This window comes from Bacillus sp. EA-CB0995 (genome assembly GCF_055814245.1).
Map to the genome: position 1 here is coordinate 2,209,022 of NZ_CP169269.1, position 922,746 is coordinate 3,131,767.

At 35.0% G+C, this 922,746-nt stretch carries 777 protein-coding genes, 165 pseudogenes, 6 riboswitches and 10 other annotated features (2 of these 958 only partly in view); of the genes and pseudogenes, 444 read left to right on the forward strand and 498 right to left on the reverse strand.

The annotated features are described in order from the left end of the window. Positions 1-148: pseudogene (locus tag ACEWFJ_RS11460) on the forward strand (GNAT family N-acetyltransferase) (it extends 451 nt beyond the left edge of the window). A gap of 148 nt (positions 149-296) precedes the next feature. On the opposite strand, the gene ACEWFJ_RS11465 reads toward ACEWFJ_RS11460, so the two are convergent. Next, positions 297-1,166, reverse strand: coding sequence for a phosphotransferase (locus ACEWFJ_RS11465; RefSeq protein ID WP_473692252.1), 870 nt, complete (start codon positions 1,164-1,166; stop codon positions 297-299). A gap of 297 nt (positions 1,167-1,463) precedes the next feature. Here ACEWFJ_RS11465 and ACEWFJ_RS11470 point away from each other — a divergent pair, with 297 nt between their 5' ends. Continuing rightward, entirely contained in the window at positions 1,464-1,703 is a 240-nt protein-coding gene (locus ACEWFJ_RS11470; protein WP_473692254.1) for a DUF3977 family protein, read from the forward strand. Positions 1,704-1,761: 58 nt separating this feature from the next. On the opposite strand, the gene ACEWFJ_RS11475 is transcribed toward ACEWFJ_RS11470, so the two are convergent. After that, on the reverse strand, positions 1,762-2,220 hold the full coding sequence (locus ACEWFJ_RS11475) for a GNAT family N-acetyltransferase (protein ID WP_473692256.1): 459 nt from the start codon (positions 2,218-2,220) through the stop codon (positions 1,762-1,764). Between the two features lie 129 nt (positions 2,221-2,349). Next, the gene (locus ACEWFJ_RS11480) at positions 2,350-2,757 is read right to left on the reverse strand and encodes a ribosomal maturation YjgA family protein (RefSeq protein ID WP_473692258.1); all 408 of its coding nucleotides are present in this window, start codon (positions 2,755-2,757) and stop codon (positions 2,350-2,352) included. A gap of 460 nt (positions 2,758-3,217) precedes the next feature. Here ACEWFJ_RS11480 and ACEWFJ_RS11485 point away from each other — a divergent pair, with 460 nt between their 5' ends. The 3 genes from ACEWFJ_RS11485 (at position 3,218) to ACEWFJ_RS11495 (ending at position 4,597) form a co-directional block, all read left to right on the forward strand. Continuing rightward, complete coding sequence (locus tag ACEWFJ_RS11485) at positions 3,218-3,724, forward strand: DNA topology modulation protein (RefSeq protein WP_473692260.1); 507 nt, start codon at positions 3,218-3,220, stop codon at positions 3,722-3,724. 247 nt (positions 3,725-3,971) lie between these two features. After that, positions 3,972-4,319: a phosphotransferase-like protein gene (locus tag ACEWFJ_RS11490; RefSeq protein WP_473692262.1), complete on the forward strand. Its 348-nt coding sequence runs from the start codon at positions 3,972-3,974 to the stop codon at positions 4,317-4,319. Between the two features lie 20 nt (positions 4,320-4,339). Continuing rightward, complete coding sequence (locus ACEWFJ_RS11495; RefSeq protein WP_473692454.1) at positions 4,340-4,597, forward strand: phosphotransferase-like protein; 258 nt, start codon at positions 4,340-4,342, stop codon at positions 4,595-4,597. A 255-nt stretch (positions 4,598-4,852) separates the two neighbouring features. Here the strand turns inward: ACEWFJ_RS11495 and ACEWFJ_RS11500 are convergent, their stop codons facing one another. Both ACEWFJ_RS11500 and ACEWFJ_RS11505 read right to left on the reverse strand, forming a co-directional pair. Beyond that, on the reverse strand, positions 4,853-6,085 hold the full coding sequence (locus ACEWFJ_RS11500; RefSeq protein WP_473692264.1) for an MFS transporter: 1,233 nt from the start codon (positions 6,083-6,085) through the stop codon (positions 4,853-4,855). A 4-nt stretch (positions 6,086-6,089) separates the two neighbouring features. Then, positions 6,090-7,133 (reverse strand): ArsR/SmtB family transcription factor, encoded by a 1,044-nt coding sequence (locus ACEWFJ_RS11505; protein WP_473692266.1) that lies wholly within the window; start codon positions 7,131-7,133, stop codon positions 6,090-6,092. A 169-nt stretch (positions 7,134-7,302) separates the two neighbouring features. Between ACEWFJ_RS11505 and ACEWFJ_RS11510 the strand changes: the two genes are divergently transcribed. The 3 genes from ACEWFJ_RS11510 (at position 7,303) to ACEWFJ_RS11520 (ending at position 9,899) form a co-directional block, all read left to right on the forward strand. Continuing rightward, complete coding sequence (locus ACEWFJ_RS11510) at positions 7,303-8,049, forward strand: Nif3-like dinuclear metal center hexameric protein (RefSeq protein WP_473692268.1); 747 nt, start codon at positions 7,303-7,305, stop codon at positions 8,047-8,049. A 252-nt stretch (positions 8,050-8,301) separates the two neighbouring features. Further along, on the forward strand, positions 8,302-9,192 hold the full coding sequence (locus tag ACEWFJ_RS11515; RefSeq protein WP_473692270.1) for a PhzF family phenazine biosynthesis protein: 891 nt from the start codon (positions 8,302-8,304) through the stop codon (positions 9,190-9,192). Beyond that, complete coding sequence (locus tag ACEWFJ_RS11520; RefSeq protein ID WP_473692272.1) at positions 9,189-9,899, forward strand: HAD family hydrolase; 711 nt, start codon at positions 9,189-9,191, stop codon at positions 9,897-9,899. Before ACEWFJ_RS11515 ends, ACEWFJ_RS11520 begins: the two co-directional genes overlap by 4 nt. A 69-nt stretch (positions 9,900-9,968) precedes the next feature. On the opposite strand, the gene ACEWFJ_RS11525 is transcribed toward ACEWFJ_RS11520, so the two are convergent. Further along, a complete protein-coding gene (locus ACEWFJ_RS11525; protein WP_473692274.1) occupies positions 9,969-10,562 on the reverse strand; it encodes a hypothetical protein in 594 nt (197 codons plus the stop codon). Between the two features lie 330 nt (positions 10,563-10,892). On the opposite strand from ACEWFJ_RS11525, the pseudogene ACEWFJ_RS11530 reads away from it, so the two are divergent. The 4 genes and pseudogenes from ACEWFJ_RS11530 to ACEWFJ_RS11545 form a co-directional block, all read left to right on the forward strand. Further along, a pseudogene (locus tag ACEWFJ_RS11530) lies at positions 10,893-10,976 on the forward strand (hemolysin XhlA family protein); the annotation flags it as partial. 230 nt (positions 10,977-11,206) lie between these two features. Continuing rightward, positions 11,207-11,584: a hotdog family protein gene (locus ACEWFJ_RS11535; protein WP_098310231.1), complete on the forward strand. Its 378-nt coding sequence runs from the start codon at positions 11,207-11,209 to the stop codon at positions 11,582-11,584. A 329-nt stretch (positions 11,585-11,913) separates the two neighbouring features. After that, positions 11,914-12,162, forward strand: a complete 249-nt coding sequence (locus ACEWFJ_RS11540; RefSeq protein ID WP_473692276.1) for a hypothetical protein — start codon at positions 11,914-11,916, stop codon at positions 12,160-12,162. After that, positions 12,153-12,539, forward strand: coding sequence for a cysteine hydrolase family protein (locus tag ACEWFJ_RS11545; protein WP_473692278.1), 387 nt, complete (start codon positions 12,153-12,155; stop codon positions 12,537-12,539). Before ACEWFJ_RS11540 ends, ACEWFJ_RS11545 begins: the two co-directional genes overlap by 10 nt. Before the next feature lie 119 nt (positions 12,540-12,658). Here ACEWFJ_RS11545 and ACEWFJ_RS11550 read toward each other — a convergent pair whose 3' ends face one another. Continuing rightward, a complete protein-coding gene (locus ACEWFJ_RS11550) occupies positions 12,659-12,907 on the reverse strand; it encodes an SMI1/KNR4 family protein (RefSeq protein ID WP_473692280.1) in 249 nt (82 codons plus the stop codon). Here ACEWFJ_RS11550 and ACEWFJ_RS11555 point away from each other — a divergent pair. Then, positions 12,868-13,052: pseudogene (locus ACEWFJ_RS11555) on the forward strand (hypothetical protein). The gene ACEWFJ_RS11550 and the pseudogene ACEWFJ_RS11555 sit on opposite strands and share 40 nt — an antisense overlap. Before the next feature lie 322 nt (positions 13,053-13,374). Here the strand turns inward: ACEWFJ_RS11555 and ACEWFJ_RS11560 are convergent. Further along, a complete protein-coding gene (locus ACEWFJ_RS11560) occupies positions 13,375-13,599 on the reverse strand; it encodes a hypothetical protein (protein WP_473692282.1) in 225 nt (74 codons plus the stop codon). Between the two features lie 463 nt (positions 13,600-14,062). Beyond that, positions 14,063-15,982 (reverse strand): annotated as a pseudogene (gene thrS / locus ACEWFJ_RS11565) (threonine--tRNA ligase). Positions 15,983-16,029: 47 nt separating this feature from the next. Beyond that, positions 16,030-16,259: a binding site (T-box leader), on the reverse strand. 40 nt (positions 16,260-16,299) lie between these two features. Then, positions 16,300-16,531: a binding site (T-box leader), on the reverse strand. Between the two features lie 919 nt (positions 16,532-17,450). On the opposite strand from thrS, the gene ACEWFJ_RS11570 reads away from it, so the two are divergent. The 4 genes and pseudogenes from ACEWFJ_RS11570 (at position 17,451) to ACEWFJ_RS11585 (ending at position 21,553) form a co-directional block, all read left to right on the forward strand. Next, positions 17,451-18,236 (forward strand): FAD binding domain-containing protein, encoded by a 786-nt coding sequence (locus ACEWFJ_RS11570; protein ID WP_473692284.1) that lies wholly within the window; start codon positions 17,451-17,453, stop codon positions 18,234-18,236. 11 nt (positions 18,237-18,247) lie between these two features. Beyond that, positions 18,248-20,502: pseudogene (gene pucD, locus ACEWFJ_RS11575) on the forward strand (xanthine dehydrogenase subunit D). Next, on the forward strand, positions 20,493-20,972 hold the full coding sequence (locus ACEWFJ_RS11580) for a (2Fe-2S)-binding protein (protein WP_473692286.1): 480 nt from the start codon (positions 20,493-20,495) through the stop codon (positions 20,970-20,972). The pseudogene pucD and the gene ACEWFJ_RS11580 overlap by 10 nt, the downstream one beginning before the upstream one ends. Before the next feature lie 110 nt (positions 20,973-21,082). Beyond that, on the forward strand, positions 21,083-21,553 hold the full coding sequence (locus ACEWFJ_RS11585; RefSeq protein ID WP_473692288.1) for a nucleoside deaminase: 471 nt from the start codon (positions 21,083-21,085) through the stop codon (positions 21,551-21,553). Positions 21,554-21,711: 158 nt separating this feature from the next. Here the strand turns inward: ACEWFJ_RS11585 and ACEWFJ_RS11590 are convergent. Next, positions 21,712-22,023, reverse strand: a pseudogene (locus ACEWFJ_RS11590) (tyrosine-type recombinase/integrase); the annotation flags it as partial. A 143-nt stretch (positions 22,024-22,166) separates the two neighbouring features. Between ACEWFJ_RS11590 and ACEWFJ_RS11595 the strand changes: the two are divergent. Beyond that, a complete protein-coding gene (locus ACEWFJ_RS11595) occupies positions 22,167-22,706 on the forward strand; it encodes a GNAT family N-acetyltransferase (protein WP_473692456.1) in 540 nt (179 codons plus the stop codon). A 125-nt stretch (positions 22,707-22,831) separates the two neighbouring features. On the opposite strand, the gene fabF is transcribed toward ACEWFJ_RS11595, so the two are convergent. Next, a complete protein-coding gene (gene fabF / locus ACEWFJ_RS11600) occupies positions 22,832-24,067 on the reverse strand; it encodes a beta-ketoacyl-ACP synthase II (protein WP_473692290.1) in 1,236 nt (411 codons plus the stop codon). 122 nt (positions 24,068-24,189) lie between these two features. On the opposite strand from fabF, the pseudogene ACEWFJ_RS11605 reads away from it, so the two are divergent. Further along, a pseudogene (locus tag ACEWFJ_RS11605) lies at positions 24,190-25,040 on the forward strand (helix-turn-helix transcriptional regulator). A gap of 650 nt (positions 25,041-25,690) precedes the next feature. Here the strand turns inward: ACEWFJ_RS11605 and brnQ are convergent. After that, positions 25,691-27,055 carry a branched-chain amino acid transport system II carrier protein gene (brnQ, locus tag ACEWFJ_RS11610; protein WP_473688527.1) on the reverse strand — a complete coding sequence of 455 codons (1,365 nt, stop codon included), beginning with the start codon at positions 27,053-27,055 and terminating at the stop codon, positions 25,691-25,693. Between the two features lie 472 nt (positions 27,056-27,527). Here brnQ and ACEWFJ_RS11615 point away from each other — a divergent pair, with 472 nt between their 5' ends. Continuing rightward, positions 27,528-28,352 carry an MBL fold metallo-hydrolase gene (locus ACEWFJ_RS11615; protein ID WP_473688529.1) on the forward strand — a complete coding sequence of 275 codons (825 nt, stop codon included), beginning with the start codon at positions 27,528-27,530 and terminating at the stop codon, positions 28,350-28,352. A 166-nt stretch (positions 28,353-28,518) separates the two neighbouring features. Here ACEWFJ_RS11615 and ACEWFJ_RS11620 read toward each other — a convergent pair whose 3' ends face one another. The 3 genes and pseudogenes from ACEWFJ_RS11620 to ACEWFJ_RS11630 all read right to left on the reverse strand — a co-directional run bounded on the left by ACEWFJ_RS11620 (position 28,519) and on the right by ACEWFJ_RS11630 (position 30,237). Beyond that, positions 28,519-28,695: a DUF1272 domain-containing protein gene (locus ACEWFJ_RS11620; protein WP_473688531.1), complete on the reverse strand. Its 177-nt coding sequence runs from the start codon at positions 28,693-28,695 to the stop codon at positions 28,519-28,521. A gap of 44 nt (positions 28,696-28,739) precedes the next feature. Further along, positions 28,740-29,638 (reverse strand): annotated as a pseudogene (locus ACEWFJ_RS11625) (DMT family transporter). Between the two features lie 158 nt (positions 29,639-29,796). After that, positions 29,797-30,237 (reverse strand): Lrp/AsnC family transcriptional regulator, encoded by a 441-nt coding sequence (locus ACEWFJ_RS11630; RefSeq protein ID WP_253629850.1) that lies wholly within the window; start codon positions 30,235-30,237, stop codon positions 29,797-29,799. Between the two features lie 107 nt (positions 30,238-30,344). On the opposite strand from ACEWFJ_RS11630, the pseudogene ACEWFJ_RS11635 reads away from it, so the two are divergent. The 6 genes and pseudogenes from ACEWFJ_RS11635 (at position 30,345) to ACEWFJ_RS11660 (ending at position 35,473) form a co-directional block, all read left to right on the forward strand. After that, positions 30,345-30,895: pseudogene (locus ACEWFJ_RS11635) on the forward strand (cysteine hydrolase family protein). Between the two features lie 206 nt (positions 30,896-31,101). Beyond that, positions 31,102-31,480, forward strand: a pseudogene (locus ACEWFJ_RS11640) (MerR family transcriptional regulator). Between the two features lie 124 nt (positions 31,481-31,604). Next, complete coding sequence (locus tag ACEWFJ_RS11645) at positions 31,605-32,927, forward strand: hemolysin family protein (protein WP_473688534.1); 1,323 nt, start codon at positions 31,605-31,607, stop codon at positions 32,925-32,927. A gap of 130 nt (positions 32,928-33,057) precedes the next feature. Next, a complete protein-coding gene (locus ACEWFJ_RS11650; RefSeq protein WP_253629847.1) occupies positions 33,058-33,774 on the forward strand; it encodes a class I SAM-dependent methyltransferase in 717 nt (238 codons plus the stop codon). A 170-nt stretch (positions 33,775-33,944) separates the two neighbouring features. Next, the gene (locus ACEWFJ_RS11655; RefSeq protein ID WP_473688536.1) at positions 33,945-34,517 is read left to right on the forward strand and encodes a histidine phosphatase family protein; all 573 of its coding nucleotides are present in this window, start codon (positions 33,945-33,947) and stop codon (positions 34,515-34,517) included. A 350-nt stretch (positions 34,518-34,867) separates the two neighbouring features. Then, positions 34,868-35,473, forward strand: coding sequence for a DUF2179 domain-containing protein (locus tag ACEWFJ_RS11660; protein ID WP_473688538.1), 606 nt, complete (start codon positions 34,868-34,870; stop codon positions 35,471-35,473). Between the two features lie 656 nt (positions 35,474-36,129). On the opposite strand, the gene ACEWFJ_RS11665 is transcribed toward ACEWFJ_RS11660, so the two are convergent. Both ACEWFJ_RS11665 and ACEWFJ_RS11670 read right to left on the reverse strand, forming a co-directional pair. Beyond that, positions 36,130-36,540, reverse strand: a complete 411-nt coding sequence (locus ACEWFJ_RS11665; RefSeq protein ID WP_473688540.1) for a DUF5391 family protein — start codon at positions 36,538-36,540, stop codon at positions 36,130-36,132. A 223-nt stretch (positions 36,541-36,763) separates the two neighbouring features. Then, on the reverse strand, positions 36,764-37,951 hold the full coding sequence (locus ACEWFJ_RS11670) for an MDR family MFS transporter (protein WP_473688542.1): 1,188 nt from the start codon (positions 37,949-37,951) through the stop codon (positions 36,764-36,766). A 138-nt stretch (positions 37,952-38,089) separates the two neighbouring features. Between ACEWFJ_RS11670 and ACEWFJ_RS11675 the strand changes: the two genes are divergently transcribed. Continuing rightward, entirely contained in the window at positions 38,090-38,611 is a 522-nt protein-coding gene (locus ACEWFJ_RS11675; protein ID WP_473692458.1) for a CGNR zinc finger domain-containing protein, read from the forward strand. 61 nt (positions 38,612-38,672) lie between these two features. Here the strand turns inward: ACEWFJ_RS11675 and ACEWFJ_RS11680 are convergent, their stop codons facing one another. After that, positions 38,673-39,122: a GNAT family N-acetyltransferase gene (locus ACEWFJ_RS11680; protein ID WP_473688544.1), complete on the reverse strand. Its 450-nt coding sequence runs from the start codon at positions 39,120-39,122 to the stop codon at positions 38,673-38,675. A gap of 63 nt (positions 39,123-39,185) precedes the next feature. Continuing rightward, complete coding sequence (locus ACEWFJ_RS11685) at positions 39,186-40,340, reverse strand: 1-deoxy-D-xylulose-5-phosphate reductoisomerase (RefSeq protein ID WP_473688546.1); 1,155 nt, start codon at positions 40,338-40,340, stop codon at positions 39,186-39,188. A gap of 140 nt (positions 40,341-40,480) precedes the next feature. Further along, positions 40,481-40,694 (forward strand) — a binding site (T-box leader). A gap of 41 nt (positions 40,695-40,735) precedes the next feature. Between ACEWFJ_RS11685 and ACEWFJ_RS11690 the strand changes: the two are divergent. Beyond that, positions 40,736-41,721: pseudogene (locus ACEWFJ_RS11690) on the forward strand (tryptophan--tRNA ligase). Positions 41,722-41,925: 204 nt separating this feature from the next. Here ACEWFJ_RS11690 and ACEWFJ_RS11695 read toward each other — a convergent pair. From ACEWFJ_RS11695 to ACEWFJ_RS11705, 3 genes are all read right to left on the reverse strand, one after another. After that, complete coding sequence (locus ACEWFJ_RS11695) at positions 41,926-42,393, reverse strand: GNAT family N-acetyltransferase (RefSeq protein WP_440603948.1); 468 nt, start codon at positions 42,391-42,393, stop codon at positions 41,926-41,928. A gap of 230 nt (positions 42,394-42,623) precedes the next feature. After that, positions 42,624-43,073, reverse strand: a complete 450-nt coding sequence (locus ACEWFJ_RS11700) for an NUDIX hydrolase (RefSeq protein WP_473688548.1) — start codon at positions 43,071-43,073, stop codon at positions 42,624-42,626. A gap of 77 nt (positions 43,074-43,150) precedes the next feature. After that, entirely contained in the window at positions 43,151-43,978 is an 828-nt protein-coding gene (locus ACEWFJ_RS11705; RefSeq protein WP_473692460.1) for a DUF2785 domain-containing protein, read from the reverse strand. Between the two features lie 381 nt (positions 43,979-44,359). On the opposite strand from ACEWFJ_RS11705, the gene ACEWFJ_RS11710 reads away from it, so the two are divergent. The 8 genes and pseudogenes from ACEWFJ_RS11710 (at position 44,360) to ACEWFJ_RS11745 (ending at position 51,015) form a co-directional block, all read left to right on the forward strand. Next, positions 44,360-45,112 carry a GNAT family N-acetyltransferase gene (locus ACEWFJ_RS11710; protein ID WP_473688550.1) on the forward strand — a complete coding sequence of 251 codons (753 nt, stop codon included), beginning with the start codon at positions 44,360-44,362 and terminating at the stop codon, positions 45,110-45,112. Between the two features lie 51 nt (positions 45,113-45,163). Then, positions 45,164-46,003 carry a hypothetical protein gene (locus tag ACEWFJ_RS11715; RefSeq protein WP_473688552.1) on the forward strand — a complete coding sequence of 280 codons (840 nt, stop codon included), beginning with the start codon at positions 45,164-45,166 and terminating at the stop codon, positions 46,001-46,003. Further along, a pseudogene (locus tag ACEWFJ_RS11720) lies at positions 46,000-46,155 on the forward strand (tyrosine-protein phosphatase); the annotation flags it as partial. The gene ACEWFJ_RS11715 and the pseudogene ACEWFJ_RS11720, both read left to right, overlap by 4 nt. A 335-nt stretch (positions 46,156-46,490) precedes the next feature. Beyond that, positions 46,491-46,685: a hypothetical protein gene (locus ACEWFJ_RS11725; RefSeq protein ID WP_098310801.1), complete on the forward strand. Its 195-nt coding sequence runs from the start codon at positions 46,491-46,493 to the stop codon at positions 46,683-46,685. Positions 46,686-46,984: 299 nt separating this feature from the next. Next, positions 46,985-47,709: pseudogene (locus tag ACEWFJ_RS11730) on the forward strand (ABC transporter ATP-binding protein). Continuing rightward, on the forward strand, positions 47,702-49,357 hold the full coding sequence (locus tag ACEWFJ_RS11735; RefSeq protein WP_473688554.1) for a putative ABC transporter permease subunit: 1,656 nt from the start codon (positions 47,702-47,704) through the stop codon (positions 49,355-49,357). The pseudogene ACEWFJ_RS11730 and the gene ACEWFJ_RS11735 overlap by 8 nt, the downstream one beginning before the upstream one ends. Positions 49,358-49,414: 57 nt before the next feature. Beyond that, complete coding sequence (locus ACEWFJ_RS11740) at positions 49,415-50,209, forward strand: SDR family oxidoreductase (RefSeq protein WP_473688556.1); 795 nt, start codon at positions 49,415-49,417, stop codon at positions 50,207-50,209. A 209-nt stretch (positions 50,210-50,418) separates the two neighbouring features. Beyond that, a complete protein-coding gene (locus ACEWFJ_RS11745) occupies positions 50,419-51,015 on the forward strand; it encodes a hypothetical protein (protein ID WP_098310798.1) in 597 nt (198 codons plus the stop codon). A 159-nt stretch (positions 51,016-51,174) separates the two neighbouring features. Here ACEWFJ_RS11745 and ACEWFJ_RS11750 read toward each other — a convergent pair whose 3' ends face one another. Both ACEWFJ_RS11750 and ybaK read right to left on the reverse strand, forming a co-directional pair. Beyond that, positions 51,175-52,473 (reverse strand): histidine--tRNA ligase, encoded by a 1,299-nt coding sequence (locus ACEWFJ_RS11750; protein WP_473688559.1) that lies wholly within the window; start codon positions 52,471-52,473, stop codon positions 51,175-51,177. Between the two features lie 357 nt (positions 52,474-52,830). Further along, positions 52,831-53,303: pseudogene (gene ybaK / locus ACEWFJ_RS11755) on the reverse strand (Cys-tRNA(Pro) deacylase). Positions 53,304-53,424: 121 nt separating this feature from the next. Here ybaK and rraA point away from each other — a divergent pair. From rraA to ACEWFJ_RS11795, 8 genes and pseudogenes are all read left to right on the forward strand, one after another. Beyond that, entirely contained in the window at positions 53,425-53,940 is a 516-nt protein-coding gene (gene rraA, locus ACEWFJ_RS11760; protein WP_473688561.1) for a ribonuclease E activity regulator RraA, read from the forward strand. A gap of 433 nt (positions 53,941-54,373) precedes the next feature. Beyond that, a complete protein-coding gene (locus ACEWFJ_RS11765) occupies positions 54,374-56,026 on the forward strand; it encodes a DUF4430 domain-containing protein (RefSeq protein WP_473688563.1) in 1,653 nt (550 codons plus the stop codon). 55 nt (positions 56,027-56,081) lie between these two features. Then, entirely contained in the window at positions 56,082-56,861 is a 780-nt protein-coding gene (locus ACEWFJ_RS11770; RefSeq protein ID WP_440603958.1) for a DUF4430 domain-containing protein, read from the forward strand. Positions 56,862-56,867: 6 nt separating this feature from the next. Then, positions 56,868-57,746 carry an energy-coupling factor transporter transmembrane component T gene (locus ACEWFJ_RS11775; protein ID WP_473688565.1) on the forward strand — a complete coding sequence of 293 codons (879 nt, stop codon included), beginning with the start codon at positions 56,868-56,870 and terminating at the stop codon, positions 57,744-57,746. Continuing rightward, positions 57,725-59,374: pseudogene (locus tag ACEWFJ_RS11780) on the forward strand (ABC transporter ATP-binding protein). Before ACEWFJ_RS11775 ends, ACEWFJ_RS11780 begins: the two are co-directional and overlap by 22 nt. Continuing rightward, the gene (locus ACEWFJ_RS11785; RefSeq protein WP_473688567.1) at positions 59,350-60,036 is read left to right on the forward strand and encodes an ECF transporter S component; all 687 of its coding nucleotides are present in this window, start codon (positions 59,350-59,352) and stop codon (positions 60,034-60,036) included. The pseudogene ACEWFJ_RS11780 and the gene ACEWFJ_RS11785 overlap by 25 nt, the downstream one beginning before the upstream one ends. Positions 60,037-60,518: 482 nt before the next feature. Beyond that, positions 60,519-60,983 carry a VOC family protein gene (locus ACEWFJ_RS11790; protein WP_473688569.1) on the forward strand — a complete coding sequence of 155 codons (465 nt, stop codon included), beginning with the start codon at positions 60,519-60,521 and terminating at the stop codon, positions 60,981-60,983. A 220-nt stretch (positions 60,984-61,203) separates the two neighbouring features. Next, positions 61,204-61,925: pseudogene (locus ACEWFJ_RS11795) on the forward strand (YwiC-like family protein). A gap of 217 nt (positions 61,926-62,142) precedes the next feature. Here ACEWFJ_RS11795 and ACEWFJ_RS11800 read toward each other — a convergent pair. Then, entirely contained in the window at positions 62,143-62,334 is a 192-nt protein-coding gene (locus tag ACEWFJ_RS11800; RefSeq protein WP_473688571.1) for a hypothetical protein, read from the reverse strand. Positions 62,335-62,479: 145 nt separating this feature from the next. Continuing rightward, a riboswitch (SAM riboswitch) is annotated at positions 62,480-62,578 on the forward strand. Positions 62,579-62,645: 67 nt separating this feature from the next. Between ACEWFJ_RS11800 and ACEWFJ_RS11805 the strand changes: the two genes are divergently transcribed. The 3 genes from ACEWFJ_RS11805 (at position 62,646) to ACEWFJ_RS11815 (ending at position 64,178) form a co-directional block, all read left to right on the forward strand. Further along, entirely contained in the window at positions 62,646-62,945 is a 300-nt protein-coding gene (locus ACEWFJ_RS11805; RefSeq protein ID WP_473688573.1) for a hypothetical protein, read from the forward strand. A 292-nt stretch (positions 62,946-63,237) separates the two neighbouring features. Then, complete coding sequence (locus ACEWFJ_RS11810) at positions 63,238-63,813, forward strand: NAD(P)H-dependent oxidoreductase (RefSeq protein ID WP_473688575.1); 576 nt, start codon at positions 63,238-63,240, stop codon at positions 63,811-63,813. Then, complete coding sequence (locus ACEWFJ_RS11815) at positions 63,810-64,178, forward strand: hypothetical protein (RefSeq protein ID WP_473688577.1); 369 nt, start codon at positions 63,810-63,812, stop codon at positions 64,176-64,178. The genes ACEWFJ_RS11810 and ACEWFJ_RS11815 overlap by 4 nt, the downstream gene beginning before the upstream one ends. Before the next feature lie 39 nt (positions 64,179-64,217). Here ACEWFJ_RS11815 and ACEWFJ_RS11820 read toward each other — a convergent pair. The 3 genes and pseudogenes from ACEWFJ_RS11820 to ACEWFJ_RS11830 form a co-directional block, all read right to left on the reverse strand. Next, a pseudogene (locus ACEWFJ_RS11820) lies at positions 64,218-65,479 on the reverse strand (serine hydrolase domain-containing protein). Between the two features lie 91 nt (positions 65,480-65,570). Continuing rightward, positions 65,571-66,770 (reverse strand): MFS transporter, encoded by a 1,200-nt coding sequence (locus ACEWFJ_RS11825; RefSeq protein ID WP_473688579.1) that lies wholly within the window; start codon positions 66,768-66,770, stop codon positions 65,571-65,573. Positions 66,771-66,787: 17 nt separating this feature from the next. Continuing rightward, a complete protein-coding gene (locus ACEWFJ_RS11830; protein ID WP_098310783.1) occupies positions 66,788-67,204 on the reverse strand; it encodes a MarR family winged helix-turn-helix transcriptional regulator in 417 nt (138 codons plus the stop codon). Positions 67,205-67,402: 198 nt separating this feature from the next. Between ACEWFJ_RS11830 and phaZ the strand changes: the two genes are divergently transcribed. The 10 genes and pseudogenes from phaZ (at position 67,403) to ACEWFJ_RS11880 (ending at position 76,755) form a co-directional block, all read left to right on the forward strand. Continuing rightward, a complete protein-coding gene (gene phaZ / locus ACEWFJ_RS11835; protein ID WP_473688581.1) occupies positions 67,403-68,299 on the forward strand; it encodes an intracellular short-chain-length polyhydroxyalkanoate depolymerase in 897 nt (298 codons plus the stop codon). Positions 68,300-68,377: 78 nt separating this feature from the next. Continuing rightward, positions 68,378-68,680: a hypothetical protein gene (locus ACEWFJ_RS11840; RefSeq protein ID WP_473688583.1), complete on the forward strand. Its 303-nt coding sequence runs from the start codon at positions 68,378-68,380 to the stop codon at positions 68,678-68,680. A 111-nt stretch (positions 68,681-68,791) separates the two neighbouring features. After that, on the forward strand, positions 68,792-69,967 hold the full coding sequence (locus ACEWFJ_RS11845) for an MFS transporter (protein ID WP_230576322.1): 1,176 nt from the start codon (positions 68,792-68,794) through the stop codon (positions 69,965-69,967). A 4-nt stretch (positions 69,968-69,971) separates the two neighbouring features. Further along, a complete protein-coding gene (locus ACEWFJ_RS11850; RefSeq protein WP_098310779.1) occupies positions 69,972-70,172 on the forward strand; it encodes an NETI motif-containing protein in 201 nt (66 codons plus the stop codon). Positions 70,173-70,309: 137 nt separating this feature from the next. Then, on the forward strand, positions 70,310-70,501 hold the full coding sequence (locus ACEWFJ_RS11855) for a DUF378 domain-containing protein (protein WP_098310778.1): 192 nt from the start codon (positions 70,310-70,312) through the stop codon (positions 70,499-70,501). Between the two features lie 427 nt (positions 70,502-70,928). Beyond that, positions 70,929-72,011, forward strand: coding sequence for a 3-phosphoserine/phosphohydroxythreonine transaminase (gene serC / locus ACEWFJ_RS11860; RefSeq protein WP_473688585.1), 1,083 nt, complete (start codon positions 70,929-70,931; stop codon positions 72,009-72,011). A 12-nt stretch (positions 72,012-72,023) separates the two neighbouring features. Next, a pseudogene (locus tag ACEWFJ_RS11865) lies at positions 72,024-73,197 on the forward strand (3-phosphoglycerate dehydrogenase family protein). A 163-nt stretch (positions 73,198-73,360) separates the two neighbouring features. Continuing rightward, positions 73,361-74,608, forward strand: coding sequence for a DUF1015 domain-containing protein (locus ACEWFJ_RS11870; protein ID WP_473688587.1), 1,248 nt, complete (start codon positions 73,361-73,363; stop codon positions 74,606-74,608). 94 nt (positions 74,609-74,702) lie between these two features. Further along, positions 74,703-75,374: a response regulator transcription factor gene (locus ACEWFJ_RS11875; protein ID WP_098310774.1), complete on the forward strand. Its 672-nt coding sequence runs from the start codon at positions 74,703-74,705 to the stop codon at positions 75,372-75,374. Position 75,375: 1 nt separating this feature from the next. Further along, positions 75,376-76,755, forward strand: a complete 1,380-nt coding sequence (locus ACEWFJ_RS11880; RefSeq protein WP_473688589.1) for a sensor histidine kinase — start codon at positions 75,376-75,378, stop codon at positions 76,753-76,755. Positions 76,756-77,273: 518 nt separating this feature from the next. On the opposite strand, the gene ACEWFJ_RS11885 is transcribed toward ACEWFJ_RS11880, so the two are convergent. After that, a complete protein-coding gene (locus tag ACEWFJ_RS11885) occupies positions 77,274-77,642 on the reverse strand; it encodes a winged helix-turn-helix transcriptional regulator (RefSeq protein WP_253629813.1) in 369 nt (122 codons plus the stop codon). A gap of 170 nt (positions 77,643-77,812) precedes the next feature. Here ACEWFJ_RS11885 and ACEWFJ_RS11890 point away from each other — a divergent pair, with 170 nt between their 5' ends. Both ACEWFJ_RS11890 and ACEWFJ_RS11895 read left to right on the forward strand, forming a co-directional pair. After that, positions 77,813-78,292, forward strand: coding sequence for a hypothetical protein (locus ACEWFJ_RS11890; RefSeq protein ID WP_473688591.1), 480 nt, complete (start codon positions 77,813-77,815; stop codon positions 78,290-78,292). Continuing rightward, positions 78,289-78,441: a hypothetical protein gene (locus tag ACEWFJ_RS11895; RefSeq protein WP_473688593.1), complete on the forward strand. Its 153-nt coding sequence runs from the start codon at positions 78,289-78,291 to the stop codon at positions 78,439-78,441. The genes ACEWFJ_RS11890 and ACEWFJ_RS11895 overlap by 4 nt, the downstream gene beginning before the upstream one ends. A gap of 494 nt (positions 78,442-78,935) precedes the next feature. On the opposite strand, the pseudogene ACEWFJ_RS11900 reads toward ACEWFJ_RS11895, so the two are convergent. Both ACEWFJ_RS11900 and ACEWFJ_RS11905 read right to left on the reverse strand, forming a co-directional pair. After that, positions 78,936-79,163: pseudogene (locus tag ACEWFJ_RS11900) on the reverse strand (IS66 family transposase); the annotation flags it as partial. Between the two features lie 139 nt (positions 79,164-79,302). Next, entirely contained in the window at positions 79,303-79,629 is a 327-nt protein-coding gene (locus tag ACEWFJ_RS11905) for a GNAT family N-acetyltransferase (protein ID WP_473688595.1), read from the reverse strand. Positions 79,630-79,900: 271 nt separating this feature from the next. On the opposite strand from ACEWFJ_RS11905, the pseudogene ACEWFJ_RS11910 reads away from it, so the two are divergent. From ACEWFJ_RS11910 to ACEWFJ_RS11925, 4 genes and pseudogenes are all read left to right on the forward strand, one after another. Continuing rightward, positions 79,901-82,212, forward strand: a pseudogene (locus tag ACEWFJ_RS11910) (AAA domain-containing protein). Between the two features lie 153 nt (positions 82,213-82,365). After that, positions 82,366-82,542 (forward strand): hypothetical protein, encoded by a 177-nt coding sequence (locus tag ACEWFJ_RS11915; protein WP_429710275.1) that lies wholly within the window; start codon positions 82,366-82,368, stop codon positions 82,540-82,542. Next, positions 82,479-82,690 (forward strand): annotated as a pseudogene (locus tag ACEWFJ_RS11920) (GNAT family N-acetyltransferase); the annotation flags it as partial. The gene ACEWFJ_RS11915 and the pseudogene ACEWFJ_RS11920, both read left to right, overlap by 64 nt. 10 nt (positions 82,691-82,700) lie before the next feature. Next, entirely contained in the window at positions 82,701-83,198 is a 498-nt protein-coding gene (locus tag ACEWFJ_RS11925) for a GNAT family N-acetyltransferase (protein ID WP_473688597.1), read from the forward strand. A 242-nt stretch (positions 83,199-83,440) separates the two neighbouring features. Here ACEWFJ_RS11925 and ACEWFJ_RS11930 read toward each other — a convergent pair whose 3' ends face one another. Further along, entirely contained in the window at positions 83,441-84,319 is an 879-nt protein-coding gene (locus ACEWFJ_RS11930) for an NAD(P)H-dependent glycerol-3-phosphate dehydrogenase (protein ID WP_473688599.1), read from the reverse strand. After that, positions 84,283-84,435 (reverse strand): hypothetical protein, encoded by a 153-nt coding sequence (locus tag ACEWFJ_RS11935; protein WP_473688601.1) that lies wholly within the window; start codon positions 84,433-84,435, stop codon positions 84,283-84,285. The genes ACEWFJ_RS11930 and ACEWFJ_RS11935 overlap by 37 nt, the downstream gene beginning before the upstream one ends. 610 nt (positions 84,436-85,045) lie before the next feature. On the opposite strand from ACEWFJ_RS11935, the gene ACEWFJ_RS11940 reads away from it, so the two are divergent. The 12 genes and pseudogenes from ACEWFJ_RS11940 (at position 85,046) to ACEWFJ_RS11995 (ending at position 94,888) form a co-directional block, all read left to right on the forward strand. Next, positions 85,046-85,648 carry a YdcF family protein gene (locus ACEWFJ_RS11940; protein ID WP_473692462.1) on the forward strand — a complete coding sequence of 201 codons (603 nt, stop codon included), beginning with the start codon at positions 85,046-85,048 and terminating at the stop codon, positions 85,646-85,648. A 232-nt stretch (positions 85,649-85,880) separates the two neighbouring features. Then, positions 85,881-87,035 carry an acyl-CoA dehydrogenase family protein gene (locus ACEWFJ_RS11945; protein ID WP_473688603.1) on the forward strand — a complete coding sequence of 385 codons (1,155 nt, stop codon included), beginning with the start codon at positions 85,881-85,883 and terminating at the stop codon, positions 87,033-87,035. Between the two features lie 60 nt (positions 87,036-87,095). Beyond that, positions 87,096-87,776 (forward strand): copper homeostasis protein CutC, encoded by a 681-nt coding sequence (locus ACEWFJ_RS11950; protein WP_473688605.1) that lies wholly within the window; start codon positions 87,096-87,098, stop codon positions 87,774-87,776. 13 nt (positions 87,777-87,789) lie between these two features. After that, complete coding sequence (gene lepB / locus ACEWFJ_RS11955) at positions 87,790-88,332, forward strand: signal peptidase I (protein ID WP_473688607.1); 543 nt, start codon at positions 87,790-87,792, stop codon at positions 88,330-88,332. A 176-nt stretch (positions 88,333-88,508) separates the two neighbouring features. Beyond that, a complete protein-coding gene (locus ACEWFJ_RS11960; RefSeq protein WP_473688609.1) occupies positions 88,509-89,276 on the forward strand; it encodes an IclR family transcriptional regulator in 768 nt (255 codons plus the stop codon). Further along, positions 89,276-89,983, forward strand: coding sequence for a 5-oxoprolinase subunit PxpB (gene pxpB, locus ACEWFJ_RS11965; RefSeq protein ID WP_473688611.1), 708 nt, complete (start codon positions 89,276-89,278; stop codon positions 89,981-89,983). Before ACEWFJ_RS11960 ends, pxpB begins: the two co-directional genes overlap by 1 nt. After that, positions 89,980-90,977 (forward strand): annotated as a pseudogene (locus ACEWFJ_RS11970) (5-oxoprolinase subunit C family protein). The gene pxpB and the pseudogene ACEWFJ_RS11970 overlap by 4 nt, the downstream one beginning before the upstream one ends. Then, on the forward strand, positions 90,974-91,729 hold the full coding sequence (gene pxpA / locus ACEWFJ_RS11975; protein ID WP_473688613.1) for a 5-oxoprolinase subunit PxpA: 756 nt from the start codon (positions 90,974-90,976) through the stop codon (positions 91,727-91,729). Before ACEWFJ_RS11970 ends, pxpA begins: the two are co-directional and overlap by 4 nt. A 26-nt stretch (positions 91,730-91,755) precedes the next feature. Next, positions 91,756-92,451: a DUF969 domain-containing protein gene (locus tag ACEWFJ_RS11980; protein ID WP_098311272.1), complete on the forward strand. Its 696-nt coding sequence runs from the start codon at positions 91,756-91,758 to the stop codon at positions 92,449-92,451. 1 nt (position 92,452) lies between these two features. Next, a pseudogene (locus ACEWFJ_RS11985) lies at positions 92,453-93,414 on the forward strand (DUF979 domain-containing protein). A gap of 22 nt (positions 93,415-93,436) precedes the next feature. Then, positions 93,437-94,075, forward strand: a complete 639-nt coding sequence (gene pcp, locus ACEWFJ_RS11990) for a pyroglutamyl-peptidase I (RefSeq protein WP_473692464.1) — start codon at positions 93,437-93,439, stop codon at positions 94,073-94,075. Between the two features lie 69 nt (positions 94,076-94,144). After that, positions 94,145-94,888, forward strand: coding sequence for an NAD-dependent protein deacylase (locus tag ACEWFJ_RS11995; protein ID WP_440604019.1), 744 nt, complete (start codon positions 94,145-94,147; stop codon positions 94,886-94,888). A 282-nt stretch (positions 94,889-95,170) separates the two neighbouring features. Here the strand turns inward: ACEWFJ_RS11995 and ACEWFJ_RS12000 are convergent, their stop codons facing one another. The 3 genes and pseudogenes from ACEWFJ_RS12000 to ACEWFJ_RS12010 all read right to left on the reverse strand — a co-directional run bounded on the left by ACEWFJ_RS12000 (position 95,171) and on the right by ACEWFJ_RS12010 (position 98,558). Next, the gene (locus tag ACEWFJ_RS12000; protein ID WP_473688615.1) at positions 95,171-95,473 is read right to left on the reverse strand and encodes an iron-sulfur cluster biosynthesis family protein; all 303 of its coding nucleotides are present in this window, start codon (positions 95,471-95,473) and stop codon (positions 95,171-95,173) included. Between the two features lie 110 nt (positions 95,474-95,583). Continuing rightward, a pseudogene (locus ACEWFJ_RS12005) lies at positions 95,584-97,052 on the reverse strand (amino acid permease). Positions 97,053-97,158: 106 nt separating this feature from the next. Continuing rightward, positions 97,159-97,352, reverse strand: a riboswitch (Lysine riboswitch). 306 nt (positions 97,353-97,658) lie between these two features. Further along, on the reverse strand, positions 97,659-98,558 hold the full coding sequence (locus ACEWFJ_RS12010; RefSeq protein ID WP_473688617.1) for a sulfite exporter TauE/SafE family protein: 900 nt from the start codon (positions 98,556-98,558) through the stop codon (positions 97,659-97,661). A 347-nt stretch (positions 98,559-98,905) separates the two neighbouring features. Here ACEWFJ_RS12010 and ACEWFJ_RS12015 point away from each other — a divergent pair, with 347 nt between their 5' ends. Beyond that, the gene (locus ACEWFJ_RS12015; protein ID WP_473688619.1) at positions 98,906-99,709 is read left to right on the forward strand and encodes a VOC family protein; all 804 of its coding nucleotides are present in this window, start codon (positions 98,906-98,908) and stop codon (positions 99,707-99,709) included. A gap of 119 nt (positions 99,710-99,828) precedes the next feature. Here ACEWFJ_RS12015 and pdxR (ACEWFJ_RS12020) read toward each other — a convergent pair whose 3' ends face one another. Then, entirely contained in the window at positions 99,829-101,274 is a 1,446-nt protein-coding gene (gene pdxR / locus ACEWFJ_RS12020) for a MocR-like pyridoxine biosynthesis transcription factor PdxR (protein ID WP_473688621.1), read from the reverse strand. Positions 101,275-101,400: 126 nt separating this feature from the next. Here pdxR (ACEWFJ_RS12020) and ACEWFJ_RS12025 point away from each other — a divergent pair, with 126 nt between their 5' ends. Then, the gene (locus tag ACEWFJ_RS12025) at positions 101,401-102,312 is read left to right on the forward strand and encodes a DMT family transporter (RefSeq protein ID WP_473688623.1); all 912 of its coding nucleotides are present in this window, start codon (positions 101,401-101,403) and stop codon (positions 102,310-102,312) included. A 31-nt stretch (positions 102,313-102,343) separates the two neighbouring features. Here the strand turns inward: ACEWFJ_RS12025 and ACEWFJ_RS12030 are convergent, their stop codons facing one another. Then, on the reverse strand, positions 102,344-102,796 hold the full coding sequence (locus tag ACEWFJ_RS12030) for an NUDIX domain-containing protein (RefSeq protein ID WP_473688625.1): 453 nt from the start codon (positions 102,794-102,796) through the stop codon (positions 102,344-102,346). Positions 102,797-102,942: 146 nt separating this feature from the next. On the opposite strand from ACEWFJ_RS12030, the pseudogene ACEWFJ_RS12035 reads away from it, so the two are divergent. The 8 genes and pseudogenes from ACEWFJ_RS12035 to ACEWFJ_RS12070 all read left to right on the forward strand — a co-directional run bounded on the left by ACEWFJ_RS12035 (position 102,943) and on the right by ACEWFJ_RS12070 (position 109,769). Then, positions 102,943-103,412: pseudogene (locus ACEWFJ_RS12035) on the forward strand (GNAT family N-acetyltransferase). 161 nt (positions 103,413-103,573) lie between these two features. Continuing rightward, positions 103,574-105,018, forward strand: a pseudogene (locus ACEWFJ_RS12040) (RNA-guided endonuclease InsQ/TnpB family protein). A gap of 438 nt (positions 105,019-105,456) precedes the next feature. Then, positions 105,457-106,097, forward strand: a pseudogene (locus tag ACEWFJ_RS12045) (FMN-dependent NADH-azoreductase). 74 nt (positions 106,098-106,171) lie between these two features. Next, positions 106,172-106,636, forward strand: a complete 465-nt coding sequence (locus ACEWFJ_RS12050; protein ID WP_473688627.1) for an NUDIX hydrolase — start codon at positions 106,172-106,174, stop codon at positions 106,634-106,636. A gap of 399 nt (positions 106,637-107,035) precedes the next feature. Beyond that, positions 107,036-107,464 (forward strand): MarR family winged helix-turn-helix transcriptional regulator, encoded by a 429-nt coding sequence (locus ACEWFJ_RS12055; protein ID WP_429718249.1) that lies wholly within the window; start codon positions 107,036-107,038, stop codon positions 107,462-107,464. A 35-nt stretch (positions 107,465-107,499) separates the two neighbouring features. Beyond that, positions 107,500-108,138: a nitroreductase family protein gene (locus ACEWFJ_RS12060; protein WP_473688629.1), complete on the forward strand. Its 639-nt coding sequence runs from the start codon at positions 107,500-107,502 to the stop codon at positions 108,136-108,138. Between the two features lie 88 nt (positions 108,139-108,226). Then, positions 108,227-108,523 carry a putative quinol monooxygenase gene (locus ACEWFJ_RS12065; protein ID WP_473688631.1) on the forward strand — a complete coding sequence of 99 codons (297 nt, stop codon included), beginning with the start codon at positions 108,227-108,229 and terminating at the stop codon, positions 108,521-108,523. A gap of 118 nt (positions 108,524-108,641) precedes the next feature. Beyond that, a complete protein-coding gene (locus ACEWFJ_RS12070; RefSeq protein ID WP_473688633.1) occupies positions 108,642-109,769 on the forward strand; it encodes an alkene reductase in 1,128 nt (375 codons plus the stop codon). Between the two features lie 187 nt (positions 109,770-109,956). Here the strand turns inward: ACEWFJ_RS12070 and ACEWFJ_RS12075 are convergent, their stop codons facing one another. The 5 genes from ACEWFJ_RS12075 to ACEWFJ_RS12095 all read right to left on the reverse strand — a co-directional run bounded on the left by ACEWFJ_RS12075 (position 109,957) and on the right by ACEWFJ_RS12095 (position 114,971). Then, positions 109,957-111,045 carry a DUF4018 domain-containing protein gene (locus ACEWFJ_RS12075; RefSeq protein WP_473688635.1) on the reverse strand — a complete coding sequence of 363 codons (1,089 nt, stop codon included), beginning with the start codon at positions 111,043-111,045 and terminating at the stop codon, positions 109,957-109,959. Next, the gene (locus ACEWFJ_RS12080; RefSeq protein WP_473688637.1) at positions 111,020-112,183 is read right to left on the reverse strand and encodes a DUF58 domain-containing protein; all 1,164 of its coding nucleotides are present in this window, start codon (positions 112,181-112,183) and stop codon (positions 111,020-111,022) included. The genes ACEWFJ_RS12075 and ACEWFJ_RS12080 overlap by 26 nt, the downstream gene beginning before the upstream one ends. After that, the gene (locus ACEWFJ_RS12085) at positions 112,180-113,109 is read right to left on the reverse strand and encodes an AAA family ATPase (RefSeq protein WP_473688639.1); all 930 of its coding nucleotides are present in this window, start codon (positions 113,107-113,109) and stop codon (positions 112,180-112,182) included. Before ACEWFJ_RS12085 ends, ACEWFJ_RS12080 begins: the two co-directional genes overlap by 4 nt. Before the next feature lie 134 nt (positions 113,110-113,243). Then, the gene (locus tag ACEWFJ_RS12090; protein ID WP_473688641.1) at positions 113,244-113,609 is read right to left on the reverse strand and encodes a PH domain-containing protein; all 366 of its coding nucleotides are present in this window, start codon (positions 113,607-113,609) and stop codon (positions 113,244-113,246) included. Between the two features lie 462 nt (positions 113,610-114,071). Beyond that, positions 114,072-114,971, reverse strand: a complete 900-nt coding sequence (locus tag ACEWFJ_RS12095) for a LysR family transcriptional regulator (protein WP_473688643.1) — start codon at positions 114,969-114,971, stop codon at positions 114,072-114,074. A gap of 292 nt (positions 114,972-115,263) precedes the next feature. Here ACEWFJ_RS12095 and ACEWFJ_RS12100 point away from each other — a divergent pair, with 292 nt between their 5' ends. The 13 genes and pseudogenes from ACEWFJ_RS12100 to ACEWFJ_RS12160 all read left to right on the forward strand — a co-directional run bounded on the left by ACEWFJ_RS12100 (position 115,264) and on the right by ACEWFJ_RS12160 (position 125,962). After that, the gene (locus tag ACEWFJ_RS12100; RefSeq protein WP_473688645.1) at positions 115,264-116,556 is read left to right on the forward strand and encodes a purine/pyrimidine permease; all 1,293 of its coding nucleotides are present in this window, start codon (positions 115,264-115,266) and stop codon (positions 116,554-116,556) included. 44 nt (positions 116,557-116,600) lie between these two features. Further along, positions 116,601-117,062: a nucleoside deaminase gene (locus ACEWFJ_RS12105; RefSeq protein WP_473688647.1), complete on the forward strand. Its 462-nt coding sequence runs from the start codon at positions 116,601-116,603 to the stop codon at positions 117,060-117,062. 117 nt (positions 117,063-117,179) lie between these two features. After that, the gene (locus tag ACEWFJ_RS12110) at positions 117,180-117,890 is read left to right on the forward strand and encodes an ankyrin repeat domain-containing protein (RefSeq protein ID WP_473688649.1); all 711 of its coding nucleotides are present in this window, start codon (positions 117,180-117,182) and stop codon (positions 117,888-117,890) included. 106 nt (positions 117,891-117,996) lie between these two features. After that, positions 117,997-118,965 carry a DUF4822 domain-containing protein gene (locus ACEWFJ_RS12115; RefSeq protein ID WP_473688651.1) on the forward strand — a complete coding sequence of 323 codons (969 nt, stop codon included), beginning with the start codon at positions 117,997-117,999 and terminating at the stop codon, positions 118,963-118,965. 903 nt (positions 118,966-119,868) lie between these two features. Continuing rightward, positions 119,869-120,351: a DUF2975 domain-containing protein gene (locus tag ACEWFJ_RS12120; RefSeq protein WP_429710818.1), complete on the forward strand. Its 483-nt coding sequence runs from the start codon at positions 119,869-119,871 to the stop codon at positions 120,349-120,351. An 11-nt stretch (positions 120,352-120,362) separates the two neighbouring features. Then, complete coding sequence (locus ACEWFJ_RS12125; protein ID WP_017153334.1) at positions 120,363-120,578, forward strand: helix-turn-helix domain-containing protein; 216 nt, start codon at positions 120,363-120,365, stop codon at positions 120,576-120,578. Between the two features lie 48 nt (positions 120,579-120,626). Further along, positions 120,627-121,873: pseudogene (locus ACEWFJ_RS12130) on the forward strand (DUF4153 domain-containing protein). A gap of 805 nt (positions 121,874-122,678) precedes the next feature. Beyond that, positions 122,679-122,957, forward strand: coding sequence for an AbrB/MazE/SpoVT family DNA-binding domain-containing protein (locus ACEWFJ_RS12135; RefSeq protein WP_429709555.1), 279 nt, complete (start codon positions 122,679-122,681; stop codon positions 122,955-122,957). 321 nt (positions 122,958-123,278) lie between these two features. After that, a complete protein-coding gene (locus tag ACEWFJ_RS12140; RefSeq protein ID WP_473688654.1) occupies positions 123,279-123,476 on the forward strand; it encodes a hypothetical protein in 198 nt (65 codons plus the stop codon). A gap of 412 nt (positions 123,477-123,888) precedes the next feature. Further along, positions 123,889-124,443 carry a DUF7018 domain-containing (lipo)protein gene (locus tag ACEWFJ_RS12145; RefSeq protein WP_473688656.1) on the forward strand — a complete coding sequence of 185 codons (555 nt, stop codon included), beginning with the start codon at positions 123,889-123,891 and terminating at the stop codon, positions 124,441-124,443. 414 nt (positions 124,444-124,857) lie between these two features. Then, positions 124,858-125,067, forward strand: coding sequence for a hypothetical protein (locus ACEWFJ_RS12150; protein ID WP_473688658.1), 210 nt, complete (start codon positions 124,858-124,860; stop codon positions 125,065-125,067). A 45-nt stretch (positions 125,068-125,112) separates the two neighbouring features. Next, a complete protein-coding gene (locus ACEWFJ_RS12155) occupies positions 125,113-125,289 on the forward strand; it encodes a hypothetical protein (RefSeq protein WP_473688660.1) in 177 nt (58 codons plus the stop codon). Further along, positions 125,276-125,962, forward strand: a complete 687-nt coding sequence (locus ACEWFJ_RS12160) for an IS6 family transposase (protein WP_473688662.1) — start codon at positions 125,276-125,278, stop codon at positions 125,960-125,962. The genes ACEWFJ_RS12155 and ACEWFJ_RS12160 overlap by 14 nt, the downstream gene beginning before the upstream one ends. Before the next feature lie 60 nt (positions 125,963-126,022). Here ACEWFJ_RS12160 and ACEWFJ_RS12165 read toward each other — a convergent pair whose 3' ends face one another. Further along, the gene (locus tag ACEWFJ_RS12165) at positions 126,023-126,634 is read right to left on the reverse strand and encodes a TetR/AcrR family transcriptional regulator (RefSeq protein ID WP_098311151.1); all 612 of its coding nucleotides are present in this window, start codon (positions 126,632-126,634) and stop codon (positions 126,023-126,025) included. 125 nt (positions 126,635-126,759) lie between these two features. On the opposite strand from ACEWFJ_RS12165, the gene ACEWFJ_RS12170 reads away from it, so the two are divergent. From ACEWFJ_RS12170 to ACEWFJ_RS12180, 3 genes and pseudogenes are all read left to right on the forward strand, one after another. Continuing rightward, on the forward strand, positions 126,760-127,389 hold the full coding sequence (locus ACEWFJ_RS12170) for a hypothetical protein (protein WP_473688665.1): 630 nt from the start codon (positions 126,760-126,762) through the stop codon (positions 127,387-127,389). 345 nt (positions 127,390-127,734) lie between these two features. Then, on the forward strand, positions 127,735-127,980 hold the full coding sequence (locus ACEWFJ_RS12175) for a hypothetical protein (protein WP_473688667.1): 246 nt from the start codon (positions 127,735-127,737) through the stop codon (positions 127,978-127,980). 148 nt (positions 127,981-128,128) lie between these two features. Continuing rightward, positions 128,129-128,532, forward strand: a pseudogene (locus ACEWFJ_RS12180) (YkvA family protein). Between the two features lie 156 nt (positions 128,533-128,688). On the opposite strand, the gene ACEWFJ_RS12185 reads toward ACEWFJ_RS12180, so the two are convergent. Then, entirely contained in the window at positions 128,689-130,119 is a 1,431-nt protein-coding gene (locus ACEWFJ_RS12185; protein WP_473688669.1) for an IS4 family transposase, read from the reverse strand. A gap of 255 nt (positions 130,120-130,374) precedes the next feature. Here ACEWFJ_RS12185 and ACEWFJ_RS12190 point away from each other — a divergent pair. Together ACEWFJ_RS12190 and ACEWFJ_RS12195 are read left to right on the forward strand one after the other, a co-directional pair. Further along, positions 130,375-131,528: pseudogene (locus ACEWFJ_RS12190) on the forward strand (SLC13 family permease). Between the two features lie 404 nt (positions 131,529-131,932). Next, a complete protein-coding gene (locus tag ACEWFJ_RS12195) occupies positions 131,933-133,033 on the forward strand; it encodes a glycerophosphodiester phosphodiesterase family protein (protein ID WP_473688671.1) in 1,101 nt (366 codons plus the stop codon). 736 nt (positions 133,034-133,769) lie between these two features. On the opposite strand, the pseudogene ACEWFJ_RS12200 reads toward ACEWFJ_RS12195, so the two are convergent. Further along, positions 133,770-134,412: pseudogene (locus tag ACEWFJ_RS12200) on the reverse strand (YczE/YyaS/YitT family protein). A gap of 116 nt (positions 134,413-134,528) precedes the next feature. On the opposite strand from ACEWFJ_RS12200, the pseudogene ACEWFJ_RS12205 reads away from it, so the two are divergent. The 5 genes and pseudogenes from ACEWFJ_RS12205 (at position 134,529) to ACEWFJ_RS12225 (ending at position 139,162) form a co-directional block, all read left to right on the forward strand. Next, positions 134,529-134,980 (forward strand): annotated as a pseudogene (locus ACEWFJ_RS12205) (MarR family winged helix-turn-helix transcriptional regulator). Between the two features lie 25 nt (positions 134,981-135,005). After that, complete coding sequence (paiA, locus tag ACEWFJ_RS12210) at positions 135,006-135,524, forward strand: spermidine/spermine N(1)-acetyltransferase (RefSeq protein WP_473688673.1); 519 nt, start codon at positions 135,006-135,008, stop codon at positions 135,522-135,524. Between the two features lie 22 nt (positions 135,525-135,546). After that, positions 135,547-136,170 carry an FMN-binding negative transcriptional regulator gene (locus ACEWFJ_RS12215; protein ID WP_473688675.1) on the forward strand — a complete coding sequence of 208 codons (624 nt, stop codon included), beginning with the start codon at positions 135,547-135,549 and terminating at the stop codon, positions 136,168-136,170. Positions 136,171-136,793: 623 nt separating this feature from the next. Next, positions 136,794-138,242 carry a MocR-like pyridoxine biosynthesis transcription factor PdxR gene (pdxR, locus tag ACEWFJ_RS12220; protein WP_098311153.1) on the forward strand — a complete coding sequence of 483 codons (1,449 nt, stop codon included), beginning with the start codon at positions 136,794-136,796 and terminating at the stop codon, positions 138,240-138,242. A 5-nt stretch (positions 138,243-138,247) separates the two neighbouring features. After that, entirely contained in the window at positions 138,248-139,162 is a 915-nt protein-coding gene (locus ACEWFJ_RS12225) for a D-alanine--D-alanine ligase (RefSeq protein WP_473688677.1), read from the forward strand. 458 nt (positions 139,163-139,620) lie between these two features. Here ACEWFJ_RS12225 and ACEWFJ_RS12230 read toward each other — a convergent pair whose 3' ends face one another. Beyond that, entirely contained in the window at positions 139,621-139,866 is a 246-nt protein-coding gene (locus ACEWFJ_RS12230; protein ID WP_473688679.1) for a DNA alkylation repair protein, read from the reverse strand. A 121-nt stretch (positions 139,867-139,987) separates the two neighbouring features. Between ACEWFJ_RS12230 and ACEWFJ_RS12235 the strand changes: the two genes are divergently transcribed. From ACEWFJ_RS12235 to ACEWFJ_RS12280, 10 genes and pseudogenes are all read left to right on the forward strand, one after another. Further along, positions 139,988-140,371 (forward strand): VOC family protein, encoded by a 384-nt coding sequence (locus ACEWFJ_RS12235; RefSeq protein ID WP_473688681.1) that lies wholly within the window; start codon positions 139,988-139,990, stop codon positions 140,369-140,371. 14 nt (positions 140,372-140,385) lie between these two features. Next, positions 140,386-140,949, forward strand: a complete 564-nt coding sequence (locus tag ACEWFJ_RS12240) for a GNAT family N-acetyltransferase (protein WP_473688683.1) — start codon at positions 140,386-140,388, stop codon at positions 140,947-140,949. 177 nt (positions 140,950-141,126) lie between these two features. After that, positions 141,127-141,621, forward strand: coding sequence for a GNAT family N-acetyltransferase (locus tag ACEWFJ_RS12245; protein ID WP_473688685.1), 495 nt, complete (start codon positions 141,127-141,129; stop codon positions 141,619-141,621). A 300-nt stretch (positions 141,622-141,921) separates the two neighbouring features. After that, positions 141,922-142,161, forward strand: a complete 240-nt coding sequence (locus tag ACEWFJ_RS12250) for a DNA-binding protein (RefSeq protein WP_473692467.1) — start codon at positions 141,922-141,924, stop codon at positions 142,159-142,161. 178 nt (positions 142,162-142,339) lie between these two features. Further along, positions 142,340-142,609 (forward strand): AbrB/MazE/SpoVT family DNA-binding domain-containing protein, encoded by a 270-nt coding sequence (locus ACEWFJ_RS12255; protein WP_473688687.1) that lies wholly within the window; start codon positions 142,340-142,342, stop codon positions 142,607-142,609. 182 nt (positions 142,610-142,791) lie between these two features. Continuing rightward, a complete protein-coding gene (locus ACEWFJ_RS12260) occupies positions 142,792-143,148 on the forward strand; it encodes a nucleotide excision repair endonuclease (protein WP_473688689.1) in 357 nt (118 codons plus the stop codon). A gap of 149 nt (positions 143,149-143,297) precedes the next feature. Further along, positions 143,298-144,250 (forward strand): annotated as a pseudogene (locus ACEWFJ_RS12265) (TRM11 family SAM-dependent methyltransferase). A 22-nt stretch (positions 144,251-144,272) separates the two neighbouring features. Then, positions 144,273-144,869, forward strand: coding sequence for a DUF6262 family protein (locus ACEWFJ_RS12270; RefSeq protein WP_473688691.1), 597 nt, complete (start codon positions 144,273-144,275; stop codon positions 144,867-144,869). Between the two features lie 189 nt (positions 144,870-145,058). After that, on the forward strand, positions 145,059-145,364 hold the full coding sequence (locus ACEWFJ_RS12275; protein WP_473688693.1) for a hypothetical protein: 306 nt from the start codon (positions 145,059-145,061) through the stop codon (positions 145,362-145,364). Between the two features lie 454 nt (positions 145,365-145,818). After that, the gene (locus ACEWFJ_RS12280) at positions 145,819-146,808 is read left to right on the forward strand and encodes an NAD(P)H-dependent flavin oxidoreductase (RefSeq protein WP_473688695.1); all 990 of its coding nucleotides are present in this window, start codon (positions 145,819-145,821) and stop codon (positions 146,806-146,808) included. Between the two features lie 129 nt (positions 146,809-146,937). On the opposite strand, the gene ACEWFJ_RS12285 is transcribed toward ACEWFJ_RS12280, so the two are convergent. Beyond that, the gene (locus ACEWFJ_RS12285; protein ID WP_473692469.1) at positions 146,938-147,087 is read right to left on the reverse strand and encodes an IS3 family transposase; all 150 of its coding nucleotides are present in this window, start codon (positions 147,085-147,087) and stop codon (positions 146,938-146,940) included. A 967-nt stretch (positions 147,088-148,054) separates the two neighbouring features. Between ACEWFJ_RS12285 and ACEWFJ_RS12290 the strand changes: the two are divergent. The 3 genes and pseudogenes from ACEWFJ_RS12290 (at position 148,055) to ACEWFJ_RS12300 (ending at position 151,701) form a co-directional block, all read left to right on the forward strand. Further along, positions 148,055-149,724, forward strand: a pseudogene (locus ACEWFJ_RS12290) (ribonuclease J). A gap of 157 nt (positions 149,725-149,881) precedes the next feature. Further along, positions 149,882-150,589: an IS6 family transposase gene (locus ACEWFJ_RS12295; protein WP_473688697.1), complete on the forward strand. Its 708-nt coding sequence runs from the start codon at positions 149,882-149,884 to the stop codon at positions 150,587-150,589. Positions 150,590-150,993: 404 nt separating this feature from the next. Beyond that, positions 150,994-151,701, forward strand: coding sequence for a DNA alkylation repair protein (locus tag ACEWFJ_RS12300; RefSeq protein ID WP_473688699.1), 708 nt, complete (start codon positions 150,994-150,996; stop codon positions 151,699-151,701). Positions 151,702-152,112: 411 nt separating this feature from the next. Here ACEWFJ_RS12300 and ACEWFJ_RS12305 read toward each other — a convergent pair whose 3' ends face one another. Continuing rightward, complete coding sequence (locus ACEWFJ_RS12305; RefSeq protein ID WP_473692471.1) at positions 152,113-152,424, reverse strand: LysE family translocator; 312 nt, start codon at positions 152,422-152,424, stop codon at positions 152,113-152,115. Positions 152,425-152,916: 492 nt separating this feature from the next. Between ACEWFJ_RS12305 and ACEWFJ_RS12310 the strand changes: the two genes are divergently transcribed. From ACEWFJ_RS12310 to ACEWFJ_RS12345, 8 genes and pseudogenes are all read left to right on the forward strand, one after another. Continuing rightward, positions 152,917-153,237: a PadR family transcriptional regulator gene (locus tag ACEWFJ_RS12310; RefSeq protein ID WP_017151750.1), complete on the forward strand. Its 321-nt coding sequence runs from the start codon at positions 152,917-152,919 to the stop codon at positions 153,235-153,237. 71 nt (positions 153,238-153,308) lie between these two features. Then, positions 153,309-153,650 (forward strand): DUF1048 domain-containing protein, encoded by a 342-nt coding sequence (locus ACEWFJ_RS12315; RefSeq protein WP_473688701.1) that lies wholly within the window; start codon positions 153,309-153,311, stop codon positions 153,648-153,650. 171 nt (positions 153,651-153,821) lie between these two features. Next, entirely contained in the window at positions 153,822-154,583 is a 762-nt protein-coding gene (locus ACEWFJ_RS12320; protein WP_473688703.1) for an ABC transporter ATP-binding protein, read from the forward strand. Continuing rightward, entirely contained in the window at positions 154,584-155,333 is a 750-nt protein-coding gene (locus tag ACEWFJ_RS12325) for an ABC transporter permease (protein WP_473688705.1), read from the forward strand. A 142-nt stretch (positions 155,334-155,475) separates the two neighbouring features. Then, positions 155,476-155,670, forward strand: a pseudogene (locus ACEWFJ_RS12330) (hotdog family protein); the annotation flags it as partial. Positions 155,671-156,273: 603 nt separating this feature from the next. After that, entirely contained in the window at positions 156,274-157,128 is an 855-nt protein-coding gene (locus ACEWFJ_RS12335) for an ABC transporter ATP-binding protein (protein ID WP_473688707.1), read from the forward strand. After that, positions 157,121-157,777, forward strand: a complete 657-nt coding sequence (locus ACEWFJ_RS12340; protein ID WP_473688709.1) for an ABC-2 transporter permease — start codon at positions 157,121-157,123, stop codon at positions 157,775-157,777. The genes ACEWFJ_RS12335 and ACEWFJ_RS12340 overlap by 8 nt, the downstream gene beginning before the upstream one ends. Then, positions 157,774-158,145: a GntR family transcriptional regulator gene (locus ACEWFJ_RS12345; protein ID WP_473688711.1), complete on the forward strand. Its 372-nt coding sequence runs from the start codon at positions 157,774-157,776 to the stop codon at positions 158,143-158,145. Before ACEWFJ_RS12340 ends, ACEWFJ_RS12345 begins: the two co-directional genes overlap by 4 nt. Before the next feature lie 433 nt (positions 158,146-158,578). Here the strand turns inward: ACEWFJ_RS12345 and ACEWFJ_RS12350 are convergent. Further along, positions 158,579-160,008 (reverse strand): annotated as a pseudogene (locus tag ACEWFJ_RS12350) (PQQ-dependent sugar dehydrogenase). A gap of 386 nt (positions 160,009-160,394) precedes the next feature. On the opposite strand from ACEWFJ_RS12350, the gene ACEWFJ_RS12355 reads away from it, so the two are divergent. Beyond that, on the forward strand, positions 160,395-160,592 hold the full coding sequence (locus ACEWFJ_RS12355) for a DUF4083 family protein (RefSeq protein WP_429749378.1): 198 nt from the start codon (positions 160,395-160,397) through the stop codon (positions 160,590-160,592). Between the two features lie 122 nt (positions 160,593-160,714). Here the strand turns inward: ACEWFJ_RS12355 and lsrF are convergent, their stop codons facing one another. The 4 genes and pseudogenes from lsrF to ACEWFJ_RS12375 form a co-directional block, all read right to left on the reverse strand. After that, complete coding sequence (lsrF, locus tag ACEWFJ_RS12360; protein WP_473688714.1) at positions 160,715-161,497, reverse strand: 3-hydroxy-5-phosphonooxypentane-2,4-dione thiolase; 783 nt, start codon at positions 161,495-161,497, stop codon at positions 160,715-160,717. 13 nt (positions 161,498-161,510) lie between these two features. Then, on the reverse strand, positions 161,511-161,867 hold the full coding sequence (locus tag ACEWFJ_RS12365; RefSeq protein ID WP_473688716.1) for a cupin domain-containing protein: 357 nt from the start codon (positions 161,865-161,867) through the stop codon (positions 161,511-161,513). 25 nt (positions 161,868-161,892) lie between these two features. Next, positions 161,893-163,453, reverse strand: a pseudogene (gene lsrK, locus ACEWFJ_RS12370) (autoinducer-2 kinase). Continuing rightward, positions 163,453-164,385, reverse strand: coding sequence for a sugar-binding transcriptional regulator (locus tag ACEWFJ_RS12375; RefSeq protein ID WP_473688718.1), 933 nt, complete (start codon positions 164,383-164,385; stop codon positions 163,453-163,455). Before ACEWFJ_RS12375 ends, lsrK begins: the two are co-directional and overlap by 1 nt. A 198-nt stretch (positions 164,386-164,583) precedes the next feature. On the opposite strand from ACEWFJ_RS12375, the pseudogene ACEWFJ_RS12380 reads away from it, so the two are divergent. The 4 genes and pseudogenes from ACEWFJ_RS12380 to lsrB all read left to right on the forward strand — a co-directional run bounded on the left by ACEWFJ_RS12380 (position 164,584) and on the right by lsrB (position 169,067). Continuing rightward, a pseudogene (locus tag ACEWFJ_RS12380) lies at positions 164,584-166,076 on the forward strand (sugar ABC transporter ATP-binding protein). Next, complete coding sequence (locus ACEWFJ_RS12385; RefSeq protein ID WP_473688720.1) at positions 166,073-167,035, forward strand: ABC transporter permease subunit; 963 nt, start codon at positions 166,073-166,075, stop codon at positions 167,033-167,035. Before ACEWFJ_RS12380 ends, ACEWFJ_RS12385 begins: the two are co-directional and overlap by 4 nt. Beyond that, entirely contained in the window at positions 167,032-168,027 is a 996-nt protein-coding gene (locus ACEWFJ_RS12390) for an ABC transporter permease (RefSeq protein WP_473688722.1), read from the forward strand. The genes ACEWFJ_RS12385 and ACEWFJ_RS12390 overlap by 4 nt, the downstream gene beginning before the upstream one ends. Before the next feature lie 47 nt (positions 168,028-168,074). Continuing rightward, positions 168,075-169,067: an autoinducer 2 ABC transporter substrate-binding protein LsrB gene (gene lsrB / locus ACEWFJ_RS12395; RefSeq protein ID WP_473692473.1), complete on the forward strand. Its 993-nt coding sequence runs from the start codon at positions 168,075-168,077 to the stop codon at positions 169,065-169,067. A gap of 381 nt (positions 169,068-169,448) precedes the next feature. On the opposite strand, the gene ACEWFJ_RS12400 is transcribed toward lsrB, so the two are convergent. Both ACEWFJ_RS12400 and ACEWFJ_RS12405 read right to left on the reverse strand, forming a co-directional pair. After that, positions 169,449-169,898 (reverse strand): DUF5946 family protein, encoded by a 450-nt coding sequence (locus ACEWFJ_RS12400; protein WP_473688724.1) that lies wholly within the window; start codon positions 169,896-169,898, stop codon positions 169,449-169,451. A 247-nt stretch (positions 169,899-170,145) separates the two neighbouring features. After that, a pseudogene (locus tag ACEWFJ_RS12405) lies at positions 170,146-170,693 on the reverse strand (DUF1572 family protein). Positions 170,694-170,864: 171 nt separating this feature from the next. Between ACEWFJ_RS12405 and ACEWFJ_RS12410 the strand changes: the two are divergent. From ACEWFJ_RS12410 to ACEWFJ_RS12420, 3 genes are all read left to right on the forward strand, one after another. Then, positions 170,865-171,416: a GNAT family N-acetyltransferase gene (locus ACEWFJ_RS12410; protein WP_473688726.1), complete on the forward strand. Its 552-nt coding sequence runs from the start codon at positions 170,865-170,867 to the stop codon at positions 171,414-171,416. After that, positions 171,416-171,937 carry a cysteine hydrolase family protein gene (locus ACEWFJ_RS12415; protein ID WP_473688728.1) on the forward strand — a complete coding sequence of 174 codons (522 nt, stop codon included), beginning with the start codon at positions 171,416-171,418 and terminating at the stop codon, positions 171,935-171,937. The genes ACEWFJ_RS12410 and ACEWFJ_RS12415 overlap by 1 nt, the downstream gene beginning before the upstream one ends. Before the next feature lie 72 nt (positions 171,938-172,009). Next, positions 172,010-172,492, forward strand: coding sequence for a GNAT family N-acetyltransferase (locus ACEWFJ_RS12420; protein WP_473688730.1), 483 nt, complete (start codon positions 172,010-172,012; stop codon positions 172,490-172,492). A gap of 509 nt (positions 172,493-173,001) precedes the next feature. Here the strand turns inward: ACEWFJ_RS12420 and ACEWFJ_RS12425 are convergent. Next, complete coding sequence (locus tag ACEWFJ_RS12425) at positions 173,002-173,556, reverse strand: helix-turn-helix domain-containing protein (RefSeq protein WP_473688732.1); 555 nt, start codon at positions 173,554-173,556, stop codon at positions 173,002-173,004. A 184-nt stretch (positions 173,557-173,740) separates the two neighbouring features. Between ACEWFJ_RS12425 and ACEWFJ_RS12430 the strand changes: the two are divergent. From ACEWFJ_RS12430 to ACEWFJ_RS12440, 3 genes and pseudogenes are all read left to right on the forward strand, one after another. Then, a pseudogene (locus tag ACEWFJ_RS12430) lies at positions 173,741-175,071 on the forward strand (D-serine ammonia-lyase). Between the two features lie 251 nt (positions 175,072-175,322). After that, positions 175,323-176,348: a DUF2332 domain-containing protein gene (locus ACEWFJ_RS12435; protein WP_473688734.1), complete on the forward strand. Its 1,026-nt coding sequence runs from the start codon at positions 175,323-175,325 to the stop codon at positions 176,346-176,348. 433 nt (positions 176,349-176,781) lie between these two features. Beyond that, positions 176,782-177,486, forward strand: a complete 705-nt coding sequence (locus ACEWFJ_RS12440) for a YoaK family protein (RefSeq protein WP_473688736.1) — start codon at positions 176,782-176,784, stop codon at positions 177,484-177,486. Positions 177,487-177,958: 472 nt separating this feature from the next. Here the strand turns inward: ACEWFJ_RS12440 and ACEWFJ_RS12445 are convergent, their stop codons facing one another. After that, positions 177,959-178,408 carry a YndM family protein gene (locus ACEWFJ_RS12445; protein WP_253629709.1) on the reverse strand — a complete coding sequence of 150 codons (450 nt, stop codon included), beginning with the start codon at positions 178,406-178,408 and terminating at the stop codon, positions 177,959-177,961. Between the two features lie 155 nt (positions 178,409-178,563). Between ACEWFJ_RS12445 and ACEWFJ_RS12450 the strand changes: the two genes are divergently transcribed. The 8 genes and pseudogenes from ACEWFJ_RS12450 to ACEWFJ_RS12485 all read left to right on the forward strand — a co-directional run bounded on the left by ACEWFJ_RS12450 (position 178,564) and on the right by ACEWFJ_RS12485 (position 190,701). Further along, on the forward strand, positions 178,564-178,809 hold the full coding sequence (locus ACEWFJ_RS12450) for a DUF2651 family protein (protein ID WP_473688738.1): 246 nt from the start codon (positions 178,564-178,566) through the stop codon (positions 178,807-178,809). Positions 178,810-179,015: 206 nt separating this feature from the next. Beyond that, on the forward strand, positions 179,016-182,531 hold the full coding sequence (locus tag ACEWFJ_RS12455) for a DUF4020 domain-containing protein (RefSeq protein ID WP_473688740.1): 3,516 nt from the start codon (positions 179,016-179,018) through the stop codon (positions 182,529-182,531). 99 nt (positions 182,532-182,630) lie between these two features. Then, positions 182,631-182,865 (forward strand) — a binding site (T-box leader). Between the two features lie 55 nt (positions 182,866-182,920). Then, positions 182,921-183,156 (forward strand) — a binding site (T-box leader). Positions 183,157-183,297: 141 nt separating this feature from the next. Then, positions 183,298-184,373: pseudogene (locus ACEWFJ_RS12460) on the forward strand (bifunctional 3-deoxy-7-phosphoheptulonate synthase/chorismate mutase). Between the two features lie 7 nt (positions 184,374-184,380). Beyond that, positions 184,381-184,612 (forward strand) — a binding site (T-box leader). Between the two features lie 113 nt (positions 184,613-184,725). After that, positions 184,726-185,898: a chorismate synthase gene (gene aroC, locus ACEWFJ_RS12465; protein WP_429718528.1), complete on the forward strand. Its 1,173-nt coding sequence runs from the start codon at positions 184,726-184,728 to the stop codon at positions 185,896-185,898. Positions 185,899-185,913: 15 nt separating this feature from the next. Next, positions 185,914-187,008 carry a histidinol-phosphate transaminase gene (gene hisC / locus ACEWFJ_RS12470; protein ID WP_473688742.1) on the forward strand — a complete coding sequence of 365 codons (1,095 nt, stop codon included), beginning with the start codon at positions 185,914-185,916 and terminating at the stop codon, positions 187,006-187,008. Beyond that, a pseudogene (locus ACEWFJ_RS12475) lies at positions 187,001-188,100 on the forward strand (prephenate dehydrogenase). Before hisC ends, ACEWFJ_RS12475 begins: the two are co-directional and overlap by 8 nt. A 23-nt stretch (positions 188,101-188,123) precedes the next feature. Beyond that, positions 188,124-189,416: a 3-phosphoshikimate 1-carboxyvinyltransferase gene (gene aroA, locus ACEWFJ_RS12480; RefSeq protein WP_429718530.1), complete on the forward strand. Its 1,293-nt coding sequence runs from the start codon at positions 188,124-188,126 to the stop codon at positions 189,414-189,416. 112 nt (positions 189,417-189,528) lie between these two features. Then, positions 189,529-190,701, forward strand: a complete 1,173-nt coding sequence (locus tag ACEWFJ_RS12485; protein WP_429718531.1) for a GNAT family N-acetyltransferase — start codon at positions 189,529-189,531, stop codon at positions 190,699-190,701. A gap of 78 nt (positions 190,702-190,779) precedes the next feature. Here the strand turns inward: ACEWFJ_RS12485 and ACEWFJ_RS12490 are convergent, their stop codons facing one another. Beyond that, positions 190,780-190,983 carry a hypothetical protein gene (locus tag ACEWFJ_RS12490; RefSeq protein ID WP_429718532.1) on the reverse strand — a complete coding sequence of 68 codons (204 nt, stop codon included), beginning with the start codon at positions 190,981-190,983 and terminating at the stop codon, positions 190,780-190,782. A gap of 319 nt (positions 190,984-191,302) precedes the next feature. Here ACEWFJ_RS12490 and ACEWFJ_RS12495 point away from each other — a divergent pair, with 319 nt between their 5' ends. From ACEWFJ_RS12495 to ACEWFJ_RS12525, 7 genes are all read left to right on the forward strand, one after another. Further along, positions 191,303-191,461 carry a hypothetical protein gene (locus ACEWFJ_RS12495; RefSeq protein WP_473688745.1) on the forward strand — a complete coding sequence of 53 codons (159 nt, stop codon included), beginning with the start codon at positions 191,303-191,305 and terminating at the stop codon, positions 191,459-191,461. Between the two features lie 41 nt (positions 191,462-191,502). Beyond that, the gene (locus tag ACEWFJ_RS12500) at positions 191,503-192,525 is read left to right on the forward strand and encodes an MFS transporter (protein WP_473692475.1); all 1,023 of its coding nucleotides are present in this window, start codon (positions 191,503-191,505) and stop codon (positions 192,523-192,525) included. 640 nt (positions 192,526-193,165) lie between these two features. Then, positions 193,166-194,794 carry an ABC-F family ATP-binding cassette domain-containing protein gene (locus ACEWFJ_RS12505; protein WP_473688747.1) on the forward strand — a complete coding sequence of 543 codons (1,629 nt, stop codon included), beginning with the start codon at positions 193,166-193,168 and terminating at the stop codon, positions 194,792-194,794. Positions 194,795-194,937: 143 nt separating this feature from the next. After that, positions 194,938-195,414: a YbaK/EbsC family protein gene (locus ACEWFJ_RS12510; protein WP_473688749.1), complete on the forward strand. Its 477-nt coding sequence runs from the start codon at positions 194,938-194,940 to the stop codon at positions 195,412-195,414. 144 nt (positions 195,415-195,558) lie between these two features. Further along, positions 195,559-196,746: an NAD(P)/FAD-dependent oxidoreductase gene (locus ACEWFJ_RS12515; RefSeq protein WP_473688751.1), complete on the forward strand. Its 1,188-nt coding sequence runs from the start codon at positions 195,559-195,561 to the stop codon at positions 196,744-196,746. Between the two features lie 27 nt (positions 196,747-196,773). After that, a complete protein-coding gene (locus ACEWFJ_RS12520; protein WP_473688753.1) occupies positions 196,774-197,043 on the forward strand; it encodes a sigma factor in 270 nt (89 codons plus the stop codon). A gap of 29 nt (positions 197,044-197,072) precedes the next feature. Beyond that, the gene (locus tag ACEWFJ_RS12525) at positions 197,073-197,675 is read left to right on the forward strand and encodes a sigma factor-like helix-turn-helix DNA-binding protein (RefSeq protein WP_473688755.1); all 603 of its coding nucleotides are present in this window, start codon (positions 197,073-197,075) and stop codon (positions 197,673-197,675) included. A gap of 204 nt (positions 197,676-197,879) precedes the next feature. On the opposite strand, the gene ACEWFJ_RS12530 is transcribed toward ACEWFJ_RS12525, so the two are convergent. Further along, a complete protein-coding gene (locus ACEWFJ_RS12530; protein ID WP_473688757.1) occupies positions 197,880-198,707 on the reverse strand; it encodes a peptidoglycan-N-acetylglucosamine deacetylase in 828 nt (275 codons plus the stop codon). A 292-nt stretch (positions 198,708-198,999) separates the two neighbouring features. On the opposite strand from ACEWFJ_RS12530, the gene ACEWFJ_RS12535 reads away from it, so the two are divergent. From ACEWFJ_RS12535 to cuyA, 18 genes and pseudogenes are all read left to right on the forward strand, one after another. Continuing rightward, a complete protein-coding gene (locus ACEWFJ_RS12535; RefSeq protein WP_473688759.1) occupies positions 199,000-200,706 on the forward strand; it encodes an IS200/IS605 family accessory protein TnpB-related protein in 1,707 nt (568 codons plus the stop codon). 234 nt (positions 200,707-200,940) lie between these two features. Continuing rightward, the gene (locus tag ACEWFJ_RS12540; RefSeq protein ID WP_473688761.1) at positions 200,941-201,525 is read left to right on the forward strand and encodes a hypothetical protein; all 585 of its coding nucleotides are present in this window, start codon (positions 200,941-200,943) and stop codon (positions 201,523-201,525) included. A 2-nt stretch (positions 201,526-201,527) separates the two neighbouring features. Further along, the gene (locus ACEWFJ_RS12545) at positions 201,528-201,722 is read left to right on the forward strand and encodes a hypothetical protein (RefSeq protein ID WP_473688763.1); all 195 of its coding nucleotides are present in this window, start codon (positions 201,528-201,530) and stop codon (positions 201,720-201,722) included. Between the two features lie 804 nt (positions 201,723-202,526). Next, positions 202,527-202,781 carry a TSUP family transporter gene (locus ACEWFJ_RS12550; protein WP_473688765.1) on the forward strand — a complete coding sequence of 85 codons (255 nt, stop codon included), beginning with the start codon at positions 202,527-202,529 and terminating at the stop codon, positions 202,779-202,781. Beyond that, positions 202,775-203,037, forward strand: a pseudogene (locus ACEWFJ_RS12555) (YfcC family protein); the annotation flags it as partial. The gene ACEWFJ_RS12550 and the pseudogene ACEWFJ_RS12555, both read left to right, overlap by 7 nt. Positions 203,038-203,432: 395 nt before the next feature. Further along, positions 203,433-204,400, forward strand: a pseudogene (gene trxB / locus ACEWFJ_RS12560) (thioredoxin-disulfide reductase). A gap of 14 nt (positions 204,401-204,414) precedes the next feature. Continuing rightward, positions 204,415-204,756, forward strand: coding sequence for a thioredoxin family protein (locus tag ACEWFJ_RS12565; RefSeq protein ID WP_098308661.1), 342 nt, complete (start codon positions 204,415-204,417; stop codon positions 204,754-204,756). A 760-nt stretch (positions 204,757-205,516) separates the two neighbouring features. Next, entirely contained in the window at positions 205,517-206,104 is a 588-nt protein-coding gene (locus ACEWFJ_RS12570) for a cysteine dioxygenase family protein (protein WP_473688767.1), read from the forward strand. A gap of 104 nt (positions 206,105-206,208) precedes the next feature. Next, positions 206,209-206,433, forward strand: a complete 225-nt coding sequence (locus ACEWFJ_RS12575) for a hypothetical protein (protein WP_473688769.1) — start codon at positions 206,209-206,211, stop codon at positions 206,431-206,433. Positions 206,434-206,715: 282 nt separating this feature from the next. Next, a complete protein-coding gene (locus ACEWFJ_RS12580) occupies positions 206,716-207,498 on the forward strand; it encodes a sulfite exporter TauE/SafE family protein (protein ID WP_473688771.1) in 783 nt (260 codons plus the stop codon). A 43-nt stretch (positions 207,499-207,541) separates the two neighbouring features. After that, positions 207,542-208,737 (forward strand): annotated as a pseudogene (locus ACEWFJ_RS12585) (NAD(P)/FAD-dependent oxidoreductase). Positions 208,738-208,803: 66 nt separating this feature from the next. After that, a complete protein-coding gene (locus ACEWFJ_RS12590) occupies positions 208,804-210,234 on the forward strand; it encodes an MBL fold metallo-hydrolase (RefSeq protein ID WP_473688773.1) in 1,431 nt (476 codons plus the stop codon). 234 nt (positions 210,235-210,468) lie between these two features. Next, on the forward strand, positions 210,469-211,650 hold the full coding sequence (locus ACEWFJ_RS12595) for a MalY/PatB family protein (protein WP_473688774.1): 1,182 nt from the start codon (positions 210,469-210,471) through the stop codon (positions 211,648-211,650). Between the two features lie 492 nt (positions 211,651-212,142). Next, positions 212,143-212,918, forward strand: a pseudogene (locus ACEWFJ_RS12600) (sigma-54 interaction domain-containing protein); the annotation flags it as partial. A gap of 96 nt (positions 212,919-213,014) precedes the next feature. Next, complete coding sequence (locus ACEWFJ_RS12605) at positions 213,015-213,158, forward strand: helix-turn-helix domain-containing protein (protein WP_473692477.1); 144 nt, start codon at positions 213,015-213,017, stop codon at positions 213,156-213,158. A 230-nt stretch (positions 213,159-213,388) separates the two neighbouring features. Next, positions 213,389-214,870 carry an amino acid permease gene (locus tag ACEWFJ_RS12610; RefSeq protein ID WP_473688775.1) on the forward strand — a complete coding sequence of 494 codons (1,482 nt, stop codon included), beginning with the start codon at positions 213,389-213,391 and terminating at the stop codon, positions 214,868-214,870. Positions 214,871-214,965: 95 nt separating this feature from the next. After that, positions 214,966-215,342: pseudogene (locus ACEWFJ_RS12615) on the forward strand (RidA family protein). A 96-nt stretch (positions 215,343-215,438) separates the two neighbouring features. Continuing rightward, on the forward strand, positions 215,439-216,437 hold the full coding sequence (cuyA, locus tag ACEWFJ_RS12620) for a D-cysteate sulfo-lyase (protein ID WP_473688776.1): 999 nt from the start codon (positions 215,439-215,441) through the stop codon (positions 216,435-216,437). Positions 216,438-216,553: 116 nt separating this feature from the next. Here cuyA and ACEWFJ_RS12625 read toward each other — a convergent pair. Continuing rightward, positions 216,554-216,844: pseudogene (locus ACEWFJ_RS12625) on the reverse strand (IS4 family transposase); the annotation flags it as partial. Between the two features lie 240 nt (positions 216,845-217,084). After that, the gene (locus ACEWFJ_RS12630; RefSeq protein WP_429719878.1) at positions 217,085-217,846 is read right to left on the reverse strand and encodes a glycosyltransferase family 2 protein; all 762 of its coding nucleotides are present in this window, start codon (positions 217,844-217,846) and stop codon (positions 217,085-217,087) included. 693 nt (positions 217,847-218,539) lie between these two features. Between ACEWFJ_RS12630 and ACEWFJ_RS12635 the strand changes: the two genes are divergently transcribed. The 9 genes and pseudogenes from ACEWFJ_RS12635 (at position 218,540) to ACEWFJ_RS12675 (ending at position 224,129) form a co-directional block, all read left to right on the forward strand. Then, complete coding sequence (locus ACEWFJ_RS12635) at positions 218,540-219,250, forward strand: nucleotidyltransferase domain-containing protein (protein WP_473692479.1); 711 nt, start codon at positions 218,540-218,542, stop codon at positions 219,248-219,250. Positions 219,251-219,264: 14 nt separating this feature from the next. Then, entirely contained in the window at positions 219,265-219,831 is a 567-nt protein-coding gene (locus ACEWFJ_RS12640) for a GNAT family N-acetyltransferase (protein ID WP_473688777.1), read from the forward strand. A gap of 157 nt (positions 219,832-219,988) precedes the next feature. Next, the gene (locus tag ACEWFJ_RS12645) at positions 219,989-220,471 is read left to right on the forward strand and encodes a GNAT family N-acetyltransferase (protein ID WP_098308637.1); all 483 of its coding nucleotides are present in this window, start codon (positions 219,989-219,991) and stop codon (positions 220,469-220,471) included. A gap of 95 nt (positions 220,472-220,566) precedes the next feature. Beyond that, positions 220,567-221,066: pseudogene (locus tag ACEWFJ_RS12650) on the forward strand (GNAT family N-acetyltransferase). Positions 221,067-221,209: 143 nt separating this feature from the next. Next, positions 221,210-221,649 (forward strand): annotated as a pseudogene (locus ACEWFJ_RS12655) (exosporium protein C). Between the two features lie 89 nt (positions 221,650-221,738). Next, positions 221,739-221,858, forward strand: a pseudogene (locus tag ACEWFJ_RS12660) (multidrug resistance efflux transporter family protein); the annotation flags it as partial. Between the two features lie 186 nt (positions 221,859-222,044). Continuing rightward, the gene (locus ACEWFJ_RS12665) at positions 222,045-222,869 is read left to right on the forward strand and encodes an AAC(3) family N-acetyltransferase (RefSeq protein ID WP_473688778.1); all 825 of its coding nucleotides are present in this window, start codon (positions 222,045-222,047) and stop codon (positions 222,867-222,869) included. A 12-nt stretch (positions 222,870-222,881) separates the two neighbouring features. Then, positions 222,882-223,580 carry a phosphopantothenoylcysteine decarboxylase domain-containing protein gene (locus tag ACEWFJ_RS12670; protein ID WP_473688779.1) on the forward strand — a complete coding sequence of 233 codons (699 nt, stop codon included), beginning with the start codon at positions 222,882-222,884 and terminating at the stop codon, positions 223,578-223,580. Between the two features lie 60 nt (positions 223,581-223,640). Beyond that, positions 223,641-224,129, forward strand: coding sequence for a tetratricopeptide repeat protein (locus tag ACEWFJ_RS12675; protein ID WP_473688780.1), 489 nt, complete (start codon positions 223,641-223,643; stop codon positions 224,127-224,129). Positions 224,130-224,227: 98 nt separating this feature from the next. Here the strand turns inward: ACEWFJ_RS12675 and ACEWFJ_RS12680 are convergent, their stop codons facing one another. Beyond that, positions 224,228-225,208 carry a phosphodiester glycosidase family protein gene (locus ACEWFJ_RS12680; RefSeq protein WP_473688781.1) on the reverse strand — a complete coding sequence of 327 codons (981 nt, stop codon included), beginning with the start codon at positions 225,206-225,208 and terminating at the stop codon, positions 224,228-224,230. Positions 225,209-225,391: 183 nt separating this feature from the next. Here ACEWFJ_RS12680 and ACEWFJ_RS12685 point away from each other — a divergent pair, with 183 nt between their 5' ends. Beyond that, positions 225,392-225,484, forward strand: a complete 93-nt coding sequence (locus tag ACEWFJ_RS12685; RefSeq protein WP_098308626.1) for a putative holin-like toxin — start codon at positions 225,392-225,394, stop codon at positions 225,482-225,484. Between the two features lie 248 nt (positions 225,485-225,732). On the opposite strand, the gene ACEWFJ_RS12690 is transcribed toward ACEWFJ_RS12685, so the two are convergent. After that, positions 225,733-226,542 (reverse strand): HNH endonuclease, encoded by an 810-nt coding sequence (locus ACEWFJ_RS12690; protein WP_473688782.1) that lies wholly within the window; start codon positions 226,540-226,542, stop codon positions 225,733-225,735. 146 nt (positions 226,543-226,688) lie between these two features. Between ACEWFJ_RS12690 and ACEWFJ_RS12695 the strand changes: the two genes are divergently transcribed. Then, positions 226,689-227,795 carry an AI-2E family transporter gene (locus ACEWFJ_RS12695; protein ID WP_473688783.1) on the forward strand — a complete coding sequence of 369 codons (1,107 nt, stop codon included), beginning with the start codon at positions 226,689-226,691 and terminating at the stop codon, positions 227,793-227,795. Between the two features lie 36 nt (positions 227,796-227,831). Here ACEWFJ_RS12695 and ACEWFJ_RS12700 read toward each other — a convergent pair whose 3' ends face one another. After that, positions 227,832-228,008: a tyrosine-protein phosphatase gene (locus ACEWFJ_RS12700; protein WP_473688784.1), complete on the reverse strand. Its 177-nt coding sequence runs from the start codon at positions 228,006-228,008 to the stop codon at positions 227,832-227,834. Between the two features lie 212 nt (positions 228,009-228,220). Further along, complete coding sequence (locus tag ACEWFJ_RS12705) at positions 228,221-228,361, reverse strand: YrzI family small protein (protein WP_429710644.1); 141 nt, start codon at positions 228,359-228,361, stop codon at positions 228,221-228,223. A 543-nt stretch (positions 228,362-228,904) separates the two neighbouring features. On the opposite strand from ACEWFJ_RS12705, the gene ACEWFJ_RS12710 reads away from it, so the two are divergent. Both ACEWFJ_RS12710 and ACEWFJ_RS12715 read left to right on the forward strand, forming a co-directional pair. After that, complete coding sequence (locus tag ACEWFJ_RS12710; protein WP_473688785.1) at positions 228,905-229,783, forward strand: hypothetical protein; 879 nt, start codon at positions 228,905-228,907, stop codon at positions 229,781-229,783. A gap of 80 nt (positions 229,784-229,863) precedes the next feature. Then, positions 229,864-230,988, forward strand: a complete 1,125-nt coding sequence (locus ACEWFJ_RS12715) for a hypothetical protein (protein WP_473688786.1) — start codon at positions 229,864-229,866, stop codon at positions 230,986-230,988. A 202-nt stretch (positions 230,989-231,190) separates the two neighbouring features. On the opposite strand, the gene ACEWFJ_RS12720 is transcribed toward ACEWFJ_RS12715, so the two are convergent. Next, positions 231,191-231,658, reverse strand: coding sequence for a MarR family transcriptional regulator (locus tag ACEWFJ_RS12720; RefSeq protein ID WP_176524569.1), 468 nt, complete (start codon positions 231,656-231,658; stop codon positions 231,191-231,193). Between the two features lie 182 nt (positions 231,659-231,840). Between ACEWFJ_RS12720 and ACEWFJ_RS12725 the strand changes: the two genes are divergently transcribed. Together ACEWFJ_RS12725 and ACEWFJ_RS12730 are read left to right on the forward strand one after the other, a co-directional pair. Further along, complete coding sequence (locus tag ACEWFJ_RS12725) at positions 231,841-232,566, forward strand: DUF6022 family protein (protein WP_473688787.1); 726 nt, start codon at positions 231,841-231,843, stop codon at positions 232,564-232,566. A 776-nt stretch (positions 232,567-233,342) separates the two neighbouring features. Continuing rightward, positions 233,343-235,083: pseudogene (locus ACEWFJ_RS12730) on the forward strand (ABC transporter ATP-binding protein). Between the two features lie 196 nt (positions 235,084-235,279). On the opposite strand, the gene ACEWFJ_RS12735 reads toward ACEWFJ_RS12730, so the two are convergent. Beyond that, on the reverse strand, positions 235,280-235,630 hold the full coding sequence (locus tag ACEWFJ_RS12735) for a hypothetical protein (RefSeq protein ID WP_473688788.1): 351 nt from the start codon (positions 235,628-235,630) through the stop codon (positions 235,280-235,282). Positions 235,631-236,196: 566 nt separating this feature from the next. Between ACEWFJ_RS12735 and helD the strand changes: the two are divergent. Together helD and ACEWFJ_RS12745 are read left to right on the forward strand one after the other, a co-directional pair. Further along, positions 236,197-238,544, forward strand: a pseudogene (gene helD, locus ACEWFJ_RS12740) (RNA polymerase recycling motor HelD). 359 nt (positions 238,545-238,903) lie between these two features. Next, on the forward strand, positions 238,904-239,032 hold the full coding sequence (locus tag ACEWFJ_RS12745; RefSeq protein WP_255258115.1) for a hypothetical protein: 129 nt from the start codon (positions 238,904-238,906) through the stop codon (positions 239,030-239,032). A gap of 153 nt (positions 239,033-239,185) precedes the next feature. On the opposite strand, the gene ACEWFJ_RS12750 is transcribed toward ACEWFJ_RS12745, so the two are convergent. Beyond that, positions 239,186-239,419, reverse strand: a complete 234-nt coding sequence (locus ACEWFJ_RS12750) for a DUF2071 domain-containing protein (protein ID WP_473688789.1) — start codon at positions 239,417-239,419, stop codon at positions 239,186-239,188. Positions 239,420-240,043: 624 nt separating this feature from the next. On the opposite strand from ACEWFJ_RS12750, the gene ACEWFJ_RS12755 reads away from it, so the two are divergent. The 3 genes and pseudogenes from ACEWFJ_RS12755 to ACEWFJ_RS12765 all read left to right on the forward strand — a co-directional run bounded on the left by ACEWFJ_RS12755 (position 240,044) and on the right by ACEWFJ_RS12765 (position 243,942). Continuing rightward, positions 240,044-241,624, forward strand: a complete 1,581-nt coding sequence (locus tag ACEWFJ_RS12755) for a spore germination protein (protein WP_473692481.1) — start codon at positions 240,044-240,046, stop codon at positions 241,622-241,624. A 27-nt stretch (positions 241,625-241,651) separates the two neighbouring features. Further along, positions 241,652-242,753, forward strand: a pseudogene (locus tag ACEWFJ_RS12760) (spore germination protein). After that, positions 242,737-243,942, forward strand: coding sequence for a Ger(x)C family spore germination protein (locus ACEWFJ_RS12765; protein WP_473688790.1), 1,206 nt, complete (start codon positions 242,737-242,739; stop codon positions 243,940-243,942). The pseudogene ACEWFJ_RS12760 and the gene ACEWFJ_RS12765 overlap by 17 nt, the downstream one beginning before the upstream one ends. A gap of 148 nt (positions 243,943-244,090) precedes the next feature. Here ACEWFJ_RS12765 and ACEWFJ_RS12770 read toward each other — a convergent pair whose 3' ends face one another. After that, on the reverse strand, positions 244,091-244,501 hold the full coding sequence (locus ACEWFJ_RS12770) for a 3-hydroxyacyl-ACP dehydratase FabZ family protein (RefSeq protein ID WP_473688791.1): 411 nt from the start codon (positions 244,499-244,501) through the stop codon (positions 244,091-244,093). Between the two features lie 136 nt (positions 244,502-244,637). Beyond that, positions 244,638-245,837 carry an LL-diaminopimelate aminotransferase gene (locus ACEWFJ_RS12775; protein WP_473688792.1) on the reverse strand — a complete coding sequence of 400 codons (1,200 nt, stop codon included), beginning with the start codon at positions 245,835-245,837 and terminating at the stop codon, positions 244,638-244,640. Positions 245,838-246,215: 378 nt separating this feature from the next. Here ACEWFJ_RS12775 and pduL point away from each other — a divergent pair, with 378 nt between their 5' ends. Further along, entirely contained in the window at positions 246,216-246,785 is a 570-nt protein-coding gene (gene pduL / locus ACEWFJ_RS12780) for a phosphate propanoyltransferase (RefSeq protein WP_473688793.1), read from the forward strand. 32 nt (positions 246,786-246,817) lie between these two features. On the opposite strand, the gene ACEWFJ_RS12785 is transcribed toward pduL, so the two are convergent. Continuing rightward, complete coding sequence (locus tag ACEWFJ_RS12785) at positions 246,818-248,020, reverse strand: MFS transporter (RefSeq protein ID WP_098308593.1); 1,203 nt, start codon at positions 248,018-248,020, stop codon at positions 246,818-246,820. A gap of 352 nt (positions 248,021-248,372) precedes the next feature. Here ACEWFJ_RS12785 and ACEWFJ_RS12790 point away from each other — a divergent pair, with 352 nt between their 5' ends. The 8 genes and pseudogenes from ACEWFJ_RS12790 to ACEWFJ_RS12825 all read left to right on the forward strand — a co-directional run bounded on the left by ACEWFJ_RS12790 (position 248,373) and on the right by ACEWFJ_RS12825 (position 255,785). After that, positions 248,373-249,158, forward strand: a complete 786-nt coding sequence (locus ACEWFJ_RS12790; protein ID WP_473688794.1) for a class I SAM-dependent methyltransferase — start codon at positions 248,373-248,375, stop codon at positions 249,156-249,158. Between the two features lie 72 nt (positions 249,159-249,230). Continuing rightward, the gene (locus ACEWFJ_RS12795) at positions 249,231-249,416 is read left to right on the forward strand and encodes a DUF3970 family protein (RefSeq protein ID WP_098308589.1); all 186 of its coding nucleotides are present in this window, start codon (positions 249,231-249,233) and stop codon (positions 249,414-249,416) included. Positions 249,417-249,970: 554 nt separating this feature from the next. Next, positions 249,971-251,110: a DUF418 domain-containing protein gene (locus ACEWFJ_RS12800; RefSeq protein WP_473692483.1), complete on the forward strand. Its 1,140-nt coding sequence runs from the start codon at positions 249,971-249,973 to the stop codon at positions 251,108-251,110. Between the two features lie 121 nt (positions 251,111-251,231). After that, complete coding sequence (locus tag ACEWFJ_RS12805; RefSeq protein ID WP_473688795.1) at positions 251,232-252,440, forward strand: cytochrome P450 family protein; 1,209 nt, start codon at positions 251,232-251,234, stop codon at positions 252,438-252,440. A 21-nt stretch (positions 252,441-252,461) separates the two neighbouring features. Then, positions 252,462-253,003: pseudogene (locus tag ACEWFJ_RS12810) on the forward strand (ABC transporter permease); the annotation flags it as partial. Between the two features lie 490 nt (positions 253,004-253,493). After that, on the forward strand, positions 253,494-254,849 hold the full coding sequence (locus ACEWFJ_RS12815) for an FAD-binding oxidoreductase (RefSeq protein WP_473688796.1): 1,356 nt from the start codon (positions 253,494-253,496) through the stop codon (positions 254,847-254,849). Between the two features lie 189 nt (positions 254,850-255,038). Next, on the forward strand, positions 255,039-255,287 hold the full coding sequence (locus ACEWFJ_RS12820) for a GlsB/YeaQ/YmgE family stress response membrane protein (RefSeq protein WP_098311375.1): 249 nt from the start codon (positions 255,039-255,041) through the stop codon (positions 255,285-255,287). 102 nt (positions 255,288-255,389) lie between these two features. Further along, positions 255,390-255,785, forward strand: coding sequence for a cytosolic protein (locus tag ACEWFJ_RS12825; protein WP_473688797.1), 396 nt, complete (start codon positions 255,390-255,392; stop codon positions 255,783-255,785). Positions 255,786-255,806: 21 nt separating this feature from the next. Here ACEWFJ_RS12825 and ACEWFJ_RS12830 read toward each other — a convergent pair whose 3' ends face one another. Beyond that, positions 255,807-257,018, reverse strand: a complete 1,212-nt coding sequence (locus ACEWFJ_RS12830) for an MDR family MFS transporter (protein ID WP_473688798.1) — start codon at positions 257,016-257,018, stop codon at positions 255,807-255,809. Positions 257,019-257,118: 100 nt separating this feature from the next. Between ACEWFJ_RS12830 and ACEWFJ_RS12835 the strand changes: the two genes are divergently transcribed. The 4 genes from ACEWFJ_RS12835 to ACEWFJ_RS12850 all read left to right on the forward strand — a co-directional run bounded on the left by ACEWFJ_RS12835 (position 257,119) and on the right by ACEWFJ_RS12850 (position 261,169). Continuing rightward, a complete protein-coding gene (locus ACEWFJ_RS12835) occupies positions 257,119-258,888 on the forward strand; it encodes an ABC transporter substrate-binding protein (protein WP_473688799.1) in 1,770 nt (589 codons plus the stop codon). Between the two features lie 199 nt (positions 258,889-259,087). Next, a complete protein-coding gene (locus ACEWFJ_RS12840; RefSeq protein WP_429710686.1) occupies positions 259,088-259,711 on the forward strand; it encodes a YhbD family protein in 624 nt (207 codons plus the stop codon). Positions 259,712-259,724: 13 nt separating this feature from the next. Continuing rightward, positions 259,725-260,435: a polymer-forming cytoskeletal protein gene (locus ACEWFJ_RS12845; protein ID WP_473688800.1), complete on the forward strand. Its 711-nt coding sequence runs from the start codon at positions 259,725-259,727 to the stop codon at positions 260,433-260,435. A gap of 26 nt (positions 260,436-260,461) precedes the next feature. Continuing rightward, positions 260,462-261,169, forward strand: a complete 708-nt coding sequence (locus ACEWFJ_RS12850) for a cytoplasmic protein (protein WP_473688801.1) — start codon at positions 260,462-260,464, stop codon at positions 261,167-261,169. A 148-nt stretch (positions 261,170-261,317) separates the two neighbouring features. Here the strand turns inward: ACEWFJ_RS12850 and ACEWFJ_RS12855 are convergent, their stop codons facing one another. Further along, on the reverse strand, positions 261,318-261,638 hold the full coding sequence (locus ACEWFJ_RS12855; RefSeq protein ID WP_098311368.1) for a hypothetical protein: 321 nt from the start codon (positions 261,636-261,638) through the stop codon (positions 261,318-261,320). Positions 261,639-261,912: 274 nt separating this feature from the next. Between ACEWFJ_RS12855 and ACEWFJ_RS12860 the strand changes: the two genes are divergently transcribed. Together ACEWFJ_RS12860 and ACEWFJ_RS12865 are read left to right on the forward strand one after the other, a co-directional pair. Continuing rightward, complete coding sequence (locus tag ACEWFJ_RS12860; protein WP_473688802.1) at positions 261,913-262,770, forward strand: DegV family protein; 858 nt, start codon at positions 261,913-261,915, stop codon at positions 262,768-262,770. 625 nt (positions 262,771-263,395) lie between these two features. Next, positions 263,396-263,626 (forward strand): hypothetical protein, encoded by a 231-nt coding sequence (locus tag ACEWFJ_RS12865; RefSeq protein ID WP_098311366.1) that lies wholly within the window; start codon positions 263,396-263,398, stop codon positions 263,624-263,626. A 62-nt stretch (positions 263,627-263,688) separates the two neighbouring features. On the opposite strand, the gene ACEWFJ_RS12870 is transcribed toward ACEWFJ_RS12865, so the two are convergent. Continuing rightward, positions 263,689-264,849 carry a tyrosine-type recombinase/integrase gene (locus ACEWFJ_RS12870; RefSeq protein ID WP_473688803.1) on the reverse strand — a complete coding sequence of 387 codons (1,161 nt, stop codon included), beginning with the start codon at positions 264,847-264,849 and terminating at the stop codon, positions 263,689-263,691. A 351-nt stretch (positions 264,850-265,200) separates the two neighbouring features. Here ACEWFJ_RS12870 and ACEWFJ_RS12875 point away from each other — a divergent pair, with 351 nt between their 5' ends. Next, a complete protein-coding gene (locus tag ACEWFJ_RS12875; protein WP_473688804.1) occupies positions 265,201-266,184 on the forward strand; it encodes a DNA-binding protein in 984 nt (327 codons plus the stop codon). A 221-nt stretch (positions 266,185-266,405) separates the two neighbouring features. Here the strand turns inward: ACEWFJ_RS12875 and ACEWFJ_RS12880 are convergent, their stop codons facing one another. Next, positions 266,406-266,969: a hypothetical protein gene (locus tag ACEWFJ_RS12880; protein WP_473688805.1), complete on the reverse strand. Its 564-nt coding sequence runs from the start codon at positions 266,967-266,969 to the stop codon at positions 266,406-266,408. Between the two features lie 229 nt (positions 266,970-267,198). Between ACEWFJ_RS12880 and ACEWFJ_RS12885 the strand changes: the two genes are divergently transcribed. The 3 genes and pseudogenes from ACEWFJ_RS12885 to ACEWFJ_RS12895 all read left to right on the forward strand — a co-directional run bounded on the left by ACEWFJ_RS12885 (position 267,199) and on the right by ACEWFJ_RS12895 (position 269,927). Beyond that, complete coding sequence (locus ACEWFJ_RS12885; protein WP_473688806.1) at positions 267,199-267,801, forward strand: DJ-1/PfpI family protein; 603 nt, start codon at positions 267,199-267,201, stop codon at positions 267,799-267,801. A gap of 142 nt (positions 267,802-267,943) precedes the next feature. Then, positions 267,944-269,379: pseudogene (locus tag ACEWFJ_RS12890) on the forward strand (FAD-binding protein). Further along, the gene (locus tag ACEWFJ_RS12895; RefSeq protein WP_473688807.1) at positions 269,376-269,927 is read left to right on the forward strand and encodes an MFS transporter; all 552 of its coding nucleotides are present in this window, start codon (positions 269,376-269,378) and stop codon (positions 269,925-269,927) included. The pseudogene ACEWFJ_RS12890 and the gene ACEWFJ_RS12895 overlap by 4 nt, the downstream one beginning before the upstream one ends. Before the next feature lie 34 nt (positions 269,928-269,961). Here ACEWFJ_RS12895 and ACEWFJ_RS12900 read toward each other — a convergent pair. Further along, positions 269,962-270,722 (reverse strand): annotated as a pseudogene (locus tag ACEWFJ_RS12900) (DUF1836 domain-containing protein). 264 nt (positions 270,723-270,986) lie between these two features. Here ACEWFJ_RS12900 and ACEWFJ_RS12905 point away from each other — a divergent pair. Both ACEWFJ_RS12905 and ACEWFJ_RS12910 read left to right on the forward strand, forming a co-directional pair. After that, positions 270,987-271,439 carry a hypothetical protein gene (locus tag ACEWFJ_RS12905; protein ID WP_473688808.1) on the forward strand — a complete coding sequence of 151 codons (453 nt, stop codon included), beginning with the start codon at positions 270,987-270,989 and terminating at the stop codon, positions 271,437-271,439. Continuing rightward, positions 271,427-271,735: a YxcD family protein gene (locus tag ACEWFJ_RS12910; protein ID WP_429710700.1), complete on the forward strand. Its 309-nt coding sequence runs from the start codon at positions 271,427-271,429 to the stop codon at positions 271,733-271,735. The genes ACEWFJ_RS12905 and ACEWFJ_RS12910 overlap by 13 nt, the downstream gene beginning before the upstream one ends. 181 nt (positions 271,736-271,916) lie before the next feature. On the opposite strand, the gene ACEWFJ_RS12915 is transcribed toward ACEWFJ_RS12910, so the two are convergent. Beyond that, on the reverse strand, positions 271,917-272,738 hold the full coding sequence (locus tag ACEWFJ_RS12915) for an alpha/beta fold hydrolase (protein ID WP_473688809.1): 822 nt from the start codon (positions 272,736-272,738) through the stop codon (positions 271,917-271,919). A gap of 257 nt (positions 272,739-272,995) precedes the next feature. On the opposite strand from ACEWFJ_RS12915, the gene ppaC reads away from it, so the two are divergent. Both ppaC and ACEWFJ_RS12925 read left to right on the forward strand, forming a co-directional pair. Continuing rightward, entirely contained in the window at positions 272,996-273,928 is a 933-nt protein-coding gene (gene ppaC / locus ACEWFJ_RS12920; protein WP_473688810.1) for a manganese-dependent inorganic pyrophosphatase, read from the forward strand. A 286-nt stretch (positions 273,929-274,214) separates the two neighbouring features. Next, positions 274,215-274,667, forward strand: a complete 453-nt coding sequence (locus tag ACEWFJ_RS12925) for a DUF6884 domain-containing protein (RefSeq protein ID WP_473688811.1) — start codon at positions 274,215-274,217, stop codon at positions 274,665-274,667. 365 nt (positions 274,668-275,032) lie between these two features. Here ACEWFJ_RS12925 and ACEWFJ_RS12930 read toward each other — a convergent pair whose 3' ends face one another. Next, positions 275,033-275,392 (reverse strand): cytoplasmic protein, encoded by a 360-nt coding sequence (locus tag ACEWFJ_RS12930; RefSeq protein ID WP_473688812.1) that lies wholly within the window; start codon positions 275,390-275,392, stop codon positions 275,033-275,035. A 414-nt stretch (positions 275,393-275,806) separates the two neighbouring features. Between ACEWFJ_RS12930 and recQ the strand changes: the two genes are divergently transcribed. The 4 genes and pseudogenes from recQ to ACEWFJ_RS12950 all read left to right on the forward strand — a co-directional run bounded on the left by recQ (position 275,807) and on the right by ACEWFJ_RS12950 (position 281,430). Continuing rightward, positions 275,807-277,924 carry a DNA helicase RecQ gene (recQ, locus tag ACEWFJ_RS12935; protein ID WP_473688813.1) on the forward strand — a complete coding sequence of 706 codons (2,118 nt, stop codon included), beginning with the start codon at positions 275,807-275,809 and terminating at the stop codon, positions 277,922-277,924. Positions 277,925-277,949: 25 nt separating this feature from the next. Continuing rightward, positions 277,950-278,345: a gamma-glutamylcyclotransferase family protein gene (locus ACEWFJ_RS12940; RefSeq protein ID WP_473688814.1), complete on the forward strand. Its 396-nt coding sequence runs from the start codon at positions 277,950-277,952 to the stop codon at positions 278,343-278,345. A 314-nt stretch (positions 278,346-278,659) separates the two neighbouring features. Further along, positions 278,660-279,130: a DinB family protein gene (locus tag ACEWFJ_RS12945; RefSeq protein ID WP_473688815.1), complete on the forward strand. Its 471-nt coding sequence runs from the start codon at positions 278,660-278,662 to the stop codon at positions 279,128-279,130. Between the two features lie 184 nt (positions 279,131-279,314). Beyond that, positions 279,315-281,430: pseudogene (locus ACEWFJ_RS12950) on the forward strand (HelD family protein). Between the two features lie 62 nt (positions 281,431-281,492). Here ACEWFJ_RS12950 and rpiA read toward each other — a convergent pair. Together rpiA and ACEWFJ_RS12960 are read right to left on the reverse strand one after the other, a co-directional pair. Then, positions 281,493-282,176 (reverse strand): ribose 5-phosphate isomerase A, encoded by a 684-nt coding sequence (rpiA, locus tag ACEWFJ_RS12955; protein WP_473688816.1) that lies wholly within the window; start codon positions 282,174-282,176, stop codon positions 281,493-281,495. 20 nt (positions 282,177-282,196) lie between these two features. After that, positions 282,197-282,517 carry a 2Fe-2S iron-sulfur cluster-binding protein gene (locus ACEWFJ_RS12960; RefSeq protein ID WP_473688817.1) on the reverse strand — a complete coding sequence of 107 codons (321 nt, stop codon included), beginning with the start codon at positions 282,515-282,517 and terminating at the stop codon, positions 282,197-282,199. 182 nt (positions 282,518-282,699) lie between these two features. Between ACEWFJ_RS12960 and ACEWFJ_RS12965 the strand changes: the two genes are divergently transcribed. The 6 genes and pseudogenes from ACEWFJ_RS12965 to ACEWFJ_RS12990 all read left to right on the forward strand — a co-directional run bounded on the left by ACEWFJ_RS12965 (position 282,700) and on the right by ACEWFJ_RS12990 (position 287,899). Then, positions 282,700-283,395: an RNA polymerase subunit sigma-70 gene (locus tag ACEWFJ_RS12965; protein WP_473688818.1), complete on the forward strand. Its 696-nt coding sequence runs from the start codon at positions 282,700-282,702 to the stop codon at positions 283,393-283,395. A 114-nt stretch (positions 283,396-283,509) separates the two neighbouring features. Then, positions 283,510-283,994: pseudogene (locus tag ACEWFJ_RS12970) on the forward strand (ATP-dependent Clp protease proteolytic subunit). Positions 283,995-284,135: 141 nt separating this feature from the next. After that, entirely contained in the window at positions 284,136-285,185 is a 1,050-nt protein-coding gene (locus tag ACEWFJ_RS12975; RefSeq protein WP_473688819.1) for a P1 family peptidase, read from the forward strand. Positions 285,186-285,303: 118 nt separating this feature from the next. Then, positions 285,304-285,869, forward strand: a pseudogene (locus ACEWFJ_RS12980) (GNAT family N-acetyltransferase). Positions 285,870-286,315: 446 nt separating this feature from the next. Next, positions 286,316-287,526: pseudogene (locus ACEWFJ_RS12985) on the forward strand (DUF2515 domain-containing protein). Continuing rightward, positions 287,492-287,899: a CBO0543 family protein gene (locus ACEWFJ_RS12990; RefSeq protein ID WP_473688820.1), complete on the forward strand. Its 408-nt coding sequence runs from the start codon at positions 287,492-287,494 to the stop codon at positions 287,897-287,899. The pseudogene ACEWFJ_RS12985 and the gene ACEWFJ_RS12990 overlap by 35 nt, the downstream one beginning before the upstream one ends. Before the next feature lie 240 nt (positions 287,900-288,139). Here ACEWFJ_RS12990 and ACEWFJ_RS12995 read toward each other — a convergent pair whose 3' ends face one another. Beyond that, a complete protein-coding gene (locus tag ACEWFJ_RS12995; RefSeq protein WP_473688821.1) occupies positions 288,140-288,610 on the reverse strand; it encodes a YmaF family protein in 471 nt (156 codons plus the stop codon). A gap of 215 nt (positions 288,611-288,825) precedes the next feature. Here ACEWFJ_RS12995 and ACEWFJ_RS13000 point away from each other — a divergent pair, with 215 nt between their 5' ends. Next, positions 288,826-289,458 carry a LysE family translocator gene (locus tag ACEWFJ_RS13000; protein ID WP_473688822.1) on the forward strand — a complete coding sequence of 211 codons (633 nt, stop codon included), beginning with the start codon at positions 288,826-288,828 and terminating at the stop codon, positions 289,456-289,458. Positions 289,459-289,623: 165 nt separating this feature from the next. Here ACEWFJ_RS13000 and ACEWFJ_RS13005 read toward each other — a convergent pair whose 3' ends face one another. Beyond that, the gene (locus ACEWFJ_RS13005) at positions 289,624-290,349 is read right to left on the reverse strand and encodes an MBL fold metallo-hydrolase (protein WP_473688823.1); all 726 of its coding nucleotides are present in this window, start codon (positions 290,347-290,349) and stop codon (positions 289,624-289,626) included. 229 nt (positions 290,350-290,578) lie between these two features. Here ACEWFJ_RS13005 and ACEWFJ_RS13010 point away from each other — a divergent pair, with 229 nt between their 5' ends. The 8 genes and pseudogenes from ACEWFJ_RS13010 to ACEWFJ_RS13045 all read left to right on the forward strand — a co-directional run bounded on the left by ACEWFJ_RS13010 (position 290,579) and on the right by ACEWFJ_RS13045 (position 296,246). Next, positions 290,579-291,385, forward strand: a complete 807-nt coding sequence (locus ACEWFJ_RS13010) for an HAD family hydrolase (RefSeq protein ID WP_473688824.1) — start codon at positions 290,579-290,581, stop codon at positions 291,383-291,385. Positions 291,386-291,719: 334 nt separating this feature from the next. Next, positions 291,720-292,690, forward strand: a pseudogene (gene iscB, locus ACEWFJ_RS13015) (RNA-guided endonuclease IscB). A 42-nt stretch (positions 292,691-292,732) separates the two neighbouring features. Continuing rightward, on the forward strand, positions 292,733-292,909 hold the full coding sequence (locus ACEWFJ_RS13020; protein ID WP_473688825.1) for a hypothetical protein: 177 nt from the start codon (positions 292,733-292,735) through the stop codon (positions 292,907-292,909). A 287-nt stretch (positions 292,910-293,196) separates the two neighbouring features. Then, on the forward strand, positions 293,197-293,607 hold the full coding sequence (locus tag ACEWFJ_RS13025; protein ID WP_473688826.1) for a TetR/AcrR family transcriptional regulator: 411 nt from the start codon (positions 293,197-293,199) through the stop codon (positions 293,605-293,607). Positions 293,608-293,636: 29 nt separating this feature from the next. Further along, entirely contained in the window at positions 293,637-293,867 is a 231-nt protein-coding gene (locus tag ACEWFJ_RS13030; RefSeq protein ID WP_473688827.1) for a hypothetical protein, read from the forward strand. Between the two features lie 72 nt (positions 293,868-293,939). Next, positions 293,940-294,824, forward strand: coding sequence for an ABC transporter ATP-binding protein (locus tag ACEWFJ_RS13035; protein WP_473688828.1), 885 nt, complete (start codon positions 293,940-293,942; stop codon positions 294,822-294,824). Positions 294,825-294,830: 6 nt separating this feature from the next. Next, on the forward strand, positions 294,831-295,628 hold the full coding sequence (locus tag ACEWFJ_RS13040; protein ID WP_473688829.1) for an ABC transporter permease subunit: 798 nt from the start codon (positions 294,831-294,833) through the stop codon (positions 295,626-295,628). Positions 295,629-295,673: 45 nt separating this feature from the next. Continuing rightward, a complete protein-coding gene (locus tag ACEWFJ_RS13045) occupies positions 295,674-296,246 on the forward strand; it encodes an ABC transporter permease subunit (protein WP_473688830.1) in 573 nt (190 codons plus the stop codon). Positions 296,247-296,587: 341 nt separating this feature from the next. Here ACEWFJ_RS13045 and ACEWFJ_RS13050 read toward each other — a convergent pair whose 3' ends face one another. Continuing rightward, positions 296,588-297,427, reverse strand: coding sequence for an SDR family oxidoreductase (locus ACEWFJ_RS13050; RefSeq protein WP_473688831.1), 840 nt, complete (start codon positions 297,425-297,427; stop codon positions 296,588-296,590). 226 nt (positions 297,428-297,653) lie between these two features. Further along, positions 297,654-298,265 carry a TetR/AcrR family transcriptional regulator gene (locus ACEWFJ_RS13055; RefSeq protein WP_473688832.1) on the reverse strand — a complete coding sequence of 204 codons (612 nt, stop codon included), beginning with the start codon at positions 298,263-298,265 and terminating at the stop codon, positions 297,654-297,656. A gap of 161 nt (positions 298,266-298,426) precedes the next feature. Here ACEWFJ_RS13055 and kynU point away from each other — a divergent pair, with 161 nt between their 5' ends. The 5 genes from kynU (at position 298,427) to ACEWFJ_RS13080 (ending at position 302,835) form a co-directional block, all read left to right on the forward strand. Next, complete coding sequence (kynU, locus tag ACEWFJ_RS13060; RefSeq protein ID WP_473688833.1) at positions 298,427-299,713, forward strand: kynureninase; 1,287 nt, start codon at positions 298,427-298,429, stop codon at positions 299,711-299,713. A gap of 2 nt (positions 299,714-299,715) precedes the next feature. Then, the gene (gene kynB / locus ACEWFJ_RS13065; RefSeq protein ID WP_473688834.1) at positions 299,716-300,345 is read left to right on the forward strand and encodes an arylformamidase; all 630 of its coding nucleotides are present in this window, start codon (positions 299,716-299,718) and stop codon (positions 300,343-300,345) included. Positions 300,346-300,380: 35 nt separating this feature from the next. Further along, entirely contained in the window at positions 300,381-301,220 is an 840-nt protein-coding gene (gene kynA, locus ACEWFJ_RS13070; protein ID WP_473688835.1) for a tryptophan 2,3-dioxygenase, read from the forward strand. A 103-nt stretch (positions 301,221-301,323) separates the two neighbouring features. Beyond that, complete coding sequence (locus ACEWFJ_RS13075; protein WP_473692485.1) at positions 301,324-302,232, forward strand: serine hydrolase domain-containing protein; 909 nt, start codon at positions 301,324-301,326, stop codon at positions 302,230-302,232. Between the two features lie 51 nt (positions 302,233-302,283). Then, positions 302,284-302,835, forward strand: a complete 552-nt coding sequence (locus ACEWFJ_RS13080; RefSeq protein ID WP_473688836.1) for a GNAT family N-acetyltransferase — start codon at positions 302,284-302,286, stop codon at positions 302,833-302,835. A 452-nt stretch (positions 302,836-303,287) separates the two neighbouring features. Here the strand turns inward: ACEWFJ_RS13080 and ACEWFJ_RS13085 are convergent, their stop codons facing one another. After that, entirely contained in the window at positions 303,288-303,623 is a 336-nt protein-coding gene (locus ACEWFJ_RS13085; protein ID WP_473688837.1) for a YqzG/YhdC family protein, read from the reverse strand. A gap of 297 nt (positions 303,624-303,920) precedes the next feature. Here ACEWFJ_RS13085 and sleB point away from each other — a divergent pair, with 297 nt between their 5' ends. The 21 genes and pseudogenes from sleB to ACEWFJ_RS13190 all read left to right on the forward strand — a co-directional run bounded on the left by sleB (position 303,921) and on the right by ACEWFJ_RS13190 (position 324,114). Next, entirely contained in the window at positions 303,921-304,670 is a 750-nt protein-coding gene (gene sleB / locus ACEWFJ_RS13090) for a spore cortex-lytic enzyme (protein WP_473688838.1), read from the forward strand. Between the two features lie 14 nt (positions 304,671-304,684). Next, positions 304,685-306,023: pseudogene (ypeB, locus tag ACEWFJ_RS13095) on the forward strand (germination protein YpeB). Between the two features lie 18 nt (positions 306,024-306,041). After that, positions 306,042-306,647 carry a YhcN/YlaJ family sporulation lipoprotein gene (locus ACEWFJ_RS13100; RefSeq protein WP_098310304.1) on the forward strand — a complete coding sequence of 202 codons (606 nt, stop codon included), beginning with the start codon at positions 306,042-306,044 and terminating at the stop codon, positions 306,645-306,647. A 133-nt stretch (positions 306,648-306,780) separates the two neighbouring features. After that, entirely contained in the window at positions 306,781-307,293 is a 513-nt protein-coding gene (locus ACEWFJ_RS13105; protein ID WP_473688839.1) for a GNAT family N-acetyltransferase, read from the forward strand. A gap of 121 nt (positions 307,294-307,414) precedes the next feature. Beyond that, positions 307,415-308,437 carry a homoserine dehydrogenase gene (locus tag ACEWFJ_RS13110; protein ID WP_473688840.1) on the forward strand — a complete coding sequence of 341 codons (1,023 nt, stop codon included), beginning with the start codon at positions 307,415-307,417 and terminating at the stop codon, positions 308,435-308,437. 239 nt (positions 308,438-308,676) lie between these two features. Beyond that, positions 308,677-309,441, forward strand: a complete 765-nt coding sequence (locus ACEWFJ_RS13115) for a DUF3959 family protein (protein WP_429710739.1) — start codon at positions 308,677-308,679, stop codon at positions 309,439-309,441. Positions 309,442-309,648: 207 nt separating this feature from the next. Then, positions 309,649-310,680, forward strand: a complete 1,032-nt coding sequence (locus tag ACEWFJ_RS13120) for a DUF1835 domain-containing protein (RefSeq protein ID WP_473688841.1) — start codon at positions 309,649-309,651, stop codon at positions 310,678-310,680. A gap of 229 nt (positions 310,681-310,909) precedes the next feature. Beyond that, a complete protein-coding gene (locus ACEWFJ_RS13125) occupies positions 310,910-311,704 on the forward strand; it encodes a DUF817 domain-containing protein (RefSeq protein ID WP_473688842.1) in 795 nt (264 codons plus the stop codon). A 38-nt stretch (positions 311,705-311,742) separates the two neighbouring features. Continuing rightward, complete coding sequence (locus ACEWFJ_RS13130) at positions 311,743-312,096, forward strand: hypothetical protein (RefSeq protein ID WP_473688843.1); 354 nt, start codon at positions 311,743-311,745, stop codon at positions 312,094-312,096. Positions 312,097-312,269: 173 nt separating this feature from the next. Beyond that, positions 312,270-313,493 (forward strand): cytochrome P450 family protein, encoded by a 1,224-nt coding sequence (locus ACEWFJ_RS13135; RefSeq protein ID WP_473688844.1) that lies wholly within the window; start codon positions 312,270-312,272, stop codon positions 313,491-313,493. Positions 313,494-313,564: 71 nt separating this feature from the next. After that, positions 313,565-313,720 (forward strand): DUF1540 domain-containing protein, encoded by a 156-nt coding sequence (locus ACEWFJ_RS13140; RefSeq protein WP_473688845.1) that lies wholly within the window; start codon positions 313,565-313,567, stop codon positions 313,718-313,720. Between the two features lie 457 nt (positions 313,721-314,177). After that, positions 314,178-315,044: a Cof-type HAD-IIB family hydrolase gene (locus ACEWFJ_RS13145; protein WP_473688846.1), complete on the forward strand. Its 867-nt coding sequence runs from the start codon at positions 314,178-314,180 to the stop codon at positions 315,042-315,044. A 235-nt stretch (positions 315,045-315,279) separates the two neighbouring features. Then, positions 315,280-317,002, forward strand: a pseudogene (locus tag ACEWFJ_RS13150) (ATP-binding protein). Between the two features lie 491 nt (positions 317,003-317,493). Then, complete coding sequence (locus ACEWFJ_RS13155) at positions 317,494-318,060, forward strand: glycosyltransferase family 2 protein (protein WP_473688847.1); 567 nt, start codon at positions 317,494-317,496, stop codon at positions 318,058-318,060. After that, positions 318,041-318,814, forward strand: coding sequence for a glycosyltransferase family 2 protein (locus ACEWFJ_RS13160; protein WP_473688848.1), 774 nt, complete (start codon positions 318,041-318,043; stop codon positions 318,812-318,814). Before ACEWFJ_RS13155 ends, ACEWFJ_RS13160 begins: the two co-directional genes overlap by 20 nt. A gap of 208 nt (positions 318,815-319,022) precedes the next feature. Beyond that, positions 319,023-319,586 (forward strand): glycosyltransferase family 2 protein, encoded by a 564-nt coding sequence (locus tag ACEWFJ_RS13165; RefSeq protein WP_473688849.1) that lies wholly within the window; start codon positions 319,023-319,025, stop codon positions 319,584-319,586. A 500-nt stretch (positions 319,587-320,086) separates the two neighbouring features. Next, on the forward strand, positions 320,087-320,617 hold the full coding sequence (locus tag ACEWFJ_RS13170; protein WP_473688850.1) for a hypothetical protein: 531 nt from the start codon (positions 320,087-320,089) through the stop codon (positions 320,615-320,617). A gap of 11 nt (positions 320,618-320,628) precedes the next feature. Further along, on the forward strand, positions 320,629-321,303 hold the full coding sequence (locus ACEWFJ_RS13175; protein WP_098310290.1) for a response regulator transcription factor: 675 nt from the start codon (positions 320,629-320,631) through the stop codon (positions 321,301-321,303). Then, on the forward strand, positions 321,300-322,718 hold the full coding sequence (locus ACEWFJ_RS13180; RefSeq protein ID WP_473688851.1) for an ATP-binding protein: 1,419 nt from the start codon (positions 321,300-321,302) through the stop codon (positions 322,716-322,718). The genes ACEWFJ_RS13175 and ACEWFJ_RS13180 overlap by 4 nt, the downstream gene beginning before the upstream one ends. A 188-nt stretch (positions 322,719-322,906) precedes the next feature. Next, the gene (locus ACEWFJ_RS13185; RefSeq protein WP_429710754.1) at positions 322,907-323,506 is read left to right on the forward strand and encodes an undecaprenyl-diphosphatase; all 600 of its coding nucleotides are present in this window, start codon (positions 322,907-322,909) and stop codon (positions 323,504-323,506) included. Positions 323,507-323,607: 101 nt separating this feature from the next. Then, positions 323,608-324,114, forward strand: a complete 507-nt coding sequence (locus ACEWFJ_RS13190; RefSeq protein WP_473688852.1) for a DUF3189 family protein — start codon at positions 323,608-323,610, stop codon at positions 324,112-324,114. A gap of 47 nt (positions 324,115-324,161) precedes the next feature. Here ACEWFJ_RS13190 and ACEWFJ_RS13195 read toward each other — a convergent pair whose 3' ends face one another. Then, entirely contained in the window at positions 324,162-324,866 is a 705-nt protein-coding gene (locus ACEWFJ_RS13195) for a hypothetical protein (RefSeq protein WP_473688853.1), read from the reverse strand. A 724-nt stretch (positions 324,867-325,590) separates the two neighbouring features. Here ACEWFJ_RS13195 and ACEWFJ_RS13200 point away from each other — a divergent pair. From ACEWFJ_RS13200 to ACEWFJ_RS13235, 8 genes and pseudogenes are all read left to right on the forward strand, one after another. Then, entirely contained in the window at positions 325,591-326,814 is a 1,224-nt protein-coding gene (locus ACEWFJ_RS13200; protein ID WP_473688854.1) for an MFS transporter, read from the forward strand. A 174-nt stretch (positions 326,815-326,988) separates the two neighbouring features. Continuing rightward, positions 326,989-327,420 carry a GNAT family N-acetyltransferase gene (locus tag ACEWFJ_RS13205; RefSeq protein WP_473688855.1) on the forward strand — a complete coding sequence of 144 codons (432 nt, stop codon included), beginning with the start codon at positions 326,989-326,991 and terminating at the stop codon, positions 327,418-327,420. A gap of 346 nt (positions 327,421-327,766) precedes the next feature. Beyond that, the gene (locus ACEWFJ_RS13210; protein WP_473688856.1) at positions 327,767-328,075 is read left to right on the forward strand and encodes a heterocycloanthracin/sonorensin family bacteriocin; all 309 of its coding nucleotides are present in this window, start codon (positions 327,767-327,769) and stop codon (positions 328,073-328,075) included. After that, positions 328,076-328,252, forward strand: a complete 177-nt coding sequence (locus ACEWFJ_RS13215; RefSeq protein ID WP_473688857.1) for a hypothetical protein — start codon at positions 328,076-328,078, stop codon at positions 328,250-328,252. It abuts the gene before it with no gap. 346 nt (positions 328,253-328,598) lie between these two features. Continuing rightward, a complete protein-coding gene (locus ACEWFJ_RS13220) occupies positions 328,599-328,868 on the forward strand; it encodes a heterocycloanthracin/sonorensin family bacteriocin (RefSeq protein WP_473688858.1) in 270 nt (89 codons plus the stop codon). A gap of 187 nt (positions 328,869-329,055) precedes the next feature. Next, positions 329,056-331,018, forward strand: a pseudogene (locus tag ACEWFJ_RS13225) (putative thiazole-containing bacteriocin maturation protein). Next, positions 331,015-332,958, forward strand: a complete 1,944-nt coding sequence (locus tag ACEWFJ_RS13230) for a TOMM precursor leader peptide-binding protein (RefSeq protein ID WP_473688859.1) — start codon at positions 331,015-331,017, stop codon at positions 332,956-332,958. Before ACEWFJ_RS13225 ends, ACEWFJ_RS13230 begins: the two are co-directional and overlap by 4 nt. Before the next feature lie 22 nt (positions 332,959-332,980). Next, positions 332,981-334,551: pseudogene (locus ACEWFJ_RS13235) on the forward strand (SagB family peptide dehydrogenase). 211 nt (positions 334,552-334,762) lie between these two features. Here ACEWFJ_RS13235 and ACEWFJ_RS13240 read toward each other — a convergent pair. Then, positions 334,763-337,788 (reverse strand): annotated as a pseudogene (locus ACEWFJ_RS13240) (efflux RND transporter permease subunit). A gap of 214 nt (positions 337,789-338,002) precedes the next feature. Next, a complete protein-coding gene (locus ACEWFJ_RS13245) occupies positions 338,003-338,605 on the reverse strand; it encodes an undecaprenyl-diphosphatase (RefSeq protein WP_473688860.1) in 603 nt (200 codons plus the stop codon). Positions 338,606-338,827: 222 nt separating this feature from the next. Here ACEWFJ_RS13245 and ACEWFJ_RS13250 point away from each other — a divergent pair, with 222 nt between their 5' ends. From ACEWFJ_RS13250 to ACEWFJ_RS13275, 6 genes and pseudogenes are all read left to right on the forward strand, one after another. Continuing rightward, the gene (locus ACEWFJ_RS13250; protein WP_473688861.1) at positions 338,828-340,117 is read left to right on the forward strand and encodes a VTT domain-containing protein; all 1,290 of its coding nucleotides are present in this window, start codon (positions 338,828-338,830) and stop codon (positions 340,115-340,117) included. Positions 340,118-340,172: 55 nt separating this feature from the next. Continuing rightward, positions 340,173-340,873 (forward strand): annotated as a pseudogene (locus ACEWFJ_RS13255) (response regulator transcription factor). A 1-nt stretch (position 340,874) separates the two neighbouring features. Further along, a complete protein-coding gene (locus tag ACEWFJ_RS13260) occupies positions 340,875-342,233 on the forward strand; it encodes a HAMP domain-containing sensor histidine kinase (RefSeq protein ID WP_473688862.1) in 1,359 nt (452 codons plus the stop codon). Positions 342,234-342,448: 215 nt separating this feature from the next. After that, positions 342,449-343,102 carry a phosphatase PAP2 family protein gene (locus ACEWFJ_RS13265; protein ID WP_473688863.1) on the forward strand — a complete coding sequence of 218 codons (654 nt, stop codon included), beginning with the start codon at positions 342,449-342,451 and terminating at the stop codon, positions 343,100-343,102. A gap of 221 nt (positions 343,103-343,323) precedes the next feature. Continuing rightward, entirely contained in the window at positions 343,324-343,467 is a 144-nt protein-coding gene (locus ACEWFJ_RS13270) for a hypothetical protein (RefSeq protein WP_377884693.1), read from the forward strand. A gap of 294 nt (positions 343,468-343,761) precedes the next feature. Continuing rightward, complete coding sequence (locus ACEWFJ_RS13275) at positions 343,762-344,577, forward strand: MBL fold metallo-hydrolase (protein WP_473688864.1); 816 nt, start codon at positions 343,762-343,764, stop codon at positions 344,575-344,577. A gap of 285 nt (positions 344,578-344,862) precedes the next feature. On the opposite strand, the gene ACEWFJ_RS13280 is transcribed toward ACEWFJ_RS13275, so the two are convergent. Continuing rightward, on the reverse strand, positions 344,863-345,090 hold the full coding sequence (locus ACEWFJ_RS13280; protein WP_473688865.1) for a hypothetical protein: 228 nt from the start codon (positions 345,088-345,090) through the stop codon (positions 344,863-344,865). 472 nt (positions 345,091-345,562) lie between these two features. Between ACEWFJ_RS13280 and ACEWFJ_RS13285 the strand changes: the two genes are divergently transcribed. Then, complete coding sequence (locus ACEWFJ_RS13285; protein WP_473688866.1) at positions 345,563-347,032, forward strand: S8 family serine peptidase; 1,470 nt, start codon at positions 345,563-345,565, stop codon at positions 347,030-347,032. Positions 347,033-347,203: 171 nt separating this feature from the next. On the opposite strand, the pseudogene ACEWFJ_RS13290 reads toward ACEWFJ_RS13285, so the two are convergent. Then, positions 347,204-347,526: pseudogene (locus tag ACEWFJ_RS13290) on the reverse strand (hypothetical protein). A 5-nt stretch (positions 347,527-347,531) separates the two neighbouring features. Further along, positions 347,532-347,684, reverse strand: a complete 153-nt coding sequence (locus tag ACEWFJ_RS13295) for a hypothetical protein (RefSeq protein ID WP_176524671.1) — start codon at positions 347,682-347,684, stop codon at positions 347,532-347,534. A 200-nt stretch (positions 347,685-347,884) separates the two neighbouring features. Here ACEWFJ_RS13295 and ACEWFJ_RS13300 point away from each other — a divergent pair, with 200 nt between their 5' ends. The 9 genes from ACEWFJ_RS13300 to ACEWFJ_RS13340 all read left to right on the forward strand — a co-directional run bounded on the left by ACEWFJ_RS13300 (position 347,885) and on the right by ACEWFJ_RS13340 (position 357,401). Then, a complete protein-coding gene (locus ACEWFJ_RS13300; RefSeq protein WP_255258154.1) occupies positions 347,885-348,010 on the forward strand; it encodes a hypothetical protein in 126 nt (41 codons plus the stop codon). Between the two features lie 227 nt (positions 348,011-348,237). Continuing rightward, on the forward strand, positions 348,238-349,074 hold the full coding sequence (gene speD / locus ACEWFJ_RS13305; RefSeq protein WP_098310267.1) for an adenosylmethionine decarboxylase: 837 nt from the start codon (positions 348,238-348,240) through the stop codon (positions 349,072-349,074). Positions 349,075-349,247: 173 nt separating this feature from the next. After that, positions 349,248-350,252, forward strand: a complete 1,005-nt coding sequence (locus tag ACEWFJ_RS13310; protein ID WP_473688867.1) for a serine hydrolase domain-containing protein — start codon at positions 349,248-349,250, stop codon at positions 350,250-350,252. Positions 350,253-350,534: 282 nt separating this feature from the next. Further along, positions 350,535-351,737: an L-lactate MFS transporter gene (locus ACEWFJ_RS13315; protein ID WP_473688868.1), complete on the forward strand. Its 1,203-nt coding sequence runs from the start codon at positions 350,535-350,537 to the stop codon at positions 351,735-351,737. A 533-nt stretch (positions 351,738-352,270) separates the two neighbouring features. Further along, positions 352,271-353,095: a DUF2785 domain-containing protein gene (locus ACEWFJ_RS13320; RefSeq protein ID WP_473688869.1), complete on the forward strand. Its 825-nt coding sequence runs from the start codon at positions 352,271-352,273 to the stop codon at positions 353,093-353,095. A gap of 269 nt (positions 353,096-353,364) precedes the next feature. Then, on the forward strand, positions 353,365-354,189 hold the full coding sequence (locus ACEWFJ_RS13325) for a hypothetical protein (RefSeq protein WP_473688870.1): 825 nt from the start codon (positions 353,365-353,367) through the stop codon (positions 354,187-354,189). Positions 354,190-355,070: 881 nt separating this feature from the next. After that, positions 355,071-355,577: an FMN-binding protein gene (locus tag ACEWFJ_RS13330; RefSeq protein ID WP_473688871.1), complete on the forward strand. Its 507-nt coding sequence runs from the start codon at positions 355,071-355,073 to the stop codon at positions 355,575-355,577. Continuing rightward, entirely contained in the window at positions 355,570-356,490 is a 921-nt protein-coding gene (locus ACEWFJ_RS13335; protein WP_473688872.1) for an FAD:protein FMN transferase, read from the forward strand. The genes ACEWFJ_RS13330 and ACEWFJ_RS13335 overlap by 8 nt, the downstream gene beginning before the upstream one ends. Continuing rightward, positions 356,487-357,401 carry an RnfABCDGE type electron transport complex subunit D gene (locus ACEWFJ_RS13340; RefSeq protein WP_473688873.1) on the forward strand — a complete coding sequence of 305 codons (915 nt, stop codon included), beginning with the start codon at positions 356,487-356,489 and terminating at the stop codon, positions 357,399-357,401. Before ACEWFJ_RS13335 ends, ACEWFJ_RS13340 begins: the two co-directional genes overlap by 4 nt. 100 nt (positions 357,402-357,501) lie before the next feature. On the opposite strand, the gene ACEWFJ_RS13345 is transcribed toward ACEWFJ_RS13340, so the two are convergent. Both ACEWFJ_RS13345 and ACEWFJ_RS13350 read right to left on the reverse strand, forming a co-directional pair. Beyond that, positions 357,502-358,758: a sensor histidine kinase gene (locus tag ACEWFJ_RS13345; RefSeq protein WP_473688874.1), complete on the reverse strand. Its 1,257-nt coding sequence runs from the start codon at positions 358,756-358,758 to the stop codon at positions 357,502-357,504. After that, on the reverse strand, positions 358,751-359,434 hold the full coding sequence (locus ACEWFJ_RS13350; RefSeq protein WP_473688875.1) for a response regulator transcription factor: 684 nt from the start codon (positions 359,432-359,434) through the stop codon (positions 358,751-358,753). Before ACEWFJ_RS13350 ends, ACEWFJ_RS13345 begins: the two co-directional genes overlap by 8 nt. 507 nt (positions 359,435-359,941) lie before the next feature. Here ACEWFJ_RS13350 and murQ point away from each other — a divergent pair. The 3 genes and pseudogenes from murQ to ACEWFJ_RS13365 all read left to right on the forward strand — a co-directional run bounded on the left by murQ (position 359,942) and on the right by ACEWFJ_RS13365 (position 363,205). Continuing rightward, entirely contained in the window at positions 359,942-360,829 is an 888-nt protein-coding gene (gene murQ, locus ACEWFJ_RS13355; RefSeq protein ID WP_473688876.1) for an N-acetylmuramic acid 6-phosphate etherase, read from the forward strand. 18 nt (positions 360,830-360,847) lie between these two features. Next, a complete protein-coding gene (locus ACEWFJ_RS13360) occupies positions 360,848-362,272 on the forward strand; it encodes a PTS transporter subunit EIIC (RefSeq protein WP_473688877.1) in 1,425 nt (474 codons plus the stop codon). 82 nt (positions 362,273-362,354) lie between these two features. Next, positions 362,355-363,205, forward strand: a pseudogene (locus tag ACEWFJ_RS13365) (MurR/RpiR family transcriptional regulator). A gap of 185 nt (positions 363,206-363,390) precedes the next feature. Here the strand turns inward: ACEWFJ_RS13365 and ACEWFJ_RS13370 are convergent. Together ACEWFJ_RS13370 and ACEWFJ_RS13375 are read right to left on the reverse strand one after the other, a co-directional pair. Next, positions 363,391-364,239, reverse strand: coding sequence for a class I SAM-dependent methyltransferase (locus tag ACEWFJ_RS13370; protein WP_473688878.1), 849 nt, complete (start codon positions 364,237-364,239; stop codon positions 363,391-363,393). Between the two features lie 183 nt (positions 364,240-364,422). Continuing rightward, the gene (locus tag ACEWFJ_RS13375; protein ID WP_473688879.1) at positions 364,423-364,578 is read right to left on the reverse strand and encodes a helix-turn-helix domain-containing protein; all 156 of its coding nucleotides are present in this window, start codon (positions 364,576-364,578) and stop codon (positions 364,423-364,425) included. Between the two features lie 468 nt (positions 364,579-365,046). On the opposite strand from ACEWFJ_RS13375, the gene ACEWFJ_RS13380 reads away from it, so the two are divergent. The 5 genes and pseudogenes from ACEWFJ_RS13380 to ACEWFJ_RS13400 all read left to right on the forward strand — a co-directional run bounded on the left by ACEWFJ_RS13380 (position 365,047) and on the right by ACEWFJ_RS13400 (position 370,705). Further along, entirely contained in the window at positions 365,047-366,414 is a 1,368-nt protein-coding gene (locus tag ACEWFJ_RS13380) for a beta-propeller fold lactonase family protein (RefSeq protein WP_473688880.1), read from the forward strand. Between the two features lie 171 nt (positions 366,415-366,585). After that, positions 366,586-367,287 carry a nicotinate (nicotinamide) nucleotide adenylyltransferase gene (gene nadD / locus ACEWFJ_RS13385; protein ID WP_473688881.1) on the forward strand — a complete coding sequence of 234 codons (702 nt, stop codon included), beginning with the start codon at positions 366,586-366,588 and terminating at the stop codon, positions 367,285-367,287. Positions 367,288-367,339: 52 nt separating this feature from the next. Further along, entirely contained in the window at positions 367,340-368,161 is an 822-nt protein-coding gene (gene nadE, locus ACEWFJ_RS13390) for an ammonia-dependent NAD(+) synthetase (protein WP_473688882.1), read from the forward strand. Between the two features lie 345 nt (positions 368,162-368,506). After that, positions 368,507-369,498, forward strand: a pseudogene (locus tag ACEWFJ_RS13395) (LAGLIDADG family homing endonuclease). Between the two features lie 988 nt (positions 369,499-370,486). Beyond that, positions 370,487-370,705, forward strand: coding sequence for a hypothetical protein (locus ACEWFJ_RS13400; RefSeq protein ID WP_473688883.1), 219 nt, complete (start codon positions 370,487-370,489; stop codon positions 370,703-370,705). Between the two features lie 35 nt (positions 370,706-370,740). Here ACEWFJ_RS13400 and ACEWFJ_RS13405 read toward each other — a convergent pair whose 3' ends face one another. The 7 genes and pseudogenes from ACEWFJ_RS13405 to ACEWFJ_RS13435 form a co-directional block, all read right to left on the reverse strand. Further along, positions 370,741-370,896 carry a hypothetical protein gene (locus tag ACEWFJ_RS13405; protein WP_473688884.1) on the reverse strand — a complete coding sequence of 52 codons (156 nt, stop codon included), beginning with the start codon at positions 370,894-370,896 and terminating at the stop codon, positions 370,741-370,743. 92 nt (positions 370,897-370,988) lie between these two features. Further along, positions 370,989-371,285, reverse strand: coding sequence for a hypothetical protein (locus ACEWFJ_RS13410; RefSeq protein WP_473688885.1), 297 nt, complete (start codon positions 371,283-371,285; stop codon positions 370,989-370,991). Between the two features lie 168 nt (positions 371,286-371,453). After that, positions 371,454-371,771: a hypothetical protein gene (locus tag ACEWFJ_RS13415; RefSeq protein WP_473688886.1), complete on the reverse strand. Its 318-nt coding sequence runs from the start codon at positions 371,769-371,771 to the stop codon at positions 371,454-371,456. A gap of 71 nt (positions 371,772-371,842) precedes the next feature. Then, positions 371,843-372,257, reverse strand: a pseudogene (locus tag ACEWFJ_RS13420) (DnaJ family domain-containing protein). A gap of 21 nt (positions 372,258-372,278) precedes the next feature. Beyond that, positions 372,279-373,235 (reverse strand): alpha/beta hydrolase, encoded by a 957-nt coding sequence (locus ACEWFJ_RS13425; RefSeq protein ID WP_473688887.1) that lies wholly within the window; start codon positions 373,233-373,235, stop codon positions 372,279-372,281. 384 nt (positions 373,236-373,619) lie between these two features. Next, positions 373,620-374,066 carry an NUDIX domain-containing protein gene (locus tag ACEWFJ_RS13430; protein WP_473688888.1) on the reverse strand — a complete coding sequence of 149 codons (447 nt, stop codon included), beginning with the start codon at positions 374,064-374,066 and terminating at the stop codon, positions 373,620-373,622. A 244-nt stretch (positions 374,067-374,310) separates the two neighbouring features. Then, complete coding sequence (locus ACEWFJ_RS13435) at positions 374,311-375,159, reverse strand: patatin-like phospholipase family protein (protein ID WP_473688889.1); 849 nt, start codon at positions 375,157-375,159, stop codon at positions 374,311-374,313. A gap of 202 nt (positions 375,160-375,361) precedes the next feature. Here ACEWFJ_RS13435 and ACEWFJ_RS13440 point away from each other — a divergent pair, with 202 nt between their 5' ends. Then, the gene (locus tag ACEWFJ_RS13440; RefSeq protein WP_098310248.1) at positions 375,362-375,739 is read left to right on the forward strand and encodes a PH domain-containing protein; all 378 of its coding nucleotides are present in this window, start codon (positions 375,362-375,364) and stop codon (positions 375,737-375,739) included. Between the two features lie 223 nt (positions 375,740-375,962). Here ACEWFJ_RS13440 and ACEWFJ_RS13445 read toward each other — a convergent pair whose 3' ends face one another. Continuing rightward, the gene (locus ACEWFJ_RS13445) at positions 375,963-377,636 is read right to left on the reverse strand and encodes a ribonuclease J (RefSeq protein ID WP_473688890.1); all 1,674 of its coding nucleotides are present in this window, start codon (positions 377,634-377,636) and stop codon (positions 375,963-375,965) included. A gap of 202 nt (positions 377,637-377,838) precedes the next feature. On the opposite strand from ACEWFJ_RS13445, the pseudogene ACEWFJ_RS13450 reads away from it, so the two are divergent. Further along, a pseudogene (locus ACEWFJ_RS13450) lies at positions 377,839-378,251 on the forward strand (MDR/zinc-dependent alcohol dehydrogenase-like family protein); the annotation flags it as partial. A gap of 193 nt (positions 378,252-378,444) precedes the next feature. Here ACEWFJ_RS13450 and ACEWFJ_RS13455 read toward each other — a convergent pair. The 7 genes from ACEWFJ_RS13455 to ACEWFJ_RS13485 form a co-directional block, all read right to left on the reverse strand. Beyond that, the gene (locus ACEWFJ_RS13455; protein ID WP_440603489.1) at positions 378,445-378,609 is read right to left on the reverse strand and encodes a DUF2197 domain-containing protein; all 165 of its coding nucleotides are present in this window, start codon (positions 378,607-378,609) and stop codon (positions 378,445-378,447) included. 141 nt (positions 378,610-378,750) lie between these two features. Continuing rightward, positions 378,751-379,425 (reverse strand): O-methyltransferase, encoded by a 675-nt coding sequence (locus ACEWFJ_RS13460; RefSeq protein ID WP_473688891.1) that lies wholly within the window; start codon positions 379,423-379,425, stop codon positions 378,751-378,753. Positions 379,426-379,477: 52 nt separating this feature from the next. Beyond that, complete coding sequence (locus ACEWFJ_RS13465) at positions 379,478-379,996, reverse strand: YfiT family bacillithiol transferase (RefSeq protein WP_473688892.1); 519 nt, start codon at positions 379,994-379,996, stop codon at positions 379,478-379,480. 25 nt (positions 379,997-380,021) lie between these two features. Beyond that, positions 380,022-380,537 (reverse strand): GNAT family N-acetyltransferase, encoded by a 516-nt coding sequence (locus tag ACEWFJ_RS13470; protein ID WP_473688893.1) that lies wholly within the window; start codon positions 380,535-380,537, stop codon positions 380,022-380,024. A 75-nt stretch (positions 380,538-380,612) separates the two neighbouring features. Beyond that, positions 380,613-381,935, reverse strand: a complete 1,323-nt coding sequence (locus tag ACEWFJ_RS13475) for an NAD(P)/FAD-dependent oxidoreductase (protein ID WP_473692487.1) — start codon at positions 381,933-381,935, stop codon at positions 380,613-380,615. A 130-nt stretch (positions 381,936-382,065) separates the two neighbouring features. After that, a complete protein-coding gene (locus ACEWFJ_RS13480; protein WP_176524732.1) occupies positions 382,066-382,230 on the reverse strand; it encodes a hypothetical protein in 165 nt (54 codons plus the stop codon). Between the two features lie 12 nt (positions 382,231-382,242). Then, positions 382,243-383,022 carry an undecaprenyl-diphosphate phosphatase gene (locus ACEWFJ_RS13485; protein ID WP_473688894.1) on the reverse strand — a complete coding sequence of 260 codons (780 nt, stop codon included), beginning with the start codon at positions 383,020-383,022 and terminating at the stop codon, positions 382,243-382,245. Positions 383,023-383,260: 238 nt separating this feature from the next. On the opposite strand from ACEWFJ_RS13485, the gene ACEWFJ_RS13490 reads away from it, so the two are divergent. Then, the gene (locus ACEWFJ_RS13490) at positions 383,261-383,671 is read left to right on the forward strand and encodes a VOC family protein (protein ID WP_473688895.1); all 411 of its coding nucleotides are present in this window, start codon (positions 383,261-383,263) and stop codon (positions 383,669-383,671) included. Between the two features lie 223 nt (positions 383,672-383,894). Here the strand turns inward: ACEWFJ_RS13490 and ACEWFJ_RS13495 are convergent, their stop codons facing one another. From ACEWFJ_RS13495 to ACEWFJ_RS13515, 5 genes and pseudogenes are all read right to left on the reverse strand, one after another. Next, positions 383,895-384,218, reverse strand: a complete 324-nt coding sequence (locus tag ACEWFJ_RS13495; RefSeq protein ID WP_473688896.1) for a YciI family protein — start codon at positions 384,216-384,218, stop codon at positions 383,895-383,897. Between the two features lie 208 nt (positions 384,219-384,426). Beyond that, positions 384,427-384,954 carry a DUF6886 family protein gene (locus tag ACEWFJ_RS13500; protein ID WP_473688897.1) on the reverse strand — a complete coding sequence of 176 codons (528 nt, stop codon included), beginning with the start codon at positions 384,952-384,954 and terminating at the stop codon, positions 384,427-384,429. 212 nt (positions 384,955-385,166) lie between these two features. Next, positions 385,167-385,541, reverse strand: coding sequence for a nucleotide excision repair endonuclease (locus tag ACEWFJ_RS13505; RefSeq protein ID WP_473688898.1), 375 nt, complete (start codon positions 385,539-385,541; stop codon positions 385,167-385,169). Between the two features lie 88 nt (positions 385,542-385,629). Beyond that, positions 385,630-385,773 (reverse strand): annotated as a pseudogene (locus ACEWFJ_RS13510) (Ger(x)C family spore germination protein); the annotation flags it as partial. 410 nt (positions 385,774-386,183) lie between these two features. Beyond that, entirely contained in the window at positions 386,184-386,747 is a 564-nt protein-coding gene (locus tag ACEWFJ_RS13515; RefSeq protein WP_473688899.1) for a dihydrofolate reductase family protein, read from the reverse strand. A gap of 516 nt (positions 386,748-387,263) precedes the next feature. Here ACEWFJ_RS13515 and ACEWFJ_RS13520 point away from each other — a divergent pair. Then, complete coding sequence (locus tag ACEWFJ_RS13520; protein ID WP_473688900.1) at positions 387,264-388,253, forward strand: aldo/keto reductase family protein; 990 nt, start codon at positions 387,264-387,266, stop codon at positions 388,251-388,253. 122 nt (positions 388,254-388,375) lie between these two features. Here the strand turns inward: ACEWFJ_RS13520 and ACEWFJ_RS13525 are convergent, their stop codons facing one another. From ACEWFJ_RS13525 to ACEWFJ_RS13545, 5 genes and pseudogenes are all read right to left on the reverse strand, one after another. Next, the gene (locus ACEWFJ_RS13525) at positions 388,376-389,275 is read right to left on the reverse strand and encodes a LysR substrate-binding domain-containing protein (RefSeq protein ID WP_473692489.1); all 900 of its coding nucleotides are present in this window, start codon (positions 389,273-389,275) and stop codon (positions 388,376-388,378) included. 391 nt (positions 389,276-389,666) lie between these two features. Further along, positions 389,667-390,611 (reverse strand): response regulator, encoded by a 945-nt coding sequence (locus ACEWFJ_RS13530; protein WP_473688901.1) that lies wholly within the window; start codon positions 390,609-390,611, stop codon positions 389,667-389,669. 4 nt (positions 390,612-390,615) lie between these two features. Continuing rightward, a pseudogene (locus ACEWFJ_RS13535) lies at positions 390,616-391,931 on the reverse strand (sensor histidine kinase). Positions 391,932-392,169: 238 nt separating this feature from the next. Further along, the gene (locus ACEWFJ_RS13540) at positions 392,170-393,150 is read right to left on the reverse strand and encodes a glutaminase (RefSeq protein WP_473688902.1); all 981 of its coding nucleotides are present in this window, start codon (positions 393,148-393,150) and stop codon (positions 392,170-392,172) included. A gap of 433 nt (positions 393,151-393,583) precedes the next feature. Beyond that, a pseudogene (locus ACEWFJ_RS13545) lies at positions 393,584-395,046 on the reverse strand (alanine/glycine:cation symporter family protein). A gap of 1,102 nt (positions 395,047-396,148) precedes the next feature. On the opposite strand from ACEWFJ_RS13545, the pseudogene ACEWFJ_RS13550 reads away from it, so the two are divergent. Continuing rightward, positions 396,149-396,370: pseudogene (locus ACEWFJ_RS13550) on the forward strand (IS4 family transposase); the annotation flags it as partial. A gap of 132 nt (positions 396,371-396,502) precedes the next feature. On the opposite strand, the gene ACEWFJ_RS13555 reads toward ACEWFJ_RS13550, so the two are convergent. The 5 genes and pseudogenes from ACEWFJ_RS13555 to ACEWFJ_RS13575 form a co-directional block, all read right to left on the reverse strand. Further along, a complete protein-coding gene (locus ACEWFJ_RS13555; protein ID WP_473692491.1) occupies positions 396,503-397,162 on the reverse strand; it encodes a protein kinase family protein in 660 nt (219 codons plus the stop codon). Positions 397,163-397,260: 98 nt separating this feature from the next. Next, entirely contained in the window at positions 397,261-397,881 is a 621-nt protein-coding gene (locus ACEWFJ_RS13560) for a recombinase family protein (protein ID WP_230577000.1), read from the reverse strand. 419 nt (positions 397,882-398,300) lie between these two features. After that, positions 398,301-400,055: a glycine rich domain-containing protein gene (locus ACEWFJ_RS13565; RefSeq protein ID WP_473688903.1), complete on the reverse strand. Its 1,755-nt coding sequence runs from the start codon at positions 400,053-400,055 to the stop codon at positions 398,301-398,303. Between the two features lie 721 nt (positions 400,056-400,776). Continuing rightward, positions 400,777-401,702 (reverse strand): annotated as a pseudogene (locus tag ACEWFJ_RS13570) (carbohydrate binding domain-containing protein). A gap of 691 nt (positions 401,703-402,393) precedes the next feature. Further along, the gene (locus ACEWFJ_RS13575; RefSeq protein ID WP_473688904.1) at positions 402,394-403,173 is read right to left on the reverse strand and encodes an alpha/beta fold hydrolase; all 780 of its coding nucleotides are present in this window, start codon (positions 403,171-403,173) and stop codon (positions 402,394-402,396) included. A 370-nt stretch (positions 403,174-403,543) separates the two neighbouring features. Between ACEWFJ_RS13575 and ACEWFJ_RS13580 the strand changes: the two genes are divergently transcribed. Next, positions 403,544-403,705: a hypothetical protein gene (locus ACEWFJ_RS13580; RefSeq protein WP_473688905.1), complete on the forward strand. Its 162-nt coding sequence runs from the start codon at positions 403,544-403,546 to the stop codon at positions 403,703-403,705. A 167-nt stretch (positions 403,706-403,872) separates the two neighbouring features. Here ACEWFJ_RS13580 and ACEWFJ_RS13585 read toward each other — a convergent pair whose 3' ends face one another. After that, positions 403,873-404,430 carry a DUF4352 domain-containing protein gene (locus tag ACEWFJ_RS13585; protein ID WP_473688906.1) on the reverse strand — a complete coding sequence of 186 codons (558 nt, stop codon included), beginning with the start codon at positions 404,428-404,430 and terminating at the stop codon, positions 403,873-403,875. 74 nt (positions 404,431-404,504) lie between these two features. Next, entirely contained in the window at positions 404,505-404,807 is a 303-nt protein-coding gene (locus ACEWFJ_RS13590) for a hypothetical protein (protein WP_473688907.1), read from the reverse strand. Between the two features lie 201 nt (positions 404,808-405,008). Here ACEWFJ_RS13590 and ACEWFJ_RS13595 point away from each other — a divergent pair, with 201 nt between their 5' ends. Further along, entirely contained in the window at positions 405,009-405,509 is a 501-nt protein-coding gene (locus tag ACEWFJ_RS13595) for a hypothetical protein (protein WP_473688908.1), read from the forward strand. 361 nt (positions 405,510-405,870) lie between these two features. On the opposite strand, the gene ACEWFJ_RS13600 is transcribed toward ACEWFJ_RS13595, so the two are convergent. Both ACEWFJ_RS13600 and ACEWFJ_RS13605 read right to left on the reverse strand, forming a co-directional pair. Further along, a complete protein-coding gene (locus ACEWFJ_RS13600) occupies positions 405,871-406,206 on the reverse strand; it encodes a hypothetical protein (protein ID WP_473688909.1) in 336 nt (111 codons plus the stop codon). Positions 406,207-406,511: 305 nt separating this feature from the next. Then, positions 406,512-406,673: a hypothetical protein gene (locus tag ACEWFJ_RS13605; RefSeq protein ID WP_097795902.1), complete on the reverse strand. Its 162-nt coding sequence runs from the start codon at positions 406,671-406,673 to the stop codon at positions 406,512-406,514. 445 nt (positions 406,674-407,118) lie between these two features. Here ACEWFJ_RS13605 and ACEWFJ_RS13610 point away from each other — a divergent pair, with 445 nt between their 5' ends. Together ACEWFJ_RS13610 and ACEWFJ_RS13615 are read left to right on the forward strand one after the other, a co-directional pair. Beyond that, positions 407,119-407,826: an IS6 family transposase gene (locus tag ACEWFJ_RS13610; protein WP_473688910.1), complete on the forward strand. Its 708-nt coding sequence runs from the start codon at positions 407,119-407,121 to the stop codon at positions 407,824-407,826. Positions 407,827-407,954: 128 nt separating this feature from the next. After that, a complete protein-coding gene (locus tag ACEWFJ_RS13615; protein ID WP_473688911.1) occupies positions 407,955-408,452 on the forward strand; it encodes a carboxymuconolactone decarboxylase family protein in 498 nt (165 codons plus the stop codon). Positions 408,453-408,504: 52 nt separating this feature from the next. Here ACEWFJ_RS13615 and ACEWFJ_RS13620 read toward each other — a convergent pair whose 3' ends face one another. The 7 genes and pseudogenes from ACEWFJ_RS13620 to ACEWFJ_RS13650 all read right to left on the reverse strand — a co-directional run bounded on the left by ACEWFJ_RS13620 (position 408,505) and on the right by ACEWFJ_RS13650 (position 414,384). Further along, positions 408,505-409,446 (reverse strand): ABC transporter substrate-binding protein, encoded by a 942-nt coding sequence (locus ACEWFJ_RS13620; RefSeq protein WP_473688912.1) that lies wholly within the window; start codon positions 409,444-409,446, stop codon positions 408,505-408,507. Positions 409,447-409,475: 29 nt separating this feature from the next. Then, positions 409,476-410,888, reverse strand: coding sequence for an ABC transporter permease subunit (locus ACEWFJ_RS13625; RefSeq protein WP_473688913.1), 1,413 nt, complete (start codon positions 410,886-410,888; stop codon positions 409,476-409,478). Continuing rightward, positions 410,849-411,202, reverse strand: coding sequence for an ATP-binding cassette domain-containing protein (locus ACEWFJ_RS13630; RefSeq protein WP_473688914.1), 354 nt, complete (start codon positions 411,200-411,202; stop codon positions 410,849-410,851). Before ACEWFJ_RS13630 ends, ACEWFJ_RS13625 begins: the two co-directional genes overlap by 40 nt. A gap of 25 nt (positions 411,203-411,227) precedes the next feature. After that, positions 411,228-411,893: an ABC transporter permease gene (locus ACEWFJ_RS13635; RefSeq protein ID WP_473688915.1), complete on the reverse strand. Its 666-nt coding sequence runs from the start codon at positions 411,891-411,893 to the stop codon at positions 411,228-411,230. 65 nt (positions 411,894-411,958) lie between these two features. Next, positions 411,959-412,069, reverse strand: a riboswitch (SAM riboswitch). 187 nt (positions 412,070-412,256) lie between these two features. Then, positions 412,257-412,944: pseudogene (locus ACEWFJ_RS13640) on the reverse strand (IS6 family transposase). Positions 412,945-413,100: 156 nt separating this feature from the next. Next, a complete protein-coding gene (locus ACEWFJ_RS13645) occupies positions 413,101-413,721 on the reverse strand; it encodes a hypothetical protein (RefSeq protein WP_473688916.1) in 621 nt (206 codons plus the stop codon). Between the two features lie 84 nt (positions 413,722-413,805). Continuing rightward, positions 413,806-414,384, reverse strand: a complete 579-nt coding sequence (locus tag ACEWFJ_RS13650) for a hypothetical protein (protein ID WP_473688917.1) — start codon at positions 414,382-414,384, stop codon at positions 413,806-413,808. Positions 414,385-415,068: 684 nt separating this feature from the next. Between ACEWFJ_RS13650 and racE the strand changes: the two genes are divergently transcribed. Together racE and ACEWFJ_RS13660 are read left to right on the forward strand one after the other, a co-directional pair. After that, entirely contained in the window at positions 415,069-415,899 is an 831-nt protein-coding gene (racE, locus tag ACEWFJ_RS13655) for a glutamate racemase (protein ID WP_473688918.1), read from the forward strand. Positions 415,900-416,026: 127 nt separating this feature from the next. Further along, a pseudogene (locus tag ACEWFJ_RS13660) lies at positions 416,027-417,456 on the forward strand (IS4 family transposase). Between the two features lie 334 nt (positions 417,457-417,790). Here the strand turns inward: ACEWFJ_RS13660 and ACEWFJ_RS13665 are convergent. The 4 genes from ACEWFJ_RS13665 to ACEWFJ_RS13680 form a co-directional block, all read right to left on the reverse strand. Continuing rightward, on the reverse strand, positions 417,791-418,060 hold the full coding sequence (locus tag ACEWFJ_RS13665; protein ID WP_429720991.1) for an AbrB/MazE/SpoVT family DNA-binding domain-containing protein: 270 nt from the start codon (positions 418,058-418,060) through the stop codon (positions 417,791-417,793). 708 nt (positions 418,061-418,768) lie between these two features. Beyond that, positions 418,769-418,969 carry a cold-shock protein gene (locus tag ACEWFJ_RS13670; protein ID WP_429716542.1) on the reverse strand — a complete coding sequence of 67 codons (201 nt, stop codon included), beginning with the start codon at positions 418,967-418,969 and terminating at the stop codon, positions 418,769-418,771. A gap of 1,202 nt (positions 418,970-420,171) precedes the next feature. Continuing rightward, positions 420,172-420,321, reverse strand: a complete 150-nt coding sequence (locus tag ACEWFJ_RS13675; protein ID WP_003203575.1) for a hypothetical protein — start codon at positions 420,319-420,321, stop codon at positions 420,172-420,174. Between the two features lie 396 nt (positions 420,322-420,717). Beyond that, a complete protein-coding gene (locus tag ACEWFJ_RS13680) occupies positions 420,718-420,957 on the reverse strand; it encodes a DNA-binding protein (RefSeq protein WP_473688919.1) in 240 nt (79 codons plus the stop codon). 1,081 nt (positions 420,958-422,038) lie between these two features. Here ACEWFJ_RS13680 and ACEWFJ_RS13685 point away from each other — a divergent pair. Then, on the forward strand, positions 422,039-422,737 hold the full coding sequence (locus tag ACEWFJ_RS13685; RefSeq protein WP_473688920.1) for a hypothetical protein: 699 nt from the start codon (positions 422,039-422,041) through the stop codon (positions 422,735-422,737). A 502-nt stretch (positions 422,738-423,239) separates the two neighbouring features. Here ACEWFJ_RS13685 and ACEWFJ_RS13690 read toward each other — a convergent pair. Both ACEWFJ_RS13690 and proB read right to left on the reverse strand, forming a co-directional pair. Next, positions 423,240-424,487 carry a glutamate-5-semialdehyde dehydrogenase gene (locus tag ACEWFJ_RS13690; RefSeq protein ID WP_473688921.1) on the reverse strand — a complete coding sequence of 416 codons (1,248 nt, stop codon included), beginning with the start codon at positions 424,485-424,487 and terminating at the stop codon, positions 423,240-423,242. 199 nt (positions 424,488-424,686) lie between these two features. Further along, positions 424,687-425,788 (reverse strand): annotated as a pseudogene (gene proB, locus ACEWFJ_RS13695) (glutamate 5-kinase). Positions 425,789-425,955: 167 nt separating this feature from the next. Next, positions 425,956-426,166 (reverse strand) — a binding site (T-box leader). 355 nt (positions 426,167-426,521) lie between these two features. Between proB and proC the strand changes: the two are divergent. Continuing rightward, positions 426,522-427,340, forward strand: a complete 819-nt coding sequence (gene proC / locus ACEWFJ_RS13700) for a pyrroline-5-carboxylate reductase (protein WP_473688922.1) — start codon at positions 426,522-426,524, stop codon at positions 427,338-427,340. Between the two features lie 251 nt (positions 427,341-427,591). On the opposite strand, the gene ACEWFJ_RS13705 is transcribed toward proC, so the two are convergent. Together ACEWFJ_RS13705 and ACEWFJ_RS13710 are read right to left on the reverse strand one after the other, a co-directional pair. Next, a complete protein-coding gene (locus ACEWFJ_RS13705) occupies positions 427,592-428,719 on the reverse strand; it encodes an NAD(P)/FAD-dependent oxidoreductase (RefSeq protein ID WP_473688923.1) in 1,128 nt (375 codons plus the stop codon). A 266-nt stretch (positions 428,720-428,985) separates the two neighbouring features. Beyond that, positions 428,986-429,828, reverse strand: coding sequence for an SDR family oxidoreductase (locus ACEWFJ_RS13710; protein ID WP_473688924.1), 843 nt, complete (start codon positions 429,826-429,828; stop codon positions 428,986-428,988). A gap of 489 nt (positions 429,829-430,317) precedes the next feature. Between ACEWFJ_RS13710 and secY the strand changes: the two genes are divergently transcribed. After that, a complete protein-coding gene (gene secY / locus ACEWFJ_RS13715; RefSeq protein ID WP_473688925.1) occupies positions 430,318-431,622 on the forward strand; it encodes a preprotein translocase subunit SecY in 1,305 nt (434 codons plus the stop codon). 94 nt (positions 431,623-431,716) lie between these two features. Here the strand turns inward: secY and ACEWFJ_RS13720 are convergent, their stop codons facing one another. Continuing rightward, positions 431,717-432,634, reverse strand: a complete 918-nt coding sequence (locus tag ACEWFJ_RS13720; RefSeq protein ID WP_473688926.1) for a DMT family transporter — start codon at positions 432,632-432,634, stop codon at positions 431,717-431,719. A gap of 148 nt (positions 432,635-432,782) precedes the next feature. Here ACEWFJ_RS13720 and pdxR (ACEWFJ_RS13725) point away from each other — a divergent pair, with 148 nt between their 5' ends. Beyond that, positions 432,783-434,219, forward strand: coding sequence for a MocR-like pyridoxine biosynthesis transcription factor PdxR (gene pdxR / locus ACEWFJ_RS13725; protein WP_473688927.1), 1,437 nt, complete (start codon positions 432,783-432,785; stop codon positions 434,217-434,219). Between the two features lie 15 nt (positions 434,220-434,234). Here pdxR (ACEWFJ_RS13725) and ACEWFJ_RS13730 read toward each other — a convergent pair whose 3' ends face one another. From ACEWFJ_RS13730 to ACEWFJ_RS13745, 4 genes are all read right to left on the reverse strand, one after another. Beyond that, positions 434,235-434,732: a DUF421 domain-containing protein gene (locus tag ACEWFJ_RS13730; protein ID WP_473688928.1), complete on the reverse strand. Its 498-nt coding sequence runs from the start codon at positions 434,730-434,732 to the stop codon at positions 434,235-434,237. 175 nt (positions 434,733-434,907) lie between these two features. Continuing rightward, positions 434,908-435,279 (reverse strand): ArsR/SmtB family transcription factor, encoded by a 372-nt coding sequence (locus ACEWFJ_RS13735; RefSeq protein ID WP_473688929.1) that lies wholly within the window; start codon positions 435,277-435,279, stop codon positions 434,908-434,910. Further along, a complete protein-coding gene (locus ACEWFJ_RS13740; protein WP_473688930.1) occupies positions 435,280-435,699 on the reverse strand; it encodes an SRPBCC family protein in 420 nt (139 codons plus the stop codon). Between the two features lie 196 nt (positions 435,700-435,895). Further along, complete coding sequence (locus ACEWFJ_RS13745) at positions 435,896-436,774, reverse strand: SDR family oxidoreductase (protein ID WP_473688931.1); 879 nt, start codon at positions 436,772-436,774, stop codon at positions 435,896-435,898. A 212-nt stretch (positions 436,775-436,986) separates the two neighbouring features. Here ACEWFJ_RS13745 and ACEWFJ_RS13750 point away from each other — a divergent pair, with 212 nt between their 5' ends. From ACEWFJ_RS13750 to ppsA, 7 genes and pseudogenes are all read left to right on the forward strand, one after another. Continuing rightward, positions 436,987-437,439, forward strand: coding sequence for a PH domain-containing protein (locus ACEWFJ_RS13750; RefSeq protein WP_473688932.1), 453 nt, complete (start codon positions 436,987-436,989; stop codon positions 437,437-437,439). Positions 437,440-437,484: 45 nt separating this feature from the next. Beyond that, positions 437,485-438,018, forward strand: coding sequence for an NTPase (locus tag ACEWFJ_RS13755; RefSeq protein ID WP_473688933.1), 534 nt, complete (start codon positions 437,485-437,487; stop codon positions 438,016-438,018). A 216-nt stretch (positions 438,019-438,234) separates the two neighbouring features. Then, a riboswitch (glycine riboswitch) is annotated at positions 438,235-438,355 on the forward strand. 107 nt (positions 438,356-438,462) lie between these two features. Further along, complete coding sequence (locus ACEWFJ_RS13760; RefSeq protein ID WP_473688934.1) at positions 438,463-439,830, forward strand: alanine/glycine:cation symporter family protein; 1,368 nt, start codon at positions 438,463-438,465, stop codon at positions 439,828-439,830. Between the two features lie 238 nt (positions 439,831-440,068). Further along, the gene (locus tag ACEWFJ_RS13765; protein ID WP_429719511.1) at positions 440,069-441,031 is read left to right on the forward strand and encodes an AAA family ATPase; all 963 of its coding nucleotides are present in this window, start codon (positions 440,069-440,071) and stop codon (positions 441,029-441,031) included. Beyond that, on the forward strand, positions 441,031-442,236 hold the full coding sequence (locus ACEWFJ_RS13770) for a DUF58 domain-containing protein (protein WP_473688935.1): 1,206 nt from the start codon (positions 441,031-441,033) through the stop codon (positions 442,234-442,236). Before ACEWFJ_RS13765 ends, ACEWFJ_RS13770 begins: the two co-directional genes overlap by 1 nt. 9 nt (positions 442,237-442,245) lie before the next feature. Beyond that, positions 442,246-444,472, forward strand: a pseudogene (locus tag ACEWFJ_RS13775) (transglutaminase TgpA family protein). Positions 444,473-444,715: 243 nt separating this feature from the next. Continuing rightward, positions 444,716-447,316, forward strand: coding sequence for a phosphoenolpyruvate synthase (ppsA, locus tag ACEWFJ_RS13780; protein WP_473688936.1), 2,601 nt, complete (start codon positions 444,716-444,718; stop codon positions 447,314-447,316). Between the two features lie 445 nt (positions 447,317-447,761). Here ppsA and ACEWFJ_RS13785 read toward each other — a convergent pair whose 3' ends face one another. The 9 genes and pseudogenes from ACEWFJ_RS13785 to ACEWFJ_RS13825 form a co-directional block, all read right to left on the reverse strand. Continuing rightward, a complete protein-coding gene (locus ACEWFJ_RS13785) occupies positions 447,762-448,100 on the reverse strand; it encodes a hypothetical protein (protein WP_473688937.1) in 339 nt (112 codons plus the stop codon). Continuing rightward, positions 448,052-448,834, reverse strand: a complete 783-nt coding sequence (locus tag ACEWFJ_RS13790; RefSeq protein ID WP_473688938.1) for a glycerophosphodiester phosphodiesterase — start codon at positions 448,832-448,834, stop codon at positions 448,052-448,054. The genes ACEWFJ_RS13785 and ACEWFJ_RS13790 overlap by 49 nt, the downstream gene beginning before the upstream one ends. A gap of 110 nt (positions 448,835-448,944) precedes the next feature. Then, entirely contained in the window at positions 448,945-450,090 is a 1,146-nt protein-coding gene (locus ACEWFJ_RS13795; RefSeq protein WP_473688939.1) for a 3-keto-alpha-glucoside-1,2-lyase-like domain-containing protein, read from the reverse strand. A 472-nt stretch (positions 450,091-450,562) separates the two neighbouring features. Beyond that, a pseudogene (locus ACEWFJ_RS13800) lies at positions 450,563-450,876 on the reverse strand (DUF3892 domain-containing protein). 463 nt (positions 450,877-451,339) lie between these two features. Next, positions 451,340-451,489, reverse strand: coding sequence for a hypothetical protein (locus tag ACEWFJ_RS13805; RefSeq protein ID WP_473688940.1), 150 nt, complete (start codon positions 451,487-451,489; stop codon positions 451,340-451,342). Positions 451,490-451,848: 359 nt separating this feature from the next. After that, positions 451,849-452,155, reverse strand: a pseudogene (locus ACEWFJ_RS13810) (GNAT family N-acetyltransferase). A gap of 203 nt (positions 452,156-452,358) precedes the next feature. After that, on the reverse strand, positions 452,359-452,838 hold the full coding sequence (locus ACEWFJ_RS13815; protein WP_473688942.1) for a hypothetical protein: 480 nt from the start codon (positions 452,836-452,838) through the stop codon (positions 452,359-452,361). 639 nt (positions 452,839-453,477) lie between these two features. Next, complete coding sequence (abc-f, locus tag ACEWFJ_RS13820; protein ID WP_473688943.1) at positions 453,478-455,106, reverse strand: ribosomal protection-like ABC-F family protein; 1,629 nt, start codon at positions 455,104-455,106, stop codon at positions 453,478-453,480. 524 nt (positions 455,107-455,630) lie between these two features. Beyond that, the gene (locus ACEWFJ_RS13825) at positions 455,631-456,179 is read right to left on the reverse strand and encodes a P-loop nucleotide/nucleoside kinase family protein (RefSeq protein ID WP_473688945.1); all 549 of its coding nucleotides are present in this window, start codon (positions 456,177-456,179) and stop codon (positions 455,631-455,633) included. Positions 456,180-456,518: 339 nt separating this feature from the next. Here ACEWFJ_RS13825 and ACEWFJ_RS13830 point away from each other — a divergent pair, with 339 nt between their 5' ends. After that, the gene (locus ACEWFJ_RS13830) at positions 456,519-457,034 is read left to right on the forward strand and encodes a DinB family protein (protein ID WP_473688946.1); all 516 of its coding nucleotides are present in this window, start codon (positions 456,519-456,521) and stop codon (positions 457,032-457,034) included. Positions 457,035-457,318: 284 nt separating this feature from the next. Here the strand turns inward: ACEWFJ_RS13830 and ACEWFJ_RS13835 are convergent. The 21 genes and pseudogenes from ACEWFJ_RS13835 to ACEWFJ_RS13935 form a co-directional block, all read right to left on the reverse strand. Further along, positions 457,319-459,780: pseudogene (locus tag ACEWFJ_RS13835) on the reverse strand (PAS domain S-box protein). Positions 459,781-460,152: 372 nt separating this feature from the next. Beyond that, positions 460,153-460,576: pseudogene (locus tag ACEWFJ_RS13840) on the reverse strand (SRPBCC family protein). A 22-nt stretch (positions 460,577-460,598) separates the two neighbouring features. Next, positions 460,599-461,069 (reverse strand): SRPBCC family protein, encoded by a 471-nt coding sequence (locus ACEWFJ_RS13845; RefSeq protein WP_473688947.1) that lies wholly within the window; start codon positions 461,067-461,069, stop codon positions 460,599-460,601. A gap of 258 nt (positions 461,070-461,327) precedes the next feature. Continuing rightward, positions 461,328-461,807 carry an SRPBCC family protein gene (locus ACEWFJ_RS13850; RefSeq protein ID WP_473688948.1) on the reverse strand — a complete coding sequence of 160 codons (480 nt, stop codon included), beginning with the start codon at positions 461,805-461,807 and terminating at the stop codon, positions 461,328-461,330. 3 nt (positions 461,808-461,810) lie between these two features. Further along, complete coding sequence (locus ACEWFJ_RS13855) at positions 461,811-462,155, reverse strand: ArsR/SmtB family transcription factor (RefSeq protein ID WP_473688950.1); 345 nt, start codon at positions 462,153-462,155, stop codon at positions 461,811-461,813. A 1,485-nt stretch (positions 462,156-463,640) separates the two neighbouring features. Continuing rightward, on the reverse strand, positions 463,641-463,940 hold the full coding sequence (locus ACEWFJ_RS13860) for a methyltransferase family protein (RefSeq protein WP_473688951.1): 300 nt from the start codon (positions 463,938-463,940) through the stop codon (positions 463,641-463,643). Positions 463,941-463,966: 26 nt separating this feature from the next. Beyond that, complete coding sequence (locus tag ACEWFJ_RS13865) at positions 463,967-464,176, reverse strand: hypothetical protein (protein WP_473688952.1); 210 nt, start codon at positions 464,174-464,176, stop codon at positions 463,967-463,969. Between the two features lie 242 nt (positions 464,177-464,418). Further along, complete coding sequence (locus ACEWFJ_RS13870) at positions 464,419-464,832, reverse strand: DUF6892 domain-containing protein (protein ID WP_473688953.1); 414 nt, start codon at positions 464,830-464,832, stop codon at positions 464,419-464,421. A gap of 386 nt (positions 464,833-465,218) precedes the next feature. Further along, positions 465,219-465,362 (reverse strand): hotdog family protein, encoded by a 144-nt coding sequence (locus ACEWFJ_RS13875; protein WP_473692493.1) that lies wholly within the window; start codon positions 465,360-465,362, stop codon positions 465,219-465,221. Between the two features lie 636 nt (positions 465,363-465,998). Next, positions 465,999-468,419, reverse strand: coding sequence for a hypothetical protein (locus ACEWFJ_RS13880; RefSeq protein WP_473688954.1), 2,421 nt, complete (start codon positions 468,417-468,419; stop codon positions 465,999-466,001). Further along, complete coding sequence (locus tag ACEWFJ_RS13885) at positions 468,388-469,911, reverse strand: tetratricopeptide repeat protein (RefSeq protein ID WP_473688955.1); 1,524 nt, start codon at positions 469,909-469,911, stop codon at positions 468,388-468,390. The genes ACEWFJ_RS13880 and ACEWFJ_RS13885 overlap by 32 nt, the downstream gene beginning before the upstream one ends. 363 nt (positions 469,912-470,274) lie before the next feature. Then, the gene (gene gajB, locus ACEWFJ_RS13890) at positions 470,275-471,759 is read right to left on the reverse strand and encodes a Gabija anti-phage system protein GajB (RefSeq protein WP_473692495.1); all 1,485 of its coding nucleotides are present in this window, start codon (positions 471,757-471,759) and stop codon (positions 470,275-470,277) included. Position 471,760: 1 nt separating this feature from the next. Continuing rightward, positions 471,761-473,493, reverse strand: a pseudogene (gene gajA, locus ACEWFJ_RS13895) (Gabija anti-phage system endonuclease GajA). A 367-nt stretch (positions 473,494-473,860) separates the two neighbouring features. Next, positions 473,861-475,651, reverse strand: coding sequence for a hypothetical protein (locus tag ACEWFJ_RS13900; RefSeq protein WP_473688957.1), 1,791 nt, complete (start codon positions 475,649-475,651; stop codon positions 473,861-473,863). A gap of 8 nt (positions 475,652-475,659) precedes the next feature. Continuing rightward, on the reverse strand, positions 475,660-476,535 hold the full coding sequence (locus tag ACEWFJ_RS13905) for a hypothetical protein (RefSeq protein WP_473688958.1): 876 nt from the start codon (positions 476,533-476,535) through the stop codon (positions 475,660-475,662). A 53-nt stretch (positions 476,536-476,588) separates the two neighbouring features. Beyond that, positions 476,589-477,293 (reverse strand): hypothetical protein, encoded by a 705-nt coding sequence (locus ACEWFJ_RS13910; protein ID WP_473688959.1) that lies wholly within the window; start codon positions 477,291-477,293, stop codon positions 476,589-476,591. A 5-nt stretch (positions 477,294-477,298) separates the two neighbouring features. Beyond that, on the reverse strand, positions 477,299-478,408 hold the full coding sequence (locus ACEWFJ_RS13915) for a hypothetical protein (RefSeq protein ID WP_473688960.1): 1,110 nt from the start codon (positions 478,406-478,408) through the stop codon (positions 477,299-477,301). Between the two features lie 83 nt (positions 478,409-478,491). Then, positions 478,492-479,730: a hypothetical protein gene (locus ACEWFJ_RS13920; protein ID WP_473688962.1), complete on the reverse strand. Its 1,239-nt coding sequence runs from the start codon at positions 479,728-479,730 to the stop codon at positions 478,492-478,494. A gap of 795 nt (positions 479,731-480,525) precedes the next feature. After that, on the reverse strand, positions 480,526-480,924 hold the full coding sequence (locus ACEWFJ_RS13925) for a DUF6262 family protein (protein ID WP_473688963.1): 399 nt from the start codon (positions 480,922-480,924) through the stop codon (positions 480,526-480,528). Positions 480,925-481,060: 136 nt separating this feature from the next. Continuing rightward, the gene (locus tag ACEWFJ_RS13930) at positions 481,061-482,137 is read right to left on the reverse strand and encodes a tyrosine-type recombinase/integrase (protein ID WP_473688964.1); all 1,077 of its coding nucleotides are present in this window, start codon (positions 482,135-482,137) and stop codon (positions 481,061-481,063) included. Between the two features lie 427 nt (positions 482,138-482,564). After that, positions 482,565-483,023, reverse strand: coding sequence for a DUF2262 domain-containing protein (locus ACEWFJ_RS13935; RefSeq protein ID WP_473688966.1), 459 nt, complete (start codon positions 483,021-483,023; stop codon positions 482,565-482,567). Positions 483,024-484,174: 1,151 nt separating this feature from the next. On the opposite strand from ACEWFJ_RS13935, the gene ACEWFJ_RS13940 reads away from it, so the two are divergent. Further along, positions 484,175-486,388 (forward strand): M20/M25/M40 family metallo-hydrolase, encoded by a 2,214-nt coding sequence (locus ACEWFJ_RS13940; RefSeq protein WP_473688967.1) that lies wholly within the window; start codon positions 484,175-484,177, stop codon positions 486,386-486,388. 505 nt (positions 486,389-486,893) lie between these two features. On the opposite strand, the gene ACEWFJ_RS13945 is transcribed toward ACEWFJ_RS13940, so the two are convergent. Further along, positions 486,894-487,490: a PI-PLC domain-containing protein gene (locus ACEWFJ_RS13945; RefSeq protein ID WP_473688968.1), complete on the reverse strand. Its 597-nt coding sequence runs from the start codon at positions 487,488-487,490 to the stop codon at positions 486,894-486,896. Further along, on the reverse strand, positions 487,487-487,804 hold the full coding sequence (locus tag ACEWFJ_RS13950; protein ID WP_473688969.1) for a hypothetical protein: 318 nt from the start codon (positions 487,802-487,804) through the stop codon (positions 487,487-487,489). The genes ACEWFJ_RS13945 and ACEWFJ_RS13950 overlap by 4 nt, the downstream gene beginning before the upstream one ends. Positions 487,805-488,109: 305 nt before the next feature. Here ACEWFJ_RS13950 and ACEWFJ_RS13955 point away from each other — a divergent pair. Continuing rightward, positions 488,110-488,289, forward strand: a pseudogene (locus ACEWFJ_RS13955) (YaiI/YqxD family protein); the annotation flags it as partial. 256 nt (positions 488,290-488,545) lie between these two features. Here ACEWFJ_RS13955 and ACEWFJ_RS13960 read toward each other — a convergent pair. Both ACEWFJ_RS13960 and ACEWFJ_RS13965 read right to left on the reverse strand, forming a co-directional pair. Next, positions 488,546-488,884, reverse strand: coding sequence for a hypothetical protein (locus tag ACEWFJ_RS13960; protein ID WP_473688970.1), 339 nt, complete (start codon positions 488,882-488,884; stop codon positions 488,546-488,548). A gap of 141 nt (positions 488,885-489,025) precedes the next feature. Then, the gene (locus ACEWFJ_RS13965; protein ID WP_473688971.1) at positions 489,026-489,154 is read right to left on the reverse strand and encodes a JAB domain-containing protein; all 129 of its coding nucleotides are present in this window, start codon (positions 489,152-489,154) and stop codon (positions 489,026-489,028) included. Here ACEWFJ_RS13965 and ACEWFJ_RS13970 point away from each other — a divergent pair. Further along, positions 489,144-489,263: pseudogene (locus ACEWFJ_RS13970) on the forward strand (IS6 family transposase); the annotation flags it as partial. The gene ACEWFJ_RS13965 and the pseudogene ACEWFJ_RS13970 overlap by 11 nt on opposite strands. A gap of 64 nt (positions 489,264-489,327) precedes the next feature. Then, positions 489,328-489,426 (forward strand): transposase domain-containing protein, encoded by a 99-nt coding sequence (locus ACEWFJ_RS13975; RefSeq protein ID WP_473688973.1) that lies wholly within the window; start codon positions 489,328-489,330, stop codon positions 489,424-489,426. Positions 489,427-489,508: 82 nt separating this feature from the next. Here ACEWFJ_RS13975 and ACEWFJ_RS13980 read toward each other — a convergent pair. Continuing rightward, a pseudogene (locus ACEWFJ_RS13980) lies at positions 489,509-490,377 on the reverse strand (LysR family transcriptional regulator). Between the two features lie 97 nt (positions 490,378-490,474). Between ACEWFJ_RS13980 and ACEWFJ_RS13985 the strand changes: the two are divergent. Both ACEWFJ_RS13985 and ACEWFJ_RS13990 read left to right on the forward strand, forming a co-directional pair. Further along, positions 490,475-491,386, forward strand: a complete 912-nt coding sequence (locus ACEWFJ_RS13985; RefSeq protein ID WP_473688974.1) for a DMT family transporter — start codon at positions 490,475-490,477, stop codon at positions 491,384-491,386. 343 nt (positions 491,387-491,729) lie between these two features. Continuing rightward, positions 491,730-492,461, forward strand: coding sequence for a YjjG family noncanonical pyrimidine nucleotidase (locus ACEWFJ_RS13990; RefSeq protein WP_473688975.1), 732 nt, complete (start codon positions 491,730-491,732; stop codon positions 492,459-492,461). A 67-nt stretch (positions 492,462-492,528) separates the two neighbouring features. Here ACEWFJ_RS13990 and ACEWFJ_RS13995 read toward each other — a convergent pair whose 3' ends face one another. After that, positions 492,529-493,872 (reverse strand): aminotransferase-like domain-containing protein, encoded by a 1,344-nt coding sequence (locus ACEWFJ_RS13995; RefSeq protein WP_473688976.1) that lies wholly within the window; start codon positions 493,870-493,872, stop codon positions 492,529-492,531. A gap of 125 nt (positions 493,873-493,997) precedes the next feature. On the opposite strand from ACEWFJ_RS13995, the gene ACEWFJ_RS14000 reads away from it, so the two are divergent. Then, positions 493,998-494,930 (forward strand): DMT family transporter, encoded by a 933-nt coding sequence (locus ACEWFJ_RS14000; protein WP_473688977.1) that lies wholly within the window; start codon positions 493,998-494,000, stop codon positions 494,928-494,930. A gap of 206 nt (positions 494,931-495,136) precedes the next feature. Here the strand turns inward: ACEWFJ_RS14000 and ACEWFJ_RS14005 are convergent, their stop codons facing one another. From ACEWFJ_RS14005 to ACEWFJ_RS14030, 6 genes and pseudogenes are all read right to left on the reverse strand, one after another. Continuing rightward, positions 495,137-495,352: a small, acid-soluble spore protein, alpha/beta type gene (locus ACEWFJ_RS14005; RefSeq protein ID WP_473688978.1), complete on the reverse strand. Its 216-nt coding sequence runs from the start codon at positions 495,350-495,352 to the stop codon at positions 495,137-495,139. A gap of 541 nt (positions 495,353-495,893) precedes the next feature. After that, positions 495,894-496,982, reverse strand: coding sequence for a class III poly(R)-hydroxyalkanoic acid synthase subunit PhaC (gene phaC, locus ACEWFJ_RS14010; protein ID WP_473688979.1), 1,089 nt, complete (start codon positions 496,980-496,982; stop codon positions 495,894-495,896). Between the two features lie 67 nt (positions 496,983-497,049). Next, positions 497,050-497,469: a hypothetical protein gene (locus ACEWFJ_RS14015; RefSeq protein ID WP_473688980.1), complete on the reverse strand. Its 420-nt coding sequence runs from the start codon at positions 497,467-497,469 to the stop codon at positions 497,050-497,052. 70 nt (positions 497,470-497,539) lie between these two features. After that, positions 497,540-497,629, reverse strand: a pseudogene (locus tag ACEWFJ_RS14020) (hypothetical protein); the annotation flags it as partial. Then, positions 497,630-498,412 carry an SDR family NAD(P)-dependent oxidoreductase gene (locus tag ACEWFJ_RS14025; protein WP_473688981.1) on the reverse strand — a complete coding sequence of 261 codons (783 nt, stop codon included), beginning with the start codon at positions 498,410-498,412 and terminating at the stop codon, positions 497,630-497,632. Between the two features lie 61 nt (positions 498,413-498,473). Then, a complete protein-coding gene (locus ACEWFJ_RS14030; RefSeq protein WP_473688982.1) occupies positions 498,474-498,713 on the reverse strand; it encodes a hypothetical protein in 240 nt (79 codons plus the stop codon). A gap of 146 nt (positions 498,714-498,859) precedes the next feature. Here ACEWFJ_RS14030 and ACEWFJ_RS14035 point away from each other — a divergent pair, with 146 nt between their 5' ends. Beyond that, complete coding sequence (locus ACEWFJ_RS14035) at positions 498,860-499,255, forward strand: LysR family transcriptional regulator (RefSeq protein WP_473688983.1); 396 nt, start codon at positions 498,860-498,862, stop codon at positions 499,253-499,255. Beyond that, on the forward strand, positions 499,252-499,764 hold the full coding sequence (locus ACEWFJ_RS14040; protein ID WP_473688984.1) for a LysR family transcriptional regulator substrate-binding protein: 513 nt from the start codon (positions 499,252-499,254) through the stop codon (positions 499,762-499,764). Before ACEWFJ_RS14035 ends, ACEWFJ_RS14040 begins: the two co-directional genes overlap by 4 nt. 68 nt (positions 499,765-499,832) lie before the next feature. Here the strand turns inward: ACEWFJ_RS14040 and ACEWFJ_RS14045 are convergent, their stop codons facing one another. The 6 genes from ACEWFJ_RS14045 to ACEWFJ_RS14070 form a co-directional block, all read right to left on the reverse strand. Continuing rightward, positions 499,833-500,309, reverse strand: a complete 477-nt coding sequence (locus tag ACEWFJ_RS14045; protein ID WP_098309852.1) for a 2,4'-dihydroxyacetophenone dioxygenase family protein — start codon at positions 500,307-500,309, stop codon at positions 499,833-499,835. Between the two features lie 208 nt (positions 500,310-500,517). Then, positions 500,518-501,306 carry an SDR family NAD(P)-dependent oxidoreductase gene (locus ACEWFJ_RS14050; RefSeq protein ID WP_473688985.1) on the reverse strand — a complete coding sequence of 263 codons (789 nt, stop codon included), beginning with the start codon at positions 501,304-501,306 and terminating at the stop codon, positions 500,518-500,520. A gap of 272 nt (positions 501,307-501,578) precedes the next feature. Beyond that, positions 501,579-501,713, reverse strand: a complete 135-nt coding sequence (locus tag ACEWFJ_RS14055; RefSeq protein WP_473688986.1) for a hypothetical protein — start codon at positions 501,711-501,713, stop codon at positions 501,579-501,581. A 164-nt stretch (positions 501,714-501,877) separates the two neighbouring features. Then, a complete protein-coding gene (locus ACEWFJ_RS14060) occupies positions 501,878-503,062 on the reverse strand; it encodes an MFS transporter (RefSeq protein ID WP_473688987.1) in 1,185 nt (394 codons plus the stop codon). 15 nt (positions 503,063-503,077) lie between these two features. Next, a complete protein-coding gene (locus ACEWFJ_RS14065) occupies positions 503,078-503,308 on the reverse strand; it encodes a hypothetical protein (RefSeq protein ID WP_473688988.1) in 231 nt (76 codons plus the stop codon). 17 nt (positions 503,309-503,325) lie between these two features. Next, entirely contained in the window at positions 503,326-504,132 is an 807-nt protein-coding gene (locus ACEWFJ_RS14070) for a TauD/TfdA family dioxygenase (protein WP_473688989.1), read from the reverse strand. Between the two features lie 464 nt (positions 504,133-504,596). Here ACEWFJ_RS14070 and ACEWFJ_RS14075 point away from each other — a divergent pair, with 464 nt between their 5' ends. Together ACEWFJ_RS14075 and ACEWFJ_RS14080 are read left to right on the forward strand one after the other, a co-directional pair. Beyond that, entirely contained in the window at positions 504,597-504,983 is a 387-nt protein-coding gene (locus tag ACEWFJ_RS14075; RefSeq protein ID WP_473692497.1) for a LysR family transcriptional regulator, read from the forward strand. A gap of 56 nt (positions 504,984-505,039) precedes the next feature. After that, positions 505,040-505,819: an SDR family NAD(P)-dependent oxidoreductase gene (locus ACEWFJ_RS14080; protein ID WP_473688990.1), complete on the forward strand. Its 780-nt coding sequence runs from the start codon at positions 505,040-505,042 to the stop codon at positions 505,817-505,819. 111 nt (positions 505,820-505,930) lie between these two features. On the opposite strand, the gene ACEWFJ_RS14085 is transcribed toward ACEWFJ_RS14080, so the two are convergent. The 5 genes and pseudogenes from ACEWFJ_RS14085 to ACEWFJ_RS14105 form a co-directional block, all read right to left on the reverse strand. After that, the gene (locus tag ACEWFJ_RS14085) at positions 505,931-506,872 is read right to left on the reverse strand and encodes an alpha/beta hydrolase (protein WP_473688991.1); all 942 of its coding nucleotides are present in this window, start codon (positions 506,870-506,872) and stop codon (positions 505,931-505,933) included. 197 nt (positions 506,873-507,069) lie between these two features. Further along, positions 507,070-508,068: a TauD/TfdA family dioxygenase gene (locus ACEWFJ_RS14090; RefSeq protein ID WP_473688992.1), complete on the reverse strand. Its 999-nt coding sequence runs from the start codon at positions 508,066-508,068 to the stop codon at positions 507,070-507,072. Between the two features lie 551 nt (positions 508,069-508,619). After that, on the reverse strand, positions 508,620-509,780 hold the full coding sequence (locus ACEWFJ_RS14095) for an MFS transporter (protein WP_473688993.1): 1,161 nt from the start codon (positions 509,778-509,780) through the stop codon (positions 508,620-508,622). 136 nt (positions 509,781-509,916) lie between these two features. Then, complete coding sequence (locus ACEWFJ_RS14100; RefSeq protein ID WP_473688994.1) at positions 509,917-510,972, reverse strand: TauD/TfdA family dioxygenase; 1,056 nt, start codon at positions 510,970-510,972, stop codon at positions 509,917-509,919. Between the two features lie 41 nt (positions 510,973-511,013). Beyond that, positions 511,014-512,527: pseudogene (locus ACEWFJ_RS14105) on the reverse strand (long-chain-fatty-acid--CoA ligase). A 175-nt stretch (positions 512,528-512,702) separates the two neighbouring features. On the opposite strand from ACEWFJ_RS14105, the pseudogene ACEWFJ_RS14110 reads away from it, so the two are divergent. Next, a pseudogene (locus tag ACEWFJ_RS14110) lies at positions 512,703-513,227 on the forward strand (Tn3 family transposase); the annotation flags it as partial. A gap of 111 nt (positions 513,228-513,338) precedes the next feature. Here ACEWFJ_RS14110 and ACEWFJ_RS14115 read toward each other — a convergent pair. The 14 genes and pseudogenes from ACEWFJ_RS14115 to ACEWFJ_RS14180 form a co-directional block, all read right to left on the reverse strand. Next, positions 513,339-513,716: an FAS1-like dehydratase domain-containing protein gene (locus tag ACEWFJ_RS14115; RefSeq protein ID WP_473692499.1), complete on the reverse strand. Its 378-nt coding sequence runs from the start codon at positions 513,714-513,716 to the stop codon at positions 513,339-513,341. A 167-nt stretch (positions 513,717-513,883) separates the two neighbouring features. Further along, complete coding sequence (locus tag ACEWFJ_RS14120) at positions 513,884-514,717, reverse strand: alpha/beta fold hydrolase (RefSeq protein ID WP_473692501.1); 834 nt, start codon at positions 514,715-514,717, stop codon at positions 513,884-513,886. A 163-nt stretch (positions 514,718-514,880) separates the two neighbouring features. Further along, the gene (locus ACEWFJ_RS14125) at positions 514,881-515,093 is read right to left on the reverse strand and encodes a hypothetical protein (protein WP_473688995.1); all 213 of its coding nucleotides are present in this window, start codon (positions 515,091-515,093) and stop codon (positions 514,881-514,883) included. Then, on the reverse strand, positions 515,090-515,938 hold the full coding sequence (locus ACEWFJ_RS14130; protein ID WP_473688996.1) for a hypothetical protein: 849 nt from the start codon (positions 515,936-515,938) through the stop codon (positions 515,090-515,092). Before ACEWFJ_RS14130 ends, ACEWFJ_RS14125 begins: the two co-directional genes overlap by 4 nt. Further along, complete coding sequence (locus tag ACEWFJ_RS14135; protein WP_473688997.1) at positions 515,923-516,495, reverse strand: RNA polymerase sigma factor; 573 nt, start codon at positions 516,493-516,495, stop codon at positions 515,923-515,925. The genes ACEWFJ_RS14130 and ACEWFJ_RS14135 overlap by 16 nt, the downstream gene beginning before the upstream one ends. Positions 516,496-516,674: 179 nt before the next feature. Beyond that, positions 516,675-517,093 (reverse strand): annotated as a pseudogene (locus tag ACEWFJ_RS14140) (M3 family oligoendopeptidase); the annotation flags it as partial. A gap of 120 nt (positions 517,094-517,213) precedes the next feature. Next, complete coding sequence (locus ACEWFJ_RS14145; RefSeq protein ID WP_473688998.1) at positions 517,214-517,462, reverse strand: hypothetical protein; 249 nt, start codon at positions 517,460-517,462, stop codon at positions 517,214-517,216. A 153-nt stretch (positions 517,463-517,615) separates the two neighbouring features. Continuing rightward, positions 517,616-517,834 (reverse strand): annotated as a pseudogene (locus tag ACEWFJ_RS14150) (NADH-flavin reductase); the annotation flags it as partial. A 44-nt stretch (positions 517,835-517,878) separates the two neighbouring features. Then, a complete protein-coding gene (murB, locus tag ACEWFJ_RS14155; protein ID WP_473688999.1) occupies positions 517,879-518,799 on the reverse strand; it encodes a UDP-N-acetylmuramate dehydrogenase in 921 nt (306 codons plus the stop codon). 157 nt (positions 518,800-518,956) lie between these two features. Then, positions 518,957-519,301 carry a DUF3221 domain-containing protein gene (locus ACEWFJ_RS14160; RefSeq protein ID WP_473689000.1) on the reverse strand — a complete coding sequence of 115 codons (345 nt, stop codon included), beginning with the start codon at positions 519,299-519,301 and terminating at the stop codon, positions 518,957-518,959. A gap of 115 nt (positions 519,302-519,416) precedes the next feature. Next, the gene (gene mtnN / locus ACEWFJ_RS14165) at positions 519,417-520,121 is read right to left on the reverse strand and encodes a 5'-methylthioadenosine/S-adenosylhomocysteine nucleosidase (protein WP_473689001.1); all 705 of its coding nucleotides are present in this window, start codon (positions 520,119-520,121) and stop codon (positions 519,417-519,419) included. A 132-nt stretch (positions 520,122-520,253) separates the two neighbouring features. Continuing rightward, positions 520,254-520,874 (reverse strand): histidine phosphatase family protein, encoded by a 621-nt coding sequence (locus ACEWFJ_RS14170; RefSeq protein ID WP_473689002.1) that lies wholly within the window; start codon positions 520,872-520,874, stop codon positions 520,254-520,256. A gap of 93 nt (positions 520,875-520,967) precedes the next feature. Next, complete coding sequence (locus ACEWFJ_RS14175) at positions 520,968-521,945, reverse strand: hypothetical protein (protein WP_473689003.1); 978 nt, start codon at positions 521,943-521,945, stop codon at positions 520,968-520,970. 191 nt (positions 521,946-522,136) lie between these two features. Continuing rightward, a complete protein-coding gene (locus ACEWFJ_RS14180) occupies positions 522,137-522,700 on the reverse strand; it encodes a GNAT family N-acetyltransferase (protein WP_473689004.1) in 564 nt (187 codons plus the stop codon). A gap of 480 nt (positions 522,701-523,180) precedes the next feature. Here ACEWFJ_RS14180 and ACEWFJ_RS14185 point away from each other — a divergent pair, with 480 nt between their 5' ends. Beyond that, on the forward strand, positions 523,181-523,537 hold the full coding sequence (locus ACEWFJ_RS14185; protein ID WP_473689005.1) for a phosphatase PAP2 family protein: 357 nt from the start codon (positions 523,181-523,183) through the stop codon (positions 523,535-523,537). Here the strand turns inward: ACEWFJ_RS14185 and ACEWFJ_RS14190 are convergent. The 6 genes and pseudogenes from ACEWFJ_RS14190 to ACEWFJ_RS14215 form a co-directional block, all read right to left on the reverse strand. Next, on the reverse strand, positions 523,517-524,014 hold the full coding sequence (locus ACEWFJ_RS14190; RefSeq protein ID WP_473689006.1) for an NUDIX domain-containing protein: 498 nt from the start codon (positions 524,012-524,014) through the stop codon (positions 523,517-523,519). The two genes, ACEWFJ_RS14185 and ACEWFJ_RS14190, sit on opposite strands and share 21 nt — an antisense overlap. Before the next feature lie 61 nt (positions 524,015-524,075). After that, the gene (locus ACEWFJ_RS14195; protein WP_473689007.1) at positions 524,076-524,864 is read right to left on the reverse strand and encodes a methyltransferase domain-containing protein; all 789 of its coding nucleotides are present in this window, start codon (positions 524,862-524,864) and stop codon (positions 524,076-524,078) included. 226 nt (positions 524,865-525,090) lie between these two features. Then, entirely contained in the window at positions 525,091-525,675 is a 585-nt protein-coding gene (locus tag ACEWFJ_RS14200) for a M1 family aminopeptidase (protein ID WP_473692503.1), read from the reverse strand. After that, positions 525,627-526,583 (reverse strand): gluzincin family metallopeptidase, encoded by a 957-nt coding sequence (locus ACEWFJ_RS14205; RefSeq protein WP_473689008.1) that lies wholly within the window; start codon positions 526,581-526,583, stop codon positions 525,627-525,629. Before ACEWFJ_RS14205 ends, ACEWFJ_RS14200 begins: the two co-directional genes overlap by 49 nt. Positions 526,584-526,798: 215 nt before the next feature. Beyond that, positions 526,799-527,517, reverse strand: a pseudogene (locus ACEWFJ_RS14210) (histidine phosphatase family protein). Positions 527,518-527,586: 69 nt separating this feature from the next. Beyond that, positions 527,587-527,775, reverse strand: a pseudogene (locus ACEWFJ_RS14215) (IS3-like element ISBce13 family transposase); the annotation flags it as partial. A 296-nt stretch (positions 527,776-528,071) separates the two neighbouring features. Here ACEWFJ_RS14215 and ACEWFJ_RS14220 point away from each other — a divergent pair. From ACEWFJ_RS14220 to ACEWFJ_RS14230, 3 genes and pseudogenes are all read left to right on the forward strand, one after another. Continuing rightward, positions 528,072-529,058: an alpha/beta fold hydrolase gene (locus ACEWFJ_RS14220; RefSeq protein ID WP_473689009.1), complete on the forward strand. Its 987-nt coding sequence runs from the start codon at positions 528,072-528,074 to the stop codon at positions 529,056-529,058. Between the two features lie 33 nt (positions 529,059-529,091). Continuing rightward, a pseudogene (ybdJ, locus tag ACEWFJ_RS14225) lies at positions 529,092-529,762 on the forward strand (two-component system response regulator YbdJ). Then, complete coding sequence (locus tag ACEWFJ_RS14230; RefSeq protein WP_473689010.1) at positions 529,759-530,760, forward strand: sensor histidine kinase; 1,002 nt, start codon at positions 529,759-529,761, stop codon at positions 530,758-530,760. The pseudogene ybdJ and the gene ACEWFJ_RS14230 overlap by 4 nt, the downstream one beginning before the upstream one ends. Positions 530,761-531,127: 367 nt before the next feature. Here the strand turns inward: ACEWFJ_RS14230 and ACEWFJ_RS14235 are convergent, their stop codons facing one another. From ACEWFJ_RS14235 to ACEWFJ_RS14295, 13 genes and pseudogenes are all read right to left on the reverse strand, one after another. Continuing rightward, the gene (locus ACEWFJ_RS14235) at positions 531,128-531,307 is read right to left on the reverse strand and encodes a small acid-soluble spore protein H (RefSeq protein ID WP_473689011.1); all 180 of its coding nucleotides are present in this window, start codon (positions 531,305-531,307) and stop codon (positions 531,128-531,130) included. A gap of 312 nt (positions 531,308-531,619) precedes the next feature. Continuing rightward, positions 531,620-533,563 (reverse strand): AMP-binding protein, encoded by a 1,944-nt coding sequence (locus ACEWFJ_RS14240; protein WP_473689012.1) that lies wholly within the window; start codon positions 533,561-533,563, stop codon positions 531,620-531,622. 144 nt (positions 533,564-533,707) lie between these two features. Continuing rightward, a complete protein-coding gene (locus tag ACEWFJ_RS14245) occupies positions 533,708-535,249 on the reverse strand; it encodes an acyl-CoA carboxylase subunit beta (protein ID WP_473689013.1) in 1,542 nt (513 codons plus the stop codon). Between the two features lie 2 nt (positions 535,250-535,251). After that, positions 535,252-536,040, reverse strand: a complete 789-nt coding sequence (locus tag ACEWFJ_RS14250; protein WP_098307442.1) for an enoyl-CoA hydratase — start codon at positions 536,038-536,040, stop codon at positions 535,252-535,254. A gap of 4 nt (positions 536,041-536,044) precedes the next feature. After that, the gene (locus tag ACEWFJ_RS14255) at positions 536,045-536,956 is read right to left on the reverse strand and encodes a hydroxymethylglutaryl-CoA lyase (RefSeq protein WP_473689014.1); all 912 of its coding nucleotides are present in this window, start codon (positions 536,954-536,956) and stop codon (positions 536,045-536,047) included. Between the two features lie 21 nt (positions 536,957-536,977). Then, positions 536,978-537,193 (reverse strand): acetyl-CoA carboxylase biotin carboxyl carrier protein subunit, encoded by a 216-nt coding sequence (locus ACEWFJ_RS14260; protein ID WP_098307438.1) that lies wholly within the window; start codon positions 537,191-537,193, stop codon positions 536,978-536,980. Positions 537,194-537,220: 27 nt separating this feature from the next. After that, the gene (locus ACEWFJ_RS14265; RefSeq protein WP_098307436.1) at positions 537,221-538,558 is read right to left on the reverse strand and encodes an acetyl-CoA carboxylase biotin carboxylase subunit; all 1,338 of its coding nucleotides are present in this window, start codon (positions 538,556-538,558) and stop codon (positions 537,221-537,223) included. 14 nt (positions 538,559-538,572) lie between these two features. Continuing rightward, positions 538,573-539,718, reverse strand: a complete 1,146-nt coding sequence (locus tag ACEWFJ_RS14270; protein ID WP_098307434.1) for an acyl-CoA dehydrogenase — start codon at positions 539,716-539,718, stop codon at positions 538,573-538,575. Positions 539,719-539,930: 212 nt separating this feature from the next. After that, positions 539,931-540,899: a YbgA family protein gene (locus ACEWFJ_RS14275; RefSeq protein WP_473689015.1), complete on the reverse strand. Its 969-nt coding sequence runs from the start codon at positions 540,897-540,899 to the stop codon at positions 539,931-539,933. A gap of 4 nt (positions 540,900-540,903) precedes the next feature. Continuing rightward, the gene (locus ACEWFJ_RS14280; RefSeq protein WP_253629489.1) at positions 540,904-541,557 is read right to left on the reverse strand and encodes a TetR/AcrR family transcriptional regulator; all 654 of its coding nucleotides are present in this window, start codon (positions 541,555-541,557) and stop codon (positions 540,904-540,906) included. Between the two features lie 21 nt (positions 541,558-541,578). Then, entirely contained in the window at positions 541,579-542,598 is a 1,020-nt protein-coding gene (locus ACEWFJ_RS14285; protein ID WP_098307429.1) for an ABC transporter permease, read from the reverse strand. Further along, positions 542,595-543,326 carry an ABC transporter ATP-binding protein gene (locus tag ACEWFJ_RS14290; RefSeq protein ID WP_473689016.1) on the reverse strand — a complete coding sequence of 244 codons (732 nt, stop codon included), beginning with the start codon at positions 543,324-543,326 and terminating at the stop codon, positions 542,595-542,597. Before ACEWFJ_RS14290 ends, ACEWFJ_RS14285 begins: the two co-directional genes overlap by 4 nt. 227 nt (positions 543,327-543,553) lie before the next feature. Continuing rightward, a pseudogene (locus tag ACEWFJ_RS14295) lies at positions 543,554-543,715 on the reverse strand (oxidoreductase); the annotation flags it as partial. Between the two features lie 293 nt (positions 543,716-544,008). Between ACEWFJ_RS14295 and ACEWFJ_RS14300 the strand changes: the two are divergent. Beyond that, positions 544,009-544,653, forward strand: coding sequence for a formylglycine-generating enzyme family protein (locus ACEWFJ_RS14300; protein WP_473692505.1), 645 nt, complete (start codon positions 544,009-544,011; stop codon positions 544,651-544,653). Between the two features lie 151 nt (positions 544,654-544,804). Here the strand turns inward: ACEWFJ_RS14300 and ACEWFJ_RS14305 are convergent, their stop codons facing one another. Continuing rightward, a complete protein-coding gene (locus tag ACEWFJ_RS14305) occupies positions 544,805-544,939 on the reverse strand; it encodes a YuzL family protein (protein ID WP_098307419.1) in 135 nt (44 codons plus the stop codon). Positions 544,940-545,129: 190 nt separating this feature from the next. On the opposite strand from ACEWFJ_RS14305, the gene ACEWFJ_RS14310 reads away from it, so the two are divergent. Then, positions 545,130-545,648, forward strand: coding sequence for a DinB family protein (locus tag ACEWFJ_RS14310; RefSeq protein WP_473689017.1), 519 nt, complete (start codon positions 545,130-545,132; stop codon positions 545,646-545,648). Between the two features lie 68 nt (positions 545,649-545,716). Next, positions 545,717-545,881, forward strand: a complete 165-nt coding sequence (locus ACEWFJ_RS14315) for a hypothetical protein (RefSeq protein WP_473689018.1) — start codon at positions 545,717-545,719, stop codon at positions 545,879-545,881. A gap of 152 nt (positions 545,882-546,033) precedes the next feature. On the opposite strand, the gene ACEWFJ_RS14320 is transcribed toward ACEWFJ_RS14315, so the two are convergent. From ACEWFJ_RS14320 to ACEWFJ_RS14330, 3 genes are all read right to left on the reverse strand, one after another. Then, a complete protein-coding gene (locus ACEWFJ_RS14320; RefSeq protein WP_473689019.1) occupies positions 546,034-546,489 on the reverse strand; it encodes a putative iron-sulfur cluster-binding metallochaperone in 456 nt (151 codons plus the stop codon). Between the two features lie 76 nt (positions 546,490-546,565). Beyond that, entirely contained in the window at positions 546,566-547,273 is a 708-nt protein-coding gene (locus tag ACEWFJ_RS14325; protein WP_473689020.1) for an SDR family oxidoreductase, read from the reverse strand. 195 nt (positions 547,274-547,468) lie between these two features. Next, positions 547,469-548,935 carry an aminoacyl-histidine dipeptidase gene (locus ACEWFJ_RS14330; RefSeq protein WP_473689021.1) on the reverse strand — a complete coding sequence of 489 codons (1,467 nt, stop codon included), beginning with the start codon at positions 548,933-548,935 and terminating at the stop codon, positions 547,469-547,471. 195 nt (positions 548,936-549,130) lie between these two features. Between ACEWFJ_RS14330 and ACEWFJ_RS14335 the strand changes: the two are divergent. Together ACEWFJ_RS14335 and ACEWFJ_RS14340 are read left to right on the forward strand one after the other, a co-directional pair. Then, a pseudogene (locus tag ACEWFJ_RS14335) lies at positions 549,131-550,227 on the forward strand (type III polyketide synthase). Further along, positions 550,224-550,769, forward strand: a complete 546-nt coding sequence (locus ACEWFJ_RS14340; protein WP_473689022.1) for an isoprenylcysteine carboxyl methyltransferase family protein — start codon at positions 550,224-550,226, stop codon at positions 550,767-550,769. Before ACEWFJ_RS14335 ends, ACEWFJ_RS14340 begins: the two are co-directional and overlap by 4 nt. Positions 550,770-550,851: 82 nt before the next feature. Here ACEWFJ_RS14340 and gpmA read toward each other — a convergent pair whose 3' ends face one another. Beyond that, positions 550,852-551,589 (reverse strand): 2,3-diphosphoglycerate-dependent phosphoglycerate mutase, encoded by a 738-nt coding sequence (gene gpmA / locus ACEWFJ_RS14345; RefSeq protein WP_098307404.1) that lies wholly within the window; start codon positions 551,587-551,589, stop codon positions 550,852-550,854. A 719-nt stretch (positions 551,590-552,308) separates the two neighbouring features. Between gpmA and ACEWFJ_RS14350 the strand changes: the two genes are divergently transcribed. Continuing rightward, a complete protein-coding gene (locus tag ACEWFJ_RS14350; RefSeq protein ID WP_473692507.1) occupies positions 552,309-552,530 on the forward strand; it encodes a DUF2834 domain-containing protein in 222 nt (73 codons plus the stop codon). Positions 552,531-553,075: 545 nt separating this feature from the next. Here the strand turns inward: ACEWFJ_RS14350 and ACEWFJ_RS14355 are convergent. The 12 genes and pseudogenes from ACEWFJ_RS14355 to ACEWFJ_RS14410 form a co-directional block, all read right to left on the reverse strand. After that, entirely contained in the window at positions 553,076-553,240 is a 165-nt protein-coding gene (locus ACEWFJ_RS14355) for a hypothetical protein (protein WP_473689023.1), read from the reverse strand. A 710-nt stretch (positions 553,241-553,950) separates the two neighbouring features. After that, positions 553,951-554,190, reverse strand: a complete 240-nt coding sequence (locus ACEWFJ_RS14360; RefSeq protein ID WP_473689024.1) for an NUDIX domain-containing protein — start codon at positions 554,188-554,190, stop codon at positions 553,951-553,953. Positions 554,191-554,250: 60 nt separating this feature from the next. After that, positions 554,251-555,701 (reverse strand): annotated as a pseudogene (locus ACEWFJ_RS14365) (RNA-guided endonuclease InsQ/TnpB family protein). Between the two features lie 323 nt (positions 555,702-556,024). Continuing rightward, a complete protein-coding gene (locus ACEWFJ_RS14370; protein ID WP_473689025.1) occupies positions 556,025-557,353 on the reverse strand; it encodes a DEAD/DEAH box helicase in 1,329 nt (442 codons plus the stop codon). A gap of 198 nt (positions 557,354-557,551) precedes the next feature. Continuing rightward, a pseudogene (locus ACEWFJ_RS14375) lies at positions 557,552-559,446 on the reverse strand (endonuclease MutS2). A 521-nt stretch (positions 559,447-559,967) separates the two neighbouring features. Continuing rightward, the gene (locus ACEWFJ_RS14380; protein WP_473689026.1) at positions 559,968-560,480 is read right to left on the reverse strand and encodes a 2'-5' RNA ligase family protein; all 513 of its coding nucleotides are present in this window, start codon (positions 560,478-560,480) and stop codon (positions 559,968-559,970) included. Positions 560,481-560,485: 5 nt separating this feature from the next. Further along, the gene (locus ACEWFJ_RS14385) at positions 560,486-561,199 is read right to left on the reverse strand and encodes an SAM-dependent methyltransferase (protein WP_473689027.1); all 714 of its coding nucleotides are present in this window, start codon (positions 561,197-561,199) and stop codon (positions 560,486-560,488) included. A gap of 358 nt (positions 561,200-561,557) precedes the next feature. Continuing rightward, complete coding sequence (locus ACEWFJ_RS14390; RefSeq protein WP_473689028.1) at positions 561,558-561,851, reverse strand: tautomerase family protein; 294 nt, start codon at positions 561,849-561,851, stop codon at positions 561,558-561,560. 917 nt (positions 561,852-562,768) lie between these two features. Beyond that, positions 562,769-563,082 (reverse strand): annotated as a pseudogene (locus ACEWFJ_RS14395) (DUF3974 domain-containing protein); the annotation flags it as partial. 23 nt (positions 563,083-563,105) lie between these two features. Further along, positions 563,106-564,218: a toxic anion resistance protein gene (locus tag ACEWFJ_RS14400; RefSeq protein ID WP_098307384.1), complete on the reverse strand. Its 1,113-nt coding sequence runs from the start codon at positions 564,216-564,218 to the stop codon at positions 563,106-563,108. A gap of 206 nt (positions 564,219-564,424) precedes the next feature. Then, positions 564,425-565,011 (reverse strand): annotated as a pseudogene (locus ACEWFJ_RS14405) (O-methyltransferase). Positions 565,012-565,216: 205 nt separating this feature from the next. Continuing rightward, positions 565,217-565,576 carry a hypothetical protein gene (locus tag ACEWFJ_RS14410; RefSeq protein WP_473689029.1) on the reverse strand — a complete coding sequence of 120 codons (360 nt, stop codon included), beginning with the start codon at positions 565,574-565,576 and terminating at the stop codon, positions 565,217-565,219. Positions 565,577-565,800: 224 nt separating this feature from the next. On the opposite strand from ACEWFJ_RS14410, the gene ACEWFJ_RS14415 reads away from it, so the two are divergent. Beyond that, entirely contained in the window at positions 565,801-566,127 is a 327-nt protein-coding gene (locus tag ACEWFJ_RS14415; protein ID WP_473689030.1) for a luciferase domain-containing protein, read from the forward strand. A gap of 110 nt (positions 566,128-566,237) precedes the next feature. On the opposite strand, the gene ACEWFJ_RS14420 is transcribed toward ACEWFJ_RS14415, so the two are convergent. Further along, on the reverse strand, positions 566,238-566,711 hold the full coding sequence (locus tag ACEWFJ_RS14420; RefSeq protein ID WP_473689031.1) for a GNAT family N-acetyltransferase: 474 nt from the start codon (positions 566,709-566,711) through the stop codon (positions 566,238-566,240). 184 nt (positions 566,712-566,895) lie between these two features. Here ACEWFJ_RS14420 and zwf point away from each other — a divergent pair. Continuing rightward, positions 566,896-568,409: pseudogene (zwf, locus tag ACEWFJ_RS14425) on the forward strand (glucose-6-phosphate dehydrogenase). After that, positions 568,396-568,665 (forward strand): annotated as a pseudogene (locus tag ACEWFJ_RS14430) (cyclase family protein); the annotation flags it as partial. The pseudogenes zwf and ACEWFJ_RS14430, both read left to right, overlap by 14 nt. 167 nt (positions 568,666-568,832) lie before the next feature. On the opposite strand, the gene ACEWFJ_RS14435 reads toward ACEWFJ_RS14430, so the two are convergent. Continuing rightward, positions 568,833-569,462, reverse strand: a complete 630-nt coding sequence (locus ACEWFJ_RS14435; protein ID WP_473692509.1) for a GNAT family N-acetyltransferase — start codon at positions 569,460-569,462, stop codon at positions 568,833-568,835. 23 nt (positions 569,463-569,485) lie between these two features. Further along, on the reverse strand, positions 569,486-569,716 hold the full coding sequence (locus tag ACEWFJ_RS14440; RefSeq protein ID WP_473689032.1) for a hypothetical protein: 231 nt from the start codon (positions 569,714-569,716) through the stop codon (positions 569,486-569,488). Between the two features lie 575 nt (positions 569,717-570,291). Between ACEWFJ_RS14440 and ACEWFJ_RS14445 the strand changes: the two genes are divergently transcribed. From ACEWFJ_RS14445 to ACEWFJ_RS14460, 4 genes are all read left to right on the forward strand, one after another. Next, positions 570,292-571,044 (forward strand): class I SAM-dependent methyltransferase, encoded by a 753-nt coding sequence (locus ACEWFJ_RS14445; RefSeq protein ID WP_473689033.1) that lies wholly within the window; start codon positions 570,292-570,294, stop codon positions 571,042-571,044. Positions 571,045-571,316: 272 nt separating this feature from the next. Then, complete coding sequence (locus tag ACEWFJ_RS14450) at positions 571,317-571,520, forward strand: cold-shock protein (RefSeq protein WP_429720666.1); 204 nt, start codon at positions 571,317-571,319, stop codon at positions 571,518-571,520. An 87-nt stretch (positions 571,521-571,607) separates the two neighbouring features. Beyond that, complete coding sequence (locus tag ACEWFJ_RS14455; RefSeq protein ID WP_098307362.1) at positions 571,608-571,793, forward strand: cold-shock protein; 186 nt, start codon at positions 571,608-571,610, stop codon at positions 571,791-571,793. A gap of 582 nt (positions 571,794-572,375) precedes the next feature. Next, entirely contained in the window at positions 572,376-574,076 is a 1,701-nt protein-coding gene (locus ACEWFJ_RS14460) for a pyruvate oxidase (RefSeq protein WP_473689034.1), read from the forward strand. A gap of 71 nt (positions 574,077-574,147) precedes the next feature. Here the strand turns inward: ACEWFJ_RS14460 and ACEWFJ_RS14465 are convergent, their stop codons facing one another. The 3 genes from ACEWFJ_RS14465 to ACEWFJ_RS14475 form a co-directional block, all read right to left on the reverse strand. Then, positions 574,148-574,555, reverse strand: a complete 408-nt coding sequence (locus tag ACEWFJ_RS14465) for an NUDIX hydrolase (protein WP_098307358.1) — start codon at positions 574,553-574,555, stop codon at positions 574,148-574,150. Between the two features lie 33 nt (positions 574,556-574,588). Next, complete coding sequence (locus tag ACEWFJ_RS14470) at positions 574,589-575,221, reverse strand: YdbC family protein (protein ID WP_473689035.1); 633 nt, start codon at positions 575,219-575,221, stop codon at positions 574,589-574,591. A 494-nt stretch (positions 575,222-575,715) separates the two neighbouring features. Beyond that, positions 575,716-576,315, reverse strand: coding sequence for a TetR/AcrR family transcriptional regulator (locus tag ACEWFJ_RS14475; RefSeq protein WP_473689036.1), 600 nt, complete (start codon positions 576,313-576,315; stop codon positions 575,716-575,718). Between the two features lie 249 nt (positions 576,316-576,564). Here ACEWFJ_RS14475 and ACEWFJ_RS14480 point away from each other — a divergent pair, with 249 nt between their 5' ends. After that, positions 576,565-578,034 (forward strand): DHA2 family efflux MFS transporter permease subunit, encoded by a 1,470-nt coding sequence (locus tag ACEWFJ_RS14480; protein WP_473692511.1) that lies wholly within the window; start codon positions 576,565-576,567, stop codon positions 578,032-578,034. A gap of 199 nt (positions 578,035-578,233) precedes the next feature. Continuing rightward, positions 578,234-579,487 carry a cytochrome P450 family protein gene (locus tag ACEWFJ_RS14485; protein WP_473689037.1) on the forward strand — a complete coding sequence of 418 codons (1,254 nt, stop codon included), beginning with the start codon at positions 578,234-578,236 and terminating at the stop codon, positions 579,485-579,487. Between the two features lie 644 nt (positions 579,488-580,131). Here the strand turns inward: ACEWFJ_RS14485 and ACEWFJ_RS14490 are convergent. The 8 genes from ACEWFJ_RS14490 to ACEWFJ_RS14525 form a co-directional block, all read right to left on the reverse strand. Then, positions 580,132-581,184, reverse strand: coding sequence for a metallophosphoesterase (locus tag ACEWFJ_RS14490; protein WP_473692513.1), 1,053 nt, complete (start codon positions 581,182-581,184; stop codon positions 580,132-580,134). Between the two features lie 317 nt (positions 581,185-581,501). Further along, the gene (locus tag ACEWFJ_RS14495; protein WP_473689038.1) at positions 581,502-582,038 is read right to left on the reverse strand and encodes a DinB family protein; all 537 of its coding nucleotides are present in this window, start codon (positions 582,036-582,038) and stop codon (positions 581,502-581,504) included. Between the two features lie 829 nt (positions 582,039-582,867). After that, positions 582,868-584,115: an MFS transporter gene (locus ACEWFJ_RS14500; RefSeq protein WP_473689039.1), complete on the reverse strand. Its 1,248-nt coding sequence runs from the start codon at positions 584,113-584,115 to the stop codon at positions 582,868-582,870. A gap of 67 nt (positions 584,116-584,182) precedes the next feature. Beyond that, complete coding sequence (locus tag ACEWFJ_RS14505) at positions 584,183-584,818, reverse strand: TetR/AcrR family transcriptional regulator (RefSeq protein ID WP_473689040.1); 636 nt, start codon at positions 584,816-584,818, stop codon at positions 584,183-584,185. 500 nt (positions 584,819-585,318) lie between these two features. Further along, positions 585,319-588,408 carry an AAA family ATPase gene (locus ACEWFJ_RS14510; RefSeq protein ID WP_473689041.1) on the reverse strand — a complete coding sequence of 1,030 codons (3,090 nt, stop codon included), beginning with the start codon at positions 588,406-588,408 and terminating at the stop codon, positions 585,319-585,321. Continuing rightward, positions 588,365-589,561, reverse strand: a complete 1,197-nt coding sequence (locus ACEWFJ_RS14515) for an exonuclease SbcCD subunit D (protein WP_473689042.1) — start codon at positions 589,559-589,561, stop codon at positions 588,365-588,367. Before ACEWFJ_RS14515 ends, ACEWFJ_RS14510 begins: the two co-directional genes overlap by 44 nt. Before the next feature lie 21 nt (positions 589,562-589,582). Beyond that, a complete protein-coding gene (locus tag ACEWFJ_RS14520) occupies positions 589,583-589,822 on the reverse strand; it encodes a DUF2584 family protein (protein WP_473689043.1) in 240 nt (79 codons plus the stop codon). 415 nt (positions 589,823-590,237) lie between these two features. Beyond that, complete coding sequence (locus ACEWFJ_RS14525; RefSeq protein ID WP_473689044.1) at positions 590,238-590,498, reverse strand: hypothetical protein; 261 nt, start codon at positions 590,496-590,498, stop codon at positions 590,238-590,240. Positions 590,499-591,245: 747 nt separating this feature from the next. On the opposite strand from ACEWFJ_RS14525, the gene ACEWFJ_RS14530 reads away from it, so the two are divergent. Both ACEWFJ_RS14530 and ACEWFJ_RS14535 read left to right on the forward strand, forming a co-directional pair. Beyond that, on the forward strand, positions 591,246-592,031 hold the full coding sequence (locus tag ACEWFJ_RS14530) for an enoyl-CoA hydratase-related protein (RefSeq protein ID WP_473689045.1): 786 nt from the start codon (positions 591,246-591,248) through the stop codon (positions 592,029-592,031). A 14-nt stretch (positions 592,032-592,045) separates the two neighbouring features. Continuing rightward, positions 592,046-593,098, forward strand: coding sequence for an enoyl-CoA hydratase/isomerase family protein (locus tag ACEWFJ_RS14535; protein WP_429718581.1), 1,053 nt, complete (start codon positions 592,046-592,048; stop codon positions 593,096-593,098). A gap of 78 nt (positions 593,099-593,176) precedes the next feature. Here the strand turns inward: ACEWFJ_RS14535 and ACEWFJ_RS14540 are convergent, their stop codons facing one another. The 9 genes and pseudogenes from ACEWFJ_RS14540 to ACEWFJ_RS14580 all read right to left on the reverse strand — a co-directional run bounded on the left by ACEWFJ_RS14540 (position 593,177) and on the right by ACEWFJ_RS14580 (position 605,479). Continuing rightward, complete coding sequence (locus ACEWFJ_RS14540; RefSeq protein ID WP_429709846.1) at positions 593,177-594,637, reverse strand: CoA-acylating methylmalonate-semialdehyde dehydrogenase; 1,461 nt, start codon at positions 594,635-594,637, stop codon at positions 593,177-593,179. 44 nt (positions 594,638-594,681) lie between these two features. Beyond that, a complete protein-coding gene (locus ACEWFJ_RS14545; protein ID WP_473689046.1) occupies positions 594,682-595,572 on the reverse strand; it encodes an NAD(P)-dependent oxidoreductase in 891 nt (296 codons plus the stop codon). A gap of 16 nt (positions 595,573-595,588) precedes the next feature. Continuing rightward, a pseudogene (locus ACEWFJ_RS14550) lies at positions 595,589-597,297 on the reverse strand (acyl-CoA dehydrogenase family protein). 139 nt (positions 597,298-597,436) lie between these two features. Further along, complete coding sequence (locus ACEWFJ_RS14555; protein ID WP_473689047.1) at positions 597,437-599,197, reverse strand: sigma 54-interacting transcriptional regulator; 1,761 nt, start codon at positions 599,195-599,197, stop codon at positions 597,437-597,439. A gap of 253 nt (positions 599,198-599,450) precedes the next feature. After that, positions 599,451-600,359, reverse strand: a complete 909-nt coding sequence (prpB, locus tag ACEWFJ_RS14560; RefSeq protein WP_429720653.1) for a methylisocitrate lyase — start codon at positions 600,357-600,359, stop codon at positions 599,451-599,453. Positions 600,360-600,376: 17 nt separating this feature from the next. Beyond that, positions 600,377-601,813 carry a 2-methylcitrate dehydratase gene (prpD, locus tag ACEWFJ_RS14565; protein WP_429718585.1) on the reverse strand — a complete coding sequence of 479 codons (1,437 nt, stop codon included), beginning with the start codon at positions 601,811-601,813 and terminating at the stop codon, positions 600,377-600,379. 98 nt (positions 601,814-601,911) lie between these two features. Next, positions 601,912-602,970 (reverse strand): citrate synthase, encoded by a 1,059-nt coding sequence (gene mmgD, locus ACEWFJ_RS14570; protein ID WP_473692515.1) that lies wholly within the window; start codon positions 602,968-602,970, stop codon positions 601,912-601,914. A 746-nt stretch (positions 602,971-603,716) separates the two neighbouring features. Then, positions 603,717-604,025 (reverse strand): magnetosome magnetite crystal formation protein family, encoded by a 309-nt coding sequence (locus ACEWFJ_RS14575; RefSeq protein WP_473689048.1) that lies wholly within the window; start codon positions 604,023-604,025, stop codon positions 603,717-603,719. Between the two features lie 138 nt (positions 604,026-604,163). After that, positions 604,164-605,479 (reverse strand): annotated as a pseudogene (locus ACEWFJ_RS14580) (MFS transporter). Between the two features lie 386 nt (positions 605,480-605,865). Here ACEWFJ_RS14580 and ACEWFJ_RS14585 point away from each other — a divergent pair. Further along, a complete protein-coding gene (locus ACEWFJ_RS14585; RefSeq protein ID WP_473692517.1) occupies positions 605,866-606,510 on the forward strand; it encodes a cupin domain-containing protein in 645 nt (214 codons plus the stop codon). Positions 606,511-606,661: 151 nt separating this feature from the next. Here the strand turns inward: ACEWFJ_RS14585 and ACEWFJ_RS14590 are convergent, their stop codons facing one another. The 3 genes from ACEWFJ_RS14590 to ACEWFJ_RS14600 form a co-directional block, all read right to left on the reverse strand. Further along, positions 606,662-607,486, reverse strand: a complete 825-nt coding sequence (locus ACEWFJ_RS14590; RefSeq protein WP_473689049.1) for a GH25 family lysozyme — start codon at positions 607,484-607,486, stop codon at positions 606,662-606,664. A 530-nt stretch (positions 607,487-608,016) separates the two neighbouring features. Then, positions 608,017-608,196: a hypothetical protein gene (locus ACEWFJ_RS14595; RefSeq protein WP_098307310.1), complete on the reverse strand. Its 180-nt coding sequence runs from the start codon at positions 608,194-608,196 to the stop codon at positions 608,017-608,019. A 727-nt stretch (positions 608,197-608,923) separates the two neighbouring features. Then, positions 608,924-609,214, reverse strand: coding sequence for an ArpU family phage packaging/lysis transcriptional regulator (locus ACEWFJ_RS14600; RefSeq protein ID WP_473689050.1), 291 nt, complete (start codon positions 609,212-609,214; stop codon positions 608,924-608,926). A gap of 526 nt (positions 609,215-609,740) precedes the next feature. Here ACEWFJ_RS14600 and ACEWFJ_RS14605 point away from each other — a divergent pair. Together ACEWFJ_RS14605 and ACEWFJ_RS14610 are read left to right on the forward strand one after the other, a co-directional pair. After that, entirely contained in the window at positions 609,741-609,854 is a 114-nt protein-coding gene (locus ACEWFJ_RS14605; protein ID WP_473689051.1) for a YjcZ family sporulation protein, read from the forward strand. Positions 609,855-610,039: 185 nt separating this feature from the next. Next, positions 610,040-610,255: a spore germination protein gene (locus ACEWFJ_RS14610; protein ID WP_429709856.1), complete on the forward strand. Its 216-nt coding sequence runs from the start codon at positions 610,040-610,042 to the stop codon at positions 610,253-610,255. A gap of 247 nt (positions 610,256-610,502) precedes the next feature. Here ACEWFJ_RS14610 and ACEWFJ_RS14615 read toward each other — a convergent pair. The 3 genes and pseudogenes from ACEWFJ_RS14615 to ACEWFJ_RS14625 all read right to left on the reverse strand — a co-directional run bounded on the left by ACEWFJ_RS14615 (position 610,503) and on the right by ACEWFJ_RS14625 (position 611,583). Then, a pseudogene (locus ACEWFJ_RS14615) lies at positions 610,503-610,749 on the reverse strand (DUF3947 family protein). A 258-nt stretch (positions 610,750-611,007) separates the two neighbouring features. After that, on the reverse strand, positions 611,008-611,397 hold the full coding sequence (locus ACEWFJ_RS14620) for a hypothetical protein (RefSeq protein WP_473689052.1): 390 nt from the start codon (positions 611,395-611,397) through the stop codon (positions 611,008-611,010). A 9-nt stretch (positions 611,398-611,406) separates the two neighbouring features. Continuing rightward, on the reverse strand, positions 611,407-611,583 hold the full coding sequence (locus ACEWFJ_RS14625) for a hypothetical protein (protein WP_473689053.1): 177 nt from the start codon (positions 611,581-611,583) through the stop codon (positions 611,407-611,409). Positions 611,584-611,750: 167 nt separating this feature from the next. Between ACEWFJ_RS14625 and ACEWFJ_RS14630 the strand changes: the two are divergent. From ACEWFJ_RS14630 to ACEWFJ_RS14640, 3 genes and pseudogenes are all read left to right on the forward strand, one after another. Then, a pseudogene (locus ACEWFJ_RS14630) lies at positions 611,751-612,129 on the forward strand (tyrosine-type recombinase/integrase). A gap of 84 nt (positions 612,130-612,213) precedes the next feature. Beyond that, on the forward strand, positions 612,214-612,528 hold the full coding sequence (locus ACEWFJ_RS14635) for a thioredoxin family protein (protein WP_098307302.1): 315 nt from the start codon (positions 612,214-612,216) through the stop codon (positions 612,526-612,528). A gap of 210 nt (positions 612,529-612,738) precedes the next feature. Next, positions 612,739-613,620, forward strand: coding sequence for a cation diffusion facilitator family transporter (locus tag ACEWFJ_RS14640; protein ID WP_473689054.1), 882 nt, complete (start codon positions 612,739-612,741; stop codon positions 613,618-613,620). A 51-nt stretch (positions 613,621-613,671) separates the two neighbouring features. Here the strand turns inward: ACEWFJ_RS14640 and ACEWFJ_RS14645 are convergent. From ACEWFJ_RS14645 to ACEWFJ_RS14665, 5 genes and pseudogenes are all read right to left on the reverse strand, one after another. Next, positions 613,672-614,324: pseudogene (locus tag ACEWFJ_RS14645) on the reverse strand (phosphatase PAP2 family protein). A gap of 72 nt (positions 614,325-614,396) precedes the next feature. Further along, positions 614,397-615,155 (reverse strand): sporulation protein, encoded by a 759-nt coding sequence (locus tag ACEWFJ_RS14650; RefSeq protein WP_098307296.1) that lies wholly within the window; start codon positions 615,153-615,155, stop codon positions 614,397-614,399. Further along, the gene (locus ACEWFJ_RS14655) at positions 615,137-615,955 is read right to left on the reverse strand and encodes a serine/threonine protein kinase (RefSeq protein ID WP_473689055.1); all 819 of its coding nucleotides are present in this window, start codon (positions 615,953-615,955) and stop codon (positions 615,137-615,139) included. Before ACEWFJ_RS14655 ends, ACEWFJ_RS14650 begins: the two co-directional genes overlap by 19 nt. After that, a complete protein-coding gene (locus tag ACEWFJ_RS14660; protein WP_473689056.1) occupies positions 615,942-616,145 on the reverse strand; it encodes a hypothetical protein in 204 nt (67 codons plus the stop codon). The genes ACEWFJ_RS14655 and ACEWFJ_RS14660 overlap by 14 nt, the downstream gene beginning before the upstream one ends. A 234-nt stretch (positions 616,146-616,379) precedes the next feature. Next, on the reverse strand, positions 616,380-616,559 hold the full coding sequence (locus ACEWFJ_RS14665; RefSeq protein WP_098307290.1) for a YozD family protein: 180 nt from the start codon (positions 616,557-616,559) through the stop codon (positions 616,380-616,382). Positions 616,560-616,713: 154 nt separating this feature from the next. Here ACEWFJ_RS14665 and ACEWFJ_RS14670 point away from each other — a divergent pair, with 154 nt between their 5' ends. Continuing rightward, positions 616,714-616,869 (forward strand): DUF3930 family protein, encoded by a 156-nt coding sequence (locus ACEWFJ_RS14670; protein WP_473689057.1) that lies wholly within the window; start codon positions 616,714-616,716, stop codon positions 616,867-616,869. 1 nt (position 616,870) lies between these two features. Here the strand turns inward: ACEWFJ_RS14670 and ACEWFJ_RS14675 are convergent, their stop codons facing one another. The 3 genes from ACEWFJ_RS14675 to ACEWFJ_RS14685 form a co-directional block, all read right to left on the reverse strand. After that, positions 616,871-617,443, reverse strand: coding sequence for a hypothetical protein (locus tag ACEWFJ_RS14675; RefSeq protein WP_098307286.1), 573 nt, complete (start codon positions 617,441-617,443; stop codon positions 616,871-616,873). Between the two features lie 213 nt (positions 617,444-617,656). Continuing rightward, positions 617,657-617,800 carry a hypothetical protein gene (locus tag ACEWFJ_RS14680; protein ID WP_176524538.1) on the reverse strand — a complete coding sequence of 48 codons (144 nt, stop codon included), beginning with the start codon at positions 617,798-617,800 and terminating at the stop codon, positions 617,657-617,659. Positions 617,801-618,742: 942 nt separating this feature from the next. Next, positions 618,743-620,218 carry a recombinase family protein gene (locus ACEWFJ_RS14685; RefSeq protein WP_473689058.1) on the reverse strand — a complete coding sequence of 492 codons (1,476 nt, stop codon included), beginning with the start codon at positions 620,216-620,218 and terminating at the stop codon, positions 618,743-618,745. 635 nt (positions 620,219-620,853) lie between these two features. Here ACEWFJ_RS14685 and ACEWFJ_RS14690 point away from each other — a divergent pair. Continuing rightward, positions 620,854-621,066, forward strand: a complete 213-nt coding sequence (locus ACEWFJ_RS14690; protein WP_473689059.1) for a DUF6366 family protein — start codon at positions 620,854-620,856, stop codon at positions 621,064-621,066. A gap of 215 nt (positions 621,067-621,281) precedes the next feature. Here ACEWFJ_RS14690 and ACEWFJ_RS14695 read toward each other — a convergent pair whose 3' ends face one another. From ACEWFJ_RS14695 to ACEWFJ_RS14755, 13 genes and pseudogenes are all read right to left on the reverse strand, one after another. Continuing rightward, on the reverse strand, positions 621,282-621,497 hold the full coding sequence (locus ACEWFJ_RS14695) for a YozE family protein (protein WP_098307280.1): 216 nt from the start codon (positions 621,495-621,497) through the stop codon (positions 621,282-621,284). 73 nt (positions 621,498-621,570) lie between these two features. Continuing rightward, the gene (locus tag ACEWFJ_RS14700; RefSeq protein ID WP_429718602.1) at positions 621,571-621,843 is read right to left on the reverse strand and encodes a YokU family protein; all 273 of its coding nucleotides are present in this window, start codon (positions 621,841-621,843) and stop codon (positions 621,571-621,573) included. After that, positions 621,840-623,258, reverse strand: a complete 1,419-nt coding sequence (gene kamA / locus ACEWFJ_RS14705) for a lysine 2,3-aminomutase (protein ID WP_473689060.1) — start codon at positions 623,256-623,258, stop codon at positions 621,840-621,842. Before kamA ends, ACEWFJ_RS14700 begins: the two co-directional genes overlap by 4 nt. A gap of 246 nt (positions 623,259-623,504) precedes the next feature. Next, positions 623,505-624,883 (reverse strand): annotated as a pseudogene (locus ACEWFJ_RS14710) (sigma-54 interaction domain-containing protein). A gap of 352 nt (positions 624,884-625,235) precedes the next feature. Continuing rightward, complete coding sequence (gene ablB, locus ACEWFJ_RS14715) at positions 625,236-626,090, reverse strand: putative beta-lysine N-acetyltransferase (protein ID WP_429719442.1); 855 nt, start codon at positions 626,088-626,090, stop codon at positions 625,236-625,238. Beyond that, positions 626,087-627,355 carry a peptidase gene (locus ACEWFJ_RS14720; RefSeq protein WP_473689061.1) on the reverse strand — a complete coding sequence of 423 codons (1,269 nt, stop codon included), beginning with the start codon at positions 627,353-627,355 and terminating at the stop codon, positions 626,087-626,089. Before ACEWFJ_RS14720 ends, ablB begins: the two co-directional genes overlap by 4 nt. Positions 627,356-627,370: 15 nt before the next feature. Continuing rightward, positions 627,371-628,033, reverse strand: a complete 663-nt coding sequence (locus ACEWFJ_RS14725) for a CoA transferase subunit B (RefSeq protein WP_429714603.1) — start codon at positions 628,031-628,033, stop codon at positions 627,371-627,373. Continuing rightward, positions 628,018-628,716, reverse strand: coding sequence for a 3-oxoacid CoA-transferase subunit A (locus ACEWFJ_RS14730; RefSeq protein ID WP_473689062.1), 699 nt, complete (start codon positions 628,714-628,716; stop codon positions 628,018-628,020). Before ACEWFJ_RS14730 ends, ACEWFJ_RS14725 begins: the two co-directional genes overlap by 16 nt. Beyond that, positions 628,713-630,023, reverse strand: a complete 1,311-nt coding sequence (locus ACEWFJ_RS14735) for an aspartate aminotransferase family protein (RefSeq protein ID WP_336480484.1) — start codon at positions 630,021-630,023, stop codon at positions 628,713-628,715. The genes ACEWFJ_RS14730 and ACEWFJ_RS14735 overlap by 4 nt, the downstream gene beginning before the upstream one ends. Positions 630,024-630,810: 787 nt before the next feature. After that, positions 630,811-632,283 (reverse strand): NAD(P)/FAD-dependent oxidoreductase, encoded by a 1,473-nt coding sequence (locus ACEWFJ_RS14740; RefSeq protein ID WP_473689063.1) that lies wholly within the window; start codon positions 632,281-632,283, stop codon positions 630,811-630,813. A 220-nt stretch (positions 632,284-632,503) separates the two neighbouring features. Beyond that, positions 632,504-632,656: a YjcZ family sporulation protein gene (locus ACEWFJ_RS14745; RefSeq protein ID WP_429709874.1), complete on the reverse strand. Its 153-nt coding sequence runs from the start codon at positions 632,654-632,656 to the stop codon at positions 632,504-632,506. 106 nt (positions 632,657-632,762) lie between these two features. Beyond that, positions 632,763-634,508: an adenine deaminase gene (ade, locus tag ACEWFJ_RS14750; protein ID WP_473692519.1), complete on the reverse strand. Its 1,746-nt coding sequence runs from the start codon at positions 634,506-634,508 to the stop codon at positions 632,763-632,765. Between the two features lie 51 nt (positions 634,509-634,559). After that, positions 634,560-634,663: riboswitch (purine riboswitch) on the reverse strand. Positions 634,664-634,930: 267 nt separating this feature from the next. Then, a pseudogene (locus ACEWFJ_RS14755) lies at positions 634,931-636,561 on the reverse strand (APC family permease). A gap of 56 nt (positions 636,562-636,617) precedes the next feature. Then, positions 636,618-636,697, reverse strand: a riboswitch (ZMP/ZTP riboswitch). A gap of 346 nt (positions 636,698-637,043) precedes the next feature. On the opposite strand from ACEWFJ_RS14755, the gene ACEWFJ_RS14760 reads away from it, so the two are divergent. Further along, positions 637,044-637,808 (forward strand): DUF4397 domain-containing protein, encoded by a 765-nt coding sequence (locus ACEWFJ_RS14760; RefSeq protein WP_473689064.1) that lies wholly within the window; start codon positions 637,044-637,046, stop codon positions 637,806-637,808. Between the two features lie 103 nt (positions 637,809-637,911). Here the strand turns inward: ACEWFJ_RS14760 and ACEWFJ_RS14765 are convergent. Continuing rightward, positions 637,912-639,050 (reverse strand): annotated as a pseudogene (locus tag ACEWFJ_RS14765) (BA2291 family sporulation histidine kinase). A gap of 176 nt (positions 639,051-639,226) precedes the next feature. Here ACEWFJ_RS14765 and ACEWFJ_RS14770 point away from each other — a divergent pair. Then, complete coding sequence (locus tag ACEWFJ_RS14770) at positions 639,227-639,619, forward strand: YueI family protein (protein ID WP_230575774.1); 393 nt, start codon at positions 639,227-639,229, stop codon at positions 639,617-639,619. 180 nt (positions 639,620-639,799) lie between these two features. Here ACEWFJ_RS14770 and ACEWFJ_RS14775 read toward each other — a convergent pair. Continuing rightward, positions 639,800-641,133 (reverse strand): annotated as a pseudogene (locus tag ACEWFJ_RS14775) (hemolysin family protein). 392 nt (positions 641,134-641,525) lie between these two features. Between ACEWFJ_RS14775 and ACEWFJ_RS14780 the strand changes: the two are divergent. Then, the gene (locus tag ACEWFJ_RS14780) at positions 641,526-642,017 is read left to right on the forward strand and encodes a chromosome segregation protein (protein WP_253629423.1); all 492 of its coding nucleotides are present in this window, start codon (positions 641,526-641,528) and stop codon (positions 642,015-642,017) included. A 49-nt stretch (positions 642,018-642,066) separates the two neighbouring features. On the opposite strand, the gene hcp is transcribed toward ACEWFJ_RS14780, so the two are convergent. The 9 genes and pseudogenes from hcp to ACEWFJ_RS14825 all read right to left on the reverse strand — a co-directional run bounded on the left by hcp (position 642,067) and on the right by ACEWFJ_RS14825 (position 653,325). Further along, the gene (hcp, locus tag ACEWFJ_RS14785) at positions 642,067-643,353 is read right to left on the reverse strand and encodes a hydroxylamine reductase (protein ID WP_098307244.1); all 1,287 of its coding nucleotides are present in this window, start codon (positions 643,351-643,353) and stop codon (positions 642,067-642,069) included. 106 nt (positions 643,354-643,459) lie between these two features. Further along, positions 643,460-644,055, reverse strand: a pseudogene (locus ACEWFJ_RS14790) (hypothetical protein). 287 nt (positions 644,056-644,342) lie between these two features. Beyond that, positions 644,343-646,193: a hypothetical protein gene (locus tag ACEWFJ_RS14795; protein WP_473689065.1), complete on the reverse strand. Its 1,851-nt coding sequence runs from the start codon at positions 646,191-646,193 to the stop codon at positions 644,343-644,345. Beyond that, positions 646,183-647,995: pseudogene (locus ACEWFJ_RS14800) on the reverse strand (AAA family ATPase). The gene ACEWFJ_RS14795 and the pseudogene ACEWFJ_RS14800 overlap by 11 nt, the downstream one beginning before the upstream one ends. Before the next feature lie 83 nt (positions 647,996-648,078). Continuing rightward, positions 648,079-648,339, reverse strand: coding sequence for a LemA domain protein (locus ACEWFJ_RS14805; protein ID WP_098307236.1), 261 nt, complete (start codon positions 648,337-648,339; stop codon positions 648,079-648,081). A gap of 190 nt (positions 648,340-648,529) precedes the next feature. Beyond that, positions 648,530-649,957 carry an arginine-ornithine antiporter gene (arcD, locus tag ACEWFJ_RS14810; RefSeq protein WP_473692522.1) on the reverse strand — a complete coding sequence of 476 codons (1,428 nt, stop codon included), beginning with the start codon at positions 649,955-649,957 and terminating at the stop codon, positions 648,530-648,532. A gap of 243 nt (positions 649,958-650,200) precedes the next feature. Continuing rightward, positions 650,201-651,688, reverse strand: a complete 1,488-nt coding sequence (locus ACEWFJ_RS14815) for an ABC transporter permease/substrate-binding protein (RefSeq protein ID WP_473692524.1) — start codon at positions 651,686-651,688, stop codon at positions 650,201-650,203. Further along, on the reverse strand, positions 651,675-652,664 hold the full coding sequence (locus ACEWFJ_RS14820) for an ABC transporter ATP-binding protein (protein ID WP_473689066.1): 990 nt from the start codon (positions 652,662-652,664) through the stop codon (positions 651,675-651,677). Before ACEWFJ_RS14820 ends, ACEWFJ_RS14815 begins: the two co-directional genes overlap by 14 nt. A gap of 103 nt (positions 652,665-652,767) precedes the next feature. Then, positions 652,768-653,325: a YdcF family protein gene (locus tag ACEWFJ_RS14825; protein ID WP_473689067.1), complete on the reverse strand. Its 558-nt coding sequence runs from the start codon at positions 653,323-653,325 to the stop codon at positions 652,768-652,770. A 364-nt stretch (positions 653,326-653,689) separates the two neighbouring features. Here ACEWFJ_RS14825 and iscB (ACEWFJ_RS14830) point away from each other — a divergent pair, with 364 nt between their 5' ends. After that, positions 653,690-654,937 carry an RNA-guided endonuclease IscB gene (gene iscB, locus ACEWFJ_RS14830; protein ID WP_473689068.1) on the forward strand — a complete coding sequence of 416 codons (1,248 nt, stop codon included), beginning with the start codon at positions 653,690-653,692 and terminating at the stop codon, positions 654,935-654,937. A 504-nt stretch (positions 654,938-655,441) separates the two neighbouring features. On the opposite strand, the pseudogene ACEWFJ_RS14835 reads toward iscB (ACEWFJ_RS14830), so the two are convergent. From ACEWFJ_RS14835 to ACEWFJ_RS14855, 5 genes and pseudogenes are all read right to left on the reverse strand, one after another. Continuing rightward, positions 655,442-657,158: pseudogene (locus tag ACEWFJ_RS14835) on the reverse strand (alpha-keto acid decarboxylase family protein). A gap of 429 nt (positions 657,159-657,587) precedes the next feature. Then, entirely contained in the window at positions 657,588-658,817 is a 1,230-nt protein-coding gene (locus ACEWFJ_RS14840; protein WP_473689069.1) for an MFS transporter, read from the reverse strand. Between the two features lies 1 nt (position 658,818). Next, positions 658,819-659,355, reverse strand: a complete 537-nt coding sequence (locus ACEWFJ_RS14845; protein WP_473689070.1) for an NADPH-dependent FMN reductase — start codon at positions 659,353-659,355, stop codon at positions 658,819-658,821. Between the two features lie 163 nt (positions 659,356-659,518). Then, positions 659,519-660,154, reverse strand: coding sequence for a response regulator (locus tag ACEWFJ_RS14850; RefSeq protein WP_473689071.1), 636 nt, complete (start codon positions 660,152-660,154; stop codon positions 659,519-659,521). Between the two features lie 12 nt (positions 660,155-660,166). Next, positions 660,167-661,284 (reverse strand): annotated as a pseudogene (locus tag ACEWFJ_RS14855) (GAF domain-containing sensor histidine kinase). A gap of 243 nt (positions 661,285-661,527) precedes the next feature. Between ACEWFJ_RS14855 and ACEWFJ_RS14860 the strand changes: the two are divergent. Then, positions 661,528-662,118, forward strand: coding sequence for a class I SAM-dependent methyltransferase (locus ACEWFJ_RS14860; RefSeq protein ID WP_473692526.1), 591 nt, complete (start codon positions 661,528-661,530; stop codon positions 662,116-662,118). A 42-nt stretch (positions 662,119-662,160) separates the two neighbouring features. On the opposite strand, the gene ACEWFJ_RS14865 is transcribed toward ACEWFJ_RS14860, so the two are convergent. From ACEWFJ_RS14865 to asnB, 8 genes and pseudogenes are all read right to left on the reverse strand, one after another. Then, complete coding sequence (locus ACEWFJ_RS14865) at positions 662,161-662,709, reverse strand: cysteine hydrolase family protein (RefSeq protein WP_473689072.1); 549 nt, start codon at positions 662,707-662,709, stop codon at positions 662,161-662,163. Positions 662,710-662,939: 230 nt separating this feature from the next. Continuing rightward, positions 662,940-663,428: a hypothetical protein gene (locus tag ACEWFJ_RS14870; RefSeq protein WP_473689073.1), complete on the reverse strand. Its 489-nt coding sequence runs from the start codon at positions 663,426-663,428 to the stop codon at positions 662,940-662,942. A 292-nt stretch (positions 663,429-663,720) separates the two neighbouring features. Further along, positions 663,721-664,367, reverse strand: a pseudogene (locus tag ACEWFJ_RS14875) (nitroreductase family protein). A 284-nt stretch (positions 664,368-664,651) separates the two neighbouring features. Then, complete coding sequence (dat, locus tag ACEWFJ_RS14880) at positions 664,652-665,521, reverse strand: D-amino-acid transaminase (RefSeq protein ID WP_473689074.1); 870 nt, start codon at positions 665,519-665,521, stop codon at positions 664,652-664,654. 721 nt (positions 665,522-666,242) lie between these two features. After that, a complete protein-coding gene (locus ACEWFJ_RS14885) occupies positions 666,243-666,572 on the reverse strand; it encodes a hypothetical protein (protein ID WP_473692528.1) in 330 nt (109 codons plus the stop codon). A gap of 18 nt (positions 666,573-666,590) precedes the next feature. Then, entirely contained in the window at positions 666,591-667,079 is a 489-nt protein-coding gene (locus ACEWFJ_RS14890) for a GNAT family N-acetyltransferase (protein WP_253629408.1), read from the reverse strand. Positions 667,080-667,095: 16 nt separating this feature from the next. Further along, on the reverse strand, positions 667,096-667,455 hold the full coding sequence (locus tag ACEWFJ_RS14895) for a GNAT family N-acetyltransferase (protein ID WP_473689075.1): 360 nt from the start codon (positions 667,453-667,455) through the stop codon (positions 667,096-667,098). Between the two features lie 97 nt (positions 667,456-667,552). After that, positions 667,553-669,454, reverse strand: a complete 1,902-nt coding sequence (gene asnB / locus ACEWFJ_RS14900) for an asparagine synthase (glutamine-hydrolyzing) (protein ID WP_429709899.1) — start codon at positions 669,452-669,454, stop codon at positions 667,553-667,555. Positions 669,455-669,676: 222 nt separating this feature from the next. Here asnB and ACEWFJ_RS14905 point away from each other — a divergent pair, with 222 nt between their 5' ends. Then, complete coding sequence (locus ACEWFJ_RS14905) at positions 669,677-670,135, forward strand: Hsp20/alpha crystallin family protein (RefSeq protein WP_253629405.1); 459 nt, start codon at positions 669,677-669,679, stop codon at positions 670,133-670,135. A 26-nt stretch (positions 670,136-670,161) separates the two neighbouring features. Here ACEWFJ_RS14905 and ACEWFJ_RS14910 read toward each other — a convergent pair. Together ACEWFJ_RS14910 and ACEWFJ_RS14915 are read right to left on the reverse strand one after the other, a co-directional pair. Beyond that, positions 670,162-670,748: pseudogene (locus ACEWFJ_RS14910) on the reverse strand (SCO family protein). A 161-nt stretch (positions 670,749-670,909) separates the two neighbouring features. Next, positions 670,910-671,368, reverse strand: a complete 459-nt coding sequence (locus ACEWFJ_RS14915) for a helix-turn-helix transcriptional regulator (RefSeq protein WP_440603602.1) — start codon at positions 671,366-671,368, stop codon at positions 670,910-670,912. 143 nt (positions 671,369-671,511) lie between these two features. Here ACEWFJ_RS14915 and ACEWFJ_RS14920 point away from each other — a divergent pair. Then, positions 671,512-672,485: pseudogene (locus tag ACEWFJ_RS14920) on the forward strand (MBL fold metallo-hydrolase). A 107-nt stretch (positions 672,486-672,592) separates the two neighbouring features. Here ACEWFJ_RS14920 and ACEWFJ_RS14925 read toward each other — a convergent pair. From ACEWFJ_RS14925 to ACEWFJ_RS14940, 4 genes are all read right to left on the reverse strand, one after another. Continuing rightward, positions 672,593-673,435, reverse strand: coding sequence for a DegV family protein (locus ACEWFJ_RS14925; protein WP_253629401.1), 843 nt, complete (start codon positions 673,433-673,435; stop codon positions 672,593-672,595). 152 nt (positions 673,436-673,587) lie between these two features. Beyond that, positions 673,588-673,839, reverse strand: a complete 252-nt coding sequence (locus ACEWFJ_RS14930) for a DUF2535 family protein (RefSeq protein ID WP_141524979.1) — start codon at positions 673,837-673,839, stop codon at positions 673,588-673,590. Between the two features lie 152 nt (positions 673,840-673,991). After that, entirely contained in the window at positions 673,992-674,735 is a 744-nt protein-coding gene (tatC, locus tag ACEWFJ_RS14935) for a twin-arginine translocase subunit TatC (RefSeq protein ID WP_440603605.1), read from the reverse strand. Between the two features lie 81 nt (positions 674,736-674,816). Then, complete coding sequence (locus ACEWFJ_RS14940) at positions 674,817-674,993, reverse strand: twin-arginine translocase TatA/TatE family subunit (RefSeq protein WP_098307191.1); 177 nt, start codon at positions 674,991-674,993, stop codon at positions 674,817-674,819. A 215-nt stretch (positions 674,994-675,208) separates the two neighbouring features. On the opposite strand from ACEWFJ_RS14940, the pseudogene trhA reads away from it, so the two are divergent. After that, a pseudogene (trhA, locus tag ACEWFJ_RS14945) lies at positions 675,209-675,864 on the forward strand (PAQR family membrane homeostasis protein TrhA). 138 nt (positions 675,865-676,002) lie between these two features. Here trhA and ACEWFJ_RS14950 read toward each other — a convergent pair. The 5 genes from ACEWFJ_RS14950 to ACEWFJ_RS14970 form a co-directional block, all read right to left on the reverse strand. After that, positions 676,003-676,722 (reverse strand): lysophospholipid acyltransferase family protein, encoded by a 720-nt coding sequence (locus tag ACEWFJ_RS14950; protein ID WP_473689076.1) that lies wholly within the window; start codon positions 676,720-676,722, stop codon positions 676,003-676,005. A 113-nt stretch (positions 676,723-676,835) separates the two neighbouring features. Beyond that, positions 676,836-677,471, reverse strand: a complete 636-nt coding sequence (locus tag ACEWFJ_RS14955; RefSeq protein ID WP_473689077.1) for an FMN-dependent NADH-azoreductase — start codon at positions 677,469-677,471, stop codon at positions 676,836-676,838. A 314-nt stretch (positions 677,472-677,785) separates the two neighbouring features. Beyond that, complete coding sequence (locus tag ACEWFJ_RS14960) at positions 677,786-679,780, reverse strand: penicillin-binding transpeptidase domain-containing protein (protein WP_473689078.1); 1,995 nt, start codon at positions 679,778-679,780, stop codon at positions 677,786-677,788. Positions 679,781-680,051: 271 nt separating this feature from the next. Continuing rightward, a complete protein-coding gene (locus ACEWFJ_RS14965) occupies positions 680,052-680,534 on the reverse strand; it encodes a dihydrofolate reductase (RefSeq protein WP_429709909.1) in 483 nt (160 codons plus the stop codon). Positions 680,535-680,554: 20 nt separating this feature from the next. Then, positions 680,555-681,511, reverse strand: coding sequence for a thymidylate synthase (locus ACEWFJ_RS14970; protein WP_098307179.1), 957 nt, complete (start codon positions 681,509-681,511; stop codon positions 680,555-680,557). A gap of 269 nt (positions 681,512-681,780) precedes the next feature. On the opposite strand from ACEWFJ_RS14970, the gene ACEWFJ_RS14975 reads away from it, so the two are divergent. After that, on the forward strand, positions 681,781-683,238 hold the full coding sequence (locus ACEWFJ_RS14975; RefSeq protein WP_473689079.1) for a serine hydrolase: 1,458 nt from the start codon (positions 681,781-681,783) through the stop codon (positions 683,236-683,238). 839 nt (positions 683,239-684,077) lie between these two features. Continuing rightward, positions 684,078-684,641 carry a GNAT family N-acetyltransferase gene (locus ACEWFJ_RS14980; RefSeq protein ID WP_473689080.1) on the forward strand — a complete coding sequence of 188 codons (564 nt, stop codon included), beginning with the start codon at positions 684,078-684,080 and terminating at the stop codon, positions 684,639-684,641. Between the two features lie 286 nt (positions 684,642-684,927). Here the strand turns inward: ACEWFJ_RS14980 and ACEWFJ_RS14985 are convergent, their stop codons facing one another. The 7 genes from ACEWFJ_RS14985 to ACEWFJ_RS15015 form a co-directional block, all read right to left on the reverse strand. Then, complete coding sequence (locus ACEWFJ_RS14985; protein WP_473689081.1) at positions 684,928-685,320, reverse strand: VOC family protein; 393 nt, start codon at positions 685,318-685,320, stop codon at positions 684,928-684,930. A gap of 30 nt (positions 685,321-685,350) precedes the next feature. Then, entirely contained in the window at positions 685,351-685,980 is a 630-nt protein-coding gene (locus ACEWFJ_RS14990) for an HAD-IB family phosphatase (protein WP_473689082.1), read from the reverse strand. Positions 685,981-686,114: 134 nt separating this feature from the next. Further along, positions 686,115-686,690 carry a YpjP family protein gene (locus ACEWFJ_RS14995; protein ID WP_429709913.1) on the reverse strand — a complete coding sequence of 192 codons (576 nt, stop codon included), beginning with the start codon at positions 686,688-686,690 and terminating at the stop codon, positions 686,115-686,117. 476 nt (positions 686,691-687,166) lie between these two features. Then, the gene (locus tag ACEWFJ_RS15000) at positions 687,167-687,550 is read right to left on the reverse strand and encodes a hypothetical protein (protein WP_473692530.1); all 384 of its coding nucleotides are present in this window, start codon (positions 687,548-687,550) and stop codon (positions 687,167-687,169) included. A gap of 38 nt (positions 687,551-687,588) precedes the next feature. Then, positions 687,589-687,729, reverse strand: a complete 141-nt coding sequence (locus tag ACEWFJ_RS15005; protein WP_473689083.1) for a hypothetical protein — start codon at positions 687,727-687,729, stop codon at positions 687,589-687,591. Positions 687,730-687,806: 77 nt separating this feature from the next. Beyond that, a complete protein-coding gene (locus tag ACEWFJ_RS15010) occupies positions 687,807-688,427 on the reverse strand; it encodes an ABC transporter permease (protein ID WP_473689084.1) in 621 nt (206 codons plus the stop codon). Continuing rightward, positions 688,420-689,130 (reverse strand): ABC transporter ATP-binding protein, encoded by a 711-nt coding sequence (locus ACEWFJ_RS15015; protein ID WP_473689085.1) that lies wholly within the window; start codon positions 689,128-689,130, stop codon positions 688,420-688,422. The genes ACEWFJ_RS15010 and ACEWFJ_RS15015 overlap by 8 nt, the downstream gene beginning before the upstream one ends. Positions 689,131-689,494: 364 nt before the next feature. Between ACEWFJ_RS15015 and ACEWFJ_RS15020 the strand changes: the two genes are divergently transcribed. Beyond that, positions 689,495-690,040 (forward strand): HAD-IIIA family hydrolase, encoded by a 546-nt coding sequence (locus ACEWFJ_RS15020; RefSeq protein ID WP_473689086.1) that lies wholly within the window; start codon positions 689,495-689,497, stop codon positions 690,038-690,040. A 178-nt stretch (positions 690,041-690,218) separates the two neighbouring features. Here ACEWFJ_RS15020 and ACEWFJ_RS15025 read toward each other — a convergent pair whose 3' ends face one another. From ACEWFJ_RS15025 to ACEWFJ_RS15045, 5 genes and pseudogenes are all read right to left on the reverse strand, one after another. Further along, the gene (locus tag ACEWFJ_RS15025) at positions 690,219-690,659 is read right to left on the reverse strand and encodes a GNAT family N-acetyltransferase (RefSeq protein WP_473689087.1); all 441 of its coding nucleotides are present in this window, start codon (positions 690,657-690,659) and stop codon (positions 690,219-690,221) included. After that, on the reverse strand, positions 690,656-691,129 hold the full coding sequence (gene tsaA / locus ACEWFJ_RS15030) for a tRNA (N6-threonylcarbamoyladenosine(37)-N6)-methyltransferase TrmO (protein ID WP_098311077.1): 474 nt from the start codon (positions 691,127-691,129) through the stop codon (positions 690,656-690,658). Before tsaA ends, ACEWFJ_RS15025 begins: the two co-directional genes overlap by 4 nt. Positions 691,130-691,263: 134 nt before the next feature. After that, positions 691,264-692,702, reverse strand: a pseudogene (locus tag ACEWFJ_RS15035) (GntP family permease). 123 nt (positions 692,703-692,825) lie between these two features. Continuing rightward, positions 692,826-694,022 carry an iron-containing alcohol dehydrogenase gene (locus ACEWFJ_RS15040; RefSeq protein WP_473689088.1) on the reverse strand — a complete coding sequence of 399 codons (1,197 nt, stop codon included), beginning with the start codon at positions 694,020-694,022 and terminating at the stop codon, positions 692,826-692,828. 200 nt (positions 694,023-694,222) lie between these two features. Further along, complete coding sequence (locus ACEWFJ_RS15045) at positions 694,223-694,879, reverse strand: HAD family hydrolase (protein ID WP_473689089.1); 657 nt, start codon at positions 694,877-694,879, stop codon at positions 694,223-694,225. Positions 694,880-695,100: 221 nt separating this feature from the next. On the opposite strand from ACEWFJ_RS15045, the pseudogene ACEWFJ_RS15050 reads away from it, so the two are divergent. Continuing rightward, positions 695,101-695,897: pseudogene (locus ACEWFJ_RS15050) on the forward strand (lipid II flippase Amj family protein). 54 nt (positions 695,898-695,951) lie between these two features. On the opposite strand, the gene ACEWFJ_RS15055 reads toward ACEWFJ_RS15050, so the two are convergent. The 5 genes and pseudogenes from ACEWFJ_RS15055 to ACEWFJ_RS15075 all read right to left on the reverse strand — a co-directional run bounded on the left by ACEWFJ_RS15055 (position 695,952) and on the right by ACEWFJ_RS15075 (position 699,933). Next, positions 695,952-696,629: a polysaccharide deacetylase family protein gene (locus ACEWFJ_RS15055; protein ID WP_473689090.1), complete on the reverse strand. Its 678-nt coding sequence runs from the start codon at positions 696,627-696,629 to the stop codon at positions 695,952-695,954. 209 nt (positions 696,630-696,838) lie between these two features. Continuing rightward, positions 696,839-697,768 (reverse strand): CgeB family protein, encoded by a 930-nt coding sequence (locus ACEWFJ_RS15060; RefSeq protein ID WP_473689091.1) that lies wholly within the window; start codon positions 697,766-697,768, stop codon positions 696,839-696,841. A 50-nt stretch (positions 697,769-697,818) separates the two neighbouring features. Next, positions 697,819-697,947: pseudogene (locus ACEWFJ_RS15065) on the reverse strand (DUF3880 domain-containing protein); the annotation flags it as partial. Positions 697,948-697,978: 31 nt separating this feature from the next. After that, positions 697,979-698,983 carry a polysaccharide deacetylase family protein gene (locus ACEWFJ_RS15070; protein ID WP_473689092.1) on the reverse strand — a complete coding sequence of 335 codons (1,005 nt, stop codon included), beginning with the start codon at positions 698,981-698,983 and terminating at the stop codon, positions 697,979-697,981. Positions 698,984-699,063: 80 nt separating this feature from the next. Beyond that, complete coding sequence (locus ACEWFJ_RS15075; RefSeq protein WP_473689093.1) at positions 699,064-699,933, reverse strand: polysaccharide deacetylase family protein; 870 nt, start codon at positions 699,931-699,933, stop codon at positions 699,064-699,066. A 177-nt stretch (positions 699,934-700,110) separates the two neighbouring features. Here ACEWFJ_RS15075 and ACEWFJ_RS15080 point away from each other — a divergent pair. Together ACEWFJ_RS15080 and ACEWFJ_RS15085 are read left to right on the forward strand one after the other, a co-directional pair. Then, a pseudogene (locus tag ACEWFJ_RS15080) lies at positions 700,111-701,295 on the forward strand (DUF3880 domain-containing protein); the annotation flags it as partial. Continuing rightward, positions 701,278-701,748 (forward strand): lytic transglycosylase domain-containing protein, encoded by a 471-nt coding sequence (locus tag ACEWFJ_RS15085; protein WP_473692532.1) that lies wholly within the window; start codon positions 701,278-701,280, stop codon positions 701,746-701,748. The pseudogene ACEWFJ_RS15080 and the gene ACEWFJ_RS15085, both read left to right, overlap by 18 nt. 188 nt (positions 701,749-701,936) lie before the next feature. On the opposite strand, the gene aspS is transcribed toward ACEWFJ_RS15085, so the two are convergent. From aspS to ileS, 4 genes are all read right to left on the reverse strand, one after another. Further along, a complete protein-coding gene (gene aspS / locus ACEWFJ_RS15090; RefSeq protein WP_473689094.1) occupies positions 701,937-703,229 on the reverse strand; it encodes an aspartate--tRNA(Asn) ligase in 1,293 nt (430 codons plus the stop codon). A gap of 110 nt (positions 703,230-703,339) precedes the next feature. Beyond that, positions 703,340-703,552: a binding site (T-box leader), on the reverse strand. A gap of 144 nt (positions 703,553-703,696) precedes the next feature. Continuing rightward, positions 703,697-706,990 carry a tetratricopeptide repeat protein gene (locus ACEWFJ_RS15095; RefSeq protein WP_473692534.1) on the reverse strand — a complete coding sequence of 1,098 codons (3,294 nt, stop codon included), beginning with the start codon at positions 706,988-706,990 and terminating at the stop codon, positions 703,697-703,699. Beyond that, a complete protein-coding gene (locus ACEWFJ_RS15100; RefSeq protein WP_473689095.1) occupies positions 706,990-707,904 on the reverse strand; it encodes a tetratricopeptide repeat protein in 915 nt (304 codons plus the stop codon). Before ACEWFJ_RS15100 ends, ACEWFJ_RS15095 begins: the two co-directional genes overlap by 1 nt. Before the next feature lie 213 nt (positions 707,905-708,117). Then, complete coding sequence (ileS, locus tag ACEWFJ_RS15105; protein ID WP_473689096.1) at positions 708,118-711,222, reverse strand: isoleucine--tRNA ligase; 3,105 nt, start codon at positions 711,220-711,222, stop codon at positions 708,118-708,120. 54 nt (positions 711,223-711,276) lie between these two features. Continuing rightward, positions 711,277-711,519, reverse strand: a binding site (T-box leader). A gap of 264 nt (positions 711,520-711,783) precedes the next feature. Here ileS and ACEWFJ_RS15110 point away from each other — a divergent pair. Further along, positions 711,784-712,017: a hypothetical protein gene (locus ACEWFJ_RS15110; protein WP_098311086.1), complete on the forward strand. Its 234-nt coding sequence runs from the start codon at positions 711,784-711,786 to the stop codon at positions 712,015-712,017. Positions 712,018-712,059: 42 nt separating this feature from the next. Here ACEWFJ_RS15110 and ACEWFJ_RS15115 read toward each other — a convergent pair whose 3' ends face one another. From ACEWFJ_RS15115 to ACEWFJ_RS15125, 3 genes and pseudogenes are all read right to left on the reverse strand, one after another. Then, entirely contained in the window at positions 712,060-712,578 is a 519-nt protein-coding gene (locus ACEWFJ_RS15115; protein ID WP_473692536.1) for a hypothetical protein, read from the reverse strand. Next, positions 712,554-712,916 (reverse strand): nucleoside-diphosphate kinase, encoded by a 363-nt coding sequence (locus tag ACEWFJ_RS15120; RefSeq protein ID WP_473689097.1) that lies wholly within the window; start codon positions 712,914-712,916, stop codon positions 712,554-712,556. The genes ACEWFJ_RS15115 and ACEWFJ_RS15120 overlap by 25 nt, the downstream gene beginning before the upstream one ends. 506 nt (positions 712,917-713,422) lie before the next feature. Next, positions 713,423-713,812 (reverse strand): annotated as a pseudogene (locus tag ACEWFJ_RS15125) (amidohydrolase family protein); the annotation flags it as partial. A gap of 501 nt (positions 713,813-714,313) precedes the next feature. Here ACEWFJ_RS15125 and ACEWFJ_RS15130 point away from each other — a divergent pair. Beyond that, a complete protein-coding gene (locus ACEWFJ_RS15130) occupies positions 714,314-715,003 on the forward strand; it encodes a YjjG family noncanonical pyrimidine nucleotidase (RefSeq protein ID WP_473689098.1) in 690 nt (229 codons plus the stop codon). Between the two features lie 163 nt (positions 715,004-715,166). Here the strand turns inward: ACEWFJ_RS15130 and argS are convergent. The 12 genes and pseudogenes from argS to ACEWFJ_RS15190 form a co-directional block, all read right to left on the reverse strand. Then, a pseudogene (gene argS, locus ACEWFJ_RS15135) lies at positions 715,167-716,854 on the reverse strand (arginine--tRNA ligase). Between the two features lie 48 nt (positions 716,855-716,902). Beyond that, positions 716,903-717,118, reverse strand: a binding site (T-box leader). A 40-nt stretch (positions 717,119-717,158) separates the two neighbouring features. After that, the gene (locus tag ACEWFJ_RS15140) at positions 717,159-717,935 is read right to left on the reverse strand and encodes a class I SAM-dependent methyltransferase (protein WP_429720607.1); all 777 of its coding nucleotides are present in this window, start codon (positions 717,933-717,935) and stop codon (positions 717,159-717,161) included. 45 nt (positions 717,936-717,980) lie between these two features. Continuing rightward, positions 717,981-718,415, reverse strand: a complete 435-nt coding sequence (locus ACEWFJ_RS15145) for a BrxA/BrxB family bacilliredoxin (RefSeq protein ID WP_098311091.1) — start codon at positions 718,413-718,415, stop codon at positions 717,981-717,983. Between the two features lie 84 nt (positions 718,416-718,499). Next, entirely contained in the window at positions 718,500-718,883 is a 384-nt protein-coding gene (locus ACEWFJ_RS15150; protein WP_098311092.1) for a thiol-disulfide oxidoreductase DCC family protein, read from the reverse strand. Between the two features lie 5 nt (positions 718,884-718,888). Next, positions 718,889-720,016, reverse strand: coding sequence for a conserved virulence factor C family protein (locus tag ACEWFJ_RS15155; RefSeq protein WP_473689099.1), 1,128 nt, complete (start codon positions 720,014-720,016; stop codon positions 718,889-718,891). 63 nt (positions 720,017-720,079) lie between these two features. Further along, a complete protein-coding gene (locus ACEWFJ_RS15160; RefSeq protein ID WP_098311095.1) occupies positions 720,080-720,418 on the reverse strand; it encodes a single-stranded DNA-binding protein in 339 nt (112 codons plus the stop codon). A 543-nt stretch (positions 720,419-720,961) separates the two neighbouring features. After that, positions 720,962-722,223: pseudogene (tyrS, locus tag ACEWFJ_RS15165) on the reverse strand (tyrosine--tRNA ligase). A gap of 190 nt (positions 722,224-722,413) precedes the next feature. Next, complete coding sequence (gene tdc, locus ACEWFJ_RS15170; protein ID WP_473689100.1) at positions 722,414-724,300, reverse strand: tyrosine decarboxylase; 1,887 nt, start codon at positions 724,298-724,300, stop codon at positions 722,414-722,416. Between the two features lie 195 nt (positions 724,301-724,495). Further along, complete coding sequence (gene tyrP / locus ACEWFJ_RS15175) at positions 724,496-725,860, reverse strand: tyrosine-tyramine antiporter (RefSeq protein WP_473689101.1); 1,365 nt, start codon at positions 725,858-725,860, stop codon at positions 724,496-724,498. Positions 725,861-726,624: 764 nt separating this feature from the next. Next, entirely contained in the window at positions 726,625-727,356 is a 732-nt protein-coding gene (locus tag ACEWFJ_RS15180) for a Bax inhibitor-1/YccA family protein (RefSeq protein WP_473689102.1), read from the reverse strand. A 75-nt stretch (positions 727,357-727,431) separates the two neighbouring features. Next, positions 727,432-729,324 (reverse strand): ABC-F family ATP-binding cassette domain-containing protein, encoded by a 1,893-nt coding sequence (locus ACEWFJ_RS15185; protein WP_473689104.1) that lies wholly within the window; start codon positions 729,322-729,324, stop codon positions 727,432-727,434. Further along, complete coding sequence (locus tag ACEWFJ_RS15190) at positions 729,321-729,968, reverse strand: HD domain-containing protein (RefSeq protein ID WP_473689106.1); 648 nt, start codon at positions 729,966-729,968, stop codon at positions 729,321-729,323. The genes ACEWFJ_RS15185 and ACEWFJ_RS15190 overlap by 4 nt, the downstream gene beginning before the upstream one ends. A gap of 120 nt (positions 729,969-730,088) precedes the next feature. On the opposite strand from ACEWFJ_RS15190, the pseudogene ACEWFJ_RS15195 reads away from it, so the two are divergent. Both ACEWFJ_RS15195 and ACEWFJ_RS15200 read left to right on the forward strand, forming a co-directional pair. Further along, positions 730,089-730,436 (forward strand): annotated as a pseudogene (locus ACEWFJ_RS15195) (hypothetical protein); the annotation flags it as partial. 386 nt (positions 730,437-730,822) lie between these two features. Then, positions 730,823-731,689: pseudogene (locus ACEWFJ_RS15200) on the forward strand (excalibur calcium-binding domain-containing protein). A gap of 116 nt (positions 731,690-731,805) precedes the next feature. Here ACEWFJ_RS15200 and ACEWFJ_RS15205 read toward each other — a convergent pair. From ACEWFJ_RS15205 to ACEWFJ_RS15215, 3 genes are all read right to left on the reverse strand, one after another. Then, positions 731,806-733,737, reverse strand: coding sequence for an LTA synthase family protein (locus ACEWFJ_RS15205; protein ID WP_473689107.1), 1,932 nt, complete (start codon positions 733,735-733,737; stop codon positions 731,806-731,808). A 299-nt stretch (positions 733,738-734,036) separates the two neighbouring features. Further along, on the reverse strand, positions 734,037-734,528 hold the full coding sequence (locus ACEWFJ_RS15210; protein ID WP_473692539.1) for a hypothetical protein: 492 nt from the start codon (positions 734,526-734,528) through the stop codon (positions 734,037-734,039). Positions 734,529-734,700: 172 nt separating this feature from the next. After that, a complete protein-coding gene (locus ACEWFJ_RS15215; RefSeq protein ID WP_098310824.1) occupies positions 734,701-735,177 on the reverse strand; it encodes a glutathione peroxidase in 477 nt (158 codons plus the stop codon). Positions 735,178-735,385: 208 nt separating this feature from the next. Between ACEWFJ_RS15215 and ACEWFJ_RS15220 the strand changes: the two genes are divergently transcribed. After that, complete coding sequence (locus tag ACEWFJ_RS15220; protein ID WP_176524718.1) at positions 735,386-735,607, forward strand: DUF3925 family protein; 222 nt, start codon at positions 735,386-735,388, stop codon at positions 735,605-735,607. A 93-nt stretch (positions 735,608-735,700) separates the two neighbouring features. Further along, a pseudogene (locus tag ACEWFJ_RS15225) lies at positions 735,701-736,669 on the forward strand (MBL fold metallo-hydrolase); the annotation flags it as partial. 52 nt (positions 736,670-736,721) lie between these two features. On the opposite strand, the gene ACEWFJ_RS15230 reads toward ACEWFJ_RS15225, so the two are convergent. The 4 genes from ACEWFJ_RS15230 to ACEWFJ_RS15245 form a co-directional block, all read right to left on the reverse strand. Beyond that, positions 736,722-737,891, reverse strand: a complete 1,170-nt coding sequence (locus tag ACEWFJ_RS15230; RefSeq protein WP_473689108.1) for a DEAD/DEAH box helicase — start codon at positions 737,889-737,891, stop codon at positions 736,722-736,724. 19 nt (positions 737,892-737,910) lie between these two features. Continuing rightward, entirely contained in the window at positions 737,911-738,438 is a 528-nt protein-coding gene (locus ACEWFJ_RS15235; protein WP_473689109.1) for a hypothetical protein, read from the reverse strand. 90 nt (positions 738,439-738,528) lie between these two features. Then, entirely contained in the window at positions 738,529-740,217 is a 1,689-nt protein-coding gene (locus tag ACEWFJ_RS15240; protein ID WP_098310865.1) for a formate--tetrahydrofolate ligase, read from the reverse strand. Positions 740,218-740,298: 81 nt separating this feature from the next. Continuing rightward, a complete protein-coding gene (locus ACEWFJ_RS15245) occupies positions 740,299-740,979 on the reverse strand; it encodes a class I SAM-dependent methyltransferase (RefSeq protein ID WP_473689110.1) in 681 nt (226 codons plus the stop codon). Between the two features lie 208 nt (positions 740,980-741,187). Here ACEWFJ_RS15245 and ACEWFJ_RS15250 point away from each other — a divergent pair. Further along, positions 741,188-741,525: pseudogene (locus ACEWFJ_RS15250) on the forward strand (permease). A 211-nt stretch (positions 741,526-741,736) separates the two neighbouring features. Here the strand turns inward: ACEWFJ_RS15250 and ACEWFJ_RS15255 are convergent. The 4 genes and pseudogenes from ACEWFJ_RS15255 to ytfJ all read right to left on the reverse strand — a co-directional run bounded on the left by ACEWFJ_RS15255 (position 741,737) and on the right by ytfJ (position 743,752). After that, positions 741,737-741,945, reverse strand: a pseudogene (locus ACEWFJ_RS15255) (hypothetical protein). A 71-nt stretch (positions 741,946-742,016) separates the two neighbouring features. Next, on the reverse strand, positions 742,017-742,337 hold the full coding sequence (locus ACEWFJ_RS15260; protein WP_473689111.1) for a hypothetical protein: 321 nt from the start codon (positions 742,335-742,337) through the stop codon (positions 742,017-742,019). Between the two features lie 52 nt (positions 742,338-742,389). Next, positions 742,390-743,166 (reverse strand): oxalate:formate antiporter, encoded by a 777-nt coding sequence (locus ACEWFJ_RS15265; RefSeq protein WP_473689112.1) that lies wholly within the window; start codon positions 743,164-743,166, stop codon positions 742,390-742,392. A gap of 161 nt (positions 743,167-743,327) precedes the next feature. Beyond that, positions 743,328-743,752 (reverse strand): annotated as a pseudogene (gene ytfJ / locus ACEWFJ_RS15270) (GerW family sporulation protein). A 135-nt stretch (positions 743,753-743,887) separates the two neighbouring features. Between ytfJ and ACEWFJ_RS15275 the strand changes: the two are divergent. Then, positions 743,888-744,673, forward strand: coding sequence for a GNAT family N-acetyltransferase (locus ACEWFJ_RS15275; protein ID WP_473689113.1), 786 nt, complete (start codon positions 743,888-743,890; stop codon positions 744,671-744,673). A gap of 65 nt (positions 744,674-744,738) precedes the next feature. Here ACEWFJ_RS15275 and ACEWFJ_RS15280 read toward each other — a convergent pair whose 3' ends face one another. From ACEWFJ_RS15280 to ACEWFJ_RS15300, 5 genes are all read right to left on the reverse strand, one after another. Then, entirely contained in the window at positions 744,739-745,047 is a 309-nt protein-coding gene (locus ACEWFJ_RS15280) for an antibiotic biosynthesis monooxygenase family protein (RefSeq protein ID WP_473692541.1), read from the reverse strand. A 100-nt stretch (positions 745,048-745,147) separates the two neighbouring features. Next, positions 745,148-745,591 (reverse strand): GNAT family N-acetyltransferase, encoded by a 444-nt coding sequence (locus ACEWFJ_RS15285; protein ID WP_473689114.1) that lies wholly within the window; start codon positions 745,589-745,591, stop codon positions 745,148-745,150. Positions 745,592-745,609: 18 nt separating this feature from the next. Beyond that, complete coding sequence (locus ACEWFJ_RS15290) at positions 745,610-746,095, reverse strand: GNAT family N-acetyltransferase (RefSeq protein ID WP_473689115.1); 486 nt, start codon at positions 746,093-746,095, stop codon at positions 745,610-745,612. Beyond that, positions 746,092-746,643, reverse strand: a complete 552-nt coding sequence (locus tag ACEWFJ_RS15295) for a 2'-5' RNA ligase family protein (protein ID WP_473689116.1) — start codon at positions 746,641-746,643, stop codon at positions 746,092-746,094. The genes ACEWFJ_RS15290 and ACEWFJ_RS15295 overlap by 4 nt, the downstream gene beginning before the upstream one ends. 5 nt (positions 746,644-746,648) lie before the next feature. Next, positions 746,649-747,215, reverse strand: a complete 567-nt coding sequence (locus ACEWFJ_RS15300) for a GNAT family N-acetyltransferase (RefSeq protein ID WP_473689117.1) — start codon at positions 747,213-747,215, stop codon at positions 746,649-746,651. Positions 747,216-747,432: 217 nt separating this feature from the next. Between ACEWFJ_RS15300 and ACEWFJ_RS15305 the strand changes: the two genes are divergently transcribed. Continuing rightward, positions 747,433-747,702 (forward strand): hypothetical protein, encoded by a 270-nt coding sequence (locus ACEWFJ_RS15305; protein WP_473689118.1) that lies wholly within the window; start codon positions 747,433-747,435, stop codon positions 747,700-747,702. A gap of 105 nt (positions 747,703-747,807) precedes the next feature. Next, positions 747,808-748,404, forward strand: a complete 597-nt coding sequence (locus ACEWFJ_RS15310) for an SdpI family protein (protein ID WP_473689119.1) — start codon at positions 747,808-747,810, stop codon at positions 748,402-748,404. A gap of 44 nt (positions 748,405-748,448) precedes the next feature. Here the strand turns inward: ACEWFJ_RS15310 and ACEWFJ_RS15315 are convergent, their stop codons facing one another. Continuing rightward, complete coding sequence (locus tag ACEWFJ_RS15315) at positions 748,449-748,880, reverse strand: GNAT family N-acetyltransferase (protein ID WP_473689120.1); 432 nt, start codon at positions 748,878-748,880, stop codon at positions 748,449-748,451. Positions 748,881-749,009: 129 nt separating this feature from the next. On the opposite strand from ACEWFJ_RS15315, the gene pdxR (ACEWFJ_RS15320) reads away from it, so the two are divergent. Beyond that, a complete protein-coding gene (gene pdxR / locus ACEWFJ_RS15320) occupies positions 749,010-750,404 on the forward strand; it encodes a MocR-like pyridoxine biosynthesis transcription factor PdxR (protein ID WP_473689121.1) in 1,395 nt (464 codons plus the stop codon). 147 nt (positions 750,405-750,551) lie between these two features. Here the strand turns inward: pdxR (ACEWFJ_RS15320) and ACEWFJ_RS15325 are convergent, their stop codons facing one another. The 3 genes from ACEWFJ_RS15325 to ACEWFJ_RS15335 all read right to left on the reverse strand — a co-directional run bounded on the left by ACEWFJ_RS15325 (position 750,552) and on the right by ACEWFJ_RS15335 (position 753,148). Continuing rightward, positions 750,552-752,294, reverse strand: a complete 1,743-nt coding sequence (locus ACEWFJ_RS15325) for a SulP family inorganic anion transporter (RefSeq protein ID WP_473689122.1) — start codon at positions 752,292-752,294, stop codon at positions 750,552-750,554. A 70-nt stretch (positions 752,295-752,364) separates the two neighbouring features. Then, positions 752,365-752,805, reverse strand: a complete 441-nt coding sequence (locus ACEWFJ_RS15330; RefSeq protein ID WP_473689123.1) for a DNA mismatch repair protein — start codon at positions 752,803-752,805, stop codon at positions 752,365-752,367. Then, positions 752,795-753,148 (reverse strand): ArsR/SmtB family transcription factor, encoded by a 354-nt coding sequence (locus ACEWFJ_RS15335; RefSeq protein ID WP_473689124.1) that lies wholly within the window; start codon positions 753,146-753,148, stop codon positions 752,795-752,797. Before ACEWFJ_RS15335 ends, ACEWFJ_RS15330 begins: the two co-directional genes overlap by 11 nt. A 377-nt stretch (positions 753,149-753,525) precedes the next feature. Between ACEWFJ_RS15335 and ACEWFJ_RS15340 the strand changes: the two are divergent. The 3 genes and pseudogenes from ACEWFJ_RS15340 to ACEWFJ_RS15350 form a co-directional block, all read left to right on the forward strand. Further along, positions 753,526-753,618, forward strand: a pseudogene (locus tag ACEWFJ_RS15340) (nitrate reductase); the annotation flags it as partial. Between the two features lie 36 nt (positions 753,619-753,654). Next, positions 753,655-754,089 (forward strand): GNAT family N-acetyltransferase, encoded by a 435-nt coding sequence (locus ACEWFJ_RS15345; protein WP_473689125.1) that lies wholly within the window; start codon positions 753,655-753,657, stop codon positions 754,087-754,089. A gap of 54 nt (positions 754,090-754,143) precedes the next feature. Continuing rightward, positions 754,144-754,965, forward strand: coding sequence for a GNAT family N-acetyltransferase (locus ACEWFJ_RS15350; RefSeq protein WP_473692543.1), 822 nt, complete (start codon positions 754,144-754,146; stop codon positions 754,963-754,965). Between the two features lie 58 nt (positions 754,966-755,023). On the opposite strand, the gene alr is transcribed toward ACEWFJ_RS15350, so the two are convergent. Further along, a complete protein-coding gene (gene alr / locus ACEWFJ_RS15355) occupies positions 755,024-756,199 on the reverse strand; it encodes an alanine racemase (protein ID WP_473689126.1) in 1,176 nt (391 codons plus the stop codon). Between the two features lie 166 nt (positions 756,200-756,365). On the opposite strand from alr, the gene ACEWFJ_RS15360 reads away from it, so the two are divergent. Beyond that, positions 756,366-756,827 carry a DinB family protein gene (locus tag ACEWFJ_RS15360; RefSeq protein WP_473689127.1) on the forward strand — a complete coding sequence of 154 codons (462 nt, stop codon included), beginning with the start codon at positions 756,366-756,368 and terminating at the stop codon, positions 756,825-756,827. Between the two features lie 232 nt (positions 756,828-757,059). On the opposite strand, the gene spoIIP (ACEWFJ_RS15365) is transcribed toward ACEWFJ_RS15360, so the two are convergent. The 5 genes and pseudogenes from spoIIP (ACEWFJ_RS15365) to spoIIP (ACEWFJ_RS15385) form a co-directional block, all read right to left on the reverse strand. Continuing rightward, on the reverse strand, positions 757,060-758,205 hold the full coding sequence (gene spoIIP / locus ACEWFJ_RS15365; RefSeq protein ID WP_473689128.1) for a stage II sporulation protein P: 1,146 nt from the start codon (positions 758,203-758,205) through the stop codon (positions 757,060-757,062). 219 nt (positions 758,206-758,424) lie between these two features. Further along, entirely contained in the window at positions 758,425-759,384 is a 960-nt protein-coding gene (locus tag ACEWFJ_RS15370; RefSeq protein WP_473689129.1) for an SPFH domain-containing protein, read from the reverse strand. Positions 759,385-759,397: 13 nt separating this feature from the next. Beyond that, positions 759,398-759,814, reverse strand: a pseudogene (locus ACEWFJ_RS15375) (NfeD family protein); the annotation flags it as partial. Between the two features lie 747 nt (positions 759,815-760,561). Further along, a pseudogene (locus ACEWFJ_RS15380) lies at positions 760,562-761,295 on the reverse strand (M15 family metallopeptidase). Positions 761,296-761,793: 498 nt separating this feature from the next. Then, positions 761,794-762,948, reverse strand: a complete 1,155-nt coding sequence (gene spoIIP / locus ACEWFJ_RS15385) for a stage II sporulation protein P (protein WP_473689130.1) — start codon at positions 762,946-762,948, stop codon at positions 761,794-761,796. A gap of 89 nt (positions 762,949-763,037) precedes the next feature. On the opposite strand from spoIIP (ACEWFJ_RS15385), the gene ACEWFJ_RS15390 reads away from it, so the two are divergent. Further along, positions 763,038-763,328, forward strand: a complete 291-nt coding sequence (locus ACEWFJ_RS15390; protein ID WP_098310860.1) for a hypothetical protein — start codon at positions 763,038-763,040, stop codon at positions 763,326-763,328. A 390-nt stretch (positions 763,329-763,718) separates the two neighbouring features. Here ACEWFJ_RS15390 and csaA read toward each other — a convergent pair whose 3' ends face one another. From csaA to ACEWFJ_RS15405, 3 genes are all read right to left on the reverse strand, one after another. Next, the gene (csaA, locus tag ACEWFJ_RS15395) at positions 763,719-764,048 is read right to left on the reverse strand and encodes a chaperone CsaA (RefSeq protein ID WP_473689131.1); all 330 of its coding nucleotides are present in this window, start codon (positions 764,046-764,048) and stop codon (positions 763,719-763,721) included. A 310-nt stretch (positions 764,049-764,358) separates the two neighbouring features. Beyond that, positions 764,359-765,006, reverse strand: a complete 648-nt coding sequence (gene cbpA, locus ACEWFJ_RS15400; RefSeq protein WP_098310489.1) for a cyclic di-AMP binding protein CbpA — start codon at positions 765,004-765,006, stop codon at positions 764,359-764,361. Between the two features lie 470 nt (positions 765,007-765,476). Beyond that, positions 765,477-765,944 (reverse strand): hypothetical protein, encoded by a 468-nt coding sequence (locus tag ACEWFJ_RS15405; RefSeq protein ID WP_473689132.1) that lies wholly within the window; start codon positions 765,942-765,944, stop codon positions 765,477-765,479. A gap of 509 nt (positions 765,945-766,453) precedes the next feature. Here ACEWFJ_RS15405 and ACEWFJ_RS15410 point away from each other — a divergent pair. Continuing rightward, positions 766,454-767,767 carry a hemolysin family protein gene (locus ACEWFJ_RS15410; RefSeq protein ID WP_473689133.1) on the forward strand — a complete coding sequence of 438 codons (1,314 nt, stop codon included), beginning with the start codon at positions 766,454-766,456 and terminating at the stop codon, positions 767,765-767,767. Continuing rightward, positions 767,764-768,246 carry a DUF456 domain-containing protein gene (locus tag ACEWFJ_RS15415; RefSeq protein WP_098310487.1) on the forward strand — a complete coding sequence of 161 codons (483 nt, stop codon included), beginning with the start codon at positions 767,764-767,766 and terminating at the stop codon, positions 768,244-768,246. Before ACEWFJ_RS15410 ends, ACEWFJ_RS15415 begins: the two co-directional genes overlap by 4 nt. A 26-nt stretch (positions 768,247-768,272) precedes the next feature. On the opposite strand, the gene ACEWFJ_RS15420 is transcribed toward ACEWFJ_RS15415, so the two are convergent. Continuing rightward, positions 768,273-768,893, reverse strand: coding sequence for an NAD(P)-dependent oxidoreductase (locus ACEWFJ_RS15420; protein WP_473689134.1), 621 nt, complete (start codon positions 768,891-768,893; stop codon positions 768,273-768,275). Between the two features lie 106 nt (positions 768,894-768,999). After that, complete coding sequence (locus ACEWFJ_RS15425) at positions 769,000-769,206, reverse strand: hypothetical protein (protein WP_098310485.1); 207 nt, start codon at positions 769,204-769,206, stop codon at positions 769,000-769,002. Between the two features lie 187 nt (positions 769,207-769,393). On the opposite strand from ACEWFJ_RS15425, the gene ACEWFJ_RS15430 reads away from it, so the two are divergent. Beyond that, complete coding sequence (locus tag ACEWFJ_RS15430; protein ID WP_098310484.1) at positions 769,394-770,179, forward strand: SDR family oxidoreductase; 786 nt, start codon at positions 769,394-769,396, stop codon at positions 770,177-770,179. An 80-nt stretch (positions 770,180-770,259) separates the two neighbouring features. Here the strand turns inward: ACEWFJ_RS15430 and ACEWFJ_RS15435 are convergent, their stop codons facing one another. Together ACEWFJ_RS15435 and cls are read right to left on the reverse strand one after the other, a co-directional pair. Next, positions 770,260-770,718, reverse strand: coding sequence for a spore coat protein (locus ACEWFJ_RS15435; RefSeq protein ID WP_473689135.1), 459 nt, complete (start codon positions 770,716-770,718; stop codon positions 770,260-770,262). Between the two features lie 32 nt (positions 770,719-770,750). Then, positions 770,751-771,935: a cardiolipin synthase gene (cls, locus tag ACEWFJ_RS15440; RefSeq protein WP_473689136.1), complete on the reverse strand. Its 1,185-nt coding sequence runs from the start codon at positions 771,933-771,935 to the stop codon at positions 770,751-770,753. A 158-nt stretch (positions 771,936-772,093) separates the two neighbouring features. Here cls and ACEWFJ_RS15445 point away from each other — a divergent pair, with 158 nt between their 5' ends. Beyond that, a complete protein-coding gene (locus tag ACEWFJ_RS15445; protein WP_098310481.1) occupies positions 772,094-772,183 on the forward strand; it encodes a YjcZ family sporulation protein in 90 nt (29 codons plus the stop codon). A 235-nt stretch (positions 772,184-772,418) separates the two neighbouring features. Here the strand turns inward: ACEWFJ_RS15445 and ACEWFJ_RS15450 are convergent, their stop codons facing one another. The 8 genes and pseudogenes from ACEWFJ_RS15450 to ACEWFJ_RS15485 all read right to left on the reverse strand — a co-directional run bounded on the left by ACEWFJ_RS15450 (position 772,419) and on the right by ACEWFJ_RS15485 (position 781,381). Beyond that, complete coding sequence (locus ACEWFJ_RS15450; protein ID WP_473689137.1) at positions 772,419-773,309, reverse strand: TIGR03943 family putative permease subunit; 891 nt, start codon at positions 773,307-773,309, stop codon at positions 772,419-772,421. A 3-nt stretch (positions 773,310-773,312) separates the two neighbouring features. Continuing rightward, complete coding sequence (locus ACEWFJ_RS15455) at positions 773,313-774,209, reverse strand: permease (protein WP_098310479.1); 897 nt, start codon at positions 774,207-774,209, stop codon at positions 773,313-773,315. A 211-nt stretch (positions 774,210-774,420) separates the two neighbouring features. Continuing rightward, positions 774,421-775,361: pseudogene (locus ACEWFJ_RS15460) on the reverse strand (magnesium transporter CorA family protein). Between the two features lie 187 nt (positions 775,362-775,548). Then, a complete protein-coding gene (locus tag ACEWFJ_RS15465; protein ID WP_473689138.1) occupies positions 775,549-776,928 on the reverse strand; it encodes a putative polysaccharide biosynthesis protein in 1,380 nt (459 codons plus the stop codon). Positions 776,929-777,066: 138 nt separating this feature from the next. Beyond that, a complete protein-coding gene (locus ACEWFJ_RS15470) occupies positions 777,067-778,518 on the reverse strand; it encodes an RNA-guided endonuclease InsQ/TnpB family protein (RefSeq protein ID WP_473692545.1) in 1,452 nt (483 codons plus the stop codon). 193 nt (positions 778,519-778,711) lie between these two features. Next, positions 778,712-779,356: an undecaprenyl phosphate transporter UptA gene (gene uptA / locus ACEWFJ_RS15475; protein ID WP_473689139.1), complete on the reverse strand. Its 645-nt coding sequence runs from the start codon at positions 779,354-779,356 to the stop codon at positions 778,712-778,714. Between the two features lie 252 nt (positions 779,357-779,608). Then, the gene (locus ACEWFJ_RS15480; protein ID WP_473689140.1) at positions 779,609-780,226 is read right to left on the reverse strand and encodes an NUDIX hydrolase; all 618 of its coding nucleotides are present in this window, start codon (positions 780,224-780,226) and stop codon (positions 779,609-779,611) included. Between the two features lie 82 nt (positions 780,227-780,308). Next, positions 780,309-781,381, reverse strand: a pseudogene (locus ACEWFJ_RS15485) (CotH kinase family protein). A gap of 567 nt (positions 781,382-781,948) precedes the next feature. Here ACEWFJ_RS15485 and ACEWFJ_RS15490 point away from each other — a divergent pair. Beyond that, positions 781,949-782,791, forward strand: a complete 843-nt coding sequence (locus tag ACEWFJ_RS15490; RefSeq protein ID WP_473689141.1) for a CotG/ExsB N-terminal domain-containing protein — start codon at positions 781,949-781,951, stop codon at positions 782,789-782,791. A gap of 133 nt (positions 782,792-782,924) precedes the next feature. Here the strand turns inward: ACEWFJ_RS15490 and ACEWFJ_RS15495 are convergent. The 5 genes and pseudogenes from ACEWFJ_RS15495 to ACEWFJ_RS15515 all read right to left on the reverse strand — a co-directional run bounded on the left by ACEWFJ_RS15495 (position 782,925) and on the right by ACEWFJ_RS15515 (position 786,719). Then, positions 782,925-783,310 (reverse strand): annotated as a pseudogene (locus ACEWFJ_RS15495) (histidine phosphatase family protein). Positions 783,311-783,327: 17 nt separating this feature from the next. Beyond that, positions 783,328-783,868 (reverse strand): annotated as a pseudogene (locus tag ACEWFJ_RS15500) (short-chain dehydrogenase). A gap of 22 nt (positions 783,869-783,890) precedes the next feature. Then, entirely contained in the window at positions 783,891-784,307 is a 417-nt protein-coding gene (fosB, locus tag ACEWFJ_RS15505; RefSeq protein WP_473689142.1) for a FosB/FosD family fosfomycin resistance bacillithiol transferase, read from the reverse strand. 56 nt (positions 784,308-784,363) lie between these two features. Further along, positions 784,364-786,016: a peptide ABC transporter substrate-binding protein gene (locus ACEWFJ_RS15510; RefSeq protein WP_473689143.1), complete on the reverse strand. Its 1,653-nt coding sequence runs from the start codon at positions 786,014-786,016 to the stop codon at positions 784,364-784,366. A gap of 250 nt (positions 786,017-786,266) precedes the next feature. Further along, on the reverse strand, positions 786,267-786,719 hold the full coding sequence (locus ACEWFJ_RS15515) for a methylated-DNA--[protein]-cysteine S-methyltransferase (protein ID WP_473689144.1): 453 nt from the start codon (positions 786,717-786,719) through the stop codon (positions 786,267-786,269). A gap of 350 nt (positions 786,720-787,069) precedes the next feature. On the opposite strand from ACEWFJ_RS15515, the gene namA reads away from it, so the two are divergent. Further along, entirely contained in the window at positions 787,070-788,098 is a 1,029-nt protein-coding gene (gene namA / locus ACEWFJ_RS15520) for an NADPH dehydrogenase NamA (protein ID WP_473689145.1), read from the forward strand. 131 nt (positions 788,099-788,229) lie between these two features. Here the strand turns inward: namA and ACEWFJ_RS15525 are convergent, their stop codons facing one another. Next, positions 788,230-788,889, reverse strand: coding sequence for an oxidoreductase (locus ACEWFJ_RS15525; RefSeq protein WP_473689146.1), 660 nt, complete (start codon positions 788,887-788,889; stop codon positions 788,230-788,232). Positions 788,890-789,378: 489 nt separating this feature from the next. On the opposite strand from ACEWFJ_RS15525, the pseudogene ACEWFJ_RS15530 reads away from it, so the two are divergent. The 3 genes and pseudogenes from ACEWFJ_RS15530 to ACEWFJ_RS15540 all read left to right on the forward strand — a co-directional run bounded on the left by ACEWFJ_RS15530 (position 789,379) and on the right by ACEWFJ_RS15540 (position 791,670). Then, positions 789,379-790,271: pseudogene (locus ACEWFJ_RS15530) on the forward strand (metal ABC transporter substrate-binding protein). 176 nt (positions 790,272-790,447) lie between these two features. Further along, the gene (locus ACEWFJ_RS15535) at positions 790,448-790,918 is read left to right on the forward strand and encodes a GNAT family N-acetyltransferase (RefSeq protein WP_473689147.1); all 471 of its coding nucleotides are present in this window, start codon (positions 790,448-790,450) and stop codon (positions 790,916-790,918) included. Between the two features lie 275 nt (positions 790,919-791,193). Next, positions 791,194-791,670, forward strand: a complete 477-nt coding sequence (locus ACEWFJ_RS15540) for a hypothetical protein (RefSeq protein WP_473689148.1) — start codon at positions 791,194-791,196, stop codon at positions 791,668-791,670. A 106-nt stretch (positions 791,671-791,776) separates the two neighbouring features. Here the strand turns inward: ACEWFJ_RS15540 and ACEWFJ_RS15545 are convergent, their stop codons facing one another. Beyond that, positions 791,777-792,727, reverse strand: coding sequence for a CobW family GTP-binding protein (locus tag ACEWFJ_RS15545; RefSeq protein WP_473689149.1), 951 nt, complete (start codon positions 792,725-792,727; stop codon positions 791,777-791,779). A gap of 181 nt (positions 792,728-792,908) precedes the next feature. On the opposite strand from ACEWFJ_RS15545, the gene ACEWFJ_RS15550 reads away from it, so the two are divergent. Further along, complete coding sequence (locus ACEWFJ_RS15550) at positions 792,909-793,811, forward strand: aldo/keto reductase (protein WP_473689150.1); 903 nt, start codon at positions 792,909-792,911, stop codon at positions 793,809-793,811. Positions 793,812-793,850: 39 nt separating this feature from the next. On the opposite strand, the gene ACEWFJ_RS15555 is transcribed toward ACEWFJ_RS15550, so the two are convergent. After that, complete coding sequence (locus ACEWFJ_RS15555; RefSeq protein WP_473692547.1) at positions 793,851-795,323, reverse strand: flavin monoamine oxidase family protein; 1,473 nt, start codon at positions 795,321-795,323, stop codon at positions 793,851-793,853. A 181-nt stretch (positions 795,324-795,504) separates the two neighbouring features. On the opposite strand from ACEWFJ_RS15555, the gene ACEWFJ_RS15560 reads away from it, so the two are divergent. Then, a complete protein-coding gene (locus tag ACEWFJ_RS15560; protein ID WP_098310459.1) occupies positions 795,505-795,696 on the forward strand; it encodes a DUF3896 family protein in 192 nt (63 codons plus the stop codon). 273 nt (positions 795,697-795,969) lie between these two features. Here ACEWFJ_RS15560 and ACEWFJ_RS15565 read toward each other — a convergent pair whose 3' ends face one another. Next, positions 795,970-796,917: an FUSC family protein gene (locus ACEWFJ_RS15565; protein ID WP_473689151.1), complete on the reverse strand. Its 948-nt coding sequence runs from the start codon at positions 796,915-796,917 to the stop codon at positions 795,970-795,972. A 643-nt stretch (positions 796,918-797,560) separates the two neighbouring features. Between ACEWFJ_RS15565 and ACEWFJ_RS15570 the strand changes: the two genes are divergently transcribed. The 3 genes and pseudogenes from ACEWFJ_RS15570 to ACEWFJ_RS15580 form a co-directional block, all read left to right on the forward strand. Beyond that, entirely contained in the window at positions 797,561-797,977 is a 417-nt protein-coding gene (locus tag ACEWFJ_RS15570) for a DUF1259 domain-containing protein (RefSeq protein ID WP_473689152.1), read from the forward strand. Positions 797,978-798,244: 267 nt separating this feature from the next. Beyond that, positions 798,245-799,246 (forward strand): LLM class flavin-dependent oxidoreductase, encoded by a 1,002-nt coding sequence (locus tag ACEWFJ_RS15575; RefSeq protein ID WP_473689153.1) that lies wholly within the window; start codon positions 798,245-798,247, stop codon positions 799,244-799,246. Positions 799,247-799,482: 236 nt separating this feature from the next. Continuing rightward, a pseudogene (locus ACEWFJ_RS15580) lies at positions 799,483-799,758 on the forward strand (LysE family translocator); the annotation flags it as partial. A 50-nt stretch (positions 799,759-799,808) separates the two neighbouring features. On the opposite strand, the gene ACEWFJ_RS15585 reads toward ACEWFJ_RS15580, so the two are convergent. Both ACEWFJ_RS15585 and ACEWFJ_RS15590 read right to left on the reverse strand, forming a co-directional pair. Further along, positions 799,809-801,074, reverse strand: a complete 1,266-nt coding sequence (locus ACEWFJ_RS15585) for an MDR family MFS transporter (protein ID WP_473689154.1) — start codon at positions 801,072-801,074, stop codon at positions 799,809-799,811. Between the two features lie 74 nt (positions 801,075-801,148). Beyond that, a complete protein-coding gene (locus ACEWFJ_RS15590) occupies positions 801,149-801,607 on the reverse strand; it encodes a DUF3939 domain-containing protein (RefSeq protein ID WP_429710491.1) in 459 nt (152 codons plus the stop codon). 354 nt (positions 801,608-801,961) lie between these two features. On the opposite strand from ACEWFJ_RS15590, the pseudogene ACEWFJ_RS15595 reads away from it, so the two are divergent. Then, a pseudogene (locus ACEWFJ_RS15595) lies at positions 801,962-803,001 on the forward strand (YkvI family membrane protein). Positions 803,002-803,028: 27 nt separating this feature from the next. On the opposite strand, the gene ACEWFJ_RS15600 reads toward ACEWFJ_RS15595, so the two are convergent. After that, positions 803,029-803,397: a DUF3979 family protein gene (locus ACEWFJ_RS15600; RefSeq protein WP_253629317.1), complete on the reverse strand. Its 369-nt coding sequence runs from the start codon at positions 803,395-803,397 to the stop codon at positions 803,029-803,031. 321 nt (positions 803,398-803,718) lie between these two features. After that, on the reverse strand, positions 803,719-804,771 hold the full coding sequence (gene rsgA, locus ACEWFJ_RS15605; RefSeq protein WP_473689155.1) for a ribosome small subunit-dependent GTPase A: 1,053 nt from the start codon (positions 804,769-804,771) through the stop codon (positions 803,719-803,721). Between the two features lie 312 nt (positions 804,772-805,083). Here rsgA and ACEWFJ_RS15610 point away from each other — a divergent pair, with 312 nt between their 5' ends. The 3 genes and pseudogenes from ACEWFJ_RS15610 to ACEWFJ_RS15620 form a co-directional block, all read left to right on the forward strand. Then, on the forward strand, positions 805,084-805,431 hold the full coding sequence (locus ACEWFJ_RS15610; protein WP_098310449.1) for a DUF4257 domain-containing protein: 348 nt from the start codon (positions 805,084-805,086) through the stop codon (positions 805,429-805,431). 84 nt (positions 805,432-805,515) lie between these two features. Next, positions 805,516-805,740 (forward strand): hypothetical protein, encoded by a 225-nt coding sequence (locus ACEWFJ_RS15615; RefSeq protein WP_253629316.1) that lies wholly within the window; start codon positions 805,516-805,518, stop codon positions 805,738-805,740. A 161-nt stretch (positions 805,741-805,901) separates the two neighbouring features. Continuing rightward, a pseudogene (locus ACEWFJ_RS15620) lies at positions 805,902-806,084 on the forward strand (ArsR/SmtB family transcription factor); the annotation flags it as partial. Positions 806,085-806,218: 134 nt separating this feature from the next. On the opposite strand, the gene ACEWFJ_RS15625 reads toward ACEWFJ_RS15620, so the two are convergent. Together ACEWFJ_RS15625 and ACEWFJ_RS15630 are read right to left on the reverse strand one after the other, a co-directional pair. Beyond that, positions 806,219-807,385, reverse strand: a complete 1,167-nt coding sequence (locus ACEWFJ_RS15625; protein ID WP_473689156.1) for a transglutaminase domain-containing protein — start codon at positions 807,383-807,385, stop codon at positions 806,219-806,221. Between the two features lie 257 nt (positions 807,386-807,642). Beyond that, complete coding sequence (locus ACEWFJ_RS15630; RefSeq protein ID WP_473689157.1) at positions 807,643-808,416, reverse strand: YwqG family protein; 774 nt, start codon at positions 808,414-808,416, stop codon at positions 807,643-807,645. A 249-nt stretch (positions 808,417-808,665) separates the two neighbouring features. Between ACEWFJ_RS15630 and ACEWFJ_RS15635 the strand changes: the two genes are divergently transcribed. Next, complete coding sequence (locus ACEWFJ_RS15635) at positions 808,666-808,821, forward strand: YjcZ family sporulation protein (protein ID WP_473689158.1); 156 nt, start codon at positions 808,666-808,668, stop codon at positions 808,819-808,821. A gap of 254 nt (positions 808,822-809,075) precedes the next feature. After that, positions 809,076-810,044 (forward strand): patatin-like phospholipase family protein, encoded by a 969-nt coding sequence (locus ACEWFJ_RS15640; RefSeq protein ID WP_473689159.1) that lies wholly within the window; start codon positions 809,076-809,078, stop codon positions 810,042-810,044. 32 nt (positions 810,045-810,076) lie between these two features. Here the strand turns inward: ACEWFJ_RS15640 and ACEWFJ_RS15645 are convergent, their stop codons facing one another. From ACEWFJ_RS15645 to ACEWFJ_RS15655, 3 genes are all read right to left on the reverse strand, one after another. After that, on the reverse strand, positions 810,077-810,787 hold the full coding sequence (locus tag ACEWFJ_RS15645; RefSeq protein ID WP_473689160.1) for a class I SAM-dependent methyltransferase: 711 nt from the start codon (positions 810,785-810,787) through the stop codon (positions 810,077-810,079). A gap of 272 nt (positions 810,788-811,059) precedes the next feature. Then, positions 811,060-811,227 carry a DUF3933 family protein gene (locus tag ACEWFJ_RS15650; protein WP_230576292.1) on the reverse strand — a complete coding sequence of 56 codons (168 nt, stop codon included), beginning with the start codon at positions 811,225-811,227 and terminating at the stop codon, positions 811,060-811,062. A gap of 33 nt (positions 811,228-811,260) precedes the next feature. Further along, on the reverse strand, positions 811,261-812,712 hold the full coding sequence (locus ACEWFJ_RS15655) for an aminotransferase-like domain-containing protein (RefSeq protein WP_473689161.1): 1,452 nt from the start codon (positions 812,710-812,712) through the stop codon (positions 811,261-811,263). A 253-nt stretch (positions 812,713-812,965) separates the two neighbouring features. On the opposite strand from ACEWFJ_RS15655, the gene ACEWFJ_RS15660 reads away from it, so the two are divergent. Together ACEWFJ_RS15660 and ACEWFJ_RS15665 are read left to right on the forward strand one after the other, a co-directional pair. After that, the gene (locus tag ACEWFJ_RS15660) at positions 812,966-813,580 is read left to right on the forward strand and encodes a LysE/ArgO family amino acid transporter (protein WP_473689162.1); all 615 of its coding nucleotides are present in this window, start codon (positions 812,966-812,968) and stop codon (positions 813,578-813,580) included. 81 nt (positions 813,581-813,661) lie between these two features. Next, a complete protein-coding gene (locus tag ACEWFJ_RS15665) occupies positions 813,662-814,630 on the forward strand; it encodes a DMT family transporter (protein WP_473689163.1) in 969 nt (322 codons plus the stop codon). 161 nt (positions 814,631-814,791) lie between these two features. Here ACEWFJ_RS15665 and ACEWFJ_RS15670 read toward each other — a convergent pair whose 3' ends face one another. From ACEWFJ_RS15670 to ACEWFJ_RS15685, 4 genes and pseudogenes are all read right to left on the reverse strand, one after another. Then, positions 814,792-815,469, reverse strand: a complete 678-nt coding sequence (locus ACEWFJ_RS15670; RefSeq protein WP_098310438.1) for an MgtC/SapB family protein — start codon at positions 815,467-815,469, stop codon at positions 814,792-814,794. 437 nt (positions 815,470-815,906) lie between these two features. Then, positions 815,907-816,908 (reverse strand): annotated as a pseudogene (locus ACEWFJ_RS15675) (LCP family protein). A 425-nt stretch (positions 816,909-817,333) separates the two neighbouring features. Further along, positions 817,334-818,166, reverse strand: a pseudogene (locus tag ACEWFJ_RS15680) (YitT family protein). Positions 818,167-818,224: 58 nt separating this feature from the next. Continuing rightward, the gene (locus tag ACEWFJ_RS15685; protein ID WP_429719170.1) at positions 818,225-819,121 is read right to left on the reverse strand and encodes a LysR family transcriptional regulator; all 897 of its coding nucleotides are present in this window, start codon (positions 819,119-819,121) and stop codon (positions 818,225-818,227) included. A gap of 1,046 nt (positions 819,122-820,167) precedes the next feature. On the opposite strand from ACEWFJ_RS15685, the gene ACEWFJ_RS15690 reads away from it, so the two are divergent. Then, positions 820,168-820,932, forward strand: a complete 765-nt coding sequence (locus ACEWFJ_RS15690; protein ID WP_473689164.1) for an alpha/beta fold hydrolase — start codon at positions 820,168-820,170, stop codon at positions 820,930-820,932. A gap of 210 nt (positions 820,933-821,142) precedes the next feature. Here ACEWFJ_RS15690 and ACEWFJ_RS15695 read toward each other — a convergent pair whose 3' ends face one another. Then, positions 821,143-822,597 (reverse strand): flavin monoamine oxidase family protein, encoded by a 1,455-nt coding sequence (locus ACEWFJ_RS15695; protein WP_473689165.1) that lies wholly within the window; start codon positions 822,595-822,597, stop codon positions 821,143-821,145. A 391-nt stretch (positions 822,598-822,988) separates the two neighbouring features. Here ACEWFJ_RS15695 and ACEWFJ_RS15700 point away from each other — a divergent pair, with 391 nt between their 5' ends. The 3 genes from ACEWFJ_RS15700 to ACEWFJ_RS15710 all read left to right on the forward strand — a co-directional run bounded on the left by ACEWFJ_RS15700 (position 822,989) and on the right by ACEWFJ_RS15710 (position 825,011). Continuing rightward, positions 822,989-823,837 carry a VOC family protein gene (locus ACEWFJ_RS15700; protein WP_473689166.1) on the forward strand — a complete coding sequence of 283 codons (849 nt, stop codon included), beginning with the start codon at positions 822,989-822,991 and terminating at the stop codon, positions 823,835-823,837. A gap of 41 nt (positions 823,838-823,878) precedes the next feature. Then, the gene (locus tag ACEWFJ_RS15705) at positions 823,879-824,544 is read left to right on the forward strand and encodes a nitroreductase family protein (protein WP_473689167.1); all 666 of its coding nucleotides are present in this window, start codon (positions 823,879-823,881) and stop codon (positions 824,542-824,544) included. Positions 824,545-824,696: 152 nt separating this feature from the next. Then, entirely contained in the window at positions 824,697-825,011 is a 315-nt protein-coding gene (locus tag ACEWFJ_RS15710; RefSeq protein WP_473689168.1) for a LysR family transcriptional regulator substrate-binding protein, read from the forward strand. 396 nt (positions 825,012-825,407) lie between these two features. Here the strand turns inward: ACEWFJ_RS15710 and topB are convergent. Then, positions 825,408-827,551 (reverse strand): annotated as a pseudogene (gene topB / locus ACEWFJ_RS15715) (DNA topoisomerase III). A 334-nt stretch (positions 827,552-827,885) separates the two neighbouring features. Here topB and ric point away from each other — a divergent pair. Next, on the forward strand, positions 827,886-828,593 hold the full coding sequence (ric, locus tag ACEWFJ_RS15720; RefSeq protein ID WP_473689169.1) for an iron-sulfur cluster repair di-iron protein: 708 nt from the start codon (positions 827,886-827,888) through the stop codon (positions 828,591-828,593). Positions 828,594-828,746: 153 nt separating this feature from the next. Here the strand turns inward: ric and ACEWFJ_RS15725 are convergent. Continuing rightward, positions 828,747-828,866: pseudogene (locus ACEWFJ_RS15725) on the reverse strand (radical SAM/SPASM domain-containing protein); the annotation flags it as partial. Positions 828,867-829,040: 174 nt separating this feature from the next. Here ACEWFJ_RS15725 and ACEWFJ_RS15730 point away from each other — a divergent pair. From ACEWFJ_RS15730 to ACEWFJ_RS15745, 4 genes are all read left to right on the forward strand, one after another. Then, positions 829,041-829,730 (forward strand): Crp/Fnr family transcriptional regulator, encoded by a 690-nt coding sequence (locus ACEWFJ_RS15730; protein ID WP_473689170.1) that lies wholly within the window; start codon positions 829,041-829,043, stop codon positions 829,728-829,730. A 98-nt stretch (positions 829,731-829,828) separates the two neighbouring features. Then, on the forward strand, positions 829,829-830,056 hold the full coding sequence (locus ACEWFJ_RS15735; RefSeq protein WP_473689171.1) for a DUF1858 domain-containing protein: 228 nt from the start codon (positions 829,829-829,831) through the stop codon (positions 830,054-830,056). A gap of 12 nt (positions 830,057-830,068) precedes the next feature. Further along, positions 830,069-831,298: a DUF438 domain-containing protein gene (locus tag ACEWFJ_RS15740; protein WP_473689172.1), complete on the forward strand. Its 1,230-nt coding sequence runs from the start codon at positions 830,069-830,071 to the stop codon at positions 831,296-831,298. 338 nt (positions 831,299-831,636) lie between these two features. Further along, the gene (locus ACEWFJ_RS15745; RefSeq protein ID WP_473689173.1) at positions 831,637-833,343 is read left to right on the forward strand and encodes an IS200/IS605 family accessory protein TnpB-related protein; all 1,707 of its coding nucleotides are present in this window, start codon (positions 831,637-831,639) and stop codon (positions 833,341-833,343) included. 358 nt (positions 833,344-833,701) lie between these two features. Here ACEWFJ_RS15745 and ACEWFJ_RS15750 read toward each other — a convergent pair whose 3' ends face one another. The 16 genes and pseudogenes from ACEWFJ_RS15750 to ACEWFJ_RS15825 form a co-directional block, all read right to left on the reverse strand. Then, positions 833,702-835,177, reverse strand: a complete 1,476-nt coding sequence (locus ACEWFJ_RS15750) for a protein adenylyltransferase SelO (protein ID WP_473689174.1) — start codon at positions 835,175-835,177, stop codon at positions 833,702-833,704. Between the two features lie 401 nt (positions 835,178-835,578). After that, positions 835,579-835,974, reverse strand: coding sequence for a cytidine deaminase (locus ACEWFJ_RS15755; RefSeq protein WP_253629299.1), 396 nt, complete (start codon positions 835,972-835,974; stop codon positions 835,579-835,581). A gap of 39 nt (positions 835,975-836,013) precedes the next feature. Then, positions 836,014-837,315, reverse strand: coding sequence for a pyrimidine-nucleoside phosphorylase (locus ACEWFJ_RS15760; protein ID WP_253629298.1), 1,302 nt, complete (start codon positions 837,313-837,315; stop codon positions 836,014-836,016). A gap of 54 nt (positions 837,316-837,369) precedes the next feature. Next, positions 837,370-838,551, reverse strand: coding sequence for a NupC/NupG family nucleoside CNT transporter (locus tag ACEWFJ_RS15765; RefSeq protein WP_377884234.1), 1,182 nt, complete (start codon positions 838,549-838,551; stop codon positions 837,370-837,372). 111 nt (positions 838,552-838,662) lie between these two features. Then, entirely contained in the window at positions 838,663-839,334 is a 672-nt protein-coding gene (deoC, locus tag ACEWFJ_RS15770) for a deoxyribose-phosphate aldolase (protein WP_473689175.1), read from the reverse strand. Between the two features lie 140 nt (positions 839,335-839,474). Further along, on the reverse strand, positions 839,475-840,422 hold the full coding sequence (locus tag ACEWFJ_RS15775; RefSeq protein ID WP_429710557.1) for a sugar-binding transcriptional regulator: 948 nt from the start codon (positions 840,420-840,422) through the stop codon (positions 839,475-839,477). 291 nt (positions 840,423-840,713) lie between these two features. Further along, positions 840,714-841,433 carry a 3-ketoacyl-ACP reductase gene (locus ACEWFJ_RS15780; protein ID WP_473689176.1) on the reverse strand — a complete coding sequence of 240 codons (720 nt, stop codon included), beginning with the start codon at positions 841,431-841,433 and terminating at the stop codon, positions 840,714-840,716. A gap of 155 nt (positions 841,434-841,588) precedes the next feature. Beyond that, positions 841,589-842,588 (reverse strand): annotated as a pseudogene (locus ACEWFJ_RS15785) (branched-chain amino acid ABC transporter permease). Positions 842,589-842,595: 7 nt separating this feature from the next. Further along, on the reverse strand, positions 842,596-843,456 hold the full coding sequence (locus tag ACEWFJ_RS15790; RefSeq protein ID WP_473689177.1) for a branched-chain amino acid ABC transporter permease: 861 nt from the start codon (positions 843,454-843,456) through the stop codon (positions 842,596-842,598). Positions 843,457-843,481: 25 nt separating this feature from the next. Next, a complete protein-coding gene (locus tag ACEWFJ_RS15795; RefSeq protein WP_473689178.1) occupies positions 843,482-844,186 on the reverse strand; it encodes a branched-chain amino acid ABC transporter ATP-binding protein in 705 nt (234 codons plus the stop codon). Then, positions 844,164-844,936 (reverse strand): annotated as a pseudogene (locus ACEWFJ_RS15800) (ABC transporter ATP-binding protein). The gene ACEWFJ_RS15795 and the pseudogene ACEWFJ_RS15800 overlap by 23 nt, the downstream one beginning before the upstream one ends. A gap of 282 nt (positions 844,937-845,218) precedes the next feature. Further along, positions 845,219-846,436, reverse strand: a complete 1,218-nt coding sequence (locus tag ACEWFJ_RS15805) for a substrate-binding domain-containing protein (RefSeq protein WP_473689179.1) — start codon at positions 846,434-846,436, stop codon at positions 845,219-845,221. Positions 846,437-846,716: 280 nt separating this feature from the next. Next, positions 846,717-847,639, reverse strand: a pseudogene (locus ACEWFJ_RS15810) (CobW family GTP-binding protein). Between the two features lie 260 nt (positions 847,640-847,899). Then, positions 847,900-848,103: a copper chaperone CopZ gene (gene copZ, locus ACEWFJ_RS15815; protein WP_098309950.1), complete on the reverse strand. Its 204-nt coding sequence runs from the start codon at positions 848,101-848,103 to the stop codon at positions 847,900-847,902. Positions 848,104-848,127: 24 nt separating this feature from the next. Beyond that, positions 848,128-850,523 (reverse strand): annotated as a pseudogene (locus ACEWFJ_RS15820) (heavy metal translocating P-type ATPase). 12 nt (positions 850,524-850,535) lie between these two features. Further along, positions 850,536-850,847, reverse strand: a complete 312-nt coding sequence (locus tag ACEWFJ_RS15825; RefSeq protein WP_429750451.1) for a metal-sensing transcriptional repressor — start codon at positions 850,845-850,847, stop codon at positions 850,536-850,538. A gap of 268 nt (positions 850,848-851,115) precedes the next feature. Between ACEWFJ_RS15825 and ACEWFJ_RS15830 the strand changes: the two genes are divergently transcribed. Together ACEWFJ_RS15830 and ACEWFJ_RS15835 are read left to right on the forward strand one after the other, a co-directional pair. After that, positions 851,116-851,667, forward strand: coding sequence for a hypothetical protein (locus ACEWFJ_RS15830; RefSeq protein WP_473689180.1), 552 nt, complete (start codon positions 851,116-851,118; stop codon positions 851,665-851,667). Positions 851,668-851,771: 104 nt separating this feature from the next. Then, positions 851,772-852,776, forward strand: coding sequence for a F510_1955 family glycosylhydrolase (locus ACEWFJ_RS15835; RefSeq protein ID WP_473689181.1), 1,005 nt, complete (start codon positions 851,772-851,774; stop codon positions 852,774-852,776). 181 nt (positions 852,777-852,957) lie between these two features. On the opposite strand, the gene ACEWFJ_RS15840 is transcribed toward ACEWFJ_RS15835, so the two are convergent. Then, complete coding sequence (locus ACEWFJ_RS15840; protein ID WP_230575691.1) at positions 852,958-853,206, reverse strand: SHOCT domain-containing protein; 249 nt, start codon at positions 853,204-853,206, stop codon at positions 852,958-852,960. A 389-nt stretch (positions 853,207-853,595) separates the two neighbouring features. Continuing rightward, positions 853,596-855,245 carry a multicopper oxidase family protein gene (locus ACEWFJ_RS15845; RefSeq protein ID WP_473689182.1) on the reverse strand — a complete coding sequence of 550 codons (1,650 nt, stop codon included), beginning with the start codon at positions 855,243-855,245 and terminating at the stop codon, positions 853,596-853,598. A gap of 163 nt (positions 855,246-855,408) precedes the next feature. On the opposite strand from ACEWFJ_RS15845, the gene ACEWFJ_RS15850 reads away from it, so the two are divergent. From ACEWFJ_RS15850 to ACEWFJ_RS15865, 4 genes are all read left to right on the forward strand, one after another. Beyond that, positions 855,409-856,092 carry a response regulator transcription factor gene (locus tag ACEWFJ_RS15850; RefSeq protein ID WP_473689183.1) on the forward strand — a complete coding sequence of 228 codons (684 nt, stop codon included), beginning with the start codon at positions 855,409-855,411 and terminating at the stop codon, positions 856,090-856,092. 31 nt (positions 856,093-856,123) lie between these two features. Beyond that, a complete protein-coding gene (locus tag ACEWFJ_RS15855) occupies positions 856,124-857,491 on the forward strand; it encodes a sensor histidine kinase (RefSeq protein ID WP_429716716.1) in 1,368 nt (455 codons plus the stop codon). A 244-nt stretch (positions 857,492-857,735) separates the two neighbouring features. Continuing rightward, the gene (locus ACEWFJ_RS15860) at positions 857,736-858,299 is read left to right on the forward strand and encodes a hypothetical protein (RefSeq protein WP_473689184.1); all 564 of its coding nucleotides are present in this window, start codon (positions 857,736-857,738) and stop codon (positions 858,297-858,299) included. A gap of 3 nt (positions 858,300-858,302) precedes the next feature. After that, the gene (locus ACEWFJ_RS15865; RefSeq protein ID WP_473689185.1) at positions 858,303-858,962 is read left to right on the forward strand and encodes a PspA/IM30 family protein; all 660 of its coding nucleotides are present in this window, start codon (positions 858,303-858,305) and stop codon (positions 858,960-858,962) included. Between the two features lie 279 nt (positions 858,963-859,241). Here ACEWFJ_RS15865 and ACEWFJ_RS15870 read toward each other — a convergent pair whose 3' ends face one another. The 3 genes from ACEWFJ_RS15870 to uptA (ACEWFJ_RS15880) form a co-directional block, all read right to left on the reverse strand. Then, positions 859,242-859,865 (reverse strand): SGNH/GDSL hydrolase family protein, encoded by a 624-nt coding sequence (locus ACEWFJ_RS15870; protein ID WP_473689186.1) that lies wholly within the window; start codon positions 859,863-859,865, stop codon positions 859,242-859,244. A gap of 135 nt (positions 859,866-860,000) precedes the next feature. Next, complete coding sequence (locus tag ACEWFJ_RS15875) at positions 860,001-860,435, reverse strand: HIT family protein (protein WP_473689187.1); 435 nt, start codon at positions 860,433-860,435, stop codon at positions 860,001-860,003. A gap of 336 nt (positions 860,436-860,771) precedes the next feature. Beyond that, positions 860,772-861,374: an undecaprenyl phosphate transporter UptA gene (gene uptA, locus ACEWFJ_RS15880; RefSeq protein ID WP_473692549.1), complete on the reverse strand. Its 603-nt coding sequence runs from the start codon at positions 861,372-861,374 to the stop codon at positions 860,772-860,774. Positions 861,375-861,778: 404 nt separating this feature from the next. Here uptA (ACEWFJ_RS15880) and ACEWFJ_RS15885 point away from each other — a divergent pair. Continuing rightward, positions 861,779-863,073: pseudogene (locus ACEWFJ_RS15885) on the forward strand (Nramp family divalent metal transporter). Positions 863,074-863,223: 150 nt separating this feature from the next. Here ACEWFJ_RS15885 and ACEWFJ_RS15890 read toward each other — a convergent pair. From ACEWFJ_RS15890 to ACEWFJ_RS15915, 6 genes and pseudogenes are all read right to left on the reverse strand, one after another. Continuing rightward, the gene (locus tag ACEWFJ_RS15890; RefSeq protein ID WP_473689188.1) at positions 863,224-864,591 is read right to left on the reverse strand and encodes a bifunctional S-methyl-5'-thioadenosine deaminase/S-adenosylhomocysteine deaminase; all 1,368 of its coding nucleotides are present in this window, start codon (positions 864,589-864,591) and stop codon (positions 863,224-863,226) included. 40 nt (positions 864,592-864,631) lie between these two features. Next, complete coding sequence (locus ACEWFJ_RS15895; protein ID WP_473689189.1) at positions 864,632-864,988, reverse strand: YunG family protein; 357 nt, start codon at positions 864,986-864,988, stop codon at positions 864,632-864,634. A gap of 50 nt (positions 864,989-865,038) precedes the next feature. Further along, positions 865,039-865,484 (reverse strand): annotated as a pseudogene (locus tag ACEWFJ_RS15900) (GNAT family N-acetyltransferase). Positions 865,485-865,877: 393 nt separating this feature from the next. Next, a complete protein-coding gene (locus tag ACEWFJ_RS15905; protein WP_473689190.1) occupies positions 865,878-866,741 on the reverse strand; it encodes an alpha/beta fold hydrolase in 864 nt (287 codons plus the stop codon). 420 nt (positions 866,742-867,161) lie between these two features. Then, positions 867,162-867,515: a VOC family protein gene (locus tag ACEWFJ_RS15910; protein WP_473692551.1), complete on the reverse strand. Its 354-nt coding sequence runs from the start codon at positions 867,513-867,515 to the stop codon at positions 867,162-867,164. Positions 867,516-867,885: 370 nt separating this feature from the next. Then, the gene (locus ACEWFJ_RS15915) at positions 867,886-868,809 is read right to left on the reverse strand and encodes an alpha/beta fold hydrolase (protein ID WP_473689191.1); all 924 of its coding nucleotides are present in this window, start codon (positions 868,807-868,809) and stop codon (positions 867,886-867,888) included. A gap of 223 nt (positions 868,810-869,032) precedes the next feature. Between ACEWFJ_RS15915 and ACEWFJ_RS15920 the strand changes: the two genes are divergently transcribed. Then, on the forward strand, positions 869,033-869,794 hold the full coding sequence (locus ACEWFJ_RS15920) for a DODA-type extradiol aromatic ring-opening family dioxygenase (RefSeq protein ID WP_473689192.1): 762 nt from the start codon (positions 869,033-869,035) through the stop codon (positions 869,792-869,794). Between the two features lie 121 nt (positions 869,795-869,915). Here ACEWFJ_RS15920 and ACEWFJ_RS15925 read toward each other — a convergent pair whose 3' ends face one another. The 3 genes from ACEWFJ_RS15925 to ACEWFJ_RS15935 all read right to left on the reverse strand — a co-directional run bounded on the left by ACEWFJ_RS15925 (position 869,916) and on the right by ACEWFJ_RS15935 (position 871,595). Further along, positions 869,916-870,590: a GNAT family N-acetyltransferase gene (locus tag ACEWFJ_RS15925; protein ID WP_473689193.1), complete on the reverse strand. Its 675-nt coding sequence runs from the start codon at positions 870,588-870,590 to the stop codon at positions 869,916-869,918. After that, on the reverse strand, positions 870,530-870,820 hold the full coding sequence (locus ACEWFJ_RS15930; RefSeq protein ID WP_473689194.1) for a hypothetical protein: 291 nt from the start codon (positions 870,818-870,820) through the stop codon (positions 870,530-870,532). Before ACEWFJ_RS15930 ends, ACEWFJ_RS15925 begins: the two co-directional genes overlap by 61 nt. 61 nt (positions 870,821-870,881) lie before the next feature. Then, the gene (locus tag ACEWFJ_RS15935; protein WP_098310576.1) at positions 870,882-871,595 is read right to left on the reverse strand and encodes a DUF554 domain-containing protein; all 714 of its coding nucleotides are present in this window, start codon (positions 871,593-871,595) and stop codon (positions 870,882-870,884) included. A 208-nt stretch (positions 871,596-871,803) separates the two neighbouring features. Here ACEWFJ_RS15935 and ACEWFJ_RS15940 point away from each other — a divergent pair, with 208 nt between their 5' ends. Both ACEWFJ_RS15940 and msrA read left to right on the forward strand, forming a co-directional pair. Then, on the forward strand, positions 871,804-872,937 hold the full coding sequence (locus tag ACEWFJ_RS15940; protein ID WP_473689195.1) for a CapA family protein: 1,134 nt from the start codon (positions 871,804-871,806) through the stop codon (positions 872,935-872,937). Between the two features lie 111 nt (positions 872,938-873,048). Next, positions 873,049-873,585 carry a peptide-methionine (S)-S-oxide reductase MsrA gene (gene msrA, locus ACEWFJ_RS15945; RefSeq protein ID WP_473689196.1) on the forward strand — a complete coding sequence of 179 codons (537 nt, stop codon included), beginning with the start codon at positions 873,049-873,051 and terminating at the stop codon, positions 873,583-873,585. Positions 873,586-873,660: 75 nt separating this feature from the next. Here the strand turns inward: msrA and speB are convergent. The 4 genes and pseudogenes from speB to ACEWFJ_RS15965 all read right to left on the reverse strand — a co-directional run. Beyond that, positions 873,661-874,604: pseudogene (gene speB / locus ACEWFJ_RS15950) on the reverse strand (agmatinase). A 341-nt stretch (positions 874,605-874,945) separates the two neighbouring features. Continuing rightward, positions 874,946-875,584: a FusB/FusC family EF-G-binding protein gene (locus ACEWFJ_RS15955; protein WP_473689197.1), complete on the reverse strand. Its 639-nt coding sequence runs from the start codon at positions 875,582-875,584 to the stop codon at positions 874,946-874,948. Between the two features lie 143 nt (positions 875,585-875,727). Continuing rightward, positions 875,728-875,991, reverse strand: coding sequence for a CD3324 family protein (locus ACEWFJ_RS15960; protein WP_473689198.1), 264 nt, complete (start codon positions 875,989-875,991; stop codon positions 875,728-875,730). A gap of 280 nt (positions 875,992-876,271) precedes the next feature. Continuing rightward, positions 876,272-876,550, reverse strand: a pseudogene (locus tag ACEWFJ_RS15965) (sodium-dependent transporter); the annotation flags it as partial. Between the two features lie 327 nt (positions 876,551-876,877). On the opposite strand from ACEWFJ_RS15965, the gene ACEWFJ_RS15970 reads away from it, so the two are divergent. Continuing rightward, complete coding sequence (locus ACEWFJ_RS15970) at positions 876,878-878,512, forward strand: putative polysaccharide biosynthesis protein (protein ID WP_473689199.1); 1,635 nt, start codon at positions 876,878-876,880, stop codon at positions 878,510-878,512. A gap of 423 nt (positions 878,513-878,935) precedes the next feature. Then, complete coding sequence (locus ACEWFJ_RS15975; protein ID WP_473692553.1) at positions 878,936-879,784, forward strand: pentapeptide repeat-containing protein; 849 nt, start codon at positions 878,936-878,938, stop codon at positions 879,782-879,784. A 199-nt stretch (positions 879,785-879,983) separates the two neighbouring features. Here ACEWFJ_RS15975 and cysK read toward each other — a convergent pair whose 3' ends face one another. Beyond that, entirely contained in the window at positions 879,984-880,901 is a 918-nt protein-coding gene (cysK, locus tag ACEWFJ_RS15980; protein ID WP_473689200.1) for a cysteine synthase A, read from the reverse strand. Positions 880,902-880,927: 26 nt separating this feature from the next. Beyond that, positions 880,928-882,135, reverse strand: a pseudogene (locus ACEWFJ_RS15985) (MFS transporter). Between the two features lie 269 nt (positions 882,136-882,404). On the opposite strand from ACEWFJ_RS15985, the gene ACEWFJ_RS15990 reads away from it, so the two are divergent. Further along, complete coding sequence (locus tag ACEWFJ_RS15990; RefSeq protein WP_473689201.1) at positions 882,405-882,965, forward strand: GNAT family N-acetyltransferase; 561 nt, start codon at positions 882,405-882,407, stop codon at positions 882,963-882,965. Positions 882,966-883,022: 57 nt separating this feature from the next. Here ACEWFJ_RS15990 and hflX read toward each other — a convergent pair whose 3' ends face one another. Both hflX and ACEWFJ_RS16000 read right to left on the reverse strand, forming a co-directional pair. Next, positions 883,023-884,285: a GTPase HflX gene (gene hflX, locus ACEWFJ_RS15995; RefSeq protein WP_473689202.1), complete on the reverse strand. Its 1,263-nt coding sequence runs from the start codon at positions 884,283-884,285 to the stop codon at positions 883,023-883,025. Between the two features lie 648 nt (positions 884,286-884,933). Then, positions 884,934-885,640 (reverse strand): annotated as a pseudogene (locus tag ACEWFJ_RS16000) (polyphosphate kinase 2 family protein). A 607-nt stretch (positions 885,641-886,247) separates the two neighbouring features. Between ACEWFJ_RS16000 and ACEWFJ_RS16005 the strand changes: the two are divergent. Next, a pseudogene (locus ACEWFJ_RS16005) lies at positions 886,248-888,070 on the forward strand (APC family permease). A gap of 426 nt (positions 888,071-888,496) precedes the next feature. Here the strand turns inward: ACEWFJ_RS16005 and ACEWFJ_RS16010 are convergent. The 13 genes from ACEWFJ_RS16010 to ACEWFJ_RS16070 form a co-directional block, all read right to left on the reverse strand. Beyond that, on the reverse strand, positions 888,497-889,063 hold the full coding sequence (locus ACEWFJ_RS16010) for a hypothetical protein (RefSeq protein WP_473689203.1): 567 nt from the start codon (positions 889,061-889,063) through the stop codon (positions 888,497-888,499). Between the two features lie 1,045 nt (positions 889,064-890,108). Then, on the reverse strand, positions 890,109-890,666 hold the full coding sequence (locus ACEWFJ_RS16015; RefSeq protein ID WP_473689204.1) for a DUF6241 domain-containing protein: 558 nt from the start codon (positions 890,664-890,666) through the stop codon (positions 890,109-890,111). 1,396 nt (positions 890,667-892,062) lie between these two features. Then, entirely contained in the window at positions 892,063-893,376 is a 1,314-nt protein-coding gene (locus ACEWFJ_RS16020; protein WP_473689205.1) for an SMI1/KNR4 family protein, read from the reverse strand. 529 nt (positions 893,377-893,905) lie between these two features. Then, on the reverse strand, positions 893,906-894,187 hold the full coding sequence (locus tag ACEWFJ_RS16025) for a hypothetical protein (protein ID WP_473689206.1): 282 nt from the start codon (positions 894,185-894,187) through the stop codon (positions 893,906-893,908). A 577-nt stretch (positions 894,188-894,764) separates the two neighbouring features. Next, the gene (locus ACEWFJ_RS16030; RefSeq protein WP_473689207.1) at positions 894,765-895,655 is read right to left on the reverse strand and encodes a cupredoxin domain-containing protein; all 891 of its coding nucleotides are present in this window, start codon (positions 895,653-895,655) and stop codon (positions 894,765-894,767) included. 190 nt (positions 895,656-895,845) lie between these two features. Beyond that, positions 895,846-896,370 carry a hypothetical protein gene (locus tag ACEWFJ_RS16035; RefSeq protein ID WP_473689208.1) on the reverse strand — a complete coding sequence of 175 codons (525 nt, stop codon included), beginning with the start codon at positions 896,368-896,370 and terminating at the stop codon, positions 895,846-895,848. 137 nt (positions 896,371-896,507) lie between these two features. Then, complete coding sequence (locus ACEWFJ_RS16040; protein ID WP_473689209.1) at positions 896,508-897,344, reverse strand: M56 family metallopeptidase; 837 nt, start codon at positions 897,342-897,344, stop codon at positions 896,508-896,510. Then, positions 897,344-897,745: a BlaI/MecI/CopY family transcriptional regulator gene (locus ACEWFJ_RS16045; protein WP_473689210.1), complete on the reverse strand. Its 402-nt coding sequence runs from the start codon at positions 897,743-897,745 to the stop codon at positions 897,344-897,346. Before ACEWFJ_RS16045 ends, ACEWFJ_RS16040 begins: the two co-directional genes overlap by 1 nt. Before the next feature lie 200 nt (positions 897,746-897,945). Then, complete coding sequence (locus ACEWFJ_RS16050; RefSeq protein WP_473689211.1) at positions 897,946-898,074, reverse strand: hypothetical protein; 129 nt, start codon at positions 898,072-898,074, stop codon at positions 897,946-897,948. A 233-nt stretch (positions 898,075-898,307) separates the two neighbouring features. Continuing rightward, positions 898,308-898,532 (reverse strand): hypothetical protein, encoded by a 225-nt coding sequence (locus ACEWFJ_RS16055; RefSeq protein WP_473689212.1) that lies wholly within the window; start codon positions 898,530-898,532, stop codon positions 898,308-898,310. After that, entirely contained in the window at positions 898,507-899,307 is an 801-nt protein-coding gene (locus ACEWFJ_RS16060; protein WP_473689213.1) for an ABC transporter permease, read from the reverse strand. Before ACEWFJ_RS16060 ends, ACEWFJ_RS16055 begins: the two co-directional genes overlap by 26 nt. A 5-nt stretch (positions 899,308-899,312) precedes the next feature. Then, on the reverse strand, positions 899,313-900,083 hold the full coding sequence (locus ACEWFJ_RS16065; protein ID WP_473689214.1) for an ABC transporter permease: 771 nt from the start codon (positions 900,081-900,083) through the stop codon (positions 899,313-899,315). After that, the gene (locus tag ACEWFJ_RS16070; protein WP_473689215.1) at positions 900,076-901,104 is read right to left on the reverse strand and encodes an ABC transporter ATP-binding protein; all 1,029 of its coding nucleotides are present in this window, start codon (positions 901,102-901,104) and stop codon (positions 900,076-900,078) included. Before ACEWFJ_RS16070 ends, ACEWFJ_RS16065 begins: the two co-directional genes overlap by 8 nt. A 913-nt stretch (positions 901,105-902,017) precedes the next feature. Between ACEWFJ_RS16070 and ACEWFJ_RS16075 the strand changes: the two genes are divergently transcribed. The 5 genes from ACEWFJ_RS16075 (at position 902,018) to ACEWFJ_RS16095 (ending at position 905,957) form a co-directional block, all read left to right on the forward strand. Further along, positions 902,018-902,491 carry a hypothetical protein gene (locus ACEWFJ_RS16075; protein WP_473689216.1) on the forward strand — a complete coding sequence of 158 codons (474 nt, stop codon included), beginning with the start codon at positions 902,018-902,020 and terminating at the stop codon, positions 902,489-902,491. A 134-nt stretch (positions 902,492-902,625) separates the two neighbouring features. After that, positions 902,626-902,913, forward strand: a complete 288-nt coding sequence (locus tag ACEWFJ_RS16080) for a hypothetical protein (protein ID WP_098310556.1) — start codon at positions 902,626-902,628, stop codon at positions 902,911-902,913. A 92-nt stretch (positions 902,914-903,005) separates the two neighbouring features. After that, complete coding sequence (locus ACEWFJ_RS16085) at positions 903,006-903,992, forward strand: LLM class flavin-dependent oxidoreductase (protein WP_473689217.1); 987 nt, start codon at positions 903,006-903,008, stop codon at positions 903,990-903,992. A gap of 430 nt (positions 903,993-904,422) precedes the next feature. Further along, entirely contained in the window at positions 904,423-905,286 is an 864-nt protein-coding gene (locus ACEWFJ_RS16090) for a leucine-rich repeat domain-containing protein (protein WP_473689218.1), read from the forward strand. A gap of 218 nt (positions 905,287-905,504) precedes the next feature. Then, positions 905,505-905,957, forward strand: coding sequence for an AraC family transcriptional regulator (locus ACEWFJ_RS16095; RefSeq protein WP_473689219.1), 453 nt, complete (start codon positions 905,505-905,507; stop codon positions 905,955-905,957). 476 nt (positions 905,958-906,433) lie between these two features. Here the strand turns inward: ACEWFJ_RS16095 and ACEWFJ_RS16100 are convergent. The 5 genes and pseudogenes from ACEWFJ_RS16100 to ACEWFJ_RS16120 all read right to left on the reverse strand — a co-directional run bounded on the left by ACEWFJ_RS16100 (position 906,434) and on the right by ACEWFJ_RS16120 (position 912,101). Further along, positions 906,434-906,960, reverse strand: a pseudogene (locus ACEWFJ_RS16100) (permease). Beyond that, complete coding sequence (locus ACEWFJ_RS16105; protein ID WP_154709543.1) at positions 906,957-907,439, reverse strand: hypothetical protein; 483 nt, start codon at positions 907,437-907,439, stop codon at positions 906,957-906,959. The pseudogene ACEWFJ_RS16100 and the gene ACEWFJ_RS16105 overlap by 4 nt, the downstream one beginning before the upstream one ends. Continuing rightward, on the reverse strand, positions 907,432-907,773 hold the full coding sequence (locus tag ACEWFJ_RS16110) for a PadR family transcriptional regulator (RefSeq protein ID WP_429709457.1): 342 nt from the start codon (positions 907,771-907,773) through the stop codon (positions 907,432-907,434). Before ACEWFJ_RS16110 ends, ACEWFJ_RS16105 begins: the two co-directional genes overlap by 8 nt. 392 nt (positions 907,774-908,165) lie before the next feature. Beyond that, positions 908,166-908,489 (reverse strand): hypothetical protein, encoded by a 324-nt coding sequence (locus tag ACEWFJ_RS16115; RefSeq protein ID WP_473689220.1) that lies wholly within the window; start codon positions 908,487-908,489, stop codon positions 908,166-908,168. Positions 908,490-908,759: 270 nt separating this feature from the next. Beyond that, entirely contained in the window at positions 908,760-912,101 is a 3,342-nt protein-coding gene (locus ACEWFJ_RS16120) for a carbohydrate-binding protein (RefSeq protein ID WP_473689221.1), read from the reverse strand. Between the two features lie 691 nt (positions 912,102-912,792). On the opposite strand from ACEWFJ_RS16120, the gene ACEWFJ_RS16125 reads away from it, so the two are divergent. Together ACEWFJ_RS16125 and ACEWFJ_RS16130 are read left to right on the forward strand one after the other, a co-directional pair. Then, on the forward strand, positions 912,793-913,887 hold the full coding sequence (locus ACEWFJ_RS16125; protein ID WP_473689222.1) for a response regulator aspartate phosphatase: 1,095 nt from the start codon (positions 912,793-912,795) through the stop codon (positions 913,885-913,887). Continuing rightward, positions 913,887-914,141 carry a Phr family secreted Rap phosphatase inhibitor gene (locus ACEWFJ_RS16130; protein WP_473689223.1) on the forward strand — a complete coding sequence of 85 codons (255 nt, stop codon included), beginning with the start codon at positions 913,887-913,889 and terminating at the stop codon, positions 914,139-914,141. The genes ACEWFJ_RS16125 and ACEWFJ_RS16130 overlap by 1 nt, the downstream gene beginning before the upstream one ends. A 339-nt stretch (positions 914,142-914,480) precedes the next feature. Here the strand turns inward: ACEWFJ_RS16130 and ACEWFJ_RS16135 are convergent. Both ACEWFJ_RS16135 and ACEWFJ_RS16140 read right to left on the reverse strand, forming a co-directional pair. Next, a pseudogene (locus ACEWFJ_RS16135) lies at positions 914,481-915,794 on the reverse strand (GH25 family lysozyme); the annotation flags it as partial. A gap of 33 nt (positions 915,795-915,827) precedes the next feature. Continuing rightward, a pseudogene (locus ACEWFJ_RS16140) lies at positions 915,828-917,285 on the reverse strand (GW domain-containing glycosaminoglycan-binding protein); the annotation flags it as partial. A gap of 346 nt (positions 917,286-917,631) precedes the next feature. Between ACEWFJ_RS16140 and ACEWFJ_RS16145 the strand changes: the two are divergent. From ACEWFJ_RS16145 to ACEWFJ_RS16165, 5 genes are all read left to right on the forward strand, one after another. Next, positions 917,632-917,775: a hypothetical protein gene (locus ACEWFJ_RS16145; RefSeq protein WP_473689224.1), complete on the forward strand. Its 144-nt coding sequence runs from the start codon at positions 917,632-917,634 to the stop codon at positions 917,773-917,775. Between the two features lie 626 nt (positions 917,776-918,401). After that, positions 918,402-918,980 (forward strand): DUF2087 domain-containing protein, encoded by a 579-nt coding sequence (locus ACEWFJ_RS16150; protein ID WP_230576131.1) that lies wholly within the window; start codon positions 918,402-918,404, stop codon positions 918,978-918,980. 728 nt (positions 918,981-919,708) lie between these two features. Beyond that, positions 919,709-920,068 (forward strand): ArsR/SmtB family transcription factor, encoded by a 360-nt coding sequence (locus ACEWFJ_RS16155; RefSeq protein ID WP_253629226.1) that lies wholly within the window; start codon positions 919,709-919,711, stop codon positions 920,066-920,068. Next, on the forward strand, positions 920,058-922,499 hold the full coding sequence (locus ACEWFJ_RS16160) for a heavy metal translocating P-type ATPase (protein WP_473689225.1): 2,442 nt from the start codon (positions 920,058-920,060) through the stop codon (positions 922,497-922,499). Before ACEWFJ_RS16155 ends, ACEWFJ_RS16160 begins: the two co-directional genes overlap by 11 nt. A gap of 61 nt (positions 922,500-922,560) precedes the next feature. Further along, on the forward strand, positions 922,561-922,746 hold the 5' portion of the coding sequence (locus ACEWFJ_RS16165) for an SCO family protein (RefSeq protein ID WP_473689226.1). The gene runs 399 nt beyond the window's last position; the window shows 186 of its 585 coding nt (coding positions 1-186); it begins with the start codon at positions 922,561-922,563; its stop codon lies beyond the right edge, outside the window.

Genomic DNA, 922,746 nt, shown 5'->3' on the forward strand with positions numbered 1-922,746 from the left:
CTCTATCCCTGAAAAATTAGGATTTGAGTTAGAAGGAATACTAAAGAATGAAGATTTATCGGCAGATGGAAGGACACTAACTAACACTTGTATTTATGCTATAACTTGGTCAGGTACTAATTGTGATGGGGTGTATAGGCTTCTTTAATTGAAATTGTAATTTATACTTTATACTTTACATAGAAGCAGAGCTAGTTTGTTATAAAGAAGTTGTTGAAGAGGAAGAATCCGTTTTGACTGCTCTTTTTCAAAATGGATTCTTTTGTCATAAATGCACATTCAATTGCTATTTGACTTTATTTCCAAGCAATATAAGCCTTCCATCTATGCCACGCTACAATGTATTGTGGTAAATCCTCTGGATGATGTCGAATGGAAGCAGCGATGCGACAATATAACCCTAATAATATCTCTTCATATAAAGCTATTTCACTTTGAGGTTTCCGATTGTTTAGAAGAGAAACAGCTGGTTGAAGGGTGTGCAATGCTAAATCGTTTGGTGTTGAACAAAATGCGTATACAAGGTCATAAATGGGAGGTCCTATAATTGGAGTAGGGTCAATAACACCAACTAATTGTTCATCACTAAAAAGGAAATTATGAAAACCAAAATCCCCGTGTATAAGGTAAGGCGTATCACTATCATTTCTTTTCAGCATTTTTGTTACAATGCGACGAATCAGTTGATGATCTTCATTGTTTAAATGAAATTGAATGGTTTCGTAAGCTTCGATAACGCGAGTATATAGAAATAATTCCCATGATAATTTTGGCTCTTCAATCCAGCCCCATTTATTTGCATTATACACTGGATGATAAGTGTTTATAATGTGTGACGAAAGGAAAGAGAGTACAGTGCGTTTATCGCTTTTTCGATTATTTATTGTACCAGCCATATATTCATAAACTATGTAGCGGTAATTAGGATCTACATACATGAGCTGTGGAAACAAATGTTGGTATCGGTAGCGATTCAGAAACTCTGATTCAGCTTGTAGGACATTAGGCTCGTTCATTTTCACTACATATAAGGGAGTATCATCATATGTAATAATGCCAACTGTACTGCTGCTTCCGCCATTTAGGCTTTTATAGTGGCCGCCAGGTTCAATAATTCCTTTATTTTCAAGTTTTTTTAGTATTTCTTTAATAATAGAGTGCTGCATAATTTTTTCTCCTTAAAATATTTGAAGTTAACTTTAAAATGTTCATTATTCTGTATTTTTTGTTATTTATATCTTGTCATAAAAGGAGCTTTGTGACAATGCATTGATAGTTTTGCTAGTAGTCAGTTTCCTAAATAGAACTGTTATGGTTTGTGAATGAGTAATAAAAGAAGGATTCTACATTTCATCCATAGAACAAGTAGTATGTCTAAGAGAGAATATAAGAAACGGAAAGTTAACATAATATAATTATGTTAATCTATAAACTTATAAACATTTTAACAGGGAGAAGTGCAATTGAAGTATATTGAGTTTGGGATCGGAAATAAGTGGTTTGTCAGAACGGAAATAGAATATGAGGATGGAACTGAAACGGAGCAGCGTGGCATTGTGAAACCCATTCATTTTGAATCAGCGTATATGAGGTGCTGGGTAGGAAAAATTTGTTTCATTATAGATACAAAAGAAGGGTTTAAGAAAATGAAAAAGAATCGTAATGAATTTAAAGTTATTTTGGGAATTGTAAGTAAGAGATAAGTAGAGAATGAGAGGAATCAAAAGTGTACGGTATGTAACATTTTGATTCCTCTCATTTTCATCTGTGTCCTTGTCTTCTTGCTTCTGTAAATCCATAGTATGCACAAGCACCGTTTTGAGAAAGATCTTTTACTTCAAATCCGCATTTTTCATAAAAGTTAAAGTTATTTGCTGAAGTATTCGCAAACCAATCACCGTGGGGGAGTTTTTGTACACATAACTCTACAAGCTTTTTACCGATCCCTTGTCCTCTATAGTCACTTTTTACGACTACATCCATTATCATAGCAGCCATAATTTGATCTGATATAACTCGTATCATCGCAATCATTTCCTCATGGTCCCATACTGTAAAGGCCCAAGTAGAGTTTTCGAATATTAAAGTGAAGCGTTCATCTTGCCATGTAGGAGTATGACTTCCAACCCAACCAGCATCTTGAAACAAACTCTTCACAGCAGAAGCTGGTATTCCTTTCGTTCCTTCGCGAATAATGAGTCCATTATGATAAATGTACATATATATAGCCTCCTTTTATCACTTATTTCGTTATGAATCAGTAACTTCCTGCATGGTTGATTAATGAAAAAGGACTGCTGATGCTCAAAAGATAAAATCGAAAATTAAGGTAGAACATAAGAGGTTAGTTTATGTAAGATTACTAGGTTTGCGAATCATTACAAATAACAGTTCACTTCCAACACCTATTCCAATGCCTATCGCATAAGCTAATAAGTCGCTCCATAAAAAGCCATAACCTAATATCAATCCGCCTAAAGTTGTTCCTCGAATATGATCGATCCAACTAGCATGGTATAGTTGGCTAAATTCAATAATATAACAAAATGATATAGCCAGTAACGCAACGGTTTTTGTATGAGCTCTTTTAAAAATAAATCCAAAACCAACAAAAATCATTAACGCCCACAGTGCATCTCCTAAGTATGTATTCAAAATATGTGGTAACACATAAGCTATCTTTCTTGAGTATAGCCCTAATATAATTACAATGAAGGTCATCATTGCGTATAATAATCGATTGCGTTTAAATAGCATATGTAAATTTCTCCTCAAACTATTTTTTATTATTAACGAACAGTTCTCTAGATTAAGATATTAAAAGTGATTTTAAAGGTGTTTTCTAAGCCATTTTATAAATTTTTTATTATTGTTTCAATAATCTATTGTTCTCTAAATTAAATATAAAAGATTTATTGTGATACTTTCAATGAATATGAGGTACTTTTTTGAAAAGTTTAAAAATAATACAATTAGAAGTATGTAATATAAAGAAAAAAGGTAATTGGTAATCTTTGTGTTGAAATTGCAAATTTAATCTATACAAATTTAAAAAGTAGGTAGAAATACGGTTCTAAAATATTTACGGCAGCTTGTGGAATAGGGTGAGACGAAATATACGAGTTAAAAGATAAGTAAGAAAATGTGTTATTTAAACTAGAGGCATGATTGTTTAATAAGGATTACTACCTTTTGGGGTATTAATAAGGAGGGTTTTATGAAAAAGATTGTACTTATTGGTTCGGGTGGTTCAGGAAAATCCACATTAGCAAGGCATTTAGGCGAAAAGCTAAAAATAAATGTTTATCATCTTGATGCATTATTTTGGAAACCTAATTGGGTAGGTGTTCCAAAAGATGAACAAAGAAAAGTACAAAATGATTTAATAAAAGAAGAAGAATGGATTATTGATGGAAACTATGGTGGGACAATGGAAATAAGACTTAACGCAGCTGATACAATAATCTTTCTTGATATTCAAAGAACAATATGTGTCTATCGTGTTTTCAAAAGAATAGTACAATATCGAAATAGAACAAGACCAGATATGGGTGAAGGATGCGAAGAAAGATTTGACTTAGAGTTTTTTAAATGGATATGGGAATATCCAACAACCAAAAGACCTGTAATTTTAAAAAGACTTGATCAATTATCTAGAGATACAAAAGTTATTATCTTAAAATCACCAAAAGAAGTTCAACAATTTTTAGAACAAGTACAATAATTATAAACTAAAGGGTGTATTTTTTCATTTCCCTAAGTCTATTAAAAATCAATAAATCCCAACTATTTTTGTAGAAAATTGGGATTTGTTTTCGTGAAAGAATTTGTCTTCTTTCTTAAAGCGCTACACTACATTTAATTTACAATAAAAGCGTTTAAAAAATAATAATGCTACTTAATATTCTTGTTTAACTATAGGTACAAGATAGCTCAATAGTGTGATAACGAAATTTTGAAGGGGGAACTACATGTTACAAGTAGATAAACCCGGAAAGATTGTAATTCTTAACGGTACTCCAAGATCTGGGAAGTCCAGTATTACTGCTGTGATCCAGAATGAGTTTGAAGGTGTGTGGATGAACTTAGGGGTTGATCGGTTCATGCAGATGACCCCCGAACGATATCAGCCTGGGATTGGGTTGCGACCTGGAGGTGAATGCCCTGACCTCGAGCCTCTCGTTATGATTATGTATCAAGCCATGTATGAGACAATTGCTTTATACAGTCGCTTAGGACTAAACGTTGTGGTGGATGTCGGACACCATGACGGATATTCTGTTCCTCGGGGATTCTCCCAAATTGTGCTCGGATACTGAGTGGGCTCCCTGTTTTGTTCGTGGGCGTTCATTGCCCAATCGAGATTGTCATAGAGCGACGGCTTAACACTTGGCATGTTGGTTACACTGCTGATGGCATGGTGCCAAGACCAGTTAGTTTATGGCAGCAGCTTGTCCATGTACCTGGTATCTATGATTTAGAAGTCGATACCTCAGTGCTCAATCCTGAAGAGTGTGCTAACTTGATCCGCCAGCGACTCGATGATGGTCCACCCCCGACAGCTTTCCAGTACATTGAGGGTATGAGAAATGAATAGTCTTTACTGTAGCGTTTGGTATTACTGTACTAACGAGTGCTTTAGTTTAATAAGGTAGAGTTTTTTAAACGTCTTTATTGTTACTCTTATAAGAAAATATAAGGTGCAGTTCTAAGGGATTAAACAACTATTTTTTAATAGTCTAATACTTGTTTATATAGTCTAAAACATTTTTTAATAAGAAAATAACTTCTGATAAGGAAATATAAACAAAGGCCAAAAATTTCTCAGCCTTTGTTTATATTGTAAAGAAAATTAAATATTAATAACATCATCTTTTTCTTCATCTAAAAAGGAAAAGAAGGGCAAGAACATACCGAATAAAGCAGGAATGAGAATGAAGCTACCAATCATGATATACAAAAGACGGATACCTGATATTTCAACAATTTGTCCTGCAAAAAGAATACCCAAAGGCATAGTAGCTCGAATTAAAAAGAGACGAACAGAAAATACTTGTCCCATAAGGTGAGAAGGAACAGTTTTTTGAAGGAGACTCGTTTGATGAATGTTGAAAAATGGAAAACAAATACCTCCGAAAATTTCGCACAAAACAGCAAGAGGAAAGGATGTTACAAAGCCAAGTAAGAAAAAGGATAATCCACCCATGAAAAGACCTGAAAGCATAATATATCTTAGCGACCACTTATTTCTCCATTTACCTACTAAGAAAGAACCGACCACATACCCTAAAGGAAAACTTCCTATAAAAAGGCCGTATGAAAAAGATGTTCCTTTAAATTCTTCTATTATATAAGGAACATTGATTACCATCGTTACCCCGACGCTAAATTGGACTAAAGAAGTAAAGAAACCAAGCCATATGAGCGGACGTTGTTTGAAAAAGTATTGATATCCGGAAATGATTTGTTTTAACCAAGTAGCCTTTTTACTATCGTGTATAACCGTAGGCTCATGGAGATAAGAAAGGCTACCTGCACTAATAAGAAATAAAATTCCTACCACTATGTAAGTAGACAAAGTTCCTATGTAAGCTATTATGAGTCCTCCTAATGTAGGAGCTAAGAAACTCATAGTACGCATTGTTCCGTCAATCCAGGCGTTGGCTTGTGTTAATTTTTCGTGTTGTACAATGGTAGGAAGCAGGGCCGATGCAGCTGGAACATAAAGAGGCTGCAGAATGCCAAGTACCACTTGAATGATAAACAAACTCCATATCTCAATCTGCCCCAAGAACATAAGAAGAGCAGGTAAGAAGAACACAATTCCTCTTAAAATTTGAGAACATAACATAATATATTTACGGCTTATTCGGTCAATGAAAGGGCCAATAAAGAGTTGAAGAATTAAAGACGGGATAAAATACGTTAACCATAGCGTCCCCATAGCCGATTTTGATCCGGTGATTTCGTACAACAATAACGAGTTGCATAGAGCTCCTATCGATCCTCCAAGTTCAGAAATGGTTTCCCCAAGCCATAAACATAAAAAGGAACGATTGGTAAATACGTGTTGACTTTTCTCCATCTCTTCACCTCTTTCCAAGAAAACGCTGTAATTTCTCTTGAAGGGAAGTTAAGTGGTCAAGCTGTATATAATACCGAGAACCTTTGCCGTTAATGATCCGAGCTGCCCGAAGTAAAGATAAATGATGATGAAGCGTTGTTTTGGGAGTTTTGAGCTTTTCGGTTAACTCTTGAAGTGAATGATCTCTTTCAGTTAGTAATTTTATAATTTTTAATCGTGTTTCATCTCCAAGTGCTTTATAACTATGAACTAATGTAGACGGAGGGGAATAAGGATCTTCTACTAAACTCACATTATCGTCTGAAATGGGATAATAAAATACTTTAATTCCTGGTAAAGTCGTTTCTACGTTCCAAGGACGGTATACATATTGCGGGATAAGTATGACTTGATGAATGGAAGGCTCTGGTTGATATGTACTACCCGTTATATATTTGACAAGTTCTTCTGGGTGATAAGTTGATTGAAGTACACGTTTTTGCTGGGCATCGCGCTCAAGCATGCTAGTAAACTCTATGTAGTTAGGTTGTATCGCTGTTTCGTACCAACCTTCAGAGATGATTTTCAAGTGCCGTTTAAGTACGGAAGTATCAATAGATGAAATATGTTTAATGTATGCCGGGAAAAATTTGTGATGTTGACAAGCTTTTATGAAGGAAGCTATAGCTGTTTCTTCTTTATGGGATGCTTTTCTCCGATTGTCTTCATGCTGCAATCCGATATAAGGCAAACAACGCCAACGTAATTCCTCTTCAGTAAGTTCGTCAAGAAAATGAAAAAAACTTTCAAGAGAATCAAAAGAACAGGAGTGAAGTAATTGTAGTAAAGCGAACCATGTATTGTGTTTGTGTGTGTATTGTAGTTCTTTTTGAACGGCAGCAGATAATTTTTTCTCAATGTCCTTCCAATAATCTATAGGCTTTTCAAAAGTATGGTGAAAATCGTAATACGTACCAGCCGCAATACCTAGTCCCATTTCGAATAAAATCGAATGTTTAATTTGAACAGAATAAGTTTCTCTTGTCGCATTTAGGTTCATAACTTTCATTGTTCATCCTCCTTTTTAATTTATTCTATATTTTTCGAATTTTATTTTCAATAAATTTCGAATAGTTTTAAAAATATGAAACATGAGAACTAAAGGAAGGTTTTTCAAGAATAGTGAAGAATCTGTATATGATTAAAACACACTAAAGGTATAAGGATGAGGAAAAAACATGCACATACATCAATTCAAACAGCATATTGAAGAAATATTTGGAGAACATTTACATAAGTACGGAGATCAGTTTGGTATAACAAATGTAAGCAATGAAAATTTTCATAAGATAGGTTATGCAACAAATTTAACGCTCGAAACAATTGAAGAAGCAAAGAAAGAGAATGTAGATATGATGATTACACACCACGCTGCATGGGAGTTCTTATATGGAATGGAAGAAGCTTGTATAAGAAAATTGAAAGAATACAATATCAATCACTTCTGGATACACTCACCATTAGATTTCGTTGAATTTGGAACGTGTACGTCGTTGTTTCATACAATCGAAATTGATGAAATTATAACGTATTCTTCTTGTAATGATGAAGAATTACCCGGCGTTGGCGAATATACAGATCCAATCCCATTTTCGAAGTTAGTCGAAAGAGTAGAGAGTAAGCTTGGTGAAAAGGTCAAGGCGTGGAAAAATAATAATAAGCAAGTAAAACGAGTTGGTATTTTAACAGGGGCAGGACACTCCACTGACCATATTCAAGCAGCGTTGGACAGTGGCTGTGATACATACATCACAGGAGAAAAGACGTTATATACAGTTCAATATGCGCAGTTTAAAAATATTAACCTTATTGTAGGTAGCCATACATTTACAGAAATATTTGGTGTAGAAAGTTTAGTGAAAAGGGTGCAAGAGTTGGATAATTCCTTGGAAATTGTTCAATTGTATGAAGCGCATATAGAGTAATAGATTATTAGCACCTTATTTGTTTTTTTTAATGAATTAGATTAGGTCGTAGATAGATATAGGAACAATTCTGAGTAAGTATACTTTATACATTTTTGTATAAAATTATCGAAAAGGCTTAATCCTTGAAGAATAAGGGATGAACCTCTTTATTTACTATGGATATATCTTATATGAACTGGGTTTGTATGGAATATACATGTCACTTTCTACATCTATAGCATGATAAAATCGGGGGAGAGAGGGACTGGATTGAAGATTAAAACATATATGTTAAATGCCTTCACTAAAGATGAAAAAGGTGGGAATCCAGCTGGGGTTGTTTTAGACACAAAGGGTCTTACAACAGAAGCTATGCAAGCTATTGCAAACAAACTAAATTTTTCCGAAACCGCCTTTGTGTTTCCTTCTGTAACTTCAGATTACGAGATCAGATACTTTACACCCAATGAAGAAGTTGCTGTATGTGGACATGCTACAATCGCTACTTTTTCCTTATTAGCTCAGATTAGAGCAATAAAGAAAAAGATGTACACAATAAAGACGAAAGCAGGGATACTAAGTGTACAGATGCATAATAATAAGATGATATCTTTACAACAAAATCTCCCTGATTTTCTTAAAACACTTCCCTGTGAAGAGATTACTAAATCTTTAAATTTAGATGAAGAAAAACTAACACCTGATATGCCCATTCAAATTGTATCTACAGGCTTACTCGATATTATTATACCTGTAAGAGGACTTTCAGACCTGTTAAAGATTACTCCTGATATGAAAAGAATTACTGAAATAAGTAAAAAATATAATGTAACTGGCTATCATGTATTTACATTGGAAACCTTACATAATTCTACAGCTCATTGCAGAAACTTTGCACCTCTGTTTGATATTCCAGAAGAAAGTGCTACTGGTACATCAAATGCAGCACTAGCATGTTATTTAATAAAACAAAATAAAAAATTTGAAAAATATAGTACCTTTACCTTTGAGCAAGGGTATGTAACGAATAAACCTTCAGAGGTTGTTGTAAATGTATCTACTAACCTTGGTAATATTACAGATGTTCAAGTAGGAGGCTTTGCTTCTAATTTTCAAGAAAAATATATTTCTATTAATAGAAATAAAGGGGGAGCGAATTGAATAAATACAGTTTACTCTTATTCGATTTGGACGACACACTTCTTGATTCTACTTGGTTTAATGTTGGACTAATTAAGACTCTTGAAATGCATCCTATAACAAGAAACCTTGACGCATCGATATTCCTTGAGAAAAAATTACATATCCCCAAGTCCTTATTGGAGCGATTTAAAAATCGAGAACTAACTCCAGCGGAATTTAGAAGGGCTAGGTGGAAGCATGCTTTTTCTCATTTTAACGTGTTACCTGATGTAGAACTTATTGATGAGCTTGATGCACTGTTTTTTAAAACAGGTATGTCTTGCGTTGGCATAAATAATTCAATTACGAGTTTATTACATAAATTAAAAACACATTATGATCTTGGAATAGTTAGCAATGGATTGTATGATCCGCGATTAAAAATTCTCCAAATGGGACTGTCGAAGGTATTTAGTGACGACACAATATTCCATGCTGAGCAATTAGGCTATAGAAAACCAGATCCAGAAATTTATTCGGCAGTATTGGAACACTTTGGTAAGAAACCGGAGGAGACTCTTTTTATTGGTGATTCTTGGGCCCATGACATAGTCGGGCCCATAGAAACAGGGATGGACGCCATTTGGGTTAATCCAAAGGCCCTTTCCCAAACTACTGCACATACTCCAATTGCAGTTGTATCAGATGTCACAGAAATACGGCATATATTGCTAAACAATAACTAATTTAACGGAATTTAAAATGAATTAAGGAACACTTAAAATAACAAACTTTCGAAAAATGCACAGTATTGGTTATTCTACAATTGTTAATTCATAGATTCCATCAAACGAGTTTGATTCAGGAGGCTGAACATCCTTAATCGTTACGATATTTCCAACCTTTATCTTGTTGCCGTTAGTGATTTTTATCATTTCTGGTGGTACATATCCCCCATTATTTTCACCATGTAACGGTAACCATTTTATTGATTTGTCAGTTACCTCAATAATTTTATATTGAATTGTGCCGTCGTATTTTATTTTTCCTACAACATCCTTAACGATTATTGCTTTATACTTTCCATCGCTGGTTTTCTCGAAGCATACGTGATCACTAACATCAATTATGCCGTTTCTTTTATTGTTCCTCCATGTAGTACCACTAATTTCAGAATAATTGATTTCTGCAGCGTTTTCTTTTTTATTTTGATTAGAATCTTCGAGATACAATACGTCTTCTTTAATGGCTGTAACCGTATATTCTCTCCCTTCTACAACTTTACCCATTTCTTCTCCCTTTGATGTCACCGACTCTTTTTGATTCGTTTCCTTTTGAATAACATTTTTTTCACTACATGCTGCCAACATCATAATTAATAATCCAGTCGTTAATAATGACCTTTTCACTAGATTTCCCCCTTAGGCCCATAAATAAAGTATTTTATTCTATTATTATATCTCAAAAAACGAATATTTCGAAAAAACGGTTTAAACATAATCTTGATTCAAGAGTATCAATGAACCTGAACAAGTAGGATATACAGAAAAAATCTTACTTTAATCCATCTATTGTATATTTACATAGCAACTACTTATGATAAGAAATTGAAAGATCCCATGTTTGCAAAAGGAAAAATACATTAAAATGTACAATTTATATAATTCCATTTAAAAAATACAGTATTTATCTTAAAAGAAGGGGTACTACTTCTCTTTTTATAAAAAAGGGGGAAACCAATGGCTGAACAAGTTAAACATGACGATTTTAAAGAGCTATTAGTTGGGCTAACAAGGATCGAAACAAAACTTGATACACTAGGAAAGTAAGCGTCAAATTTTGTTTCTCGCTAAATAAGAATTCTCAAAATATTTTTGATTAAACTTTATTTCAGACCTACAAATATTGAATAAGGTGGTTTGAATTTAACATTTCGTATCTTCTTTTATCATGTCTCTGTATAATAAATATAAGAATAATCTGATATTAGTTAACTGTGTATTCGAACAGTGAAATTAAGTGAATCATGAAATGTTTTTGAGGAGGGATATTGATGGGATTACAAGTAGGCGAAAAAATCACCTTTGAGCGAACATTTACAAAAGAAGATGTTGTATTATTTACGAAGGTATCAAAGGATGAAGGTGTTCATCATGTGACACCAGATGAACAAGGGCGATTTGTTGTACAAGGACTTTTAACATCAACACTCCCTACGAAAGTTGGCGGTGATTATAATGTATTGGCTCGTAAGATGGATTTTGAATTCTTACGCCCAGTTTTTAGTGGTGATACGATCCGTTGTGATGTAATTATTGAACAATTTGAACTGGATGAAAAAAATCGCACAAAAATTACTGCGGCGTTTACATGTATGAATCAACTTGAAAAAGAAGTATTAAAAGGAAGTTTCTCAGGCATAATTCTTTAATCATTTATAAAAATATGTAGTATAGCTTTTAACAGGGTTGAAAAATCAAATAAGATAGATGTGCAATTTTGTACTATAGCGACTTAAACAATCGATGTAATAATTCAATGAGAGAAACTTGAAAAGGAGTTTGTTTCATGAATATTACATCTTTTTTGATTTACTGTTTTATTATTACTCTGTAACGATCTTGGAAGGTAACTGTATTAATACCAAAGCTCCATGAAAAAATAGTATGTGTCCAAGCCTCCATTAATATATATTCATGAAAGAACAATAGTTGAATATGAAAGACAGGATATATAATTATGTAAATTGGAGGAAAAAGAATGTTTAAACCTAATCCTGCTAATACAGCAATTGTCATAACGGACCCACAAAATGACTTTCTGTCCCCTGGAGGTAAAGGGTACCATTTAACAAAAAATATTATTGAGCAGTACAACACACTAGGTAACCTTGAACTTCTAATGCGTACAGCCATGAGTAAAGGATATCAACTTTTTATTTCCCCCATTATATTTATCCGCATGATTATAGTTGGCAATTTACTGGAGCTGAACAAAAAATGCTATTAAAGCTTCAGGTATATCAAAAACAAAATGCTTATACTTCTCCTACTGTAGGAGCTGACTGGGTTCCATCACTTACGCCTTACATTTTAGATAATCGAACAATCATTGCGACCGCCCATAAAATTGCCAGCCCACAGACAAATGATTTAGTTTACCAATTACGTCAGCAAAGGAAAGAAAAGGTCATTTTGGCAGGTGTCCTATCAAACGTTTGTGTGGAATCACATATGAGAGACTTAATCGAAAATGGATTCCAAACAGCTGTTGTTTATGATGCCACTGCCACTATAAGTGATAAGGACTTTCAAGCAGCAGTTACAAATTATCAGGCATTCAGCAGTGCTACCTGGTCAACTCAACAGGCGATTTACCAATTATAAATACATTCAGTAAAAAAATACCGTCCCAAGAGTTTATTAATCTAACCTGCCCGTTAGCCAACTATGAAGCATAGCTTCACCACAGAATAAGTAAGGGAATTACGTTCTTACATGGTAGTTTAATAATCCAATTCTTCTTTGACTAGTGATAACAGAAAGCCGCCAAAGTCATTAGTGACAACTTCACACTCTTGCTCATCTGGTTCAAAACCAGAGTTATATACAATTACAAGTGGCTCGCCCTCGATATTACATTGGTTAAAATCTAGGCAGTACCATTCGCCCATTCCTGTATCAGAGATGACCAATAAGTTTTGAGGAAGATTAAATTCTTTACGCTCACCTAGGAAACGTAAAAGAAATTGCAATTTTTTTATTAGTTGGGTTTTATTTACTAAATTAGGAGTTCCAGAAGCAAAGAGTTTCTTAGATGAATTAGCACCTTATTTATTGTCTGTCAGTATTGCACATGGTATTTGGATAGAGCATGGGCAAAAAGAAGACATTGAATAATGACTAAAAACATTATAGACCTATCAAAATTATAGTTATGGTATGTGGATTGAAAAATTTAGATTCTCCGTAACATATCTTATAGAGTGGATTGAAATATATTTAGCATTTTGTTCTCAACGATATATATATCGTATTGGATGGCACGAAATGAATTAATTTGTGCTATCTCATATGATAGCACTTTTTCAACGTATTCATTTTGTATACTTTCTGGAGGACATTCAAACTATTAAACATTAATTTGAAGTATGTCTATTGGAAGGAAAGAAAAAATTTATATGTATTGACTACGACAAATTCCTAGTATCTTCTAAATCAACTAAGCCCCCATTAAAAAAACCATAACACATAAATACAAAAACACCAGTATACAAAGCGCTACAATTACATAAGAAACAAACTTTAATATCCCCATTGGTACTTTCATTGTCAGAATAACCCCAACTACAATTCCTAAAATCCCAAGTTTCCAATCAATGCTCGTCAAAAGACAACATACAATTAAAGATACTACTATTGAAATTACTCCGAAATATTTCCCCATGGTTTCACCTGCCTAATTTATCTCTATAAAAATTGGATAATTTAAGTAACTACAAAAAAGATACCATACATTTATAAAGTATGGTATTTTGTAAAATCACTCGATTCCTTTTTTGCAAGTGCCAATACTTTGTTAACAAAAGAATGAGTAATAGTATATCCTTCTACGTATGTATAGTAAGGAACATTCTTTTTCGTTGAATATCTTAGGCCCTGTCTTGTTAGTTTAATAGGAGGGGGATCGCCAACAAATTCAGTTTCAAAACTCATTACCAAAAATAAAAGATCCTAACATATTAGTCATATATAATATGTTAGGACCTTTATATTTTAAGTTTTTTTGAATTTAGATTATCTGCTTTATCTATCCTTTTCTTCGTTTTGCGTTGTAGTAGAAACATTGATACAACAACATCATGGTGTAGGATAAAACATGTTTTGGCTAACTTGTAATTTCTTTTGTATTATAAACTTCTACTTTGAATTTCGTGCTGAATATTTGCAGAGAATTCGTCAAATGGTGCAGCTGCAGATTGTTGTTCTCCATATTTTCGAATGTTTACTTCGTTGCGCTCAGCTTCTTGATCGCCAACAACAAGGACGTATGGGATTTTTTGAACTTGCGCTTCTCGCATTTTATAACCGAGTTTCTCATTGCGAAGATCGAGTTCAACTCGTATGCCAGCATGTTTTAGCTTTTCTTCTATTTCTTTTGCGTATTGTTCATGTGCTTCAACTGATACAGGAATAATCTTTGCTTGCACGGGAGCTAGCCATGTTGGAAATGCTCCGGCAAAATGTTCAATTAAGATTCCGAAGAATCGATCAAGTGAACCGAATACAGCACGGTGAATCACAACAGGACGTTGTTTTTCATTTTTTCGTTAATGTAGCTTAAATTAAATTTTTCTGGCATTTGGAAGTCAAGCTGTACAGTTGCGCATTGGTGACTTCTGTTTAAAGCATCTTTAATGTGGAAGTCAATCTTCGGACCGTAAAATGCGCCGTCACCTTCGTTGATTCTATAGCGGAAATTTAGTTGTTCTAGTACATTTTGCAGAGCGCCTTCCGCCTTGTTCCATAGCTCGTCATCTCCCATTGAATTTTCAGGTCTTGTAGAGAGCTCAACGTCATATTCAAAACCGAATGTACGATATACGTAATCGATTAAATCAATTACTTCTTTTATTTCATTTTCAATTTGTTGAGGTGTTACAAAAATATGTGCATCATCCTGACAGAATGTACGAACTCTGAGAAGTCCATTTAGAGCACCGCTAAATTCATGGCGATGGACTTGGCCGAATTCAGCTATTCGAACTGGTAAATCACGATAAGAGTGCAGTTTATTTCTAAACATCAGCATATGGCCAGGGCAGTTCATCGGCTTTAAGGCAAATTTTCCATGATCAACTTCTGTGAAATACATATTCTCTTTATAATGGTCCCAGTGACCAGAGTTTTCCCATAGCTTTTGATTCATGATAAAAGGAGTGCGGACTTCTTGATAATTACGCTTTTGCTGAATCCCTCTTAAAAAGCTTCCATTTCATTTCGTATGATTTGCCCCTTTGGTAAATAAAATGGCATTCCTGGAGCTTCTTCAGAGAACATAAACAATTCTAATTCATTGCCCAATTTACGATGATTACGTTTTGCAGCTTCCTCTAAAAAGATTACATACTCATCTAGTTTCTTTTTAGAAGGGAAGGCAACCCCATATATTCTTTGAAGGACTTGGTTATTACTGTCACCGCGCCAATATGCTCCTGAAACGTTTGTTAATTTAAAAGCTTTCATAAAGCCAGTAGACGGTAAATGTGGTCCGCGGCATAAGTCGAGAAATTCACCTTGTTTGTAGAGAGTTATGTTTTGATCGGCAGGAATATCTTGTAATAGCTCTAGTTTTAAATGGTCACCGAGCTCTTCAAATATTTGCTTTGCTTCATCGCGGTTCACTTCTATTCGTTGAATTTCTAAATTTTCAGCAATAATTTTTTGCATTTCTTGTTCAATATGAACTAACTCTTCAACTGCAATACTATTCGGGAAATCCATATCATAATAAAAACCATTTTCAATAACAGGACCAACTCCTAAATTGATTTGACCATACATTCTTTTAATAGCTTGTGCTAGTATATGGGCTGCTGTATGTCGTAATACGTCTAATCCTTCTTTTGATTCTAAAGTTAAAATTTCAATTTCTGCATCTTCCTGTACGTTTCTACGTAAATCAAATAGTTGATGATTCACTTTTCCTACAATAGCTTTTTTCTTAAGTTAGGGCTAATAGATTCTGCAATTGCTTCTAGCGTAATTCCTTTAACGTATTCCTGTTCACGACCATTTGGAAAACGAATTTTAATCATTTTTTCACTCATCATTATCACTCCATTTTATGAATATAAAAAAACGCACTCATCCCTAAAACAGGGACGAGTGCGTTAATACCCGTGGTTCCACCCAGATTCCCATCGCGCTTTATAAAAAGTCGATGGCTCCATGCGCTGTAACGTAGCGTCTACGGTATTGGATACTATGTTTCCCCAATACAGCTCCAAGGTGGTAAGTTATTCTCCTGCGTTTAGGAAGATCTCAGCAATTCTTCCTTCTCTGTAAAACCGTAAGAATACCTCGTGTCCTTTTCATTGCCAATTGTTATATGGAATTGAAAAATAAAAAACGCACTCATCCCTAAAACAGGGACGAGTGCGTTAATACCCGTGGTTCCACCCAGATTCCCATCGTACTTTATAAAAAGCACCGATGGCTCCATGCGCTGTAACGTAGCGTCTACGGCATTGGATACTACAATTCCCCAATACAGCTCTAAGGTGGTAAGTTATTCTCCTGCGTTAGGAAGATCTCAGCAACTCTTCCTTCTCTGTAAAACCGTAAAGAATATCTCGTGTCCTTTTCGTAGCTTTTTTTATAGCATATAGTATATTGATTCATAATATACAATATTTAAATTGTTTTTGCAAATCTGTTTTTGAATAAATTGTGACTTTTTTTGGAATTTTTCTTTGTTTGTACTATTGCTGTAGATGACTAGGGCTTCGCAACATGTATTTTATATATATCATATGTGAAAAGGAGACTTATTTTACAAAAAATCTCAAAAAAAGAAGTGAATATTTGGATTTTGATATATCGCAAATAAATATCGAAAAAAACAGATAATAATTATGTGTAGGGGAGGATGAAAAGGTATGTCAATTCTAGAAAGAATTCGAGAAAATGTCTCGCAAGTGATTGTAGGAAAAGAAGAGGCGTCCGTTTGAAACGATTCAACGATGGTTATCTCGTATAAAGAGAGGCGATGAAATTATATCTATTTACGAGCAGGTACGTTATGGGCGGAAAATAAGTTCCAGCGAAGAAATACACCGATTGAAAAAATGGACAGAAGAAAACTGAAAACAAAAACATCCTAAACTACTCTGTAAAATAAAGAAATGACAATAGCTATCCTTTCTTACAAAAACAAGAGGATTTATATAATGTTACATATTATATAAATATTGGTACATCGCTTATTGAAAGTGGTGGACTTTTTAATTTTATAGACCTCTGTATGACCTTTTTGTAATGGCACAATGCGAAGAGAGAGAAAAGACCCAAGTGAATAATCTTCACTTGGGACGTGATTTAAGTCGCGTTAGCGATTTTGTTCTTGCTATTAACTAGAAAATGAAGATTCCCAGAAAGTAAGTTGTTCTTTTTTTAAAACTTGGTTAATATTTTATGTTATAGGAAAATGTCTGGAAGAGGTGATGTCAAGTTGGACGGGCACACTAAGATCACTTTTTCACCAAAGATTTGGATTCCAAAACAGATTGAAGAAGCATGGAAATTAAAACAAGAACTTGGCCAAGAGGCCATTTTTATAGCTGGAGGAACATGGATTCAGCTTCGCTGGGAATCGGGGAGAAGCTTCCCAATCATATCATTCATCTTGGAAAAATCGATGCATTAAATAAGGTTCAGCTGTCAGCTGACCAAACCTTAAGTATTGGTACATTCACCACCTTAGCAGCCTGCCGCAGCCGCCCTGATATCCAGAAGTACTGGCCGATTTTAGCAGAAGCCGCTCGAAATGTCGCATCTCCAGCGGTACGAAATCAAGGTACGATAGGCGGGAATATCGCATGCGGCTTTGGAGATATCATTCCAGCCCTGCTGGTGTTGGGTGCAACTATTACTTGGTTTGATGGATCCGACTATATAACCGATGAGGCAGGCAATTTTTTAAAGAATTCCTCAGCCAAAATTGTAACGGAAATTCATTTACCAAAATCCCCAAAAACAAAAACCTTTTATAAAAAAATTGGCCGGCGTGAAGCCTTTACACCTTCCCTTTTGACGGTTGCCGGTACACTCTCAATGAATGAACGAAATAAAATAGAATATGTTCGACTTGCGGTTGGTGGAGGAGTCATCGTTCCTTCCCGTTTACTAACATGTGAAAGCATGCTCCAAAATCAAGTGCCAAATGAAGAGTTATGGCAAAAAGCACATGCACAAATCCTCCAAGAATTCCAGCCGCTAACAGACCGTTTTGCTTCCTCTCACTATCTTAAATTAGTTGCTGCTAATCTATTAATTGCCGGTCTAACCGAATCGTTATCTTAAGGGGGAGTGCTTTGCATCTTAATCGTGAATCATCAGGCGAAAACTGGCGGGTAAGACCTGATGGAGTAGAAAAAGTAACAGGAACCTTAAAGTATCTTACTGATTTAACGTTTCCAACTATGTTATTTGGAAAGATTATGCGCAGCCACTATCCACATGCAAGGATTATAGCCATTCATACAGAAAAGGCGAAAAAACTGAAGGGAGTCCATGGGGTTTTAACCTATAAGGATATACCTGGGTTAAATGGGTTTGGTATTCTCGACCCGGATCAGCCTGTCCTATGCCATGATAAGGTTCGGTTTATCGGTGATGCTGTCGCGGCTGTAGCCGCTGAATCCAAAGAGATAGCCGAACAAGCCTTAAAGTTAATTGAAGTGGAGTATGAAGTTTTCCCGGTAGTCGATGACCCAGAGCTATCGCTGTTACCGTCAGCACCTCAAATTCATAAAAGGGAAACATCCTCCACCGTTCATCCTTTAAAAAAGGAGATTTGGATGAAGGCTTTAAAAATTGCGAGTTTATTATTGAAGAAACGTATGATACTCCAAGGCAAATCCATGCTTATATGGAAACGGAAGGAGGAGTGGTAGTTCCTGATAAGGATGGCGGGATCATCGTCTACATGGGGACGCAACATGGCTACTGCGACCGCTTTCAGCTTTCGAGAATTTTAAATCTCGATGAAACCAAAATACGGGTTGTCTCAAGTCCGATGGGCGGCTCCTTTGGAGGAAAAGATGAATTAAATGTTCAGTCATATGGGGCGTTGCTCGCGCTTCACACGGGCTATCCTGTAAAAATCCATCAAAATCGGAGGGAGTCGATACAGTCAGGAATAAAGCGGCACCCGATGCGGATTAAGATGAAAACAGGTGTGGATCGTGATGGAAATATTTTAGCGCATGAAGCTACTATCATTGCTGATACGGGAGCATATGCGACACTCGGCCTTGCAGTATTAGAGTGTGCGGTTGAAAATACAGTCGGACCTTATTTGATTCCAAATATCAATATTGATGGCGTATCTGTTTATACGAATAACGGTGTATCAGGAGAATTTAGAGGGTTTGGCAGCAACCAAGTTGTTTTTGCACTCGAAGGGCAGCTTGATCGGTTAGCTGAAAAATTAAAGATGGACCCTATTGAATTGAGAGAAAAAAATATTAAGAGATTAGACGGATTAGGTGCTCTTGATCAAACCATTGCACCAACGGATGGAGCAAAAGAAGTCTTAGATGCCATCAAACAGTCTAACATTTTACGGATGAAAAAAACGGATAATGGTAAATGGAAAAGGAGAGGTGCAGGGATTGCGATAACCATTCTCGGCCAAGGATTGGGTCACGGGATTCCGGACCCAGGGGCAGGGTGCATGTCAATCAGTAAGGATGGCAAAATTGAAGCAGCTTTTGGTGTAGAAGAGGTGGGTCAAGGGGTATTGGCTGTCATTGAAACCTTACTTATGAAAGCCTTTAAATGTGGAAGTGATGATCTCAATATTATAATCGGGGACACGGAGAAGGTTCCACATTCCGGTTCGACAACGGCATCAAGGGCAACAACCATGATTTGGTTAGCCATTGAGAAGATGAGGGAATCCTTTGAAAGTCAAATTCTTCAGCGTGCATCACAAATGACGGGACTTCCAAAACAGCAGTTGTGTCTAGGTCCAGGTGGAATATGGAGGGAGTCGAAGCTGATCGTCTCTTATGTTAATTTAGCAGGTCAATTAAATGAACCTATCGAGGTATCGGTTGAATTCCCTTATCCACAATCCAATGATACCGTGCAAAAAGGACGCTACCTTTATTCTTTTGCAGCTGTTGCAGCTGAAGTTGAAGTTGACCTATTAACAGGGAAGGTTACTGTTCTTGGTTTGGACCAAGCGATCGCTGCAGGCCCGGTCGTTAGTCCAATGGGGTATCTCGGTCAAATTGAAGGAAGCGGGGTGATGTCCATTGGTTACACGCTAACGGAGGATTGTCCAATGGAAAAAGGAAAATACGTAACTGAGAATTTTGACACATATTTAATTCCGACGATTTGCGATGTTCCTCCCGATATGAACGTGTACGCCATTGAAACTGTCCAGTCAGGAGACACATTCGGACCAAAGGGGATTGGAGAAATTGGAACAGTAGCGGTTGCCCCGGCGATTGCCAAAGCGATTCATGATGCGATTGGGTATTGGTGTAACCGAATTCCTGTTTCACGGGAGGAAATTTTACAGGCAGTGGAAAAGGAGGGGAGAATTTGGACGTAATCATTGAGGTTCAGTTTAAAGTAAATGATCAATCGGTAAATCTTGGGGTCCCACCTTTACGCCGTCTGAACGATATTCTTCGCGAGGATCTTGAAATGACTGGAACCAAAATCTCCTGCGGGATCGGCCGCTGCGGTGCATGTACTGTCTTAATGAATGGTCAAATGGTTAACTCTTGTTTAGTGATGGCGTTTCAATTAAATCATGTTGAAATCGTAACGATAGAAGGACTTGACGGTGAAGAAGAACTCGATCCGATACAGAAAGCTTTTATGGAAGAGGGCGGCTTTCAATGTGGGTATTGTACACCTGGGATGATTTTAGCAACAAAAGTATTGTTAGAAAAACATCCTCACCCAACCCAGGAACAAATCCTAGAAGGACTGTCTGGTAATCTATGCCGCTGCACGGGATATGGGGGAATCCTTCGAGCAGTAAAATCCATTTCCAATGCCATTTCCGGTGCCTGATACCGTTCGTGGACAAAACGTTCATTTTGTACGCCTCGAGTGGACGTTTGTTGAAAAGTAGATATTTCGTAAGAGCGACAGCAAGGATGTTTTATGAACAGGGGGAGTTTGTGAGAGAAGAAAGATTTATGAAGATGGCAGTAGACATTGCCCTTGAAAATGTTATGACAGAACACGGTGGCCCGTTTGGAGCCATTATTGTGCGAAAAGGCAAGATCATTGGGATTGGCCGTAATGAAGTGACAGCAACGAACGATCCGACCGCACATGCTGAGATGCAGGCGATTCGCGCAGCCTGTAAAGAATTAAATAGTTACCAATTGACAGATTGTGAGATTTATACGAGCTGCGAGCCTTGCCCGATGTGTTTCGGAGCAATCTATTGGGCGAGACTAACATCAATCTATTATGCGTGTACAAAAACAGAAGCTGCTGGAATTGGATTTGACGATCAGTTTATTTACGAACAACTTGCGTTACGATTCGAGGAGCGAGCGATACCAATGAAACAAGTACGGCCAGAAAATTACACGATACCATTCGAAATTTGGAAAACCTCAATTAATAAGGCGGAATATTAATAAAGGGTGTCAGGCACCGTTAGGGACAAATGTCCTTTTCTGGTGCCTAACACCCTTTAATAGTTACTCGAAGCTTGGTGACATGCAGGGAGTCGATTTGGCTAAATAAGAAGCCTTGTTTTTCAAGGATGGGCAAGCTCATATAACTGGTATCAACCATTAATAACTGAAAGTTGTCTCTTGCAGTTATGATAGAGAAAATCCTTATACCTTGTACGACCTCCAGTAAATACTTGCTTCATCAGCTTTTCTATTATGTCATTTTGTATTTCTTGATTTCGATAAAAATAATCATAAAAGTTAGTAACTACAGTTATAGTAAGATTCACTGTTTTCTCGGTTTTTTTGCTTTAGTTTGTTGTAACGGAGTTACTTTGCTGCTGGAATATGGGCTCCTTAACCAACCTATACATTTTGCTAAATCCTCTATAGTGATATTTTTTATAATCTTTATTTACTTCCTCCAAATAGCCCCCTTAAACTCCAGCTGTATTGTTCAATTAAAGGGTCAAATTGTTGAATAAAAGAAGGATTTATTTTTTAGCAAAACGAAATGTATTACGACAAATGTAATAGGTTGGAAAACAGGGAGTGATAGCACTTGGAAGGTTTTATGTTCACGAGCGAAGAGATTTTTATAAGACCGTTTACTCTAGAGGATGTAGAAGCAAGATTAAAGCTACAAACGGAAAACCGTAATTTTTTTGAAATATACTCTATGGCCCGAAAAGGTAATTTTTATACAGTCGAAGGTCAACGAAAGTTGATTGAAAAGTATGATGAGAAATTTAAAAAGGATCAAGAATATAACTTTGGAATCTTTACGACTGCTGATAAAAAATTGATTGGTACAATTAATCTATTTCAGGTTATCAGAGGTTCTCTTCAAAGTGCATTCATTGGATACTTTATAGACAAAGAGAATAACGGAAAAGGGTATGCGACCGAAGCTGTTAAATTGATCGTAGAATTTGCATTCGCAAATTTAAATTTACATCGTATAGAAGCTGGTGTAATGCCTCATAACCTTGGCTCAATTCGAGTATTAGAAAAATCAGGATTTCATAAAGAAGGTATAGCAATAAAAAATGTAAAGATTAATGGAAAATGGGAAGACCATCAGGTCTTAGCCATTATTAACCTGAATAATTGAACCGCTTTATTCAAGAATAGGGCGCCATTCTTAAGTAAGAAGGCGTCTTCTTTTATTGGACCATTTAACGGAATAAATCTAACCGTTTCCTTAAGAAACGGTTAGATTTACGAGAGAAAGTTTATTCACTTGTATTTCCTTAAAACAATAGCCGCATTATGACCTCCGAAACCGAATGAGTTAGACAGACCCGTATTTATTTTCACTTGGCGAGCAATAGATGGTACATAATCGAGATCACATAATGGATCAGGATTTCCTAAGTTAATTGTTGGAGGAATTATACCTTCCTTTAAACTCATTGCTAAAGCAATTGCTTCAACCCCGCCTGCTGCCCCTAACATATGACCGAGCATAGATTTATTAGCTGTTACTGGAATCTGATAAGCTTGTTTACCAAACAGCTGCTTAATAGCCATCGTTTCGGAGATGTCTCCCACTTTTGTACTTGTTGCATGGGCACTAATAACATCAATTTCTTCAGGCGATATATTTGCATTTTTTAAAGCTGATTTCATTGCAAGATAGGCCCCTTTACCTTCCGGATGCGTAGCTACGATATGGTGTGCGTCTGAACTTGCACCATATCCAATGACTTCTGCATAAATCTTTGCCTCTCTACGTAAAGCATGAGATAAAGATTCTAAGATTAGAATTCCAGCTCCTTCTGACATGACAAATCCATCTCGATTTTCATCAAATGGACGACTAGCTTTAGTGGGATCATCGTTTCTTCTTGATAATGCTGTAGCATTACCAAAGCTTGCTATTGATAAGTCTGTTATAGCTGCCTCTGTTCCACCTGCGAACACAACGTCAACTTCTCCAGAACGAATTAGTCTAAAGGCTTCACCAATAGCTGTATTTCCAATTGCACAAGCAGAAACGGGCGACAAAGAAGGTCCCATTGCGTTCCACTTGATACTAATTTGTGCTGCAGCAGCATTAGAAATCATGGCAGGTACTAGGGTCGGGCTAACTCTTCTAGGCCCCTTTTGTCTAAGCACATCAATATTTTCAATCAAGGTTTCAATTCCCCCTATACCTGAACCTACATATACGCCTAACCTTTCTACATCTATACGATCGAGGTCTAACTTAGAATCTACCCAAGCTTGTTCAGCTGCAGCCAAAGCAAATTGAGAAAAACGATCTAAACGTCTAGCTTCGTTCTTTCCTAAAACTTCATCTGCATCAAAATCTTTGGCAATACCTGCAATTTTTGTCTTGTGATTAGTAACATCAAATGTATCAATAGTGGATATACCAGATTTCCCGTTAATCAAATTGTTCCAAAATGTTTGGATATTGTTTCCTATAGGGGAAACTACCCCCATACCAGTAATCACAACTCGTTCCACTTTTCATCCCTCCAAATCAATAATTTACTAGTATTTTACATCTTTTTTATCCTATTACAAGGGATAGTTTATCCTGGTATAATTACTACTAGGTTAAATTGATATGATGAGGAGTTTTAAAAGTGAATGATAAAACTAGGATTGAAGCTTTGTCGACATTCTTAAAAGCTAAGCGTGCCCAAATTAAGCCTGAGTCTATTGGTTTACCTGCCGGAACCCGGAGAAGGACACCTGGATTACGAAGAGAAGAAGTTGCACAATTAGCAGGTGTAAGTACCACTTGGTATACATGGCTAGAGCAAGGAAGAGATATTAAAGTTTCTTCAATCGTACTTGATTGTATTTCTACAGCTCTACAATTAAATAATGATGAAAGAGACTACTTATATGACCTGGCATTAGAGACAAAATCAGAAATTACAAATCAAAAAAGAATCAATCAGAGCTTAGCCCTTCTTTAAAGCGAATACTAACTGAATTAACATATTGTCCGACTATCATTACAGATCGACATTGCCATATAGTGGGCTGGAATCCTGCAGCTGCTCATGTTTTTTTAGATTTTGAACAAATACCGAATGATCAAAGAAATTTGATTCGTTTAGTGTTCACAAGAAAAGAATTTAAAACATTGGCCGTCAATTGGGAACATTTTGCTAAAGGTTTTCTTGCTATTTTCCGTACCTATTACGGACACTATTTAGGCGATGAATGGTACAACCAATTTATTAAAGAAATGAGTTATTCACATTCAGAATTTCAGGATTTATGGCAAGAAAGTCAAGTAAGTAAGGCTCCAGAAATGATAATTGAATTCAGACATGCTAAAGCAGGCAAAATGTTGTTTAATTTAACTTCTCTTCAGGTTCAAGGTGATATGGATTTACGGTGCAGTATCTATACACCAGTAGAGGAAACGGATACAGAAAATAAATTAAAGCGATTAATGAAAAGGGTTTCGGTTAAAAATTAATAAAGTAATTTCGTTATTCCATTATAGGGCGCGATTGTTGAACAACACAGACAGAAAATGATCAAACTTTTTTATAAAAGCTAAATAATTAATCTCAAAAGTGGAATCCATTTTGATTAATCTTTTTTCAAAATGGATTCTTTTTGTTTGCAGTAGAATGTAGGGTCACCTGGGATTTTTGATCAAACTTTATTTCACACCAACACTTAATTCTCATATATATCCGCAAAGATATAAAATTTTCGTTATGTGGGTACTTTGAAATCTTAGCTTGATGGTGATGGGGTACCGCCACATACCCATCAAGCTAAAAAACGAGTTACCCCAAAACAATAAAAACGAGCAAAATGCACAAAATTTTCGTTATGTGGGTATTATGAGATCTTATAACTTGATGGGGACATGGGGCGGTATCCCTTATAAGGATTGTCGTAATGAAGAGAGCTTTTTCCACTATTTGAGAATAGTCAGTACAAATGTTGTGGTAAATGAGGTCATTTGTGGTACAAAAAAAGGATAGAACACACAGAATTATTCTGCTTGTGTCTATCCTCTTCTTTTATTCATATATAATGTGTAACATTATATATTTATTCTTGTTGAAACAAAGATTGATTCAAATTTCTTGAATCTAAATAAAATTGTTCAGTTTAGGATGTTTTTTTACGTGCAAGATCATGAGAATTATTTACATTAGAATTATCCTTCGTTCGTAATAAACTAATTCCATAGCCTAGTAAAGCTCCGATGAGTGCTGGAACGATCCATCCTAATCCAGCATCATATAAAGGTAAGTGAGAGAATAAAGAGTTTATCGCATCAACTTTCAGATTTGCTGCATTCAGTCCATCAAAGATACTTACAATAAAAGTGAATAGTAAACTTACTTGATATACTTCTGATCTCCCTTTAAACAATCGGTGTAGAAACGTTAATACAATTAGCATAATCGCTAAAGGATATATTGCTGTTAATACAGGTACAGATACGGTAATCAGCTCTGTTAAGCCAAGATTAGCAATAAGAGCACTGAAAGTAGCTAAAATAACAGCAAATGTTTTGTATGATATTTGTGGAAATACTTTATGGAAGTAAGATGAACATGCTGTAGTAAGTCCAACACTCGTCGTTAAACAAGCTATAGTGATCATCAATCCTAATAATAAATTTCCTAAAGAACCGAAGTAGTAATTTGCTACTTTTGATAAAACTTCCCCGCCGTTTTCTAAATGTCCTAATTTAGAAACACTAGAAGCACCCATGTATGCAAGTGAAGTGTAAACAGCAATTAATACAACAGCGGCAATGATGGCTGCTTTTATACATACACTTATAATCTCTTTTTTGTCACTTACACCTTTCTCTTTGATGGAATTAATAATGATAATACCAAATACGAAAGCTGCGAGAGTGTCCATTGTTAAATAGCCTTGCTGAAAGCCTTTGAAGAAAGAATTTGTAACAAATTCTTGTGTTGGTGCTTGAATGTCACCGATTGGCTTTATGACAGCGGTAACAACTAAAATACCAATAAATGTCAATTTAATTGGAGTTAAAAACTTCCCGACAACATCAACAATCTTTGTAGGATTTAAAGAGAGTACACAAGTAATCCCGAAAAACAGAATAGTGAAAATAATTAAAGGTAAATGACCACTATTTTCTCCTACAAATGGTTTTATACCTATTTCAAAAGATACGCTTCCTGCTCTAGGTAAAGCAAAAAGAGGACCAATTGCTAAATAAAGAATAAATGTGTATACACTCGCAAACAATGGGTGTACACGACTTGCCATTGCTTGTAAGTCGTCACTACCTGAAACACCAAGTGCTAATACACCAAGTAGTGGTACGCCAACTCCTGTAATTAAAAATCCTGCAGTTGCAATCCATACGTTACTTCCGGCTGTTTGCCCTAACATAGCAGGGAAAATTAAATTACCTGCTCCGAAGAAGAGAGCAAAAAGCATAAGCCCAATCACAAAAATATGTGAAGTTTGCACTTTTTTTGTCACGAAAAAACCTCCAAATTTAAATATTTTGAATTTTTTACACAAAGATACAATACAAAGTCATTTTTTGTCGAATCATTAACGATGATAACAAAAATAAATTATTATGCAAGACAAAAATGAATTTTTCGTAAATTTATTTTGTCCGTTATTTTTATTATATAGAAAATTTAATTAATTACAATTATTAAGCGCTTTCTTTCGGTGGTGTGTCATATGATATTTTATGGATGTTATTATTTTTATATAACAAATAAAATAATAAATTAAATATTCAATAAAATCAAGAGTGTATTATTCAGAAAATATAGAATAAAAGGTAAATTTTGTAATAGTATGGATAGAAATAAGCGTTTGGAGAGGTATTTTGTTACTCAAATGTCAAATTGTTAAATAGTGGGGGTTTAATTTTACATATTGTTCATGATATTTTGGATTAATTTGTATTCAATGAAATGAGAAAGGGAGAAATAGAATGAAGCATTATGTTTGTACAACGTGTGGTGTACAATATCCACTTTATAAAGAACCGCCTGTAAACTGTGTAATTTGTAATGAGGAACGTCAATATGTAAACCCTTTGGGGCAATCATGGACAACTTTAGAGAGCATACAGAAAAGTAAATCATTTAAGAATGAGATTGTAAAAGAAGTAGAAAATTTATATAGCATAACAACAAATCCAAAGTTTGCAATTGGTCAAAATGCTTATTTAGTTCAAGCTAATAAGTATAATGTGTTATGGGATTGCATTACGTATATTGATGAAGAGACTGTAGCAAGAATAAATGAGTTAGGGGGAATTCATGCGATTGCTTTATCGCATCCACATTATTATTCTACACAAGTAGAATGGGCGGAACGCTTTGATGTTCCTATATACATTCATGAAGATGATAAAGAATGGGTGATGCGCCCAAGTAATCGTATTATATTCTGGTCTGGAGAATCTTTAAAACTTTCCGAAGGTATTACATTGTATCGTTTAGGTGGGCATTTTAATGGTGGTGCTGTTTTACATTGGGAAACTGGAGATGAAGGAAGAGGAATTTTATTAACTGGAGATATCATTCAAGTTGTTGCTGATTCAAGATGGGTAAGTTTTATGTATAGTTATCCGAATCTCATTCCATTGCCAGCAAGTAAGGTGAAAGAGATGGCTGAAAGAGTAAAAAAATTAAAGTTTAATCGTTTACATAATGCATTTCATGGAATCGTGAAGGGAAAAGCAAATGAAGCTGTCCAAAAATCAGCGAAAAGGTATATTGACGCACTTGAAGGGAAATTAATACATAAATAAAAAGACTCTTAATCTATTTTCCAAATGATAAGCTTTTTAGAGAGTGTGGATATAAATATTTAGCAGAAGTGATTATTGAAAAGAAAAAAGAAATCAAGTGTAAAAAAACAAAAGTAAAGCGCAAAATCTTATAGATTTTGCGCTTTTACTATGTGAAAGAGAACCTTTATTTCTTTCTTTTTGGTCTCCGTACTAATTCGCCTCCACAATTTGGACAGATATGATTAGTATCCTCTGTACAAGGTAGGCAAAAAGTACATTCATACACACAAATGTATGCTTCTGAATCTCCTTGCAGAGAAGTATTACAAGTTTGACAGTTTGTTTTCATTTCTAGTGCCATGGGATGCCTCCTTACATAGTAAAATAACTTTCATAATCATATCTCTAATTAGAAGATGTCTCTCTTTTATCGATTGTAACGATAAGAACACTTACTACAATGAGTAAAGCTCCAATGAAAAATGTAGTTTTTAGCTGTTCGTGCAGTAGTAACCATCCGAGAAACGCTCCAACAATAGGTTGGAAAAAGAAAAAGAGTGAGCCAATTCCCGCATCCATTAATTCCATACCTTTGTTCCAAAGAAAAAATGCACCAGCAGTTGAAATGATGCCAAGGTATAAAATCCCTAAAACTATAAATGTGTTAAGACTTTGTATGCTGTTAGATTGTAATTCCCATATCATGCAAGGTGTAATAAACAAAATCGCAAAAAATATCGCATACGTTGTAATGATTAAGGAAGAAAAACGTTGCGAGGCGATTTTGACGTAAATAGATAATAATGCCCACGTAATAGCAGCCCCGACTAAGATGATTGCTCCGGTGAAATACGTTCCAATTTTTATATCCCATCCGATGACAATGATAACACCTAAAGTTGCTAAGAGTACGGAAATGAATTTGCGAATGGTAATAGGCTCTTTTACTATTATTCTTGCAAAAATGATCATAAAGGCTGGTGTTGCGGATGTTACTAAAGAACCTGTATGTGCATCAGACAATTTTGTCCCAATAAACTGAAATGTAATGGAGACAAAATAACCGATAAAACCGATCCAGGCAAATAATAACCAATCTTTTTCCCAATCGGAATTTTTGTTTTCTGTTTTTGCTGTGTTATTTGTAAAATCATAAATAAAATCGCAAAAGCAATAACGAAACGTAACCAAACAAGCGTGAGCGGGGGAACAAAGTCTAGTACATATTTACTGACAACATACATACCTCCCCAAATGCTTGCAGCAAGCGATAAACAAAATGCACCAAATAATGAATGTTTCATATCATATGACCTCCGTCTATTTTTAGGATTAGAGATAGTTATCCTTAAGACGAAGCATTTTAATCTAGAAGATTTATTATGCCCGTCTTAGAGACGGATTACTGGCTGATCATTTTCGAATAAGTTGTTGTAAAACATCGCTATTCTCCTTTCTATCCTTAGTAAGTTTCTTTTACTTGATGAATTGACAAATTTAAACGATAGTTGCCGAAGATTAAAATTTCATTTAATAAATTGTGTAAGTTTTCTTGGGAGTCTATTTGTACTTTAAGTAAATAACATCCTTCACCACTTATTTTATGGGCTTCTACAATGGAATCTTTATTTGTGATGAAGGAAGTGAATTTTGCGTGTTGATTTGTCTTCATGAAAACAGTAATAAAAGCAGTATACTGCACACCTAATTTTAGATGATCTACTAAAATAGTATATGCTTTTATCAATCCCTCATCCTCCATTTTTCTAATACGGTTTCCAACGGCTTGACCTGTCATATGAATGCTTTTTCCAATATCCTTCCACTGCATTCGTGAATTTTTCTTTAGTAAATCAAGTATTTGTAAATCTGTTGAATCAATCATGGTTTCAAACCCTTTCATGGTGAAATCATATGACGTTAATGTCTTTCATGAGAATGTTATCGCGAATTCAATAAAGATTTATAATAAGATTATAACTTAATTTTCAAAATATTGGAGGGCTAATAATGAAGACAGGACTTGTATTAATTGATATTCAGAATGATTATTTTCCAGGTGGAAGATTTGAATTACATGAACCATTAAAAGCAGCAGGAAATGCAAAGAAAGTGTTAGATTTCTTTAGAAAAATGAATTTACCTGTATTTCATGTACAACATATTTCGGTAAAAGAAGGGGCTACTTTTTTCTTCCGAATACAGATGGTGTAAAAATTCATCCTCATGTAGCACCTCTTGAAAGTGAATATGTTGTACAAAAAAATTATCCAAACAGTTTTCGGGAAACAAATTTACTAGAGTTACTTCAGCAAGAAGGGATTGAACACTTGGTGATATGCGGAATGATGACGCATATGTGTATTGATACAACGGTTAGAGCTGCCAGTGATCTAGAGTTTGGATGTACAGTAATTGAAGATGCTTGTACGACAAGGAATCTTATATTTCACAATGAAACGATTCGGGCCAAACACGTGCATGCGGCATTTATGAGTGCTTTAGATAATATGTTTGCGAAAGTAATAGAAACAGAAGAGTTTTTATTACGTAGAATGTAATAGGAAAAAGAAGCTACTCTACGGTATGTAGAGCAGTAGCTTCTTTTTTATTTTTGTTTGAGTGAAAATAATTCTTAATATTTTTATAAAGTGTTATTCTTAACCATAACGTTTGACTGTACAGTTTATGTATTGTATGATGTTTTTAACATATGTAGGGAGGGAAGGTCGTTGGGAAGGTGTACCGAATCGGACAGTTGGCTCACATGGCTCATGTTTCGAAACGAACGATTGATTATTATACGAATCTAGGTATTTTGAAAGCGGAGCGATCTCAATCTAATTATCGCTACTATGACGAAGCAGCAATTGAAACTTTACGTTTTATTGAGAGATGTAAAGAAATGCATATACCGCTTTCTGAAATTAAGGATAGGATCGAGGAGAAAAAAGCTGCTCGGTGTTAATGAAAACGTTTCGGAACAAGTAAATGATGTAACAGAGCGTATCCACCGTTTGGAGACGGAATTAATTGAATTAAAACCGTTATTAGATGGGTTAACAGATTCACAGCGCGAAAAACTAACGAAACATTTATCAACTCAGACGACAGCTTTAATACAATCTCTTATCTTACTTTTATAGTAGGTAGAACTATCCACCCTTTTAATTTCTGTATAGCGCTTTATTTTCTAAATTTAGAGAGTAAAAGAAAGCAATTATTCATACAGGAGGTGGACACCTTAGTTTTCGAACTAAGGGGGATTCTTTGGAAATATTTAATTTAGTTATGATTGCGATTTTAATCGCGTTTACTGGATTTTTCGTGGCAGCAGAGTTTGCTATGGTTAAGGTGCGTTCAAGCCGTATTGACCAACTTGTTGCGGAAGGAAAACGGGGTGCATTAGCAGCCAAAAAGGTAACAACAAATTTAGATGAGTATTTATCGGCGTGTCAGTTAGGAATTACCATTACAGCTCTTGCGCTCGGATCGCTTGGAGAGCCTACGGTTCATCGTTTATTACAGCCGTTATTTCAAAATCTACATTTCCCAGAAACGGTTGCGAATTCAGTATCGTACATTCTTGCGTTTGCAACAGTTACCTTTTTACATGTTGTAGTTGGTGAGCTAGCACCGAAAACAGTAGCAATTCAAAAAGCAGAGGCAATTACAATGTTGTTTGCAGCACCGCTTATTATATTTTATAAAATTATGTTCCCGTTTATCTGGATGTTAAATAAATCAGCTCGTCTTGTAACTGGTTTATTTGGATTAAAACCAGCATCTGAGCATGAAGTAGCACACTCGGAAGAAGAATTACGTTTAATACTTTCAGAGAGCTATGAAAACGGTGAAATTAACCAGGCGGAGTATAAGTATGTAAACAATATTTTTGAATTTGATAATCGTCTTGCGAAAGAGATTATGGTGCCGCGTACAGAAATCGTTGGTTTCTATCTTGAAGATTCAGTAGAAGATCATATGAAAATTATCCGAAGTGAAAAGTATACACGTTACCCAATCTTTGGAGAAGATAAAGATGATATTATCGGTATGGTGAATGTAAAAGATTTCTTTATTCGTTATATGAAAAATGATAAAGAAGATCTTTCATCTATCCGAACGTTTATGCGTCCTATCATTGAAGTAATGGAGACAATCCCAATTCATGATTTACTTCTGCAAATGCAGAAAAAACGAATTCCAATGGCTGTTTTGTATGATGAATACGGCGGTACAGCGGGAATTGTGACGCTTGAAGATATATTAGAAGAAATTGTTGGTGAAATTCGTGATGAATATGATGAAGATGAGCATCCTCCGATTCATCATGTTGATGAGAACCATAAAATTGTCGACGGAAAAGTATTAATTAGTGAGATTCAAGATTTATTTGGATTACACATTGACGAAGTAGAAGTTGATACAATTGGCGGTTGGGTGATGACGCAAAATCACGAAATTCAAGAAGGACAATTTGTTACAGCAGAAGGATATGAATTTAAAGTTCTAGAAAAAGACGCGCATCAAATTAAGCGTATTGAAATTCGTAAAATAGATTTACAACAAGAAGAAGTAGCAACTGTATAGTTGCTGCTTTTTTATGTGTCTCAAAGTTTGAGAGATCAATTGATTTTTGTTTAAATGATTTAATATTCTTAATTATTTGGATATGTGATAGAATGAAAATTACGTCTTTTGAAGTTAGAGGAGGATGGATATGAATAAACAACAAATCATTGATGCGTACGATATACTTGCCGGCCATTATGAACAAAGTGTCGATTATGACAGTCCGTATAATACAGATTATGAACGACCAGCTATGATGAATCAGTTTCCTGATAATATGAGAGGAATGAGGGTACTTGATGCTGGCTGTGCGGCAGGGTGGTATACAGAACAGTTTCTTAATCGGGGAGCAGATGTAACCGCGATTGATGTAAGTTCAGAGATGGTTGCTGCTACGAAGCGAAGAGTAGGAGAGAAAGCTGAGGTTTATCGATTAGACTTTGAAAATACGTTACCTTTTGCAGATTGTACATATGATAGCATTGTTAGCTCTTTAGCTCTTCACTATATTGCAGATTGGGAACGAACATTTGCTGAATTTGTGAGAATATTAAAGCCAAATGGAACATTTTTGTTCTCCGTTCATCATCCGGCAATGGATATTCACCTGTCAGAGAAAAAAGAATATTTTAAGCGCGAATTGCTTCATGATAAATGGAAGAAAAGCGGTAAATATGTTGATATGTATTTTTATCGCCGGCCACTACAAGACATTATAAATGAAACGCTTCGTCATTTTGAAATTGAAAAAATTGTAGAGCCTATTCCGACGGAAGAATTGAAAAGAAATTATCCATCATCTTATGAAAAGTTAATGAAACAACCGAGTTTTTTAATTATAAAGGCAAAGAAAAAGGAATTCTAAGAATGTAAGAATCCGGAAAAAAACTATTGTCTTGTAAGCTTTCTTCAAGTTAAATCTTAGGTCATGTAGCCATAGAATAATAGTCTTACAACGAAGCATGGTATAGCGGATATTAATTGTTATATAAAGTCACAGTAATCTATTATTTGTAAGTATTTTCAGGGGGAATTATGTATACATATATTTACATGGTTAGACATGGTGAATCACCTAAAATAGAAGAGGACGAAAGAACGCGTGGATTAACTGAGAAGGGGAGGCTTGATACGTATAGAGTAAGTGAATTATTGAAAGATGAAGGAGTAGACACGTTTATTTCAAGTCCATATAGCCGAGCTGTGTTGACGATAGAGAATTTAGCTCATTTTTATGGTAAAGAAATATTAATATACGAAAACCTTAGAGAATGTATGTTTTCAAGTGAAGATAAGATAATATCAGATAAGGAATTGTATCCACTCGTAAAGAAGATGTTTTCCAATCCAGATTTTTCATTACTCGGAGGAGAATCAAATGCAGATTGTCAGAGCCGATCTGTGGCAGTATTGAAAGATATATTAAAGAATTTTAAAGGTCATAAAATTGTAATTGGTACTCATGGACTTGTCATGACTTTAATGATGGGATATTTTGATAGTCAATATGGATTTGAATTTTTAATGCAGACATCAAAACCGGATGTATACAAGATGGAATTTAATGACGAACAATTAATTGATATAAAGAGATTGTGGACAGAATGATTTTGAATATTACTCGAGGAAGGCTGAAACTTTATATAACAGCAATATCATGTTGTCAGGTGTGTTAGTTCAACACCACAACACAACTGTAGCAGTCCTTGCAATACATGTGAATGGCAGGTTAACACAAATACACCTGTGCCAGAGATGATGCATGTTTTTTATGCCTTTTGAGAAATTTTATGATTTCAAGAACTGATTATTAGATTGAATCCTAAATCTAGGATTCTTTTTCTTTGTTATTTTTGAAGTTTTTGAACTAAAATAGAAAGAAAATAAATAAAATTCATCGCTTTCTTACGACTCTGTATGTTATTATGACAACAGACTTTAGGAAGAGGTGGATACATATGTTACAAGCGTTACTTATTTTCTTACTGCAAATTATTTACGTGCCAATTTTGACAATCCGTACAATTCTGCTTGTAAAGAATCAAACAAAGTCCGCTGCTGGTGTTGGGTTGTTAGAAGGAGTCATCTATATTGTTAGTTTAGGAATTGTATTTCAAGACTTATCAAACATGATGAATATTGTAGCTTATGTCCTTGGGTTTAGTGCTGGGTTGCTGCTCGGCGGTTATATTGAAAATAAATTAGCGATTGGATATATTACGTATAATGTTAGCTTACTAGAGCGTTGCGAAGAACTTGTGACCGCACTAAGACATGCAGGATTTGGTGTGACAGTCTTCATCGGAGAAGGAATTAATTCTGAGCGCTATCGTTTAGATATTGTAGCAAAACGTTCGCGTGAAAAAGAGTTGGTAGAGATTATTAATGAAATCGCACCGAAAGCATTTATGGCTTCTTACGAAATTCGCTCATTCAAGGGCGGATATTTAACAAAAGCGATGAAAAAACGTGCGTTAATGAAGAAAAAGATGATCAGGCATCATAAGATAAAGGCGAGGCTGAGAGCAGCTTCGCCTTTTTTATATACTATTTTTTATGGCTAGTTCATCATTAGTAGTTTAAGGCTTTGTTTCGATGATTTGTTTTTGGTTTGACTTTTGGATATATAAAATTCATCCAAAGAACGATAAATAAATCATCTGTTTGGAATCGCCATAAACCCTCGTTATTGCTCAAAAAACCCTAAGCTTTAGAAAATTGAGGTTCTAACTTCCAGAAAATATATTAGTGCGCAATATAGGCGTTTTGCCGAAAACTTAAATAAGAAGACGATTAATGAAGTGGTAGCATATGCGAAATCCCTAAAAGAAGAGATGAAGCAATCATCAGTGTCTCTTGAGGTAAACGGGAAGATGTATTTCATTGAATAATGGTTAGAAAAAGGCTTGGAGATCTTATGTCTCCAAGCCTCTTTGTTATTTAAGAATCATAGCGCAGACTACATAATCAGTGATATTCATGTTAAACAAAGAGGCTAATCCCTTATTCATTAAGAATTAAGCCTTTTCTCTTTTGAAAGCTTTATACAAGAATGTATACATATTTGGTTTAGTAAGTATGATTTCTCTGAATTGTCCTTATTTCTCGTATAAAAATCGCATATCTGCTATTTAGTCTAATGCTTTATTTTAGTGCAATCATTACCTATTCATGACATATAATGGTGAATCTTAATTTTTATTTTAAACAATTCGTCATATTAGATAAAACGCTTTTGGTGATTAAGCTTTGATGGCGAACGAAAAGCTACAAAATACCACATAACATTAACGATTAATGTAGCTATGCAAAGTCCTAGTAAAATAGGAAAGCCACCCATTGTTAAAACGACTATGAGTATTACGGAGTTTATAAGCAGTCCTAATCCACAAAAGACTGCCATAACGAATTTCATTACATTCAATCCTACTATATATAGAATTAAAGGGAGGAGATAGGTGGCAAGAGCCATGCCTATCGCTGTCCACATACCCATCGTGCCAAATTTATTAGCACTAGGTCCGGAATTAGCGAGTGGGGAAAGTGAAGCTGTAACCAACAAAGAAGAGAAGAGCAATGCGGAAACCAAAGTCATGAAAATAATACGAGATTTGTTTGTTTCTTTTGTCATAATATGTTTCATTCCTTTCAAGATCGTTCGTAAAATTAAGAGGGTTATAGAATAGTATCCTAAAGTTGAGAACGTCAGCAGTTGTGAATAGCTCCTACATTATTCATTTAGAGTAAGTATTCTATTTTTATATTATAACAAATATATGAAAAAAAGGTTATTTTTGGGTTTATGGTAGATTAATTTAAAACATGTGAAGATGAAAACAGAGTATGTAAGAACATTACATACTCTGTTTTATATTCAATGGATCTTCATTCCTTTTAACATTTGGTTTCAAAAAATGAAGGAGTGAAAATCCAACCACGCCTAAAAGACCAAAAATAATCCAAGGAAAACTCATATCTTTCCAATATTTCGTAAAGAAAGTCCCTGTATAGTTTCCAATAGTAAATCCTAGGGCAAGCGATAGTTGAAAGAAACCAAAATAGGTTGCTGTGTATTGTTCGTTACTAAAGTTTGCTACAGCAATATCCGCATTAGGTAGTACGAGTGTTTCTCCGATAGTAAATAAGATGACACACACCAATAGCCAATATGGATGAAAAGAGATTGGAATGAGAAGGAAAGAAAGTCCCATTAGTAATACACCATACTTTACAAGAGAAAGTACATGATATTTTTTGAAGAGATATTTAAATGCAATCATAAATAAAAAACCTGTAATGGCGTTTATTGTAATGACGAGTCCTACTAAGTCTTGGTCGCGGCTTATATTGTTCATATGAAGCGGTAATGCAACCGTAAGTTGTGTAAACATCGTATAAAAAAACACCATAATGAGTGAAAAAGATAGAAAGAGCTTGTTTTGCATAGCCACTTTTATTCCCGTTAAAAGTTGTGTTTCGTGTACAGTAACATGAAAGTGAGATCTAAGAAGAAAGAATAGGAATGCTAAAAATAACATGAGTAATCCAGTAAATAAGAATGGATATAGTGGATCCAAATGAAGCAATACACTACCTGCAATTGGTCCAATGATTGCTCCGCCATTAAGGAAGAGATTTAAGTATGTAAATGTATCCTTTCTTATATGAGCAGGCTGAGAACCAAAAATAGCACGTGCAGATGGTTCATAGAAAGCCGTTCCAAATCCAATGAATATTGTTGCAAGCATAATAGTATAAAATCCAGAAAATATCCCTAGAGAAAGAAAGCCAATACCTCGTAAAATGGTTCCGGTTATCATCATGATGATATAACCAACCCGATCTGCAAGTATTCCTGTAAATAACGGAAATATTCGAGAGGTAATTGTAAGCGCTGTTAAAATTGTGCCAACTTGCATAGCAGAAAAATGTAAAGAATTAGATAAATAGATAGCTAGAAAAGCCATTACTGCAAAATGACCAAGCGTCATAAAAAAAGTAGAAAATAATACAAAACGAATAGGTAATGAAAAAGATTTCAAAATATCCACCTCTTTTTGTTAACCTCTTATTTATTTTAATGGTTAACATTTTTATGTTATGATTATACTGAAAATAAGAAAAAAGTAAACGATGGAAAGTTGGTGGTGATTTTGAGTAGCAACCAAACTGCACCAGAGATGTTAGAAAGTATAAGAGCGTTTTTAAATACATGGAGAATCCCAAATGAAACGAGAAAACCGGTTGATTTTTTTGAAACAGAAGAAAATGTATATTTGTTTATGAATGAACAATGGAATGAAGAGTTACCTTTTGGTTCAGTGGAGGAAGTAAAAAGTTTCCGCGGCACTATTCGAGAGGCGGTTGAACGGCAGAAGTCGTTAAAGCCGTTGTTCGAGAAATATCCATTACAAGTAATGACTGTGGATGGAGAAGATGGGATTACATATCAAGCAATTGGTGAGGAAAATTTATATACATTTTTATTGCGGATTATTGCTTCTGCGATTGTAAATAAACAGTGGGGAAGATTGAAAGCTTGTCCGGATTGTAAGTGGGTGTTTTACGATCAATCTCGTAACGGTAGTAAACGTTGGTGCGGCATGTACGCTGAAGGAGAAGGGGGAAGAGCTTGCGGAACAATTGCAAAAGTGAAGAGACATCGTGCGAAGAGAAAAGCAAGTTCAAGTTATATCAAATAGCCGAAGCTTGCAGTGCTGCAAAGCTTCGGCTATTCTCTTGCTTTCTAAGTTGAACAGTATGCTATGGTTTTTTCAACTGTACAAGAACGAGTCCATCTGGTAATGTAATTTCTTTTGTTTCTATAAAATTATGTTTCTTATATAAAGCAATAGCAGGTGTATTTTTTTTACCAGTTTGTACAATATAAGGTGTTGTTTCTTCATGGAGTTGAAATAGATGTTGCAATAGTTCCGTTGCAATTCCTCTATGAAAATATGTAGGTGAAACAACGAGGCGATGAATATCAACAACATCATCCTCATATAGAAATGAAATAAACCCAGCTAAATTATCATCAATAAAGTATCCATAAAAGATTTCATTACAATTTTGAATATCAAAAATAGTGTCATACAATCGAGGAATTGAATTGTTTTGAATATACTGTGCTTCAATTTTATATGCGGAAATTTGAACTTCCAAAATTTCTGCAGCTTCTTCAATAGAAGAAGGAGATAATTTTCGTATCAAGTGGAGGCTCCCTTTATGAAAAGAGTGAGAATATAGGATTCTCACTCTTTCGTATAACTAGTTCTAATTTTTTACAAGCAATTCATTGGCATATTGACGTGCCCAGTGATCAGCTTCTAATATCTCTTCTAATGAAGGATTAGCAATATTATGGTGAGATTCTAATGCAGAATAAATTGTTTTTTCAATGTCAAAAAATGAAATCTTGTCTTGTAAATATAAAGCATTTGCAATTTCATTCGCAGCATTTAGTACAGCTGGTTTTGTACCACCAACTTTCCCAGCCTCGTAAGCGTAGTGGAGGCAAGGGAATTTCTCTAAATCAGGTTTTTCAAAATGCAAGCTGCCAACTTCTAATAAATTTAACTTTTTGAAGGAAGATGGTAAACGTGATGGATAGTGGAATGCATATTGAATAGGCATACGCATATCAGGTGCCCCGAGCTGAGCGATAATAGAACCATCTACAAATTCTACAAGAGAGTGAATAATGCTTTCTTTATGAATCATAACATCGATTTTTTCATAAGGAATATCAAATAACCAGCGTGCTTCCATTACTTCAAAGCCTTTATTTAATAATGTTGCAGAGTCAATCGTTAATTTTGCTCCCATTAGCCAATTTGGATGTTTTAGTGCATCTTTCGCTTTGAGCAGTGCCATTTCTTCGCGTGTTTTATCTCTGAATGCACCGCCAGAAGCAGTTACAATTAATTTTTCAATCTCTTTATTATTTTCACCATTTAAACATTGAAAAATAGCTGAATGTTCACTATCTACCGGAATAAGGCGACAATGATTTTCTTTTGCTAATTCCGTAACAATATGTCCAGCCGCTACTAATGTTTCCTTATTAGCAATTGCAATATCTTTTTTTGCTTTTAAAGCTTCAATTGTTGGAAGAAGCCCTGCTACGCCAACGACAGAAGTTAAGACAAGATTACTATCGGGGTGCGTAGCAACTTCAATCAAGCCTTCTTCTCCATATACAACTTTTGTTCTAGTAGAAATTCGTGAGCGCAGTGTATGTGCTAATTCTTTCGTACTCACACTTACAATACGCGGCTGAAATGTATGTATTTGTTGTTCTAGCATATCAATATTTTTATTTGCGCTTAGACCGATAATTTGAAAGTGTTCTGGGTGAGCAGCAACTACATCTAGTGCTGATGTCCCAATCGAGCCAGTTGATCCAAGAATTGAAATGTATTTTACCATAATTAATCCTCCGTAGTTGTATGAATCCTTTCCGTAAACCTTTATCTAATTAGATAAAAAAAGGAAAATTCCTGCACAATAAGACAGAAAGTTCTCTTTTGTGTGAAAAATTGCTGTGGTATAATAAGGAAAATTCAAAAGAAAAAGCGACGATAGAGAAGAGTACATATTTGGAACTTCACAGAGAGCTGATGGTTGGTGGGAATCAGTAAGAGAAAAATATGGAATGGACTCTGGAGCTTCATGCTGAACTGAGTAGGCTATGACGGTTGTTTCGACGTTATTCGAATCGTAAAGAGAGCTATGTAATTGTAGCTAATAAAGGTGGTACCGCGGGAGTCCCTCGTCCTTTTTAGGATTGAGGGACTTTTTTGCGTGATAAAGGAGGAGTAGTTATGAATAAAAATGTTATGTTAACAGGGATTAAACCAACTGGACATCCGCATCTTGGAAATTATATTGGAGCAATTAAACCAGCCTTGCAGCTTTCTAAACAAAGAGAAGGAGAGGCATTATATTTTATTGCTGATTATCACGCATTAAATGCAGTGCAAGATCCAATGAAATTTCGTGAATATACGAAGGAAGTAGCAGCGACGTGGTTATCATTAGGCTTAGATGAGCATGTAATTTTTTATCGTCAATCAGATGTACCTGAAATTCTAGAATTGTACTGGATTTTAGCTTGTCTTACTCCAAAAGGTTTAATGAACCGGGCGCATGCGTATAAGGCAAAGGTCGATCAAAATATAGAAGCGGGAGTAGATGTAGATACTGGTGTAAACATGGGATTATATACGTATCCTATTTTAATGGCTGCTGATATTTTATTATTTCAATCAAACTATGTTCCAGTCGGAAAAGATCAAATTCAGCATGTAGAAATTGCGAGAGATATCGCTACGTATTTTAATAACACGTTTGGTGAAGTATTTGTATTGCCAGAGTATATCATTCAAGAAGAAGGAGCAATTGTACCAGGTCTTGACGGACGGAAAATGAGTAAAAGTTATGGAAATGTTATTCCGCTATTTGAAGAGCCAGAAAAGTTGAAAAAGCTTATTTTCAAGATTAAAACGGATTCATCTTTACCAAGTGAACCGAAGGAACTTGAAACATTATTTATGTTGTATAAAGAGTTTGCTACAGCAGAGGAAGTTACATTAATGAAAGAACAATATGCGACGGGCATCGGCTGGGGTGATGTAAAAAAGAGCTACTTCGAGTTATTAATCGGGAGTTAGAGGAGCCAAGAAAGAAATATGAAATGTACATGAATGAACCACAGTTGCTTCAGGAAGCAATCAAAAAAGGAGCAGAACGTGCAAGAGAAATTGCTAAGAAGAATTTAGTGGAAATAAAAAAACGGATTGGGTGTTAATGTGAAAAGGAAAAGATTTAGTTTCTTTTGTCTTATTAAAAAATAGTTGTAGACCGAAAAGGTGTTTTCTGTACATGAAAGCACCTTTTGTTAACATAAAATCAATGTATCGCAAAACCTTTAAAAGTCCCTTCAGAAGATCTGAAGAACCTTCATTCACATAATCAAGGTTATCGGTAGTTGTCATGCCTGATTGATAATTTTCTAAATATACAAGGAATATGTCAGCTCCCCGTATGTAAGTATATGATCATCGGTAAATCCAAACTCTGTGTAGAATTTCTTACCTGCATCATTTTTAGGGTGTACAGTTAAACGAATACAATGGCAAGAAGGATGCGTATCTTTGATATGCTTAATCAACACTTCTAGCGCAGAGGACCCTAATCCCTTTCTTTGAAATCTTTTATCGATGAAAAAATGAAAAAGCCAAAAGTCTTCTTTGCTATCAGGTGTATAGTGTAGATTAAAGAAACCTACTATTTTCTGCTGATTGTAGATCCCATAAGGTTCGATAATTCTATCGTCTGGTCTAATGTATGCCTTAGCAAGAGCAATAGCAACAGGAGGTGTAACTGCAGCAACAAATTCTTGTTGCTCAATATTTACAGAAAGCCCAAGAGCCTCTCGCCAGTTTTCAGAAGTTATTTTTTTCAAACTTACTTGAGACATGAATGATAACCTCCAGTTTTTACATTTGATTTTTGGGGATCCGGTATCATTTAAATCTCATGAAAATGATGTAGAGTTACATAACGCATCATTATCGAAAATCAAAAATAATGAAATATCCATTACTCACCAGTCTAAATCTTTATTTTATTTAAATTAAGAAAATAAAGAAATCCAATTAGACCAGCGATGTTCAGTTTAAAACATTTTTTTAACTGAACACCTTTTATCTATATACTTTTAAAAAAAGTGTCTAAAATTAATTTATGTAATGATCCCAAATTGGTAGGAAGATTATGAATAGGGAAGAATCGTAAATCTTTTGATTCCTCGTGATCGATACGTAATGTTCCTTCAAAATCACGACAAATATATGTAGCAAGAACACCATATACTTGATCTCCATTTGGGTAAACATTGAAGAATTCTTTCCCAGAAAAATTCTGAAATAGTTCTAAATGTTTAACAAGTAAACCAGTTTCTTCATAGACTTCTCGTTTAGCGGCTTCTTCTAGCGTTTCACCGCATTCAAGTGCACCACCAATTATGCCCCAACAATTGAAATCACTGCGAAGCTGAAGGAGTACTTCATTGTTTTCGTTTAATATAATCACATGTGAACCTATTAAAATGAGTGGACGATTTCCAACTAAGCTGCGCATTTCTTCGACATATCCCATATATACACCTTTTCCTTTGTTTATATTACATACGCGCAAATTGTAAGTATGTTTCGTATGGAGTAAACCTCCGTATATTAATAAAATGTTGGTAGTTCTTTTAACATCACCTCTGCTTGCGATGCTGTATAAGCCAGCTGAATATTATGTACTGATCTAAAATATAAACTACGCAAGAAATTTTTTATATTTGAGCATAGATTACAATATTCATTGATTGGAAGTCTCGCTTTATATATTGGCAGCAAGTTTAGTTTGATGCCAATTGTATCGAATAGCTGCTTTTGCGAGAAACCGAGGGATATCATAGAAAGAAGAGGGGTAATAATGCGCTCATCCTCATCAGAATGATATACAATGGAATAAACGAATATTTTATTTAAAAGGCAATGGGTTAGTTCTTCGTAATATTGTGGCGGTAATTTTGGATTATGAATAAGGGCATCGAAAGCATCTGACGCATGAGCGATGCTATGTGCCCACCCATAAGGTTGTACATACCCTCGCAAATCAATTTCCTGGTTCATATAGTCTACTAATTTTTCTTTTACAGTAAGAATAGTTTCTTGTGTTAAAAAGTTTGTTTTATTATCTGCACATAATATCAACGCAATTAATAATGTTGTAAAAGAACGTGTAAACACACTATTCGTGTTATCAGAAGTGATGCCACAATATAAATATTGTTCTTCTAAAGTTAGCATAAGTAACTTTTCTAATTGAGCCTCATGAAAATAATCACGTGAAATAAGGTGAGAAAAGGTAGAGTAAATCAGTTGATCACGTAAGTATCCGTCTAATGTTCCGATATGCTCTAGCATATGTAAGCTTAATTGATTTAAATCTATATTTTGAGGTAGTAAATATCCGTTTTTCTGAATGGTTTCTAGTAATTGCAGCAACATAATGGTATTCAATGGTGCTCCCCCTCGTTATAGCTTTATCGATAAGACACTCTAGTGTCTATCCCGCATTAACGGGCAGTAAGACCCCTACCTCAAGGTTCAAAAAGAGACGAGAAAGATAGGTGGGGGATAACTGCTGGCATGTGCCCGATTGGGTGGAATTTCCATCAGTAGGGGTGAAAAAACCTACTGATGGAAGTTTCACTTTATAAGAACCTAATTGTTTAGGTTAATCATTGATGACGGATGAAGAAATTCTTTATTAATGGAATCTTTATGTTATAAACATTAAATGTCTAATATTCTACATATTCATAAAAACTCCTGCTCATGCAATAGAAAACATGCTATTTTAAAAATTTTACAGAAAGAGGTTAAAGAATGAACCAATTGGTTAATATGGAACGAGATTTTAAAGTATTAGTAGGAGAACCGCACTATATTACGATTGAAGAAAATAATACAGTTTCCTTTACAAAGGAACAAGTTACAGAGGTTGTACAAGATTGGATAAAAAAAGCATCGGATAAAGGAGTTTTACATTTACATTTCGTTATTTCATCAAAAAGTCCAAATTATACACATTATCAAGAGGTGTTTCAGTGTTTACAATTTCAGCATCAAAAAAGTTGTGTTATGGTACTGAAAGATTTATCTGATGTTACAGATGTGGAAGTTCCGTTTACGCTGAAAACAATAGATGAAGTAGGAGAAGACATATTTAAAACAATTTGGCTGGAATCTATGCAGTTTTCTTTAAATACGAAAGAAACGTTATCTATAGATCAATTATTATATGCTTTTCAAACAGAAATTGGCGGCAGATGGAACGAACATTGTTTAGTCGCCTTTCAAGGAAAAGATCCAGTAGGTGTTATTCTGCCGCATGTAGAGCCAGGTACGGTAGAAGAAGGGAGATTGTTCTATCTTGGTATTGTCCCGAATATGCGTGGTAAACGATACGGGACAAAGCTTCATGAAAAAGCATTATACATTTTAAAAGAAATTGGTGCCTCATATTATGTAGGTAGCACTGACGAAATGAACGATACCATGAAACGAGTGTTTTCTAACAACAACTGTATACAGTTAGGGAAGATAGAGAAATATACAAGGGTGATTAGAAAAGGATAAATAGAGCTCCCCTTCGAAGTACTAAAGAAATAAGTTTAGGGGAGGAATTGTATGTTAAAACAAACATTTAAAAGAATAATTCCTTTATATCCTGAATTTTTATTTCCAGACTGGCATATAGAACACATATCACAACGGCAGGAGAGCGGGAAGTGGGAAACGCTTTGGTTTCAGGTGATAACACCCACAGGAATGTTTCGTGTGAAACAGTTTTTTCTGGATATTATGGAACCAACTTTTCCTGATAGTTGCCTGTGCCAAGCGCAGGGAGAATGTTTTCGATATAACACACTAACATATTGGCGTGGTATAAATTATAAAGGAAATGATAGTTATGTAACTTCTAAGTGGAAAATGCAAATTGAAATTTCTATTGATAATGGAGTTATAGAACAACATCAGATGGAGGAATTTTTGTATGGATTACAGCCATTTGAATTAGAGGCAGCAAAACGACAAATGAAATTACCATTTCACCGTCTAAGCTTTCAGGCTCATATAGAAGATAGTGTAGGCGAAATTAATCGTTGTTCTATATGGTGTTCTCCAGAAGAAAAAGAATTTGTATCATTACCGCTTCTAGTTCCGAGTTCATGGAAGCTAGAGTCTGTTGGTTTTGGTAATCGTGAAACACAGTATATATACTGGGATACAAAAGAGCAGTTATATGCGCTATGGGCATGTCGGCATACAAATTATAGTTATCGTCCTGCATCCTCATGGATCAGAAACTATAGTTCCCCGCAAAAGATTGGAAATTGTGAATATTATACGCATCCACAAAGAGGTACAGTTGTATATCAAGATTTTGGGGATGAACAAATTACTTATGTATTTCGAGGGACGCCGTGCACGTCTTTTGCAAATATACAAGCAATCTTTTCTCTTTAGGTGCAATGTTTGAGATAAGAGTGGAGTATTTACAAGCAGTCGTTAATGAAATTAACATTATTTATGGTTCTGTGGAGCAATATGCTGAACAAGGGATTGGATTTACGAAAGACAAGTTAGAAGAAAGAGAAAATTTAAGGGAGAGGGTCTAAAGAACGATGAAATCGATTTTTAGAATCGCTCTCTTTTTTTCTTCACTTGTAGACAGAGTATGCTTTATGTTATAAGACTCTCATCTCAGGATTTTAGGAAGTTGAAGAAGATAGGTATGGGCTTTCTGGAAATGAGGACGAAGAAATTTTGCGCACTCACATTTTTACGAGATTGATTGTGCAATGGATACAAACAAAACCGATTGCTATGAAAAAAGATGCTAAATCATAGTATTTGTAGTTATTTTAAGAATTGTCAAAACATTTACAAATATATTCACGTTGTTAACACTATAAATAGTATAAAATCTGTAACTAAGGGAGGGGATAGGGACATGCTACTATGGATATTAGTAATATTAATAATAGTAGGATTAACGGTTATTGGAACGGTAATGGTTGGGAAAACTGAGCAAGAAGATTATGGAACTTCGACAAAAGGAAATATAACGAGACTTTCTATCATTTATCTTTGTTTAGGGGTCATTTTAGTAGTTGGAGTAGCTTCGTATATATATTTTTATGGATGAAAAATACGGTGTAGTAGAAAAAATAAAGAAAAGAGAGTGCAACATATAAGCACTCTCTTTTTTGTTTTTGATGGGGATTTTTTAGAGATAATCCTCTTCGTTTTTTATCATTTTTAATAAAGTGAAACTTCCATCAGTGGGGGGTTACTGCCCTTTAATGAGGATAAAGTATGTAAGTTAAAAATGAAAAGTCTAGGATATTAATAATTAATAAATCTAAAAAGTTATAAAAATCTAAAAATGTATTATGCTATAATTAGGTAGTGATTATTGGAAAACCAGGGAAGGAATGGATATTGATGATTGAAATTGTTAATGTATCAAAGAGCTATAATGGTAGTAAATTTGCGGTAAAAAATTTGGATTTAACAGTGCCGAGTGGAGAGATATTTGGTTTTTAGGCCCAAACGGTGCGGGAAAATCAACGACAATTAAGATGATAACGGGTGTTCACTCTCTTGATAGCGGGACGATTTCTGTAAATGGAAAAGACATTACAAAAGAGCCGCTTGAAGCGAAAAAGTTATTTGGGTATGTTCCTGATAGTCCCGATATGTTTTTACGCTTAAAAGGGATTGAATATTTAAATTTTATGGCGGATATGTACGATGTTCCGAAAGATGTGCGGCAAGAAAAGATTCGAACACTAGCAGAACGTTTTAGTTTATACGAAGCATTGTCCGATCAAATTCAAAGTTATTCACATGGAATGCGTCAAAAAATTATTATTATCGGAGTTCTTTTGCATGATCCAGACATATGGGTATTAGACGAACCGATGACAGGATTAGATCCCAAGTCAGCATTTATATTAAAACAAATGATGCGTGAACATGCCGATAAAGGGAAAACGGTATTTTTTTCGACGCACGTGCTAGAAGTGGCTGAAAAGTTATGTGATCAAGTTGCGATTATTAATAAAGGAACACTTCAATTTCGAGGGAATTTAGCAGAAATGCGAGAGCATTTTGAATCTAATGAATCTCTTGAAAAAATGTTCTTGGAGATGACGGAAAATGAATAAGATTTGGATGTTAACAAAAATATTATTAAAAATGAATTATGCCGACATGTTAACCGATAAGAAGAAGCGTGCTGTATATTTGTTTTCATTTTTGGGCCTTATGTGTGTTGGATTTTTGTTTATAGGTCCGCTTGCATATGGAATGTATGAGGGATTAAAACAAGTTGGTCAGGAAAACTTACTTATTGGCATGGGGTTAGCGATTGGAAGTATATGGGTGTTTGTGGTTAGTATTACGACCATTTTAACAGTATTTTATTATAATGATGACGTTGAAATGTTATTACCATTACCACTTCAGCCATCCCATATTATTACTGCAAAGTTTATTACGGTTTTAATTACACAATATGTGATGGCTTCTTTTGTTTTATTTCCAATCTTTATTGTGTATGGGTTGCAAAGTAATGCTTTTATTACATATTATGTATACGCTCTAATTGTTTACATATTTTTCCCAATTATTCCGTTAGTTCTCGCTTCGCTTCTCATGACAGTAATTATGCGTTATACAAATATCGCAAAAAATAAAGATCGAAGTAATATGTTAATGGGTTTATTTACTTTGTTGATGATTGTAGGCATTAATGTATTTATTCAATGGAAAAATAGAAGTGCTGCTTCCGGACAAATGACAGCAGACTATTTTGTAAATAATCAATCTTCGTTTCTAGTAGAAATGACAAACTATTTTCCGACAACATATTTTGGGGCAATGGCGTTAATAGAAAGTGTTTCGTGGAAAGGAATTTTATATTTACTTCTTTTCGCTGCCATTTCATTCGCGTTTTATGTACTGTTTTTCTATGTTGCGGAGCGTACATATTTAAAAGGAGTTATTGGACTTTCGAATAGTACTGCGAAAAAAGAAGTGATTTCTTTTGAGAATTTTAATAAAGCTACTATACAAAATTCACATTGGAAAGCATATGTGAAAAAAGAGTTTCGTATTTTGTTTCGCACGCCACAATTCTTTATTAACTGTATTGTGCAAACATTTGTTATGCCAATTATGTTTTTCTTTATTATTTTTGTGCAAGACGGCAACTTAGCTTGGTTAAATAAATTTGCAAAAGATAGTGAAACGGCAAGTCTTGCGCTTGGTCTTGCTTTTTGTGCAGGTATGTTTTTAATGGGATCAAACGTTATTGCGACAACATCTTTTTCAAGAGAAGGTCGCACTTGGTTTATCAATCGCTATTTACCAGTCAAGGCAGACGGCATTTTCTTTGCGAAAGTATTTACAGCTTGGCTCATTAATACCACTATTTTAGCTATCTTTGGTCTTGTGCTTATCATTATAGGTGGTGTGTCGCCAGTATTTATCTTACTTTGGTTCTTGCTTTGTGCAAATGGGTTATGGTTAAACAATTTAATTGGCACACGCTGGGATGCACAAACAGCTGATATTCATTGGGATTCTGAACAAAAAATGTTTAAAGGTCGTTATACTACGCTTTGGAATTGGCTTGTTAATGTATTATTAGTTGGTATTACTGTTGGTGGAGTATGTGCGTTATTTTTCTTATTAGGAATTGGAATGTGGGGTATGTTTTTAAGTATCCTAGTTATTTTTACTATTGTAAATGTTATTGTATCTCGTAGTTTACAACTGGGTGCTGAACGTATCCTAGCAAATATTAAATAAATTGTAAATCCTCTGTTACTATACAGAGGATTTATTATATGAGGGGAAGAAGTCGCTATGAGGAAAATTGCAATTGTCACAGGTGCAACTCGGTTAAATGGTATTGGAGCAGCGGTTTGCAAAGAATTAGCTCAGAAAGGGACAGATATCTTTTTTGCTTATTGGCCTCGCTATGATAAAACAATGCCTTGGGGGATGGAAAGAGATGAACCGTTTTTATTAAAAGAAGAAGTTGAAAGTTTTGGCGTACGTTGTGATATGGCTGAGATTAATTTGGCGCAGTCTTATGCACCGAACCGTTTGTTATATAGGGTATCAGAACATTTCGGAGAGCCGACAATTTTAGTAAATAATGCTGCGTATTCTATAAATGCAAATTATGATTCAATCGATGTGGAAAAGTTAGATTCGCATTATACAGTAAATATAAGAGCGCCGATTTTGTTAAGTACACTATTTATGAAGTACTTTACAAAAGAAAAAGGCGGAAGAATTATTAACCTTACGTCGGGGCAATCATTAGCGCCGATGCCAGATGAACTTGCATATGCCGTAACAAAGGGGGCTATCGAAACATTTACAGCTTCAGTTGCACCTGCTGCTGCGAAAAAGGGGATTACAGTAAATGCGGTTAATCCAGGACCAACCAATACAGGGTGGATGAATGAAGAAATGAAACAATATCTTGCAACAAGGTTTCCAACAGGAAGAGTTGGGGAGCCGAAGGATGCAGCTCAGTTGATTGCTTTTTTAGTAAGTGAAGAAGCAGCATGGGTAACGGGGCAGGTTATTCATTCGACAGGAGGATTTTATCCCGCATTAACGGACAGTAAGACCCCCACCTCAAGATGAAGAAAAAAGCGAAGAAGATAGGTGGGGGTTAACTGTCCGTAAAAGCCCGATTGGTTCAACTAACCATCAGTGGGGGATGAAAAAACCGCCACTGATGGAAGTTTCACTTTATTGAGAAATTTGTGTTTGTAATAAATAATAAAAAGGAATTTTTGTAAGAATATAGAAAACTATTTGGGAGGTGAAATTGTAATTTTAGGAGGCTTATTATGAATTTGAAAAAAATATCGATTGCTTCATTGGCGATTGGAGCGATGCTCTCCATTACAGCTTGCGGTACCTCGACAGAAAAAGATCAAGCAAATCAAAGTAAAAAGGAACAAACAAACGCTCAAGAAGAAGCGAAAACAACAAGTGCAGACCAAACAAATACGAGTAAAAATGAGGAGAAGGACTCAAAAACAACAAGTGCAGATGGGAAAACTGAAGCGACATCAACGAATACAGAACAAACGAAAAATGAGAAAAACGGAACAAAAGAAACAAAATCAACAAATGCAAAGCAAAATGCTAGTATGAAAAGTGGAGTAACAGAAGTTGTACAGTTAATAGAAGAAGTGGACAAGCAATTGAAAGCAAATCCGAAACAAGAAACTGTAAATAAACTAGGAAAGCAGATTGCTGATAAATGGGATGTAGTTGAGAAGGAAGTTGAAACAAAACATCCATCCGATTATAAAACAATCGAACAAAATTTATACCCACTAATTGTTGAAATGGAAAAACAAAAGCAGGATTTAAAAAAGTTAAAAACGTTAACTACGAAAACAAAGCAAGATTTAAATCAATTTTTGAATAAGCTTTAATAAAAAATGAAGATGAAATTAAATCTTATCTTATATATAGCCTTTGTAATAAAAGGAGAAACGTAGCAGATGTGTACGTTTCTCCTTTTATGATTAGTTGCAACAAATACATAACACAACTTTTTAATAAAAAATATGGTATGTGAGAGATTGGTGCGATTAACGATATAAATATTGTTTTAACGTACCATTTTCAATACAAGCAAGAGGTATATTTTGTTCAGTTCCTTCCTTCATATTTCGTAAAACCGCTACATTGTTATTTATTTCTTCTTCACCGACAATAAGTACATGGGGAATGTTTTCTTTGTTTGCATAGTTAAGGGCACGTTTTAATTTACGATTTGTTAGTTCAAGTTCTACTTTTAAATTTTCATTTGTTCGCAATGTGTGTGCAATTTTTAAACATTTTGCCTGCGTTCCGAGTGGAATGACAAAGATATCGACAGAAGAGGAGGCACGTTCTTTTTGTATAAGAGTAGTATAAATGACGTCTAAACCAAAGGAAATTCCAACTGTCGGATAAGATTTATTATCGCTTCGAAATGCACCAATAATATGATCATAGCGACCACCGCTACCAATGCTAGAGGCAATACTACCATCCGTTAAAAAGATTTCATAAATCGTTCCGGTATACATTGTGAGACCTCTTGCGAGAAAAGGAGAAAATACTGTATTAGATTCAATCCCAAGTTCAATTAAGTATTGCTTAAGTTCTTGGAGTTCAGTAACGCCTTCCTTTACAAGTGGATCAGAGAATGTTTTATCAAATTCAGAGAGCTGCATGGATATACATGTTTCCAACGTCTTACATAATATATCAATTGTTTCGTTTTGTAATCCTCGATTTACTAAATCATTTCTTACACCTTCAATGCCGATTTTCTCAAGTTTATCTACAGATAAAATAACATCTTGTATTTGTGATTGAGGGATTTGAATAGCTTGTAATATTCCTGTTAATAGCTTACGGTTGTTATATTGAATAGTTACATCTAGGTTTAATTTGTTAAATATATCGAGTGCCATTACCATTAATTCAGCTTCCGCTATAACGGATTCAACTCCAACAATATCTACATCGCACTGTACAAATTCTCGAAATCTTCCTTGTTTAATTGGACCATTACGAAATACCTTCCCGATTTCATAACGTTTAAACGGAAGACGGATTTCTGGATTCATAGCTACAACTTTTGCGAAAGGAATTGTTAAATCATAACGCAGTGCAAGTTCACGATTGCCTTGATCACGAAGGGTATACATTTCCTTTAAAATTTCAGCACCTCCTCCATATTTATAAGCCATTAAATCGTACATATTCAAAATAGGTGTTTCTAATGGCTTACAGCCGTAAGCTTCAAATGTTTCTTCACAAGTCCGCTTAATTGTATTACGCAGTACTTGTTCTTCTGGTAAATAGTCTTTTGTTCCTTTTACGTTTTGTAAGTTCATGTTTATCACTCCTTTTTGAAATAAAAAAAGCTATGTAGGTATAAAAATACCCACATAGCTTTATAGTCGCTTCGTGGGTAACAGGAATAGCCCTGTACCCACGAAGAAAAATTCTTCGGATACAAGGCGTTATATATGATGATGAAGTTGGAAAGAAGTATTACGTTTTAACATAAGCAATCTCTCCTTAAATTTTTTTATATCATACCAAAATTAATTTGAATTATCAAATATTTTTTAACCTGTTACTTAAGGGCATTAAGCTCTCTGCTGATAAAAGCTACACTTTTTTAAAGTTTGAGGTATGGAAAAGTTTAGTGAGGATGAAAAACCTGCCTCATGTATGAGACAGGTTTTTCATGAAGTAATCGATGTAAGTGTTCCATTACTTATTTTAATAAAGTCTGCACCATCAATAAAGATTTGTAATCCTCTTTTTCCAGCGCTAATACTGATTGGATTTAAATTTGCAGCAGATTCGTCAATAAAGAGCGGGTAATTTTTTTCACACCAAGCGGTGAAACGCCGCCACGTATGTATCCTGTTAATCCTAGTATTTCCTTCATTGGAACCATCTCTACTTTTTTATTTTTACTTGCAGACGCTAATGCTTTTAAGTTGAGTTCTTTATGTGAAGGTATACAAGCCATAATTACCCCAGTTTTATCTCCTCGAAGGACAAGTGTTTTGAAGACTTGTTCTAATTGTAAATCAACTTGCTCAGCAACATGTTTTGCATCTAAATTCTCTTCGTCCCACTCATATTCATGTATTGTATATGGAGTTTTATGCTTATCTAATAAACGACAAGCGTTTGTTTTACTACTCATTTTCCACACTTCCTTTTTTGGTTCTTATTTTTAGTATACAAAATTTTGCAAAATAAGACAGGGAAAATGAGAAAGGACAAGAATATGTAACATATATTTTGAAAAGGAAAGAGGGAAAAAGATGTGGAGAACAACTGATCTTTATGATGCATATGAAACTGAAGTGGAAGTATGTAAGCCTCTGTTTCAATCATATGGAAAGAAAAAGCAGTTTCATGGAAAAATTGCAACGGTGAAAGTAAAAGATGATAATGTACTTGTGAAGCAAGCGCTAGAAACGTTACCTGAGGGTACAGTATTAGTTGTGGACGGAGAAGGCTCAACAAATTGTGCGTTACTTGGTGATAATTTAGCAAACATTGCAAAGGAACGAAATTTAGCAGGTATTATTATATATGGCTGTGTTCGTGATTGTGTAGAGCTTAGTAAAATTGAGCTTGGTATTTTAGCGATTACAACGATGCCAAAGCGAAGCGTGAAAGAAGGGAATGGAGAAACAAATATTCCTGTGTCCTTTGGAGGGGTTTCTTGGATTCCAGGAGATTATGTCTATGTTGATGAAGATGGTGTGATTCTAAGTAAAAAGAAATTCACCATGAGTCATGATGTGAAGAAAAGGAAATTCGAATGTAAATAATGATAGAAATATTTTCAGATACAAATGCACATCAATATAAGGCTTTAAAAAGAGCGTTACAAGAATATTGGTATTCTTAAAAAGCAAATACGAGAAATGATAGACAAAAAAATATAAAAATAGTAAAATAGTACAGAATTTTGTAATATTGTGAATTGTATAGGAGCATAGTGTTTCACTAGGTAAAAAAGAGGAAATTCGGCGGAGTTTCAATGTTATTCCGCTACTGTAAATGAGAAGACTTTTTGCGTTTTTTCCGGAAAATGTAAAAAGTCATTGTTTCATAAACGGGGTACCTTGCCTATGCAAATACAATAACCTATGGAGATAGAGGTGCTGTGCATCCGTTGAACGCTTGTTTGAAGCGTGTTTATGCGCGCCCCTTTGAGGGTATTTTTTTATGCGATTTTTAGGAAAGGGAGGAATAAATAGTATGGCAAACATGAAAAAATGGTTATTCATGTCATTCATGACGATTGCATTCGTTTTCTTGTCTTTTGCAAATACCGTACATATTGCCTTTGCTGAAGGCAAAACAGCAACGTTAGCAATTGTTGGAGATTCACAAAAAGGGATTATGCTATGTCCAAAAGAAGTTGCAATTCAAGAGGGAGAAACAGCCTATAGTTTACTGCAAAAAGAAATGGGGAGTAAAGTAACCGCAGAAAACACGAAGTATGGTGTATACGTTAAAGGCATTGATGGATTAATGGCTAGTGAAACGAGCGGTTGGTCTTATGAAGTGAATAACAAATCACCGATGGTTGGGGCAGATAGCTATAAGCTAGAAGCTGGAGATGTTGTAGCTTATCGTTTTGTTTTAGACTGGAACAATATGAGTCAACAAACTTTGCAGCAAGTGTTAGATGAACTTGGTACATGTAAGAAACAGCCTGATACAGACAAACCAGGTACAGACAAACCTGATGCAACAAAACCGCAAGAACCTACAACAGGTGATGTAACGAAGAAAGTTGATGAAGCAATTGTAAAAACTGCTCAAAAGATGATGAAAGATGGTATAGATAGTGACTGGGTAGTGATTGGTCTAGCTCAATCAGGTCAAGAAGTTTCTAAAGAGATAAAATCAAACTATTTACAATCATTAACAGAGCGTATTAAAGAGAAGGAAAATAACTTTTCTTCCACTGAGTTAGCACGTACAATTTTAGCAGTTTCAGCGGTAGAAGGTGATCCAACAAATATTGCTAATAATAACTTAATTTCAAAATTATATAACCTTGAGAAAATAGATTCTATTACAGGATATACTTTTAGTTTACTTGCATTAGATACAAAAAAATATGACGTGCCAGCTGATGCGAAATGGAACCGCGATACATTAGTAAATGCAATTTTAAAATCACAGCATACAGATGGCGGCTGGGCGTATATGGGGAAATTAGAGGAACCAAGTGATGCTGATGTAACTGGCATGGTTTTCTCAGCATTAGCACCATATCAAGATCAAGCGGAAGTAAAGCAAGCATTAGATAAAGCGAAGCAATATTTAGCGAGTATACAGACCGATAAAGGTGGATTTACATCCGGCGGTGTAGAAAATGCCAACAGTGTAGCAGAAGTTGTTCTTGGGCTTACAGCAGCTGGCATAGATCCAACAAGTACTACATATACAAAAAATAATCATAATGCGGTTCAAAATTTACTATCTTATCAATTAGAGAATGGTGGATTTAAATGGTTGGCAAACGATACTGAGGAAGATAGTATGGCAACTGAGCAAGCGATGTTAGCACTTGTTCAGTATAAGAACTATTTAAATGGTAAAGGGTCTATTTTCGATTGGACAAACGCTTCAACACCAACCAATGAAGGGGATAACTCAACGGAAGAGCCGAAGCAACCAACTGGTGATGAGCAATCTGTAACAGAGGAACCTCAAAAACAAGCGGATAAACAGTCAATTGTAGCTGTAGAAGATCAAGCTGAACAAAAGGAAGCGAAAGTAGAAAAACATAGTTTACCAGAAACAGGTATGTCTCGATTAAATACTGCTATGCCAGTTGCATTTGGCGTACTGTGCATTGGCGCTGCATATGTATTATGGAGAAGAAAAGCGGCTTGACAAAATTAGGAGCAAATATTTGCTCCTAATTTTATTGCGAAAGGTGTGAGAAATTATGAAAATGCTGAAATGGCTTGTGTTGTTTGTTTTCTCATTTAGTTTAATCACTGGGTGTAGTCAAAATGAGGTAAAGACAGATAAAAAGACAGACGCAAAACAAACAGAGCAAAAAGATGAAAAGAAACAGGAACAGCAATCTTCAGAAGAACAGAAACAAGAACAGAAACAAGAAGAGAAATCTCAAGAAGAAAAAGCTGCAGATTCAAAATCTATCGAACAAAATCCAGCGCAAAAACAAAACGTAGAACAATCACAAAATCAAGAGCAAAAAGCACAGTCTCAAGAAAAATCTAAAGTTGTAAATGAGCCGAAAGAAACGCCGAAGCAGGAAAATGTACAACAAACAGCTGAAAACCAACAGTCTGTACAGGGTCATTCTGAAGGGACTCCTTCACCGGTACAACCTGCTCCAGAGCCAAAAACGGAATCACAACCACAACAAGAGGTAAAGACGGTTACGATATCCGTACGTGATGATCAAAGTACGATCTTAGGGGGAACGGAAGTAGAACTTCAAGAGGGAGATACTGTTTTTAAGGTATTAGCTCGTACAATGAAGCAAAAAGGGATTCAAATGGAAGCTAGTGGATCTGGAAGTAGCGTATATGTTCGCGGGATAAATAACTTATATGAAAAAGATAAAGGCGACCTAAGTGGTTGGATGTATAGTGTAAATGGAGTTAATGCCAATATAAGTGCGGGCAAGTATAAAGTGAAACAAGGAGATAAAATTGAATGGTTTTATGCGTTAGATTATAGGAAGGAAAATCGGTAACAAGTAATGAGATTAGCGTTTTCTTCTATGCATCCACTTGTCAATTTTTTGTATTATGTAGGGGTGATTATACTATGTATGGTATGTCTTCACCCTGTTTTTTTAATTGGTGCAATTTGTATGATTCTTATATTAAATATTATACAAGGTAATGGAGAAAAATTGAGAAAAATGTTGCCTAGTATACTTCTATTCGCTTTTATTATTATGATAGCTAATCCGTTATTAACACATCGAGGCAGTACGATTTTATTTTATATTGGTTATAATCCAATTACATTAGAAGCTGTAACATATGGATGCACAATGGCGTTATCGTTGGTTGGTATTATGTTTACGTTTACTTCTTATAATGAAATGATATCGAGTCATAAGTTTTTATATTTATTTTCCCGTATTTCTCCGAAAGTAGCATTGCTTACAATGATTACAGTTCGCTTCGTACCTTTATTTATGAGACGTCTCACCAATATTACACTTGTGCAAAAGACAAAAGGAGTTCAAGTGGATGCGGGTTCTCTGAAAGAAAGGGCACAGAACGGCATGAAGCTTTTGCAAGTATTATTAGTTTGTTCATTAGAAGAAGCCCTTCAAACCGCTGATTCTATGCAGGCACGAGGATTTGGAGTGACAAAACGAAGTACATATATTCGATACCGTATGGAACATAGAGATTGGCTTGTCCTTACTTTGTTAGTAATTTTATTTGTATATTGCCTTTTCGGAGTAAGTATAGGATATGGTGTTTTAACGATTTATCCAAAAGTAGAATCACTCCTTTTGCAACAAAATGATCTGTTTTTGTTTATTCCATTTCTAATGTATATAAGTCTACCAATTTTAGTAGAAGGGAGGGAGTGGTTATGGTGGCGCATGCAGAAATAAAACAACTTTCATTTACATATTCAGACGAGGAGTCTGCCGCTTTATGTAATGTATCTTTATCGGTTTCCCATGGAGAATTTGTCGTGTTAGCAGGACGTTCTGGTTGCGGCAAGACGACGTTATTAAAACATTTCAAAAAAGAACTTCTCCCAATTGGAATGAGAGAAGGCAGCATGTATTATGATGGAGAATCTTTACATACAATACCAGACTTATTATCGGCTCAAGAAATTGGCATGGTGTTTCAAAACCCAGAGAATCAGCTTGTGATGGATACTGTTATTCAAGAACTTGCATTTTCTCTTGAGAATGTCGGCTATGAAACAACGGTCATTCAAAAAGAATTGCTGAATTAATCAGTTTTTTAGGGTTTCAAGATATGTTGCATCAATCTGTACATACGTTATCTGGAGGGCAAAAGCAGCTTGTAAATTTAGCTGCTGTACTTGTTTTACAGCCTAAATTGTTGCTATTAGATGAACCGACAGCACAGCTAGATCCAATTGCAGCAAAAGATTTTTTAGGACTATTGAAACGAATTCATGAAGAATTAGGAATTACAATCATTATGAGTGAACATCGTTTAGACGAAGTGGTTCCTCTGGCAGACCGAATCGTTTTTATGGATGAAGGTACAATTGTTTATGATGGAAATCCAAGTGAAGTAATTCTAGAAATGTGGAAAGTAGAAGAGTTTCGTCCATATATCCCGCAAATTCCACGTTTGTTTTTAGAATGGAAGGCTGAACACGTTCCGTTTACAGTACGTGATGCACAGAAACAAATTTCCTCTATTTTAAATGAATTTCAGTATGATATACCATCGCAGCATACAGAAAAGGTACATGTATTATTACAAGCAAAACACGTTTCATTTCAATATGAAAAGCATGGACCGTTTATTTTGCAGGATTTGATGCTGACGGTTAAACAGGGACAATGGACAGCGCTTGTTGGGAAAAATGGTACTGGGAAATCAACGTTATTAACGCTTTTAGCAGGATTACATAAGTGTCGCAGAGGAAAAGTAGTTTGGGAAGGAAAGCCCATTCATAAAACGGAAGTGAAAGAGCGCTTTAAAAAATCGGTTATGTTTCGCAGCACCCTTACTACCATTTTACACATGATACTGTTTGGGACGAGCTTTTTATCCGTGCGCAACAATTATATAAAAGAGAAGCGAATGAAAAAGTAGAAGAAATGCTTCGGAAGTTTTCAATCTTGCATATTCGTAATCGCCATCCGCATGATTGTAGCGGCGGAGAACAGCAATTAATTGCTCTTTGTACAGTGTTATTGTCAAAGCCAAATCTATTATTACTAGACGAACCGACAAAGGGATTAGATCCAGGGAAGAAAGAACAGCTGGGCAAGTTGTTTCAGCAATTACAAAGAGAAGGAACGACGATTGTTATGGCGACGCATGATATTGAATTTGCAGCGAAATATGTAGATAACTGTATCATGTTATTTGATGGGAAAATTATTATGGAAGACACACCGGCACGTTTTTTTAGTGAGAACTTTTTTATACAACATCTGTTAATCGTTTTATTCGTAAACAACTGCCGTATGCTTTAACATGGGAGGATGTGTTTGAGGCGTGTCCAAAAGATATGCTGGTATAGTTGTAGTCGTTTTTTTAGTGTTGATTATTACACTTATATTTACGTCTTTTGTGACGGATCAATATTATATATGGTGCAGTCTGTTCCTTTTAATTGTGATTATGTTGCCATTTTATGTGCGTTTTGAGAAAAAAGCTTTTGTTTCGCGTGAAATTGTACTTGTAGCTGTCCTAGCGGCAATTGCTGCGATTAGCCGCGTTCCATTTTCTATCATTCCGAGTGTACAACCAACTTCGTTTGTTATTATTGTATCAGCAATTGTATTTGGTAGTGAGACAGGTTTTCTTATCGGTGCAACAGCTGCGTTAGTTTCTAATATATTCCTAGGACAAGGACCTTGGACCCCATGGCAAATGTTTTGCTGGGGTATGATGGGTTTTTCAGCAGGACTGCTGCGTCATACGTGGATGATGAAAACATTATGGGGAAGAGTTCTTTTTGGATTTATTGCAGGATTTGCTTTTAACTGGATTATGAATTTATGGTTTCTTATTGGTTTTTTGAAAGAACTAACATGGGATACTTTTATAAAGGCATACATTACAAGTTTTTATTTTGATCTTGCACATGCGCTTTCAAATGTATTTTTTCTTTTGGTGTTTAGCACATCTTGGATTAAAATATTGGCACGCTTTAAGAAGAAGTACGGTATATTAGAATAAGAGAATGCAATATACGTTTTCTCAAGTAAATAGAGAATAAATTTTTTTATAAGGCATAAATATATACTGTAGGATCGCGACTTACATATTCGTTCGCCTTTTGAGACACTTCTTACATGATGTAAGGGGTGTCTTTTTTATTTATAAGTAAGTGTATTTCTAATTAACTATTTAGGTATTAGAATCCAATTCATACTTTGTTTCTCATACTATGGTACTACACTCATAGATAGAAAGATGATACAACAGATGGATGTTGCAATAATGATATATCTATATACTGGTAGTGATAAAGAGAGTGATATTTCAGATTTCCCCTTTTGTATATAAATTCCCTATCGGAAAATTGAGTAAAAACAAGGTGGGAGATGCGTGATAACTGTTGGCTTGGCATAATCGCTGCAACTAATTAACGTATGGGGAAAACGCCCATTTCCAGCAGTTGGAATTTATTGCATTAGTACGAAGAAGGGATGTAAAACATGATAAAGAGTATATATGAAACACATTTACATGTAAGGGATTTAGAGAGAGCAGTTGATTTTTACCAAAATAAACTTGGATTAAAGCTAGCGAGAAAATCACCTGAAAGGAAAGTGGCCTTTTTTTGGATAGGAGAAGATAGACGACAAATGCTGGGATTATGGGAAGTGCCAACAGATGCTTATATTCAGCTCAATCATTTCGCTTTCGAGGTAGAATTGAATTTCTTAAAACAGTCCAAAATATGGCTGGAAGAGAGAGGGATAGAAGTGATTGGAAGCCAAGGAAAAGGGAATCAAGAACCCATTGTCCAAAGCTGGATGCCGGCAGCGAGTGTTTACTTTCTCGATTATGATGGAAATAAGCTGGAGTTTATTTCTTTATTATCAGATGAACCAAATGACCTTGGATATGTACCATACTTAAGTGAGTGGGAAAAAGAAGTTGCTAATCGAAACGTTTAAAAACAAAATTCTAATGGTGTAGAATTTAAAAATATGGAGCTACGGTGTTATAAAATTACTTTTCTATGAATCAATTGGCGAGTTCAATAGGGTTGATCCTTTCTTTAGCATGTTTAACCCACAAAATGTTTAATTATAGACAAAGTTTCCTCAGAAACAGCAGGATTGATTATATATAATAAACATTGAGAATGATTTTCGAAGTTGAGGTGTCTATATGATAAAGCCAGTGATTCCAAAACAACATGGTGCATGGGCGATGCTTCTTATCCCATTTTTGCTTAGTGCTTTAATTGGCAAAGCGACATGGCAGCACATACCACTTTTTTTAGCATGGCTATTTGTCTATCTAGCAACATATCCCTTTTTGATGTATATGAAACAAAAGCGACAAAAACGCTATTTACACTGGACGCTCATTTATTTTAGTCTTGCTATTTTGTTTGGTATAGTTCCACTTACATACGAATGGCGTATTCTTTTTTTGCAATATATATGCTTCCATTATTTTTTGTAAACATTTTTTTTGCGTGTCAAAAGAATGAGCGAGCACTACTGAATGATGTTAGTGCTATTATCGTTTTTTGTATTGGCGGAATGATCAGTTATTATTTCACAATGAAAACAATTGATGAAACAGCATGGCTAATCGCACTTGTTTCATTTTTATACTTTCTGGGAAGCACGTTCTATGTGAAAACGATGATTCGAGAAAAGAAAAATCCAACATATCGTTGGATTTCATGGGGATACCATTTATCACTTGTAGTTGGTACGTTCATTGTGTCTCCTTGGTTTGTCATTGCGTTTATTCCAAGTTGCATTCGCGCTATTGTGTTATATGGTAAAAAAGTAACTGTTTTAAAAGTTGGTGTGTGGGAAATCGTCAATTCAGTTTATTTTTTCATTGCTACTACAGTATTATTTCAATTTAAGGGTTGATATTAAATTAATGAATAAAAAGTAAGCATGATTCATACGTGCTTACTTTTTATTGTTAGGAATTGTTTATCTCGCATTAACGGGCAGTAAGTCCCCCACCTCAAGATTTTGAGAAGATTGAAGAAAGTAGGTGGGGGATAACTGCCCGTAAAAGCCCGATTGGTTCAACTAACCATCAGTGGAGGATGAAAAAACCCCCACTGATGGAAATTTCACTTTATTCTTGAGATAAAATATTTGCCGTACTATCGCACTGTTGCAGCGCATGTTGGACAGCTTGTAAAGATTGTTCAATACGTTGACGATTATCTGATTTCTCGACTGTTTGCAAGGCGCTTTGTAAACAGTTTTTTGCTTCATGTAAAGCTTGGCAAGAATCTTGAACATGACCACGTGCATTTTTTTGCATGATTGCACCTCCTTTGGTCTATACATTTGTAGTATGAGCAAAACGAAACAAAATATAATAGTTTTCAAAAAATGAATCCTGATAATTCTTATAAGAATTGACTTTTTTGGTTATATTCGTTATAGTGAGGGTTAAAGTGAATATTTTCTTATCCAGAGAGGTGGAGGGACTGGCCCGATGAAACCCAGCAACCGCAATGCAGGTGCTAATTCCAGCAGAACATTTTTGTTCTGAAAGATAAGAAGGAAGAGATATGTTCCGCTTCTTCTTATCGAAGAGGTTTTTTATTGCAAAAAAACCGATAATGAAAGATGGACAACGAGAAGAAAGGAGTGGACATAGCTGTGACAATCGAGAAATATATTACATTGCGAAGTGCAATTTACGAATATATGGAAGAACAAGAAGAGCCGATTACGTTATTGGATATTCAAGAGTATATTGCTTCTGAACATAAAGGGAAATTTGCGAAAAAGATGCTTCAGCAATTTTATTTATTACGGTTACTTGATGAATTAAAACTGGATGGGAAAATTACTTTAGCAGAGCCACACAAATATATAGATGATAAGGGGATTTACTACATAGTAAAAGAGAGAAGAGGGAGTTGATCTCTCTTTTTTTATGTTATAATTTATTTGAAAATTCACTCACTTTTGAGGTATGTAGATAAAAAGACTGTACTATGCAGTCTTTTTACAAGGAAATGGTGCTGAGTGTGTAGTGTTCAAAAATTAAATGTGCCCCGAAAGATGGGCGTTCTCGGCTAACAAATAAAAAAGACACCATCGCCGAATAGGTGTCATTGCTTTTGTAAAAGGGGCTTGCCCTTTGACATATATTAGAATAGCATGTGAATCCAATAAAAGTCAAAAGGAAATTTAAGGAAAGGTGTTGTTTACAATGAACATATTGATTGTATACGCGCATCCAAACCCGTCAAGTTTCAACGCTGCTATTTTGAAACATGTGGAACAAGGATTACAAAAAACAAGTCACTCTGTAGCCGTTCTTGATTTGTATAAGGAACAATTTAATCCTGTTCTAACCTTTAACGAGACAAAAAAGAGAAGAGATTTAGTGCATGAGGAAGAAACAGGGGAATATAGGGAATTAGTTGCAGAGGCAGATTACTTCATTTTTATTTACCCAGTTTGGTGGTGGAGTATGCCGGCGATATTAAAGGGATTTATTGACCGAGTATTTGTTTCAGGTTTTGCTTACAAATATGAAGGGATAATGCCTAAAGGATTACTTACAGGAAAACAAGCATGGGTGATTTATACACTAGATTCTCCTTTATGGTACGCTGCACTTTTATACCGATCAGCTGAATGGATTGTAATGAAGAAAGGAATATTATACTTTTGTGGGATACGTAACATAAAGCGTTCTGTATTTCAATCTGTGAAAAATAGTAAACAAGAAAAAAGAGAGAAATGGCTGCAAAAGATATATGAGAAGGCGGCAAAATTATGAAAAATAAGGAACAGATTTATAAAATTATGAGTGTATGTAAAAGAGAAGATGATTTGTTTTATTCTTATCTTTCTTGTTTATTTAGGATAAAAGAGAATAGCAAGCAATTTTCTAAAGTTAAACAAGAAGTGCGGGAAGAGTATCTTATAAGAGGTATTTGTGAGAGAGAAGTAGACATTTTAGTAGAACAAAACCAACAAGTTGCAGATTTGTATATACCTAAGTTGCTTCGATGGGAATTTTTACAGGCAAACGTCTATTATATAGAAGACTTGTGTTCGATGGTATTTCAGTTAGAACCTTTGTGTTTCTCAGAAGAACAATGGGAAAATGTAATTACGATCATAGAGAAAGAGCTGCCATAAGACAGCTCTTTTTGTAACAAAAACTTCGAAAGTTAAAGCCTAATTGGAGGTTCTTTTTTGTAAGTGTTTTGCAATTTGTAAATACATATCACTATATGCGGATTGTATTTCTCCGTTATGATTAGCATTTGATGAAAAATGAACGATAACCATATTTGCAGTTGGATCAATATATAAGCATTGTCCATAACTCCCAAGTACTTCGAAGGCATCATGTTCATTATGGGGAATCCACCATTGATTATGATAAGAATATGCTTCACCATCTCCAACTGGAAGTTCGTATTTTTTAATATTCTTAATTTCATCAATGATAGAAGAAGAAATAATTTGCTTTCCGTCATATACGCCATTGTCCACAATCATTTTTCCGAACCTTGCCATATCTCGAGCGGTTGCATTTAATCCTGCGCTGGCTTGTTCTACCCCTGTTTCATCAACAACATAATAAGCATCCTCTTCTGCTCCAATTTGTGACCAAAAATGTTCACTTACCATGTCTGCTAGGGATTTTCCTGTCACAGTACGAATCACCCATCCAAGCGTTTCGGCGGAACCGTTATCATATGAAAAATTCTCTCCAGGAGCAGCAGTTTCGTTTGCTTCTAGTAACATGTCATAAATTTTTAACGGTCCATCATAGTTTTTGCCGCGAGGAAGAAGATTACTCGCTAAATATAATTGTGCATCTTGATTAGCTAATCCAGCTTGTTTAAAGCCATGAGTTGGGTATTTTACTGAAACCTGCATATCTAGTAGTTGCTGAATTGTTGCCTTTCCAAATGGTGTTCCTTGTAATTCTTTTACGTAAGTTTCTGCAGTTATATCGGGCTGTAGCTTTCCTTCTTCAATGAGTGTGCTAATGAGAAACCCTGTAAATACTTTTGATAACGAAGCCATACCGTGTGGTTCATTTTCTTTATATCCATCAAAATATCGTTCATATACAACCTTATCATCGTGCAGGACAATGAAAGCATCTGTTTTGTATTTTTCTAATAATTGAAGAACGGTCGTATTATCATTATTTTCATCTGTAATATGTAAATCATCTAAATTTTCCAAGTTAGTTGGAAGAGAAGATACATAATTTTGATTTTTAGCGACAACTTTTGTGGAAGCAAATTCTCGCATATGTGAATACGACCAACGAAGATATGGATCATTTAACCAGTTTTTTTCGTTACTGTTTGTTTTGAGGAAAACCCTTTATTTTGTTTGAATAACGTAAAACTCATACCGGTTAATATAAATAAAAAAATAAAAACGATTAAAATTAGAGGGGATTTTTTGAATTTCATAACAAGCCTCCTTATGCTTTCATTATAAGGATAAGTTTCTTAATGAGCAAAAAAAGAGAGTAAACATAGAAGTTTACTCTCTCTTATATCATTAAGCAGATAATTTTCCTTGTGTTGTTTGCTTTTTGAACTTTTGTTTTCGTCCGTGAAGAAAATAATAAATAAGTAATGTAAATGCAACGATAATAGAAGAGATAAAATACATATTATGATAGCTTGAATGTGCTGCGATAATACCTAGTACGAAAGATCCGATACCCATACCTGTATCAAAAAATGAGAAATAAGTAGCTGTTGCAGATCCGCGTCGATGGTGCGGAGCGACACTAACTGCAATTGTTTGGAAGCTCGGAATTAAGGTTCCGTATCCTATACCGATAAGTACACCGGCAGCAAGTAACCAAAATGGCGTTTGCGCTTGACTTAAAGTGAACATTCCAATCATAAATATCATAATAGAGGGATAAATGAGAACATTTTCTCCGAATCGATCAAATATTTTACCTGAAAAAGGACGAGAAATAACAACTACAATTGCATATACGACAAAGAAATAACTTGCAATATCAGCCATGCCAAGTTCCTTTGCATAAACCGGGATAAATGAAAGGATACCGCTATAGGAAAAGGAAAGCACGCAGCCTGTGATAGCAATTGGAATTGTTGAAGGCTCGATTAAATCTTTCCATTGCATATGTTTCTTTTCTTTCTTTACAGTTGTTTTTTCGTCAGGAATATTTACTAGTAGTCCGCATAGAAAAGCAAGCATAGAAAATATAGAACAAACAATGAATAAAACTGTAAACGAAAATTTAGAAATGATAGTTAATCCTAAAAAAGGACCAATAACCATTGGTAAACTCATAAATACTCCATAATAACCAAGTGCTTCACCGCGTCGATGGGCCGGGGCTACATCTGTTACGATTGTACCAGTAGCTGTTGTTGCCATCCCAAATCCGATACCATGTAAGAAGCGCAAAGCGAGTAATAAAAATAAACTTTGAGCACCGAAATACATTACTGTTGCAGCTAAAAAGAGTGAAAGAGAGATAAATAAAATTTTCTTTCTTCCTAAATCATCGAGCCATTTACCTGTAAATGGTCGGCATAGTACAGAAGAAATTAGAAACACTGTTGCAACAAGACCCATTTCTTCAGGTTTTCCTTTTAGTCCGTCGATGACATATATGGGTAAGGTTGTCATGAGCATATAAAATGTTAAAAAGAGAAATAGACTACTCAAACATGTTCCGATGAAGTCTTTCGCCCAAAGTCTTTGACTTTTCATAGTCATCCCTCCAATTTCTAATCTAGATTACGAATTACTTTTTGTAGTACGTGAAAAGCACGACGAAGTTCTTCATCGTTAATATCTTGCAGTGCTTTTTCCTCAAATGAGTCTACCTCTTCCTGCCACATTGGAATCATTGCTAGTGCTGTTTCTGATAAAGAAATGAGCTTCTCGCGTCGATCCGTTCCTTCTTTTCTAGTGATCCAGCCCATCGATTCCATGCGTGTTAAAGTGCGAGTCATTGTTGGTGATTCAACGTTTAAATATTGGCATAGTTCAGTTTGTGTGCAAGGTCCAGTCTGATGCAATCTGAAGATTACAGCCCACTGTGCACTGTATAAACCAGTTGGAGAAACACGTTCATTAAACTTTTTGGAAAATTTCCGAGAAGTTTGACTGACGACGTGAAAAAAATGTTGTTTTTCGTCCATATATTTCTTCCTTCCTAATTAGTTGCCTAGCTAACTATATCCCTTTTTTCTGAATTGTCTAGTAGTCTGTGCGCCACGCTTATGTTAAAAGTACGTTAATTTTTAGATTGAGAACGTATATTCCGTATGGTATTATAAAGTTGAGAATTTTCTGTCTTTTAAATTATGTGTAATTGATAATTTTGAGGGGGAAAGAGGATGATTAAACCTACAATTATGAAGTCAGTAGTATTATCAAATGGCGAAACAATTGCCTATCAAGAAGTGGGAAGTGGAACAGAAGTATTAGTGCTTATTCACGGGAATATGACATCTTCACAGCATTGGGATTTAGTTATCGAACAGTTACAAGATTCTTATCATATTTTTGCTCTTGATTTACGTGGTTTTGGCTTTTCAACTTACCATCAGCCTATAGATTCATTAAACGATTTTGCGCAAGATGTAAAGCTGTTTGTGGATGAATTGCAATTGAAAGATTTTTCATTGGTAGGATGGTCAATGGGTGGAGGAGTTGCAATGCAGTTTGCTGCTTCTTATCCGATGGATGTGAAAAAACTCATACTAGTTGAATCTGTAGGGATGAAAGGATATCCGATTTTTAAGAAGGATATAAACGGTCAGCCAATTGTTTCAAACTTATTGAAAACAAAAGAAGAAATTTCGCAAGATCCTGTTCAAATTGTACCTGTTGTGGAAGCTTTAAAACAAATGAATAAGCAATATTATCGCACTATATGGAATTTGCTTATCTACACTAAGCATCAACCTGATCCAGAGCGGTATGAAAAATATCTTGATGATATGTTAACGCAGCGTAATTTTGTTGATGTAAATTATGCGCTTGTAACATTCAATATATCAGATGAGCATAATGGAGTTGTAGCTGGGAATGGGAATATTAATCGCATTCAAGTACCAACATTAGTTCTCCAAGGTGATCGTGATTATGTTGTTCCAAAAGCGGTTGGTGAAGAGCTAGCAAAGCATCTGCCAAATGCAAAATTAGTCGTGCTAAAAGATTGTGGACATTCTCCTTTTATTGATTGTCTAGGGATATTTATAAATGAAACGATTACGTTTTTGGAAAGGTAGTAAATGGTTCCTATCCACTTCCTTTTATGAATAAATAACATATAATGTAGAGTTACGGTTTCTAAAAGGAGAAGTATTATGGATGTTTTTTATATTGAACCAGTTATATTTATATCGCCAAATGTTCCAAGAGCAACTGTTTACTCATCTATTCGTTATGGAGCTGTGCATATGCAGCCTTTGTTAAATGGAACTAATATGCATATTCAGAAATTATATTTTCAAACATTCCCTCCAGTATATGGAACGAAGTATTATGTAATCTATTCGAATCCAGTACAAGGTGTAGTTGTGCAGCAACCCGCTGTGTATATCCCAAATTTGAAATCAATTTCAAATCATATGCAGAAATATGTGAAAGCTCAAACATGGGACGGCTGAGAGCTAGAAGTTTGGACTTCTAGCTTAATTTTTGTGAAAATTGAGAGTATACGATTTATGGATAAAACAGCTATAATAAAGGATGTGAGTTCAAAGAGGGAGCGTAATAAAATGGGGAGAAGGTATACATTTTGGGTTATGATTGGAATTGTTGCAATATCTGGACTTTCACAAGGAATGTTGTTGCCGGCAATTGCAATGATTTTTGAGAAGGAAGGAATTAGCTCAAGTTTTAATGGTATTCATGCTACGGCATTATATATTGGTATTCTTGTTATTTCACCTTGGCTTGAGAAACCGATGCAAAAGTTTGGGATGAAGCCTCTTATAGTAATTGGGGGCTTTATTGTTGTTGGAGCACTATTTTTATTTACACAAACATTTTCTTTTTGGGTGTGGTTTGTTCTTCGTTTTTTAGTTGGAGTAGGAGATCATATGCTTCATGTTGGGACGCAAACATGGATTACAACGACTGCAAGTCCGCATAAAGTAGGAAAACAAGTTTCCATTTACGGAGCATTTTTCGGTATCGGTTTTGCAATCGGACCATACCTAGCAAGTACAGTACAATATGGTATTACAACTCCGTTTATTGTATCGACAGTTCTTTGTTTAATAGGCTGGTTATTATTGATTCCGACGCAAAATACATTCCCGGATCAAGGTGAAGTGAATCAAGAAAGTGAATCTTCTTTGCAGCGCTATAAAAAAGTGTTGATGATTGGCTGGATTGCACTGCTTGCACCATTAGCTTATGGAGCATTGGAAGCGATGCTTAATAGTAATTTGCCTGTATACGCAATGCGGAAAGGTTGGTCAGTTGAACAAATTTCATTTTTATTACCAGCGTTTGCTATTGGTGGAATTGTTACGCAAATTCCACTTGGTATGCTTAGCGATCGATTTGGAAGGGAGCGTATTCTAACATGGTCGTTTAGCATTAGTACATTGATTTTTCTATTAGCAGCTGTATTTGATGAGTATTATGGGTTTGTATTTGCGTTTATGTTAATTGGGGGTATGGTCATTGGATCATGTTTTTCACTTGGGCTCGGTTATATGACAGATTTATTACCAAGGCACTTACTACCAGCAGGAAACATTTTGTGCGGAATTGCTTTTAGTGTCGGAAGCATCACAGGTCCTGTATTAGGTGGACTGTTTATAGAGAAAATACAGTATACAAGCTTTTTTCTTGCTGTTATGATCGTCATGGCAGTTATATCGATTATTTATATGACATATATGAGAAGTCAATCAATGGTAAGGAAAGTAGAAAGTAGGTAAAACAATGACAAAACAATTAAAAAAGAAAAAATTTGAAGTATTACCAGATGAAACAATTGCACAGTGTTTAGAGAGAATGGAAAAAGAAGGATATACACCTTCCCGTCGAATGGAAGAGCCTATTTTTCATGAGGTAAAAAGAGAGGGGAAAACTGTTGTAGAGCCGTGTGGACGAAAAATAGTATTTGAAGGAAAGGTAAAATAAAGAGGTCTTGCGAAGAACTTTCTATTTCTGTTTTAATATTTAAAAATGTTTTTAGAAAAAATGTGCAAATTTAAGAATATACCACATATAATATAGCGAAAGGCCTTTCACCATTTTTCACCGAGGGGGCAATCATAATGAAATTTTTGTCTTACCTTACAGCAATTCTGGTGATTATTGGCGGTTTGAATTGGTTATTTGTTGCGCTAGATTTTAATCTCGTAGAAAAACTTTTTGGTTCTGTATCAGCACTTGTTGACACTGTTTATTGGCTATTTGGTCTTTCTGCTCTGTACCAAATTTACGACCGTTTTTTTGCAAGTAATTAGCAATTATACAACTATTATTTAAAGTGTTAAGCAGACGTGCTTAACACTTTTTGTATTTTCATTCGATTTCTTCAATGTTTAGAAGGATAGAAGATGGGGGGATCGTGTGGTTTGATGGATTCAACTGAGTGTTAGTGGAGAATTTTGCGTTATCTCGCATTAACGGGGAGTAAGGCTCCCATCTGAAGAAAAAGGAGATAAGTGAGAGATAACAGCTGTGAGAGTCCAATTGGATGGATTTTCTATCGGTGGAGGATGAGGAAAACTCTCTGCTGATGGAAGTTTCACTTTATGAAAAATTACTTGTGCGAACGGTTCCAATACGTCTTAGAATAAAATGAGAAAAACAGTTTGACCGAGTATTTTATATGCGTTATAATTCAGAAAGTTTAAAAATTTATAAATATAAAAGAAAGAGGAGAATGAGATGCATCGAGTATACAATTTTTCAGCTGGACCATCTATACTTCCAATACCCGTTTTAGAGCAGGTACAAAAAGAACTATTGAACTATCATGAAACAGGTATGTCTATAATGGAAATGAGCCATAGATCTACAGCATTTCAGGACATTATAGACGAAACGAAAGATCTACTTTGTGAATTAATGAATATCCCTGAAAATTATGAAGTGCTTTTTATACAAGGAGGCGCATCTTTACAATTCTCCATGATTCCACTAAATTTAATGCACCGATATAAGCAAGCGGCATATGTACATACAGGTTCTTGGTCAAAAAAGGCGATTCAAGAAGCGGAAAAAATCGGAACTGTTTCGGTTGTTGCATCTTCAGAAAATGATCAATTTAAATCCATTCCAGAGATAAATAGCACACTTTTCTCACGAGAAATAGATTATGTGCATATTACAACGAACAATACAATTGAAGGTACACGTTATGTCAATATTCCTGAAACAGGAGAAATCCCACTTGTTGCTGATATGTCTTCAAATATTTTATCCGAAGAGTATGATATAACAAAATTCGGCCTTATTTATGCCGGAGCACAGAAAAATTTAGGGCCTGCAGGATTAACAGTTGTTATCGTTCGTAAAGATTTAATTGGCTCTGCAAATTCTGCTTGTCCGACGATGTTAAACTATGAAACTTACAGTAAACATAATTCACTTTATAATACTCCACCATCCTTTAGCATTTATGTAACAAAGTTAGTTTTACAATGGCTGAAAGCGCAAGGCGGTGTGCAGGCAATAGAGAAAAGAAATCACGAAAAAGCAGCAATTTTATACAACTTTTTAGATGAGTCAAGTTTATTCACTTCACCAGTAAATGCTACGTATCGATCTTTAATGAATATTCCATTTACAACATCTTCAAATGAACGGGATGCATTGTTTATACAAGAAGCAAAAAAGCTTGGTTTTGAAACATTAAAAGGGCATCGTTCTGTTGGCGGTATGCGTGCTAGTATTTATAACGCAATGCCAGTAGAGGGCGTACAAGCGCTTGTGGATTTTATGCATATATTTGAAAAGAAACACAAATAAGGGGATGAAGAAATGTTTCATATTCAAACGTTGAATCAAATTGCTGAAAAAGGGATTGCTACTTTTTCAACAGATACATATAGTGTAGGAGAAACAATTGAGCAGCCTGATGGTATTTTGCTGCGCAGCTATTCATTGCATCATGAGGAGTTTTCAGAACAGTTAAAGGCCATTGCCAGGGCAGGAGCAGGTGTAAATAACATACCAGTTGAGCGCTGTACAGAGAAAGGAATTGTTGTTTTTAATACACCAGGGGCTAATGCGAATGCGGTAAAAGAACTTATACTTGCAAGTTTAATTATGTCATCTCGTAATCTTGTAGATGGGATTGTGTGGACAAAAGATTTGCAAGGGGAAGAGGTACCACAGCTTGTCGAGAAAGGGAAAAAGCAATATGTTGGTTCAGAGATTGCAGGAAAGCGACTTGGCGTTATTGGACTAGGAGCGATTGGAGCTCTTGTTGCAAACGATGCTCTATCACTAGGGATGGATGTTGTTGGTTATGATCCATATGTTTCTGTTGAAACAGCTTGGCGGTTATCTAGACAAGTGCAGCGAGCATTCAGTTTAGATGAAATTTTTGCAACATGTGACTATATTACCTTACACGTTCCATTAGTTGAACAAACGCGAGACATAATAAATGAAACATGCATTTCAAGTAATGAAAAAGGGAGTTCGTATTTTAAATTTCTCTCGTGGAGAGCTTGTTGATGAAACAGCATTAGAACAAGCACTTGAGGCGGGCATTGTAAAGCATTATATAACAGATTTTCCAAATGAGCGTGTGCTACAAATGAAAAATGTCATTGCAACACCGCATCTCGGAGCATCTACCAATGAGTCAGAAGAAAATTGTGCGGTTATGGCATCTCGGCAGCTGCGAGACTTTTTAGAAACTGGTAATATTCGTAATTCGGTTAATTATCCAAATGTAGAACTTCCTTATATCGGAAAGAAACGAATTACAATTGCGCATCAAAATATTCCGAACATGATGGGCCAAATTACAGCGTGTTTGGCAGAGCATCATATTAATATTGCAGATATGGTCAACCGTAGTAAAGGCTCTTTTGCATATACAATGATTGATATTGATAATGGTATAGATGATATTATTAAAGAAGATGTTGTTGCAACTATTAGAAACATTACAGGTGTCGTAGCAGTACGGATGATTGTATAAAGTGAAACTTCCATCAGTGGGGGCTTCATCCCCTACTAATGGTTTGTTGAACCAATCAGGCTTTTACGGGCAGTTATCCCCCACCTATCTTCTTCGCTTCCCTCTGAATCTTGAGGTGGCGGGGCTTACTGCCCGCGAATAGCGGGATAAAGGAGAGATTTCATTGGCAACAATTAAACCATTTCGGGCAATTCGCCCTGTACAAGAGCGCGCAAAAGAAGTGGCTGCTCTTCCATATGATGTACTCAATAGTAGTGAAGCAAGAGAAATTGCAAAAAATAATCCTTATTCATTTTTGCATATTGATAAGGCTGAAATTGACTTAAGTTTATCTATTTCTCCTTATGATAACGATGTGTATGAGAAAGCAAAGAAAAATTTACAACATATGGTTGAAACAGGTGTGCTTATACAAGAAGAGAAAGCATGTTTTTATATTTATGAACTTACAATGAATGGTCGTTCTCAAACTGGACTTGTTGTTTGTACATCGATTGATGAATATATGAACGACACCATTAAGAAACATGAGCGGACGAGAGCTGAAAAAGAAAAAGATCGCATTCGTCATGTTGATGTATGTAATGCTCATACAGGACCAATCTTTGTAACATATCGCGGGAAAAGTGAAATTGCAAATGTAATTGCGAATTGGAAAGCAACGCATAGCCCGGTTTATGAATTTACAGCAGATGATGCAATTAGGCATAAAGCGTGGATAATTCATGAAGAAAGAGTCATTACTACATTAATAGAGCAGTTTGAGGAAATACCTTCTTTATATATTGCTGATGGCCATCATCGCTCAGCATCTGCTGTGAAAGTTGGAATGATGCGCCGCGAAGCATATTCTAGTTATACAGGTGAAGAAGAATTTAATTACTTTTTATCTGTACTTTTCCCGAAAGATGAATTATCGATTTGGGATTATAATCGCATTGTAAAGGATATAAACGGGTTATCAGAAGAACAATTCTTACAAGAAATATCTCAATCTTTTTATGTAGAAAAAGCAAATATAGTACCATATAAACCAGCAGAGCGTCATACATTTGGGATGTATTTGAATAAAGTATGGTATAAGCTGACTGCAAAACCAAATATGTTTGATGCAAATGATGTTGTAAAAAGATTAGATGTATCGATTTTACAAGAACAATTGTTACATACGATTTTACATATTGACGATCCTCGTACAAATGACAGAATTGATTTTGTAGGAGGAATACGCGGACTGAAAGAGCTAGAAAGAATGGTTGATGAGGAAGGGTGGACTGTTGCTTTTTCCATGTATCCAACAACAATGGAAGATTTACTGGATATTGCGGATGCAGGAGAAGTTATGCCGCCAAAGTCAACGTGGTTTGAACCGAAGCTTCGCAGCGGTTTATTTATTCATTCGTTAGAGTAGAAGAGGGGCAGATTGCTTTCTCTTTTTTCTTGCATATTTTGTATCAATCTTATAATGTAAAGTCGTACTAACTGAAGGAAAGGACTCGAGATATATGATACATATTTTATTGGCTGATGATGATTTACATATAAGAGAACTTCTACGTTATCACCTTCAAAAAGAAGGTTATACAGTGTGGGAAGCTGAAGATGGAAAAGTAGCACAGTCTATATTAGAGAAAGAAACAATTCATTTGGCGATTGTTGACATTATGATGCCGCATATGGATGGTTATACACTTTGTGAAGAAATTAGAAAATATTATGATATACCAGTTATTATGTTAACGGCAAAAGATCAGTTAATAGATAAGGAAAAGGGCTTTTCTGTTGGAACGGATGATTATATTGTAAAACCGTTTGAACCGGCGGAAGTATTATTTCGAATGAAAGCATTGTTACGTCGTTATCAAATGTTAAATGCAGATATTATTCAATTACATGGAACGACAATCGATCGGAAAAGCTATGAAGTACGTTGTCAAGAACAAACTATTTTATTACCGCTAAAAGAATTTGAGTTACTATCACAGCTTGCAAGTTATCCAGGACGAATTTTTTCTCGGGAAGAATTGATTGAACTTGTATGGGGAGTTGATTTTGCGGGAGATGAACGTACCGTAGATGTACATATTAAGCGATTGCGTGATCGTTTTTCTAAACGGACAGATGATTTTCAAATTAAGACGGTGCGTGGTCTTGGATATAAATTGGAGTTGAAATAAAATGCGATCATTGTATTCACGATTTGTTATGATTTCTATCGTTATTATGTTAGCCAGTAGTGTAGTTGGTTTTTTATTATCTAATGTGTATTATCATATTTATTTGAAACCATATAACAGTGAAAAGATTTTAAAATACGCCCAAGAAGTTAAACATTTATATGAAAAGTCTGATGAACATAGTCGAGAGGAGTATTTACAATCTATTTCTAATCTTGGTTTTGAAATTTATGTTGTAGATGATCAAAAACAGGGGAAGCGATATGGGAATGCATTTCGAAAAATTAATGTGAGTAAAGAAACAATAGAGAGTGTATTAAACGGGCACACATATAATGGTATTTCAACGTACCCTGCACGGTTATTTATAACAGGTTTTTTTGATAATGAGCTTTTAAATAGTATTGGGATTCCGATTCAACATGATGGGACAAACTATGCGCTCTTTATTCGTCCTGATATTCAACAGCAATTTGGAGAAATGCGCATTTTCTTTGCTGCATTAATATGTTTAACCGTTGTAATAAGTATTATTTGTATTGTAATTGCAGCACGGTTTATTGTACGTCCTATTCAACTTTTTACGAGTGCAACTAAGAAAATTGCAAATGGAGAGTATGAAATAGCCCTGCCAGAATATCGAAAAGATGAAATTGGAACACTGGCTGTCAGTTTTCGTAAAATGGCAAAAAGCTTAAAGGACTTAGATCGGATGCGGCAAGAGTTTGTTTCAAACGTTTCGCATGAATTTCAATCACCTCTTGCGTCAATTCAAGGATTTTCGAAGACCTTACAAACAAATGATATGAGTGAATCAGAACGTAAGCGTTATTTGAAAATTATTGAATCAGAAAGTAGACGTATGTCTAGTTTGTGTAAACAATTATTAACGCTTGCATCTCTAGATAAAGAAGAACAAGTTTTGGATAAGAAAATGTTTGATGCTGGAAAACAAATAAGAGATGTTATTTTTATGTTAGAGTGGCAATGGCGTGAAAAAGATGTCGCGATTGAATTGGATGTTCCAAGTATACAAGTGTATGGAGATGAAAATTTGCTCCATCAAGTGTGGACAAATTTATTGACGAATAGCATTAAATTTACAGAAAGTGGCGGGACCATTTCATTTTACGGGGAAGAGAAAGAAACGGAATTGCATTTTACTATCTCTGACACAGGGCTAGGTATGAGTGAAGAGGAGATAGAAAAGATTTTTGAGCGGTTCTACAAAGCTGATGAAGCGCGAAATAGAACAATTGAAGGAAGTGGGTTAGGCCTTTCGATTGTGAAAAAAATTGTTGATCTTCATGAAGGCACTATTACTGTACATAGTATAAAAGGAGAAGGTACCACGTTTACAATTCAGCTTCCGAAAGCGTAAAAGATTCTACAAATTATGTAATGATTTTGATTTGAAGATACAAATAATAACTAAGTGTACAATTTAGCAGTGCATTACACACTTAGTTAACAACAAAAAAGGAGCTATGAGGTTAAAGGTATATAACTACAATTAAGTATTATAATTAAAAGCCTATATCGAAAATTACTAAGTAACTTTCGATATAGGCTCCTTTTATTTAGGTTGCTCTATACGATAGGGGTACCACCACATACCTATCAAGCTAAGATTTTAAAGCACCATCTAAATGGAAATTTTGTGTTTTTATAGCACCGAAGTTCATTTTTATCGTTTTGGAGAAGAGTGTGTTTCTTAAATTGATAGAGATTTGGCGAGATCCCAATAAGGCATTTTAATTTAGATGAGCAGGTCGCTAAACTTAATCGGCTATTTCGTATAAAAGATTTAATGGTATATGGAAAATGGAGCTGTATGTATTAAGGCTCCATTTTTATATAGATGAAAAAGTATTATGTTTATCCTGTAAGGGTATTCAATTATGATTCTTTTTGTAATTGCTGAATTCTCTTTTCTCCCCAGTCGTACATCATTTGTAAAATGGGCTGTAAGCTTTCGCCGAGATCTGTTAAAGAATACTCTACTTTAGGCGGGATTTCTGGATAAACTTTTCTTGCGATTACACCATCATCTTCTAATTCGCGTAATTGTTTCGTTAATACTTTATGTGTAATTTTGGGAAATAAATGTTGAATGGTACTAAAGCGCATTGGACCATTTATACCTAATCGATATAAAATGACAATTTTCCATTTTCCACTAATGATGGATAACGTTAATTCTTTCGCACAATTAAATTCTTTATTTTGTATTTTATGTAATACCTCATGACGTAAATCTTGCTCCATGCTTTTCACCTTCCATTCGGTATCCTAGAGGATACTTTCTATCAAAAAGGTGCATTCTTCTCGCGTTTTTATACTACATATATAATGAAAGATGTAGAGCGGAAGTAATCGCTTTATTCTAAATTAACACAATTGGATTAGGAGATAGTTATATAGGGGAGGGATTATATATGCAAGAAATGGGGAAGATGACAAAAGGTTTTATTAGTAGCTCTTTGGCAGAGCAACCAATGACAATAAACAGTCGTTATACATTTAGTTTGCCATTGTACACGATAGGAATATTATTCATTGAATTACTTGAAAAGGGCTATGTACAGTTAAATCAAAATGATGAAATAGAAATAAGAAATAATCAAGGTACAAATCGTGTATACGTGAATCAACTTATATTATGTATACAAAATAACAAAAGACGTACATGTAAAGAATGGATGCACTATTTTGGTGAAAAAAGCAAAGTGACAGATGAAATATTTAAGAGCATAGTAAAAGAAATGAAGCAAGAAGGCACAGTTCGGTATAATTCTAAAAAGAGATTCGCCAATATTTTTACACAAATGCAAATTGAATATGTAACGAATGCAAACTCATTTGTAGAGTATATCAAAAAAATTCGTTGGTTAAAAAAGAAAATAAAATTGAGATGATTATCTTATTATGGAAATACTACTATGCAGCTTATATAAACGAGCAAGAAATAGCTTCTTTACAAAAAGAACAAATGATTTATCGATTTGTAAAACAAATTCAGGAAGGTGTTCTTGAAGGAGCGCAAAGAAATATTTTATTTGTGTAATTGAAAAAGGAAAACTCGAAAACAAAATTTTATTCCGTATGAATAGGCAGTAAGCTCCTAACATTTGTACAGACGTGTAATAAACACGGAAAAATTAAGTTGGTAGTAAAATGAACTGTACTCTATAAAATGGATAGTTTAATAAAAGGACCATGAAAGATTAAGCGTTAAAGTAAAATGTTGATATTTAATCATTGAAAAAGGACTGTCAAATTTAGACAGTCCTTTTGAATTCTTATTGAACTAAAGCATGCGTTAGTTCAATAAAAGCTATTTATTAAATATTCCATAAATAAATGAAAATATTAATACAACAAAATAATACAAATACTTTTTTAGCCTTCTTATAATACTCCTCTTATGGTAACTCGACTTAATAATCTATTCTATTCCTTAATTTTTTTGGCTTCATAATCACCGTAAAAGTAAGAGTTATCTAAATCATCATATTTAGGAGTAGCAATTATGGTATATTTACCATTTTCATCGACTTCAAACAAATAAAGAAGATAATGATAGGGACCTAAATTATTCTCTTTTGCGGTTTCAACCACACTATACATGATGGCACTGCCTCTAGCACCTCGCGGTGTATTTGAGAACATCCAATTTTTTCTCCCAATTACAAACGGTTTAATAGAACGTTCACTTCTGTTGTTATCGATTTCTAAGTGACCATCTAATAAAAAAGCTTCAAGATGATTCCATTGATTCAAACTAAAAATTGTGCTCCTTTTTTACTTTTGTATATATCCACGTGTAATAAAAATAATGAAAATTCCGGATTTTGATAAGGGGTATTTGGATAAAAATATTATGTATTGTTAATTCTAGATACAGAGGATTTGAAAAATCATAATATTATATTTTTTTATAAATGAATTCACGATATAGTTCAAATCCATTTTTTGCGTAAAATTGTTTTGCTGTAGTATTAGCAAGCCAGTAGTCTAGTTCTATCATGTTTATGTTTTTGTTATTTGCGATTTTGTAAATGTAATCTAGTAATTGTGAGCCATATCCTTTATTTCTATATGTTTCTAGTATACTGATTTGATGTATGTATATAGAAGTATACGGTTTTTTGAAAGCATTTCCTGGATAATTTTTAATTTCAATCCATGCATAGCCGAGAGATTGATTAGACTCTTCTAATAGTAAAAAAATAAAATTAGGATTACTAATCACATTTTGAAAAAATCTTTTACAGCATCATAATGATAAGGATGAAAATGTTGAGGAAATAGGGATGCATGTATGTTTTGTACCGGTTCATTTAGTTTTGCGATTATTTTATAATTATTTGTTTCACTAATTCTCATAATATCACCTTTTTCATTGAGGATGTTAAGAAGTTCTTTTTATTATATCTTATTTAAAATTAAAGGATAAAGCTGTTAATGAAACAGCGATGATAATTTCATTAATATAGGCTAAATGTATGGTATAGTGAGAAAGTATGTTTGCAGTAGGGGAAGGAGATATAAACATGATTACATCTGCGCAAACTCCTTCATTAACAGAGACGATGAAAGAGTGGCATCAAGCGTTAACATATGAAATTAAACATTGGAAAACAATTGGTGGAAGTAAACTATCCATTATAAATGGACGTTTTTTATATACAGACTATGAAAGTAGTGTATATGTATTTCAGCTTATTTCTGAAGTAAGTTTACCAGACGGAACACCAATTCGAATTGAATTTGACGGTGAGGAAGCAACTGGAGAAGTATTATCTGTTCAAGGGCTAGACATTGAAGTGAAACTCAATTGTTATATACAGCAACATATACAAGAAGCGGTGTTATATAGTGAACCGTGGCAACTGTTAGAACAGTTGCAAGAGCGTTTAAAAGAGGTAAGAAAGGATAAACAAAGACGTCAGCGCGTGAAACGGTTATTACGGGGTGATAGTGAGCCAAAGCATATTGTGAAAATGAAAAAAATGAAAAATGAACTTGCATATCGTGCTTTTTATAATGCAACAACGTACGTTTGGGGACCTCCGGGTACAGGAAAATCATATAATTTATCGCGAATTATTGCAGCCCATTATCAAAGTGGAAAATCTGTTCTTGTATTAGCTCATAGTAATGCGGCGGTTGATGTATTAATGAGTGAAGTAACAAAGCAAATTGAGAAAAAGAGAAATGGGTACCAGGAGACGTTATTCGTTATGGTTTTAGTCAAAATGAACAAATCCGGAATCATGAAACGTTACTTACTACGCGATTAGTTGAATCAACAAATGAAGATTGGGAAGAAGAGCGGCTGTATTTAGAAGAATTAAGACAAGAATTAAGACAAAAAATCCTCTCTTATAAAGCAACTTCTTCCGAAAAACGAAGAATGCAAGAAATAGAAGGAGAACTTCGGAAGCAAAAAGCAAAAGTGAAAGAAGTTGAAAAAGAGTATATTGAAAATGCAAGAGTCATTGGGGCGACATTATCGAAATGTGCAATCGATTCACTTGTTTATGAAAGAACATTTGATCTTGTGGTCGTCGATGAAGTAAGTATGGCATATGTTCCGCAAATAGCATTGGCAGCTTCTTTAGGAAAGCGAATTGTCGTTTGCGGAGACTTTCTACAATTACCACCGATTGCTTTATCAAATCATGAGCTTGTGAATAAATGGTTAAAAGAAGATATGTTTTATCATGCAGGTATAGTAGAATCTGTAAACGAGCACAAAAATCATCCGAATTTATACATGCTGCAAGAGCAGCGTCGCATGCATCCGCATATTTCAAGTTTTACAAATGAGTTTATTTATAAAAATGAAGTGTTCGACCATCCATCTGTTGCAGCGCGAAACGATATTGCAAATTTACAGCCTTTCATGAGGGAAGCGGCAGTTTTAATGGATACAAGTAGTATCGGTGCTTATTCATTAAAAGATGTTGCATCTAGCTCACGTTATAATATTTTTTCTGGACTATTAGCGATGCAACTTGCGTTAATTGGTTTAGTGGATGGAATATCGTCAATTGGTATCGTTACACCATACCGTGCTCAGGCACGTTTTTTATCAACGTGTATCCGAGAATTTCTTCAAAAAACAAAGTTCAAAAATGCACCTGTACTAGCGGCGACAGTTCATAAATTTCAAGGGTCTGAACGTGATATGATTTTATTCGATACAGTTGATAGTTATCCGCAAGAACGACCAGGTGTATTATTCTTTGATCAAAAAAACCATCGACTCGTTAATGTTGCAGTAACGAGAGCAAGAGGGAAATTTATTCAGTTATCAGATTGCCAATATATGAAGCAAAATCTTTCACGAAAACAAGCCTTATCTTATTTAACACAGCACTTACAAAAGCAAGGAAATGTGTATGATCGTACAACATCAAGAGCGTTTCTAGAGCGGAAGATTACAAAAAGATTACGTTGGGTTGTACAAACGAGTGCCGAAGAACCGAAGGCATTATTAAAAGACATTGTTTCAGCAAAAAAGAAAATTATTGTATCCATTCCGAATTCAAGCCGCATGGATAAGAGGGTTTGGCAAGCATTAGCACATGCAGAAGCAAGTGTTATCCTATATACAGAAGGTGCAATTCCGATAAAAAACGTACAAGCGCGTCGTCAAAACAAAGTGATGCCATTCATTATCATTGACGATGAAATAATGTGGGTAGGTGCTCCATTAACAGCTCATATGATATTTGATGGTAGTCCAGAATTTCCATATATTGCAGCGAGGCTACAAGCTCCGCAAACAATTGGAGTATTAAAAGGATTTTTAGATATAAAAATATAAAATTATTATTGAAGAATCATTATTAGAATAAGATTAAACGAGAATTCCTCAGACGAAAAATTGTCTGGGGTTATTTTCGATGATTGTTATTTTGAAAATTCGTAAGATTAATATTATTATATAGTTGAGATAAAAAGAAATGAGGACTGTCCTGTGAAAATTGTACATAACCGAGCGATATTACAATTATTATCTGTAAAAGATGCATGTTCATTGTATTCCATTATTGAAAAACACCTAGATATTTGGACATATTTAATAACAAATTACGTGCATACATTAAAACAGATGCTCGGAATGAAAATTCACAGCGGACTATTGAAAGATTAGGTGCAGTAAAGAAGGAATTCTGTGAAATGAACGCCAACTTCCAAATGGATATGTGAGGGATGCTGTTGTGCATAGTATTATCTCAGAAGATTGGCCAAGTGTAAAAGAACAATTAGAAAATAAATTAATGAGTGTAAAATGTAAGTAGGAGGAAACAGATGCCATATATAGAAACAGAACGTTTAAAAATGATATCTTTCACATTAGAATTAGTAGAGGCTACAATAAAAGGGACTGAGGAGATTTCAAAAATCATACCTTACCAAGTTGCTAGTCAATGGCCAATGCCTGATTATGCGGAGATTTTACCGTGGATAGTAGAACGATTACGTGAAAATCCAGATAATAGTCGATGGAGTGGTCTTATTATTCATAAAGAAGATCAGAAAATTATTGGAGATATGGGCTGTAAAGGTAGTCCGGATGTGAATGGGATCGTTGAAATTGGATATAGCATTGTCCCAGATTACCAAGGAAAAGGCTATGCTACAGAAATGACAAAAGACCTTGTACAATGGTTATTAAACCAGCAAAATGTAACGACGATTAAAGCGGAATGTTTAACAAGTAACACTGCTTCTGCAAGAGTGTTAGAGAAATCAGGTTTTTGTTGTGTATTACAGGAAGAACATATGAAATATTGGATTTTGAAATAGTAGTTTAAGAAAAAATACCTTCTAAAGGAATTATCAAGACCTAAATTAAAAAATCCCAATAAATAAAGGACAACACATATTGTATATGACTAATATGTATTGTCCTTTATTCAATTAAAGCCCCCGATAGTTTAAGTACAACTATTCACAATCTTGCTTTTTCTGATAAAAATAAGCATTCATATTCTACCATGCTTAATACTGGAACCTTGGTTTCATAAGAAGAAGATATGGCAAATTGATTAAAACTCAAATTTTACAGGTCTTAAAAATAAATCTTTTAATGTTTCTTCTGCATTCTTACTCTCAAATATTATCTCATATAAGGCATTACAAATCGGGAGTTGAACGTCATAATGAATGGATAATACCCTTAATGCTTTTATAGTTGCAATACCTTCTGCTAATTTTCCAAACTTTTTTCCTTCAACTAATGCCTGTCCATATTTTCTATTATGACTATTATCCGAGAATAATGTTGCTTCAAAGTCTCCTAGATGACTCAATCCGTATACAGTTACATCATTTCCACCCATTGCTCTAACTAGACGAGAGATTTCCCTTGTCCCCCTTGCCATAAGTGAACCTTTTAAACTGCTATAATTTAATCCATCTAACATTCCTGCTGCTATACCCATAACATTTTTGGTAGCAGCCCCAATCTCATTTCCAATAAGGTCTTGCCCATAGTAGAATCTAATTAAATCACTATTCAACTCTTGTACAATTTTTTTGGTTATTTCAATATTTTCAGAACCTATAACCATACAATTTGGTATATTATTCACGAAATCTTGCACGTGTCCAGGTCCTACCCATACTGCTGTATTTATATTTTTTCCAACCTCTTCCCCAAATACTTGTGAAAGTCTTTTACCACTATTAGCCTCTAATCCTTTCATACATAAAATAAAAGTTTTACCTTGTATTGCATTTAATGAGCTTAATTGATTTGCAAAGGAACGTAATTCTTGAGCACTAATGGAAATAATTATTATTTCAGCATGTAATATGGCTTTTTCTAATGAGTTTGTTAATTCTACATCTTCTGGTAATGAAAGATAATCATTTCTTCTGGTCTCTTTTAACCCAATGAAATTTTGGGAGTTTTCTCTCCCCATAGCATAACATTGTGTCTAACTTTATTAGCATACCAAGCCAAAAAGGTTCCCCAACGTCCACAACCTAAAACTGAAATATTCAATATTTCACCCTCATCTTTTTTAAAATTTATCATTCTCTATTTAATAATAGATCTGTCATCTCCTAAAGGAAAAAGAGTTGAATTTTTTTATATGGACAAGGAGGATATTCGACCAGCTTTATAAAATATCCTCCCTCTGTAGGCTAAGTCCTCTAACCTCTTGAACAAACGTACATTCCCTAAACATAATATACATCTTATACTATTTTTTAATCACTTGTTATGTGATATATAATGTAAGAAAAAAGAGGATATTTGCCTTCATAATAGATATAATATTCTCTGATTATTATAGTACGTTTAAACGTGTTAGAAGGCATTTTTTCTTACAAAACTATTACGTATTTTATATACTTTTGTTTCAGCGTTCCATTCTGTAAAAAAATTCGCTACAATATAGAAGTATGAGAATTTGAGAGAAATATAAGTTGTTATTATTATAAGTAGACCACGAATGTAAGTGTGAAATATAAAACCTCTTTTTTATTGAAAAGCCTTTTATAAAACTGCTATGAGGAAAAACACCTTCTTTCAAATCAATTCAAATAACAAATTGAACGAACATTCGATTTAACGAATTTTTATATAAAGTATGTATGAAATACGGGGGCTGTAATGTTATGAAGAAAAAAGAAGTATAAAAATAAGGGTGGTACAGGCACTCTTATTTATACTTGGTTTAATTATTGTATTTGTGAGCTATGCGGCGTATGATATTTGGCATTATCGTTCTAAGACAGATCAAGTTGATACGGATGCTGCGATTGTATTAGGAGCCGCGTCGTGGAATGGAAAACCGTCTCCAGTATTTCGTGAGAGAATTAATCATGCCATTTCTCTTTATCAGAATGGAAGCGTTAAAAAAATAATTTTTACAGGTGGTACGAAATTTGAAACGGAATTAGAAGAAGCGCGTACTGCGAAAATATATGCATTAAAGCATAATGTAAAAGAGGAAGATATTTTAATTGAAACGGAATCACGTTATACAGAAGAGAATTTAAAAAATGCTCTGCAAATTGGAAAAGAACATGGCTTACAAACGTATACACTTGTAAGTGATCCACTTCATATGAAGCGAGCAATGCAAATTGCAAAGCATCTTGGTATGGATGCATATTCTTCGCCAACACCAACGTCTGCTTATCGTAGTCTAGACACAGAGTTACCATTCTTTTTCAAAGAGTTATGTTCTTATCTTGGATATGTTGCATCTTTGCCTGTTCGTTTTTTTAAAGGCGATTAAAAAAGGAAGATTTCCTAATGTTTTTAGGAAATCTTTTTTGTGCTTAAAACATTGTTTTTTCATCGGAATAGTGCAACAATTGAAATGTAGATTAATATGTTTAAGGAATAGAATGTATATAACGAAACATCCATTAGTAAGGTCTTTACAGTTCATTAGTGTGGGATAACTAAAGTAGCTAAAGAGAACAGTGTGCATATAATTTTAGCATGAAATAGAGGGGGCTGATGAAATGGGGTTTATAAGAACGAAAAAGCAACGAGAGCGATTAAGTAAATTACAACCATATATCACTCTATTCTCAAATAGAGAACAGCAGTTAGATGAATTGCATTCATTTCCTTTTGAAAATATAGAAGATTTAAAAGGGATTGGATATACAGCATGGACTGTTCCGTACGACGAAGGCGGGGCAGGCATATCTCTGTATGATTTTTTACTATTTCAGGAATATATTGCACAAGGTGATGGTTCAACAGCATTATGTATGGGCTGGCATCTTGGAATTATACAAGAACTTTCGGAAAATCGCTCATGGAATAAGAAGTTGTTTTCTTGGCTTTGTGAGAAAGTGAAAGACGGCGCACTTGTAAACCGAGCAGCAACGGAACGAAATACGGGCAGTCCAACACGAGGAGGAAAACCAGAGACAACAGCTGTCAAAAAGGGAAATACTTGGATTATTTCTGGTAGAAAAACATTCACAACAATGGCACCGGTATTAGATTACTTTCTCGTTTCAGCATCTATAGAAGGGACAGAGGAAGTGGGGGAGTTTCTTGTCCCGCGTAATACAGAGGGTGTTTCAATTGAAGAAACGTGGGATAGTGTAGCTATGCGTGGGACAGCAAGTCATGATCTAATTTTAGAACAAGTAGTGGTTCCACATAAATACTTTGTAGAGATTATTTCTTCGCGTAGGATGGCAAAGAGAAGAGGATGGCTGCTGCATATTCCAGCTTGTTATCTTGGCATTGCACAAGCTGCACGTCGGTATGCCATGCAATTTGCAGCAACGTATCAACCGAATAGTTTACAAGCACCTATAGCAACGGTGCCAAATGTTCAAAGATTAATAGGAGAAATGGAATTAGAAATGATGCAAGCTCGTTCTTTCTTATATAGTGTTGCAAAGCAGTATGAAGAAGGAAGTAAAGAAAGTTTGCAAGCAGAGATGGCCGCGGTGAAGTATACTGCGACAAATACGGCAATTTCTATTGTAGATAAAGCGATGCGTATTGTCGGAGCCAGAAGTTTATCTGAGAAAAATCCATTACATCGCTATTATTTACACGTACGTGCTGGACTTCATAATCCTCCGATGGATGATGCGACAATTTCACTATTAGCGCAACATGCCTTGCAAGATTTTGAAACTGAAAAATAGGCACTGTTTTTCCTTTTCGTATATAATAAGGGCAAGTGATGTATGAAAAGGAGAATACATATGCTAGAAGTCATCGCAACATGTTTAGAAGATGCAAAACGAATTGAACGTGGTGGTGGAGAACGGATAGAGTTAATTACAGCATTTACAGAAGGCGGGCTTACACCAAGCTATGCATTAATAAAAAATGTAATAGAAGCAGTTACCATTCCTGTACATGTCATGATTCGTCCACATGCAAAATCTTTCGTATATTCTAAAGAGGAAATTGAGTTAATGAAAGAGGATATTCGCATCGCAAAACAATTTGGCGCAACTGGTGTTGTTTTAGGTGTTTTGAATGAAAATAATAAAATTGATGAAGAAAAATTAGGACAGTTGTTAGAAGTAGTAGATGAAATGAATGTGACGTTTCACCGAGCAATTGATGAAATGACGGATTTAGTAGAAAGCGTAAAAATATTGCGGAAATTTAATAAGATTACACATATTTTGACATCTGGTGGACAAGGGAAAATAGAAGATAACATTTCTGTTTTACGCGATATGAATCAAGCAAGTGAGGGAGAAATACAAATCGTTGTTGGCAGTGGTGTAACGAAAGAGAATGTGCAGCAATTGCTACACGATACTGGAATTACACAAGCTCATGTTGGTACAGCGGTGAGAGAAGGAAAATCGTGTTTTGGTGAAGTTATCGTTCAAAATGTACAAGAAATTGTAAAACTGACTAGTTGTTAAAGGAGATATCTAGATGAAAAAGAATGAGATCGTGTCATGGGTTAAAAGTATAGCTCTAGCTTTGGTTATTGCATTTGTTTGTCGTGCATTTTTATTTACACCGTCGCTTGTACAGGGAGAATCCATGATGCCAACGCTAGAAAATAATGAGAGAATGGTTGTAAATAAAATTGGATATAGTCTACAAGGAGTAGATCGTTTTAATATCATTGTCTTTCACGGGAATGAAGGTCATGATTTAGTAAAACGAGTAATTGGTTTACCTGGAGATACAATTGAGTATAAACATGATGTTTTATATGTAAATGGTAAACCAGTTGCTGAACCATATTTAGATGAATATAAAAAGCAACTATCTGGAGGGGAGCTAACTCCTGACTTTACGTTAGAAGAGATAACTGGAAAGAAAACAGTTCCTGAAGGTTATGTATTTGTACTGGGAGATAACCGTCAAGTATCTAAGGATAGCCGAGCATTTGGTTTTGTTTCTGAAAAACAAATTGTTGGGAAAGGTTCAGTGGTATTTTGGCCACTGCAGCATGCTAGAGCATTGTAGTAGTTTAAAAAAAGCAACTAAACTCATTTCGAGTTTGGTTGCTTTTTTTATTTTTATTAATAATAAAGATAAAAAATGTATTGTTTGAATTGAAAGAATATTTTATAATTTAAAACAGATATTTCATTTCGAAAATCGGAATAGGCGTTCTGAAATACGGAACGGAGGGGGACTTCATGAGCTATAACAAAACAGCAGTGAAAACAATGAACATTTTAGAATTATTTTATGAGTATGACACGTTAACATTAGCTGAGATGGTGAGATTGACCGGTATGCCTAAAACATCAGTATACCGTCTTATTGGATCTCTTGAAGAAATGGGTTTGTTGCAAAAAACAATAGATGGTGCATATAAGTTAGGGTTTGTTTTTTTACGATTTGGTCAGCTTGTTTCAGAGCGGTTATCTTTACGGAAAATTGCGAAGCCTTATATGGAGAAATTACAAAAAGAAATTGGACAAGCAGTTAATTTAATTATTCAAGATGGTGATGAAGCCATTTATATTGAAAAAATTGACGGGGATCAACCTGTACGTGTATATACAGCAATTGGACGACGAGCTCCGCTGTATGCTGGAGCGTGTCCACGTATTTTACTTACATATTTTTCAAAAGAAGAACAAGAAAATTATATAAAAAATACAACATTTGCTGCACTTGCAAAGGGCACGGTTACAGATGAAAATGAACTACGTGATATGCTACAAACTGCAAAGAATAACGGTTATACCATTAGTTATTCAGAACTTGAAAATCATACAGCGGCGATAGCTGCTCCGATTTTTGGAAGTGATGGTATGGTAGTTGGTGGTATGAGTATTTCAGGACTAGAAGCTGAATATGATGAACCAGTAATTATAAAATGGATTGAAAATCTTACTCAAACAACGAAACAAGTATCAATAGAATTAGGATGGAAAGAAAAGAAGGTAGGGGAATAATGAAATTTTCAGCACTAGGTGATCAAGCGATTGTCGTTACATTTGGACAGAAAATCAATATGGAAATTTATGAACAAGTACAATCTTTATTTGAGGCATTACAAAATGCACCGTTTGTTGGGATGCTAGAATGTGTTCCTTCTTATACATCTGTGACAATTTATTATGACCCCTACACATTGTATAGGGAGAAAAAGATAAATGATTCGCCGTATGACTATGTTTGTTATCATGTGCAGTCCCTTTTAGAAACTGAGAATGATAAGAAAATAAAAGAATATGAATATATATCCATTCCAGTTTGTTACGGAGGGGAATACGGTCCTGATTTGGAAGAAGTAGCAAAGTATCATGGGTTAACAATAGAAGATGTAATTCGAATTCATAGTGAATCCACTTATTTTGTTTATATGCTCGGTTTCACACCAGGATTTCCTTATTTAGGAGGTATGCCGCAACGGATTGCAACTCCACGAAAGCATACACCGCGATTAAAGATTCCAGCTGGATCTGTTGGAATCGGTGGAAGCCAAACGGGTATATATCCACTTGAAACACCAGGCGGATGGAATATAATCGGACGCACACCGCTTTCTTTATTTCGTCCTCAAAAAGTACCGCCTACTTATTTACAAAGTGGTATGTATTTACGTTTCATCCCCATAACAGAAACAGAGTTTCAACAATGGGAGGATGAGAATGTATGAGCATAGAGGTGCTACAACAAGGAATGCTGACAACTGTACAAGATTTAGGAAGACATACATATCAACAATACGGTGTACCAGTTGGCGGAGCGATGGACACAGTTGCACTTAGAATTGCAAATATGTTAGTTGGAAATGCAGAAGGGGAAGCTGGATTAGAAGTTACGATTATTGGACCGAAACTGTTAATTAAGCAGACGACATTAATTGCAATTGGCGGTGCGAATATGGAACCACTTTTAAATGGAAAACGAGTTCCATTGTGGCGCCCGGTATTAGTAAAAGAAGGAAGTATGCTTTGTTTTAAGAAAATTCAGTCAGGATGTAGAGCATATGTAGCATTTGCTGGTGGAATTCATGTTCCTGATGTAATGAAGAGCAAAAGTACGTATATGCGAGCTAATTTAGGCGGATTGGAAGGGCGTGCTTTACAAAAGGGTGATCAATTGCAAATAGGTTCACCTTCTCTTTGGGCAAAACGTGTTATACAGCAGCTTGTAAATGAAAAACGAGATACAACGATGTGGGGAGTAAATTATAGTTGTTTACCAAACTATCATCATTGTCCGAAGATTCGTGTCGTGGAAGGATTAGAGTTTGAAAAGTTTACGGAAGAGAGTCGTCATTCTTTTTTACAAAGCAATTTAAAGTTTCCAATTATGCAGATCGAATGGGGTATCGCATAGACGGGGAGCAGGTAACGGTAGAGGGAAAATTAGAGTTGCTATCAGATACTGTGACGCATGGAACAATCCAAGTACCACCTGAAGGACAGCCTATTATATTAATGGCAGATCGTCAAACGACAGGTGGATATCCGCGAATTGCCAATGTAATTTCAATTGATATACCGCTGCTTGCACAATTAAAGCCAGGAGATTATCTTTCGTTTTCAAAAATTTCAGTATTAGAAGCACAGCAGCTATATATAAAACAAGAACAAACAATGTATCTTTTAAAAATGTTCATTAAGCTGAAAGGAGAAAAAGCATGAATATAGTGGATTTAAATTGTGATTTAGGAGAAAGTTTTGGAGTATATAACATAGGAAATGATGATGCAATTCTACCTTATGTTTCATCGGTAAACATTGCTTGTGGATTTCATGCTGGTGATCCTTCAGTTATGCGTAGTACTGTTGCAAAAGCGCTAGAACACAATGTTTCAATAGGTGCACATCCAGGCTTACCAGACCTTATTGGTTTTGGAAGAAGAATGATGCATGTTTCACCAGATGAAGTGCACGATTATATGATTTATCAGATCGGGGCATTAGATGGATTTATTCGTGCATTGGGTGGAAAAATGAATCATGTTAAACCGCACGGTGCGCTCTATAATCTGGCAGCAGTAAATTCAGAAATCGCAGATGCTATTGCAAAAGCTATTTATAAAGTAAATCCAGATCTTCTTTTATTTGGATTAGCAAGTAGTGAATTTTTGTGTGCAGGAGAAAAATATAATCTTCGTGTTGTACAAGAGGTATTTGCAGATCGAACATATCAAAGTAATGGGACCTTAACAAATCGTGCAGAATCGAATGCATTGATTACAAATAAAGAAGATGCGATAAGACAAGTATTGCAAATGGTACAGAAAGGTAATGTTCAAGCTGTTGATGGGACTATCGTTTCAATTGCAGCGCATACAGTTTGTATTCATGGGGATGGCGTGCATGCTGTTGATTATGCGAAAAGCATTTACAATGCACTGCAGCAAGCACAAATTAACATTTGTGCACCGTAACACGTAAAAAAGATAGGGGGTTATATATGGTGAAATTGATTGGAATTTTACTTGTAGCAGTTGGTTTTTTATTTCGATTTAATACATTGTTAGTTGTTATGGTAGCTGGAATTGTAACAGGGATGGTATCCGGTATGTCATTTCACGAAGTGATAAGTTTATTTGGAAAATTCTTTATAGAAAATCGATATATGTCCATGCCAATTTTATTGACACTTCCGGTTATTGGAATTTTAGAGCGTTACGGATTGAAAGAACGAGCGGAAGCACTCATTACAAAATCAAAAGGAGCAACGACGGGACGCGTTCTTCTATCGTATTTTACTATTCGCGAAGCAACTGCAGCGATTGGGCTTAACATTGGAGGACATGCGCAAGCAGTAAGACCACTTGTTGCACCGATGGCGGAAGGGGCAGCGCAGGCTCGTTACGGAAAACTTCCAGAGAAGTTAAGAGAAAAAATTAAAGCGTCCGCAGCGGCTGCAGAAAATACAGCGTGGTTCTTTGGAGAAGATATTTTTATTGCAACAGGTGCTATTTTATTAATGAAAGGATTTTTTGATTCTGTCGGCATGCATGTTGGTGTGTGGGATATGGCACTTTGGGGAATTCCAACAGCAATTTCTGCATTTATTGTAAGTTGGATTCGTTTTCGTCAAATTGATAGACATATAGACGACGTTATGAAACAAGAAGCGAATCAAAATAAGGAGGCGATGTAGCATGAAATTAATTACACTTGATACAATTTATTATCTACTTGGTATTATTGTTGCTTTTATTGCAATTCGTGTTGCTTTTGATCGTCAACATCCGAACCGTTTTGGTTCTAGTTTGTTTTGGGCGTTGTTTGCTATTACATTTTTATTTGGAAATATTATGCCCTCGTTTTATGTCGGTTGTCTCGTTTTAGTTATGGTTATTTTAGCATCATTAAATAAAGTAACAAAATCAAATGAACAAGAAGCACCAGTAGAAGAGCGTGTAAAACATGCAGCAAAATTAGGAAATAAAATTTTCATGCCAGCTATATTAATCCCTTTGTTTACTATTATCGGAACGCTCACTCTTGGGAAACTCAAGTTTGGAGATATATTTGTTGTGGATCCTGAAAAAGTAACACTAATTGCACTAGCATTAGGTGCATTAGTTGCCCTTGCTTTTGCGATGGCTATTACAAAAGCAAAAGTGACAGAGCCAGTACAAGAAGGGAGCCGTTTACTACAAGCGGTCGGATGGGCCGTTATTTTACCACAAATGCTTGCTGCTCTTGGCGGTATATTTGCTAAGTCTGGAGTTGGACAGGTAGTGGCGGATTTAGTTGGACAAGTATTGCCGACTGAATATCCATTCGTGGCTGTCATGGCATATTGCTTAGGAATGATGTTATTTACAATGGTAATGGGAAATGCGTTCGCTGCTTTTGCTGTTATTACAGGGGGATTGGTTTGCCTCTTATTGTTCAAATGCACGGAGGAAACCCAGCAATTATGGCAGCGCTTGGTATGTTTGCTGGTTATTGCGGTACATTGTTAACGCCGATGGCTGCTAACTTTAACATTGTTCCGGCAATGTTGTTAGAGCTTAAAGATAAAAATGCTGTTATTAAAGCGCAAGCGCCAGTTGCCGTGACTATTTTTATAATTAACATGCTTGTTATGTACGTACTTGTATATCGATTTTAAAGGAGGGAGGATTGATGAAAAAATTTTATTAACAGGATTTGAACCATTTGGAGGAGAAAAAATCAATCCTGCTTGGGAAGTTGCTAAACAACTTGATCAAAAGAGAATAGGAGAATATACAATCGTTAGTAAACAAATTCCTACAGTTTTTCACACATCCTTACAAATGTTAGAATTTTATATTGATGAAGTAGATCCAGCTCTTGTGGTGTGTATTGGACAAGCAGGAGGACGTTCCGATATTACAGTGGAGCGCGTTGCAATTAATGTAGATGATGCAAGAATTCCTGATAATAAAGGAAATCAGCCGATTGATATACCAGTGATTGAGGATGGTCCAGTGGCGTATTGGTCAACACTTCCCATAAAAGCAATTGTGAAGCAACTTCGTGAAGGGGGAATTCCAGCATCTGTTTCCCAAACAGCAGGGACGTTTGTCTGTAATCATCTTTTTTACGGACTTATGCACATATTAGCAAAACAGAAAGATCGTATTTCTGGTGGTTTTGTACATATTCCGTTTTTACCAGAACAGGCGAGTGCATATCCTGGACAACCGAGCATGTCGCTTTCTAACATTACAAAAGGAATAGAGCTTTTAATACAAACAGCTTTGGAAGTAGAAATAGATATAGTAGTAGCAGAAGGTACAACGCATTAAGAGAAAATTTCCAAGTTGCTGCATATGCCTGTTATAATGAAAGAAGAAATATACATAGAGGTGAATGTTGTGCAGCATTATGGAGAAGTGCGTTCTATCATTGACAATGCTAAGAAAATTACGGTGTTAACTGGAGCGGGTGCAAGTACAGAAAGTGGGATACCAGACTTTCGATCAGCAAACGGTTTGTATGCGGATGCAAATGTAGAAATGTATTTATCAAGAGGATATTATAATCGAAACCCGAAAGATTTTTGGAAACATTATAAAGCAATCTTTCAAATTGAAACATTTCATCAATATAAACCGAACAAAGGACATACGTTTATTGCGCAGTTAGAAGAAAACGGAAAAGATGTTGTTGTTTTAACACAAAATATTGATGGACTTCATCAACTGGGCGGGAGTAAACGTGTCATTGATTTACATGGTACACTGCAATCTGCTCATTGTCCAAAGTGTCGTACGAAATATAACTTACAATATATGATTGAACATGAAGTGCCGCGTTGTGAGAAGTGTAATTTCATTTTAAATCCTGATGTTGTGTTATATGGAGACACATTGCCTCAATTTCAAACAGCCGTTGAACGCTTGTATGAAACAGATGTATTACTTGTTATGGGAACATCATTAAAAGTACAGCCTGTAGCGTCATTCCCGCAAATAGCGAAACGAGAGATAGGGGCAACGACGATCCTTATTAATGACGAGCGAACAGGACAAGAACCGTATTTTGATTATACGTTTCATGAAACAATAGGAGAATTTGTGGATGGATTTTTAGCAGGTGGAGCAGACAAAGCAGAGTAAATGAAACTAAAGCTAAAGAAGTTTATGCCAAAGTGGTTTTAAAGGGATATATAGTGCCTAACTAGCGAATGTATTAACCTAAGAGAATAAGAAGCAGTAACAAGTAACGCATGGTTGTTTCTTTTATCCATGCGTTACTTGTTCTTTTATTTAGGAATCAATATACAATAAGAGAGTTGCTTATTATGAAAATCGAGTTTTTTATCCCGTAAAAGTCCGATTGGTTCAACTAGCCATCAGTGGGAGATGAAAAAAACCTACTGATGGAAGTTTCACTTTATATTATTTTTTCAGTGATAAACCATAAACAATCGTTTCACTTGGTGTTGTAATTTTAAAGCCTGTATTGTAATCTAGCGTCATTGTGTTTCCGATATAATCTTTTGTAAAGTCATCGATTTGAATGACAAGCTGTCCATCTTCAAATACGACATCATTTGCATGATATTCATCGACAATTAAATCGATATTCACATAGACAGTACAGGTATTGCCTATAGTTCCTTTTACTCTAATAATTGTTTTACCTTCATTTTGTAATTGTTGCAGTTTTTCTTTTGCTTTATTTGTAACACGAATATTCATGTAATCCCTTCCTTTTCTTAAACTCTTATTCTATTATGGCAAAAATATAATGAACCGGCTACTCGGGCACATAAGAAAACCTATCAACTTTCGTTGATAGGTTGTTATTTTTAAAGCTCACATTTATCTAATGGAATGACTTTTGTTTTCTTTGTAAATTTATAACCTAACCAAAGTATTAAGAAAAGAGGTAAACCAATATATGAAACGAGTACACCGTTCCAATCAATAGATTTTCCCATAAATGCACCGTAGTTTTGACCAAGAATAACGATTAAACATAATACAAATGCAAAGATTGGACCGAATGGGAACCATTTTGCTTTATATGGTAAGTCATTTAAGTCTTTTCCTTGTGCAGTGTATGCCTTGCGGAAACGGTAGTGACTAATTGCAATTCCGATCCAAGCGATGAAGCCTGACATACCAGAAGCATTTAAGAGCCATACATAGACCACACCATCACCGAAAAAGAAGCTAAGAAAGCAACACATCCAACTAATGATGTTGCAATCAATGCATTTACAGGTATACCACGATTATTTAGTTTTCCTAAAAATTTAGGTGCTTTACCTTGGTTTGCTAAATCCCAAAGCATACGTGATGCTGCATACATACCAGAGTTACCAGCAGACAGAACAGCTGTTAAAATAACTGCGTTCATTACTGATGCCGCAAAGGCAACACCTGCTTTAGCGAATACAAGTGTAAATGGACTTACTGTTACATCACTTGCTGCAAGGCTTTTGTCTGTATATGGAATGAGTAAACCAATTACAAGAATTGCTAAAATATAGAACAGTAGAATTCGCCAAAAGATGCTGCGAATTGCTTTTGGAATATTGCGTTGTGGGTCTTCAGTTTCACCAGCCGCAACTCCTAATAATTCTGTTCCTTGGAATGAGAATCCAGCTGCCATAAATACACCGATGATTGCCATGAAGCCGCCGTTAAACGGTGCATCTGCAACTGTAAAGTTTTTAAAACCAACAGGCTCTCCACCCATAATACCGAAAATCATAAGAAAACCGACAATTAAAAAGGCGATAACAGTTACAACTTTTATAAGTGCAAACCAATATTCAGCTTCCCCAAATCCTTTAACAGATAAATAATTTAAAAGAAACATAATAGCTAAACAAATAGCACTCCAAATAAGGGAAGGTGTATTTGGAAACCAAAACTTCATAATTAATGTAACTGCAGAGAGTTCAGCCGCAATCGTGATGGCCCAGTTATACCAGTAGTTCCAACCTAATGCAAATCCAAGAGCTGGATCGACAAATCTTGTTGCGTATGTGCTAAATGATCCTGCTACAGGCATGTATGATGCTAATTCTGCTAAACTTGTCATTAAAAAATATACCATAATACCAATTGCAGCATAGGCGACGAGAGCACCGCCAGGACCAGCTGTGTGGACAACACCACCGCTTGCTAGGAATAAACCTGTTCCAATTGTACCACCAAGTGAAATCATTGTAAGATGGCGAGATTTCAATCCGCGTTTTAGTTCGCTATTTGTTTGTGCAGATTGATTTGTAGACGTAGAGGTAACTTTTGTAGTTGCGCTGTTCATTTTCAACACTCCTTTTCTTGTAAGATAGGAAGGAGCGGGGGAATTAAAAAAACCGCCAAAGGACTTTAGCGGAGCATTTCAAAAATAGCCACCCCATCATACCTTCCGTTAAGATAGCGCCCCACGTTTACACGGTAACTTTGTAAACGTGACAGTTCTGTTCCTATTCGAAAACAGCCCCAGCATATACTTCCAGAGAAGAAGTATAAACTTCGGCAGCTTTTCCTTTCATTCGGAGTTATTGACGTTCTCTGTGTCTCGTCCGGATTACTAATAAAAGCCGCAACCTCTACCTCATCGGATTGATGAGGATTTTTTCTATTGCTATGATTTTTAATATATCGCAATTGTAATGAGTTTCTGAGAATATTGCAAGGACTTTTTTGTAGAAAAAAAGAGAAAAAAGAACGGCTATTTTAGAAAAGCGCTTTCAAAATTCGTCCCGATCCTAAAAAATATGTAATAAGTAACCTCTTGATGAAAAAGGTTATACAATAGTTTCGCATTATGGTTCAAAAATCCTTTAAAATTTACAGAAAATTGAGACAAATAAATTTCGACAAAATATATTGTAGAAGAGGAGACTAAAAGAAAACAAGCTTCCCTTTATGGGGAAACTTGTTTTTGTTTGTTATATACAATTTTTTTGTTTGTCTGTTGTGATTGATTACGAGTCGTAATAATCAGTGCAATTGTAACGACAAGACCTGTCACAATGTAAGCAAGAAATATTATATTTTGATTTACTTTAAAAGTTGTTAATAGCGTACGGATATTGGTGAAAATAATAAGTCCTCCGACAAGTACTCCAAGTAAATGAGAAGGAACAATTCGTACTAGCCACGCAGCAATTGGTGCTGCAATGATACCACCAAGCATAAGAGCAAACACCCAAAACCAACTGACTTGTTCCCAGCCAAGAGAAATGAAAAATCCAAGTGTGGCAGCTAATGAAACAGGAAATTCACTCGTATCTACAGAACCGACAACTTTTCTTGCTTCATTACCGCGTGCAAGTAAAACAGGAGTAGTAATTGGGCCCCAACCGCCACCGCCTGTTGAATCTACAAAACCTGCAAAAAGGCCAAGTGGGATTAACTGCCTACCAGACAGGCGTTTATTATTTGTTTGAACAACTTGTTTTTGTAAAATAAATCTTAATAAGATATATACACCTAATACGAATAAAAATACTGAAATATATGGTTTAATTAAATTTCCTGGTAAGTTACTTAAAAAGCAAGCACCTACAAAAGCGCCAATGGCACCTGGTAATGTCAGTCTTGAAACGGTATATTTATCGACATTTCCAAAGCGGATATGTGAAATGCCAGATGCGGCAGTTGTAACAACTTCGGCTAAATGAACAGATGCTGAAGCAACAGCTGGTGCTATTCCAAACATGAGTAATAATGAAGAAGATGTTACCCCATAAGCCATTCCTAAAGCTCCATCAATGAGTTGAGCAAAGAAACCAATGATAGCAAAGACAACTAACTTTTGCATGTTTAATACCCCCGTTTATAATAAAGTGAAATTACCATCAAGGACTGATGGTTAATTGAATCAATCGGGCTCTTACGGACAATTATCTCCCACCTATCTCCTTTGACTTCTCAGAATCTTAAGGTGGGGTCTTGCTGCCCAAAAGTAGCGGGATAAAATAAAAAGGCTCCTTTCTCTAGTGAGAAAAGAGCCTTTGGTTTTCCAATCAGCTTTATCATATTCTAATTTTTTTTATTATAATACATATTAATCATATAAATCAACTATGTTTTAAATAAAATTTTGAATTGCCAGAAATAAACGAAAAGTAATACACTAAAAAGGATAAAGGTAAGGATGGTGAGGAGATGTTACAGTTTGATCATCTTGTTCACGTAATTCAATGCTCTCCAGCTGAAGCAATAAAACAAATGAAGATACTCGGATTTCATACAGTTCAAGGAGGAGAGCATACGAATTGGGGAACATATAATAGCTTATGTTATTTTGATTTGGCATATATTGAGTTTTTAGCAGTTCAGAACAAAGAAGCTGCAAACAGAGCAGAGAACCCTCTCATTCAGCAAACTGTTCGTAAGTTGCAAATGGGGGAAGGGATGCTTCAAGTTGCACTGCGTACAGAACATATAGAAGAACTTGCTAAGCAATTGTTGGAAAAGGGGTTTCATATAAATGGTCCGCTGGAGGGAAACCGTTTAAGAGATGATGGTACTTTATTAAGCTGGAAAATGCTATTCATTGAACAGGAAGATGGCGGTCCTAGATTCCCGTTTTTTATTGAGTGGGGTGAATCGGATGAAAAAAGAAGAGCAGATTTACAGAAAAAAGGAGCGATTTCATTTCATGACAATCATGTAATTGGAATGAAAACAGTGTTTTATACTGTTAATAATGTAAATGAAACAAGCAAACTATGGGAAGAGTTATTGCAAATAGAAATGAGTACACCAAAAATAAATAAAGAGTGGAATGCGGTATTTCGAAGTTTTTCTCTTGGGAAAATAACAATTCAACTTTGTGAACCAATAGGGAATGGAGTAGTTCAGAATCAATTACAGAACTGCGGGGAGGTACCATTTGCTGTAGAGTTTCAAGGAGACAAGGAGAATACGAGTGTATATCAGATATCGAATGGTATGTACATATTTTAAGAGGAATCAAGGTGAACGAAGTAATAAAGCAATTAGCAGAGCATACAAATTGGCCGGCAATTGTCCAAACAAAATTTTGGTATAAATCGAAAGGCTTCCAATCGTAATATTGGAAGCCTTTACGAATAACAAAAGTTGATTGCTTTTTGAAGTCGAAAGATCCCTTCAGTAATATAATTTATATCTACTTTTCCATATGATAGACGAATATAATCATCTTTTGCACCAAAAATACTGCCGGGCATAAAGGCCACTTGTTGTTTTAAACTTTGCATAATAAGTTGTTTCTCTTGAATAGGTTGTTTTAATTTTCCCCATATGTAAATTCCGCCTGTTGGTATAGAAAATGAGAGTTCTTTCTGAAGTGAGCATTGCAGTGCGTCTGCTAATATATTTCTTTTTTGTAATAGTTCATAGCGTAACTGTTGTAAATGTGTTTCAAATGGAACTGTTTCAAAAAATTGTTGTATAAGCCATTGCGGAAAAATACTTAAACCTAATTCCATTTGATGCCGTGCATCTGATAATCGTTCAACAACAGACTGCGGAGCAACGAGCCAGCCGATTCGTAATCCTGGTGCTATCATTTTAGACAGAGAATGAACATAAATGACTGTTCCGTTTGTATCAATTGATTTTAAAGTTGAACATGTTTGTTCTTTATTTTCTAATGTTAATAAGCTAGAAGGGTCATCTTCAACAATTGGAATTCGTAAATCGGCACATAAAGATAGAAGTGTTTCCCTTCTTTTGGGATGAAGGAGTGTCCCTGTTGGATTTTGATAATTGGGATTTAAGAAAATCATTTTAATCCGGTGCTTTCGATAAAGTTCGTATACATCGTCTGGATGAATGCCATGTTTATCAACAGGTAATGGAAAAATACGAATGCCTGCCGATTGGAAAAGGGGCAAGGAATAGCAATGCGACGGACTTTCAAATGCGACTGCATCGCCTGGATTTAATAAACATTGCACAATAAGGTGCAGTGCTTGCTGCGCACCGGAAGTAATCATAATTGATTGTTCAGTTGCATCAATTTGTAAATGCTCCTTCATATATTTAGCTACAATTTTTCGTAAAGGAAGGTAGCCTTGTGGATGATCATAGCTTAATGATTGTGTTAACGGTTGTTCGCGTAAAATTGCTTGTAATTGCTGATGCGGAAACAAATCACATCCAAGTTCACCGTTTGCAAAATCAATGATATTTTCATTTTGCTGCACTTGCTCACGAATGTAGCGAAGGAGTGGTAAGTTAGGCAAAAATGTCCCACCTTCCACAAAACCGCTCCAATTCGGTGCGAATTTCGGCGATACACCCCACATCTGTGTACTGACCCTTGTGCCTTTTCCAGTTGTACTTTCAACAATTCCCATTGCACGTAGTTCATTATAGGCTGTTGTAATTGTACTTCGATTTACTTGAAGCTGCTCTGCTAGCTTGCGCTCTGAAGGGAGAAAACTTCCTGGTGGAAGCTCTCCATACATAATACGCCTTTCAATATAATCAACAACTTGTTGATAGATTGGGATTTTACTATCTAAATCTAACTTCCATTTCATTTGTAACGTCTCCTTGTTCCTTCATTATCACTATTATAGCAAATTGGCTGGGTGAAAAAACAGCCAATTGGATGGTGTTGCATTGTGCCAATTTTACTATGCTAAATGAGGGAAGGGGAGATTTGGATGAAACGAAGGCAAATGGAATGGCTCCTGATGTCAGTTGCTTTAGTATGGGGAGCAAACTATACGATAGGAAAATACGGAGTGACATATATGTCATCCATTCAATTTAATAGTATGCGCTTTTTAATTGCATCACCAATATTACTACTTATTACTTTTATTATGGAACGTTCATTACGTATAGAGAGGAAAGACTGGCTGAGACTTTTGGTGGTTGGTATTGTAGGGACAACTTTATATCAAACGCTGTTTATGCTTTCAGTAAAATATACCTCTGCGACGAATGCTTCATTATTAATTGCAATGTCTCCAATCTTTACAGGGATTTTAGCTGTATTGCATAAACAAGAACGTTTTTCTCTGAAAATACAAATCGGATCTATGCTTTCTTTTGGCGGGGCAGCGCTTGTGCTATTAACAGGGCATACGAATCAGTCTACATATGAATACGCATGGCTTGGAAATATAATTGGATTGGTTGCGTCGATTGCATGGGGCTGGTATCCAATTCTTGCTCAGCCGCTTATTACGAAATATTCTGCGATGCGAGTAACCGCTTGGTCAACGTTATTAGGAATTGTTCCGCTTGTTTTATACTGCATTATGAATGTAGACTCCTTAACATGGCCGAGTGATATGCTAAGTTGGGGGTCGTTAGGATATTCTATTGTATTTGCAACGATTTTTGGACTTGCAATGTGGTACGTTGGAATTAGTAAAATTGGTTCAACAAAAGTAATGGTGTATATGTATCTTGTTCCATTATTCGCGGTTATATTTGCAGCTGTAACGATAGGCGAACAGGTGAACATCATGCAATTGTTTGGTGGGTTTGTTATTTTTGCTGGGTTATACGTTGTGAAAAAAGGAACAGTGAAAAAGCCAGCGCTCAATTTAAAAAAGGTAAGTTAGTATGAAAATGACCACGTCCTAAGAGGAGTGGTCATTTTTGTTTACATAATAAGATTGCTTGCTTTACGGCCCATTGCTGATGATCGTGAACAAGCAACTGCTGTGCTTCAGAAGAAGATACCCAATGTAAAATGTAAACATCTTCTGTAGGAACATGATGTTCTCGTATTTTGCTACATATGTAAAAATGGCCATCATTTAAATAATAAATACCTTCTTTTTCGGCATAAAAGTAACGCTCAGCATTTCCAATATAGTGGTGCGCCTCAATTTCCCAGCCTAATTCCTCTAATAATTCACGTTGCAAGCACGCTTCTTTTGTTTCACTATTTTCTATTTCACTGCCAGGTAAAAAATATCTTACTCCTTTTTGGATAATGGCTATTTTACTCGTACCTTCTTTAAAAATAATTGCATAAGAGCTCGGGCGTGAGGTGTATTCTATATGCCGCTTTTTCTCGCCAAAAGAAGGTTTCATGTGCATATCTTTCACCTAATTTCATTCATTATTATTGTATTATCTCATATGATGATACGAATTTACCAAAAATGAATTTCTAAGTTATAAAGGAAAGTGAATCTCAATGGCTAATAACATACATATAAATGAGAAATGAGAGGACATGACATATGCATATTAGAAAAATAAAGCCTGAGGATTATATTACAATTCATTCTGTTATTAATGATTGGTGGGGCGGGAGACAGATGGCAGACATGCTGCCACAGCTTTTTTTGTTCATTTTCAAGAAACGAGTTTTATTATTGAAAAGGATAATGAAATTGCAGGGTTTTTATGTGGCTTTTTTTCGCAAACCTTTGCAGATGAAGCATACGTTCATTTCATCGGTGTGAATCCAAAATATAGAAGACAAGGGATTGCGTCAGCACTGTATTCCTCCTTTTTTGATGCCGTTCGGTTCCATGGTCGTCATGTTGTAAAAGCAGTAACATCTCCTGTTAATCAAAAGTCCATTCGATTTCATCGTGATGTAGGGTTTGATATTGAAAAAGGAGATAGTGAAATAGAGGGGATATCTGTACATACAAATTATGATGGACAGGGTGGAAGTCGAGTGTTATTTATAAAACATTTATAGGAAAATTGGCAAGAAAACCTCACCTTCAAAACGTGTAAGGCATTGCCCAGTTTAAGGTGGGGATGAATTGTCATTGCATTCGTAAAAATATTTTTATATAAATACGAATGTATGTTCTTTCTTGGGGTTTTGTAGTATCATGAAAGAAGGAGGTGAAAATTATGACAAAAGAATATGCAACCTATCAAATTTGGATTAAGAAAGGTCATAAATTGTACGCATACTTCCTAGAAATGTGTCAAAGTGCAAAAAATCTCTACAATACAACAAACTTCTACGTTCGCCAAGTGTATACGGCCTTACGTGTTGGTAAACCATTACATCCACTTCAACAAGAAGTTCTCCATACATTACAAGTGTACATTGAAACTATGAATGAAAATCAACTTCGTGCATACCAAAAACGTGTGCAAAAACAGAAAGAAAAACCTATAGAAGAACGTAAAGAAATCAAATGTAATTTGTTTGCATTCCCTACAAAAGAGAAATCATTCCTATCGTATAACTTTCTAGATTGCTTGTTTAAAACAATGAAACAACAAGATTATATGAACTTGCCAGCGCAAACGAATCAAGCAATCATGAAGAAGTTATATCAAAACTGGAAATCATTCTTCGCTTCTATGAAAGCATATCAGAAACATCCTTCCACTTTTACTGGCAGACCTCGCATTCCAAACTATATCAAATCTTCTATGAAAGAAATTGTATTCACAAATCAAGTATGTAAGCTCCAAGATAAGTACATTCGTTTTCCGAAAACAAGCATGAAATTAAATATTGGTAAATTATTTGGGCGGATTGGCAATCTAAAAGAGGTACGTGTGTGTCCTGCTTATGGAAAGTTTAAGGTGGAAATTGTGACAGAACAGTCCGAACCAGCACCTGAGGATGTTGACAACAACCGTTATATGAGTATTGACTTAGGGATCAATAACATTGCAACTATCACAACGAATGCAGGGGCCATTCCTGTGTTAGTAAAGGGCAATGTGATTAAAAGCATTAATCAATACTACAACAAGAAAAAGGCTTATTTATTGGGTATTCTTCGTCATGGAAAAGAACCAAAAGAAGGACCACACACATCAAACCGCTTAGAGAGGCTTCATGAGAAACGGTTTCTCAAGATAAAAGATTTCTTTCACAAAATCAGTTACCACATTGTTCATTTCGCAGTTCAACATGAGATCTCTATGATTGTGATTGGAAAAAATACATCATGGAAACAAAACAGTGATATGGGAAAACGACAGAATCAATCTTTTTGCCATATCCCACACAATCTACTTATTGAAATGATCACCTATAAGGCAAAACGAAAAGGGATTACTGTACAAGTAGTGGAAGAATCGTATACAAGTAAAGCATCCTTTTTAGACAATGATGATATCCCCACTTACGGTGAGGAAGATATTCCTATATTCAGTGGAAAACGGATTACACGTGGCTTGTATCGTACAAAAGAGAATCTTCTGTTAAACGCAGATGTGAATGGTTCCTATAACATTTTAAAAAAGCAGTTCCAAAGGCGTTTGCCGATGGAATAGAGGGGTTGTGCCATCAGGCAGCTGTGTCAACTCCACTCGTGTTAAGCATCTCTTGAAGGTGATACACGAGAAACCCCCACTTCAAGATCCGAAGGAGATAAGTGGCGGGAGTTTTCATAAATGATGTAAGCAGCAAAACGATATAAAATTGTTATACTGCTTTTTTATAACTGTACTTTCCTTAAGAATCTTGCTTCGTTAGTTCGAGAAGATAAACTGAAATGTCTGTTCTAATCATAATAAAATATTTCAGTTCATCATTTTTATAAACGGTTTAACTTTTTTGCAAAGCAACATTATTCATGATAGCACTTGAAAAATATAATACCAATGTAGTTTGAAGTCGAATTTGCAGTAAATAATCGCACTTTACGGTATGTGTCATGATAAGCTAAAGAGGATTCTTTCGAACAGATACAAAATTTTTAATAAAAATCAAGATAAAAGGCAATATAAGGAGGGTTGAATTTATATTTCGAAAGGAAGGATAGCAATTGAGTAAAGTTCTATACATTACCGTAAATCCGAAACCAACTGATCAATCATATGGACTTTCAGTTGGACAAGCTTTTTAGAAGCATATCGTCACGGGGCTCCGGATGATGAAATTATTGATCTTGATTTGTACAAAACCAATATTCCATATATTGATGCAGATGTACTTAATGGATGGGGAAAGCTACAAAAAGGGACAGCGTTTGAAAATCTTTCTGCAGAAGAGCAAAGTAAGATCGCTGCAATTAATAAATTAACAGATCAGTTTGTAGAAGCAGATAAATATATATTTGTAACACCGATGTGGAATTTTAGCTTTCCGCCGCTTATGAAAGCATACATTGATACAATTTGTATGGCAGGAAAAACATTTAAGTATACAGAAGAAGGTCCTGTTGGCTTGTTATCTGGTAAAAGGGCCGTTCATATTCAAGCGCGCGGTGGTATATATTCAGAAGGCCCAGCAATAGAAAAAGAGTTTGGAGATCGTTATCTTCGAGCGATTATGGGCTTTGTTGGAATTGATGATGTACAATCTATTATTGTAGAAGGTATGAATCAAACGCCAGATGAGGCAGAGAGTATTAAAGAAAAAGCAATGGCACACGCGAGAGAAGTTGCGAAAGGCTTTTTTGAATAATTAGAAAAAAACCCACAAATTTCTTATAATGGAATTTGTGGGTTTTTATTTATCAGATAAGTGGGGGAATCAGGATGGATATTGTTTTTACAGAGAATGGGAAACGTTTTAATTATCGCGTAGCAGCTGTATGTATAGAGAATGGAAAGGTTCTTCTTCATCGCGGGAAGGGAGATAACTTTTGGTGTCTACCTGGAGGACGAGTTCAAATGCTTGAAAGTAGTGAGTCTGCTCTTAAACGAGAGATGAAAGAAGAGTTAGAAGTGGATGCAAATGTAAAACGATTAATATGGATTGTTGAAAAGTTTTTTACTTATGATAATCATGAGTTTCATGAAATAGGTTTTTACTATGAAACGCATTTAGAGAATTGTGTTATTCCAAAAACAGGTTCTTTTATAAGAGAAGATGGCGGACGAGAATTTGAGTTTCAATGGGTTCCACTAGAGGAGATTCATCATTTTAATACGCAACCGGCCTTTTTAAAAACAAAGCTAGATCATTTACCGCAGTGTGTAGAACATATTGTGACAAATTAAAAGAAAGACAGCTCTGTACCGTTAAGGTTATGTATAATTTCAAATAAAAAGAGACTGCCCCAAAAGGCACATATGTGCCTTTTGGGGCAGTCTCTTTTTGTGAAATCCTATCTTTTAAAAATTGGATATAGGTTAGAGGAGAATAAGAAGAGTGAATTAGGTTTTGTCTAGCATAAAAGACATCCGATTCTAAGCTGTACATATGGAAATATAGTTGAATAATAATTCTGGTGAGCAGAGGGAATAGTAAATATAATTTTGAGCAGTAGAAGGGATAACTGCCCATTAAAAAGAGGATAAAAACAAAATTATTGCTTTTTAAATGAAATTCATATATTGTTTGATATATCAATTATTGATATATCAAATTTTTAGACAGCCTAAAAAAGGGGTGGTAATTTGAGCGATTCATGTTCAAAAGAAGCAATTATTTTATATAAATTACATTTCCTCAATAAAGACATTAGTTCGAAATTCGAAGGCTGTACGGGGATTAGCCAGTCTAGACTTGAACTTTTACATCAACTTTATCTAGTAGATGAAATGAGTCAAAAAGCACTTCAAAAAGAAATCAATATTGACAATGCAGCAATTACCCGGCATTTAAAGCAACTTGAAGCTAACGAAATGATTACAAGACGTAAAAATCCGAATGATAATCGAATAACCCTTGTTAGTTTAACAGATGCTGGTCGGAATAAAATTCACTCCTTTCAAGAGGAAAAAGAGCGATTTGCCACTTCTGTGTTAAAGGATTTTAACGAAGAAGAACGTGATGAGCTTCTAAATATGTTAAATCGCATTCAAAAAAATATAAAAGAATTCTAATGTAACCATTAGACAGAAAAAGGGAGAATTCATCTATGATTAGCATACAAGAAACAAATAATTTTACAGAAATTATGACAGGTCGTCGTTCTATTCGAAAGTATGACCCGTCTGTAAAAATTAGTAAAGAAGAAATGACAGAGATCCTTACAGAAGCAACGCTTGCACCATCTTCTGTGAATATGCAACCATGGCGCTTCTTAGTAATTGATAGTGCTGAAGGAAAAGCAAAGCTTGCGCCACTTGCTAAATTTAATCAACTTCAAGTAGAAACATCAGCAGCAATGATTGCTGTTTTTGGTGATTTGAATAATTTTGAAAATGCCGAAGAAATTTACGGTAAAGCAGTTGAACTTGGATATATGCCTTCAGAAGTCAAAGAAAGTCAAATGGAGAAGCTTACAGCTTATTTCTCAACAGTTTCGCCGGAAGTAATGAAAGACACAGTTTTAATTGATGGTGGTCTTGTAGCGATGCAACTTATGCTTACAGCTCGTGCTCACGGATACGATACATGTCCAATTGGTGGATATGAAAAAGATAAAATTGCAGAAGCGTTTGGTTTAGATAAAGAGCGTTATGTGCCAGTTATGTTAATTTCAATTGGGAAAGCAGCTGACAGTGGTTACAAATCCGTTCGCCTTCCAATTGATAAAATTGCTCAGTGGAAGTAATTGTAGAAGAGCATAAGATTTCATAATTTGCGTGATTGACTTTTTCATAGATATAAATACAAGTAGAAAAGTGAGAGGGGACCGTACCATGATTATTATCCATGCTAAATTTCATGTGAATCCAGAAAAACAACAAGCATTTTTAGATGAGATTCAGCCGCTAATTAGTGGTTCAAGAAAAGAAAGTGGAAATATGTCTTATGATTTGTACAAGGATACCGAAAAAGAAAATGTCTATACGATGGTAGAGGTATGGGAAAATGCCGAAGTAGTTGCTAATCACAATAAGAGTGAGCATTTCACTTCGTTTGTTGGAAAAGCAAATCAATTTCTAGTTGCACCATTAGATATAAAAGCTTTTGATGGAAAACCATTACAAGGGTAATAACAAGGAGAGCGTATAAATTGACGCACTAGTTTGTGAAAAATTATGATACGGTTATAGACAGTTTCCATCGTTTCAATGAAATGTAAGTGGAATTTTTAATTAAGGGGGAAGAAAGATGACAAATTCAAATAATAAAATAGCCAGTATCTATGAAGGCACGAATATAAGCAATTGGGGAACATTTCAAAACGTGGAAGAAACAAAGTTATTTGATCCGATTCAAATTGGAGCTTGGTCTCTTCGTAATCGTGTGGCAATGGCACCGATGACGCGTTGTTTTGCTAATGATGAGACAGGGGTAGTTGGAGCTGATGTAGCCGAGTATTACCGGAAACGTGCGGCAGATGGTGTGGGTCTAATTATTACAGAAGGAATAGTAATTAGCCCAAGAGCGAAGGGGAATCCAGGTGTCCCAGGTATTTATACCGAGGAGCAAATTGATTCTTGGAAGTCAGTAACAGATGCAGTACATGAAGAAGGTGGAACAATTATTGCGCAAATATGGCATGTAGGACGTATGAGCCATCATGAACTAACAGGTGGATTCTTACCACAAGCACCTTCAGCTATTGCGGCACAAGGAAATGTCCCACGTTTTCGGAAGCCTTTTGATACACCAGAAGCGATGACAATAGAAGAAATTCAAGAGACTATCGAACAGTATGCACAAGCTGCTAGGAATGCGATAGAAGCAGGCTTCGATGGGGTAGAAATTCATGGGGCACATGGGTATTTAATTGATCAATTTGCTTATGAATTTGCGAATCATCGAAATGATCAATATGGCGGAGATTTAAAACAAAGGTTAACATTTATGAAAGAAGTATTGCAAGCCGTTATAAGTGCGATTGGTGCAGATAAAACGCTTATTCGTTTTTCGGCATTTAAAGGTGATAACCCTAGCTACATGTGGGAAAATCCTGAAGTAGCAATTCAAACTTTCGTAGATATGTTCTATGAAGTAGGATTAACGATGATTCATCCTTCAACAATGAATTATACGCAAGTTATAGCTGACGGAAAAAACTTACATCAATTAGTTCGTAAATATTGGGATGGTATAATTGTAGGAGTTGGGAATTTAAATCCAAAAGAGGCAGAAGAAGCACTACAAGAAGGTACAATTGATGTAGCGGCATTTGGTAGACCATTGATTTCTAATCCGGATTTTGTTCATCGTGTTAAACATGGGGAAAGTTTAGAGGAATACGATGCAAAGCAGCATCTTGCTACATTAATATGAATAATAAAAGAAGAGCACATAAGGTGTTCTTCTTTTATTATGTAAGCAAAAAATATAAGAGAATAGCATGATAGGGGGAACCGAATTTATATTACCCTTATCATATTACTAAGAACCTCGATGACTCCAGTAGGAGAAGTCGAGGTTTTTAGCTTGTATTGAGATTCAAGCTTATTTTTCTTTTCTTTCACTGATTTCGATATTTGTATAATGTATGAACTTCTCTTTTAAATTTCTGGAGAAGTTCAGTATCATCACGATTTGCATACCTTGTAGCGTTATATGCATCGATAATCACATCAAATTGAATGGAGATCTTTTCTTCTCTATGAAGTCTTTCCATCCATTGTTCAACTGTTTCACCGCGTAGCCGATTTAATGGTGGTTTTAGTTTCTTTTCCAAATTAAAAATTTCTTTGCGAATTGCATTGTTTGGTGGGCGTAACTTTCGGTTTCGCTTTTGTATATTTCGTTGTTCTAGACCAACAATGATAGGTTCATAGGAAGACATACGCCCAAAGTTGATTTCATGACGCCTTTTAAATAGTTTCCAAATCACATAAATGGCAGCAACTACAATGATAAGAATTGTAATACATTGTAAAACGAACGGATCATATTCTTTTCCTAGAACCTGTGGAGGCGGCGAATTACCTTGCATCAAATTACTATTTAAAGAACGGTCAGTTTGCTTCAGTTCAGCTGCTAGAAATAGTGGGTTTAAAATATATCCTAATCCTAAAGCAATCCATTGAATGACATAAGTGATGCCAGTTCGTACGTAAGAAAGGAAAGGTATGAATAAAAAACTAGTAATCCCAATAGCTGTAACTGATAGTAATCGCATTATTTGTTGATTTCGATTAAAACTTGTCATCCATAATGTTAGGAGTGTATGCAAAATGAGTAATTCTAATTCCCATATGGAAGGAAGCTGCATATGGAGAAAAATGGAACCAAAAGACCATAGAACGGCTCCTAATAATTTATGAAAGGGTGAAACATCATCTTTTGCGTACACAAGAAAAAAGAAAAACGGTAATAATACGGAACTTATAGTAGAAAATAACGCCAAAGAATAGCAAACTATGACTTGTAGAATGAATAGTGCTACAAACCATGTTTTTTTCTTTTTACTAATTTTCATAATAGGCAGCAAGCAAATATGACTGACTAGAAGAAACAAAACAATGTGTACAACTTCTCCTTTTTCAGTTAATAAAGAAAGAAGGAGGAGAAGAATAAAATCATTAACGTACCGTAGCCATGTATTCAAGCTGTTCCACCACTCCTTCATTGTGAACAATATATGTTGGCTGTGTTGTATAAGGTATATTATGTTTAGGGACGCCAAGGAAAAATAGTGTAGACGACCTCACTCTTTTTCGCATCATATAATGCAGAAAACTCTCTCGCGGCAGTAATGTGCTATCTTCTGAAATACGTGCAAGTTCTTCCAATGCTTTTGCATAATGCATAGAGCCTTCATTCAGCGTCAAGTGCATAGGCCCATCTTCTGTTAAAATGCTAATAAATAATTCAAAGGGAATTTTTCTTTCCGTTGCAATTTGACAAATGTATGTTGCATAGGAGATCAAGTCTTCTATATTTTCTTTCCATCCAATTCCTCGATCTGAGGCAAGGCATATGCAAATTGTCCAGCTATAATTTTTTACTGCTTCATATTTCTTGGCTTGTAAGCTTTGCATTTTTGCGGATGCTTTCCAATGGATGGAACGAAATGATTCTCTTTCATACTGTTTTACTCCGACAATTGACGTTTCATCATGAAAAAAAGAAAAATTTGTTCTATAAGAGCCCAGTAATAGTTGCTGTATTTCTTGTATTCCAGCAACTTGCTTCGGAGTAGGATAGACAATAATTTCTGTTTTTAATTTATGCATAATTGGTAAATGTACTTGAATGATATTAAAAGGATCACCAATGATGCATTCAAACTGTTCAATTTGAAAAACCCCTCGTTTTGTCGCTGTGAAAGTTAAATCTAACTTTTGCTGTGAACGAGCAGGCTGTGAAAATGGAAAAGAAAAGAGATTTTTTGATATTTGTTCTAGTCCTATGCTTGGATGAATATCGAGTGATGGATGTATATGAAAAAAACATTTTCCATTCACCAACGGTACTTTTGCTTCATTTTGTAACATAATGGATAGTTGTCCGTTCTCTTTAGGAAACAATCTTGTTGTTTGTTTTTTATTTATAATTTGAAAGTGCTTCTCTATGTAAGTGATATACCGATAAATAAAAAAAGAAAATATATAATAAAACAGAAGCGGATATACGATATATGGCTGCGGTAAGAAAAATGTGAACAACAGTGCAATCGGAATTGTTAATTTTATGGTATGATTTTGAAATAATAATGGGACGGAGACGAGACGTTGCCCATTCATGTTTGTTCAATCTCCACTGGTACATCAACTTCTTTCAAAATCGCTTCTATAATCTCTTGTTTTGTCGTACGAAGAGCGCCTTCCATGGATAAAATAATGCGGTGTTTCCAAATGTAAGGAAGTAGTAATTGCACGTCTTCTGGTGTACAAAATTCTCGATTCCTTAAAAAGGAAAGAGCTTGAATACTTCTTACTAAAGCGAGTGTTCCGCGTGGACTAATTCCGTTTGCGATAAAATCATGATTACGAGTTGCATTAGCAAGTTTGATTATGTAGTCTTCTAAAGGTTCTGATACATAAACATCTTTTACTTTATTTTGTACTTGAATAATGTCATCTAGTGAGATGACAGGCTGAAGCTCGTTTAATGGTTTATCCTTTCGAAAACGTCTCATCATTTGAAGCTCTTCTTCCGGAGTAGGATAACCAATCGAAATGGTCATTAAAAAACGGTCAAGCTGTGCATCTGGAAGTGGAAATGTTCCTTGTGATTCGATTGGATTTTGCGTTGCAATTACGAAAAATGGTTTTGGAAGAGGTGTGGATTGTTTTTCAAGTGTCACTTGTCGTTCTTCCATCGCTTCTAATAAGCTCGATTGTGTACGTGGCATGGCACGGTTAATTTCATCTGCTAATAATAAATTTGTCATAACAGGACCGAGGCGCAGTTCAAATTCACTTGTTTTTGGATTGAAGTATTCAATACCTGTTACATCACTAGGCAGTACATCAGGTGTAAACTGTACGCGGGAAAATTGGCCGCCAATACTTTTAGCAATCGTCTTTGCCAACAATGTTTTTCCTGTCCCAGGGACATCTTCTAATAAGACGTGCCCATCTGCTAATAATGAAACTAAGAGAAGGTCAATTACATTTTCTTTTCCGACAAATACAGAAGAGATGTTTTCTTTTAACTTATGTATCATTTGTTTCTTCCTTTCTTACAAGTCTTTTTCTCTTAATTTTAACAAAATTTTCTAAAAAATAAAATTATTTTTCGTTATAATGCAATGTTAAGCATGTGCGTAGATGTTCTGATAAAGTAAATAAATAAATAGCCCTATGTTAACGAGCTACTTACAATTTGCTGTTGTATGATTGAACAAAGTTTTTTTCTTATATTCTGATCGTATATTCTTTCAAAACGTACCCAATCATCGTTGTAGTAAATAGATATGTGAGAGCTGAAAAAGTGAGGATGCTCTTTTACTTCTTCGATTTGTTCGTAAAAGTATTCTTCATATCGCTCAGGAGTAGGCTCGTTTTTTTCTTTATATACAAACAGTAATCTTTTATTTGTTGTCAGTAGTATCCCTGGCATTGATGGTCCTCTATGTAAAAATAATGATAAGGAACATTGTGCGTAAAAAAGGATTGTTTCGTTTTCATGGAGTAAGTTTTTTACTGTATCTAGTAATGTTGGCATTACAATCACCTCTTTCTATATATAATGATTATATCATTTAAATAAAGTTCGATAATTTCCGTAGTCTTTTAAATAAAGTCACGGTGTTTATAAAAAAGACACGATGTTTATAAAAAAGTTGCGATGTTTTGCCCCTTTGGATCTGTTTATCTAAAGGGGCGTTTTTATAGTGAAAAGTGAAAAGAAGATCTAAACTGAAAGGCGGATTAAGGAACTGTTGAGTAGCAACAAATGGCTATCAAGACCTAAATCGTAAAAAGTTATCAAAAATAAAGGATGTCACATATTACATATAACTAATATGTGACTGTGAAATGGCAATAAAGTCATTTAAAAAATAATAAAGTTGTTTAAAAAATACCAATCATTGTATTCAACAATCGGGCCATATAGTTGAATAAATAAATCCCAATTTCTCAATTATGACACTGAGAGATTGGGATTTTGAATGCTGGAATATCCTTAACGCTGTAAATCCGTGTTTTGCTGGAGGTACCCTGTTATCAGTTTTGTAAAGTTTTGAGCGGTTTTTGATAGATAATGATTCTTCAGCCATATTAAGCCCATAGATGCAGATAGCTCTGTATCTGTAATTTTGAAAGCCTGGATATTGTAGTTTTTGTATTGTTTAATGACGGTTTCCGGAACAATGGCCTCTCCAAATTTACAAGCGACTAAATCTAATAAAAGGGAGATGTCAGAGCACTCGGCAATAATGTTCGGATGTAGTTGAGCTTTCGAAAATGCTTCCAAGATCATATAATGAACTCCCAATCCTTCTGTACTCGGTAATATCAGAGGGTGGTTTTGAATGTCAGCAAGCATAACCTGATGATTAAAAGGCTGCTTTTTATTTGAAGTAATAAAGTAAAAAGGTTCTGTATAAAGATGGATAGCTGAAAAATCATCTAACTCGAGCGGTAATCGTATAATCGCCAGCTCTACAATCCTGTCTCTCACTAATTGACAAAGATGAGATGACTCATTTTGATGAACTTTATATGTAACCTTAGGATATTTTTTGTGAAATTGGTGAAGTAACTCAGGTAATCCGCCTACCGAAAAAGTATTGATACCTATCGTCAGTCTTCCACTTACCCCGTTTCCGACTTCCTTTACCTCCATTCTGGCTTCTTCCATTAACTGAGTCATTTGTAGCGCATACTTATATAAGGATTTTCCTGCTTCCGTCACTTCTAAAAATTTCCCACTTCTCTCTATTAATTTCGTTCCTAATTCATCTTCCATTGTTTTCAGGTGCTGGCTTAGCGGAGGCTGGGAGATATGAAGTCTTTCAGCGGCAGCAGAAATTTTTCTTTCTTCTACAATTGCTATGAAATATCGCAGTTGTCTAATATCCATCAGTGGAAAAAACTCCCTTCCTATATGAAAAACTTAAGTAAAATTAATCTTTTTTATATTTTTCATATACTACATTCTAAGATATCATAATTTTAGATGAAAAGAAATTTCCTGCAATGGCTTTAAACCGCGATGCATTTTTAAGTAAAAAAATTTTGCAGATGTTAGCTAGAACATCGAGATAGGTTAATAAAAGCTTTTCTTGCGGGAAATCTTTATTTTTAAGCCAATTAGAACTAATTTCTATTGGTACTTGGAAAAAATAAACATTTTAATATAAAGGTGAAACAATATGAAGAAACAACGTTTTTACGGCGCTTTAAGCATATTTCAATGGTTCTTTTTCCTGCTGGCTACTTCTGTTGCATTACCAATCGTAATCGGGGGAGTATTTCATTTATCGACTGAGGAAATATCCGATTTGATGCAACGAACTTTTTTTGTGGTGGGCATTAGCTCTTTTATACAAGGATGGCTCGGACATCGCTATCCGATCGCTGACGGACCTGCAGGTTCATGGGTCAGTGTATTTGTTATTTTAGCGGGTATGGCGATTCAGCAGGGGGAAAGTACGAAAGAAACATTACAACTTTTAGAAGGTGGTTTGCTGGTTACAGGATTTTTACTAGTTATTCTTGGCATAACCGGCCTGGTTAATCGGCTGCTGTTTTTGTTCACTCCTTTAGTTACTGGTTCTTTTCTTTTGATTCTGAGTCTTCAACTTAGTGGTGTTTTTTTAGAGGGAATGCTCGGAATACAAGGACAGTCCAACCTAGATTATCAAATAGTAGCGATTTCATTTGGCGTATTTGTTCTAGTGATAGTGTTATCAATTAAAGGAAAAGGATGGATGAAAAGTTACTCCGTACTGTTAGGAATTTTATTTGGGTGGTTACTATATTTCTTATTAGGAAAAACCCCCAATACGATTTCCACACCGGCTTCCTTCATTAAATTACCAGACATTTTTGCATGGGGGACTCCGAAGTTAAATGCTGGAATGGTTATAACCTCAATTATATTTACGTTTATTTTAGTCTCTAATACGATAGCGGCCGTTACGGCTGTTAAACAAGTGGTTCCAGAATCAGGAGAATCCGAAAAACAAACCATTAATCGCGCCAGTTGCGCAGGCGGTATTACACATGTTATATCAGCTCTTTTTTCGACAATTGGAATTGTGCCATTGCCAGTATCGGCGGGTTTTATCCGAATAACCGAGCAAAAACGAATAATGCCTTTCCTAATAGCAAGTTTAGCCTTAGCAGGTATAGCCTTTGTTCCGGCAATCGTCAACTTCTTAGCTATGCTTCCCGGCCCTATTGCTTGTGCCGCAAGTTTAGCATCCTTTGTCCAAATGATTGGGATCTCGTTTCAATCCCTTTTGAAAGACGAATTAGATCAACGTCGACTAACTATATTAGGAATCACATTGCTAATCGGTATTGGATTAATGTTTCTTCCTAAAGGAATATTTCATGATCTGCCTACTATTCTCCAATATATTTTAAGCAATGGTCTCATTGTTGGTACGATCATCGTAATTGTGATAGAACAACTATGGAAAACAAAAAAACATGAGTGAAAAAAATCATATTTAATATTTAATTTTTAAAGGAGTGTTTTTAAATGAATCACGAAGAATTCATGAAATTGGCAATCGAGTTAGCTTACGACAATACCAAAAACAAAAAAGGAAAACCATTTGGTGCAGTGCTTGTTAAAGATGGTGAGATTGTTGCAAAGGGAGTAAATGATGTTCTTAAAACACACGACCCCACTGCGCATGCTGAACTTCTAGCTATCCGTCAGGCTTGTCGCACTCTTGGTACATCTGATCTTTCCGACTGTATACTATACGCAAGCGGGGAGCCTTGTCCGATGTGTTTAAGTGCCATTTACTGGGCGAACCTTAAACATGTTTATTATTCATATACTGCACAAGAGGAAGAAGAAATTGGACTAGGAACAAAATACGTTTATCAGCAAATAGCTCTTCCAAAGGAACAACGAGACATTAAATTATTAAAGCTCAATAAAAATCATCATGAAAAGAATCCTTTTGCTCTTTGGAAAGAAAGGAATAAATAAATTATATATTTAACGGAACGTGTTTTCCGAGAGAAAAAGCCGCAGAATATAAAAAATTTCACTCCTCAGGTAAAAAGAGCAGAGCAAAAACAATATTAGAATAGAGGAGAATATTTTATGTGGAAGTGGATGATGGCATTTATAGGATGTATTCTCTTGCTTCAAGGTTGTATTTCTAACATTAGTGGAGAACCGAAAAAACAAGAAAAGGAGAAGGAAATCGTGAGCGAAGAATTAAATAAACAGTTGCTTCAAGCAGCAGAACATAGAGAGGCAGACACCATAAGCAAACTCATTAAGAAAGGTGCGAACATCAACACACAGGACTCAAAAGGACGGACTGCCACTATGATTGCGACATATAACAATGATGTAGAAACCGCAAAAGTACTTATCAAGGCAGGTGCGGATGTGAACATCAAGGATGATATGAAAAACAATCCCTTCCTGTATGCTGGTGCAGAAGGATATATAGATATTCTAAAACTTACGATTGAAGCAGGGGCCGACCCGGCGATTACAAACCGGTATGGAGGAACAGCTTTAATCCCTGCCTCAGAACATGGATATATGGATGTAATAAAAGAACTTCTCATCCATACGGATATTGATGTGAATCATGTCAATAATCTTGGTTGGACAGCTTTATTAGAAGCGATTATTTTGAATGATGGAGACGATAAGCAGCAGCAAACGGTGCAATTGCTGATTGAACATGGTGCGGATGTGAACATTCCAGACAATAATAAGGTGACTCCTTTACAACATGCACGTGAGAAAGGCTTTAAAGAGATTGAAAAAATTTTGTTAAAAGCAGGAGCAAAATAGCCGGATTGTATAAGATTCCAATCAGTACAAGCGATCTGTATTACTACTATAAATAATAGACAATAATGTAAATTCACTACAATCATAAAATGAGGAGACGATAAAAATGAACAAAAAAGCAAAAGCAATATCATCAATACTACTCGGATTCACATTAGTTTTAATAGGGTGCAGTGCTGGTGCTAACGCCCAAGAATATCATAGTAAACAGAAGCAAGAACAAGCTGTTAAAGAGACTAAAGAGGAAAATAAGTTAACCAAAGGTCAGGAAATGGCTAACATTCTTAGTAGCACAGATTGGCAAGGTACAAGAGTGTATGACAAAGATAATAATGACTTAACAAAAGAGAATGCAAACTTCATTGGTCTTGCGAAATATGATGTGAAATCAGGAAGATATGAATTTTTTGATGCTATGACAGGTAAAAGTCGTGGCGATAAAGGAACATTCTTTATCACCAATGATGGGAAGAAGAGAATATTAATTTCAGAATCAATGAATTACCAAGCTGTTGTTGACATGACAAAACTAAATAAAGATGTTTTTACTTATAAAAGAATGGGAAAAGATGCTAATGGCAACGACGTAGAGGTATTCGTTGAACATGTTCCATATAAAGAAAAAGAGCTGTCTTTTACTGATCCGGACAAGCAGTTGGACACTACTACAGGAGATATTGTTAAAAACGTTGATGGAGATAAAATTTTAGGTAGCACCCTTTGGAACGGAACAAAGGTATTAGATGAAAACGGCAATGATGTAACAAAATATAATTCAAATTTTATAAGTCTGGCAAAATTTAATGATAAGACTAATAAATATGAGTTTTTCAATGCTGAAACAGGCAAAAGCCGCGGTGATTATGGCTACTTCGATGTTGTACACGGAAATAAGATAAGAGCCCATGTTTCAATTGGAAATAATAAGTATGGCGCCGCCCTTGAACTTACCGAACTTAATAATAATAAATTTACGTATAAAAGAACTGGTAAAGACGTAGATGGCAAGGACATAACTATATTCGTTGAACATGAACCTTATAAAGGTGATCTTAAACCAAAATTCACTAAATAGGGCTTGGTATGCAGACAAGAAGGGAATAGATTTCTCAGTTCCCTTCTTGTTTCCTTTAACAAGGGAAGAAATAGCTAGAATTTCTTTTGTCGAATTTAAACAGTGAGGAAATAAGTGAAATGACGGGAATAGAACAAAAGAGTGTGAAGCTTTCTGCTTAAACTAACTAGCTAATAGAAGCTTCAGTGATCTTCAACAAACGGGCGCGATTGTTGAACAACATAGGTAGAAATGATCAAATTTTTTTATAAAAACTAAACATAAATCTGTAAGAGAAGAATCCATTTTGATCAATTTTTTTTCAAAATGGATTCTTTTTATTTATCGTAAAACTTGGGATTGCGAGGCATTTTTGAACAAACTTTATTTCAAAGCTACACGTCTTGCAGTGATAGATAGTCAAAATAAACAAGCAAAATAAAAACCCTTCGTTTGCTTAACAGCAGACAAAGGGCAATGACATAAATGATCTAGTAAGAAGGGAATCTGACCATTTCCTTCTTCATTTATTGTAACATAGAAGGAAAACAGCAAACAAAGGAGGACTCTCATGAAAGAAATTGAAAAATACATGACACCTGTTGAGAAACAATAAAGTTGTTTAATTTTAAATAAAATCGTTACATTTACAATAAAGATGTTTAAAAACGCCAGTCAGGTTATTCCGTTAAAGGGCCAGATTGTGAAGGAATGTACTTTAAGTAACGGGGCAGGTTAGCTGTACAAGTTATAAATTTAATGGTTTAAAGTTATAGAGCATTTCTTTAAATGAGGAATGCTTTTTATTTTTGCTCAAAATAAAAATATACAATAAAAATATTATTTAAATTAATAAAAATTTATTGTAAAACGATAAAATATATATTAAAATCAAAATCAGAATAAATAAGTGAGGTGCTTTTTATGGAAAAAGTAACAACGTTGTTTTTAAAAATAACTGTTATTCTTTTAGGAGTCCCAGTTCTTGCTCTGTGCATCTTTTTGGTGCCTGAGATGGCGAATCTTGCAGCAAAATTGCTTCCACAGTTTGCTTTTATAAAATATCTCGTTTTCATCGCTTTTGATGCATCGGCTATACCTTTTTACTTTGCTTTGTATCAGGCTTTCAAACTCTTATGCTATATTGACAAAAATAAAGCTTTCTCCGATTTATCTGTAAAAGCTTTAAAGAAAATCAAATACTGTGCCATCACAATCAGTATTTTGCATGTGCTAGTTTGGCCGCTCTTCTATATCTTTGCGGAAGTAGACGACGCACCAGGAGTTATCTTTGTCGGATTGGTTGTTCCTTTTGCTTCGATGGTTATCGCAGTCTTTGCGGCTGTTCTCCAAAAACTTTTACAAGATGCAATTAATATCAAATCAGAAAATGATTTAACGGTCTGAGGTGAATAACAATGGCAATTATAATTAATATTGATGTGATGTTAGCAAAAAGGAAAATGAGCGTAACAGAACTTTCGGAGAAGGTTGGAATAACAATGGCGAACCTTTCTATATTGAAAAATGGAAAGGCAAAAGCGATTCGATTATCCACTTTAGAGGCAATTTGTAAGGCTTTAGAATGTCAGCCTGGAGATATTTTAGAATACAAAAGTGACGAAGACAGTTAAACATTGTGGAGGAAACTTAATATAACAATTATTAGGGAAGGTATAACTATGGACATTAACAATTTGATTATTGAAAATATTGCTAACCCTCATGAGCTGGAGAGAATGTATAGAAAAGACCCAAAAGCTTTTAAAAAGTCATTCTCACACGCATGGGAACAAAATCCTGATTCTCAGGTTCTTGGTGTTTGGTATGAAAGATTGCATTTCAAGGAGACGGCAAATACAGAAAAAACTTCCTTGCTTCAAAAAGGTTTCTTATTCATGGGCATTTTAGCCATTCTGGCCGGGATAAGCACCAGGATCATTTTCCATTTTGTCGAACAGGAAGCAATTGCTCCAATTAACCTGGCTTTTGGTATAATTCCCTTTATTGCTGCCTTTTTTGTTTACAATAATACTCCGAAAAAAGTATTATTTATTCCCTTGCAGCGTTGTTCCTAATTTCCGGGTTTTATCTTAATATGCTACCATTAAATTATAAAGACAGTATTATCCTTGCTTATTTACACCTTCCCATATTCTTATGGGTATTGGTAGGGCTTGCATTTACAGGAAATGAATATTCAAAAGGCAGTACAAGATTAGCCTATATTAAATTTAATTTGGAATATTGTATTCTCTACGCCAGCATGGCAGTTAGCGGAATGGTACTAGCAGCATTAACCATGCAGTTATTTAGATTTGTTGACTTGGATATAGAAGACTTCTATTTTAGTAATGTCGTTTTATTTGGTGCTGCCGCTCTCGCTATTGTGGCTGCATACCTGGTATCAATGAATCTTAAACTTGCTAAGAATATTACACCATATATAGCTAAAATTTTTAGTCCTCTTGTCCTGGTCACATTGTTGATCTATCTTATAACGGTTATATGGGTCGGAAAAAATCCATTCTTGGACCGCAATTTCCTGATAGCCTTCAACGGAATACTCCTTGGTGTATTGGCCGTTACCATATTTTCCATTATCGAGAGCGACTCAGACGAGAAAAAGAACATTTCAGATTATATAAATTTTGCCTTAATTGTTCTTGCGCTTATCATTGACAGTGTGGCTTTGTCAGCCATCGTGTTCAGACTTTCTTCTTATGGGATTACGCCTAATAGACTTGCTGTTTTAGGAGTAAACATACTTATCTGGGCAAATCTGATTTGGATTATGCTCTCCTATATGCGTTTTCTACAAAACAAATCCGGACCTTCAACTATCCAAGATGCCGTTACTAAGTATTTGCCGGTCTACGGACTTTGGGCAGCTTTCGTTACATTTACTTTTCCTATAATTTTTAATTAGAAAGGCTCTGTTAATGTAACGAAAAGTTAATCTTCTATAACGTATAAAATCCTTAGAGCCGATATTATGCAGCTTTTTATACAGAGTTGCATAATATCGGCTTATTTTCATTACTAAAGTTAAAAAGAGGGTATTCAAACTAGAAGACATAATATATTGTTGCAACTGGATTCTTTAAAATATGTCCAGTTTCATGTGCCCAACGAAAAAGGACTACATGAAACGTATTTGATAAGCTAAACTTGCAGGTTTTAAGTTTGAGTTTGATTTAGATTAAATGTGAAAAGATGTACTTACACTAAAGGGGGCGTTAGTAAAACAAGCTAAAGGTAGCAATCATAATCATATCTTGATCTTCCGTAATCGGGCGCGATTGTACAATAACAATTAGATTTAAACGACTTTATTGTTGTATTTTTTAATGCAGTGAAGTATTTCACATCAAAAATTAAACAACTTTATTTTAACCCCGTCTTAAAATCAGAACGGGATTATACGTGTTTTAGATTTAAAATTAAACAACTTTATTGTCATTTTACAACACCAGCTGAAGCATTTTTTTATTGGAGGATTCCTCGTGAGACATTGAAGAATAAATACAGCCCGTCTGTAATGAATGAGAAGCAAGTGAAGGATCTAGAACGCATGAAAGAAGAAACTATTTCATTGTGGGGAGGATTCAAAAATACACTCAGGATGATTGGCTGGTTTTGGATCATAATGCTTTTTATATTTGGAGAAAGCTTGTTACAATAAAAAGAAAAACATAGGGTAAATAAGATAATGGAAAGAGGAAAGAGGCTGAATGAAGTCAACGGGAATCACTAGAAAAGTAGATGAATTGGGGCGTGTAGTTATCCCAAAAGAACTGAGAGATACGCTCGGTATTAAAGAAAAATCACCATTAGAGATCTTTGTAGATGGAGAAAAAATTGTTTTACAGAAGTATCAAGCTGGTGGGGCTTGTGTGATAACTGGTGAGGTTTCAGAACGTAATATGTCATTAGCAAATGGAAAGATTACAATAAGTCCAGAAGGTGCAGAGTACCTGGTTAAAGAGTTGCAACAATACCAAGTTAAATAGAGAAATTAAAGGCTCCGTCATACAGGGAGCTTTTTTATTACCGATATAATAATTTCACATACCGTAATGATTAATAAACAAGACAACCCCCAAACAGCAGTCTACATTTATAGCTTGTTTCTTTTTTGGGATGCTATTTCCTTACAAATGTATCTAATTTCCTAGCGTTGTAAATCCTCATTTTCCTGACTCTACCCCAACCATTTATAAAAAAGATGAACCGAAATAATCTTATCAACACTTGAAAAAATATCCTAAAAACCAGGAATTAACAATTAAAATTGTGATAGAATTTATATATATAGGAAAGGCGGGGAGGTTATGAGAAAACGTTCACGAATAGGAAAAACATTAATTGTTTTTGGAACGATTTTATTTGTTTGGGGACTAATTATGCTTAATGTGATTACAGATATTATACAGTTTGAAAATACAAATAAAGCATTATCATTTAGTGTTCTTATTGTTGGAACAGCTTGTTGCATTGCATCTAACTTTTTCAAAGAACGTAAAGTATAAATATTTTATGTACATAAAAATGAGACTTCTACATAAATTTTAATGAAACTTTTTTATAAAAGGGGTAACGCCAGCATTTCGGAAAAACCCCACGCTAAGAGCATGCAAGATTTTATACAGTTTTTCTGCTAATCCAGTAACCTAAAACCCACGCCAGGATAGGAATGTATAAAAAATGAATAGAGTTATAGAAAAAGAAAAAGTGGATTCCTTGTGAGAGTAGGAATCCGCTTTTTTCTTGCTAACGATAATGATGCGTTATGTCAACCTGACATGTATGGAATATACATCCAATTTTTATGACAAATCACTTCTTTCAAATGATAGGAATTTTATATATCTAATATTTATAATTTACGTTATGGTACAATATGTTAATTAATTACAATACTTTCTAAAAGGAGGATACATAATGAAAGCAACGAAACTCGTATCATTAGCAATACCTATTCTATTATTAGTAGGTTGTGCGGTAGGAGATAAAGAGTCTACTCCTAAGACTGAGCAGTCAAGCAAATCAACAATGAAAACAGTAATATCAGAGAAACAGTATCCCTATTATATTTGTGAACAATTAGTAGAGTTTCAATACAGGAAGGATTTATTATTAGTAAACTCAGGGAAAGCTATGAAAGACAAGGAAAAAGAAAAAGATATTTTAAAAACAGCAAACGAGATGGATAAGATTTTAGACAATATGGAATATATAAAAGTTCCTAATAAATACAAAGACATTCACAAAGACATACAAGTAGGGGTAACAGATGCAAGAAAAGCAACAAAGTTTATTAAAGACGCTAGTAAAGAGGATAAACCGAATATGCAAGAAGCTGTACTAAAAAGTACTCCACATTTATCAGGTGTAGATGGAGAACATTGGAATAAAGCAATTTATGAGTTAGGTAAGGAAAACAAAGATGCTTATGGTAAAGCACTTGATAAATTAATGAAAGAACATGCGGAATAATATAGTAACTTACAACAATACATACAAATCATTCAAGTCCACACATAGAATTTTAAAATGACTTCCGCTAACGATAATTATGTGAAAACGAAAGTCCTCCAGTTAAACAATCTGGAGGACTTTTAATAGTCTTCTAAATACATTGAATCCCGATAATGTTACGTTATGTTAACCTCATATGAATAGAATATACATCCAATTTTTGTAACAAATTACTTATTCTCAATGGTACAATCAAGGGGAAGGGGAGAGATGTTATGCTTTCTATATTGATTACAATGGTTCCACTTATTTTTCTCATCTTGATTTGGGATAATCTTCGGCTGATTAGAAATAACTCCGAGCAACAGGTTAAACAGAATGAACAGATTATTAAACTTTTAAAAGATAGCAAACAAAAAAAGGGGAGGCTCAATGAATATTCTCATGCAAGTTTTTGATGCTATATTCAATATACTGTATGCGTTTTTTTCAAAGGGAATTTGGATAGTCCTGTTCTTCTTTTTCTTGAATAAGTTGTACGAGAACCAAAGATTGGCGGCAACATCACGTGTGATTACTCCCGTTCTTCTTGGACTTTACCTCCTATACATTATTTTAAGACCACTATACCAATCTTTTTGATAGGGAGGGGTTTGCTATGAATCAATCATTTCTTAAGGAGTTCATATGAAATCAGAGGATAAAAAGAAAGAAATACAAGAGAAATATAGAGAGAAAATACAACTAGCAAAAGAAAGTAAAAAGTACACCATAGAAGCATTTATGGTTCTGTTGCAAAGTTTTCTAAATGAAGCTACACTCTTGAAAAAAGGAACGAGGAGAATCACAAATGCGATATTTTAAAGGGAAACAGTTCAAACGAGATATTATTTTGGTAGCCGTCGGCTACTATTGCCGTTTTGCTTTAAGCTATCGTGATGTCTCTGAAATTCTGAAAGAACGTGGTGTTTCGGTTCATCCCACAACCATTATGCGTTGGGTTCATGAATATGGGAGCTTGATTTATCAAATTTGGAAGAAGAAAACGAAAAACACCCACTTGTCTTGGAAACTAGATGAAACCTATATAAAAGTCAAAGGGAAATGGTGTTATTTATATCGTGCGATTGATATAGAAGGGCACACATTGGATATTCAACTTTGTAAAAAGCGAGATCATCAGGCCGCTTATGCTTTTATGAAAAGACTAGTGAAAATGTTTGGAGAACCAACGGTTCTCACTACAGATAAGGCGCCCGCATTACTTTGTGCGTTTAAGAAATTACGGGAAAAAGGCTTCTGTAAACACACTACTCATTGTACAATTAAATACCTGAACAATCTTATAGAACAGGATCATCGACAGGTGAAGCGTTGTTTTGCCAAATCCACAGGATTTCAAAGTATTCGTTATGCTTCACGTACGATAAAAGGAATCGAAACCGTTCATGCCCTATACAAACAAAGGCGAAGTCTTCAAACAGACTCCGCCTTTTCGGTATATCATGAATTACAGCAATTACTAGTAGTCTCATAATATTTCCTCATATATTCATGCCTCTGTTTATCTCTTGAGAAACTTTGCAACAGAACCCTCTTATTCATCTTTTTTATTCGGTTCTTGGATTTGAAGGAGTTCAACAAAAACATTTAGCATGTCCTGTATTGGAATTCGATTGTCTACAAAATGTTGCAAATTAAATCCATTAAAAATAGCCATGCCTGCTGTTGCTAAAGTTCTGGCATCTAATGGACTTCCGATTATACCTTCGTCTTTCATTCTCTGAAAAAAATGTGTAAGGAATGATCTCCATTCTTCCATCTGGAGAATAAGCCTTTCTTTTATTAGAGGTAATTGATTAGATATCATACATCCTTGGAGAAGCATGGGAGAAGATCCTTTTTCATAAGCTTCATTTACCAAACGCATAGAGTATTCTTTAAATTTATTTAGCATATCACACTCTTTTTGATTAAGAATTTCCTTTAAATCTTCAAAATAAAAATCAATTCCTTCTTTTATTAGTTTCAACAAAAATTCTTCTTTATTGGAAAAATGAACATAGAAAGCACCTTTAGAGTAACCCGCATGTTTTACAATCTGATCAACGCTTGTCCTAGAATAGCCTTGTTTAGAAAACAATTCAATTCCTGATTGCATTAATTTGTTGATGGTGTTTTCTGATTGTTTCTGATGATAAATTCCCATAGAAACCTCCTTTTTAATAAACTGAATATTTTATTAATTTTAACACATTCTTCATCATATAATAAATTGATTAATACTGACTAGTTGGTATTAAAAAAATTAACACTTATAAAGGAGATGGTTGAATGACGTTATCTCAAGGAATTATAAAAAAATGGTTGTTACCGTTTATTTTATGTTTTTCAATGGTTTTTGCATTTTTTCCGCAATCTAAAGCGGAGGCTGCTACGACACCAACCTCAGTTTCAAAACAAACGCCTTCAACACAGAATATGGTCCAATTAAAAGACTTGCCCGTTATGATTGATGGTGTTAAATATACACAAGACGATCCGCATGTAAAGAACGTAACCCAGTTTGTTTTCGATGACTCAGCAAAGGCAAATGGAGTAGTCTATGGGTTTACAAATCAAGACCATTTAAATGCTCATTTGCAGAGTGCTGTTGTTGAACGTGAAAAGGATACTAAGAGCAATACGGTTACAGCCCAAGCTGTTTACTACAATTCGTATTTTTATGAACATTCTTATTTTAGAGGGAATTCTTTTGGAGCTTCCAGTAATATTTATCGAGTGGGCTCATATTGGAACGACAGAATTTCTTCGTTGAAGGCGGGTTATAATCATAACTGGACAGTTATGTGTTGGGATATTGGCTACCAAGGGAAAAGATTCTGGGTGCAATCCGGTATCAATGTCAGCTATGTCGGGTCAACTTGGAACGATGAGGCATCTTCCATCTTCTTTACTAATTAAACTGAAGGACTAACCGCAGGAAGTATAACGGACCTGAGGAAACTTCTACGAAAATCGTGGGAGACTTTCTCAGGTCCAAATATTTTACTTTAAGGTCATTGAAACGGTTGTTGGATCGAGAATCACACAACATAAGAGATTGTTTTTTTATATTGAAATTAAGTTATTTTAAGGACCATAAACCTTCATTTTTGGTGATTTTAAATGGTACTTTTATTTTCCTTTTCGTATAGCGATTCCGTATATCCAAAAGCCAAACCAAAAACAAATTACCAAAACAGCAATACTTAAACGTTTTGGGTTAAGTCTATTTACAATATTTGTCTTAACGTATGTTTACTGCGTTTGGCTGGTACTACCCCATTAAAGAAATCCCAACAAATCTATATCCATGTAATCGGTAAAGGCAGCCAACGACAAACAGGGCTGTCTACTTTAGCGTTGCTTTTTAACCATGCTATCAGTCGAAATACAGAGCAGAAGGAATTATACATAGAGTTTGTACAGTCAATCGTTCCAGGTGCAGCGGAGCGTCTATATGAGCTGACAGAAGAAAGAAACAATGGATTAATTACGCTAAATACGGGTTAATTTATAGTTTTGTCCACTCTGCCAATACATATTTCTATTATGCTTTCTGGGGTTCGTTTCTTTTGTGGATGTTTTTAGTTATTTACTATACTTTTTATTTAGTAACCTGATATTATTATTTTTGTATATACGAAAGGGGATTTTTACTATGTCGATTTCACCTAAAGATTTAGAGAAAGAACTTCAAAGTTCAAGTAAACATTTTTCAGATGAAAAGTTTTGGGACAAATTAAAGAAATATGCTAAAAAAGCAGGATCTTCTGTTATTTACGCAGTCTTGTTATTATATTTCACACTTCAAAAAGATGATGTTCCAGTTCGAGCGAAGGCTACGATAGTTGCAGCATTAGGTTATTTTATTTTTCCGTTGGATTTACTACCTGATGTAACGCCTATGGTTGGGTATGCAGATGATTTAGGAGCGTTAGGCATAGCTTTGGTTCAAGTTGCTATGTATATTGATCAGGATATAAAAATCAAGCCAAAGATAAATTGAAAGATTGGTTTGGAGATAATATAGATACAGAAGAAATAGATGTTAAAATTGGATAAAAAGTAAATGGTTTATTGGGGTCTCGCCACATGCCCATCAAGCTTAGCTTATTTAAGTTTAATTTCACGTAAGATTTTTTCTTTTTCTAAAGATCCAGTGTAATTTCTTAAAGGTTTGCATACCAAATAAACCCTATCGGGTTTCAACTTTTTGGATTACGCCACATGATTGTGAGACATAGAAAAGTTATATACGACGCCTAAGATATCAAAGACTGTTTTCTTCTCATACCTATGGGATTTTCGTCCGTTTTTCTGTAAGAGATTGAACAGACGAAACAATATCTTTGTTAATTCTTGGGTGTCTTTTTGTAAAGATTGATAAATAAGTAGAAAATAATCTTTTATGATATAAATTGCTTTATATTCGCTTAATTCTCGTTTTTTCTTGATGAGGAGTAATTGGCGCATTTGAAACATGGTGGAGGAACAAAGAAGAATGCTAATTAATTGTCCATATAAATGACATTCCAGTCGTTCTAATTTTACAGAATTACAGTGATGAATACGAAAAAATGATTTCCATGTTTTAAAGATAAGTTCAATTTGCCATCGTAAGGAGTAAAAATCGTATACTTGTTCCTTTGGTAGATATTCCAAAGGAATATTTGTAATATAAAAGTTAATTGCACTAAGCCGCTTACTGCGTTCTTTATAGGTAATTTGCTTCTTATGTTCTTTAGATGCTAAATCCTTTTGTCTACGTTTCATTTGCGTTTCAGTTAATTTATACAGAATGAGTCTTACAGGAAGCTTTTGATACATTCCAAGATAAATCTCAGGAATTTCATATGTTTCACCTGACTGTAATTGGTCAATAAATTGCTCCATATCTAATTGGATGTACTCAGAGTACTTTTTTATTGTTCCATTTTGAAAGTATTCGGGCTCTTTATTCTTCTGATATATCCGTGTATTGAGCTTTAATCTTGAAATAAAATAAGCATTATACTTGTCTATAGTATATAGGTCTTTTAAGTCGAAGTATCCTAAATCTCGTATACACACATCGTTCGATTGAAGAGACGTCAAACAAGTAGATCCATAAGTTTTATCATTGTGCTTTCCTGATCCTACATGAATATGTAGAAATTGACCACTTAGTAAATCATACTCTAGTTGAATTTTCACACCAGCATTTTGACCACTACCACCTGAACCTTGATAAGTAGAAGTGAATTTATCTGGAACCTGAAAGTGTGTAGAATCTAATATACGAATACGACGAAAATAGTTTGTATACAGAGTTGTAATTTTGTTAGTGGAACAAAATTTTTGATGAAGTAAATATGCTAGTATTTGTTGTAAAAACTGTACAGCCTGAGAATTGAAGCGTTGATTGAGTCCTTCTGGACTCATAGAAATACCTGTGTTAGCTTCTAATCGACTACATAATTGTGCCAATGAAGTATGAGCTATATTTTGTCTTAACCAAACACACAGAGCTACTAAATCTTGTGCACGATATTTACTTTTTCGTTGAACAAATCCTACTTTTCTAGCTAACTGATCCAGAGCATGTGGTGACATATGTTGCTGTAATTCTTTAGAAAACAATTGTAATTCATCAGAAATTGATAAATTCATACCAAAAACGCCACCCTTTCTGTATATTTCTACAAAAAGAATAGCGTTTTTTTCGTTTTATGGATACAATTTTTTAGCTTGATGGCGATGGGGTGGGACCCCATGCCCATCAAACCAAGACAAATCATTATCCCTATAACGAAAAAACGCCATCTTTTCTGTAATTTAATGTAAATAATGGTATTTTTTAAGTGCATTGAGGTTTCAAATGCAAGAAACAGGGGTATGTAGTAGAATAGATAGTACTGGAGGGGGATTGATGAAAGAATATATTTATACGAAAAACGAAAAAAAGTGAACTTGAAATTTGGAATTTTAAAAAAAGACATTGTATTGACCATATCACTCTTATTAGCAATCGTAAGCTGTTTATTCCATGCACCAAAAATAGAATATATTAATTTTAAAGTATTAGTCAGTTTATTTAATCTTATGCTCGTAGTTAAGGCTCTGGAAGATCTTAAACTATTGGATAAGTTCGCCATTGCTCTACTAAGTAAATGTCATACTAGTAAAAGTGTTTCAGCAATCCTAATTTTATTATGCTTTTTTAGTTCCATGCTTGTAACGAATGATGTGGCATTAATAACATTTGTACCATTAACACTTATAATTAGTAAGTTTATACAAACTTCTATGTTAGATACTATTATACTAGAGACAATTGCGGCTAACATCGGAAGCAGCCTAACTCCTATGGGAAATCCTCAAAATCTTTTCATATTTACTAACTATGGAATAAAGCCTATACAATTTTTTACAACAATCCTTCTATTAGTGGTTCTTGGAATTATTCTGTTATTCTTTCTTAATCAAAGATTGAATAGTAAAACATTGGAAATGGAACTTCCGTATATTCCTATAAAAAGTAAAAAAAGGCAACAGTATGGGGAATACTATTTGGCATCATATCTGCATCCATACTAGGGGTTTTAGACTACAAACTTGCGTTCATCATCGCATTGGGAACCGCATGTATACTTGATATAAAATTATTGAAGAAAATTGATTATTTATTGCTTATTACTTTTATATGTTTTTTTATATTTATAGGAAACATATCGGAATTAAAGGTAGTTCACACATTTGCAAGCGAAAATCTCAAAAGTCCCACATCTATCTTTTTCAGTTCCATAATTTTAAGCCAACTGATAAGTAATGTACCAGCTGCGATTTTTTTATCAAAATTCTCCGTGGATTGGCAGCCTTTATTAGTAGGTGTGAATTTAGGTGGACTTGGTACGATTGTCGCCTCCCTCGCAAGTGTAATTTCATTTAAACTTTTTATTAAGAGAGATCCACAAAAAAGTAAAATGTACCTTATAAGGTTTAGCTTTTATAACTTTTCGATTTTAGCTCTTTTAACTCTTGTTTATTATTTTACGATGAAAAATCAAAATTTCTTTTAATACAAAGTAATAGGTTTAAACAACTTTGGGTCCTACCAATATAAAAACCCAATTTCTCAAATTTTAATACTGAGAAATTGGGTTTTTTATATTGGATTTGCCTTAACATATGCCTATAGGGGTACCACCCCATCGCTATCAAGTCAAAAAATTCATTGTTTCCCAAAACAATAAATAAACTGGATTCCCATAGGCAACTAGGAAGAGAGAAAATTTTCGTTTTGGGGATTCTTCAAAATCTTAGCTTGATAGTTATGTGGTGCTACCCCTAAAAGAACCGTAAAAATCTTCTCATTTTTCTTTACTTTTTCTTATTATAGGATTAATCATTCATTTACATTCTTCCTCTATACTCATAGAAGTAATAGATTAATAGATTAAGAGAGAAGTGGGGAGTAGAGGAAATGAAAAAGAAGAAGAAGAAATTGATCGTTGCAGCCATGACGGCCCTTATGGCGGGTTCAGCTGCCATCCAAGTGGCCGTAACACCTGTATCGGCTGCAGAAATTGCGCCAAAGTCTTACACTGCGGGCAGTCCGAAAGAGTTCGATCTGCAGGCGCACCGAGGAGGTATCGGGCTTACCGTCGAGTCCACGCTTGCATCTTTTTCAAAGGCCCTCGAAGTGGGTGTCAGCACCCTTGAGATGGACGTGCAAATCACGAAGGATCATCAGGCTGTAATTACCCACGATCGTCAGGTTCAGGGTTCCAAGTGTCGTGACACGGGGCCGGCGTTTCCTGGTGATCCCATGTACCCATATGTCGGCAAGTACATAAAGGACCTCACCTTGGACGAGGTGCGTACATTGGACTGCGGCTCGCTGAAGCAGGCGTCATTCCCTGGCCAGCAGCTGGATCCTGGCGCCCGCATGCCGCTTTTGAGCGAGGTGTTCGATCTTGTCAAGCTTTACCACGCCAACAATGTACACATGAATATCGAGACCAAAGTGGAAGCCGGAGCACCGAATGAAACGGCCCCCCGTGAAGAGTTTGTACAGATAGTTGCTCGCGAGGTTCGTGAAGCTGGAATGATTAACCGCGTAACGATCGAAAGCTTCGACTGGGGATCACTCATGCGCATGCACCAAGTCGAGCCACGCTTGCCGCTTGTCGCATTGACTAACGGTGATCAGTTCCTGCAGCCTGGTCAGCCTGGCGCATCACCATGGCTGGGCGGAATCGACATCGATGACTTCGGAGGCGATTTTGTCGCTGCAGCCCACTCGTTCGGCGCAAGTGCTATTTCCCCAGTACATGGTGATCCTCAGAACGGCAAGGTCACCGATCCGAACTACAAGCCTTACGTGACGAAGCAAATGGTCGAGGAAGCCCACAAGTACGGCATGAAGGTCATTCCGTGGACGGTCGATGACGAGCCTACGATGGAAAAGCTGATGGATGATGGGGTTGATGGGATAATCACTGATTACCCGGACCTGCTGCGCAGTGTAATGGAGAAACACGGTTACAAGCTGCCAAAAGCCTATCCGGCTCCCAAGAAATAAGATGCTTGGACAAGGCTAATGGTAAAAAAATACAGTGACTTTTTCTAGTATTTTAGTATCATTCTTTTGTTGCGGCGGATCATTTTATCCGCCGCTTTCTTTTGTGAAAATAGCCAAGGCACGGCATATTAATTCAGATATCGATAATAATCCTGTGAATGGTAGCATCTAAAGCCGCATGATTCAGAAACTACCCCAGAACGAAAAATTTTTACATTTTTCTCGTTTTGGGATAAATCGTTATTTTTAGCTTGATGGGCATGTGGTGCTACCCCATAGAGTAATAAATACATTGACTTCCGAAAACAATAATTATGTAAATGAGCTGTCCATATGGGCAGCTTATTGTATTTTTTGCTTAGCGTGGGTTTTTTCCAAAATGCTGGCGATACGCCTATCTGAACTATATAGGATATAAATTACAGAATACCGGAAAGTGTGGGATATGCTTAATAGTTAAAATCGAATCCAATCATAGAAATAGAGTCCTAATATAGGACTCTATTTCTATAGCAAATTCATTTATTATTTATTGAAAAAACCTCAATTTTAAATAAAATCTTTTTTAAGCGCTTGTAAACCAATAAACAGCAAAATTGTAGTTTTATAAAAAAGATTGATCATTAAAAACAAAGATTGATAATTTATAATAAAGTTTGATTAAAAATCCTGTTTTTGCAGGTTTTTTTCTTTAACTATAGGGCAGGTTAGTTGAACAAGAAAGATAAAAACCATTCTATATTAAATGGTTTTTATCTTTATCATAATTTGGTGATGTACTAGAGTGTGTTAATATACGGTCTAATACTTTTTTAGTAAATGACATAAAGTAATTAAGTATTAGCCCCCTAAACAAACGGTTAATAAAGTTCCAACGCCAATTGGTCCATTTAAAATCATTGCCATTATCAAGAATACGATGTAAATGAATGTTCGCGAAAAAAATATATTTGTTCTAGTTAATTCTTGTATGATTAATGTTAATCGGTCAACTGGAATCGGTGCAAAATTTGTGTGTAAATATGTTGCAGTTCCTAATCCTATAACAACTAAGCCAATTCCAAAACAAACAACTTTGCTGTACCATAGTTCAGGCGTTATCAAATTGTGCAATAAAAAAGCCGCATATCAATACCAATACCCGTTATAAATGCTGTTAACAACCCCAAAACTTCTGGTCTTTGTCTTTTTAAAAATGAATTACAACATATCAATATTAAAGCTATTATTATTTCCCAACTTCCTACAGTAAGCCCCACATTTATGGACAGTCCTACCAAAAGTGCATCAAAAGGTGAAGTTCCAAGGTCTGATTGTATAGTGAAAGAAATACCAAGGGTTAATATTAAGATTCCTAATACATAAAAAACATATTTCACTTTACTCGACCTCTTTATTATTATTTTTTTGTTGCAAATGCAACAAAAATGATATATGTTAAATTTAACCTAGCTTTGTTGCATTTGCAACAAAAATATATACTAAGGAGTTAATTATGAAGGAAATTCTTCGTGAAATTGGAATGATAGCAAGGGCATTAGATTCTATAAGTAATATAGAATTTAAAGAATATGACCTTACAAAGGGGCAATATTTGTACCTTGTGCGAATATGTGAAAACCCAGGAATCATTCAAGAAAAGTTATCTGAGATGATAAAAGTAGATCGAACAACAGCAGCTCGTGCTATAAAAAAACTTGAAATTAATGGATTTATTGAAAAGAAGGAAGATAAGCATAACAAAAAAATTAAAAAACTCTTTCCAACAAGGAAAGGGGAAAATGTTTATCCTTTTATAAAAAGAGAAAATGATTATTCAAATATCGTTGCATTAGAGGGATTTTCCGAAAGAGAAGTAGAAAACATTTTCAATCTTCTTCAAAGAGTAAGAAAAAATATAGAAAAAGAATGGGAATTTGTAAAAAGGGAAACAAGAGAAATTATTGATTATATAAAGGAGCGATATATTTAAATGACTATAAATATAAAAAATTGCACCCTTGAAGATTCACGCAAACTTCAAGAAATTAGTTATGAAACATTTAATGAGACATTTAAGCATCAGAATTCACCCGAAAATATGAATGCCTATTTGGAAAGGGCATTTAACTTAAAACAATTAGAAAAAGAATTATCCAATATTTCTTCACAATTCTTTTTTGTTTATTTTAATAATGAAGTCGCTGGATATTTAAAGGTCAATACCAATGATGCTCAGTCTGAAGAAATGGGTGATGAATCACTTGAAATCGAGAGGATTTATATAAAGAACAAATTTCAAAAACATGGGCTTGGCAAATATTTGCTAAATAGAGCTATGGAAATTGCGATGGAACGTAATAAAAAGAAAATCTGGCTAGGCGTATGGGAAAAAAATGAAAATGCTATTGCTTTTTATAAGAAAATGAGGTTTGTTCAAACTGGAGTTCACTCTTTTTATATGGGTGATGAAGAACAAATGGACTTTATAATGATCAAAACACTCATATAACTTTTTTGAAAGGTGGATTATTATGTATATTCCAAAATATTTTAAGGTCATAAATGTTGATGAAATTTGGGATTTTGTTCAAAAAAACTCTTTTGGCACGATTGTCACAACAGAACAAGGGAAACCAATTGCCACTCATATGCCTTTGGGGTTAAATAAAAAAGGTGATGATTACTATATTACTGGGCATATGGCTTATGGAAATCCTCAGTGGAGAACATTTGAAACTTGTGAAGATGTGCTTGTTATGTTTCAGGGACCGAACGCTTACATTTCTTCTTCTTGGTATGGGCATGAGGAAGTTCCAACATGGAATTATCAAGCCGTCCATGTATATGGTAAAGCAAGCATTTTAGAGAAAGATGAATTAATAGAAGAATTAACAATAATGCTGGAAAAATATGAAGAAAATCGTGAAAATCCTGTTTTATGGGATAAACTTTCTCCTCATCTCTTAGAAAGCGAACTGAAAGGTATAGTTGGATTTAAGATTAAGGTGGGAGAAATTCAGGCTGCATATAAATTAAGTCAGAACCGAAATGAAACAGATTATATTAACATCATTGATAAATTACAAAATGAAGGAAATCCAAATTCGAAACAAATGGCAGAACTGATGGAAAAGAGATTAAAAAATCACATATAAGCCTACCTTTATTCAGCCCTCAAATGCAAGAATTAAAGAACGGAACGGAGCTGTCATATTGGCAGCTTCTCTTCAGATTGTGAGAGATTGTACTTAAAGTAAACAGGCTTTAGTTGAAGAGTATAGCACAAAAATGATCAAACTTTTTTATAAAAACTAAACATAAATCTGTAAGAGAAGAATCCATTTTGATCAATCTTTTTTCAAAATGGATTCTTTTATTTATCCTAAAATGCTGGTTTATGAGGTATTTTTGAACAAACTTTATTTTAAAGCAACAATTATTTCAATCAAATTTTATTTCAAAGCTACATTAAGACTTAAAAAATACTAATTTCCTGTAAGTGTTTTAAAAGATATAAAACAACTGTTTACGGTATAAAAATAGTACTATTACTAAGAGGAATTTTTTACTTCTCCTTAGGATAGCACTACACTACATTAAAAAAGCTTAATTATTATTGGATAAGAGGGTGAAGTGAATTTGAATTTGCAACATTCTTCATCTCAAAGTTGTATGAATGGTGCCTAAAACCATACCGCTGGTTAAAGAAAATACATATGTTGTGGACCTTTTAGGATAGATATAGTTATGCAAAAATGATAGCAAGGGGGTCAAGGGAGTGTTTAATGATTTTAAACTTGTGGATGATCGTCCGTTTTATATTCAATTAAAGGATTATTTGAAAAAAATGATTATGAAAGGACATCTGCTGGAACACCAGAAACTTCCATCTACCCGAGAACTTAGTAAATTATTATCGGTCAGCAGAAATACTGTTCTCACTGCTTACGCAGATTTAGAACAAGAAGGTTTAATCTATGCAATAAAGGGAAAAGGAAATTTTATAGGAAAAGTTAAAACATCCAAAACTCCATCCATCGAACTAAACTGGAAAGAAAAAGTCAATGAAGTTACCTTGTTAGCTGATGAATTGGATTTAATGAAGCATGGTGTTCGCTGGGAAAAAGGCATGATTTCATTCAATAGTATTGCCCCAGACGAAAAGCTTTTTGATGTTGAAAATTTTAAAAGAGCTTTTCTGAATCGAATGTCTATTGAAGGGGATATCGTTTTGAACTACGGATATGCAAAAGGTTATAAACCTCTCATTGATTACCTTCTTCACTATATGGAAATGAAAGGGGTAGATATTTCCAATAAGGATATTTTGATTACGAATGGTTTCACCGAAGGGCTGGATATTTTATTGTCTTCTTTAGCGAAAAAATCCGGTCGTATTATATGTGAAAATCCGACCCATCATGCTGCCTTAAAACTGTTTCGATTACATGGACTTGATGTGCATGGGATTGAAATGAAGGATGATGGTATTGATATTGATCAAGTTGAGAAAAGTTTATCCGAAATGGATTTTGATTTCGCATATCTAATCCCGTCTTATCATAATCCGACTGGAATTGTCACATCCTCAGAAAAAAGGACTGAAATCATGAACCTTTTTTCGAAATATGGGATCCCTATCGTGGAGGATGGATTTAATGAGGAATTGCGTTATTCGGGTTCTCATCTAGCACCCCTATTAACATTCGCCGGGTCCGGCAACAATGTTATCTATATCAGCAGCTTTTCAAAAATTCTTTTTCCAGGATTACGTGTTGGTTGGATTTTAGCAGATAAAGAATTAATTCATTGCTTGGAAAGTGTGAAAAGGGCAAGAACGATTCATACATCTACACTGGATCAGGCAGTGCTTTATCAATATTTGCATGATGGTTATTTCGAAAAATATTTAAAAAAGGCCAAGTCAGTTTATAAGAAAAAATATGAACTAGCTGTTCATGCTTGTCATCAATACATTCCTTTTCAAAGAATGACTGGAGATGGGGGACTCCATCTTTTTATAGAGTTAGAAAAAGGAATGAATTCGCGTACACTTTTGAAAAAATGCTATCAAGAGGGAGTCGTTTTTTCTCCTGGGGACGTCTTTTACACGGATGGAAGAGGAAGTAATACGTTTCGATTAGGATTCTCTCGATTAAAAGAAGCGGATATTCTTAAGGGAATTAAGATAATTGGAGATACACTGAAAAATGAAAGCGGGAGTTGAAAAAAGTGAGAGTTGGCGTAATTATGGGAGGCGTGTCCTCCGAAAAACAAGTATCCCTTATGACTGGGGAAGAAATGATTGCACATTTGGATAAAAGTAAGTACGAAATTGTGCCTATTCAACTAAATGACAAAAAAGAGCTTATTGAAAAGGTAAGGAATATCGATATTGCCTTGTTAGCGCTTCACGGAGAATATGGGGAGGATGGTACGATTCAAGGTACACTGGAAACGCTCGGCGTTCCATATACCGGAAGTGTCATGTTATCAAGCGGTATTTGTATGGATAAAAATATGTCGAAAAAATTGATTCGTTATGAAGGAATTCAAACCCCGGATTGGATTCATCTTTCGAATATGGAAGAACTTCAGCTTGATGAAATCGAAAAAATGGGGTATCCGTTAGTGATAAAACCTAATTCGGGTGGTTCCAGTGTAGGGGTAAAGATCGTATACGATAAGGATTCTTTACTATCCTCGCTTGAGGATGTATTGAAATGGGATTCTGAAATCGTAATTGAAAAATATATAAAGGGCGAAGAAATTACATGTTCCATTTTGGATGGAAAACTTTTACCGATTATTTCAATTCAACATACGTCCGAGTTCTTTGACTATCATGCGAAATATGATGATGCGGCTACGATTGAAGAGATTGTAGAACTTCCGGTCACAACGCAAAAGCGTGTCGCTGAGGCTGCAATGGCGTGCTATAGAGCATTAAAATGCAGTGTTTATGCTAGAGTTGATATGATTATAAAAGATGGAATCCCATATGTGATGGAAGTGAATACATTGCCGGGGATGACAAAAAATAGCTTACTGCCAAAAAGCGCTCATGCGGTGGGAATCACCTATAGTAAGCTATTGGATATGATTATTGAAACATCCTTACGGGTTAGGAAAAACGAAGGCTTTTAATAGAAACATAATTAACTGTAGTGTTAAAACTTATTGTTGATTTAGGAGCTTTAGACCTAGTGGGAGCATAACTGTTCTAGTCTTTCTGGTATTTTAATAGTATTGGAAAATATGATTTTGGACAAAGAACACTATGTCGTATACAACGCATGATAGCTGTATGGTCAATAAATAGCCAAATAGCGCGTGTTTTTCCAGCAATTGCAGCTAGGAGTTTTAATCAAACTTTTTTATAAATAATACATCATAGTGTGATGTGAGGAATTCATTTTGACCAATCTTTTTTTCAAAATGGATTCCTTTTTGTTTATTGTAAAAGCCTCGTTCAATTAGTATGTTTGATCAAACTTTGTTCCAGAGTATTAGGGGGGTACTGCCCACGAATAGCGGGATAAAGCGAACTTCTTCGAAAATGAAAAAAGTTGCTTATTTTACAAGCAACTTTTTCGTTTTAAAAACTAAAAAGATTGATTTTGCGCTGGTTTAATAAATTGTTCCGGGTTTTCGAGTAATCCGCACGCAGCGCATTGTACGCGATATGTAGGACCTTGGTAGGCCATATGAAATGCACTCATATTTTCATTTGTATATTCTTCCTCGATTTGACCAGTTTGTGGATTTAATTTTACTGGTTTTGCTGTTTGCTCAATGATATTAAATCTTGTTCGGTTTGTTCTACAATTTGGACAAAGCATTGGTTCCATATCAACACACCTCCATTGTTAGCATTTGTTGATATGGCGGAGTTTATTCATAAGGAAAAACTCTATAAAGGATTTCTGCATTTTTTGTCAAAATAGTAAGAATGTAAGGGAGGAGAAGAATGTGAAACTTCAAATGAAATACATCATTTTATATGCACAGCAATATGAGGAATGTATTCGTTTTTATCGTGACATATTACAGCTACCGATAAAGAGTGAGCACGGTACATATGTTGAATTTGATACAGGTTCTACAATTTTGGCAATCAATAGTAGAAGTGATGTTCAAGAGTTAACTGGTTTATCAATTCCGAAGACGTTATCGGAATCATCTACATTTGAGATTGGATTTGTTGTCGATGATGTTACAGAAACAATACATAACTTAAAAGAACGCGGAGTAAAGGTGTTAGCAGAGCCGGTTACAAAACCATGGGGACAAACAGTTTCCTACGTTTCTGATCCGGATGGAAATTATATTGAAATTTGCAGTTCATTAGACTAAAGGAGCGGGAGAGAATGAGAAAGTTTCCTATTTTAGAAACAGATCGTTTGCAATTAAGGGAATTAACTTTGGTAGATGTAGATGCGATGTTTCATTATTTTACGAAAGAACCTGTTATTCGTTATTTTGGAATGGATTCGTTTCAAAATATAGAAGAAGTAAAAAACGTGATTCGGAATTTTAGAGAAAGATATGAAGAGGGATCTGCATTTCGTTGGGGGATCGTATTAAAAGGAACAGATCAATTAATTGGCTCGTGCGGATTTCATTTAATTAATCACAAGCATAAACGTGCTGAAATCGGATATGAATTAGATGAAACATATTGGGGAAAGGGATATGCGACAGAAGCATTACAAGCTATTCTTACATATGGGTTTGAAACACTTTACTTTAAGCGGATTTCAGCTGTTGTATACCCGGAAAATGAATCATCTCGTAAATTATTACAAAAAGTAGGATTTACGGAAGAAGGGTTGCTTCGAAAATATATGATTCAAAATGATGTCGCGCACGATGCGATTATGTATTCGTTGCTGCAGGAAGAATGGGCAACATTACTTCAAAAAGTACGTTAATTACATGAATATGAATAAAGACAATATAAGACCTAAACCTTTAGTTTTAGGTCTTACAAAATATATCTTTTTATCAAAATTTTTACAAATTATCAATCTTTATTATAAATGATCAGACTTTTTTATAAATTATCGAACTTTATTTTAAATCAACAACTATATTGGACGGTGTTATATATGAACGATAACCTTACCTTGAAAGAATATTCTTCTGATTATCAATCTCAAATTTTAGATTTAATTCTCTCCATCCAACAAGATGAATATAATATTCCTATTTCAAAAGAGGACCAACCTGATTTAGTTAGTATAGAAAGTGTTTACCAATCCGGAAGCGGTAACTTTTGGATCGCACTTTATCAAAGAAAAGTTGTAGGTACTATCGCTCTTTTAGATATTGGCAATCATCAAGTAGCATTAAGAAAAATGTTTGTAAAAAAGGACTTTAGAGGAAAGACATTTCAAACGGCCAGTCTTTTATTACATAATGCAATTGCATGGGCAAAAACAAAAGAAGTGAAAGAAATATATTTAGGAACGACATTGCAATTTGTAGCAGCCCATAGGTTTTATGAAAAACATCGTTTCGAAAATATAGAACTTAACAAGTTACCTACCAATTTTCCTATCATGCAAGTGGACAAAAAATTTTATAAATACATTGTTTCCTAACTCAAAGACAATATAGAGTATTTCTTTGTTCAATAATCGGGCCAGATTGTGGAATAACCCCATGTCCATCAAGCTAAGCTTTTGAAGTACCCCCAAAACAAAAAAAATTATCTCACCACAGTTGTCAATGAGAATTCAGTTCATTTTTTTCGTTTTGGGGAACAATGAATTTCTTAACTTGATGGCGATGTGGCGGTACCCCAATAATTAATCTCAAAAGTGGAATCCATTTTGATCAATCTTTTTTCAAAATGGATTCTTTTTGTTTGTAGTAGAATGTAGGGTTACCTGGGATTTTTGATCAAACTTTATTTCACACCAACAACACCAGCTGAAGTATCTTTTTATTGGAGGATTCCTCGTGAGACATTGAAGAATAAATACAGCCCGTCTGTAATGAATGAGAAGCAAGTGAAGGATCTAGAACGCATGTTACAAGAAGGCTTAGTTAAGTACTTTTTGCATCCTGAAGGAAAGCGTAAGGAATGGATTATTAGTCGTCAAGCAATGTATGAATGGTTTGGAGAACCAAAAGAATAAGGAGAAAGGATGTTAAGAATGAAAGAAGAAACTATTTCATTGTGGGGAGGATTCAAAAATACACTCAGGATGATTGTCTGGTTTTGGATCATAATGCTTTTTATATTTGGAGAAAGTTTGTTACAATAAAAAGAAAAACATAGGGTAAATAAGATAATGAAAAGAGGAAAGAGGCTGAATGAAGTCAACGGGAATCACTAGAAAAGTAGATGAATTGGGGCGTGTAGTTATCCCAAAAGAACTGAGGGATACGCTCGGTATTAAAGAAAAATCACCATTAGAGATCTTTGTAGATGGAGAAAAAATTGTTTTACAGAAGTATCAAGCTGGTGGGGCTTGTGTGATAACTGGTCAGGTTTCAGAACGTAATATGTCATTAGCAAATGGAAAGATTACAATAAGTCCAGAAGGTGCAGAGTACCTGGTTAAAGAGTTGCAACAATACTAAGTTAAATAGAGAAATTAAAGGCTCCGCCATACAGGGAGCTTTTTTATTATTAATATAATAATTTCACATACTGTAATGATTAATAAGGGGTCCTGCCAACAATGAAGAGGGAAGCTACAATAGATTTTACTTGAAGCCTGTGATATCATTTTACTTTATATAGAAAGAGGACGTGAGCAATCGTGATTGCAATTAAAGCGTCTAGACCCGATATTACAATTACGAAACAGAAAGATCCGGAATTAAGTAATATGTATGGGTTTACTGATTTTCACCTAATTCCTAGAGATAAAGGTGGAATCTTTATGTTTTATAACAACAAGAATGAACTAATGTTTGTTGGTAAGGCAAGAAAGTTAAGACCAAGAATAAAAAAACATTTTGAAGATACTGTATCAGTAATCAAAGACCATAGAGATGAAGTAATCAAAATTGATGTTTGTCTTGTAGAAAACGCGATGGAAAGAGAAATTTATGAAATATATATCGCTAATAAACAAAAGTCGAAATATAATGTAGACAAAGTGTTCTTTAAATAAGTAAAAGCTCATAAAAAGGACTAATAAAATGAGACAACTTTGCCTCGGCTTATTAGTCCTTTTTTACCGCTTGCAACGTTACGTTGCACAATGATACGGATATCATTTGAGAGAAAGAACAATTTGATACGATAAAGGATGGGAATAGATTGGATAATCATAGCCAAACACCGGCGTATATATATACGTATGCATTTCGCGAAGAGGAACGTTCTTTATGTTATATGGAGATGCGCTCACTTTTTGGAACGGAATCGCACTCTAATATATTGAAAAGCACAATCAAAATTGATCCGAGCCGAAGCCCGTTTATTAAAGAACGGATTGACGTAATGTATGAAGGAGATGAACTGCCAGATATTTTGAAGCAGGTCGAACAGATTGATTTGTCTGGATCCACGTTCAAAGTCATCTTCGTTAAAATTAATGATCTTGATAAATCGAAAAAAGTAGAATACGGAGAACGCCGCCTTATTGAGCGAGATATCGGCATGCATATTGAAGGTGAAGCCGATGTGCATCATCCAGAGCGTGTATTTGGCATTGTAATCATTGGCGGACGTTGGTACTTCGGAACATATATGGAAAGCGAGGCTGTTTGGTTCCATCACGTGAAAAAACCACGCAGCTATTCTACGTCACTAAGCACACGTGTAGCGAGAGCTGTTGCGAATATCGCTGTGCCAAATCCTGATGGAGTCAAAGCGATCGATCCATGCTGTGGTATTGGAACGGTAGTGGTAGAAGCACTCTCTATGGGCATTGACATCGTTGGCCGTGATATTAACCCGCTTGTCGTAATCGGATCAAGAGAAAACATCGCGCATTTTGGTTTTGAAGGAGATGTAACGGTAGGACCTATCGAAGACATTCAGACAAACTACGATGTAGCAATTATCGATATGCCGTACAATCTATTTACGTGCGCAACACCAGAAGATCAATTCTCGATTTTAAAACATGCGCGCCGTATTGCAAAAAAGTAGTAGTTGTAACAAGCGAAACAATGGATCACATGATCGAAGAAATTGGATTTGAAATTACAGACCGCTGCGTAACAAGAAAAGGAAACTTTTCTCGGCAAATTCTTGTTTGTGAATAGGGAAGTAAGGGAAGACCAATGGGTGCATTGGTCTTTTTTTGTTTACTTTTCATTTTTAATGGTACAATTTCCCTTTGAGGGTAAGGTAGAGTGGGATATGGACACAAATAAGCACGGTGAAATGCGCTATTACTTATATATAAAGGCGCGCAAAAAAGGACATCGCGGCAAAATGGAGGATATTAGCACAAAAGGCCGAGGCGGCAAGGTCGGAAGCGGTGTATCCGGAGGAGAAGAGTCACTATCTTCATTATTTATAGCCGGGAGGACTTCAGTGAACATGAACACAAATAACTATAAAAATACCGAAGGTATTAAAAATTACGCCAAACTCAAAAGTGAGTTAACCTTAAGTAAAGTCGATCAAGCAATTCAAATGTTAATAAAAAATAAAGAAAAAATTAACTTTAACAGTGTTTCAATAACAGCTGGAGTGTCAAAATCGTATCTATATAATCATCTAGATATTCGTGAGCGTATAGATAAACTTCGTGAGCAGCAAAAGAAATTACCTTCTCCTAAACAAGTTAAACATGAAATAACAGATATGAATAAAGACATATTGCTTGCCGCTAAAAACAAACGTATCAAACAATTGGAAGATGAAAATAAAAGGTAAAAAAAGAACTGATGCACCTGCGAGGTAAGATTTATGAAGGATAATCTGCTGAGTAACAATAAAATCGTTACATTTACAATAAAAATGTTTAAAAACGCCAGTCATGTTATTCCGTTAAAGGGCCATTTAATGGAATGAAATTTTAAGTAGCTGGTATAATTTGATTAAAAAGTGAAAGGAGATTCTAACATGGGGTTAGTCATGGCGATCGCGCCTGTTGTAATAATGGGAGGAATTGTAGTATATGTAATTGAAAGGCTTAAACATAAATATAACCAAGGCAACCTAGGTAAGAAAAAATCAAAAGGAACTCAAGATTTATTAGATAGTTTAATACCAATGGGAATGCTTTTTGGTTGTGCTATCGGTGTAATTTTCGGCATATTTTTCTCGATTTCTCTAGTATTTACAATTAGTTTAGGAGCTGGAATAGGCTATCTATTTGGATTTTTTGCTTATGAAATTTATAGCAAGAAAGGAAATAATTATTCATAAATGGCTATCTTCCAGAAACGGGCGCGATTGTGTAATAACACTTAGATTTAAACGACTTTATTGTTGTATTTTTAAGTGCAGTGAAGTATTTCACATCAAAAATTAAACAACTTTATTTTAACCCCGTCTTAAAATCAGAACGGGGTTATACGTGTTTTAGGTTTTAAAATTAAATAACTTTATTGTCATTTTACATAATCCGCCCTTACGTTGAGTACATGTATTCAACGTAAGGGCCCTTTTAAATTCGTTTTTTAATTTTCTTAGTTAAGATAACGTGTAAAACTAGGTCATAATTTTAAAGTCCAAGATTTATAGAATATTATTCGAACATTTTGTGAAAAACAACAAAAAAACACCACAAACTACTAGGAGTAGGTATTAATTTCCTGGCGTCCATTCGAAACGCTATGTTACACTAAGGGAGTTTTAACGGTCCATTCTAAAAACAGTAATGAAATGGGGGATTTACTTGAACTTTCCACAGTTAAAAATCGGTCATATGATGCCAAAGGTTCCAATTATGCAGGGAGGTATGGGCGTAGGTATTTCATTAAGCAACCTTGCATCTGCTGTTGCAAATGCTGGAGGAATTGGAATTATATCAGGAACTGGAATTTCCATCGACGAAATGAGACTACATATAAGGACGGCGAAGGAAAAGGTACAGAATGCCGGCTATATTGGAGTAAACGTTCTTTTCGCGATGAATGATTTTGCTGAAAAAATGAAAGCGGCCATTGAAGAAAAAGTTGATTTCATCATATCAGGTGCTGGGATTTCAAGAGATATGTATACTTGGGGCAAAAAGGCCGGTATACCAGTTATTTCAATTGTTTCTTCAGCGAAGCTTGCTAAATTATCTGAACGCCTGGGTGCATCTGCAGTTGTTGTAGAAGGTCATGAAGCCGGAGGACACCTCGGAACCGAAAGACCTTTATTCGATATATTACCTGAAGTAGTTGCAGCGGTTAAAATTCCCGTAATTGCTGCTGGAGGAATTATGACTGGAAAAGATCTTGCTCGTGCCTTAAGTATGGGGGCCTCTGGAGTACAAATGGGGACGAGATTTGTTGCAAGTGATGAGTGTGACGCACCCTTATCATTTAAAGAAAAATATGTACATGCTCGAACGAAAGATACTATGCTGCTGAAAACAACTGTAGGTCTTCAAGGTCGTGCAATTAAGAATAACTTCACTGAACTGATAGCTGATGATAAAAAGATAAAAATAAAGAAGTGCATTAATTGCCTAAAAAATTGTTCTTATCGTTTTTGTACGCTAGATTCTTTGATAACATCAATGGATGGTGATTGTGAGAATGGTCTTGTTTTTGCTGGAGCAAGAGTGCATGAAATTAAGGAAATACTACCAGTCAAAACAATTATCAATAATATCATGACAGAATATAAGGTTCTGGTGCAAGAAGATAATGAAGAGTAAAAGAATGAGTCATTCCTAACGGAATGACTGTTTATGCGGTAAGACCAAAGAGAATATTAATCAGTTGTATCTGCTTTTGGACAGACTTTTTGGACTTATCCGCGTCAAGTAGACAACTGTAAAAAAAGACTATGCAGCCATCGAAATTCGATATTCGATCGGAGCTCGATGATTGAGTCGTTTTTGGAATCGTTTGTAGTTATAATGATAGATGTATGTTTCAATTGCTTGAATTAGTTCTCCCTTTGTTTGATAGTCATTAAGGGGTAGAGGTAGTATACTCTAATTTTGCCGCCACGTGTTCAGAAGACAATAACTTTCTGAACACACTCAATCATATGATATTATCAGCTTTTAATGGCAATTTAAGTGTCAAATAACTCATAATAAAATCAACGTTCAGTTATTAACTGATATTTTATGTTATTGAACACTTCTGATTCGAATCAATGGGAAATAACCCTGATATCCCGAATGTAATTTCCATTTATTGGACAGATGGCGGTAAAATCGTTAGATGCTACCTCTACCCCTAATAACCTTGATAAAGGATAAAAAAGGGCGTGTTTCTGAAAAAAGGTTGATCAAAACACGCTCTTAATATAATCAATTAAACCTTTCTTTTATAAAAAAGTTTGATCATTTCTATGATCCTTCTTCCATTAAAGCGCCCTTTAGTGGAGTAACTTTATTGCTACTCAACAGTTCCTTAATCCGCCTTTCAGTTCAGATCTTCTTTTCACTATAAAAACGCCCCTTTAGATAAACAGATCCAAAGGGGCAAAACATCGCAACTTTTTTATAAACGTCGCGACTTTATTCAAAACATCGCGTCTTTTTTATAAACACCGTAACTTTATTTAAAAGCAACAGATTGTGTTTGATTAAAAAATGTTTTAGACTCATGTTATTGTTACATCAGCTTTTTATCAACCTAGGGACGTAAAATTTCACAATAATTGTTATAGACTAGCTACGATAACATGAACTGTTGTCTAAAAAAATAAAAGAAAGTATTAGACTAAGAACTGATTTTTATCAAATTAACGATAAAATCACTCCTCTTCAGTCTTATACTTTCTTTTAACTGTCTAATACTTTTTTCTATAGTCTAAAACATTTTTTTAATGGAACAAAAAACAAGTCTAGAGTTCCCTTTTTATAGGAAGCTCGAGCATTCAACCCACTGATAAAGGGAAACCCAAAGGGCATACTAAGATTATATTTAAAGTGGGAGGATATAAATTTGAGTACAATAGAGAATGCATTATCTATCTTCGCCTTAGGCGGCTTGAATGAAATCGGGAAAAATATGTATGCAATCGAATATTCAAACGATATCGTGATTATCGACTGTGGCAATAAGTTTCCAGATGAAAGTTTATTAGGAATTGATTTGATTATCCCTGATATAGCTTACTTAGTAGAAAATAAAGATAAAGTCAGGGCTTTAATTGTCACACATGGACATGAAGATCATATCGGGGGGATCCCGTTCTTCTTAAAAAAATTGAATGTACCCGTTTATGCCACACGCTTCACACTAGGATTAATTGAAATCAAATTAAAAGAACATAAACTTCTAAGAGAAAGCGAACTTGTTGAAATCAACTCAAACTCAAACTTGACAATCGGAGAAATGAGTGTAAGCTTTTTCAAAGTGACCCATAGTATTCCTGATTGCTTGGGAATGGTCTTTCATACACCAGAGGGTAATATTGTACATACGGGGGACTTCAAGTTCGATTTAACCCCTGCGAATAATGAGAGTTCGGATATTCATAAAATGGCTGAAATCGGCAAAGAAGGGGTCTTGCTTCTATTGTCTGAGAGTACCAATGCAGAACGTCCTGGTTTGACCCCATCGGAACAAATGGTAGGTGAACATGTGGAAGCAACTTTCATGAAAGCCAAACGCAAAGTTATTCTTTCTACCTTTGCTTCAAATATTAGTCGCGTTCAGCAAGTCGTGAATGCAGCGCAAAAACAAATCGAAAACTTGCGTTGCTTGGACGAAGTATGGTTAAGGTCGTAGCGGTTGCTATGGAACGTGGTTATTTAACAGTTCCAGATGGAATGTTAATTGACCCACATGAAATCAATGAAATGGCTCCTGAAAGGGTGGCTATTTTATGCACGGGGAGTCAAGGAGAACCATTGGCTGCTCTTGCTCGCCTGTCCACTGGAAACTTTCGCGGTGTCGACATTTTACCTGAAGATACGGTTATCTTTGCAGCAGGTCCAATACCCGGGAATGAACGAAATGTCACGAGTATCGTCGACAACTTATTTGCACTTGGAGCCAAAGTGATTTATGGATCAGGAAGTACATCCGGAATGCATGTTTCTGGCCATGGTTATCAAGAAGATTTAAAACTAATGCTTACATTAATGAAACCAAAATATTTTATTCCCATTCACGGTGAATTTAGAATGCTACACCATCACCGTTTGTTAGGTGAATCCGTTGGAGTAGAGCAAGGAAACACGTTTATCATCAATAATGGCGATGTCGTCGATATTGAACATACCATTGCCCGTCAGACCCGGAAAATACCGGTTGGGAATACCTACGTAGACGGGGGGGATGTCGATAATATTGGGGAATTTGTGTTACGAGACCGCAAACAACTTTCAGAGGATGGGATGCTCATGATTGTTTTAGCTATGAGCAAAGCGGAAGGAAAACTGATTTCTGAACCCGATACCATTTCTCGTGGATTTGTGGATAGAGATTTCTCGGAACTCCGAAGAGACGTTAATCGACTTACTACAAAAACTGTTAACGAGCTACAAGAAGCAAATAGAAACCAATGGAATGTAATGAAAAAACAAATAAAAAAATCAATACGACAATATGTATATACACATACTAAGAAAAAGCCAATGATTGTTCCTATACTTATTGAAATTTAATAGGGGGAAGTTTTAAAAAAATGAATTAATTGATCTTCAACAATTGGGCGCAATTCTCTAATAAGAATTGTGCTCTTTCTTTTGTATTGGTTCTGGTGCAAAAAATACTGTCATTGTGTACACTGAAAATATTTATAAATAAAGGACGTGTACGACGATGAAAAAAACAGTGGATTTTAAATGGAAGCATTATGAGCCGGAGATTATTCTATTAGCAGTGAGATGGTACCTCCGGTACAGTTTAAGTTATCGAGATTTGGTAGAAATGATGGAGGAACGTGGTTTATCCATTTCTCATACAACGATTATGCGTTGGGTTCATCGATATGGATCGGAGTTAGATAAACGCGTTCGTCGTCATTTGAAGAAAACAAATGATTCCTGGCGTGTCGATGAAACATATATCAAAGTGAAAGGAAAATGGATGTACTTGTATCGTGCTGTGGATTCCGGAGGAAACACCGTTGATTTTTATTTAAGTAAAAATAGAAAAGCGAAATCAGCTAAACGTTTCTTCAAAAAGGCCTTAGCTTCTTGTCATACCTCAAAACCTCGTGTCCTCACAGTTGATAAAAACCCAGCCTATCCAAAAGCCGTGAAACAATCACAAAAAGCAGGAGACCTACCAGCAGGAATCAAGTTACGACAGATGAAATATCTAAATAACATTGTCGAACAAGACCATCGATTTATCAAAAAACGGGTCCGATATATGCTAGGATTTCAATCCTTTCACACAGCAACCAAAACACTTGCTGGAATAGAAGCTATGCATATGATTAGAAAAGGACACACTTTCCATGGGGAAAAGTCTGTCCAAAAGCAGATACAACTGATCAATATTCTCTTTGGTCTTACCGCATAAACAGTCATTCCGTTAGGAATGAATCATTCTTTTTACTCTTCATTATCTTTTTGCATCAGAACCGGTATCTCAATGTTTTTTAATTTGTTTAATGTTGTTTATCTAATGCTAGCTTTAGTCCAAATCCAATTAGGATAAGACCTGCTGTCTTATCTTAATGTAAAGTGACAAAAAAGTTGTTTAATTTACAATAAAGTCGTTTAAAAAATAATAAAGTTGTTTTAAAAAATGCGAGTCATTCTATTCAACAATCGGGCCGAATTGTTGAGGAATTATAGACAGTAGACATCCTACTTGAATAAGATTAATGGTAAAATTGAGAAGTATGGAAGACTTGATAAAGAATATAAACTAGTTGGTTACAATTAAAAGGGTCTTAATATTAAGGAAGGAAGTGCAAAACTATGGATTTCGAAACAGTTATGCAGGAGCTTGAAGCCCTCGGTAAGGAACGAACTAAAAAAATGTACATATCCAATGGTGCGCACGAGCCGCTTTTTGGCGTAGCTACAGGTGCTATGAAACCAATCGCAAAGAAAATAAAAATAAATCAACGTTTAGCTGAAGAGCTTTATTCCACAGGTAACTACGATGCAATGTACTTTGCAGGCATTATTGCAAATCCAAAAGCTATGAGTGAGTCGGATTTTGATCGTTGGATGGATGGGGCGTATTTTTATATGCTGTCTGATTTTGTGGTGGCAGTAACTTTATCAGAGTCAGATTTTGCACAAGACGTTGCTGATAAATGGATTGCAAGCGGTGACGAGCTGAGAATGTCAGCGGGCTGGAGTTGCTACTGCTGGCTTTTAGGGAATCGCCTAGACAATGAATTTTCCGAAAGCAAGATTTCCAATATGCTTGAAATTGTGAAAAATACGATTCATGATTCGCCAGAACGAACGAAATCCGCTATGAATAATTTTCTATACACCGTGGGGATTTCATATTTGCCGCTACATGAAAAGGTAGTCGAGACCGCAAAGGAAGTAGGTACAGTAGAAGTAAAACGGGACAAGAAAAAAAGCAGTTTCCTAAATGCTTACGAAAGTATTCATAAAGAAATTGATAGAGGGAGGCTTGGTTTCAAACGTAAATATGTAAGATGTTAAAAATTAGCTTAGTATTGGGGTGTTGATCCAAGAAGGATTGACACTCTTTTTGTTGAAGTTAATGAACCAACAGGCAGAAGGGTGAAGGAGAATTTAGATCATAACTTTATAAATACCATTGACTTGGAGGTCACTCCAGCTGTTATGATTTCGAGAGAAATTAGCTGGAAAATTAGGATTCGGAAATCCTGTAAAATATTCAATCTTTGTATAAATACATCTATTCCTTTATTCCAGAAAAGGGCGCTATTTTTTGAATAAAACTTAGATTTTTAAACGACTTTATTGTTATATTTTTTAGTGTAGTGAAGTATCTTACATCAAAAATTAAACAACTATATTTTTAACCCCGTCCTAAATTTAGAACGGGGTTATGCTTGTTTGAGCTTTTAAAATTAAAAAACTTTATTGTCATTTTACACCTAATTGGACTTGGACCTTCGGAAACATAAGCCATTCACGCAAATAGTTAATGAAAAAGACGTAAACAAAAAACCAAGTGATAGATAGCACTGTATAAATAACACCCATTATAATAAGTTGTTGTGTTGCCGCTGCTCTTGTTTTTATAAATGGGCGTAAAAATGTTAAGAAGAACATTGCAACCTTGGGATTGAGTACATTTGAGAAGAGTCCTTGTTTAAAAGCTGACTTTTTCATTTCAGAATTATTTTGATTTTCAACACTGGTAACTTTCTGGATATGTGGAAAAAGAAGTAAAATGGGTGGTAGATATTATACCTGACTAATATCTACCACCCCTTATTCTTTATGAATCTTTACGATTTAGGTCATGATAAATTTTAAGCGCAACACCAAATAATCATTTAGATAGGCTTTTTAATTTGGTTCTAATTGCCCTTATATATATTTAACAATTTAGTTCGTTTAATTATAACTTTTAAAAAAATATTTCACACATTAACTACTTTGTAATACTATATAGTAGTACGAAGTGATGCCATTGTGAAAGAAGCATAGGAGGAAGTAAAAGCTCCATAAAGAAAATCGGCTGTATCTAATGGGGATAGCTGGCTTTAAAAATATTTAGAAAATCCAGTTGACACTCCAGCTACTCGGTGATACAATATACTTGTGATAAGTAATACTGAATAGCGTATTTTCTCAAAAGCTATTCAGTAAAAATTCCCCTTAGTACTCTGTAATACTGAATATAAGTCAGACAGAATAGAGGAGGTAAAGGAGGATCTGAACATGGAAAATTTAACCGAAATGCTGAAGGGTTCGCTGGAAGGTTGTGTGCTGGAAATCATCAGCCGCCATGAAACCTATGGCTACGAGATTACCCGCCACCTGAACGAGCTTGGGTTTACCGAAGTCGTGGAAGGGACGGTCTATACCATCCTTGTGCGATTAGAAAAGAAAAAACTTGTGAATATAGAAAAGAAACCGTCAGATATGGGGCCGCCCCGTAAGTTTTACTCACTTAATGAGGCTGGCCGCCAGGAACTTGAATTGTTTTGGAAAAAATGGGATTTTGTATCATCGAAAATAAACGTCTTAAAGTCAATCTAGCTTCATAAGATATTCTGTCCGATATTTTTGGGGTGTCTTATTCAGCTTTATAAAAAAGGAGGAAAAATAACATGATGGAAATGTTCAAAAAAATGATTGGTGATAAAAAAGAGTACAAAATGATGATGGCACGGGTTGGAGCCCTGTCAGAGGACTACCAGTTTGTATTTAAGAAAATTCAAAGCTACATGTGGAATTTCTCAGCGGGCAACGGGATGGATATGCTACACATACAGTATGAATTAATCGATTTGTTCGAAGCCGGTGCGGCGGAAGGTAGACAAGTGCTGGAAATCACTGGGGACGACGTGGCGTCCTTTGCTGACGAACTAGTGGCAAACGCTAAAACCTATGTCGCCAAGTATCGTGAAGATTTGAATCAGAGTATCATGAAGCGATTGAGAAAAGAATAAATTTAATAAATAGTACCGACTGATTAGCTGGTTACAAATGTGAATTGCTGCCATCGCTATTCAGTTATATTTTTAACCCGGTACTAAGTAATACAGATTATCAGTCAGACTAAATAGAAGAGTATAGGCAATCTAGCTCCGCAAAGCGCTTTTTATAAGGAGGAAAAAAGTATGAGCAATGCAGCGATTTCTGTAAAAGGGTTAAAAAAATCTTTTAAAGACAAGGAAGTCTTAAAGGGGGTGGATTTTGAGGTACGGCGTGGCGAAATTTTCGCACTGCTGGGCTCAAATGGAGCGGGCAAGACGACGACGATCAACATCCTCTCGACGCTGATGAAGCCCGATGGCGGCGAAGTAGGTATTTGCGGCTTTGACGTCCAGCGTCAACCGGATCATGTTCGCCAAAGCATCAGTCTGACAGGGCAGTTCGCAGCTTTAGACGGCATGCTCACCGGGCGGGAAAACCTGATGATGATCGCCAAGTTGCGTGGAGTTTCCAATCCCGCTCAAGTCGCCGACAATCTGCTTGCAAGATTCAGCCTGACCGATGCGGCCAACCGCCGGGCAGACCAGTATTCCGGCGGGATGAAGCGCCGGCTTGACATCGCCATGAGCTTGATCGGGACGCCAGCAGTCATTTTTCTCGACGAACCGACGACAGGGCTTGATCCCGAAGCGCGGATTGAAGTCTGGGATACCGTCAAGGAGCTTGCCGGTGGCGGCACAACCATCTTGCTGACAACCCAGTACCTGGAGGAAGCCGAACAACTGGCGGACCGTATCGCCATCCTGCATGGCGGAAAAATCATCACGACCGGTACCCTTACCGAACTCAAAGAGATGTTCCCGCCAGCGAAAGTGGAGTACATCGAGAAGCAGCCGACATTGGAGGAAATTTTCCTCGCGATCATCGGCAAAAAGGAGGAGATGTAAATGAAAAGCAAAACAGGGGTATTACTAGGGCGTTTAATGCGCAACATCATGCGCAGCCCGGATACGATTATCACGGTGGCGATTACGCCGATTTTGATGATGCTGCTGTTTGTCTACGTATTTGGCGGCGCCATAAAGACAGGCACGGACAACTACGTCAATTATTTATTGCCGGGAATCTTGTTGATGGCTATCGCATCCGGCGTCGCTTACACTTCCGTGCGGCTGTTTACGGATGTAAAGAGCGGGCTAATGGCGCGTTTCATTACCATGCCCATCAAGCGCTCATCGGTATTGTGGGCTCACGTATTGACCTCGCTTGTTTCCAATGCGCTTACTATCGTGGTGGTTATCCTCGTTGCGCTCTTGATGGGCTTCCGTTCCAGCGCTGATATCTTGGATTGGCTCGCGGTAGCTGGGATACTCGGGCTGTTTACGCTGGCGCTGACATGGCTGGCTGTCATTCCCGGATTGACAGCGAGATCTATGGAAGGAGCGACAGCCTACTCGTACCCGCTGATTTTCCTGCCGTTTATCAGTTCGGCCTTCGTCCCCACCGAAACCATGCCTAAAATTGTCCGTGCGTTCGCTGAGAACCAGCCCGTGACTTCAATCGTGAATGCGATTCGTGCCCTCTTGTATGAAGGGTCTGTTGGCAACGGTATCTGGATCGCACTTGCTTGGTGTGTCGGCATCATGGTCATCGCTTACTTCTTCGCCAATAAAGCATTTAAACGCCAGTTAGGATAAGTACACCATCGGTTCGGTGTCTCGTGGCAACTAAATCTTCCGAAATAAAATATATGTTTGGAAAAGCACGGAAAAATTTTCCGTGCTTTAATTATTTGTCATGTTCTCAAGGTAACTATCGTCGATATAACATCTTCATGTTAACGTACTGGCTCGTAGTATGAATTTTGAGTTTTTAAGACCTGTTTTTACGGGAGATACAATATTTTGCGAAGTAACAATTGAGAAGTTTGAAAAACAAGATAATAATAGAACGGCCATTATGGCATCTTTCTTATGCACAAATCAGAATGAGAAACAAGTATTGAGAGGAAACTTTGCTGGAGTGATATTATAAACTTAATATGACTTATTCAACTAAAGGGCGCAATTGTGGAGTAACACAGGCAGAAAATAATCAAATTTTTTTATAAAACCGAAACTTAAACCTGCTGGATAAGAATCCATTTTGATTTACTATGTAATATTAAAGACCATAGTATTTCAAAATGGTTTCTTTTTGATTCTCACTAAATAAGGGTCTGCAAAACATTTTTGAACAACCTTTATTCCAAAACAACACTCTACACATATTACTCGTTATAGTCGTACTTAGGGTTAACTTCAATTTTATCCTTGTACTTAATGACTTCGAATATATCTCCGATTTCTGCTTTCTTAAATGTTTTATCACCTACATATATTTCTTCTAGTTTTCCGATTACCATGACCCTAAGAGCGTTTTTCCTAAAGATTATATACTCTTTATATATGTTTTTGTTTATCATAACTGCTTGCTTATGTTCACCATTCTTTAGTAAGTCTCTATCTATTAATCCTTGACCTACTATTGTGATGTATGAAAAATGGGTGCATATTGGAAAATTTGATAGTTAACTTTATAAGTACTCTGGCATATATTGTACATATACGGTATACACAATTAATAAGGAGGTTCTGTATGCTGGCATTAGACATTAGAAATTTAAATAAGAAATATCAAAATTTCGAGTTAAAGGATGTATCGTTTCAACTGGAAAAGGGTTATATTATGGGCTTTATCGGTGCCAATGGCGCAGGAAAAACAACCACCATTAAATCGATCTTGAACATGATTCATCTTGATAGCGGCGAGGTACGTATTTTAGGCAAGAACATTGCCGAACACGAGATTGAATTGAAGCAGGAAATCGGATACGCATTTAGCGGCATTGACTTTTATACTCGAAGCAAAATGAAGACGTTGACCAATGTGATTAAGAAGTTCTACACGAATTGGGATGATGAAACCTATTACAACTATTTACGAAGATTTAAATTGGATGAAAACAAAAAAATCGTTGAATTGTCGACGGGGATGAAGGTAAAGTACAGTTTGGCCCTTGCCTTATCCCATGGGGCGAAGCTTCTCATCCTAGACGAACCGACAAGCGGACTCGATCCAGCCGCAAGAGATGATCTGTTGGATATTTTTCAAGAGCTCGTGATAGATGGCGAGATCAGCATTATTTTCTCTACTCATATTACATCCGACTTGGAGAAATGCGCGGATTTTATTACCTTTATCGAAAACGGTCAAATTATCAACAGTTCTGAGAAAGATGAATTTATTGCCTCATATCGCCTACTAAATGGTAACGGAAACCAGCTAAATCAGGTGAAAGAAAAGTTGATTTCCTACAAAATAAATTCATTTGGCTTTACGGGATTGATTCACTCCAAAGACTTCGATCCCTCCTCCGATATTAAAGCAACCACGCCGAGTCTCGAAGAAATCATGATTTACTTCTCAAGAAAGGAGGATATGTATGTATAACTTAGTGATGAAGGATTTAAAATTAGGTATAAATCCCATGTTTTTTGTATTACCTGTTTTGACAGGTGCATTAATGCTTGTTCCCGGTTGGTTATATTTTATTGTCATTCTGTATTTTTGCTGGATAACGATACCGATTATGTTTGCAGGATATAGAATTCAGAACGATTTAATATTTACCACTATGATGCCTGTAATCAGAAAAGACATGGTGAAGGCAAGGGTGTTCGTTATTGTCATTCTGGAATTATTGCATATTGTTAGTGCAATTATCTTTGGAATGTTTAATATTCGCTTATATCCGAATCAAATTTACTATTTCTTCGCACCGCACATGGGTTTCTGGGGACTATGTTTTGTCATGCTCGCGATCTTCAACATCTTCTTTATTTCTATGTATTACAAGACAGCGTATAAATATGGTGAAGCAACCTTCGCATCTGTTACAGCCGCCATGGTTTTTGCCGGAGTTGCACAATGGCTCGGAATCCAAAATTCTTTTGTGTCTGACATTTTCAATGGTAGCGGTGCTGACAATATGACGCTTCAAATATTCATCCTGATCGCAGGAATCGTGATATTTATTTCATTCACCATGATTGCTTATCGAATTGCGTATAAGCGATTCCTACAAGTGGAGATACAATGAACATAGCAATTTCAAACACATCTGAAAAGCCAATTTATCAGCAGCTTTTCGAACAAATCAGCGCCCAAATTTTGAAAGGCGAATTAGAAGGCGGCTATTGTTTAACACCAATTCGACAAGCAGCCAAGGAACTTCGTGTTAGTATCATCACCGTAAAGAAAGCTTGGGAAGAACTCGAACGATGCGGTTTGATAAATACAATAACGGGTAAAGGATGCTTTGTAGCTGAACTCTCATCCGATGAGATACTGCGAATACGCAACGAAATGGTCATAAAGCAAATGGCTAGCGACATTTCATACTACAAATCCTTTGGTCTTACAATAGAAGAAGTTATTGAACTTTTGAAGAAGGCTTATACAGTTTAAATAAGCGTTGTGATACGAAATGTGATCTTTTTGCGCAGGAATCCCAAAGAAGCCCATCATTTTACGGGTGTGCTTTTGGTTTTTGAGTTAGATCAGTCAGGCAACTTTGCTTTGTCTATGGACCATTCAATTTTTTTAAATCTGTTCAACAATCGGGCACGATTGTTGAACAATACAGGTAGAAAATGATTAAACTTTTTTATAAAAACCAAACTAAAGTCTGCTGAAGAAGAAAACATTTTGATCAATCTTTTTTCAAAATGTTTTCTTTTTATTTATCATAAAATGTGGGTTTGCGAGGTGTTTTTGAACAAACTTTATTTCAAAGCTACAATTCTCTCTATTTTGAAATTTTCTCCTTCTTTGTCTTTATCGTCATGAATGTAGTAAATGTATGACAAATACTCCAGCCGTCGAATTTTATAGTTATAAATTACGGAACAATTTCAAAAACAGTACCTTGGTTAAAATCAGTCACTTTCATAGAGCCGTAAACCCCTAAATATAGTCTGGTTTGGTCCAGATTCGTTCCCAAACTAACATAATAAGATGATTGAGACCCAAAATTATAATCGGTTTCAATAACACTAAAATCATTTAGTTTACAATCTGTACTTAAGCTAGTATAAGCTAAAACCCCTCTAACCGGAGGTCGAGATTCTTCTTTCTGGGCAAGATCTGTAAACACAACGCTTCCCGTTAAATTGGGGATTCCATTCCCCATATATGGCTGGACTCCTGTAAGTGCAGTTCCTCCAAACTTGTCGGGTCTGGGATCTTTATGAAAATAACTAGTTAAAGGTTGTAGACGACTCACTGAAGTTTTTACTGTTTCATTGTAATAAGCAATTGTTTTTTCATTCAAAGTCGGATTCGCAGAACATCCACTTATAAACGCAGTAGGAAAAGCACCTTCCCACCCCCGCCAACCAAAATTAATAAGTCCGTCTGGATCAGGGTTAGATCCCATTAAAGAAGCTTGAATAAGCTGAGTAACCGGTATTGGTTTATAATATACGAATGAAAAAATCGACTCTACCAAATCCTGTCCGACAATCCCTACATATTTGATATACTGATTATAAGACCTTTGAAATGAAATGCCTGTTATATTACGAACCCCTTTGGCAATTACCGTAAGCGTTTCCTGAATAGGTGAGGGAAGTTCATTAAAACGTGTGACTACGAGTGGATTATTGATAAATGTATTCTTAACTACATCAATTTCAATGATTTTACCGGCTATTTCCATATCGTCCTGGCTTAAATTAAATGGATCATAGCCTGCTCCACCATCACCAGTTGTTAAAACAAGTTTTCCGGTTTCAGGTGAAAAGTTTAAGCTATTGACACCATTATGATTAAAAAATGGTCTTCTTATGTTAAGTAATGTCCGTCGTTTTTGAGGTTGACCATTTGATTGTAAAATCCATTCTTCAACTGTATCAATATGATCATATTGGGTTTCTCTATTTGTCCACCTTAGGTTTAAAGTACTGGGATCACACGGGTTAGGCTTAAAATGTTCAGAAAGAGCCCCTGGACCTTGTGTTCCAGCTACTGAATAATGAAGATAAAACAAACCGTTATAATAAAATTCTGGATGAAACGCTAGCCCTAGCAATCCTCGTTCATCATATCCACTACCAGAAACACCTTGTTCAGAATTACCTAATTTTATGATTCGCGGGCGAATATCTAAAAAGTCTTGATAACTCCGTCTCCTATGTAAAAGATCTCTCCTACCTGGGTTGCAATAAATAATCTTTCAATTGAGTCACCCGGAAGTATAGTTGTTTTCAAAACAGTGGGTAAATTTATCTTACTTACAATGGGTCGTAAACGAACCTTAACTTTTATCAACTAATTTTACACTCCTTCTTATTGTTTTCTTTTATAAGAATATGATTAGAACTGTTCTATTAGTATCAAATTAGGGCCGGGGAATTAGGGGGATTTCCTTTTAATATTGGTCCGTTTTTGGTAGGTTCTATGTGGATATTAAGATGGACATATGGAAATTTCAAACTGTTTATATTACTCAACGCAATTGTAGATGGTGCTTTTGCATTTATATTGAATGGTGTTATTAAAAAGATAAAACTATTTACATTAATTCGATTAAATTAGATTCAACATTAAAGTTTTGTAAGGGAATAACCTCTTAATTTAACAATCTTTTAAGTAGAATATTAACAATAAAAATTAACAAATCCTAAAAATAAAGAAGAAACAGGGGGATAGATAGGATGGTAAATCATTTTTCAATCATAAATATCATTTTTAGTATTCTCTTTTTCGGTTTAATCATATTATTTTTTGTTTCACTTGGAGCGTTTATACGATCTCGACTCGTCAATCAATCTGGTCAAAGAGCTTCTTTAGTTGAAATTGAAAAGAAATTGGATAAAATTATTGGGATGTTAGAGGAGAAAGAAAAAAATTAATATTTTCAATTATACAAGTGAAAGAAAATCTTAAATTTAGAAAAGAACAAGAAATATGGATAAACCATGTTTCTTGTTCTTAATAATCACAAATATATCGAACATAAATGCTATCTGAGTATTTAATTTATAATAGTATTATATAGTTCTAGAGCTTCTTTTACATTCAATCCATTTTTTACGATGCCATGAATAGATTGAATCATAGCAACCGGATGTTCAGATTGCCAAATATTCCGTCCCATATCTACACCGATTGCTCCTTCTTGCAGTGCGTTGTATGTAATTGTTAGCACTGCTTCTATTGTGTCTAATTTTGGTCCTCCAGCAATAACGACTGGGGCAGGACATGTACTTGTGATTTTCTCAAAGCCTTCACAGTAATACGTTTTAATAATATCAGCGCCCATTTCAACACATACACGTGAAGCTAGTGCTAAAAAACGTGCTTCTCGTTTTTGAAGTTCTTTTGCTACTGCAGTAATTCCTAGTACGGGCAAACCGTAATCATGTGCTTCGGATACAATATTGGCAAGATTTGTTACAGTTTGAGTTTCATAATCAGATCCAACAAAGACAGATACACCAACCCCAGCTACGTTATGACGCAGTGCCTCTTTTATTGGAGTAACAATTGTTTCATTAGCAAGATCTTTCCCAACTACAGTGGCCCCACCTGACACACGAAGGACCATAGGAGTTTTACAATTTTCCGGTATACAAGAGCTAAGGACACCTCGAGTTAAAAAGAGGGAGTCTGTGTATGGGAGTAAGCTTTTTACTGTTTCATGAGGCTGTTCTAATCCGTGAATTGGTCCCAAAAAGTATCCATGATCAACTGCCAACATAACTGCTTTTCCGTTAGGTAAAATAGTATTTAAGCGATTTTGAAATCCCCAAGTCATAGGATATCACTCCTTAATTACATTTTGGATTTTCTGTTTGTACAGTATCTTTTTCTTGCAAGTGAGGCGATTTAATAAAGAGCGCTTTAAAATTTTGAGAAGAACGATTGATGAGATAGTGGGATTCATGAGGACGAACTTGTAAGACATCGCCTTGTTTAATAGGAACTTTTACATGATTAATATAGAAATCTATTTCACCTTCTAATGCGTAGAAAATTTCTTCACAAGTTGTATGATAATGGTTTTGAAAATCTTGCCCTGGTTTAATGACGACAACACCTATATCAATATTAGGTCCCTTCAGTAAATATTTTGGTCCATTATCACCGAAGCGATAAGAAAAATCTTCTTCATTTACTTTTATCATGCTTTTCACTCCTTTATGTAACAATTTACAGAGCGCCAGGTGCAATCCACATATGAGAAGTAAATCCTTGATCAGCTAATTGTAGTTGCTGCTGATATACAATTTTCCAGTTTTGATATAATTCTTGATACTGTTGATGGTTTTCGATATTTGGTATATACGTTGTCTCCCATTTTACAAATTGTTCAGAAACGGTTTCCATTGAATGATAAATACCAGCACCAACTCCTGCAACTATTGCTGTTCCCAAAGCAGCAGCTTCTTTTACTACTGGTACTTTTACAGGAACACCTAATACATCAGCTACAATTTGACACCATAGCTTTCCTTTTGAAGCCCCCCAGCAAAAACTACTTCTCTTGGGAAATGTCCTGTTAATTCTTCAATTAATTTTAAATTTCCATATGTTACAAAAGCAGCATTTTCTTCAATTGATCGAAACAGTTCTTTCTTCCCGCATTGTTCAGAATCTAAGCTTAAATTTATAAAAGAGGGAGATGTATGGCGCCAAGAAATATAGTTCATGACATTAGAAAAAATCGGAATGATACCGTGTGATCCAACTGGGACATGCTTTGCTTGTTCCTCTAATAATTCGTAAGCATCGATACCTAGTTCTTTTGCTCGTTGTTTTTCTTCTTGACAGAAAGCGTCCCGAAACCAGCGCATAACAAGGCCGGGAAAAAGGCAATTGTTTCGTATTGCCAAAGAGTAGGAAGAACGTGACAATTTACACGAATGCGAGCGTTTGGATCTGGTACAGGATTGTTTACATTCACTTCTTGTTGCCAAAAACTTCCTCCGCAAATGAATGTTTGCCCGCTTTTGACAACTCCAGAACCGAGAGAAGCCATTTGCGCATCTCCACCTCCAGTAACAACAGGCGTTCCCTCGAATAATCCAGTTTCTGCTGCGCTTTGTTTTGTTACGTTTCCAATAAGAGTTCCGGCTTCATTTATTTGTGGTGAGAGCACAGAGGAAAGTTTGCATTGGGCCACTAATTCTGGAGCCCAATTTCTATTTTGTAAATTGAAAATTCCCGTTGTACATCCATTGGAAGGGTCAACTTGTAATACGCCGCACAGTTTATATAAAATCCAGTCATTTAACATGGTAATAGAATGTACTTTCTTATAAATCTCTGGTTGGTGTTTCGCAATCCATCGTAACCTTGGTAATGCACCTAGAGCGAACGTTTGCCCTGATACCGTATATAGATTATGTTCAATGTGAGGGTGTATTTGTTTAAGTTGTGTAACTTCAGCAACAGCACGGTTATCAACATTTGCACACGCCCAAATTTCAGTGCCATCTTTGTCATATAAAACAAATCCTTCGCGCATACTTGTTGCACTAATTCCTTGAATAGAAGAAGGAGGAATACCACTTGTTTGTAGTACATCTTTTGTACATTCTTGAATAATTTTCCAATTTTTCTTTACGTCAAAATCCATTGAACCTGGGTATCGTGGGTTTTCTATGTGAACCCATTCTCGTTGACTAACAGCAAGTTGATTACCTTGTAAATCAAATAAAACAGCTCGGATACTACCAGTTCCGGCATCATAAGCTAATAGAGCAGCCATTATATTCCACTCTCCTTTTCCAATAAAGAAAGGGCAGTTTCTTCATCGATAATCAATGTATGAATGTACCTGCCTTTCAATGCCCCGTAGATCGCATCAACTTTTTGTTTACCACCAGCTACTCCAACGACGTGTTTCATATTTCGAAGTATAGAAAGAGGCGTACCGATGAGTCGTTTATGATGAGATAAATTTAGAATGTCTCCATGAATGTTGTAGAATTGCCCAAGAATGTCGCCAACACCATTTTGATTCCGAATGCATGTCATTTCACGAAGAGTCATTTTTTCTTCTTTCAAAATTGTCGCATCAGGAGATAGTCCACCGATTCCAACAATTGCAGTATTTGCAAATGATGCAACATGTAATATGTCTTTCACAGATGGTTCTGAAAGTATACTGTTCGCCATTTCGTTCGTAGAAGCTAAAAATGGCGAAGGGATAATATGAAGGTGTCCATGTACTTGATTGAGATAATTTTGTTTTTTAGGGAGGTAATAATTTACTCCTCCAGTTAGCGTAACAATAGAAATATTCATAGATGAATCGAAATTGATATTTTCTAATGTTTTTGAGATTGTTTCTCCCCAGCCAATACCAAGTAGGTCGCCGTTTTGCAAATGCGTTTCTAAATATTGTGCTGCTGCTTTTCCGAGTGAATCAGAAAGATTATCTTTTGGCGTTGGAATAATGAAAGCATCTATTAGTTGAAATGCTTTTACAAGTTCTCTTTCTATACTTAAACAATGTAAACCAGTGCCTTTAATATGAAATGTAACGATTCCTTCAGTCCGTGCTTTTTCTAATAAACGGACAACTTTGTTCCGGGATATATGTAGTAATGAGGCGATTTCTTGTTGGGTAAGGTGATCTTTGTAATAATACCAAGCAGCTTTTGTTAACAAATTTTCTTCAAAGTTCAGCTGTGTCATGCTTTTCATCCTTTCAACAAATGACCGATGTTTAAACATATGTAAGTATATTTTTATTTATACCGTCTGTAATAGGAGGTTTACTTGAGAAAAATAAGTTCTAGATATGAGGAAAAGGATATACAATGCTACAAAACAAGTAGAGCAAAAAATTAACGGTTGAAAAATTGTTTCCTGTTAAAGGTAGGTGAAAGAAGCTTGGAACAAGTTCCTTTATTGGAAGTTAAAAATGTAAAAAAAGCATTCTTACAGCAACCTGTGCTAAAAGGAATCAATTTAACAGTAAAGAAAGGGGATATTTTCGCATTAGTAGGTGGTAACGGGGCTGGAAAGTCAACGTTAATGAAGATATTGACAGGGTTGTACACTTATGATGAAGGAGAAATCAAAATAAAAGGGAGATCTGTTACATTTTCCAATCCATCTGAGGCTCATCGAAACGGTATTTATTTAGTTCCGCAAGAACCGCTTATTTTTCCTAATATGACTATTGAAGAAAATATTTTATTAGGCATGAGGCAAAGTAAAAGAGAGCTTCGGACGAAATTAGATGTACTCATGAGGCAACTTGGCTGGAATCTAAAGCTGGGTGAGCGTGCTTTATTGTTGTCTATTGCACAGCAGCAATTAGTAGAAATAGTTAGAGGATTAATAAGAGAGGCAGAGATTCTTATTTTAGATGAACCTACATCGACGTTAACAGAAAATGAAATTAAGAGTCTATTTGTTGTGATGAAAAATTTGAAAGAACAAGGAATTGGCATGATTTATATTACTCATAGGTTTCCAGAGATTTTTGCAATTGCGGATCAAGTAGCTATTTTACGAGACGGCGTAATTTCTAACCAAGGTAATGTAAATGAATTTACTTACGATATCCTATTACAGGGACTACTACCAGAAGATTATCAGCAAATTCAAAAGAGAGAGAGTTTATATAACGAGACAGCGTCGTTAAAGCAAGTATTACAAGTAAATCATTTATTTAGTCATAGATTTCGAGATATTTCATTAGAAGTAAAAGCAGGAGAGATTGTTGGAATTGCTGGTGTTGTGGGAGCGGGAAGAACGGAATTAGCTGAAGTATTATATGGTATTACATCTGCAACCGAAGGAAACGTTCTATTAGATGGGAATGAAATTACAACGTGGTCAACAAAAAAGAGAATTGATGCAGGAATTATATATGTACCTGAAGACCGAGCGAGGCATGGGATTTTTTCAATTGCTTCTGTACAACAAAATATGACCTCTGTTCTCTTGTATCGTTTAAGTGCATTTTTTTAAATCAAGAAAAAGAAAGCGCTTTAACGGATGGGTATATTAAAAATTTTCGAATTATGGTTCACGATACAAATCAAAGCATAGAGTCTTTATCGGGAGGAAATCAACAAAAAGTAGTGTTAGGGAAATATCTTGCTTGTCAGCCTAAGCTTATTATTTTAGATGAACCAACACGTGGTATAGATGCAAAAGCGAGATTCGAAATATATGAAACAATTAAAGAACTAAGAGAAAATGGTTTAGCGGTATTGTTAATTTCCTCAGATTTAGAAGAAATCATGAATTTAGCAAATCGTGTGTATGTAATGCGAAATGGTAATATCGTTTCACATTTAGAACAGGAAGACATTTCATTGGATTGCATTACACGTTCTGCTTATGGGGGAGAGGAGGTTTCAAATGGATGAAATATGTTACATATATATTGAAAATGCGTGAAACCTCTATTGTAGGGCTGTTATTTCTTTATATTATCTTTGTTAGTGTAATGAACAAAGATTTTTTTCAATTGGATTCTTTTTCGATTATTTTAAAATCAAGTCTTATTTTAATTGTTCTCGCAATTGGTCAATCATTCGTGTTATTCACTAAAAATATTGATGTCTCGGTAGGATCGATAATGGGTTTATGTGCTGCTTTTTGTGGAATGTTTTTGACGAGTGGAAATAATCCTTTTAGTGCAATTATACTTACATTTTTGCTCGGTGCGTTTATTGGAATTGTAAATGGCGTAGGTGTAACAAAGTTTCATGTTCCAGCAATTATTATGACGCTAGGGATGCTTGGTATTATTCGAGGTTTGATGATTATATATACAGAAGGAAAATGGATCGAAGATATTCCAAATGACTATAAAAAATTGTCTTCCGTAACATGGTTAGAGATTCCGATAACAGTTTGGTTCATCGGACTATTATTAATAGCTGCTTATCTTTTCCTAACAAAGATGTCGTTCGGAAGATATTTTTATGCGGTAGGAGATAATAAAGAAGGTGCAAGACTGATTGGGATTCCGGTATCGTTTGTGCAAATTTTAGCCTTTATGATTTCGGGCATTACTGCTGCAATTGCTGGATGTCTATTTGTTATGAATATTGGGTTTGTACCGAATCAAACAGGAACAGGAATTGAACTGCAAGTAATCGCTGCTGCGGTGCTTGGTGGTATTAGTTTAAAAGGTGGTACGGGATCAGTTTTTGGTGCAGCTTTAGGAGCATTGTTTTTAGAGGTGATTAGTAGTTCATTAGTATACTTAAAAATCCCAGCCTTTTGGAACAACGCAATTTCAGGATTTTTATTATTACTTATTATTATTCTAGATAGTGTAGTACAGAAATGGAGGAAACAGAGGCAGGTGGAAATATGAAGTCTAATCACTGGCTCTTTCGCTGGGAGGGAGCACTCCTCCTTTTGTTATGTATAGAGTTTACCGCTTTTAGCTTATTAAATGCAGATTTTTTAAATATAGGGAATTTATTGTTTAGTATTAATGATTTTATTTTTATTACAATAGCCGCGATACCGATGACATTTGTCATTATTACGGGAGGAATCGATGTTTCAGTTGGGGCAGTTATGGGGCTTACATCTATTCTTATCGGTGTATTGTGGATAAATGGGGTATCTATTGTTATTGCTGTAATGATTGCTCTTATCATAAGCGTATTAGCTGGTTTTTTGAACGGTGTTATTATTCAAATGACATCTGTTGAACCGCTAGTTGTAACTTTAGGAACAATGTTTTTATATTCGGGTATCGCTCTTGTAATTTCGGGTGGTTCTAAAGCAACTGGATATGAAGGGATAAGCGGATTGCCAGATTCATATGTTCAGTTTGCAAATGGGATATTTTTGGGGGTTCCTAATTTATTTTGGTTACTCCTTATCATGACTGTTTTATTCTCTATTCTGCTGCGCTATACAAAATATGGTCGATATGTAATTTTAATAGGAATGAATGAAAAAGCAGCTAAATATTCTGGAATTCAAACGAAGCGAGTTGTTATTTTAGCATATATGCTTTCTGGTCTAGGCGGTGGATTAGGTGGAATATTTCTAACGGCTTACTTTGGTTCAGCTCGAGCGGATTTAGGAAACGAAGCAATTTTACCAGTCATTACAGCAGTTGTATTAGGCGGTGCTCTTATTACTGGTGGAAAAGGAAGTATTGTAGGAACTGTTCTTGCAAGTATTGTTATTGGAATTATGCAATATGGGCTACAGATGACAGGATTAACAAATGAGCAATCTAATGTTGTAATTGGTATTATTTTAATTCTTTCTGTTATGGTACGCCATTCCAAGATAAGATATTTCTTTATCAAAAAAATTGTTTCACATAGGGAGGAAACAACATGAAAAAGAAGATAAGTGTATTCATCATTTTATTGGTGTTTGTTGTTTCTATGATGGCATGTACAAATACAAAATCATATGGGAATAAATCAAAAGATGTGAAATTTGCCTTTATTCCTAAATTAACTGGAGTCGGTTTCTTTACATCGGGCGGAGAAGGCGCAAAAGAAATGGCGGATAAGCTCGGTGTAAATTTAAAATACGATGGACCTTCTGAGGCAAGTGTATCAGGGCAGGTAAAATATATTAATAACTTTATTAATCAAAACTATGATGCGATTATGGTTTCATCTACTTCTGTCGACGGTTTATCACAAGCTTTGCAACGTGCAAAGAAAAAGGGGATTACCGTATTAACATGGGATTCTGACGTTAATCCGAAAGATCGCTCTTTCTATATAAGTCAAGGAACACCAGAACAATTGGCCAATTTGCTTATTCAAATGACTGCTTCACAAATTGGTGATAAAGGAAAAGTAGCATTCTTCTATTCTAGTCCAACAGTAACAGATCAGAATCAATGGGTTACAAAAGCGAAAGCAATTATAAAAGAAAAATATCCGAATTGGGAAATTGTGACGACCCAGTATGGGGAAAACAATGCTCAAAAATCACTAGCCGTAGGTGAAAGTATTTTGAAAACATATCCAGATATTAATGCGGTCATTTGCCCTGATGCAACTGCATTACCAGCAATGGCACAAGCTGCAGAAAATTTAAAAGTGGATAAGAAAGTTGTTATTACTGGTTTTTCAACACCTAATGTCATGCGTGATTACGTAAAACGCGGGACAGTTCAACAGTTTGGCTTGTGGGATGTAAAACAACAAGGTGCACTTGCAACCTATGTTGCAAATGAAATGGTTGTAAAAGGTAAAAAGTTAAAAGTCGGTGACAGCTTTGAAGTTCCTGGTATTGGAAAAGTGAAAGTGGAACCAAACTCAATTCAAGGATATGATTATGAAGCAGAAGGAAATGGAATTATTGTATTGCCAGAACGGGTTGTGTTTACAAAGGATAACATTGAAAAATATAATTTTTAATAGTGTGTTTTAAAAGAAAAATTAATTATAATGATGAATATTTTTACATGAAGAGCAGCCGAATATGGTTGCTCTTTTTTATGAAATAAAAATGAAACTTTTTTGAAAATCGAGAGAATATAGAGTGAAAGCTTTGAGAAAGGAGCCCCGATGCGAGTGAAGTAGAATTACAAGAATGATTGCTGTCCAAAGGGAAAAATAGTTGTAGACTGAAAAAGGGGCTAGATATAGAAACAAAAGGAGCAGATGTAGCCCCTTTTATTTCTTATCATAAGGTGCTGTTAAACTAAAATGTTGATAAGTGAATATGAATAATGACTGTCTAAATTTTACAGTCATTATTCAACTAACGTAATCCGTTAGTTGAATATACGCATTACATTATTTTTTTAAATCCTTTCTAATTGTTTCTTTCCATTTATTGATGTTGTTTATTGCATTTTTTTCTCCACCACTATATAAATCTTCAATTGTCATTGACCATCTTCTATATATACGTTTTCTTTTGTGGTTTGGCAGTGGATTGGTTATTTTACCTACTTTTGAAACGAGTTCCCTATTTTTTCTAAGAATATAACCAGTATCCCAATTATTATCATAAGCTCCAGTGAATAAGTTTATCAAATGATTATATCCATCTTTAGTATAGTTAGATGGGTGTTGAATCATATAACAAGAAACAAGCCAAAAATGTAAATCATATAATTTAGAGTCGTTATGCTCCCAAACCAGTGGGAATTGAAACATCTCGTAACAGGAAAGTCCATCTATTTCATTTGCTCCACATTCAATACATTTACCAGATTCCATTATTGTATTATTGTCAACCATTGTAGTTAAATCCTCCACTGATATACTTGTTCTTTTTGGGTATGTGGTAATTTATCAATGTGCTTTAGTAGATTACTAAATGCTTTGCTCATTCTTGCTTCCTCCGCGAATGTTTGTTCTTATAACAATTATACTAAGGATTCGGGAATGTATTAAATATCAACACTATACTTTAACAGAGCCTATCATAAAAACGGACAATATTTTATCACCATTTTTACCTTTGATTGTCCAAAAAGTATGATTTTCATTTATTCTCTAGATTTTTATGTTTGCTCATGAATTTCTCGGTATATTCAATCGATTTTCCTCTAGGAACAGAAAGGCATTTCCATTTCTCATTTTTAAGTAACTTCCCTACATATACAATTTGGCCAATATGATAGGAATAATGTGATATTTGCCTTTCAATGGCTTCAATAACGGAATGAGCCTCTCCGCGTATATGAATTGTCTTTTCTAAATCGTTTTCATTCAAATTATTCAATGTTGTAAATAAAACTTTCCATCCCTGATTCCACGCCTGATATAAGGCTGCTTTGGAGGGAATTGCCCAGTAAATTCATCATCACGATTTCTAGTTATCTTTTCCCCATCTGTTGTTAAAAAATCAGTCCATCTAGAAAGCATGTTTCCCCACATGTGTTTGACGATAATGGCGATACTATTAGATTCTTCATTCGGATATATATGGAGTTCTTCATAACTTAATTGATCGATAGCATCTTCGCCTAACTTTTTCATAGACTGAAATGTTTTTAATACACAGCGTAAATACTCTTTTTCAATTCCCATTATAAACACCTACCTAAAAAATACTTTTTATAAAGGATTCGATATTTACCTGTTGTAACCTTTTATTTGAACGTAGTGGAATATAAAGTTCTTAACAGCCCTTTCTTTCATAAGGAAGGGTTGTTTCGTTAAAAGTCGAATACAGTAATGTTGCAAGAGAGGAGTAATCATATGTTATTTCAACAAGGAGAGTTATCTATTCGATACATAACGGAAGATGATGTTCAAACATTATCAAACTGGTTATCAAATCCTGAAGTTTTACGTTTTTATGAAGGGCGAGACAAACCACAATTACCAGAACAAGTTCGAGAGCGTTATATAAGTAGTTTTGAAGATAAAGAGAAAAAGTGTATTGTGGAATATAAAGACCGAGCTATTGGCTATGTACAAATGTATCCTTTAGATGCAGAGTGGAAAGCGTTATATGGATATGGTAAGAAAGAGAATGTATGGGGAATGGACCAATTTATCGGAGAAACAGCATACTGGAACCGAGGAATTGGTACAGAGCTTGTGCAAGCTGTAATTACATATATCAGTAACAAATTAGGTGCAGTCGCAATTGCGATGGATCCAAGGGTAAGAAATGAACGAGCAATTCGTTGCTATGAAAAGTGTGGTTTTCAAAAAGTGAAATTGTTGAAAGAACATGAATTACATGAAGGAGTATTGGAAGATTGTTGGATGATGGAGTATAAAAATGAAGGGAGAATTTGCTGATGAAACAAGCACTTGTAGTAATTGATGTGCAAGAAGGAATGTATACAGTAGGTATCCCTGTACATAATGGCTCTAGCTTATTACAAAATTTGCAGGAGGTAATTCAAACATTTCGTGCTCATGATATTCCTGTTATTTATGTGCAACATAATGGATCTAAGGGTCATCCATTAGAAAAAGGAACAGCAGGTTGGCACATTCATTCTAAAATTACTCCGATGTCAAATGAGGTTGTAGTGGAAAAAGAAACACCTGATTCTTTTCATGAAACGAATCTTCGGGAAGTTTTGCAAGAAAAAGGAATCGAACATCTTTATATTTGTGGACTGCAAACCGAATATTGCGTAGATACAACCGTTCGCCGTGCCTTTAGTGAAGGGTATAAAGTAACACTCATTCATGGTGCACATAGTACGTTTGATTCAGAGCAATTATGTGCAGAAGATATCATTCAGCATCACAATAAAGTGTTAGGCTGGTTTGCGAATATAGTAAATGTACAAGATTTAAAGTTAAATTAGAAACATAGTATGTAGAGAGAAATATTTCATAAATAACTAGGAGGTTTCCACTATGACGGTTTTTTTAAACCTATGGCGTTCCAGCTGAAAACCGAACGACTTGACCTGAGTATGTGGGAGGAATCCGATGCAGCCTGGCTGAGAAAACTAATTGGTGAACGTGGTGTGGACATGCCGACTCTTGACGCCGCCCGTAGCCGGATTATCGAGATGCGCAAGAGAGCAGTCGAAAATGGCATTTCCCTTCTCACTATTCGCCGCCGAGACGAAGGCGATTTCATCGGATACTGTGGTTTGATTATCGGTCGTTCCACACTTGAAGAGCCGGAGATCGCATATGAGTTGTTCCGCAGCGTTCACCGTAAAGGCTATGCGACTGAGGCAGCATCCGTGGTCCTGGACGCTGCGATTGCTACCGGGCGCAACAGGCTTTGGTCGACTGTAGGAGCTTGGAATGTTGCGTCCTTCCGAGTGCTAGAAAAGATAGGATTTGAGCGGCACCACAGCACGTGGGACGAGCGCGGCGAGATAGTTTGGAACGTACGCGATCTTTAGAGATTTCGACTTGATCCGAAACTATGGAAAAGGAGAAAAGGTCATTACTTTAGGGGAGAATCCAGATACAGGTACAAGGACTGGTTTATAACCCAAATAGTGACAAACTATAACCAATACGAAGCATTTACTCCTGCTGAAGCAGTGACAAAAAAAGGTGGCTGGACAAAAATCTTATTGCACTAACTGAGTGCTTATCTTGAATAAGATTTAAGCGACGATCTTCAATAATCGGGCGCGATTGTTGAACAACTTAGGTAGAAATGATCAAACTTTTTTTAAAAAACCAAACTTAAATCTGCTTAGAAGAATCCATCTTGATCAATCTTTTTTCAAAATGGATTCTTTTTATTTATCATAAAATTTGGGATTGCGAGGTATTTTTGATCAACCTTTTTTTCCAAGCTACATAAATCCCTAGAAATGATGGCTTATTTATGAGTAAATTTAGTTTTTCATTAAGTTCTTACACAGTTTTTCTCGCCGAAATTAGTCAATGTCATGCAGAGTTAAAAAGTCGGAGGAGTGATTGCAAAAACTACTACTGCTTTCTCTTTATACGGATTTTCCCATTTATGCTTCATATAAGATGGGATTTTTACACTATCACCTGTGTATAAAGTTAATGTTTCTTGATTTAAATATAGAGTAACAGTTCCCTCTAAAACAAAGGCGATTTCTTCACCTTTATGCTCTATTAGTTTTTCGGAAGAAGAGGCTTGAGGTAATAAAGTCATAAGAGCAAGTTCAAGGGCTCCAGTTAAATCTGGAGATAGTAATTCATATGACAAATGTTCACTTTCAGGAAAACTAATCTTTTTTCGTTGGTCAGCTCTTACAACTAAGCTTTGTGCACTTGTATCTTCCAAAAAGAAATTAAACATAGGAATATTTAATGCGTTAGATATTAATTTAAGGGTTTGCAGGGATGGGTTTGCAGATCCTTTTTCGATTTGACTTAACATAGAAGGTGTGACATTGACGAGTGTTGCCAGTTCTCGACTGCTCAAGCCTTGTACTTTTCGGTATTCTGCTATTCTTTGTCCGACATTTATATCATTCATGTTGATTCTCCTTGTATATGAATTATTAAAGATTTTAATTAAATTTAATTTAAATTTATTAATATATATTTAATTAATTTCGTTTGTGTGTTAAATTTAGTTTAATTATAATAAATAAAATTAAATTTTAAAATGCTAACATCTAACATTAATTAAATAAGGATAAAGAAAGGAGAATTCACAAATGAAGAAGTATGATAGCGCATCTATACAAATTTTAAAAGAAAAGCACCCTTTACTAAATCAACTCGTTTTGACGGAGGAAGTATTTTGGGTCAATCCTAATAAAGAAGATTTTGAAACCGGAATAAAAAAAGCACCTCTTACTACAGATGATGTAAAAGATGCAGAGGAAAGATTAAAACGTTTTGCCCCGTATATTGCGAAAGCTTTCCCAGAAACAAAAGATACGAATGGGATAATTGAATCTCCTTTAGTGGCAACGCCTTCTATGAAACAACATTTAGAACAAGAGTATGAGCAACATATAGTAGGTAATTTATTACTAAAATGTGATAGTCAGCTTCCTATATCAGGATCTATTAAAGCAAGAGGCGGAATTTATGAAGTTCTTAAACATGCGGAAGATTTAGCTCTGGAACATCACTTATTAAATAAAGAAGATGATTATTCAATTTTAGATAGTGATCAATTCCGCACATTCTTCTCACAATATTCAATCGCAGTAGGTTCAACCGGGAATTTGGGGCTTAGTATTGGCATTATGAGTGCAAAATTAGGATTTAATGTGACAGTTCATATGTCGGCTGATGCAAAGCAGTGGAAAAAGATTTACTTCGAAGTAAAAATGTCACAGTTATTGAATATGCAGCGGATTATAGTAAAGCAGTAGAAGAAGGAAGAAGACAAGCAGAAGCGGATCCTATGTGTTATTTCGTTGATGATGAGAATTCAAAAAATCTTTTCCTTGGATACGCTGTAGCTGCTTCTCGCTTGCAAAAACAATTGCAGGATCAAAATATTGTTGTTGATGCTGACCATCCGTTATTTGTTTATTTACCATGTGGTGTCGGCGGAGGTCCTGGCGGCGTGGCATTTGGTTTGAAATTATTGTTTGGTGATCATGTACATTGCTTCTTTGCGGAACCAACTCATTCTCCATGTATGTTAATTGGTTTATTGACAGGTCTTCACGATGAAATTTCTGTGCAAGACTTTGGTATTGATAATGTGACGGAAGCTGATGGCCTTGCGGTAGGAAGAGCATCTGGATTTGTTGGAAAAGTAATTGAACCGTTGCTAAGTGGATGTTACACAGTAAGTGATCAAGAATTATATAGACTATTAAAAGCTTTTGTCGATACAGAAGGAATCAAATTAGAGCCGTCAGCATTGGCAAGTGTATACGGACCTGTTCAATTGTTCAAACAACAGCAATATATACAAGAAAATCATCTGCAAGAAAAAATGATGCATGCAACGCATATCATGTGGGGAACAGGTGGAGGGATGGTTCCGCCTCATATTATGGAAGAATACTATCAAAAAGGATGAAATTTGTAATCGTTTTTTATCGGTAGTTAAATATTCTATTTTAAATTTATTCATTAGTACATCACTAGTTTAAGGTGGTGTACTTTTTTATTTTTCGTTAACGGGTAGTAAGGGCTGACAGATGGAAGTTTCTTTATGGTTTCATGCAATTCCATAAATTGTAATAATAACGATGTATCATATCATTATTTTCAATTATAATAAAATAGTGTGTAAAATCAGAAAATTAAAATCAACAGGAGGCGGGGGTTTTGGATAAAGTCCAATTATCTGAACGATTTAAGAACTTTGCGAAAAATGAGTGTAGGAATTCAAGTGAACTTTATGAGTATTTATCTATAAAAATTTCAGAAGATGATGAATTGATAGAGTTAAGTGCAAATTCCCAAGAAGGGCAACCAGTACCTAATTTATTGTTAGGGGCTGTCCATTATCTTCTGTTAAAAGGAAAAGAACATGTTTTAAAGGAGTATTATCCAAGTATGACTAAGAATCCAAGGGAAATAGAAGGTTCCTTTATTCATTTCAAGGATTTTTGTCAATTGTATAGAGAAGAAATTATTTCTATCTTAAAAAGCAAGTTAGTACAGACGAATGAAGTAAGACGCGCTGCTTATTTATATCCTATTTTTTGCTATCTTTACAACGTTGTAAAGAAACCTTTATCACTAATAGAAATTGGAACGAGTGCTGGCCTGCAATTGTTATGGGACAAGTATAGTTATTCATATGGAACAAATGAAATTTATGGTGATAACGACTCACCTGTTCATATAACAGCTAAAGTAAAAGGAGAGAATATGCCATCATTCTTTCTAACTAGTCCTCCGGTAGCTTCAAAGGTAGGATTAGACTTACATATTAGTGACTTAAACAATTCAGAAGACTATTTATGGTTAAAATCGCTTATTTGGCCTGAACATGAAGAAAGGTTAGCGCTGTTTGAAAGTGCAGCAAAATGCTTTATCGAGAATCCAGTAAAACTAATAGAAGGAGATGGAGTGGCATTACTCACAAATGTTGTAGAAAAACTTCCAAAGGATACTGCTATTTGTATTTTTCATACTCACGTTGCAAATCAAATACCAGAAGATTCTAAGCATGAACTAATAGAAAAAATAAAAACGATTGGAAGTAAACGAGATGTTTTTCATCTTTACAACAACATGTGGGATAGAAAACTTCATCTTGATTATTTTTTAAATGGTATAGAATATAATCAAACGATCGGAGAAACAGATGGGCATGGTAGATGGTTTGAGTGGAACTTGAAGTAGCGTATAGGGAGGAAGCGTTAACTAAGATAGGTATAGACGTAATTTTCCTAATTGAAATTTAAATTAATAAGTATTGATGACTATAACTTAAGGTAACCCCAAAAGTGATTCTGTGTAAGAAAACTTTTGGGGTTATTTTTGATAAAGGGCTATCGCCGGTCTGTACGTGCTCTGCTTTCATGTTGGTAATAGCTTTGAATATGAACGAAATGAAACGAGTAAAATATGTTAAAAAAATTGTGTTGATTATAGTAAAAAAACTTGGTATGGTTATACATTGTTATAGCTAATATGGGAAAAAGAAAAGGGAAGCGAAATTAAGATAAGGATTGCTAATCTACTTTGTAGGATTTTAAAGGAACGTTGTTTTCGTATAAATAGAATATTAACTATAAATGAATATTTTTAATATAAGATACAAGGAGATAATAATATGAAAGACAAACTAAGTACGATCCCCTCATTATCTTCAAACTCTGTTTATTTGGGTGTTTTGCTAGCTGTAGTTGGAGGTTTTTTAGACGCTTATACTTTCATTAGTAGAGACGGAGTGTTCGCCAATGCACAGACAGGAAATGTAGTACTACTCGCTATAAGAGCAGCTAATGGGGAATGGAGAAGTGCTTTGCTTTATATCCCGCCTATTTTAGCTTTTATGTTAGGTGTTTTAATATCAGAAGTAGTAAAGATTCCTCATATAAGGCATTTATTACATAGTTATAGACGCTCTATTCTTATACTAGAATGTGTTGTTTTAATCATTGTAGGTATCTTGCCAAAAAGTATACCTAACATAGTGGTAACAGTATGTATTTCGTTTGTATCATCTTTACAGATCTCTACTTTTAATAAACTAGACAAGTGGGCCTACAATTCAACGATGACAACAGGTAATCTTCGAATTGCAACGCAGGCAGCATATTTAGCATTCAAAGAACATGATCAGGAAGAGAAAAAACGATTTAAAGAATTTCTTGTTATCATTTTTTCTTTTATATTTGGTGTGCTGTTAGGGACTTTTTCCACCACTCATATAGGGATCAAATCTATTTGGATTGCATCAGGAATTTTAGTGATTGCTCTTATTTTGTATCATAAAGATAGAGGTTATTGGAGAAAACGCCTAACGTTGAAATAAAAGTTTTTTTAATGTTGCTTTGATAATACCTCATTATTGCAATTGGTTCATTATCAGTTTCCTCATCCGAATCATGTGGAGTGCTGGGCGTTGATAACATTAAAATCTTAGCTCGATAAACAATTTCCTCAAAATGATAAAAAATCCTGAGAAATAATGGTTCTCAGGATTTTTCCAATTGGAATTAAGGTTAGTAACTACTGACGATGATAATTTATCCCGCATTAACGGGACAGTAAGATCTCCACACCTCAAGATTGAGAGAAGCGAAGAAGATAGGTGGGGGATAACTGCCCATTAATGCCCGATTGGTTCAACTAACCATCAGTGGGGGATGAAGAAAATCCCCCACTGATAAAGTATTATCGTAACTAGCTGTGCGAAATATATCATAACAATATAGCAGATGCTGTTGTTGTATATGCGGTCATATATTGTATGAATGTAGAGAACGAGATGCAAAGAGGTTGTATCATTTCCGTTTTTTCGCATCTGTAACATTCTGTTCTTCAGCAAACTCTGTTCCATAAGCTAGCGATCGGTGGAAATTAATATCTTTTCTATTGCTTGTTTGCTGAGTAGAAATACGACTGAGTAAATAACTATGAACAAAGACTTCTGCTACTGTAACTACTATTGCTGATAAAATACTTCCCCAAGCAATTTGCATATAATTATCTAAAAGTACGCTGCCGAAAATCCATACACTCATATAAGTGAAAAGAAAATCAACCATGATTGCAGCGGTATTTCCCACCCGTGGTAAGAAGATCAGATCTCCTAACATATACGAGGCAATCGTAATAAATAGACTGAAGGAAAAGATGTCAACAAATGTTGCATCAAAGAAAAAATCCAAGCCAATTGCAAAAGCAATTATGCAGGATACAAACTTTATAAGCAGAATAGTAATATGATTCATCATCTGAACCTCTCTTTTTCTATTTAGTTTGAATGAAAATAGGAAGTTTATGCATGGAAATTTAAAGTTCAAATTGTAAGGTGGAGTTAAATTAACAATGTATCATTGTAAAAAAGATAAACACCTAATTCAAATACCTAAATAGGAGGAAGATAATGACTCAATTATTAATCAATCCGATGTTCTTAGTATTCATTCTGTTTCCGGTTGTTACGGTAATTTTAAGTGCAATCGCTTATGTAGGGTTAAAAAATTTATTTGTTATGCCCTTAATCATTTTTCTGCTTTCAATAGTCTTTATGATTATGTATGCAAATGAAACATTTCTCTATTGGGTAATTTTATATTCAGCTTTATCAATATTGGTTGGGCTTTTGTTCAAATATATTTTGTCTAAATGAATTTAGTGATTTGAACTGCTGTTTAACTTTAAGTTGAAGGATTTTTGAATGAACTGAAAGGAAAATGAAATATTATTCTCAAAGGTAGAACTGATTTTTAAAAGTAAAAATTTTTATCACCTTTCATTTATCTGAATGTTAAAAAAACACAAAAAATGTTATATTAAAAAGAGGAAATTAACATTTTTAGGTAAGGAGGGATAGAGATGTGGATTACTTCAGAGGTAGAAATTCCAGATGAACTATTTGATAAACTCGAACAAGGGAAATTGGTGGTATTTGTTGGAGCTGGAGTATCTATGAAAGGTAATTCAAACTTACCGAATTTTGATGACTTAGTTGATTATATTGCGAACGCTCTATATGTAGAAAAGCGTGAGGAAAATGAACCGCACGATTATTATCTTGGAAAAATTTCGAAAACGAAAGATGTTCATCAGATTGCTAAGAATCTTGTTCATGTAGCGTATTCAAAGCCAAATCCATTGCATGATTCTATTTTACAATTATTTGCAGCTGATGAAAATGTTCGTATTGTAACTACAAATTTTGATCAACATTTTACAACTTTACTCGAGGAATCGAAGCGTAAAGTAAATATATATTTTGCTCCGGCACTTCCAACTGGAAGAGCTTTTAAAGGATTGGCATACATTCATGGTAATGTGGAACAAGAAAAAGAAAATTTAATCTTGACAGATGGTGATTTTGGAAGGGCTTACTTAACAGAAGGATGGGCAAGGCGGTTTTTAGTAGACCTATTTTCTAATTATACCGTTTTATTTATTGGTTATAGTCATAATGACCCTGTTATGAAGTATTTAGCAACTGGATTACCACCTAGTACGAGAAGGTATGCCTTTGTTGCTCATGGAGAAAATACATATCACTGGGAGCATTTAGGGATTAAGCCGATTGTATATCCGAATAAGATGCAAAATCATCAGTCATTAGCAAAAGCAGTACAGCGATGGGCAGAGCTAATGGGTGATAATTATATTACAAAAAGAACACGGATTCGTGATATCGTAACGGTTCCACCATCTTTAGAGCAGGAGCAACTGTCTTATATTAAACAATCTGTAAAAAAGATTGAAACACTTCGATATTTTGTAGAGTTTGCAAGAGACTACGAATGGGTGGAATGGCTAGAAAAAGAGGGGCAGTTACGGAATTTATTTTCAGAAGAAGCTGATACTTCTGAGAAAGATCAGTTGCTTGCACAGTGGATTGTTGATCATTTTTTATTAAGTCATCAAAATGAATTATTTCAGTTAATGTATAAAAATAATACGAAGATATCGGCCTTGTTATGGAATACGATATGCACGTTTTTAGTAGATATGGAACAACCGATACATACGATTTCCTTTGCAAAATGGCTTCTATTATTGTTAGAAAAGGCGAAAACAAAAGAATTTTTTATTGGCAATTTGCCTTCTTTACTTCATAAATGTACGTACCCGGAGCATAAAGAAATTATGGTTCTTTTACTAACTTGTATATTAGATGGAAAACTGAAATTGAAGCGACTTCGGCAATGGGAACAAGAGACGCAAGATGTTGTAGAGTTAGCGGAAACAAATCACCTGTCAGCTGCAACTTTTTCAAAAATGCAGCACATATGGGAAGTGAAAATAAAGCCGCATCTTTCTTATTTTGCTATACCAATTTTGCAGATTGGATTAGAAAAATTACAGAGATTAGCTCTAAAACAAAAGACCCTTCAAATCCATGATACAATCAGTGAATCACGAAGTGCAATCGAACCGCATGAGCAAGATAGCCAGCCGCGTGAATTTTCTTTTTTAATTAATATTGTTAGAGATTGTATGAATTATATTTGTGCACATGATGAAAACAAAGCAAATTTTTATATTGCTTATATGCTTGAATATGGAAACACACTGCAAAAGAGAATTGCAGTGCATAGTATGAACCATACTGTGTTCCGAACGCAAAATGAAAAAATTGAATGGTTATTACAACATAAATTGCTTATTGAAGACTCTTGCAAGCATGAGGTGTTTCAACTGTTAAAGAATCATTATGAACATGCATCTGAATCTTCAAAACAAAAAGTGTTAAAAAACGTAATGAAACACTTTGAAGTAAAAACTTGTTACGCGGCTTGTAACTTAATAGATTGGCTTTACATGTGCGCTCCAGATAACGAGTCTACGAAACAAACATATGAATTTATGAAACAGAAATTCCCTCATTTTTTATCGAGAAAGTATCCGGATTTACAAGAAGAGCGGACGTTACAGCCGATTACATGCAATTTAACAGCAGATGGTTTGTTGCATATGAGAGAGGAAGAAATGGTATGGCAAGTTCTTCAATATTCACATGAAGGATTGTTTGAGAAACATCATTTTTTAGAAATGCTTTCCAAGGCTTGTAAAACAAATGCACAATGGAGTATTTCTCTTGCATATCAATTAGTTAGATATAAAGAAGTGAGTAAAGAAGTATGGTTTGTATTAATGAGGGAGTGGCGCAATAATCGAAAATTAACAAATGAGCAAATACAAGAGATTTTACCGCTGTTGCATCAATTTGTACGACATGCTACTTATCATTGGCTCATTAGTAGTTTTCTGTATGAAAAGAGCAATCGGTTAGAGGAATTTCAAGAAGACACAATTCGAGCAGTAAAGCAGCTTGCTTTTTCGTTGTTTCCTCATGTCATGAAAGGTGAGCAAGGAGGAAGAAAAGAGCAAACGGATTACTACAATGAGGCTGTTCAGCATCCGGTAGGGAAAATAACAGCAGTTTTATTAAAGCTTCTTGCATATGAACATTTATATGATCGAAATATACATGCTTATTTGTATGTATTTGAAGAGCAGATGCGAAAAAAATCATACTACGTAAATGTTATGATCGCTAGGCTCACAGCAGATTTAACATTTCTCTATCATATCGAGAAGCAATGGTGTAGAAAGCATATGATTCCTTATTTAGATTTGCAGAAAAATGAAGAGGAAACAAAGTATGCCTGGGCTGGGTTTGTAAATACTCAAATTAATTTGCCTTTATTCATACAAACAAAGAAATATATTGCTTTTGCTGTTCGCCATTTACATTTGTTGAATGAACATACACAAGAAGTATTTATGAAGTGGCTGAGTCTGGTCTTTCTAAAGTGTATTTTATATTGGGATGAGCAAATAGACTGGTTATACACTCTTTTTATACAGGGAGAAGAGCTAGAAAAAGTAAAGTTTGTCGGAAATGTATCTTATTATGTAAAAACATTGAGTATAAAAGAACAACAAAAGTTTTGGCAAGACTGGCTTGCGGATTTTTTAGTAGAACGCCCTAAAATGAGTATAATATCAGGGGAAGAATATATCATCTTTCTACGGTTTGTGTTACACATGGAAGCTATTGCTGAAAAAGGGATTGAAGCTGTTTTATCGTATTTTTCTATATCTTCACTGCATAAAGAGAAACAAGAAGTGAAATATTTGTTCAAACAGATGTTGGAAAAAAATGAGCTAATTCATCAAAATCCTAAAGTGTATGCAAATTTATTTTTTGTTTTATTAACAAAGCTAAATGATGCAGAGTGTATTGAAAATGAAATCATTAATCTTCAGAAAATATTTGATGAAACAAAGCTTGAAAATACACTATTTGAATGTATTCAAAATGAGATGATGCGCATCGGATTGATCAATCGAAATGCAAATGATTCACATTTGTTATTATGAAACATACGATGCAGTGTGAGTAGAATTTTTAAAAAATAATGAAAAAGTGTTGACATGGTTAAAAATAACACTTTATAATACAAATCAATACTTAATAAAAATAAAGCATTGAAGGGAACAGAGTAGTGTTTATCTCCCTGTTATAGAGAGCTGATGGTTGGTGGAAATCAGTACAAAGGTAAACGTGAATTACAGTCCTGGAGCATCTTTTTCGTAGTAAAGGCAGATGTGTCTTTATGAAGGGAAAGACGGTCAATATGATCGTTAACAAAGAAGAGAGGTAGACAAATTTGTCTACAACTAGGGTGGTACCGCGATAATAATCGTCCCTACTGATTGGATCAGTAGGGACTTTTTGCATATATGCGGACCTATATGACAATAAAATAATAAGCGCGATGATAGGAAAAAGAGTAGTGGTTGTTTCCCTGTAGCAGAGAGCTGGTGGTTGGTGTGAACCAGTACATAAACAAGCATGAATTACAATCCTGGAGCATCTTTTTCGTAGTAAAGGCAGATGTGTCTTTATGAAGGGAAAGACGGTCAATATGATCGTTAACAATGGAAAGAGGTAGACAAACTTGTCTACAACTAGGGTGGTACCGCGATAATAATCGTCCCTACTGATTGAATCAGTAGGGATTTTTTGTATATTTCATATGAGAAATCGTTACCAATCTGGTTTTGTTACAAATTTCAAGTTCAGAAAATAGGGAATTTTCAATCCCTTATTATATATTTTCAAAGATAAAAGGAGGAATTTTCAATGGGAAATCATGAATTAGAACAATTACGTAAACAGGTGGATGAAATTAACTTACAACTTCTGCATTTATTAAATAAGCGTGCAAAGGTTGTTCAAGAAATTGGTCAGCAAAAGAAACTGCAAGGTACGAAACGCTTCGATCCTGTTCGTGAGCGTGAAGTGCTTGATATGATTGCAGAGCAGAATGAAGGGCCATTTGAAACATCTACAGTGCAACATATTTTCAAAACAATTTTTAAAGCAAGCTTAGAATTACAAGAAGATGATAATCGTAAAGCATTATTAGTTTCGCGTAAAAAGAAACAAGAAAATACGATTGTTGATGTAAAAGGTGAATTGTTAGGTAGCGGCGCACAAACATTTATTATGGGACCTTGCGCAGTTGAAAGTTTAGACCAAGTTCGCCAAGTTGCTCAGGCGATGAAAGAACAAGGAATAAAATTAATGCGCGGTGGTGCCTTCAAACCGAGAACATCCCTTACGATTTCCAAGGATTAGGATTAGAAGGATTGCAAATTTTACGCCAAGTAGCAGACGAGTTTGATTTAGCAATCATTAGTGAAATCTTAAATCCAAATGATGTAGAAATGGCGCTTGATTATGTTGATGTGATTCAAGTGGGCGCTCGTAATATGCAAAACTTTGATTTATTAAGAGCCGTTGGAAAAGTAAATAAACCAGTATTATTAAAACGTGGTTTAGCAGCGACAATTGATGAGTTCGTCCATGCAGCAGAATACATTATTGCACAAGGAAACGATCAAATTATTTTATGTGAGCGTGGTATTCGCACATACGAAAAAGCAACGCGTAATACACTTGATATTTCAGCAGTACCAATTTTAAAGAAAGAAACACATTTACCGGTTGTTGTGGATGTAACACATTCAACAGGGCGAAAAGACTTACTTCTTCCAACTGCGAAAGCAGCACTAGCAATCGGTGCAGATGCAGTTATGGCAGAAGTGCATCCAGACCCAGCGGTTGCATTATCAGATTCCGCACAGCAAATGGATATTCCACAGTTCCATGCATTCATGGAAGAGTTAAAAGGATTTAAAAATAAGTTATCATAATTAAATAGATATTGCGTTGAAAGGAAAACAGTAGCATTTATCTCCTTGTTACAGAGAGCTGATGGTTGGTGGAAATCAGTACAAAGGTAAATGTGAATTACAGCCCTGGAGCATCTTTTTCGTAGTAAAGATGGAAGTCTTTATGAAGGGAAAGACGGTCAATATGATCGTTAACAATAAAAAGAGATAGACATACTTGTCTATAACTAGGGTGGTACCGCGATATCATCGCCCCTACTGAGCTGAATCAGTAGGGGCTTTTTTATAGGGTGAACTTCCAGTAGTGGAGAGGCTACATATAAGCTTTCGCTGTCTAAAAGTAGCAGGATAAAATCGTAAAGGGGAAACAAAGATGAGATATATAACAGCTGGAGAATCACATGGTCCGCAGTTGACAGTTATTTTGGAGGGTGTTCCTTCTGGTCTTTCTTTAACTGCGGAAGATATAAATATAGAGTTATTAAGACGACAAAAAGGTCACGGCCGCGGAAGACGTATGCAAATTGAAACGGATACTGTTGAAATTGTAAGTGGTGTGCGTCATGGTTATACGCTTGGTTCGCCAATTACATTAGTTGTGAAAAATGATGATTTCAAGCATTGGACAAAAGTAATGAGCGCTGAACCAATTTCTGAACAAGAAAGTAAAGAAATGAAACGAACGATTACAAAACCACGTCCAGGACATGCTGATTTAAATGGAGCAATTAAATATGGTCATCGTGATATACGTAATGTATTGGAGCGTTCTTCAGCAAGAGAGACAACTGTGAGAGTAGCGGCAGGAGCTATTGCAAAAAAGATTTTAATAGAATTAGGAGTAACTATCGCAGGGCATGTGCTTGAAATTGGTGGTGTGAAAGCCAAGCAAGTTCCACATGTATCATTAGCAGAGCTGCAGGTTATTTCAGAAAACTCACCTGTTCGCTGCTTAGATCAAGAAGCAGAGCAAGCGATGATGGAAGCGATTGATACAGCGAAAAGTAATGGAGATTCCATTGGCGGAATCGTTGAGGTAATTGCTGAAGGAATGCCGATTGGTGTTGGGAGTTACGTTCATTATGACCGGAAATTAGATGCAAAATTAGCTGCAGCCATCATGAGTATTAATGCGTTTAAAGGTGCTGAAATTGGCATTGGTTTTGAGGCATCCTGGCAACCAGGGAGTGCTGTTCATGATGAAATTTTATGGGATGAAGAAACGGGTTACACACGAAAAACGAATAACGCTGGCGGGTTAGAAGGCGGGATGACAACAGGTATGCCAATTGTTGTGAGAGGTGTTATGAAACCAATTCCTACATTATATAAACCACTGGCAAGTGTAGATATTGACACAAAGGAAACGTTTCAAGCAAGTATTGAACGTTCAGATAGCTGTGCAGTACCAGCAGCAAGTGTAGTAGCAGAAGCAGTTGTTGCGTGGGAGCTGGCAACTGCATTAGTAGAACAGTTTGGGAAAGATCGTATGGATCTTATTAAACAAAATATTGCTCAGCATAACAAGTACGCAAAAGAATTTTAAAAAGGAGGGATTTTCGTGAAAGTAAAAGAACAATTAGGAACACTGCAACCATATAAACCGGGTAAATCGGCAAAACAAATGCAAGAAGATTATGGTTTTCATTCATTTGTAAAATTAGCTTCAAATGAAAATCCATTTGGCTGTTCACCTCGTGTTATGGAAGGGTTACAAGAAGAGTGGAATGAACATGCTTTATACCCAGACAGGGGAGCGGTTGAACTCCGTCAAACAATTGCGGAAAAACTACATGTTAAAAAGGAAGAAATTTTATGTGGAAGTGGGCTTGATGAAGTGATTCAAATCATTAGCCGAACGATGCTTTGTCAAGGAGATAATGTCGTTACGGCTGGAGAAACATTTCCGCAATATCGTCATCACGCAGTAATCGAGGGGTGTGAGGTGAAGGAAGTTCCGTTGCAGAATGGAACTTATAACTTAGATGAAATTGCGTCAGCAATCGATGGGAAAACAAAGATTGTTTGGATTTGTAACCCGAATAATCCAACAGGAACATATGTAAATGACCGAAAATTACGTGAATTTATGAGGGAAGTTCATAAAGAAACATTGGTTGTGATTGATGAAGCATATTATGAATATGTCACAGCGAGTGATCTTCCAGATACAATTTCATTACTAAAAGAGTATAAGAACCTTCTTATATTAAGAACATTTTCAAAAGCGTATGGATTAGCTGCATTTCGAGTTGGTTATGCAATTGGGAATGAAGCAATAATTGAGAAATTGAATGTCGTTCGCCTTCCATTTAATGTGTCAGCACTTGCACAAAAAGCGGCAGTGCTTGCATGGAACGATGAACAGTTTTTACAAAAGACAATTCGTGCAAATCGAGAAGGCTTGGAGCAATATGAAAGATTTTGCAAAGAAAATGAAATTTCGTTTTATTCGTCTCAAACAAATTTTATCTTTCTACCGTTAGAAGATGCACAAACAGTTTATGAACTTTGTGCACACGCTGGGTATATCATTCGTCCGTTTCCGAATGGTGTTCGGATCACGATTGGCACGAGTGAGCAAAATGAAGGAGTGATTGCAGTGTTAACACAACATTTTAATAATAGTAGGTCTCGAGATGAGGCGCATGTGTAAAAAAGTTGTATTAATTGGAACAGGACTAATTGGCGGTTCACTTGCTTTAGCAATTAAGCGAGAACATAGTGTGACCATTACTGGTTATGACATTCAAAGTGAACAAGTAAAACGTGCAAAACGATTGAATGTAATCGATGAAGTGGGAGTGGACTTAAAGACAATGTGTGAAGAAGCACATTTAATTATCTTTGCATCCCTGTCGAAGAAACAACAAAGTTGCTTAGAAAACTTGCTTCATATCAATTGCGTGAAGATGTTATCGTTACGGATGTCGGGAGTACAAAAGGAACAATTATGAATGAAGCTGAGACGTTACTAGAAAACGGTGTTACGTTTATTGGTGGGCATCCGATGGCAGGATCTCATAAAACGGGTGTAGAAAGTGCGAAGGCACATTTATTTGAAAATGCATACTACATTTTAACGCCAATGAATATTGTTCAGACGGAGAAAGTCGAACAATTAAAAGATTGGTTAAAGGGAACGCGTTCGCATTTTCTTGTGTTAAATACAGAGGAACATGATTATGTAACAGGTGTTGTGAGTCATTTTCCACATTTAATTGCTGCAGGATTAGTTAAGCAAGTAGAAAAACATGCGGGTGACAATCCATTGATTCATATGCTGGCAGCTGGCGGTTTTAAAGATATTACCCGCATCGCTTCTAGTAGTCCGAAAATGTGGAGTGATATTGTAAGACAAAATCGTACTCATTTATTACAGTTATTAGAGGAATGGATTACGGAAATGAAGCAATTGCAGCATACAGTCGCAGAAGGAGATGCAGAAGTACTACACACTTACTTTGCGAATGCAAAAGAATACCGTGATTCCATGCCTGTTCGTAAAAGCGGTGCGATTCCTGCTTATCATGATCTATACGTTGATGTTTTAGATAAAATAGGGGCGTTAGCGCATATTACAAGCATACTTGCAAGGCAAGAGATTAGTATTACGAACTTGCAAATACTAGAAGCGCGTGAAGGATTACTCGGGGTGTTACGTATTAGCTTTCAAACAGAAGAAGATCGCATGAGAGCAACGCAATCTTTACAGCATGAACAGTATCAAACATATGAAAATATATAAAGAAAGAAGGTGTCGTAACAAATATGAAAACTGTACAAACAGCTATAGAAGGTTTGCAAGGAAAGATTGTTATTCCAGGTGATAAATCAATTTCGCATCGTTCTGTCATGTTTGGCGCAATCGCCCACGGAAAAACAACGATTAAAGGTTTTTTACCAGGAGCAGACTGTTTAAGCACTATTTCTTGTTTTCGTGAGATGGGTGTATCGATAACGCAAAACGGAGATGAAGTAGAGATAATTGGAGCAGGAATTGAAGGTTTACAAGAAGCAGAGCGCGTACTTGATGTTGGAAATTCTGGTACAACGATTCGTTTATTGCTTGGAATATTAGCGAATACAAATCTTCATTTTTGTTTGCAAGGTGATGCTTCAATTGGAAAACGACCAATGAAACGCGTTACAAAACCGCTTAGTCTAATGGGAGCAACAATTGATGGAAGAGAAGACGGAACGTATACACCGCTAACGATACGAGGAGGAAATCTTCAAGCGATTGATTATATTTCACCTGTTGCAAGCGCTCAAGTGAAATCTGCTATTTTATTAGCAGGCCTTGGAGCGCAGGGTGTGACAAGTGTTACAGAACCTCATATATCACGAGATCATACGGAAAGAATGCTTCAAGCATTTGGTGTACAAGTAAAACGAGATGAAACAAAAGTTTCAATAGAAGGTGGGCAACAGCTAAAAGGTACGAACATTCATGTACCAGGAGACATTTCATCGGCTGCGTTTTTCCTAGTAGGCGGTGCCATCACTCCGAATAGCAAACTTACATTAAAAAATGTTGGAATCAATCCAACAAGAACGGGAATTATCGATGCTCTTACAAAAATGGGAGCAAAGTTAGAAATTGAACAATATGATACAGATGCTGCAGAACCTGCTGCTAATCTTATAATTGAAACATCAAAGTTAAAAGGAATTGAGATTGGCGGCGATATGATTCCAAGATTAATTGATGAAATTCCAATTATCGCTCTTGCAGCAACGCAAGCAGAAGGTATTACAATTATCAAAGATGCACATGAATTAAAAGTGAAGGAAACAAATCGAATTGATACCGTTGTAGAAGAACTAACAAAATTAGGGGCGCGTATAGAAGCAACGAACGATGGTATGATTATTTATGGGAAAACATCATTAAAGGGAAATACCGTAAATAGTCATGGTGATCATCGGATTGGAATGATGCTTGCAGTAGCTGCCTGCATTGCAGAAGGAGAGACATTAATCCAGGATGCGGAAGCAGTTGGAGTATCATATCCTAGATTTTTTGAAGAGATTGAGAAATTGAAGTTAGAAACCCGGTAGATTGATATAAAATCTATCGGGTTTTCATTTGCGAAATTTATGTTTTCTGATTATTGTGTTATATTTTATTGTGCATGTGCAGTTAGTAATACGATGGAGGGAGAGTGGGAGCATGGAAGTAACTCAATTATTAGAAGAACAACATCGAGAGGCAGTCAGACTATCTGAATACGCCTTTCAATATAAAGTACCAGAAGATCAAATTGAAAAACGTCTTCAGCTTTTTAAAAAGTATCATCAAATATTTGGGATATTAGAAGGAAAAGAGCTTGCCGCAAAATTACACCTAATTCCGTTTGAAATCTTTTTAGGTGAAGAAAAGTTCAAAATGGGTGGAATTGCAGGAGTAGCTACATATCCAGAGTTTAGACGAAACGGGTATGTGAAAAAACTGTTAAAATATGTATTAGAGACGATGAAACAAGATGGTTATAGCGTTTCAATGCTGCATCCATTTTCTGTTTCTTTTTATAGGAAGTATGGATGGGAATTGTTTGCGAATCGCCTTGTTTGCTCATTATCAAAAGCTGATTTAATCATGAAAGAACACGTACCAGGAAGTATAAAACGTTTTAATAAGGAATCACATTTGAAAGAGATTGAAATCGTATATGAGCAATTTGCAAAAAGGTATTCTGGTATGCTAGTTCGTAATCAGGATTTCTGGTTGGATTTTGTTTATGGTGATCTGCATGCAGCTGTTTATTATAATCAAGTTGATGAACCTACAGGTTATATACTTTATAAAATAGAGAGTTCTAAGATGAAAGTAGAAGAATTTGTGCCATTAAACAGTGAGGCTAGAAATGGTTTGTGGAATTTCATTTGTCAGCATGATTCGATGATTCAAGAGCTTGAGATGATTGTTCATGAAAAAGAACCATTGCTCTTTTCACTGCAAGAGCCTCGCATTAAAGCAGAAATAAAGCCTTATTTTATGGTTAGAATCGTAGATGTTGAGCGTTTTATTAAGCAATATCCATTTGCTTGGGAACATAACGAGGAAGAGCTTATTTTACATATCTCTGATTCATTTGCTTCTTGGAATAATCAGACAGTCTTATTACGGGATAAAGAAGTAATTATGGTAAGCAAAGAAGAAGCTGAAACATTGAAAGAAAGAGGCGTACAACTAAATATTAACGCTTTGTCTACAACTCTTTTCGGCTATAAAAATCCATGGGAATTATATCAAATAGGTACCATTTCAGGGACAGAAGAAGACATAAAGCAGCTTGAAAACTTGATTCCTTCCCAGCAACCATTTATTTATGATTTCTTTTAATTGTTGTAAATAGATAAAGAACATAAAAAGTGCTATGTGAAAGTAGCGCTTTTTATGTTCTTAAAATTAAGCAGTTCATCAATATTTTCTATATATTGAAGGAATGTGATGGAAATGATAGATGACTTGTGGATGTGTTACCGATAAGTGGATGGGTGGATATGGCCAGATGAATGGCGTTACAATTCCTACAACAGGACTTGCCGTATGAATAGCGGCAACGTGAACGGAAGGGGTTACTACAGGAGTACCAGTAACAACCCTTGTTGGAAAGAGGTTCATAATAAGTTCACTCCAATGGATCATGTATGAAATAGTATATTCATTTGTTTGTTTGAAATGTGCAGGTGAAATTTAATTAGGATTGTAAAGGTTCTTTTTCTTGTTTGTAATTTCTACCTTCAGGAAGTGGTTATTTCACTTTTACTCCATCGATAAGAGCATTCAATTGTTTACAGTTCATTTAAAAAAAATGCTATGTACTCATATCTTCAGTTTGTATTCTGAATATATATAGCGCCCGTTCAATTTTTATTTATTTTTAATAATGTTTATTTTATAATAATTTTAATTAAATTGTATTTCTTATTGGGAGGTGGCGATGAAAAATTATAGATTTTATTCATTTTGGATAGCTCAAACAAGCATTTCATTAGCTGATGTCGTATACATCATGGTCATTACGACTTATATTTATCAGAAAACAGAATCTGTATTATTCGCTTCTTTATTTCCTTTTTTAAGGCCCTTACAAGATTAATAGCTGGCTTGTCAGCACCACTAATCCTACAAAATACTTCTATGTCAAAAGCACTTGTAAACTTACAAATTACTAAAACCATTTTGATCACTTTATTACTATTAGGATTTACATTCTTAACTTCTCATATTTATATTTTATTCGCTTACATATTGATACTTTCTTTCGTAGAAGGATGGGGGAGTCCTTTATTAAATTCTATAGTTCCCCAAATTGTTTTAAAGGAAGAGCTCGTGAAAGCTAATAGCTTGTTAAGTATTTCCAATCAAGCGGTACAAATTGGCGGTTATACTCTGACAGGGCTTATTGTCGTAAAAATAGGACATATTCCTACTTTACTAATAACGGCTGTCTTGTTATGGATTTCTATCGTTTGTTTGTATATAGCAATTCGCTCTTTTTATGATCAGATAACACAAAATCATGAGGCATCCAAATGGACCCTTATGAAGGAAGGGTGGATTCACCTTTGGAGTAACTCAACCTTGCGATTGGTTACGTTAATGGATGTAATTGAAGGGATTGCAGGTCAAATATGGGTTGGTGCGATTACATTGGTTTATGTAAAGGAAGTACTTCACAAAGGAGAGCAATGGTGGGGTTACATTAACGCTAGTTATTATATCGGTACAATTGTAGGAGGGTTTATAACAATATATCTAGCGAAAAAGATTCAAAAAAATCTTATACTCAGTATGGTAGCAGGATCTTTTTTATTTAGCATTCTTACTTTGTTATATGGGCTTAGTAGTATTCCTGTCTTATCACTTATACTCTGTATTGCCATGGGGCCGGCATATCAAATACGGGATGTAGCACAGCAAACTGCATTTCAAACAAATATAGATGTGGCATTACTTCCAAAAGTATATGCATCTCGTAGCGTGCTGCTATCAACGATTTCGAGTCTTTCTATTTTTATAATTGCCCTTATAGCTGAATACTTGGGTATCAGAACGGTTTATATATTTGGAGCTATACTTATTTGTATTTCGGCTGGACTATCTTTTGTTTTACTTAAAACGAAAAATGAGAAAATGAATATTCACCATACAATGTGGTAACGTCAGGGAAATGCGGATTTATAACGTTAAGGAAATTCGAATATAAAAAATCCTAATTTCTCGCTTACAAAACTGAGAAATTAGGATTTAGTTACTTTATAAACGCGTCCTTTTATTGATAACTTTAGCTTTTAATTTTTTGTTTTTGTGGAAAAGATATGAAAAAAAGCTTTGAAAAGTTTTTTATATGAAAATAGAGGAGAATATTTATAAATAGACTCATATTTCCAGGCATCAAAATTGGAAGTTTTGCGTCGTATTTTTAAACCATTGGAACCATTTTGATTGTTATGATAGCTCATACATTAACATCTCCTTTGATGGTATTGTCTACGCGTTTTGAACAAAAAGTTATGCTTCTTGAGCTTCTTTCAGAATAGTAATATACATTTGTAGGAAGAGAATCGTATTTAGACGACATTTAATATATAGGATAGTGAAGTAAAATTTATGAGAGAAAGACGAGGAATTGCTGCAGAAAGCTCTTTGATTTCCTTACAGAAAATGAATCTATCGTTGCTATTCATTCAAGTTCTACTATATAATAGCAATAGTCTAAAATAAGTGAGTCGTAAGCTGCGACTTTTAAGGCAATTGGCGAGAAAACGCTGAAAACAGCGGTATTACTAGGAGGAACTACATGATTACAGTAAGTAACGTAAGTTTACGTTTTGCAGATCGTAAGCTTTTTGAAGATGTTAATATAAAATTTACACCAGGTAACTGTTACGGTTTAATTGGAGCAAACGGTGCTGGTAAATCTACATTCTTAAAAATTCTATCCGGTGAAATTGATCAATCAACAGGAGATGTTCATATTACACCAGGTGAGCGTTTAGCTGTTTTAAAACAGAACCACTTTGAATACGAAGAATTCCCAGTTTTAGAAACAGTTATTATGGGACATACACGTCTTTATGAAGTAATGCAAGAGAAGAATGCGATTTACATGAAAGAAGATTTCAGTGATGAAGATGGCATGCGTGCAGCTGAGTTAGAAGGCGAATTTGCTGAGTTAAACGGTTGGGAAGCAGAATCAGAAGCTGCAATTCTTTTAAAAGGATTAGGCATTGGGGAAGACCTTCATGCAAAAAAAATGTCTGAGTTAACAGGGGCAGAGAAAGTAAAAGTATTACTTGCACAAGCATTATTTGGTCAGCCAGATATCTTATTACTAGATGAGCCTACCAACCACTTAGACTTAAAAGCGATTCAGTGGTTAGAAAACTTCTTAATGAACTTTGAAAACACAGTTATCGTTGTATCCCATGACCGTCACTTCTTAAACAAAGTATGTACGCATATGGCGGATCTTGACTTTGGTAAAATTCAACTTTATGTTGGTAACTACGACTTCTGGTACGAGTCTAGTCAATTAGCATTAAGGTTAACACAAGATGCTAATAAGAAAAAAGAAGAGAAAGTAAAAGAATTACAAAACTTTATTGCGCGTTTCAGCTCGAACGCTTCAAAAGCGAAGCAAGCAACTTCTCGTAAGAAATTATTAGATAAAATCACATTAGATGATATTAAACCATCTTCTCGTCGTTATCCATTCGTTGGCTTTACACCAGAACGTGAAGTAGGTAATGATTTATTAACAGTAGAAGGCATCTCAAAAACTATTGACGGTGAAAAAGTATTAGATAACGTGTACTTCACTTTAAATAAAGGTGATAAAGTTGCATTTATCGGCCGCAATGATATTGCGATGACAACATTATTCAAAATCTTGATGGGTGAAATGGAGCCGGATAGCGGTTCATTTAAATGGGGTGTAACAACATCTCAAGCATACTTCCCACGAGATAATTCTGAGTTCTTCAAAAATAGTGAGTATAACTTAGTAGAGTGGTTGCGTCAATTCTCACCACAAGACGAGTCTGAAAGTTTCTTACGCGGCTTCTTAGGTCGTATGCTATTCTCTGGTGAAGAAGTAAAGAAAAATGTGTCTGTTTTATCTGGAGGAGAGAAAGTGCGTTGTATGCTTTCTAAAATGATGTTAAGTGGTGCAAACGTATTAACATTAGATGATCCTACGAACCATTTAGACCTTGAGTCTATCACAGCATTAAACAACGGTTTAATGGCATTTAAAGGTACAATTCTATTTACATCTCATGATCATCAGTTCGTTCAAACGATTGCGAACCGAATTATTGAAGTAACGCCAAGCGGTGTTGTTGATAAACAAACGACATATGATGAGTATTTAGAGAACGAAGAGCTTCAAAAACAAGTAGCAGAGATGTATAAAGAAGCAAAATAAATGCTAGCATCCCCTTATATGGAGGGGATGCTTTTTTATGTTTTATGGAATAGGTAAAATTGATGCTGCATAATAAGAGGAGTCTTTGCTTTTTAAAAAGAATAGATAGTAAATATTTTAGAAAGTTGAAGGGAATGAAATGCATGAAAGATTTGAAAGAAAGTGCACAACGGGTACAAAATAAATTGTTAGAGCTAGGATATGCAAATCAAGTAATAGAATTACCAGAAAGTGCAAGAACTGCTCAAGAAGCGGCAGAAGCAATTGGCTGTAAAGTTGCGCAAATTGGTAAATCGATTATTTTTAGGCTCAAAACAATCGATAAACCACTGTTAGTTGTTGCGAGTGGAATAAATCGAATTAATGAAAAGCAAATTACGAAACAGCTAGATGATACATTAGGAAAAGCTGATGCTGATTTTGTACGTAAACATACTGGATTTGTAATCGGAGGTGTTCCGCCGTTAGGACATACAGAGCCTATTATGACATTCATTGATGAAGATTTTTTACAGTATGATGTGATTTGGGTTGCTGCAGGGCACCCGAAAGCAATATTTCGTTTAACACCTGATGAACTAGTACAAATGACAAAGGGTCAAGTAATTTGTATAAAGTGACCATTAAAATGAAATGCATATTTTTAAAAAAACTACCTGTTTCTAAATTCACTGGAGGAACAGGTAGTTTTTTTCTTAATTTCCCTTTTTAATATGTCACAAGTCAGGAGGTCAAATCGTTTTAAGGGTAAAGGGGGAATTAAAATGAAACATATTGTTATTTTAGGTGGAGGCTTTGCTGGTATTAATTTGTTAAACGGATTAAAAAAAGAATTAGGTTCTTCTCTAGGAAAAGAAGTGAAAATTACTTTAGTGGATAAAAATTCGTTTCATTTCCGAAAAGTTTTGTTGTTTAAATCAATTGTTGAAGATGCAGACTTAAAAGTTCCACTAAAAAGGTATTGTACAGATGGAATGGAATATATAAAAGGAGAAGCGATAGCATGTAATCACTTTGAGAAAGAGATTGCTATAAAAATAGAAAATGAACAAATAAGAACAATGCAATATGACTATCTCGTTTTAGCTCTAGGAAGTGTTATCCAGGAAATTCCTAATACGCTAGGCGGGACAACATTAAGAAGTGTGAAGAGTGCTTTAGAAGTAAGACAAAAACTACTTTCTTTAATTCAATTAGCTAAAGGTGAAGAAAATAGAGAAGTAAGACGGGAATTATTACGAATCGCTATTGTTGGCGGAGGGATTACAGGTATTGAGACTTCTGCAGAAATATGTGTTTGGTTTAAAGAAGAAGTTCAAAAAGCCGGGCTTAATCCAGCTGAGGTAGAGGTCATCTTGTTTGATTCAAAAGAACATTTATTACAAGGGGTACCAGTAAAGGTAAGTGAGAGATTAGTTTATGAACTCAAAAAAATCGGGATAAAATTTGTGTCTAAAAAGAGAGTGAAACAATTTGAAAATGGTAAATTACTTTGTACAAATGGAACAACATATACAGCGGGAGAATGTATTTGGACACCAGGTGTTAAAGTGAATCCTATTATCCAAACATTTCACCTTCCTTTGTCAAATGAGAATCAAATATTAGTTACTGATACGTACTGTATAAAAGGGCATTCACATATATATGCGATTGGAGACTGTGCGAGAATTGTTGATAAGAAGACGAATCAAGTGGATGGAATGACATGTAAAGAAGCGATTCCTCAGGCAATGAGATTAAGTGAAATTTTAAAGAATGAGATATACGGAATATCTAATTCTATTACACACAAAGCGTATCCGGTCAAATTATATTGTATTAGTCTCGGACCTAATAATGGCTTTGTATGGGCTCAAAAATGGGGACTTGATTTTGTTTTATCAGGAAAGATTGGTGCTCGTATTCGAGAACGAACATGGGATCAGGCGAGTTTACTTAATTATGCATAATGGAATAGAAAGCGGGGATTTTTTTCTATGGAAAATGCTGAATTAAGCCAACTATATATTGAGTATAAACCTCTTCTTTTCTCACTTGCTTATAAAATGACGGGTAGTATTGCTGATGCAGAAGACATTATTCAAGATGTATTTATAAAGCTGAATGAATATGAAATGAAGCACACATCAAATGTAAAAGCGTTTCTGTGTAAATTGGTTACGAACCGCTGTTTAGACTTATTGAAATCTTCTAAGAAAAAAGAGAGCTGTATGTTGGGACATGGCTACCGGAACCAATCGCTGTAATAGAAACAGATCCATTACAAGAAATAATGATGAAAAATGATATTTCATACGCTTTGCTTGTATTATTTGAACAATTGAATCCAATTGAAAGAGCAATCTTTATACTCCGTGAAATTTTGGAATATGACTATGAAACAATTGCTGAAATTGTACAAAAAAAGGAAGTGAATTGCCGTAAGATTTTAAGTAGAATGAAAAAAATGCTTCCAGAACTTGAAAAGCACATTGAGGTTGAAAATGTAAAGGTAAATCATGAACAAGTTATCACATGTTTTATAAATGCTATTCAGCAGGGAAATACAAATCAAGTTATGGAAGTTCTTCGGGAAGATGTTGCTTACTATGCAGATGGCGGCGGAAAAGTAAAAGCTGCAGTAAAACCTATATACGGTGCAGTGCGTGTAAAACAACTTCTTATTTCTTTAGCAACTAAATTTCTTACGAATCAAGAAGACTACTCTATGATGCAAACAGAAGTAAATGGTTGGAGTGGAATTGTAATAAGAAATCATATAGGAATACAGGCAGTACTGAGTTTTGAATTTGAAAGAAATAAAATTAAATCCATTTATATTATTTTAAATCCTGATAAGTTAAGACATTTGCATATTGATACGCATTCAGCTAGTTAAGAAAGGAATTATATTACTAGGAATTGTTAATGATGGTTCATTTGCTTTGCGAACTGGATATGATTTAATTTCACATACTGTATGAAAAATATAATTTTATCCGTATTAAAGAGCAATAAGTCCTCTATTGATGAAAGTTTCACTTTATTATGAAAATATAAAAGGCTTACATTCTTTATAATAGAATGTAAGCCTTTTACTATGTTAAATTCGTTTATCGTGCCAAAAATTTAATGGGAAATGTTCATTTTCATTATAACTATCAAGCTCATAACCTTTTTCCTTTAACCCTTTAATAATAGCAGGTACAGCAGAAATGGATTGCGGATGAATATCGTGTAAAAGAATGATTTCATTGTTTGATTTTGCACCATCAAGTACATGTTGTACAATTTGAGCAGAAGCCGCATCCACTGGTATTTTATTATATTTCCAATCTAAAGAATCAATTGTCCAGTCCCATACTCGCAAATCATTTTCAACGACTTGATTTCGTTCGGCTTCAGTAAGACCTGGCATTGAACCGTATGGTGGACGTGTTAATTTTGGTGCATATCCAATAATATTGGCAATTAATGCTTGATCCTCTTTCATTTCATTTACGTAACCGCCTTGTTTGTACAATTTATTATAGTCATGAGACATACTGTGCATCCCAACATAGTGTCCTTCTGATATTTCACGTTTTACTAAATCGGGATATGCTTTAACATTGGAACCAACCAGGAAAAAAGTAGCTTTCGCATCGTTTTGTTTTAGTATATCCAATAATTGAGCTGTGTACTTTCCTGGTCCATCGTCAAAAGTAATATAAGCAACTTTTCTAACTTGACCATTATATTGTTCGGGTGCTTGCTTTGGAGCCAGTGAAGTTTGTATTTCACTTACTAGCTGAACTGATTGTGAGGAATCTTCTGTACTCGCATTTACAATGTATTTTGCTCCTCCGGATACTCCATATATGCACGAAATTCCTACGCACATAATAAAAGCTCTTTTAAATAAGGTTACAAGAGATGGTTTGCTACGCATACATGTCCTTCTTTCTATTTCTATAATTCCATTCCATTCCATTCTATTATATTAGTAATTTTATGTATAGTGTTGTAAAAAAATATGTTTACATACATGAAAGGGATTTATGGATTGTATGTGAGATTTTTTTGGTTTTTATCATATCTGGCGAGAAGACCCCCACCTCAAGCGCGAAGCAGATAGGTGGGGGATGAATCGCTTTTTTTTTGTTTTTTTAAGTATATAAATAGAAACGTATGTTCCTTTTTGATATACTTTGTGTATACAAAACAAGAAAGGAGCGTGTCCAATGAAAAAAGCATATTTTTCCATTCGTATCTACAAGAATGCACTGAATCCGAAGTATGTTGAAGCGATTGGACATGCTCTTTTCGTATTTAATCGTGCGAAGCATTTCACTTTTCAAACGCAAGTGTTAGAAAAACGTTCTGGTACCTCCAGACGTTCTGATAGTATGCAAATTACTGTAAAATCGCGATTTAGTCTGAATGACTATTATGCAAATAGTGCTGTGCAGGAGGCAAATGCGCTGTTTTCTTCTCAGACAGAATTGAAGAAATTGTATATTGAAAATAAAAATGAACAGATTAAAGCTGTAAAAAAGAAGATTAAGAAAACCAAGTCAGATTTGACAGTGCTGAATAAAATGAAAACATCTTTTATCAAAGGGAAGCCAAAGTTCAATAAAACGTCCAAAGAACAACAAATGGGACGATATTTTGTTGTGCAATTTAAAAAGAGAACGGATATTTACTATCATGCCTATCAATTTGAGCATGAATATTTAAATGTACGTATTCAAACACTTCGTTCTCGTTTAGGTAGCCTTGAATTTCGGTTGGATAGACTACAAAAACTACTTCATAGTTTAAAAAACAATGTTTCTTCTGTTGTGTTTGGGAGTAAAAAACGATTCAAAGCACAACATACTGTAGATACTTATGTTCAAAATCATACACTTTGGGTTCAGGATTTTGAACAGGCTCGTTACAGTCAAATGTTGATTTCAGGTCGAAAAGACGCGAAATCAGGAAACTTTGTATTTACATACAATACAGAATCACAATTTTTACACTTTACAACACCAAACGGTGTTGCAGTTGAGATTCCGAACCTTACATTTCCGTATGGACAAGAACAAGTGAATGCAGCTGTCCAAAACCAATGGAATTGTAAAGATAAAAAGAATGCAGGAAAACCAATCAGTTGGGCAATTGAAGATCACGGGGATTACTACATTTTTAAATGTTTAATAGATATTGAAGAGAAACAAAATAAAAACTTCAGCAAATCCGATGGTGTCATTGGAGTAGACTGTAATTTTGACCACTTTGCTTGGGCAAACATCAATAAACAAGGACAACTCATAAAAACGGGTGTATTATCCTTTGATATTTTAGGTAAAACATCAGAACAAATTACTAAAATTATTGAGGCAGAGGCTATTGCATTAGTTGATATTGCTGTAAAAGCAAACAAACCGATTGTTGTAGAAAAATTAAACACAACAAAAGCAAAGGTTAAGAATCCTTATGGCAACAAAAAAGCAAATATGATGATGAGCATGTTTGCTTATAAAAAGATGATTTTAGCTATTAAAAGCCGTGCTGAGAAGATGGGTGTAGCAGTATTTGAGGTAAATCCAGCATACACTTCTCAAATTGGTAAAATCAAATATATGAAACGTTTTGGTATCAGCATTCACCAAACAGCTTCTTATGTCATTGCTAGAAGAGCAATGGGATTTAAAGAAAAACTTCCACCAATTTTGCATTCACTATTACCGGAGAAGATGGTAGGTCTGCATCATTGGGCGCAATGGAAGTGGCTGTCTGGCATCCTGTCTGATTTGCGTGTTCACACATTCTATCAGATGGAGCTTTCGAACCATAACAAGATTCGTTCTGTGAACGAACTTTTTCCTCCAGGGGCTCTTACAGACTTGGAAGTAAAAGGTTTGTCTAAGTTTGGAAGCAGAAAAACCATACCTTGTTGAATGGGTATGGTCTACTAAGCATTTTGTCTTAGTTGTCCCTTTTGGGAATCCCTTCCTCAAAAATTCGTTAGGATTTTAGGTGAGGGTAGTTCAATAATGGGATAGTAAAATCATATATTATTTTTTAGAATCTACAAAAGGTTGGAATGGAGGGGGATTATGAAGTTATTAAATATAAAGGGTAATAAATTTCCTTTTTTCGACGATTTGTAAAAGACCAAAACTCAAATAAATGTGCAATGGTTATGGGGGATCCTTCAAAAACAAAAATGTAGAGAAGGAAACGAGCAAAGTGATGAAAGAATGCAAAGTGATGAAAATATCGAAAAATACTTTCGTCCATCATGTTTTGCTGTTCTTAACAATCGGTTTGACTATCAATTTTTTGATTCTTTCTTTGACAAAAAATATAATCAAATCGTTCTTTCTCCGTTGTTTATGAATTCACCAGAAAATACAATTATTAATTATTTCAGTGTTTTACGAGAAGCTGAAAATCTTACAAAAGATAAAAGTGGAGGGTGCGGAACTGTTGGAATGTCAAAAATACCGTATCCAATTGCTTATAATTTTTTTACAAGTAAATATCAAGAAAGAATTTCTTATAACAGATATTTTCGTTCATTCGAAGGAATCGGACATATTAATTTGATAAAACTAGCAAGCTTACATAAAGATAAAAACTATCCGAATAAAAAACGTTATTTTATTGAAATTGAAACAATTGAAGGTTCAGCTAAAGGGGTAACATATTTTGCTTATTATTATGGTTATATTTATATTGAAAAGGAAAAAATTCTTACAAAATTGCTGATATAACATTGTACGGTGAAGACTTTTTATGCGCAGCTTATCATCTTTGGCAACATAATGCTGAAGCGGTTGTTGACGCTGAATACGGGAACTGGTGTAAACTTGTGAAAGAAAGACTTCCGACAAAGCAAGAAGGTTATGCGAAACAAATTGATGTCATTGGAACTGATGGGAATAAATATCGATTTGTTTTTTTCAGCTAACAAATCATACAGATATTTTGACAGCACAATATAAAAAGAATACTCAAGGACAATGGGAGTTTATTGAAATTGATCCTGAAAAATGTTTATAAATAAGAATTTAGTGATTTTGAAAAAATATCATACTATTAACGACGGCCTAAATATAGGAGATGTTGAAAAGCGGAAATGAATTAATGTATCGGAGGGGAGAGGTTCAATTGTTCGAATTTCGTACGTTAATTACTTTTTCATGAAGAGAGGATTGTTCGCTCAATATAGAGACGAACATCCTCTCTTTTTACTCATACTAAAATATAAATTGTACCTTTTAACTATATTTCATTCTATTTTGGTAGAAACATATAAAGTACTATAAACGTCTGTCTTTGGTACTCATACTACAGGTTCTTTATGTAACAAGGGGGAGCATTTGCGTACAAAATCTGCGAAATAATGGCGCTACACCTATTAGAGGTAGCGCATTAACAATGTTCAGTTATATGAAATCTAAGAAAAATTCTTGTTAACTAATATGTTAGAGAATCACCTTATAGAAATAGCTTGATGTGTTTATCATAGATGCAAAAATAGTTCCTAGTCCTAGGAAGACCTTAAGCTTGATGATAAGGGCTTTTTCAATATGAACGATAGCAAAATTAGGAATTTCCAAATAATGAAGTGTGCAAACCAAGCGGTTTTACAGGAGAAATTAGTTGGCATGGTTTTTGCTTTATATAAATGATGAGTAAACAGAGAAAGGAGGAAGGAAATAAATCACCGACTACTCTCCTTTGGTGGTGAGAGTCTCAGGAAAGAATAATAATGATTCAAGTGTTCCTCTCTATTGTTTCAGGAATCATTGTCGGATTCGTACTTGGTTTGCTCGGCGGAGGTGAATCAATTCTTGTTGTTCCTCTTTTGCTTTACGTTGTTGGCACGAAAGATCCGCATGTGGTAATTGGCACGACAGTGTCAGCTGTTGCCATAAATGCCTATGCAAATCTTATTCCACACGTACGAGCTGGCACAATGTGCAGTGGAAAGTGGCAATCATTTTTGCCGTACCCGGTGTCATGAGTGCGCCTATTATGGCACTGCTTGCAGATTTAGTGCCATTACACGCCAAACAGTAGTATTATCCTTTTCATTTGCGGATGGTCTTGGAAATATAATTTTTCCGACAGGTGGTACACTGATGGCCGGATTGGCAATTGCAGGAATGCCTTGGATAAAGTGAGCGAAATGGATTCTCCCTTTGATTTTCATTCAATACTTAATCGGTTTATTAGCAGTCATAATTGCTCATTTTATATGCTACGGCCCTTTAATATAGGACAGGCAGTAAGTCCTTAATTAAAGGAAATAAAGCACCAAAATGGAATTCTTGTTACCGATACACAAACAAAATAGATAGAATAACTCATTACATGCGGAGCCAATCAATCAAACCATTGCTGTTTAACATTGGTGGTCGCTGTTTAAGAAAAAATGAAATGATACATGTTTTGGAAGGGAATTTCAAATAACTTAAATTCAAATTTTGATGAAATTGTCTTAAGATGTTTTTCTTAATCTTGAAAAGATTTTTCTCAATCGTGATAGGAAATGGGACTGATTAACCTATATAACGGTTGTGAAAATAGTAATTTTACAGAATATTAAAAATCGGCATGGAAATTGCTAATAAATATTCATGAATAAGAGATTAGTATAACGAGGAGGTAAGTGATGTATAAAACCGTTATTCTAGGGACTGGCCCTGCTGGGTTGACCGCAGCAATCTATCTAGCACGTGCTAACATAAGTCCTTTAGTCATTGAAGGGCCTGAACCAGGGGGGCAATTAACTTTGACGACAGATGTTGAGAATTTCCCTGGTTTTCCTGAAGGGATTATGGGGCGAGAGTTGATGCAGAACATGCGTAAGCAAGCTGAATGTTTTGGAGCAAAGTTTAAAAGGGGGTGGGTTAGAAAAGTCGACTTTTCAAATAACCCTTTTACCTTAACGGTGGAAGGGATAGGGGAGCTCAAAACGCAATCTTTGATCATTGCAACGGGTGCTTCTGCGAAACTTTTGGATATTCCAGGAGAAAGGGAAAATATTGGGCGTGGGGTAAGCACCTGTGCAACGTGTGATGGATTTTTCTTTAGGGAAAGAAAATTATCGTTGTAGGCGGCGGAGATTCAGCTATGGAAGAAGCAAATTTTTTAACGAAGTTTGCTTCGGAGGTTCGTGTTGTTCATCGCAGAAAAGAGCTTCGTGCTTCCAAAATTATGCAAGATCGCGCCAAAAATAATCCGAAAATTACTTGGAGTTTAAATTACATTCCTGAAGAAGTTATTGCAGGAGAACGACACGTTACTGGCTTGAAAGTAAAAAACAGCGAAACCGGAAAAAATGAAATTCTGGAATCTGATGGTATTTTCATAGCAATTGGGCATAAACCGAACACGTCTTTTTTAGGCAATCAAATCAAAACGGACGATATGGGATATATCATCGTGAATCCTGGTACAACAGAAACAAATATTCCCGGTGTATTTGCATGCGGGGATATTCAAGATCATAAATACCGCCAAGCAATTACTGCTGCAGGAAGTGGCTGTATGGCTGCTCTGGATTGCGAAAGATATCTTGATGCAAGAGAGCGATCAAGTAGTGAAGACAATCAGTATAACATTGAAAACAAAATATAGGGAGGAATGTAATTATGAAAGAGATCAAAACAAGACAAGAGTTTGATGAGGCGATTTTATCAGCAAAACCAGTTGTTGCTAAATTTTATGTTGAATGGTGCCCAGACTGTCAGCATACCGATTTATTCATGCCAATTGTGGAAGAAGCGTATAAAGAAAAAATAGATATGATCGCAGTAAATCGAGATCATTTTCCGGAACTATTAGAGAAGCTAGATGTGTACGGAATCCCAAGCTTTATTGCTTTTCAAGAAGGGAAGGAACTTAATCGCTTTGTAAGTAAACTCGGAAAAAGCCAGGAAGAGGTTGAACAGTTTTTCAATCAAATCGTAGAGGCAAGTGGAAAATTAGTATAGATAATCATTTACTAGTATTTAATTGGGAGGACGCCTATCTAAAAAGATTTCGGCACTGCTTCCAAACACATCTAAAACTGAAACTCAAATAGAGCCGCTCTACTTTGACATTTATATTTAACGATAATCATGGTTACAACAATCTGTATCACCCGCATTAATCTGAAGCCAATAAATATTGAGTAGTCACTCAATATTTATTGGCAATATATTCAAAATCACCAATTCTATCAACTAGTTTTTTGCATAGGCACTATACAGCCTTTAGGGATAGAATCACCCCTATCCTTTGTACATTTAGTAGAGAAGAATGATATAACTTTTTTGCTTCTAATATTGGAAAACTTCTACACAAGCAAACAATTTTTTCCTCTTTTCCATTATCATAATGGCTGTGGCAATAAAGATAGCTCTACTAAAGTAACTGATCTGGACCAACTTTTTGAACTTATCTATCAGTCATGTAAAGAATTGAATCCATATTGTAATAGAGACCCTTGCATAATGTCATTTTTCTTTCTTGATATTAGCGGAATTGTTTTTTAAACCTGAGATAAAGATTTCTCATATTAAAGAATTAACCAAGGTATCGATAGTGGTTATGGAAAAGATTTATCTCAAGATTTCAATAATATCAGGTAAAAGAGTGGAATATAGTGAGCATTCCTGTGTTTTTTTATCGGTGGCATGTTTTTTGATAAATAGTTATATGAAAGTAAAAACATTAAAGAAATTATCCATCATAGGAGGACCATGTATCATGACAAATCAAACGAAGGAATATACACTGATCGATTTTATTCGAGATATGACATGGGTAATCGAGAGAACTGAGAGCGATGCCGTGCGGGTGGAAGAGGCAGAACATTTACTCGGTGAGCTGCTTCGTACCACATCCTGGCTCCCTCCAGAAAAGCGCAAGCCCAGCTCGGAAGGTTATGCCCGCTATTCCCTATACTGCGATCCGCAGAATCGTTTTGAGATCATGGCATTTGTCTGGAAACCGGGGCAGAAAACTTCACTCCATGATCACGATGGCACGTGGGGAGTCGAAGGGGTTGTGACTGGACAGATCAAGGTGACGAACTATCTTCGAGTGGAGGAGGTTTCAGAAAATTTAGTAAAACTTAAACAAACTGATACATTGATTGTAAATCAGCAAATGACTGGAAAACTCCTGCCCCCAGCGGATTGTCACATCCTTGAAACTGAGGGCGATCAAACGGCGATAACCATCCATGTTTATGGAAAACAACTCCGCAAGTTTCGGGTATTTGAATCTTTACAAAAAGAAGGCATTTTTTCAGCCCGCGATCACTATGTAGGGTATACTCCTAAGCCAATCTAAGTCTATAAAGTATTTAATAAATGGAAATTAATCTCTTTAAATAACTTCTCTTGTAATATAAATAATACCTTGAAAGAATTTTTGCTACGAAACAGGAGTGGAAAATGGCGAGTTCAACCCATATCCAGAAGTTCGTTGACTCATGCGCCAAGGATTTAGCAGAAGTATTAGGCTTGGATGTGACATTACTGGATGAGCATGGAATAAGGATTAGTGAAATTGGTTACTATCAAGATCTGATCGGAAAGCCGATTCCAGAGGAGTTATCCCGCTATTTGCGGGCAGTAAGACCCCCACCTCAAGATTCAGGGAGAAGCGAGGGAGATTGATGGGGGATAAAAAACCCCACTGATGGAAGTTTCACTTTATCACAGATGCAAAAATAGTTCCTAGTTCTAGGAAGGCTTTAAGCTTGATGATAAAGGCTTTTTTAATATGAATGATAGCAAAATTGGGAATTTACAAAGAGTGCAGTGTGCAAATCAAGCGGTTTTACAGGGGAATTTAGTTGGCACGGTTTTTGCTTTATATAAATGATGAGTAAACAGAGAAAGGAGGGAGGAGATGAATCGTCAACTACTCTGCTTTGTTGGTGAGAGTCTCAGAAAAGAATGACAACAATTCAAGTGCTCCTCTCCATTGTGTCAGGAACTATTGTCGGATTCGTACTTGGTTTGCTCGGCGGAGGTGGATCAATTCTTGCTGTTCCTCTTTTGCTTTACGTTGTTGGTATAAATGATCCTCATGTGGTAATTGGCACGACAGCGTCAGCCGTTGCCATAAATGCCTATGTAAATCTTATTCCACATGCACGGGCCGGCCACGTGCAGTGGAAAGAGGCGATTGTTTTTGCCGTCTCTGGTGCTCTTGGTGCCTATGCGGGATCAACTATCGGAAAGCTGATACCTGGTAAACAGTTGTTGTTTCTTTTTGCCATTCTGATGATTGTTATGGCTGTAAAAATGGCTATGCCAAAGAAAACGAGGAGTCAAGCAGACGATCTTAAAAATCAAGTAAAAATGCCACAGCTGATCATCATGGCTATTCTGGTGGGACTGTTATCCGGTTTTTTCGGGATTGGCGGTGGATTTTTGATTGTTCCCGGTTTGATCTTTGCAGCGAAAATGCCGATGATTTCTGCAATTGGATCTTCCCTGGTGTCGGTCGGTACATTTGGACTTACAACAGCCGTAAGCTACAGCTTATCCGGGCTTGTAAACTGGTGGATTATGTTCGCGTTTGTTGGAGGTGGAGTTGGCGGCGGGCTGGTGGGTGCCTGGCTGGCGGTGCGCTTAAGTAAACAGCAGCGCATACTCCATTATGTATTTTCCGGTGTGGTTATGTTGGTCGCCATCTACATGCTGATTATTAATGCCGAAGTCTTAGATTTATGAGCTGTTTTACTAAAATTGAGATGAGGTGATTCGAATAGAAAATGTGAAGAATAAGACACATTACAAGATTTTGATTGTGGGCGGTGGGAGTGCCGGAATTACGGTTGCAGCCCGTTTTCTGCGTGAATCACGCCTCCTGAGTGGAAACATTGCTATCATTGATCCGGCGACGAAACATTATTATCAGCCGTTATGGACGCTTGTCGGAGCTGGCGAAGTTGATAAAACTGTCACGCAAAGGAGGAAGCGTCCGTTATTCCGAGCGGAGCGGTGTGGGTGCAGGATGCGGTTACCACATTTCAGCCAGATGAAAATGCTGTTATAACAGCATCTGGAAAGAAACTGCACTATGAGTATTTAGTTGTTGCGGCTGGGATTCAAATTGACTGGCATAAAATCAAAGGGTTAAAAGAAAGTATTGGAAAGAATGGGGTATGTAGTAATTATTCCTATGATTATGTTGATAGCACATGGGAAGCAATTCGCACCTTCAAAGGGGGAACTTCTATCTTTACCAATCCGAACACTCCGGTGAAATGTGGTGGAGCCCCTCAAAAAATCATGTATTTGGCGGAAGATTATTTCAGAAAATCAGGAGTGCGCCCACAATCTTCAGTTATTTTTGTTTCAGGCAACCCATCCATATTCAATGTGAAAAAATATGAACAAGCATTAAACAAAATAATTGAACGAAAAGAAATCGAGACATGGTTTATGCACCATCTCATTGAAATTGATGATGAAAAAAACGAGCGACATTCGAAAATTTGAACACAAAAGAGCTTGTAAATATGCAATATGACATGATTCATGTGGTACCACCGATGAGCGCCCCTGATTTTATCAAGAACAGCCCGCTTGCGGCAAGTAATGGTTGGTTGAATGTAGACCAATATACGCTGCAACATCAATGCTTTGACAATGTATTTGGCATTGGGGACTGCACCAACCTGCCTACGTCGAAAACGGGGCTGCGATTCGTAAACAAGCGCCCGTGCTTGTGCAAAATTTACTTCATCGGATGCGTGCCAAACCAATGGTTCATAAATATGACGGCTATACATCTTGTCCGCTTGTTACCGGATATGGACGGCTTATACTGGCTGAATTCAATTATGATTTACAGCCGCAAGAAACCTTCCCTATTAATCAGTCACGCGAGAGGTTCAGTATGTATGTGTTGAAGAGAAACTTCCTTCCCATTATGTATTGGAGGGGATGCTTAAAGGTATGATGTGATCATGTTTCTGATGGTCATAACAAAACAAAATCAAAGTAAGCTAGCACTTAAAAGGAGGATGACTTATGCTACTCAAATACTTTTATGATGAGAAACTAGCTCAAGCTTCATACCTTGTGGGGTGTCAGGATACCGGCGAAGCGATCATTGTTGATCCGTCGCGTAATATAGAACCTTACATAAAAACGGCAAGAGCTCATGGCGTGCGGATTGTGGGTGTAACGGAAACACACATCCACGCGGACTTTTTGTCTGGTTCGCAGGAGCTAGCTTCAAGGCTTGGAGCTACATTGTATTTGTCTGATGAAGGAGGAGCGAACTGGAGGTACGAGTATGCATCTGGGTATAAACACTGTTTTTTGAGAAATGGAGATGTGTTTGCCATTGGAAATATCAATTTTGAGGTGATGCATACACCAGGACACACTCCTGAACATATATCACTGCTCGTAACAGATGGCGGTGCATCTACCAAGGAACCGATTGGCATATTTACCGGAGATTTTGTGTTTGTCGGTGACGTGGGGCGTCCTGATTTATTAGAAAAAGCCGCAGGGGTACACGGTTCCTCAGAAAAAATGGCACGTATGATGTATCGGTCTTTACAGCAGCTTAAAAACCTTCCTGACTACCTGCAAGTATGGCCGGGACATGGAGCGGGCAGTGCCTGTGGAAAAGCGTTAGGAGCAATCCCATCGTCAACCATCGGCTATGAAAAACAGACAAATTGGGCATTGCAATATGATAATGAGGATCTTTTTATAGAAGCGCTGTTGGTTGGACAGCCGGAGGCGCCCCCTTATTTTTCAATGATGAAGCGCTTGAATAAAGAGGGGACGCAGCAAATCCAAAGAATAGAGGTACCGTTTCGTATGAAGGTTTCGATAGATATTGTACAAGAATGGACGAAACAGGGAATTGTCATTGATACGCGTCCAGCCAGTGAATTTGCCGCTAAGCATATACGGGGCGTGATTAATATCCCTTATAATAAATCATTTGTAACTTGGGCGGGATGGCTGTTGGATTATAATCAGCCTATATATCTTCTAGCAAGCAATGGTGATGTGGGAGATATTGTGAATGATCTCCAGTCTATTGGATTGGATCGCATTGTTGCAACGATGGAACCAAATGTCATTGAGCAGGCAGACGAGGCTGATTCTCATGTGATGAAGTATGAAGAAGTGACAATGGACAAGATAGCTGGCGTTCTTCATACAGAACGCATATATGTACTTGATGTCCGAAGCATGGGCGAGTGGGAGGAAGGCCATATTCCGCAAGCGAAGCATGTGATGCTCGGTCATCTGCAGGAACAGGCACATAACATTCCGCATGATAAACCAATTTTAGTTTATTGCAAAACTGGCGGAAGATCTGCTATCGCTGCAAGCCTTCTGCAAGTTCATGGTTTTAAAGAAGTACAAAGCCTTGTGGGCGGTTATGAGGAATGGATGAAACAGAAGAAGATGCTATCCACTAGAGATGCTTAAATGCAATCTTTGGATTTTATCATACATGCGAAAATATTTACCATGATTGCAAATTTGCTAACACTTGAAATGAAAGGGTTTTCAAAATTAGCATCGCAGTATTCGGAATTCAATCAAGAAATTCTATAAAAATAAGGCGATTTTATAAGGGAAATAAGTTGGCATGATAATTGCTTATATAAATTACGTAAAGAAGTAGGATGCATAAGCAAACATGAGAAGGAGAGATACTGGATGAAATATAACTTTGACCAAGAAATCTGTCGATTGGGCACTGACTGCGAGAAATGGGATAGTCTTGAAAATAAATTTGGTGTAAAGGATGTTATTCCAATGTGGGTGGCCGATATGGATTTCCAGTCTCCGCAGCCTGTTATCGAAGCGTTAAAACAGCGGGTGGAGCACGGTGTATATGGCTACGCACTTAGATCAGACTCGTATATGGAATCCATTGCTGGCTGGTTAGAAAGAAGACATCGATGGTCCGTTGAAAAAGAATGGATTACTCACAGCCCAGGCGTGATTCCGGCCTTATCGTTGGCGATTCAGTCTTTTACGAAACCAGGGGACAAAATTATTATCCAACCGCCTGTATACCATCATTTTGCCCGTGTAATCGAAGCGAACGGCCGTGAAATTGTAAACAACCCGCTTATGCTTGAAAATGGGCGTTATTCCATGGATTTTGAAGATTTAGAGGCAAAGATAGATTCAACGGTAAAAATGTTGATTCTATGTAGTCCTCATAACCCAATCGGAAGGGTATGGAGCAAAGAAGAATTGACGAGATTGGGACAGCTTTGTATGAAGCATAGCATTCTTGTTGTAGCAGATGAAATTCATTTTGATTTTGTTTATAAGCCACATACTCACATTCCTTTTGCGTCTATTGCAGAAGAGTTTGCGAATCACTCCCTTACCTGCATTGCGCCAAGTAAAACTTTTAACCTGATGGGTGTGCAGACGGCAAGTATTATTATTCCAAATCAGCAGCTGCGCGATAGGTACGATCAAGAACTTCATACATTATCCATGGGTTCGCCAAACATATTTGGCGTTGTTGCGTTAGAGGCTGCTTACCGCTACGGAGAAGAATGGCTGGATCAACTCCTTGAATATTTGCAGGGGAATTTGGAGTACACTCTGAGTTACTTCAGCAACAATATTCCGCAAATCAACGTCATCCAGCCAGAAGGCACATACCTTGTATGGCTGGATTGCCGGGAATTGTGTTTTTCAGTTAAAGAATTGGATGAATTTATGTTACGTAGAGCACGAGTTGCAATGAATGAAGGATACATCTTCGGTATGGAAGGTGAAGGATTTATGAGGCTCAATATTGCTTGCCCGCGTTCGATGTTAAAAAATGCGCTGGGTGAAATAGAAAAAGCTGTCGCTTCTTTGTGCAAGGCTTAGTAAGTTATTTCATGATAAAATGGTTTTATTATTCCATATAACGCTATAGCAAAGGAGGATAATATGGCAGGCTTTATTGGCATACAGCAATTTATTCAAGACTACGCTGAGAACACGGCAGAAATCCTTGGTTTGGATATAACTGTGCTTGATGAAAAGGGCGTTCGCATTAGCGGGACTGGCTATTATAAAGAGCTCATTGGCAGAGCGGCTCCGGAAGGCTCCTTTTTCAGAATGATATTAGAAACAGGAGAGCCTGGAGTGATCTATGATGTAAAAAAAGATGAGTCGCAATGCATGAGTTGTAAATTCGTGAATCAATGCAAAGAACTCGCTACCATCGGTTTTCCTATTGTAAAGCAAGAAAAAACAGTTGGCGTCATCGGCATGATTGGTTTTTCCCATGAACAAAAGGAAAAAATGCTTATAGAAGCAGAGAAGCTGATACAGTTTTTAAGCAATGTCAGTATATTGTTAGTCAATAAATTAGCAATGCTGGACCTTAATAAAGAAACGGGTTGTAAAATTCAAGAGGATATCCCGACCCCTCCGAAAGCCATTTCTTTTGAAAACATTCTTGGTAAAGATTCTGGGCTTCAAGATGTGATTAAAAAAGCAAGACGGATTATAAACAGTCCATCTACTGTCCTGATTAGGGGAGATAGTGGTACGGGGAAGGAATTATTAGCCAAAGCGATACATTTTGAAAGCAAGCGCCGAATGCATTCATTTGTAGCTGTCAATTGCGCCGCCATACCTGAAAGTTTGTTGGAAAGTGAGTTGTTTGGTTATGAGGGGGGATCATTTACCGGCTCAAGACGGAATGGAAAAATAGGGAAATTCGAATTAGCGCACAATGGAACCATTTTTCTTGATGAAATTGGGGATATGCCCCTTTTCATGCAACCAAAATTATTGCGGGTTTTACAGGAAAGAGAGATTGAAAGAATCGGTGGAAAAAAGCAATCGGGATTAATGTACGGGTGATTGCGGCCACTCACCGAAACCTGGAAGAAATGGTGCAGAACGGAACTTTTCGCGAGGATTTATACTATCGTCTCAATGTCATCCCCCTCCATACTAAACCCTTGCGAGAGCGGCGTGATGATATCACCTTGTATCTCGAACATTTCATTCATAAACATTGCAAGATCATGCAAAGGTATCCACTGAGACTTGATCCCATGCTGGAGCAATGGCTTATACACTATGACTGGCCGGGGAATATACGGCAGCTAGAAAACGCTGTAGAATATATGGTCAATATGGCCGAATCAGATATTATCGGCTTCCATGATTTACCTGACTATGTATTTCAAAAGGATCATCTCTCAGTCGAGAGTAGGGGATTGAGTTTAGAACAAATGATTTCAGAATATGAAAAAGACGTAATCCAGAGCTACTTCCTAGCTGAAAAATATCGAAATGATAAAGAACAAATTGCTCGGGAACTACAGATTAGCCTGTCTACTCTTTATCGCAAGTTGGAAAAATATAAATTATGTTAACTTCATTAAAAAGATAACTATTTTTCTTGATTAAAAGTTAATTGAAATTCAAGAGGGAGAGTGCTTATATCATTTTCTCGCCTGTATTTTTAGAGAGGGGTGAGGACAAAAGAAGGAGAGACATCTTTTTAAATAACTGAAATTTCCAAAAATTAAACAAGAGAGATAAACAGCCAGATACGCCAGCATACAAATTGTATTTGAACTATGAGTAAATAGGGGGTCATGCTATGGGGAAATTAGAAGCAGAGTTAAGTAACGTTCTAGAAAAGCGAAATTCAGACGGATCATTACAACGGAAGCTGAAGTCTAGACATTTAACGATGATGGCTATTGGCGGCGCTATTGGAACGGGATTGTTTGTATCCAGCGGATCAACGATTAGCACTGCAGGGCCGGGAGGAGCGCTTGTTGCATTCATTCTGGTCGGAATCATGGTTTATTTTGTCATGAATAGTTTGGGAGAGCTATCGGCTTTCTTACCGGTCCCAGGGGCCTTTGACATCTATGCCTCAAAGTATGTTGATCCTGCGTTAGGCTTTGCGTTAGGTTGGAACTATTGGTATACAACCGCGATTACGGTTCCTGCGGATTTGGTGGCCTCTACCCTTATTATGAAGTATTGGTTTCCAAACGTATCTTCTCTTTTGTGGAGCGCGCTATTTCTGGGGTTGTTGCTAATCTTAAATGTTTTATCAGTCAAGGCATTTGGGGAAAGTGAATACTGGTTTGCCAGTATTAAGGTCATCTCGATCATCGTGTTTCTCGTTATTGGGGTTGCCATGATTTTTGGGATTATGGGAGGACATGCGGTCGGGTTCAGTAACTTTACACAAGGAGATGCTCCTTTCCATGGCGGGGTTATATCTATCTTTAGTGTAGTGCTTATTGCCGGTTTTGCATTTCAGGGAACCGAAGTGATTGCGACGGCCGCTGGTGAAACTGATAATCCATCGAAAAACGTACCAAAAGCGATTCGTTCAATCTTTTGGCGAATCCTCATCTTCTATGTGTTGACGATTTTTGTTATCGGCTTGATTATCCCTTATACAGATCCGAACTTACTTAAATCGGGCGTTCAAAATGTTTCTATTAGCCCATTTACACTCGTTCTTCAAAGAGCTGGGTTGGCATTTGCTGCTTCCATCATGAATGCCGTGCTCCTTACGTCTGTTTTATCAGCAGCGAATTCAGCAATGTATGCGTCTTCACGTATGCTATGGGCGTTGGCAAAAGAAGGAAAGGCACCACGCATCTTTGCGCAGCTTAACCGGAAGGGAATTCCCATGTGGGCTTTATGCACGACGGCGATTTTAGGACTTGTCTCCTTTTTGGCTTCCCTTTTTGGAAATGGTTCGGTTTTTATTTGGCTGGTAAATGCTTCTGCTCTTACCGGATTTATCAAATGGTTCGGTATTGCTGTCAGTCATTACCGTTTTCGTAAGGCATATGTGGCACAAGGAAGAGATTTAAATGAATTGCCGTTCAAAGCCAAATGGTACCCGTTAGGCCCGGTTATCACGCTGTTATTTTTTGTAGTTTTTATTTTGGGACAGAATCTTTTTTCCGGACATCAAATTAGCTGGGCAGAAATTCTGGCGACGTATATTGGTCTTCCTATTTTCTTACTTCTCTGGCTTGGTTATAAAATCATTAAGAAAACAAAAGTGGTTCCTCTTATGGAATGTGATTTTGAACGTAAAGAATCTTAGGGAAAGCTGTGTGTAATGTACAGCGCTTATTTTCAGAGGAACATGAAACAAAATTCCGTTTAAATGAGATTATATTAAAAAAAGAGGTGGTTTACATGGTAAAAGAATCAATCGTAACCAAAGAAGCTCCCAAGGCTATCGGTCCTTATTCACAAGGTATTAAAGCAGGAAATGCAGTGTATACTTCAGGACAGCTACCGATTCATCCTGAAACCGGAGAAATGCCTGATACGATCGAGGAGCAAACAAGGATGTCATTGGAGAATCTCAAGCAAGTTATAGAAGCGGCGGGAGCAAACTTACAGCAGGTAATAAAAACAACGGTTTTTTTAAGTGATATGAATCATTTTGCCGTGATGAATCAAGTATATGGAGAATTTTTTTCGAGAATTATCCGGCTAGAAGCGCGATTGAAGTTGCTCGTTTACCTAAAGATGCTTTAATTGAAATCGAAGCGGTTGCTATGATTTAATTATGATAATTGAAAAGAGAACGTCAGATTGATATTCTCTTTTCTTTAATTTATATATGGCTAGTCTTAAACAGAGAATACAGGAGGAGATTTAATATGAATTTAGCACAATTTCCTAGACGGAGATATACACCAACATATACACCCATTGAGAAATTACATCATTTTTCTGAAGTGCTTGGGGGTCCTTCCATTTATATGAAACGAGATGATTCACTTGGACTGACAGCTGGTGGAAATAAAACAAGAAAACTAGAGTTTCTTGTTGCCGATGCATTGGAAAAAGGTGCGGATACGTTAATTACATGTGGAGGCATTCAATCAAATCATTGCCGTTTAACACTGGCTGCTGCTGTTAAAGAGAAAATGAAGTGCATACTTGTATTGGAAGAGGGGCTTTTAACAAATTCTGAGCCGAATTTTAATGGTAACTATTTCCTGTACCATTTACTGGGTGCTGAAAAAGTCAAGGTTGTGCCTAATGGGACGGACTTGATGAAAGAAATGGAGAAAGTAGCTAAAGAGGTAACGGAAGAGGGATATAAACCTTATATAATTCCGGTTGGGGGGTCGAATGTCATTGGTGCAACGGGATATGTTGCTTGCGCTCAGGAGATTTTGGCACAGTCCTTTGATCAAGGAGTTAATATGAATGCTGTCGTTTGTGTAAGCGGTAGCGAGGGAATGCATGCAGGTTTGGTAACTGGCTTTTATGGAAATCAAAGTAAAATACCGGTAATCGGAATAAATGTAAGCAGAGGAAAAGAGGAACAAGAAGAGAAAGTTTTTCAGCTTGTTAAAGAAACTTCAGCACACATTGGCATACCAAATTCAATCCCTCGTGAGGCTGTTACGTGTTTTGATGAGTATGTAGGACCAGGTTATGCTTTGCCTACGCCTGAAATGGTGGAAGCTGTCAAGCTCATGGCAAGAACAGAAGGGATTTTGATCGATCCGGTATATACAGGTAAAGCAGCAGCGGGACTCATTGATTTAATACAAATAGGCATCTTTAAGCCGGACGATAACATCCTATTTGTGCACTCTGGCGGCGCCTCATCGTTATACGCCAATACTTCGCTCTTTGCCCATTAAGCTAAGCTTAATTAAGAATAAATTCAACTAGATTTTTTTTCGCTTTCTAAATAATTAATATAAACTATTTAAAAATTTGCATACAAATAAATCCTATCGGGTTTCGATCTTTTTATTTAAGCCACATTATTACGAAATACGGAATAGTTATATATGACCCCCAAGATATCAAAGACGGTTTTATTCTCGTAACGATGAGACTTTCGTCCATTTTTATGCAAGAGATTGAACAAACAAAGGAAGATCTTTGATAGTTCTTGGGGATTTTGTTTTAGAGATTGATATATAAGTAGGTAGTAATTTTTGATGGTATAGACCGTTTTATATTCAATTAGCTTTCGTTTCTTCTTGATGAGGAGTAGTTGACGCATTTTGTACATAGTAGAGGAACAAAGAAGAATACTAATATGATTTCTTTATTTATTCCGTTTTGAATGTATACTTTTCTAGTTGTCTTTGAGAAAAATGAGTAAGTTGCGATAAATTCAATAAAATTAAGGGAATGAGTGTAAACTTCTATGTAAAAGTTTACATTCAAAATAACTAAAAGAATCCTAAATAAATAAGATTCTTTTAGTTATTTTAAAATTTTATTTATCTTGTTTCACTAGTTTATTTGATGATGATTTGTTTAGGAATCTTCACAGTTATCTTTCTTGGTTATCATAATATGTTTTATCTGCGTATTTTTTATCATTTCCTTTTAGATAGGCTAGGATTATTTTTGGATTTTTAAGTAAAGCCCAGTCTCCATATTTATCAAATCTTCTGCATGAAGTTATCATTCCATTTTTAATTGTACCGAATTTCTTATTATTTTGCTTTCCCCATTTTTTTAACCGTTTAGCGAAATCTGCATCTTCTGCCATAAGCATGTTTTCATTAAATCCGTTGATTGCCATAAAGTCTTTTCTATAGCACCAAAAAATCCCTACAGATATAGCTCCATACTTAAAAAGCAAGGGGATTATTATTAATATTGCGGAAACGAATATTCCTAAAGATATTCTTTCAAACTTTCCAGTTACTCCGCCGCCAATGTATTTACCTGAAGCTAAATATTTGTCTGTATTAGACAACATAGACTCTGTCATTTGAGTATCAGCGTCTATAGTAATGATTATTTCTCCGCTAGCTATTTCGGCCCCTGCATTTCGGATTTTGGATAAGTTTTTATCGTTATTTTTTAATGTAATACAGTTATACGACTTTGCTATTTCCTCTGTTTTATCTGTGCAACGATTTAAAACAACTATGACTTCAGTTTGATCTTTATATGCCTCTGATGCTTTTGCAATTGAATCCAAACATTTTCTAATGTACTTTTCTTCATTGTGTGCAGGGATTATAATAGAAAACTTCACATCTTTTTTAAAATCGACTCCTGAAGATTCGTTTGTTTCAGTCATAATACTCACCCCTTTTCATAAAGTTAATCTTTACTATATATAACATATATTAACATTTATAGAGTTGTATTATCGAAAATGAAAGTAAACTATTAATAAAAAGTTTACATTGTCTTTTAATCTCTAATAAAAACCTTGTGTTGTTAATTCATTCATATTTCTTTTCCACATATTTTATTAAATCAAACCTATATAATTTCACGTACCATAAAAAATATGTAAATTAAATTTCAGAAATAGGTATACTAACATATCATAAATCTTTCTACAACTAAAATGAAAACCTTCAGCTAAACTGAGCGGTTAAAGAGAGGGAAGAGTGCATGCCACCGTAGTCTAATAAAATATAGTTTTAGTAGACAGCAAGCTGTATAGGATCATTAAGAGTTTGTCCGAGGTAACTTAAGATGTACCTATACAAATGTGATAATTTCAAAATGAAGATTTAGTTGCAATCAGTGGGAAATTTGTCATTCTTTTATTAATGGTTGGCTGTACCAAGAGGAATTTTACTGCCTAAACAATGATTAAGAGGAGTAACATTTTGGGTACATATTTTTTATAATTTCACATACCATATTTTTTTATAAAAAATAGGAAAAAAAGAAATAGACGTCGAATATATCGTAAGTGTTAGATAAAAGCCAGAGAGAGCCAAAAAATAAAAACGAAATATGAGGGATATATATGAAAATGGGGCCAATGGAGTCAGCTAAACAAGTTCTAGCATCTCAATTTCCAACATGTGATGCAGCTCTTTTAGGAGGAAGCATTGCAAGGGGAGAGGGAACGAAAACTTCGGATCTAGATATTATTATTTTTGATGGCAAGCTTCCGTCTGCATATCGTGAATCTTTCATAGCTCACGGGTGGCCTATTGAGGTGTTTGTGCACAACTTTACATCTTATAAAGATTTTTTTGCGAGTGATTGTAAACGTGGTCTTCCTTCTTTGCCACAGCTTGTTGTGGAAGGGATTGTGTTAAAAGATACAAAGAGCATCATACCAGCTATAAAAAAAGAGGCGCAGTACCTATTGGAAAAGGGGCCCAAACCTTGGACAAAAGAAATGATACAGCAGAAACGTTATTTTATTACAGATGTGTTAGACGACCTTATTGGTGCAGCAAAACGAGAAGATGAATTGTTTATCGTAAGTCATCTTGCCACTCTCCTTCATGAGTTTATTTTACGAATGAATAATTGTTGGATGGGACAATCGAAGTGGTTTATGAAGACATTGAAGAAATATGATGAACAGTTTGCCGAAGAGTTTGTAGCAGTGTTTGAACAATTTTATAAAACAGGCGAGAAAGAGCAAGTGATTGTATTTGTGAATGGTATTTTAGACATGTATGGAGGAAGGCTCTTTGATGGTTTTTGTATTGGGAAGGTTGAAAAGTGAGGAGCAATTACACAATGAATTTACCGAATATTCAATTAAGGGAATTAACATTAGATGATATAGAAGACCGCTATCAATGGTCATTAGATAAAGAGGTAACGAGATATTTAGTAGTTCCAGATCAATATCCATCATTCACATGTGAAGATACAAGAAGATGGATTGAAATGTGTATCAATCGAACAAATGGGTATGAACAAAGAGCGATTTGTTCTGAGGAAGGTGTGCATATTGGCTGGGTAGACTTAAAAAATTTTGATAAAGCAAATAAAAATGCAGAACTAGGAATTGCGATTGGAGATAAGCGATATTGGGGACAAGGATATGGGATAGTAGCATTATATCAAATGCTGCAAGTTGGCTTTGAACAATTCAAATTAGAAAAAATTTGGCTGCGAGTAGATGCAGACAATACGAAAGCAATGAAAAGTTATGAAAGAGCTGGATTTGTATGTGAAGGATTAATGAGAAAAGATCGACTGAGACGAGGAGAATTTATTGATCGTTATCGTTTTAGTATGCTGAAAGAGGAGTTTATGGAAATGCTACGGAGTGATAACAGTATATACTATCAAAAATAATAAAGTATCTATTGAAGTAATAAATACATGGCCAGATACATTACATTTTAAAAAATATTCGTATTCTATTACATTGAAACATACACCAGAATTTCTAGACTCTATTCCGAAACATTTACATTTACCTTTATCTTTGTAGAATAAGGAGGAACTTGAAATGAAGGGAACTACTTTAAATGTAGAGAAAAATAATGGTTATTTTATTTCAACAAATAAAGATTTGTTGCAGATTGATATAATTCATAGTTTTCTCAGTAATGATTCCTATTGGGCAAAAGGAATGCATAAAGAATTAGTTGTAGAAGCGATTAGAAACTCGCCGCTTTGTTATGGTGTATATGATAGCGAAACGAATCAACAAGTAGGTTTTGCAAGAGTCATCACAGATTTTGTTCGCTTTTCTTGGTTAGCAGATGTCTTTATTTTACCTGCATATAGAGGAAAAGGATTAAGCAAGTGGTTAATAGAGGTAATTGTAAAACATCCAAAGCTGAAAGGCACCCGCTTTATGTTAGTTACACAAGATGCTCATACGTTATACGAGCAGTATGGATTTGAGAAAATTACAGAACCAGAGAAATTCATGATAAGAAAGTTAAACATGGGAGTTGTTATAGAAAGCTATGGATTAGAGTTATAATACAAAATACATATAATAATATTATGTAAACTTTAAATTTTTAATGACATAAAAGGAAAATATCTAATTTTGCATAAAAGAAAGGAAGTAGCATAATGATTAGAATCTTAACTGAAACTGATGCGGAAAAGTATTGGAATTTACGTTTAGAAGCATTGCAGAAAAACTCAGAGGCATACGTTACTACATATGAAGAAGCCGTTCAAAAGAAAGAACCAATCAAGCAAGCGGCACAAAATTTACGAGCAGAAGATAACTATACGTTCGGGGCCTTTGATGAAGAGAATAACTTAGTGGGGATTGTAACACTATTAACAGAATCAAGAGCAGCACTCCGCCATAAAGGACACATCGTAGGGATGTATGTAAGTTCTCAAAGCAGAGGAAGAGGGTATGCACGTAATCTAATACACGAAATCGTGAAAAAGGCAAAGACTCTAAATATAGAACAAATTGGTTTATCGGTTGTTTCTGACAATATTGGGGCTAAAAAATTATATCATTCAATTGGATTTGAAACGTATGGTGTAGAAAAAAGGCATTGAAAATTGGTGAAATATATCGGGATGAAGAATATATGGTGTTATTTTTATAAGAAATATACATAAAAAAGTGAAGTAGATTCAATTGGCTCAGCTAATGTTTTTATAATATTAAAAAATTGGAAGAATGATAGATATCCAAGTAAACTCTATCTCTATCACATATTTTAAAATAGAGGTAGAGGAGGTGACTAGAATAGTTCGAATTATTGATTACCAAGCAACAGAGCCGCTTCGTAAGATAGATGAAACAAAAGCTTTTAATATTCCACAATCTCCAAAAAAGTTAAATTAGCAGAACTACGTGTTCATATTCCGCGAAAACATGTGCGCGAAAATCATGTGGAACTGATTTTCACTGTTGGTATAAAAGGGATTACTGGTATCGCTCAAGTTGTGTTTAGAATTTTTCGTGATGATCAAGAAATCTTTGTGGCTCAACAAGGGATAGAATCTAATGACTCAGAACAATTTTATATCGTAACATTTCAAGCTATAGACAAGAATCTAAAACCTGGTTCTCATATGTATCGTGTAATTGTTGAGAATATTACTAATAATACAACAGCAGCTGTTGTCGGACCACTGTCTTTTAGTGCTTTAGCTATAGCAAACGACCATGATCGTGATAAATAATATATAATGAATATAAATTGGGATATTGTGTAGGGAGGGGGCTTCTCCTTCCTTTTGGTAATGAAAGAAGGATTATAAGAAAATTATTATTATCAACCTCATTTCCGTCAACTATGTCTTGGGTGGGAATGAGGCTTGTTGTAGTTGGGATGATTTTAAATAGTTATGTGGCAGTTATGGAGAAAAAAGAGGAAAAAATAACAGCATGAGAGGATGATCTTATATGATCATCTTTTTTATATTGCATAAAAGAGAGTATGAATGATTGTTATCATATATAGTCTCTTTGTATTTTGAGTTGTTCTTTTAGTTTTTATTAAATATTAAAAAAAGTGTGATAATATAGAAATGGAATATAAAAAAATTATATTTTCTATATACTATGGAGGTTTTTTATGAATATAGACGACATAATTGCAAAAACAAAAATACCAAATACAATTCATACAATTGCAAATGGTTTGCGAAAGTTAGGTGTTACAGAAGGAATGACAGTTATTGTACACTCATCTCTTAGCTCAATTGGCTGGGTAAGCGGAGGGGCTTTGGCTGTAGTAGAAGCTTTAATGGAGGTTGTTACAGAAGAAGGAACAATTATTATGCCAACGCAAACGAGTGATTTATCTGATCCGAAAAATTGGCAAAGACCACCTGTTCCAGAAAGTTGGTGGGAAATTATTCGTGACAATGTACCCCCGTTTCATCCAGAGACAACACCAACGCGAAGTATGGGGAAAGTAGTGGAATGTTTTCGTACTTATCCAAATACAAAGAGAAGTAATCATCCTTTACATAGTTTTGCAGCGTGGGGAAAGAATGCCGAACAAATTACCGAAAATCACAAGCTTTCTCCTAGTTTTGGAGAACAGTCACCTTTGCAAAAAATGTATGATTTAGATGGATATATATTGCTAATTGGGGTGGATCATGATTCAAATACATCGTTTCATTTATCTGAAGTTCATGCGCAATATCGAGATAAAGTACAAATTGGGGCACCGATTATTGAAAATGGAGTTCGTATATGGAAAGAGTATGAGGAATTCGAATATGATTCTGATGACTTTGAGCCGCTAGGAAAGGCATTTGATGAAACAGGAGCGGTTACATATGGAACGATTGGAAATGCATCATGTAAATTAATGAGACAACGAAAAGTCGTCGATTTTGGAACAGGGTGGTTTTTAGAGCAAAAGAAAAAGAAGAAAATATATAAGTAAAGGATGGAGAACATGAAGGGAAAAAAGGTACTAATTACAAGTGGCGGCTGTTTAGAAAAGTGGGATGAGGTACGAGGACATACGAATTTATCGACAGGAAGAATGGGAAGAGTTCTTGCAGAAGAAGCTTTGAAAGCAGGGGCTTCGGTTATATATTTACACGGCTATTTTGCAGAAAAACCTGAAGCGAATGATAAACTTTCATCCTATTCTTTTGAAGGGATTGTTGATTTACAAGATAAAATGAAACAAATAATTACAAGTGAAAAAATAGATATTGTGATTATGGCAGCGGCTGGCTCAGACTGGATTGTTGATAAAATTGTCGATCGAGACGGAAATGTAATGAATGAAATAGGTAAGTTATCAAGCGATATGCCGCCAGTTATTCATTTTAAGAAAGCTCCAAAGGTATTAGCACAAATTAAACAATGGGATCCAAATGTTGTATTAGCTGGATTTAAATTAGAAAGCGGTGTAAATCAACAAGAATTAGTAAATAGAGCACAAGCTCGAATGAAAGGTTCACAAGCAGATTTCATGGTTGCGAATGCTTCGGATGCGCTATATACCTATGAAACGAATCACTACATTATTTCCAAAGATGGTGAAGTGCAAGTGTGTAACGATAAAACAGATACAGCAAGAAGTCTTATTCATAAAATTGCACTGATGCATTCTGAAAAAGAAGAAGCGCTCATTCATTATTGATGGATAAGTAGGAACATATGTATATGTTATGAAAAAATGCTATAGCGTATATTGAGCAAAATGAGAGGACGAGAGGATGGAAAATTTATTAAAAAAGCAATCCAACTGCGCAATGAGAAGAAGTTTGTTCAGTCCAGAGAGATATTGTTGAGTTTAATAAACTTTACGCAAAATCCGGAAGTTTTGTATCAATGTGCATGGACGCATGATGCGATGGGAATGGAAACGGAAGCAGCTCCATATTACGAGAGAGCTATTGAACTAGGACTAGAAGGAGAAAGTTTGCGAGGTGCATATATCGGTTTAGGAAGTACATATCGGTGTATTGGGGAATATGATCAAGCGATTGCTACATTAGAGTCGGGAATAGAACGTTATCCAGATGATGATGCCATGAAAGTGTTTTTATCGATGGCAAAGTATAATATACAATCTCACGAAGAGGCGATGAAACTCCTGCTAGATGTGGTGGTGAAAACAGAAAATGTAAAAACATATGCAAAAGCAATTACATTTTATAAAGAGCGGTTAAATGAAACCTTTAAATAAAATGGTAGAATTACAAGTAAATAACTACCGGCCGAAAGGTGCAACATTCAGTCGGTAGTTAAGAACACTGAATAAACAGCGTCCTTTAAGAGTGCTGTTTATTTCGGAATGATTACAAATGCATTTGGAAGATATCGCATTCCCACGGAAGTTTCAGTTGCGGGTTTAAGCTGTAATTCCCCTTTATAAATCATCGTTGAAGAACCTCCACCGTCTAAGGCAAATGCATCTATACATCCATATTTTTTGAACAGGGATACCATATCTCTCATAGAAGCACCACGATGATTCTTGTTCCAATAAAATCTTCCGTCTGTTACAATCATTATTACATTCCCTTGTGAATCTTGTCCGATTCCTGTTCGAGGTGCCCAGCCATATGCTTCTTCAACTTGATCCGTCACCATATCTTTTCCGTCCACAACTAGTTGCGGTCCGAATGTGACAGCTTGTGTTACGTTCATATGTTTTAACTCATTAATGGAGTATGTTCCTGTAATGAATTGTCCTTTGTTTGTGAATCCACAAACAACATTACGTGCATCTCGACTAAATCCAGGCTCCGAACGAATAACGCCATCAGAAATTGCAATCCCTATGACTTCTCCGCCGCGCCCAACACCTCCTGGATCTTTAAATCCACCTGCGTTGATACCTCCAATAGCTCCATTTTGTTCAATGAGCTCAGATAATGGTTGTCCCTGGTTATGATATTTGGAACTTACTAAATGAATGGTAGTCGGATCGTTAACCTTCATTATTTTTGCTGTGAAATGTGGATCTTCGAGCGTTTCAACAGTTACAGATAAAGGGTGTTTTTTACGCGACAACGAAAAATTGGGAAGTTTTGATTTTTGGGTGGACGGTGCATAAAGAGCAGTGTTCAATTGCTGAATTTCATTTTTTGACAAAAGCAATCTTGCAAATTGGGGGTGTTGTGATGACAGAATAGATCCTCCGATCATTTCCCGAAGTTTATGGCCAGCGCTTGTACTGTACAACCAAATCACTCCTCCTGCTAGGACAATGAGGAGTACGAGACTTATTCGTTTTATTCCCTTTTTTATCCGTCTTTGCATATGAATACCTTCTTTTTTCATAGTATGTCACATTTGTTATTTTTCAACACAATTAAAAACCGATAAGTATAAAGCTTACCGGTTTTCGTCGTAAAAATTAGAAAAATATGATAAAATGAAAGGGTAACTCATGGTCAGGGTGGTTGTTCCATTATCACTTCTCTAATGAAGGGAGGTGATAATTTGAGCGAACTTTCGTTACTTTTGCAAGGTGGTCTCTTTCTCATTGCATTGTTGACGTTTGTTGTGTTATTAATTGACAAGCTCAAAAAATAACAACCCACTCTACGCCAATAGAAGGTGGGTTGTTCAATTCATAAGAAACAAATAGGATAATGAATAATCCACTCTGCTGAGTTATATGAGACTAGTGTGTTGCCGCACACTAGTCTTTTTCTATTCATATGCTAATTTGATTTATTTATGTGATTGTATCGCTCTTTTCATTGTTATTATAGCATAATCCTGTTTATGTAAGAAAGGAGACCGTATGTTCTTATTTTTGTAATCATATCGCTTGTTTTTTAAGATTGAATTCCGCTTGTTGTTTTAAATAATCCATTCATATATTCTTTTAAACTCTTTTTGTAAAACTCTTGATTGATTGTATCATTTACACCAACAATTGGCGATGGAAGATCATATGTTTTTTCAGAAAGGTGAACAACGACATCGAATACATCAAAGAAGCGAATAAAACAGAATAATCCATCTTTGTCGCTTAATAAAATAAAATAATGATTTTCGCAATCGGTATTTAATGTGTTCCACAATGAACTTTTGCTTAAATCTCGTACAATATTTCTATCTTTTAATTCGATAAAATCTACATTAAATAAAATATTAGAAATGGCAACTGCATCTGAATCATGAAAATAGCCATCTATTGTATGTACAGCAAATAAATAAGCCATTTTCAATAAACTCATTTTATATTTGCGATTATCAAGCAGTAATTCGCGTTGAATGGAACCGGAAACTTTTTTTACTCGTTCTTCTTTCCATATTTCATCATGAAGTGAGATATCATGTCTTTGACATAGTTTCATAATAAGGGAATTTGAAAATTGAAATTCGTCGGTATCAGTTTCATCATTTGTATATTCTTCATCATATATATCTAGAAGAGGGGAATCAATTTGATGTTTAAGTTGATCAATTTTATACTGTATTAATTTATGGCTAATTAATGGACGATCTACATTTGTTACTATTCTTTCATGACATGTTTCACACACTGTATCGATATAGTAATATCCACATAACATTTCTGGAATAACATATTGTTCTATACATTGTTTTTCTTTTTCTCTACATATACTACATACCGTCATACCTATCACCTTTTAGTTATAAATTTTTATATGTCTTTATTTTAGTGTATTTATTTATGTTTTGGAATAAAGAACGAAGAAATAGCATGTAAAATTTTGTTTTGATTTGTTACAATGAGAGGAGAAATTTTAAAGGAGGCTTTTTTTTGAAATCGAAAGCTCATTTTTGGACATTAGAAGTGCTGATGGTTGTAACGATTATTTTTATCTGTACAAAAATTTCGTTTTTATTTCAGCCAATCGGCATTTTTATCTCCACATTGTTTTTCCCTATTTTAATTGCTTTATTTCTTTATTTTATGTTTAATCCAGTTCTTGTTTTTTTAGAGAACAAAAAGGTGCCGCGTAATTTAGCAATTTTGCTACTGTATGTGTTCATTATTGCATTAATAGCTGTGGGGATTGGTGTTGTGGTTCCAACTCTTTCTCAGCAGCTTATGGATTTAGTAACAAATATGCCGATTTATATTAAGGAGGCGACAGAATACATAACAGATTTATCACATCATAGGTTATTTCAATGGATTACAACACAAGATTATGTTTCACTAGATGTGATAGAAAAGAATGCTCTTCATTATTTGAAAGAGATACCAAATACGCTTACATCGAGTGCGACGGTATTATTTGGTATTATTACAAACGTTGCATTAATTATTTTCACAGTTCCATTTATTTTGTTTTATATGTTTAAAGATGGACATAAATTTCCTGGAGCAGCAGTTCGTTTTTTGCCAGAAGCGTATCATGAAGAAGGACGTCATGTTTTAAAAGAAATGAATGAAACCCTTGCTGCATACATTCAAGGTCAATCGATGGTTTGTTTATTTGTTGGGGCTTTCACATTTGTCGGTTATTTAATTATCGGGATGCCATATGCTTTTGTTTTAGGAGTTGTGGCAGCAGTTACGAATATCATTCCAAACTTAGGTCCGTTTATTGGGGCGGCACCTGCGGTTATTGTTGGACTATTTGTATCACCGATGCAAGCGTTATGGGTTATTGTTATCGTAACGATTGTTCAGCAATTTGAAAGTAATATTCTATCACCGCGAATCATGAGCGAAAAATTAAACATTCATCCGTTAACGGTTATCGTGTTGATTCTTGGTGTCGGAAATTTTGCAGGAATTATCGGGATGATTTTAGCTGTACCATCATATGCTGTGACGAAAACAGTCGTTTTAAATATGGTAAGGCTTTTTCAATTGAAAAAAATAAGAAGTAGAAAAAAGACCAGTTACGTATTGTAGCTGGTCTTTTCATGTTTTAGTACCAATAGTATGATTTTATTCCAGTAGTAGATTTTGCAAACTATTTTGCTGTATGTTACAAACTTGACAAAGATAATTTTCAATAGTGCCGTATTTTTCTATAATTTCATTGTAAATCTCATCTAAATATTCACACCGTACCTCTAACATTGGTTTTAAACGTTCGGGGGAGATTTGAAAAGACTCATCCATCTAATAAATTTTTTGACTTTTTTCATAGCTTTCATGACTATATCTCTACCCATAATGAAATTCTTTTAAATACTTATCTTCGTTTATTTAACATTCTCACACAAGATTATGATTTGTTATGCAGAGTCTATCTCCACAATCCAAACCATAATTCGCTGCTTTGACAAAATCATTACAAACATCTCCTTTCATCGTTATTTGTTATTAAAAAATTAAAGGTGGTTATAAAACGAAATTTGACGATCTTTTACTTCGTCCATGATCTTTTGAACACATTGTTCATGTTCAAGTTCTTCTTTAGATAGACGGGTTTTTTGAATCGTAATCGTTAAAAAGAATATATGAAATGTCATATACTGTTTACTCCTCTCAAGTGTATAAATTTGTAAGAAGGCGAAAATCGCACAAAAAAGCCACAGGAAGACAAAGTGCTCCTGCGGCAAGGCGTGAAAAAGCCACAGGAAAGCATTCGACCTCCTGTGGCAGAATTATTTAAATCATAATAAAGGCGATTTTCAATTCTCCATATGGGTGGTCGAATATTTATTTAATTGTGAGACAGATGCGACATAAACACTTATTTTCATCATTTCATTCGACCTCCTTTGGAAATTTTTTCTTACTTAAGTAAGTATATACAATTAGGTAACTTTTGTAAACCTTAAAATGTAAAAATAGGGTAAAAGTTTTGAATTTTAATGAAATTGCACAATTTCTAAGGGAGATGTTGTGGTGTATAACGAACTATTAGTGTGAGGAGGGATGGAACAACTACTTTTAACATTTTAATAATAGTAACCTTTTCTTGCCTAAGACAAAAGTGAATAATTGGAAAAATATAAATTGTAAGTAAAAAATATGTATAAAAGAATACACTTGTAGAAGGAGGGATGGGGATGAAAGGTTGGAAAGATGACGTTTTTAAAATACTTGGAGTATGGTCGCTACTTGGTGCTTATATCATTTTAACGATGACTATACGCTACTCATGGTCTACGCTGTATCAAAGTTTAGCTGTAATAGGTGTACCTGTCATTGGAATAGTGTGGTATTTTGCGATAAGAAATTTAATGTTTGCAAACACGTTGTTTATAAGAGGAATGCGTGTAACCTTATATCTCGCTTATGCGTGGTCATGTTGGATGCTTCGAAATATTTACGGTGTAGAAAACGAAGAAGTATGGCTCTCTGTTAGTTGGTTACTTCCAGCATTATATCTTTATGTAACCGACAAGAAAGCAGAATGGTATGTGCTTGGAGGTGGAGCATTACTTTTCTTTTTATCAACGATAGACGAAATAACGTGGTTTGCTGTTTCAGATAAATGGCAATCTATTATAATAACTATCGCTTCGCTAATATGGTACCGAATTGAATTGAAAATGCCGGGGCGTTATTTATTTTACACAACTAGTTTATTAGGATTATGGATGGTGTACCTTGAAAATTTATACGAAGGAGGAGAGCCTAACTATTGGGTCAAAATAGTGTGCGCAATCCTCATGACGGTCATGTACTTTATTATATTTAAAAAGATAAAAGAAGGAAATGTATATAAAATAACAGCTGGTGCAATCTTAACGGCGTGGTCATTATATGCATTGATAGACATAACCAATTTATTTACAAATTTAACTATGAATATCTCTTATATATTAATGGGACTTGTCGGTTTGTTTGTCGTAATTTCACAACAATTTTTTACTTGGCAAGAAAAAAGAATCAAACACAAACAAATCCTCGAAAAATCGGAGAATATGTGCTGTATGTTTTAGTAAGCTCAATAGGAAGTGTTCTTTTCCTTGCAAGTCTCTATTTTATTTTATGGGAAACATTAAGAGGAAGTAGCGTAATCATGATTGTAAGCGCTACGCTCAGTGTGCTTGGAATATGGGGATATAAAAAAATAACAGCAAAATTTTTACGTGTTTTTTTATTTGTTTTCGCTATCATGGCGGGAATTACAACACTTGTAACAGATCACCATTACATATGGGGAGTGTTATATGCTAGTTGTATTTTTTCGTATTGGATGTTCGCAAAACATAAGGCAGAACAACATAGTTTATGGTGGTTATTGGAAGGAATTATATTTAGTGAATGTATGAGAGGTGCGGACTTTTCAACAAGTATGGGTTATCTTGTACTTATTCATATCGGATTTTTTATTTTTGCGATTGTACGAAAAAATGAATTTCTATTACGAAATAGTATTGGGTTTGGAATGATGTATGTATTTTTCTATTTGTTAGAGAAATACGAAGGTGCAGATTCTTGGTTTATTGTAATCGTACATGGTGGATATACATTACTTCTTGTGTTAGGCATGCTATATGTAAAGGATTCTGTAATTAAACGGATTGGTATCGTTATTTATTTGTTTACGAATCTTATTATGTATGAAACAAATTATATTGGAAACTATGGATTGAGTTGGATGTTATTTCTTGCAGGGGTTGTATTGTTACAAACGAAAAAACAGCAAAAACAAGAGAACATTGTAAAATATAACATAACATACAAGAAAAAATATGTATGGTTAGTAGGTATACTTTCTACTTTTATTTTATTAGGTACTGTTACACAGCAAGAATGGAACTATTATAACGGTAATACCGTGTTACTAGAATTAGAAAATCCAGTTAAGGAATTAGGAAATGTGAAAAAAGCCTGGTTTTCTTTCAAAATAGAAGCGGAAGCAAACGAAATGATGCTGAATCGTGAAATACAAAAAGAAACAAAAACACCTGTGTTTATAAAATTGAAAAAAGGACAGGGAGAGAGTTATCGAATAGATAAAATAAAGCTTAATAACTACCCGAAAGAAAAAGGTATCTGGATAAAAGGATATATGAACTATGGGTATGTTACGATAGGAAGTACACGTGAAGTTCCTATTACCCTTGTAAAAGGGGAGGGGATGTATGCAAAAGTGCAAATTGCAAAGAACGGAAATAGCAGAGTAATTGAAATTCAGTGAAAGTAAAATGTGCATAAGTGGAAAATCTTATTATCTATTAGTATAGTGGGAACAAGGTATAAAAGGTATTTTTTCAGACTGTGGAGAAAAGTTTCTCTACAGTCTGTTTTTAGCTATTTTGGATTACCCACATGTCTTCCCAAATGTATGGTATGCCTACTCTGATTTGATCTGTAAGCTTACCAGTTAAATGATTTCCATATTATCTTAATTTCTTTGATTCTTCGTGAAGTATAGCTTGGCTGAGGACTACAAAATCAATAAGAAATTTAATCTCCTGGTCATTATATTTTTTGAAAAGTTCTCTCATGGATTGGCTAAAAGAAGTGAAGAGAGGAAGAATCTCTTTCTCCACTTTTTCAAGATTTACATGAATGATGACACGTCTGCGGTCGTTCAAATCTTTATCTCTGTACACATAATTAGTTTTTTCAAGCCTGTCAATTACACCAGTAACGGTCCCCGTCGTAAATCCAGTCATTTCGGCCAGCTTGCCGGCAGTCATAGGATAGTTCCGTAAAATAACATCCAGGCATTTGTGATCCGTTGAATTCAATCCCAGTTTTTCAGCCATGTTTTGATGGAACATAATCGTTTCCGTGCTGAAGTTTCGTAATTCCTCATTAAACAATTCAAATAATTGTTCCCTCGACAGATTTTCTAGTGACATTTTAATAAACCTCCGCATATAATATTTTATCTCACGAGATAAGATATTTATAAAACGAGATAAGAAACCTATTTAATATATTATATAAAAACAATACCAATTCAATGCAAGCAAATAATTTGTAGTCGTTAGGCGCGGAAATGTCTTATATGAGTGGGAAAATAAACTGAAAGGTGTTTTTTATGAATTCACTGAAAGAAGTTCTTACGCAAGAAAAAGAGATTACGATTCATACGCTTGCAAATTACATGAACCAATATACCCGTAATAATTGGAAATCCGTATTGCAGGAAAATCAATTGGAGTTTCAGGATGCATTTGATAAGTCAGGGGAATTTGCTTACGGTGTCTTCGGACGTAAGTTGTTCGGACCCTTGATCAAAGAAATTGAGCGTGAAGGGTTTGTCTTGGAGTCGGACCATTTGGCTTCTTCCGTAGAGTATTGGGGGCCGCCGGAAGAACGGGAACGGTGCATGTGGCATGTTTGCAAAAAAGCCGACGGTACTCTGATGGGAAGCTTGGTCACCCGTGTCTTTCACGATCATACTCAGTTTCGTATACCCCGTTCACCGGATATTATAGCACTTGAGAAGACGGAAAGAAGCGAGATTATCGAGGCACTTTCGCGCGCTTCCACCCGCATCACCAAATATAACGAATTTACTGGTACATTTTTAACAGAAAAAATTGACAACGGCGAACAAAAGGACCATGGTTGGGAGTACAGTGTTGAGGTCGGATTGGGGGATTATCTTGAAATCGATAACCCCGAAATGAGCGAGGGAATGTTTGATCATGCTCTTTCTCTTTGGGGACGCAATAACTGGGAACTAACGTCAGTTGTTCCTTATCAGGGACGTCTAATCGCGTTCTTTAAACGTCCTGTTTTCGGAAGAGAGAAGACATGAAGATAATCACAGTAGTTAACGACTTTCTAAGGGGTAGTACCATGAGAATTAAAAACTTAGTCGTTGCTTCAATCAATAAAAATGAGCTCTCCGTATAGTCTTGCTCATCTGCAATCTGCAAAAGTCATTTCTGTGAGTAGATTGCGCTTGGGCACACGGTTATTGGTTCTACCTAAAATTGTATCCTCTCCCCCAGATATCTTCTCCTCCTTGACGTACAGATATCTGGGGGTTTTTTCTTATTTTTCTTGAAGTACACTTTAGTCAAAAAGCTGTGCCCCCTGTCGTTCCTTTTTCAAGTGAAAGGTCAAAACTTAAACACAGGGTTTTCAACAATCTGGCCCAATTGTTGAATTAAGAGATACTTTTTACTCCACTAAATAAAATAGAAAAAAAGATAATGTTCTATATACATTTTGTATTTGATTTAGTAATCATAACATCACTTATCAGTAGTCCATATATCTAAGAATCCACAAAAATACCATCCAGATCAATTCTGGATGGTATTCATATTCACATAATCAAGTGTTATCGGAAGTGGCTTATCTTTTTTTGTATTCTTATTTATTCCAATTATGGAAAATTAATAAAATATTCTGTTCAATAATTAGTAAACAATTTACAATGATAATATCAAAGAACAAGGAGGTAATTTACATGAAAAACGTGAGGATTCAAACCGTACAAACATATAAGGGTGAAACACTTTCTTAAATGTAAACGCCGTACTCCCTTATATGTGTCGTTCCAAAAACACTAAAAAGGGGTAAATTATGAGTTTTCCAGTTAAAAAATTTTTCTCCTACTACAAACCGTATTTAAAGCTGTTTTTAACTATATTGGCATGCGCCTTAATCGTATCTTCAGTGTCCTTGGTGTTTCCTTTGCTTGTTCGGTATATTACGAAGGACGTTCTTGAAGGGGACTTGTCAACCGCGCTAAGTAAAGTGTTATGGATCGGCGGGCTAATGCTTGTCTTGGTCGCAGTTCAAAACATAGGGAACTACTTTGTGGACTATAAAGGTCATGAAGTAGGTGCGCGGATGGAAAGTGATATGCGTAGTGAGCTGTTTGCACACATGCAAAAGCTTTCTTTTAGTTTTTACGACAAGGAAAAGACAGGCCAGCTCATGTCTCGGATAACAAACGACCTGCTAATGATTTCTGAACTTTATCATCACGGTCCTGAAGATTATGTGAAATATATAGTTCGCTTTGTAGGAGCGTTTTTCATTTTATTCTTTATTAACGCTCCATTAACGATTGTCGTTTTCTGCTTTTTGCCAGTGTTAGGTGTCTTTTCTTTATATTTTAACAGGCTCGAGAATAGGGCATTAAGAAGAAACAAAGAACGAATAGGATATATAAACGCACAGGTAGAGGATAGTCTAGCAGGAATCCGCGTAGTAAAATCGTTCGCCAACGAGCACGTTGAAATCGAAAAGTTTAACCGGGAAAATAAACGGTTCCTTGATAGTAGAAAAAATTCTACAAGACAGAAGCGAACTTTTACAACGGAGTACAAACTTTTATCCAACTGATTACAATTACAGTGGTCATTTTTGGAAGTGCCAAAATCGTCAACAATACGTTAGATTTAGCGGATTTGATTACGTTTCTACTGTATGTAAATTTTATGATCGAGCCAATTCAAAAACTGACTCAAATGAATACGCTATTTCAAGAAGGAATCACCGGTTTTCAGCGCTTTATGGAAATCATGAATTTGAAGCCGGCAATCGAAAGTAATCCGAATGCAGTGACTCTGCAAGCAGTTCACGGTGAAGTTGAGTTTAAGCAGGTTTCCTTCCGTTACGAAGACCATTTGACCGATGTCCTGGTAAATATGTCACTTCAAATACACCCAGGGGAGTTCGTGGCGATAGTTGGTCCGTCCGGCATGGGGAAAACGACGTTATGCTCACTCATCCCTCGCTTTTATGATGTGACGGAGGGGGATGTGTTAGTAGACGGTATTAACGTTCGCCATATCGACCTACAGTCCTTAAGAAAAAGTATTGGAATAGTACAGCAAGATGTTTATCTCTTCGCAGGAACGGTAATGGAAAATATTCGATACGGCAATCCAGCAGCCAGTGATGAAGAAATAATGAATGCAGCCAAGCATGCAAATGCCCATGACTTTATCATGAACTTGCCAAACGGCTACCATTCCGAGATTGGACAACGAGGTGTTAAACTTTCTGGCGGTCAAAAACAAAGGGTAAGCATAGCTCGAGTTTTTTAAAGAATCCACCAATCCTCATTTTAGATGAGGCAACAAGCGCACTAGATAATGAGAGCGAAAACATCATCAAGGCATCGCTTGAACTGTTAGCAAAAGGGCGTACAACGATCGTAATTGCCCATCGTCTTTCCACTATTCGAAATGCCCAACGAATTATCGTAGTAACGAAGGATGGCATTGTGGAACAAGGTACACACGATGAGTTACTTGCAAACAATGGGGTGTATGCAAACCTGTACGCCAAGCAATTCGAATTAACATTATAATCTATTTACTGTCTCATTAAAAAATGTTTTAGACTATAGAAAAAAGTATTAGACTGAAAAGGTGTTTTCTGTACATGAAAGCACTTTTTGCTAACATAAAACCGAAATACCGCAAAACCTTTAAAAGTCCTTTCAGAAGTTACTGAAGGGACTTTCCGTTCACATAATCAGCGTTATTGGAAGTCATTTTAAAATTCTACATGTGGACTTTTTTCTTGTTCTTGCGAATAAACCACCACACCAAAGATAGAAGTAGTATGAGGAGCGGTATTGCCTGAATAAAGAAAAATCCTTTCAAAAAATCAAGTTCAGTACTATCTGGGGGATCTGTTGCCATTCCACCTATAAAAAAAGCCATTGGACTTGCAAGTATATTTATCCCTAAACCGATCATTACGAATGACAGATTTTTAGCCTTAATTTTTGGTGAATCAGCCTTGATAATTACGAATATTGCAGTGCCGAATATAAGAAACAGTATTCCATAAAATTCAATATAACCCATAATATATCCCATAATATCCCTCCATGACTTTAATTGTACCATCAGCAAGGACGTTTTTGTACAAATTTGGATGAATAGGATATTCATGTAAAGTTAACATAACGTAACATTATACGCAGTAAACACAGAGACTAATTCTATATTCAACAAGGATTAGACCTTTTTCTCTTTTAAAAGCTTTATGCAAGAATATATACCTTCTTGTTTTATTACGTATGTTTTCTCAGAATTGTTCTGATTTACCGTATAAAAATTGCATGGCTACTATAGGAATCAATTGGAAGACAGAAACTTTGCAACGCAATGTAGATGTCATAACTATGTTAAAGGGTGTGGAGATTAGCTTCACGAGTAAGATTTTATACCAAACTAAAGAAGCATCTGTCCATCAAGACAGATGCTTCTTTAGTTCCCTCATAGAGAGTGGAATTGTTTGATAACTTTATCTATTTTCGTTGAACTAAGAAAGATGTATATGTTAAAATGAAAAAATGACCACAGGGGAATATTGGTTTTATTTCTATAATTACCCAATATAATTTTATCAAAAAACAACTGTGTTTGTCAAACTTTTGGTCAAATTATTTTTGTCGATAAGGAGTGACAATATGGAACAGTATGAACAAGAATGGAAGAGAGAACAGCAACGAGTAGAGGAAGTAATAAAGAAAATTAAAGAGGAGATAGATGTTCTTCAGCAATATGTGAGTAGCGGAAAAAAAGAGGTAGTTAGTATTCGGAAAAACTTTTGGAGTGATGTAACCGTTAACTTTGATAATGCTGAAGAGGCCGTGGAAACTGCAGCAAGTATAAAGCAACAAGCAGAGTTGTTATCTGAAAGAGAGCGCAGTCATCATCATGCAGATAAGCAGCTTACGATGCTAAAACGGCTAGAGCAATCTCCGTATTTTGGGAGAATTGATTTTTAGAAGAAGGTGAAAGAAGTACTGATCAGATTTATCTTGGGATTCATTCTTTTTTTGATGAAAGCACAGAACAATTTCTTGTTTATGATTGGAGAGCACCTATATCCAGTCTATATTATGATTACTCGTTGGGAGCGGCCGTGTATAAGGTGCAAAATGAAATTATTACAGGAGAAATCACTTTAAAGAGACAATTCATCATTCGTAACAGTCAAATGGAGAGTATGTTTGATACAGGAGTAACGATTGGTGATGCATTATTACAAGAAGTGCTAGGGAAGAATGCGAATACACAAATGAAAAGTATCGTTGCTACGATTCAGAAAGAACAAAATCTAATTATTCGTAACGAAACGAGTCGTTTACTTATTGTGCAAGGAGCAGCAGGAAGCGGAAAAACATCTGCTGCATTGCAGCGTGTGGCTTATTTACTATATCGATATCGAAATACATTACATGCGGATCAAATTATTCTTTTTTCTCCTAATTCAATGTTTAATAGTTATATTTCGACTGTTCTTCCTGAATTAGGAGAAGAAAATATGAAACAGACAACATTTCAAGAATATTTAGAGGAGCATATAGATAAGAGTTTTGATGTAGAAGATCCGTTCACACAAATGGAATATGTACTTTCAGAGATAGAAGAACGAGAATACTCAGTACGTATGCAAGGAATTCGATATAAAGCAAGTGCACTTTTCGTGAAGGTTGTAGATAACTATGTGACGTATTTGAGACAAGATGGAATGATTTTTAAAGATGTTAAATTTCGCGGAAACTTATTAATGTCGAAGGAAGCAATAAAAGAGAAATTTTATTCTTTTCCTGTTTCTATGAGAATTCCTAATCGAATAAAGTTAATTTCTGAGTGGTTATTAAAAGAACTAAAGAAAAGAGAGCGGCTAGAACGAAAAGAACTTTGGGTTGAAGAAGAAATACAACTGTTAGATAAAGAAATGTATGCTAAAGTTCATAAGAAACTTCAACAAGAAAAACAGTATGGTGATAATACATTTGATGATTTTGAACGTGAACAACAAATGTTAGCTGCAATGATTGTGAACGCCCGCTTTAAACCACTTCGTAAACGTGTGAAGAGACTTCAATTCATTAATACGCCTGCAATTTATTTACAGTTGTTTACAGATTCGTTGTTTGCAAAGCAATTTACAGATAGTAATAGCCTACCACCAAATTGGAAAGAAATATGTGAAGAAACGGTAGAATGCATACAGCGCTTTTATATGGCATATGAGGATGCGACACCTTATTTATATATAAAAGATCAGCTGGAGGATTTACAAAGAAGTACATCTGTAGAGCATATATTTATTGATGAAGCTCAAGATTATTCAGATTTTCAATTTACCTTTTTAAAGCAATTATTTCCACATAGTAAAATGACGATACTTGGTGATTTTAATCAAACAATACATGCACATGCGACTGAAAATGGATTTTCGCAATTATATGCTTTATATGGAGAAGAAAAAAGTGAACGCATTGAACTTACACGTAGTTATCGTTCGACGAAACAAATTATTGAATTTACGCGGCAACTTATTTCAGGCGGAGATTCTATTGAACCTTTTCAACGTGAGGGAAGCAAACCAGTTATAACAGTAGTAGACACCGAAGAGGAACTGCATCAGAAAATTGTAAATCGCATTAAATATTTGAAAGAAAATGGTCACAAAACGATAGCAGTTATTTGTAAAACTGCTCAAGAAAGTAAAGCAGCATATGACATACTGCAGCAATATATACAAATTTACCTTATCGAAAAAGAAACAGCTTCGTTTGATTCAGGGATACTTATTGTACCTTCTTATTTAGCGAAAGGTGTAGAGTTTGATGCGGTTATTATTTACAACGCTTCATATAAACAATATAGAAAAGAAAGTGAACGTAAACTTTTCTATACAGCTTGTACACGTGCTATGCACGAGTTATATATTTATTATATAAATGAAATAAGCCCGTTTTTATCAACAGTTGAGGCAAATACTTATACGCAAGATAAATAAACCACATAAACAGAGGTCATGATTTATAGCATGATCTCTGTTTAGCTTCCATTTTTATCCCGCATTAACGGGCAGTAAGACCCCCACTTCAAGATGCAAAGATAAACGAGGAAGGTAGGTGGGGGATAACTGTCCGTAAAAGACCGATTGGTTCAACTAACCATCAGTGGGGGATAAAAAAACCCCACTGATGGAAGTTTCACTTTATATGACAGCGGAACAGTTACATTGTGTTTCATTCATAACAAATGGCGTGTTTTTGTTGGATTAAATTTCCGCACATAAGACATAATAATAGGTAAGAAATTCCGATTAGAGTAAAAAATCGCGGTGTCAACTGCTGGTATAGGATGATTAAAATGTGGAAAATGATTGTTTCCTATCTTCCAGAGTGGAAAGTTTTCGGGCAAGCTTTTATCGTATTTTTCATTCCGTATGTAATTTCAAAAATTTTTAGTTGGATTCATTCGTTAGAGGATGAGGAATGAAATGGATTGTTATATTGAAGAGCAAATATCAGATGTAGTGAATACTTTTGCAATGAAAAATTTGTCCTTCTTTTTGAAAAATAAATTTGTACGGAGTGATATGGAAAATCAAACCATGTCCTCGCTATTGTATATGAGGCCTAACCTTCCATATCAACAATCGGGTTTATCATCGTATTGAACGTATGTACATACATTGATTTCTGGAAATTTAGACAACAATGCTACATATGGAAATTCACGAGGATACACTCCCTCCATAACAAATACAGCCACTCCTAACCAAGCATATCCATTAAGGGTGTCAATTTGTAAGGAAGAAGGAGTATGTGGCCGTAAAGTTTCACCTGGAATAGGGCAGTGATTGATTTCATTCATTAAATTCATAAAATGATCTCCTTTATTTATATATATCTAGTTTGAGTTGAAAGAATGAAATAGCCCAATTTTTTACCCCGCATTAACGAGAAGTAAGATCCCGATATAAGATTCTAAGAAAAAAATAGATAGATGGGAATAACTGCTGTCATGAGCCCGATTAGTTGAACTTTATCTGTGTCGCTAATTTTTTGTTTTGATGAATATGATTTTAGATGTGCTTAAAGCGAGCGTTACCATCCTCATTTCTTCCACCATCAATAGAAATAAGAGCAACTTTTATACCAATTTCAATATCTTCTCCTAATCTATTCTTCTAATCTATTCTCCTGCGAAGATTTTAATCCAAACGGATACTCCAAATATTAGATATTTTTAAACGCTTAACTCAATTAATTAAATGAACGCGTTTATCAATCTTCGTAAAAACATAGACATTTCTTCTAGCTTGAACTTGACTTCGCTATTGCAATAGCTTTTATCCAATGAAGAATTGATTATATGTAATAACATAAATTTCTTTTTTTAGGAAATGATTATAGTTGTGAACTGTTTAATTTACACGATTGAATACTATAGAAAGCATGGTACTAGGTTGCTGGATGTACATTAAGTTTTCAAAGAGAAAGAGTGATGGGAATGAGTGAGCAGAAATCAAAGATCAAACAAATGAAGAAAACAACCAATACATATGAAGATAAGCAGGAAGTTAGGTCTTTTCAGGACTCAACAGAACATTTTACAGGCGATTTCACCGCAGATTTGGAACTTGTAAAGAAAGAAATTAGTTATAACTCAGATGTACACTTTCGTGAGTTTAACATTGGGCGTACAGGTATTCAGGCGGCAATCATTTTTGTGGACGGTCTGTCGGACAAAGAGCTTATCGACACACACATTATGAAATCATTGATGCTTGATTTTTATGAAGAATACAAACAGGATTCATCTTATATGAAAGGTACAGTTTCAAAAAAGTTTATTAAAGAACAAATCCTTCCCATTAGTGAAGTAAAAGAAGTTCATGATATAAAAGATTTAATGTCAAAAGTGTTGACAGGTTCAACGGCACTTTTGATTGATGGATCATTAGGTGTATTAATTCTTGATACAATAAAAGGGAGAACGCGGAATATCGAAGAACCGATATCAGAAGTATCGGTTAGAGGTCCACGAGTAGGTTTCACAGAAATTTTAAGCGATAATACCGCTCTTTTGCGACGTCATGGTGAAAATGAAGGCCTATCATTAATAAAGTTCCAAGTAGGAAAGCGGGCAAAAAAAGAACTAGCCGTTGTTTATATGAAAGAAATTGCTGACTCGGCATTAGTAGAAGAAGTTAAGAGGAAAATTCAGAAAATTGATATTGATAATGTACTGGAATCAGGCTATGTAGAGCAGCTCATCGAAGATAATTATTTCAGTCCTTTTGCGCAAGCGCAGACTACGGAGCGTCCTGATCGCGTCATCGCCGCACTAATGGAAGGTCGGGTTGCGATTTTATTGGACGGGACACCTTTTGTTCTGATCGTTCCAGTTACATTTAGTATGATGATGCAATCGCCCGAAGATTATTATGAACGTTGGATTCCCGGCACGCTCATCCGCCTATTACGTTTTGGAGCAGCAATCATTTCTCTTTTTACACCTGCCTTGTATATTTCCTTTATCTCGTTTCACCCTGGATTGATTCCGACCAAGCTAGCCGTTTCCATCATAGGAGGACGGGAAGGTGTGCCGTTTCCTGCAATTATAGAAGCATTGCTTATGGAAGTAGCCATCGAAATTTTACGGGAAGCCGGACTGCGTTTACCAAAACCAATTGGCTCGGCGATGGGGATCGTCGGCGGACTAATCATTGGACAGGCTGCCGTAGAGGCAGGGATTGTTAGTCCCATGATGGTAATCGTAGTAGCTGCAACTGCCATTTCCTCATTTGCTCTCACACCTTATAGTACAGCGATTCCGCTGCGCTTTCTTCGCTTTGTAGGCATGTTTTGTGCTGCCATTTTTGGATTGTACGGGGTCATTCTGTTTTTCCTTTTCTTATGCAGTCATTTGGTGAAGCTGAAGAGTTTTGGTGTACCCTATGTCAGTCCCGCTGTTCCTTATCGAGTAAGTGATTGGAAAGACTTTTTGGTTCGCATGCCATTTCAAATGATGAAACGTCGTCCGAAGATGCTAAATCCGAAAGACCCAATACGAAAAGGATAGCTTACTTTAAAAAGGAAGTGACCAGTGATGATTACTAAACCTAAAGATCAAATTAAGACGTCACAAGCAGCTGTTATTCTTATCAATTATATACTTGCAGCAGGCATTCTCACCTTACCTAGAGCAGCTGGGGAGAAAGTGAAGACACCAGATGTTTGGATAACTGTTATTTTAGGCGGGATGATTGCGATGGTTGCAGGATTGATAATGGTGAAATTAAGCCAACAGTTTCCCGAAAAAACATTTTATCAATACAGTCAAGACATTGTAGGGAAATGGGTCGGCGGGTTATTGAGTCTATTTATAATAGGTTACTTTTTTAGCCTTTCCTCATTTGAAGTTAGAGTGCTAGAAGAAGTAACGAGTTTTTTTACTGGAAGGCACCCCTGGCTGGGTTATTATCATGACATTTATGTGGGTGAGTCTATATTTGATGTTGGGCGGCATAAACCCAATGGCTCGTCTGTTTGAAATTATATTCCCCATTACGGTCTTCCTTTTTTTGCTGACTGCCTTCATGAGTATTGGAATATTTGAGATAGATAATCTTCGTCCGGTATTAGGATTAGGAATTATGCCAGTTCTAAAAGGGATAAAAACAACAACTCTTGCATATTCAGGATTTGAGATTATGTTGCTCCTTTTGGCGTTCATGCATGAGCCAAACAAGGCCGGAAAGGTTGTTTTAGTCGGAACTCTCATTCCCTTAATTTTTTATGTTATTACCGTTGTGATGGTTATCGGAGCGTTTTCCCTGGATGGAGTGATAACGAGAACATGGCCAACGATTGATCTCATGCGAAGTTTTGAAATCCCTGGCTTAATATTTGAACGTTTTGAATCTTTATTACTTGTAATATGGATTATGCAAATCTTTTCAACCTTTACAATCTGCTATTATGCTGCTGCTTTGGGGCTGGCTCAACTCTTTAAAAAGAACATTCATTCGTTTATGTATGGGTTACTTCCGTTTGTTTACATCATTTCCATAACTCCCAAAAATACCAATGATCTATTTAAATTCGGGGATATGATTGGTAATGCTGCTTTGGTATTATTCGGTGTATTGCCATTGCTTCTTCTTATAATCTTCAGATGGAGGAAGAGAAAGAATGAAACAAAGTCTTAATCATGTGCGGTTCCTCCTGATTTTACCCTTGGTTCTTTTACTTCTGTCTCTTACAGGATGCTGGAGCAGCCATGAAATTGAAGAGTTGGGCTTCGAGGTAGGTTTGGCATTTGATAAAGGAAAGGAGTCGACTGTCGAGAAAAAATTTCAAAAACAAGGCGGAGGGTATGCAAAGAAGAATATTATAACATCGACCTATCAATTTGTTGAACCGCAATCATCAAGTGGAGGAGGAAAGGGCGGCTCATCGCAACAAAAAGCTTACAAGAATGTTTCTGAAACCGGAGATTCTCTCCACCAAATGATTCGTGAAGTTTCATTAAGAAGAGATCGTCCTATAATTTTTCACCACACGAAAGTGATTGTTATTAGTGCAGATCTCGCACGCACGTATAGTTTGAAAAAGTTACTTGATGTTTATCTTCGTGATAATGAGATTCGACCAAGCTGCCTCATGTTAATTAGCAAGGGGCGAGCTAGCAAGACGCTAGAAACAGATGAACCAGGAGAAATTCCGGCGTTTCGTTTATTTGGAATTGCAGATAATCAATATAGGACATCAAGAATTTTACCTGCTGTTCCGCTTGCTAAATTACCAGGCAAGATGCAATCCGAATCCAGTTTTCTTTTGCAAAATGTGCTTTCGTCAGATGGGGAAGTAAAATTTTCAGGAGCTGCGATAATCAAAGGAAAGACAAAAAAACTGCGCGGCTTTTTGAGTGAAAAGGAATTGGAAGGCTTAACATGGATATCTGGGAAGGGGAAAGGTGGTTTGGTGAAAGGCGTTGATAAAAAGACAGGACAAGTGATCATGTATGAGGTCGCGGCTATGAAAAGTACGATTACCCCTCACGTTAAAGGAAACAAAATTTCTTTTGATGTAAAAATGGAATCAGAGGGACGAATATCTGAAAACTGGGTCGTTTCAGGGAATCCTTTTAAAAATGAGTTTCTAAAAAGGGCAGAGAAAGCTGCTGAGCAAGAAGTAGATCGGCTAGTGAAGCATACATTAGAAAAAATTCAAAAGGAATATCAAGTTGACGTTGCCGGCTTCGGCAACAGATTAAGAATTGAGTATCCTAAAACATGGGAAAAAGTTAAAAAAGATTGGGATGAAACATTTAGTGAGGTTCCAATCAAATACAGCGTAAAATTAACTATTCAGAATTATGGTGCAAAAGGGTCGTAAATTCTTCCTCCTTATCGGCTTTACAGTCTGATTGAAGAGGGGATATTCTTTTGAAATATGTTAAAAATAAGTTTTAAAAAACAGAAAAGAACAGTGAGTTTAAACATCACTGTTCTAACTTTTGTAAATCGGGATTTTGGCTCTATTGTTACTCAGACTCCATATACACTAACAATTTATCTACGTTGACAATTGTCGTTCCATTTACAGCGGCATGACCTTTTCCGAGAATAAATCCACGTTTATTTCGAATAACTTCATAATATAGGTCTAATCGATCACCAGGCTGAGCAGATCCTAAAAATTCTACTCCTTCTAGTGATGAGAGAAATCCTAACCCAACAGTATTTTCCAGGCTGACAAATGCTCCGAGTTGTGCAATTGCTTCAATAATTAACATGTGTGGCATTATCGTTTGTGATTCTGTTATAAACCATTCATTGCAACTTACATTTTTATAACCTTTTACCCACTTGCCAGATTCCATTTCAACGATATGATCAACCATTAAAAAAGGATATCGGTGCGGCAGTACACTTTGAATGTTAACTTTGTTCATGCGTTACCTCCTGATTATATATTATAATTGCAGTTTTTAAGTAAACATAAGAGGGGGAACTGTATCAGTTATGGCATGTGTTCTTTTATTTTATAAAAAATAAACCCCTGCTTTTAAAAAAGAGCAGGGAAGGTAATTAATTTCTTACTAAATCGGCTGCACCCTCACTAGAAAAAATACCACTATTTTTAATGTTGTTAACTACTTGTTTTAACTTTTCTTCATTTTGAACAAGGGCAATGCGAACAAAGCCTTCTCCATGCGGGCCAAATGCATGACCAGGTGTAACAACGACATTGGCACGATCAATTAATGCGTATGCAAATTCTAAAGAAGTCCATCCTTTTGGAATTTCTGCCCATATGAACATACTTCCAGCCGGTTTTTCAACATGCCAGCCTGCTTCGGCTAGGCCATCAATAAATGTATCTCTTCGTTTTTGATAGATCGCCCGGTTTGTTGCGCAATATGAAGCACCTTCTCGCAAAGCAACAGTTGCAGCTTTTTGAATCGGAAGAAAGACACCGTAATCGATGTTTGATTTAAATTGCTTAAGTGTTTCTACAATCTCTTTATTTCCAATCATATAGCCAATACGACTACCAGCTAAGCTATAACTTTTAGATAGAGAGTTGATTTCGACACCAACATCTTTTGAATCCGGAACGGATAGGAAGCTAATAGGCTTTTGTCCATCATAATAAAATTCAGAGTAAGCAAAGTCATGAACGACGATAATATTGTATTCTTTTGCAAAAGCAATAACATCAGTAAAAAATGATTCTGTTGCCATTGCCGGTACAGGATTACCAGGAAAGTTTAATATCATCATTTTTGCTTTTTCGGCAACTTCTTTCGGAATCGTATGTAAATCAGGAAGAAAAGCATTTTCTTTTTTTAATGGCATAAAATACGGAGTTGCACCTGCCATTGCAAGTCCTGTTGCATATGCCGTATAACCTGGATCTGGAACAAGGATAATATCATCTGGATTAGCAAAAGCCATCGGTAAATGAACAAGTCCGTCTTGTGATCCCATTAATAATAATACTTCGTTATCAGCATTTAAAGCGACATGGTGATTAATCTCATAATATTCTGTCACAGCATTGTGAAATTCTTGTGTACCTGTCAATGTATATCCATAATTCTTTTTTTCATTTGTTGCACTTACTAGTGCTTCTCGTACAATATCAGCCGGAGGCATATCTGGATTTCCGATACTTAAATCAATAATTTCATGACCTTCTGCAATTTTTTCTTTTTTATAGGCTGCTAATTCACTAAAAATTGAGGATTGGAATGCTTTCATTCTTGTTGCTAGCGTGTACTTCATGTATAACCCCTCCTAAAAAATACTACTGTTTTCATTAAACTTTGTTTTTAGTATTCATATTCTTTTACTTTTCTGAAAACACACATATTTACATTTTAACATTTTTTTACGAAAATACAAAACTAGCAATTAAAACTAAATTTCATTCACTGTATTATTTTTATAAATAATAATAAAAATAATAATATAACCCCTTTAAAATTTACACTAGAATGTGGATTCCTTATTTGGATATAAAATTCAAAAAGTAAGGTCACTTCAAAAAAATCATTAAACACACCTATTACAATTTTTTCATAACATTCATTACTCCTAATAACTAAATTTCACAAATCAGGAAACAATAGAAAATGTATATTCACAAAAGGAGAAATAAACATGAAGCAAATTCCTATTGGTGTATCAAATCGGCATATTCATGTGACAAAGGAAGACTTGGAAAAACTTTTTGGAAATGGCTATGAGTTAACAGTAGCAAAAGAACTTTCTCAGCCAGGAGAATTCGCCGCAGCAGAAACAGTTACCGTCAAAACTGAGAAATCAGAAATTGCGAAAGTACGAATTCTTGGGCCAGTTCGCAAATTTACACAAGTGGAGATTTCAAAAACAGATGCACGGAAGCTTGGAATTAATGCTCCCATTCGTTCATCAGGAAATATCGATGGAACACCTGGTATTACCGTAATCGGTCCGAATGGTAAAATTCAAATTGATAAAGGGGTAATTGTTGCTGAGCGGCACGTTCATATGACATCAGAAGATGCGGAACATTTTCGAGTGAAAGATGGGCAATATGTGAGTATTAAAGTAGGTGGAGATCGAGCACTAATTTTTGATCAAGTATTAGTTCGTGTGAAAGATACATTTGCACTAGATATGCATATTGATACGGATGAAGCGAACAGTGGTGATATTAAGACAGGTGACTTTGGTGAACTACTTTCATAATAATGAAAGCCATCTCTAACATGAGATGGCTCTTACATATTTGTTGTTTGTGAAGTATTTTTACTCGGTTGTTTTTGCTGTGATAATGAAACTAAAATAATAAGTAGAGAAATGACACCGAAAATAAGTACCATATATTGCAATCCGATTGTATCTAAGAAGAAACCCGTTCCGAGTAAGACAATTTGGAACATTACACGCTCAAACATATTACGGAATGAAAATATACGCCCATGGTAGCTTTTATCAATTTTCGTCTGGAAAATCGTTGACATAACAGGAAAGAAGCAGCCAACACTAAATCCAAACATACCGAAAGATACAAGTGTCATCCATTTTATATCACTAAAAAAGAGAGATAAGTGAGAGAAAGCAATACAAAATGAAAAGATATACAGTAACTTATATGATGAAACGTGTTCTGATAAACGTTTAATTACAAATGCACCAAGCATAAACGATAAACCTTCAATTGTATAAATAAATCCTTTAATTGTTGTATCATGCTGCATTTCACTAATATTAATAACCATTAAATTAAAGCCACCGATAAATAATAGCGGAATAATACTTAAAATTAGAGCGCGAAATGCAATAGGGACTTCTTTCAAGATGTGAAACACTTCTATAAAACTTGTATTTTGTGATTTCTTTTCATTCGTTATATCTGTTTTCGTATCTTCAAAGTTTAATAAAAAAGTAAAAAAGAATAATAGTGCGTAAGCAGCCATTGAAAAAGCATACATATATTTTAAACTCATTACAACAAGAAGGACTCCGCCCAGCGAGGTACCGACAATACGAGCGATTGTTCCGATGTTCATATGAATTCCATTCATTTGTAATAATTCATGTTCCTGAACAATAAGTGGGATAACAGATTGTAGTGCAGGGAAATAAAAGGCTGCAGAAATTTGAATGGCGATCATAAATAAAATCATAAATAAAATACTCTCGTAATGAATAGCGAAAAACATAAAAATAACACTTAATACACGACCAAATCCTGCATATAGAAGTACTTTTTTCTTAGAATATTGGTCAATAAACCTTCCTGCCATGGGACCAACAAGGACTCCGGCTAATAATCCAATAAACATAATAACGGATTTCATAAAATCAGATGGAACATGCTTTTGCATGAATTCTAGGTTACCTAGAATTCCAAGCCATAAACCTACCCCAGCAATAAATTCACCAGTTAGAACTATCCATACGTTTTTATTACGCCACATAGAATAACCTCTCAGTCTTTAATAGTAGTGAAACTCGTATATAAAACCTCCTTTTTCCATTTCATCTTATAACTGTATATTTTGAGTTAGGGTATATATTAAGGGTTTGAAAGAAGAATTTCAAATTTTTTGATTTATAAATTTTTCGTTACAAATGGACAGATTAAAATAGATTTATTTAACTATTAATATATAAAACTAACAGGGAAATAAGGATATAAAGGCGTATATAAATACGATGAATGTATACATGGGAGGACTAGATGTGATAAATAAAAATTAGTTTCTGCAGGACTTTAAAACTGTTCATATAACTTTATGAAGGAAAAGGGGATTAAAGGGGCTGATGTAAATGAATAATGAAAAGTTAGTTGTGAACCAATTTGGTCAAAATGCTGCGAAATATGTAACGAGTCAAATTCATGCAAAGGGAACGGATTTACAATTTCTCATTGAAAACGTTAGAAACAATAAGAATGATCGCCTTCTTGATATTGCGACCGGTGGAGGACACGTTGTAAATGCATTAGCTTCTTTATTTCAAGATGTCGTTGCATTTGATTTGACGGAGAACATGCTAGAGAAAGCAGAACAATTTATTCGTTCAAATGGACATACAAATGTTTCATTTGTACAAGGGAACGCAGAAAAATTACCATTTCCAAATGAATCGTTTGATACCATTACGTGCCGCATTGCTGCACATCATTTTACCAACATTGATCGATTCGTTACGGAAGTACATCGAACATTAGAAAAACATGGTCTGTTTCTCCTTATTGATAATGTTGCTCCAGAAGTTGAAGAATACGATGTTTTTTATAATTTTTTAGAGAAAAAGCGTGATCCAAGTCACCAACGTGCTTATAAAAAGACAGAATGGATATCGTTATTAGAACGAAATGGTTTACAGGTACAATCATATACCACTTTTGATAAAGAATTTAAGTTTGAATGGTGGTGTGATATGATGAATGTTCCTAAAAATGAAAGAGATGAATTAACACACTATATGATAAAAGCTCCTAAAGAAATACAAGAATGGTTTCATATCACGATAGAAAAGAATGAAATACAGTCTTTTTATACAGAAATGACTTTGTTCGTTGCTAGAAAATCATCTACCTTAAAAAGATAATTCATACTTGCGGGATTTGTAGTAGTCGATATACTTGGTAGAGTAAAACATATATAGTAAGGAGCAACAATGATGATTCGTGTACGTATTGAAGGAACAGAAGCTGAAGTTATGCAATTTTTAAAAGATATGCCTGAGGTACCTGGATATGAAAAAACACATTCTCGTGAACCACGGAAAGGAAATAATCCGAAGTATACAAATAGCAAGAGTGTTTTAGCGTATTTAACATATAAGCAAAAAGAACAAATAAAATAATAGACTACAAAATAACCAAGCCAATTTAGGATTGGTTATTTTATTTTGCATGAGAAAGAGAAAAACTATACTTATAGCTTATTAACTTGATGAATAGCCCATGAGAGCATAAATGCAACATGTTCATGTGTAAATACTGACCTGTTATAAAAATGGTTTAGACTGAGCAGCGTTGGTCTAATTTGATTTCCCTATTTTTTTATTAAAATAAAGTACTAGACTAAATAGTAGATATACGATTTTTATACGGGCAATAAGGACGATTGAACTTACAAAGAACCACCTATAAGCTTGATTATGTGAACAAGCCCCCCTCCAGACCGCTTAGCTGGAGGGCATTTTTATAAGCTTCTAGTTACATTGACTGCCGATAACTCATGTTATGCCAACTTCACATGTAGACGTTATATAAATAAAATCTTTAATTGCTCCTTATATAATTATGGTATATATGGTATTTTTTACAAATAAAGTAAATGTGTGATTAATAATGAAAAAATTAAGAAAGCGGAGAGTGAAACATGAAAAGCAGTAAACGAATTTGAAGTCTAGATATTTTACGAGGATTAGCAATTTTAGGGACCTTAGGAACAAATATTTGGATCTTTGCACATTTAGGAGATTTGAATTATATATTTACCTTTACTCATAACAAGTGGTGGTTATCAGGTGACGCCTTTTTACGAACTTTATTTTTAGCTTTAATTAATGGCAAATTGCTTGGCTTATTAGCCATCATGTTTGGCATTGGGTTGGAATTAAAATACCAGCAATCGCAACGGTTGAACCGTCCTTGGCCAGGAATATACATATGGATCTCCTTAATTCTACTTCTCGAAGGATTTCTGCACTTTACCTTGGTGCTGGAATACGACATTTTGATGTCTTATGCAATGACCGCGATTATTGTCTCTCTTATCGTCAAAGTAGGAGAAAAAACGATGCGAATAACGATGATCAGTGCTGCAGTGATTCATGCCTTCTTTATATTAATTGTTTGCTTAGGTGTACTGGGACATCAAGTAAATAGTGAGTCATTTGCAGTACCTCAAGAAGTCACTAAGCTTTATCAAAGTGGATCTTGGTTGGAACAGGTTCAATATCGACTTAGCCATTTTTGGGATTTGCGGACAGAAGCAATCTTTGTTATTCCCTTTAATATTTTTCTATTTTTAACAGGTGTTCTGCTGATGAGGAAAGGAGCTTTTGCGAACGATGATAATGGACGGAACATTCGCAAAAAGATGATGAAGATCGGACTGTCTCTTGGTTTACCTCTAAACTTATTGCTGTTTATTCCCGGAGGTTATTTTGATTTTCCAGTAAGGTATGTATTTGCTCCGATTCTGTCGATTGGATACATGGGGGCAATCAGCTTGTTGGTTGAAAAATTCCATTCCTTTTCATTATGGAGCTTCCTAGAAAGAGCAGGTAAGATGTCCTTGAGCTGCTATGTATTACAAAATATTTTGTGTTCAGTTCTGTTTTATGGTTGGGGCTTGGGGTTTGGTGGAAACCCCAACTCGTTTACGGTCATTTCTGTTTGGATATTAATCTGTTTGCTGCAGTTACTCTTTGCTACTTTATGGTTAGGTTACTTTACCATGGGGCCGATGGAAACAGCACGCAAGCATCTAGCTAACTTACTAATAAGAGAAAAAACAAGGAAGCAGCAGGACATATCTCGATTCTGATTACCAGGACAGGAGGTGAGTCATATTTTAATTGCCAATATTCAGTCTCTTTGATGCGTCGAATACACCTTTTTGACAAAGGGCTTTAAAGCATGAGTAACAAAAAAGAGAGGGAAACCAAATGAAAAAGATTACAACAGAAGATTTTAGTTCGTCAGAAAATATGAAGGATGTTGTTGGCTTTTATAAAAAACTAACGGAACAACAAGAGCCGCTTATCCGTCTAGATGATTATTATGGAATGGGACCAGCCTGGCTTGCGATTCACCGTGAGGATACAGTAGCTATTCTCAAAGATCCTCGGTTTATTCGAGATGTGCGAAAGCTACAGCCTACACAAGATCAACCAGATTTAGAAGATCGATCTGAGAAGTGGGAATGGAGTATAAATTTCCCAAATATGCTGGAGTCTGATCCACCTGATCATACTCGTTTGCGCAGGTTAACAGCCAAAGCTTTTACCCCTCAAATGATCGCGAATCTAGAACCTCGTATTCAACAGATTACAGATGAATTATTGGATGCAGTACAGAAAAAAGGGAAGATGGATCTTATTGCAGATTTTGCTTTTCCACTTCCATTTCGGGTTATTGCTGAGATGTTAGGAATACCTGTTTTGTATCAAGAGAAAATTTATGATTTGTGGGTGAGCATAAAGGCAGATCCTAATCAAGACCATCATGCGTGGATCAAAGAGTATTACTCATGCATCCGAGCAACATTGGAAGAAAAACGAAAACATCCAACGGAAGGTGTGATCAGCTCCCTGATACACGCACACGATCAAGAGGATAAACTGAGTGAACCCGAACTGCTCGCTACTGTCCAATTACTCATTACTGCTGGACATGAGACCACAACAAATTTGATTGGAAATGGTATGGTTGCTTTGCAGAAACATCCCGAACAATTAGCTTTGTTGCGTAGTAATCCTTCTTTGCTACCGAATGCTATCGAAGAGCTACTTCGCTATGCTGGACCGCTCATGATCAGCTGGCGTTTTGCAAGTGAAGATATAACGATGCATGGGAAAAACATCCGAAAAGGTGAAATGGTTCTATTCTCTCTTGGCACTGCGAATCTTGATCCAAAACAGTTTTCCAATCCTGAAGTATTCGATATTACGAGAAGAGAAAACGATCATCTTGCCTTCGGCAATGGTATTCATCACTGTTTGGGTGCACCGCTTGCAAGATTGGAAGCAAAAGTTGCCTTTGGTACTTTGCTTAGACGCTTCCCAGATTTAAAATTGGCGATTGATCCAGATGAATTGATTTATAACCATAATGGAGTGGTACGTTACATCGCTAGTATTCCAATGATTTTCTAACCTTCGGTGGTATGTTGTTGTGTATCCTACACGGCTTTCCGCCTATTTACCGATGTGCAACGGGGCATATTGGAGCGGTTTCACACCATGCCGATTTCACGTTCCACTTTACTGTGGGGGCTTGGCTGACATCGCTGGTATCCAACGCCATATCGGTTGTCGTCATCATTTTCGTAGCATTAATTATGGGTTTTCATTCGTCGGCGGGGCCACTGCCATGGCTTGCAGTAGTCGGCATACTCGCGCTGTTTACGCTGGCATTAACTTGGGTCGCGGCGATTGCCGGACTCTCCGCAAAATCGGTGGATGGCGCAAGCGCCTTTTCCTACCCGATTATCTTCCTGCCGTTTATCAGCTCGGCGTTTGTGCCGACCGAGTCGATGCCGACTGTCGTTCGCGCCTTTGCAGAGAAGCAACCGGTAACCTCGATAGTGGAATCCATTCGTGCGTTGTTGTCAAGTCAGCCAGTGGGTAATGATATATGGATTACTCTTGCGTGGTGCATTGGGATTATGATAGTGGCTTATATCTTTGCAATGAGGGCGTATAAAAAGCGGGTATGAAGAATGTGATGGAAAATATAAATTTAGCAGAGGTACAGCTACAGAGAGGAAAAATTGTGAATTTTTTCACTTAAACTAACGGGGGCGTTAGCTTAATAAGCCAAATTAAAAAATCGGTTCCTAAACATAAAAGGAATCGATTTTTTTCTATGCTGTAATTTGCTTAGCGTTGTAAATCCGCATTTTTCTGACGCTACCCCCATGTGTGATTTCCTAGCGAGAAGTCACTACAAATAACGCTGATTATGTGAATGGAAAGTTCCTTCATTACTTTTGAAGATTTTACGATACTTTATGTTAGCAAAAAGTGCTTTCATGTACAGACAACACCTTTTCAGTCTACAACTATTTTTTAGCAGCCTAATACTTTTTCTATAGTTTAAAACATTTTTTTAATGAAACAAATAAAACGAACACAGAATGCATAAAAGACATATATTATTTTGAAAAGAAAACAACTTCTGTTTGGAATAGGTAAAGGATGTTTATCATGCTTGAAATGAGTTACCAAGGGTTAACAGGTGAAGTAATTACAAGATATGATCGAGAATATGAAGAAGCTAGACAAGAGTGGAATCAAGCAATTCAAAAATTCCCTTTAGTTATTGTGTATTGTTATACAAAATGGGATGTGAGTAATGCGATTATTTGGGCAAGAAAAAATTGCATAGAAATCCGGATTCGATCAGGTGGACATCATTATGAAGGATATTCTATTGGAAATCGTGTTCTTGTTATTGATATAAGTAGAATGCATCGCATGCAATTGAATGAGAATAAGCATACGTTAAAAGTGCAAGGCGGAGTAAAGAATAAGCAAGTCTATGATTTTATTTCTGCGAAAGGGTATCCATTTCCTGGGGGGACTTGTCCGACTGTAGGGATAAGTGGGTACACATTAGGAGGCGGATGGGGATATTTGAGCAGATACCTTGGACTTGGATGTGATAGTTTACTAGAACTGGAATTAATAGATTATACAGGGAGATTGATTATTGCAAACGAAAAGTCTCATAAAGATTTATTTTGGGCAGGCTGCGGAGCTGGTGGTGGGAACTTTGGTGTTGTTGTATCCATGACATTTAAACTTCCAGCAAAAATAGATAAGGTAACTTTAGTTGAAATATATTGGCCAGATGCTTTATTAGAAACGCACAGAGAATTTCTGTATAAATGGCAAGAGTGGATAATTAATCTAGATAACAGAATTACGCTTGGTGCCAGTATATATAATTCAGAAACTGAGGAAATGGCGATTTATGGACGAGGAATATTTTATGGTAAGCCAGAAGAAGCAGAAGAAATTTTACAAATGTTAATCAACATAGACGGCGTAAGAATGAATTTAGAATATATAACATTTTTTGAAGCTATTACAAAGTTACAATCATCTTATCCGGAATCAGAGATGTTTAAGTCTACAGGAAGATTTGTGTATCAGGATTATGATGAACAGGAGATTAATGCCATTGTTGACCTCATTCAAGAGAGAGCAGCAGGAAGTATTTTTGCAGCAGTAAGTCTATATGCACTTGGTGGAAAAGTAAAAGAGGTGCCTAAAGAAGCAACAGCATTTTATTATCGAGATGCCAAGTATATAATGGGGATTCAAACTATATGGGAGGATGCAAAATTTGCAAAAGATAATATCAAATGGATGGAACAGAGTTTTAAATATATAGAATCAATAACAGAAGGATCATTTGTGAACTTCCCTTATAGTGGTTTGAAAGATTATGAAGAAGCTTACTATGGCAGCAATGCTAAGAAATTACGGAAAGTGAAAGAGAAATATGATCCGTTAAATGTATTCTCGTTTCCACAGGGAGTAACGGAATGTCATTAATAATGATTTAAAACAGAGTTTTCGTTCCAAAAAGTATGTTCAAAAGTCAATATACTAACTATGTAATTTCGTAAAGAAATAGCGACTTCAGTGCATAGTTCTATAAGAATGTAGCATAACTAATGATAAATAATTCCGCATTTGTATCATGTATAACTATATTTACTGTTATAAGGAGGAAATAACTTCATGTCATTCATATGGTCATTAATTGTTGGTGGCATTTTAGGATGGTTTGGTGGCTTACTTATTGGAAAAGATATCCCTGGTGGTATTATTGGTAATATAATTGCCGGCATCATCGGCTCTTGGATTGGTACAGCTTTATTTGGAAAATTTGGTCCAGTTATTGGTGGTTTTTACATTGTACCAGCTTTAATTGGTGCTCTTATACTTATCTTTATCGCTAGCTTTATACTTCGCATGATAAAAAAATAAAACAAAAGGATTGTTTACTTTCGTAAACAGTCCTTTTTCGTTAATTTTGTGTAATGTTAATAAATCTGTTATGCTAGGGATATACCATTTGGAGGTGTCAACATGAAAAAATTTACAGTTAATTTTCATCAAGAAGATAATGCACAAGCAACAACTGTTTATAAGTTAAATGAAGATGACTTTAACAAAGCAACAGAAGGCGGAACTCGTCATCTGTTTGATTTAGATACAAATGTTGGCTTTTTTGTATTCTTTGATGCAGAAGATGCAGAAGGTAATGAGCAATATTTAACGCTCCAATATGAAGGTGATCAAGAAGAACCAATCGCTTGCTACGGTTTCGATTTAAAGATATTTTATGAATTTGTAGCACTGTATTTAAATGATCTTGAATTCCAAGGTGAAACAGATGAAGAAGAGGAAGAATACGGTCCAATTCATCATTTAGCGCACTTGCTGTATCATATTGTAGAAGATGGAAAAGAGATTGAAGCTTAATTACATAACAAAGGCTGTTCCTTATGCGGACAGCCTTTTTGTTTTGTCTTGTTTAAGAATATAATTTATAAAGAAATATTGGCCGGTGCCACCAATAATAAGAAATACGGCACAAATATTAAATAAGAAACTCCCGCTAAAATGTTGTAATAATAACGCTCCAGCTGCGGGACCAAGCATTCGTGAAATATCCCAATGCGTACCGTAAATAGAGAAATAAATCCCTCGCATATGTTGCGGTGCTAATTCTGAAACAAAACGTAACAAATGATTTAAAGCTATACTTTCTCCAGTTGTTAAAATTAGTAGTGTGAAAAATAGTAACCATAGTGTATGGGAGTAGCCGTAACCAATCGCAGAAATCGTATAGCAAATATAAGAAATAACAATAATTTTTTGCATAGAAAATTTCTCCGCCCATTTTACGACTCCTACTTGCAAAACGATCTCCATAATCCCTTTACATGTAGCCATAAAGGTAAAAACAAACATAAAATTAGTGAATAATTCCTTTTCAGCATAAAGACGATAATTCGTTTCCATTTGTGCGTAGAAAAAACTAATAGGCAGCATAAAAACCATAAGTCCAAACACGCTATAATGTTGTGAAAGAAAGCGTTTCCATTTCACAGGCGTGTTTTTTGATTCATCATGTTGAAGAAGTGGAGCTGTCTCTGGGAGCTGTGTCCATACAATAAACGAATAGAGAAATAAGGCAGCAGCCTCTAAGATAAAAAGAATGGTCGGATCATCTTTGTAGAAGAGATATCCAATCACCGGACCAATGATGGCTCCGACAGCTCCAACTGTTTGAATGAGAGCAAATACTTCAGCTTGCTTTTCTTTCTCTGTCACATCAACAATTTGTGCTCGTTGTGCAGGGATATAAAGAGAACGGCCTAGACCATTCATAATGTAGAAGAGAGCAAAAGGTATAGCGGATTCCGCAAAAATGAAGCCAACCATAGCGCATGCTTGTAAAAGTAGTCCAATTAGAATAATTATTTTTCGTCCAAATCGATCAGTAATGCTACCGCCAAAAAGTGTAAAGACAATTTCGCTAAGCGGTTGTAATCCAAAAAGTAACATAGTAAACAAGGCGTTTCCGTTTAATGCTTTGTTTATATATATAATAAAAACAAGTGCGAGCATTGCTCCAGTTGTACTCGTTAGCAGTTCTCCAAATAACCGAATCCATATAGGTTTACTATAACGTTTTACGAATGTCATCATTTCATTCTCTCCTTTCTATATAGAAATTCTATGATGGAAAGGAAAGAGGAAAAAGAGTAGAATGAAGCAAAGAAATTTTTCATCTTTTAGGGGGGCATGTATGATAATTTTGGATCATTACATACGGCTTTGGCTGCAGCATGCCAAAGGAAAAGAACTTGGTGAAAACATAGAAATATCTCTGCAAGACATTTCAAAATCATTATATTGTACAGATCGAAATAGTAAATTCACAATAAAAAAACTAGAAGAAATGCAATGGATTAGTTGGTCTCCAGGACGCGGAAGGGGAAATCGGTCTAAGCTTGCTTTTCTACAAGAACCTGCAGCACTTATTTACGAAAGAGGAAAAAAGCTTGTAAAACAAGGAGAAGTTAAAAATGGAAAAGCCTTCATTCAAACATATGCAGAGTATTTTCCGTACATATTAGAACAATTTCAAACATGGATTGACACACTTTTTGGATACCATATTGAACAGTCACCTAAAGGAAGAATAGATGTTTTACGATTAAACATGCGTATAAACCCAATTACATGTCTAGATCCTATGTATGTTACGCTTCGCTCTGAATGTCATATTGTTAAGCACGTCTGTGATACGCTCGTTCATTACAATGAAATGACAAATGAAATAGAACCTCGTCTCGCTTTTTATTGGGAATACAATCATATACATAAAATATGGACATTTTATCTTCGTAAAGGAGTGCATTTTCATAATCAAAAACCGTTTACTGCACACGATGTCAAGTATACGTTCAAACGTTTTTTAAGTACAAAAGACAACCCTCATCTCTGGATGTTGCAAGATATTGAAAAAATACATATTGTAGATGAATATACAATTGAAATTCATTTACAAACAGAAAACGAATTATTTTTACATATTTTAGGTGGAGAACATTGTTCTATTGTTCCTGAATTACAGGAGAATGATCAATACATATTAAACGGAACAGGTCCATTCAAACTTCTTAAAAATGATGATGCATTACTTATTTTAGAAGTAAATCATTTGTATTTTCGCGAGCGTCCATTTCTTGATCGTATTGAACTTTGGTATTTCCAAGATATAAGTAGTCATAGTGGTTATGAAGTATTGTTAGGTTCTTTACACCATGATAGAAAGAGCGTTAAAAAAGAAACGTCTCAATTAGAAGCGAACGTAACATACATTACACTCAATACACAAAAGCAAGGTCCAATGCAACATATAGCCTTTCGGCAAGCTTTAAAACAAATCATCAACGGCATGCAAATATTAAATGATTTAAAAGGTGAACGTGGAGAAGTAGCAACGAATCTGTTATTAGGAAAAACAATCGAAATAAATAAAGAAAGTTCAATTAAAGAGTTACTAGGAATTAGTGGGTATAAAGGAGAAACATTATATTTATATACCTTTCAGGATCAAGATCATGTTGAGGATTCACATTGGATTCAAAGGGAATGTGCCAAGTATGGAATTAAGATAGAACTATCTTTTTTAGATGCACATGAACTTCTTACACTTCGAACAATACAAGAAGCGGACTTGATTCATGATAGTGCTACAATAAGCGAACACGCTGAATTAAGTTATCTATATTTACTGCTAACGACAAATAGTTTTCTTCATCAGCATAGTTCTTTCAATTTAAATGAGAAATTGAAATGTGTATTTAAGGAACAAAATCGGAGTGTACGTATGCAGTTGTTAGGGGAAACAGAAGAAGAACTGCTAGAGTATCGTCATATAATTCCTTTGTATCGAAATTATATGACGATACATACGCATGAAACCATACAAAATGTAGCAATTAACTCTCAGGGCTGGATTAATTTTTGTCATATATGGTTTAAACATACACATAACGTAACAAAGTAGTAAAACAACGTGCACATACCCATCATTTCTTCGACCTTCATGCGATGAAATGATGGGTTTATTCTTTATAGATAGAGCGGATAAAGCTATACGAAGCATAGCGATGATCTTAGTCTATTTTTTATAAAAATGGGAAAATGTATATTTACAGCGTAACAATGTTATGTTACATTGAATAAAAAGAAGGGAGAGCAAAATTTTGAGTCAGGACTTAATTTCGAAAAAAGATTTGTTAGATCTTACTGGAATCTCCTATGGTCAGCTATATAGGTGGAAAAGAAAAAACTTAATACCAGAAGATTGGTTTGTGCGAAAATCAACGTTTACAGGGCAGGAGACGTTTTTTCCTAAGGAAAAGATTTTAGATAGAATCGAAAAAATTCAGACGATGAAAGAAAATTTGTCTCTTGATGATTTGGCGGACATGTTCTCACCAAATGTGAATGAGATTTGTTTAACAAAGGAAGACATTATACAACGTGGAGTTGCCTCAGAATCAGTGGTCAATTTTTTTATAGAGCAAAATCAAGAAATGACTAAATTTCGTTTTGCAAAAATCCTTTTTATTTATATTTTAGAAAAGGTACTTCAATCTGGCGAGATAAGTCTTGAAGAAGGAAAATTGATGTTACATGTTTTAAATGAGCACTATGAAACGATGAAGAACAAACATGGTGAACTTATTTTTATTCGAAAGTTAGGTATTTCAACATGTTTCTTACTTTCGAGTGTAGAGGATTTATATTTTGATCAGGGTACTAAAATTGTTATACGTTTACCTTTAGTGATTTGTACAGAAGAATTAAAAACAAAGTTGTTATGATGGAGGAAAAGTAGTGAAAACTGATGACTTATTAATTAATGGACATGGAACGTCGAACGGAGGGCAGTTTCGCAATGTACAATTAAACGGAAGAGGGACTGTAAATGGGGATTTAGAATGTGTGGATTTCGAATGTAACGGTTCTGGTCATGTAAATGGAGATATAAAAGCTGAGACAGTAAAAATAAGTGGTTCCGGAAAGATAAATGGAAAAGTAGATGCTCTACAAATGAGCATTGAAGGCAGCGGCAGTATACAACAGGATGCGGTTGTAAAGAAAATAAAAATTTCCGGTAAAGGAACAGTCGGAGGAAATGTATCTGGTGAGGATATGAATATTCACGGTAAAGCAATCATTGATGGGAATTGTGAAGTAGATACATTCAAATCAGAAGGACAATTTATCGTGGGTGGCTTATTGAGTGCAGATGATATTTTTATTGATATGCACGGTGAATGTAAAGCAAAAGAAATAGGCGGTCAAACGATTAACATAAAATATAGGAAATCTGCTTTAAGTTGGCTCTTCGAAACAATGTTTATTACTCGAATGGAAACAGAGTTAATAGAAGGGGACAATATTATAGTTGAGTATACAAACACGAACACGATTCGAGGTAACAATGTTACGGTTGGACCAAATTGTGAAATTAATCTTATTGAATATACAGGGGTTTGTCAAATCGATAAAAACGCTAACGTAAAAGAAAGTCGAAAAATTTAAATTTTTAACAGAAAGGGAAAGATAGCATGAAAGAACAGTATAACCTTAGTTTAAATGGTTCTGGTAATTCATCAGGTGGTATCTACAAAAATGTCAAAATTCGCGGAGAAGGAACAATTTTGGATGATATTGATTGCGATGTGTTTAAGACGTATGGAACGAGTGAAGTGCAAGGAAATGTAAAAGCACACATGATTACTGTGTTTGGAGAAACGAAAATTCGTGGAGATTTGGATTCAGAAAATGTGAAAGTTAACGGTAATCTTGAAGTTGGTGGTCCGACAGAAGTGAAACGCACAAAAGTACGAGGGATGTTTGACATTGGTGAAAATTTTACTGGTGAAGAGGTCGATGTAACGGGTGGAATAAATGTGAAAGGTAACTTAGAAGCAGAGAATTTCATATTAAATGGAGGTTTTACAATTACAGGTATGCTGAATGCTGGAAATATTAATATCACTCTAAGATATGAGCACAGCAATGTAAAAGAAATAGGAGGAGAGAAAATTACAGTTCGAAAAAAATCATCGTTCTTTCCTTTCTCGAAACACGGAGGATATCTTCATGGCAATATAATCGAGGGAGATGAAATTTATCTTGAATATACAAAAGCTGATGTTGTTCGAGGTAACAATGTTACGATTGGTCCAAAGTGTGAAATCGGTGTGGTAGAATATCACGAAAGTTACAAAAATGCAGATCAATCAATTGTAAAAGAATATAAACAAATATAGTGGTATATTGAAAAACTTGATTTAAGAGCTATTTTTTTCCGCGTCTTACCTCAAGATTTAAAGGGAATTTTAATGAAATTGATGAAAAGCACTCCCTTCATATGAAGAGAGTGCTTTTATTTTAATGATTCAGTAACCTAAACTGAAATTATTCTTCAATAATCTCGTATTCTTCATCTGCTAATAATAAAATTTGTAACTTCTTACCTTTATTATGTACTTCGATTACATCATATGTTCCTAAATTTTTCACTTTATTTGCTGAAGCATTTACCATTCCTTCAACAGAGTCGATTAAAATATCTTCTTCAATGTAGGTTTCAGGTAAAGACATATCTTCAGTTTCTAATACACATGCATATAAATTTTGTAAATCAGTAGCTGTTGGGTTTAATTCCTCAACATCAATTATATTTTTTACTGCATCTACATGCTCTTCTCTTGGTTGATATACTTTAATTTTTGCCATGTTTTATTCTCCTTTATTTCTTAATCTAAGAGGCTATATATTATTATAACGTTTTTTTTGAAAAACATGAAATAGTAATATGGCCATAAATGAAAAAACGTTTTTTTTATTTATATTAGAAAAAATTCATTGCTGTTTTCCTTCATGAATACAATATAACAGAAATGTTTTATATAAGATTTTTCGCTTTCTTAATCCATGTATTGCATATATAATTTAAGAGGGACTAATCGAATTTATGTATATTTATAAAAGAATTGAGGTTTAACGAACAATGACAATAAAAATCATTACAGATAGTGCGGCAGATTTACCAAAAGAGTTGCTTCATACTTATGATATAGAGGTAATTCCGCTTCGTGTATATGATGAACAAGAGAATGAATTTTTAGATGGAGTAACACTAGATCCAATAGACTTGCTTCGAAATATGAAAGAAGGGAAAGTATATAGAACATCATTACCTTCTTTAGAAACAATTCAAAAAGTATTCACTACATACGCAAAACAAGATGTAACATGCATTTATTTAGCTTTTACTTCTGAACTTTCTGGTACGTATCAATCTTCTGTTCTTGTAGGAGAAGAAGTAAAAGAAGCCTACCCTAATTTTTCTTTAGACATTATTGATACAAAATGTGCGTCAACTGGCCAAGGACTTGTAGTATTAGAAGCAGCAAAAATGGCACAAAACGGAGCAACAAAAGAGGAAATTTTAAACCGTATCGATTTCATGACGGAACATATGGAACACATATTTACTGTTGCAGACTTACAATATTTAGTTCGTGGTGGACGATTAAGCAAAGTAGCAGGATTTATAGGTGGCTTGTTAAATATTAAACCTATTTTAAATGTAGAAGGTGGAAAACTCATTCCACTTGAAAAAATACGTGGCCGGAAGAAAGTGTTTCAACGTATAGTAGATATTATGGAAACAAGAGGGAAAGATCTTAAAGATCAAACAATTGGAATTTCACACGGTGATGATTTAGAAAGTGTAAACATACTAACAGAAATGATTACTCAAAAATTTGGATGTAAAGTATTTGTAGTAAATTCAATTGGTGCAGCTGTTGGAGCTCATGCTGGTCCGGGAACATTAGCTATATTTTTCTTAAATGAAGTGTAAAAAAGAAAATGTCTCTTAAAATAAGAGGCATTTTCTTTTTTATTATGAAAAATCACTAATTTCCAAACTCTTATATGTTAATTATATTTTATGTAAGGATGGGGAAATCTTGAAAATTTTTTCATGGTATGTGCCGTGATGTTTTTACTTATTTCCAATTTGCTCCAAACAATCGAGCTAATAATGAAAGTTGATACTACTTATTCGTTGAGAACGAATGGTTCTATTTCTTTTCTTTGGAAAGGAAAGCAACTTATTAAAGAAATGAACACATTCTCTTTACAGCAAGAAAAAGGGAGCATAATTAGAATTAATAATTGTGGATTTGATGTATTGCACCCAAAGAGCACAAAGTCAGTAGAATGCACATATAAAAATACAAAATAAAATATTATATTTTGTAAAATACTCCAGAATCACCTCTGGAAAATAGATAAATTGATGAAAAAATTAACAAGTATACAAACAAAATAAAATATTATAATTATTTCATTGAAAAGTAATTATAACCAAATCATCTACTAAACAATAAATATCACGACAAAACATTGAATTTATTATATAATTTTAACATAATAAATATTAATATAATAACGTTTAAATTTTATTTTAAGGGTGTATGTTCATGAAAAATATTGATTTTATTCTTGAAAGCGATGAGGCATTAAAACCATCAGAACGACTTATTTTATTACTATTAGAAAAACATAGAATATTATATACGAATGATTTACTTGTTTTATCGAATTTATCATATAAAACATTAGTAGACTCTTTAACAACACTTGTTAGGAAATCTTATATAATCAAAGAGAGTGGAAAAGGGCGTAAACAAAATAGATATAGTTTAATATAAAAAGATTATTGTAAACTATAAAACAGGAAGGGCTCACAAAATATGCTCTTCCTGTTTTATAGTTAAAATTCATCCTCATGAATTAAATTCCCTGCATCATGGTCTTTCATTAATCGCTGCTTCAAATAATTTTCTTTTGTTGTACGATCATCTTTATGACCAACAGCTGCTGCAATGATATGTGGTGGTACTTGTTTATAATCATATAAATATTGAACATAAAAATGTCGAAAGAAATGAGGAGTTATTTTTTCATTTTTTGTAAATGATAAATTAGTTTCTTTTATGATTTTGGTGATATATTGAGACAAATAATTTTCTTTATATGCTGTATGATTTTTTGTTTGAAAAATGGTACCACCATGCTTAATACCTAACTCAGTTGGCAAACGGCGACGGATTCGAAAAGCGATTATCCGTTCAAATACAACTTTGTTAATTGGTACAATTCGTTCAGAATCACCTTTCGTATTTACATATAAATAATAACGATCACGCAATGTATCATACTCTAAATCTTCCCACTTCGCATGTGCAACTTCCGCAATACGTAGTCCAGTTGTTGCTAATATTGAAAGCAGAGCATAATTGATAGGATTATTTTTATAATATGACAGCAATTGTTTTACTTCTTCATAAGATAATTCTCTTCTTGGTTTATGTTTTTTCGTTATCGTTGTACTTAGTATGTCAATATATAGAGGCTCTTTAATGTATTCAATTTCATATAACCATTTTAAGAAGGACCGAGTAATTCGTAGCTTTCGACTTATCGTTGCTGGTTTATATGCTTCGTTAGATTGATAGGAGATTGCATCTTCAGCAAGCCACTTTTGATAATTACGAATATGTCGTTTTCTTAAATTTATCCATACTTTACCCACATTGAAATTCTCCACATCCATTTGTAAAAATTCTATATGTTCTCGAATAAAAAAATAAAACTGTGATAAATCTCTAGAATAGAGAAGACGAGATGTGTCTTTTACTCGTTTATTTTTATCAAAATGTGTTTGTCGATTCAAATAATAATATAAAATTTCTTCATCAGAAAAACCCGCATATGAATATGTATGTTCACGTTCATTCTGCTCTTTTCGATCCTCAGCTTGTTTTAAGAAATCTTCATTCCATATTGCAATCGTATTTCCGAATTTTTCTTTACTATTTTTATTGTGTAATAACGAATTATGATTATAAATTGGTAATAAATTAAATTTCATGTCATATCAAATCCTTATGTATTTCTTATATAGTTTTAATAAAACAAACTAAAGTGTACCTATAATTTATTTTAAAGTGCATTTATATAAAATACAATATTAATTGTAAACTATAGAAAATCACACATTTTCTATGATTTGAAATCGATTTATAAATTTTATTTTTCGTGAGTTGAATTAAAACAATATACATTTTATTTTTAAAATCAAAAGAAATTATATTTGTTTATAATATAATTATAATTTTGTATTGAGTTATGTTATAATGAAATTACATTTTATTTCGTTATTATTTTAAATTATATTTTTATATAAAATATATTTAGATTTAAATAGAAAGGATTTATTTGCATGTACGAGCATACATATGAACAATATATGGATACAAATGAGGTAAAAGAGTATTTACGTATTACAAATTTCACATTTAAAAAATTAATGAAAGAAAATAAATTAACTCCAATTAATAAAGATACTTGGCGATTAGATGGAAGTTTTTTGTTTCAAAGAGAAGAGGTTACTGTATTACAATCACAGTTACATACAGAAGGAATCACATTAAACCAAGCAAGTAAACAGTTTCATGTTAGTATGTATCAATTATGTAAATGGATCGAAGAAGGGGAGTTATCCTATACAATTCAAATACATCGAAATAAAGAAACAAAATTTGTACAAGAGGAAGAGATAAAACAATTAGCTGAAAGATTAGATGACGCCAATGCTCTTTATACATATTCTCGAAAATATAATGTTGTTTTATTTCAAAAATTTATACAAGGAAATACAATTGCTCGTATAACGTCTATTCCTAAAAGAGGAAATATTATAGTAACAGATGAATTTGGAAATGATATGACACTGCAAGAGGCGAAAGAAAGTGGCTTTTTTCCAGCATATCAATTATCAGATAAACCGAGGAGTCATCATCAAAAATTTGTAAAGTTTCGTTTTCTAAAAACACATCATTTACGAAATGATATTTTTCAGCAAATTGATTACTTATTGCAATATGTATCTCCACGAAATCTTCGAATTTCCGAAGAACACAATTTTTGGATCATTGAAATTCGCCAATCACTCATTCAAGTTCCTATGCAGTTTCAACAAGAGTGGATCGACTCTCTTATGCCATATATAATAGAAGGAAAATTAGCAAAACGTCTAAATAATAGTATTTACTTAGACAGCAATAGTGTTACGAAAAGCATAGTATTATCTTCATCTGAGTATCAGTCTATCTCAAATATTGTAAATGAAGAAAAGATTTCAATAGAGGAGTTTATTACTTCAGCAATTCGAGAAAAATTGGATCGGTATATAATGAAATATTAAAAGACTTATCATTTAGATAAGTCTTTTAATATACAAAAATATCCAAACTATCTAAAAAACGGCCTTTCAGATTCTATTGTAAGAGGATTTTATATAGAGAAGAATATTATGAGTCCTGTAATGTATAGAAGTTTATATAAAGATTCATAGGACTCTTAAATGCATTTGGATATATTTAGGGTCCGTTTTTTCGTATATAGTTTACATAATAATTTTATGTATTAGAATTTCGAGTGGAAAAGCAAAGAATGTCTTTCTATACTTTCGTGATATTGTTTAATTTCGTTTGTGATTCTTTGTCTTCCTTTTTCACTTGTGTGCCAAGTATCGCGATTAATTTGTCGTGAATCTTGCAGTGGAAGAACATCTAATATTTTATCTTCCGCAGCATATAGTGAAGCAAGTAATAAAAATCTTCGACAGAAAAAACTTTTTCCAGCAAGTAATACATTCGTTATTTCTTGATTATTGATTATGTTAAACGCACTTTTTATTACACCTTCTACATTAGAAAATTCTCCTATAATCGGTTGGATTTTCTCATGAGGAACACCTAATTGAATTAGTATTTCTCTATGATATTCAAATTCATTTGCTTGTAGAAATGTATTAAAAATAGAAGGAATGAAAATATGTTTTACAATTTCTTGAGAGCAATGTTTTGCAATAAGTTCGTTTAATTCGGGGAAATGACCGGGATGATACAGCATAATGTCTGTTTCCGTAAACAAGTATTTGCGATCTATAAAAACTAAATCACCAATTGTAGAAAAATAGTTCACCACGATAAATTCCTCCTTAACAAAGATAAAGCCCTTTAGAAATTCAATATTGATTGACTAAAATCCTGTATGAAGGTCCGACAAAAATAGTTAATCGCTGTTGTTACAAATCTTTGCGGTAAAAGAGTAAATAACATTTTTTTATAAATATTGATAAAGAAAACATTATGTTATTATTCTGTTAACTCATTTAATATATATTGTGCAGATGCTTACAGTTAGGGGGCAAACGATGAATATTCAAATTGTATTATTTGATGGTTTTGATGAACTAGATGCCATAGGACCATATGAGGTATTAAAACGTGCTAATGAGTTCGGAGCAAATTTCGATGTGAAAATGGTTACATTAAATTTGAATTCGGTGACTGGGTTTTATGGCTTAACAGTCGAAGTGAATGATTTTCTTAGTGAAGACAATTGTCCAGATATTTTAATTGTACCTGGTGGTGGGTGGAATCATCGAGGAGAAAAGGGAGCAAGAATAGAAGCGGATAAAGGTATATTACCTGAATTCATCGCTAAATTTTATCAGCAAGGGGCTGTTATCGCTGGTGTCTGTACGGGCGGAATGTTAATGGCTGTTTCAGGAATTACAGCAGGACGGAAAACTACTATGCATCATCTTGCTAAAAACGAAATGGCATCATACGGATGTGAAGTGCTAAGTGCTAGAATTGTTGATGATCATGATATTATTACAGCAAGAGGAGTAACTTCAGGTGTCGATTTAGCTATATGGCTCATTGAACGCTTTGTAAATTCTGAAGTAGCTTATTCAGTCGAAAGAAGACTAGAGTATGAAAAAAGAGGGACAGTATGGAAAAGGATTTAAATCCTTGAATAAAGAATTGAATTTTTAGGAAAAATCAGCACTTTATAATAAAGTACTGATTTTTTTATTTATAAGCTTGAAATTAAATGGTATAATCTCAATTAAAGTGTAATATTACACTTTAATTGAAGGAGAAGATAAATTGAAAAGAGGTAAAATAATAATTTCTGTAGCCATATACACTACCTTACTAACTGTATCAGTACATACGTATAAGCAACAACTTACTCAGCCTGTTATAACAGATTCAGGACGATTACTTCCGACAAAGGTTAAACGAATAGAGAGTGTTGACGATGAAAAAAGCTGCAACAATTGGTTCGAGATGCAAATACTTCAAATGAAAAACTCTCTATTGCTGGGATGCAGTATAGTCAAGGCGGCCATACATATTATCCAAATGGCACTGTTTTAGATATGAAAAGTTATAATAAAATATTGGAGTTCAATCCGAAGCAAAAAAGAATAAGAGTGCAGAGCGGTGCAACGTGGAATGACATTCAAAAAATTATTAATCCATACGGCCTTGCAATTCAAGTTATGCAATCACAAAATATCTTCACCATCGGTGGTTCTTTAAGTGCAAATGTACACGGAAGGGATATTCGGCATGATGCACTTATAGATACAGTTGATTCATTTCGTTTATTAATGGCAGACGGCGTAATTAAAAATGTAAGTAGAAATGAAAATGCAGAACTATTCTCTTTAGTAATAGGTGGATACGGTCTATTTGGAGTCATTCTAGATGTAACACTAAAGTTAACAGAAGATGAACTGTACCAAATACGAACTAAAACGTTAGATTATCACCAATATACTTCTTATTTCAAGGAGCATGTTGAGGGTGATGAACAAGTGAGGATGCATTTAGCTCGTATTTCTGTCGCGCCAGATTCATTTTTACGTGAGATGTATGTGACAAATTACGTTCTCGCTACGAATCAAGAGAATCGAGAACAATATAGTACTTTAAAAGAAGAAACAAATGTTGCATTTCCGAAATTTTTTCTTGGATTATCTAGATACAGCGACTGGGGAAAAACGATGTTTTGGAATATCCAAAAAAAATATTTTGAACGTACGGATGGATCTTATGAAACTCGTAATAATGTAATGCGATCAGATAGTGCATTCATGGAGTATGAAAATCCGAATCATACAGAAATTTTACAAGAGTACTTTATTCCTGTTAATCACTTTTCTTCGTATATAGATGATATGCGAAAAGTATTAGAACAAGAAGAATTAAATCTTCTTAACGTTACTATTCGATATGTGACAAAAAATGATAGTGCAGTTTTGTCATACGCGAAAGAGGATATGTTTGCTCTTGTACTTCTTATCAACCAGGGACGATCTGAAGAAGAAATAGAAAAAACAAAAAAAGTGATACAGAAAATGGTGAATGTTACTTTACAACATGATGGAAGCTATTATTTGCCATATTATCCTTATACAGAAAAACAGCAATTGCAAAAAGCTTACTCACGTACAAATGAATTTTTTCAAAAAAAGAGGGAATACGACCCACAAGAACGGTTTGTTAATCTATTTTACAAGGAGTATGGTCAATGACATATACAAGATTTGTAGTTTCACAAAGTCTCATTATGATGGCAGGAAGTATGGTATTTCCTTTTTATGTATTACTATTAAGAAACGTAGGAAACAGCTTTTCACAATTTGGCTGGGCATACGGTTTATTTGCGTTAACATCAGCACTTGTGTACCCTCTGATTGGTAGAATCTCCGATCGATTCGGTGATAGAAAGCTCTTAATCATATATTCTTGGTCAATGGCTGTTTTGATGCTATGTTTTCCAATTGCTACAGATGTTTGGCATGTATATATTTTGCAAATTATGATGGGGTGTTTAGGAGCTGTGCAGAAAAATACAGAAAAAACATCGCTTGTACGAAAGGTAGAACGTCAAGATGCTGGTTATGAAATTGGAAAATATCACATATGGACATCCTTAGGAGCAGCAATAGCTATTATTGTAACAGGATATTTAGTTGATTTTTTAACCATTGGAACTATTTTTTATGTCGCTTCAATTCTATATATGATAAGCGGTATCATAATTTGGCGAACAAACAGCGAAACCACATACAACCGATAACATTTGTTTTCGGTTGTATGTGGTTTGAAAAGGATTAATTCAAATTTAAATGCTGTAAAAACAAAGTAGCTGATACGTAGCGCTTCGCTAATCTTTGTACATAAGCAGTATGGACAGATAATGTTGCAATTATAATTGCATTTCGAATTGCTTCGCGTTGTTCTTTGTTTATATGTTCAATTTTAGCTGCTAACTGATCAGCTTTTTCTTTAATCGTTTGTTCAATAGTACGAATCGTATTCGTTGTATTGAATTGAACGTAACCTTTTTGATTCAGCTCTTCAAATAAAGAAGAGTAAAAAACATATAATTGAATAGGGTTAATTAAATCATCAGTGCGATCTGCAGGATCATTCACGATAAGCTTTAACAATTTTCGAATGGACTCAAAATCGAGTGCTGTTTTTAAATCTTCTACAATAAATAATAAGGCCGCTTGTTCAATTGAATATTTTTTCCTTTTTGCGGAGAACCAATCATCTCTTTTATATCGCGTTTCACCCAGTTTTGCAGTGCCGTAATAGAAAAATTAGTATTTTCAATTTGATTTCCAAGTGCAACGATTTCATTCAAAGAGAATCCAATATCAATTTCTTCTATTTTAATAAGCTTTTCAAAAATAGGTGCTAGTGCAGTTGTAAGAAAGGCCGTAACACTTTGACCACTCGCAATATCTTCTTTATGCGACTTTGTCCAAGCTTCTTGTAAAATTGCAAGAGGCTTTTTTGTATTCCATCCTCTAAGAGAAAGGAGGAGCATTGCCATTTCGTTTCGTGTGAGATGAAATGTTTCCATCTTTTCACCTCCGATAATATAAAAGTTCTTATGAACTTATATTATGTATTGTTTTATATAAAGTCAATTGTATTCTTATGATTTTTTCTGTAGTCAAATAAGTTAATAATCATAAGAAATAACTCTTGATTATTTTTATAAAAGTTCATATAATAAGTTCATAAGAACTTTTCTATTAACTTTAAAATTTATCTATCTTTTTCATAGTTTAAGAGAAGGATAGATAATTATATATACTTATAGTAGAAGGAGAATGAATATTATATGTTAAAGAAAATCGTTACACTATTGACTGCATTTATGTTTGTCTTCGCCGCTAGTAGTTTCATTTCAGTAGATAGCGCTTATGCAAAAACTTACAAATCTGGTCAAAAATCTTATACTCCAAGTTCAGGCCAAACACAAAAATCAACAGTGGATTTAAAGAAAAAAGATTCTAATGTAAATGCAAATAAAACGACAGATTCCAAAACAAAAGCAACAAATACAGCACCAAAAAGCAATAAAGGAAGCTTTATGAAAGGTCTTTTAGTTGGTGGTATTGGTGGTTTATTAATGGGTAGCTTATTTGCTAACATGGGAGCTCTTGGTTCTGTATTAGCATTTATGATTAATATGTTTGTAATGGCTAGTATTGTAATGTTAGCGGTTCGCGCATTCAAATATTTTAAAAATCAACGTAAGAAACAGGTGGAAGAAGCAGCATGGAAACGATAAAAATTTCCGAACAAGAGTTGATCAATGCACTCTGTGTATATATTGCACAAAAACGTCAAGTTGTTCCGGAACAAGTTCTTGTGGAACTGATGTATGATGACGATTACGGCTTCTCAGCTGAAGTAGAAGTAAATGGGCGTCAACAAATTTTAATTCAGGCAAATTTAATCGAGGCACTTCGCCTATGGCTTGATATGGAATATCATATTAATCCGTTTGCAGCAAGATTACAGCTCGAATTACATGATGAAGAAGGCATTATCGCTTTGGCGAATTTAAATCATTCATATGAGTAATATAAAAATAGCTGTTGAGATGTAACGATTCTCAGCAGCTATTTTTTTATGCTTGCAAGAGAAAATATACGTAATAGTGTGGAAAAATTACAGCGACAGAAGCATTGAAAGACTAAAAAACTCCTTCATGACGAAGGAGTTTTTTGTTCATTCATGAAAACGAATCACAGGAACATGTTAGTTATGATGCATTATTCTTATCTAGTGACTGAATAAAAGTATCTAATACTTTATTAAAATGGTTTACTTCCTCTAAAAAAGGGCAATGACAGCTATCTTCGAAAATGATAAGCTGAGAGTTTTTAATATGTTTGTGCAAATGTTCACCTGCTGCAACAGGAATAAGTTTTTCTTCTCTCCCGAAACAAAGTAGAGTTGGAGTGGTAATTTGATCTAAGTAGTCTCGATAGTCCACAACAGATTGGTCAAATAAAACAGCACTTGCAATAGACTCTGGAATAGTTGTCACTTCTTTTAACATCCAATCAAAAGCTTCTTCAGAAAGAGGGTTTTTGAACATTAATGGTACAAATCCTTTCAAAAAACCAACTCGATCCATTTGAATTTCTCGCATTATATGAATAAGAGCAGAGAAATCGAATGCTCCAATTGAAAAATCAGGCCATTTAAAATCTGAAGCTAGTTCATCTATGATAACAGAAGCTTTCACATTACTTTCTCCAAATTGTTTCAAATATTCCCAAACAACAAATGCTCCCATAGACCAGCCAACTAATACAACATTCTCAAGAGATAATTTTTCAATAAAAGCATGTAAATCACGAGCATAGTTTGCAATGGTATGCCCAGATTGAGCGTGAGAAGAACGGCCATGACTTCGCAAGTCCAGTGAAATCGCGCGGTAGTTTTCACTAAAATAAGGAAGTTGTTTATGGAAAAAGCGACTGCTCATCCAAACACCATGTATGAATATAATCGGCGTTCCTTGACCTTGATCTTCATAATATATATTCACATCATTATCAAGTTTTATATAAGGCATGTACATAAACCTCCTTTTCACAGAAAAAATAAGTTTATATATTCAAAAATATGCTTTATTTCAGTTATGTATTCAAATCTTCTTATGATAATTCAATATCATTTTTGGTATTTGAACAGAATAATTTTACACATTGGCACAGAAATCTTGAATTTACATGTAAATTCAAAAGAAAGCTTGATTATTTATAAAAAAATTCGCCTAAAATATTGTCATATTCTGTCCTTTAAGATATCCTTTTGTAGAGAGGTGAAATCATGGAAAAAGTACTTATTTTCGGGCATAAAAACCCAGATACAGATGCAATTTGTTCTGCTATTGCATATGCAGAACTAAAAAAAGAATTAGGAATGAATGTTGAGCCTGTTCGTTTAGGCGAAATTAGCGGTGAAACACAATTTGCTTTAGATCATTTTAAAGTAGAAGGACCACGTTTTGTTGAGACAGTAGCAAACGAAGTGGACAAAGTTATTTTAGTTGACCATAACGAGCGTCAACAAAGTGCTAATGATATCGAATCTGTTCGTGTATTAGAAGTAATCGATCATCACCGTATTGCTAACTTTGAAACAAGTGATCCTTTATACTACCGTTGTGAGCCTGTTGGTTGTACAGCTACAATTTTAAATAAAATGTACAAAGAAAACGGCGTTGCAATTCGTAAAGAAGTTGCAGGGTTAATGTTATCTGCAATCATTTCAGATTCTTTATTATTTAAATCTCCAACTTGCACAGATCAAGACGTAGCAGCAGCTCGTGAACTAGCAGAAATCGCTGATGTTGATGCTGAAACATACGGCTTAGAAATGTTAAAAGCTGGTGCAGATTTAAGTGGTAAAACAATGGAGCAATTAATTTCCCTTGATGCGAAAGAGTTCCAAATGGGCGATGCAAAAGTTGAAATTGCACAAGTAAATGCTGTTGACACAAACGACGTTCTTGTACACCAAGCAGAATTAGAAAAAGTAATCTCTGCAGTAGTAGAAGAGAAAGGTTTAGACCTATTCTTATTCGTTGTAACAGATATCTTAACAAATGATTCTGTTGGCCTTGCAATTGGTAAAGCAGCACAAGTTGTTGAGAAAGCATACAACGTAACATTAGAAAACAACACGGCTACTTTAAAAGGCGTTGTGTCTCGTAAAAAACAAATCGTTCCTGTTTTAACAGAAACATTCCAAACTCTATAAGAGAAGCTTTGGACGAAAAGGAAAGAACAAGCTGATATACAGTCTGCTTGTTCTTTTTTTGTCTTTATGAAGCATAAAAATTCGGATATTAAGGTCTGTTACTTTAATGTTTCATATTGGAAAGATGAAAATTGGGTAGGAAGAAGAGAAAAACCTGATGTTTTCATCTGCGAATGAAAAATGCTATGATTTTATTGCAAATTATTATTTCATATTTTAAAAGTAATAATGAAAAAATGAAGCAGATTATATAGGATTGAAAGAGAAAAGAGGTAAGAAGGTAACAATGAAAAGATTATGCATCATTCCATGTGGGAAAAAGAAGATTTGGGATAAGTACCCTGATGAGGGGCCGACAGAAGCAAGAGAAGTGTACATTAGTCCATTCGGAAAAGCGTGCCAAGCGTATGCTTCTCAATTTTTTACACACTGGGTTATTTTATCCGCAAAGCATGGATTTTTACTGCCAACCGATATAGTAAAAGAAAACTATGATCTTGCTTTTAATTCGAAAAGTAGTGAGATTATTAATATAGAACAACTAAAAAAACAGATGATGGATAAAGACTTGCTAGACTTTGATGAAATTGTTCTGCTTGCAGGCAAGAAGCATAAAAAAGTAGTGACAAAGTTATATCCAGAAGAGATCATTTCTTATCCATTAGAAGGCTGTAAAGGGATTGGATATATGTTGCAGAAGTTGAAGAAGGCAGTTGAAAATCATAACGAGATTCAATAAAAGTTTGTACATAAGGGTGTTGTGTATTGTTAGAAATATAGGCTTATAAGGCGAAAAGCTAGAAGGATTTTTAGCTGAATTAACATATCGAGAGGAAGATTAATAATTAGTTATTGAAAAATAAGGGGGCATTAGGGATACCCCTTTATTTTAAAGAGAATTTTCATTAAGATCATAACTATATAAATCTATTTTAATGTTCCAATACATATGTCACTGCTATACAAAACACAATATGCCCTGCACTCGCTTGCTCCTTTTGTTTAAAACATGGCATGTGGCAGAAAAAGGCCCTGACCGCTCCTATGCACAGCTAGTCGCTCACGCCCTCCCATAAAAAGAAGAGCGGTTTTAAGTTTTAAATGTTAGTTATAGTTTATGACTTGCTTCATAAGATTTCTTATCTCTTTAACCGGTGGTTTTTTATCGTATATATCAATACGTGAAAAATAATAATTTAAATTTCTAACAAGACCTTTTCCGATTTTTTCCTTTAGGAAAGGAAATACTTGTCCAGTGTAGTCTTCGAGAGATTTACAATAGTATTTTTCATCCAAATAAATGCTATATTTACATGTTAGCTCTACTAGTGGATTACCTTCAGAATCATATACATCTTTAGATTCAATAATGTCTATTAGTGCAAATCTATCATTAAGATAAACTTTTTTCTTCTTTTTAGGCTTATTAGAAAGAATAAAAGCGATACCTATTGCGTTAATCAATATGTTGCCTCCTATAAATATAAAGTGAAACTTTAATCAGCCCTCATTACGGGCAGCACATCTCCCAACTAATTTCTTTGCCTTTGCTGAATTTTGAGGTGGGGGTCTTACTGCCTATTAATACGGTATAAAAAAAGATACTAATAAAATATATCGATATATGTTAAATGTAAAGGGATAAGGTGGATTTAGATAACAATGGAAATAATCATATCAAATAGCGAATGATAATTTTGATATTAGTCATTTTTTTATTAATATTATTGCTAAAAATGGTTTTCTCTAGCTTTACATGAGTTGTTAATAATTATTCGTAAGCATGCGAAGTGTTGGAGAGAAGTAGAGAGTACAATGACTTTTGACTAATGGTATAATACTAATAGATGAAAGACTAAGAAAAGCAGGTGAATTTTTTTGTTTACAAAAGCACAAGAACTTTTAGCTTCCTATTTTGGCTACTCATCATTCCGTAGAGGGCAGGATGAAACAATTAAAAATATATTGGATGGAAAAGATACGGTTTGTATTATGCCAACAGGTGGCGGAAAATCTTTATGTTATCAAATTCCAGCACTCGTATTAGAGGGAACAACATTAGTTATTTCTCCGCTTATTTCACTGATGAAGGATCAGGTTGATACTTTAACGCAAAATGGTATTTCCGCTACATATATTAATAGCTCTATTTCAATTACTGAAGCAAATCAACGGATTCAGCTGGCGAAACAAGGACATTATAAGTTGTTATATATTGCACCGGAGCGTCTTGATTCTATTGATTTTATCGACCAACTTATCGATATGAAGATTCCGTTAATTGCAATTGATGAAGCACACTGTATTTCGCAGTGGGGGCATGATTTTCGTCCGAGTTATTTACATATTCATCGAGTACTTGATTATCTTCCAGTACAGCCAATCGTACTTGCATTGACTGCAACAGCAACGCCGCAAGTACGACAAGATATTTGCAGTACTTTAGGAATAGCAGAACATAATACGATTATGACAACTTTCGAGCGGGAAAACTTATCTTTTTCCGTTATAAAGGGACAAGATCGTGATGCTTTCTTATCAGATTACATTCGTCAGAACAAAAAAGAAGCGGGTATTATTTATGCAGCAACACGTAAAGTTGTCGATCAACTTTATGAAAAATTAAATAAAGAAGATGTTTCTGTAGCGCGTTATCATGCTGGTATGAATGATAACGATCGTAATGAACAGCAAGAACGTTTTTTACGAGATGAAGTAAATGTAATGATTGCAACATCTGCATTTGGAATGGGAATTGATAAATCTAATATTCGATACGTGATTCATTATCAACTTCCGAAAAACATGGAAAGTTACTATCAAGAAGCTGGACGTGCTGGACGTGATGGCTTAGATAGTGAATGTATCCTACTTTATTCTCCGCAAGATGTGCAGGTACAGCGATATTTAATTGACCAGTCAACAGGAGCTTCTCGATTTTCTAATGAACTAGAGAAACTGCAACATATGACAGATTACTGCCATACAGAAAATTGTTTACAATCATTTATTTTACAATATTTTGGCGAAGAGCCAAAACAAGATTGCGGTCGCTGCGGCAATTGCACAGACGATCGGAATAGTGTCGATGTTACAAAAGAAGCACAAATGGTACTATCATGTATGATTCGAACAAATCAGCGTTTCGGTAAGCAAATGATTGCGCAAGTATTAACTGGATCAAAAAATAAAAAGGTAATCGAATTTAATTTCCATACGTTACCGACATATGGATTGTTATCAAACAGAAGCATGAAAGACGTTAGTGAATTTATTGAGTTTTTAATATCAGAGGAACTCATTTCAGTTGAGCATGGGACGTATCCTACATTAAAAGTAACAACAAAAGGGAAAGACGTTCTACTTGGTAACCAGCTTATTTTCCAAAAAGAACGAGTAGAAACAAAACAAATTGTGAAAGATCATCCACTATTCGAGGAGTTACGTCATGTGCGTAAAGAAATTGCACAAGGAGAAGGAGTGCCACCGTTTGTTATTTTCTCTGATCAAACATTGCAAGATATGTGTGCAAAATTACCAAAAACTACTGGAGAAATGCTGCAAGTAAAAGGAATAGGTGAACATAAGTTGGATAAATATGGGGATGTATTTTTACAAGTTATCACGAACTTCCTTGAACAGCATCCCGATATAGATGCGATGATTACGACAGAAGTTATAACAGAACGAAAGCAATCGAAAAAGGCAGTGAAAAATTCTCATCATGTTACATATGAAATGTATAAACAGGGAGATAAACTTTCTCATATCGCTGAAGTACGCGAGCTGTCCATGCAAACTGTAGAAAATCATTTAATTCGTTGTTTTGAAGAAGGAATGGAAGTAGATTGGTCAAGCTTTGTTCCGAAAGAGTATGAATCTATGATTGCATCTGCAGTAGAGCAAGCTGAAGGTGGATTAAAAGCTATTAAAGAACAGCTTCCTGATAATATTAGTTATTTTATGATTCGTGCTTATTTACAAATGAACAAATAACAGAGTGATAGCGAGGGATGAGAATATGCATTATGTTTTTGTATATGGAACGCTGCGAAAAAATGAAGCAAACGCTCATTTTTTACAAGATTCCATATGTATTGCAAACGAATCTTGGACATACGGTTCATTATTTGATACGAATGAAGGGTATCCAGCGATGATTCATTCAAAGGATAAGAAAGTATATGGGGAAGTATATAGAGTATCAGATGCTGTATTAAGAGATTTGGATAAATTAGAAGAATATACAGGGAACTCTGAACAAGATCTATACAACCGAATTACACAAGCTATCTATATAAACGAAAAGATATTAGAAGCTTATGTATATATAGCACAAAAGCAAGATATGCTGCAGCATCAGATTGTAGAAGGTGATTGGGTATCCTATCGCAAATTATTATATAAGGATAGATAATGGAAGGAGAGGGAGAACCCTCTCCTTTTTTCATAAATATATACAGAAAGATAGAGAAAGCATACCGATGATTTAATCAGAACATCTTAAAAAACAAATGCCTTAACCAGAATGGATTAAACAGTTAGTGTAGTTATTTTATGATTTGTGCTTATATACAAATGAACAAATGATAATTTGTATGAAGTCATTCCGCTTTACATGATATGAATGATTCGTATAGAATATAATCGATCTTTATTTCATGTCACTTCTAATTTATCAAGATTTTTAATACGCTAATGAATGAGAGAAATTTGAAAGGGGCGTAAGGTATGAATAAACTAATATTTAAACAATTTGCGATGACAAGAAGTTATTTTATTAAAAACGTAGAATCATTTTCGAAGGAAATAACAAATGTACAGCCAGACGGTTTTAACAATACGATCCAATGGCATATTGGCCACGTATTAACGGTTACTGAACAGTTTATGCTCGGTTTTCCACATAAAACGACGAATCTTCCTGTAAATTATATCGAATTATTTGGAAACGGTACAAAGCCGGCTAATTGGAAGGGAGATGTACCTACCGTAGATAAACTCATTGTAGAGTTGAAAGATCAGTTAGTTCGTCTTCAACAAATTCCTGCTGAACAGTTAAATGAATCGCTGGAAAAACCATTTATGGGACTTGAAACCTTTGGAGAATTAGCCGGCCTTTCATTAATGCATGAAGCAAATCACTTAGGACAAATTCAAGCGATGAAGCGCATTATTGAACACGCGGGAATAAAGAACTAACAAAATTCAAAAAAATAATTTGATGACTTTCAAAAGGAGTTATTCTCAGAAGAGATAGCTCCTTTTGATTTTGCATATAGATTTCCCTTAGAAAATTCCCTCTAAACACTTGACTTACAGGCTTCATTTTTAATAGAATTAATATTCGACTGAAAATTTCAACGAATAGGAGGGAATTACGAACATGAAGGAAATATTTGAACTAGAGTTAGACAAATTAAATAACACGCTTTCGCAAATTAATCAGCAACTGCATAAGCTAGAGAATATTCCAGTTTATCATGGAGAGAACTTTACAGAACAAGTGCTTGAAACTATGCGAGAATCTAGCCGGCAAAGACTTCGAATCGCCAGTCAGGAACCTTATTTTGGACGCTTAGATTTTCAAGAAGAAGGAGAGCTGCAGCCCCAACCCGTTTATATTGGTAAAGTTGGTGCTTCTGATGAAGAAACGCAGCAGCCAATTGTCGTTGATTGGCGAGCGCCTGTTGCAAGTATGTTTTATTCATTTACTGGAGGAGAGGATGTAGCTTTTTATGATTCTCCAGAAGGAATCGTTGAAGGGCTTGTTCATTTAAAACGAAACATTGCTATTCGGAAGCAAACATTAGAGCGAGTTGTAGATACATATGTAAGAGGAAGTGATGATCTATCACTAGCGGATGATTTTCTTCTCTATCGTTTAGGGGAAAATAAAGATAACAAGTTAAAAGATATTGTTTCAACGATTCAATCTGAACAAAACGAAATTATTCGTGCGGAAAAAAATGTTCCCCTCATTATTCAAGGTGTTGCAGGTAGTGGAAAAACAACAATTGCCTTGCATCGTCTTGCTTTTTAATTTATCAATATCGTGAGCAGCTTCGCGCTGAGAAAATGATCGTTTTTGCACCTAACAGTATATTTCTTGATTATATATCCAGCGTATTACCAGAGCTTGGTGTTGGTGATATTCATCAAACTACATTTCAAGATTGGGCATTACATACGTTAGAAAATAGTGTTTCTGTACAGAGTACTGATAAACAATTACAACAAGCATTCTCTATTCATAAGGACAAAGATGAGATAGCAGCTGGTAAATTAAAAGGATCCATGGAGTTTCAAGTGTTTATCAATCAGAGTTTGTCAAACTACGAAAAAAGTATCGTGCTAACGAAAGATTTTGAGCCTTGGGACTATTCAGTATTACAAGGAGAGGTAATTCAGCAGTGGTTTGAAACAGAATATAAACACTATCCGTTAGGAAAGCGACGAGAACGGATTGTTGCTCGCATGAAACGTTGGATTGAGATGGAACTCAAGATGATCTCAGACACAAATAAAAGGAAGCAACTAAAAAAACAAGCAACGCAAAGACTTAATAGCTATTTAAAATTTTGGCCGAAGATGAATGCGCTATCCTTTTACAGTATGTTAATGAAACAAGAAGATATTTTAAGTGTATTGCCAGCTGAACTTGTACAAGAAACAGCAAAAAATTGCCGAAAAAAGAGGTTACTCTAGAAGATTTAGCACCGCTCATCTATATTCATCACTATTTAGAGGGAATAAAACCTGGGCAAAAATTTCATCATGTTGTTATTGATGAAGCGCAAGATTTTTCACCGTTTCAACTTTCCATCTTAAAAGAAATAACACTTGGAAATTCCTTTACTATTTTAGGTGATTTATCACAAGCCATTCACGAATATCAAGGTATTCACGATTGGCAACAGTTTCAAGATGTATTTTATCAAAATGCCCAGTACTACGAATTAACGAGAAGCTACCGCTCAACAAAGGAAATTATTCACTTTGCAAATGAAGTTATTCAAAATGCCAATATTCCAGTAGGCCTTGCTAATCCTGTTTTTCGCAGCGGTGAAAGTGTAAAAATTATCTCGACAAATGATCAATTTCAATCTGTTTTATCTACTGTGAAGACTATGCAAGAACAACATGTAAAAACGATTGCTATCATTGGACGAACAGAAGAAGAGTGCCGTGAGATACATGGGAAGTTCAAAGAAGTTGGTATTTCTACAAATATAATAGAAGCGAATCAAACCAAATATGAAGGTGGTATTTCAGTCGTTCCTGTTTATTTGGCAAAAGGATTAGAATTCGACGCAGTACTACTTATCGATGTAGATGCAACTCATTATAAACAAACAAAACAAGATGCTAAATTGCTTTATGTCGGATGTACTCGATCGCTACATGACTTGTGGGTTTTTTATTCAGAAGCATGTTCACCTTTAATTCAACAGATTCCAAAAGATTTGTATGAAGAAAGGATAGATGTTCAATCAAACTAGAACAGAAATTAAAAAGATGTAGACCCAAAAAGTACTTTATACTAGTACCTTTAGGGCTACATCTATTTGTTTTGAGATATTAATTTTTTCACACCATTACTTTTACCAATAACAACTATATGAGCCATGTTAATGAATAATCCTGTCTCAACCACACCTGTTAATGTTTTCAAAAATTGATGTGTTTCAATTGGGTTTGCTATGAACTCAGGAAAAGCACAATCTATAATAAAATTTCCATTGTCTGTTATGTAAGGCTTATTATTTTGAAGACGTAAAGTAGTTGTACAGCCTAATAATGTGCAGATTCTCTGTGCTGTATGCTCTGCTGCAAAAGGAACAACTTCAACAGGCAACGGAAATTTCCCTAAACGGGATACTAATTTAGATTCATCTGCCACAATAATAAGCTGTTTTGATGCAGTTGCGACTAACTTTTCGCGAAGAAGTGCACCGCCGCCACCTTTTGTTAATTGTAAATCATCACTTATTTCATCTGCTCCATCAATAGTCAAATCAAGTTCATCTACTTCAGATAAAGACACTAAAGGAATTTGTAACTCTTTCGCAAGTTGTTCTGTTTGTTTAGAAGTAGGTACACCGCGTATTAATAGACCTTCTCTTACAAGTTCTCCTAATTTTTGTATTGTCCAATATACAGTTGAACCCGTACCAAGTCCAATTGTCATACCTTCTTTTATGAAATCAACAGCGTATTCACCAGCTAAGCGCTTTGTATCTAACATAGTACCTCCTCAACGTACAATTATTCAGTTGGCCTTGGCCCCGCATCCATTCCGGAAGTCTCCACTGTTAAGACAGGGCGTACTGTCATATCTGCATTTACATACACCTGGCACGATAAACGCAAGTAATCTTCTACACCTTTTTCCGCAAATGCATGTTTTTCAACTTTGTTAGGTTCACAAAAATCACCATCTAATATTTCCACTCGGCAAGTTGTACATTTTGCCTTTCCGCCGCAGCGGTGAAGAATATTTACACCGTTATCTTCCAGTGCTAATACTAATTTTGTTCCGGTTTCCACTTCAAAAGTTCCAGTTCCTGGAACAGTTATTTTTGGCATTTTATCTCCTCCTTGTATAAAATGTTAATAACATAATTATCACCTTGCCATGTATAAGGTAAACATAAGACTATATAACGTTTCATTAGTGAAAAAATTTCTTTGAAAAATTCGTAGATGCCGTAACTTTTTTCTTTGTTAAATCGTTTATTAAGTAAGCGCGCTTAAAAGGAGTGATCACTTTGAATACGAAAAGAAAGCTGATTTTACAATCCGATTCGGATGTTCAACAATCAAATAAATCTATTATTGTTAAACATTATGCGGAACTAAAGCGTTATTGTACATTTTTAACGCAAAGCACATGGGACGGAGAAGATCTTGCACAAGAAACGATATGTAAAGTATTGAAGAAATATACGAATGCGGAATGGAGCCAAAGTATTTGTTTAACGTTGTTATACAAAGTGGCTCGTAATCAATGGCTGGATCAAATGCGAATAAAAACTTGTGAAAGAGAAAATACTCAAGAAGCTTCTTATGAACCGCATGCAAACGTTGCTGAATTATATGCTTTAATTGAAACAATACTATCTTGTTTAAATGAAATGCAAACTGTCATTTTCTTATTAAAAGATGTGTTTGAATATAGCTTAGCTGATATCGCGGCCATTACTTCTATGTCAGAAGGAGCAGTAAAAGCTTCATTGTTTCGAACACGGAATAAATTGAAAACGATAAAAGAAGAGGAACGTTTTGTACCTTCAAAAGACATGGAAGAAGAAACTGAAATACTTGTAAAAGCAATTCAGCAACAAACTCCTGAATTATTGGTAAAACTTGTACCAACGCTACATTTCTCACGAATTTCGCTACAACAACCATTACTTTTATTACACCAAAAATCTTCTTACAACTGTTTCTCATGTGCTGCTTAAACTAAAATGGTGGAGGGGTTTTTCATGAATACGATTCCTTATGTTATAGAGCAAACAAAACTTGGAGAACGTTCGTATGATATTTATTCAAGATTATTAAAGGATAGAATCATTATGATTGGTCAAGAAATTAATGAACAAGTCGCCAGCAGTGTTGTTGCGCAGTTATTATTCCTCGCAGCGGAAGATGCAGAGAAAGACATATCCATTTATATAAACAGTCCTGGCGGTTCTACCTCTGCAGGTTTTGCGATTTTAGATACGATGAATTATATTAAACCGGATGTACAAACCATTTGTATTGGCTTAGCGGCTTCGTTCGGAGCATTATTGCTACTGGCAGGGGCAGAAGGAAACGATTCGCTTTACCAAATAGCGAAATTATGATTCATCAGCCACTTGGCGGAACGCAAGGGCAAGCAACTGAAATTGAAATTTCTGCAAGACGGATTTTGAAGTTAAAAGAACATATTAATCAAATCATTGCCGATAAAACTGGGCAGCCTATTGAAAAGATAGCGAATGATACGGAACGGGATTATTTTATGAGCGCAGAAGAGGCAAAAACTTACGGTATTGTAGACGGAATTATTGGTTAATACTGAAAAGGGGTTGTTTGAACATTATCGTTCAATAACCTCTTTTTTAAATTGAATCTTCTCAATTAATGGAATAAAATGAAAATATTATATATTCTTCAATGTTGATATATAAAATACATATTATTTAAGGGGATTGTAATGCAAAGGAAAAGATTAAGAGATTTAGATATTAATATCGGAAAATTGAAACCAGGAACATTTAATGCAATTACCGATGTAGAAGGCGTAATCGTCGGTCACAAAACAATTTTACACACAGATGTTTGTTCAGGACTTACTGTTATTCTACCTAACAACGGAAATCTAGCTGGGTCGCATTTTCCAGCAGGATTCTTTTCTTTTAATGGAACTGGAGAATTTACTGGAAGCCATTGGATTGATGAAACAGGTACTTTAGTAACTCCTATTGTTTTTACCGGCAGTCATTTACTCGGTTTAGCGCATCATTTTCTTTCGCGTGCTACAAGAAGAATCGAAAATTTAGAACCTTTTTCAAATGGAATAGTGGCAGAGACTTGGGATGGTTGGTTAAGTGATTTAGAAAAAACCTCCATGACATATGAAGATTTAGAAGAAGCGATTATACATGCCAAATCTGGTGTAGTTGAAGAAGGAAATGTTGGTGGCGGTACAGGAATGATCTGTTTTGAATTTAAAGGCGGAATCGGTACCGCTTCCCGAATTGTTGAGTGTGAATCAGGTACTTATACAGTTGGAGCTCTTGTACAAACTAATTTTGGTAGAAGAGAAGATCTTATTATTAATTATAAACCTGTTGGAAGCATATTAAATGACATGGAAGTACCATTACCATGGGGGACTCCAGAAAATGCAGGCTCACTTCTCGTTACATTAGCAACGGATGCTCCATTATTGCCTTCACAATGTGGAAGAATATCAAAAAGAGCATCGCTAGCAATGGCTAGGTTAGGAGCTATTGGAGAAGAAGGTAGTGGAGATTTTTTCCTGACTTTTTCAACTGGGAATTGCTATTCTTATGATAATGAAAAAGCTTATCCTGTCGATATGTTTCCATCAGAACAGCTAGATTTTATTTTTGAAGCGGCAATTGAATCTGTTCAAGAAGCAATTATTAATTCTATGTGTATGGCAGAAACCATAACAGGACAAAAACAAAGACAAGTGCACGCATTACCGTTAGATAAGTTAGTACAAATTTTAAAATAACGAATTCTATGTATGTTTCCTCATAATCAAAACAGTTTTATTTGTAAGAAACACGAAAGGTACATATACACCAAGTAGTGTAATTTGATAGAAAGAACTTGTTAAGAAGGGGATTAACATGAAAATAGAAATAGTTTTTGAAGAATTTCCAGTTTTAGAATCTATGAATCTAGTATTAAAGAAAATTGAAGATGTTCATTTACGGGACGTATATGCAATCTACAATAACGATAAAGTGTTTGAATACTGCGGAATTATACCGAAACATAATATGAAGACGGTAAGTAAGATGATCCAACACTTTGAGAGGGACTATATTAAACAGAGTAGAATTAAATGGGGGATTTTTCGAAAGAATGAAAGTGATACATTAGTTGGAATCATTGAAGCAATGGATTTTAATCGAAAGGTCAATATAGTTACAATCGGATACTTTTTAGCAGAAAAGTATTGGGGAAAAGGTATTGCACCTGAAGCGGTTCATGCAATCGTAAAATTTTTATTTGAAGACGTTCATATAAATAGAATTCAAGCTGAAGTTATGCCGGCAAATGAGATATCAAAGAAAGTGCTTCTAAAGAATGGATTTATAAAAGAAGGTTTATTAAGACAAGCTACTTTATGGTCCGGAAAGGAGTCGTCGATTTAGAAATATATAGTATTCTTCAAGAAGATTATAAATGATATAGACAAAATTACATTTACTTAGTTTATGCTTTTCTTAGAGAAGTAACAACCTTCATTTAAGTTTTTTACGATAATAAAGTGAAACTTCCATCAGTGGGGGTTTTCTTCATCCCCACTGATGGCTAGTTGAACCAATCGGGCTTTTACGGGCAGTTATCCCCCGCCTAGTTACTTCGCTTTTCTCTGAATCTTGAGGTGGGGGTCTTACTGCCCGTTAATGCGGGATAAACCTCTATCAATCATTATTCGCCTATTATTGCATTGCTAGCAAATTAGAGAAACGGAAAACTTCCAAAACGAAAAAATTTAATTCTCATAATTAATTGTAGAAAGATATTTTTTTGCTTTGAGGTATCTCTTTCTTTGCTAGCGGCTACCTCTTGTATGAAAAAACAATCATCATTTATTCCTAACGTTCGTAATAAAATAGTAGAAGGACATTCATGGTAATGGGAGGAAAAGGAATGCACCATAACAACCGGAAAAGGAAATGGAACAACTTTTCCAAGACAATTCCGTACTCTCTTTTAGATGTAAAAAATGAATTAAAGAAAAAAGTGAAAAAAAGCAACTTTTCGTTAAAACATGGAAATTAACAAAAGAAGAGACAATGCTAATTCACCAGATTAAAGAGCAAACAAGACAACACAACAAAAATAATGTGACGCGAACACATGCTTATTATCGTTTTTACCTCCAATACCCAGAAATACACTGGGCGTTGCTTGGACATATGGTATCGCGTAATGGTGGTTGGAATATGACAGATTTAAAAGGGGAGTTATATACAAGGCTATTGTCAGAAAAGGATCAAGTCACCTTCTTTTCTTTTTTAGAACGAGGCAACTGGTTAATATTCCAGGATGTATATCCGCAATTTTTATTGTACGAACAAAGTGTAAAAAGATCCGAAAGGCTGTTTTATCTTCTGCCTTTTTTCCATGTATCAACGTTTATGGAAACGATATGGAACCATTTCTGGAGCACAGGTGACCGCTATACGTTAGCCATTGCCACCGTTATTAATGAACAAAGCTATTTAGAAAAAAGAGTTGTTCAAAATTCCCATTTTAAAAAGACCGTACTAAGTAGTGTTGGATTCAAATTTTATGATTTTTTCCGCTTTAATCATATCCTTTTTCCACTCTACAAAGATGAGACTAAACAAAAAATATTGCTTTTCGGCGATACAATGAAACATTTCACCTCCCTGCATGAGCGGATTTTACTCGGAAAACGATTATACTCACTACTGTTTCGACATGAGAACGTTTTACAAAGAGTAGTAAATTGGGCTCATGATCATCCGCATACTGGTTCACGAAAAGACTACTGGCCGCATTTATTTTATGATGTAAATGAATCATTCTCTCGTGCATTTTATGAACGTCGAATAAAGAACTGCCAATTAAGAAAAGATGCAAATCGTTTATATAGCCCGCGACTAATATACGCATGGAAAGATCTTCATCATGAAGAAGCGGAAAGTGAAGACTGGTTTGAAGACTGGCGCATCATGGACTATTTAATCGATAAGGGAGAAATGGCAGATGGAAAGATTTATAATGAATACTGCAAAACGCTTGAAAAAATTGAATTTGCCATTCTGGTCAAAAAAAATGTCTTGCTCCGAGAAGAAGAAGGGGAGGAATAACTCTCAGGCTTTTGTAGCCACTATCATTTTCTCTAGTTTGATCGGAACATATTTAGACCTACTGTTTGTCAGTAAACAAATGTATGCCTTTCCAACAAGACCATTCCCACATATATTTACAATCAATGTCGCGTTTACATTATTGATATTACCAGTCTTTACTATGTTCTTTTTACGGATTGCAAGAATGTTACCTTCATTTTTTAAAATCCTATTTATCACTTTGATTGGACTTTGTATGAGTATTTCCGAACGGTTTGCGGAGCAGTTAGGATGGTTCACTCATAGCGAAGCATGGCATCATTCTTATTCTTTTTTCGGATACACAATATTCATGATTCTTATATGGAAGTTTTATCGTTGGTTTCAATAACAGGAAATTGTGTTAAAGAGATCTAAAAAATAAACAAAAAGATTGTTCGAAATCCTGTATTGAAATTTAAATAGGGTTTATTAAAAAACTATCCGTTCAATGAAGGGAATGGATGATGTTATTAAGTTAACGAGTGCTAATTGAGCAACCATGTTTATTTCCAATAACACGCGTTATGTTGATATTACATGTATAATGGATACATAAAAAAACGCTGACTTTTTATCATCAGCGTTTTTTTTATATAAGAGGTTTTTGAATTAAAGTAGCAAATTCTATTTCATGGACATGTCCGTCGTCTAATGTAGTAGTTCCTTTAACATAGTGTACATGTTTTCCGTCGCCAACTGGGATGGCAGGACCTGTTTCTATTGCAACCTTATGATGATGATCAAAAAAGTCAGTATTAACCATTATTATATGTACATGACTATCTCCTTTTGGAATTACTTCACTTGTAAATCCAGCAAAACGATGATTATGCCTTTCGTTTCCTTCTTCTGCCAGTTTAGTACTAGCAACAAATTCATGTACATGTGTCTGAACCGTATCTGGTGCTTTTCCTGCAGATACTATAGCTGGTTCTGTTACGTTTTCATTATTCGTTTTTATATTTTCCGTTCTAGGTATATTCTCCGTTCTAGGTATATTCTCCGTCCTAGATGTATTTTCCGTTCTCTGTTTCCCCCTACCTGAAAATTCTCTATTCATAAAGATAATGCCTCCCTTTATATAAGGTTATGGTACATTTTATTATAATTAGTAAGAATATATGTTAAGAAAATTGACTACCGATGACATTCGTGTAACGGCATTATGAATCATAGCGGAAGAAAAGGAATAAAATACAGTGTAAAAATCTGTTGTTTTTATAAAATTTGTTTTAGTATAAATAAGGGCACCAAAAAATAGAAAGAGGTGTCAAAATGTATGGAATAATAAATTATGAGGTATTTTTAATTACAGGAATTCTTTTAAATCTAATTCCTGGTGCAGACACAATGTATATAGTGGGAAGAAGTATTTCACAAGGTAGAAAAGCAGGTGTTTATTCTGTTTTTGGTATTATCACTGGCTCTCTCGTTCATACCTTGTTAGTTGCTTTCGGATTATCAATCATACTTACAAAATCTATTATACTATTTAATGCCATTAAAATTATTGGTGTGATCTATTTAATATACTTAGGAATTAGAATGATTATTGATAAAACGAATGTAAATTTTCATTCTACTGCAACTAGTAAACTGAACGTTAGAAAGATATATGTACAGGGACTTTTAACTAGTCTTACGAATCCCAAAGTTGCTTTATTTTTCATTGCATTTCTCCCGCAATTTATAGATACAAAAGCTTCTAGCCCTATACCTTTTATTATTTTAGGACTTACTTTTACAATCACTGGATTATTGTGGTGTCTATTTATTGCTTATTTTTCTTCCTATATTACAAAAAAACTAAGAGGAAACGAAAAGGTAGGAACTGTTCTGAACAAAATAACAGGAATCATTTTTATCGGCATGGGGCTGAAGTTACTTCAAGCAAAAGCTCCTCAATAAGCAAACAAAAGCCCCCTTTTAGAAAAGTTATATGAAAGTTTAATTGGATATAAAAAGCCTCTTTAGAAAAATCTTAAAGAGGCTTTTCTTTTGAAGGTATTGTATCTAAAAATCTACTTTATTACGTTCTGTAAGTATTATAAATCGCACATCTAATCTAATATTTTATATCCCAACTTGATCTATAAGATTTTGAATTTGTTCTTTTGGAGTATTTGTACATATACCTCCGTGATAACAAATTACTGATTCAATATCTAAATCTAAATATTTCTCCAGAGAAGAAAGAGCCTTATTCATATCTAATGTTGTTTTCTCGACAGGTCCTTGTAAAGAACCATCTACACATATCATAGCATCACCGGCAACAAGAGTTTTACTTTGCTTTAAATAAAGGCTAATATGTCCAGGTGTATGTCCAGGTGTATAAATTATTTGAATCCCTCCACAATAGGGAAGTTCTTGTCCATCTTTTAAAGTCTGATCTACTTTCGATTTAGGAGGATTCGTATACAAGAATTGCATTTCCTTAGGAAGAGATGCCCACGCTTCTTTGCTCATACGTTCAGGATCTGTTTTCATAAGTGGGAATATTCCTTCGATATATGGCTTATCAAGTTCATGCGCATACACATCGATTTGATGAGTAGCTGCTTGTAATATTTCAGGAAGGCTTCCAATGTGATCTAAATCTTGGTGTGTTACAATGACCGCTTTTAATTTTTCAAAAGGGACCCCCACATCATTCATAGCAGTACGGATTTGATCTAACTGTCCAGGCATACCAGTATCGATCAAAACAGCTGTTTCTTCGTCCCACATAAGTGTAGGATGCAAAACGAAACCTTGTATTTTTAATTCAAGCATTGATACTCCATTTGAAATCTTCATGGATTAAATCCCCTTAATAGGTGTGTTTGGATTATTATTAACTCCTACATATATTATTTATCACACCCCAAAAACCTAAGTCAATAAATAAATATTCAATCATAACATAAATGAATATTTTTGTCAATACTCCAAATTGATCTTATTATTAGATTCAATCAAATAGAGAGGAGGAGTTCAAAATTGTATAAAGAATATAAAAAGATATTTTAAATAAGGAGTTGTTCCTGTGGATCTTACATCAAATGTTGCAGCGATTGTTTTAGATTTAGATGGTACTTTATTGAATTCGCAAAAAGAAGTATCCAAAAGAAATTTACAAGCTATACTCGAATGTTATAGAAAAGGAATAACTGTTATTTTTGCAACAGCAAGACCCCCGCGTTCGGTGAAAGCTTTTCTTCCTCAGGAACTTCAAGAGATAGCAGCCATCGTGTATTACAACGGTGCTTTAATTATTGATAACACATCAGAGTACAGACAACATTATCCGATTGAATCAGCTATTACAAATGAAATTATTGAATATGTGATCACTCATCATTCGGATGCGTGTCTGTCTATTGAATCAGAAGATACGTGGTACAGTAATAGGTCATTAGATTATAGTAAATCTATGAATACAATTGTAAACCCAATCGTAGTTTCTTTACATGAATTTAAAAGAATCAATGCTTCAAAATTATTAATCTCAGAATATCCGTATTACGAGAATTTACACAAGCAATTTGAACATAAAGTAAACACGGTGTGCACCGATTCAGGAACTTTAATTCAAATTATGGCCAAAGGCGTTTCTAAGAAACAGGCTATAATGGATCTTTGTGTTCAAAATCATATTCCGATGAACAGCATAATGGCATTCGGTGATGATTGGAATGATTTAGAGCTTTTTCATGCGTGTGGTTTTCCGATCGCTATGGAAAATGCAATACGTGAACTAAAAGCAATTGCATATTTTGTTACTAAGTCTAATGATGAAGACGGTGTAGCTCAAGTATTAGAAAAGTTAATTTGTACCGTCAATAATAGTTAAAAATGATTAAACTCTTTTTATAAAAGATGGATTGAAGTCAACTACCCACCACTTAAACGCTAACGCATTTTGAAGTGGGGGCTTGTAAAAAGCCCTGGTTGTCTAGCCTTAGTCTTTTATAGACTCCGTTCGTAGGTTGCATACCCAAGAATGATTCCCTAGTTCTTGGCTCTATGGTGGCTCTGTAACAGTTCTGATTGGGAAGAAACGGTCAACCACAAGCCTTCTTGGATAAGAAGTTGCTGACACCTACAAACATTGGCGAAGGGAAACAAACTCTTAGGAGGGACAAAACATGCGTGTATTTGTCAAGAATTTAAGAGGAGAACCGCTTATGCCTTGCAGTCCTCGTAAGGCACGTCTTCTTCTCAAACAAGGAAAAGCAAAGATTGTGAAATACACACCATTTACCATTCAACTGCTATACCCTACTGGTGAAACTATACAACCTGTTACAATCGGTGTTGATAGTGGTGCAAAGTATGTAGGTATTGCAATTACAACAGAGAAAAAGTACTTGCAAAAGGAACTATTGAGTTACGTCAAGATGTCAAAGAAAATCTTACACTGAGAGCTACATTACGCAGAGGTAGAAGACAACGTAAAACCCGCTACCGAAAAGTACGTTTTCTGAACCGAAAAAAGAAAGAAAGCTGGCTCCCACCCTCCATTCAAAGTCGAATCGACAATGTTATTCATTGGATAGAGAAATTCAAATCTCTCTTACCATCTCCAAAAGTCATTGTCGAAGTAGGAAAATTTGATGCACAAAAGCTAAAAAATCCTGACATACAAGGAACAGAATATCAACAAGGAGATGCTTTTGGCTTTTGGAATACAAGATATTACGTGTTTGCGAGAGATCAATATACCTGTCAAATTTGTAAGAAAAAAGGTGGTATCTTGCATACGCATCATATCATCGAACGATGCAGCGGCGGTTCGGATATGGCAGATAATCTTGTAACCGTACATGAAGAATGCCATCAAAAGTTCCATCAGGGGAAAATCGAGCACAATTTCAAGAAACCAAAACAATATAAAGAGACGGCCTTTATGAATATACTTCGTTTGCAAATCATGAGGCGTTTAAATTGTGAGATTACGTATGGCAGTTACACAACGCCGATACGAAAAGAGTTATGTTTATCAAAAACACATGTAAATGACGCCATTGCGATTACAAAACCGAAACAGTTACAAGAATATGACAAACGTGGTGAATTTCGCATCAAACAATTTAGAAAGAAAAAACGTTCCCTCCATGAAGCAACTGCAAAGAAAAGGAAGAAAAATGAAAAATAGAAATGCAAACCGAATGTAAATGGAATCTATTTAGGTGATAAGGTGAAAGGATTTGGACAAGTAGGATTTGTGACAGGATTTACAGGGAAAATGGTGTACGTACAAGATATCAACGGACAATATATACAAAACCCATCTAAATCTTATAAGCAGGTAAATATATCAGATATGGAATGTATCCACCACAATAACAATTGGTTGTTCTTACAAGTGAGTTAGGCTATGTCTAACCAAAATTCATCCCCACCTTACCGATGGGCTCTTGTCCGTCACACGCTTGAAGATGGGGACTTCTTTCGGAAATACGTTAAAAATATTCAGAGCGTGTTTTAATCAATTTTTTTAAAACACGCTCTTTCTTTTTGCTCGTTTATCAAGGTTATTAGTATGAATTTGATCAAATACTATTTCAAAGCTACAAATTCAAAAAATTCATTTTTTTGTAAAAAATATAGCTTGAACACCATTGACCATGGAGGTCAACGGGAGTACAATGTGATTGACTGATGTGGTCAACTGCAATTTTTAGAATGAAAGAAAAGAGGGCTGCCCCTATGTATTCAAAATTTTTGAACCTGGATAAGGAAAAACAAGACCGCATAATAAATGCTGCGATAAAGGAATTTGCCCAGAAGGGATATGATAAGGCATCGACTAATGAAATCGTCAAGGAAGCGGGGATATCAAAGGGGTTATTATTCCATTATTTCCAAAATAAAAAGCAATTGTATTTATTCTTGTATGAACATATGGTCGATATTCTAATGGAAAAAATTACGGAAAAAATAAATTGGGATGAAAAAGACATTTTTGTCCGCTATCGGCAAATCGCATTGCTGAAAATTGAAATATATCAAATTTATCCCGAAATGTTAAGTTTCGCTAAGTCGATCTATAAAGACTCCTCCCCGCAGTGAAAATTGATATAAACCGCAGGGCGAAGGAATTGTTCGAAAGTTCCTTTAATAAATTATTTTCCGATATTGATCTTTCTAAATTTAAAAAAGGGATTGATATCAAAAAGGCGATCAACATTATTAATTGGACATTGGAAGGGTTCGCCTATCAAATGCAAGAAAAAGCATTGTCCCTATCCTGGGAGCAAATCGATAGCGAGGAGACAATGGCAGAAATGGAAGAATACTTGAAAATACTAAGAAATTCTTTATACGAATAAGGAGGTGATCAATTATATACAAAATTGGTCATTTCGCATAACTGATTGAGGAGAAAAAGGGAGGTTTTATAAATGAACGTAATAGAAATTAAAAATCTAACCAAAACTTATGGCAAGGCGAGAGGAATATCCGATATTAGTTTTAATGTTGAACAGGGTGAAATTTTCGGGTTTATTGGACCTAATGGTGCTGGGAAGTCGACAACGATTCGCACATTATTATCGCTCATTTATCCAACGAGTGGCAGCGCCACGATTTTTGGGAAAGACTGTATTCAATTTGCTCCAGAAATAAAAAAGGAAATTGGCTATTTACCATCAGAAATTTTTTACTATGACAATATGAAAGTAAAGGACCTATTAAAATACTCAGCCAGCTTTTATAAAAAGGATTGCAGTAAGAGAATCAAAGAGTTAGCAGAAATTATGGACTTGGATCTCAATAAAAAAATTGATGACCTTTCTTTAGGAAACAAAAAGAAGGTTGGGATTGTTCAAGGGCTGCTCCATGAGCCTAAACTCATTATTTTGGATGAACCGACGAGCGGGCTTGACCCATTAATGCAGCAAAAATTCTTTGAACTATTAGAGGAAGAGAATAAAAAAGGTGCTACGATTTTATTTTCGTCGCACATCCTCAATGAGGTTCAAAGATTATGTAATCGTGTTGCCATCATTAAAGAAGGTAAAATCGTAACTGTAGAAAAGATTAGTACGTTACAAGAGAATAACTATAAAAAGTTTAAAGTTGAGACGAAATCAGCCCTAGACAAGAATTACTTCCAAATCGACGGGGTCAATAAATTAGAGGTTCACAATAACGTAACTAGCTTTTTATTTAAAGGTAATATCAATACGGTGATGAAAAAAATCGCTGAAATTGAAATCGCGAATTTGTGGATTGAAGAGCCGGACCTTGAGGAGATCTTTATACATTATTACGAAAAGGAGGCCTAAGAAACTATGAATATCTTTATGCATGAATTGAAGGCTTATCGAAAGTCTACAATTATATGGTCGCTATCGTTAATTGTAATCATTATTATTTTTATGTCGATGTATTCTTCATTTGCTGAGGATGCAAAGGGTTTTATGAAAATATTAGAAAATTATCCAGAGGCGATAAGAAATGCAATCGGGTTTAATCAAGAAAATTTCTTTACTATTTTAGGATTCTATAGCTTCCCTTTATCGTTTATTACTCTTTGCGCAGCAATTCAGGCGATGAATCTCGGCACTTCCATTGTCAATAAGGAAGTCCGTGAAAAAACAGCGGACTTTTTGCTAACGAAGCCTGTTACCCGTACAAAAATTTTGACAGCCAAGTTATTGGCAGCGCTGGTTTCGATTATCATGACGAATATCTTTTATTTCGCTGCAGCCAGCTTTGTGGCATTACAAGTTAAAACTGATGATTTTAGCTTGAAAACTTTCTTTTTACTTTCACTTACAATTTTCTTCATTCAGCTGATATTCCTATCCTTAGGAATTATCATTTCCGTTATTGTCCAAAAGATCAAATCCGTGCTGACCGTCTCGCTTGCTACCGTCTTTGCATTCTACTTTGTGGGAATGTTCAGTGATACGACAGGTGATGAAGTGAAACGTTATTTTTCGCCGTTTAAATATTTCGACACCGCCTATATCATTAAACATTCCAGCTATGAAACAACATTTTTGATTGTTGGTGCAGTTATTATTATTCTTGCTATTGCAGCTAGTTATGTTGTCTATATCAAGAAGGATATCCATGCTGTTTAAGAATGCTAGCTTTGCTTGTGGAAAGCTAAATGGAGGGGTTCGGTCATGAATATATTTTTAAAAGAATTGAAGTCTCATCGAAAATCGCTCATATTTTGGAGCATCGGTGTCTTCCTTATGGTGGCATCAGGAATGACTAAATACGAAGCGTATTCGTCGTCGGGCCAATCGATAAATGATTTGATGGCAGATATTCCAAAATCGCTGCGGGCTGTATTAGGTTTCAGTGATTTAGATTTAACGAAGGCCAGCGGCTACTATGGTATGCTTTTTCTCTATTTATTATTAATGGCAACCATTCATGCAGTAATGCTCGGAGCAACCATTATTGCCAAAGAAGAACGGGATAAAACATCTGAGTTTTTATTCGTAAAACCAGTATCTAGAAGTAAAGTTATTACAGCAAAGCTATTGGCAGCATTCACAAATATCGTAATCTTTAATCTCGTAACATTCGTTTCGTCCATTATTCTTTTAGGGAAATACAGCGATGGTGAGGCGGTTAATGGTGAAATCGCAATCTTAATGGCGGCAATGTTCATTTTGCAGGTCTTATTTATGGTTATCGGCAGCGCACTCGCTGCTGTAAAAAGAAACCAAAAACAGCTGCATCAGTAGCTACTGGAATCCTATTACTTACGTATATGTTATCAATCATTATTGATTTGAATGAGAATATGAAAGGCTTAAGATATTTTACACCATTTAAATATTTTGAAGCGAAAAATGTAATGTATGGCGGTGGTTTAGATGTAATCTTTGTAGTAATTTCACTAATATTGATTCTATCACTTTTGGTCGTAACCTATGTTTATTATAAAAAAAGAGATTTGAATGTTTAGTAAAAAGACCGTAAGTTTCGGTCTTTTTTTATGGTTATCAAAATCAACAATGGAATTTAACAGAACCTATAAGGAGTAGCGTGAAAAAAGACAGCCTATGAGCTATCTTTTTTCACACTATTTAAATCGTCTTAAAACGAGAAACTCCCACCATTTCCACGGCAGTAGATTTTTTAATAGAATCATTAACTTTACTCCTTTTCCAATTGGATAACGTAAAGTTGGATGCTGCGATTCAGCAATAGCTACTATTTTCTCAGCGACATCTTTCGGATTTCCTAAAGTTTCACTCCCATTATGAATATGTTGTTCAATTTTCTTCATGTATTCTTTGTAGGGGGACTCAGATTCGGAAGTAGCTTCCGCGAGTTTTTGTCCGATTTCCCAAATATTTGTGTTATATGATCCCGGCTCAATTAATGAAACGTCGATCCCAAACGGTTTTACTTCTAAACGAAGGGACTCACTCCAACCTTCAAGTGCATATTTTGAAGCAACGTAAGGGGAGAGGCCAGGGAAACCCATTTTTCCACTGATGCTACTAACATTAATAATTTTCCCTCGTTTTTGTCTTCTCATAATTGGAAGAATAGCCTGTGTTACTGCGATAGCTCCGAACACGTTTGTCTCAAATTGTTTACGGTATTCTTCAATTGGAATTTCCTCCGCAAAACCACCGCTTGCGTAGCCCGCATTGTTAATAAGAATATCTATCCGTCCAAGATTGTTTATAAAAGCTGTAAATTTCCCAATAGATTCTTCGGAAGTTACATCTAACGGATGAATTTTTATATTTTGTTCTATATGCAACGATGTAGCTTTTTCAATCAACTCTGTTTGTTTTTCAACATTTCGCATCGTAGCAATTACAAGATAGCCATTTTTAGCAAACTCTAATGAAGTGAGGAGTCCAAATCCACTTGATGAACCTGTAATAATCACGATTTTTTCTGTCATTTGTTTCTCTCTTTCTATTAAAATTAAGTTTAATTTCATCATATCGAAAGGATAAGGAGAAATTCAATAGCTTAGTAAATAGACAAATACACACATTTGTATTTTTGGTAAAAAGTAGATTTCAAAGGAATTCACTTTTTATGTCGGAATATGCGCTTACCAGGGAAATAATACTAAAGTGTTTTTATTCCCTAAAATAATCTAAACAGTATAGACAAACTAGTTTTTATGAATAAAGCCCGCCCATATACATTTCCGTTAATGTATGTACAATATCTTCAAGAGAGAAATCTCGTTCATTTCGAACAATTTCCCACAAAAACATTTCATTCGCAAAGAACCAACTTCTCGCTACTAAAAAACAGTTCAAATCTTTACGTGCTAAACCGCTGTTTTGTGAATACGTAATATCTTGAACAATCCGCTCAATAAACCGTTCTCGAATAGCGCTCCATCTGTACTGAACTTCGTCAGAAGCACCGATTGCTTCTTCAACCACTTGTAATAGTTGTCTTTCCATTTCCGCCATTTGTAAAAAGGCGTGTACTTGCTGCTGAATCATACTACGAGCTTCTTGCTTCGTTACTGGCTGAAAGACACATTCTGCGATTGTATAAAATTGATTCATCACATCATCCATTAATACAATAAGTAAATCATCTTTATTTTTAAAGTATACGTATGCTGTCCCGTATCCAGTTTCTGCCTTTTTGATAATCTGAGAAATTGTTGTTTTTTGAAATCCATGTTCAATAAAGACTTCACGGCCAGCAAATAATAGTTTCTTTTTTGTTTCAAGTGAACGTTGTTTTCTAGCTGAGAAAACATCTTTGCTCATATGTACCACACCTTTGTGCTGAAATATCAGAAAATTTAACTTTATTCTAGGTGAAACATTTATTAAATGTCAACTGACATTATGTCATTGACGCTATGTCAGTTTTGGTGATATATTTTAACTAATTAGAATTGAAAGAAAATTAAATAGAAGGTGATAGAATGTATTCAAAACCATTTGAACCATCTTACGAGCATGCTCGTCAATGTGACATTTATGATGAGCTTGCATCGTTTCAACATGAGTTTTATAAAAAAGAAGGAACAATTTATTTAGATGGAAACTCACTTGGGCTTTTATCAAAACGAGCTGAACAATCTTTATTAACATTGCTAGATTCATGGAAACAATTCGGCATTGATGGTTGGACAGAAGGACAGCATCCATGGTATTTCTTATCCGAGCAATTAGGAGAATTAAGCGCTCCACTTATCGGTGCTTCACCTGAAGAAGTAATTGTAACCGGTTCTACGACAACAAATTTACATCAAGTTGTCGCTACGTTTTATGAACCAAAGGAAGGGAAAACAAAAATCCTTGCTGATGAATTAACATTCCCATCCGATATTTACGCATTGCAAAGCCAAATTCGTTTAAAAGGGCTAGATCCTGCTGAACACCTTGTTCAAGTGAAAAGCAGAGATGGAAGAATGTTAAATGAAGAAGATATCATTGCAGCAATGACAGAAGATATTGCGCTCATTGTACTTCCGGCAGTGTTATATCGAAGCGGGCAAATTTTAGATATGAAGCTTCTTACGAAAGAAGCACATAAACGCGGTATTCATATTGGCTTTGATCTTTGTCACTCCATCGGTTCTATTCCGCATCACTTTCAAGAATGGGATGTCGATTTTGCAGTTTGGTGTAATTATAAATATTTAAATGCCGGTCCAGGTGGAGTTGGTGGCCTGTACGTTAATAAAAAGCATTTCAATCGTTTACCAGGATTAGCAGGCTGGTTTAGTTCCCGAAAAGATAAACAGTTTGATATGGAACACGAACTTACGCCAGCTGATCATGCCGGTGCATATCAAATTGGAACACCACACGTGTTAAGTGTTGCACCGCTTATCGGTTCTTTAGAAATTTTTAAAGAAGCGGGCATAGAGCGATTACGACAGAAATCTCTTCATATTACACGCTATATGATAAACCTAATACATCATGAATTAACAGATATGGGCTTTACACTTGGTAATCCGTTAGAAGATGAAAAAAGAGGCGGACATATTTATTTAGAACATGAAGAAGCAGCACGTATTTGTAAGGCACTAAAAGCGAATGGAATTATTCCTGATTTTCGCGCACCAAATGGTATTCGTTTAGCTCCTGTCGCTTTATACAACACGTATGAAGAAGTATGGAAAGCCGTACAAATTTTGAAGAAGATTATGGTGGAAGAGCAGTATAAACAATTTGAAAATAAACGAGAGGTTGTGGCATAAGGATGAAAGAAAACAAGTGGATTGATATTTCTCAACCTCTAAACAATGATATTGCCACTTGGCCGGGCGATACGCCTTTTTCCTATGAAGTGTCATGGACAAAAGAACAAAGTGGATCTGTTAATGTTGGTAAAATTTCAATGAGTATTCACACTGGAACACATATTGATGCGCCGTTTCATTTTGATAATGATGGTAAAAAAGTAAGTGATCTTGATATTAACGTCTACCTTGGTCCTGCTCGAATTATTGATGTGACAGGTTATAAAAGCATCGGAGCAAAAGAGTTAAAAACGCATGATTTAGAAGGAGTAAGTAGATTATTATTACGGACCTCATCAAAAACAAATCCGCACGTATTTCCTGAAACAATTCCGTATTTACGTGCTGATCTTGCACCTTATCTGCATGAAAAGGGAGTGCGCTTAATCGGTGTAGATGTCCCATCTGTTGATCCGCTTGATGATAAAGAGCTAGCAGCACATCATGAGTTATTTAAACACGGTATTCATATTTTAGAAAATGTTGTTCTAGAAAATGTACAAGACGGAGACTACGAACTTATTGCCCTGCCGCTTTCGCTAACAGATGCAGACGGTAGCCCGGTTCGTGCTGTAATAAAACCATTATAAAAATAGCCTATACTGCATAGAGAGGATGTACACATATGAAAGAAAATGAAAAAGTAATTATGGAGAAGGGGATTCATACAGATTTTCGTAATAACATGACATACGGGGAATATTTACAATTAGATAGTTTACTATCTAGCCAAAAACGACTCTCTGATCATCATGACGAAATGTTATTCATCGTGATTCACCAAGCAAGTGAGCTTTGGATGAAATTAATTTTACATGAATTAGAAGCAGCTATCGAATCAATCAAAAACGAAAAGCTTGCACCTGCTTTTAAGATGCTTGCACGTGTTTCAAAAATTCAATCGCAAATTATTCAATCATGGGATATTCTTGCCACGCTCACACCAGCTGAGTATATTGAATTCCGCGATTCACTTGGTCAAGCATCCGGATTTCAATCTTATCAATATCGAATGATTGAATTTGCGCTTGGCTATAAAACACCACATGTTCTTAAAATCTATGAAAAAGATGAAGAATTGCACGCTCGTCTACATAAGGCGCTTCATACACCGAGTTTATATGACGTTGCGATTCAAACCCTTGCAAAAGAAGGATTTCCAATTAACCCAAATGTGCTTCAGCGTGATATTACGCAACCATATGAAGTAGATGCAACAGTAGAAGCAGCGTGGTTAGAAGTCTACTCAGATGTAAAGAAATATTGGGACTTATATCAATTAGCTGAAAAGCTAATCGATATCGAAGATTGGCTGCAGCAGTGGCGTTTCCGTCATATGAAAACTGTAGAACGTATTATCGGACATAAAATGGGAACTGGCGGTTCTTCAGGCGTTTCTTATTTAAAACGTGTGTTGGATCAATCCTTCTTCCCAGAGCTTTGGAATATCCGGACAAAATTGTAAAAGAAAAGTCGGTAGCTATTATCAGTTACCGACTTTTCTTTTTAATAATTATTTCATGGTATAGTAAAGACTAGTAAAAAAGTCTTTATTCGGAGGAACGTATATTGGATTTTTACGCATTAGAAAATATGCTCAAAAAAAGAAAGTACATTCATTTTTAATTCACCAACGTGGTGAACTCACTACAAAGTACTATAAAACAGAACAATGCGCACATAACTTATACAAAATCAATTCTATTACAAAAAGTATCGTATCTACTCTCATTGGAATCGCCATTGATAAAGGTTTTATAAATGGTATACATAGTCCCATAATAGAATGGATTCAAAATATACCAAAAGAAAAGCAAGACCTGACTATATATCATTTATTAACGATGACAACAGGTGAGGAGTGGCAGGAGTTTGGAAACGGTGTTGTTTTCCCAAATGATTTTGTCGAGTCTGATCATTGGATAGATTATATTTTAAAGAAACCAATGATAAATCGGCCTGGAACAAAAATGAATTATAATTCAGGGTCTTCGCATCTATTAAGTTATATTGTACAAAAGGCAACTAACATGACGACGGAACAATTTGCAAAGGTACAGCTATTCGATCCTTTACATATTACCGACTATGAATGGCAGCAAGATCCACAGGGAATTTTTGTTGGTGGCTTTGGCATGAAAATGAAAGCAGAAGACATGCTGAAAATTGGCTTATTATGTCTACAAAATGGATATTGGAACGGACAGCAACTTGTATCTTCGAGCTGGATTGAGCAATCCCATCAAGAAAGATTTACAACATATGAACATATTGGGGCATACGGTTATCATTGGTGGGTATTAGATCAAAACAATTTCGACATGCCCTACCATACATATTTTGCGATGGGATATGGCGGACAATATATTATCATTGTTCCTCAATTAGAGTTAGTTGCAGTCATTAGTAGTCAAATGCCGAAGCGGGGCTTAGTACCGCTTAAACTGTTTATAAAGCATTTACAAGAAACGTACTAAATTAACTTAGTACAGAATGAATGTTTGCAAAGGATAAGTTGGGGGATGGATATGAACAATTTATTTACAATAGACTGTAGTGAAATATTACTAAGAGAGTTTAGAATTGAAGATGTTGATGCTATTTATGAACTTACTTCACAACCTGAAGTTTATGAATTTTTGCCGGATTGGCGTTCAACAAGAGAACAACGATTAAACTGGGTTACAAATTATGAGGTACCATCCAATAAAGAGTTTTTGTCAGCCGTACCTAATATCGGTGGTCAAAATTATTTGAAGTTAGGAATTGTATTAAAGGAAACTGGCAAATTTATTGGTTTCTGCAATACAGGTATCAAAGAAGAGCTGAGTGAACCAAACCGAGAAATCACTTTTGCTATTTCAAAACATTACAGAAATCGGGGATACACAACAAAAGCAGTAAAAGGATTGGTAAAATATTTGTTTGAGAATACAGATGTTGAACTACTAAATACCATTGTTCTTCCTCATAATGTAAGCTCGAATAAAGTAATTCAAAAATGTGGTTTTCGTTTTAATGGAAATATAGAGATTGAAGACCAACAATATTATCATTACATTCTTCACAAAGAGGAATGAAAAAGTACTAAATAATATAAAACCTTTTACTACAAACATTTCATATTCAACAAACGGGTGCTTTAGTTTAAGAAGGAGTACACAATAAAAATAGCCTGTATCTTTGATTACTAAGTAATCAAAGATACAGGCTTTATTTTTCGGTAATTAACTGCCCTTATATATATTTAAAGAAATTCTAACCTTTTTATACAAATTGCATTGTAAAACGACAAATCTACTTACAGAACTTGTACAATGCTTACACACGATTGTAAGTCCATGTTTTTTGATACATTTGATTGCATGAGTAATGTTTTTGTTTTAGTGTATTCTGCCAACGTTCCGCAATGCTAAGAATACACACTTCTGTAATTATTCGTTCTAAACATGAATTTTTAAAATAACATCAGTTCATTTGTAGACTCACTCTACATAATGCTTGTTCTTCTATTGCGGTATTTTGTTTTTTCTTATCTCGGTGTTTCTTTAAAAAGAATATTTAAAAATGTTTCTGTTTTTGTTTCAAACTCTACATCAACAAATACTCCAAATTCTTTTCCGTTCTTCTCTCGCAACCACAACTTAAATTTTTCAACTGATATATTTGCCGTTTTCGGTTTTCTTCCTATGTGAAGATAATCGATAATATCAGCTTGTGGGTATTTTTCTTTCGTTTTTTGCACTGCAAGCTTTCCCCATTTTGCGTATGGAGGCTGTGCATGAATGATTGAGAACGGTCTGTATATAAATAAAACTATTGTAGCAAGTCCGATACATATAATTAAACGAGTATATAAAAGTTTCATATTAAGCTCCTTTATCCCGCTACTTTTGGGCAGTAAGACTCCACCTCAAGATGCAGAGAAAGGGAAAGAAAATAGGTGGAGGAATACTGCCCGTAAGAGCACGATTGGTTCAACTAACCATCAGTAGGGTATAAAGCAAAGCCCTCACTGATGGAAGTTTCATTTTATAGCATTTTCTATAGTGTTTACACTTAAGCGAATTCATATGAATTTGCCTTTTTTGTCTTCCTTACATAAAACCGCATCATTTACAAAAAATAACCTTGAAATCATCGTCATATTCAAGGAGGTTGAACTATGCATCGTAAAGCTTTCTTCAAAGTACCGCTTTTACTCGTTACATTTGCGGCCGCTTTGTTAGTAAGTAGTGTTCATGAGAAGGAAGTAGGGGCTTTTTCTAATCAAGTCATTCAAAAAGGAGCCTCTGGAGAAGATGTAATCGAACTACAATCAAGGCTCAAGTATATTGGATTTTACAATGGAAAAGTAGATGGTGTCTTTGGATGGGGTACATATTGGGCACTTCGGAATTTTCAAGAAAAGTTTGGGTTACCGGTTGACGGACTTGCAGGTACAGCTACAAAACAAAAACTCGTTAAAGCTACAAAATATGAAAAACAACCAAATAACACAGCAAATAAACAAAATAACAAACCGGCGCCAAATAAAGGTACAAATGTTCCAAATGGATATTCACAAAATGACATTAAAATATTGTCAAATGCTGTATACGGAGAATCTCGCGGTGAACCTTATATCGGACAAGTTGCCGTAGCAGCTGTTATTTTAAATCGCGTCAGCAGCCCGTCTTTTCCAAATACAGTGGCAGGTGTGATTTATGAGCCGCGTGCCTTTACTGCTGTTGCGGATGGACAAATTAATTTAACACCAAATGAAACAGCAAAAAAAGCTGTACTTGATGCAATTAACGGATGGGATCCATCTGATGGCGCGATTTATTACTTTAATCCAGATACAGCAACAAGCCAATGGATTTGGAGTCGTCCGCAAATCAAAAAAATTGGAAGACACATTTTTTGTCGTTAGGAGGTGGATGAGATATGTTTAGAGGTTTCATTATCGTTTTATTAACAATTGGAGTTGTAGGTACAGGATATTGGGGATATAAAGAGCATCAAGAAAAAATGCCGTTTTAATTCACGCTGAAAACAACTACCAGCGGGCTTTTCATGATTTAGCGTATCAAGTTGATTTATTACACGATAAAATTGGGACAACATTAGCAATGAATTCACGATCATCATTATCACCTGCATTAGCTGACGTGTGGCGTATCACATCTCAGGCGCATTCTGATATTGGCCAATTACCACTTACATTGCTCCCGTTTAATAAAACAGAAGAATTTCTAGCAAATATCGGAGATTTTAGTTATCGTACAGCTATACGCGATTTAGATAAAGAACCATTAAATGACCAAGAATATAATACACTCCAGCAGCTATACAATAATGCTGCAAATATTCAAGATGAACTGCGCAAAGTACAGCATCTGGCCTTAAAAAATAACTTACGTTGGATGGATGTTGAACTAGCCCTTGCTTCTAATAATAACCCAGCTGATAACACGATTATCGATGGATTTAAAACAGTGGAAAAAAACAGTCAATCTTACTCACAAAGCCATTTTGGACCAACGTTTACAAGTTTGGAAAAAGAAAAAAAGGCGAGACGCACATATCTGGTCCAAAAATTTCAGAAGACCAAGCAATAAATATTGCAAAATCTTTTCTTAGCTTAAAGGGAGATGAAAAGATTTCTGTTGAAAAAAGCAGCAAGGGAGCAAAACAAAAATTTTATAGCATTACTGTGAAAGATCCAAAGACAAATAGTGAAACGAATATGGACATTACTGAACAAGGTGGCTATCCAATTTGGGTCATGAGCAATCGGGAAATTAAAGAACAAAAAATGAGCTTAAATGAAGCAGGAGAAAAGGGACTTTCCTTTTTAAAACAAAATAAATTCAAAAATATGGAGTTATATGAAAGTTCACAATACGACTCTGTCGGCGTTTTCACATTCGTAACTAATCGGGACAACGTACGTATATATCCAGAGTCCATTCAAATGAAAATCGCACTCGATGACGGTTCGATTGTCGGCTTTTCGGCAAAAGACTATTTAGCTTCTCGTAAAGATATAAAAATTCCAAAACCAACACTATCGGCTTCGGATGCACGAAAGAAAATCAATCCGAATTTGAAAGTTATGGAAGAGCGTGAAGCAGTTATTGTAAATGACTTGCATAAAGAAGTACTATGTTATGAATTTTTAGGAACACTTGGCAAAGACACATATCAAATCTTTATTAATGCCAATAATGGCACGGAAGAAAAGGTGAAAAAACTACAAAGTGTAGAACAAGTTTATGATTAATGAATAGGAGTGACACCTTTGAGAAAAATCTTTTATTTTTGTATCTGTTTGCTTCTATTAGCGAGCTGTAATACAAAAAAGAACAATAATGCAGCAAGTCCAAGTCCAACTTCGAATGCTAAATTGATTTCAACAAAAAACGAAACAAATCAAGATGTTACATATAAATCAGATGAAAAAGTGGCGGATCACTTAGCAAAATTAGCATCGAGCGTACCGGGTGTAAACGATGCAACAGCAGTTGTACTTGGAAGATATGCAGTTGTCGGAATTGATGTTGACGCAAAACTAGATCGCTCTCGAGTAGAGACAATCAAATATTCAGTAGCAGAGAGTTTAAAACATGATCCACTCGGAGCAAATGCAGTTGTTGTAGCAGATATCGATACGTATCAGCGCTTAAAAGAAATGGGCAAACAAATAAAGGAAGGAAACGCAGGAAAAGGAATTCTCGATGAACTCGCAGCAATTGTCGGGCGTGTAATGCCGCAAGTACCAAATGATGTATTTGAAAAGAAACAGATCAATCCAACTAAAGAAAACGATCAACAATTACAAAAAGGCGAACAAAGTGAACTAAAACAAGAACAAGTTGATCAATCCAATCAAAATTTAAAACGATAAAAATAATCCCCGTGTTATATAGCACGGGGATTATTCCTTGGGAAAAAATCGAATATTTTATTTATTCATAAAAATATTATATGATTTTGTATAAAAGAAAACATACGTTTTTGTAAGTGGAGGAATATACGTCATGCAAATAAATGGATCTATTCAACTCGTTCCATATACGGAAAAATTTAAAGAATCTTTGCAAACATTTACTTTACCTGAAGAACAAGTGCAATTTACAGGCCATCCAATGGAATTGCTCAAAAAAGTAGAACAAGATCCAACTCGAAATCCTATTGTTATTTTAGCTGATAACAAGCCAGTCGGTATTTTTGCGTTGCAATCGGGAAGTCGTGTACAAGAATATACAAATAAAGAAAATTCTTTACTGCTTGTTTCATTTTCAATCGATTACACAGAACAAGGGAAAGGATATGCAAAACAAGCGTTATATCAGTTACCACATTATGTAGATTCATATTTTCCGAACATAGAAGAAATTGTGTTGGCAGTCAATGAAAGAAATATTCCCGCTCAAAAATTATATGTAAAAGTTGGATTTGAAGATAGAGGCCATCGTAGAATGGGACCAATTGGACCGCAATTTGTTTTATACTTATCATTGGAAAAGAAAACTTCAAAAGACACAAGATAAATTAACTATACTATAATAATGAGAGGATTATGCGTATGATGTGAGAGTGTATACCCTCCTTATTTATAAAGAAATTTTAATAACAAAGCAAAAACTATTGAAGTTGTTTACGGAGGATACTATGCAGATAAAACTAATACTTGCCGGTTACGGCACTGTTGGAAAAGAATTTGTAAAACTCATTCATGAAAAAGCACCCTTTATTCGAAAAGAATTCGGTTTAGAGTTAATCCTTGTTGGTATTATTGGACGTGATTTAAAATTATATCATCCAGAGGGACTTTGTATCGATACTTTGCTTACACTAGGCGGGGGATCAGTAGCTTTACACAAATACATAGAACAACATTCGGTTCATAATGAAAAAATGAATGGTCATGTTTTAGTTGAATCTACACCAACCAATCTCGAAAATGGCGAACCAGGAAAACAATATATGTTACAAGCTATTGAAAGCGGCATGGATATTGTTTCTATTTCCAAAGGAGCACTTGTCACGTCTTGGAAAGAAATAAACGAATCAGCTAGATTAGCAAATGTACGCATCCGCTATAGCGGAGCAACAGCCGCAGCACTTCCTACATTAGATATAGGTCAATTCAGCTTAGCGGGATGCAAGATTGAACGCATCGAAGGAGTTTTAAACGGGACAACAAATTATATTTTGACGAAAATGCATGAAGATAACACTTCGTACGAAGAAGCGTTGCAACAAGCACAGCAAAAAGGAATTGCTGAAACAAATCCTTCATTAGATGTAAGCGGCATGGATAGCGCTTGTAAATTATTGCTACTAGCGAATAGTTTACTGCATACAGAATATTCACTTGAAGATATTACTGTTAAAGGAATAGAAAATCTATCAAAACAGGATATACAAAAAGCAAAAGAACAAGGAAAACAAATGAAACTAATAGCGAGAGCATATACAGATGATGATGGAGAAGTGCGGCTTGAAGTACAACCATATGCAGTAGACCCGAACCACTCACTAGCAAGTGTTATAGGAACTGAAAAAGGAATTACCTTTTACACGGATACGATGGGGACAGTTTCTTCCATCGGCGGAGCTTCCAATCCACGAGGAGCTGCAGCAGCAGCTTTAAAAGATGTAATCAATCTATATCGAAAAGATATTATGTAACCTTACATACGATTATATACAAATCCCGCTTATTTGGAAGGAGTGGGATTTGTCATTTCCTAATATAAAAATAGTAATCTATTGTCAATTATTATTGAGTTTTTTGTTTACTTTTTGGCATGAGAAGGCTTAAGATGTTTTGTAAGCATGTTATTGTTTAGCTGATTGTACATATACAAAACAGAAAAATACCAGTATTATATAGAAGCTAGAAAGAAAGCTGAAAGGAATTGAGAATTGTGAAGAAACTTGATGTACTGTTAATGGTGCTCAGCGTCCTGTTCCCAGTTGCAGGTATAATGAAACAAATTCCTCTACAATTATCATTATTTATGGGAGGATTATTGTTTTTAACTAGTTTTGGAAGTTATCATGCAAAACGAATGCATTCACGAATATTTAGTTGGGTAGCTTATACAGCATTTATCACACTCTTGCTGACTATTTGGAATCAATTCGTAACAACCAGCTCCTTAGTAGCAAACGCAAAAATTGCTGCATGTATTGCTGTGATCCCGTTTTTATTCCGATTTCGTACATATGCCATTACACTAGGATTACTCGCATTATGGGGCGCAATGTTATGGGATATAAAACAAGTACATTCATTAGCCGTTCTAGGGCGGATGATGAATCTACTCACAACAGAACGATTGTATTTACTTATTCTAGTAGCAGGATTTTTAATTGGCGGATTACTTGCAAATGCACTATATCGTGATAACAGTCGTAACGGACAAGACAAAACAAGCGCATTTAAACAAAAAAAGAAGCGAATGAGACCTACATTTAAAATTCGTATTCCGAGTTTACCAAGAATTAAATTTAAAATGTTTAAGTTCGGTAAAAAATCTTCCAAACAAAGAGAAACTCGTCCGTATGAACGAAACTATGAAGAGAGAACACCAACTTACCATACAACACAAACAGAACAACATAACAATACTGGAACAATACATGGACAAACGAGAATGGAACGAAGAAAAAATCGTTATAATGCATAGAGACCATGTTTGTACAAATATAAAACCCGCAATTTCCCTTCATACAATCGATGGGGCATTGCGGGTTTTTACTATATAATAATTAATATATCAAATATATTACTCATAAAATCCCTTTATTTGAAGAGGTACTTGAATAAAGTAAAGTTTCCACTAATTACATACTTAGAGAAATGGTAATGAAAATACACTCATAAAGGAGAAACTATGCTCAAACACTTACAAAAAACAATCGAACATTTAACTGAAGAAGAAGCAAAAGAGGTGCTCTTTAATTTACTCACACAACTTCACTCACTAGAAACACATTTTAATAAAGAAACATTAACTTCACTTACAAATACACCAAAAGAACTAATTCAACAGTACATACAAAAGACTGATATTACGAAAAGTAAGCATGTTCATATCGCTTTTGGTGATTCAGCAGCAGGTTCTTTAAAACACGCTCTAAAAGAAGCTAACATTCAAGAAGAGTATGTTTTGTTATTTTCCGATGCTTTTTCTGTTGGTCCTCTTTTTCACTTAGATCAAGAGGCAGGGCAAGTGGCGCGTCAGCAATGGCTTCAGGAGAAATTACCGATAGAAGGCTACTTGTATGAAGAATATTTGCAAGAAATGAAAGTAACTTTAGAGAAATTATATGCGATTCCGTCTCATATTCCGATTACAATTTGGACAGGGAACAATGCATATGAACATGTAGGACTTATTTTTGTTTTATTTTTTCTAAAAGAGGCTACTCATGATATATATGTCGTGAATACAGCTGATGGTTTTGATCAGTTATTCCGCACACCAAATTTGGATTATACAGTACGCCATACCGCAGAACTTGCTCCTAACAGGTTAATGGCAATACGCGAAGCATATAAAGAGCAATCTCCTTTAATAAAAGAAGAGCGACAAGTACTTGAAAATGAATGGAAAGCATTACGCGAAGATTACGAAGTTTTACGTATTTGGGAGAATAATCGTGTTGTTTCTGTTTCAGAAGATTATATCGATCATTTCATCGTACAATGTGCAAAAAGTTTAGAAATTGATGGTTTTACAGATCAATTTTATAAAGCTTCTCGATTAGTCGGAGAAGTTTTAGGACATTTTGAGCAATGCGTAGGTGATGCTTTTATTGAATATCGCCTGAAATCATTAATACAAAAAGGGATTTTTCATATGACAGGGTCTTTACATTCCATGAGGTCTTATAGCGTACGATTAGCACAGCCAGAAAAATGAAAGCGAATAAAAGGATATATATGTGAAAATCTCCTTTTATTATTTTCATATAAAAAGTAATATACGATTGCAATTTTCTAAACTTTTATAAAATTAAATGCGTTATAATGATGATTAAATGCTACTACGTTTACCAAATATTTCATTATTGAAGGTTGTAAAGAGATCTTCAATAATGAAATGAATGATAGTTATCAAACAGCTGCTACACGATTTGAGGAGAAGAATAATGGTATATTTACGACAGTTATTTTATTTTGGTTATCAACAAGCTCTTTCCTGCATTTTTCCTGTACTGATTTTTTTGACGCTAGCTCTTTCGAAGTTTATCCATATTCCCGGTCTATACCGTTATGATTTTATCTTACTCGTCTGCCTTCTTATTCAATATGGAATGTATAAGACCGGGCTAGAAACAAAAGACGAACTCAAAGTGATTACCGTTTTCCACTTCATTGGGTTAGCATTAGAAATATATAAAGTACATCATGGTTCTTGGTCCTATCCAGAACAAGCATGGACAAAGGTAATGGGAGTGCCACTTTATAGTGGTTTTATGTATGCGAGTGTTGCTAGTTATATATGTCAAGCATGGCGCAGGCTACACTTGCAAGTAGAAGGATGGCCAAAAGCGATATGGACGATACCACTGGGAGCAATGATTTATTTCAACTTTTTCACACACCACTTTATGTATGATTTCCGCTGGATTCTAACGGCCTTATTATTTGTGGTCTTTTTTCACACTTATGTGCATTTCTCTGTGCAGGAAATTACATATAAAATGCCGCTTGTTCTTTCGTTTTTATTGATTGGTTTTTTCATTTGGATTGCAGAAAATATCGCAACTTTTTTTGGAGCGTGGCAATATCCAAATCAACATGGAACATGGAAACTCGTTCACATTGGGAAAATTAGTTCATGGTTTTTACTCGTTGTCATCAGCATTATGATTGTGGCACAACTAAAACAAATCAAAATCCAAAAAAGTAATAGTTCTTCTTACCATAACTATGATAGCTAAAAGTATGTATGAATACTAAACAAAAGAGGCGATCCGTCTTGAAGAAAAGAAGAGTAATAGCCTTTTTTACATGTATTGTAATAATTGCTTTTGGAATAGTGATTGCTGTATTTAATAAAATTAATAATGAAAACGATTTAGATTGTAGAGCTAATGCTGTTCAGATCAAAGCTGTTGCGGTAGATGATAAGAATAAACCTGTATCTAACGTGAAAGTTTATGAAAATTCAATCACTAATCAGGAACGAACTGTTACAAATTCACAAGGAGAGTTTCAATTTTACTCCAGTGTTTGTGGCAAAATTACTTTACTATTTGTTACTCCAGATGGAAATACATACACAAAAAAATATGATAGGGAAGATGTACCTAACATAGTAAAGTTAGAGTAGTAAATTATATAAATTAAAAAGCAAGGGGTGTGCATATGAACATCTCTTTTTTTATTTCCACATAAAAAGCAATATTCAGTCGCAATTTTCTCAACTTTTATAAAATTCAATGCGTTATAATGGTCATTAGGTGCTATGGTCACCAAATATTTCTAAAGATGGAGGTTGGAAGTATGTCTTCAAACAATGAAATGAATCGCAACACATTGCCTGAGATACAATTAACTTCATCAAAATTTAAGCATGAAGCATATGACATTTACAAAGAGTTACGTGCATCTCATCCTGTCTATTCGGTATATCCTCAAAATTGGCTTATTACAAGATATGAAGATGCAGTGAGTCTTTTGAAAGATGCACGATTACTGAAAAATGCTGAAAGTGTGTTTAGTAAAGAAGAATTTGAAGCCTCTTTTACACTAAAAAATGGAGAATTTTTGAGAAAACAGATGCTGAACTCTGATCCACCTGACCATAGTCGCTTAAGGTCCCTTGTTCAAAAAGCTTTTACTCCGCAGATGATTTTACAGCTGAAAGATAGTATTCAATCCATTGCTGATACTTTACTAGATAAAGTAGAACACCAGCACACTATAAACCTCGTAAACGATTATGCTTTCCCGCTGCCAATTATTGTGATTAGCGAGATGCTTGGTATCCCACAAGAAGATCGAGATAAATTTAGAGTATGGTCACATGCGGTTATCGATTCTCCAGAGACGCCAGAAGCTATTCTTGAAGTCGATAAAAAACTAGGTGAATTCCTTCACTATTTACAATATTTAATAGATAAAAAACGAGAAAATCCTTCAGATGATTTAGTAAGTGCATTAATACAAGTAGAAAGCGGAGGAACAAAATTAAGTGCTCCAGAATTAAGTTCGATGATTATGCTGCTTATCGTTGCTGGACACGAAACAACTGTTAATTTAATTACAAACATGATGTTAGCGTTGCTTGAGCATCCTGATCAGTTGCAGCTTCTGCGACAAAATCCTGATTTAATTGATTCAGCAATTGAAGAATCATTACGTTTTTACAGTCCTGTTGAATTAACGACTATGCGCTGGGCAACGGAACCATTTACATTACATGGTCAAAACATTCAGCCAAAAGATGCGATTATCATTTCATTAGCTTCTGCCAATCGCGATGAAAAGATATTTCCAAACGCTGATGTTTTTGATATTACAAGAAAAAATAACCGTCATCTTTCTTTTGGACATGGCATTCATTTCTGCCTTGGTGCGCCGCTCGCTCGTTTAGAAGCGAAAATTGCAATTTCTACCTTATTATATCGGATGCCTGGCCTTAAAATAAAAGGAAGAAGAGAGGATATAAAGTGGAGTGGTAATTATTTAATGCGATCATTAGAAGAATTACCATTATCTTTCTAACTGAATATAGATGAAATAGTATGACACTCCTCCACGCTGTTAATACTAAACAAATAAGGAGGTGTCATACTATGGCTCAAGATGTTCTTTGTGAAGTGAATAACTGCCAGTACTGGGGAAATGGAAATAAGTGCAATGCAGAATCTATTTATGTAGTAAGTCATACAGGTAAACAAGCATCTGAAAGTAAAGAAACAGATTGTAAAACATTTATACCAGAAGTTTAATTTTCTAGGGGTAACCACCATGTAGGTTACCCTTTTATTATTCATATTATCGATAATAAATATCATTTTCATTCATGTTTTTATACATTTTTTTTATTTAAAGAAAATTAAAGAGGTCAACTAAAAGGACTCGCTTCTCATATAAATTGTTCCATTCGATTTTGTAAAAATAGATGAATAAGAGAATTTATATCCCTAAATAAATCTCATTTTTACAAAACAGGCACGGATTATTTTTTGATAATCAAGTGAAATATCCTTTATAACGTCACTCAAATCATGGCGTTATATGTGTTTAGTATATATTGATAATTTTATTATAAGAAAAAAACATTTAATCCTTGACCTGAAATGCGTTTCATAAATTATAACTAAGATATTGTTGAATACGAACAAAAATATACTCATATATGAAAACGATATCACTCGTTATACAGAAACGAAAGCAGGGAATAGAATGAAACTTATCGCCATTGACTTAGACGGAACTCTTCTTACATCAAAGAAGATAATTAGTGAAGAAAATGCTACCGCAATTAAGGAATGTCAGGAAAAAGGGCATGTTGTGACTATTTGTACAGGGCGCTCTATAATAGATGTCCAAAAACTCTTGCAAGAAGCAAATATAAAATGTCCAATCATTGCCGAAAACGGTGCAATTTTGTATTCAAATAACAAAATGTTGCAACGATATCCAATCGTAACTGAACATGCGAAAGAAATTGTTGATTATCTAGAAGAAAGAAATATATTTTATCAATTGTATACAGATCAAGGTGTATACGTTCCAGAATATGGCGAAGAAAGCGTTCAATTTGAGATGGATTTTATAATAGAATCTGATTCACATGCTGATAAAGAAGAACTGAAACATATAGCAGCTTTATATTTACAGCATACTGAAATCAAAAAAATTGCAAGTTGCAAACCACTATTTTCAAAACAAATTCATATTCATAAAATACTACCATTCTCGTATCAGAAGGACAATTTAAAGTTATTAAAAGATCAATTCATCAATAATAAGGAATTATTAATTACTGCATCTTACTGGCACAATCTTGAAATCAATCATATCCATGCTCAAAAAGGAAATGGCTTATATACGCTAGCTAACCATCTTGGTATATTAAGAGAACATACTGTTGCAATTGGTGATGGTTTAAACGATATGTCTATGATGGAGAAAGCCAGCATATCTATCGCAATGGGCAATGCAGTAGAAGAAATCCAGGCAATTTGTCGTTACAAAACACTTTCAAATGATGACCACGGTGTTGCTTATGCCCTTCGACGCTATGTCTTAAATAATATAAATAGTTAATGACGAAAAAGAGAGCAAATTTTGTTGGAATTTGTTCTCTTTTTTTGTTTTTATCCACTTTCCTCCTCAATTCTATTAAAAAACAAAAAATTTCTAAATAACTCTTCTTTTTCTATGTACCTTGATGAATATAATTCGTATAATAAAAAAGCTAAATAAATTAAAAATTAGACATAATTAAAAAATTAATATAAATACATTTAAATTACATATATAGAGGTAGAGGTGGGAGTATATGTACCGGCTTAGGGAACTTATTAATATTGAGGAAATACAAACAATAGCAGAACAATTTTATCTTTTAACACATATTTCACATCAGCTTCTTGATTGTAATGGAGAGGCATTCTTTCATTACGGCATACAATCCATCGATTTAAATTTACATATAGAAATTCATGTCCCAATTATAATAAATGAACACACCATTGGAGATTTCATCATTTTTGCTCCTAAAAATAAAGTTGAGCCTTGCACAACATATTTCAAATCCCTTGCAGCGTTTATGACCGATATCGGAATGAATAAATTGCAGCAACTTGAGGAAAATCAGTCGATACCTGCTAAAAATATATATACCATTTTACAAAACATGCCTGTTATGGTGGATACATTGATGAAGAAGGAACTTTTGTTGTATGGAACAGAGAATGCGAACTAGTAACAGGTTATAGTGCAGCTGAAATTGTTAAAAATCCTCGCGCGTTAGAGTTACTCTATCCGGATGAAGTATATCGAAAACAAATGCAACATGAATTTTCCATACGGGGCAAAAATTTTCGAGACTGGGAAATGACACTTACTTGTAAAAATGGTGATAAGAAAACGATTATGTGGTCAAACATATCGGAGGAATTTCCTGTTCCTGGATATAGCTATTGGGCAGTTGGTGTTGATATTACACATCGAAAACAGATGGAAGAGGAGCTCATACAAAAATCCTCAGAATTAGAATTAATTTTTAAAGCACTTCCAGATTTATGTTTTTTAACAAATTTTGATGGAACAATCGTTGATTATAAAGCAGGCTGCCCCTCAAAGTTTTATGTACCTATCGAACAATTTATGGGGAAAAAATTTAAAGATGTTTTACCTTCAGATGTCGCCGAGCAGCTGAACGAAGCAATTGCAAAAATACAACAGAAACATTCTATGGAAATTGTAGAGTATTCCTTACCAATGCATGATAGTACTTATTTTTTGAGGCAAGATGTTTGCCACTTTTAACAGATAAAGTTATGGTTATGGTTCGTGATATTACAGAGAAGAAAAAGACAGCGGAATTATTAAATAAATCAGATACATTAGCCGCGGTTGGTCAACTTGCTGCAGGAGTTGCGCATGAAGTACGAAACCCTCTAACTGTCATTAAAGGATTTATACAATTATTACAAACTCGAGAAAGACATGATACAGAATTTTTTCGACTCATGATTTCTGAAATTGAGCGAATCGAATCTATCATCCATGAATTTTTATCGATCGCTAAACCTGAGATTACTTCTTTCGAAAGGAAGAACCTTTGTTTTATATTAAAAAATGTTGTGTCATTAATTAACACAAAGGCAATTATGACAAATATTCATATTGCATGCCAATCAAATCCTGACTTCTTGTATATTGATTGCTGCGAAAATCAATTAAAGCAAGTATTTATCAATATTTTACAAAACTCTATTGAAGCAATGCCATATGGAGGGGAAATCATAATTACTGCTAAAAAAATGAACGACAATGAGGTAGTTATTTGTATTTCAGATGAGGGAATAGGGATTCCGGAAGAAAGAATTATAAAACTCGGAGAACCTTTTTATAGTACGAAAGAAAAAGGGACAGGTCTTGGTCTAATGATTAGTTATAAAATTATTGAAAGTCATCAAGGAAGAATTCATATAGCAAGTAAAGTTGGAGTAGGGACATCGGTGGAAATTTATTTACCAATTTCTCAACCTGTTTAATATAAGATATATTTTTGTTGCTTCAATTTGCAGACATATTAAACGGATAACGCAACAAAGTGAAAATATTTCAATTCATTTATTTAAAATAAATCTGCAATATAAGAGTAAAAGAATCTTTTATTTGGTAAATTCTTTTACTCTTATTTTGTATGTAAATAGAACTTCGAGTGATTATGCTATCATTTTGTGGTATGGTGTTCCTTTTAGATGTCATGCCAATATATTGTTTTTTCGATTATTGCAATAAGAAATTATACAAGGTTTTAGAAATCCAAATATTAATTAATAGACAAGAAGCGGATATATAAAGAAGAAGTACTTATTATGTAAGTGTACTCAAAAATGACGTATTACTTCGAGGATTCTTATTACTACAATCGAAAAGTCTTTGGCTAAAAAACGCTTTTACCTAGTGATGTTGTCCAATCTTTTTCCCCTTTTTTGCATTAATTAGTAGTAGCTTGGAAAGGAGAGAGGAGAGAATAAAGATGGAGAACAGAGAATTTAAGCCTAAATTATATAAGCCTACGGATGAAAAAAATCTGAATATCCCTAATCAAAATAAAAACGAACGGAATAAAGATTATGATATAGAAGTAAGCATTATTATTCCTTCCTATAATAAATACCCGCTAAATTTATTAACTTTATATTCTTTAAATAACCAAACATTTGACCTTTCGAAAATGGAAGTCCTCTTCATCGATGATGCTTCAACTGATCAAACCTTACAAATGGTACGAAAGCATCATTTTTCTTATCATTTTAAGTATATTAAATGCCCACGAAATCTTGGCAGAGCGAAAGTTCGAAACATTGGAATGAAATATTCAAGAGGGAAAGTTCTTATATTTTTAGATGCAGAAATGATTGCAGAGCCTGAATTTGTTGAAAATCATTTTAATCATCATCAATCAATGGATAACTTGGTTTTATCAGGAGCTATGTATTATAACGCGGTATATTCTTGTATATTTTCGGAATTTAGTCAAGAACAAATAAAAGAAATATACACTATGGCAAAAAAACGACCGAGTGCTCTACGACCGAATTGAAAACTATAAGCATTCCAACATTTCTGCTCCTTATCCGCTATTAGAAAGAAAAGATATTGATACTAAGCTTTATAGAGAATTAAAGGTTAAGACGCCTTCAGTAAATTGGTATAATACAATACAAGAAAATTTTGATGCACAATTAAATGGATTTCATTTTCCGTGGATGGCCTTTTTAACCGGAAATGTTTCCGTACGTAAAAAATTAATTGAACAAGTGGGGCCATTCGACAAAGAGTTTATAAATTATGGTTATGAGGACTGGGAGTTAGGATATCGCTTGTATAAGGCTGGAGCTAAATATTTAGTTAGTAATACTGTTACGACTTATCATCAAGAGCATCCTGTCGGAGAAAGCAGATGGAAAGAAGCGATGGGAAATTACCACTTATTCACGCTAAAACATCCTGACGTGGATGTTCTTATCCTAGGTCTAGAGCTTGCCCGAATTACAGATTTATTAATGATGAACAAAGTATTAGGCGAGTATAAGTTACTCGTTCAAAATCACCCAAATGATTCACTATCTTTTCAAAAAAAGTTCACTGAGATTCTAGAGACTATTGTACTTTTGTTAAAGATTGATATTCGACATATAAATATATTAGAAGCAGCAGGTTTTGACTTAGAGCAGAAAAATGAGCTTCTATCGGATATCAATAAAATAAAAAAACTAAGAAAGTATAGCAATTTGGTTTATGTCGTAGAGAAAATTTTTGGAAAAAATCGCAATAGAGAGGGTTCCCTAAAATAAATCGCAAAGTTTTAATCGTTATTTTATACACTTTCTTTGTCTAAGTTATCTACATTATGTTAGGAGTGGGAGCATAAATGGTTTCAATTATTACTTGTACAATAAGAGAGGAGTATATAGAGAACGTTTTCAGAAACTATGAACAGCAAGTATGGAGAGATAAAGAATTAATTATTATTTTAAATAAGGATACTATGAATCTAGATAAATGGAAAAAAAGGCTGGTAACTTTCAAAATGTTCGTGTATATCAACTACATGAACAGGCAACGTTAGGCGATTGTTTAAATTTTGGAGTAGAAAAATCTAAATATAATTATATAGCCAAATTTGATGATGATGATTACTATGGTGCATACTACTTAGCTCATGCAATGCCCGAATTTAAAAATAAAGAAATCTCTGTTTTAGGTAAAAGCTCTTATTATGTTTATTTTAAGAATAAAAAAGCTTTGATGTTGGTATCAAATACAGAAAAAGCCTTTACTGATTCTGTGGCAGGAGCTACTCTAATCTTCGAAAAAGAAGTATTCAAAAAAGTTCAATTTGAAAAAGTAAATAGAGCTGAAGATTATTTTTTTATAGACAGCTGTAAAAAGAATGGTTTTAAAATCTATTCTACTGATAAACATAATTTTGCTGTCGTACGCCATGATACGGAGAAACACACATGGAAATTATCTGACGAAGATTTTATGCAGTGGGGTGAAATTATCGCTAATACAGATGATTTCCGATCATTTGTTGAACGTTCTAAATTTCCATATAAATAGTCTTTAGGGAGAATGGTATGATTCCTATTATAAATCTAATAATAAAAACATAGAGATTTCTTCATCTCTATGTTTTTACTTTTGACTCTGTTAAACGATAGATAATGTTAATAATTTAGCAAAAACGAGAGATTTAAATCTTCCTTGCTAAGCTAACTTGTCAGTTAATTTAACAAGAAATGCAACAACACTATTTAACAGAGCATTATTTTAAAACAACTTACTTATAAATTTTCAACAGCTACAAAGTAACTAACATATATAGTCTCAAGTTTATAAATGTACTTTATCTAGACATCAAGTTAAATGAAATTCCAATAAAGTGAAACGTCTATTTGGAAAAGACAAACAGAAATTTTCTTATTTCTATATCTACTTTAAAAATCAATTATCCACTTTCTCATTTAATTTTAATCTTTCTTTCATGGTCTTTTCTTTTTTTGTGGTTAAAATATAAATCAACAATTACTTTACATAATCACAGGGAGAAGGGAATGAAAATGTCAAGAAGTCTATTCAATCAAATTTTTCATTTATCTATAAAAATTATAGGGTCTTGTATTATTGCATTTAGTGTTACAATGTTAGTGTTGGATTTCATGGTAGGAGATCGAATAGTATTAAAAGGACTGAATAAAAATCTTGGTTCTCTTGCAGAATATGGAGCGATTGCAGCAGGTTCTTTATGGTTATTTCGTAATATTTGGTTATATTTTCATAAAAGGAAAATAACGGTTGCAAAATACACAAAAGAACTTTACATGTTATTAAAGCAATATCATACGTTTATCGGATATGCAGTTTTTTCAGTTGCTACTTGTCATGGTATATATTTTTTAATGGTAGGCAGCAGTCATATGATTCGGATTTATAGTGGAATTTTCACCTTGATAGGATTAGTTCTTGTTGCGATAGTAGGGATTCTATTACACAAACTAAAAGATAAGAAAAAATATATAAAGTATCGAAAAGCTCATCAAATTGTTGCCATTATATTTGGAATTGGATTACTCATTCACCTTAACGTATAGGAGTGATAGTATTGCAACGTATTTTAATTATCGAAGATGAAGAAAGTTTAGCAGAATTTTTAGAGTTAGAACTAAAATATGAAGGATATGCAGTAGATGTTGTATATGATGGACGAAAAGGATTAGAAACTGCTCTTAATCATAATTATGACATCATTCTTCTTGATTTAATGCTTCCTAATCTGAACGGGATAGAAGTATGCCGCCGATTGCGTGCAACAAAAGAAACACCTATTATTATGCTAACAGCTCGTGATAGTATCATGGATCGTGTAACCGGATTAGATAGCGGTGCAGATGATTATTTACCAAAACCTTTTGCCATCGAAGAATTATTAGCAAGAATGCGTGTAATTTTGAGACGGAATCAAAAAGAAGAACATAAAAATAAACTCCTTTTAAGATTTAAAGATTTAGAGCTCGATGTAGAATCTCGAACTTTGCACAAAATAGAAGAGATCATTGAATTAACAAATAAAGAATTCGAGTTGCTTATGATGTTTATGAAAAATATTAATCGTGTATTGACGAGAGATATGCTTTTGGAGCAAGTCTGGGGATACAATGCAGTGGTAGAGACAAATATAGTAGACGTATATGTTCGTTATTTACGTAATAAATTGAGTAGTCAAGACAAGGAAGATTACATTCAAACTGTCAGAGGCGTAGGGTATGTGATGCGATGATGAAGCAATTAAAAAAACACATCCGAAATCTTCCTGTAAAATGGAAATTAACACTATGGTCAAGTGCATTATTATTTATCTTGTTCTTTTTATATAATATTTTACAGTTTGTTATCATTGACCATTGGACGCTAAATTATGAAAAAAAACAAATTGATAGGCAAGTAAAAGAAATAGAAGCCTATTTCAATAACGAGAATACAAATCACACAGCAAATACGATTGAAAATAGCAAAGAGTTTCTTGCAAGTATAAATGATAAAAATCAAATGATTCGAATTTTGGATGCAAAAGGAAAAGCGCTTGTCACTGTTTCACGGGACTTTAATCCGAACTGGGTTGTTCCAAAGAATGTCGATCAATCAGAAACTTCTATGACAAGGCATCTTGAAGATAAGGTACTTGTGCAGCGTATGCCTATTACAACGCGTACATTTACTGGCACAATTGAAGTTGGGCAAAATTTCGAAGCTTTCGATCATTTAATGAAGCTGATTTTTCTCGTTATGGTAGCTGCTGGTATCGGCGGATTATTACTTAGCTTTTTAGGCGGTACAATTCTTGCAAAGCAACTTTTATTAAGTGTTCAAGCTATTACAGATACGATGAATAAAATAAAGACAAATGGTTTAAAAGAAAGAGTGCCGATTCACGAAAATAACGATGAATTTGCCAAGCTTGGATTACTTTTTAATGAGCTGATGGACAATTTAGAAACTTCCTTCATGCAACAAAAACAATTTGTTGAAGATGCATCCCATGAATTACGCACACCACTTGCGATTATACAAGGACATCTCTCTATGTTAAATCGTTGGGGAAAAGACGATCCTGATGTCTTGCAAAAGTCTCTGAATTCGAGTTTAAAAGAAGTGGATCGTCTCAATAAGCTTGTATCAGAGTTATTAGAATTATCCCGAGCAGAATCAGAACAAATATATCCTGCTGCAGCCGAGCCTGTACATGTAAATTCAGTAATAGAACAAGTCACACAAAATTTTGAATTGTTGCATGCTGACTTTCAATTCGCTAGACAGCTACATGCGAATCAGACATATGTCTCTATTCCTTCTTCTTATCTCGAACAAATTTTAGTTATCATACTAGATAATGCTATAAAATATACAAAAGAACATGAAAAATACATTTGTTTGCAAAGCGAGGTAGTAGAAGATAAAATTAAAATCACCATTGTAGATCATGGAGTCGGAATACCTGAATCTGACCTACCATATGTACTCAATCGTTTTTATCGAGTCGATAAAGCAAGAAGCCGGAAACAAGGTGGCAATGGATTAGGACTTTCCATTGCTAAGCGCCTTACAGAAAAATACAATGGACGTATCATGATAGACAGCAAAGAACAAGAAGGAACAAAGGTTACTTTATCGTTTTATTGTGTAAAAAATATATAACAAAAGCGGAAGATATATACGATATCTTCCGCTTTTGTTATAAGGAGACTAGCATAGAAATTTTTAAGATACAGAAGAAAAATGAGAAAAAGATGAGAAAAATTTAAAGAGTATTTCATATAGCTCGTGTATACTGTGTAAATCAACAATAATTGATAACATGTTTAATTAATTAAGGAGAGACTGATATGAATTACACAATATTTCACTGGATCAATAGTTGGGCAGGATCGTCTGCTTTTCTAGATAAAGGGATGATATTCATTACAAAGAGCGCACCCTATATTGCAATTATTTTCATGCTTTCTTTATGGTTTAGCAACAAACAAAAAGAAGCCGCTATTCGTAAGCAATATACAGCTTTGTATACGGTTCTTTCTCTTGGTATAGCATTACTTTTAAATGCTGTGATTCACTTAGTATATTATCATCCACGACCATTTATCACATACCATGTACACCAATTAGTACCACACGCTAATGATTCTTCGTTTGTAAGTGATCATGCTGTACTTGTATTTTCTATCGCATTTACAATGCTTTTACGTGGAGAAGCTTGGAGAAATATCGCTTTACTTTGGGCTATATTGGTCGGGATTTCACGTATATATGTTGGTGTTCATTACCCAGCAGATATTATAGGAGGAGCCGTTTTATCTTTCGTAACAAGCGCTTTAGTCATCAAATATACAAGTAAAATAGAACCTTTAGCACATCTAATATTCCAGATTTATGCTAAAGTAACAAAACGAATCCCATTGCTATCTAAGTATAATCACACAACTTGAAGTGTTCACCGCCTATCAATATAATATGTCCTATTTATAGATTAGAATACAGATAAATGGTGATAATAGTAATACTGTACATTAATTTAAAGGATGATAGTATGATTTATATCTATACGGACTATGGCGGAACACATACAACTTCACTAGCAGCAGCGTACCATCTGAAAAAGCTACCGACTGATCGAAAACTTACAAAAGATGAAATATTAAACGTTGATTATTTTAATAAATTAAAAACATCTGATATGGGGAAAATCATTTTTCATGGACGCGATGAAAATGGAGATCCTGTTTATACGGTTGGCCACGGTGCATCTAAAGTTGTCGTTCCAGCTTTAAAAAATTTAAGTGTACTATTACAAGATAAATATCAAAACCATGAAAAAATTGTGTTCTCTAATACATCACCAACTGTTCCAATCGCTATGACATTTGGTGGTTTATTTTCAAGAAGATTAAAAATCGATTTTATTGGTGTACCATTATTAGTTTTCGGCGCAAAACAAGCTTGTAATAATATTATCAGGCTTGTAGAATATACGAAACAAGCCGGAAAACTAACAAATGAAGATGTTGTGATATTAGAAAATGAAAACTTTAAATAGTTTATAGTAAAAAGGATGGCTAACAGTATATTAGCCATCCTTTTTTACTATAATATCTCAACTTTTTTTCGAATCACAATCTTGTCAATGTCCTCTTCTTCATCACCAATATATAAACCACGTTCTTTCAAATACATTTCAAAATACAAATCAGCTTCAGCACGCTCATCGTATGGCTTCACTGATAAAACAAATCCCATTTTATGTTGTTCTTCCAATTCAACCGTAGAAATATAGGCGGGGATTTTATTACGTAAAAATAACTCTTTAACTGGAATAATCATGTCTTTCATTAACTTTGATAAAAGATTCATTTCAAATTCAAAATTAAAACGATCAATGCTAGATAAATCTGCAAAAACAACCCCAATAAAACCAGTATTAAAAATTTCTTGGTAATCTTCCTCTTCTATCTTTCCATTGTAAAAATTCTTTTCAATTAAGTAATTTTTAAAATAAGCAACGCCTTCAGACTCTTTAAAAAGTTTCGTAGAAAGAACGAAACCGATTTTCTTTTGTTTATGTAAATACACGCATGATAAGTAAGCAGCAACATTATGTTCAGCAAAAAGAGAACTTGTTGCTTGTACAAGACCATCTAATACATGATGCGCAATATGTAGTCGTTTACGGGAAAAATAATATGATTTTTTTTGTAATTCCAATGTATCGATAAACACAGAGCCAATAAAGCCTGTATTTGAAATGGTAGGAGTATGCTTTTTTCTTCCTCTGCGTTTATTTTGAGCCAATGTAATCCATCCTTCCTAATACCCATCCGATAGGGGAGAGGGAGTATAAAACGAACATTTGTTCTTATGTTAATATTGTACTATTTACTGGTTAAAAAGTAAATGTTTAATCTTTAAAAATAAAGTGAAACTTCCATCAGTGGGGGTTTTTTCCCACTGATGGTTAGTTGAACCAATCGAGCTTTTACGGGCAGTTATCCCCACCTATCTTGAATCTTGAGATGGGGGTCTTACTGCCCGTTAATGCGGGATAAATAAAAAGATGCCTCAAGAAGGCATCTAAGTTAAGAAAAGGGGCGAGTAATCACCCCTTATGAATTATGTATATTTATATTAAGAAATAGAGACAATTTCTTCTGCATCTTCGACGTCTAAATGACAATCCATTGTACGTACATCTTGATCTTCATGGCTTCCAAAATAAATAGTAATTTTCATATGTATCGCTCCTTTATTTTAGGAATACCTAAAATAATCATTTATTGTTTTCTATTATATACCACTTTACATATTCGTACAATCTTCCCAATATTAAAAAGGAGTTTATTTAATATTAAGAATATTGATATAATAAAGTTATCTATATTGAAGGAGGAATTAACATGCAAAAAACACTAAAAACATTTTCAAATGAAGGAAGAGGAGTGAATATCAACTAACGCAAGATAACACTCCTACTTCCAAAATCATCATAAAAAACGAATGGTAGAAAGTAGGAGAACAATTGAAGAAACAAACTATCGCGTCACATAACATTGGAATTTTATTTTGGGTACAGTTTTTTGGAACGATAAGTTTTTTGCAGCCGGTAATGACACTTTTTTATATGGAAAGAGGATTAACGGCAGCAAATATATTTGTTGTACTCATGTGTTGGAGTGGGGCCGTACTTGTTGGAGAATTACCAACAGGTATTTTTGCTGATCGATTCGGTGCAAAATTATCATTTTTGACAGGATCTATCATAAAAACGATTAGTATTTCTATCTTATTATTTGCAGATAATCTATGGCTATTTTGTCTATATAGTTTATTGAACGGTTTTTCGGTTACATTTTTCTCTGGCGCAGACGAAGCATTAATTTATGAGTCATTAAAGGAAACAAATGAACATCATTTAATGGATAAAGCCATGGGGAAGATCCAATCAGCAGGCTTCATTTCAATGTTAATCGCAGTAATCTTCGGTTCGTATTTCGCTAAAGATTTACGTGAAGAACAATTTGCATTTTTAATTGTACTCGGAATATTATTTCATCTGATAGAACTTGTTTTATTACTTTTTATTAAAAGCCCAAAGAAACTGTCATCTTACCGAGAAGAGTCTTTTTCACAAGTAATCGAAGGAATAAAGGTTATTCGTGAAGCACCACAATTACTTGTTATGTTTTTAAATGTCTCTCTTGTATTCATTCCGGCAAGTGCAGTTTATGATACATTTAACCAACCATTGTTCACGAATGCAGGCCTTCCTGTATTTGCAATTGGTATTATGTATGCTTTAGCTGCCATCCTTGGATACTTTTCTTCAATATCGATCGGATGGCTTACTAGCAAATTCTCACGTATAGTTTTAATGAATGTAACAGGTGGTTTAGCTGTTTTAGGGCTGCTTTTATCAACGTTTTATGGAAATACACTGTGGGTCGTATTAGGAGCGTTCTTTATTTTACGGTTTGTACGTGCCATTCGATATCCGATTTATTCGCAGCTTAGTAATGACATTATTCCATCTCATGTACGAGCAACAACGATTTCGTTACTATCTATTCTAGATTCGATATTAGATCTTGCTATTTTCGGAACACTATCATTTTTAACCGTTAATACATTACCATTTGTCTTTGCTGGCTGCGCATGTATTGCATGTATCGGAACGTTTTTACCGATTAATGGTGTTAAAGCAGGCGTTGAAATACATCATTCAACGAATCGAAATGTAGAGTAAAAAATGCCCCACAAGTTTTCAATAAACTTGTGGGGCTGTAAAAAAGAAGGAAAAACAATTATTTTATCCCATTTTCGGGGGAAGTAAGATCCCATAAAATCTCGATTTGGCGAGCTTTCCATTAGTGGGGAATCACTGATGGAAGTTTTATTTTATATCAAGGAGGGAAAGAAAATGTTATATATACAAAAAGCTAACCTAGATGATATGCAGTGGGTTAATTTTCAATATAAAAAGGCTGACTTTGTACCGTCACATTTAGAAAATGAAAAGATTGGAATTGCATATTTAAATGGCCAAAAAGCCGGCTTAGGAAGGCTAGTAAAAATTGATAAAAATAACTTTGAAATAGGTGGAATATATACGTTAGAAGACTATAGAGGAAAGAAAATTGCTGATAGTATCGTTGCATTTCTTATTAAAGAAGCTCGGAAACTTCAAATTCAAAATGTATATTGCATTCCATATGAACATTTAAAACCTTTTTATAGTAAACATGGATTTCAAGAAGTAGTAGATTTAGCTGCGGTTCCTAAACAAATTATAGATAAATATAATTGGTGCTTAAAGCAATATGATATAAAAACATTGTTAATGAAATTATAGACTTGAGAACACACATAAGCTGTGTTTTTTTGTTTTTCGAAAAAGTACGGACAAGGAAAACATATTTATTCCTTCATAATCTCTCTCTAATATTCCAAACGATTTGCTGTATACTCGTTTCTCGATATTGATATATTTATATCCCTTATTTTATTTCGGAAAATTTTTATATTCACACTCTTAGAATTATTTTTATATAACCCCAAATTAGGCATTTGAACAAGTTACAATACCTAATTATAGGTCATACTTTGTTGAAGAGTGCATTCACAATAATCTATCGTCTTACTTATTGCGGGACGTATTTTCATTATGGCTCGCTAAAAAAATACATGGGGGTTATGAAATGAGTAATTTTCAACATGAATTACAAGCGTTAAATCTGAATGATTATCAAACTGGAAATGTCGTGTACTGGGATAGCCAAATTCCTTATCCATACTATATTGATGAGGACTATACTCGTCGTTGTGGAGGATGTGGTCGTTGCGGAGGATTCGGTCGTTGCGGAGGGTTTGGTCGTTGCGGAGGGTTTGGCCGTTGCTTTGGATGCTTTGGATGCATTGGATTTGGATTTGGATGTGGCGGTTGCGGCGGTTGTGGAGGATGTGGCGGTTGTGGCGGCGGATTCTGCGTGGACGGAGTATGCTTTTAATTGAAACTTCAAATTCAAAATGTATATTGCATTCCATATGAACATTTAAAACCTTTTTATAGTAAACATGGATTTCAAGAAGTAGTAGATTTAGCTGCGGTCCCTAAACAGATTATAGATAAATATAATTGGTGCTTAAAGCAATATGATATAAAAACATTGTTAATGAAATTATAGACTTGAGAACACACATAAGCTGTGTTTTCTTGTTTTTCGAAAAAGTACGGACAAGGGAAACATATTTATTCCTTCATAATCTCTCTCTAATATTCCAAACGATTTGCTGTATACTCGTTTCTCGATATTGATATATTTATATTCCTTATTTTACCTCAGGAATTTTTTATATTCACACTCTTAGAATTATTTTTATATAACCCCAAATTAGGCATTTGAACAAGTTACAATACCTAATTATAGGTCATACTTTGTTGAAGAGTGCATTCACAATAATCTATCGTCTTACTTATTGCGGGACGTATCTTTATTATGGCTTACTAGTTATTTACATGGGGGTTATGAAATGAATAATTTTCAACATGAATTACAAGCGTTAAATCTGAATGATTATCAAACTGGAAATGTCGTATACTGGGATAGCCAAATTCCTTCTCCATACTATATTGATGAGGACTATACTCGTCGTTGCGGAGGATGTGGCCGTTGCGGAGGATGTGGCCGTTGCGGAGGATTCGGTCGTTGCGGAGGATTTGGATGCTTTGGATGCTTTGGATGCGGTGGATGCGGTGGATGCGGTGGTTGCTTCGGATGCTCGTTGTTCTGGTTTATTTAATACTGATTTGTTAACGGAAATTTTACTTCAAGAAAAGTGTTGCCACATGATTTTTGTTGTAGAAACACTTTTCTTGAACCGTTCTTCACTTTTCCATTTGACATAAGAAAAAATAGGATACATAAAATTGTTATGACGGAAGTTATCCTGCTCATTCAAGAACAATGAACAGAGAAGGAGGAGTACAATGACAAAATTAAACGCCTCTACACGTTTGAAAATGAAAAGAGATACTTTTTTCTCTCTGATCCAAAAGGAGAAGTGTATTTTAGAAATAATGCCAGTTCATTCCGAATGGAAGGGACGTCTATCAACCAATGGATTGAAAAACTGATACCAATGTTCAATGGAGAATACACATTAGGAAATTTGACAAATGGCTTATCTGAGCCATATCGAAAGCGAGTATTTGAAATAGCAGAAATACTGTACCAAAATGAATTTGCAACAGACATAAGTCAAGATCATCCACACCAATTACCAGAAAACATTCTCCAAAAGTATGCATCTCAGATTGAATTTTTAGATAACTTCGGTGTTTCAGGTGCATATCGTTTTCAATCTTATCGCCAAACGAAAGTATTAGTTGTTGGCTCTGGTTCTTTTTTTGTTTCTCTTATTTCCGCATTACTTGAATCTGGGTTACCGAAATTTCATATGATGATTACTGACCGAGTATCAACCAATCAAAAACGAATAAAAGAATTAATAGAACATGCCCAAAAAACAGACCCCGAGGTGAGGGTCGAAGAAATTTTTCCACAAAAAGAAAAAATAAATATTTTAAAAAGGGCTTTGCAACCATTTCATACAATTTTGTATGTATCACAAGAAGAAGACATAGAGGAATTAAAAATTCTTCATTCCATTTGTAAAGAAGAAAAAAGATATTCATCCCTGCCATATATACGCAAGGAGTCGGATTAGCCGGGCCACTCGTTCACCCAGAAAGTGATGCTTGCTGGGAATCAGCTTGGCGACGCATACACAAGTCTGCATTTTCTAAAAATTCTCAAGAACACACTTTTTCTTCTACACCAGAAGCAATGTTAGCAAATGTAATTGTATTTGAACTGTTTAAAAAGGTTACAGATGCAACAAAGTCCACGAAAACGAATCAATTTTTTCTGTTAAATTCAGAAACATTAGAAGGAAACTGGCATTCATTTCTGCCTCATCCCTTAGTAACTGAAAAAGCGGAAATCGAATGGATAAAAGATTTTAATACAAGAATCAAACAGAACGCAAATAAAAATGAATTGAATGAATCTACTCTGGACTTGAATTACCTTGTATCAAAAGAAGCAGGGATTTTTCATATTTGGGAAGCAGGGGACTTAAAACAACTGCCATTGGCTCAATGTCGTATTCAAACAGTTGATCCGCTGTCGGAAGGACCTGCTGAATTATTACCCGATATGATTTGTACAGGTTTAACACATGTGGAAGCAAGATACGAAGCTGGATTAGCTGGAGTTGAGACTTATATGTCACAAATGGCTAGCTTACTTGTTTCAAAACTTCCCGAACATCAACAAATAAAGAACGGTATGATAGATTCTCAGGAATATGTAGGAATTGGAACAGGGAAAACAATCGAAGAATGTGTTTTACGAGGATTACAAAAGTGTTTAAATAAAGAATTTTATAAGAGACAGCAGCGCCAAAATATTGCCGTTTCTCGAATAGAGTTAGATGTCATAGACGATGAGCGCTGTCGCTTTTATTTGCAAGCACTTACCACTCTGCAAGGAACACCTACAATCGCTTTTGGAGAACCCATTTTCGATTTTCCTGTTATATGGGTCGGCACGAATAATCGTTGGTACGGAAGTGTAGGATTCGATATAACAATAGCATTACGAAATGCATTACAGCAGGCACTTATAGAAGCACAAAATTGTGATGCTTGTCTTACATCACAAGCATTAGAGTCTTCATCAGTTTTATTACCAGATAAAACGCCATTACATTTCGTTATTTCTTCTTATGAAGACAAGACACAATTAGAAATATTACAATCTGCTGAACAGATACTAAAACAGAACGGAAAACGGCTCTGTGTATTTGAAATAGCGCTAGAAGCAGTCTGGAAGGAGGAATTGGCAGGAATATTTGGAGTATTATTGGGAGAGGAGGAATCCCAATGAGCACCTCCATTTTAATTATTGGAGAGGGACTATTGGCAAATCACGTATATGAAGAATTATCTGTCCAATATGAAATCAATCAACACACTGATTTTAATCTAAAAATACCCGCAACAACTGATTTAGTTCTCGTATTACACGATACTTGGAATCCTTCTTTTCATAAAGAAGCAGAAAGTATACTTCAATCAACGAATATTCCTTGGCTGCGAGCCTTCGTTTCATTCGGAGAAGGAATAATCGGTCCACTAGTTCGGCCTGGCACACCAGGATGTTCCCAATGTGCAGATATACGCCGTACTTTCGCAGGAAATGATTCTAAAGAGATGTGGAAGATATTGCAGATCCTAACAACAAAAAAGGAAATGCCTCGAGACACATGGGCATCAAGGAATGGATTATTACAGATGACGCATATTTTGCTAGAAGAAGTGCGGTGCATTTTACAAGATGATCATGCACGATTAGAAGGACACATGTTTTTCGTTAATTTACAAACATTGAAAAGCTCATATCATTTTTTTCTACCTCATCCTTTATGCTCAAATTGTAGTCAAATGCGTAATGATTCATCAAATTTAGCCGAGATTTCATTACAATCAAGCCCAAAGATTAACATAAATGATTATCGTTGTCGTTCAATCTCTGAACTGAGTAACGTATTAGCCAAGGATTATCTAGATTATGAAACTGGGTTTTTAAATGATAAAATGTATAACCTTACACCTCCATTTGCCGAGGTAACTGTAAATCTTCCGTTTCTCTTTGGAAATGAAGTAACAGCTGGCCGTACCCATTCATATGCAGCTAGTGAATTAACCGCTATTTTAGAAGGATTAGAACGATATTGCGGTCTAGAACCTCGAGGGAAACGTACAGTTATTCAGGACACATTCCGCAATTTAGCTCATCAAGCACTTAATCCCCTTGAAGTGGGTGTACATGCAAGAGAACAATATATGCAGCCTAATTTTCCATTTAAACCGTTTCATCCAGATCGTCCAATGAATTGGGTATGGGGTTATTCATTTTTGCAAGAACGTCCAATTTTAGTTCCAGAACTACTTGCTTATTATAGTTTAGGCGGTAGAGATGGTTTTGTTTATGAGACTTCCAATGGTTGCGCATTGGGTGGCAGTTTAGAGGAAGCGATTTTTTATGGCATTTTGGAAGTGATTGAGCGCGATTCATTTTTGCTAACTTGGTATGCTCAGCTTCCTCTCCCGCGTCTTGATCTTTCTTCTGTCAATGATCAAGAGTTGCAGTTGATGATCGAACGAGTGCATGCAGTAGGGGGATATGATATACATTTATTTAACTCGACCATGGAGCACGGAATTCCAAGCGTCTGGGCACTGGCAAAAAACAGAAAGGAGAAGGGAATAAATATTATCTGTGCAGCTGGAGCTCATTTAGATCCGGTACGGGCAACGAAAAGTGCAATATATGAATTAGCTGGCATGATGTTAACGCTTGATAAGGAATTTGAGGCGAATCGCAAGAAATATGTACAGATGTTCCATAATCCTTCCCTCGTGAAGCAAATGCCTGACCATCCTATGGTATGCGGTTTACCAGAAGCGGAAGAACGGTTTCAGTTTTTGCTAGATAAGAATTGCCCGTTACAAACATTTACCGAGGCATTCAAACAGAAAACAAGACATGCGGATTTGACAGATGATTTAAGAGAAATGCTTCAGATGTTGCACCAGTTAAATTTCGATGTGATTGTAGTAGATCAGACAACACCAGAAATAATGCGAAATGGATTACATTGTGTGAAAGTACTCATTCCAGGAATGTTGCCAATGACATTTGGGCACCATCTTACACGCTTAACAGGTCTAGAGAGAGTATTACGGGTACCAATGGAACTTGGGTATACGAAGCAAGCGCTAACGTTTGAACAACTCAATCCACATCCGCATCCGTTTGCGTAAGCGATGATTAGGAGGGAGAAGGATGGGTTTAGAGACATTTTTGAACAATTTACATTTTAATACCAACGAATCAGCATCTTCGACTTGGGAAGTGGATTGGGAAGACGGTCCACTTTCATATAAGCTTTATCGGGACTTACCGGGAATTCCATTATCTTCAGAAGTAACACTGTCACTTGAAAATCTCGAAGTATCAACAGAACCTAATCTTCGCGAAATCGGTCACTTTCTCTGGTACGTATTTGGGATTACTCAATTCTGTCAGTCAACCTTACCAACACCAGAAATAAATTTTATGCAGTCGTATCGGAGATTTGTTCCCTCGGGCGGAGGCTTATATCCAAATGAATTGTATATATATTTAAAGACAGAAAATGTGCCTGTTGGAATTTATCACTATGATGTAGCGCACCACCGCTTAGTGTTATTAAGAGAAGGTCATTTTGATTCATATGTAGCGCGGGCTCTTGGGAATAGTTGTGACATATCCACTTGTTTTGGTGTTGTTTTTGTATCGACAATGTTTTGGAAAAATTTCTTTAAATACCATAACTTTTCTTATCGTCTGCAAGGATTGGATGCAGGCGTGTTAATAGGGCAATTGCTAGAAGTAGCAAACCGATTTCAGTTCACATCAAGCGTACATTTTCAATTTCTAGACCGGGCCATCAATCATTTACTTGGGTTATCCGAAAAAGAGGAGAGTGCGTATGCAGTTATACCTCTATCGGTAAATTCTATACCCCCACCGTTTAATAATGAAGATGATACTGCGAATACAGAAGTCTCTGCTACTCAATTATGCGAAGAATTACCAGTTATTCATCATAATCACTATGTCCGATCACGAAAGATTGCAGAGTATCCGATGCTGATTCAAATGAATGAAGCATCTATGCTTGAATCTACACGATCGTTTCAAAAAATCAAGAGTGAAACGAATAAAATGCGTGATGGTCAAGCGCTAGTTCTTCCCCGTATAAAGCGAATGTCGTACGACTTAGCATCAGCGTGCCAAAATCGATTTTCACCGGAAATGGATTTTACTTTTAGGAAAATGAGTCAAGACCAATTGACTAAGTTATTATATGAAGCAACTGCTTCCTTTGCCTATCAAAACGATTTGGATACAAAGCATGAAGAACTCGCATCGCGTGTTTCCCTATACGTATGTTTATTTGGCGTTGAAGGTATTCAAAGTGGCGCTTATCATTATGATAATAATGTTCATACATTACGACAAGTACATCTTGGAGATCATCGACTCTTATTGCAAAGTGGGATGACATTTCACAATGTGAATTTATTCCAAGTACCACTTTGTATACATGTAGTAGGGGATAGAACTCATCTCAAAACAGCACTTGGCTATAGAGGATATCGCATTCAACAGATGGAAGCAGGCATCCTTGTGCAAAAATTATTGTTAGCAGCTTCTGCCCTGGGGCTAGGAGGACACCCGCTTCTTGGATTCGATGCCAACTTATGTGATGAAATTTACGAGCTAGGTTCAGAAGAAAAACGAGCCTAATCCAGATCCCAATTGGTTTCCATCGTCAACGTCCTTGGTTGAAAGGGAGTTTGCATAGTTAAATAGTTATAAATTAAAAATAACCTAGTTTATAAGGAGTATCTACACTAAAAACATCGAGAATAAATAGTGAAATACTTATAAAAGGACTACAAGAAATAAAAAGGAAAATCACATAAGATAACTTTCTTAAAATAAAAAAGTCTCAAAAACTACAGTTTTTGAGACTTTTGTTTGCAATATTTATTTTATCGGCAGTATTTCTAACAACGATTAGGATAGGTGTTTAGCATTCTTTGTTACTTCAATTTTACTGTGAGCGTACTTCTTATGAAGCCACTCATAAATAATTGGAATGATAATAAAACTGTTAATTGTTGATGTAATCATTCCTCCTATAACCACGATACCTAATGTTTGAGAAATAACCGTATCGGTACTATGAGAAAATGCAAGTGGTAACAAAGTAAGGATTGTTGCTGCTGCTGTCATTAAGATTGGTCTAATCCTTGAAAGACTACCATTCAATACAGCCTCTTTAATAGGCATTCCTTCTTTTCGATTTCGTTCGATTTTGTCGATTAATACAATTCCATTCGTTACCACGATTCCCGTCAACATAAGTACGCCAATTAAGGCTGCTAAGTTCCACTCCCCGCCGAATAGCATTAGTGCAATCACTACACCACTTAAGGCAAGCGGAATGCTAAGGAGTACAGCTAACGGAGCTCTCCAACCTTTAAATACTGATGAAATAATCAGTAACACTAACAGAATGGAGAACGATATAGCAATGGACATATCAAAAATCATTTGTTTGACTTGTTCTGATATACCTCCAATAGAATAACTTACACCTTTTGGAAGCTTCATGTTTTGCAGTGTTTGATCCACTTGACCTGAAACTTTGTTAATGTCATTTGAAGTAATTTGAGCTGTAACGGCAGAAAATGGTTGGCCATTTCGTTCACTGATTGTAGACGGAGATGTATCTTTTGTAATCGTTGCTAGCTGGTCAAATCTTACACTATTTCCGTCTTTCGTTTGGAACGTTTCAGCTCCTAATGAAGCCATTACATCACTTGGCGAAGCATTGATCTGAACCTTGGAATCCTGTCCAGAAGCAATTTGATCTAGATATACGTCCACTGGAAGGTTCTTGTGATCAATGGTAATCGTTGCATCCTTCGCCTGTGCCATATATCTGTTTGCTACTTTTAGGATGTCGGCAACATTTACACCTTGTTGTTCAATAGCTGAACGATTTAAAGTTACTTTATATTTTGGTAATCCATTTGTTAAATCTACTTTTCCATCTACGCTCAATCCAGGTATTTTTGCTAACTCCGTTCTTACCTTTTGAGCCGTTTGATCGAGTGTAACTTGGTCTGCACCAGTCAGCAATAGTTTCATTTGTGAATCATCACCGGAGATATTTTGACTAGTTACGGTATAGGCTACTTTATCGGAAAGATGCGGCAATTGAGATTGTAAATTTTGAATAACAGAATTTGCATCCTTGTCATTTTTCAATGTAACAGAGAGATTCGCGACAGTTGGACTTTGAATAAATCCTCCTCCTTGGTCAAACACATCATCACTTTGAGGAGTCATAGTGGAACCAAAGCTAGACGAATACGATTTCACCTTCGGATCTTCTTTTAAAGTTTGTTCCACTTTTTGAACTTCTGCATCTACCTCTGGCAATGTACTTCCTTTTGGTAATTCTACCTTAACGGCAATTTGACCAGATTTGGCGCTTGGCAAAAAGTTAATAGGAAGGAAGGCAGCATAAATGGCTGCGAACACAAAGATAATAACAGACCCAAACACCATTGTTTTTTTATGTTTTAAAGCAGATTGTAAAACTGGCTTCATCATCGGCTCTATGCTTACTGATTTTTTATTGGATGGGGCACCTTTCCAACCCATGAATGCTAAAGCTGGGATGACGCACATCGCAACAAAGAATGAAGTAATAAGCGCAATGACTACTGACCAAGCAAATCCACTGTAAGATGCACTGATCATACCTCCTACCATGGTGATTGGTATAAATACTGCAATAGTTGTTAAAGTGGATGCGAGAATCGCAGGTAACATTTCCGTTACCGCAGATCCTAGTATTGAGAGTAAAGATTTCTCTTTTGATTCTTCTTTTTTACGGTACATGTTATCCAAAATGACAATCGAATCATCCACAATTCGTCCCATCGCTACAATCAAACCGGAAACCGTTAAAATATTTAACGTGATACCCATAGATTTTAATATCGCAGTTGTTGCCAATAAGGAAATCGGCAATGAGATTGCAATGAGCAAAGTAGATCGAACATTACGGAAAAAGAAAAATACACAGATCATAGAGAATACACAGCCGAGTAATCCTTCTCGAACTAATCCGAATAAGGAACTGTTTAACTCCTGTTCGCGATCCAATAAGGTTTGCATTGAAACGTCACCATTTTTAACGGGTGCAAGATTTTGTACTCGATCTTTTACTTGTGCTGCTACGTCTGTAATATTAGCAGAAGGTGTTTTAATGACGTTTAGCACTACGCTAGGCTGACCATTTGTTCTAGACACGGTCTTCACATCATTTAAGGAACGAGAGATATCCGCAACTGCTGATAAAGGTACAGTTTTTCCTTGTGCGTTTTTAATAGGTACATTTTTAAGTTGTTGTTCATCTAGTGTTAATCCATCAAAGCTTACTGGAATGGATAATTGATTATTTTGCATTGTTCCTTTTGGCAAACTTGGAAGAGATGTAGATAATGATTTATTTACATCATCCAGTGTTAGTCCGTTTTTTCTAAATCCTTCGTGCGTACGTTTAATACAAATCCATCTTTTGCTCCGCCAAAGACGCTCACATCTGCAACGCCTGGTACGGATTTGATTTGTTTTACAATGTCTTGTTGTACGGTAGAGCGCAGTTCTTGTTCATTAAATTTAGAGCTTGTTAAGCTATACGTTAAAACAGGAAATGAACTTGTAGTTACTCTCGTAACAGTTGGTTTCGCTGTAACAGTAGGCGGTAACTGTGCATTTGCCAACGCTTTGTTTACTTCGTCTTCTGCTTTCTTCATGTCAAAATTCATAGGGAAATACAAACTCATAAACAAACCACCGTCATATGAGGTTGTCTCTACGTTCGCTAATCCGTCTACAGTTTGTGCAGCACTCGCAAGCGGGTCTGTAATCTCTTTCTTGATTTGATCTGCTTGCTCTGCAGGAACACGCATACTTACTGTAAGAGTGGTGTTGTTAATTCCTGGTAAGTAGTCGCGTTGCATTTGGAAAGCGGAAATGCCTCCCAAGCCAATATAATGAGAGCACAAACAATCATTAATATGCCTCGTTGCATCGCTCCCTCAACAATCCTTTTCATTTTCTTACCTCCTCGTTTCATTCATGTAAATAGAATCAATCACAAGTGACAAAAATAGAAAATATAACATTGCTCTAGTAATCAGAGTATCTATTTCAGCCTATTTTTCTCATTTTTTCTTAGCTTAGGCCTTTATAGCTATACTTAGCTAAAAAGGGGATATGTTCCGTTAATCTCTTATACATGTAGAACACTAATTGTACTAAAGGCTCCAATTTTTTGGAGAACTGCATAACCAATATGCTTGTCCCATATGAGACAAGAGCACCGCCAATCACATCTGCAGGATAATGGACTCCGACGAATATACGGGAAATGCCAACAATGATAGCCCATACTAATACGGGATATTTCCACGAATCGTTTCGTAGCAACAGCGTACATGCTATAGAAAATACTAATACCGAATGATCACTTACAAATGAAGAGTCAGCAGGATGCGGTATTAATTGATGAACATGATGTGCCACAAATGGACGTGGATGGTAGTAGACAAGGTGAAGGATTGCGTTTATGGACAATCCAAGTAAGCAAGAAAAGACAATGTATATAGCTGTATACTGTTTCTCTGCTCTTTTTTCTTTGTTTGCAGTAAACCATAGAAATAACATAAATACGATTACGACATAAGGGACGCTATTAGTGATGAATATCATACCTCTATCTAGAAAAGAGGAGCGACCGGCCAAATCGTTAATCCATTGAAATATTTCATAGTTCATATTGTTCAGCTCCTTATTTATAGGTTTTTGGTGTCTTATGTAGAAAGATAAAAACGCAGGCTCACCAAAAACGTGTATTCTGAGTGTATCGTGGGAAACTGAACATCCTATGAAAATTACATTAAAAATGGATTAAAAATGAAAAAGCACCTAGAGTTTAGTGCTATAGTGGTTTATAAATGAAAATAAAAACAAAAAAAGAATGAGGCTCGGAGGAACGACATGGAACATTTTATATCATTATTTGAACAGCACAGTTATATTATTTTATTCACTGTTATTTTGATTGAACTGCTTGCGATTCCGATTTCGGCTGAATTCTTTATGAGTTTTGCCGGATATTTTGTGTTTCAAGGAAAAATGGATTACACTTTGGCCATTCTGACAGCTATTGCTGCTGGAGGAGTCGGAATTACAGTTACATACTGGATCGGAAGGTTAGGAGGCTATAAACTGATTGAGAAGTATGGACGGTATATTCACCTTGGACCTAAGAACTACAAAAAAGTAGCTGCCTGGATGGAACGATCAGGAAGTAAATTGTTGGTAGTTGCTTATTTCATTACTGGGGTTCGGCACTTCACAGGATACGTATCTGGTATTTCAAGAATGCCGTATCGAACCTTTTTTGTTCCAGCATATATAGGGGCAAGCTTATGGGCAATTAGCTTTATTACACTAGGTAAAATTTTAGGACCGCGCTGGCAGGATTTTCATAAATTGGCCGGACAATATCTCATCTACATTGTCCTTGTACTCGCTATCGTTATCGGAGGGTTACTAGTTTATAAATTTTACAAAAAACAAATCAAAAACTTTTTCGTACGACTGCTTAATCGGCTTATTTCTTACTTTCGAACCATTCGAGCAACGGAAGTGTTCCTTATCAGTCTTACACTAGTCTTATTAGGAATGATAACCTTAATGTTGGGAATGGCACAGGATTATTTATATAATGAGTTTACTCAGTTTAATGAGGTTACTATATATATTGTTCATTCTATACTTCAAACAGGTTGGACAAATAGCATGAGCAGATTCCTATCGTTGCAGTCACCTATCGCATTTAGTATTCTCATTATTATTACGATTTTAGCCATTTGGAGAAAAGGAAGGAATAGATGGCTTGAAGGCCTCTTACTTATCGTTTCCATACTTGGAGCGCATATGTACCATAATGCGGTCACACACACACTGTCTTATTTTCATTTTATTGGAAAAGAAGCGGCAACTCGTTCTTCTACTTTTCCGGATGAAAAAGCAACAATTACCATTATTGTGTATGGCACCTGCTTATTTCTAATGGTACGTCATATGAAGAATAAATATATACAATTTGTTCTCCCTCTTCTGGGTATCTTGCTTTTACTATGTATAGCAATTGCAAACATTGGGTATTCTCATATACTTCCAAGCGATATCGTGGGTGGATATGTATATGGTGCGGTGTGGATGTTCTTGAATTTCTTGCTATTTGAGATGTTTCGCCTTATCGTAAATAAGCAAATTTAATATTCAGTGCATACAGGAATATGACAGACAATGAATGTAGAAAGAAGAGGAGATTATGAACAAACGGATTTTAGTTGTAGAAGATGAAGTGCAAATAGCAAGGGTACTACAGTTAGAACTGGAGTATGAAGGGTACGAAGTATTAGTAAAATATGATGGGAAATCAGGATTAGAAGTAGCCTTACACGAAAATTTAGATCTAATCTTGCTGGATGTAATGTTGCCAGAATTGAGCGGTATAGAAGTGTTACGACGATTAAGAAAGGCTGGTATCCATGTACCAGTAATCCTTTTAACAGCTCGAAATACAACATTAGATAAAGTCATGGGCTTAGATCAAGGGGCAAATGATTATGTTACAAAACCGTTTGAAATGGAAGAACTTCTTGCGCGGGTACGTTCAAGCATTCGTTCGAACACCATGATTACAGCTGGTGTTCCGTTAAATGAACAAACACCTCTTTTATCCATTGTTGATTTGTCGGTAAATATGGATACGAGAGAAGTGACAAGGAACGGGAAATCCATTTCACTAACTCCAAAAGAGTATGATTTATTAGTATATTTACTTACAAATAAAAACAAGATTGTAACACGTGAAGGTATTCTTACTCATGTTTGGGGATATGAATACGAAGGAGAAACGAACGTAATCGACGTGTATATTCGTCATCTTAGAAAGAAGATAGACGAGGAGTTTTCTTCTCCGTTAATTCATACGATCCGGGAATAGGGTATTCCATAAGGGAGAAATAAGATGAAGATCACAACAAAAATTAATTTGTTAACGACAGCTTGGCTATTTTGTATATTACTCATTATAAACGTTGTTGTATTTTTTGCTTTTATGAAAACGACTGTAAATATGGAAGAAGAAGTGCTGTTTGAAAAAGCGAACGATATTATACAAGAACTTCATAAACAAAATACAACGACGCTAACAGAAGACAAATTAAAATCATATTTAGTCGAGCATTCCTTCATTCGGATTATAAATCCTGATTCTCATGTGATCAGCCAAGTCACGGATGATAAACATTTATCTAATATAGATGCTAAATTCTCTAAAAAATCTGAGTCGCAGCTATACAAAATTCGAGAGGAGCAAATCTTAATCACTCGCGTTCCCATTACTTCGGATAATCATGTTGTGGGTACATTGGAGATTGGCGAGCGATTAACCGGACTTGAAATGAGAAAAGACATTTTATTATCTATTCTTATTGCTTGTTCCGCTATCGCCATTATATTGTCTCTTCTCAGTGGAAGATGGTTGTCAAATATTATTATGCGACCCATTTCCAATATGATTAAAACGATGGAAGATATTGAACAAAGCGGTGTTCCAAAAACAATAGCTATTCATAAACAAACAAAGGATGAACTTGAAAAACTGGCTACAGCGTTTAATCATATGATTAAGAGGCTACAAGAAAACTCTGAAAAACAAAAACAATTTATTTCAGATGCCTCTCATGAACTAAAGACTCCTCTTACAGTCATTAGAAGTTATGCCAATTTAATAAGAAGACGAGGCATCCAAAATGAAGAAATGACAATAGAAGCGATTGAGGCAATCCATTCAGAAGCAACTCGAATGCAAAGAATGACGGAAGCGTTACTGGATTTAGCGGCATCAGAAAAAGAAACTGTTTTAGAAATAAAATCATCTGATTTAGTATCACTATGTCATAGCATTCTACAGCAATTTAAAGATGTTTATAGAAGAGAAATTACACTCCATTACGATCAAGCACCTATCATGGTTAAAATGGATGAGCTGAAAATAAAACAAGTCATCATCATATTGCTCGATAACGCTATTAAGTATAGTTCTGACAAAATTGAAATTTTCTTGGACAAGAATGAAAATCATGCTGTGATACGAGTAAGCGATTACGGTATCGGTATACCGAAGGAAGAAATAGAGCATATTTTTGAACGATTTTACCGGGTAGATAAAGCAAGAAGTCGAGAGACAGGAGGAACAGGATTAGGACTAGCTATCGCAAAAAATATTATGAAACAGCATAAGGGAGAAATCAAGATACGAAGCGAAGAAGGAAAAGGAACAGATGTGGAATTACTTTTACCTGTTTCCTCTATGAATGAATAAAGTAGTGAGACTAAAAAATAATAGTGAGGATAGATTTTAGAAATCTAAATCATCGTTTTATTTGGTTTCTTTAATTTCTACACTTTTTACGTTTGGTTATTTCTCTGATGCATCATGGTAGATATTTAGGTCTATGGTTGCCTGCATTTAACATATTGTAATTGCTACATTATTGATGATAGGCATGTGTATTTAAGGAGGATTGTTTTAACGAAATGAAATTGAAATTACAACTAACTCGCGCGTTTTTTATTAGTCTTTTGTGCGCTATTGCATTTGGGCTCATTGCACTGCTTATAAGTGACCAAAAAATTGTTGGATTTGACAATGCTGTCATTTCTTTTATTCAAGGACTGGAATCTCCAACACTTACAAGTATCATGAAGTTCTTTACTTTTATCGGGTCGGGATTACCCGTTGTTTTTCTTACGTTAGCTATAATCCTTTTTTTATATAAGGTTTTGCACCATCGAAGAGAATTGATTTTATTCGTGTGGGTTGTTATTGGATCGGCACTTCTAAATTGGATATTAAAGATGATATTTCATCGTGCCAGACCGACTATTCATCGCATTGTTGATGCGAATGGATTCAGTTTCCCTAGTGGTCATTCGATGGCGGCATTTAGTTTGTACGGAATCGTCACTTTTTTGCTGTGGCGGCATATCAAAAGTTCATTTGGTCGTGTTATTTTAATTTTAATTAGCGCAACAATGATTCTTGCTATTGGCGTAAGTCGTATATACTTAGGAGTTCATTATCCAAGTGATGTACTGGGAGGTTATCTAGCTAGCGGATCGTGGCTTACTGCTTCAATCTGGGCATATCAGTTATATGAAGAAAGACGTTATAAAGCAAAACAAAATTAACATGAAAGTTGTTAATTGATGCAGGAATTCTACTGTCCGTTAGTGCGGGATAAAACAATTGAATAATAAAAATCAATGGCTAATTTCATTTACCGTATTTTTACAATTAATAAAAAACAAAAAAATAAACATGTGGATTAACTCCTAATCATTCAAATAGAGTAGAAAAGAGTAGTATAGGACATAATTACATTTGAAAAGATGTTAAGGAGATGATTCAAATGAAAAAACAGCCTAATTATAATAAAAAATCAAACATTAGAAAATTAAATACTGAAGAAAATGCTATTTACAGCGATCCAAAAGATGCAAGTAATATGCAGCCAGTACCACAGCCGAAAGATTATGATGAAATAGAATATTAATCAATTAGCAAAAAGAAACCGAAACGATATTGTTTCGGTTTCTTTTTCAATGTACTGTTCACTTAAAAGAGAATTTTCTTATTTTTAAGCTACTCAACAGATAGTGATAATTCAATAAGGGGTACCTTCACATCCCCGTCAAGCTAAAAGACTTCATAGCTTACAAACAAAAAGAATGATATTCTATCCGTAGAGTATTTGTAATAATTTCCTTTTATTTTTTGATTTTAAAGAGAAATGTATCTAAATATCTTTAAAACAAACGAAAAATTTTAAAGCGGGGGACATAGAACTATGATTCAGTATAAAGATAATCACATAACCATCTTTCAAAGCGCTCTTTATCAAACAAACTCAGTTATTATAGAAACTGATAAATTAGTATTAGTAATAGATCCTACTTGGTTACCTAATGAAGTAAATGAGATTCAGAACTATGTTTATAAAAATAAAAAACATAAAGACGTTTACTTACTTTTTACACATTCCGATTTTGATCATATTTTAGGTTATGGTGCGTTTTCTCACATCAAAGTAATTGCAAGTAAGAAATTAAAAGATAACCCCGACAAGCAATCAATTATCAATAGTATTAAAGATTTTGATGGTTCCTATTACTTAACAAGAAGATATGAAATAAAGTTTCCAAATGTAGATATTTCAATTAGCAAAGAATATGAGGAATTAGAAATAGGAGACATAAAATTTTATTTTTATCAGGCTCCAGGTCATACTGAAGATGGCATTATTACAGTTCTCGAACCATTCGGCATAGTAATAGCTGGAGACTACTTATCTAATGTAGAGTTTCCGTATATTTATCATAGCAGTGATGACTATTTAGCAACTTTAAAAAAATTCGAATCTATAATAGAGAAATATGACATTAACATCTTAATACCGGGACATGGCGGATTTACAAATGATAAAACAGAGATGAAAAAGAGAATATCCGAATCAATTGATTATATTTCACAAGTTAAACAGTTACTACTAGAAGACAAACAAGAAGAAACATACGCCCTCATAAAAAAATATAATTATCCAAAAGCAATGAAAAAATTTCATGATTATAATCTTACCTTGTTAAAAAAAGAGTTAGCCTTATAAAGGCATCTCTTCTTTTATTCCAAGCCATATAAAAAACACTCAAGATTGATCAAAGGGATTAGTCCGCCTGTTCACTCTCCTACAGAAAAACCGATGAAAATCTCATAGGTATGGGAAAAAGACAGTCTTTGATATATTAGATGTCATTTAAATTTGTATCAAGTTTGACGATTAAGCACCTTAATTTAAAAAAAGTGAAACTCGTTAAACTTTCCTTACATAAGCTTAGCTTGATCGTGATGTGGCTGTCCTCCAATAATCATATTAGATGACAGCTTTTTGGTGTTATTCCTGATTATCAGGCGGAAGAGAAAGAAAGACTAATGAACCAATGAGTTCAACTGAAATGCTAAAATCATCGTTAATTGTAATTTCTACACATGCAACTAACGGTAACGAAATGATGATTACGTTACCATCAATTGAAACCCCTGGTGAACATGTATCGTAGTCACTTATAGAAAGCTCTATTTCTGTCTCTGGAGCAATTAAAATTTCTAAGCATATATTCATGCATTGTTCGAATGAATAAGCTATTGTAGACCTCTCCTTTCCAAATAACCCATAATTCCTATGTAGATAGACACATAAAGTAGCGTTTATAAGAACAAAAATGAATAGAAAAACGCAAGATATGTTGGCTATCTGTTTAATTGCATCTTTGAAGGTAGTTCTCATACCATTCTATTTAAAGGTATATCCTCTTGATTGGACATGTTATCTATTTATCAAAAATAATGTGCGCTGTAAGGAAATGATTGGGGAAATAATCTAGAGTAAAAAAGCACTATATAGGCTACCCCCTTAAAATGAAGAACAACAACAATGCTTCTTAGATGGTTTGCTGTTCAGAAGTTACTTAGTTCATAAGGATAGGGACAGGCAAAAAAATCATCTTTACATAGGTAATTTATTGGAGGTTTTATCATCTGTTATGTGGAATAAAATCTTATCCATACATTACTAATTTTTTAGGGGAATTGTAATGAATTTTAAGTTAGCCTCTGTAACATTAGCTACAGCCTTAGCATTTGGCGCTCTTGCAGGAAACAATGTGTCAGCACAAACAAAAACAACAACCGGCTCAATTCAAACAGAAAAAAATTACTTGATTGCCTTTAAGAAGGATCTGCCAAGTAATTATCAATCTATTATTTCGAATGCAGGTGGACAAGTTATCCGCGCCATTCCTGCCATCGGTGCTTTAGAAGTAAAATCGAGCAATGCTTCCTTTTTAGATAATTTGAAAGGAGTTTCTTCTATCCAAGCTGCGAATCAAGAGATTGTCCATACTTTAGATAAAGAAGAAATACGTCCAACGGCAGCGGACGGAAAACCAGTAACTGATATTCCACAGCCAGAAAATATAGACAGCTATTGGAAATATCAGTGGGATATAAAAAATATAACAAATGATGGTGCATCCTATAAGATTAATGGAGGGACAGGAAAAGGAGCAACAGTCGGTGTAATCGACAGCGGCATCGACGCTAATCATCCTGATTTAATAAAAAACTATACCGGCGGTCAGAACTTTGTACCAGCTGGCGAGGACGAAACTGAAACAGGCGATCCTGCTGATGTAATGGATCGCGGGGGACATGGAACGCATGTAGCAGGTTCAATTGCAGCGAACGGTAAACTAAAAGGGGTTGGACCAGATCTTAAAATTCGTTCATATCGCGTTTTCCCTGAATCAGGAAGTGCGCCAACAGCTTGGATTGTAGACGCTATTGTTGCAGCTGCAAATGATAAAGTAGACGTTATTAATATGTCTATTGGCGGATTTGATAGCTTGAAATACTATAATAATGGACAAAAAAATAGCGATATTGCTGATGTTCTTCTTTGGAAGCGTGCAATTGAGTATGCTGTACAAAAAAATGTAACAGTCGTGGCTGCAGCTGGAAACGAATCATTGAATATGAATGATAAGAAAATGGTAACAGATTACTTAAATAAGGAATATGGCTCAGCTGACGTTATCTTTAAAGGTCCATCTGTTGAAACTCCTGGTCAAATTCCGGGTGTCATCACTGTATCTTCTTCTAATCAATGGTCAAAAGATAAAATTGCATTCTACTCTAACTATGGAAACAGCTTTATTGATGTAGCGGCACCAGGCGGTGATAATGGTCCTACATATGCTGAGACGGGAGATTTAAACCAGCGTGATTTCCATTATCGTGCATTAAGTACATGGCCAACATATTTGGCTCCATATTTCACTTCAAATCTGCATAGCTACGCTTTACTTCATGGGACATCAATGGCTTCGCCAAAAGTAGCAGGAATTGCAGGGGTTATTAAAGCAGCTCATCCAACATATTCTCCTGCACAAGTCGCAAACTTAATCAAGCAAACAGCAAAAGATTACGGTAAACCAGGACAAGATGCTTTATTTGGAGCTGGTGAGGCAAATATTAATAACGCGTTATTAAATATAAAAAAATAATAAAGAAATTTGGGGATTTTAGGATATTGATACACTGCTCAAATGATTCTATTTCTTCAAAAATTACGTTTGTTATAAGTCCGATATAACCTTAATACGGTTAAAATCGGACTTTTTTACGTGAAAATAAACTTATTAATGTGGTTTAATTAGCAAATTTCAAATAAAATTTTATAAATTTGTATACCTCATCCAACCACTCTCAGATCGTTCCGCTTTATACTTACCGTAAGACAAAAGCTTCATCGCCGAACGATAAGCAGCATGAAAAACTAGGCTTAGTTCCCACTCCTCATCCATTTCATCAGGATATGCTGTGGATTCGTATACATAATAAGCCGCCATAATACAAGGGATTACTTGCTTTGGCTCAAATTCATAAGTAGTTGCATCATCGACAACCAAATCAATGACACATCTTTTTCCATGTTGAATTTCTTTTGGAGCAACTTCTTTACCGTCTCTGGTACTAATTCTAATATCTCATCCCTCATGGTAGTCATTTTTTGGGTCTTTCAGCACGAAGTATCGCATCATTTGTTGGGGTGTTAGGTACATAATTCCCATGGCTGTCGATGCTGTGTGCTTCCTTATCGTATTGTCCATTGGCATTACGTTTCTTTGTTGTGAACGGGTCTTGATTGTGTCCCATGATTGTCACCTCCAATAAGAATAGTATGTGCTAACAAGTATGTATTTTGCCTAAAAGAAAGTTCACAAAAAGTGGAAACAAGAGTTGTACATCTCATCAATTCATAGTGAATTTACTTAGAAAGAAAGGAACAATTTTATCTGTATCAAATTGTTCCTTTCGTACAAAATAGGTACAAACTAAAAAAAGGAGGATAATTTATGACGAACCGAAATGATAATCGAGAACGTAAAAACAAATATCCTAACAACTTAAAAAACGATACTGAATTCTCCAAAGATGTAAATATTAGAAGCGAAGTAACGAAAAAAGATTTAAATAAGTAATGGTTTGAACTATTAGATATGTAAAAAGCTTGGATTTAATCAGATCCAAGCTTTTTCATATAACAAAAATTCAGTCATACTTATTATAAAATAGAACAAATTTCATTTACCGTATTTTGGTAAAAAATAAAAACAATTAAATACATAAAGAAAAAGAATACACAAACCATATTTCATGAAGGATGTGTAAATCATTATTGAATATAAAAGAAAGAGGGAATTTCACCATGAAACTAACACCAGAACAGCGTATTCAATTGCATGGATTTAATAATCTTACTAAATCATTAAGTTTTAATATGTATGATATTTGCTATACAAAAACAAGAGAAGAAAGAGAAGCCTATATAGAATACATAGATGAACAATATAATGCAGATAGATTAACAAAGATTTTAAAAAACGTATCTGACATTATAGGTGCACACGTATTAAATGTAGCCAAACAAGACTATGTTCCACAAGGAGCAAGTGTAACAATTCTAGTTTCAGAAGGCCCAATTGTAGAAGTTCCAACTGAATCATTTAACGAATCACCCGGACCTCTTCCTGGATCGGTCGTCATGCAGTTAGATAAGAGCCACATCACGGTTCATACGTATCCTGAATATCATCCCAATGAGGGGATTAGTACGTTTAGGGCCGATATCGATGTGTCTACATGCGGAGAAATTTCACCACTTAAAGCATTAAATTATCTTATTCACTCATTTGATACGGATATTATGACAATTGATTACCGAGTGCGGGGATTCACAAGAGATATAACAGGTAATAAATTATTTATTGACCACGAAATAAGCTCAATCCAAAATTACATCCCAGAGAATGTAAAAAATTTATATGACATGATTGATGTTAACGTATATCAAGAGCATATTTTTCATACGAAATGTAAACTAAAAGAATTTGACCTAAACAACTATTTGTTTGGATATACACAGGAAACATTATCTATAAACGAACAAGAGGAAATTACAAAGAAATTAAAAGTGGAAATGGATGAAATATTTTATGGAAAAAATATGAATCACGGCTCAATTGAAGAGAGTTCAAATGAATGAGACATCCAAAGTGGCAGTTAAAAAGCAGGAAAACAATCCCTGCTTTTTTGCTTTTAGTTGTGAAAAAGGCATTTCGCTCTTATGGTCAGTACTCGAAGTATTAAAGAAAGGTGTTCTTCATTTTTTGTCGAAATTGAAATTTGGTATATATCCAATAAAGAAAGGGATAAAAAATGAAAAAATGCGAGCAATTAATTTCATGGGTAGAACATATAAAAGAACGAAACCATAGCTCCGCAGCAGCACTTTTTATTATGAAAGACAATAAAGTTGTATTGGAGCATTATAGCGGAACTCATTCTAATACAAAAAATAGCCCTCCTATTACAGCAACTTCACAGTTTAATGTTGCTTCTGCAAGAAAGAGTTATTTAGGACTTGCGATTGCCTATGCAATTTATGAGAAAAAAATTAGGTGTCTAGATGATTATGCTATAGATTACTTCGAAGAATATGATAAAACTTTACTCGGTAAGACAACTTTAAGACATTTAGTAACACATTCTCACGGTTTACATATGAGTGACAACGGAATCATTTATCGAGAGTTTGAACCAGGAGAAGAATGGGCTTATAGAGGCGTTAACATCGAAATGATGACACATCTAATCAGCAAATTATACAATAAAAGTTTTCCAAAATTGCTGAGAGAACGAGTCTTTATACCTGCAGATTTTAAGGAAACAGCCTGGCAAACAACAGATCATGCAAATTTAGTAAAAGTGGTCATAAATCCAAATGAAGAAGCTGTATGTAAGATAGGGCTATCAGATGATGGAACAGAAACGAATCTTTTTATCTCCGCTAGGGAATTTGCTTATTGGGGAAACCTTCACTTAAATAAAGGATATATGAATGGAAAACAAATCGTACCGAAAGAAGTCATTGCATTAGCAACAGAAATTCAAAGTCCTGATTATAAAAATAAAAATTTACCGCAGAACGGATTATTTTGGTATGTTCAACATACACCAGCACTGCAAAGTGAAATAGGTGAAAGAGTTCCAAAAGGATCTTATCAAATATTAGGTGTGACAGGACCAACAATTTTAGTTATTCCTGAATATAATGTCGTTGTCGCCAAAATGTATAACAAAAGATATAACTATGGAGGAAGCAACTATCTTCAATATTTAAGAGACTTTAGCAATTTAGTGGCCGATACATTTGCTCACTAAACCATTTGTTCATACAAACTATTACGATAAGTAAAAAGTATCCTTAACACGGCTTAACTGCAATAAAATCGTATATATCTAAGCAGCAAAAAGACACTTACCAATGAAGTGTCTTTTTGCTGCTAAAGAACAATAAAGTCATTTTTATTTGAAAGGTATTAATCCGTATTAATTTTTATTTTAATTTCAATATCCGTATCTCGCGCATCATTGTGGTTATAATAAACATCGTTAGACAATTATTGAAAAGAATTGAAGTAAGAAAAGAGAGGGAAGGATGGTATGAAACATTCATCTGTTAATCCATGGCTTGTTGTCTTCGGTACAATCATTGTACAAATAGGCCTTGGAACGATTTATACATGGAGCTTATTCAATCAGCCTTTAGTGAATAAATTTGGTTGGAATCTTAACGCTGTTGCTATAACCTTCTCAATCACTAGCTTTTCTTTATCATTTTCAACTTTGTTTGCGAGTAAATTACAAGAGAAATTGGGAATTCGCAAACTCACTATTATAGCCGGATTAGCTCTAGGAATTGGCTTGATGCTTAGCTCACAGGTTTCCTCATTACCAATGCTTTATGTGCTAGCAGGTGTTGTTGTAGGTTACGCAGATGGTACAGCCTATATCACTTCACTATCCAATTTAATAAAGTGGTTTCCAGAGCGTAAAGGTTTAATTGCTGGTATTTCTGTCTCTTCATACGGCACGGGCAGCTTAATTTTTAAATACATTAATGGAAAGCTAATTGATTCAGTTGGCGTATCACAAGCGTTTTTCTATTGGGGCTTAATTGTTGCAATTTTGGTAGTAATAGGCGCGTGTTTTATACATAAAGCCGCTGAACATGATACAGTTCAGGAAACAATGAGCCATGATTATACAACAAGGGAAATGCTACGTACAAAAGAAGTTTATATGTTATTTATCATGCTATTTACATCATGTATGAGTGGCTTATATTTAATTAGCATGGTAAAGGATATTGGTGTTCAACTTGTAGGGCTTAGCGCGGCAACAGCAGCTAATGCGGTTGCTATGGTCGCTATCTTTAATACGGTTGGTCGAATCATTTTGGGGCCGTTATCAGATAAAATCGGCCGTTTAAAAATTGTTTCGGCAACTTTTGTCGTTATAGGTATGTCTGTTTTTGTTCTCAGTTTTGTGAACTTAAATTATGGTATCTATTTCGCCTGTGTAGCAAGCGTTGCTTTTTGCTTCGGTGGAAATATCACTATTTTTCCAGCCATTGTTGGTGATTTCTTTGGTCTAAAAAATCATAGTAAAAACTACGGTATCGTGTATCAAGGTTTTGGTTTCGGAGCACTCGCAGGTGCCTTTATTGGTGCACTTCTAGGTGGATTTAAGCCCACTTTTATGGTAATTGGCGCATTATGTATTGTGTCATTTATCATCTCTATTTTAATTCGGCCACCTAATCAGCAAAAGGAACAACAAAAAATTTATCGCGAAACAGCGTGAGCATGTTTCATTTTTATTACATTTTAAAAAGAGACTCATTCAAGGTTTAAGGACAAAAGAAGAGGGGTTTACTTTTCATTAGAAAAGCAAATCTCTCTTCTTCATTCATACTTCTAAATACATATGATTTTTAAATTTGATTAATGTGAATTCGCATACTCTCTAGATCTTAACTTTACCACCCTTTTCTCTACATAAAGATCTAAGCTAGGACCTGATCCGCGTTGATATACGCAAAAATAAACTTCTGTAATTTCATTATTACGCTCAAAAAGACGTATCTTTCAAAATTTGCATCAGCTACTTCATTAATAATGGCATCTTTATGAAGTATTCATTAGGCGTATCCAGCAATTATAGATTTAGTAAACAAATAGATTAAATTTGGTTTTAGAGATGCTGTTACAAGCGAACAATTGGCACGTTTCTTATATAATGTTATGAAATTATAAATAGAGGATAGCATATAAAGAGAAATATAAGGTAGTATAAAAAATAAGACATAAAAACTTTAAGAGAGGACAAAAAATATTATGATGGATCAATACGAACTAAAGCAAGAGCTACAACATATTAAAAATAACAATTACTCCGTCCCAGACGATGTGGACGCATATCCATATGCACAATGGATGCTTGACTATATCGGATCACCTGATGCCGAGTTGCGTGATGAACTAATTTACAGTACGCTAGAACGCTGGATTACAAGTGAAGTATTTAGACAAAAAGAGCTACGCGGACTCCTACTGCAGGCACTAAGTCCTGATTATTTATTTTACAAAATCGGTGAAAAGGAAACAGATTCTGTTTTTAAGCGTGCATTTTCTATTCTAATTCCACCACTTATTTTATCTGTTCATGAAAAAGAACTGTTATTATCTGAAGAACAGCTGTATAGCGTCGCAGAACAAGTTCTTGAATATGTGTACCTCGAACAAGATGTAAGAGGATACGTAGAAGGGAAAGGATGGGCGCATTCCACAGCGCATGCTGCAGATGCACTAGACGCTTTAGCCCGTACGATACGAAATCGCGAATTTTCGCACGCAATTCTTGCTGCTGTTCGTCATAAGATTCGTCTGCACGATTACTTGTACATAAACTTTGAGGATGAAAGATTAGTGACAGCAGTAATGTCTTTACGAAACCAAGGTATATTGGCCCAAGAAGAATGGAAAAACTGGCTTCACAGCTTTACGGTAATTGAAGAAGCCCCAGCTCCTCGAAATGATATCTTAGTACAAAACATTAAATCATTCTTAAGAAGCTTGTATTTCCGAGCTTTAGAGAAAGAAGCAAACTCTGGGTTTACGATTGCTGTGTTGGAAACTTTGAAAGAATTGAAGAAATTTTAGTATAGAAAAATGTTGGATTCCGTTAGCAAGTGTTACTCTCATAGTGTTATATCTTTTATAAGTAAGATTGAATAACTACTATATCGGGCTACTTCGGTGCGATTTTAAAACATGGTTGGATCAGATTATCCGAGCACAAAGGGATAGGTATTGGGAATGCTTTAGCAAAGTCGTGTATTTAGACCTCTAAATGTATTACTTTGAAGATACTTTATTATTAGGGTCATAATGTTAGTTCTCATAAAATTAATAAAATTGAGGTAGAAAAAATGAAAAAACTTTCAGCATTCATGTGTATTTCCCTACTCTTACTAGGGGCATGTGAACAAAAAGAAACGAATACATCTAAGAAACAAACTGAAAAGCAACAAGAATCCCATACATCGAAACAAACAGAAAAACAACAAGAGTCTCATGCATCAAAACAAAAAGATGTATTTGCAGCCACTCGAACAGCTTTAACAGCAAAGACAAAAATGAATATATTCTTACCAACAGAAATCCCTCTGTCTAATGAAAACAAGTTTTTATCTGCATACACAGAAGGTCAAGATAAAAATTACACTGTTACATTTTTTGAAAGCAATAGCCCATTACCTGTCGATTCCGCTGCACTTTCGGATTCTAATCAAGCTAAGCAAATTGCAAAACTTTTTGTCCAACAGTATGAGACAAAGGAAGAAGCGGGTAAAAGTTTATGTTCAACGTTTGCATTAAATCCTGATTACGATAAAGGTATACCAAGCAATGATGATCCTAGCGGAATAGATTTAGGATATGGAGTCAAAGGTTTTACCGATGGGGCAGCAGGAACGATGTATTTGAATGCTGTTAAGGATCATTGGGCAATTTTCGTAAAAAGTCCATCGGCAAATAAAGATGACAATATACCTGTAGCAAAATCCATAGTGAAACAATTAGAGAAAGAGCCACTACCAACTCCAGACTCTTACGCAGTTATAGAAGTGGATACAAGACAGAAACAAAACCGTGTATATTGGCAAAATGGAAATACTTTATATGGGATAGAAACAAGCGGCGCTATCCAAGATGCATTATCTATTGCCGCTCACTTTGAGTCTACGTCTAAGTGATTAACAAATGTATTTGCTCAATTAAGTGGATAAAAGGATCTAAAAAGGTCATTGACCTCTAATCAATTTAGTAAATATATTTCTGGGATAAAAAATAACCAATAAAAAGAAATACAAATTGTTTATCAAAAAAGAGTCTTAATTATTAAGACTCTTTTTTTGTGTATTTAGCATAGCAGTGTAAACAAAATAATATCCATGTAGAAAATGAAAAGATCATCAAGCAATAAACCTTCACAAAGTGTTGATGTAAATAGATTACACTCAAAATAGTAATTATTCTAAGATTTATAGTAATCTAAATTCACTCTTTTGGTGTTATCTATATTAACGCTTCATAGAGTCCCGGCAGAAAAACGATGAGTACTAAAGTTTACCACAATGCTTACATCGACCGCGTCTTCTTAAATAATAGGCCAGAGTTGCTATCCCTAGTGATATTCCCCAAGGCAGCCAGGATAAAAAGGGAACAAATCTCCCCCAATTTTCGATGGTGATTGTACCATTAATCATCATATATATGATTTGTGGGCTGAGCTTTAGACCTGTTATCGTGATAATAGCCGAAATCAACGTAGCAGGAACCACAACAATCCAACTAGATCAAAAATTTAACAGTTAACTAGAACAGCACGTATATTCTTCATAGTTAACCAAGAAAGATAAAAAAGAACAGCCTTTTCTCAATATTTAATCGGGAAAAGGCTGTTCTTTTTTATGAATGCTTTGAATTTGTATATAGATTCAATATGTAAGGTAAAAAAGAAAAACAATAATCTTTTACTAGAGAAAAAGGTTTTTAAAACTTTTTAAAAATCGCTCTGTAAAATGAAAAATAGATATTCAAATACTTTATAACAATGATGCAGGGGGTCATGAATATGGCTAAAATGGGAAACAAAATGATTACATTATGCACAGTTGCTGTAGGAATGATTTATACAGCAGGATATATTACTACGGAATCTCCAAAAGAAGAAGTTGAACAAGCTTCCCAAAATATAACGGAATCTACACCGCAACCTAAGGTACCTTCTAGCACTTCCGATATAACAACTAAAAAGGTTAAAAGTACGTATAAAGATGGGACATATTATGGTCAGGGTGCAAATCGCATCGGTTCAGTAGCTGTAGCAGTTACCATTCAAAAAGATAAAATTACATCTGTGCAAATTACAGATTGCACCACTTCTTATTCTCAATCTTACATTGACGACTTGCCTCAACAAGTCGTGGATCGACAAAGTGCAGATGTAGATGTAGTTTCCGGCGCAACAAGAAGTACCGAAGATTTTCAAGAAGCAGTTCAGAATGCTTTATTACAGGCAAAGCAGGCCAATGTATCTTATAAAACACAAAATACAGGAAGTGTGACAGGGAATGCGTAATCGAATAAGAAAAACATATGAACAATCCGCTCTTTACATGGGAACAATTATCCATATCAAAGTAGTCACATCACACACAGAAAGATATATAAAAGAAAAAGTGGAAAAGGCATTTCAAGCATTTTACGCTGTAGAAGAAGTATGCAGCCGTTTCAATCATCAGAGTGAACTTCGACGCCTATGCACTCAAAGCGGTAAAGCAATCCAAGTCAGTCATATCCTTTTTGAGGCTGTTCGCTTTGCATGGCAAGTAGCTGATTTAACGCAAGGAACATTCGATCTAGCGTTAGGGTATACACTTGAGGAGTACGGATTTAACCGTCATTATTTAACAGGTGAAGAACTTGTTTCATCTGCAGTAGTTACTGCTAATTATCAAGATGTGATTCTAGATGAAGAAAAACGGACTATTTTGCTGAAAAAACCGCTTTTGTTAGATTTAGGTGCTGTTGCAAAAGGCTTGGCAGTTGACTTAGCTGTTCAAGAACTACGCGATTTTGAAGGCTTTGTCATCGATGCTGGTGGAGATCTTTTTGCTAGTGGTACAAATGAAAAGGGAGAACCATGGGTCATTGGTATTCAACATCCTTTCCAAAAGGAAAAAACAATTTGTAAAGTTCAGCTAACCGATAAGGCAGTTTGTACCTCTGGCAGCTATGAACGAAAGAGTCCTGTTCATATGAATGAGCATCATCTCATACACCCACATTTAGGAACGTCTCATTCTAATATCGTAAGCTGCACTGTAATCGCGCCTTTTACGATGATGGCAGATGCTTTTTCAACAGCAGCTTTTCTATTAGGCAGAAAAGAAGGAGCTACACTGCTGAAAAATGTTGATCTTGAAGGTATATGGATTACATCCTCTTTAGACATAAATATGACACAAGGAATGGAGGGAATATTTGTATGAGCGTGGATAAAAAAGTAATGAGCAGGACGGGACAAAAATATATTCGTACACCAAAAGGATATTTGATCGTGGACGAAACAAGAGAAAGCCGGCAACAAAAGCGAAGCCATAAACCCTTTATGACTCCTAAAAGACTCGTCTTAGTTATGCTGCTTTTATTAATGTTAATAGCTCAGGTAAATATGGCCAATTATACCGGTCTTGTTCATGCAGGAATTTCGGCTGCAACTGCAATGTTCATAGATACTTTAATTGCTGTGCTAAAAAAACGAAAACTCGCACTTCCTGATGGAGCTGCTATAACAGGCTTGATTGTTGCACTCGTATTAAGTCCAATGGTTTCCTCGTATATTTCAGCATTAACGGCAGCGATTGCAATTGCATCGAAACATCTATTTACAGTTAAGAAAAAACCTATATTTAATCCTGCTGCCTTCGGATTACTTGTTACAGCTGTTTTATTTTCAAGCGGACAGAGTTGGTGGGGAGGACTATCTATGCTCCCTACTTGGTGCATTATGTTTGTATGTATCACAGGATTTTTTGTAACACAGAAAGTAAATAAATTCCCACAAGTTTTTTCATTTTTAGGTGTTTATTTTCTTATACTTTTGATTTTAGGAATTACAGGAACTGCAAATGTGGGGGATATGCTAAGGGTCCCTTATATAAATTCAACCTTATTCTTAGCATTCTTTATGCTTACTGATCCACCGACTTCTCTAGGAAAGTATAAAGATCAAGTTATATTCGGGATTATTACAGCAATAGCAAGTATAGTTTCTTATATGATGTTTGAAGGGTTAATTTTTCTATTAGTAGGCATATTGATTGCAAATGGATGGAAAGCATTGAAAATTTCTAAAAACAAAAAAACAACACGTGCATCATCAGCTTCACCAGCTATTTAAGCTTACAAACTGATCATATCCGTATTTTTAAATACTCAGTTCTATATCAATAAAGGGTGTCAAGTTATAGGAAGTAGGTCCTTTTGACACCCTTTATTAGTTATACCGGAAATTTAATGGTAACACATGTCCCTTTATGCCGTTCACTCCGTATTTTTATTTCTCCATTATGAGCGTCCGTAATCCACTTAGCTATGGACAGACCTAAACCTGTCCCGCCTTCAGAACGTGTTCTACTCTTATCACTGCGATAGAATCGATCAAAGATATGAGGGAGTTCTTCGCTTGAAATACCAATACCTGTATCTTCTATTATAATAGTGGCGAAATTCCCATCCTTGTTGCATGTAACTTTGATTTGTCCATTCTCAACATTATACTTCATGGCATTATCCATCAATATAACGAGCAACTGATGTATCCGTTCTTTATCTCCATTATATATTAGTTGCTTGTCGACATCTTCAATGATTACGATATTTTGCAGCTCTGCAATTGGTTCAAATTGATGAATGATTGTACTGACTAATTCACCTATTGCAAATTCCTTCTTTTGAATAAGTAGCTGATTCGAATCTGTTTTTGCGAGAGTAAGCAGATCTGATACAAGTTTATTCATTCTCTTTACTTCTTGCAGTACTTTATAAATTGTCATGCTTTCTTGTTCAATTGTATATTGCGGATGACGAAATAATAATTCTAAGTGTGTCTGGATAACAGACAACGGTGTTCGAAGTTCGTGGGAAGCATCCGCTGCGAACTGAGTTTGTTTTTCCCAAGATTTTTGAATCGGCACAAGTGAACGATTTGCTAAAAACCATCCTATAAAGAAAGAAATAATTACCCCCGCAAGGCAGCCTCCTATAGTCAATATAAGCAAGTTTTGCAGTATAGTCACCTCAGAATCTATATTTAAGACAATCTCAACCGTATGAGCCGATTTCATCCCAATATCCTCCAAATAACTGGATGGTGGTTCAAACTTAAGGATACGATAACTATGCTTATTGATTGTTTGTGTCCATAGTTTGTTGTCCTGAAATCGAGAAGGGGAGAAATCATTAATATCGTTAGAAAAGACAGCATTTTCAGGTATACTTTTAATAAAATGCCCGTTTTCATCCCAAACTAAGTACACAGTTTTCCGTTCTGATTCTCGTTTGGATTCATGTTCTTTCAAAACATGTTTCATGCCTTCTTGCTGTATTTCTTCAGACACGCTAGCAAGCTTAGAATCAATCTCCGTATAAATAAAATGATTCATGTATACATACAAAACAACACCGAATACACATAAAATCAATGAAAAAACAACCGTATTTAAGGTAACAAGTTGCATCTTTGTTTTTTTAAACATCTTGTTCATTTCCTTTGAATATAAAACCGACACCACGTACGGTATGAATAAACGATTCATCATGAAATGCGTTTAATTTCTTTCTCAGATGATGCACATATACATCTACAACACCGAGCCCTACATCAGAATCTAAACCCCAAATACGACTGAAAATTTGATCGCGGATTAAGATTTGTTCTTTATTTCGTATAAAATATTCAAGTAGTTCATATTCCTTAGTAGTCAAGTATAATTTATTGCCATCTATATACCCATCATGTTCTTGTATGTGTAATTGGATAGGACCATAGGAAAAATTATGTTCTCCAATCGTTCCTTTTTCTCGTAACAGTACACGTATTCTTGCAAGCAGCTCTGGTACTGCAAACGGCTTAATCAAATAATCATCTGCGCCAACATCTAAACCTTTTACACGGTCTTCTACACTATCTTTAGCAGTAAGAAGAAGAATAGGAGTTTTAACAGAAGCAGTTCGTAATTCTTTCACAATTTCAAATCCGTTAAGTTCTGGCAGCATAATATCTAAAATAATAGCATCGTAAATACTTTGTTTAGCCATGAATAACCCTTCATCACCGGCTACAGCGCAATCAATTTCATATCCTTCTTCTTGTAAAACTGCCACAACTCCTTCTAGAAGAGGCTGATCATCTTCAATTACTAAAATCTTCATTATGTCCATCCATTCCGTTAGTTTTTAGTTATACATCCCTTATTATATCGGATTCATGTACCAATGTATAAAGGGAACAGTCAGTTCACAAGAAAGCCATATAAATTGAATGAAGAGCTTAAAATAATCATAAAAAGAGGACGTACATTATAAGAATGTATAAATAAACGTATACCGAGAGAGTGAAGAAGTCTACGTGTTTAAATTACAAGAGAAGTATAAAAAACATCTTATTGTTTTTAATTCAAGTTCTACTCAAATTCCCCAATCGTCTCTTTCTAAGATTTAAATCCAATAAAAATTTTCACTCATTGTATGTAAAGCCGAGCCTTAATATAAATAGCATCCATGAAGAAGATGAAACATCATCGAGTGCATGAATACTATCTCACATATTCCGAAATTAAATTTCATAATAAAAATAAAATATTGAAATTATATTTCAATGGTGTTATGCTGTAACCAATAAAAGAAAGCGGTTTCAATAAATAAATGAGGGTGAGAATTATGCTAGAAAATTTAACAACCGAATCACGTAATAAAAAAACAATGAATTTAGACGAAATGTCAACAATTGATCTTTTAACAATCATGAATGCAGAAGATGCACAAGTCGCAGAAGCAGTGAAACAAGAACTTCCACAAATCGCAAAAGCAGTTGAAGCGATTGTTACAGCAAAAAGAAAAGGCGGCCGCTTAGTATATATGGGTGCTGGAACTAGCGGACGTATTGGTTTGTTAGATGCGGTTGAATGTCCTCCAACATTCGGAACAGATCCAGAAGAAGTAATTGGATTAATCGCTGGTGGTGAAAAAGCCTTTATTAAAGCAGTAGAAGGTGCAGAAGACAGTAAAAAATTAGGTATTCAAGATTTAAAAAATATTAATCTAACAAACAAAGATATTGTAGTAGGAATTGCAGCAAGCGGCCGAACTCCATACGTTATTGGCGGATTAGAATATGCAAATTCAATAGGTACACAAACAGTCGCAGTATGCTGTAACAAAGGATCAGCAGTAGGAAAAGTCGCAAACATTGCCATTGAAGTAGTAAACGGACCAGAAGTATTAACTGGTTCAACTCGCTTAAAAGCGGGCACATCACAAAAATTAATTTGCAATATGCTTTCAACAGCCTCTATGGTAGGAATCGGGAAAGTGTACGGGAATTTAATGGTTGATGTTCAACTAACAAATGAAAAGTTAGTAGAGCGCGCAAAGCGTATCGTGATGGAAGCAACATCTTGCGATTATGAAACAGCTGAAACCTACTTAGTAAAAGCAGATAATAAGCCCAAAATCGCGATTATAATGATTTTGACAGGACTTTCAAAAGAAGAAGCAATAAAAAAATTAGAAAAAACACAAGGATTTGTTAGACAAGCATTAAAATAACCGAAAAGAGGAGACATGATGAACAAATATCATAGCATGGCATCTCAAATTTTAGATGCGGTTGGTGGTAGTGCAAATGTTTCAACATATACAAACTGTATGACACGTCTTCGTGTTACACCTATAGATCGTGATTTAATTAATGAAGAAGCAATAAAAAAGATTGACGGGGTTCTTGGTACTGTTGATGATGAAACATACCAAATTATCCTTGGACCAGGTGTTGTAACAAAAGTAGCAGAACAGTTCGGCATTGTGTTAGCAGAGAAAAAAGGAAAAGGTGTTTCTTCAAAAGTTTCCTCTGCAGAAGAACTACAAGCAAAAGGTGCAGACATCAAGGCAGAATTAAAGAAAAAGAATAATACACCTTTTAAAAATTTTTTAAGAAAAATTGGAAACATTTTCATTCCCCTTATACCAGCATTCGTTGGAGCTGGGTTAATCGCTGGTATTGCTTCTATTCTATTAAATAATATTACTGCAGGCAATTTAGACAAAGAAACTTGGGGACAATACGTAACAGTTTTAAATGTAATTAAAAATGCACTTTTTAGTTATTTAGTAATTTATGTCGGCATTAATGCAGCAAAAGAATTCGATGCAACACCAGCACTTGGTGGAGTAATCGGTGGTATTACCCTTTTAAATGGCATGACGCCAGAAAATCCAATTCTTAATGTCTTTACAGGTCAGCCGTTATCACCAGGACAAGGTGGAGTTATTGGCGTACTATTGGCTGTTTGGATCTTAGCATTTGTAGAAAAGAAATTACGTAAAGTGATTCCCGATGCAATTGATATTATTGTGACACCTACAATCGCATTATTAATAGTAGGACTTGTAACCATTTTCTTGATTATGCCATTTGCAGGTTTCATTTCAGATAACTTAATTGGTGCTATCAATTGGGTATTATCACGCGGTGGTGCATTTGCAGGATTTGTACTTGGTGCATCATTCTTACCACTTGTTATGTTAGGATTACACCAAATATTAATACCAATTCATATTGAAATGATTAATACAACAGGTATGACACAATTACTTCCTATTCTTGCGATGGCAGGGGCTGGGCAAGTTGGTGCAGCAATCGCATTATGGATTCGCTGTCGTAAAAATAAATCTTTAAGAAATGTAATCAAAGGCGCACTCCCAGTAGGAATTCTCGGAATCGGGGAACCTTTAATTTACGGTGTTACATTACCATTAGGCCGTCCTTTTATCACGGCATGTATCGGTGGAGGTATTGGAGGAGCAGTCATCGCATTACTTGGTAACGTTGGTGCAATTGCTATCGGACCATCTGGTGTAGCATTAATTCCTTTAATTGCTGGTGGAGTATGGTGGAAATACGTCATTGGATTATTTGCAGGTTACATCGGTGGGTTTATCGTAACCTATTTCTTTGGTGTACCAAAGGAAGCGATGACGGAACAAGAATAATATATCTTAAAAAGTACGATTAGACTTTAGGTCAATCGTACTTTTTTTGTATAATAAGAACAAATGAAAAGGGGCTGACAGAGTGAAAGTGAGCAGTATTCAATCTCAAATTGAGTTAGTTTTGAATGAGTTACCTGTATCAGAAAAAAAGGTAGGAGAATACATTCTGCTACATGCTAAAGACGTCACAAATATGACTATACATGAATTAGCAAAAGCGGCAGAAGCAAGTAGCGCAGCTGTTATTCGCTTTTGTCGTTCTTTAGGAATATCAGGATTCCCAGCTTTAAAAATGCGTTTATCTGCAGAAGTAGAACACATTCGACATGTAGGATATTTAGATATTGAATCAAACGAAGAAGTGCAATCAATTATTGAGAAAACAGTCTCTAATACGGTACAAACATTTCATGACACTGCTAGTCAACTAGAACCAGAATCTATTGAAAAAGCAGTAGATATATTACATAATGCAGATGTTATCTATATTTACGGAGTAGGAGCATCATTCCTTGTCGCTGAAGATGCTGCACAGAAGTGGAATCGCGTAGGAAAAAAGCATATGCTATTTCAGATCCTCATGTATTGGTAATGACAATGGCAACACAATCAGAAAGCGCAGTATTCTGGGGAATTTCTTACAGTGGAGAGACAAGAGAAGTGATTCAGTTAGTGAAAAGCGCAAAAGAATTTGGGATGAAAACCATTGGTCTTTCTCGTATAGGAAATAATAAACTTTCACAAATGGTTGATGTTTCTTTATTTACAGCCCGTGCTCCAGAAGCTGAGCTTCGTAGCGGTGCAACAAGTTCTCGTTTTGCACAATTATTTGTAGTAGATGTAGTATTTTTTACATATGCCTCTTCTCAATATGAATTTACAGTAAAACAATTAAAAAAGACAAAACAAGCGATTCAGGATCTTTATGATTAATAAAAGGTGCGAAATATATAGTTTTTTATAGTAACGGCAGCAAAGTATTATCCTAGAAGAGGAACCCGAGATTCGAATTGTTAATAAATAAAGAAGATGAGTCTTATTGTAGACATTCATCTTCTTTTTATTTATACCAGATATCTGTCAACACTCACTGCTATATTTGTTTTTTAATAAAACACTTAGTTATCTTTCTTTTTTCCGATGTAAAGTAAGTGAGAAGATACTCCTAAAACGTGAGGATTGGTTGCTGTTTCTTTTAATAATTCAATAAGTTGAGTGAACTCATCTTTTCCACGATTTTGCCAGTATTCCCATTGCTCTTTTGATAAAAGAGTACCTATGTTAGATGAACCGATAAGATTTAATGTCTCAAACCCATAAGACTCCATAAAAGGTTTTATGTCTTCAATATTAAAGTAATAAGCTCCTGTAAATCGTCCTTCGTCACTATGATTAAATTCACCCGTACGGATAAATTGCTGAATGGAGTCCATGTTATCATTCGGTTTCCACGTCTGAGGATATAGCAGCGATGAAAGAACATGCTTAATTCTTGGCATAAAAGCTACGTAAACAATCCCATCGTTCTTTGTGACTCTATATAATTCTTTAATTGCTAAATCACGGTCTTGCTCTGATTGTAAATGATACATAGGTCCCATCATAAGAGAAGCATCGAACTGCTCGTTTTCCAATAAAGTAAGACTTCTTGCATCTGCAACATGAAAACCATCAAACCGGTCAGATAAACCTAGTTCTCTTGCTTTATTTTCACCAACCTCAACTAATCTAGGCACAAGATCAGTTAATGTAACTCTATATCCTTGTTCAGCCAATTTCATAGCATATTTACCAGGTCCAGCTCCATTATCTAGTACTTTCCCTGTTTTAGGTAAATATTTTTGTATATAGTGCCAATTAACCTGAAATTCTAATGGTTCACGATCAAGACGTCCCCACTCATCAAAGGTAGAATAATACTCAACAACTTTATTTACCTCTGTTTTCAAAGAGTTTTTCATATTCATTATTTTTATCGCTCCAATCAATATGTACTAATTGATATATTTTCGATTTAAAATTTTAAAGTCCTTCTAACAATTCAAAACTCCAATGTCCTTAATTTTTACAAACATTTTCTTCAGCAAAAAGGGGAGTTATAGAAGTAAAATACAAAAACACCTAAACTATGAATGAACTATGCTACAAATTTAAAAAGAGAAGCTAAAGAGAGGGGGGATGTCTAAGCTGGCAATAGGCTGGCTGATTGTGGATTGAGTCACATGAAGATTCCGTGCAGCTATAGTCAGAGAACCGTGTTTTGTACCTTCAACAATATAGTAATTATTAAACATTAATGGCTGCATCCCTTTTCGAATATTAGTAGCACTTACTTACAAATTAAAATCTTTAATTTTATTTAATTATAATTTATAAGTATAATCAAAACGGTAATAATATTTATAAAATTTAAAATATTCATGGTATAGGAGGGGGTAGAATGTCATTGCAAATACCTATTTGTTGGTCAACGAGTTTTTTCTAGTTTTCTAGACAGTACATAATAGATATTATGTATGATTTATTATTTGAGCGGAAAATAAAATAGCTAAAATTGAAAAACCTAACTAAACCACTTGATTCGTTGGGCTTCTTTAAAAATATTTTTAAAAATCGATATTTTCTTTTATAATGTTCAAACCAATTTGTCCATCTGTACGTTTACATAGAACGAAGGGATAAAAATTCAGACACGATTACAAAAGGAGGGAATCAAAAAACGTGTAGGTGTCTTGAAGATTTATCATGCAAAAATTTTTTAACGAGGTGAAGAAATGTTAAAAAAAATGAAATTTAAAAGTGTATTGGTTGTAGCTTTGATGTTTGTTATTATTCTTCCGACTGCCATTTTTGCCTCAGTTACTGAAAAGAAAAGCCCTATGGCAGAGGAGAGCTTCGATGGCAACATCACTAACAATTCCCTCGCTATAAGTCCCGATGAGCAGATTGCGATTGTTTCAGATAGTCGCGAACAATCTATCCGTATCTATGACCTTGCTAAAGGTACTTTACGTAAGGAAATCGATGGCTTTGTCACACCGAGAAACATCGTATTCGTTAACAACGGCTCAGAGTTCGTCGTCTCGGACAGTACGCTCGGCACTTTGCGCTTCTACAACACAAAAAGTCTAACCTTAAAGGATGAAGTCGTGGTCGGTCCAGGTGCATTCGGCACCGCCGTCAGCCCTGATGGAAAGACGCTGTATGTGAACAATCAGGCACACAGTACTGTAACTGTCGTGGACCTTGAGAAACGTAAACCGACTGCGGTCATCACTGGTTTCGCCCAACCACGCCAAGGTATTACAGTCTCTCCGGACGGAAAATATGTGTTTGTAACAAACTTTAAAGGAGATAAGGTGTCCGTAGTTGATACAGCCACTAAGAACATCATACGTGAGATTACTGGTTTCTCTATGATTCGTGGAATCTCCGTGAGTGCCGATGGTCATACATTGTATGCCGCAAACAGCGGTCGTGACAGCATTTCCATGGTGGACATCTCTCTGGGACAAATCGTCAACGAGGTAAAAGTTGGACATGAGCCATACGGTGCAGCCTTGTCACCCGATGGTAAATTGCTTTTTGCAAGCAACAAGGCGGACAATACTATCGATGTAATCAACGTCTCTGATAACCATGTGATTAAGACAATCAATGGTTTCACAGAACCCCGTCAAGCAATTGTCTTTAGCCGGGATGGAGAACGCGCTTATGTCCTTAATCGTGATCTCTCCATTTCCCGTGTGAATGTAAAAGACTTATCCATCACCGATACGATCAGTGATAAGTCAAACAAATACAAGCTTCAGGTGTTGGAATCGGACGGAATCGGAAAATATTTAGCAGATGATCAAGGAATGACACTTTATTACTTCACAAAGGATGAACCAGGAATAAGTAATTGTAAAGGTAAATGTTCTGAAATTTGGCCTACATTCCATGCGGAAAATATAGTGGCTCCTAGTGGATTTAACAAAGGTGATTTTGGAACCATCACAAGAGAAGATGGACAGAAGCAAACAACGTATAAAGGCCATCCTCTTTATTACTATTTTAAAGATACGCAGGTCGGTGATATAAATGGGCAAGGCGTAAATAATGTCTGGTTTGTTTTGACTAAAAAGATTTTTGAGAAATAAACAATAGCTTCAAGTAACATAATCCATATATGCAAAAACCTCTTCGAAAACCAAAAAAGAAGGGGTTTTTGCTTTATTTTAACTTGATAGATTTTTGTCATTTAAGTGTTGGGACAACAAACTGAAGCATATTGAAGAAGTAAAACAAAAAGTTGCGGAGATGATTGGAAAATGAAAATAAATGAAATCGAATCAACTAAAAATATGGAGTACCTTCAAGAATTGAATCCAGAAAAAGATATTAGCGGACTATTTAAAAAAGGGAGACGAATTGGGATATATGGTTCATCATTCGACCCAATCACAAATGTTCATTTGTGGACCGCTTCTACTGTGGCACATCGTAAAAAACTAGATTATATTATCTTTTTACCTTCTACAAACAAGCGCATCGATAAGAAAATACAAATGACCGGTGATCACCGTGCTAAAATGATTAGTTTAGCCATACAAGATAACCCAAAGTTCATTCTGGACACTCATGAATTAAACGTATTACCAGGCAAACATTATACATACTATACAATGAAGCATTTTAGGACTATATTAAAAGAAGCCGAATTGTTCTTTATCATGGGTGCAGACCTTTTAGTAGATATCGCTGATGGAAAATGGAAGATGGCTGAAGAATTAATAAGTGAAAATAATTTTATCATTATGGCTCGCAATGGTATCGATATGCTCCAAACGATTAGTCGATCCGCTCTCCTTCGTAATTATGACGATGGTAGATTTCAATTAATCGATAAAGGATTAGCTATGGAAATTAGTTCTACATATATACGCGAAGAATTTTCTAAAGGCGGCGAACCGCGTTACCTTCTCCCGGATAGCTGCTACTATTACATCAAAGAAAAAGGTTTGTATCAATAATAGGGATTACATTTCATATAAAACGCTAAAAAGTGAAAGGGAAGATTTTAAAATGACAAGTTTACAACAAAAAATCATGTCGGACCTAAATGTTTCAGCAATAATTGATCCTACTCAAGAAATTCGTAAAAGAGTCGATTTTTTAAAGGAGTATGCACTTAAAACAAGAGCAAAAGGCTTCGTTTTAGGAATTAGCGGTGGTCAAGATTCAACATTAGCTGGAAGACTCGCTCAACTAGCAGTAGAAGAACTGAGAGCCGAAGGGCATAATGTAAAATTCGTAGCTATTCGCCTACCTTACGGAGTTCAAAAAGATGAAGCTGATGCACAAGCAGCATTACAATTCATTCAAGCAGATCAAGAACTTGCATTTGATATCAAAACTACAGTTGACGCTTTTGCAGAGCAATATAAAAAGGATGCAAAAGAGCAACTTACAGATTTCAATAAAGGAAATGTGAAAGCTCGAGTTCGAATGATTACGCAATATGCAGTAGGTGGTCAAAATGGCCTTCTTGTAATTGGTACAGACCACGCTGCAGAAGCTGTAACAGGTTTCTTTACTAAATACGGCGATGGTGGTGCGGACATTCTTCCGTTGGCTGGATTAACAAAAAGACAAGGAAGAGAACTATTGAAAGCTTTAGACGCTTCAGAAAGATTGTATTTAAAAGTTCCAACAGCTGATTTATTAGATAATAAACCACAACAAGCAGATGAAACCGAGCTAGGAGTTACTTATGATGAATTGGATGATTATTTAGAAGGTAAGAAAGTAGCAAAAGAAGTAGCAGAAGCGATTGAAAAACGATATTTAGCTACAGAACATAAACGACAACTTCCTGTAACTATATTTGATGGTTGGTGGAAGTGATAAAAAGCTGCGGTTATTCCCGCAGCTTTTCTTATTTATCCTGCATGAAAATAAAGATTAGATCTCTAATTTTTATTTTTGTATGCCGTCAATCATGAGTTTATTTTCTCAAATGAATTTATTGGATATATAATCATATCAATATAATAAATTAGTGATGTAAAATCGTTATTTTTATCATTTAAGTTAAGTAAAAATAACGACTTTAGCATCTTTCTTATAGTTGCTAAAGTCGTTATTTTATTGATTATCTTTTTATTAACGGTAGACAGAACATTTGTTCTTTCATATGATATAGAAGAAGATATACTCAATTTTCATATCTGTTGAAAGGGGATACTCTTAATGTGTAGAAAGAGCGAAAGGAAATCTAAATGCACGATGGAAAAGGCAGAAATGATTAAGTTATATTTAAAAGGTTCTAGCACATCAGACATCGCAAATTTAGCTAATGTTTCTTCTAGATACGTTCGCATGGTCCTAACAGATAACAATATTGAAAAGAGAGCGCGTGGAAGCTGGAAGCGTAAATATGATTTAAATGAAGATTATTTTAAAATTTGGTCTAACAACATGGCATATATTTTAGGTTTTTTCGTTGCTGACGGTGTAATAGCCAAAAACACTCACACAGTTAGTATTTCTCAAAAAGAAAAAGAAATTTTGGAAGATATGAAAAAAGAAATAAATTCTAACCATCCATTATATAAAAACAGAAATACCGGTGTATATATGTTGAATTTAAATAGCAAAATCATGAAAAATGATCTAATAGATTTGCACGGCATTACTCCTTGCAAATCATATGATGTACAATTTCCGTATGTTCCGGAAGAATACTTACATCATTTTATTAGAGGATATTTTGATGGAGATGGGTATGTGAATTATCAAAAATATACTGTAAGCTTTGTAGGTGGTTCTCACAGTTTTATGAAATCTCTACATCAAATCTTATGTGACCAAAACTTCCATCCAAATTTTATCGGTAAAGGAAAACACTATCGTGTAATTTTAAGCGGTAGAAGAACTATTAAACAGTTTTCTGAATGGATTTATAAAGATAAAGAATTATTTTTACTAAGAAAATACGAAGTGTTTCAACAAGAAACACTAAAATTAGAACTATTACAAGATAGAAAACTAAAAAGAACCAAAACTGCTGTTACTAAAAGAAAAAAGATTTTCTTATTGAATATCAACAACACAATTCGATTAGCAAATCCTGTGAAAGTATCGGAATCAAGAAAACAACATTTCAAAGTTGGATAAAAACCGATTTAGAATTTAAAAACCAATTTGAGCACCTGACCGAAATACTCAACAAAGTTCAATGATTGATACTAAACAACAAAAAAGATTAGCGCGTTTATAGAGCAATATAGCAAACGCACTAATCTTTTTTGTATTTCATTGTTCACTCTTAAACCTCAGAAGGGAAGACGAAATCAAAAATAAAACTTACTTAATTATAGTTAATTTATTTTTTACAGTTAACATAATATAAATTATAGGAAGTTGTAAAACGAGAGTGGTTTCATATCTCTAAATACAAGTAAACTATATATTTTGAGACGAAATAGAGATTTTTGAAACAATCTGTAGCATGTTCAAATAATCATTTGAAACTCCATATTTCAAATGAACCATTATGATTTCATTCAGTAAAATTCATCACAACACACAGCTGGAGAAATTTCATGCCAAATGATCAGAGTCATAATTTATATTTATATTGCACTTAAAAGTTTATTTTCTAGCTTAGTTTCAATTATACATTTAATATTGATATCTTATTTTCTAAATATATACAGAAATATGTTTTATATAAAAATGTATCATAATTCCAACTCTAACCTATTTTTCCTTTACTCAAATTTAATCGTTTTCAGTTAACATAATATATTTATAAAATAGAAAAATCCTCCCTTATTATTTTATTTTAGGAAGAATTTTAATAAATAACTTATATTCTATTAGATATAATTTTTTCTACAAAATCCGTATTTACTATCTTTTCTGTTTGACGAACTAAATGTAAAATGCCACTTTTTCGATTATGATAAATAACTTTACGTTCTTCATTTCGATATATTTGCACCAGTATTCCCAGTGTATCAACATCACCTTGTTGTACGTAATAACTTTGTAGCAAGACATCATTACAAATAATGTAAATCACATGAAGATTATTTGTCACGCTCTGTTTATTTCCAACAAGAAAATAGCATTACTCTACGTATGTATATAAGTCTTGATAAACTCCAACAAATGTGATGGTTTGCTTGCTAAGGATTTGATTCAATATACTGGCTGTCCTTAATAATGACAATTCTCCATGATTTTTATGATTACAATTCACAAAAAACGCCTCATAGTCGTCAAATACAATCTTTTCAGCAATTTGAAATATATTTCTTACTTTCTCGCAATGGTTGTATGCAGGAAAATGCTTTTTCATTTGCAATTAAAAACTTTTGTTTCGCTTGTGCTGCTGCATATTCTACTTTAAGTAATTCATATAAATCACGCTCTTCTACATAAAGAACTGTATCAAATTTTGATAAATAAGCTAAATATCACCCTTCTAAATCCTCTGTAAGACGCATTTCTTTTGCGATTACATCTGTGACTAAGATAGGAATATCTTTCGTATGTTCAAGAAATAACGTTGCTTTATGCTGATAAAAAGCTTTCTCATAAGAAGAAATAACTGACGTATCATATAAGAACACATGGCCTTTCTTTAAAATACTATCTATACTCTCTTCAATGTCTGTAATGAAGTGTATTTATTGTTGGATAAAACTTTTTAGTTCTGAAGATGTCACTCTGCTGCCTCTCCCCTCATGTTATGGAAATACCCAATAACTTCTTCAAGAACTTGTTGGTTAGCTTGTTGTGCTGCATAAGGTAAAGTATACTGATTCATTAACTTTTCTAGTTTTCCAAAGTTCACAACATTACTTCGTTCAATCATATAAGGATCTAACCCAAGAGCTTCAAATTCTTTATGATAATCAATTGTTTTATCAAAATATGTTTCCAATGTTTTTTCATCAATTAGGTATAATTTATAGAGACGAATAAGAGTTGCTTTGTACGGCGCCTGAAAACGGCTCATACAAAGAAGAATCTTTGTTAATGTAATTTCAAATTCATTTTCTGTATCCGTATAAAAAGCATTTAACTCATGTTCATCAATTAATAGAACCTATGCAAAATAATCAGCTTTTTGTTCAGATTGATTTTTATCAAGGCCTACATGAATAATATGTAATTGCTGCTTAAGCTATTGAAATGAAATAAGATGATACAGTTCATGAAGCAGACTAAAATTTTGATAAATTCGAGATTGATACGTATTCACATAGCAAATATACTTATCCGTATTTGTAGAACGAATAAAACCACCCAAAGACTGATCTTGAATTGGTGCTTCAATGAAAAAATGTTGTGTAGAAATATATTTTTTCGCACCTTCAATCATTGTCCAGCCTCTTGGGTGATAATGCTGTAAATACTTTTTCATTAAATTTTCTACTTCAGACTTTATCTTTTGATTTTCTTCTAAAATTTGCGGAAGATCTGCAAACGAAAGCTCAGGCATGTGAATCACCTCTATCATAAATTTCAAGTAAGTCACAAATTTTTGTTAACTGAGCTAACGATCATCCAATATTAACTTGGTTTACTTATTTTCATTTTTTGTGCTGATGGTGGACAAGTTAAATTGTGCTCGTAAATTTTTTTATTAATGATTTCAACCATTGCAGCAAACTCTTCCTTCTCCATGCATGTATGCAATTTTTCCTTTAACGCATCAATTTCTTTCGAAAGTTCAATCCACCTCGGTAATATATGATTATCTTTCATTGTCTTATATAGTTGTTTTTCTGGATTATAAGAGAGATTTTTATCAATTTGTAGCGGCTTTCCTTTTCCTACTAAATCATCAAATACGCCTTCTTTTTTGAGAACGTTTAATAATAGAACTAATATGATCTTCGTACGTATATGACCAAACTTTCTCATCTTTCACTAAAATTTCTTGTTTCTTTAATGCCTTATCTATTTCTTTTTCTCTATCTTTCATATGTTTTCTCCTCCCTTTTTATTATTTCATAGTTATTTTAAATTGTTGTAAGGATACTAATCCTTGAGAAAACTGTTTATGCCACCACAATTCATCGTGACCACCAGGGAATTCAACATATGTGCTTTGATATTCTTTTTCTTTAAGTACTTGTGATAACTTCCTATTTGCTTCTAACAATGGTTTATTTTCCAACTCCCCAGCACTCATATAAATTTGTAATGGTAATGTGCTGCTTCTTTTAAATTGATTTTCGATCCAAGGGTGTGATTCTGCGTAATCTTCGTTTTTCCAATGTGCAGAACCAGACATTGATAAAACGTTTCCAAAGAGATCTGGATATCGCAATGCTGTATAAAAAGCTGCTAAACCACCGAGACTGAATCCGCCAATTGTTGTATTATCCGGATTTGTATTAACATGATATCTTTGTTGGAGCCACGGAAGTAGCTCTTTTGTTAAAAACATATTCATTTCCTCGTAAAATGTGAGTTCTGTAAATCGATCTACATGATCAATGCCAATTAGAATACACAGTGGAATTTCCTTTGTATGTATAAGATGATCTAGTGTTGCAGCTGCTGATAACGTCTGCAGCATAGAACTGCCATCAAACATGATAAGAAGGTCATAAGGAGCTTGTTCAGGTGAGTAATTATGCGGAGTATATATCCAAAGTTGTCGTTCATTCTTTAATATAGAACTATGAAACTGATGTGTTTCTACTTTTCCTTTTGGAATATGAGTTTGTTGCTTAGTTTTATCAATTTGTGACGATAGGCCTAACTCGAAAACAGATATTAGTCCTGCTTTATGCCCAAATATTTTAGAATTCAATGGATCACGCTTATAATTTTCACTTCGTTTTACCCAATCTTGTTCAAAGTCATCATTAATTGAAAAATAATACGTCGAAGCAAGATTATCTTTTGTTCGAAATGTTTTAAACCATATGTTTGTATGTAAAAGCTTATTCATTTCATTGGCCGTCAAATCCCACTCAGGAAAACTGCCAAATACATATGCATTTTCGGTTTGTTCAATCACCTAACCAAATATATGTAACAAGATGTAACAGCAGCAGGATTCCCTTGATTTAATCGCTTCGCCAAATCATGCATAATTGGACTCATTAGTTTCTTCATTTTTTGCCTCCTTTCCTCTGTTCAACTCAATACTTATTTCAGTAATAAGTGGGTTGTTTCCTTGTTATTTACTATGGATATAGTGTATTTTTTGTGAACAAATTTTATATTTAAGACTAAATAGAATAAAGTATTCGACTATAAAAACTTTACAAACTAAAAAGGTGTTTTCTAGACGTGAAAACACCTTTTTTAACATAAATCCAGTTTCAAGAATTTAAAGTGTACTAACCCAACATGTTTCTATGTCATGCTCTTGAATTTTTTTCATAAGTGTTTGTACGGCAGCATCCGGCATGACTTTATATCTTTTTAAATTTTCTTCAGTAGGTATAATCCAATAAAAATCCAGATGAGATTCTCTAGATTTAGGAGGTGTTTCCGTGTTTAATTTATCACTGTTAACTTTAAAGACATGATTAATTTCATAATGTAGTGTGTCTCCATCTTTCCACTGATTTTCAATTACGCCAAGGAATTTTTCGATTGAACAAGCTGCACCTATTTCTTCTTCCCACTCTCGTATAAGTGCATTTTCGACTGACTCACCTAATTCAATATGTCCTCCTGGTAAAAAAGAATGATGCCCCTTAAAATGTGCTACCAAAAGCTTTCCGTCTTTTATAAGTACACCCCTGACAATATGGTGAAAGTGAGTTCTCATACTTTGGTCCTCCTTATTTACTCATCAGATATTAAATTCTAATGTAAGAAGTCAAATTCCTTTGCCGGTTGAATATAGATGACATCGTTAAAACTATTTGGTTTTTTTGTTGTAAAAATACGGTAAATGAAATTAGATTGAACGTAAATCGTTCAATCTAATTTCATTACGCTCTTATGCTTTTCATTAAAATCACCTAATCATGACCGCGATTTCAACTTTCTCCATCTAACAAAATATTAGTTTACTTAATCCATTGTTTTAGCTGCTCAAATTGATTCTGAGCATCGTTATAACCAAGTTCATATAAATGAACTAATCTTTCTTTATTCCGTTCCAATCCACTTGCAGGTAGCTGAACACTTGGTTGTATAACAAAGAAATTCTCTTTTTGTTTTTCTGAATAGAGATAAGATATAGTATTATTATAGATTTCAAAATGCTCAACAAGACGATTTGCCACATTAGGATAATGTCGATACAACCATTTCGCAATAGACGATAGCTTATTCCGTTGTTTTTCAAATCCTGCTGGTTTCGTCATAATAACCACATTTTTTTGAAATCCATCAGCCTGCGCTTTCTGAATCGGAATGGGGTCTGTAATCCCTCCATCTAGTAACTGTTTATCATCATATTCAACTGCCGGAGCAATAAATGGTACAGAGCTTGATGCACGAATAATTTTTAAAATATCATTTCCGTGTTCATGTTTATTGTAATACACAGCTTCTCCTGTCTCACAATCAGTTGTGCCAATAACAAACTGTTCTGCCCCGTTTTGGAATGTGTGAAAATCAAATGGAACAATTTTGTTAGGTACTTCATCAAATAAAAAATCCATGCCAAACAATTCACGTTTTCGTAAAAAATTTCGAAATGATATGTAACGTGGATCGCTTACAAGTTCTGTGTTTACTTTCTTATTTCTTCCTTTTTGACGAGATAAATACGTAGCAGCCATACAAGCCCCTGCTGAAACACCTATTACATAAGGAAAATACAGATCTTTTTCCATGAAAAATTCTAATACTCCTGCTGTATAAAGTCCTTTCATTCCTCCGCCTTCTAAAACTAATCCGATATTGTTCATATATTATCCCTCTATCATATTTCAAATTCGTAGTGTATAAAAAGTTCTTACACAAATATATTAGCATAAGATATTATGATGAAGTATTAAAATGTTTCATTGCAATCGAAAATGAATTCTTATATCGAAAAGTAAGAATCTGCTTTTCCGTTTCATGTTACAATAAAAGAAACTCATTCTATACATAAAGGAGGACTTCATAATGGGTTTATTTAGTGGCATTTTAGGAAATGCATCTGATGCAGATATAAGTAGCGTAGAACGTGATCTACAAGCGATTATGTTAGACGATGAGCAAGTAGAACACGCTTATAAGTTAATTCGTGATTTAATTGTATTTACAAATCGCCGAATGATTTTAGTAGACAAACAAGGTATGACTGGTAAAAAAACAGAATACCATTCTATTCCATATAAAAGTATTACACAATTTAGCATAGAAACAGCTGGTCACTTTGACTTGGAGGCTGAATTAAAAATTTGGATATCAGGTATGCACGATCCAATTACGAGAGAATTTAGAAAAGACGATAGTATTTACAGCATTCAAAAAGCACTTGTAGCCTACACAACAAAATAATAATATTGTATTTTTATACAAAAATAAAAGTGTATACCCCGTATATTTTGGAACAACATACATTAATTTTGATTAAAAATACAAAAAAAGACTATCTTTCAATAGAGATAGTCTTTTTGTATTCCGACATATTATCTATCACCTGTAACATGTTTTTTTGAAATTAGACTTTTATAATTTTTTTACTTCACTTTGAGTTAATTAGTGTATGAAAGTGGCCATTTTAAACTTCAATTATTATAGGAAGAATCATTGGCTTTCTTTTTGTATGTTCATATGTAAATTGTCCAAGTGCTTCTTTTATGTTTTTTTTAAGAACATTCCATTGGCTAATATTCGCTTTTTGTGAATTATTAACAGTTGTTACAACCAGTTGATTAATTTTCTTTAAAAAATCTTCTGAATCGCGCACATATACAAATCCACGAGAAATTGTGTCTGGACCAGAAATCATTTTCCTATCAGTTTTACTAAGAGTTATGACTATAACAAGCATACCATCCTCTGCAAGCTGTTTACGGTCACGTAAAATAATATTTCCAACATCACCAATACCCAATCCGTCTACATATACATTTCCTGCAGGTATTCGTCTAGTTTGATAAGCAACTTGGTAATTTATATCAACAACATCACCGTTATTCATTACAAAAATATTATCTTTTTCAACACCAACGGACTCTGCTAAAAGACGATGATGATGTAACATTCTGAATTCCCCATGAATCGGAATGAAATATTTTGGCTTCATTAAAGTGAGCATTAATTTTAATTCTTCTTGATAAGCATGTCCAGAAACGTGCATCCCTGTTGAACTTCCCGATCCATAAATTACATTAGCTCCTAATAAAAATAAGTTGTCTACAATACGCGAAACATTTCGTTCATTCCCTGGTATAGGAGTTGCAGCTAATATAACGGTATCTTCCGGCAGTATATCTACCTGTCTATAGTTTCCACTAGCTAAACGAGCTAACGCAGCCATAGGCTCACCTTGACTGCCAGTACAAAGAATCGCTACCTTTTCTGGTTCCATTTGATTGATTTCATGTGCTTCAATTAACATTCCCTCTGGAATATTTAAGTATCCTTGCTCCAATGCAACAGATACTACATTTACCATACTCCTTCCAAGCAAAGCGAGTTTTCGATTTGTTTTACACGCAGCATCTACCACTTGCTGTAAGCGATTCACATTAGAAGCAAAAGTGGAAAGAATAACTTTTCTACGCGCTTTCAGAAATGCTTCTTCAATATGTTCACCTACAAATCGTTCTGACGGAGTAAATCCAGAACGTTCCGCATTTGTGCTTTCAGAGAGTAAAGCTAAAACACCATTACTTCCGATTTTAGCCATTTTATGAATATCTGGATATTGATTATTTACAGGAGTCAAATCAAACTTGAAGTCACCTGTATGTACTACTGTGCCTTCTGGCGTATGAAAAGAAATGCCAAGACAGTCAGGAATGCTATGATTCGTTTTGAAAAAACTTAAACTTATTTGTCCAAATTCAATTAACGATTCAGAGTCAATAACAAATAGATCTGTTACATTTTGAAGTTTATGTTCTTTTAATTTAACGTCAATTAAACCCAACGTTAAACGTGTTGCATAAATTGGCACATTCAATTGTTTTAATATATATGGAATGCCTCCAATATGATCTTCATGTCCGTGTGTAACAACTAAAGCCCGAATCTTATCTTGATTTTCCTTTAAGTATGTGATATCAGGAATAATCAAATCAATTCCTAATAAACTTTCATCAGGAAACTTCGAACCACAATCAATTATCACAATGTCATTTGCATACTGTATAACATACATATTTTTCCCTATTTCATTTATGCCGCCTAAAGCAAAAATGGATAGTGTATTTTCTGCTGTGCTCAAAATGAATATCCTCCTTTTTAAAATCTGTATCCTGTAATTTGAAAAGCTTTATTAAAGTTCACTAGCTTTTAGTTTATATAATTTCCAACACATTCAAATTTATTATTTGTTACAAGATTACAATCCATCGTCATTAAGTTAAGACTATGTAAAAGCAATTTCCAAACACGCCGTTTAATCAAAAATTTCATGTCACAGAGGGCATTTAAAAGAGATTACTCATGGAGGCGCTGATTACGTTGGTATGGACGAAAAAAATCACCTCTTAAATATCTTGAACAAAAATTAAAACTACAAGGTGGCACTCTTGGTCCTATTCAAATTGCTACGAAAGCCGTTCGGAAATGTGGAACTGGACAAATAACGGGCGTGTATGGAGGAAACTACATTGCATTTCCTTTAGGGGCATTTTAGACAAGAAATATAAATATTAAAATAGGACAAGCTCCTGTCATTCATCTTATGCCGGAACTGTTTGAAAAAATAACGAATAATGAGTTTGATCCAAGAGAAATTATTACACATAAAATACCTCTTGAAGAAGCAAGTTATGGTTATCAAATTTTTAATAATCGTGAAGACAATTGCATAAAAGTCATTTTGAAGCCATTGTAGCTTTGTAATAAAGTTTGATACAAAGGACACAGCTAATCTTTATTAGATAGCAAACAAAAAAGAATCCATTTTGAAAAAAGATCGCTCAAAATGGATTCTACAGTTTTGATATAGATGTGATTTTTATAAAAAAGTTTAATCATTCTAGGATTGGACATTATATAATAGCAAAAATGAGTAGTAGATATTATCACTATCTAAAAAAATGTTTTATTGCTTCAAGTTGTATTTTATGATTACATTCGTCACAGCAATATTTCCCTTTCGGATTTTCCTTGAATTTCTTATATTTTTCAGTTCCTTCATATACCCGAAATACATTTTTACAACAAAAACAAATAACCTCATAAAATATCATGTACTTCCCCCTTCTCAGGGTGATACATTAGAACGTTAAAAATTATTTTTAAATATATTTTAACTATCCTATCAAGTTCCATTACTAAATGTCATAAAACATCCTTAAATTCCGCTCCAACCATTAAAGTTAAAATTTATTTCAAATAAACGTAACCACAGCAAGTGCAAAGCCGTCATATCCTTTGGAACCAACAGTTTGAATTGCAGTTGCACTCACGCGTGGCTCAGTAGCGAGCAACTCATAGAATTGTCGTATCCCTTTTACACTCTGATCATCACCTGAATTTTCTAGCACTGCACCATCACGTACAACATTATCTCCAATAATTAAAGTACCTGGACGAGAAAGTTTCAGTGCCCATGCTAAATAATACGGATTATTCCGTTTGTCAGCATCAATAAAGATGAAATCAAATGGCTCATGTTTTTCATCAACAAGCTGCTGTAGTGTATTTAGCGCTGGCCCAAGACGCACCTCCACTATATCACTCAAATTAGCAAACTTAATGTTAGAACGAGCCACTTCTGCATGCTTTGGGTCTGCTTCTAACGTAAGAAGACGACCATCTTTAGGTAATGCCCGCGCCAGCCAAATAGTACTATAACCACCTAACGTGCCAATTTCTAATATAGTGCGTGCTCCTTGAATTTGCGCAAGTAATTGCAGGAATTTCCCTTGATTCGGGGAGACATCGCGCGCGGGTAAGCCAGAATCTGCGTTAACTTGGAGTACCGTATCAAGTACAGGATCAGACGGAACTAGTAAATCTGTTATGTAGCGATCTACCTCAGTCCATTTATTAGATATCCCCATATAAACTGTCCCCCTTGCAGTTCAACTGCTTAATTTATTATCTATAGAACTGTTACCATCCTAATCGATCACGAAGAGAAGTAATATGTGCAATATGATGACGACCATGCCATACGTAAAGCCCAATCGTTACACCTAATTTATTAGATCCTGATTCAGGATGATTAAACGTTTTTTCAAAATCATTATGTTTCATAGATCGTAGTAAAGAAACCCATCTCGTATGTAATGATTCTAAAAGTAATAGAGATACGTCTATTGGTAATGTAGAATCAGGAAGCTCTGCCCATTTTTCTTCCATATACGGTTTAATCGTTGGATTATTTTCCGTCAGTGCCAATTTAAACCGAATATAACTATTCATATGACTATCTGCAATATGATGAACGACTTGGCGCACTGTCCATCCACCAGGACGATACGGCGTATCAAGCTGATTTTTATCTAAGTCTTTTACTGCTTGTGTTAATTCAATAGGAAGATTTTCAATTTGTTCTATCCAATTCTCTATTGTATCTTGTGTAATGTTCTCTTCATAAGTGAAATGACCGATTGGATAACGTAAGTCCATAGTTGTATTGCTCCCCTTCTTTGTTTTAATTAGAATGTCTCCAAATATAATGGATAAAATCAATTTTTTGGCCGTGTAACTCTGCTGTATTTTCATCAATTGAGATGCGTGAAAAAAGGTTCTTTTCTAATACTTTTTGAGAAGCAAAATTATTATTTGTTGTTTTCGCATGAATTTTAGTAACATGATAGTTTGTTGCTTCATCTAAGAGGAGTTTTACAGCTTTAGTTGCAATACCTCTTCCAACATATTTTTCTCCTAATCGATAGCCAAGATACCCGAATTCTTTATCTTTCTCAATATCTACTAAATTGATTCTCCCGACAATTGTTCCTGCCTGATTTCTTATGAGGTGAAAATATGAAATACCTTCAAGTTGTTCTTTTAATAATTCATAAAATATCTTTTGAAACGTTTCATATGGATAGTAATCTTCACCACGACTAGGCAACATCTTTTCGAAAAAAGATCGGTTACTACATTCAAAAGCAAACAATTCTTCTGCATCTTGTTCCTTTAACTTTTCTATGTAGACTTCCATTCGATAACCATTCCTTTTCAACATCAATCAACTATATACATTTGCTATTTCGTCACAAAATCCTGCTGAAAAAGGCTACTTTCCTCGACTCGTAAATATAGCAAATAGTACTTTTGGATGAAAAAGATGTATGGGACTACGAATTAAGTTCATAACGTTAACCAATCGAATATAAATTTCCGGATTAAAAGCAGAAAGACGATATACCTTTTTGGTGTACCACTGTTTAAATGGTTGCATAAGAGGTCTGTCCCCTTTAATGTTCGAAACGCGAAATGCTTCTGTTGTAGTCATTTCCCACGGCGTTGCTATCAACTCCGAAATACTCTTATGAAATTTGTAGGTGAAATCTTTTTCGAGATGTTTATTTTCCCGGAGACATCTTTCCAACTCTAAAGCTTCCATTGCAGCGACTGAAATCCCTTGTCCAAAAACGGGATCAAAACGGCAATGAGCATCTCCAATTACTAAAAAACCTTCCGGAACATGTCTTATTAAGTCAAAGCGGCGACGCACTTGATAAGGAATTTTATGTATTCTTATATCCGAAAGAGGCTCTGCTATTTCAAGAAAACTTCGCACATCAGGGACCGGTAATTTCTGAGCATAAGCAAAAAATTCTTCATCAGTTTGCGGAGCACGCTCATTTGCGTAGCCGCTAAAAGTTACATAAAAACGATCGTCTTCAATTGTTTGAATAAGAGCACCATAAGGGTTTTCAGGAAAACTAGGAGAAACAAGAAGATTACACCAATCTAGCCGTTCTTTTGTTTTTAAACGAAATACTCTAGTAGCATAAAATAGTTGAATCCATACTTTTTCCTCTTTAACCTGTATACCATGTGTTTGTAACCACTCTACACTCTTTGACCCAAACCCGCTTGCATCCACAACTACATTTGCATGAATTTCTTCTTCTGTACCTGTTTCAAGATTTTTCACTCGTACTCCATATACTTTATTATGCTCTTCATCTATCAAAATTTGTTCAACCATCATTCTATATCTAGTTACAATATTAGCTACTTGATCAATTCGTCTTTTTAAATGCCACTCAAACATAGGACGGCTTTGTTGAACCATGGTTAAATCTCCTGTAAATTGTGGTTTCCAACAACCAAAATGATGCCACTTCACATCTTGTGTAAAATTACTTACAATACTTTGATCCTCAATTAATTGCGAAATAATTTGAGGAAATAATTCCTCAATTGCTTCTTCTCCGCCTTTTAATAAAACATGTGGATGATAACTTTGCGGCACTCTCTTTCTAGGAGTCTTTTCCGTCCATTCTTCACCTATTTCTAAAATTATTACTTTCTGAAAAGAATGAGATAAAGCCTTTGCAGCAAGTTTCCCAGCAATGCTGCCTCCAATTACAATCGCATTCTCCAATATGTTGCCCCCTATCTACCTTTTCACTATTTCTCTATCAATTTTACTACTTTAAAACCTCTCAATGGGACATAACGGATTTAAAAATCCTGTATCATAATATTAATACAGGATTTTAATTTCTAGTGATATTTCATTCATCTTTACTTTTCATAACAAGAATCGCATGCGCAAATAATCCACAAGCAATCCCAATAAAAATTCCGATGTTAGGCTTTTCTAATAACATTCCACCTGCTAAACCTAACATAAAGAATCCCCCATAAAATAACCTTACCATTTCCTCATATTTTTTCATGTTCCTCCTCCCTTAAAATACACCAGTAAATTGTAAGGTAAGAATGAGAAGTCCAAGAGCCCATACATAATACGCAAATGTTTTTAAAGAATGATGTTTTAAATATTGAATCATCCATGAGACGGCAATATATCCAAAGAATGCTGCAGATAGTGTACCAACAATAAGTGACGTGTTAGAGATTGCTTCTGCTTTACCTTGAAAAACATCGACTAACTGTAAAATAATTGCCCCAACAATTGCAGGTGTTGATAACAAAAATGAGAAATAGGCTGCTGTTTCACGATCTAATTTTCTCCAAAGTGCTGCGACGATTGTCATGCCTGAACGAGATATCGCTGGAAAAATAGCAAATGCTTGAAACGAACCAATAATAAATGCGTCTTTATATGTTATATTGTCCATCTTCTTCCGTCCGCTTTTTTGTTTCTCTGCCATATATAAGAATAAACCTGTCACTAAAAATTCCCATCCAATCGTTATACCTGTTTTTGAAATCTCTTCAAAGAAATCTTTAAATAGTAAACCAATTACAACCGCAGGAATTGTTCCAATAATCAATAAGTACGTTAATTTTGAGAATGGATTTTTTATTAAATAGAGAAATTCTTTTTTATAGTAAATAAAAACTGCTACTAACGTCCCTATGTGAAGCATCGTATCTAAAAAGAGCCCTGCCTCATCTAAGCCAAAAAGGTGCCTTCCTAAATACAAATGACCGGTACTGCTAATTGGTAAAAACTCTGTTAAACCTTGAATAATTCCTAGGATAAAGGCTTCTAACCAATTCATGATTGTCTCCTTTCAAGTTTGCTTGTACCAGTATATGTTTGTACTTTTTTAGTTATGTAAAGTTACTCGTTTTTAATAGATTCTTATACCAAATGAAAATAATGTGATTTAGAAAGCAAAGTGATAACAATTGACAATGAAGAACCCATAAAGATAATATAAATGCATAGATAAGAATATATGTTCGTTTTGTAAAAATGAACAATTCTTTGTATTTAATAAAAGGAGTGAATAGAAAATGGAAATCTCAAATCAAAAAATTACTACCTTCTTAATGTTCCCTGGAACAGCCGAGGAGGCAATGAAACATTACACTTCTATATTTGATCAATCAGAAATAATAAGTATTTCTCGTTATGGAGCGAACGAAGCTGCTGAAGAGGGAAAAATACTACATGCTACATTTTCATTAAAAGGACAACTATTTATGTGTATTGATAATAGCAATAAAGATGTACATCAATTTACTCCTGCTATGTCATTGTATGTCTCTTGTGATACAGAAGAAGAAATTGATCGAGTTTTTAATAAGTTATCTCAGGATGGTGCGGTATTAATGCCGTTAACTGATTATCCTTGGAGTGCAAAATTTGGTTGGGTCCAAGATAAGTATGGTGTTTCTTGGCAATTGAATCTTGCAAAAATGTAGTTGTGAAATAACATTCATTCAAAACTACTTCTAAAACACTCAAATTAAGCCAAAACAAAAGAATCCATTTTGAAAAAAGATTAATCAAAATGGATTCTTTTATTAGAAATCTAAATTTAGTTTTTATAAAAGGCTCTGTTAAAGAACAGTGTTGATGATATACCATGAATTAAGGGAACTCATTAAAAAGTCCCCTTAATCCGCATTTTTAGAATATTATGTATTATTTCCGAATCGTCTGCCACCATTTAGGAAGCACCGCACGCATTGAATAGAACTCCGTCTTTAGTAACCCTGATTTAACAGCAGGGTCGTCTTTGATAAGAGCATGAACTTGGTCTTCTTCCTCTACTTCAATAATTCCCAGCCCATACCCGCCTTTGGGGTCAAAAACGGGTCCGAACACAATGGCGATTCCCTTTTCAGCCTTGTCTGCCCAATAAGCAATGTGCTGTTGCATGACCGTTCTTTCTTCTGCTGTCATATCCTGTTGAAAAGTTGCTCTTGTCGAAAATGACTTTAAAACATAATGCTTTTTATCTTCCATAGTATTACTCCTTATAAAAATAAATATTTACATACTTATTTTACATATCTTTTTACATTTACATAATTACAATTGTTCATTTATTTGATTATACATAGATTGCTTCTCTAACTCTAAAATCCTTTAACTTTGTATCAAATAGTATTATTATACCTAACTTTGCAGGTAAGTTTCTCACGTTTTCTATAAAAATTTGCCGAATTACAAATTATTCATCAAACCTTGGCTGTGCAAAGCTCATTCTACACATTGACCAATTAAATGTTGTTTTTTGAATTTCATCACAAATATCCCACAAATTATTTACTAAACGTAATTCAACATTACGTTTAAACAGTTCTTGAAATAAATCAACAAATTCCAATTTGGCAATTGGAATTTGTGTTGTTTCACTTATATAATAGCCAGCATTCTCGTCTTGAAGTGTGAATTGCTTTGTATCAAATTCATACAAGTATAATTTCGTATTTTTCATCGTTTCAAACCATTTGTTTTCAATAACTACTACATGTGAACATGATTTTGATGATATATATGTTTGCTTGTCGATTTCAGATGTATTTGGTCCAATATGATAGCAAACACGTGGACAATTTCTGGGCGTCAAAAAGTTAGGTAAGCATTTATCATCTATTGCCCATACAAGCCCTTTCGTTGGATCTAAGTCCGTTCGAGTAGGGATTCGGGGCTGAAATACTTGAATGTGGCTCTCTTCACTTACATGGAATATCCGCACACGCTTCTCTCCTTAAAATGCTTTTTATTCAAATCTTCACCTTAGATTAGCTTACTCAGCAACATCTTTTCTCTATACTGAACATTTTTATTAATCTTTGTTTTATTATCAAGACCTAAGTCGTAAAAAGGCATATAAAATATAAGTACTACTAAGAGGCCCCAACTAAAATGACCTCGGCGCAATACCGAGGTCATTTTTCACAGAACTTTTTATTTAAAAAATACTTTATCTACATTATATTTCGCTTGAAGTTCATTAATAATATATGTTTCGTAAATTTCTCTTTCCATTGGATCTTCTACGATACATGCATCAATTCGATATACTTCGTCTCTATGTGCTTTGATTGGTGAAACAGTATCTTCAAAATGCTTTTTAATTCTTTGTCTTAATTTACGTGCTTTTCCAACGAATAAGAGCTCGTCATTAATATTATAAAACATAAAAATGCCGCCCTTATCTCTCGGAATTAAATGAAAATCAATAAACCCGCTAATCGGAGTTATTCTTGGTTCATCACCTTTTATTACTTGCTTACGCTCTGTAATCGTAACGTCTGGAGTTGGTATCTCAATTTTAATCACTATAAGTCACGTCCTTTTTTGTTATAAAGGAAAATAGTATCACAATTATGTAAAAAAACCATTATAATGTTATCCCATGTATATATTATATATGTGGGCTGAACAAAGGGCTCTCTCTTTTCAATGAAAACTCACGAATTATTTGATGAATAGAATCTCAGGTCTCAGAAACGTTCACATAACGTTTTTGCTTTGCTTCACCTCCTCTACTTTGCGTTTGCAAGCTAACAAGTAGCTGTTATTAAAAATAATATAAGTATGTAATGATACCTCTTAAAGTAAAAAAAGATGCTATCTAGCATCTTTTTTTACTTTAACTAACTATTTAGTTATATTTTTAGCTAAATTACTTTTATTTTTTCCATATAACATATAAATAACTGTAGCTTTGAAATAAAGTTTGAGCAAAAATCCCTCGCAAACCCTTATTTTACGATAAATAAGAAGAATCCATTTTGAAAAAAGATTAATCAAAATGGATTCTTCCTTATCAGATTTATGTTTGGATTTTTATAAAAAAGTCTGATTATTTTCTACCTATGTTATTCAAGAATCACGCCTTATTGTTGAAGAAGTGACAATTACTATTGAGTATTTCCTAATGATATTTATTGTATTTTATCATTTGAATGTGCAATATTATTAATTCCCATTCAAATGATAGATTAGTTGCACAACGCCAGAGGAGAACGTTCTTGTATTAACCATTTTTAAATTCAACCTCTGCTTTATATCAATAAACAACGGTTTTCCTTCTCCCAAAACAACAGGGTGAACAGATAATCTAAATTCATCAACAAGCCCTAAATTGATAAAAGTTGTAATAAGACTTGCTCCACCATATAACCAGATGTCTTTACCAGGCTTATTCTTTAATTTATTTACTTCTTCAAGAATATTATCATTTATGAATATTGCTTTATTATCAGTTCCTTTTTGTGTTCTGGAAAACACATATTTTTCTTTACTATGAACTAATTCCCAAATTTCTTTTTCAGTATCTTCAATTTCTGGAGTAAATTGTCCCCATAAATCGTAGCTTTTTCTTCCATATAAAATAGTATCAATTTGATTTAAGAAATTAATAAACCCCATCTCAGAGTCCATGATGCACCAATCAACTTCCCCATTTTTCCCTTCAATAAAACCATCTAAAGTAACTGCTAAATCTAAAATTATTCTTCTTGCTCTTACGTTATTGGACATAATTCTTCCTCCCTTTAATCATTTAGATATTGTTTCTCCCGCCTAGTTTTTTATATTTTCATTATTTACAGCATTTACTTCTGAATAAAGTTACTGATGTTATTAAACAAACCTGCTCTTTAACGGAACAATTTATTGTCACTCAAAATCAGATGTTCTTTCCTTTTCACCATAAAAACACCCCTTTAGATTACCATATCCAAAGGGGTAGAGCATCGTAACATTTTTATAAACGTCGCGACTTTATTTTAAACATCGCAACTTTATTTTAAATCCATACATGCCCATCAACTTAAGAACAAAAACAAAATGGGCATGTCAAATCAACCTAGATAGGCACCATTATTAGCTTGATAGCGATGTGGTAATACCCAACAGCCTTGCAAACTTCCGAGTACACAGAAGGGCACTGTAGTCTTATATAAACTTTATATTAATTCATTATTAATAAGATATTATCCATATTAAAATATGGTCTTTATAATGAAGATATCACTTTTAAAAGGAGGAACTAGAATGGATTTTAGTAAACTTGGCAATAGCGGATTAACAATAAGCAAGATTGCATACGGAAACTGGATAAATCATGGGGGTAAAGTAGATGAGGATACTGCAAAAGAGTGTGTTAAAGCAGCACTAGATGTCGGTATAACAACATTCGATACTGCTGATGTTTATTCAGACACTAAAGCTGAAGAAGTACTCGGTCGGTCTTTACAAGGTATACGACGGGAGAGCATTGAACTATGTACAAAGGTGTGCCATCCGACTGGGAATGGGCAAAACGATAAAGGTTTATCACGAAAACATATTCTAGAAAATTGTAATGCATCTTTACGTCGGTTACAGACCGACTATATTGATGTCTATTATGCGCACAGATTTGACCCAACTACTCCTCTTGAAGAAACGATGTTAGCTTTCGCAGATCTTGTAAGACAAGGTAAAGTGCTTTATATCGGTGTAAGTGAGTGGACAGCAGAACAAATCACCCGTGGTGCAGCACTTTCACGGGAATTGAATATTCCGCTCATCGCTAGCCAACCCCAGTATTCAATGTTGTGGAGAGTTATCGAAACCGATGTGATACCAACCTGTCAACGTGAGGGACTTGGGCAAGTAATATGGTCGCCTCTCGCACAAGGTGTTCTCACTGGAAAATATCAACCCCAAAAACCAGTACCAACTCAATCACGTGCTAATTCTCCTGCTGGCAAACCATTTTTTTATAATCTTGCACAACGTTGGATGAACGACAATGTGCTCACTGCTATCCAGAAGCTCAAACCCATCGCACAAGAGATTGATCTTACCCTCGCTCAACTCGCAGTAGCTTGGGTACTACAAAACCAGAATGTTTCCTCAGCAATTATCGGTGCCTCGAGCCCGGAACAGGTAAGAGAGAATGCGTTCGCTTCTGGTGTCAAACTGGAAACTGAAATAATGAATCAGATTGACAAAGTACTAGAAGGTTTCGTTGAGTACGATCCGAGTAAAACAGGTTAAGTTTTTGCACGTGACTTAACCAGAAATATATACAAAATCTTTGTAGTCTTACTTTAAAACGTAAGTTAAATTAGAATTCTTCCTTTGTAATATTTTACTACCCATCCCATCAGGATGGGATTTTATTCTTGGTGATCAAGTTGTAAAATCGAATACACCTCTCTAACAACTGTTAAGAAATGATCTACTACTGTAGATTTTTCATCTTGTCTCCATGCAACATATAGATTTACTTTTGGTGTAGTCTCTTGGATTTTTTTATAGATAACCCCAGGACGTTTATAACTTTCCACCGACGATGGAACGACAGAAACACCCATTCCTGTTGCAACTAAATTAACAATAGTTTGCATTTGAATAGCTTCTTGAACAACATTTAAACTTACACCATAATCCCAAAAGTAGCTAACAATTAAATCATAAAAATTTGGACCCAAATGACGCGGAAACAAAATAAATGGTTCATCAATTAACAATTGGAGTGGAATTTCGGGTAATGAGGCGAAAGGGTGATCTTGATGTAAAACCAATCTTAAAGATTCTTCAGAACAAACTTCAGAAGATAGTATCTCGTTGTTCTGTTTAGAACGAATAAACCCAATATGAATTCGTTTCTCATAGAGTGCTTTTAGTTGCTGCTCCGTTGTCATTTCACGTAATATAAGATGGATTTTAGGAAAGCGTTCTCGAAATTTATTAAGAACTTCTATAACGATTTCTGTGGAATCGACAAAACCGATTATTAAGTTCCCTATTTTCCCTTCAGCTGCAAGTTGTGTTTCTTTTATGGCTCTTTCTAATTGAAACAGTGTTTGTTGGGATCCTTCTAAAAATATCTTCCCAGCATCCGTAAGTTCAACCATTCTTTTTGTTCGATGAAAAAGTTGAACTCCCAATTCTTCTTCTAATTTACGAATTTCTTGGCTTAGAGGAGGTTGTGCCATCCTAAGACGTTCTGCTGCACGACTAAAATTCAATTCTTCTGCCACCATTATGAAATATCGCATTTTCCTAATATCTATTTTCATCCATCCCTTCTGCTAAAATCCAATAAGGACTTCTCTTTTATTATCAAACTCATTTAGGTGCCTAGTATTTTCGTAGCTATGATTTTTATGTTTTACGGCTCTTTGGTATTAGGGAGAGGAGATGTTTTAGAGTTTATCGACCTGTTCCATAGATAAGGAAAAAAATACTTTTCTTCAAATAACCTGTCAGTTAGTTAAGTAACTACACAAACCCATTTTAACATAAATATCCAACAAAAAAATCACCTCAAAGAATAACTAAAGAGGTGATTTTTATCAAACTTTATTACAAATTATCAATCTTTATTATAAAGCTACAATAACTAGTCCAATAAGCATCCGCGAATCCATCATTTGAGATTAAGAATAAATAAGTAAGAGTTCGTCATTGCAATTCCAAATGTATCTGCTTCGCTTCAAAATAAAGAACTTGAATAAATCTTTTCATATCGATACGAGTAGGTAATGTTGGTTCATTATTCAATTCTGTCATCTTTCTCCTTACGATTGTAAAATCAAAAAACCTAGAAGCATAATTTTCAAACTTCGGGTTTAAAAAATCAGTAAGTCCAAGGGATGCTAAATGGTTTAATGATTGGTAAATTGCCCTCCGGATCCGTTGTTTGGAGGCTTCAATGGATCTTTTTAATTCGGCCTCTTCGATTGATTCTCCAAGTTTTGTTTGAGCTAAATTCATAAAAATCTCTCTTAGAGAGGGAAAACCTTTTTCAAACGTTTTATCTTGTTCATATTTATATAAATAATCCAACATGTCCATTAAATCTTTACTTCCGCTTTCAGTAGCTATCCCTAATTCGGATAGTAGAAAATGAATGGAATTTCGAAAATGGCTGGAAGTACTTATATGTTTTTCATTAAGGTATTTTTCCTGCGGACTTTGATAGATATCCAATTTAAGCACCGTATGGAGCGATTCGTGAATGTTTTTTATCGATTTTTCCAATTGGATTCGTTCGATGACTTTCTGAACGACTGCTAATACTTCAATTCGGTTAATCGGTTTGATAATAAAGTATTCAACACCAAGCGAATACGCTTCAGCAATCAATTCTTTTGTTTCTACTTGAGAAACCATGATGATTTTCCCTTTGAATGACGGTTTTATTTGACGAATCGTTTTTATTCCATCTTGAATCGGCATTAACAAATCGATAAATAAAATGTCTATATTTTTCAAGATTAGCATTTGTTGATCTACCAATGAGCCATTCTCAGCTTCTCCTACAACCTCCCCGAGATCTTCATCCTCGATAATTTGAGCTAACATTAAGCGAACCGCTTTCTCATCATCTACTACATAAAAATTCATAGAATCACCCTTTCCCAATTATGTGATCAATCCCTAATCTAATTATAAAAATCGATCCTTTCTCTTCGGGTCTGTCCTCAAACGTAACATCACCTTCAAGTTGTTCGACCATTTCTTTTACATACGATAGTCCGATACCCGTCGATGCGTTACCAGCGTCATCATATTTAGAAGTAAACCCAGGTTCGAAAATTGACTCTTTATACTTTGAGGAAATACCAGGACCGTTATCTCCTATTCGAAATTCAACCAAATCATGCTCTTTATTAATGTCAATTGTGATGGTTCCCATATCTCGGATAGCTTCTACAGCGTTTGCAACAATATTGTTTATAATTGATAAAATTGTGTAAATATGATAGTGAGGATGCACACCATCAATCTTGTACACAAATTGGATGTCTTTCTCTAGTAAACGGGCGTATTTCTCGTTTGCTCGTACGATGATGTTTACCAATTCATATATGGACATATAATCAGTAAAACTTTCATCAGAAATCAGCTTTGAAAGTCCAGCAAAAATACGTTGGTTATCCTTTTTAATTTCATGGACTTCACCAGCGATTTTCAATGCATGCTGCCGTAAATCCTGAACCTGAAAGCTCATCTGACCATTCTCTAAAGAGTCTAAACTTTTATATAAATCATAAGATTTTTTTGTTATATTTTCAGCATCTTGCAACGTTTTTTTTAAGTGAACAGCATCTTCATATAAATTGGAAATGAGCATGAGCATGTGTTCATTTTGTTTTTTAATTTGCCTCTCCCTCGACTGTGCTTCATACAGTTTCATCATATTGAAAAAGCTTATAACTATAAAACTGTGGGAAAATGCGACAACGATTATCTCATATAGTGCCTCTGGTGTAATAGTTGTTTTTAATACGAAATATTGAATCATTAATTCCACACAGTCCGATAATATTTCGATGATGAAGCCAATAAACCCAATCATCAATGGTTGGTGATGAAAGCGTTTGATTTTCGCTAAATAAAAGAGACAAGAATAAGTAAAATAAAAGAAAAAACTAGGATATTGGATATGAAAAGAAGATATCCAATCCATATTTTCCTGTGTGATGAGGTCTATCAGGATACGAAATTCTACAACTACCATTCCTGTTAAAAAACCCGGTAAAAATGCTGGCATTCGCCGAAATAATAACAAAAAAAGAAAAATGTTGGTGCACCAAAGCTCATTCGAAACGTCTCATTAAAGGGGAAAAACTTTATTTCACCTGCTAAAGGTACTGTAAATATCATCAGAACCAGAATATAAATGTCTTTTTTTACTAAATTACTGAGATTCAAGATTATCACTTCCCAATTTTGACTAACAATCAGTATACAAACCCGTTGACATTAATACAACACTTACTCTATTTTTTATAAAAACTATGTATCAGATATAAACGGAAGAATCAAAGATTGCGCGTATTCTCGATATTCTTCAACTTTAAAATGGGAAGGTACTATGTAACGCAAAAATGTTCAGACACATTATACGGTCTGAACATTTTTGTGTTCGTTCTGACACCAAAACATCCTTGATGTTTTTTTAGAAAATACTTAAATCCCATTCTTTTGCAATACGTTTCAATAACATAACTCCTGGTAAACTATTCCCATATTCATCAATAGCTGGTCCATAAATACCAATACCACATCCATCTGAAAACGGTAGTTCGCTCTTTAGCCTTGAGGGGACGAGTGTCATAATCCCTCCGGACACCCCACTTTTAGCTGGCAATCCGATGAAAGCAGCAAATTTACCAGATGCATTGTACATTCCACAAGTGAGCATTAATGCTTTTGTTAATCTAGCTACCTCTTTAGGTAGGACTTGTTCTTTACGAATAGGATGATATCCATCATGTGCAAGTATGAGTCCTATTAAAGCTATATCCTCTGTATTTATTTCTATAGAACATTGTTTCAAGTAAACCTCTAGTGCTTCCTCCACATCCGATTCTAAAAAACCATTCTCCTTTAAATAATGTGCTAAAGCTCTATTTCGATGGGCTGTTTGCCATTCAGATTGAAACACTTTTTCATTAATGACGGGACGCTTCCCTATCATTTTTTCGATTAATGCGTAAAGAGTTTCTAATTTTTCTTGTGCCGACGTTCCTGGCAGAAGCGAAGCTACCGAAATCGCTCCGGCATTAATCATAGGGTTAAACGGCTTTCCTGGTTTATGCATCTCTAAACGAATTATCGAGTTGAAAGCATCTCCAGTTGGTTCTACATCAACCCGCTCTAACACATAAGTAATACCTCGGCTTAAACAAGCCGCTATAAAGCCGATTACTTTTGATATGCTTTGTAAGGTGAAAGGTACGTCCCAATCCCCTGACTTTATCATTGTTCCATCTGGCTCTACTATACAAATACCTAATTGCGATAAATTTATCTTTCCTAAAGCAGGAATATAACTGACGTTTTGTCCTTTAGCAGCATAGGATCGATAATGTGCTATCCATTGATCTAAGCAAGCTTTCTTTTGACTCTCAACTTGAACGCTATACTCCTTTATCATTTAACCATATTCCCCCGTCCTATTAATTTTATATAGTATAAATTTTTCTTTAAAAGATTTATAAAGAATAGAAAAAAGTGCAAAAAAACACTGTCAAGACGGTCACCTTTCTTTATAGATTGATAGGTAATAGCACATTCAAGTTTTATATAACCTAACCAATTATAAGCTATATTACTCTCAAGGGTAATTCAATGCGGCCAAATCAAAGACAGCTGTTTTTTCTTATTCTATCGATATAAGCAGCTAAGCATATATTCACTTGATAGACCTGTGATGTTTGAGAAATCGTTTTAAAGGAATCGACCAGTACTTTCGCTGTTTTTCAGGTCCCTCTTTTCAAGATCTTAATATAGTTACAATATATTAAGGTCTTTTACTATTTTGCATCTGTTAGTTAACAATTTTTTTGCACTAGAACCAAGAAAGATATTCAGACATATTGCAGTCCGAATATCTTTCTTATTACATACTTTTCTTTTTCTGAAGTTGAAGCATCCTGATAATGCTCCCAACATTCAACGTTTTCAATTCCTTTAATGCTGTCTTTATAAAAAATAGGATCTTTACCAGCTTTTTCTGTTTCATGTAATCATGTAACGCAGCAAAGGCTGTTTTTGATAGGAATGTAATAGCAATTAAATTTATAATAACCATAAAGCCCATAAATAAATCCGCTAAATCCCATACAAATTGGATCTTTGCAACAGAACCGAATACAATCATGGCTAATACGCTTATTCGGTATACCATCAACCATACTTTACTATTGTTTAAGAATCGAATATTTGTTTCTCCGTAATAATAGTTACCAATTAACGCACCGAATCCAAATAGGAAAACAAAGATAGCAAGGCAGCCTGACGCCCAAGAACCGATGTGTTCACTTAATGCTGCTTGTGTAAGTGCAATACCATTTAGATCTGGTTGTTTGTATGCATCAGAAAGTAAAATAATAAATGCTGTGCTTGTACAGATAATCAGTGTATCCGTTAATACGCCAAATGCTTGAATCAGTCCTTGTTTCACCGGATGGCTTGTTGTTGCCGTTGCGGCAACGTTTGGCGCACTTCCCATACCAGCTTCATTAGAGAATAAACCACGTTTAACTCCATTCATGAGCGCTGCGCCGATTGAACCGCCCGCTATTTGTTTAAAGCCAAATGCGTTTTGAACAATAAGAGAAAGAACTTCCGGCATTTTTGTTATATTCGTAACTACAACAAATAACGCAACACCAATGTATAACACTGCTAGGAACATTACCTTGTATTCAGCCATTTTTGCAATACGCTGCACACCGCCAAAGATAATCGCAGCGAAAGCAATTGCCATGATAATCCCTACAGTTAAACGATCTGTACCGAATGAGTTCTCAAAAGCAAGTGTAACGGTATTTGATTGGACAGAATTGAATACAAGACCGAAAGTAATCGTAATTAAAATGGAGAATAATACTCCCATCCAACGTTTGTTCAATCCTTTTTCCATATAATAAGATGGACCGCCGCGGAAACCATTTTTATCTTTTACTTTATATATTTGCGCTAACGTACTTTCAACAAAGCTGGATGCTGAGCTAATAATAGAAATAATCCACATCCAGAATACTGCTCCAGGACCGCCTAATGCAATCGCAATCGCAATTCCTGTGATATTTCCCGTTCCAACGCGAGCGGCCATACCAATACAGAACGCTTGAAATGGAGAAACTTCGTCTTTAGAACCAGCTTTCCCTTCCATTAACACACGGATCATTTCCTTTAACATTCGAAACTGTACAAATTTCGATTTAAATGTGAAATAAATTCCGCAAGCAACAAGCATAATAATTAACAATTTAGACCACAGAAAATCATTTGTTAATCCCAATAGATCCGACAAAAATTGTTCCATATCATCACCTCATATTAAAATTTAGTAGCCTCTAATCCATATAAAATAATTTTAATTTTCCGGCACGACTAAACTCGTCTCATATACACATGTAACACAGGTAAAAATTTTCTGTGAAAATGGTATTTCCTCATTTATACGAATATCCATAACATGTAACCGTACAGCTGACATCTTAAAGGGCCTGACGCTTCTACATGTGAATGCTCTAGCTCCTCCTGCAAAAAAATAGTTTTTATCCAGAAATGTGGCTGCACCATCATACTTGTTCCGTATGCCGGATTTTTAAATTGGACTTATATAGATCCTTTTTGTCTCTTTTTATTATTTGTACAGGTAATTAAACAAATTTTCCGAAAATAAAAATAATTTTAAGCGCTTTCATATTTGTTTTAGAATAATGCCTCTTTAGTTTATAAATTAAAGTTTCTTAGAAAAGCACTTGACTGCTCTGGTATTCCCTTCTAAATCAATACATGATATCAGTAGATCTACTCCCTTCACTTGTCTTCAAATTTTCACACCAGAACTTTCATTAATTTATAATCAACACTACAGAATCTCACCAAAAAATACATGGTTTTACAAAAAAGATTTTTTAAATATCAGAAAAGTGATTTTGGTGCAAAACTTCGAAAAAATTGCAATCAATCTCTAAACCTTCAACATACTGAAATTATTATCCTGAAAAGAGTATGTGATTAGTATGGAAAAATAAATCTTGTTTAGCTAAAGGTTGCCTTATTTGAGGAAGTTAGTAGAAGAGTAGAATACTAACTAAGGGAATTGACTATTTTAAACTGAAATTAGTTTAACGTTGAAGACCCGCGTTTTTCTGACATATCCCACAAGGATTCAGCATGCTTGTATCATTTTAAACAACTATATAGCAAAAAAATATAATAAACCGATGATTCCTTAGTGTAGGAATCATCGGCTTTCTTCATGACGAAATTACTTAGCGTACGAAATTACTTAGCGTACGAAATTCGCGTTTTGTTGGTGCTACCCCATCACTATCAAACTAAGGTTTTACACTACCCATAAAGCCCAAAAGACGTTATTCTTTCTGTAGAATCATAGGAAAGGATGGCGTTTTTGCATGTCTATTTCTGTATCTGATGAATTACAACTATTTGCTCAAGAGATTCAAAGCTTTTTATCTCCAAATACCTTACGAAATCTTGCTAGAGATGTTGGTTTCGTACAACGAACCAGTAAATACCAAGCAAAAGATTTAATCGCTTTATGTATATGGATGAGTCAAAATGTCGCTACAACCTCTTTAGCCCAGTTATCTAGCTGTTTAGAAGCATCCACAGAAAATGAAAAGCTTACTGATTACTTCATGAAGTTATAAAATTAGGACTGTACATATTAGACATATCTAAAATGTACGGTCCTTTTGTTTACTAGTGGTTCACTTATCTAACCTAAAGATAAGTATGTGGTCCTTTTACAATTTTAATTTCTTTTTAAGCTTCTTATATTTTCTATATGAACGTCTAACAATGTTTAACATGAAATACGGTATTTTAACAGGGAAAGGCAATTTATAAATGAAAGGCAAGTAAAATGTAAAATATGCCTTTTCTAGGTCTCTCCACTTACTATCTTCTTTTGTTTTTAAGAAATCAGATACATCGACTACATATCCCCTTCCATTTTCCATCATCACATTTTTCCCGTGAACATCACAAGGAGTTAATCCTTGTTCCCTTGCATACTCTAAAGCTTCATTGATATCAAGGATTACCTGCTTAGGAATTTTAATCCCCTTATGAATAGCATCGTATAAGGTAATTTCTTTTAAACGTTTCAATACTATGAAATTTTCTCCTTTATATATAAGCTTCGAATAAGAAGGATGATTTCCGATTCTTCGGTATACTTCTGACTCTTTTTCAATTCCTTCTCCTTCTCGCACGTAAACTTTCACTACCCAATCTTTGTATTCTTTGTGCATAAATACTGCGGCATAATTACCTGTCCCTAAACACTTCCAAAGTCTAGGAATATCTTTAACTACTACAGGCTCGAATTCATCCTCACTTCTTATGCTTACCTCTTTTAATAATTCGTCCTTTATCAATCCCACAAAACTATTTATACTCATCATTTCCACTCCGGTTTTGTTAAAGGGGTCCCACCCACATTTTAACGAATGTTGGTGCTACCTCAATTACTATCTTAACAAATTAAAATTTTGTCTCTCTATTCTTTCATTCTTTCCTCATACTGTTTGGCAAGTTTATAAAATGAAGATCGTTTGATGTCATACTTTTTCATAGCTCCTACTGCTGTAATTGAACCGGATTTCCATTCCTTATAAGCTTCAATAAATTTTTCTGTTATTTCGACAGGAGGACGTCCTAAATGTTTACCTTGTTTTCTGGCAAGAGCAATTCCTTCAGCTTGACGTTGTTTAATATCGATTCGCTCTTTTTCTGCAAAGGCTGATAGTATTGTAAGTGTTGCTTTTTGAATTGCGCTCTGAATGACGTCATTTGTACTTTCACCAGTGTAATTGACGTTAATATACGGTTCCTTTATAAATTGTAAATTCACTTTATGCTTTTCATAGTATCTAAATTCTTCTAATGTATCATTCATATTTCTTCCAAGTCTTGTTAAGGAATCAAACACAATGGTATCCCCTGTACGAACGAGACGTTTTAACATTTGGTAGTTCTCTCGCTCCATATTTTTTCCAGATTCTTTATCAATGAAAATATCTCGATCTTCTATTCCTAAATCTTTCATATTCTGAATTTGGCGTTCTTCGTTTTGATCTTTACTCGAAACTCGGACATATCCAAATTTTTTATGCTTCATATGCTACACCTAATTGGTAATTATACCAATTATGTCTGTAAAGATATATAAAATAAAAAGATGTCTGTAAAGTGAGAAATCGATATTTACAGACGTGGTTTTTTATAGTTTTCTATGTATCTGTAAAGGTATACTTTTACAGATAACTCGAGGGATTAACTTAACACTAAATACATGAAAGTAAAAAATGTATCTAAAGGTGTACCTTTTGGAACAAAAAAAGAATCCTTTTACAGCAAGGATTCTTAAACAGGAAATTACAAATATATAACAATAAGAGAATTACTTATATTGGTCAGATTAAAATTTACTTTTTCATATTTCTATTTTCTTAACTTGATAGCGATGGGGCGGGACCCCAATAAGAACGGTATCTAAGGTTGTATGAGAGGTAGAGGATAGGAACCCTTCTACTTAATTTATTTTGATTGATCATGAGGAACCGTTACAGTAGCTGTTTTGGTTGTAACATTCCCTGTGTTGTCCTTAGCAGTGTATGTCACAGTGTATATACGTCCATTTCCACTGCCCAGTCTATCTGCACGAAGTTCAAAGGAGTCAGTGGATCCACTAATAGGTTTATTATAATTTGCATTCTGAATATCATCAGATTGAAGTGTTTCATTGCTGGTAATGGATGTTAACACTACTGAATTGATTCCTGATGTACCAGTACCATCAGAAGCATTAATTGTAGCTGTAATCGGAACCATTTTATGATTAGGCGGCCATATTGTTGTTTTGTCTAAACTGATGTTTAGCACAGGAGCTGTCTTATCTAGTTTAATTGTTTTTGTATTAAATTGTTCGGTATTTCCGGCGTTGTCTACGCTCCAATAGGTTAGAGTGTGGACTCCTTCATCAGAAATCGTGATTGCATTTCCACTCTGTGTGGAACCATTATCTAGTTGATAATAGGTGGAAGCAACACCAGAACCCCCATCATTATCAGTTGCAGTTAAGTCAACGGTAACATCTTTATTCACCCAATCTGTTGGTGCGTTATCGGTTGTAACAGGTACCGTCTTGTCAATTTTTACAGTAGTGGTATGTTGTGTCTCTACATTTCCAGCGTTGTCTACGCTCCAATAGGTTAGAGTGTGGACTCCTTCATCAGAAATCTGGATTGTATTTCCACTCTGTGTGGAACCATTATCTAGTTGATAATAGGTGGAAGCAACACCAGAACCCCCATCATTATCAGTTGCAGTTAAGTCAACGGTAACATCTTTATTCACCCAACCTGTTGGTGCGTTATCGGTTGTAACAGGTGAAGTTGTGTCATCAAGTTTGATAAAGGTGATTCTTGCGTATCCACTCCCTCTTTTACCTGTTTCCTTCCCGCCAGATGGAGAAGGCATGGATTGGTTTCCTTCAATGGTCTCACCATCGGAAACCCCACCAATATAACTCGATCCACCGCCACCATAACTATATGTGTTTTCGTTTTCACCATGATAGCCTCCATACCAACCGCCACCACCAGCACCTGAATTAAATGGAACGGAAATAGGTTCCCCTTGTCCGAAGCTGTATCCATTTGTTTGAGTAGCCGTTTTATTGTTGCCATACGAAGGTCCGCCAGAAATACCGCCAGCATAACCTCCATCCATATCACGCTTTCCGCCGAAATCTACACCGCCACCGCCACCAGCTACTATTAAAACGGCAGATTTGTCATTACTTAGACTTGCAAGCAATCCATCCGCCGTGGCGATATGGGTAGCACCACCGCCAGCAGATCCGTGCCTACTGTTTCCACCACCGTTATAGCCGCCAACTAGGGCTGGGGAAACAAAAGTATTTGCACCTTGTCCTCCGACGACGACATAGATGGTTTCGCCTTTGGTTAAACTGACTTCTCCTTCTGCGTAACCACCCAGACCTCCTTGGTGGTAGGTGGTGGTTACGATCGCGGTATCATTTCCGCCTTGTGCACCCCAAGTTTCGAGCTTGTATGTTCCAGTGTAAGGAACAGTAAAACTTTGAACGTTACCTGTGTATTGAAAATCCCACGAATTTGAATCTGCATATGCACTTGAATTGCTTATTAATGGTATTCCTCCCAATGAAATCCCTACGGATAAAACTAAACATGATAGTGTCTTTTTGGTAAATATTTTTGAAATTCTTTTCAAACCATTCTTTTGTTTATGTAACCAATGGCTAGTCAAGATACATCAACCTCTCTATCTAGTTTTAAATTGTTATTAAAACAAAACTATTTTTTATGGTTGTTCAAATCCAAACAGTTTAAATTTTCAGACCGAATTATCGACAAAAATTTAGAAATCCACCCTTCACATAATTATGCTTGCAATTAAAATTCCCCCAAAATAGCCAGTATTTAAAATTAGAAATGACATTCCCCCTTAAAGAGAATTTAATAATACGTGAAATTATACGTTATAACAAACAAAAAAATTCTCACGCTTTGTAATTTTTTCCGGAAAATAGAAATTTTAAAAAATTGATTTTATGAAGGGGAATCGTCTTGAAAATGGGCTTAGCGTTGTAAATCCGCATTTTCCTGACGCTACCCCTATTAGAGGTAGCACGCAAATTAATTCGCTTAGAGTAGTAAAATTCGACATTGTTGTAACAAGAAGCATAAGATGGCCGTTTTGGTCAACTTATGCTTTCAGGATTTGAAGAATATTTTTAATATCGCCTTTAAATAAAGTCGCGACTTTTAGGGATAGCATCACATCACCATCAACCTCAGAATAGCAAATACTCCAAAACGAAAAAACGAGCTGACTTCTCATAAATACATGTAGAAAGAACAAACTTCGTTTTGGATACATTTCAAAGTCTCAAGTCGAAAGGCATATGGCGGCTCATTTCTAGAATTGTTTTCATGTGTCAATGATAGAAATATATTGTTTATTTTGCTTACTTTTCAACTAGTACGATATCATCAAGATAGGCATCACCGATTACACTTCCATTAATTTGTAAGAAGAATGTATATGGATTATTAGTATTTAGAGTAGTAAATTCAACCGATTTTTGTTCATACTGTGAGGAAGTAAACTCCATATAAGGTGTGTCTTTCCCCCAGGAGACAGTGCTCCTACAAATAAGCTTTTACCAGGAGTCGTTACTTTTCCAAATGCGGACATGATGTATGTAGTATTAGGCTTCAAAGTTACTTCCCCCATAAGTGCAGCGTATCCTCCACTTAAATGAAGTCCTTTAGAATTATTTACTCCTGCATGATCTTCAATATTGGAATTTATATCGCCATATGGTTTAAGAGGTTCTAAACTTGAATTGTGGTCAAAATCCATATTTATAATATAAGATTTCTCCTTTTCCTTTAATTGTACATTATCAAATTTAACCCTCCCATTTGCTGTAGAAGCAAGTTTGACAGCAAAGTTTGACACATCTTCCCCTGTTTTAAACTTCATCTCATGATGTTCTGGCTTAAATCCTGTATACTGCTTCTTTGTTAATGGAACTATTTCTTGATTGGCATTCAGATTACCTACTGTTACTTCTGATGGAGAAACTATACTTCCCGCTATATCAAATGTTAATGTATATTCTGTATTCGGCTTTACCGTAACAAGCTGATAGGCTGTGTCTGCATGTATTAATTTCAGATAATGATTGCCTGTTTCAGAAGTGCCGATATTCTCGGTAGAAGAGTTAGGATTAGATAAAATCCAGTTATTTAGCCCATCCTCAAAGTCTCCATTCCTAACTTGTTCATTTGCAGATGGACTATCTGCTGATACAATACCTGAAAAACCTATACTGGCACTTAATACAATTGCTGTAGAAAGTACTCCTATACCGCCTTTTTTAAACAATTTCTTCATCTCCTTTGGTCAGATTTAAATTTACTTTTTTATATTTCTATTTATATTTCTATACATATATGGATAAACCTGCCAAGAGAAACTTTATCAATAGTTGAGTAAAAATTCTATTTAGGAGTCTCGCCATATGCCTATCAAGCTAACATAACAAAATCCACCTTAAAATGAAAAAATACGCTATTCTTTCTGTAGAATCATAGGAAAGGATGGCGTTTTTGGTATGAACTTATCGAATTTTGATGAACTAGAATTGTTTTCTAAAGAGTTGCAACGATATATGTCACCATATGATTTGGAGCAATTAGCTAGAGAGATAGGATTTGTTCAAGGGGTATCGCTACATGCCCATCAAGCTAAGATCTTAAAGTACCCCCATAACGGAATTTTTATCTCTCTACAGTTATTTATGTGAATTCAGCTCGTTTTTTTCGTTTTGGGGGATAATTAGTTTTTTAACTTGATGGCGATGGGGCGTTTATTTTTCTTAAGTTGATGGATATGTATGATGAGGCCTATAAGCTCAATAGGTCGTATTTGGAAATAAAAGTAAGACCATGACCTGTTTTTACACGTATCTCGGCTGTACCTCTAATAATTGCAGCAAATATTTTACTGTCCGTAAAGTGTACTCGATTATTACGCTTTCGTTCTCCATTTATTTGAATTTAGGTCAAAGTTTTAACTAAATAAATTGTGTCAATAGTTGGTTAAACTTGTCACGTTCTTCCCAGAAAAGGCCATGACCACTATATTGAAACGGAACAAGCTGTGAATTTCTTATCTTTTCATTTAGTTCTTGAGCTTGTGCAAATGGAATAACTTTGTCATGAATGCCGTGAACGATTAAAGTAGGGACAGTAATTTTTGGGAGATCCGTATGCAGCTTCTCATCTCTTAATGTAATTATAATAGCAGCTGTCGACCAACTTGCCGCTTGTAATCCCATTTGCAAAAACCAGTCCGAAAATGGTTTGGTTATATACTGAAAGAAAAAGCCGTCTGTTACGTCCTGCATCATTTTAGGCCGATCATTTAAGGTTTCTTTAAGGTAGTTATTAGCAGTTTCTGCGGTAAATCCAGTTGGAGCGGCCGCATCAATAAGAACAAGCTTTGATACCCCAAAACCATTGTGACGGGACATATATCGAATTGCGATAGCCCCACCGGTAGAGTGACCCACAAGAGTAAAATTGTTTATTTGAAGTGTACCAACTACTGTGCGGATATCATCTGCAAGTCTGTTAAAAGTATAGCCGCTCATTGGTTTATCCGAATTGCCAAAGCCCCTCCAGTCTATACCAATACAGCGATAGCCCCTAGCAGGAAGAACATTAAACTGATATTCAAACTGTTTATGGCTTAACGGCCAGCCATGTAAAAATACGATGGTCTTATTTCCTCCCGGGTTAATATCTTCTACATATAAATTCACACCTGACTCTACAGTAACAAAGTATCCCATGAAGATTCCCCCTTAGTTAATATAGTCTCAATAATAGATATTCATTTTGGTTAACATAGATGAGTACTTATCCAAGTTGTAGACCAGAGAAGCGAAACAGGACGGGTTTTATTGAACTATCCTGCCCCTTTATATATCTCCAAGTAGGGATTTTCTACATTGTCCCCGAATCGTTCAGTCCTTTCGTTCCATAAATGCTCTTATGAGATATTGGTTGAAGGGAATTTGTCCCCACACGATTAGCTAGCACTTACACCCACAAATAAGTGGGTAAAAAAGAGTAGTGACTTTATGCACTACTCTTTTTTTATTTTTTTGCAAGTAAATTATTTGAACTCTTTTCTATATAATCTAATAGGGGTCACTATACATGCCCATCAACCTAGCGAAATTAAATATCCCCAAAACAAAAATTTTATCTCTTCTTAGTTGTCTATGGGAATCTAGTTTATTTGTTGTTTTAGGAAATAACGAATTTCTTAACTTGATAGCGATGGGGTATCGCCATCATTTTGGAAAAATACCACGCTAAGCAAAAAATACAATAAGCTGCCCATATGGACAGCTCATTTACATAATTATCGTTAGCGGAAGTAAATTATGTTTGTCCAAAAAGTTAACCGCTCGCTTGGAGTTAGCATTGTTTACTTTTCGAATATATTCATATTAAAGAACACTTCTACCAAATTATATTTAGACTTAGTTTTTTGGTGATTGCAGCTTATCAATTTTCCAGTGTGTTTCTAGAGGGTCTAAAGAGCTTTCAATATAAAACATATATTCATCTGCGGTACCTGGTACTTCAAAAGCTATTTTCAATTCTACCGTTTCATTTGGTTTAACTTGTATATCATAAGGAGAAGGGTTTTGGTCAAGCACCTTTCCTTCATACGCCTTACCGTCTTTTTCATCTTTTAAGGTATATTTTAATTCTGATAGTCCAATCATTTGACCTCGTACATTTTTTACAGAGACATTAACAACGATAGAATCGTTGCTATCATTTAAATATGCACTTTGAACGGTGGTCAAGTAATAGCCTCCCTTAATCCCCTCACCAACTAATAAAATACCTTGTTCCAAGCGGCTCATAGTTTCTTTTTCTTCAAAATTTACTAATTCTTTATTTTCATTTTTTGCAGTTGGTTCTTCTATTGAAACATTTTCAACTGCACTATCTTTTTTATCTTGTGTGCAAGCAGCCATAACACTGACAAATACTAGACTTAAAGTAAGTAATATGGATAATTTTCTCATAAAATTTATCCGTCTCCTTAAATTTCTCGATTTTGTGCAACTATACAAATTATAAAGCAATTCTATTTATAAGCTCATTTATTTTTTCCTCTGTCAATAAGCCATTTTAAGATTCCTATTATTAATATAAGGAGCGGTATTGCCTGAATAAAGAGAAACCCTCCCCAAAAATCAAGTTCAGTACTATATGGAGAGTCTGTTGCCATCACACCTATAAATAAAGCCACTGGAATTGTGAATAGATTTACCCCTAAACTGACCATTATGAATGTTAGATTTTTATCCTTAGTTTTTGGTGAATCAGAATTGAAAAATGAGAATATTACAATGCCGATTATAAAATACAGTATTACATAAAGCTGACTAAGATATCCCATAATATTCCTCCGTTATCCTAATTGTACCATTAGCAAGGACAATTTTGTGTAAATTTGGATGAATAGGATATTCATATAAAGTTAACATAACGTCTCATTCTAGGAATAAAAACAAATTCTCTAAAAAAATCACCCTTTTCTTACCTTTTAATGTAAAATTATCCTTATGTTTTGATTTTTTAGATATAGAAAGGGAGCCCTATGAAATCTTTAATAAAAATAACATGTACAGTATTTATACTTACAAGCTTAATGGCAGCTTGTAGTCAACCAAAGAAATCGAAAGAAATATCTGAAGAAAAAAGAATGGAAAAAATTATACTACTATATGGAGAATTTGCAAAAGGTGGATCTTACAGAGCGACAGTTGAAAACGCAAATTATAAAAAAGTAGATAAAATGGGGAACATTACAACTCGTGTTACGATTAATAATGTTCGAGACGATGAAAAAACAATTGATCTTTCAGAAATAAAGTATTTTGTTAAAGATGAAAAGACGGGAAAAAAATATGAAGGTCAACCTATGCCTATAAACGAAGATAAATTTAAAAATGTCCCGGTTGGCTACGCTTTAACTTTTGAAGTTTCATTTATGATGGAAAATCCACCAAAAGATTTGAATAATATGTATTTATATATGGACAGTAAGATTGATCCATTAGATACCTGTTGGAAACTTGATAATCTAGTATCTAAATAAAAAGATGTCTAAATTAGACATCTTTTCTTGTTTAGAGCGTTGTATATACTATTCATTTCTAATTTACATAACGTCTAATTATTAGAATTCAATGTATCTAGGAGTCTACAAAAATACCCTCCAGCAAGCAACTTGGAGGGTATTCATGTTCACGTAATTCCTGTTATTGGTAGTTAGGTTTCTTTAGTTGAATGGAAATGTTTTGATCCAGTAGAAGAATGCAAAACCTCCAGCTACAAATAAAGCAGCTAAAATGAATGTTATTAGAGGTATTTTATTTTTCATACTTTTTCCTCCAATGATTTAATCTTAAGCTAATTTAGTTAATATAACATGCGTTAGCGGAAGTCATTTTAAAATTCTATGTATTGATTTTTTCTTTGCTCTTGCGGATAAATCTCAAAAAAGCCACAAGTAGTATGAGAAGCGGTATTCCCTGAATAAAGAGAAATCCTCCCCAAAAATCAAGTTCAGTACTATCTGGAGGGGCTGTTGCCATCCCACCTATAAAAAAAGCCATTGGAAATGTGAGTAGATTCACTCCTAAACCCACCATAATGAATGATAGATTTTTAGCCTTAATTTTTGGTGAATCAGACTTGAAGAATAAGAATATTGCAGTGCCGAATATAAGAAACAGTTTTCCATAAAAAATAATATCTCCCATAATATCCCTCCATCGCTCTAATTGTACCATCAGTAAGGACAACTTTGTGCAAATTTGGATGAATAGGATATTCATGTAAAGTTGACATAACGTATCATTATCAGCAGTAACCAAATCCCAGAAATCCATTCATACCAAGAGTTTGCCAGCCTTCTGTTCCCTCCACTGTATGCATGATTTCATACAACTCTGTCATAACAGCATTTTGCAGTTCAAACCGTTCTCGTAGCCTGCATGAAATCCTACATATCCTGGGCGTATAAAATCCGCGTTTTACCGTCAGTACCCCTTGTAGGAATACTACAGGTTCTTGTTTATTTAAAGGACAGAAATATCTATTCCCTTTCTAGCCAAGCAATAGGAATTTCTTTTTCACCAGTTACTTCAAACTGAATTTCTCCATTTACTTCAAAGACCCGTTCAATAATTGGTATTGTAATCATTTTATTTTCCTTTATTTTTCGCTTTCGTACTAGTTCTAAGTCGATAATATTCATGATGAAATCCCCTTTTGTATATGTAAGACAGAGAAAAAAGCACCCAAATGAGTACTTTTTCAATTTGAATCACCATTTTACTTTTTGAGCTGTTGCTCTATGTGTATTTTACCATATTTATCTATAACATTTGTTGGTAAAATTATTTTACTCCAATTTACTATGATTCATAAATGTACGTATCAGGGACATAGTTTTTGAGATAAATTTAGTTCATTTTTTCGTTTTGGGGATACTTCAAAATCTTAGCTTGATGGGCATGTGGCTGTACCCCATTAAGAAAATTTAAATAGAATACCTAGTTTTATTAACTTTTGTATAAATAGGGGCGACTTGATTTCTTAGCTTGATGGGTATGTATGGTAAGGCCTAAAAGGGTTCTGGTGCAAAAAATACTGTCATTGTGTACACTGAAAATATTCATAAATAAAGGACGTGTACGACGATGAAAAAACCAGTGGATTTTAAATGGAAGCATTATGAGCCAGAGATTATTCTATTAGCAGTTAGATGGTACCTCCGGTACAGTTTAAGTTATCGAGATTTGGTAGAAATGATGGAGGAGCGTGGTTTATCCATTTCTCATACAACGATTATGCGTTGGGTTCATCGATATGGATCGGAGCTAGATAAACGCGTTCGTCGTCATTTGAAGAAAACAAATGATTCCTGGCGTGTCGATGAAACATATATCAAAGTGAAAGGAAAATGGATGTACTTGTATCGTGCTGTGGATTCCGGAGGAAACACCGTTGATTTTTATTTAAGAAAAAATAGAAAAGCGAAATCAGCTAAACGTTTCTTCAAAAAGGCCTTAGCTTCTTGTCATACCTCAAAACCTCGTGTCCTCACAGTTGATAAAAAACCAGCCTATCCAAAAGCCGTGAAACAATCACATAAAGCAGGAGACCTACCCGCGGGAATCAAGTTACGACAGATGAAATATCTAAACAACATTGTCGAACAAGACCATCGATTTATCAAAAAACGGGTCCGATATATGCTAGGATTTCAATCCTTTCACACAGCAACCAAAACACTTGCTGGAATAGAAGCTATGCATATGATTAGAAAAGGACACACTTTCCATGGGGAAAAGTCTGTTCAAAAGCAGATACAACTGATTAATATTCTCTTTGGTCTTACCGCATAAACAGTCATTCCGTTAGGAATGAATCATTCTTTTTACTTTTCATTATCTTTTTGCACCAGAACCCTTAGTTTTTGCTTTATATTAGTAATAGGAATATTTAGATTTTTTTAGTAGAGGGGAAGAAAAAAATGCCTTGGATTAATCCGGTAAAGCAAGCAGAAATGAAAGAACAAGAGATTTATAACGAATTAAAACATCCTGTTGATGTATTTACACGTTTATTAGCCAACAGTCCTGAACTTCTAAAGGCATTCGTTCCACTTCAAAAAGCTGTTAAAAGTGCTTCATTTTCCGACGAATTGAGAGAAATGGTGATTACGTTTGTCTCTTTACGAAATGGTTGTGAATATTGCACAAAGAGTCATAGCTTACTTTTGCAAGAAATAACAGGGGATAATGAAATTTTAAACAAATTGGATCAATATGAAACAGCAGATTTTAGTGATGAAATGAAAAGCATTTTACGTTATGCAGAGAAGTTGATTTCCAAACCAGTAAAAGTGGAGAAAGATGATATAGAAGCTATAAAGCAGTTGGGATATAGCCCGCAGCAAATAGTGGAACTGAATCAACTTGTAGCTTATACATCGTATACAAATCAAATTTCAATTGGATTAGGTCTTTAATATATCAAGGGAGCAACTTAAATAGCTGCTCCCTTGATATATAATAAACGTGTTATTTAGATTTAATAAATCCATTTTGAACAAGCCAATTTTTTGCTACTTCGTCTACACTCTTCTTTTCAAAATCGACTTGATAGTTTAAGTCTGTAATCGTTGGATCATCAATTTTATCAACAATTGGCTCTAGTTCTTCCTCAAGTTTTGGATGTTGTTTTAGTACATCGGGACGCGTTGTCACAACCCCGTTATAAGCGGGGAAGAATACCTTATCGTCTTTTAAGCTTTTAAGATTATAAGCTTTAATTCTTCCATCTGTTGAATAGGCAACAGCTACATCTACTTCGCCATCATTTAACGCTTGAATTGGTAAACCCGTTTCCATTTTCTTTACGTTTTTAGCGCCAAACTCAAAACCGTATGCTTTTTCTACGGCTTTTAATCCATCATCAGGGCGGCCGGTGAATTCTGCGTTAGAAGCGAATGTTAAAGAACCAGGATTTTTATTTAAATAATTAGCTAAGTCACTAATTGATTCAATGCCCATTTTTTTTGCTTTCTCTTCTTTTAATAATAGAGAAAATGTGTTATTAAAGGCTGCAGGTTTTAACCAAATGATATCATTTTTTTCCTTGTCCATTTTTGCTAATTTATCGTAAGCTTTTTTCGGATCAGAAATGGGTTTTTGCTTTAAGTAGTTTACTAATGCCGTGCCTGTATAATCCCAATAAATATCAATTTGGTCATTTTCAAGGGCTTTACGAGAAAGTTGTCCACCCATTTGCCCGGCTTCTTCTACTTTATATCCTTTATCTTGTAAGTAAAGAGCTGTAATTTTAGATAGAATGTAAGATTCTGTATGATATTTTGTACCGACTACAATCGTGTCATCCAAATCTTTTTTGCCATCTCCTGATGCTTTTTCATTTTTACCGCATGCAGCAAGGACAGATAAGGTAAGGATAAAAATAAGTGCTAAGTGAATAAATTTCTTCATAATGTATTTCCTCCAGGTTGTTAATTTTTTTAAAGAGCTGTAGATCTTGATTGACGCAAGCCTTTTGAGACAATGAATTTCTCAATAAAACGTAGGACGTAATCAGCGATAACCGCCATGACTGTAACAGGAACAGCGCCTGATAGAAGATATGTATGATCAACCATCTCGATCCCAGTAAAAATATAATCACCTAAACCACCACCGCCAATTAAATAAGCTAACGCGGCGCTTCCAATATTGAGAACGACTGCTGTGCGTATTCCTGCCATGATAATAGGAAGGGCGTTTGGAATCTCAATACGAAATAAAATTTGATTTGATGTTAAGCCTATTCCTTTTGCTGAATCTAATAAGTGAGGATCAATTACTTTAATTCCTTCGACCGTATTACGTAAAATCGGTAAAATGGAATACACGAATAGGGCAATGACAGCAGAGTAAAGGCCGATTCCTAGAGCGAGCATAATAAGGGCCAAAAAGGCAATGCTCGGCACAGTCTGACCAATGTTCGCCATGTTTAAAAATACCCACTCCAGTCTACGAAACTTTTCTCTCGTTATGAAAATCCCAATTGGAACAGATATCAAAATAGCAAGCAAAGAAGACAATCCTACAAGCTGTAAATGTTGAGTAAGCAGCACAAGAAACTCATCCGGATAATCTACAATAAGCTGAAAATAGCCATTGTAATAAGCCCAACCCAAAAAACTGATAACTAAGGGAGTACAAATCCACTTGAAAAGATTAGAAAAGAATCGCTTTTTTTCATGTTTACGTTCCTTTCCTGTTGAATCATTTGAAATGTGCTGTAAAAATTGTTTAATGTCTGTGCTTTGTATAATTCCAATAGGCTGATTGTTGTCTCCTATAACAAGAACTTGCTCATATTTTGCGCTCAACATACGTGATAAAGTTTCTCTTAAATCTGTATGTATTGAAACTGTTAAATCTGCTGAAAGATGTCTTGTTTCTTGAAGGTATCCGGCTTTCGCTAAATCACTTACCGTATATAGACTAAGCTGTTTTAATGTTCGATCTTTCCCTAAAAAGTTGGCTACAAAGTCATTCTTAGGTGATTCCAGCAATTGTGCTGGAGTGCCATATTGTACTAATTCTCCCTCCTTTAAAATTGCAATGTAATCTCCTAATTTTATGGCTTCATCTAAATCGTGGCTCACAAATAAAATAGTTTTTTGAACTTGTTTTTGAATTTTTAAGAATTCATCTTGTAAACGAGCTCTTATAATGGGATCTAGTGCGCTAAATGGTTCATCCATTAACATAACGGGTGGGTTTACAGCCATTGCTCTTGCAATTCCGATACGTTGTTGCTGTCCGCCTGATAATTCGTAAGGATAACGTTTTCGGTACTCCTCGGGATTCAAACCAATGAGTTCCATCAATTCCGTATATCGGGCTTGTTTTCTTTTTTGTCCCATCCTAATAAATCAGGAATAACTGTAATATTTTGTTCAATAGTCATATTAGGGAACAATCCGTTATGCTGAATCACGTATCCAATATTGCGACGAAGCTCAATTTCATTAAACGAATGAATTTCTTTTCCGTTGATAAAAATCTTCCCATTTGAAAGAGGAACAAGACGATTAACCATTCTTAATAATGTGGTCTTTCCACATCCTGATGGTCCAAGTAAGACGACGATTTTCCCCTCAGGAACAGTCAAGTTAATATCATGAATGGCTGTTACGTCTGAATCATACGTTTTTGACACACCCTTAAACTCTATCAAACTGTACACCTCCAAATGATGATGGTTATTTATTTCGTAAATTCATAGGTGTTAATCTTCTCTGTAATAAGCCTAGAGAACTGTCTGCAATTAGTGCGAGAATAGAAATGAATAATGCACCGGTTAAAATCATCTCAGGGTGTGTTCGAGCAATCCCCTGATTAATTAAGACTCCTAATCCTCCAGCTCCAACAAAAGCTGAAATGGCTCCAATTCCGATATTTAAAACGACGGCTGTTCGAACACCAGCTAAAATAATAGGAAGGGCATTTGGAATTTCGACCATTCGTAGTCGTTCCCATTTATTCATGCCGATTCCAATCGCAGCATCACGAATGTGTGGATCGATGTTCTTGATGGCTACGTATGTATTGCGAATAATAGGAAGCTGTGAGTAGAGGACTAATGCAATAATAGCCGGTAAAAAGCCGATTCCTTGATTAATGATTGATAAAAGTGGCATCATAAGACCAAATAACGCAATACTTGGGATGGTCATAATAATATTAGCTATTTGAAGAACAGATTCTGCCAGCTCTTCATTTGTTGTAAGGAAAATTCCAATCGGCACCCCGATGGCGATAGCGATAAATAAAGAAAGTCCAACAAGCTGAAAGTGTTCCCATGTTAATATCATAACTTGATCTGAATTGTCTACGATGTACTGCCAAAGTTTTGTAATCCTATCCATACAATTCCTCCAATAAAAAACTCTTCTTATTTAAACATAAGAAGAGTTTTTTAGTCTGTAATCTCTTCTTATCTCTCAAGCTCATAAAACCTGCAGGAATTGGCACAGTTTTCTTATAGAAAGAACCTGTTGCCGAGGTATCAAAGGGCCTGTCCCTCCACCTCTCTTGATAAGAATGTATAAATTCATATTTAATTTAGACTAATACTATACTAAGCAGATATGAATTGTCAATATTTTTAATTAATTAAAATAATAATTAATATTTAAAATAATTTTAGGGTGAATGTGTTTTTTATGGTTCTGGTGCAAATACTTAGGAAAGATATAAAGAGGCGAAAAGTTTCCTAGTGGAATCTATTCTTAGGTAGCAATTCCAAATAGTTGATGGATGAACTTCACTTGATCTTGGACAGACTTGTCCAGTAAAACAAGTTGCTCTTTTTTTACCATATGCATAGCTTCTATTCCAGAAATAATGGATGTAGCTGTGCGAAAGGATTTCAATCCTAACATCGAACGAACTCGCTTTTTAATAAACCGATGATCTTGTTCCACTATGTTATTGAGATATTTCACTTGCCTTAGTTGGATGCCTTCAGGCATCTGCTTTTTTCTTTTAACTCTTGGATAGCGATAGGATAAGCTGGATTTTTATCAACGGTCACAACACGAGGTTTAGAAACATGAAAAGACCGCAAAGCTTTCTTGAAAAAGCGCTTTGCAGCCTTGTGGTCTCTTGTTTGGCTTAGATAAAAATCAATCGTATTTCCTTTCGAATCGACAGCTCGGTACAGATACATCCATTGACCTTTAACTTTTATATATGTTTCATCAACTCTCCAGGAGTCATTTGTTTGCTTGAGGTGACGACGAATTCGTTTGTCTAACTCAGACGCATAATGGTAGTGTGGACGATGGGTACACCACGCTCTTCCATCATTTCCACCAAATCACGAAAACTCAGATTGTACCGTAGGTACCATCTCACTGTAAGAAGGATAATTTCAGACTGATAATGTTTCCACTTGAACAAATTTTTCGTTTTCATACCGATGACACCCCTTTTTTAGAGTCATAGTATCAGCATGTCCAAGTTTGATAGATTTTTAGCACCATAACCAATTAAAGCAAGGGTAGGAGTGAGAACTTTGTACCCTTTGCTTTTTAAACAAATATTAGATTTTCCTAAACTCACCGATACCTCCTATACCCGGAAGGCCTGTACCTCCCGGATGGCCTTGCAATCCGAAGTTTGCCGGGGGAGGAGGATTCCCTGGATCATAATCGGAATGACTGTAGCTGGAGCTTTTGCCTTTGCCAGTGGCGCCGGATGCGCCGGGTTGGCCTGGCAAACCGCCGAAGCCGCCAATTCCACCGATCCCACCACTGACATCCCAGATAGGTGGATTGCCACCGCTTGTATCAACTTTAAAGTACAGAATAAATGAACCGCCTTTGCCGCCGTTTCCGCCATTACCGCCCTGGCCACCATTTCCTCCATCCCCACCACGCCCGCCGTAAGCATTGGCTTCACAATCGCCACCCCAACCACCGTCTCCACCATTACCGCCCCGGCCACCATTTCCTCCATTGCCGCCATTACCACCATTGCCGCCGCGGCAACTCGCCTCGATTCCACCACGATACTCATCGACCTCAATCGTGACTGCCCCGCCTTGGCCGCCTGCTGCTCCAGCAGGTGCATCGGGAGCATCCCCTCCCCGGCTTCCATCTTGACCACGAGTTGGTTCGTTATCGTCCCAAAAGCCGCAATCTGCATCCTGTCCAGGCAACCCTTGGGCAGGTGTTGGGCCATCCAATCCATTCGGGGCACTCGTGCCATTAATGCCATTTGCGATAATATTTATCATGCTTATATCCCCCTCCATGTCGTTTTAGCTTTTTTTGTTTATTGCTCACCTTGAATCGAGAAGGCGCGAATATGCACGCCACTTTTCTTCAGGACGAGACGGCCCGTTTTCCGAATGAGAAGCTCATTGCAGCGTAATGTATTAGTCGGATTGCGGATTTCTAATATAGCATTGGGTTCTATAATAATATTCTTGAATAAATATGAAAAAATTACTTTGTTGAAATCAAAGATATAGTCGCTAATTTTGGCATTAATATCGATTTTGACGGCTTCGTGAGGATCGATAGCCCGGAAGACCTTCCAGAATGAAGACTGCTCCCTAGAGGAAGTGCTTATCGACGATATTGAAAAATTACTATAGCGTCCAAGATCGAGGCGCGTCGTCCCTTCAACCCTTAATCGTTGGACATCCCTGTTACTTAGAGCAAACTTTGTCGCTTCTTTAGCGGAGCTCAGCAATCGTTTGAGCGATTCATCTGAACTGATATATCCCGCAGTAACAAGGTCCTTGAAAGTCTCGACAGGGATGCGTTGAAACGCGCTTTGAATCTTATCAATAGGCGCGTCATTTAATGCTAGGGTTGTACCGCTTTCAATGATCAAATCATCTGCCATTTTTTCTTCTCCTTTATATAAGTTTGTCAAGTTAATAATTCACCAATGCTACTCTAAGCAATGTCCGCTAATGTTTATTGCGTGATCCAGTTCTATTGCTACACAGACCCCTTATTTTGTAGTTGCACTACTCGTCATTGCTTTACTGCCTAGACTGATAGACCAGCTTTTACATAAAGCCCCCTTTTTAAAAATAATTCTACGAATAATCAGTTTTTTTATTTGTATTACCTCCCACCCTCTCTCCTTACTTAAACTCTCGGCCACAGTTATCACAAGTGTCAGAATCCCACCACGTTAAATGACCGCAATGCGGACAAGTTCCCACTTGATGGGAACGGATGAAGAATGAAAAGAATCGTTTCATTGTTTCACCACTCTTATATCTATGGTTGTAAATGGAATAACATGAAAATTATATGAGGTTTGGATGTAATTTAATATAATTAATTCTAGAAATACAGGGGTAGTACCACATCGCTATCAAGTTAAGAAACACATTCCTCTCAAAAACGAAAAAAGAATTTATTACATAGCCATATACATAGGTAATAATATTTTTATTTATTAGGAAGTTCAGATAAAATACTCCAAATAAGGATATTATATTATGAAATTTTTAAAATCCCATAATATAATATCCTTATCAACATAAGACAAAAGATTAAGAAAGGGATGAAATATATGAATTTAGCTAATGAAAATTCCGTAATAGGTGTACTTGACTCAGGAGTTGGAGGATTAACAGTTGTCGAAGAAATTATGCGACAATTGCCAAAAGAGAGTATTTACTATATTGGTGATAATAAGCGTTGTCCTTATGGGCCAAGAAGTGTAGAAGAAGTTAAATCTTTTACATTTGAAATGGTTGAATTCCTCAAACAATTCCCATTAAAAGCTCTTGTTGTGGCTTATAATACTGGTGCGGCTGCTGCATTGTCCTCATTGAAAGAATCACTTCCTATTCCGGTTATTGGAGTTATACATCCAGGAGCAAGAGCGGCAATTAAAGTAACAAAGAAAGGCAAGATTGGAGTAATTGGGACTATAGGTACCATAAATTCTAATATGTATGCAAAAGCTTTACAGGAACTTCATACAAATTTAGAAGTACATAGTCTTGCCTGTCCAACTTTAGCTACAGTAGTAGAAAATCGATTAGATGATACAGTATATGTAGAACAGCAAGTTAAACAAGCTTTATCTTCATTAAATAAAGAAGACATAGATACCTTAATTCTTGGTTGTACCCATTATCCACTTTTAGAATCATATATAATAAAAGAACTAGGGAAAGATGTTTCTATTATTAGTTCAGCAGAAGAAACAGCAATAGAGTTAAGTACTATTTTACAACATCAAGGTATTTTATCTGAGCATCTTAATTCTAAGCATCGCTTTTTTACAACAGGTTCTGTTTCATCATTTGAATATATCGCTCAATGTTGGCTAGGGTATCAAATTTCTGTAGAATGTGTAAATTTACCTATAAAAAATGTTCGTATTTATAATTAAAAAGCTTTTCCAGTCTATGATTATTTTTTCAGTAAGCTAGAAAGTTAAAATTTAGATGAATTTATACTCATAATTCACAAAATACGCTATTCTTTCTGTAGAATCATAGGAAAGGATGGCGTTTTTTATGTCTGTTTCTGTGTCTGACGAATTACAACTATTTGCTCAAGAGATTCAAAGTTTTTTATCTCCAAATACCTTACGGGATCTTGCTAGAGATGTTGGTTTTGTACAACGAACCAGTAAGTACCAAGCAAAAGATTTAGTAGCTTTATGTGTATGGGTGAGCCAAAATGTAGCTATGACTTCTTTAACTCAGTTATCTAGCTGTTTAGAAGCATCAACAGAAGTACTTATCAGTCCTGAGGGACTGAATCAACGATTTAATAAGGCGGCCGTCCAACTTTTACAACGCCTACTAGCCGAACTACTAAGCAAAAAATTGGCCGCATCTATGCCGATTTCTTCTCCATACACTTCTGTTTTCAAGCGTATTCGTATTTTAGATTCAACTGCATTTCAACTCCCAGATGTATTTTCATCGGTTTATCCAGGTGCAGGAGGGTGCAGCCATACAGCTGGGATAAAAATTCAACTTGAGTATGATTTGTTAAGTGGACAGTTCCTACATATTCATACAGGCCCAGGTAAACAACATGATCGCACTTACGGCTCTCTGTGTGCCCCAACTGTGACAGCGAATGATTTATGCATCCGAGATTTAGGTTATTTTCATTTAAAAGGCCTTCAATATATACAAGATAAAGAGGCCTACTATATCTCTCGTATCAAGTCGAATACACGTATTTATCAAAAAAATCCTAACCCTAATTATTTTCAAAACGGAAGAATTAAGAAAGGTACAGAGTATATACAGATAGATATGGAGACGTTAATGAGCTCCCTTCAACCAGGACAAACATGTGAAATAGCTGATGCTTATGTAGGAATGATTGATAAAGTGCCAGCTCGTGTAATTGTTCACCGATTAACAAAACAACAGCAACAAAAACGATTACAAGATCAAGCTGTAAGAGAAAAAAGAAAGGAATGAAGTATTCTCCTCGTAGTAAACGGCTCAGTGGTATCAATGTATATATGACAAACACCCCTACAGATATTGTCCCGATGGGACAGGTACATGACTGGTATTCTTTGCGTTGGCAAATCGAAATTTTATTTAAAACGTGGAAGTCATTCTTTCAAATCCATCATTGTAAAAAGATAAAACCAGAACGATTGGAGTGCCATTTATATGGTCAATTGATTGCCATTCTACTCTGTTCTTCTATCATGTTTCAAATGCGCCAATTGCTCCTCATGAAGAAAAAACGAGAGCTTAGTGAGTATAAAGCCATATATATGATTAAAGACTATTTTCTTCTTCTATTCCAAACTATACAAAAAAACACCCAAGAGCTATCAAAGGTGTTACTTCGCCTGTTCAATCTCCTACAGCAAAATGGGCGGAAATCTCATCGATATGATAAAAAAACGATCTTTGATATATTAGGTGTCGTTTACAATTGTACCATGTCTGATAATCAAGCCGCTTAATTCAAAAAAGTGAAACCCGTTAGGGTTTATTTCGTATGCAAATCTTTCAAACACCTACACTTGCTCTTTAGAAAAAAGAAACAATCTCGCCTAAAATTGACTTTGCATAAGCTTAGCTTGATAGCGATGGGGTAGAGTCAGGAAAATACGGATTTACACCACTAGGAAATTAGATACATTTGTAAGGAAATAGCATCCCAAAAGGGAAACAAGCTATAAATGTAGACTGCTATTTGGGGGTGTTTTGTTTATTAATCATTACGGTATGTGAAATTATTATATTGATAATAAAAAAGCTCCCTGTATGGCGGAGCCTTTAATTTTTCTATTTAACTTAGTATTGTTGCAACTCTTTAACCAGGTACTCTGCACCTTCTGGACTTATTGTAATCTTTCCGTTTGCTAATGACATATTACGTTCTGAAACCTCACCAGTTATCACACAAGCTCCACCAGCTTGATACTTCTGTAAAACAATTTTTTCTCCATCTACAAAGATCTCTAATGGTGATTTTTCTTTAATACCGAGCGTATCCCTCAGTTCTTTTGGGATAACTACACGCCCCAATTCATCTACTTTTCTAGTGATTCCCGTTGACTTCATTCAGCCTCTTTCCTCTTTTCATTATCTTATTTACCCTATGTTTTTCTTTTTATTGTAACAAGCTTTCTCCAAATATAAAAAGCATTATGATCCAAAACCAGCCAATCATCCTGAGTGTATTTTTGAATCCTCCTCACAATGAAATAGTTTCTTCTTTCATTCTTAACGGGGTAGCTTCAGGAAAATGCGGATTTACAACGCTAAGGAAATGTCACTTATTAAAAAAGCCGATTTCCATCTCAAGGAATCGACTTTTTTTGTAGTTTTAAAATAAAGTTTGATCAAAAAATTTCATAAACCCGCATTTTGTTCGAAATAAAAAGAATCCATTTTGAAAAAAAGATTAATCAAAACGGACTCCTACTTTGTGAAGTGTTATACAATTTTTATAAAAAAGGTTGATTACTTTCTACTGTTTATCTTTAACAATCGCGCCCGTTAGTTGAAGATCATTGCTTAATCCTTATTCAACATAAGCATCCGTTTGAATTACCCAAAAAGAGTGACAATTTTAGCCACTCTCTACAAAAGGACTTCAAATTGTTTATTCAAATGTAATTAGGAGAATTCGTGATTATGCGATACACTTTGTTTACCATTTGATTTACTGTTTATATGTGCCCTGCTCATTCGTGAATGGAGTTCCTTGCTTATAAGATAAATAAAAAACAGACTCTATAAAGAGTCTGCTTGAGTTTGGTTTTATTATTAAGCTTTACGCACGTTAGCTGCTTGAGCTCCACGTTGACCTTGCTCAACATCGAAAGTCACAGCTTGACCTTCTTCTAAAGATTTGAAACCTTCGCCTTGAATAGCTGAGAAATGAACGAATACGTCTTCTCCACCTTCACGTTCGATGAATCCGAAGCCTTTATCGCTGTTAAACCATTTTACTTTACCATTTTCCATTTTTGTTGCCTCCTAGTGTGAAAAACACACATTGTGTTACTATCCTTGCTCTCAGTGATCATCAAGACGAAAAGTTTTACTAATACTATCCTTTACACCGAACAAAAATAATTCTTATGTAGATTAACATTTTTCACAAGTATTTGCAAGAATACATACAAGCGACCATTTTTACAACTCATGAATTTACGTATCTGGTTTTGCATTCTTTTGTTGTTCTTATTCAAGTAGAGCGCCCGTTTGTTTAAGTACAGTTCTTCACAAAAATCTAGGAAGTAACCACCACACAATAAGGAAGATACTCACCATCCCCCAAACTGAGGTTCCTACTATCCTCCAAACTATGGATTGGGTACCTGAACTTTGATGGATCTTTCTTTTCATATTTCTTGTTATAAAAGCAAGAACAACAAATCCGATTATGATGAACCCAACAGCTATCCAAGATAATAAATCCACTTTTTATCCACCTTTTTTGTGAATTACCTTCCAAACCTGCTACGTAGTTCAAGTACATTCCTTCGCAATTTTTATACGTTTCATTGGTGCAAAAGTTTCGAAACATTTATTCCACAATCTGGCCCTTTAATGGAATAACTTTATTATCACTTAACAGATTCTTAATCCACAAGAAAAACCGAAATCCCTTCTTTAAAGAGATAGGAAATTCCGGTTCAGCTTTTTTATAAACGGTTAAACTTTTTTCAAAACGGTGCGACTTTTTTATAAAGGGGTAGTACCAGCAAAACGCGCTAAACATACGTTAAGACAAATATTGTAAATAATCGTAACCAAAAACGTTGAAATGTCGCTTTTGTGGTTATTTGTTTTTAGTTATGGTTTTGGGTATACGGAATTGCTATACGAAAAGAGAAATAAAAGTACCACTTGAAATCACCAAAAACGAAGGTTTATGGTTAAAAAATCCCTTAGAGTATAAAAAATTCAATTTCCACTTCCCAAAATGTCTTATCGTATATTTTCCGCGTTTTGTTGGCGGTACCCCATAAACAGTTCAACTTTATTTCAAAGCCACATTTTTAGTTATTCTTAATGAACTAACACATGCGTTAGTTGCATAAGTAAGAGGTTTGAAAAAATAGCCTGCATATATTTGAACGATGAATAACTTACCTATTTTCTTGTGTTTGTTTGCACCATATACAGAAAATTAGGAAAAACGTAATCAAAAACGTAACATATTATTTATCTGTTTGTTTTTGCTTCTTTTTCAAATACTCCGCACGCAATTTTTCAAGTTGCTGCTTTTTATCAAATTTGGCAGGCGTCTGTTTTTCATGAAACTTTGTCACAGCTACCTGACTTTTGTAATCCAATTGATATTTTCCCACTTTGTTCACCTACTTTTCTTGTCTTTAAAGATAATCTATTCAACAAATATAATATACCTTATTTTACTGAAGTAAACCTTATTACTTTATTAGTTGCAAAGTCTTTTTACTACTTGTTTAAAAAAATCTACATCCCCAATATTTTTCTCCAAAAAATCACCCCTTGTTATTAACTTTTCTACTTATATCTATCTTAATCCAAATATTACCTACTTAAACTAACCTGCCCCGTTAGTTTAAGTAGAAAACTTCACAATCTCAATAGAGTAAAACCTATTGGTACATAATCAAATCACCTTTAAATTAGACTTCATAATGTCTCATAAGACTTGTATCAAAATGCTTATCGTTGTAAATGCGCATTTTCCTGACTCTACCCCTTAACATCCTTTCTCCTTATTCTTTTGGTTCTCCAAACCATTCATACATTGCTTGACGACTAATAATCCATTCCTTACGCTTTCCTTCAGGATGCAAAAAGTACTTAACTAAGCCTTCTTGTAACATGCGTTCTAGATCCTTCACTTGCTTCTCATTCATTACACACGGGCTGTATTTATTCTTCAATGTCTCACGAGGAATCCTCCAATAAAAAGATGCTTCAGCTGGTGTCATGTATTTTTCGATTTCTTTCATGAGAGTTCTCCTTTGTTTGCTGTTTTCCTTCTATGTTACAATAAATGAAGAAGGGAATGGTCAGATTCCCTTCTTACTAGATCATTTATGTCATTGCCCTTTGTCTGCTGTTAAGCAAATGAAGGGTTTTTATTTTGCTTGTTTATTTTGACTATCTATCACTGCAAGACGAATCAGTTTCAGCTTAATATCCTTTTAATCGCAATGTCACTGAAACCCTCATGTATCGCAAATACTTCCGGAAATTCAGAAATACACAAATCAATAATTGTATTATCAGTTGTCCTTATATAGGGGTACAGCCAACGTACTAACATAAAACCCGCGCTAAGGATTATTTGTACCGTAACAATAATGAACGTTTTTGTTACAACGCTTTATTTGAAGTACATTGCTAAGCGATTTATTGATTTTTGCGTAACAAAAATATGTAACAAAATCAATTTGTATCAAAACTATTTGATTACATTTTTGATACAGACCATTTTGGTTACTTACTATCTTTTAATGCGGTAAGAAATTCCTTAGCGTATGAAAATCAAGGTTTTTACTTCCAAAAAATGTCTTAGCGTGGGTTTTTTCCAAAATGCTGGCGTTACCCCATGCCCATCAAGTTAAGAAATTAATTGTTCCCCAAAACGAAAAAAATGATCCAAATTCTCATAAATAACTGTAAAAAGGTAAAGTTTTCGTTATGGGAGTGTCTCAAAACATTAGCTTGATGGGTATGTATGGTGACACTCTACTAAGAAAAAATATTATTTCCACATATTACAGATTGTAATTGTGATTTTTTAATTTATACTTTTTGTATAAATTAAAAAATTTGTATTATCAATAATACAGAAATAATAACTACTCAGCTATACCTTTAATTTAGGAGTTTCATAGGCGGAAATTCGGTCTATTTTTTGCCTACAACACAAACATGTGCGATATACTATATCTTGTGATAAAACAAGTAAACATATTTTTTTAGTAAAATGTTTCTAACCACCTTATATCTTCATGAGGTGACTGAATAGTTACCAGAAATATGTATATAAGTTACGGATTAGGGTTAAGTTTTTAGGAGGTTTAAATGAGAAAAATATTACCAGGGGCCATTTCATCTCATACCCAGTATGGGAATTTAAAGGTGCCGAAAAATGTCAAAAGTCAGTGTCCTAAATGCGGTAAATCAAGTGAATTTACGTTAAAAACGAATTTTTACCAAGTTACAAAAAGAGGATTATTCGCAGAAGGGCTTTGTTTTGAATGTCAAAAGACATCAGAATTTGTGATTATGTTTAATGATTATCCGGATCAAATAAATAAAGAAGTAGAAGTGTATATTTATAGTCCTTCGGATTTAAGAGATCCTTTAGATCAGCTCGAACGCAATAAACATATCCCTATAGACCTTGTTAGGGCATATCGCTCTACTTTAAATGTCAGTCAGTCAAAAGATAACTCTGCTACTGCAGTACTGTCAAAACAAGTTCTTGAAAGTGTCCTCAAACATTTTCTTGGAGAGAAAAGTAATGGACAGTCTCTTTCCCAGCAATTTGAGCAATTGCCAAAATATATCGATTTAACTAAACCGATTCAAGATGTGGGCAACCTCGTTCATCCGGAAAGTCCTTTTTATGGGATGCTTGAATTGAAACAGGAAATTGATGATGAAGCAGTAGCTTTATTAACAGAATTATTAGAAGTCCTTATCGAATATTTATTTGTGTTGCCTGAAAAAATCGAATCAGTACAGGATAAGATTGAACAGAAATTAAAAAAGGTGTAGCATGTACATTTTAATGTTTTTATACGCTAAAAGATTTTCGAAAAACAATAGCATGATTTCAATTGGGATTTTAATTTAAAGATAAGTTTTGAGACACCATTTAAGCTATTTTTAGCTTATTTTACGTTGAAGTGGATTTGTCTCAAATACCTACCGACGTTTTTGAGATTAGGTGATTTTCTTAAATTAGTAAAATCAACACTTTTTCATGCCGAATTTTACTTAGCGTATATTTTCGTTAAAATGTGGACGGTACGCCATTGCCATCAACCTAACAAAATTAAATACCCCAAAACAAAAAAATATTCCACATTATATGTGATAAAAAAAGGATAGATAAAATAGAAACCTTATCTATCCTTTTCTGTATTACAAATACTTAAGTTTGCTACTTCTTACAGAAAAAAACTGAATCAGTTTTTAAATGAACATAGTAATAAATAATGATAATAGGTATAGATGAAGAAAAAACAAGGGGGCTTTACATCCGTCCTTCTACTTCTTATCCCCGAATCTGTCCATTCCCACGAATCACATATTTTGTGGAAGTCAATGCAGATAGCCCCATCGGTCCCCGCGCGTGCAGCTTTTGCGTGCTGATGCCGATTTCTGCGCCGAAGCCAAATTCAAAACCGTCAGTAAAGCGGGTCGAAGCATTATGGTAGAGCGCCGCGGCATCGACGGACGTGAAAAACTTACTGACGTTTTCCTCGTTCTCTGTAATGATCGCTTCTGAATGCATGGAGCCATAAGCATTGATGTGGCGAATCGCTTCTTCAACAGAGGAAACGATTTTGACTGCCAGCGTAAGAGACAAAAACTCTGTTTCCCAGTCTTCTTCTGAGGCGGGTACAAGAGAAGAATCAATTGCCAATGCTTTCTTATCTCCACGCAGCTCTACTCCTCTTTCCTTCAAGAAAGAAAACAGCTCGGTACCGAATCGCTGCGCCCAATTCTCATGAAGTATAATTGTTTCAATAGCATTGCATACAGACGGACGCTGTGTTTTGGCGTTTACGATAATATCGAATGCCATCTGTTTATCCGCTGTTTCATCAATGAAAATGTGACAATTTCCCGCACCTGTTTCCAATACAGGAACAGACGCTTCTCTCACTACAGTATCTATCAACTGCTTGCCACCTCTCGGAATAAGAACATCCAAGTACTCGTTCAATGTAAACAGCTGCTTTGCGCTGTCTCGTGAATTGTCTTCAATGAGCTGTACGCTTTCTGGAGGCAAGCTCGTTTGTTTGAGCGCTCGATGAATGACAGCGACGATGGCTTTGTTGGAATAAGCGGCGGAAGAACTACCACGCAAGATCACTGCGTTACCTGTTTTCAAGCAAATTGTGGCCGCATCTACCGTCACGTTCGGCCGCGCCTCGTAAATCATCCCGACAACACCGAGCGGCACGCGCATCTCCCGAATAGACAATCCATTCGGCCGTTCCCATGCAGCTACACATTCTCCGACAGGATCGCGCAAATCAATCAGCTGCCGGATACCCTCTGTCATATCGATAATGCGCTGTTCATTCAGCATGAGGCGGTCGATGAGAGAGGCAGACATTCCTTTCGCTTTACCTTGTTCGATATCCCGTTTGTTCTCCTCCAAAATATAGGATGTCTCTACTATCAATTGCTCAGCGACAGCCGCCAGTGCCTTATTTTTTTCATTAGTCGATTTGGCTACAAGCTCTCCCGCAATCTTTTTCGCTTTTTGTCCCTTTGCCAACACTTCATTCATTTTCGTTTCCCCCTTTTAAAAATTAAAAAGTATAAAATTTGAGACGTGTCCAACTCCGTCAACTAGGCACTACCATCCAAGACTCTCCTGCATAATTGTTAGTTGAATCAATCGGACGCTTAGAGCGAGAAAAGACAAACAGCGCATTTTATGACGGAGGACCCTGTGTTCTTCACTTGAACGAGCCATCTCTCTATTCTTAAAATGAAACCCAATTATCCCTATGAATGACCTCATAGCTATGCCTTTCGCCTCGCGCTTGAATGTCTTGGCTCTGCATACCTTTTAGCTCCCGCAATTCTTCTGCGCTATATCTGCACTGTCCTTTCCCTATCACGCGTCCTTGTTGCGTGATGACCTCCACGACTTCTCCGGCTTGAAAGATCCCAAACACACCGGTAACACCGGCAGGCAGAAGACTTTTTCACGCTGAATGATGGCAGCGGCTGCTCCGGCATCCACTTCGATTTGTCCGCTGACAAACGAATGCAGCGCGATCCATTGCTTGTTCATCTTGATCACTTTTTGAGGCGTATTACCGATATACGTTCCATCACCTTTACCCTTCAAAACATCTAAAAACTTCTCCCGTCCACATCCTGTTCCGATGAATACACTCACACCGAGAGATAGTGCCGTCTTTGCCGCATCGATTTTCGATTTCATGCCGCCGGTACCAAGTTTTGAGCCAGCATCTCCAGCAAGAGAGGCGATTTCTTCCGTAACGGCAGGGAGAAAGTAATACTTTTTCGCGTCCGGATTTTTCTGGGGATTCCGGTCATACAAACCGTTCACATCCGTAAAAATCATGAGCATATCCGCCGAGACAAGCCCGCTTACTAAAGCTGACAGCATGTCATTATCACCAAACGTCAGCTCCTCCAAAGAAATAGAATCGTTTTCATTGATTATAGGAAGAGCGGAGCGGTTTAGTAGCTCCGATAAAGTGGCGTAGGCATTGCTGTATTGTTCTTTTCTGGAAAAATCGCTTCTTGTCAGCAGAAGCTGCGCAGTAACAATCCCATATTTGCGGAATTCCTCCGTATACGCCTGCATCAACAGACTTTGCCCAACAGCGGCGGCAGCCTGCTTCCCTTTAATTGTCACTGGTCGGCCGGGATACCCGAGAGCGGAAAACCTGCGGCGACGGCCCCAGATGTAATCAGCACGATTTCATGTCCTTCCTGCTTCAGTCGCGCCAAGGCGGCAACGTGATCTGAAAGCTGTTCGCCAGAGATGCCGCCATGATTCGCTGCCAAGGAACTGCTTCCGATTTTTACGACAATTCGTTGTTTTTTCACTTTTGTACCCCTAGTCTAAAATAAAAGTTTTTTGTAAATTGTGCTGCTTCTTTTTTCAAATGGAGACAAACTATTCTTCTACCACGTGCAATTTGCAGCAAAAAATCCCTCACCAATGATGCCTATCTCGCAATAAAGAGCCAAATAAAAAAGACCGCTCCGTCCTTAAAAAGGACGAAACGGTCATTGTTCCGCGGTACCACCTTCATTGATATAAATCTATATCCGCTTGTCGCCTGTAACGCAGGCATACGCTTAAACTTTCGTTTAAGACTCAGGGATAGGTTCGATAGTTTCTATACGAGGAATCTTTCAGCCCGCGGATTCCACTCTCTTGCGCAAGAAGACATATGTACTAGTTCCCTTCAACGATTTCCACTTTAATTTTTATATAGTATGCGATATAACGCATTTTTATGTCAAGAGATATTTTAGAAAATAAGGAAAGATAGTGATACGTTTATATTCTCCAAAATTATTTAAAATGTTATTGAGTGGTATATAACAAAACATATTAAATTATAGAAAATGTACTTGTTTAGTGCAGAATAAAAGTGATTTCTATATATTTTTTGTATTGCAAAAAATAGTGTACTCTCTTAAAATGTTTTTTTATACTAATCTCGATATAGTTTATAATGTTTATTTCTTCTGTACGGGATATCATTAATTTTTTAGAATAATAATTTCAAACCAATAAAATTTATACTAAAAGGAGCAAGAGCGAGTTATTATGAACAAACAAATAGGATTCATCGGATGTGGAAACATGGGTATCGCTATGATAGGTGGAATGATTAACAAAAATATAGTTTCTTCAGATAAAATAATTTGTTCAGATGTAAGTGTCATTAATTTAAAAAATGCTAGTGAAAAATATGACATAACTACAACTACTGACAACAATGAAGTAGCTAACAATGCTGATATTTTAATTTTGTCAATCAAACCAGACCTATACTCATCAGTAATTAACCAAATAAAAGAGCAGATAAAAAACGATGTAATAGTCGTAACTATTGCTGCGGGAAAAAGTATTAAGAGTACTGAGAATGCTTTCGGCAGAAAGTTAAAGGTTGTTAGAGTAATGCCTAATACACCTGCTCTTGTTGGAGAAGGAATGTCTGCGTTATGTGCTAATGAAATGGTTACAGAAAAAGATCTAGAAGACATACTAAATATATTTAATAGTTTTGGCCAAACAGAGATAGTAAATGAAAAATTAATGGATGTTGTAACATCTGTAAGTGGTTCTTCTCCAGCATATGTATATATGTTTATAGAAGCCATGGCAGATGCTGCTGTACTAGATGGTATGCCAAGAGCTCAAGCATATAAATTCGCAGCTCAAGCTGTATTAGGTTCTGCAAAAATGGTACTTGAAACAGGAATACATCCAGGCACACTTAAAGATATGGTTTGTTCTCCAGGTGGAACGACAATAGAAGCTGTAGCAACATTAGAGGAAAAAGGCTTAAGAACAGCTATCATTTCAGCTATGAAACGTTGTACTCAAAAATCTGTTGAAATGTCCAGTTTAACTAGTAAGTAAGAAATTACGTTTAGAGGTAACATCACATCCATCAATTTAAGCTATTTTAAAGTTAAAAGCCTGTTACTATTTTCTTATAGGGGTACCGTAACATAGCCATCAAGCTAAGAAATCCTTTTCTCTTCACAACAAAAAAAGAATCTTAATTCTTATAAATAGTTGTAGAGAAAGAAAATTTTTGTTATGAATTATTTTATTTTTTAGGCTGATGGGCATGTAGGCTACCCCTATATGTAATACATACTATTTCTCTAATTCTTTGGTTGCTCAATTGCCCCAGCTACATCGTAATAACTAAGATCGAGTTCTGTCTGTTCACCAAGAGCAAGTTTCGCAAGCTCAGAACCTAAGTAAGGTCCTGCTGTTAATCCAGAAGCACCAAGTCCGTTGGCAACTAGTATGCCTTCGAAGTTAGGTAATGCACCAATTACAGGAAGGAATCCTGGTGTAAATGGTCTATATCCGACTCGTGTTTCAAGTACCGTGCTATTTGATAGACCTGGAGCAATCGATAACGCTTTATCAAATACTTCATGTAATCCACCTGCTGTTACTCGGTAATCAAATCCAGTATCATTTTCATGTGTTGCACCTACTACGACACGACCATCTTCAAACGCAAGAATGTACTGGTCATTTGGCGGCATAACAACAGGCCAACTTTCTGTATTTATTTCTGGCATATGGAGATGAACAATTTGCGCTTTTTGGAATGTAACTAAGAAATTAACACCAAGCGGCTGCAATAACTCATTTGCCCAAGCGCCAGCAGTTACGATCACTTGATCAGCTGTTAAAGTCTCACCATTTACTTCAATGCCAATAACTCGATTATCTTCATGAACTAATGATGCCTCTCCCTTGATACATACAGCGCCATGTTTTTTAGCTGCATTTACAAGAGACTGACGAAGTGCTCTACCGTTTACACGAGCAGCACCGCTAATATGTACAGCGCTATATTCTTCTGATAACGGCGGAAATAAGCTCTTTGTCTCGGAACTTGATAGACGAGTAATTTCACCGATTTCCGGAGCATCCTCACGTCGTTTATATGCCCGCTCTTCCATTTGATCTAATTTTTTCTCTTCTGTATGAAGACTAATTGCACCTACACGTTTATAACCTGTATCCGTTTCGCCATCCGCTTCTAATTGTTGAATTAAAGAAGCATAGTAACGAGCCCCGCCTTTTGCGATTTGATACCAAGCTTTATTCCGTCGCTGCGAGAGCCAAGGACATACAATTCCCGCCGCTGCATCAGTCGCCTGTCCTAAATCTTGGCGATCGATCAATGTAACATGTACTCCCGCCTTTGCAAGATGATAAGCAGTAGATGCTCCAAGAATTCCAGCTCCAACTACAATATACGATTTCATTTATAACACCTTTTCTATTTTGTTCTTTATAGGTCATAGTGAAACAACCTATGTTAATAAAGTTTGAAACATATTCAGTATACTGGACAAGTACATTTTTTCAACCTTTCCATTTACAACATTTTATCTAATTTCATTGAAAGGGTAAAATTATTACAATAAAAAACCATCACATAGGTACGCTCTTAGGTGATGGTTTTTTATTGTTTGGTGTGGGGGAAATACCCAGTTTGAATAATAACATTTAATATTAGTTTTGTAAGTATTTAGCCGTTCACAATTTCCCCACCATTCACGTGCAGAATTTGCCCTGATATGTAAGATGCATCATCGGAGGCCAAGAATACATAAGCAGGTGCCACTTCAAACGGTTGGCCGGTTCGCTTCATAGGAACATGGTCTCCAAATGTGGCAATCCATTCTGGAGGTAAGGAAGATGGAATTAATGGAGTCCAAATTGGTCCTGGGGCCACACCATTAACTCGAATCCCTTGCGATGCCAGTGACAATGATAGCGAACGTGTAAATGAAACAATGGCTCCTTTAGATGCCGAGTAGTCAATTGCATCTTGATCTCCCTGATAGGCACTAAGGGATGTTGTATTTATTATGGAGCTCCCTGAACTCATGTATGGTAAAGCAGCTTTCGTAAAAATAAACTGCGAAAAAACATTTGTGTGAAAGATGCTTGCTCGTTGATTCGAGTCTACATTAAGTAGACTGTTCCTTATGTATAGTACACCGGCATTATTCACCAAAATGTCAATACGACCAAACTGGTGAATCGTTTGCATTACAGCTTGTTGGCAATGCTGCTCATACCCAATATCACCTGGAATAGTAATGCAACTACGGCCGTACTTTTTGACATAGAACTCCGTTTCTTTTGCATCGCTGTGTTCATTTAAGTATGAGATTGCAATGTCTGCACCCTCTTTCGCAAAGGCTACAGCGACGGCTCTCCCAATTCCACTATCCCCACCAGTTATAAGCGCTACCTTATTTATAAGCTTACCGGCTGGTTTGTAATTGGGGTTATCAAATATAGGTCTGGGGTTCATTAATGATTCAATGCCAGGTTTACTTTGTTGTTGAGGCGGGAAACCCATCACATACACCCCTCTCGGCATTTTTCTATAACGTATTATGATATTCAAGAAAATATATCCTTTTCAAAAAATTAAATAGAGGAAGTGAGGGTGTAAATTACAGCGACTTCAGCAACAGAACCGAAGCTGGATCCACCTACAAAAAATTCTCCAGGCCCATAAGGATTAAGAGTCAGTCCTCCTCTTGCGCTATACCCAGCCCACATTTTTAATGACATTCCATAAAGATGCTATAAAAAAGTATACTTCTTGTATTTCCCATTCTTTTCAGCCTTATCTATGTACAAATCCTCATTTTATAGTTATATTATGGTTATTGAGTTGTTACGAAAATACAACCATCGCTTTATTTTATATCCATAAACTGTATGAAAATCCATTTGTCATAATGAATTTTATTCGGAAGGAGGTTTGCAGTTTATACGTGAGGATATAAATACCAGTTTTTCTTTACTTGAAATAACTGGTGAAAATATAGGAGGCGACATAATGTTTCGTACAATTTCAAACTTTATGAGAGTGACTGAAATACGAAGGAAGATCCTTTTTACTTTAGCAATGTTAATTGTTTTTCGGATTGGCACATTCATTCCAGTTCCTCATACTAATGCCGAGGTATTAAAAGTACAAGATCAAACTAATATTTTAGGAATGCTCAATATATTTGGCGGAGGTGCCCTGAAAAACTTTTCGATTTTTGCAGTTGGCATCACACCATATATTACAGCCTCTATCATCGTACAGTTATTACAGATGGATGTCGTTCCTAAATTTACAGAGTGGGCAAAGCAAGGTGAAATGGGCCGTAAAAAATCAGCTCAATTTACCCGCTACTTTACAATTGTTCTTGCATTCATTCAGGCGATAGGAATGTCTATCGGCTTTAACAATATAGCAGGTGGACGATTAATAACTGATCCAGGTTGGAAAACTTATTTATTAATCGCTACCGTATTAACTGCTGGTACTGCGTTTTTAATGTGGTTAGGTGAACAAATTACTGCAAATGGAGTCGGAAACGGAATTTCAATTCTTATCTTTGCAGGCCTTATTGCAGCGATTCCAAATGTTGTGAATCAAGTGTATGTACAGCAATTTCAAAATGCTGGAGATCAACTCTTTATGCATATTATAAAAATTGCATTAATTATTTTAGTCATTTTAGCAATCATCGTTGGTGTAATCTATATTCAGCAAGCAAATCGGAAAATTCCTATTCAATATGCAAAAGCTTCTACTGGGAACAATCCGTATCAAGGAGCAAAAAATACACACTTACCTCTTAAGGTAAATAGCGCAGGTGTCATTCCTGTTATCTTTGCTTCAGCATTTTTAATGACGCCGCGGACAATTGCACAGCTATTTCCAAACTCTGCAGTGTCCAAATGGATAAATACAAACTTGGATTTTACACATCCAGTTGGAATGTTTCTATACATTGGCCTCATTATTGCTTTTACATACTTTTATGCCTTTATTCAAGTAAACCCTGAACAAATGGCTGAAAACTTGAAAAAGCAAAATGGATATGTTCCAGGTATCCGACCAGGGAAAATGACAGAGCAATACGTAACAAAAATCTTATATCGCTTAACTTTTATTGGGGCAATTTTTTTAGGAACCATTTCTATTTTACCAATTATATTTACAAAAGTTTCTGATTTACCCGCTTCTGCTCAAATCGGCGGGACAAGTTTACTCATTATTGTCGGTGTGGCACTAGAAACAATGAAAACGTTAGAAAGCCAGCTCGTGAAACGCCACTACAAAGGATTTATAAAGAAAGTAAATTAGCGTTTTATACATAAACCTCTCATGTATCAATGTTTTAACGATACATGAGAGGTTTTTTTAATACGTATGAATTAGATTTCTTTTGTAATAACTCTTACATCTCTTTTTTCAATAGCTTCCCTTGTCTCCAATACAACTCAAGTGTGGATCGATTCGCCATAAAAACACCAATCAAAATGAAACAAGCTCCAATTCCCATTTCTGGTTTAATTGGTTCACCTAAAAATATATATCCTGTTATGACAGCAATTAATGGAGATACATAAAGCCAAGTAGATGGAAATACAGGATTGGTTTTAGATAACAGCCAATAGTATAAGCCATGCCCACCAATCGAACCTATAAATATTAAATACAGAATCGGCCATTGAATGTTCCATGAAGTTAAGACAGATAGATTCGGATGTTCTAATAGGAGAGAACAAACAATTAGTAACAGACCTCCATACAACATTTGAATGCCATTAATCAAAAACGGTGAGACATTTGATAAATCTGATAAAATTTCCTTTGAACGGATCGTACCCATTCCGTAGAAAAATTCTCCTACTAATATAACAAGGCAAGCAACACTCCACATATAAGAAAATTGCTGCTGTAACCCCGGTAAAGAAATGCACACTACTCCAATAAGAGCAATCATAAGGGCAAAAAGCTGCTCTCTTCTCAATTTTCTTTTCGTTCGTTTCGCTTGAAGCAATAAAATCATCATTGGACCTGTAGCGGAAAGAACAGCTGCTAATCCCGATGAGATATACTGCTCTGCCCAATATAAAGTTGCAAAGGTCATAAATGTAAGACAAAAGCCAGCAAATATAATTCTTTTTGTTAAAAGGTATGGTATGACTTGTTTCCGTTTCACGATAAAAAACATGATAACGATTATACCGGCAAAAAAGAAACGAATCCCCGCTGAAAAAAGCGGTGGAGTCCCTGCTGCGATTCCGATTTTAATCGTTAAAAATGTCGTCCCAAAAATAATACAAATAAGAAGATAATTAAAAATAACCATAATGCTTCCTCCCTTTCATTGTTGAAATGAGTATAGAGGAAACAGTGTATAACAGTACATCAAGCTATATAACAGTTGCATGAATTTTCTGTTGATTGTAAAGTTTTTTTCAGTTTAAATGAAAATAAAAAGAAGATTAGGTGAGATAATGAAAATTGTACTCCGAAAAGAATCTAATATACCGTTCTACCAGCAAATCTACGAGCAAATCGTTCAGCGTATTCAAGGTGGCATGTTAGCAGATGGAGACCCCCTTCCTTCTCTACGTATCATGGCAGATGATTTAAAAATAAGTGTATTGACGGTTCGGAAAGCATATAAACAGCTTGAGACAAAAGGTTATGTATACATACAACCAGGAAAAGGGGTTTACATAAGAGGAAAAAGAAATACTCCTCTAAACATACATGATCCTTATGACTGGCAACATATGAAAGCTGTTAATGTGATAAGGTCTCAATATATTATCAATCGCCACAAAAAGTATTATGATTTTTCTCAGGCCATTCTCTACCCACGTCTTTTACCTAATCCGTTTCTATCAGGCGAAATGCAAAAAATATTAGACAAAGACAAAATGATTTTGGCCACATACGGACCTGTACAAGGTGATGAAGAACTTTGCATGGAAATTAGCAAATATTTAAAAGACTATCAAAGATTAACAGCCGATCCTGCTCATTTATTAATTACAAGTGGTGCCCAGCAAGGCATTGATTTAATTGCTCAAACATTATTAAAGCCTGGGGACACAGTAATAGTAGAAAGTCCGTGCTATGGTGCTGCAATTGATGTGTTTGTTAACAAAGGAATCAACGTTATTCCCGTTGAGCTTGATGAACAAGGCATCCGTTCTGATTTATTAGATGAGGTGTGTCAAAAGAATAATCCAGTTTTGTTATATGTGAATCCTGCCTTTCATAATCCGACTGGAATATTAATGAGTGAACGAAGAAGAAAAGAGCTTATAGAACTAGCAGAATTTTATCATTTTTTTATTATTGAAGATGACTCTTTTGGTGAGATCTATTTTAATGATATTGAGCTTCCGGCTCCTATTAAACATTTTGATAAGAACGGTCATGTCATTTATTTAAAAGGATTCAGTAAAACGTTAGCACCAGGGCTTCGTATTGCAGCCTTAGTCGCAGAAGGGCCTGTATTTGATTGGTTATATGCTGCGAAAGCATTAATGGATATAGGTAGTCCACTAATAACGCAAAAAGCCATTCTACCTTTTTTGCGGACAGAAAGAATGAAGAATCATTTAGAAAAACTACGGACTGCCTTACAAATGCGTCGGGATGCTACGATAAAAACCCTTGCACCCTTAACAGATATACTTCATTTTCAAATACCACAAGGTGGCTTTAACTTATGGATTTCCCTTCCGGGCTCAATGGATTCATTTGCATTACTTAAAAAAGCAAATGAAGTTGACGTTTCTTTTTTACCAGGAACAGCTTGCTTTGTTCACGAGTCAAAACACGAGTATATGCGTATCAGCTATTCTATGCTAAATGATCAAGATTTAATTGTCGGACTACAAAAACTACGTGAGATAATTTTCGATTTCCAAAAATAGGCATAATTATATTCCTTATTCTTTAGAAATGTATTGACGCAGTACCTTTTCTAGCACTTCACGAGTAACCGGTTGAGCTTGAGCAGTTAATTGATATCCGATACGACCATTTGGCTCCGCAGTTACTTGCTGTAATGTTTGAATGTCATGAATTCCCTGTACTCTTAGATGCATAAATAATTGCTGTTCTGTCATTTTGGCACGTTTTAAATTGTTCTTTAAAAGTTCTCCATCTTTAATAAGAACGATATTATCACCATTTAGAAATTGTTCCACCTTTCGTGATTTCATTTCTAAATAATGAATTATAAATAAAATCCCAGAAAATATACATGTAGCGAGTATAGTTGGTCCTATTTTCTTATTTAACACTGGTTCTACAATAATTCGCCCAATAGATACAACGATAATAATTTCAGCTCTCGTCATTTGACTAAGAGTTTTACTCCCCGTTAACTTTAAACCGAGGATGCCTGTAACGATTAGTATGATGCTTTCAAAAACAATATTCATCTACAGTCCATTCCTTTAATGGAAATTTATATATAGCATTGCCATTAATAAAATTCTTTAAAAAAGGTTACTGTGAATTTATAAAAATATGTAGCACAAACTAAATTTAATTCTGTATATGAAATAAAAAAGAGTATGTTTAAAACATACTCTTTTTATTTAGAAGAAAATTATCTTATTCCTCTTGTTTATTCAATTTTGTTTCAACAATTTTTAATCCATTGTTCTCTCCATTTTCAACCACATGTTTCAAAATGGATAATTTATTATTCCAAAATTGTTCGTAAAATGAAAGCCACTGCTTTAATTCTTGTAAAGGTTCTGGCTGCAGCTGATAAATTTTTTCTCTCCCTACCTTTTTTCCACTCACTAGCTTTGCTTCTGAAAGAATGTGAAGATGTTTTGTGACAGCTGTACGACTAATTGGAAAATGAGATGCTATTTCTGAAATAGGCAATTCTTTTTCTGCCAATAATCGAAGTACCTCTCTGCGAGTTGGATCAGCAATCGCTTGAAATACATCATATGTTTCTGCTAATGGAGACACTTAACCTTCAATAACCTTTTTAAGTTTTTCATTAACAATGCCAGTCCAACCATATGCCATTCTCTCGCGAATAATAGCACTTTTCTCACTTGGTTTCGGAAGAATAAAGTCAGGTTCTTTCCAACCGCCATGAATGAGTGTAAATTCTGTCTTATCTCCTAAGTCTTTCAAAACAAAAGAAACAATCCAACCGTCTGTATCCCACGCAAAAGAAAGTTGATGAGGAGCATCTATTTCTAATACTTTACATGGAGATGGACCAAAAGGTGATTGGATATGAAATTCATATCCTACTTCTGGTTGAAAATCATTTGGCATAAACCATAATGCAATACCTTCCGCAGTTGATACTGTATCCCATACTTTTTGAATAGGTGCTTCTAGCACGATAGTTTGTTTAATATCTTGTAACGTATTCATATTACTTTTCCTTCTTTCCTAATTTTAAAATACAACCTTTTGGTTTCACTTCCATAGAATATAACACCTTATGGTTGCATGTCAATATTAATAAACCTTTTAGCAATCATTTGAATATTGAAGACGACTGAAATAAATAAAAAACCCGTATGATTACGAGTTTTTATCTATTCTTTCCTAAATCAATGGAAATTCTTTATAAAGTATGTTGTACATGTTCTTCAAAATATTTTCCCCAATCAGGTTGTCTTCCATCTATATCTTTGAATTTATATTCTCTCGCTAATTCCCACGAACTAAGTGCTTTTCCTGTTTTCTTATGAACATTCGGATCGCTCGCTAAAGCAGCAATTGCTCTTCCGATAAAAAATGGTGTTTCTGATGCAATGAAATGCGGATCTGTTTTTGCTCCTTCTTGCCAATTTTCTTCTGTCACACCGAATATATCTAACATAGCTTCAGAACGTAAAAATCCTGGACTCACTGCAACAGACGTTATGTTGTAAGGGGCCAAGTCTTTTGCCATTGCTTGCGCTAAATGAATTGTTGAAATTTTAGCAAGGCTATAAAACATATTCCCTCGATACTCATAATCAACACCATCTGTAATTTCAATAACGAGCCCTTTCTTATTTTTCACCATAAGCGGGATGCCGTAATGACTTGTAATCATATGAGAATGTACTGCAGTTGTTTGCATTTGGATTCCATTATCTAAATTATGTTCCCAAAATGGTACATTCCATTCTGTTAGCGGATCGCCTCCCCATACATCATTCACTAAAATATCTAACTGTCCATTCTGCTCTTTTTCAATCTTCGCAAATAAAGCTGCAACATCTTCTTTCACCGTATGATCAACGCGAACTGCAATTCCTTTTCCACCATGCTTCGTTACAAGTTCAGCCGTTTCTTCAATTGTCTCCGTTCTTCCCATTGATGATAAATTTCCTTTTGTACTTCTTCCTGTCACATATACAGTAGCACCGGCTTCACCAAGCATCATCGCAATACCACGTCCGGCACCACGTGTTCCACCAGCCACTACTGCAATTTTTCCTTGTAATGGTTTCATGTGTTTCTCCTCTGCCATAATATTAGTTATATTTCATTTCAAGAAACTAACATCTTTCCTCTTTATTTTGCCATCTAAATTCCACAAAAACTACCTCAACTTCAACTTTTATTCCTTAACGTAACATCTTCCTAATTATACAAATGAAAACGTGGTAATATTTGTATATACCCCAAAAAAAGCCATCATTTCTGAAAGGAGAAGGTGATGTAATGAGATGGAAAGTACGACGAGATCGAGGATATTGGTATATGATAATTGGAACCATTCTGTTATGTAATACACTTCTTTCTCTTCCACTTTTACTAGATAAAACATTGAATTCTGTGGATTGGTTCATCATTCCCAGTTTCATTTTGATATTTGATTTATTTATGTTATGGACTATTTTCGGGATTCGCTATGAATTGCGAGAAAAGAGTTTATATGCAAGATGTGGTCCTTTTTGGTGCAATGTTCCCTATGAAAATATTACAGGGATTCATCCAACTGATGATATGCTTATGGGGTTTCGCCCAGCAGCTGCATTTCACGGTGTAGAAATTCACTATCCAAATGCTACATTTGGCAGTGTCAAACTATCACCAGAAAACGAAGAATTGTTCATACAAACTTTACTTGCTAAGTGTCCTCATATACAAAATAGTGAAATGAAACATTTCTAATTCAACAAGTAGTTACTCTTACGACACAGGAGGATGTATTTCTTTATGGGAAATCATTTTTTTCTAACTGGCAAGCCGAGAGTAGGTAAAACTACGGTTTTAAAGAAAATAATAAATGCACTTGGAATAGAAAACTTTGGAGGGTTTTATACCGAAGAAATCGTAGAGAACTCTAATAGAACTGGTTTTAAAATTATCTCTCTTGACGGAGAAGAAGCAGTGATTGCAGATGTTAATTCTAAAAGTGATATTAGAGTAGGCAGATATGGCGTAAATGTTTTTGAATTTGAAAGGATAGCTATTCAATCTATTCAAAATAACGCAAAGAAGATTATAGTGATAGATGAGATTGGTCCTATGCAAATCGCATCTCCAAAATTTCTATTTACTATCAATCAATTCATGAAAAATTCTCAAACTGTGTTAGGAACAATATACTATGATTCTCATCCTAAAATAGATAAAATAAAGGCTAATAGTGAAATGAAGATGTATGAATTAACGCGTGAAAATTATAATGACGTGCTTACTAGAGTGATGTATGAATTACGAAAGACAAGCCTTTTTCAGCCTAAATAAGTAGATAAAAATTATTGGTTTATAAATATTAATTATGAATCTATATATTTTTAATTCTTGACTTAAAATATAAATCATGATTATAATAACTCATATTAATTTCATAGCATTCGGATGAACCATACAGGAGAAGATCTTTTGATCTACCGATGGGGCAAAAAGCTGGTCGGACAGCTTTGAAACTCTCAGGTCTTGTATTCAAGTAGAACTGTATGGGGACGAATCTCTGGAGAGACTCCCTCCTATTGCATAGCAAAAAGGAGGAAACAGAGCACCGAAGGAGCAAATCTGCTATTATAGCGGATAATCTCTCAGGTAAAAGGACAGAGACAAGCAACAGAAAATACCGATTCCCGAATCGGTTTATTTTTCTATTCCTTGTATCTCCAGAGACCATTTCGTTTATATGAAATGGTTTTTTATTTTTTGTAAAGGAGAATAAAGATGGAAACAGTAAATCAAGTTTTAGAAGTAATCAATCATTACGTATGGGGACTACCTACACTGTTACTGCTTGTTGGAACAGGAATCCTCCTTACAGTACGCCTACGAGGCTTGCAATTTGTTAAACTATTATATGCACATAAACTAGCATTCGGAAAATCAGAGGACAAATCTTCTAAAGGAGACATTAGCCATTTCCAAGCATTGATGACTGCTATGTCAGCCACAATCGGTATGGGGAATATCGCCGGCGTTGCAACAGCAGTGTCTATTGGGGGACCTGGCGCAATATTTTGGATGTGGATTACTGCCTTGTTTGGAATGGCAACAAAATATTCGGAAGCGATTCTTGCGGTAAAGTATCGCATTCATGGAGCTAACGGTGAATACTCTGGTGGCCCAATGTATTACTTAGAACGCGGACTAGGAAAGAAATGGCTAGCTATATTATTTGCTATTTTCGGAACAACAGCTTCATTTGGAATCGGAAATATGGTGCAATCCAACTCTGTTGCTCAGGCCATGAAAATTAATTTTTCCGTATCACCTATTGTGACTGGAATCGTAATGGCGCTTTTCATCGCAATAGTCATTTTAGGCGGAGTCAAAAAAATAGGAAAAGTAACAGGTTACTTTGTTCCGATTAAAGCTTTCTTTTATATACTTGCTGGACTTATTATTATTTTTTATCATATAGATCAAATTCCGGAAGCATTTCAGCTCATCTTTTCAGGTGCTTTTAACGGCACTGCAGCTGCTGGCGGTTTTGCCGGAGCAACTGTTGCTTCAGCTATTCAAATTGGGATGGCGCGAGGTGTATTTGCAAACGAAGCGGGACTTGGAAGTGCACCAATTGCAGCTGCTGCTGCGAAAACGGATTCCCCCGCTAAACAAGCACTCGTATCTATGACTGGTACGTTCCTTGATACATTTGTCGTATGTACGATTACTGGTCTAGTACTTATTACAACAGGCGCTTGGAATTCTGGTAAAACAGGTGTTGAAGCGACGACATTTGCATTCCAAACTGTATTTGGAAACGCCGGAAGTATGATTCTTGGCATTGCAATTATTTTATTTGCTTACTCAACGATGTTAGGCTGGTCATATTATGGGGAAAAATGTGTGGAGTATTTATTTGGCCGTAATGCTGTTCGATACTACCGTTTCATTTTTGTTGGTATGGTCGCGTTTGGAGCAAATTTAAAACTAGGACTTGTTTGGACGTTTTCTGATATTGCAAACGGACTAATGGCAATCCCAAATTTAATTGGTCTTATTGGATTAAGCGGAATTGTTGTTACAGAAACAAAGCTCTTTTTACAAGCAGAAAAATCAAATAATTCTAACAATCAGATTGCAAGTTAATCAAATTGAAAAGGCTATATTATTCATTATACAGCCTTTTCTTATTGAACCCTACTTCATGTGCATATCACCTAAAAACAACACAAAATATTTTAAAAATGTAGAGTAGGATTTTCCTAGAAGGTATAGAAGTTATAAAGTAATTAGAAGAGACAATCACCTCTTAGATTAATTCCACTGTAACATACCCAAAGATTCAATTCTTATTTACATAGATCATAAAATTAGGAGGCATACGATGACACAGCTTGATTCGTTACATCCAATTGTCGAAAAGATAATCAACAATATCGAAAAAGTGATGGTCGGAAAACGAAAAGAAACCATTCTTACCTTGACAGCTCTTTTAGCTGAAGGTCATGTGCTATTAGAAGATGTTCCAGGTGTCGGAAAAACAATGCTGGTACGCACCCTTGCTAAATCAATCGATGCCGATTACAAACGAATTCAATTTACACCTGATTTACTACCATCAGATGTAACAGGCGTTTCTATTTATAATCCGAAAGAGCTACAATTTGAGTTCAAACCAGGACCAATTATGGGAAATTTCGTACTTGCTGATGAAATTAACCGTACATCACCGAAGACACAATCCGCCTTACTGGAAAGTATGGAGGAAGGTAATATTACAATAGACGGTATAACTAGACCTCTACCAAATCCATTTTTTGTAATGGCCACACAAAACCCAGTCGAATACGAAGGAACATACCCTTTACCGGAAGCTCAGCTTGACCGTTTCTTATTAAAACTAAAAATGGGTTATCCTACAGCAGAAGAAGAATTTGAAATTTTAAACCGTATGGAAAAAACAAATCCACTCTCCCATTTACAGGCTATTATTACAATAGAAGAATTGCTGAAATTAAAGCAAAGCGCACAAGAAATATATATAGAAAAAGCAATCAAGCATTACATCGTAAAACTCGTCAATCAAACTCGTTATTATAGTTCTATACAGTTAGGAGCAAGTCCCCGAGGTTCCATCGCTTTAATGAAGGCTTCACAGGCTTATGCGTTCATCCACAACAGGAATTATGTTATTCCGGATGATGTTAAATTTTTGGCCCCGTATGTTTTAGCTCATAGACTCATTCTAAAAATGGAAGCAAAATTTGAAGGAATAACAGGAGAAAAAGTCATCGCAAAAATTGTCGCACGAACTTCAGTGCCGACTCAAAGGACGATAAATCCTTGATGAAGAAGCTACTACGAGCAGTTTATAACATTGGAAAGTTATTGATAATTCCTTTATTCCTTGTCTTAACATTTTTATATGCCATGATACACGGAGGATTTGTAAGTTGGTTTTTATTTTATAGCACTCTCCCTTTTGGCTTCTATTCAATGCTGCTTCCCTTTTACGCTTTGCGGGATGCTGAAGTAAAACGCACAACAAATCAAAAGGAATACATAGCCGGAGAACAATTTCGAAGCACTATTATAATAGAAAGAAAAATCCCTTTTCCCTTACTTTATTTAATTATAGAAGATGAACTTCCTCCACAATTTAAAAATTATAAACAAGCAAAGGCTGCCAAAGTAATACTATTTCCAGGATTCAAACGAAAGATTTCGTATCAATATGTAATCAACACAATCCCGAGGGGAGAACACACTTTTTCAAATGTACGTGTAAAAACCGGCGATATATTCGGTATTATTGAAAAAGATATCATGTTTTCAGTTCCTAATACATTTATAATCTATCCTCAATATATGAATATAAATTATAAACAATTGGAAAATCATTTCGAACAAGGAGCGCTCTCAGCAAACATAAATTTAACAAAAGATTCTACAGTCTCAGTTGGTGTCCGGCAGTATAAACCCGGTGATCGCTTTTCATGGATCGATTGGAAAGCAACCGCTCGAAAAAATAATATTATGACGAAAGAATTTGAACAACAGCGGAGTCAAGATGTCATGATTTTTATGGATAGAACTCCATCTCCCCTATTCGAGTCGATTGTTACGTTTACAGCCTCTCTCGTCAGAGCTATCTTAAAACAGCATTCACCAGCATCATTCGTATCTGTCGGAAAAGAACAGACTGTTTTCCCTTTGCACAACGGAGATACGCAGCTGCAACAAATCTTTCGTCATTTAGCAAAGGTGCAAGCAGACAGTATATTCCCGCTCTCTCAAACTGTAGAAATGGAATTAAGAAAAATGTATCAACCAGTAACAGTTATACTCGTGACAAGTGATCTTTCTCCCGACATTTTAAAAACAGCTGAAGGTTTGGCAATAAAAAATAGAAGACTGATAGTGTTTGTCGTGAAAGAAAAAGCGAACCAATTCTCAAATCGTGAACTAAGTATATTAGAAGCACTGCAAAAACGAAAAATATTTGTAAAAGCGGCTTATGATAATCGTTATACAAATGTGTTTTTTGATTGAGGTGAACAAATGATGACACTACATACAAAAAAACAATGGGATATAAGTAGATTCCTCATGTATTTATGTGGGTTTCTTATTTTACTAGAGTGGTTAAGACCACTTATAGGTGTTACGAGTATGGAGAGATTAGATATTTTTGCAGCATTTATAGGGATTTGCTTCTCTCTCTCCTTTTTACAAACAAGATGGCAAATTCCAGTAAAAATTGCAGTTATTTTATTCATTATTCATTCCCTATATTATAAAGGTACTTTTATTAATCCATCTTGGATGACATCATTCTTTTCTGATATTTTCCAAAATATCACTCTTCTCTTTCAAGCAAATTGGCAAGGTCTTTCCGCAGTTTTTCGCACCTGTTTATTTTTTCTATTGCTCTGGTTTTTATGTTCTCTCATCTCTTATTGGATGATTCGTCAAAAACATGGACTGTTATTTCTTATATTGACTATTATTTATATCACGACTTTTCATAACTTACACTTATACAACGCAAATCATGCAATTATTCGCACCATTGTCATCGGTTTTTTTATGCTTAGTCTTCTTCATATCGAACAGATAAAAGCGAATGAGCACTTACGACAGTATTCCAAACTGATATCTAAATTACATATACCACTTGCTATATGTATTGTATTATCCGTAGCCATCGCATATTTTGCTCCAAAGTTTGGCCCTCAATGGCCAAATCCTATTACTTTTTTAAAATTCGATACAGCTACAACAAGTAAGAAAGCTGAATTTTCAAAAATCGGATATAGTGTAGATGACTCTCAACTAGGTGGCCCTTTTAAGCCAGATGATACAATTGTTTTCACAGCACAAACGCAAAATAGTCAATATTGGAGAGTAGAAACAAAAGACTTTTATACCGGAAAAGGCTGGGAAGTTTCTGAAGCACCAAAAAAAATTCTTTTAAGAATAAAAACAACGTAGTGAAGTGGTATGAATCGAATATAAAAACGAGTACAGCTGTAGCAACAGTTAACATGCAAAAAAGTTATCCTCATCTTATTTATCCCGCAGGATTAGTGTCAGTTGAAGCTGTTTCAGATGTATCATTCAGCGTTGATCCGTTTTCAGAAAAAATTTATACAATGAAAGAAGGATCCTCTACCTCTTTAAACAAATATAAAGTGACTTATGAAATTCCTCAATTTTCCGTAGAAAACTTGAAAGCTATAAAAACGGATGAGAGTATGGAGACAAGTCCTTATTTCATGGCAAAATATACACAACTTCCCGAATCATTACCACAACGAGTAAAAGACTTGGCAATACATCTTACAAAAGATAAAATCACTCGATATGATAAAGTATTAGCTATCGAAAGTTACTTCGTAGACAATTCCTTTGTATATGAAACAGAACATGTTGTGGTACCTGGCAAAAACCAAGATTACGTAGATCAATTCATTTTCGATACGAAAAGCGGATACTGTAATAATTTTTCAACGTCCATGATTGTATTACTTCGTTCTGTTGGTATTCCCGCGCGTTGGGTGAAGGGTTATACCGAAGGCACTCTTGACGATACGATAGTTGATTTAGAGGGTGATAGCGTCTATAAAATTACTAATAATGATGCACACTCTTGGGTGGAAGTATATTTTCCAGGATACGGCTGGGTCCCATTCGAACCAACAAAAGGATTCAGCAACCCGTATAACTTTACAAACGACGGTCCAGCTTCCGGTTCACAAAATAGCGAAGTGATTAATCCTAACAATGAACAAATACAACAGCGAAATAATGAAGCGAAACACAAAAATCTAATAGAAAATACCGAAGAATCCTCTACCAAAAAGATGACGAATTCTAAAAAAGACTTTTCTTGGTGGTACTTATTCCTCACTATTATATCAATAAGTATAATTAGCTATATTCTCTTTACTACTAGAATGAAGTGGCTTACATTTTTCTTGATTCTCCTCTATAAATACCGAAAAGGTGATGCTGTTTATCCAAAGGCTTACGAGGCACTCTTAAAACAATTTGCGAGAATAGGTATTCCCGCAACGAAAGCCAAACATTACGTGAGTACGCACTTCGTATAGATACGCTTTACAACTCAACTGATATGCAACAACTTACTCTTAGTTATGAGGATGCTATGTATCAAAAGGGACAGGCCGCATTGGAATGGAGAAAATCTGTTCGATTATGGGAACAACTCATGAAAAAAGCAGCCTCTCTTCCTAAATCAAATGACTTCGATGTAGTGATTTAATTTTGATAAAACAAATGGAAGAAAGTTGATTTTAACCATATTCATTGTGGGCTAAAAGGCATATGAGCTACTTTCGAGTGGATGAACCGAGGCATCAGTTTACTACTGTATGGTAAGGTTTAGCTATTTTTTGAACTCTTCCTAATTTAATTATAACATATAAAAAATGGTCAATATAGACTATTTATTCTCATTTACTACTGCTAAAATCAATAGAACATTAATGGTTAGGAGAGATGTAGAATGAGTTCTTTGGTTCTCGGTTTTCAGGAGATAGAAAAAACACAGCTTTTGCTCGTTGGCGGAAAAGGGTTAAATTTAGGGGAATTATCAAAAATTGAAGAAATACAAGTACCAGAAGGATTTTGTGTCACAACAGTGGGATATCAAAAAGCCATCGAACAAAACGAAACGTATCATGCTTTGTTGGATCGACTAACAACGCTAAAAGTAGAAGATCGAGATCAAATTGGTGAAATCAGCAGGAAGATTCGACAAATCATTATGGAAGTAGAGATTCCTTCCGATGTTGTGAAAGAAGTTACTCACTATCTCTCCCAGCTTGGTGATGAACATGCTTATGCAGTGCGTTCTAGCGCGACTGCTGAAGATTTACCACATGCCTCTTTTGCTGGTCAACAAGACACCTATTTAAATATCATCGGCAAAGAAGCAATCATGCAGCATATCAGCAAATGTTGGGCTTCCTTATTTACGGATCGCGCGGTAATCTACCGTATGCAAAATGGATTTGACCACAGTCAAGTTTATTTATCCGTTATCATTCAAAAGATGGTTTTCCCACAGGCTACAGGGATTTTATTTACCGCTGATCCGATTACTTCTAACCGAAAGCTGCTATCAATCGATGCCAGTTTTGGACTTGGAGAAGCACTGGTCTCTGGCTTGGTATCTGCCGATTGTTATAAAGTACAGGAAGAGGAAATCGTCGATAAGATGATAGCAACCAAAAAATTGGCTATCTATGGACTAAAAGAAGGCGGAACAGAGACACAGCAGATCGATCCTGATCAGCAAAAGACTCAAACACTTACTGAACAACAAATTTTACAACTGGCACGCATCGGAAAACAGATCGAAACTTATTTTGGCTGTCCGCAAGATATCGAATGGTGTTTGGTTGATGATACATTTTATATTGTCCAGAGTCGTCCAATCACTACTTTATACCCCATCCCTGAAGTGAATGATCAAGAAAATCACGTCTATGTATCTGTTGGTCATCAACAAATGATGACCGACCCCTTGAAACCATTGGGAATGTCTTTATTCCAGTTAACATCTTTTGGACCCAGGTTTAAAGCTGGTGGAAGGTTATTTGTTGATGTCACACATCAACTTGCTTCACCTGTCAGTAGAAACATTTTATTAAATGCCATGGGACAACACGATCCGCTCATGAAAGATGCCCTTATGAACATCATTGAGCGTGGAGATTTTATAAAATCGTTATCAAATGATAATAAAGCACCGAGTCCCACCAAAGGCAATACAGATATGCTGGAACAAATCGAAAACAATCCATCAATCGTTTCTGATTTAATTAAGCGTAGTCAAACATCCATAGAAGAGTTAAAACAAAACATTCAAATGAAAACAGGATCAGATTTATTTGATTTTATTCTAGAAGATATTAAAGAATTAAAGAAGATTTTATTTGACCCACAAAGTTCAGCTGTATTTATGGCTGCTATGGATGCTTCAACATGGATCAATGAAAAAATGAACGAGTGGTTAGGTGAAAAAAACGTAGCAGATACGCTTTCTCAATCTGTACCAAACAATATTACTTCGGAAATGGGTCTGGCGCTATTGGATGTCGCAGATGTGATTCGTCCTCATCCAGAAGTAATTGATTATTTACAACATGTAAAAGATGATAACTTTTTGGATGAACTGGTTAAGTTTGATGGTGGACAGGAAACCCAAGACGCTATCTATGATTATCTCAGCAAATACGGAATGCGATGTACCGGAGAAATCGATATTACTAAAACTCGTTGGAGCGAAAAACCAACTACACTTGTCACCATGATTCTTAGTAATATTAAAAACTTTGAGCCTAATGCTAGCAATCAGAAATTTGAGCAAGGGCGACAGGAAGCTTTGAAAAAAGAACAAGAGTTATTAGATCGATTGAAGAAATTACCGGATGGTGAACAAAAAGCCAAAGAAACAAAACGAATGATCGACCTAATCCGGAATTTCATCGGTTATCGAGAATATCCAAAATACGGCATGGTTAATCGCTACTTCGTTTATAAGCAGGCTTTACTGAAAGAAGCCGAACAACTCGTACAAGCCAACGTTATTCATGAAAAAGAAGATATATACTATCTCACTTTTGAAGAACTTCACGAAGTCGTACGCACAAATAAACTGGATTACCAGATTATCAGCAAACGAAAAGACGAGTACAAATTATATGAAAAACTAACTCCACCACGTGTTATCACGTCTAGTGGTGAAATCATTGTAGGTGAGTACAAACGAGAAAATCTCCCAGCCGAAGCTATTATAGGTCTACCTGTTTCTTCCGGAGTTATAGAGGGACGAGCACGTGTCATCTTAAACATGGAAGATGCTGATTTAGAAGATGGAGATATATTAGTCACCTCCTTTACTGACCCTAGCTGGACACCATTATTTGTATCCATAAAAGGCCTGGTCACCGAAGTTGGTGGACTGATGACCCATGGAGCAGTTATCGCACGTGAATATGGCTTGCCAGCAGTTGTTGGTGTGGAAAATGCTACCAAACTGATAAAAGATGGGCAACGAATTCGCGTGCATGGAACAGAAGGTTATATCGAAATATTGTAATTTCCGATTACTACCAGATTTAATTAGTAGCACCGCTCCAGTGGATACCAGAGCGGTGTCTCACAATCTTTCCATTGGGACAAAAAATTGAAGCCAACTTTATCGGTGGTGCATACTTAAAAATGATAGTTACCGATCCAACTCCACTCAATACATCCATATGGCCGACTTTCCAAATGTGGAGATCGGCTTTTTTATATAAATTTGTGAATGCTATCACTTAAACTATAGGGTGCTTTTTTGGAGTAACGAAAAAGTCCAATTTCTCAATTTTAATACTGAGAAATTGGACTTTTTAATATTATAATTTCCTTAACATTGTAAATCCAAATTTTCCTGACGCTACCCCTTATAGTTCTTTAAGTAGGGCTTATGGTTTTTATTTATCTTCAAATAGCTACTAAACTGCCCCTCCGTTTGAAAGAGGGGCAGTTATCTATACTTTTCATTCTGTAACAGTTACTTCAATCGGCTCAGCTACAATATGCCATTCCTTCCCAAGCATTTGGAAAGTATGCATCGCAAATACATTCACTGTTCCGGGCTTCAATGCTTGAATGGTACTGCCTTCAATTTTCACTTTGTCTTCTCCGCTGTTCACAAAGATAGTAGTTGGAATATTCTCTCTTTTATCCTCGCGATAATTTACTTTGGATTTTATGTGTAAAGTCGCTGTTTTTCCTACTTTCAGGTTTATTTTTTTATTCGGGATTTCCAAACGAATCGGCGCATCCGTCAGCCACTGCATATAGTCCGTGATCGGTCCGACAACGCCGGCCTGCAAGGCTTCTCCAAACGGATTCTCGTCCCTAAACGTCCACGCATATTCAGAAATCCGCGCTGACGCATATATTGGATAAATTCCGGATACAGGCTACCGTAGCTTGCATTCAATGTCGCGTTCATGCTGGCGCCGTACTGCATCATCTGCTGAGCCTTCTTCAGCTTACTGTCTAGTGTGGAAGGAGGGCCAGCGGAGTAAAGATAGCCGGTTCCGACTTCACGGTTGAGACTGCGAACGTTTCTGATATGGTTGGCATCAAAGCTTTGAATTACTACGTTATCAATCATTCCAGCTTGCTCAATTTCCTGCATCACTTGCTTCTCGATGCCGCTCGCCTTAAGCTCGACAAGCAGAACCACATCTTTCCCCTTAAAATCATTCAAAAACTCTTCAAAGGTAGGTACCTTTTCACCTTGGAATTCGGGACTGAATTTGATACCGGCATCCAATGTGCGAATCTGTTCAAGCGTTAAATCCTTTACATAGCCCGTGCCGTTCGTTGTTCGATCCACATTATAGTCATGCATAATTACCAACTTTCCGTCCTTCGTCATCTGCACGTCCGTCTCAATCATATCCGCACCTAATTCATAAGCTTTTCGATAGGAAGCCATCGTATTTTCAGGCGCAAGGGAAGGTACGCCACGATGTGCCGCCACGACCGGGCGCTGCACAAGTGTATTTTCTGGATATTGCCCCAACGCTTCAATGGAGGCTTCAGGTTTCCCTGTCACAATGCCGTCCACTCCAAGATGAATGAGCGTATGGGCGGCTTGTACATCCTCTGCGCCGCTTCCCCAAACGGAAATTGCGCGGCTATGTAAATAATGGACCGCATCAGGGCTCAGATTTTTTGCGGCATTACCGCAACCATCGCATCGCTTTCATGAATGTCACGCACGAAAGCGGCCATATCATCCTTATTGAAGGATGACTTGGTGTAACGAAGGGCACCGCGAGCCGTTTTAATGAAGCCGCGCATTTCTTTCACGATGGCGGGATTGCTGGATAAAATTTGAAAATCCTGCGTCTGTGTTTCTTTCATGATATTCGCGAGACCTTCAATATCCGCATGTTCTTCCACCTGAACAACCGGAATGAATTTGCCTTTTATGTTTTCTAGAGCTTTTTCAATAGGAGCTCCGTCAACAACCCATTGCCCCTGCACGTTCCGCTTTGCCTGCAGGAGAACCGAAGATGCGCCTTCTTGTGCAACAGATTGCGAAATGATTGTAGGGGGATTCACGATATTCGTTTTCGCTTCTTTCGGAAGAAAAGCGTTCGTTTTCGCTAAAGGAGGAAGCGCATTCGGATATTCATTCACCTTTACATTATCAAATTGAACCGTCGTACCATTCGCTTGAAAGCCAACATCCCCGTTTGCCCATTTCCCGGCTTGATCTGTATCAATCACAAGCTGCCCATCGATGAACTGCTGAACACGATTGCCGCTTGCAATCACTTTGATATGATATGTCTTATTGAGAGCCATATTTTCCGGGTAAAAATTCGTTTCCGGCACGACCCACTGATTGCTTTCATTCCGAATGGCGAACTCCAGCCCGTTCATCGCCGTAGTGCCCCTACGCATAGCGGATTGATAATACGGATAAGAATTGGGCTGTACACGATACATCAACGAAGCCCATCTGCTGTCTTCCACCGCGCTTTGAAACGTCATATCCGCTTCAAAAACGTAATTCCCTGATTGATCTCCTAAAGGAATCACTACTCTGGCAGGGGCGGTAGAAGAAGGAGAAGATAATACTAGCTTGCCGTCTACGACCTTGGCATCTCCCTGTACAAGCTTCCAGCCGGCAGGCAGTAACCCGTTGGCGATTTGGTCAAAATTCTCCTGTGTGAGAGTTTGCTCCGCGGCATGAACCTTGGTTGAACTGTCAACCGGAGCCATCCATATACTTCCGAAAATACTTGCCGATACTAAAACAGTTGCAAATTTTTTTGAATTTCCCGTGAATTTCGATGTCATCACTAGTCTCCTTTTTATTTAGTAGAAACATTGTGACTGATTGGCGGGTGTTCTTCTGTATTTCTAATAGATAGAGTGAGAAGAAATATATACGTTTCCTATGAAAATATTACCAGATGAAGTTAAATATGGGATTAATGTTTTGCAAAGATATTGTAAAGATAGGACATGAGACTGAGATGTAGCTTTGGAATAAAGTTTGATTAAAAACTTCTTACAAATCCGCTTTCTATGGTAAACAAAAAGCATCCATTTTGAAAAAAGATTGATCAAAATGGATGCTTTTCTAGTAGATTTAAGATTGGTTTTTATAAAAAAGATTGATCATTTTTTACTTATGTTGTTCAATAATAACGCTCTATAATTGAATAACTGATGGTTTTCTTACAGCAAGTTTACGAAGATTACAGTAAATTAGTAAAGTAAAGAAGAGAATATCCAAATTAACATTCTCTTCTTGAGGTTTACCCGTTTAAAAAGAAGGTAAGTTATCTAAGTTATTTTCTTTAATACCATCAGGTTCACTACGTATAATATCCCTGCCATACTTATGAAATACGTTCACATGAGCTAACTTCCTGATTTTGCTTCATCAAGAGCAGTAATGTAATCTAATTCTCTTCCACTACTTGTTTTAAAAGCAATAATATCATCCTCATCATTTTTACGAACTGCAACAATTTGTTCTACTCCTGAATCGACTTCCTCAACTACTTCCAATTGAGCTTGATCTTCCCCTTGTTGTAAGTATTCATTATAAATTTTTTGAAAGTCTTTTTTATCCATAAAACCCACCTCCAAAACATTTTATTAGTATGTTCGGAAGCTATTAGTTTTATGTACTATAAGCCTTAACAAAATGAATTATTTTTACAGTTTTTCATACTTTCATTCCATAAATGCGAACCTATTCCAGCTTTTCAGCTCTTATTCAACATAGTGGCCCAATACATAAAGATCGAGCACAATTCTTGCTACAGAATTGCGCCCTTTAATTAAACAACATTGCTGGCGTTTTTAAATCTTGATAACATTTATAACATCATTATTTGTAATAACAGTTATGAAGAGAACTGAAACCTCATGATAAGCAAAGTTTCAGATACTAATAAAACAAACAAGAAGATTATATGAGGAGCAAGTGCAATTGTAAGAATTAACGCGACCAAAATAGTACACAAAATATTTGCTATATGGCAAACAACAAAAACTTTTGTCGGCCTTTGCCTGATGTTAATAAGAACATAATTTAAAAAGCAAGAAAAATGAGTGTAAGACCGGCACTCGTAAACCAAAGAGCATCGAGTATATACGATTTGTAAATTATCGGAGTTACTGCAATATGAATGATTCCAATAATAAAAATAGCGATAGTGACCGTTAGAATCGCTTTTCTCATGTAAATCCTCCTTGATTAATAACTTGAATATATACATATATAAGTATATGTTACTTTAGAAGTTGGTGATTCGACATATTGTCTTAATTTAGTTTTTATGTCATCTAGTGTGCAGAACCGCTTTTACAAACAGTTAAACTTAATTTTTTTCCTATTTATCTCACCACTTTTGATACTTTGTAAGTTTATTTATAATTCTTTACTCGTTAAAAATAGGAAACATCCTTGTGTTCATCCTGCTCTTTAGTTAAGTACATCTCTTCACAATCTCACACTTACATTAACATTAATATCCAGTTTTATTTAGAAGTGTTATTCTATTAAATGACCCGATTGTTGAATAAGCCTATTGCTGTATGTCAAAAATTTCGCGATAAGCGAATCATGTCACGGCAGCGTATCCCATCTTGTCTGGATAGTGTCTAATGAAAACATCCCTATCTACTCTATCAATTCTAAATCCACACTTTTGATAGAGAGCAAGCTGTCCTATTCCAGAATTACCAGTTCCAATTTCTATTGTTTTGTAACCTTGAGATTTGGCATTTTGGACTGCATGGTTACTAACTTCTTACCTATCCCCTGACCCTGATACTTCTCTGTGACAGCGACATTAACTGATTCGACTGTATCAGGTCTTGTAGGCAGGAGAACGTAAACCCCTATAAACTTTGTATACTATGCAAGTTTAATTTCACTTATATAATATACTGGCTCTAATTATTTCATAAAAATAATTCTTTCCAAATTTTAAGGTAACAAGAACCAGCTTTCGAAGCTGGTTCTTGTCTTTTTTAGAATTCACTTTGGGATGCTATCGTTCAGGATCTTTCAATAGAGACATATTTTTATGTTCATAGGCTCATAGGCTATCTATAAACTTTTCCAGATGCCTTTATAGTTGGACCAAAACTATCCGGAACAAAAACTAAATAATACTTATCACTCCACCAACTATCCTTAATAGTAATATACTTTGTTGTACTTCCGTTTACAGGAACCCTTATAGAACCCACTACTGGATCAGTAGAAAAGGGATCGTCTCTTTTTACCTTGATGGTGTAGTAACCATTCCTCCCAGGAGATGATGAAGTTACTTTTAAGTAAAGTTTACCTGATCCTTTAAAGATAAATCTTGATGATCCAGAGTAACCTGCATCAAATGAAACTGACCAATACCAAGGTAAAGAATATGTTGATAAAGAAGTAATTGACTGTGGTTGTGTTTCTGGAATTGTAATTATTTCTGCAGCAGAAACTTTTGTATCATGAAATGAAATTACTGTAAAACTACACATCAATCCTAATGTTATAGCAAACATTAGAATCTTTCGAACATATTTTTTCATGCGTTATTCCTCCCCACTATAGGTATATTTATACAAATCAGTATAATGTATGTTTTACCAAAGTTTTCCTATCACTTATTTCTTATAAAGCCTTTCAAATTAAATTATGTATATCCTATACATGTGAGGTTTACATAACGCCACTTATCAGTAGTCAATTTATCTAGAAACCTAGAAAAGTTCCTTCAGAAGATGAACTGTCCCCCGAATCGTGGACATTAAAAAAAGTCCATGATTCGAGGTTTTTGTGTATTACAAATGCTTACGTTTGCTATCCTTTACAGAAAAAACTGAATCAGTTTTTAAATGAACTTAGTAACAAATACTGAGTATAGATGAAGAAAAAAACGAGTGTAATATATTAGAATTTATATGCTACAATAATTGCATGCTATATGTGACAATGGTATCGTTTATTGGAACAATACGTAGTTTATTTATAAGTAAAATTATGAAACTAGTTCCATGTAGTTTATGTTGATATCAAAGAATATGCTTACTCCCCATGCCCATCAAGCTAAAATAAATCAATACCCCAAAACGATAAAATTGAGAAAATTTCATTTTTTTGTTTTGGGGTAATTCTGAATTCTTAACTTGATGGCAATGTGGCAGTACCCTAACTACAAGTATTTTCGATTATAGCTCCTTTATTTGCTTCGTAAGTTCTTTGAATCTTTTATCAAGTTCCATGTACGCTTCATCTTTAGGAGTTAAAAAGCTTAGTTTTCCTAAAACCTCTTGTCTTTCTGTTTCAAGCTTTAAACGTAATTCAGCGAGATTATCTCTTTTTTGAAATGTTTCTTTCAATTGCTTTTGTATGCTATTGTTTGAAAACACCAGTCTACTGTTAGTCGTTTTTTCAAGAAAGTACCGATCATGTGATACAACAAGCAGTGTACCATTATATTGTGCTAATGTATTTTCAAGCTGTTCACGTGAAGGTAAATCAAGATGATTTGTCGGCTCATCTAAAATAAGCACATCTTTTTCATCTAGTATATACGCCATTAGCTTGCACTTTACACGCTCACCCATACTCATGTGCTTGATTGGCTCTGTCCATTGAGAAGATTTAAATCCTAAATGATTCATTAAACTTTGTACTTTTCCTCTTTCTTCAAAAGTCTCTTTATAAAATAACTGTTCTGGTGTTTTTTCAAGTGGTAAATCAAATACTTCTTGTGTTAAATAACCAATGTTTGCAGATGGTGAAATCCATACTTCGCCTTCAAATGTTTCCTGTCCCATAATCACTTTCAATAATGTTGTTTTCCCGCAACCATTAGGACCCATTATTGAAATTTTCTCACCATGCTGAATTGTAAAATTAACTTTCTCAAATAATGTTCGTTCCTCAAAACATTTTTTTAATTGTTTCACTTCTAAAAAACGTTTTCCTACTTTTTTATTTGTTTCAATTGAAAACTCTACAACAGGGTCTGGTTTAACACGTTCTATCTTCGTTTTTTCAAGCTCTTTTTCAAGACGCTTTTGTTTCGACTTTACTTGCGCATCCATTCGCTTTGCCTTTACACGATAATATTCTTTAATGCCCTCTTTTTTTGTCGACTGTGCATGTGCTTTTTGTGACCATGATGATATTTCTTTCATTTGTGATTCTATACGTTCGATGTTTTTTTGTTGCTTTTCATATTCGCGCTGCTGAGCGAGTCTCTTTTGTTCTCGAACTTTCATATAACTCGTATAATTTCCTTGATGCTCAATTAGTTTTGTATCTTCTATCGACCAAATTCTCGTTGCAACAGCATCTAAGAAATATCGATCATGTGATACAACAATGATTGTTCCACTTTTGCTTTTTATCTGTTCAATGAGCAATTCTGTACTCTGCTCATCTAAATGATTCGTTGGTTCATCTAACATTAGAAGGTTTGTACCTTGCGCAAATCCTTTTGCAAGTCGGATTTTAAGCTTTTCTCCACCACTTAACTTATGAAAATCGTTTGTTGGTACTCCCCATTTTGAAAGAAGTTCAGCTTCTATCGCTGTTACTTCATTAGATATATATGCCTCTTTTTCTTGTTCAACATATGCCATTGTTACGTTCATCTGTTGCCATTGAAGTTTCCCTTTTGTTGGTTCTATTTCTCCATTTATCAACTGTAACAAAGTGGATTTTCCAGCACCATTTTTTCCAATTACTCCAATGATATCTCCCTGTTTCACTGTAGTATTAATTTGTTCAAACAGAGTATTTTCCATTATTTCCAAACAAACATCTTGTATTTTTAAAAGTTCCTTCATGCCATCTATTCCTCTCTTTAAAAGGAGAATAAAAAAATCCTCCCAATTAAATTTGGCAGGATTAGTCGTTTAAATTATTTATACCCAAATAAGCTATTTTATTAAATAGCTTTACTTCCTTATGAAAAATGGGTAGACTAATCCTATTTTTTATAATTTGAAATATCCAATTTCAACATTTAAAAATAAGATTAGTTAATCATCGTCCACCCATCATCCTTTCTGTCATTAGTATTAATATTGTAGCATGGTAAAGTTGTATTAATAAATGAGAAAAAAGATTGGTTTTAGAGAAAAGGCGTAAATTCTTCATTTTTGGGTTATTTTCATATCTTAGCTTGATGGGCATGAGGCGATAAATAAAGTCGTACTGTTTATAAAAAAGATGTAGCGTTTATAAGTTATCAAGACCTAAATTAAAAAAAGATAGATAAATTAAAGGACATTACATATTAGTCATATAAAATATGTAATGTCCTTTCTTATTCCACTAACGCGCCCGTTTATTTAACATTTGTATCACATCATATAGTGAGTAAAGAAGATTTCTTTTCAATCACAGCTTTTATTGTTGAAACACTTTGTTCGGTTGATTGATTTGTTGTGTCAATAATATTGGATTCATAGATACCCAAATTGTTAAATTGCTCCCACATTTTTTCTACCAATTCAATGTTGGCATCTTCGTCCAATTTGGTACGATTGATTGCTCGTTTCATTGTTTCTTCTTTAGTCGCTCTTAAGATAATGTAATGTACTTCATAATTATCTTGTACGACTTTTAACCACGACTTTAAGAACCAAGGACCAACAATTCCATCTATAATCACATCGTACCCACCACGTGCAAAACATTTTGCAGCTTCCAAAAAAGCTTCAATAACAATTAAGTTTTGTTCTTGTGATTCTGGTAAAAATGGAGGTATTGCCCCCTTTTGAATATAGTGATAAAAATCATCCGTGTGCATATGTACCGACTTTGATAAATTAGACTCTTTAGCAACAATAGATGCCGTTGTACTTTTACCAGTCCCTGGTGAACCAGTAATTATAATAATTCTGCCTTGTTTCATAAATATTCTCCTCATTTCTATTATTCTTCTTTTCACATTGATACATTTTCTATTTCGGGACGCTACCCTAATAGGCCATATTCAATTAAATGGCCCAATTGTTGATTTATAATAAATTTTGATAATTTACAAAAAAGATTGATAATTTAAAACGAAGTTTGATAAAACCCTGTATAATAGGGTTTTTCTTTTGACCCTTTAACTTCATCTGGAATGTTCAATTAAAGGGCTAGTTTGTAGAGGATTTTAACAGGTTTTTTTAGAGTTATTATTTAAATAAGGATTTTGAAGTCTTTTGGTGAATATTAAATGTTAATCTAAAAGATGGAGGTTGTTGTGATGTTGAAACTGTTTCAATATAACTGGCAAGTTCGTGATGATTGGTTTACATTGTGCGAAGACATACCGGATGAAGAACTATTAAAGAAACGGGTCGGTGGGTTCGGCAGTATCCTACATACCCTATTTCACATTGTAGATGTGGAATATATGTGGATCTTAGGTTTGCGAGGTGAACCAGTGCCTGAGGAGCCATTGTTTGAAGATTATGCTAGCTTACAAAAAGTGAAAAATCTTTCAGCTCAATACCACGAGAAAGTGAAGCCATTTGTGACATCTTGGACAAATGAAATGGATTCTCGGAAACTTTCAGAAACTGATTTCAATGAAGAACCGATTAGCTCTAGAGACGCACCAATCAGGCGCCGAGTCATTGAATGTACACACGGAGAGATCATACGTCATGTCATTGTCCACGAAATCCACCATATCGGCCAGTTATCTATATGGGCACGTGAAATAGGAAACGAGCCAGTTTCCGCAAATCTGAGAGGAAGAGGGCTATTCGATAATTAGACTGCCTTTGCCAATTTCACAATCGGGCGCTTTAATGGCACAAGGATCAAGAAATGATCAAACTTATTTATAAACGAATGGTTTAATTGAATATATTTAAAGCGTGTTTTGATCAATCTTTTTTTCAAAACACGCTTTTTCTATTTACTATTTTATCAAGGTTTATAGAGTTAATTTAATCAAACTTTTTTTCAAAGCTATATCAACTAGAGAAGAAATTAGTGTTCCAAAAAACAAAAAAATAAGCTGAATTCCTCATAAGTATCGGTACTACCGCATACCTATCAAGCTAAGATAATTTTGTATCCATTTTTAAATTTAACAACATTTGTTTTATAATTTACAAATAGGAGAGTAACCTCTATTATTGTTCCTCTATTCACTTCACTTTCAATACATATTTTGCCTTGATGCATTTCAATAATTTTGTAACAAATCATTAATCCTAAGCCGATCCCCTCCTCTTTAATGCTATAAAATGGTTCTCCAAGGTATGGTATACGTTCTTGAGGAATCCCACATCCTTGATCAATAAATCGAATATTGATTTGATTATGATCAGCTCTATCAATTTGAATGACAATTTCTCCTCCCGTTGGCATAGATTCAATGGCATTTTTTAAGATATTAATGAATACTTGTTTTAATTGATTCCCTTCACAATGTATCATTGGAATATTAGACATAACTTCTGTCTTCATTTGTACATTATTCATGAGTGCTTGGGGCTCTAGTAGCATGACAACTTGATTTATTAACGTACTTATATCATTAGGCTGAATTTTTACTGCTTGAGGTTTGGCGATTGCCATAAATTCATTCGTAATGCTTTCAATTCGATCAATTTCTGATGATACTATATCTATATATGGATGATTATTTTCATTTTCCGTTGTTTTTAATAATTGCATAAATCCTTTCATTGCAGTTAAAGGGTTTCTAATTTCATGAGCTATTGCTGCAGCTAATTGACCTACAACAGCAAGTTTTTCGGATTTTCTTAATAATTCTTCCGTCTTTATTCGTTCGGTAATATCTCGAGAAATACTTAAGAAAACTTCTTTTCCATTCAACTTGAATACACGAATACTAAACTCTGACACTATTTTCTTTCCTGTATGAAAAACATATTCATCTTGCAAAGTAAAAGAATTTTCTCCATCTTTAATTTTTTCTATCAGTCTTCTTAAAAGGGGAGAATCCTGAGAAGCAATATCAAAAAATGGAGTACTAAGAATTTCATCCCTGCTTAAATTAAACCTTTCACACCCAATTGCGTTTACTTCAATGATTCGAGCGGGGATTCGATTTTTATCCAATTCTACTACGTATACCGCATCCGCTGCCTGTTCAAATAGTACACGATATTTCAATTCACTTTCTTGCAATTGTTGATATAATTGATGTCGTTCTTTTTCTGCTTGTTTTCTTTCAGAAATGTCCCTACATATTGCAGAGAGAGCCATTATATTCCCTCTCAAATCTAGAATAGGTGAAATCGTTATACTTACATCAATTAAATCCCCATTTTTTCGTTGTCTAATGGTCTCTAATCGAGTAATTGTAGATTTTCCAGACAGAATATTTTGAATGATTTCTATCGATTCATCCATTAAGAAATCAGGTACACAAGGTACTTTTTTACCGATAGCTTCTTGTATTGGCCAACCAAATATCGTTTCAAAAGCTTTATTCGCTTGTAAAATATGCCCTTCTCGATCAGTGATAACAATCGCATCTATGTTGTTATTTACAAATGACTCCAGTAATTCTTTAGTCGTTTTTAATTCACACTCCACTTTTTTCTCTCTGTAATATCAATTGCAGAACCAACAACTTCAATAACTTTTCCATTTCGCTTAATTGGCCTAAGTGCGATTAGAGCAATGGTTTCATTATCTGGCCAAGGAATTTCAAATATAACTTCATTTCCCTCCCATGCTTGTACATAATACTTCAGTAATTGAGGAACGAGATGGGGAGGAATAATGGAAGAATCGATAGTACGTAAACTTTTTCCTACCACTTGTTCAGAATGAAATCCATTTTGATAATAAAATTGCCCATCACACATCGTATGTATAAAGTGCGTATCTACTTTAATAAATTTAAAAATTCCTCCTTGCAGTTCATGGACAGTATCTTTAAGTTCTTGCTTCGATCCTTTTAATTTTTGATTCGTTCTAAATAACTCTTGTGTTAAGGAATATAATTTTTGATAAGCTTCCATCAGAAAAAGTCCGCTTAACAGACCCATACTTGTAAATAATAAGTTTTGAATGTGAAGCATTTTAGATATTACAGTCGGAATGAAGAATTCGCCTACCAATCGAATCATAGCCATATAACAAATTAGATAAAGGAAGCTAGCTTTAAATGGATGTAAGTTTTTGAAATATGTTTTAAAAATAGTAAATATAATGCCTATTCCTAATAATGCGACGACATATGGTACATAATATCCATCCATATACATAACACGCATGATAAAAATACTAAGTACCGTAATCCAACCGGCAGTACGACCAAAGTAAACAAACGAAAAAATGAGAGGAACAGCTCGAAGATCATAGTAAAATCCCATGTATTTAAAAGAAAAAGTCATCAAAATAACAGCAATGATTGCCCCATATATTTTTTCCATGAACTGGTTGGATTTCATTACAAACACTTGGATGAATATAATTGAACTAACTAGGAATACAAAAATAAAAAGATTAATAAAAAGTCTTTGATAAACATATATTGTCCCTCCTTATATCAAACAAATTCGACAGAAAAGGAGAAAATCCTACAAATAATATTATAGAAATAGAGGGACAGTTCCATTTTGCTAATTCTATATAGGGGTAGCCTCTTGGATCTTTTATTATAGGAAGCGCGAATTTAAGAGAAGTAGGTTGTCCAGTTGAAAATGTACCTTATCTTTTTTATATTTTTTAGGCGCAATCCTTATTAGAGGATTGCGCCCGTTTGTTAAAGATCGATTAACTTATTTTAGCTGGTTATTTATTTCAGAACATTAAAGAAGCGTCTTTATAAGGTATAACGTCAGGAATTTCCGAATTTATAATATTAAAACTTTTTTCAAAAAAGAGCCAAAAGATTAATCATATAGTTATTTAACTAATGCTGCTCTCAAATTAACACCATATTCCAAATATCCCTTTAAACAGGTCAACATATAAACCCAACCCTCTTTATTATCAATCAATTGACTTATTAACTCATTATCATTTTCTTTAAAACCTTCTTCGTTAACTTCAATAATTGTACTCGAGTTATCCAATTCTTTTAGCGTAATTGTAACAATATGTCCTTCCGCCCATTGGTACACAATTTTCTTATTTATCTCGACTTCCATTATTTCTATATCCATTTGAGCATCATATTCATCATATCTCAATGTAACCGTCTTGCCTTGTTCCCATCTTTCAGAACTCGACGAGAACCAAAAAATTCCTGATTTTTGAAGGATCTACAAATGCTTCAAATACTTCATTAGCTGGCTTTAATATTTTCATTTTTGTAAGGTTGTTCATAATAAATCAACTCTCTTTCTGTTTATTCACGATCCATCATCTTATTGTCTAGGTTCTCAAGTACAAACGGCCAAGCATGTTCGGCTTGATTCCTTGACTCCTCATCTGGAAACCCTGCTTGAGTAAGATGTAGCTTTGTGCCATGTCCGTGAGGTTCAAGCTTAACTGTGACAACTGTTTCAGCTCCTTTTGTTCCTTCAGCGCCCGTAACCCATGTCAATTCTACGAGATGGTTTTGCTCAAGTCTTAAAAATCGTCCGTAATGGGGATGACGCTGTGCCTCACTATGTACATCAAATTTGTAGATTGTCTCAAAGAAAAAGACTTCATTGACCTCTGCCTTCATTAGTACTGACCCAGGTGCTGCAAACCAGTGGTCAATCTGCTCTGTCCACCCTTTGAACAGCGCTTCCGGCGAAGAATTCATTAATCGTTCAACTGTTAGATTAAACTGTCTCGATGAGAGGTCAGGTATCGTAATCGGATTTTTCATTTAAACATATCTCCTTTCGGAAAATAGTGGTGTTTAGTTTGTTACAACAATACTGTGATTGGTTTTGGTGTAAAGAGATTTCATGTTTTGAAAAAGCTTTTAAATTGCTTAAAATAGCTGGCCATCTATTGTTTAGTCCTCAAACGTATCGTCTTTATTCACGATGTCCGCAGGTGCCCTTTAATAGGAGATTGTTCTACGACACCTATGCTACACGGATATTACAGATATACCATCTTTAGTTATATATTAAATTCACTATAATTGTTTAGTTACCATTACATACTTCTCATGCCATTTTTCCCATTCACCTTTTGGAAAGTCCATATATTGACCGTCCAGTACTGTACTGAACATATCTAGACATACATGCCATCCAGCTAAATCTTTTGAAGTATGATCACTCAAGGTAGGAATATATTCTTTTAATACTAATAAACAACCATCATCTTTTGGAAATAACTCGAATCGAACCCAACCTTCTCCCCATTCGTATTGCAAATATTCCAGTTCTTTGAAATCTATAATCGAAATATCAATAGATTTCCCCGTCCCGTCGTTCATATTGAACTTAATTATTCCGCCTTTTCGAAGGTCTACAACTTGTAAGTTTGGCATCCATTTTTCCAATTGCCCATTTTCAGTTAATGTGGCCCAAACCTTTTCAACTGAATGATGTAGTGGTCGATTATATGTGGCTACATATCCATCCTCAAACTTCTCTACAACTGCTAGCATACATTACTCCTCCTCATCTAATAATTGTTCTAGCATATCTAACTTGTCTGACCAGTACTTTCGATAAGGTTCTAACCAGTTATCAATTTCTGCAAGGGGCTCCGCATTCAAATGGTAAATATTTTTTTGGGAATCCTTAATGATTATCACTAGCCCAGCCTCCCTTAATTTTCGAAGGTGTTTAGAAACTCCTGGCTGGCTTAATTGTGTACACTCAACTAATTCCCCAACAGACCTTGGTCGTTTTCTGAGAAAATCTATAATTTTTCTACGGTTTTCCTCAGCTATTACTTCAAACAAACTTGTGGTGTAATTTTTCTCGCCCATATTCATCACATTCCTATACATTTTATAACCACCCAGTTATATTACCGAATGGAAATGAATGAGTCAAATTAATTGATTATAATCCAATTAAATCGCACCAGTTATTCCACAATGTTTTCCCCTAAATTTGTCATAACTATTTTAATCAGTTGCTGTTTTTGTTTTAATTGGGTAGTTCTTACCCATTATTAATTAATGAACGATAACTCCTATTTTAATGTGTAAAAATTACATATTAAAATAGGAGTAAATCCGGAGAAAATCAACTAACTTTGCATAACGTATAAACTTTAATACTTTTAGTATTTACAATTATAGGATGGGATTTTCCTAATACATCAGACAATTCCAATATACCGTTATTTAGGTGCCTAATATTAGTAGACATAAAATTTACCCTTACCACATCTCCACGAATACTTTTTGCACACAGTATCATTTCATTCCCTCCAATACCATAATTATCAACTAAATTCTAACTGCTTTGAAATTAGTTGATAATTTTATTTTATCACTCCTCTTTTGTTGATGCTTTTCAAAAAATAGTTTGAATCATATCTAATTAAGAATTTAACTCTAAATATAATAGTCCATCATTATTTTAATAACTTACTTATTAATTAAACAAAATTAGATTCTACTAATTAATTATTAAAAAACAGATTATAAAAGAACCCTGTAAGAATAAACGGTTTTTACAGGGTTCTTTTATAATCTGTTTTTTCTTTTCTCTTATACAGAATAAATTTCTTTAATCTAGTAATTTGAATTCTGTTCGTCTTGAGGAGAACAAATAAACATATATTGATTGTTTCTTTTAAAAACTCACTATAAAGGAGAATTCATTGTAATTTTGTATATCATAATTATATTATGTAAATTGAATTCCTAACTCTAACTTATAGGTGATAATGTTGTTTTAGAATAAAGTTAATTCATCTTGTTATAGGATTGTTTGAATTTCTCAAATACTTTTTTGTCGCTAAATCATCATTATGCGAATTGAGAATTTTTTTAATACTTCATCAAAGTCAGATATATGTTTACTAATATTCACGTGATGGAAATCAATTCACCCATTCAATATTTATTTAATTTCTTCCGCTAACTCTAAAATAAGCCCTTATGGTCCACGAACGTAGCATAATTTATAAGCGTTTTCGTAGTTTTGTATCTCACCAAAAAGTTCTGCTCCGTTAGTTGTAACTTTAAAATAAAGTTTGATTAAAAATATCGTGTTAACCCGTATTCTACGGTAAATAAAAAGAATCCATTTTGAAAAAGATTGATCAAAATGGATTCTTCTCCAGCAGATTTAAGTTTGGTTTTTATAAAAAAGTTTGATCATTTCTACCTATGTTGTTCAACAATCGCGCCCTTTAATGGAATAACGAAAATTAGAACAACAGATATGAATCAGCTTATTTTTTCTGGAACTAACGCACCCGTTAGCTGAATAAGGAAAAATGACTTTAGTAACTAATTTTGAACTTTCTCCTATAATTTCTAGTATAGAAACGGAATAATTCGCCAAGTCTTGGACTGATATTGTTTATATTGTTCACCAAATAGTGTAACAAGAGTTCTCTCTTCAATTTTTATACGATACGAATACGCAAGGAAAAATAAAAAGATATTTATGATAATGGCAATGAACGAAGATGAAGATATAGCAAACCCTAAAAAGGTCAGAAAAGAACCTAAATAACCAGGATGGCGAATATATTTATACAGACCGCTTTGAATTAACTTATGTTCCCCCTGCATTCCGACGTTCCTACTGTAAAATCGCCCTAATGTTTTCATTGAAGAAAATCTAATCCATACACCAATTAGCCCGACAATAACACCAAAAACAGAAATGAATTAACCTTATTTATTGTAAAGAAATATATAATCTCTGGAATGGTTAACATCAAGGCTAAAACTACTCCGATAAAAAAACTAGAACCACGATTTTGTTTTTCTTCTTTAACAGGTGAACTTCTATAAAATTCTAATAATAAGTACAGAAAAATAGGCAAATATGCTATAAAAAACATAATTCTTTCTCCTTTCAATAAAAGTATCTAATGATTAACTCATTTATTTTTATCAATGAGGTCACGCAATTTGGATGACCCTAAGATAATATCAACACAGGTTCTTTTATCAATCTTTATTACAAATTATCTATCTTTATTATAAATAATCGGACTTTATTTTAAATCTACATTAGTTGCATAAGAAAAAGCGATCCTTCATTAAGAAGAATCGCTTCCATTAGTACATAACTTTCTCCTCATTAATCCTCAATTTCAATTCCAGCTTGTTTAAATGGTTCTAATACTTTTGGATAACACAGTGAAATATATTCCACTGTTTTTAAATTTTTTATATTCTGAAATCCTTCAACAGATATTACATCAAATAAACTGTCTTCGCCATCCCAATCTGGCTTTAGGATATGATAAATTTCATTCCCCCCATCAAAGCAAAGGGATTCAATCTTTTCCAAATCACTTATTTCCAAAGTTAACTCTTCTAAATAATCTCTGATTTCAACAATTGGTCCAGCTCCAGAATACCAATCGAAATTATTCGTATACTTATCTATTAAGTCTGTTAATTCTTTTAGAAATAGTGGCTCTTTATCTAATAAAGCTTCAATTACCACTAATTTAAAATTAAAATCTTTAAACATCTCACTCTTTCCCATTTTAACTACCTCCAATATTATCTCTGTCCTAGGCTTTTAATCTAATCTGCACTATTAGTATTATAGCGAATATGGAAAAAATTAGCATTATTCACAATAACCTTATTTAACTAATCTGCCCCGTTCGTGGAATAAGAAAAGAATTCATCTATTCAGTTGTCAATGTTCTTTTTTATCTTAATACACTATTTGGATTTCAAATAAAAAACAATAGTTACAAAAGAATATACTCACATCAATGAGTACATTAATTCAATACAAATTAAGCAATTTTAAAGAGCCTTGCTACAATATACATGTAGCAAGGCTCTTATAAAAATTAAATCACTTTATTATAAATTTAAATATACACTCTCATCAAAATTAACAAAATAATGATTTTCCCTCTATGAAACTGCCCCCATAGTCGCAATGAGATTTTGTCCATGTAAAATATCAATTCGATAGAAGCCAGTACGATAGTTTCGTCTTATTTCCGTGGCACGAGCAACTAGTTTATCTCCTAATTTAGCCGATTCAATAAATTGAATGGTTGTTGAAAGACCTAGTGATGTCTTTCCATAAGCGTTACAAGCTACAGAAAAGGCATGTGATCCGCTAAAGCATAACTAACCGCTCCATGAACAGTTTCATGAGCATTTAACATATAGCTTTGTACCACTAAAGTTGCTTCTGCAAAGCCTACTTTAAATTCTGTTGGTGTAGCATAAGAATAATTAAAATCTATTTTCTTTTGAATATACCCTATAAAATAAAACAGACTATATATCTTTAGATTTCGTATGAATATTTAATTCAGAATTCCAAAACCAGTGTTTTAACAAATATCTAAATCATCTTTTACTTTTAGAAAGTCTACTACAAAATACCCATTATATCTTTTTGCAGTACTCCCTTTTTCCTCACCACTTGGGGCAACTATCCATCTATGGAAACACAGTCAAAATCATAAAGCTTTGTTCAAACCTATATATAAATTTTCTTATACAAGTATGTCTTTGTTCTGTAAATTTAAGTGTATCTACAAATTCTCTAAGTACTTTTCTAATGAAATGATTATGACAATACAAATATAAAAAGGTAAGTTAAAGTTAAAATTAAATGCTACCCTATATAACAAAAAAACAGCACTTTTTTATTAACTCTTTATAAATTAAATAAATATTCTAGTTCAACCAAAATTCCATACCTGCCCAATAAACAAAATCACTGTATTCATTATCTGCTTTTATTTTTCTTTGAGAATATAATAAGGCTTCATCTAAAGTTGTTTTATTCGATTTAATCTCTTCTAACATATTCTCTACAATAGAAATTGTTGACTTTGTTGGAACATCCCACTTACAAGATACAATATTCCCTTCAAAGTTCTCTAATAAATTCGTCCAAGTTCCAGAAGAATTCTCAGGATTTATATGATAAGGAGAGCTGCCCCTACAACTGATTAAAATAAAATTATTTATTTCTTTCATGCTACTTAAAATATCATCTAATTGTAATAGTTTATTTCTACCTTGAACTCCTATTGCTCCGTCAACTAAAGTAGAATTCGGATCAGCAACTCCATGCCCATATAAAACCACTGTATTATTAGAAGGTTCTTGTGCTAAATGACATAATTCAGTAACATCATCCGATTCATTCTCTATGATAATCATATTTTGATTAGTATAAGTTTTTAACCACTCATTTATTAAGTTTAAAGATGTATCTGTAGGCTTACCGTATACTCTATTTAAAACATTGAAAAACTCTATATTTGTATCTTTTTTATTCAAAATAACTTCATAATCAATGATATTTATTATTGAGTCTACTTTATCTATCAAACATGTTCCATCATATTCTGATATTAACATCGGATAGAGACCCATTTTAAAGTCTGACATTACATATACCTTTTTTACATCATTATTAGAAACATATTGAATTAAATCTTTTGCTATTAATTCCGATATTTGCAAGACTATATTCTTTAAATGTTTATTCGGATTATTTATTTGAATTAAATTACTAAATGAATATAATAATTGTTCTACTAAATCAATTTCATTAGTTATAAAATCAGATTTTATTATTAAATCTGATTTTGTAATTGTTAAGGTTAAAACAGAAAGAGGTGTTAGAATTACTTGATAAAATATTTCATTTTCCTCTAATGAATTCTTTATATCATTTAGGTCTATATCCCTAAATTTAGATAACCTTTTATAATATGGGTGTATTTTTTTTAATGCTAATGTTAATTCCTCAATTTCTTTAGCCTTTTTTAATAATAAGTCATCCATAGGATTATTTTCTTTAAGTAAATTTTTATATTCCTCTTTTAAAATACTTAAATTTTTTTCTAATTGAATCGATTTTGATGTGAGATTCTTATTACTATTGAACCTTTTTTGTTCAATAATGGATAATGGAGATAACTTAGGAATAATCTTTAATAATTTTTCTTCTAGAATGTTTCTGTGTTCCTCTGAAATATCATTAGTAGAATAAAGTCGGCTACAAATTTGTACATAAAATCTGTAAATTTCATTAGAAAATTCTGCTAGACCCGCTCTTTCTTCTTTATGGTCTATATCTCTTAATTTTTCAATATCTAATATAGAAACTTCTAAAAATTCTATCGCTTGTTTCATTCTTTTTTGATAGTAATAAAATTCCGCCCAATTATATAAAACTCTATATCGAATATCCATTCTATTAGACAAATTATTAATTATCTTTTCACTAAACTTTTCTATTAAAGATATGGCCTTTAAATTTAAATTTTGTTTTATATATACACCAATCAAATTTGTTATTTTAATAGCCCAATACATATCTTGCTTCTCTAAAGATGATACTTCTTTTTCAAGAATCTCGATACTTTCATCTGAAATATCACCAATAAGAGTTAATGTTTCTTTTAATAAACTATTATATTCGCTAATCGACTCTGAGAATAATTTCAAGATTTCTTTATCTTCATCCTCAATAAGTTTTTTGTTATCAGAAATAAACCTTGATACTAAATTGATACCTTCTTCAAAAATAGGATAAAACTCATTAATATTATTATTAATATTAAATTTAATTGCAGATATTAAACAAAGACTTCCCTCAACAATTCTACCAATTCTATATTGAGAGTTAGCCCATGCTATTAACCCTAAATATATACTTAAATATTTATATTCACCTGTCAAACTCGAAGAGTACTCAAACAGACTAATCGCAATATCATTAGCTTTTTGATTTTCACCTTTAAGAGAAAGAATGATTGATAAATAATATCTACACCATAACTTAGAATCCACATCATTAAATATTTCAGGTATACTAAGAGTCACCTTGACAAAATCTTCTAGACTATCATGATAATCTTCTATATTTACCTTACCCGATTTTATACGTCTTAACAATTTAATTTGTACAGCTTGCATTAAATGTTTATGTTCTTCATTAATATCAAAGTAATCAAGTTCGGTTTTTTCAACTAAATTTATATATGATTTATTAAATGAATGTTTTAAATCTACTTTGTTCAATATTTCAACAACTTCTACTAAACCCTTAGAAACACTTTTTTCTCCAAGATGAATCATTTTGAGATTCATCAATAAAATTTTTCCAAATAAGATACCCATTTTTCATATCTGAAAGAATTGGTATACTTTCTAAAATAACTCTCATTCTCTCTTTGATTAAATATAATTTATGATCATCTTTTTTAAATACTTTTAATTTCCCCAATGCTTTTGATGCTTTTATAGTATCCTTTAATATATCTAATTTAAATTTTGTAATTTCTTGAATTCTAGGTTCTTCTAAAGTAATATTAGCATCTCGTAATATTGAGTATGCGGTATAATAACTATCTTTATATTCCAACAAAAATGTTGCTAATCTACATCTAGCTTCATTAACTAGTACATTATTTTCATAATCGCTCATAATATACGCAATGGCGGCATTCTCGGATGGAGGATTACATATTAAATCGTTAATTCTTGCGACTAATTCATAATAGTCTCGCTGTTCTTTTACAAGAACTTTTAATTCTCTAAATATTTTAGCGGCTTCTTGATTTTCTCCCACTCTTGATAAATAAGTTGCATAAAATTCCAGTACAGCAGGATTTTTAGGATCTATTTTACGTGCGATTTCAATCCACTTTTTCTTAGTATCTAGATCACTATTCATATTAGATGCTAAAATAGCCTGAAGTAAACCATCTAAATATTTATCATTTTCATATAATTCATTTAGGATCGGTTTAGCCTTATCGTTATTTCCCTGCTGAATATATAAATTAGCTAATGTTAGTTTCTCTTCATTCCTAAGGTTTGTATAATTTTCCGCTAAAATAATTATTGCCTCAGTATAAGAGCCATGTTGTATATATGACAAAACTTTCAAGTAATTATATGTACTACTATCGAAATCACTTTTATGCTTATCTATAATTTTTAAGATTTCCTGTAAAGAAGTTATTGGGATTTGGTCTATAATATTTCTCTGAAGATTCTCGTATTTATCTGTTTGTCCACTCATTTCAATATGGGTGATAGAGAAGTTTTTTGCATACTCAGCTATTCTTAAAAATTCATCTTTAACTTTCTGGTTAACAGATATATTCAAGAAAATACCGCTTAATTTTTTTTGAAATCCACCATATATCTCCTCTAAATTTTCTATATAGTAATTCCAGTTTTCGGACTCCAAATGATGCACTTTAGACTGATAACCATTAAACTCTCCTTTTATAATTGATTTCGTTTTCGAATAATTTATAAGTTTCTCTCCACCTATTATGAAAATAAAGTCATTTTCATTTAACTTTTCACTGAACTCTTTGATATAAGAAAAATTTTTAACTGGTAAATCTACAATTTCTATTTTAGAAACTTTACTATCCATACTATCTTCTGCATTTTTTGTTTGATTTATTAAACCCTCTATATCTATGCTTGAATAATTAATTACATATAAATTTTCTTTAGGCATATCTTCAATGATTTTTAATAAAATAAATGAACTTTGCTTAACATTACCTGATGTATCTAAATTAACTAAAAAAGAATCTATTTTCTCCATATTGAACCTCCTAATAAAATAAAAACAGATGGCATACTAAATTATACCATCTATTTTAAAATATTTATTATTTTAACTATTAACTACACACGCAATATTATTAGGAATTACCTTCTTATATTTATTCTGAGCAGTCTAGATATCATTAAACAAAAACAATATTCATTCATTTTACTGTCTTATAAAGTTGAAAATACCATTTCAAATAAAACAAAAGACTCTAACATATTAATTATGATTAATATGTTAGAGTCTTTATTTTTAAAGGTTTTTAAAATTTAAGTCTTGATAACTTGGTGACATTGGTTATTTACGAAAACAAACTTTTATATTTCATCGTTAGTATATCAAATTTAAGTTCCCTTATATTGACTTAATAATATTTTTGATTTTAAGTTCTTTCATTAGCATCTCAATATAATCTGAGTACTTCTTATTATCCATAATTACAATTAATTTATCTTTTGCTCTAGTTGTAGCAACATAATGTTCATTAGTATCTCTATTATAGTGTACATTGTAATCACTTGCAGTAATAATGACTTGATTAAATTCTAACCCTTTTGCAGAATGTACAGTAAATATTTTATGTAAATATTCATTTGTATCAAAAGCTATGTCAAATTCATTCGTCATCATTACTTCTGTAAATGCTGTAATTTCTCTAGTATCTAAAGTAATTTCTAATTTAGCAAATAAATTAATTAATACCTGATTAATTAGTACCTGATTAATATCAGGAACAAGTAATTCATTAATTATTTTTTGTATCTCCTTAATTTCTCGTGAGCTTAGATTACCTACAATTTCAGCAGCTAAATCATATATTGAATATCTATCATTTTTAACATATTTAATTACCTCTTTTAAAAGAGTTGCATTTGGAGTTGCCCTATCTAATGGAGTTTGGGGAATAAAAATAAAATTAAACCCTTCTTCATTTAGTTCTTTCATTATTTCAACGGCTTGATTACGTCTCCGGACTAAAATCACTAATTCCTCATCTATGTTTAATACCTGCTTTGCTTCTGTTAACTTTAATAAAATATCTGAAATTGGCATATCATCTGCTATACTGATTACATTTTGAACCTCATTTTGTTCTTTAATTAAACTTCTAGTTTCTTCATTAAATAAATTAGAGTAATTTTGAATATCCTGACAGCATCGAAAGTTGGAAGTTAAATGATATTTATTAAAATCCGTAGAATTTTCTATAAGACCATTAAAATTTTCAGGTTCTGCTCCCCTCCAGATATAAATAGATTGTTTAGGGTCACCAACAATGAATAACTTAATTTTAAGCCGATCCTTTAAATACATAAATAAATTATGCATATCCTTATCCGAATCTTGGTACTCGTCTATAAATATCTTGAAGTATTTTGAAAATATATATTGTCTAGCGACAAGTGATCTTTTTAAAATATCTAAAGCCAATTGAAACTTAAAATTCTTTTTAGGATTACTATAAGTTCCTAATATATTTTGATATTTCAGCAGTTGCAGTCCCTCATCGTATGAAGCAAATTGGTTATCAAAATATTCAACAGTGAAATTGTCTGGATAATCGTTTCCAAATGCATCTTTAATAAACGGCCTAATAATTTCAGACTCGACAAAACCATCGTTAGTGCCAATAAAATTCCCTCTTGATGAATATCCTAATCTTCCCTCGATTTCTTTTGCTGCCTTATTTGTAAAAGTAACAGCTGCAATTGAGTAATGAGTTTTATTTCCTTTTAAATCAGCTTCAATTTTACTAACTAATATTGTTGTTTTACCCGAACCTGCTCCAGCAGTAACAAGAATATTACCCCCATCCTTTATTATTTGTTCTCTAGACATTTTATCCTCTATCACTACCCACCAACTCCTTTAGGCATGCAAATTTTTCGTGCTCAAAGACATCAAAACAATCTTTAGTACTTAAATTATTTACTAGCTCGACCATGTTAAATAGTTTACTTTTCTGTAAATAGTGCACGGGATCTTCGTTTTCAAAAATTCTTTTCATACTTTCACCAATTGCAGAATATAGATCATTTTCCAGATCGATTTCCGATAAATATATTCGTTCCCCTAAGAATTCCCCTACTTCATTTGTATATTGTTTAAAAATCTCTTTTTTCTTTCATTAAGTCTCTCTTTTTTCTTTTTACCCTTTATATCTTCAGGGATTTCAATAGTAATCTCATCTAGATTTTCACGTCCTAACAAGTTTAAGCATCTATTTAATCCTAGTAATTCGTATACACCCTTTTTCCTTTTTTTGATTTCAAATCATTATCCGTTTTAATTATATGGGTTATACCTAAATCATTTAATGTACACACATAATGATTAAAATACGTCCCTCCTACTTCAAGCAAGAAACCTCCATTTAATTCATATTCTGGTTCTACTTCGTCTAAAACCTTTTCAAATAATATTTTTTCTGAAGGACCTTCTATTAAAAGTACTCTTTCAGCAAATAGAGCCGATGATAATGCTTTATTTAGCTTTTTCTTGACACTTCCATAGGCTTCTTCCACATTATACATGTGGGAAGAACATACAACTTTTTCAGTTGAATGGACTCTTATTAATCTTGTATTATCCATTTCATAAAGAAGTTCAGGAGAGTGAGTGGATAAGAAAAAATATTTATATGTAGATTGTTCAAATAACTGTTTTGATAAAGCAATTTGCATTGACCTATGTAGACTGATTTCTGGTTCCTCAATTAAATAAATAACAATTTTATCCTCATATTTTTTCTTAGCCAGATAGTTATATATAGAGTAAGAAAGCATTTTTCTTCTACCATCCCCTGAGGTTGGATAATAATTAGAATCACCGTCTTTTTTTATATATGGAATAATATCTGAGAAAAATCCTTTAATTGCCATTTCGGACTTCAACTCAATAGAAACCTCTTCTTTTTTTAAAGACCTATATTCACTTGTTATCTCTTGCTGGAAACCTTTAATAATTGTCATTTCTCCTATTTGTTGATTTACTTGATCTGTTAAAGATTTAATATTATTTAAAATCCCTTCATCTGATTCATTACCCTGTGACTCTTCAAAAATATATTTTTTATTTTGGGCGAACAATTTGTCTAAATCAACAAGAGGATTTATATAAATCACCTTAAATACATTATCTAACGCGTTTATGTTCCCTCTCCCTGGTATATCTATTAAATTATCTAGTTCCGATCCCCATTTTAAAATTATGTTCCCATATAATTCTTTATCATCATATTTAGATTCTAGTGCGATATAAAAAACATCTGCATTTGCCGATGTTCTAGCACCCTTAACCACTGAAATAAGTTTTTTGTATCTTCATCCTTTTCATAATCAGACAAATCAAGTGTTAAAATAATTTCAATTTTTTTAGAAGTGTCATGTTTATGATAATCAGATTTATTAAAACCAAATTTCCTTATCTCTTTATCTAAAAGAAATCTCAATGCATATAAAAAATTTGTTTTTCAATATCATTCATCCCGAAAATCACATTTTTATTATCTAAATTTATATTTACTTTTTCAAAATTCCTGAAGTTCTTTATTGTAATATTACTGAATTTCATTATTCATCACCTTATCTTCTTAATTATTTTATTTTTAATATATACCTTCTTTAATTCTGTTCTTATCCCTGTATTTTATAAATAGTTAAGCAAGCTGCTCCCCCTCACTATGATCCCATCCTCAATAAATAAAAAACCATGTATTTCTACATAGTTTTATTATACAATAAATTTCCATTAAATTTTCCAGACAAAAAACTAAGTCCCCATAATCCAAGAAACCATTTTGAAGAAAAGTTAAGTAAAATGGTTTCTTTTTTAATTTTGATAAAATATTAATTATGGTTTTTGACAACTATTGTTAAATATTACTATTATTAAACTCCAAATTTAGGCATTTCCTCAACATTGTTAGCTAAATAACATGTTAAGTTGTTTTTTTGATAATCTTATTTATTAACTCCTTGTTACATACCCACCTAGATAGAATTGGTTGTCTGAAGTAACTTTCTTGAAGTAACTTTCTGTGAGGGTATACCAATCGCTCAAAATACATAACTTCATTATCATCTTTATCAACCCAAATTAAAGGGTTATTTTTTAAAGGTTTAATTCCAAATAACTCTCTGAAATATTCAGATGGATAAATCATACAATTTCCATACATAAAAGAAGTGGAACCTACAATTGCGTTCGTTAAACATACTCCTGTTTCAAAAACATCTTCATATTCTATTTCAAATAATTCGTCCATATTTGACATAATGCTCCCTGGATTCAAAGTACGTGTTATGGATCTATCTTTTATTAATATCTGATTAGAAATCATTTTCAATGATTCAGTATAAATTATCCCGTCTTTACGATCAATTGGATACCATAAACACGCTCCTATAACCGCTTCTGTGTCTTCTATATTTTCATGTGCTATTTTTTCAAAGAAAGACTTAGAGGTAGACAGAGCATTTTTCTTTAGCAATCCTTTTAATTCTTCTTCAATATCCCAAACTTCGCTATTCGATAGTTTGGGCATTTCTGAAATAACCCAGGTATCATCCATATGTAAAAGAGATTGAGCTTTGATAGAAACTGGTACATATTTCCATCTCTCTTTTTTCTCTTCACCGTATAAAACCTCAGCTTCTGCTTTTATATGATTCAAAGGATAAAGAAAGGAGTCTCCCGGCCTTGAAAAATCCCCAATATTCCCTTTCATCTCATCATCTATATTAAGAGCCAAATTGTTAAGGAAATAAATAAGATCTTCATTGTCATCAAACGTACTTCTTTCCATCACTACAAAAAAATTCCTAATTGAATTACTTATATTTGATTGATTAAATATCGGCGGAATATTATCCGGTATTATATAGTTTTTAGCTTCTGCATTATACTTAATTTTTTCTATTCTCTTTTCTAACACTGCATTATAATTTTGGAGAATTAAATATAATTGAATTACTTTATCAAGTTCATTTGCCTTTAAATATTCTTGTTCAATAATTGGAACTAATTTATAAAACCCTTTTATATTTTGTTGGGACCATCTTTCTGAGAGTTTTAAAATAAATTCTTTTTGACTGAAATTATAAGTAGACCATGCTTCTGAAATATATTCAAATAACTCTGGATACCTTTCCATGAGCAATTGAATTCCTTGTATACTTATCTCAATCCTATGCGCATTTCGTGTTTCAAATTGTTCCATCAATATATTAAGAGCAAACTCTTGAATAGTTTGTGGCTGAGGAAGATTAGTAATAGACTTTTCATAATAATCGAATTCCTCCAATAAATATCCACATCCCGTAATCCAACAATAATGGCACTCTACTTCGTTATCAAAGATTGTTTGCAGTAAATCTATATCTAGTTCTTCCAAAACCCATTGAAGAATAGAATTCATATTGCTACTACAAGTATAATATTGGTCACTATCTCCTAGGGTAATGTAATTATGAGCTGCTAATTCCCATGCAATATTAGCCCCTAAATACCTAATAATCTTCTGAACTATTTTACTACAACCTGAATTTTCCCACGCATAACTCTCCAAACTATTTACCACAATTTCAAAAAATTCATTAGCGATTTCTTCAGACATCATTTCTCGATCACAGATAAGTTGCCATCCTATATCAATATAAGTCCATTTTGACGATTCAAATGATTCATATTTAAGAACTTCAATTAATTCACTATTGGATAGGCCGCTCAATTTTTCTATTATTTCTTTTTTTCTTGTTCCCTTCTTAATGAATAATCATCTGAACTTTCTTTATATCCAATTTCCTCCATACTAGTAGCTAATGAACTATGATTTTTTGAATTTTTCTCAAAGATTAAATTTATATCTTTAATGCCTAGTTCCTTAGATTTTTGGATACACGTGTTATAAATATTTCGTATATCTCTTCTATCATCTTGATTATACCAAGAGAGAATACCACAACTAAGGTACCAAAGAGTTAAGATTTCATCTACCGTCTTTGCACTGTTTATTAATGTGAGTAATTGATAATATAATAATTCTAATGAAAATCTAAATTCACGATCTTGTTGTCTGAATGACCATATTTCTTTGAATCCACATTTTACGGCTGAATTAGCTACCTCTTTCTGAATTTCAAATGAGGCTCTATTACTTCCCTTCATATCAGCCACATATGATAATTTATATAATTGAATTCCCCTAGATTCCCATTGGGAAGGATCAACAATTGAGATTTTTTTATAATATTCTAAAAGAGGCCATAAGGCATATTCTTTATGATCAACGTACGCCACTACATCCCATTTTATCTTATTGCTTACTTCATTCATTAATTCTGGAAGCACTATTCCACCATATTTCATAAAATGATTATGAGTATCGTCAAAACCGCTGCCTTGGAAAAGATTAGATCCGTGGGGACCATATAGCTTACTTATATAATTTCTAACAGTCTCATTTCTATTATTCTTCCCTAAAAAATCTAATATAACATCTTTATAATACATCCCTAATTGGTTTTTATTAAACAAATGTTCTTCAGCTAATTGTATTAAAATATCTATATCAATACACTTGTTAACCCACTCTTCTTTCAAAGATAAAAACAAGAGTAGAATAAACCCTTCTTTAAAGTCAAATGTTCTAACATGTTGAATATCCCCTAAAAAAAGTTTTCATAACTTTCAAATATCAATTTCTTGTCCAACAATTGTTTTGCTTTTTCATTACATTTTTTAGCTCTTCCTAAGATTATTCCTTGTCTTATTAAAGTTTTCAAATAGTCAAAATCACGATTTTGTCTTTCAATAGGGTCTATTAACTTATATATTTCTCCTGTAACTATAGATACATCCATATTCCAGTGCTGATACCCTTTAATAACTGACCATAAAATAACTGTTAAACTTGTTTCATTTGTTATATAAGTAATAGGTTTAATATCGGTATCAGAAACTACATCATCTAGATTAATAACTTGACCGGAATCAATCAAACAAACCATCGCTAAAAGTTTGCTATTCAAATTTAGATTACCATTAATTAGAGGTTTTAAAATCGCATTAAACTCCCTAGTACCATATTTAAATAAAATATTTTGCAAATTTTCTTCGATACATTTATAGGACACTCCGCCATACCTAATTAGTTCAATGGCTTTTTTTATTTCATTCTTTTTTAAAAGACATTCAAAGTATATTTCATTAAATTCAATTGAAACATTAATCTCTTCATCTGAATATTCACCTGACTTTATAATTACATACTCACGTTCAAAAATTACTGAGAGTTTCCCCCATCTTTTCATAATATCTTTAACTACATTGGCATCCCACGTACCCATACTTTCTTCTTGATTTTGTTCCAAAGTTCTTATGAAAATGGGGGTGTTAAATTCTCCATCCATAAATAAAAAGTTGATTTTGCACGTAAATAAGAAATTTGATCTTTATAATTTATTAAGTCTTCACAAAATACTAGCATGTCACGATATTCATATAAATTCTCTTCTGTTAACATAGGTACATTCATCTCGTAACTTTGTAAAACTCTTGAATACGATTTGTCAAGAACCTCATATTTCCGGTCATAATATTCGAAATATTTATGGTGTTGCTGTAATGTATTTATTGCTAAATACACACTGTGAAACAGTTGCCAATCCTTAGAATCTAAAGAAGATTTATAGGCTAAAGATGCATATTCATTTAGCTTCCTTCTTGATATCCCCTCAGCTAAAGAATGAATTACAAATTTTGAATCAAATACTTTTGCAATTAAATCCTCCCGCCCAGCACTTACTAACATTGGTATCAAATTGACTAAACCATCTACGCCTTTATTATGTGCCATATAATATTCAGCTAATTGTAAAGCAATTCTCTTATATTTAGCACTGTCTTTATTAACAGTTGCCATCAAAAATATTCTAAAATCATTATGGTATAATGCATATTCATTTTGATTATCAATTTTTTGAATTAATGGGTAGAGTGAATCTAGTAATTCTTCCCAGTCTTCTTTAAGAAAATTAAAGTTGATCGCTTCACTTAGCATTGCTGCATCCAATCTTCCATTTAATAAAATAATTGCACTAGCAACAACTGTATCTGGAAAAGCAAATCCCGTTCCCATTGCATTCAAACGCTTTGATACATGTTTCCAAATATATGTATAATAGTTAGTAATATTGCTATTGATGTGCTTTTCATCTAAAATTCCACTTAATTCATCGATATTATTGCAATTTCTTGCTTCTTCTATAGCAAAAACTACAGATAAGTTATTCCCTTTAGTTTTTGCAAATATAAATTCTGCTAAGACATCAATACTTACCTTATAATTTAAATTTTTTGCCAGGATCAAATCTTTGATATCTACTATTGTTAAAGGAGATACTGAATAATGTTCAATACCTGATGTTTTATTTTTAATCCACAAAGGGTATTTATCATACATATCTGCTGGTTGTCCAACTATCACTATGCAAACTCCTTCTGGAATCTCAGAAGGATTAAATAAAGAGTTTAAAAATGTCACTTCCATACTAGACCTTGCGGCATGGTCTATACCATCAATACATAAAATCGTTTTTTCATTTGTTTTTTATATAGTAATTCGGATAAACGCAGTACTTCACTACGCATTTGTTCAACAGTACATAGGGCATTAACAACTGGAATATTATATTTATGTAGCTGGTTTTTAAAGTATATTCTTAATTGGATTAATAAGTCATTCCATAGTGACTCCGCTGTGCATAAACCTTCATCTGAGTTATAAAATTTCTGTTCAGGTGATATAGGTTTAAAAGTATGGTATCTTGCAGTAAATAAATTGTGATTTAACTGTAAATAACTTATTAAACTAGTTTTTCCGCTTCCAGGCTCTCCTGAAATAAACACAACTCGTTTATCTGTATTTTTTAAATTATAAATTAAATCATCACAAAATTTTTTCCTACTTTCAAAAAAAGGATTAGGATAAGGTAATTTATGTTCACCATGTTCCAGATCATTTTCAATTGACATTACATTAAATACATCTTCCAGAGTTACTTTAACATTTTCTCTTCTAGTAGTTGTCCATATTCTTAGATTTGAGCATAATTTATCAAATAAATTCTTAGCAACAACATAATCACACTTAAATGCTTTTTGTAGAGACTCCAACATATTCTTTTCTAAATCATCTAAAGAGCCTTCATTTGACCTTATTTGTAATGCTTTAACAAACCGTAAAACTTGAGAATCATCTTCTCCAATTGCATCTCTAAATTCCATAAATTGCAATTTCAGATTTTCCTCAGTAACTAGTTTGTCAATCTCTTCCAAAGACAAGCTTTGATTTAAAAAAGTTTGAATTTGTTTTATAAATTTAGCTAATGGAATAGCAGTATACTCTTTATTACCAAAATTCCTTTTTTGCTGCTTTACTCCCAACCCTCTATTCGTATATAAAACAGGAATAATTTCTTTTCCTTCAAGCTCCTCTGCCTCTTTCCAGCCCTTAGCTAATGCAGTTATTAAGCTCTCCTTTATCCTCACATTTTCTTTTTGGGTTGATTCGATAAGCTTATGAAAGGTTAAATTACTTTTACCAACATTCCCTATTTCATGCTTAACTTGGTAACAAACTTCCTGTTTATTTTCAAATCCAACAATGACATCATCTATTGTATTATGTACATCCGATTGAAACATCACATAGGAAATACCGTTATCTGGATTTATCATTTTTATAATTTGTTCTAATCCTACATACCATTCATACCAATATGGATCTCCTATTCCTGGTGTAGACATTATTCCATTCCCCACTTTTCAATTTAAATTATTTAATGTTTTTTTCTCCTACCTGTAATATATTTAGAGAAAAATGTCTAATTTATCAATTCCTGTACTTTGCACTTCATTACGTTTTTTCAAAAAAATCGTATTAAATAAATTAGTAAATATGAAACTGATTAAAATATCGTAGGCTCTCCATCATCATTCTCTCTAAATTAAAGTAGACATATCATTAAAGTTAATTCTTACATTATCTGTGTTATCTCTAAGTTTTTTAATATCAATGTTTATACATCGCCTCAAAAAACTTAGGTACATATTAAATATTATCATATTCAAAGTGAAAATCCCCTTTTTTATACCATGCCGAGCCTTATATCACCTATATTTATAGGAGCATATTTTCAAACAAAACTTTACTTTTTAATTAGGATACCATCTCTAATAAGGGGAATAAACTCTTAATAATTCGGATAACAATGGATATTACTAGAATAGTTATCCTACCGACAATAAATTTAATTTATCTTTATACTTCAGAATATTCGATTCCAAGTAATCATGTGTTCTTTCTATTTATTACTAAATAACGATTTTATCGATTTCCTTAAACTTTTAAACGCAACAAACATATAATGTTCTATCACGCATATAGACCTCCTTTTTCATTACAATAAAATAGTTGTGTTCTTAAAATACTTTTCACCTTTATTAAGTACCGTATATATATTAGCAAAAGAGTAATCAAAATTTACACTAAATCTATTGAAATTACATATTTAAACAATTCATTTATTTGTTAATAATAATCTATTTAGTAACTTGATCGTCTAATAATTCATTAACCTGTATCCCTCGAACATGAAGTACTCTTAATAAATTTAAATACTTGTACAAAAGTTTTTCATTTTCTTTCTTTTGCTCCTCATACTCATTTATAAAAACTCGACTTCTAGATATTTCCAGTTCTAATTTCTCCTGTAAATTAAGCATCTTTGTTGTTGCTTTTTCTAACCTTTTATTGATGCGCTGCACCTCTTTTTCTAATTCTATGATTTCTCTATTGTGTTGCATTTTACTTATCATTTTATCTGAATGAGAAACTGGCCCTATCCACTGCTGATCCCATATCGTTCTTAAATGCGGTTTATAAATAGCCGTTTTACTTAATCCTGTCATTTCTATAATTTTTTCAGGTCGAATAATCACACCTTCCCCTTCTAAATCTTTTAAAGTCTGAATAGCCCACTTTACTTTCTCAATGGATTCTTTCCGTTTTTCTCTTGATATTGCATAAGACCTGTATTCATTTTATCCCCCTCTATCTTTCAGCAAATTTTATATTTTATTTATCTACAATATCTGTTTGATACTGCTCTATACCTTTTTTACATATCTTAATTATCCGTTCTAAATAGCTAACATTTCGTATGGCATTTTCTAACTGAGAGGCTCTTCTTGTATCCGTACCAATCCTTTCTATTACAGCTTGCCAGTATTCATATTCTTTTTTGTAATCATCATAATAATCGGCTCTTGGAATAAACCATTCACATGCATAGCATTCAAAAAGTATAGAAGTTCCTTTAGGGTTACACCCAGATATATCGCCGCATATTCCAACACCTTTTTTCCCATTTGCTTCCCATGTTAAATATTTGTTTAAATCCTTTGATAAGAAGTTTATTGTTTGGGTGTCAAGATTCATAATTCTTCCTTTAAATGATACTGCATTATTTTCTATGCCTTTTAGTTTTCCTATATTTAAATGGACTTCTTTTTGTCTCTCTTTTAATTGATGTAAGTAATGAGAGGGCATGTTAATATTTTTATGTCCCGTTAACTTAACTATTTGCTCCATGGTGTAACCAACTTGATACATTCTATCTGTAACTGCATTATGTCTGAACTGGTGGGATGTCACATTGTATGAATCTCCATTTTCATCAACTACTCCAATAACCTTAGCAAGATTTTTCAAGTATCTATTCATTACAGTAATGCTTAAATTTCTTATGAATTCATACCGCTTATCATATCTAACTTCTATATTTCCATCAGTACCATTACGAAATGTAAAATATTTCCCAATGAATAAATAATCCTTTTTGTCCCCCTCTCTTAAAGGATATTTCGTCAAGAGGTATTCTGTTTGTTCTTGCAGGTTCCGAATTAGCTCCACTACAAATTTTCCATGTCCAGAATAAATAACTGGAATTGCTTTAGTTTCAGGCTCATCATAACCACCATTCTGTTTAAAAGTAGGTACACTAATCGTATATTCACTATAGAAAGATTTTAAACAATTCCTTTTCATACTCAATATCTCAGTTCCTCTATTCGGAAATGATCTTATTAACCAATAATAAGTACGAAATTCTAGAGGAATATTCATTTTCATATTTTTCATTATCCTATCCATTTTTTGTATAACAAAAGGTGGTATACTGCGATCTTTGGCATTTCGAACTTGTTTAAAAGGATTTATAGTTTTCGTTGGAGCATTAATAGAAGTCTTTTAGTACACTATTAAAATACATTCTTTCTAAGCTATAAATGAAAAAAGTAAACCATTTTATTTGGTTTACTTTAGCATAACAGAACGGAAGCAACGACCTCTACGAACAGATTACAAAAAAAGAGCCTATATCTTTTATTACTTAGAATTTAAGATATAGGCTTTTCTTATCAAGCCCCTAAAGGCTTAATGTATATTTAATAATGTGGTAGATCCTTTTTCTAAGATGACAAAGAGTAACTAAAAACCTGTTGTTTTGAAATAAAGTTTGATTAAAAGTATCGTGCAAACCTAAAGTTATCATTCTTACAACATTTTATGTAATTAAAAACTACACCTCTGCACTTAATAACTTGTAATCATTGTCAAAAGAGGTATGTATCCTGTGTCCTCCAAATAAATCTCCATCATGATATTCACAGTATATATCATTTGCTCTAATTTGGATGTCATAGAGGGTAATTGCTTTTTCAAATTCTTCTTTAGTTACATTATATTCTCCTGCATCTACTGCATCCCAATTTAAATGTTCAGCATTCTCATCATACTCAGGCCAAAAGTCATTTTTGTAGTCAATCAATTTCTCTGCAATGGCTATTTTAGCCTTTTTATCAAATTGTTCTATGCATAAAAAAAGTATCTCTGCTCTTTTAATCATTTCATTAACATCTACATTTTCATTGCTAATATCCAAATTCCAATGTATTTTCCCCTTATTTTGCTGATATGCTTTACAAGCCTCATTAAAGGTAAATACTCCAATCAATTCACTTTTTATTAATTTTTCCATCCCCTAATTTCCTTTCTATTAATATAATCCTCCATTAATTACTCTTTCTTAAATTAAACTATTCGTTAGTTTAAGAGAACACTTCTCATTCTCATCTAAACTTTAACATAGATATCCAATTTTATAAAAAGGGATTGCTCAACTAAAAAGCACTTTATCTGAATAACATGACAGCTGCTTTTAACAATCTTATTGTCCTTTAACAATATATATTTAAGATCTTGTTGTGTAGAGATAATTAAGTTATTTAATACTTCTTTCAAAAAGACAAAGGAGATACTACATTTTAAATAGTATCTCCCATTAAAGTTCTTTAAAAATATTCATTTCAGCATAATTGTGATATTAAAACAGATTTTACCCACATTTTAAATAATTCTAATAGATTCATTTTTAACTCCTTATTTTTAATACATACCATTATACTCTCTTGAATAATTTGATGTCTTTTTTATTATCCTAAAAACTCAAAAGACCACCTATAAAATAGTAAGTGGTCTCGCAATCTTTAAAGAGATAGGAATTCCGGTTCATCTTTTATGCAAACGGTTAAACTTTTTTCAAAACGGTGCAACTTTTGTAATTTATCAAGACCTAAATTGTAAAAAGTCTTAAAAAATAAAGGGTGGTACATATTAGTCATGTATAATATGTACCACCCTTGTACTTCTTGTTCCACAATCGCGCCCTATACCAAAAGAAAAGGCACAATTCATATTAGAGAATTGCCCCCGATTGCTTAAATAAGATACTTAACTAGGTATATTTTATTTCATCATCTCATTATAAATATAGAGACTATATAATGCAGGTATCAACAAACCAAGAGCAAGGAAAAGAACAGAACAAACCACCACGCTTATTCCAAAAGAACAAAATTCAATCTTATACTACCAAGAATAATAACGGAAATACGGCAGTCATGAAAAAGGAAGCTGCCAAAACTTGAATTTACTTGCTTTATCTAAAATCGTCCCTGGTTGATTGTTTACACTTTATACTTCGCTAGAAAAAATTTTTCTCAACTTTAAGGAGGAAATTTAATTGGAACCAGTGCCATCTACCCAAACGAAGCTACAAGCTCGTGAAGACACGAAAAAAATGCACTTATTTTCATTGCTGTTGTGGCTATTCTTATTGGAACTATTTTTGTGAGTTTATTACAACTTCAGCCACCAAAGGTTGTACCAGCTACTGGTTCAGCAAATGAGTTTTCTGCAGAGAGAGCACTCTCCCATTTAAAAGAATTTGCTGTAAAACCACATCCTCTTGGATCGGTAGAACATGACAGAGTTCGAGACTATCTTGTTCACAGTTTAGAAGAGTTAGGATTAAATCCTGAAATCCAAAAAGCCAATTCTTTAAATAGTATTGGCAGATGGATAGTAGGCGGCACAGTGGAAAACATTGTTGCCAAAATAGAAGGAACGGACTCTACAAAAGCGATTATGCTTGTTGCACATTATGATTCTGAACCAGGATCACCAGGTGCAGCCGATGATGGCGCCGGAGTGGCTGCCATCTTAGAAACAGTAAGGGCCTTAAAGGAAATGGCACCTCTTCAAAACGATGTCATTATACTCTTAACAGACGGAGAAGAAAATGGATTACTTGGAGCAAAAGCATTTGTAGAGGGACATCCTTGGGTAAATGATGTCGGATTAGTGTTAAACTTTGAGGCACGGGGAAACGAAGGTCCCTCTTTTATGTTTGAAACAAGTGATAACAATAGTTGGCTAGTTAAGGAGTTCGTTCAAGGTACTTACACACCTGCCGCTCATTCCTTCCTTTATAGTTTATATAAGCAAATGCCAAATGATACTGATTTCAGCGTGTTTAAAGAAGCCGGTCTTAAAGGATTAAATTTTGCCTTTGGTGATGGGGTTAGCCATTATCATACAACCAGCGATAACTTTCAAGAGCTAAGTTTAGAAAGTCTCCAGCATCACGGCGAATATATGTTACATCTTGTCACCCATTTTGGAAACGTCGATCTCACTCAAACTCATGAAGGGAATCAAGTTTTCTTTAACATTTTGGGTTCCAACATGATTACCTACTCAGACAAACTTGTCATTCCGATTATGCTGTTGGCGGTTATTCTTTTTGCCGTTACGGCCGTACATGGATATTGGCTTAAGAAACTATCCCTTCTTGGAACATTTGCAGGTTTTCTTGTTTTCATTATTGGCATCATCGGGTCTTTTGCCATCGGATCAGGATTATGGTCCGTACTCACCTTTATTTTTACGGATCAAGAATGGTTAATGGGAACCGATAAGACGGTTGGTACCCTTTACTTCATCAGTTTTTCCATTATTATCTTTGCTTTCTTGACTATCCTTTATGGGTTGGCTCATAAAAAAATCAAAACAGGCAGCTTAATGATGGGTGCCTTATTTCTTTGGTTAATCCTTTTAGCTGCCTCGAGTTTTCTGCTCCAAGCAGGCAGTTATGTGTTTGCGTGGCCACTATTATTTGCTCTAATCTGCGTCAATATTTTGATTCGTTTAGATGAGCATTCATGGAAGAGTTATCTTGTTACAGCTGGTTTTGCCATCCCGGCATTTCTTATTCTATCACCAGTTATTTATCTCTTTGAAGGACTCATATCCATGCATATGGCTGGTGTGCTCATGGTCCTTGTTTCTCTTTTAGGTGCCATGCTGGTATCTATTTTCACCACCTTAAAAATAAAATTCAATTGGGTGATACCATCCATCTTCTTAGTTACAGGATTATTGGTCATGATCACTAACAGTATCAACCTAAATAACATGCCGACAGCAGAACATCCACAAGCAAGCGATATTGCTTATTTTATGGATGCAGATTCAAACAAAGCATATTGGGCGGCCCGTCAGCCATTAGATGAATATACATCGAATTATATTAATGAAAATGTGAAGAAAGGCCATACGTCAGAATTTTTTCCTATTTTAAACTGGGATGCAAGTTATACCCAGGCTGATTTATATAGCATGGAAGCACCTAGTGTGACGGTATTATCTGATAAGGTTGAAGGTACCAAGCGGACAATAGAATACCAATTGAAAACGAATCGCAATGCTGAAGAATTGTTAATGGAGTCTTTTTCAACGATGAATGTATCTCAACTGATCATCAATGGAAAAGAAGTGGAGTTGAAGCAAAAAGAATTCACAAAGGAATCGCCATTTGAATTCAATTACGTTCTAGGTCAAGCCGAAGAGTTACATGTAAAGGTAACCGTAAATGCTAAGGATTCTATAGAGTGGATGATAGCCGATCGTTCTTACAGCATTCCAGAATCAAAAGGGGAACGGTCGTCAAAATACAGTACCTATGGGGATAATTCATACATCATGAAAACGATTAAACATTAATGACCATTAAATAAAGGCCGACATATACAATGTTTGATTCTCCAAACTAGTATATGTCGGCCTTTTAATACGATTGACTGCTTGTAAAACATCGGGAGGTATTTGAATGGAAATTAAATAATGAATGCCATTTAAATGGTAAAACTTGAACAATAAAACTCAATTACTTATGATACGGTTCACCACCATTAACCTTAAACTAATTTACCTTCTGTAAAATCGGCAACACTTCCTCAACAATCTGGCCCTTTAGTGGAGTAACTTTATTGCTACTCAACAGTTTCTTAATCTGCCTTTCAGTTCAGATCTTCTTTTCACTATAAAAACACCCCTTTAGATAAACAGATCCAAAGGGGAAAAACATCGCAACTTTTTTATAAACGTCGCGTCTTTTTTATAAACGCCGTGACTTTATTTAAAAGCGACAAACTTATTAACACAAGTGGTGGTTTAGCTAAGGATTATTTTACAATAATCTGAAATGATTACACTGAATCCTCAGCGTTTATTTATTATTGTTAGTGGTTTCCCAAGTAATATTAGGTTCAGAAGGCTGAGGATCATTTTTCATTAAGAAAAGCTGCAACCCAGCTAAATCATCAGTATTGATAAAATCAACACCAGCATTTAACAGTTCCTTCCATACAGCATCTCTAGCTGGGGATGCGATGTCAGGAGTCGCCCAAAAACGAACTTTTTGGCCATTAGCATGAGCGGTTGAAACGATATGATTTAGTTTCTCCCTTTCACTTTTTGGCATTTCACCTTCACCCATCCATGTAAAATATTTGGTCCAGTTATCACTAATAATTGGCATAAACTCATTGGAGTTACCTGATTCAAGGTCGCTCATTCGTCCATCATAAGCTGCATAGCGAACGGGCTGGCTCTCCATTAGTTCTTTTGGACGGTTCCCTGAAATATAGACAGTAATCGCCCCCGGTTTCACCCCTGAAGGCAAAAACTTTGTAAGCATATTTTGATATTTTTTAAGCTGTTCATGGATCACTTGATAGGTCGCGGCATCCTCCGACTTCACGTCGATCCATAAGGTAAACTCTTTATCGTATCCTGGATAAACGGCTCCATTATTGTCTTTCACTCTTTTTCCAATGGGTCAAGATAGAGTGACTTCAATGTTCGATCTGGTCGAATATCTTCTTTATCATGGGCAACAAGGAGTTCTCCATCAACAAGCCAAACATCAGCTTCTACACTGGTAAATCCATGTTCCAGAGCATCTGTTAATGGACGAGTATGCTCGTAATCATTATGTGCGTGAGCTTTTGCAAGAGGAACCACAGTCTCTTGGTTAGATAAAGATGAATTGCCTTCCCCGGTAGCTGCAAAAACATTTGTAAAAGATAGCATGAAAACAGAAGCAATAAGGGTTAAAACAGCCAAGCATTTTTTCATAGTCTTTAGTCCTCCTATAATAATAGATTACCTTTTCCATCTTAGAGAAAAACCATTAAAGTTCAATGAAATTACATGATTCTTAACAAACTCTTTAATTACTTTACATGTTTTATGTGAATGACAGAATATTTTTACAAAAAATAAACAAAATAAATGTGGAGTTTTATGCAATCTCTTCTTTCACTAAAGCGCTCTTTAATGGAATAACTGTTTTTTAATGATTTTAGGTAAAGCATCTTCGTTTGACAAAAGCTAAATCTGCCATTATCATCAACTCGAACTTATTTATGGGAGTGATAAAGATGAAAATTTATGTTGATGCAGATGCTTGTCCGGTAAAAGATATTATTATCTCTGAAGGTACGAATGCTAAAATTCCTGTTATCCTAGTTACTAGCTTTTCTCATTTTTCTAATGCGGAACAACCACCAGGAGTAGAAAAGATTTATGTTGATTCTGGAGCAGATGCTGCGGATTATCGGAGAATCTTGTTCATCAATCGATGTAACAAAACTGTTAATCACGCTTTCCTCCTTTCGGATCATTCTTCCTATCTATTATTCTTCAAATATGTAAAACTATTTTTTTATCTAGAAAGCAATATACTCATATTCAGTCAATATTTCAAGTAAAATCCTAAAAAAATTGAAGAAAATACAAATTTCTAATCCTCTATTATTGATATCTATTGATTAGGTATTAGTTTGCAACTAATATTTATCCCCTGCTTTTATAAAACTAACAGAGTATCTCTTGTCGTCTTAAAGTATTTGAAGGTACTAACAAGCTCTCCCCTATTCTAATTACTTGGCTTAAATAGTTGATAAACAAGGGTAAACTAATCACTCCATTATCGTCAAAATAATATTCTTCGTTATCAAATTCAAGTACAACATCTTTTGCTTTTAAAAATCCCTCTTTTATATACACTTGTACAATTGCTATAACTATTGCATTATTTATTTTTAGTTCTTTTCTATCCATCAACATTTTTGCAGTTTCTCTTTTCTTACATAACATTTGTTCTATTTGATAATCCGAAAAGGATTTTCCTTTGCTTGTGTAAATTAATCTCAATACTTTCGCCTCCTTAAAATAAAAAAGCCTTTTGGATCACAGTATTATACTGAATATGACCCAAAAGGCTTCTTGAAAATCGTTCAATATTATTAAATTTATTCTATCATATTAATTATTTTCTAGCGCTAATATTTTATATTAAATTACACCTTTTTCACGTAAACTTACATATCTATTATGCCCTATAATAATATGATCCATCACATCTATCCCCAAAATTTCACCACACTCTTTCAACCTTTTAGTAACCTCTACATCTTCGCGCACCTTGAAAGGAATCGAAACGATTCATGCTATATATAATCGAAAACGAAGTTTGCAGCCAAACTTCGTTTTTTCAACGTACAATGAATTACAGCAATTACTCACAATTGCAAAAGATCCAGCTGTACTCACCCTAAATTTCTATCTGTTAAAAAACTTTGCAACAGAACCCCATCATGTATAGTGTGGTCGAAACGGCAAAGGAAAACGGTTTAAATCCCTATCATTATCTTCACTATATGTCTATGATGTACCAATACTTATATAAACTATAATATTATATGTTTTTCATTAATACTGTAAGGTTTATTAGATATACTTAATACTCAGGTTTACAGTATAAGGGATAAGCCTATTTTAAAAAGAAAACAGCTCTTGCACCTCTTCAATAAATAATTGGACTGCAAGCGATGATTCCTTTATTGAAGGGACGGCTAGACCAATTTCTCTCCAAACTTGTGGTTCTAGCTCTCGAGTTCGAACATTCGGGGGTAGATTAGATAAAGATAACTCAGCTAAGATGGCCAACCCTAGCCCTTCTTGTATCATATTTAGTGATGTCGTTACGGTAGAAACTGCATATTTAATGCGGAGCGGTACTCCGGCTTGTTTAAACATATCGATAATCGGAGGTTCATATCCCCCTTTAAAAATAATGATTGGTTCATTATTCAAATCCTGTATTGTAATAGCTGATTTCTTATATAGGGTGTGATCATCTCGTAGTACCACAACCATTTTCCCCTTGTCAATGGGATAATTTCCATTTCTTCATTTGGAAGGATAACTATCCCGATATCGATGACGCGAGACAATAACCAACCTTCTACTTCCTTAAGTGTTCCTTCATAAAGGATCAACTCTAAGTTCGGATATTTCTGCCGAAAGATGTTAATGATTTTAGGCAAGAAATATGCGGAAGCACTCGGAAAACTTCCAATACGAATTGTCCCTACTTCATGCCCCTTTTCTGCCGCTACTTCTTGTTCCACCTTTTCTATCCCATTCAAAATCTCTCGAATATGAATAAGAATGCGTTTCCCGACATCAGTAAGAATTAATCCTTTTCTCTTATCACGAATGATTAGTGTGACGCCTAATTCTGATTCAATACTAGATATAGCGTGGCTCACAGCTGGTTGTGTCATATTCAGACTTTGAGCAGCTTTCGTGAAACTTCCCATTTCGACGGTTTTTACAAATACTTGAAGTTGTGTAATAGTCATAACTAATTACTTATACTCCTTATAAAAAAGATTCATTTTATTTATTATGTCCAATATCATATCATAGTGTAATGAAATACAACAAGGAGGTCTTAACGTGACACAACTTTCGCGAACAAGAATGGCTTTACTTCTCACATTTCTTGTCATCATGTGGGGAATCAATTGGCCTTTGTCAAAATTCGCTCTTCATTATACGCCACCAGTGTTGTTTGCGGGAATGAGAACAGTGTTAGGCGGATTCATCCTACTTATTTTTGCCTTGCCAAAATATAAAGAGTTGAACTTTAAGAAAACATGGCATTTATACTTTATTTCCGCTTTACTTAATAACATATTATTTTATGGACTTCAGACTATAGGACTTGAATATATGCCAGCTGGCCTGTTTTCAGCTATCGTTTTCCTTCAGCCAGTGCTGCTCGGTATTTTCTCTTGGATTTGGCTCGAAGAAGCAATGTATGGATTAAAAATCTTCGGCTTGATTCTTGGATTTTCCGGTGTGGCTGTTATAAGTTCAAGTGGTTTAAGTAGTCATATTTCTATCGTTGGAATATTACTCGCTTTAGGCTGTTCCCTTGGCTGGGCACTTGGTACGGTGTTCATTAAGAAAACCGGTAATCGTGTAAACGCAATTTGGATGGTTACACTTCAACTGATTATTGGTGGCTTTTTCTTAATCGGGTTTGGATTAGAATTTGAAAGCTGGTCTAGTATTGTTTGGAACGTGCCATTTACATCTATATTACTGTTTGTCTCTATCTTTGTTATTGCAATGGGCTGGTTAGCTTACTTTACACTTATCGGCTCAGGAGAGGCAAGCAAAGTGGGAGCCTATACATTTCTCATTCCACTTATTGCGATTATAGCGAGTGCTATTTTTTTACATGAAGCAATTACCCTTAGTCTTTTTGTTGGACTCTTATTCATTGTTGTGAGCATCTGTTGTGTGAATATGAAGCCTAGATCACTTGCAATTAAACAACAAGTTGAACCTAAAAAATGTTAATTGGGGTATCGCCCCATCGCCATCAAGTTAAGAAATTCATTGTTCCCAAAAACGAAAAAACTGAATTCTTATAGACAACTGTAGGGAGATAAAATTTTTGTTTTTGGGGTACTTCAAAATATTAGTTTGATGGGCATGGGGTGATACTCCTAATACTACTTTCCGACATCGCAGATTACTTTACATTCTGGTCACTATGTAACAAAATAAAAATAATAAGCAAATTATACCTGTAAGGATTATTAATTTATCCCATTTACGATCTTGTATCTCAAAAAATAAGAATCACATCCCTTTCGATACCGACTTAATATTAGATAAGCAATGGATAAATGGAGGAGCTATGAAATACGAAATCATATTGTTCGATGTTGATGATACACTGTTCGACTTCAGTATATCGGAAAGAAAGGCACTACATAAAACTTTTGTAGAATTTGGATTGCCTACGGGATTGGCGGATTATGAAGCTAAATATAAAGAGATTAGCAATATATTGTGGAGAGATTTAGAACAAGGGCTTACTACTTTATCAGAATTGGGAGTAGAGAGATTTAAGAGGTTATTCCTTGCGCATAAGCTTGAAATCAATGCAGATACGTTTAGCAATGTTTATCTTAAATATTTGGGCAAGGAAACACACCTTGTACAAGGAGCCGTAGAATTATGTGACAATCTTGCCGATTGCCGGTTGGCCATTATAACAAATGGATTCACAGCTGTGCAGACATCAAGAATTGTGAGCTCGCCTTTCTGTAATACGTTTGAACATATTATTATTTCTGAAGAGGCTGGATTCCAGAAACCCCAAAAAGGTATTTTCGATTTTGCGTTTTCCAAGCTACAGATTACAGATAAAACTAAAGTATTGATTGTGGGCGATTCTTTGACTTCCGATATTCAGGGAGGCATAAATTACGGGATTGACACTTGCTGGTTCAATCCGCATCTTAAAGAAAACCATTTAGGAATTAAGCCGACTTATGAAATCCGTAAGCTAACGGATCTTATAGAGATAATAAAGTCGTTTAATTTCAGTATAAAAAATAAGAGCCGTACTACACTTTATATGTAGTACGGCTTTTTTATTTGAATTTCCTTAACATTGTAAATGCTACCAATCTGTTTCCTTAATGAACAATCTATAAACGTTTCATTTCATCGATAATCTTACATATCCCCTCTTCAATCATTTCTTCCTTTACGTTTGATACATTTAATTTCAATATTTTTTCTTTCGGAATAAAAGATAAATAATTTTTATCAATCGAATCTAGTAATACATTATTTTTTAGTAGCTTTCGAATAAGTGGCTGAACGATAACTTTCTTATCTAGCGTAATGTGTGTATGTACACATGGAAAATTTGCATCGTAGTATTGAAATAACTGTTTGTTCGTACTACTCCATGCTTTCAAAGAAGCAGCTAACTTCTTTGATCTTCCATAGTAGGAAGCGCGAATTTTTTGTTTATGTCGATCAAACATCCCGCTTTTTATGTAAACTTCTAAAGCTGCTTGGGAAATCATCGAACTATCAATATCTAGTAATTTTTTATATGTAAAGAAAATTTCCGTTAAACAGTTAGGTATGACAGCAACACCAACTCGGAGTCCAGGAAAAATAATTTTGGAGTAACTCTTCAAATAAATAACATGAGAGGAATCATCATAACTATACATCGGATCCGCTTTAGCATCTCTTTCTAAATCCACTAAATAATCATCTTCCACGATAAACACATCATATTTCTTCGCTAAACGGACAATAGCTTCCTTTTCTTTCTTAGAATACGATGTACCTAACGGATTATGAAACCGCGGCATTGTATAAAAAAATTTAATATCTTCTGTTTGAAATATACGTTCTAATTCGTTTAAATTTATCCCTTCCGCTGTTCGTTCAATTCCCCTAACAGGGATGTTGTGCGTTTCTAAATACTCGATAAATAAATGATAACTCGGTTGTTCAATTAAAATCGTTTTCTTTTTATTTGGAAACGGGATAGAAGTTAGCAAAGATAGCGCTTGCTGCACGCCAGATGTAATAAAAATATTCTCTTCATTCGAAAACACTTGATAGTTTGTTAATTGCCTTTGAATAACGCGAATTAACGAAGGCAACCCTTTCGGAGTCCCATATATAAATAGATCGTTTTTGTATGTATCAATTGCTTTATTAATGCAATGCTGAAAGTCTAAATATGGAAAAACATCTGGATCAGGTGCAGATGTTGCAAAATCTGTTACACTACTATGGCTAGCATGATCTTCGTTCGTTTTTTTCACAACATAGTATCCGCTTTTCAAAACGGAGTATATCATATGTCTTTTTTCTAACTCTTGAAGCGCACGAATAATTGTACTTTTCGTACATTGATAACACGTACTTAAAGATCGAATAGAAGGTAATTTATCACCTTCTTTTAATTCTCCATTTTGAATTAACTTTTCTAAATCATTAAAAACGATTAAATATTTATACACGCTTACACCTCTATATATTTTTGTACCGGTACAGATGGTATTTATTTGTATTGTAGCACCCACAAGAAAATATTACCATTTACGTATACTGGCCAGTAAGAAAATTCATTACATGAGGTGTAAATATGACACAAATAAAAAAAGCATACGCCGCGGCTGTTCTTTATACATTCATAATTGGTTTTTCATTTATGTTTGTAAAGTTAACTCTTACAGTCACGGGGCCACTTGATACGTTAGCTCATCGATTTACCGTTTCTTTTCTTATCGCATCTATTCCAGTAATATTCGGTTTTATCAAATTAAATATTACATTGAAAAACATGCTTACTATTTTACCAGTAGCAATTCTATATCCAGCTTTATTCTTCACTTTTCAAGCATTTGGATTAGTGTATACATCATCTTCTGAAGCAGGCATTATTCAAGCTACTATTCCTATCTTCACAATGGTATGTGCCTCTTACTTTTTAAAAGAACGGACAACAATTTGGCAAAAGCTCTCGCTTCTTTTATCTGTATCTGGTGTCATCTATATTTTTGTTATGAAAGGATTCGGTTCTCATACCACTAGTTTTACCGGCGTTATACTCATTCTCTTATCAGCATTATCATCAGCTGGTTATAATATCCTAGCACGAAAAATGACAAAACAATTCCGATTAATCGATGTAACGTATATGATGACCGCAATTGGTTTTGTTTGCTTTAATACACTGTCTATCGGAAATCATATTGCTGCTGGAACTATGAACCTATATTTTCAGCCCTTTACAAGCCCATTATTTCTAGTTTCAATCTTATATTTAGGAATCCTTTCCTCACTATTAACAGCATTTCTATCAAATTACGCTTTATCCATTATGGAAGCATCAAAGATGAGTGTATTCAGCAATGTATCAACTTTAATTACGATGTTCGCTGGTGCAATCTTCTTACAAGAAGATCTTGCATATTACCATATCATCGGGGCAGTCATGATTATTCTCGGTGTATTAGGTACAAACTTTTTAGATGAAAAATTCATGCTAGCGAAGAAGAAAAATGTTAGTATGTAAAAGAAAAAGCCTGTTTTGAATATCATCAAAACAGGCTTTTAACTACTTTATTGATAAAAATGGATTTCAAAAAATTATAACGTTACAATAATTACTTAATTATGGATTTCAATAAAGTAGAACATAGGGAGGGGACTTTAAAATCTTAACTTAATATGTGTACGCCTATCTCCCCTAAAATAATAAAAGAGAAAGCAAACGTCATTTTAGTGAATTCTATATTGTCCAGCTAGCTTTTCTTCGCCCATTCGTACTAAGCGTTTTGTAATTTCTCCCCCAACTGTTCCGTTTGCGCGTGCTGTTGTATTTGGACCGAGTGTGATCCCGAATTCACGTGCAATTTCATATTTCATTTGCTCAATCGCGCTCTTTGCGCTTGTCATAAGAATTTCATTGGTATGATTATGTTCTTGAATATTCATCTTTAGCACCTCCATTTTATTGGTAAATAATGTGCTCATATTCTAGATAAATATGCATATCCACAAAAAAATTATAAAACCTGCACTTTATGTGAATTTGTATTTTTTAAAACTAATTAACCAGATTTTATAGAGGAAGATTTTGATAAAGAATCCATGAATTGTTTTTTAGTAAAATGGTAAGTTCGGTGAGTGTAATAAACTTTCGCAGTAGCAAGATTATCACAAAGGGAACACTTAATTTGAAACGAAGCTTTGCTAACATGGGGAGTTTCTAAAAATAGTAATGTTTCTTTCATGTGTGTAGTACAAACCCACATAATTTCACCCCTTCATTAATATTTTACAGTAACAGTTACTCTCAAAGTGAAAATGAAAAAATCTTTACTTTGTGGAGTGCACTTTCTTCTTAAGATTATCTGCCCTAAATAAAACGCTTTCATTATGATTTATAGACTAAATTCTTCATTAAAAGAATTTAGCTTTTCACAACTTCTTCAAGTTGAGAATACAGACCATCTTATTCGAACATGATTCATTATTAGCTGGACCGTTCTTCCAACCAGTCACCAATCGTTGGATAAGTTATTTTTGAAGCTTTACTTCCAAAAGCAATAGATGTATGCCCAACAGGTAAATTTATATATTGTTTATCTTTACTTGATATGTGATTCATCAATGCTTCTACTTGATGTGGTTGAGCAATAATATCAATTTCACCTGATAAGTTAAGCACATTAGCAGTGATTGCCTCAAGTTTAACTTGACGACCACGAATATACAGTTCCCCTTTAATCAGTTTGTTTTTTTGATAAAATTCGCTAATCCACTGATGATAGGCTTCACCTGGAAATGGAATGCCGTCGTTTAACCATTTTTGCAAAAGCTTAAAGCTTTTTACGAATTTTTCATCTTCAGCACGATCGAAAAGACTAACATATGGCCCATAAAAGTTTGCCATCGGTTTGAGTAATTTGTTTCCAATGTCAATCATTTCAGGTGGAATATTACCGAGTGTTTCGACCACTTTATCAATATCAAAATACCGTTCATCTAGCATAGCACCGTATAGACCTGTTTCTTCAAAATCAAAAGGAGTTGTCATAAAAACAAGGTTGCGAATCGGCAATTCAGGGTGCAGCGCCGAAAATATTGCTGTTATAGTACCACCCATGCAGTAACCAAGTATGGACACCTCATCAGCTTTAGACTTTCGCAATACTTTACGAACCGCACGTGGGATGTAGTCCATAATATAATTATCTAATTTCATATTTTTATCTTCGGGGCCAGGTGTCCCCCAGTCAAGGAGATAGACATCAAAATTACGATTAACTAAATATTCTACTAAACTGCTACCCTTTGTTAAATCCATAATATATGGTTTATTAATCAGTGCATAAATCAACAAAATTGGAGTTTTATGTTTTTTTGGTTGATCAGAAATATATCGATAGAGCTTCGTTTTATTCCTAGTCCAAATAACTTCCTTCGGTGTTGGACCTACTTTTGGCTCGGCATCTAATGTTAACACTTGAGTTGCACTTTTTACACGTCTATACATTTGTTGATACTCCTCAGGTATCATTTCGATAAACTTTTCGTATTCTTTTGTCATTAGAACACTCATGACTTCACCCCTTACAAAATTAATTTATTAATAATAGACTTATGGATTTGTTTTTTCTGTATCACTTTTATACAGTACCTTTTGTACTCATATCTGTTGGTGATTTTAATAAGGTTATGATTTGATTCAGTTTCGTATCAAGGCTTTTCATATCCTTTTTTAAATTGGCCATTTCACGTTGCAATTCCGCTGAATCTCCTTGATTATCCTGAGTTTCTTGTATAAATTCTTCTAAATCATCAACCTTTGCATCTATATTGACAATCTGAGAGGAAATATGCGCAAGGTCATCTCGTGTTGGTAGATTAACAAATTCATAAAAACGTTCTGTTGTGTCATTCATCATTTTTTTGAATTGAAGATTCATCTCCAACATCTGTCCTATCCCTTGAGCAGGAAACTCTTTAGTCACTTGCTCATCCAAAAAGTTGCTGTACCGGGAGTAATTATCTTTCCAAATTTGATAAAAGTTAAAGTTTTGGGCCACCTTTTCTCCTCCTATTACCTGAATAATTTATTAGTTGTCATATATTTATAAAGATATTCCCTTGATTTTGTTAAGAGTTTACAAGTACTTTTTTGAATTCTTCCGTTAGAAGTGGAACCACCTAAAATAAATCACCAACAATACCATAGTCTGTTATTTTTTACACTTTTTGCTCAAGAAGTTTTCGGGTATAGATGGTTACCCATTTCCTTGGCAGCAGTCCCACAGATTTAGCCATGAATTTATTTTTAAAGCCCGGGATGATTACCCTTTTATTCTTCATTAACCCTTCAAATCCGCACTTGGCAACCATTTGCGGATCCAACATGTTCTTATTGAACACTTTCGTGCCTTCTCCGGCGAATTGCTGCGTGAGCGGTGTTTTGGTAAAGCCGGGACATAATACGGAAACTTGAACCCCGGTTCCTTTCAGTTCTTCCGCAATCGCTTCCGAAAAGGATAAGACGTACGATTTGCTTGCTCCATACATCGACATCCGTGGAACTGGCTGAAAGGCCGCTAGTGAAGCCACGTTTAAAATTTTTCCTTGCTTTCGTTTCACCATGTCATCCGTAAAAAGTCTAGTTAAATACGTAAGCGAAATCATATTGAGCTGCAGATATTCCATTTCTTTCTGAATATCCATTTCCGTCATGAGCCCGAACCCGCCAGCTCCAGCATTATTAATCAAAATATTGATGTCAATTCCCTCGTTTTTCAAATGGCGATGCAAGCTCTCTACCGTTGTAAAGCTGCTCAAATCGCCGGCAAAAGTATTTACTTGTATACCATAATCCTTTTTTAAATTCTCGGCTTGTTGTTCCAGCAACGTTGCATCTCTGGCAACTAACACCAAGTTGTAGCTATGGCCAGCGAAAATTTTAACGAATTCCAAACCGATTCCTTTTGTAGCACCTGTAATTAAAACAGTTTCTGTTGACATCTGTCTCCTCCCCATGTATTATTTGTCCAGTTACGAAATAAGAAAGCGCTTTATCCACACCTTAAACGCCAGATTCAGAATCTGTTACGCCAATGCTAGGACAAGTGCTCGTCTCCCTAATACTTCGATTTCTTTCACAACTTTCTCGTGACCCTCTATTCGGCGTGAACATACTACAACGTTTGCATCTTCTTCTGCCCACATGAGTATCATTAACTTCCATTAATCGCCCTAAACTATTACCACCTTCAGTAACCATTTCTTCCTGTCCTGTTAAATCAAAAAATTGTTTTGATGACATTCTAAACCCTCCTTTATATCGAGAATATTCTAAAATTTCCAAATATTATTATTGTTTTGATTATACTCATAAATTATAATTAAATAAAATTAAAGATTTTAATTTGTAAGTAAGTATTACTAATATTCAAAAAAAGGGGTACGGTCATGAACATTGAGCAATTACTATATATTATTGAAGTCTCAAAACACAGTTCTCTGACTATTGCAGCACAGAATCTTCATGTGACCCAATCCACAATCAGTCAATCCATTACCAGCTTAGAAAAGGAGTTAGGGATTAAAATTCTTAATCGCTCCCGTGGACACGGTGCTATACCAACAGATGAAGGTAGAATCATTCTAAAACTCGCCTACGAAGTACTGAAAAAAATTGAAGAAATTAAAGAGACAGCCAACTCATTCAATTCCTTGGATGTGGGGGAACTAAGATTATCTTCTTTACCCGGATTGACGACGTTTCTGGTAAAAGCTATAGCCGCTTTTAGACAAGAGTATCCACATGTGAATGTGGAGGTGTCCGAAAAAGTGGATCTGCTGTGATTGAAGATATTCGACAGCATAAGACCGACATCGGACTAATTACATATTCAGCCGATTTGAACATAAACATGGAAGGAATAGCTTTTGAAACACTATTTGAAGGGCAACAGAAAGTGTATGTTTCTAAGCATTCTCCCTTAGCGTTTCTTGGTACCATAGCTCCGCATGATATACTTGATCAAACTCTCGTTACATATAACGGTGAATTTATGCAGTATTTTGTTCAAGATTTCTTTAACAAATATAAGCCCTTAAAAATCCTATTTACGTCAAATAATATGGACGGAGTTCTCCAAGCCATCATTGAAAGTTTAGCTATTACATTTGCTCCTGATTTCGTAATGAAAAATTATCCCCCTGTCATCAATGGTGATATCATTGCGGTTGATTTGATGAATCATAGGACTGTAAATATTTCTTTAGGATTGGTTCGGTCAGAGAATAAACATTTATCCACTTTTGCCAACAAATATATTCATTATCTAAAATCCCAAATTATCAAGAGTTAAGAATGAAAAAAGAGAAGCCCGACGTTCACATATGAACGTCGGGCTTCTCTTTTTTACGAATCTATCTTTTAAAATTTAGTCACATCTACAGGTTCAATTCCTTCAGCTGCGCAATGGTCATGGTATTTTTTCAGGAATGACTCAAAATTATCTCTGGCAATAATTTCTCCATTCTCACCTAGATAGTCTAATGTTCCTTCAACAATATTAAGCGTAATAACTTCCTCATCCCCTACAGCCTGAGGTGTATGTGAGGAGCCAGCTGGTTCATAAACGACATCACCAGCTTTAGAGATCCAAGGATCCTCAAGATATCTCCAAGAACCTTGGACGGTATAAACAATAACTGTACCAGGATGAAAATGAGCGGGAAGCTGCATAGCCGCAGGAACTTTTAATAGCGTAACCGTCTGTCCTGTCACCGGGTTGGCTTTAAGCAATTTAAATTTTGCATCTCCAAAATAAGGAATCCAAGGCAAATCGTCTGGACAAATATTATTGGCATGGAATGCCGTTACCTCTTTTACACTTTTTACGTTACTCACTTCTATCCCCTCTTTCATTTTTTTGAAATCCGCATATTGATAACGTTTACAATAATAAATTAATTGAATATTGCGAATTTATTATTTTCAGTATATTTATAATTACCAATTAAGTAAAATTATTATTTTTAACATATAATTAAGTTTTATTAATTTACGCCATCAACTTGATATATTCACGTACTAACTTTAATTATTTGAGTAAAAGTTACTTAGCGCCAAGTCCCCCATCAAGAGTCAATATTTGTCCTGTACAATAATCAGAAGCTGCTGAAGCAAAATAAAGGACTGCTCCTACTAAATCATTGTCTCTACCTAACCTTCTCACTGGAACTTGGGAGGCGATAATCGGGCCAGCCTTATGTACAAGTGTTCCCGGTATTTCTGGGTTATTCATTCCAGTAGTGAAAACTCCAGGAGCAATGGAATTCACATGCACTCCATGGCGACCCCACTTAACTGCAAGATCCTTCGTTAAAGTCATAACTGCACCCTTACTTGTTGTATATCCTACAGAATCTACAGCTTCTGGGTCAGTACCTTTAAAGCCGATTGAAGAAGAAATGTTAATGATTTTTCCGTATTCGTTGTCTATCATATGTCTTCCTACAGCCTGACACATTAAAAATGTTCCTGTCACATTTGTATCGAGCATAGATTGCCATTGTTCTAAAGGCATATCCGTAGCAGGCGTTTCAAAAACCGTTCCGCTACTGTTTACTAAAATTTCGATTTTCCCAAAATGAGAAACCGCTTTCTCTACACCTTGAACGACAGATTCAGGAGCTGTTACATCCAATGATACGGCAAGTGCTTGTCTTCCTAACGCCTCAATTTCTTTCACAACTTCTTCGCAAACCTCTATACGACGTGAACAAACTACTACGTTTGCTCCGGCCTCAGCCAACGCCAGTGCCATTACACGCCCTAACCCGCTACCACCTCCGGTAACCATTGCTGTCTGTCCTGTTAAATCAAACAATTGTTTAGAAGACATTCTACATTTCCTCCTGTATTAAGAATATTCAAAATTTTTAAAACTTATCATGTTATTGATTATACTCATAAGTTATAATTAAATAAAATTAAAAATTTTAATGTGTAAATAAGTATTACTAATATTCAAAAAGTCATAAACATTGAACAATTATTATAAACATGGAAGGAGTTTTACAAGTCATCATTGAAAGTTTGGCTATTACATTTGCTCCTGATTTCATAATGAAAAATTATCCCCCTGTCATAAAGGGGGAAATTCAGTTATACAAACTATTTTACTTCATCTTCTACTTCAATATGATCATCAGAGTAAGTCTCGGACATCTTCTCTTGACAATTCCAGCACTCACTGCGATTTCGCTCCATAATGGCTAATTCTTCATGACAATGTACACAACAATCCATTTATGCAGCCTCCTTTTCATATTTACTTATTTCTTTCCCTCCTCGATCCATCAATGATTTTTAAATACTTACTTGCTCCTCTGCTTTTATTGTTGTGTGACTTTGCTTCGCGGGACGTACAACAATCAAAAACAATAATCCGATAACGAACATACCTAAAGAAGTTACTTGAAACCCATAACGATATCCCATTGCCTCAGTCGCTGCATATTGGATAAAATACCCGAATACGAGCGGGGCAATAATACTTGTTGAGCTTGCAAGAGCAACGTAGGCCCCTTGTGCTTTTCCGATGTTTTTGGGAGAAAAAAGTCCATCAATATTGCAGGTGCGAGTGAAAGAATGACATAGGCGAAACCTGGAGCAAGGGTGAAGAACAGGATGGATATAGCACTTGAATTCACGGCATTTGCCAAATATACACAAAGAGCAGATAGCACCATCATGGAACCGGCAAGATTTACTCGTGCTTTACGAATATCCCCAGTTTTGCGATAAATCCGATCTGATAGCATAGAAAATCCAATTTGGCTAATGGCAGCGAAAAGAAAAGGTAACGACACGGCTAATTTTAATGTTTGATTATCAAAATGTTGAACTTTAGTAAAGTATGCCGGAAACCATATCGCTTGAACAGACAATAACCAATAGGCACACCCTCCACACAAAATGATAAAAACAAAATTTTTAGACAAAAGATGTGGAAGAAACTGACGCCAAGAAACCTTGGAGAGGGTTGATGAATGCTGCTCCTCTTGATGAAAAGAAGGCAACCCGATTTCTTGTGGACTTTCTTTACCGAAAATGACCCATAAAACTAGCACGATAAGTCCAACAATCCCCATGGCTATAAAAGCAAATCTCCATCCATATTGATTGATCAAGGAGATTAATAATGGTGAAGCAATTGCAGGCCCAATTGTTGCTCCACATAGAACAGCGCCAAAGCCTATACCATGTCTATGTTTTGGGAACCATTTTCCCACCATAGCCGTTGATAGAGCAGGGGCTGCGCCTTCGCCTGCTCCCAAGAGCATCCTTGTAAGCACTAGCAGAGACAGACTGGAAACAAAAGGTGTGACAAATTGAACAGCCAACCATGTAAGTGACATCCAAGTTAACATTTTTTTCGTGTTTTTGGAATCAGCCATGCCCCCAATAATGATAGAGGAAAAGGTGAAGAACCAAAAGAAAGAACTTCCCACCAATCCCCATTGTGAAGGGCTTAAATGTAACTCTTTCATTACAGGAACGGAAACCAAGCCAATGACAATTTTATCAACTTGGTTGATCATACCAGAAGCAACCAGAAATAATAATATTATCCAAGAATATTTTGGGGTGTTCAATATAAATATCTCCCCTTACCTTAAGTTTTCTACAATACCACCAGCTGTTTTTCCACGTACGGGAATACCACCGCGACCTGCTTTACCTGTCTTCTCATCAATAAACATCGCAAAATCAGGTGCAATTTCTCGGCCGTTTGGCATCGTGAGCCACAATCTTAGTAAATGACGTTTGCGTTCCGGTTCTTCGTAGTCTTCGTATACAGTACGTGAATGAAGAACGGTATAATTATTAACAAATTGCATATCCCCCGGTTCCAACATCATATCAATATGCATGTTTTCATCATGAAGGAGGAATCCATTAAGTCATATGCTTCAATTTCAACTTGTGACAAATGGATACCTGTTTTCGCTTGTGCTGATTCGACATATCCACGATTATATCTGCAGTTCAATTTACCTTCGTAATAACTAAAGACTGGTGATGAATATACTGGAGATTCTCCTGGTGCTTCCTCACCACGACGATCCAAGAAGTATGGACGATAAAGAATTCCAAGATACTCTGGGTACTTCTCAAGAATTTCATTATAAACAGCCATAGAACTTACGATACTACTGAACCCTCCAGATTTAGCTTTTCGAAGACTTAATAATCCGACTACGTCAGATCCATCTGGGTGAAAGGGAAGATGTGCATTCGTTTGGTAACCGCGTACATTTGAATCATTGATGTTGAGACCTTGATCAATGACATGTCCTAAGAGGTCACCTTTTGCGTTTTGTGTTACCGGGATGCCCAAGTGAACTCCAAGACCCCAATAAATGATGCTCGCTTCTTCATCCGTATACCTTTCCATTGGTAATCCACGAATTAATAGAAACCCCCTACCATTCTCTAGCTCTTCAACAAAGTAAGCAATTTCGTCAGAGAGATCCGAAATCGGGAAGTCCTCCTTGTTAAAATTAGGTGCTTTTAAACCCTTTTGTTTAACAAGAAATAAAGCGTTTTCAAGAGATTCGATTGTTTTCTCGGACAAATAATAAATCCATGAATCATCTTTAGCTAGATCCATACCTTTCCACGCTACTGGTCCTTGAACTTTTTTCTTTAAAATGGACGGCAAAGGTACTCCTCCTTCCTTTTCTAATACAACTTTTAAAGTTTCTCATTTGTTTTCTTAAGTAACTCCACTTATCTAGGAAGCTTGTACTAAACCAGCTTATCCTGACAGAATCAGTCATTTATGTGCAAGTTTCGATGAGATAACACCACAGCCTTTGCTTCATCGGTTATTCCTAATGTGTATAGAATTACTGCAAGCCTTCCTAATGATGAAAGTGCTCTCATAAATATGATAGCTTGTTTCCTAATAAAAGAGCGACTCCATCTCCCTTCTCAAATTCTTTGTCAGATAAATTATAACTTTTTAAGTGCTGTCCCCTCCTTTACCTATATGAAAGCGCTTTAAATAACAACTATTACGATTGTATTAATTGTTATTTAATTCATTATATTCATAATTTTCAGTTAAATAAAATTAAAAATTTTAATGTGTAAGTAAGTATTACTAATATTCAATTACAACATATTGTTCAAGTCACAAAACACAGTTCTCTGACTATAGCAGCATGGAATCTTCATGTGATCCAATCCACGAGCAGTCAACCCATTTCCAGCTTAGAAAAGGAATTAAGACTAAAAATTTTTAATCGCTCCCGGGGACACGGTACTCTACCAACCGATGAAGGTAGAATCATTCTAATACTTGCCTTTGAGGTACTAAGGAAGCTTGAGGAACCTATTCGATTGTATAAGAAAAATAAAAGACCGATACATTTTACTAAGGTATCGAGCCTATTTTATTTACAAAATAGTTTTCTTTATTTTATATTAGTAATACTTAATTACAAATTAAAATTTTTAATTTTATTTAATTATAATTTATCTGTAGAATTAAAAATAGAAATGATTTAATATTCCAAAAATAGACTTTCAAGTTTGGTCTTTTACGGTTAAATCAAAACAGGAGGTTGAACTATGGACTTAAAGTTATCTGGAAAAAAGCACTGATTGTTGGAGGAAGCCGAGGGATTGGTAAAGCAACTGCTCGCCAATTGGCTCTAGAAGGTGTAGATTGTACGATTTGTTCAAGAAACGAATCCTCACTAAAAATCGCTGCAGAGGAATTAGCTCAAGAAACAAACAGAAATATTTATCCAATTGTGGCAGATACAACTGATCCTGACTCTATCCTAAATTTAGTTGAAAAATCAGCAGCAGCAATGGGAAGCATTGATATTTTAATCAACAGTGGAGCCCGTGTTGGCGGCTTTGAGCCAGAGGATTTTCATAGTATTAAAGATGAACTTATTTTGAAAGATTTTGAAGAAAAGTATATGGGCTATTTTCGTTGTATGCGAGCTGTAGCTCCTTATATGATAGAAAATAATTGGGGACGTATTATAAATATAAGTGGTCTGGCTGCTAGAATCGGCGGCAATTATTTTAGTTCCGGTCCACGTAATGCATCTGTTGTCCATTTAACAAAATCCGCATCATTAGAATTAGGAAAGCACGGAATTAACGTCAATGCTGTTTATCCAGGGATTGTCGATACGGAAATGTTTAGAAACCGAGTCACTAATGAAGATGCTGTGCGTCAGATGGCAGCACTCAATGCACTCGGCCGCTTGATTACAGTAGAAGAAATTGCTAATGTCATTACCTTCCTAGCTTCACCTTTGGCGGCATCGATTACTGGTGATGTCATTTCAGTAACCGGCGGAATTGGAGAAACCGTTTTTTACTAAAAAACTAGGAGCGATATTGTAACTGTATCGTAGCTTACCAATAATAGTGTATTTAAAAAACGAGCCTCGCTAAAAGCTGAGGCTCGTTTTTTTATAACTTTTAATCTTCATCTACCCAATTGTATATTTAGCGGTATTCAAGAACTTGTCAATCTTAGAAACAGTTGATTCAATGTTCTTAGAGAAAATAGCCATGTGTGCAAAAAAGCCGTGGACCATACCGAGTTCACATGCATATTCAACTTGCACACCAAATTTTTTCAGACGTTCAGCATAAGCCATTCCTTCATCCCGAAGCACATCATTTTCTGCTGTAATCACTATTGCTGGCGGGAGACCACTTAAATCTTCAGCAACCAAAGGAGCAGCGTATTCATTATACCTGTCCTCATCATTCCTTAAATAATGATCCCGGAACCAAATCAGCTGTTCGCGATCCAGACCAAATCCTTTTGCAAATGTTTGATGGGATTCCGTATTAAACTCAAGATTTGTCGCAGGGTAGATTAAGACCTGTGCAGCGATGTCGGGACCTTTTCTGTCTCTCGCCATCATAGTTACTACTGTCGCTAGATTTCCACCTGAGCTATCCCCTCCGACTACCAATCTAGTAACATCTCCGTTAAAGGAGGGCCCTTTTTCATAAACCCATTCCAATGCCGCATATGCGTCTTCGACTGGAGTCGGGAACTTATACTCTGGAGCAAGACGATAGTTTACAGATACAACAATACTAGCCGTTCTATTTGCTATCATTCGGCAACTTGCATCCATCACTTCAATGTCTCCTAGAACCCATCCTCCACCATGGTAGTAAATAAATATCGGGAAGGGACCTTGTCCCTCCGGTATGTATACCCTACATTTGATTTCTTCGTCTTTGCTTACCGGTATCATCAAGTTCTCTACCGTTGAAACCGGATCTAATTTTACAGCAGGGCGCGGTGCATTGGACAACATATCTCTTACTGCCTTAGGATCCATCTCGTGAATAGGCGGCATCTGATTATATGCTTGTAAATATTTTTCTGCTTGCGGATCTAAATTTGCCATGAAACATCATCCTCACTTCAATTTATTTTAAAATTAACTCGGATATTTCCTAAACCTTTATTCCGTTCCTGAAACCTTCGCATGAACTTCATCATTAAAAACATACAATGGTGATTTTATTCACCTTATTTCGATGAATAAAATCACCATACAACTTGATATAAGAGATATTGATGATTAACATTACCACCAGCTTTTTATCTAATTACAGGTGCTCCTCCGATATAAAACTCGAAATCTGGGGCAATTTTTCGACCATTTGGCATCATGAGCCACAATCTTAATAAATGACGTTTGCGGTCATCTTCTTCATAATCTTCAAATAATGTACGTGAATGAAAAACCGCATAATTATTAACAAATTGCATATCACCTGGTTCCATCATCATATCAATATGAAAGTTTTTATCATGCGTAAGGGAATCTATAAAATCAAATGCTTCGATTTCCTCTTTCGACATAGAGATACCTGTTTTCATTTGTGCTGATTCGACATATTGGCGCATATATCTGCAGCTCAATTTACCATCGTAATAGCTAAAGATTGGTGATTGAACTACCGGAGATTGACCTTGTGCTTCTTCCCCACGAAGATCATGGGCGAATGGATGAAAAAGAATTTCAAGGTACTCTGGGTGCTTCTCCAAAATTTCATTATAGATAGACATTGCACTAGCGATACTACTTAAACCACCAGATTTCGCTTTGCGAAGACATAGTAATCCGACCACATCAGCAAGATCTGTGTGATAGTCAAGATGCACATTTGTTTGGTAACCTCTTACTTTTGTATTATCATTAAAGTCTTTACCTATGTTTTTGATATGCCCTAAGAGGTCTCCAGTTTTGCTTTGGATGATTGGCAGTCCCAAGTAAAGTCCGAGCCCCCAGTAAATGATGCTTGCTTCTTCGTCAGTATACCGTTCCATTGGCAATCCGCGAATCAATAGAAACCCTCTCCCATTCTCCAGTTCGTCGACAAAGTATTTGATTTCGTCAGCGAGATCAGGAATCGGGAAATCCTCCTTTTTAAAATCTGGTGCTTTTAATCCCTTTTGCTGAACATGTAATAATGCCTTATCAAGAGCAGCAATCGTTTTTTCGGACAAATAATAAATCCATGAGTCATCTTTAGCTAGTTCAATGCCTTTCCATGCTGAACGCCCTTGAATTTTTTCCTTTATAATGACTGACATAAATCTTCCTCCTTTATTCATTTGGTTATTTTCTTACTTGATATGACCGAATTTTTTAGCGTTAAGAATGAAGAAAAGCGAAACATCTTAATCGTTCTTGGACCCGGACCTCTCGCTATCTCCCAAAACATTAATAGCGTTTACATAAATATTATGACTGAATATTTTGAATTTTCTTCCCTTTAGTATACTTATAATTATAAATGAAATAAAATTGTTATTTTTAATTTATAATTAAGTTTTATTAATATATACCGTCATTCAATCTCACAAACTAGCCCTTTCAAAAAACTAAGTAATAGATACATTGACCAAATAATCAATTAACATAGTTATGGTCATTCTACTTCAATTTGGTATATTCACTAACTAAGAAGATCCTTCGTTGAAGTTATAACTGCACCTTGATCTGCTGTATATTTTTTAAATACTCACTTGTTCCTCTGCTTTTATTGTTGTGTCGCTTTGCTTTGCGGGGCGAACAACGATCCAAAATAATAATCCGATAACGAACATACCCAAAGCAGTTACTTGGAATCCATAACGATATCCTATTGCTTCAGTCGCTGCATATTGGATGAAATACCCGAATACGAGCGGGGCAATAATACTTGTTGAACTTGAAAGAGCAATGAACGTCCCTTGTGCTTTCCCGATGTTTTTAGGAGAAAAAAATCCATCAATATTGCGGGTGCGAGTGAAAGAATGACATACGCAAAGCCTGGAGCAAGAGTGAAAAACAGGATAGATATAGCAGTTGAGTTCACAGCATTTGCTAGATATACACAAAGAGCAGATAGCACCATCATGGAACCGGCAAGATTTATTCGTGCTTTACGAATATCCCCAGTTTTACGATAAATCCGGTCTGATAGCATAGAAAATCCAATTTGGCAAATAGCAGCGAAAAGAAAAGGTAACGACACGGCTAGTTTTAATGTTTGACCATCAAAATGTTGAACTTTGGTAAAGTATGCTGGAAACCATATCGCTTGAACAGACAATAGCCAATAGGCACATCCTCCACATAAGACGGTAAAAACGAAATTTTCAGACAACAGATGCGGAAGAAACTGACGCCAAGAAACCTTAGAAAGAGTTGATGAATGTTGCTCCTCTTGATGAAATGAAGGCAATCCAATTTCTTGTGGACTTTCTTTACCGAAAATGACCCATAAAACTAGTACAATAAGTCCAACAATCCCCATGGCTATAAAAGCAGATCTCCATCCATATTGATCGATTAAGGAGATTAATAGTGGTGAAGCAATCGCCGATCCGCCTGTTGTTCCTAACAGAACAGCGCCAAAGCCTATACCATGTCTATGTTTTGGGAACCATTTTCCCATTATTGCCGTTGATAAGGCAGGGGCTGGACCTTCGCCTAGTCCCAAGATCATTCTTGTAAAAACTAGCAGAGACAGACTGGAAACAAAGGGTGTGAGAAATTGAACAATCAACCATGTAAGTGACATCCAAGTTAACATTTTTTTCGTGTTTTTGGAATCGGCCATACCACCAAGAATGATAGAGGAAAAGGTAAAGAACCAAAAGAAGGAACTTCCCACCAATCCCCATTGTGAAGGGCTTAAATGTAACTCTTTCATTAGGGGAACGGAAACCAAACCAATAACAATTTTATCAACTTGGTTGATCATACCTGAAGCAACTAGAAATAATAATATAATCCAAGAATATTTTGGAGTGCTCAACGTATAAATCCCCCTTATTTTTACCATCAAGGGAAAACCTTTTCATGACATCTGAAAAGGTGCTCCCCATCACATGAATCAATTGGTGTTCTTATGAAACGATATATAAAGGTAAGTCTTTCGGATTTAAGCCCAATTACTTCAAGTTTTCTATAATACCGCCAGATGTTTTTCCACGGACAGGAATACCGCCGCGACCCGCTTTACCTGTTTTCTCATCAATAAACATCGCGAAATCGTGTGCAATTTCTCGACCATTTGGCATCGTGAGCCACAATCTTAATAAATGGCGTTTGCGTTCCGGTTCTTCATAGTCTTCGTATTGAGTACGTGAATGCAGAACTGTATAATTATTGACGAATTGCATATCACCTTCTTCCAACATCATATTATAATGCATATTTTCATCATGAAGGAGGGAATCCAGTATGTCTAACGCTTCAATTTCAACTTTTGACAAATGGATACCTGTTTTCGCTTGTGCTGATTCTATAAATGTACGGACATATCTGCAGCTCAATTTACCATCATAATAACTAAAAATTGGTGATGTAAATACTGGAGATTCACCTGGCGCTTCCTCACCGCGACGATCAAAGATGAATGGACGACAGAGAATTCCAAGATACTCTGGGTACTTCTCCAGAATTTCATTATAAACAGCCATTGAACTTATGATACTACTGAACCCCCCAGATTTCCCTTTTCGAAGGCTTAATAATCCGACGACATCAGATCCATCTGCGTGAAAAGGAAGATGCAGTTTCGTTTGATAACCGCGTACATTTGAATTTTCTAAGCTAAGACCTTGATCAATGACGTGCCCTAAGAGGTCACCATTTGCGTTTTGCGATACCGGAATGCCCATGTGAAGTCCGAGCCCCCAATAAATGATGCTCGCTTCTTCATCCGTATATCTTTCCATTGGTAATCCACGAATTAATAGGAACCCTCTCCCATTCTCTAGTTCTTCCACAAAGTACGCAATTTCGTCAGAGAGATCCGGAATCAGGAAGTCCTCCTTGTTAAAATTAGGTGCTTTTAAACCCTTTTGTTTAACATGAATTAAAGCGCTTTCAAGGGATGCGATCATTTTCTCGGACAAATAATAAACCCATGAATCATCTTTAGCTAGATCAATACCTTTCCACGCTACTGGTCCTTGAACTTTTTCTTTTAAAATAGACGACATAAATAATCCTCCTTCAATAATATGGTTAGTTAGTTAGTTTCTTACTTAACTTCAATCAATTGTCTTAACTCTCTGCGCAAAATTTTCCCTGTTGCGTTTTTAGGTAACTCTTTAGAAAATTCCACTTGTCTAGGAAGCTTGTACTTCACCAGCCTATCCTGACAGAATCGGATAATGTCATTCATGGTGACCTGCTCATCATTGACTACGACATAAGCTTTTACATTTTCTCCGTATTCTCCATCGGAAACTCCGATTACGGCCGCCTCTACAACAGCAGGATGTTGATACAGAACTTCCTCTACTTCACGAGGATATACATTGTATCCACCAACAATAATCATGTCCTTCTTGCGATCAACGATGTAGATGTATCCTTCTTCATCCATTGTTGCTAAATCACCAGTGTAAAGCCATCCATCTATTAAGGCAGCTGATGTAGCTTCTGGCATCCCTAAGTATCCATTCATTACATTTGGCCCTTGAACTACTAATTCTCCGACTTCTCCTCTCGGCACTTCTTTTCCGTCCTCATTGACAACTTTGCTTTTGACGCCTGGTATATCTAGACCGATAGATCCTGGCTTACGGGTTCCCTGTAAAGGATTAATAGCAACGAGAGGAGAAGTTTCCGAAAGGCCATACCCTTCCATGATAGAAACGTCATACTTGTTTTCAAATTTTTGTAATAGCTCGAGCGGAATCGAGGCACCTCCAGAGATACACACGCGAATGGATAAGAAATCTTCCGCAGTAGATTCAGGCAATTGCAAGATAAAATTGTACATTGTAGGAACTCCAGCAAACACTGTTGCCTTTTTTCTCGAATGGTACTGATAACATCAAGAGGACTGAATTTAGGTAGAATCAAGACAGTTGCCCCGCAAGCAATTGGCGCATTCAGACAAATAGTCATACAGAAAACATGAAACATTGGTAGAACAGCTACTACACAATCTTTATCATGGAGTTCAATTAATTCTGAAATGGCATCTGCATTCGAAGCCAAGTTAAGATGAGATAACATCGCACCCTTTGGTTTCCCTGTTGTTCCTGATGTGTATAGAATAACTGCAAGGTCTTCTTGATCAATGAAAGGGTTTAGGCAAACATTATTGCTTGTTTCCATCAGATGCTCCCATGTCCACTCCTGATCCTCGGCATCTGTATAAATAACTAGCTTTAGATGTTCCAATCGTCCCTTTAATTCTGACAACTTTGGTTCTACGGATACGTGAGCAATAACTGCTTTAACTTGACTATCGTCTAAAATGTAGTTGATTTCCTCTTTGGTATACATAGGATTCATCGGAACAACAAATGCACCTAGTCGTAAAATGCCGTAGTACGTAATAAGAAATTCAGGACTATTCCCTAATAAAAGAGCTACTCCATCTCCCTTCCCGATTCCTTGGGCAGACAAACCAGCAGCCAATCGATTTACCTGCTGATTTAGTTCTTTATAAGTAACACTTTTATCTCTATAGATATAAGCGATACTGTCTGGGAAATTACTTGCACTTTTTTTCAGATTTTCGTCTAAATGATAACTCATTAAATGATTCCCCCTTTTCCTCACATGGAAGTGTTCGAATAATCACTATTTCGAATATTCGAAATATTATTACAGTAAGTATACTCATAAATTATAATTAAATAAAATTAAAGATTTTAATTTGTAAGTAAGTATTACTAATATTCGAAAAGGGATGCAGTCATGACGGAGGGGGATTCAGCATTGTACAGACATGTAAATAGATCGAAATTATGTCGACACGCATGGACAAAATGAGGAATCCACTCACTTGCAGCTCGTCTTATGGAAGCACATTAACTTGGGATCTTATTCGTCAACAATTTGAGCAAATTATTAAGTTTGCGAATGCTTTGCGATTAGGCACCGCATCAACGAAAGCAATTTTAAAGCGATTTACGAGAAATACCAAGCACCCTATCTATCAAGCTATATGTGAGTTGGAGAAAGGAATTAAGACCATTTTTTATGTGATTATCTACACTTTGAGGAAGTCCGTAGAGAGATTAATGAAGGACTTAACATCGTTGAAGATTGAAACTCTGTTAACAACTACATCTTTTACGGAAAGAATAGTGAAATTCTCTAGAAGATCAAGAAGTGTCTAGATTGTCACTCCAATTGCTACAAAATTGTCTAGTTTACATGAATACGTTAATAGTTCAGAAGATTAACGCCTTTGTTCTACAATCATGTAAATCCGTATGAAACATTTAAATGAAATGAAAAAAGGCTAGCTTTACTAGCCCACATTATAATCATATATATCATGGAATCTAACTACTTTTTATGTAAAAAATTACATTAACACATATTTACAATTTTAGAATGTTCAGTCTCGAATGATTCCATGACTTGATCCTAGTATTACTTCCTTCCCATTTTGATTGCGATATACTGACTTTATTTCTACCTTTTTAAAACCTTCCATTTGTTCAACATTTGTAAGAGTTATTTCACATGTAATTGTATCTCCAGTAAAAACCGGTCGAATAAATTCACTTACCATTTCTCTTGCGATGTAATTTACATCACCACCAATTTTCGTTACTATACTTGCAGTTAATAAACCTTGCACCATTAAACGACCCTTTTCATCATGTTCAATATGATGCCTACCTTGGTCGCCTGAAAACCTTCCGAACTGCAAAACATCTTCTTCAGTAAAAGTTCTTTCCCATGTAAAAACATCACCTGTTTTAATAATTATATTCCCCTCCTATAATTTTGAATATTCTGTATTTTTAGTTTAGCACAAAAATGAATGAATGACCACTCACTTTTAATGGTTTCACTAAATTACATACATTAATTTATTAAGAAAAAATCCTGCATGAAACAGGATTTTTAATCATCTCTTTTACAAATTATTAAATTTCATTCAAAAGCTGCCATATTTTCTTCTACTCTATTTAACCATTCATTTATTAACGAATGAAATAAAACATCCTGCTCAATCTGTAAGTTATGTCCCGCTTTATCTAAAACAGCAAAAGTAGCACGAGGAAATTTATCAAGAATCTTCCAAGCATCCTTGTAGCCTGTTACTGAATCCTGTTTTCCCAATAAAAAGAGGCTTGGTTTTTCATAGAGGGATAACTGACTATCCACATCAAATGAAAAAGCATATTGCTCCATTATTTTTGTTAAAAACGCCTCATCTGCTATTTTAATACCTGATATAATCTCTTCAAGATAACGTTGCCAATTATTTTCGTTTAGTACTACAAATTTCAAACTGAAATTCTCACGTTCTTCCGTACTTAACTGAGATAAAAACTTTTCATCTCGGTAAATAACGGTATGCAGAGGAAGCTGTCTCTTGTTTATATCTGGGATAATCAAAGGGCAAATAAATGCTGCTCCATCTACTTTGTCTTTTCTCTTAGATATAACTCCTCTAGTTATGTAGCCTCCGTAGGATTCACCTGCGATTAAAAAAGATTCATCTGGAATAATCGTATCTATAAATTTTATTACAAGATCTAACATGTCGTCTGAGTTTTGAATAGATTCATGTCCCTTTGTTTGTCCCATGCCTGGTAAATCCAAATAAATTCGTTTCCAGCCTTCTCTTTGTAAAAAAATAGGTTCCATACAACCTGACATTAACCTATGGTCAGGAGAAAAACCATGAAGCATGATAATTGGTTTTCCTGAACCATAAATTTCATAATGAACTTTTACATTCCCTATTAAACACTCCATTATAATCCACTCCGAATTTTCAGTATTTTCAATACTATAATAAAGTAAAAGTTCTATCTTTCCAAACAATTAACCTCATGCTTCTTATTGTTAAGTAAAGAGCATTTTTATTTCTTTACATTCTGCACACAGTTTACATAACATAATTATATAATGTGTTTTTTTATTAACTACCCGCTGGTAAAAACGTTTCTAAAAGCTGTTTTATTTCTTCTATGGAACATCCTTGACTAGACACCTCATACATAATACCATTAGCTTTCGCACGATATATGTGATCATAATTTTCAAATCGTCCAGGGTACTTCTCTACATAGGCAGGTTTATATTCAATCCACTCTAGACCACTTGAAAAAAATGTTGAAACCTTTTTGTTCAAATCATACTGAAAGTCTCCACCACCAGATGTAAAATGTTCAAATTCTTTTTTCCTCTTCCAAATTCCTCTTGATACTCTTGTATAAAGATCATTTTCTCTACCTCATGACTAGTAGATTTATAAGGTAAAATAATAGTTTGTCCTATTTTACTTTCTGCAGTAGGCCTATACTCCATTTTGGTGTAATAATGAGTCCCATCATTCTGTAACGTAATAAAAGTCATTTCTACATCAGGAGATTGTAAAACTTTTAAAAAAGGAATGACCTCTCGTATATTATAATAAGCTGCTTGTACTTCCTTTGGATCATTTTTCCCTCCAAAGATTTGTTTTACATCTACTTTTTCTAATGGTTTTGCACGTTTTAAAACCTCGTATTTCTCTACAACAGGCTTCTTAACTGTCCCTCCTATTCTTTCAACAGCAATTACTTCTTCCGTTGACTTTCCTTGTATCGAGTAATATTTGGTACCAGGGACGTATTCTGTTGTATCACCTTCTCGTAAAAATTGCCAATCTCCGCCACGTGATACTTTCCCAAGTTCTCTTCCTAATTGCTCTTTAGACACATTTTCACCAGCAGGAATATAGTAATGTGCATTATGCACAAGATATTGACTATATGGATGACGAGGAGCTGTACTTACTCCAAACAAATTCGCTACACTAGCCGGAACATCTGTAATAAAAAACAGTAAAAGACATGTTGCAGTGATAAGAAACATTACAAATTTCTTCTTTGGCGATCGTTTCTTTTTTCTAAGTACAATACGAATATCTACTTCCTCAGGAAATGAAAGCTGTTGTTGAATACTTTGCATTATTTTTCTTAATTTTTGTTCCATATCCATCCCTCCTTCAGTGAAACATCTTTCGGTAAGGACAGTAATTGTTTCTTTAATTGCTCTCTACCATGATAGAGCCTAGATTTTACCGTTCCTTCACTAACTGTAAGAATTGAGGAAATTTCTGAAACTGATAAATCTTGCATGTAATATAATACAATCACTGTCTGATGTTTGAGAGAAAGTTTTCGAATACAGTTGTATAACTCTCGCTCATTTTCTTCTTGCAAATAAAACCCTTCTGGCTGTCCTTCTCTTGATCTTCCCCAAAAATCTTGCAAAGGTAAGAAAAGACGCTTTCGCTGCGCCATCTTCCATGTAACATGGATTACAATTTTATGAAACCATGTCTTAAATGAAGCTATCTCTGGATTAAATCGATGTAAAGATTTGTATGTACGCAAAAGAGCTTCCTGTACGGCATCTTCAGCTCCTGTTCGATCTCGAAGAAGCATATATGCCATCTGATGCGCAGGTAGTATGTATGGTTTTACTAACAAATTAAAAGCATCTTGATCTCCAGCCTTAGCTTTATTCAAATAATCTTGTTCAGACACATTTCACCCTCCTTTCTTTTCACTACTTATTCCCTCTAAAAGAAGAAATGGTTCACTTTTTTACGTATTTTTATTATTTTTAGTTATACTATGAAACTTACACTATATTCAAAATAGGAAAAAGGCCATTCTCTATATGATAAAGAATAGGACCTTTGTCAAAGGTAATCTTATTATGTCTAATCTATTAACTGCAGTTCTTTCCCCACAAACTCCATTAACTCTTTAATTGTGTGTGCGCTGAAAAATCAAAGCGAATACCTGCCGCTTCATACACTTCTTTTACTGATTTTGTACTTCCTAAAGATAGCGCTTCTTTATAATTAATTAAGGCTTGTTTTGGATTCTCTTTATATTACTTATACATCTGGCACCTATTTGTGCAATTGCGAAAAGGAGATTCAAAAATATGTAAAATAGACAAACGTCTTATTGCTAACCAGCTTTCATAACCTTTCCAGTTTACAAAGTCAAAGTCATATGTTCTTGCAAGTTCTTGAAACTTTCCCTTTCTTTCCACATGTGTATGATTTGGATTTTCATACATCTAATACTGAAATTGATCAACTACGACAATAATAGGTAAATACTCTATCATTAATCTAAGCTTCTCATTGCATTGAATCTCTGCTTGTAGCAGAGATTCAAATTGCGTTTGTAACGATTCTAAAACGATAATAACGAAATATTCAGTATTATCTATTTAAAAGACGCCCTTTCATACAATATTCTTCGCAACAAGTTTCAAATGCTCAGCAGGAATAATTTGTTTGACTGATTCCTGCAAATCCTCTGCCATCACTTCTTCAATATGTTCCAAGGCTACTTCTAATATACTGCATTCCATTGTTTCAATATTAAGCAGAGAATAATGATCATTTTTCTTTATCACTAAATATCTATGATTCTCTGTCACTAGTAAAGCACCTAACTGAATCCCTAGTATTCTATTATCTTCAAATTTCATATACACTCCTCCTATCTATAAATATTTTACAATAAAAGGATATTAAAAGGTGCAAAAAAGGTTCCTAATTTTTTCAGAAAATCTCGCTTTCTTGCTGATACAGTACTTATACCATAAAGGGAAATAGGTAAACAATTAATCGACTACAAACTATTAATTAGCAATGAAAGGACATTTTCTTACATATAAGGGACTGGAAATCTGTCTAATCAGAAAATCAGCAATATTACCATTATGAATCTTTATACCCGGTATATCTGTCAAACTCTCTTTTATTCTGCTAGTAGCAACTCCTTCTACTACAAATGGTAAACGTACAATTGTCCAATCAAGATTACTTTTTAACAACAGGTCTAATTCTTTATACTTATTTATCCCAAATAAAAAACACCTCTCATTTCGAGAGGCGCTTACTATTAAGATACTAAATCTTCTCCAATAATTTTTACTTCCGTTTCTAATTCTACGTTAAATTTGGATTTTACCTTTTCCTGTACATATCGGATAAGTTTTACATAATCACTCGCTGTAGCTTCACCTACATTTACGATAAATCCAGCATGCTTAGTAGATACTTGGGCATCTCCTATTTGTTTTCCTTGCAGCCCGCTATCTTGAATTAACTTACCAGCAAACATACCTGGAGGACGTTTAAAAACACTACCACAAGAAGGATATTCTAATGGTTGTTTTGATTCACGCAAAAATGTCAATTCATCCATTTTTTCTTTGATTATATTGTATTCACCTTCTTGTAAATCAAATGTCGCTTCTAACACAAGATATCCTTTTCTAGAAATGCAACTGTTTCTGTATTCTAATTCTAAATCATTTTTATTTAAATTAAGAATTTCGCCATCTCTAGTTATAACTAATACACTTTCAATAACATGTGATACTTCGCCACTATATGCTCCTGCATTCATATATACTGCTCCGCCAACTGTTCCTGGAATTCCACAAGCAAATTCTAATCCAGTTAGATGATTTTTCAATGCAAATCTAGAAGTATCAATAATGGTTGCCCCACTTTGAACAATTATCTTATTATCTTTCAATGAGATATCAGTCAATTTAGTTAAATTCAGAACAATCCCTCTAATGCCGCCATCCTTAATAATTATGTTTGAACCATTACCTAAAATAGTAAAATCAATATTATTTTGATTTGCATATTTTATTACGTCTTGTACCTCTTGATACGTAGTAGGTAAAACAAAATAATCCGCATTTCCACCCGTTTTAGTGAAAGTGTATTTTTTTAACGGTTCGTCTTTTTTAACTTTAGTATCATCTAATATATTCAATAAATCGTTGTATACTTTATTCATTTCCATAACCTCTTTACCTAGAATCTGTCCTATCCATTATAATGCATTTCATTTCAAAATGACCAATGTATTATTTTTGGGAATATTAAAATAATAATTTGATTGAACTTTATTTCAAAGCCACATCTATATTCTCAAATATTGAATGAAACATCTCTATCTCTTAATACTGAATTTTCTCCAACTTTGTAACCCGTATTTTCGCAGGATAAGATTCAAGTATTTCACTACATTCTATTCTAACTTTGTCACCTGTTTGTAATTCCTTTTCTATATTTGGATTATTAAAGTGTAAAATAGTGTCAGCGGGAAATCTCCTTTTTAATCTTTCTTCTAAGTTTTTTCTGTCGTAATCATCTTTTATATGTTTCTCTTCAATAAAAAACACAGTATCTCCCTTAAGTAAAATATAACCATCTATGCCATTAGAAAGTGCATTATTATCTGTTTTAGTAATAGATTTTTTTATTTCATTACTTGTAGCTGTTTTCCAAACTAAAACAATCATGAAGATGATTACCAAAAATAAAATCGTACCAACTGTTTGTATACTTTTTTCATTTGCATCTCCATCACCTAAAATGCCTTTTCTAAAAAATTCATTAACAAATAGTTGAGAAAACCTACGCTTTGATTTCTTTAAAAGAATGCAATAAAAATGCAACTATATATTCGCACGCTTTCTCACAAGCTAACATTTTAAATACTCTTTGCTCTTCTGCTGTTTTATCATTCGCTTGATCTGAAGCAGCTTTTAAGCAAAGAAATGGCTTGCCATTCACATGACAAACGTAAGAAAATGCAGCAACTTCTTGATCGACCGCAAGCGCTCCGTAAACTGTCCGAAGTAATTCTCTCGTTTCCGAACTACGAATACGTTGATCGCCTGAAATGAAGGTACCATAATGAGAGGTATAAACGAATTGCAACTTTTTCATTTCTTTAATCAAATGTTTCGAAGGTTGAATACACGCTGCTCTGCCCGTATATAAATCAAACGGATCCGCTCCAGTTCCCGCACCTGTTACATCATGTTGCATAACTTTAGTGGCGACAACAATATCACCGTTTTTCACCTTATTTGATAAGCTTCCACAAATTCCTGTCATAAATAGTCGTTCTGGTTGAAATTCACTAATAAGAAGCTGAACACAACTTGCACATTGGACTTTACCGACTCCGGTTATGACAGAAACGACTTCAATCCCGTTCATATTATGAAAATGAAATTCCCAAGCCGCTCGTTCTTCTTTACGATAACTTGGATAATATTTATGTAAATACGCAAGCTCTGGTTCCCATGCTGCAACGATAGCAATTCGATTCATGGGTATCATTCCTTTCTAGTATTTATGTCAATTCCTAACTGTATTGATGCTCTAAATTCCCAGATTAGAAAGACCCTATTCTCGAATTGGTGACAAAAAAACGAAAATAGAGTCTCTACTATCAACAGTTCGTTAAATTGTTACAACCTTATCAAAATGGGTAGTATATCCTTCTAGCTGTATATTATAATTTCCATCTTTCATTTCTAAAACAGTTAAACTTGTACCATGTAGAAAAGGAGGGTCCCATAAATTTGTAATAGAATTACCTTTGACATGCATAAGTAATGCTTTGAGAAACACAGCATGCGTAACAATTAGAATGTTTTCATCTTGATGATTTGAAATAATAGTATGAAATATAGACACGACCCTATGTACGAATTGCTCAAACGTTTCTCCAGCAGCTGGTTCATATTGTGTTGGATTTTCCCAAAAATTCTTGTATTGTGTAGGGAAAGATTGTTTAATTTCTTCATGTGTTCTCCCTTCCCAGGCACCCATATTAATTTCTCTTAAATCTTCGTGTAATACGAGATTCGTATCATTTTGGCCAATAATAAATTTAGCTGTTTCTATCGCTCTATTACTTGTACTCGCATAAACTGTATCAAACTTTATATCTTTTAATGATTTACTTAAAGAAATTGCATTATTTATTCCTTCATTAGTCAACTTAGAATCTTTCCAACCTTGCATTCTATTTTCAACATTCCATTCTGTTTGGCCATGTCTCGTTAAATAAATTTTCATCTTTCAGAACCCCCGCAATTTTCTATCAAAATACAGTATCATTTATTTTCAAGTTAATTAAAGCCATTCAATATATTTTTAAGTAATCCTCTTTTAAATAACACTCTCTACGTTTTCTTTCCCCTGATTGGTTAATAAGTTAGTATGTTTTCGAAATAACTCTTGAGCTACATTACTAAGTATTTTAGAATCGATTTCCCTCCACCTTTCAGGATCAGTCACATAATCCACACTATATATTTCTTTTGACAAATTAGCACAAATTACATAACTTGAATATGGATGTGGATTCTCCCTATTATTATCAGCGTCTGATAAAAACCTTTTCATTAATACCTTATTATTTAAAGGATGGTAAATTAATTCTACTAATTTTGCTCGATATTCTAAATCTACGGGAAGAAGACATGGGAAGTCTTCATAGTCCGCTAAGTGTTGCGCTTCATGAGCAAGATAAGAGTATAAAAAATCCGGCTTATTTAAAACTTTTTCATACCTTTCTTTTACACAATATAAGGCATTTTTTGATGCCCATCCTCCTGCTGCTCTCCCACCAAAGGTAGCGAAATGCAACCAGCTCTGCATAATAAAATCTGACATGAAATATACGACAACCTTTTTAGATTTATTTGGCAGGATAATTTCATACTCAGCCTTCTCTTCTTTCCTCCAAATGTATGGCTCCCTATAGGGTGGAGTAACTCCTCCAAGAAAGTAAAATCCTCTTGCTTTAAACTCTTTAGCTAATATTTCTTCAATAGAATCTAGGTCATTTGTAGTTTCAATTCCTGGTAACAACTCTATAAGGTGTTCCGCTAAGATACTTTCTGCTTCTTCTTTATTTTTTCTATTTGTTAAGACGGATATAAAGTATTCGTAATATACTCTAATAACACTTCTAATCCAAGCATCTTTTGTTTTATATTGAAATACTTGTTTTTCAGCAAAAAAACGGTTGTAGTATTTCTTTTTAAGCTTTTCCAAACCAATATTATTATCAATACTTTGGAGATATTCATAAGCTTTATTAACATTTCCTTGTAAACAATAAGAATATAGTTTTTGTTTCAATGGTAATTGAACTCCTATCTATTCTATTTTTTTGTAAACTCAGAAACTAGGTCTTAAGAAGAAATTAATAATCTCATCTAAAATTGAACTTATATAAAGTGAAACTTCCATCAGTGGGGGTCTTATTGCTCGTTAATGCGGGATAAACTTAGATTAATGGCGATGTGGTGCTATCCTAAAGCACACTTTACTCATCTACTAAATATTATAGACATATCATCAGTGCGTCTCTTCCAAATCATATGATCACACTCCTCACCCCAATAATCCTTCAGTAAATAATCAGGCTCTCCAAATCTCTTCTTCCATATCTTCTGTGCATTTGTATATCCACTATCCAAACAAAATTCTTTAATATCCCTATTCAACAGGGTGAGAAACATTACATTTAAAAGTAATGTTCCGATACCACGCCTTTGATATTCTGGAAGTACAAATACAGTTCCTACCTCATATAGCTCTTTCAATGCTCTATCTGTGCAAATGTTAATTAGTTCACTAGCTGGACCATATTCAATTGTACCAATAACTTTATTCCACTTTTTATCTACAGCTATTAAAAAATATCGATTTCTCCCATTGCTATCAAAGTCACATTTCAAATATTGTTTCTTATTTTCAATTTCCTTTTCTATATCATCTAGCAACTCAGATAAACCTTCTCTAGCAAACGTATCTTTAATGGTTGTACTAAAAAATTGATTTAGTTCTTCAATGTCCTCAATTCGTGGTCTTCTTATCTCAACATTACACACCGAAAATCACTCCTCGGTTTTCTAAAATTTCAATGTAATTGATCTATATTTTTTATTAAACAGCTTAATTGTATTTCAAACTAACTCTTAATTCATCAAACCAGCAAGCACAAGCGATTGTTTCTTCAGACACTTGTTCATTGCTTTCTATGTCACACCAAGCTGAAAGAATACAGTGACATAATCCCCATGCTATGATTCTTTCTTTGTCTAGTTGGAGTTCCTCCACACTTCCCTAGCTTCTCATTTAAATCGAAATAAGAGTATTCATATGTATGAAGCTTATTGTATTGTTCTAGCATGTGCTGAATATTTAGCTCTTAACTTCCTGTTAACAAGATAGGATTTATAATTTGATTTATTCTATACGATCTTTATAAAAATGCTTATAGCCATCAAGTTTTTATTCTACATAATAAAAAATAATCCTTTTTCATTACGTTACGTGAAATTTTAACGTGCGACATATTAAACAATTCGTTGATCACACTTGCGAATTCTTCTTTCCCAAGTGATCATGCTACAACTGCTTCAGTAATTGCTGTAACGATTTGGCTATCTAGTAGAGGAAATAAATTTATGTGGGTCATGTTTGAAATGTGTATTGCCTTTTCGAGAATTTGGGTTGGAGTACATTATCCTTTAGATGTATTGGCCGGTATAATCCTAGGAGGTATGTATTGCACTACTTGCCCACTATCGAATTATAAAAATGAATCTTATGAACAAAATAACGAAATATCCCTTATTCAAAAAATAGAAACAGTCAAATTCCCTGGCTGTTTCTATTTTTTGAATAACAAAATGTACCTTCATTTACACTTTATAAAACTCTGATTCTTTATAATGTTTTTCCACCCTATTTAAAGTAATATCACGCTCTTTATCCCACACCGAGTGCCATTCAAATGTTCCGGGTTCAAAGAATAGAGGAAACCTTTTTCTGAACCAATCTTGCATCGGTAAATTTAGCGCATCTTTTATATCCACCCATACTAATTCTCCTTCTGGTGGATCTTCAAGTAGCTTTCCTTCAAAAGATGTAGCAAGATAATTAAATACCATATATCTTAATTTCATATTCGGCTCACAAAACTCGGATATCCCTTTAAAAATGATGTCTTTTACAATTAAACCTGTTTCTTCACGTACTTCTCGAATGGCTCCGTCTACAATACTTTCAGGAAAGTCGACTTTTCCACCTGGAGCAATGAACCCAGGAAACCCCAAACGATCTGGACGATTCATTAGTAATACTTTGTCCCCATCTTGCACCATACACATCGTTAACATTTTACATTCGAAATTATTCATCCAAAAACTCCCTCTCTTATGTAGATTCGTTGTTAGAAAATGTATTTCGAGATATCCCTTATTATTTTTTTCGTGCTAAATACAACGCAACAAACTGTGGTTTTTCAATTTTGCCACCATGTTTTTCGATTACGTTACGAATACTATGAAACAATTTTTCTTTTATATCTTTTTGAAGCAAGCGATGCGCAGATTGTGTATGTAATAGTGCAATATAATCGTCACTTGTATATGTATCAGTCCACGTATATGTTTTCACAACTAAATCTTGAAACAAATTATGCTGCATTGTAAGACCTTTTCGTTCTTCAATTAGTTCGTCTGGCGTTGGTAACTTATTAGGGTGTAAATGCGGTGTATATTTTTCATAGCAAGCTCCAATCTCTCGAAAAACATCTGTATTAGGTTGTATGTGATATGTCCAAAAGAATGCCATTGTCCCATGATTACGTAACAAACTCGCCACTTTCGGATAGCCAAGTTCAGGATTAATAAAATGAAATGCAGTTGCGGAAAATGCAAACGAATATTCATAATGCTGCGGAGTCCATTCTTCAAAAGCACTTCGATACACTTGGACGTCTTTTTCATATTTGAATTTATCAGCTGTAAATTGAGCTAGTTGCTCTCCAAGCTCAACACAATCAATACATTTATATCCTAGTTGAACAAACCCCTCCGTCGCTTTTCCTGTACCGCAGCCAACTTCAAGAACGGGAGAATCTTTTTCAATTTTTGAATAATTGATAATATCATCAAATAGTTCTTTTGGATAAGTTGGCCGTATTTTTTCATATTCGTAGACAATATCATCAAAGGTATATTTTCTTTCTTCTAAATGGTGATTCATCTCTTCGTCCCCCTTTAATTTTTCACCTTGAACAATTCAATTTTCCGTATAGTCTCACCTACAATTGTACCAATATTAGAATGAAAATTCGTTATTTTCATCCTCTCATATTATAATAATATTTTCTACAAAGTAGTGTATATGATGAAAGTAGCAACTTATCAGCGGGATAATTATCGTTAAACAGAAAAACCTGCCGAATTCGATTCGTGGCAGGTTTTTCTGTTTATTCTTGGTCGGAAACAAATACCCTATGAGATGCAAAGAAATTTGTCAAATCTCTTCCAGTTGATTTCTCCATAATTTGAATAAAATCTTTTGTCGTACTCACACCAAATTTCTTTTCGTTAAAGTAATCTTTCATCGCTTTGTAAAAGACTTCATCGCCAAGTTCAAGACGAAGATCATTAACTGTTCTTGAACCGTAACCATAAATCATACCATAATATGCTCCAATCCCGCCTTCTGCAGCATGTTCAGTAAATGTTGAAACAGGATACGAAAGATGATAGTCTCCGACAGGTTCCGCATTTAGTTGATCAAGTTCTTTGCCGTAGAGCGCAGCTGCAAAACTAGCAAATGATTCGTCAAGCCACGGTTCATCGTTCTCGTTATTTCCAATAATGCCATAAAACCATTGATGCCCAATTTCATGTGCAGTAACATGTTTGACCCATTCTTGAGGAGGATTACCAGCGATACTAATCATCGTTAATTGCGGATATTCCATTCCGCCAAACCAGCCTTCCATGCCAACGATATCTAGTTCTGGCCATGGATACTCTCCAAAGCGGTCACTGTACAGCTTGATGCTCTCAACCCCGCCTCAACCATAGAATCAGCATATTGTGCCTGTTCATCTGTATAATACACATTAATATTTACATTATTTACTTTCGTTTGTTTTACTTTGTAAGTCGTATCCATTTCTATTGCAAAATCGCGAACTTGTTTAGCTTTATAACGATGTGTTGCTAAATTCCCTGAAATACCTGGTTGTCCCACTTCCGTTCCTGTCGTTGCAATGACCTGAGCTTTATCAGTCGTAAGTGTTACATCAAAATCTCCAGTTAAAGAATAAAAAGATTCTCCATATGGAAAATAAGCATCTACATTCCAGCCCTCTTTATCGTAAACTGCCAGAATGGGAAACCAGTTTCCAAGCGAAACAGTGTTTTTATTCCAACCAAAACGATCTTGTTGTTCCGGTACATGAACTACAAAATCCATCGATACAGTAGATTTTTGATTATCGGGAATTTGAACAGATGAAATATGCATTGCAGTACTATCAACAGTAAATTTTGCTGTTTTCCCATTTACTTTTACATTAGAAACAGACATACTTCCGCCATTTTCTTTAAATGTTTCTGCGTTTCCCCACAAGTTAAAATAAAGTTCGTTTAGCTGCGTACGAGTATTGTTCTTAAAAGTGACAGTCATTTCTCCTTGAATAGTATGATTGGTAGAATCATAGTTAACGTTCATTTTATAGTCTGGATTGGCTGGACCAAATATATCTTGTCCGTGCTTGTTCATGAATTGCGACTGAAATGGTGTCTTCAGCTGAACAGGAGATGTAACTGCCGGATGGTATGCTCCTTTTACAGGGTAATCCGTTTCTGCAGCACTTATAGTAAGTCCAGGAGAAAATAATATCCCACCTACAAATGTCGAAGCTGTTACCCATTTTGCAGTCTGTTTTACAAAACTTTTCATAAAAATCCCTCCACTTCCATTTTTCACCACATAAATTCGATATAAATGGTGAAAATCCCTTCAATTTTTATTTAAAATTACTTAAGAAAGTTATCAGGGGAATTTTTAGCACTTTTTCACATTTTTAAAGTGTTTAAGATTCCAAGAAAAAAGGCGGTCTCTTACTCTCGTAAGAAATCCGCCTTTTTTCTCATTCTATTACTTTCGACATCCTTTTATACTCTTACACTTTCTTTGCCTTTTTCAGCATAACTCATATCACCAACAGATTCGACTTTATATTCTCCATCCTTATAGAGAATTTTAGTTACACTTGCATTTTCTAATCCAAGTTTTGTTTTACTACTATCAAGCATGTCTACTAATGCCATGATTGCAATTCCATGAGATATAACTAAAACGTTACCTCCACCATTTTTGGCAGTCTCTTCACTAATTTTATCAATTTCTTTTTTATACGAGTTGAAAAGGTATTCCAATCTTCAGCTTGCTTCGTATGGTCTGCTGCTGCAATGAAATTAACAATTTTCTCAATAGATAACTCCATTAGTTCATCTACTGATGTAACTCCAGCAGCATCTCCAATAACTTTCCACATAATTTCATTCTTCTCGCCTTCAAAAATCCCAAAATTCAATTCCCGTAAATCTTTCCTTTGTTCAAGTTTTAACTTTGATTGCCCGCTATATTTTAATACTAAGTTAGCAGTTTCAATTGCGCGGCCACTATCACTACTGTAAGCATCATCAAAATGAATACCTTTTAATCCATTTCCTAAATCTTTAGCTACTTTAACACCCTTCTCTACTAATGGAGAATCTGCCCAACCTTGCACACGCTCACTAGCATTTAACATTGTTTTACCATGTCTAGTAATATATAACGTAACTATATTTTCATCTAAAGCATTACTATCTTTTTCTATATTATTCATTAATTTCTCCCCTTTAGAATATAATCTTTCTGTTTTAATTACTGGATTTAATAGACAAAAAAATTAAACCTAAGCTACTTCTTTAGCCAGATCGTCTATTGCTTGAGGAGTTCTATAATCAATGCTACTATGCATTCACTTACGATTATACCATCCCTCGACGTATTGAAATAGTGCTGGAATTTCTATTGTGTACGATATATTAATAATAGCATAAAATGACTCGATACAAGCGTTATCATACGGACATTTCCTCCTTAACATCCGTTGTTATAAGGACTTAACTACTATGCTCATATGACTATACTAACTCCATATATCTAATCATAGCTGTGGCTTTGAACTAAAGTCGCAATGTTCGTAAAAAAATTGCGATACTCCCCTTTTTTGGTTATGATTACCAAAGGGGTGTTTATTTCCAAAAGAAGAAGAACATCTGAAGTTGAAAAGTGGCTTGTATCTCAAAACACAGAGAAAAATTTAATTACTATTAAATTAATTAGAAATTTATTTTTATATCGTATCCTTTCAATATAACTTGAAAGGAGAATCCTATGAGAAAATTATTTAAAGTATTAAAGCATATATTTGTTATATTTATTGCCATTATCTTACTCGTATCAGTATCCGTTTTTATATACCATAACTATCAATTAAGCAAGGAAGCAGCATTATTTAAAAGTGAGGGAACATTAATTGATTTTAATAACAGAAAAATTAATGTATATAATGAAGGCAGCGGTGAGGATACATATGTATTTATGTCCGGTTCTGGGATAGCTGTCCCTGTTTATGAACTGAAAGGACTATATAGCAAGTTTTCAAAAGAAAACAAGATTGCTGTAATAGAAAGAGCAGGTTATGGATACAGTGATGTTTTTCACGATGATAGAGATATTGATACAATATTAGAACAAACTAGAGAAGCGCTAATTAAAAGTGGAAATAAACCTCCGTATATATTAGTACCACACTCTTTATCAGGTTTAGAAGCGATTTACTGGGCGCAAAAATACCCAAGTGAAATAAAGGCAATTATTGCTTTAGATATTGGTTTACCTCAGCAGTACGTAACTTATAAAATGAGCCTAGTTGATTCATTAAAAATAAAAGGAATGAATATTTTAACGAAAATTGGTTTTCAGCGACTCGTTCCTTCTGCTACTTATAACCCCAAAGTGATTCAGCAATCTTTTTTAACTGAACATGAAAAAGAAGTTTATAAAGCACTATCATATAAACAAGCTTTTAATGATGATATGGAGCAAGAGCTGTTACAGAGTTACAATAACGGTAAAAAATCAATTAACCTACCGATACCAAAAGAAACACCTATTTTATTTATAGATGCGATTGCTAATCAATATAAAAACTCGAAATATACAAAACAAATAAACAAAGATTATGAGGAGTTTGCGGATCGACTATTAATAGCAGATGTAAAAATAATTGAAGGCACGCACAGCATTTATTTATACGCTCCTGATGAGATTTATAATCTTGCCCTGGATTTTATCCATAACGAAATAGAAAAAAATTAATAAGTTGTTATTTAAAAATGGAAGGTCTACGTGATGAAAGGATATAACATTTTAATTGTTGAAGATGATTTGATGATTGGTGATTTATTGCAAAAAATTTTGCAACGCGAAGGGTACAATGTATGTTGGAAGAAAGAAGGAAAAAATATTATTGATATTATCCATGAGATAGATTTAGTCATAATGGATATTATGTTGCCAGGTGAAGATGGCTATCAAATTACAAGGAAAGTAAAAAAACTAGGATTAAATATTCCAGTTATTTTTCTATCCGCTCGAAATGATATGGATAGCAAACTCCAAGGCTTGACAATCGGTGAGGATTATATGATAAAGCCTTTTGATCCTAGAGAACTGTTACTAAGAATGCAGAAAATGCTAGATAATCAATATGGTACTTTTACGCAAATTAAACATTTATATATTGATGCAGAACATAAAAAGGTTTTCGATAATAGCTTACATAATGAAGTTGTTTTTACTGCGATTGAGCGTAAAATATTCTTCTATTTATACGAAAATAGGGATAGAATTTTAACGAAAGAACATTTCTTTGACTATTTATGGCAACTTGAAGACAGAAATCCAAATATCATGAATGTACACATAAAAAAATCAGAACAAAAATCAATGATAAAATGGGTGAGATTATTGAAAATATATATGGAGAAGGGTATAGATTGAATACCTATATGAAGAAATGAAATTGAAGAAGAAATACCAGTTATTGTTATTTTCCGCTGTTATAAGCGTACCGTTTTTATTACTATTGATTAGTATCCTTATGTCAGTAATTTATGATAGGGCCTTTAAAATGAAAAATAATGGCATTCCTTTTCATGAATCTTTTGCATATCCTACAATGCTAGTCGTATTTTTTTTATCACTTTTGTTATTAGCCTTTTTATTTTCGAAATCGATTAACTCACTATTAAATAAAATAAATATATTGAATAAAACTATTCGAAATTTAGCTAGTGATAAAAAGATCCCGAATAAATTAGACGTTAAAAGCGATGATGAAATAGGAGAACTAATCAGGTCAGTAAATTTATTAATTGAAAGAACTACATATCGAGAATTAGAACTTAAACAGCAAGAGGAAATGAAAAAGGAACTTTTAAATAAATTAAGGCATGATATTAATACGCCTTTAACAGCTGTGAGATTACAATTATTTTACTTAGAAGGTCAATATAATGATCAAGCACCAATACTAGAATCTTTATATCAACAAATACAATATATTGCTGAATTAACCAATGAATTTAATTTACAATCCACTGATACGTTAGAGAGTTCTTATATTTTAAATGATGAAGTGAATATACATGATTTATTAGAAACCATGGTTAAAAAGTGGGATTATTTGTATAGTATTCATGATATTGAATTAATATATAATCCACTAAATAAAGATTTGATATGGACTAGTAATGATTTGTGGATTCAAAGGTTATTTGATAACATTTTCCAAAATACGTTAAAACATTCAAAAGCTAAAAAGCTTGAGTTGACCATTGAAAATAGTGTTGTTTCTATTAGAGATAATGGAATTGGTTTCGATATTAATAGCAAAAATGCGGGGCTAGGATTAAAAATAATTGAAGATATATCTAGAATGCTCGATATAAAATATACTTTACAATCAAATAAAAATGGCACTATATTTTCTTTTACAACAATCGAAAAAAATATATAAAGCACACTTTTCATTACTATTTTGTGACACAATATAGTCTAAGTTTGAATATCTCCCAATTGAAATGAATGAGGAAATGGTTGGATTAGATCAATTTTAAAAATCTGATCAAACTTTTTTTATAAAAACCAAAATTAAATCTGCTTGATAATTCAATTTAGTTGATTTACTAAGTCTACTCTTCTTTAAAACATATACAAAGTAGGTTCTGCAACCCTAATTAATACTTTGTAACAATAAAAAGAGCGAAATCCTGCATTATCAATACAGGATTTCGCTCTTTTTATTAACAATCAGACTTTATTCTAAAGCTACAGCTATCGAGATTTTTCTGACAGCTGTTTTTATCAAGAAAACATGTAAGCAATTAATGCTCTGTTAAGCTAGATACAGGAACCTCTTGTTCATTATTTGGTTGGTTGAGAGGATAAATTCTAGCTGTTTCATTATTGTCATCTACATTTTGAATGTAGATTTGCTCTCCGTTATAGGTTACATTAGCCATAACTGGTGAAGCAGCAATTTCTTGTGCACGTTGTTTGTTCATGATCATAACCTCCTTTTCTTTTAACAACTATAATATTGACTTCAATTCCCTCAAATATTCTTGTTATTTCATAATTAAGTAAACAAAAAGCTAATTTTAAAAATATAGTTGTTCAACTAACGAGAAAGACTGTTACAAAATAGAAGTATATGTAACGCACGAAAGAACTTTTTCTTTGATATTCTATATACAATCAACTTTTCTGTTTTTTGTACAGCACATTATTTCTTACTCCTAATTCGATTTATATTAGTATTCATAAACACAAACTAAAAAGCAAACTCTCTGTATCAAAGAGTTTGCTTTTTAAAATTACATTTGTTTCTGAGACTGTAGTCCTTGAATATACGTCACAACCTCAGGATTCACAAGTGAAGATAAATCTCCAAGTTCTTTTCCTAAATACGCTGCTTTAATAACGCGGCGCATCACTTTAGAGTTACGTGTTTTCGGTAAATCTTCGACCACATGAATATCTTTCGGACACAATGCTTTCCCGATATGAGAGTTTACTAGACTCATTAATTCTTTTTTCAATTCTGGTGTAAACGAAGTGCCCTCGCGTAACACAACAAAACAATGACACACTTCACCTTTCACTTCATCAGGAACTCCAATTGCACCGGCTTCTACGACATCATGGTGTTTTATGAGAATAGATTCATACTCCGCAGGTCCGATACGTTTTCCAGCAATATTTAACGTATCGTCAGAACGACCTGTAATGATGTATTGTTCTCCATCATATAATACCCAGTCACCATGCACCCATTTGTTTTCAAAACGAGACCAGTATGTGCTTATATAACGATCATCTTCTTCCCAGAAACTTTTCGTCATACCAACCCAAGGCTTTTCTAAACATAATTCTCCTACCTCGTTTTGAACTGGTGAACCTTTTTCATCCAACACAACAGCGGCCATTCCTGGTAGTGAGGCATTAAAACTAATTGGTGCAATCGGTTTAATAAGGACGTTTCCAAAAATGCCACCAGAAATTTCAGTACCACCAGAATAGTTGCAAATTGGTACTTTCCCCTTGCAAACTGTTTCAAAGAGCCACATCCAAGGGTCTGGATTCCATGGTTCACCTGTTGAACCGATTGCTTCTAAACTTTGCAGTGAATGTTTGTTCACCCATGCGTCACCTTTTGCCATTAATGAACGAATTAATGTTGGTGAAATACCAAGATGCGTTACTTTATAACGATCAACCATTTCCCATAGACGATCTGGTTCTGGATAATCTGGCACACCTTCATACATAACCATTGTTGCTCCGTTAATAAGAGAACCAAATAGTAGAAACGGTCCCATCATCCAGCCCATATCAGTAATCCATAGCATACGGTCACCTTGTTTTACGTTCATACCAAAACTAGCATCAAATGCTGCTTTTAACGGGAATCCTGCATGCGTATGCACTGTTCCTTTCGGTTTACCTGTTGTACCAGATGTATAAATAAGCATAAGCGGATCGTCGCTTTTCATCTCTTCTGCATGCGTAAATGGCTTGTCTTTTTCAAGAACGCTCCATGAAATATCATAATCATGCTGTGTAAATTCGTTCCCAGCATGACGGACAACTACTACTTTTTCAACACTTGGGCAATGCTCACATGCTTTATCCACTTCATCTTTTAAAGAAACTGTTTTACCGCGGCGTGCAAATCCATCTGCCGTAATAATCATTTTGGATCCTGCTGCTTGCACACGCGTCATAACTGCATCTGAAGCAAATCCTGAGAAAATAGGAGAAATGATTGCACCAATTTTCATTACAGCTAACATTGCAACTACTGTCTCTGGTATCATCGGCATGTAAATTGTTACACGATCTCCTTTTTCAATCCCTAAATGCTTAAGACCATTTGCAACGCAGCTCACCCAATGATCTAACTCTTCATATGTAAACGACTTTGATGTTCCATTTTCCCCTTCCCAAATGAGAGCCTTTTGCGCTTTCGTATCATCTTCTGCAATCCAGCGAGACAGTGCAGATTCTACGACATTACAAGTTCCATCCACATACCACTGTGCAAACGGAATACCGTTTGCCAAATCTAACACTTCTGTATACGGACGCATCCATTGGTAGCCTACAGCTCGCTCTGCTTCTCCCCAAAACCATGCTGTATCTTCAATAGACTTATTATAAAATGTTTCATAATCATCATAGCCCAGTGATTGCATCCATTGATATAAGCGTGTTTTTGCTTTATATTCTTCTGTTGGAAACCAAACTGCTTGCTTCACTATTTTTCCCCCCTTATTTTTTGGAAAAGAAAGCCCTTCAAAAGGGCTATTTCTCTTGCTCGCATAGACAAACAAAGCGTTGCCTATTACGAACTTGATTCATTCTACTTACCAGCAAAGGCTTCCACTGATGGAAGTTTCACTTTATACTGGGTAAACTGGATGTTTTCGATCCGTAAATACTTGATATTTACTCATATACATTTCAAAACGTTGCTTCAATTCCGCGCGTAATTGATTCGGATGAACAATACCATCAATCACCATTTCTGATGCAAGACGATAAATATCAATATCTTGCTTGTACTCTTCACGTTTTTGAGCGATAAAGCTTGGACGCTCTTCTTCTGGAAGTGCTGCAATTTTATTTGCATACACTGCGTTTACCGCTGCTTCTGGACCCATTACTGCAATTGAAGCTGTCGGAAGTGCAAGGCAGCAATCAGGTTCAAATGCAGGGCCTGCCATCGCATATAAACCAGCACCGTATGCTTTTCGTACAACAATAGAAATTTTCGGTACAGTTGCTTCGCTCATCGCAGAAATCATTTTTGCACCGTGACGGATAATACCAGCACGCTCTACTTTTGTACCAATCATAAAGCCTGGTACATCAGCTAAGAATAAAAGTGGAATGTGGTACGCATCGCATAATGTAATAAATTTTGCTGCTTTATCAGCGGAATCGTGGAATAATACGCCGCCTTTCATACGAGGCTGGTTCGCAATAATTCCAACTGGCATACCGTTAATACGTGCAAATCCAGTAATAAGTTCTTGTGCAAATAATTTTTTCACTTCAAAGAAAGAGTCTTCATCAATAATACGTTTAATTAAATCAAGCATATTAAAAGGTGCATTTTGATTTTCCGGGATAATTTGTTCTAATGTTTTTTCAAATTCTTTCGGTTCTTGAGGTTCTGTCATTGGAGCTTTTTCTAAGTAGTTACTTGGAAAGTAAGAAATATATTGACGTGCATTTGAAATTGCATCTTCTTCTGTTTTGCACAGGACATCTCCGCAACCAGATACAGAGCAATGCATACGTGCTCCGCCCATTTCTTCTAATGTTACTTTTTCACCGATTACCATCTCAGCCATACGAGGTGAACCAAGATACATAGATGCATTTCCTTCAACCATCATAACAACGTCACAGAAAGCAGGAATATATGCACCGCCAGCAGCCGATGGACCAAATAGTAAACAAATTTGCGGTACTTTTCCGGATAATTTTACTTGGTTATAGAAAATGCGCCCTGCGCCGCGTCTTCCTGGGAACATTTCAACTTGGTCAGTAATACGTGCGCCAGCGGAGTCAACAAGATAAAAGAGCGGTACACGTAATTTTTCAGCTGTTTCTTGAATACGTAAAATCTTTTCTACTGTACGAGATCCCCATGATCCTGCTTTTACGGTAGAATCGTTTGCCATTACACAAACAGTGCGCCCATTTACTTTACCAGTTGCAGTAACAACTCCATCAGCAGGTAAGCCCTCTTGTTCGCAGTTTGCAAATAACGCATCTTCTACGTACTCACCGTTATCAAACAAAAGCGCCAAACGATCACGAACAAACAGTTTCCCTTTTGCTGTATTTTGCTCATGATATTTCGGTGCGCCGCCTTGCTTTATCGTTTCTACGCGTTCTTCTAATGTACGAGATTGTTGTTTTTGATCTAGCATGTTCATTCCCCCTTATAAATCGGCTTCCGTTTTTCACGAAATGCTTGTAATCCTTCTAAGCGATCTTGCGTATGAATCACTCCTTCATACGCTTGCTTTTCCATTTGTAAACCAGTCTTTAAATCTACTTGCATACCATTTGTAATCGCTTCTTTCGCAAGGCGAACAGCAATTGGACCATTCTCTGCAATTTGCTTTGCAATTTCAATTGCTTTTTCTTCTAGTTCATCAGCAGGAACAACATATTCTACAAGTCCATATTCCTTTGCTTCTTCAGCTGAAATACGTCTTGCTGTATAAATTAATTCTTTTGCACGTCCAATTCCAATTAAACGCGGAAGACGCTGCGTACCACCGGCTCCTGGAATAATCGCAAGCGAAGTTTCTGTTAGACCAAGACTTGCTGTGTCAGAAGCAATGCGAATATCACAAGCAAGACTTAATTCTGTACCGCCACCAAGCGCAATTCCATTTAGAACTGCAATAACAGGTTGTGATAATTGTTCTACCATATCCATTGTAGAGCGAATCATCCCAACTGCATGGCGCACTTGTTCTTCGTTCATATTCGCGCGTTCTTTTAAATCTGCACCTGCACAAAATGCTTTTGCACCTGCACCCGTAATCATTACGACACGGACATCATTTTTTTCGTTAATACGACTAAGTGTCTCTTGTAATTCTTCTAAAAGAGCAAGTGATAAAGCATTTGCTTGTCGTTCACGATTTAACATCACTTTCACAATATGAGGAGTTACGAATTCAACTGAAATATTTTGCAGCTGTAACATGGGATCACCTACTCACTGTTTTATGTTGCAAGGCACGGTATACATGGCTTGGAATCTGCATATCGAGCTTGCTTTGAATAAATTTCGTTGCCTGTAATAACTTTTCTTCATTTACATTTGTCTGCACGCCCATTTTATGAAGCATGTGAACTAAATCATTTGTTGCGACGTTTCCAGACGCACCTGGTGCATACGGGCATCCGCCAAGACCACCGCACGAACTATCAAATGTTGTAACACCGCATTCTAATGATTTCACAACATTGGCAAGTGCCATGCCGTACGTGTTATGAAAGTGCATCGCAAATTTAGAAGAATCATATTTTTTGAGTAAATGCTCTAGCACACGTTCTACTTGTGCTGGATTTGCTACCCCAATCGTATCTCCAAGCGATACTTCATAAATACCGTACGAAAACAATTTGTCACAAAGTTCATCAACGGCATGAATGCTTATTTCGCCCTCATACGGACAACCAAACACAGTAGATACGTAACCACGTACCGTTTTCCCAGCAAATAGCGATTGTTTCGTTATATCTTCAATAACAGAAAGTGCTTCATCAATTGATTTATTAATATTTTTCTTATTATGCGTTTCACTAGCAGATAAAAAGACGTTCACCTCATCTACATCTTGCAAAAGCGCCCGTTCCAAACCATTTTGATTTGGAACGAGAGCTGCATATGTAACATGTGGTTTCCGCTCAAGCATTGTAAACACATCTTGTGCATCTGCTAAAGCAGGAATCCATTTAGGGTGAACGAAAGATGAAACTTCAATATAAGAAAGACCTGCGTCTGCTAACATATGAATCCATTTCACTTTATCTTTTGAGCCAACAATTTTCTTTTCATTTTGCAAACCATCACGCGGTCCAACTTCTTTAATAGAAGCAAAAGAAGGTAGTTTCAATCGATTACACCCCGTTTCTAATTATTCAATTTCTACTAATACATCTCCCTCATTAACAAAATCGCCCTCTTGCACAAGGATCTTCATAACTGTGCCAGATTCTTCTACAGCGATCGGAATTTCCATTTTCATAGATTCTAAAATGACGACGTCTTGATCTTCCTCTACTGTATCTCCTACACCTACCACGATTTTCCAAACATTTCCTGCCATCGATGCATACACTTTTGTCATCATTATTTCCTCCTTTAAATTTCGTAGCCTTTATTTTTTCACAAGCTGTTTCGTGACAAAGCTTGTTGTGTAAATACCACTTTGGAATACTTCATCTTCTAACACTTGCAGAAGCATCGGCGTATTGGTTTTAATACCTTCCACTTGCAATTCTTCTAATGCCACTTGCAATTTTTGAATTGCATCTGCACGCGTTTCACCATGTGCAATGATTTTTGCAATCATTGGATCATAAAACGGTGTAATTGTTACACCATCTTCTAAGAAATGATCGACGCGAACTGATGTTGGAAGAGAAAGAGACTTGATCTTCCCTGGTGATGGGAAAAATGTTTTTGGATCTTCCGCATAAATACGAGCTTCAATGGCATGACCACTGCGTTTTACTTCGTCCTGCGTAAACGAAAGTGTTTCGCCTGATGCGATGCGCAGTTGTTGCTCTACTAAATCAAGACCTGTAATTTCTTCTGTTACCGGGTGCTCTACTTGTAATCTCGTATTCATTTCTAAGAAATAGAAGTTTTTCTCATCATCAACGAGAAATTCAATTGTCCCTGCATTCGCATAACCAAGTGCTTTCGCAGCTTTTACCGCAACTTCTCCCATCGCCTTGCGCGTTTCTTCATCTAAAAATGGAGATGGCGCTTCTTCAATTACTTTTTGATTGCGGCGCTGCACAGAGCATTCACGTTCCCACAAATACACTGTATTCCCCTGTTTATCAGCAAGCACTTGAATCTCAATATGATGCGCATTTGTAATCAATCGTTCCATATACATTTCTCCGTTTCCGAAGAAATTTTTTGCACGAGTTTGATTACTTTCAAACGCTTGAGTGAGCGCTTGTTCAGTTTCAATCACTTGCATACCAATGCCTCCGCCGCCAGCAGACGCTTTTAACATAAGTGGATAACCAATTTGACTTGCAATTTCTTTCGCTTCTTCAACTGTTGGAATGCTAGTTGAAATACCAGGTACAATTGGAACTTCAGCTTCTAGCATTGCTTTTCGGGACTCAATTTTACTTCCCATCTTCGCAATAACATCTTTAGAAGGACCAATGAAGACAATTCCTTCTTCTTCGCAGCGCGCTGCAAATGTTGGATTTTCTGATAACAATCCATAACCTGGGTGAATTGCCTCTACATTTGTTTCTTTTGCAATTTCAATAATTTTTTCAAGATTTAAATAACTCTCCTGAACACGCGGCCCACCAACAAGATATGCTTCATTTGCCATTTTCACATGAAGTGCAAACTCATCAGCTTCTGAATAAATCGCAACTGTACGAATCCCAAGTTTTTGACACGTCTTTATAATACGAACAGCAATTTCACCGCGGTTCGCAATTAATATTTTTCGAAACATAGTGAACCCTCCTATTAACGACATCCTAAATGTCTTGAAATAACGAGACGCTGAATTTCAGAAGTACCTTCACCAATTTCTAATAACTTTGCATCACGAATATGACGCTCTACTTCATACTCACGCATATAACCGTAACCACCATGAATTTGAACCGCTTGATTTGATACACGGCTTGCTGTTTCAGAGGCAAAAAGTTTTGCCATCGCAGCTTCTTTTCCAAATGGCTTATCATTGTCTTTTAACCAAGCAGCTTTATGTACCATATTGCGTGCTAATTCAATTTCTGTTGCCATATCTGCCAATTTAAATTGAATTGCTTGGAAGTTTGATAGAGAACGACCAAATTGTTTACGCTCCTTTGCGTATTGCAATGCACGCTCAAATGCAGATTGAGCAATCCCTACTGCTAATGAAGCAATGGAAATGCGACCACCATCTAACGTATATAAAAATTGTTTAAATCCTTTATTTACATCCCCAAGGATATTTTCCTTTGGTACACGAACGCCATCTAAAACAATCTCACATGTATTCGAAGCACGAACACCCATTTTGTCGTACGGACTAGAAATTGTTAATCCTTCGCTATTTGTCGGTACGATAAAAGCAGAAATTCGCTTCTTACCACTTTCCTCAACACCATTGATAGCGGTTACAATAATCGTATTCGCATACTCAGCATTTGTAATCCAGCACTTCTCGCCGCTAATTACATACTCATCGCCATCTAACACCGCTTTCGTTTGTGTTCCACCAGCATCAGATCCAGCATTTGGCTCTGTTAATCCAAATGCACCAAGTGTCTTACCAGATGCCATTGGAACTAAATATTTTTGTTTTTGTTCTTCTGTACCAAAATAATAGATAGGAGAAGCGCCCAGTGAGATTGTTGCAGCATAACTTAATCCTGTACCACCACAAGCGCGGCCAATTTCTTCAACTGCTAATGCATACGATAACGTATCGCCGCCAGAACCACCGTATTCTTCAGGGAATGGGATTCCTAACAAACCAAGTTCGCCCATCTTTTGAAACGTTTCATATGGGAATTCTGCCGTTTTGTCGTAATACACCGCTTTTGGAGCGATTTCCTTTTCAGCAAAGTCGCGCACCATTTCTTTGATCATTTGTTTTTCTCTAGTAAGAGTAAATTCCATTTGTCACACCCCTTATCGAATTCGTTATTTCGACAGCGTGCGCGTATATAGTACAAATCTTGCCTCAAAAAAAGAACGAACAGTAGTGAGATAATTGCTATAATTCTGTCATAATTCAATTGTAAAACAGATTCTGTACTAATGCACGAAAAATTCCTACATTGTTCTACAACAACATAGGAATTAAAAGGTCGAATTATGTAGTTTTTTGTTTAATAATCTCTTCCTTTTCCAGAATCTGTGATTTCTACTAAAACTTCTGGATACGGTTCAAAATATGTTTGTCTCAGTAAATATGTTTCCTCAAACCGAAGTGCCCACGATTTTAAAATAGTGAGAATACTGCTTAATGGTATTTTCTTTTCTGCATACTTACTAAGTAAAGAAAGAAAATGATCTTTCTCTTCTTTCTTCAATTTATTTTTAAAATAGCCAAAAATATGCTGACATACGTTTATATTTGATGTATACCGCGGTGTACGTTTTAACAACTCATACAATGTTTTTTCATAGTTTGCAAATACTTCATCAATCGGACATTTTTCCTGATTAGCAATGATACGCCCTAATTCTTTTTGCTTCGTCTGATTGTACGCCATAAATAAGTATTTATAATCAGATTGAAATTCAACTAAAGCCTTCATGTTTTTCTTTTTCTTTAACGTTTTAAAATGAGCAATCGTAAATAACTGCGTAAAGAAATGTTCACGTATGATAAAATTCGACAATCTTCCTTCTTCCTCAATTGCTAAATGCGAAAAGGTAGCTAATACTGCACTACCAAATAAACCCGCACCCTTTCCTTTTGTTGGTGCTTTTCCTACCCCAGCATATATTTTCACATCACGAGTTCCGCAACTTGGAGACCTATTTTTCAAAATAAAACCATCTATATCCGGTAGAGAAGATAAAAATACATCTGAAAACTGCTGCATTTTCTCCGTTAAATCATCTCCTGTTGATGGCTGCACTAATTTTTGTATCCCATCTTGTTCAACAATACGAATCGTTTCTCTTGGAATGCTAAGTCCAATCTCCACTTCTGGACAAACTGGAATGAATTCTACATACGGCTGTAAATTACGCACTGTTGCATCAGAAATCTTGTCACCATTATAACGGCATGCTTCAAATTCTAAACATTTACTTACGACAACTGTTGGTTTTACAAATTGCCTCATATTATTACCTCCGAGGTGTTAGCCCGTATAAAATGAATTGAACTGTAGACTCGATTTCAGCATCATCATCCCATTTTTCTTCTGGTAGTAATAAAAAACGAGTTAAAATTAAACCAATAACAGGTGATAATGTAAACCGTAATACCGCCGGCTTGGGAAGTTCAATAATTTGTCCCTGCTTCTGAAAATGATCAACGATTTTTTCAAAGCGAGAGTAAATTTCTTTTGCTAGTAATTGTTGAATTTCATCTTTTAATTCAGGATGAAATGGTACTTCCTGAATTAAAATTTTCAGCATCGGAAAGTGTTTTCTTGCAAATTCAAAGCGATTCCGAATGACAGCACGTAAAAAATTTTCATATGAATCATACGTATTTTCAAATATTTCTTTTGCAAAAGTTTGCACAAAAAACGGTGCGGCAAATTTCGTTAAAGTTGGCATCACAACGGCAAACAACAAATCTTTTTTCGTTTTATAGTAGCGGAAGATCGTTCCTTCCGCTACACCCGCACGCTTAGCAATTTCACTCGTTGACGTTGCCGAATACCCTTTTTCACTAAACATGTCCACTGCTGCTTCTAAAATGCGCATTTGCCTTTCATTGCGCTTATCCGTCCCTGTGGCAGCAATTAATTCTTCTAACCAATCCTCTTTCATTATAAACTCCTTTTATTTCCATTATATTCTTCTATGCTTCTTCAAAGCAAATACGTTACCTACTGCAAACACAATCGCAAATAATAATAAAACTCCAAGATCAACGGCAATTTCACTAAATCCTTGATTTCGAATCATAACTTGCCGCATCGCATCTGCACCGTATGTTAAAGGAAATAACTTTCCTAATAGTTGTAACCACTTATTCATAGACTCAATCGGAAATAAACCCGAAAAGAAAATTTGCGGTACGATGACCAATGGAATAAATTGAATCATTTGAAATTCATTGTTTGCATACGCTGATAAAAATGTTCCAAGTGTTAGTGCTGTTAATGACAGCATACATGTAATAAGTAACGTGAGCCAAGGTGAACCTGCAACATATAAATCAAGAACATACACAGAAAAACTAACAATCAGTACAGATTGTAAAAATGCAAAGATACCGAATCCAATAATATAACCTGCAACAATCTCCCAACGCCGAATTGGGGTCGATAATAATCGTTCCAAAGTACCGCTTAAACGCTCTCGAACAAATGAAACTCCTGATAAAATAAAGACAAAGAAGAATGTAAAGAAGCCAATTAATACCGGACCTAATCCATCAAACATAGTAAAATCAGCTGATCCATGTAAATAAGAAACATCAGGCTTCATAGTCGTCGGTTCTTTTTTCTCCATACTCTTTTGCAAAACTTGCATGACAGCACGATTTTTCGATGAATCGCTACCTTCTAACGTTATTTTCATCTTTCCATGATCTACAGTAACTATCGCATCAATTGCTTGATTTTCTAATTCACTACGTGCTTTCTCCTTATCATACTCATAAAAAGAAGCATCTTGCTTTTTCATTGATTCTACAATTGGTGCTGGTACATCAACTAAAGCAATATGAGGCTTGTAATCTTTTTGTGTGAATACAAGTGAAAGAAGCCAAAGAAGTAACATCGGTGCTCCGAACATAAGCGCAAGCGACCTTTTATCTCGGAAAAACTGACGAATAATACGGATAACAACTCCAAACACTCTCATCGCTCCACCACTCCTTCCAGTAAAAAGACATCCTCAATACGTCCCGATGTTGTTCGCTCTTTTAATTCAACTGGAGAACCCGTTGCGATTAACTTCCCTTCACGAATTAAACCAAGACGTTCACAAAACTCTGCTTCATCCATAATGTGCGTTGTCACAATAATTGTTGTACCTTGTTTTTTTAGCTCATAAAACTTATCCCAAATCGATTTTCGAAGAACAGGATCAATCCCAACAGTCGGTTCATCTAAAATAAGAAGCTTAGGTTCATGCAACAGTGACATGGCAAGTGATAAACGCTTTTTCATTCCACCTGAAAAATGCTGTACTTGCTTTTTGGCATCCTGAGATAACTGGACAAGCTCAAAAACCTCAGAAATGCGCTCCTTCTTTTGCTTTCCTTTTAATCCGTACATTGTAGCAATAAAATCAGCATTTTCATAAGCAGATAGTTCATCATACAATGCATCAGCTTGAGCCATATAGCCAATTTGTTTCATTCCATTCAAATTCGGCATAACTGTTTGCAGTGCTGTTACTTCCCCGGATGTTGCTTCACTAATACCAGCAATCATTTTAATAAGTGTTGTCTTCCCCGAACCAGACGGACCAACTAAACCAAAAATTTCAGCTTCTCCGACTGAAAATGAAATATCTTGAATCACTTGCTTCTTTCCAAAGTACTTTGAAACACCTTTAAGCAATACTGCCTCATTTGTTGGAGACATAAACTTTCCTCCTCTTTATATTTATGAGTGAGTACTCACTTTCATTTTAAACTGATACTAATATATGTCAAATGTTTCTTTTAGTTGTTGATTTAATATGTGTTTTCCTCCTAATTACTCATTATTGACATGTTAAGAAGCATTTAAAGACATAAAAAAACACACTATCTTTTCCAGTAGTTTCACAAAAAGAATAGCGTGTTTCTTTTTAGGATATCGTTTTTTTATTAATTCATACGAGCTTTTCTACTTACTGTGCATACAAATCTCATCAATTTTCTATGAACTGATGGAAACAACATAAAAATAATATCCATTGTTCTTCGCATTGGCATTGGACAAATGATTGGTTTATTTTTATGAATGCCAGTCAATGTAATTTTTGCGAGTTGCTGCGGGGTCATCATTTTTTGACTTTAGATAATGTTGAGTTATATCAACAGGAAATGAATTACACTATTCCTTCTTCAACTAAGGGATGGGCTCTAAGGCACCATAGTTGATCGCCCTTCCTCCCCCAGCCATAAAAACAGTATGAATGGATAACAGGCAGTTATCTGCAAAAAACAACGTAATTTTTATATTGATTTAATGGTTCTGCACGAGGTAAAATTTGTAAAATCAATATCATTAGGAGGAAGGTAGAGTGGCAAATGAAATAAAGAATTACCTTAACTATCCAATGGTAAAAATTCCAGGGGGAGAAATAGAATTAAGAGACGATAGAATAAAAAGCAAATGGAAAGTTGAAATAAGACCTTTTCTTCTTGCCCGATATCCTGTAACTATGGATCTTTATTATGCTATTACAAATAACTCACCTAATTCTTTTGACGGAGATCTAAAACCGGTTGTGAATATTTCTTGGAATGATGCAATTTCTTTTTGTAATCTACTTTCACAAAAAGCTGGACTGAAAGAGTGTTATTCTATAAGTAATGATGGTGAAAACATTATTTATGATTGGGAATCAGACGGCTATCGACTTCCTTCAGAAGCAGAGTGGCAATATGCATGTAAAGCAGGGACTACTGGTTATAGATACGGAGAGCTTGATAAGATCGCCTGGTATGATGAAAATTCAGGAGGCAAAATCCATGAAGTCGGAAAAAAGGAACCGAATGCATGGGGTCTGTATGATATGTTAGGTAATGTTTGGGAGTGGTGCTGGGATTTATATGATGAACGAGTGTACGGCTCCTACCGAATTTTCCGAGGAGGTAGCTGGGCTGAAGAGTCCAGGGGTTGTGGGGCTTCGTGTCGTCGTCGTAGCCATCCGTCATTTTGCATAGACGACCTTGGATTTCGTCTTGCCCGGTCTTTTTAATTTCTACAAACAAGTCAACTTTCGAGATTTTACAGCTCAAATAACGGAGTGCTAATTTTAACATCTAAAAAAGCCATTGGAATTAGTAAACATAATTCCAATGGCTTTTTTACTTTACTACGTTACACAGTAAACTCATGAAAAATTATGATTAACTACGTTTTTGTCTCTTATTTGATGAAGGTACTTTCATGGAACCTGTTTCTTGCGTAGTAGTTCCTTGACCTTCGACTTGTGAAGAACCAAGTCCTGCTCTGGAAGGATCCTGTTTCGTTTTTCGACCCACTTTGCTCACCTCCAACGTTACTTTTTGCTTAGAAGTTAGAAACTATGCAGGACAAAGTAAAAAACTCCCTTCCCTTTTAATTAACTGCTTTTTCATAGTTTCAAACAGGAAAGTCATAAATGCTGGTTGTATATATAAAGTAATTAATCCCTTTAAAATTTGAAATTAACTGAAACTGGAGGAATTTTTAATGAAACATCCACCATTACAAACGTATGATTATCACGTATGGGCAAACGAAAGGCTATTTGAACACTTAAAAACATTACCAACAGACGTTTGGTCTACAGAAGTACAAAGTGTATTTCCCTCTATTTCACAAACATTTGTACATATGTATATCACTGATACAATCTGGCTAGGTACTTTATTAGGCAAACCTTTTGATGAAGTAAAGGCATCAGCAATACATCTTTCAGAAAAAATAAAAGGAACTAGTATGGAAGAAATGGAGCAGTTATTTTTGAATTCCTCTGAAGACTATAAAGCATTCTTTGCTCGTCAAGAAAACTTAGATAAAACCGTTTCTCCTAAACACCCTCAGTTTGGGCAACTGGAAACGAATGTTTTTGAATTGATACAGCATGTTGTGAATCACGGAACATATCATCGTGGAAATATAACAGCTATGTTAAGGCAGTTAGGTTATACAGGAACTCCGACTGATTATATTTTTTATTTGTACGCAATGAGTGGATCAAAGAAATAATGTTCAATGTCTAAAATATAAAAAAAGATACTCCCTTAAAGATTTATATAATGCAAGGAGGGATAAAAATGGACTCTAAACAGAAAGACTATAATGTTGAATATCAATGTCCTAAAGGAGTTGTGTATTACAGAAAAGTACAAGCGAGTGATATAGAAGAAGCAAAACAACAAATATTAGCTCAACAACCCGACATAAAAATTAGGGCTGTTAACCTTATTGATTCTGATTGAACTCCCCCCACCTACCGCTTCACACTTGAGGTAGGGGTCTTCTCGCTAGATATGATAAACAAAAATAGCTAGAGTTGAGGTAGATAACTACTACAAGATCTAGCTATTTTTTGCTTCGTTCACATAATTGATGTTAACGGAAGTTAATAATATTATTTTTCAACTTGCTTTATAAACGCAGATACGTTTCCTAAACAACAAGAACCTTGAGGATTATTTACCTCGCATCCACAACGGTTTGCTTTAATATGCATTGATATCTCTTGTACCGCTTGGCTCTTTCCGGTTTGTTTTATTTCTTCACGAATACGTGCTCGTGTCCAATTAAAACAGTAGCAAGCAGGAACATCATCTTCTATATCTTTTTGAAGAACAGGAACTTTAAGATCGTTTTTAATAAATACTTGCTGTTCTTCATTAAAGTACACTACATTACATTCTTGCTCTGAACAAAAATAGTATGTTTTATCTGACTCCAATCGAGCCAAGGCATTAGCATTCAGCAAGCTTTTTAACGTAATCAATTTAACTTGTTTTCCTTTCGTTTTGGATAAAGGACAAACAACATCGTTAGTTGCATTTTTCGAAGCACCGCAGCAGTCTCCCATTTTACATGGAACCTCCTTTTACAAAAATTTTACTACCAAACCAAAGTGTATATTCGTATCTATCAGGTATGATACTTTAGGAAACCTTTGGACAAGTAAGTGATTTTCCATTGTCTTTGGATGTGATACTAAGCATGTATGGTACAGCGACATGTGACCAAGCTTCAGGTGTTGGGGAATTTGATATATATTCTGGCGCACACGAATGCAGCATCGGAGTATCGATGCTACCACCTGGATCCATTGAAACTACTGCCATTTCTTTTGGTAATTCTAATGCCATTGATTGAGTCAAACCCTCTATAGCAAACTTGGAAGCACAGTACGGTGCAAGTTTAGCTTCGCCAGATCTTCCCCAACTAGAGCTAATGTTGATAATGACACCTCGTTTATTATGAATCATAGCTGGAACAAATGACCGTATCACATTGACTACACCATTCACATTGATATTCATAACATTTGCAAATTCTTCCGAAGAAATAGTCCAAAGCGGTGAGTTTTTATTAACAATGGAAGCATTATTGATAAGTAAATCTGGTGCACCATATCGTTGAAGAATATATTCTCCCCAAGCTCTAACAGCCTTATCGTCCGAAACATCAACAGATTGAAAGTCATGTTTGTCATCAAATTGAATCCTAATTTGTTTAATCTTACTCTTAGAGCGGCCGCATCCAACTATCAACCAACCTAGTTCAGAAAACCGGTCAATCAATGCCCGCCCTAAACCTTGCGTTACTCCAGTGATTACCACAAGCTTTTTATTATTTTCTCTACTCAATTAGTTTTTCTCCCCTTCTAACATTTTGATTCTTAAATTCATTTTACATTTTTTCAATTATAGATACTTGCTACATATTGACTAAATTTTCACCAACTTTAGTAGTAATTTAAATATTGTCGTCAACTGACTTAATAAACTAAACAAAAAGAGATGCTCTAAAAATATAAGCATCTCTTTTCATCTCAAACATATTTAAACCAAAGACTTCGTCTCCCGCAATACTTCAATAAAATACTCCCAGTTATTCAAAACAGAAGGAATACTTACATGCTCATCTGGTGTATGCACATGAAACATATCTGGTCCAAGTGAAATTGCATCTAGTCCTGGGATTTTTTCAATAAATACGCCGCACTCGATTCCCGCATGAACCGCAAAAATCTCTGCATCTGTGTCATACTTTTCTTTATGCACTTTTTCAAATAAGCTGCGAATTGAGGAATTTGGATTATATGGCCACTCTGGGTACTCAGATTCTTTTTCAAACTGAGCTCCTACTAATTCTGCAATATGCTTAATTTCATTTACAATATGTTGTTTTAAGCTTTTTACAGAACTTCTTACTTCGTTTCTTAATTTAATTTCATTATGTAACGTTTCAACAACACCTAAGTTTGTAGAACTTTCCACTAGTCCTTTTATATCCATACTCATACTTTGAATACCATTAGGGATTAAAAATAATGAGGAAATAAGCTGTTTTTGCGTTTTTTGTGCGAATACCTTCTCAACTGTTTCTTCTAACTTCGTAAGTGAAACATACACATCTGGGTCTACAGCACGTAGTTCTTCTTGTAAAATGCTTGTCCACTGCTCTACTTTCTCTTCTACTTTTTGAACATTACTTTCAGAAAATAAAATCGTTGCTGCACTTTCACGCGGGATTGCATTTGTTTTTAATCCACCATGGACGTCACTCATCGAAAATGCAAATTCATTCGATAAATCGTATAGAACTCTACCTAAAATTTTATTGGCATTTCCTCTTTCTTTATCAATTTCCATGCCAGAATGTCCACCTTTTAATCCACCAACAAAAAGGCGATAAGGTAACGCATGAGCTGGAGTTTCTTCCCAAACAACGGGAATTGTTTCAACTGCTTTTGCACCGCCTGCACTGCTTACTAACAATTTATGATCTTCTTCTGAATCAAGGTTAATAAAGATTTTACCGCTAAAATGGCTAGGGTCAACTGTAAAAGCGCCACCCATCGTTGTTTCTTCTTCTGTCGTAATGACTACTTCAAGAGCAGGATGCGGAATATCTGTTGCATCTAATAAAGCTAAAGCATATGCAACAGCAATCCCATTATCTGCCCCTAACGTTGTATGATTCGCATACAGCATATCCTCGACAATTCGTAATTGAATTGGATCTTTCTCAAAATCATGAACAGTCGATTGATTCTTCTCACATACCATATCCATGTGACCTTGAATAATAATTGTTGGCACATTCTCATATCCATGTGTTGCCGGTTTTTTCATAATGACATTTAACGCATTGTCCTGTACAACTTCTAAATTTCTATCTTGTGCAAACTTTACTAAATAATCACTAATCTCTTTCTCGTTACCAGACCCTCTTGGAATCTTTGAAATTTCTGCAAAATGATGGAATACAGGGTGCTTAATTAATTCCTCTAGATTGGTATACATATACCTCGCCTCTTTCTACTCATGGTAAAATGAAATTCTTATTTTGCCTGCTTCTTCTTACTTTGAAACAATAAACAGTTCTATATAAGTATTGTACCACTTTCAATTGATATATCATCTATTTTCATTTCTTGAATACTTCCACATAAAAATGTGCACTGTATAATCTATATGATTAAAAATGGAGTAGATGCTATGCCTAAAATTATATCAGTTGGAATTTGTCCACCTCCTCACATAATCGATCAAAGAACAGTCGTCCACTTTGCAAAAGATTTATTTGGAGATGCTTTTAAAGATATAAAACGTTTACTACAAGTATTTGAAAACGGACAAATAGAAAAACGCCATATCGCAAAAGAGCTATCTTGGTTTGAAAATGATCATACATTTGAGGAAAAAAATAATGCGTATATAGAGTGCTCCATTAAACTCGGTGCTCAAGCAATCGAAAACTGCGTAACCAATAAAACGTTTTTGAAGCAAAATATGAAACTAGAAGAGATTGAAGCATTGTTTTATATTTCTTCTACAGGACTCGCAACCCCAACTATCGATGCGAGAATTATGAATGTCTTACCTTTTTCTTCACATACGAAACGGATTCCGCTTTGGGGACTTGGGTGTGCAGGCGGAGCAGCAGGATTAGCAAGAGCTTTTGAATATTGCAAAGCTTTTCCAACAGCAAAAGTCCTTGTTCTTGCTGTTGAATTATGCAGTCTCACATTTCAGCGCAATGATTTGTCCAAAAGCAACTTAATTGGAACATCTCTTTTTGCTGACGGTGCAGCATGTGCTTTAATAGCAGGTGATGAAGTGGATATTTCAGCTATGTCTTCTCTTTCTATTCTTCCTTCTTATATTGATTCACAATCTACTCTTATGAAAGATAGTGAAGAAGTAATGGGATGGGACGTAAGAAATGAAGGATTGTACGTTATCTTTTCCAAAGATATCCCAAGTATTATTAGTACATGGTTTCATCCGAACGTAAAAGAATTTTTAATGAAAAATCATACTCAGCTTAGTGATCTTTCTCATTTCATTGTACATCCTGGCGGAAAAAAGTACTAGAAGCTTATGAATATGCGCTAGGAATAGACGCACGGAAAATGCAGATTTCTTTTGATATACTACGTGAATATGGAAATATGTCGTCTGCTACTGTATTGTATGTGTTACAAAAGTATGTACAGACTGTCAACAAAAGCGGTGAACTCGGATTAATTGGAGCACTTGGACCAGGTTTTAGTTCAGAGTTAGTCCTTCTACGCTGGGAGGATATTCAATGATTTTTTTTATTGTTTTCATTCTTATTGTAATGCAACGCCTCATAGAGTTAGCAGTTGCAAAACGAAATGAGAGATATATGAAACAAAAAGGCGCACTAGAATTCGGAAAAGCACATTATAAATACATTGTATTACTTCATGCTTCCTTTCTCATTTCAATTTTTTTAGAGGTTACAATCTTTCATCGTCAACTTTCACCTATTTGGTACATACTTCTTACTTTTTTATTTTTGACTCAACTCCTTCGTGTTTGGACGATCACTTCTCTCGGCTCGTATTGGAACACCAAAATTATTGTTTTGCCAAACGCTTCTGTAACAACAAAAGGTCCTTATAAATTTATCCGGCACCCCAACTACATGATTGTAATCTTGGAAATTTTACTCATTCCACTTTTATTTCAAGCATATATCACTGCTGTTGTTTTTAGTTTCCTCAACTTAGCTGTTCTATCAATCCGAATTCGTGAAGAAGAGAAAGCACTAATAGAAATAACAAATTACAAAGAAGCGTTTCAGCATATTTCACGACTTCGCCCATAATGAAAGAGGATGTGTCTACACACCCTCTTTCATTTTTTTCCTTGCGTATATATAAATTACCAACTTCTATTACATGTCCATATTAGAGTGATATATGCTTCGGAATTTCTCCTTCTGGCACTTCTCCATCCATGCTCAAATAATAATGTCGAATCGGTTGTAAATTATCATCTAATTCATACACAAGCGGAATGCTTGTAGGGATATTTAACGTTACAACTCCATCATCAGATAAGTGATCTAAATATTTTACAAGTGAACGAATTGTATTACCGTGCGAGGAAATAATTACTTTCTCACCACTTTTTAATACTGGCGCAATTTCTTCATACCAATACTTAAGCACTCGTTTTTCTGTATCTTCTAGACACTCTGTAAGAGGAAATTCTCCTTCTTTGAGATATTTATATCTGGGATCTGAAACTTCATAACGCGGATCATTTTCCGTAAGTGCTGGCGGTCTTACATTTGTACTTCTGCGCCATATATTTACTTGTTCTTCCCCATATTTTTTAGTCGTTTCATCCTTATTTAAACCTTGCAGTGCACCGTAATGCCTTTCATTTAAATGCCATGTTTTATAAATAGGTACCCAAGCGAGATCCATCTCATGAAGAATAATCCATAACGTTCTAATTGCTCGTTTTAACACGGAAGTGTATGCCACATCAAACGTATAATCATTCGCCTTTAAAATTTGTGCTGCTTCTCTTGCTTCCTGTAATCCTTTTGCAGACATATCAACGTCCATCCATCCAGTAAACCTATTTTCCAAATTCCATACACTTTGACCGTGACGAAGAAGTACAAGCTTAATCATGACGATTTTCCTCCTAACAATAACAATTTTTAAACTTACAATTGTAATCATGCTGCTTCTTTTCATTACTCCTATAAGGCACTACTCCCACACCGTTATTTTTATTGTTTTACATAAAAGCAATGTAAGTGCTATCTTAGTTTCAATTTAGATAATTCGGTGTCAGAAAGATTGCGATGTTTGTAATTCATTAGTTGAACCTCACCTGTTAGTATGTCCTGAACTTTTTATGCACATAAAAAAACATGAGTCCTTTATTCAATTTTGTTAAAAATACCGAAAGGTGTTATTGAGCTTTTAGATTACTGACTTCCGATAGAATGTTCCACATTATATGACGTAATAGAAAATGATAGATAAAAGCAGACATAATCGGCTTTATCTATCATTTTTTATTACTACATATAACCTCATTTACTACTACAACAATAGGAGAGTAGGTATTGATTTAAAATAAAGTTTGATTAAAATCCCTGTATGATATGCAGGATTTTTTTGTTCCGCAATCGGGCCAGATTGTTTAGTAAAGGAATCTTCAATAATATATATATTTTGAACGATCTTAGAATTAGTTATGGTAATCTAATAGTAACTTTGTTAAAAAGGGGAAATTATCCAGTGAAAAAATTATATTTAATTTTAGGGCTAATTGGTACTGTTTTTCCGTATTATTTTTTATTCAGTTCCTCAGGGATAATGGACTTGATTTAGGTTTATTAATAGAATTATTATTTACTAACACGATATCGGCCTTTTTTGCAGTTGATTTTTTAATCTCATGTGTTGTTTTCTTGGTATTTATGTTTAATGAATCACGAAAGTATAACATTAAACATAAATGGATTTGTCTTTTATCTCTGTTTACAGTTGGGTTATCTTTAGCTCTACCTTTATTTTTGTTTTTTAGACATTCTTATATTAATAGTAAAGATGAAGTATAAATTAGAAAATAAGCATGTTCCAGCTAAAATAAGTAAAATGCTTATTCAAGTATCGGGCGCGATTGTGAAACAACATAGGTAGAAAGGATCAAACTTTTTTATAAAAACCAAACCTAAATCTGCTAGAGAAGAATCCATTTTGATCAATCTTTTTTCAAAATGGATTCTTTTTATTTATCGTAAAACTTGGGATTGCGAGGTATTTTTGATCAAATTTTATTTCAAAGCTACAAATTGAATAAGCAAAAAATCCCGCTTTCAAGCGAATCTTTGTGTCAATTGATGGTCTATTATGTTGTGATTTGTGTTGTCAAAAGTTGTGTAATTTCTAATTTTGTACTCCAAAGAGAACCCGTTGTGTAAAACATCGGCTTTTTATTTGACTAAAAATCAGCAATGAAATTTAACAGAGCCGAAAACCAAAAGAGCCACTTTCTATTAGAGAGTGGCTTTGTATGAGTACGATTACTACATGTTACAGGGCTAGTATGTAAGTAATTACTTAAATGCATATTGCCTTATTTACTGGAAGAAGAACCCCTGTTCTACTCTTTTCTAATCAGTCTCGTTAAAGCCATCCCAAGAAATCCAACACCCATTCCTATCAGCCATCCAATTTGGGAACTTCCTAACAAAGATCCCACTCCTCCACCAAGAAACATGCAGCCAACGAATACTAATGCTCCAACGCCCCATTTCTGCCGACCCATAATTCAATCACACCCTTTCAATAAAACATATGCTATTAGCTAACTAACCTTTCCTGAATATGATATGTTAATTATTTTGCTAGAGGTAGTATAGTTGTTTGGCTTAGGATCAGCAATGGTCAGGGAATTCAAAAGATGGAGATTGACGGCTTTGAAGGGATTGTAGGAGGTGAATTTAACTTTTAAGTATCATAACTTAAGAGTTGTGGAACAAATTCTTCTTCAACTAACCAGCTAATAGAAGCTTGGTGATTTTCCACAATCGGGCGCTATTGTGGAAGATTAAAGATAGAAAACGATCAAACTTTTTTATAAAAACGAAACTTAAATCTGCTAGAAAAGAATCCATTTTAATCAATCTTTTTTTAATGGATTCTTTTTATTTATCGTAATGTATGGGTTTATAAGGTGTTTTTTCTCACACTTTATTTCAAATCAACAGTAGGTCATCTTTAACAAAAGCACTCATTTGTTAAAGAAAGACTTGCTAAAAGATTAATTTAAAATAACTAAGAGTTGGTACTATGCAATTAGAATTATACATGCTTTCAAGCTCTGATTTTGTTACCCATTTAATATCGCTCACTTCATCTTTTTGAAGTATGGTTTCTGTAATTTCAAAGCTTTGGTTAAAAAGCCATACATCATAAAAGTCATTGTAAACATCCCTACGTTCGCTCTTTATCAGTTTTCCATTAGAACGAGACAAGTTAATTCCGATTAGCACCATCGAGACTATTTTCGCCTGCTAATATAGAGCCACCTGAACATTCCCATAGATTAGGATGAGGTTTATCAGGATGTCTTTTCGTTAGAAGAATTTCATCTTTTTTATTCCTTATCCAGACATGGACAACTATATGATAATCACCAACCGCTAACGGAGTACCACGTATATGAGTTTTATTTGTTTTATTTCTATTTTTATCGTAAATATCCCAAACCTCCATGAAAACTCCCGCCACTTATCTCCTTCGGATCTTGAAGTGGGGGTTTCTCGTGTATCACCTTCAAAAGATGCTTAACACGAGTGGAGTTGACACTGCTGCCTGATGGCACAACCCCTCTATTCCATCGGCAAACGCCTTTGGAACTGCTTTTTTAAGATGTTATAGGAACCATTCACATCTGCGTTCAGTAGTTTATTCTCTTTCGTACGATACAAGCCACGTTTGATCCGTTTCCCACTGAATACAGGAATGTCTTCCTCACCATAAGTGGGAATTACATCGTTATCTAGAAAGGAGGCCTTGCTTGTATACGATTCTTCTACGACTTGTACAGGAATACCTTTTCGTTTTGCCTTATAGGTGATCATTTCAATCAGTAGATTATGTGGGATATGGCAAAAGGATTGATTCTGTCGTTTTCCCATCTCACTGTTTTGTTTCCATGATGTATTTTTCCCAATCACAATTATAGAAATCTCGTGTTGAACTGCGAAATTGACAATGTGATAACTCATTTTGTGAAAGAGATCCTTTATTTTGAGAAATCTTTTTTCATGAAGCCTCTCTAAACGCTTTGATGTGTGTGGTCCCTCTTTTGGTTCTTTTCCTTGACGAAGAATCCCCAGTAAATGAGCCTTTTGTTTGTTGTAGTATTGACTGATGCTTTTGATGACATTGCCCTTTACTAACACAGGAGTGGCCCCTGTATTCGTTATGATAGTTGCAATGTTATTAATCCCTAAATCAATACTCATGTAGCGATGGTTATCTACATGATCATGTGCTGACTCAGATTTTTCTGTCACAATTTCTACTTTAAACTTTCCGTAAGCAGAAGAAACGCGTACCTCTTTCAGATTTCCGATATGCCCAAACAATTTGCCGATATTTAATTTTATGCTTGTTTTTGGAAAACGAATGTACTTCTCTTGGAGTTTACATACTTGATTCGTGAATACAATTTCTTTCGTAGATGATTTGATATATTTGGGAATGCGAGGTCTGACCGTAAAAGTGGAAGGATATTTCTTGTATGCCTTGATGGATGCAAAGAATGATTTCCAGTTTTGATATAGCTTCTTCATAACCGCTTGATTCGTTTGCGCTGGCAAGTTCATATAATCTTGTTGTTTCATTGTTTTAAACAAACAATCTAGAAAGTTATAGGATAGGAAGGATTTCTCTTTTGTAGGGAATGTAAACAAATTACATTTGATTTCTTTCCGTTTTTCTAAAGGTTCTTCTTTTTGTTTTTGCACGCGTTTTTGATACGCATGAAGTTGATTTTCATTCATGGTTTCAATGTACATTTGTAATGTATGGAGGACTTCTTGTTGAAGTGGCTGTAATGGTTCACTAGTACATAAGGCCGTATACACTTGGCGAATATAGAAGTTTGTTGTATTGTAGAGATTTTTTGCGTTTTGACACATTTCCATGAAGTAGGCGTACAATTTGTGACCTTTCTTAATCCAAATTTGATAGGTTGCATATTCTTTTTCTTTTGTCATGATTTTCACCTCCCTCTCTTCTTACCTTCATGATACTACAAAACAGCAAAAAAGAACATATATTCGTATTAGTATCAAAAATTTTTTTGCGAATACAATGGCAATTCATCCCCACCTTAAACTGGGCTATGCCCTGCACGTTTTGAAGGTGGGGTTTTCTTACCCATTTTTCGATAAATAAAAAAAGATACACCACTAATAGTGAGTGATGTACCAATACTTATACAATGTGGAACATTCCATTTGGGTCATTAAAATTAAAGGCTAGATTATTGTTTTACAGAGTAAGGATACTCATGTTAAATAATTGATATATTTCTAACTTATCTTCCGCGATTTTTTTGTCCCGGCTTTGTGCTGCGCTTCTTTTTGCTTGGTTGACCAAAACGAGATTTCTCTGTTTTCGGTCCTTCTTTTCTATCACGACGCCCAAATTGACCAGATTGCTTCTTCTCTTTAAATTGTTTCTTTTCTTTTGGCTTTTGTGTTTGTGATTTTATTTCTTTTTTCACAGATTCTTGCTCGTTAGGCTGCTCTAATACTTGTCGTTGTAATGATGCGTTAATTCCTTTTTCAATTTGTTGTAAATACATCTTATCTTTCGGCGCAACTAATGTAATCGCAAGTCCACTTCCGCCAGCACGACCTGTTCGACCGATACGGTGAATGTAACTTTCTACATCTTCTGGGATATCGTAGTTAAATACATGAGTAACACCTTCTACATCAAGTCCTCTTGCTGCTACATCTGTTGCGATTAAATATTGACTTTCAGCATCTCGAAAACGTTTCATGACACGTTCACGTTTTGCTTGTGATAAATCACCATGAAGTTCATCACAGTTATAGCCGTATCCCTTTAACGCTTCGTACAATTTTGTAACTCTGCGTTTCGTACGACAAAAAATAACTGCTAAAAATGGTTGATCCCGTTCCATTAGTTGACGCAGCGTATCTTGTTTTGCTCTGTCTGTTGTTTCAACAACGCGCTGTTGAATATTATTTACTGTAACTTCTGCACTTTGAATTTTTATAATTTCAGGCTTTCGCATATAGCGCTTTGCAAGAGATTGAATTTGCTTAGCCATCGTTGCAGAAAACAACATTGTTTGTCTCTCTATAGGTGTTTGTTCAATAATTTCTTCTACCTCTGGTAAAAAACCAAAATGCAACATTTGATCCGCTTCATCTAAAACAAGCATAGATACATGCGATAACTCCATTGTCCCGCGGCGTAAATGATCTAAAAGTCGCCCTGGTGTCGCCACAACAATATGTGTATTTCCTTGTAATTTCTTCATTTGCTGTGAAACGTCTTGTCCACCATAAACAGCAAGCACATGAATATCCTTTACATGCACAATCATTTTTTGAATTTCATTTGTGATTTGCAGCGCTAATTCTCGTGTCGGAGCCACAATTAACGCTTGTACATGACTGGACTGTGGATTTATTTTTTCTATTATCGGCAAAATAAATGCTAATGTTTTTCCCGTTCCTGTTTTTGCTTGTCCAATAATATCTTTTCCTGCTAGAACTACTGGGATTGCTTTTTCTTGAATCGGAGTCGATTCTGCAATTCCGTTTTCTCTTAATGTATCATTTAACGTTGTGCTAATTCCTAATTCTAAAAAACCTTTCAAATCGATCACTTCTTTTCACTATTTTTCATATCAAATATTGATTGTACCATTTATTTAGCTAAATATGAAAAACAAAAACGCACTGTTATTGTATTTATTCAAAATAAGATTACATTTACTCTATTTTTAGTATGTAAAACAATCCCTCTCTTCAAAACGTGTTAACGTTTAAGTGAGGGATTGCTGGCAATTGAATTATATTTTCGTTTACTTTTTTCTCATTTCTTTTTGTATGTTTCTTAATGCTTTTTTAGAGCCTCGATCTATATCATGTTGTAGCTTTCTCTCTTTATAACTTACAAACAACGTATTTAAATCATAGCCTTCTGGATACAACTCTGCTGCTTTCAATTCCAGAATAACGCGTTTACAATTCACCTCAATAAACTCTTCTTTGTATAGTACTACAATATTATTGAAACTATCTTTTTTCTTGTATACAATACCAAAATCATTGTGATCTAATAACTTTATTTTGTCTCCAACCTCATACTCATAAGTTTCTTTCGTTTTCACCACATTCACTTCAGGCTTCTTTATTTTATTTTCTTTTACTAGCTCTAAGCTATAATCTTTATTTTCCATATAACACTGTGCTCGCTCCAAAACATGTTCCCGTAAATTCATCTTTCTAGAAATCCAAAGTGCGTTACTATCTCCAGATTCTCCAATAATTAACTTATACATCGGCTCTAATGTTTCATTATTAAATTGCATAGCCGCATTCATGAAGTCACTATGAATTTCTGAGAATCGTTTAATTTCACCATAATGAGTCGTAGCAACTGTCATACATCCCATATGATAAAATTCTTCTAAAATGGCAATTGCAAGTGCGGCACCTTCATTCGGTTCTGTACCACTACCAATTTCATCAAATAATAACAATGTATTATTGTTAGATATTCTCATAATTTCTGAAATATTTTTCATATGTGAAGAAAAAGTACTTAAAGCATTTTCAATACTTTGATTATCACCTATATCTACAAAAATAGAATCAAAAAGGGCAATTTCAGTCTCTTCATCACCATGAATATGAAACCCTGACATTGTTGCTAAAGTTAATAATCCAATTGTTTTCAAGACAATTGTTTTCCCCCAGCATTTGGTCCCGTAATGACTAAACTGCGATATTCTTTTCCAATATCAAAATTTAATGGAACAATCTCACCTTGTAAAAGAGGATGTTTACATTCAACTAGTTTTATATATCCATGACTATTTAATTTCGGTGCTATACCATCAATACTCTTACTAAATTTAGCTTTCGCGAAAATCATATCATATTGACTTATAAGCTCAATATTAATTTTTATATCACTAACATTCTCAAAAATCATTCCTGATAAAGTCGCTAATATTTGATACTCTTCTATCGCCTCTTCCGCTTTTAAACTCGCTAACTCCCCGCTTAATTTTGAAATAACAGCAGGTTCCATAAATACTGTTGAACCTTTAGAAGAAACCTCTACAATTGTTCCTGCAACTTGATTTTTATAAGAAGCCTTAATAGGAACAGTGTATCGATCATCTTTTTTACTAATAAAGAATTCTTGAATATACTCCTTATTTGCACTACTTTTTAAAAATTTATTTAATCGCTCTCCAATCTTTCCTTCTGTTGTTTCAATATGATTTCGAATTCGTTTTAATTCTTTGCTTGCAGCAGAATCAACGCTATTCCCTTTAATTGAAAAATGAATCTCCTCCTCAATATTTGTGAACTCTGCCATAGAATATGCGTAAGAACTTAAAACAGGCGCAAAAAATGCTTTACTTAACATAAACCCCTTAATTTTCCTACATCCTCTTAAAAAATCTGATATGTTAACTAATTCTGCCGGTTCCAAAATCATTCCTTTTTCAAGCTTTCCAATTATGTTCTCTATATTAGAAATCCCTACTAATGGAACATGACTTTCTGTATTTAATATTGCTTTTGCTTCAGTCGTTTCATTTAATCGATTTTTAACTACTTTCACATTCGAGCTTGGTTGTAGCTTATCTAATAATTGTTTTCCTAATCCACTTACACAATATGATTTTACAATTTCCTTTAATTCGTTATACTGTAATTTTTCAAATGTCATTGTATTCATTTCTGTTCTCCTCACTATGATTTAATGATTTAATAATTGAATCATGTATGAAGATACCTAATAATAAAATTTCAATGAGTTTCTATAAAGTGAAAATAAAAAAAGCTACGGGGATACCGTAGCTTTACATACATTTACAAGACAAGTGTAAAAACAAGTATCTATCATTAAACAAACCTATTTCAAATAAAGGTCTAGGTCTTTAATAATAAATACCGCTACATGCTTTATAAAGTGTTGTAGGTATCTTCATAGGTAACTTAAATAAATCCATGACCAAATACAGGGTATAAATTGATATAAAAAATACCCTTCATCATTAGATTTATTTAATTAAATTTTTCCTATTTGGATACTACTCCACTCACAAAAAGCACCTCGTCTAATTTATTTTTTATTCTCATTGAAATCTAAATTATGGAATTATTATACTATATGTACAAAATCAAGTAAAGATACATAATATCACCTATAAAGCAAATCTGCTTCCATGAAGGTTCTCATTTCGAAAAACAATTTCCTTATTTTATTGTAAGTTGTACTTCAAACTCTATAATAAATTCCTCGTTTTCACCTATGTTTTCTACTGTAATTTTATCAATAGTGAATCGCATGGTATCTCGAAGTGGATGAAGATTTTTTATAACGTCAAAAGCTTGTTCTTTATCACCTTTTCTTCCTACAGTAACATGAGGAAGAAAAGGAATTTCTTTGTGAAGAAACGGTTGCAGAAAGTCTGTATACAACTTATTATGCAGCTCAATTATATCTTCTTTTCCTTCCTCTATAAGTAAAAATAAATACTCTTCTGAATTAGTTACAACTGGATTTAACGTAATATGAAAAGAATTCATGTTGCCTACAATTGTTTCTATATGTTTTTTTAAACACTCATTTGGAACTTCACTCACAAAAGGAAATACTAGCGTAATATGAGGTGAAATCAAACCAAATAAAGGGTCATGTTTCCTTCTTATCGCTTCAATTTCTTCTAAATCATTATTACTCAAGAAAAGTAAAATTGTTCTCTCCATCGTAATTACCCTTTCTTCCTAAAAAGAGCTGTCCAAAGAAATGATTCTCCAAATACTTCATTAGGTTGCCTAATTTCTTTCATTTTGCGCAGTTCAATAATCTCAAAATCTTGAAAAATATCGCGTAGTTTTTCTTCTGAATATGCAATTCCTCCCTGCAAACTCCACCCTCGATATACATCCCAATCTGATATTTCTGAACCATTTTTTTCATCTAATTCTCCCGTGGCAAAGCATGTTAAACCGAAAAATCCGTTTGGTTTTAATGCTCGCTTCACTAACTCGACATAATGGATTCTCCGGTGAGGTGGGATATGATGTAAACAGCCAGAATCATATACGAAATCATATTGGTTCTCGACCTGTAAATCAAAGATAGACTTACAGATAAAACGCACTGATACCCCTTGCTCAGCCGCTCTTTCTTCTCCCCATTTAATCCCTTCTTCTGATAAATCAACTGCATCTACTTCACAGCCCTTTTTTGCTAAATACAAAGCATTTCGACCAGGACCGCAGCCTAATTCCAACACTTTTCCTTTATGAATCATATTTCTATCAAAATAGTAAACTAAATTTTCATCCGGCACATTAACAAAGAAAGGTACTTCTTTATCGCGATCGGAATAGAAATTATTCCAAAATGGTTTAGGGGATCTTAATAGAGAATCTAACATAGTAACAATATCATCCATAGTATGTAAAGTTTCATTTCTCATAATCGAATTTCACCTCTTACAAATTATGCTTATAAGATAATTATACCAAATCCCATTCGAATTTACCGTCTATTCGGAATTATCCCAAATAATTTGAAACTACTATTAATTAAACAAATTTATATTTTATTAACTTTTAATAGCTGAGTTTTCGGGGTATAAAAACACCCCTTTAGATTTGATTTTCTAAAGGGGTAAAGCATTGCAAATTTATCTCACTATTCGTGGGCAGTAAAACTCCCACCTCAAGATTATAAAAAAATCCTACTTTTCCGTAGAAGGGTTACTTTCCATTGTAATCAATATTTCTTTAAGTTATCACTACTTGATTAATACATAAGTTGCCTTAGTATCGAAATTAAACATCCAGCTTAAAGGTAACATCTATTTGAGAAGCTTGCTGTCCTCCTTTAAATCCCCAATTATCAAGAGATGGTTCGTGTAGCGTTATAATTATGGCATTCTTGTCGATTTTCAATATATTTGATACTTGTTCTGTTATTTCTTTTAGCAATTTAGCTTTTGTTTCTTTCTTGCGTCCAGGCAAGATTAGAAGCTCAATAAAGACCTTTTCTTCTTCCCATCCATCGGGCATAAACCAGTCACTTTCATCTATTTCAAAAAACTTTACAGGTCCATCATTAGCAGGCACTTTAAAAACATCCTTAAGTATCTCTCTTACAGTAAAAGCAATCAATTTTTTATCTATTCCATTTCTTTTTTAAAAATAAATTTTTACTAATGGCATAAAGACACTCCCTACATTACCTTTATTGTGTAGCATATGTATGAATAATTCGTTTGTAGTAACAAAATATCCTTGGTATGTTTTTCCTTAATCTTGATTTTCATCTTTGTATACTTTATTCATATGAAGTTAACATACTATTATCGGTAGCGAGCAAACTGTAACCCCTTCCCACATTTAGGTTTGTTTACTTTCTTTTTTCTTTTAATTGTAATTATAACTATTATTACGGTACGTGAAATTACTAACTACTATCTCCATCCCAAATTAAACGAGCGAGCATTGATATACCAATGCTCGCTCGTTTAATTCTTAAATTTCTCTTTCGCTGCACGCATCTTCACTTGTAAATCATAATCGACAGCGTTACGAATATTACGTTCTACTGCTTCCATTTCTTTTTGGAATCCTTTTAGATAAACAGTAAGCTCTTCTTCTTTCTCAGAACGCTGCGCTGGTGGAATTTGTGCAATGAGTGACAACATATCTACTAAGTCTTTCATTAAGAAAGTCTCAAGTTTATGTTGCTGTTCAAACATACGATTTTCTTGATAAAACGGAATAGCATGTAAAACAGAGATTGTCACATCATCAATACTTCTTTGCAATGATGGATTCACTGAACGTTTGTACATTTCAATATGTTTTAATGCGTCTGGATAACGATCATAAAAGTATAACTTGTAAAACGAGAAATCTTTCGGTTTCGATAATTGTTGTGATTCCTGTTTCAAAAATTCTTTTACTTTCATCGTTGTCATTTCCATATCTTCACTTGTAATTTGCTTTGTTGTTTTTACATTGTAATGTAGTTTTTTCTGCTTTTCCCTCGGCAACATTGAAAAAACCTGCTGCTTTGTGCGTTGATTAGCTGTGCAAAAAGAATTGTAAATGCTTTTTGGCTACTGCTTCCTTCTGTACGAATCCAGCGGTAAAACAACGGATTCTGTGTAAATTCTCGTAAGAATGGTACTGTGCTGTGTGATAAGCGTGCTATTGAGTCTGTCGCTCGTTTATACGGCTTTGTCCATGATAAATAAAACTTTCTTCCAAAGTAAACAAGTAAAATTACTGCAGTGAGTCCTAACAAAAGAACAATACCTATCAGTGTCAAAATAAATTGAAAGAAATCCATGATTTCACCTCCTCTATTGCAGCTTATTTAGTTGGACGTTGAATTAGCTTCTTTTTCATTTCATCATTGAACGAATCTAGTTCTTTTACAAACATTTTACTTGATTCGATAATTCGCTCTGATGATTTTTCAGACGCTTCAATCGCTGCAAAGACGTTTTGGAATGATTCACGAAGTTTCTCCATGCTGATTGCTGGATTTTCTAATAATTTTGTCGTTTCTTCTGTATTTTGTTTCAACGCTTGTGAGTTACTTAATACCATAGATTCAATTGCTTCGTTTGTTGCATTCACTGCGTCAATTGTTTTCCTTTGGTTCGTTAATGCCAATTGAATAGCGGCAGATACGGTTACAACGTTTTGTGTCATTGTGATTGCATTTCGAATCGCTTCTGTTAATTTTTCATTGTTCTTCTTAATAATATCAACAGAGGCAATAGATTGCAGTAAGACACTCTTTGCTTGCTGCATGTTACGCGTACGTACAAGAATTTTTTCTAGCGCATCATTAATTAACGGAACATCTTTATATCTCTCTGGATTTTGTTTCTCCACTTCCAACATATCCGCAAGTTTCTTACCTAAATATACTTGTTTATCAAGCGCATAAATCTTTGCTTGAGACTGTTCTTTTAACATTTCTAAACCAACACTATCTTCTTTTAAATTATCACGACCAACTAATAGTGACTTTATAATTTCTTCGATTTGTTTATCAATGGATTGATATTTGTGAACATACGTTTCCATTGGATTTTTCTTAAATACTTTAAACATAATTCGTTTCATACCAGTTGCTTGTAATGAATTCGGATCTAATTCCGATACAACTTTACGTAAATCAAGCAACGTGTTAGGAATATCCTCATTTTTCCCATTCATCATTGCTGTTACTGGACGTTTTAATGCCGTTAATGTTTGTCCTGCATCGCGTTGTTCTTTATCTCCTAAATCAGCCAGTTGTGACAATACTTTTGAAAGATCTGCATTATGCTCACTATTTAACTTTTGTACATACAAATCTGCCTCTTTATTTAGTGCAACTAATTCATCCTCTTTAATTACTGTATCTACGATTACCTCCATATTATTTTGTGAATCTACTGATAAGGTTTCTTTCTTTTGCAATTCCGTCAACAAAATCGCTCCTTTATATGCATACACTTATAATTATGGTTAGGGTACCATATCTCTAAACAATTTATATTACATTCATTCCCTGTTTTATATTATAAGTATACCTTTTGTATTTTTGATTGTCCTCAGACCTAAGGCTGAGAAACATCCATTCTTAAGTCGGATTCTTTAGTTTAGAGGCTAACACTTCCTCTTGTATATTCTTTTCAGCTATTTTTCCGCATTACATAGGCACCCATCTTAAAAGGCAATAACACTGTTTCAAAGTTCTCCGCTTCTTCGACTAACTCAAAAAACTTCTGTAATTCTTCCGCATGCGAAGTCGCATTATCGATGACGATGATTCCTTTAGGCATTAAAATACGTTTTAAATCTTCCCACCACCACATATATTGTGTTCGTTCTGCATCTAAAAAATAAAATCATACGACTTGTCTATCTGTTCTGATAAAAATGCCCCAGCTTCTTGATTATGGATATGAATATAGTTTGTGAGGTTTGCTTTTTGGAAGTTTTCAATTGCTTGTGCAACTCGTTTCGATGAGAGTTCAACTGTTGTGACAGTTCCTCTTGTTTCCTCTGCAGCATTGGCAAGCCATAACGTAGAAAATCCATTCGACGTCCCAATTTCTAGAATATATTTCGCTTCACACATTTTCACCAAAATAGATAAAAACTGCCCCATTTCTTTAGACACGTTGCGCAGCTTTTCTTCCCTCGTTTCTTTTGTACAATCATGTTCTAATCCGAATACTTCAAGGTTTTGCAGTAACTTTTCTACTTCTATTCTCATGCATAATCCCCCTTATATTTGCTGCACATGGATGATACTGAAAATGAAATGTAGGTCTACTTACAATTATATGCCATTAGAAAAGCTTTTTCCTGTATGAAGGCGAACTATTATTATATTAAATACAAAATAGAGAAAAGGTGATCCAATTTCAGTAATTAGATCCCCCTTTACTCGTCACTCATATAGAAACAAGTATCCGACATTAATCTCTCATACGTTTCCTAATATCTGCTGCCACCTTAGTAGGATCATCAATTTCAAAAACAACATACTTGTATTTTTCATGACCCTCTAATTCGATCATTACGAGAGGTACTCTATTTTCATAGGAAAGAAAATACCATTCATCTGCATATTTAAAACTTCCTTCAAAGATATTAAGAGAAGAAACAGATGTTCCAGGCATCCGAAGCATCCATTGCGGAGCATCAAAATAATCAACATATACACTTTTAATAGTATGAAATGGCATTTTTAAGGATAGTTTCAACGCAAAAAAACCAGTTACTCCATTCAACTTCAAAACTACACCTTCATCATCAAAGTGTACTTCTCTTCCCATGTTCTCCCTCCTAACTTTTTCATACCGGTTCTACCTCCCAAATTATACCATGTCCATTCCAAGAATGTTCAAAGATACTGTCAGAATCCAAATTTAAATCGATTCTCTAAACTGCATATATGAAACCATTTTCGTACATACATTCATACTTTTGAACGATATAAACAGCAAATAAAAAACATATTATACTATTAAAATCTACGATTTATAAGGAGTGAACTATTATGTCACTTAGCGAAATGATTAAAAAAGAGCTTCTTAGTTGGAACGGTGTAACTGAGAAGCCGCATCGATATGGTGGGATTGAATTTAATTATAAAAATAAAGAATTAGGTCATGTTCACGGAGACACATTAGCTGATTTGCCATTTCCAAAATCAATAAGAGATGAGATTTTAAAGCAAGGATTAGCTCAGCCTCATCATATTTTACCTGATTCTGGATGGGTTAGTTATTACATGAAAAGCGAAGATGACCTTCCTTTACTCATTCACCTCTTCCGTTTACAGTACGACAGAATCGTAAAAAAATTAGATAACACCCAAATGTAAAAATATAAAAGGTATATTAGCTCCAACTAATATACCTTTTATCCCGCATTAACGGGCAATAAGCTCCCCCACTGATGGAAGTTTCACTTTATACCAAATCCATATATCATCTATTCTTCCCTGCTAATTATAAAGCGCAATAAATCTTCTTCTTGATCAAATTCCCCTGCTTCAACAAAACCAAAACTTTTATATAATTGACGAGCAGCATAGTTTTCTTTATGAACTGTTAAGCGAATTTCTTTACACTGCGCATATTGCTTTATAATCCAATTCACCATCTCTCGTAGCGCCGCTCGACCGTATCCTTTACCTTGATGCTTTTCATCAATGATAAAGCCATTGATCCAATACATATCATCAGTATTCTCTACATAAGCATGCATCACAAAACCAATCATTCCCCGCTCTTCTTCATAAATTGCAAAGGGCAGATAATTCACATTATCACCATCTGGTTTAATATACACCTTAGCCAGTGATACTGCTACAGTAGGTACAAAATGATTTTGAACATCTTTTACTTTTAATTTTAGAGCCTCTTGCCAATTCTCTCTCATCACTGCTCCCAATTGCACTTTCATCTTATTCCTCCATCTTTAATTTAGTCCTACATTTCTCTACTGTTTAAAATTCTCCTTCTTTTTTCAAATGTACTATATGTACCCTATCAGCTAAAATAAATTATTTAACAATAATTTTACATATATTGCCAAAAAAACCGCATACTAAGTGTAAATTTAGTTTGAATAAAGTGAGGACCATTATATGATAAAAACTCCTAAAGCTATTATTGTTATTTTTGGCGCAACAGGTGATTTAGCAAAGCGTAAATTGTTTCCTTCTATTTATAGATTGTATCGTAATGGAGAAATTTCTGAAGATTTCGCCGTTGTTGGTGTTGCAAGAAGACCTTGGTCTAATGAAACATTTCGTGAAAATGTCAAACAATCCGTTAACCACTTTCCAGATGATGATGGAAATCAGGAGACATTTGCTTCCCATTTCTATTACCATCCTTTTGATGTAACAAACGTATCTTCTTATCAAGAGCTTAAAAGTTTGTTAAGCACTCTTGATGACAATTATAATACGAATGGAAACCGCATTTTTTATTTAGCGATGGCACCTGATTTTTTTGGTACAATTGCCACAAATTTAAAGTCAGAAGGATTAACTTCTACGGAAGGATGGATTCGTTTAGTTATTGAAAAGCCGTTTGGCCATGACTACGAATCAGCCGAAGAGCTAAACAACCAGCTTCGTCAGGCGTTTACAGAAGAGCAAATTTATCGAATTGACCATTACTTAGGAAAAGAAATGGTTCAAAATATTAAAGTAATTCGCTTTGCTAACGCTATTTTCGAACCACTTTGGAACAATCAATATATTGCTAACGTTCAAATTACTTCAAGTGAAACATTAGGAGTTGAAGATCGCGGACGTTATTACGAGTCCTCAGGTGCTCTTCGTGATATGGTTCAAAATCATATGTTACAAATGGTTGCTCTCCTTGCAATGGAACCGCCCATTAAATTAACAGCAGATGAGATTCGAAGCGAGAAAATAAAAATCTTTCGTGCTTTAAGATCTCTTACTGAAGAACAAGTCGAACAATATTTTGTTCGCGGACAGTACGGATCCGGCATCTTAAACGAAGAAAAGGTGATTAGCTACAAAGAAGAAAACGCGGTAGATCCAGCATCTAATACAGAGACATTTGTCTCTGGTAAGCTCATGATTGACAACTTTAGATGGTCAGGGATTCCTTTTTATATTCGAACAGGTAAACGTATGCAAGAGAAATCGACTGAAATTGTCATACAATTTAAAGACTTGCCAATGAACTTGTATTTTAATAAAGAAAAAAGACTCATCCTAACTTACTAATTATTCATATTCAACCCGATGAAGGAATTACACTGCATTTAAATGCCCAAAAAACAAATAGCAGTGTTACATCAACACCAATTAGATTAAGTTATTGTAATAACTGTGCAGATAAAATGAACACACCCGAGGCATATGAGGTTCTCCTATATGATTGCATGCGTGGTGACTCAACCAATTTTGCGCATTGGGAGGAAGTGGCCCTTTCCTGGAAATTTGTTGATGTTATCTCAAATGTTTGGACAAACAAAAAAGCTGAAAACTTCCCTAACTATGAGTCTGGATCAATGGGTCCTAAAGAATCTGATGCTTTATTAGAAAAAGATGATTTTCATTGGTGGCCAACTATAACAACTCGTTTTAAAGAAGAGAACGACAATGAAAATATATGATATAACAGCACCTGTTTTTGAAGGGATAACTGTTTACAAAAATACGCTTGAAAACAACCAAAATTTTCGAAAGTAACAAACACTCCGTATAGAGTTAGATGTTCATAGCGGTATACATATTGACGTACCTCTACATATGATCAATGAAGGAAAAACATTCGAAACAATTTCATTAGAAAAATTAGTAGGATCTGCTAAAGTTTTTGATTTAACAGCAGTTGAAAATGCAATTACAAAAGCCTCTTTAGAAAACATCGTAAATTGAACAGAGGAAAAATTCGTTGCAACAAAAAACACTCATCAATCATAATTGGATGAGTGTTTTTACTTACTTCTGTAAAGCACTGTTCTATCGAAACAATACTTTATGCTTCATTTGTTTGTAACCAATGTTGGTATTTTTCGATAACTATAAATAAAAAATCAAAATTCTGCTAAGATTGGAAACTTACCTTGGTTAAATTCAATAGGAAGTTCTCCTCTTACCATAAAATGCTTATTTGATTCATATAATTTCAACTTAAAATCTTCGACTCCTAATTGATCTGGAGAAAAATAAAACTCTATTGTATGAAACGCTTCCGGAATTACTGCACATAATTCATCTAAAACAGGCATTAATTCACTTATTACTCCGTATAACTTCAACATGCCATCTACAACTTCGTATATAAGTATAGATTTGATTTCCTCTGAAAAGTAAAGCTTATCGTTCCACTTTTCATCGTACATATGTAAATAAAAAGAAGATTGATAGTGAAGTGGTGCAAAAACTCGCGAAAGACATTCTTTATTTTCAAATACATCTTTTATAAGCTGCAAATCTTCTACATCAAAAAAATCTAATTTTCGAATAGCCGATAACTGTAGTTCATTCTTTTCATACTGCATAGTGGATATATATTCTTTCACTGTTTGAAAACCAAATGATGTATACAGCTCTGGTGTTTCTGTAAATAAAAATGAATATGTATACTCTTCATCTATGCTTTTCAATGCTTCACACAACAAGTGCTTCATTAAACCTTTATTACGATAATCAGGATGTGTCATCACAGACTGAATACCAGCTGCTTTTATACGCTCTCCCCAACCATCATTGGCATTGAAAACATAGATACATTTGCAATTGCTGTATTTTCTTCAAATAAAGTAAACGGAGAGTAAGTTTCATCCCAAAACCCCTTTTTATAAAAGTCTTGTAATGTATGTACTGGAATGTGAAATACTCGTTCGAACAACCCATATAATTGTTCTCTTCGTTCATTTTCAAACGCATAATTAACACAAATTGTAAGATTATCCATGTTGTTCCTCCACTTACAAATCACTACTTATATTCCCCTTATTTTTTAACATAAAATGTAAGAAGTGAAATAAAGAATAAATTTTATCTTACAATATATTATCATAATTTTTTAAAAAAAGTTTATGTTCACAAAAATATAATTACCATTAATAAAAGTGTTATAAAAGGATATTTCAATATATTTATATCGGGTTTTTATTTCATATTTCCTCATTGTTTAGTTTAAACAGTGTTTTAGATTGAATGTTATTTTTCTAATCCTCAAGTATCATTTCCAACAAATTCTTAACAAAATTTAAATCTTACTTCCATATTTAATACAGCTCCTTCATACCATTCTTCTTAAATTAATTAATAAAAAAATGAAAACAATTTCATTTTTCTGATTTTCACATTTACTAATTAACGTTAAAATCTTACAATAACCCTTAAGATATGTCATTTATATTCCATTTAGAAAGGAAATGTACATATATGTATCATTATGTAATAGACATATAGTAACTTCATTTCATGTCGTGGACCTCCTCTTATATATTACAGCTATAAATATATAACTCAGGAGGAATTACTATGAAGGACACTTTTTACCATTTTATTAAACAGGCGGATAAGCCTTTTCATGGGTGGGACTTCTCGTTTTTAGCAGATACCGGAAGGCTAAGCACAGAACCTCTGCCATGGAGTTATGCAGCAAATGTATTACACTATATACAAAAAGTAGATAGCATGCTAGATATGGGGACTGGTGGCGGTGAGTTTTTATCTTTGTTAACCCCGCTTCCTGCTAGAACTGCAGCAACAGAAGGCTATCCACCAAATGTAGCTTTAGCAAAAGCGAAATTAGAACCTTTAGGTGTCTCTGTTTATCCAGTCGAGGATGATACATGTTTGCCTTTCGCAAACAATCAATTTGATTTAATTCTTAATAAACATGAATCATATTGCGAATTAGAAATAAAACGAATTTTAAAACCAAACGGAATTTTTATTACACAGCAAGTTGGCGGATTAGATAATTTAGAATTAAATCACCTGCTTCATGCATATAATGAAAGTGAATATAGTTATTGGAACATGCAGTACGCCTCTTCACAACTAAAACAAGCTGGCTTTCAAATTCTTAAGCAACAAGAAGCATTCCCGTATCAACGCTTTTACGACATCGGAAGCATTGTGTATTATTTAAAAGCAGTTCCATGGCAAATCCCTGATTTTTCAGTATCCAAATATGAAGATCGCTTACTTTGCACTTATAACTTCATTCAACAAAATGTATATATTGAAGTAAAAGCACATCGATTCTATATCGTAGCTTCCTTATAATGCCTCACCTCTCCAAGCAAGTTAATCCTGCATGGAGAGGCCATTTGTTAAAATAGCCAAAAATGTTACCATCACTTGCAATATTTCTCATTTCGTTGTAAAATGAAACGGTAGAATACAATATGCAGACGAATCCACTTCACATATTATCAAGCATCAATAGGGATGATATGCGTTCCTTATGGGTTTTTGATAATATGTGAATTTTTATTTTCTTAGAAATAAGACGGATCATATTATATTTATTTTTTTATTTTTAGGAGGCATTTACCATGACATTAACAGGTAAAGTAAAATGGTTTAACAGCGAAAAAGGTTTCGGATTCATCGAAGTTGCAGACGGAAACGACGTATTCGTTCACTTCTCAGCTATCACTGGCGACGGCTTCAAAACTCTTGACGAAGGTCAAGAAGTTAGCTTCGAAGTTGAAGATGGTAACCGCGGACCTCAAGCTAAAAACGTTGTAAAGCTATAATTTAGACAATAAAAAGGTTGTTAACACGAACGGTTAACAACCTTTTTACTTATACAAACAAATATTTCACATAAAAGGAGTGATTTCATGTATCGTAACAAAAAGAATGACGTTGCAGAAGTACCACCGGAAGAAATCCCAGTTTGGGAATGTGAGTCAGAAGAGTGCTTAGGATGGATGCGAAAGAACTTCGCATTTGAAGAACATCCGAAATGTCCTTTATGTGGAAGTGAAATGAAAAGCGGAGAACGTTTATTGCCTCGATTGGGATAAACCATAGGTTGCCCCTTGCAAGATGTTCTCTGCAAGGCTTTTTCTTTCATCTCTCCTAAATGATGATTCAAATGATTTCCAAGCTATACATAATTGCTAACAGCTATTGAACCCTCTTCCTCCCTTATTATCACCAGCATAAAATACATCATATTACTAACTATATGAATCATTGAGTATTTTCTATTTTCCCTTATACTTCATTACAACAAAAAGCAAAGTAGTAAATAAACTACTTTGCTTTTTTGTTGTGCTTACTCCTTTATCCCGCATTAACGGGCAGTAAGACCCCCACCTCAAGATTGAGAGAAGCGAAGAAGATAGGTGAGGGATCCACTTGCCCGTAAAAGCCCGATTGATTCAACTAACCATCAGTGAGGGATGAAGAAAACCCTCACTGATGGAAGTTTCACTTTATGTGACTCTTTTTCCTACACAGTACTTCCATTCCCCCTTCTATATCGTATCATTGTGGATTATCGTACTTGAATAAGCTCCCTTTTCTATAGCTTCTATTTATTTGTATATTTTACCTATTTTATCAAAAAATAAGTTTAGCTTAATAATAAAGGAGTGAGTACGTTGTTTCGAAAAACAGCCGGTGAAGTACTAGTCGATTTACTAATCGAATGGGGCGTTGATCACGTATATGGCATGCCTGGTGATTCCATTAATTCTATTATCGAACCTCTTCGTAAAGCACAAGATAAAATTAAATTCATTCAAGTTCGTCACGAAGAAGCAGGTGCTTTAGCAGCTGCTTCTTATGCAAAATTAACTGGAAAACTCGGCGTATGTATGGCAATCGCAGGGCCAGGTGCAATTCATTTACTAAATGGATTGTATGATGCCAAATTAGATCAAGCGCCCGTCCTCGCTATTACCGGTCAGATTGAGTCTGATTTAATTGGAACTGGTTTTTTCCAAGAAGTAAATTTAGAAAGAATGTTTGATGATGTCGCAGTTTATAACCAGCGAATCATGTCAGCTGAGCAACTGCCAGCTGTTGTCAATCAAGCAATTCGCATGGCTTATACAAAAAAGGGTGTGTCAGTTCTTACAATTCCAGATGACATTCAAAAATTTGAGGTAGATGCAAAAGCACGGATTACAACCTCTTCTTTTACGATGCCGGAGTTATTTCCGCAAAAACATGATTTAGAAAAAGCAACGGCTGCATTAAATGAAGCAGAAAAGCCTGTTATTCTAGCAGGAAAAGGGGCAAAAGATGCAAGGGAATCTTTGCTTGCTTTTGCAGAACATATTGGAGCTCCTATTGTGTTAACACTTCCAGCTAAGGGGATCATTCCAGATGAGCATCCACTTTGTATTGGTGGTTTAGGTTTAATCGGAACAAAACCTTCATATGAAGCGATGAAGAATGCCGATACACTCATTATGGTCGGTACTTCTTACCCATTCACAGGATTTTTACCAGACAAAGCAAAAACAATTCATATCGACACAGATCCAGCACAAATCGGAAAGCGTTATCCAACCGATATTGGTCTTGCTGGTAATGCTGATAAAACCTTAAAATGGCTCACACAAAATATCGAAAAGCATACTGATCACTCTTTCTTAGAATATCATCAAGAACTGATGAAGAAATGGGAAGAAAGACTGCACAATCAAGAAAACGACACTTCTATTCCAATTAAACCACAAAGAGTATTGCATGCTGTGCAACAAGTTGCACACGATGATGCTATTTTATCAGTAGATGTAGGCAATGTAACAGTTTGGACAGCGCGCCATTTCCGTATGACAAATCAGCGCTTTATTTTATCAAGCTGGTTAGCAACACTTGGCTGCGGTCTTCCCGGCGCAATTGCTGGGCAGATTGCGTATCCAAATAAACAAGTTTTCGCAATTTGCGGAGATGGTGGATTTGGTATGACGATGAACGATTTTGTAACAGCTGTGAAATATAACCTCCCAATCATTGTAGTCGTATTAAACAACCATAAAATCGCTATGATTAAATTTGAACAAGAAGTAATGGGAAATATTGAGTTTGGTACAGAACTTACAAATCCAAACTTCGCGAAATATGCTGAGGCATGTGGTGGAATCGGTTACCGTGTGGAAAAACTTGAGGAATTAATGCCTGCTTTTGAAAAAGCTGTACAGCAAAATAAACCATGTATTATAGACGTTATCGTTGATGTCAATGAAGCCCCTATGCCGGCAAAAATTACATTCGCACAGGCAGCTGGCTATACAAAGCACATGCTGAAAGAGTTATTTGAAGAAGGAAAAATTGATTTACCTCCTTTATAAAAATACAAATATAAAACAGCGGTTTATTTTTCAATAACCGCTGTTTTATTGATATCTATCCTGTTATTTCATTAAAAAGCCACCAAAAATGGTTGTTTCTTTTCATCTAAACAATATAAAATACGCTCTTTGAAATTTGTCCATGTTACCATTTGCAATGCTTCTTCAATAGAAAAGTACCCAACTTCTAAACTTTCACTACTTGTTGTAAATTGTCCACCAACTGGCTTTCCTAGGAACAAATGATTGCAAATACATTGTGAAACATTTTGATACACTCCGCAATATTTTATAATTTCAATATCAATTCCAGTCTCTTCTTTCGCTTCTCTAATAGCACCTACTGGAATTGCTTCTCCTTCTTCTACTTGACCACCAGGGATTTCCCAGCCTCGCATTGGACTTTTTAAAAGTAAAATTTCATTTTTATCATTTAATACGACCGTTGCAGCCGTTACAATATGCTTTGGATAAGGCATACATCCCCCTCCTTTATAAAAAACAATGAATTTCTATACACAATGAATAGGTAGTACAGACCAAGAGCTGACAAGTGTGATTTGTTTCCCCTCTATACGTAACACTTGTTCAGATGGGTTTGCTAAATGTTGTAATTGAGGGAATATTTCTTTTACATAATGTTGGTGAGCTGCTGCATCTTTCCATAAAGACAGAACAATGTAACGGTTCGAAGAAAGAGATCTTCCAACAACTCCTCCCATCATCCCTTCTGCTCTTGCTATACCTGGATTCCAAACGGTTTCTTGCATATGTAAAAATTGCTTTTCATGCCCTTGCTTCGCATCACATATCGCTACTCGTAAGAAGGAACTATGCTCCAGTGCTTCTACAAATGAAGTATCCGTTATGTCAAATAAGGATTGATATAGCTCTGTTTCACATGATGTATACGTGCTTTTTTGATTGCTGCTATGAAAAATCGTATCATGTGTTTCATTCATAAAACTTTGATACATTTTCATATTTTCCCAGCAACCAACTATATAAGCTTCTGATTCATTCCATCCCCCGATTTGTCCATGAAACCCTTCTAATTCTTTTAACTCTCCCCATTGCTCTTGAGCAGTTGAAAATCGTTCCTTTTTTTCTTCGTCAACTTTACAATTAATAGACTTAATTAACATACTCGTATCCCCCCTATTTTCTCCAAGACTTTCATACAACTCTCTCTTCATTGACATCACTAAAATCTTATATTTTTATTTTAAATAAATTAAATGGAAAAATCAAAATTATAAGAAATTTAAAACCAAAGAGTAATACTTCCTAATGGACAGAAATCATAAAATTATATATATGTTTTTTTACATTTAGATATATAAAAAGTAAAAGGGATAGAATCTATCCCTTTTACTTTAAATGACCTGTAAAAACTCATTATTACCACAACATTTAAAATAAGTGCAGTGGTACAATTAACTTCAGTGCTACATTGCTTCTTACTAAATTCTATTTATAATTCTTGTTTGACTAAAGCATCCTGTTACTTTAAGTACATTTATTCACAATCTTATCTGCTCTCGTGCATTTTGTAAGTCATCAGTTAGGAGGGCACGGATTTTTTACCACACAGAGTTCAGCGCATACCTACACTAGCATAGTTAAATTTTATACATAATTAACTGTCTTCATTTAGCCTTCTATGGTGAAGCAAAGAGAATTGTTTCGCTAAAAAAGTTGGTGTATATGGCATATCATTTTGAAGCCAAGAAATAATCGTACCTATTATAGCTGAAGAATTATACCATATCAAAATGTCCCTTTTTACATCTTTTATCAAATAATGGTTGGAGCTTCCGCGTTCTTCTATTCTTGTAACTATCATTTCCCTCAATAACATTAATAAACTGTCTCTAAAGATGGGGGTTCTCTTAGACGTTAGAATGATTTTATAAAAATTTGCATGTTCGGCTATATGCTCAAGGAGATTCACCAATGTTTGCCAACTCGCATCTTCAGAGAACGTCTGATTCGTTGGTGTTTTATTAAGAACCCTTGAAATGTCCGCAACCATATCTTCCGTCATTTTTTCCAACATATCTGGAATACCACGATAATGTAGATAAAAGGTCACTCGATTGATGGTTGCTCGCTCTGCCAATCGATTAACAGATATTTTTTGGATATCCATTTCCTCAAGTAATTCAACAAAGGCATCTTTAATTAATTTTCGTGTACGGAGTATGCGAGGGTCTGTTTGAGACTTTTTATTTTCCATTATTTCCACTTTCCTTTCTTGTCAAATGCTAAGCTACATTCTAAATATTTACGTCGTATTTCTTCAGGATAAACTACATAAAACTTATTTATGTAAACTACTTTACACATTGTCACTATTTGTAGATTGTAAACATTATAAATTGTGTATATAATCTCATTTATACAATGTTGATTATACAACATATTGTAAATTAAATGTACGATAGAATACTTGAAAGGATGAATGAATTTGAGTAAGAGTGCAACAATGAGTCAATCTATAAAAAAGGGACCAATCATGTTTGTGATGATAATAGGTGCTTTCCTGGCCACGTTTAATCAAACAATCATGAGTGTTGCCATTCCGGAATTAATGAATGATTTTGGTATTAAAGCTTCAACAGCTCAGTGGCTTACAACGGGTTATATGTTGGTAAATGGGGTTTTGATTCCTATCACAGGCTTTTTAATGCAAAGATTTACCACTCGTCAATTATTCCAAAGTTCGATGATTATTTTTCTTGTCGGAACGATTGTTTCTGCAGTCGCAACCAATTTCCCTGTACTTCTGATTGGTCGGCTAATTCAAGCAGCCGGTGCTGGAATTATTATGCCTTTGCTCACGACTGTTGTTTTATCACTTTTCCCTCCAGAGAAGAGAGGATCCGCTATGGGTATGGTTGGGCTAGCTATTATTTTTGCCCCTGCAATTGGACCAACTCTTACTGGTTATGTTCTTGATACATTTCCTTGGCAAGCCATGTTTTACGGCATGATTCCATTTGCCGTTATTGTTATCATCTGCGGTTTTATTTATCTAAAAAATGTGTCAGAAACTGTCCGCTCCAAGGTAGACTTTATTAGTGTAGTCCTTTCAACCATCGGATTTGGTACTTTAATGTATGGCTTCAGCCAAGCTGGCAACAATGGTTGGTCAAGTACAGAGGTAGTTGTTCCTCTAATTGTAGGAATCCTTGCCCTTGCCTTGTTCACTTGGCGTCAACTAGTCTCTCAAAATCCGTTACTGGATCTTCGAGCCTTTAAATACAACATGTTTACCTTGACTACCCTTATAAATATAGGTGTTACCATGATGATGTATGCAGATATGATGTTGCTTCCTCTGTACCTTCAGAATGCTCGCGGTTTTACTGCATTGGAGTCTGGTTTACTTATGCTTCCTGGAGCACTTCTAATGGGCTTGCTAAGTCCTATAGTTGGAAAGCTCTTCGACCGCTTTGGAGCGAAATGGCTTTCTATTATCGGTATAGCTATTATTATCATCGCAACCTTTGGCTTTATCCATTTGACGGACTCGACCAGCTACACTTTTCTCATCCTGATGTCTACATTTCGTCGTATTGGGATGGCAATGATGATTATGCCAATACAGACTGCAGGTTTAAATCAATTACCATCCAATCTTTATACACATGGCACAGCTATCTTAAACACCATTAGACAAGTAGCTGGCGCAATAGGTACTGCACTACTTGTAACAGTCATGACAAACAGTACTAAGAATTACCTTCAAGACTTAATTGCCACTGGAGGAGGACAGGGTGAAACACAACAACATATGATTATGGAAGCTTCCATCCAGGGGATAAATGACGCGTATTTTATAATTCTTATAATCGGAATAATTAGTTTATTACTTTCCTTCTTTATCAAACGTGTTAAAAACGCTTCCGAAGAAAAATCCAACATAGCTTTAAGGAAGCAAGCAAGAATTTAAAAGGCAAATCTATAAGATACAAAGAAGACAAAAATATTCTAATTGTATACCAAGGGGGAATTAGATGTTAAATAAACCCTAAAGATTATCATCTTGCAGTTTTTTGGAAGCAGTATATAGGTAAACAGATAATTTCTAGGACAATATGTAAAGAAACAGACAACTCCCGTAAAGGGTACAATAAGAAAGGAAGATTGTCATGAATAATTCAGATCAAATTGTACCAGAGAAAGTCGCATTGAACCTGTTTAGTGGTAAAAGTGATGAAAATCCATTTCCGATATTCGCACAGATGCGGACAATGGGATCCGTTATTTCTATCCCGTTTCCGATAGGTGGAACGGATCGTCAAGCCTGGATTGTTACGCGTATGGAAGAAGCGATGCAGGTGCTTAAAGATCATACTCGCTTTACTGTAGATGGGAGCTCCATTGATGGCCACAGTGACATCAGACAAAACGTTACTGATCCATCTGCTCCTCCTACCTTCTTTACTGGAAAATCGATGCTTTCTGTCGATGAACCCGATCATCGACGGTTGCGCAGGTTGGTGTCCAAAGCCTTTACACCCAAGTATATGGAAAGCTTACGCCCTCGTGTGCAGGAGATTGCCGACGAATTACTCGACCGAGTACAAGAAAAAGGCGAGATGGACCTTGTTAAGGACTACGCCTATCCTTTACCGATTAACGTCATTTCTGACATGCTCGGGGTGCCTCAAACAGACCATGAACAAATCCATAGCTGGTCTGAGGCCATCGCTCGCGGGCTGGGCCTAGGTAGGAAAGAGCCGGGAGTCAAGGAGCAACTACGCGCTTTCGGTGAATACATCGGACAGCTTGTGACCGACAAACGCCAGCACCCTGCTGATGACTTAATCAGCCAATTGATTACCATCGAAGAGGAAGGGGAGCGGCTCAGCGAAACAGAACTGCTCTCGATGATCTCGCTATTAATCTTTGCCGGCCATGAGACAACCGCGAACCTTATTGCCACCGGCACTTTGATGTTGCTGGATCATCCAGAGCAACTGAAAAAGCTAAAAGCCGATCTTAATCTGGTTCCTGCAGCTGTGGAAGAGCTGCTGCGCTTCAATGGTCCTGCCACAATCGCGGGACCACGTTTTGCCACTGAAGATATCGAACTCGCCGGGCAGCATATCAAAAAGGGAGATATGGTCATTCCCGTATTAAAATCAGCGAATCGGGATGAACTCCAGTTTACGGATTCAGAAGAGCTTGATATTACACGTACAATCAAACGTCATCTCGCCTTTGGACATGGCATTCATATGTGTTTGGGAGCGCCACTAGCCCGTGTGGAAGGAGACGTTGCGTTTTCCACCCTGCTGAGACGAATGCCCAACCTGCGGCTCAGCGTCCCTCGAGAGAACGTCAACTGGCATTTCAAGCTGAGCTCACAGGGATTAGCCTCCCTGCCTGTGGCTTTTTAGTGAAGGAAAAGACCTCCTGAGCAGACGCGTCGGAGTGAGGGCATCGTCCTCACTCTGTTAGTGTTGCTTTTCTTTTCGTTATCGATTTCTTGTTGGTTACCGCTTACTTCTACCAAGCGAAATCATGACCAAAAGTGTGGTTAAAGGCCCAGTCTTTGATTATTAGATTAGTTTACTTATTATGTAAAATAAAGCCAGCAACAGCACCAATTACTGACCGATTGGAATGGCTACACTGAGGCAATTACACCAATTGTAACGGCACTAACAGAACCCCTTCTTCCCTTCAGTGTTGGAATTGTAACATATGGAGAAAACACATTCTTTAAACCGTATTTCATTCAAGTATCTTCCTTTTTATATGGATTGCAGAAATTAGACAAAAAGAAAGGATTCAGGATACGTTAGTTTGTAAATAAAGTGTATAGTCTTCGACATCGGAAATCATTAATGTCATAGTAAAACAGTTGATTGTTGTAAAGGGTCTTACAAATGGTCTTTTTTATAAAAAATAGGGATAAATCTCTTTAAAGATTTATCCCTTTAAATATAAAGTGCAACATCTTATATTTGTTAAGTCTATCTCTATATTTAGTAGCTCAAACTAGGAATAGTATTTACAGATAACCCCTTGTTTTTTCTACTCAATCAAATGTAAGTTCTATTTGAATAATCTCTGATCGACTCCCAAGTCTTAAAGCTGGTCCCCAAAATCCAAATCCTGAGGAAACAATCGCATGAAATAAATCTTTCTGTACATATCCCCAATCTAATTCGTACATTCTTCTTGTAATGATATGATTCGGCGCCATTTGTCCTCTATGAGTATGTCCAGACAATAATAAATCAACACCTGATACTTCAGCTTGCTTTAATTCAAAGGGCTGATGATCCATTGCAATGATTGGAAAACTCTTATCTACAGCACTCATTAACTCCTCAAAACTTTTACGATTTCGGTCCGTCTTATCTCTTCTTCCTACAATATAAAAACAATCTTCAATTTTTACAACTTCATCTAATAATATATTTACATCAATCTTATCCATTTCCTGCAAAAACTCCGGAATAGCCCCGCCGTAATATTCATGATTTCCTAGCACCCCATAGATGCCAAGCGGAGCATGCATTTGTTTCATCACTTGTCCCATATTCTTTTTTATAAAATATTCTGGATGATCGTCAATAATATCTCCTGGCAAAAGTATGATATCCGGTTTCATATCATTTACATGATCAACCAATCTTTGAAGGTGCGACAAGCCAGACAGTTTACCGAAGTGCATATCTGAAGCCATCGCAATTCGAAGTGTCTTACGATTATTAGCTTTTTTAGGTACGTGAATCTCGTATTTTCGAACGATTGGACTATACGCATTAAATGTTCCATAGACAAAAATAAGAACAAAAATAATAAGAACGATTATTCCAGTCCAAAAAATAGATTGTTCTTTCGGAAACGATAACAAATTTAAAATAAATACTGTTACATCCGCTATTGGTAATAGTATGACTGCATATTGTATAACTGCAAACCAATAAGAACCAATTGTTCTAAGAGGTGAATCAAATTTAATCAATCGATCTAGAATATACGCGTATGAAAATAATCCAACTAGAATCGCATAATATCCCCAAGATTGAACGTGAAAAGTCGTATGAATCCAAACCCAGCCGTTCCATCCAATGTAAATCATTAACAGCGTATATAGCGTAAATAAAATAATAATATTAAATACATTTCTCGTTTTCAAAGTATCCCCCTCTTTTATATGTTTCATTATAACCGTTCATTTACGAATACTTACATACTATAATGAATTAACAGTTATATGTAATGAGAATTTTATCCCGCATTAACGGGCAGTAAGGCCCCCCACTGATGGAAGTTTCACTATATTTTGACATAAAAACTTTTATAATTCCACTGATACGCAGCAAAATTAAAAAGAGACTGATTCAGAATTTTTTATGAATCAATCTCTTTTTTTATTTTCATTTACAATTTCATATTTCAGCTGGATGGATAAGCATCCGAACTTAAATAACGTTCTTTTATAATTTGACAATGATGAAGCTCATGACCAGCAATAATACTTGCCAATGCACGAACCGTTACTTCAGAATTATTTGCCACCCCTCTTTGTAACCATGCTTCTTCATCTAAACTTTTAAGCAAATGCACAGTAGATTGACGAACAACTGTTAAATTCTCGAGAAGATCTTGCATGGATTGCTTATCAAATGCAGCTCGAAGAACATACATGTCATCGTTATATCCAGGAAGTGACGCTGTCTCGCCTCTCGCTATAGAAAGCAGTCGATATCCCATAATACGTTCAGTATCCGCAATATGACCGATTACTTCTTTTATACTCCATTTATTAGGAGCGTATCGAAAATATCCTTCATCATCAGAAATACCTGTCAGCAAAAGCATTGTTTCCTTCATTTGCTGCTCTAGAATATGTATGATATCTCCATCTGGCAATAAGTTTATGTATGTTGAATAATACGGGTTATATTCATTTGCTTCTGGTCTCTTTTGCATTTTTACCATCCTTTTTATTTTATCTTTATACATACACCTTATCATAAAATATTATCATATTAATCCGAAAAATTTAAATTCTAAAACAAAAGGTCCCCATCCTTCTAATCTTGAAATAAATCTCAGCCATCCTACAAAATAAACTTTCTCAGCCTACGACCTATAGATTGCACTATTATCAACTGCTAACATAATAGGTGAACTCCTAACGAGTTTCATTATCTAACGAAAGGGCATGCTTCGGACGCAGGTCCTTTTGCTTTTTATTTGAACTACTTGATGATACTTTCAACAAAGTAAAGCAATTAGAGGTTAGTTACGTTTATGAAAGTTATATTAACATCACTTAATCTTTAGACAATTGAATTCTTTATTAAGCAAAAATTTAACAATTTACGTTTAATATATAAGCAACGACACTAATGGTATAATTTTACTTAACAATAAAATTATAAAGTGAGATGAGGATAATGAAAGTATCATATTGGAGTAGTAAAAAGGTACGACTTAGGGCACCTCAAAGAATAAGTGAAAGTGATTTAGCTATATTAAAAGAAAGTACCCTTTTCAACTAACGGGTGCCACCGCTGAACAAAACATATCCTAAAATGATCAAAAATTTTTTATAAAAATTCCACATGGATCTAAAACTTTAAAATCCATTTTAATCGATCTTTTTTAATCATGAATTCTGTTGTTTGCTATTTAAAAAGGACTATTTGTGGCCTTTTTATCAAACTTTATTACAAAACTACATAATGACTAACTTTTAATTGATTTACGATTTCCATTTGCATCTAATCTTTCTTACATCTATCATTACCTAACCCTATCCTTCTTTTCTTAATATTCTCTTTGTTACAATCGCTATTACTATCATTATGAAACTTACAAATAATATAGGTAAGTAAATTTTTATACTGAAGGTTTCAAAAATAAATCCATATATGACCTGCCCTATAGGTGCCATACATTGCGCAACCGCTGTAATAATTGCCATAACTTTTCCTAAATTTTCATCAGGTGTTTTCTTTTGCACAACTGTAATGACAAAGATAGAAATAATGGTCATTACTATTGCAATAAGGATTGCACACAAGATAAAGAGAATAAATGACGAGTAGTATCCAAATCTAAGAACAAGGGGCATAACGGAGACAGCCATCGGTATAATCAATAAAGCAATAATAAGTAACCACTGGTATATTGTGTTCATTTTCATCTTTTTTGCAAAGAAACCAATAGATAAAGCCCCTAAAATTGTAGCAAACTCTATAAGTCCCATCCCGATACCATACAATGTATCGCTGCTTTGCATCGTTACCCGCAAAATGATGGGACCACCTACAACAAAAAGTGGTGTAAGAATTAAGTTAAGAATTGCTGCCAGAATCATAGATTTCAATATATAAGGCGCTCTAATAGCAAAAGTAAATCCAACTTTCATGTCTTTTATAATTGTTGGTACAATATGTGCGTCTATATCTCTTTTCGTAAATGGGATTTTAATAAACATTTCTAATATTGCTGATAAAAAGAAAGCAATACAGCTCATGAAAACAAGAGTTTTTAACCCTACCATACTATATAGTACCCCTCCTAAAACAGGAGCTGCCACACTTGACAATGCTTGAACGCCATTTACAATTCCATTGGCCTGTTCTAATCTTTTTTCCGCAACGAGTAGCGGAATACTCGCCATAACAACGGGAGAATACATTGCACTAATAATTGCTAACAAAATCATGACAATACCAATCAATATCACAGAAGTATTGTCGATGGACAGTAACAAAAGAAAGCCGAAAATAATAATACTACTTAACATATCATAGATAACCATTAAATTGCGTCGATTAAACCGATCAGCGATAGCACCACCAAGAGGGGATAACAAAAGAGGCACACTGGATATAGCATATAAAGTAGCATAAATATCTGCACGACCTGTTATATCCAAGACATAAAGTGATAAAGCAAAGCGTAAAAGGGTGGAACCTAAGATCGATACAATTTGTCCGATTACCATAAGATTAAAATCTTTAGCGGAAGACTTTATGCTCGCACTGTTTTCCATCGTATACACACCTTTCAGTAGAACGCTAGACCGACTGTCGGTCTAACAAATTTATAAAACAATTTTGCTATGACTGTCCCAGCAAAATAGCTAGCATGTAATCAAAGGTACCTTTTTCAGCTCCGAGAGTGGTCTCCATCATGTTGATGAACGCCTTTGCCCTTTGCATCGCTTCATGAGGCTGCCATTGAAACAATCCTTCATCAAATATAATTTGTGCAGACGCAATTAAAAATTCTATTGTTTCCTTGGGATATACAGTCACAAAAACCCCTTCCTTGATCCCCTGTTCAATTACCTCTGTTAAAACGGGTGTTAAATGCACAATAGCTTGCACTAAACTTTTTTGATGCATCTCTGCATTATTTGGTTGATGGAATTGTTCAATCATTTTTTCTTTATTCTCACCCGCTTTTGGCATTTGAGCCATTAAAATTTGAAACAACTTATCAATTACAGGGATATTTGGATTTGAAGCAATCTTTTTCGCTGCTGCTACATCCGTATTTACAATTCTCAAAATAATAGCATCCATCACTTCCTCCTTTGATTTGAAATAATGATAAAGCGTTCCTTTTGCAATACCAATTTCTCGTAGAATGTCATTCACGGTGGTTTTCATATATCCTTTAGAAACAAACAGCCTTTCTGCGGTATCTAGAATTTCATTTCTACGTTCTTCATATTCCTTTACAATCCTCATAAAGAAACTCCTTTCATCTAGACCGACTGTCGGTCTAATATAAATATATGTGCCTTCTGTAAAAAAGTTTCATTCTTAGCTATAAAATTTATTGCACATTACAAACAGTCGATTACCCTTCCTTTTTCAATTCTTTGACTAGTCATTCCATAACCCTATGGTTGATTTGAATGTGAAAGTGTTGTTTTCATAGATAAATAAATTCGGAAAAATCATCCAAATTCCTTTTTCATATATGATTTTTATAGAATGGTTCTCGTATGTACAGCTTGATTCCCTTGTTCTTGGTGAATAGCAAATCTATCAAGAACATAAAAAAGACTCTGCAATTTTACAGAGTCCAAAGTTAAAAAATATAAACCTATTTAATATGATTAAAAACCAAAGACGGAACGAGTATTACTAAGAAAATGAAACACGTACTGTCTCTGAAAAATTAGATGACGTATTCGAAATGCATGACCAAAATTGTGACCGCTGATTAAAATCAAGCACTCTATCTATTTCACAACAAACCTCGTCTTACTACATCCATCTTTCCGCTTCATTACTTCAAGCACTGCTGGCATAGCGTTTTTCAATTCTTGTACGTGTGAGATTACACCAATAAAGCGACCTGATTTTTGAAGATCAATTAAAGCATCTACTGCTTTCGTTAACGATTCTTCATCTAATGAACCGAAACCTTCGTCAATGAACATCGTTTCAATCGAAATACCGCCTTCATATGATTGAATGATATCAGCCATACCAAGCGCTAAGCATAGAGATGCGTTAAATTTTTCACCGCCGGACAATGTTTTCACATCACGTGTTTGCCCCGTATAAGCATCATACACATCTAATCCTAAACCACTTTGACGATTTCGTTTTTCCACGCGTTCACTTCGTTTTAAATAAAACTGTCCGTTTGATAGTTTACGAAGTCGTTCATTGGCTACTTGAACAATTTGCTCTAAATATTCTATTAAAATGTAACGCTCAAACGAAATGCGACTTTCATTGTCACCTTTCATAACTTCATATAAATCAACAAGCTCTTGGAATGCCGCTTCTTCTTCATGAATTTGTTCATCAATGCGGCAAATATTTTCATGCAAATCGGAAATATATTCATTGACACTTTTTGTACGCTGACGCTGTTCTTTTATGATATCAAGTTGAATTTCTAGTTCTTTCAACTGTTCCTCTAGTTGCGTTAACTCTGTCCATTCTTTTCCTTGTAGCTGCTCTATTAATTCTTCAATTTGTTTTGTTAATACTTCAAGCATTGAGTAGTACGTTTGAATGTGTTGTTGTAAGTTTTTTCGCTCTGCGTCTGATAATTTAGCCTCTGTGTATGCTTGTTGACTCGCAAAACCACTTGCTTCAAGTTCTGCCATAAAACGTGCATACTTTTCTTCTTTGTTCTCATTTCCTTGTGTATATTGTTGCTGCGCTGCTTTATATGCTTCTTCAACACGAATTTTTTCACTGGTGCAACGCTGAAATTCCTCTTGTGCTCTTTGCCATGATTCTTGCAGACGACGAAGTAAAGAAGCTTTTGCTTCATACGCTTGTTGCCACGCTTCTAATGTTTGCATCTTTGCTGGAATTTTTTCTTTGTCATTTTCATACGATGTTCGCAGTTGAATCGATTCCATTTCAGAGCGATGCAGTTTTTCTTCTATATCACGTTTAGTTGCTTGCAACATATCTAATTCTTCTTCTAGCTTTTGAAGCTGCGATGATAATTGTTTACGTTCTTCTTCACTTTCTTTTAATTCATTTACTTCTGCAGCTAGCTGTTTTCCTTGTTGGATTAACGTTTGATACGCATCTGCTAACTCTGATACAGCGTACCCCCGAGCCTGTACTTCTTTACATAATTCTTCATATTGACCTTTATAAAAATTACATTTTTCTTCTATTTGAACGTGTTGCTTTTCAGCTTGTACTTTTTGTTCACGAAGAATATTTAACTGTTCTTCATTAATAGACACTTCTTGTTCAGTTGCTTTGTTTGGGTGAGAGGTACTACCACAAACCGGGCAAGGTTTACCATCATGTAAATGAATCGCTAACTGACCAGCTTGTTCGCTTAACCATGATTTCTCCAACGTTTCATACGCTTGTTGAGCCGCACTCATACGTTCTAACACACCTTTTCTTTCCCTCTCATACTGTTGCACTTCTTGCCACACTTGATATGCGTCTTTTAATACTTTTGCATCTTCACGCATACGACTTAACTGTTCTACTTTTGCTCGGTATTGCTCAAGTGCTTGTTCAATCTGTTTTAGCTTACTGGAAAGCTCTTGCTTTTGTGTACTGCTGAATTCTTGCTGTTTCTCTAATTTACTTACCTCAAGCTTAAATTGCTCCATTTGTTTTTCTGATGCCGCTAATTTTATTTTTTTATCAGCAAATGTGGCGATAACCTCTTTTAACTCTTCTAACATTTGTACGTTTCGCTTCGTTTCTTCACGAACTGTTTCATTGTTTTTTTCTTGTTCATACTGCTGCTCCGCACGCTCATAAGCTAATACAAATTGTTCTTGTTTGGCAGCGATTTGTTTCATATATTGCTCGGCTTGCTGAGCACTTTGAACCGCTTCATCATACCACTGTTCAAACGGTAATAACCGGCTTGCTTGCTCTGCTCGTTTAAATTGTTGTTCTTTCACTTCAATAGAAGAACGTTCCTGTTGCAATGAGTCATAACGATTTTGTTTTGTTTGCAAATCTTGCAATCTATCATTTAAAGCCTTCGCTTCATGATACCCTGTTTCCGCTTCTTTTAATTGCTTTAGCTGTATTGATTCTTGTTTTTCTAATTGCTTTTCTTGTTTTTCATAAAAAGCCATTTCTTGTTGAAGCGCTTCTACTACTTGATGTGTATTTACATGTTCTTGATTTGCTAATATTTCAAGCAGTGCACCGTCCCGCACCGGAAGCTTGAAAACGTTACGAAAGTACAATTCTCGTTCTTTTTGCTTTTCTTGCAGAACATCTTTCCATTCTTTACGCTTTTGATCTAATAACTCTCGCATTAATTTATATCGATCCGTTTTAAAAATGCGGCGTAAAATTTCTTCTTTATTTTCTGTTTCAGATGTTAATAGTTTACGGAATTCACCTTGTGGAAGCATTACAATTTGACTAAATTGATGCTTACTAAGACCAATTAAATCTTCCACTTTTTTGTTTACATCCGTCACGTGGAAGCGATCTACACAAGGAATTTGTTCGTCATTAACGACTTCATAAAATTCAATCGCATGACCTGTAATCGTTTTGTTGCCTTGTTTTTTATGACCAAGTTGACGCTTTATACAATAGGTTTTTGCTTTTAATTGAAATAATAATTCAACGCTTGTATACACGTTATCATCAGCAAATTGACTACGAAGCATACTCGTATCATTGCGTTCTTCTCCACTCGCTTCTCCGTACAGCGCATAACAAATCGCATCAAAAATCGTTGTTTTTCCTGCACCTGTATTTCCAGAAATCGCAAAGATTCGATGTTCACCTAATTCTTCAAAATCAATTGTTTCCTGCTGCTTATAGGGACCAAACGCTGTCATTATAAGTCTGATAGGTCTCATGCTCTCTCCCCTCTCGCTCATGAACTGTCTTTAATACTTCTAAGAAGAGACGCTCTTTTTCTTCCGATAACTCAGTCCCTTTCATTTCTTTATAAAAAGCTTTCACAAGGGAAAGATCATCCATTTTATGACGTGAAGTGACTGTAGTATTTTCATTCGCCAACTCTTTTCTTTGCATAACACGCTCTACATGCATTGCATTTGGATAAACAGAACGAATCTTTTCCATTGGCTGCAATACAGGATTTTCATCTAATAATTTCACAAATACGTAGTCTTCACAAACAGGATGTTGCAACAATTCATCAATTTTTGCTTCAACCGTTCTCATTTTACGTTGCGGTGTTAATAACCGTTTCTCAATTGTTATTTCTCCTGTTTCATCTAATTCAACAATGGAATATCCTTTTTTGTGATGCTCTTCCGAAATCGAATACGCGAGCGGCGAACCCGCATAACGAATTGTTTCATTACGTACGTAATGCGCTTGGTGTAAATGACCAAGCGCTGTATAATGGAAGGCATCAAAATAATGACTGTTTACATATTCTGCTCCGCCAATTGATAATGGCCTCTCAGCATCACTTGTATTTTCTTCCGCTTCCCCAGACGCTGTTACGAAAGCATGCCCGATAAAAACATGACGCGCCTCTTTATCCATACTTTCCGATAACTCATTCATAAAAATACGCATCGCATCATCATGACTACGAATATCATCATTTTTCATCACATGACGAACAATGCTCGGATCAACATACGGAACTAAATGAAAGTGTACTTTTCCGTATTCATCATTCATTACAACGGGCTCATATGGATATTGAAATTGTCCAATAATATGCAGCCCTTGCTTCTTCATTAAGCCGCTCCCAAAATGAATACGATCTGGACTATCATGATTCCCAGCTATCGCAAGTACTGGCGTTTGTAATTCAATCACAATTTTTTGTAATACTTCATTTAATAAATCTACCGCTTCTGTTGGCGGAATTGCGCGGTCGTATAAATCTCCTGCAATAATCACAGCATCTGGTTTTTCCTCTTCAACAGCTTGTACGAATTGCTCTAAGACATAACGCTGATCTTCTGTCATATAAACACCGTGAACAAGCTTTCCTAAATGCCAATCGGCTGTATGAAAAAATTTCATCTTTCCCTTCCTTTCTTTTTATTAGTTCACAGATTGAAGTGAAATAAGCTGATATAAAAGCGTCGTCTTCTCTTCTGTCCATTCCACTTTTTTTACAACTGCACTTCCAACAAGTTCTTGATTTGTTTTATACACTGGCAATATTTCATCAACTACAAATAAATGATATCCTTCTAAAATTAATTGAAATATATTATCTTCTATATGTAATCGTTTCTCTGTTTCGTTTACAATAATCTTTGTATACATTTCAAATTTCATGCGAAAACACCCCTTTTTTATGTCTCTATTTTAATAGTATAGCGGGCATTACTGATTGACAAGAGAATCAGTAATAAAGGTATGACTTCCCTAATGAATATTCCCTCTACTTACAACATTATAACTGCAATATATCTTCAACTTTTCATTTGTAGTATGAGAAAAGTAATAAAAGAATATGAAAACTCCCGCCATTTATCTCCTTTAAATCTTGAAGTAAGAGTTTTCCATGTACCATCTTCAACAAACCCCTTTAGAACTGCTTTTTTCAATATGTTATAAGAGCCCATTCACATCTGCGAATAGCGAGATAGATGCAAATAATGTTGCTGATGCTTTTGTTAACGTTTTAATTTTCAATACGGTATGTGAAATTAAATATTTATTTAAAATAAAAATGCCGTTTACGGCACTTTTATTTTTGTAAATAATCCTTCATTACAACGTACAAAACAACAAATAATAATACTGTTGTCAAAAGCCACGAAAGAATCGCAACGTAATCATTTTGATTTAATGCAAAACTAATCGCAATTGTTAAGATAAGAACCGGGAATACAAATCGTACTTTATCTTGTATAGTATCATGCTGTGCATCTTCTTGATGAAAATAGAAAGTTAAACTAATCATAAGAGAAGATAAAATAATGACCGATAATAACAAAGGCCCTGACATTCCGATCTCCCCTTTCTTTTCTTTCCTTTCTAAGGGCACATTAGACATTCTATACTTATAATAAATAAAACTTATAAGCGAACTTAATACATATGACATATTAGCAACAAAACAAAAAATTTAAATACAGAAAATGTATTATCCATATTTATTTAAACCTTTATTCTAAAAAATTACAAATTATATATTTAGTAAAAATCTGTTCAAAACAATATCCGTTAGAAGTTGTATATTCCTTTTTCTCTAATGAAAATCCTCTAAAAACAACTCGTCAAAATATGCCAAGTTTTCATTTCATGAATTCTCATGCTTTCCTTCTTTACATATTTTTGATTGTTTACTACTTTTTTATTTTAAAAGACATATTCTTTCAGTCTAAAAACTTTGGCATAATGATACAAAAAAACACGAAACAACGCACTACTTCTCTTCTATTTTCTACAGTATACTCATTTGCTCTTCATTTTAAAACAAAAAAAGACATGCAATATGGCAGGATTCAAGAAAGGAAACAAGAAAGATATACACAAGAGCTCATCTTTCATAACGATTCAGGAGATCGCTACATATTTTAATTCGTTGCTACAATTATCACCATAGATGCTCCCGCTCTGTCTTCTTATAAAGTGTCTATTTGTTTAGACACTTAAACATTTTGTGTCCAACCCATCCTTGCTAATATACAGCATTTGAATTGGCACAGTTCTTGCAAAAATAAATATATGATCATAAAGGAGGATATAGATAATGGAAACCAAATTTGCAAATATAAGAAAACAAAACTTTATTACAATAGTAGAGGTGAACAATGCCCCAGCAAATGCTTTATCATCTGCATGCATAGCTGAATTACGCTCAATCTTTTCAATGCTTGCTGAGGATGACGAAACAAGGGCTATTATTCTAACAGGTGCCGGACGTTTTTTTGTAGCTGGTGCCGATATTAAAGAGTTTGTTTCTGCACTAGGAGATCAAGAGAAAGGATTAGCAATGGCAAAAGCAGGACAAGCACTTTGTGACGAAATAGAAGCCATGAAGAAGCCAGTCATTGCTGCCATAAACGGTCCTGCTCTTGGCGGTGGATTAGAGTTAGCTATGGGATGTCATTTTAGAATTACATCAGATACTGCTATTCTCGGTTTACCGGAATTAAAACTTGGATTACTCCCAACATTCGGCGGTACACAACGCCTTAGCAGAATAACAAATATGGCAACGGCTTTAGACTTAATTTTAACTAGTAAACAAATAAGCGGAAAAGAAGCAGCCAATCTCGGTCTTGTTCAATTGGTTGTTTCCCAAGAAGAATTATTACCAACTGCTCTCTTACTTGCTCAATCCTTTCTCGAAGGAAAAAGCATGACTAGTGTCACACGTGCCGTAGAATGTATTACACAAGGATATAACGAAAATATGTCTGAAGGCTTGAAAAGAGAGCGCGAGAAATTCTCTGAATTATTTTTAACTGATGACGCTAAAGAAGGCATTCAAGCTTTCATCGAGAAGCGGAAACCTAACTTTATACATTCATAAAAGGAGGATATGTTATGACTGATCAAGTTCTATTTTCAACTAACAAAAATGGTGTAGCCACTATTACGTTAAATCGTCCGAAAGCACTAAACTCACTTTCTTATGAAATGATAGGACCGATTACACAAAAGTTAAAAGATTGGGAAGCTGATGATCAAATTCATCTTGTCATTATAAAAGGCGCAGGTACGAAAGGACTTTGTGCTGGTGGTGACATCAAGACACTTTACGAGGCTCGTTTACATGAATCTGCCATGCAAAAAGCAGAGCAATTTTTTGAAGATGAATATAAATTAGATATGCTCGTTTATAAGTTTTCTAAACCGATTATCGCATGTTTAGATGGCTTTGTTATGGGCGGAGGCGTCGGACTAACTTCTGGAGCGAGCCATAGAATTGTAACTGAGCAGACGAAGTGGGCCATGCCAGAAATGAATATTGGCTTTTTCCCGGATGTCGGGGCTGCCTATTTCTTAAATAAATCTCCAGGGTATATAGGACGTTACTTAGCATTAACAGCTTCTGTTATTAAAGCTCCTGATGTACTATATATAAACGGTGCAGATTTTTACATGACAAACGAAAACTTAAATGCTTTTCTTAACCGTGTCGAACATATAGATTGGCCTGTAAAAGACATACATACAACATTGACACAACTGGTAAATGACTATTCTGAGCTTCCTGTTAACGAAAGTGAGCTAGCGTCATTCCAAACAGACATTAACAATCACTTTTCTTTTCACACAGTTGAAGAGATTATACATTCATTAGAAAAAGATGCTAGCCATTTTGCAGCTAAAACAAAAGAAACAATTTTATCAAAATCCCCATTCTCCTTAAAGATCACTTTAAAACAACTAATTGATGGAGAAGAAAAAACGTTAGAGGATTGCTTTACTACTGATCTTGTACTTGCTAAAAATTTTATGAAACATGAAGATTTTTTCGAAGGAGTACGTTCAGTTGTCATTGACAAGGACCAAAATCCGCAATATAAATATAAGAAATTAGACGATGTTTCAGACGAGATTGTGAACAGCTTTTTCAACCTTTTAAGAAGCTAATTATATCAAGTGAAACTTATACATTTTATTTCAAATAAAAAAAGTGTCCAATACCATGGACACTTTTTTATATTCTTCTTAAAACCAGCGTTCTGTCACTACTTTTTTACGTGTATAAAATTGCACACCATCTTTTCCATTTGTACCTAAGTCACCGTAGAAAGAAGCTTTATTTCCTGCAAATGCGAAAAATGCCATTGGAGCTGGAACGTTTACGTTTACGCCAATCATCCCTGCATCGATATTATCACGGAATGTTTGTGCGTGTTTACCACTTGACGTATAAATGACTGCACCGTTTGCAAATTTTGATTGGTTTGTAAGCTTAATTCCTTCTTCTAAATCCTTTACTCTCACAATGCTTAATACTGGAGCAAAAATTTCATCTTGCCAAATTTTCATATCTTGATTCACACTATCAAAGATTGTTGCTCCAACGAAATACCCTTCCCCAACTTCTTCATTAATTTTACGGCCATCTACTAATAAAGTAGCTCCATCTGCTACACCGCTATTAATATAGCCTAGTACACGCTCTTTATGAGATTCACGAATTAATGGACCTACATAATTCTCTTCATGGAAACCATCACCGACTTTTAATTTACGCGTTTCTGATACAAGAACATCAATGAATTCATCAGCAATTTCATCCACTACCGCTACAACAGAGCATGCCATGCAGCGCTCTCCACTGCTCGCAAATGCAGAACCAATGACTCCTTGTACTGTCTTTTCAATATCGCAGTCCGGCATAACAATTGCATGGTTTTTCGCTCCTGCAAGTGCTTGTACTCGTTTTCCATGTTTTGTTCCTGTTTCGTATACATAGCGTGCAACTGGCTCGGATCCAACAAATGAAACAGCTTGAATATCTTTATTTTCTAAAATGCTATTTACAACATCTTTTCCGCCTTGTACTAAGTTTAAAACCCCTTTCGGGAAGCCCGCTTCATAGAATAATTCTACTAGTCTTTCTGCTAAAAGCGGCGTTCTTTCAGATGTTTTTAATACAAATGTATTACCGCAAGCGATTGCTAATGGGAACATCCATAGTGGAATCATCATCGGGAAGTTGAACGGTGTAATACCAGCAACAACTCCAATTGGGTATCTCCAAATTGAACCATCAATTCCACCCGCAATATTTGGAAGTGCTTGCCCCATCATTAAATTTGGTGTTGATGTTGCCAGTTCTACAGCTTCAATCCCTCGCTGCACTTCGCCAGTTGCATCTTTTAATGTTTTACCATTTTCTAATGTAATGATTTTTGCAAGCTCATCTTTGTTTTCTTGTAAAAGTTGTAAATATTTATATAGCTGTCTTGAGCGATTTGGAACTGGTACTTTAGACCATGTTTCATATGCTGCTTTTGCAGCTTCAACAGCACGATCCACATCTTCTTTTGGAGAAAGTGGAACATAAGCAATTATTTTCCCAGTCGCAGGATTCGGAACAGCTTCCACTTCTGTGCCAGTAGATTCTACCCATTCACCATTAATATGATTTTTCACGCGTTTAATTTCTGTTGTAATCATTGTATTCGCTCCTTTTTATTTTTTATATTTGCTAGTATTCATTGTTATTTATGACTAGAGATTAATTGTTCACTTACCTTTTGATATAAAGCAGCCATGTCTTTTTCACCATATCCCGCTTTACCAGCTTCCTCATACAAATTCAAAAGCATTTCACTCACTGGTAAGTGAAGCTCACCTTCTTTTGCTAAATCAACTGCAAATCCTAAGTCTTTCTTTAGTAGATTTACAGTAAATCCTGGTTCATAGTTTTCTGGCGCAATAAAGCTTTTATAATTGCGCTCATAAATTCTACTTTGTCCATAACTCACATTTAAAATATCAAACATTTTATCTAAATCCATATTGCTTTTCTTTGCTAATGTCAGAGCTTCACTAACACCCGCTGTATAAAAACCAATTAATAAGTTATTAATCAATTTTACAGTCGTACCACTATCAATTTGCTCACTCACATGAAATACATTTGCTCCCAATACTTCCATCGCTGGTAAACCTTTTTCATATACTTCTTTTGGTCCACCAACCATAAAAGTTAATGTGCGGTTTTCCGCTCCAATCACTCCGCCGCTAACCGGTGCAGCCAAGAAATCTACTTTTTTATCCTTCGCAGCATCTGCAAGCTTTTTATTTAGTTGTGGAGCTACTGTGCTTGTATCAATTAAAATAACATTCGAATGACTATTCTCAATTAAACCCTCTTCTCCAAAATAAACAGCTTCAACAGCTCGCGGTGACGGTAAACTTGTAAAAATCAAATCACATGTTTCTGCTAATTTTCCAATTGATAAACCGATGATTCCCCCTTCTTTCTCGAAGGAAGCTTCAGCATCTTTATTTAAATCGACTCCATATACCGTATAATTTGATTTGACTAAATTTTTAGACATTGGAAGACCCATGTTACCTAAACCGATAAAACCAATCTTTTTCATACTGCTCTCCTCCTATTTAAACAATATATTTCCCGCGATTTATAATCGTTTTTGCGATTTCTCTCTTTTTCGTAAACAAGTTCGTGTATAGAGGTACTGACAGTTGACGAATTTCATCTAGAATGGCGTTTCTAGTTTGCTCTTCTTGCACCGCTGCAGAAAGAAGAACAATTGCTGCTGATTCTACTTTTCGATATCCTTCTTCACAAAGCACATCCGTTATAAACTGTTTTGTACGTTCTTTTTCTTCACCATTTTTACTGATCGCTTTCTTTGTACGTAAAAATGCCGATTCCATTACATATACATCTTTCAACATGTCTGCTAACACGCGTGAATATTCTTGTTCTTGTTCGATTTTTAATTCAGGAGTTTGAGATAGCGTTTTCAAAGATTGCTTCAATAATTGTTTCGATAATAAAATATAACGATGATTTCGTTCTACATTTTCAAATGTGTCTTCGTCTACTTGGTCCCCTAGTTGTTTCGTTTGTTTCATTAACATTTTCGCAACTGTTAAGCGGTTAATTTCATTCGTTCCTTCAAATATACGGCTAATTCTAGCATCACGATATAATCGTTCTACTTCATATTCTTGCATATAACCATAACCACCATGAATTTGTACCGCTTCATCCACAATATTTCCAAGTGTTTCTGAAGCATTCACTTTGTTGATCGCACACTCCATTGCAAATTGAGACATTTTCTGCATAATACCTTCGTCACTCTCATGAATTGCTTCATCAATTACGCCTGCTGTTCGATAAGCTGCACTCTCTGCACCGTATGTAGCGATAATCATATTTGCAATTTTCTCTTGAATCATCGTGAAATCAACTAATTCTGTTTGAAACTGTTTTCGTTCTTTTCCGTATTGAACAGATAGGCCAATTGCTTGCTTTGCTGTTCCAATATTTCCGAAAGCAAGTTTCAATCTAGCAAAATTGAGAATATTAAGAGCTACGTGATGTCCCTTTCCTACTTCCCCTAGTACATTTTCAGCAGGAATGACGACATCCTCTAAAATCAGTGTCGCAGTTGAAGAACCTTTAATACCCATTTTCTTTTCTTCTAGGCCAATCGAAACGCCTTCACATGTTCTTTCGACAATAAATGCTGTCATTCCTTTATTTGTCTTTGCAAAAACAACATATACGTCAGCCATATGAGCATTTGTAATCCACTGTTTTTCACCATTTAATGTCCAAGCTGTTCCTTCTTCATTTAAGACAGCACTTGTTTTTGCACTTAATGCATCAGATCCAGCATTAGGTTCTGTTAAAGCATAAGCTCCAATCCATTCGCCTGATGCAATTTTAGGTAAGTATTTTTCCTTCTGCTCTTTTGTTCCGTAATATATATATGGCAGCGTTCCTACTCCAGCATGAATATTAAAGGAAACACTAAAGGCTCCTGCATATCCCATCTTTTCCGCCACAAGTCCAGAAACTGCTTTCCCTAATTCAAATCCACCATACTCTTCTGGAACCTCTATACTCAACAATCCAAGTTCTCCAGCCTTTTCAAACAACCTGCGGGAAACTTGATAATTGTGCTGCTCGATATTTTCAATTTGAGGAACAATTTCCTGTTTCACAAATTGTTCTGTTGTTTTTGCGATTAAATCTTCATCACCTGAAAAATCCTCAGGTGTAAAAAAGGTTGTATTAAGCTCCTGATTCAGCGAAAAAATTCGTCCCATTGCAACTTTGTTTTCTCCATCCGTATCCCCCTATCATTTCGGTCTTCATTCTATTTATATGCAAAATTTATGCCAATCTAAAAACTTGATAGAACAAGGGCAAAATGAAAAGAAAACGTAAAACTGTCTAGACAGTTTTACACTTGATATAATAATTGTTTAGATTTTGAATCTTGACAATTTATTATAAAGGGTCGCCCTAGAAATCCCTAACAATGCCGCTGCTTTTGACTTATTTCCTTTTGCTTCTTTTAAAACACTTTCAATTAATCCTCTTTCTTCCTCTTCACGCACCACTTTCATCGCTTCTTGTTTTGCTGGTAAAGACTGAATCATAGGTACTAATTTCTTTTGCTCCATATCCCGATAATAAAATTCTTCTGGTAAATCCTTAGCCCGTATATGTGCATCATCTGATAGTGCAAATAGCCTTTCTAACACATTGATTAATTCCCTAACATTACCCGGCCAATTATAATGGAACATAAGGCGTAATACCTCTTTATCAAGTGTCTTTTCTTCGGCACCATACATTTGACATAACTTTTGTAAATGTTCTTCGACAATGAGTGGTATATCTTGTTTTCGAAAGCGAAGCGGTGGAATATGAATCGGAATAACATGAAGACGATGATATAAATCCTCCCTAAAAGTTCCTTCTCTAACCATTTGTTTTAAATCTTTATTTGTCGCTGCGATTAGCCTGAAATCAACAGGAATTGGATGTGTACCACCTATTCTTTCTATTTCCCTTTCTTGTAAAACACGCAAAATTTTTACTTGCGTTAATAGAGACATATCGCCAATCTCGTCTAAAAATAATGTTCCATGATTTGCAAGTTCAAACTTCCCTGCCTTCCCATTCTTTTTCGCACCTGTAAAAGCACCGTCTGCATAACCAAACAATTCAGATTCTAGTAAATTATCAGGAATAGCAGCACAGTTCACACTAATAAATGGACCGTCTTTTGTTATACCGGTATCATGTATAGCACGTGCAAATTGCTCTTTACCAACACCGCTTTCCCCAGTAATTAATACTGATGCTTTTGATCCAGCTGCTTTTCGAGCCATTTTTTTCGTTTCAGAAATTGTTTGGCTTTCTCCAAGAATATCTTCAAATCGAATCTGTTTCTTTTTCGGTTTAGAAAACGTTGGTTTGATTGTCCTATCCTTTTGATCAAATCGTTCTAGTATTTTATAAATATCTGAAATCCCTTCATGAATAAGCATCCCTACAGCACCTATCACTCTTCCCTGCTTCCAAATTGGCATCCGGTGCACAACTAGATTCTGTCCTTGCAGACGGTGCACTTGATTTCTTTCTGGTACTCCTGTTTTTAATACAACTGGAAGCCGCGTATTCTCAATTACATTTTCAGCGTGCTGCCCAATTGCTTCTTCTTTCGTTACACCAACAAAGCGACTATACGTGTCATTAAACATTTGGATAACTCCATTTTCATCCACAATTGCAATACCTTCGTATGCAGTATCAAAACAAAGTTTAAACCACTCTATCGTTTGATGTGCACATTTGATTTCTTGAACCAAATCTTTATGAAAGGCTAATAATTCCTTATTACTGAACACTCCTTTAAGCTCTTTGTTTTCCTCACAGGTAACGTAAAGTGGAATACTCTCTAACTCGCTTAATGAAAACTCTTCCCTTACGTTATAGAAAGAATGTCTCAGTATAGTAACAATCGGTTCATCCCACTCTGAATGATCCTCTAACCACTTTACACAATCGATTAGTTTAACAACCCCAATCACATGATTATTTTCTAAAACAGGGAGTTCTGCGCTCTCTGATTCAGCTAGTAGTCGTAATGCTTCTCGAATTGTATCATCTTTCCTCAAAATGTACGGGTCCTGCTTCATCCAATTTCGAACAGATTCATATTTTGCAGCAATCATAACTGAATTTCCCTTCCTTTAGAATGTCTATACTCCTCTTTTCCTATCTGGTTAACACGCTAATGCTTTTCTACCGTGGAAAAAATATTATGATAAAATGCAACTACATAAACGAGGATTTCGTTTCTTTTTCGTCCAAAAACTTTTATCAATCTCATTCTTACTATCCGTTAATATGAAAAAAAGCGATGATTCATTTCACATCAAGCAGGTGTTTTTGCTAAAGATGTGTATCATCGCTTTCTTATTTTATTTATTGCCCATCAGATAAGACGGTTTTTGCAATTCCCTTATCTAACTCTTCAAAATCATGGTACGAAATTGTTTCATACAATTCACTTCTTGTTTGCATATCAGAAAGCCCTTCTTTTTGCGATCCTTCCTCTTTTATGAGGTGAAAAATACGCTCATAAGCTTTTGCTGCTACGCGAAGAGACGTCACTGGATATATGACCATTTGATAACCGATATTGGCAAACTCTTCAGCAGTATAATACGGTGTTTTTCCAAATTCGGTCATATTAGCAAGTAAAGGTACTGTTACTTTCTTTGTAAATAAACGAAACTCTTCTTCTGACTGCAAAGCTTCTGGGAAAATAGCATCTGCACCTGCTTCTATGTAAGCAATTGCTCTCTCAATCGACGCATCTAACCCTTCAACTGCACGAGCATCCGTACGAGCTACAACAACCATCGATGGTGCTACTTCTTTTATAACTTTAATTTTTTGTTGCATTTCTTCAATGGAAACAAGTTTTTTCCCATTGAGATGTCCACACTTTTTAGGAAGTTGCTGATCTTCAATTTGGACAGCGGCTACATTTGCTTCCACCATTTCTACAGCAGTTCTCGCTACATTTAACACTCCACCAAATCCTGTATCAATATCGACAAGAAGAGGTAAATCCGTTGCTCTCACAAGTTCTCTTGCTCTTTCAGCTACTTCAGTAGATGTTACAATACCTAAATCTGGTAAACCCTTACTTGCTGTATAAGCAGCTCCTGATAAATAAAGAGCTGAAAATCCAGTATTTTTTGCAACAAGAGCAGCCATCGCATCATGTGCACCAGGAATTTGCAAGATTTCAGGTGATTCTACTAAAGCTCGGAATCGATTGGCAAGTTCTTCTTGTGTTGACTGTTTATTTACAACCCAAGCCATTCTTATTCCCCCTATACTTAAATTAAGAAAAGATCTACAAATTCATTTACATTCATATTTTCTAATTTTTCTTCATTCAAACAAGCTTCATGAATTTTTTCTTGTTGTTTATTAGAATAATGAACAGCCATATTTGCAGAGAACTTTTGAACAACCTTTGGAATCGCTTCGTCTCTACGGAAACGGTGACCTAATGGATATTCACATTCTACGTTTTCTGTTACTGTACCATCTTTAAAATGAATTTGAACAGCGTTGGCGATTGAGCGCTTGTTCGGATCAAGGTAATCTAAACTGTATTGTTTATTTTCAACAACAACCATCTTATTTCGTAATTCATCTACGCGAGGGTCAGAAGCTACTTCATCCTCATAATCATCTGCAACAATATCACCTTTTAATAAACCAATTGCAGTAATGTATTGCAAGCAATGATCGCGGTCAGCTGGGTTATTTAATGGACCCTCTTTATCAATAATACGAACTGCTGATTCATGTGTCGTAATTGTAATACGGTCAATTTCATCTAATCGTTCTATCACTTGTGGATGTAATTTCACTGCACATTCTGCAGCCGTTTGAGCATGGAATTCTGCTGGATATGATACTTTAAACAATACATTTTCCATTACATAAGAATCTAAAGGTCTTGCTAATTTTAGTTCTTGCTTGTTAAACAATACATCTTGGAATCCCCATCCTGGTGCAGATAATGCTGTTGGATAACCCATTTCACCTTTTAATGCAGTAAGTGCAAGATGAACACCACGGCTTGTTGCATCCCCAGCTGCCCATGACTTACGTGAACCTGTATTTGGAGCATGACGATATGTACGAAGACTAGAGTTATCAATCCATGCATGAGACAATGCGTTAAAGATTTCTTCACGCGTGCCACCAAGCATTTTAGTAACAACTGCTGTTGTCGCTACTTTTACGTATAACACATGGTCAAGACCAACACGGTTTAAACTATTTTCTAATGCAAGTACACCTTGGATTTCATGTGCTTTAATCATCATTTCAAGTACATCTCGTACTTTTAATGGTTCTTTTCCTTCTGAAATACGGACGCGGCTCACATAATCTGCAACAGCTAAAATGCCACCTAAATTATCAGACGGATGTCCCCATTCTGCTGCAAGCCATGTATCGTTATAATCTAGCCAGCGAATCATACACCCAATATTAAACGCACCACGTACTGGATCAAGTACAAATGATGTTCCCGGTACACGTGTACCATTTGGCACAATTGTTCCTGGTACAACTGGTCCTAGTAATTTCGTACACTCTGGATATTGCAGTGCTAAAATTCCACATCCAAGCGTATCAAGTAACACATAGCGCGCTGTACTGAATGCTTCTGAACTTGTAATCTCATCATTTAATACATAATCCGTAATCTCTTCTAAAATTGCATCTTTTTGTTTAATTTCATTTGTTTTAATCACGCTATCCTTCCCTTTCTGTTGAAAATTCGTTATTATTAAGAATGGGTGTCGGTCAAACACCCACATGGCGGGCGGCCTTAACAACTCCCCAGTTGTTTTTATTTGCTAAGCACATGTCGCTCGCCGATATAATTTACACGTGGGCGGAACAATCGATTATTTGTATGTTGCTCAATCACATGCGCACATAAGCCTACCGTTCTTGAACTGAAAAAGATTGGTGTATACAGTTGAATTGGAATACCTAACATCCAATAGACTGGAGCAGCATAATAATCTAAGTTTGGATAGATTCCTTTTTCCTTCTCCATAATCTTTTCTCCAGCTTCACACATTTCATATAATGTATAATCGCCTTTCACATCACATAACTGTTTTAATGCTTCTTTCATCATAAGCGCTCTAGGATCTATCTTTTTCATGTAGACGCGATGTCCAAATCCCATGATTTTTTCTTTGTTATACAGTTTCTTTTGCAGTAATTCTTCAAATTTCTCAACAGTACCCGCTTCTAGCAGCATGTACATTACTGCCTCATTTGCGCCTCCATGTAAATTACCTTTTAAAGAAGCAACTGCTCCGGTTAAGGCACCGTATAAATCTGATTGTGTCGACGCGATTACTCTAGCCGTAAAAGTAGAATTAGGCATCTCATGTTCACTATACAGAACAAGTGATTTATCAAATATTTTTTCTTCTAATTCAGAAGGCTTCTTGCCCGTAAGCATATGGAAGAAGTTCGCACTATAAGATAACTCTTGAATTGGTTCAATCGGTTCTTCATTATTCAAAATTCGATAACTGTTAGCTACTATATTCGGCACTTTACTTAACAATTTATAAGCACGTTTTTTATTCACATCTAATGAGCGATCATCAATTTCATTATCATAACCAGAGAGTGCTGAAATTCCCGTGCGTAACCCGTCCATCGGATGCGTTTGTTTTGGCAATGCTTTTAAAACATCAAAAACACCAGTAGGAACTTCATATTCATGCTTTAGCGTTTCTTCTAATGCCGCTTTTTCATCTGAATTAGGAAGTTTCTCCTCTAATAAAAGATGAACAATATCTAAATAACTTTTCGTTTTGGATAACTCAATCAGATCATACCCTTGAATAACGATTTCTCCTTTTTGTGTATCAAGAAAAGAAATCTTCGTCTCTGCTGCAACTACCCCATCAAGTCCTGGAAAAAATTTTTTTCTGCTCCCATTTTATCTTCCTCCCATCCAAATAGATCTTCATTTACAATTCTGTAAGCCTTTCCAAGATTGCACAAATATATTTCCCTTAGTATTCTCTTCTAGTTACTTCATCCACTAATAAAGAATACGTGGTAAGCAGCATACAAGATTTTTCTATGTTTAGATTGTTCATAATAGTAGTCTTGTAAGAATTTAAGTGGCCATTCCAAACAGAGAATTTCTCATAGCTTCATACTTATTAATGAACTTCGACAATAACAAATAGCTTTTCAAGAAGCTGTTACTATACGAAGAGATACTATAAAACATATTTTCTACCTTCGCACTTAACACCTCCTATTCACATAGACTTTGGTGTGTACTAAACCAGGCAAGGGCCTCATAGCATCCAAATAGCGCAACTTCCCTTTTAAGAAGCTAGAACGAACACTATATCCTCACCAGTTTTACATCTATTACTTTTTCTACTTAAATATATCAGACTCTTCTAATAATTACAATTTATTTTACTTTCAGTATTTTTAAATATTCTAACTATTAATTTTATTAATATACTTATTATCATTTTTATTCTGTTTTTTATGATAATGAATTTAAATTTTCAGTAGCGGCGTCACTCACCTCCCACAAGATGATTTTCAATAAAAAAAAGATAGCAACACGCTATCCTTTTCACACATTTATACTTATTAATTCTATTTCAACCATGCTCCAACAATCGGATATTGAAAAGGTCGCTCTTTTAGCGCACGAACGATTCCGATGATTGGAGTAATTAAAGCTACTAATCCAAAAATAATTAAGAACGGAATTCCAATTAATACCCAAGAAAAAAATACTGAAATAGCAATTAATACACCTATTACAAAATGAAATATGACTGCTTGTAATGATAAACTTTTAATTTCTCGATCAGAACTAACAAGAAATATAATAAACGGAACTAATACAGGTGCAAACCAAGTACTAGCATGAATAAATATTTTCAGTCCTTTATGCTCCATTTAAAAATTACTCCTTTTCATTCGCATTTTCTTCATTATGTAATATTTTACATTTTATTCTAAAATATGTGAATGAATCTTGAGACTGATTTATATTCATTCAAAAGTTGGATAATTTACTCCGACTTTAAACCAATATTAGCTTCTATTAGCCCTCTTTTGATTACCACGAGACCAGACAATGACTGGGATAAGCAGTAATGAAAGGATACCTCCGGCAAATGAAAGTGTTGCGTAACTGGAATGAGCTACGACCATGCCCGATAGTGCTCCCCTGATGCCCCCGCCAAAGCAATCAAGACATCAACAGATCCTTGCGTCTTTGCGCGATTGGACGGAGTAGTTGCATCCACGATGAGCGCAGTGCCGCTAATCAAGCCAAAGTTCCAACCAAGCCCAAGCAAAGCGAGCGCGATGATGAGTACTAACATGGAATCAGCAGGTGCAACAGCTGCCAAAACACCGGCAGCAAGTAGAGTGGCACCAGAAGCGATTGCCATTGCAGTACGTCCAATCTTATCTACGAGGATACCAGTCATAAGAGATGGTAAGTACATTGCACCTATATGAAAACCAATTACCAGTCCTACCTCTTTCAAACTATGTCCATGATGTCCCATATGTACAGGTGTCATTGTCATAATTGAAACCATGACAATTTGAGTTAAGACCATGATTGTGGCACCAACAACGATTCCTCGTTTTTTTATTGCTAAGTTACTAGATCTCTCATCTGAAAGATTACTCCCGTCCGTTCTCTGCACATCTGCAATTGCTTTCGCAACAACGAGAGGGTCTGGACGAAGTAGAGCTAGAAGTACCAAACCGGCAAGGATATAGGCTGCAGCTGCTAGAATGAACGGACCGGCTAGAGCAGGAACTTTAATCATTATTGCGAATCGACCCATTACATCAACCAAATTTGGCCCTGCGACAGCACCTAAAGTGGTTGACACCATTGCAATGCTGATTGCTGTTGCTCGCTGTGTAGAATTTGCTAGGTCTGTACCTGCATAGCGTGCTTGTAAATTTGTAGCAGTTCCAGCCCCATAGATTAGTAGTGAAGCAAAAAGAAGTACAAGATTATTAGTTAATGCTGAAACCACCACTCCGATTGCGCCGATACCGCCAGTCAAAAATCCTGTCGCGAGTCCGAAACGTCGTCCAAAACGCTGAGAGAGTCGCCCTACAAGTAGCGCTGCCCCAGCAGAACCCAAAGTGAACAACGCAGCCGGAACCCCTGCAAAACTATCTGTACCTAGCATGTCTTGTGCAAGAAGTGCTCCGACGGTTACGCCTGCTGCAAGTCCTGCACCACCGAAAATTTGTGAAATGACAACTATAATCAACGTCCGTTGATATAACTGTCGTTGCTTTTCTGGAGAATCAATGTAACTTTGTAACCAAGCCGGTTGATTTTCTAAAGCTTTTGAATCATCAACTTTATGTAGCATCACTCAGGCCACCTTTCCTAGGAACTGACTTTGCAAATTGTATAAGCCAATTGTTAAAGTCTTCTTTCCGATAAGGTATCAATACTAATCTCTCAGTTTCAGAACACAAGCTAAATTGTCTCAAATTAATTCTCCTAACCTCACATTTTTTACACTTATTTATTGAACAGAAAATTCCAATAATAACAATTTACCATATTACTTCAATACCCACTAATATTCATTTCACTTTAATCAATTTTTCTGCTATTTTATTTCTCCTTTATATTTACAATTCTAAAAAAACGATCCAATTTTGTTCCTTGTTTTAAATTTAAGGTTACACAGACTGCTGCACATATTCCATATACCTAGACATATTTCAAAACAGAAAGGCAGGAAAAGTGATGACTTCTTATATAAATTACACCTCTCCTTCTATCCAATTCGCTCAAGATGTAAGTAAAAGTAATTTTTTCACAAAGGATGCGCAAAATTATATAAACGTGTTAGGGATTAAACAATTAAATACATTAGATAATACATCTTTACTAGACATTTTTTTAAGCGCGGATAATGTTGTAGAGCCTCATGTACACCAAAATGCCGCTGAACTCGTTTATTGTATTTCTGGTGCAGCTATCGTTTCCTTACTTAACCCATTTACGAATCAAATTCTTAATTTCCCTATAAAGCCAGGTCAAGTTACTAATGTACCGCAAGGTTGGTGGCATTATGAAATTGCCACTGTAGACAATACACATTTATTAGCCATTTTTAATGCTCCTACTCCAGAAGTTATTTTTGGATCAGATATTTTAAGATTAACTCCATCCAACGTAATGGCCCATATTTATTGTCTTGATGAACAACAATGGAAGCAAGCAGTATCTCCTATTCAATCTACTACTGTAATTGGTCCTCCAAAAGACTGCAATCAATGTCAACATCGAAATACAATTCATCATATACCTAACCAAAATCAAACACATGCCCAACATCCATCATATTATTATCAATCACAAATTCCATATCAATATTGGGGATATTGATATGACAAACTACCTTTAAATTCCATTTTAGATGTATACTTTTGCAAACACACCATACTTAACTGTTAGTTGTCCAATTTCTTTATACTTTTTATAAGCACAATAATAATGTAAGTAAAAAAAGCTGACTCTCATGAGCCAGCTTTTCTCATTACATTTCTGAAATCCACATTCCATACCCCGGATACACTGCATTCAACTTCGCAAATGTCTCATCGCACCATGTTTTTGAATTAAAATCACCAACTGCAATGCGGTGATTTCCATCATCTAGACACTGTACCCCAACACCATATCCTGGTAATATTTCTTTAATTTTTCTCAATACATCTGCAGTCCACTCAACAGAATCGAAATCCCCTACATAAATACGATAGGACTCTGTGCCTATAAACCATTCTAACGGCTTGTCCCCTGTTAATAGGTTCACATCAACTTTCCCAATCCCTTCAACATAACCATTATCACTGTATTGCCACAAGTCACACGCATAATCAGGTTTTATCTGTGGTGTTCCGTCATTTGTTCCATAACGAGGTAACCATATGAAATCTGCATTCACATTTTGTAATCCGTAAGATCCGTACATATAGTGCGATACATATAACCCTACCTTCCATCCAGCCTCCTTACATGTATCAATAAAGATCTGCGACGCTTCTGCTAGATTAGCAGCTCCGCAGCTTGTTAAAGTATCATTCTCAACATCTAGAACTAGAAATTTAGCATTTAGGCTTACTCGGTTCATAAAATCTTTCGCCTCTACAATAGCATCTGCCACAGATACATAGCATCCGTAAGCATAAGCTCCATGGAGAATACCTCGTGCTTCTAAATGTTCCACATGGTCTGTATATCTCTCGTCTATTTTTCGGGAACCATACTGCACACGGCAGATTGCTAAATCAATGTGCTGGGCAGCTATATCCCAATTTATATTTTCATTCCATTTTGAAATATCTATGATATATCCCATGATTTATTTTCTCCTTTTGGATTATTGTACTCGATAGCTTGTCTCATATAAAACAACAGCAAATCCTTCTCGTTTTATCACTATCTCAGTATATCCTGCTTCATTTTGTTCTTCTTTTTCTCATCAGGACACATCATACTTTGTAAGCTGTTCCATTCAATATATTTCTCCTCCTCTCACACTACTTTTCTACTTCAATTGCAGTTCTTTATATATATAAAACACCACGCTATAATTTGGCATAATAATATTGCTGTTCTATATCCCTCAATGTAATATCATATTAGAGGTGAATAATATGCAAAGTTTAAAATCTTTAAAACGGGATATAATTCTCTTTTTTCCTTTGTTTGTTTTTAATGCAGTTCTATTCATTTCAAAGATTATTATAGACAATGACCTAAGCTGGATACGCGCACTATTAACATTAGCATGCCTTTACGTTTGGGTATCTAGTGCAATAAATATTAAAAGTAAGAATTACAAGACAAAATAAAAAAGCACCCGTTATGGATGCCTTTTTAATTTTATCACTTATATATATTAAGTATTACTGTAAAACGATGATTTCCATGAGGTACAACTTGATGAATCTCAACGTATTGCGCTTCAGACTCTCGACGAGTATCCTCATTCAACTTCAATAAAGCTTTAGTCAATGTTTCTCCTTCATGAAGTTTTAACTCATCATAACCTTGTTGTTTAATCATCCATCCCACTCCTTTCATTAATTTAATTTGCATTTCGACTAAAAGAAATATTCATCAGAACGAAAGGAAATGTTGCAAGTCATTCCGAGATGGTGGTTTTACATCTTTTAAACATCGCATTGGTGTAACTATGCTTAATGAGATGTAAAACAGTATGACGAATGCGATTATTTTCACACTCGCCACACTAGAATATGTCTTAATTTGTTTTAATTAACTTCAATAATTCAAGTAAGGGAATCTTACCACCTTAATCGCGGGTTCCTACCGCCCGTTCTCCGGTAACATTTTGATAACAGGGCAACGCTATCCCCATCAGTATTCTTTTTTCAAAGAACTGTATAGGTATAGCGTAATATCGATTCTATTTTGAAAAATCCCCGAAAATGTCCCCAAAAATATCCCCCATTTTGTCAGAAGTATTTAGATAAATCAATTATTATTGTATTATACAAATAAACAAATAATTAATAGAAAGGTAACAAAACATGTCACTAAATTTCGAACCTATTATACAAGCTTTAGAAACAACTGTTTAGTTTATTCGCTATTGTTTTTGAGAAAAAGCAAGTCATATAGAACTTGCTTTTTATCTTATATTTCACAAAAAAAGCCCTGCCATAAGGCAGAACCAGAGCCAAAGCGAAAGTAATGACTAGCACCCTCATCATATCCATTCTGTATAAACAGCGCAAAACGCTAAAATTCAATTTTGTATAGCGTATTATCAAATAATCTCTAGCGCAGTTGCAATTAGTCGAATCGCAGTTCTCTTTTTATCATAAAAGTCATCGCGTTTTATCATCAGTTCATTGTATACATACGTGTCTTTCACTTTCTTATCGACCAGGTACTTCATCTCGATAATCTCACGCTGGTCTTCATCTAATGAGTTCTGCAATGCCCGTTCAATTTGTTTAAATTTAATCTCATGAATTTGATCATCTTTCATTTTTGGAAAAAGAACAGCGTATCCTGCCGCATTCCGTTCTTGTCTATTCTGCTCCCGAACACGCAATGCTTTATAGTTTTTTTATTCCTTCACTACACGTTTGCGCACCTCTCTTATATCGATGTCTTCGAAGAATGACATTTGTTCCATATGATACACTTCCCCTCCGTTCAGTATAGTTTCTACCCAAAGGATTATTTTGTTCAAATTTTAGATAGATGTTAATATTCTTCATAAAGGAGGTCTATTTATGAAAAATTTATGGACAAAGATTTTTTTAGGTGTTCTCATAGGAATTCTTATAGGATCTGTTCTTTTAATAACTTTATATTTTGTTAGTGTTTCACTTTTTTGGAATCAGCCCTAATTTAAATAATTTTTCTCCGGTTTCCCCTTGGAGACAAGCAGTTAACTTTTGCTAGCTGCTCTTTTCAATGCAACTTCTTCAAATTGTAATTAGAGCTGCTAAATTAACTTTCTTTACATACATGCACTCTTTAGATCCACGTCACATAATGTAATGTAAATCCGCTGGAATGTCTATAACAACAGCCCTCATAGTTTTTTTCCTCACCAAAAGGAGGAATTGTTCATGGGTTTTGCTGGTTGTGGTGGCTTCGGCAGCGGCTTCGCCTTACTGATTGTGTTATTTATCTTATTAATCATAATCGGTTGTAGTTGTTTTGGAGGTGGATTTGGCTGCTGATGCTAAGAGAAGGCACTCAATTCGAGTGTCTTTATTTATTTGTCCAGTACTTTCCCCTTACTTCACTACAAAATGAAATTTTTGTTTTAATCCCTTCGCAATTCTATGAATAAATTGCAGTCGAACCCTTTCGAAGAATGAATCATATAGTGATTTAAGCAATCCCTGATAAAGTAGGTGAAAATATGCCGTCTGTTGTTGGGAACTTAGTCGTTCAAAATAGTAACGGTTCTTTTAACTTAGGAGACTTCTATAATGTATCTCCGAAAGAAAATACGAAAGCTTATAACGGATCCGGTTCATCTAACGTTGCTTTTGTTCTTAATACCTTTAACGGTGTAAGCGGTACGAATACATTTGATTCAGATGTAGCTGATCAAAATCAAATTGGAACAGCCTAAAATTATTTATCCTTTTCTCTCCACTGCATAATATTTCAAATCCCGTTTATACTACAGCTAGTTTCAGCTAATTTTAGCGAAGCGACACCATATTTCTTTTGTAGAGCAGTTAGCTTTTACTAGCTGCTCTTTTTATTGAACTTGTACCACTTTCATTTTCCTTCATTACGATAATCCTCAAACGGATCAAATTTTACTGACATGAATAAGTTTCCATTAAACAGCTATTATTTTTTATTATTATTTACTATAAATTGTATTCAGTTCCATACGGAATCGTTGAAAAAGATATTCCATATTGTGTAATATGCGATTGGGTAATAATATTGCAATGGATAATAAGGTTGCATACTTTGTTGCATTTGTTGCGCCTGTTGCTGTGCTTGTAATGTTTGTTGAACAGCTTGAATTGTACTTTGCGCTCCACTAGACGTTACACTAGCACCATACCCAGCAGGAATTCTCATTTGGTTGTTAAGATAAGGATAAAACATTATTATTCAACTCACTTTCGTATAAGTGACTACAAAATATGTTATGAAGATTAATTTTGGAAAGTGTTAAGTAAAACGAATTATCTAATTCGTTACCTCCCTACCAAATAACGCTTTTGTTTAGTTTTAGCTTTCAGAATCAATCTGAATTCCACCTTCTTTTTCGATTTCTTCCCATAGTTCCTCAAGTGTCATATCATCAAGAGATTTCTTTTTCATTTCTTTCATTCTCCTTTTATATAAAATTCAAAATTGGTACTACTTCGCCCCACGATTCCACGTCTTTGTCGTTCCCACCCAAAGACCTTCCTTCTGCCATTGCCTCTTTAATTTCGAAACATACGAGCCGCTACGGTCAAACATAATGCTAATCTCTATATCTGGAATGCCTTGCTCATTCAACTTCCGAACAAATTCCGGCGTCAATCCTGCTGGCGTATTCTTCTTTGTGCCACGTCGATTTCTCTCTCCAGAATCAAAATACCGCCCCAACTGGAGTAATTCCACGCCAGTTGGGCAAGTAGGACAAACAGTGACATTAAAACTTTCTTCAGATGATTTGTTATATACGCATCGTCTACATTTCTGCTCAATAATGTCTCCAATTTCGTATGTGAGTTTTGTACGTTCCTCTTTTGTCAGTTTCATGATGGTCACCTACAAGACAGCTTTGAGAGCCATCCCTAATGCTTTTGACTTACCTTGAAATTCAAGACGGATTGAGCACTCATTTTCCAGTTCGGTATGTAATATTTGAATCTGCTCGTGTAACTTCTTGATTTCCGCCCGCTGTTCAAAATCTTTTTCAGTGATGGCGTTAAACTCATTTTTCAAGGAATTATAATCTTCCTCGAGATCACGGAATTGCTTCTGATAAAATTCTGTATATTCTTCTACCTACAGACGAAGTTTTGTTTCTGCAACCAACTCTTTCTCATGTTATAAAAGAATTTCATGAACCTAAGACTTCTTCCGGAAAACGATTAATTGTTCTTCCTGAAATTACATTACATGCTCTAGAAGAACAACTTGGCCGAATTAATACGGACAAAGAACGCTATAGTAGTGGAATATAATGACTTCGAATTAATCTGTTCCACATCTAACAGGCATCCCTGCAATTTCAAAAGTTTGACACATTTGTAGAAAAAGCTTATAAAGAAAAGTGAAGTCCCTGATATTCGCTTCAATAATCTTCGGCACACTCACACAACATTCATGCTCAAACAAGGTATTCATCCGAAGATTGTAAGTGATCGATTAGGACATAAAAGAATAGGACCACATTGGATACCTACTCTCACATTGTGCCAAGTCTTCAAGAAACTGCGGTGGACGGACCAATTTGCAAACGAATTATTCGAAAAAAACGTTCGTTAAAATTTCGTTAGAAGTTTTGACTTTTCAACGAAATTACCACCTAAAAAATAACAAATTCGTGTAACATTGAGAGGAGTCAAAAACATGAAAGAAATCAAATCTGAACAAGAGTTTCGCGATCTTATCGCAAAGGAAAATCCAGTAGTCGTTAAGTTCTTCACAACATGGTGCCCAGATTGTGTACGTATGGATAACTTTATCGATGATGTAATGGAAGAGTTCAATAAATTTGAATGGTATTCTATTAATAAAGATGAGTTCCCAAGTATCGCTGAGGAATATCAAGTAATGGGAATCCCAAGTTTATTAGTGTATCAAAACGGTGAAAAACTTGGACATTTACATAGTGCAAATGCAAAGACAGAAGAGCAAGTTACTGAGTTTTTAGAAGTATATTAAAATGGTATAAATAGCATACAAAAAGCGCTTAGGTATATCTAAGCGCTTTTTTCTGTCTTTTTTATGAGCGAACTTTTTTGCCCTCATGAAACAATGTTCTCTCTTCCTTAAAAAGCTAAAAGTACACAACAATGTTTGTATAGACCCACACGACTTTCATTTGGTACGCTTATACATAGAGAATCTTTGAAGGAAAGGTGAGTGAAAAACATGGATTCACTTTCTAACAAAGCTGCTGATAAAGGGGCAATGCTAAGCATTGCTGCATATATTTTTTTATCAACCATTAAAATTGTAATAAGCTACATAACTGTTTCTAGCGCACTACGTGCAGATGGTCTTAATAATTTAACCGATATTGGAGCATCACTAGCTGTTTTAATTGGATTAAAAATTTCTCGAAAGCCTCGTGATCTTGATCACCCATATGGTCATTCACGAGCTGAACAAATCGCTTCACTCGTCGCGTCCTTTATCATGATGACTGTCGGATTAGAAGTTATTGTGAATGCTGTTCAATCCTTTTTCAAAGAAGAACAAACGACACCCAATTTACTTGCAGCTTGGGTTGCTTTATTTTGTGCCGCTGTTATGTATAGCGTATACATATATAATCGCAAAATTGCAAAGCAAACAAAAAGTAAAGCTCTAGAAGCTGCAGCGAAGGATAATTTATCTGATGTTCTCGTAAGTCTTGGGGCAGTTGTTGGTATTTTGGGGTCACAGTTTCAGATGCCTCTTCTTGATCCAATTGCAGCACTTATCGTTGGTATGATTATTTGTAAAACTGCATGGGACATCTTTAAAGAAGCATCGCATATGCTAACAGACGGTATTGACCCGGACAATATGGAAAAATACATTGAAACAGTAAAAACAATTGCAGGCGTCGAACACATTGTGGACATTCGAGCACGAATGTATGGAAATAAAACTTATGTTGATATTACAATTGAAGTAGATGCACACATGGATGTAAGTGAAAGTCATCGTATTACCGATGAAATTGAAAAAAAGTTGCACCACAATCACAATATTTGGTACACACACATTCATGTGGAACCAATGCAAAAAGAACCTATGCTCACATAGGTTCTTTTTGCATAAAGTGAAGCTTTCATCATTCCATCCTGCGATTGCTTACTATCTTGATACAGAAGGTTTGCTATCCGCTGAGTGCGGGATAAATGTTTGATGAAACATGATACACAAAACAAGCCAACTTCCCCAGCAGCCCAACCTGCTAAAATATCAGAAGGATAATGTACACCTAAATATATACGACTGATAGAAATTGAAAAAATAAGAAAACAGGAAATGAAAATAAGTAATATTTTTTGATGTAATTGTAGGCGGTGTTCGGTAATCGTAATATATGCAATAAACCCAAGAAATGCAACAGCATTCATCGAATGTCCGCTCGGAAAGCTGTAACCTGTCGCAGTAACAAGTTGTGATATATCAGGCCTTGGTCGTTCATACCATAGTTTTAACATATAGTTCATATAGCGCGAACCGTAAAAATTTATCATTAACAAGATCGCTGTCATATATCGTCTTCGAATCAAGAAATACATAAGCAGAATAAACAATACAGGAAAATATACCTTTTTCGATCCAATATAAGACATCCATATAAAGTAAGAAGTAAGATATTCATTACGAAAGCTTTGTATATAATTACTCACTGCATTATCAAACTGATCAATGAAAGGTGTTTGATAAGAAAAAGACAACACGATAAAACAAATGAGCAAAACAAATAGTAACGTATATAAATGTCGATATCTCTTCATCTGCATAACCTCACTATATAGAAATGGAGGGGATGTTTTATTTTCCCTCTCCACTTCTTTTTTATGCATGCATTATCGAGAAATATAATTGTTAATTTTTTGCTGCATTGTTGGAATGTCTTCACGCTTTACTGTGAAACGTAAAACTTTTTCGTCCATCTCTAGAGCTTCAGCAAATAATCCAGCAAGGCCTCGTGCTTTTCGATCTACTTCCATCACAATTTCTAGACTATCGTACGAGCGCGGTATGATAAGCATCTCTAATTCATCGAGCTTTCCGTAATATTGTCCAGATACAGGAACAAATTCAAATTCTTGTGCAAATGGTACGTGATCACGCAAACGATATGGAAGTTCTTCACATTCTGCTTGACGAAGACGAAATCCAAGATTTTGGACTGCATCTAACACACTTTTTAACAATATATTTGGAAGTACTTGAATATAATCACGGTCACTCGGGTCAATACTGCGTTTAATATCTAGACCAGTATGTACCCAAACGGTTTTCATACCAAATGTTAACGGTACTTCAATCGGCATTGGAAAAGAAAATGGGATTTCTCGTTTTTCGTTTATTCCAATTGTAATTGGAGTTGTTAAACGAACTTTCTTTAAATCATATGTTGAACTCATTTTTTTATCATCCACTTCACGAATATATGTAGTCGATAACGTTAAATAAATACTATCAATTTCTTGTTCTACCGATCCACCAGTAATATGTACAACCCCTGTAATTTCTTCCCCAATGAGCCACTCCTCTTGTGTTAACACAGTATCAACTTTTGCACTACCAATACCAACACTTGCTAAAAACTTTTGGAACATGTATTCCCCATCCTTTCTATAATACAACGTACATCTTCTATTAATTCTTGTACATTTTCATAATACGGTTCTTTCATTTGCAGCATCCGCATGATTACATCACAACTATTTACTGATAATGTTAATTCTTTATACCAAGGCTGCTCTTCTTTTGAAGATTCATAACTAGAATACAACAAAAACAAAACAAAATGACCTAAGGCATAAAAATCACTACGATAATGAATTTCACGCATATACGCTTGTTCACCTTTATAAGATTGAGCACGTTCATCATGTTCACCAATAAATCGAGCTAATCCAAAATCAATGATAGATATATCATCATCTCTCATTAAAATGTTAGGAATTCGTAAATCACGATGAACGATACCTTGACTATGAAAATAGGAAACAATATGAAGCACTTTATATAAAATAAGAAAAGTTTCTTTCTCTGTATACATTTCTCCATCTCGAAAAATAAAATCCTCAAATGTTTTCCCACACATTTCTTCCATCACAAAAAATGGTTCTTTTCTCCATATAAAACTATGAAAGAAACGAGGAATCGCATGGTGCTCTAACTGCTGTAAAATGGCTTGTTCGTATGTGAACGATTCCCTTCCTGATGCATACCTCTGTTTACTTTTTCGAAGCTGTTTTAATACTTTGTTCTCACCAGACAGCATGTCAGTAACAAGATATGTAAAACCATAACTTCCCATACCAAGAATACTCTTAATTTGATACCGCTGTACAACGATAGTATTAATGGACAGCGGTCGATCAAACCATGTCAATATTTTACGAAAAGTCATCAGCTACTAGAGAAAAACTATGGCTTTTATGTTTTCTTTTATAATGGTGATGCCCATATTCATGAGATGGGCGACGCTTGTGATAATCGCTACTAGAATAAGAACGATGTCTATGATGAGAATCACTACTGGAGTAAGAGCGATGCTTATGCTTATTTCCTAGTAAAGAATCAATAATTTTTTTGATCATCTCTTCACCTCTTCAAAAAATTTTCACTTTTATTATACCAAATACAACACGATATAGTTATAGCTGTTTTATAAAGTGAAACTTCCATCAGTGTGGGGGTTCTTCATCCCTCACCTATCGTCTTCACTTTTCTCAGAATCTTAAAGTGAGGGTCTTACTGCCCACGAATAGCGGGATAAGCATGGACAAGCCATATACGATATAAAAAACGACGAGTCTGTCCCGTCGTTACTTTCATTCATCATCTTCATCAAATATTTCATCAATCATACATTTTTCTAACAAATAATCGAACGCAATATCTGCAAGATCTTCAATTTCTTCACGCTTTGGTACATACCCTCTCACAATTAATTGCTCATAAAAAAATTCCGCAATTTCTTCCGTATCAATCACGACTTCTATTTCCTTCATGAGCACCACCCCTTTAATTCTGTTTTATGAAGAAAAATAGAAATTATGTATAAGAATAGAAAAACATTTTTCTTTTCATACTAGATATGTAGGTTATATGCAGAGAAACTTTTGCATAGGATGTAGTACAAGCTATATAAGGGAGGAAAACGCAATGAAATATAAAGAAGAAATGACGCATGCAAACGAAGAGTTCATACATGATGATGAATGGGTGGACAAGCTTATTTCTATATTTATTATATTTTTAACGATTGTAGGCATACCATATACAGCTTATATTCTCTTTCAATTCCTTCTCTCTTTCTAGATTATTTTTTCTCAGATAATTTGATTAAATAGTTACGTACAACTTCCATCACAATCTTATATTCTTCATCTTGAAATGTTTCATATAATGTTCTGTAATCATTAAAAATATCTAATAAACCGTCGATAATTTCTTTTCGATTCGTTTTTATACTTACTTTTTTCGAGTTATTAATAGACTTTAATTTACCTAGATCAAGCTTATTCATTCCCGCCTTATCTTGCTTTAACCTCTTTAAAATTGCATTTGCTGTTTGTGCATTCGCAATAAGCGTCAAATCTGATTCATCCGCTTCTAGCCACTCACCATCAGTAATACGTGATAATTCATAAATCGTGTCTTCCCAAGCATCATTTTTATAACGCCATACTTCCGTCCGGTATCCAACAACGCGGAATACATCTTTTTCATAGCCTGTTACTTGAACAAGATCGCCAAATGTAAATTTATAGCGCAGTTCAATCCATTCTAATTCTCCATCTTTCACCTCTTGTTCTGTCACAAGCTGCAATGTATGTTCTACGTAAAATCCATCGTGATTGTTCACTTCATATACATAAACACCATCTAGCATTTTTATATTTATAATTTTTCTACTTTTATTGGCTCGATTTTTTCTTCTTAAAACTCCTTGAAGATATCCGTATCCTTTAATTTTGAATAGAGCTCCAGCATCTTCTTTATACCCTCTGAATCAGCAGAATATTCATTCATCTTTACCCGTATCACTCCTTAATATAATTATAAAACATAAAAGAAAACCCGTACACACAGAATATGTACGGGTTCAACTTACTTTCTCATTATCATTTTTATCTTCACTTTTACGTTCTTGTTCATCTTCTAGTTTAATTTCTTGTGCCAATTCAAGGAGAGCTTTTGCTGCTTTACGAGCATCAAATTTCCCAATTTCTTTGTATTTAAAATTCATGATGCTTCTCACCTCTGCCGATATGATATGCGAGACATTTTGTCTGTGTTCTTTGTCCCTATCGGTTTTCGATCGAGAGAATGGAAAATGTAAATCAAGAACTAAAAAACATAAAAAATAAGCCTCTCGTAGAGAAGCTTACTTGTAATCTATTGTTTAGTTTTTAAGATCACCTGATTTAATTAAGGCTTTTTCCTCCTATTTCATCCTTTCAACCAATATAAAATATCTTTTATTCATTTCACTAAATATTATATGACATAATTAACTTCAACTGAGTTTGAGCGGTTTCTTTAATACCGAAGACCTAATGTCTACTAAACATTGAACTCCCCCACCTACCGCTTCGCGCTTGAGGTTGGTGTCTTCTCACTAGATATGATAAAACGGTATAAGATTTCATAAAACAGAAATAATACCGGTGTATGTAGTAATTATTAAATTAAAGAGGAGAAATGAATATGCCTACTAATAAGTGGAATAATTCCAAAAAGAGTCAGCATCAAGAAAAAACCAAAACATTGATGAATTGAATGATACAGAAGAGGTAAGCATGCAAGATAGAGATGGTATTTCAATTTATTGGGGCGACGAATGGAATATAGAAAAAGGTGAAGAGAAAAAGAAGAAGTAATTTTCGAGGGTTATTCGTAAAGAAGAATCCTTTTTACTTCAACAGAGTTTGGATTAATTGGTAACTTTCGGTAATTTCACCTAAAATCGCTTATAAATTGGAATAAACTGTATATGATTAATAATGTGAGAGATAATAAATGAGGTTTTAACCAAAGGGTTCTATCAATTTCGATAGAGCCCTTTACTTATTTTGGACTAAGATAAGTCTTAAAACGTCCTTAATACTCAGTGCTGCACTCTCCACATTATATAATTCAACAGTGAATCTCTAAAGTTTTCTAAGAACCATTCCGAAATCTTATCAATTTATAACCACTCAATTTCTATTGTAGCTGCTTCTCTCGGTCTTGTCGTATCATAATTTGCTTCTGTATTACTACTGAACCATATCTTTTTTATAAATTTCTTCAAAAAAGTATTACATGATTCTGCTTTAAGCTCTTCTAATTTATCTAATTTTTTAATAGCATCTTGCAATCTTTCCTGTTCTTCATCCGTATTAGATAAATTCTCCAGTCTAATATCAATAAGCTCTATTTGTTGCTTAACTTGTTTGATTTGTTCTTCGTTTTCTTCACGCATTTCATAAAACTCAGTTCTCGTAATCTCTCCATCCATCCGCATTTCTTTAAGATTCCGTTGACGTTTATTAAATCTATCTATTTGTTTCTCTAAAGACTCTCTTTGAATTAATAGTTTCTTTTCTATCTCTGTCGTATCAAGAGATTTCAACATTTTCAGCTCTTGTTCAAAAGCTGGTTTCATTTCTTTAACCTTTTGTAATACAAATTTCTCAATTGGATTATATTTGAATCCTCGATCCCTACATTTATTATTATCAACTTTATAGATACATGATTTTATATAATCCACATCATTTCCATCACATTGAATATATCTTTTCCTTTTACAGCAATTACAGTAAATTAAGCCTTGAAGTTTTCTTATAGATTTCGCTTTGTTAAAGAAATTACCAGTCGTATTTTCTGCCAATATCTCCTGCAATTCTAAAAATGTTTGCTTGCTTATAATCGGTTCATGAGCATTTTCAACAAATACTTCATCAACCACCCTACCGTTAACTCGTCTGCACGCTTGAACAACTCCATAATAAACGACGTTTCTTCTGATTTGACTAACATGTGCTGATGTGAGAACTTTACCCTTTCTGCTTCTCCATCCGAAAGTATCTAACTGTTTTGCAATTTCGTTAGCACTAACTCGTTCTAATGTCTTTTGAAAGATAAAGCGAATGATTTTAGCTTCATCTTCAACTATCTCTAATCGTTTTTCTTCATTCTTCTTGTATCCCAAAGGAATTTGATTTGACATCGTCCATTTCCCTTGTTCTGCTGCTGCTAATCGTCCTCTTCCCAAACGTTTACGAATTTGTTTATATTCAAAGTTTGCCATCATCGCTTGAAAGGAGAACAGCATTTCATTGCTTTCCTGTGACAAGTCAATTGCACCTTGAGGAGTCAAAATTTTGATGTCATGGAGAATCAACATTTTCTTAATTTCTTCAGCATGAGCGTTATCACGAGAAATTCTGTCTATGTCCATTACAAGGAGAGCGTCATAATCATCTAATCTGCTTAATAGTAAATTCAATTGAGGTCTGTCAGTATTAACTCCGCTTGAAATTTCTTGATAAATGTCGTAAGTTAATTTCTGCTGTTTTGCAAGCTTCGTTAGAGCATTTCTATGGTTAGATAAAATTTCATCTATGTTTAGTTGCTCTTCGTTTCTGGATAAACGTAAATAAATTGCGGCTAATCCCATTGACTTCACCTCTTAGTCTATGTATTGGGAATGATTCCACATTATTAAACGAATAAAAATAGAAAATTAATATTTGTGACTTTACCGACTGTACCATATAACGTAATCACGACTATATCTCCTATATTATATTTGGGCTGCTTTTTTCTCGTCATTTTTCTCTCTCCTTTTAAAGTCGTGATTTTAAGTATGTGACGCTAACAGTATATGCGGCTCACTACGAAAACGCTTATCACATGAGTTTGTATAATTGAATATTTTTTTATAAAGTGAAACTTCCATCAGTGGGGGTTCTCCATCCCCCACTGATGGAAAGCCCTCACCAATCGGGCTTTTACGGGTAGTTATCCTCCACCTATTATTGTTTTATAATAAATTTTGATTAAAATGACCTCTTCCTTTATCCGTAAAAGGTCATTTTTTATTTTCTGACAAAAGGATGATGTAACATATGTAGGATTTTTAAGAATAAATAGCTCCCTCAAAAAAGAGGCATACATTTCACGAATAATAAAATCATTTAAAACGATGGTATTGGATTAGAATTTGAATCCATAAATTCTATTTTCCTATTTCTCTGTATAATAGTGGTATAAATAAGTAAAGTATGAATTAATTTTAGAGGTGATTATTACATGGGTTCAAAAGAAACACCAAAAGAAAAAAGAGAACGCTTAAGACAAAGCGAATTAAAAAATAACCCTACAGGTTCTCTTAATGAAGGATTAAAAAGAGAAGAAAATGGTAATTTAGTTGATTTATCTGGTGGTATGGGTTGGAAAGGTACAGGTTTATTAATTTTAGTGTTAGTTTTAGGCTTTATTATATACAATTGCATTTTTCGTTAAAAGGGGAAGGTTCGTTAGAAGTTAGATGATTACTTAATTAAGTAGTATACCCAAAATATAATATTTAAAATTCCTAAAATTCACTTTACTTTCTTTAGGTGGGGGTCTTACTGCCCATTAATGCGGGATAAAAAAATACACTCCGCTATTGGAGTGTACATAACACAAATTGAAAATGATTAGTGATAAAATGGCCTATGGATAGACCTTTCACTCTATCGTTCTTGCATATATAATTCCCATGCACGATCAAAAATGGCCATGCTTTCTAGTGAACCGCTTAATTCCAAATATGAACTAATCTCATCATAATCCTCCGATTGTTTTGGAAAACTATGGTCCTCATACATTGTTTCTGCCAAGTCTGATAGTTCATCTTTCAGTAAAGAAGCACGGTGCTTCATCATATAGTGATAAAATGACTTTTTCAACAATATTCCCTGCCTTTCTAACTTGGCTACATTATACAAGGCAAACAAGAAAAAACCAGCATAAAAATGCCGGTTAAAAATCAAAATAATTTCGCTTTAGTAAACGTGGACGCTCCATAAGCTCTGTATAAGTAACTTGTTTTGGCAAATCTTTCGTATAAATCAAAAAGAGATGATCTTCAATTTCTTTCACAATATCCTCTGATTGATAATGCATTCCGCAATTTTGACATGCGATACAAGGTGTTTCTTCAATTGCAACTGTTTTTGTTCCATCTGGTAATTCCCAGTATACAGTGTTTACACTTTCAATTGCTTCCTCACCTTCACACCACATACATCTCATACTGCATCTCCCTCAGTTTTTGTACTCTCATTTAATTTCGTCATTTGCGCTTGATATTTTTTATCCTTCAACTGGTCACGCTTATCACGTTTATCTTTTAATGAAGCATGTTCTGTACTTGTTTCGTAATCTTTACGACGATTCATACGCTGCAAACCTTCTGGTACAAGATTAAACTTCTTATCGCTCATCAGCCCTGCGATTCCAACATCAGAACGTTTTTCTTCGTAAGTTGGATAAATTTCTTTAAAGTATCCTTCCGCTCTGCCTGCCACATAATTCTCTGGCTCTGGATACGTTGTAATTACACCTTCAAAATTACGAAGAACAACTTTATCAGCACTTTGTGAAATAATGTAGTTTGGCTGAACGGCAATTTTACCACCGCCGCCCGGTGCATCTACAACAAATGTTGGAACTGCATAACCAGACGTATGTCCACGTAACCCTTCAATAATTTCAAGACCTTTGGAAACTGGTGCGCGGAAATGACCAATTCCTTCTGATAAGTCACATTGATAAATATAGTAAGGACGCACGCGAATTTTTACTAAATCATGCATCAATTTTTTCATAATCGGTACGCTATCATTAATACCTGCTAAAATAACAGCTTGGTTACCAAGTGGCACACCTGCATTTGCAAGCATTTCACAAGCAAGTTTTGATTCTTCCGTGATCTCAATAGAAGTATTAAAGTGTGTATTTAACCAAACTGGATGATATTTCTTAAGAATATTGCAAAGATTTTCTGTAATACGCTGTGGAAACACAACAGGAGCTCTCGTTCCAATACGGATAATTTCCACATGCGGAATTGCACGTAAATTCTTTAAAATGTACTCTACAATATTATCGTTAATAAGAAGACCATCACCGCCAGAAATTAAGACGTCGCGTACTTGCGGCGTTTCGCGAATATACGCAATTGCATCGTCTAATTGTTTCTTCGGAACACCCATTCCAATTTGTCCACTAAAACGACGGCGTGTACAATAGCGACAATACATAGAGCATTGGTTTGTTACTAAGAAAAGAACACGGTCTGGATAACGATGTGTTAATCCTGGAACTGGTGAATCTTCATCTTCATGAAGCGGATCTTCTAAATCATACTTCGTTTTATATAACTCCTCTGAAATCGGTACAGATTGCATACGAATCGGACAACGCGGATCATCTGGATTCATAAGGGATGCATAGTATGGTGTAATATTTAATGGGATTGTTTTTGTTGAAATTTTAACACCTTCTTCTTCTTCCGGTGTTAAATTGATAACTTTCTTTAAATCATCTAATGTTTTAATTGTATTTGTTAATTGCCAAATCCAATCATTCCATTGTTCCTCTGTAACATCTTTCCATAATTCAATCTCTTTCCAATGACGATCTGGTTTATATACGTCGTGTAACATTGCAATTCCCCTTTTTTTCAAACGCTCGCTATTTATTAAAGCAATAATCATGCCAATTATAACTATTAAATCTAAATTTTTATTTATCTCTACTAGTACAACCTTGCTATTACACGTTTCTTTACTATAAAAATATTATTTTATACAGAAACAAAATAAAAATAATTCGCAGAAAAAACAGAATTTTCTTTACTTTCTATATATGTAAGCACTCATTTATTGGTGCAAATGCACAAAAGCTGCCAATTATTCGGCAGCTTTCGCATTTTTATTTAATTTATACTGCAAAGTTTGTCTTGGAATGCCTAACAACTTTGCAGCTTGTAGAACATTTCCTTTCGTTTCTAACATTGCTTGTTCAATTAATTCTTTTTCCGTTTCATGAAGCGCCTCCCGCAGCGGTAATATCGGCTTTTTCTGCGGATGCGGCACTTTTCGAAACGAACGTGGTAAACAAGATAACGTGAGTGTTTTTCCTTCTGTAACAATGACCGCATGTTCTATCATATGCTTTAATTCACGCACATTACCTGGCCAATGATACTGAAGCAATTGCTTTTTCGCATCTTCATCTATATCGATCACATGCTTTGTATATTCCATGTTATAAGCCTTCAGAAAGTGCGGGACTAACAATAAAATATCTTCTTTTCTCTCGCGAAGCGGTGGAATAAATAAAGAAAACACATTTAATCGATAATATAAATCCGTACGAATTTTATTTTCACGAAGGCACTCATCCGGCGGCTGATTCATTGCTGTAATAACGCGTACATCAACCTTTCTTGTTTTGTTATCACCGATGCGGCGAATGACACCATCTTCCAATACCCGAAGCATTTTTGCTTGTAAATCTAAAGGCATCGAATTTAATTCATCTAAAAATAACGTACCACCATCCGCAAGCTCAAATAACCCTGCGCGTTCTATGGCACCTGTATAACTACCTTTTGTTGTTCCAAACAGTAAACTTTCAAGTAATGATTCTGGCAAAGCAGCGCAGTTTTGAGCGATAAATGGATTATTTCTTCTTTTCGAAGCTTCATGTATCGCTTGAACAAACAGCTCTTTTCCCGTTCCTGTTTCACCGTAAATGAGTACGTTCGCATTAGTGGTAGCAACCTTGTGTGCAAGCTGTTTCGTCTGCAAAAAGCGCTTATCATTCGTTATAATCGTATCAAATGCTATATGCCTCTGCTGTGTTTTTTCTCTGGTGATCGCCTCATTTTTGACTGCAAATCAGCAATACTTTCTGTCAGCTTTTGAATGGTAGAGTAATCTTTTGCAATCTCAACAGCGCCAGCAATGCGCCCTTCTATAAAAATCGGAAGCGTTGTATTTACCGTATAAACATCTTTCCCACCTTGATTTTGATATCGCTGCACTTGATGTAGGATTGGCTTTTTCATTTGCAGTACCTTTAGTAATGTACTCGTTTCTGGCGTTAATGAAGGAAACGCTTCCAATAAATACTTACCAAGTACATCTTCTACATTTGATCCGTCATGTTTTGCTGCTACTGTGTTATAAAAAATCGTAACTCCATTTTCATCTACTGCATGAATAGCTTCATCAATACTACTTAAAATTGCTTCAATCACTTCTTGTGTTGAAATCGCCAGCAACGCATTTCCCTCCTTTGCTAAAAAATCAGCAATATCGTGCCGAATTTTTAGCACCTACCAGTAAAATGAAACTCCCATCAGCAAGGGCTTTTCATCCCTAACTTATGGAAGTTGAATAAATTGATTCTTTACGAACCTTTATTTCTATTCTGTAATGTCTATTAAATACGAGATAAAGTGAAACTTCCATCGGTGGGGGTTTTTTCATCCCCCACCGATGGTTAGTTGAACCAATCGGGCTTTTACGGGCAGTTATCCCCCACCTAGCTTCTTCAGATTCCTCACAATCTTGAGGTGGGGGTTCTACTGCCCGTTAATGCGGGATAAAGTGAAACTTCCCCCAATATGGGACTTATTGCCCGTTAGTGCAGGATAAATCTTTTACCCAAACGTTCATATCCTCTAACTTATCGAAAATATAACAGTTATTCGCCAATCTGCCTGTGTACGTATATCCAAGCTGATAAAACGCTGCATTCATACCAAAAGAAAGCGACCGTGCAATTGTATACGAACAAAAAATAGATCTATCTCGCAGCTCTTCTTCTAACTTCATGAGTAAGCTTTTCATGAATCCATGCTTTCGATACTCTGGTAATGTTGCGCAATTTGTCAACTCCGCATTTCCTTCTTTTAGATTCATTTCTGCTGAAGCTGTGCTAATAATCTTCCCTTCCATTTCATACACGTAATAAATCGTATCTTCCTTCATCGTTTTCACGATATAGTCTGCCTCGTTCAAAGGTGTTGGATAAACCTCAAATACTTTTCCAAATACGTCCGCAAGCTGCTCTGCATCTTGTTCCGTCGCTTTTCGCAAAACAAACTGTGCTGGTATTTCCTTTTCAATTACTCTCTTCGCAATTACACCACTTATAATTTCATCTTCCTTCACCCACTGCACACTATTACGGCGTTCATCATCACGATATTTCACCATAAAATATGCATCATGCCCTTGGAAGTATTGCGGAATACTAGCTTCAAGCATAAAGCCAAGAGAGAGCCACGCAGGAACGTGCTCTCCTTTTCCTTTTATAATTAATTTAGTGAAAGAATGAGAGTTTGCGAGTTCTTCCACTTTACGCATTACTTGCTCAACATTTCCTTTATAATGATCAACGCGAATACGCTTATTAAAATAATCTAATGAGCATTCTAATGTATAGTACTGTGTCTGTTCTGCGAATTCTTCATAATATTTCATTCGTCCACCTCGCACCAATCTAGTAATGTACATGCAATAATCTTTGCCGCCGCAATCATTTTGTCAATTTCAATATATTCATTTGGATAATGGGCAACTTTCGTTTCACCTGGACCAAACACGATAGTTGGAATATTTGCGATTTGTGTAAATAAGCCACCATCTGTTCCCCATGGCGATGCCTCAAGAATCGGTTCTGTGCCTTCAATATGCATAAAATTGTCCTTCAGCGTTGTAATAAGTGGGTGATTTTCCTCTAATTCACCTGGAACCCAGCGCGCACCAAACCATTCTACTTCTACTGGATGCTCTATGAACCATGGATCTACTTTATTTAATTGTTCTACCCAATTTTCAAACTCTTCTTTTGCGCCCTCCATACTTTCATTCGGCGCAACACCATATCTGCCTTCCAAAGTAAGGAAATCTGGAACAGAACTCGGCCAACTGCCACCTTCAATTTTCCCAATATTAATCGGAATCGGAATTGGAATTCCTTTATATAACGGATCTGTAATCCTTTCATTTCGTTTTTCTTCTAGCTTTCTCATATGTTCTACAACAAGCATACTTTTCTCAATGGCACTCACACCTTCATAGCGCGTACCACCATGAGCAGCTTTCCCTTTTACGAATAAACGAAACCACATTGAACCTTGTTGTTTCGGGAAAAACTTCATGTTTGTCGGCTCTGGGATAATCACACCATCCGCCTCGTAACCTCGTAAAATTGCCGCAAGCGTACCTGCGCCGCCGCTTTCTTCTTCTATTACACTTTGAAAATATACGTCTCCTTTTAAATGAATCCCCGTTTCTACAATTGCTTCCATCGCCAGCATGAGCGCAACATTACCGCCTTTCATATCTGTTGTGCCGCGTCCATATATACGATTCCCAATTTGTTCTCCTGCATATGGATGATGCTCCCACTGGTTCAAATCTCCTTCAGGTACAACATCAATATGCCCATTTAAAATCATTGACTTTCCGCCGCCGCTTCCCTTTAATGTTGCCACTATATTCGGACTATCAGTAAAGTTTGTACGCGGTGAAACGAAATATGGATGATCTTTCATTTTCGTAAATGAAGGTTCCCAAATATCCAAATCTAAACCAAGTTCACGCAACTTTTCAATCACAACTGCCTGCGCGCCGCTTTCATCCCCGCTCGTACTTTTCTCTTGAATTAAACGTTTTAATAATTTCACACTCATATTTTCATGAGTTTCAATATATTCACACACTTGTTTTTTATATTGCTCCAATTATTACATCCCCTTTCATTCAATTACTAGTAAAGATGGACTCACATGAAAAGCAGCTTCTGTGCATTTTTTTACATCTTCTACTGTGTACGGACTCATCAATTCTTGCAGCACTAAACCTTCTGGCGTTACTTCCATTACTGCCATGTCTGTAATAATTACATCCACACATCGTTTTGATGTAAGCGGAAGTGTACACTCTGAAACAATTTTCGCATTCCCATATTTATCAACGTGATTCATCACAACGACAACACGCTTTGCCTTTTGTGCTAAATCCATCGCCCCGCCAATACCTGGTACACGCTTACCTGGTACAATCCAGTTTGCTAAATCTCCGTTTTCACTTACTTGCAATGACCCGAGAATTGTAATATCAAGCAACCCTTTTCGAATCATCCCAAATGCCATGCTACTATCAAAATAACTAGCCCCGGCAATAATCGATGTTGGCAATCCAGCCGCATTACATAGATTCTCATCTTCTTCACCCTTTGCTGGTGTCGGCCCCATACCAACAATGCCATTTTCCGCATGAAACATAACATGCATATCATCTGGCAAATGATTCGGAACAAGAGATGGAATACCAATCCCTAAATTAACAATCATTCCGTTTTGAATTTCCTTTGCAGCACGCTTTGCAATTTTATTGCGAACCTCTACTCCCATGCCCATTTCCAATTCACTCCTCCCGATGGAACGATATAATCAACAAATACACCAGGTGTTATAATTTCTTCTGGATCCAGTGCCCCAAGTGGAACAATTTCTTCTGCTTCCACAATCGTAATATCCCCAGCCATTGCAACGTGTGGATTCATATTGCGTGCACTTTTATCAAACACAAGATTACCAAACGGATCCGCTTGTTTCGCAAACACAATGGACACTTCCGCTGTTAATGCTGTCTCAATTAAGTATGTCTTCCCATTTATTTCAACAGTTCGTTTCCCTTCTTCTACAATCGTATCCATCCCAACATCAACAAGAACACCACCAAGCCCAACACCGCCAGCTCGAATTCGTTCTGCTAATGTACCTTGAGGAGAAAATTCAATATGTAATCTTCCTTCATTTAATTGCCGTCCTGCATTTGGATTTGAACCGATATGCGATGTAATTAACGACTTTACACGCTCATTTGTCACAAGGCGGCCAATTCCTACATCAGGAAAACCAGTATCATTACCGATTAAATGTAAATCGGAAATTCCTTTATCTAAAATTGCTTGAATTAAAGAGGGAGGAGAACCAATACCTCCAAACCCTCCAAACATAAGTGTCATCTCATCATGAAAATATGGCATAACATCTTGCACTGTTTTTAATTTCCCAAATGTGTTTGTAATAGTTGTCATACGATACTATGCCCTCCTTTTTGAGTTATTTCCTCTACACTTTTCGCAAAAATATGAAGTAACTCATCAAGCTCTTCATATGTAGTAGTAAGTGGCGGTGCAACTAACAATGCACTATCTTCTTTGCCTGCTTGTCCTGATACAGCTTGGTATAAAAGAAGACCATTTTTCGCCGCAACTGAAATAAGTTCAGACGCCTTTGTAAACGGTTGCAATTCTACTCCAATCATTAAACCTTTCCCGCGCACATCAGCAATAATTGTCGATTCTTGCTGCACTTTTTGCAGTCCTGCGATTAAATAATCTCCTTTTTCAGCAGCCGCTTCTGGTAAACGATGCTTCTCCGTATATTCAATCACCGCTAAAGCTGTCGCAGCGGAAAGAGGATTTGCACTTAATGTATGTCCACTCATTACAGAACGAGAACCACGCATAATTGGTTCCATCACGCGATCACTTACCATAGTTGCTGCCATCGGTGTATAGCCAGCTCCTAATCCTTTTCCTAGCGTCATAATATCCGGCTGAACACCCCAATGTTCCATCGCAAACCATGCACCGGTACGGCCAAGTCCTGTCATGACTTCATCAGCAATAAATAAAATATCATAATGCTCACAAATATCCTTAATCACCTTATAATAATCCTTCGGCGGTACAATTGCTCCCCCAGCTGCGCCGATAATTGGCTCAGCAATAAATGCCGCAATATGCTCCGCTCCAATACGTTCAATTGCCCTCTCTAACTCTGTTGCACATGCAAGTTGACATGTAGGATACACCTTTTGTACTGGACAGCGGAAACAATACGGTGCTGGTAATGTCGGATAGTCTTCCAACATGGAAACAAAGCGTTGCCTACGCAGCGGATGCCCAGACAATGATAATGCTCCCATTGTAATTCCGTGATAACTCATCCAGCGTGACAAAATTTTATTTTTCCCTTGAATACCGCGCTCTTGAAAATGTTGAATCGCAATCTTCATTGCCGTTTCATTTGCCTCTGTACCGCTATTAACGAAAAAGCTCCAATTTAAATCCCCCATATTTAAATCGCTCAGCTTCTTCGCAAGCTTCTCTGCCGGCTCACTCGTAAACTGCGAGCGATATACAAATGCAATTTCCTCTGCTTGCTGCTTAATAACTTCTGCAATCTCTTTTACGCCATGACCGATACTTGCCGTAATTGCCCCTGACGAACCATCAAAATATTTATTACCGTTTTGATCATATAAATATACACCTTCCCCATGTGAAATCATCGGATAAGGTTGACCAACAAGTGGTTTAATTAAGTAATCGCGCATGACGCTTCCCCCGTTTCTTCGACACATATGTAAATATGAAGAAAATTGATTTTTCCTTCATAAAAAAAGAACTCTCTGCTTATGCAGTGAATCTATTAAAAAGCCATTATTATAGAATATAAAAATAAATGCATAAAAATGAAATAGAAAGAAATTTCAGAAACAACTGAGTAGAAGTCAACAATATTCTCTCTACATCCCCCTCCTTACACAAACACAACCAACAACTAAAAAATCCCTCTTACTCCTCTCTTCTAAAATAACCTTCGAAGTAAAAACATGTTGTTAATGTGTAAACTTCGACAACCCTCTAGTAAATCTCCTTCCTTCTTCGTCACTTTATCTCATATACTTTCAAATAAATTTAGACAAAATTCGATAAAGAAAATTCTTCCAGCAGACAACGATTTCTTCCTTTAATTCTTGAGATAGAAATCGTATTGCTTCTTAGGACAAAATATAAAAAACCCTATGGTAAAGAACCATAGGGTGGTATAGCAATCACATTTAATCCCCCTAACTCGGGGTTTTTCTTTTTCATAGCACCTCCATTTTATCTTACTCTCCCAAGGACTTCAAGCACCAAATTATTATATTAATAATAGAAATGAATATTCTAATCTTAGGTGTTTCAATAAAAACAGTTGAAAATATGCTATGTCAGGAAAATGACATGGTTTCTATTAGTTTTATCCTTTTTTACAGCCATGTCATTTTGTTCAGTTGGTGCAATACTAATAAAAACCGATCTTATTCTATCATAAGATCGGTTTTCTTCTATTATATATTACCCCACTACAACTTCTTCTCTTTTTTCTGTTTTACTCGTTATATGTTCTACAATGTGACGAGCGATGTGAACGCCGCAAGCGCTTGCTTGTGCTAATCCGCGTGTTACGCCAGCACCGTCTCCACCTAAGTATAAGCCAGAAATTTCAGATTCAAAATGTTCGGTTAGTTTTGGTCTTGCTGAGTAGAATTTTGCTTCTACGCCGTAAAATAATGTATGTTCAGATGCAATACCTGGTGTGACGTGATTCAATGCTTCTGTCATTTCAATTAAACTTTTCATTGTATTGTATGGCAATACAAGACCTAAGTCACCTGGTACTGCTTCTTTTAATGTCGGCTCAAGGAAACCTTCTTGAATACGCTTCGGTGTAGAACGACGACCTTTTAGAATGTCTCCGTACTTTTGTACCGTCACTCCGCCCATTGAAATACGGTTTGCTAGACGTGATACTTCATGTGCGTATTCGTTCGGTTGATCGAATGGCTCTGAAAATTGATGTGATACTAAGAGCGCAAAGTTCGTGTTATCACTGCCAAGCGCAGGATCTTTGTACGCATGACCATTCGCTGTCATAATACCGGAGTGGTTTTCAACAACAACGTGACCAGATGGGTTACTACAGAATGTACGTACTCGCGTTCCGACAGATGTATTGAATACGAATTTCCCTTCATAGAGATGTTTGTTGATTTCCTCCATCACAATGTTTGAAGTTTCAACACGAACACCAATATCAACTTGGTTCGCGTTCATTTTTAAACGGCGCTTTTTCATAATTTTTGTTAACCAAGCAGATCCGTCACGTCCTGGTACAATTACTACTTTTTTCGCAGATAGCATTGTTCCGTCTTTTAAAACAATGCCGCGTACGACATGTTCATTCTCCACTTTTTCAGTTATAATGTCGTCTACTTCTATTTTAAATTTCATATCGATTTTCTCTTTTAAATATTCGAAAATACTTTTTAAAATTTCTAAGTTTTGCTCTGTACCTAAGTGACGAACTTGTGCACGCAATAGTTTTAATCCAGCTGCGTAAGCGCGTTTTTCGATATCACGAACTTCATCTGTTAGTGGATCTGTAATTGAAGTAGTTGCACCGTGTGCTAAGTTAATTTCATCCACATATTTGATTAAATCCATTACAGTCGATGTAGATAAATAGTCTGTCATCCAACCACCGAATTCACTTGTAATGTTAAATTTCCCATCCGAATATGCTCCTGCACCGCCAAAACCATTTGTGATTGAGCATGCTGGTAAACATCCTGCATGATCTTTCTTTCCAGCAGCAGGTGGACATTTTGTTATTTTTTTCTGAAGAATCGGACAATTACGACGATAAATATCATGTCCTTTATCAATTAACAGCACTTTTGCATTTGGCATTTTAACAATTGTTTCATAGCAAGTAAAAATTCCAGCAGGACCTGCACCTACAACAATTACATCATAGTTCGTATTCATGTATTCATTCCCCCATTGCATTCCTTAGAAAACCCTTACTAAAAGTACCATTTTCTATTTGGAATGTCAACGAATTTAACGAATTATCTACGAAATAACAACTTTAATGTTCGTAAAAAAACCATTTTACCTCTGTTTTTTGGTTAAATAAGGATTTTACATAAGAAAGAACCGATTAATGTGTAATTAATCGGTTCACCATGACGCTCTTTCTAAATAACTAGAAGCGCACGCAACTAGCTCCAATGATAATTAGTAAAATGAATAACACAACAACAATCGCAAAGCCAGAACCACAGCCTCCACAGCCATAACCACCGTAGCCATATCCACCACAGCCATAACCTGGATATCCTCCACCATAACCCCACATAGTTTTTCACTCCTTACATCCATTTAAAATAGTTTACATTGACAAAATATGTAGGACAAACCTCACTTTGTATGTGTGTTTGCCTAGAAATAAAAAAATCTCCAGCTTAGCTAGAGATTTCGTCTACTGTACGATCAATATTTACAGGAATATGTTCAAATTTCACAACATCGAACAATCCATCTACTGTCATTTTTAAATGCGGGATTACTGGTAAAGATAAAAAAGATAGTGTTAAAAATGGGTTAAATTCAGTTTGTGCACCAAGCTGTTGTAAGCTTGTATTGATTGCTGTTATTTTTTTATAGACAAGTTCCGAACCTTCTTCTGACATAAGTCCCGCAATGTTCAACGATAATTGTTCAAGTACTACACCATTATTTACAACCACCATACCTCCTTGTATGTTATGAATAGTTGTAATTGCCTGTAATAGGTCTTCATCATTTGTTCCAACCGCGATAATGTTATGAGAATCATGAGCAACTGTTGTCGCAATAGCTCCTGATTGAAGACCAAATCCTTTCACGATTCCAATCCCGATTTGTCCTGTTCCTTTATGACGCTCTACAACCACTATCTTTAATTGATCGTCTCTCACAGACGGAATAAAATATCCTTTTTCTATCGTTACTGCCTCGATAATATGTTTCGTAATAAGCTGATTTGAAACAATTCCAATGATATTTGCAAGCATACCTTCTCCCATATGCAATTGTAAATCTTTTTTACTAATTGCAGGAAGATATACAGAGTTTGTAACCGCTTCGTGTTGCTTTTCTTTCATTTCTTCTCCGACATATTGTCCATTTGCTGCGACGCGTACTCCTTTAGTGTATACTTCATAAATCGAAAATGTTTCTAAATCATCAAGTAAAAGAAAATCTGCGTCATACCCTGGTGCAACTGCTCCTTTTGTTTTTAAACCGTAACACCGCGCTGCATAGAAGCTTGCCATTGAAATAGCAGTAATCGGTGCAATGCCTTTCTTAATTGCAAAACGCACATTATAATCAATACTTCCTTCTTCAATTAAGTCGTCTAAATGTTTATCATCTGTGCAAAATAGGCATCGATATGCATTTTTTTCTGTGACAGCTTCTAATAACGCCTCTACATTTTTCGCAACAGATCCTTCTCGAAGCATGACATACATCCCGCGCTCTATACGATCTAACATTTCTTCTTTTGTTGTGCATTCGTGATCCGTTGTAATCCCAGCAGCTCGGTATACATTTATATGCTGTGTACTTAGCCCAGCTCCGTGACCATCAATACAATTGGTTAATAGTAATTTGTTTAACATATCATCTTTCGCTTCAAAAACAGCTGGAAAATCCATTACTTCTGCAAGTCCTAACACTCGTGGATGTTTCAAAAATGGAGATAAATCTTCTGCATGCAATACTGCCCCGGCTTGTTCAAACGATGTTGCAGGTACACATGACGGAAGCATCATATATACATCAAGAGGAAGATTTTCAGATGCATCTAGCATAAATTGAATACCAGTAGTGCCATGTACATTGGCAATTTCATGTGGGTCGGCAATGACAGTCGTCACACCATGTGGAAGAACTACTTTTGCAAATTGTCCTGGTGTTACCATAGAAGATTCAATATGAACATGAGCATCAATTAACCCTGGACATACATAACGGCCTTTCGCATCGATTTCTACTTTTCCTTTATATGTTCCAATGCCAGCAATCACACCTTCTGCAATTGCAATATCTCCGATCATGATCTCCTTTGTAAATACATTTACAATTTGCGCATTTCGAATAACAAGATCTGCTTCTTTCGTTCCGTTTGCAACAAAAATAAGGTTCTGTAACTGTTGTTTGTTCATCATGATGTTCACGCTCCCTATAAAAATATACGAGAATAAACAGATGCCGCGCACATCTTGATTTACTCTCGTAGTCAAACTATTTATTCGGTAGTTTGGTAGAAACTTGTGGACCATATCTCCACGATTATACGAGAAATTTCTAGATTAATTTTTACATAGTCTAACTGGTCTCTTTAAAAAAAGCAAGATTTTTTACATATCTATGTTTTTTATATTCTCCTACAACTATCTTAAAGATATAAAAAACGACTCTGTCTTTTTTACATAACTGTATGAATAACATTCCTACGCTAAGGAGTTGTCTATTTGTACAGTTCACTCAAACTGTCGTCTCATTATCTCAACCATTCTAATTATTTATAAAGAAAAACGCAGCACATCGCTGCGTTTTTCTTTATAAATATGGGGATGCAAAAAATTTATCCCGCTTGACTTTTAGAAGAAAATTCACTCTTATCTTCTTGACCTGATAAACTTCCATTAATTTTCTCAGCTTCTATCATGTATTCTGTATAACTTCCACTTCTTACTCCCCAAAAATAAAAAACAAGTGCTATTGCTGTAATAAGAAGCATGTCCCAACCATATTGTATTATATTCATTCCGCCAAATTTGTAACTCCCAAGATAGGAAATCGTTACCATACATAGTAAATATACAATTAACCAAATGCTCGAACGGAACTGATTTCTAAATCCGCGCCATTTATTTTTATATTGATAATAAAAATAAATCGGTAATCCAATTGCCATGATGAACAATACCTCACCTGTTAGCGGCCAGCGTGCCCAATACAAAGTGAGAGATGCAAAAACAAATCCACACGGAGCAATAAAATTAGCTCCTTTTAAACGAAACGGACGATATAAATGACCCGCTGTACTTCGTAATGTCATAAGTGCAATTGGTCCCATAATATAAGAAATCAACGTGGCAACTGAAATAATTTCAGCTAAAACGCCCCATCCACGAAATAATATTAAAAAAGAAAACATATACATAAGTTCAAAATTAAAGCTGGACGAGGAACACCATACACAGGGTGTAAAACACCTAATTTTTTAGGTAGATAACCATTTTTCTCCATTCCATAAACCATACGAGCTGTTGTTGCAGTATAAGTAGTTCCAGACCCAGATGGAGAGATAAACGCATCGGCATATAGTAAGATAACTAACCAGTTCATTCCGAGTGCAATTGCCAAATCAGCAAACGGAGAATTGAAATTCAAATGATTCCATCCTTTTGCAACTACCTCCGGATTTACTGCTCCAATAAAGGCAACCTGCAGTACAACATACACAACTGTAGCAATCAAAATAGATCCGATGACTGCAACTGGAATAGAGCGGTTCGGCTTATTCGCTTCACCGGCCATATTGATCGGACTTTGAAATCCATTAAAAGCAAATACAATTCCAGAAGTAGCAACTGCCGTGAGTACACTTGCCCATCCATATGGTGCCATCCCCTGTGAAGTTGTAAAGTTACTTTCTTGAAATCCAACAAATAACAAGGTACCAGCAGTAATTCCAGGCACAATAATTTTAAAGATTGTAATCCAAGAATTTGCCTTTGCAAAAAGGTTAACTGTCCAATAATTCAGGAAAAAATATACGAAAAGTAATACAGATGCAACTAGTAATCCTTTAGATGTTAATACATTATCTTGTACAAGCGAATGTGTCCAACTAGCCCATTTCCACGGCCATGTACTCATATATTGAACAGAAGCAATAGCTTCTACTGGAATCGTAGAAGTAATTGCAATCCAATTGGCCCATCCTGCCAAAAATCCAACCAATGAACCGTGGGAATATTGCGGATACTTTACCATTCCTCCTGTTTCAGGAAACATAGCTCCAAGTTCTGCATAAGACAATGCAATAAATAAAATAACGACCATACCAATCATCCAAGAAAATATAGCAGCCGGCCCCGCAATTTCTGCAGCTCTCCAAGCTCCAAATAGCCATCCTGAACCAATCATGGAACCGAGCCCCGTCATAGTAAGGGCAAACGTCCCCATCTTCCTGTGCATAGAATTCATCCCAATCTACTCCTTTTCTATTATAGAAAAATAAAAAGCACTTGATAAAAATATCAAGTGCTTGCCCAGACGCGCGGCTCATAAATCCATATGCTCCCTCATGGTAATCCATGTTGCGCCAGTTACATATGGGAATTAAATTCTTTTTTTAATATACAATACTATTAGAAAATTAACAATAGCTTTAATACATTTTATTTAACACAAAAACAACATGTAATTATTTTTTGATAATAACAATTTATTATCTTATCTTTTCAATAAAAAAACGCAGTTAAAGCATTCATAAATCATTTATTTCCAAAAACTTAATGTTTACAAATGCTAATTTTGCACAAAATATTCGTTAACTTTTACCAAAAAAATCAATTGTAACAAAACTTTTTCCTCTCTCTTCAAAGAAATAATCAGCAGTTATCAAGTACTTATGACATTTGTACATGCATATAGTTGTAATGATGATACTAGAGGAGGGAAAATAAATGAATCCATCTGAAGTAGAAAAGTATGCGCAGCAAGCTGCAATGTATGAGCAACTTGCTTGTTATTACAAATATATAAATCCACAAAAATATATGGAATTATATTTGAAACACTATAACGCTATGAAACAATTTGTACAGGCTTACGAGCACAGCCGGATATCACCACCACATTCAAGCGAACAATCATTACCATCTCAAGTTCGAATCTTACACGCTTCTCCTGATGCACCCACTGTTGATATTGTCATAAATGGACAAAAAGTGGTGAAAAACATTTCGTTTAAGCAGCATAGTCCATACCTTTCACTTACACAAGGACAATACCGCATTGATATCGTACCTGCCGGTGATGAAACTCCAATCTTTTCAGCTCTCGTTCCTGTAATGGGAAACCATGTATATACCCTTGCGGTAGCTGGTAATGTTGATAAACTTCAACTGTTACCTCTCATTGATAATACGCCTCTACCATACGGTCAAGCAAAAATACGATTCGTCCATTTATCTCCTGATACCCCCGAAGTAGATGTAGCTTTAAAAGATGGAGAAAAACTGTTCGAAAAGGCTGCATTTAAACAGGCAACAGATTTCTTGCAAGTAAGTCCTGGCGTAGCAGATATAGAAGTATCAGTTGCGGGAACAAAAAACGTGGTATTAACAATTCCCGAAGTGAAAATTGAGGGAAATAAAATTTATACAATTGTTGCACTTGGTTATGCAAATAAATCACCAAAGTTAGAAACAGTATTTTTAACAAATTAAAAAGTCTACACTGCTATCGCTGTGTAGACTTTTCTTTTTATCCCGCATTAACGGGCTTTCCATCAATGGGGGATGCCCCCACTGATGGAAGTTTCACTTTATTCTATATCGATTTTTCAAAAGAAATATGAAATTCTGTCCATTCTTCTGTTGACTTACATGTAATAGACCCTTTATGTTTTTCAACAATTTGCTTACAAACAAATAGGCCAATTCCAGTTCCTAACTTTTTTGTCGTTACAAATGGTTCAAATATTGTTTCAATATTTTTTGGCGGAATCATCGGTCCATTATTTTTAATAAAAATATGTATTAGTTCTTCATCTTCACACACATCAATAACAATTTTCTTACTTTCTTCCATTCCTTCAAGAGCGTCAATGGAGTTCATTAAAATATTTAAAAGCACTTGCCTAACTTCACTTCGATACCCGATAAATGGTATTGGATACGGCAGATTTTTCTCAATAGAAACATTTGCATTCACTAAGCTTGGATATAAGAACTGGATAATATCATGAAATAAATCATTCAGCCAAAACCGCTCTGCTTCATTCCAAATTTCTTTTTGGAAACAAGTAAAAATTGAGAAATTCTAAAATTTAGTTGGTCAAGCTCATGCGAAATAATATCTAAATATGGAAGATGCGGTTGATCTGATTGTAACAGTTTTACAAACCCCATAATAGAAGTTAGCGGATTGCGAAACTCATGAACGAAACTTGCTGACATTTGTCCCAAAATTGTCAATCTCTCTTTATGTGTTTCGTTAATGAATTGTTGCTTTTCTTCCAAATTTTTCGATATAATTTCTGAGTATTTCAAAACTGTATAATAGATTAGACGGTCAAAACAAGTATGTATTTTCCCCATGATTGGTTTCAATTCACGAGCACTCACATCTAATTCACACATTGCCTCAAACAATTCATTCCGTCCTACATTCGCATTATAGACAAAATCTCCAATATTTGCATCTGCCTCCGCACGCTCAATGGCGATTTTCTCGCATAACAGTCTAATATGTTCAATTTCTTTCTCTTGCATAATGAGTTCCATCATTAATGTTAATAAATTTTCTCCATTTTCAATGATTTCTTTTTTAAACGGATCATTTGCTGAAATAATAATTTTGGTTTTCCAGTTCTCTATGAATTGTTGACTATTCTTTTTTAAGTACGTACAAAACATTTTACTAATATCCTTATCGATTGGAAAAACCCCCATTCCCTCCATCTCCATACAAAAAATACCCTATATATTTTGAATATTAACACAAAAAACAAATTTCGTTAAGAGAGTAATGTCACATTTTGTTATTTCATGTTGATAAAATTTTAAAATTCAGTACGTGAAATTACTTTTTTTGCATCCTTTTCATTTCTTTCGTACAATAGAAATAGGAAAGGTGTGAAAAAATGGGAAATAAAAATGTGGAAGATTATCTTCAAGAAGGCATTCATGGACAAAAACAAAACAAACCTGAAGAACGCAACATGTTTTTAAGCACATTGCGTGAGCGTGTGGAAATTGCGTTAACGATTGGGCAAGTCATGCAAACAAACGTATATACAGCAGTAAAAGAAAGCATGGGTTCTTCTCAAGGATTAACATTGTATGTGAACGGTAGCATCGCTTACCCACATTTATCTAAATACATTAAATTAGCAAATGAAAAACAAGTACCGTTTACAATTGTACAAAATAAAGATACAAACACACCAATTGGCCTTGTACTCGCGCATGATACAGCAGTTGAGAAAGAGCATATTTATGTAGAAGATGAAATTTACAAGCAAGAGATGAACTAACAAAAGTACACCTGACTAGAAGTCGGGTGCATTTTTATAAAGTGAAACTTCCATCAGTGGGTACATGCCAGCAGTTATCCCCCACCTATCCTTTAAATCTTGAGGTGGGGGTCTTACTACCCGCGAATAGCGGGATAAAATACTTTACCGTAAATAAAAAACCTCACCATATGGGCAAGGTTATGAACTTACTTGTTCTTGGAGTGAAACATGTTGTTCTGTTACTTCTACAGGCTGCGGCGCAATTTGCTTCGTCACTTCAATTTGTTTAATGTAATGACCGTCTAATTCAACAATACGAAATTTATAATTTTCAATGTCGACAATATCACCTTGTTTAATTTCAAGATGTTCTGTTAAAATCCAGCCACCAATTGTATCGACGTCTCCATCGTCAATTGAAAGCCCTAATAATGCATTGACTTCACTAACAAGCACTTTTCCTTCTAAAATTGTTTTCGTTTCGCTAATGCGCTGAATCTCCGGCTTTTCATCCGTATCAAATTCATCCTGTATATCACCAACGATTTCTTCTAATATATCTTCAACTGTTACAAGTCCAGATGTTCCGCCGTATTCATCCACTAAAATTGCCATATGTGTACGTTCACGCTGCATTTTCACAAACAAATCATGAATAGCAATTGATTCAATAATTTGAATAATCGGACGGGCATACTGTGCAACGGTTTCTTTATTTGTACCATCATGTTTCACAAAATCTGTAAAAATATCTTTAAAATTTACAAAACCAATAACATGATCTTTATCGCCGTCAATGATAGGATATCTTGTATACTTCTCATTTGACATCAATTTCATTGCTTCCTTAACAGATTTCTCTTTTCCTAAAATTACCATTTCTGTGCGTGGAACCATAATTTCTTTCGCAAGTCGATCATCAAATTCGAAAATCTTATTTACATATTTATATTCTGATTGATTAATTTCACCTTTTTTATAACTCTCTGATACAAGCATACGTAACTCTTCTTCAGAGTGTGCTACCTCATGTTTATGCATTGGTTTTAGCCCAAACATTCTCATAACAATACGTGCTGAACCATTTAATGTCCAAATAAATGGATACGCCAGTCGGTAGAAAAAGATAAGCGGTCTTGCAACTGCTAAACTAATCCCTTCCGCCTTTTGAATTGCCAATGTTTTTGGAGCTAACTCACCTACTACGACGTGAAAAAAGTAATAAACATCAAAGCTAGAAAAACAGATAAGACGGATTCCAACGAGGGAGGCACTTCCAATCTTGCAAATATCGGATCAAGCATACGTTTAACCGTCGGTTCTCCTAGCCATCCAAGGCCAAGTGCTGTCACTGTAATTCCCAACTGACACGCTGATAAATACTCGTCTAAGTTTGTAATGACTGTTTTCGCAGCAGTTGCACGTTTATTTCCTTCTGCAATTAAATAATCGATGCGTGAGCTCCTAACTTTGACAATTGCAAATTCAGACGCAACGAAGAAAGCAGTTAAGGCAATTAAAACAATCACCATACTTATACTAAATATGTCCAAATACGTTTCCTTACTCACTTTGTAAGTAAGGAAGCCACCTCCTAATAGTTTTATTCTAAAGAAAGGACTTCTCTAACAATCTTACAAGTTTCTACACTAGCAATCTCCTTGTATACATTATATGCATACATAATAAAGATATTTACGTTTATGATAACGAAACTTATACTCTCCGTCAAATAAGAGAAACAACTGAAATTAGACAACTTTTGTTCATTTTCGAGATGTTTTCTTTCTTACAATTTTATTTTTGTGAAAAAGCACTTTCTTTGCCGATTTCTCACTTCTTTTGTCAAGTATGCAGGGAACGAACAAACTATCACGAAACCTTCTAACAACAAGATTTGGGAGGGATTATTGTGGAATATATTGTGGAATATAAAACGCCGATGATTGCCAAAAAATTAGGTACTAGTCCAAAAGCTGTCATCCGTCTTGCGCAGCAAATTGGATTAGAATTAAAAAAGAATAAATTTGGACACTATGTTTTTTACGAACAAGATTTACAACAAATGCTTGAATTTCAACGCTCTGTACCAAACCAAGAACATGAACCATCTTCCTATCATGCTGCTGAAGCAGCACCATCCAATGAAATGCAACAATTTATAACGCAATTAAAAGACATTTCCTTGCGCTTAGATCGGCTAGAAGAAAAATTACAAGAAAAAGCAGATGATGTGGTGAATTATCAATTGTTACAACACCGTAATGAAATGGAAGAAATGCACGCAAGAATTGAGCAATTAGAAATGACACTTAAGCAAAAAGAATCAATTTATATGACGCCAGAAGTAGCAGCAGCAAAACAGGAAGAAAAACCGAAGCGTCGTAAAATGCTTTTAAGCATTTTTGGATTTTAATATATCATAATAAAAAAGACGATGTTCTTTATAAACATCGTCTTTTTTATTATGATAACATAGCTTTCATATCTTCTTCTGCTGTTGTAATTAGTTTTAAGCGAAATGCCTCTTGCAACACTTGCAGTACACCTGGTGATATAAACTCCGGCGCTTTCGGACCAATACGAATATCTTGAATACCAAGGCTAAATAACCCAAGTAAAATCGCTACAGCCTTTTGCTCAAACCAAGACAGTACAATGCTGACTGGTAGCTCATTCACTTCACATTGGAACGCTTCCGCTAAAGCTACTGCAATTTTCACTGTTGAAATTGAATTATTACATTGTCCCAAATCAATAAAACGCGGTATATTCGTTTCAGGTACAACGCCATAATCTACATCATTAAAGCGAAATTTACCGCAAGATGTCGTTAAAATAACTGTTTCTGCTGGTAATGATGTTGCTAATTCACGATAATATTCTCCACCTTTTCCCGGCGCATCACAGCCAGCAATTACAAAGAAACGTTGAATCTTACCAGCTTTCACAGCATCAATAATTTCTGGTGCGAGCGATAATACCGTCTCATGATGAAATCCTGTTATTAATTGTTCTTCTGATTCCATTTGTACATCTGAAAGTTTCAATGCCGTTTCAATAAGTGGTGTAAAATCATCATTTTCAATTTTACGTACCCCTTCTAACCCTGCAACGTCATAGGAAAAGAAGCGATCTGCATATGTGCCTTTAATTGGCATAACACAATTTGTCGTTGCTAATATAGCTCCTGAAAATTTTTCGAATAAGCGACGCTGATCGTACCAAGCCTTTCCGATGTTCCCTTTTAAATGTGCATATTTTTTCAACTGTGGATAACCGTGTGCTGGCAGCATTTCAGAATGTGTATAAATATTGATATTTTTTCCTTCTGTTTGCTTTAATAACTCTTCTAGGGCAAATAAATTATGCCCTGTAACAACAATTGCTTTTCCATAGGCACGATTTTGTGTAATTTGTACTGGTTCCGGCACTCCAAAATGTTCAGTATGTGCCTTATCAAGTAGTTCCATCACGCGAATAGCAGCTTTTCCGACTTTCATTGCCATATCTAAATGTTCTTGTTCATTAAAGTTTGAATTTGTTAACGTCATGTATAACGCTTCATGTGTTACTGCATCTACAAACGGATCTGTGTACCCTAGTTGCGCTGCATGAGTGCGATATGCGGCAATTCCTTTTAAAGCAAAGACGATAATATCTTGCAAGCTTGCAATTGTTTCGTCTTTACCACAAACTCCAATCACTTTACATCCACCGGTAGGCGTTTGTTCACATTGATGACAAAACATCATTCCCATCCCCTCTCTAGCAATCTTTACAATGTAAGCGTAATACACATCGCTATTGGAAGATGTGATGATAATCACATGGAATGATGCAATTTTGTGACAATCTTCATCTTGTTAACATAATTTTTTTACTGTTCTCCTGGATTAAAACTTGTGCATGTGCATTTCCTTGAATCACATCACGAAACTCTTTAAAGAGTACATATGAGTTAATCCTTTCATAACATGAATGCGAACCGGTACACCTTGCAGTTTATCATTAATAGCAAACGAATCATCAATTGGCTCGATTGGAAATCCTAATGAACGTAAGTACATATACATCCGCTTTGTTACAACCGCAATATACCACTCTGCTTTTACTTCTAATGCATGTATAAATAAAATCGTCGCAAGTTGTTTAAATTGTCCACGACCGCGAGATGTTTTTGCAATACTTAATTTCCCAATCTCGTACACGTTTTTTAAATCTTTTATATATTTATTTTTAGAAAACGGGTAAAAAAACTCAGAATTTGATTGCTCAGGTACTGTATAATTTATACATTCAACAGTTCCGATGTAATGATTTTCTTCTACCAATAAAAATCTTGAAGGTGTTAAATTTCGTTCTACAAACATTAAGTTTCGTTCTTCACAAAAATCTCCCCATAATTGCTCGAACCAAAAATGTTCTTCCTTTGTTTGAACACGTTGGAACATACTCCCCGCCTTTCTCATCACCCTTTACTTTTTTGTTAGCGCTTTCACCATATATCATATAAAAAGGAAACATGCTATGCAAGAAAAACTATTTCTTTATTTATAGTTTCCATATATGAATCATCATTCCTGTATTACTTTTATATTTATATAAAAAATTTACAAAAGACATGACAATATTTAAAAAAAGGAAACATGTTACAGACCGGGAATGACATCCTCACCTTAATATTCAGAGGAAGCAAAAAATGAGTGGAGATAAGGTCCCTACTAATAAAAGTTTCACTTTATTCCCTTATCTCCGCTAACCAATGCTGAAAAATATTTAATAGTTCTTTTTTCCCTGCTAGCCTCTCTTCTCCCTTTTTCGTTTTATACGGATACAATTGTAAAAATACACCACAACCTGCTTCAATTTTTTTCGAATGCATATTGCTTCCTGGATATACACATATGACTTCATAAATCGCACGGCGATGAAATAATCGTTTTCCATTCTGCTTTTCTACATATTTAATTGACCAATATTTGTACATCTGTTCGGTTGCTTTCGTATTTCCAACTGATTGAAAAATGTTATACATCGGACTATACTTCACTTCAATAATAATAGATGATTGATATTCATAAGCAGTTTCTCCTCTTTTATAACAATCAATACGGATATCCGGCTTTTTTGTGTCTTCTCCATTATAAAAATGACTATTTTTACTAAGCGCAATAAGCGGATGTGTTTCAATTAAATCATTAAAAGCCACATGCAGCTGCAAATCTTTATTGTCTAACACAATTGTTGTTCCATCTTGTAAACCGTCTAAATAAAAATAAGATTGAATTTGCTCTGCAATTGACAGGGAATCAACAAAACCAATCTCTTGTAAAATTGCAATAACAGTAAAATACGCAAAGTACTCATAAATTAAAAATGTCGGCTTATAAACAAATAAAAACGATGGTTCTAATTCATTGCGATGCGGTGAGAACTCAAGTTGATGTAATAATTGATGATATACAGGAGGCAGCGAATGTATTGTAAGTGTAACTTCTTCCCGAATCCCTCTCCAAAACGGCGTATATAGAAGATATGAAAAATATGTGAGTGTACTTTGCAAAATTGTATAGAGCACTTTATATTCTTGGATTTTCATTGCCATTTTGCGTAGGTCAGTGTCTTTTAACAAGTGGATGTTGCGATATTTTTGTTTGTCTCGTTCGGTCACAGATCCATTTCGTTCAATCGTTTGTAAAATAGTATGCACTGCTTTTTTCTCTTCTCTCCGCGTTTGTTGTGCACTCTCTAGTTTCTGAATGGTTTCGCGTAAAAATGAATCAATTTCTAATAACTTATTATAAAATTGATTCGTTTTATATTTCACATAGCCATTTTCTTTACTATGCTTTTGCTCCCTAAAGCAGCGATTATACCATTTTGCATACGGCTTTTTCTCATGTGTAATGATGCTTTTTCTTGTTGGTTTTCTCTCTCTCATCTCCCATATATACTCTTGTTCAAAATTTGTTTTTTTCTGCACTTCATAATATAACTGCTTTACTTTTTTCATTTTTTGCGGCAGTGCACGGAGTATGCGCATATATGAATAATCTTCAATATCTGTAAACGTAACAAACGTCTTTTTATAATACCCACGATCTAAAATAATTCCACCTAGCACAGACTTTACATATTGCTGAATTAACTCTAGCTGATCATCAAAAAAGTTTTTCGGAACAATTTGAAATGCTCCGTAAAACAATTCTTCTCCAACCTGCACTTCAAAATGATATACACCACAGCGCCATGGATATAAATAGTCTGTTTTACCATGCTCATACAGTAAAACAGTACGTTGTCGTTCATTAAGTTCATATTTCCATTCCATATGTTGCTTTTGCCCTTCATATACTTTATTCCAAATAAACGTAATCTTTATTGACTTTTGTGATTGTATATGTAGCCGGAGCGGTTTTAATTCTTGAATTTTGTACACACACGAAGAAATTGTAAATGGCGAAGTACAAAGTTTATTCAATACAATATGCTCACCCTTCTCTTCTGCCCCTACTATTATTTTCAGCACAAAAGGAAGCCTCTCCCCTGTCTCTATAATTTCTGTTTCACACGCACTCTCATTTAACATATCCGTACAGCTCCAATTCTCGCCGTTTCTGCTTCATATACATTAGAGAATTTTCAAAAGTTGATACACGATTTGCAAGTGCTGATTGCAGCAATTGTACAAGAGACATCTCTTTTTTCCCTCTTCACGAAGCAATGCACCAATTGTCGCTTCTGTACCACGTAACTTCGTTAAAATACGTTGTTTTATTTGCAGGTCAAATGCTTCTTCACGGCTTATTAACAAAGATCGGCCTTCATCACATGGAATATTGTTCAAATAAGATGCAATTGCTGACGCAACGCGAAAAGAAATTCCTTTTGAAGTATCGTGATGAAATAACAGTTGATGCATTTTATCTAATAACTCTAATTCTTCATCTGTAAATACATCAAGCATTGCCTTGCGATAAACCCAGTTCATTCGAAATTCTAATGCAGAAACAGAAAATGTAAACGGAAGATGTAGCATTTTTTTCTCCACCATGCTCATCTCACAAAATGGAATTTTTTGAAGTAATACAACATTTACACGATCTAATAAACGGTCAGATAGCTCCTTTGTTGTTTCATCAAAATTAACTGTACCAATAAAAATGATATTATCACCAATTTCAATTTGTGATGGTATATCCTGTTCTTTTTCATTACAAGCTGCATACAAAGATAAAATACGATTTTTCCGATCTAATTGCAGGAGAGATAAAAAAGGAGTAAACCAATGCTCAATATACGACATATTCATTTCATCAAATACAATCATATATAATTGATTTGGGTTTTCAGCTGCTTCCAAAAGTGTTCGTACAAGTTTTGTTTCACTTTCCATGTACGTTCCATTTGAATGTAGATAGCCTAGTACATCATGAGGTTCTTGATAGGATGGTGACACCGGAATCCAAATAAAATTTTTCCCAAACGTTAATCCGAGTGCTTCCGCATAGGTTTGCACAAATTGTGATTTTCCAATACCAGGCATACCGCCTACTATTGTTAATAGATTTGTTTTTACACAAACATGAAAATTGTAAATATCGCTCTCATCAATATATAATTCTTTTTCTGCGATAATTTGCTTTACATATTGTAAAAAAGAATGTTCACGTTCATTCCATTCGTTTCCTTTCTCTTGTTTACATGTATCGATAATTTCAATTTGTTTTCCACTCTCTTTTACTTGCTTTTCTAGCTGTTCATACACTTCTGTACGAACAAAAAACAAGCTATTCTCGACATTCATCTCGGCATATTGCACCCAATCGTCTACATCAAGGTAACGAACATCCCCCCTCTGCTCCCGATATGTAATAGCACTAATCGAAGGCTTCAAAAATATATTCCCATATATCCGCCCTTCATACCATAACAACTCTGGCGTACCAAAATCATGCGGAAATTTTGGTACCAAAAATGAAACATATCCTTTTCCAAGTTTTCTTTCAAATGCTTCTCTCGCCTTCGGAGCTGATAATTTAGGAGAAGGAATCACTTTATAGGAATTTGCTATTTCTCGTTCTTCAGCACGTATTAATTCCACATATAAAGCGCCTCCTGTATAAGAAAGACGAAATAACAACAATTGTTTTTCTCTTTTCCTTCTTTTACACTTGCAAAAAACTTTTCATTTTGTTTATTTTTATATAAACCCTCAAATATATAAGAACGTTCTCCAAAAGCAGCTTCAATTATATTTGGAATTGGTGAAAGACAAACGACAAAAAACGAGCCTTTCCTATCCTTTTGCTCTTCTACAAATTTTCCAACAAAACGCATATGCTGCAATCTTTTTACAAAGCTTGGATGAAGAGCTTTCTCCAGTTTCATCTCACTCACCTTCTTTTTTCGATGCTTTTATCATTGTATGAACAATAAAAGCAAACTAGAAACAAAAAACCTGACGCTTATCGTCAGGTTAAATGAAAGCCTTCTTTTTCTTGAGAAATTGCATTGTGAGCAATCCTCATTTTTGTTAGTACATAACGTAATGTATCTTCCGCATTCTCATCTCCGTGTATATGCATATTGGCTAAAACTTCTACAGAACACGCTAAATTCTCTACCGCTCCGCGCAGTTCGGGATGTCGATTAAAGAACGATTCTTGCACTAATAATTTTTGAACGTCTTTTGCTAACTCCGCAATTCGCACCAATTTTTCCGTCTCTTTCATAACAATCCCTCCTACACACCGTATAAACTAACTATTCTGCCAATTACTAAAAATCCCTGCTATTTCTATAAAAATGATACATAAGAAACCACGTAAACGAAACAAGTTGCTATTAAATACACCATATTCACCAATAAAAAAGGACTTATGCTCATACTTTAGCATAAATCCTTTTTTTGGATTGATATGTTTACATTCCAATCTTTCCAGTAGCTAACATATAAATAGACGCACACGCTGCGAATAAAATGACAATCATCACATATTGTTCAGCACGGGTAAAACAGCGATTTCCTTGTTCTTTTCTTGCAGCGACATACACGATAAGTCCAATACCATATACTAAAGAAACAAGTAATAGGTTTTTCAATCCAGCTGCATACACAAGCCAGAAACCATATACTGATGCCATAATAGCAAGTATCCCATCTTTCAATCTATTTCCTTCATATGCTTTTGTAATTACTAATTTCAACTGATATAGTGCTGAAAATACATATGGAAGTAAAATCGACGTCGATGCAATAAAATACATGATCTGATATGTGGATGCTGAAAATAACACAATAATAAATATTGCTTGAGCAACACAGTTTGAAATCCATAATGCCATATGCGGTGTATGATTTTTATTCGTTTTTGTAAATACCTTTGGAAACACACCGTCTTTTCCAGCAACGTGAGAAATTTCCGAAACGAGTAAAAACCAACCAATTAAAGTACCAATAAGAGAAACAATTAATCCTAAGTTAATTACGAATACTCCCCATGAACCAACGACATGTTCAAGTACATGTCCCATTGACGGCGTTTCAAGTGCTGCTAATTCTTCCCGTGGCATCGCCCCTAGCGATAAAACAGAAATAAGAATATAAATGCTCATTACTAACAATAAACCGAATACAGTTGCTTTTCCAACATCACGACTACGTTTTGCTCGTCCTGATAAAACAACCGCTCCTTCTACGCCAATAAATACCCAAAGCGTAACGAGCATCGTGTTCTTCACTTGTCCAAATACAGAAGATAATGAGACCGTACCTTTTCCCCAAAAGTCATGCGTAAATGTATCCCAACGAAACGCCGTAATCATAATTACAATAAACAGCACAATTGGAACAAGCTTACCAATTGTCGCGATAAAATTCATAATAGAGGCTTCACGAATTCCAAGTAAAATAAGAAAATGAAGCGTCCACAACACGAGTGATGCACCGATGATAGCCGGGACATTATTACCGCCTTTAAAAATTGGGAAAAAGTATGCTAATGAGTTAAATAACATCATAATTGTTGCAACGTTGCCTAATATTCCAGCAATCCAATATCCCCATGCGCTGTTAAATCCAATATATTCCCCAAATCCTGCGCGTGCATAGCTATAAATACCGCCCTCAAGTTCAGGCTTTCGATATGCCAACGATTGATATACGAGAGTAAGCGGAATCATTCCTAGTCCTGTAATACACCAACCAATTAAAATAGCACCGCTGTTTGCTCCTGTTGCTAAATCATGCGGTAAACTAAATACCCCGCCTCCAACCATTGTTCCTACTACAAGTGCGATTAATGGAAAAAATCCTAATTTCTTTTCTATTGGTATCACCCCATCTGCAATTTCTTGATGTTTTCATTCTGTTCTACCAGGCATTCAAATTTCGAATTATTTGTATATAAAATACGTACCCTGAAAATGACGAACTGTTTCATTTTATATTCTTTCAGAAAAACATTACTTATTCTAAAAGAAAACGAGCAAAAATGGAATACTTTTTCGAAAAAAAGTATAAGTATGCACAAAAAAAGTCGTTTATTTTTGTATAAACGACTTTTTTTAGGTTATATTTGTAAATTATGTCTATTACAACAGTCCTTCTTTTTGTAAAAATTCATGTGCTACGTTCTCTGCTGCTTTCCCTTCTACATTCACTTCATAATTCATTTTACGCATTTCTTCATCAGTAATTTTCCCAGCAAGTTTGTTTAGTGATTTTTCAATCTCTGGATATTTCTTTAACGTTTCTTCGCGTAATAATGGTGCTCCTTGATAGGGCGGAAATAAACCTCTATCATCTTCTAGTACTTGTAGACCATATTGCTGTAATTCACTGTCTGTTGAATAAGCATCAATGACATTTACATCACCAGATTGAACCGCACTATAACGCAGCTTCGGTTCCATTGTTTTTAAATTTGGAAACTGTATATTATATAGCTTTTGTATTCCTTTATATCCGTCTTCTCTATCTGCAAATTCAAGTGTAAATCCAGCTTTCATTTGAGAAGAGACGTTTTTCAAATCAGAAATAGTCTTTATGTTATACTGCTCCGCTATTTGTTTTGGTACCGCTAATGCGTATGTATTGTTATATTTCATTGGTTTTAACAGCTTCATATTATATTTCTGCTCCAGGCCATTTCGCGCCTGCTCATATACTTCTTGACGATCTGTACTTTTTGGCTCTTCTTTTACGAAAGTTGATAATGCTGTTCCTGTAAATTCCGGATAAATATCAATTTCTCCGGATTTTAATGCTTCGAATACAAAAGATGTTTTTCCAAAACCTGGTCTTGTTTCTACTTTTAAATCGGTATCCTGCTCAATTAATTGTTTATACATCTGAATTAAAATTTCCGGTTCTGAGCCAATCTTACCAGCAATTATGATATCTTTCTTCTGTGTACTCCAAAGAAAAGGTGCAATTGTGATTACGGCTACAGCAACTATTGTAATCACTGTTCGCCTTGGTGAAAATCTTACATGCTCGATTATGCGTAGTACTCCATCAAAGAACAATGCTAATAGTGCAGCTGGAATAGCACCTAACAAAATAAGAGCATAATCATTTCGATCAATTCCAAGCAAGATAAACTTTCCTAATCCTCCGCCTCCAATTAAAGCAGCTAATGTCGCCGTACCAACAATTAGTACCATTGCTGTCCGAATCCCTGCCATAATAAAGGGCCAGGCAAGTGGTATTTCTACTTTCCATAATCGTCTCCAACCGTTCATCCCCATCGCTCTTGCTGCCTCAATTAGAGATGGATCTAGTTTGCGAATACCTGTATATGTATTTCTTAATATAGGAAGCAACGCATAAATAACAAGAGCGATTATAGCTGGAACCTTTCCGATACCAACTAATGGAATTAATAATCCAAGAAGCGCTAAGGAAGGAATGGTTTGCATCACAGCAGAAGTACCAATAACCCATTCGGCAATGCGTTCTCGTCTTGTTAACAAAATTCCAAGCGGAACCGCGATAAGAACTGCGAAAAATAAAGCAATCAACGAAATTTGCAAATGTTCCAAAAGAGCACTTAACAGTTCTTGTTTACGCTCTTGCATCGTTTGTAATAATGCTGACACTGTCTATCCCCTTTCTTTCATTTGATTTACTATGAACGATATGTTGACTTGTTAATGTACCAATATATGTACCGTTTTGTTCGATTGGTATTTCTTTTTCATGTTCTAAACGAAGTAAAGCATCTTGCAAGGTAACTTCAGTCGAAAGTGGGGTACCACCAACTCGTTTCCCTTCTTGTGCAAATATGGATACTATATCCTCTACTTTTCTATTATCATACCAAGATGATAATCGCGGCTTCCCAATAAATTCTTCTACAAATGCATTTGCGGGATTTTGTAAAATCACTTCTGGCGTATCAAGTTGGACAACTCTTCCATCTTTCATTATACAAATGCGATCACCAAGCGATAACGCTTCTTGCATATCATGTGTTACGAAGACAATTGTTTTTTGAATCTTTCTTTGCAAGGCTACTAAATCACGTTGCAGCTGCTCACGACTTAAAGGGTCAAGTGCACTAAATGGCTCATCCATTAAAACAATTTTCGGATTAGCAGCAAGTGCCCGCACAACACCAACACGCTGCTTTTGACCGCCAGATAATTCATCTGGCATACGTCCCCTATATATATTAGGATCTAAACCAACCATTTCTAACAATTCATCAACACGCTTTTGAATTTTCGATTTACTCCATTTGCGCATTTCTGGTACAACCGCAATATTTTCTGAAATTGTCATATGCGGAAATAATGCAATTTGTTGCAAGACATATCCAATATCCCATCGTAATTCATGAATTTTATAATCCCGAATGTTCTTTCCATCAATAAAAATGGCGCCTTCTGTTGTTTCGATTAATCTATTAATCATTTTCATTGTTGTTGTTTTCCCGCATCCACTCGGGCCAATCAGAACAAAAAATTCTCCTTTACGAATCTCTAACTGTAGAGAGTCTACTGCTTTCGTTCCATCATCAAATGTTTTTGAAACACATTCAAATTGAATCACATACACAACCCCTTTTTCATTCTCTCTTCCATTCTCACGGAAATCCGAGCTATTTTCAAATGATTTGTTTTTTCAAAAATAAAAAAGAGCTCTATTTTGAGCTCTAATGATCCACTAAAATTGTTTTCATAATAGCAGCATATTCACGTATATATGCCTTTTTCTTTGAACGCTTTGGCGTTGGTGCAGCAAGCGATTCCATCCTCATCCCTAAACGATTTGCAATAATTTTTGTTCGGTATAAATGATAAGTGTTACTTACTACAACCGCATGCTTCACATCATATAAATCTATAGAAAACTTTATATTTTCATATGTACTTGTAGAACGATCTTCGAGTAAAATCCGTTCATTTTCAATACCGTTTGCCATTAAATAACGGCACATACTAAGTGCTTCTGGAATATCCTCGTCGTCTCCTTGTCCACCAGATACAACTACTTTTACTTTTGGATGCATCTGTAAATAACCTAGCGCTGCATCTAATCGATATTGTAGTGATAATGATGGTTTATCTCCAAATAATTTTGCACCTAAAACTAAAACATATGGCGCTGTACGACTTACTTTTTCATTGGCAGTTTTCTTAATGCGGTATGTCATATACACAACGTATAATGGCGGCAATAACAACAGTAATAATAAAAACCATTTATTCATATAGCAGTTCTCTCCCTTTCTTTTTATTATATAAAAGAAAGGGATTATGCAGAAGTACTTTATCTTGTGGTCCGCACTTGATTTCAACAAATAGCGAGGTATCATAGTCAACTACCCACCACTTAAACGCTAACGCATTTTGAAGTGGGGGCTTGAAAAAACCCTGGTTGTCTAGCCTCGGTCTTTCGTGGACTCCGTTCGTAGGTTGCATACCCAAGAATGATTCCCTAGTTCTTGGCTCTATGGTGGCTCTGTAACAGTTCTGATTGGGAAGGAACGGTCAACCACAAGCCTTCTTGCACGAGAAGTTGCCAACACCTACAAACATTGGCGAAGGGAAACAAACTCTTAGGAGGGACAAAACATGCGTGTATTTGTCAAGAATTTAAGAGGAGAACCGCTTATGCCTTGCAATCCTCGTAAGGCACGAATTCTTCTCAAACAAGGAAAAGCAAAGATTTTGAAATACACACCATTTACCATTCAACTGCTATACCCTACTGGTGAAACTATACAACTTGTTACAATCGGTGTTGATAGTGGTGCAAAGTATGTAGGCATTGCAATTACAACAGAAGAACAAGTACTTGCGAAAGGAACCATTGAATTACGTCAAGATGTCAAGGAGAACCTTACCCTTCGCGCTACATTACGTAGAAGCCGAAGACAACGCAAAACTCGCTACCGAAAAGCACGTTTTCTCAATCGAAAAAAGAAAGAAGGGTGGCTCCCACCAGCCATTCAAAGTCGAATCAACAATGTCATTCATTGGATAGAGATATTCCAATCACTCTTACCTTTGCCAAAAGTTATTGTCGAAGTAGGAAAATTTGATGCACAAAAGCTAAAAAATCCTGACATACAAGGAACAGAATATCAACAAGGAGATGCCTTTGGCTTTTGGAATACAAGATATTACGTGTTTGCGAGAGATCAATATACCTGTCAAATTTGTAAGAAAAAAGGTGGTATCTTGCATACGCATCATATCATCGAACGATGTAACGGCGGCTCTGATATGGCAGATAACCTTGTAACTGTACATGAAGAATGTCATCAAAAATTCCATCAAGGGAAAATCAAACACAATTTCAAGAAACCAAAACAATATAAAGAAACAGCTTTTATGAATATACTACGTTTGCAAATTATGAGGCGTTTAGATTGTGAGATTACGTATGGCAGTTACACAACACTAAGACGAAAAGAGTTACGTTTATCTAAAACACATGTACACGACGCCATTGCGATTATAAATCCAAAACGGTTACAAGCATATGACCAAAGTGGCGAATTTCGCATCAAGCAATTTAGAAAGAAAAAGCGTTCTCTCCATGAAGCAACTGCAAGAAAAGGAAGAAAAATAAAAAATACAAATGCAAAGCGAAATAAGAAAAATACATCACATGTAGATGGAATCTATTTAGGTGATAAGGTGAATGTATTTGGACAAATAGGATTCGTGACGGGGTTTGCAGGGAAAATGGTGTACATACAAGATATAAATGGACGCTATATACAAAATCCTTCTAAATCCTATAAACAAGTGAAGATATCGAATATAGAAGGTATCCACCACAATAATAATTGGTTATTTTTACAAATCAGTTAAGCCTTGCCTAACCGAAATTCATCCCCACCTTACCGCTAGGCTACTGCCTGTTACGCGTTTGAAGATGGGGACTTCTTTCGGAAATACGTTAAATATATATAAAGACTTGTAAAGATTGAATTTAAAAGCCTGTATCTATGATTACTAAGTAATTATAGATACAGGCTTTCTTATATATAAACCGTATTTCTTGTTGAAGAATCACACCCGTTAGTTTAAGTGTAATAATTCACAATCAAACTTTTAAGTTCTTCCTGTTAACTCTTATCCACATGGAATGCCATTTTTTTAGATAATCCATAATGTTCACATAAGTTAAAAAATACCATCAAAATAATGGTGTTTTTTGTCCATCTGGGAGTAACAGAAAGAATTGCTTAGCAAAGTTTAGGTAGCTAATAGAAGGGAGCGGCTTAAAAATGCTAATTTTTCTCCATAACCATTTTTCAAGGGTACCCCTTAAAGATCAGATCCATCTTTCAGTAACACTCGTGTTATTCGGGACTATTTCTGACTGCGCTGCATCTCCTGCCTCTCCATATAACTGCGCATCTGTCGCATATATTCGGGTGCGTCCATCGGATTCCCAGCAATCATTTCAATGATACAGAGTCTTTCGGCACGTTCCTTTTCAGCTTGGGTTATAGCTTGATCAAGCTCTCCATAGGTCCGGACCGTAACGGTAAACGCGTTGCCTCCAAAGACTTCGGCCAGCTTAGTGTAAGACCATCGAGGAATTTGGTTGTACTTTTGATCCTCTGTTTTGACATTCAAATATTTCTCGATCGTATAACCATCGTTGTTCAAGACGAAGATTATGGGCTTGCAGCCATAATAGAGCATGGAACTGATCTCCTGGGCTGTTAGTTGCAAGGATCCGTCACCTGTAAACAGCAACACCCGGCGTTCCGGCGCAGCGATAATGGCACCGAACGCCGAGGGGTTGCGTAACCGATGGATCCCCAGCCTCCTTGCCCAATATATGTTACATTGCTCGGCAGTCTCACCTCAGCCATTCCATTGTAGAACGTTCCTGTCTCGGCAATCACAATATCGCCTTCTTTCAGCATGCGCTGAAAAAGGGGATAATAGCCGGCCGCCATTAGAGGCTCTTCAGCACTAGCTGTGACTTGATCGTAAGGGAATAACAAATTTCCCGCCAAACCTTGACCTATGTAACCCACCTTCTGCACTGCAAGCAGCATGTCAGCTGCAAAAACATTCGGATATTCCGCCTCAGCGACCTTGACCATGTCCGGTTGAATATTGATAGTCACCAGCGGGTTCAGCTTTGCGGTAAAATTCGCGGTGTTGGTGTCCGCCCATAACATCCCGACCGCAATGATACAGTCTGCATTTTCCACCGTACTTTGGACTTCAGAACTTCCGAAAGAGCCTAGGTACATTCCGATATAATTTGGATGGGTTTCGTCGAATGCCCCCTTCCCAAGCATCATCGTCACAATAGGCACGTTCATAGCGTCGGCCAGCCGCCGAACTGCTGTCTGAAGGCCAAAGCGCATTATTTTGACATCCACCAGGATAACCGGCCTGTGAGCACGCTCTAGCAGCCGACGGACGTGATCCGCCGCAGCCTGAAGGGTTTTTAGGTTGGACGTTGGACGCGGCGGTATCGGCTCTTTCCGGGCAGTGATCGGCTTGTTCACTAAATCATCTGCCACAACCAGATATACCGGCTTTTTCTTTTCCTTAGCAATGCGAATCGCAGCCGGAATTTCAATCTTGGCGTTTTCCGGCGTAAGCACCGCGGTATAAACCGTAATCTGCTCATACACCTTGCGGAAGACATCAAAATTCCCATCCATTAGGGTGTGGTGCATCAGCTTGTGCTCCTTTTGATCCTTCTCAGGAGGCGCACCCACAATGTGAATTATTGGCACATGCTCGCTGTTGGCTCCCGCTATCGCATTGCAGGCGCTGAGCTCCCCGACCCCGAAGGTCGTAATAAGAGCGGACATGCCTTTGATTCTTGCGTAGCCATCCGCAGCATAACCCGAGTTTAGTTCGTTCCTTCCATTTATAAACCGGATGCCGTTATACCGCTCCAGAGCATCAAGCAGTGTAAAATTATAGTCCCCTGCGACGCCGAAAATTTCGGTAATGCCCTCCATCTTCAAGCAATCGAACAAATACTGGCCAACTGTTTTTGAGCCGTTCCGGTTGGCGAGCCAGAGCCGCCCTCCGCCATCATGTTGTCCATCGCTCACTCACTCCTTATCCATTTCTTGGGCTTGTTCTGTGTAATAGTACCCTTTTAATAGTTCCCTTTCATTGAACAGGTTATCCGGCATGCTGAGCGATCTTCTGTGCGTTATATCCTTTAATTATTTTGTTCAAGTAATGGTAAAGTAAGGCGTTGACGAAATGATATTATAAAAAAAGATAGTAGGGATAATCAATCCTTACTATCTTTACTGTTAATATTTATAAGTCTTTAAATTAAATCCTCGCTATGTTTCTAACCTTAACGCTGCCCTGCATTTTGGGCATTGCGTGCTTTCTTTGAAGAAGTATGATCCTGCGTTTGATTTCCTTTATGCTTAGCAGAACCTAATGCTTTTGTTTTTCCCATATCATTTCACACCTTTTTTAGAATGTTACATCTATATGATGTGTATTAGATTTTCTACTATACAACCGTTTTATTGGTAATATCAACTCGTTCTTGTCGCTGCACTTTCACATACAAAAATCCCATACTCGCTGCGCCAATTAATAATATGCTCAGTGCATAAAACGGAACCATAACACCAATTTGAGACACAAGTGTTGTAAAAGCAAGAAGAAGAATAACGCGTACACCTGTACCAACAAATCGAAATAGACTATCCACACGGCCAATTACTTCGTTTGGAACTTGTTCCATCATGAGCACATTGCGTGCAACACGCGTGCCGGCATTTCCCATCGCCATAAAAATAGCAAGACCATATAGTAAAAAGACTGATGGTTTTATAATCATTACGGTAATTGAAATTGTATAAATGAACATCGTTAATACAATTGACACTTCTGTTTTTACATATTTCATAAGAATTGGAATTCCAATTCCTGCAAGCATTGCACCGATACCGTACATCATTCCTTCCGTACCATATACGGATCCACTTTCCTTTAACACATCCGAAATGTACACAGGCATTAAATAGTTTATCATCATGACACCGATAAACGGCATATATGTCGCAAATAGAAACCAAAATAATTTCTTTCTTTTCTTCATAAAATGAACGCCTTCAAAAATTTGCTTTGTGAATGGTTGTTTTCCGCTTTCTGTACTCCGTCTTGTATAAGGAATAAATGATAATAATACAAATGCGCCTACATACGCTAACATATTGATAAATAAAATCCATTTCACAGCAACAATTGTAATCATAAAACTGGCAACCGCACCAGCAATAACTTGTGTCAATTGTCCTTGTATTTCCATCGTTCCACTTAATGATTTATAATGCTTCGATGCAAACACTTCTTGATTAAAGGCGAAAATGTTCGGATAAAATACTAAATAATAAAATGAACCTGTTATATACAGCACAATATAATGTATTGTTTCATAAGAATGACCTGTAAATCCCCAACATACCATAATACCGACAGCAATTGCTCCAATGGTTTCATTCACTAAGAGTAGCGTTTTACGAGAAAAACGATCAATACAATGTCCAATAAACGGTGTACACAAAAACATAACAAGTGTGGATATAATCGAAATATAGCCAAACATGGTATTTCCACCTGGTGACGTTACAAGTAGCCACGAAATCGTAATCATCGTAATGCCGGAGCCAATGGCAGATAAGCTATTGGCTCCAAGAATATAGTACAACCGCGAATCACGGTAAAGAGATGACATATTAATCAGCTCCTAACTGTTTTTTCAGTTCTGGAAAGATGCTCATGTATACTCTCAATTCTTTTAATAAATCCGCAATCAGCGGTTTTGCATCTTCACCTAATTCTCCGTTCTGTACATGAAGACTATCAATAACAACTTGTTTCGGAATGACATTTGCATACACACCTCTTGCAACAATACGCATACTATTTAATGCGTTTATACCGCCTTTACCGCCGCCTGCAACTGCAAGAAGTCCAACCGGCTTATGCATAAACTCGCTGCTTCCAAGAAAATCAAATGCATTTTTCAGTGCACCGCTCATCGCATTATGATACTCAGGTGTGCATAGTACAACACCATCTGCTTCTTTTACAAGTTTCTTTAATTTTGTTACTGCTTGTAATTCATATTGAGAATTTTCTCCGTTATATAATGGAAGCGCCTCAACAGCTAAATCATATAATTCTCCTTTATAAGCCTCCGCAATATGCCTTGCAATGACGCGAGTTTTACCAGATTTACGTGGTGTACCGTTAATTACAACTAGTTTCATGATTATTTCTCTCCCTTGTTTGAATTTCTATATTTATATTATCAGAAAATTGCCTCTTATAAACCGTAAGAAAGACGGAAAACGATTGAGAAAATAGTATGAAAAAATAAAACAGGAACTCATACTTTCGTATGAGTTCCTGTTTTATTTTAATTAATCCTTCCTATACAACACCGTGCTTTACCGCATACAGGGCCGCTTGCGTTCGATCATCTACATTTAATTTAGCAAGAACATTTGAAACATGCGTTTTTACGGTTTGTTCTGTAATATGTAGCTCTGCTGCAATTTCTTTATTACTTCTCCCTTTGGCAATTTCTCGCAGCACTTCTTTTTCCCGCTTCGTTAACATAGATAAACTATCTTGCTTTACCTCAACTGTTGCTGGGCGTCCTAATAAAGCAGGGGTTACTTTCGGATGGAAATTAGTATTTCCTTGATGAACTGCAATAATTGAAGCTACAAGTTGATCCGGTTGTACTTCTTTTAATTGATATCCATCTGCACCTGCTTCGAGTGCCGGAAGAACATAATCTTGTTCTGAAAAACTGCTTAACATAAGTATTTTAATAGATGGATCATATTGTTTCATACGCTTCGTCGCTTCGATTCCGTCCATTTTCGGCATCGATACATCCATTAATACAATATCAGGTCGTTCTTTTTGAATAAATTGCAACGCTTCTTCTCCATCTCCCACTTCACCAATAATATCAAATTCTTCTTTTGTTTTTAAAAAGAAAACAAGACCTCTTCGTACAATATGATGGTCCTCTACAAGTAATAGTTTTATTTTCAATGAATTTCCCCTTCAAATGGGTAATTGAATCCCCAGTTTCGTTCCTTCTCCAGGTTTCGTTTGAATATGAAACTTTCCTTTCATTAACTCAATACGCTCCTGCATATTTTTCAAACCAAGCGCAGAATCTCTTACTTTTTCTTTCATAAATCCTACTCCGTCATCCTCAATCTGAAACTTCAACATATTGTTTTCTATTTTTAAGTGTACAAATACTTTTTCGCAAGATGCGTGTTTTTTACAATTATGGAGCGCCTCTTGGCTAATACGCCATAGCATTTCTTCCATTTCATCGCTTATCGAAATAACTCCATCAATTCGCATAGTTACATGGATACCAAGTAAATTCCCATAATTCTGAATCGCTTCAGCAAGACCCTTTTCTAAACCCTCAGGCCGTAATTGCCAAATTAATAATGTCATCTCTTGCAGTGCCTCTTGTGATAACTCTCCTATATACATCAACATCTCTTGTAGTTCTTTATTTTTCGTCATATCAATCGTTCCTCTAGCTGTTAACATAATTGAAAAGAGAAGTTGTTTGACAGAATCATGTAAATCACGTGCTAATCGATTTCTTTCTGCAATGACTACATATTTTCGTTCTTTCTCAACCAGTTTAATACGTTGAATTGTTGTCCCGATTTGAAAGGAAATGGCTTCTAATAAAGCTAATTCTTCTTCTGTAAAGTGCATTTTATGAGGAGAAGCAACATTTAATAATCCAAACTTTTCTTCTCCTGCTTGAAGCGGAATCGTCGCATGATGAGTAATACTCTCTGTTTCTCCCCATTTATTTTCAATCGCATCTTCTATTCGCTTACATTCAATAATATTTGTTGCTTTTTGCAAACGTCCAGCAACAAATCGATCAATACACCAACAATCTCCTTCACACATTGGTTTCTTTTCTTCCCATGTAAGTGCTGGTGGCAAATTTGTATCAACAAGCATTCGATGCGTTCCTTTTTCATCAATAAAAAAATCCATCCTGTTTGTAAATTCATAACTTGCAATAGCGTATGTAGTACCTTTTCTAACATTTCCTGCAAATTAGTCGCTTCATTTAATAACTCGGCAATTTCTTTTAACGCTTGTAATCGATGCATTTGCTTTTCATTTTCATTCATGTTCATCACCATTTCCCATTATAACATCAAGAAAATTCTAAATACTACAAATGGAGGGAAATTTCTATCACCAATTAAATCTTGAAGTAAAGGATTTTACTACTCATAAATATAAGAATTAAAAAATCACATCTTTCTTTCATATAAAGGAATTAGAAGGAAATATAAGGAAGATATACAGAGGAATTGCTATCAGTGAAAACTTTTTATACGCTAAAACAAAGTAAGAAAGGTGAGAGGGAATTGAGTTTATTAAACAAGTTAATTAAACAAGCTAAAAATCCAGAAGGTTTTGTCGGATCATCTATGTTATGTATCATGAATGTGGCTCATACGAATATGACAAAATGGGCTTTAAGCAAAATTAAAATTAGTGAGAGAGCGATAATACTCGATATAGGCTGCGGTGGAGGAAAAACAGTACATACTCTCTCTAAAATGAGTCCGTACGGAAAAGTATACGGTATAGATTATTCCGAAAAAGCAGTAGAAAACTCTATAAAAATGAATAAAGAAGATGTGAATTTTGGGAAAGTTCTTATAAAAAAAACAAGCGTATCTTCTATGCCTTTTTCAAATCACTTTTTTGATATGATTACTGCATTTCAAACACATTATTTTTGGCCAAATTTAGAAAGTGATGTAAAAGAAATATTTCGAGTATTAAAACCAAATGGCTATTTTGTCATTACGGCTGAACTCTATAAAATAAACTATCATATGACACAATTCAAAACAAAAGAAGATATAGAAAAATTACTAACAGAAACTGGATATAGCAGTGTGGTATTTCATGAATATAGGGGATCAATTTGTATAGTTGCCAAAAAATAAAGAAACCGCCAGAATCCCTATTCTTCTGGCGGTTTTTTCTTCCTACTTTACTTCAGCATTTAAACAAGACTTAAAATGCTGTAATGCAAACTCGTGCCCTTGTTCATTAAATGAGGCAACTGCTTTTTCGTATACTACGATACGAAATCCTTTGTTATAAGCATCCACTGCTGTATGTAACACACAAATATCCGTACAAACACCAACAAGATGCACTTCTTGTATCCCTCTTTCTCGCAATTTGATTTCTAAGTCCGTTCCAGCAAAAGCGCTGTACCTTGTTTTATCCATGTAGTATACATTTTCATCATCTTTGTATTTTTCATATACATTTTGCAATTCACCGTATAAGCCTCTTCCTTTTGTACCCGCTATATTATGCGGTGGAAATAATCTAGCCTCTGGATGATAAGAATCATTTTCTACATGTTTATCGATGGCGAACACAACATAATCCCCAGTTTCAATATGCTGCTTCGTTATTTCTACAAGCTGCTCTTCTATAACTTGCGCTGGTTTTCCACACGTTAGGGCCCCATCTTTCGCTACGAAATCATATGTATAATCAATATTAATAAGTGCTCGTTTCATCTTTTCTCTTCCTTTCGTTTCACAGTAAACAATAGAAAACGCGTTATAACGACGCCTTATTACATATTCGACATTTGTAATGAAAATCCCTATAAAGTGAAACTTCCATCAATGTTTTTCATCCCTCACCTATCTTCTTCGCTTTCTCTGAATCTTGCGGTGAGAGTCTTACTGCTCAAAAGTAGCGGGATAACAATAAGAAGAAACCTGCTCCTAGAGCAGATTTCTTCTTATTGTGCTGGTTTATTTTCAAACTTCGCCTGAGCAAATTTGATTGCTTTTCCATTCGGATCATTATTTTCATACTGGATTGCTGTTACGGTATGAACACCTGGTTGTAGTGTCTCTTCTTTTAATGCAATTGTCGTTTGTGTTATTTTCCTTACTTGATGCTTTTCTTCAAATTGTTTATCAACGTATACATATGTTTCTTTATCCTCTTGGAAATTCGAAAGTTCAATTTCCACTTTTTGGATAATCGTATCTTTTTTGATAAATACTACAGGCACATTCCCATTTTCTGATGTACCATCCGGAGTAATAACTTTCACTGTTCCTTCACCAACTAAAGTTACTCCTTCTGGGAATGAATATTTGATTTCTTGCTGCGCATTAACAGTTTGTTCTTGTTGTGTTTCTTCCGTCATTTTCTTTTCTTTTGTTGCTCCGCAGCCCACTAACAACATAACAGATAATCCAGTGATTATGAATTTTTTCAAAATCCATTCCCCCTGTATCTTAATGTTAATTTATTATCTAAAAATAATTTTTAAATATATACATTTATTTGAAACACTTTCATAATCGAAGCATGTTATTTACACAACTAACTGTACCACACTTATCCCTCTATTATCATCATTATTTTTCCAAGAAATTTTTAGTAAATCCTTTTCAGCATTCTTTATAACCTATTAATTATATATTTCCTTCATTTCTACATGAAAAATAATCTTAGTCCTTACAACTAAGATTATTTTAACGTTTATCTCTATTAATAGGAATCTTACTTTATTTGATAAATTTCGTAATTTCCGCTACTTCTTTTCGAGCTAACTTTTTCGGCTGATCCTTTGGATGGCCTAACGAAATAACCATATTAATTTGTTTATCAGATTCAATTTGTAAATAGCTTCTTAGCTCATCCTGTGCTAATAACACCGGTCCTGTCATTGGACATGTACCAAGACCACGAGCATGGGCTGCGAGCATTAAGTTTTGTGCAGCTAAACAGCTGCTTTTAATTCCTTCTTCCTCCCAAATAGACTCTGGAACAAAATCAATCGGATCAAAAATCTTTTCACGAAACTTAGACTGATATGGCGTTGCTAAACAAATGATTAAAACAGGCGCATCTGAAAAAGCTGTTGCATATGGTCCAAAAGAACGAGTCAATAACTTCGCTGCTTTTTCTTCTCCTTTTCTGTAGCCTCTTCTGCTCGTTTATGTAATGCATTCCATGTCATTTCTTCTATGTCTTTGATTTTGTCACGATTCATGATAACGACAAATTCCCACGTTTGCGAATTTGTATCACTCGGTGCATATCTCGCACAATCGATGATTTCTTCAATGTCCTCCACAGAAACATCTTGCTCTGTAAATTTACGAACGCTACGGCGCCCATGAATAATATCTTTGAATGCTTGATAATCCATATAACTCCAAATCCCCTTTTATAACGTTTTCAAAATCCCTACTTGTCTGATTATATCATATAACAAAAAAAGCTGGACATGTTCCAGCTTTTTAAGCATTTATTTACTTTTAACACATAATAAAAACCATTTTTATTGTATCCCGCATTAACGGGCAGTAAGACCCCCACCTCAAGATTCAGAGAGAAGCAAAGACGATAGGCGGGGGATAACTGCCCGTTAAAGCCCGATTGGTGAGAGCTTTCCATCAGTGGAGGATGAAGAAACCCCCACTGATGGAAGTTTCACTTTATGTTAGCAGTATAAACACTTTCTTTATACGCCGCCTGCAACTTTCTTATAACTCGTTGTTCTTCCGTTTGATACCAATCTTCTCCAATTTGCGTTACTGGTACAATTTCAATAGGTGTAGCTGTAAAAAAACACTCCTCCGCTTCATATACTTCTTGAAGAGAAAATTGGCGTTCTTCTACAGGGATATTCAGCTGCTTTGCTAAGGAAATAACGTGATGACGTGTAATTCCATACAAAATAAATTGATTCGCAGGGTGTGTAATAAGAGTTCCATCTTTAACAATAAAGAAATTAGAATGACATCCTTCCGTTACAATACCATTACGAACTAAAATTGCTTCATAATAGCCTTCTTTTGCAATTTTATTTTTAATCATGATATTAGGAAGTAAATTGAGAGATTTAATATGACAACGGTGCCAACGTATATCTTCCGTTACTGTCACTTTAATTCCATCTTCCATAAGAGTAGTTGGCCTCGGAAATGGTACGATATTTGCGTAGTATGTAGGTTGGAGATTTAATTCGAACAAGTGATTTCTAGGTTGTACACCTCTCGAAATTTGAATATATACATTCCCATCTTCTTTAAATTGATTTTTCTCAATCAATTGCTGCAGTTGAGAAATAAGTTCTTCTTTTGTAAATGGTGGTTCTAATTCAATTTCCTCCATAGATTGGAAGAAACGATCTAAATGGAGATCTAATAAATGAGGCTTCCCATCATATAAACGAAATACTTCATATACTCCATCCCCAAACTGTAATCCTCTCTCTTCTAATGAAATCATTGGTTCTTTCTCTTTCGTATTCACGATGCTTCCATTAAATAAAATCCAATCTTTATGAACACTTTTCATAATCTCTCGCCTCCTCTTCATATGTACTTCCATTGTACAACTTAAATTATTTAAAAAGAAAGAATTTTCACTCTTTTATACAACAAAAAACTTCTCTACATTTATTGTTATTCTTAAGAAAATTATAAAATTAATTTGTAAAAGATAAAATTACAGTAACGTGAATTACTTCTCCCTTAAATGCTAACACAATCTACAAAAGGACTTGCTCATAACATATATATATACATAAAATATTAGACGCGAACCGTTTAATGTATCTAATTCTCACGGTTTTTATCTCTTAAAAAGGGGGATTAGCTTGGGGTTTCTCGAAGGATATAATAGTTTCAGCGGGGCATTTTCGCCTTTAATTGTACGTTCCATTCATTTTTATAGTCAGAATTGGAAGCAGCGATTTCACAGGAAACAGCTCCAAAAACTGCGAATGAATAAAAGAAGACGTTATTATCTCAAGCAATTATCATAACGGAAAGCCTCTTTGTACATTGAAAAAGTATAATTTTCTACTCACAAAAACTAGGGGCCCCTGTAAAATACAAGGAACCCTAGTTTTTTAGTATACATCCCATTTTAAAGATTTATTTGACGAAATTAAGATAAAGTGAAACTTCCATCAGTGGGGAGGTTTCTTCATCCCCCACCTACCTTCTTTGCTTTTCTCTCAACTTTGAGGTGGGAGTCTTACTGCCCGCAAATAGCGGGATAAACAAAAACCGTCTTATGAAAGACGGTTCCTATCATCTCGTTTCAACCAATTTAAAATAAATATATAAGTTTGATAGTGAACATATCTGATACAACATAGACAGAATAGAATTCCCATACCAATACAGCTATATAGCAAGCCTAATTTCAAAAAAATTGCAATTGGTGGTGGAAAAAGAGTGACTTTTTGCAAAGTATATAGTGCAAGAAACAATATTGAAAACAAAGGGAAATATTGCCATTCATATGGTGTACGCTTCTTGTTCAATATATTTTTCACAAGTAATTGAAATAACTCTGCAAATAAAAAACAGCCTAGAACTGCAATAAGCGCTAGCGTCATTCCCATACACTTCCCACCTTATTTTATAATGTACTGATAAAATAACACATCTTGCCACTCATTAAACTTATAGCCAACTTCTCGAAAACATCCTACATATGTAAATCCCATCTGTTCATGCAGCTTCACACTTATGTCATTCCCCTTTGTAATCCCAGCAATAATAGTATGATGCCTCAATTCCTCTGCTAATTGAAGTACGCGCTCTATCAATTTTTTCGCAATACCTTTTCCGCGCGCCTGCTTTTCCACATAAACTGAAATTTCTACTGTTTGCTTATATGCCTCTTTTTCTCGAAATGGAGATAAAGAGCAATACCCAAGTACGATACCATCTTCTTCAGCAACGATGATTGGATACATTTCATTATGTGTATCAAACCACATATTCATTTCTGCTAATGATTTCTCTTGCAAATCAAATGTAGCGGTTGTATGTACAATTGCATCATTATATATATGTAAAATAGCTCTTACATCTTCCCTATTTGCGCTGCGAATTTCCATTTCTTCGTCTCCCCCATTACAGTTGCTTTATATAAACATGATTATTTTGTTGAAAGCCAAGTTGTTCAAAAAATGCTTTTACCCTTTCATTCTTATCTATAAGTGTGATTTCAATCTCTTCCACGTCGTCTCTTTTGACGATTTCTTCAAACGTATAATAAGCATTTGTTCCATATCCGTATCCTTCATAATCATGATGAATGAGAAGATAAGATAAAATCGCTTTATTTTGTTGCAAAGTGTAATCAATAATCCCTACGTATGTATCGTCTGCTTTTATACAATACACTACATCTTGAACAGGTAGATTATGAGAAAAAAACATTTCATCTATTACTAGCCTTGTTTCATCTATCACTTTTTCAAACGTTAACATAACTATTTCACCTTCATTCTTATTATTATTGTATCAAGTAGGACAAGTATTTATGAAAAAAACCTTAAGATAACAATGTTATCTTAAGGTTTTCTATTTATACTAAGCTATAAGCACGCTTTGTTTCTTCATGGAACACATTTGTATCATATTTATGCTCAACAAAAATTTGATGCCATACCATAAATGCAAGTACTGTCCAAATTTTACGGCTGTAATCGCCTTTATCTGCACAATGTGCTTCTAATAAGTTTAATACGTACTGCTTGTCGATTAAATGCTCTGTTTTGCTTTCTTTAATGATATTTACAGCCCAATCATGCATTTCATCTTTTAACCAGTGACGGATTGGTACTGGGAAGCCTAGCTTCTTACGATCCAATACGTGATCCGGTACAATACCGCGTACTGCTTCACGTAAAATTGCTTTTGTTGTACCGTTTGCAATTTTTAATTCTGTTGGAATTTTAGATGCAACATCAAATACTTCTTTATCTAAAAATGGTACGCGAAGTTCTAATGAATGTGCCATTGTCATTTTATCAGCTTTTAATAAAATGTCGCCGCGCAGCCATGTGAACATATCAATGTATTGCATTTTGCTTACATCGTCGTAGTTCTTAATATCATCATACAATGGCTTCGTAATATCCATGTAATTAACACTTTCATTGTAGTGCTTCATAAGTGCTGCTTTTTCTTCTTCACGGAAAATTTTCGCATTTCCATAGTAACGCTCTTCGATCGGTGTGCATCCGCGCTCTAAGAAGCTTTTCCCTTTGAACCCTTCTTTTAATGCACCACTTAACGCTTTTAACACACGTTTTCCTGGGCTAGGGATGTAAGAGAACATTTTTAAAGAGTTTGGCTCACGATAAATGTTATATCCGCCAAACAGCTCGTCTGAACCTTCACCAGAAAGAACAACTGTTACATGTTTACGCGCTTCTTTTGCAACGAAGTACAATGGTACAGCTGCTGGATCCGCTAATGGATCATCCATATGCCACATAATTTTGGGGAATTCATCCATAAATTCTTGCGGTGTTACGAATACGCTATAGTTTTTTACACCTAATTTTTCTGCTGTTTCTTTCGCTACGTCAACCTCACTAAAACCACGACGATCAAAGCCAACAGAGAAAGTTAATAGATTTGGATTCATTTCTTTTGCAATAGACGCGATAATCGATGAATCGATACCACCAGATAAGAATGAACCTACTGGCACATCACTGCGCATATGCATTTTCACAGAATCGTATAATACGTCACGAATTGCTTGAATATGCTCTTCTTTTGTCGCATCAGATGCATTGAAATATGGTTGCCAATAACGACGAATTTCCATCTCTTTACCAAGCTCTTTTACAAAGTAATGACCTGGCTCAATTTTGTTAATATCCACTGTTAATGTTTCAGGCTCTGGAGCATATTGATACGTAAAGTAATGTTGTAGAGAAGCTGGGTTAACCCCTTTATCTTCCATCACATGTAAGATACTTTTCTTTTCAGATGCAAAGAATGTTGTATCCTCGTGCTGCGCAACGTAAAGCGGTTTAATACCGAAATGATCACGCGCACCGAAAAGTTTTTTCTCTTCGCGATCCCAAATCATAAATGCAAACATACCACGAAGGTAATCTACACATTTTTCTTTCATATGAGCATATAATGCAATGATTACTTCTGTATCAGATTGTGTCGCAAATGTTGCACCTTTTTCAAGAAGCATTTCGCGAAGCTCTACATAGTTATAAATTTCACCATTAAAAATAATTACATAACGATCATTTTCATACGTTAACGGCTGATGTCCTGCCTCTAAGTCAATAATACTTAAACGGCGGAAGCCAAATTGTACGTGTTCATCACGGAAGTACCCTTCATCGTCTGGACCACGGTGAAAGATAATCGTATTCATATTTTCAAATTGATGTTTTTCTTCTGCCGAAAACCCTCTAGGGTTTTCACATAAACATCCTACAAAACCACACATACTTTCTTACCCTCTTTCGGTTTTCATTCTTTTTCTATACTACTAACCCTATTTATACTAGCACAATCATAACAATATGGCGACAAAAAGTACAAAAAACCACCCCTATTCTTAGCCTATCATTCATCAACTTTCAATTTCTTACGTAACTGAAAAAACCACACTCACATTTAGGCATTTCGGTCATATGATATTTCAGATTTATCTTTAGGAGGGGAAATTATGAGTGATGAACAAAAGCCTTCACGTCCGCCATTTCGAAGTTACTTAAAGCAAATTGATGACTTTTTCGAACAAACTCCGCTTCGTGATGTTATTGCAGATATGAATCACTTTTTCCAAAAAGGAAATCGTTTATTAACATTTCCTGTTGATTTATTTGAAGTAGGAGAAGACCTTGTTATAAAAGCTGAACTTCCTGGTGTTCAAAAACAACAGATTCAAATTGAAATACAGGGTGAATACTTAAAAATTTCCGTAAAAGAAGATGTCTTAGGAGAAGAAATAAAAGAATCACATAATTATTATCGCCGCGAACGCGCAATGTCAGAAGCTTCCCGCATGATTAAACTACCGTATACGATTAATAAAAAACAAGCGAAAGCTTCTTATCAAGATGGCATTTTAGAAGTTCGTGCACCAAAACTTCCGCAGCAACATGATATTTTATCGATTGAATAAAAAAGGATGCCCATTCGCATCCTTTTTTACTGTGTTAAACGCTTAATATCACGTAGTATATCCTCATATGGTGTATTTTTAATTCCGCTATATTGCTTCACGACTTTCCCGTTTTGATCTACTAAATAAAATGATGTCCCATGAACAACTTGATCTGTATTGTCAGGCTTGTCAACAAGCATTTGGAAGTTTTTCTTTGCAAACTTTTCAATGTCATCTTGCGTATACCCTGTTAGCAGATTCCAGTTCTTCGTATCATCTGTGAACTTTTGTGCAAATGCTTTTAAATCTTCGGGCTTATCTACCTCTGGATCAACACTGAACGATACAAATTGAACATCTAGTTTTTGTTCTTTCGCCAACCTTTGTAATTTCGCCATATTAGCTGTCAGTGGTGGGCATACCGTTTGACAGTGTGTAAATGCGAAATCCGCTACCCACACTTTTCCTTTTAAATCTTTCGTACCAAACTTTTCACCATTTTGATTTATGTATTGAAAACTTTCAACATCCCAATTTAATGGATCTCGGAGTTTTGATCCTGAACTGCATCCAGCTAAGACTAGTAAGCAAAAACAGTAAGAATACCAATCCATTTTTGATATTTCTTCATTCTAGAACACCCTTCTCTCTTTCAAAATATAACATTTCTTCTATCCTATGCTAACGAACAGTAAGAGTCCGATTTATAAGATATTTTCATCAATACGGAACAATCCTACTAATGAAAGTTTCACTTTATTGTAACAAAGGTAAACACTACAGGAGAAGTGTTTACTTCACTTGTTCACTAAATCGTACTAATTTTTCAATAGCTTCTTCTTTATCAAATGTGCTAAACCACCTATAATCTTCGTCATCTAAAATACGATAATGCTGACTAACAATATTTTGCTGTAAGCAGAAAAGCCCTCTTTTCTCAATTTCCTTCCACCATACATGTCCACCCATCGTTTTTTCTTTTTTATATTCAATATGGTGATGAGAGACTGTTTGAACAACTTCAAGAGCAGATCCCCCAAACGCAGACTGTAACACTTCGCTGTCTTGAAACAACGCACATACCGCAACAACAGTCGTCCACGAAGGTGAAATGCGTTCCTTTTCAATTTGAACAAGCGTCTTTTTGGAAAGACCTAAAATCTCTGCCATTTCTTCTTGCGTATAATTATGTTCTATTCGAATAAGTTTCATTCTTTTCGCAATTGTCAGTATCACTTTCTCTTTATTCATGTGAACACACCTCTGTTTGCTTTGTAAAGATTACCTCGTTGTAATTTTACACTTTTTTAATAATTAGTCAATTTCATTTACTTCTTTCCTTTACAACATTTCGATACAATAGAACTAAATAGATTTTATATGAGGTGATGCTCATGTGTGGAAAGCGTTATGGGAACATGGATAATATTAGTACCAAAAAGCCAATAAGGGAATTTTTACGGTGGAGAAAAGAACGTAAACAAAAGAAAAAGACTCCACTTTCGTTATAGAACAATCGCCTGTAAAACAAGCTACATTTTTACGTGCGAATACACATAAAACAACCGTTACATGGATTGGCCACTCGACATTTCTTATTCAAATGAATGGACTTAATATTTTAACCGATCCTGTATGGTCTAAAAAAGTTAAAGTTGTACCACGGCTTACAGATCCTGGACTGACGCTTGAAGAACTTCCGCCCATTGATGTAGTACTTATTTCTCACGGTCACTACGATCACCTTGATTTCCCCACGCTTCGTCAACTAAAATCGGATGTACTATATTTGGTACCAAGTGGCTTAAAAAAGTTATTTTTACGAAAGAAATTTTTCCATGTTGAAGAATATAACTGGTGGGAACATACAGTAATTGATAATATACATTTTCACTTAGTCCCAGCTCAGCATTGGACGAGAAGATCATTATTTGATATGAACTCCTCACATTGGGGAGGATGGGTCATTGAAAACAAAACAACAGAAGAAACCATTTATTTTTGCGGCGATAGTGGATACTTTCGGGGTTTTAAAGAAATTGGAGAACGCTTTACAATTGATATTGCCCTCATGCCAATTGGAGCCTATGAACCCGAATGGTTTATGAAAATATCGCATATTTCTCCAGAAGAAGCGGTGCAAGCATTTTTAGATATAAAAGCAAAACATTTTATCCCCATGCATTACGGTGCATTTCCGCTCGCAGATGAAACGCCAAAGGAGGCGATTACAAGACTTCGCAACAATTGGAATTTACGAATGCTCCCATGGGAACAATTGCACATTTTATTTCTTGGGCAAACGTATATAGCTACTTCGCCTTCCATACAAGAAGAAAAAATAAAAAAGGAAAATACGCATGTATAACACATTTACAAAATCAGAACATAATAGTATGAGCATTCGTATCGTGCGTATTATTTCTTTTGCACTATACTAAAAAAGCTACTTGAATGTAATCAAGTAGCTTTTTTCTATTCTGCAAAATAAGAAAATCCAATTGCTCCAACGCCTGTATGTGTACTAATAATAGGTGTTGTGAAGAAAATCTCTGATTGTGTAAATCCACTAATTTTTTCAACTGCTTCTTTCATTTTTTGCGCTAACGGTAGTGCTTTCGCGTGAGGAATAGCCACTGCTTTTACTGTTTTACCAGCTACATCCTCTTCAAATATTTTCGCTAATGTTTTTACAATTTGTCCTTGGCTACGTACCTTAGTAATCGGATTGTAGACTCCGTCTTCAACACTAGCAATCGGCTTAATATTTAATAAAGATCCAATCATTGCTTTTCCTTTACCAATACGACCACCTTTTACAAGGTTTTCTAATGTATCAACGACAACAAATAGGCGTGTGTTTTTTCTAACTTCTTCAACACGTTTTAAAATATCTTCTAAAGAACGACCTTCTTGCGCCATTTTTGCTGCTTCAATTACTTGATAAGCTAAAGCATGACTAATAAATAAAGAGTCAATTACTGTTACTTTTGTATCCGTCATCGTTGCTGCACTATTTGCTGTTGCAACTGATCCACTTAGGCCATTTGTTAAGTGAATCGAAAGAACTTGACTGCCGTCCTCTCCTAAACGATCATACATTTCTACAAATGAACCAACTGCTGGTTGAGATGTTTTTGGCAATTCTTCCGATTTTTCCATTTCTTCAATAAACTCATCTGGTTGTAAATCTATACGATCTAAATAAGTTTGTCCGTTCACAGAAATTGATAATGGGATAACATGAATATCATATTTTTCAATCACATCTGGTGATAAATCCGCCGTTGAGTCTGTGACAATTTTAATTTTTTGCATATTTTACTTCTTCCCTTTCCACTACGCTCTCCCTGTTATTATACTAGTATTCCCATTGCTTTCAACAGTTTGAGATAATTTTCCGACAAAATCCTCACTTTTTATGACTAAAAAGAAAACGACAGAGCGCATTTACTCTGTCTCGAATTTTTCTATGCATTTTTTTCTAACGTGTTTGTTTCATATACATTTGAATAATCATTCCATTTTAAGCAACTTCGCAAATATTCTCGAAATGAGTACGAAAACCTTGGTTGTTTTTGTTTTTGAATTTTGGAGATAAAGAGCTGAAGACGCGACTGAATTTGAAACGCTAATGGGTGCTGTGTTTGTAGCACAGGGATTTCGACCACCTTTACGCATTTTCCTGTTGGATGAGTAAAATAAAAACTCTTCATAATCACGATATCAATCCTCTTTTTTTGGATTTATAATGTTAGTATAAACCGACAAAGACAAAAAGTTTGTCTAAATTTTGGAGAAGCATTATTTTTTTTCTTCTTTATATTGTATACGCTTACATTAATAGTATAACAAAAAATAAAAAAAGTGCCCGTCATAAAGAGGCACTTTTCGATTCAAAATCATTTTCACGACTTCGTTTACGCTTATACACAATTTTCGACAGAGCGATACTAATTTCATATATACATATAAGAGGCACCGCTACCATACTATGGGATAAAAAATCAGGTGGCGATATACATGATGCTATAATAATTAATATGACATATGCATATCTCCTTATCTGTTGTAGGAAGTATGGCGTTAAAAAACCTATACTTGTTAAAAACATAACAACAATAGGTAATTCAAATATAACTGCAAATGGTACCGTTAAATTTAATACGAAATAAAAATATTTCTCGGTTGTAAACATCGTATTAAACATCTCATTTCCAATCTGCGTTAAAAAGTGAAGTAAAAACGGCATCACAATAAAATATCCGAAACATAGCCCTGCAATAAATAATATAAATAACACAGGAATGTACATTAAAGTCATTTTTTGTTCTCGTGGATGCAAACCAGGTTTTACAAATAACCATAACTGAAATGCAGCTATTGGTATTGTACAAACAACTGCAAATAATGAAGCGATAGAAAAGAAAATCCATAACACATCACTTGGACCTAAAACTGTCAATTTCATTGTTAAATCTTTCACAAGGAAAAAATAAATATCTTTTGTGTATACAAATCCTATAATTAAGAAAAACACAAATGATAGGACGGTAATAATTAAACGCTTTCGCAATTCACTAATATGCTCTATAATACTCATTTCTCGATCGTTCATTTTTTCACCACTCTTTTTTCATCCGATAAAAAAGATGCAAGAGAGATTCTCGCCTTACATCTTTTCTAAATTATACATATATTATTTACGTTCTTTATCTTGAAAAGCATCATCCGTTAATTCTTTTGTTGATTTTTTAAACTCTTTTAAAGTTTCCCCTAAAGCTCGTCCAATTTCAGGTAATTTTTTAGGACCGAATAAAATAAGTACAGCTACTAAAATTAAAATTAAGCCTGGAAAACCAATATTTGAAAACATATTTCCATCCCCCTTATAAGTAGATTGAATGGTTCTGCTATCCCTTGGTTTTATTTTGTCAGAAAAATTTGTAAACGTCAATGTATCCGTTATCTTTTGTCACAAAAATTCGAAAATACAATATTTATACAAATTTCATTTCTTATTCTCTTTGTATATGATATGGTGAAAGAAACTATACTCCTCATTTTACTACGTAAGAAAGGAGTCGAAACATGACTCAAAAGATGACTCGAATGACTCAGTTTGTTAAAGAAGAAATCGCAAATGCAATTACACATGGCATCGGCGCCATTTTAAGTATCCCTGCGTTAATTATTTTAATTATCCATGCCTCAAAGTACGGAACAGCATCGGCAATTGTAGGGTTTACTATATACGGTGTGAGCATGTTTTTACTTTATTTATGTTCAACGCTATTACATAGTATCCATCACCCAAAAGTAGAAAAGTTATTTACTATCTTAGATCATTCTGCCATCTATTTATTAATTGCTGGCACATATACACCATTTCTACTCGTTACACTACGCGGACCACTGGGCTGGACATTACTCGCAATCATTTGGACACTAGCAATCGCCGGAATCGTCTTTAAAATCTTTTTGTACGTCGTTTTATTAAACTATCAACTTTGTTTTATGTCATTATGGGCTGGCTCATCATTGTTGCCATTCAGCCGTTATATGAAAGCTTAACAGGTAGCGGCTTCTCATTATTATTAATTGGTGGAATTTTATACTCTGTCGGCGCCATCTTCTTCTTATGGGAAAAGCTACCATTCAATCATGCAATTTGGCACGTATTTGTATTAGGCGGAAGTGCGATGATGTTTTTCTGCGTGTTATTTTATGTATTACCTGTAGCATAAAGTGAAACTTTAATAAGTGGGGGATTCTCTTCCCCCACCTAACTTCTTTGCTTTTGCTGAATTTTGAGGTGAGGATATTACTGACCTCAAATAGCGGAAGAAAAAGGTCTCAGCTTTTATAGCTGAGACCTTTTCTACTTATTTTTTTAACTGACCCGCAATAATATCTTGCGTATATTTTGTTAATTCTTTAATATCCATATTTTGATATTGTTCTGCTGTAATTGGTTTCGAAATTGTGACTGTTGCATGCGCCGGCTTCATTCGATTACCGTTTGCTTCAAACATTTTATAAGTTCCGGCCAATGTTACTGGTAAAATCGCTACACCTGCTTTTACAGCAAGATGGAAACTACCAGCTTTAAATTCTCCCATTCCATTTCCCTTACTACGAGTTCCTTCTGGAAAAATAACGATAGAATGTCCTTGCTTTAACAGCTCAATTCCATCTTTAATAGCTTGTAAAGATTGACGGCGATCCTTGCGATTCATAAATACACAGTTCATCAATTCCATCCATGTTGATACAAGTGGAAATTTTTTAATTTCCGCTTTCGAAACAAATCCAATTGGCTTATTTAAATAACCTAGTAAAACAGGAATATCCATATCACTTTGATGATTACTTACTACTAGCACTGGCTTATCTTGTGGTACATTTTCAAGTCCATTCACTTGTACTGTTGATCCAGCTACATGAACCATCTTCTTGCCAAACCAATTTGTTGTTTTATATACCAGACGATCTTTTTCTTGAGGTGATAGTGTATGTACCTTTCGTTTTACACGCCACATTCTTGGCGTAATACCAATTACAATTAAAATTAAGTACAAAATTTTTAAAAACGTTTGAATCATATAGAACCCCCACATATTGTCATTCCGTTCTTCATTATACTAGACAAACGAAGGAAAAAGAAGAAAAAATGTCCAAACGGCAAGTGTTTGGACATTTTTCATAATATGATAGATTAGAATTGTTTTGCTAATTCACGTGCTTTTTCGATTGCTTGTTCTTTAATTTCAGGTGCCTGTGCAGGATTTGCACTCATACCTTCTACTGCAATATATTCTACATCCATTACACCCATGAAATTTAACATCGCTTTTAAGTGGTTGCGGCCAAAATCCATTGCTGCGTATGGTCCTTCAGCGTAAATGCCGCCTGTTGCTTGGATATGAAGCGCTTTTTTGCCTTCTAATAAACCAACTGGACCATTTTCAGTATATTTGAATGTTTTACCTGCAATTGATAAGTTATCTAAGTATGCTTTTACAACTGGTGGATAGCTTAAGTTCCACATTGGTGTTACAAATACGTATTTATCTGCATGCATAAATGTTTCTAAGTTCCCACTCATTGCTGCAACTTTTTGTTGTTGGCTTTCACTTAATGTTTCAAAGCCTTCTCCTGCCCCAAGTTTCCCCCAAGCAGCAAGCACTTCACCATCAATTGCAGGTACGTTTGTATGGAATAAATCAATTGTTACAACGTCATCTTGTGGATTCGCTTGTTTGTAACCTTCAATAAATGCTTCTCCTACTGCCATGCCAAATGATACTTCTGCTGGATTTGGATTTGCTGTAATAAATAATACTTTTGTCATATTGATTTCTCTCCTTTTTTCTCTTCATTAATATCTTCAATTCAAGATTTTATTGTTGAAAAGTAAATTACTTACCTTACATAAGTAATAATATATAATTAATGTTTATCTGTCAATAAAAATAGTTACTTTCTTTTCGTAAGTATGTGATTATATTGAGCAAGACTTTCATCAGTGAAAGAAATTCATCACTGAATTGCGGAAAGCTATTAACAATTAGAGATATTTCTTCGCTTCTTGAGGTAGGGGTCTGACTGCCTATAGCGGGATAAAAAAGAGCTACCTCACTTATGAATGAGATAGCTCTTTGTCCATCACTTTTGAAACACATGTTTGACTTTCTCAGCCGGAATACTACTTCCACCTCTACCTTTTACATCTTCAATCATCATTGCCACAACCATATTTGGAGAATTTGCATCAAATGCAACAAACCACCCTAACTCTTTACCATCCGCTTCTTTTGATTCTTTTAATTCCGCTGTTCCTGTTTTTCCAGCAAGCGTAATACCATCTAATTTTGCAATCTTACCTGTTCCTTCTGGGTCATTCACAACTTTTATTAAAGCATCTTTCAAAATATCACTGTTCTCTTTTGATACCACGTTTTCTTTCCACGCCTTTACCTGCTTTTCATCTTTTAAAAGATGTGGAGATGGAATATTCCCCTCATTCACAATTGGCGCATAAGATAATGCAACGTGAAGAGATGACATTAAAACTTGACCTTGACCATACCCTGTATCAGCAAGTTGAATATCATTTTTTATACCATCTTTTGCGATCTGCGAAGTTGCAAATCCATATTCAATCGGTAACTTTTCACCAAACCCAAATCTCTTCGCTTCTTCCATAAACTTATCTTTACCAATTTTTAATGCTTCCTGTGCAAAATAAATGTTATCGGAATAAATCATTGCTTTTTCAAAATCAACTGGATTGACCTCTTTGACACGCGTTACATAATAGTTACCCCAAGAAGAATCTTTTGCCCATTTTAAACCATCAATGTTAAGAGATTCTTTTGGATTCAGTACTTTTGTTTCTAGACCAATGGCGCCTGTGATTGGCTTAAAAACAGAACCGGGTGCGTATACTTGTGTAAACCGATTTGTCATCGGCTTTTTCGGATCATTATTCCAAGCATCTCGTTCTGCTTTTGCTGACTCTCTTATCATAGCGTTTGGATTGTATGATGGACTACTTACAAGAGCTAATGTTTCTCCTGTTTGTGGATGCACTGCTGCACTTGAGCCCGCTTCGCCCTTCATTTCTGCATAAATTTTTTGTTGTAAATCTCCATCGATCGTTAGTGTAATATTTTCGCCATCTTTCGCTTCTTTTTTGGCAAGTTCTTTTAATTCTTTTCCTTTCGCATCTGCAATATAAACACGTCCGCCTTTTTCACCGCGAAGTTTATCTTCAAAAACACTTTCCAGACCTGTTCTTCCAATAGGATCATCGGCTTTATATCCTTTATCCGCTAATTTCTTTAAATCCTCTGCATTCACTTTCCCCATATAGCCAGTTAAATGTGCCGCGGCTTCTCCTAAAGGATATGTACGAACATTCACTGTACGTATCGCTACACCAGGCATAGATATGTAATCATTTTCATTTGCATCCTCTGGTAAAATAGAAAGTGGAACATAGTAGCCTGGTTGTACCCATTTTGCTGTTAATTTCTTTTCGATATCTTCAACCGGCATATGTAATAATTTTGCTAATGTTTCTTTTGTTTGCTGTGCTGATTCACCTAATTTTCCAGGTACAACTCCAACTTCTGAAGCTTTCCCATTTGTTGCTAATCCGCTTCCATTCCTGTCATAAATTTCACCGCGCTTTGGCGAAAATGATTGAACAAGTACTTTATCATCTTGTTTCATAGTTGGAAAAATAAATGATGGATTCCAATCAACTTTCCAGACATCCTTATCTCCATCCTTTTCTTTCACAAGCTTTGCATCATTTTCAAACGTAATCTTCCCGCCGATTGTATCCATGCTTACTTTAAAAGGTACATTCGCATTGTTTTTCTCATCTTTTTTGTCTTCTTTTTTCGTTACTGCTTCTACTTTTAAATTTTTCACCGCAATTCCTGTATAAACGTTTTCATATTTCTTTACAAAATCTTCTTTTGTAATCGACTGCTTTGCCTCTTTCGATAACTGTTCATACATTTCATCAAACTTTTGCTCATTCCATGCTTTTACATATGTATCCATCGCTTGCTCTGGCTTCTCTTCTTTTCCGCAACCTACTATGAATAGCATTGAAAAAATAAAAAGCATTCCCCATATCTTTTTCACATTTTCCCCTCCTTTATATTTCGATACTATCATACTATAAAAATCCAATTTTATAAAATTCACCCAATAAAAAACCGACGCAATATGCGTCGTTCTTTATATTATCATTATAACATTCAGAAAATTTTTATATAAGGATTTGTTTTTATTTTTCGTTTTCTTAGTATAAAAACAAAAAGGAGAGGATACAAAATTGTGGAGTGTACTTAGAAAAGACAACAACAAAAGAAGATTGGTATGTAATACACCAATCTTCTCTCCCACTTTATTTTCATTTACCATACACATGATAAGCATACGTATATGGATTTTTCTCATCTGTCACGCCTTGTTCTACAGATATTTCTTTCCACTCATCGTAATTAATTTCTGGAAAGAATGTGTCACCTTCAAATACTTCTTCAATTTTCGTAATATATAAGCGATCTGCAAATGGAAGAACTTCTTTAAAAATCTCTGCTCCGCCAATGACAAAGATTTCTTCATTCATTTGCTCGTCCATTTTCTGTACATCATCAATAGAATGGATAACTTCACAGCCTTCCATTTCATAATTTTTGTTACGAGTTAAAATAATGTTCGTTCTGCCGGGTAAAGGTCTTCCAATTGATTCAAACGTTTTTCTTCCCATAATAATCGGATGGCCCATCGTTACTTTTTTAAAGTATGCCAAATCTGCCGGAAGATGCCAAGGTAATTGGTTATCTTTACCGATTAGACGATTTTTATCCATTGCTACAAGTAATGAAATCATATATATCCTCCTATCTTCGCTTACACAGCTACCGGTGCTTTAATTGCTGGATGTGGATCGTATCCTTCTAACATAAGGTCGTTCATTTCAAAATCAAAAATAGATTTCACATCTGGGTTTAGCTTTAACGTTGGGAATGAACGTGGTTCACGTGCTAATTGTTTTTCTACTTGTTCAAAGTGATTTGTATAAATATGTGCATCACCAATTGTATGAACAAACTCACCCACTTCTAATCCACACTCATGCGCAATTAAATGTGTTAATAAAGAATAACTAGCTATATTAAACGGAATACCTAGGAAAATATCACCGCTGCGTTGATATAGCTGACAAGATAATTTCCCATCAGCCACATAAAATTGGAATAATGTATGACAAGGTGGTAGTGCCATACTTGGTACATCTTCCGGATTCCATGCAGACACGATTAAACGACGGGAATCTGGGTTTTTCTTAATCATGTCAATTACATCTTGCAATTGATCAAGCGTCTCTCCAGCAGTGGTTTTCCATGCACGCCACTGTTTCCCGTACACATCTCCTAAATTACCGTAACGCTTCGCAAATTCATCATCTTCTAACACCTTTGTTTTAAACAATTCCATTTGCTCTTCGTATTGCTTATTAAAGTCTTCATCTTGCTGTGAACGCAGTCCAAAATCTGTCATATCTGGACCTGTATACGCATCGCTCTCAACCCAATTTTTAAACGCCCATTCATTCCAAATATTATTATTATGCTGCAACAAGTAACGAATGTTTGTGTCACCTTTCATAAACCAAAGAAGTTCGCTCGCTACTAAACGAAACGGCACACGTTTTGTCGTAAGTAACGGAAAACCTTGACTTAAATCAAAGCGCATTTGATACCCAAATACAGATACTGTCCCTGTACCAGTGCGATCTTCTTTTCTCGTACCGTTTTCCATAACGTGACGGCACATATTTAAATATTCATACTCTGCGTGTTTCATCAAGTAACCTTCTTTCACAATTGCTTTATGTAACATTATTTTTTCCTATATGGAGTTTATCATATATGCATTTGAATTTCACACAGCCTTTTTAGTAAAAAACTCTTTCATACAGAATACACGTACAGAACTCCGTATTAAAAAATTTTTTCATCTTCAAAATCTGACATACTTTTGTCAAAATTCCCCATAAAAAGAAAAAGGGTTTTTCTATCCTTTTCAAGAAACTATTGTGCGGAAGTAAATAATATATGAATGGAGGTTTTACTATGCAAAAACTTGAAATGCCTCTTACAAGTAAATTACATACGGCAATCAAAAACATGATGAAGGATTTAAACGTTCCTGGAGCTGCGGTTGCTATCGTAAAAAATGGAGAAGTAGTATTCTCAGAAGGTTATGGGTACCGTGATACAAAAAATAAAAAAGCAGTTACATCAAAAACATTATTTGCAATTGGTTCATCGACAAAAGCATTCGGTACACTTTCTTTAAGCTTACTCGCACAGCAGCAAAAGTTCAATTGGGATACACCTGTACAAACTTATCTTCCAACTTTTTCACTTCTTGATCCGCTAGCAAGCGCGCAAACAACAGCTCGCGATTTAGCATCTCATCGCACCGGCGTAAGCCGCCATGATTTACTATGGTACGCAGCCTCTTTAAATAGAAAAGATATTGCCGAAAACGTTCGGCACTTAGAACTAGATGCACCATTCCGCTCGGCATTTTTATATAACAACTTAATGTATGCCACGATTAGTTATATTGCTGAAAACATTACAAATCAAACATGGGAACAATATGTAACAGAACATATTTTAGACCCGCTTCAGATGGAACGTACGAACTTCTCAGTTACCACTTCACAAAAATCAGATGATCACGCACTTCCTTACATCGAGAAAGATGGGAACATAACAGAAGTACCTTTCTGCAAAATTGATACAATTGGTGCTGCTGGATGTATGAACTCTAATATAGAAGATATGGCAAAATGGGTATTACTTCATTTAAATAAAGGAAAAGTTGGTGAACATGAACTTATCATGCCGGACATGCTCCAACAAATGTATACACCGCATATCCCAATTCCAGATGAACCAATATTCGCTGTGCCAGAAACTCCATTAAACAGTTACGGTCTCGGCTGGTTTATTAGCGCCTATCGCGGACATAAAGAAATCCATCATGGCGGGAATATCGATGGATTCTCGGCACTTGTATCCTTTATGCCAGAACATAATATTGGGCTTGTCGTGTTAACGAATTCCGGTAAAACGTTACTTCCTTCTTACCTTGCACATCAAATTTATGATGAATTGCTTGGATTAGAACCAATTGATTGGCATAAACGTGCTGTAGAAGACACAGCGAAGTTTAATGAAATAATGAAAGAAATGAACAAACCGCTACCACAAGTAAAGGAAACTATTCTTTCGCATCCATTAAAAGATTATATCGGAACGTTTGAACATCCTGCTTACGGCACAATAGAAATACACAAACGAAATGAAACTTTATACTTAAAATTTGCCTCATTTGATATTGAAATGAACCATCATCACTATGATATGTTCAGTACAAAATGGAATGTTTTCCAAATGGAAATGAACATATTAGTTTCTTATGAGATGAATACATCAGGTGAACTAAACGAGCTTAAACTGCATCTACCAGCAACGTTAAGCACAAAGCCGATTCTGTTTACGAAAACTGAAAAATAGAATTTCCACTAGTAAGGTTTATTTCCAAAATAAAGAGCGCTGATTTTTGTTTTTACTGAAAGGTAAGAAAAGTGAAAGTTAGATAGTATTATTACACGATGACCTATGTTGTTTAACAATTATAGAGAAAAGGAAGAGGAGTGGGAAATCCACTCCTTTTATCACGACATGTTTTTGTTGTTGGCTCTGTGGCAGGACCCCATGCCCATCAAGCTAAAATTTTATAGTACCTCCTAGAACAAAATTTTGTACTAACTTGTAACAAAAAAGCTCATTTTTTCGTTTTGGGGTATTTGCTTTTCTTAACTTGATGGTGATGTGACGCTACCTCATTATGCAAAAGATAAAAATTGGAAGCCAATAGATGAAAAATAATAATTCCTTATTCAACTAACGCATGCATTAGTTGAACAACCTAAGGCTGCTTCGGTAGCCATTTTTTTGTACCAACTGGCAGTTTAGTTTTCAATATGTGAAAAGGGATTTCTAAGTGATGAATTGAATATATATTTATTGTTTACTAATTTTTAGGAGATAAGCTTTACTGTATTGCTGTATATCAAGTTCTTAATGAAGATAAACTAGGAGCTTCGCACGGTTCTATAATAACTTATAGTGATGCTGTGACGGGATTTCCTGTTAGTGAGATAGGGTATTTTTTAATTTATTTATTATAGTAACGTACTCGAAGAGGTTGATATGGTGACATATCAACGAACTGAGGTGGTACCACGAAATTGCAACTCTCGTCCTCAAGAATTATTTCTTTTGGGTGAAAGTTTTTTTATTATATAAGTTTCATTCTGTCATAATTGAAAGTTTTCGAGAGGAGAAATTATATGCATCCTATTTTATTAGATGTTCCGTTACAAATAGAAACAGATAGACTAATTCTTCGAGCACCACTTCAAGCTGGTGACGGGAATGTAGTATACCAAGCTATTAAGGATTCAATTAATGAGTTAAAACAATGGTTGCTTTTATACCAGTCAATTCCTACTGTTGAAGAAACGGAAATTATTCTGAGAAATGCCCATATAGATTTTTTGAAAAGAGAAAGCTTTCGCTATCTTATCTATCATAAGGGTACTAATGATTTTATTGGAACTGCTAGCCTTCACGGAATTAATTGGAAGATTTCTAAATGTGAAATTGGATACTGGATTAACACGCAATTTAGTGGCAATGGATATATGACAGAAGCAGTAAGTGAGTTAACAAACCTTGGATTTCAGTTACTCAAATTTAGAAGGATTGAAATACGATGTGAATCTAATAACACTAAAAGTCGTACGATCCCTGAAAAACTAGGTTTTGAGCTTGAAGGGATATTACGTAATGAAGATCTTTCAGCTGACGGTAAAAAACTAACTGATACCTGCATCTATGCAAAAGTAAATTAGATTAAAATTTTAAAATTCCTTGTACAACTAAAGCATGCGATAGTTGTACAACATATCTTAAAGTCGGTTTCCAAATTTGGAAGGCGGCTTTTTTGATTTTTTATAACGAACGTTTTCATAACTTTTAAGGGGGCACACGGCCCAAAAAAGAAAATTGTACGTTATTGGTTAGTTTGATCAAAAAATAAAATCCTGCATTCACAATACATACAGGATTTTTATTAATCTTGTTACAACTTGTGCTGCTAATTTAAAAGTACTTGAATCATTGTTTCAGATATTCAATTTACATCTCCATATTCGGCGCATATGCAACTTCTAATATGTAACCGTTCAGATCATAAAAATCAACTGTATAATATCCTTCTGAATACTCTTTCATTTCTATTAATCCGCGAATGATTGTGGCACGAACATTATGTAAGAAATGTGCTACTTCATCAACTACAGACCGATTCATTGCCTGATAACAAATATGCCTTGGACCTAACGTTCGCACAAGTTCCGCACCAATCTCTTTAAAATATATTTCTGTTTTCTCTGTACTAAAAGCTGTTTCATTGAGTTGTTTCCAGCCAATAATAGAAAAAAATTGACGATAAAATTCAATAGATTCCTCTAAGTTTGCGACCCAAAATTCGATATGGTGAATACCTGGTTCAAACGTTTTCTCCGACATACTCCCCTTGCTCCCTTTCCTACCAACCTTCTACTTCGAATGTACGACAGTTACAATCTCTTTTGGCACATTCACAATGTAATTCGGAGATTCATCCTGTACCGTTTCTATTACATCGTAGCCCCAGCTTACCCAAATGACTTCTACGCCAATTTTTTTGCAAGATACAATATCTCGCAGCTCATCTCCAACATAAATCACATCGGAATTTTGTAGTTTATTTGCTTTTAAAAATTTCTTTATCACTTTATCTTTTCCAAAAATATTATTAGAACAAAAAACATCATGAATAAAATCAATTTCATTATGACGTAAAAATTCCCGAATATGCTCCTCAGCGTTCGAGGATACAATGACAATTTCAAAGCCGCTCTCTTTCAACGTCTGCAAAACATCTCTTATTCCATCGAACAAAGTAAGATTTGAGATCGATGGTTGATATAATTTATAAAACTCTAATGCTATCATAGGGATTTTATACAGAGGCACGTGAAGCAATTTACACCTCTCAGGAATTGATAACTTCCGCAATGCTTCAACATCCTCTTCTCTTACCTGTTTAAAACGGTGTTTCTCTGCTATTTCATTGAAAATAGGAATAAAGATATCTTTAGAATCCACTAACGTACCATCAAAATCAAAAATAATATATTTATTCATTACGAATGCTCCTTGTTATCGTTACTTTGATATTCTTTATATTTATGAATTCTCTTTCAAATTGATATTACCTTTTATTTACTTTCTCTTTATCTACAAAAAAAGAACAAGGTATATATCCTTGTTCTTTTTTCCTATGAAAGCCATTGCGGCGGTGTATTCGTATTCCAATAAATATCACCAAGCTCGTGATGTGCTATAAAATCATCTTCATAACGATGATAATGAAAATTAAAATAATAACCATCTTGCGGCGGATGATCTCGTCTTACGTGAAACCGCAGTAAGTCATCCCCTGTTTTTGTATCATAAACATGAAAAATCTTTTCATGTTGCCCACCAGCTGGCTTTTGTGAAATTGCTAAAGACTGTAATGAATCTTTTGGTGTATCGTTTGCAAGTTCTGCAATTGCTTCTTCTATTTTCGGCAATACAACACCTTTAAACTCATCTTCAATTACTGGCCCAATTTTCGATCCAAATTTCTCCATTGATTGCCGCTCTGCTTCATCCATCGCATAAGAGAGAAATGCTTCCGAGCTTATCTCATTTTGTTTTTCATCCAATGTATACGGCGTTCGCTCTAGGTTTTGCTGTTTTGTAGGCTTGTCCGTTTTTGCATTATCAAGCAGTGCAGAAGGAGGTGTTACTAATCCAAATGTAAATACAGTAATTAACGCGACGAGTGTCTTTTTCATCCAATTTGGCATTTTGCATCCCTCCCTTTCTTTGCTCCTGTTTTTATCCCGCATTAACGGGCAGTAGGCCCCCACTTCAAGATTCAAAGAGAAACGAGGAAGATAGGTGGGGGGATAACTGCCCGTAAAAGCTCGATTGGTTCAACTAACCATCAGTTGGGGATGAAAAACCCCCACTGATGGAAGTTTCACTTTATAACTGTTTCTCTCATTATACAAAATGATGCCAATTTTTGCACTTTATAAATGTATTAACGTTAATATTATTTGTAATGATTTGAATATGGAATAGTAAGATTTCATACAATAAGTATTATTCTTTGATTTTACTAGGAGGTTTTCCTTTTGAATCTTGATCTTCTCTTTTCAGCAATAAGCATTTGTGTTCTCATCTATTTTATGTATGTGTCGATTACCGATTAAAAAAAGAGCTACACAGCTCTTTTTTGTTAATGATAAAATGACACTAATTTAGCTCTTACCAACATTTATCCCCCACCTAGCTTCTTTGATTGCTCATAGTCTTGAGGAGGAAGTCTTACTGCCCTTTTGTGTGGAATAAATAAAATCCACACTGTTATTATGATCGCAACTCCTGCACAAATTCCAGCAACCATGACGTAAAATTGCGCTAGTGTAACAATTCCATACACAAATAAAGCTGGCAAAAATAAATATCCCTTCGCTCTCTGTGAAAGCCATAGTTTTTTCCCTTCTGAACAATATAACTGTAAGAATAATTTTCCAGAGAAAACTTTCCATATATCACTTGAATAACGAAATATTGCAAATAACGCAAACAAAATAACGATTGCAGCAATCCACCATGGTGTAAGCCAAATCGAACTTGCACTAACAAGAATGATACGAATGTAAAAACCACCAGCATCACCCGAACGAAAATATTCCTTTAAAAAGCTTCAATGATTCTAGAATCATTGCTATTTCCTATTAATATACGTTTAGAACGCGGAAATAACCACGGCTTCGCTGCGTTTGTAGGTTTTTGCACTTGGCCTCCCAGTGTCATAATTTGCTTTGTCCATCTCATTTCTTCTCCTTTTTCTCTTTCAATTTCTTTAAAGAAGAAGCGATGGTAGTGCAGTTTTTCCTTTACTAAGAAAAAACTTATGATAAAGAGAAGTAAAAAGAAAAAAACGTATAAAAAGACTGTTGTAATACGTATCTACACGTTATACCTATATATACAATCCCTACAAAAAAGAGAATATTTTTTATAATCATCACTTGCCACTGCTTATGGAATCGAACATCAATATAACGTTGCAGCAGGACAAGTGTGAAACGAGAACAAATCAAAAATACAAAACAGAAAAAAGCTTGTACGCCAGTTCCCTTTAAGCTTTTCAAAAAGATTGGTAGAAACAGTATGGTTATAAGTGCACTCGTGAAACAAATACGGAAAAAAGAGTAGATCATACCATATTTCATCATTTGTTTTATATGATTTGGAAATTGAATTAAAAACAAACTATCTGCTTGTTCTAAAAATGAGCGTACACTTCTTGAAAATGTCGCTACATAAAACACAAGAAATCCGGCAGACCAATATAATACATCTTCAGATGTCGGTCCATTCTTCCAAAGTGAAGCATAATATATCCAGCTAAATACAAGTGCTGGAACAATTAAGTATAATGCGATGGTCCAATCGACAACAGAGCGTACTGCTTTCCACTTTCGTTTTACCTCATGAAACAACCTTTTATAAAATAGTTTTCTAATCATGTTGTTCCCGCCTTACAATCACATCAAAACAATCTAACAATGTGCCTTCTGGCATGTTAGCAAGCGTTTGAATACTATGTAAATCTCCATTTGCAAATAAAGTTCCTTCTGAAATTAATAAGAAACGCTCACATATTCTTTCTGCTGTATCTAGCACATGTGTGCACAGTAAAATACCCGCACCACGTTCCTTTTCTTTATACAAAAAATTGAGAAAATCACGAGTTGCTGTCGGATCCAAACCAATAAACGGCTCATCAATAATATAAAAGTCTGGCTCTGTTAAAAAAGCTAAAATAAGCATCGACTTTTGTTTCATTCCTTTTGAAAATTTCGATAGATACTCATGTTTATGCTTGTCCATACGAAACGTACGTAACAACTCTTCTGCCTGTACTTCCCAGCTTCCTATTTCAACATCCTTGGCAGCCATCAATAATTCAATATGTTCCCATAATGTTAAGTAATCATAATACGTCGGATGTTCAGGTACATATGCATACGGATTCTTTTTATCTCCAAACGAAATTTCCCCTTCCATATGTGCTAATAATCCAAGAATCGATTTTATTGTTGTACTCTTCCCTGCACCGTTTGCACCAATTAAAGCAACAAGCTCACCTTTTTCAATTGAAAAAGCAATATTATGTATCGTTTGCTCTCCAGCTTCGTATCCAGCCGATTTTATATTAACCTGCAGCAAAAATATCCCTCTCTCTATATGAAATTACAAAAAATTCCTATGAAAATAATAACATATTTTTCAATAAAAATACTTTTTAAGCTTAAACGTAGCAAAGATGCAGTTCATCCCGCATTAACGGGCAGTAAGATCCCCACCTCAAGATTCAGAGAAAAGCGAAGAAGATCGGTGGAGAATAACTGCCCGTAAAAGCCCGATTGGTTCAACTAACCATCAGTTGGGGATGAAGCCCCCTGATGGAAGTTTCACTTTATTTGCAGGAAAACAATACTGATAGTAGAATATTTTATATTTTGAGTTCAAAATATTTTTTTGTTATTCAACCTAAAACATTTCTAGCAAATAAAGAGAAAGGACATATACTATGACAAATAAACGAAGCATCGAAGCTATTTTCATCGACCGTGACGGTACAATCGGCGGCGATACGACGATTCATTATCCTGGAGAATTTCAGTTATTTTCATTTACTAAGGTGACTCTAGATAAGCTAAAAGAACAAAATATACAATTATTTTCTTTTACAAACCAACCTGGTATAGCTGATGGCAAGGCAACAAAGGAAGACTTTATTGAGGAATTAACAGCATTCGGTTTTGACGACATATACCTTTGTCCACACAGGCATAATGATGGTTGCCTATGTCGTAAACCGGAAACAGGAATGCTTCTTCAAGCGGCGAAAAAACATCATCTTGACTTAACAAAATGTGTTATAATCGGCGATCGCTGGAGTGATATCGTTGCAGGTATAAAAGTCGGCGCAACAACAATTTTAGTACAAACAGGTGCTGGATACGACGCCCTGCATACATATCGTCATAAATGGGCGAGCATGGAAGCTAATTATATTGCAGAAAATTTAGAGGACGCTGTTTCTTGGCTCTTTACACATCCTATATCAAAATAAAAACAGCAATGCCATTTAAAACGGCATTGCTGTTTAAATACTCTATTCGCCCTTGCATACCTCAACGATGAAAATACTAAAACGATTTCTCTATGAAATGCTTGTCCCTACATATTCATATGTTATGAGACTGCATCGTCCTATGCTTGGTTATGTATCACTAGTCATATATGGATTTTTACAAATTTAATTCATAATGAAAATAACGACTATCTCTTATATAACCGTTCTCTACATATAAACGCTGCGCTGTTACATTATCAACCTCAGTTTGAAGTTTTAGCCCTTTTGCGTCTGTCTCCAATGCAAATTGCTCCGCTGCTTTTAGCAGTTCTTTCCCTATTCCAGCTCCTCTCACATCTTTTTGCACAAATAAATCATTTAAAATCCACAACTCTTTCATAGAAATGGAAGAAAAAGAAGGATATAGCTGCGTAAACCCTACGTACTTCCCATCTTCTACTGCTACAAAAATAATTGATTCTTTTTGCTCTAAACGTTCACGTAAAAATTGTTCTGCTTCTTCTATATTAGAATCTTGTCTATAAAACATACGATACTCATTAAATAATGGTGCTACTCCTTGTAAGTCTTCCATAGATGCTTGATATATTTTCACTTCTCTTCGCTTCCTTTCCAATAGTTCTTCATTAAATCCGTTGCCCAGTTCGGTTGTTTAATTTCTTCCCTTGGCAAAAACTCTTTCATAACTGGCTTCATATCTAAAATAGGGGTACCATCAATCGCATCTAACCCTTGTACAACTAATCGTTTTCCTTCTCTTCGTACTACTTTTACAATCGTAGCACCTAATTTATTCGGACGATTTTTCCCCCGCTGTGCAAAAATACCGATTTTCGGATACTGTTCATTATTACGAGGATGTCTTGCCGTATACTGAATGTTAGCATCTGTCACTCTATCAAAATAAAAAATAACTTCAATATGTGAAAATTGTTCAATCCCTTGTAAACTTTCTTCTGTATACGGCTCTATTAATTCAATAATAGATTCTATTTCGCCCCACAAATCATCTTCTATATTGATTCGTTCATTATGTACAAAAGCGATCGGTTGTAACGAAAACATCGTATCCCCCTTTTTGTAACCACTTACATTATAATATATTTTCTGAATACTTTCCATGAATAATACGTCAGTTTACATAATAATATTATGTAAAAAAGAAGAGAAAGCACTTAACTCTCTCTTCTTTCTGAATATTATACAAGACCTGTTAAACTATACGTGCCAATTACAACAAATACCGCAACAGTTTTAATAATTGTAAGTGCAAAAATATCACGATACGATTGTTTATGCGTTAATCCCGTTACTGCAAGTAATGTAATAACAGCCCCATTATGCGGTAATGTATCCATTCCTCCTGATGCCATCGCAATAATGCGATGCATAACTTCTAATGGAATATCAAATTGCTCTGCAGCTGCAATATATTTATCAGACATTGCACTTAATGCAATTCCCATTCCCCCAGAAGCCGATCCTGTTATACCTGCAAGCACATTTGTCGTAACCGCTCCATTAACAAGCGGATTCGTAAAAGTTGTTGAAATACTATCACGAATTACCCCAAATCCTGGGAGCGCTGCAATTACGCCACCAAATCCGTACTCTGCACCTGTATTCATTGCCGCTAGTAATGCTCCGCCAATACTTGCATTTAACCCAGTTTGAAAATCTACAAATACACGCTTCCAATTTAAAAGAATTGTTGTTACAATGCCAATTACAAGTGCTAATTCTACTGACCACACCCCAAGTACTCCAGACAGTTCTACTTTCCCAAAACTTTTTAAACCAATAGATGCAAAATCAAAACCATCTGGATACCATTTTGGAATAGCAATTGTAAAAAATTTGTTCATCACACCTACTAAAATAAGAGGAACGAAAGCAAGCACTTGACGAAGTGGTGTAATATCAACCGTTTGGATTGACGGTCTTACGTTTTGTTCCGCTTCGATGGATGCTGCCATTTCAGCATTTCCATCTTTAAATCTATAATACCCTTCGCCTTGCGCTTCTGCTTTACGACGGCGTCTTTCCAAATACACCATACCGACTATGAAAACAAAAATAGCTCCTGTAATTCCTAAGAAAGGACCGGCATAAATATCTGTCTTGAAAAAGGTTGTCGGAATAACATTTTGAATTTGCGGTGTTCCTGGAAGTGCATCCATTGTAAAGGTAAGAACCCCAAGCGCAATTGTACCAGGAATCAAACGTTTAGGAATATTTGCCTCACGAAACAAATTATCTGCAAACGGAAATATAGCAAATGCCACAACAAATACACTGACACCACTATATGTTAAAATAGCTCCCATTAATACAATTGCAAGTATAGTCCGTTTCACACCAACAATTTGGATAATTGTCTTTGCGATAGATTCTGCGATTCCTGACATTTCAACTACTTTTCCGAAAATCGCTCCTAGTAAAAATACAGGGAAATATAATTTAATAAAGCCAACCATTTTCTCCATAAAAATATTTGAGAAAAAGGTAATACATAAGTCGGCTCTGTTAACAAAACTGCAAACAGAGCACAAATCGGAGCAAATAAAATGACAGAAAATCCGCGATATGCTACAAACATTAGCATACTAAGTGCTAATAAAATAATTACTAATTCCATACGTTCCTCCTTTGTAATTTCCAAGGAAATTTTTATAGAATTTTCAGTTTATTTAACATAAATTGATTTTATCCCGCATTAACGGACAGTAAGACCCCCACTGATGGAAGTTTCACTTTATTCTTACACAATTTCTTCGCGATCTACAAAGTTATAATCGTAGCAAATTCGATATAATTCAATCACTTCTTCATACGAAGGAATACGAGGATTGTTACTTGGACTCCCACTTGCAAGCGCATCCTTCGCCATCTTTGCTATAACCAGTTCAAATTCATCCTTATGTATTCCATACTCATTCATATTTGGAATACGTAAATCTGTACAAAGATGCTTTATTTCATTGACAGTAATATTTGCAAACTCTCCATTTGATAACGCTTTCAAATCAGGTCTGATCTTACGCCCAATATCAGAAAGACGTTTCACTGTATAATCTTTCGTAAACTCTAATACCGCTGGAAGGAGCATCGCATTTGATAGACCATGAGGAACATGAAACATTGCCCCGATAGGACGGGACATTCCATGAACTAGTGTTACAGACGCATTTGTAAAAGCAATTCCCGCTTCCATTGAGGCAAGCATCATCTGCTCTCTAGCTTCTACATTTTGGCCATCTTCATAAGCAATACGGAGATATTTCATAATCTTTTCAATTGCTGAAAGTGCAAATATATCAGTAAGAGGTTGTGACAATCGAGAAATATATGCCTCTATCGCATGACATAACGCATCTATTCCTGTTGCAGCTGTTACATGAGATGGAGTAGACATCGTTAATAATGGGTCCACAATAGCTACTTGAGGTATAAAACTTGGGTGCTTAATCATCATTTTTACATCTGTGCTTGTATTTGTAATAACAGTTGCACTCGTAACTTCAGATCCTGTTCCAGCAGTCGTTGGAATAACAATAAGAGATAGAGGTACCTTTGTTATCGGATATTGATTACCAGCGTATTCCCCAATGTTCCCTCCGTTTGTTGCGATAACAGCAACGGTCTTTGCAACATCAATACAACTTCCTCCGCCAAGTCCTATAACAAGATCGCATTCATTCTTTTTACAAACAGATAATGCTTTTACTACATGCTCATCTGTCGGCTCAGTATTCACATCAATAAAAGTCACAACTTCTATTTTTTGTGATGCTAACATTTTCTTACACCTTTCTACATAACCAAGCTCATTCATAATAGAATCGCTTATTATTAATGCTTTCTTACCATACTGAATAGCTCTTTCTCCTAGTTTTTCTAATGCATTTGTTCCATATAAGACTGTCTCAGGCACTCGAAATTCTGAAACTCCTTGCAAATATACCCCCTCCTTCTTTTTTCATCCCTAAACTAGCTATGCTAGAAAAAACAATTTACATAACAAACTACCTTTACAATTCCACTTCGCAACTAAAATCCCTCTTTTAAACCCCAAATATAGTCATTTTTTTACAACATCTCTATACAAAAAAAGACAAGGTGACGACCTTGTCTTTCCAAACAAATCTAATCAATCTATTACTGTTCTAACACATAATGAAACCTCTTTATATGTTCTACATCTTCAATAATATGAGTAGCTCCCGCTGCCACTAATTCTTCTTTACTACCATATCCATACATTACTCCGATAGAATCAATTCCAACTTGCTGCGCTCCAATTATATCGTGCTCTCGATCGCCTACCATAACCACATGTTCTTTCTTTAAATCATGATATGTATGTAAAATATGCTGAATAATGTCCGTTTTTGCAATACGCGTACCATCTAAATTACTACCGACAATCTCTTCAAAATAATGTGCAAGTTGAAAGTGCTCTAAAATTTGTTTTGCAAATATAGTTGGCTTAGACGTTGCCACAAATAAACGCTTCCTTGCATTCTTTAAATCTTTTAAAACACTAGGAATATGCTCATATATTTGATTCTCAAACATTCCTTTATCTTGAAAATATTCACGATAATACGTTACTGCTTCTGCTACTTGTTTTTCATTCATTCTATATATGCTAGCAAACGAATGTTGAATTGGCGGGCCGATAAAAGATAGTAATTTTTTATCATCTTTCTCATCTGTCCCCATTTTTCTTAACGCATATGTGACCGAGTTTACAATACCTTCTTTTGGATCTGTTAATGTGCCATCTAAGTCGAATAAAAAAGTTGTATACATTTATTCCCCTCCGCTCGGTTACTGTAATATATTTTCATCCCCATTCCCTTACCATCCTAGCCACAATCTTCACTATTTTACAAAACAATTATTCAAATGTAAATATTCTGTTAACAAACCACCCACAAGCCGCCATCTAACAAAAAATCAAGATGTACAAAACCCTTCTCATCATGTATGATTAGATTTATTTTCCAATTTGTAATAGATGGTGAATACATATGACAACAAAATTAATTTTCATAGTAGTTTTTACAGTTATCATTCATGCAGTAGAAACAAGTTCTTATAGTATCCGCCTTGCAGGCATTCGCTTAAAAAAGATTGCTGTTTCCTTATCTGTAGTTGGAATCGTGTTACTTGTTGCGAGAACATCTAACTTACTGCAAGCTTTTTTGCTTGGCGGTATCGTCGATCAAGCAAAGCAAGACGCTTCTATCAATTTAGAAGGAACTATTCGTCTTATTTTATTAGCCGCTTCCATCGGTACATTACTAGCCATCTTTTTGTATCCGACTCTGACAAAACTATTTAGCTATGTGATTAAAAACTTTGAAACAGACGGTTCTTTCATTCGCATGATGAAAACAAATAACATTCAAAAACTAAAATACACAAAAAAATATGTCCGTTTTCCAAAATTGGAAATGATTCATCGGATGCGAGTTGGCGGTATCCCAAAGCGAATTATGCTCATTAATATGTTTGCTACTGCTATTTATACAGCAGGTGTTCTTTCTGCTTTATACGCCTCTTTTTAAATCCAGCCTACGCAACGAATGCAAGTACGGCTTCTGGTCTCGTTAACGGATTTGCAACAATCTTATTAACTGTACTATTAGACCCACGGATCGCTCTATTAACCGAACGAGCGATCCAAAAAGAGAACGGAGCAGAAACAATGGGAAAAATGTATGGATGGCTCATGATTTCCAGGTTTTTAGGAACATTACTTGCCCAAGTACTTTTTGTACCAGGTGCCCATTGGATATTGTGGATTATTTCAGTTACGAATTGAAAATAAAGCTGTAAAAAAGGTTCTTCTTAATTATGCAGAAGAACCTTTTGTTTTTTAATAATTACGCAACATATCACTTACTCTTACAAGACTATATCCCTGATTTTTCAGTTGTGAAATAATAATATCAGATGCTTCTTCTGTCGGAATTCCATTAAGATGAAATAACACAATATCCTGTTCTTTAATACTTCCCATAATTCGGCTGACAATTGTCTCAACCGACGGTTCTTTCCAGTCTATTGTGTCTAAACTCCAATAAACTGTGTAAGGATATTCTACTTTGCTAGCAGCTTCTAAAACATCTTTATTCCAATATCCATAAGGAGGTCGAAACAGGGAAATTCCTTTTTGTCCAAGTATAGTTTCAAAACATTTTTTTGTTTTTGCTAACTCACTCATAATCATAGGAATGGATAGTTTAGTTAAATCTGGATGACTATAAGAATGATTCCCTATTTCATGTCCATCTACAAGGATACGTTTAGCTAATTCCGGGAATTTTTCAACCCAGATGCCTGTTAAAAACATAGTTGTTTGGATTCCATGTTTTTTTAAAACATCTAAAATTTTTTCTGTTTCCTCAGCACTGTCACCTGCATCATATGTGAGTGAGACCATTTTTTCATTTCGAAGCCCCTTCGAAATAAGCACCGAAGAAGTGAACTTGGCTATTGCTGTTTGACTGTCTATCTTCAATAGTTGCCCTGCATAAATCAAGTCTGAGTACAATTTATTATCCTCTTTTAATTGTTGAACTGGAATCTCAAACTTTTTGGAGATACTTCCTAGTGTTTCTCCATGACAAATCGTATACAAGTTAAACTGATCTGAGGAAATAGAGGATTTTTCGTTCTTCTGAAATGGAAGTTTTCTTATTTTTAATAAAAATCCTGCATCAATAGCATCAGAAGTCAGTTCATTGAGTAATTTGAGACTCTCTATTCCAATATCAAATTCCTTGGATATACTAAATAAAGTATCACCATTACGTATGATATAAATTTCAAATCCATCCTTCTGAAAGGTTTTTCTTTTTCCTTTACTAACTGGTAAGATTTCTTTTTCCCTTCAAACAAGCCCTGCCGAGTTAAGATATCAATCATATACTCAGCTCTCTTTTGATAGGAGTGATTTTTAACTGCATCCATTCCATTTTTCTTTACTATTCTTCCTTTTTCTGGGTTAGCTAAATATTCCTTGACAATGTTGATTGTTTCTTCAGGGGAACGAGATATAAGCAAATCTTTTCCGGGGATAAATAGACGATTTATTTCTGGGGTGTCATTTGTTAATAGAAGACTACCGGATGCGAGAATTTCGTAGGTACGTTGAGTAAGTTGCGTTGGGAGATTTTGCAGGCCTAAAACGATTTCAGCTGAACTATACACTTTATTAGCATTTGAGTAATGAATATATCCCCGAATCCAATCCTCTGGAATATCCACACCTAAAATCGGACCCATTTCATCCCAATAGTTTCCATAAAAATCGATTCTAATGTTTTCTTTCACTAATGGTGTGATTAAATTTTTCATAGATTCATGGCGGTAATGATCAGGAAAATAACTAAGCTTTTTAGGATAAGCATTTGCAACAATCGCCACAGGCGCACGGAATTTCTCGTCTGCTTCCACAGGAAAATGAACACTCTCATGGTATCCAAAATCTAAATGTGCGGCAGGAATTCCCCGTTTTTCGTAATACCCCACCCTGTCTTTGCAAATAGTGAAAACAAAATCTGGTCTCGTTCTTTCGATATACTGCATCGAAAAAATTTCTGTAGATGTAGGATCCTCAGTTGCCCAGTAAACATGAGGAACATTAGCTTTTTCCACACTAGCGCGAATTTTTTCTTGTTTTTTAGGCATGCATTATCCGGCCCCCAGCCCATCGTAATAATTAAATCGGGCTGAAAATCAGAAATCAGTCTATCCAAATTTTGATCATCAAGGAATCCCGAAACTTCCACTACATGGCCTGCATCGCGAAACCCATTTGGTAATCCGTAAATCCACATTGGATGACTTTCTAAAAATAAGATACGCATTTATGTCTCCCTTCAAGAAGTAATTAATTCGTTATAAATAAGGCGTAGTATCCTTCAGCATCTCCGGAATGGTCACAAACTGATAGCCTTGACTAACCAAATTATCGATAAGCACAGGAAGGACCTCTAATGTTCCATCCAGCGGCAGTAGATTGAGTGAATGCTGTAGTACAATTGAACCTGGTGATACATCTCTCATGACAATCGAAATAATTTGCTCCATTGGTAATCCCATCCAATCGAGCGTATCTACCGACCACAGGATTAACTTTAAACTTAAGTCGTCAATGATGTGTAGATCACTATTTGTAAAGAGCCCAAATGGAGGCCGTACGATTTCAGCCTTATACCCTGTAACTGAAGTGATTTCTTCATTTGTCCGTTGTATTTCATTTTTCAACTCAGATGTAGTTAATTCTGGAAACTTCAGATGGCTCCAACTATGATTTCCAAGTGCATGTCCCTCTACAACGATACGTTTTAACATTCCCGGAAACAATCTTATTTGTTTCCCTACAACAAAAAAAGTAGCTCGTACATTCTTTTTAGATAGAATATCTAAAACTTTTGGTGTATATACATCATCAGGACCATCATCAAAAGATAGAGCTACTTGTTTCTTATCTCCTACTCCTTTATGATAAATTGTAGGTTTCAACATCGGAGAAGTATTGGTTATTACATAAACTCTTGAAATCTTCTGATTCTCCCAAACTGTCATTCCTAATTTTTGAGCTACTTCATATAAGGGAACACACATTTGTTCCTCTATTACCATTAAAGGGGTACAGAGGGACCCTTGCTGAAAACTGTTCGTTCCTTTTATAACAAAGCAGCCGTCTGATTGAAAGTTAAATAAGCCAAGAAATAACGTTTTCGTGTAAAAAAACGCGGCATATTTTTTATTATCAAAATCTACAGCTGCACCTGTGTGTTTTAAAAAAAGTGCAGGAACGAGGATACTTCCATTTATGATCCAATAATCTGTTTCTACCGGTTGGCCGTCAACGAAAATTGTCCCATTCTCTACTTTCACATCATCTCTTCCTTCTGAGGTATGAATTTAAATTTTTTCTGTTCAAATGACAATATATCTTTGATTTCTCCATATTAAGATTAAACTTCTGGATAACGGTCAATTACCTCTCTTTGCGGTGAAAGGAGATCACTTACTGTCACAATTTTTAATCCTTTATCCTTTATCGTCTTTAACATCTCAGGCAATGCCTGTACAGAAGATTCTGTCGGATGAATGAGAATGAGGAAACCCTTTTTTACGTTGGTTTTAACTTGATGAACCATTTCTTCCGGAGGCGGCATTTTCCAGTCCTGTGTATCAATTGAGCTCAAAACAGTATACATTCCTTCTTTGATAGCCGTTCTAATTACTCTCTCATCAAACTCACCGGATGGAGGAGTGAAAAGCTTAGGTCTTACTCCAAGTTCCTTATAGATTACTTGATTAGTCTTCTTCAATTCCCATTCAATATATTCTAGTGTCTGGCCTCTCATATCCGGATGTGAATAGGCATGACTTCCAATTTCATGTCCAGCATCCTTAATCTTTCTTGCTAGCTCAGAAAATTTATGAGTCCATTCACCTTGTAGAAAAAAGGTAGCTTTACATTGAGCTTCCTCCATAATATTTAACAAAGTGGGGATATTTTCATTTCTCCACGCTACATTCACCATGATAGAAGCCATTGGTTTGTTAGGATTCCCGAAAAAAATAGGTGCTGGCGGTAAACTTGAAATGAGAACCTTTGGTGCAACCTCCTCATAAACAAGCAATGATTCATCCCATTTTCGATCTTTTATCATGTTATTTAGTGATCTTTCTACATTTATCTTAAGCCCATTATAAGCGGGGATTATCATCTCACCTGAAACGAAGTTGGCGTCCATAGGCTCGCTATCAAACTTTTTCTTCATCTCTATAATTCTGTTATAAAAGTCGGCAAATTGGCTCTCTAAACTCATGTACATTTTCTATTCTCCCATTCAATTCAATAGATCTCCTCGTTATCATATGATTATTTCACGGTTCCCGTACCAGCTTTTTCTACGCATGAACACATCTTCAATTATTTTGCATGCTTGTCCTATACTATATGTTTCTAAAAACATAATATATTTATGAAAAACTTTTAAAGGAGAATAAGAATGCGCATTTTATTCTTAGAAAGCAGTCAAATTTGGACAGCCGGCCTTCCAAAAGGCTTTGTTGATGCAGGGCACAAAGTCATGATATCAGGCCCATTAACACAGAAAAGTATTCCTCATATGATAGAAAGCTTTCAACCTGATCTTGTCATTACAATAGGCTGGGGCGTCGAGCATACAGATGAAAAGCTGAAATGGATAAAAAAATATTTGCATGAAGCTAGAACTCCTCTTGTTTATTGGGCTGTAGAAGATCCTCAATTTACTACTACCTGGTCCCTCCCTCTTATTAATAAAATACAACCTAGCTTTGTATTTACCATATCTCCTGCAACAGTCGACTATTACAAACAACAAGGGATTAAAGCAGCATATATGGACTTTGGCCACCACTCCAGTGTTCACTTCCCGGTAGATGCCATTCCTCAATATCAAGCTTCAATTGCAGTCGTAGCTAATGCTTACCCTGATGTATTAGAAAAATACCCTCAACACTTCCGCCATCATGCAATAAACACTTTAATACGTCCCCTCCTTGCTGAAAATATACGTATTGACTTTTGGGGCAGACATTGGGATAAAATGAATCCATTCCTTGGTATGGACATACCTAAAGATTGGATTCATGGATATGTACCATACAATGAAGCGAATTATGTATATAGTTCAGCCAATATCATTCTAGGTCTACAAAATTACCCCTCACAAGTGACCCAAAGAACTTATGAAATACTTGCATCTGGAGGTTTTCTGTTAACGATGGATACACCGGGAGTAAGACACCTATTTCAGCCGGGGCATGACCTTGTTGTTTCTTCATCACCGGAGGAAACCGTCAAGTTAGTAAAATATTTTTTAGAGCATCCCGCAAGTTGTGAGAAAATTAGGGAGCAGGGTAAGCTGACTGTCAAAATTCATAGCTATCAACACCGAGCTGAATTCATGGTTAACATATTGACCAAAGAAGGAATAATAAAACCGGATATTATTGATTCGAAGGAACAAGGTGAAATCTATTATTATGAAAACTTTACTGAAGAAAAATACCAATTGTATATCGTTAGTCCCTCTGACTCTCTATGGAGCATTTCACAAAAATTCGGGGTCACAATTAGTGACTTAAAAAATTTAAACAGCTTAGCAAATGATGAGATCTTTGTTGATCAAGTGTTAAAAGTCAGAGAGATTATAGATACAACACAATTTTTGGCTCAGTCAGAGAATAAAAGTACTCTTGGAAATCCTCAAGCAACACAGTGGATTAAACCTATTTTTCAGGCTGCTAAAGAACATAACATTCCCAGCAATATCCTCTATAGCATTATGGTAGCCGAGAGTAACGGAAATCCAAATCTAGTTTCCAAAACTGGAGGAATAGGAGTAATGCAGTTTCAAATTGAAACAGCCAATTTATTAGGAATTAACCCTTGTAATGCAATCGAAGCTATCTACGGATCAGCCCGCTATTTACAAGAATTATATACTGAATTTGAAGATTGGAAACTAGCTATTGCCGCCTATAACGCTGGACCAAATATGGTAAAAAAATACGGGGGGATTCCGCCATTTGAAGAACCTCAAAATTATGTTAAAAAGGTCCTTTCATATTCTAAAGCTGTCAACTTCGACAATCTGTAATATAGTAACATTATCCTAAATATGTATTTATACAAATAAGGTTGATTAAGAAACCTCACTTTACACACAATTTCATTTCCTAAAAAGATTTATACAATCAATTGAAATTTTACACACTGTCATTACAAATTCACAGCAGTTTCTCCATAACAAATCCCCGGTACATTAACCGGGGATTCTTTCATATATTACGGTACTAACCGCGTACAGTCTCTTGGAAATGCGCTTGCTTCACGAACATTCGATAAATTTAAAAATTTATATACAAGTCGTTCTAATCCAATCGCAAATCCACCATGCGGCGGACATCCATAGCGGAATGTATCGATATAGGATTGGAAGTTTTCTACGTTTAATCCCTTTTCTCCAAAAGAACGAACTAACATATCATAATTATGAATGCGCTGCGCACCTGATGTAATTTCTAATCCTTTATACAATAAATCAAATGAGTCTGTGACAGAAGGATTCTCTTGATTTGGCATCGTATACATCGGGCGCGTCTCTTTCGGGTAATGGGTGATAAAGACGAAATCGCTATTATATACTTCTTTTACATACTTCCCAAGTAATTTTTCTCCTTCTGAGTCTAAATCGCCTATTGGTGATTCTTTTCGATACTCTTTTTGTAAAATGTTTTGCGCTTCCGTAACCGTTAATTTTGGAATGTCTGTAATAACTGGCATTTCAATTTGAAGCAACTGCAACTCCTTTGCACAACATTTCTGCACTTTTTCAAACATATACCGAAGTACATCTGTTTCAAGCTTCATTACTTCATAAAAGTCTTCAATAAACGCAAGTTCGACGTCTAAGGAAATGTATTCGTTTAAATGACGAGATGAATTGTGATGTTCGGCACGGTACACAGGTGCCACTTCAAAAACGCGTTCTAATCCACCCGCCACCATCATTTGCTTATAAAACTGCGGTGATTGTGCTAAGTATGCATCTTTTTCAAAATATTGAAACTGAAATACGTTTGCTCCGCCTTCCGCTCCTTGCGAAACAATTTTCGGTGTGAAAATTCTCGTAAAATCATTTTGAAGTAAATATTCGCTAAAAGCATGGGCAAGCATTGATTGAATTGTAAAAATCGCTTGTACTCGTTCATGTCGAAGTGACAACGTTCGAGAGTTTAACATTTGATCTAAACCAACTTGCAGTTTCTTTTTATTCACTTCAAATGGAATTGGCTCTGTACTGTTTAGAAGCTGTACGTCCTCAACTAATAATTCTACTCCAAGTTCCGTTTTATCTGTCTCAATTACTTTTCCTGTAACTTGCACAACACTTTCTACTTCTACCTTATATCCAGCCCATTCTTTTTCAAGTACACATTGCATGACGCCTGTTCGGTCACGGAGTAATAAAAAGCTTATATTTCCGAGATGGCGAATTTTCTTCACCCATCCTTTTAACACAACTGTTTCATGCGATGTACATTCGCTAATAAGCGACCGCTTCGTTTGTTGACTCATACATTCCGCCTCCTACTATTAATTGTATGATTGTATGTTTATTATTATCGTTATCATCATCATCCACGGCCGCTCACCTCCTTTCAAAGAATACAAAAATCCGCCCCTATATAAGGGACGGATTTAACCGCGGTACCACCCAAATTGTCACATTGACCACTTTTCGCCTGATAACGGTAGGTGCCGTTTACTTTTACTAGTTGTTCACGTTCAAAATAACGCTCACAGGTGTCTTTCCATCACGCTGCATCGCAATCTTCTCAGCTACCGATTGCTCTCTGTAGATCAAGTCACAATGTACTTTTCCTGCTCATCGCTTTTTATATTTACGGAATATTCTATCCTTTCGAATGACAAATTGCAAGTTGTTTTTCTTTATTTTTTAAAAGTAATTAGAAGAACTATCTCTCTTACTTCTTCTACTCATCCGATATCACCTTTTAATTTATAAACTTTCCCCACATATATCAAATATACTGCTTCACATACTTTTTAATACTTATTAACTCTGGATCGTCCTCCATTACTTCTGCAAAATAGCCGCTTTCATCTTCTTGCAGTACACGCTCTAATTCAGCAATTGCTTCTTCATTTCGATTCAATACAACTAAATAGCATGCTTTATTATATCTTGCATTCAAATGGGACTCGTCAATCGATAATACGTCATTCATGAGCCGTAACGCTTTTTCCGTATCACCGTTTAAATGATGAGAAACACCGAGCCCAATATATAGTTCATCCTCTTCTGGGTGATGCTCTAATCCTTTCTCCAATACAGCAATCGCTTCCCAATAACGCTCTTGCTTATTGTAAAGAGCACCTAAATACATAAAACTACCACTGATCATCGGAACATCCTCTGCTAAAGCGCGGAGAATTTGCTCCCCTTCTTCTTCCTTGTGTAAATCAAGTAATATCGTGCCCTGCAGCATTCGAATCGGTGCGTCCATCGGCCGTTCTTGCAAAATGCGTTCCGTTTCACACAATGCTTCTTGCAGCCCTGTCTTATTTTCATTTGCATATTCTAAAAGTAGCATAACAAGTTGATGTGCAACTTCATAATTCCAATGATTTTTGAGCGACTTACGCAATACTTCTAGTGCATCATCAATGAGATTAGCATTTACATAAAAGTGGGAAAACCGTTGCACTGCTGCGTCGTTTGTCTGATCTAGGCGGATTGCAGTTTCATAAAGATCAATAATAGAAGTGATAGAAAGAACATCTTGTGCACGCTTTCGAATACGACGATACATTTTTGTAAAAAATGCTCCTGTTTGTTCCTCCTGCTCCATCTGTTCAATAAATTTTTGTTCAAGTGCAGAAGCTGCATACATAAACGCAGAGCTTTTTTCTTCATTTGATATTTTCAAATCAGCTAAACTATCACTTATACTTTTTCTTTGCGTTCGCAACCCATCTACATACGTTGCATACACTTCTTCATTGTGAACATTTTGCATAATAAGATTTCCAATAACATGTAAGCCTTCTTTTTCGTGTGCGGCAAGTAATATTTTCGCATAATGATGTAATATCTCTTCATGGTCATTTTCCTGTGCAAGCGCCTGTTCTACATAAACACGTTCTTTCTGCCCATCACCAGATGCACCGTACACATATGCAAGACTATTCAAACGCCATGATTCAGAAACAATACCTTTCTTTTTGCTTAAAGCCGCAATCAGCTCCTCATGACGCTCAACTTTTACTGATATATTTGCTAAATGTTCCATATTTACTAATAGAGGTGCATATTTACAGCCTTCAAACATATGATGCTGCTCTTTTACTATATCTTCCTCAACAAAGTAAATTTCAGCTAATTTCAAATGAGCAATAGCGAACGTAGAATCTCGTTGTACACATTTCAAATAAGTCTTCTTTGCTTCTTCCCATTCCTCCAATGCTTTATATGCTTCTCCCAGCCTAAAATGAGGGAATGTATCTTCAGTCATCTGCGCCGCTCGCTCATACAGCTGAATGGCTTTTATATAACTTCCAGCTGACTCCTGTAATATGCCTAAATAGCATATATAATCTATATTACTACTATCTTTTTCAACTAAAGTATTTAAAAACGAAATCCCTCTTTGTAAAAATGGTGTATCCTCCAGCTGCGTTACATATATTTCTAGTGCATCTCGAAAATTATTTTGTATACAAACGATTCCTTCTTCCGTTATCGTTAAAGCTGATTCTATTTCCCTTTGCTCTATATTTTGATCCATAGCCGCATTCCATAATATTTTCCCGGCATTAATAAGGAAGTCACTATCTTCAGCAAACTGTTCTTTCAAGCTAAAAATATATTGTTTTCCAGCTTCATAGCTCCCTTGTTTCATGTAGACTTCACTTATCCCCAGATGACAAGGCACATCTTGCTTGTCATATTGAAGCCCTGTTTCATACATTTTCTGTGCTTTTTCATATTGCTCTCGTTCTAAATACAAATCTCCTAATTTCGCATATAATACAGCTGACTGAACATCATTTTGCATTCCTTCAAGTAAAAACTCTTCTGCTTTTCTTTCATCGTCTAGTTCTGCTTCATAAATATCAGCTAACATGATATATGGCAATGGGAGCTGCTGATCTAATTCCTTACCGATGCGAAGTCCACGGGTTGCTGATCTTAACTTTCCTAATTTATAAGCACACCTAGCACGTTCGCACCATACATATCCGTCGCGTTTATATTGTTTTAGCAGCGTATTAAACACATCATATGCTTCTTCGTTCCGGTCTGCATCCATTAAAATAAGGGCATGATTAATGAAAACAAAACGATCTTCGTGGCGACTCACTGCAATGAACGAGTACTTTAAAGCCTTTTCTACATCATCTAAATACATATAGCCAATTCCCATATAACTCCAAGCTACCGGCTGGTCAGGATCTAGTTGGAGCGACGCACGAAAACTTGCAATCATATCGTGAGAACGAGATTCATCCATCGCAATGCGCCCTTGAATGAAGTGATAGAATGGATTATCGATTTTATGCTTTACCTGTTCTAATACTGTATATGCTTGTTCCAATTCTTCAATACGCACAAAGCATTGCGCGGCATGAAGTTTCACATAATCCGATTCCGGATAAGCATGTAAAGCACGCTCGATACAGCTATATACAAACTCCTTTCCATCCTGTAAATCTAAATGCTTAATCGTATATAGCCATGTGTACGGATTTTCTTTATGCTCATGTAAAAATTTTAACAAAGCTTCCACATCGTCATGTTCGGCAAATTCCATTTGATCTGTTAACGAAAAAATACGACGAAAATACAAATCATCATCTTCACATAAAGAAGAAAGGAGATCATTTTTCTCTTTTGGAACAATCGCGATGGATAAATAATTTGTATTTAAATACTGCTTCGCAAATTCTTCATATGTGACAAGAATGCGCTCTGCAAAATTTGGATCTTGAATATACAAAACTTGCAGCTGATCGTTATAACCGACTAACAATTGTACATGTGAAACATGATCTATATCGACACTAAGCAAAATCGGAACATTAGCATCGATAAATTTTTTATACATGTCCACTGTACCTACAAAGAAACGACTTTTATAACCAATCGATTCTACATATTCAACTGTTTTTGACAACTTCGACCCTATTCCATCAAAAGTATGCTTAGCAATTTCATCTTGCGTTTCGTGCTTTCCAAAAAGCTTCAATATCATTTCTATACTTGCAGGCACACAATAATTATCTTTCTGCACGACAGGTGTAATCGGTAGCATCACTTCTTTTTCTCATCAAATCGTAGTGTGTTATGATAAGGTGAATCTTTTAAACTATTCTCACTTTCTAACAATGTTTGCAGAGCAGCCCGATCACCTTTCGTATAATAGATTTCTGCCCATATTTGTGAGAAATACGATTGATAACTATGAAATGGCAACAACTTTTGAACTTCATGTAAAACTCGGCTCAACTCATCATATGATTTTTTATCATATAATCTTTTCACCTTTTCTAAATAAAAGAACGGAACTTGTGGAAATTTCCTCATCGCTTCCGTAATGATTTGTAAGGATTTTTCATGTTCTCCTTTCATGGAATGCAACTCGGCAAATAAATATGTTGATGTATCTGCACATTCCTCACAATTCATTCCTTTTCGAAACACTTCTTCTGCTTTCAGCCAATCGCCTTTAAATAAATAAAAGTAGCCCCACTTATCAAAAATAGGAATCTCACTTAACTCTTCTGCTTTCTTCATATATGTATATGCTTCTTCATAACGGCGCATTTCAAGTATGCAGCGTGCCAATACAAAATATGCTTTGGCAAGATGCTCTTTTTCAACAGTTGTACCTTCTTTTTGTAATGCCTCTTTTAATAAATCCTCTGCATCTAATGATTTTCGTTCATCAATTAAATCATCACAAAACCAAGTAAGCGTACGAAAGCTATTAAAATGACGATGTGCATATCGCACAACAAATCTACTATAAGACGGCATCAAGCCTTCATCAAACAATTGAATAAGTGTATAAAAATCTTCTTCTGAAGAAATTGTGCCTAACCACTCTTTCAAGTATGAAAGGGATTTTTTCGATCTTATTTCCTCAATTTCTTTTTGAATTTCTGATATACCATTTAAAAATTCCTTCTTTTTTACATATACCCGTAATTTCTCAAAATCTCGCATCTTTTCACTCCATTCTCTCTTCACGATTTTACATACAACCTATATAAAGTACAATCTTTTCCTCATGATTGTTTTAAAAGAAAAAACAGAGCATACACTCTGTTTCTTTTTATTTTATCCCGCATTAACGGACAGTAAGACCCCCACCTCAAGATTCAGAGAAAGGCGAAGAAGATAGGCGGGGGATGACGCCCCTTACTGATGGTTATCACTTTATATTTCGTTCGCTCTCAGATTAATCAATACCTTCTTATTTCCTACTTGAACTTGTTCTGCATTTTGTAATGATTCATTAAATAGTAATTGTTTCATGAGTAAATTTTCTTGTAGTAATGCCTTATACTTCGTTATTACATACTGTAATTCTTCGTCACCATTAACTTCAATGTCTACCCGCAAATTCACTGGTAAATTCAATTGTTTTCGATATTCCTGCACAGCACGAATAAATTCTCGTGCCATTCCCTCCTGCAGCAATTCATCCGTTACATTCGTATCCATCATGACAGTATATAATCCGTTCGTAGCATCAGCAAATCCTGCTTTCGGCACTTTTTCAACAAACACATCGTCTAATGTTACTGTAACAACTTCTCCAGACAACAATTGACATGCTCCCTTTTCATCCTTTATAAACACTTTTACTTCTTCACTAGATAAATTTTGCAGCCACTTATTTACCGTATTGATTTGCTTTCCGAATTTAGGTCCTGCTTGTTTAAAATTTAGTTTTAACCGATATGACATATAACCCGCTTCGCTATGTTCGACTGTAACTTCTTTCACATTAAGTTCATCCATTACAATCTCTTTATAGGAATCCCAATCCATTTCTTGCTTCGTATGCTCAAATACAACGAGCTTTGCTAATGGCTGTTTTACTTTTAATGTATGTTGATTGCGAATGCTACGTCCGAGCTCCACTACTTGTAAAACAGCTGCCATCTCTTTTTCAAGCTGTGTATGAATTAACGTTTCATCAAATACTGGATAATCTGTTAAATGAACGCTGCTCCCTTCTAAATTCAAATGAATATCCTCTGCTAAAAATGGTGTAAACGGTGCAAGCAGCTTACTAATTGTCACAAGTACTTCATGTAGCGTATCATATGCCGCTGCTTTTTCAGCACTCATACCTGATGCCCAAAAACGACTGCGGGAACGTCTTACATACCAATTGCTTACTTCTTCAACTAATAATGCTATTTCACGAGCTGCTGTTGTAAATTGATAATCTTCTAAAGCCACGCTCACTTTTTGAATCGTACTATGCAATCTTGATAATACCCATTCATCCAATTTTGTTTTCTTTGTACTATATTCCTGTTTTGGATTGTATCCATCTAAATCCGCGTACAATACATAAAAACTATATACATTTAACAACGTATCTACTAGCTTCGACTTTGCTTCTTGTACAGTTCGTTCTGAAAATCGCTTCGGATTCCACGGAGCACTATCTACAAGAAGGGCCCACCGCAACGCATCCGCTCCAAATTTCTCTACTAAATCTACTGGGTCTAACGCATTCCCTTTACTTTTTGACATCTTTTGGCCATTTTCATCTAACACATGACCAAGTGATAACACACGCTTATATGGTGCTCTGCCAGTGTACAGTGTAGACACCGCAAGTAAGCTATAAAACCACCCGCGCGTCTGATCAATTCCTTCAGCAATGACATCCGCTGGAAATTGTTCTTCAAATAACTCTTTATTTTCAAATGGATAATGATACTGTGCAAATGGCATCGAACCGCTATCAAACCAAACGTCAATAACTTCCGGCGTCCGCTTCATCGTTTCGCCGCATTTAGAACATTTTACTTTTACTTCATCCACATATGGCTTATGCAGTTCAATTTTTTCATCTACAGCGTCAGTTGCATAACGTCTTAGCCCTTCAATGCTTTTCGGTGCAAATTGATGATGACAAGCTTCGCATTCCCACACATTAAGCGGCGTTCCCCAATACCTGTTTCGGCTAATATTCCAATCAACCATATTTTCTAAAAAATTACCGAACCGGCCATGTTGAATATGCTCTGGGTGCCATGTTACTTCATTATTATTTTGTAAAAAGTTCTCTTTTAAAGTAGTCGTTCGAATGAACCAACTTTCATTTGCATAATAAAGTAGCGGTGAATCACAGCGCCAACAATGCGGATAACTATGCTCATATTTCTCTTTATGATAAAGAAGACCATGCTCAGCTAAATAGCGAACAATATCAACATCACACTCTTTTACAAATTTCCCTTGTAAAAAAGGAACGTCAGATGTGTATTCTCCTTTCTCGTTTACGACATTCACAAATGATAAACCATGTTCTTGGACAACTTTATAATCATCTTCCCCGTAAGCAGGCGCGATATGCACAATCCCTGTACCGCTATGTGCAGTGACAAAATCAGCACTCACAATACAATGACCATTTGCAACTTCCGCAAACTGAAATGGCGGCACATAAGAAAGCCCTATTAATTCACTTCCCTTGTGAACAGATAACATTTTATACTCTTGCTGCAGTACATCTTTCGCTAACTCTTTCGCAACAATATAAACATCATCTCCTTGCTGCGCTCGGACATATTCCATCTCTGGATGAACCGCTAATGCTACATTAGCCGGAAGCGTCCATGGCGTTGTTGTCCATCCGAGAACATACTCGTTTTCTCGACCTGCAATCTGAAATTTAACTGTTGCACTTAAATCCTTCACTGTTTTATATCCTTGCGCGACTTCATGCGAGCTTAATGATGTTTGGCAGCTTGGGCAATAAGGAGAAACGCGGTGCCCTTTATATAGCAATCCTTTTTCATGAATTGTTCCAAGAATATGCCAAACGCTTTCGATATAAGAATTATCTAGCGTGATATACGGCGCATCCATGTCAACCCAATAGCCAATACTCTCTGTAAACTCACGCCACTGCTTTTCATACGTAAATACACTCTCTTTACACTTTGCAAGAAATGCTTCGACACCGTACTTTTCAATATCATGTTTACCAGAAATACCAAGCTGTTTTTCAACTCCTAATTCCACCGGTAATCCATGTGTATCCCATCCGGCTTTGCGCAGCACTTTATATCCTGTCATCGTTTTATACCTTGCGACCAAGTCCTTAATTGTCCGTCCTAGCGCATGACCGACATGCGGAAGACCATTCGCAGTTGGCGGTCCTTCATAAAAAACGAAAGATTGTGCACCTTCACGATTTCGAATCGATTGCATAAAGGTATCCTGTTCATTCCATTGCTTACGAATTCGCGCTTCTCTCCTTACAGCTAATTCTTTCACATCTACCTTCTTCATCTACAATCACTCCTTATGAAATAATTAAAAGTACACAAAAAACCCGTCCCTATCATTAGGGACGGGTTTACCCGCGCTACCACCCTACTTCTATTGATTAACCGTTCAATCAATAGCACTCAGCAACGTACAATCATACGCGTTCCTTGTAACGGTAGACAACCGTTCGAACTTACTATGTTCAGTTCGACTCCTCGGAGATGATTTTCAAATATAAACCGAACACCGGCTTTCAGCAAAGCACCGGCTCTCTGGGGAACAGCGATATATTTTACTCTTTCTCGTCATCAGATTTGTATACTTTTATTAACAGTTATTTTATTCCAACGCAACGCTAATTGTCAATGAATTTAGAAAAAACTATCTGAATTCTATTTATGCATTTAATGTTTACCTTTACTACACTTTTTTATTCTAAACATATATCAGAATGCTTCATGAATATCAGAAGCTGGCATGGTTAAGCTATTGAAAGACCCACAGATGTTTTATCGTATGGGAAGCTATTAAGTCAATTATATCTAAAATATTAGGCTTGAAAAAGAAGAGGTGGTGTTTTTTATGTCAGATTTTTCAGAATCAATCGAGTATGAAACAGGAACATCAATTCAAACTTTCAACATTATTGAAACGAATGCTACTGCTGATGGATATGAAGTTCTATTGGATATTGATTTAGACAGTGGTTACGAATTAGAAAAAGTAAAAATGAAAATTACCTTTGAAGAATTAGCAGGATACGAAACAACTGATATTCATGAAGGAGTAAAATACGCTTTAGGATTTTTTTCATGAATGATCGCACCGACATAAAAACCTTCAGTGTACTGAAGGTTTTTATGTAAAACTTAACATTGTCGTTTTAAACAAACAGGTTTCCCATTTTGCAAGTTTTAAACCGGCTTTATCGAATGCTTGAAATAGTATATTGTAGTTTATTCTTTTAAAATTTTTGTTGTTAGTTATACACTCTAGTAATTTGTCTTTGCCAATGTACATGTAAAACATCCGATATTCCTCCTGCAAGGTATTATACAACCAAAGCTGCTTCATTGACTTGCTTACACTCATGGCCTGACGTTGTTTCTTATCAAGAAAACTTATATATCTTTTCTTTACTTTCATATGCATGGATGAAACTCGTATACATTGCCGTTTGATACGAAAGTATATATCTATAACATCAAGATTGCTCGCTTCTTTTTGCTTAAGTACGAATGAAGCATTTTCACATGCTAATTGTTCTATCTCTTCAGCTGTAAAAAACAATGATGCTTCCCGTTTCACTGCGTTTGTACAATCTGCAGAGTGAAATAGATTAAATATCCCATTCATTGCTCCAAACGTACATCGTATCGTTCCTTTCTTTGCTTTTTCAGGCTTGAAGTTTCCCTTCCACTTTTTTCAATCAGCTCGGAAACCGATTTGTACGGTGGTTGTGGTGTACCTTGAACCAACACACATAAACTTTCTCCTAAATTCAAGAATTCAGATTCTAATTCCCACCACCATTCAGAATACTCCTTATTTTCATCCCAATATAAACGCCGGCATAAATCCGGTGTAATCGTCACATATTTGCAGGCAAGAATTTGAAATCCTCTTCGCTCAAGAAACGACAGAATTTCTCGTTCTAAATTTAAGTATACTGCGTCTGGTTTGCATATTACGAACCCTAATTTGTCCCAATTCAATATCTATATCCCCCTTCCACCCTATGTAATACTATATGGAAGAAAAGGAAAGTTGCTTATGCAAACATAATAATGATTATGTTCATACATCCAATTCGAACTTTCAACATTATTGAAACGAATGTAAATGCTGATGCATATAAATTTTTTAAATATTGATTTAGACAGCTATTACGAATCAGAAAATGTAAAAATACAAATTACCTTTGAGAAATTAGTAGGATACGAAACAACTGATATTGAAAAAGGGATAAAATATGCTTTAGGGTTCTTTGATAAGTAATTGTATAATGTTAAAAAAAGTACCACCTGTTAAAGGTGATACTCATTCTTTCATGATAAAGTGAAACTTCCATCAGTAGGGAGTTTCTTCATCCTCCACTGATGGAAAGCCCGCCCAGTCAGGCGCATGCCAACAGTTATCCCCCACCTATCTTCCTTGCTTCACTCTAAACCTTGAGATGTGGACCCTACTGCTTCAAAAAATAGCGAGATAAAGTTATGCACTATCCAATTAAGGAAGTTGAATGCTGAAATACAATTTCACCGTCCAACATTGTCAGTTCAACCTGTATATCCTTAATCTGTTCGTGAGGAACGTTTAGAATCGTTTTATCCAAAACAACCAAGTCTGCAAGTTTTCCTACTTCGATGCTGCCTTTCATCGTTTCCTCAAAACTTGCGTACGCGCCATTCCAAGTAAAGAGTTTAATTGCTTCCAAAATGCTAACACGCTGATTGGCTCCGACCTCTTGTCCGGATGAACTCAAGCGGTTAACAGCGACATGAATACCAAGAAGTGGATTTGGCATGATAACCGGGCTATCGGAAGCAGCTGCAGCAATGATACCAGCATCAATATAATCACGAAGGGGATACATATGATTTACTCGCTCACAGATTTCCAATTCGAGGTATTTCCATAATATGTAGCCACTTTACTGTTCGACAAAGGACGGCTTTCCCTGCTATCACTTTTGCATTTTGAAAATGCCTATGCTTTAAGATTTCCTTTACTGATAAATTAACCCCAGTATTCATTTTATCGTACACCTCTTTAGAGTTTAGAAACTTTAATTCTAATAATATTTTATTTAAAAATTCAAAATTATACAAAATATAAAAACTAAATACAGGTAATTTTCCCGTGCTCAAGTTTTCTCATAACCCCTGTTTAGTATGACATATGTCATATACAACACTTTATAAATACTGTAATTTATAAAGTGTTGTATAGCATAATAAGTATTTTATATAAAACTAGATTGGTATTTTACTTGTTATGACATTTTGTAACAAAATGCTATAGGACATCATATAAGTACGTTGACAAGACTTTTTTATAAAAAAGTTTGTATGTGATAACTAGAAAAACTAACTATATTTGGAGGATTAGTATGAAGTACGAGATTATAATATTTGATGCAGATGAGACTTTATTTGATTTTAATAAATCCGAAAAAGATTCTCTTAAAAATACTATGCTTGCATTTAATATAGAATATGATGAAAATCATCATTTGAAAGTATACAAGGATATAAATACAGCTATATGGAAAGAGCTTGAGGATGGACTTATTACTCAGAAAAAATTAAATGTTGAAAGATTTAAACGGTTATCAAATAAATTAAATGCTGAATTTGATGAAGTTGAATTTGCACAATTATATATGAAACATTTATCTTATGCATCTTTTTTATACGATGAGAGTATAGACCTTGTAGAAAGTCTGTATAAAGATTATAGACTTACTATAATTACTAATGGTCTTAAAGATGTTCAAGATAATAGAATAAGAAAATCTATTATAGCAAAATACTTTGAAGATATCGTAGTCTCTGAGGATGTTGAGGTATCAAAACCAGACCCTAAAATATTTGAGCACGCTTTAAACAATATACAGCATACTGACAAGAGCAAGGTATTGATGGTAGGAGATAGCTTAACTTCTGATATACAAGGCGGGATCAATTTTGGTATAGATACATGCTGGTTTAATCCTAATAAAATTGTAAATACATTAGGATTGAAACCTACTTATGAAATTTCAAATTTGATGGAGCTTAAAAATATACTAAAAAAATAGATTTATTAAGATAGTGGTTGTCTCAAAATGATTGAAAACTCGTTTTGAGTACAGCCTCTTTTATTTTATAAAAGTAATCTAGGTTTACTAATTAGCTGAAATGTTATAAATAAAAAAGAAAAAGAAATTGATAAACACTCAATTCCCTTCTCTTTCACATCCTCTACATCTCCTCAGGCGCTTCCATCCCAAGCAAACGTAAACCTTCTTTTAATACAATTTCCACCGCATATACGAGCGCAATTCTACTTTCTTTCTCTGCATTTTCTTCTAAAATACGAACGTTACCATAATATTTATTAAACGCCTGCGCCACGTCTAGTAAATATTTTGCAATATGAGATGGCTCGTATTTTACAAAAGCTGTTTCAATTACTTGCGGAAAGCGATTTAACAGTTTTATCACTGTCCAACTTATATCATCTGTTAACTGTAATTCTTGTTTCTCAATATCTATATCGCTTTTTTCAATAGCGAACAAGTACGGGCATGTGTGTATTGTACGTATGGTCCTGTTTCTCCTTCAAATTTCAACATATTTTCAAGTGAAAATTCAATGTTATGCATGCGTTCGTTTTTCAAATCGTGGAAAATAATTGCGCCAACACCGACTTGCCTTGCTACTTCATCTTTCTTTTTTAAATTCGGATTTTTCTCTTCAATATTTTGTTTCGCTAGCATAATTGCTTCTTCTAGCACTTCTTCTAATAAAACAACTCTTCCTTTACGAGTAGACATTTTCTTACCATCTTTTAAAATAAGTCCGAACGGAACGTGAGCCATACCTTCTACCCACTCAAATCCTAGTTTCTTTAATACAGTGAAGAATTGTGAAAAATGCAAGCTTTGTTCTTCCCCAACGACATATAATGCTTTATCAAATTCATACGTATTTTGGCGATATAATGCAGCTGTTAAATCACGCGTTGCATAAAGAGTGGCACCATCTGACTTTTTAATTAAACATGGCGGCATTCCTTCTACCTCTAAATTTACAACTTGCGCCCCGTCAGATTCTTCTAATAGGTGATGTTCTTCTAGAAGCGAAACAAGATCATCCATTTTATCATTATAGAAAGCCTCGCCTTGGAAATTTGAGAATTCTACGCCAAGCAGTTCGTAAATACGAGAAAACTCTTTTAAAGATTCGTGACGGAACCAGTTCCATAAATATACTGCTTCTTCATCACCATCTTCTAATTTTTTAAACCAAGCACGCCCTTCCTCTTCTAACTCGGGGTATTCTATTACTTCTTCATGAAAACGTACATATAACTTAAATAGCTCACGAATTGGATCTTCTCTTACAAGCTCTTCATTCCCCCATTTTTTATAAACAGTGATTAGTTTCCCAAACTGCGTTCCCCAGTCACCAACGTAGTTAATACCAACAACTTCGTAACCACATTTTTCACATATATGTTTTAATGCATTTCCGATCATAGTAGAACGTAAATGTCCCATCGAAAATGGTTTAGCGATATTAGGAGAAGAATAATCAATCACAACTGTTTTTTCTTGACCAAAGTACAACTGTCCGTATTCTTCCTTTTTATCTATAATTTTACACAACACTTCATTACTTACAGTTTGACGATCGAAGAACACATTGACATACGGCCCAACCGCTTCGACTTTTGTAAAAAATAGGTGAGATAATTTATCCGCTAGTTCCTGTGCAATAACTGCCGGTGCTTTTTTATATTGTTTCGCTAATGTGAAACAAGGAAAAGCGGCATCTCCAAATTCATCTTGCTTTGGCGTTTCCATTAGATCAGCAATTTGTTGTAATGATAAACTTGGCTCTAATACATCGAATACATGTTTCGCAAACTTCATTTTATATTCCATCATTCTTCCTCCTTTTTTAATCATAAAAAAACTCGCCTCTTTTTTAAAAAAAGAGACGAGTTTACACCCGTGGTACCACCCTTGTTGTTCATAACGAACCACTTTCCCGTTTATAACGAGGTTGGGGATCCCCGGCTTACTCTACTATACCGTTCAAGCAGCATCTCCGAAGTGCGCTTCATTATTTTCTCTGCGCTAGGCTTTCACCATCCCTAGCTCGCTATCGCTTCTGAAAATAATTACTCTCTTCATCCAAGATTTTCTATACAATTTATTATAGTCCATTATACATATTATCTGACAATTAGCAAGTTTCAATTACACCAAAATGAAATTTAGAGCTTTTTCGTTTATATACAAAAAAGTTATGTTTTTTAAAACGCGTACTACGAAAATGGTCTTTTAAAACAACACGTTTTCTTGCTACACGCTTAGCCTCTTCAATTGTTTCATCCGTAATATCATTGTACAGCGCAAAATGTTTTAAACCGCGTATACCGTCTGATTCTAATACTGTTTCTTCAAACATTGGGTCTAAATACACAACATCATAACAATTCTCTGCACATTGTTGTAAAAAAGCTAAATGCTCCGTATGCTTCACTGTAATTCGTTGCATTGCTTCATTTATTTCTGTCACGCCGGCATTCCATTGCTTAAGACCTTTCTCAATCAAATATGCCATATAGCGGTTGCCTTCTAACCCAGTGACTTGTCCTGCTTCTCCTACGGCATAACTTGCAACGATGCTATCAGATGCCATACCTAGTGTGCAATCCAATACTTCCATCCCTTCTTCTAGCTGCGCGGCTTGCAGAAATGGATCATGTTCACCGCGCATTAATCGCTTCACGCGAAACATCGCTGAATTTGGATGAAAAAAGAACGATTCTTCCGTTCCTTGCGGAAAAATCGCTAAACGATTTTTCCCAGTAACAAGTACATCTTGTTTATATTGATCATGTAATTCATAAATAGGACGGTCATTTCTCGCAAAAAAAGAACATTGTAAATCTGCTGCTATTTTTTCAGCATATGCGGTCATTTCTTTATTTGTTCGCCCTGCTGTCGTTACAATCATTCTGCCACCTCATTACAAAGAAAAAGGGAGAAAATCTCTCCCTTTTTAGCAATGCTTTTCAAAAGCTTGTTCTAAGTTATTAATAATTTCATCCATTGTTGCACCTTCAATTTCATGACGGTGAATAAAGTGAACTACTTCTTTACCTTTTAATAGTGCCATAGATGGTGAAGATGGCGGGATATCATCAAAGTAAGAACGCATCATCGCTGTCGCTTCTTTATCTTGACCTGCAAATACAGTTACAAGATTGTCAGGTTGCTTCTCAGAACGTACAACCGCTTGACCAGCTGATGGACGCGCTAAGCCTGCCGCACAACCACAAACAGAGTTAACAACAACTAATGTTGTCCCCTCTGCATTTTCCATATATTCTTGCACATTTTCTGCTGTTGTTAATTCTTTAAATCCCGAGCGTACTAATTCTTGGCGCATTGGAATTACCATTTGACGCATGTATTCTTCGTATGCATTTGTCATGTTACTAATCTCTCCTTCAACTTTCATTCCAGATTTATCATATCACGCTCTAATAATAGACGCAAAAGAAACATAATGACTTTTTTATTTTTTCCTCGGAAGTTCGCAAACCCCATTTTTACAATGTCCAACGGGGACAATTTCCCTTTTTGTCGCAATATAATCATATAAAAAATGACCAAAACCGAAAAGAATCGATAATTTAATAAAAGGTACGATTGCCCAGTATGCAGGAATTGCTTTCGCTAAAACATCTACACTTTTAATGCCTTTATACCAACGACTATCTTTATAAATATACAGCTGTTTCTCCATATTTTGCTGTATCTCTTCTGATAAGCAATATCGCTGAACAATTTCTTCTTCGCGAAAAGAGACAAATTTGATTTTCCCCTTTTTATCTAGTTCTTTCGTTCGATTTGCAACCTTTGTACACATCGGGCACCAGCTATCATAAAAAACAAGCATGGCTATTATTCTCCTTTTCGATACTCCGTCATTTGCTTCCAAACAGAACCTTTCGCTTCTTCTCCGCCTTCAATACGTTCAAGTGCTAAGCGAGCTTGCATCGCTACCTCAAATTCTGGATCTTCCTGTGCTACGCGAAGTGCTGGAACTGCACTTTCATCACCAATTTCAAATAAGAACATTGCCGCACGCCAGCGTACAAGTTTACTTGGATCTTTTAACGCTTTAATCATCACAAACATTGCTGCTGGGTCACCGATATCTGATAGGCAGTCACCTGCTGTACGGCGTACGCTTACTGATTTATCAAGTAATGCTTTATATAGTAAAGGTAATACGGCATCACCTTTTACCATTCCTAAATAAGCTGTTGCTAAGCGGCGAATTGATACTTTTTCATCTTCTAACGCTTTCTTCAGTACAGGAATATCTTCTTCTGCTGGATCCATTTGTTCAAGTGCCGCATAACGTTTTGTCCAATCAGAATCATTCATCATTTCCTCTGTTACTTTATATGGCTGACGTTTTGTAATCGTTACTTCTTTTGCTCCTGCTTGCTGTAATAATTCTTGTACAATTGTTTCTACGCGCTCAGCTGGATATGCCGCAACAATCTCTTCCACAACTTCTTTCCCGATATCTTCAAAGTCACCGTAGCGTGTACTTTGCTCAACCCACTTACGTTCTTTTACAACATTTGGCGCAGACATCTGCACTTTCATAATTGCTTCTTTAAAACGATCTGGTAATCCAACTCGTTCCTCTGTTGTACCATCTGTTAACTTCACTTGCATAGGAATAGTAAAGAACATTTGAATAAATACTTTTACTTCCCCAAAATGCGCATTAGATTCTTGTTCACTCTCCGTTGCTACTTCTTCCCCAAATACAGCACGTACTTGTTGTAAAATATGTTTCCAGTCATATTTTGCATTACGCTCTACTGCTAAAAAGTCCGCAACATGATACACGCCTTTTATACCATCAATTTGTAAAATTTGCTGCACTCTTTCTGGAGCTTCTCCCATATTAGTACGTGTATAGTTATTACGTGCTCCTGACGGTAACACTTCATTTAAAATAACCTTCATTGTATTTGGACTTGGTGTCGGTTCAATCCCTTTAATTTTCACGAATAGTGTCTCTCCTTTATTGCTGTTCTTACCTGTATTGTAACATGTTCTGAAATGAGACTCCTACTGAGGTGCTTGCTCTTTTTTCTTCTCTAAAAAAGTAATTCTTTCAATAACAACTTCTGTCTTATATATTCTTTTTCCACTCTCATTATTGTATTGACTCGTATGAATATGTCCGGTTATACCAACAAGTGCTCCTTTTTTGCAGTACATCGTTACATTTTCCGCTGATTTTCGCCAAATCATGCAGTTAATGAAATCAGCTTGCTGCTCCCCTAAACTGTTACGAAACCCTCTATTTACTGCCACACAAAGACGCGCATAAGCAATCCCTTGCTTTGTATAATATAATTCTGGATCTTTTGTTAATCTACCGATTAATACAACTCGATTCATCATACGATTCATTTCACCTCTTCTTTTTTCTTTATTGTAGAAAAAAAGAAGAGTGCCGTAAAAAACATAAAAAGATATTTTTGTATAAAAAAACTCATTTTTGTCTTTATAAAACACCAAAAAGAAATCCTGCATGATACAAACATGCAGGATTTCTTTACTTTAATCATTTAATTCATCAGTATCGATAGAAAAGCACTCTTCTCATTTCTACACATTATAATTATGTAAACATCTGTACACTAACATAGAGTTAGTATAGACATATGGGCTCAACTTAGCTAAGTCCTTACAATAGATTTCAAGGAGGAAATGTCCGGATGGCAAACAAGAAGTTTCATGAAGAGTTTTAAAAAAATGAAATAGTAAAAGATGAATGTAATGTATTTACTAACTCTTTAATATTATTTATTCTCTGTTGATACTAATGTTAAGTGACCTATTAACTTGTTTTTGTTAACCTCTGTTATCACATGGTGATTAAATCTAACAATTGTTTCCACGACGTAAGCATAATAAATTCCCGCTGTCACCTATAACACTACCCTATTCTCCCAGTTTTACTAAGCTGTAATTCTTTTTACCTTTACGGATAATAATAAATCTTCCATTAAATGAATTTTCTACCGTAACATCTGTATTTACATCTGTTACTTTGTCTCCATTCATCAAAATAGCTCCATTATTAATATCTTCCCTTGCTTGGCGTCTAGAAGGTTCAATTCCTAAATCTACTAACCACTCGACAATATTTTTTGTTTCCTTTGCAGCATGGAAAGTCGGCATATCTTTAAAGCCTTGTTCAATTTCATCCGCAGTTAACGCTTTAATATCCCCGCTAAATAATGCTTCTGTAATTTTTACTGCTTGTAGAAATGCATTCTCACCATGAACAAACTTCGTCATTTCTTCTGCTAATACTCTTTGCGCTTCGCGTTTATGAGGCTCTGTTTGAACCTTAACTGCCAATTCATCAATTCTATCTTTCGTTAAGAATGTGAAGAATTTTAAGTATTTAATCACATCGCGATCATCTGTGTTCACCCAGAACTGGTAGAATTCAAATGGTGTTGTTTTTTCTGGATCTAACCAGATCGCTCCTCCTGCTGTTTTACCAAATTTCGTACCGTCTGATTTTAATAGTAATGGAATTGTTAATCCAAAGACTTTTGCATCTGGTCCTTCTTTTTTACGAATCAAGTCTAAACCGCTTGTAATATTTCCCCATTGGTCACTGCCGCCAATTTGCAGTTGTACGTCTTCTTCTTTGTATAAGTGATGGAAATCCATCGCTTGTAGAATTTGGTATGTGAATTCTGTAAATGAAATCCCTGTATCTAAACGACTTGCTACAATATCTTTTGCTAGCATATTATTTATACTAAAGTTTTTACCGTAATCGCGTAAAAACTCAAGGATACTTACTTCATGTGTCCAATCGTAGTTATTTACCATTTTCACTTCGCTATTTCCGCCAAAGTCGAATAACTTTTGCATTTGCGCTGTTAACGCCTCAACATTATGCTGCACTTGTTCTAATGTTTGAAGTTGTCTTTCTGTTTGACGTCCACTTGGATCACCGATTGTTCCAGTAGCTCCTCCAATTAAAATAACTGGATGATGCCCCTCTAATTGAAAACGTTTCATCATCATAAATGGGATTAAATGTCCAATATGCATACTATCACCCGTTGGATCTACCCCACAGTACAGGGAAATTTTTTCTCTTCTACTAATTCACGTAACCCTTCTGCATCTGTTTGTTGGTTGATAGCATTACGCCATTCTAATTCATCAATGATGTTCATGCTTTTCTAACCCCTTTCATTTTTAATAATTGACTTTTTTAGTTTGTCTAAAAACAAAAGTCCCTATGTCTAAAAAATACATAAGGACCATTCTTAATCGTATTATCACCTAGATTGTATCATCAATACTGCTCTCAGCAATAGTATCGATTGCTACTGTACTTCTTCAACGTATATCGTATACTGCATCTTAAACAGATGTCTCATCATTACTTTTCTTTTCCACATTGTAAATGATTTCAAGCTTTTCTTGAATTGCGCTTTCAATCTTACTAGCGTATTCATCGAATACATCTTTATCATGAGCGTACGGAGATAATGCACAAGCTCGTAGTATTGTTACTTTTCTTTCCTTATCCCATTCTCCTTCACTAAATCCAAGACTTTTCACATATGGAAGTGGGCTGTTTCCATAGTCAGGGATAGCAAAATCTGTATGAGAAGTGATAAATTCATTGTGATATATATTCCCTTTAACGTAAGAAGCTTCACCAAAGAAATCATGATTTAATTTGTTCATTTTTGCTAAATCTGTGTTTCCTTCTTCATTAAACACATAGTCAACCATATTAAAGTCAGGTTTTGTTAATGGATAAACTTTAATCGTTTTATCCTCAACTTTAAATTGTTTATCCTGTAAAAAATGATAAAAACGGTAAGCTCCTTCAATACTTGCACCAAGTAATTTTCCATAACCAGTCACGTTTAATGGTAATACTTTATGGGCTGTCCAAACTGAGGCTGCAGTTGCCCCCGCTTTAGAACCTTCAAGCATATATGCACCAAGTAATGCAGGAATATCGGCTCCTTTTTCAAACACATATGTTGCAAAGTAAGAAATGACATCACGCATTCTAATATCTTTTACTACAATCCCACCAGCTGAGTAAGGGATATATCCCATTTTATGTGGATCAATCGTAATCGTTTCAGCGTGCATCATTGCTTTGAAAGAATGGTAAATATCTTCAGTCAGCCATTCATTTTTCTCATTGAAAATACCATATTTTTCATACACTTCATCAATTTTGTTATAATCAATAAATTCATTGTTTTCATCTAAGAAAATAGATCGAGCATACCCACCATAAGCAGCATCTATATGAATGTAAAAATAAATACCCTCTTTTGCTAATTTTTCACGCAGCTCAACAATTTTATCAATACGATCTACTTGTCCCTCTTCTGTTGTACCAATAACGCCTACCACACCAAGAATAGGTATTTTTTCTGCAGCCAATTCTCGGATTTTTTCTTCGAGTTTGCCAATGTCCATTCGATAGTTATGATCAACATCAATTGCTTCCACATTATCTAGGCCAATACCAATAATATCCGCTGATTTTAGCCAAGAATAGTGTTTTGTTTGTGGAATCAACCATTTACCCAGCTCTCGTAGATGTTGACCACTACGCGCAGAATGTGCTTTTATGTCATCAATTTTTTCAGGAATTTTTTCTATAATATCTAATATCTCTTCTGTAGTCATGTTTAATAATTCCCAATCTGATTTATTTTCCACTAATTGAGGAGCTACGTCTTTAACCGCTAAAGGAAGAGATTTCATGTTTCTTGCATACCAAAGGCCTTCTAGATTAGCAATCGAACCATCCGCACAAATATGCCCCCAACCCTCACCTTTTTTATAGCTCATAAGAGCAGCAAATTCATGTCCTACTTCTTCTTCCATTTGAGAAGTGGCAGGGGAAGATTCATATGCCACGTTATTCCCATTCCATAACATTGCAGCTGTATACCCAATAATAGCTGGCATTAATGTTTCGGAATTCATATGTCCCCAAAACCGCCCAGCCGAATGCCATGGTAATGAATTGGTACGAAGTTTTGATGATAATAAATCCATTACACTGCGGACATGATCTGCAGTCTCTTCAAAACTTTGTGAACTTTTATCTTGCGGAGTAATTACTGGTAAATCTTGTGGTTGGTAATTTTGACGCCAACCTACATGTTCATCTACCATTTTGATTAACAGCTCTTTAAATAAGTCGGCATTTTCACCTTTATCACCTAAGAATAGTGCTTTTAAATTAATATCCGGAATTTTATATTTCATTTTTCATTTCCTCCAAATTATCTCACATATTTTCCTAAGCAACTTCGATACAAAATACGTTATTATTTTTAGGTTTTACCGCACAAAAATTCACACATAAATTAATATTTGTCATCAAAAACAGGGTATAAAACATTGTTAGTCAAATAAGCTAACTCAAATTTAAGGAATACGTACCAAGTATTTATTGGCTCTTTAGCTTGATTTCTTTAAATCCCCCGGTGGGGCGTTATCTTTCTTCCACTCTGGTTTTTTAAATTTGTTGATGATAAGTGCTATACCAATCATTACTACTGTAGCGGCCACTTGATAAATAACATATCCAGTATATTGACTTGGCTTTAAAATAGATGGCGGAATAATACTTACAATAATTGTGAAAACAATGCTTATCATTGAAAGAATAGAGACCGTCCACATTAATCCATTCCCTTTACTTCCTAATCTAAATGGTCTATCAAGATCTGCCATCTTATAGCGCAAACGAACGGCTGAAATAGCGATTAAAACATACACAACACAATATAAAATCGTTGTTGTAATTGTTATAATTAAGAAGGCACTGTTAACATCTGGAACTACTATATATAAGATCGATACTAACGAAATTACAATTGCTTGAATCATCACAAAAGTAATTGGAATATCTTTCTCTGTTCTCTTTTGGAAGAACTTCGGCAAATTCCCTTCCTCTGCCACTTTAATCATAGATTTACTTGGTCCAAGTACCCATGCACTTAGCTGCACTAATACACCAATTAAAATCATTAAAGAAATGATGTTAACAACGATAGATGGAATACCTAAATCTTTACAGAAAATCATATATGGCTGTGTAATATTGGCAAGCTCCAATTTACCTTTTGGTACCGCATTTGCAACTGTTAAACCAGCAATGATATTAAAAATTGCTAATAAAATTACAGAAGTGATAACGGCAATTGGATAGTTTCGTTTTGGATTTTCAATCTCATTCGCATGTACAGACGAAATTTCTACTCCTGCAAAAATAAAGATAATTCCTGATAAATAAGTTAAACTTCCTAAGTCCTTAAAATTAGGAATAAGATCACTTGGCTTAAAGCCCCCTAAATAACTATTAGGTTGAATCCCGTTTTTAATCATATAAATGACACCTAGAACAACAAGAATGACAAACGGAATGTATACACCAATAACAGCGCCCCAGTTACCCGCAACTTTTACCATATCAAACTTAAGGTTTAATAAAGTCACGCTCCAGTATGAAATTAAGATTACGGCAAAAATAAAGTAGTTGTTTGAAGATAATTGTGGTTTATTAATAACGTAACCGAATAGAACACCAACAGTTGACGCAACCATTACCATCCCGAAAAACATTTGAACCCATAATAACCAGGAGGTAACAAATCCCCATTTCTCACTTAAACCATTTTTCACCCAAACTTGAGGTCCGCCTTCCTCAGGGAAAGCCGTTGAAAGCTCAGCTGACATTAATGCAATAGGGAGAGCAAATGCAAACGCAGCTATCAACATATAGAAGATTTGGGTCCAACCAGTAATCGCAAGAGTCGGCACACTTCGCACTGTTCCAAAAAAGCCATCGTAATACCAATTAGCCCAAAAAGTGTTAATTTTTTTGTGTTAGCCATAAAAATTTCCTTCTTTCCCATATTCAATGTAATAATCTATAAAAGACATAGAATTCATCCTTTTTAAAATAGCCCTATCACTTGATAGTTATGTAAGATAAGGATTTGGTGAATTTTAGTACAGAAAAAACGCTCGAGGATTTGCATAGAATTAAAATATGGAAATACAAAAACTATTTAACCATTTTTAAAGGACGTCCTTATTTCAGAAAAAAATTATTATATAGACACACTCAAAAGTCCGTTAAAGAAATAAATTTGAAAAGAGAGCTTTAAAATATTTTTTATTGTTTTCAGATTTGGCTGTTCATTCTTCAAATCATTAACATAGCTCATAATCATCATTGTTATCAATGGACACTAAAAAAGATGGCTCCGGTACTATAACCGAGGCCATCTCTTAAGTATTTAGGTATTAAAAGACGTTTACTAAACTGTCCGTTTTAGTTTCTTGTTCTTTTTCGCTGTTTAGATAGTCTAAAAATTAAAGTCAAGTAGACTATAACTATGTACAGAGAATATTCATCATGCGATTTGCTTCACCTCTTCTTTTTTCTTTATTGTAGAAAAAACGAAGAATGTGGTAAAAAATATAAAAAGATATTTTTGCATAAGAAAAAATCATCTTTATCTCGATAAAACTTCAAAAAAGAAATCCTGCATGATACAAACATGCAGGATTTCACCATTTTAATCATTTTTTACAAAATAAGAAACGAAGCGTAAAATTTCTAGGTATAACCAAACTAATGTCATCATTAATCCTAATGCGCCGTACCACTCCATATACTTCGGAGCACCGCCGCGCGCACCGCCTTCAATGAAATCAAAGTCTAGCATTAAGTTTAACGCGGCAACAACAATCACAACTGCACTAACGATCATGCCAATTGTTCCACCTTGATGTAAGAATGGTACTGCCACGCCAAATAATTGTAGAACTAAAACGATTAAATACATAATCATAATCCCAAGCGTTGCTGCCATAACACCTGTACGGAACTTATCCGTTACTTTCACAGCACGCGTTGCATATAACACTAACATTGCTAGTAAAATAGAAATGGTTAGTAACACTGCATGTAAGATGATATAATCACCAAAACGTATTGTATACATAGCAGAAATACTTCCTAATACAATCCCTTCCACAGCTGCATAAATCGGTGCTGTAATTGGTGAAATACGCGGTACGAATGCCGAAGCAAGCGCTACAATCGCCGCTATAATTAAAGCACCAATTAATACTGGTGATTGCATCTTATTTTCTATCATCTGCGTGTATGCGTACACAGACGTTCCTAATAACAATATGAGCATAATAAACGTTTTACCAACTGTACCACCGATTGTCATCGCTGAAGTACTTACGCCCTCTTTCCGAAACGCCTCTTTCTTTAACATTGGATTAGATGTTCGCATGATTTCCCTCCTAAAATATTTTCTACCAATAGTGTAAATATTTTCCCTTTATTTTTCAACATATGCAGCTTGTTCTTATTTTAACCCTTCTACAATGTCAGATAGTTCACTCCAGCGCTCCATTGTTTGCTCTAATTCTTCTTCTGTTTGTTGCTGCTCTTCAGAAAGCTGCTGTGCTTTCGTATAATCAGCACCAACTTTCTCTAATTCTGCTGCAATACTTTCAATTTTCGCTTCTAACTCTGCAATCTTATCTTCAATTGTTTCCCATTCACGCTGTTCATTATAGGAAAGTTTACGTTTCCTTTGCTGTTTTGGAGCCTCTTCTACTTTCTTTTCTTTCTGCACTTCTGCTTTTAACAGTGTTTCTTGTTCTTTTTTCTCATCTAAATAATCGCTATAACTACTAAAGAAGACGCGAACGTGACCGTTACCTTCAAAAACAAAAAGTTCTTCTGCGATTTTATCAAGGAAGTATCGATCATGCGATACAGTAATCACAACACCAGGAAACTCTTCTAAATAATCTTCAAGCACTGTTAATGTTTGCGTATCTAAATCGTTTGTCGGCTCATCTAGAAGCAGAACGTTCGGCTCTCCCATTAAAATGCGCAGTAAATACAGTCTTCTTCTTTCACCGCCTGACAATTTATTAAGCGGTGTACCATGTGTGTGCGGCTCAAACAAGAAGCGCTCTAGCATTTGCGAAGCACTAATTGTTTTTCCATCTGTCGTATGAATGACTTCAGCTGCTTCTTTAATATATTCAATCATACGCTGATTTAAGTTCATATCTTCATTTTCTTGCGTATAGTATGCGATTTTTACTGTTTGTCCTACTTCAATCTCACCACTGTCTGGTGTGATTTTCCCAGCTAGCATATTTAATAGAGAAGATTTCCCGCTACCATTTGCACCGATAATACCGATACGATCCCCTGGTTTCACAATATATTGGAAATTATGAAGAACAGTTTTATTCCCAAATGTTTTTGTCACATCTTTTAATTCAAGTACTTTCTTTCCTAATCTACTACCGCCAAGTGCAATATCAACGTTTTGTTTTGCTGTTGGTCCTTCTTTCTTTTGCAGATCTTCAAAACGCTGAATACGTGCTTTTTGCTTCGTAGAACGAGCTTTTGCACCGCGGCGAATCCACGCAAGTTCACGGCGATATAAGTTTTGACGCTTTGCTTCCTGTGCAATTTCTTGTTCTTCTCGAAGTGCTTTCGCTTCTAAAAAGGCACCGTAATTTCCTTCATAGCTATATAACTTACCATTGTCTAATTCAAAAATACGGTTCGTTACACGATTTAAGAAATAACGATCATGCGTAACAAGTAAAACGGAACCTGTGTAACGCGATAAATATTCTTCTAGCCACTCTACTGTTTCATGATCCAGATGGTTCGTCGGCTCATCCAAAATTAATAAATCTGGTGTTTGAATAAAACATTGCGCCATCGCAACACGCTTTTTCTGTCCGCCTGATAAATTTCCTACTGCCGCAGAAAAATCAGTAATCCCAAGCTTTGTTAACAACGATTTTGCATTTGCATTTGCTTCCCAAGCATTCATTGCATCCATACGCTGCTGCACTGCAAATAATGCTTCCTGCGCTTTTTCATTTGTTGGATTTTTTTCTAAGTTTAATAATGTCTGCTCATACTCACGAAGAAGACGAATTAACGGTGTATCGCCATGGAACACTTGCTCAAGTACAGTTAAGTTTTCTTTAAAATCCGGTTGCTGTGATAAATAACTAATCGTATAACCACGCGTATGTGTCATTTCTCCCGTATCTGGAATTTCTACACCTGCAATAATTTTTAATAATGTTGATTTACCAGTTCCATTTACACCGATGATACCAGCACGCTGCCCTTCAGCAATACTAAAAGATAGACCATTAAATAACGGTTTCTCCCCATATGATTTGGATACATTTTCGACTGTTAACATTCTCATATTTGTGCATTCCACTCTTTCATAAATTGGTCAATAAATTGCTCCATATAGCGATGACGTTCTTCCGCCTCTTCTTTCGCTGCAGCTGTATTCATTAAATCTTTCAACTTTAACAGTTTTTCATAAAAATGATTCAACGATGGTTCATCACTTTTTCGATATTCTTCCTTCGTCATCACTTCACGCGGTGGAATTTTCGGATCATACATTAAACGTCCCTTTGCCCCTCCATAAGCAAATGTCCGGGCAATTCCAATTGCCCCAAGTGCATCAAGGCGATCAGCGTCTTGTACAATTTTTCCTTCTAACGTTGCCACAGTTCCACCGTGTCCACCTTTATAAGACATATTGGCAATAATATGAACAATATGATCTACATCCTCTTGTATAATCTCTAATTGTTCAAGCCAATCTGTTACTTTCTTCATACCAGCTTCTTCACTTTCATTTAACTTCTCATCTGCGACGTCGTGAAGCAAAGCTGCCATTTCAATAACAAAGCGCTGCCCGCCTTCCTTTTCAGATAATACAATCGCTAATTTATGCACACGCTCAATATGATACCAGTCATGTCCGCTTGCATCTTTTTCTAGTATGTCTTTTACAAATGTAATCGTTTTTTCAATTTGTTCTTGTTTTTTCATAATATCTTCACCCAATTTATTATTGTAACACGCCCCCATTTTTTCATCACACATTTTCTCGTCCGCCCATACTATATGTTGTAACTAGTATCATGGAGGAGGAAAAAAATGTTCTACAACCCGCAACAGCCCTATCCACACCAACCATACTATCAATCAAACTATGAGCCACAACCACACCAACAGTATTATTATGATTCACGTATCCCTCAATCCAGCCCTACAACGCCAACAGAACCAACACAACAACAAATCCAACAATATGCTTTACAATATCACCACTTAAAACAACCTGTATTAAGCCTCGTAAAACCTTGGGTAGACTACGGTGTAAATGAAGCAAAACATACTTCCGTAGCACACGCCATGACTGAAATTACGGCGATCACGTACTTAATCGGCCGCGGTGTAAATCCGACAGTTGCTCATTATATCGTTGAATCTTGGGAAAAGAATGAGCAGTTCTAAAACTATTCATTTTGTAAAACATACAAACGATGAAAGTGCCAAGTGACCTTGTTTTACAGGGATTTTGGTGCTTTTTGTTTTTCTATAATCTATTTTATCACAAAAGTAAATTTCATATTTTTTCATCGTTATTACTCAAAAGCCTCCAAAAAACTTAATAAAATTTCTGAATTTAAAAAATAAAATTATACCCCTTTTTTATCAATCATTTTTCAAGTTCATTTTATATAATCGATAAGATCCCTATCCATTTTTCTTTACCAGAAAAAATAACAAATACCTCTATAAAAACATATTTATTTTTCTAATTATTACAAGATTACATGCATTTTCCAGTATATTCTTATATAATTAATAAATAAAATCTTACAAATGGAGGTATAAAAGTGGCATTTTGGAACGCTATCAGTACAATTTTATTTTTAGCTACACCGATTCTACTTATTTTATGCTTTATTTCATTCTTTAAGAAAAACGGAAAAGCAATGAAATTCGGCAGATCTGCAGTCATATCTTTTATTATTTTTCTATTAATATCATTAACAAGCAATGCACATACAGAGCATCCGATTTTAAATTTCTTCGCTAATGTATGTCTCATTATGTCTCTCTTCTTTCTAATATTAGCCATTTTATCAATTTTTAAGAAAACAGGAATAGCTAAAAAACAATTTTTTATTACTGCTATTTTATTCGTAGTTGCCATTGTATTAGGCAATATTGCAACTCCTTTTACTGAAAAAGACTGTTGCGAATGATAAACAAGTTACATCTAAGAAAAAAGCAAAAGAAGAACAAAACGATAAGAAAAAAGAAGCAGAGAAAAAAAGATAGAAGCTGAGGAACAAACTCGTAAACAACAAGAAGAACAACAACGCCAAGCTGAGGAGCAAGCCCGTAAACAACAAGAAGAACAACAGCGCCAAGCTGAGGAACAAGCTCGTAAGCAACAAGAAGAACAACAGCGCCAAGCTGAGGAGCAAGCCCGTAAGCAACAAGAAGAACAACAGCGCCAGACTGAGGAACAAGCTCGTAAGCAACAAGAAGAACAACAGCGCCAAGCTGAGGAGCAAGCTCGTAAACAACAAGAAAAACAACAACCACAAGCTACTCCAGCTCAAAGCAGTGGAAATGTATATTATAAAAATTGCTCAGAAGTGAGAGCTGCTGGAAAAGCACCTTTACATGCTGGTGATCCTGGCTATAGTCATAAGTTAGATAAAGACGGTGATGGGATTGCGTGTGAAAGATAATATACATATTTAAAATAAGATGCTATTAGCTCAATTTCATTATTTTACATTTTTTAAATATAGCTTTAACAGCTATAGCAAAAACCCGATGCCTTTTTCAGACACCGGGTTTTTCGTTATTCTTTCTTCTTATCATCATCTTTAATCGCTGTTTTGATTGTTCCTGATTTCACTTTAGTCGCCGCATCTGAGAAACGTAACAAGTCACCTTGAATAATACTATCGGACATTTTCAATTCTGTCTGTGCCCGATTAATAAGTGCTTTTGCCTCTTGTTCTGGTACTTGAGCGACCTGACCAGTTAGACGATCGTAGAATGTGCTATTGTAATAAATATATTTATCTGTAATAAAGCTTCCATCACGTTCTACAACGAACGGTTCTCGATCTGGTGAAAATAAATCATGACCAAACTCAATATCATTAGAAGTATCAACTCCTAATAAGTGAAGAATCGTCGGTTTCACGTCTACTTCACCAGCAGGAGCAGTCATTGTTTTTCCTTCTGTTTGACCTGGAACATGAACAAATAATGGTGTACGTTGTAGCTGCATGTGATCATATGGAGTAATTTCATTTTTCCCTAAGTATTGTGCCATCGCACGATTATGGTTGTCTGAAATACCATAGTGATCACCGTAGAAAACGATAACTGAGTTGTCATATATTCCAGTGTCTTTTAAACGTTGAATAAATTCTTTTAAAGCTTCATCTTCATAGCGCGCTGTAACAAAATAGTTATCTAATGTTTCGTCGCCTGAATTAAATGGTTCAATCATTTTTATACTGTCATCATACGTAAATGGAAAATGGTTCGTTAATGTAAGAAAACGAGCATAGAACGGCTGATCAATCTTTTGTAACTTATCCACTGATTGATCAAAGAAGTCTTTATCCTTCAATCCCCATCCTATTTTATTCTCTGGTGTAACGTTATAATCCAATTCATTATAGAAACGATCATATCCTAAGGATGGATACATCACATTACGATTCCAGAACGAAGCATTATTCGCATGGAATACAGATGTATAATAGCCTTGTTCATGTAAAATTTCTGGAGTTGCCATATACTCATTACTAGCATTCGTAAAGAATACTGAACCACGATCTAACGGATATAATGAGTTATCAATCATAAACTCTGCATCCGATGTTTTCCCTTGTCCTGTCTGATGGTAAAAGTTTTCGAAATAATAACTTTCTTTTTTAAATTGATTTAAGAAAGGTGTAACTTCTTGCCCATTTACTTTAGAATCAATTAAAAAGGACTGCGTTGATTCTAAAGAAACAACAATAACGTTCTTTCCTTTTGCCATACCATACATATTTGGATCAGGTTTTGTTTCCACTGTTTTCATATAATTCTCTGCTTCTTGAATTTTACTTCCATCAGCAAATACTTTTTGTGAGCTTGTCTTTACTTGTAATCCAAAATCATATACTTGATGAAAATATATCCCAAGATTTTTCACAAGCATAACGCGGTCAAATGAACGAGTTAATAATTCAGGACGTTCCTTTTCTGCCAAACCAAGGTTTACCATAAAAATAGCAATACTCATTAAAAAATATAGCGACTTCATAGAGCCAGAAATACGCTCTGTTTTTGCAAATTTAGGCTTCTTTTTAGCAAGGTAAAATAAAAAGATAACATCCGCAAACATTAATAAAAACTTAATGTCTAATAAAGCTTTTATACTAGATCCTAATCCGTCCATATTCGACGTTTGCATTAACACTGGAAGTGTAACAAAATCATTATAAAAACCATAAAACATTACATTACCAATGAGGATAATGGTCATAATAATGTTAATACTGATAGCTATATAATTCCTTTTTGGCCCCTTCGCAAATAATGCAAGCCCAATTAACACCAAAGAAGATGCTAACGGACTAATAAAAAGAATAAATTCTTGCATAGCAGAATCTATCTTCAAATCAAAACTAAATCGCGTAACAATATATGTTTTTAACCATATCAAAATTACGGTTAACAAAATAAAGCGCATATTTTGATATTGTTTTTTTAACGATTCCTTCATCTCTCTCTCCCTTTCTGACTAGAACATTTGTTGAATGAACACATAGAATATCTTTTCATGTATTTATGACTTTTTTCTCACCGAGACATTGTATCGAATACTTTTGTATTTCATGTGAACTTTTTCTTTTTTTTTATAAAATTAATATATAAAATAGAAGCTCTCTATTATACCATAATTCCTTCAATTTTCCCTTCTAACTATTAACATCCTTATGGAAAATCGCTATGAACATTTAAAACGAATGGTTTATCATTCAATTTATTCTTTGTTTCTTGCATCTTCGGTGTTTCTGCATGTCAGTTTTTCTTTGCCTCTATTTTTTCCGTTGCTTTTTCAGCTTGATCTAAAGATTCTCCAATCTCCTTTTGCTTTTCTCTTACTTGATCAACACTATCTACCGCTTTAATGGCTTTATCAATACCTTTCTCATCTATTTCCTTTCTCTTTTCATCTCTCGCTTTTTCTTTTTTCTCTATATCCTTTGCCTTCTGCAACATTTCTTCAGCATTTGCCTTTACAGCTTTTTCAAGTGTAGCATCCTTTTTCATAGATATTACTTGATTCGCATTCTCAATTGTTTGTTTATAATCCCCAGCTTTTAATGCAGTAGCACCCTGTTCCATCCATTTTGCAACTTTCATATAAGTTTTTGTTTCAGCTGTAGACTTTTCTTGATTGGCTTTTTCAAACCACATAATTGCATCACTATACTTCTCATCTTTTAATGCTTTCATGCCCGCTTCAACGTGTGCATCATAATTACTCGTACTGCAACCAGCTAACATCATAAATAAACATCCTATACTAAAAATAAATTTTCTCAAACTATTTCCCCCTACATCCTTATACTACTATATTATTTTCGAATACTCCTATTATCAATGAAAATTCTTTTCTGCTATCTATGTTTTAAAAGGTAGCTAACAAAAAAAGAGGCTCTTCTATATCGGCCTCTTTTCTCTATATTTCCTTTTCGATCTCCATTTCTAGCTGTTCTGGTTTCGTCTTAGGTGCAAAACGCTTCACTACCTCACCGTCACGCCCCACTAAAAATTTCGTAAAATTCCACTTTACCGCTTTCATCCCTAATAGCCCTGGCGCTTGCTCTGTTAAATAGTGAAATAACGGATGCGTGTTATTCCCTTTTACATCTATTTTTGCGAACATCGGAAACGTCACACCATAATTTAGTTCACAAAAACTCGTAATTTCATCTTCTGTTCCTGGCTCTTGACCTCCAAATTGATTGCATGGGAATCCGAGTATTTCAAAACCTTGCTCCTTATATTTTTCATACAAAGCTTGCAAGCCTTTATATTGTGGTGTAAAACCACATTTACTGGCAACATTCACAATTAATACTACTTTTCCTTCATAATCACGTAATGACTTTTCTTCTCCTGTTATTGTTTTTGCAGAAAAATCATAAATTGTCATGTCCTTTTCACTCCTATCATGTAACTCTTCCTTTCATCATAAGACGCTTTTTCTTTATTGTCTAATGTGAACGTTTTATTTTTGTTCAAAAAGTTGTCACAACTAACTAGACATTTTTCTTGGAAAGTTTTACAATAAAAGTGTGAACAAAATGTGACATTTTATCTTCTAAATTGTGACATTTTCAATTCCATTATTACAAATAAGGATGGTGTTGATAATGAAAACTGCACAAGGTGAAAAGCTTTCTAATCGCGAATTTTATTTCGTACTATACATGATGATGTTATTTGTCTTAGGATGGTTTATGGATGTTAACGGTATTTTCTTAAGCAAATACTTTACACTAGCAGGAATGATTACTGTTCCAGCAATTGGTGGTCTTGTCGGATACTTTATTATGTCTCTCAGTAAACAACAAAATAACTAAACATATTACATAAAGGCAGAAAACGATGTTTCGTTTTCTGCCTATTCTTTTATAATAAAAGAAAAGAATAGTAAATTATAAGGAGTGATAAGTTTGAAAAAAGTAGAGAAAATATCTTCACAGTTATATATTATCGACGATCACGACTTACAACATGAACAACGTACAGGTACATATGTCTTACTTGGTGATGACATCACTATAATTGAAGCGTGCGCCGCACCTTCTCTTCCTTATCTTTTAGATGGATTAACACAATTAAATATACAGCTTGTTGATATTAAAAATATTATTGTCACACATGTTCATCTTGACCATGCTGGTGCTGCTGGCTTAATGATGGAGAAATGCCCCAACGCAACGTTATTCGTTCATTCTCGAGGCGCTCGTCACATGGTTGATCCGACTAAACTCATTCAAGGTGCAAAAGCTGTTTACGGAGATTCATTTGATAAACTTTTTCACCCCATTTTGCCTATTCCAGAAGAACGCGTTCACATCGTACAAGATGGTGAAACACTGCATATCGCAGAAAATCGAACGCTTACATTCTATGATACACCTGGCCATGCAAAGCATCATATTAGCATTCATGATTCCTTAACAAATGGTATATTTACAGGTGATACGATTGGTATTTATTACCATCAATTGGCTGAACTTGGTGTTGAACTTTATTTACCAACAACATCTCCTACGCAGTTTCAACCTGAAGCTATGTTAGCTTCAAAAGATCTCATTCGAAATATGAATGTCGATTACATTTATTTCGGTCATTATGGCGCCTCTTCCCATGTTTCTGAAATCTGCACTCAGCTAGAACATTGGCTCCATGTATTTGTTGAAGCCGGCAAGCAAATATTTGAAAAAGAACAAGACTTTGAAAAAGCAAGCCATCAACTGTCCAATCTCTTGCTGGAAAAAGTGTCATCGCACCTTACAAAAAAAGGCGTCCCAGCAACACATTCTATTTATGATTTGTTGAAACTTGATATGGAAATTAGTGCGATGGGAATTATTGATTATTTTACAAAGTTGGAACAAACAAAGAAAACTTTAAATGATAATGAAAAAAGACGCGACTACGTAATATTCGTAGCCGCGTCTTTTTTATTTATCTAGGCTTCTTCTTCCCATTAAATGCAGGTTTCTTTTTCTTTGGAGCTTTCGGTTTCGACTCGACAAACGAACCTTTAAACACTTCTCTTTTATTGAATTGAATACCTAGCTTCTTCGCAAATTGAAGTAACTTCTTCTCTTCTTGAGGCGTTACAAGAGAAACAACTGTACCCTCTTTACCCATACGCCCTGTACGTCCTGAACGATGAATATATTGATCAAGTGTATCTGGTAATTCTAAATGAATAACATGTGTTAAATCATCAATATCTAATCCACGCGCTGCAATATCTGTCGCTAATAAAATTTCCACTTTCCCTTGTCGGAATGCACGCATCGTTGCTTCACGCTCTTGTTTAGTTGCTTCTGCATGAAGAGCTGCTGCTTTCATCTTACGGAATTTCAGTTTTTCCGCAATTTCATCTAAACGGAATGGATCATTTAAAAAGGCAACTGCTTTTACATCGCCAGTATGCATAATTCTTCTAATAAACTCGTTCTTTTCACGACGCTCGCAAACGATATACGTATGTTCAACCAAACTCTTTGTGTCCGTACGTTTAATACGAACGAATTGCGGTTCAACTGCAAAATCACGTGCTACTTCTTCTGCATCTTTTGTCATTGTTGCAGAGAAGAATACTACTTGACGATCACGCATTGTCGATTTAATTACATCGGACACAGCATCTATCATCTTTTGTTTTACAATTTGATCAAACTCATCAAATACAATTGTTTTCACTTCATGCATTTTCAATTTCTTCATGCGGATTAGTTCTAAAATACGTCCAGGTGATCCAACGATCACTCGTGGATGTTTCTTTAACTTCTCTACTTGACGCTTAATATCCGCACCACCAATTAAAGATGCACCTGAAATATCAGTTCCTGCCGTAAACTTTTGCACTTCTTCATGAATTTGCATCACAAGTTCACGCGTCGGTGCTAAGATTACTACTTGAGGCTGTTTCACTTCAGGGTTAATTTTATGTAAAAGTGGCAATAAATACGCTAATGTTTTACCTGTCCCAGTTGGAGATTCAGCAATAACATCTTGTCCTTCTAGAATAGTTGGAATAGCTTGCTTTTGGATTTCAGTAAACTCTTTAAAACCAGCCTTCTCCCAAGCTTGTTGCAAAAATGGTTGCATATCTTTTATCATTTCTTTTTCTCCTTTATCTCTATTTTTGAAGAAATTGTTGTATTGTTCGCATCGTTTCTATCATATGAGAAATAACAGCTATTAAGTCATCAACATGATCTTCTGTAATCGATTTTTGAAATAAGATTCCTACCTTATTATGATATGAAATCGCTTGCTTATTATATTCGTATGAAATTTGCTGCGTAATCATTCGTTCTTTTCCCCATATGGATTGTAGCAACGCTTCAATTTCTTGACAATCTTTTTCTGGATGCTTCAAAGAAAATGTAAAGAAAAGCTTCATTTCACAGCCAGGCACAAAATACGGTACCTCTAATATCTCACCTGATAAATTTTCTGCATTAACTGATAATAAAAATGTTGCTTCTACTAGTGACTCTATATATTCTTTCAGTTGAAACGAAATGGTATATGTACGACTAAACGACGCTAGATCCATTATATCTTTTCGGTCAGTTACAATGATGTCACCATGCAAATCAAAATCATATACAGCTCCTTCAACAATAACTTTTAAATTTTCAAAAGCAGTTGGATCAAACATATATTCCTCCAAAAAACAAGCGCCTTTCCATCGAAAGGCGCCACGTGATGTACGTATAGTTTACCGATAAAAGAGAAGAAATACAACCTTTTAGAATAAACCTACTGCTTTTCCATCTTCATTTACGTCCATTTGAAGAGCAGCTGGTTTCTTTGGAAGTCCTGGCATTGTTAGCATTGTTCCTGTTAACGCTACGATAAATCCAGCACCAATAGATGGTTTTAACTCACGAATTGTTACAACAAAATCAGATGGACGTCCTAATTTTGTCGCATCGTCAGAAAGAGAGTACTGTGTTTTTGCCATACAAATTGGCAAGTTGCCCCATCCTTCTCCCGCAAATTGCGTTAATTGCTTGCGAGCTTTTGGTGCAAATTCAATATCTTTTGCACCGTATACTTTTTGAGCAATTGTACGAATTTTTTCTTCTAATGGAAGTTCTAAATCATATAAAGGTGCGTATTTGTTTTCACCTTTTTCAATTACTTTTAATACCTTCTCTGCTAGGTCAACACCGCCTTGACCACCTTTTTCCCATACTTCTGTTAATGATACTTCGTAACCGCGCTCACCGCACCAATTTTGTAAGTACTCTACTTCAGCAACTGTATCTGTAATAAATTTGTTGATTGCAATAACAAACGGAACACCAAATTCTTGAATGGTTTCAACGTGTTTTTGTAAGTTTTCCATACCTTTTGCTAACGCATCAACATTTTCTTCTTTTAACTCGTCTTTCGCTACACCGCCATGCATTTTAAGGGCACGAATTGTCGCAACAATGACAACTGCTTCTGGTTTAATACCTGCTGCACGCGCTTTAATGTCTAAGAATTTTTCAGCACCTAAATCTGCACCAAAACCAGATTCCGTAATCACATAATCACCAAGTTTAGCTGCCATTGTCGTTGCGATTACACTGTTACAACCGTGTGCGATGTTGGCAAATGGTCCACCATGAATAATTGCTGGTGTATTTTCTAACGTTTGTACTAAGTTTGGCTTTAATGCATCTTTTAATAGAAGTGTTAATGCACCTTCTACACCTAAATCTTTTACTGTTACAGGCTCATTATCCATATTGTAGGCTACAACAATACGAGCTAAGCGTACTTTTAAGTCTTGTACATCTGTCGCTAGACAGAATACAGCCATAATTTCAGATGCAACTGTAATATCAAAACCATCTTCACGCGGTACACCTTGTACTGGTCCACCTAGACCAATTACAACATTGCGAAGCGCACGGTCATTTAAATCTACACAGCGCTTCCATACAATTTTACGTGTATCGATGCGAAGGTCATTTCCTTGTTGAATATGGTTATCGATAAATGCTGCAAGTGCATTATTTGCAGTTGTAATCGCATGAATATCCCCTGTAAAGTGAAGGTTAATGTCTTCCATTGGTACGACTTGCGAGTAACCACCGCCCGCTGCACCACCTTTTAATCCCATAGTTGGTCCAAGAGATGGTTCACGAAGCGCAATAACTGCTTTTTTACCAATTTTATTGAAAGCTTGCCCTAAACCAACTGTTACAGTTGATTTCCCTTCCCCTGCTGGAGTAGGGTTAATCGCTGTAACTAAAACAATTTTTCCATCTTCTTTTCCTTGTAAGCGCTTAAAAATATCAAGAGATAATTTCCCTTTATAATGACCGTACGGCTCTAATTCTTCTTCTAAAATGTTTAATTCTGATGCAATCTCTTGGATTCTCTTCATGCTTGCTTCTTGTGCAATTTCAATATCAGATTTTACTGTAGTAGTTGCTGTCATATTCCCTAGTCCCCCTTTAATTGTTTCTGAAAATATTGTATCAGTTTTTTGTATTTTCTGCACTTATAATCCTCCTATAAGTTACTTCTTTTGAAACATAAATACCCACATAAATGTTAAAGCTTGCTGCAATTCAAGCGGAAGTTGTCCAATCATCTTTTCGTTTACACCACGCTTATATACGCCCATTCCATCTATTAAATTGAATCCTTGTTCCTGTGCAAGCTTTTGAAATTCCCACGGCATCATCGTATTACAAACGACATCTTTTCCATATAGACGTGGATAGCTATTTTCACGTGGTTTTGCTGTTGGTCCCAAAATGGCAATACATGCAAAACCTTCTGGCGCTAATACTCGCTTTATTTCTTGCAGGGCTTGAAGTGGCGCTTCCGTCCATTCTAATGAATTTACTGCTAAAACTGATGCAAACTCCTCATCTTGAAACGGTAATGAAGTAAGATCTCCTACTATAAACGATAAATTAGGACTCTCACCGCGCTCTTTTCCTTTTTCAATCATTTGCTCTGATAAATCAATACCACATGCTTTGTAACCTGCTTTATTTAATTTGTATGTTCCATATCCATCTCCGCACCCTACATCAAGAACAGTTGCCCCGTTTCGTATGTATTTTTGGAAAAATGGAATAATTGCACTACGGCTGCCACTATCCCACATTTCTTGACTATTTTGATTCCAAAAATCAGCATTATTATCCCATTTCTGCTGCGCTGCTTCATGCCAATTAAATTTCGTCATTATTATCCCACCTTTACATTTTTCATCTATCTAAAAGTCATTCTACATCATTTTACATTATTCCTGTTTATTCTTAAGGAGAGATGGATAACATAGCAACGGACAATCACTTTCTCCATTTTTATTTGTTTGGATATAAATAACAGACATGTTTTTTTCTTTATAAAAAATACTAAACATACCCTAAATCGAAAGAGAGGGCTATTCATTGCCAAAAAAACGAACGCATCATTTAAAAAGCGGAGAAAAACAAGAAGAATATGCGGTAGAAATTACCCTCAGCGTCTTCCAATTAGGCGTCGTCATAAAGAAATCCATAAAGAAGAAGACAGAACAGACATTGGTACAATTGTTGGGTACATCGCATTATTTATCTCTTTATTTTCAATTGCTTTCTATCCTATTACATTTGGATCTCTTTCCATCTTAATTGGGCTTCTCGCTGTTCGTTATGAAGCAAAAACACTTGGATATACAGCTATTGGCTTTGGAGGATTTTCTCTGCTTTTCAGTTTATTATATCCTCTCTTCTTATCAGCCTTTTAAAAGGCGCTTTCTTATAAAGTGAAAATTCCATCAGTGGAAGGCTTCATCCCCCACTGATGGTTAGTTAAACCAATCAGGCGCATACCAACAGTTATTCCCGACCTATCTTCTTCGTTTTGGGGTGAGGGGTCTTACTGCCCAAAAGTAGCGGGATAAAGAACTAAAATGCATCCATTCAACAATGGATGCATTTGTTGTATCTCTTTGCTTATTAACGAAATAACATCACATAACCGCAACCACTGCAATGATAAGCAGTAATTTCTTGAAATACAGGATAGTTCTCCTCATCTCGCTGTTCAATAAATACTTTTTCAAAGCGATACATATTCGGCGCATACGCCCAGTCTTGTTTTGTACGTGCATATAAGGTGGAAGAAAAAATTCTTCTCCTCCGCAAACCATACAAATCTTTTTCAAAATAATCTCCTCCCCAAGCCTGTCTTACCATAACTATATGAGAGAGAATATAAAAAAAGACCTTCTAAACATTAGAAAGTCTTTTCAGAGGAAAAGAGGAACATCCCCAATATTCCAATGGCACTATACGTCTTCTTTTTTCCTGTTTCTGTTTGAAAGGTTTGTTCTATTTTCATAAAGAATATGCCGTTTCGAACATCACTACCAACAAACTCCAGTTTCTCTTCTTTATTATCTTTTTGCTGTATACAACTAAAACTCACTTCATTACACACAATTGAATATTCATCTGCTAAATGTTTTTGAAAGTCCGCTTCCTTCGGACAAGTTAATAATAAAATTGCTACAAATATAATACTACTAATGCCTATTATTGTGAAAGTCTTCCCCATTTTATCTCCTTTCCAAAAAGAAAGAAAACTTGACTTCTATCGTCAAGTTCCCTTAGTCCATTATCCATTGCCACTCTTGTTCTTTCTTATCAAAGATAAGCCATCCTGTTTCAGAAGCTTCGCTTTTCAAATCTTCTAAACTGTCTAAAACTTCATTTGTACTTTCATACGAACCGATAACATAAACAGGAATCTCTAAGCCACGTCTTGATTCTAATTTTCCTGCTAAGTCCAAATATAAGCCATCTTCCATAAATGGCAGAAGTTTGAGAATGACCTCTTTTGAAATCGCTGGATAAATTTTTGATTTTTGAAAGAATGCGAATCGTTTTTTTCCAAATGAGCCAAGCTTATAAGGAATCACCTTACTAAGCATTCCGACAAAGTCCGGCATTCTTCGGTAATATACCTTATTGTACCAGCCATCATCATGAGAAAGATAAACGAATCTATTTTTCAAAAGTGGGAAAAAGGCCTTCCCGAGCGGTTCCTTTTTGTGTGCCAAATAGAGTAATTCTGCAATTTCTTTTGGCTCCAATTCATCCAAGTCATTCACATCATCAAAATCAACCCAGCAAAATTCTTCAAACTCATCCACATCTGCCGCAATTAATTTATGTATGCTCTCTTCTTCTGCATATTCAAATAAAGTATGATAATGAAGATCAGTCCATTCAAAACTATGCTTTAAAAGCAGGACTTGATGAAGCGGCGAAGGAATATTGCTTGCAAATTCCTCAAACGTAATTCCAGATGTGATAAAACAATGATTGCGACGATTACCATTAATATAAATCATATTCTTGATTTGGTCAGATCCTCCAGACAAAGCACCTAGCCACCTTCGTTTTATATGTTTCAATACTATAGGATATTTTATCACGAAAATTTTTAGAAACATAGAAAAAACTATAAAAACTATTTACATTTTTATGAGTTTTATTACATCACTATTACAAGAAAAAATGCCTGCTTATAAACAGGCATTTTTCATGCAATTTCATCTGGATTTTGTGGATAATGAGAGCTATCCTGTTTTTTATTATTTTGAAAGATCGACTGAATCTTATCAATTGTTTGCGGCGCAAGTTCGATTATCTTCTCTGCCAAGTGCGTTGCATTTTGCAAATGAAGAATATTTACACCATCCTTATTCACAACAAGAAAGGCCACCGGTGTAATAGAAACTCCCCCGCACTACCACCACCAAATGCGGGATGACTTTGTGACTTTTGCACGTCATTTGTGGAAAAATCTGATCCACCTGCACCAAAACCAAATGCTACTTTTGAAACAGTTAAAACAACACCGCCATCTGCTGTTTGAACAGGTTCACCAACAATTGTATTCACGTCAACCATTTCTTTTAAATTTTCCATAGCTGCTTTCATCAGCCCTTGAATTGGATGATCCACCGTTCATAACCTCCTTTTTCATATCCTTCCTAGTTTTTCCTAAACATTGTGAACTAAACATAAAATTTTTTATTGATTTCCAAAATTATAAGTACTAATATTTAGAAAATACAAACAAAAGGAGTTTCAGCAAAAATGATTCGAAAACTAACCGAACAAGACCATGAACAAGTACTTTCTTTTTTAAAGAAAGAAGCTGCATTCAACCTATTCTTAATTGGTGATATTGAGGCATTTGGATATGATCAAGATTTTCAAGAACTATGGGGACAGTTTACGATAGAAAATGAATTACAAGCTGTTCTATTGAGATTCCATGATTCCTTTATTGCCTATGCTGAGGCTTCATTCCAACCAGAAGCATTTATTGATCAATTTACTAACCATGACTACATTAAACTCTCTGGACAATCAGAGGTCGTAGAACAGTTTGAAAATCTCGATAACCTAAACCTTGGTAAAAAACTGCAGACATACTTTTGTGAATGTACAACCGAGAAACAGTTAGTAAAAGATATAAACAAAGAAAATATAAAAATGGCAACGGTTGAAGATGTGGATCGTATTATACATTTACGAAAACAAATTACAGAATTTAAGATAGCAGACAGCGCAGGTAAACTCCTTCGCCAAGCAATTGAAACAAACACCGGACGGACATATTATATAGAAGAAAACGGAAAAATTATCGCGTGCGCGTCCACATCTGCAGAAAATTCATTATCTGCTATGGTTGTAGGTGTATGTACACACTCAAATCACCGCGGAAAAGGGTATGCTTCTCAAATCATAAGTAAAATGATTCAAGACTTTATCGCTGAAGGAAGAACACTTTGTTTATTTTACAGTAACCCTGCTGCTGGACGGATTTATAAACGTTTAGGCTTTAAGGATATTGGAACTTGGACAATGTATCGCTAAAGTGAAACTGCCATCAGTACAGGATATCTCATTTCTCCTCTGATGGCAGTCACCTTTCACTACAATTAAACTTTCTTCTCTCCCGATTTCACATGTTGAAAATGCTCTACAATCGGAAACGGCTCATAAAAATGATGCAATCTCTTTTTCCATTCTTCATATTCACTCGATTTTCGAAACCCTTCCGTATGATCTTCTAACGTCTCCCAGTTCACTAACAAAAGATATTTCCCTTCAGTTTCTATACATTTATGAAGTGTATGACCTCGGTAACCTCTCATAGAAGAAATAATGTTAGAAGCCTCTTGAAAGGCATTTTCAAATTCATTCACCAACCCGCGCTTCACTTGGAGCATCGCTGCTTCTAATATCATCATCTCATCTCCTAACTTTTTATTACATCTCGACCCCATTCAAATGCTTTCCTATCATTATTTTTAGATTTAAAAATGCGATTCTATATTTCTTTCAAAATTACATACTCTCACGTTTCAAGCTCATAACAATTTGCCGCTCAACGAATCCCATCTCTTTATACAACTCTTTCACAAAATTCTCTGCAAACACGTTTAAACGAATTTCCGAATAGCCTAGCTTATTTAGTTCATCAATTGCTGCTCTCATAAGTTGGCGTGAAAGACCTTTTCCACGATAAGAAGGCAACACATACAATTCATAAATGAAGCCTAGTTCTTCTCCAGAAAAATAGTCCTTATTGCTTCCAATCAATATCCATCCATTTAAAATATCCTTCTGTTTTATAACAAGATAAAATGCTCCTTTTTCTAAAAGCGGCACCGTAATCTCTAGTACTTTCTCTTGGCTAAACTCACTCGTTTTCATAGTCCCTTCATATAAAGACTCGGCCGCATGAGCTAAAATTTTTTCCGTATCGCTTTCAGTTGCTCTTTGGATCATAAGAACCTCCCCCTTCTATTAAACATGCAATACCATTCTTAATGTTTTCAGCATATACCCATCAAAGTCTTCTTCAAACGCATCTACCACTGCAAATCCTTTTGCAGTATAAAATGCTTTTCCAATTTTATTCTCTGATTCTACGTTAATATAAATCTTTTTCACACCTTTCAACATTACAATTCCTGTTTGCAACAATGCTGTTCCTATACCGCTACCTTGGTATTCAGGCAATAAGTAAATTGCCCCTAACTCTGTTTCATATTGATGCTTTATTGGTGAAAAATTTGCAAATCCGACAACTTTCCCGTCTACTTCTCCTACAAATAAGTGTGAATGTTGTAAGCGGTGGCTCATCATGTCATGAGAATAAGCATGCTGTAAAAACTTCTCTTGTGCTGGTATTGGAATAATGTCTTTATATGTATCGTTCCAAGAAATCTTGGCCACATGTTGTACGGCTGGAATATCTTCTTCTTTCATTTCACGGATGACAAAATTCATAGAGACTCCCCCAATCTATAATCTGCTAATGTGTTACACTTCACACACATTCCATCTTCATATACAACTTGGATTAACTTGATACGATTTATTACCGCTCGCATCACTTCAAAGCTCTCACATACATGTTGAAAAGCTTGTCCTAACTGTATTTTGGTTAGTCTACTTGCCACTGTACAATGCGGAACCCATTTATCTGTTACATAATAGGAATCTGTATTATCTTGAAAAAAACTAAAATATTTATGATAGTTTGTATGAAACTGTTTTAGATTTTCTGTTATCGTCGGAGCATAAAAAACTGTTCCATTTACCGGGAAACTCCCTATATGAGAAAATTCAACTTCAATAGTATTCGTACGCTTTGAAAACTGATGCAGCTCTTGCTTGAATATTTCGATATCAAGCTGTTTATAATCTGCTAATGTAATATGTGGTTCCATTCCTTCAATGTTGTTTATATAAGATGACAAATCACTTAATTCATCCCACTTCTTTTTTATATATGTTGCAAATAGTTCATCCAAAGTTACAATAACTGCGTACAAACGACTCATCTCCTCGTTGCTTTCATTTCTTCCCATTCTTCACGGATCATCCCCATCCGAATCGAATCGTAATATTCTCCGTTATAATAACGGCATTTTCTCATTCTTCCTTCTAATTGCATGCCAAGCTTCTCAGCAACTTTCATCATGCGGCTATTTCCTGACCATGTCGTTAAACCGACCCTTCCAATCGTCATATGTTGGAATAGAAAGTCAATGTACATACGTAAAGCTTCTGTACCATAACCTCCATTCCAATATGTTGGATTGTAAATGGTAATTCCAATCTCTAACCAACGTGAAGGCTCATGCTCCCAGTAATACGTTACGATTCCTATGATTTCACCATCTTTTTCAATAAGAAACCTTGAATATGGATCTTTCATTAATTTAGAACATAGACCTTCTTGAAAAGAAGTAAACTCTTGTCTAACAAATGGAAAATACGGTGCATCCCATTTTTTCCACTCTGGATTCTCTTCTTTATAAACTTCTTGCCATAGCGGATACAAATCCGCTTTTTCTATCGTTCGAATAACTACTTTTTCACCTTTTAAATAAGTTTGTTCCATAGAATCCTCCTATATATACTTTCTTATCTTTCAATTACTATGTAGCAATACACTATAAGTTTTATTAGCAAAGATAGTATAAAATCACTCTTCTCTATTTCTAAGTGAACTAGAGAAACATTATATTTATTTACTAGTTTTATTTATTATAATGTTTTTTCTGAAAAATCAAAACAAACAATCGATTATTTTGTATAGTATTGTAAAAATGTGTTTTTTGGAGGGATTTTATGCTAAGGAAGATATCTCAGTATCCGAAGGAACTTCTAAACCTATCTCACTCTCAAATGACTGGGCTGGACTTATTGGTTTAAATTATTATCAAATTAATGTCTCTAGCTGGATCGTTCTTAGTACACTCGCTGCATTCTTCCTTACCATTTTAATAATTAAAATGATGACAAATGGCATTCAAGATGCACTAGCTAAAAGAGAACAGCAAACGGCAGAGATATCAATAAACACAGACAATCAAACCTCTGTATAACATAAACACTCCTTCACCTTCGCTAATAAAAAAGAACATCCTTATTGTTCTTCTGCAAATATGTAAAAAGAAAGGATTACTATAAAAAATAAATTCGGCTTAATTTTGCTATGTACGCTTATTGCTGCAAATGTCATTCTATACTTTTTCTTGCCTCCTGAAGTTGTAACAAAGTGGGATTTTAACGGAAATCCCACTTCTACCCTGACAAAAGGAACACATGTAACAATTGCTATTCTTTTGTCATGCTTTATCGCTTTTTTATTTGAAGGCTTATCACATATGATTGAAGACGCACGTTTTTTCAAATGGATTGGAAATGCAGTATTACTGTTCCTTTTCTTTACTGATATGACCATTTCTCTACTTGCGCTTGGTTACAATCTTCCTCATGAGCAACTCATTCTCTCTGCCGTCGGACTACTTTTCATTATTATCGGCTATTTCATCACGAAGGTTGATGCAAAAGGTTCTACTATATCCTATCAATGGAATAGCAAAGAGCTGGAGAAAAAGTCACAAAAAATATGTGGTATTTCTATTCTGTTAGCAGGCTTATGTATCGGAGTTTCATCATTTGCGTTCCCTTCTTCTCTCATACATTATGCTCTCCTTGGAACGATTATCATTATGACAGTTGTAGTCATTGGCAGTACGATATATTTATTTATAAAAGATCAAAAGCAGTCTTCTTCTCTATAAAACAAACTATTTGTATGAAATAAAGCAGAAGACTATCTTCTGCTTTATTTTATTTCCTTATGAAATGAATAACTCACCTTTTCATATCCTTCTCTTTCATAAAAACGGTGCGCATCTATTCTTGGAAATGCTGAAGTTAATACGACACAAGTACAACCATTCTCTTTCCCCCACCCCTCAATATACGACAGCAGTGTCTCTCCATATCCTTTTGAACGATGTGACTCTGCTGTAACAAGATCATATATAAAGACATGTTTCTTATTATAAAAATTTGTACAAATTGCTGTTCCTGCTAAACTCACTACTTCTCCTTCACTATTATACAAAGCAAATAGGCGATAATTTTCTTCTTTCATTCTTTCCAAAAGAGACTGTGCTTCTTCTTGAGAAAGTGTAGGCCGCAACTGCTGTAATACTAGTAACACCTTACAAAATTCTTGCTCTGTTTTTACCTCTTGCACACATGTATTCATATTCATTCCCTCCAATTATTTATAAAAAATTCAAAATGTTTTATGATTGTTATTATAAAAAGCACATGCCCCTTTTGTAAGTGGCAGTTTTATTCTTTTTTATAGGGACAGTTTGAAAGGAAGATGACAATGGAACTTATCATCCCATTAGATTCAGAAAGTAAGATACCGCTTTACATACAAATTTATAACTATATAAAACAAGAAATCTTACAAGGAAGTATTGAGGTTGGTAGTCGTCTGCCATCTCACCGCAATTTATCTTTGCAGCTTGGTGTAAGCCGTAATACAGTTGAATATGCATATCAGCAATTAATAGCTGAAGGGTATGTAGAAAGTAAACAAAAAAGAGGTTTATTTGTTGCTGATGCAGATTACGATATGATCCAGACAACAAGCAATAAAAATATTGCATATAAAGAGAAACCTGCTCAGGAAAATTTACGTTATGATTTCAGTCATGGGAGCATTGATATAGACTCCTTCCCGTTGTCTACTTGGAAAAAAATAACGAGTAATTGTCTCCTAGAATATGAGAATGACTTATTTACAAAAGAAGACTCACAAGGTGAATGGCAGCTTCGCTCTGAAATCTCTCGCTATCTCTATCAAGCGCGTGGTGTCCACTCTACTCCAGAACAAATTATCATCGGAGCAGGTACACAGCCTCTTCTTTGGTTACTTTTGCAATTGCTTGGGAATGAGTATAGATATGCAATGGAAAATCCAGGGTTTCATCGCGTAAGAGCTGTCATGCAAAGTTGCGGCTTGCATATACAGCCGGTATTTTTAGATGAAAAAGGGATCCATATTTCCTCTTTATATAAAAGTGATGCTAATGTCGTATATGTAACACCTTCTCATCAATTTCCATACGGGATGATTATGCCTCTTTCTCGCCGAATGGAGCTGCTAAAATGGGCAAGTGAAAATGATAGCTATATTATAGAAGATGATTATGACGGTGAATTTCGTTACACAGGAAAACCTATCCCTTCCTTACAAGGATTAGATACAAATGGACGTGTCATTTATATGGGAACATTTTCTAAGTCATTTTTGCCTTCACTCCGAATGAGTTATATGGTTCTTCCACAAACTTTGCTAAAAACTTATCAACATGATGGTATCATCTTCAAGCAAACCGTCTCAAAAATACAACAGCTCACATTTGCAACATTTATGAGAGAAGGTTATTGGAATCGACACTTGAATCGAATTCGCACTATATACAAAAAGAAACATCACTTACTAGTACATACAATTCAACAAGAAATGGGCCCGCTCGTCGATATCATAGGTTCCCAGTCTGGACTTCATATTGTATTACATGTTCATAACGGAATGAATGAACATGAGCTTATCGATAAGGCAGCTGAAAATGGTGTCAAAGTATATCCTCTTTCTCTATATGATGCAGAAAATGCCTTACAGAAGGAATCTTACGTATTGATGGGGTTTGGAGGGTTATCAGCAAACGACATTCTCTGTGCTATACAATTATTAAAGAAAGCTTGGTTTTAGGTAACATAAGCAACAAAAAAAGTGCTGTAAACAATATATTTTATCTGTTTACAGCAATTTTTCATTTCTTATTATCTTAAAATAAGGGCTTTATTGTCCTACAGGATAAAAGGGCCTTGTTTTCTTGCATATCCTGACAGATCTTTTTTAATAATCTAATGCACTCACTGGTTGAGATTGATGAGAAAGTTGGGTACATTCATGAAAAGCAAAATGTTTACAACCTATACATTTTTGTGTATCCAAATGTTCTAAAGCATAAGTAATAGCTTCCCCTGTATGTTCAAAAAAGTTCTTTTCTCCAATTTCAGCATACAATCCGTTTTTATCTAAAGTTGCTTTTAACTCAGCTTGGATTCCTGAAACAAGAAGTACGCCACCTTGTTTTTTAAAGTGATGAACAATATTCCTAAAATAGGATTCTCCTGTTGTATCAATAAAAGGAACTTTTCCCATACGTAAAATTAAAACTTTTGGTTTATAATGAATAGTTGCTAAAATGTTTTGTTCAAACGTTTGAGCAGCTCCAAAGAATAACGGACCTTCTATTGTATAAATACTAATTTGCGGACAGTCATGCGTTTTATTCACCACATGTGGCAGCAATTTTTCATTCTTTCTTGTATGATCAGGAAGCACTTTAGATATAACAAGCATGTTACTCATACGTTTTGTAAATAAAATAATAGCTAGAATAAGACCGATTTCTACAGCTGTTGTCAAACTAGTAAATACAGTAAACAAAAATGTTACAAGTAATACAAGAGAATCTCCCGTTTTCATTTTAAGGATGTGAGCAAAATGTTTTTGTTCACTCATATTCCAAGCTACTACCATTAAAACAGGGGCCATACTAGCAAGCGGAATATGTGAAGCAGATGGAGCTAACAGTAGAAGCGTTAATAAGACAAGCACCCCATGAATAATACCTGACATCGGAGAAGTAGCTCCACTCCTAATATTAGTTGCTGTTCGGGCAATCGCTCCAGTTGCCGGAATTCCTCCGAATAAGGGTGTAACAATATTAGCAATTCCTTGACCGATAAGCTCTTTGTTACTGTTGTGCTTACTATTTGTCATACCATCTGCCACGACAGCCGATAAAAGAGATTCAATACTCCCCAACATGGCAATAACAAATGCAGGACCAATTAACTGTTTTATACGCTCCAATGTGATTTCTGGAATATGGAACTGAGGAAGTGTATTCGGAATCGTACCATATGCTGTACCGATAGTAGGTACATGACCCGAGAAAAATACCGTTGCAATTACAGTTGAAATAACAATACCTACTAATGAACCAGGAACTTTTGGTAAGATTTTTGGTGTTATCAATATAACAAAAAGGCAAATCAAAGCAGTTATAATACTATAAAAATTGATGGTATCAATATGGATAAAGATTTCCTTCAAATTTGCTATAAATTCCTCATGCTTTTTTATACCTGTCAGCCCCAAAAAGCCAGCAATTTGTCCCGTAAAAATAGTAACAGCAATACCTGATGTAAAACCAACTGTTACAGGACGTGGAATAAACTTAATTAAAGATCCCAGTTTAAAAATCCCCATAAGGCATAAGATAATTCCAGCTAATAAACCAGCCAGTAGTAAGTTTTCATATCCATAAGTAATTACAATGCCTAAAAGAATCGGAACAAAAGCACCTGTCGGTCCTCCAATTTGATACTTCGAACCACCAAATAACGAAGTGAGAATCCCAGCAATACACGTTGTATAAATCCCGTACTCTGGTTTCACCCCAGAAGCGATAGCAAAAGACATAGCAAGTGGAATCGCAACAACTGCGACAATTGTTCCTGAAAGAAGATCCTTTTGAAAATGTCTCAATGAGTATCCTTCAAATCTTCCCGTAAATAACCCTTTCATACAAACCCTTCTTTTCTATTCTTAATAAATTTGAATTGCAAACTTTATATTTTTCTAAGAGAATATCAACTTAATATTTACTATACGTTTTGTTCAAACGGCATTCTAGCTTACCTATATCCCCGCCTTCTTGCACGTAGGTTTTCAACCTTTCGGCTAGAAGTTCTCCACCGCGACTATCTAGCTTCTGCGTATCTATAAGTGCTGTAATCGATACCTTCTTTGGCGTACTATCTCTACGAAACATCTGACCCGGAATTTCGCTCCAAAAACGATTCCATTCATCCAGTAATCCTATTTGATCAAATAAAAAACTTTGAATCCCACATAACCAAGCTGTACAGGCTGTATTCCTTTCTTGACATCCAACTCCATCTTGTAAATGTTGGCATGAAAAACAACAGGAATTCCCACTTTTAATACAAACATTGCAAACGTGATGAGCTCCTATTGAGCGAAGTGTTTCAATTCCATGTTGGATAATAGCTTCTTTCTTAATTTCAATACTCAATCTGTGCCTCCTTGGCTACCGTTTCACCGTCTGTTTCGTCTAGTTCTTCTAACATTGAAATCGTATCAATCAAATGGTTATTAAAAATTTTCCGTGCAACTTCCAATAAATTCATAATCATAGGATCTCGAAGAGAATATAAAACTCGTTTTCCATCTTTGGTACCAACAACAATATTTTTTGCACGTAACACACTTAACTGTTGAGAAACCGCGGAACCTTCCTTATTAAGAATGCTTTGAATTTCATTTACACTTTTTTCCCCCTCTGACAGCAATTCGAGAATACGAATTCGCAAGGGATGTGATAAAGCTTTAAAAAAATCAGCCTTAAATTGTTGCATTTCCCTCCCATTAAAACACCTCCATTACTTATTGTTGATTTTAAATAACCTAGAAGTATCATATACATCTTCAAATGTTTGAATATGTATATGATACTTCTAGAACTTTCAATTATCAATACAAATTTCAAAACGTTAACAAAAAATCAAAAAAGTGCTGTAAACGATGTATTGCATCTGTTTACAACACCTTTTTGATTCTGCCCCTTACTTATCTTCCTAAAATATCCCTATTTTACCTATAAATATTATATAATTGTTTTGTTCGAATTTTTTGAAAAGTAGTCCATATGCGTTATGATGCTACAAACAATGTTTTCTTCTCCTATCTTACAGATAGAAGAATTACATCCTGGTTACGAAGACCATGCAAGCAATGCAGAGAACCATATCGATATTTATATCGTTTACTGTCTGTCCAAGGAAGTGTAGACCTAGACGAGTGGATGAAACACCCATCTTTCTTTTAATTATCAAACAACACAATATAAAAAGGAGAATACAATATGCAAATCCAAAACAAATGGAGTCAAGAGGACAGCGATTATATTAGAAAACAATTAATCGCATTCAATCATTCACAAGTTTCAGGTAGTGAGAAATCACTTGTTAAAGATATCAGTTTAACACTAAAAAACGATAATGAAGAAATGGTAGCTGGCTTAACAGGGGTCATATTTTGGCAATGCTTACACATCAATATTTTATGGGTCAGTGATAGTCTGCGCCATAAGGGCTATGGCAGTAAACTCCTATTAGAAGCCGAACGAATAGCGAAAGAAAACGATTGTAATCTTATTAAACTTGATACATTTAGCTTTCAAGCACCGGAATTTTACAAAAAACATGGCTATGAAGTATATGGTGTTATAGAAGATTTTCCGAAAGGACATACACACTATTACTTACAGAAAAGATTAATAGTATCAAATGGAGAGTGATTCTTTGACGATTAAAAAAAGAATATATTAACCTCAGAAGACATACAGCAAATAATCGATTTAGCAACATACTGTGAACGTAACGATGGGCTGGAGTATAAACCTTCTTTATATGTAGATGTACTCCAAACAAGAAATAAAGATCAAGTGAATGATTTTCTTTATTACCAAGACGACAAATTAGTTGGTTTTGTAAGTATGTACGAATTTGAAAGACCTACTAAACTTGAATTAATAGGAATGGTTCATCCTTCATTTCGAAGGCAAAAAATATGTAGTAACCTTCTAGATGCAGCTTTTGACGAAATAAAAAAACGTAACATCAATGACCTATTATTCATCGTAAATGCTACTTCTACAAGTGGAAACGCCTTTGCTAAATCTTTTGGATTACAAATTTTGTTTAGTGAATACTCTATGCGATTCAAAAGAAATTCAACTTCTTTTATAAATATAAAAAATACAATTCACCTTGTACCAGCTACTACTGAGGAAGTGCCGAATATCGCTAAAATTGCAAGTAAAGCTTTTAACGATTCCTTACAAGATAATATAACATGGTTACATAAGACAATATCAGCACCTAACCGTCAGCTTTATATGGCTCTTTTCAATCAGGAAGTAGTAGGAACGATAACCGTTTCTCATGAAGAAGAGGTCACATCTATCTCCGGTTTTGCTGTGGATCCTTCTTATCACGGAAGAGGATTCGGGAAAAATATATTACAAAATACTGTACAACGATTATTACAAGAAGGAAAAAGAAACATTACACTAGAGGTAGAGACAAAAAATGAGAATGCTTTGCAACTTTATAAGCACTGTGGTTTTGAAATTACTGCGAGCTATCATTACTATGATTTAATTAACAAATAGTCCGGAAGTAACCGTTTTCATTTACATAAAAAAGAAGAATGCATAACATTCTTCTTTTTTATTTTCTTCTTAATGGATTTACAATACCAACGATTTTACCATCTTCTTTGTATACACGTGGAATTCTTCGATCTAACATGCACGTTACTTCATAGTTAATTGTCCCTAACGTATCAGCAATCTCTTCTACTGTAATCTCTTCATTACCTTGCTTACCATAGAAGACAACCTCATCTCCAACATGTACAGGCATCGCTTTTGTTACATCAAGCATAAGTTGATCCATACAAACACGGCCGATAATAGGTACTCTCACGCCATTGATTAACGCATATCCTTTACTTGATAATTGACGGCTAAATCCATCTGCATACCCGATTGGAATCGTAGCAATCCACTCATCACCTGTTGCAACATACGTATTTCCGTAACTTACGCCTCTTCCTTTTTTCGCGTGTTTCACATGAGCTACTTTTGACTTTAACGTTAAAATTGACTGAAGTGAAACTGCTTTATGGTCCACTTCTTTTGAAGGATACATTCCATATACCCCTATCCCGACACGAACCATGTTTTGAGATTCGTTATCTAACTCCATTGTTCCTGCGCTATTGGAACTATGAATAAGCGGCAAATGAATCCCCATACTTTTTGCAGTATTTACAGCCTTCTCAAATAAATCTTTTTGCATCAACGTATATGTTTTATCTACTTCATCAGCAGTCGAGTAATGTGTAAACATTCCTTCTACTTTCACATGTTTCATTTCTTTCAATTTCTGTAAAAATGGTACCACTTCTTCTTCTTGTAAGCCAATTCTACTCATACCTGTATCAATTTTAATTTGAATACGTGCCTTTTTTTGAACACGTTCCGCTATGTGGTCAATATTTATTAAATCTTCAGTCCGATATACCGTAATCATAATATCGTATTCAATTGCATCTGCTACAGCTTCTTCCGGCGTATAACCTAAAATTAAAATTGGTGCAGTAATTCCTGCTTCACGGAGCTCAATTCCTTCATCTATAAAAGCAACTGCAAAATGACTTACTCCAGCTTCAATCGCTGCTTTTGCAATTTCAATTGCACCATGCCCGTATCCATTTGCCTTTACTGCTGCCATCATTGCAATATTTTCATCGTTTACACGTTTTTTAAATTCTCTTACATTATGTTTTACAGCATCTAAATTAATTTCAACAATTGTATTTCTTCCATATCTTGAAATCATTATTCTAACTCCTAACTCAATAATTCCATTCTATTTATCGTTCAATAGGACCTTTAACAATATAATACTTTTCATTTTTTTCGTCAAACTACAAGAATCTTCAGAATTTTGAATATGATAAAATACTCTTAAGACACTATTATAAACGGATGTGAGGAGAAATACAATGTTTGTTCAAGCCACGCTGCACCAATTAAAATTTGGGATTGATTCTACAATACAGATGTTAGAACAATTTACTTACGATGAATTACAACATCGCCCTATCAAAGACAAGCGATCCATCTTTGAAATTTATACACATTTATCTCTTATTTGTTATGCCGATCTTCTTATTTTAAATGAAGCATCAAAAGAAGAACTAAATAAATTTTACTCACAACATACACCTCATACACTTGCAGAAGTTCAACAGACAATGAAAGAAGGTTTTCAACTTCTTGCTAAAACATTTCAAGCATACTCCATAGCAGAGCTTGAAGAAATCACACATTCCTACTGGGGCGTTTCTTATTCTCGTTTTGAATGGTTACTTGAAATTGTTGCTCATTTTTATCATCATCGCGGACAACTACATACTTTATTGACAGAACATGTGAAAGACCCATTAATTCCTTTATTCGAATGAAAACAAACTGCATTTGCATTTCAACAAAAAACAGCAGCCAATCATGTTCATACAAGTGGCTGCTGTTGATAAAGTGAAACTTCCATCAGTGTTTTTTTCATCCCCCACCTATCTTCTTCGCTTCTCTCTCAATCTTGAGCTCGTTAATGCGGGATAAAGTACAACTATCATTTGTCTTCAGGAAATAGAAAAGGATCGGTTTTCCGTCCCTTTCTATTGCTCTTATTTCTCATTAATAATTCACTTTCTCCGCATCCCAATAATACCTGCTAAACGCTTCTGCTAGTACATCAATAGAGTTATACAATTCTTCTAGCGTATTATCAACACCACCAACTTCTACAAGTAGAGCATTGGAAGATAAATCTTGATTATATGTACCATCTCCTTTACTTTTGTCCTTTTTGAAAATTCCTCGGCTGAGTCCATAATAATGTTTATCCAAATATGAATTAATTTCGTTTGCGATTTTCATATTTTCTTCTCGTCCTTCATTTTCCATCCCGATAATGAAATAAAGTCTTGCGTATGACTTTCCATTAATCACTTTTGTTGTAACATTCTTACGCTGATCATCTCGGTGAATATCAATCGGAAATACAATTTGCTTATTTTGAGCTAACGCTTCTTTTACATATCCATGCGATGCTTTATAAGCCTGATACCACTTCATCTTTTTCTGCGCTAATAAGTCTCCCATGTTTGTCTTGTCATGTACAGCCGGAATTCCTTGTCCTTCTAATTGCTGTTTTAATCTCGTACCAAGGAGTGAAACATTTACATCTGGACTTGATGCTTCATCTGGAATTTTCGCTCCAGGTAATAACGGTAAAAACGATTCCCAACTATGCGTATGATAAATAAATACGGCATTTTTTCCCTCTATAGCATTTCCTTTCTTTTGAACAGGATTATTCTTTTCTGCTTCCTGAACTTTTTCTTTAGCCACTTCGCGCTCTTTCGTAATTTCTTCTATCGGTACACTTGATTCATTTGGTATATTTGTATAATCAGTTCCTTCTCCAGCTACAAGAATGTCAGAATAATAATTTGCCATTCCTGGGATTTCTTTTCCCATAAATGTTCGAATATCTTGCAAACGCATATCTGTTGTTAACGAAAACAATAACGCTCCTACTGATTCTCGTTTCTTTGTTTGAAAATATTCAAAAGAAAAATAATGATTTTCCATTTCAATCATTTGCATAAATCCTTGTGAGGAAATTTTTCCAAACCATTGATTGACATAATATGATTTCATTGTATGTAACATCGTTGTAACTAACGATGCAGCCACTAAAATGAAAAATGCATAAGAACACAATAAAATTATAATCTTCTTACTATGTGTCTGAGAATGTATAAAATACTTTTTCATCGTACCACCCTTTCTATACATGGGTATGTACAAGCTTTATACAATATACATTCTGATTACACTACTATGTCCTGCACGTTTTGAAGCTTGAATATATACACCTACTATTTAATTCGTATATATATTTTCAGCTTCATTATATATATCTACTCCTTACATCTTCATCTTCAAATATATCTTCAAAAAAAGAGAAATGGCAACCATTTCTCTTCCTCGTTTCTATTGTTCTTTTTTCGTATCTATAGAAGGCAGCTGTTTCTCTTTAAACAGCTCTCCAATTGCTCCTAAGCTTCCTAATGTTTCAACGGCATTTGATGGAAGGAACACTTTGTTTGCTGGTCCTTTTGCAATCTCAGTTAATGATTCAAATGACTGGTATGCAAGAACACGCTCATCAAGTCCTGCTTGACGCAGCATTTGAATACGTTTTTGTTCTGCTTTCGCAATTTCTTCAATTGCTTTTGCTTCCCCTTGCGCTTCTAGTTCTTTCGCTTGTCGTAAACCTTCTGCCTCTCGAATACGCGCTTCTTTATCACCTTCAGCCATTAGGATTTTACTTTGTTTCTCCCCTTCTGCGCGAAGTACTTTATCTTGTTTTGCTGCTTCTGCTTCGAGAATAATTGCACGTTTATTTCGTTCTGCCTTCATTTGTTTTTCCATCGCTACTTGTATGTCTTTAGGTGGAATAATATCTACAACTTCAACACGTTCAATACGAACGCCCCATTTTTCTGTCGCCTCATCAAGTGCTAAACGAATTTCTGTTGAAATTTTTTCACGACCAGATAACGTTTCATCAAGCTCCATTTTCCCGATGATTTGCCGCATTGTTGCAGATGTAACATTACGAACCCCAAATTCATAATTTGAAATACCATATGTCGCCAGCTCTGGGTCAACAATTTGATAGAAAATAATCGTATCAATCTCAACTTGTACGTTATCTTTTGTAATTACTGTTTGCGGTGGTACATTGGTTTGTTGGATACGTAAATCATGATAAAGACGTACACGATCAATAACCGGGATAATCATATTTAAACCCGGGTGCATCACACGCTGGAATTTACCTAAGCGCTCTATAACACCTACTTTTTGCTGCGGAATAATTTTAATTGTTAATGCGATAAATACAATAACAATTAATGCTAAAATAATTGATAATATTAAACCAACCATTATAGTTCACACTCCTTTTCACATGCACAACTGTGCTGCTCCTCTTTACAACAATAACGCTTTCTCCATCTAAAATTGGTTCATCTGAAACAGCAGTCCACATATCTCCATCTATTTTCACAATGCCATTCGCTTCATTTGTAATCGTTTGCACTATTATACCTTTTTTACCAACAAGTTGATCAACTGCATCTGTATACCCTTTTGCCTCCCGAAAATTCTTGGAAATACGTTTTGTAAAGATTGTCAAAACAAGACTGACAATAGATGCTATTACAACTTGAAGTAGCAAAGAATTTGGTACAAATAGCGCAATTAGACCTCCGACCACTGCACCTATTCCAAGCCATAATAAGTAAAATGTAACAGTCAGCATCTCTGCAATAAATAAAAGTCCGGCAATGACAAACCAAATCACCCATCCTGCCATGTGCAACCCTCGCTTCCATTCTATTTTTTATATGTATATGAGAGAAAGAAAACTTTATCCCGCTATTCGCGGGCAGTAAGACCCCCACCTCAAGATTGAGGGAAGTAAAAAAGATAGGTGGGGGATAACCGCTCGTAAAAGCCCGATTGGTGAGAGCTTTCCATCAGTGGAGGGATGAAGCCCCTCCCGCTGATGGAAGTTTCACTTTATCACGTTGTATCGAATAACCACTAAAAAGCTGAGGCGCCCATTCACAAATAATAAAATCTTACTATTACTAGAAAGTATGTAGTATCACATCTATTAGATGAAGAATATATTAAAATGATATATTAATATATTCTTTATTACACATGACAAATCCTCTCAAAAAATGACAAAAAATATTTTTTCACAAATGAGACCATGCAATAAATAACTTAGATAAGAAACCATTACATTATCTAAGCAAACATTTCCTACGTATTTAGCTAATTCAGTCATATATACGTCGCACTGTTGTTTACACTATGATGTTTACCACTTACGTATACGTAACAGTGAGAAAGCGATGTTTCTTAAATAGAAACATCGCTTTCTTGTTTACGCATATACTTTTTTCTTATATAGCATCATCATTCCACCAGTCTCTCCTCCATCATCATTACTTTATTTTGCTACTTGTGAGCAGTAAAACTCCCGCCTCAAGATTTTGAGAAAACAAAGAAGATAAGTTCACGATGAAGAAAAACCCCACTGATAGAAAGTTCACTTTATAACTTCTTCTAAAGTGAACTGATTTTCATATAAATACGTCGCGTATGGATTTCCAACATAGCGCACATGCCACGGTTCATACGTATATCCTGTTATCGCTTCTTTTTCTTTTTCATAACGGATAATAAAGCCAAATTTATGAGCATTTTCAGCAAGCCATTTTCCTTCCTTCGTGTCTCCAAATAAAGGTTCTAATTGAAAATTTGCAGATTGTGATGTAATGTCAATCGCTAACCCTGTTTGATGTTCACTTGTACCAGGTACTGCACTAGACATCGCTGTTTTTGCTTCCCCATCTTGTTTTTTATACATCGTATTCAATGCTTTTTGCCGTTCAAATGAACGAAATGCAGAAACAGCAAATAAAGAGATTTTTTCACTATTCGCTTGTTGAAACATGCGTTCTAATGCTGTAGCAGCTTCTTTACGCATTTTCTTTTTTCATTATCGCCTTCATATAGAAAACGAACTTTTGGTATTACTAAATCTTGCGGTTCATACAAATTTGGCAAACGCCTTTTCTTATTCACAAGGACAAGAGTTGAATCTGGATTGTTAACAACCGCAAGCCCTCCTTCAATTTTTGCAATTGTTTCTTGTACCTTTGGAAAAACAACGTTTCCTTGCGCTTCTATTGCTTGTTTTTCCTTATGCTCTATATATTGCAGCATTGCAATCACTCCAATGACAATCGCTACACTAAACAACATCCATTTTCTCTTCATATAACATCCTTTTATTCTAATAATTTTTCTATACAATACTCATCAACTTCCGTTACGCTCAATAACAGTTAATTCTAAACATCGCATACCATATATTTTTCCCCATTCTCTTATCCGTTTAAACCATTCGCTTCAACTTATTTCAAAATTTCAGAGATGCTTTTGCTTCCTATACTGCAATTTACCTACTCATTACGGTTACATTGTTTACATAATAAAATTATTTACAAGAGCCATTTTATAAAGTGAAACTTCCATCAGTGGGGGTTTTTTCATCCCCCACTGATGGTTAGTTGAACCAATCGGGCTTTTACGGGCAGTTATCCCCCACCTATCTTCTTTGCTTTTCTCTCAATCTTAAGGTGGGGGGCTTACTGCCCGTTAATGCGGGATAAATGAACATTCGCTACTATTTTTCTAAATCCCTTTTCCTTTTTCATAAGATAAAGAGACAAATTTCGATACAAAACAAAGAGCGTAAGCAACGTTTGCTTACGCTTAACCATTCACTTTCTCCGCTTTCCAATAGTACTTACTAAACGCTTCTGCAAGCGCATCAATACTACGATTGAGTTCTTCTTCTGAATTATCAACACCGCCTACTTCAATTAGAATCGCTTGACCGGATAAGTCTTGATTATATACCCCATTTCCTGAACTAAAACCTTTTTGAACTACTCCTCGGCTCAATCCAGGATACTTTTCGTTTAATGATTCATGCAGCGCTGTCGCCAATTGTAGGTTTTTTGCATAATTTTTATTTCCTTTCCCAATAACAAATGCCAACTTTGCATATGATTTATCACCAATCTGTTTCGTCGTTACATCTTTCCTTGCACTATCTCTATGCAAATCAAAAAAATATTGAAGCTGTCTATCGCTAGCCATAGCTTCTTGAACAATCTCACGAGACATTTTATAAGAGCTATTACTGTTTAACCCTTTACTAATTAGTTTTTTACCCACGTCCGTTGTATCATTTACTGCTCCAATCCCATGACTTTCAAATTGCTCACGAAGTCTGTTTCCAAACAAAGAAATATTTGTTGTTGCACTGGTGGCTTTATTTGGATCCGGGTCATTCGTTAAATTTAATAATGGCAAATATGACTCCCAACTATGTGTATGATAAATAAATACTACTTGCCGATTTCCCGTCGTTTGTGCTGGCTTCGGTTTCTCTTTATTTGAATCTGTTTTTTGAGGATTTCCTTGTTCTCCTGTCCTCTCTTTTACAAGCTCTTCTAGAGGTACGCTCGATTCAATAGGCAAATTTGTATAGTTTGTTCCTTCTCCAGCAATTACAATTTCCGTGTCATATTTCGAAAAACCTGGAAGTTCTGTTCCAATTAAACTACGAACGTCATCAAAGCGGATATTTGTCATTGCAGATAAAAGAAAAGAAGAGATAGAAAAATCTGCATTTAAATGACGATATTCTTGTGTAAAGTAACGATTTTCTGAACCAAGCACATACATATATCCATTCATAGAAAGGCCATTTAACCATTTATATAAATACATTGATTTTGTTTCTTTTAATGATGTTACGATCATACTAACAAACAAAAAAGCAGCCATTATTCCTATTAAAAATAGAAAAATAAATTTTGTAAGACTTGTCCGTTTCACATAAAAATAGCTTCGACTCATTAGATCACCCTCTCCCTATAAACATATGTACAAGCTATAGAGAATAGACCAAATGCAATTTGGCAATATTGGCATTGAGGTGAAAAGAATTGAAACTGATGATTGGATTATTTCCTATTATATTATCTTGTTTATTTGTTTTACTTGCGGTACATCCACGTATTCGCATTTGGTTAGATATATTTGCGTATGTTTGTTTATATGGATTTGGAACCATTATTGCATTTACTGTATACGATGTATTACTTCAGCAGACTGTTTTTATGACAACCATTCATCGTATATTATTAAACCCTTTATTTCTTCTTACTGGTGCGTATATCGGTATATATTTTTTATATCTAATACTGTATAAACTCATTTCAAGCATAAGAAATTAAAGGAAGGTGCTATGATGAAAAATTATATACGTTGCTATAAATGTAAAAAGTGCATTTATCGTAAGCGTGATCTCGTTACAGTTGCTTTGTTTTTTCAAATCCTCACTTATCATGGTTGCTGTTTTGAACAAGAATTACACGAACTCCGCTTTCCTTTGTCCAAATTCCTTCCCTTAAACACACTGTTTGGCAAATTTTTTTCTTCTTACACACTTTGTATTGGTTTCATTTTACTTCTGACAGACCCTTCTGTATTTTGGCTTAGTATGCTTTGCTTTCTTCCAATCTTTTACCGTTTCTTTTCTTATTGGTACATTGAACGTTACTTCTAAAGAAACTGATTAGATTTTCCTTTTGAAATGCTTATACATGTCCATTTTTTTCATACTTTTAGCCAATTGCTGTTCCATTGGGAACCTCCATACCTGGCTCTAATAAAATAACATCACCTTTTCCAGGAACGCCGCCAAGTACAAGTACTTCAGATTTAAATCCGGCCACTCGTTTTGGCGGAAAATTAACAACTGCAACAACTTGCTTTCCAATAAGTTCTTCCGGCGTATATCGTTTCGTGATTTGCGCGCTTGACTGTTTCATTCCAAGGTCGCCAAAATCAATCTCTAGCTTAATAGCGGGTACTCGAGCTTCAGGAAATACTTCTGCTCGATAAATCGTCCCAATACGAATATCTAATTTCATAAAATCTTCAAAAGTAGCCATTTTTATATTCCTCCTTGCCATTTATCCCGCATTAACGGGCAGTAAAACCCCCACCTCAAGATTCAGAAAGAAGCAAAGAAGATGGGTGGGGGATAACTGCCCGTAAAAACCCGATTGGTGAGAGCTTTCCGTTAGTGGGGGATGAAGTCCCCCACTAACGGAAGTTTCACTTTATATTCATATTAGACAGTTACTTTTATTTCCCTTCAAAAAAGAAAGATGCCTATGCACCTTTCTTTTGTACTTCCTGCAATTCTTTCGAACTAGATAAGAAAAATCCATCTCCTATTTTCAGAGATGGATTTCCCTCTTACTCTACAATTTCCACTTCACGTGAATTTTTCATTTCTTCTACATGTATAACGCGGAATCCATGATCTTCTAAATCTTTTAAAAGCGGCTGTAGTTCTTCTGCCGCAAATCCTTCTCCTAATGTAAACATAATTCTACGTACATATAGTGCGTTGTTATCAAATGTCATTAGACTTTGAATTCCACTATATTTTTTCAGTACAGTTGATAGTTTTTGAATAGCACCATTATAATCTTGTGTTCCGACCATAACTGAATACATACTAGAATGAAGGCCCCATGCATCTTCTAGTAACTCAAATACTTTTTTATGTGTTAAAATACCAAGAAAAAATCCATTGTCATTCACAACAGCAATATATGGTAACTCTTTAATTGTAAAGAACACTTTAAAGAATGAAGAATCTTCTTTTACATACCCATCTTTATTGCGCAATAACTCTTTCACATTATCATCTAAAGAACCTTTATATTCTAAAATATCTACTTTATAAATATTCCCTAAAAATGTTTCTTCTTTTTTATCTAGAACTGGAACACAGCGATATCCGGTTCTATTTAAATGATCTAGCGCTTCTTGCAACGTATATGTATCCTTACAAAACAACACTTCTTTTTTTGAAACATAGTTTCCTTTTACCCTCATAAAAATCCCCCTTATGTTAAAATATTTTCTGTGTCATAAATATATAATATTTTCAGAAAAAAATAAATATTATATTTAATTTTTCTGATTTCATTCATCATCTGTCATCATTTCTTCATAAATCTTTCATTTTTTCAACAAATATGGAAGAAGATATCATATGAAAATTTCCTTTCCTATCGAAAACAGATTGTATCTTTCAAAAAGAAACGTTAAAATAATAGTAATAATTTTCAGAATTTTATAAAAGTAGGTGAAATATATAGTGTCTTCTATTATCACTTATGTGTATCGTTGTCTTTTGGGCTTTATAACTATTATTCTTATTAGCCCAATTCCTGCTGCTCTTCTAAACGACAACCAATCCTATTTTGAAGTACTATATACAATGATTAATCATTTTGTACATTTTCGTTCTATCTCTATTCCGATGACAGATTGGATTCATGAATCATTCTTTTTTCTTCTTATCAACCACACGACATATCAAAATCATTTGATTCACATGAAAATTCAATCCCATTGTTTCCATACATATGGAAATTATATTTTTTATCTATGATGCGATTCTTACTTTCACTTACTGTCGGTTTTCTCCTTAGTCTTAGAATTGGTCGATTTTTTATTAAGTTATCTCCTAAAAATAGAAAACGTTTTTCATTTTTACGCTGGATTCCATTTTCATTTGGCACTGTCCTACTACAATGTATCATCATCACTCTTTTTCTCTTCACAGCATCGTACATATCTTTTCCATACTTTTCTTCTCTTTTAATCATTTGTAGTACATCCATAATTCTTATCATCCAAGCCATCAAAACATGGATTCCTTTCTTATATACAGTACAAGAAACAACACATGCGCATGATTCAGCTTTTTTTAGTAATACACTATTCGCTTCGCTGCTTGCAAGCCATAAATCTATCGTTAGTTCCATATTAATTTCCTTTATGTATATGGAGTGCATTTTTCATGTAAATGGGTTATTTCAATTTATTGTACAGTATTGTGTTAGTTCACCAACACTTGTTGCAATAGGCCTTTTATTACTGTATATCCCATACATGCTGATTTCTCTCTTACAAATATTATGGAAAAGAAATCGCCATATTGCGCGTATCCATACACTATCACGCACAACAATAAAGTGAAACTTCTATCAGTGGGGGCCCCACTGATGGTTAGTTGAACCAATCGGGTGCATGCCAGAAGTTATCCCCCACCTATCTTCTTTACTTTCTCTAAATCTTGAGGTGGGGATCTTACTGCCCAAAAGTAGCGGGATAAAAATTCCTACCAATAATATTCTTACGACCATTTTTTCATAAAATTTCACATTCCCGGCCTCCTTCCTTTGACTATCCCTTCCTTTTCCATATATTATTAAGGTAAAACTTTTATTCAGGAGGTGACATCTTTATTCTAAATTTAGAATAAAGAATATCCTTGGACATACTAAAACTTTTTATCATCGCTTTACTCATTCTTATTTCTGGCTTTTTCGTAGCATCAGAGTTCGCTGTTGTTAAAGTACGCAAAAGTCGGATTGACCAACTTGCCAATGAAGGTAATAAAAAAGCAATCCTAGCAAGAAAAGTTGTTTCCAATTTAGATGTATACTTATCTGCTTGTCAGCTAGGTATTACCATTACTTCATTAGGACTCGGTTGGCTTGGTGAACCTACTGTGGAGCACTTATTGGAGCCGCTTTTTGAAAAAATGAATATAACAGGTTCAATGAAACAAACATTATCAGTTATTATAGCTTTTAGCGTCATTACATTCTTTCACGTGGTACTAGGTGAACTGGTTCCAAAATCATTTGCTATTCAAAAGGCCGAACAAATTACATTGAAGTTCGCAAGACCTTTAATTATATTCGATAAAATAATGTATCCTTTTATCTGGTTATTAAATAGCACAGCGCTATTTTTCACGAAACTATTTGGATTACAACCGATAAAAGAGAATGAACTTTCTCACTCTGAAGAAGAGCTGCGCCTTATTTTAAGCGAGAGCTATAAGAGCGGGGAAATTAATCAATCTGAATATAAATATGTAAACAATATTTTTGAATTTGATGATCGAGTTGCAAAAGAGATTATGGTTCCACGTACTGAAATGATCTGTTTATCAACTGAAAATTCATTAGCGGAAAATATGGAAATTATCTCTAGCGAAAAATATACGCGTTATCCTATTATCAGAAAAGATAAAGATGATGTTGTCGGTATGATTAATACAAAAGAAATCTTTCATGATCAAACAAAAGGGATCTGTAAGCCGCTAGAGTCATACATACATCCCGTTTTAACAGTATTCGAAACTGTACCAATTAAAAAGGCACTCATTCATCTACAAAAAAATCGTGTCCAGTTAGCAATTATTATGGATGAATATGGTGGAACTGCAGGTCTTCTTACAATGGAAGATATTATTGAAGAAATTATTGGGGAAATTCAAGATGAATTCGATATAGATGAAACACCAATGATTGAGAAACGCAATCCAACATTAACGTTACTTGACGGAAAAGTGCTTATTTCTGATGTAAATGATATGTTTGGCCTTCATATCGATGATAGTGATTTAGATACAATCGGAGGCTGGTTCTTGTCACAAACAATCGACGTAAATATTGAGCCAGGCCATACTATTCAATATGAAAATTATCAGTTCAAAGCATTAGAATTAGATGGCCATCAAATAAAAAAAATCGCCGTTAGTAAAATAGATACACAAAAAGGAGTTACGCTGTGAATACCTTTTTAACTATATGTATTATTGCTTGTTTCATTATATCGTTCATTGCGTTTATTTATCCGATTATTCCAGGTATACTCGCTTTATGGGCTGGGTTTTGTATTTATCAATTTGGCATTAACGACTTAGAATTAACAAAATCATTTTGGCTTATTCAAATTGTATTTACAATTATATTTTTCATTGCTGATTTTGTTACGAATAGCTATTTCTTAAAAAAGTACGGAAGTACAAAATGGAGCGAACGTATCGGTATGGTTTCTATTATTGTTGGATCGTTCTTTTTCCCGCCATTTGGGCTAATTATTATCCCATTTCTTTCCGTTTTCGTAACAGAATTAATGCATAAAAAAGCACCACAAGAAGCCTTTATGGTTGGGGTTGCAACAGTTATCGGATTTTTAAGCAGCACAATAGCTAAAGCGATTTTACAAATCATTATGATTATTATATTTGTATGCTATATTATTTTTTAGCCATCCTTATGATAAGGATGGCTTTTTTAATAGGCAATGCCCACTCGTTTTTTATAATGAATATCATGATAAAGTAATTGATAAGCAAAATGGGCTGTATCTCCAACTGTGATCTTCATACCATCTAGCGGTAACACATCTTCTTCAGTTCGATAAATAGCTGTTTCTTCTCCATCTATTAAGTGTGTTGGACAGACAATCGTCCATTGTAATTTGCTATTCTCTAAAGCCAAATAAGCCGCTACATGGTCTTCCGCTGCTGCCGTTGTCTTTCGACGTGATTCACTGGATTGAAAGCGATATAATTGCGGATTCAAACGTGCCTGTAAAATCCCAGCCGTTCCAATTGTTATAATTCTCATAATCCCTTCCTCGTTCATAGCATGTATAATATTTGGTAAGCTTTTTGATAACGTTCTATTTCCATCGGTACCTAGTGCACTAATTACAACATCTGCTCCCTTTACACACGCTCTCACATCTTCTTCATTCCATACATTTCCTTCTATTATACGAAAATTTCCATGTTGTACTTGTAGCTTTTCTTTATTTCTCACAAGCGCTGTCACTATATGATTATCCTGTAATGCAAATTTTAAAATTTTGAGTCCAACTCGACCCGTTGCTCCAAATAAACATATATTCATACTAACTCACACCCCTTCACTTCTCTCTATTGTTTCTGAAAAAGCAAAAATATACAACAAAAAAGCCTTCTCATTGATCGAGAAAGCTTCTATCATCATATAACACTTATTTCTTTTCGCTAGAGCTAGAGGAACTATCCTTTGAATCTTTCGAATCGTTATCTTTTACTTCTCCACTCGTTTCTTTATCCTTGCTCGTATCTCCTTGTTGCGTCGTCTCTTCCTCTTTCTTTTCCTCATCTTTACTACAACCTACCACAAATAAAGAGCTAGCAAGTGCAACAGCAGTTAACGATTTAACCCATTTATTCATTTGCTTATCCCCCTTTTGATAGAATATGTACATTTTCATATTACTTTTCTTTTTTGAAGGAAATATTAGGAATTAGTAAAGAGATGGTAAATGATTGTAAATTTTTCGAATACTATGAGTAATCTATTTTAATTTCTTTCTCATTTCGTTTATACTAAAAAAAATTCAGGAAGAAAGGCTGATTGAAATGGAACTTGGATTACAAGGAAAAACAGCGCTTGTTGTTGCATCGAGTCAAGGACTAGGAAAAGCAATTGCTACTCAACTTGTCACAGAAGGCACAAATGTAATGTTATTGAGCCGTAACGAAGAAAAACTACAAAAAATTCAAAAGGAACTCACTCAATTGAATAACGGAAACGTTGCTTATACTGTTTGTGACATAACAAATACTGAACATATTAAGCAAGCCGTGGAACGAACCACTCAAACATTCGGAACAATCGATATTTTAATAAACAATGCCGGAGGCCCAACGCCAGGTACATTTGAACAATTATCAGACGAACATTGGTATCATTCTTTTGAATTAAATTTATTAAGCTACGTTCGAATGATTCGAGAAGTACTTCCACACATGAAAAAGAACGGTGGAAAAATTATTAATATCGCTTCTTCTTCTATAAAAGAGCCGATTCCAGGTCTACTTCTATCTAACACATTCCGTGTAGGTATTACAGGCTTAACAAAAACGCTCGCTTCTGAATTTGCACCGTATAACATTTTAATTAATACGATTGCACCAGGACGAATTGCTACTGAACGCGTTGCTTCTCTTGATACTTTGGCTGCTCAGAAACATGGTATTTCAGTAGAGGAAGTGCAAAAAGAATCCAAAGCAACCATTCCACTCGGAAGATACGGGCAACCTTCAGAGTTTGCGACATTTGCCACATTCCTTGTATCCGATGCAAACACCTATATGACGGGTCAATCCTTTTTAGTAGATGGTGGCATGGTAAAAGGATTATAAAGAATTTAAATATCACAGATTTACTTCCTGCTACATATTGAATGGAAAATAACAAAAAGACAGCGGTATCGCTGTCTTTTTCATCCATATTTTTCTTCATCCATCATTGCTTGTATGCTATACTCTTTTTTCATAACATATTGCCACACACTGTATGCGTTTCGATTCATTTTCAAAAAACAACTTTCTAAAAAAGAACGAAATTCTGGATTTGCCACTTGGATTGCCACCTGTGCATACCTAAGTGCCAACCGCTTCAAATGTGAAATATACGAAAAGGCAATTTCTATATCATCTTTTTGTCCACTATAGTTAGTTTGCACTGTTTCAATTGATGATGAAACTGGATACTTGCCAATAACATGCTGTACATTTTCACCTTCTTGAAAATTAATCTGTTCATTATACGCTTGTAATAAGTAAGGTAAATGTTGCTGTAACAATTCTTTTAATTCATTATCACGTACTTCTCTCATATATTCACCAATTACACATATCACTTCATAACTATAACTCATGAGCTCTTCAATATAATTCATCCAATATTTCCTCCTCTCTACTGATATGTATGCTATAAATAGAATGACAGAACCTTCGACACTCTCGCCAAAAACTTATCCCACATACTCATTTTTTCAAAGTCTTTCTCCGAAAATTGCTTTGCTTGCTGGAAATCCGTTTGCAAACGACGTTGTATTTCACCAATAATTTTTCCTTCATAAATAAAACAATCTGATTCTGCATTTATATAAAAACTGCGATTATCAAAATTCGCGGTTCCGACATCTGCAAACTTATCATCAATAAGAGTCACTTTCCCATGAAAGAAACCGTCTCGATATTGATATATTTCTGCTCCAGAACGCAGTAACTTTTCCAAATAAGGATAAGCTGCCTGCTTTAATAGCAAAGCATCACTTTTAAAAGGTACAAGAATTTGTAATCGTACTCCCCTCTGCAATGCATTTTGTAACCCCGTCATCATTTCTTTACTGGGCACAAAGTAAGGAGTGGCAATCACAATTGATGTTTTCGCACTTTGTATCATCTCTTTATAGTGTGCCCATAAACCTTTTCCATCTGTAAATACATATCGATACTTGTTATTCCCTTGTATAGGCGTTATCTCATGTGAGGATAACTCTTTCCCAGTATCCAATTCCCAGTCTTTTGCAAATTGTCTTTTCATATCCTGTGCACCTGAACCAGTAATACGAACATGGTAATCACGCCATTTTCCAAAACGAGGATCCTCCCCAAGGTATTCATGCCCTATATTAAATCCCCCTACATATGATATATTCCCATCTATTGCCGCAATGCGGCGATGATTGCGATTATGAAGTGTATAAAAGAAATTTTTGAAACGAGGCTTTTTACTAAACGTAAACTGTACACCACTATTTTCTAATTCTTGTATCGTTTTCTTCTTTATTTTATATCCCCCAATGCGATCCACAGATAATTTCACTTCAACGCCTGAAGCTGCTTTTTGCTTTAATAATTGTAAAAATTTATTGCTTATCTTATCTTTACCTACAATATAAAAATGAAGATAAATATATTGTTTCGCCTGATTAATATCAGCAAAAAGATCTCGATAAAAATCATTTCCATCTACATAAAGCTTAAAATCACCATAACGAATCTGTGATATTGGATTTTCTTTTACTCTGTTTCTGCCTACTTTTACATCTACATGCATCCATATCACCATAATTCCTATACAAAAAAGGAGGAACAGAAGTTTTCTCATCGAGAATCCTTTCCTTTCAAATTATCATTTTTATATGTTTCCCCCTCACTATTTCCCTATACAATAAAAAACATCATTTACATGACATATATCCCTGTCAAATCATTCCGAAAGTGCATATTGTATTCTGTAACCTAAAACAAAAGGAGGAAAAAACAATGGGCTTTGGAGTTCACGGCGGTGGGTTTGCGTTAGTTGTTGTATTATTTATCCTCTTAATTATTGTTGGTGCTGCTTGTTTTTGCTAACTAGCTATCCACTTCATACAACTTTTATGTAGACAAAAAAACTATGAAAAAGAACATCTAATGATTAGATGTTCTTTTTCTGTTTATAATGATAATGTGACACTTTAATCAGTGGAGATTTTCTGTATCCTCCACCTAATCTTTGCTTCTAGCATAACTTTGAGGTGAGGCTATTACTGCTCGTTAATGCGGGATAAATTTTATAAAGCTTTCATCTATAAAAAAGAAGCCGATTTTATGAATCGGCTCCTCGGTATACATATTGGTCTTTTGGAGGTTCTACTGTGTGCCAATTTGTAACTTCTAATACAGGTATATTTGCGTGAAACGGTTGATAAAACTCTGTTGAAATTGTTCCTTCAACTTCAATCCAATCATCATTCTTCCACTGAGCATCTTCTGGTTTCTTGACCAACATCCCATACACACCTGAATCAGCAACACAGTGAATAATTCCAAAGCGGAATACAAAATACTGTTCTTTTTTAGAAGAATCATCACGGAATACAAACCCCTTAAAAGAAAGGGTCTTACCCGTGAATTCGCCAGGATAGTTATATATTATTTCCATCCCTTTCAAAAAGTTTGTATCGTTTAAAACAATTTTATCTTTTGTTACGAAGTCCTTCTTTTCTTTTTCCATGAGTTCCCGATAACCTTCTTGTGCATAGTAAATGCTCGTATCAGGTTTTAAAAACTGTCGATTCATAAACGGGTCTGTATTTCCTGGCTCCGCAACGGGGAAATGAAACCCTTTTGCTTTTACGATATCAGAATCTAATGTTGCAATTGGAAGAAAGAGCCCCGTAATAATCGGAAAACAAAATACTGTATACGTAAGAAGACGTTTCCACCATGTATTTTCATCTTTTGAATGATCATGACCACAATGACTTTCATTGCAACCACATTCATGATCATGGTCATGTTCATGATTATGGTCATGTTTACCATGCTCTTTTTGAAATACGATAATCATTTGAATTACAGTTAAAAAACCTAAAATAATCGCTGCTGTTGTTGATAAATATGAATATTTCATATTTATATATTTCGTGATATTACCAGAAATATGAAGTTGTGCCAATAAAATTGTAAATCCAAGTAAAATATAAGCTCGAAACATTGATTATCCCCCCATCGCATAAATGAGTAGTGAGCTTGCGTAAACAACAACTGTAATTAAAGCAATCAAAACAATAACAAAACGTGTTTTAAAAGTTGCAAACATCATAATCATATTTTTAATATCCACCATCGGTCCGTATACAAGAAAGGCGACTAGAGCTGGTGTTGCAAATGTACTTTGGAATGAAGATGCAATAAACGCATCCGCTTCTGAACATAAGGATAAAATAAAAGCAAGCCCCATCATAACAGCAGATGAAGAAAACGGTCCTTGTCCAATCTCAAGCAGTGTAGAAGTCTTTACAAAAGTTTGTACGCTTGCCGCAATAAGTGCGCCGATAATTAAAAATTTCCCCATTGAGAAAAACTCTTCAACAGCATGTGTACATACGTCCCAAAATTTTTGACGAAATGGTCGATTATGATCTACCACTGGAAAATTAGTATTCCGTAGTTGATGACCTTTAAACGTAAACGATAATATAAGACTGACAATAACAGCTACAACAATAGCTACAATAGCACGATACCACACCATATGCATACTACTACCGAATGCTACATATGTCGCAAATAAAACGATAGGATTAATAATCGGTCCAGTCAACATGAAGGCAATACCAGCATAAGGTGGTACTCCCTTTCCGATAAGGCGTCGAACGATTGGAACAATTCCACATTCACAACCCGGAAACAACATCCCTAGAAAAACAGCTAATAATATTGATAGAAAACGATTCTTCGGCATCCATTTTGCTATCATATCTTCTGTCACAAACATTTGAATGAATCCTGAAATGAATACACCAATTAATACAAATGGCAGTGCTTCAATTAAAATTGAAATAAAAATCGTATTCATTTGCAGGAACGCTTTTGGTAAATGAAACATTTCCATGATGCACATCCTCCATCTTTTCAGTAACAATAAGTAATTGTAACTGGAATCCGTAAATTGAACAAGTAATTATAAACATTAATCCAAATGGTATATTATATAATTTCCATTTCTTGGATTAATGAATAACAGTGTTCAAAAGTGTTAGTTTCTCAATACCTTACAGCAAAAAAGCTGTTTTGGAGATGCTCCAAAACAGCTGAATTTCATGTTAAAAATAACGTTTCTTCCAAAAAACAAATGCCATTACGCAAGATAATATTGCAGATATAATCATAGCCATTAAAAAGCCATGAGGATTTCCACTTAAAGGAACCGGAACGTTCATTCCAAAAAAACTGGAAACCATTGTTGGCACTGATAATATGATTGTCATAGAAGTTAAAAACTTCATAACACTGTTTAAATTATTGGAAATGACAGAACTAAATGTATTCATCATACCACTTAAAATATGGCTATATATTTCGGCCATCTCAATTGCCTGCTTATTTTCAATTAATACATCTTCAAGTAAATCTTGATCATCTTCATACATTTTCAAAAATGTATTATTTCGCATCAATTTTTGAATCACAATCTTATTTGCCTTTAAAGATGTCGTAAAGTACACTAAGCTTTTTCAAGTCCTAATAAAGTAAAAATCTCTTTATTTTTCATCGATTTATTGAGCTCATGCTCTAAATCCGTTGTTTTTCGATTAATCTGTTTTAAATAACGTAAATAATAAGTAGAAATCGTATATAAGAGCTGCAGTGCAAAACGCGTCTTTTTAAAAGTATAAAATTCTTTAATACGCTGATTAATAAAACGTTCAAAAATCGGATTTTCTTCCAAACAAATTGTAACAAAACATTCCGGCATGACAATCATACCAATCGGAATCGTATCATACATTGAATTTCCTTCTTCGTCATGTCTAACTGTTGGAATATCGACGATAATTAAAGCATTATCATCTTCTTTTTCAATACGTGAACGCTCTTCATCATCCAAAGGGTCTTTAATGAAGTCCAATTCTACGTTTAATGTTTGAACTAAAAATTGAATTTCTTCCTCTGTTGGATGAAGCACATTAATCCAACAGCCTTTTTGAATTTCCTCGATTTCTTGTAGTTTTCCGTTTCGGTCTGTTAAATAAATATTTAACATACTATCACCCCGATTCTTTTTACCTGTAGGAACCAACCTCACTTTGAAATAACAGTCTATTTTAAACCGCCATTTTCAGCATATGAAACAAACGAGAAGATTTCAATAGAAAATTCTTTTGAAAACGCTTTTCTTCGTAAATTATTAAAATAGAAAAAGACAGAGCGCTCTCTGTCTTTTATAGACATTATGTTGCCTTTATAACATATTTGGAAAGTATCCACAAGTTAAATAAAACAGAAAAAGTATAACCAGCATACGTCGCAATAATAAAGCTAATATAGTCAAATTGCTGAAGCAATACAACATTTAACACAATTTTTATACCTACTCCTATAAGCAAACCAAACACCGTTTTTCGCTGTTGATTAATTCCTTGTAGCATGGCCGCTGTTACAGAAAAAAGTGAAAATAGTATACAGGCCGGGGCGTAATAGCGTAAAATCACACTTCCTATTGCGGGATCATTCCCCATTCCAAATAGTAATGTATATACTGGCTCAGCTAAAAAGATCATTCCTAATGATGCTGGAATCGTAATGAATACCACAAGCAAATTTGTCCTTGTAAAATGTTTATATAATAACTGTTCATTTTTTGCTACATACGCCTTTGTCATTTCAGGGACGAGCGACATGCTAAAAGCTGTAGCAACAGAAACTGGAATTAACACAACCATTTGTACAAGCCCAATAATAGCATTCATTTTTTCTGCTTCCCGTTGTAAGTATCCCATCTGCATTAATAACTTATTAATTGTAAATGTATCAATTGTTTGGTACAAAGGAATTGCAAGACCTACAACAACAAATGGAATGGAGTATGTAAATAATTCTTTATAGAGTGTAAAAAATGATTTTGTTGTTTGCGGAACACTTACGCTTTCTTTTTTCTTTAAATACCGTCTTCTCTTTATGTAATATGCAATTAAGATTACAAGCCCTGCTACTGCCCCTACAAAAGCACCAAGCGTAGCAACTCCAACTGCTAATGAAGTTGATCCTTTATATATATGAAGCACCGTAAAACTCCCGATTAAAATCGTTAACACTCGAAAAAATTGCTCCACAACAACACTTGAAGCAGATGGTCCCATCGATTGAAACCCTTGAAAAAAGCCGCGTAATAAGCTCATCGAAGGTACAATTAACAAAGCAAAGCTTACAATTTGAATATTATATGTAACGGTTGTCACACTATTGCCCGTTTGATCTCCGCTATCAACAACAATCTTTGCCAGCTGAGGAGCTAAACAATATAACAATAAAAACGATGTAACTCCCATAAAAGCCATAAAAATAAGCCCGCTTTTTAATACTCGTTTCACCGTGTAATAATCGTCTAATTCATTATATTTAGACACCATTTTTGACACAGCTAAAGGAAGTCCCATTGTGGCGATACTAAGCATGATTGTATAAGGACGATAAGCATATGTATACAATACATATCCACCTGTTCCAACCATCGCTGTAAAAGGAATAACGTATATAAACCCAAGCATTTTCGAAATCATCGTTGCCATTGTTAAAAAGAATGTTCCGCGTAAAAACGGTGATCCTTTCATGAAATTCCTCCGCTATACTGTTTTACTACACCATATGGACAACTTTCTACTTTTAGAACTTATACGAAGTGAAACTTTGATGAAAACTCCCGCCACTTATCTCCTTCGGATCTTGAAGTGGGGGTTTCTCGTGTACCTTCAAGAGATGCTTAACACGAGTGGAGTTGACACAGCTGCCTGATGGCACAACCCCTCTATTCCATCGGCAAACGCCTTTGGAACTGCTTTTTTTAAGATGTTATAGGAACCATTCACATCGGCGTTCAGTAGTTTATTCTGTTTTGTACGGTACAAGCCACGTTTGATGCGTTTTCCACTGAATACAGGAATGTCCTCTTCACCATAAGTTGGGATTTCATCATTGTCTAGAAAGGAAGCCTTGCTTGCATACGATTCTTCCACTACTTGTACAGCAATACCTTGTCGATTCGCCTTATAGGTGATCATTTCAATGAGTTGATTGTGTGGGATATGACAGAAGGATTGATTCTGTTGTTTCCCCATATCACTCTTTTGTTTCCATAATGTATTTTTTCCGATTACAATCATAGAGATCTCATGTTGAACTGCGAAATGAATAATACGATAACTGATTTTGTGAAAGAAATCTTTTATTTTGAGAAATCGTTTCTCATGAAGTCTCTCTAAACGGTTTGATGTGTGTGGTCCTTCTTTGGGTTCTTTTCCATGACGAAGAATCCCCAGTAAATGAGCCTTTTGTTTGTTGTAGTATTGATTGATACTTTTGATCACATTGCCCTTTACCAACACAGGTTTGGTCCCTATATTCGTTATGATAGTTGCAATGTTATTGATTCCTAAATCAATACTCATATAGCGATTATTGTCGACATGCTCAGCTGCTGGCTCAGATTGTTCTGTCACAATTTCCACCTTAAACTTCCCGTAGGCAGGACACACACGTACCTCTTTTAGATTGCCAATCCGCCCAAACAATTTACCAATATTTAATTTTATGCTTGTTTTTGGAAAACGAATGTACTTATCTTGGAATTTACATACTTGATTCGTGAATACAATTTCTTTCATAGATGATTTGATATATTTTGGAATGCGAGGTCTACCTGTAAAAGTGGAAGGATGTTTCTGATATGCTTTCATAGAAGCGAAGAATGATTTCCAGTTTTGGTATAACTTCTTCATAACCGATTGATTCGTTTGTGCTGGCAAGTTCATATAATCTTGTTGTTTCATTGTTTTAAACAAACAATCTAGAAAGTTATAGGATAGAAATGATTTCTCTTTTGTCGGTAATGTGAACAGATTACACTTCATTTCTTTCTGTTCTTTAATAGGTTTCTCTTTCTGTTTTTGTACACGTTTTTGATACGCATTAAGTTGATTTTCATTCATGGTTTCAATATGTGTTTGTAATGTATGAAGAACTTCTTGTTGAAGTGGCTGTAATGGTTGATCAGTACGTAAGGCCGTATATACTTGGCGAATATAGAAGTTTGTTGTATTGTATAGGTTTTTGGCGTTTTGACACATTTCTAGGAAGTAAGAGTATAACTTATGACCTTTCTTGATCCAAATTTGATAGGTTGCATATTCTCTTTCTTTCGTCATCATTTTCACCTCCTTCTTTCCTTTATGATACTATAAAACACAAAAAAGAACATACATTCGCATTAGTATGAAAATATTTTTACAAATGCGACGGCAATTCATCTCCACCTTAAACTGGACTATACCCTACACGTTTTGAATATGGAGTTTTCTTGCCAATTTTCCGATAAAAAACATGCAACCAATCAGACTTTTATTGTTTAAATAAAGAAAAAGCCAATGAAAATCCATTGACTTTAACGACCTGTTTTTCTTTTTTCAACATTTTCAAGCCTATGTATATAATAATAAAAAGAATGCCTGCTATTGCGAAATAATGCGTATAGTCAGCAGCATATTCTTTAATATGACGCCAATTTCCACCAAGTTTTTCCCCAAAATAAATAAACAACATAGACCATGGAAGAACTGCTAAAACCGTATATACTGTAAATCGTTTTAATGACATTTTAGCTAACCCTGCTGGAATCGATATCGCATGACGTACAACCGGAATAAAGCGTGCAGAGAAAATAACGCCTACACCATATCGATTAAACCAATCTTCTGCCACATCTAAATGTTTCTTATTAATCAATAAATATTTACCATATTTTTCAACAACTGGACGCCCACCATAATATCCAAGCCAATAAAGGAAAATTTGTGCTAAAGTTCCACCAATCGTTCCGGCAATGACTGCCCCAGCGAAATTAAGTTCTCCCTTTGCAACTAAAAAACCCGCATAAGACAGGACAATTTCACTTGGAATGATTTCAATCATGAGTCCTAGCGCAATCCCAAAATACCCTAGGCTTATAAAAAATTGTAGTATCTGCTCAATAAAATTCGCTATCATTCTTCATTATCTCCTTTTATAATTCACATACTTTCCTATTATTTCACAAAACTATATTTTTGCCAATACACCGTTACCAATTCATATAAAATTATACAGTAATAAAGAGAACATTCTTAAGCGTTTCTATCTCGAAAGGAGAAATAACTCGATGGAATATAAATGACTAGAAACTATCCCAAAAGACAGGAAAATAATGAACGATTTATTAACTGTATAGAAAAAATTTCCCAATACAAACCTTACTATTTTTTAATCAATTAACATTTCCTTATTTGGATTTTTCATATAAGCAAACATTTGCCGGATTTGCCATTCTGTATTTCTTCCTATCGATAGTTCCGGCAATTCTTCTTCGCCAAAAAAGCGAACATCTTCTGTTTCAATACCAATTTGTCTTTTACCGCCTACTATTTCACAGCTAATAAATATTTTGTATACATCAATTGCAGAAGGTGATGGCTGATGTTTCTGTTTATCAAAGATAGATAGTAACCGAAAATTTTCTACTTTGTAACCTGTTTCTTCTAACACTTCTTTTTGCGCAACTTCCGTCGGTGTATAACCAACATCAGCCCACCCACCTGGAAGTGCCCATTTCCCATCACTTTTTTCTTTTACGAAAAGCATCTTTCCTTCTTGAAATACGACCGCTCGTATATCCACTTTAGGAGTTTGATAGCCCGTTTCATTTGCAAATAAATGCTCGACCACTTCCCAATCCATTTTTGTATAATGCGCCATCATTTCAATTGATAATTTCCGAAGTTCTTGAAAACGTTCTATATCATATACATCTTTTGAATATGCTAATCCTGCCTGCGCAATTGCCTGTACTTGTTTTACCCATTCAATCCATTTTATTTCCATTATTTCACCTTCCTCAATTTAAGTTACATTTATTGTATAATAAAAAAAGAGATTAATCTTTCAATCTCTTTTTTGTTCACCTTCATAATTCATCTAAATGTTCTATTATAAATCCACGACGTTTTTCAACATATTGAAAAATCAAATTTGGTTCATTATCAAATACATCTATTTTCTTTTTCATGTACGGATCTTGCAAAACATATGGCCGAATTTCTCCATGCATTCCTTCTACTTTCGATTTTATATAATCTACCGTAAACTGGTTTGAGAGAATATCCTCCAAAATTTTTCGATACTGCTTCCTAAATACATCAACATCAAGTAATCTAGCACTTAATGTATTAAATCCTTGAATGCGAGAGTAATCATGACTCATCTCTCGACCTCGCACATCTCGCCCCCACGTTGCATCATAATCCCATGGAATGATTTCAAACAACTTTGTTTCTTCATTACGATAGAGTGCATAATTGTGAACAAATCCATCGTAGTTTTGTGTGAATACAACACCCGCTAGCCATCGTAAATATTTGTCAACATCTACATATTTTACAATCTCTTTCTCATACGCCGCTCGCGAAATTGTATTTAACTGATAGACAAATTCACTTATATATTCTTCGCTATGTGTATTTCTACATTTGAACTCATACCCGACTGATAATTTCGTTTTTATACAATTATCTAGTTCACTCATTAAAGAGAAATTGGCATCATCATCGACTGCATAATAAATTGAGCCGCTTGGCAAATTACGACTGCGTAAAAAATTTTCATCTACAGATTCTAACAGTAAATAAACGCCCTCAAATCGATTATTAACCTTTACAAGAACATGTTGCGACTTTGGAGATAACGTACCAATGTCAGAAAAAAGTCCAGTGATAACTTATTTCTGATTAAAGATGAATCATTAAATTCGGAATTCAAATGCATTTCATGTACACCTTGAAAAAATTTCGGCTTGTAAAACATCACATGATATGATTTTTTCTCAAATTTCCGAATGTGAGAACCGCGATATACGATATCAATATCATACTTTCTTTTTTTATACGTTAACTTAGCTGGAACAGGATCATCAGACCAAACGTCTTTTCTCAGCTCTACAATATTCATTGGGTGAATATAAAATTCATAAGAAGGTAACATATTCTCCCTTCCCTTCTCTTTCATCTACAATCAATGTATGCTTTTCCCTTTCCTCTTGCCACATCCGCTATATGTTTTTTATTACATTTTAACGCTTTTTCATACAAATAAAGAAATCCCTTCATATTGTATACGAACAAGAATTAACTTTTCGGTCTATAAAGATACAAAGAGAGAATTATGAACTGTGATATTCAAAAAGTTATAGAGAAAATAAGACTTATTGGAATAGAATAGCTTTCATATCTGGATCCTTGTTCCCACAATCATAAATCTGACAATGTTCCTCCTGCACAAAGGCTAAAAAATACATTTACGTTACGAAATGTGTCTGCTATTCAAAAAACACTACCGAACAAACCATTCCTGTAAATCAAAAAATTTAACTATTAATATTAGTTTTCACTAAACAAAGCAGGCTACCTACCGCAGTCCCCCTTTAGGATAAAACACTATTTTCCAAAAAAAATAAACACAATCCATCTGCTTAACATACTTTATTAACAGAAAACACATTATTCAAAAACAGATGAAAATTTTGTTTCTTTCTAAGGGGGATTTTGATAGATGTATACAAAAGATGATATTCAAAAAGCAGTAGAGGAAGTGAAGAGCGCTGGAATGGAAGACTTCCTGAACCAAGAGCCTGAATCCTACTCTAAACGTTCTCGCTCTCGTTCCCGTTCTCGTTCTAAACGTTCTCGTTCTTGCTGTTCTCGTTCTAAACGTTCTCGCTCTTGCTGTTCTCGTTCTGAACGTTCTCGCTCTTGCCGTTCTCGTTCTGAACGTTCTCGCTCTTGCCGTTCTAAACGCTCTCGCTCCTGTCGTTCTCGCTCTCGTTCTCGCTCTTGCCGTTCTCGTTCTAAACGTTCTCGTTCTCGTTCCCGTTCTCGTTCTCGTTCTAGTTCCCGTTCTCGTTCCCGTTCTCGTTCTCGTTCTAAACGTTCTCGCTCTCGTTCCCGTTCTCGTTCTAAACGTTCTCGCTCTCGTTCCCGTTCTCGTTCTCGCTCTCGTTCCCGTTCTCGTTCTAAACGTTCTCGCTCTCGTTCCCGTTCTCGTTCTAAACGTTCTCGCTCTCGTTCTAAACGTTCTCGCTCTCGTTCCCGTTCTCGTTCTAAACGTTCTCGCTCTCGTTCTAAACGTTCTCGCTCTTGCCGTTCTAAGCGTTCTCGCTCTTGCCGTTCTCGTTCTCGTTCTTGCCGTTCCCGTTCTCGTTCTCGCTCTTGCCGTTCCCGTTCTAAGCGTTCTCGCTCTTGCCGTTCTCGTTCTCGTTCTTGCCGTTCCCGTTCTCGTTCTCGCTCTTGCCGTTCCCGTTCTAAGCGTTCTCGCTCTTGCCGTTCTCGTTCTAAACGTTCTCGCTCTTGTCGTTCCCGTTCTGGACGTTCTCGCTCTTGCCGCTCTCGCAGCTAATATCATTTATGCTCAAAACATGTACGACTTCGTTCACTACTCTAACAAATTCAAAGTGGCCTTCACTTTTTTAAAAACACAAATAGACCGCTTTAAGCGGTCTATTTATCTATTAACTTTATAGAAAATCTCTTTATATCTCTTCAAAATGTGCAATATCAGCAAACATGTGAATTGTACCTTTTCCTTCTTTAACCTCAATCATACTTAAACTTGCACTATGCATGAAAGGACCATCCCGCGTTTTTTCGAGGGAGCGTTGTTCAAAGTGTCCCATTATAAACAATGATGTAACAGCATGAGAAACAATTAAAACATTCTCTCCCTCATGCTTTTTAAGTATGTATTCAAGCCACTTTAACGCACGCGCTTTCGCGGCATATTTTCCATACGCTTTCCTAATTGTCTCGCTAGCATTACTCCTGTTTCGATTAAATTAGCATTCTTTTTCCCTTGCATTCTTTTTTCTACATTCCACTCTGTTTCCCCGTGACGCGTAACATATAATATTATTTTCATACTCATTTTCTCCTTTACTAATTCGGTCTAGCATCCCACGGTTCTAATGTTCCCACAATCCATTCCTGTTGTTTATTTTGTATTCCTGCTATAACGCCACTTGCAATTTCACCATGTGTTAGCCATCTAGAACGTTTTTTTCTACCACAAAACCTAATATAATTCGATAATAACTACATAAAGAAGAGTATCTTACTTTTTTATCAGATTTATAAGCATTGCTTCCAAGTATATGAAATAACTCCCATTTTTTCGAAAACACTTCAATCTCCTCACTAATGATTTGCAATGCATCTACAGCCGTTGAATGAATCCAAGCAACAACAAGAGTAACTGGACCATTTTTTTCATTGTATTTTTGACTTTAGCACGCAACTCATCACTATTATGATAATCAACTGCTAAACACGTAACTTTTTCAGGAACATTACATGAGTTTTTTATCCTCTCTAGGCGATTTACATTTCGGCCGATTACAGAAGTATGGATTCCTTTTGCAACGAACCACTTTGAAACTTCTTGTAACATTCCAGTTCCCCCAACAACAAGTACATGCATACTCTCTCTCCTCCCCCAATATTCAGTAAAATAACATATGCGGTTTTGCTTCTTTGTAATATCGTAATCTCTCTTGAAGTGTCCCTGTATGAAATTCAAATTTATGACCATCTGGGTCTGTAAAATAAATAGAATGACAATCTCGCACATCACGCTCTCGCCCTTGTAAAATATCTACCTTATTAGATTCAAGACGATGTAACAAGGCTGTAAAATCTTCTTTTTCTATCGAAAACGCAATATGTGTATATGACTGATAGATTTCGTTTCTTGGAATATCCTTTTCTTCATTTAATGCAAACCACATTCCGCATACGTCAAAATAGGCAAGTTTTCTACCTTTTACAAGTAACTTCCCTTCTAACACTTGTTCATAGAACTGTATTGATTTCTCTAAGTTCGAAACAGAGAAGCAAAGATGGTTTATCCCTCTTATCACTGTCGTTATCTCCTCTCAATAAAAAAGATGCGCAATATTCGCGCATCTTTATCGTACTATTTTTTTGTAATATACGTCCATTTATAGCTAAAATCTCCGCCAAATGTATGCTTAACAGTTCCTTTTACCTTGGATTTTTCAAGAAAAGCAACGCTCTGCTGGTAAACTGGAGAAATTGCTGCGTCTTCAAATAAAATTTTCTCCGCTTCAGAAAGTGCCTTCCATCTCGCTTTCTCATCTGTTAACAACTCACCTTTTGATTTTGCAACTAGTGCATCATATTTCGAATTAGAATATGCCATTTCGTTAAACGCACTATCCGAAGTAAACATGTCAATATATGTCATTGGATCTGGATAATCCGGGCTCCATGCTGATAAAGAGAAATCATATTGTAACTTCTTCTCTAAATCTAACTTTTGTTTAAACGGCTGCTGTTTAATATTAACTTTTAAACCAGGTAAGTTTTTCTCCAGCTCCGATTTAATGTATTCTCCTACTTTTTTCAAATTATCTTTATCGTAGTTTAACATTTCAACTGTAATTGTATCTTGACCTAACTCTTTTTTCGCTTCTTCCCATAGTTTTTTCGCTTTCGCTGCATTATCTTTACCATCACGGAAGTTTTTATTTGTTTCACGGAAGTCTTTTCCATCTGGTCCTGTTGTGAATTTTTGTGGTACTAAGTAATATGCAGGTAACGAGCCATCGTTTAAGATAACATTTGCAATTCCCTTTTTATCATAAGCTAAGTCAATAGCCTCACGCACTTTTTTATTCGAAAAAATCGGATTCTTCTCATTAAAACGAATAAAATACATACGTGGGTCTAATTCTGATTTAAACTCTTTGCTATTTCTATACTTATCAACAAATTCCGAACTTAAAATTACTCGATCCACTTCGTTGCTATCATATAAATTTACAGCTGTTGATGTTTCCTTTACAACACTTACGTTAATTTCTTCTAGCTTCACATTATCTTTATCCCAATAGTTTGGATTTTTCTTTAATTGATAACTTTGTTCATGCTTCCATTCATTCATCACAAATGGTCCATTATACAATAATTTATCCGCTTCTAATGCGTATTTGTCCCCTTGTTCTTTCACATACTTTTCATTTAACGGGAAAAATGTTGGGAATGTCGTAAGCTCTAAGAAATATGGTGTAGGTTTCTCCAATTCAACAACTAATGTCTTATCATCTTTTGCTGTGACACCAAGCTGTTCAAGCGGTAATTCTCCTTTATTAATTTTCTCGGCATTTTTCACATCAAACAAAATAAAAGCGTATTCTGATGCAGTTGCTTTATCAACAGCACGACGCCAAGCAAACACAAAATCTTGTGCTTTTACAGGCTCTCCGTTTGACCATTTTGCATCGCGCAAATGAAATGTATACGTTTTCTTATCTTCGCTAATTTTTACATCTTTAGCCATACCAGGCGTTGGCTTATTGTCTTTATCTAACCGATATAACCCTTCCATTGCATTAACAAATACACGAAACGATACAGTATCAGTTGATTTCGATGTATCCATAGAAGGAATTTCTGCTGTTTCTAGTAAATTTAGCACTTGTTTATCAGCAAGCGCTTCATTACCGCTCTTTTCTGTTGTTGATGTTTTTTCTCCATTTCCACACCCAGCAACTAACACACTCGTAGAGAGTGCAATTGCTGTAATAAGTGACACTTTCTTCTTCATAGACCATTTCCCCTCTTTCTGTATATAACGATTAAAAATAAGACCAAGTACTCTTGAATAGTATTATACATAATTTTCTGATAATTTCAAATACTATCTATAAAAAAATAAAAAGTGACACGTGTCACTTTTATCTCATAATTAACAGGAAGGACAATCCTATTAATGCCCGCTTTACTTTGTAAAATACCTTTATCATTAGCTTATCGGCTAATTTACACAAATAATTGCATTTTAAAGATTTGTTCAATTATCTTAAAAAACCTTCGTGCTTTAGTAACCATTCTTTCCGCCAAAGTCCACCTTCATAACCTACTAATTTCCCGTTCTTCCCAATAATTCGGTGACAAGGCACAATAATAGAAATCGGATTTCTACTGTTTGCTCCGCCAATAGCACGTACAGCTTTTGGGTTTCCAATTTTCTCTGCGATATCAAGATAAGAAGCACTTTTTCCATACGAAACACTGCAAAGCGCATTCCATACTTGTTTTTGAAACGGAGTTCCTGTTGCTTGTAACGGTACAGTAAATACTGTTCGTTTATTATGAAAATATTCATCTAGCTCCATTACACATTGCTCAACAATTGGATGAAGAACATCTTCTTGTTTTTGTTCTACAAATAATACTGAAGAAATACCGTTTTCATTCCCTTTTACTTCAATCCATCCAATTTCACTTTCATAATATGCTTGATGCATAAAACACCTCCTAGTTCCTCATATATTCGCTATTGTATCATGATGTAAACATTTCATTCTAAAACATTAAAATTATAACGATTCACTAAACGCAGACAAATCATAACATAATATAGCTTTAAGCATTTCATTATGGAAAAAAAGAACGAGATGCTACAATACCATCAAGACGATTCGTTCAACCACTCTGGCTTTATAAAGTAAAACTTCCAGCAGTAAGCCCCCCACCTCAAGCTTCAAAGAGAAGCGAGGAAGATAGATGGGGGATCTCTTACTGCCCGCGAATAGCAGGATAAGCAAATTACGATTAAATAATTCCCATTTAGACGAAATAAAGGAGGATCATTATTGTGAACAGCCAATTATTTTCACCGTATACAATAAAAGATGTTACACTAAAAAATCGAATTGTTATGTCACCTATGTGTATGTACTCCTCTGAAAACGAAGACGGAAAAATAACAAATTTCCACCTGGTTCACTACACATCGCGTGCAGCTGGTCAAGTAGGGCTTGTTATGCTAGAAGCTACAGCAGTAACACCAGAAGGGCGCATCTCACACAAAGATTTAGGAATTTGGGATGATGAACACATAAATGGTCTACGTCAAGCTGTCGATATGATTCATGAATACGGAGCAAAAGCAGCTATTCAAATTGCACATGCAGGTAGAAAAGCGGTTCTCAATACAGATCCTATTGCTCCATCAGCTATTCCTTTTGATTCTTCAATGAAAATTCCTGTACAAATGAGTAAAGAACAAATACAAGAAACTATCACAGCCTTTCGAAATGGAGCAGAACGTGCAAAAGAAGCTGGATTTGATATCATTGAATTACACGGAGCACACGGCTATTTAATTAATGAATTCTTATCTCCGTTAACAAACCATCGTACAGATGAATATGGTGGATCCTATGAAAACCGCTATCGTTTTTTACGTGAAATTATTGCTGAAGTGAAAAAAGTATGGCACGGTCCATTATTCATTCGTATTTCCGCTCATGATTATCATCCAGAAGGTTTAACTATAAAAGACTATGTAACATTTGCGAAGTGGATGAAAGAGCAAGGCGTTGACCTTATTGATTGTAGTTCTGGAGCTGTTGTACCAGCACATATTGATGTATATCCTGGTTATCAAGTATCCTATGCAAAACATATAAAAGAACATGCCTCTATCGCTACAGGTGCTGTTGGACTTATTACAAGTGGCATGCAAGCAGAAGAAATTTTACAACAAGGTTCTGCTGACTTAATCTTTATCGGCCGAGAACTATTGCGAAACCCGTATTTTCCAAGAACAGCAGCAAATGAACTTGGTTTTGAATTAGCTGAGCCGTTTCAGTATAGCCGGGCTCCAGGAAAAATAAAGTGAAACTTCCCTCAGCGGGGGTTCTCTTTATCCCCCGCTGAGGGTTAGTTGAACCAATCGGGGTCTCACTGCCCGTTAGTGCGGGATAAAAAATACTACAAAATAAAAGAGAGAGAAGACATCTTCTCTCTCTTTTATTTCATCTTAGCAATTTCCGAAGATTCATGTACATGGACCCCAGACTCTTCACGCAGCGCTGTTACATACATTCCTCTTGCCACTTGCTCTGCTGAAATCGGTCTATATTTTGTAAAAGACCCTTTAAATAAAAACGGCATAATGCCTGTAATTTTTTCTCCCATTCTTTCTCCAAAACGAAACTCTTCTCGTTCTCCAAGTAAAAGGGATGGTCTGAAAATATGAATGCCTTCTATGACTAGCTTTTTAATATCTTCCTCCATCTGTCCTTTTACTTGTGAATAAAAGAATAGTGACTTTGGATTTGCACCCATCGAAGAAATAACAAGAAAATTTTGTACGCCTTGTTCTTCTGCTAAACGAGCAGCACGTATTGTATAATCATAATCAACTTTTTTAAAGTTTTCTTTCGTCTTTGCTTTTTTAATTGTCGTACCAAGGCAATTAAACACATCATCTACAGCAAAAAATTCTTTATATTGTTCTAAAATTGAAAAATCGACCTGCTTTTGCTGCAGTTTTTCATGTTCCCATTCCAGCGGCTTTCGTACGAAAATCGTAACTGAATCGTAATAGTCCGAATCTATCAGTAACTGTGTCACTTCTTGTCCAACTAAGCCACTAGCTCCAAGTACTAAGGCTGTTCTTGTTTTCATACGTTTCTATACCTCTTTATCTTCTAATATCTTTCTCTATCATAAGCACAGCGTAATACAATATGCAAGCGCTTTGTTTATTCTTTTTCTCTTTTTGGCATCTCAGTAATTGTACTTGGATCTCCTAAATTCCGAATAAGTGCTTTTAAAAAAGAAGTACACATGATAACGGACACACAACAGCCAATATCAATAAAATCGCTTCGATCCCATATTCCATTCGCTCATCCCCTTTTCTGCACCCTCTATCACACTATATGAAAGAAATGGAAAGATATATGCATAAACATAAAAAATAAACCATAGCATTGTGACAAATTTAGAACAAATTATAAATCGTAATCATTATTATTTATTGCAACATTTTCAAAGATGTATTATACTAAATCGGTAAATCAAAACGAAATTATTCCGTTTTATTAAAAAGAAAGATATTCTTTTTTTTTGGAGAAAATGAATTCTAGAAAGTAAAGAAATGAGGAGCATAAAATGAAGAAAAAATCACTCATATTTTCATTCATACTAATATTCACCCTTATATTTGCTGGATGTTCGAAACAAAATAACACAGCAAATAAAAAAGATGGCAAACTTTCCGTCTATACAACTATTTTCCCTTTAGCTGACTTTGCTAAAAAAATCGGTGGTGATTATGTAGACGTAACAGCCATTTATCCACCAGGTGCAGACTCTCATACATATGAGCCAACTCAAAAACAAACTGTACAAGTTGCCAAAGCAGATTTATTTGTATATAACGGAGCTGGATTAGAACCATTTGCTGAAAAAATGGAAAAAACATTAAAAAATGAAAATGTCAAAATTGTGAATGCATCAAAAGGTATAGAACTACGATCTTCAACTGAAGAAGAACATGAAGATGGGCATAAAGAAGAACATCATGATAAAGACCCTCATGTTTGGTTAGACCCAACTCTTGCCATGAAGCAAGCTGAAACAATTAAAAATGCTCTTGTAGAACTACAACCAGAACATAAAGAAGAATTTGAGAAAAATTTCGCAGCATTGCAAAAAAATTCACAGATTTAGATAGTCAATTTAAAGAGGTGGCTGATCATGCAAAGACAAAAGAAATTTTAGTTTCTCATGCTGCATACGGATATTGGGAACAACGCTATGGTTTCAAACAAATTCCAATTGCAGGTATTTCTGCTTCTGATGAACCGTCTCAAAAAGAACTGGCTTCTATCGCGTCAACCGCAAAAGAGCATGGATTAAAATATATTTTATTTGAAACATTCTCTACACCAAAAGTAGCAGAAGTCATTCAAAAAGAAACAGGAACAAAAATCTTACGTTTAAATCATCTTGCAACAATTTCCGATGATGATGCGAAAAAAATAAGGATTACTTTACATTGATGGAAGAAAACATTAACACTTTAAAAGAAGCAACAAACTAAATGTGTTTTCCCTTTCAGACAGCTGATATTTTTTCAGCTGTCTTTTTCATGGGCTACAGCTTGACTTAAATGAAACAACAAGAAAAATTATCCATATTTGCTTTAAAGATATGATTCAGAAAGTGAGTTGGAACTATGAATCTTCACATTTGTGAAGTAACAGCACATAATTGGCGTTCAGTCGCTGCACTAAACGTAGCAAGGGAGCAGCAACAATTTATTGAAAGCAATGCATTTTCTTTAGCCGAATCATTATATGAAGAAAACGGAACATTAGTAGCCTTATACGAGGACGAAACCCTTGTGGGATACGCAATGTATGGATGGTATTTCAGAAAAGATGAAAGCGTATGGTTAGACCGTTTTATGATTGATTTTAACTTCCAAAGAAACGGATATGCGAAACGATTTCTCCGCTTATTAATTGCATATTTACAACAAAAATATCAATGCAATAAAATTTATTTAAGTCTTCATCCCGATAACACCCTAGCAATGAAACTATATGAATCATTTGGCTTTCACTTAACTGGTGATATTGACGATGAAGGTCCTGTTGTTGGTGTCGTGATGGAGTTACTTATAGACAAAGTGAAACTTCCATAAATCAAGCTGACATCCACCTATCTTCTTTATTTTCTCAGAATCTTGTATTTGAGATTTCTTACTGTCCACAAATAGCAAAATAAAAAATTTTTATCTACTTGACGAGGATATGTACATTATATGTTTGAGTATTTTAATGATTTTATTCGTTGTAAACTCGCATCTCCCCGCCACTACACTCTATACAAATTTTAAAAAATATAAGAATACGATAAGAAATTCTCGTTACATTTATCCAAAAATTGGTATAATCAAGATGAAAAGGTGGAAGGGAAATGAAGAAAACTCTATATTTGTGCGCTACTATTATAGTATCTTTAAGTCTAATTGGATGCTCAAATACATCTGATAAAACAAATTCTTTAAAATCTTCTACATCAAAAGAACAACAGAAAGATAAAGAAAATTCCATTCAATTAAAAGAAAATGATATACAAGAAATTAAATTAACTAGAACAAATAATAATAAGCTTACTAAAACAGAAACATACAATGAAGATATGATAAAAGCTATTACTACAGCCATACAACATGGAACACCTAAGAAAATAACTTTAGATCAAAAAACTAAAGATTCTATCCACTCTAATATGACAGTTACATTTAAAGATAGTTCTACAGAAACCTTTTTTGTTTGGATTGATGACAAAAGTCAAATTACAATAGCAGAAAGTACAGATCAAAACTACGTTCAAGGTTTAATAATAAACACTGAAAATTCTAAAATAGTACCCGATTTCTTTAAAAAGTAAAATTTAAATAACCAAAATCCATGTCAAAGCAGCTAGTGTTGCAAAGAAGCTAGTTGAAGCTGGAAGAGATTAATAGCACACTAAAAATAAGCCTGCAAACGCAGGCTTATTTTATACATTCTTTAAAATGCTCTTGAAACCACTCTTTATTTAAATCTTTACCAATGAAAACAATCTCACTTACACGTTCTTCTCCTTCTTGCCACTCCCTGTCATATGAAGCAGCGAATAACGTGTGTACACCTTGGAAAACAATGCGGCGATTTACTCCTTCAACAGATAATATTCCTTTATAACGATATAAATACTCTCCTAATTCTTGTACAACAGCTGACATCCATTCATTTATCTTTTGTAAATCAAGAGGACGCTCTTCCTTTAACACAAATGACTTTACACCTTCTAAATGATGCTGCTCTTTATGCGGATAAATTTCTAACTTATCACGCGTTTTAAATGTTTGTATATCTAGTAACGAAGGAATATCTACTTCACAGTTTGTTGTTGGGATTAATTTTGCAGTTGGATTGATCCCTTGTAATTCAATAAGCAAATTTTCTTTTTCTGCCTTCTCTATTAAATCCAATTTATTTACTAAAACCATATCAGCAAAAGCAATCTGTTCTTTTGCTTCTAAACCTTTTTCAAAGTGTTTATGTATATGATAGCTATCTACTACAGTTATTACACCATTAATTTGGTATGCAGACTGAATAATAGGGTCTAAAAAGAATGTTTGAATAATCGGGCCCGGATTCGCAAGCCCCGTTGTTTCAATCACTAAAGCTTCAAAATCCATTTTACCTTCCGCTTTTACTTCTAATAAATGCTTTAGTGCGACAAGTAAATCTTCACGTACTGTACAACATAGACAGCCATTTGTCATTTCCATAATTTCTTCTTCTACATTCATAATCAATTGATTATCGATACCAATTTGTCCAATTTCATTTACAATAACCGCAAGCTTCTTGCCATGCTCTTCAGATAAAATACGATTTAATAAAGTTGTTTTCCCTGATCCGAGAAACCCGGTTAATATTGTTACTGGAATCACTCTTCTACATCTCCTTGTTATATGTCTAATTACGTAATTATATCATAGGTTGTCTTCTTATTTTCTGAATACAAAACATATTAGTTGTAAGCATGTCTACACAAATATATAATAATGGTAAATAAGAAAACCTTTTCATATTGATTAGGTTCATACATATCAGCAAGGAGGACCTTCATAAATGGAACGAATTCAAATGGCTCAAAACTTAGATTTTTCTCGAATTATCCAAGGGTTTTGGCGCTTAGCAGAATGGAATATGACAGATCAAGAATTACTTTCCTTCATTGAATCTTGTATGGAGATGGGGATTACAACGTTTGACCATGCCGATATTTACGGCGACTATACATGTGAAGCTTTATTCGGGAAAGCGCTTCAATTAAAACCAAGTTTACGTGACAATATGCAAATTGTTACAAAATGCGGAATCGCTCTCACATCACCTAAATTTCCAGAGCGCTACGTCGTTCATTATAATACAAGTGCTGAGCATATTATAAAAAGTGCTGAACAATCACTACAAAACCTAAATACAGATTATATCGATGTGTTACTCATTCATCGCCCAGATCCATTCATGGATCCCGCAGAAGTTGCAAAAGCTTTTTCTCGCTTAAAACAAGATGGAAAAGTACGACACTTTGGTGTATCAAACTTTCTGCCTTCCCAATTCAATATGTTAAGTTCATATTTAGATTTCCCGCTTATTACAAATCAAATCGAAGTATCCGTTATGCAGCTTGAGCATTTTGAAAAAGGTACGATTGAGCAGTGCCAAGAAAACCGAATTTCTCCTATGGTTTGGTCTCCTCTTGCTGGCGGTGAAATTTTTAAAGGAAACAATGAACGTACACTTCGCTTACGCCATACATTGGAGCAAATCGCCGCTGATGTTAACATTTCTAGAATTGATTCTATTATGTATGCATGGCTACTTGCTCATCCAGCTAATATGCTTCCAATTGTTGGCTCTGGTAAACTAGAACGTGTCAAAACAGCTGTTGAAGCAACAAAACTAACACTAGACCGTCAGCAATGGTTTACAATCTTTGAAAGTTCAAATGGTCATCCCGTTCCATAAGTACACAAAAAGAACACGAGATTCATTCTCATGTTCTTTTTACATTTGTAATTGATTTATTTCTGTTGCACTCCGAATTCCTGATTCAATTGCCCCTTGTATCCAGCCATGATACAACGTAGTATGATCTCCTGCAAAATATATTCTTCCTTCTGGTTTCACAATATCATTCTGTAATTCTGATTGTTGATTTGCCTGAAAGATTGCAAATCCTCCTAATGCGTACGGGTCTAATGTCCAACTTTTCGATATCCCAGAAATAAATTCATCATACACTTGATTTCCAAGTATTGTCCCTAAATTTTGCAAGGTGTAATAAATACGATCACTTTCAGATAAGCCATCCCACAACAATGCATCATACGACCATGTATAACTTCCAAGTACCATTCCAGGACCTTTTGTACCAATACCATGACTTGGATAATATGCATAACGAATAGGCAAATCGGTAATAATACGGCCACCAAGTTGACCTTGTTCTTCCCAAAATCGACTTTTAAACTGAATCCCTATTTTCGTAGCGGCCATGTAATGTAGTTCCCGAATGGCTCTCCATTTTCCATGAGAAACAGAATCATACGGATCGATTTCAACAAATCTCATTGTTGTAAACGGAATGGTAACAATGACAACATCACCTGTAATACTGCTGTATTCAAACGTTTTCTCATTACGGCAATATGCTGTAATTCCTTTTTTGTGCTGTTCTAGTTTCATTAATTTTTGCTGAAAGACAATATCATCTTGTAATTGCGGTAAAAAAGCTTTGGGCAATGCGTCGTTGCCACCTTCAATTTCATAAAATCCTGTGGATTGCTGTAAAATATAAATAAAGCGCAATGTTTCTACAAAAGATCTTTCCAAAAATCCCTCTAAATCAAGAAGTACTCCTATCATTTCTACAGCAGCCGGTGAAAAAGATACTTTATATTGGTGAGGATAATCTTTTAAAAACTCTGCTGTAGAATACCTACCAAAATCTTTCTCTACAATACTCCAATTTTTTTCTGGGTCTCTTTTAATAAAATCAAGAATTGGTTGTATTGCTGACATCAACAACTCTTCCGATGATTTTCCTTCTTCATTCGCTGCAACTGGATAACGTAAAATACTCGGATTTTTCTCATATTGTTTCAATGTCGTCTTGCGACCATTTGCATATATAATATCCGTATCATTTCGATTAATAAATGGATTTAACTTCAATCCAAACTTCTTATTATATGCAAGTGTTAGTTCATGTGTATAAGGAATCCGCATTGCTCCAACATCTAGATATAGGCCTGTTTCCGGCATTCTAACCGTATAAATACGCCCGCCAATTCGATTATTTGCCTCTAATATTTTCACACGATGACCAGCAGCCTTCAATAATGATCCAGCCACTAACCCCGCCATGCCTGCTCCAATAATAATAATATTTTTTGGTACTGTCGTTTTCGGTAAACCATTGTCAATAATAGACAACATCTCGTTGGTTGTAAGACGGGATTGCATATTTATTTGCATCATCCCACACCCCTACTCATCAGTACAAAATCATATTTCAATGCATTGTATTCACGGAAGGAATGGCCTATTCTTCGTTTTCAGAATATTCATAAAAAGTTCAAAAGGATATGCACTCATTTCTTTTATTTAACCGTATACTAAAAATGTAGATAGGAAATGTAAGGAAGGGGATGAAAATATGAAACGCTCTTACAACTATCATGAAACTAAGAAACAATTAGAAAGTCAAAAATCTCAGCTATGTAAACGATTAACAGATGTAAAATTAACTGAAAGTGAGCGCAATGAAATCAAGAGAACGATTGATAATTACGAATATATTCTTAATTTAGTTGAAATGAATCATTTTGAAAGAGGAATTTCTCACTAAAAACAGATATAAAAATTATCCAGATCTAAAGGTTAAAAATCTAATAAATAAAGGTAAGTATATATTAGTCAGGTTTAATATATACTTACCTCTTATTTTTGTTCAACGCACACGACACCATTGATTAGGGAGGGGCTAGTAGTTACTATCGTCCTTTTCTTAACTCCTGAATTAGTTTGAGCGTGTCATTATACAAACTTAATTGATATCTATAGGGCTCTAATTCCGGTGAGATATTGATTTGTACAGAAATCGAAGATAGGTCCAGTAAGTCTAAACTCTTAGAGTTTTGATGCTTCTCTGAACTTCCGTTGAGTTTTTTTCTATGTATCCCCCCAACATCTGTAATTGAATAGCCCATTGTTGTTGATCAACTTTTGAAATAACATCTGTTTGAGACCAGTCACTGAATGTGTTTAGTATATTGGAAATATAAATATATCCTGTTTTTAACTGCGAAATGAATTGTTCGTTTTGTTTTAATATTTGTTTTTTATTCTTAATAAATGGATTTAATTTCAAGCTTTTTTCTGCCAGCTTAAAATCTTCTTGTACTTGATGCAGTTCCTGAAGTAGATTTGTTATATTCTTTCTTAGATCTTGTCCTTTAACAGGGTCGCAGTTAGTATTTACCCAATGGGCTGTCTTTTCAAACAGCTGTACAAGATGGCATCCAAATTGATTTAACGTCCAACGAGCTTCTTTCACATAATTGGGTGGAAAAATCAGCGTATGAATAATAATGGCGATAAGCGCTCCTACGATAGTATCTCTGATTCGATCTGAGACATAATAGCTCGTTTTATGCACAAAAACAAAGACTAATAAAATCGTTAAAGCCACTTGATGTATGATGGTTTTATGTACCCTTAGTATAACTGGAAGCAACATTCCTCCAAATAGTAATAATCCTATAGTCCATCCGTTCACTTCTAAATGGCTGATAATAAAAACGGTAATAGAAATTCCAAAAATAGTGCCGATAATTCTGTAAAAAGCATACATGGCAGAATGCTGGACAGTTTCTTGCATAGAAAGAATAACAGTTAATGGTGCCAAATAAGGGTGTTTTGACCCTAACATTTTTGCTAATTCCCATGATACACCAGAAGCTAAAGCTATTTTTGTTATGAGTATTAATCCTTTTAGTAGTCCTGTTTTTTGTTTACCCGTTTTTTTTGCATAAAAACCCTCTTGTTCAAAGAATAATCTTACATACATTTTTGATGTGTTACAGTTCTTTCACTCCTATACTTACCATGAATTAGAGTGAATTAAGTTATTACAAATGAAACTGATTTATTTCATCGATGCAAGAATGAATTAATATTTCATAGAAAAGCTTGTTTTTAAAATAAAAATGGTTACAAAAACGGATATATCATGGATATAATTATTCTCCTGTCCTGTTCTATACTTTTTATACCCTCAATCCATATAGCTATATCTTCTCCAATAGTCGAACTTCCAACAACACTGATTATGTAAAAATGAATCCCCTTCAAATTTTCTGAAGGGGATCCTATATTGTTAGATTAAATACAAATGTACCTAATAATTATCTTTTTCTTCGTTATTAATTCCAATTGATTTAAAATTCTTATTTTTTATTCTGAAATGGACAATTTATCCATATAGTTATATAAATATTATCTTTTTGGAATCTTGGTTAGGAGAGAAAGTGAAGGGGTGAAACAGTAGCTGGTGTCTATAAAAATATCTGTATTTTTATGGAAGCCTTTAGATTATTTTCAGGTTACCTAAAGATTCTCGCAGCTCTATTTATAAATAGAATGTGGGATAAATCCTTTTTATATTAAATCTCTAAATACATCATTTTGTCTAATAAAGGAGGGTTAAGTTTATGAACAATTTTAATTTTCTTTGTGAACAATTTGCTGCGATCCTCAAAGGGAAAAGTAAAATAGATCAAGGTGCTTGTTCAGTATCTTTCCATCGCAATTTTAAGGTACTTGTTCAAGGAAAACCAAGTATGTCTGTAATACCTGCTGGAGTAGGCTTTGAATCTTTGGATCAAAATGGTAATGCGTTGAATTTAGGGGAAATTGCTGTTTTGCAAGAAGAAATTCCTTCATTTATGCAATCCATTGTACAACAGGGAATTATTGTTAGTGCTCTACATAATCATTGGTTATATACGAATCCATTAATCATGTATATTCATGTCCAATCGGTAGAGCCACCATTAAATTTTGCAAAAAAAATGGCAAATTCTTTTTCGGTCTTAAGTAGCTATCCCGTTGCTGATAACATGAGTTAATGATAAGTGTATCGTATGTATTTTTTATATGAAGTTTAACCGATAGCTTCCCCCTACTCAGGCGAGGAACCTCTGGACGGGAAACTCATAAATCTATTGCTCTATCAATACAAAATATTGTTCTTGAAAAAAATCATCCCACTTGCATTCATAAAACGATTCTTCAATAAAAATTTGGTATCCAAATGGTGAAGTAAGCATTTTATTATACATTTTTAGTAAGCGGATATATAATACTTCGTAGATAATAAAAGAGAGGTATTATATATGATAAAATTAAGCGTTCTAGACCAATCTCCTATCGCAGAAGGAAGTACAGCAATAGAAGCGTTTTCAAATACAGTTCGACTTGCGCAAGAAGTTGAGCAACTTGGCTATACTCGTTTTTGGGTATCAGAACATCATGACTCTACTAGCTTAGCGGGTTCAAGTCCAGAAATCTTAATTTCTCACATAGCTGCTAAAACAAATCGTATTCGAGTAGGTTCTGGCGGTATTATGCTCCCTCATTATAGTCCTTATAAAGTAGCCGAAAATTTTCGCGTGTTAGAAGCACTATATCCAAACCGTATTGACCTAGGAGTTGGACGAGCTCCAGGTGGAATGCCTATTGCCACACGGGCACTCCAAGAAGGGAAAATGATTTCAATCGATCAATACCCTGAACAAATTCAAGACTTATCCTTGTATTTGCACGACCGCTTACCAGATAATCATCGCTTTGCACATTTACATGCTGCTCCAACTATTCCAACTGCACCAAATCTTTGGTTACTCGGTTCTAGCGGAGAAAGTGCGATGATTGCTGCTAAACAAGGTACAGCTTTCACATTTGCACAATTTATTAATAGTTATGGCGGTCCAGAAATCATAAAAAATTACCAAAATCAATTCCAGCCTTCTTTCTTAGGAGAAAAGCCGCAATCTATCGTAGCCATTTTTGTCATTTGTGCAGAAACAGAAGAAAAAGCACAAAAAATTGTATCTAGCTTAGATCTAGCCCTTTTATTAATTGAACAAGGCGTACGTTCAATCGGCACGCCATCTATCGAAAGAGCTCTCAATTATCCATATAGTGCATTTGATTTTTTACGTATAAAAGAAAATCGAAAACGAATGATTGTCGGTAATCCACATCAAGTAAAAGAACAAATCTCCGCTTTAAGCAAAGTTTATAACACAGAAGAATTTATGATCGTAACAATCACACATAATTTTGAAGATAAATTAAACTCCTACCGCTTACTAGCAGAAGCATTTCAATTGTGAAAAATACCCTTGAATTAAGGCCATGTGCAAACTAAATTTGCATATGGTTTTTCTATATATATTCACATGATATTTCCTATTCCAACTCAATTTTCACTATATAACACTTTTTAAGTAGGTAAAATTTTTTTATTATAGACTTCACTACTTCTATGAATATATTATAGAAATACATACTGAACAGTGCGAAATCTTATAAGAAAAAATGAACAACTCATTACCATATAAAGTGAAACTTCCATACAAACCTTCTAAACCCTAAAGTTGCTATTTTCTTTTTAACATTTTTGCCACAATTCATAGATGCTAAGAGTAATACATTTATACAATTTCTTACGATGGGAATGACTTATACTGTACTAACTGCTATATGGTTTTTATTGTACATTTATTTCATTCATCGTGTTCGTACATTTATGAAAAAACCTGCCACACAGCGCATTATGCAAAGTATCACAGGCACTGCTCTTATAGGATTCGGCATTAAACTAGCGCTAGAACGAAAAATATAATCTATATATAAAATAACACGCTCTTACAAAAAAAGAGCGTGTTATTTTACTTATTCATTTATCGTCTTTTTCACCTGAATTTTTCGTCCTTGTAACAACTGGAACATCATGGAATATAAAAATGCACTCAAAAATGCAAGTACTGCAATGATATAGAATGTGTATTGATAACCTATCCATGCTGTTAAGGGAATCGCAATCGGTGCAATTGTTCGGCCGATAGACCATCGAAGTGTTGCTGCCGCAAAGTATTGTCCTCGCATATGTTCAGGCGCCAATTTAGAAACGAAACTATTTTGAATTCCAACAACTAATAGCTCTCCAAACGTGAAAATGAGCATTGCAATAATGAGGCCCCAGACTGAGATAGTATGAGGAAAAATAATCATTGCTATCCCATATGCAAAAGAAGATAACAGAAAAATAATCCGCTCAGAAAAGTAATTTGCTAGCCTTGTTACATATACAGTAAATAGAGCAACCAAAAATCCATTTTCTGCAATAATCCAACTAAACAATTTTTCTCCATTTAAACTCAAATGAAAAAACTCTTGCGTAGGAACATTTTCTTTTATGTATACTGCTAACAATAGGTCAAGTTGAGTGAAAGTTTGGGCAACGAGAATACCTGCAATAATAAATAGTAGAAAGACACGATCTTGAAAAATAATTCGATAATTCTTTATCTGCTCATTCACAACAGTAAGCCATCCTGTTTGCTTTTCTACTTCTCTCTTCTTCTCTGGTAACGTCTCTTTTATAAACTTAAGTAATACAAATGCTACTATAAAATTAATTACAACACTCGCTATTAACAATTCAAAGCGATGAGAGAAAAAGAAATACGCTCCTAAAATCGGTCCCAGTACAACATTAATATTAATCATTGTATAAAAAACCGCAAATACTTTACTTTGTTGTTCTTCAGATACTAAATCAGCAACCATTGCTGCACTTGCTGGATAATATAAAGAACCCATAATACCAATAGTAGAAAAAGCTACAAATGTTAAGATAGGAGATTGCAACCACGGTGAATTTGCAAAAGCAAATAGTACAAATGCAGCGCTTTGTACAAATGTAGCAATCACCATCATACGCTTACGGCCATATGTATCTGCTAAATAACCACCTACTAAATTAGCCAAAACAGATAATATTTGCGACAATACAAGTAATACTCCAGCCATCGTTTTTCCTAGTTCTTCTGCAAAATATATTGCCATAAACGGAAGGAGCATCCAAAAGAAAAGCCCAAAGAGCCATTCTCCTACTAGTCGAATCTTTAAATTTGAATCCCATTTCCTCAGAATCATGAAGTCCCCTCTTCTCTATCTCTTCCCACATAATATTTACAAAAAAAAGACAACAATTCTCCATTGTTGTTTCTTTATTGTACAATACTTTTATTCATTTTATCAGGCTTGCTTGTCACTAAATAATGTTTCTCTGATACATATAAATCACGTTCTAGCGTCCTTTTTAAGTATGGCCCTAACTTTATCGAACATATAAGCCGATTCTCATTTCCTTCGACGATTGGAAAGACTTCTTTCTCTGTCACATATTGATCAACAGCACGCTGTACATCATCAATTTCTTTGACAAGAGCAAGATTTTCTTGTGTATTCTCAAATACTTCAAGGGTTTCCTTCGTAATAATGAACACATTTGTAGGAAAAGCCGGTAAATACGGTTTTAATAAATCATAATTAACCGTGTAATCATCATTTACTAATACCGTATATACCACATTCGCATTCGTTTCAAGAAATTTTGCCATAGCAAGTTCTAGCTCATCTTGCGTAATTTCTCTTTCTTCCTTTCCTTTTTTAAAAAAGCGAAACATCTTCTCTGCCCCCTTTTTTGCTTCATTATACCACAAACTGTAAGACAAATATGAATAATACAAAAAATCCAACTTCATCGTATGTTTGTCCAAACTCATTCATATGTATGTAGTAAAGTGAAAGTTTCAGCGGTAAATAAGAGCTTTATCTCTCATTGCTCGTTAGTTGAACCAATTCTTGTAGACGGTAGTAAGACCCTCACCTCAAAATTCAGAAAAAAACAAAGAAGATGGGTAGAGAATAACTGCCCTAAAGAACCCAATTAGTCGAGTTTTCCATCAGTGGAGATATAGCAAAAGTTAGGGTGAGGCTGCAAAATAAATGAAGCTCATCATACAAGAAAGAGGGATTAAATGGATAATCAACAATGGAAAGTAGCAAAGAAAATTGCTGCTACTTATATAGGCACTGTTGTTGGAGCTGGATTTGCAACAGGAAGAGAAATCGTTGAATTCTTTACAATTCATGGTACATACGGAACAATTGGTATTTTAGTAAGCGGTATTTTCTTTATTTGGTTAGGTACAAAAATGATGCTTCTTTCTTCACAAATTGAAGCATTTTCTGCTCAAGAATTTAACAAATATTTATTTGGAGATATCTTTGGTAACGTTGTAAATATTTTATTACTTCTCGTATTATTTGGTGTAACAAGCGTCATGCTTTCCGGAGCTGGAGCGGTATTTGAAGAACAACTTCGCCTACCAAGACAGCTTGGTATCTTTATAACGATACTTGCTTGTATTGTAATTGGTAGCAGAGGATTACAAGGAGTCTTTGAAGTCAACTCGCTCGTCGTACCAATTATGATGATTTTTATTGTAGGGCTATCTATTACAACATTCTTTCATGATGCAACTTCTCTTTTCAACATAACACCTTCTGAAAATTGGAATGTCAAATGGATTACAAGTCCAGTCACATATGTTGCACTCAACCTTTCTCTCGCCCAAAGTGTACTTGTACCATTAGCAAGTGAAGTAAAAGATCAAAAAGCCATTAAATGGGGAGGGATATTGGGGGAGCAGGTCTTTGTTTAATTTTGTTATGTAGTCACCTCGCTATTTTATCTGTTGAACAATTTTATCAATACAATATTCCAATGGCAGAAGTTGTACGCCGCTTCAATGCTACTTTTCATTTCTTTTTTGTGTTAATTATTTTTGGGGAAGTATTTACAACACTCGTTGGTAATGTATTTGGTATGACAAAACAGATGCAATCTATCACTGGGTGGAAGAGTAACATCATTATTTATTTTATCTTACTCATTAGTTATTGCTTTAGTTATATCGGTTATAGTGAATTACTTCATATGCTATATCCTGTAATTGGATGGATTAGCTTAATTCTGCTTCCAATTATTGCTTTCAAACAACAGCAAAAAACATAAAAAACATCCGTTAGTAACGGATGTTTTTTACTCACAATCTTCACATACTTCCCAGTACAATCCCATTTCAACTGCAAGAAATGGTTTTAACTGTAATCGAATCATACGGCTTGGCATACGATCTAATACAAATTGAAAGCTTTCCTCATCTTTAATAATATCCATCTTTTGGACAGCAATACGTTGAATCGTTGTAATCGGCTGACCATCTTTATATAAAACGAGACGAATCTCATCGTCTTCATTAAAAAATAGTTCTATACTTGTACCTGTTGATAATATTGTTTCTGTTATAGAATACGCGCCGTTTTCCTCTTGAATGTAATATTTCCATCCTTGACTTCCAACTTCTTGCGGAGGAACTTGAAAAAATGATGTAATCTCCTCATGTAGCATAAAATAACCCCTCTCTTACCTCTTGCTCATTATACCCTACTTCTATATAGTAACATTTATTGTACCACAAATGACTATAACAGCTGTATTTTCCCGTCCGAAACTCTATAGCATCAATTTAAAAACCAAATTTCATCGTAACTAAAACAAAAAGTGCGTGGATTACTTTTCCCACGCACTTTTTCATTACACTTTAAATCGGCTCAATTAACACTTGTAATTTCCAGCTATTTTGATAGTGTTCCAGCTGCTAAACCAAATTCCTCCATAGAGGCTAATTGTTCTTCAACCGATGCATCTACGCCTTTGGAGTTTTATTTTTTATTTCTTCTGCCTCATTTGCTTCGTTGTCTTTTTCCATTTTTCGCGCTCTGTACGAGCCAAAAGAGCATCTTGTTTTCTCATCGCATAAGCAATTTCTTTTTGCAACTTTTTATAATTGAAAAGTCGCGCTTCTTCTAATGTTCCCTCATTAATAGCAATGCGAATTGCACAACCTGGTTCATTCTCATGTTGGCAATCACGAAAACGACATTTTTTCGCAGCTTCTTCGATGTCAGAAAAGGTTGCGTGCATCGCCCCGCTTCCTTCCCAAAGCTGCAATTCCCTCATTCCTGGTGTATCAATAACAAGTGCACCAGTTGGTAATTGGAACAATTCTCGGTGCGTTGTCGTATGTTTTCCTTTACTATCGCTCTCACGAATTCCACCTGTTTTCGCCACTTCATTTCCCATTAAAGCATTTAATAATGTGGACTTTCCTGCTCCGGAAGAACCAACAAGCGCAATTGTTTTTCCTGGTTGTAAAAACTGTTGTAACGTCTCTATTCCGGTTTGTTGCAGACTATCAACTGCAAAAATAGGTGTACCAATTGCAACGCCCTCTGTTTCCATCACCTTTTGCTGTATATCTGTACATAAATCACTCTTTGTCAAAATAACAACAGGTGTTGCTCCGCTCTCATATGCTAACAATAAATAACGTTCAATTCGTCTCGCATTAAAATCAGCATTTAAAGCATTAACTAAAAACAGATAATCCACATTCGCTGCTACAATTTGTTCCTCCGTTTTCTCTCCAGCTACCTTTCTAGAAAAAGAACTTTTTCTTGTAAGCACAGTATGAATAATCGCTTTCTTTTCTTCTGGCAATTTTGTTACACTTACCCAATCACCAACTGCAGGATAATCGCCTTTCTCACTTGCTTCATAGCGAAATTTCCCTGCTAACTCAGCTACGTATTCACCATCTTCACATATAATCCGATACATATGTTTATGCTCTAACAAAACACGTCCTACTTCACATTCTTCCAATAGTTGGTCTTCAAAATATAAGTCCCATCCAAATGTTACTAAATGATTACGATTCAAATTCGTATCCTCCCTAAAATGTATAATGCGGAAGGATATAGCGATTCTTTACAAAGCGCCGCCCATTCCTTCCTTATTTCCATTAGCTGTATAAAGCTTATAAACAATCGCCATAATACATCACTCCGTTCTCGTTAGATTTAATTTTATTATATGAAATTTCAATTTAAATATCTACCATTTATGACAGAATTTTCGGTATAATAAAAGTACCCACCCTAAACCAATTTTCTCAATATATGGTATATAAAGTCCTAAAAGGAGTTTCTGTAATATAAACAGAATTGTATTTAACTAAAAGGAGTGGATCTGATGGATATGTATTCGTGGCTAACAGCTCTTCTCGTTGGTGGAATTACCGGTTTTGTTGCCCATCTTATCAATCATCAAGGCAAATTGTTGCTTCCACGCCGATTAAAAACATTTTTCCATCTTGGTTTTTTTGCTGACATCATTACTGGTAGTCTTGCTGCACTATTGGGCCTTGTTTTATTTGATGCGACAACAACTAAAGAAATTATTAAAGTTGCAATCGTTACTGCAATTTCTGGTCAAACATTTTTACTCCACCAAGCACTTGGAGGAGAACAGGCAAAGAATATGCAAATAAATAAAGCAAATGAAAAAATACAAGAAATTGACAAATTATTAAACCGTTAATATGTACTATAACTAAGGAATTGTTGATATAATGAAAAATAAAATTCTGAATTGAAGTGTCTGTCAGAAGAGAGGGTGTTTCGTATGACAAACAAAAAGATAGAAGATTTCTTAACAGACCCTGAAAAAGAGGAGCTGATAGAAAACTACAAATGTTTACGAGAAGCCCGCACAAAACAAGAAGCAAACTATTTTGGTGAAGCAGTAAACAATTTGTTAGATAAAGCAAAACAACGTATTATTAAAGAAGCTGGTATTAAAGATGAAAATGCTGCAACGATTCACTCAAAGCGAAAAGCACTGTTTTAGTTTATACATGAAAACAGTGCTTTAGTATTTCAGTTTACATAATATAATTATTTTTTATTTAACATATATACTATAAAGCTATTTTTTGCTTTGTTTCATAGTATATATTTCTTCTAATGCCACTTCGTTTAAATGTAAATAGAGAAAAGAAATACAAGCTGGCTGTAAAAATTCCGATTGCCAAATCCACACTATCGCGTCACTTTAAATTATTACGAGAATCTGGTGTTATGTATACAAGAATTGAAGGGACACAACGTTTCATCTCTATTAGAACAGAAGACTTAAACAAAAGATTTCCAGGGTTATTAGACACTATTTTACAAGTAATAGAACCTTATTAATAACACCGTTGTCCCAGTTCTAACAGGCTCTCAATTCATATAATAATATAACTGTAGTAGTCAATAACACTCAAACATTCAAAATATTTTTGCACAAAAAAGAGCATCTTCATTTAGATGCCCTTTCACACAATTTAATACGTAAATGTAATTGTTAACAATGAGGATCCATCTTGCGCTTGATAAGGAGCTACCTGATACGATACTTGCTTTGCTCCTTTTGGCCAAGAAATCTCATTCATTACCTTTTTAACATCTTGCATCGTTTTATCTACTGTTTGATGGTAACAAAGTTCTATCTTTTCTTGTTTAGATGTGAATTTTTGCTGTAATTTTTGCTTTAACTGTTTGTAATCTTCAGCCCCAAATTCTGGTGCTAAATAAACAAGATTTGTATCTTTTAATATTTGTTGATAACTAGAGGATTTCTTATTGCCTGCTTTAATTTTAGTCGTTAACTCATTATAATAGTTTGTATTTGCAACTGGATATTTACTACGATCCCATTGATGATCTTTACTCATTTGCTCATCAGACATATTAAAATAAGAATACATAACACGTCCCTGTTTATCCGGAACTGGATCATCGAATGTCGTATCGAGGTGATACCATTTACCATCAATATTTACAAGATTCCATGCGTGAGACTGACCATTTCCAGTTCCCGTTACAATATGGGATTGAATTCCAGCCTCTTTTAATAGCTGATACGTTAATAGTGCATATCCTTGACAAACCGCCGAATGATTTGCTAATGCATCATATGCGGTATAAGACTGAAGCGATGTGTCATATGAAACATGTTTCACTACATAGTCATGAATGGCTTTTACTTTTTCATTCTCATCCATTCCAGTTGTAATTATTGAATTTACAATTGATTTCGCTTGTTTCATTACGTACTGTGATTGCTCTTTCGTTTCACGATATGAAATATTTAGTGTAAATGAGTAATTTCCTGGTAAACCCCGAATCGAAAACTTTGTGCTGCTTACATTGTATTTTAAGTATTCATCTTTTTCTAACGTTTGATTATAAGCCTGCACCAATGTATCCAAAACTTCTTGTACATTAGCATGTTTCGTCTTATATTTAATTGTAATATTTGTTTCACGATTATTTAAATGTTGTTGTAATTCTTGCTGAAATTCTGTAATTAATTTTGCATCATTTACAGAATTAGCCGTATCTCCTACTTGTTTTGTAGCAGCGTATGAGACTGAAGGCATATGAAGCGCTCCGGTTATAATAGATGAGCAAAGTACTATAGTAGATACATATTTTATAGATTTCTTCATTTCATCACATCCTCGTAGTATAAGATAATCTTAAAATAGCTTTCTTCCATACATCAACTATATACGAATTTTCACAAAAAAGAAAATCCGATTTTTTACATTTACAAATCGCATTAAAGTTAAAAAAATGACTTACACATGACGTAATTCAAACGACGATGAACTACCTTCTTATACAAATAAATAATCGCTGAACAACTCGATCCAATTATAAAAGCAGCTTCCGTTATATACACGTGAAACTGCCTTTTTTTACTTTATAAACTTTGCAAAATACAGCAAGCTTTATCAAAACGTCGCCGCTTTATATCTTCATTCGCAATACAGAAATATAACATTCCCATATCACCCCACATCATGTTCAAATGTTCCTCGTCAGAATCTACTTGAAATAATAATGTTATCTCGCTATGATGCAAACCTATATATTCCTGTGCTTCTTCCAACACTTCTGTTTGAACTGAAAACGGTGTACCGAAAACTTGATGATTGTCATAGCAATCAGGGATTAATTCCTCTAACAATTGTAAGAAACGATCTGAATCATTTTCGTCCTCAATAAACAAATCTGGAAGTTTTTGTGCTATTTCAAATGTAACCCTACATTGAGAATATTGCCCCTTCACTTGATTCGTTTTTTGTACATCATCTATTTCTCCTTCATAATATAAAACACGCCAGCCTTCTTTTACGTTTGAATTTCCATATACCTCACAAAAGGCTTCCTGCTCATCATCAGCAAAATAGAAAAAATACAACATACCACTTTGAGGAAAATCATTCTTCATACCTACAGCTTGAAGTTCAGCTAAATTAAACTGTGCAACAAAATGAAGAGGATGCCCTTTATATGTAGGATAGGCTAACGTTGCTGGTAGATCGGGATATCCTCCCATTTTTGAACAACCTACTGGTAATACCGCTTCTTGTTTTGGTACTACTTTTATACATTCAAATACTGTAGCCAACAACTCATCTTTTATATGAGTCAATTGATATTTTTCGATTAATTCTTCAATATGTTTTGTCATAAAAACTCCTTATTCAACATGATTTCCTACATCATATCACAAAATTTGCTAGTGTTTCTTTCACATTTTTCTTTATTCATATCTATACCCATTATGAAAAAAAGGCTTGTTCGTCATAATCGAAACGCTTCCCTATTACATAATATACAGTGTTCCTACAAACATGCAATTTCATCATCCCTTGTAGTACATCCTCATAAATTTCACTTTGTTCACCCCTAAATTTTTCATATTAAGGAGGAAATGAATATGGGTTACGGATACGGATATGGTCCCGGTTGTGGAGGATTCGGATACGGATACGGTTGTGGAGGATGCGGATACGGCGGTTTTGCTTTATTAATCGTTTTATTTATCCTTCTTATCATCATTGGAGCTAGTTGCACCGGCGGCTTTCTCTTCTAAGTAAACTTTAACAACTATTGTAAAAAAGCACGCACTTGCCGTGCTTTTTTGCTGTTTATTTCATATAAAAAAATAAAGTGAAACTTCCATCAGTGGGGGTTTTCTTCATCCCACACTGATGGTTAGTTGAACCAATCGGGCTTTTACGGGCAGTTATCCCCCACCTATCTTCTTCGCTCTTCTCTGAATCTTAAGGTGGGGGGCTTACTGCCCGTTAATGCGGGATAAATAATAAATCGAAAGGAATTGTTTTCATGAAAATAGATGGTGTCTTTGAAGGAGGCGGAGTTCGAGGGATTGCACATGTTGGAGCAATCTGTGCGTTAGAAAAGCATAATTATGAATGGGAGCGAGTCGCTGGTACATCAGCAGGTGCTATTATTGCAGCACTTCTCGCCTGCGGCTATACAGGAAAAGAATTAAAAACAATTATAAATGGTGCTGATTATACAAATTTCATTACAAAAACATGCATAGATAAAATCCCTATTATCGGAAAAGGAATAAATGTATGGGTTAAAATGGGGATATATAAAAATGATTTTATAGAACAATGGTTAGAAGATTTATTATCTAAAAAAGAGGTGCATTGTTTTAGTGACTTACCTAACCCTGAAGGCTTAAAAATCATCGCTTCCGATATTAGTAATGGTAAAATGGTCGTTTTCCCTGATGACTTACTGCATTATGGATTTCCTAACAAAAAATTTTCTATTGCAAAAGCAGTGAGAATGAGTGCTACAATCCCTTTCTTTTTTCAGCCTGTTAAATGGAAAACTCCTAAATGGAAGCAGCCTTGCTATATAGTCGACGGAGGTATTCTCAGCAATTATCCGATATGGATTTTTGACTCACCAAACATTCCCCGCTGGCCTACCTTTGGATTTCATTTTGTAAAAGACGAGATTCAAGCTGAACCCGTTCATTATGAAGAACCTATTTCGATGTTTAAAGGGCTATTTAAAACAATGATGCAAGCCCACGATTTACGCTATCTCAATACAGAAGCAAGAGCACGTACTATTAAAATACCTACCGGAAATATTACTAGTACCAACTTCAATTTAAGTGTTGAAGAGAAAGAATGGCTCTATCACTCTGGTTATCAAGCTGCTGAAAAATTTCTACACTCTTGGAACTTTACTCAATATATAAACCAATATCGAACTGGATCTCCATCTAGTACTACAAGTAGCCGAACCACTAATTTCGACAAACAATAAAGTGAAATTGCCAGTTAGCGTGGCAAAGAGCTTCATACATTTCCAAATTTTTTTCTTACACAAAAAGTAATTGCATTTGTCCTTAATAACACGTGCTTCTCCTCCCTTGCAATCCTATACTCTAGGGGCTTTACTACTACGCATAATTCTTCCCATCCTATATATATCTTACGCAACGTATAAAGGATTTCTTCTGTTGCCAAATTTACTTCAAATAAAGGATCCAACTTTACATTCGTGTTCATATCGATTTCTTCCACACCGGAATTCATCACAATATAATTAATCCCTTTATCTTTCGTTCCTGTTTTCATATTGTGTAATACATTCTGAAGTTCACTCTTGGAAGGAACATGTTCTAAACTAGATACTGCCACAATATAGTCATATTCATTTGCAGTAATTTGATAATGTTCAATATTACTCTCTACAGTTTGAATACGATCTGCAACACCAAAATCATAACTATACTGCTTCAATCGACACAATGCTGAGGAAAGCAGATCTACACATACTACTTTCCCTGTTTTTATTCTTTGAGCAATTGGCATACTGTTTCTACCAACCCCACAACCTAAATCTAATACAGTAATGCATTGTTGTTCTTGGAACAAACTCATCATTTCAATAACACCCGAAACTGGCCTCTGTAACCATGATCCTTCTTCAAATAACTTATGATTAGCATAAAAATGTTCATGATACTGTTTTTCTTTCTGTCTTATATATTGGATTCGATTCATTTCTCGTTTCATCTCCTCTACTATGCAATACGCATATACATTCTCACATTGGTATGTAATTCCCTCTCTAAATCAAAATTCACTCCAAGAAAAGAAACACCTGTATCTCAAATGAATCTTTCATCACAATGGAAATTTTACGAGCAGTTATTCTCCATCTATCTTCTTTATTCTCTCCAAATTTTGAAGTAGTGGTCTTGCTGCCCGAGAAATAACTGGATAAGTCATTTCTCAAGTGTAAAAAGACGGTAGCCATTATGACTACCGTCTTTTTACGGATATTGTAATCCTTCTGCTTCTTCCTCTGTAATAACAATATAGCGTTCTCCAGTCCTTAATCCTAACAGTTCTGCTTTTTCAATTGCTTCTTTCTTTGTTTCTGCATAAGCAGCTAAATATTTTGTTTCATTTATAATTTGGCAAATTACATAGCGTTTCATTTTCATTCTCCTTCTATAATTAATCTTTCATATTCATTGTTTTATTTCTTGTATAATTCGTGCAAGTTTCTCAATTCCTCTTTCAATATCGTATAATGATGCATATGAGTATGAAATTCGTAAATATTGATCAGAATTTCGATCATACAAATTCCCTGGATTAAGCAGAATTCCTGCTTTTAAAGCTTTATGAAACAACTCCTGCATAGAAAATGCGGGGATTATATGCAGCCATATGTAAAAACCACCTTTTGGTATATTCCACGTTGCAATATATGAAAAATGCTTTTCCAACGCTTGTAATGCAACATCTCTGCGTGTTTGCAATTCTCTTCGAATATAACTTAAATGTTCTTCATACAATCCACTTAAAAACCAATGGGCAGCAACTTGTTGTGACAAAGAACTAGATCCATAATCTGTCTGCATCTTTATATCTGCTAATCGTTCAATCACCGGCTCTGGTCCTACAATCCAGCCGATTCTTAGCCCAGGACTAATTGTCTTAGACATACTTCCTATATAAAGAACATTCCCACTTCTATCATATGCTTTCAATGGTTTCAGAGGTGGAGAGTCAATCCACAAATCTTGATACACACCATCTTCTATTATAGGCAACCCAATCTCATTACAAGTTTCCATAAGAACTTGTCTTCGCACTTGATCCATTAAAATACCAGTTGGATTATGAAATGAAGGAATCGTATAAAGAAGTGAGCCATGGAATTGTTTTTTATATTTTGAAACAAGCGTTGGTTGTACACCATTTTGATCCATCGGAATCCCAATTAGCCGCATTCCTGCAGACTGAAAGGTATTAAGAGAAAATAAATAAGAAGGCTTTTCTACTAGAATCGTTGCCCCTTTCTGTAATAGTCCCATAGAAATTAACTGCAAAGCCTGTATGCCACCTGATACAACTAAAATAGATGAAGAAGATGCCTGTATGCCTAACGTTTTTAAATACTTTGCTAGCTGTTCACGCAGTAAAATATCTCCTTTCGGTTCTTCATAACCTAAAGGGATGCTCTGTTGCGAAAGTATACTCATAATATGTTGTGTCTTCTCTTGCGGCAAAAGTTCTGACGAAAGTTCACCTGTTCCTAATCGAATCATATTAGAATCAAATTCAGCTCGGTTAATCTCTTGAATCGTTGGTAAATTAGGATAATGAAGTCCTGTCTCAACATACGAATTCCAATCAGGTAGCGCTGAAGAAAATAACAAGTCCCATGTATTGCTTATAACTCTTGTTCCTCGTCTCCCGTTTCCTTCAATTAACCCTTGAGCAACTAACTCATCCAATGCTGTTACAATTGTACTTCGATTCACTCTAAATGCATCGGCAAACGCTCGCTGAGACGGTAATTTTGTTCCTATTGTCCACTCCCCATTGACAATTTTCGTTTTTATATATTCTTCAATTTGTTTATATAAGGGAATAGGAGAAGATATATTTGGCTTCCATTCAAACCATTCCATTAAATCACTCCAACTAGCTTTTTATACTTTTAGTATATACTTTGGTTGGTTCATCATCCAACCATATGGATGGATACAATTGATATTTTCATTTATATAATAAAGTGAAACTTCCATCAGTGGGGGAGTTTCTTCATCCCCACTGATGGTTAGTTGAACCAATCGGGCTTTTACGAGCAATGTTCTCTGCTTCCTTTAAATTTTTACATAGGAATGCGGGATACAATTATAATTCTATATAGGAGGAGATGAAATGAGTGAAGCAATACTTCACGGAATTGTTCTTGCATTTGGACTTATTATACCTTTAGGTGTACAAAATGTGTTTGTTTTTAATCAAGGTGCCAGTCAATCTACCTTATTGAAAGCTGCACCGGTTGTTATAACAGCGGCAATCTGTGATACTATTTTAATCTTATTTGCTGTGCAGGGTGTATCTCTTATGCTATTAACATTTTCATGGTTAACAACTATACTCTATATAATAGGATTTTTCTTTCTTCTTTACATGGGCTGGGCGATATGGAAAAGTGAACCTACTGTTTCCAAAAATGAAGTACAAACGATGACAATCAAAAAGCAAATTATATTCGCAGCTTCTGTCTCTTTATTAAATCCACATGCTATTTTAGATACGATTGGAGTAATTGGAACAAATTCTATTCAATACATAGGTACTGAAAAATGGGCATTTACCTTTGCAACAATTTTTGTTTCTTGGATATGGTTTATAGGATTGGCCATCGCTGGACGAATGCTAGGAAAAGTTGATTCATCTGGAACAAAAATCAAGCTATTAAATAAAATTTCTGGTGTTATTATTTGGGGAGTTGCGTTTTATATGTTAGCAAAGCTCTTTATAAAGTGAAACAGCCGTTTGTATTGTTGGAAAAAAATCTGTTAAATCTAGAAGAGTTACTGAATCAATAGATGAATTGAGGTGAACGGATTGCGTCCCATTTTTTTAGGTGTTTGTGCAGCATTCTTTTTTGCTTTTACATTTGTTCTGAACCGGGCTATGGAATTATCCGGTGGAAGTTGGATCTGGAGTGCGTCACTTCGATATTTCTTTATGGTTCCGTTGCTTTTGCTTATTGTTATAAGTAGAAAAAATTTACGCCCTCTTCTAAGCATCATGAAAGAACAGCCAAAAACATGGATTTTATGGAGCTTTGTAGGATTTGGATTATTTTATGCTCCTCTTTGCTTTGCCGCAACATATGCACCAGGTTGGCTAACTGCTGGGACATGGCAAATTACGATTATTTCAGGTTCATTACTTGCACCATTATTTTCAGAAACGATTGAAACAGCAAATGGTCAAATAAAAGTCAGAGGTACCATACCATTTAAAGGTCTTGCGATGTCACTCATTATTCTTTTTGGTATCACTCTTATGCTTATAGAACAAGCAAATCACCTTTCTTTAAAAAATGTATTATTAGGTGTGCTCCCTGTAATAATAGCTTCATTTGCTTATCCACTTGGCAATCGTAAAATGATGGATGTATGTAGAGGGCGTTTAGATGCATATCAACGTGTATTAGGTATGACATTAGCTAGTTTACCATTTTGGATTTTGCTATCAATCTATGGATTCATTACTGTTGGTATGCCTAGCAAAGAACAGACAATTCAATCTAGTTTGGTTGCCATTTGCTCTGGAGTAATCGCAACTGTACTCTTCTTCTACGCAACTGATATGGTAAGGAACAATATGCAAAAATTAGCTGCTGTCGAAGCAACTCAGTCTATGGAAGTACTATTTACAGTAGCTGGAGAATTAATTTTATTAGCATCTCCATTCCCTTCTGCTTTATCTTGGTGCAGCATGTTTCTTATCATGCTTGGTATGATTTTACACAGCTATATTTCACAAAAAAGAAAACCTGTTCATAATCGAGAAATTAGCGCTTAAAATTTACAATCTCTATGTAAAAAGCCATGATAACATTACCTTATAGGATGTTGTCATGGCTTTATTTTTTCATTTTAAAAGTGGGCCGAATTACCTATATACATCTGTTGTTTATACAGAATATGATGTTCAAATTCTTGAGATTTTATAATACTACTAACTTATCTACTTTCAACTTCCACTGAAACACTTTGTTTCATCTCTTTTAAAGAGGTATATAAATCAGTTGTATATAACTTTTCAGGAGCTGATATCATCATTTCTAATTGTTGATAACCGCTATCTATATCTTTAATTTTCACACGTTTGACTTGCAAATTTAGATGCTTAATTTGTGTAAAAATTTGATTTAGCTCTTGATGCTTATTAACAACTATTTTTACTGATAAATCCCTTTGCCTCAAAGAATAAGGTCCTGCTAATTTAATAAGATATGGAAATACATTAATTGCCAAAATAATTAAGACCATTGCCACAGCTGCTTCTGAATAAAAACCTGCGCCAATCGCAATTCCTAAGCCTGATGCCGCCCAAACCATAGAAGCAGTTGTTAATCCAGAAATCACATCATTATTTCTCCGTAAAATAACACCTGCACCGAGGAAACCAACTCCACTAACAATTTGTGCTGCAAGGCGCATAGGATCCATATTCGTATGCCCTGGTGATGAATATACATTTACTGATTCAATAGACACAATTGTAATTAAACAACTTGCTACTGAAATTACCATACTCGTTTTCACACCAAGTGGTTTATTCTTCAGCTGTCTATCAATTCCAATTAACAGTCCAAAAAAGAGTGCTAGACCTAGTTTGAGTAAAAATTCAAATGTCATATTCATTTCTCCTTATTCATTTAGTATTAAAGTTTTACTGTTTTAAATTCTTTTTTAGGGTGAAAGAGTAACCATAACTGTTTTATACTTTCAATACTAGTCCTTGATCTTCCTTTTTTAATTATTTTCTCAATTTTATTCGTAAACCTTGTTTCTTCTTACATTATTTAGAAATACCCTTTTATAGTTAACTATCAAGCAAACGTTTCATTAAAATATCCTTACCCTTTTTTTCAAAAATGAATCTATCGAACTTTTTTACTGGTGGAGTTAAATAAAGGGGAACTTCCATCAGTGGGGTTTTCTCCATCCCCCACCTAGCTTCTTCGCTTTCTCTTAATCTTGAGGTGGGGGGCTTACTGCCCTTTAGTGCGGGATAACTTCCATTCAAAAATGGTGCATAGAAAAAGGTTGGCTTTTCGCCAACCTTTTTCTATTTATTTAGATACTGACTTTTCCATAATACCAAGATGTTCATTCAATTTCTTTGATATTTCTTTTACATTCTGTTCATTTGGTTGGTAATAATAAATACCATTAATACGTTTGTCTGTACCCTGTACTTGCATTTTTTCAATGTTTAAGTCTGTCCCTGCCATGTTTTTCGCAATCGCTAGCATGTCATCAAATGTTAAGTTTGTTTTTAAATTTTTATCAACTGCATCTAATAATGAGCTCAACTTTGTGATCGATTTAACTGATAATGCTTTTTTTGCAATTGCTTCGATTACAAGTTGCTGTCTTTGACCACGCATTGCATCGCTATCGATTTTACGTGTTCTCGCTAACGCAAGCGCCTGTTCTCCATTTAAATGTTGATAACCTTTTTCAAGGTGGATTGCACCTGCTTGGTCTTTACTGTCTTGTTCTGTGAAGGTAACTGGCACATCAATATCAATACCGCCCAGTGAATCTACTATTTTAATAAAAGATTCAAAATTAAATTTCACATAATAATCAACAGGTACATTTAAAAAGTGTTCAACCGTATCACGTGTACTTTCCACCCCACCAAATACGTGCGCATGTGTAATTTTATCTAATTTTTTCGTGATGGAATATATACACGCGAATCGCGTGGGATGCTTACTAACTTTACTGATTTATCATCTTTGTTAATCGTTGCCAATAACAAAGCATCAGTGCGAACAGCTTCACCATATTGTTTCTTTCTTTGTTCGCTTTCATCTACTCCCATAATTAAAATAGAAATATTATCTTTTAAAGGTGCCACCTCTTTATCACGTTTACTAGACTTATTTATTTCTGCATAAGAATTACTTGCAACCGCTTTTGCTTTACTATATATAAATGAACTGTAACTTATTCCACCAATAATAAGAAGTAAAAAGGAATTGTCAGAAACCATAAAAAGCCTCTTTTTTGGAGCGCATCTTTTTCTTTTCACTTCTACTCGTTGCTTCTATTTCTTCTGTCATTTCGATTCTCCTTTCAAAACATTCCCTTTTACTAGTTTAATTGAAATGCAGCATTCTTTGTATCGAATTACATTTCATTCACCTTACATTTTTGTAAGGATTTTTAAGTATTAATAATAGCTACTACATAAAAAGTAACATCAATTTGTTACAACCTACTAAGAACTTAATCTAAAAATGAATATTTTGGGGGATTTTTCAAATAATTTTTTCTTATTTGGCATTATTTCCAACAATCTTTATAGAATTATTTCATTCTTAGAACTACGGTAATTTCTTAATACACAAACAGAAAATACTGCACCATTTACATAACTATAAGCCTTCAAACTATCTCCACTTCCATATTGTCAAATTTAAATAAGAATCTCATTTAAATATTGAAATAAAAAATCTGGCCCTCAAATATTTGAAGACCAGATTTTTTAACTCGCTTTAAAGCCACCACCTAATACATCACGTACATCATGAATAACAACAAATGCATTTTCATCTTTTCTACTCACGACTTGTTTTAATTGAACGAGTTCTTGTTTATTGATAACAATATATAATACTTCCTTATTATTTCCTGTGTAACCGCCTCGTCCTTCTAATACTGTTACACCACGCGTCATGTGCTGCATAATGGACTCTCGAATAACATCTGGATAGTTTGAAATAATTGTCACAGCTGTTCTTGTATCCATTCCTTCTACAATAAAATCAATGACCTTCGCACCAATAAAGACCGCTACAAGTGTATACATCGCTTTCTCCTGTCCGATAATAAACACTGAGCCGGCAATAACAACGATATCAATAATTAATACACCTTTCCCGACGCTCCAGCCTAAATATTGATTTGCTAACCTAGCTATGATAGCCGAACCACCCGATGTGCCACCTGCTCGAAACATAAATCCTAAGCCAACCCCAACAAAACTCCCTGCAAAAAGAGCTGCTAATAATGTATCGTTATTTACTGGAGTTGCAACGCCTTCTGTGATATATAAAAAGAAAGATGTAGATATAATACCAAGAATTGTATACACCATCGTTTTCTTATCAAAAAATTTATAACCGATTGCAAGTAAAATGACATTCATTATAAGGTTTACAAGACCAGGAGACCAGTCAAACAAATAGTAGGTAATAACAGTAAGACCGATAATCCCCCTTCTGATAATCGATTTGGAATAGCAAAAAAGTTAATCCCAATCGCAAATAATAATGATCCAACTATAACAAGTAAAATCTCTTTCATACGTTCATTCATTACATTTTCCTCCTATCTATGCCTTTACATGTATGTTATAATTCAACATCTTAGGAAACTAAGTTGTCGCTCTCCATTTCTCTGCATGTTTTTCTATCATTTCAATTAATTTTTTCATCGCCGGAGTCAACCATTTATTTTTATGGTATGCCAGTTCAGTTGTAACAAAATCCTCACTGTATACCCATGGAAGAGCGATTAACTTGCCACGCTCAATTTCCTCCTTAACCGTAATAAGCGGTAAATACGATAACCCTAATCCGCACATAACGGTTTGTTTAATTGCCTCAATACTCCAAAAGTGAATACTTGAGCAACTAACCCCTTCTTTTTTTATCCATTTTTCTAATAAGTCTCGATAACTTCCCGGCTCTGTAAGCAATAACATTTCTCCTTCTAAATCAGCAGGAGTAACGATTTTTTGTTTTGTTAACGGATGCCCTGGCGGAGCAACAAGCACAACTGTTTCTCGAACAAGGGAATGAGTGACAATATCTACACCAAGCTTTTCCGGATTTGTAAATAAAGCAAAATCAAATTTACCTGACTTTAACTCATTATGTAACTCCTGGCTCTCTGATGGCTGTAAAATGATATGAACTTGCGGATATTTCTTTTTGAATTCATATAAAATCACAGGTAATCGATATATCATTAAAGACTCGTTTGCCCCAATACGTATCGTTCCTGATGGTTTACCGTTCATTTGAGATGATTCCAACGCCTCATTAGATAATTCTAATATTTTTTGCGCATAAGAAAGCATGTGCTCTCCTACTTCAGTTAAAATCACCTTTTTACCAAGACGATCAAACAAAGGGCTTCCAACTTCTTCTTCTAAAGATTGAATATGATTGGTGATTGTTGATTGTGTATATCCGAGCCATTCGCCAGCCCGTGTAAATCCACCGCTTTCTGCTACAATAATAAAAGTTTTCAAATGACGTAACTCCATAATGCCACCTCCTGTTGTACAATCGTTATTTCATCTTTAATAGCATAAATTACGGTTTATATTATAAAGGTTACATATACTTTTCTAACATCAATTTATTGTTATACCTATATTTCCATAATAATAAACATGATGTTACAAAATATACAATGTCAAAAGTAAACATATGTTGTATTCATATGAATTTTTATAAATGACTTCTCTCGGTTATATATAAGATACATACAGTAAAATTTGTCCTGAAACACCTATGAAGCTAACTATTCTCATAGAAATAGTTAGCTTCATGGACAACCTTATATACTTTTAACCATATATACTCGAATCGAAAACGATTGATTCCAAACTTAAGCTGCCAGTTTATATAAATGTCCATTCTCAAATTGTATAACAGCATATAATGAAACTACATAACATTTCCTCTTCACACTCACCTAATCACTATTATATATTTAGAATAAGAATAAATAAAATGAATTATTTTAATAGAAATCATTTAAAAAAATGATGACTGGATCTAATAAAAAAACATTCCATTAAATCGGCATACTTCTCTTCATTATATATTTTTATACGATTTTCTAAAAAACACTGTCCAAATTATACATTAAACATCCCTTACAACTGCTGAGACCCTATCGGAGAGTTATCTTTACAAATCATATAATTATCTAGTATTATTACCTAGTACTTAAAAATGATTAATAAAAGTAATAATACTCAATCTATTAAGCATTCAAAATGAAAAAAAATTAACTCACCAAAACTTAATTTAAATTCATATATAAATAGATTTTATTTTTCGTTATATTAAAAATCGTTCTCACATGTATCCTCAGCACTGAGGAGCAGTTCTTATATCGTATTTTCTATCATTATGAATAGCAAAATAGTGCTTGTATACTGTTATATACACTGTATTGCTATACTCGATATTATAAGAATGATAATTAACACTACATCAATTACCTCAGTTCATTGATAATGATAACATTCTAGTAGAACGCATTTTCTTTTTCTAACACAGACTTGAAAGGGGCATACTTTTGCAAACACAACAGGATCATAGTAAAAAAACCATCATATTTATCCATGGGTTAGTTGGAAATCGTCGTGCATTTAAAAAAGAGTATAAACTATTTTCCTCATCTTACAACATCATAACGTATGATTTACTTGGTCATGGTGACGATAAAGGACAAGCAATTGATTTTTCTTTAGATCAATTAGTACAGCAGTTAACAGATCTTTATGAAAAAGAGGGAATCCAGCAAGCACATATTTGTGCTCTAAGCTATGGATGTTATATTGCCACTATATTTGCTCATATGTATCCTGAAAAAGTATTGAGCCTTTGTCATATCGGAGGTCATTATAATAACCCCTCTGTTTTGTTTAATGTCTTCCAAAAGTTTTGGGAGACAAGAAATAATGAATATTCCACTTGGCTTTACCAGTATGCAAATACCATCTTCCCAAGTGGTATAATGAAAGCAAATCCATTTGCAATTGTTTCCAAAAATATTTACTATCGATTTGGATTACAGTTGCACGCATCTATTATTAGAGAGTCACTGCGACATCGTTTAGAATTCGATTTAAAGTCTCGGTTACGAGAACTTACGCAACCGATTCTATGGGTAATGGGAGAATATGATCATCTTTATAAATCTTGTTTATTTGATTTAAAAACTATTCTTCCAAATGTTTCATATAAAGAAATCCCATTGGCTGGTCATGCAGCAAATATATTTCGACCAAATTATTTTTACGATCTGTATTCTCAGTTTTTACTAGACGCATCATCGTAAAACCAATTATTTTTATTAGATAAAGAGAATCGTGTACCATCTTTTTTAATTAAATTGTAAACATAAGATTTAAAATGAATTTATCAACTTAAACTATGTATCAAAAAGGATCTAATTCAATAGAATTAGATCCTTTTCAATATACTTTCCAAAGCCCCTCCTAATCCAATTCATTATAAATTTCCCCCTATCTATTCGAATTTCATATTTTTATTTTGGTAAATCATTGACCTCATATGCAACTCGAATTCCAGATTCAATTGCTCCCTGCATCCAACCATGTGTAACTGTCGTATGCTCCCCAGCAAAATGCACCCTTCCCTCAGATATTTTTATATAAGGGTATAGTTCCAATTCTTGTCCTGGCTCAAAGGCTGTGAAAGCTCCGCAAGAATAAGGGCTTTGACTCCAGCTAAAGGATGCTCCTGAAACGAATTCGGAATAAACTTGATTACCGTATAACTCTACCAAATTCTTTAAAGCATATTGAATACGCTCTTCATTAGATAGGCTGTCCCACGTTAACGCTTCATCCGCCCATGTATAACTGGCTAAAACCACCGCTGCTCCTGTTGTTTGTATACCATAGCTCGGATAGTACGTAAATCGAATTGGCAAATCAGTGATAGATTTACCACCATATTGACCAATTCTTTCCCAAAAACGGCTTTTAAATTCAATCGCGATTTTAGTTGCAGCTATATAGTTAAGCTCACGAATAGCCCTTCTTTTGTAATAAGAAAAAGAATCAAACGGTTCAATTTTCACAAAGCGTAATGCAGAAAAAGGAATAGTTATAATAGCACGATCACCTGTTACCATAAATTGTTCTGAGGTTTTCTCATGAATAGAACGAATCGTAACACTCTCATTTTGCTGAATAATAGCTGTCATTTTTTGATGAAATAGTATATTTTCTTTTAGCTGTGGTAAAAAGGATTGTGGTAATACATCCATGCCACCCGTAATCTCATAAAATTCATTTGTTGATGTAAAAAATATCATCTCTCGCAATACTTCAACCACGGACATCCCCATATACGCTTCCATGTCAAGAAGAATACCAATCATGTCAATTGCACCGTCTGAAAGATAAGAATTTAAAACGAAACCTAATGAATATTTTCTATATTGTTTTTCTATAACAAACCAGTTTTTCACTGGATCTTGTTTTATAAAATTTATAATCGGTTGTAAAACTGAAAGCATTAGCTCTTCAGCTGTTTTTCCTCTTTCGTTTGGCATAACTGGGTATTTTAGAACACTTGGATTTTGTTCAAATATATTGAGACGCGTTTTTATGCCATTTGCATAAATAATATCCAAAGGAGTTCGGTTAATAAAACGATTCGTAGACAATCCAAACTTTTGAATATATGCCGAGGTTAAAGTGTGTACATCTGGAATGCGCATAGACCCTGCATTAAAATATAGTCCATTGTTAAACGGAGATCGTACAGTGTACACTCTCCCTCCTATTCTATTATCTGCCTCCAAAATCGTAACTTTATGCCCAGCTTCCTTTAATAAAGATGCTCCAACTAATCCTGCTAATCCTGCACCAACAATAATGATATGTTTAGGAACTTGTGATTTATGAAGGCCATTTCTAATGATATGAATCATTTGCTCCGTTAATAATTGCTTATTTATATTTTGAGGCATCCTTATTTACTCCTCTTCAAAAGGACTTCATTGCATTATATTCAATGAAAAGGACACCTATGTGCAGTTCTTTTTGTTTAAGATTTCGAAAAAAGGATTAATTCCATTGATAATTTGCTAAATATAAGGACCCTTTACTACAAATGCTAATACCAGAGCCAAATAACACATTTCTCCACAAATTCCCCGCCCTATTTCGTAACAAATAAGCATTTAATACATTTCATAAATACGATTTTTTAGTAATATACTTGACATAACTTAAACACAATTCTATACTTACTTACATAAAGTAATTAAATAATATTTAATGTTTTTTAATACTTTTCGATTGTTCATTCAAACTAATTTACATCACTAAAACTTTATTACGAACAAAGGAGGAACAAAGATGAAATTTCAACATCATCCTTATACTTTTGTAAGTCATGCTCACATATTAATTGAAAATTTAGGACGCTCACTTTCTTTTTATCGAGAAAAATTAGGATTCCAAATACTCGAACAATCAGAAACGAAAGCTGTACTAACAGCAGATGGAAAAACTCCACTTTTAACAATCGAACAACTAGAAAATATATTACCAAAACAACCACGCACAACTGGTTTATATCATTTTGCAATTTTATTACCTCATCGCTCCGATTTAGCAAAGGTATTATATCATCTCATCCAAACGGATTATCCTTTACAAGGGGCCTCTGATCATCTTGTGAGTGAAGCCGTTTATTTAGCAGATCCTGATGGAAATGGAATTGAAATTTATGTAGACCGTCCTTTTGAAACATGGGAGTGGAATGACGGGCAAGTAACAATGACAACTGAGCCTATAGCAAGTGACATTTTATCGGCCGCTAAAGACGAAACCTGGACTGGTCTTCCGAGTGACACAGTAATGGGACATATTCATTTACATGTTGCTGATTTAGGAAAAGCAGAGGAATTTTATTGTGCTGGTCTTGGATTTGATGCTGTAAGTAGATACGGTCACCAAGCATTGTTTATCTCGTCGGGAAAATATCATCATCATATCGGTTTAAATACATGGAATGGTGTTGGGGCACCTTCTCCGGCAGCAAACAGCGTGGGATTAAAACATTTTTCACTTTTATTCCCAGATGAAGAAACACGAACTCAAGCTGTGAAACGTCTCCAAGACATTGGGGCATCAGTAACAGCAACAGATGGAGTTATTGTTACAAAAGATCCTTCAGGTAACCATATTCAATTATGTATTTGAAGAAAGTAATAACTAAAAAATAAAATTTGGTGGTGTATAAAATGAGTTTTTTAAATAAATTATTTGGAAATTCAACTAGTCAAGAAGAAGTAAATCATGCGGAACATACAACAAAAGATTTTTATTCTGCTGTAGCAGATAGACGTTCTATTTATGCAATTAGTAAAGAAACTGTCGTTTCAGACGAACGTATTCAAGAAATTGTAAATCACGCTGTGAAACATACACCTTCTTCTTTCAATTCACAAAGCGCACGAGTAGTCGTATTACTTGGTGAACAACATGATAAACTATGGAACATTACGAGAAACACATTAAAAGAAATCGTTCCTGCTGATCAATTTAGTTCAACAGAAGAAAAAATGACCGCATTTGGAAACGGTTATGGTACAGTATTATTCTTTGAGGACAATAGCGTAATTGAATACTTACAAGAAAACTTTGTCCTATATAAAGATAACTTCCCTGTATGGTCACAACAATCATCAGGTATGCTTCAATTTGTTATCTGGACATCTTTAGAACTTGAAGGGTTCGGTGCAACACTGCAACACTACAACCCTCTTATTGACGATGAAGTAAAAAAAGAATGGGATATTCCAAGCAACTGGCAGTTAATTGCCCAAATGCCATTTGGTAAACCTGTTGCTCCGGCGAATAACAAAGAATTTAAACCAACAGAAGAACGTATTAAGTTCTTTAAATAATCCCCAACAAATAAAAATAGTCTAAGTCACATTACATATTTTGACTTAGACTATTTTTATATTTTTTCATAAACTATAATTTAAGCCTGTATCATTTATTTCGCTCTACTGTTTGCTTATTATTAAAATAAAAAGATGAAATTGTCTTAGGATTGCCGAAAAATCATCCGTTGGTTAACGAAAAAACAATTGATATAAAAGCAATTACTAATATGGACTTTATTATGCCAAAAGGTCCCTATCAATCATTGGTTTTAGAAAATTTATCTGCTCATGGTGTATTCCCAAACATTATATTAGAAGTACTGAATTGTGAAACGATTGTTAACATGGTTTCACAAAATATTGGAATTAGTATGGGCCCTGAACTATTTTTTAAATCTCATACAAGCATTGAAATAAAGAAACTAAAACAAAAAAATACCGTCAAATTAGCCTTGCATTTAATGAAAAAACTCCTATCATAAATGCTTTTTTAGTATGTAATCAGTTATAACAGTATATATGAAACCACAAACAATGTATTTCTGGTTTCATATATACTTACTTTTGTTTCATTTGTTTTGCTAATAATTGTTTTACTTCGTTATATGTTAAACCAGATTTCTTATTCAGCTCTTTCACTTCTTCAATATCAGTGCCAACAACTGTATATTTTTCTCTTTATTCATACTGCACATCCTTTTTAAAATATTAAATATGCGCCACGTTTTTATAAAGTACTATTGATTTTTTTACTAGCCTTAACTCAAGCATTTTGTTTTTGTATTTATTCCCTAAAATTAAATTCATTACTCATTTACTGCCTTTTTAATTTCGTCCTCAATTGAAAAAGGTGTTACGACATAGCGTAACACCTTTCATCACTTCTCAAATACAAAATTAATCTTATTATCTTTCCATTCTAACTTCGCATCAAACGTTTTATCGTTCTTCTTAAAACCTTTCATTAGTTCCGTCTGTTCACCTTTTAATAGCTTCTTCATATTCTTTTGCGAAATCGTTTTTCCTAATATCTTTTTAGAGATTGTGAAATCACATTTCGTTGTATTATAGTTCGAGCATCCATAAAAAGTAGATTTATCAATTACATCTCCATCACACTTTTTACATTGTCCGACTTTTTTACCGACTGTAAATTTTGAATTGGATCGCTCAATAGATTCCACATGTAAACCTGTAAAATCCCATTTCTCAGACATTTCAATTGCATCTTCAATAATTTTTGCTGAGAGCTTTTTCGTTTGTTCCATAAAGGTTACTGGTGAAGCTGTACCTTCTCCAATTTCGGCAAGGCGCTGCTCCCACTTTGCTGTCATTTCTGGGGAAGCCAAAATTTTATCGCCAATTGCGGTAATTAATACTTTCCCTTTATCAGTTGCATACACTTGATTTTTCTTCACATCAATATATTTGCGGTCCTTCAACATTGTAATAATGCCTGCACGCGTCGCTTCTGTCCCTAAACCTTCTGTCTTTTTTAATACTTTTTCCAGTTCTTCGTTCTCTAAATACTTCCCGGCTGTTTTCATTAACGTAATAAGCTGACCTTCTGTATATCGTTTTGGTGGCTGGGTTTTTCCTTCTTTCACTTTCACCTTTGCAACTTTTCCCTGTTCACCTTCTTGTACAATTGGAAGAATTGTTTCTTCATCTTTATCATCTTGAAAAATGACTTTACGCCATCCTTCTTGAATTTGCTGTTTTCCTTTTGAAATGAATTCGGCCCGTCCATCAACGAGCGTTGTAATCGTAGTGTAGTCAAAAATTGCAGCTTCATAATGTGCCGCAATTAATCGCCGTACAATCATATCGTAAATTTTTCTTTCATCACCTGATAATTTACTTGGATTTGTTACTTGTTCTGTTGGAATAATGGCGTAGTGATCTGTAACCTTCTTCTCATTCACATATCGCTTGTTATTCATAATAGAAGAAACTGGTGCAGGCAACAAATCTTTATAATCTTCAAACTGACTTAGCTTCTGCATAATATCAGGAAACGTTGCAGCTTCTCCTTCTGTTACATAGTTAGAATCCGAACGCGGATACGATACAATTCCTTTTTGATATAAAGCTTGAGTTATATCAAGTGTCTTTTTCGGTGAAAATTTAAATGCTTTATTCGCCGTTGCTTGTAAGGATGATAAGTTAAATAAAAATGGCGGCTGAAACTCTTTTCGCTCTGTTTTCATTTCTTTCACTTCAGCCGGTTTATTTTGACAAAATGCAGCGATTTTATTCGCCATATTGGGATCCTTTAAGCGAGATTCATTGTCCTGTTCCCACTTACCTTCATATTTCTTTCCTTCTATATTAAAGGTTGCGAGCACTTCCCAAAATGGCTCTGATTTAAAGTTTTCAATTTCTTCCTCACGTTTCACAATTAATGCAAGTGTTGGTGTTTGCACGCGTCCAGCGGAGAAAACATCATTCATTCCTTTTTCTTTAGTAAAATGCTAAAAACACGGGAAGCATTCATCCCAACAACCCAGTCTGCACATGATCGTGTATATGCTTCGTAGTACGTATTGATTGTATCTGCTTCATCAAGTAAGTTTTTAAATCCTTGATAGATTGCTTGCTTCGTTAAAGAAGAAATCCACAGACGCTTCATCGGTTTTTGTACATTACAAAGATTAATGATATTCCGTACAATTAATTCCCCTTCACGCCCTGCATCTCCCGCATGAATAATTTCCGTCACTTGCGGATTATGTAACAGTTGTTTCACAACGTTAAATTGCTTATACTTTGATTTTGTTACTTCAAATTGAAAACGTTCTGGAATCATTGGTAACGTATCTAATGACCATTTTTTCCACTCTTCATGATAGTGTTCTGGATTACATAATTGCGTCAAATGACCAATGGCCCACGTACAATAAGCACCATTCGGAAACAATTCATTTGCTTCCACTTCCAAATAGCCGTCTTTTCGTCGATATTTAAATTGAGAAACGAGCGCTAAACCTTGATCAGGTTTCTCGGCAATAATTAATTTCATTTTATAACTCCCTATCTAAATTGCTGTGTCACTTCAATTATATTTATTTATTTTTCAGATGAGTATAACCCACAACAGTTCAAATTCCATTTTATATGTTATAGACTTCTAATATTATACGCTTAACTGAAATATCTTCACAATAGTGATTAATTACGTAATGTATTATATGTATCTACTTATTTTTGACATAAGTACAAGCATCATCACTTTATTACACAAACAACGTATGATGAAATTCACAAGTTATCAGTGATGTATATCACTACATAAATTTAAATTTATTGATATTTTTAATCTAGATACAAAATTTAAACTTTATGGAGGCATTCATATGGAACATGTATTTACTGAGACTTCTGTGATTGGTGACATTGTTACAAAATTCCCGAAAGCAAGCGATCTTTTCAAATCATATAGAATAGATTTTTGTTGTGGAGGTAATAAACAACTTATCGACGCAATTAATGATAGAAATTTGTCAGCAGAAGAGGTTATAACAAACTTAAATACTCTTTATTATGAAACAAAACTATTAAATGAAGCAGAAATTGACTGGACAATCGCCTCTTATAGTGAATTAATTGACTATATTGTGAATAAACATCATCGCTATTTAAATGAAGAATTGCCACAGTTAAGTCCATATGTAACAAAAGTATTACGCGTTCATGGATCAGGACAGCCTCATTTAGCTAAAATTCATAAGCTATTCCATGAATTAAAAACAGAATTAGAACAGCATATAATTAAAGAAGAAACAGAAGATTTTCCACTGATTTTAGCATTTGAGCAAAATCCAACTGATGAAAATTATACGAAATTAAGCAAAGTGGTGGGAGAGTTAGAAAGTGAACATAGCCATGCTGGTGATATTATAAAAGAACTTCGTAACATTACGAATGACTTTACTCCTCCAGAAGGGGCTTGCGGTACTTATCGTCTTGTCTATCAACGACTTGCAGCTCTTGAATCAGATCTATTCCAGCACATTCATTTAGAAAATAATATTTTGTTCCCGCGTGCAATTACACAGGCTTAAATAAAAAAGGTGAATCTATAGACATCAAGTCAAGGTTTAAAAACAACATTTTTTGAGCTTAAATAAAAAAGATTCTTATATAGATACCACTTAAATGTAACAAAATAGAACATAAGCACTTTTTGCTCATGTTCTATTTTTTACGTATTTTTTCTATTTTCGTAATGCTTTTGGAATATACACACAGAAAAGTTCACTTTCCATGTAATCTCCAGTGATACTAAAGACTCGAGAACGAGACCTTCCACAAACATATCGAAACTCACAAGATCCCCACTAATAAAAATTTCACTTTGTCTTGTCTAGCGTCCGTTGTTTAGCTACCTCCTATGAAGTTGAAAAAACGATTCGTTCTATCACAAATATGATTTTTATCACTGCTTTATTTTTGAAATTGATATAACTTTATTATAAAAATATGACGAGAATTGTTAAGGAGTTGTATATATGAAGGCAAAAATGATAAAAAAACATTTACAGGAAGTCCCCCTCTTTAAAGAACTTTCAGAAGAAGAACTTCAGCCTATTGTAGATATTTCACAATTACGAAATTATAAAGCAAAATCATTTGTATTTATGCAGGGTGACACACTTGATCGCGTGTTTTTTATCCACTCCGGTAAAGTGAAAATTCAAAAAACAGATGTAACTGGAAAAGAACAAATTGTTTCTGTGCTTCAAGCTGGAGAAATGTTCCCCCATGCTGGCTTTTTCCAAAAAGGTACCTTCCCAGCACATGCTGAAATACTTGAGACTGCACAATTGATCGTTACTCCAATCGCTGATTTCGAGAAGATTTTGATTCAGCATCCTGAACTATGTATTAAATTGTTTAAGGTTCTTGGAGAAAAAATTGTCGATCTTCAGAACAGATTAGAAGAACAGATTCTTCACGATACTTACGAACAAATTATTATGCTATTACTCCGTTTATGTAAGTCAAATGGTATACAGATGAATGACAAATACATATTAACGACCCCGTTTACGAATCGGGAACTCGCCAATATGATTGGAACATCAAGAGAAACGATTAGTCGCACAATTAATCAGTTAAAAAGAAAGAAATTAATTGATATTGATGAAAACGGTTGTTTCATTATTATTCCAGACAAATTAAAAGCAGAAATCATCTGATTAAAGAGTACATGTGTGATTTTTCTCACACCCTACTCATTTTCTCTATGTTACATTGTTACTGAGAATTAATATCAATAATTTCCGAGGTGAAGATGATGACAAAAATGATTGATTTTAGGAAAACAATTTGCGATTTGACTATTGAATACCCTGAAATCATCCTTATCTTAAAAGAACTCGGCTTTGAACATATAACAAAACCCGGAATGTTACAAACAGCTGGTCGTGTGATGACCATCCCAAATGGATGTCGAATAAGAGGAATTTCGTTTGATACAGTTAAAAAAACTTTTAAAAATAGCGGATTTAACATTATAGAGTAAAGGAGAATTTTTATGAGTGAAATAATTAACAATCGTGAACATAAAAGTATGAATACGTTTGAACGACAAGAAATCCTAAAAGAAATTATTAAAAATCTTCATAACGGGAAAAGTGTTGAGGAGGTAAAAGCTCAATTCGAGGAAGCTGTCGGAAATATTACGGTTACAGAAATCTCCCAACTTGAACAGACACTCATGGAGGAAGAAGGAATTCCAGTAGAAGAAGTACAGCGTTTATGCTCAGTGCATACAGCTATTTTTAAAGGTTCCATTGAAGAAATCCATAGATCTGATAAACCAGAAGACCAGCCTGGACATCCGATTCATACGTTTAAGCTTGAAAACAAAGAAATCGATATACATGTTAACTTTAAGCTTCAACTTCACTATGAACGTTTCGAAAAAGAAGATAGTAAAGAAAACATCTATAAACTAATAGAAGACTTAAATCTATTAATGGATATTGATAAACATTACAGCCGTAAAGAGAATCTGCTTTTCCCTTATTTAGAGAAATACGGAATTTATGGACCAACGCAAGTAATGTGGGGCGTCGATGACAGTATTCGCAATGCTATTAAAGACGTCAAACAAAAATTAAAAAATTATAATGGAGATAAAAAAGCTGTCTTATCTCAGGTTTACTTTGTTATTCATGAGGTAGGTGAAATGATTTTTAAAGAAGAAAATATTTTATTTCCAATGGCTCTTCAAACCCTTACAGAAGATGAATGGATTAAAATCGCTCATGAAAGTGATGAAATTGGCTATTGCTTAACAAGTCCTACAAGTGTATGGAAACCTGAAAGAAAATCTATACAAGAAAAAGCCATATCTGAAGGATTCATTCGCTTAGAAACAGGTATGTTGTCTCTAAAGCAATTAGAGCTACTAATGAACCACTTACCTGTAGATATTACATTCATTGACGAGGATGATGTTGTACGCTACTTCTCTCATGGAAAAGAGCGGATTTTCGCCCGTACGAAAGCGGTCATCGGCAGAACAGTCCAAAACTGCCATCCTCCAAAAAGCGTTCATATTGTTGAAAAGCTCTTAAAAGACTTCAAATCTGGAAATAAAGATTGTGAAGATTTCTGGATTAAATTTCAGGATAAATATGTATACATTCGTTATTTTGCTATACGGAGTGAAGATGGAGAATACATGGGTACCCTTGAATTCACGCAAAATATTAATCCGATTCAAGAAATCCAGGGAGAAAAACGTATTCTTTCATAAGTTGAGTGTGTCACCAGCCGTTTATCTTTTTCTTTTATATCACTCTATGTAAAGTGTTTTTTATAGTTCGCATGATTAATTATTGTAGCATTTCCCCCTTCTAGATTATGTGCTAGAAAACATAGTAATTGATTTAAATTCATCCTAAATATATATCATTTACAAATAAAACGACTACTTTAATTATTTTATCATATCTGGCGATTCATCCCCCACCTCAAGCGCGAAGCGGTAGGTGGGGGATGAATCGCTTTTTTGTTTTTTTAAGTATATAAACAGAAACGTATGTTCTTTTTTGGTATACTTTGTGTATACAAAACAAGAAAGGAGCGTGTCCGATGAAAAAAGCATATTTTTCAATTCGTATCTATAAGAATGCACTGAATCCGAAGTATGTTGAAGCTATTGGACATGCTCTTTTCGTATTTAATCGTGCGAAGCATTTCGCTTTTCAAACGCAAGTGTTAGAAAAACGTTCTGGCACTTCCAGACGTTCTGAGAGTATGCAAATTACTGTAAAATCACGATTTAGTCTGAATGACTATTATGCAAATAGTGCTGTGCAGGAAGCCAATGCACTGTTTTCTTCTCAGACAGAATTGAAGAAATTGTATATCGAAAATAAAAATGAACAAATTAAAGCTGTAAAAAAGAAAATTAAGAAAACCAAGTCAGATTTGACAGTGCTGAATAAAATGAAAACATCTTTTATCAAAGGGAAGCCAAAGTTCAATAAAGCGTCCAAAGAACAACAAATGGGGCGATATTTTGTTGTGCAATTTAAAAAGAGAACGGATATTTACTATCATGCCTATCAATTTGAGCATGAATATTTAAATGTGCGTATTCAAACACTTCATTCTCGTTTAAGTAACCTTGAATTTCGATTGGATAGACTACAAAAGCTACTTCATAGTTTAAAAAACAAAGTTTCTTCTGTTGTATTTGGGAGTAAAAAACGATTCAAAGCACAACATACTGTAGATACTTATGTTCAAAATCATACACTTTGGGTTCAGGATTTTGAACAGGCTCGTTACAGTCAAATGTTGATTTCAGGTCGAAAAGACGCGAAATCAGGAAACTTTGTATTTACATACAATACAGAATCACAATCTTTACACTTTACAACACCAAACGGTGTTGTAGTTGAAATTCCGAACCTTACATTTCCGTATGGACAAGAACAAGTGAATGCAGCTGTTCAAAACCAATGGAATTGCAAAGATAAAAAGAATGCAGGAAAACCAATCAGTTGGGCAATTGAAGACCACGGGGATTACTACATTTTTAAATGTTTAATAGATATTGAAGAGAACCAAAATAAAAACTTCAGCAAATCCGATGGTGTCATTGGAGTAGACTGTAATTTTGACCACTTTGCTTGGTCAAACATCAATAAACAAGGACAACTAATAAAAACGGGTGTATTATCCTTTGATATTTTAGGTAAAACGTCAGAACAAATTACTAAAATTATGGAAGTAGAAGCCATTGCATTAGTTGATATTGCTGTAAAAGCAAACAAACCGATTGTTGTAGAAAAATTAAACACAACAAAAGCAAAGGTTAAGAACCCTTATGGTAACAAAAAAGCAAACATGATGATGAGCATGTTTGCTTACAAAAAGATGATTTCAGCTATTAAAAGCCGTGCTGAGAAGATGGGTGTAGCAGTATTTGAGATAAATCCAGCGTACACTTCTCAAATTGGTAAAATCAAATATATGAAACGTTTTGGTATCAGTATTCACCAAACAGCTTCTTATGTCATTGCTAGAAGAGCAATGGGATTTAAAGAAAAACTTCCACCAATTTTGTATTCACTATTACCGGAGAAGATGGTAGGTCTGCATCATTGGGCGCAATGGAAGTGGCTGTCTGGCATCCTGTCTGATTTGCGTGTTCACACATTCTATCAGATGGAGCTTTCGAACCATAACAAGATTCGTTCTGCGAACGAACTTTTTCCTTCAGGGGCTCTTACAGACTTGGAAGTAAAAGGTTTGTCTAAGTTTGAAAGCAGAAAAACCATACCTTGTTGAATGGGGATGGTCTGCTAAGCATTTTGTCTTAGTTGGCCCTTTTGGGAATCCCTTCCTCAAAAATTCGTTAGGATTTTAGGTGGGGATAGTTCAATTAGAATCAAATAAGGGATACAAACCTCAATTTTATGCGGTATAAATATATAATGTTACACATTTTATAAAGGGAAAAGAAGAGGATAGATACAAGCAGAGAGATGCTGCCTGTTCTATCCTTTTTTGTACCACAAGAAAGGACAAACTAAAATAATGCTACCTCAATTAAAGAAGTAGCATTACCTTGTATGAATCTTAAACCATCCCAAAGCTTCAACATGATTGTAGAAAAACAAAAAGAACCATTCCCAACACTTCTATATCATGTACCACAAAAAGTTCGGTAAGGACATGATGATGGCGCAGGTAGTGTCGCGTAATCATCTTGCTCTGGGGAGTACGCGTAAGGATTTGAAAGGACATTAAGAAGACGTTCCATCACGCTGTAATCTCCATGTTTCACAGCAGCTTCCAAAGCTTCTTCTACTCTGTGATTCCGTGGGATTACCGCAGGATTGTTTTTCCGCATCAATAAATGTGAAGAATCTTTTGATTCTTCCTGTCTACCTAGTCTTTCCTGCCACTGCTCATGCCACTGATTGAATTCTGGAGTTTCAAACAAGGCCATATCCTCCAGCTTATCAAAAGTTAACGCACGGAAAGTATTCGTATAGTCCGCACGATACTTCTCCATGATAGTAAGGAGGTCTTCAATAAGTGCTTTATCCTGTACTTCTTCGTTAAATATCCCTAATTTAGCTCTCATTCCAGCGAGCCAGTTCGAATGATATAACTCATTAAAATTTAAAATTGCATCTTGAGCCATTTCCATCGATTTTGCATAATCACTATGCAATAGTGGTAATAAAGTTTCAGCAAGCCTTGCAAGATTCCATCCACCAATATACGGCTGATTGCCATAAGCATAGCGACCTTGAAGATCAATGGAACTGAATACCGTTTCCGGATCATAAGTATCCATGAAGGCACAAGGACCATAATCAATGGTTTCCCCACTAATGGTCATATTGTCGGTGTTCATCACCCCATGAATAAAACCAACAAGTTGCCATTTTGCAATCAACTGAGCTTGACGCTTAATCACTTCCTCAAGTAGGTAAAGATAGCGATTAGGGGCAGCGTCACCATCTGGATAATGTCGCTGTAATGTATAATCAGCTAAGGCTCGAAGCTCTTCAACTGTCCCCCATTTGGAAACGTATTGAAAGGTACCAACGCGCAAATGACTTGCTGCCACACGGGTGAGGATTGCACCTGGCTGCTCAGTTTCGCGAAAGATTGATTCACCGGTCGTTACTACCGCTAGACTACGGGTAGTAGCAATACCAAGCGCATGCATTGCTTCGCTGATAATATATTCGCGTAGCATCGGTCCAAGTGCCGCTCGACCATCCCCCCGGCGAGAGTATGGTGTTCTACCAGAACCTTTCAGGTGAATATCAACCCTCTCACCTAAGGGAGTGATTTGCTCGCTAAGCAGCAGAGCTCGGCCGTCTCCGAGCCGGTTAAAATGCCCGAATTGATGCCCCGCGTAAGCTTGAGCAAGAGGAAAGGCACCTTCGGGAATCCGATTTCCTGCAAGCACCGCTACTCCATCGTCACTTTCTAGTTCCTCGATGTTCAATCCTAGGGATGTTACCAACGAATCATTGAGAATAACCAACTTCGGTGAGCGAACAGGTGTTTGATTGAGGCTGGTGAAAAATGATTCCGGTAGACGGGCATAGCTATTATCTAAGTTCCATCCTGTTTCTATTCTTTCTTTTTTATTTGTCATTGTATCACCGTTTCTTCTTTTATCTTTTTTACATAAAACAAAAACTCTAATAATTAAATGGTATTTTAGTTATGTATTTCTACATCAATACAAAGCAACCTTTTTTAGTGTCTACTTCGGTTAATTTATTATACTATTTCCGACAAATTATGAATTTTGTACTGCATCGATTCGAAAACTATTGAATTAAATATTAAGTAATAGTAAACACCCTTCTAATTATAATACATTAATATAAAAAATTGGCAGAATATGTGGTATATCTATTTGCTAGCAGATATATGTTATCTATATTATTGCAATTTGAACGAATTATTTATAAAAAAGAAGCTATCCCTCTATTTAATATTGGGAATAGCCTCTTTATTTTATCATTTACAAATTACATAATATATCTTTCATTACATTAAATCATTAATTGAAAACCCACCTGGCAGTAAACTTTCAACTGTTACTTCTTTTTCATCGCCTTTTTGATTTGTCAATAATACTGGCATTTGCGGATCACAAAATTCTGCGATTACTTGTCGGCACGCTCCGCATGGTGAAATAGGACCATCCGTATTACCTGTTATTACTAAATAACTGAAATCGCGTTCTCCTTCTGACACTGCTTTAAATATTGCCGTTCTTTCGGCACAATTACATAAACCATAAGACGCATTTTCTATGTTACAGCCTGTATAAATTTTACCATCTTTCGTAACGAGTGCCGCTCCAACAGGGAACTTTGAATATGGAATATAAGCTTTTGACAACATCTTTGTAGCTTCTTCAATATATTTTTGTTTATCCATATCATTTCCTCCTCAAAGTAAATGTAATTCTGTTAAGTATTAATCAGTTATCACAGTGTAAATTAATTTAGGAGTTTCAGCCTTTTCTGATACAGAAATGTTTTCATAAATTTTAGCTTTTACATCTTCAACATCTTCGCGATTTGCATAAATCGTAACTAATGGCTCTCCTTCTTTTACAACTTCGCCAACTTTTTTGCGTAGCATTAAGCCAACCGCTAAATCAATTTCATCCTCTTTCGTTGCACGACCTGCTCCTAGAAGCATCGCAGCAATACCGATTTCATCTGCAACAATGTTAGACACAACACCTGAAGTTTTAGCTGGTACATCAATTACATATTTCGCTTGTGGTAACTTTTCTGGATGATCTACAATCGAGCTATCTCCGCCTTGATTACGTAAGAACTCTTTGAATTTCTCAATCGCTTTTCCATTTTTCATAACTTCTTTCAACATTTCACGTGCTTCTTCTAATGTATTTGCTTTTTTACCAAGTACAACCATTTGGCTTCCTAATACAAGCACTAATTCTGTTAAGTCTTCTGGACCTTCTCCTTTTAGCGTATCAATTGCTTCCTTCACCTCAAGAGCATTACCAATCGCAAAGCCAAGTGGTTGTGACATATCTGAAATAACAGCCATTGTTTGACGGCCAACATTATTTCCGATTCGAACCATTGCATGTGCTAATTTTTTCGCATCCTCTTCTGTTTTCATAAATGCTCCTGCTCCTGTCTTAACATCAAGAACAATTGCATCAGCTCCAGCTGCAATTTTTTTACTCATAATCGAACTTGCGATTAGTGGGATCGAATTCACAGTTCCCGTAACATCACGTAGTGCATATATTTTTTTATCGGCAGGTGTTAAATTTCCTGTTTGTCCAATAACTGCAACCTTATCACGATTCACTAAATCAATAAATTGCTCTTTCGTAATCTCAACATGGAATCCTTCAACTGCTTCTAATTTATCAATCGTACCACCTGTATGCCCTAGACCACGTCCAGACATTTTTGCAACTGGTACATCTAAAGCAGCTACTAATGGTCCTAAAACCAATGTTGTTGTATCACCAACACCGCCAGTTGAATGTTTATCTACTTTAACCCCTTCAATCTCTGATAAATCAATTGTCTCTCCAGAATTCACCATAGCCATTGTTAAATCAGCACGTTCACGATCAGACATATCTTGGAAAAAGATAGCCATTGCTAGTGCACTTACTTGATAATCAGGGATTGATCCATCTGTATATCCTTTAATAAAAAATTGAATTTCCTCTGTTGTTAGTTCTTTACCATCACGTTTTTTTGCAATAATATCTACCATTCTCATCCTAATCACCAATCCTTCTTATTTTATTTTGTAAAGGGTAAACTTATTAAACTCTTAATATATTAATCCAACTATTGTTGCGGATAAAAAGCTTACTAAAGTTGCTCCGAAAAGCAGTTTCAAACCAAATCTTGCTACCACATTTCCTTGTTTTTCATGTAAACTTTTAACAGCTCCAGCGATAATTCCGATTGAAGAGAAGTTTGCGAATGAAACTAGGAACACCGATATGATAGCAGTCGTTCTTCCTGAAAAATTAAAGTTTCCTTGTGCTAAATTTGTCATAGCTACAAACTCATTTGATACAAGTTTCGTCGCCATAATATTACCGGCATTAACAGCTTCATGCCAAGGAACCCCCATAATAAATGCAAATGGCGCAAATACATAACCAAGAATCTCTTGGAATGAGATACCAATTACTCCTTTAAAAATGGCATTAATAAAAGCAATTAAAGCAACAAATCCAATTAGCATAGCAGCTACTGTAATAGCAACTTTAAAGCCATCTACTATATATTCCCCTAATACTTCAAAAAAGGTCTTTTTCTCTTCCTCTTGTACTTCTAAAATATCTTCTTCTTCCGTAACCTCATAAGGATTAATAATAGAAGCAATGATAAACCCACCAAACAAGTTCAGCACTAAAGCGGTTACAACATACTGTGGTTTTAATAACACCATATAGGATCCCACTATAGACATGGACACCGTCGACATTGCAGAAGCACACAGTGTATATAATCTTTTTTCACTTAATAAACCTAATTGTTTCTTAACAGAGATGAATACCTCTGACTGCCCTAAAATGGCTGAAGCTACAGCATTATATGATTCAAGTTTTCCCATTCCATTCACTTTACTTAAAGCTAAACCAATATATTTCACAATGAACGGCAATACCTTAAAGTGCTGCAAAATACCAATTAAAGCTGATATAAACACAATTGGCATTAATACTCCTAAAAAGAATGAAAATTCTTTTTGATTTAACAAACCACCAAATACAAAGTTAACACCATCAGCAGCATACTTTAACAATTGTCCAAAACCATCTGCAATTCCAGCAATTAGTACGTTCCCGATACTTGTATTTAATAGTAAGAAACCTAAAATAAACTGAAGTATAATCATCGTTATAATAGGGCGATATTTCACTTTTCTTCTATTATTACTTGCAAGCCATGCGATACCTAACACAATTATCAAGCCTATGATACCGATTACATATTTCATAAAAATCCCCTCCTTTTTCGTATCCGCTTACATATTTTTTGATTGTTAAAGCAATAGATACACTATGCTTCTCAGCAATTCGTGTATCTATTGCTTACAACTTTTTATGAATTAATAGTTATCTGAAACGCCGTTTGTATCATTTAATACAATTGCAACACTAGCACTTGCTCCGATTCTAGAAGCGCCGGCTTCAATCATTTTCTCTGCATCTTCTCGCGTACGAACGCCACCAGATGCTTTTACACCAACGTTTTCTCCAACAGTTTTGCGCATTAATGCGATATCTTCCGCAGTTGCTCCACCAGTTGAGAATCCAGTTGAAGTTTTTACAAAATCAGTACCAGCTTTTACAGATAATTCACAAGCACGAACTTTTTCTTCATCTGTTAATAAACAAGTTTCAATGATAACTTTTACAAGTGCTTTTCCTTTTGCAGCTTGTACAACTTCACGAATATCGTTTTCAACGAATTCATTATCTCCATCTTTTAAAGCACCAACATTGATTACCATGTCTACTTCAGTTGCACCTTTTGCAATTACATCTTTTGTTTCAAATACTTTTGTCTCAGTTGTATTTGCACCTAAAGGGAATCCGATTACTGTACAAACATCCACATCATGCCCTGCTAATTCTTCAGCAGCTAATTTTACCCATGTAGGATTAATACAAACAGAAGCGAAATTATATTTCTTTGCTTCTTCTAAGACTTTCATAACATCTTCTTTCGTAGTATTCGGTTTCAAAACTGTATGATCAATTAACTTTGCAATGTTCATTTTTTTCACTCCTCATATCTTTTAACAACTTCATTCTAACTCCTCTTTGAACAAATGTAAACACGCTTTTGAAATTTTGTTCAAACGTTTTTATAAAAAAGGTTCTCCCAAAATCATGATTTTGAGAGAACCTTCTATTACTAGCCTTTTTGATAATGTAGCAACTCTTTTGCTGTATGCTGATCGATAATCAACACATTCGCATATCCGCCTCTTAACGCACCATCAATTGCTTTTACTTTTCTAGAACCTCCTGCAACAAGAACAGAACGCTTCTTTAAGCGCAACTCTTCTAAATCAATACCAATTGTGCGCTGATTAATTTCCTCACTGCAAATATTACCGTCTCCATCGAAGAAACGTGAACAAATGTCCCCAACAGCTTGTTCTTTCAATAAGCTCATTTCTTGTTCATTCAAGTAACCTAGTCGAAATAATAAAGCCTCATCTCTAACAGTTCCAACTGTGAAAATGGCAATATTAGCTTGTTTTCCCATCTCAACAATATGATGAATATGCCTATCCTGTTCTACTAATTCTTTTGTAACTGCATTATCAAATATAACTGGAAGCGGTAGATTTCGTGGTGTTGTTTGAAAGGCGTCCGCAAACAAGGCAATTGTTTCATTCGCATATGTATTTACACTTGAATGACTAATACCTCCTTTTAATTGGACAACTTCTACCCCTTTCACATGCTGCGGGACAATTTTTCTAGCGACTTCATACATCGTCGTTCCCCAACTCACACCAACAACATCACCATTTGTAACAGTCTTTTCCATATACTCAGCAGCATACTTACTAATATACTCTGTAATGGCCGTATATTCTGGTACTGGAGAAAATACGACATGCGCCTCTAATAAGTTATATTTTTCTTTAAGTAGGTTTCCTACATTATCTAAATCAGCAAATGGATCAGTTATTTTAATTTGAACAAATCCTTTTTCTTTTGCATATTTTAACAATCTCGAGATAGTCGGCCTTGAGATATTTAATTTATTTGCAATCTCTTGTTGACTATAATCAGATTGGTAGTATAACCTTGCAACTTCAACGCTTAATTGTTGTTTTTCTTTGTCCATATTCGTTATTTCTATACCCCTTCCAAACTTATTCTACCTTAATGGCATCATAACATTTCATGTTAGAAAATTCGACTATACGAATTGGAAATAAACGTATTTCACAAAAACATTTTTTCTTAGTTACCTCATTATGTTTGTCTGTTGATGAAGTGACATGTTGGAATGAGATTCAACAAGATGAACATTTCTATCGTGATTAAGAAACTATGTGCTAAGGTTACGCCTAAAAAAGATAGCTGTTCTTTTTCAGAACAGCTATCTTTTTTGCTAATTCAATCATCCATTCTCTTACGGATTTGTAGACCATAATCCAGCAGATTTAATAAATGTACGTTTATTTAATTTTAGCTGCGCTACAATAAATTCGGCAATATCTTCAGCCTGCATAACTCTATCTGGGTTACCATCTGTCAAACCTAATTCTACTGCCATATCTGTTGCAACTGTACTCGGTGTTAATGCTGTCACGCGAATATTATGTTTACGTACTTCCATCGCTAACGATTCTGTTAAACCAAGAACACCAAATTTAGAAGCACTGTACGCGCTTGTTACTGGCGCTCCTTTTTGTCCAGCTGTTGATGAAATATTAATAATGTCACCAGACTGCTGCTCAATCATTCCTGGTAACGCAGCACGAGTCACATAATAGACGCCCATTAAGTTCACTTGAATGATTTTTTCCCATTCTGCAACATCTAGTTCTAAGAAATTGCCAAATTTAGAAATTCCGGCATTGTTAATTAAAATATCAATAGAACCTAAGCCATTTTTTAATGTTTCAATTGCTTCACCTACTTCTTCATATGAAGATACATCAGCAGTAGCAATTACAACTTTCACGCCTTCTGCCTCAACTTCTTTTGCAACAGCCTTTAAATTTTCTTCTGAACGTGCTAAAAGTCCTACATTCACGCCTTCTTTTGCTAAAGCAATTGCTACGGCACGGCCAATCCCTCTTCCAGCTCCTGTAATTAATGCATTTTTTCCTTGTATTAATTCTGCCAAATATAACACTCCTTATTCATTCTAAATTACTAATTTTTATATCATGAATTTTATCTATATATTATTTAAAGTACAATACTGCACTTTAATGTGCGTAGGTTACCCATAAGTAACTATTAGATTCATTATCAGGTAAAAGGCCATTTTCTAGCGTATTAAGCACTATGCTCAATTTGCTCCTTCTTCTCTTTTTTCTTATACTGTTTCCAGTTCACCAGTTTCCTAACTGTTCCTAACATACCTGTTGGAAGACCTAATAAGACGATGATATACAATAAACCAAGAAAAATCGTCCATCGTTCAAAAATTGGGTACTGCGCAGCAAGCTCTGACAAATAGTATTTCAAAGATTCAATCATTCCTGCCCCTACTATCGCTCCTACTAATGTCCCAATACCACCGATTGTCGTCATTAATAAAGCATTCAGCGTCATGTCAATTGAGAAAACGGTCGTATTTACAAAGCGAAGTGTGATAACAAATAATCCGCCGCTCACAGATGCTACAACTCCAGCTACAACACTCGCAATTACTTTATAGTGAAGAATTTTATAACCAAGTGCTTCCACACGTTGTTCATTTTGCGAAATCGCTTTTAATACGTTTCCAATTGAAGATTTCGTAAACAGTTGCAGTAATAAAAAAATGATTACTAGACTTATTAATGTAATATAGTAAAATGTGAAACGATCTCGAAATATATCAGGTACACGGAACGTAAAACCATCCCCCCATGCGTAACGGTTCGCCATTTTTCAGCTAGCACAAAGAATAATTGCGAAATAGCTAGTGTTAGCATCGCATAAAAATGACTTTTTAATCGCAAGGAAAGCATTCCAACTATATAACTAATGACCGCTGATAAAGTGACTGCTAATATAATCCCAATAAAAAAACTCGATATTGTTGCCTCTTGTCGATCTAATAAAAGTGCGACACAATAAGCACCGATTCCAAAAACATACAATGTCCAAACGACACAATTCCCGTATAACCTAATAAAATATCAAAACTCATCGCAAATATTGCGAAAATGAAAATTTGTGTAAGCAAGATTAACATGCTCCTTGAATCGTTTATAAAAGGAAATATCATGAAACAGAAAAGAATTGCACCCAAAAAATATAAGCTAGCCCGATTAGATGATGTGGTCATAACAATCTCACCCCTTTTCACCAACAAGTCCTGTTGGCTTAACTAATAAGACGAATAACAGCATCAACATGTTTATCGCAAGCGATAAATCTGGAACATAATACGCTGTAAAAGCTCCCGCCAAGCCAACAATTAAGGATGCGATTACAGAACCTTGTACACTACCTAATCCACCAATGATTACAACAATAAAAGCTAAAATAGCATACTGCATCCCCATTTCTGCAAAAATAACACCCGAATAAGGTGCGAGAAGAAAACCACCTAACGCCGCCATTCCAGCTCCTAATAAAAATACGAAAGAAAAGATGGCTTTCACATTAATTCCAAGCGCTTGAACCATCTCTTTATCCATTACACCAGCACGAATCATAAGCCCGATTTTCGTTTTTCTAAGTAACAATACAAATCCAATGTAAACGAATAAGCCGATTAAAATAACAAATAAGCGATACTTAATTAATATAATTCCATCAAATGTAAAACTTCCTTGTAACCAATTCGGTAACTTAGCTCCTATCGGATTCGGCCCCCAAAATACTTTTATACATTCACTAAGCACGAGCATACCACCAAGTGTAACCAAAAGCTGACGAACATGATTTCCATAAACAGGGCGGATGAGGAATCTTTCTAATATCCAACCAAGAAACATGCCCATCACAATAGCACCAAATAATGCAAATATATAACTGCCTGTTACATTAAACAACCACACCCCAGTAAAAGCACCCCATGTAAATAGCCCGCCATGAGCAAAATTAAGAACACTCATTAAACCGAAAATGAGCGTTAAGCCAGATGCTAATAAGAAAATAAGCACACCTGTCGAAACACCATTTACGAATAAATTAACAAACACATCCACGTTTTTCACCTCACTCATATCAAGGTTAAGAAATCCCTAAATATTTATGACATGTTTCCTTATCTTCCTTCAGTTCACTCATCGGACCATTATGCACAATTTTCCCATTATCCATAATGTAAAAATAATCGCCAATTTGACTGGCCATCATAAAGTTTTGTTCGACAAGTAAAACAGTTGTTTTTTCCTTCATTTTTAAAATTGAAATCATCAACTTCTCAATCATGATTGGTGACAAGCCTTTACTAGGCTCATCAATAAGCAGTAGACCTTCACTGTTAATGTAAGCTCTTGAGATAGCGAGCATTTGTTTTTGACCTCCACTTAACAATCCACTCTTTTTATGCCAAAATTGTTTTAAATCTGGAAAGAGATTCAACATCCACTCCACTTTTTCATCTGTTTCTTCATTTTTTTTCGTTTGAGCAAGTGCAAACGTTTCTTCAACCGTTAAGTCGTAAAATATCCCTTGATTTTCTGGCACATACCCTATACCTTTTCGAGAAATCATATGTGTTGATAGTCCATTTACTTTCTCGTCGCCAAAATAAATCGCTCCGTTAGAAATGGTATGAAACCCCATAATAGAACGTAGCGTTGTCGTTTTCCCTGCTCCATTTCTTCCAAATAAGACTGTAATGGTTCCTTCCTCCACCCCAAAAGAAACACCTTGTAAAATATGAAACTGATCTAAATACGTTTCTATATTATCCACTTTTAATAGTGTCACTGTATAATCCTCCTAAATACGCAGTTTGCACACGCTCATCCTTCATAATATCTTCTGGTAACCCTTCAGCTAATAACTCCCCTGAAATAACACAACGAGATGATCAGATAAATGAAGAACCATATCCATTTTGTGCTCAATTAACACAATCGTATTTTCACGATTATTTTTTATATTTTCAATCACTTGTAAAATAGCAGGAACTTCTTCAATAGAAATACCCGCTGTCGGCTCATCTAACAACAACATATCTGTTTTAAGTGCTAAAAGCATTGCAAGTTCCAATTTTCGTTTTTCTCCATGAGCTAAATCTTTTGCAAGTACTTCTTCCTTTTCATTCAGCAACACAACTTCGAGTAAATGGCGTGCTTCTTCTTGTTGCTGCTTATACTGAGATGGGCGCGGGAAGAAACTATAATAATCTTTCGCATAAGACTGTACACCAAGCCGAACATTTTCAAGAACCGTTAATTCTGGAAAAATGTTCGTAAGCTGAAAAGAACGTCCTATACCAAGACGCGTTCGATCTGGAATCGATAACTTTGTAATGTCACGTTCCTTAAAATAAATCTCTCCTTTTGTCGGAGAAAGTTGACCGCTTAACAAATTAAAAAGGGTGGTTTTCCCTGCTCCGTTCGGTCCAATAATAGAAATAAGTTTTCCTTTCGGTATCATCAAATTTACATCTTTAATAACATGGTGTTCTCCAAATGAGACAGAAAGTTCGCGAGTCTCTAACAAATTCTCCACACTATGTCCTCCTCACAAAGGATTCTTTTATAAAGTGAAATTTTTATCATTGAGAGCTTTCTTAATTCCCTACTGATCACTAGCCCTCGCCTATCTTCTTCGTTTTCTCTGAATCTTAAGGTAGAGATCTTATTGCCCGTTCATACGAGATAAAAAGTTTTCCATCCCTTTATGATAGGAACGGAAAACTTTCACCCAATAGTCTTTAAAGACAGTTTAATAATCTAAAGGATACTTTCACTGTCCGTCACAATAAGAATTTTAATTTTTACATTATTCAGATTATTTATTACGAATCGGCGGTTCTGTTTCTGTCATTTTTAATTCCCGCTCTAAAACTGGAACAGGATAATCAATTCCATCTTGTTTTTTCAATGTAATCGAATAAAGCGTTTGTAAAGCTTGATGATCTTTCGCACGGAATTTCATTGTTCCTTTTGGTGTTTCAAATTCCATTCCTTCCATCTTTTTAATGAGTGTATCAGCATCAGTATCACCTTTCGTTTTCTTTAAGGCTTCAACGATTGAAATAGCAGCTGACATCCCACCAGCTGTAAACAAGTCTGGAACAGCACCGTTAAATCGTTTTTTATGTTCTTCTACTAACCAATCATTCACTTTATTTTTTGGAAGCGTATGATAATACACTGAAAATCCTTGCATACCAACTAACGCATCCATCGTTTTTAACGCTGGAATATCAGGTGCACCCGTTGAAATTTTAATACCTTGCTGCTCCACATTCATATCTTTTAATTGCTTCCATGGTGAATTTGCACCTGCCCAAACAATAAATAAATAATCTGGTTTTGAGCTTATAATATTTTGTATATTTGCCGTAAAGTCAGTAGAATTCGCATCAGCATATTGCTCATTTACAATGTTTGCGCCTAACTTCTTTGCTGCATCTTTAAATGCCGCAATCCCTTCTCTTCCGAATGCATTGTCTTGAGCTAGTGTAGCAATCTTCACATCTTTCTTAGCAATTGATGCTGCACCGGCAATTGCATCTTGAGATGAATTTCGTCCTGTTCTAAAAATATATTTATTCCAGTTCTTCCCTGTTATACTATCTGCTACAGCTGGCTCAACAACCATTATTTTTTCATATTCTTCAGCCAATGGTAAAACTGCTAACGTATCACTTGAACTAGATGAACCTACTAAAAAGTCTACTTTATCTTCTTCTAATAGTTTCGTAGCCTTCTTAACAGCTACATCTGCTTTTGTTTCCGTATCTTCTACAACAAACTTAATCTTTTTCCCTTCCACTTTTCCTGTTCCACCTGTTGCATAATCTAGACCGAGCTCAAATCCATTTACTGTTTGTTTTCCATACGATTCAAGTGGTCCAGTTAACGAAGCAAGAACACCTACCTTAACTGTTTCCTCATTACTTGTACTTGCTTTTTTTCCAGAGCACCCAACTGATACGAACAGTGAACCAAGTATACAACTTGTGCACACTATCCTTAGCCACTTACGTTTTTTCACTGACATCATGATTCCTCCCCTATCATTTACCTTCTTAGAGAATTGAATACACTGAGGTGAACTATTCGTAATAATGACATTTCTCAATATCAACCGCTACTATGAAATAAAATTTCTTGAAGTACCTCTAATTTCTCTAACTTTCCCCAAATCCCTTCCAGTTTATTTGTAAATATTTACTAATATCATGTTCGTTTCTTAACTAAAAAAGGGAATGACTAAAAAACTAGTCCTTCCCTCTCCATTAAAATTAATATATTCATCTGAAAACAACCGTACACAAACCTTACAACTCAACTTGTTCCAAACTCTCTAGCTCCTTCTTCAGTTTCGCTTTATCTAAATTCTCTCCAATAATTACAAGGTTTGTAGGGAAACCAAAATCCTGCTCCAATAAAGATGGCACACCAAATGAGTATTGCAGCAAAGTTGGGTATTTATCACCATGAAATTTCACAAACCCTTTTACACGATAAATTCCCTCAGGTACATTAGAAAGCCACTCGTACAATTTGCCCTGATCAATTGACTTTTTAAATGGATAGGTCATGGTTTGAATATGTAAATGCTGTTTCACATGTAATTTTTCATGATTTTGATTACTTGCTAGCTTTACCTCTTCGAAATCCTCTAAAGATATATTACAATACTGTGTTTCGTATAATTTTGCATGTCTATTTATTAACGCTACTTCCTCAACAACCTGTTTCTTCTCTTCGTCTCTAAGTAAATCTGATTTATTGATAAGAATATGACTTCCATACTTCATTTGTTCGTTTAAAAGCTGTTGCACGCTTTTACTTAATGTTTCCGATTTAACCACCTGATTGCATCTAATACAACAATAATGGACTTCACCTCAATATAAGGAGCTAAAATAGGTGAGAGACAAGCGTCTAATACTTCAATCGGATGCGCAACTCCCGTTGTTTCTATATAAACTACATCAGGTTTCTCCTCCTGATATAAGGAATGTAGCTGAATTTCTAATTCATCTTTCATCGTACAGCAAATACAGCCTTTTAAAAGTTCTCTTAAAATATTTTCTCGTCCTACAATATCTGTATCTACGGGGTATTCGCCTATTTCATTCATTAGTACTGCAACTTTTCGATTTTTCTTCTTTTCCGCTAATAATAAATTTTGAAGCAGCGTTGATTTCCCGCTCCCTAAAAAACCACCTAAAATATGAATTTCTACTTTGTTCATATTATCAACCATCCATTTCTTTGTTTCTGACTACACTTGCAGCTACTTTTACAACGTCACCACAAAACGTAATTATTACGATTAACATTCATTATTCTAGTAAATTCAATTTTATTTGTAAACAAAACACGATTATTTTGGTAACAGATTATGCCTATTCGAAGCCTATCACATTTAACGATAAACTTATTTATCATTAAATGTAATAGGCCGCTTTTAATAAAACGGCCTTTTTACTAAGATTTATTGAATTCCCCTATTTACTGCACGTCATATCCTTGATCTTCAATAGCTTCTTTCATTTTTTCTACATCTACTTTTGCTTCATCATATTTTACATTTACAGTTCCCTCTTGCAGGTTAACTTCTACATTTTGTACTCCCGCTAACTCTGTAAGTGCATTTGTTACTGCCATTTTACAATGATTACATGTCATTCCTTGTACGTTTAATGTGATAGTCATCATATATTCCTCCATTTAATTCATTTATATTTTAACGCGTTTCAAACGAAGCGCGTTCGTCACAACAGATACAGAACTAAATGCCATCGCCGCTCCGGCTACCCAAGGCTCCAATAATCCAAATGCCGCCACAGGAATACCGATTGCGTTATAGAATAAAGCCCAAAACAAGTTTTGACGAATATTTTTCATCGTCTTACGACTTAACTCAATCGCTTTTGGTATATGTGATAAGTCACCGCCAACTAACGTAACATCTGCAGTTTCAATTGCTACATCTGCACCTGTTCCAATTGCCATACCAATATCAGATTTTGCAAGAGCCGGTGCATCATTAATACCATCACCTACCATTGCTACTCTCTTTCCTTGTTTTTGTAAATCCTCTACAATCTTAGCCTTATCCTCTGGCAATACTTCGGCAAATACATGGTCAATATGAACTTGTTTTGCAATCGCTTCAGCTGTACGTTTATTATCACCTGTTACCATGTATATTTCAATTCCCATTTGCTTCAGTGTTTGAATGGCATCCTTCGAACTTTCCTTTACAGTATCAGCAACAGCGATTATTCCAGCAAGCTTCCCATCAATTGCGACAAGCATCGCTGTTTTACCTTGATACTCTAGTTCTTTCATGACCCCTTCATGCTGTGAAGTTTCTACAGATTGTTCATTCATCAATTTACGTGTTCCAACAAGAACCTTTTTGTTTTCAATATCCGCTTCAAGCCCCTGGCCTGGAATTGCTACAAAGTGCTGTAACTCTTTCAAATTTATCTCATGTTGTTTTCCATATTCAACAATCGCATGGGCTAACGGATGTTCAGAAGCACTTTCAGCTGAAATAGCATAATCAATCATGCCTTCTTGAAATTCTAATACATCGGTAACTTCTGGTTTTCCTTTTGTTACTGTTCCTGTTTTATCCAGCAACACTGCATTGATTTTATGCGTCCCTTCTAGATATTCACCTCCTTTAAAGAGAATACCCTTTTCTGCTCCTTTTCCTGTTCCAACCATAATCGAAGTTGGTGTAGCCAAACCTAGTGCACACGGACATGCAATGACAAGAATCGCAATTCCTACTTCCAATGCTTTTGGTAAATCTCCTGGTGTTATAAAGAAATACCATACAATAAAGGCAACTACAGCAATCGCTACAACAATAGGAACAAAAATACCCGAAATGATATCTGCTAATCTCTGAATAGGTGCTTTAGATCCTTGCGCTTCTTCAACAATTTTAATAATTCCCGCTAACGCTGTGTCTTTTCCAACTTTTTCTGCTTGAATGGTCAGCATCCCATTTGCATTAATCGTCGCTCCAATAACAGAATCTCCTTCTTTTTTATCCACCGGAATAGATTCTCCAGTAATCATAGATTCATCAACAGAAGACGCCCCTGAAATCACGATACCATCCACCGGTATTTTTTCACCGGGTTTTACAATCATGATATCTCCAATCACAACTTCTTCTAACGGCACTCGCACCTCTTGACCATTACGAACAACAAGCGCATCTTTCGCCTGTAAACTTAACAATTTTGAAATTGCTTCTGTTGTACGCCCTTTTGCCATTGTTTCAAAGTACTTTCCAACTAAGATTAATGTAATCAAGACAGCACTTGTTTCAAAATAAAGATCCGGGCTGTAGTTTGCATTTCCTAATGTTTTCAATGCCTCATATAGACTGTAAAAGTAAGCTGCTGATGTTCCCAGGGCCACTAAAACGTCCATGTTTGCACTTTTATTTCGAAGCGCACGATAAGCACCTACATAGAAGTGTCCTCCAATATAAAACTGAACTGGTGTTGCTAATAAAAGTTGGAGCCATGGATTCATAAGAATATGCGGCATTGGTAACCCTGTATCAAACGGCATATGTCCAAGCATTGTATAGAGTAAAGGTAAGGACAAAATAATCGAAATAATCAGCTGACGCTTTTTCTCCTTAACTACCTCTTCTTTTCTTTCTGAGCGATCTACCTCTTCGTTACGGATTTGTCCCTTATATCCGATTTTCTTTATCTTTTCTAAAATATTTTCTGTAGAAACTAAACCATCATCGTATTCTACAACGGCACTATTTGTAGCTAAATTAACAGTTGCATGAGAAACGCCTTCCATTTTATTTAGTACTTTTTCAATTCGATTCGCACAAGCTGCACATGTCATTCCTTCAATATCAAGAGTAACTTTTTCTGCTAATACGCCATACCCTAACTTCTCAATTTTCTCTTTATATTAGAAATTTCTTGCTGAGACGGATCATATTTAATACTTGCTTTTTCCATTGCTAAGTTTACGTTAGCTTCTACCCCATCCATTTTATTTAGCACTTTTTCAATCCGGTTGGCGCAAGCTGCACATGTCATTCCTGTAACTCCAAGCGTAACATGTTTTTGATTCTCCATCTTATACCCCTCCTATTTTGAAAATTGCTTTATTACACTCATCAATTCTTGAATCGATTCGTCCCCATTCCCCTCATGAATCGCCTTTGCGACACAATGTTTTGTATGGCGCTCCAATAAAGAAAAACCTACTTTATTTAAGGCTGCATTAATCGCTGAAATTTGAATTAAAATATCAACACAGTAACGGTTATCTTCTACCATCTTTTGAACACCACGTACTTGCCCTTCAATACGCTTTAAACGTTTTATAACACTTTGAATTTCCTCTTCTGTTCGAGGAACCATTTTTTGATTTATTTCATTATCTTTACAATGATCCATCAATATCACCTCGGTTATTGTAATTGTTAATCTTTATATACATTATACGGGTAGGGGGTATATTATGCAACTGTTTAAATACCTATTTTTTGAAATTTTTTCAAAGAAAATACATACAAGCAAACACGCGCTTGTATGCATTTTTATCGACACAACTATTTTCATTACCTTTCTTAAATTGTGCAGATATTTTGCAGATTTATATACGCATAAAAGCTCTGGATTTGTACATATGATGAAGTGAATGAAAGGACAGGGAGGTATCACTATGTCAACTTATACGTTAACTACCCTAACACTTTGTTTTATCTTAGTTATTGTTGCAGCATACATTTCTAAATCTAAAGGTACCCTAATGGAGTATATGGTATTTGTGATGTCTTTTAGCATGAGCATAGGATTAAGCATAGGACTTTATTTTGGTATTATCTTTAAAGGTAACTTGTTATATTCTACTTTGCTTTCTATTTTGATTAGTGGGATTATTGGGCTTTTAACCGGGCTCCGCTTTCATCTATATTCTGCTTTAGAAGGCATGTTCTCCGGATTGATGGCAAGTATGATGGGGGCTATGATTACGGAAATGTTAAATGCGCAACAAGCACACAGTATACTTCTTATTAGTATTTTGCTCACAATTGCCATTACTACGTCATGTATCATTCAATTCTTGTCAGAAACTTATTCTTCTTATATTCACCGCCGATTTCTATTTTTACTTTCAGTTAGCATCGGAATTCTTCTAACCGTTTTCATAACATTCCCAGGGCATACTTCACCAAATTCTTCACAACATGAGCAGCATATACATAAACACTAGTACTTACAAACGATTAACGCTCCTGTTTACTTCTCCATAATTTCTTGATAATCATCTATTATACTTAGGGCGTTAATCGTATATTTAGAAAGGAGACTAAACTTTTGCGAAAATTTCTAATCAGCAGTTTAGCTATTACATCCATCTTTATAATAACAGCCTGTTCTAATGGACAAGAAACATCACCAAAGAAAGAAGAAGTTTCCCAATCTAAGCAAACTTCTAATCAAAAAAATAAGGGAACATCTAATACTGTTCCGCAAGATTTCTATAAAGAAGTTTCATCTGGAAAAATCGAACATATTCATGGTATTGGATATCCTGGAAACATGCCGGGAATTTCAATTGCAACTCACACTGGAATAAAAGTTTATCAAAATGGAAAATGGCTAGAAACAACCGATCAAAAACACGATTATATGGGCTTCCAGGCTACAAAGAATGGATTCTTTGCAAGTGGTCATCCTGGACAAGGCTCAAACTTAAAAAATCCTTTAGGTTTAACTAAAAGTACTGATGGTGGAAAAAACCTTGAAACACTAGCGTTTTATGGAGAATCTGATTTTCACAACCTCGCTTTAGGATATAATGATAATACAATTTATATATATAATGAACAACCAAATTCTAAACTACAAAGCGGATTTTATTATAGTACAGACGAGGGAAACACATGGAAACAGAGTAAGCTAGTTGGGCTCTCAAATACAATTAATTCATTTGCAGTACATCCTGATAAATCCAGTGTTATTGCTATGGGAGCAAAAGATGGGGTTTACCTGTCTACAGATTACGGTAACACCTTTAAGCTTTTCTCTAAAGAACAAGAAGTTACTACATTAACCTTTAGCAATGAAAGTATTGTATATTCTTATGTAACTGAACAAAAGCAACAAGGATTGATGAAACAATCACTTGCTACTAATGAGCGTACCGATTTACAACTGCCTTCTTTAGGCGCTAAGGATACAATCATGTATGTATCACTAAATCCTCAAAATCAAACTGAAGTGGTTTTCGCTACTGAAAATGCTAATGTATTCCTAACAAGTGACAACGGTAAAACATGGAAACAAATTATTGAAAATGGAATCTTAAAATTTAACTAGCTTATGCTGCAAAAAACAAATGCAATAACACTTTTATTTCTCAAATTTAATCTAGGTAAGTTTGTTTGCCTTTATGCGAATTAAAGAAACTTCCATCTAAGAGTACTTAATTTTTCATCTAAATAATAACGTTGATAGACAAAGCCCCAACGATTCTTTCGTTAGGGTTTTGCCACTATACTTACTTTAACTTTTGTTTAATACGATCATATTCTTCAATGCTAATTTCGCCTTTTGCCAATCTTTTGTCTAAAACTTCTACTGCGCTATATCCGACACTCTTTTGATGCCAACTCTTGATAAGGCTATTGATTCCTACAAACAGAAGAACTAAAATCAGAATCCAGAATAGAGCCATACCGCCCATCATCATCCATCCACCTCCAGAAAAACAGTTGAAACTTCCATCCATCATGTTCCCATTCATCATAGTAACCAACCTCCCTTTCTTTACATAAGAATAATATAAAATTTTGCATTTTTTTTGCATTTCTTTTGTATTTATTTTGTATTTCTTCAAATTTCACAAGATTCTATGGTAACTATATAACTAGTTCAGAAAAGGTAGCGACAAAACCAAAGTCACTTCGATCACTTTGATTTTGTCGCTACCTTTTACATAGATCGAATATGTTCTCAGCTATTAGACGTAAGAAAAAGGCTCATTTCCATACGATAGCTGAAGAAAAATATTTTCTAAAATTAAGACAGTACACAAGTAAGAAATAAAAATATTTTTTCATACAACAAATTAATAAAGCAGCTATCTCTAAGATAACTGCTTTACGTTATTTTATAACAAGTTATATGAACTCAGCATCACTCTGGCATATTAGGAATATTAGGGTCTGGAACATAATCAGATTTATAATCTTCATATTTCACTTCTGTGACCATCCCGGCAGATGCATGATGCAAATCATGACAATGGAACATCCATTCGCCTGGATTATTTGCTACAAATGCTACCTCATATTCTTCTCCTGGTTTCAAGTTTAATGTATCCTTTACAATCGGAGAACCTTCTATTGGTTTTCCATCTTTACTTAATACTTGGAAGAAATGCCCGTGCAAATGCATCGGATGATCATCCATTTTAGAACGATTTACTAATTTTACTTTTACTAGATCGCCTTTTTTCACTTGAATTGGATCAATATTAGGGAATGTTTTTCCATTAATTGTATATACCATTCCATTGCCATTCATTTCTGTGTTCAAATCCATTGTATATGTGGCATTATATTGCTGATCTAATGTGAAGCTTCCTAATTTCTTAGAACCATATTTCGTCATATCTAATTTTGGAAGTTTTTCTTTTTCATTCGCTTTATCTTTCATATCTTTGCTGCCATCATACTCAATAACAGCTTTCATTCCTTTTACACCTTTTCCTTCTCCATGGTCCTCAACATACCATTTCCCAGGGTTATTCGCTGTAAACTCAACATCATAACGTTCACCCGGTGCAATCGAAATTATTTCATCTTTTACAACCTTTGGATCATTGATTGGCTGGCCATCCGTTGCAATTACTTTTATATCATGACCATGAACATGGATGTTGTGTGATAAGTAACCAGCATTGATGAATCGTAGTCGAACCTTATCTCCTGTTTTTACTTTCAACGGCTCTACTAAATCCCCGCTTTTACCATTGATTGTATATAAGTCATACATGCTCATATTATGACCTTCCATATTCATATTTCCATGATCCATGCCTTTCATATTACCGGAGTCTTTTTTATCGCCTCCCATGTCCATACCAGAATGATCCATACCGTTCATATCATCATGCTTTTCCATATTTCCATGATCCATACTAGACTTATTACCATCTGATTTTTCTGTTTTCCCTTTTGTCATTTCCTTAATTTGTTTATCAATTTCTTTTTTATCAGTTACCCATTCGTCTAACATTAATGTGTAATCTTTATCATATTTTTCATTTGTATCTTCTACAACAAGAGCACCATATAGTCCTCGATCTAGTTGATTAACGGAGTCTTGATGCGAATGATACCAATACGTTCCTGGTACGTTTGCTTCAAATTCATACGTAAAACTTTTCCCTGGCTCAATCGCATCTTGTGTAACTCCTGGAATTCCATCCATATTGTTTGGAACAGGATATCCGTGCCAGTGGATCGATACCGGTGCAGATAGTTCATTTTTTAATGTGACTTTAACCTTTTCACCTTTTTTTACACGAATTTCTGGCCCAGGAGATGAACCATTAAACGTCCATACTGGAACAACAACACCGTTACTTAGCTTTTGCTTCTCTTCTTTCGCCACTAGCGTAACTTCAGGTCCTTTTATCACTTGTAACGGTTTTGTTGCTGTTTCAGTCTGTGTGGTCTTTTTTTCGTTCATATTGTTATGATCACTTGTTGTAGTTGTAGAACATGCGGCAATTAAAGAAATTGCTACGATTGAAATCCCCGTTAATACCGTTCTCTTCATAAAAAATCCCTCCCCAGTTTGTTCGTAATTATTATAAAGAACAATTATCAAGAAATTATGGAGAGACAAAGACAAGAAAACAAATAGCGGCCTGCATAATTTCTTCAATATCTTTTAGTAAAATATCTTATGTTTATGTATCATTTAGTTAAGGAGGACTTTTATGATTAATATTCTATTAGTAGATGATGAACCACGTATGCTAGATTTACTTTCATTATATTTAGCCCCTAGGGGGTATCACTGTACAAAAGCAACTTCTGGTAAAGAAGCGATTTCTTTATTAGAAGAAAAAGAATTTCGATTAATTTTACTAGACATTATGATGCCTGAAATGGATGGTTGGGAAACTTGCGCGAGAATTCGTGAGTTCAATAGTGTACCAGTTATCATGCTAACTGCTCGTGATGATACACAAGATGTTGTACAAGGGTTAAAAAGAGGAGCTGACGATTATATCACGAAACCGTTTCATGAAGAAGAATTATTAGCTCGCATAGAGGCCGTGCTACGCAGAACAAAGCAGCATCATAAAATAGAATATAAAGGATTGGTGTGGGATGAAGCAAAACATGCTGCTACTGTGCATGGCAATGAACTGTTATTAACCCCAATTGAATTTTCTCTACTCGGTTTATTTTTAAATAATGTAAATTATGTATTTAGTCGTGAGCAACTTATTGAACGTATTTGGGGACATACATCAGAAACGGAGGATCGAACTGTAGATTCCCATATTCGTAACTTGCGCGAAAAATTACGAAAATCTTCATTTCCAATTCATGATCACCTTAAGACTATATATGGAATCGGATATCGCTGGGCAAGTGAAGAGAAAGATATATGATATTACTAAACAACAAGGATCGTGAAGGTTTATGAAACGTATCTCAGTAAAATTTGGATTTTATTTTTTTATCTGTACTTTTCTAATTGAAAGTATATTGTTTCTTCTACTGTATTACAGCTTGGTCAATACGAGAGTTCAGGAAGAAGTAAAATCTCTCCTTACTAGAGGAAATAATCATCGTGATGTACTGGAGAAATACTTCGATGATCAAACTATATCTCACGTGGCTCTCATGGAATCGGAAGCAGAAACTAAGGTTGTCATTACTTCGAAAAATGGAGAAATTCTTGCAAAATCAAGTAATGTAGATCATTCCATGGAAAAACATTTACATACAAAAATGCCTCCTGTTAATAAAAATGGCACAGTTGTGGAAGATCATTGGAAAACATCTAATTATATTTGTACAATTAGTCCCATTCAAGTTGGTAGTGATACGAAAGGATATGTATACATGTTTTTAGGTACTGACTCTATTAAACAAATGATTCAGCGTTTAACTTACCAATTTATAGTTGTTGGTGCCATTACCTTTATCCTTACTGTTATTACCATGTTCTTATTATCAAAACTTCTCACTAATCCTTTAATTAAAATGAAAAAAGCAACAGAAAAAATGAGTAAAGGGGATTTATCCGTATCTTTAAATATTAATAGAAATGATGAAGTAGGAGAACTAGCACATTCTATCCAAAAACTTGCAGATGATTTAAATTATTTGAAAAAAGAACGAGGAGAATTTCTAGCTAGCGTTGCACACGAACTCCGAACACCGTTAACATATGTTAGAGGATACGCTGATATTCTTATTAAAAATCAGATTCCTGCACAAGATCAAAATCATTATTTATCTATTATTAAAGAAGAAGCTGATCATGTAACACGGCTTGTTCAAGATTTATTTGAATTAGCTAAAATGGAAAAACACAATTTTGTTATTAATACAAAGCAGACTAATCTATATGATTTATTAAAAAACATATTAACAAAAATCCAACCAGCTTATACCGATAAAAATATTCGTATTATTTCCTCGTGTCCAGAAGACGTTGTTCTTCTACTCGATGAACAACGTTTTGAACAAGTTATTCTCAATCTGTTAAACAATGCCTATTCTCACTCTGACATAAATTCTAAAGTATTTGTTACAGTTACAGAGAACAAGGAAATCGTTAAGATTAGAGTAAAAGATGAAGGAGAAGGTATCCCTGAACAAGATCTATCTCATATTTTCGAGCGGTTTTATAGAGTCGATAAATCCCGAACTCGCGCAACAGGCGGAAGCGGTTTAGGTCTTGCAATTGTAAAAGAAATTATTGAATTACATGGAGGCAATATTTCTGTAGAGAGTGAATTAGGTCATGGGACTATTTTTACTATCTATCTAAAAAAATGAAATACGTTACTTAAAAATTAACTCGTCAACTATTTGGCGAGTTTTTAATTATAATGAGAATTTTCTTATATATTTCTCATATTTTCATCATTCCCCTTTCATTCCCTTCTCACATCTAGGATTTACACTAAGACTTACTAAAGATATAGCGAGGTGATAAAACATTCAGATTTTGACTCTATCAAAAGTAATTCTAGATTCATTTTTTCTTGAAACATAATGAATCATGGGTGGAGGTGAACACATGAAAAAGAAAAAGAACAAATGCAAAAAGCTGCGCTGGCTAAAATGGATTTTAATCCTTCCCCTGCTTCTTACTTTACTATTCTTCGGACTACATAGTATGAAGTCAGAAAGATGGAATCATGAGAAGCATAGAGAAGCTGAATATGCCGTTGCCTCCCATAAAGAAGGACAAGCTTTCTTTACGGAGAAAGGGCGCTTTGCTGACTCTGAAAGACATACTCATCATGAAAAGCATCATGAAAAAGAGTTTGATGCTGTATTCTTTGCACCATTCCTATTAGAACTTGGCTTTGTTCTTTTCGGTTGGTTAATTCTTCGTAAATCTGAAGGAAATATGGCTAAGAAGTGGACAGGAGTGCTACTCCTTGTTATCGGTTTATTCCCGCTTATTCCAATACTTGCGCTTGCCGCAACTATTACTTGGGCGTATAGAAAATTCAAACAAAAAAGAACGATAGCAAATGAGCATATAGATATTCACACATATAATTTTTCAACAATGCAAAAACAAATAGACATTTTAGACCAATGGGAACGTAATATTCGTAAGGAGGAGAACTAAACAATGGGTATCCTAAAACGCATTAAAAATATTGTAATGGCAGATGTACATCAAACGTTGGATAAGCTAGAAAGCCCTATTAGCATGCTGAAGCAATACTTGAGAGAGACAGAAGAACAAATTACAAAAGCACAAAAAGCTCTGGCTCACCAATTATATTTAGAAAAGAAATATGAAGCATTAATTTCGGAAGCTGATGCTCTTATCGCAAAAAGAACTCGTCAAGCCGAACTTGCGGTATCTCGCGAGGAAGATAACATGGCTCAGCTAGCTTTACAAGATAAAATCACAAATGAAAAGAAAGCTGCATTATATCGTGAACAGTACGAAATAACAAAGCAACAAACCGCTGCATTATATGAGCAAATTGACAAACTGCAAGAGAAATATCAAGAATTACAATATAAAGAACTTGTTCTTGTTTCCCGATTAAATGCGGCGCAAGCCATAAAAAATAGTAACGCAGCACTTGCTTCTTTCCATACAGAAAATGCAGTGAAAGGTTTTACACGTGTCGAAACTTACGTGCAGAAACTAGAAGCAGAAGCAGCTGCTAGTAACTACTTTTATCAGTTAAACGCTCCTAATCAAGCACAAATTTTAGACCAAAATCTACAAGAAGAAGTACAACAAGCATTAGCAAAATTAAAAGAAAATAAATAGTTTCTTTTCCAATTAACTATTATGTAATATAAAAAAGCCCTTATGAGATTAAATATATATAGGGGCAATTAGTTACAAAATATTAAGCCTGTATCTTAGATTACCAAGTAATCATAGATACAGGCTCTTTTAAAAATTTTTCTTCTTCAACTAAAGCATCCGTTACTTTAAGTACATTTTTTCACAAACTTGATGTTCTTAATCGATTATTAGATAAATAGCTCTTCAGTGGTCTAACCATTCAGCAGTACTTATTCATATTTATAGTAAAGTCTAAAGTTACAATGATTTTAATATTACTTCGATCTTACAACTGAAAATCTCATTTCCTAATTCAGTCAAATGTTTTGAATATGCACCATTGACTTTTAAGTCATAATTTTTTCTTTCCTCTTCAATATAAAAATTAATTCCACTTGAAGTGTAACAATTAAAATAAGGAATACTGTAAAGATCGCATATATCAACCATAGCATTAACATAATCTAGTTCGTAACTATATCTGTTAAATGGTGTTAAAAATAGAATTTTTGCATATGGATATTTTTTTATAAGTCCATTTATTAATATATTTAAAGCTCCCTTAAATGTACCTATTGTATAATCTGTATTTTGACCGATACTTATATTGTTTATGGGATTAGCATCGTTGTGTCCACCTAGAACAACCACATAATCTAAATTGTTTTCCATTTCAATAAATCTGGCAGCAATTCCTTTCATACCAGCTATACAATTACCATTAATTCCATAATTTAAAGAGAACATGTTATTTCTTTTTGCAATTTTCTCTAACCATACTTTATCAGTACCTAATGTATGTCCATAAACAAAACTGTCACCAATCGCCCCAATTTTTTTACCTTTTAATGGGTTTCTTGTATCCTTAAAATTTTTCAACATAAAATCATTACTCCATTATTTTTTGATATTTGTTCTAAATAGATAGACTTACCATTATTAAGCAAATGCCCGTTAGTGACATAAGAAAAGCTGCCTACAATGGCAGCCGTATCTTTAGCTCTTGCCCCCGTTAGTTCAAGATAACTCTTCAATTAAGTTCTTCAAATTGATTTTTATTTCTGGAAATTTCGCCTTTTCTTTGAGGTTATCTTTTTGTGTCTCATAGTAAGCATAAAAACGCTGTCCTTTATATCTCGGAATAACGTGCATATGATAATGCGTTAAATCATTGAATATGCCCCCGTTTTGACAAATCGTGATACCATCAGGATTAAATAATTTTTTTAGTGCCTTTGAAATTATTATTGATGCTTTCATAATTTCATTTGCAGTTTCAATATCTAATTCTTCAACATCTATAAAATGTTTTTTCGGAAGAATTAAAGTATGTCCCTCGTTAAAAGGATCCTTGTCCAGAAAGCAACAAACATACTCATTCTCATATACAACATTTACTGGTAGAAGTTGATTAGAAAGACTGCAACCTAAGCATTCTGAGTTTACAGTCATAATTATCACCTCACGTTATTTAATCTCTTTTTTAATTTCTATAAAATTGAATGATATTCCTTCCAACTATGCTTCTTCCACTAACCTGCCCGTTAGTTGAAGAAGCATATTCATATTTTCATTTATTTTCCAACTTTACAAGTAAAAGGAAGTTACCTTTTTTAGTTTTTTGTTTTCTTCCTCCAATGTGGTTATTCTTCTTTTCAGGGACTCAGTTTGTGTAGTTACTTACAACTATAGTGGGTGGTCGATTTTTTTGTGTACCTATTAAAAGGGCTGTCCCATAAGTCAGTGTAACTAACTTACGGGACAGCCTTTTATATCATAAAAGTACGATTATGCTTTTGACACGTTCTTCTTTGTAATTTTTCTAATTATATAGACGGCTAGTATGACAAGCGCGCCGATCATAATATATTTCACATACGGACCAGACACTTGATTAGCTTGTTCCCATCGGCTTCCTAATACATTACCTAAGTAAACAAAAAGCATACTCCACGGAACAATTGCAACCACTGTGTAAATCGTAAACTTTGTTGCAGACATTTTTGCGATTCCTGCTGGAATAGAAATAGCATGTCTTACTACTGGAACAAATCTTGCAGAAAAAATCACACCTGGACCGTATTTGTGGAACCATCGTTCAGCCATTTCTAAATGCTTAGGACGAATTAACAAATATTTTCCGTATTTTAATAAAAAAGGTCGGCCAGCATAATATCCTAACCAGTATAGGAATAATTGAGCAATTGTGCCTCCAATCGTTCCCGCAAGAACAGCCCCCCAAAATGTCATCTGTCCTTGTGATACAAGAAATCCGGCGTACGATAAAACAACTTCACTCGGAATCACCTCAATCATAAGTCCTAGCATGACCCCAGCATAACCGAGCTTAGCTAAAAACAAAGAAATTGCATGAATTACTGCGTGCATTATCAAAACCCCCAAAAAATTACTGTCTTTGGACATTCTAACAATGAAAACTGAATACAAGATGAAAACAAGATTAAAATCACATTAGAAATGGGAAATGTTTTACATTTTCAAAATATACACTTGATTTTCTATCTAACTCTTCTTATCAAAGTTATCATTTTTAATATACATAGCCACTTCAAAACACCCTATTTATTCAATCTTTACATAAATACTTAACTTACATATCCATTATATGTACAAAAAAACTAGCACAATTTTTTCCTAATGCAATATAATTTGCACAAAGGAAAAATTTATGTTCAAATAAAAGAAATATAATTTGTGTATTTTGATTTAATAAAATAAATAACTATCATAAAAACAAATTGCATCAAGATAACAAACAAAAGGGGAAACAAAACATGACAGAAAACACAAAAGAACGAGAACACCTTCCACCAAATAATAGAACGATGCAATCAGCACAGTTAGCTTTAAGCGGTGAAACAAAAGGACTGAAACGATTATTACCATTTTTGGGACCTGCTTTTATTGCATCTGTAGCTTATATTGACCCAGGTAATTTCGCTACGAATATTGCAGCCGGATCTCAGTACGGTTATTTACTACTTTGGGTCATCCTTGTTTCAAATTTAATGGCAGTGCTGATTCAATCTCTATCAGCTAAATTAGGAATTGCAACCGGAAAAAACCTTCCAGAAGTTGCTCGGGAGCATTTTCCAAAACCTGTTTCTATCGGTTTATGGATACAAGGTGAATTAGTAATTATGGCGACTGATCTCGCTGAATTTATCGGCGCTGCCTTAGGGTTATATTTATTATTTGGTATTCCACTGTTGCCGGCTGCATTAATTACAGCGGTTGGCTCATTTATTATTCTAGAGTTTCAACGCAGGGGTTCCGCCCATTAGAAGCGGTTATAACTGGTATGGTCTTTATAGTCGTTATTGCTTTTGGTGTACAAGTATTTTATGCAAAGCCAGAACTAAGTCCTCTTCTCTCAGGACTTTTCGTTCCTAAATTTCAAGGTGTAAACAGTATTTTACTTGCCGCAGGAATTTTAGGAGCAACGGTTATGCCACACGCGATTTATTTACATTCTGCTTTAACACAGCGCCGCGTAGTAGGAACGACAGATGAACAACGAAAAAAGATTTTCCGCTTTGAATTTATTGATATTGTAATTGCGATGGTCATTGCCGGAGTAATTAATGCAAGTATGTTAATTGTAGCAGCTGCCCTATTCTTCAAAAACGGGCTACATGTCCAAGATTTAGATGTCGCTTTTCACGGATTTGAACACCTAGTCGGACCTGCATCAGCAACTCTTTTCGGAATTGGTTTACTGACTGCCGGTTTATCTAGTTCTTCCGTTGGTACGATGTCCGGTGATGTTATTATGCAGGGATTCATCCGTATGCACATCCCTTTATATTTGCGACGATTTATTACAATGATTCCACCGCTTGTTATTATTGCATTAGGTGTGAATCCAACTCACGCCCTCGTAATGAGCCAAGTCGTTTTATCATTTGGAATTGCATTTGCATTAATTCCGCTCATTATTTTCACAAGTAAAAAGAGCATTATGGGCGGTTTAGTGAATCATCGGCTTACAACAGCTATTGCATGGTTGATTGCCGTATTAATTATCGCCTTAAATATATTCTTGTTATATCAAACATTTATTGGTTGATGGAAAAGAGGATGTCTTCTACAAATCTGAATGCATTGGATTTGTAAGGCATTCTCTTTTTATTTTGTAAAATATAAGATAAAACAAAGAACCTTTGCGTTAAAGCAAAGGTTCTTCGACATTTAATTACTTTAAAGATGCTACTTCTTATTACATAACTAGTCCTCGTTTATAACGACTCGCTTCAAAAATAATACGCTCTTCATCTAGTGTTTTACATTCACCGTTCCAGACAATATGTTTCCCATTAATTACAACATCTGAAACATCCTTTCCACTCGCTGCATATACAAGGTGTGACAACACTTCTTCTGCTGGTTGTAAATGCGGTTTATTAGATGGATCAATTGTAATAAAGTCAGCACAATTTCCTGCTTCTAGTGAACCTGTTTGTTTCATCCCAATTACGCCTGCCGCACCTTTTGTTGCTAATGAGAGAACTGTTTCCACAGGTAATACTGTTGCATCTTTATGAATACCCTTTTGCAATAAAGTTGCAATGCGCATTTCTTCAAACATGTCTAAATTGTTATTAGAAGCAACACTATCCGTTGCAATTCCAACTTTTATTCCGCTCTCTAACATCGCTCGAACATCTGCTATACCCGATCCTAATTTTAAATTGCTAATTGGATTATGAGCAACGCGAACATCGTGTTCCGCTAAGAAAGCACGTTCATTTTCATTTAGCACAACACCATGTGCAATTACTGTTGGTCTCTGGAACAAACCGCAACTTGCTACATACTCTACTGGACGTTTTCCGTATTGCGCTTCAATATCCTGAACTTCACGCTCTGTTTCGGAAAGATGAATATGAACCATCGTTTTATTTTCCACTGCAATTCGTGCACACTCTTCTAGCATTTCCGTAGAACAAGCATATGGACTATGAGGAGCGACCATCGTCGTTAACATACCATCTTTATTGTAATAACGTTTCACATACTTTTCCGCTTCATGAATTGCTTTCTTTTCATCTTCTTTCGTTCCGAAGCTAAATAATGTTCGAGAAACAGCAGCACGCATTCCACTTTTACGAACAGCTTCCATAATAGAATCTTGATCTACTCCAATTGGATTAAACATATCAGAAAATGCTGTCGTCCCGCTCTTCACCATTTCAAGTAAACCAAGCTCCGTGCTAGCAACAGCAAGCTCTGGCGTAAATTGGCCTTCAAGTGGCCAAATTCTCGTTTCAAGCCATGGCTTCAGGAGCATGTCGTCACCTATTCCACGTAAAATACTCATCAAGACATGCGTATGCGTATTCACTAGGCCTGGTAAGACCCACTTTCCATGAAGATCAATAACTTGATCCACTTGTTTCTCCCTAGGTAATTCCCCTGATTGTACTTCTATAATTTGACCATCTTCTATAATGATATATCCACTTTTCAATACTTCATTCTTTTCATTTAAAGTCACGATTGTAGCGCTTACATAAGCTGTTTTCAAAAATATTTCCCCTCTCGACTCTATTTGATATAAACATTCCCGCCAATAAGTTACTACCATAATAGTAACTTATTAATCACCAAGAGTCAAAAGATAATTATCACGAAATAACTTCCTTTATGTGGATACGAACTTTTTGTTTTAAAGCATCATATTGCGTGTCATTTGTATCTGCAAATGCTTCTCTTCTATTAGAAGGAATGTCCATATATGTTATCTCTTCTAAAAATTGCGATGCTGTAAAATCATATTTTTTACCGTTGATCCTATTATAAAAATGCCAGCCTTCCGGAACTTTCGTCTTCATGATCTCTCCTCCAAAGAAATCATTGATTACTAATGCAGTTACACCACATTGTCCTCTAGCTGGATGATCTGGTGTCCATTTTGAACTCGTTTCTATTGACCAAGATTGTAATAAAACATCACTCATCTTCTCTATTTTCCTAAACTTCATATTAAGCATCTCCTAATTAAATTCAAAATATCCGATTAAAATGAATAAGTCTACATATCATACTGCAAAAGCGGAAGTAGACGATCTTTAAAAACAGTAGAAGGTGTTTCTCCTATTAGTTTCGCCCCCATTTTTATGTAATACCCTTTCGCATTCGGATCGCTATCAATCGTAAAACTCTTAATGTTTAATTGGACTGCTTTTTGAATAACACTTTCCCAAAGAATTCTTCCATAACCTTTCCCTTTATACTTAGGATCTAAATATAGAAAATCAAGACTGTCTGCTTCTTTTCTTTGGAATGAAAAAATCCGATTATTTCTTGTTTTTCTTCTAAAATATAAACATAATTATTCTTAATATATTGTTCCGTAATTGTTAAATCTTCCTTACATGCTAATATGAATTCTTCACTATAATTCCAAGTTGCTTTTGAGGATAATGCGAGGTTACTTAGCTCATTTGCTTCTTCTAATAATGCTTTTCTAACAATCATTCCTTTCTCTCCCTTTCCCCTTTATATTGTGGTTTTGAAAAAAGTTTAATTAAAAATAGCTCACAAACATGTATTTATGGTAAATAAAGAAGAATCCATTTTGAAAAAAATTAATCAAAATAGATTCTTATCTAGCAGTTTTAAGCTTTGGTTTTATAAAAAAGTTTAATCATTTTCGACTTGTGATGCTCCACGATCGCGCCCTTTAATGGAACAAAGCACAATAATATCTGTAAAATTTAATTAAGCACGATGTTTAATATATTTCATAATCAATTTATATTTCATCAGCCATTTTCAAAATAGCTTTTATTATTACATCAGGTTGGTCATACATTACTGAGTGACTACTATTAGGAACTAAAATGAATTCACTATTAGTGGATAAATTGGTCAATTTTTTTGAGAATCCATCCATATCTTTTCAAAGCTATCCGCTTCTTGTTCTGAGAATCCTAATTCTGTTGCCTGCAATTCTACGTCACTCGGTGTGATAATTGTTAAAGGCTTATCTCCTAAAGAGCGAGTACCTTCCAGTAATTTCTCATTGCTTTTTATTTGCTTGATTTCTTCATTTAATACTTTAAAAAATGAAGTGTCCCAATGAACATTTACATACTTTTTTGCAGAAAGGTAATTTGGCATTGAATCTGAAAACATATTTTCCCCAAATAGCCGTACTATTCCAATTTGAGATAATATACGATTCATCGATTGGTCTTGTGTCTCGAAAAACTTGTCATTAAATGATTTTGCTTGTTCTGAAAAATATTCATTTCTAGAATCAACAAGCACTAATCCCGAAACCTTTTCTGGGTACTTTTCTGTAAAGAGACGAGAATAGATCCCTCCAACAGAATGACCCACTAATATTACAGGGGTGTCAATTTTAGAAGATTCGAGAATCTTACTTAAATCATTAATCGTCGTATCGATAGAAAATCCATTAGAAGGTGGATCACTCCATCCATACCCTGCTCGGTCATAAGTAATTACTTGGGTATGTTTTGATAGTTCTTTCTGAATGTTCGACCAATCATAAGACCAATTACCAGTCCCTGTTTCAATAACAACAGGTGGCAAACTCGTTTTGGTTCCTTTAATATTCATATGTATTTCTCTGTCTCCGATATCAATCATTTGTCCATCTGGAGGGTAGTTGCTTTTAACATTTTTGTAACTGGTATATTCATAAAGAAACCCTGAGACCAATGTTAGTAAAATGATTGTAATCAAGGTCATTCCAAGTAATTTCAACCTTCTAAATGGTTTAATAACATTCGAATATTTAACCTCCAAATCACCATATCCCTTCACTAACTCTTTTATTTTAATTATTTAACAACCAATCACTATCCATTTAAATTTCAAACTTTTTCCGAACCGCTATTCCGTTAAATGGCCCCTTTAGTTTAAATCATTTCTTCACACTGACATCCAATTTTAACATAAATATCCATTTTCGTTTAAAAGTCTTATTTGTTGCTTTAGAATAATGTTTGATCAAATTGATACTAATAACCTTGATAAACGAAAAACAGAAAAAGCGTGTTTTGAGAAAAAGATCAATCCAAACACACTCTTAATATATTCTATTGAATCATTCTTTTATGAAAAAGTTTGATTATTTCTGTGCTTCTTATTCCATTAAAGCTCTCTTAAGTGGTATATATGAATTTATTGACAAGCACCTAAAGGATTTCCATCAGGATCAAAAAACGTAAAGAATCTGGTATCCCCTTCTCCACTAATAGGATTTACTTTGACATCACGTTCAATTAACAGTCGATAAATCTCATTAATATCTTTAGAGATAAAGTTATAGTATTTTCCTACTCCAAAGTTATTCTCAGGAAACTTCATTGGTTGTTGATTAACAACTCTTACAAGGCATACTACTGTTTGTGACTCTTCTGCAATCCTCATAACAGCAGCTTCTCTCTCAATATAAATAAGTTTAAATCCTAATTTTTCTTCATACCATTCAGCTGATATTTTCGGGTCTTTGACTGGTATAAATACACCTTCCATACCATTCAATAATGGTTATGACATGCTATATCCCCCTTAGAAATTTTTCTTTTTCTCTTCGCTACTATTAAGCCATAACCCTTCCTTCTCTTACCCAAGAATCTGAACTGATTGTGGAACAAGAAAAAATCCTACATTATCATAATAGGATTTTCGATAAAAATTTTATTAATGATCATTCTTTATCCAAAATCTACATATAAACAGTTCATCTTTTTTTATAAACAGTGCAACTTTATTTCAAATCAATATATACAACGAAGAAATGTACATGTAATTTATCACAATGAAAATTCTTTCATTTCTGAATATTACTTGTACTATGTTCTAAAAAATAAACCCCACCTATATAAAAAGGTGAGGCTTCATCTTACACAATATGCTCGTTTAACCAAGAAATCACATCTTGAAATACTTCCTGTCTGTTCACTTCGTGGAACATTTCATGCCTTCCATTCTCATATAAACGAATTGTTACATCTTTAACACCGCATTTTTTATACATATCATATACTTCTTGTACACCTTTTCCCATGTTTCCAACCGGATCACGGTCTCCCGAAAAAATATAAATAGGAAGCTCTTTTGGTGTTTTCTTATATTCTTCAAGTTTATTCACCATCATCACACCGTTAAATAATTCACGGTAAAAGCTCGTTGTACAAATAAATCCACATTGTGAATCTTCTATGTATCTATCAACTTGATTCGTATCCGAAGACAGCCAATCAAACTTCGTACGGTTTGGCTTAAAGTGTGAGTTAAAATTACCAAATGATAAGAAGTTCAGCATTGGACTTTTCGTTTTTACTCCGCGAAGCTTCATTTCAATCGTTGCCACTTTATGACCAATGACTCCTAAAAGCCCCGGATTCCCTCCTGTTCCAGAAATAAGGAACCCATTATATAACTCATCGCGAAGCTGCACAGCACGTCTTGCTAAGAAAGATCCCATACTATGTCCTAATAAGAAAAGTGGACAGATGTGTTCCTTACGAATAAGCTCTGAAACGAAGATTACGTCAGAAACAGCTTGATTCCAGCCTATATTCGGCTCGAAATGACCATAATCTTCTTCCTTCTTTACTGTTTTTCCATGCCCGCGATGATCATGAGCATATACCCCGTATCCAGCTTCCAATAACGCTTCAATACATTCTATATAGGAACCAGCATGTTCCGCCATACCATGCGCAATTTGAACAATCCCACGAGGCTCACTTTCTGGTAACCATTGACGTAAATAAATTTCCGATCCATCCAATGTCATAACGAAGCTTTCCTGTATGTTCATTTTGACAGCCCCCAATTCTATAATCTACTTCACAACAATACGAATCTATATCTTTATAAAATGAACTACTATTCATTTTTTTCTTACTATAAATTATATGTAAAAGCTTTCCTTATTACAAATCATGATATTGTAATTTCTTCTATTTCATTCTTGACGAAACAAAAATAAAGTTATATAGTTACTTACATAAAGTAATTAAATTATTGGAGGTAAACTAATTATGATGCCATCATTATTTTTAGCACATGGTTCTCCTATGCTAGCCATTCAAGATACCGGCTATACAAAATTTTTGCAAACACTTGGTAAAACATATAAACCAAAAGCAATTGTCATTTTTACAGCTCATTGGGAAAGTGAAATTTTAACTATTTCTTCTTCAGACAATGCATATGAAACGATTTATGATTTTGGCGGCTTTCCTCCTGAATTATATGAAATAAAATACGCTGCAAAAGGTTCGTCCGTCCTTGCAGCAATGCTAGAAGAAAAATTTAAAAACCGAGGGATTGCAGTTCAAAAAGATACAACGCGCGGATTAGATCATGGTTCTTGGACACTTCTACACCGTATGTACCCAAAAGCTGATATACCTGTTGTTCAAATTTCAGTAAATCCCTTCCTTCCTGCAAAAGAACAATATGAAATTGGAAAAGCTATTCAAGAACTTGGAAAAGAAGATATTTTAGTCATCGGCAGCGGTGTTACGGTGCACAATTTACGGATGTTAAAATGGGAACAAACTGCGCCTGAACCATGGGCTGTTGAATTTGATGAATGGCTCATTGATCAAATTCAGAACAACAATACAGACGCCCTATTCAACTGGGAAGTTGAAGCTCCTCATGCTCGTTTAGCTGTTCCAAGAGCAGAACACTTTGCCCCTCTTTTCATCGCGATGGGAAGTGGCAGTGCAGAACCAAAAGTAATTCATCGTAGCTATGAATTTGGAACATTAAGCTATCTTTGTTTACAATTTTAATTCTCGATATTATAGAGATATTAATGTGGAGAAAGTCCAGTAATTCAATACTGGACTTTTCTTTATTCCTCTTTATCAAAACAAACTTACTCTATACTTTCATTGAAGCTATTTTAACATCTTATCGCTCGTTAAGACGTGATAAATGTTGAACCATAAACACTTGCTCATTTCCAACTATGAATCCCGCTTCTTTTAAAATACGAACAATTACTTCATTAGAAGAAGGCAAATTCATTGTCATTCTTTTTATTTGATCTTGTAAAGGAGAAAATATTTCACTTAATCCAAAGCGAACAATATCTTCCTGATCTAGACGTTTTTTATCTACATAACATTGATACAATACAGTTGCTTGTTGTTTTCCTGTCTGATCAAGTACTTTTTTATAAAGAAAATACGCTAATTCCTCATTTGTATCATCATACACAGTTAATAATTCTCCATCTTTTCTTATACTCATCCATTCCGTCTGCCAAGGTTTTATTTCTTCATTTGATATTTGAATAGTGTGTATATCCTGCGCTGTACCTCTTTTTACATGGTATGTATTACTCTGTAGCAACTGAAAAGCATCTTCTTCTAATATTCCTGTATGCTGTAGCATCAAAAGTTGATCAACTACTTCATACCCCATCTTTTTATAAAGATGAATAGCCGCATCATTTTTACTAATTGCCTCCAGCGTCGCGATATCTACTCCTTCTTTTTTATACAGCTCTAGGGACGCTCTTACTAATTCTCCCCTACCCCTCGATAACGAAATTGAGAAACAACACCTGTTCCACCATTCCATGCAATTTTTTTACCATGCATCATTCTAATTCCATTTAAGATAATACCAACTGGCTGACCGTTATAAAACGCTACAAGTGAAAAAGATGGTGACAATTCCTCCAGTGTCATTCTTGCTAAAAAAGCATCCATTGTCATTTTAATTTCGATAAAATACCCTTCGAATCCAGCATTCCACAAATTTGTAGCTTCTTCGAATGATAATGTGCCTAACGATTTTATTTCATACATCTCATCCCAACTCCCTTCCCTAAATAACTATTATCACACTAAAGCATCTTCCTGCTGTTTATTAAAAATAATGTGTATACCCATACATAATAGAAACAAGAACTGCAGTTACAAGTATACCAGGCAATAAATTAGCTACCTTAATTTTAATAATCTCAAGTAAGTTTAATCCAATGGCAAAAATCATAATCCCGCCAGTTGCTGTCATTTCTACAATAAAATTATTCATTAATGTTTCCGGTACAAACCGATCAATTTGCGTTGCAAAAATTGCAATCAGCCCTTCATATAAAGTAACAGGAACAGCCGAAAATAATACACCCATTCCTAATGTTGTCGTTAAAATAAGTGAAATAAAACCGTCTATAATCGCTTTCGTATATAAAACATTATGATTTCCACGAATACCACTATCTAAAGCACCAATAATCCCCATTGCTCCCATTACAAATATTAATGTTGCAGTTACAAACCCGAGTGATATGCTCCCTTTTCCACCTGAACCTATCTTTTTCTCTAGCCAATCTCCTAAATTTTTTAATTTTTCTTCTAACATAAGCAATTCTCCGATTACTGCTCCAATGACAAGACTTAAAATGACGATTAAAAAATTTTCACTTTTCAACCCCATTTGCAAACCAAGCACCGTTACTGCTAAACCAATTGCATGCATAACAGTCGATTTCACATTTTCTGAAATGCCACTAAAAATTCTACCTAATAATGTCCCTGCAATAATACATAGTCCATTTACTAAAGCCCCAAGTAAAACCATTCTCTCCCACCTATTCTTTCTATATATAAAATTATAAGTAGAATTATAGACTATTTTTCAAAAATTTAATATTTTCAATTTACACGTTGTCCTAATCAAGCTACTCATGTTACCCTATTATTAAAAATCATTATAAATATATATCAGAATATAATTCCGAATTAACATTTAATATATTTATTTTATTAACTCATAAGGAAGGGTTTTTATGAAGATTCGAAAAAGAACATTACTAAAACGCACCATACTGTTAGCCATACTTTTTACCCCTATAATCTTATTGATCAACTATGCGCTAAATTCAGAAACGAAAAATGAACAAAACACAAGAGTAAAAAATAAGCAAACAGAAAAGGCAAAAGGAAAAGAACCAACAGAAAAGCCGAAAGAAGATCCTGAAATTACCCTTACATTCTCGGGTGATACAATGTTCGATTGGCAATTACGCCCTGTTATTCAAAGTAAAGGTGCTGATTATCCATTTCAGCATGTAAAGCCGGAAATAGAAAAAGCGGACTACTCATTTGTAAATCTAGAATCTGCGTTTACAACTCGCGAGAAAAAATATCCTGGCCAACTATTTTGGATTAAAAGTGATCCCTCCACATTACAAGCTATTAAAAATACAGGCTATGATATTGTTAATATCGGAAATAACCATACACTCGATTATTACCAAGACGGCTTATTGGATACAATTTCCCATGTAGAAAAAATAGGCCTTCCCTATATCGGCGCAGGCAAAAATGCATCAGATGCGTATACAGCGAGAGAAGTTACAATTAAAGGTAAAAAATTTAAGTTTATCTCGTTTGTCCGTTTTATGCCTGATTCTGCATGGGTAGCTACAAATGATAAACCCGGCGTTGCAAATGGCTACGATTTAAACTTAGTTACGAAAACGATTAAAGAACAAAAGAAAGATGCCGATTATATGATCGTATATATGCATTGGGGTGTCGAAAAAACAAATCGTCCAGCTGACTATCAAAAAGAATATGTACAAAAAATGGTAGAAGCAGGAGCAAATGCAATTGTCGGAAGCCATCCGCACTGGTTACAAGGCTTTGAATATTACAACAATGTTCCCGTTGCATACTCACTTGGAAACTTCCTCTTCCCTGATTATGTAACAGGACATAGTGCAGAAACTGGTGTATTAACACTTAAGTTTAAAGGACAAGACGTACAAATGTCATTTAATCCTTATATGATTCGTAATAACCAAATTACACCGCTTCAAGATACAGAAAAACAAAACATGCTGCAATACTTACAGTCTATTTCCAATGATGTACAAATTGATAAAGATGGAAACATTATTGATAAACGGACACAATAGATTTATACCAATCAATTAATTTTTTATTTTGCCTCCAGACTTTTCCCTTGCTATGATAAACAACATATACGATACTATATAAAACATATCAATTTAGGGGGATTACACACGATGGAAGAAAAACAATATGAACTTGCAACTTTTGCTGGTGGTTGCTTTTGGTGTATGGTAAAGCCATTTGATGAACTGCCTGGTATACATAAAGCCATTTCAGGTTATGCAGGAGGACATGTTGAAAATCCAACATATGAGGATGTAAAATCTGGAGAATCCGGACATTTAGAAGTTGTTCAAATTACATTTGATCCTACTATATTCCCTTATCAAAAGTTACTAGATTTATATTGGCCGCAAATCGATCCAACAGATGACGGTGGGCAATTTTTCGACCGTGGTCCATCTTATCGTACAGCGATTTTTTATCACAACGAAACACAAAAAGAGCTTGCTGAAAAATCAAAACAAGCATTAGCAGAAAGCGGTATGTTTAAAGATCCAATCGTAACAGACATTCGCCCAGCTGTTCCATTTTACGAGGCAGAAGAATATCATCAACATTTTTATAAAAAGAATCCAGAGAAATATGCACAAGAACGGAAAGAGTCTGGTCGTGAAGACTTCATCAAAGAAAATTGGCAGAAAAAATAATAAATGGACATTTTTTAAGACCGATGAAAAGTTGTTTCATCGGTCTTTTTATATTTCAATATAATAATTGTTCTCTTACTTATTCACTTCATTCTTCATCTGTAAAGCAATTAAGCTAGCAAAATCATGCACAAGTGTTGCTGCTAAAAGAGAAGTAATTTGAGCTTGATCATATGGCGGCAATACTTCTACTAAGTCGAAACCGATATAATTAAATCCACTTAATGAACGCACCATGTTTAGTGTCTCGCGACTGTTAAATCCCCCACTTCTAACGTACCTGTACCAGGTGCACAAGATGGATCTACAAAATCAATATCAAACGTTAAGAAACATGGTGTATCGCCAATCGTTGCTCGCATTTGCTTAAGAACGCTTTCAAAACCACGATCACATAATTCAGCTGTTGTAATGACGTTATACCCTAAATCATTACTAGCTTCTATATCACCAGGATGATTTAATGTTCCCCGGATACCAATTTGGAATACTTTTTCAGGTTGTAGTAACCCTTCTTCATGTGCACGAATAAATGGGGAACCGTGCCAATATTTCTCTTCATAATATGTATCCCATGTGTCTGTGTGGGAGTCGAAGTGAATCATTGCGACAGGTCCATGTACTTTCGCTGCTGCACGAAGACTTGCTAATGTAACTGAATGATCCCCTCCAAGACCTATCGGAATAATTCCTTGTTGCATTAATCCCAAAACAGTTTCTTCAATTACATCATAGCTACGATGAATATTGTGCGGGATCACAGACACATCACCAATATCAATTGCATTTGTATCATCAAACGGATAAACATGGTGAATCGGATGATATGGGAACAAAGTCATAGATGCTTGACGAATTGCTTGCGGAGCAAAACGCGCACCAACGCGAAAAGAAGCAGCCGTATCAAACGGCATCCCTAGAATTGCAATCTTTGCTTGCTCATTACTTGACGGTAATCTCATAAATGAACCTGTCGTACAAAACTCTGGTTTTACATCTGGCGTTAGTGGATATTTCATACGTCATTTCCCTTCATCAACATAATTTTCACATTCAAAAAACTTTCTTGAATCTTTTTTATTAAAATGCAAAAATCATGCCATGCAAAAAATGAGCCTTTCCCAACTGTTCATCTTTTTTCATCTATGCAAAATTGAATAATCCATGCCTTACAGCATAAAGTGAAACTTTAATCAGTGGGTATTAGTTGAACCAATCGGGCTTTTACGGACAGTTTATCTCCCATCTTACTTCTTTGCTTTCGCCGAATTTTGAGGCGGGAGTATTACTGTCCGCGAATAGCGGGATAAAAAGGATGATAAAAGATCACCCTTTTCTGTACTTATTTTTTTACTAAAAGTTATTTTCTCAATCTCTCAATAAAATCATATAACTTATCCAGTGAAGTCATATTCTGATTACACGCTATACTATCTTGGCAAATATAGTTTCCTTTTTTAACAAAAGTACCTGGTACATCCCCTTTTATTTCAACTAGAAACATACCTACTTCTTCATGACCATGGCACAATGCACAAATGCCCTTTTTGTTTATACTTTGGAATGTGCCTTGTAAACCAACAAACTTATTTTTATTCTTTGCTATAATAAACTTTCTACTTGTGCCTTTATCAATCCAACCTAGATAAGACATCTCTTTCATATTTATTCCTTCCATTTCAGGAAGCTTCAATTTTTTAGCTTTAGGAAATAATTTTTTTAACGTTTGCGTCGTCACTTCCTGAAACGGAATGACATACGGATTTAACTTCAATAAAAACGCTTCTGCGTCTTCTCTATTTTCAACAGTCAAAATCATATCAATTAATTCTTTTTGTTCATCAGTAAGATTTTCAAAAACATGTAACACCTTTTCTATCGCAAGAGACTTTAGAGCAGCAATAACACCTCTATCGTTTGCTGTTGCATGTCCATTCACTAGAATATGAGCTTGTGATTTTATAAAATTATATTGATCACTTCTAATAAAAGCTTCCATTTTTATCACTCCATACCAAATTGTTGATCTCTTCTCATTGTATACAATGTACTTACTTTATAAAATGTCGAAAACAATTACTAAACAAAATATACACAAAAAGCACTGATTATTTCTTATCGAATAATCAGTGCTTTGCATTATTATTTTGAATACACGATTTTTTTTATCGTTTCTGTAGAAAGAAAGTACTCCTCTGCTAATTGATGAATCGAAGTTCCATTTTTAAAAGCATGTTTAATATCTCTATTCCGCGCGTCAAGTTGCTTTCTTCCTCCAGATTGTGTACCCCATTTATAATGTGCATTTTCCTGTTTTGGAATATAGATTGTTTCTCCTTGCACATACTTTTGAATTTCTATAATTAAATTTTCCGGTAAAACAGTCGCTGCTTTTACGTATTTCATTTCTGCTCGCCCCTTATTTTTTATGGTTCATTTCAATAAGGTGCAAAGCCAAATATAAAAAAAATGATACGAGCTCATTTTGGCGATTGTATATTACTTGTCTACCTCACGCAAAGTATCGCCGTTTCCATACTTGGCTTTGCATGAGACGTTGCAGTGTCTGGCAACTGTATTGTAATTGCCATATCAACACCTCCCAATATCTCTTTGGAATCACTCTTATTATATGATAAATTTTTCCTAATTGCATCTTCATGCTTTTTTAAAAAATTGTATTATTAAGAAGTGTTAAAGCTACAATTGAAAATGCTGAGCGAGTTAAACTTTCGCCTTTCGGTAAGTAAGAACTGTACGTGACCATTACCGCTACTCCGACAGATAAAGAGAAGAAAGACTGTCCCATCGCATATAAAATAACTTCAGATGTTACATGCGAGAAATCCAGTTGTAAGAAGAAGCGAATCCCTGCCCCCGCTTGGTCCAATGTAAGAGCGCGAATAATTAATACAAAGAATAACACAAATAGTGCTGGCATAAAGTATTTGTTTACCTTTTCAATGTAACAATAACTCTAATAGAAGGCCCATTCTTCCCATATTCCCTTGTGATAATAAAGACTGACAATGTTACTCAGTCAACAATCCAAAAAAATTTTTCTATTACTATTATTGAAAATAATTAGAATACAAAGTAAAAAAAACTACCCCTAAAAAATATACTTATCCTACTTTTTACAAATTTGAAACTTCCTACTAAAATTTCGCAAACAAACTCACTTTGTAAAAATACTGTAATAATAAATTTAGTATTTTACTTTATAAAATACCAAGACAAGTTTATAGTAGAAAAAGATGATTCTTAAGCAACATGAGTAGGAGGAAGTATTTTGTCTACTTCAAAAGTATTAAAAGGCACTGCCTTACTAAGCGGAGCCACAATAATTTCACGTATTTTAGGTTTTATTTATTTCTTCCCATTTCAAGCGTTAGTTGGGAGTGATGGAGTTGCTTTATATTCTTATGCATACTCCTGGTATGGGATTTTATTAAGCTTTTCAACAGCAGGTATCCCTATCGCCGTTTCAAAATTTGTTGCCAAATATAATGCTTTAGGAGATTATGGCACAAGTAAAAGATTATATAATTCAAGCTTAAAAGTAATGATGGTTATGGGATTTCTTGGTTTCTTAATTTTATTTTTCGGGGCACCTTATGTATCCGAATTAATAGTTCGCTCTAAAACACCAGATCCTGGATTCGTTGCGGATGTAACACTAACAATGCGTGCACTAAGTTTTGCACTTATTATCGTGCCAGCGATGAGTGTTACACGCGGTTATTTCCAAGGTTTTCAACATATGAAACCAAGTGCGGTTTCACAAGTTGTGGAACAAATTGCTCGCGTTATCTTTATTTTAGTTGGAAGCTTTATTGTTTCTAAAATATTAGGCGGATCGGTTGCATCTTCTGTAGCAGTCGCAACATTTGGCGCTGTTATTGGAGCAATTGCCAGTGTTTCCATGCTCGTTATGTATTGGAAGAAGTACAATGGACTACGTCCACCAGAAGGTGAACGAAAAGTGCGCTCTTCTTCGGTTCCCTTAACAAAGATGTATATGGAACTGCTTCGCTATGCGATTCCAATTGTTTTTGTCGGGATTGCCATTCCACTTTATACGTTAGTGGATCAATATACGGTTGCCGATGCACTGCAAGCAGTGGGCACACCACTTGATAAAGCAAATGCTGTTTTTGCTTACATTACGAACTATGCTCAAAAACTTATTATGATACCAGCATCACTAGCAACAGGATTTTCTCTCACAATCATCCCGGCAATTACACAGTCATTTACGGGTGGTAAATTAGATCAGTTGCAAAATCAGATTGAAAAGATCTTCACAATATTATTATTTTTCACAATCCCAGCATCATTTGGGCTTGCTAGCATCGCTTACGATGCATTTCGCATGGTATATTTCGATCACAACACAGCATTAGAAGGGTCACAATATTTAATCTCATTTGCACCATCTGCTGTAATGAGCGCGATTTTCACCGTATCAGCAGCTATCTTACAAGGTATTGATTATCAGCGTAAAACGATGATTGCTTTTACTGCAGGTATCATTGTAAAAGTTCTTGTCAATACACCGCTTCTATATGCGCTAGGTGGACATGGTGCTGTATTAGGAACGATACTTGGTTACCTCGTTTCTGATGTAATCATGTTATATTGCATTGTAAAATATACGAAGTTTAACATCGCAAAGACTGGTAAAACCGTATTACTTATTACAATTTACTCTGCAGCAATGTCTGCTGTAGTAATTGGGGCAAAAACGTTATTAAAATGGTTAATTCCAGGACAAACATATATGGAGTCTTTATTAATTGTAGTCGTATGCGGTGCCCTTGGTGCACTTGTTTACTTCGCTTTTGTATTTACAAGCGGGCTTGCTTCTGACATTCTTGGTGATCGTATCAATCGTTTGCCATTGTTGAAAAAATTAAAACGATAAGCATGGAAAAGGTGTAACTTACATTTCAAGTTACACCTTTTTTATTAAAGTAAAGTAATTACCATTTTAGAAGATGATATAATATGTATGATATTTATTTAAAATCAAGTTGAACAGTTTATAAAAAAATGAACCAAAACATATTATCTTACTAAAGAGGGAATTTGAATTTTTCATATTGCACTAACGTAGTAGGTTAGTTGTAATAAATACTTATCTAAAAGGCAGATTTTCTAAAACTACCGCCTAAATATAACCAATAATTGACTGTGAAATTATTTAATAATAGTATTTGAATTGGCTGGCGCTTTTTAACATAAATGAAGCAACAGCCAAACTATCAATCTTATAAATTATACAAGTAAAACGGAAATAAAGGAGGTCCACATATTGTTTGAGAACCATGATGATCCAAAACGCGACATGAGTCGTAATAATCTACGTGCCGACTGTGAAAACTGTTTCGGCTTATGTTGTGTTGCACTACCCTTCGCAGCTTCGGCAGATTTTGCAATTGATAAAGATGGTGGCAAACCCTGCCCTAATCTGCAATCGGACTTTCGCTGCAGTATTCATAAAGACCTCAGACAACAAGGGTTTAAAGGATGTACCGTTTTTGAATGCTTCGGCGCAGGACAAAAGGTTTCCCAAGTCACTTTCGAAGGAGTAGACTGGCTTAAAGATCCAAAAAAGGCGCAGAAAATGTACAATGTGTTTCCAATTATGCAACAACTCCATGAAATGCTCTGGTATTTAACTGAAGCCTTAACGTTGAAAGCAACTCGTCCGATTCACCGAGAGATTAGCCTCGCGCTTGATGAGACAGAACGACTTTCTAAACTAAGTCCCGATTCACTCATGGAGCTAGACGTTCCATTACACCGAGCAAATGTCAACGCTCTGCTTTTAAAGACAAGCGAACTAGTATGGACGGAGGCACGTCGTCAACATAAGAATTCAAAAAAAGGCAAGAGAATGAACCATCGAGGAGCAAATCTTATGGGGGCAAAACTTAAAGGAGCAGATCTCAGAGGAGCAAATTTGAGAGGAGCATACCTTATTGCTGCTGACCTCCGAGGCGCCGATTTGAGAGCAGCTGACCTGATCGGTGCTGATTTACGAGACGCTGACCTTAGTGGAGCAGATCTCACAGAGAGTATCTTTCTCACCCAAGTTCAGATTAACTCAGCGAAAGGTGATGCACGCACAAAATTACCTCACTTGCTTTCTCGTCCAACACACTGGTCTGTTTTAAGTAAAAAAACAAATTAAAAGAATCTCAATTACTTTATGCTCTAAATGAGAGAATATGTATATATCTTATATTCACCTGTAATTAAAAATATAAATTTCTTAAACTAACAGGTGCTTTACTTTAAGAAAACCCATAAAAATGATGCTACATACTGAAAAATATGTAACAAATAGAAAAGGCGGATGTATGTCTCATATACATCCGCCTCCATAGCAATCATTCAAATAACCCCATGCTCAAATACCGTTCTCCTGTATCCGGTGCAATACATAACACTTTTTTCCCAACACCTAGTCTTTTCGCTAGCGTAATCGCAGCAAACACAGAAGCTCCTGATGATGGTCCGACTAAAATCCCCTCTTCTTTCGCAAGCTTCCTCATTGTCTCAATTGCATCTTCATCAGCAATTTGAATGATTTCATTATAAATCTCTGTATTCAAGTTTTTTGGGATAAATCCTGGACTTGTTCCCACTAATTTATGCGGACCCGGAGTACCACCTGATAAAACTGGAGATCCTTTCGGTTCCACGACTGCAATATATAAACCAGGAAGTTTTTCTCGTAATGTTTCTCCTGTCCCTGTAATAGTTCCACCTGTTCCAGCGGTTGCGACAAATGCATCTAATTCACCGTTCATTTGTTCATAAATTTCAACAGCTGTTGTAGTGCGATGAATTTCAGGATTTGCTTTATTCTCAAACTGCTGTGGAATAAAGCTACCTGGAATTTGCTGCTGCAATTCCAGTGCTTTTGCAATTGCCCCCGGCATCCGTTCAGCAGCTGGTGTCAGTACTACTTCGGCTCCGTATGCCTTCAGCAAGTTAATACGCTCTTTGGACATGTTATCAGGCATAATAAGAATTGCTTTATACCCTTTCGCTGCTGCATTCATCGCCAATCCTATTCCAGTATTACCACTTGTCGGTTCAATAATTGTGTCACCAGGTCGTATGAATCCATTTTCTTCTGCCATATGAATTAAATTATAAGCTGCACGGTCCTTCACGCTACGTGACGGGTTAAACATCTCTAATTTTACATATATATCAGCCGCATCTTCCGGAACAATGCGAGATAAACGCACAACAGGTGTATTTCCAATTAATTCTGTAACGTTATGATATATTTTCATATTCAGGGCTCCTATTCCATCCATTTCTACATCGTTTTACGATCATTTGGCAGTAACCATGATGATAAACCAATTAACGGCAACATGCTACATAGCAGCATAATAAAATTAAGACTATATATATCTGCTAATTTACCAAGTACAACCGCTCCTAATGCTCCAAGTCCAAATGCGAGTCCGACGATTAAACCAGATACCATACCAACTTTTCCAGGAACAAGCTCCTGTGCATACACAACAATAACACTAAAACTACTAGAACTAATAAATCCAATACAAAGAAATAACGGGACAACCCACACAAGCGAAACGTGTGGCAATAATAGCGCTAGAGGTGCTGAACCAAGCATTGAAAAGACAATAATATTTCGTTTTCCAAACCGATCAGCTAACGGTCCTCCAAAGAACGTTCCAAGTACACCGGCAATCATGAAAGCAAACACATAAAACTGTGCATTTTTAATAGATAGTCCATAATGTTCAATTAAATAAAATTGATAAAAATTCCCAATCCCTGCTCCGTACCATGAACGAACAAACGTCAAAAATACAAGTAAAACAATAACAAACTTAACCCGGCTGCTTATTACTAGACTTTCCGCTTCTAGTGCAGCTCGTTTCTTCCTTCTTACAGCCCCGCTTTCTAACTCCCCTTTATACCATGTAGAAACAAAGTATAATAAGACAATTCCGACCACCGCAAAGCCCGTAAACCAAATAGTACCGATTTGACCAAGTGGAACAAATACGAGTGCCGTAAAAATTGGCGCAAGCGAATTCCCGGTATTTCCTCCTACTTGATAAATTGATTGCGCTAAACCTCTCTTTGCTCCTGCTGCCATATAAGCAACACGTGCACCTTCTGGATGAAAGACAGCGGATCCAAGTCCAATAAATAGAACAGATAAAATAACAATAAAAAAGTTTGGTGCAAACGCAAGTCCAATCATCCCAAGCATGCTTGAGAACATTCCAAGTGGCAATAAATAAGGGAAGGCTTCTTATCTGAATACATCCCAAACATCGGCTGCATAATGGATGATGTCATATTCAAAGCAAAGGCAATCCACCCTACCTGCATATAAGATAAATTCATCGACTTTTCCAAAATTGGAAATAGCGCTGGCACAACTGCCTGCATCGAGTCATTAAGAAAATGACCGAAGCTAATCGCAAATAAAATACGGTAAATCGTTGGTGTAGTCATCGCATTCGGCTTTTGTGCTACCTGCATGTTACACGCTCCTCTCCTCCTGTGCTGAAAATAGCCTGTGTATATATTTCATACACCCGCTTATTTTTCTGACTTTTTAAACATTTACTATTCTATACCTCTTTTTCACCTTTTTCCACTTCTCTGCTTACTGTCTAGCAAAAAGCATGTAACGGCTAAAGTCTAGTAAAATACACTCTTTTATTAGTTGTTAAAGTTCAGAAAAATCTTTACCATATAAAACCATTCAAGTACCATAATATAAAAAGAATAAGTAAGGAGCGTTTCACATGAATCCATTATTATTAAATTTCCCTTCTGAATTTTATACTGAAAGGCTTCTCATACGGATGCCTAGACCTGGAGACGGAAAAGAAGTATATAAAGCGATCAATGAGTCTATTGAAGAATTAAAACCTTGGATGCCTTTTGCTCAAAAAGAACAAACGGAACAAGAAGTAGAAGCAAACATTAGAGATTCTCACGTAAAATTCTTGGCACGCGAAGATTTACGTTTACTCGTTTTCCTGAAAGAAACAGGTGAATTTGTTGCCTCTTCAGGATTACATCGTATTAACTGGGATATTCCGAAATTTGAGATTGGTTATTGGATTCATTCCCGTTTTAGCGGGCAAGGATACATGACAGAAGCCGTTACAGGAATTGTAGATTTTGCCTTTAACGAATTAAGTGCTAATCGAGTAGAAATTCGGTGTGACTCAAAAAATGTAAAAAGCCGTGCCATACCCGAAAAATTAGGTTTTAAATTGGAGGGGATTTTAGAGAATAACAGCGTATCTGTAGATGGTGCTGAATTACGAGATACATGTGTATATGCAAAGAAAAAATAACGAAAAAAGAAGAGTTGCTATACAGCAACTCTTTTCTTCATATTTCAATCGAACTCTTTAGCATATTACATACTTTTTATATTTTTCAAAATCACTCGTTTTACATTCCACGGTAATCTTCGTACCTTCATTTTCGTAGTCCGTCGATAAGACATTAGCATGTTCGTTAAAATAAGAAATTAATTGTCCTTGATCATAAGGAATTAACATTTCACATTTTGTATAATCTTGATAAATTTGCGTACGAATCATTTGTACAAGTTCATCCATACCTACTTTTTGTTTAGCCGACAAATACACACGATTATCTTGTACCTTTGGAATTTCAATATCCATAACATCCGCTTTATTATATGCATAAATCGTTGGGATATTTTCAACACCGATTTGTTTTAACGTTTGATTTGTAATGTCAATGAGATGCTCATAGTTTGGATTCGCATAATCCACAACATGAATGAGTAAATCAGCCTCCGCTACTTCTTCTAACGTCGAACGGAACGCTTTCACAAGATGATGCGGCAATTTACTAACGAAACCAACTGTATCTGTTAATAAAAATGATTTGTTATCTGGTAATTGAATATTTCGCACAGCTGTTTCGAGCGTCGCAAACAACATATCTTTCTCAAATACTTGCTTCTCTTCAGATCCGTTAAACATTTCAAGCATCGCATTCATCGTTGTTGATTTACCTGCGTTCGTATATCCTACTAACGACACAACAGGTACTTCATTTTTCTTACGCTGTTTACGCTGCGTTTGACGATGCAAAGTAAGTGCTTCTAGTTCTTTATTTAGCGCTGCAATTTGCTCTTCAATCTTACGACGATCAAGCTCTAGTTTCTTTTCCCCGACACCTTTGTTTCTCGTACCAACACCGCCGCTTTGTCTTCCAAGCGATTCGCGAAGACCAATTAAACGCGGCATCATATATTGCAAATGCGCGACTTCAACCTGTAATTGTGCTTCTTTTGTCTTTGCACGCTGCGCAAAAATATCTAAAATTAAAATTGTACGATCAATCACTTTACAATCTATATCCGCTTCCAAGTTTCGGATTTGTGAAGGAGATAACTCATCGTTGAAAATCACCATATTTGCATCGGCTTCTTTCACGAACGCTGACACTTCTTCAATTTTCCCTGTTCCAATATAATGAGATGGGTTCACACGATGTAGATTTTGTGTAACTTGCCCTATCACTTCTACATCGCACGCTTCCGCTAAATTCGCTAACTCCTCCATCGAATATTCGAAATCACTTTGACTATTTAAATTCACTCCGACTAATATTGCTTTTTGTACTAATTCTTCCATATATTTATTCCTCCATTTCGATTACGCGCAAAATAAAAAACACAAGCTACTGCCTGTGTTTTTCGTAAACGGATAAGGGCACGACAAATAAGCATAAAAACATCGCCGCTAGCTTGTTCAATGGTCGTCAAATCCAGCATAATACACCAATTCTAAAAATCGTTTGTATACATGCATCGTATCATTCTGTTTTTAAAGGCAAAACAAAAAGAGGGCGTATTCGTCCCTCCCTCTTTTCACATGTAAGTTTAATAGGGTTCCTTTAAAGAGACAGACCAATCCCGTTCACTCTGCACACAGACAGAGCCTTTGAGCGCTATTCAATTATCGGCACAAAGTATTGAGACGTAATCTGATTAAGATCAAAGGAGACCCCTCCGTTCATTAAAAGTTACATAAATTTTAGCACAGTTATATAGCTGACACAAGAATAAACTCCATTTACTAGCATAAAGAAAATCGTTATTTTTCTATTTTATTCATCATTTTTTGCACATACGTCTTATTATGAATACTCCTATAACAAACGAAAGAGAACGACTTGGGTTCGATGAGCACTTAGCTCCCACTTTATATATATCAATATATAAAAGTAATACCATAATAAATTAACAGGATTCATCCTATACAAATTTAACGACTTATATCTTACACTTGTTCGGTTTCCTCTTGCTTTGCTTCTTTCATTTCATGATAGTATGATGGCAGTTCTATGCCATGTTCTAAGAAATAGTCCTCAATTAATGAAATTATCACTTTCAATGTTTTCACACGCGCATACATTTTATCATTTCCAGGTATGATATTCCATCTTGCATTCGATTTATCTGTTTTTTCAAACATATCTTCCATTGCCTCGACATATTCATCCCACTTTTCGCGATTGCGCCAATCTTCATCTGTAATTTTCCATTTTTTAAGAGGATTTTGCTCTCGCTCTTTAAATCGTGCTAACTGTTCATCTTTACTAATATGATAGAAAAATTTCGCTACTATGTAATGATCATCTGTTAATAGTTTTTCAAAATCATTGATTTCATCGTATGCTCTAGTCCACTCTTCTTTTGTAGCGAAACCCTCTACACGTTCAACCAATACACGACCGTACCAAGAGCGATCGAAAATCGTGATTTGGCCATATTGCGGGATTTTCCGCCAAAATCGTTGCAGATAATGATAACGTTTTTCATGAGGAGCAGGTGCACCAATTGGATTTACTTGCAGTCCACGCGGGTCAAGGTGCTCGGTAATTCGTTTAATTGCTCCCCCTTTCCAGCAGCATCCCATCCTTCCATAGCCAAAATAACAGCTATTTTTTCTTCTCGTAAAATCTGCTGCAACGCTAGTAAACGCATTTGATATTTTTCAAGCTTCTTATTATATTTTTGTTTCGATTCAATTTTTTTGGTTAAATCTACTTTTGCAAGACGATCTTTTTTCATAATAGAATCCCCCTTTTCAAATAGTTAACATTATTTTAACATAATTTTCAGTATTTTGTGTATACATATCTCATTAAAGAATACCAACACATATCACAAGCTATACCATTTACTTTAGGTAATATATCTTTGATACTTTGCTTATTTATAGCTCCTAACGAGTAATCATAAAGAACTTCATTGGAATTATCTGTGTTAAAAAAATTTTGTTTCTTAACAATACAATGCAAACATTAACTTGCATTACTGAATGAATGATACGAAATGATAGAAAAGGAGTTTTGTTGAACTTTATTTCAAATTACTATATATACAATCATTCATCGGCTTCCCAATACAAAGAAAAGTGACTTAACCTCTCCACTTCTATCTCTCTTTTTATGTAGTAAAAAGGTTATTCTGTCACTGTTTTGTCAATTTATTATTAAATGATAAAGAATTCATAATAAAAATATCTATTCACTCGCTATCAATTGTGATATTCTGTTCATTGGAAAATTTATATATTGGTGGTGCATCCATGTTTTCATCGTTCAAAAGGTTTTTAATTGGTAGACCCCTTAAATCAAACGCCTTAGGCGAACAAAAATTAAATAAGCTAAAGGCATTGGCTATTCTTTCATCTGATGCTCTTTCTTCTGTTGCGTATGGAACGGAGCAGATTTTAATTATTCTTGCAACACTTGGATCGATTGCCTTTTGGTACTCTATTCCAATTGCAATTGGGGTTCTTATTTTATTAACCGCACTTATTTTATCGTACAGACAAATTATTTTTGCCTATCCGCATGGAGGAGGAGCTTACGTTGTTTCTAAGACAAATTTAGGTATAAATGCCGGACTCGTTGCTGGCGGCTCCTTACTGGTAGATTATATCCTTACCGTAGCTGTAAGTGTATCAGCGGGAACAGATGCGATAACATCTGCGTTTCCGGGTTTACATCAGTATACCGTTCCAATCGCGGTCATACTTGTTATTTTCATTACAATCTTGAATCTTAGAGGAGTAACAGAATCTGCTACTATTCTAGCTTATCCTGTCTATCTCTTCGTATTAGCACTCATTTTATTAATTACTGTTGGAGTGTTTAAAATTGTAACTGGACAAGCGCCGGCAACTTTACATACACCTATTGGTACTGCAGTACCGGGCGTTACATTATTCTTTTTATTAAAAGCATTCTCATCCGGATGTTCTGCATTAACAGGGGTAGAGGCTATTTCAAATGCTATTCCAAATTTTAAAGAACCAGCTGCTAAAAATGCGGCCAAAACATTAGTTATGATGGGAACAATTCTAGCAGTCTTATTTACTGGAATCACGGTTTTGGCATTTTGGTACGGTATTGCTCCGAAGCCTACTGAAACTGTTGTATCTCAAATTGCATCAGATGTATTCGGAAGAAATTATGTTTACTACTTTATACAAGGAACAACAGCACTTATTTTAGTATTAGCTGCTAATACGGGATTCTCTGCATTCCCATTATTAGCTTTCAACCTAGCATCAGATAAATACATGCCTCGCATGTTTTTAATGCGCGGTGATCGATTAGGATATTCAAATGGAATTATGACACTAGGAATTGCTTCCATTATTTTGATTATTGTGTTTCAAGGAAAGACAGAACAATTAATCCCGCTATACGCAGTTGGTGTATTCCTTCCTTTCACCTTGTCGCAAACAGGAATGATCGTAAAATGGTTACGCGAAAAACCAAAAGGATGGTTACCTAAATTACTAACAAATTTAGTAGGGGCGCTTATTTCACTATCTGTATTACTGATTTTCTTTATCACAAAGTTTACACAAGTATGGTCTGTCGTTATATTCCTGCCAATTATTGTGTACACCTGTCATCGTATTTATAAACATTACGATTCCGTTGGAGAACAACTACGTATCGATCCAAATGCAGTTTCTCACAAATTTGAAGGAAACATTGTCATCGTACCCGTTGCAGGAATCACAAAAGTAGTCGAACAATCCATTAATTATGCCGAGGCTATTGGTGATAATGTCATCGCCTTATATGTAGCCTTCGACAAAGAAAGTGAAATAAAAATGCAACAAAAATGGAAAGAATGGAAACCAGATGTTCGTCTTATTACAGTAGTTTCTTCTTACAGAAGCTTAATGAGACCTATAACAAAACTAGTAGCTATGATTCAAGAAAAAGCGCAGGAAAACCATCATTCAGTTACTGTTTTAATTCCACAGTTTATAACAAAAAAAGTTGGCATAACATCTTACACAACCAATCAAGTGTTTTATTAAGGGTATACCTTTTATATAAAAAGAATGTTATTGTTTCAACTGTTCCGTTTCGATTTAAGAAATAGCTAGTAAAATATTAAATTTTTCTATCCTTTTATAAAAACGAGAGCCCTAACTACAAATAAGTTAGGGCTCTCGTTTTTATAATTAGTTTTTAATACTTCTCCCCACTGTTCATATTTTGCATGCGGAGAAATTTTTGGACATGTATCTCTCGTCTCTTAGTTTTCACATCACATTGTTAATATGATTACGGACAAGTCTTTTTGTTATTGGCTCTGTTAAAGAATAATGTTGATAATTTAGCAAATAAAAAGAAACGAATCTCTTATTCAACTAACGCCCCATTAGCGAAACAAGAAACAATGTTTTATGATTGCTTATTCAATACAAACCAACCACTGTTTTGTTTCATTTTTGTTTTAAAAAATGACTTCCGTATTAGAAATCCACTTCAAGACGCGTTTGCGTCTAAGTGGGGGTAGTTCAATTTAGAGCCACGTATGAATCAGCATTGAACACACAAAAGCAAATGAAAGATAGTAATGCCAATTTTTATCTTTTCGTTTGTATCGTAGAAATCCCAATGTTCCTAATGCAAGAAATAAAATATACGAAATAACGCCTGATATAGAGACTGCATCTGTTTTCCATTCATAAAATACCATAATAATTACATGCATGGTAATCAACGCGAATGCAATAACTGCAATAGGAACATGAAATAACTTCACCCACTTCAAAATTTTTGAAATGAATGCTTTAATCTCTTTGCCTAATTTTATTTTTTTGAGTCTTAATAAAAAATAAAGAGGAAACATGGCAAATGCAGCAAAAATACCAATTCGACCTAAAGAAGCTTTATTTTTAGCATAAGATTTCAAAGGACTTTTCACGTGGTGCTCATATTGATGGTTTACATCTGTTGATATATTTATTGTTAATGAATCTCTGTGTTCAATTGTCCAAAATCCACATGCAAGAATAACGAAAGCTGCTATGATTGCAACATAAATTAATTTCCTCTCTTTTGGATTTTTAATCCACTGTTTTAGCATAAAAAAACTCCTAACTTAAAATGTTTATTAGATTTAACTTCTTACAATAGTCTCTTATTGTACAGTTATAATATTAAATTATTCTTAAAGCAAACTTAAAAAATCCCCATATTCATTTAACGATTTATCCGAAAGAATTCTCCTTCCTCGAGCGCGTGCAGGGCGATCGCCCAGCGGTAGGGACGCCGCGAATCTAAGCCTGGTGACATGGGGCGTTAGCCCTGTGGATGACCCAGGAATAAAAGAGAAAGGTATTTTATCTTTCGAAGCCCCACTTCAAGACGCATTAACATCTAAGTGGTGGGTAGTCACATAATAAACAAACAAATAAATAAAATTAAATTTTTTCCATGGAATAAAGTTTGATTAAAAAGAAGTTTATAACATTGATTTCATCATAAAAAAACCCCTCTACATTTTGAACAAGGATTGAACAAAATATAGAGGAATTATTTTTTAATACATGAACTTTTTATAAAAAAGAGCGATAATTTCGATAGGCAAATCATTAAGAATAACCCCGACTATATACTAAGTTTGTCTTTACAATCCTCACAAATAAATTTTCCCTCTAAATTTAAAAAGGCTTTAATTTCTGTAAATCCTTTTCCCTTGTTTTTAAACTAATAGGCGTACCGCCAACATTTTAACAAAAATATACGCTAAGCAAAATTCGACATGAGAAAACGTTGATTTTAATACTCTAAGCGATATCACCAGTAGGTATTTGAGACAAATGCACTGCAATGTAAAAGATGCTGAAAAGAGCTTAAATAGTGTCTCACATGCAACTTTTTGCATAAAAAAAGAGAAGGTTTTCACCTTCTACTTTGATTTGAACAATTTCTTCAACAGACTCCAAAAACTGACGGTAGTCTTATTGTATATTTTGTTGTAAGCAGCTTTCTTAGGATCTCGAATGAATCCAGTTCCTTTCGGCATTTTAAGACCAGCTCTTTGAACTACTTGACGTTTAACGCTTGTTCTAGCTGAAATACTTTTTTTGATACTCGGCTTTCTTACTCCAATTTTCATTAACATTCAACTACTGTTTATTTGATTTCTTATTGATGTAGTCTTCTTCTTCTTGATCAGTTGCAAGTCTAGTAGCTTTTCCAAGTTGTCCACCTTGCCATTCCCATATTTGGTTATGGACGGTAACGCAATTAGAAAAATCTTCAGACTTCCATTTGTTCAATACTTGAATATAAAAGTCGTAATGCTGAAGGTGATCTTTATTTTCCTCGACTAATTTTATTGCTGCTTCAATATTTTGATCGGTCATTGGAATGTATCCCCAACGTTCGTCAGCAATAACTTTTTGATGGGTCATTTCATGAAGACGACTTTCAATATCCGCTTCCGCTACATATTGAGTTTGAGATTCTTTATTTGGGGCCATTTGAAAGTCTTGAGATTGATTGGATGATTGAGCAACAGGTTTTTCTTCAACTTCCTCAGCTTTTTCTTCTTTAGGTTTAGCAGAAGCTTGTTCATTCTTTGCCTCCCAATGATTTACATATGAGATTAATCCAAAAGTAATAGCAGCAGAAAGAACAAGAGTTATAGAAGTCCATTTTAAGATTTTTCTAGCGTTTGCCATAGTTATAATTTCCTCCCGTATTATAGATTAGTTTTCTTTTATTACACTGTCCTTTAGTTGAATAAAAATAGCTTACCAATTTTCGTTAAACGTGTTATTCAAAACAATAAGTCCCCTTAATGTTTTAATATGACAATGGTTTTAAGCCACTTAATTTTAAATAGCTATTAAAATTGGTGCAAAATAACGTTTAAAGTGACAGGAAGAATAGAAACTAAGTTTTCTTAGAGCAAAAAATTCAAATTGTTTTATGTCGAAATCTGCTTAACGTATATTTTCGTTAAAATGTGGGTGGTATCCCATGCCTATCAAGTTAATATTCTGAAGTGTTCCCATCACTATCAAGTTAAGAAATATATTCTTCCCCAAAACGAAAAAAAATGAACTAAGTTCCTATGGACAACTATGAAAAGAGGAAATTTTCGTTTTGAGGACATTTCAAAATGTTAGCTTGATGGGGATGGGTATAAAATCATCTTAGGTTAATAGTAATGTGACGCTCCCCCTCTATAAACAAAGACGAAGCCTTCAAGCAGACTCCGTCTTTTCGGCGTACAATGAATTAAAACTGTTATTAGTAACTGACTAAAATTTAACTTTAATTTATAAACCTACGTATGCTTTTTTAACTTCGCAACACAGACTTCCATTTTCTGTAAAAATAAATTAATTGAAAGAGCAATATAACAACAGAAACAAAAGTAATAAGCAAAAAAGTAGTTAATTCTAGTTGTACAGAAGATAATATAAATATAGCTAAAGCAACTAAAGGGATTGAAAAAACGGAATTATAAAAACGTTTTTTATGTATTGAATTATACTTTCTAGTTTCACACGTATTATTAACCACTAATGAATCACCTCAATATTTTTAATTATGTGTAAATTTATTGTAAAGATGGAAAAGTAATGCATATAAATATATTATCATATAACCCTCTTACTAGTCTAAAACTTCTGACTATTTAAGTGTTGCAAGGATATTAATTTCTCTTTATTGATACCTAACGTTATTTTAAATGATATATTGGGTTCTGTTACAAAGATTCTCAAACGTCGTTAAACTTCAGAAAAAAAGTCATGAGGAGAATACTGCGTAGTAGGATATTTTAAAGGAAAACAATTCAAACAGGATATTATTTTGGTTATTATTAACTGAAAATTAAAACTCTACAAACAAGAAAGGTTGGTAATTTGCCAACCTTTCTTGTTTACTATCAATCAATTTAAAAAAAGAAAAATTTTCGTTTAGGGGCTACTTTAAAATCTTAACTTGATGGGCATGGGGTACCGCCAGCATTTTGGAAAAAACCACGCTAAGCAAAAAATACAATAAGCTGCCCATATGGACAGCTCATTTACATAATTATCGTTATTGGAAGTCAATCCCGTTCACTTAGTAAAATTTATCTATATTCTCTATAAATTCTTCAATAACATAATGTCTCATCTTTAATTTTCCTGTTTCTTTAAACTCATTTAATATCCTAATAACTTCTTCACGATTAGGCATACCAAAAATCTTTATTGGTTCCCCCTCATAGCCTAGTCCTACATCAGATTCTTCACTCAAAAACAGCATTGTGCCTAGAGCATTAATAACGATAACCATATGCCTCTTTTCAAGATGCATCCAAGTTTTAATATCCTCCCAAGTTGGCTTAGAATATGCAAATAGATAATCCCAACCTTCATATGGCAATTTAGCATGAATTATCATCCATTGAATTACTTCATTAGAGCGAAAATACTTTAAACAATCATTGATTTCATATGCAGCAAGATTAGAATTTTCCACATATCCTAATGCTAATGCAAGACCTTGCTCTTTAGGTAGACATCTCGAAGTTAGATAGGAGCGCATATCGGAAGGTATTTTACTAGGATTTTTCCAAAGAGATAAAACCCATTCCCGAACATCTTCTTTCAAAACCTCTCCAATGGCTAGACATAATAACCTTTGGTCTGCTATATGGCTCTTCTGTATTTTGCTAAGAAGTTTTTGAAAGAGAACTTCTTTATCAAAAGCGGATAAAGCTTTAAGTTCCTGTCTCCCTAACTTGCGAAAATGTAGGATATAAATAATAAGCTTGTCTAAGTCATTATAAAAATCTGTATCTTTAACAGTTTTAAATTCTACGAACCACTTTTTCCATTGTTTAGCCTTAGTACTTGATGAATCTAGCCCTCTTTTATTTAGAAAATACCTCATTTGCCAGATCTCAGAACCGACGAGATACAAATCAGTAATACTGTGTAAAAACATCATAAAAGTATCAGCTAATTGTGTTACTGTATCTTCCTCATGATCCCAATATACAACTGAGCAATCATCGGTATTTAAACTAATGTCTAATGCCCAGTAGTCACCATTAGGGGCATAATGGAAGATAAGCTTATCAGGAGTCCCTCCCTCATCTAATGTAAGAGTAAGCTCATGAAGATTCCATGCTATCTCACCTGAGAATATATCATTAAATTTTTTTGGTAACATGACGCCATCAGAAAATGACCATCCAACCTCTACACGTTTAGAAAATGTGAGGAGAGTGTCTCTAAAACTAGATGGCAAAGTAATTCCTAATTTCTTTTCAACTGCTATAACTTCTTCAATTGTAGCCGCTGATTGAACTAAAAAAAATGTTTCTCCTTCTGTTTCTTGTACCCTTTCTAAGGTATTCTTCCATGCCTTTAAAATCTGCTCGTACAATTCCTATACCTCCATCTTTATTTGTCAGATTGTTTAATTTGTATAGTTTACTTTACATAGTTCGCGTTATTGGAAGTTGCTTTTATAAGGAATGAACATAATCTTTTGCTTTCCTTATATTGTATTGTATTTTATTGTTTTGCTAATCTACAATTTCGTATAATGCTATGAGTCCCCATGGCCAAGAACATGATACTCAGTCCGATAAACGTAGTACTCGTCCCTATGTTGCCCTGTGAGATGTTCTGGATTGCATATAACATCATTGTCAACATACTGATAAACAGAGTAATAATAGTAAAAGGATGTATCTTTACCATCTTTTCCATCTCCATTTCATAATCTTATGTATACATATTATACCAATGAAGTTGTAGGTTAGATACAGATTTCCCCTGTATACTCTATACATGTGCGGTTAACATAACGTCTCATTATCGGGATTCAATGTATTTAGAAGACTATTAAAAGTCCTCCAGATTGTTTAACTGGAGGACTTTCGTGTTCACATAATTTTTGTTATTGGCAGTTACCCTTTTATATTAATATTGGCTAATTGTTGCTTTAAATCCCAATGTTTTGGTTTCTCCTTAGTATCTAGCCAAGGAGATCCTTCTTGAAGCCAATTCTCACGATATGCTTCAATAGTCCATACAATTTCTTCATCGTCATATCCTGGTTGAAAAGCACAACAAGGACATATTAGACTTACATCGGGGATTCCTTTTTCATTATAGAGTGGTCCTGGTAACTGATCGTAGCCACAAACTAAACAAACATATTTTTTCCTTATAAACTTTTTAAACAACATTCTAAACAGGATATTCCCCTCCTTATATATCATCTTATTTCGTCATAGCTTTCATAAGACCCTATTTTAAAAAGCAGTGAATATCTTATTCATGTTCAGTTAACATAACGTAACATTATTAGCAGTAGCCAAATCCTAGAAAGCCATTCATACCAATAGTTTGTCAGCCTTCCGTTCCTTCCGCTGTATGCAAGATTTCATACAGCCCTGTCACAACAGCATTTGGCAGTTCAAACCGTTCTCGTATCCTGCATGAAATCCTGTATATCCTTAGCGTATAAAATCCACGTTTTGTTGGCGAGACCTCAAAAAGAAGCGCGAAACGCACTTCTTTTCTTTGTAATCACTACACATCACATTTGAAATATGATAACAAAAAAATAGCTATTTGCTGAAAAAAAGCATAAACTCCCAAAATAAAAAATCTCCTGCTCAACCAGGAGATTTACTATCTTTCGTCATTAACATGTTCTATAATTCCTTCTGTACAAGCATCAAGGCTTTCAATTAAGGATTAATAGCCCAATAGCACGAAATATTTTCACTTATATTTTCCCTTCCTTTTTGTTATCTTTCTCTATGCCTCGACGATAATCTTGCCTGTAAACATCCCCATTCCACAATTAAACGGTATTGTTCCTGCTTTGTCTGGTGTAAATTCCACGACGTTGTCGCCTTCATCTAAGTTCTTTTGTATATTAAGGTCTTTAATAATCAATTCGGATAAACATCCACCTTTATAATCTTTTTGAAAGTGAAGCTTAACAGGTACCCCTACTTTTACCTTTACATTTTCGTTTTTATATCCAAGTTGTTCAACAGTTACAACAGATTCTTGATATCCTTGTTTTTGTTCTGCTTTCACAGGCTTAGATTCTGAAGTTGTATTAGCCGAAACTTCTGTATTTGTCGTGTTTGTAAATTTTTGAATATATTGGGAAATAGGCTGAAAAAACACGACTAGTCCAACAAGCAAAAGAGAAACCGCATACAAAATACTTTTTACCATAGGTTTCTTTTGAAATGATGTAGTATTTTCTTCCTTTGTTTTTGCTTCTTGGTGGATTAATTGGATTACAAGCATCATGACGATTACAAAGATAATATCCATAAATAAAGTTACCTGATATGGGTTTTGAGAGATAACCATAACTCCTAACATGGCACCCATCATGCCTCCCATAATTCCCGCTAACACGCCATCTAACGATGCCAGCAAGCTGAATGGACGTCCAATGCTGTATCCCATCATTATTCCTACTAATACCGCAATCATGACAGGCGTAGTTAATTTTCCATTCATAATGGTTCCCAATATGGTCCCAACTAATAAGCTGGACATCATGGCAACAGCCATTGCAGTCATCATGGCTGTCATATTCGATAACTGTTTTTTTACACGATGAGTTGTAATGGTGACATAACCTGTTAGCACTAACACAATGCCTAAGCTTATTACATATAACATATTTGTTCCCCTTTCATCTTAACCAAGTATTAACAATCTCACACAAATAGGAATTTATAATAGACAAGATGATTGCAACTGAATGAATGGGTTATACAGATAAGGACTGGTTAATGGATAACCAGCCCTTATTCTCTAATTTATTGGTGTCGTTTTAGCTAGTGTTTGTTTTACTTGCGATCTACATCATTTATTTTTGTTTTTGTATATCTTTCATCATTTTCATACAGTCTTTTACGCTCATACCTTGAGACAAGCAGTCTTTCATCATTTTCATACAGTCTTCTGCACTCATACTCATGGCCATGCAGTCTTTCATCATCTTCATGCAATCTTTCTCACTCATACCCATAGCCATACAGTCTTTCATCATTTTCATACAGTCTTCTGCACTCATACCCATGGCCATGCAGTCTTTCATCATCTTCATGCAATCCTTCGCACTCATACCCATAGCCATGCAGTCTTTCATCATTTTCATACAGTCTTCTGCGCTCATACCCATAGCCATGCAGTCTTTCATCATCTTCATGCAATCTTTCTCACTTATGCCCATAGCTTTCATCATCTTCATACAGTCTTCCATGCTCATTGTTTCCGATGCAGAAGTTGTTGTATTCACGGATTTCACTTCAGTTGGGCTAGCTGCAAACGCACTTCCCCCAAATGCCATTAATGCAACAACAAGCGATGAACCTACAATTATCTTTTTCATTGGTTTTTCTCCTCCATTGTCTTTTCATGAAGATGGCAAAACGACCATCTACTACACAATTGTAGTAGATGGTCGTTTTGCCGTCAATTATATACTACGTAATTGTAGTATTAAAAACGTTTAGAAAAGACAATTTGTCATAAAAATGACACACATCCTATTGGGAAAGCAATAAACAGAATATAAATGATAGACCTTATCCACTCTAACAAGGAAATAGGCGAACGTTTATAGGTTCCTGTTAGAAGAACTTCAATCCTGGTATTCGTATCTTGAAAAGAATGATTTTGAAAGTGTACGGTTGCAAATGAAGAAGGCGGTACATTTGTTATTAATTTGTATAATGCTGAAGCAACAGCTTTAACTCCTACCTTATGAATCGCAAAAGTATCTGCTTTTATTTCTTTTTCTATCATATAGCGTTCATACAACTTTTGGGAGATGGGTAAGAATGAAAATATACGCGCTAAGCTAAACCCTATTGATAATTTAAACGGATCTCTGTTTTTGCAATGATAATATTCATGTTCCAACACAGCCTCTAATTCATATGGCTGTAATAAGTCAATTAAGCTAGTGCTAACTAGAATTTGCGGATGAACGAATCCATACGTGAAAGCTAAAGGTTGAGTAAAATTTACAACCTGAACCTGTACAGAATATTTTTGTTGAAAAACCTCAACTACATTTGATTCGTAACAGTCTGTTTTATATAGATTTAATTTAGTAATAAATTTTTTCGTCTTTTTAGACAGAAATAAAAAATACATAATGGAGCATACCAAGAGAACGCCTAAAGTAATCAGGGTAAGTGTAAGTAATTGATAATGCTGGATGTTACAACATTCTAACATCCAATACGTACAATTCAGTATCGTGTGATAATGTAAAACAAGGCAAAATCCAATAAACAGGGTGATTATACCCATTAACCGTAAAACGTACAGCTTTGAAGCCTGAAATAATCGAGACATTATTTTTCATCCTGCTCTAATTTTTGGATTAGTTCTTTCAGTTTATTGAGTTGATCAGGGTTATGCCCAATAGCATCCACAAACTGTGTAATAGCAATATCTCCGTAGTTATGAAGGAGATGTTCCACTTGCTCAGAAGAATTTTGTTGAATGAGTTCGTTTGGACTGTAACATGGCTTATATACGTATCCTTTTCCTAACTTACTACGTGTGAGAATTCCTTTTTTATCTAATCGATTCATGATTGTCATAATAGTGGTATAAGCATATTTATTTTTCTCATTTAATTCTGTTAACACATTTTGGACAGTTACTTCTTTTCTAGACCAGATTACTTTCATTACTTCAATCTCCAGCGGTCCTAGAATTTCTAATAAGGCTTTATTTTCAGAGTTACCCATTTTACTCATCCTACTTTCGAAATACTTTATGTTATTCCATTTAAGTATAAAAGAAATGAAGAAATATGTGAATGTATACCAAATTTATGTGTAAATATAATGCCAATTATCTATAGTCAATCCTAGTCTCAAAAACCTCCGTTTTTGAGACTTTTTTATATTCCACTCATTTCCACCACACATAATAAAAAATCTCCTGCTCAACCAGGAGATTTACTATCTTTCTTCTTTATAAAATACACTTCTAAAGCTCGAAGAAACGCTTCTTCAACTTTTATTGTGCCGTATGATTCATTTCCAAGTTTGAGTGGGGATGCTTTTTTTGTCATGAGACATCACCTCATCCTCAATATATGAGCTTTATATGTGAGGACTACTCTTTTTTTATCATTTAAAAAATATCACCATATAAAACAAAAACAATGAGGACAAAATATTAATTCCTCATGGTATCACTAACTATTATTTTTTTAATTTTGGTACTTATGAAGTAAAAAAATATTTGCAATCCCTACACATCACATTTGTAATATAAAAATCTATACCCATTAAGCTAATAAATCTAATGACAACTTACAATTTGATAAGTAAATAATACAAATGCCTCTTTAGAGTTCCAACTATTTAATTCCTTTTGAATTAATTCTTGATGTTTTTTAGAAATATCAAGAATTGCATTTCCAATCGACTTTCTTGCATATTCATCAGGGTCATTCTTTAAGTTTGAAAATAAATTTGTAGTTACTTCAGGGGGCTTTAAATTAACTTCCTGTACTGGTGAATACACTTAATCCATATTTCCAGAAACGATAAGCAATGAAACATAGTATTATAGCAACGAATGGTGTGCACAAAGAAATCCATTTGTACCCCTTATCAAAGAAAAAGACAGCTGGATAAAAAGATGTAAAACTGTAAGGAATAATAAATGTTAAAATAAATGCTATAACTTTATTATAGATAGTAATTGGATAACGTGAAAAATCGCTTAAACTAAATACCGCTGATACAACAGGAATACTATCTGTCATCCAAAAGGAAAACGTAATAAAAAACAGATTTAATGCAACAAAAATAAACCCACTGGAAATAATCATGACAAGCAGCATTAATACATTTCCTACTGTCATAGCAATATCTAGATTACTAATGGAATAATAAAGGACTACTCCCCCTATTATAAGTTGACCAAATCCATCCTGTTGAACGCGCTCTGCTATAATTTGGAACAGTGGGTTAATAGGACGGATAAGCAAACGGTCTAAATTTCCTGTCCGAATGTATTGCCATCCGATTGTCCACAAGTTATCAAAGAAAATATGATGAATTGCCCTTCCTGCAAAGGCAATGCCATAGATTAAAAGGATTTGATAGAAATTCCACCCCTTTAAAGTTTCAATATGATCAAATACCACTTTTATGAAAAAAATAGATGCAAATTGTTGAATGAAAACAGACGAAATCCCTATAAGAAAGTCTACTTTATACTCCATCATAACTTTTAAATGCTGTTTAAAATAAACAGTGTACAAGAATACGTACCGTTTAAGAGTGTGCAACACGGCACTCACCCCCCAAATATTGTAATTTTCCGAATTGCGAGAGCCCATAAGAATCGGGCAAGAACTGCAATGAGAATGAACCATATAAATTGTGTCGCAATGGCTATGTAAGCCGCAGAGCCTGAAATAGCACCTGTATAAATAGAAACAGGTATATAGACCATAGACTGAAATGGTAAAAATATACTAATCTCTTGAAACCAGTGTGGATAAAGCGATAATGGGACGAGTGCACCAGAACAGAACTGAATAATAGAGTCTCGCAGAAGGCGCAGCCCCCATACGTTAACGGTCCAGAATGCTAATATACCAATAATAAGGTCTAATTGTGTCCCGATTAAAACACCTAATATTACACTGATGATAAATAATCCAAAAGACTCTAATGATTGTGGTAGTTCTATCCCTATAAACCAAATGGAAAACAGTAACATAGGAAACGTTGTCCGAACAGAATTAGAAATTTTTTGTCCTATATCCATAGCTACCAGTTTGTCTAACAAATGGTACGGCTTCATAAGTTCCAGTGCTATGTCACCTTGTTTAATCATTCTAGCTAAATTGTCCCCAACGCCTGATACATATTGTTCCAATAATAAAGCAATCACCATATAAGTTAGCATATTAGTTAGTGAAAGTGCTCCAACAGTCTGTTTATTCTCGTAAACAGCAGTCCAAAAATAATACAACGTACATAATTTAACAATAATCGCAAATGTACCTGCCCAATACCATGCTGCATAAGAAGTATCTAGCTTTATCTGCACTTTAAGCATTTCCCAATATTTCCTCAAGGGATTCCTCACCTCCATGCTGATAAAGATCTTTAATAATCGTCTCTAATTTAGGATTTGAAATCGTCAAGTCTGATATTTTATTGTGTCTTGCGAGTTCTGAAAGCACAAATTCAGATGAAACAGTCTTTGTATGAAAACTTAGCTCTACGTGAGATGAATTTTCTGCTTCACTCTTATGTATCACGATATCATTTTGTAATGATACAGGAATTTCAAACATTGTGTGCTCTTCTAATTCTAAATATAGGATGCGGTTATAAGAAAAACGATCTTTAAGATCCTGTAAGTCCCCATCATACATAATAGACCCTTTATCAATAATAATAATCCGCTGGCAAAGCTCTTCTATATCCTGCATATCATGTGTAGTTAATACAACTGTTGCGTCCAGTTTCTTATTCATTTCCTTAATAAAACTACGTATTTTCACCTTTACATCAATATCTAGACCAATTGTAGGTTCATCTAGGAACACAACAGAAGGTTGATGAAGAAAGGCAGCAGCCAACTCACAACGCATTTTTTGTCCGAGTGATAACTGTCGAACAGGTAATGGCATTAAAGTCCCTAGATCCAATACATCCTCAAATAAATGCAACATTTCCTGATATTTTGTTTCTGGAATCCCATAAACATGTTTTAATAGTTCAAAAGACTCTCGCACCGGTATATCCCAAGCAAGTTGTGTACGTTGGCCAAAAACAGCTCCAATATTTTTAGCATTTTCCTGTCGGTTTTTGTATGGAATAATTCCATTCACCTTAATTTCGCCAGTATCTGGAGTTAAGATTCCACACAACATCTTAATAGTAGTTGACTTTCCAGCACCATTGAATCCGATATATCCGACCATTTCTCCTTTTTCAACAGAAAAAGAAATTGGTTTTACCGCTTGCTTATCATAATATTTACGTTTTATTAAAGCCTTTATTGCACCTATTAAACCTGGCTTCCTCTCTAAAATCTTATAACTCTTAGTAACATTCTTTACTTCAATCATTTACAATTCCCCTACTTCCCCTTTTACAAAAATTCGCCGTTATACAGTTAAAGTATTGTAGCAATCAGATAAATTTCTTCATCCCATTACACCTGCCCCCTATAAAATAAGGATTGATTGTAGATTATAAGCTAACATCCTCTTTTTACGAAAACGTTTGCATAAATGGAAACTAGTATAATTTTACAGGAGCATTTAAATATTATCAACAAATTTAAGCAAGGCATTCATTACCCAGCGAGCTAATGATGATGAAGTTGGCAGGGTAACTTGGGAATGTGCTAGGGATAAAATAGAATTTGAAGAAGATCTAGAAACAGTACTTGTGTGAGAAATCAAAGAGGAGTTGGGGTTAAAAGTTTCAATTGAAAAGATTTTATATGCAACCATTTGCAAAAACAGCCCAACGAGACAAGTAATTATTCTTACATACTTATGTAGAAACAAAATGAAAAGTATAGTTCTCTAAAAGGAACATACCGATTACCAATAGTCAACAAAAGATCCATTACGATTACTACTGACTCCAGAAATCATCAATGATTTTGAGAGAAATAATGTAGCATATAGTTTTGATCCATACCTAAAAAGCCCTCCAAGTTAGTCAGGAAGCTATTAGTCTTGCAATCTTATAAAATACACTTCCAAAGTTTGTAGGAATACTTCCTCAATTTTTAGTGTTCCGTTTGTTTCATTTCCAAGTTTAAATGGAGAGGCTTTTTCAGTCATGGTTTATCACCTCATCTCTACTATATACAAAAAATATTACGGACTACTCTCCTTTCACATAATCAGTGTTATCGGAAGTAGATATCAATTCTCCCATATTTTGTCGCTAATCATTTAGTACATATCACCTTTTATTTCAGGAAATAGTAAATGAGATAAAATCCTGTACTTTGGAGGTTGAAGTATGCGAAAGATAACAGTTATTCTTTTTTGTATGGTGTGTTTTATATTCAGTAGCAATATATTAGCGAAAGCTTCCTCGTTTAGTAATCTTCCTATATCAAAGTCCTCTGAACGCTGGCATTTGAAAATTGATAAAGCTGACGATGACCCAAGGCTTTCAAAACCAAAACCAGGCGTAGTTAATACATATAGTCTAGATGTGAAGAATCTAGGAAAAGATGTTTATAATTTAGATGTAGATATATACAGTAACTTTAACGATTCCAAGACTTTGCGGGCAAACATGGACGCACCAGAAACTGAGAGAACAGTTCCCAATAATGAGTGCCATTTTTCTAACTTTCCTGTGTCAGTAAAGGCAAAGGGTATTACAGTTATCATTACATGGCAAGAGGATCTACCTAAGACATCCTCAAATGGTGAAACGATAAAAGCGAGAAAATATAAAGAAATATTTGTGTTCGATCAAAAATAAATGACAAAAAGAGGTGCAATTTGCACCTCTTTTCTTTGCAATCACTATAATTGACAATATGTACAACGCTGTTATAATGGTACATCGGTATATAAATAACAAATTATGATTTTGAGCAAAAAGGATGTGGAATTATGAAACAACATAACGAACAAGCAAGTGGAAAAGATCAAAAAATTAAAGTTGAGCGTGTACAAACTGGCATGAGAATGGAAAAAAGAATGGTAAAAGTTTTAAAAGCAATGGCAGAGTATCACGATATTTCACTAGGCGTTCTTCTTGAAAGAATTGTTCTTCATGCTTTTGAAAACAAACCCATGTTTAGCCAAGAGAGCCTTGAAAAGGTTAAAGCTATAAAAGAAGTTTACGACATGGATTATGGTTTAGAAATGAGTCGTCAGTGGAATGATTCGGAAAACTAGAATGATTATTTTTAAGTACAGTATCATCTTAAGTTTTTGTAATCTATCCGTGAAGTAGAGAAGTTAAATAAAATTCCCTGGAGTGAAATTAAATGAAATTTAGTACATTAACGATATTTGACCATTACCCAAATCAATCATCCCGAACACCCAGACAATTCTACAACGAGGTATTGGACCAAGCCGTTCGAGCTGAAGAAATGAATTTTGATGGTGTATGGTTTACAGAGCATCATTTCTCAGATTTTGGCATCAACCCCTCTCCAGCAGTTATGCTCGCTGCGGTATCTCAAAGAACGAATAGAATCCGTCTTGGCGTGGGTGTTTCGGTACTTCCATTACATAATCCTTTACGAATTGCTGAAGATTATGCGGTTGTCGATCTTTTATCAAACGGGAGATTAGATTTGGGATTAGGTAGTGGATATAATCAGAAAGAATTTGATGGTTATAATATTTCATTAGAGGATAAAGCTCAGCGATTTAACGAGTCTCTAGAAGTGTTACAGAAAGCATGGTCAGGTAAGCCTTTTTCTCATCAAGGGGACTTTTTTCAATATAAAGAAATCAAGCTTAGTGTCCAGCCAATTCAAGCTCCGTTTCCCCCTCACTGGATTGCAACCTCTAGTGAAAATGGTGCTACTCATGTCGCCAGTATGGGAAGCAATTTCATGGGGCTTGGATTTAGCAAATCACGAGATGAATTAGCAAAGCTTATTGATACATACAAAAATGTGTATCAAAAATCAGGACATGGTAATCCAGATCAATTAGAAATCCCCGTTGCCTTCCATGTTCATGTTGGTGAAACATCTGCAGAAGCTGAATCAAATGCAAAAGGTCCTTATCAATTATTTATGAATACCCCGCATGGGAAAAATATCTCATATGAGGTTCTTAAAGAGAATTTTAATCCAGTAATCGGGAGTCCTGATGAAGTTATTAAACAAATTCAGTCTTACCGTGAAATAGGTGTTACAAACTTTATGGCAGTAATGAATTTTGGTAGCTTAGAACATCATAAAGTGCTTTCATCCTTAGACTTATTTGGTAAGTATGTAATTCCTGCTTGTAAGTGAACATTTGATAAAACACATCGCACTTCAAAAGAAATGGTTTTATTTACTACCATTTGTTCTGAAGAGTTTAAGAATGGACAAAAAATAAACTCTTAAAATTTCCCGTTAGTCATCCATGCTTCCAGGTGTGACATGAATGACTAACGGGAATCAATAGTTCAATAAATGAAAAAAGCCAATCCTTCCTTTTCGTACAGGAAATTGGCTTTTTCTATATAAAAAATCGCTTAGCGTACAAAATGCGCGCTTTGTCGACTGTACCCTTTCAATAGTTTTAACCTTCTTTTTTATATTAAATCCCCTTTTCTTTGCAATCACTACACATCACATTACAGATTTCTTATTAAGAATGTATTAAAGAAAATCTGTTGAAATTCAACTTCTTTGATAAAATGTATTTAAATGAATCACATACAAAGGTTGGTTAAAAATGAAGAAAAATAATTTTTTAGTGATTGATGGTACTGTTCAAATTCACGGGAACAGAATCAATGAATACGTTGATTTCATTAATACACATAACTTCAAAAGCGTTTATATTAACAGCCTTAGATATGAACCGACACACATTAATTTTCTCAAGGACTGTCCTCAAATAGAGAAATTATCCATTGGAAGCTCATATATTACGGATTTTTCAGAACTATACAGATTAAAAAACTTAAAATCTTTATCACTAGATGAACTAGCAGTACCTATTAATTTAGCGGAACTGGAGAGTTTTACAAATTTAGAAACCCTCTATATCCAATGGAACAAAAATATTACAGGATTCGAATGCTGTCCTAATCTAAGAGAGCTTTTAATTTGGAAATACAAACCAAAACAAAAAAATCTTGAAAAGCTGGCCTCACTAACGAACCTTGAAGAATTAACGATAACGCAAGGAAATATTGATTCACTAAAAGGATGCGGTGCATTTCCTAAACTAACTAAGTTAGAAATCAATTATTTAAGGAATATAGAGTATATTGATGAAATTGAAAAAAATTCATCAACCTTGAAGTGGCTTGAGTTTAGCAATTGCAGCAAGATAAAAAATCACAGCTATGTTTCTTGTTTAAAAGAGTTAGAAACTCTTATCTTCGCTAGTTGCGGAGACATACAAAATTTGCAATTTGTTAAAGAACTTCTAAAATTAAAGCACTTGAGTTTCGTTGACTCAAATATTGTAGATGGAAATATAGAACCTTGTAACGGTATTCATTTTGTGGGTTTCAATAACAAAAGACACTATAGTCATAAGTTTGAAGAACTAAATCCAGAATTCGCCAATAATCTTCCCTCTTTATAAATTAACACAAGAAAAATCCCTACTTTTAATGAAAAAGAAGGGATTTTTCTTGTGTTAATGGACTTAGAGATCTGAGTAATTAATAGGTCCTCTTCAAGAAAAGCGCTCATTTATTGAGTAAGAAAATTATCAATTTTAAAAAAATAATTGATTATATTTTTATATCATAATAGCATTTGAAATGTAGTAACTATTAATGGAGAAAGGAAACAGATACTATGAATATTAAAGTCGAAACTCTTCCAAAATATCGCATTGCATATGTGCGACAAGTTGGTCCGTATGGTCCTGCTAACATTCAAGCAATGGAAAAGTTAAAGAAATGGGCTGAGGAGAAAAACCTTGTTAAATCGGCAATAATACTTGGAATTCCACAAGATAACCCTGAAACAACACTTCCTGAAAACTGTAGATATGATGCTTGTATTGTGATTTCAAAGGATTATCAAATTGATGATTCAATCTGCGAAAGTGAACTTTCTGGTGGAAAGTATGTTATTTGCAAAGTCAAACATACAACGGAAGATATTCAAAAAGCATGGGCTGAAATTTTTCCAGCTTTACACAACAGTGGATATCAAATTGACAACAAACCGATTTTAGAAAGATACACGAGTGATATGATTAACAACGATTATTGCGAAATATGTGTACCTGTAAAATCGTTATAGTTTGATTAGTACATTTTTACCTATTTGAGACTTTATTGTAGCTTTGAAACAAAGTCGTACCGTTTTTAAGAAAGTTATACCGTTTGCAAAAAAGATGAATCGTTTTATCCCATTGACCAATAAATTCATACCGGTTTAGTTTTTATAAAATCTAAACTTAAAACTGCTGAAAAAGAATCCATTTTGATTAATCTTTTTTCAAAGTGGATTCTTTTTACTTATCTTAAAATGCTGGTTTATCCCGCATTAACGGGCAGTAAGACCCCCACCTCAAGATTTAAAGAAAGCGAAGAAGATAGGTGGGGGTCTTACTGCCCGTAAAGTTCGATTGGTTCAACTAACCATCAGTGGGGGATGAAAAAACCCCCACTGATGGAAGTTTCACTTTATAAGGTGTTTTTGATCAAACGCTATTTAAAATTTACAGCTACAAAAGAACCTGGGATTGAGGTGCTTCAAGACTTATTAATCTAAATCTAAACTTCTTTAGTTATATCATACTTTAACAATTGTCGTTGGTCATAAAACTTCTCATAAATAATACCCATTAAATAGAAAAATAATAGACCAAAACAAATGTGAATGAGTGTAAATTTAGCTCCAAATGAAGCAAATTCATACACCATCACCGGTAATTTTGCAGTTGTCCAAACTCCTAGAAAAAATACAATGTATCGTATGCTCGCTCCTTTTTTAATAAAAGTGCTGCGATTGGAAAGGCTACGTAGAGGGGACCTGCTGCAATTCCTCCTAATAATAGGGAGAACAAGATGCCATAGATACCAGATTTTTTCCCCATATATTTAATTAATGTTTCTTTCTTCATCCACTGGTCAAGCAACCCTACGAATATTAAGACAGGAGGAAGTAGAAACAGCATATCTAAAATACTTTTTCCTGTTAATTGAAATGCGTTCCATCCCAACGATTGGTTTATAAAAGTCAATATAATGAGTCCCAATAGTAAAATGAAAAAGAAACGATATCTTCTTAATTCATTCATACCATCACCACCCAAATAATATACGAGAATATGAGAGACATTAACAATGCAGATGCATTACGAGAATAAGCAAAACTTCGCCCAAATATCTTTTGTTCCATCGGTAAAGTTGTGATTCCTACTGACATTAATGTAGACATTAATGCCGCAACTTGAGGGAGGCCCGCACCATTTTGGACTAATGTATTTCCAAGAGGAAACACAACAAAGCTTGGAATGAGTGCAACAGAGCCAATTATTGCTGAATAAACAATACCGATGAATCCAGATTTTTCCCCAATGATGGAAGAAATGAAGGAAGGCGTTAATATAGATAGTGATAGTCCAACGAAAAGCATAATCGATAGCATGGAAGGTATAAGATTACGAAACATTTTCCATGACTTTAATAGAGCATCTTTTGTTTTATTCCGATCCTTTATAAAAGAAATACTGGTAAGAATAATGGCTATAGCGTAAAGGATAGCACCATTAATCATGATTAGACTCCTTCCATTCTTTATATTTGTTTAAGAAAAATGATAAATTCTTAATTTTTTCTTCAATATCTATTTGAAAATCTTCTAATTGTCTTTTTCCAGCTGTAGTAATTTTGTACATCTTTATCGGCTTATCTTGATCAGATGTGTCCAAATAAGACTCAACAGCACCTTCTTTTTCTAATTTTTTTAGTGTGCGATATATGATGGCACTATCAATTGGATTGATGGGAAGCTCTTCTTCACATTTCTGCAGAAGTTTTCCTCCATAGCTATCTCCCTCTGTTAAAAACAGCAAAAGAAATGCACCTGTATGTCTCCCTGTATGTTTCATGAAATATATAACCTCCTAATTTAAATGCAAAAAATTTTTTCGTTAACATAACATTAAAATTAACACTGTTAATAACATTATACTGTCATTAACAGTAATATGTTACTAACAGTATAAATTTAATATAATGTCATGTCAATTCTAAAATATTCAACATGTTTTTTTATCTTTGTGATAACATGAATTCGATTGCAAATATTACCGAAGAATTGACAAAGTCAACAAAAATCGCGATTAAACATATGACCAAAACAATTGTTTCATACGTAAAGACAAAAACCTAAGTGGGCTAACCAAAAGGTAGGCGCATGAAGAAATGATCTATTCATAGAAACATAAGATAAGAGGCAAATTTAAAAAGGTGCCATCACTATGGCACCTTTCTATCTTTCTTATATAATCTGTAATGGACCTGTAACTGTAGAAAAATTCGTATCGGAATGTTGTTCTAGAAGATTATATGCTTCACGCAACAATGTATCTTTCTTGCTGTATAGACTTGGACATATAGACATATTTCTTTTATCACAACAAGGGCACCACAACCCCTCAAATGATACATTGCTGGCTTTGATCGTATGTTCATTCGGATTTATTTCACAGAAAAGAAGTACAGTTCCTCCCTTTTCTATATCTAAATAGAGAATCACCCTATTTTTTTCAAATCGGATTTCACCGTTTTGATCCTTATTGAATGTAACATTCTTAATCTTCACTATTACTCACTCCTAGACATTTATAAAGTATATGATATACTTTACATTTTTAATCACATATTCATTATATAATTAATCTATTACGTTATAAATTAAATGAACTTCCTACTGTAAATTATATAAACTAAAGAGTGTCTCTACCTCATTTCCGTCTGCTAAATCGATCCTCAATAATAAGAATTAAACTACATAGCAATTTATTTTATCATCTACCCCCAATAGACAAACAGACGACCATAGAATTGGTCGTCTGTTTTGTTTATAAATGTGCTATTGTTGTGACAACACATATTGAGCGTCTCGCAGCAAATAGGTTGCAGCTTCACTTGAAATGCGTTTCCCGTTTTGTGCCTTCACTTCATTCACAAAGCTGTTCAAATCGTTGTTTGCCAATTTGTCCTGCAGGCTACTAGCAATTCCGGCATTGTCAATCCATTTCGTATCGGCAAAGCGTGTCACCAACGCCTTTAAGGAATCGATGCTGGCCACTGTCTGAAAATGAACAGTTTTACTCCCCTGATTACCGGCTAGGTCACTAGAGGATATAACAAGGGTATGCTGACCAAGCGGCAAGGTATACAGCGGAGTCGTCGTTCCGATTTTGTAAGAATGCGCATCGAGAGTCACCGTCGTATTGCTGTTGTCGACACCCGAAAAGTTGTCGGTCAATGCAAACTGAGGCGTCAATTCCTCAGAATCTTTATAAATGCTTCCATCCCCTGGTACGGATACCGCGATTGCCGGTGTCGTCTTATCGATACCAATGACAAAATGTTTCACCGCTTCCACGTTGCCGGCGTTATCTATGGCACGATACTCAACGCTATGCATACCTTCAGCAGTCAGCGTCAATTCGGTCTTGTTTGTCCAATCGCCGCCGTCTACTCTTGTCTCGATGCGATTTACACCCGTTCCAGTTGGATCATCCTCTGCAGTGAACTTCACATTCACATCCTTTACATTCCAAGCGCCTTCACCGGTAATCCCATCTGTCGTTACCGTTGTAACAGGCGGTTGAACATCGGCGCTTCGACCATAAACTTCAAATTCATAAATATTTGCAGTTCCCGTTTCATTAGCATTTTGCGGCGTAGTAATATAAAGCCTTACATACCTTACGTTGGTTTTTGGTATATACCTGTCCGTTACATTTGAAACGTTTCCTGTAACAGAATCCAGGTCAGTCCAAGTAGTCCCATCCAGACTTCCTTGAAGCTTATAATTTTTAGTATTTAGAGATAAAGTATCGCCGCCTTCTCCTGCATGCTTTACTACCCATCTGGATATGTCATAATTTTGTCCAAGATCAACCATTAACCATTTGTCCCCAGTAGTATTTGAAGACCACTTACTGCCACTTGAAGCTGATCCATCTACTGCCTTAGACGCTTCGAACCCTACCAAACTTCCGTTGGATGTAACCGTCTTGTTCAGAGCCAGATTTACTGGAGCAGGATCGTAGCCTAAAGTGGTAACTTTTAATGGAATGCTAGACTCTGAAACATTTCCTGCTTCATCCTTAGCCTTTACAGTAAATTGATATGTCGTATTTGGAGTCAATCCTGTTACTTTATAGTTCGTACGCCCTGTTGTTGACCCAATCAAAGTATCTCCATTATAAATATCGTAACCTGTAACACCTACATTACCCTTAAAATTATCAGTAGCTATATCCCATGACAGATTTACCATCTTGTCTGTTACTACTTTCGTTGTGACATTAGTTGGTGCGATAGGCGCTTGCTTATCCGCCGCAAGTGCATCGGCTGTATAATTATTGATGGTCCAATTAGTTATCGTACTCTTTTTGTTGAAGTCTCTTCCATTTATCACAACCCTGTCGGCATAAACATCTACAATCAAGCCTTGACCTGAATCCTTAACAGCTCCATCTCTTACCATTGAAAAGTACTGTTTGTTATAAAAAGTACTCGGTAACGTGAGAGGATAATGAATATGTCCCGTTATAAAAACGCTTTGAGGATATTTCCCAATAATGTCCTCTAATTTTTGATCCTGTACCTCATCACTTTGATAAGGATCCCAAGGATATTCCTGATATACAGTATTATCTAGTGGCTGATGAAGGAATAAAAAGATCGGTTTATCTTTGCTTGCACCCTCTGCCAACTTATCATTTAACCACTGAAGTTGAGTATCTGAAAGATATGCACTGTCCTTATCATCAGTCTCTGTTGCCAAATAGATGAAGTGGTATCCGTTTATCCACTTATCATAATAAGTATCTGGCATACCTGTATGTGTCAAAAATCTGCTTTTAGCAGTATCATATCCTCCCGACAACCACCTTACATCATGGTTCCCTAAAACATAATTGCAATTAAGTTGAGGATATTTATTCATTGTGTTCATAAGTAAATTATATTGTGCATCTGTTCCGTAGTCGGTAAGATCTCCAGCAACGCTAACATTTTGCACATTATTACTACCTGCGTCCTGCAATGCATTGTTAAGTGAGACATTAGCGAAATCACCTGGTACATTTGCATGTGTATCAGAAATGGACATAAAACTGAATTTATAGCTAGTATCCTTCTCAGGTGTTGTTGAAGCAAGAACCGTAACATTGATGCTTGTTGACAATGCTACATTATTCGGATTTGCAACCTCTGCTGGCGGATCTACTGTTCCCGTTACCGTGAAATTCTGCTCGGTCTTTACAGCCGGATCGTAACCTGAAGCAGCTATATTCCATGTCACAGGTGCGTCGACATTTCCGCCATCGGTCACAAGTGCTACTTTACTTGGCAATCCAAGGGCTACCGCTGTAGGCGCTGTTCCGTTTATCACTCCTGTAACCGCTGCAGGTGCTGTGATGCTTGTTAGATTCTTTGGCTTTATTTCTACTGTATAAGTTGCTGTCTTACCGCGTACTTTGACGGTCAGTGTCTGGCTGGCCGCTGCAGTTGAACTGTTGAACCCGCTTACATCGGAAGGTCTAACTTCCTCCACCCTTGTCGAACCATCTATGTATGTGCCGGTGACTACCATACCTGTAATATCAAGGCTCTCTCCGATACGGTAAACAGTCTTTGCTGGTGGTTTTGTAATGTCAATACTGTTCAACGTTTTTGAAAACTGAAACCAGTTAAGATTGGCTACATATGTTTTTCCCGCCGCTACCTTCAATACAAGGTATACATCATGAGTTCCGGTAACATTGGCAATATCGGTAGATTGAGTCTGGTAGACATTCCAGTTGTCTGGTGCTGTAGTAGCGACAGTAAGCGTTCCCGCTAAAGGACCTGTCGGACTGTCAAGCCTGATTTCAATATTACCGCCTGCATTTGATCCCTTTACTGAAAGTCTTGCACTAAATTTCGTAGCACCATTAGTACCGCTACCAAAATCAATATTTTTATATACTAAATACTGATTGTCATTCGTACCTCCCACACTTTGTCCACCATCTGGACATGATTCAACTTTAAGGTAGGAACCCGACTTGGAACTAAAGTTTTCTGCTTCTGTCAGACTATATGCATCGCTTGCGGCATGCACCGGCGTATAGCCAACAATACTGCTTAGTAGGAATGCAACTATCATGATAAGTGAAAAGAATGACTTGTTAAACTTCCTTAAGGTAACCATAAACATCTCCTTTAATTTTTTTATTCCTATCGATGGCACTTCTATCGTATCAACGGATTGTAAAATTCAAATCCGCGAACTGTAAACGTTTCGTAAAATATGGATTGCTTCCTTTTATCTGCACTTTTTGGGACTCTTTTCATCACTTCTGTTATATCGTCTTGTTTTCGGTAAAGTGTTACACACTGACCGACCTGCTTCCTGTCAGTTTGAAGAAAATCAATAGATATATAATGGGTGTAACAGTAAGTATGCTTGATTTCGCTGCCGATGTTCCTTAAACCAGCTTAGAATCTGATCATGATAGAGATCTAACTATTTCAGGTTGCAAAAAAGAAAAATGTTTTCCGCTTTTGTTTTAATATCGTATGAATTAAAATTTGATGAAACCACGTTTTAAACGAAGCTATCTCTTCATTTTTTAATAATAAAAAAACAGACCAAAATATTGCTATTTGGTCTGTCATTCAACTTTTTAATTCTCACTTTTTTCTTCCAAATGAGAATCCGTTAGGTGCAATTCACACCTCTTTTCTTTGCAAATCCTACACATTACAGGTTTTTTAATAAAAAAATAATCAGAATATATAGAATATTCTGATTATTTTTTATCAATTTCTCTAGAAATTAACCCTCCCCTCCAACAGTCAGAATTATGGTAATATTTAGTTAAAAGGGAGGCGTATCTACTATGAGTACAGAAGTCATAACAAAAGAACTACTTACACGTTTACTCAATAATTGGTATCAATCGATATTGAAACAACAATTTGTTGAATCGAAACAATTAAAAGAAGATATTGATTATAAAATCAACAATGCAGAACAAGATCATGAATTATTATTATATTATTCTTTGCTAAATTTTAGATACAAAGTTTTAACAGACTGGATAGAGATTAAAGAAGACAGTTTTGATCAGGTAGAGTCTTTTAAAATTCCAAGTGAAGGATTTCTGGCATATTATTATCATTTTTTCAAAGCGTTTCATTTTACACTCATTACAAAATATAAAGAAGCAAAAGAACAATACGAAGAGGCTGAAAAACTTTTAAAATATGTTCAGAATCCATTTGAACAAGCTGAGTTTAATTATCGATTGGGTTATTTCTATTATCAATCGTATCAGCCAATACTAGGAATTGATTACATAAAAAAAGCAAAAGAAGAATTTGCAAAACATGAAGATTATCAAATTAATGCAGCTCTATGTGAAAATATGTTTGCTTTATGTTGTATCGACTTAAAGCAATTTGAACAAGCAGAAGAAAGCTTCAATACTGCTTTAGATGTTTTCAAAAAATTAAATAGTGAAAAAGCTGTTTTAATGGTTCGAAGTAACTTAGGATGGCTATACGGAAGTCAAAATCTTTCAGAATTAGCAATTCGTCATATTTCTGAAGTTGTTGAAAAATCACCTAGACATTATAAAGCTATTTTTACTATGGCTGAGGAAAATTACAAATTAGGTAGAATTGAGCTTGCAAATGAATTCATTAAATCTGGATTAAATCTCTGCAATGAACTAAAAAACAAAGAATTCCAACATCGTTTTATAATTTTACAAGAATTAAATAGACATTCTCACACTGCAGAATTAGAAAAGGCAGTTTTGGAAGGTATTTCGTATTTTGAAAGCGAAGGTTTATGGGAGTGCGTAAAAGAATATACTGAAAAATTAGCATTGAAATTCTATGAAGAAGAAAATAATTCAAAAGCAAGTCAGTATTTTTATATGAGTATCATGGCGAGCAAAAAATACCGTGAAAAAGGAGCATTAAAATAATGAAAAAAATTGGTTTATTAATAACGGGACTAGCAATTACGAGTGCTTTAACTATTAGTTTAAATACTTTTACCAAATCCAATAGCCAAGCTTTGAATCGTGGAGATGGTGGCGGTGCACCTGCATTTTCTCTGGGGGATTATAGTGATATAATTAAACAAGATGGACATACTGATTTACCTGTGCCTGAATTAAATAGAGGTGACGGCGGTGGTATAATCATTTCTGAATCAGAACATGGGGTTGAATGGTAATCAAAAAAGATTTCCTTTCTATTTGATGACAAATAATGAATTCTACACTATTCATACAAAGGATACATTAAACAGGATGATATTCAAAATTTACTAAAAAAGAATTTTGATATCATCCTATTTTCATTCATATTAATTTTTAAGTGAATCATAAAAATTAATTCCATTTCGCCATTATTAAAAGTAACTATTGCTTGATTAATTTGTAATCCCTTAAAATAATACAATTTCTTATCTTTTTAATGAAAGAAAGCAGACCCTTTTCTAAAAAGGTCTGCTTTTTTCATTAAGTTTCGTATTTTCTTCTCCCTGAATATACAGGTATGAAATCCGTTATTGCTTAAGTCCATCTAAAGAAGTTGTAACAGACATATCAACCGTTCCTACTCCATTTACATTCGCACTGTCTGTATATTGCCAAGAATTCCAGCCTTTCCAATCACTTAATGTAGTTGGAAGGGTAGAGCCATACTTTGCAACCCAAATAGGTACATCGCCGAGTCCAGTTATGTTAAAACCATTTACATACCAGCGGCCCGTATAGATCATAACGCGTTTTCCTGTTGTCTGCTGTACGTAATTAATAAAGGTACGTGCCCAGTTTGACACATAAGATCCTGTTATCGTATTTGTCGGACTAGATGGTGATTCAAGATCAAGTACAGGCATTAAATCGGTATGATATTGATTCAATACATCAACAAAATGTTTCGCTTCCACTATCGGGTCATTTTGTTCTGGATGAGCGAAGTGATATGCTCCAACTAAAAGGCCTGCTGCAGATGCATTTTGCACGTATTGTGCATAGGTTGGATCTGTATATGAAGTACCTTCGGTTGCCTTCATATAAGAAGCACTAATACCAGACTGCTTCACTTGATTCCAGTCTATACTTCCTTCCCAGTGTGAAACGTCAATAAATGTATAGGCAGGTTTCAGTGTTGTCGTTACTTTACTAAAGCCAGTACCTTGCATATACTCCACTTCAATCCAGTGAACATCACTTAATCCATTTGTTGCATTTTGGTTATCATGAATATCAATTTTTAACGCTTGTTCATTGTAAGTATTATACCCCCATGTATCTGCAACTTTTTGCCCATCTACATATACACGAACTCCATCATCTGCTCCCGTGTATAAAAGATACTGACCAGCTTTCAAGTGCTTAGCTGTGACATAGCGTGCTGAGAAATGAGTTCCTGGTACACCTGTAACTGGGGAGCCTTCAAGACCATTATCATCTTGTAAGCCGCCATTTGCTGCTTGTGAAAGAGTCTTAGCACCAACAGGATATCCAGAAAGTGTTTCATTCGGATAGTAATATGCAAGCCAGCTACCAAATGGTACTACATCTGAAAATACAGCTGCTTGTCCACCATCTTGATAATATTGCGTATGAATGCTATGGGAGCCTGCTGCTACATTTGGTAATATAGCGCGATTCGTTTCACCAGCAGCTAATGTCCAGCGATCGATGACTAGATTATTATCAACCGAAACCTTTATACCGTCATCTGCAAACGACTGAACAAAGTAATCTCCTCCAGACAATTGCTTATTTTGAACAAAATCAGCTTGAAACTGTTGAGAAGGAAAACCAGCAGGAGCTCCTGATCCCCAGTTATAATGAACTTCTCCATTTGGATCCAACTGAGTATATGCAGTTTGCGAAGATAATACATTCGCATCAACCCAACCTAAAATACGATCGCCTTGCTTAATTTTGTTCCAAGTAGTAGAACCTTTTGTAGCACTTTGTATTACTTGCACCATTTGATATTTATAATTATTTGTAAATTCTACGAATTTCGAGCCATATTCCCCATATGGTAAAGTCCATATGCCATCACCGTTCGTAGATGGTTTTATAACTGCTGTTCGATTCTCATCTTTTATATTCGTTAAATCCGTAAGTGCCTTCCCGGCATCGAGCCAGCCTAGTAGCTTACCGTCTTTTGCTACTTGATCCCAAGTAACATTTCCTATTGTTGCAGTCTTCACAACTTGAAGCGTTTGATATGTATAATCATTGGTACTTTGTACATATTGTGCACCAGCAATGCCATACGGTACGGTCCATATGCCGTTACCATTCGTACTTCCAATTGTAACAGAAAAGTTTGCCGGCTTTGCTATCCCTGCATTGTCTAACGCATAACTGCTAATCCAGCCAATAACTTGACCATCTATACTAAACTTATACCATTGTACACCTTGGTATGTAGCGCTCTCCAGTAACTGCAGATCTCGAAAAGCATATCGATCGGTCGATCCTAAATAATTTGCACCTGGAAGGCCATATGGCATGCTCCATATACCATTGACATTTGTCGCACCCATCACAGCCGTTTGGTTTATGGTTTGCAAATTCGTCAAACCACTTAACGCACGACTATCGATCCAGCCAATGACTTGATTATTTACGCTAAATTGATACCATACAACATTTCCTATCGTTAATTTCTGAATCAGCTTTATGTCTTTTCCTACATAATTATTAGTGGAACCGATATAGCTTGCGCCATTTAGACCATATGGAATAGACCAAACTCCATTCCCTGTTGTAAGGACGACCAGCTGATTCTGATTGACATTCGTTGCAGCATTTAGAACTTTACTATCAAGCCAACCTCCATCTTTCCCATTTATCTGTACATGATACCAAAGCACATTTCCAATCTGTGCACTACCAATAACATGAACCATCATACCACTATATTTGGTAACGTCTCCAAGGTAACTAGCCCCTTGCAAGCCATATGGTACTGTCCATATACCATTACCTTTCATGTTATCCTTAATCAAGCCATCGAAATTTACCGCTTGTTCATTTGTGACGGTACTAGCTGCCAAAGTGGAGCTTGTAGTGTCCGCATTTGCAACTGGTACTGTCTGAAAACCGCAAACCGTAATAGCGGTACATACAGATAGCCAAATCTTTCTCACTTCTGCACACCCTCTCCTTAAATTGTAGTAATCTTGTAGCTGGAAGAGGTCTATTTTTATGTAATCTTTTAATATACGTTCTAATAAATCAGATCTCCAACATTTATGTCCCTCTCTACTACCTTTACATATTACTATTTTTATAGAAATTTTAATATAGTATTTTTGACAAGTATTTCGAAATATTTTTAACATACAAACTCTTCAATAACCTTTATATAGAAGTGTTTATTCACGTTTTATACAAACAAACGATACATTCTAATACATGTCATTTTACTATTTTGGTATAATTTTCAAAGTGGGTTATTTTTCTATTTACATATTATGTACTCGTACTATCTTTAGCGAATATTACTGGGATTTGTCCCACTATTTATAAGTCGTAAGTCCCCTACTTCAAAGTTTAAGAGAAATTGGCCAAGGCTAATGCGAGGGTGTAAATGCCCGTAAAGCAAAAACCGAAGTGCGCTAATTCAAAGGTACAGTGACGAACAAATAATCTATTCATAGAAACATAAAATAAGAGGCACATTTAAAGATGACAAAAAACATTATATCCGTTATACCTTCTGGCATGTCTCCATTCCAACTGGATGCTTTACTTCTTCTAGAAGCGAAGCAAGAAGGTAAATTACAAAGAATAAAAGATAAAACCATAAAACTTTTAGGAGATGACTACTAAATATCTCTTGAATCATTAATAAATCTGCTAATGGAGAAATTGATTGTATAGCATGTTTCAATATCTTTATATTCGATAATAAAATAAATTATAATGTTTTATACTTTAGCTTAAATAGATTCAGGATGAGTATTATATATCAAGTATTACAACGACTCTCTTCTTCCCTTATATAAGATTCGGACCAACTAATCATTTTATGGGGGTAGTTTTTGAAATTCATTCAATGAAATCGGAAAAACTTCGAAATATATGATTTTGCGAGGATATCTATACAATAAAAAACTTAATTTCCGCAGGAATTAGTGTCACTTTATCACCAGAGATTACAATTTACGAAAACCTTTAAAAGAATACCGTAAAAATACAAATGAGAACTCCCCCTCCAAAAAGCAATTTTAAAATTTCTTCTACAATACACTCCTTGTGTATCTCTTTTCTTCCCTCTTCCCACTGCTTAAGATACAGTAAATCCTATTACAGCAATATTTTTTGCACTTACGTTAAGTATCGTGGAAAAATACACCTGCCTACCGTTATAAACACCTTCATCATTTAATTACTTGAATGATAAAAGCAATTAGATTACAATCTAATTAGATAAACATTAAATTAGGGGGTTCTGAGTGCAATTAAACAAAATTGTTGAGTTTCATAAAGCGTTAGGTGACCTTACACGGGTTCGTATTATTGCCTTGCTCCAACAAGGTCCTTTGAGCGGACAAGAGATTGCTGGGAAGTTAGGGCTTAAGCCACCAACAATTACACACCATATTACGAAGCTGCGAGATGTTGGACTTATAAAAGAACGCCGTGATAAAAATACGATCTATTTTTCTCTTAATACAAAAATATTAGAAATGAGTGCTAAGGCTATTTTTACTGTAGGAACAGGAGGTGATTCAAACATGGAAATGTCGGTTACTGAAAAGGAACGTTCAGCTATTATCAATAATTTCTTCACAAAAGATGGAAAGCTGAAAAACTATCCTGCACAACGGAAGAAAAAACTTGTTGTACTTTCGCATATGATCAAAGGATTAGAATTTGGAAAAGTTTATCAAGAGAAAGAAATTAATGAATATTTAAAGCAGTTTCATGAGGATTATGCAACATTAAGACGTGAGCTTATTATGTGCCAATATATGTACCGAGAAAATAATCAATATGAGTTAAACCCCGTTGAGCTATGGTGGTTGAAGTAAAGGGTGTCACCCGACGCCCTTATTTTTTTACCCAACTAATTAGATGATCATAAAATTAGATAAGTATAAAACAAGGAGATAGCTATGAATATTTCATTTATAAATGAAGAAAAACAATATCGGAAGTTATTTCTAGCTGGAATTGTGAATGGTATTGGAGATCGCTTTAGTTCTGTAGCTGTGTTAGCGATGCTACTGCATTTAACAGGTTCAGGCTTGACCGTGGGAATGACTTTAGCAATCCGATTGATACCCTCTTTGTTTTTTGGGCCAATCGGGGGCATTTTGGCTGATCGATTTTCGAGAAAAACAATATTAGTTGGAACAGACCTTATAAGGATCTTGTTTGCCTTATCCTTCATATTCGTTCAGAGTAAAGAGAATATCTGGATTGTTTATGTTAATTTCTGGATCAGCGCTTCAATACTTTACTCCACGTTCCTTAGGTTTGATTGGAGGTATCGCCTATATTCTTATTTCCATTTCTTTAATTGTAATTATTTCAACGAAAGCATATCGGAAAAGAGGTACCATTTGAGAGGTACCTTTTCCTATAGAGACCTTCCCCTATTTCTTTAATTAAGCGTTTCAATTCAAACACAAAAATAGGTTTAACAAAATATTTTTCAGACTTTTTTTAAAATATTTTGACACACATATTAGCCAATGCTAATATGAATGAAGAATAAACATATTAGTAATGACTAATACGAGTGGAGTGAATACAATTGTGCAATACAAATGATTTAGATATAAAAGCCAAATTTATTCGTGGATTTGCTGATAAAACAAGGCTTCAGATTCTTCAGTGTATGATGGATGGTGAAAAAACGGTATCTGAAATTGTAGAAATTATCAAAGGAAATCAGTCCAATATATCCCAACACCTGAACTGTTTAAAAGGATGTGGCATTATCCTTGGAAGACAAGAAGGAAAGTACGTCTACTATTCTTTACGAAATGCGCAAATCGAACAGTTACTCACGATGTTTGATGTTGTATTTCATGAAGTACAGAACGAGGTAGCATCATGTGATAAAAACGATGCTTGTTTATCTCAAAAGGGAGAGAATTGTCATGACAGATAAGAAAGAGAAACAGGCGAGTTGTTGTCAAACTTCTTCGTGCAGTGACTCTTCACCAACTCCTGTTAAAGAAGAAGTAGTGAAGGAAACATCATCATGTTGTTCTTCTAAAAAAGAGATTCCAATTGTTCCTAAGAAGACTTCCTGCTGCAGTAGTAACACTGATACTACAAAAACAGAAAATGACTCTTCTGATTCTTGTTGTGAGTCTAAATCGAAAAACGTATCTTCATGCTGCTCTTCTACCTCCACCACACCAAAAGAAGAAGTAACATCAAAAACCTCTTCTTGTTGTAGTAATAGTTCATGTGAAGACAACTCACTTCGTGACACTCCGAAAGTAACAGGAGATGGTGTAGAAACGTACCTGGTCGGAGGCATGGATTGCGGCGCTTGTGCCTTAACAATCGAAAAACATCTACAAAACGTGGCAGGTGTGAAAGAAGTTCGCGTAAACTTCGCTACTGGAAAGATGCATATTCGTCATGACCGAAACGCAGAGGACATTATAAAGGAAGTGTCAAATGCAGGATTTGAAGCATCCTTAGCAGGAAAACATAGAGGAGCAACACCCGCTTCAAAATCTAAAGATACAACTTTGATTCTCTCAGGATTATTTTTAGCTTTTGGCTTTTTTGGTGGATTTGCAAATACACCACCCCTGCTTATTACAATTTTCTACGCAGCCAGTATCCTAATTGGAGGATATAAACCTGCAAAAAGTGCTTTTTACGCCTTAAGAAGTAAATCACTGGATATGAATGTTCTCATGGCATCTGCTGCATTTGGTGCTGCGCTAATTGGACAGTGGCTAGAAGGGGCAACGGTTGTTTGGTTATTTGCATTAGGGGCAACATTACAAAACAAATCTATTGAACATACGCGTGAATCAATTCGTGGACTTATTAATTTAGCACCTTCAGAAGCATGGGTGAAAGTTGGAACAGAACTTACAAAAAAATTTGTAGACGATATTACAATAGGTACAATAATTGTCGTAAAACCAGGTGAGAAAATCCCATTAGATGGCACAGTTATTGAAGGTACTTCTACCGTGAACCAATCACCCATTACAGGTGAGTCTATTCCAATCGATAAACAAACTGGCGATTCTGTCTATGCAGGAACAATTAACGAAGAAGGTTCTCTATATATCGTGGTAACCAAACTCGTCGAGGATACCACTCTTTCACGGATTATACACCTTGTTGAGGAAGCGCAAGAAAAGAAAGCACCGACCGAAGCGTTTGTTGATCGTTTCGCAAAAATCTATACACCAATTGTCTTTCTATTAGCACTTATAGTTATGATAATCCCTCCTCTCCTTGGGATGGGAGCATGGATGGAGTGGATTTATAAAGGATTAGAACTCCTCGTTATCGCATGTCCTTGTGCTTTGGTCATTTCTACTCCTGTCGCAATTGTATCTGCCATTGGAAATGCTGCGAGAAACGGTGTACTCATCAAAGGCGGGACAGCTTTAGAAGTGGCAGGTTCGTTAAATGCTATCGCATTTGATAAAACAGGAACATTGACCGAAGGAAAACCAAAGGTAATGCACGCGAGAAGCCTAGATTGTTCTGAAAATGAGTTACTGTCTATTGCGACAACAATTGAAGAATACTCCAACCATCCAATCGCAAGAGCAATCACAACATATGCAAAAGAACATCAAATTCCCGCTCAAGAAGGAACGGACTTCCGTACAATTGTAGGAAAAGGTGCACAAGTAAACATCAACGGGAAAACCTACTATGCTGGAAACGCTACCCTATTCTATGATTTAGGTGTCTCACTTCAAGTGTGGAAAGAACCAATTCAAGAAATGCAACAAATTGGTCAAACGGTGATACTTGTTGGAACAAACCGCTCTATTCTAGGGATGATTTCCGTAGCAGATTCCATTCGTTCGAACACTTATCAAACCATTAAGGAGTTAAAACGAGCAGGCATTCAAGAAACTGTTATGTTAACAGGAGACAATGAAGGAACAGCTAAGCATATTGCACAGAAAGCGGAAGTGGATCGTTATTTCGCTAATTTACTACCAGAAGATAAAGTTTATTCAGTGAAACAACTTCAATCCGAAGGTAAAACGGTAGCAATGATCGGAGATGGTATTAATGATGCCCCTGCCCTTGCCACAGCAAATCTTGGTATTGCTATGGGCGGTGCAGGAACCGATACTGCAATGGAAACGGCAGATATTGTATTGATGGCAGACAATCTTGAAAAACTTCCTTATACAATGAAGTTAAGCCGTAAAGCATTGCACATTATTAAACAAAACATCTGGTTCTCATTAATTATTAAATTTATCGCTCTTGCCTTTATCTTTCCAGGCTGGCTCACACTTTGGATTGCTGTACTTAGTGATACAGGTGCTGCACTCCTTGTCATTTTAAATAGTATGCGTTTACTACGAAACAAGTAATCTGTTAAGAGGCTATCACATAGCCTCTTTATACATAATGAAGAAATGAAAGGGGATACATATGAAAAAAGTTCGTAATATCACATTACTGATGATTGTCAGCATAATCGTATTTTTAAGTGCATGTGGAGACAAACAATTAGAAAACTCATTGAATTGGAAAGTAGAGAAGTTTTCGTATACCGATCAAAACGGAAAACCTTTTGGTCTTTCGGACTTAAAAGGAAAAGTATGGGTAACAGACTTT

Bases quoted from the DNA above. Each gene is read 5' to 3' on its own strand.
- ACEWFJ_RS11465 (WP_473692252.1), bottom strand. From the start codon at position 1,166: ATGCAGCACTCTATTATTAAAGAAATACTAAAAAAACTTGAAAATAAA.
- ACEWFJ_RS11475 (WP_473692256.1), bottom strand. From the start codon at position 2,220: ATGTACATTTATCATAATGGACTCATTATTCGCGAAGGAACGAAAGGA.
- ACEWFJ_RS11480 (WP_473692258.1), bottom strand. From the start codon at position 2,757: ATGCTATTTAAACGCAATCGATTATTATACGCAATGATGACCTTCATT.
- ACEWFJ_RS11485 (WP_473692260.1), top strand. From the start codon at position 3,218: ATGAAAAAGATTGTACTTATTGGTTCGGGTGGTTCAGGAAAATCCACA.
- ACEWFJ_RS11490 (WP_473692262.1), top strand. From the start codon at position 3,972: ATGTTACAAGTAGATAAACCCGGAAAGATTGTAATTCTTAACGGTACT.
- ACEWFJ_RS11500 (WP_473692264.1), bottom strand. From the start codon at position 6,085: ATGGAGAAAAGTCAACACGTATTTACCAATCGTTCCTTTTTATGTTTA.
- ACEWFJ_RS11505 (WP_473692266.1), bottom strand. From the start codon at position 7,133: ATGAAAGTTATGAACCTAAATGCGACAAGAGAAACTTATTCTGTTCAA.
- ACEWFJ_RS11510 (WP_473692268.1), top strand. From the start codon at position 7,303: ATGCACATACATCAATTCAAACAGCATATTGAAGAAATATTTGGAGAA.
- ACEWFJ_RS11535 (WP_098310231.1), top strand. From the start codon at position 11,207: ATGGGATTACAAGTAGGCGAAAAAATCACCTTTGAGCGAACATTTACA.
- ACEWFJ_RS11540 (WP_473692276.1), top strand. From the start codon at position 11,914: ATGTTTAAACCTAATCCTGCTAATACAGCAATTGTCATAACGGACCCA.
- ACEWFJ_RS11545 (WP_473692278.1), top strand. From the start codon at position 12,153: ATGCTATTAAAGCTTCAGGTATATCAAAAACAAAATGCTTATACTTCT.
- ACEWFJ_RS11560 (WP_473692282.1), bottom strand. From the start codon at position 13,599: ATGGGGAAATATTTCGGAGTAATTTCAATAGTAGTATCTTTAATTGTA.
- ACEWFJ_RS11570 (WP_473692284.1), top strand. From the start codon at position 17,451: ATGGAAATTAAAACAAGAACTTGGCCAAGAGGCCATTTTTATAGCTGG.
- ACEWFJ_RS11595 (WP_473692456.1), top strand. From the start codon at position 22,167: ATGTTCACGAGCGAAGAGATTTTTATAAGACCGTTTACTCTAGAGGAT.
- ACEWFJ_RS11615 (WP_473688529.1), top strand. From the start codon at position 27,528: ATGAAGCATTATGTTTGTACAACGTGTGGTGTACAATATCCACTTTAT.
- ACEWFJ_RS11620 (WP_473688531.1), bottom strand. From the start codon at position 28,695: ATGGCACTAGAAATGAAAACAAACTGTCAAACTTGTAATACTTCTCTG.
- ACEWFJ_RS11630 (WP_253629850.1), bottom strand. From the start codon at position 30,237: ATGAAAGGGTTTGAAACCATGATTGATTCAACAGATTTACAAATACTT.
- ACEWFJ_RS11650 (WP_253629847.1), top strand. From the start codon at position 33,058: ATGAATAAACAACAAATCATTGATGCGTACGATATACTTGCCGGCCAT.
- ACEWFJ_RS11655 (WP_473688536.1), top strand. From the start codon at position 33,945: ATGTATACATATATTTACATGGTTAGACATGGTGAATCACCTAAAATA.
- ACEWFJ_RS11660 (WP_473688538.1), top strand. From the start codon at position 34,868: ATGTTACAAGCGTTACTTATTTTCTTACTGCAAATTATTTACGTGCCA.
- ACEWFJ_RS11665 (WP_473688540.1), bottom strand. From the start codon at position 36,540: ATGACAAAAGAAACAAACAAATCTCGTATTATTTTCATGACTTTGGTT.
- ACEWFJ_RS11675 (WP_473692458.1), top strand. From the start codon at position 38,090: ATGTTAGAAAGTATAAGAGCGTTTTTAAATACATGGAGAATCCCAAAT.
- ACEWFJ_RS11685 (WP_473688546.1), bottom strand. From the start codon at position 40,340: ATGGTAAAATACATTTCAATTCTTGGATCAACTGGCTCGATTGGGACA.
- ACEWFJ_RS11695 (WP_440603948.1), bottom strand. From the start codon at position 42,393: ATGTCTCAAGTAAGTTTGAAAAAAATAACTTCTGAAAACTGGCGAGAG.
- ACEWFJ_RS11700 (WP_473688548.1), bottom strand. From the start codon at position 43,073: ATGGGATATGTCGAAGAAATGCGCAGCTTAGTTGGAAATCGTCCACTC.
- ACEWFJ_RS11705 (WP_473692460.1), bottom strand. From the start codon at position 43,978: ATGTTGCTGCAATTACTAGAAACCATTCAGAAAAACGGATATTTACTA.
- ACEWFJ_RS11710 (WP_473688550.1), top strand. From the start codon at position 44,360: ATGAACCAATTGGTTAATATGGAACGAGATTTTAAAGTATTAGTAGGA.
- ACEWFJ_RS11715 (WP_473688552.1), top strand. From the start codon at position 45,164: ATGTTAAAACAAACATTTAAAAGAATAATTCCTTTATATCCTGAATTT.
- ACEWFJ_RS11725 (WP_098310801.1), top strand. From the start codon at position 46,491: ATGCTACTATGGATATTAGTAATATTAATAATAGTAGGATTAACGGTT.
- ACEWFJ_RS11735 (WP_473688554.1), top strand. From the start codon at position 47,702: ATGAATAAGATTTGGATGTTAACAAAAATATTATTAAAAATGAATTAT.
- ACEWFJ_RS11740 (WP_473688556.1), top strand. From the start codon at position 49,415: ATGAGGAAAATTGCAATTGTCACAGGTGCAACTCGGTTAAATGGTATT.
- ACEWFJ_RS11745 (WP_098310798.1), top strand. From the start codon at position 50,419: ATGAATTTGAAAAAAATATCGATTGCTTCATTGGCGATTGGAGCGATG.
- ACEWFJ_RS11750 (WP_473688559.1), bottom strand. From the start codon at position 52,473: ATGAACTTACAAAACGTAAAAGGAACAAAAGACTATTTACCAGAAGAA.
- rraA (WP_473688561.1), top strand. From the start codon at position 53,425: ATGTGGAGAACAACTGATCTTTATGATGCATATGAAACTGAAGTGGAA.
- ACEWFJ_RS11765 (WP_473688563.1), top strand. From the start codon at position 54,374: ATGGCAAACATGAAAAAATGGTTATTCATGTCATTCATGACGATTGCA.
- ACEWFJ_RS11770 (WP_440603958.1), top strand. From the start codon at position 56,082: ATGAAAATGCTGAAATGGCTTGTGTTGTTTGTTTTCTCATTTAGTTTA.
- ACEWFJ_RS11775 (WP_473688565.1), top strand. From the start codon at position 56,868: ATGAGATTAGCGTTTTCTTCTATGCATCCACTTGTCAATTTTTTGTAT.
- ACEWFJ_RS11790 (WP_473688569.1), top strand. From the start codon at position 60,519: ATGATAAAGAGTATATATGAAACACATTTACATGTAAGGGATTTAGAG.
- ACEWFJ_RS11800 (WP_473688571.1), bottom strand. From the start codon at position 62,334: ATGCAAAAAAATGCACGTGGTCATGTTCAAGATTCTTGCCAAGCTTTA.
- ACEWFJ_RS11805 (WP_473688573.1), top strand. From the start codon at position 62,646: ATGGACAACGAGAAGAAAGGAGTGGACATAGCTGTGACAATCGAGAAA.
- ACEWFJ_RS11810 (WP_473688575.1), top strand. From the start codon at position 63,238: ATGAACATATTGATTGTATACGCGCATCCAAACCCGTCAAGTTTCAAC.
- ACEWFJ_RS11815 (WP_473688577.1), top strand. From the start codon at position 63,810: ATGAAAAATAAGGAACAGATTTATAAAATTATGAGTGTATGTAAAAGA.
- ACEWFJ_RS11825 (WP_473688579.1), bottom strand. From the start codon at position 66,770: ATGAAAAGTCAAAGACTTTGGGCGAAAGACTTCATCGGAACATGTTTG.
- ACEWFJ_RS11830 (WP_098310783.1), bottom strand. From the start codon at position 67,204: ATGGACGAAAAACAACATTTTTTTCACGTCGTCAGTCAAACTTCTCGG.
- phaZ (WP_473688581.1), top strand. From the start codon at position 67,403: ATGATTAAACCTACAATTATGAAGTCAGTAGTATTATCAAATGGCGAA.
- ACEWFJ_RS11840 (WP_473688583.1), top strand. From the start codon at position 68,378: ATGGATGTTTTTTATATTGAACCAGTTATATTTATATCGCCAAATGTT.
- ACEWFJ_RS11845 (WP_230576322.1), top strand. From the start codon at position 68,792: ATGGGGAGAAGGTATACATTTTGGGTTATGATTGGAATTGTTGCAATA.
- ACEWFJ_RS11850 (WP_098310779.1), top strand. From the start codon at position 69,972: ATGACAAAACAATTAAAAAAGAAAAAATTTGAAGTATTACCAGATGAA.
- ACEWFJ_RS11855 (WP_098310778.1), top strand. From the start codon at position 70,310: ATGAAATTTTTGTCTTACCTTACAGCAATTCTGGTGATTATTGGCGGT.
- serC (WP_473688585.1), top strand. From the start codon at position 70,929: ATGCATCGAGTATACAATTTTTCAGCTGGACCATCTATACTTCCAATA.
- ACEWFJ_RS11875 (WP_098310774.1), top strand. From the start codon at position 74,703: ATGATACATATTTTATTGGCTGATGATGATTTACATATAAGAGAACTT.
- ACEWFJ_RS11880 (WP_473688589.1), top strand. From the start codon at position 75,376: ATGCGATCATTGTATTCACGATTTGTTATGATTTCTATCGTTATTATG.
- ACEWFJ_RS11885 (WP_253629813.1), bottom strand. From the start codon at position 77,642: ATGGAGCAAGATTTACGTCATGAGGTATTACATAAAATACAAAATAAA.
- ACEWFJ_RS11890 (WP_473688591.1), top strand. From the start codon at position 77,813: ATGCAAGAAATGGGGAAGATGACAAAAGGTTTTATTAGTAGCTCTTTG.
- ACEWFJ_RS11895 (WP_473688593.1), top strand. From the start codon at position 78,289: ATGATTATCTTATTATGGAAATACTACTATGCAGCTTATATAAACGAG.
- ACEWFJ_RS11925 (WP_473688597.1), top strand. From the start codon at position 82,701: ATGCCATATATAGAAACAGAACGTTTAAAAATGATATCTTTCACATTA.
- ACEWFJ_RS11930 (WP_473688599.1), bottom strand. From the start codon at position 84,319: ATGGGGAGAGAAAACTCCCAAAATTTCATTGGGTTAAAAGAGACCAGA.
- ACEWFJ_RS11935 (WP_473688601.1), bottom strand. From the start codon at position 84,435: ATGATAAATTTTAAAAAAGATGAGGGTGAAATATTGAATATTTCAGTT.
- ACEWFJ_RS11945 (WP_473688603.1), top strand. From the start codon at position 85,881: ATGGGGTTTATAAGAACGAAAAAGCAACGAGAGCGATTAAGTAAATTA.
- ACEWFJ_RS11950 (WP_473688605.1), top strand. From the start codon at position 87,096: ATGCTAGAAGTCATCGCAACATGTTTAGAAGATGCAAAACGAATTGAA.
- lepB (WP_473688607.1), top strand. From the start codon at position 87,790: ATGAAAAAGAATGAGATCGTGTCATGGGTTAAAAGTATAGCTCTAGCT.
- ACEWFJ_RS11960 (WP_473688609.1), top strand. From the start codon at position 88,509: ATGAGCTATAACAAAACAGCAGTGAAAACAATGAACATTTTAGAATTA.
- pxpB (WP_473688611.1), top strand. From the start codon at position 89,276: ATGAAATTTTCAGCACTAGGTGATCAAGCGATTGTCGTTACATTTGGA.
- pxpA (WP_473688613.1), top strand. From the start codon at position 90,974: ATGAATATAGTGGATTTAAATTGTGATTTAGGAGAAAGTTTTGGAGTA.
- ACEWFJ_RS11980 (WP_098311272.1), top strand. From the start codon at position 91,756: ATGGTGAAATTGATTGGAATTTTACTTGTAGCAGTTGGTTTTTTATTT.
- ACEWFJ_RS12000 (WP_473688615.1), bottom strand. From the start codon at position 95,473: ATGAATATTCGTGTTACAAATAAAGCAAAAGAAAAACTGCAACAATTA.
- ACEWFJ_RS12010 (WP_473688617.1), bottom strand. From the start codon at position 98,558: ATGCAAAAGTTAGTTGTCTTTGCTATCATTGGTTTCTTTGCTCAACTC.
- ACEWFJ_RS12015 (WP_473688619.1), top strand. From the start codon at position 98,906: ATGTTACAGTTTGATCATCTTGTTCACGTAATTCAATGCTCTCCAGCT.
- pdxR (WP_473688621.1), bottom strand. From the start codon at position 101,274: ATGAAATGGAAGTTAGATTTAGATAGTAAAATCCCAATCTATCAACAA.
- ACEWFJ_RS12025 (WP_473688623.1), top strand. From the start codon at position 101,401: ATGAAACGAAGGCAAATGGAATGGCTCCTGATGTCAGTTGCTTTAGTA.
- ACEWFJ_RS12030 (WP_473688625.1), bottom strand. From the start codon at position 102,796: ATGCACATGAAACCTTCTTTTGGCGAGAAAAAGCGGCATATAGAATAC.
- ACEWFJ_RS12050 (WP_473688627.1), top strand. From the start codon at position 106,172: ATGGATATTGTTTTTACAGAGAATGGGAAACGTTTTAATTATCGCGTA.
- ACEWFJ_RS12060 (WP_473688629.1), top strand. From the start codon at position 107,500: ATGATTAGCATACAAGAAACAAATAATTTTACAGAAATTATGACAGGT.
- ACEWFJ_RS12065 (WP_473688631.1), top strand. From the start codon at position 108,227: ATGATTATTATCCATGCTAAATTTCATGTGAATCCAGAAAAACAACAA.
- ACEWFJ_RS12070 (WP_473688633.1), top strand. From the start codon at position 108,642: ATGACAAATTCAAATAATAAAATAGCCAGTATCTATGAAGGCACGAAT.
- ACEWFJ_RS12080 (WP_473688637.1), bottom strand. From the start codon at position 112,183: ATGAATGGGCAACGTCTCGTCTCCGTCCCATTATTATTTCAAAATCAT.
- ACEWFJ_RS12085 (WP_473688639.1), bottom strand. From the start codon at position 113,109: ATGATACATAAGTTAAAAGAAAACATCTCTTCTGTATTTGTCGGAAAA.
- ACEWFJ_RS12090 (WP_473688641.1), bottom strand. From the start codon at position 113,609: ATGCCAACATTACTAGATACAGTAAAAAACTTACTCCATGAAAACGAA.
- ACEWFJ_RS12095 (WP_473688643.1), bottom strand. From the start codon at position 114,971: ATGGATATTAGACAACTGCGATATTTCATAGCAATTGTAGAAGAAAGA.
- ACEWFJ_RS12100 (WP_473688645.1), top strand. From the start codon at position 115,264: ATGAAGAAACAACGTTTTTACGGCGCTTTAAGCATATTTCAATGGTTC.
- ACEWFJ_RS12105 (WP_473688647.1), top strand. From the start codon at position 116,601: ATGAATCACGAAGAATTCATGAAATTGGCAATCGAGTTAGCTTACGAC.
- ACEWFJ_RS12110 (WP_473688649.1), top strand. From the start codon at position 117,180: ATGTGGAAGTGGATGATGGCATTTATAGGATGTATTCTCTTGCTTCAA.
- ACEWFJ_RS12115 (WP_473688651.1), top strand. From the start codon at position 117,997: ATGAACAAAAAAGCAAAAGCAATATCATCAATACTACTCGGATTCACA.
- ACEWFJ_RS12120 (WP_429710818.1), top strand. From the start codon at position 119,869: ATGGAAAAAGTAACAACGTTGTTTTTAAAAATAACTGTTATTCTTTTA.
- ACEWFJ_RS12125 (WP_017153334.1), top strand. From the start codon at position 120,363: ATGGCAATTATAATTAATATTGATGTGATGTTAGCAAAAAGGAAAATG.
- ACEWFJ_RS12135 (WP_429709555.1), top strand. From the start codon at position 122,679: ATGAAGTCAACGGGAATCACTAGAAAAGTAGATGAATTGGGGCGTGTA.
- ACEWFJ_RS12140 (WP_473688654.1), top strand. From the start codon at position 123,279: ATGAGAAAACGTTCACGAATAGGAAAAACATTAATTGTTTTTGGAACG.
- ACEWFJ_RS12145 (WP_473688656.1), top strand. From the start codon at position 123,889: ATGAAAGCAACGAAACTCGTATCATTAGCAATACCTATTCTATTATTA.
- ACEWFJ_RS12150 (WP_473688658.1), top strand. From the start codon at position 124,858: ATGAATATTCTCATGCAAGTTTTTGATGCTATATTCAATATACTGTAT.
- ACEWFJ_RS12155 (WP_473688660.1), top strand. From the start codon at position 125,113: ATGAAATCAGAGGATAAAAAGAAAGAAATACAAGAGAAATATAGAGAG.
- ACEWFJ_RS12160 (WP_473688662.1), top strand. From the start codon at position 125,276: ATGCGATATTTTAAAGGGAAACAGTTCAAACGAGATATTATTTTGGTA.
- ACEWFJ_RS12165 (WP_098311151.1), bottom strand. From the start codon at position 126,634: ATGGGAATTTATCATCAGAAACAATCAGAAAACACCATCAACAAATTA.
- ACEWFJ_RS12170 (WP_473688665.1), top strand. From the start codon at position 126,760: ATGACGTTATCTCAAGGAATTATAAAAAAATGGTTGTTACCGTTTATT.
- ACEWFJ_RS12185 (WP_473688669.1), bottom strand. From the start codon at position 130,119: ATGAATTTATCAATTTCTGATGAATTACAATTGTTTTCTAAAGAATTA.
- ACEWFJ_RS12195 (WP_473688671.1), top strand. From the start codon at position 131,933: ATGAAAAAGAAGAAGAAGAAATTGATCGTTGCAGCCATGACGGCCCTT.
- paiA (WP_473688673.1), top strand. From the start codon at position 135,006: ATGACTATAAATATAAAAAATTGCACCCTTGAAGATTCACGCAAACTT.
- ACEWFJ_RS12215 (WP_473688675.1), top strand. From the start codon at position 135,547: ATGTATATTCCAAAATATTTTAAGGTCATAAATGTTGATGAAATTTGG.
- ACEWFJ_RS12230 (WP_473688679.1), bottom strand. From the start codon at position 139,866: ATGGAACCAATGCTTTGTCCAAATTGTAGAACAAACCGAACAAGATTT.
- ACEWFJ_RS12240 (WP_473688683.1), top strand. From the start codon at position 140,386: ATGAGAAAGTTTCCTATTTTAGAAACAGATCGTTTGCAATTAAGGGAA.
- ACEWFJ_RS12245 (WP_473688685.1), top strand. From the start codon at position 141,127: ATGAACGATAACCTTACCTTGAAAGAATATTCTTCTGATTATCAATCT.
- ACEWFJ_RS12255 (WP_473688687.1), top strand. From the start codon at position 142,340: ATGAAGTCAACGGGAATCACTAGAAAAGTAGATGAATTGGGGCGTGTA.
- ACEWFJ_RS12275 (WP_473688693.1), top strand. From the start codon at position 145,059: ATGGGGTTAGTCATGGCGATCGCGCCTGTTGTAATAATGGGAGGAATT.
- ACEWFJ_RS12280 (WP_473688695.1), top strand. From the start codon at position 145,819: ATGAAATGGGGGATTTACTTGAACTTTCCACAGTTAAAAATCGGTCAT.
- ACEWFJ_RS12295 (WP_473688697.1), top strand. From the start codon at position 149,882: ATGAAAAAAACAGTGGATTTTAAATGGAAGCATTATGAGCCGGAGATT.
- ACEWFJ_RS12300 (WP_473688699.1), top strand. From the start codon at position 150,994: ATGGATTTCGAAACAGTTATGCAGGAGCTTGAAGCCCTCGGTAAGGAA.
- ACEWFJ_RS12310 (WP_017151750.1), top strand. From the start codon at position 152,917: ATGGAAAATTTAACCGAAATGCTGAAGGGTTCGCTGGAAGGTTGTGTG.
- ACEWFJ_RS12315 (WP_473688701.1), top strand. From the start codon at position 153,309: ATGATGGAAATGTTCAAAAAAATGATTGGTGATAAAAAAGAGTACAAA.
- ACEWFJ_RS12320 (WP_473688703.1), top strand. From the start codon at position 153,822: ATGAGCAATGCAGCGATTTCTGTAAAAGGGTTAAAAAAATCTTTTAAA.
- ACEWFJ_RS12325 (WP_473688705.1), top strand. From the start codon at position 154,584: ATGAAAAGCAAAACAGGGGTATTACTAGGGCGTTTAATGCGCAACATC.
- ACEWFJ_RS12335 (WP_473688707.1), top strand. From the start codon at position 156,274: ATGCTGGCATTAGACATTAGAAATTTAAATAAGAAATATCAAAATTTC.
- ACEWFJ_RS12340 (WP_473688709.1), top strand. From the start codon at position 157,121: ATGTATAACTTAGTGATGAAGGATTTAAAATTAGGTATAAATCCCATG.
- ACEWFJ_RS12345 (WP_473688711.1), top strand. From the start codon at position 157,774: ATGAACATAGCAATTTCAAACACATCTGAAAAGCCAATTTATCAGCAG.
- ACEWFJ_RS12355 (WP_429749378.1), top strand. From the start codon at position 160,395: ATGGTAAATCATTTTTCAATCATAAATATCATTTTTAGTATTCTCTTT.
- lsrF (WP_473688714.1), bottom strand. From the start codon at position 161,497: ATGACTTGGGGATTTCAAAATCGCTTAAATACTATTTTACCTAACGGA.
- ACEWFJ_RS12365 (WP_473688716.1), bottom strand. From the start codon at position 161,867: ATGATAAAAGTAAATGAAGAAGATTTTTCTTATCGCTTCGGTGATAAT.
- ACEWFJ_RS12375 (WP_473688718.1), bottom strand. From the start codon at position 164,385: ATGACACAGCTGAACTTTGAAGAAAATTTGTTAACAAAAGCTGCTTGG.
- ACEWFJ_RS12385 (WP_473688720.1), top strand. From the start codon at position 166,073: ATGAAATATGTTACATATATATTGAAAATGCGTGAAACCTCTATTGTA.
- ACEWFJ_RS12390 (WP_473688722.1), top strand. From the start codon at position 167,032: ATGAAGTCTAATCACTGGCTCTTTCGCTGGGAGGGAGCACTCCTCCTT.
- lsrB (WP_473692473.1), top strand. From the start codon at position 168,075: ATGATGGCATGTACAAATACAAAATCATATGGGAATAAATCAAAAGAT.
- ACEWFJ_RS12400 (WP_473688724.1), bottom strand. From the start codon at position 169,898: ATGGTTGACAATAATACAATAATGGAATCTGGTAAATGTATTGAATGT.
- ACEWFJ_RS12410 (WP_473688726.1), top strand. From the start codon at position 170,865: ATGTTATTTCAACAAGGAGAGTTATCTATTCGATACATAACGGAAGAT.
- ACEWFJ_RS12415 (WP_473688728.1), top strand. From the start codon at position 171,416: ATGAAACAAGCACTTGTAGTAATTGATGTGCAAGAAGGAATGTATACA.
- ACEWFJ_RS12420 (WP_473688730.1), top strand. From the start codon at position 172,010: ATGGCGTTCCAGCTGAAAACCGAACGACTTGACCTGAGTATGTGGGAG.
- ACEWFJ_RS12425 (WP_473688732.1), bottom strand. From the start codon at position 173,556: ATGAATGATATAAATGTCGGACAAAGAATAGCAGAATACCGAAAAGTA.
- ACEWFJ_RS12440 (WP_473688736.1), top strand. From the start codon at position 176,782: ATGAAAGACAAACTAAGTACGATCCCCTCATTATCTTCAAACTCTGTT.
- ACEWFJ_RS12445 (WP_253629709.1), bottom strand. From the start codon at position 178,408: ATGAATCATATTACTATTCTGCTTATAAAGTTTGTATCCTGCATAATT.
- ACEWFJ_RS12450 (WP_473688738.1), top strand. From the start codon at position 178,564: ATGACTCAATTATTAATCAATCCGATGTTCTTAGTATTCATTCTGTTT.
- ACEWFJ_RS12455 (WP_473688740.1), top strand. From the start codon at position 179,016: ATGTGGATTACTTCAGAGGTAGAAATTCCAGATGAACTATTTGATAAA.
- aroC (WP_429718528.1), top strand. From the start codon at position 184,726: ATGAGATATATAACAGCTGGAGAATCACATGGTCCGCAGTTGACAGTT.
- aroA (WP_429718530.1), top strand. From the start codon at position 188,124: ATGAAAACTGTACAAACAGCTATAGAAGGTTTGCAAGGAAAGATTGTT.
- ACEWFJ_RS12485 (WP_429718531.1), top strand. From the start codon at position 189,529: ATGGAAGTAACTCAATTATTAGAAGAACAACATCGAGAGGCAGTCAGA.
- ACEWFJ_RS12490 (WP_429718532.1), bottom strand. From the start codon at position 190,983: ATGAACCTCTTTCCAACAAGGGTTGTTACTGGTACTCCTGTAGTAACC.
- ACEWFJ_RS12495 (WP_473688745.1), top strand. From the start codon at position 191,303: ATGAAAAATTATAGATTTTATTCATTTTGGATAGCTCAAACAAGCATT.
- ACEWFJ_RS12500 (WP_473692475.1), top strand. From the start codon at position 191,503: ATGTCAAAAGCACTTGTAAACTTACAAATTACTAAAACCATTTTGATC.
- ACEWFJ_RS12505 (WP_473688747.1), top strand. From the start codon at position 193,166: ATGATTACAGTAAGTAACGTAAGTTTACGTTTTGCAGATCGTAAGCTT.
- ACEWFJ_RS12510 (WP_473688749.1), top strand. From the start codon at position 194,938: ATGAAAGATTTGAAAGAAAGTGCACAACGGGTACAAAATAAATTGTTA.
- ACEWFJ_RS12515 (WP_473688751.1), top strand. From the start codon at position 195,559: ATGAAACATATTGTTATTTTAGGTGGAGGCTTTGCTGGTATTAATTTG.
- ACEWFJ_RS12520 (WP_473688753.1), top strand. From the start codon at position 196,774: ATGGAAAATGCTGAATTAAGCCAACTATATATTGAGTATAAACCTCTT.
- ACEWFJ_RS12525 (WP_473688755.1), top strand. From the start codon at position 197,073: ATGAAAAATGATATTTCATACGCTTTGCTTGTATTATTTGAACAATTG.
- ACEWFJ_RS12530 (WP_473688757.1), bottom strand. From the start codon at position 198,707: ATGCGTAGCAAACCATCTCTTGTAACCTTATTTAAAAGAGCTTTTATT.
- ACEWFJ_RS12535 (WP_473688759.1), top strand. From the start codon at position 199,000: ATGAAAAAAGCATATTTTTCCATTCGTATCTACAAGAATGCACTGAAT.
- ACEWFJ_RS12550 (WP_473688765.1), top strand. From the start codon at position 202,527: ATGATTCAAGTGTTCCTCTCTATTGTTTCAGGAATCATTGTCGGATTC.
- ACEWFJ_RS12565 (WP_098308661.1), top strand. From the start codon at position 204,415: ATGAAAGAGATCAAAACAAGACAAGAGTTTGATGAGGCGATTTTATCA.
- ACEWFJ_RS12570 (WP_473688767.1), top strand. From the start codon at position 205,517: ATGACAAATCAAACGAAGGAATATACACTGATCGATTTTATTCGAGAT.
- ACEWFJ_RS12575 (WP_473688769.1), top strand. From the start codon at position 206,209: ATGGCGAGTTCAACCCATATCCAGAAGTTCGTTGACTCATGCGCCAAG.
- ACEWFJ_RS12580 (WP_473688771.1), top strand. From the start codon at position 206,716: ATGACAACAATTCAAGTGCTCCTCTCCATTGTGTCAGGAACTATTGTC.
- ACEWFJ_RS12590 (WP_473688773.1), top strand. From the start codon at position 208,804: ATGCTACTCAAATACTTTTATGATGAGAAACTAGCTCAAGCTTCATAC.
- ACEWFJ_RS12595 (WP_473688774.1), top strand. From the start codon at position 210,469: ATGAAATATAACTTTGACCAAGAAATCTGTCGATTGGGCACTGACTGC.
- ACEWFJ_RS12605 (WP_473692477.1), top strand. From the start codon at position 213,015: ATGATTTCAGAATATGAAAAAGACGTAATCCAGAGCTACTTCCTAGCT.
- ACEWFJ_RS12610 (WP_473688775.1), top strand. From the start codon at position 213,389: ATGGGGAAATTAGAAGCAGAGTTAAGTAACGTTCTAGAAAAGCGAAAT.
- cuyA (WP_473688776.1), top strand. From the start codon at position 215,439: ATGAATTTAGCACAATTTCCTAGACGGAGATATACACCAACATATACA.
- ACEWFJ_RS12630 (WP_429719878.1), bottom strand. From the start codon at position 217,846: ATGACTGAAACAAACGAATCTTCAGGAGTCGATTTTAAAAAAGATGTG.
- ACEWFJ_RS12635 (WP_473692479.1), top strand. From the start codon at position 218,540: ATGGGGCCAATGGAGTCAGCTAAACAAGTTCTAGCATCTCAATTTCCA.
- ACEWFJ_RS12640 (WP_473688777.1), top strand. From the start codon at position 219,265: ATGAATTTACCGAATATTCAATTAAGGGAATTAACATTAGATGATATA.
- ACEWFJ_RS12645 (WP_098308637.1), top strand. From the start codon at position 219,989: ATGAAGGGAACTACTTTAAATGTAGAGAAAAATAATGGTTATTTTATT.
- ACEWFJ_RS12665 (WP_473688778.1), top strand. From the start codon at position 222,045: ATGAATATAGACGACATAATTGCAAAAACAAAAATACCAAATACAATT.
- ACEWFJ_RS12670 (WP_473688779.1), top strand. From the start codon at position 222,882: ATGAAGGGAAAAAAGGTACTAATTACAAGTGGCGGCTGTTTAGAAAAG.
- ACEWFJ_RS12675 (WP_473688780.1), top strand. From the start codon at position 223,641: ATGAGAGGACGAGAGGATGGAAAATTTATTAAAAAAGCAATCCAACTG.
- ACEWFJ_RS12680 (WP_473688781.1), bottom strand. From the start codon at position 225,208: ATGCAAAGACGGATAAAAAAGGGAATAAAACGAATAAGTCTCGTACTC.
- ACEWFJ_RS12690 (WP_473688782.1), bottom strand. From the start codon at position 226,542: ATGACGGTATGTAGTATATGTAGAGAAAAAGAAAAACAATGTATAGAA.
- ACEWFJ_RS12700 (WP_473688784.1), bottom strand. From the start codon at position 228,008: ATGGATGAGTCTTTTCAAATCTCCCCCGAACGTTTAAAACCAATGTTA.
- ACEWFJ_RS12705 (WP_429710644.1), bottom strand. From the start codon at position 228,361: ATGACATTTCATATATTCTTTTTAACGATTACGATTCAAAAAACCCGT.
- ACEWFJ_RS12710 (WP_473688785.1), top strand. From the start codon at position 228,905: ATGAAAGGTTGGAAAGATGACGTTTTTAAAATACTTGGAGTATGGTCG.
- ACEWFJ_RS12715 (WP_473688786.1), top strand. From the start codon at position 229,864: ATGATTGTAAGCGCTACGCTCAGTGTGCTTGGAATATGGGGATATAAA.
- ACEWFJ_RS12720 (WP_176524569.1), bottom strand. From the start codon at position 231,658: ATGTCACTAGAAAATCTGTCGAGGGAACAATTATTTGAATTGTTTAAT.
- ACEWFJ_RS12725 (WP_473688787.1), top strand. From the start codon at position 231,841: ATGAATTCACTGAAAGAAGTTCTTACGCAAGAAAAAGAGATTACGATT.
- ACEWFJ_RS12735 (WP_473688788.1), bottom strand. From the start codon at position 235,630: ATGGTACAATTAAAGTCATGGAGGGATATTATGGGATATATTATGGGT.
- ACEWFJ_RS12745 (WP_255258115.1), top strand. From the start codon at position 238,904: ATGTGGAAAATGATTGTTTCCTATCTTCCAGAGTGGAAAGTTTTCGGG.
- ACEWFJ_RS12750 (WP_473688789.1), bottom strand. From the start codon at position 239,419: ATGAATTTAATGAATGAAATCAATCACTGCCCTATTCCAGGTGAAACT.
- ACEWFJ_RS12755 (WP_473692481.1), top strand. From the start codon at position 240,044: ATGGGAATGAGTGAGCAGAAATCAAAGATCAAACAAATGAAGAAAACA.
- ACEWFJ_RS12765 (WP_473688790.1), top strand. From the start codon at position 242,737: ATGAAACAAAGTCTTAATCATGTGCGGTTCCTCCTGATTTTACCCTTG.
- ACEWFJ_RS12770 (WP_473688791.1), bottom strand. From the start codon at position 244,501: ATGAACAAAGTTAACATTCAAAGTGTACTGCCGCACCGATATCCTTTT.
- ACEWFJ_RS12775 (WP_473688792.1), bottom strand. From the start codon at position 245,837: ATGAAGTACACGCTAGCAACAAGAATGAAAGCATTCCAATCCTCAATT.
- pduL (WP_473688793.1), top strand. From the start codon at position 246,216: ATGAAGCAAATTCCTATTGGTGTATCAAATCGGCATATTCATGTGACA.
- ACEWFJ_RS12785 (WP_098308593.1), bottom strand. From the start codon at position 248,020: ATGTGGCGTAATAAAAACGTATGGATAGTTCTAACTGGTGAATTTATT.
- ACEWFJ_RS12790 (WP_473688794.1), top strand. From the start codon at position 248,373: ATGAATAATGAAAAGTTAGTTGTGAACCAATTTGGTCAAAATGCTGCG.
- ACEWFJ_RS12795 (WP_098308589.1), top strand. From the start codon at position 249,231: ATGATTCGTGTACGTATTGAAGGAACAGAAGCTGAAGTTATGCAATTT.
- ACEWFJ_RS12805 (WP_473688795.1), top strand. From the start codon at position 251,232: ATGAAAAAGATTACAACAGAAGATTTTAGTTCGTCAGAAAATATGAAG.
- ACEWFJ_RS12815 (WP_473688796.1), top strand. From the start codon at position 253,494: ATGCTTGAAATGAGTTACCAAGGGTTAACAGGTGAAGTAATTACAAGA.
- ACEWFJ_RS12820 (WP_098311375.1), top strand. From the start codon at position 255,039: ATGTCATTCATATGGTCATTAATTGTTGGTGGCATTTTAGGATGGTTT.
- ACEWFJ_RS12825 (WP_473688797.1), top strand. From the start codon at position 255,390: ATGAAAAAATTTACAGTTAATTTTCATCAAGAAGATAATGCACAAGCA.
- ACEWFJ_RS12830 (WP_473688798.1), bottom strand. From the start codon at position 257,018: ATGATGACATTCGTAAAACGTTATAGTAAACCTATATGGATTCGGTTA.
- ACEWFJ_RS12835 (WP_473688799.1), top strand. From the start codon at position 257,119: ATGATAATTTTGGATCATTACATACGGCTTTGGCTGCAGCATGCCAAA.
- ACEWFJ_RS12850 (WP_473688801.1), top strand. From the start codon at position 260,462: ATGAAAGAACAGTATAACCTTAGTTTAAATGGTTCTGGTAATTCATCA.
- ACEWFJ_RS12855 (WP_098311368.1), bottom strand. From the start codon at position 261,638: ATGGCAAAAATTAAAGTATATCAACCAAGAGAAGAGCATGTAGATGCA.
- ACEWFJ_RS12860 (WP_473688802.1), top strand. From the start codon at position 261,913: ATGACAATAAAAATCATTACAGATAGTGCGGCAGATTTACCAAAAGAG.
- ACEWFJ_RS12865 (WP_098311366.1), top strand. From the start codon at position 263,396: ATGAAAAATATTGATTTTATTCTTGAAAGCGATGAGGCATTAAAACCA.
- ACEWFJ_RS12870 (WP_473688803.1), bottom strand. From the start codon at position 264,849: ATGAAATTTAATTTATTACCAATTTATAATCATAATTCGTTATTACAC.
- ACEWFJ_RS12875 (WP_473688804.1), top strand. From the start codon at position 265,201: ATGTACGAGCATACATATGAACAATATATGGATACAAATGAGGTAAAA.
- ACEWFJ_RS12885 (WP_473688806.1), top strand. From the start codon at position 267,199: ATGAATATTCAAATTGTATTATTTGATGGTTTTGATGAACTAGATGCC.
- ACEWFJ_RS12895 (WP_473688807.1), top strand. From the start codon at position 269,376: ATGACATATACAAGATTTGTAGTTTCACAAAGTCTCATTATGATGGCA.
- ACEWFJ_RS12905 (WP_473688808.1), top strand. From the start codon at position 270,987: ATGTTAAAGAAAATCGTTACACTATTGACTGCATTTATGTTTGTCTTC.
- ACEWFJ_RS12910 (WP_429710700.1), top strand. From the start codon at position 271,427: ATGGAAACGATAAAAATTTCCGAACAAGAGTTGATCAATGCACTCTGT.
- ACEWFJ_RS12915 (WP_473688809.1), bottom strand. From the start codon at position 272,738: ATGCCTTATATAAAACTTGATAATGATGTGAATATATATTATGAAGAT.
- ppaC (WP_473688810.1), top strand. From the start codon at position 272,996: ATGGAAAAAGTACTTATTTTCGGGCATAAAAACCCAGATACAGATGCA.
- ACEWFJ_RS12925 (WP_473688811.1), top strand. From the start codon at position 274,215: ATGAAAAGATTATGCATCATTCCATGTGGGAAAAAGAAGATTTGGGAT.
- ACEWFJ_RS12940 (WP_473688814.1), top strand. From the start codon at position 277,950: ATGCATTATGTTTTTGTATATGGAACGCTGCGAAAAAATGAAGCAAAC.
- ACEWFJ_RS12945 (WP_473688815.1), top strand. From the start codon at position 278,660: ATGAATAAACTAATATTTAAACAATTTGCGATGACAAGAAGTTATTTT.
- rpiA (WP_473688816.1), bottom strand. From the start codon at position 282,176: ATGTTAGATACAAAGCGCTTAGCTGGTGAATACGCTGTTGATTTCATA.
- ACEWFJ_RS12960 (WP_473688817.1), bottom strand. From the start codon at position 282,517: ATGCCAAAAATAACTGTTCCAGGAACTGGAACTTTTGAAGTGGAAACC.
- ACEWFJ_RS12975 (WP_473688819.1), top strand. From the start codon at position 284,136: ATGCAAAGGAAAAGATTAAGAGATTTAGATATTAATATCGGAAAATTG.
- ACEWFJ_RS12990 (WP_473688820.1), top strand. From the start codon at position 287,492: ATGTCTTGCTCCGAGAAGAAGAAGGGGAGGAATAACTCTCAGGCTTTT.
- ACEWFJ_RS12995 (WP_473688821.1), bottom strand. From the start codon at position 288,610: ATGAATAGAGAATTTTCAGGTAGGGGGAAACAGAGAACGGAAAATACA.
- ACEWFJ_RS13000 (WP_473688822.1), top strand. From the start codon at position 288,826: ATGTATGGAATAATAAATTATGAGGTATTTTTAATTACAGGAATTCTT.
- ACEWFJ_RS13005 (WP_473688823.1), bottom strand. From the start codon at position 290,349: ATGAAGATTTCAAATGGAGTATCAATGCTTGAATTAAAAATACAAGGT.
- ACEWFJ_RS13025 (WP_473688826.1), top strand. From the start codon at position 293,197: ATGTGGTCAACTGCAATTTTTAGAATGAAAGAAAAGAGGGCTGCCCCT.
- ACEWFJ_RS13035 (WP_473688828.1), top strand. From the start codon at position 293,940: ATGAACGTAATAGAAATTAAAAATCTAACCAAAACTTATGGCAAGGCG.
- ACEWFJ_RS13040 (WP_473688829.1), top strand. From the start codon at position 294,831: ATGAATATCTTTATGCATGAATTGAAGGCTTATCGAAAGTCTACAATT.
- ACEWFJ_RS13045 (WP_473688830.1), top strand. From the start codon at position 295,674: ATGAATATATTTTTAAAAGAATTGAAGTCTCATCGAAAATCGCTCATA.
- ACEWFJ_RS13050 (WP_473688831.1), bottom strand. From the start codon at position 297,427: ATGACAGAAAAAATCGTGATTATTACAGGTTCATCAAGTGGATTTGGA.
- ACEWFJ_RS13055 (WP_473688832.1), bottom strand. From the start codon at position 298,265: ATGAGCAAAGATGTTTTCTCAGCTAGAAAACAACGTTCACTTGAAACA.
- kynU (WP_473688833.1), top strand. From the start codon at position 298,427: ATGTATTCAAAACCATTTGAACCATCTTACGAGCATGCTCGTCAATGT.
- kynB (WP_473688834.1), top strand. From the start codon at position 299,716: ATGAAAGAAAACAAGTGGATTGATATTTCTCAACCTCTAAACAATGAT.
- kynA (WP_473688835.1), top strand. From the start codon at position 300,381: ATGAAAGAAAATGAAAAAGTAATTATGGAGAAGGGGATTCATACAGAT.
- ACEWFJ_RS13080 (WP_473688836.1), top strand. From the start codon at position 302,284: ATGAACAATTTATTTACAATAGACTGTAGTGAAATATTACTAAGAGAG.
- ACEWFJ_RS13085 (WP_473688837.1), bottom strand. From the start codon at position 303,623: ATGAAACTTTTATATACTCGTTTAATTATATGTATCGGACTTGCTACA.
- sleB (WP_473688838.1), top strand. From the start codon at position 303,921: ATGCATCGTAAAGCTTTCTTCAAAGTACCGCTTTTACTCGTTACATTT.
- ACEWFJ_RS13105 (WP_473688839.1), top strand. From the start codon at position 306,781: ATGCAAATAAATGGATCTATTCAACTCGTTCCATATACGGAAAAATTT.
- ACEWFJ_RS13110 (WP_473688840.1), top strand. From the start codon at position 307,415: ATGCAGATAAAACTAATACTTGCCGGTTACGGCACTGTTGGAAAAGAA.
- ACEWFJ_RS13120 (WP_473688841.1), top strand. From the start codon at position 309,649: ATGCTCAAACACTTACAAAAAACAATCGAACATTTAACTGAAGAAGAA.
- ACEWFJ_RS13125 (WP_473688842.1), top strand. From the start codon at position 310,910: ATGGTATATTTACGACAGTTATTTTATTTTGGTTATCAACAAGCTCTT.
- ACEWFJ_RS13135 (WP_473688844.1), top strand. From the start codon at position 312,270: ATGTCTTCAAACAATGAAATGAATCGCAACACATTGCCTGAGATACAA.
- ACEWFJ_RS13140 (WP_473688845.1), top strand. From the start codon at position 313,565: ATGGCTCAAGATGTTCTTTGTGAAGTGAATAACTGCCAGTACTGGGGA.
- ACEWFJ_RS13145 (WP_473688846.1), top strand. From the start codon at position 314,178: ATGAAACTTATCGCCATTGACTTAGACGGAACTCTTCTTACATCAAAG.
- ACEWFJ_RS13155 (WP_473688847.1), top strand. From the start codon at position 317,494: ATGGAGAACAGAGAATTTAAGCCTAAATTATATAAGCCTACGGATGAA.
- ACEWFJ_RS13165 (WP_473688849.1), top strand. From the start codon at position 319,023: ATGGAAAAAAAGGCTGGTAACTTTCAAAATGTTCGTGTATATCAACTA.
- ACEWFJ_RS13170 (WP_473688850.1), top strand. From the start codon at position 320,087: ATGTCAAGAAGTCTATTCAATCAAATTTTTCATTTATCTATAAAAATT.
- ACEWFJ_RS13180 (WP_473688851.1), top strand. From the start codon at position 321,300: ATGATGAAGCAATTAAAAAAACACATCCGAAATCTTCCTGTAAAATGG.
- ACEWFJ_RS13185 (WP_429710754.1), top strand. From the start codon at position 322,907: ATGAATTACACAATATTTCACTGGATCAATAGTTGGGCAGGATCGTCT.
- ACEWFJ_RS13190 (WP_473688852.1), top strand. From the start codon at position 323,608: ATGATTTATATCTATACGGACTATGGCGGAACACATACAACTTCACTA.
- ACEWFJ_RS13205 (WP_473688855.1), top strand. From the start codon at position 326,989: ATGTTATATATACAAAAAGCTAACCTAGATGATATGCAGTGGGTTAAT.
- ACEWFJ_RS13210 (WP_473688856.1), top strand. From the start codon at position 327,767: ATGAGTAATTTTCAACATGAATTACAAGCGTTAAATCTGAATGATTAT.
- ACEWFJ_RS13220 (WP_473688858.1), top strand. From the start codon at position 328,599: ATGAATAATTTTCAACATGAATTACAAGCGTTAAATCTGAATGATTAT.
- ACEWFJ_RS13230 (WP_473688859.1), top strand. From the start codon at position 331,015: ATGAGCACCTCCATTTTAATTATTGGAGAGGGACTATTGGCAAATCAC.
- ACEWFJ_RS13245 (WP_473688860.1), bottom strand. From the start codon at position 338,605: ATGAACTATGAAATATTTCAATGGATTAACGATTTGGCCGGTCGCTCC.
- ACEWFJ_RS13250 (WP_473688861.1), top strand. From the start codon at position 338,828: ATGGAACATTTTATATCATTATTTGAACAGCACAGTTATATTATTTTA.
- ACEWFJ_RS13260 (WP_473688862.1), top strand. From the start codon at position 340,875: ATGAAGATCACAACAAAAATTAATTTGTTAACGACAGCTTGGCTATTT.
- ACEWFJ_RS13265 (WP_473688863.1), top strand. From the start codon at position 342,449: ATGAAATTGAAATTACAACTAACTCGCGCGTTTTTTATTAGTCTTTTG.
- ACEWFJ_RS13270 (WP_377884693.1), top strand. From the start codon at position 343,324: ATGAAAAAACAGCCTAATTATAATAAAAAATCAAACATTAGAAAATTA.
- ACEWFJ_RS13275 (WP_473688864.1), top strand. From the start codon at position 343,762: ATGATTCAGTATAAAGATAATCACATAACCATCTTTCAAAGCGCTCTT.
- ACEWFJ_RS13280 (WP_473688865.1), bottom strand. From the start codon at position 345,090: ATGAATATATGCTTAGAAATTTTAATTGCTCCAGAGACAGAAATAGAG.
- ACEWFJ_RS13285 (WP_473688866.1), top strand. From the start codon at position 345,563: ATGAATTTTAAGTTAGCCTCTGTAACATTAGCTACAGCCTTAGCATTT.
- ACEWFJ_RS13295 (WP_176524671.1), bottom strand. From the start codon at position 347,684: ATGGGACACAATCAAGACCCGTTCACAACAAAGAAACGTAATGCCAAT.
- ACEWFJ_RS13300 (WP_255258154.1), top strand. From the start codon at position 347,885: ATGACGAACCGAAATGATAATCGAGAACGTAAAAACAAATATCCTAAC.
- speD (WP_098310267.1), top strand. From the start codon at position 348,238: ATGAAACTAACACCAGAACAGCGTATTCAATTGCATGGATTTAATAAT.
- ACEWFJ_RS13310 (WP_473688867.1), top strand. From the start codon at position 349,248: ATGAAAAAATGCGAGCAATTAATTTCATGGGTAGAACATATAAAAGAA.
- ACEWFJ_RS13315 (WP_473688868.1), top strand. From the start codon at position 350,535: ATGAAACATTCATCTGTTAATCCATGGCTTGTTGTCTTCGGTACAATC.
- ACEWFJ_RS13320 (WP_473688869.1), top strand. From the start codon at position 352,271: ATGATGGATCAATACGAACTAAAGCAAGAGCTACAACATATTAAAAAT.
- ACEWFJ_RS13325 (WP_473688870.1), top strand. From the start codon at position 353,365: ATGAAAAAACTTTCAGCATTCATGTGTATTTCCCTACTCTTACTAGGG.
- ACEWFJ_RS13330 (WP_473688871.1), top strand. From the start codon at position 355,071: ATGGCTAAAATGGGAAACAAAATGATTACATTATGCACAGTTGCTGTA.
- ACEWFJ_RS13335 (WP_473688872.1), top strand. From the start codon at position 355,570: ATGCGTAATCGAATAAGAAAAACATATGAACAATCCGCTCTTTACATG.
- ACEWFJ_RS13340 (WP_473688873.1), top strand. From the start codon at position 356,487: ATGAGCGTGGATAAAAAAGTAATGAGCAGGACGGGACAAAAATATATT.
- ACEWFJ_RS13345 (WP_473688874.1), bottom strand. From the start codon at position 358,758: ATGTTTAAAAAAACAAAGATGCAACTTGTTACCTTAAATACGGTTGTT.
- ACEWFJ_RS13350 (WP_473688875.1), bottom strand. From the start codon at position 359,434: ATGAAGATTTTAGTAATTGAAGATGATCAGCCTCTTCTAGAAGGAGTT.
- murQ (WP_473688876.1), top strand. From the start codon at position 359,942: ATGCTAGAAAATTTAACAACCGAATCACGTAATAAAAAAACAATGAAT.
- ACEWFJ_RS13360 (WP_473688877.1), top strand. From the start codon at position 360,848: ATGAACAAATATCATAGCATGGCATCTCAAATTTTAGATGCGGTTGGT.
- ACEWFJ_RS13370 (WP_473688878.1), bottom strand. From the start codon at position 364,239: ATGAATATGAAAAACTCTTTGAAAACAGAGGTAAATAAAGTTGTTGAG.
- ACEWFJ_RS13375 (WP_473688879.1), bottom strand. From the start codon at position 364,578: ATGCAGCCATTAATGTTTAATAATTACTATATTGTTGAAGGTACAAAA.
- ACEWFJ_RS13380 (WP_473688880.1), top strand. From the start codon at position 365,047: ATGTTAAAAAAAATGAAATTTAAAAGTGTATTGGTTGTAGCTTTGATG.
- nadD (WP_473688881.1), top strand. From the start codon at position 366,586: ATGAAAATAAATGAAATCGAATCAACTAAAAATATGGAGTACCTTCAA.
- nadE (WP_473688882.1), top strand. From the start codon at position 367,340: ATGACAAGTTTACAACAAAAAATCATGTCGGACCTAAATGTTTCAGCA.
- ACEWFJ_RS13400 (WP_473688883.1), top strand. From the start codon at position 370,487: ATGACAATTCTCCATGATTTTTATGATTACAATTCACAAAAAACGCCT.
- ACEWFJ_RS13410 (WP_473688885.1), bottom strand. From the start codon at position 371,285: ATGAGCCGTTTTCAGGCGCCGTACAAAGCAACTCTTATTCGTCTCTAT.
- ACEWFJ_RS13415 (WP_473688886.1), bottom strand. From the start codon at position 371,771: ATGCCTGAGCTTTCGTTTGCAGATCTTCCGCAAATTTTAGAAGAAAAT.
- ACEWFJ_RS13425 (WP_473688887.1), bottom strand. From the start codon at position 373,235: ATGAATAAGCTTTTACATACAAACATATGGTTTAAAACATTTCGAACA.
- ACEWFJ_RS13430 (WP_473688888.1), bottom strand. From the start codon at position 374,066: ATGAGAACTCACTTTCACCATATTGTCAGGGGTGTACTTATAAAAGAC.
- ACEWFJ_RS13435 (WP_473688889.1), bottom strand. From the start codon at position 375,159: ATGAACAATATCGGATTAGTTTTAGAAGGCGGAGGAATGAAAGGACTT.
- ACEWFJ_RS13440 (WP_098310248.1), top strand. From the start codon at position 375,362: ATGGGTTTATTTAGTGGCATTTTAGGAAATGCATCTGATGCAGATATA.
- ACEWFJ_RS13455 (WP_440603489.1), bottom strand. From the start codon at position 378,609: ATGATATTTTATGAGGTTATTTGTTTTTGTTGTAAAAATGTATTTCGG.
- ACEWFJ_RS13460 (WP_473688891.1), bottom strand. From the start codon at position 379,425: ATGGGGATATCTAATAAATGGACTGAGGTAGATCGCTACATAACAGAT.
- ACEWFJ_RS13465 (WP_473688892.1), bottom strand. From the start codon at position 379,996: ATGGACTTACGTTATCCAATCGGTCATTTCACTTATGAAGAGAACATT.
- ACEWFJ_RS13470 (WP_473688893.1), bottom strand. From the start codon at position 380,537: ATGGAAGTCTACATAGAAAAGTTAAAGGAACAAGATGCAGAAGAATTG.
- ACEWFJ_RS13480 (WP_176524732.1), bottom strand. From the start codon at position 382,230: ATGAAAAAATATGAGGAAATGGTAAGGTTATTTTATGGGGGATTCTTT.
- ACEWFJ_RS13485 (WP_473688894.1), bottom strand. From the start codon at position 383,022: ATGAATTGGTTAGAAGCCTTTATCCTAGGAATTATTCAAGGTTTAACA.
- ACEWFJ_RS13490 (WP_473688895.1), top strand. From the start codon at position 383,261: ATGGAAATCTCAAATCAAAAAATTACTACCTTCTTAATGTTCCCTGGA.
- ACEWFJ_RS13495 (WP_473688896.1), bottom strand. From the start codon at position 384,218: ATGGAAGATAAAAAGCATTATGTTTTAAAGTCATTTTCGACAAGAGCA.
- ACEWFJ_RS13515 (WP_473688899.1), bottom strand. From the start codon at position 386,747: ATGTCCAATAACGTAAGAGCAAGAAGAATAATTTTAGATTTAGCAGTT.
- ACEWFJ_RS13520 (WP_473688900.1), top strand. From the start codon at position 387,264: ATGGATTTTAGTAAACTTGGCAATAGCGGATTAACAATAAGCAAGATT.
- ACEWFJ_RS13530 (WP_473688901.1), bottom strand. From the start codon at position 390,611: ATGAATTTTTATGTAGTAGATGATGAGAAAGCGGTTCGCTTAATGTTA.
- ACEWFJ_RS13540 (WP_473688902.1), bottom strand. From the start codon at position 393,150: ATGATAAAGGAGTATAGCGTTCAAGTTGAGAGTCAAAAGAAAGCTTGC.
- ACEWFJ_RS13555 (WP_473692491.1), bottom strand. From the start codon at position 397,162: ATGAGTATAAATAGTTTTGTGGGATTGATAAAGGACGAATTATTAAAA.
- ACEWFJ_RS13560 (WP_230577000.1), bottom strand. From the start codon at position 397,881: ATGAAGCATAAAAAATTTGGATATGTCCGAGTTTCGAGTAAAGATCAA.
- ACEWFJ_RS13575 (WP_473688904.1), bottom strand. From the start codon at position 403,173: ATGGGATACTTTGTTACTGTAGAGTCAGGTGTGAATTTATATGTAGAA.
- ACEWFJ_RS13580 (WP_473688905.1), top strand. From the start codon at position 403,544: ATGCCCATCAACCTAGCGAAATTAAATATCCCCAAAACAAAAATTTTA.
- ACEWFJ_RS13585 (WP_473688906.1), bottom strand. From the start codon at position 404,430: ATGAGAAAATTATCCATATTACTTACTTTAAGTCTAGTATTTGTCAGT.
- ACEWFJ_RS13590 (WP_473688907.1), bottom strand. From the start codon at position 404,807: ATGGGATATCTTAGTCAGCTTTATGTAATACTGTATTTTATAATCGGC.
- ACEWFJ_RS13595 (WP_473688908.1), top strand. From the start codon at position 405,009: ATGAAATCTTTAATAAAAATAACATGTACAGTATTTATACTTACAAGC.
- ACEWFJ_RS13600 (WP_473688909.1), bottom strand. From the start codon at position 406,206: ATGGTACAATTAGAGCGATGGAGGGATATTATGGGAGATATTATTTTT.
- ACEWFJ_RS13605 (WP_097795902.1), bottom strand. From the start codon at position 406,673: ATGAATATTATCGACTTAGAACTAGTACGAAAGCGAAAAATAAAGGAA.
- ACEWFJ_RS13610 (WP_473688910.1), top strand. From the start codon at position 407,119: ATGAAAAAACCAGTGGATTTTAAATGGAAGCATTATGAGCCAGAGATT.
- ACEWFJ_RS13615 (WP_473688911.1), top strand. From the start codon at position 407,955: ATGCCTTGGATTAATCCGGTAAAGCAAGCAGAAATGAAAGAACAAGAG.
- ACEWFJ_RS13620 (WP_473688912.1), bottom strand. From the start codon at position 409,446: ATGAAGAAATTTATTCACTTAGCACTTATTTTTATCCTTACCTTATCT.
- ACEWFJ_RS13625 (WP_473688913.1), bottom strand. From the start codon at position 410,888: ATGGGACAAAAAAGAAAACAAGCCCGATATACGGAATTGATGGAACTC.
- ACEWFJ_RS13635 (WP_473688915.1), bottom strand. From the start codon at position 411,893: ATGGATAGGATTACAAAACTTTGGCAGTACATCGTAGACAATTCAGAT.
- ACEWFJ_RS13645 (WP_473688916.1), bottom strand. From the start codon at position 413,721: ATGGATTGGATGGCCCAACACCTGCCCAAGGGTTGCCTGGACAGGATG.
- ACEWFJ_RS13650 (WP_473688917.1), bottom strand. From the start codon at position 414,384: ATGGCAGATGATTTGATCATTGAAAGCGGTACAACCCTAGCATTAAAT.
- racE (WP_473688918.1), top strand. From the start codon at position 415,069: ATGAATTTAGCTAATGAAAATTCCGTAATAGGTGTACTTGACTCAGGA.
- ACEWFJ_RS13665 (WP_429720991.1), bottom strand. From the start codon at position 418,060: ATGAAGTCAACGGGAATCACTAGAAAAGTAGATGAATTGGGGCGTGTA.
- ACEWFJ_RS13670 (WP_429716542.1), bottom strand. From the start codon at position 418,969: ATGGAAAATGGTAAAGTAAAATGGTTTAACAGCGATAAAGGCTTCGGA.
- ACEWFJ_RS13680 (WP_473688919.1), bottom strand. From the start codon at position 420,957: ATGAAAGAAATCGAAAAATACATGACACCAGCTGAAGCATCTTTTTAT.
- ACEWFJ_RS13685 (WP_473688920.1), top strand. From the start codon at position 422,039: ATGAGAAAAATATTACCAGGGGCCATTTCATCTCATACCCAGTATGGG.
- ACEWFJ_RS13690 (WP_473688921.1), bottom strand. From the start codon at position 424,487: ATGAATGAAGTGTTGGCAAAGGGACAAAAAGCGAAAAAGATTGCGGGA.
- proC (WP_473688922.1), top strand. From the start codon at position 426,522: ATGAACAAACAAATAGGATTCATCGGATGTGGAAACATGGGTATCGCT.
- ACEWFJ_RS13705 (WP_473688923.1), bottom strand. From the start codon at position 428,719: ATGAAATCGTATATTGTAGTTGGAGCTGGAATTCTTGGAGCATCTACT.
- ACEWFJ_RS13710 (WP_473688924.1), bottom strand. From the start codon at position 429,828: ATGGGTTTCCCGCCTCAACAACAAAGTAAACCTGGCATTGAATCATTA.
- secY (WP_473688925.1), top strand. From the start codon at position 430,318: ATGTTTCGTACAATTTCAAACTTTATGAGAGTGACTGAAATACGAAGG.
- ACEWFJ_RS13720 (WP_473688926.1), bottom strand. From the start codon at position 432,634: ATGGTTATTTTTAATTATCTTCTTATTTGTATTATTTTTGGGACGACA.
- pdxR (WP_473688927.1), top strand. From the start codon at position 432,783: ATGAAAATTGTACTCCGAAAAGAATCTAATATACCGTTCTACCAGCAA.
- ACEWFJ_RS13730 (WP_473688928.1), bottom strand. From the start codon at position 434,732: ATGAATATTGTTTTTGAAAGCATCATACTAATCGTTACAGGCATCCTC.
- ACEWFJ_RS13740 (WP_473688930.1), bottom strand. From the start codon at position 435,699: ATGAATACGTTACAAGATATTAAACAAACTATCGTGCTAGAAGCACCT.
- ACEWFJ_RS13745 (WP_473688931.1), bottom strand. From the start codon at position 436,774: ATGAAACCATTACAAGGAAAAATTGCAGTAGTGGCTGGTGGAACACGT.
- ACEWFJ_RS13750 (WP_473688932.1), top strand. From the start codon at position 436,987: ATGAGATGGAAAGTACGACGAGATCGAGGATATTGGTATATGATAATT.
- ACEWFJ_RS13755 (WP_473688933.1), top strand. From the start codon at position 437,485: ATGGGAAATCATTTTTTTCTAACTGGCAAGCCGAGAGTAGGTAAAACT.
- ACEWFJ_RS13760 (WP_473688934.1), top strand. From the start codon at position 438,463: ATGGAAACAGTAAATCAAGTTTTAGAAGTAATCAATCATTACGTATGG.
- ACEWFJ_RS13765 (WP_429719511.1), top strand. From the start codon at position 440,069: ATGACACAGCTTGATTCGTTACATCCAATTGTCGAAAAGATAATCAAC.
- ACEWFJ_RS13770 (WP_473688935.1), top strand. From the start codon at position 441,031: ATGAAGAAGCTACTACGAGCAGTTTATAACATTGGAAAGTTATTGATA.
- ppsA (WP_473688936.1), top strand. From the start codon at position 444,716: ATGAGTTCTTTGGTTCTCGGTTTTCAGGAGATAGAAAAAACACAGCTT.
- ACEWFJ_RS13795 (WP_473688939.1), bottom strand. From the start codon at position 450,090: ATGACATCGAAATTCACGGGAAATTCAAAAAAATTTGCAACTGTTTTA.
- ACEWFJ_RS13805 (WP_473688940.1), bottom strand. From the start codon at position 451,489: ATGAGAAAAGCGATTCTAACGGTCACTATCGCTATTTTTATTATTGGA.
- ACEWFJ_RS13815 (WP_473688942.1), bottom strand. From the start codon at position 452,838: ATGAAAAAATATGTTCGAAAGATTCTAATGTTTGCTATAACATTAGGA.
- abc-f (WP_473688943.1), bottom strand. From the start codon at position 455,106: ATGAAGGAACTTTTAAAAATACAAGATGTTTGTTTGGAAATAATGGAA.
- ACEWFJ_RS13825 (WP_473688945.1), bottom strand. From the start codon at position 456,179: ATGAAACAAGGCAGAATTATTATAATTACTGGTTCACCAGGGACTGGT.
- ACEWFJ_RS13830 (WP_473688946.1), top strand. From the start codon at position 456,519: ATGTTGAAACTGTTTCAATATAACTGGCAAGTTCGTGATGATTGGTTT.
- ACEWFJ_RS13845 (WP_473688947.1), bottom strand. From the start codon at position 461,069: ATGAAAAATCCGATTACGATACCTGACCTCTCATCGAGACAGTTTAAT.
- ACEWFJ_RS13850 (WP_473688948.1), bottom strand. From the start codon at position 461,807: ATGCTAGCAGTTGTAGAGAAGTTTGAGGATGGATATGTAGCCACATAT.
- ACEWFJ_RS13855 (WP_473688950.1), bottom strand. From the start codon at position 462,155: ATGTATAGGAATGTGATGAATATGGGCGAGAAAAATTACACCACAAGT.
- ACEWFJ_RS13860 (WP_473688951.1), bottom strand. From the start codon at position 463,940: ATGAAAACATTAGGGCGATTTTACAGTAGGAACGTCGGAATGCAGGGG.
- ACEWFJ_RS13865 (WP_473688952.1), bottom strand. From the start codon at position 464,176: ATGTTTTTTATAGCATATTTGCCTATTTTTCTGTACTTATTATTAGAA.
- ACEWFJ_RS13870 (WP_473688953.1), bottom strand. From the start codon at position 464,832: ATGGGAAAGAGTGAGATGTTTAAAGATTTTAATTTTAAATTAGTGGTA.
- ACEWFJ_RS13880 (WP_473688954.1), bottom strand. From the start codon at position 468,419: ATGATTCATCTTGGAGAAAAAAGTGTTTCTAAGGGTTTAGTAGAAGTT.
- ACEWFJ_RS13885 (WP_473688955.1), bottom strand. From the start codon at position 469,911: ATGGAGAAAATAGATTCTTTTTTAGTTAATTTAGATACATCAGGTAAT.
- gajB (WP_473692495.1), bottom strand. From the start codon at position 471,759: ATGTCTAGAGAACAAATAATAAAGGATGGGGGTAATATTCTTGTTACT.
- ACEWFJ_RS13920 (WP_473688962.1), bottom strand. From the start codon at position 479,730: ATGTCTACACCAGGAATAGGAGATCCATATTGGTATGAATGGTATGTA.
- ACEWFJ_RS13930 (WP_473688964.1), bottom strand. From the start codon at position 482,137: ATGGATAGGATAATGAAAAATATGAAAATGAATATTCCTCTAGAATTT.
- ACEWFJ_RS13935 (WP_473688966.1), bottom strand. From the start codon at position 483,023: ATGGAAAAATTAATAAAAAGTGAATTGATTGGAGTATTTACCTTTAAT.
- ACEWFJ_RS13950 (WP_473688969.1), bottom strand. From the start codon at position 487,804: ATGAAAAAATGCTTGGCTGTTTTAACCCTTATTGCTTCTGTTTTCATG.
- ACEWFJ_RS13975 (WP_473688973.1), top strand. From the start codon at position 489,328: ATGTATAGTGTGGTCGAAACGGCAAAGGAAAACGGTTTAAATCCCTAT.
- ACEWFJ_RS13990 (WP_473688975.1), top strand. From the start codon at position 491,730: ATGAAATACGAAATCATATTGTTCGATGTTGATGATACACTGTTCGAC.
- ACEWFJ_RS14000 (WP_473688977.1), top strand. From the start codon at position 493,998: ATGACACAAATAAAAAAAGCATACGCCGCGGCTGTTCTTTATACATTC.
- ACEWFJ_RS14005 (WP_473688978.1), bottom strand. From the start codon at position 495,352: ATGAATATTCAAGAACATAATCATACCAATGAAATTCTTATGACAAGC.
- phaC (WP_473688979.1), bottom strand. From the start codon at position 496,982: ATGAGTGTTCTAATGACAAAAGAATACGAAAAGTTTATCGAAATGATA.
- ACEWFJ_RS14025 (WP_473688981.1), bottom strand. From the start codon at position 498,412: ATGTCAACAGAAACTGTTTTAATTACAGGTGCTACAAAAGGAATCGGT.
- ACEWFJ_RS14030 (WP_473688982.1), bottom strand. From the start codon at position 498,713: ATGTCATCAAAACAATTTTTTGATTTAACAGGACAGGAAGAAATGGTT.
- ACEWFJ_RS14035 (WP_473688983.1), top strand. From the start codon at position 498,860: ATGAACATTGAGCAATTACTATATATTATTGAAGTCTCAAAACACAGT.
- ACEWFJ_RS14050 (WP_473688985.1), bottom strand. From the start codon at position 501,306: ATGTCTTCTAAACAATTGTTTGATTTAACAGGACAGACAGCAATGGTT.
- ACEWFJ_RS14055 (WP_473688986.1), bottom strand. From the start codon at position 501,713: ATGGATTGTTGTGTACATTGTCATGAAGAATTAGCCATTATGGAGCGA.
- ACEWFJ_RS14065 (WP_473688988.1), bottom strand. From the start codon at position 503,308: ATGCAATTTGTTAATAATTATACCGTTCTTCATTCACGTACTGTATAC.
- ACEWFJ_RS14085 (WP_473688991.1), bottom strand. From the start codon at position 506,872: ATGGCAAATTTAGATCCGCAAGCAGAAAAATATTTACAAGCATATAAT.
- ACEWFJ_RS14090 (WP_473688992.1), bottom strand. From the start codon at position 508,068: ATGTCAGTCATTATAAAGGAAAAAATTCAAGGGCGTTCAGCATGGAAA.
- ACEWFJ_RS14100 (WP_473688994.1), bottom strand. From the start codon at position 510,972: ATGTCGTCTATTTTAAAAGAAAAAGTTCAAGGACCAGTAGCGTGGAAA.
- ACEWFJ_RS14130 (WP_473688996.1), bottom strand. From the start codon at position 515,938: ATGGAACAAAAATTAAGAAAAATAATGCAAAGTATTCAACAACAGCTT.
- ACEWFJ_RS14145 (WP_473688998.1), bottom strand. From the start codon at position 517,462: ATGAAATTTGAAGATAATAGAATACTAGGGATTCAGTTAGGTGCTTTA.
- murB (WP_473688999.1), bottom strand. From the start codon at position 518,799: ATGGAAATGAATAAAGTATACAACGATTTATTGAATATATTAGATGAT.
- ACEWFJ_RS14160 (WP_473689000.1), bottom strand. From the start codon at position 519,301: ATGATTGTTTTAGTTTGGAAAACAGCTACAAGTAATGAAATAAAAAAA.
- mtnN (WP_473689001.1), bottom strand. From the start codon at position 520,121: ATGAATCGAATTGCTATCGTTGCAGCATGGGAACCAGAGCTTGCGTAT.
- ACEWFJ_RS14170 (WP_473689002.1), bottom strand. From the start codon at position 520,874: ATGAAAATTTATTTAACGAGACATGGCCAAACAGAATGGAATGTTGAA.
- ACEWFJ_RS14190 (WP_473689006.1), bottom strand. From the start codon at position 524,014: ATGAATAATTTCGAATGTAAAATGTTAACGATGTGTATGGTGCAAGAT.
- ACEWFJ_RS14195 (WP_473689007.1), bottom strand. From the start codon at position 524,864: ATGAATCACCATTTAGAAGAAAGAAAATATACCTTTGATGATATTGTC.
- ACEWFJ_RS14205 (WP_473689008.1), bottom strand. From the start codon at position 526,583: ATGAAAAGTTTTGTAAAACAGACTGCAAAATGGGTAACAGCTTCGACA.
- ACEWFJ_RS14220 (WP_473689009.1), top strand. From the start codon at position 528,072: ATGAGAAAATTATTTAAAGTATTAAAGCATATATTTGTTATATTTATT.
- ACEWFJ_RS14230 (WP_473689010.1), top strand. From the start codon at position 529,759: ATGAAATTGAAGAAGAAATACCAGTTATTGTTATTTTCCGCTGTTATA.
- ACEWFJ_RS14235 (WP_473689011.1), bottom strand. From the start codon at position 531,307: ATGAACAAACAACGTGCACAAGAAATTGCTGCTTCACCAGTTATGGCT.
- ACEWFJ_RS14245 (WP_473689013.1), bottom strand. From the start codon at position 535,249: ATGCTAGATCAAAAACAACAATCTCGTACATTAGAAGAACGCGTAGAA.
- ACEWFJ_RS14250 (WP_098307442.1), bottom strand. From the start codon at position 536,040: ATGTTACAGCTGCAAAATATTTCAGTTGAATTCGTAACTCCTCATATT.
- ACEWFJ_RS14260 (WP_098307438.1), bottom strand. From the start codon at position 537,193: ATGATGACAAAAGTGTATGCATCGATGGCAGGAAATGTTTGGAAAATC.
- ACEWFJ_RS14265 (WP_098307436.1), bottom strand. From the start codon at position 538,558: ATGTTTCGAAAAATATTAATTGCGAACCGCGGTGAAATTGCTGTTCGT.
- ACEWFJ_RS14270 (WP_098307434.1), bottom strand. From the start codon at position 539,718: ATGGAATTTACTCTTACTAGAGAAAAACAAATGATCAAAGAAATGGTG.
- ACEWFJ_RS14275 (WP_473689015.1), bottom strand. From the start codon at position 540,899: ATGAGGCAATTTGTAAAACCAACAGTTGTCGTAAGTAAATGTTTAGAA.
- ACEWFJ_RS14280 (WP_253629489.1), bottom strand. From the start codon at position 541,557: ATGAAAGAGGATTGGTTAGAAGAATTAATTGCTGCCACAGGGACGGAT.
- ACEWFJ_RS14285 (WP_098307429.1), bottom strand. From the start codon at position 542,598: ATGAGAGTGTTTGGAGTTGTTATCCGTATTATTCGTCAGTTTTTCCGA.
- ACEWFJ_RS14290 (WP_473689016.1), bottom strand. From the start codon at position 543,326: ATGTCTCCAACAAATGAGGCAGTATTGCTTAAAGGTGTTTCAAAGTAC.
- ACEWFJ_RS14300 (WP_473692505.1), top strand. From the start codon at position 544,009: ATGGTAAAAATTCCAGGGGGAGAAATAGAATTAAGAGACGATAGAATA.
- ACEWFJ_RS14310 (WP_473689017.1), top strand. From the start codon at position 545,130: ATGAAACATCCACCATTACAAACGTATGATTATCACGTATGGGCAAAC.
- ACEWFJ_RS14315 (WP_473689018.1), top strand. From the start codon at position 545,717: ATGGACTCTAAACAGAAAGACTATAATGTTGAATATCAATGTCCTAAA.
- ACEWFJ_RS14320 (WP_473689019.1), bottom strand. From the start codon at position 546,489: ATGGGAGACTGCTGCGGTGCTTCGAAAAATGCAACTAACGATGTTGTT.
- ACEWFJ_RS14330 (WP_473689021.1), bottom strand. From the start codon at position 548,935: ATGTATACCAATCTAGAGGAATTAATTAAGCACCCTGTATTCCATCAT.
- ACEWFJ_RS14340 (WP_473689022.1), top strand. From the start codon at position 550,224: ATGATTTTTTTTATTGTTTTCATTCTTATTGTAATGCAACGCCTCATA.
- gpmA (WP_098307404.1), bottom strand. From the start codon at position 551,589: ATGATTAAGCTTGTACTTCTTCGTCACGGTCAAAGTGTATGGAATTTG.
- ACEWFJ_RS14355 (WP_473689023.1), bottom strand. From the start codon at position 553,240: ATGGGTCGGCAGAAATGGGGCGTTGGAGCATTAGTATTCGTTGGCTGC.
- ACEWFJ_RS14360 (WP_473689024.1), bottom strand. From the start codon at position 554,190: ATGGAGGTTTGGGATATTTACGATAAAAATAGAAATAAAACAAATAAA.
- ACEWFJ_RS14380 (WP_473689026.1), bottom strand. From the start codon at position 560,480: ATGGAGAGAACAATTTTACTTTTCTTGAGTAATAATGATTTAGAAGAA.
- ACEWFJ_RS14385 (WP_473689027.1), bottom strand. From the start codon at position 561,199: ATGAGAAATGAAACTTTACATACTATGGATGATATTGTTACTATGTTA.
- ACEWFJ_RS14410 (WP_473689029.1), bottom strand. From the start codon at position 565,576: ATGGGAAGAGAAGTACACTTTGATGATGAAGGTGTAGTTTTGAAGTTG.
- ACEWFJ_RS14415 (WP_473689030.1), top strand. From the start codon at position 565,801: ATGTCACTTAGCGAAATGATTAAAAAAGAGCTTCTTAGTTGGAACGGT.
- ACEWFJ_RS14420 (WP_473689031.1), bottom strand. From the start codon at position 566,711: ATGAAAGTGCAATTGGGAGCAGTGATGAGAGAGAATTGGCAAGAGGCT.
- ACEWFJ_RS14435 (WP_473692509.1), bottom strand. From the start codon at position 569,462: ATGACACATCCTGATTATCGTAATAAAGGTTTAATGAAGCACTTGTTG.
- ACEWFJ_RS14440 (WP_473689032.1), bottom strand. From the start codon at position 569,716: ATGGATAATCTTACAATTTGTGTTAATTATGCGTTTGAAAATGAACGA.
- ACEWFJ_RS14445 (WP_473689033.1), top strand. From the start codon at position 570,292: ATGAAGGACACTTTTTACCATTTTATTAAACAGGCGGATAAGCCTTTT.
- ACEWFJ_RS14450 (WP_429720666.1), top strand. From the start codon at position 571,317: ATGACATTAACAGGTAAAGTAAAATGGTTTAACAGCGAAAAAGGTTTC.
- ACEWFJ_RS14455 (WP_098307362.1), top strand. From the start codon at position 571,608: ATGTATCGTAACAAAAAGAATGACGTTGCAGAAGTACCACCGGAAGAA.
- ACEWFJ_RS14465 (WP_098307358.1), bottom strand. From the start codon at position 574,555: ATGCCTTATCCAAAGCATATTGTAACGGCTGCAACGGTCGTATTAAAT.
- ACEWFJ_RS14470 (WP_473689035.1), bottom strand. From the start codon at position 575,221: ATGTTAATTAAGTCTATTAATTGTAAAGTTGACGAAGAAAAAAAGGAA.
- ACEWFJ_RS14475 (WP_473689036.1), bottom strand. From the start codon at position 576,315: ATGGAAAATAAAAAGTCTCAAACAGACCCTCGCATACTCCGTACACGA.
- ACEWFJ_RS14480 (WP_473692511.1), top strand. From the start codon at position 576,565: ATGAGTCAATCTATAAAAAAGGGACCAATCATGTTTGTGATGATAATA.
- ACEWFJ_RS14485 (WP_473689037.1), top strand. From the start codon at position 578,234: ATGAATAATTCAGATCAAATTGTACCAGAGAAAGTCGCATTGAACCTG.
- ACEWFJ_RS14490 (WP_473692513.1), bottom strand. From the start codon at position 581,184: ATGATTTACATTGGATGGAACGGCTGGGTTTGGATTCATACGACTTTT.
- ACEWFJ_RS14495 (WP_473689038.1), bottom strand. From the start codon at position 582,038: ATGCAAAAGAGACCAGAAGCAAATGAATATAACCCGTATTATTCAACA.
- ACEWFJ_RS14500 (WP_473689039.1), bottom strand. From the start codon at position 584,115: ATGGAAAACAGTGCGAGCATAAAGTCTTCCGCTAAAGATTTTAATCTT.
- ACEWFJ_RS14505 (WP_473689040.1), bottom strand. From the start codon at position 584,818: ATGAGGATTGTAAAGGAATATGAAGAACGTAGAAATGAAATTCTAGAT.
- ACEWFJ_RS14510 (WP_473689041.1), bottom strand. From the start codon at position 588,408: ATGAGACCTATCAGACTTATAATGACAGCGTTTGGTCCCTATAAGCAG.
- ACEWFJ_RS14515 (WP_473689042.1), bottom strand. From the start codon at position 589,561: ATGAAATTTTTTCATACAGCCGATTGGCATTTAGGAAAGCTTGTTCAC.
- ACEWFJ_RS14520 (WP_473689043.1), bottom strand. From the start codon at position 589,822: ATGAAATTTGAAATGTATACAAAGATTATTGTAAACGAAACAGAGAAA.
- ACEWFJ_RS14525 (WP_473689044.1), bottom strand. From the start codon at position 590,498: ATGTCAGGGCCTTTGTTATTATCGGTCATTATTTTATCTTCTCTTATG.
- ACEWFJ_RS14530 (WP_473689045.1), top strand. From the start codon at position 591,246: ATGGAAACCAAATTTGCAAATATAAGAAAACAAAACTTTATTACAATA.
- ACEWFJ_RS14535 (WP_429718581.1), top strand. From the start codon at position 592,046: ATGACTGATCAAGTTCTATTTTCAACTAACAAAAATGGTGTAGCCACT.
- ACEWFJ_RS14540 (WP_429709846.1), bottom strand. From the start codon at position 594,637: ATGATTACAACAGAAATTAAACGCGTGAAAAATCATATTAATGGTGAA.
- ACEWFJ_RS14545 (WP_473689046.1), bottom strand. From the start codon at position 595,572: ATGAAAAAGATTGGTTTTATCGGTTTAGGTAACATGGGTCTTCCAATG.
- ACEWFJ_RS14555 (WP_473689047.1), bottom strand. From the start codon at position 599,197: ATGATTGCTGCAAAATATGAATCTGTTCGAAATTGGATGAAGCAGGAC.
- prpB (WP_429720653.1), bottom strand. From the start codon at position 600,359: ATGGCTTGGGTTGTAAATAAACAGTCAACACAAGAAGAACTTGCCAAT.
- ACEWFJ_RS14575 (WP_473689048.1), bottom strand. From the start codon at position 604,025: ATGGAGCATAAAGGACTGAAAATATTTATTCATGCTAGTACTTGGTTT.
- ACEWFJ_RS14585 (WP_473692517.1), top strand. From the start codon at position 605,866: ATGACTTCTTATATAAATTACACCTCTCCTTCTATCCAATTCGCTCAA.
- ACEWFJ_RS14590 (WP_473689049.1), bottom strand. From the start codon at position 607,486: ATGGGATATATCATAGATATTTCAAAATGGAATGAAAATATAAATTGG.
- ACEWFJ_RS14595 (WP_098307310.1), bottom strand. From the start codon at position 608,196: ATGATTAAACAACAAGGTTATGATGAGTTAAAACTTCATGAAGGAGAA.
- ACEWFJ_RS14605 (WP_473689051.1), top strand. From the start codon at position 609,741: ATGGGTTTTGCTGGTTGTGGTGGCTTCGGCAGCGGCTTCGCCTTACTG.
- ACEWFJ_RS14610 (WP_429709856.1), top strand. From the start codon at position 610,040: ATGCCGTCTGTTGTTGGGAACTTAGTCGTTCAAAATAGTAACGGTTCT.
- ACEWFJ_RS14620 (WP_473689052.1), bottom strand. From the start codon at position 611,397: ATGAAACTGACAAAAGAGGAACGTACAAAACTCACATACGAAATTGGA.
- ACEWFJ_RS14635 (WP_098307302.1), top strand. From the start codon at position 612,214: ATGAAAGAAATCAAATCTGAACAAGAGTTTCGCGATCTTATCGCAAAG.
- ACEWFJ_RS14640 (WP_473689054.1), top strand. From the start codon at position 612,739: ATGGATTCACTTTCTAACAAAGCTGCTGATAAAGGGGCAATGCTAAGC.
- ACEWFJ_RS14650 (WP_098307296.1), bottom strand. From the start codon at position 615,155: ATGTTCCAAAAGTTTTTAGCAAGTGTTGGTATTGGTAGTGCAAAAGTT.
- ACEWFJ_RS14655 (WP_473689055.1), bottom strand. From the start codon at position 615,955: ATGACTTTTCGTAAAATATTGACATGGTTTGATCGACCGCTGTCCATT.
- ACEWFJ_RS14660 (WP_473689056.1), bottom strand. From the start codon at position 616,145: ATGATCAAAAAAATTATTGATTCTTTACTAGGAAATAAGCATAAGCAT.
- ACEWFJ_RS14665 (WP_098307290.1), bottom strand. From the start codon at position 616,559: ATGAAGGAAATAGAAGTCGTGATTGATACGGAAGAAATTGCGGAATTT.
- ACEWFJ_RS14670 (WP_473689057.1), top strand. From the start codon at position 616,714: ATGAAATATAAAGAAGAAATGACGCATGCAAACGAAGAGTTCATACAT.
- ACEWFJ_RS14675 (WP_098307286.1), bottom strand. From the start codon at position 617,443: ATGCTAGATGGTGTTTATGTATATGAAGTGAACAATCACGATGGATTT.
- ACEWFJ_RS14680 (WP_176524538.1), bottom strand. From the start codon at position 617,800: ATGAATTTTAAATACAAAGAAATTGGGAAATTTGATGCTCGTAAAGCA.
- ACEWFJ_RS14685 (WP_473689058.1), bottom strand. From the start codon at position 620,218: ATGGGATTAGCCGCAATTTATTTACGTTTATCCAGAAACGAAGAGCAA.
- ACEWFJ_RS14690 (WP_473689059.1), top strand. From the start codon at position 620,854: ATGGGTTCAAAAGAAACACCAAAAGAAAAAAGAGAACGCTTAAGACAA.
- ACEWFJ_RS14700 (WP_429718602.1), bottom strand. From the start codon at position 621,843: ATGAGATGTATGTGGTGTGAAGGTGAGGAAGCAATTGAAAGTGTAAAC.
- kamA (WP_473689060.1), bottom strand. From the start codon at position 623,258: ATGTTACACGACGTATATAAACCAGATCGTCATTGGAAAGAGATTGAA.
- ablB (WP_429719442.1), bottom strand. From the start codon at position 626,090: ATGAAATATTATGAAGAATTCGCAGAACAGACACAGTACTATACATTA.
- ACEWFJ_RS14725 (WP_429714603.1), bottom strand. From the start codon at position 628,033: ATGGGCATGGGAGTAGAGGTTCGCAATAAAATTGCAAAGCGTGCTGCA.
- ACEWFJ_RS14730 (WP_473689062.1), bottom strand. From the start codon at position 628,716: ATGACAACTATTACAAACACATTTGGGAAATTAAAAACAGTGCAAGAT.
- ACEWFJ_RS14735 (WP_336480484.1), bottom strand. From the start codon at position 630,023: ATGCGCGATTACTTAATTAAACCACTTGTTGGTCAACCTTATCCGATG.
- ACEWFJ_RS14740 (WP_473689063.1), bottom strand. From the start codon at position 632,283: ATGAATACGAACTATGATGTAATTGTTGTAGGTGCAGGTCCTGCTGGA.
- ACEWFJ_RS14745 (WP_429709874.1), bottom strand. From the start codon at position 632,656: ATGTGGGGTTATGGTGGAGGATATCCAGGTTATGGCTGTGGTGGATAT.
- ade (WP_473692519.1), bottom strand. From the start codon at position 634,508: ATGAACAAACAACAGTTACAGAACCTTATTTTTGTTGCAAACGGAACG.
- ACEWFJ_RS14760 (WP_473689064.1), top strand. From the start codon at position 637,044: ATGAATCCATCTGAAGTAGAAAAGTATGCGCAGCAAGCTGCAATGTAT.
- ACEWFJ_RS14770 (WP_230575774.1), top strand. From the start codon at position 639,227: ATGGGAAATAAAAATGTGGAAGATTATCTTCAAGAAGGCATTCATGGA.
- hcp (WP_098307244.1), bottom strand. From the start codon at position 643,353: ATGTTTTGTCATCAATGTGAACAAACGCCTACCGGTGGATGTAAAGTG.
- ACEWFJ_RS14795 (WP_473689065.1), bottom strand. From the start codon at position 646,193: ATGTTAAATGAGAGTGCGTGTGAAACAGAAATTATAGAGACAGGGGAG.
- ACEWFJ_RS14805 (WP_098307236.1), bottom strand. From the start codon at position 648,339: ATGAAAGAGACGGAAAAATTGGTGCGAATTGCGGAGTTAGCAAAAGAC.
- ACEWFJ_RS14815 (WP_473692524.1), bottom strand. From the start codon at position 651,688: ATGCAAGAGCGTAAACAAGAACTGTTAAGTGCTCTTTTGGAACATTTG.
- ACEWFJ_RS14825 (WP_473689067.1), bottom strand. From the start codon at position 653,325: ATGAATAAATGGTTTTTATTATTACTGTTGTTATTGCCGCCATTATAC.
- iscB (WP_473689068.1), top strand. From the start codon at position 653,690: ATGCGTGTATTTGTCAAGAATTTAAGAGGAGAACCGCTTATGCCTTGC.
- ACEWFJ_RS14840 (WP_473689069.1), bottom strand. From the start codon at position 658,817: ATGTCATCTCTTTACCGTGATTCGCGGTTGTACTATATTCTTGGAGCC.
- ACEWFJ_RS14845 (WP_473689070.1), bottom strand. From the start codon at position 659,355: ATGAAACTAGTTGTAATTAACGGTACACCACGTAAATCTGGTAAAACT.
- ACEWFJ_RS14865 (WP_473689072.1), bottom strand. From the start codon at position 662,709: ATGAAACGAGCACTTATTAATATTGATTATACATATGATTTCGTAGCG.
- dat (WP_473689074.1), bottom strand. From the start codon at position 665,521: ATGAAAAGTGTTCATAAAGATTGGATTTTATTTAATGGAAGCATCGTG.
- ACEWFJ_RS14885 (WP_473692528.1), bottom strand. From the start codon at position 666,572: ATGACGCTAGCGCTTATTGCAGTTCTAGGCTGTTTTTTATTTGCAGAG.
- ACEWFJ_RS14890 (WP_253629408.1), bottom strand. From the start codon at position 667,079: ATGGAAATTCGCAGCGCAAATAGGGAAGATGTAAGAGCTATTTTACAT.
- ACEWFJ_RS14895 (WP_473689075.1), bottom strand. From the start codon at position 667,455: ATGTTAACGTTTGAAAAAGTGATAGATGAAACAAGGCTAGTAATAGAT.
- asnB (WP_429709899.1), bottom strand. From the start codon at position 669,454: ATGTGTGGTTTTGTAGGATGTTTATGTGAAAACCCTAGAGGGTTTTCG.
- ACEWFJ_RS14905 (WP_253629405.1), top strand. From the start codon at position 669,677: ATGAGTGATGAACAAAAGCCTTCACGTCCGCCATTTCGAAGTTACTTA.
- ACEWFJ_RS14915 (WP_440603602.1), bottom strand. From the start codon at position 671,368: ATGAATAAAGAGAAAGTGATACTGACAATTGCGAAAAGAATGAAACTT.
- ACEWFJ_RS14925 (WP_253629401.1), bottom strand. From the start codon at position 673,435: ATGCAAAAAATTAAAATTGTCACAGACTCAACGGCGGATTTATCACCA.
- tatC (WP_440603605.1), bottom strand. From the start codon at position 674,735: ATGAACGATCGAGAAATGAGTATTATAGAGCATATTAGTGAATTGCGA.
- ACEWFJ_RS14940 (WP_098307191.1), bottom strand. From the start codon at position 674,993: ATGTTTTCAAATATTGGTTTTCCAGGCTTAATTTTAATTTTAGTAGCT.
- ACEWFJ_RS14950 (WP_473689076.1), bottom strand. From the start codon at position 676,722: ATGATTCAAACGTTTTTAAAAATTTTGTACTTAATTTTAATTGTAATT.
- ACEWFJ_RS14955 (WP_473689077.1), bottom strand. From the start codon at position 677,471: ATGACAAAAGTATTATTTATTACAGCAAATCCAAATCCAGCAGAAGTA.
- ACEWFJ_RS14965 (WP_429709909.1), bottom strand. From the start codon at position 680,534: ATGATTTCATTACTTGTAGCAATGGATAAAAATCGTCTAATCGGTAAA.
- ACEWFJ_RS14970 (WP_098307179.1), bottom strand. From the start codon at position 681,511: ATGAAACACGCAGAGTATGAATATTTAAATATGTGCCGTCACGTTATG.
- ACEWFJ_RS14975 (WP_473689079.1), top strand. From the start codon at position 681,781: ATGCAAAAACTTGAAATGCCTCTTACAAGTAAATTACATACGGCAATC.
- ACEWFJ_RS14980 (WP_473689080.1), top strand. From the start codon at position 684,078: ATGCATCCTATTTTATTAGATGTTCCGTTACAAATAGAAACAGATAGA.
- ACEWFJ_RS14985 (WP_473689081.1), bottom strand. From the start codon at position 685,320: ATGTCGGAGAAAACGTTTGAACCAGGTATTCACCATATCGAATTTTGG.
- ACEWFJ_RS14990 (WP_473689082.1), bottom strand. From the start codon at position 685,980: ATGAATAAATATATTATTTTTGATTTTGATGGTACGTTAGTGGATTCT.
- ACEWFJ_RS14995 (WP_429709913.1), bottom strand. From the start codon at position 686,690: ATGCCAAATTGGATGAAAAAGACACTCGTCGCGTTAATTACTGTATTT.
- ACEWFJ_RS15005 (WP_473689083.1), bottom strand. From the start codon at position 687,729: ATGAGATGGACAAAGCAAATTATGACACTGGGAGGCCAAGTGCAAAAA.
- ACEWFJ_RS15010 (WP_473689084.1), bottom strand. From the start codon at position 688,427: ATGATTAGAAAACTATTTTATAAAAGGTTGTTTCATGAGGTAAAACGA.
- ACEWFJ_RS15020 (WP_473689086.1), top strand. From the start codon at position 689,495: ATGACAAATAAACGAAGCATCGAAGCTATTTTCATCGACCGTGACGGT.
- tsaA (WP_098311077.1), bottom strand. From the start codon at position 691,129: ATGTTTTCGTTACAACCGATCGCTTTTGTACATAATGAACGAATCAAT.
- ACEWFJ_RS15045 (WP_473689089.1), bottom strand. From the start codon at position 694,879: ATGTATACAACTTTTTTATTCGACTTAGATGGCACATTAACAGATCCA.
- ACEWFJ_RS15060 (WP_473689091.1), bottom strand. From the start codon at position 697,768: ATGCCTAAAAAACAAGAAAAAATTCGCGCTAGTGTGGAAAAAGCTAAT.
- ACEWFJ_RS15075 (WP_473689093.1), bottom strand. From the start codon at position 699,933: ATGTACATGAGTTTAGAGAGCCAATTTGCCGACTTTTATAACAGAATT.
- aspS (WP_473689094.1), bottom strand. From the start codon at position 703,229: ATGAGTCAACAAACGAAGCGGTCGCTTATTAGCGAATGTACATCGCAT.
- ACEWFJ_RS15095 (WP_473692534.1), bottom strand. From the start codon at position 706,990: ATGCTACCGATTACACCTGTCGTGCAGAAAGATAATTATTGTGTGCCT.
- ACEWFJ_RS15100 (WP_473689095.1), bottom strand. From the start codon at position 707,904: ATGCGAGATTTTGAGAAATTACGGGTATATGTAAAAAAGAAGGAATTT.
- ileS (WP_473689096.1), bottom strand. From the start codon at position 711,222: ATGAAGAAGGTAGATGTGAAAGAATTAGCTGTAAGGAGAGAAGCGCGA.
- ACEWFJ_RS15110 (WP_098311086.1), top strand. From the start codon at position 711,784: ATGTCAGATTTTTCAGAATCAATCGAGTATGAAACAGGAACATCAATT.
- ACEWFJ_RS15130 (WP_473689098.1), top strand. From the start codon at position 714,314: ATGAAGTACGAGATTATAATATTTGATGCAGATGAGACTTTATTTGAT.
- ACEWFJ_RS15140 (WP_429720607.1), bottom strand. From the start codon at position 717,935: ATGATTGTAACGACAGCAGGGCGAACAAATAAAGAAATGACCGCATAT.
- ACEWFJ_RS15145 (WP_098311091.1), bottom strand. From the start codon at position 718,415: ATGACAAATGCATACGAAGAATACATGCGTCAAATGGTAATTCCAATG.
- ACEWFJ_RS15150 (WP_098311092.1), bottom strand. From the start codon at position 718,883: ATGCTTGTTTTTTATGATAGCTGGTGCCCGATGTGTACAAAGGTTGCA.
- ACEWFJ_RS15160 (WP_098311095.1), bottom strand. From the start codon at position 720,418: ATGATGAATCGAGTTGTATTAATCGGTAGATTAACAAAAGATCCAGAA.
- tdc (WP_473689100.1), bottom strand. From the start codon at position 724,300: ATGAAATATAAAATTCCGGATATTAATTTAAAAGCACTATTCTTAGGT.
- ACEWFJ_RS15180 (WP_473689102.1), bottom strand. From the start codon at position 727,356: ATGCGAACATCTAATCCAATGTTAAAGAAAGAGGCGTTTCGGAAAGAG.
- ACEWFJ_RS15185 (WP_473689104.1), bottom strand. From the start codon at position 729,324: ATGAGAATGTTAACAGTCGAAAATGTATCCAAATCATATGGGGAGAAA.
- ACEWFJ_RS15190 (WP_473689106.1), bottom strand. From the start codon at position 729,968: ATGAAAAAACAAGAACAAATTGAAAAAACGATTACATTTGTAAAAGAC.
- ACEWFJ_RS15205 (WP_473689107.1), bottom strand. From the start codon at position 733,737: ATGAAGGAATCGTTAAAAAAACAATATCAAAATATGCGCTTTATTTTG.
- ACEWFJ_RS15210 (WP_473692539.1), bottom strand. From the start codon at position 734,528: ATGATGTTAGCTGGTTGCAGTACGAGTAATTATGATGCACACGTTGAA.
- ACEWFJ_RS15215 (WP_098310824.1), bottom strand. From the start codon at position 735,177: ATGACAATTTATGATTTTTCTGCAAAAACAATAACAGGAGAAGAAAAG.
- ACEWFJ_RS15220 (WP_176524718.1), top strand. From the start codon at position 735,386: ATGGTGTTGATAATGAAAACTGCACAAGGTGAAAAGCTTTCTAATCGC.
- ACEWFJ_RS15230 (WP_473689108.1), bottom strand. From the start codon at position 737,891: ATGATAAAAGATATGCAACCATTTTTGCAACAAGCTTGGGAGAAGGCT.
- ACEWFJ_RS15235 (WP_473689109.1), bottom strand. From the start codon at position 738,438: ATGTTTGATCCAACTGCTTTTGAAAATTTAAAAGTTATTGTTGAAGGA.
- ACEWFJ_RS15240 (WP_098310865.1), bottom strand. From the start codon at position 740,217: ATGACAGCAACTACTACAGTAAAATCTGATATTGAAATTGCACAAGAA.
- ACEWFJ_RS15245 (WP_473689110.1), bottom strand. From the start codon at position 740,979: ATGACGAAATTTAATTGGCATGAAGCAGCGCAGCAGAAATGGGATAAT.
- ACEWFJ_RS15260 (WP_473689111.1), bottom strand. From the start codon at position 742,337: ATGGGGAAGACTTTCACAATAATAGGCATTAGTAGTATTATATTTGTA.
- ACEWFJ_RS15275 (WP_473689113.1), top strand. From the start codon at position 743,888: ATGATTCGAAAACTAACCGAACAAGACCATGAACAAGTACTTTCTTTT.
- ACEWFJ_RS15280 (WP_473692541.1), bottom strand. From the start codon at position 745,047: ATGATATTAGAAGCAGCGATGCTCCAAGTGAAGCGCGGGTTGGTGAAT.
- ACEWFJ_RS15285 (WP_473689114.1), bottom strand. From the start codon at position 745,591: ATGATCCAAAGAGCAACTGAAAGCGATACGGAAAAAATTTTAGCTCAT.
- ACEWFJ_RS15290 (WP_473689115.1), bottom strand. From the start codon at position 746,095: ATGAATTTTGTCATCCGTGAAATGAAAGAAGAAGATATTCCAGCCGTA.
- ACEWFJ_RS15300 (WP_473689117.1), bottom strand. From the start codon at position 747,215: ATGGAACAAACTTATTTAAAAGGTGAAAAAGTAGTTATTCGAACGATA.
- ACEWFJ_RS15315 (WP_473689120.1), bottom strand. From the start codon at position 748,880: ATGAATACATGTGTGCAAGAGGTAAAAACAGAGCAAGAATTTTGTAAG.
- pdxR (WP_473689121.1), top strand. From the start codon at position 749,010: ATGGAACTTATCATCCCATTAGATTCAGAAAGTAAGATACCGCTTTAC.
- ACEWFJ_RS15325 (WP_473689122.1), bottom strand. From the start codon at position 752,294: ATGAAAGGGTTATTTACGGGAAGATTTGAAGGATACTCATTGAGACAT.
- ACEWFJ_RS15335 (WP_473689124.1), bottom strand. From the start codon at position 753,148: ATGCAACAATTTAAGGCTGATTTTTTTAAAGCTTTATCACATCCCTTG.
- ACEWFJ_RS15345 (WP_473689125.1), top strand. From the start codon at position 753,655: ATGCAAATCCAAAACAAATGGAGTCAAGAGGACAGCGATTATATTAGA.
- alr (WP_473689126.1), bottom strand. From the start codon at position 756,199: ATGATTTCAAGATATGGAAGAAATACAATTGTTGAAATTAATTTAGAT.
- ACEWFJ_RS15360 (WP_473689127.1), top strand. From the start codon at position 756,366: ATGTTTGTTCAAGCCACGCTGCACCAATTAAAATTTGGGATTGATTCT.
- spoIIP (WP_473689128.1), bottom strand. From the start codon at position 758,205: ATGAAAAAGTATTTTATACATTCTCAGACACATAGTAAGAAGATTATA.
- ACEWFJ_RS15370 (WP_473689129.1), bottom strand. From the start codon at position 759,384: ATGGTTGGTTTAATATTATCAATTATTTTAGCATTAATTGTTATTGTA.
- spoIIP (WP_473689130.1), bottom strand. From the start codon at position 762,948: ATGAGTCGAAGCTATTTTTATGTGAAACGGACAAGTCTTACAAAATTT.
- csaA (WP_473689131.1), bottom strand. From the start codon at position 764,048: ATGGCTACTTTTGAAGATTTTATGAAATTAGATATTCGTATTGGGACG.
- cbpA (WP_098310489.1), bottom strand. From the start codon at position 765,006: ATGAGGGTAAAAGGAAACTATGTTTCAAAAAAAGAAGTGTTGTTTTGT.
- ACEWFJ_RS15405 (WP_473689132.1), bottom strand. From the start codon at position 765,944: ATGGAACTAACGATAGATTTATGGCTTGCAAGCAGCGAAGCGAATAGT.
- ACEWFJ_RS15420 (WP_473689134.1), bottom strand. From the start codon at position 768,893: ATGAATATATGTTTATTTGGAGCAACGGGTCGAGTTGGACTCAAAATT.
- ACEWFJ_RS15425 (WP_098310485.1), bottom strand. From the start codon at position 769,206: ATGAATAAATGGGTTAAATCGTTAACTGCTGTTGCACTTGCTAGCTCT.
- ACEWFJ_RS15430 (WP_098310484.1), top strand. From the start codon at position 769,394: ATGGAACTTGGATTACAAGGAAAAACAGCGCTTGTTGTTGCATCGAGT.
- ACEWFJ_RS15435 (WP_473689135.1), bottom strand. From the start codon at position 770,718: ATGAATTATATTGAAGAGCTCATGAGTTATAGTTATGAAGTGATATGT.
- cls (WP_473689136.1), bottom strand. From the start codon at position 771,935: ATGAGAAAACTTCTGTTCCTCCTTTTTTGTATAGGAATTATGGTGATA.
- ACEWFJ_RS15445 (WP_098310481.1), top strand. From the start codon at position 772,094: ATGGGCTTTGGAGTTCACGGCGGTGGGTTTGCGTTAGTTGTTGTATTA.
- ACEWFJ_RS15450 (WP_473689137.1), bottom strand. From the start codon at position 773,309: ATGTTTCGAGCTTATATTTTACTTGGATTTACAATTTTATTGGCACAA.
- ACEWFJ_RS15455 (WP_098310479.1), bottom strand. From the start codon at position 774,209: ATGGAAATGTTTCATTTACCAAAAGCGTTCCTGCAAATGAATACGATT.
- ACEWFJ_RS15465 (WP_473689138.1), bottom strand. From the start codon at position 776,928: ATGAAAGGATCACCGTTTTTACGCGGAACATTCTTTTTAACAATGGCA.
- ACEWFJ_RS15470 (WP_473692545.1), bottom strand. From the start codon at position 778,518: ATGACGAAAGAAAGAGAATATGCAACCTATCAAATTTGGATCAAGAAA.
- uptA (WP_473689139.1), bottom strand. From the start codon at position 779,356: ATGATAGCGAATTTTATTGAGCAGATACTACAATTTTTTATAAGCCTA.
- ACEWFJ_RS15480 (WP_473689140.1), bottom strand. From the start codon at position 780,226: ATGGAAATAAAATGGATTGAATGGGTAAAACAAGTACAGGCAATTGCG.
- ACEWFJ_RS15490 (WP_473689141.1), top strand. From the start codon at position 781,949: ATGTATACAAAAGATGATATTCAAAAAGCAGTAGAGGAAGTGAAGAGC.
- ACEWFJ_RS15510 (WP_473689143.1), bottom strand. From the start codon at position 786,016: ATGAAGAAGAAAGTGTCACTTATTACAGCAATTGCACTCTCTACGAGT.
- ACEWFJ_RS15515 (WP_473689144.1), bottom strand. From the start codon at position 786,719: ATGCATCAAGCATATTATGAAAGTGAAATTGGATGGATTGAAGTAAAA.
- ACEWFJ_RS15525 (WP_473689146.1), bottom strand. From the start codon at position 788,889: ATGAAAACAAGAACAGCCTTAGTACTTGGAGCTAGTGGCTTAGTTGGA.
- ACEWFJ_RS15535 (WP_473689147.1), top strand. From the start codon at position 790,448: ATGAATCTTCACATTTGTGAAGTAACAGCACATAATTGGCGTTCAGTC.
- ACEWFJ_RS15540 (WP_473689148.1), top strand. From the start codon at position 791,194: ATGAAGAAAACTCTATATTTGTGCGCTACTATTATAGTATCTTTAAGT.
- ACEWFJ_RS15550 (WP_473689150.1), top strand. From the start codon at position 792,909: ATGGAACGAATTCAAATGGCTCAAAACTTAGATTTTTCTCGAATTATC.
- ACEWFJ_RS15555 (WP_473692547.1), bottom strand. From the start codon at position 795,323: ATGCAAATAAATATGCAATCCCGTCTTACAACCAACGAGATGTTGTCT.
- ACEWFJ_RS15560 (WP_098310459.1), top strand. From the start codon at position 795,505: ATGAAACGCTCTTACAACTATCATGAAACTAAGAAACAATTAGAAAGT.
- ACEWFJ_RS15565 (WP_473689151.1), bottom strand. From the start codon at position 796,917: ATGTATGTAAGATTATTCTTTGAACAAGAGGGTTTTTATGCAAAAAAA.
- ACEWFJ_RS15570 (WP_473689152.1), top strand. From the start codon at position 797,561: ATGAACAATTTTAATTTTCTTTGTGAACAATTTGCTGCGATCCTCAAA.
- ACEWFJ_RS15575 (WP_473689153.1), top strand. From the start codon at position 798,245: ATGATAAAATTAAGCGTTCTAGACCAATCTCCTATCGCAGAAGGAAGT.
- ACEWFJ_RS15585 (WP_473689154.1), bottom strand. From the start codon at position 801,074: ATGATTCTGAGGAAATGGGATTCAAATTTAAAGATTCGACTAGTAGGA.
- ACEWFJ_RS15590 (WP_429710491.1), bottom strand. From the start codon at position 801,607: ATGTTTCGCTTTTTTAAAAAAGGAAAGGAAGAAAGAGAAATTACGCAA.
- ACEWFJ_RS15600 (WP_253629317.1), bottom strand. From the start codon at position 803,397: ATGCTACATGAGGAGATTACATCATTTTTTCAAGTTCCTCCGCAAGAA.
- ACEWFJ_RS15610 (WP_098310449.1), top strand. From the start codon at position 805,084: ATGGATATGTATTCGTGGCTAACAGCTCTTCTCGTTGGTGGAATTACC.
- ACEWFJ_RS15615 (WP_253629316.1), top strand. From the start codon at position 805,516: ATGACAAACAAAAAGATAGAAGATTTCTTAACAGACCCTGAAAAAGAG.
- ACEWFJ_RS15625 (WP_473689156.1), bottom strand. From the start codon at position 807,385: ATGAAGAAATCTATAAAATATGTATCTACTATAGTACTTTGCTCATCT.
- ACEWFJ_RS15630 (WP_473689157.1), bottom strand. From the start codon at position 808,416: ATGACAAAACATATTGAAGAATTAATCGAAAAATATCAATTGACTCAT.
- ACEWFJ_RS15635 (WP_473689158.1), top strand. From the start codon at position 808,666: ATGGGTTACGGATACGGATATGGTCCCGGTTGTGGAGGATTCGGATAC.
- ACEWFJ_RS15640 (WP_473689159.1), top strand. From the start codon at position 809,076: ATGAAAATAGATGGTGTCTTTGAAGGAGGCGGAGTTCGAGGGATTGCA.
- ACEWFJ_RS15645 (WP_473689160.1), bottom strand. From the start codon at position 810,787: ATGAATCGAATCCAATATATAAGACAGAAAGAAAAACAGTATCATGAA.
- ACEWFJ_RS15650 (WP_230576292.1), bottom strand. From the start codon at position 811,227: ATGAAACGCTATGTAATTTGCCAAATTATAAATGAAACAAAATATTTA.
- ACEWFJ_RS15655 (WP_473689161.1), bottom strand. From the start codon at position 812,712: ATGGAATGGTTTGAATGGAAGCCAAATATATCTTCTCCTATTCCCTTA.
- ACEWFJ_RS15660 (WP_473689162.1), top strand. From the start codon at position 812,966: ATGAGTGAAGCAATACTTCACGGAATTGTTCTTGCATTTGGACTTATT.
- ACEWFJ_RS15670 (WP_098310438.1), bottom strand. From the start codon at position 815,469: ATGACATTTGAATTTTTACTCAAACTAGGTCTAGCACTCTTTTTTGGA.
- ACEWFJ_RS15685 (WP_429719170.1), bottom strand. From the start codon at position 819,121: ATGGAGTTACGTCATTTGAAAACTTTTATTATTGTAGCAGAAAGCGGT.
- ACEWFJ_RS15695 (WP_473689165.1), bottom strand. From the start codon at position 822,597: ATGCCTCAAAATATAAATAAGCAATTATTAACGGAGCAAATGATTCAT.
- ACEWFJ_RS15700 (WP_473689166.1), top strand. From the start codon at position 822,989: ATGAAATTTCAACATCATCCTTATACTTTTGTAAGTCATGCTCACATA.
- ACEWFJ_RS15705 (WP_473689167.1), top strand. From the start codon at position 823,879: ATGAGTTTTTTAAATAAATTATTTGGAAATTCAACTAGTCAAGAAGAA.
- ric (WP_473689169.1), top strand. From the start codon at position 827,886: ATGGAACATGTATTTACTGAGACTTCTGTGATTGGTGACATTGTTACA.
- ACEWFJ_RS15730 (WP_473689170.1), top strand. From the start codon at position 829,041: ATGAAGGCAAAAATGATAAAAAAACATTTACAGGAAGTCCCCCTCTTT.
- ACEWFJ_RS15735 (WP_473689171.1), top strand. From the start codon at position 829,829: ATGACAAAAATGATTGATTTTAGGAAAACAATTTGCGATTTGACTATT.
- ACEWFJ_RS15740 (WP_473689172.1), top strand. From the start codon at position 830,069: ATGAGTGAAATAATTAACAATCGTGAACATAAAAGTATGAATACGTTT.
- ACEWFJ_RS15745 (WP_473689173.1), top strand. From the start codon at position 831,637: ATGAAAAAAGCATATTTTTCAATTCGTATCTATAAGAATGCACTGAAT.
- ACEWFJ_RS15750 (WP_473689174.1), bottom strand. From the start codon at position 835,177: ATGACAAATAAAAAAGAAAGAATAGAAACAGGATGGAACTTAGATAAT.
- ACEWFJ_RS15755 (WP_253629299.1), bottom strand. From the start codon at position 835,974: ATGGATAAACAAAAATATATTGAAGAAGCTACAAAGATGTTGTCAAAA.
- ACEWFJ_RS15760 (WP_253629298.1), bottom strand. From the start codon at position 837,315: ATGAGAATGGTAGATATTATTGCAAAAAAACGTGATGGTAAAGAACTA.
- ACEWFJ_RS15765 (WP_377884234.1), bottom strand. From the start codon at position 838,551: ATGAAATATGTAATCGGTATCATAGGCTTGATAATTGTGTTAGGTATC.
- deoC (WP_473689175.1), bottom strand. From the start codon at position 839,334: ATGAACATTGCAAAGTTAATTGATCATACAGTTTTGAAACCGAATACT.
- ACEWFJ_RS15775 (WP_429710557.1), bottom strand. From the start codon at position 840,422: ATGGACAAAGAAAAACAACAATTAAGCGTTGAAGTTGCAAGGTTATAC.
- ACEWFJ_RS15805 (WP_473689179.1), bottom strand. From the start codon at position 846,436: ATGTCAGTGAAAAAACGTAAGTGGCTAAGGATAGTGTGCACAAGTTGT.
- copZ (WP_098309950.1), bottom strand. From the start codon at position 848,103: ATGACTATCACATTAAACGTACAAGGAATGACATGTAATCATTGTAAA.
- ACEWFJ_RS15825 (WP_429750451.1), bottom strand. From the start codon at position 850,847: ATGGATCATTGTAAAGATAATGAAATAAATCAAAAAATGGTTCCTCGA.
- ACEWFJ_RS15830 (WP_473689180.1), top strand. From the start codon at position 851,116: ATGTCAACTTATACGTTAACTACCCTAACACTTTGTTTTATCTTAGTT.
- ACEWFJ_RS15840 (WP_230575691.1), bottom strand. From the start codon at position 853,206: ATGATGAATGGGAACATGATGGATGGAAGTTTCAACTGTTTTTCTGGA.
- ACEWFJ_RS15845 (WP_473689182.1), bottom strand. From the start codon at position 855,245: ATGAAGAGAACGGTATTAACGGGGATTTCAATCGTAGCAATTTCTTTA.
- ACEWFJ_RS15850 (WP_473689183.1), top strand. From the start codon at position 855,409: ATGATTAATATTCTATTAGTAGATGATGAACCACGTATGCTAGATTTA.
- ACEWFJ_RS15855 (WP_429716716.1), top strand. From the start codon at position 856,124: ATGAAACGTATCTCAGTAAAATTTGGATTTTATTTTTTTATCTGTACT.
- ACEWFJ_RS15860 (WP_473689184.1), top strand. From the start codon at position 857,736: ATGAAAAAGAAAAAGAACAAATGCAAAAAGCTGCGCTGGCTAAAATGG.
- ACEWFJ_RS15865 (WP_473689185.1), top strand. From the start codon at position 858,303: ATGGGTATCCTAAAACGCATTAAAAATATTGTAATGGCAGATGTACAT.
- ACEWFJ_RS15870 (WP_473689186.1), bottom strand. From the start codon at position 859,865: ATGTTGAAAAATTTTAAGGATACAAGAAACCCATTAAAAGGTAAAAAA.
- ACEWFJ_RS15875 (WP_473689187.1), bottom strand. From the start codon at position 860,435: ATGACTGTAAACTCAGAATGCTTAGGTTGCAGTCTTTCTAATCAACTT.
- ACEWFJ_RS15890 (WP_473689188.1), bottom strand. From the start codon at position 864,591: ATGGTAGTAACTTATTGGCGGGAATGTTTATATCAAATAGAGTCGAGA.
- ACEWFJ_RS15895 (WP_473689189.1), bottom strand. From the start codon at position 864,988: ATGAAGTTTAGGAAAATAGAGAAGATGAGTGATGTTTTATTACAATCT.
- ACEWFJ_RS15910 (WP_473692551.1), bottom strand. From the start codon at position 867,515: ATGGAAGGTGTATTTATACCAGTCAAAGACCCGAAAATATCAGCTGAA.
- ACEWFJ_RS15915 (WP_473689191.1), bottom strand. From the start codon at position 868,809: ATGAACATACAGGAAAGCTTCGTTATGACATTGGATGGATCGGAAATT.
- ACEWFJ_RS15920 (WP_473689192.1), top strand. From the start codon at position 869,033: ATGATGCCATCATTATTTTTAGCACATGGTTCTCCTATGCTAGCCATT.
- ACEWFJ_RS15925 (WP_473689193.1), bottom strand. From the start codon at position 870,590: ATGGAATGGTGGAACAGGTGTTGTTTCTCAATTTCGTTATCGAGGGGT.
- ACEWFJ_RS15930 (WP_473689194.1), bottom strand. From the start codon at position 870,820: ATGTATGAAATAAAATCGTTAGGCACATTATCATTCGAAGAAGCTACA.
- ACEWFJ_RS15935 (WP_098310576.1), bottom strand. From the start codon at position 871,595: ATGGTTTTACTTGGGGCTTTAGTAAATGGACTATGTATTATTGCAGGG.
- ACEWFJ_RS15940 (WP_473689195.1), top strand. From the start codon at position 871,804: ATGAAGATTCGAAAAAGAACATTACTAAAACGCACCATACTGTTAGCC.
- msrA (WP_473689196.1), top strand. From the start codon at position 873,049: ATGGAAGAAAAACAATATGAACTTGCAACTTTTGCTGGTGGTTGCTTT.
- ACEWFJ_RS15955 (WP_473689197.1), bottom strand. From the start codon at position 875,584: ATGGAAGCTTTTATTAGAAGTGATCAATATAATTTTATAAAATCACAA.
- ACEWFJ_RS15960 (WP_473689198.1), bottom strand. From the start codon at position 875,991: ATGAAATACGTAAAAGCAGCGACTGTTTTACCGGAAAATTTAATTATA.
- ACEWFJ_RS15975 (WP_473692553.1), top strand. From the start codon at position 878,936: ATGAGTCGTAATAATCTACGTGCCGACTGTGAAAACTGTTTCGGCTTA.
- cysK (WP_473689200.1), bottom strand. From the start codon at position 880,901: ATGAAAATATATCATAACGTTACAGAATTAATTGGAAATACACCTGTT.
- ACEWFJ_RS15990 (WP_473689201.1), top strand. From the start codon at position 882,405: ATGAATCCATTATTATTAAATTTCCCTTCTGAATTTTATACTGAAAGG.
- hflX (WP_473689202.1), bottom strand. From the start codon at position 884,285: ATGGAAGAATTAGTACAAAAAGCAATATTAGTCGGAGTGAATTTAAAT.
- ACEWFJ_RS16010 (WP_473689203.1), bottom strand. From the start codon at position 889,063: ATGCTAAAACAGTGGATTAAAAATCCAAAAGAGAGGAAATTAATTTAT.
- ACEWFJ_RS16015 (WP_473689204.1), bottom strand. From the start codon at position 890,666: ATGGCAAACGCTAGAAAAATCTTAAAATGGACTTCTATAACTCTTGTT.
- ACEWFJ_RS16025 (WP_473689206.1), bottom strand. From the start codon at position 894,187: ATGTTGTTTAAAAAGTTTATAAGGAAAAAATATGTTTGTTTAGTTTGT.
- ACEWFJ_RS16030 (WP_473689207.1), bottom strand. From the start codon at position 895,655: ATGTTATATGTAATAAGCTTAGGCATTGTGTTAGTGCTAACAGGTTAT.
- ACEWFJ_RS16035 (WP_473689208.1), bottom strand. From the start codon at position 896,370: ATGAAAAAGATAATTGTAGGTTCATCGCTTGTTGTTGCATTAATGGCA.
- ACEWFJ_RS16040 (WP_473689209.1), bottom strand. From the start codon at position 897,344: ATGTCTCGATTATTTCAGGCTTCAAAGCTGTACGTTTTACGGTTAATG.
- ACEWFJ_RS16045 (WP_473689210.1), bottom strand. From the start codon at position 897,745: ATGGGTAACTCTGAAAATAAAGCCTTATTAGAAATTCTAGGACCGCTG.
- ACEWFJ_RS16050 (WP_473689211.1), bottom strand. From the start codon at position 898,074: ATGACAAAAAAAGCATCCCCACTCAAACTTGGAAATGAATCATACGGC.
- ACEWFJ_RS16065 (WP_473689214.1), bottom strand. From the start codon at position 900,083: ATGCTTAAAGTGCAGATAAAGCTAGATACTTCTTATGCAGCATGGTAT.
- ACEWFJ_RS16070 (WP_473689215.1), bottom strand. From the start codon at position 901,104: ATGATTGAAGTAAAGAATGTTACTAAGAGTTATAAGATTTTAGAGAGG.
- ACEWFJ_RS16075 (WP_473689216.1), top strand. From the start codon at position 902,018: ATGCGAAAGATAACAGTTATTCTTTTTTGTATGGTGTGTTTTATATTC.
- ACEWFJ_RS16080 (WP_098310556.1), top strand. From the start codon at position 902,626: ATGAAACAACATAACGAACAAGCAAGTGGAAAAGATCAAAAAATTAAA.
- ACEWFJ_RS16085 (WP_473689217.1), top strand. From the start codon at position 903,006: ATGAAATTTAGTACATTAACGATATTTGACCATTACCCAAATCAATCA.
- ACEWFJ_RS16090 (WP_473689218.1), top strand. From the start codon at position 904,423: ATGAAGAAAAATAATTTTTTAGTGATTGATGGTACTGTTCAAATTCAC.
- ACEWFJ_RS16095 (WP_473689219.1), top strand. From the start codon at position 905,505: ATGAATATTAAAGTCGAAACTCTTCCAAAATATCGCATTGCATATGTG.
- ACEWFJ_RS16105 (WP_154709543.1), bottom strand. From the start codon at position 907,439: ATGATTAATGGTGCTATCCTTTACGCTATAGCCATTATTCTTACCAGT.
- ACEWFJ_RS16110 (WP_429709457.1), bottom strand. From the start codon at position 907,773: ATGAAACATACAGGGAGACATACAGGTGCATTTCTTTTGCTGTTTTTA.
- ACEWFJ_RS16120 (WP_473689221.1), bottom strand. From the start codon at position 912,101: ATGGTTACCTTAAGGAAGTTTAACAAGTCATTCTTTTCACTTATCATG.
- ACEWFJ_RS16125 (WP_473689222.1), top strand. From the start codon at position 912,793: ATGAGTACAGAAGTCATAACAAAAGAACTACTTACACGTTTACTCAAT.
- ACEWFJ_RS16130 (WP_473689223.1), top strand. From the start codon at position 913,887: ATGAAAAAAATTGGTTTATTAATAACGGGACTAGCAATTACGAGTGCT.
- ACEWFJ_RS16145 (WP_473689224.1), top strand. From the start codon at position 917,632: ATGACAAAAAACATTATATCCGTTATACCTTCTGGCATGTCTCCATTC.
- ACEWFJ_RS16160 (WP_473689225.1), top strand. From the start codon at position 920,058: ATGACAGATAAGAAAGAGAAACAGGCGAGTTGTTGTCAAACTTCTTCG.